Annotated in this window: 775 protein-coding genes, 25 tRNA genes, 3 rRNA genes, 1 pseudogene and 1 riboswitch (1 of these 805 only partly in view); of the genes and pseudogenes, 454 read left to right on the plus strand and 350 right to left on the minus strand. The window is 63.2% G+C overall.

Annotated elements, in window-relative coordinates; translation table 11 throughout:
* Positions 1 to 331 carry the final stretch of a cytochrome c oxidase assembly protein gene (locus M1D97_RS02635; protein ID WP_456269200.1) on the plus strand. 482 nt of this gene lie to the left of the window's left edge, so the window shows 331 of its 813 coding nt (coding positions 483-813); the start codon falls outside the window, past its left edge; it ends in the stop codon at positions 329 to 331.
* 88 nt (positions 332 to 419) lie between these two features.
* On the opposite strand, the gene M1D97_RS02640 is transcribed toward M1D97_RS02635, so the two are convergent.
* From M1D97_RS02640 to M1D97_RS02665, 6 genes are all read right to left on the minus strand, one after another.
* Positions 420 to 1,139 carry a glycosyltransferase gene (locus tag M1D97_RS02640; RefSeq protein ID WP_456269201.1) on the minus strand — a complete coding sequence of 240 codons (720 nt, stop codon included), beginning with the start codon at positions 1,137 to 1,139 and terminating at the stop codon, positions 420 to 422.
* Positions 1,123 to 1,740 carry an SAM-dependent methyltransferase gene (locus tag M1D97_RS02645; RefSeq protein WP_456269202.1) on the minus strand — a complete coding sequence of 206 codons (618 nt, stop codon included), beginning with the start codon at positions 1,738 to 1,740 and terminating at the stop codon, positions 1,123 to 1,125. The genes M1D97_RS02640 and M1D97_RS02645 overlap by 17 nt, the downstream gene beginning before the upstream one ends.
* A 15-nt stretch (positions 1,741 to 1,755) precedes the next feature.
* The gene (locus M1D97_RS02650; RefSeq protein ID WP_456269203.1) at positions 1,756 to 2,544 is read right to left on the minus strand and encodes a PIG-L deacetylase family protein; all 789 of its coding nucleotides are present in this window, start codon (positions 2,542 to 2,544) and stop codon (positions 1,756 to 1,758) included.
* Positions 2,541 to 3,557 carry an acyl-CoA dehydrogenase family protein gene (locus M1D97_RS02655; RefSeq protein ID WP_456269204.1) on the minus strand — a complete coding sequence of 339 codons (1,017 nt, stop codon included), beginning with the start codon at positions 3,555 to 3,557 and terminating at the stop codon, positions 2,541 to 2,543. The genes M1D97_RS02650 and M1D97_RS02655 overlap by 4 nt, the downstream gene beginning before the upstream one ends.
* Positions 3,558 to 3,880: 323 nt before the next feature.
* Positions 3,881 to 5,071, minus strand: a complete 1,191-nt coding sequence (locus M1D97_RS02660; RefSeq protein ID WP_456269205.1) for an endonuclease/exonuclease/phosphatase family protein — start codon at positions 5,069 to 5,071, stop codon at positions 3,881 to 3,883.
* A gap of 186 nt (positions 5,072 to 5,257) precedes the next feature.
* Entirely contained in the window at positions 5,258 to 6,004 is a 747-nt protein-coding gene (locus tag M1D97_RS02665; RefSeq protein ID WP_456269206.1) for a C40 family peptidase, read from the minus strand.
* A 404-nt stretch (positions 6,005 to 6,408) separates the two neighbouring features.
* Between M1D97_RS02665 and thpD the strand changes: the two genes are divergently transcribed.
* From thpD to M1D97_RS02685, 4 genes are all read left to right on the plus strand, one after another.
* Positions 6,409 to 7,338 (plus strand): ectoine hydroxylase, encoded by a 930-nt coding sequence (thpD, locus tag M1D97_RS02670; protein ID WP_456269207.1) that lies wholly within the window; start codon positions 6,409 to 6,411, stop codon positions 7,336 to 7,338.
* 167 nt (positions 7,339 to 7,505) lie between these two features.
* Positions 7,506 to 8,168 (plus strand): fumarylacetoacetate hydrolase family protein, encoded by a 663-nt coding sequence (locus tag M1D97_RS02675; RefSeq protein ID WP_456270163.1) that lies wholly within the window; start codon positions 7,506 to 7,508, stop codon positions 8,166 to 8,168.
* A 274-nt stretch (positions 8,169 to 8,442) separates the two neighbouring features.
* Positions 8,443 to 10,185, plus strand: coding sequence for a dihydroxy-acid dehydratase (ilvD, locus tag M1D97_RS02680; protein ID WP_456269208.1), 1,743 nt, complete (start codon positions 8,443 to 8,445; stop codon positions 10,183 to 10,185).
* A gap of 172 nt (positions 10,186 to 10,357) precedes the next feature.
* Positions 10,358 to 12,295, plus strand: coding sequence for a methyl-accepting chemotaxis protein (locus M1D97_RS02685; RefSeq protein WP_456269209.1), 1,938 nt, complete (start codon positions 10,358 to 10,360; stop codon positions 12,293 to 12,295).
* A 69-nt stretch (positions 12,296 to 12,364) separates the two neighbouring features.
* Here M1D97_RS02685 and M1D97_RS02690 read toward each other — a convergent pair whose 3' ends face one another.
* Positions 12,365 to 14,185, minus strand: a complete 1,821-nt coding sequence (locus M1D97_RS02690; RefSeq protein WP_456269210.1) for an aminopeptidase P family protein — start codon at positions 14,183 to 14,185, stop codon at positions 12,365 to 12,367.
* Positions 14,186 to 14,489: 304 nt separating this feature from the next.
* Here M1D97_RS02690 and M1D97_RS02695 point away from each other — a divergent pair, with 304 nt between their 5' ends.
* Positions 14,490 to 15,809 (plus strand): amidohydrolase family protein, encoded by a 1,320-nt coding sequence (locus tag M1D97_RS02695; protein ID WP_456269211.1) that lies wholly within the window; start codon positions 14,490 to 14,492, stop codon positions 15,807 to 15,809.
* Between the two features lie 325 nt (positions 15,810 to 16,134).
* Here the strand turns inward: M1D97_RS02695 and M1D97_RS02700 are convergent, their stop codons facing one another.
* Entirely contained in the window at positions 16,135 to 17,673 is a 1,539-nt protein-coding gene (locus M1D97_RS02700; protein ID WP_456269212.1) for a peptide MFS transporter, read from the minus strand.
* A gap of 218 nt (positions 17,674 to 17,891) precedes the next feature.
* On the opposite strand from M1D97_RS02700, the gene M1D97_RS02705 reads away from it, so the two are divergent.
* A complete protein-coding gene (locus M1D97_RS02705) occupies positions 17,892 to 18,257 on the plus strand; it encodes a hypothetical protein (protein WP_456269213.1) in 366 nt (121 codons plus the stop codon).
* Positions 18,258 to 18,320: 63 nt separating this feature from the next.
* Positions 18,321 to 18,833, plus strand: coding sequence for a metallophosphoesterase family protein (locus M1D97_RS02710; protein WP_456269214.1), 513 nt, complete (start codon positions 18,321 to 18,323; stop codon positions 18,831 to 18,833).
* A 34-nt stretch (positions 18,834 to 18,867) separates the two neighbouring features.
* On the opposite strand, the gene M1D97_RS02715 is transcribed toward M1D97_RS02710, so the two are convergent.
* The 4 genes from M1D97_RS02715 to M1D97_RS02730 form a co-directional block, all read right to left on the minus strand.
* Positions 18,868 to 19,698, minus strand: coding sequence for a hypothetical protein (locus M1D97_RS02715; RefSeq protein ID WP_456269215.1), 831 nt, complete (start codon positions 19,696 to 19,698; stop codon positions 18,868 to 18,870).
* Positions 19,699 to 19,832: 134 nt separating this feature from the next.
* Positions 19,833 to 20,630 carry a molybdopterin-binding protein gene (locus M1D97_RS02720; protein WP_456269216.1) on the minus strand — a complete coding sequence of 266 codons (798 nt, stop codon included), beginning with the start codon at positions 20,628 to 20,630 and terminating at the stop codon, positions 19,833 to 19,835.
* Entirely contained in the window at positions 20,627 to 21,454 is an 828-nt protein-coding gene (locus M1D97_RS02725; RefSeq protein ID WP_456269217.1) for a cytochrome b/b6 domain-containing protein, read from the minus strand. The genes M1D97_RS02720 and M1D97_RS02725 overlap by 4 nt, the downstream gene beginning before the upstream one ends.
* 170 nt (positions 21,455 to 21,624) lie before the next feature.
* A complete protein-coding gene (locus M1D97_RS02730) occupies positions 21,625 to 21,891 on the minus strand; it encodes a hypothetical protein (RefSeq protein ID WP_456269218.1) in 267 nt (88 codons plus the stop codon).
* Between the two features lie 225 nt (positions 21,892 to 22,116).
* On the opposite strand from M1D97_RS02730, the gene M1D97_RS02735 reads away from it, so the two are divergent.
* The 3 genes from M1D97_RS02735 to M1D97_RS02745 all read left to right on the plus strand — a co-directional run bounded on the left by M1D97_RS02735 (position 22,117) and on the right by M1D97_RS02745 (position 24,349).
* Positions 22,117 to 22,347, plus strand: a complete 231-nt coding sequence (locus M1D97_RS02735) for a DUF3072 domain-containing protein (RefSeq protein WP_456269219.1) — start codon at positions 22,117 to 22,119, stop codon at positions 22,345 to 22,347.
* Between the two features lie 166 nt (positions 22,348 to 22,513).
* A complete protein-coding gene (locus M1D97_RS02740) occupies positions 22,514 to 23,527 on the plus strand; it encodes a bile acid:sodium symporter family protein (RefSeq protein ID WP_456269220.1) in 1,014 nt (337 codons plus the stop codon).
* A gap of 60 nt (positions 23,528 to 23,587) precedes the next feature.
* On the plus strand, positions 23,588 to 24,349 hold the full coding sequence (locus M1D97_RS02745) for an SDR family NAD(P)-dependent oxidoreductase (protein WP_456269221.1): 762 nt from the start codon (positions 23,588 to 23,590) through the stop codon (positions 24,347 to 24,349).
* 81 nt (positions 24,350 to 24,430) lie between these two features.
* Here M1D97_RS02745 and nhaC read toward each other — a convergent pair whose 3' ends face one another.
* From nhaC to M1D97_RS02780, 7 genes are all read right to left on the minus strand, one after another.
* Complete coding sequence (nhaC, locus tag M1D97_RS02750) at positions 24,431 to 25,993, minus strand: Na+/H+ antiporter NhaC (RefSeq protein WP_456269222.1); 1,563 nt, start codon at positions 25,991 to 25,993, stop codon at positions 24,431 to 24,433.
* Between the two features lie 178 nt (positions 25,994 to 26,171).
* A complete protein-coding gene (locus M1D97_RS02755) occupies positions 26,172 to 27,614 on the minus strand; it encodes an NAD(P)(+) transhydrogenase (Re/Si-specific) subunit beta (protein WP_456269223.1) in 1,443 nt (480 codons plus the stop codon).
* 16 nt (positions 27,615 to 27,630) lie between these two features.
* Positions 27,631 to 29,202 carry a Re/Si-specific NAD(P)(+) transhydrogenase subunit alpha gene (locus M1D97_RS02760; protein ID WP_456269224.1) on the minus strand — a complete coding sequence of 524 codons (1,572 nt, stop codon included), beginning with the start codon at positions 29,200 to 29,202 and terminating at the stop codon, positions 27,631 to 27,633.
* Positions 29,203 to 29,695: 493 nt separating this feature from the next.
* Complete coding sequence (pcsA, locus tag M1D97_RS02765; protein ID WP_456269225.1) at positions 29,696 to 30,445, minus strand: phosphatidylcholine synthase; 750 nt, start codon at positions 30,443 to 30,445, stop codon at positions 29,696 to 29,698.
* 442 nt (positions 30,446 to 30,887) lie between these two features.
* The gene (gene speA / locus M1D97_RS02770; protein WP_456269226.1) at positions 30,888 to 32,825 is read right to left on the minus strand and encodes a biosynthetic arginine decarboxylase; all 1,938 of its coding nucleotides are present in this window, start codon (positions 32,823 to 32,825) and stop codon (positions 30,888 to 30,890) included.
* Positions 32,826 to 33,038: 213 nt separating this feature from the next.
* Complete coding sequence (locus M1D97_RS02775; protein ID WP_456269227.1) at positions 33,039 to 33,983, minus strand: homoserine kinase; 945 nt, start codon at positions 33,981 to 33,983, stop codon at positions 33,039 to 33,041.
* A 196-nt stretch (positions 33,984 to 34,179) separates the two neighbouring features.
* Entirely contained in the window at positions 34,180 to 34,464 is a 285-nt protein-coding gene (locus M1D97_RS02780) for a DUF2782 domain-containing protein (protein ID WP_456269228.1), read from the minus strand.
* A gap of 161 nt (positions 34,465 to 34,625) precedes the next feature.
* On the opposite strand from M1D97_RS02780, the gene polA reads away from it, so the two are divergent.
* Positions 34,626 to 37,406 carry a DNA polymerase I gene (gene polA / locus M1D97_RS02785; protein ID WP_456269229.1) on the plus strand — a complete coding sequence of 927 codons (2,781 nt, stop codon included), beginning with the start codon at positions 34,626 to 34,628 and terminating at the stop codon, positions 37,404 to 37,406.
* 80 nt (positions 37,407 to 37,486) lie between these two features.
* Here polA and M1D97_RS02790 read toward each other — a convergent pair whose 3' ends face one another.
* Positions 37,487 to 38,248 (minus strand): Crp/Fnr family transcriptional regulator, encoded by a 762-nt coding sequence (locus tag M1D97_RS02790; protein ID WP_456269230.1) that lies wholly within the window; start codon positions 38,246 to 38,248, stop codon positions 37,487 to 37,489.
* Between the two features lie 391 nt (positions 38,249 to 38,639).
* Between M1D97_RS02790 and gndA the strand changes: the two genes are divergently transcribed.
* Both gndA and M1D97_RS02800 read left to right on the plus strand, forming a co-directional pair.
* Positions 38,640 to 40,052, plus strand: coding sequence for an NADP-dependent phosphogluconate dehydrogenase (gene gndA / locus M1D97_RS02795; RefSeq protein WP_456269231.1), 1,413 nt, complete (start codon positions 38,640 to 38,642; stop codon positions 40,050 to 40,052).
* Between the two features lie 150 nt (positions 40,053 to 40,202).
* On the plus strand, positions 40,203 to 41,330 hold the full coding sequence (locus tag M1D97_RS02800) for a hypothetical protein (RefSeq protein ID WP_456269232.1): 1,128 nt from the start codon (positions 40,203 to 40,205) through the stop codon (positions 41,328 to 41,330).
* Between the two features lie 87 nt (positions 41,331 to 41,417).
* On the opposite strand, the gene M1D97_RS02805 is transcribed toward M1D97_RS02800, so the two are convergent.
* Positions 41,418 to 42,653 carry an oxalate decarboxylase family bicupin gene (locus M1D97_RS02805; RefSeq protein ID WP_456269233.1) on the minus strand — a complete coding sequence of 412 codons (1,236 nt, stop codon included), beginning with the start codon at positions 42,651 to 42,653 and terminating at the stop codon, positions 41,418 to 41,420.
* A 334-nt stretch (positions 42,654 to 42,987) separates the two neighbouring features.
* Between M1D97_RS02805 and M1D97_RS02810 the strand changes: the two genes are divergently transcribed.
* From M1D97_RS02810 to M1D97_RS02845, 8 genes are all read left to right on the plus strand, one after another.
* Positions 42,988 to 44,490: a fumarate hydratase gene (locus M1D97_RS02810; protein WP_456269234.1), complete on the plus strand. Its 1,503-nt coding sequence runs from the start codon at positions 42,988 to 42,990 to the stop codon at positions 44,488 to 44,490.
* Positions 44,491 to 44,648: 158 nt separating this feature from the next.
* A complete protein-coding gene (locus M1D97_RS02815) occupies positions 44,649 to 45,065 on the plus strand; it encodes a hypothetical protein (protein ID WP_456269235.1) in 417 nt (138 codons plus the stop codon).
* 160 nt (positions 45,066 to 45,225) lie between these two features.
* Entirely contained in the window at positions 45,226 to 46,584 is a 1,359-nt protein-coding gene (locus tag M1D97_RS02820) for a GntP family permease (protein WP_456269236.1), read from the plus strand.
* A gap of 12 nt (positions 46,585 to 46,596) precedes the next feature.
* Complete coding sequence (locus tag M1D97_RS02825) at positions 46,597 to 47,367, plus strand: glucose 1-dehydrogenase (protein ID WP_456269237.1); 771 nt, start codon at positions 46,597 to 46,599, stop codon at positions 47,365 to 47,367.
* Positions 47,368 to 47,430: 63 nt separating this feature from the next.
* Entirely contained in the window at positions 47,431 to 48,447 is a 1,017-nt protein-coding gene (locus M1D97_RS02830; protein WP_456269238.1) for an L-idonate 5-dehydrogenase, read from the plus strand.
* 7 nt (positions 48,448 to 48,454) lie between these two features.
* Positions 48,455 to 49,456: a C-terminal binding protein gene (locus M1D97_RS02835; protein WP_456269239.1), complete on the plus strand. Its 1,002-nt coding sequence runs from the start codon at positions 48,455 to 48,457 to the stop codon at positions 49,454 to 49,456.
* Positions 49,457 to 49,651: 195 nt separating this feature from the next.
* A complete protein-coding gene (locus M1D97_RS02840; RefSeq protein WP_456269240.1) occupies positions 49,652 to 50,638 on the plus strand; it encodes an aldo/keto reductase in 987 nt (328 codons plus the stop codon).
* Between the two features lie 230 nt (positions 50,639 to 50,868).
* Positions 50,869 to 52,254: a GntP family permease gene (locus M1D97_RS02845; protein WP_456269241.1), complete on the plus strand. Its 1,386-nt coding sequence runs from the start codon at positions 50,869 to 50,871 to the stop codon at positions 52,252 to 52,254.
* Between the two features lie 104 nt (positions 52,255 to 52,358).
* Here the strand turns inward: M1D97_RS02845 and M1D97_RS02850 are convergent, their stop codons facing one another.
* The 4 genes from M1D97_RS02850 to M1D97_RS02865 form a co-directional block, all read right to left on the minus strand.
* Positions 52,359 to 53,354 carry a DUF3618 domain-containing protein gene (locus M1D97_RS02850; RefSeq protein WP_456269242.1) on the minus strand — a complete coding sequence of 332 codons (996 nt, stop codon included), beginning with the start codon at positions 53,352 to 53,354 and terminating at the stop codon, positions 52,359 to 52,361.
* Entirely contained in the window at positions 53,351 to 53,824 is a 474-nt protein-coding gene (locus tag M1D97_RS02855; RefSeq protein ID WP_456269243.1) for a phage holin family protein, read from the minus strand. Before M1D97_RS02855 ends, M1D97_RS02850 begins: the two co-directional genes overlap by 4 nt.
* Before the next feature lie 69 nt (positions 53,825 to 53,893).
* The gene (locus M1D97_RS02860) at positions 53,894 to 54,337 is read right to left on the minus strand and encodes a hypothetical protein (protein WP_456269244.1); all 444 of its coding nucleotides are present in this window, start codon (positions 54,335 to 54,337) and stop codon (positions 53,894 to 53,896) included.
* Positions 54,338 to 54,722: 385 nt separating this feature from the next.
* Positions 54,723 to 55,367, minus strand: coding sequence for a TetR family transcriptional regulator (locus M1D97_RS02865; protein WP_456269245.1), 645 nt, complete (start codon positions 55,365 to 55,367; stop codon positions 54,723 to 54,725).
* Positions 55,368 to 55,785: 418 nt separating this feature from the next.
* Here M1D97_RS02865 and M1D97_RS02870 point away from each other — a divergent pair, with 418 nt between their 5' ends.
* The 8 genes from M1D97_RS02870 to M1D97_RS02905 all read left to right on the plus strand — a co-directional run bounded on the left by M1D97_RS02870 (position 55,786) and on the right by M1D97_RS02905 (position 65,594).
* On the plus strand, positions 55,786 to 56,379 hold the full coding sequence (locus tag M1D97_RS02870) for a (2Fe-2S)-binding protein (RefSeq protein ID WP_456269246.1): 594 nt from the start codon (positions 55,786 to 55,788) through the stop codon (positions 56,377 to 56,379).
* A 1-nt stretch (position 56,380) separates the two neighbouring features.
* Positions 56,381 to 57,370 carry an FAD binding domain-containing protein gene (locus M1D97_RS02875; protein WP_456269247.1) on the plus strand — a complete coding sequence of 330 codons (990 nt, stop codon included), beginning with the start codon at positions 56,381 to 56,383 and terminating at the stop codon, positions 57,368 to 57,370.
* 15 nt (positions 57,371 to 57,385) lie between these two features.
* The gene (locus M1D97_RS02880) at positions 57,386 to 59,620 is read left to right on the plus strand and encodes a xanthine dehydrogenase family protein molybdopterin-binding subunit (protein WP_456269248.1); all 2,235 of its coding nucleotides are present in this window, start codon (positions 57,386 to 57,388) and stop codon (positions 59,618 to 59,620) included.
* A 317-nt stretch (positions 59,621 to 59,937) separates the two neighbouring features.
* Entirely contained in the window at positions 59,938 to 60,618 is a 681-nt protein-coding gene (locus M1D97_RS02885) for a (2Fe-2S)-binding protein (RefSeq protein ID WP_456269249.1), read from the plus strand.
* Complete coding sequence (locus M1D97_RS02890; protein ID WP_456269250.1) at positions 60,618 to 61,601, plus strand: FAD binding domain-containing protein; 984 nt, start codon at positions 60,618 to 60,620, stop codon at positions 61,599 to 61,601. The genes M1D97_RS02885 and M1D97_RS02890 overlap by 1 nt, the downstream gene beginning before the upstream one ends.
* A gap of 25 nt (positions 61,602 to 61,626) precedes the next feature.
* Positions 61,627 to 63,852 carry a xanthine dehydrogenase family protein molybdopterin-binding subunit gene (locus M1D97_RS02895; protein WP_456269251.1) on the plus strand — a complete coding sequence of 742 codons (2,226 nt, stop codon included), beginning with the start codon at positions 61,627 to 61,629 and terminating at the stop codon, positions 63,850 to 63,852.
* Between the two features lie 114 nt (positions 63,853 to 63,966).
* Positions 63,967 to 64,863, plus strand: a complete 897-nt coding sequence (locus M1D97_RS02900) for a polysaccharide deacetylase family protein (protein ID WP_456269252.1) — start codon at positions 63,967 to 63,969, stop codon at positions 64,861 to 64,863.
* Between the two features lie 17 nt (positions 64,864 to 64,880).
* Positions 64,881 to 65,594, plus strand: coding sequence for an SDR family NAD(P)-dependent oxidoreductase (locus M1D97_RS02905; RefSeq protein ID WP_456269253.1), 714 nt, complete (start codon positions 64,881 to 64,883; stop codon positions 65,592 to 65,594).
* 202 nt (positions 65,595 to 65,796) lie between these two features.
* Here the strand turns inward: M1D97_RS02905 and M1D97_RS02910 are convergent, their stop codons facing one another.
* On the minus strand, positions 65,797 to 66,918 hold the full coding sequence (locus M1D97_RS02910) for a CobW family GTP-binding protein (protein WP_456269254.1): 1,122 nt from the start codon (positions 66,916 to 66,918) through the stop codon (positions 65,797 to 65,799).
* A gap of 105 nt (positions 66,919 to 67,023) precedes the next feature.
* A complete protein-coding gene (locus tag M1D97_RS02915) occupies positions 67,024 to 67,467 on the minus strand; it encodes a PACE efflux transporter (protein ID WP_456269255.1) in 444 nt (147 codons plus the stop codon).
* Positions 67,468 to 67,584: 117 nt separating this feature from the next.
* On the opposite strand from M1D97_RS02915, the gene M1D97_RS02920 reads away from it, so the two are divergent.
* The gene (locus M1D97_RS02920) at positions 67,585 to 68,487 is read left to right on the plus strand and encodes a LysR family transcriptional regulator (protein ID WP_456269256.1); all 903 of its coding nucleotides are present in this window, start codon (positions 67,585 to 67,587) and stop codon (positions 68,485 to 68,487) included.
* Between the two features lie 5 nt (positions 68,488 to 68,492).
* Here M1D97_RS02920 and M1D97_RS02925 read toward each other — a convergent pair whose 3' ends face one another.
* From M1D97_RS02925 to M1D97_RS02940, 4 genes are all read right to left on the minus strand, one after another.
* Positions 68,493 to 70,217 (minus strand): HD domain-containing phosphohydrolase, encoded by a 1,725-nt coding sequence (locus M1D97_RS02925; RefSeq protein WP_456269257.1) that lies wholly within the window; start codon positions 70,215 to 70,217, stop codon positions 68,493 to 68,495.
* 275 nt (positions 70,218 to 70,492) lie between these two features.
* Positions 70,493 to 72,142 carry an HD domain-containing phosphohydrolase gene (locus M1D97_RS02930; RefSeq protein ID WP_456269258.1) on the minus strand — a complete coding sequence of 550 codons (1,650 nt, stop codon included), beginning with the start codon at positions 72,140 to 72,142 and terminating at the stop codon, positions 70,493 to 70,495.
* A gap of 464 nt (positions 72,143 to 72,606) precedes the next feature.
* Positions 72,607 to 73,866, minus strand: coding sequence for a serine/threonine transporter SstT (gene sstT / locus M1D97_RS02935; protein ID WP_456269259.1), 1,260 nt, complete (start codon positions 73,864 to 73,866; stop codon positions 72,607 to 72,609).
* Between the two features lie 218 nt (positions 73,867 to 74,084).
* Complete coding sequence (locus tag M1D97_RS02940; RefSeq protein WP_456269260.1) at positions 74,085 to 74,516, minus strand: hypothetical protein; 432 nt, start codon at positions 74,514 to 74,516, stop codon at positions 74,085 to 74,087.
* A 166-nt stretch (positions 74,517 to 74,682) separates the two neighbouring features.
* Between M1D97_RS02940 and M1D97_RS02945 the strand changes: the two genes are divergently transcribed.
* The 3 genes from M1D97_RS02945 (at position 74,683) to M1D97_RS02955 (ending at position 80,182) form a co-directional block, all read left to right on the plus strand.
* A complete protein-coding gene (locus M1D97_RS02945; protein ID WP_456269261.1) occupies positions 74,683 to 76,854 on the plus strand; it encodes a tRNA(Met) cytidine acetyltransferase TmcA in 2,172 nt (723 codons plus the stop codon).
* A gap of 89 nt (positions 76,855 to 76,943) precedes the next feature.
* Positions 76,944 to 78,398 (plus strand): aminoacyl-histidine dipeptidase, encoded by a 1,455-nt coding sequence (locus M1D97_RS02950; RefSeq protein WP_456269262.1) that lies wholly within the window; start codon positions 76,944 to 76,946, stop codon positions 78,396 to 78,398.
* A gap of 194 nt (positions 78,399 to 78,592) precedes the next feature.
* Positions 78,593 to 80,182 (plus strand): adenosine deaminase family protein, encoded by a 1,590-nt coding sequence (locus M1D97_RS02955; RefSeq protein ID WP_456269263.1) that lies wholly within the window; start codon positions 78,593 to 78,595, stop codon positions 80,180 to 80,182.
* A 20-nt stretch (positions 80,183 to 80,202) separates the two neighbouring features.
* Here M1D97_RS02955 and M1D97_RS02960 read toward each other — a convergent pair whose 3' ends face one another.
* Positions 80,203 to 81,402: an MFS transporter gene (locus M1D97_RS02960; RefSeq protein ID WP_456269264.1), complete on the minus strand. Its 1,200-nt coding sequence runs from the start codon at positions 81,400 to 81,402 to the stop codon at positions 80,203 to 80,205.
* Between the two features lie 285 nt (positions 81,403 to 81,687).
* On the opposite strand from M1D97_RS02960, the gene flhF reads away from it, so the two are divergent.
* The 5 genes from flhF to M1D97_RS02985 all read left to right on the plus strand — a co-directional run bounded on the left by flhF (position 81,688) and on the right by M1D97_RS02985 (position 87,852).
* A complete protein-coding gene (gene flhF / locus M1D97_RS02965) occupies positions 81,688 to 83,991 on the plus strand; it encodes a flagellar biosynthesis protein FlhF (RefSeq protein WP_456269265.1) in 2,304 nt (767 codons plus the stop codon).
* Positions 83,992 to 84,018: 27 nt separating this feature from the next.
* Positions 84,019 to 84,477 (plus strand): hypothetical protein, encoded by a 459-nt coding sequence (locus M1D97_RS02970; RefSeq protein ID WP_456269266.1) that lies wholly within the window; start codon positions 84,019 to 84,021, stop codon positions 84,475 to 84,477.
* A gap of 129 nt (positions 84,478 to 84,606) precedes the next feature.
* Entirely contained in the window at positions 84,607 to 86,679 is a 2,073-nt protein-coding gene (locus tag M1D97_RS02975; protein WP_456269267.1) for an FUSC family protein, read from the plus strand.
* A complete protein-coding gene (locus tag M1D97_RS02980) occupies positions 86,669 to 86,890 on the plus strand; it encodes a DUF1656 domain-containing protein (protein ID WP_456269268.1) in 222 nt (73 codons plus the stop codon). The genes M1D97_RS02975 and M1D97_RS02980 overlap by 11 nt, the downstream gene beginning before the upstream one ends.
* A complete protein-coding gene (locus tag M1D97_RS02985; protein WP_456269269.1) occupies positions 86,887 to 87,852 on the plus strand; it encodes an efflux RND transporter periplasmic adaptor subunit in 966 nt (321 codons plus the stop codon). The genes M1D97_RS02980 and M1D97_RS02985 overlap by 4 nt, the downstream gene beginning before the upstream one ends.
* Before the next feature lie 14 nt (positions 87,853 to 87,866).
* On the opposite strand, the gene M1D97_RS02990 is transcribed toward M1D97_RS02985, so the two are convergent.
* The gene (locus M1D97_RS02990) at positions 87,867 to 88,475 is read right to left on the minus strand and encodes a hypothetical protein (RefSeq protein ID WP_456269270.1); all 609 of its coding nucleotides are present in this window, start codon (positions 88,473 to 88,475) and stop codon (positions 87,867 to 87,869) included.
* 75 nt (positions 88,476 to 88,550) lie between these two features.
* Positions 88,551 to 89,201, minus strand: coding sequence for a DNA-3-methyladenine glycosylase (locus M1D97_RS02995; RefSeq protein WP_456269271.1), 651 nt, complete (start codon positions 89,199 to 89,201; stop codon positions 88,551 to 88,553).
* Positions 89,202 to 89,380: 179 nt separating this feature from the next.
* On the opposite strand from M1D97_RS02995, the gene M1D97_RS03000 reads away from it, so the two are divergent.
* From M1D97_RS03000 to cobJ, 4 genes are read left to right on the plus strand one after another with little or no spacing between them, the layout of a single operon-like run.
* Entirely contained in the window at positions 89,381 to 90,775 is a 1,395-nt protein-coding gene (locus tag M1D97_RS03000; RefSeq protein WP_456269272.1) for a hypothetical protein, read from the plus strand.
* 50 nt (positions 90,776 to 90,825) lie between these two features.
* Entirely contained in the window at positions 90,826 to 91,497 is a 672-nt protein-coding gene (locus tag M1D97_RS03005) for a precorrin-8X methylmutase (RefSeq protein ID WP_456269273.1), read from the plus strand.
* Complete coding sequence (locus M1D97_RS03010) at positions 91,497 to 92,303, plus strand: precorrin-2 C(20)-methyltransferase (protein ID WP_456269274.1); 807 nt, start codon at positions 91,497 to 91,499, stop codon at positions 92,301 to 92,303. The genes M1D97_RS03005 and M1D97_RS03010 overlap by 1 nt, the downstream gene beginning before the upstream one ends.
* The gene (gene cobJ, locus M1D97_RS03015) at positions 92,300 to 93,085 is read left to right on the plus strand and encodes a precorrin-3B C(17)-methyltransferase (protein WP_456269275.1); all 786 of its coding nucleotides are present in this window, start codon (positions 92,300 to 92,302) and stop codon (positions 93,083 to 93,085) included. Before M1D97_RS03010 ends, cobJ begins: the two co-directional genes overlap by 4 nt.
* Here cobJ and M1D97_RS03020 read toward each other — a convergent pair.
* Positions 93,074 to 93,850, minus strand: a complete 777-nt coding sequence (locus M1D97_RS03020; protein WP_456269276.1) for a cobalt-precorrin-6A reductase — start codon at positions 93,848 to 93,850, stop codon at positions 93,074 to 93,076. The genes cobJ and M1D97_RS03020 overlap by 12 nt on opposite strands.
* 96 nt (positions 93,851 to 93,946) lie before the next feature.
* Here M1D97_RS03020 and cbiE point away from each other — a divergent pair, with 96 nt between their 5' ends.
* The 3 genes from cbiE to M1D97_RS03035 are packed head-to-tail and all read left to right on the plus strand — an operon-like array spanning position 93,947 to position 96,549.
* On the plus strand, positions 93,947 to 95,212 hold the full coding sequence (gene cbiE / locus M1D97_RS03025) for a precorrin-6y C5,15-methyltransferase (decarboxylating) subunit CbiE (protein ID WP_456269277.1): 1,266 nt from the start codon (positions 93,947 to 93,949) through the stop codon (positions 95,210 to 95,212).
* Positions 95,209 to 96,000, plus strand: coding sequence for a precorrin-4 C(11)-methyltransferase (gene cobM, locus M1D97_RS03030; protein WP_456269278.1), 792 nt, complete (start codon positions 95,209 to 95,211; stop codon positions 95,998 to 96,000). Before cbiE ends, cobM begins: the two co-directional genes overlap by 4 nt.
* A gap of 9 nt (positions 96,001 to 96,009) precedes the next feature.
* A complete protein-coding gene (locus M1D97_RS03035) occupies positions 96,010 to 96,549 on the plus strand; it encodes a hypothetical protein (protein ID WP_456269279.1) in 540 nt (179 codons plus the stop codon).
* A gap of 18 nt (positions 96,550 to 96,567) precedes the next feature.
* Here the strand turns inward: M1D97_RS03035 and M1D97_RS03040 are convergent, their stop codons facing one another.
* From M1D97_RS03040 to M1D97_RS03055, 4 genes are all read right to left on the minus strand, one after another.
* The gene (locus tag M1D97_RS03040; protein ID WP_456269280.1) at positions 96,568 to 97,263 is read right to left on the minus strand and encodes a glutathione S-transferase family protein; all 696 of its coding nucleotides are present in this window, start codon (positions 97,261 to 97,263) and stop codon (positions 96,568 to 96,570) included.
* A gap of 22 nt (positions 97,264 to 97,285) precedes the next feature.
* Positions 97,286 to 98,560, minus strand: a complete 1,275-nt coding sequence (locus tag M1D97_RS03045) for an Nramp family divalent metal transporter (protein WP_456269281.1) — start codon at positions 98,558 to 98,560, stop codon at positions 97,286 to 97,288.
* A gap of 164 nt (positions 98,561 to 98,724) precedes the next feature.
* A complete protein-coding gene (locus M1D97_RS03050; protein ID WP_456269282.1) occupies positions 98,725 to 100,392 on the minus strand; it encodes a cation acetate symporter in 1,668 nt (555 codons plus the stop codon).
* A complete protein-coding gene (locus M1D97_RS03055) occupies positions 100,389 to 100,715 on the minus strand; it encodes a DUF485 domain-containing protein (RefSeq protein WP_456269283.1) in 327 nt (108 codons plus the stop codon). The genes M1D97_RS03050 and M1D97_RS03055 overlap by 4 nt, the downstream gene beginning before the upstream one ends.
* Before the next feature lie 236 nt (positions 100,716 to 100,951).
* Here M1D97_RS03055 and M1D97_RS03060 point away from each other — a divergent pair, with 236 nt between their 5' ends.
* Positions 100,952 to 102,877: a putative nucleotidyltransferase substrate binding domain-containing protein gene (locus tag M1D97_RS03060; protein WP_456269284.1), complete on the plus strand. Its 1,926-nt coding sequence runs from the start codon at positions 100,952 to 100,954 to the stop codon at positions 102,875 to 102,877.
* Positions 102,877 to 103,632, plus strand: a complete 756-nt coding sequence (locus tag M1D97_RS03065) for a 3'-5' exonuclease (RefSeq protein WP_456269285.1) — start codon at positions 102,877 to 102,879, stop codon at positions 103,630 to 103,632. Before M1D97_RS03060 ends, M1D97_RS03065 begins: the two co-directional genes overlap by 1 nt.
* A 78-nt stretch (positions 103,633 to 103,710) precedes the next feature.
* On the opposite strand, the gene M1D97_RS03070 is transcribed toward M1D97_RS03065, so the two are convergent.
* The 3 genes from M1D97_RS03070 to M1D97_RS03080 form a co-directional block, all read right to left on the minus strand.
* Positions 103,711 to 105,342, minus strand: coding sequence for a BCCT family transporter (locus M1D97_RS03070; RefSeq protein WP_456269286.1), 1,632 nt, complete (start codon positions 105,340 to 105,342; stop codon positions 103,711 to 103,713).
* 375 nt (positions 105,343 to 105,717) lie between these two features.
* Positions 105,718 to 107,400, minus strand: coding sequence for a BCCT family transporter (locus tag M1D97_RS03075; protein ID WP_456269287.1), 1,683 nt, complete (start codon positions 107,398 to 107,400; stop codon positions 105,718 to 105,720).
* Between the two features lie 211 nt (positions 107,401 to 107,611).
* Positions 107,612 to 108,712 carry a cobalt-precorrin-5B (C(1))-methyltransferase gene (locus M1D97_RS03080; RefSeq protein WP_456269288.1) on the minus strand — a complete coding sequence of 367 codons (1,101 nt, stop codon included), beginning with the start codon at positions 108,710 to 108,712 and terminating at the stop codon, positions 107,612 to 107,614.
* A 289-nt stretch (positions 108,713 to 109,001) separates the two neighbouring features.
* Between M1D97_RS03080 and katG the strand changes: the two genes are divergently transcribed.
* Positions 109,002 to 111,290 carry a catalase/peroxidase HPI gene (gene katG / locus M1D97_RS03085; RefSeq protein ID WP_456269289.1) on the plus strand — a complete coding sequence of 763 codons (2,289 nt, stop codon included), beginning with the start codon at positions 109,002 to 109,004 and terminating at the stop codon, positions 111,288 to 111,290.
* Positions 111,291 to 111,533: 243 nt separating this feature from the next.
* Positions 111,534 to 112,547, plus strand: a complete 1,014-nt coding sequence (locus M1D97_RS03090; protein ID WP_456269290.1) for a DUF535 family protein — start codon at positions 111,534 to 111,536, stop codon at positions 112,545 to 112,547.
* Here M1D97_RS03090 and M1D97_RS03095 read toward each other — a convergent pair.
* Positions 112,533 to 113,552: an SMP-30/gluconolactonase/LRE family protein gene (locus tag M1D97_RS03095; RefSeq protein WP_456269291.1), complete on the minus strand. Its 1,020-nt coding sequence runs from the start codon at positions 113,550 to 113,552 to the stop codon at positions 112,533 to 112,535. The genes M1D97_RS03090 and M1D97_RS03095 overlap by 15 nt on opposite strands.
* A 148-nt stretch (positions 113,553 to 113,700) precedes the next feature.
* Positions 113,701 to 113,846, plus strand: a riboswitch (FMN riboswitch).
* A gap of 111 nt (positions 113,847 to 113,957) precedes the next feature.
* On the opposite strand from M1D97_RS03095, the gene ribB reads away from it, so the two are divergent.
* The 4 genes from ribB to M1D97_RS03115 all read left to right on the plus strand — a co-directional run bounded on the left by ribB (position 113,958) and on the right by M1D97_RS03115 (position 118,080).
* Positions 113,958 to 114,647 (plus strand): 3,4-dihydroxy-2-butanone-4-phosphate synthase, encoded by a 690-nt coding sequence (gene ribB / locus M1D97_RS03100; RefSeq protein WP_456269292.1) that lies wholly within the window; start codon positions 113,958 to 113,960, stop codon positions 114,645 to 114,647.
* A 69-nt stretch (positions 114,648 to 114,716) separates the two neighbouring features.
* Complete coding sequence (locus M1D97_RS03105) at positions 114,717 to 115,664, plus strand: glutathione S-transferase family protein (RefSeq protein WP_456269293.1); 948 nt, start codon at positions 114,717 to 114,719, stop codon at positions 115,662 to 115,664.
* 25 nt (positions 115,665 to 115,689) lie between these two features.
* On the plus strand, positions 115,690 to 117,183 hold the full coding sequence (locus tag M1D97_RS03110; protein ID WP_456269294.1) for a carboxypeptidase M32: 1,494 nt from the start codon (positions 115,690 to 115,692) through the stop codon (positions 117,181 to 117,183).
* 105 nt (positions 117,184 to 117,288) lie between these two features.
* Positions 117,289 to 118,080 (plus strand): Mut7-C RNAse domain-containing protein, encoded by a 792-nt coding sequence (locus M1D97_RS03115; protein WP_456269295.1) that lies wholly within the window; start codon positions 117,289 to 117,291, stop codon positions 118,078 to 118,080.
* Positions 118,081 to 118,124: 44 nt separating this feature from the next.
* On the opposite strand, the gene M1D97_RS03120 is transcribed toward M1D97_RS03115, so the two are convergent.
* Positions 118,125 to 119,153, minus strand: a complete 1,029-nt coding sequence (locus tag M1D97_RS03120; protein WP_456269296.1) for an alpha/beta fold hydrolase — start codon at positions 119,151 to 119,153, stop codon at positions 118,125 to 118,127.
* Between the two features lie 199 nt (positions 119,154 to 119,352).
* Here M1D97_RS03120 and M1D97_RS03125 point away from each other — a divergent pair, with 199 nt between their 5' ends.
* On the plus strand, positions 119,353 to 120,675 hold the full coding sequence (locus M1D97_RS03125; protein ID WP_456269297.1) for an Nramp family divalent metal transporter: 1,323 nt from the start codon (positions 119,353 to 119,355) through the stop codon (positions 120,673 to 120,675).
* 20 nt (positions 120,676 to 120,695) lie between these two features.
* Here the strand turns inward: M1D97_RS03125 and M1D97_RS03130 are convergent, their stop codons facing one another.
* The 3 genes from M1D97_RS03130 to M1D97_RS03140 all read right to left on the minus strand — a co-directional run bounded on the left by M1D97_RS03130 (position 120,696) and on the right by M1D97_RS03140 (position 124,006).
* The gene (locus M1D97_RS03130; RefSeq protein ID WP_456269298.1) at positions 120,696 to 121,499 is read right to left on the minus strand and encodes a DUF1206 domain-containing protein; all 804 of its coding nucleotides are present in this window, start codon (positions 121,497 to 121,499) and stop codon (positions 120,696 to 120,698) included.
* Between the two features lie 64 nt (positions 121,500 to 121,563).
* Positions 121,564 to 122,043, minus strand: coding sequence for a YchJ family protein (locus M1D97_RS03135; protein ID WP_456269299.1), 480 nt, complete (start codon positions 122,041 to 122,043; stop codon positions 121,564 to 121,566).
* A gap of 121 nt (positions 122,044 to 122,164) precedes the next feature.
* Positions 122,165 to 124,006: an META domain-containing protein gene (locus M1D97_RS03140; protein WP_456269300.1), complete on the minus strand. Its 1,842-nt coding sequence runs from the start codon at positions 124,004 to 124,006 to the stop codon at positions 122,165 to 122,167.
* Between the two features lie 277 nt (positions 124,007 to 124,283).
* Here M1D97_RS03140 and M1D97_RS03145 point away from each other — a divergent pair, with 277 nt between their 5' ends.
* The 3 genes from M1D97_RS03145 (at position 124,284) to dctP (ending at position 127,264) form a co-directional block, all read left to right on the plus strand.
* A complete protein-coding gene (locus M1D97_RS03145; protein WP_456269301.1) occupies positions 124,284 to 124,538 on the plus strand; it encodes a hypothetical protein in 255 nt (84 codons plus the stop codon).
* On the plus strand, positions 124,535 to 125,992 hold the full coding sequence (locus M1D97_RS03150) for a sodium:solute symporter family protein (RefSeq protein WP_456269302.1): 1,458 nt from the start codon (positions 124,535 to 124,537) through the stop codon (positions 125,990 to 125,992). The genes M1D97_RS03145 and M1D97_RS03150 overlap by 4 nt, the downstream gene beginning before the upstream one ends.
* 219 nt (positions 125,993 to 126,211) lie before the next feature.
* Positions 126,212 to 127,264, plus strand: a complete 1,053-nt coding sequence (gene dctP, locus M1D97_RS03155; protein WP_456269303.1) for a TRAP transporter substrate-binding protein DctP — start codon at positions 126,212 to 126,214, stop codon at positions 127,262 to 127,264.
* Between the two features lie 76 nt (positions 127,265 to 127,340).
* Here the strand turns inward: dctP and M1D97_RS03160 are convergent, their stop codons facing one another.
* The 6 genes from M1D97_RS03160 to M1D97_RS03185 all read right to left on the minus strand — a co-directional run bounded on the left by M1D97_RS03160 (position 127,341) and on the right by M1D97_RS03185 (position 133,887).
* Positions 127,341 to 128,624, minus strand: a complete 1,284-nt coding sequence (locus M1D97_RS03160; protein ID WP_456269304.1) for a TRAP transporter large permease — start codon at positions 128,622 to 128,624, stop codon at positions 127,341 to 127,343.
* A gap of 61 nt (positions 128,625 to 128,685) precedes the next feature.
* A complete protein-coding gene (locus M1D97_RS03165; RefSeq protein WP_456269305.1) occupies positions 128,686 to 129,306 on the minus strand; it encodes a TRAP transporter small permease in 621 nt (206 codons plus the stop codon).
* A 420-nt stretch (positions 129,307 to 129,726) separates the two neighbouring features.
* Positions 129,727 to 131,388, minus strand: a complete 1,662-nt coding sequence (locus M1D97_RS03170; protein WP_456269306.1) for a Na+/H+ antiporter — start codon at positions 131,386 to 131,388, stop codon at positions 129,727 to 129,729.
* Positions 131,389 to 131,600: 212 nt separating this feature from the next.
* Positions 131,601 to 132,161 carry a type 1 glutamine amidotransferase domain-containing protein gene (locus M1D97_RS03175; protein WP_456269307.1) on the minus strand — a complete coding sequence of 187 codons (561 nt, stop codon included), beginning with the start codon at positions 132,159 to 132,161 and terminating at the stop codon, positions 131,601 to 131,603.
* 50 nt (positions 132,162 to 132,211) lie between these two features.
* Complete coding sequence (locus M1D97_RS03180) at positions 132,212 to 132,775, minus strand: type 1 glutamine amidotransferase domain-containing protein (RefSeq protein ID WP_456269308.1); 564 nt, start codon at positions 132,773 to 132,775, stop codon at positions 132,212 to 132,214.
* A gap of 116 nt (positions 132,776 to 132,891) precedes the next feature.
* Positions 132,892 to 133,887 (minus strand): aldo/keto reductase, encoded by a 996-nt coding sequence (locus M1D97_RS03185; RefSeq protein ID WP_456269309.1) that lies wholly within the window; start codon positions 133,885 to 133,887, stop codon positions 132,892 to 132,894.
* Positions 133,888 to 134,110: 223 nt separating this feature from the next.
* Between M1D97_RS03185 and rmuC the strand changes: the two genes are divergently transcribed.
* Complete coding sequence (gene rmuC, locus M1D97_RS03190; RefSeq protein ID WP_456269310.1) at positions 134,111 to 135,577, plus strand: DNA recombination protein RmuC; 1,467 nt, start codon at positions 134,111 to 134,113, stop codon at positions 135,575 to 135,577.
* 24 nt (positions 135,578 to 135,601) lie between these two features.
* On the opposite strand, the gene M1D97_RS03195 is transcribed toward rmuC, so the two are convergent.
* Complete coding sequence (locus tag M1D97_RS03195; RefSeq protein ID WP_456269311.1) at positions 135,602 to 136,735, minus strand: glycerate kinase; 1,134 nt, start codon at positions 136,733 to 136,735, stop codon at positions 135,602 to 135,604.
* Positions 136,736 to 137,183: 448 nt separating this feature from the next.
* Between M1D97_RS03195 and M1D97_RS03200 the strand changes: the two genes are divergently transcribed.
* Both M1D97_RS03200 and M1D97_RS03205 read left to right on the plus strand, forming a co-directional pair.
* The gene (locus tag M1D97_RS03200; protein WP_456269312.1) at positions 137,184 to 137,741 is read left to right on the plus strand and encodes a hypothetical protein; all 558 of its coding nucleotides are present in this window, start codon (positions 137,184 to 137,186) and stop codon (positions 137,739 to 137,741) included.
* The gene (locus tag M1D97_RS03205) at positions 137,738 to 138,160 is read left to right on the plus strand and encodes a hypothetical protein (protein ID WP_456269313.1); all 423 of its coding nucleotides are present in this window, start codon (positions 137,738 to 137,740) and stop codon (positions 138,158 to 138,160) included. The genes M1D97_RS03200 and M1D97_RS03205 overlap by 4 nt, the downstream gene beginning before the upstream one ends.
* Positions 138,161 to 138,172: 12 nt before the next feature.
* On the opposite strand, the gene M1D97_RS03210 is transcribed toward M1D97_RS03205, so the two are convergent.
* A complete protein-coding gene (locus M1D97_RS03210) occupies positions 138,173 to 138,592 on the minus strand; it encodes an HIT domain-containing protein (protein WP_456269314.1) in 420 nt (139 codons plus the stop codon).
* A 170-nt stretch (positions 138,593 to 138,762) separates the two neighbouring features.
* On the opposite strand from M1D97_RS03210, the gene M1D97_RS03215 reads away from it, so the two are divergent.
* The gene (locus M1D97_RS03215; RefSeq protein WP_456269315.1) at positions 138,763 to 138,894 is read left to right on the plus strand and encodes an entericidin A/B family lipoprotein; all 132 of its coding nucleotides are present in this window, start codon (positions 138,763 to 138,765) and stop codon (positions 138,892 to 138,894) included.
* A 431-nt stretch (positions 138,895 to 139,325) separates the two neighbouring features.
* Positions 139,326 to 141,512, plus strand: a complete 2,187-nt coding sequence (locus M1D97_RS03220) for a TonB-dependent siderophore receptor (protein ID WP_456269316.1) — start codon at positions 139,326 to 139,328, stop codon at positions 141,510 to 141,512.
* 115 nt (positions 141,513 to 141,627) lie between these two features.
* Here the strand turns inward: M1D97_RS03220 and M1D97_RS03225 are convergent, their stop codons facing one another.
* Genes M1D97_RS03225 through M1D97_RS03245 form a run of 5 tightly spaced genes read right to left on the minus strand, consistent with a single transcriptional unit; the run spans position 141,628 to position 147,123 of the window.
* Positions 141,628 to 142,416, minus strand: coding sequence for a 2,3-dihydro-2,3-dihydroxybenzoate dehydrogenase (locus tag M1D97_RS03225; RefSeq protein WP_456269317.1), 789 nt, complete (start codon positions 142,414 to 142,416; stop codon positions 141,628 to 141,630).
* Positions 142,413 to 143,282: a siderophore-interacting protein gene (locus M1D97_RS03230; RefSeq protein WP_456269318.1), complete on the minus strand. Its 870-nt coding sequence runs from the start codon at positions 143,280 to 143,282 to the stop codon at positions 142,413 to 142,415. Before M1D97_RS03230 ends, M1D97_RS03225 begins: the two co-directional genes overlap by 4 nt.
* Entirely contained in the window at positions 143,279 to 144,175 is an 897-nt protein-coding gene (locus M1D97_RS03235; RefSeq protein ID WP_456269319.1) for an isochorismatase family protein, read from the minus strand. The genes M1D97_RS03230 and M1D97_RS03235 overlap by 4 nt, the downstream gene beginning before the upstream one ends.
* A 39-nt stretch (positions 144,176 to 144,214) precedes the next feature.
* Positions 144,215 to 145,918, minus strand: a complete 1,704-nt coding sequence (locus M1D97_RS03240) for a (2,3-dihydroxybenzoyl)adenylate synthase (protein WP_456269320.1) — start codon at positions 145,916 to 145,918, stop codon at positions 144,215 to 144,217.
* Positions 145,918 to 147,123, minus strand: coding sequence for an isochorismate synthase (locus M1D97_RS03245; RefSeq protein WP_456269321.1), 1,206 nt, complete (start codon positions 147,121 to 147,123; stop codon positions 145,918 to 145,920). The genes M1D97_RS03240 and M1D97_RS03245 overlap by 1 nt, the downstream gene beginning before the upstream one ends.
* 231 nt (positions 147,124 to 147,354) lie before the next feature.
* On the opposite strand from M1D97_RS03245, the gene M1D97_RS03250 reads away from it, so the two are divergent.
* From M1D97_RS03250 to M1D97_RS03270, 5 genes are all read left to right on the plus strand, one after another.
* Complete coding sequence (locus M1D97_RS03250; protein ID WP_456269322.1) at positions 147,355 to 149,121, plus strand: IucA/IucC family protein; 1,767 nt, start codon at positions 147,355 to 147,357, stop codon at positions 149,119 to 149,121.
* 30 nt (positions 149,122 to 149,151) lie between these two features.
* On the plus strand, positions 149,152 to 150,006 hold the full coding sequence (locus M1D97_RS03255; protein ID WP_456269323.1) for a GNAT family N-acetyltransferase: 855 nt from the start codon (positions 149,152 to 149,154) through the stop codon (positions 150,004 to 150,006).
* Positions 150,006 to 151,940: an IucA/IucC family protein gene (locus tag M1D97_RS03260; protein WP_456269324.1), complete on the plus strand. Its 1,935-nt coding sequence runs from the start codon at positions 150,006 to 150,008 to the stop codon at positions 151,938 to 151,940. The genes M1D97_RS03255 and M1D97_RS03260 overlap by 1 nt, the downstream gene beginning before the upstream one ends.
* Positions 151,941 to 151,961: 21 nt before the next feature.
* A complete protein-coding gene (locus tag M1D97_RS03265; protein ID WP_456269325.1) occupies positions 151,962 to 153,260 on the plus strand; it encodes a lysine N(6)-hydroxylase/L-ornithine N(5)-oxygenase family protein in 1,299 nt (432 codons plus the stop codon).
* 179 nt (positions 153,261 to 153,439) lie between these two features.
* Positions 153,440 to 153,922 carry a hypothetical protein gene (locus M1D97_RS03270; RefSeq protein ID WP_456269326.1) on the plus strand — a complete coding sequence of 161 codons (483 nt, stop codon included), beginning with the start codon at positions 153,440 to 153,442 and terminating at the stop codon, positions 153,920 to 153,922.
* Here M1D97_RS03270 and fhuF read toward each other — a convergent pair.
* Positions 153,913 to 154,662 (minus strand): siderophore-iron reductase FhuF, encoded by a 750-nt coding sequence (gene fhuF / locus M1D97_RS03275; RefSeq protein WP_456269327.1) that lies wholly within the window; start codon positions 154,660 to 154,662, stop codon positions 153,913 to 153,915. The genes M1D97_RS03270 and fhuF overlap by 10 nt on opposite strands.
* A 154-nt stretch (positions 154,663 to 154,816) precedes the next feature.
* Between fhuF and M1D97_RS03280 the strand changes: the two genes are divergently transcribed.
* The 7 genes from M1D97_RS03280 to M1D97_RS03310 all read left to right on the plus strand — a co-directional run bounded on the left by M1D97_RS03280 (position 154,817) and on the right by M1D97_RS03310 (position 162,201).
* Positions 154,817 to 155,494, plus strand: coding sequence for an HAD family hydrolase (locus M1D97_RS03280; RefSeq protein WP_456269328.1), 678 nt, complete (start codon positions 154,817 to 154,819; stop codon positions 155,492 to 155,494).
* Between the two features lie 6 nt (positions 155,495 to 155,500).
* Positions 155,501 to 156,370 carry a LysR family transcriptional regulator gene (locus M1D97_RS03285; protein ID WP_456269329.1) on the plus strand — a complete coding sequence of 290 codons (870 nt, stop codon included), beginning with the start codon at positions 155,501 to 155,503 and terminating at the stop codon, positions 156,368 to 156,370.
* Between the two features lie 210 nt (positions 156,371 to 156,580).
* Complete coding sequence (locus M1D97_RS03290) at positions 156,581 to 157,324, plus strand: formate dehydrogenase accessory sulfurtransferase FdhD (RefSeq protein WP_456269330.1); 744 nt, start codon at positions 156,581 to 156,583, stop codon at positions 157,322 to 157,324.
* Between the two features lie 84 nt (positions 157,325 to 157,408).
* Positions 157,409 to 159,697 carry an FdhF/YdeP family oxidoreductase gene (locus M1D97_RS03295; RefSeq protein WP_456269331.1) on the plus strand — a complete coding sequence of 763 codons (2,289 nt, stop codon included), beginning with the start codon at positions 157,409 to 157,411 and terminating at the stop codon, positions 159,695 to 159,697.
* On the plus strand, positions 159,697 to 159,996 hold the full coding sequence (locus M1D97_RS03300; RefSeq protein ID WP_456269332.1) for a hypothetical protein: 300 nt from the start codon (positions 159,697 to 159,699) through the stop codon (positions 159,994 to 159,996). The genes M1D97_RS03295 and M1D97_RS03300 overlap by 1 nt, the downstream gene beginning before the upstream one ends.
* 196 nt (positions 159,997 to 160,192) lie before the next feature.
* Positions 160,193 to 161,842 carry an amidase gene (locus tag M1D97_RS03305; RefSeq protein WP_456269333.1) on the plus strand — a complete coding sequence of 550 codons (1,650 nt, stop codon included), beginning with the start codon at positions 160,193 to 160,195 and terminating at the stop codon, positions 161,840 to 161,842.
* Positions 161,839 to 162,201: an I78 family peptidase inhibitor gene (locus tag M1D97_RS03310; RefSeq protein ID WP_456269334.1), complete on the plus strand. Its 363-nt coding sequence runs from the start codon at positions 161,839 to 161,841 to the stop codon at positions 162,199 to 162,201. Before M1D97_RS03305 ends, M1D97_RS03310 begins: the two co-directional genes overlap by 4 nt.
* 7 nt (positions 162,202 to 162,208) lie before the next feature.
* On the opposite strand, the gene M1D97_RS03315 is transcribed toward M1D97_RS03310, so the two are convergent.
* The 7 genes from M1D97_RS03315 to M1D97_RS03345 all read right to left on the minus strand — a co-directional run bounded on the left by M1D97_RS03315 (position 162,209) and on the right by M1D97_RS03345 (position 172,392).
* Complete coding sequence (locus tag M1D97_RS03315) at positions 162,209 to 163,225, minus strand: acyltransferase family protein (RefSeq protein ID WP_456269335.1); 1,017 nt, start codon at positions 163,223 to 163,225, stop codon at positions 162,209 to 162,211.
* A 125-nt stretch (positions 163,226 to 163,350) separates the two neighbouring features.
* Positions 163,351 to 164,619 carry an EAL and HDOD domain-containing protein gene (locus tag M1D97_RS03320; protein ID WP_456269336.1) on the minus strand — a complete coding sequence of 423 codons (1,269 nt, stop codon included), beginning with the start codon at positions 164,617 to 164,619 and terminating at the stop codon, positions 163,351 to 163,353.
* Between the two features lie 110 nt (positions 164,620 to 164,729).
* Entirely contained in the window at positions 164,730 to 165,365 is a 636-nt protein-coding gene (locus tag M1D97_RS03325) for a glutathione S-transferase family protein (RefSeq protein ID WP_456269337.1), read from the minus strand.
* A 151-nt stretch (positions 165,366 to 165,516) separates the two neighbouring features.
* Positions 165,517 to 167,883 carry an FdhF/YdeP family oxidoreductase gene (locus M1D97_RS03330; RefSeq protein WP_456269338.1) on the minus strand — a complete coding sequence of 789 codons (2,367 nt, stop codon included), beginning with the start codon at positions 167,881 to 167,883 and terminating at the stop codon, positions 165,517 to 165,519.
* A 210-nt stretch (positions 167,884 to 168,093) separates the two neighbouring features.
* The gene (locus M1D97_RS03335) at positions 168,094 to 169,650 is read right to left on the minus strand and encodes a DHA2 family efflux MFS transporter permease subunit (RefSeq protein WP_456269339.1); all 1,557 of its coding nucleotides are present in this window, start codon (positions 169,648 to 169,650) and stop codon (positions 168,094 to 168,096) included.
* Positions 169,647 to 170,876 (minus strand): HlyD family efflux transporter periplasmic adaptor subunit, encoded by a 1,230-nt coding sequence (locus tag M1D97_RS03340; RefSeq protein ID WP_456269340.1) that lies wholly within the window; start codon positions 170,874 to 170,876, stop codon positions 169,647 to 169,649. Before M1D97_RS03340 ends, M1D97_RS03335 begins: the two co-directional genes overlap by 4 nt.
* Positions 170,866 to 172,392 (minus strand): efflux transporter outer membrane subunit, encoded by a 1,527-nt coding sequence (locus M1D97_RS03345; RefSeq protein WP_456269341.1) that lies wholly within the window; start codon positions 172,390 to 172,392, stop codon positions 170,866 to 170,868. The genes M1D97_RS03340 and M1D97_RS03345 overlap by 11 nt, the downstream gene beginning before the upstream one ends.
* Positions 172,393 to 172,555: 163 nt before the next feature.
* Here M1D97_RS03345 and M1D97_RS03350 point away from each other — a divergent pair, with 163 nt between their 5' ends.
* The 3 genes from M1D97_RS03350 to M1D97_RS03360 all read left to right on the plus strand — a co-directional run bounded on the left by M1D97_RS03350 (position 172,556) and on the right by M1D97_RS03360 (position 175,512).
* Positions 172,556 to 173,119, plus strand: a complete 564-nt coding sequence (locus tag M1D97_RS03350; RefSeq protein WP_456269342.1) for a cytochrome b — start codon at positions 172,556 to 172,558, stop codon at positions 173,117 to 173,119.
* A 152-nt stretch (positions 173,120 to 173,271) separates the two neighbouring features.
* Positions 173,272 to 174,162 (plus strand): methyltransferase domain-containing protein, encoded by an 891-nt coding sequence (locus M1D97_RS03355; protein WP_456269343.1) that lies wholly within the window; start codon positions 173,272 to 173,274, stop codon positions 174,160 to 174,162.
* A 6-nt stretch (positions 174,163 to 174,168) separates the two neighbouring features.
* Positions 174,169 to 175,512, plus strand: a complete 1,344-nt coding sequence (locus M1D97_RS03360) for an APC family permease (RefSeq protein ID WP_456269344.1) — start codon at positions 174,169 to 174,171, stop codon at positions 175,510 to 175,512.
* Positions 175,513 to 175,535: 23 nt separating this feature from the next.
* Here M1D97_RS03360 and M1D97_RS03365 read toward each other — a convergent pair whose 3' ends face one another.
* The 3 genes from M1D97_RS03365 to M1D97_RS03375 all read right to left on the minus strand — a co-directional run bounded on the left by M1D97_RS03365 (position 175,536) and on the right by M1D97_RS03375 (position 178,155).
* A complete protein-coding gene (locus tag M1D97_RS03365) occupies positions 175,536 to 176,636 on the minus strand; it encodes an ion transporter (protein WP_456269345.1) in 1,101 nt (366 codons plus the stop codon).
* 106 nt (positions 176,637 to 176,742) lie between these two features.
* The gene (nadE, locus tag M1D97_RS03370) at positions 176,743 to 177,555 is read right to left on the minus strand and encodes an ammonia-dependent NAD(+) synthetase (RefSeq protein ID WP_456269346.1); all 813 of its coding nucleotides are present in this window, start codon (positions 177,553 to 177,555) and stop codon (positions 176,743 to 176,745) included.
* Between the two features lie 99 nt (positions 177,556 to 177,654).
* Complete coding sequence (locus M1D97_RS03375; RefSeq protein WP_456269347.1) at positions 177,655 to 178,155, minus strand: CinA family protein; 501 nt, start codon at positions 178,153 to 178,155, stop codon at positions 177,655 to 177,657.
* A gap of 287 nt (positions 178,156 to 178,442) precedes the next feature.
* On the opposite strand from M1D97_RS03375, the gene M1D97_RS03380 reads away from it, so the two are divergent.
* On the plus strand, positions 178,443 to 178,724 hold the full coding sequence (locus tag M1D97_RS03380; RefSeq protein WP_456269348.1) for a hypothetical protein: 282 nt from the start codon (positions 178,443 to 178,445) through the stop codon (positions 178,722 to 178,724).
* A gap of 60 nt (positions 178,725 to 178,784) precedes the next feature.
* Here the strand turns inward: M1D97_RS03380 and M1D97_RS03385 are convergent, their stop codons facing one another.
* From M1D97_RS03385 to M1D97_RS03410, 6 genes are all read right to left on the minus strand, one after another.
* On the minus strand, positions 178,785 to 181,700 hold the full coding sequence (locus M1D97_RS03385) for an MASE3 domain-containing protein (protein ID WP_456269349.1): 2,916 nt from the start codon (positions 181,698 to 181,700) through the stop codon (positions 178,785 to 178,787).
* Positions 181,701 to 181,788: 88 nt separating this feature from the next.
* Positions 181,789 to 183,150: an MATE family efflux transporter gene (locus M1D97_RS03390; RefSeq protein ID WP_456269350.1), complete on the minus strand. Its 1,362-nt coding sequence runs from the start codon at positions 183,148 to 183,150 to the stop codon at positions 181,789 to 181,791.
* 204 nt (positions 183,151 to 183,354) lie between these two features.
* Complete coding sequence (locus tag M1D97_RS03395) at positions 183,355 to 183,609, minus strand: YfhL family 4Fe-4S dicluster ferredoxin (RefSeq protein WP_456269351.1); 255 nt, start codon at positions 183,607 to 183,609, stop codon at positions 183,355 to 183,357.
* 78 nt (positions 183,610 to 183,687) lie between these two features.
* Positions 183,688 to 184,170, minus strand: coding sequence for a pantetheine-phosphate adenylyltransferase (gene coaD / locus M1D97_RS03400; RefSeq protein ID WP_456269352.1), 483 nt, complete (start codon positions 184,168 to 184,170; stop codon positions 183,688 to 183,690).
* A 174-nt stretch (positions 184,171 to 184,344) separates the two neighbouring features.
* Complete coding sequence (locus tag M1D97_RS03405; RefSeq protein ID WP_456270164.1) at positions 184,345 to 186,213, minus strand: beta-ketoacyl synthase; 1,869 nt, start codon at positions 186,211 to 186,213, stop codon at positions 184,345 to 184,347.
* A 271-nt stretch (positions 186,214 to 186,484) separates the two neighbouring features.
* Positions 186,485 to 187,084 carry a DedA family protein gene (locus tag M1D97_RS03410; protein WP_456269353.1) on the minus strand — a complete coding sequence of 200 codons (600 nt, stop codon included), beginning with the start codon at positions 187,082 to 187,084 and terminating at the stop codon, positions 186,485 to 186,487.
* Between the two features lie 77 nt (positions 187,085 to 187,161).
* Here M1D97_RS03410 and trmB point away from each other — a divergent pair, with 77 nt between their 5' ends.
* The 3 genes from trmB to dacB all read left to right on the plus strand — a co-directional run bounded on the left by trmB (position 187,162) and on the right by dacB (position 189,825).
* The gene (trmB, locus tag M1D97_RS03415) at positions 187,162 to 187,848 is read left to right on the plus strand and encodes a tRNA (guanine(46)-N(7))-methyltransferase TrmB (RefSeq protein ID WP_456269354.1); all 687 of its coding nucleotides are present in this window, start codon (positions 187,162 to 187,164) and stop codon (positions 187,846 to 187,848) included.
* Positions 187,849 to 187,893: 45 nt separating this feature from the next.
* Positions 187,894 to 188,232 carry a DMT family transporter gene (locus M1D97_RS03420; RefSeq protein WP_456269355.1) on the plus strand — a complete coding sequence of 113 codons (339 nt, stop codon included), beginning with the start codon at positions 187,894 to 187,896 and terminating at the stop codon, positions 188,230 to 188,232.
* A 201-nt stretch (positions 188,233 to 188,433) separates the two neighbouring features.
* A complete protein-coding gene (dacB, locus tag M1D97_RS03425; protein WP_456269356.1) occupies positions 188,434 to 189,825 on the plus strand; it encodes a D-alanyl-D-alanine carboxypeptidase/D-alanyl-D-alanine endopeptidase in 1,392 nt (463 codons plus the stop codon).
* A gap of 16 nt (positions 189,826 to 189,841) precedes the next feature.
* Here dacB and M1D97_RS03430 read toward each other — a convergent pair whose 3' ends face one another.
* The gene (locus M1D97_RS03430) at positions 189,842 to 190,663 is read right to left on the minus strand and encodes an MBL fold metallo-hydrolase (RefSeq protein WP_456269357.1); all 822 of its coding nucleotides are present in this window, start codon (positions 190,661 to 190,663) and stop codon (positions 189,842 to 189,844) included.
* 203 nt (positions 190,664 to 190,866) lie between these two features.
* On the opposite strand from M1D97_RS03430, the gene M1D97_RS03435 reads away from it, so the two are divergent.
* Positions 190,867 to 191,235, plus strand: a complete 369-nt coding sequence (locus M1D97_RS03435; protein ID WP_456269358.1) for a diacylglycerol kinase — start codon at positions 190,867 to 190,869, stop codon at positions 191,233 to 191,235.
* Between the two features lie 47 nt (positions 191,236 to 191,282).
* Here the strand turns inward: M1D97_RS03435 and cynS are convergent, their stop codons facing one another.
* From cynS to M1D97_RS03460, 5 genes are all read right to left on the minus strand, one after another.
* Positions 191,283 to 191,726, minus strand: coding sequence for a cyanase (cynS, locus tag M1D97_RS03440; RefSeq protein WP_456269359.1), 444 nt, complete (start codon positions 191,724 to 191,726; stop codon positions 191,283 to 191,285).
* Between the two features lie 75 nt (positions 191,727 to 191,801).
* Entirely contained in the window at positions 191,802 to 192,257 is a 456-nt protein-coding gene (locus M1D97_RS03445; protein WP_456269360.1) for a hypothetical protein, read from the minus strand.
* Between the two features lies 1 nt (position 192,258).
* A complete protein-coding gene (locus tag M1D97_RS03450; RefSeq protein WP_456269361.1) occupies positions 192,259 to 192,660 on the minus strand; it encodes an NUDIX hydrolase in 402 nt (133 codons plus the stop codon).
* A gap of 56 nt (positions 192,661 to 192,716) precedes the next feature.
* On the minus strand, positions 192,717 to 193,796 hold the full coding sequence (locus tag M1D97_RS03455) for an AbrB family transcriptional regulator (protein WP_456269362.1): 1,080 nt from the start codon (positions 193,794 to 193,796) through the stop codon (positions 192,717 to 192,719).
* A 42-nt stretch (positions 193,797 to 193,838) separates the two neighbouring features.
* Positions 193,839 to 194,657 (minus strand): amidohydrolase family protein, encoded by an 819-nt coding sequence (locus tag M1D97_RS03460; protein ID WP_456269363.1) that lies wholly within the window; start codon positions 194,655 to 194,657, stop codon positions 193,839 to 193,841.
* 137 nt (positions 194,658 to 194,794) lie between these two features.
* On the opposite strand from M1D97_RS03460, the gene glnE reads away from it, so the two are divergent.
* A complete protein-coding gene (gene glnE / locus M1D97_RS03465; protein WP_456269364.1) occupies positions 194,795 to 197,740 on the plus strand; it encodes a bifunctional [glutamate--ammonia ligase]-adenylyl-L-tyrosine phosphorylase/[glutamate--ammonia-ligase] adenylyltransferase in 2,946 nt (981 codons plus the stop codon).
* Between the two features lie 14 nt (positions 197,741 to 197,754).
* Here the strand turns inward: glnE and M1D97_RS03470 are convergent, their stop codons facing one another.
* Both M1D97_RS03470 and trhO read right to left on the minus strand, forming a co-directional pair.
* Complete coding sequence (locus tag M1D97_RS03470; RefSeq protein WP_456269365.1) at positions 197,755 to 198,552, minus strand: lipopolysaccharide kinase InaA family protein; 798 nt, start codon at positions 198,550 to 198,552, stop codon at positions 197,755 to 197,757.
* Positions 198,553 to 198,833: 281 nt separating this feature from the next.
* On the minus strand, positions 198,834 to 199,793 hold the full coding sequence (gene trhO, locus M1D97_RS03475; protein WP_456269366.1) for an oxygen-dependent tRNA uridine(34) hydroxylase TrhO: 960 nt from the start codon (positions 199,791 to 199,793) through the stop codon (positions 198,834 to 198,836).
* Between the two features lie 276 nt (positions 199,794 to 200,069).
* On the opposite strand from trhO, the gene M1D97_RS03480 reads away from it, so the two are divergent.
* Positions 200,070 to 200,936, plus strand: coding sequence for a D-amino-acid transaminase (locus M1D97_RS03480; RefSeq protein ID WP_456269367.1), 867 nt, complete (start codon positions 200,070 to 200,072; stop codon positions 200,934 to 200,936).
* Positions 200,937 to 201,238: 302 nt separating this feature from the next.
* Here M1D97_RS03480 and M1D97_RS03485 read toward each other — a convergent pair whose 3' ends face one another.
* The 3 genes from M1D97_RS03485 to M1D97_RS03495 form a co-directional block, all read right to left on the minus strand.
* Complete coding sequence (locus M1D97_RS03485; protein ID WP_456269368.1) at positions 201,239 to 202,117, minus strand: MBL fold metallo-hydrolase; 879 nt, start codon at positions 202,115 to 202,117, stop codon at positions 201,239 to 201,241.
* Positions 202,118 to 202,244: 127 nt separating this feature from the next.
* Positions 202,245 to 202,321, minus strand: a tRNA-Pro gene (locus M1D97_RS03490).
* 62 nt (positions 202,322 to 202,383) lie between these two features.
* Entirely contained in the window at positions 202,384 to 203,322 is a 939-nt protein-coding gene (locus M1D97_RS03495; RefSeq protein WP_456269369.1) for a polyprenyl synthetase family protein, read from the minus strand.
* A 374-nt stretch (positions 203,323 to 203,696) separates the two neighbouring features.
* On the opposite strand from M1D97_RS03495, the gene rplU reads away from it, so the two are divergent.
* The 17 genes from rplU (at position 203,697) to M1D97_RS03580 (ending at position 223,684) form a co-directional block, all read left to right on the plus strand.
* On the plus strand, positions 203,697 to 204,005 hold the full coding sequence (rplU, locus tag M1D97_RS03500) for a 50S ribosomal protein L21 (protein ID WP_090134923.1): 309 nt from the start codon (positions 203,697 to 203,699) through the stop codon (positions 204,003 to 204,005).
* A gap of 32 nt (positions 204,006 to 204,037) precedes the next feature.
* Positions 204,038 to 204,295 (plus strand): 50S ribosomal protein L27, encoded by a 258-nt coding sequence (gene rpmA, locus M1D97_RS03505; RefSeq protein WP_086621944.1) that lies wholly within the window; start codon positions 204,038 to 204,040, stop codon positions 204,293 to 204,295.
* 197 nt (positions 204,296 to 204,492) lie between these two features.
* Positions 204,493 to 205,692, plus strand: coding sequence for an Obg family GTPase CgtA (gene cgtA / locus M1D97_RS03510; protein ID WP_456269370.1), 1,200 nt, complete (start codon positions 204,493 to 204,495; stop codon positions 205,690 to 205,692).
* Positions 205,693 to 205,731: 39 nt separating this feature from the next.
* On the plus strand, positions 205,732 to 206,877 hold the full coding sequence (gene proB / locus M1D97_RS03515; RefSeq protein ID WP_456270165.1) for a glutamate 5-kinase: 1,146 nt from the start codon (positions 205,732 to 205,734) through the stop codon (positions 206,875 to 206,877).
* Between the two features lie 117 nt (positions 206,878 to 206,994).
* The gene (gene rpsT, locus M1D97_RS03520) at positions 206,995 to 207,261 is read left to right on the plus strand and encodes a 30S ribosomal protein S20 (protein WP_456269371.1); all 267 of its coding nucleotides are present in this window, start codon (positions 206,995 to 206,997) and stop codon (positions 207,259 to 207,261) included.
* A gap of 189 nt (positions 207,262 to 207,450) precedes the next feature.
* Positions 207,451 to 208,965: a murein biosynthesis integral membrane protein MurJ gene (murJ, locus tag M1D97_RS03525; RefSeq protein WP_456270166.1), complete on the plus strand. Its 1,515-nt coding sequence runs from the start codon at positions 207,451 to 207,453 to the stop codon at positions 208,963 to 208,965.
* A gap of 64 nt (positions 208,966 to 209,029) precedes the next feature.
* On the plus strand, positions 209,030 to 210,091 hold the full coding sequence (gene ribF / locus M1D97_RS03530) for a bifunctional riboflavin kinase/FAD synthetase (protein ID WP_456269372.1): 1,062 nt from the start codon (positions 209,030 to 209,032) through the stop codon (positions 210,089 to 210,091).
* Between the two features lie 17 nt (positions 210,092 to 210,108).
* Positions 210,109 to 212,943, plus strand: a complete 2,835-nt coding sequence (gene ileS / locus M1D97_RS03535) for an isoleucine--tRNA ligase (protein WP_456269373.1) — start codon at positions 210,109 to 210,111, stop codon at positions 212,941 to 212,943.
* Entirely contained in the window at positions 212,936 to 213,463 is a 528-nt protein-coding gene (gene lspA, locus M1D97_RS03540) for a signal peptidase II (protein ID WP_456269374.1), read from the plus strand. Before ileS ends, lspA begins: the two co-directional genes overlap by 8 nt.
* Positions 213,453 to 213,938 carry an FKBP-type peptidyl-prolyl cis-trans isomerase gene (locus tag M1D97_RS03545; protein ID WP_456269375.1) on the plus strand — a complete coding sequence of 162 codons (486 nt, stop codon included), beginning with the start codon at positions 213,453 to 213,455 and terminating at the stop codon, positions 213,936 to 213,938. The genes lspA and M1D97_RS03545 overlap by 11 nt, the downstream gene beginning before the upstream one ends.
* A gap of 103 nt (positions 213,939 to 214,041) precedes the next feature.
* Positions 214,042 to 214,995 (plus strand): 4-hydroxy-3-methylbut-2-enyl diphosphate reductase, encoded by a 954-nt coding sequence (ispH, locus tag M1D97_RS03550; protein ID WP_456269376.1) that lies wholly within the window; start codon positions 214,042 to 214,044, stop codon positions 214,993 to 214,995.
* A gap of 19 nt (positions 214,996 to 215,014) precedes the next feature.
* Complete coding sequence (locus tag M1D97_RS03555; protein ID WP_456269377.1) at positions 215,015 to 215,488, plus strand: sterol desaturase family protein; 474 nt, start codon at positions 215,015 to 215,017, stop codon at positions 215,486 to 215,488.
* A gap of 109 nt (positions 215,489 to 215,597) precedes the next feature.
* Positions 215,598 to 216,176, plus strand: coding sequence for a type IV pilus modification protein PilV (gene pilV, locus M1D97_RS03560; RefSeq protein ID WP_456269378.1), 579 nt, complete (start codon positions 215,598 to 215,600; stop codon positions 216,174 to 216,176).
* A complete protein-coding gene (locus M1D97_RS03565; RefSeq protein WP_456269379.1) occupies positions 216,176 to 217,093 on the plus strand; it encodes a PilW family protein in 918 nt (305 codons plus the stop codon). The genes pilV and M1D97_RS03565 overlap by 1 nt, the downstream gene beginning before the upstream one ends.
* Positions 217,083 to 217,580, plus strand: a complete 498-nt coding sequence (locus tag M1D97_RS03570) for a hypothetical protein (protein WP_456269380.1) — start codon at positions 217,083 to 217,085, stop codon at positions 217,578 to 217,580. The genes M1D97_RS03565 and M1D97_RS03570 overlap by 11 nt, the downstream gene beginning before the upstream one ends.
* Positions 217,580 to 220,615 (plus strand): PilC/PilY family type IV pilus protein, encoded by a 3,036-nt coding sequence (locus M1D97_RS03575; protein ID WP_456269381.1) that lies wholly within the window; start codon positions 217,580 to 217,582, stop codon positions 220,613 to 220,615. Before M1D97_RS03570 ends, M1D97_RS03575 begins: the two co-directional genes overlap by 1 nt.
* An 81-nt stretch (positions 220,616 to 220,696) precedes the next feature.
* The gene (locus M1D97_RS03580) at positions 220,697 to 223,684 is read left to right on the plus strand and encodes an EAL domain-containing protein (RefSeq protein WP_456269383.1); all 2,988 of its coding nucleotides are present in this window, start codon (positions 220,697 to 220,699) and stop codon (positions 223,682 to 223,684) included.
* A 10-nt stretch (positions 223,685 to 223,694) separates the two neighbouring features.
* On the opposite strand, the gene M1D97_RS03585 is transcribed toward M1D97_RS03580, so the two are convergent.
* A complete protein-coding gene (locus M1D97_RS03585) occupies positions 223,695 to 224,168 on the minus strand; it encodes a GspH/FimT family pseudopilin (RefSeq protein WP_456269384.1) in 474 nt (157 codons plus the stop codon).
* Positions 224,169 to 224,296: 128 nt separating this feature from the next.
* On the opposite strand from M1D97_RS03585, the gene thiO reads away from it, so the two are divergent.
* Entirely contained in the window at positions 224,297 to 225,394 is a 1,098-nt protein-coding gene (gene thiO, locus M1D97_RS03590) for a glycine oxidase ThiO (RefSeq protein WP_456269385.1), read from the plus strand.
* Here thiO and M1D97_RS03595 read toward each other — a convergent pair whose 3' ends face one another.
* Complete coding sequence (locus M1D97_RS03595) at positions 225,395 to 225,670, minus strand: PP0621 family protein (RefSeq protein ID WP_456269386.1); 276 nt, start codon at positions 225,668 to 225,670, stop codon at positions 225,395 to 225,397. It abuts the gene before it with no gap.
* 105 nt (positions 225,671 to 225,775) lie between these two features.
* On the minus strand, positions 225,776 to 226,582 hold the full coding sequence (locus M1D97_RS03600) for an outer membrane protein assembly factor BamD (protein ID WP_456269387.1): 807 nt from the start codon (positions 226,580 to 226,582) through the stop codon (positions 225,776 to 225,778).
* 204 nt (positions 226,583 to 226,786) lie between these two features.
* On the opposite strand from M1D97_RS03600, the gene rluD reads away from it, so the two are divergent.
* The 3 genes from rluD to clpB all read left to right on the plus strand — a co-directional run bounded on the left by rluD (position 226,787) and on the right by clpB (position 231,272).
* On the plus strand, positions 226,787 to 227,746 hold the full coding sequence (gene rluD, locus M1D97_RS03605; protein ID WP_456269388.1) for a 23S rRNA pseudouridine(1911/1915/1917) synthase RluD: 960 nt from the start codon (positions 226,787 to 226,789) through the stop codon (positions 227,744 to 227,746).
* A complete protein-coding gene (gene pgeF, locus M1D97_RS03610) occupies positions 227,743 to 228,498 on the plus strand; it encodes a peptidoglycan editing factor PgeF (protein ID WP_456269389.1) in 756 nt (251 codons plus the stop codon). The genes rluD and pgeF overlap by 4 nt, the downstream gene beginning before the upstream one ends.
* A gap of 179 nt (positions 228,499 to 228,677) precedes the next feature.
* A complete protein-coding gene (gene clpB, locus M1D97_RS03615; RefSeq protein ID WP_456269390.1) occupies positions 228,678 to 231,272 on the plus strand; it encodes an ATP-dependent chaperone ClpB in 2,595 nt (864 codons plus the stop codon).
* A 90-nt stretch (positions 231,273 to 231,362) separates the two neighbouring features.
* Here the strand turns inward: clpB and treF are convergent, their stop codons facing one another.
* The gene (gene treF, locus M1D97_RS03620; protein ID WP_456269391.1) at positions 231,363 to 232,979 is read right to left on the minus strand and encodes an alpha,alpha-trehalase TreF; all 1,617 of its coding nucleotides are present in this window, start codon (positions 232,977 to 232,979) and stop codon (positions 231,363 to 231,365) included.
* A gap of 601 nt (positions 232,980 to 233,580) precedes the next feature.
* On the opposite strand from treF, the gene M1D97_RS03625 reads away from it, so the two are divergent.
* From M1D97_RS03625 to ilvC, 3 genes are all read left to right on the plus strand, one after another.
* Positions 233,581 to 235,302 (plus strand): acetolactate synthase 3 large subunit, encoded by a 1,722-nt coding sequence (locus tag M1D97_RS03625; protein ID WP_456269392.1) that lies wholly within the window; start codon positions 233,581 to 233,583, stop codon positions 235,300 to 235,302.
* Positions 235,302 to 235,793 (plus strand): acetolactate synthase small subunit, encoded by a 492-nt coding sequence (gene ilvN, locus M1D97_RS03630; RefSeq protein WP_456269393.1) that lies wholly within the window; start codon positions 235,302 to 235,304, stop codon positions 235,791 to 235,793. Before M1D97_RS03625 ends, ilvN begins: the two co-directional genes overlap by 1 nt.
* 66 nt (positions 235,794 to 235,859) lie before the next feature.
* The gene (gene ilvC, locus M1D97_RS03635) at positions 235,860 to 236,876 is read left to right on the plus strand and encodes a ketol-acid reductoisomerase (protein WP_456269394.1); all 1,017 of its coding nucleotides are present in this window, start codon (positions 235,860 to 235,862) and stop codon (positions 236,874 to 236,876) included.
* A gap of 62 nt (positions 236,877 to 236,938) precedes the next feature.
* Here ilvC and M1D97_RS03640 read toward each other — a convergent pair whose 3' ends face one another.
* The gene (locus M1D97_RS03640) at positions 236,939 to 237,463 is read right to left on the minus strand and encodes an MOSC domain-containing protein (protein WP_456269395.1); all 525 of its coding nucleotides are present in this window, start codon (positions 237,461 to 237,463) and stop codon (positions 236,939 to 236,941) included.
* Between the two features lie 72 nt (positions 237,464 to 237,535).
* Here M1D97_RS03640 and pssA point away from each other — a divergent pair, with 72 nt between their 5' ends.
* From pssA to M1D97_RS03675, 7 genes are all read left to right on the plus strand, one after another.
* On the plus strand, positions 237,536 to 238,486 hold the full coding sequence (gene pssA, locus M1D97_RS03645) for a CDP-diacylglycerol--serine O-phosphatidyltransferase (protein ID WP_456269396.1): 951 nt from the start codon (positions 237,536 to 237,538) through the stop codon (positions 238,484 to 238,486).
* A gap of 442 nt (positions 238,487 to 238,928) precedes the next feature.
* A 16S ribosomal RNA gene (locus tag M1D97_RS03650) occupies positions 238,929 to 240,468 on the plus strand.
* A gap of 71 nt (positions 240,469 to 240,539) precedes the next feature.
* A tRNA-Ile gene (locus M1D97_RS03655) sits at positions 240,540 to 240,616 on the plus strand.
* 7 nt (positions 240,617 to 240,623) lie between these two features.
* A tRNA-Ala gene (locus tag M1D97_RS03660) sits at positions 240,624 to 240,699 on the plus strand.
* 270 nt (positions 240,700 to 240,969) lie between these two features.
* Positions 240,970 to 243,863, plus strand: a 23S ribosomal RNA gene (locus M1D97_RS03665).
* Between the two features lie 108 nt (positions 243,864 to 243,971).
* Positions 243,972 to 244,087: ribosomal RNA gene (gene rrf / locus M1D97_RS03670) — 5S ribosomal RNA — on the plus strand.
* Together the 16S, 23S and 5S rRNA genes with 2 tRNA genes alongside form the textbook arrangement of a ribosomal RNA operon.
* 314 nt (positions 244,088 to 244,401) lie before the next feature.
* Positions 244,402 to 244,620: a hypothetical protein gene (locus M1D97_RS03675; RefSeq protein WP_456269397.1), complete on the plus strand. Its 219-nt coding sequence runs from the start codon at positions 244,402 to 244,404 to the stop codon at positions 244,618 to 244,620.
* A 90-nt stretch (positions 244,621 to 244,710) separates the two neighbouring features.
* Here the strand turns inward: M1D97_RS03675 and M1D97_RS03680 are convergent, their stop codons facing one another.
* The 3 genes from M1D97_RS03680 to M1D97_RS03690 form a co-directional block, all read right to left on the minus strand.
* Positions 244,711 to 244,923 (minus strand): YMGG-like glycine zipper-containing protein, encoded by a 213-nt coding sequence (locus tag M1D97_RS03680; protein ID WP_456269398.1) that lies wholly within the window; start codon positions 244,921 to 244,923, stop codon positions 244,711 to 244,713.
* A 170-nt stretch (positions 244,924 to 245,093) separates the two neighbouring features.
* A complete protein-coding gene (locus M1D97_RS03685) occupies positions 245,094 to 246,209 on the minus strand; it encodes a ribonucleotide-diphosphate reductase subunit beta (protein ID WP_456269399.1) in 1,116 nt (371 codons plus the stop codon).
* Positions 246,210 to 246,307: 98 nt separating this feature from the next.
* Positions 246,308 to 249,205, minus strand: a complete 2,898-nt coding sequence (locus M1D97_RS03690; protein ID WP_456269400.1) for a ribonucleoside-diphosphate reductase subunit alpha — start codon at positions 249,203 to 249,205, stop codon at positions 246,308 to 246,310.
* Positions 249,206 to 249,771: 566 nt separating this feature from the next.
* On the opposite strand from M1D97_RS03690, the gene M1D97_RS03695 reads away from it, so the two are divergent.
* A complete protein-coding gene (locus M1D97_RS03695) occupies positions 249,772 to 250,485 on the plus strand; it encodes a winged helix-turn-helix domain-containing protein (protein WP_456269401.1) in 714 nt (237 codons plus the stop codon).
* Between the two features lie 75 nt (positions 250,486 to 250,560).
* Positions 250,561 to 252,267, plus strand: a complete 1,707-nt coding sequence (locus M1D97_RS03700) for an ATP-binding protein (protein ID WP_456269402.1) — start codon at positions 250,561 to 250,563, stop codon at positions 252,265 to 252,267.
* A 4-nt stretch (positions 252,268 to 252,271) separates the two neighbouring features.
* On the opposite strand, the gene M1D97_RS03705 is transcribed toward M1D97_RS03700, so the two are convergent.
* Positions 252,272 to 253,189 carry a LysR family transcriptional regulator gene (locus M1D97_RS03705; RefSeq protein WP_456269403.1) on the minus strand — a complete coding sequence of 306 codons (918 nt, stop codon included), beginning with the start codon at positions 253,187 to 253,189 and terminating at the stop codon, positions 252,272 to 252,274.
* A gap of 66 nt (positions 253,190 to 253,255) precedes the next feature.
* Positions 253,256 to 254,314 (minus strand): metal-dependent hydrolase, encoded by a 1,059-nt coding sequence (locus M1D97_RS03710; RefSeq protein WP_456269404.1) that lies wholly within the window; start codon positions 254,312 to 254,314, stop codon positions 253,256 to 253,258.
* A gap of 129 nt (positions 254,315 to 254,443) precedes the next feature.
* Here M1D97_RS03710 and M1D97_RS03715 point away from each other — a divergent pair, with 129 nt between their 5' ends.
* Entirely contained in the window at positions 254,444 to 255,136 is a 693-nt protein-coding gene (locus M1D97_RS03715) for a uracil-DNA glycosylase family protein (protein ID WP_456269405.1), read from the plus strand.
* 17 nt (positions 255,137 to 255,153) lie between these two features.
* Here the strand turns inward: M1D97_RS03715 and M1D97_RS03720 are convergent, their stop codons facing one another.
* Positions 255,154 to 255,555 carry a DoxX family protein gene (locus tag M1D97_RS03720; RefSeq protein ID WP_456269406.1) on the minus strand — a complete coding sequence of 134 codons (402 nt, stop codon included), beginning with the start codon at positions 255,553 to 255,555 and terminating at the stop codon, positions 255,154 to 255,156.
* Between the two features lie 144 nt (positions 255,556 to 255,699).
* Here M1D97_RS03720 and gloA point away from each other — a divergent pair, with 144 nt between their 5' ends.
* Positions 255,700 to 256,143, plus strand: coding sequence for a lactoylglutathione lyase (gloA, locus tag M1D97_RS03725; RefSeq protein WP_456269407.1), 444 nt, complete (start codon positions 255,700 to 255,702; stop codon positions 256,141 to 256,143).
* Between the two features lie 77 nt (positions 256,144 to 256,220).
* Here gloA and M1D97_RS03730 read toward each other — a convergent pair whose 3' ends face one another.
* The 7 genes from M1D97_RS03730 to M1D97_RS03760 form a co-directional block, all read right to left on the minus strand.
* On the minus strand, positions 256,221 to 256,928 hold the full coding sequence (locus tag M1D97_RS03730; protein ID WP_456269408.1) for a phosphatase PAP2 family protein: 708 nt from the start codon (positions 256,926 to 256,928) through the stop codon (positions 256,221 to 256,223).
* 31 nt (positions 256,929 to 256,959) lie between these two features.
* Entirely contained in the window at positions 256,960 to 257,691 is a 732-nt protein-coding gene (locus tag M1D97_RS03735) for a phosphatase PAP2 family protein (RefSeq protein ID WP_456269409.1), read from the minus strand.
* Positions 257,692 to 257,868: 177 nt separating this feature from the next.
* Entirely contained in the window at positions 257,869 to 260,712 is a 2,844-nt protein-coding gene (locus tag M1D97_RS03740) for a valine--tRNA ligase (protein ID WP_456269410.1), read from the minus strand.
* 175 nt (positions 260,713 to 260,887) lie between these two features.
* A complete protein-coding gene (locus M1D97_RS03745; protein WP_456269411.1) occupies positions 260,888 to 261,319 on the minus strand; it encodes a DNA polymerase III subunit chi in 432 nt (143 codons plus the stop codon).
* Positions 261,320 to 261,321: 2 nt separating this feature from the next.
* Positions 261,322 to 262,068: a glucose 1-dehydrogenase gene (locus tag M1D97_RS03750; protein ID WP_456269412.1), complete on the minus strand. Its 747-nt coding sequence runs from the start codon at positions 262,066 to 262,068 to the stop codon at positions 261,322 to 261,324.
* A 71-nt stretch (positions 262,069 to 262,139) separates the two neighbouring features.
* Entirely contained in the window at positions 262,140 to 263,240 is a 1,101-nt protein-coding gene (locus M1D97_RS03755; RefSeq protein WP_456269413.1) for a branched-chain amino acid aminotransferase, read from the minus strand.
* Between the two features lie 197 nt (positions 263,241 to 263,437).
* Entirely contained in the window at positions 263,438 to 264,922 is a 1,485-nt protein-coding gene (locus M1D97_RS03760; protein WP_456269414.1) for a leucyl aminopeptidase, read from the minus strand.
* A gap of 220 nt (positions 264,923 to 265,142) precedes the next feature.
* Between M1D97_RS03760 and lptF the strand changes: the two genes are divergently transcribed.
* From lptF to bfr, 5 genes are all read left to right on the plus strand, one after another.
* Positions 265,143 to 266,222 carry an LPS export ABC transporter permease LptF gene (lptF, locus tag M1D97_RS03765; protein ID WP_456269415.1) on the plus strand — a complete coding sequence of 360 codons (1,080 nt, stop codon included), beginning with the start codon at positions 265,143 to 265,145 and terminating at the stop codon, positions 266,220 to 266,222.
* Entirely contained in the window at positions 266,219 to 267,277 is a 1,059-nt protein-coding gene (gene lptG, locus M1D97_RS03770) for an LPS export ABC transporter permease LptG (RefSeq protein ID WP_456270167.1), read from the plus strand. Before lptF ends, lptG begins: the two co-directional genes overlap by 4 nt.
* Positions 267,278 to 267,466: 189 nt before the next feature.
* Positions 267,467 to 268,987 carry an aldehyde dehydrogenase family protein gene (locus tag M1D97_RS03775; protein WP_456269416.1) on the plus strand — a complete coding sequence of 507 codons (1,521 nt, stop codon included), beginning with the start codon at positions 267,467 to 267,469 and terminating at the stop codon, positions 268,985 to 268,987.
* Between the two features lie 152 nt (positions 268,988 to 269,139).
* Complete coding sequence (locus M1D97_RS03780; RefSeq protein ID WP_456269417.1) at positions 269,140 to 269,367, plus strand: (2Fe-2S)-binding protein; 228 nt, start codon at positions 269,140 to 269,142, stop codon at positions 269,365 to 269,367.
* A 183-nt stretch (positions 269,368 to 269,550) separates the two neighbouring features.
* Positions 269,551 to 270,054 carry a bacterioferritin gene (gene bfr / locus M1D97_RS03785; RefSeq protein ID WP_456269418.1) on the plus strand — a complete coding sequence of 168 codons (504 nt, stop codon included), beginning with the start codon at positions 269,551 to 269,553 and terminating at the stop codon, positions 270,052 to 270,054.
* A 108-nt stretch (positions 270,055 to 270,162) separates the two neighbouring features.
* Here bfr and M1D97_RS03790 read toward each other — a convergent pair whose 3' ends face one another.
* Genes M1D97_RS03790 through M1D97_RS03800 form a run of 3 tightly spaced genes read right to left on the minus strand, consistent with a single transcriptional unit; the run spans position 270,163 to position 272,041 of the window.
* Positions 270,163 to 270,396, minus strand: a complete 234-nt coding sequence (locus tag M1D97_RS03790; RefSeq protein WP_456269419.1) for a DUF1653 domain-containing protein — start codon at positions 270,394 to 270,396, stop codon at positions 270,163 to 270,165.
* A complete protein-coding gene (locus M1D97_RS03795; RefSeq protein WP_456269420.1) occupies positions 270,393 to 271,259 on the minus strand; it encodes a tRNA threonylcarbamoyladenosine dehydratase in 867 nt (288 codons plus the stop codon). The genes M1D97_RS03790 and M1D97_RS03795 overlap by 4 nt, the downstream gene beginning before the upstream one ends.
* Positions 271,256 to 272,041, minus strand: coding sequence for a pseudouridine synthase (locus M1D97_RS03800; protein WP_456269421.1), 786 nt, complete (start codon positions 272,039 to 272,041; stop codon positions 271,256 to 271,258). The genes M1D97_RS03795 and M1D97_RS03800 overlap by 4 nt, the downstream gene beginning before the upstream one ends.
* A gap of 173 nt (positions 272,042 to 272,214) precedes the next feature.
* Here M1D97_RS03800 and M1D97_RS03805 point away from each other — a divergent pair, with 173 nt between their 5' ends.
* The 4 genes from M1D97_RS03805 to M1D97_RS03820 all read left to right on the plus strand — a co-directional run bounded on the left by M1D97_RS03805 (position 272,215) and on the right by M1D97_RS03820 (position 275,008).
* Positions 272,215 to 272,943, plus strand: a complete 729-nt coding sequence (locus M1D97_RS03805; protein WP_456269422.1) for an SIR2 family NAD-dependent protein deacylase — start codon at positions 272,215 to 272,217, stop codon at positions 272,941 to 272,943.
* An 85-nt stretch (positions 272,944 to 273,028) separates the two neighbouring features.
* Positions 273,029 to 273,967 carry a bile acid:sodium symporter family protein gene (locus M1D97_RS03810; RefSeq protein WP_456269423.1) on the plus strand — a complete coding sequence of 313 codons (939 nt, stop codon included), beginning with the start codon at positions 273,029 to 273,031 and terminating at the stop codon, positions 273,965 to 273,967.
* Positions 273,964 to 274,707, plus strand: coding sequence for a tRNA-uridine aminocarboxypropyltransferase (locus M1D97_RS03815; RefSeq protein ID WP_456269424.1), 744 nt, complete (start codon positions 273,964 to 273,966; stop codon positions 274,705 to 274,707). Before M1D97_RS03810 ends, M1D97_RS03815 begins: the two co-directional genes overlap by 4 nt.
* 13 nt (positions 274,708 to 274,720) lie before the next feature.
* Positions 274,721 to 275,008 (plus strand): putative quinol monooxygenase, encoded by a 288-nt coding sequence (locus M1D97_RS03820; protein ID WP_456269425.1) that lies wholly within the window; start codon positions 274,721 to 274,723, stop codon positions 275,006 to 275,008.
* A 95-nt stretch (positions 275,009 to 275,103) separates the two neighbouring features.
* Here the strand turns inward: M1D97_RS03820 and M1D97_RS03825 are convergent, their stop codons facing one another.
* Positions 275,104 to 276,318, minus strand: coding sequence for a TraB/GumN family protein (locus M1D97_RS03825; protein ID WP_456269426.1), 1,215 nt, complete (start codon positions 276,316 to 276,318; stop codon positions 275,104 to 275,106).
* Between the two features lie 252 nt (positions 276,319 to 276,570).
* Here M1D97_RS03825 and M1D97_RS03830 point away from each other — a divergent pair, with 252 nt between their 5' ends.
* On the plus strand, positions 276,571 to 276,753 hold the full coding sequence (locus M1D97_RS03830; RefSeq protein WP_456269427.1) for a DUF2784 family protein: 183 nt from the start codon (positions 276,571 to 276,573) through the stop codon (positions 276,751 to 276,753).
* On the opposite strand, the gene trkA is transcribed toward M1D97_RS03830, so the two are convergent.
* The 6 genes from trkA to def form a co-directional block, all read right to left on the minus strand.
* The gene (trkA, locus tag M1D97_RS03835; protein WP_456269428.1) at positions 276,750 to 278,123 is read right to left on the minus strand and encodes a Trk system potassium transporter TrkA; all 1,374 of its coding nucleotides are present in this window, start codon (positions 278,121 to 278,123) and stop codon (positions 276,750 to 276,752) included. The two genes, M1D97_RS03830 and trkA, sit on opposite strands and share 4 nt — an antisense overlap.
* Before the next feature lie 132 nt (positions 278,124 to 278,255).
* Positions 278,256 to 278,462 carry a dodecin gene (locus M1D97_RS03840; RefSeq protein WP_456269429.1) on the minus strand — a complete coding sequence of 69 codons (207 nt, stop codon included), beginning with the start codon at positions 278,460 to 278,462 and terminating at the stop codon, positions 278,256 to 278,258.
* Between the two features lie 33 nt (positions 278,463 to 278,495).
* Positions 278,496 to 279,185, minus strand: coding sequence for a nicotinamidase (locus M1D97_RS03845; protein ID WP_456269430.1), 690 nt, complete (start codon positions 279,183 to 279,185; stop codon positions 278,496 to 278,498).
* A gap of 93 nt (positions 279,186 to 279,278) precedes the next feature.
* Positions 279,279 to 280,610: a 16S rRNA (cytosine(967)-C(5))-methyltransferase RsmB gene (rsmB, locus tag M1D97_RS03850; protein ID WP_456269431.1), complete on the minus strand. Its 1,332-nt coding sequence runs from the start codon at positions 280,608 to 280,610 to the stop codon at positions 279,279 to 279,281.
* On the minus strand, positions 280,607 to 281,572 hold the full coding sequence (gene fmt, locus M1D97_RS03855) for a methionyl-tRNA formyltransferase (protein WP_456269432.1): 966 nt from the start codon (positions 281,570 to 281,572) through the stop codon (positions 280,607 to 280,609). The genes rsmB and fmt overlap by 4 nt, the downstream gene beginning before the upstream one ends.
* Before the next feature lie 83 nt (positions 281,573 to 281,655).
* Entirely contained in the window at positions 281,656 to 282,162 is a 507-nt protein-coding gene (gene def, locus M1D97_RS03860) for a peptide deformylase (protein WP_456269433.1), read from the minus strand.
* A gap of 230 nt (positions 282,163 to 282,392) precedes the next feature.
* On the opposite strand from def, the gene M1D97_RS03865 reads away from it, so the two are divergent.
* From M1D97_RS03865 to M1D97_RS03875, 3 genes are read left to right on the plus strand one after another with little or no spacing between them, the layout of a single operon-like run.
* Complete coding sequence (locus M1D97_RS03865) at positions 282,393 to 283,205, plus strand: hypothetical protein (protein WP_456269434.1); 813 nt, start codon at positions 282,393 to 282,395, stop codon at positions 283,203 to 283,205.
* Entirely contained in the window at positions 283,198 to 284,349 is a 1,152-nt protein-coding gene (dprA, locus tag M1D97_RS03870) for a DNA-processing protein DprA (protein WP_456269435.1), read from the plus strand. Before M1D97_RS03865 ends, dprA begins: the two co-directional genes overlap by 8 nt.
* 45 nt (positions 284,350 to 284,394) lie before the next feature.
* A complete protein-coding gene (locus tag M1D97_RS03875; RefSeq protein WP_456269436.1) occupies positions 284,395 to 284,523 on the plus strand; it encodes a hypothetical protein in 129 nt (42 codons plus the stop codon).
* Positions 284,524 to 284,867: 344 nt separating this feature from the next.
* Here the strand turns inward: M1D97_RS03875 and M1D97_RS03880 are convergent, their stop codons facing one another.
* Positions 284,868 to 285,809, minus strand: coding sequence for an acetamidase/formamidase family protein (locus M1D97_RS03880; protein ID WP_456269437.1), 942 nt, complete (start codon positions 285,807 to 285,809; stop codon positions 284,868 to 284,870).
* Between the two features lies 1 nt (position 285,810).
* Positions 285,811 to 287,157 (minus strand): APC family permease, encoded by a 1,347-nt coding sequence (locus M1D97_RS03885; RefSeq protein ID WP_456269438.1) that lies wholly within the window; start codon positions 287,155 to 287,157, stop codon positions 285,811 to 285,813.
* Between the two features lie 301 nt (positions 287,158 to 287,458).
* Here M1D97_RS03885 and M1D97_RS03890 point away from each other — a divergent pair, with 301 nt between their 5' ends.
* The 5 genes from M1D97_RS03890 (at position 287,459) to aroE (ending at position 291,077) form a co-directional block, all read left to right on the plus strand.
* Complete coding sequence (locus tag M1D97_RS03890) at positions 287,459 to 288,193, plus strand: FadR/GntR family transcriptional regulator (RefSeq protein WP_456269439.1); 735 nt, start codon at positions 287,459 to 287,461, stop codon at positions 288,191 to 288,193.
* Between the two features lie 342 nt (positions 288,194 to 288,535).
* Positions 288,536 to 288,640, plus strand: coding sequence for a DprA-like winged helix domain-containing protein (locus M1D97_RS03895; protein WP_456269440.1), 105 nt, complete (start codon positions 288,536 to 288,538; stop codon positions 288,638 to 288,640).
* 45 nt (positions 288,641 to 288,685) lie between these two features.
* Positions 288,686 to 289,264, plus strand: a complete 579-nt coding sequence (locus M1D97_RS03900) for an L-threonylcarbamoyladenylate synthase (protein WP_456269441.1) — start codon at positions 288,686 to 288,688, stop codon at positions 289,262 to 289,264.
* Between the two features lie 68 nt (positions 289,265 to 289,332).
* Complete coding sequence (hemF, locus tag M1D97_RS03905) at positions 289,333 to 290,259, plus strand: oxygen-dependent coproporphyrinogen oxidase (RefSeq protein WP_456269442.1); 927 nt, start codon at positions 289,333 to 289,335, stop codon at positions 290,257 to 290,259.
* Positions 290,256 to 291,077, plus strand: coding sequence for a shikimate dehydrogenase (aroE, locus tag M1D97_RS03910; RefSeq protein WP_456269443.1), 822 nt, complete (start codon positions 290,256 to 290,258; stop codon positions 291,075 to 291,077). The genes hemF and aroE overlap by 4 nt, the downstream gene beginning before the upstream one ends.
* 15 nt (positions 291,078 to 291,092) lie before the next feature.
* Here aroE and M1D97_RS03915 read toward each other — a convergent pair whose 3' ends face one another.
* Positions 291,093 to 291,884, minus strand: coding sequence for a M48 family metallopeptidase (locus tag M1D97_RS03915; RefSeq protein ID WP_456269444.1), 792 nt, complete (start codon positions 291,882 to 291,884; stop codon positions 291,093 to 291,095).
* Between the two features lie 118 nt (positions 291,885 to 292,002).
* On the opposite strand from M1D97_RS03915, the gene M1D97_RS03920 reads away from it, so the two are divergent.
* Positions 292,003 to 292,854 carry an ATP-binding protein gene (locus M1D97_RS03920; protein WP_456269445.1) on the plus strand — a complete coding sequence of 284 codons (852 nt, stop codon included), beginning with the start codon at positions 292,003 to 292,005 and terminating at the stop codon, positions 292,852 to 292,854.
* Between the two features lie 9 nt (positions 292,855 to 292,863).
* Here the strand turns inward: M1D97_RS03920 and M1D97_RS03925 are convergent, their stop codons facing one another.
* The 14 genes from M1D97_RS03925 to M1D97_RS03990 all read right to left on the minus strand — a co-directional run bounded on the left by M1D97_RS03925 (position 292,864) and on the right by M1D97_RS03990 (position 306,290).
* Positions 292,864 to 293,547 (minus strand): hypothetical protein, encoded by a 684-nt coding sequence (locus tag M1D97_RS03925; protein WP_456269446.1) that lies wholly within the window; start codon positions 293,545 to 293,547, stop codon positions 292,864 to 292,866.
* Positions 293,548 to 293,652: 105 nt separating this feature from the next.
* Positions 293,653 to 295,056 (minus strand): ribosome biogenesis GTPase Der, encoded by a 1,404-nt coding sequence (gene der, locus M1D97_RS03930; RefSeq protein WP_456269447.1) that lies wholly within the window; start codon positions 295,054 to 295,056, stop codon positions 293,653 to 293,655.
* 202 nt (positions 295,057 to 295,258) lie between these two features.
* Complete coding sequence (gene bamB / locus M1D97_RS03935) at positions 295,259 to 296,476, minus strand: outer membrane protein assembly factor BamB (protein WP_456269448.1); 1,218 nt, start codon at positions 296,474 to 296,476, stop codon at positions 295,259 to 295,261.
* Entirely contained in the window at positions 296,473 to 297,141 is a 669-nt protein-coding gene (locus M1D97_RS03940; protein WP_456269449.1) for a YfgM family protein, read from the minus strand. Before M1D97_RS03940 ends, bamB begins: the two co-directional genes overlap by 4 nt.
* A 59-nt stretch (positions 297,142 to 297,200) precedes the next feature.
* Positions 297,201 to 298,517 (minus strand): histidine--tRNA ligase, encoded by a 1,317-nt coding sequence (gene hisS / locus M1D97_RS03945; protein WP_456269450.1) that lies wholly within the window; start codon positions 298,515 to 298,517, stop codon positions 297,201 to 297,203.
* 40 nt (positions 298,518 to 298,557) lie between these two features.
* The gene (ispG, locus tag M1D97_RS03950; RefSeq protein WP_456269451.1) at positions 298,558 to 299,670 is read right to left on the minus strand and encodes a flavodoxin-dependent (E)-4-hydroxy-3-methylbut-2-enyl-diphosphate synthase; all 1,113 of its coding nucleotides are present in this window, start codon (positions 299,668 to 299,670) and stop codon (positions 298,558 to 298,560) included.
* Positions 299,671 to 299,676: 6 nt separating this feature from the next.
* The gene (locus M1D97_RS03955; RefSeq protein ID WP_456269452.1) at positions 299,677 to 300,648 is read right to left on the minus strand and encodes a RodZ domain-containing protein; all 972 of its coding nucleotides are present in this window, start codon (positions 300,646 to 300,648) and stop codon (positions 299,677 to 299,679) included.
* Positions 300,649 to 300,714: 66 nt separating this feature from the next.
* Positions 300,715 to 301,410, minus strand: a complete 696-nt coding sequence (gene pilW / locus M1D97_RS03960) for a type IV pilus biogenesis/stability protein PilW (RefSeq protein WP_456269453.1) — start codon at positions 301,408 to 301,410, stop codon at positions 300,715 to 300,717.
* Between the two features lie 116 nt (positions 301,411 to 301,526).
* On the minus strand, positions 301,527 to 302,660 hold the full coding sequence (gene rlmN, locus M1D97_RS03965; RefSeq protein ID WP_456269454.1) for a 23S rRNA (adenine(2503)-C(2))-methyltransferase RlmN: 1,134 nt from the start codon (positions 302,658 to 302,660) through the stop codon (positions 301,527 to 301,529).
* A gap of 81 nt (positions 302,661 to 302,741) precedes the next feature.
* A complete protein-coding gene (ndk, locus tag M1D97_RS03970; RefSeq protein ID WP_456269455.1) occupies positions 302,742 to 303,170 on the minus strand; it encodes a nucleoside-diphosphate kinase in 429 nt (142 codons plus the stop codon).
* A 155-nt stretch (positions 303,171 to 303,325) separates the two neighbouring features.
* On the minus strand, positions 303,326 to 303,652 hold the full coding sequence (locus M1D97_RS03975; RefSeq protein ID WP_456269456.1) for a HesB/IscA family protein: 327 nt from the start codon (positions 303,650 to 303,652) through the stop codon (positions 303,326 to 303,328).
* A gap of 54 nt (positions 303,653 to 303,706) precedes the next feature.
* Positions 303,707 to 304,864, minus strand: a complete 1,158-nt coding sequence (locus tag M1D97_RS03980; RefSeq protein WP_456269457.1) for a cysteine desulfurase family protein — start codon at positions 304,862 to 304,864, stop codon at positions 303,707 to 303,709.
* A 51-nt stretch (positions 304,865 to 304,915) separates the two neighbouring features.
* Complete coding sequence (gene iscR, locus M1D97_RS03985; protein ID WP_456269458.1) at positions 304,916 to 305,392, minus strand: Fe-S cluster assembly transcriptional regulator IscR; 477 nt, start codon at positions 305,390 to 305,392, stop codon at positions 304,916 to 304,918.
* A 103-nt stretch (positions 305,393 to 305,495) separates the two neighbouring features.
* Positions 305,496 to 306,290, minus strand: a complete 795-nt coding sequence (locus M1D97_RS03990) for an RNA methyltransferase (protein ID WP_456269459.1) — start codon at positions 306,288 to 306,290, stop codon at positions 305,496 to 305,498.
* A gap of 280 nt (positions 306,291 to 306,570) precedes the next feature.
* Between M1D97_RS03990 and M1D97_RS03995 the strand changes: the two genes are divergently transcribed.
* Positions 306,571 to 307,377, plus strand: coding sequence for an inositol monophosphatase family protein (locus M1D97_RS03995; protein WP_456269460.1), 807 nt, complete (start codon positions 306,571 to 306,573; stop codon positions 307,375 to 307,377).
* 90 nt (positions 307,378 to 307,467) lie between these two features.
* On the opposite strand, the gene secF is transcribed toward M1D97_RS03995, so the two are convergent.
* From secF to queA, 5 genes are all read right to left on the minus strand, one after another.
* Entirely contained in the window at positions 307,468 to 308,376 is a 909-nt protein-coding gene (gene secF / locus M1D97_RS04000; RefSeq protein WP_456269461.1) for a protein translocase subunit SecF, read from the minus strand.
* 12 nt (positions 308,377 to 308,388) lie between these two features.
* On the minus strand, positions 308,389 to 310,233 hold the full coding sequence (gene secD / locus M1D97_RS04005; protein WP_456269462.1) for a protein translocase subunit SecD: 1,845 nt from the start codon (positions 310,231 to 310,233) through the stop codon (positions 308,389 to 308,391).
* Positions 310,234 to 310,427: 194 nt separating this feature from the next.
* Complete coding sequence (gene yajC / locus M1D97_RS04010) at positions 310,428 to 310,766, minus strand: preprotein translocase subunit YajC (RefSeq protein WP_456269463.1); 339 nt, start codon at positions 310,764 to 310,766, stop codon at positions 310,428 to 310,430.
* Positions 310,767 to 310,817: 51 nt separating this feature from the next.
* Positions 310,818 to 311,936, minus strand: a complete 1,119-nt coding sequence (gene tgt / locus M1D97_RS04015) for a tRNA guanosine(34) transglycosylase Tgt (RefSeq protein ID WP_456270168.1) — start codon at positions 311,934 to 311,936, stop codon at positions 310,818 to 310,820.
* 71 nt (positions 311,937 to 312,007) lie between these two features.
* Entirely contained in the window at positions 312,008 to 313,048 is a 1,041-nt protein-coding gene (queA, locus tag M1D97_RS04020) for a tRNA preQ1(34) S-adenosylmethionine ribosyltransferase-isomerase QueA (protein ID WP_456269464.1), read from the minus strand.
* Between the two features lie 107 nt (positions 313,049 to 313,155).
* Here queA and M1D97_RS04025 point away from each other — a divergent pair.
* The 4 genes from M1D97_RS04025 to M1D97_RS04040 all read left to right on the plus strand — a co-directional run bounded on the left by M1D97_RS04025 (position 313,156) and on the right by M1D97_RS04040 (position 315,772).
* A tRNA-Leu gene (locus tag M1D97_RS04025) sits at positions 313,156 to 313,243 on the plus strand.
* Between the two features lie 124 nt (positions 313,244 to 313,367).
* Complete coding sequence (locus tag M1D97_RS04030; RefSeq protein ID WP_456269465.1) at positions 313,368 to 314,108, plus strand: Crp/Fnr family transcriptional regulator; 741 nt, start codon at positions 313,368 to 313,370, stop codon at positions 314,106 to 314,108.
* Between the two features lie 335 nt (positions 314,109 to 314,443).
* Entirely contained in the window at positions 314,444 to 315,451 is a 1,008-nt protein-coding gene (locus M1D97_RS04035; protein WP_456269466.1) for an acyltransferase family protein, read from the plus strand.
* 186 nt (positions 315,452 to 315,637) lie between these two features.
* Positions 315,638 to 315,772 (plus strand): hypothetical protein, encoded by a 135-nt coding sequence (locus M1D97_RS04040; protein WP_456269467.1) that lies wholly within the window; start codon positions 315,638 to 315,640, stop codon positions 315,770 to 315,772.
* 58 nt (positions 315,773 to 315,830) lie between these two features.
* On the opposite strand, the gene M1D97_RS04045 is transcribed toward M1D97_RS04040, so the two are convergent.
* Entirely contained in the window at positions 315,831 to 316,247 is a 417-nt protein-coding gene (locus tag M1D97_RS04045; RefSeq protein ID WP_456269468.1) for a universal stress protein, read from the minus strand.
* A gap of 180 nt (positions 316,248 to 316,427) precedes the next feature.
* Complete coding sequence (locus tag M1D97_RS04050) at positions 316,428 to 316,772, minus strand: glycine zipper domain-containing protein (RefSeq protein ID WP_456269469.1); 345 nt, start codon at positions 316,770 to 316,772, stop codon at positions 316,428 to 316,430.
* Between the two features lie 637 nt (positions 316,773 to 317,409).
* Between M1D97_RS04050 and M1D97_RS04055 the strand changes: the two genes are divergently transcribed.
* Entirely contained in the window at positions 317,410 to 317,907 is a 498-nt protein-coding gene (locus tag M1D97_RS04055) for an NUDIX hydrolase (RefSeq protein ID WP_456269470.1), read from the plus strand.
* A 17-nt stretch (positions 317,908 to 317,924) separates the two neighbouring features.
* Here M1D97_RS04055 and dgcA read toward each other — a convergent pair whose 3' ends face one another.
* The 3 genes from dgcA to M1D97_RS04070 form a co-directional block, all read right to left on the minus strand.
* Positions 317,925 to 318,902, minus strand: a complete 978-nt coding sequence (gene dgcA / locus M1D97_RS04060; protein WP_456269471.1) for an N-acetyl-D-Glu racemase DgcA — start codon at positions 318,900 to 318,902, stop codon at positions 317,925 to 317,927.
* Positions 318,902 to 319,936, minus strand: a complete 1,035-nt coding sequence (dgcN, locus tag M1D97_RS04065) for an N-acetyltransferase DgcN (protein ID WP_456269472.1) — start codon at positions 319,934 to 319,936, stop codon at positions 318,902 to 318,904. Before dgcN ends, dgcA begins: the two co-directional genes overlap by 1 nt.
* Before the next feature lie 109 nt (positions 319,937 to 320,045).
* Entirely contained in the window at positions 320,046 to 320,942 is an 897-nt protein-coding gene (locus M1D97_RS04070) for a LysR family transcriptional regulator (protein WP_456269473.1), read from the minus strand.
* A 332-nt stretch (positions 320,943 to 321,274) separates the two neighbouring features.
* On the opposite strand from M1D97_RS04070, the gene M1D97_RS04075 reads away from it, so the two are divergent.
* Complete coding sequence (locus M1D97_RS04075; RefSeq protein ID WP_456269474.1) at positions 321,275 to 323,746, plus strand: mechanosensitive ion channel domain-containing protein; 2,472 nt, start codon at positions 321,275 to 321,277, stop codon at positions 323,744 to 323,746.
* 75 nt (positions 323,747 to 323,821) lie between these two features.
* Here M1D97_RS04075 and M1D97_RS04080 read toward each other — a convergent pair whose 3' ends face one another.
* A complete protein-coding gene (locus tag M1D97_RS04080) occupies positions 323,822 to 324,217 on the minus strand; it encodes a DUF7079 family protein (protein WP_456270169.1) in 396 nt (131 codons plus the stop codon).
* 241 nt (positions 324,218 to 324,458) lie between these two features.
* On the opposite strand from M1D97_RS04080, the gene fabV reads away from it, so the two are divergent.
* The 20 genes from fabV (at position 324,459) to M1D97_RS04180 (ending at position 375,057) form a co-directional block, all read left to right on the plus strand.
* Entirely contained in the window at positions 324,459 to 325,658 is a 1,200-nt protein-coding gene (fabV, locus tag M1D97_RS04085; protein WP_456270170.1) for an enoyl-ACP reductase FabV, read from the plus strand.
* An 8-nt stretch (positions 325,659 to 325,666) separates the two neighbouring features.
* Positions 325,667 to 326,341, plus strand: a complete 675-nt coding sequence (locus tag M1D97_RS04090) for a DUF2959 domain-containing protein (protein WP_456269475.1) — start codon at positions 325,667 to 325,669, stop codon at positions 326,339 to 326,341.
* 268 nt (positions 326,342 to 326,609) lie between these two features.
* A complete protein-coding gene (locus tag M1D97_RS04095; protein WP_456269476.1) occupies positions 326,610 to 350,117 on the plus strand; it encodes an Ig-like domain-containing protein in 23,508 nt (7,835 codons plus the stop codon).
* A 184-nt stretch (positions 350,118 to 350,301) separates the two neighbouring features.
* Complete coding sequence (locus M1D97_RS04100) at positions 350,302 to 352,521, plus strand: type I secretion system permease/ATPase (RefSeq protein WP_456269477.1); 2,220 nt, start codon at positions 350,302 to 350,304, stop codon at positions 352,519 to 352,521.
* Entirely contained in the window at positions 352,505 to 353,908 is a 1,404-nt protein-coding gene (locus M1D97_RS04105) for an HlyD family type I secretion periplasmic adaptor subunit (protein ID WP_456269478.1), read from the plus strand. The genes M1D97_RS04100 and M1D97_RS04105 overlap by 17 nt, the downstream gene beginning before the upstream one ends.
* Before the next feature lie 38 nt (positions 353,909 to 353,946).
* Positions 353,947 to 355,299: a TolC family outer membrane protein gene (locus tag M1D97_RS04110; protein WP_456269479.1), complete on the plus strand. Its 1,353-nt coding sequence runs from the start codon at positions 353,947 to 353,949 to the stop codon at positions 355,297 to 355,299.
* Entirely contained in the window at positions 355,296 to 357,221 is a 1,926-nt protein-coding gene (locus tag M1D97_RS04115) for an EAL domain-containing protein (RefSeq protein WP_456269480.1), read from the plus strand. Before M1D97_RS04110 ends, M1D97_RS04115 begins: the two co-directional genes overlap by 4 nt.
* A gap of 80 nt (positions 357,222 to 357,301) precedes the next feature.
* On the plus strand, positions 357,302 to 357,937 hold the full coding sequence (locus M1D97_RS04120; protein WP_456269481.1) for a transglutaminase-like cysteine peptidase: 636 nt from the start codon (positions 357,302 to 357,304) through the stop codon (positions 357,935 to 357,937).
* Positions 357,938 to 358,088: 151 nt separating this feature from the next.
* Positions 358,089 to 359,303 carry an aspartate aminotransferase family protein gene (locus tag M1D97_RS04125; RefSeq protein ID WP_456269482.1) on the plus strand — a complete coding sequence of 405 codons (1,215 nt, stop codon included), beginning with the start codon at positions 358,089 to 358,091 and terminating at the stop codon, positions 359,301 to 359,303.
* A gap of 13 nt (positions 359,304 to 359,316) precedes the next feature.
* On the plus strand, positions 359,317 to 360,363 hold the full coding sequence (locus M1D97_RS04130) for an arginine N-succinyltransferase (RefSeq protein ID WP_456269483.1): 1,047 nt from the start codon (positions 359,317 to 359,319) through the stop codon (positions 360,361 to 360,363).
* Entirely contained in the window at positions 360,357 to 361,418 is a 1,062-nt protein-coding gene (gene astA / locus M1D97_RS04135) for an arginine N-succinyltransferase (RefSeq protein ID WP_456269484.1), read from the plus strand. The genes M1D97_RS04130 and astA overlap by 7 nt, the downstream gene beginning before the upstream one ends.
* Before the next feature lie 31 nt (positions 361,419 to 361,449).
* On the plus strand, positions 361,450 to 362,967 hold the full coding sequence (astD, locus tag M1D97_RS04140; protein WP_456270171.1) for a succinylglutamate-semialdehyde dehydrogenase: 1,518 nt from the start codon (positions 361,450 to 361,452) through the stop codon (positions 362,965 to 362,967).
* 12 nt (positions 362,968 to 362,979) lie between these two features.
* Positions 362,980 to 364,347, plus strand: a complete 1,368-nt coding sequence (gene astB / locus M1D97_RS04145) for an N-succinylarginine dihydrolase (RefSeq protein ID WP_456269485.1) — start codon at positions 362,980 to 362,982, stop codon at positions 364,345 to 364,347.
* A gap of 95 nt (positions 364,348 to 364,442) precedes the next feature.
* Entirely contained in the window at positions 364,443 to 365,501 is a 1,059-nt protein-coding gene (locus M1D97_RS04150; RefSeq protein WP_456269486.1) for an NAD(P)-dependent alcohol dehydrogenase, read from the plus strand.
* 101 nt (positions 365,502 to 365,602) lie between these two features.
* A complete protein-coding gene (locus M1D97_RS04155) occupies positions 365,603 to 366,550 on the plus strand; it encodes a carbohydrate kinase family protein (RefSeq protein ID WP_456269487.1) in 948 nt (315 codons plus the stop codon).
* 263 nt (positions 366,551 to 366,813) lie between these two features.
* Positions 366,814 to 368,247 (plus strand): ethanolamine permease, encoded by a 1,434-nt coding sequence (gene eat, locus M1D97_RS04160; RefSeq protein ID WP_456269488.1) that lies wholly within the window; start codon positions 366,814 to 366,816, stop codon positions 368,245 to 368,247.
* A gap of 33 nt (positions 368,248 to 368,280) precedes the next feature.
* A complete protein-coding gene (locus tag M1D97_RS04165; protein ID WP_456269489.1) occupies positions 368,281 to 368,997 on the plus strand; it encodes a type 1 glutamine amidotransferase in 717 nt (238 codons plus the stop codon).
* A 215-nt stretch (positions 368,998 to 369,212) separates the two neighbouring features.
* Positions 369,213 to 370,667, plus strand: a complete 1,455-nt coding sequence (locus tag M1D97_RS04170) for an efflux transporter outer membrane subunit (RefSeq protein WP_456269490.1) — start codon at positions 369,213 to 369,215, stop codon at positions 370,665 to 370,667.
* The gene (locus tag M1D97_RS04175) at positions 370,664 to 371,824 is read left to right on the plus strand and encodes an efflux RND transporter periplasmic adaptor subunit (protein WP_456269491.1); all 1,161 of its coding nucleotides are present in this window, start codon (positions 370,664 to 370,666) and stop codon (positions 371,822 to 371,824) included. Before M1D97_RS04170 ends, M1D97_RS04175 begins: the two co-directional genes overlap by 4 nt.
* On the plus strand, positions 371,821 to 375,057 hold the full coding sequence (locus M1D97_RS04180) for an efflux RND transporter permease subunit (protein WP_456269492.1): 3,237 nt from the start codon (positions 371,821 to 371,823) through the stop codon (positions 375,055 to 375,057). The genes M1D97_RS04175 and M1D97_RS04180 overlap by 4 nt, the downstream gene beginning before the upstream one ends.
* A gap of 147 nt (positions 375,058 to 375,204) precedes the next feature.
* Here M1D97_RS04180 and M1D97_RS04185 read toward each other — a convergent pair whose 3' ends face one another.
* The 3 genes from M1D97_RS04185 to M1D97_RS04195 form a co-directional block, all read right to left on the minus strand.
* Complete coding sequence (locus M1D97_RS04185; protein WP_456269493.1) at positions 375,205 to 375,642, minus strand: cupin domain-containing protein; 438 nt, start codon at positions 375,640 to 375,642, stop codon at positions 375,205 to 375,207.
* Positions 375,643 to 375,745: 103 nt separating this feature from the next.
* Positions 375,746 to 378,133, minus strand: a complete 2,388-nt coding sequence (locus M1D97_RS04190) for an esterase-like activity of phytase family protein (protein ID WP_456269494.1) — start codon at positions 378,131 to 378,133, stop codon at positions 375,746 to 375,748.
* A 129-nt stretch (positions 378,134 to 378,262) separates the two neighbouring features.
* Entirely contained in the window at positions 378,263 to 379,300 is a 1,038-nt protein-coding gene (locus M1D97_RS04195) for an FAD:protein FMN transferase (RefSeq protein ID WP_456269495.1), read from the minus strand.
* A 137-nt stretch (positions 379,301 to 379,437) separates the two neighbouring features.
* On the opposite strand from M1D97_RS04195, the gene M1D97_RS04200 reads away from it, so the two are divergent.
* Positions 379,438 to 380,394: an alpha/beta hydrolase gene (locus M1D97_RS04200; RefSeq protein ID WP_456269496.1), complete on the plus strand. Its 957-nt coding sequence runs from the start codon at positions 379,438 to 379,440 to the stop codon at positions 380,392 to 380,394.
* Between the two features lie 198 nt (positions 380,395 to 380,592).
* Entirely contained in the window at positions 380,593 to 382,059 is a 1,467-nt protein-coding gene (locus tag M1D97_RS04205) for a carbon starvation CstA family protein (RefSeq protein WP_456269497.1), read from the plus strand.
* 96 nt (positions 382,060 to 382,155) lie between these two features.
* On the opposite strand, the gene M1D97_RS04210 is transcribed toward M1D97_RS04205, so the two are convergent.
* The 5 genes from M1D97_RS04210 to M1D97_RS04230 form a co-directional block, all read right to left on the minus strand.
* A complete protein-coding gene (locus M1D97_RS04210; protein ID WP_456270172.1) occupies positions 382,156 to 382,947 on the minus strand; it encodes a transporter substrate-binding domain-containing protein in 792 nt (263 codons plus the stop codon).
* A 126-nt stretch (positions 382,948 to 383,073) separates the two neighbouring features.
* Positions 383,074 to 383,799: an ABC transporter permease gene (locus tag M1D97_RS04215; protein ID WP_456269498.1), complete on the minus strand. Its 726-nt coding sequence runs from the start codon at positions 383,797 to 383,799 to the stop codon at positions 383,074 to 383,076.
* Positions 383,799 to 384,503, minus strand: a complete 705-nt coding sequence (locus M1D97_RS04220; RefSeq protein WP_456269499.1) for an ABC transporter permease — start codon at positions 384,501 to 384,503, stop codon at positions 383,799 to 383,801. Before M1D97_RS04220 ends, M1D97_RS04215 begins: the two co-directional genes overlap by 1 nt.
* A gap of 16 nt (positions 384,504 to 384,519) precedes the next feature.
* Positions 384,520 to 385,293, minus strand: coding sequence for an ABC transporter ATP-binding protein (locus M1D97_RS04225; protein ID WP_456270173.1), 774 nt, complete (start codon positions 385,291 to 385,293; stop codon positions 384,520 to 384,522).
* 128 nt (positions 385,294 to 385,421) lie between these two features.
* On the minus strand, positions 385,422 to 386,426 hold the full coding sequence (locus tag M1D97_RS04230) for a succinylglutamate desuccinylase (protein ID WP_456269500.1): 1,005 nt from the start codon (positions 386,424 to 386,426) through the stop codon (positions 385,422 to 385,424).
* 101 nt (positions 386,427 to 386,527) lie between these two features.
* Here M1D97_RS04230 and M1D97_RS04235 point away from each other — a divergent pair, with 101 nt between their 5' ends.
* Together M1D97_RS04235 and M1D97_RS04240 are read left to right on the plus strand one after the other, a co-directional pair.
* A complete protein-coding gene (locus M1D97_RS04235) occupies positions 386,528 to 387,433 on the plus strand; it encodes a cation diffusion facilitator family transporter (RefSeq protein ID WP_456269501.1) in 906 nt (301 codons plus the stop codon).
* Between the two features lie 63 nt (positions 387,434 to 387,496).
* Complete coding sequence (locus tag M1D97_RS04240) at positions 387,497 to 388,747, plus strand: ABC1 kinase family protein (RefSeq protein WP_456269502.1); 1,251 nt, start codon at positions 387,497 to 387,499, stop codon at positions 388,745 to 388,747.
* A 13-nt stretch (positions 388,748 to 388,760) separates the two neighbouring features.
* On the opposite strand, the gene M1D97_RS04245 is transcribed toward M1D97_RS04240, so the two are convergent.
* A complete protein-coding gene (locus tag M1D97_RS04245; protein WP_456269503.1) occupies positions 388,761 to 389,084 on the minus strand; it encodes a DMT family transporter in 324 nt (107 codons plus the stop codon).
* Positions 389,066 to 389,413: a DMT family transporter gene (locus M1D97_RS04250; RefSeq protein WP_456269504.1), complete on the minus strand. Its 348-nt coding sequence runs from the start codon at positions 389,411 to 389,413 to the stop codon at positions 389,066 to 389,068. Before M1D97_RS04250 ends, M1D97_RS04245 begins: the two co-directional genes overlap by 19 nt.
* A 121-nt stretch (positions 389,414 to 389,534) precedes the next feature.
* On the opposite strand from M1D97_RS04250, the gene M1D97_RS04255 reads away from it, so the two are divergent.
* Positions 389,535 to 390,113 (plus strand): TetR/AcrR family transcriptional regulator, encoded by a 579-nt coding sequence (locus M1D97_RS04255; RefSeq protein ID WP_456269505.1) that lies wholly within the window; start codon positions 389,535 to 389,537, stop codon positions 390,111 to 390,113.
* A gap of 12 nt (positions 390,114 to 390,125) precedes the next feature.
* Here the strand turns inward: M1D97_RS04255 and M1D97_RS04260 are convergent, their stop codons facing one another.
* Entirely contained in the window at positions 390,126 to 390,665 is a 540-nt protein-coding gene (locus M1D97_RS04260; RefSeq protein ID WP_456269506.1) for a lipocalin family protein, read from the minus strand.
* Between the two features lie 255 nt (positions 390,666 to 390,920).
* On the opposite strand from M1D97_RS04260, the gene M1D97_RS04265 reads away from it, so the two are divergent.
* Entirely contained in the window at positions 390,921 to 392,438 is a 1,518-nt protein-coding gene (locus M1D97_RS04265; protein WP_456270174.1) for a methyl-accepting chemotaxis protein, read from the plus strand.
* A gap of 97 nt (positions 392,439 to 392,535) precedes the next feature.
* Here the strand turns inward: M1D97_RS04265 and M1D97_RS04270 are convergent, their stop codons facing one another.
* Both M1D97_RS04270 and M1D97_RS04275 read right to left on the minus strand, forming a co-directional pair.
* A complete protein-coding gene (locus tag M1D97_RS04270) occupies positions 392,536 to 393,615 on the minus strand; it encodes a tartrate dehydrogenase (RefSeq protein WP_456269507.1) in 1,080 nt (359 codons plus the stop codon).
* A 24-nt stretch (positions 393,616 to 393,639) separates the two neighbouring features.
* Positions 393,640 to 394,560, minus strand: a complete 921-nt coding sequence (locus tag M1D97_RS04275) for an alpha/beta fold hydrolase (RefSeq protein ID WP_456269508.1) — start codon at positions 394,558 to 394,560, stop codon at positions 393,640 to 393,642.
* 91 nt (positions 394,561 to 394,651) lie between these two features.
* Between M1D97_RS04275 and M1D97_RS04280 the strand changes: the two genes are divergently transcribed.
* Positions 394,652 to 395,557 (plus strand): LysR family transcriptional regulator, encoded by a 906-nt coding sequence (locus tag M1D97_RS04280; protein WP_456269509.1) that lies wholly within the window; start codon positions 394,652 to 394,654, stop codon positions 395,555 to 395,557.
* Positions 395,558 to 395,605: 48 nt separating this feature from the next.
* Here M1D97_RS04280 and M1D97_RS04285 read toward each other — a convergent pair whose 3' ends face one another.
* Complete coding sequence (locus tag M1D97_RS04285; protein WP_456269510.1) at positions 395,606 to 396,046, minus strand: hemerythrin domain-containing protein; 441 nt, start codon at positions 396,044 to 396,046, stop codon at positions 395,606 to 395,608.
* Positions 396,047 to 396,323: 277 nt separating this feature from the next.
* On the opposite strand from M1D97_RS04285, the gene M1D97_RS04290 reads away from it, so the two are divergent.
* Positions 396,324 to 397,796 carry a glycosyltransferase gene (locus tag M1D97_RS04290; RefSeq protein ID WP_456269511.1) on the plus strand — a complete coding sequence of 491 codons (1,473 nt, stop codon included), beginning with the start codon at positions 396,324 to 396,326 and terminating at the stop codon, positions 397,794 to 397,796.
* A gap of 19 nt (positions 397,797 to 397,815) precedes the next feature.
* Here M1D97_RS04290 and M1D97_RS04295 read toward each other — a convergent pair whose 3' ends face one another.
* The gene (locus tag M1D97_RS04295; RefSeq protein WP_456269512.1) at positions 397,816 to 398,493 is read right to left on the minus strand and encodes a TVP38/TMEM64 family protein; all 678 of its coding nucleotides are present in this window, start codon (positions 398,491 to 398,493) and stop codon (positions 397,816 to 397,818) included.
* Between the two features lie 186 nt (positions 398,494 to 398,679).
* Positions 398,680 to 399,513, minus strand: a complete 834-nt coding sequence (locus M1D97_RS04300) for a DODA-type extradiol aromatic ring-opening family dioxygenase (RefSeq protein ID WP_456269513.1) — start codon at positions 399,511 to 399,513, stop codon at positions 398,680 to 398,682.
* A 225-nt stretch (positions 399,514 to 399,738) separates the two neighbouring features.
* Between M1D97_RS04300 and M1D97_RS04305 the strand changes: the two genes are divergently transcribed.
* Complete coding sequence (locus M1D97_RS04305; RefSeq protein ID WP_456269514.1) at positions 399,739 to 400,635, plus strand: LysR substrate-binding domain-containing protein; 897 nt, start codon at positions 399,739 to 399,741, stop codon at positions 400,633 to 400,635.
* 13 nt (positions 400,636 to 400,648) lie between these two features.
* Here the strand turns inward: M1D97_RS04305 and M1D97_RS04310 are convergent, their stop codons facing one another.
* From M1D97_RS04310 to M1D97_RS04320, 3 genes are all read right to left on the minus strand, one after another.
* Entirely contained in the window at positions 400,649 to 401,470 is an 822-nt protein-coding gene (locus tag M1D97_RS04310; protein ID WP_456269515.1) for a M90 family metallopeptidase, read from the minus strand.
* A gap of 152 nt (positions 401,471 to 401,622) precedes the next feature.
* Entirely contained in the window at positions 401,623 to 401,832 is a 210-nt protein-coding gene (locus tag M1D97_RS04315) for a hypothetical protein (RefSeq protein WP_115852443.1), read from the minus strand.
* Between the two features lie 107 nt (positions 401,833 to 401,939).
* Positions 401,940 to 403,496: a GNAT family N-acetyltransferase gene (locus tag M1D97_RS04320; RefSeq protein WP_456269516.1), complete on the minus strand. Its 1,557-nt coding sequence runs from the start codon at positions 403,494 to 403,496 to the stop codon at positions 401,940 to 401,942.
* A gap of 223 nt (positions 403,497 to 403,719) precedes the next feature.
* Between M1D97_RS04320 and M1D97_RS04325 the strand changes: the two genes are divergently transcribed.
* Positions 403,720 to 405,081 (plus strand): Na+/H+ antiporter family protein, encoded by a 1,362-nt coding sequence (locus tag M1D97_RS04325; protein ID WP_456269517.1) that lies wholly within the window; start codon positions 403,720 to 403,722, stop codon positions 405,079 to 405,081.
* Between the two features lie 101 nt (positions 405,082 to 405,182).
* A complete protein-coding gene (locus M1D97_RS04330; protein WP_456269518.1) occupies positions 405,183 to 405,878 on the plus strand; it encodes a glutathione S-transferase N-terminal domain-containing protein in 696 nt (231 codons plus the stop codon).
* Between the two features lie 52 nt (positions 405,879 to 405,930).
* Here the strand turns inward: M1D97_RS04330 and M1D97_RS04335 are convergent, their stop codons facing one another.
* From M1D97_RS04335 to M1D97_RS04360, 6 genes are all read right to left on the minus strand, one after another.
* A complete protein-coding gene (locus M1D97_RS04335) occupies positions 405,931 to 406,698 on the minus strand; it encodes an RNA methyltransferase (protein ID WP_456269519.1) in 768 nt (255 codons plus the stop codon).
* Complete coding sequence (locus M1D97_RS04340) at positions 406,695 to 407,186, minus strand: N-acetyltransferase family protein (protein ID WP_456269520.1); 492 nt, start codon at positions 407,184 to 407,186, stop codon at positions 406,695 to 406,697. Before M1D97_RS04340 ends, M1D97_RS04335 begins: the two co-directional genes overlap by 4 nt.
* Positions 407,187 to 407,305: 119 nt before the next feature.
* Entirely contained in the window at positions 407,306 to 408,949 is a 1,644-nt protein-coding gene (gene groL / locus M1D97_RS04345) for a chaperonin GroEL (RefSeq protein WP_456269521.1), read from the minus strand.
* Positions 408,950 to 409,006: 57 nt separating this feature from the next.
* Positions 409,007 to 409,300 (minus strand): co-chaperone GroES, encoded by a 294-nt coding sequence (locus tag M1D97_RS04350; RefSeq protein ID WP_115852453.1) that lies wholly within the window; start codon positions 409,298 to 409,300, stop codon positions 409,007 to 409,009.
* A 165-nt stretch (positions 409,301 to 409,465) separates the two neighbouring features.
* Positions 409,466 to 409,951 carry an FxsA family protein gene (locus M1D97_RS04355; protein WP_456269522.1) on the minus strand — a complete coding sequence of 162 codons (486 nt, stop codon included), beginning with the start codon at positions 409,949 to 409,951 and terminating at the stop codon, positions 409,466 to 409,468.
* 216 nt (positions 409,952 to 410,167) lie between these two features.
* Positions 410,168 to 410,434, minus strand: a complete 267-nt coding sequence (locus tag M1D97_RS04360) for a ComEA family DNA-binding protein (RefSeq protein WP_456269523.1) — start codon at positions 410,432 to 410,434, stop codon at positions 410,168 to 410,170.
* Positions 410,435 to 410,596: 162 nt separating this feature from the next.
* On the opposite strand from M1D97_RS04360, the gene pyrF reads away from it, so the two are divergent.
* Positions 410,597 to 411,289, plus strand: coding sequence for an orotidine-5'-phosphate decarboxylase (gene pyrF / locus M1D97_RS04365; RefSeq protein ID WP_456269524.1), 693 nt, complete (start codon positions 410,597 to 410,599; stop codon positions 411,287 to 411,289).
* Positions 411,290 to 411,310: 21 nt separating this feature from the next.
* Here pyrF and lapB read toward each other — a convergent pair whose 3' ends face one another.
* From lapB to ihfB, 3 genes are all read right to left on the minus strand, one after another.
* Positions 411,311 to 412,501, minus strand: coding sequence for a lipopolysaccharide assembly protein LapB (gene lapB, locus M1D97_RS04370; protein WP_456269525.1), 1,191 nt, complete (start codon positions 412,499 to 412,501; stop codon positions 411,311 to 411,313).
* Complete coding sequence (locus tag M1D97_RS04375) at positions 412,502 to 412,807, minus strand: lipopolysaccharide assembly protein LapA domain-containing protein (protein WP_456269526.1); 306 nt, start codon at positions 412,805 to 412,807, stop codon at positions 412,502 to 412,504.
* Positions 412,808 to 412,942: 135 nt separating this feature from the next.
* Positions 412,943 to 413,239 carry an integration host factor subunit beta gene (gene ihfB / locus M1D97_RS04380; RefSeq protein WP_456269527.1) on the minus strand — a complete coding sequence of 99 codons (297 nt, stop codon included), beginning with the start codon at positions 413,237 to 413,239 and terminating at the stop codon, positions 412,943 to 412,945.
* A 203-nt stretch (positions 413,240 to 413,442) separates the two neighbouring features.
* On the opposite strand from ihfB, the gene M1D97_RS04385 reads away from it, so the two are divergent.
* A complete protein-coding gene (locus M1D97_RS04385) occupies positions 413,443 to 413,736 on the plus strand; it encodes an FAD assembly factor SdhE (RefSeq protein WP_456269528.1) in 294 nt (97 codons plus the stop codon).
* On the plus strand, positions 413,696 to 414,109 hold the full coding sequence (locus M1D97_RS04390) for a protein YgfX (RefSeq protein ID WP_456269529.1): 414 nt from the start codon (positions 413,696 to 413,698) through the stop codon (positions 414,107 to 414,109). Before M1D97_RS04385 ends, M1D97_RS04390 begins: the two co-directional genes overlap by 41 nt.
* On the opposite strand, the gene M1D97_RS04395 is transcribed toward M1D97_RS04390, so the two are convergent.
* From M1D97_RS04395 to uvrC, 12 genes are all read right to left on the minus strand, one after another.
* Entirely contained in the window at positions 414,100 to 415,236 is a 1,137-nt protein-coding gene (locus tag M1D97_RS04395; protein ID WP_456269530.1) for an FUSC family protein, read from the minus strand. The two genes, M1D97_RS04390 and M1D97_RS04395, sit on opposite strands and share 10 nt — an antisense overlap.
* 116 nt (positions 415,237 to 415,352) lie before the next feature.
* Entirely contained in the window at positions 415,353 to 416,363 is a 1,011-nt protein-coding gene (locus M1D97_RS04400) for a dipeptide ABC transporter ATP-binding protein (protein ID WP_456269531.1), read from the minus strand.
* Positions 416,360 to 417,361 (minus strand): ABC transporter ATP-binding protein, encoded by a 1,002-nt coding sequence (locus M1D97_RS04405; protein ID WP_456269532.1) that lies wholly within the window; start codon positions 417,359 to 417,361, stop codon positions 416,360 to 416,362. Before M1D97_RS04405 ends, M1D97_RS04400 begins: the two co-directional genes overlap by 4 nt.
* A gap of 68 nt (positions 417,362 to 417,429) precedes the next feature.
* Positions 417,430 to 418,368 carry an ABC transporter permease subunit gene (locus tag M1D97_RS04410; protein ID WP_456269533.1) on the minus strand — a complete coding sequence of 313 codons (939 nt, stop codon included), beginning with the start codon at positions 418,366 to 418,368 and terminating at the stop codon, positions 417,430 to 417,432.
* A gap of 14 nt (positions 418,369 to 418,382) precedes the next feature.
* Positions 418,383 to 419,393 (minus strand): ABC transporter permease subunit, encoded by a 1,011-nt coding sequence (locus M1D97_RS04415; protein ID WP_456269534.1) that lies wholly within the window; start codon positions 419,391 to 419,393, stop codon positions 418,383 to 418,385.
* Positions 419,394 to 419,788: 395 nt separating this feature from the next.
* Positions 419,789 to 420,715 carry a S66 peptidase family protein gene (locus tag M1D97_RS04420; RefSeq protein ID WP_456269535.1) on the minus strand — a complete coding sequence of 309 codons (927 nt, stop codon included), beginning with the start codon at positions 420,713 to 420,715 and terminating at the stop codon, positions 419,789 to 419,791.
* A gap of 67 nt (positions 420,716 to 420,782) precedes the next feature.
* The gene (locus tag M1D97_RS04425; protein ID WP_456269536.1) at positions 420,783 to 422,378 is read right to left on the minus strand and encodes an ABC transporter substrate-binding protein; all 1,596 of its coding nucleotides are present in this window, start codon (positions 422,376 to 422,378) and stop codon (positions 420,783 to 420,785) included.
* Positions 422,379 to 422,775: 397 nt separating this feature from the next.
* Positions 422,776 to 422,862 (minus strand) — tRNA-Leu (locus M1D97_RS04430).
* Positions 422,863 to 422,927: 65 nt separating this feature from the next.
* Positions 422,928 to 423,001 (minus strand) — tRNA-Cys (locus M1D97_RS04435).
* 64 nt (positions 423,002 to 423,065) lie between these two features.
* Positions 423,066 to 423,140, minus strand: a tRNA-Gly gene (locus M1D97_RS04440).
* Positions 423,141 to 423,224: 84 nt separating this feature from the next.
* A complete protein-coding gene (gene pgsA, locus M1D97_RS04445; RefSeq protein ID WP_456269537.1) occupies positions 423,225 to 423,773 on the minus strand; it encodes a CDP-diacylglycerol--glycerol-3-phosphate 3-phosphatidyltransferase in 549 nt (182 codons plus the stop codon).
* A 72-nt stretch (positions 423,774 to 423,845) separates the two neighbouring features.
* Positions 423,846 to 425,681, minus strand: a complete 1,836-nt coding sequence (gene uvrC, locus M1D97_RS04450) for an excinuclease ABC subunit UvrC (protein ID WP_456269538.1) — start codon at positions 425,679 to 425,681, stop codon at positions 423,846 to 423,848.
* A gap of 195 nt (positions 425,682 to 425,876) precedes the next feature.
* On the opposite strand from uvrC, the gene M1D97_RS04455 reads away from it, so the two are divergent.
* Positions 425,877 to 425,952: transfer RNA gene (locus M1D97_RS04455), tRNA-Ala, on the plus strand.
* A 376-nt stretch (positions 425,953 to 426,328) separates the two neighbouring features.
* The gene (locus tag M1D97_RS04460; RefSeq protein ID WP_456269539.1) at positions 426,329 to 426,772 is read left to right on the plus strand and encodes a CBS domain-containing protein; all 444 of its coding nucleotides are present in this window, start codon (positions 426,329 to 426,331) and stop codon (positions 426,770 to 426,772) included.
* A gap of 87 nt (positions 426,773 to 426,859) precedes the next feature.
* On the opposite strand, the gene M1D97_RS04465 is transcribed toward M1D97_RS04460, so the two are convergent.
* The 3 genes from M1D97_RS04465 to M1D97_RS04475 form a co-directional block, all read right to left on the minus strand.
* The gene (locus M1D97_RS04465; RefSeq protein WP_456269540.1) at positions 426,860 to 427,063 is read right to left on the minus strand and encodes a putative motility protein; all 204 of its coding nucleotides are present in this window, start codon (positions 427,061 to 427,063) and stop codon (positions 426,860 to 426,862) included.
* Positions 427,054 to 427,347, minus strand: a complete 294-nt coding sequence (locus M1D97_RS04470; protein ID WP_456269541.1) for a hypothetical protein — start codon at positions 427,345 to 427,347, stop codon at positions 427,054 to 427,056. Before M1D97_RS04470 ends, M1D97_RS04465 begins: the two co-directional genes overlap by 10 nt.
* 127 nt (positions 427,348 to 427,474) lie before the next feature.
* Positions 427,475 to 427,663 (minus strand): hypothetical protein, encoded by a 189-nt coding sequence (locus tag M1D97_RS04475; RefSeq protein WP_456269542.1) that lies wholly within the window; start codon positions 427,661 to 427,663, stop codon positions 427,475 to 427,477.
* 169 nt (positions 427,664 to 427,832) lie between these two features.
* Between M1D97_RS04475 and M1D97_RS04480 the strand changes: the two genes are divergently transcribed.
* Entirely contained in the window at positions 427,833 to 428,381 is a 549-nt protein-coding gene (locus M1D97_RS04480; RefSeq protein ID WP_456269543.1) for a hypothetical protein, read from the plus strand.
* 141 nt (positions 428,382 to 428,522) lie between these two features.
* Here the strand turns inward: M1D97_RS04480 and argF are convergent, their stop codons facing one another.
* A complete protein-coding gene (gene argF / locus M1D97_RS04485) occupies positions 428,523 to 429,440 on the minus strand; it encodes an ornithine carbamoyltransferase (RefSeq protein ID WP_456269544.1) in 918 nt (305 codons plus the stop codon).
* 342 nt (positions 429,441 to 429,782) lie between these two features.
* On the opposite strand from argF, the gene grxD reads away from it, so the two are divergent.
* Positions 429,783 to 430,130: a Grx4 family monothiol glutaredoxin gene (gene grxD, locus M1D97_RS04490; RefSeq protein ID WP_456269545.1), complete on the plus strand. Its 348-nt coding sequence runs from the start codon at positions 429,783 to 429,785 to the stop codon at positions 430,128 to 430,130.
* A 71-nt stretch (positions 430,131 to 430,201) separates the two neighbouring features.
* On the opposite strand, the gene rnt is transcribed toward grxD, so the two are convergent.
* Positions 430,202 to 430,873, minus strand: coding sequence for a ribonuclease T (gene rnt / locus M1D97_RS04495; RefSeq protein WP_456269546.1), 672 nt, complete (start codon positions 430,871 to 430,873; stop codon positions 430,202 to 430,204).
* A gap of 243 nt (positions 430,874 to 431,116) precedes the next feature.
* Here rnt and M1D97_RS04500 point away from each other — a divergent pair, with 243 nt between their 5' ends.
* The 4 genes from M1D97_RS04500 (at position 431,117) to M1D97_RS04515 (ending at position 435,726) form a co-directional block, all read left to right on the plus strand.
* Entirely contained in the window at positions 431,117 to 432,337 is a 1,221-nt protein-coding gene (locus M1D97_RS04500) for an argininosuccinate synthase (protein ID WP_456269547.1), read from the plus strand.
* Positions 432,338 to 432,452: 115 nt separating this feature from the next.
* Complete coding sequence (locus M1D97_RS04505; RefSeq protein WP_456269548.1) at positions 432,453 to 432,773, plus strand: HlyU family transcriptional regulator; 321 nt, start codon at positions 432,453 to 432,455, stop codon at positions 432,771 to 432,773.
* Positions 432,774 to 432,820: 47 nt separating this feature from the next.
* Positions 432,821 to 434,542 (plus strand): SulP family inorganic anion transporter, encoded by a 1,722-nt coding sequence (locus tag M1D97_RS04510; RefSeq protein ID WP_456269549.1) that lies wholly within the window; start codon positions 432,821 to 432,823, stop codon positions 434,540 to 434,542.
* A 122-nt stretch (positions 434,543 to 434,664) separates the two neighbouring features.
* Positions 434,665 to 435,726, plus strand: coding sequence for a tRNA-queuosine alpha-mannosyltransferase domain-containing protein (locus M1D97_RS04515; protein ID WP_456269550.1), 1,062 nt, complete (start codon positions 434,665 to 434,667; stop codon positions 435,724 to 435,726).
* Between the two features lie 7 nt (positions 435,727 to 435,733).
* On the opposite strand, the gene nth is transcribed toward M1D97_RS04515, so the two are convergent.
* The 4 genes from nth to metG all read right to left on the minus strand — a co-directional run bounded on the left by nth (position 435,734) and on the right by metG (position 441,399).
* A complete protein-coding gene (gene nth, locus M1D97_RS04520; RefSeq protein ID WP_456269551.1) occupies positions 435,734 to 436,372 on the minus strand; it encodes an endonuclease III in 639 nt (212 codons plus the stop codon).
* A 41-nt stretch (positions 436,373 to 436,413) separates the two neighbouring features.
* Positions 436,414 to 437,430 (minus strand): electron transport complex subunit RsxB, encoded by a 1,017-nt coding sequence (gene rsxB, locus M1D97_RS04525; protein WP_456269552.1) that lies wholly within the window; start codon positions 437,428 to 437,430, stop codon positions 436,414 to 436,416.
* 96 nt (positions 437,431 to 437,526) lie between these two features.
* Positions 437,527 to 439,125, minus strand: a complete 1,599-nt coding sequence (locus M1D97_RS04530) for a sensor domain-containing diguanylate cyclase (RefSeq protein ID WP_456269553.1) — start codon at positions 439,123 to 439,125, stop codon at positions 437,527 to 437,529.
* Positions 439,126 to 439,299: 174 nt separating this feature from the next.
* A complete protein-coding gene (gene metG, locus M1D97_RS04535) occupies positions 439,300 to 441,399 on the minus strand; it encodes a methionine--tRNA ligase (RefSeq protein ID WP_456269554.1) in 2,100 nt (699 codons plus the stop codon).
* A 144-nt stretch (positions 441,400 to 441,543) separates the two neighbouring features.
* Here metG and M1D97_RS04540 point away from each other — a divergent pair, with 144 nt between their 5' ends.
* From M1D97_RS04540 to M1D97_RS04560, 5 genes are all read left to right on the plus strand, one after another.
* On the plus strand, positions 441,544 to 442,023 hold the full coding sequence (locus M1D97_RS04540) for a GNAT family N-acetyltransferase (protein ID WP_456269555.1): 480 nt from the start codon (positions 441,544 to 441,546) through the stop codon (positions 442,021 to 442,023).
* A 94-nt stretch (positions 442,024 to 442,117) separates the two neighbouring features.
* Complete coding sequence (locus M1D97_RS04545; protein WP_456269556.1) at positions 442,118 to 442,582, plus strand: ASCH domain-containing protein; 465 nt, start codon at positions 442,118 to 442,120, stop codon at positions 442,580 to 442,582.
* Entirely contained in the window at positions 442,579 to 442,995 is a 417-nt protein-coding gene (locus tag M1D97_RS04550; RefSeq protein WP_456269557.1) for a DoxX family protein, read from the plus strand. The genes M1D97_RS04545 and M1D97_RS04550 overlap by 4 nt, the downstream gene beginning before the upstream one ends.
* A 67-nt stretch (positions 442,996 to 443,062) precedes the next feature.
* Positions 443,063 to 443,380: a YkgJ family cysteine cluster protein gene (locus tag M1D97_RS04555; protein ID WP_456269558.1), complete on the plus strand. Its 318-nt coding sequence runs from the start codon at positions 443,063 to 443,065 to the stop codon at positions 443,378 to 443,380.
* A gap of 74 nt (positions 443,381 to 443,454) precedes the next feature.
* A complete protein-coding gene (locus M1D97_RS04560; protein WP_456269559.1) occupies positions 443,455 to 444,126 on the plus strand; it encodes a spermine/spermidine synthase domain-containing protein in 672 nt (223 codons plus the stop codon).
* 307 nt (positions 444,127 to 444,433) lie between these two features.
* On the opposite strand, the gene M1D97_RS04565 is transcribed toward M1D97_RS04560, so the two are convergent.
* A complete protein-coding gene (locus tag M1D97_RS04565) occupies positions 444,434 to 445,813 on the minus strand; it encodes an NAD-dependent succinate-semialdehyde dehydrogenase (RefSeq protein ID WP_456269560.1) in 1,380 nt (459 codons plus the stop codon).
* A gap of 194 nt (positions 445,814 to 446,007) precedes the next feature.
* On the opposite strand from M1D97_RS04565, the gene M1D97_RS04570 reads away from it, so the two are divergent.
* Both M1D97_RS04570 and M1D97_RS04575 read left to right on the plus strand, forming a co-directional pair.
* Entirely contained in the window at positions 446,008 to 446,469 is a 462-nt protein-coding gene (locus M1D97_RS04570) for a tellurite resistance TerB family protein (protein WP_456269561.1), read from the plus strand.
* Between the two features lie 56 nt (positions 446,470 to 446,525).
* Complete coding sequence (locus tag M1D97_RS04575; RefSeq protein WP_456269562.1) at positions 446,526 to 447,500, plus strand: alpha/beta hydrolase; 975 nt, start codon at positions 446,526 to 446,528, stop codon at positions 447,498 to 447,500.
* Between the two features lie 6 nt (positions 447,501 to 447,506).
* Here M1D97_RS04575 and M1D97_RS04580 read toward each other — a convergent pair whose 3' ends face one another.
* On the minus strand, positions 447,507 to 448,625 hold the full coding sequence (locus M1D97_RS04580) for a serine hydrolase (RefSeq protein ID WP_456269563.1): 1,119 nt from the start codon (positions 448,623 to 448,625) through the stop codon (positions 447,507 to 447,509).
* 54 nt (positions 448,626 to 448,679) lie between these two features.
* Entirely contained in the window at positions 448,680 to 449,804 is a 1,125-nt protein-coding gene (locus M1D97_RS04585) for a serine hydrolase (protein ID WP_456269564.1), read from the minus strand.
* 192 nt (positions 449,805 to 449,996) lie between these two features.
* On the opposite strand from M1D97_RS04585, the gene arfB reads away from it, so the two are divergent.
* The 3 genes from arfB to dcd all read left to right on the plus strand — a co-directional run bounded on the left by arfB (position 449,997) and on the right by dcd (position 452,115).
* Entirely contained in the window at positions 449,997 to 450,407 is a 411-nt protein-coding gene (gene arfB, locus M1D97_RS04590; RefSeq protein WP_456269565.1) for an alternative ribosome rescue aminoacyl-tRNA hydrolase ArfB, read from the plus strand.
* A 151-nt stretch (positions 450,408 to 450,558) separates the two neighbouring features.
* Complete coding sequence (apbC, locus tag M1D97_RS04595; protein WP_456269566.1) at positions 450,559 to 451,365, plus strand: iron-sulfur cluster carrier protein ApbC; 807 nt, start codon at positions 450,559 to 450,561, stop codon at positions 451,363 to 451,365.
* A gap of 183 nt (positions 451,366 to 451,548) precedes the next feature.
* Positions 451,549 to 452,115, plus strand: a complete 567-nt coding sequence (gene dcd / locus M1D97_RS04600) for a dCTP deaminase (RefSeq protein WP_086622150.1) — start codon at positions 451,549 to 451,551, stop codon at positions 452,113 to 452,115.
* Between the two features lie 20 nt (positions 452,116 to 452,135).
* On the opposite strand, the gene cadR is transcribed toward dcd, so the two are convergent.
* Positions 452,136 to 452,567, minus strand: coding sequence for a Cd(II)/Pb(II)-responsive transcriptional regulator (gene cadR, locus M1D97_RS04605; RefSeq protein WP_456269567.1), 432 nt, complete (start codon positions 452,565 to 452,567; stop codon positions 452,136 to 452,138).
* A 160-nt stretch (positions 452,568 to 452,727) separates the two neighbouring features.
* On the opposite strand from cadR, the gene M1D97_RS04610 reads away from it, so the two are divergent.
* Both M1D97_RS04610 and glpT read left to right on the plus strand, forming a co-directional pair.
* The gene (locus tag M1D97_RS04610) at positions 452,728 to 455,124 is read left to right on the plus strand and encodes a heavy metal translocating P-type ATPase (RefSeq protein ID WP_456269568.1); all 2,397 of its coding nucleotides are present in this window, start codon (positions 452,728 to 452,730) and stop codon (positions 455,122 to 455,124) included.
* A gap of 96 nt (positions 455,125 to 455,220) precedes the next feature.
* Positions 455,221 to 456,555 (plus strand): glycerol-3-phosphate transporter, encoded by a 1,335-nt coding sequence (gene glpT, locus M1D97_RS04615; RefSeq protein WP_456269569.1) that lies wholly within the window; start codon positions 455,221 to 455,223, stop codon positions 456,553 to 456,555.
* 26 nt (positions 456,556 to 456,581) lie between these two features.
* Here the strand turns inward: glpT and M1D97_RS04620 are convergent, their stop codons facing one another.
* Positions 456,582 to 457,550, minus strand: coding sequence for an alpha/beta hydrolase (locus tag M1D97_RS04620; RefSeq protein ID WP_456269570.1), 969 nt, complete (start codon positions 457,548 to 457,550; stop codon positions 456,582 to 456,584).
* Between the two features lie 261 nt (positions 457,551 to 457,811).
* Between M1D97_RS04620 and M1D97_RS04625 the strand changes: the two genes are divergently transcribed.
* Together M1D97_RS04625 and M1D97_RS04630 are read left to right on the plus strand one after the other, a co-directional pair.
* Positions 457,812 to 458,912 carry a YncE family protein gene (locus M1D97_RS04625; protein ID WP_456269571.1) on the plus strand — a complete coding sequence of 367 codons (1,101 nt, stop codon included), beginning with the start codon at positions 457,812 to 457,814 and terminating at the stop codon, positions 458,910 to 458,912.
* Positions 458,913 to 459,014: 102 nt separating this feature from the next.
* The gene (locus tag M1D97_RS04630) at positions 459,015 to 460,169 is read left to right on the plus strand and encodes a beta-propeller fold lactonase family protein (protein ID WP_456269572.1); all 1,155 of its coding nucleotides are present in this window, start codon (positions 459,015 to 459,017) and stop codon (positions 460,167 to 460,169) included.
* Positions 460,170 to 460,310: 141 nt separating this feature from the next.
* Here M1D97_RS04630 and M1D97_RS04635 read toward each other — a convergent pair whose 3' ends face one another.
* The 3 genes from M1D97_RS04635 to M1D97_RS04645 all read right to left on the minus strand — a co-directional run bounded on the left by M1D97_RS04635 (position 460,311) and on the right by M1D97_RS04645 (position 461,898).
* Positions 460,311 to 460,691, minus strand: a complete 381-nt coding sequence (locus M1D97_RS04635; protein WP_456269573.1) for a hypothetical protein — start codon at positions 460,689 to 460,691, stop codon at positions 460,311 to 460,313.
* A gap of 235 nt (positions 460,692 to 460,926) precedes the next feature.
* The gene (locus tag M1D97_RS04640; RefSeq protein ID WP_456269574.1) at positions 460,927 to 461,229 is read right to left on the minus strand and encodes a hypothetical protein; all 303 of its coding nucleotides are present in this window, start codon (positions 461,227 to 461,229) and stop codon (positions 460,927 to 460,929) included.
* 348 nt (positions 461,230 to 461,577) lie between these two features.
* Positions 461,578 to 461,898, minus strand: coding sequence for a hypothetical protein (locus M1D97_RS04645; protein WP_456269575.1), 321 nt, complete (start codon positions 461,896 to 461,898; stop codon positions 461,578 to 461,580).
* A 276-nt stretch (positions 461,899 to 462,174) separates the two neighbouring features.
* Between M1D97_RS04645 and M1D97_RS04650 the strand changes: the two genes are divergently transcribed.
* The 6 genes from M1D97_RS04650 to speB all read left to right on the plus strand — a co-directional run bounded on the left by M1D97_RS04650 (position 462,175) and on the right by speB (position 467,058).
* Entirely contained in the window at positions 462,175 to 462,549 is a 375-nt protein-coding gene (locus M1D97_RS04650; RefSeq protein ID WP_456269576.1) for a winged helix-turn-helix domain-containing protein, read from the plus strand.
* 162 nt (positions 462,550 to 462,711) lie between these two features.
* Positions 462,712 to 463,494 (plus strand): molybdate ABC transporter substrate-binding protein, encoded by a 783-nt coding sequence (modA, locus tag M1D97_RS04655; RefSeq protein ID WP_456269577.1) that lies wholly within the window; start codon positions 462,712 to 462,714, stop codon positions 463,492 to 463,494.
* A 36-nt stretch (positions 463,495 to 463,530) separates the two neighbouring features.
* Positions 463,531 to 464,235, plus strand: coding sequence for a molybdate ABC transporter permease subunit (gene modB / locus M1D97_RS04660; protein ID WP_456269578.1), 705 nt, complete (start codon positions 463,531 to 463,533; stop codon positions 464,233 to 464,235).
* 24 nt (positions 464,236 to 464,259) lie between these two features.
* Positions 464,260 to 465,324 carry a molybdenum ABC transporter ATP-binding protein gene (gene modC / locus M1D97_RS04665; RefSeq protein WP_456269579.1) on the plus strand — a complete coding sequence of 355 codons (1,065 nt, stop codon included), beginning with the start codon at positions 464,260 to 464,262 and terminating at the stop codon, positions 465,322 to 465,324.
* Positions 465,325 to 465,393: 69 nt separating this feature from the next.
* Positions 465,394 to 466,002: a DUF6151 family protein gene (locus M1D97_RS04670; RefSeq protein ID WP_456269580.1), complete on the plus strand. Its 609-nt coding sequence runs from the start codon at positions 465,394 to 465,396 to the stop codon at positions 466,000 to 466,002.
* Positions 466,003 to 466,146: 144 nt separating this feature from the next.
* Entirely contained in the window at positions 466,147 to 467,058 is a 912-nt protein-coding gene (speB, locus tag M1D97_RS04675) for an agmatinase (RefSeq protein WP_456269581.1), read from the plus strand.
* On the opposite strand, the gene M1D97_RS04680 is transcribed toward speB, so the two are convergent.
* Positions 467,045 to 468,619, minus strand: coding sequence for a diguanylate cyclase domain-containing protein (locus M1D97_RS04680; protein WP_456269582.1), 1,575 nt, complete (start codon positions 468,617 to 468,619; stop codon positions 467,045 to 467,047). The genes speB and M1D97_RS04680 overlap by 14 nt on opposite strands.
* Before the next feature lie 315 nt (positions 468,620 to 468,934).
* Here M1D97_RS04680 and M1D97_RS04685 point away from each other — a divergent pair, with 315 nt between their 5' ends.
* Complete coding sequence (locus tag M1D97_RS04685) at positions 468,935 to 470,245, plus strand: purine-nucleoside phosphorylase (RefSeq protein ID WP_456269583.1); 1,311 nt, start codon at positions 468,935 to 468,937, stop codon at positions 470,243 to 470,245.
* Between the two features lie 91 nt (positions 470,246 to 470,336).
* Here the strand turns inward: M1D97_RS04685 and M1D97_RS04690 are convergent, their stop codons facing one another.
* Positions 470,337 to 472,253, minus strand: coding sequence for an alkaline phosphatase family protein (locus tag M1D97_RS04690; RefSeq protein WP_456269584.1), 1,917 nt, complete (start codon positions 472,251 to 472,253; stop codon positions 470,337 to 470,339).
* 174 nt (positions 472,254 to 472,427) lie between these two features.
* On the opposite strand from M1D97_RS04690, the gene M1D97_RS04695 reads away from it, so the two are divergent.
* Positions 472,428 to 473,006: a histidine phosphatase family protein gene (locus M1D97_RS04695; protein ID WP_456269585.1), complete on the plus strand. Its 579-nt coding sequence runs from the start codon at positions 472,428 to 472,430 to the stop codon at positions 473,004 to 473,006.
* Positions 473,007 to 473,067: 61 nt separating this feature from the next.
* Here the strand turns inward: M1D97_RS04695 and cra are convergent, their stop codons facing one another.
* Positions 473,068 to 474,069 carry a catabolite repressor/activator gene (gene cra, locus M1D97_RS04700; protein WP_456269586.1) on the minus strand — a complete coding sequence of 334 codons (1,002 nt, stop codon included), beginning with the start codon at positions 474,067 to 474,069 and terminating at the stop codon, positions 473,068 to 473,070.
* A gap of 221 nt (positions 474,070 to 474,290) precedes the next feature.
* Between cra and ptsP (M1D97_RS04705) the strand changes: the two genes are divergently transcribed.
* From ptsP (M1D97_RS04705) to M1D97_RS04720, 4 genes are all read left to right on the plus strand, one after another.
* Positions 474,291 to 477,143 (plus strand): phosphoenolpyruvate--protein phosphotransferase, encoded by a 2,853-nt coding sequence (ptsP, locus tag M1D97_RS04705; RefSeq protein WP_456269587.1) that lies wholly within the window; start codon positions 474,291 to 474,293, stop codon positions 477,141 to 477,143.
* Positions 477,140 to 478,078 (plus strand): 1-phosphofructokinase, encoded by a 939-nt coding sequence (gene pfkB, locus M1D97_RS04710; RefSeq protein ID WP_456269589.1) that lies wholly within the window; start codon positions 477,140 to 477,142, stop codon positions 478,076 to 478,078. Before ptsP (M1D97_RS04705) ends, pfkB begins: the two co-directional genes overlap by 4 nt.
* 91 nt (positions 478,079 to 478,169) lie before the next feature.
* Positions 478,170 to 479,936 carry a PTS fructose-like transporter subunit IIB gene (locus tag M1D97_RS04715; protein ID WP_456269590.1) on the plus strand — a complete coding sequence of 589 codons (1,767 nt, stop codon included), beginning with the start codon at positions 478,170 to 478,172 and terminating at the stop codon, positions 479,934 to 479,936.
* A 179-nt stretch (positions 479,937 to 480,115) separates the two neighbouring features.
* Positions 480,116 to 481,579 carry a sodium-dependent transporter gene (locus M1D97_RS04720; RefSeq protein ID WP_456269591.1) on the plus strand — a complete coding sequence of 488 codons (1,464 nt, stop codon included), beginning with the start codon at positions 480,116 to 480,118 and terminating at the stop codon, positions 481,577 to 481,579.
* A gap of 75 nt (positions 481,580 to 481,654) precedes the next feature.
* Here M1D97_RS04720 and betT read toward each other — a convergent pair whose 3' ends face one another.
* Positions 481,655 to 483,724 (minus strand): choline BCCT transporter BetT, encoded by a 2,070-nt coding sequence (betT, locus tag M1D97_RS04725; protein WP_456269592.1) that lies wholly within the window; start codon positions 483,722 to 483,724, stop codon positions 481,655 to 481,657.
* Positions 483,725 to 484,007: 283 nt separating this feature from the next.
* Here betT and M1D97_RS04730 point away from each other — a divergent pair, with 283 nt between their 5' ends.
* Together M1D97_RS04730 and M1D97_RS04735 are read left to right on the plus strand one after the other, a co-directional pair.
* A complete protein-coding gene (locus M1D97_RS04730; RefSeq protein WP_456269593.1) occupies positions 484,008 to 484,571 on the plus strand; it encodes an O-acetyl-ADP-ribose deacetylase in 564 nt (187 codons plus the stop codon).
* A gap of 190 nt (positions 484,572 to 484,761) precedes the next feature.
* Positions 484,762 to 485,292: a gluconokinase gene (locus M1D97_RS04735; RefSeq protein ID WP_456269594.1), complete on the plus strand. Its 531-nt coding sequence runs from the start codon at positions 484,762 to 484,764 to the stop codon at positions 485,290 to 485,292.
* A 107-nt stretch (positions 485,293 to 485,399) separates the two neighbouring features.
* Here M1D97_RS04735 and M1D97_RS04740 read toward each other — a convergent pair whose 3' ends face one another.
* Positions 485,400 to 486,320: a Gfo/Idh/MocA family protein gene (locus M1D97_RS04740; protein ID WP_456269595.1), complete on the minus strand. Its 921-nt coding sequence runs from the start codon at positions 486,318 to 486,320 to the stop codon at positions 485,400 to 485,402.
* 57 nt (positions 486,321 to 486,377) lie between these two features.
* On the minus strand, positions 486,378 to 487,433 hold the full coding sequence (locus M1D97_RS04745) for an aldose epimerase family protein (protein ID WP_456269596.1): 1,056 nt from the start codon (positions 487,431 to 487,433) through the stop codon (positions 486,378 to 486,380).
* Positions 487,434 to 488,058: 625 nt separating this feature from the next.
* Between M1D97_RS04745 and M1D97_RS04750 the strand changes: the two genes are divergently transcribed.
* The gene (locus M1D97_RS04750; protein WP_456269597.1) at positions 488,059 to 490,062 is read left to right on the plus strand and encodes a methyl-accepting chemotaxis protein; all 2,004 of its coding nucleotides are present in this window, start codon (positions 488,059 to 488,061) and stop codon (positions 490,060 to 490,062) included.
* Positions 490,063 to 490,163: 101 nt separating this feature from the next.
* On the opposite strand, the gene M1D97_RS04755 is transcribed toward M1D97_RS04750, so the two are convergent.
* The 7 genes from M1D97_RS04755 to M1D97_RS04785 form a co-directional block, all read right to left on the minus strand.
* Positions 490,164 to 490,919, minus strand: coding sequence for a FadR/GntR family transcriptional regulator (locus M1D97_RS04755; RefSeq protein WP_456269598.1), 756 nt, complete (start codon positions 490,917 to 490,919; stop codon positions 490,164 to 490,166).
* A gap of 84 nt (positions 490,920 to 491,003) precedes the next feature.
* A complete protein-coding gene (locus M1D97_RS04760; RefSeq protein ID WP_456269599.1) occupies positions 491,004 to 491,888 on the minus strand; it encodes an SMP-30/gluconolactonase/LRE family protein in 885 nt (294 codons plus the stop codon).
* A 35-nt stretch (positions 491,889 to 491,923) separates the two neighbouring features.
* A complete protein-coding gene (locus tag M1D97_RS04765; protein WP_456269600.1) occupies positions 491,924 to 492,580 on the minus strand; it encodes a hypothetical protein in 657 nt (218 codons plus the stop codon).
* A gap of 44 nt (positions 492,581 to 492,624) precedes the next feature.
* The gene (locus M1D97_RS04770) at positions 492,625 to 493,554 is read right to left on the minus strand and encodes a 2-hydroxyacid dehydrogenase (RefSeq protein ID WP_456269601.1); all 930 of its coding nucleotides are present in this window, start codon (positions 493,552 to 493,554) and stop codon (positions 492,625 to 492,627) included.
* Positions 493,555 to 493,605: 51 nt separating this feature from the next.
* A complete protein-coding gene (corA, locus tag M1D97_RS04775) occupies positions 493,606 to 494,553 on the minus strand; it encodes a magnesium/cobalt transporter CorA (RefSeq protein WP_456269602.1) in 948 nt (315 codons plus the stop codon).
* A 112-nt stretch (positions 494,554 to 494,665) separates the two neighbouring features.
* Positions 494,666 to 496,201 (minus strand): chemotaxis protein CheW, encoded by a 1,536-nt coding sequence (locus tag M1D97_RS04780; RefSeq protein ID WP_456269603.1) that lies wholly within the window; start codon positions 496,199 to 496,201, stop codon positions 494,666 to 494,668.
* A 1-nt stretch (position 496,202) separates the two neighbouring features.
* Entirely contained in the window at positions 496,203 to 498,314 is a 2,112-nt protein-coding gene (locus M1D97_RS04785; RefSeq protein ID WP_456269604.1) for a methyl-accepting chemotaxis protein, read from the minus strand.
* A gap of 344 nt (positions 498,315 to 498,658) precedes the next feature.
* Here M1D97_RS04785 and doeA point away from each other — a divergent pair, with 344 nt between their 5' ends.
* The 6 genes from doeA (at position 498,659) to eno (ending at position 505,611) form a co-directional block, all read left to right on the plus strand.
* Positions 498,659 to 499,846 carry an ectoine hydrolase DoeA gene (doeA, locus tag M1D97_RS04790; RefSeq protein WP_456269605.1) on the plus strand — a complete coding sequence of 396 codons (1,188 nt, stop codon included), beginning with the start codon at positions 498,659 to 498,661 and terminating at the stop codon, positions 499,844 to 499,846.
* Between the two features lie 75 nt (positions 499,847 to 499,921).
* Complete coding sequence (gene doeB / locus M1D97_RS04795) at positions 499,922 to 500,929, plus strand: N(2)-acetyl-L-2,4-diaminobutanoate deacetylase DoeB (protein ID WP_456269606.1); 1,008 nt, start codon at positions 499,922 to 499,924, stop codon at positions 500,927 to 500,929.
* A gap of 85 nt (positions 500,930 to 501,014) precedes the next feature.
* Positions 501,015 to 501,497 carry an Lrp/AsnC family transcriptional regulator gene (locus M1D97_RS04800; protein WP_456269607.1) on the plus strand — a complete coding sequence of 161 codons (483 nt, stop codon included), beginning with the start codon at positions 501,015 to 501,017 and terminating at the stop codon, positions 501,495 to 501,497.
* Positions 501,498 to 501,581: 84 nt separating this feature from the next.
* Complete coding sequence (locus tag M1D97_RS04805; RefSeq protein WP_456269608.1) at positions 501,582 to 503,264, plus strand: CTP synthase; 1,683 nt, start codon at positions 501,582 to 501,584, stop codon at positions 503,262 to 503,264.
* Positions 503,251 to 504,114, plus strand: coding sequence for a 3-deoxy-8-phosphooctulonate synthase (kdsA, locus tag M1D97_RS04810; protein WP_456269609.1), 864 nt, complete (start codon positions 503,251 to 503,253; stop codon positions 504,112 to 504,114). The genes M1D97_RS04805 and kdsA overlap by 14 nt, the downstream gene beginning before the upstream one ends.
* A gap of 201 nt (positions 504,115 to 504,315) precedes the next feature.
* Positions 504,316 to 505,611: a phosphopyruvate hydratase gene (eno, locus tag M1D97_RS04815; RefSeq protein ID WP_456269610.1), complete on the plus strand. Its 1,296-nt coding sequence runs from the start codon at positions 504,316 to 504,318 to the stop codon at positions 505,609 to 505,611.
* 793 nt (positions 505,612 to 506,404) lie between these two features.
* Here the strand turns inward: eno and fdxA are convergent.
* Positions 506,405 to 506,728, minus strand: a complete 324-nt coding sequence (gene fdxA / locus M1D97_RS04820; RefSeq protein WP_456269611.1) for a ferredoxin FdxA — start codon at positions 506,726 to 506,728, stop codon at positions 506,405 to 506,407.
* A gap of 168 nt (positions 506,729 to 506,896) precedes the next feature.
* A complete protein-coding gene (gene mutS / locus M1D97_RS04825) occupies positions 506,897 to 509,449 on the minus strand; it encodes a DNA mismatch repair protein MutS (RefSeq protein WP_456270175.1) in 2,553 nt (850 codons plus the stop codon).
* A gap of 242 nt (positions 509,450 to 509,691) precedes the next feature.
* On the opposite strand from mutS, the gene M1D97_RS04830 reads away from it, so the two are divergent.
* From M1D97_RS04830 to M1D97_RS04870, 9 genes are all read left to right on the plus strand, one after another.
* Positions 509,692 to 510,195: a CinA family protein gene (locus M1D97_RS04830; protein WP_456269612.1), complete on the plus strand. Its 504-nt coding sequence runs from the start codon at positions 509,692 to 509,694 to the stop codon at positions 510,193 to 510,195.
* A gap of 144 nt (positions 510,196 to 510,339) precedes the next feature.
* Positions 510,340 to 511,413 carry a recombinase RecA gene (recA, locus tag M1D97_RS04835; protein WP_456269613.1) on the plus strand — a complete coding sequence of 358 codons (1,074 nt, stop codon included), beginning with the start codon at positions 510,340 to 510,342 and terminating at the stop codon, positions 511,411 to 511,413.
* 89 nt (positions 511,414 to 511,502) lie between these two features.
* Positions 511,503 to 511,949 (plus strand): regulatory protein RecX, encoded by a 447-nt coding sequence (locus M1D97_RS04840; protein ID WP_456269614.1) that lies wholly within the window; start codon positions 511,503 to 511,505, stop codon positions 511,947 to 511,949.
* A gap of 272 nt (positions 511,950 to 512,221) precedes the next feature.
* Entirely contained in the window at positions 512,222 to 514,828 is a 2,607-nt protein-coding gene (alaS, locus tag M1D97_RS04845; protein ID WP_456269615.1) for an alanine--tRNA ligase, read from the plus strand.
* Positions 514,829 to 514,858: 30 nt separating this feature from the next.
* Positions 514,859 to 516,106 carry an aspartate kinase gene (locus M1D97_RS04850; protein WP_456269616.1) on the plus strand — a complete coding sequence of 416 codons (1,248 nt, stop codon included), beginning with the start codon at positions 514,859 to 514,861 and terminating at the stop codon, positions 516,104 to 516,106.
* 211 nt (positions 516,107 to 516,317) lie between these two features.
* Positions 516,318 to 516,515, plus strand: a complete 198-nt coding sequence (gene csrA / locus M1D97_RS04855; protein WP_456269617.1) for a carbon storage regulator CsrA — start codon at positions 516,318 to 516,320, stop codon at positions 516,513 to 516,515.
* Positions 516,516 to 516,627: 112 nt separating this feature from the next.
* Positions 516,628 to 516,720 (plus strand) — tRNA-Ser (locus tag M1D97_RS04860).
* Between the two features lie 70 nt (positions 516,721 to 516,790).
* Positions 516,791 to 516,867, plus strand: a tRNA-Arg gene (locus tag M1D97_RS04865).
* Between the two features lie 30 nt (positions 516,868 to 516,897).
* Positions 516,898 to 516,974: transfer RNA gene (locus M1D97_RS04870), tRNA-Arg, on the plus strand.
* A 146-nt stretch (positions 516,975 to 517,120) separates the two neighbouring features.
* Here the strand turns inward: M1D97_RS04870 and M1D97_RS04875 are convergent.
* The 4 genes from M1D97_RS04875 to M1D97_RS04890 form a co-directional block, all read right to left on the minus strand.
* Positions 517,121 to 518,137 carry a tRNA dihydrouridine synthase gene (locus M1D97_RS04875; protein ID WP_456269618.1) on the minus strand — a complete coding sequence of 339 codons (1,017 nt, stop codon included), beginning with the start codon at positions 518,135 to 518,137 and terminating at the stop codon, positions 517,121 to 517,123.
* Between the two features lie 129 nt (positions 518,138 to 518,266).
* Positions 518,267 to 519,898 (minus strand): gamma-glutamyltransferase family protein, encoded by a 1,632-nt coding sequence (locus tag M1D97_RS04880; protein ID WP_456269619.1) that lies wholly within the window; start codon positions 519,896 to 519,898, stop codon positions 518,267 to 518,269.
* Positions 519,899 to 519,964: 66 nt separating this feature from the next.
* A complete protein-coding gene (locus M1D97_RS04885) occupies positions 519,965 to 520,600 on the minus strand; it encodes an IMPACT family protein (RefSeq protein ID WP_456269620.1) in 636 nt (211 codons plus the stop codon).
* 1 nt (position 520,601) lies between these two features.
* Positions 520,602 to 521,090 carry a LexA family protein gene (locus M1D97_RS04890; RefSeq protein ID WP_456269621.1) on the minus strand — a complete coding sequence of 163 codons (489 nt, stop codon included), beginning with the start codon at positions 521,088 to 521,090 and terminating at the stop codon, positions 520,602 to 520,604.
* 297 nt (positions 521,091 to 521,387) lie between these two features.
* On the opposite strand from M1D97_RS04890, the gene smc reads away from it, so the two are divergent.
* The 4 genes from smc (at position 521,388) to M1D97_RS04910 (ending at position 528,879) form a co-directional block, all read left to right on the plus strand.
* On the plus strand, positions 521,388 to 524,888 hold the full coding sequence (smc, locus tag M1D97_RS04895; RefSeq protein ID WP_456269622.1) for a chromosome segregation protein SMC: 3,501 nt from the start codon (positions 521,388 to 521,390) through the stop codon (positions 524,886 to 524,888).
* Positions 524,889 to 525,107: 219 nt separating this feature from the next.
* Positions 525,108 to 526,391: a cell division protein ZipA gene (gene zipA / locus M1D97_RS04900; RefSeq protein ID WP_456269623.1), complete on the plus strand. Its 1,284-nt coding sequence runs from the start codon at positions 525,108 to 525,110 to the stop codon at positions 526,389 to 526,391.
* A 155-nt stretch (positions 526,392 to 526,546) separates the two neighbouring features.
* A complete protein-coding gene (ligA, locus tag M1D97_RS04905) occupies positions 526,547 to 528,607 on the plus strand; it encodes an NAD-dependent DNA ligase LigA (RefSeq protein WP_456269624.1) in 2,061 nt (686 codons plus the stop codon).
* Positions 528,604 to 528,879 (plus strand): YheU family protein, encoded by a 276-nt coding sequence (locus M1D97_RS04910; RefSeq protein WP_456269625.1) that lies wholly within the window; start codon positions 528,604 to 528,606, stop codon positions 528,877 to 528,879. Before ligA ends, M1D97_RS04910 begins: the two co-directional genes overlap by 4 nt.
* 78 nt (positions 528,880 to 528,957) lie before the next feature.
* Here M1D97_RS04910 and M1D97_RS04915 read toward each other — a convergent pair whose 3' ends face one another.
* Positions 528,958 to 530,271: a 2-hydroxycarboxylate transporter family protein gene (locus tag M1D97_RS04915; protein ID WP_456269626.1), complete on the minus strand. Its 1,314-nt coding sequence runs from the start codon at positions 530,269 to 530,271 to the stop codon at positions 528,958 to 528,960.
* A 329-nt stretch (positions 530,272 to 530,600) separates the two neighbouring features.
* Between M1D97_RS04915 and M1D97_RS04920 the strand changes: the two genes are divergently transcribed.
* A complete protein-coding gene (locus tag M1D97_RS04920) occupies positions 530,601 to 532,283 on the plus strand; it encodes an ATP-binding protein (RefSeq protein ID WP_456269627.1) in 1,683 nt (560 codons plus the stop codon).
* Positions 532,284 to 532,335: 52 nt separating this feature from the next.
* Positions 532,336 to 533,043 (plus strand): response regulator, encoded by a 708-nt coding sequence (locus M1D97_RS04925; RefSeq protein WP_456269628.1) that lies wholly within the window; start codon positions 532,336 to 532,338, stop codon positions 533,041 to 533,043.
* An 8-nt stretch (positions 533,044 to 533,051) separates the two neighbouring features.
* Here M1D97_RS04925 and mnmC read toward each other — a convergent pair whose 3' ends face one another.
* The 3 genes from mnmC to M1D97_RS04940 all read right to left on the minus strand — a co-directional run bounded on the left by mnmC (position 533,052) and on the right by M1D97_RS04940 (position 536,148).
* Complete coding sequence (gene mnmC, locus M1D97_RS04930; RefSeq protein ID WP_456269629.1) at positions 533,052 to 535,076, minus strand: bifunctional tRNA (5-methylaminomethyl-2-thiouridine)(34)-methyltransferase MnmD/FAD-dependent 5-carboxymethylaminomethyl-2-thiouridine(34) oxidoreductase MnmC; 2,025 nt, start codon at positions 535,074 to 535,076, stop codon at positions 533,052 to 533,054.
* A 194-nt stretch (positions 535,077 to 535,270) separates the two neighbouring features.
* Complete coding sequence (locus tag M1D97_RS04935) at positions 535,271 to 535,570, minus strand: YciI family protein (protein WP_456269630.1); 300 nt, start codon at positions 535,568 to 535,570, stop codon at positions 535,271 to 535,273.
* Between the two features lie 2 nt (positions 535,571 to 535,572).
* Positions 535,573 to 536,148, minus strand: a complete 576-nt coding sequence (locus M1D97_RS04940; protein WP_456269631.1) for a septation protein A — start codon at positions 536,146 to 536,148, stop codon at positions 535,573 to 535,575.
* A gap of 254 nt (positions 536,149 to 536,402) precedes the next feature.
* Here M1D97_RS04940 and M1D97_RS04945 point away from each other — a divergent pair, with 254 nt between their 5' ends.
* Both M1D97_RS04945 and M1D97_RS04950 read left to right on the plus strand, forming a co-directional pair.
* Positions 536,403 to 537,275, plus strand: a complete 873-nt coding sequence (locus M1D97_RS04945) for a PHP domain-containing protein (RefSeq protein ID WP_456269632.1) — start codon at positions 536,403 to 536,405, stop codon at positions 537,273 to 537,275.
* 33 nt (positions 537,276 to 537,308) lie between these two features.
* Positions 537,309 to 537,929, plus strand: coding sequence for an L-threonylcarbamoyladenylate synthase (locus M1D97_RS04950; RefSeq protein ID WP_456269633.1), 621 nt, complete (start codon positions 537,309 to 537,311; stop codon positions 537,927 to 537,929).
* A gap of 82 nt (positions 537,930 to 538,011) precedes the next feature.
* Here M1D97_RS04950 and M1D97_RS04955 read toward each other — a convergent pair whose 3' ends face one another.
* On the minus strand, positions 538,012 to 539,064 hold the full coding sequence (locus tag M1D97_RS04955) for an ion transporter (RefSeq protein ID WP_456269634.1): 1,053 nt from the start codon (positions 539,062 to 539,064) through the stop codon (positions 538,012 to 538,014).
* 432 nt (positions 539,065 to 539,496) lie between these two features.
* On the opposite strand from M1D97_RS04955, the gene M1D97_RS04960 reads away from it, so the two are divergent.
* The gene (locus M1D97_RS04960) at positions 539,497 to 541,176 is read left to right on the plus strand and encodes an EAL domain-containing protein (protein ID WP_456269635.1); all 1,680 of its coding nucleotides are present in this window, start codon (positions 539,497 to 539,499) and stop codon (positions 541,174 to 541,176) included.
* A 15-nt stretch (positions 541,177 to 541,191) separates the two neighbouring features.
* On the opposite strand, the gene M1D97_RS04965 is transcribed toward M1D97_RS04960, so the two are convergent.
* Complete coding sequence (locus tag M1D97_RS04965; protein WP_456269636.1) at positions 541,192 to 542,091, minus strand: CYTH domain-containing protein; 900 nt, start codon at positions 542,089 to 542,091, stop codon at positions 541,192 to 541,194.
* 103 nt (positions 542,092 to 542,194) lie between these two features.
* Between M1D97_RS04965 and M1D97_RS04970 the strand changes: the two genes are divergently transcribed.
* From M1D97_RS04970 to argA, 3 genes are all read left to right on the plus strand, one after another.
* Complete coding sequence (locus tag M1D97_RS04970; protein ID WP_456269637.1) at positions 542,195 to 542,875, plus strand: TIGR00153 family protein; 681 nt, start codon at positions 542,195 to 542,197, stop codon at positions 542,873 to 542,875.
* A 44-nt stretch (positions 542,876 to 542,919) separates the two neighbouring features.
* Positions 542,920 to 544,185 (plus strand): inorganic phosphate transporter, encoded by a 1,266-nt coding sequence (locus M1D97_RS04975; protein WP_456269638.1) that lies wholly within the window; start codon positions 542,920 to 542,922, stop codon positions 544,183 to 544,185.
* 171 nt (positions 544,186 to 544,356) lie between these two features.
* A complete protein-coding gene (argA, locus tag M1D97_RS04980) occupies positions 544,357 to 545,694 on the plus strand; it encodes an amino-acid N-acetyltransferase (protein WP_456269639.1) in 1,338 nt (445 codons plus the stop codon).
* A 202-nt stretch (positions 545,695 to 545,896) separates the two neighbouring features.
* Here the strand turns inward: argA and M1D97_RS04985 are convergent, their stop codons facing one another.
* Positions 545,897 to 546,154, minus strand: a complete 258-nt coding sequence (locus tag M1D97_RS04985; RefSeq protein WP_456269640.1) for a hypothetical protein — start codon at positions 546,152 to 546,154, stop codon at positions 545,897 to 545,899.
* 269 nt (positions 546,155 to 546,423) lie between these two features.
* On the opposite strand from M1D97_RS04985, the gene M1D97_RS04990 reads away from it, so the two are divergent.
* From M1D97_RS04990 to M1D97_RS05000, 3 genes are all read left to right on the plus strand, one after another.
* Positions 546,424 to 547,926 carry an ATP-binding protein gene (locus M1D97_RS04990; RefSeq protein ID WP_456269641.1) on the plus strand — a complete coding sequence of 501 codons (1,503 nt, stop codon included), beginning with the start codon at positions 546,424 to 546,426 and terminating at the stop codon, positions 547,924 to 547,926.
* 2 nt (positions 547,927 to 547,928) lie between these two features.
* Complete coding sequence (locus M1D97_RS04995; protein WP_456269642.1) at positions 547,929 to 548,498, plus strand: hypothetical protein; 570 nt, start codon at positions 547,929 to 547,931, stop codon at positions 548,496 to 548,498.
* A gap of 96 nt (positions 548,499 to 548,594) precedes the next feature.
* The gene (locus M1D97_RS05000; protein ID WP_456270176.1) at positions 548,595 to 549,893 is read left to right on the plus strand and encodes a sigma 54-interacting transcriptional regulator; all 1,299 of its coding nucleotides are present in this window, start codon (positions 548,595 to 548,597) and stop codon (positions 549,891 to 549,893) included.
* 53 nt (positions 549,894 to 549,946) lie between these two features.
* Here the strand turns inward: M1D97_RS05000 and xseA are convergent, their stop codons facing one another.
* Positions 549,947 to 551,278: an exodeoxyribonuclease VII large subunit gene (gene xseA, locus M1D97_RS05005; protein WP_456269643.1), complete on the minus strand. Its 1,332-nt coding sequence runs from the start codon at positions 551,276 to 551,278 to the stop codon at positions 549,947 to 549,949.
* Between the two features lie 253 nt (positions 551,279 to 551,531).
* On the opposite strand from xseA, the gene guaB reads away from it, so the two are divergent.
* The 4 genes from guaB to M1D97_RS05025 all read left to right on the plus strand — a co-directional run bounded on the left by guaB (position 551,532) and on the right by M1D97_RS05025 (position 556,256).
* A complete protein-coding gene (gene guaB / locus M1D97_RS05010) occupies positions 551,532 to 552,998 on the plus strand; it encodes an IMP dehydrogenase (protein ID WP_456269644.1) in 1,467 nt (488 codons plus the stop codon).
* A 159-nt stretch (positions 552,999 to 553,157) separates the two neighbouring features.
* Positions 553,158 to 554,732 carry a glutamine-hydrolyzing GMP synthase gene (guaA, locus tag M1D97_RS05015; protein ID WP_456269645.1) on the plus strand — a complete coding sequence of 525 codons (1,575 nt, stop codon included), beginning with the start codon at positions 553,158 to 553,160 and terminating at the stop codon, positions 554,730 to 554,732.
* Between the two features lie 471 nt (positions 554,733 to 555,203).
* Complete coding sequence (locus tag M1D97_RS05020) at positions 555,204 to 555,962, plus strand: hypothetical protein (RefSeq protein WP_456269646.1); 759 nt, start codon at positions 555,204 to 555,206, stop codon at positions 555,960 to 555,962.
* Between the two features lie 147 nt (positions 555,963 to 556,109).
* A complete protein-coding gene (locus M1D97_RS05025) occupies positions 556,110 to 556,256 on the plus strand; it encodes a hypothetical protein (RefSeq protein WP_456269647.1) in 147 nt (48 codons plus the stop codon).
* Positions 556,257 to 556,325: 69 nt separating this feature from the next.
* On the opposite strand, the gene M1D97_RS05030 is transcribed toward M1D97_RS05025, so the two are convergent.
* Complete coding sequence (locus M1D97_RS05030; RefSeq protein ID WP_456269648.1) at positions 556,326 to 557,498, minus strand: MFS transporter; 1,173 nt, start codon at positions 557,496 to 557,498, stop codon at positions 556,326 to 556,328.
* Between the two features lie 114 nt (positions 557,499 to 557,612).
* Between M1D97_RS05030 and M1D97_RS05035 the strand changes: the two genes are divergently transcribed.
* Positions 557,613 to 558,470 carry a helix-turn-helix transcriptional regulator gene (locus M1D97_RS05035; protein WP_456269649.1) on the plus strand — a complete coding sequence of 286 codons (858 nt, stop codon included), beginning with the start codon at positions 557,613 to 557,615 and terminating at the stop codon, positions 558,468 to 558,470.
* Between the two features lie 510 nt (positions 558,471 to 558,980).
* Positions 558,981 to 560,036: a hypothetical protein gene (locus tag M1D97_RS05040; protein WP_456269650.1), complete on the plus strand. Its 1,056-nt coding sequence runs from the start codon at positions 558,981 to 558,983 to the stop codon at positions 560,034 to 560,036.
* Positions 560,037 to 560,604: 568 nt separating this feature from the next.
* Here M1D97_RS05040 and M1D97_RS05045 read toward each other — a convergent pair.
* The gene (locus M1D97_RS05045) at positions 560,605 to 566,460 is read right to left on the minus strand and encodes a DUF3320 domain-containing protein (RefSeq protein ID WP_456269651.1); all 5,856 of its coding nucleotides are present in this window, start codon (positions 566,458 to 566,460) and stop codon (positions 560,605 to 560,607) included.
* A 330-nt stretch (positions 566,461 to 566,790) separates the two neighbouring features.
* Positions 566,791 to 567,036 (minus strand): hypothetical protein, encoded by a 246-nt coding sequence (locus M1D97_RS05050; protein WP_456269652.1) that lies wholly within the window; start codon positions 567,034 to 567,036, stop codon positions 566,791 to 566,793.
* A 54-nt stretch (positions 567,037 to 567,090) separates the two neighbouring features.
* On the opposite strand from M1D97_RS05050, the gene M1D97_RS05055 reads away from it, so the two are divergent.
* From M1D97_RS05055 to M1D97_RS05070, 4 genes are all read left to right on the plus strand, one after another.
* Positions 567,091 to 567,255 carry a hypothetical protein gene (locus tag M1D97_RS05055; RefSeq protein WP_456269653.1) on the plus strand — a complete coding sequence of 55 codons (165 nt, stop codon included), beginning with the start codon at positions 567,091 to 567,093 and terminating at the stop codon, positions 567,253 to 567,255.
* A gap of 250 nt (positions 567,256 to 567,505) precedes the next feature.
* Positions 567,506 to 568,507, plus strand: a complete 1,002-nt coding sequence (locus M1D97_RS05060) for a family 43 glycosylhydrolase (protein WP_456269654.1) — start codon at positions 567,506 to 567,508, stop codon at positions 568,505 to 568,507.
* 168 nt (positions 568,508 to 568,675) lie between these two features.
* Positions 568,676 to 569,293, plus strand: coding sequence for a virulence RhuM family protein (locus tag M1D97_RS05065; RefSeq protein ID WP_456269655.1), 618 nt, complete (start codon positions 568,676 to 568,678; stop codon positions 569,291 to 569,293).
* 11 nt (positions 569,294 to 569,304) lie between these two features.
* Positions 569,305 to 569,679, plus strand: a complete 375-nt coding sequence (locus tag M1D97_RS05070) for a type II toxin-antitoxin system death-on-curing family toxin (RefSeq protein WP_456269656.1) — start codon at positions 569,305 to 569,307, stop codon at positions 569,677 to 569,679.
* A 40-nt stretch (positions 569,680 to 569,719) separates the two neighbouring features.
* On the opposite strand, the gene M1D97_RS05075 is transcribed toward M1D97_RS05070, so the two are convergent.
* Positions 569,720 to 571,228 carry a DUF2252 domain-containing protein gene (locus tag M1D97_RS05075; protein ID WP_456269657.1) on the minus strand — a complete coding sequence of 503 codons (1,509 nt, stop codon included), beginning with the start codon at positions 571,226 to 571,228 and terminating at the stop codon, positions 569,720 to 569,722.
* Between the two features lie 214 nt (positions 571,229 to 571,442).
* Between M1D97_RS05075 and M1D97_RS05080 the strand changes: the two genes are divergently transcribed.
* Complete coding sequence (locus M1D97_RS05080) at positions 571,443 to 573,128, plus strand: mechanosensitive ion channel family protein (protein WP_456269658.1); 1,686 nt, start codon at positions 571,443 to 571,445, stop codon at positions 573,126 to 573,128.
* A 131-nt stretch (positions 573,129 to 573,259) separates the two neighbouring features.
* On the opposite strand, the gene M1D97_RS05085 is transcribed toward M1D97_RS05080, so the two are convergent.
* The 4 genes from M1D97_RS05085 to M1D97_RS05100 form a co-directional block, all read right to left on the minus strand.
* The gene (locus M1D97_RS05085; RefSeq protein ID WP_456269659.1) at positions 573,260 to 574,786 is read right to left on the minus strand and encodes a PQQ-dependent sugar dehydrogenase; all 1,527 of its coding nucleotides are present in this window, start codon (positions 574,784 to 574,786) and stop codon (positions 573,260 to 573,262) included.
* Positions 574,783 to 575,256 carry a DUF2231 domain-containing protein gene (locus M1D97_RS05090; RefSeq protein WP_456269660.1) on the minus strand — a complete coding sequence of 158 codons (474 nt, stop codon included), beginning with the start codon at positions 575,254 to 575,256 and terminating at the stop codon, positions 574,783 to 574,785. The genes M1D97_RS05085 and M1D97_RS05090 overlap by 4 nt, the downstream gene beginning before the upstream one ends.
* Before the next feature lie 192 nt (positions 575,257 to 575,448).
* Positions 575,449 to 576,837, minus strand: coding sequence for an ATP-binding protein (locus M1D97_RS05095; protein WP_456269661.1), 1,389 nt, complete (start codon positions 576,835 to 576,837; stop codon positions 575,449 to 575,451).
* Complete coding sequence (locus tag M1D97_RS05100; protein WP_456269662.1) at positions 576,837 to 577,589, minus strand: response regulator; 753 nt, start codon at positions 577,587 to 577,589, stop codon at positions 576,837 to 576,839. The genes M1D97_RS05095 and M1D97_RS05100 overlap by 1 nt, the downstream gene beginning before the upstream one ends.
* A 124-nt stretch (positions 577,590 to 577,713) precedes the next feature.
* Here M1D97_RS05100 and M1D97_RS05105 point away from each other — a divergent pair, with 124 nt between their 5' ends.
* A complete protein-coding gene (locus M1D97_RS05105; RefSeq protein ID WP_456269663.1) occupies positions 577,714 to 580,026 on the plus strand; it encodes a TonB-dependent siderophore receptor in 2,313 nt (770 codons plus the stop codon).
* Between the two features lie 123 nt (positions 580,027 to 580,149).
* Here M1D97_RS05105 and M1D97_RS05110 read toward each other — a convergent pair whose 3' ends face one another.
* From M1D97_RS05110 to M1D97_RS05120, 3 genes are all read right to left on the minus strand, one after another.
* Positions 580,150 to 581,388 (minus strand): MFS transporter, encoded by a 1,239-nt coding sequence (locus M1D97_RS05110; protein ID WP_456269664.1) that lies wholly within the window; start codon positions 581,386 to 581,388, stop codon positions 580,150 to 580,152.
* A gap of 202 nt (positions 581,389 to 581,590) precedes the next feature.
* On the minus strand, positions 581,591 to 583,519 hold the full coding sequence (locus M1D97_RS05115; protein WP_456269665.1) for an alpha/beta hydrolase domain-containing protein: 1,929 nt from the start codon (positions 583,517 to 583,519) through the stop codon (positions 581,591 to 581,593).
* Positions 583,520 to 583,597: 78 nt separating this feature from the next.
* Positions 583,598 to 584,794, minus strand: a complete 1,197-nt coding sequence (locus M1D97_RS05120; RefSeq protein WP_456269666.1) for a GGDEF domain-containing protein — start codon at positions 584,792 to 584,794, stop codon at positions 583,598 to 583,600.
* Positions 584,795 to 585,030: 236 nt separating this feature from the next.
* Here M1D97_RS05120 and M1D97_RS05125 point away from each other — a divergent pair, with 236 nt between their 5' ends.
* The 18 genes from M1D97_RS05125 (at position 585,031) to pstB (ending at position 606,636) form a co-directional block, all read left to right on the plus strand.
* A complete protein-coding gene (locus M1D97_RS05125; RefSeq protein ID WP_456269667.1) occupies positions 585,031 to 585,444 on the plus strand; it encodes a YqaA family protein in 414 nt (137 codons plus the stop codon).
* 126 nt (positions 585,445 to 585,570) lie between these two features.
* Positions 585,571 to 587,103, plus strand: coding sequence for an AbgT family transporter (locus M1D97_RS05130; RefSeq protein ID WP_456269668.1), 1,533 nt, complete (start codon positions 585,571 to 585,573; stop codon positions 587,101 to 587,103).
* Positions 587,104 to 587,211: 108 nt separating this feature from the next.
* Positions 587,212 to 588,744 (plus strand): AbgT family transporter, encoded by a 1,533-nt coding sequence (locus M1D97_RS05135; protein ID WP_456269669.1) that lies wholly within the window; start codon positions 587,212 to 587,214, stop codon positions 588,742 to 588,744.
* Positions 588,745 to 588,959: 215 nt separating this feature from the next.
* Positions 588,960 to 591,065: a mechanosensitive ion channel domain-containing protein gene (locus M1D97_RS05140; protein WP_456269670.1), complete on the plus strand. Its 2,106-nt coding sequence runs from the start codon at positions 588,960 to 588,962 to the stop codon at positions 591,063 to 591,065.
* A gap of 367 nt (positions 591,066 to 591,432) precedes the next feature.
* Positions 591,433 to 592,302, plus strand: a complete 870-nt coding sequence (gene yghU / locus M1D97_RS05145) for a glutathione-dependent disulfide-bond oxidoreductase (protein ID WP_456269671.1) — start codon at positions 591,433 to 591,435, stop codon at positions 592,300 to 592,302.
* Positions 592,303 to 592,453: 151 nt separating this feature from the next.
* A complete protein-coding gene (gene hemG / locus M1D97_RS05150) occupies positions 592,454 to 593,869 on the plus strand; it encodes a protoporphyrinogen oxidase (protein ID WP_456269672.1) in 1,416 nt (471 codons plus the stop codon).
* A gap of 98 nt (positions 593,870 to 593,967) precedes the next feature.
* Positions 593,968 to 594,927: a phosphate/phosphite/phosphonate ABC transporter substrate-binding protein gene (gene phnD, locus M1D97_RS05155; protein WP_456269673.1), complete on the plus strand. Its 960-nt coding sequence runs from the start codon at positions 593,968 to 593,970 to the stop codon at positions 594,925 to 594,927.
* 64 nt (positions 594,928 to 594,991) lie between these two features.
* A complete protein-coding gene (phnC, locus tag M1D97_RS05160) occupies positions 594,992 to 595,807 on the plus strand; it encodes a phosphonate ABC transporter ATP-binding protein (protein ID WP_456269674.1) in 816 nt (271 codons plus the stop codon).
* Positions 595,804 to 596,610: a phosphonate ABC transporter, permease protein PhnE gene (gene phnE, locus M1D97_RS05165; RefSeq protein WP_456269675.1), complete on the plus strand. Its 807-nt coding sequence runs from the start codon at positions 595,804 to 595,806 to the stop codon at positions 596,608 to 596,610. Before phnC ends, phnE (M1D97_RS05165) begins: the two co-directional genes overlap by 4 nt.
* Positions 596,607 to 597,419, plus strand: coding sequence for a phosphonate ABC transporter, permease protein PhnE (gene phnE, locus M1D97_RS05170; protein ID WP_456269676.1), 813 nt, complete (start codon positions 596,607 to 596,609; stop codon positions 597,417 to 597,419). The genes phnE (M1D97_RS05165) and phnE (M1D97_RS05170) overlap by 4 nt, the downstream gene beginning before the upstream one ends.
* A 191-nt stretch (positions 597,420 to 597,610) precedes the next feature.
* A complete protein-coding gene (locus tag M1D97_RS05175) occupies positions 597,611 to 598,372 on the plus strand; it encodes an alpha/beta hydrolase family protein (RefSeq protein WP_456269677.1) in 762 nt (253 codons plus the stop codon).
* 92 nt (positions 598,373 to 598,464) lie between these two features.
* Complete coding sequence (locus M1D97_RS05180) at positions 598,465 to 599,742, plus strand: dicarboxylate/amino acid:cation symporter (RefSeq protein WP_456269678.1); 1,278 nt, start codon at positions 598,465 to 598,467, stop codon at positions 599,740 to 599,742.
* Positions 599,739 to 600,899 (plus strand): N-methyl-L-tryptophan oxidase, encoded by a 1,161-nt coding sequence (solA, locus tag M1D97_RS05185; RefSeq protein ID WP_456269679.1) that lies wholly within the window; start codon positions 599,739 to 599,741, stop codon positions 600,897 to 600,899. The genes M1D97_RS05180 and solA overlap by 4 nt, the downstream gene beginning before the upstream one ends.
* Positions 600,896 to 601,738, plus strand: a complete 843-nt coding sequence (locus tag M1D97_RS05190) for a putative RNA methyltransferase (protein WP_456269680.1) — start codon at positions 600,896 to 600,898, stop codon at positions 601,736 to 601,738. Before solA ends, M1D97_RS05190 begins: the two co-directional genes overlap by 4 nt.
* 315 nt (positions 601,739 to 602,053) lie before the next feature.
* Positions 602,054 to 603,082 (plus strand): substrate-binding domain-containing protein, encoded by a 1,029-nt coding sequence (locus M1D97_RS05195; RefSeq protein WP_456269681.1) that lies wholly within the window; start codon positions 602,054 to 602,056, stop codon positions 603,080 to 603,082.
* 79 nt (positions 603,083 to 603,161) lie between these two features.
* A complete protein-coding gene (pstC, locus tag M1D97_RS05200) occupies positions 603,162 to 604,415 on the plus strand; it encodes a phosphate ABC transporter permease subunit PstC (RefSeq protein ID WP_456269682.1) in 1,254 nt (417 codons plus the stop codon).
* Between the two features lie 20 nt (positions 604,416 to 604,435).
* The gene (gene pstA, locus M1D97_RS05205; RefSeq protein ID WP_456269683.1) at positions 604,436 to 605,602 is read left to right on the plus strand and encodes a phosphate ABC transporter permease PstA; all 1,167 of its coding nucleotides are present in this window, start codon (positions 604,436 to 604,438) and stop codon (positions 605,600 to 605,602) included.
* 248 nt (positions 605,603 to 605,850) lie between these two features.
* The gene (pstB, locus tag M1D97_RS05210; RefSeq protein ID WP_456270177.1) at positions 605,851 to 606,636 is read left to right on the plus strand and encodes a phosphate ABC transporter ATP-binding protein PstB; all 786 of its coding nucleotides are present in this window, start codon (positions 605,851 to 605,853) and stop codon (positions 606,634 to 606,636) included.
* Between the two features lie 90 nt (positions 606,637 to 606,726).
* Here the strand turns inward: pstB and cyoD are convergent, their stop codons facing one another.
* Genes cyoD through M1D97_RS05230 form a run of 4 tightly spaced genes read right to left on the minus strand, consistent with a single transcriptional unit; the run spans position 606,727 to position 610,881 of the window.
* Positions 606,727 to 607,086 (minus strand): cytochrome o ubiquinol oxidase subunit IV, encoded by a 360-nt coding sequence (gene cyoD / locus M1D97_RS05215; RefSeq protein WP_456269684.1) that lies wholly within the window; start codon positions 607,084 to 607,086, stop codon positions 606,727 to 606,729.
* Positions 607,083 to 607,718, minus strand: a complete 636-nt coding sequence (locus tag M1D97_RS05220; protein ID WP_456269685.1) for a cytochrome c oxidase subunit 3 — start codon at positions 607,716 to 607,718, stop codon at positions 607,083 to 607,085. Before M1D97_RS05220 ends, cyoD begins: the two co-directional genes overlap by 4 nt.
* Positions 607,715 to 609,820 carry a cbb3-type cytochrome c oxidase subunit I gene (locus M1D97_RS05225; RefSeq protein WP_456269686.1) on the minus strand — a complete coding sequence of 702 codons (2,106 nt, stop codon included), beginning with the start codon at positions 609,818 to 609,820 and terminating at the stop codon, positions 607,715 to 607,717. The genes M1D97_RS05220 and M1D97_RS05225 overlap by 4 nt, the downstream gene beginning before the upstream one ends.
* Positions 609,817 to 610,881, minus strand: coding sequence for a cytochrome c oxidase subunit II (locus M1D97_RS05230; RefSeq protein WP_456269687.1), 1,065 nt, complete (start codon positions 610,879 to 610,881; stop codon positions 609,817 to 609,819). Before M1D97_RS05230 ends, M1D97_RS05225 begins: the two co-directional genes overlap by 4 nt.
* Before the next feature lie 163 nt (positions 610,882 to 611,044).
* On the opposite strand from M1D97_RS05230, the gene M1D97_RS05235 reads away from it, so the two are divergent.
* Positions 611,045 to 611,563 (plus strand): nucleoside deaminase, encoded by a 519-nt coding sequence (locus tag M1D97_RS05235; protein WP_456269688.1) that lies wholly within the window; start codon positions 611,045 to 611,047, stop codon positions 611,561 to 611,563.
* Here the strand turns inward: M1D97_RS05235 and M1D97_RS05240 are convergent.
* Positions 611,560 to 611,703: a hypothetical protein gene (locus tag M1D97_RS05240; RefSeq protein WP_456269689.1), complete on the minus strand. Its 144-nt coding sequence runs from the start codon at positions 611,701 to 611,703 to the stop codon at positions 611,560 to 611,562. The two genes, M1D97_RS05235 and M1D97_RS05240, sit on opposite strands and share 4 nt — an antisense overlap.
* 334 nt (positions 611,704 to 612,037) lie before the next feature.
* Here M1D97_RS05240 and M1D97_RS05245 point away from each other — a divergent pair, with 334 nt between their 5' ends.
* Positions 612,038 to 613,507 (plus strand): catalase, encoded by a 1,470-nt coding sequence (locus M1D97_RS05245; protein WP_456269690.1) that lies wholly within the window; start codon positions 612,038 to 612,040, stop codon positions 613,505 to 613,507.
* Positions 613,508 to 613,646: 139 nt separating this feature from the next.
* Here M1D97_RS05245 and M1D97_RS05250 read toward each other — a convergent pair whose 3' ends face one another.
* Positions 613,647 to 615,293, minus strand: a complete 1,647-nt coding sequence (locus tag M1D97_RS05250; RefSeq protein ID WP_456269691.1) for a methyl-accepting chemotaxis protein — start codon at positions 615,291 to 615,293, stop codon at positions 613,647 to 613,649.
* Positions 615,294 to 615,459: 166 nt separating this feature from the next.
* Entirely contained in the window at positions 615,460 to 616,449 is a 990-nt protein-coding gene (gene yejK / locus M1D97_RS05255; protein WP_456269692.1) for a nucleoid-associated protein YejK, read from the minus strand.
* Between the two features lie 103 nt (positions 616,450 to 616,552).
* Between yejK and M1D97_RS05260 the strand changes: the two genes are divergently transcribed.
* The gene (locus tag M1D97_RS05260; RefSeq protein ID WP_456269693.1) at positions 616,553 to 617,041 is read left to right on the plus strand and encodes a GNAT family N-acetyltransferase; all 489 of its coding nucleotides are present in this window, start codon (positions 616,553 to 616,555) and stop codon (positions 617,039 to 617,041) included.
* An 80-nt stretch (positions 617,042 to 617,121) separates the two neighbouring features.
* Here M1D97_RS05260 and M1D97_RS05265 read toward each other — a convergent pair whose 3' ends face one another.
* Entirely contained in the window at positions 617,122 to 617,289 is a 168-nt protein-coding gene (locus M1D97_RS05265) for a hypothetical protein (RefSeq protein WP_456269694.1), read from the minus strand.
* Positions 617,290 to 617,515: 226 nt separating this feature from the next.
* Here M1D97_RS05265 and M1D97_RS05270 point away from each other — a divergent pair, with 226 nt between their 5' ends.
* Positions 617,516 to 618,106, plus strand: coding sequence for a BPSL1445 family SYLF domain-containing lipoprotein (locus tag M1D97_RS05270; RefSeq protein ID WP_456269695.1), 591 nt, complete (start codon positions 617,516 to 617,518; stop codon positions 618,104 to 618,106).
* 65 nt (positions 618,107 to 618,171) lie between these two features.
* Here the strand turns inward: M1D97_RS05270 and M1D97_RS05275 are convergent, their stop codons facing one another.
* Complete coding sequence (locus M1D97_RS05275) at positions 618,172 to 618,900, minus strand: YebC/PmpR family DNA-binding transcriptional regulator (RefSeq protein ID WP_456269696.1); 729 nt, start codon at positions 618,898 to 618,900, stop codon at positions 618,172 to 618,174.
* A 202-nt stretch (positions 618,901 to 619,102) separates the two neighbouring features.
* On the opposite strand from M1D97_RS05275, the gene dbpA reads away from it, so the two are divergent.
* Both dbpA and M1D97_RS05285 read left to right on the plus strand, forming a co-directional pair.
* Positions 619,103 to 620,500, plus strand: coding sequence for an ATP-dependent RNA helicase DbpA (gene dbpA / locus M1D97_RS05280; RefSeq protein WP_456269697.1), 1,398 nt, complete (start codon positions 619,103 to 619,105; stop codon positions 620,498 to 620,500).
* 99 nt (positions 620,501 to 620,599) lie between these two features.
* On the plus strand, positions 620,600 to 621,472 hold the full coding sequence (locus M1D97_RS05285) for a PA4780 family RIO1-like protein kinase (RefSeq protein ID WP_456269698.1): 873 nt from the start codon (positions 620,600 to 620,602) through the stop codon (positions 621,470 to 621,472).
* Here the strand turns inward: M1D97_RS05285 and M1D97_RS05290 are convergent.
* Together M1D97_RS05290 and M1D97_RS05295 are read right to left on the minus strand one after the other, a co-directional pair.
* Positions 621,462 to 623,369, minus strand: coding sequence for a putative bifunctional diguanylate cyclase/phosphodiesterase (locus tag M1D97_RS05290; RefSeq protein ID WP_456269699.1), 1,908 nt, complete (start codon positions 623,367 to 623,369; stop codon positions 621,462 to 621,464). The two genes, M1D97_RS05285 and M1D97_RS05290, sit on opposite strands and share 11 nt — an antisense overlap.
* Positions 623,366 to 623,902, minus strand: a complete 537-nt coding sequence (locus M1D97_RS05295) for a heme NO-binding domain-containing protein (RefSeq protein WP_456269700.1) — start codon at positions 623,900 to 623,902, stop codon at positions 623,366 to 623,368. The genes M1D97_RS05290 and M1D97_RS05295 overlap by 4 nt, the downstream gene beginning before the upstream one ends.
* A 336-nt stretch (positions 623,903 to 624,238) precedes the next feature.
* Here M1D97_RS05295 and M1D97_RS05300 point away from each other — a divergent pair, with 336 nt between their 5' ends.
* Together M1D97_RS05300 and M1D97_RS05305 are read left to right on the plus strand one after the other, a co-directional pair.
* Positions 624,239 to 624,811, plus strand: coding sequence for a GNAT family N-acetyltransferase (locus M1D97_RS05300; RefSeq protein ID WP_456269701.1), 573 nt, complete (start codon positions 624,239 to 624,241; stop codon positions 624,809 to 624,811).
* Between the two features lie 83 nt (positions 624,812 to 624,894).
* Entirely contained in the window at positions 624,895 to 625,251 is a 357-nt protein-coding gene (locus tag M1D97_RS05305; RefSeq protein ID WP_456269702.1) for a DUF3817 domain-containing protein, read from the plus strand.
* On the opposite strand, the gene M1D97_RS05310 is transcribed toward M1D97_RS05305, so the two are convergent.
* Positions 625,236 to 626,156: an AraC family transcriptional regulator gene (locus tag M1D97_RS05310; RefSeq protein WP_456269703.1), complete on the minus strand. Its 921-nt coding sequence runs from the start codon at positions 626,154 to 626,156 to the stop codon at positions 625,236 to 625,238. The two genes, M1D97_RS05305 and M1D97_RS05310, sit on opposite strands and share 16 nt — an antisense overlap.
* Before the next feature lie 237 nt (positions 626,157 to 626,393).
* On the opposite strand from M1D97_RS05310, the gene M1D97_RS05315 reads away from it, so the two are divergent.
* Together M1D97_RS05315 and tadA are read left to right on the plus strand one after the other, a co-directional pair.
* Positions 626,394 to 627,461: an NAD(P)-dependent alcohol dehydrogenase gene (locus M1D97_RS05315; protein ID WP_456269704.1), complete on the plus strand. Its 1,068-nt coding sequence runs from the start codon at positions 626,394 to 626,396 to the stop codon at positions 627,459 to 627,461.
* A gap of 121 nt (positions 627,462 to 627,582) precedes the next feature.
* Complete coding sequence (gene tadA, locus M1D97_RS05320; RefSeq protein ID WP_456269705.1) at positions 627,583 to 628,044, plus strand: tRNA adenosine(34) deaminase TadA; 462 nt, start codon at positions 627,583 to 627,585, stop codon at positions 628,042 to 628,044.
* On the opposite strand, the gene M1D97_RS05325 is transcribed toward tadA, so the two are convergent.
* Both M1D97_RS05325 and mltF read right to left on the minus strand, forming a co-directional pair.
* Entirely contained in the window at positions 628,032 to 630,029 is a 1,998-nt protein-coding gene (locus tag M1D97_RS05325; protein WP_456269706.1) for a sensor domain-containing diguanylate cyclase, read from the minus strand. The genes tadA and M1D97_RS05325 overlap by 13 nt on opposite strands.
* Complete coding sequence (gene mltF, locus M1D97_RS05330; protein WP_456269707.1) at positions 630,026 to 631,468, minus strand: membrane-bound lytic murein transglycosylase MltF; 1,443 nt, start codon at positions 631,466 to 631,468, stop codon at positions 630,026 to 630,028. Before mltF ends, M1D97_RS05325 begins: the two co-directional genes overlap by 4 nt.
* Before the next feature lie 322 nt (positions 631,469 to 631,790).
* Between mltF and purL the strand changes: the two genes are divergently transcribed.
* Positions 631,791 to 635,690, plus strand: a complete 3,900-nt coding sequence (gene purL, locus M1D97_RS05335) for a phosphoribosylformylglycinamidine synthase (RefSeq protein ID WP_456269708.1) — start codon at positions 631,791 to 631,793, stop codon at positions 635,688 to 635,690.
* Positions 635,691 to 635,780: 90 nt separating this feature from the next.
* Here the strand turns inward: purL and M1D97_RS05340 are convergent, their stop codons facing one another.
* Both M1D97_RS05340 and M1D97_RS05345 read right to left on the minus strand, forming a co-directional pair.
* Complete coding sequence (locus M1D97_RS05340; RefSeq protein ID WP_456269709.1) at positions 635,781 to 636,101, minus strand: putative quinol monooxygenase; 321 nt, start codon at positions 636,099 to 636,101, stop codon at positions 635,781 to 635,783.
* A gap of 79 nt (positions 636,102 to 636,180) precedes the next feature.
* Complete coding sequence (locus M1D97_RS05345) at positions 636,181 to 636,594, minus strand: hypothetical protein (protein WP_456269710.1); 414 nt, start codon at positions 636,592 to 636,594, stop codon at positions 636,181 to 636,183.
* 85 nt (positions 636,595 to 636,679) lie between these two features.
* On the opposite strand from M1D97_RS05345, the gene M1D97_RS05350 reads away from it, so the two are divergent.
* From M1D97_RS05350 to M1D97_RS05400, 11 genes and pseudogenes are all read left to right on the plus strand, one after another.
* Complete coding sequence (locus M1D97_RS05350; protein ID WP_456269711.1) at positions 636,680 to 638,494, plus strand: DEAD/DEAH box helicase; 1,815 nt, start codon at positions 636,680 to 636,682, stop codon at positions 638,492 to 638,494.
* 189 nt (positions 638,495 to 638,683) lie between these two features.
* Positions 638,684 to 639,613, plus strand: a complete 930-nt coding sequence (pqqB, locus tag M1D97_RS05355; RefSeq protein WP_456269712.1) for a pyrroloquinoline quinone biosynthesis protein PqqB — start codon at positions 638,684 to 638,686, stop codon at positions 639,611 to 639,613.
* Positions 639,610 to 640,392, plus strand: a complete 783-nt coding sequence (pqqC, locus tag M1D97_RS05360; protein ID WP_456269713.1) for a pyrroloquinoline-quinone synthase PqqC — start codon at positions 639,610 to 639,612, stop codon at positions 640,390 to 640,392. Before pqqB ends, pqqC begins: the two co-directional genes overlap by 4 nt.
* The gene (gene pqqD, locus M1D97_RS05365) at positions 640,389 to 640,676 is read left to right on the plus strand and encodes a pyrroloquinoline quinone biosynthesis peptide chaperone PqqD (RefSeq protein ID WP_456269714.1); all 288 of its coding nucleotides are present in this window, start codon (positions 640,389 to 640,391) and stop codon (positions 640,674 to 640,676) included. The genes pqqC and pqqD overlap by 4 nt, the downstream gene beginning before the upstream one ends.
* Entirely contained in the window at positions 640,673 to 641,836 is a 1,164-nt protein-coding gene (pqqE, locus tag M1D97_RS05370; protein WP_456269715.1) for a pyrroloquinoline quinone biosynthesis protein PqqE, read from the plus strand. The genes pqqD and pqqE overlap by 4 nt, the downstream gene beginning before the upstream one ends.
* A gap of 64 nt (positions 641,837 to 641,900) precedes the next feature.
* Positions 641,901 to 642,785 (plus strand): segregation and condensation protein A, encoded by an 885-nt coding sequence (locus M1D97_RS05375; protein WP_456269716.1) that lies wholly within the window; start codon positions 641,901 to 641,903, stop codon positions 642,783 to 642,785.
* A complete protein-coding gene (scpB, locus tag M1D97_RS05380) occupies positions 642,782 to 643,723 on the plus strand; it encodes an SMC-Scp complex subunit ScpB (RefSeq protein WP_456269717.1) in 942 nt (313 codons plus the stop codon). The genes M1D97_RS05375 and scpB overlap by 4 nt, the downstream gene beginning before the upstream one ends.
* 8 nt (positions 643,724 to 643,731) lie before the next feature.
* A pseudogene (rluB, locus tag M1D97_RS05385) lies at positions 643,732 to 644,568 on the plus strand (23S rRNA pseudouridine(2605) synthase RluB); the annotation flags it as partial.
* A gap of 307 nt (positions 644,569 to 644,875) precedes the next feature.
* Positions 644,876 to 644,950 (plus strand) — tRNA-Lys (locus M1D97_RS05390).
* 46 nt (positions 644,951 to 644,996) lie between these two features.
* Positions 644,997 to 645,071 (plus strand) — tRNA-Lys (locus M1D97_RS05395).
* Between the two features lie 46 nt (positions 645,072 to 645,117).
* A tRNA-Lys gene (locus M1D97_RS05400) sits at positions 645,118 to 645,192 on the plus strand.
* A 64-nt stretch (positions 645,193 to 645,256) separates the two neighbouring features.
* Here M1D97_RS05400 and M1D97_RS05405 read toward each other — a convergent pair.
* Positions 645,257 to 646,708, minus strand: coding sequence for a M48 family metalloprotease (locus M1D97_RS05405; protein ID WP_456269718.1), 1,452 nt, complete (start codon positions 646,706 to 646,708; stop codon positions 645,257 to 645,259).
* A 139-nt stretch (positions 646,709 to 646,847) separates the two neighbouring features.
* Here M1D97_RS05405 and M1D97_RS05410 point away from each other — a divergent pair, with 139 nt between their 5' ends.
* Entirely contained in the window at positions 646,848 to 647,111 is a 264-nt protein-coding gene (locus M1D97_RS05410) for a sulfurtransferase TusA family protein (RefSeq protein ID WP_456269719.1), read from the plus strand.
* 43 nt (positions 647,112 to 647,154) lie between these two features.
* Positions 647,155 to 648,246, plus strand: a complete 1,092-nt coding sequence (locus M1D97_RS05415) for an AI-2E family transporter (RefSeq protein ID WP_456269720.1) — start codon at positions 647,155 to 647,157, stop codon at positions 648,244 to 648,246.
* Between the two features lie 36 nt (positions 648,247 to 648,282).
* Here M1D97_RS05415 and M1D97_RS05420 read toward each other — a convergent pair whose 3' ends face one another.
* A complete protein-coding gene (locus M1D97_RS05420; protein WP_456269721.1) occupies positions 648,283 to 648,759 on the minus strand; it encodes a peroxiredoxin in 477 nt (158 codons plus the stop codon).
* Positions 648,760 to 649,045: 286 nt separating this feature from the next.
* On the opposite strand from M1D97_RS05420, the gene dapA reads away from it, so the two are divergent.
* The 4 genes from dapA to purC all read left to right on the plus strand — a co-directional run bounded on the left by dapA (position 649,046) and on the right by purC (position 652,435).
* Complete coding sequence (dapA, locus tag M1D97_RS05425) at positions 649,046 to 649,930, plus strand: 4-hydroxy-tetrahydrodipicolinate synthase (RefSeq protein ID WP_456270178.1); 885 nt, start codon at positions 649,046 to 649,048, stop codon at positions 649,928 to 649,930.
* Positions 649,927 to 650,859, plus strand: a complete 933-nt coding sequence (bamC, locus tag M1D97_RS05430; RefSeq protein ID WP_456269722.1) for an outer membrane protein assembly factor BamC — start codon at positions 649,927 to 649,929, stop codon at positions 650,857 to 650,859. The genes dapA and bamC overlap by 4 nt, the downstream gene beginning before the upstream one ends.
* Positions 650,859 to 651,620 carry an MBL fold metallo-hydrolase gene (locus M1D97_RS05435; RefSeq protein ID WP_456269723.1) on the plus strand — a complete coding sequence of 254 codons (762 nt, stop codon included), beginning with the start codon at positions 650,859 to 650,861 and terminating at the stop codon, positions 651,618 to 651,620. Before bamC ends, M1D97_RS05435 begins: the two co-directional genes overlap by 1 nt.
* Positions 651,621 to 651,709: 89 nt before the next feature.
* Positions 651,710 to 652,435 carry a phosphoribosylaminoimidazolesuccinocarboxamide synthase gene (gene purC, locus M1D97_RS05440; protein ID WP_456269724.1) on the plus strand — a complete coding sequence of 242 codons (726 nt, stop codon included), beginning with the start codon at positions 651,710 to 651,712 and terminating at the stop codon, positions 652,433 to 652,435.
* A 42-nt stretch (positions 652,436 to 652,477) separates the two neighbouring features.
* Here purC and tsaA read toward each other — a convergent pair whose 3' ends face one another.
* Positions 652,478 to 653,236, minus strand: coding sequence for a tRNA (N6-threonylcarbamoyladenosine(37)-N6)-methyltransferase TrmO (tsaA, locus tag M1D97_RS05445; protein WP_456269725.1), 759 nt, complete (start codon positions 653,234 to 653,236; stop codon positions 652,478 to 652,480).
* 171 nt (positions 653,237 to 653,407) lie between these two features.
* Here tsaA and M1D97_RS05450 point away from each other — a divergent pair, with 171 nt between their 5' ends.
* The 8 genes from M1D97_RS05450 to M1D97_RS05485 all read left to right on the plus strand — a co-directional run bounded on the left by M1D97_RS05450 (position 653,408) and on the right by M1D97_RS05485 (position 663,368).
* Positions 653,408 to 653,905, plus strand: coding sequence for a hypothetical protein (locus tag M1D97_RS05450; protein ID WP_456269726.1), 498 nt, complete (start codon positions 653,408 to 653,410; stop codon positions 653,903 to 653,905).
* Between the two features lie 39 nt (positions 653,906 to 653,944).
* Entirely contained in the window at positions 653,945 to 654,481 is a 537-nt protein-coding gene (ampD, locus tag M1D97_RS05455) for a 1,6-anhydro-N-acetylmuramyl-L-alanine amidase AmpD (RefSeq protein ID WP_456269727.1), read from the plus strand.
* Positions 654,482 to 654,913: 432 nt separating this feature from the next.
* On the plus strand, positions 654,914 to 657,595 hold the full coding sequence (gene aceE / locus M1D97_RS05460) for a pyruvate dehydrogenase (acetyl-transferring), homodimeric type (RefSeq protein WP_456269728.1): 2,682 nt from the start codon (positions 654,914 to 654,916) through the stop codon (positions 657,593 to 657,595).
* A gap of 83 nt (positions 657,596 to 657,678) precedes the next feature.
* Entirely contained in the window at positions 657,679 to 659,907 is a 2,229-nt protein-coding gene (locus M1D97_RS05465; protein ID WP_456269729.1) for a 2-oxo acid dehydrogenase subunit E2, read from the plus strand.
* A gap of 216 nt (positions 659,908 to 660,123) precedes the next feature.
* Positions 660,124 to 660,780, plus strand: a complete 657-nt coding sequence (gene adk / locus M1D97_RS05470; RefSeq protein WP_456269730.1) for an adenylate kinase — start codon at positions 660,124 to 660,126, stop codon at positions 660,778 to 660,780.
* 307 nt (positions 660,781 to 661,087) lie between these two features.
* Positions 661,088 to 661,771, plus strand: a complete 684-nt coding sequence (tsaB, locus tag M1D97_RS05475) for a tRNA (adenosine(37)-N6)-threonylcarbamoyltransferase complex dimerization subunit type 1 TsaB (RefSeq protein WP_456269731.1) — start codon at positions 661,088 to 661,090, stop codon at positions 661,769 to 661,771.
* A gap of 11 nt (positions 661,772 to 661,782) precedes the next feature.
* Positions 661,783 to 662,580 carry an undecaprenyl-diphosphate phosphatase gene (locus M1D97_RS05480; RefSeq protein ID WP_456269732.1) on the plus strand — a complete coding sequence of 266 codons (798 nt, stop codon included), beginning with the start codon at positions 661,783 to 661,785 and terminating at the stop codon, positions 662,578 to 662,580.
* Entirely contained in the window at positions 662,577 to 663,368 is a 792-nt protein-coding gene (locus M1D97_RS05485; protein WP_456269733.1) for a class I SAM-dependent methyltransferase, read from the plus strand. The genes M1D97_RS05480 and M1D97_RS05485 overlap by 4 nt, the downstream gene beginning before the upstream one ends.
* On the opposite strand, the gene plsB is transcribed toward M1D97_RS05485, so the two are convergent.
* On the minus strand, positions 663,360 to 665,840 hold the full coding sequence (plsB, locus tag M1D97_RS05490) for a glycerol-3-phosphate 1-O-acyltransferase PlsB (protein ID WP_456269734.1): 2,481 nt from the start codon (positions 665,838 to 665,840) through the stop codon (positions 663,360 to 663,362). The genes M1D97_RS05485 and plsB overlap by 9 nt on opposite strands.
* 140 nt (positions 665,841 to 665,980) lie before the next feature.
* Between plsB and M1D97_RS05495 the strand changes: the two genes are divergently transcribed.
* Positions 665,981 to 667,108: a phospholipase D-like domain-containing protein gene (locus M1D97_RS05495; RefSeq protein WP_456269735.1), complete on the plus strand. Its 1,128-nt coding sequence runs from the start codon at positions 665,981 to 665,983 to the stop codon at positions 667,106 to 667,108.
* Positions 667,109 to 667,130: 22 nt separating this feature from the next.
* Here the strand turns inward: M1D97_RS05495 and M1D97_RS05500 are convergent, their stop codons facing one another.
* Complete coding sequence (locus M1D97_RS05500; RefSeq protein ID WP_456269736.1) at positions 667,131 to 667,820, minus strand: YecA/YgfB family protein; 690 nt, start codon at positions 667,818 to 667,820, stop codon at positions 667,131 to 667,133.
* Positions 667,821 to 667,897: 77 nt separating this feature from the next.
* On the opposite strand from M1D97_RS05500, the gene M1D97_RS05505 reads away from it, so the two are divergent.
* The 3 genes from M1D97_RS05505 (at position 667,898) to M1D97_RS05515 (ending at position 671,426) form a co-directional block, all read left to right on the plus strand.
* Positions 667,898 to 668,443 carry a SprT family zinc-dependent metalloprotease gene (locus M1D97_RS05505; RefSeq protein ID WP_456269737.1) on the plus strand — a complete coding sequence of 182 codons (546 nt, stop codon included), beginning with the start codon at positions 667,898 to 667,900 and terminating at the stop codon, positions 668,441 to 668,443.
* Between the two features lie 136 nt (positions 668,444 to 668,579).
* Positions 668,580 to 670,502 carry an acetate--CoA ligase gene (gene acs, locus M1D97_RS05510; RefSeq protein WP_456270179.1) on the plus strand — a complete coding sequence of 641 codons (1,923 nt, stop codon included), beginning with the start codon at positions 668,580 to 668,582 and terminating at the stop codon, positions 670,500 to 670,502.
* A gap of 261 nt (positions 670,503 to 670,763) precedes the next feature.
* Positions 670,764 to 671,426 carry a response regulator gene (locus M1D97_RS05515; RefSeq protein WP_456269738.1) on the plus strand — a complete coding sequence of 221 codons (663 nt, stop codon included), beginning with the start codon at positions 670,764 to 670,766 and terminating at the stop codon, positions 671,424 to 671,426.
* A 74-nt stretch (positions 671,427 to 671,500) separates the two neighbouring features.
* Here the strand turns inward: M1D97_RS05515 and M1D97_RS05520 are convergent, their stop codons facing one another.
* On the minus strand, positions 671,501 to 675,442 hold the full coding sequence (locus tag M1D97_RS05520; RefSeq protein ID WP_456269739.1) for a NahK/ErcS family hybrid sensor histidine kinase/response regulator: 3,942 nt from the start codon (positions 675,440 to 675,442) through the stop codon (positions 671,501 to 671,503).
* A 188-nt stretch (positions 675,443 to 675,630) separates the two neighbouring features.
* Between M1D97_RS05520 and ttcA the strand changes: the two genes are divergently transcribed.
* From ttcA to M1D97_RS05575, 11 genes are all read left to right on the plus strand, one after another.
* Entirely contained in the window at positions 675,631 to 676,512 is an 882-nt protein-coding gene (gene ttcA / locus M1D97_RS05525) for a tRNA 2-thiocytidine(32) synthetase TtcA (RefSeq protein ID WP_456269740.1), read from the plus strand.
* A 71-nt stretch (positions 676,513 to 676,583) separates the two neighbouring features.
* Positions 676,584 to 676,659 (plus strand) — tRNA-Val (locus M1D97_RS05530).
* 39 nt (positions 676,660 to 676,698) lie between these two features.
* A tRNA-Asp gene (locus M1D97_RS05535) sits at positions 676,699 to 676,775 on the plus strand.
* A 33-nt stretch (positions 676,776 to 676,808) separates the two neighbouring features.
* Positions 676,809 to 676,885: transfer RNA gene (locus M1D97_RS05540), tRNA-Asp, on the plus strand.
* A 63-nt stretch (positions 676,886 to 676,948) separates the two neighbouring features.
* Positions 676,949 to 677,024, plus strand: a tRNA-Val gene (locus M1D97_RS05545).
* Between the two features lie 37 nt (positions 677,025 to 677,061).
* Positions 677,062 to 677,138, plus strand: a tRNA-Asp gene (locus M1D97_RS05550).
* Positions 677,139 to 677,360: 222 nt separating this feature from the next.
* A complete protein-coding gene (locus tag M1D97_RS05555; RefSeq protein WP_456269741.1) occupies positions 677,361 to 678,458 on the plus strand; it encodes a threonine aldolase family protein in 1,098 nt (365 codons plus the stop codon).
* Positions 678,459 to 678,686: 228 nt separating this feature from the next.
* A complete protein-coding gene (locus M1D97_RS05560; protein ID WP_456269742.1) occupies positions 678,687 to 680,609 on the plus strand; it encodes a PrkA family serine protein kinase in 1,923 nt (640 codons plus the stop codon).
* A gap of 81 nt (positions 680,610 to 680,690) precedes the next feature.
* The gene (locus tag M1D97_RS05565) at positions 680,691 to 681,989 is read left to right on the plus strand and encodes a YeaH/YhbH family protein (RefSeq protein WP_456269743.1); all 1,299 of its coding nucleotides are present in this window, start codon (positions 680,691 to 680,693) and stop codon (positions 681,987 to 681,989) included.
* Positions 681,986 to 683,533, plus strand: a complete 1,548-nt coding sequence (locus tag M1D97_RS05570; protein WP_456269744.1) for a SpoVR family protein — start codon at positions 681,986 to 681,988, stop codon at positions 683,531 to 683,533. Before M1D97_RS05565 ends, M1D97_RS05570 begins: the two co-directional genes overlap by 4 nt.
* A gap of 227 nt (positions 683,534 to 683,760) precedes the next feature.
* Complete coding sequence (locus M1D97_RS05575; protein ID WP_456269745.1) at positions 683,761 to 684,579, plus strand: DNA/RNA non-specific endonuclease; 819 nt, start codon at positions 683,761 to 683,763, stop codon at positions 684,577 to 684,579.
* Between the two features lie 142 nt (positions 684,580 to 684,721).
* Here the strand turns inward: M1D97_RS05575 and M1D97_RS05580 are convergent.
* The 3 genes from M1D97_RS05580 to M1D97_RS05590 form a co-directional block, all read right to left on the minus strand.
* A tRNA-Leu gene (locus M1D97_RS05580) sits at positions 684,722 to 684,808 on the minus strand.
* Positions 684,809 to 684,856: 48 nt separating this feature from the next.
* Positions 684,857 to 684,943, minus strand: a tRNA-Leu gene (locus M1D97_RS05585).
* Positions 684,944 to 685,029: 86 nt separating this feature from the next.
* Positions 685,030 to 685,116 (minus strand) — tRNA-Leu (locus M1D97_RS05590).
* A gap of 227 nt (positions 685,117 to 685,343) precedes the next feature.
* On the opposite strand from M1D97_RS05590, the gene rnr reads away from it, so the two are divergent.
* The 11 genes from rnr (at position 685,344) to M1D97_RS05645 (ending at position 698,527) form a co-directional block, all read left to right on the plus strand.
* Positions 685,344 to 687,956 (plus strand): ribonuclease R, encoded by a 2,613-nt coding sequence (gene rnr / locus M1D97_RS05595; protein ID WP_456269746.1) that lies wholly within the window; start codon positions 685,344 to 685,346, stop codon positions 687,954 to 687,956.
* On the plus strand, positions 687,953 to 688,816 hold the full coding sequence (rlmB, locus tag M1D97_RS05600) for a 23S rRNA (guanosine(2251)-2'-O)-methyltransferase RlmB (RefSeq protein WP_456269747.1): 864 nt from the start codon (positions 687,953 to 687,955) through the stop codon (positions 688,814 to 688,816). Before rnr ends, rlmB begins: the two co-directional genes overlap by 4 nt.
* Before the next feature lie 201 nt (positions 688,817 to 689,017).
* The gene (gene rpsF, locus M1D97_RS05605) at positions 689,018 to 689,431 is read left to right on the plus strand and encodes a 30S ribosomal protein S6 (RefSeq protein WP_456269748.1); all 414 of its coding nucleotides are present in this window, start codon (positions 689,018 to 689,020) and stop codon (positions 689,429 to 689,431) included.
* Positions 689,432 to 689,472: 41 nt separating this feature from the next.
* Positions 689,473 to 689,700 carry a 30S ribosomal protein S18 gene (gene rpsR / locus M1D97_RS05610; RefSeq protein WP_086622313.1) on the plus strand — a complete coding sequence of 76 codons (228 nt, stop codon included), beginning with the start codon at positions 689,473 to 689,475 and terminating at the stop codon, positions 689,698 to 689,700.
* A gap of 12 nt (positions 689,701 to 689,712) precedes the next feature.
* On the plus strand, positions 689,713 to 690,564 hold the full coding sequence (locus tag M1D97_RS05615; protein WP_456269749.1) for a hypothetical protein: 852 nt from the start codon (positions 689,713 to 689,715) through the stop codon (positions 690,562 to 690,564).
* A 12-nt stretch (positions 690,565 to 690,576) separates the two neighbouring features.
* On the plus strand, positions 690,577 to 691,023 hold the full coding sequence (gene rplI, locus M1D97_RS05620; protein ID WP_456269750.1) for a 50S ribosomal protein L9: 447 nt from the start codon (positions 690,577 to 690,579) through the stop codon (positions 691,021 to 691,023).
* 182 nt (positions 691,024 to 691,205) lie between these two features.
* Positions 691,206 to 692,591: a replicative DNA helicase gene (dnaB, locus tag M1D97_RS05625; RefSeq protein ID WP_456269751.1), complete on the plus strand. Its 1,386-nt coding sequence runs from the start codon at positions 691,206 to 691,208 to the stop codon at positions 692,589 to 692,591.
* A gap of 81 nt (positions 692,592 to 692,672) precedes the next feature.
* Entirely contained in the window at positions 692,673 to 692,975 is a 303-nt protein-coding gene (locus M1D97_RS05630; RefSeq protein WP_456269752.1) for a hypothetical protein, read from the plus strand.
* A 245-nt stretch (positions 692,976 to 693,220) separates the two neighbouring features.
* Positions 693,221 to 697,153: an amino acid adenylation domain-containing protein gene (locus M1D97_RS05635; RefSeq protein WP_456269753.1), complete on the plus strand. Its 3,933-nt coding sequence runs from the start codon at positions 693,221 to 693,223 to the stop codon at positions 697,151 to 697,153.
* Positions 697,150 to 698,076 (plus strand): hypothetical protein, encoded by a 927-nt coding sequence (locus M1D97_RS05640; protein ID WP_456269754.1) that lies wholly within the window; start codon positions 697,150 to 697,152, stop codon positions 698,074 to 698,076. The genes M1D97_RS05635 and M1D97_RS05640 overlap by 4 nt, the downstream gene beginning before the upstream one ends.
* 148 nt (positions 698,077 to 698,224) lie before the next feature.
* Positions 698,225 to 698,527: a DUF6482 family protein gene (locus tag M1D97_RS05645; protein ID WP_456269755.1), complete on the plus strand. Its 303-nt coding sequence runs from the start codon at positions 698,225 to 698,227 to the stop codon at positions 698,525 to 698,527.
* A gap of 177 nt (positions 698,528 to 698,704) precedes the next feature.
* Here M1D97_RS05645 and M1D97_RS05650 read toward each other — a convergent pair whose 3' ends face one another.
* Positions 698,705 to 700,225: a cryptochrome/photolyase family protein gene (locus M1D97_RS05650; RefSeq protein WP_456269756.1), complete on the minus strand. Its 1,521-nt coding sequence runs from the start codon at positions 700,223 to 700,225 to the stop codon at positions 698,705 to 698,707.
* A 138-nt stretch (positions 700,226 to 700,363) separates the two neighbouring features.
* Here M1D97_RS05650 and hemH point away from each other — a divergent pair, with 138 nt between their 5' ends.
* Positions 700,364 to 701,353, plus strand: coding sequence for a ferrochelatase (gene hemH / locus M1D97_RS05655; protein WP_456269757.1), 990 nt, complete (start codon positions 700,364 to 700,366; stop codon positions 701,351 to 701,353).
* 18 nt (positions 701,354 to 701,371) lie between these two features.
* Here hemH and M1D97_RS05660 read toward each other — a convergent pair whose 3' ends face one another.
* Genes M1D97_RS05660 through M1D97_RS05685 form a run of 6 tightly spaced genes read right to left on the minus strand, consistent with a single transcriptional unit; the run spans position 701,372 to position 707,231 of the window.
* On the minus strand, positions 701,372 to 701,797 hold the full coding sequence (locus M1D97_RS05660; RefSeq protein WP_456269758.1) for a Na+/H+ antiporter subunit G: 426 nt from the start codon (positions 701,795 to 701,797) through the stop codon (positions 701,372 to 701,374).
* Positions 701,798 to 701,806: 9 nt separating this feature from the next.
* On the minus strand, positions 701,807 to 702,076 hold the full coding sequence (locus M1D97_RS05665) for a K+/H+ antiporter subunit F (RefSeq protein ID WP_090133492.1): 270 nt from the start codon (positions 702,074 to 702,076) through the stop codon (positions 701,807 to 701,809).
* Positions 702,073 to 702,561, minus strand: a complete 489-nt coding sequence (locus M1D97_RS05670) for a Na+/H+ antiporter subunit E (RefSeq protein WP_456269759.1) — start codon at positions 702,559 to 702,561, stop codon at positions 702,073 to 702,075. The genes M1D97_RS05665 and M1D97_RS05670 overlap by 4 nt, the downstream gene beginning before the upstream one ends.
* Entirely contained in the window at positions 702,554 to 704,089 is a 1,536-nt protein-coding gene (locus M1D97_RS05675) for a monovalent cation/H+ antiporter subunit D (RefSeq protein WP_456269760.1), read from the minus strand. Before M1D97_RS05675 ends, M1D97_RS05670 begins: the two co-directional genes overlap by 8 nt.
* Positions 704,086 to 704,439 (minus strand): Na+/H+ antiporter subunit C, encoded by a 354-nt coding sequence (locus M1D97_RS05680; protein ID WP_456269761.1) that lies wholly within the window; start codon positions 704,437 to 704,439, stop codon positions 704,086 to 704,088. Before M1D97_RS05680 ends, M1D97_RS05675 begins: the two co-directional genes overlap by 4 nt.
* Complete coding sequence (locus M1D97_RS05685; protein WP_456269762.1) at positions 704,439 to 707,231, minus strand: monovalent cation/H+ antiporter subunit A; 2,793 nt, start codon at positions 707,229 to 707,231, stop codon at positions 704,439 to 704,441. Before M1D97_RS05685 ends, M1D97_RS05680 begins: the two co-directional genes overlap by 1 nt.
* A 551-nt stretch (positions 707,232 to 707,782) precedes the next feature.
* Here M1D97_RS05685 and M1D97_RS05690 point away from each other — a divergent pair.
* From M1D97_RS05690 to M1D97_RS05760, 15 genes are all read left to right on the plus strand, one after another.
* Positions 707,783 to 710,083 carry a putative monovalent cation/H+ antiporter subunit A gene (locus M1D97_RS05690; protein WP_456269763.1) on the plus strand — a complete coding sequence of 767 codons (2,301 nt, stop codon included), beginning with the start codon at positions 707,783 to 707,785 and terminating at the stop codon, positions 710,081 to 710,083.
* Entirely contained in the window at positions 710,077 to 710,499 is a 423-nt protein-coding gene (locus M1D97_RS05695; RefSeq protein ID WP_456270180.1) for a Na+/H+ antiporter subunit B, read from the plus strand. Before M1D97_RS05690 ends, M1D97_RS05695 begins: the two co-directional genes overlap by 7 nt.
* A gap of 30 nt (positions 710,500 to 710,529) precedes the next feature.
* Entirely contained in the window at positions 710,530 to 710,877 is a 348-nt protein-coding gene (locus M1D97_RS05700; RefSeq protein WP_456269764.1) for a Na+/H+ antiporter subunit C, read from the plus strand.
* A complete protein-coding gene (locus M1D97_RS05705) occupies positions 710,874 to 712,382 on the plus strand; it encodes a Na+/H+ antiporter subunit D (RefSeq protein WP_456269765.1) in 1,509 nt (502 codons plus the stop codon). The genes M1D97_RS05700 and M1D97_RS05705 overlap by 4 nt, the downstream gene beginning before the upstream one ends.
* Positions 712,379 to 712,852, plus strand: a complete 474-nt coding sequence (locus tag M1D97_RS05710; protein WP_456269766.1) for a Na+/H+ antiporter subunit E — start codon at positions 712,379 to 712,381, stop codon at positions 712,850 to 712,852. Before M1D97_RS05705 ends, M1D97_RS05710 begins: the two co-directional genes overlap by 4 nt.
* 22 nt (positions 712,853 to 712,874) lie before the next feature.
* Positions 712,875 to 713,144 carry a monovalent cation/H+ antiporter complex subunit F gene (locus tag M1D97_RS05715; protein WP_456269767.1) on the plus strand — a complete coding sequence of 90 codons (270 nt, stop codon included), beginning with the start codon at positions 712,875 to 712,877 and terminating at the stop codon, positions 713,142 to 713,144.
* The gene (mnhG, locus tag M1D97_RS05720) at positions 713,137 to 713,577 is read left to right on the plus strand and encodes a monovalent cation/H(+) antiporter subunit G (RefSeq protein ID WP_456269768.1); all 441 of its coding nucleotides are present in this window, start codon (positions 713,137 to 713,139) and stop codon (positions 713,575 to 713,577) included. The genes M1D97_RS05715 and mnhG overlap by 8 nt, the downstream gene beginning before the upstream one ends.
* A gap of 63 nt (positions 713,578 to 713,640) precedes the next feature.
* A complete protein-coding gene (locus tag M1D97_RS05725; protein ID WP_456269769.1) occupies positions 713,641 to 714,099 on the plus strand; it encodes a DUF3429 domain-containing protein in 459 nt (152 codons plus the stop codon).
* 453 nt (positions 714,100 to 714,552) lie between these two features.
* Positions 714,553 to 715,623: a dTDP-glucose 4,6-dehydratase gene (gene rfbB / locus M1D97_RS05730; RefSeq protein WP_456269770.1), complete on the plus strand. Its 1,071-nt coding sequence runs from the start codon at positions 714,553 to 714,555 to the stop codon at positions 715,621 to 715,623.
* On the plus strand, positions 715,620 to 716,489 hold the full coding sequence (gene rfbA / locus M1D97_RS05735; RefSeq protein WP_456269771.1) for a glucose-1-phosphate thymidylyltransferase RfbA: 870 nt from the start codon (positions 715,620 to 715,622) through the stop codon (positions 716,487 to 716,489). Before rfbB ends, rfbA begins: the two co-directional genes overlap by 4 nt.
* Positions 716,486 to 717,571, plus strand: coding sequence for a DegT/DnrJ/EryC1/StrS family aminotransferase (locus tag M1D97_RS05740; protein ID WP_456269772.1), 1,086 nt, complete (start codon positions 716,486 to 716,488; stop codon positions 717,569 to 717,571). Before rfbA ends, M1D97_RS05740 begins: the two co-directional genes overlap by 4 nt.
* Complete coding sequence (locus M1D97_RS05745; RefSeq protein ID WP_456269773.1) at positions 717,568 to 718,068, plus strand: GNAT family N-acetyltransferase; 501 nt, start codon at positions 717,568 to 717,570, stop codon at positions 718,066 to 718,068. Before M1D97_RS05740 ends, M1D97_RS05745 begins: the two co-directional genes overlap by 4 nt.
* A 45-nt stretch (positions 718,069 to 718,113) precedes the next feature.
* Complete coding sequence (locus tag M1D97_RS05750; protein WP_456269774.1) at positions 718,114 to 719,157, plus strand: ATP-grasp domain-containing protein; 1,044 nt, start codon at positions 718,114 to 718,116, stop codon at positions 719,155 to 719,157.
* Positions 719,158 to 719,186: 29 nt separating this feature from the next.
* Entirely contained in the window at positions 719,187 to 720,710 is a 1,524-nt protein-coding gene (locus M1D97_RS05755) for a lipopolysaccharide biosynthesis protein (protein WP_456269775.1), read from the plus strand.
* On the plus strand, positions 720,691 to 721,749 hold the full coding sequence (locus tag M1D97_RS05760; RefSeq protein WP_456269776.1) for a glycosyltransferase family 2 protein: 1,059 nt from the start codon (positions 720,691 to 720,693) through the stop codon (positions 721,747 to 721,749). The genes M1D97_RS05755 and M1D97_RS05760 overlap by 20 nt, the downstream gene beginning before the upstream one ends.
* A gap of 91 nt (positions 721,750 to 721,840) precedes the next feature.
* On the opposite strand, the gene M1D97_RS05765 is transcribed toward M1D97_RS05760, so the two are convergent.
* Entirely contained in the window at positions 721,841 to 723,496 is a 1,656-nt protein-coding gene (locus M1D97_RS05765) for an AMP-binding protein (protein WP_456269777.1), read from the minus strand.
* Positions 723,497 to 723,863: 367 nt separating this feature from the next.
* On the opposite strand from M1D97_RS05765, the gene M1D97_RS05770 reads away from it, so the two are divergent.
* The 3 genes from M1D97_RS05770 to M1D97_RS05780 are packed head-to-tail and all read left to right on the plus strand — an operon-like array spanning position 723,864 to position 727,351.
* A complete protein-coding gene (locus M1D97_RS05770) occupies positions 723,864 to 724,646 on the plus strand; it encodes an SDR family NAD(P)-dependent oxidoreductase (protein ID WP_456269778.1) in 783 nt (260 codons plus the stop codon).
* A 30-nt stretch (positions 724,647 to 724,676) separates the two neighbouring features.
* A complete protein-coding gene (locus M1D97_RS05775) occupies positions 724,677 to 725,888 on the plus strand; it encodes an acyl-CoA dehydrogenase family protein (RefSeq protein WP_456269779.1) in 1,212 nt (403 codons plus the stop codon).
* Positions 725,885 to 727,351: a phosphotransferase gene (locus tag M1D97_RS05780; protein WP_456269780.1), complete on the plus strand. Its 1,467-nt coding sequence runs from the start codon at positions 725,885 to 725,887 to the stop codon at positions 727,349 to 727,351. The genes M1D97_RS05775 and M1D97_RS05780 overlap by 4 nt, the downstream gene beginning before the upstream one ends.
* A 37-nt stretch (positions 727,352 to 727,388) precedes the next feature.
* On the opposite strand, the gene M1D97_RS05785 is transcribed toward M1D97_RS05780, so the two are convergent.
* Positions 727,389 to 728,108, minus strand: a complete 720-nt coding sequence (locus M1D97_RS05785; protein WP_456269781.1) for a 16S rRNA (uracil(1498)-N(3))-methyltransferase — start codon at positions 728,106 to 728,108, stop codon at positions 727,389 to 727,391.
* A 158-nt stretch (positions 728,109 to 728,266) separates the two neighbouring features.
* Here M1D97_RS05785 and purD point away from each other — a divergent pair, with 158 nt between their 5' ends.
* From purD to M1D97_RS05810, 5 genes are all read left to right on the plus strand, one after another.
* Positions 728,267 to 729,547, plus strand: coding sequence for a phosphoribosylamine--glycine ligase (gene purD / locus M1D97_RS05790; protein ID WP_456270181.1), 1,281 nt, complete (start codon positions 728,267 to 728,269; stop codon positions 729,545 to 729,547).
* A 77-nt stretch (positions 729,548 to 729,624) separates the two neighbouring features.
* Positions 729,625 to 730,497, plus strand: coding sequence for a phosphoribulokinase (locus tag M1D97_RS05795; protein WP_456269782.1), 873 nt, complete (start codon positions 729,625 to 729,627; stop codon positions 730,495 to 730,497).
* A gap of 47 nt (positions 730,498 to 730,544) precedes the next feature.
* Entirely contained in the window at positions 730,545 to 730,886 is a 342-nt protein-coding gene (locus tag M1D97_RS05800; protein WP_456269783.1) for a histidine triad nucleotide-binding protein, read from the plus strand.
* Between the two features lie 379 nt (positions 730,887 to 731,265).
* Complete coding sequence (locus tag M1D97_RS05805; protein WP_456269784.1) at positions 731,266 to 732,627, plus strand: MFS transporter; 1,362 nt, start codon at positions 731,266 to 731,268, stop codon at positions 732,625 to 732,627.
* Between the two features lie 168 nt (positions 732,628 to 732,795).
* Positions 732,796 to 733,461 carry a 3-demethoxyubiquinol 3-hydroxylase gene (locus M1D97_RS05810; protein WP_456269785.1) on the plus strand — a complete coding sequence of 222 codons (666 nt, stop codon included), beginning with the start codon at positions 732,796 to 732,798 and terminating at the stop codon, positions 733,459 to 733,461.
* Here the strand turns inward: M1D97_RS05810 and M1D97_RS05815 are convergent, their stop codons facing one another.
* The 4 genes from M1D97_RS05815 to M1D97_RS05830 form a co-directional block, all read right to left on the minus strand.
* Positions 733,462 to 734,607, minus strand: a complete 1,146-nt coding sequence (locus tag M1D97_RS05815) for an AI-2E family transporter (protein WP_456269786.1) — start codon at positions 734,605 to 734,607, stop codon at positions 733,462 to 733,464.
* A 160-nt stretch (positions 734,608 to 734,767) separates the two neighbouring features.
* Positions 734,768 to 735,187, minus strand: a complete 420-nt coding sequence (locus M1D97_RS05820; RefSeq protein ID WP_456269787.1) for an OsmC family protein — start codon at positions 735,185 to 735,187, stop codon at positions 734,768 to 734,770.
* Between the two features lie 67 nt (positions 735,188 to 735,254).
* Positions 735,255 to 735,932, minus strand: a complete 678-nt coding sequence (gene murU / locus M1D97_RS05825; protein ID WP_456269788.1) for an N-acetylmuramate alpha-1-phosphate uridylyltransferase MurU — start codon at positions 735,930 to 735,932, stop codon at positions 735,255 to 735,257.
* A 1-nt stretch (position 735,933) separates the two neighbouring features.
* Positions 735,934 to 736,950, minus strand: coding sequence for an aminoglycoside phosphotransferase family protein (locus M1D97_RS05830; RefSeq protein ID WP_456269789.1), 1,017 nt, complete (start codon positions 736,948 to 736,950; stop codon positions 735,934 to 735,936).
* 167 nt (positions 736,951 to 737,117) lie between these two features.
* On the opposite strand from M1D97_RS05830, the gene M1D97_RS05835 reads away from it, so the two are divergent.
* The 7 genes from M1D97_RS05835 to M1D97_RS05865 all read left to right on the plus strand — a co-directional run bounded on the left by M1D97_RS05835 (position 737,118) and on the right by M1D97_RS05865 (position 744,292).
* Positions 737,118 to 739,565, plus strand: coding sequence for an LPS-assembly protein LptD (locus tag M1D97_RS05835; RefSeq protein WP_456269790.1), 2,448 nt, complete (start codon positions 737,118 to 737,120; stop codon positions 739,563 to 739,565).
* Between the two features lie 89 nt (positions 739,566 to 739,654).
* A complete protein-coding gene (locus M1D97_RS05840) occupies positions 739,655 to 740,644 on the plus strand; it encodes a peptidylprolyl isomerase (protein ID WP_456269791.1) in 990 nt (329 codons plus the stop codon).
* A gap of 103 nt (positions 740,645 to 740,747) precedes the next feature.
* The gene (gene rsmA / locus M1D97_RS05845) at positions 740,748 to 741,551 is read left to right on the plus strand and encodes a 16S rRNA (adenine(1518)-N(6)/adenine(1519)-N(6))-dimethyltransferase RsmA (protein WP_456269792.1); all 804 of its coding nucleotides are present in this window, start codon (positions 740,748 to 740,750) and stop codon (positions 741,549 to 741,551) included.
* Positions 741,548 to 741,931, plus strand: coding sequence for a Co2+/Mg2+ efflux protein ApaG (gene apaG, locus M1D97_RS05850; RefSeq protein WP_456269793.1), 384 nt, complete (start codon positions 741,548 to 741,550; stop codon positions 741,929 to 741,931). The genes rsmA and apaG overlap by 4 nt, the downstream gene beginning before the upstream one ends.
* Positions 741,932 to 741,981: 50 nt before the next feature.
* A complete protein-coding gene (locus tag M1D97_RS05855; RefSeq protein ID WP_456269794.1) occupies positions 741,982 to 742,800 on the plus strand; it encodes a symmetrical bis(5'-nucleosyl)-tetraphosphatase in 819 nt (272 codons plus the stop codon).
* A 41-nt stretch (positions 742,801 to 742,841) separates the two neighbouring features.
* Entirely contained in the window at positions 742,842 to 743,183 is a 342-nt protein-coding gene (gene glpE, locus M1D97_RS05860) for a thiosulfate sulfurtransferase GlpE (protein ID WP_456269795.1), read from the plus strand.
* Positions 743,180 to 744,292 carry a polynucleotide adenylyltransferase gene (locus M1D97_RS05865; protein WP_456269796.1) on the plus strand — a complete coding sequence of 371 codons (1,113 nt, stop codon included), beginning with the start codon at positions 743,180 to 743,182 and terminating at the stop codon, positions 744,290 to 744,292. The genes glpE and M1D97_RS05865 overlap by 4 nt, the downstream gene beginning before the upstream one ends.
* Here M1D97_RS05865 and folK read toward each other — a convergent pair.
* The 3 genes from folK to tsaD are packed head-to-tail and all read right to left on the minus strand — an operon-like array spanning position 744,264 to position 746,252.
* On the minus strand, positions 744,264 to 744,821 hold the full coding sequence (gene folK / locus M1D97_RS05870; protein WP_456269797.1) for a 2-amino-4-hydroxy-6-hydroxymethyldihydropteridine diphosphokinase: 558 nt from the start codon (positions 744,819 to 744,821) through the stop codon (positions 744,264 to 744,266). The two genes, M1D97_RS05865 and folK, sit on opposite strands and share 29 nt — an antisense overlap.
* A 1-nt stretch (position 744,822) precedes the next feature.
* Positions 744,823 to 745,182 carry a dihydroneopterin aldolase gene (folB, locus tag M1D97_RS05875; protein ID WP_456269798.1) on the minus strand — a complete coding sequence of 120 codons (360 nt, stop codon included), beginning with the start codon at positions 745,180 to 745,182 and terminating at the stop codon, positions 744,823 to 744,825.
* Between the two features lie 29 nt (positions 745,183 to 745,211).
* Positions 745,212 to 746,252, minus strand: a complete 1,041-nt coding sequence (gene tsaD, locus M1D97_RS05880; RefSeq protein WP_456269799.1) for a tRNA (adenosine(37)-N6)-threonylcarbamoyltransferase complex transferase subunit TsaD — start codon at positions 746,250 to 746,252, stop codon at positions 745,212 to 745,214.
* Positions 746,253 to 746,548: 296 nt separating this feature from the next.
* On the opposite strand from tsaD, the gene rpsU reads away from it, so the two are divergent.
* From rpsU to rpoD, 3 genes are all read left to right on the plus strand, one after another.
* Entirely contained in the window at positions 746,549 to 746,764 is a 216-nt protein-coding gene (gene rpsU, locus M1D97_RS05885) for a 30S ribosomal protein S21 (RefSeq protein WP_086622362.1), read from the plus strand.
* Between the two features lie 232 nt (positions 746,765 to 746,996).
* The gene (gene dnaG / locus M1D97_RS05890; protein ID WP_456269800.1) at positions 746,997 to 748,844 is read left to right on the plus strand and encodes a DNA primase; all 1,848 of its coding nucleotides are present in this window, start codon (positions 746,997 to 746,999) and stop codon (positions 748,842 to 748,844) included.
* Between the two features lie 216 nt (positions 748,845 to 749,060).
* Complete coding sequence (rpoD, locus tag M1D97_RS05895; protein ID WP_456269801.1) at positions 749,061 to 750,926, plus strand: RNA polymerase sigma factor RpoD; 1,866 nt, start codon at positions 749,061 to 749,063, stop codon at positions 750,924 to 750,926.
* Between the two features lie 79 nt (positions 750,927 to 751,005).
* Here the strand turns inward: rpoD and M1D97_RS05900 are convergent, their stop codons facing one another.
* On the minus strand, positions 751,006 to 751,926 hold the full coding sequence (locus M1D97_RS05900) for a LysR substrate-binding domain-containing protein (RefSeq protein WP_456269802.1): 921 nt from the start codon (positions 751,924 to 751,926) through the stop codon (positions 751,006 to 751,008).
* A 180-nt stretch (positions 751,927 to 752,106) separates the two neighbouring features.
* Here M1D97_RS05900 and M1D97_RS05905 point away from each other — a divergent pair, with 180 nt between their 5' ends.
* On the plus strand, positions 752,107 to 753,495 hold the full coding sequence (locus M1D97_RS05905; RefSeq protein WP_456269803.1) for an L-serine ammonia-lyase: 1,389 nt from the start codon (positions 752,107 to 752,109) through the stop codon (positions 753,493 to 753,495).
* 26 nt (positions 753,496 to 753,521) lie between these two features.
* On the opposite strand, the gene M1D97_RS05910 is transcribed toward M1D97_RS05905, so the two are convergent.
* Genes M1D97_RS05910 through M1D97_RS05920 form a run of 3 tightly spaced genes read right to left on the minus strand, consistent with a single transcriptional unit; the run spans position 753,522 to position 755,082 of the window.
* The gene (locus tag M1D97_RS05910) at positions 753,522 to 753,860 is read right to left on the minus strand and encodes an AzlD domain-containing protein (RefSeq protein WP_456269804.1); all 339 of its coding nucleotides are present in this window, start codon (positions 753,858 to 753,860) and stop codon (positions 753,522 to 753,524) included.
* Entirely contained in the window at positions 753,857 to 754,558 is a 702-nt protein-coding gene (locus M1D97_RS05915) for an AzlC family ABC transporter permease (protein ID WP_456269805.1), read from the minus strand. Before M1D97_RS05915 ends, M1D97_RS05910 begins: the two co-directional genes overlap by 4 nt.
* Complete coding sequence (locus M1D97_RS05920; protein WP_456269806.1) at positions 754,555 to 755,082, minus strand: helix-turn-helix domain-containing protein; 528 nt, start codon at positions 755,080 to 755,082, stop codon at positions 754,555 to 754,557. The genes M1D97_RS05915 and M1D97_RS05920 overlap by 4 nt, the downstream gene beginning before the upstream one ends.
* Before the next feature lie 196 nt (positions 755,083 to 755,278).
* Here M1D97_RS05920 and M1D97_RS05925 point away from each other — a divergent pair, with 196 nt between their 5' ends.
* Positions 755,279 to 755,878: an HNH endonuclease gene (locus M1D97_RS05925; protein WP_456269807.1), complete on the plus strand. Its 600-nt coding sequence runs from the start codon at positions 755,279 to 755,281 to the stop codon at positions 755,876 to 755,878.
* A 6-nt stretch (positions 755,879 to 755,884) separates the two neighbouring features.
* Here M1D97_RS05925 and M1D97_RS05930 read toward each other — a convergent pair whose 3' ends face one another.
* Together M1D97_RS05930 and M1D97_RS05935 are read right to left on the minus strand one after the other, a co-directional pair.
* Entirely contained in the window at positions 755,885 to 756,496 is a 612-nt protein-coding gene (locus tag M1D97_RS05930) for a transglutaminase-like cysteine peptidase (RefSeq protein WP_456269808.1), read from the minus strand.
* 112 nt (positions 756,497 to 756,608) lie between these two features.
* Positions 756,609 to 757,109, minus strand: a complete 501-nt coding sequence (locus M1D97_RS05935; RefSeq protein WP_456269809.1) for a DUF421 domain-containing protein — start codon at positions 757,107 to 757,109, stop codon at positions 756,609 to 756,611.
* A 131-nt stretch (positions 757,110 to 757,240) separates the two neighbouring features.
* Here M1D97_RS05935 and M1D97_RS05940 point away from each other — a divergent pair, with 131 nt between their 5' ends.
* Complete coding sequence (locus tag M1D97_RS05940; protein ID WP_456269810.1) at positions 757,241 to 757,840, plus strand: DNA-3-methyladenine glycosylase I; 600 nt, start codon at positions 757,241 to 757,243, stop codon at positions 757,838 to 757,840.
* 89 nt (positions 757,841 to 757,929) lie between these two features.
* On the opposite strand, the gene M1D97_RS05945 is transcribed toward M1D97_RS05940, so the two are convergent.
* On the minus strand, positions 757,930 to 758,685 hold the full coding sequence (locus M1D97_RS05945) for a 2OG-Fe dioxygenase family protein (RefSeq protein WP_456269811.1): 756 nt from the start codon (positions 758,683 to 758,685) through the stop codon (positions 757,930 to 757,932).
* Positions 758,686 to 759,027: 342 nt separating this feature from the next.
* Here M1D97_RS05945 and M1D97_RS05950 point away from each other — a divergent pair, with 342 nt between their 5' ends.
* From M1D97_RS05950 to M1D97_RS05975, 6 genes are all read left to right on the plus strand, one after another.
* Complete coding sequence (locus M1D97_RS05950) at positions 759,028 to 760,890, plus strand: putative bifunctional diguanylate cyclase/phosphodiesterase (RefSeq protein ID WP_456269812.1); 1,863 nt, start codon at positions 759,028 to 759,030, stop codon at positions 760,888 to 760,890.
* A gap of 299 nt (positions 760,891 to 761,189) precedes the next feature.
* Complete coding sequence (locus M1D97_RS05955; protein ID WP_456269813.1) at positions 761,190 to 761,936, plus strand: Crp/Fnr family transcriptional regulator; 747 nt, start codon at positions 761,190 to 761,192, stop codon at positions 761,934 to 761,936.
* A gap of 355 nt (positions 761,937 to 762,291) precedes the next feature.
* Complete coding sequence (fghA, locus tag M1D97_RS05960) at positions 762,292 to 763,146, plus strand: S-formylglutathione hydrolase (RefSeq protein WP_456269814.1); 855 nt, start codon at positions 762,292 to 762,294, stop codon at positions 763,144 to 763,146.
* Positions 763,147 to 763,381: 235 nt separating this feature from the next.
* Positions 763,382 to 764,026: a monofunctional biosynthetic peptidoglycan transglycosylase gene (gene mtgA, locus M1D97_RS05965; RefSeq protein WP_456270182.1), complete on the plus strand. Its 645-nt coding sequence runs from the start codon at positions 763,382 to 763,384 to the stop codon at positions 764,024 to 764,026.
* A 151-nt stretch (positions 764,027 to 764,177) separates the two neighbouring features.
* Complete coding sequence (locus tag M1D97_RS05970) at positions 764,178 to 764,561, plus strand: DUF4168 domain-containing protein (protein WP_456269815.1); 384 nt, start codon at positions 764,178 to 764,180, stop codon at positions 764,559 to 764,561.
* Positions 764,562 to 764,750: 189 nt separating this feature from the next.
* Entirely contained in the window at positions 764,751 to 766,238 is a 1,488-nt protein-coding gene (locus M1D97_RS05975; protein WP_456269816.1) for a sugar porter family MFS transporter, read from the plus strand.
* Between the two features lie 78 nt (positions 766,239 to 766,316).
* On the opposite strand, the gene M1D97_RS05980 is transcribed toward M1D97_RS05975, so the two are convergent.
* The 5 genes from M1D97_RS05980 to lpxO all read right to left on the minus strand — a co-directional run bounded on the left by M1D97_RS05980 (position 766,317) and on the right by lpxO (position 771,161).
* Positions 766,317 to 767,192, minus strand: a complete 876-nt coding sequence (locus M1D97_RS05980; RefSeq protein ID WP_456269817.1) for an AEC family transporter — start codon at positions 767,190 to 767,192, stop codon at positions 766,317 to 766,319.
* Between the two features lie 96 nt (positions 767,193 to 767,288).
* Positions 767,289 to 768,176, minus strand: a complete 888-nt coding sequence (locus M1D97_RS05985) for a TIGR03915 family putative DNA repair protein (RefSeq protein ID WP_456269818.1) — start codon at positions 768,174 to 768,176, stop codon at positions 767,289 to 767,291.
* A gap of 16 nt (positions 768,177 to 768,192) precedes the next feature.
* Positions 768,193 to 769,407 (minus strand): putative DNA modification/repair radical SAM protein, encoded by a 1,215-nt coding sequence (locus M1D97_RS05990; protein WP_456269819.1) that lies wholly within the window; start codon positions 769,405 to 769,407, stop codon positions 768,193 to 768,195.
* 101 nt (positions 769,408 to 769,508) lie between these two features.
* Positions 769,509 to 770,252, minus strand: coding sequence for a 4'-phosphopantetheinyl transferase family protein (locus M1D97_RS05995; protein WP_456269820.1), 744 nt, complete (start codon positions 770,250 to 770,252; stop codon positions 769,509 to 769,511).
* A 12-nt stretch (positions 770,253 to 770,264) separates the two neighbouring features.
* Positions 770,265 to 771,161, minus strand: coding sequence for a lipid A hydroxylase LpxO (gene lpxO / locus M1D97_RS06000; RefSeq protein ID WP_456269821.1), 897 nt, complete (start codon positions 771,159 to 771,161; stop codon positions 770,265 to 770,267).
* A gap of 313 nt (positions 771,162 to 771,474) precedes the next feature.
* Here lpxO and dkgB point away from each other — a divergent pair, with 313 nt between their 5' ends.
* Positions 771,475 to 772,275 (plus strand): 2,5-didehydrogluconate reductase DkgB, encoded by an 801-nt coding sequence (dkgB, locus tag M1D97_RS06005; RefSeq protein ID WP_456269822.1) that lies wholly within the window; start codon positions 771,475 to 771,477, stop codon positions 772,273 to 772,275.
* 114 nt (positions 772,276 to 772,389) lie between these two features.
* Here the strand turns inward: dkgB and M1D97_RS06010 are convergent, their stop codons facing one another.
* Together M1D97_RS06010 and M1D97_RS06015 are read right to left on the minus strand one after the other, a co-directional pair.
* Positions 772,390 to 773,931, minus strand: coding sequence for a hypothetical protein (locus M1D97_RS06010; protein ID WP_456269823.1), 1,542 nt, complete (start codon positions 773,929 to 773,931; stop codon positions 772,390 to 772,392).
* Positions 773,932 to 774,110: 179 nt separating this feature from the next.
* Positions 774,111 to 774,809 (minus strand): LexA family protein, encoded by a 699-nt coding sequence (locus M1D97_RS06015; protein WP_456269824.1) that lies wholly within the window; start codon positions 774,807 to 774,809, stop codon positions 774,111 to 774,113.
* A 197-nt stretch (positions 774,810 to 775,006) separates the two neighbouring features.
* Here M1D97_RS06015 and M1D97_RS06020 point away from each other — a divergent pair, with 197 nt between their 5' ends.
* Both M1D97_RS06020 and M1D97_RS06025 read left to right on the plus strand, forming a co-directional pair.
* Complete coding sequence (locus M1D97_RS06020) at positions 775,007 to 775,642, plus strand: glycoside hydrolase family 108 protein (protein ID WP_456269825.1); 636 nt, start codon at positions 775,007 to 775,009, stop codon at positions 775,640 to 775,642.
* Complete coding sequence (locus tag M1D97_RS06025; RefSeq protein WP_456269826.1) at positions 775,629 to 776,192, plus strand: hypothetical protein; 564 nt, start codon at positions 775,629 to 775,631, stop codon at positions 776,190 to 776,192. Before M1D97_RS06020 ends, M1D97_RS06025 begins: the two co-directional genes overlap by 14 nt.
* Positions 776,193 to 776,259: 67 nt before the next feature.
* Here the strand turns inward: M1D97_RS06025 and M1D97_RS06030 are convergent, their stop codons facing one another.
* A complete protein-coding gene (locus tag M1D97_RS06030; RefSeq protein WP_456269827.1) occupies positions 776,260 to 776,856 on the minus strand; it encodes a hypothetical protein in 597 nt (198 codons plus the stop codon).
* A gap of 74 nt (positions 776,857 to 776,930) precedes the next feature.
* Between M1D97_RS06030 and M1D97_RS06035 the strand changes: the two genes are divergently transcribed.
* A tRNA-Ile gene (locus M1D97_RS06035) sits at positions 776,931 to 777,007 on the plus strand.
* Positions 777,008 to 777,370: 363 nt separating this feature from the next.
* Here M1D97_RS06035 and M1D97_RS06040 read toward each other — a convergent pair.
* Entirely contained in the window at positions 777,371 to 777,772 is a 402-nt protein-coding gene (locus M1D97_RS06040) for a VOC family protein (protein ID WP_456269828.1), read from the minus strand.
* A gap of 617 nt (positions 777,773 to 778,389) precedes the next feature.
* Positions 778,390 to 778,812, minus strand: a complete 423-nt coding sequence (locus M1D97_RS06045) for a hypothetical protein (protein WP_456269829.1) — start codon at positions 778,810 to 778,812, stop codon at positions 778,390 to 778,392.
* A gap of 147 nt (positions 778,813 to 778,959) precedes the next feature.
* Here M1D97_RS06045 and M1D97_RS06050 point away from each other — a divergent pair, with 147 nt between their 5' ends.
* On the plus strand, positions 778,960 to 779,397 hold the full coding sequence (locus M1D97_RS06050) for a copper resistance protein NlpE N-terminal domain-containing protein (RefSeq protein ID WP_456269830.1): 438 nt from the start codon (positions 778,960 to 778,962) through the stop codon (positions 779,395 to 779,397).
* A gap of 84 nt (positions 779,398 to 779,481) precedes the next feature.
* Complete coding sequence (locus tag M1D97_RS06055) at positions 779,482 to 779,724, plus strand: hypothetical protein (RefSeq protein ID WP_456269831.1); 243 nt, start codon at positions 779,482 to 779,484, stop codon at positions 779,722 to 779,724.
* Positions 779,725 to 779,820: 96 nt separating this feature from the next.
* On the opposite strand, the gene M1D97_RS06060 is transcribed toward M1D97_RS06055, so the two are convergent.
* From M1D97_RS06060 to denD, 3 genes are all read right to left on the minus strand, one after another.
* Entirely contained in the window at positions 779,821 to 780,000 is a 180-nt protein-coding gene (locus M1D97_RS06060; RefSeq protein WP_456269832.1) for a hypothetical protein, read from the minus strand.
* A gap of 89 nt (positions 780,001 to 780,089) precedes the next feature.
* Entirely contained in the window at positions 780,090 to 781,487 is a 1,398-nt protein-coding gene (locus M1D97_RS06065) for a GntP family permease (RefSeq protein ID WP_456269833.1), read from the minus strand.
* Between the two features lie 55 nt (positions 781,488 to 781,542).
* On the minus strand, positions 781,543 to 782,505 hold the full coding sequence (denD, locus tag M1D97_RS06070; RefSeq protein WP_456269834.1) for a D-erythronate dehydrogenase: 963 nt from the start codon (positions 782,503 to 782,505) through the stop codon (positions 781,543 to 781,545).
* Positions 782,506 to 782,884: 379 nt separating this feature from the next.
* On the opposite strand from denD, the gene M1D97_RS06075 reads away from it, so the two are divergent.
* The 5 genes from M1D97_RS06075 (at position 782,885) to otnI (ending at position 787,364) form a co-directional block, all read left to right on the plus strand.
* Entirely contained in the window at positions 782,885 to 783,631 is a 747-nt protein-coding gene (locus tag M1D97_RS06075) for a FadR/GntR family transcriptional regulator (RefSeq protein WP_456269835.1), read from the plus strand.
* A gap of 20 nt (positions 783,632 to 783,651) precedes the next feature.
* Positions 783,652 to 784,557: an L-threonate dehydrogenase gene (ltnD, locus tag M1D97_RS06080; RefSeq protein WP_456269836.1), complete on the plus strand. Its 906-nt coding sequence runs from the start codon at positions 783,652 to 783,654 to the stop codon at positions 784,555 to 784,557.
* Between the two features lie 22 nt (positions 784,558 to 784,579).
* A complete protein-coding gene (otnK, locus tag M1D97_RS06085; protein WP_456269837.1) occupies positions 784,580 to 785,851 on the plus strand; it encodes a 3-oxo-tetronate kinase in 1,272 nt (423 codons plus the stop codon).
* Positions 785,848 to 786,507 (plus strand): 3-oxo-tetronate 4-phosphate decarboxylase, encoded by a 660-nt coding sequence (gene otnC, locus M1D97_RS06090; protein WP_456269838.1) that lies wholly within the window; start codon positions 785,848 to 785,850, stop codon positions 786,505 to 786,507. The genes otnK and otnC overlap by 4 nt, the downstream gene beginning before the upstream one ends.
* A gap of 74 nt (positions 786,508 to 786,581) precedes the next feature.
* On the plus strand, positions 786,582 to 787,364 hold the full coding sequence (gene otnI / locus M1D97_RS06095) for a 2-oxo-tetronate isomerase (protein WP_456269839.1): 783 nt from the start codon (positions 786,582 to 786,584) through the stop codon (positions 787,362 to 787,364).
* 33 nt (positions 787,365 to 787,397) lie between these two features.
* Here the strand turns inward: otnI and M1D97_RS06100 are convergent, their stop codons facing one another.
* From M1D97_RS06100 to M1D97_RS06120, 5 genes are all read right to left on the minus strand, one after another.
* Complete coding sequence (locus M1D97_RS06100) at positions 787,398 to 788,912, minus strand: acetyl-CoA hydrolase/transferase family protein (RefSeq protein ID WP_456269840.1); 1,515 nt, start codon at positions 788,910 to 788,912, stop codon at positions 787,398 to 787,400.
* 170 nt (positions 788,913 to 789,082) lie between these two features.
* A complete protein-coding gene (locus tag M1D97_RS06105; RefSeq protein WP_456269841.1) occupies positions 789,083 to 789,895 on the minus strand; it encodes a formate/nitrite transporter family protein in 813 nt (270 codons plus the stop codon).
* A gap of 208 nt (positions 789,896 to 790,103) precedes the next feature.
* A complete protein-coding gene (gene nirD / locus M1D97_RS06110; protein ID WP_456269842.1) occupies positions 790,104 to 790,466 on the minus strand; it encodes a nitrite reductase small subunit NirD in 363 nt (120 codons plus the stop codon).
* Positions 790,466 to 793,048, minus strand: a complete 2,583-nt coding sequence (nirB, locus tag M1D97_RS06115; protein ID WP_456269843.1) for a nitrite reductase large subunit NirB — start codon at positions 793,046 to 793,048, stop codon at positions 790,466 to 790,468. Before nirB ends, nirD begins: the two co-directional genes overlap by 1 nt.
* Positions 793,049 to 793,050: 2 nt before the next feature.
* Positions 793,051 to 794,313, minus strand: a complete 1,263-nt coding sequence (locus M1D97_RS06120; protein WP_456269844.1) for an NAD(P)/FAD-dependent oxidoreductase — start codon at positions 794,311 to 794,313, stop codon at positions 793,051 to 793,053.
* Between the two features lie 470 nt (positions 794,314 to 794,783).
* Between M1D97_RS06120 and M1D97_RS06125 the strand changes: the two genes are divergently transcribed.
* Positions 794,784 to 797,510, plus strand: a complete 2,727-nt coding sequence (locus M1D97_RS06125) for a nitrate reductase (protein ID WP_456269845.1) — start codon at positions 794,784 to 794,786, stop codon at positions 797,508 to 797,510.
* A 3-nt stretch (positions 797,511 to 797,513) separates the two neighbouring features.
* Here the strand turns inward: M1D97_RS06125 and M1D97_RS06130 are convergent, their stop codons facing one another.
* The 5 genes from M1D97_RS06130 to M1D97_RS06150 form a co-directional block, all read right to left on the minus strand.
* Positions 797,514 to 798,998 carry a glycoside hydrolase family 32 protein gene (locus M1D97_RS06130; RefSeq protein WP_456269846.1) on the minus strand — a complete coding sequence of 495 codons (1,485 nt, stop codon included), beginning with the start codon at positions 798,996 to 798,998 and terminating at the stop codon, positions 797,514 to 797,516.
* Positions 798,999 to 799,058: 60 nt separating this feature from the next.
* Positions 799,059 to 800,072, minus strand: a complete 1,014-nt coding sequence (locus M1D97_RS06135) for a LacI family DNA-binding transcriptional regulator (RefSeq protein ID WP_456269847.1) — start codon at positions 800,070 to 800,072, stop codon at positions 799,059 to 799,061.
* A gap of 34 nt (positions 800,073 to 800,106) precedes the next feature.
* Positions 800,107 to 801,387 (minus strand): oligosaccharide MFS transporter, encoded by a 1,281-nt coding sequence (locus M1D97_RS06140; RefSeq protein WP_456269848.1) that lies wholly within the window; start codon positions 801,385 to 801,387, stop codon positions 800,107 to 800,109.
* 140 nt (positions 801,388 to 801,527) lie between these two features.
* On the minus strand, positions 801,528 to 803,372 hold the full coding sequence (locus M1D97_RS06145; RefSeq protein WP_456269849.1) for an ABC transporter ATP-binding protein: 1,845 nt from the start codon (positions 803,370 to 803,372) through the stop codon (positions 801,528 to 801,530).
* Positions 803,373 to 803,387: 15 nt separating this feature from the next.
* The gene (locus tag M1D97_RS06150; protein WP_456269850.1) at positions 803,388 to 803,756 is read right to left on the minus strand and encodes a hypothetical protein; all 369 of its coding nucleotides are present in this window, start codon (positions 803,754 to 803,756) and stop codon (positions 803,388 to 803,390) included.
* A 283-nt stretch (positions 803,757 to 804,039) separates the two neighbouring features.
* On the opposite strand from M1D97_RS06150, the gene M1D97_RS06155 reads away from it, so the two are divergent.
* Positions 804,040 to 805,800, plus strand: a complete 1,761-nt coding sequence (locus tag M1D97_RS06155; protein WP_456269851.1) for a DUF748 domain-containing protein — start codon at positions 804,040 to 804,042, stop codon at positions 805,798 to 805,800.
* A 25-nt stretch (positions 805,801 to 805,825) separates the two neighbouring features.
* Positions 805,826 to 807,355 carry an efflux transporter outer membrane subunit gene (locus M1D97_RS06160; protein WP_456269852.1) on the plus strand — a complete coding sequence of 510 codons (1,530 nt, stop codon included), beginning with the start codon at positions 805,826 to 805,828 and terminating at the stop codon, positions 807,353 to 807,355.
* 72 nt (positions 807,356 to 807,427) lie between these two features.
* Here the strand turns inward: M1D97_RS06160 and M1D97_RS06165 are convergent, their stop codons facing one another.
* A complete protein-coding gene (locus tag M1D97_RS06165; RefSeq protein ID WP_456269853.1) occupies positions 807,428 to 809,044 on the minus strand; it encodes a peptidoglycan DD-metalloendopeptidase family protein in 1,617 nt (538 codons plus the stop codon).
* Between the two features lie 1,345 nt (positions 809,045 to 810,389).
* On the opposite strand from M1D97_RS06165, the gene M1D97_RS06170 reads away from it, so the two are divergent.
* The 3 genes from M1D97_RS06170 to nfi all read left to right on the plus strand — a co-directional run bounded on the left by M1D97_RS06170 (position 810,390) and on the right by nfi (position 814,479).
* Positions 810,390 to 811,394, plus strand: coding sequence for a glutathione S-transferase family protein (locus tag M1D97_RS06170; protein WP_456270183.1), 1,005 nt, complete (start codon positions 810,390 to 810,392; stop codon positions 811,392 to 811,394).
* Between the two features lie 463 nt (positions 811,395 to 811,857).
* Complete coding sequence (locus M1D97_RS06175; protein ID WP_456269854.1) at positions 811,858 to 813,582, plus strand: DEAD/DEAH box helicase; 1,725 nt, start codon at positions 811,858 to 811,860, stop codon at positions 813,580 to 813,582.
* Positions 813,583 to 813,750: 168 nt separating this feature from the next.
* The gene (gene nfi / locus M1D97_RS06180) at positions 813,751 to 814,479 is read left to right on the plus strand and encodes a deoxyribonuclease V (protein WP_456269855.1); all 729 of its coding nucleotides are present in this window, start codon (positions 813,751 to 813,753) and stop codon (positions 814,477 to 814,479) included.
* A gap of 43 nt (positions 814,480 to 814,522) precedes the next feature.
* Here the strand turns inward: nfi and M1D97_RS06185 are convergent, their stop codons facing one another.
* Positions 814,523 to 815,551: an alpha/beta fold hydrolase gene (locus M1D97_RS06185; RefSeq protein ID WP_456269856.1), complete on the minus strand. Its 1,029-nt coding sequence runs from the start codon at positions 815,549 to 815,551 to the stop codon at positions 814,523 to 814,525.
* Positions 815,552 to 815,872: 321 nt separating this feature from the next.
* On the opposite strand from M1D97_RS06185, the gene M1D97_RS06190 reads away from it, so the two are divergent.
* The gene (locus tag M1D97_RS06190; protein WP_456269857.1) at positions 815,873 to 816,445 is read left to right on the plus strand and encodes a hypothetical protein; all 573 of its coding nucleotides are present in this window, start codon (positions 815,873 to 815,875) and stop codon (positions 816,443 to 816,445) included.
* 67 nt (positions 816,446 to 816,512) lie between these two features.
* Here M1D97_RS06190 and M1D97_RS06195 read toward each other — a convergent pair whose 3' ends face one another.
* The gene (locus M1D97_RS06195; protein WP_456269858.1) at positions 816,513 to 819,821 is read right to left on the minus strand and encodes an AAA family ATPase; all 3,309 of its coding nucleotides are present in this window, start codon (positions 819,819 to 819,821) and stop codon (positions 816,513 to 816,515) included.
* The gene (locus M1D97_RS06200) at positions 819,818 to 821,101 is read right to left on the minus strand and encodes an exonuclease SbcCD subunit D (protein ID WP_456269859.1); all 1,284 of its coding nucleotides are present in this window, start codon (positions 821,099 to 821,101) and stop codon (positions 819,818 to 819,820) included. The genes M1D97_RS06195 and M1D97_RS06200 overlap by 4 nt, the downstream gene beginning before the upstream one ends.
* A 451-nt stretch (positions 821,102 to 821,552) precedes the next feature.
* Here M1D97_RS06200 and M1D97_RS06205 point away from each other — a divergent pair, with 451 nt between their 5' ends.
* The 4 genes from M1D97_RS06205 to M1D97_RS06220 all read left to right on the plus strand — a co-directional run bounded on the left by M1D97_RS06205 (position 821,553) and on the right by M1D97_RS06220 (position 825,054).
* Positions 821,553 to 823,229 carry a glucan biosynthesis protein gene (locus M1D97_RS06205; protein WP_456269860.1) on the plus strand — a complete coding sequence of 559 codons (1,677 nt, stop codon included), beginning with the start codon at positions 821,553 to 821,555 and terminating at the stop codon, positions 823,227 to 823,229.
* 139 nt (positions 823,230 to 823,368) lie between these two features.
* Entirely contained in the window at positions 823,369 to 823,941 is a 573-nt protein-coding gene (locus M1D97_RS06210) for a histidine phosphatase family protein (RefSeq protein ID WP_456269861.1), read from the plus strand.
* A gap of 59 nt (positions 823,942 to 824,000) precedes the next feature.
* Complete coding sequence (tpx, locus tag M1D97_RS06215) at positions 824,001 to 824,501, plus strand: thiol peroxidase (RefSeq protein WP_456269862.1); 501 nt, start codon at positions 824,001 to 824,003, stop codon at positions 824,499 to 824,501.
* A 121-nt stretch (positions 824,502 to 824,622) separates the two neighbouring features.
* Entirely contained in the window at positions 824,623 to 825,054 is a 432-nt protein-coding gene (locus tag M1D97_RS06220; protein WP_456269863.1) for an OsmC family protein, read from the plus strand.
* A gap of 81 nt (positions 825,055 to 825,135) precedes the next feature.
* On the opposite strand, the gene M1D97_RS06225 is transcribed toward M1D97_RS06220, so the two are convergent.
* The 3 genes from M1D97_RS06225 to argE all read right to left on the minus strand — a co-directional run bounded on the left by M1D97_RS06225 (position 825,136) and on the right by argE (position 827,539).
* Entirely contained in the window at positions 825,136 to 825,567 is a 432-nt protein-coding gene (locus M1D97_RS06225) for an RcnB family protein (RefSeq protein WP_456269864.1), read from the minus strand.
* A 183-nt stretch (positions 825,568 to 825,750) separates the two neighbouring features.
* Positions 825,751 to 826,134, minus strand: coding sequence for a hypothetical protein (locus M1D97_RS06230; RefSeq protein ID WP_456269865.1), 384 nt, complete (start codon positions 826,132 to 826,134; stop codon positions 825,751 to 825,753).
* Positions 826,135 to 826,363: 229 nt separating this feature from the next.
* On the minus strand, positions 826,364 to 827,539 hold the full coding sequence (gene argE, locus M1D97_RS06235) for an acetylornithine deacetylase (RefSeq protein WP_456269866.1): 1,176 nt from the start codon (positions 827,537 to 827,539) through the stop codon (positions 826,364 to 826,366).
* Between the two features lie 279 nt (positions 827,540 to 827,818).
* Between argE and M1D97_RS06240 the strand changes: the two genes are divergently transcribed.
* The 3 genes from M1D97_RS06240 (at position 827,819) to recC (ending at position 833,860) form a co-directional block, all read left to right on the plus strand.
* Entirely contained in the window at positions 827,819 to 829,138 is a 1,320-nt protein-coding gene (locus M1D97_RS06240; protein WP_456269867.1) for an MFS transporter, read from the plus strand.
* A gap of 96 nt (positions 829,139 to 829,234) precedes the next feature.
* Positions 829,235 to 830,065 carry an SDR family NAD(P)-dependent oxidoreductase gene (locus M1D97_RS06245; RefSeq protein ID WP_456269868.1) on the plus strand — a complete coding sequence of 277 codons (831 nt, stop codon included), beginning with the start codon at positions 829,235 to 829,237 and terminating at the stop codon, positions 830,063 to 830,065.
* A gap of 279 nt (positions 830,066 to 830,344) precedes the next feature.
* The gene (gene recC / locus M1D97_RS06250; protein ID WP_456269869.1) at positions 830,345 to 833,860 is read left to right on the plus strand and encodes an exodeoxyribonuclease V subunit gamma; all 3,516 of its coding nucleotides are present in this window, start codon (positions 830,345 to 830,347) and stop codon (positions 833,858 to 833,860) included.
* Here recC and M1D97_RS06255 read toward each other — a convergent pair.
* Positions 833,857 to 834,327 (minus strand): nuclear transport factor 2 family protein, encoded by a 471-nt coding sequence (locus tag M1D97_RS06255; RefSeq protein ID WP_456269870.1) that lies wholly within the window; start codon positions 834,325 to 834,327, stop codon positions 833,857 to 833,859. The genes recC and M1D97_RS06255 overlap by 4 nt on opposite strands.
* 153 nt (positions 834,328 to 834,480) lie before the next feature.
* Here M1D97_RS06255 and M1D97_RS06260 point away from each other — a divergent pair, with 153 nt between their 5' ends.
* Genes M1D97_RS06260 through M1D97_RS06270 form a run of 3 tightly spaced genes read left to right on the plus strand, consistent with a single transcriptional unit; the run spans position 834,481 to position 836,620 of the window.
* On the plus strand, positions 834,481 to 835,500 hold the full coding sequence (locus M1D97_RS06260) for an XdhC family protein (RefSeq protein WP_456269871.1): 1,020 nt from the start codon (positions 834,481 to 834,483) through the stop codon (positions 835,498 to 835,500).
* Entirely contained in the window at positions 835,500 to 836,123 is a 624-nt protein-coding gene (locus tag M1D97_RS06265) for a nucleotidyltransferase family protein (protein ID WP_456269872.1), read from the plus strand. Before M1D97_RS06260 ends, M1D97_RS06265 begins: the two co-directional genes overlap by 1 nt.
* An 11-nt stretch (positions 836,124 to 836,134) precedes the next feature.
* On the plus strand, positions 836,135 to 836,620 hold the full coding sequence (locus M1D97_RS06270) for a LabA-like NYN domain-containing protein (protein ID WP_456269873.1): 486 nt from the start codon (positions 836,135 to 836,137) through the stop codon (positions 836,618 to 836,620).
* An 18-nt stretch (positions 836,621 to 836,638) separates the two neighbouring features.
* On the opposite strand, the gene M1D97_RS06275 is transcribed toward M1D97_RS06270, so the two are convergent.
* On the minus strand, positions 836,639 to 837,094 hold the full coding sequence (locus M1D97_RS06275) for a hypothetical protein (protein WP_456269874.1): 456 nt from the start codon (positions 837,092 to 837,094) through the stop codon (positions 836,639 to 836,641).
* A gap of 84 nt (positions 837,095 to 837,178) precedes the next feature.
* Here M1D97_RS06275 and M1D97_RS06280 point away from each other — a divergent pair, with 84 nt between their 5' ends.
* Both M1D97_RS06280 and M1D97_RS06285 read left to right on the plus strand, forming a co-directional pair.
* A complete protein-coding gene (locus M1D97_RS06280; RefSeq protein ID WP_456269875.1) occupies positions 837,179 to 838,402 on the plus strand; it encodes a winged helix-turn-helix domain-containing protein in 1,224 nt (407 codons plus the stop codon).
* 93 nt (positions 838,403 to 838,495) lie between these two features.
* A complete protein-coding gene (locus tag M1D97_RS06285; RefSeq protein ID WP_456269876.1) occupies positions 838,496 to 839,752 on the plus strand; it encodes an MFS transporter in 1,257 nt (418 codons plus the stop codon).
* On the opposite strand, the gene M1D97_RS06290 is transcribed toward M1D97_RS06285, so the two are convergent.
* Positions 839,749 to 840,720, minus strand: coding sequence for an ATP-grasp fold amidoligase family protein (locus M1D97_RS06290; protein WP_456269877.1), 972 nt, complete (start codon positions 840,718 to 840,720; stop codon positions 839,749 to 839,751). The genes M1D97_RS06285 and M1D97_RS06290 overlap by 4 nt on opposite strands.
* A 199-nt stretch (positions 840,721 to 840,919) precedes the next feature.
* Between M1D97_RS06290 and M1D97_RS06295 the strand changes: the two genes are divergently transcribed.
* The 3 genes from M1D97_RS06295 (at position 840,920) to M1D97_RS06305 (ending at position 843,703) form a co-directional block, all read left to right on the plus strand.
* Positions 840,920 to 841,450, plus strand: coding sequence for an ankyrin repeat domain-containing protein (locus M1D97_RS06295; RefSeq protein WP_456269878.1), 531 nt, complete (start codon positions 840,920 to 840,922; stop codon positions 841,448 to 841,450).
* 118 nt (positions 841,451 to 841,568) lie between these two features.
* Complete coding sequence (locus M1D97_RS06300; protein ID WP_456269879.1) at positions 841,569 to 843,158, plus strand: ABC-F family ATPase; 1,590 nt, start codon at positions 841,569 to 841,571, stop codon at positions 843,156 to 843,158.
* Positions 843,159 to 843,508: 350 nt separating this feature from the next.
* Positions 843,509 to 843,703: a hypothetical protein gene (locus tag M1D97_RS06305; protein ID WP_456269880.1), complete on the plus strand. Its 195-nt coding sequence runs from the start codon at positions 843,509 to 843,511 to the stop codon at positions 843,701 to 843,703.
* A 28-nt stretch (positions 843,704 to 843,731) separates the two neighbouring features.
* Here the strand turns inward: M1D97_RS06305 and M1D97_RS06310 are convergent, their stop codons facing one another.
* Positions 843,732 to 844,796: a serine hydrolase domain-containing protein gene (locus tag M1D97_RS06310; protein WP_456269881.1), complete on the minus strand. Its 1,065-nt coding sequence runs from the start codon at positions 844,794 to 844,796 to the stop codon at positions 843,732 to 843,734.
* A 161-nt stretch (positions 844,797 to 844,957) separates the two neighbouring features.
* Between M1D97_RS06310 and M1D97_RS06315 the strand changes: the two genes are divergently transcribed.
* The 4 genes from M1D97_RS06315 to M1D97_RS06330 all read left to right on the plus strand — a co-directional run bounded on the left by M1D97_RS06315 (position 844,958) and on the right by M1D97_RS06330 (position 849,092).
* Positions 844,958 to 845,569 carry a LysE/ArgO family amino acid transporter gene (locus tag M1D97_RS06315; protein ID WP_456269882.1) on the plus strand — a complete coding sequence of 204 codons (612 nt, stop codon included), beginning with the start codon at positions 844,958 to 844,960 and terminating at the stop codon, positions 845,567 to 845,569.
* A gap of 178 nt (positions 845,570 to 845,747) precedes the next feature.
* Complete coding sequence (locus M1D97_RS06320; protein ID WP_456269883.1) at positions 845,748 to 846,860, plus strand: cobalamin-independent methionine synthase II family protein; 1,113 nt, start codon at positions 845,748 to 845,750, stop codon at positions 846,858 to 846,860.
* A gap of 140 nt (positions 846,861 to 847,000) precedes the next feature.
* Positions 847,001 to 848,443: an MATE family efflux transporter gene (locus M1D97_RS06325; RefSeq protein ID WP_456269884.1), complete on the plus strand. Its 1,443-nt coding sequence runs from the start codon at positions 847,001 to 847,003 to the stop codon at positions 848,441 to 848,443.
* 43 nt (positions 848,444 to 848,486) lie between these two features.
* Positions 848,487 to 849,092 carry a DUF4202 domain-containing protein gene (locus tag M1D97_RS06330; protein ID WP_456269885.1) on the plus strand — a complete coding sequence of 202 codons (606 nt, stop codon included), beginning with the start codon at positions 848,487 to 848,489 and terminating at the stop codon, positions 849,090 to 849,092.
* Between the two features lie 49 nt (positions 849,093 to 849,141).
* On the opposite strand, the gene M1D97_RS06335 is transcribed toward M1D97_RS06330, so the two are convergent.
* Entirely contained in the window at positions 849,142 to 850,842 is a 1,701-nt protein-coding gene (locus tag M1D97_RS06335; protein WP_456269886.1) for a methyl-accepting chemotaxis protein, read from the minus strand.
* Between the two features lie 344 nt (positions 850,843 to 851,186).
* On the opposite strand from M1D97_RS06335, the gene M1D97_RS06340 reads away from it, so the two are divergent.
* From M1D97_RS06340 to M1D97_RS06360, 5 genes are all read left to right on the plus strand, one after another.
* A complete protein-coding gene (locus tag M1D97_RS06340; protein WP_456269887.1) occupies positions 851,187 to 851,861 on the plus strand; it encodes a carboxypeptidase regulatory-like domain-containing protein in 675 nt (224 codons plus the stop codon).
* Positions 851,861 to 854,209 carry a putative bifunctional diguanylate cyclase/phosphodiesterase gene (locus tag M1D97_RS06345; protein ID WP_456269888.1) on the plus strand — a complete coding sequence of 783 codons (2,349 nt, stop codon included), beginning with the start codon at positions 851,861 to 851,863 and terminating at the stop codon, positions 854,207 to 854,209. Before M1D97_RS06340 ends, M1D97_RS06345 begins: the two co-directional genes overlap by 1 nt.
* Positions 854,206 to 855,057, plus strand: a complete 852-nt coding sequence (locus tag M1D97_RS06350) for a DUF3034 family protein (RefSeq protein ID WP_456269889.1) — start codon at positions 854,206 to 854,208, stop codon at positions 855,055 to 855,057. The genes M1D97_RS06345 and M1D97_RS06350 overlap by 4 nt, the downstream gene beginning before the upstream one ends.
* A 13-nt stretch (positions 855,058 to 855,070) precedes the next feature.
* Positions 855,071 to 855,511: a group I truncated hemoglobin gene (locus tag M1D97_RS06355; RefSeq protein WP_456269890.1), complete on the plus strand. Its 441-nt coding sequence runs from the start codon at positions 855,071 to 855,073 to the stop codon at positions 855,509 to 855,511.
* A 73-nt stretch (positions 855,512 to 855,584) separates the two neighbouring features.
* Positions 855,585 to 856,295 (plus strand): alpha/beta fold hydrolase, encoded by a 711-nt coding sequence (locus M1D97_RS06360; protein ID WP_456269891.1) that lies wholly within the window; start codon positions 855,585 to 855,587, stop codon positions 856,293 to 856,295.
* A gap of 74 nt (positions 856,296 to 856,369) precedes the next feature.
* On the opposite strand, the gene M1D97_RS06365 is transcribed toward M1D97_RS06360, so the two are convergent.
* A complete protein-coding gene (locus M1D97_RS06365) occupies positions 856,370 to 856,528 on the minus strand; it encodes a hypothetical protein (RefSeq protein WP_456269892.1) in 159 nt (52 codons plus the stop codon).
* A gap of 239 nt (positions 856,529 to 856,767) precedes the next feature.
* Here M1D97_RS06365 and M1D97_RS06370 point away from each other — a divergent pair, with 239 nt between their 5' ends.
* Positions 856,768 to 857,457 carry a hypothetical protein gene (locus tag M1D97_RS06370; protein WP_456269893.1) on the plus strand — a complete coding sequence of 230 codons (690 nt, stop codon included), beginning with the start codon at positions 856,768 to 856,770 and terminating at the stop codon, positions 857,455 to 857,457.
* Positions 857,458 to 857,672: 215 nt separating this feature from the next.
* Here the strand turns inward: M1D97_RS06370 and M1D97_RS06375 are convergent, their stop codons facing one another.
* Positions 857,673 to 858,728, minus strand: a complete 1,056-nt coding sequence (locus tag M1D97_RS06375) for a C45 family autoproteolytic acyltransferase/hydolase (RefSeq protein WP_456269894.1) — start codon at positions 858,726 to 858,728, stop codon at positions 857,673 to 857,675.
* Positions 858,729 to 858,917: 189 nt separating this feature from the next.
* Between M1D97_RS06375 and recB the strand changes: the two genes are divergently transcribed.
* Positions 858,918 to 862,757, plus strand: coding sequence for an exodeoxyribonuclease V subunit beta (gene recB / locus M1D97_RS06380; RefSeq protein WP_456269895.1), 3,840 nt, complete (start codon positions 858,918 to 858,920; stop codon positions 862,755 to 862,757).
* The gene (recD, locus tag M1D97_RS06385) at positions 862,754 to 864,847 is read left to right on the plus strand and encodes an exodeoxyribonuclease V subunit alpha (protein ID WP_456269896.1); all 2,094 of its coding nucleotides are present in this window, start codon (positions 862,754 to 862,756) and stop codon (positions 864,845 to 864,847) included. Before recB ends, recD begins: the two co-directional genes overlap by 4 nt.
* Before the next feature lie 14 nt (positions 864,848 to 864,861).
* On the opposite strand, the gene M1D97_RS06390 is transcribed toward recD, so the two are convergent.
* On the minus strand, positions 864,862 to 865,005 hold the full coding sequence (locus tag M1D97_RS06390; RefSeq protein WP_456269897.1) for a hypothetical protein: 144 nt from the start codon (positions 865,003 to 865,005) through the stop codon (positions 864,862 to 864,864).
* 383 nt (positions 865,006 to 865,388) lie between these two features.
* Here M1D97_RS06390 and M1D97_RS06395 point away from each other — a divergent pair, with 383 nt between their 5' ends.
* Complete coding sequence (locus tag M1D97_RS06395; protein WP_456269898.1) at positions 865,389 to 866,258, plus strand: RibD family protein; 870 nt, start codon at positions 865,389 to 865,391, stop codon at positions 866,256 to 866,258.
* Between the two features lie 78 nt (positions 866,259 to 866,336).
* A complete protein-coding gene (locus M1D97_RS06400; protein WP_456269899.1) occupies positions 866,337 to 866,558 on the plus strand; it encodes a hypothetical protein in 222 nt (73 codons plus the stop codon).
* Here the strand turns inward: M1D97_RS06400 and M1D97_RS06405 are convergent.
* From M1D97_RS06405 to M1D97_RS06425, 5 genes are read right to left on the minus strand one after another with little or no spacing between them, the layout of a single operon-like run.
* Positions 866,555 to 867,565, minus strand: a complete 1,011-nt coding sequence (locus M1D97_RS06405) for a lysylphosphatidylglycerol synthase transmembrane domain-containing protein (RefSeq protein ID WP_456269900.1) — start codon at positions 867,563 to 867,565, stop codon at positions 866,555 to 866,557. The genes M1D97_RS06400 and M1D97_RS06405 overlap by 4 nt on opposite strands.
* A complete protein-coding gene (locus tag M1D97_RS06410) occupies positions 867,562 to 868,461 on the minus strand; it encodes a class I SAM-dependent methyltransferase (protein ID WP_456269901.1) in 900 nt (299 codons plus the stop codon). Before M1D97_RS06410 ends, M1D97_RS06405 begins: the two co-directional genes overlap by 4 nt.
* A 15-nt stretch (positions 868,462 to 868,476) precedes the next feature.
* Positions 868,477 to 869,568 carry a glycosyltransferase family 4 protein gene (locus tag M1D97_RS06415; protein WP_456269902.1) on the minus strand — a complete coding sequence of 364 codons (1,092 nt, stop codon included), beginning with the start codon at positions 869,566 to 869,568 and terminating at the stop codon, positions 868,477 to 868,479.
* Positions 869,565 to 869,963 (minus strand): 6-pyruvoyl trahydropterin synthase family protein, encoded by a 399-nt coding sequence (locus tag M1D97_RS06420; protein WP_456269903.1) that lies wholly within the window; start codon positions 869,961 to 869,963, stop codon positions 869,565 to 869,567. Before M1D97_RS06420 ends, M1D97_RS06415 begins: the two co-directional genes overlap by 4 nt.
* A 26-nt stretch (positions 869,964 to 869,989) precedes the next feature.
* Positions 869,990 to 870,970, minus strand: coding sequence for a zinc-dependent alcohol dehydrogenase (locus M1D97_RS06425; protein WP_456269904.1), 981 nt, complete (start codon positions 870,968 to 870,970; stop codon positions 869,990 to 869,992).
* 298 nt (positions 870,971 to 871,268) lie between these two features.
* On the opposite strand from M1D97_RS06425, the gene M1D97_RS06430 reads away from it, so the two are divergent.
* Both M1D97_RS06430 and M1D97_RS06435 read left to right on the plus strand, forming a co-directional pair.
* Positions 871,269 to 872,036, plus strand: a complete 768-nt coding sequence (locus M1D97_RS06430; RefSeq protein WP_456269905.1) for a CDP-alcohol phosphatidyltransferase family protein — start codon at positions 871,269 to 871,271, stop codon at positions 872,034 to 872,036.
* A gap of 49 nt (positions 872,037 to 872,085) precedes the next feature.
* Positions 872,086 to 873,093, plus strand: a complete 1,008-nt coding sequence (locus M1D97_RS06435) for a succinylglutamate desuccinylase/aspartoacylase family protein (protein ID WP_456270184.1) — start codon at positions 872,086 to 872,088, stop codon at positions 873,091 to 873,093.
* Positions 873,094 to 873,139: 46 nt separating this feature from the next.
* Here M1D97_RS06435 and M1D97_RS06440 read toward each other — a convergent pair whose 3' ends face one another.
* From M1D97_RS06440 to M1D97_RS06455, 4 genes are all read right to left on the minus strand, one after another.
* Positions 873,140 to 874,117 carry an aldo/keto reductase gene (locus M1D97_RS06440; RefSeq protein WP_456269906.1) on the minus strand — a complete coding sequence of 326 codons (978 nt, stop codon included), beginning with the start codon at positions 874,115 to 874,117 and terminating at the stop codon, positions 873,140 to 873,142.
* Between the two features lie 153 nt (positions 874,118 to 874,270).
* Positions 874,271 to 875,308, minus strand: a complete 1,038-nt coding sequence (dusA, locus tag M1D97_RS06445) for a tRNA dihydrouridine(20/20a) synthase DusA (protein WP_456269907.1) — start codon at positions 875,306 to 875,308, stop codon at positions 874,271 to 874,273.
* A gap of 75 nt (positions 875,309 to 875,383) precedes the next feature.
* On the minus strand, positions 875,384 to 875,950 hold the full coding sequence (locus M1D97_RS06450; protein ID WP_456269908.1) for a DUF1415 domain-containing protein: 567 nt from the start codon (positions 875,948 to 875,950) through the stop codon (positions 875,384 to 875,386).
* 130 nt (positions 875,951 to 876,080) lie between these two features.
* Complete coding sequence (locus M1D97_RS06455; RefSeq protein ID WP_456269909.1) at positions 876,081 to 876,395, minus strand: DUF6482 family protein; 315 nt, start codon at positions 876,393 to 876,395, stop codon at positions 876,081 to 876,083.
* Between the two features lie 174 nt (positions 876,396 to 876,569).
* Between M1D97_RS06455 and M1D97_RS06460 the strand changes: the two genes are divergently transcribed.
* Positions 876,570 to 876,764: a CsbD family protein gene (locus M1D97_RS06460; protein WP_456269910.1), complete on the plus strand. Its 195-nt coding sequence runs from the start codon at positions 876,570 to 876,572 to the stop codon at positions 876,762 to 876,764.
* A 21-nt stretch (positions 876,765 to 876,785) separates the two neighbouring features.
* Here the strand turns inward: M1D97_RS06460 and M1D97_RS06465 are convergent, their stop codons facing one another.
* Complete coding sequence (locus M1D97_RS06465; protein ID WP_456269911.1) at positions 876,786 to 877,250, minus strand: copper resistance protein NlpE N-terminal domain-containing protein; 465 nt, start codon at positions 877,248 to 877,250, stop codon at positions 876,786 to 876,788.
* A gap of 244 nt (positions 877,251 to 877,494) precedes the next feature.
* On the opposite strand from M1D97_RS06465, the gene M1D97_RS06470 reads away from it, so the two are divergent.
* On the plus strand, positions 877,495 to 878,805 hold the full coding sequence (locus M1D97_RS06470) for a carbohydrate porin (RefSeq protein ID WP_456269912.1): 1,311 nt from the start codon (positions 877,495 to 877,497) through the stop codon (positions 878,803 to 878,805).
* Positions 878,806 to 878,819: 14 nt separating this feature from the next.
* On the opposite strand, the gene M1D97_RS06475 is transcribed toward M1D97_RS06470, so the two are convergent.
* The 4 genes from M1D97_RS06475 to M1D97_RS06490 form a co-directional block, all read right to left on the minus strand.
* Positions 878,820 to 879,296 (minus strand): very short patch repair endonuclease, encoded by a 477-nt coding sequence (locus M1D97_RS06475; RefSeq protein ID WP_456269913.1) that lies wholly within the window; start codon positions 879,294 to 879,296, stop codon positions 878,820 to 878,822.
* A 61-nt stretch (positions 879,297 to 879,357) separates the two neighbouring features.
* Positions 879,358 to 879,987, minus strand: coding sequence for a helix-turn-helix domain-containing protein (locus M1D97_RS06480; RefSeq protein ID WP_456269914.1), 630 nt, complete (start codon positions 879,985 to 879,987; stop codon positions 879,358 to 879,360).
* A gap of 190 nt (positions 879,988 to 880,177) precedes the next feature.
* Entirely contained in the window at positions 880,178 to 880,894 is a 717-nt protein-coding gene (locus M1D97_RS06485; protein WP_456269915.1) for an LrgB family protein, read from the minus strand.
* A complete protein-coding gene (locus M1D97_RS06490; RefSeq protein ID WP_456269916.1) occupies positions 880,891 to 881,259 on the minus strand; it encodes a CidA/LrgA family protein in 369 nt (122 codons plus the stop codon). The genes M1D97_RS06485 and M1D97_RS06490 overlap by 4 nt, the downstream gene beginning before the upstream one ends.
* A gap of 202 nt (positions 881,260 to 881,461) precedes the next feature.
* Here M1D97_RS06490 and M1D97_RS06495 point away from each other — a divergent pair, with 202 nt between their 5' ends.
* Positions 881,462 to 882,439 (plus strand): NADPH:quinone reductase, encoded by a 978-nt coding sequence (locus tag M1D97_RS06495; RefSeq protein ID WP_456269917.1) that lies wholly within the window; start codon positions 881,462 to 881,464, stop codon positions 882,437 to 882,439.
* Positions 882,440 to 882,495: 56 nt separating this feature from the next.
* Here the strand turns inward: M1D97_RS06495 and M1D97_RS06500 are convergent, their stop codons facing one another.
* The 3 genes from M1D97_RS06500 to cydD all read right to left on the minus strand — a co-directional run bounded on the left by M1D97_RS06500 (position 882,496) and on the right by cydD (position 886,879).
* Complete coding sequence (locus M1D97_RS06500; RefSeq protein WP_456269918.1) at positions 882,496 to 883,260, minus strand: SDR family NAD(P)-dependent oxidoreductase; 765 nt, start codon at positions 883,258 to 883,260, stop codon at positions 882,496 to 882,498.
* A gap of 66 nt (positions 883,261 to 883,326) precedes the next feature.
* On the minus strand, positions 883,327 to 885,096 hold the full coding sequence (gene cydC / locus M1D97_RS06505; protein WP_456269919.1) for a thiol reductant ABC exporter subunit CydC: 1,770 nt from the start codon (positions 885,094 to 885,096) through the stop codon (positions 883,327 to 883,329).
* The gene (gene cydD / locus M1D97_RS06510) at positions 885,089 to 886,879 is read right to left on the minus strand and encodes a thiol reductant ABC exporter subunit CydD (protein ID WP_456269920.1); all 1,791 of its coding nucleotides are present in this window, start codon (positions 886,877 to 886,879) and stop codon (positions 885,089 to 885,091) included. The genes cydC and cydD overlap by 8 nt, the downstream gene beginning before the upstream one ends.
* Positions 886,880 to 887,051: 172 nt before the next feature.
* Here cydD and gltX point away from each other — a divergent pair, with 172 nt between their 5' ends.
* From gltX to M1D97_RS06525, 3 genes are all read left to right on the plus strand, one after another.
* Positions 887,052 to 888,545: a glutamate--tRNA ligase gene (gene gltX, locus M1D97_RS06515; protein ID WP_456269921.1), complete on the plus strand. Its 1,494-nt coding sequence runs from the start codon at positions 887,052 to 887,054 to the stop codon at positions 888,543 to 888,545.
* Between the two features lie 79 nt (positions 888,546 to 888,624).
* A tRNA-Ala gene (locus tag M1D97_RS06520) sits at positions 888,625 to 888,700 on the plus strand.
* A gap of 8 nt (positions 888,701 to 888,708) precedes the next feature.
* Positions 888,709 to 888,784: transfer RNA gene (locus M1D97_RS06525), tRNA-Glu, on the plus strand.
* 466 nt (positions 888,785 to 889,250) lie between these two features.
* Here the strand turns inward: M1D97_RS06525 and gltA are convergent.
* The gene (gltA, locus tag M1D97_RS06530; RefSeq protein ID WP_456269922.1) at positions 889,251 to 890,540 is read right to left on the minus strand and encodes a citrate synthase; all 1,290 of its coding nucleotides are present in this window, start codon (positions 890,538 to 890,540) and stop codon (positions 889,251 to 889,253) included.
* 318 nt (positions 890,541 to 890,858) lie between these two features.
* Between gltA and sdhC the strand changes: the two genes are divergently transcribed.
* The 9 genes from sdhC to sucD all read left to right on the plus strand — a co-directional run bounded on the left by sdhC (position 890,859) and on the right by sucD (position 902,685).
* The gene (sdhC, locus tag M1D97_RS06535; protein WP_456269923.1) at positions 890,859 to 891,323 is read left to right on the plus strand and encodes a succinate dehydrogenase, cytochrome b556 subunit; all 465 of its coding nucleotides are present in this window, start codon (positions 890,859 to 890,861) and stop codon (positions 891,321 to 891,323) included.
* Complete coding sequence (sdhD, locus tag M1D97_RS06540; protein WP_456269924.1) at positions 891,317 to 891,664, plus strand: succinate dehydrogenase, hydrophobic membrane anchor protein; 348 nt, start codon at positions 891,317 to 891,319, stop codon at positions 891,662 to 891,664. The genes sdhC and sdhD overlap by 7 nt, the downstream gene beginning before the upstream one ends.
* Position 891,665: 1 nt before the next feature.
* Positions 891,666 to 893,438 (plus strand): succinate dehydrogenase flavoprotein subunit, encoded by a 1,773-nt coding sequence (gene sdhA, locus M1D97_RS06545; protein ID WP_456269925.1) that lies wholly within the window; start codon positions 891,666 to 891,668, stop codon positions 893,436 to 893,438.
* Between the two features lie 16 nt (positions 893,439 to 893,454).
* On the plus strand, positions 893,455 to 894,165 hold the full coding sequence (locus tag M1D97_RS06550; protein WP_456269926.1) for a succinate dehydrogenase iron-sulfur subunit: 711 nt from the start codon (positions 893,455 to 893,457) through the stop codon (positions 894,163 to 894,165).
* A 212-nt stretch (positions 894,166 to 894,377) separates the two neighbouring features.
* Positions 894,378 to 897,221, plus strand: a complete 2,844-nt coding sequence (locus tag M1D97_RS06555) for a 2-oxoglutarate dehydrogenase E1 component (RefSeq protein ID WP_456269927.1) — start codon at positions 894,378 to 894,380, stop codon at positions 897,219 to 897,221.
* A 70-nt stretch (positions 897,222 to 897,291) separates the two neighbouring features.
* The gene (gene odhB / locus M1D97_RS06560) at positions 897,292 to 898,992 is read left to right on the plus strand and encodes a 2-oxoglutarate dehydrogenase complex dihydrolipoyllysine-residue succinyltransferase (protein ID WP_456269928.1); all 1,701 of its coding nucleotides are present in this window, start codon (positions 897,292 to 897,294) and stop codon (positions 898,990 to 898,992) included.
* 98 nt (positions 898,993 to 899,090) lie between these two features.
* Positions 899,091 to 900,527 carry a dihydrolipoyl dehydrogenase gene (gene lpdA / locus M1D97_RS06565; protein WP_456269929.1) on the plus strand — a complete coding sequence of 479 codons (1,437 nt, stop codon included), beginning with the start codon at positions 899,091 to 899,093 and terminating at the stop codon, positions 900,525 to 900,527.
* 119 nt (positions 900,528 to 900,646) lie between these two features.
* The gene (gene sucC / locus M1D97_RS06570; protein ID WP_456269930.1) at positions 900,647 to 901,813 is read left to right on the plus strand and encodes an ADP-forming succinate--CoA ligase subunit beta; all 1,167 of its coding nucleotides are present in this window, start codon (positions 900,647 to 900,649) and stop codon (positions 901,811 to 901,813) included.
* Complete coding sequence (gene sucD, locus M1D97_RS06575) at positions 901,813 to 902,685, plus strand: succinate--CoA ligase subunit alpha (protein ID WP_456269931.1); 873 nt, start codon at positions 901,813 to 901,815, stop codon at positions 902,683 to 902,685. Before sucC ends, sucD begins: the two co-directional genes overlap by 1 nt.
* 67 nt (positions 902,686 to 902,752) lie before the next feature.
* Here the strand turns inward: sucD and M1D97_RS06580 are convergent, their stop codons facing one another.
* From M1D97_RS06580 to M1D97_RS06600, 5 genes are all read right to left on the minus strand, one after another.
* The gene (locus M1D97_RS06580; RefSeq protein ID WP_456269932.1) at positions 902,753 to 903,769 is read right to left on the minus strand and encodes a lysylphosphatidylglycerol synthase transmembrane domain-containing protein; all 1,017 of its coding nucleotides are present in this window, start codon (positions 903,767 to 903,769) and stop codon (positions 902,753 to 902,755) included.
* A gap of 65 nt (positions 903,770 to 903,834) precedes the next feature.
* Positions 903,835 to 904,608 (minus strand): DUF2334 domain-containing protein, encoded by a 774-nt coding sequence (locus tag M1D97_RS06585; RefSeq protein WP_456269933.1) that lies wholly within the window; start codon positions 904,606 to 904,608, stop codon positions 903,835 to 903,837.
* On the minus strand, positions 904,601 to 905,740 hold the full coding sequence (locus M1D97_RS06590) for a glycosyltransferase family 4 protein (RefSeq protein WP_456269934.1): 1,140 nt from the start codon (positions 905,738 to 905,740) through the stop codon (positions 904,601 to 904,603). The genes M1D97_RS06585 and M1D97_RS06590 overlap by 8 nt, the downstream gene beginning before the upstream one ends.
* A gap of 184 nt (positions 905,741 to 905,924) precedes the next feature.
* Complete coding sequence (locus tag M1D97_RS06595; RefSeq protein ID WP_456269935.1) at positions 905,925 to 907,883, minus strand: exoribonuclease II; 1,959 nt, start codon at positions 907,881 to 907,883, stop codon at positions 905,925 to 905,927.
* Between the two features lie 99 nt (positions 907,884 to 907,982).
* Positions 907,983 to 908,609, minus strand: a complete 627-nt coding sequence (locus M1D97_RS06600; protein WP_456269936.1) for an SDR family oxidoreductase — start codon at positions 908,607 to 908,609, stop codon at positions 907,983 to 907,985.
* Between the two features lie 136 nt (positions 908,610 to 908,745).
* Here M1D97_RS06600 and nagA point away from each other — a divergent pair, with 136 nt between their 5' ends.
* From nagA to M1D97_RS06630, 6 genes are all read left to right on the plus strand, one after another.
* Complete coding sequence (gene nagA, locus M1D97_RS06605; RefSeq protein WP_456269937.1) at positions 908,746 to 909,846, plus strand: N-acetylglucosamine-6-phosphate deacetylase; 1,101 nt, start codon at positions 908,746 to 908,748, stop codon at positions 909,844 to 909,846.
* A gap of 46 nt (positions 909,847 to 909,892) precedes the next feature.
* Complete coding sequence (locus M1D97_RS06610) at positions 909,893 to 910,912, plus strand: SIS domain-containing protein (protein ID WP_456269938.1); 1,020 nt, start codon at positions 909,893 to 909,895, stop codon at positions 910,910 to 910,912.
* A 66-nt stretch (positions 910,913 to 910,978) separates the two neighbouring features.
* Complete coding sequence (ptsP, locus tag M1D97_RS06615; protein ID WP_456269939.1) at positions 910,979 to 913,618, plus strand: phosphoenolpyruvate--protein phosphotransferase; 2,640 nt, start codon at positions 910,979 to 910,981, stop codon at positions 913,616 to 913,618.
* Complete coding sequence (gene nagE / locus M1D97_RS06620) at positions 913,608 to 915,317, plus strand: N-acetylglucosamine-specific PTS transporter subunit IIBC (protein ID WP_456269940.1); 1,710 nt, start codon at positions 913,608 to 913,610, stop codon at positions 915,315 to 915,317. The genes ptsP (M1D97_RS06615) and nagE overlap by 11 nt, the downstream gene beginning before the upstream one ends.
* Positions 915,307 to 916,218 carry a BadF/BadG/BcrA/BcrD ATPase family protein gene (locus M1D97_RS06625; protein WP_456269941.1) on the plus strand — a complete coding sequence of 304 codons (912 nt, stop codon included), beginning with the start codon at positions 915,307 to 915,309 and terminating at the stop codon, positions 916,216 to 916,218. The genes nagE and M1D97_RS06625 overlap by 11 nt, the downstream gene beginning before the upstream one ends.
* Positions 916,219 to 916,258: 40 nt before the next feature.
* Entirely contained in the window at positions 916,259 to 917,056 is a 798-nt protein-coding gene (locus M1D97_RS06630; protein WP_456269942.1) for an HAD family hydrolase, read from the plus strand.
* A 55-nt stretch (positions 917,057 to 917,111) separates the two neighbouring features.
* Here M1D97_RS06630 and M1D97_RS06635 read toward each other — a convergent pair whose 3' ends face one another.
* Together M1D97_RS06635 and M1D97_RS06640 are read right to left on the minus strand one after the other, a co-directional pair.
* On the minus strand, positions 917,112 to 918,215 hold the full coding sequence (locus tag M1D97_RS06635; RefSeq protein WP_456269943.1) for a YcjF family protein: 1,104 nt from the start codon (positions 918,213 to 918,215) through the stop codon (positions 917,112 to 917,114).
* Positions 918,212 to 919,612: a YcjX family protein gene (locus M1D97_RS06640; RefSeq protein ID WP_456269944.1), complete on the minus strand. Its 1,401-nt coding sequence runs from the start codon at positions 919,610 to 919,612 to the stop codon at positions 918,212 to 918,214. Before M1D97_RS06640 ends, M1D97_RS06635 begins: the two co-directional genes overlap by 4 nt.
* A gap of 197 nt (positions 919,613 to 919,809) precedes the next feature.
* On the opposite strand from M1D97_RS06640, the gene M1D97_RS06645 reads away from it, so the two are divergent.
* Positions 919,810 to 920,061, plus strand: coding sequence for a GlsB/YeaQ/YmgE family stress response membrane protein (locus M1D97_RS06645; RefSeq protein WP_456269945.1), 252 nt, complete (start codon positions 919,810 to 919,812; stop codon positions 920,059 to 920,061).
* A 410-nt stretch (positions 920,062 to 920,471) separates the two neighbouring features.
* A complete protein-coding gene (gene katE / locus M1D97_RS06650) occupies positions 920,472 to 922,616 on the plus strand; it encodes a catalase HPII (RefSeq protein ID WP_456269946.1) in 2,145 nt (714 codons plus the stop codon).
* Positions 922,617 to 922,746: the final 130 nt, after the last annotated feature.

Raw genomic sequence — 922,746 nt, forward strand, 5'->3', positions numbered from 1 at the left:
TCTGCATCTGCACTTCGTGATCTCGGGCACGCTGTTCACCTGGGCGATCGCCGGGCCCGACCCGGCGCCGCATCGTCCGCGCTGGCGCACGCGCATGGCGGTGCTGTGTGTTGCCATGGCCGCCCATGCCACGCTGGGCAAGCTGTTGTATGCCTTCGAGTTTCCCCGCGGCACCGGCGCCGGGGTCGAGGAGCTTCAGCAGGCGGCGGTGTGGATGTACTACTGGGGCGATCTGGCCGAAGCCGTGCTGGTGGCGGTACTGATGCTGGTCTGGCTGCGCCGGCGCCGACGCATGGCGCGCTCCGGCGCCGCGGACCTCAGTGCGGCCTGATGGGCGCCATTGCGGGTCGATGATCGCGGCAAAAAGGCGTAAACTGCGCCGCAAATTGCTTACGCCCTCCATGACCCGCGCGCCGGAGTCAGCCGGTTTCCGGCACGTTCGGGGCGGCCGGGGCGTATGCCAGCGCGTGCAGCAGGGCCCCCAGCCCCTCGGGCGCCCGGGCCTGACTCCGGGCGCTGGTCATGACCCGCAGTTCGGGGGCCCAGCTGATGCTGCCGCCGGCGGCCAGGTGGCGTTCGATCAGATCGACGTCCTCATGACAGCGCAGCGGCCGAAAACCGCCCAGATGCTGATAGGCCGCCATGCTGAGCCCCAGGTTGGCACCGTGGATGTGCTGCTGCTCGACGTTTCGACGCTGGTGCGCCAGATAGCGCGCGCGCAGCGCCGGTGACAGCCCCTGCCACTGATCCAGATGGACCCCGCCGCAGACGGCGTCGGTCCCCAGGCGGCACTGGGCGCTTAGCCAGGTGTCGGGCACGCAGGTGTCGGCATCGGTAAAGGCCAGCCAGTCAATGCCCGCCGGCAGGACCTGCACGCCGGCGTGGCGGGCCACCCCCACATTGCCGGCGGTCACGCTGACCACGGTAATGGCATGCCGCGCGGCGATGTCTTCGATCGCTGAGGCCGAGCCGTCCCGACAGCTGTCCAGCACCACCACCAGCGTGACCTCATGGCCGAGCCCGCGGGCATGGTCGGCGGTGCGACACAGCGAGGCAAGACACGCTGGCAGGTGCTGCTCTTCATTGTGGGCGGGGACGACCACGCCGATGCGCGCCGGGTCTTCAGGGCGTGTTGTCATGGTCATCCTCCTGCCGCGAAGCCACCGGCGAGAGCGTGCGCTGCCAGAGGTCGATCCGGGTATCGCTGTCCTCGTAGTGGCCGTGATGGGCGTAGCCCAGCCGCTCGTGAAGCGTTGCATGAACGCTGTCGGCGTCCAGGTCGCTGCCGTCGATGGGGTGGCGCCAGTGGCAGGCCAGCAGCTCGCCGTCATCGCTTAACGAGGCATCGATGCGCTCGCACAGCGTCTCCAGCGCCTCACGGCCCAGGTAGTACCCCATCTCGCTGATCACGATCAGATCGAAACGGCCTTCCGGCCACTGCTCGGGGATGGCGCCACAGGTGATGCTGACATGGGGCTGGCCCTCGAGCGCCTCGCAGGCGCGGGCCACGGCGCTGTCGCTGACATCCTGCAGCCACAGGGCGTCGCAGCGCGTGGCAAGTGCGTCGCTGAGTACGCCGATGGAGCAGCCTGGCTCGAAGGCGCGGCGATAGCGCTGGCGGGTCAGCATCGCCATGGTCAGATCGCGTTTGCGCCGTTCGTACCAGCGGGTGTGGTAGCGCCACGGATCAGCGTGACGGGCGTGCAGCTGCTCAAAGGCCCGAGCGTCCAGACGGGTCATGGGCATCGCCTCCGGTCAGTCATGCGCGCCATCACGTGGCGTGGTCATGAAGAGAACTTCGCAAGGGCGCATCAGGCGCTCGAGCACGTGATCGGGCAGAATCGGTGCCTGCCCGGTGTCGGGGTCGATCGTCAGCTGGCTGTCGTGGGCACGGATGGCGGTCCACTTGCGGCTCAGCATGTCGCCCGTCAGTGTCAGGCGCCGGGCCAGCGCCCAGGGGACGCGGGTATCGCCGGGGGCGGCCCAGTGCCAGGTCCAGATCGGAATTTCGATCAGCCGCGCACCCGTGATTTCGCAGGCCCGAGCGCAGGCACGTCCGGTGGCTTCGTGGTCGGGATGGCCGTCCCCGCGCCAGGTGGTGAGAACCACATGGTCTGGGGTGAGCCGTGCGGTGAGATGCTCGACCAGCGTCGCTTCGTGGTGCGCCACGGCGGTGTCCGGCAGCCCGAGGCGTACCACGGTGGTCTGTTGCTCGCAGCCCAGCCGCGACAGTGCCTCGAGACTCTCCAGCGGTCGCTGCCGGGCCAGCCGTTCGGGCGTCCAGTGCGTCGATCCGGCGTGGCTGGCCGTGCCGTCGGTGACGGCCATCAGGTCCATGGTGTGGCCGGCGGCGGCCAGCTGCTGCATGAGGCCGGCAAAGCCCAGGGTTTCGTCATCGGGGTGAGGCGCCACGATGACGGCGCGCTGACCCGGCTCCACCAGGGCCTCAGGCGTGACAGAGGGCATCGTCGCCAGTCCGCCCCACGCCTGCCAGGCGGCTTCGGGCGTGCCGCCGCCTTCGATACGACGATCATCGACACTCATAATGGCCACTCGTGATCCGCATCGGCGCAGAGCCGGCCCAGGGCGCTCAGATCGCGCTCGGCGTGGCTCTGGCGCAGATAGACCGGCAGGTCGGCCATCATGCGGGCAAAGCGGCGGTCGCGGCAGAAGGGGCCGGCGCCCAGCGCCCGGCCGCAGTGCGTGATGATCTGCTCGACGCTGTGTTCGATCAGGGCGCGGGTGCGCAGGGCCAGCGCCTGATGGTCATCATCGGGAGCGGCATCGATACGCTCGGCGGCGTCGCGCAGCGCGGTCAGGCCGGCCTGCAGCGCCACATCGACGTGGCCCAGGTGCGCCGTCATGAATGGGTCATCCCGTCGCGTGGCGGCCTTCGCCTGCAGCGCACGGGCCAGGGCGTGTGCGCCGCCCAGCCAGCAGGCGGCAATGCCGGCGCCGCCCTGCCAGAAGCCGGGGCGGTCGAGGTAGGCGTTGGGCGGACCGATCAGCGTGGCCCGGGCATTGTCAAAATCGACCTCAACGCTGGCAGTGGCCTGCATGCCGACCGCCTGCCAACCCCGGTCGGTCACGGTGACACCGGGCTGATCCAGCGCCACCGCGGCCAGGCGTTGCTGGTCCGCCTGCCAGACGGTCATCAGGGCGTGACTGACGATCGGCGCGCCGGAACACCACGCCTTGGTGCCGTTGAGGGTGATCTGCCCCGCATCGTCATCGCTTGCATGAACCCGGGCCTGCGGCGGCTCGGCGGCCCACATGGCCCAGCGGGCGTTCGCTGGCGCGGCAGGCATGGCGTCAAGCTCTGTCATGATCGCCAGCCCGTCGGTATGACCTTCATAAAGCTTGATCAGCGCCAGATCATGACCGGCCACCCGGTAGAGGGCGCGCCATCGCGACAGCGTCTCGCCGGCGCCGGGCAGGGGAAGAGGGTCCAGCGCAATCAGTTGATCCAGCGATGCGGCCAGCGCACTGATGTGTTCGGCAGGCGTGTCGTGACATGCCAGCACGGCCTCCAGGCGCCGGAGAAGCGGGGCTCCCATGAAAACTCCTTGTTCTGCCTGTCATGGGCGATCCGTGCCCGATCAAAACAACAGGGGAAACATTGAAGGTAGTCGCCGGGCGGCCGGGCCATCTTGCCGGGCGTTAAGAAGTTGCACTCGGATACAAAAAGGGCTGCCCGGTGGCAGCCCCGGCGGGTCTGATAAAGGGGGCGTTGACATTATCGATGTCGATGACAGCTCCCGAGCCGGGCGCTTCAAGAACCTGGTGTGATCGGTTCAGCGGCTGAAAAGGGGGATGGAAACAGCGCATGACGTCAAAAGGCCACCCGCATCAATGCCGGGGTGGCCTTCATATCGATGGCTCAGTTGCTTACGCCATGCTCGCTGGCATCCTCGGCGCCTTCCTCGATCAGTTCCTCGGCCTTTTGGTGTTCCTGCTCTGACGCCTCGGGCGCTGCCTGATCCTTTCTTGCCGCCGTCAATGTTGTCGTGATGGCGAAATGATCCGAGCCCTTGAGCTCTACCCGATCCAGATGGACGAGCTCAAAGCCGTCAGAGACAAACATGTGATCGATCGGGTAGCGCCACAAGGGATAGGCGGTGTGATAAGTGCTCAACAGGGCTCTGCCGCGGCGCGGATCCTTGAGATCGCTCAGATCGCTGAACAGCCGGGTGGTATCGGACCATGCCACATCGTTGAAATCGCCGGTAACGATCCAGCGATTGTCCGGATCCTGCTGGACCCGGCGGGCAATGAGCATGACTTCAGCGTCGCGAACCCGGCTGTCACGGCGCTCGGTCGTTTCATCATTGTATGCAATACGATCCTTCAATCCCGGGGGGACCGGATGAATGCCGGCGTAGCGTACGGGGCCGATGCCCGGAATATCCACCGTGGCAAGAATGGAGGGGCGACGTTCGGAGACAAGGTGCGCCACTTCCTGTTCCTGCAGGGGAAAGCGTGACCAGAGCATGATGCCCAGCCCTTCGCCGCGCACCTCACCGATACGATACTCATAGTCTTCGTTCAACGGTGCCAGTCCCTGCTTCCACGCTTCATCGACCTCGATCAACAGCACCAGATCGGGATCCTCACGCCGGATCAAATCCACTGCTTCGGCATAGCGGTCATTTTCGTAGTCGACGTTGGCGGTCAGGGCCTTGAACGTGGATTGTTGCTCTAGGGCACGGGCATCGGCCGAGGCCACTTCCTTTGGCCAGACGGGCGTAAAGGGCAGGATATGCGACGCTTGCCATCCGCCTGTCACCAGTAGCAAGGACAGCCACACCGCATGTTCCCGTCGCGGCTTTTTGAGCCAGGCATGCAGCCCCAGCAGCAACAGCGTTATCGCCAGTATCAGAGTCAGCTGTAACCGTGGAAACTCCCAGAGTGTGATGAACCACTGGCCGCTGGGGATTTCAGGGAGCAGGCTGACGACGATCAGCAGCAGCGTCAGTACACGAACAATCCAGAATAGAATCCTTGAAAACATCATGTTGCTCAAACGTGACAGGGCGGCATGACGAAGACAGCTGCCTGATGAGGATGGCATCCTGCTTCCGGCAGTCATCAGGCGGTCCCGGCAGGGCGTACAACATCGCTTTGTTGCCGGGTTTCATTTTGAAACAAAATAGACGGTTGTCGAGCAGAACAACACCATTCGAGCCTTTTCCGGCAGCGCGCCGGCAGAAAAATTCCGGCGGTGCTGCTCGGGTATGATCAGGCGTGAAACGTGCGGCTAGCGCGAGGCCAGCTGGCGCACGGTGTCGCCGGTCAAAAGGCGGCGCGCGCCCAGGTAGTGGCGCTGCCAGTAATTGCCGGAAAGCGAGCTGATACGGATGTTCTCGCCGGTGCGCGGGGCCTGAATGAATTTGCCATCGCCCAGGTAGACGCCGACATGGTCGGCGGCGCTGTCGGCCCTGATGCGGAAAAAGACCAGATCACCGCGCTTGAGCGAGTCGGTGGCCACCGGGGTCGATCTTGACCAGTGGTACATGCCGTTGGCGGTTCGCGGCAGCTCGCCGGAGAGCAGATCGCGAAAGGCGTAATAGATCAGCCCGCTGCAATCAAAGCCGGCCTGGGGGGTGGTGCCGCCCCACAGGTAGGGTCGGCCGAGCTGATCCATGACGGTGTCCATGGCGCGGGCCATGGCGACGTCGCCGGGCTGGTCGATCTCTTCGTTGAAGGCGTATTTCTTGTAGTTGAAGTTATCCACACCCGGGGCGACGCCTTCCGGCAGCAGCGAGCGCCCCTGAGCAACGGCGCGCTTGCGCTCCTGCTCCGACATGCCGAGGCGTTCGGCGCGCGCCTGTTCGCGCTTGCGCTTGGCGCGCAGCTCGCTGGCGGTGCCGTGTTCCGGCTGAATCAGCTGACGGGCGTGCGCCTGCGGGGTGGCCAGCGGCAGGGCGGTAATCAGCAGCGCTGTCATTACCATCCCGGCCGAAAGCCGGTTCAGGGCGCAGCGCAGAGCAGTGTGAAATGGCATGTGAGGACTCATGAAATCGGTGTCGTGTCGGAAAATGGACCGATCACGCCATCGGCGTGCGGTCGGGGATCACGGCAGCGTTATTGATAACATCCGGACGGGGCCGGGGAACATGATCGATACGCGCATCCCGGCGGTGCGCCCGCTCGGGGCAGTTCGCGAATAACCTGGGTTATGGAAGGTCGGAGGGTGGCATGTTCACGTGGTGGCCCTCGAGCGGTGTGTCAAACGATGGACACGCCCGCTGGAGGGTATCTGAAATGCTCAGGCGATGGTCACACACTGCCGACGTTTCGAGACCCGGAGCATTCATCCGCGAGCGCGAGCCGCGCCGGATATCATAGCGCCTGCAGAGGGCGACGTCAGGCAGGAAGCCGTCGTATTGTATTGATCAAGGAGATCATATGTCCGCCGTACACGCACAGCGTCACAATACCCTGATGGAGGACCCGTACCCTACGCGCCTGGCGACCTCGCCCGAGCGCAACTGGCTGCCGCGTCAGGAAGACATCCTGCGCGGGCCGGAGGAAGGGCCGCTGACCAGCGAGCAGCGTGAGGCGTTTCGCCAGAAGGGATTTGTCTTTATCCCCGGTTTTCTGGACGAGGAAGAGCTGGCCGAGTATCAGCACGAGCTCAATGCCCTGCTCGAGCGCGATGACTACCGCGATCAGGACTTCACCATCACCGAGCCGAGCAGCAACGACATTCGCTCGATCTTTGCCATGCATTTTCTCTCGGAAAAATTCGGCCGGCTCGCGCAGTCGCCGAAGCTGGTCAAGAGTGTCGAGCAGCTCATCGGTGAGGATGTCTACGTGATGCAGGGGCGCATCAACTACAAGCCCGGCTTTGAAGGCAAGGGCTTTGACTGGCATTCCGACTTCGAGACCTGGCACGCCGAGGACGGCATGCCGCGCATGAATGCCATCAGCGCCTCGATCGTGCTCACCGACAATCACGAGTTCAATGGTCCCCTGATGCTGATTCCGGGCTCGCACGAGAAGTTCGTGCCCTGCATCGGCGAGACGCCGGAGGACAACCACAAGCGCTCGCTGAAAAAGCAGGAGGCGGGGGTGCCGGGGCGCGAGGCGCTGGCCGAGCTGGTCGCCGAGCACGGCATCGAGGCACCCAAGGGCCGCGCCGGGGGGCTTTTGCTGTTTGACTGCAACACGCTGCACGGCTCCAACGCCAACATGTCGCCCGATGCCCGCAGCAATATCTTTTTTGTCTTCAATCGACGCGATAACGCGCTCGATACGCCGTTCGCGGCCAAAAAGCATCGCCCCGACTTCCTGGCCCATACGCCGGACGGTCGCTGGCGCGATCTGACCCTGTAGGCCTGTCCGGTGCAGGCCGTATCGTAACGGCGGGCCTTCAGAAACCGCCGTGCGATACAAGGGACGAAAGCGGCAGGGCGCGTATCGCGCTTTGCCGCTTTTTCATGGGTGTGATAAAGCTTTTGCTGCATCAACAGCAGTGCATGGATCTTCAAGAGGAACAGACCATGGCCTTCCAGCCCGGTTTTACCGATGGACGCTCATTCGGCGCGCCTCTGGGCAAGATTGTCTGCGTCGGGCGCAACTACGCCGCCCATGCCCGGGAGCTCAACAACGAGGTGCCCACCGCGCCGCTTTTGTTCATCAAGCCGGCCACCAGCGCTACCGCCATGACAGAGCGCATCAGGGTGCCGCGCCATCTGGGCGAGGTGCATTTCGAGACCGAGGTGGCGCTTTTGATTCACGGCCGGCTGTGCCGCGCCCGCCCGGAAGCGGTGCTCGATGCGGTCGCCGGTGTCGGGCTGGCGCTGGATCTGACCCTGCGCGATGTCCAGTCACGGCTCAAGGACAAGGGCCACCCCTGGGAGCGGGCCAAGGGCTTTGACGGCGCCTGCCCCCTGAGCGATTTCGTGCCCTTTGATGCCGAAACGATGAACCTGGATGATTTGCACTTTACCCTGACCATCGACGGCGAGCGCCGCCAGACCGGGCATACCGCCATGATGCTGTTCAACATGGCCGGGCTGCTGTCGGAGATATCGCATGCGTTTACCCTCGAACCCGGGGATGTGATCCTGACCGGCACGCCGGAAGGGGTCGGTGCCCTGCCCGAGGGGGCGCGTCTGGCGCTGACCCTGAACGGCCATTTCGACATCGCCGGGCGCAGCTGATTTCGTGCACAACCGGGCTGGGCGTATACTCGATATCCTGTACCGGGCCTGACACCCGGTCGCGCTATCCGCGCAGCGTGTGTCGTCCGCTCCCGAGGATCCGGGAACGCCCGGGCGACATGCTCCTGTCGATGCCGACAGGCGTTGTGAACGCACGCCACCATGGCCCTGCCGTGTCGCTATCGACAGCGCTTTCGTGGGTTTCGGGCCCGTTTCCCCGCACGGCCCGGCCCGGAACCTGTTCGTATTCATTGCCATTAAAAGTGATCAGATCATGAGCCAGGAAGACCGGCCGGATAGCCCCTCCAGTGCCCCGCTTGCCAATGACCGAAGCCACACCCGTCGCCATTCATCGCCCGTGGTGGACGGCCCCGGCAAGGCTGCCAGTCGCGCCATGCTGCGCGCGGTAGGCTTCAATGACGAGGATTTCAAAAAGCCCCAGGTCGGTATCGCCTCCACCTGGAGCCGCGTCACCCCCTGCAACAGCCACATCAACGTGCTGGCCGATGCCGCCAGCGACGGCGCCGACGCCGCCGGCGGCAAGGGCGTGGTGTTCAACACCATCACCATCAGTGACGGCATTGCCAACGGCACCGAGGGCATGAAGTACTCGATGATCTCGCGCGAGGTCATCGCCGACTCCATCGAGACCGTGGCCGGCTGCGAGGGCTTTGACGGCGTGATCGCCATCGGCGGCTGCGACAAGAACATGCCCGGCTGCATGATGGGACTGGCGCGTCTGGACCGTCCCGGCATCTTCGTTTACGGCGGCACTATCCTGCCGGGCGAGGGCCACACCGATATCGTCTCGGTGTTCGAGGCGATGGGCGCCCACTCCCAGGGCAACATGGATCTTATCGACGTCAAGCGCATCGAGGAGACCGCCATTCCCGGGCCGGGCTCGTGCGGCGGCATGTACACCGCCAACACCATGGCGTCTGCCATCGAGGCGCTGGGCATGAGCCTGCCCAACTCCTCGGCACAGAACGCCGTGTCGCAGACCAAGCAGGACGACAGCCATGAGGCGGGCGCGGCCGTGCTCAAGCTGCTCGAGCTCGACATCAAGCCCTCCGACATCATGACCCGCCGGGCGTTTGAAAATGCCATCACCGTGGTCATCGCACTCGGTGGCTCCACCAACGCGGTGCTGCACCTCATCGCGATTGCCAACACCATTGGCGTCGAGCTCACCCTTGATGACTTCACCGAGATCGGCAAGCGCGTGCCGGTGGTGGCGGATCTGCGTCCCAGTGGCCACTACATGATGAGCGAGCTGGTCGCCATCGGTGGCATTCAGCCGCTGATGAAAACCCTGCTCGATGCCGGGCTGCTCCACGGTGACTGCCTGACCGTGACCGGCGAGACGCTGGCCGAGAACCTGGCCGATGTCGCGCCCTATCCGGATGACCAGAACATCATCAAGCCGCTGGACAACCCGGTGAAGGCCTCCAGCCACCTGCGCGTGCTCTACGGCAACCTGGCCCCGGAAGGGTCGGTTGCCAAGATCACCGGCAAGGAGGGCACCCGCTTTACCGGCACGGCGCGGGTGTTCAACTCCGAAGAGGAAGCCCAGGCGCGCATCAATGATTTGACCGTGGTCGCCGGTGACGTGCTGGTGATTCGCTACGAGGGGCCGCGCGGTGGCCCGGGCATGCGTGAAATGCTCACGCCGACCTCCGCCATCATGGGTCGCGGGCTGGGTGACAGTGTGGCGCTGATCACCGACGGGCGCTTCTCCGGCGGCAGCCACGGCTTCGTGGTCGGTCACATCACACCGGAAGCCTTCAACGGCGGGCCGATCGCGCTGGTCGAGAATGGTGATCAGATCACCATCGACGCCGAAAACGATGTCATGACGCTGCACATCGACGAGGCCGAAATGACGCGCCGGCGCGAGGCCTGGCAGCGCCCGAAGCCGCGCTACACCCGCGGCGCGATGGCCAAGTACGCCCGCACGGTCAGCTCGGCCTCGCTGGGCGCCATCACCGACCTGCCTGATGAAACCGATGAGCTGTGATTTGACCTGATCCTCATGCTGGCTTTGTCAAAAAACGCCCCGGCCACGACCGGGGCGTTTTTTTAGGCCTGTCCGGGGTCAAGGAAACTTTAGCAACGGCCGATGTAATTCGTAACACATGATACGAACAGGCATCGCGCCTGCCCAGGTTTCCCGTGACAGGACCCATCGCATGAGCTCGCTACTCTCGAAACTGACGCTGCGTCAGAAATTCATGGTGCTGGGCTTTCTGGCCCTGCTGATGACCGCGATTCCCACCGCACTGTTTGTTCAGTCCATCAACGAGTCACTGAATAACCGGGTCACCCGGCTGCAGGGGCTGGCGCCGGCGCGGGCCATTCTCACCACCATCGGCCTGACACAGCAGCACCGGGGCATGTGTGCCCGTCTGCTCAACGGCGATGCCTCGGCCGAGGCGCCCTGCCGGGCGCTGAGAGACGAGGCGGACCAGGCCTATGCCCGCACCGCCGAGCTGATCGCCGCGCAGCCCGACAGCGCCAATGCCGCCGATGTCTGGCAGACGATCACCGGCGAATGGCGCGATGTTCGGTCGCTGTTTGGCGGTGACCTGCCCGGCGCGTCGCAGAGTTTCGAGGCGCATACGGTGCTGCTCGACAACCAGCTGGCCGCTGCCCGCTATCTGCTCGACGACTTCCGGCTGAGTCTGACCTCTCAGGGCGATACCTATCAGCTGGTGCAGGGCAGTTTCGTGGCGATGCCGCCTTTGACCGAGGCGCTGGGCCAGCTGCGGGGCCGGGGCGCCGGGCTGCTTGCCCGTGGCGATGCCACCTTCGATGAGCGCGCCACCCTGCAGGCACTGCGGCGTCAGGCCCTGTCCAGCCAGCGTGAGCTCGAGCATGCCTTCAACCGCGTGATGACCCTGCAGCCCGGGGTGGCGGACTCGCTGCAGGCGCCCCTGCAGACCGCCACCGCGCAGCTGTCGCAGGGGCTGGCGCTTGTCGATGAGTCACTTCTCTCGGCGCAGACCCTGACAGCGCCGGCGCAGGACTATTTCGAGACATTGACCGACACCATCGAGGCGCAGTTCGCCCTGAGCGATGTGGCGGTCAGTCTGCTGCAGGATCAGCTGACGGCTCAGATCAGCGAGCTGCGCCAGCAGAAGTGGCTGCTGCTGGGGGCGCTCGGCATTGGGCTGCTGCTCGCCCTGGGGCTGGGCGTCATGATTGCCCGGGCCATCGTGCGGCCGATCTTTGATGCGGTCGACATGGCGCAGAAGGTCGCGGAAGGGGATCTCACCAGCCGTCTGACGGTGCGCGGGCGTGACGAGTGCGCTCAGCTTTCGCGGGCGCTCAACGAGATGGGCGAAGGGCTGACCCGGATCGTCGGCGAGGTGCGCAACGGTGCAGAGACCATCGCCACGGCCGCCGGTCAGATCGCCTCGGCCAATACGGACATGTCGCAGCGCACCGAGGAGCAGGCGGCATCGCTCGAGCAGACCTCGGCCAGCACCCAGCAGATTCACACCACGGCCGGCCGCAACGCCGAGCACACCCGTCAGGCCGGCGAGATGGCGCTGAGCGCCTCCACTACGGCGAAGGAGAACGGCGAGCTCATCCATGAGGTGGTGACCACCATGCAGTCGATTCATCAGGACTCGGAGCGCATGTCGGAGATCACTGCCATGATCGACAGCATTGCCTTTCGCACCAATCTGCTGGCCCTGAACGCCTCCATTGAAGCCGCCCGGGCCGGCGAGCACGGGCGCGGTTTTGCCGTGGTCGCCAACGAGGTGCGGGGCCTGGCGCAGCGCAGCGCCTCGGCGGCCGGCGATATCCGATCGCTGATCGAGACCTCGGGTGAGCGGGTGCGCGATGGCGTCACCCGGGTCAACAACGCCGGTGCCGCCATGCAGACACTGCAGGAAGGGATCGAGCGCGTGGCCGCGATCACCGACGAGATCCGGGTCGGCTCCGACGAGCAGAGCAGCGGCATCGACCAGATTCATCAGGCGATCAGCCAGATGGATGATGTCACGCAGCAAAATGCCGCGATGGTCGAGCAGACCTCGGCGGCAGCCACTTCGCTGGAGGAGCAGACCAGCACCCTGCGCCGACTGATGGCCTCGTTCAGGCTTCCGGCCGCAAGCTGACCCTCGAAGGGCCGACCCCACTCAACGCCCCGGCCCCGGTCGGGGCGTTGTCATGCCGGCCGCCGGCGCTCAGCGCGCCAGCGGCTGCGTCTTCCCGGCCAGCCAGTTTCGGGTTTCCTCATCAAGCTGTGGGGCCAGACGCTCGAACACCGTGCGGTGATAGTCATCCAGCCAAATGATCTCGTCGTCGCGCAGCAGTGAGAGCTCGATCAGGCGGGTATCGATGGGGCACAGGGTGAGCGTTTCGAACTCGAGGAAGGTGTCCGCCCCGGGCTCGACGCCATCGATTGCCCGGCGGTTGGCGACGAGATTTTCGATGCGAATGCCCCACTGACCCGGGCGATAGAGCCCCGGTTCGATCGAGGTGATCATGCCCTCGCGCATGGCGGTCTGCGGCGTGGGCTGCGCGCCGCGGGAGATGACCTGCGGGCCTTCGTGGACGTTGAGGAAATAGCCTACCCCGTGGCCGGTGCCGTGGCCGTAATCCAGGCCCGCCTCCCACAGCGGCGCACGGGCGATGGCGTCCAGCCGCGGCGCTTCGAGCCCCTCCGGAAAGCGGGTGCGCGACAGCGCCATCATGCCCTTGAGTACGCGGGTGTAATCCGCCTGCTGGGCGGGCGTCGGCTCGCCCACCGGAATGACCCGGGTAATGTCGGTGGTGCCGTCAAGATACTGGGCGCCGGAGTCGATCAGCAGCAGTCCCTGACCCTCGATGCTGGCATGCGCCGTCTCGGTGGCGCGGTAGTGCGGCAGGGCGCCGTTGGCGTTAAAGCCGGCGATGGTGGGGAAGCTGCGTGACACAAAATGCTTCTCCCGCGTGCGCTCAGCGGTCAGGCGCGCGTCAATGGTCAGCTCATCAAGGGCGTCGCCCTCGGTCAGCGTTGCCTCGAGCCAGCACAGAAAGCGGCACAACGCCGCGCCGTCGCGGGTCATGGCGGCGCGCACGTGCGCGATTCCCGGGGCGCTCTTGCACGCCTTGGAAAGCGTTGTCGGCTGAAAGGATTCCACCAGCGTGACGTGCGCCGGCAGGGCCTGAACCAGCGCCAGCGTGACCCGGGCCGGGTCGATCAAAAGCCGCGTGCCTTCGGGCAGACGGGCCAGGTGGTCGCGGATGTCGGCATAGTCATGCAGCACCACGCCGTCATCGGCGAGCGCCTCGTGCAGCGAGGGCGAGACCTTGTCGCGATCGAGAAACAGCCGGGTGTGGTGGGCATCCACCAGGGCATGGGCCAGAAAGACCGGGTTGTAGTCCACGTCGCTGCCGCGCAGATTGAAAAGCCAGGCGACGTCATCCAGCGTCGAGATCAGGTGCGTATCGGCATTGGCTTCACACATGGCCCGGGACAGACGCGTCAGGCGCTCGGCGCGGGACCGGCCGGTCCAGGCCGCCTCATGGGCCGTTATCGGTGCCTGCGGCAGTGCCGGCCGGTCGATCCAGATCTCCTCGAGCAGGTCGCTGCCGGACTCGATCGTGACCGCCTCGCCCAGCCGGGCCCTGAAGGCGCGATGGGCCGCCAGCGGCACGACGCTGCCATCCAGCCCCAGCGTGAAGGGCGTTTGATGATGGACGGCGAGCCAGTCGATCGGCGCCAGAATCTGCTGGCCCTGAGCCGTTTTCATCATCTCGATGCCGCTGCCGGCAAGCTCCTGCTCGGCCTGTACCCAGTAGCGGCTGTCGACCCACAGGCCGGCAAATTCCCGGGTGACCAGCAGCGTGCCGACCGAGCCGGTAAACCCCGACAGCCACTCGCGCCCCTGCCAGTGGCCGGGCAGGTATTCGGACAGATGCGGGTCGGAAGAGGGTGCCAGCCAGGCATCGATATTGCGTTGCGCCATGACCTGTCGCAGGGCGTGGAGCCGCTGTGCCGGCGTGTCGGTGGAAAGCGTCATTGCGGGGTCTCCTGGAGGCGGTGGCCGGCATTGTCATGGGGGCTTGCCGAGCAGGTGCTTATACGGGCGATGGCATCGATGGCCTGACTGACAGGCATGACATGTCCGGTATCAGCAGGTCACTGATACCGGACTATCGCATCGTCGGTTGGTGAATGAAAACCTTGATCGACCGGCATGACGCCAGGGCGGGGCTTTTGAATACACACACCTGACAGACAGGCACGCCTCGCTGAATGGATGAGTTTATCTACACTGAAACGGACACTTTCGTACCAGCCTGCACCCATCCTCGGAAGAACCCATGAAAACCTTTCGTCTACCCTTCACGGCAGCCTTCGCCTGTGCCGTGGCCACACTACCCGCCCTGGCCCAGGAGCACGTCATTGACGCCGGTCAGGTATTCGATGGCCGGAACGTTATCGAGAACGCTCGTATTGTCGTAGACAATGGCCGCGTGGTAACCGTGGGCCCGCAGTCGGAGATTGACGTTTCAGAGGGGAGTCACCGGGTCGACCACACCGAGCACTTTTTGATGCCCGAGCTGATTGCCGGACACAGCCACACGGGCACCGTGAAGGGCCTCGAGCATGGTGGGCAGTACTACTCCCGGGAGACCGTAACCCGCGACCTGGATCAGTTTGCCGCGTTCGGCATCTCGGCGGTCAATGCCCTGGGCATGAATCCGCCCCTGTTTCATGAGCTGCGAGAGACGCTGCGTGGCCGCGACCATCAAGGGGCCGATCTTTACGGCGCAGGCCCCGGCATCGGCGTGCCTGACGGCGCCCCGCCGGCCGATGCCATGAATGTTCTCGATGAGCAGGTCCTTCGCCCCGGTACCCCCTCCGAGGCTCGCCAGGGCGTGCAGGAGATGGCCGATGCCGGCGTGGACATGATCAAGGTATGGATCGATGACATGGACGGCAGCGTCCCCGAGATGGCGCCCGGGATCTACACGGCGGCAGCGCAGGAGGCCCATGCGCAAGGGCTCAGGATCGCCGCACACATTCACGATGCCGAGGATGCCCGGGCAGCGCTCGATGCAGGTATCGACATTCTTGCCCATGGTATTCGTGACAAGGAGATTGACGAGGCGCTGCTGGCGCAAATGGCCGAGCAGCGCACCTGGTACATCCCCTCGATCGGCATCGACGAGGCAGAGTATGTCTACGCCGAGCACCCCGAATGGCTGGAGGATGACTTCTTCGCCCAGGGATTCAGCGCCGAGCTTCGCGCACAGATCGAGGATGAGGCGTGGCGCGAGCAGACGCTCGATGACGAGGATACCCGAGAGGCGCGTGATGCCGTGGCCACGAACATGGCCAACCTTGCCCGCGTTGCAAGCCACGGCGACATCCGTATCGTGATGGGCACCGACTCCGGCGCCACAGCCCTGCGCGTACCCGGCATCGCCGAACACCGCGAGATGGCGCTGATGGTCGAGGCCGGCATGGCGCCGCTTGCCGTGTTGACCGCCGCAACCTCAAGCGCTGCGGATATGCTGGGTATCGATGATCTGGGACGCATCAACGAAGGCGCCCGGGCGCAGTTTCTGGTGCTGGAGGGTAATCCTGTCGAGGAGATCACCAACACGCGTCGCATAGTAGACATTCTGCGCTACTAGACCGGTGGGCCTCGCTGCGCGACCACCCGGGCGCGCTCTGGACAAGGCGTTCAGACGCGCCCGCAAGAGCGGCAGCAACAGCCATGAAAGCGCCATGCGTATCCAGCATCAGGCAAGACACGCCATGACAGGCAGCGGCAACAGAGTGATCAGCCGCACCGCGAACGGACCGGACCATACCGGCCGGTTCGGCCATGTTGCCGCGCTGGCGCCCGGGGCGCTAACAGGCAAGGGGTGGCGCACCACCACACAGGCCGTGTTGTGCCATGACTCGTCGCAGGGCGTGGCGCTGCTGTGCCGGCGTGTCGAGGGAAGCGATCATTTATCAGGTCTCCTGAGCGGCGTGGCCGGCATCGTCATGGGCATCCCGTCCAAGCAGATGACGGATGGGGCGGATCAATATCATGAGTATGACGGCCCCGATCAGCAGCGCCAGGGCGCAGCGCCCGAAAAGCTCGGGCAGCTGATTGACCTGCTCGGCACTGACGTGGCCGCCGATCAACCCGGCGACCAGATTGCCCAGCGCCGTGGCGGCAAACCAGATGCCCATGATCTGCCCGCGGATCGGCGTCGGCGCCAGCTCGGTCATGGTGGAAAGCCCCACCGGGCTCAGACAGAGCTCGCCCAGGGTCAGCAGCAACAGGCTCGAAACGATCCACAGCGGCGACACCAGCCCGGCGCCGCCGACAATCTGCCAGGCCGCCACCATCATCAGGGCAAAGCCTGCGGCGGCAAACACAAGGCCGATGCTGAACTTGGTCGTGCTGGACGGCTCCAGGCCGCGCCGGGCCATGGCCGGCCACAGCCAGCCAAACAGCGGCGCCAGCACGATGATGAATAGCGGGTTGAGCGACTGGAACCAGAGTACGGGAATCTCCATGCCCAGCACCTGGCGGTTGGTATAGTCCGCCGCAAACAGGTTGTAGGAGGTGGGCTGCTGCTCGAACGAGGCCCAGAACAGCGCCGCGGCCACGAAGAGCACCAGACAGACGATCACCCGGGCGCGGCCCGTGCGATCCAGACCGCTGAAAAACATCAGATAGAGAAACCAGCCCAGCACGAACAGCCCCACCACGTAGCTCATGACGGTGGCGATCATGACCGGGTTAAAGGTGATCACGCCGGTCAGCCCGAGGGTGGTGATCAGCGCGACCAGCAGCAGGCAGATCGTCACGCCGGTGCCGACATGGCGGCGCCGATTGACCGGGGCATCCCAGCTCGATTCACGCCCGTGCTCCCGATCAAAGCGTTTCATGGCCGGAATGGCGAACACGCGAAAGATGAAAAGCGCCACCAGCATGCCGATGCCGCCGGCGCCAAAGCCCCAGTGCCAGCCGCCACTGTCCATGGCAAGACCCGTGATCAGCGGCGCAATCACGGCACCCAGATTGATGCCCATGTAGAAGATCGAAAAGCCCCCGTCGCGTCGGCCGTCGCCTTCCGGGTAGAGCGTGCCGACCATGACCGCCATGCAGGTCTTGAAAATACCCGAGCCCAGCACAAGCAGGATCAGGCCGATATAAAACATGGGAGCGCCCCACAGCGCCGACAGCGCAATGGAGAGATGGCCCAGCGCAATCAGAATCGAGCCGTACCAGACCGCGCGGCGCTGGCCCAGCCAGTTATCGGCCAGCCAGCCGCCCGGCAGGGCGCTCAAATAGATCATGCCGCCGAAAATGCCCACGATGGCAGCCGCCGTATCGCGGGGGATGCCCAGTCCGCCGTCGGCAAGCGTGGCCGCCATGTAGAGCACCAAAAGCGGGCGAATGCCGTAGAACGAGAAGCGCTCCCACATTTCGGTAAAAAAGAGCGGGCCCAGCGGGCGGGGATGGCCGAAAAAGCCACGTTCAAAAGAAGTTGCCATGACAGTATCCAGCAGCAGATAAGGCTCGGGAGCGAAACGCTCGACAGGGGCCGATGAAAAACGCCATGCACCATACGAGCACCGACAAAAGGGTGCAAATCATTGTTGGTGTCGGGGCCCGATGGCGGTCCATCATGGGGCGGAGCCAGACACAATTCCGGGTAAGTTGCACCAGAAGTTCCTATACTGGCCATGACCTCAACGTTCAGGGATGAATCATGAAAGTACACAAGGGTATGTGGTGCGCGGGTGCAGTGACGCTGGCGATGGCCGGTGTCGCTCAGATGGCGCAGGCTTCTGTCGAAGAGTCGGCCGACGTGCCACAACAAGAGCGTGAGCTGGTCCAGCAGTGCCATGATGCCGCGATGGAAAGCAAGGACGGTGATGAGTTCGAAAGCTCTCGGCTTTTGATGGATCAGCAAAACGCGAGTGATTACGAAAAGGGCGAGGAGATGGAGCTCCACATCAACATGATGGGCCACGGCAACACCGTCTTTAATGTCCAGTGCCACGTGGATGAGCAGGGCAGCGTCACCTATGAAGAATTTCAAAAGGGTGAGTCGCCGAAAGGCGTTACGAGTTGATCCATGTTTGAGCCAGTCATGTAAAAGGCCCCGAACGGGGCCTTTGTGCTGTCAGGAGAGAAGATGACGCTGCCGCTGTGTGATCAGGGCGTTTTTTCGATCGAGACCCCCGTGGGCGTGATCAGCGATACCCACGGCCTGCTGCGCGACGAGGCGCTGAGCGCACTCGAAGGGTGCGCGCTGATCCTGCATCTGGGGGATGTCGGCGATCCGACCATTCTCGAACGGCTGGCCGAACTGGCGCCGCTGGTGACGGTACGCGGCAATATCGATCGGCAGGCGTGGTGCGAGGCCCTGCCCATGCGGCGTGATATCCGGGTCAACGGCTGGCGGCTGCATCTGGTGCATGACATTGCCGACTTTGATACCGCAACAGACTGTCACGCCGTGCTGTTTGGTCACTCCCACAAGCCGCGTCAGCAGTGGATCGAGGAAGACTCAGGGGAGAAGCGGCTTTATTTCAATCCGGGCAGCGCCGGCAAGCGGCGTTTCAGGCTGCCGATCACCGCCGGCAGGCTGTGGGCCGGCAACGATCGGCTGTGCAGTGGCGTGATGCATTTCGTGCTGAACAGTTGATGCCCGATGAGGCCACCGGGCATCAAAGGCGCGTTTACATCGGCGGGATGGTGCCATCGAGGCCGACAATCACGACCTTCGCCTGTACGGGCGAGGCGGACAGATCGCCGGCCACAAAGACCGCTTCGCCCTTTTTGATATCATCCATGGTGGCCTTCTGAACGGCCACGACCGGCACGTCGCGCGGCACCATGATCTGCTTGCTGCCGTCACCGTAGTCCACGGTCAGGGTCATCATGTTCTGATCAGCGCTGTCGCTCTGGCTGACGGTGCCGTTGGTCATGGTCGAGCCGCCGCCGGCGCCGCCCATTTTGCCGTCATCACTCTGGCTGACGGTGCCGTTGGTCATGGTCGAGCCGCCGCTGGCGCCACCCATTTTGCCGTCATCGCTCTGGCTGACGGTGCCGTTGGTCATGGTCGAGCCGCCGTCGGCGCCGCCCATTTTGCCACTGTCGCCCTGACCGCCCTGATCATGGCCGCGCGGGGTATCCCATGGGTAGTCGCCCTCGCCGGTGCCCTTCATGGACTCGGGAAAGATCACCACTTCCAGCGCTGTCGAGGCCTGGCCGTTGTCGCCGGGCGCATTGGCGGTACCGATGAAGGTGCCTTCCTGAATCTCGTCCAGACTCGAGGGCGTGACGCCGGCCAGACGGGTGTCATCGCTCAGGCGGACCTCGTGGGTGCTGCCGTCGCGGGTCGATTCAACGCTGAAACCGTGATCGCTGACGGCGGTGATGGTGCCGCGCAGGTGCTCGGGGGTTTCGGCCGGTTGATCGGCGGCCAGCGCAGAGCCTGCCGAGACAGCGCAGGCCAGCGCGATGGCCGAGGCCAGCAGGGTGGGGCGAAACGTCTTGTGTTGCGTCATCGAACATACTCCTGAATCGGATGGGCCGAGGCGCACTGATGCGGTGCATTGCGCCGGGTGTCCTTTAGTTCAGCCTGGCACAAGGGTTTGTCAATTCGTGACCGCTCGGGCACGACCAAAGCAGTAGCGGTGCGCTAGATGCCCGCGTACCAGGTATAGCCGCGGTCCTCCCAGTAGCCGCCCTTGCCGCCCTGGATATCGTCGAAGTGCTCGACCAGGGTGATGCCCTTGAGATATTTGGCCATCTTGTAGCCGAGCTGTCGCTCCACGCGCAGGCGCAGCGGTGCGCCATTGCCCACCGGTAGCGGCTCGCCGTTGAGCGAGTGGGCCAGCAGGGTCTGGGGGTGGAAGGCCTCGACCATGTCGATGCTTTCGTAATAGTCGTGCTCGCCATCGAGCTGATCCATGCAGTGAAACACCACATAGCGCGCCGAGGGGCGGACACCGGCCTGCTCCAGAATGTCGCCCAGCACCGGGCCGGACCACTGACCGATGGCGCTCCAGCCCTCCACGCAGTCGTGGCGGGTAATCTGGGTACGCGAGGGCATGGCGCGCAGCGTCTCCAGCGAGAGTTCCAGCGGGCGGCGCACCAGTCCATCGACCGTGAGGCGCCAGTCGGCAAAATCGTTGGCGGCCAGCTGCCGATACAGCGCGGTCTGCGGGTCCACCGTGCCGTTGGGTCGAAAGACTGGTGAGATCATCGAGGCCGGATATTCGAGCGCCAGTGATTCACGCTCTGCCAGCAGCCGCTGCGCCTTGAGATTGAGTGTCTCGGCGCTGGCGAGCAGCGAGACGACGGCATCGTTTTCGGACAGCCGGTCGCAGCCGGCCAGTCCCAGCGCGGCGGCGCCCAGCAGGGAGCGCTGCAGCAGGGCACGGCGTGTAAGGGCACGGCGCGTCAGTGAAATGTCCGGTGGCGGGCGACGGCTCATGACGATGACTCCGAATCGGACGATCGTGACCGGGCTGGTACGCGCCCGGTGATCATGCCGCGCAGCTGGCGCAGCGGGTTGGACAGCAGCACCATCGCCACGTGGACCACGACAAACAGCACCAGCGAAAAGGCCGTGATGAAATGGATCGAGCGGGCGCTCTGGCGGCCGCCGAACAGCTCCAGCAGCCAGGGGGCGGCAGCGTTGATGGTCGGCGACATGCAAAGTCCGGTCACGATCATCAGCGGCAGCGCCACAAACACCACGCTCAGATAGCTCAGCTTCTGCAGGCTGTTGTACTTGCCCGAGTGGGCATGAAAGCGCAGCTTCAGGTGATTGACGATATCCCGACCCAGCCCGCGCCAGTCACTGACGCCGAGCCAGAAATTGCGCCGGAAGTGGCCGCTGAGCAGGACATACAGGGCATACAGCGCGCCGCTGATGGCAAACAGCCAGGCAAAGAAGAAGTGCCATATCCGGCCCATGCTCAGAAACTGATAGCTCGGCAGCGTCGCCCAGGCGGGAAAGCCGCGCACGCTCTCGCCTGAATAGCCCAGCACCCCGGTGGTGGTGAACTGCCACGGGCCCAGCGCGGTGATGCCATCGATGCTGCCGTCACTGGTGCGCGTGGCATACATCTCGAGCCAAGGGGTGTCAAAGTGGGACGCGCTGCCCCAGTAAAGGGCGGGGTGGGCGTTAAAGATCTGCAGGCCGCTCATCAGCAAAACGATCAGACACCAGAGATTGATCCAGTGCCAGGCGCGTACCGGCAGGCGGTGGCGAAGCCGGCGTGAGCGGTCGTGAACCGGGGTGTGTTCGGGCATATCCATACCGCAGAACAAGAGAGGGTACTGCAGTATGGATCGAAACCGGGGGCTCGGCCAGCTGTTGCCGACGGACAGTGGGGAAGAACGTTGCTCGGGCAGTGAACGCCGCCTGAAGCGGCGGCGTTGTACAGCAGTAGCGCCCGCTCAAACAGGCGCCACTCGAAAAATTACTGGCTGGGGTCGCCGGCGCGCCAGGCCACCGATGAGATAAAGGAAGAGGAGCCGCTGATCAGGGCTTCGGTAACCCCGCAATCGGCGCACCAGGTCTGGCTCTTGGCCAGGCCCAGTCGGGCGTTGGTGGTACGGATCGACTGGCTCCTGCTGTCGATGTAGATGCACTCCAGCGGCGTATCACGCGGCGGCGCCTGCTCGGTGGTCAGGGTATAGCCGCCTTCGCGCACAACGTCGCGGTAGTTGCCGAGGATACCTTCCATGATTCTGCTCCTTGAAACATGATTCGGGTGTTACGGACCGGCTCGCCTTCAATGGCAATAACAGTCATTTTTTATACAAACATTCGGCCGTGTGGCTCGCCATAACATACGTTGAGCCATATACAACACGTCATTGGTCAAAGATAGCCGACGAGCACGTGCACTGCGCGCACAATCGTCTATATTTTTAACCAGTATGGACATGTCGGTTCACGGAGAGAATACATGACAAACCGCACGGAAGATCCCGGCCACGACGATCAGGCCAGCAATCTCGAAAAGGACCCCAACGACTGGGCGACCGGCGACGAGAGCATGACCGGCGCGCAGGCCTCTTATCTGCGCACGCTGTGCGAGGAAGCCGGCGTCGATTTCGACGAGAATCTCAGCAAGGCCGATGCCTCGAAACTGATCGACGATCTTCAGCACAAAACCGGCCGCGGCGAGAACCACTGATCCCGCGCCGGTGCAGGAAAAAGCGCCTCCGGGCGCTTTTTTCATGGCCGCCCGGCCCGTCAGGCCGTTCGTGCCAAATCCGCAGTGCTGGCGTATGATCGACGCTCGGCCGGGGCGAAGGCCCGGCTGATCCAACAATTCAGAATGCTTGAGCGTCGAGTCTGCCGTGTCCCTGATTGCCCGTCTCAATATCGACAAGTTCCTCCTCTATCTTGTCGGCACCGTCGTGCTGGCCTCGCTACTGCCGATTTCCGGCCGCTACGCCGAGTGGTTTTCGGTGGCCACCACCATCGCCATCGGTCTGCTGTTCTTTCTTCACGGGGCGCGACTGTCGCCCCGAACCGTTGTACAGGGCATGACCCACTGGCGGCTGCATCTGGTGATCTTTCTGGTGACCTTTGCGCTGTTCCCGCTGCTGGGACTGGCCATCGGCCTGCTGTCACCGGCGCTACTGTCGCCGGCGCTCTATACGGGCGTTTTGTTTCTGTGCGTGCTGCCCTCCACCGTGCAGTCCTCGATCGCCTTTACCTCGATTGGCGGCGGCAACGTGGCCGCGGCGATCTGTTCGGCCACGGCCTCCAACATTCTGGGCATGTTCATCACGCCGATCCTTCTGGGGCTGGTGCTCAGCGTCAACGCCGATGCCGGCGCCGGACCATCGCTGGGCGCCATCGGCAATATTCTGCTACAGCTTCTGGCACCCTTTCTGCTGGGTCAGCTGCTGCAGCCCTGGATCGGGCAGTGGATACGCGAGCACAAGGCGCCGCTGGCCATCGTCGATCGCGGCTCGATTCTGATGGTGGTCTATCTGGCCTTCAGCGAGGCGATCGTCGGCGGGTTGTGGCAGCAGGTCGATGGCGTCAGCATCGCCACCATGGTGATGGTGGACTGCGTGCTGCTGGCGCTGGTATTGCTGATCACCCGGACCGTCAGCCGGCTGATGGGCTTTTCACGCGAGGACGAAGTCGCCATTGTCTTCTGCGGCTCCAAAAAGACGCTGGCCTCCGGCGTGCCCATGGCCAACGTGCTGTTCCCGGCCGGGCAGGTCGGCAGTGCGCTGCTGCCCCTGATGCTGTTTCACCAGATTCAGCTGTTTGTCTGCGCCATGCTGGCGCGGCGCTATGCGACCCGGCGCGCGGCGGCGAATGCCGGTGCGCAGGCGAACTCCTCGAACGCCTGATCGGGCGACAGCAACATGGACGATGCTGGATCACTGACCATTGAGCGAAGGAGAAAGCCCATGAACAAGAGTGTTTTCATTACCGGTGCCACTTCCGGGTTCGGCCGCGCCGCCGCCCGTCGCTTTGCCGAGGCCGGTTGGTCGCTGGTATTGACCGGCCGCCGCCGCGAGCGCCTCGAAGAGCTGGAGCAGGAGCTCTCCGACAGGGTGGCCGTTCATATCGTCGAGCTGGACGTGCGGGACGAGGCGGCGGTGAAACAGGCCGTTGATGAACTGCCAGAGTCCCTGGCCCCTGTCCACGTGCTGCTCAATAACGCCGGCCTGGCGCTGGCCCCGGAGCCGGCCCAGGACGTGGCGCTCGAGGACTGGCATACCATGATCGACACCAACGTGAAGGGTCTGGTCAACGTGACCCACGCGCTGCTGCCGGGTCTGATCGAGGTTGGCGCGGGCGCCAGCATCATCAACGTCGGCTCGACCGCCGGCAAGTGGCCCTACAAGGGCAGCCATATCTACGGCGCGACCAAGGCGTTCGTCGAGCAGTTCAGCTACAACCTGCGCTGCGACCTGCTGGGCACCGGCGTGCGCGTCACCGATATCGCCCCCGGCATGGCCGAGACCGAGTTCACCCTGGTGCGCACCAAAGGCGATCAGGCCGCCTCGGACCAGCTCTATAACAGCACCACGCCGATGTCGGCCGAGGACATCGCCGAGCAGATGTTCCACGTCGCCACCCTGCCGGCGCATCTCAACATCAACTATCTCGAGATCCAGCCCGTGCGCCAGGTCTGGGCCGGGATGACCGTCGATCGCGACGAGTGATCCTGTCACTGGATGCTCGAACAGCGCCGGCCCTCGGGCCGGCGTTGTCGTATCAGGAGATGGGCCGTGTTCGAGCCGGGGTCAGGGGCGCGCGGCGCTCGACTCGTACTGCTCGTCGATGATCTGGCCGTCCGAGAGGGTAGGTAGTTCTTCCTCTCGAGCGGGCGCCTCATCGTCGCTCATGCGCGTGACCCGAAAGCCGATCAGGGCGTAGAGCGTGGCGATGCCTAAATTGATCAGGTTGAAAAAGGCAAAGGGCGCGTAGCTCAGCGTGGCGACCCCGAGCGTGGCCGCCATGTAGGCGCCGCAGCTGTTCCACGGAATCAGCGGTGAGGTGATGGTGCCGGAGTCCTCCAGCGCGCGCGACAGGTTGACCGGCTTGAGCCGGCGGCGCTGAAATTCCGCCTTGTAGATGCGCCCGGGCAGCACCACCGAAAGATACTGATCGCCGGTGACGACGTTGGTGGCAAGACCGGTGGCCAGCGTCGAGAGAATCAGCGATGAGGTGCTGCGCGCCACGCGCAGCAGGCCGCTGACGGCGCGCTCCAGCAGCCCCAGCCGCTCGATGACACCGCCAAAGGTCATGGCGGAGAGAATCAGCCACACCGTGGTCAGCATGCTGGCCATGCCGCCATTGGTGAGCAGAGCATCGATCGCGTCGTTGCCGGTGTGGGCGCTGTAGCCGTCATACAGGGCGATCCAGCTGCCTTTTAAAAGCGCCATGGCATGTCCCAGCGAGGGCGTATCGGCAAGACCCACCACCGCCTCGCGCTGAAAGATCAGGGCAAACACCACGCCCAGCATGGCGCCGATGAAAATGGTCGGAAAGGCCGGCATCTGCTTCCACGCCATCACCAGCAGCGCCAGCAGGGGCAGCAGCAGCCAGCCGCTGAGGGTGAAGTGATCGCTCAGGGTCTGCTGAATGGCGAGAATGCGCTCGGGGGTGGCCACCTGCTCCGGCCCGCCCAGCCCCAGCACCAGAAAAATGATCAGCGCCAGGATCAGACTCGGCGTGGTGGTCCAGAGCATGTGGCGGATGTGGGCGAAAAGCTCCGCCTCGGCCGAGGCCGGCGCCAGATTGGTGGTGTCGGACAGCGGCGACATCTTGTCGCCGAAATAGCCGCCGGAAATGATGGCGCCGGCGGTAATCGCCGTGGAGAGCCCCAGCCCGTTGGCGATGCCGATCAATCCGATGCCGATGGTGCCGGCCACCGTCCAGGAGCTGCCCACCGACACCGAGACCAGCGCGCACAGCAGACAGGCCGTGGCGTAGAAGTAGTGGGGCGAGAGAATCTCGAGGCCGTAGTAGATCATCGTCGGCACCACCCCGCCCAGCGTCCAGGTGCCGATCATCGCGCCCACCGAGAGCAGAATCAGGATCGCGCCCAGTGAGAGATGAATGCCGTGGTTGATGCCCTCCTCGATGGACGCCCACCGATGGCCGTTTTTCAGGCCCACCAGGGCGGCCAGCATGGCGCCCATGATCAGCGCAATCTGCGTCGGGCCGCTGGAGGCGTCGGCGCCAAAGAGCGTCACGCTCAGTGCCAGCATGAGGATGACGGCGACGATGGGGAAAAGCGCATCCAGCATGCCGGGCGGACGGGGCGCGCCGGTGGCGTGCGTGTGTGAAGAAGTAGAAGCCATTGCCTTGCTCGCTGCTGCCGGACCAAAGAACAGCACCCCATCGAGGCCTCGACGGGGTGCTGTGATCGCAATGGGCGCGAATTATTCCAGAATCGCGACCGTTTGTCCGCGCTTCGGATCGGTCGGCCGGCAGCGGCCCGCTGACCGGACATCATGATCCGGTCAGGGCGGCGTAACGCTACTCCACCATCGGCAGCAGCGCGTTGATGCTCTCGCGGGCATCGCCGTAGAACATGCGGCTGTTCTCCTTGAAAAACAGCGGGTTTTCGATGCCCGAGTAGCCGGTGCCCTGGCCGCGCTTGCAGATGAAGACCTGCCGGGCCTCCCACACCTTCAGCACCGGCATGCCGGCGATGGGGCTGGTGGGATCTTCCTGGGCGGCCGGATTGACGATGTCGTTGGAGCCGATGACGATCACCACGTCGGTGTCGGCGAAGTCGTCGTTGATCTCATCCATCTCCAGCACGATGTCATAGGGCACTTTCGCCTCCGCCAGCAGCACGTTCATGTGTCCCGGCAGGCGCCCGGCAACCGGGTGGATGCCAAAGCGCACCTCCTTGCCGGCCCCACGCAGCTTGCGCACCAGATCGCTCACCGCGGTCTGCGCCTGGGCCACCGCCATGCCGTAGCCGGGCACGATGATGATGCGCTCGGCATCGTTGAGCGCCCCGGCCACCCCGTTGGCATCGATTGCGACCTGCTCGCCCTCGATCTCCGCCGCCGGCCCCTGGCTGCCACCAAAGCCGCCGAGGATGACGTTGACGAAGTTGCGGTTCATCGCCTTGCACATGATGTAGGAGAGAATCGCGCCCGAGGAGCCCACCAGCGCGCCGGTCACGATCAACAGATCGTTGGAGAGCGTGAAGCCGATGGCCGCCGCCGCCCAGCCGGAGTAGCTGTTGAGCATCGACACCACCACCGGCATGTCGGCGCCGCCGATGCCCATGATCAGGTGATAGCCGATGAAAAAGGCCAGCCCCGCCAGCAGCAGCAGCGTCCAGAAGCCGGCGCCGTTGAGATACAGGATCGCCAGCAGCAGCGACAGCACGGCAGCGCCGGCGTTGAGCAGATGGCCGCCGGGCAGCTGGCGCGGCTTGCCATCCACCCTGCCGGCCAGCTTGCCGAAGGCGATGACCGAGCCGGTAAAGGTGACCGCGCCGATGAAGATGCCCAGCACCACCTCGATCTGCAGAAACATCAGCTCGTCCGGCGCCTTGGTGGCGACCAGCGCGGCGAAGGCAGAGAAGTCCTGCATGGCGCCATCGGCGGCGCGTTCGGCGAGCACCCGGCGGCGCTCCAGATCGGCGCTCCAGGCCACAAAAACGGCGGCCAGACCCACAAAGCTGTGCAGCGCCGCCACCAGCTGGGGCATCTCGGTCATCTCGACCCGGCGCGCCAGCCGGGCGCCGATCACCGCGCCAATGATGATCATCGGGATCATCAGCCAATAACCGCCGATGCCGGGGCCGAAGGCGGTAAAAAAGACCGCCACGGCCATGCCGATGATGCCGTACCAGACGGCGCGCTTGGCTTTTTCCTGATTGCTCAGACCACCCAGCGACAGAATGAACAAAACGCTTGCCGCGATCGCCGCGGCAGATACGAACCCTTGACTCAACATGTTGTTTTCCGACCGCTCAGGATTTTTGGAACATGGCGAGCATCCGGCGTGTCACCAGAAAGCCACCCACGATATTGATGGTCGCAATCAGCACCGAAATTGCTGCCAGAATGCTGACAATCACGCTGCCGGAGCCGATCTGCAGTATCGCCCCCAGGATGATGATGCCGGAGATCGCATTGGTCACCGCCATCAGCGGCGTATGCAGCGAGTGGCTGACCTTCCAGATCACCTGAAAGCCGATGAAACACGCCAGCACGAAAACGATGAAGTGCTGCATGAACGAGGCCGGCGCGACCTGACCCAGCAGCAGCATCAGTGCGCCGCCCACGGCCAGCATGCCCACCTGGCGTTTGGTCTGCGACTTGAACTCGGCGTGTTCGGCGGCACGTTTCTCTTCCGCGGTGGGTTCCTTCTCCTTCGGCTGGGGCTTTGACGCCCCGATCGCCTTCACCTTCGGCGGCGGCGGCGGGAAGGTGATTTCATTCTGGTGGGTGACCGTGGCACCGCGAATGACGTCATCGTCCATGTTGTGGTGGATCACGCCGTCCTTCTCCGGCGTCAGATCGGTCAACATGTGGCGGATGTTGGTGGCGTACAGAAGCGAGGACTGGGTGGCCATGCGCGAGGGGTAGTCGGTATAGCCGACCACGATCACGCCATTGTCACTCACCACGCGCTCGTCGGCTTGCGTCAGATCGCAGTTGCCACCCTTCTCGGCAGCCAGATCGATGACCACCGAGCCGGGCTTCATGGCCGCGACCATGTCCTCGAGCCACAGCTTCGGCGCCGGCTTGCCGGGGATCAGGGCGGTGGTGATGACGATGTCGACATCAGATGCCTGCTCGCGGAAGCACTCGAGCTGCTTTTCGCGGAACTCGGGGCTCGAGGGGGCGGCGTAGCCACCGCTCTCCGAGCCGTCCTGGGCGTTGTCGAAGTCGAGAAACAAAAATTCGGCGCCCATCGACTCGATCTGCTCGGAGACTTCCGGGCGCACATCAAAGGCGCGCACCACCGCACCCAGGCTGGTGGCGGTGCCGATGGCGGCAAGTCCGGCCACGCCGGCGCCGATCACCAGCACCTTCGCCGGTGGCACCTTGCCCGCGGCGGTCACCTGGCCGGTAAAGAAGCGCCCGAACTGGTTGCCCGCCTCGATCACCGCGCGGTAGCCGGCGATGTTGGCCATGGAGGAGAGCGCGTCCATCTTCTGGGCCCGCGAGATGCGCGGCACCATGTCCATGGCGATGACGGTGGCGCCCGTCGCGCGGCACTTCTCCAGCATGGCCTCGTTCTGGGCGGGCCAGAAGAACGCAATCAGCGTCTGGCCTTCGCGCAGGGTGTCGGCCTCTTCATCACTGGGCTCGCGCACCTTGATGACCACCTCGGCCTCGCGCCAGAGCGCGGCGGCGCTCTCCACGACACTGACACCCGCCTCGCGATAGGCCTCATCGGCAAAGCCCGCGCCGGCCCCCGCGCCCGTTTCCACCAGGCACGCATGGCCCAGTTTCTGCAGCTGCTTCGCGCTCTCCGGGGTCAGCGCGACCCGCGCCTCGCCTCGAGCACTCTCTTTTGGTGCGCCTATCTTCACTCGTGTTCTCCCCTGATGATGAAAGGCAGGCCGTGCGTTGTCATTGTTGGCGCCTGTTCAGGGCCCGGCCCGCGGATCGAGCGGGGCGTGCGCCGTCACGCGACCCCGCTCAAACCGGCTAGCCTCGCATGGCAATTGGCAAAAAGCCGTTCGACCTTTGGTTAATCCACGAAGGGCGCGTCGTCGAGTGAACAATCGACGTCGTTTCCACGGCAGGCATCGAAGATGGGCAGTGTCCGGGGCAGTGGCGGCGCGGCGTTTGCCTGGTTGCAGGGGGGGAAGCAGCACAAGGATGCAAAGGGGAAAGGAAGCGCGGAACAGATCAGGGCCTGCGCGAAGAGAGCGTTCCGCCCGAAGATCGTGTCCCGGACGGGAGGGGCAGGAAGTAAGGCGGTGCGTTTATTCAGGGCATATAGCCTTCAGAACCGGCCCTGGGCCCTTCCAGACACATCTCGCGCCGCGGCCCGGGGACCGCAGCGCTGGAAATGACTCCTTACTCCGAAGCGTTTTGCCGGGGCGAGGCAAACCACTCCTGCGCCGTGCGCCACAGGCACATGCCTGTAAAGTACAGCGAGGTCAGGCCCAGACCCCACAGCGCCCAGGCGGCATACCCGGCGCTCGACAGCAGCAGCGCGGTGGTGCAGACACACCAGACCAGGGTGACCGCGATGTTCAGCGGCATCAGAAAGCGCACGCGAAACGGATGGAGAAACTTCATCCGCGTTACGGTCAGCGCGGCCAGCACCACAATGGCGGCAAAGACGACAAAAGGCGGCAGGTCGAGGATATAGAAGTAGGCAGCGGCGATGTTCCAGGCGGCGGGGAAGCCAACGAAGTAGTTGTCCTGACTTTTCAGATTGACGTTGCAAAAGCAGAACATCGAGGACAGCACGATGATGAACACCGACATCAGCGAGAGATACGGCGGCAGCTCGATAAAGGAGTAGATGAAAAGCGCGGGAATAAAGGCCCAGGTGAGGTAGTCGATGACCATGTCGAGAGTGGCGCCGTCTATCTGTGGCAGGGTGGCCTTGACATCGTACTTGCGCGCCAGGGTGCCATCGATGCTATCGATCATCATCGCCGTGCCCAGCCAGAGCAGGCAGGCAACGGGGCGTTCGTCGATCAGCGCCAGCAGGGCCATTGTGCCGAACAGCACGCCACTGGCGGTAAGAATGTGAACGCTCCATGCCTTGCAGGAAGAAGCGCTGGAGGAGGTGTGCGAAAAAAGCGATTGTGCCATCCTGGCCCCATGGGGAACGTGCCGTTCCCGTTGTGTTGATTGTCTCGAGCAGCGTTCGAGCGTCGTGATGACCCGGTACCGGCTTCCCGGTGACCATCGCGGTGTCGGCGTCCGCCGCGATGTCTCGCATGGTGGCAGCTCTGTGCCGGTCAGCGCGAGGGCATGCCTTTCATTGCATAACAGACAATGATAGACGATATACCGATCAATCAGGGCATCAGTGCGTGCGCTGCCGGTCGTCAGGCGGAGCGTGCACTCTGCAGGGACTTACCGCCCCCGACGTCGGCCGCTGCCTGCGGCGCCCGACGACACGCGCGGTCGCAGGCACCGCAACGATCAGCGGCGCCCGGGCCCCTGCAGGATCAGTGGTGTGAATGGCGAGTGGCCTGCCCGGGCAGGGCAACCAATCATCAGGCCGCGCCCGGAACGGCTTCAGGCCCGACTATTCCAGATAGGTGTAGCCTTCAAGGCCGGCTTCGAGCTCTTCGAGAAACATCTCGCGCTCGCGGCCGGAGATGTCGCTGCGCAGCAGCTGACGCTGGAAGCGGCTGCGCAGGCGGTCCGGGTCGAAGTTCACATAGCGCAGCACGTTGGCGACGCTGTCGCCGACGATCGGCGTGCCCAGCTGCCACTCGCCGTTGCCGTCCAGGCTGACGTCGATGGAGTCGGTATCGCCGAACAGGTTATGCAGATCGCCCAGAATCTCCTGATAGGCGCCGACCAGAAACAGCCCCAGCAGGCGCTCCTCGCCGGCCTTCCACTCCGGCAGGGGCAGGGTGCTCTCCACGCCCTGGCCGTCGACATAGCGCTCGATGCGCCCGTCGCTGTCGCAGGTGATGTCCTGGATCACGCCGCGCCGCGTCGGCGGCTGATCCAGATTGGACAGCGGCAGTACCGGGAAGATCTGATCGATGCCCCAGACGTCGGGCAGGGACTGAAACAGCGAGAAATTGACGAACAGCTTGTCGGCGAGCTTTTCGTCGAGTTCGTCGAGGATTTCGCGGTGGGCCCGGTTGCGACCGTCGAGCCGGGCACGCAGGCGCTTGCAGGCGGCGGTAAAGATCGCCTCGGCTTCGGCGCGAATCGCCAGACTGGCGCTGCCGAGCACGAAGCGGTCCTGAACGTCGACCATGGCCTGATAAAGATCATGATAGTACTCGACCAGAAGGCGCGGCTCGGCCGGTTCGGCCAGCCAGTCCCAGGTCTGCCACAGCACGTCGAGATGGGTATCGCCGTCGTGGTGGCCGCGCTCGGGCAGGGTTACCTCGTGGCGCTCCTCGTCGATCACGTTGGTGATCAGCACCGCGTGATGAGCGGTCAGCGCCCGGCCGGACTCGGAGATGATGTCCGGATGGGGCAGGTCCATGCTGTGACACAGCTGCGAGAAGGCGCCGACCACGTTGTTGGCGTACTCGTCCATGGAGTAGTTGGTCGAGCAGTAGCTGCGTGAACGGGTGCCTTCATAATCCACCCCCAGGCCGCCGCCGACATCCACCACCGAGACCGGCGCGCCGACGTCGCGCAGGCTCTTGTAGAACTGGGTGCACTCGCGCAGCCCGCGCTGGATGTCGCGGATGTTGGCGATCTGCGAGCCGAGATGAAAGTGCACCAGCTGCAGCGAAGCGAGCCGGTCATGGGCGCGCAGATGATCCACCACGTGCTGGATCTGGCGCGCAGTGAGGCCGAACTTGGACTTGTCACCGCCGGTGCTCTCCCAGTTGCCCTTGCCCACCGAGGAGAGCCGTGCGCGCACGCCGATGCGCGGCATGACGCCGAGGTTGTCGCCCTCTTCGAGGATCAGCTCCAGTTCGGCCTGCTTTTCGACCACCAGAAAGACGCGGTGGCCGAGCCTTTCGCCCATCAGCGCCAGACGCACGTACTCGCGGTCCTTGTAGCCGTTGCAGACGATGGTCGAGGTGGTCTCCGAGGAGAGCGCCAGCACGGCCAGAAGCTCCGGCTTGCTGCCGGCTTCCAGTCCCACGCGCCCGCGGCCGCGCTCGGGCGTGGCCAGCAGCTCTTCCACCACGCGGCGCTGCTGATTGACCTTGATGGGGTAGACGGCGGTGTAGTGGCCTTCGTATTCAAGCTCGTCGATGGCGTGATCGAAGGCCTGACACAGCTGCTCGACCCGGTCATGCAGGATATCGGTAAAACGCACCAGGGTGGGCAGCCGCAGTCCGGCCGCCTGCAGCTTGCCGACCAGCCCCTTGAGCGACAGGGCCGGGCTGTCCTGGCCGTCGGCATCGCCATAGGGGCGCACCACGGCTAGCCCGTGTGCGTCGACGTCAAAATAGCCGCTGCCCCACTGATCGATGTTGTAGGTGCGGCGGGCTTCCGACTGGGCGTGAGTCTGGGTGGTTACGGATGAAGCATTGGACATGGGCAGGCTCCGGTCAGCAGTGGCCGCAAACGACATCCTGAAGGTCGTCAGACAGGGTAGGGTAGTTACACGGGACAGGGGCAGCCAGTGCTGCCCGGCGCGCATTCTAACGCCTTTGGGACGTGCCCGGCAGTGGGTGCCGGTGTTGCCGCAGGGATCGTCAGGCCCCGGGGGCACGATACCGGCCGGCGCCGGCATCGCAACGTGTCAGCGTCAGGGCAGTACCGGCGGCGGGTGGTCGATGCGCGCCTTCAAAATCCGGCGGTACTGGCTCGGGTCCTTGGGCGTCAGGGCGTGTGCGGGCGGGTCGACATAGACCACCAGCAGCCGCGAGAGCCAGTAGCGCAGGGCGGTCAGCTCCAGCATGGCGGGCCAGACGCGGCGCTCCTGGTCGGTGAAGGGGCGCTCGGCGGCGTAGGCCGTGGTGATGGCCTCATAGCGCTCGGGGAGCAGCATGCCCTGATCGTCGCTGCACCAGTCGTTGATGACAATCGCCAGATCGAAGAGCAGATCGCCGGTGCAGCCGTTGTAGAAATCGATCACACCGCCCAGCCGATCGCCTTCATAGAGGGTGTTGTCGCGAAACAGATCGCCGTGCAGGGCGCCCCGGGGCAGGGCGACATCGCGCAGGCGACAGTCGAGCGCATCGATGCGATCGCGCATCAGGGCCTGATCGTCGTTGCCCAGATAACTCATGACCCGGGTGTGCACGGCCTGGATCCAGCGCAGATCGCGCGGGTTGGGCCGGCTGCCCTGAAAGCCCTGCGAGATGTGATGCATGCGGCCCAGCATCTCGCCGATGGCACCGCACTGCGCCACGCTCGGCGTTTCCGGGTGGCGGCCCGGCAGACGGGGAAAGAGCAGGGCGGGGCGACCGGCCAGCTGCTGCAGGGCCACGCCGTTTTGATCAAACAGCGGCCCCGGTACCGGCAGCCGGTGCTGATCCAGCCAGGCCAGCAGATCGACGAAAAAGGGCAGCTCTTCCTGCTCGCCCTGCTCGAACAGGGTCAGTATCAGCGTTTCCCGGTCGGTAGTGACCAGAAAGGTGCTGTTTTCGGTGCCGCCGGCCACGCCCTCGAGCGTGGTCAGAGTGCCGACATCGTAACGCTTGAGAAAATGAGCGACCTGCTCATCGCTCAAGGGAGTAAAAACCGCCATGTTGCTCCTGGCGCGCTGCGGAGGCGCTCACCGTACTGGGAAACAAACGCCGCGACCGGTCATGGGGTCGGCGGCAGTGACAGGGTCAGGCGTCCGGTATCGAAGGATACCGCGCTGCGGGTCGGCCTGACATCGCGCAGCGCGGGAGTCTATCACCGAAACACCATATTCTGCCCGCCATGATGACAGGTCCCGCTCAGGGGGACTCCTGCGTCCACGCCGGCGGCGTGATCTCGGCATCGGTGGCCAGGCGACGGAAGTTGCCGTCGCCGTCGGTGTCCAGCAGCACCCGGCGCTGGCCGTTGTCGAGAATCTCGATGGCGTAGAGCTGGCCGTCGAGGCGGTACTCGCGCACGGTGCGCTCGCCGTCCTGACGGATGGTGATGTCGCCCTGTGGCTCGGCCAGCACCGTAGTGCCGAATACGCCGGGCATCAGCAGCGCCGCCACTACCAGGGCCGGTAGCTTCCGTCCAGTGATCATGATGGCCTCCAGAGGTGAAGCTTGAATGTTGCATAGTGTAAAGCGCGTGACGGCAAATAGCAGCCTCCGGACGTCGTGTCCGGGGCGATGCTGTCAACACTGACGCCGGCGCCAGGCTTGCGTATCATGACGCCATATTCGAGTCATTCGCTGGAGCTTCCATGGCCGCTGCCCCGATCGTCCTCGTGGACGGTTCTGCCTACCTGTATCGCGCCTTTCATGCCCTGCCGCCCCTGTCGACCTCGACCGGCGAGCCGACCGGCGCCGTGCGCGGCGTCGTCTCCATGCTCAAAAGCCTTATCCGCCAGTATCCCGACAGCCCCATGGCGGTGGTCTTTGATGCGAAGGGCAAGACCTTTCGCGACGAGCTGTTCGAGCAGTACAAGGCCCATCGTCCGCCCATGCCCGAGGAACTGCGTGCCCAGGTCGAGCCGCTGCACGAGTGCGTGCGGGCGCTGGGCCTGCCGCTTCTGTGCATCGAGGGGGTCGAGGCCGATGACGTCATCGGCACGCTGTCGCGCATGGCCACCGAGGCCGGACGCGATGCGATCATCTCGACCGGCGACAAGGACATGGCGCAGCTGGTCAACGAGCACATCACCATGGTCAACACCATGAAGGACGAGACGCTCGATGTGGCCGGCGTCGAGGCCAAATTCGGCATCCCGCCGCATCTGATCATCGACTACCTGGCGCTGATGGGCGACAGCGTCGACAACATTCCCGGCGTGCCGGGTGTGGGCCAGAAGACCGCGCTGGCCCTGCTCACCGGCATGAATGGCGGGCTCGACACCATCTACGCCGATCTCGAGCGCGTGAAGACGCTGACCTTTCGCGGCGCCAAATCGATGCCCAAAAAGCTCGAGGACAACCGCGAGCAGGCCTTTCTCTCCCATCAACTGGCCACCATTCGCACCGACTGCGAGCTGCCGGTGGGGCTGGAGGATCTCGAGATTGCCCATCCGGACCGCGAGGCGCTGCTGTCGCTCTATCAGCGCCTGGAGTTCAAGGGCTGGCTCAACGAGCTGCTGGAAGGCGGCAGCACCGGCGAGCCCGCGCCCGACGTGCCGGCCGGCGAGGGCGATCTGGACGGCGGCGAGTCCGCCAGTGAAACCTCCGCCATGGCGAGCGAGCAGCGCGACTATCGCGCCGTGTTCGAACAACACGATTTCGATCGCTGGCTCGAGCGATTAAAACAGAGCGACGCCTTCTGCTTCGATCTGGAGACCACCAGCCTCAACTACATGGACGCCGAGATCGTCGGCATCGGCCTTGGCATCACGCCGGGCGAGGCGGTCTACGTGCCGGTGGCGCACGACTATCTCGATGCCCCCGATCAGCTCGATCAAGGCGCCGTGCTGGCGGCGCTCAAGCCGATTCTGGAAGACGCCTCGATTGCCAAGATCGGCCAGAATCTGAAGTACGACATCGAGGTGCTGGCGCGCTACGACATCGCCGTGCATGGCGCGCTTTTTGACACCATGCTCGAGTCCTACGTGCTCAACTCCACCGCCACGCGCCACGACATGGATTCGCTGGCGCAGGCCTATCTGGGCCATCGCACCATCTCGTTCGAGGAGATCGCCGGCAAGGGCGCCAAACAGCTCACCTTCAATCAGGTCGCGCTCGAGCAGGCCACCGAATACGCCTGCGAGGACATCGACGTTACCCTGCGCCTGCACGCCCACCTGCGCCCGCGCCTGGAACAGGAGGGCAGGCTGGCCGAGGTCATCGATCGTCTGGAGCTGCCGCTGATTGCGGTGCTCACGCGCATGGAGCGCACCGGCGTGGCGGTGGACACCGCGACGCTGGGTGAGCAGAGCCGGACGCTGGGCGAGCGTATCACCGAGCTCGAGCGCGATGCGTTCGAGCTGGCCGGACGCGAGTTCAACCTCGGCTCGCCCAAGCAGCTCGGCGAGATCCTGTTCGAGGAGCAGAAAATTCCGGTCATCAAGAAAACGCCCAAGGGCGCGCCCTCGACTGCCGAGGCCGTGCTCGAGGAGCTGGCGCTGGACTATCCGCTGCCGAAAGTGATCATGGAGCATCGCGGGCTCTCCAAGCTCAAGTCGACCTATACCGACAAGCTGCCGCAGCTGATCAATGCTACCACCGGGCGCATTCACACCAGCTATCACCAGGCGGTGACCGCCACCGGGCGGCTCTCCTCCAGCGACCCCAACCTGCAGAACATCCCGATTCGCAGCGACATCGGCCGGCGCATCCGCACCGCCTTTGTCGCCACGCCCGGCTATCAGCTGGTGGCGGCGGACTACTCGCAGATCGAGCTGCGCATCATGGCGCACCTCTCCGGCGATGAGAGCCTGCTCACGGCCTTCGCCGAGGATCGCGACATTCACACCGCCACCGCCGCCGAGGTCTTTGGCACATCACTTGAGAAGGTCACCAGCGATCAGCGCCGCAGCGCCAAGGCGATCAACTTCGGGCTGATCTATGGCATGAGCGCCTGGGGGCTGGCGCGCCAGCTCAGAGTCGAGCAGCGCGACGCCAAAACCTGGATCGAGCGCTACTTCGACCGTTACCCGGGCGTGGCGCGCTACATGGAACGCATTCGCGCCGAGGCGGCCGAGAAGGGTTATGTGGAAACCGTGTTTGGCCGGCGCCTGTATGTGCCGGAGATCAGCTCGCGCAACCACAGCCGGCGCCAGGCCGCCGAGCGCACCGCCATCAACGCGCCGATGCAGGGCACCGCGGCGGACATCATCAAGCGCGCCATGATCGATGTGGACGCCTGGCTGGGTGAGGGCGCGTTTGACGCCAGCATGGTCATGCAGGTGCATGACGAACTGATCTTCGAAGTGAAGCGCGATCAGGTCGAGGCGTTCAAGGCGGAAGTGGTTGATCGCATGCAGGGCGCCGGGCAGCTCGACGTGGCGTTGATTGTCGAAGCCGGTCACGGCGACAGCTGGGAAGAAGCGCACTGACGAGGCGAGTCCCCCGGCCATCACGGTCGGGGTGCCGCAGGGTGGCCGGGCGCCCGCCCCTGCAGCAGGGGAGGCATCAATCAGCCCATCGGGGCGATGCCTTCCGGGATGTCTTCTTCCAGCATGTGGCTCAGATCGAGCTGAATGTAGGTCTCGTCGAACTGCGCTTCGCGATAGAGGCGGTCGTAGTCGAGAATTTCCAGCATGCGGCGCTGCTTTCTCACCATGCCCTCGCGGGCCAGTTCGCCGAGCATGCGGCTGACGTGCACGCTGGTCAGTCCCAGCAGGCTCGCCATGAGCTTCTGGTTCATGGGGAATTCGAATCGATAGCCCATGTCGGGGCTGGTGTGCTGCAGACGCAGATACATCTCGATGATGAAATGGGCGATCTTCATGCGGGCGCTGCAGTGCATGAGACTCGCCACGCGCTCGGTCATCAGCGCCTGATCTCTTGAGGCGGTGGCAAAAAAGGCCGCCGACAGCGCTCGCGACTGCTGGCAGGCGTCCAGAATGTAGCGATAGGGAAAGGCGCAGACGGTGCCATCGGTCATCATGCGCACATCGGTGAGATGGCGGCCGAAGGTAAAGTCGCGCAGTCCGATGATATCGCCGGGGGTAAAGATCTCGACCACCTTCATCTCGCCCATCAGCGAAATCTTGTAAGCGTAGGCCCAGCCCTCCTGCAGCGTATAGAGCGTCTGCGTGGGTTCGCGAAAACGCCACAGGCTCTCGTGACGCTTGACGGTTCTGGCGTCCTTTTCAAGCTGCGCCAGTAGTGTCTTTTCGTGGTCGCTGAGTGCAATCAGATTACTGAAATTTTCAACGATACAGCCATGACTCATCGTCATCTCCTGCTGTGTCGGCCCTCATGTGAATAATGCGTCGGTGCTGCCTGATACACGTCGTCATGAGGTGGTTGGCATTATTGTTATGAACCTATCCGGCTATTAGTGTGTATTCATTAGCGTTTCTAATGTCAGGGCATACCCTGAGCATGGCGCATGTGGCCGGGCTTCACCACTTTCCGCGCCCGTGGCGCGACGAAATGATCATTCGGGCGCAATGTTGCGAGCACCCTGGCAGGGACAAGCCTCCGATGCTCTGCCAGACTGGCTCGTCACCGTGCTGACGTGGCACATTCGTCAGGCGACAGCATGCTGTCCATCCCGATGCGGGGCATCATGGCGCATTCAACGCGTCGTAGTTCAATGACTGCTGGAGTAGTGAAAGGCAATGACCAGACAACAGATTGGTGTCATGGGAATGGCAGTAATGGGGCGCAATCTGGCGCTCAACATCGAAAGCCGTGGCTATACGGTGTCGATCTATAACCGTTCCTCTGAGAAAACCGACGAAGTCCTGACGGAAAATCCCGACAGCAAGCTGGTCCCGTTTTACGATATCGAGACGTTTGTGGCGTCTCTGGAGAAGCCGCGTCGTATCCTTTTGATGGTGGCCGCCGGTGACGCGACAGACCGGACCATCGAGTCCCTGAAACCCTATCTGGACCAGGGCGATATCCTGATCGACGGGGGCAACACCTACTATCCGGATACCATCCGCCGTAACCGCGAGCTCTCCGAGGCAGGGTTGAACTTCATCGGTACCGGCGTCTCCGGTGGCGAAGAGGGCGCGCTCAAGGGCCCCTCGATCATGCCCAGCGGCCAGCGTGAGGCCTATGACATGGTGGCGCCGATTCTCGAGCAGATCGCCGCGCGCGCCGAAGACGGCGAGCCGTGCGTCAACTATGTCGGCCCCGACGGTGCCGGGCACTACGTCAAGATGGTGCACAACGGCATCGAATACGGCGACATGCAGCTCATCAGCGAAGCCTACGCCATCCTCAAGGACGGCCTGGGGCTGTCCAACGACGAGCTGGCCGATGTCTTCGCCGAGTGGAATGAAGGCGAGCTCGACAGCTACCTGATCGACATCACCGCGCGCATCTTCAGAAAGCGTGACGACAGCGGCGAGTACGTGGTCGACACGATCCTCGACTCCGCCGGTCAGAAGGGCACCGGCAAGTGGACCAGCAAGAGCGCGCTGGATCTGGGTGTGCCGCTGCCCCTGATCACCGAGTCCGTCTTTGCCCGCTTTATCTCCTCGCTCAAGGAGGAGCGCGTGGCGGCCTCGAAGGTGCTCAAGGGGCCGGCCGACAAGCCGTTCGAGGGCGACCGCGCCGAGTTCATCGAAAAGGTGCGTCAGGCCCTTTATTTCAGCAAGATCGCCTCCTACGCCCAGGGCTTTGCCCAGATGCGTTCGGCCAGCGATCACTATGACTGGAACCTCGACTACGGCGCCGTGGCCAAACTCTTCCGCGCCGGCTGCATCATCCGGGCCCGTTTCCTGCAGAAGATTACCGATGCCTACCAGGAGACCCCGGATCTGTCGAACCTGCTGATGGCGCCGTACTTCTCCGACATCGCCGACCGCTACCAGCAGTCGCTGCGTGACGTGATCAGCCATGCGGTGCAAAACGGCATCCCGGTGCCGACCTTCTCCTCCGCCGTGGCCTACTACGACAGCTATCGCAGCGAAAAGCTGCCGGCCAATCTGGTGCAGGCCCAGCGTGACTTCTTCGGTGCCCACACCTACAGGCGTCTTGATCGCGAGGGTGTCTTCCACACCGAGTGGCTCGACAAGTAAGCCGAGCGCTTTCGCCCCACACGACCCCGCGGCTCGCCGCGGGGTTTTTTCATGCCCGGGTGTCTCTGACTCGCGCCGGCCACTAGCGCCGCGCCGGCGCGAAAATGCCATACTGGGTATCCGTGTTATCCACACCCGATGAGCGATTTCATGACCCGATTTCTTGTCCTCGTGCTGACGGCCGTGCTGGTCGCCGGTGCGCTGTCTGCTGCCGCCACGGCGACACCGTTTGAGTCGCGCTTTCTGCGCGCGTCCGCCGCTGATGCGCTGCCCGAGGCGGTGGCGCGCACGCTCAATCATGAATCCGAGGCGCTCAATACCCTGTTTCTCGCCTGGGCCGATGATCAGACACTGGTGTTCAACGGCGCACTGGCGCTGGCCCGTCACGGCGATACCGCCCGTGAGGTGCTCACCGACTACGGTTTCGAGCCCGGCTTTCAGGAAATACTTTCCCGCCTCGGCCCGGATGTCGTGCTGCCGGTGGCCTGGTTTCATGACAATGAGGTGCCGACGCTGACGGCGCGCCACTGGGCGACGCAGCGCTATCGCGAGGCGCGTGGCGCGATTGCCGGCTGGTGGAACGACGACGACGCGGACAATGACACCCCCGAGTCACCAACGGATGACTCGCGCGGCCTGACGCCGTATCAGCGCGGGCTCTACGCCGTCGCCTTTTTGCAGGAAGAGGGCTACGGCTTTCTCGATCAGTTCGTGGTCGATGAGCACGACACCGTGCACTGGCTGCAGGGTGAGCGGCTGGTCTCGGGCGTCGGGGATTTCTTCACCGGCGGCCTGCGCGATCTGGAGCGCACCGTGCAGGGCCCGGCGTCGGTGGGGCCTGCTGATATCGCCTGGGCCGGGGTCGATGTGGTCATGATGGCCGGCGCCATTCAATGGCTGCGGGCCGGTCGCGCCCTGCGTGCCGGCGCTTTGGAGAGCCGGGCGGCCATGGGCGCCAGCGGTGAGCTTCGAAGCAGCCGGGCGCTGATCCCGGCCGGGCTTCGTTTCACCCGGCTGTCGCGGCCGGCGAAGCTGGCCGCCGTGGGGGCCACGGCCTGGGTCGTGGTGCGCCATCCCGATCTGATCAATGGCCTGGGGGCCAATCTGGCCCACTGGCTGGGCTGGCCGGTGAAGCTGGGTCAGTTCGTGCTGTGGTTGGTCATCACGCTGCCGTTGCTGTGGCTGATCAACCTGGTCTGGCGCTGGCTGATTCGTCCACTGTTATGGGTGGCGCTCACTACCAGTCGAGGTTCCAGACATTTGAACGCCAGGGGCTAGTGCTCCTTTAACGTTAATGGCCATGTCAGGCCACACCGGGGCGAGATGCCCCGGTGTGTGTTTCAGGTGATCAGGCGACGTTGGCCATCACGACTTTCGAGCGCCATCCTTTGAGACCACCGGGGACTTCTGCTGCTTGAGAGAATCCATGAAGGTGTCGTCCAGCCCCAGATGTGCCCTGACCAGCTCCGGCGGCGTCAGCGCCAGCCACTGGTTAAGCGAAATGTCGGCGTAGTGATCGCTTTTGAACAGTTCCAGAAAGCGCATCGTGGTGTCGCCGGTGTTTTCGATGTAGTGGCCCATCGCAAACGGGATGTAGCCCACGTCACCCTCGTGAACGTCGTAGGTGCGCGCCTCGCCCGCGCCGGCAAACACGCCCAGTCGACCGGTGCCGCTGAGGTAGTACTGCCACTCATCGTTGTTGGGGTGCCAGTGCAGCTCACGCAGGCCGCCCGGTTCCAGCTCGACCAGCGCCGCGGCGATGGTTTTTGACACCTTGAAGGTGGATGAGTCGGTGATGCGCACCGTGCCGCCGGGCGTCTTGATCGGTTCCTGCTGCATCATCCGGTGGCTGAAGGGTTCGGGGACCTCATCGGCACCCTTCGGCTTCACGCTGTCGAGTGAGCCCGGCACCCTGTTGGCGAAGATGTACTCCTCGCTGGGGTCGGGGATGTCGCTGACGTCGGAAGGGTCGATGCCGAAGTTCTTGGCCAGCACCTCTTTCGGCACGTGCTTGAACCAGTCGCTGAGCAGAAAGGTCGAGTTTTCATCGAAGCCGCCGTCATCAAAGGCGAGCAGAAACTCGCAGCCGTCCGGCCCCAGCCCCTGGATCGAATGGGGAATGCCCGGCGGGAAGTACCACAGATCGCCGGTTTCGACGTCATCGACGAAGTAGTTGCCCTCGGCATCCACGGCGGTGATGCGCGCCTTGCCGTAGGTCATGCAGGCCCACTCGGCTTCCTTGTGCCAGTGCAGTTCGCGAATGCCGCCTTCGTTGAGGCGCATGTCGACGCCGGCGATGGTGGTGGAGACCGGCAGTTCGCGCTCGGTGACCTGGCGGGTCCAGCCGCCGCTCTCCTGACGTACGTGAGCGTCGCCAAAGGGGAAGCGCAGGTTGGGCAGGGTGCCGCTGTCGGTGGGTGGCGGGTTCATCAGGGTGGGGTTGTCACGGTCGATGGTGGTGTTGCGCGGTCCCGGGTCATCCCCGCCGACGCCGTCCTGGCGCTGGGGTCTGGGAACGGTCTGTGCATAGGCGCCGGAGGCGACCGCCACGGTACTGAACATGCCGGCAGCCACAAAGCTGCGTCGCGTCAGATGTTTCATCGCAGGATCCTGTTTTTGAATCAGGGAGTGCAGACCGGCCGTACGTGGATGGCCCGGACTGCGCGATACCACCTTTTCGAACACCGTTCTGAAAGGCTGTCAATATACTTAACCCATGCTTAAAATCGTTGCAATCTTTAAGCATGGGTTAAGTGTTTGTTTTTGTTTCAGCCGATGAGGCAGGCAGGGCCGCCGCTGGGGTGGTCGGGGGGCATTGATGGTGCAGGATGAGTCGCCGGCGTATGATGCTCTGCGCCGAGGGGCTCACTTCGACCGGATGACGCGCCCAACAATGCGTCGCTTGAGAATCGAAAGGAACAGGAAACAACACGTCATGACCGTGATTCGCCAGAACGACCTGATCGACAGCGTCACCGATGCGCTGCAGTACATCTCCTACTACCACCCGAAGGATTTCATCGACGCCATGCATCAGGCGTATCAGCGCGAGGAGAACCCCGCGGCGCGTGATGCCATCGCCCAGATCCTGATCAACTCGCGCATGTGCGCCACCGGTCATCGTCCCATCTGTCAGGACACCGGGATTGTCACCGTGTTCATCAATGTCGGCATGAACGTGCAGTGGGACGCCGACATGAGTCTGGATGACATGATCAACGAGGGCGTGCGTCGGGCCTACAATCATCCGGACAACATCCTGCGCGCCTCGATTCTGGAAGATCCGGACGGTGCGCGGCGCAACACGAAGGACAATACCCCGGCGATCATCCATCACCGGTTGGTCCCCGGCGATCAGGTCGAGATTCACGTGGCCGCCAAGGGCGGCGGCAGCGAGGCGAAGTCGAAGTTCGCCATGCTCAACCCCTCCGACAGCGTGGTGGACTGGGTGCTCGAGCAGGTGCCGAAGATGGGGGCCGGCTGGTGCCCGCCGGGCATGCTGGGCATCGGCATCGGCGGCACCGCCGAGCAGGCGATGAAGATGGCCAAGGAGTCGCTGCTCGACCCCATCGACATTCAGGACCTGCAGGCCCGCGGGGCAGGAAACCGGGCCGAGGAACTGCGTCTGGAACTCTTCGAGAAGGTCAATCGCCTCGGCATCGGCGCCCAGGGGCTGGGCGGGCTGACCACGGTGCTGGACATCAAGGTCAAGGACTGTCCGACGCATGCCGCCAACAAGCCGGTGGCGATCATCCCCAACTGCGCGGCTACTCGCCACGTGCACTTTCATCTCGACGGCAGCGGCCCGGCGACCCTGCCGGTGCCGGCCATCGATGACTGGCCGGAAATCGCCTGGGAGGCGGGCGAGGGCGTCAGGCGCGTCGATCTCGACGCCATCACGCCGGAAGAGGTCGCCACCTGGTCGCCGGGCGAGACGCTGCTGCTCTCCGGCAAGCTGCTGACCGGGCGCGATGCGGCGCACAAGCGCATGGTCGACATGATCTCGAAGGGCGAGCCGCTGCCGGTCGATCTCAAGGGCCGCTTCATCTATTACGTCGGCCCGGTCGATCCGATGGACGGCGAGGTCGTGGGGCCGGCCGGGCCGACCACCGCCACACGCATGGACAAGTTCACCCGCACCATTCTGGAAGAGACCAGCCTTCTGGGCATGGTGGGCAAGTCCGAGCGCGGCCCGAGCGCGATCGAGGCGATTCGCGACAACGGCGCGGCCTATCTGATGGCCGTCGGCGGTGCCGCCTATCTGGTGGCGCAGGCGATCAAGGGCTCGAAGGTGCTGGCCTTTGAAGATCTTGGCATGGAAGCGATCTACGAGTTCGACGTTCAGGACATGCCGGTGACGGTGGCCGTGGACAGCCGTGGCGACAGCGTGCACACGCTGGGACCGGCCAAATGGCAGGAGATCATCGCCCGGCGCTGAGTGTCCGGACGTGCCTGTCGGCTCCAGGCGCCGCTTCCGATCGGGGAGCGGCGCCCGGGGGACCGGGCGGGCTTAACGTGTTCAAGGGACGATGGTCTAATAAGGTCGCAGTTTCCTTCACCCTTTACTCTTCAAGCGAACGAGCAAGCGAGGCAGCCATGGCCGATCATCACGGCAACAATCAGGACCCTGGTGCCGCCCTGGGATTTTTGGGACGACTCAGCGGTGCCATGGTCGCCCCGGTCGCGGTCTACATGCTGCTGTGGCAGGTGGGGATGAGTCTGGTCAACGAGTATGTCGCCACCACACAGCAGGGCACGAGAATCAGTATCCTGTCCGTGGCCATTCCGGCACTGGGGGTACTGGCCTCGATCGTCATTGCCGGTCGTCGCTCCGGCGCCGTGATCGGCGGGGCGGTCATGATGCTTTTCTTTTTGTACCTCTATCTCTCCTCGGCGGTAACGCTTGAGTGGGGGCCGCCGCTGCTGACCCTGCTGGGGGTGGCCATCGCCGCGGTACTGGGTCGCTGGTGTCCGACAATGGGTGACGAGCTTTTCGACGCGTTCAAGCGCTGACCGCCCCCCGGGTTGTGCCGCTGCGGTATTGTCCTTCAGTCTATAGACTTAAGTCTGATTCCGGGCGGGGTCCCCTCCTGTAAGATGCCTCGGGCTCGGCTCTCGCGGCCGTTACAAGAACGATCAAGGGGATGTCGCAATGGATGATTGGACACAGACGATGACAGCAGGGCCCCTGCTGGGGATTGCTGCGGCAGCCATCGCAGCACTGCTGATACTGGTAATTCGCTTCAAGCTGCACGCCTTTCTGGCCCTGATCCTGGTGAGTCTGGTGACGGCCTTTGCCACCGGCATTCCGGTCGATCAGATCGTGCCGACGCTGGTCAACAATTTCGGCAATACCCTGGGGGCGGTGGCGCTGCTGGTCGGTCTCGGCGCCATGCTGGGCCGGCTGGTGGAAAATTCCGGCGGTGCGCGAGTACTGGCCGATCGCATGATCGGGGTGTTCGGTGAAAAGCGGGCCCCGCTGGCACTCGGTGTGGCCTCGCTGCTGATGGGCTTCCCCATCTTCTTTGATGCCGGCCTGATCGTGATGCTGCCGATCGTCTTCGCCGTGGCGCGGCGTCTGGGTGGGCCGATTCTTCTTTATGCCATTCCCACGGCCGCAGCCTTCTCCGTCATGCACGTGTTCGTGCCGCCGCATCCGGGGCCGGTCACGGCGTCGGAGCTTTATGGCGCCAATCTGGGTGTCCTGATGCTGGCCGGTCTCGTGGTTGTTCTGCCCATGTGGTATCTCTCCGGCTATCTGTGGGGCAAGTTCTGCGCGAAGCACTACAGCTTTCAGCTGGCCGAGAGTTTCTTCGGCAAGGCCGACGATGACGAGATCAGCAATCCGCCGGCAGTCGGCACCGTCATCAGCATGCTGCTGCTGCCGCTGGTGCTGATCTTCATGAACACCGGTCTGGATTTCCTGCGCGCCGCCGGCATGGCCGATGCCGACCAGACCTGGTTTCAGGTACTGTCGACGCTGGGCAGTACGCCGATTGCGCTTCTGATCTCGGTGCTGGTGGCCACCATCGTGCTGGGCACACGTCGCGGTGAAAACGGCAGCGCCATCGAGAAGATTCTGGAAAGCTCGCTGGGCCCGATCTGCTCGGTGGTGCTGATTACCGGTGCCGGCGGCATGTTCGGCGGCGTGCTGCGTGCCTCGGGCATCGGCGATGCGCTGGCGGACTCACTGGGTGATCTGGGGCTGCCGGTCATCGTGGCCGCCTATGTGGTGGCCGTGGCCATGCGTCTGGCCCAGGGCTCGGCCACCGTAGCGCTGGTGACGGCCGCCGGGCTCATGGCGCCGGCCCTGTCGGCGGGTGATTACAGCACCATGCAGGTCATCGCGGTCACCCTGGCCACCGCCGCCGGTTCGGTGTTTGCCGGTCACGTCAACGATTCGGGCTTCTGGCTGGTCGGACGACTGCTGGGCATGGATGTACGCACCACGCTCAAGACCTGGACCGTGCAGCAGACCATTGAATCCGTGGTCGGCTTCATTCTGGCCTACATCATGTTCATCATTTTCTAAAGGACGTTTTTCATGGCGGTTAACCCGTTTGACATCCAGGGACGATTGGCGCTGATTACCGGCTCGTCGCGGGGGCTGGGCTTTGCGCTGGCCCGCGGGCTGGCCGAGCAGGGCGCCCGCGTCATCGTTCATGGACGCAGTGACGACACCGTCAACCAGGCCGTGCAGGCCATTGTTGATGCCACCGGTGCCGAGGCGTTCGGGGTGACCTTTGATGTCACGCGCAGCGAGGACGTCAAAACGGCGCTGAATGAGCTGGTCGAGGCCCACGGCGTGCCGGATATCCTGGTCAATAACGCCGGTCTTCAGCGCCGTGCGCCGTTTACCGAGTTCGAGCCGGACGACTGGGACGCGGTACTGGCGACCAACCTCTCCAGCGCCTTCTATGTCTCCAACGCGCTGGCGCGCCACATGGCCGAGCGCGGCCGCGGCAAGATCGTCAATATCGGTTCGGTACAGTCGATGCTGGCGCGCCAGACCATCGTGCCCTATACAGCCTCCAAGGGCGGTGTCGCGATGCTGACCAAGGGCATGGCGGCGGATCTGGCGCGCTTTGACATCCAGGTCAACTGCATCTCGCCGGGCTATTTCAAGACCGACATGAACACCGCGCTGTGGCAGGACGAGGCGTTCAACAGCTGGGTCGAGAACCGCACGCCGGCGCAGCGCTGGGGCAATGTCCAGGAGCTGGTGGGCACGCTGCTCTATCTCTGCTCGGACGCCTCGAGCTTTGTCTCCGGACAGAACATCTTTGTGGACGGTGGCATGACCTCGGTGGTCTGAGCCTTCCCGCCAGGGGCCTTCGTCCCCCTGGCGTTTTTTCTTATGCCGTAACGGAGCGCAACGATGAAAGCACTGGTCATTCATGGCAAGCAGGATCTGCGCGAGCAGGAGTGGGCCACGCCCGAGCCGCAGGACGGACAGGTGCGCGTGCGTATTGCCTGGGGCGGCATCTGTGGCTCCGATCTGCATTACTACCATGAAGGGGCCAACGGTGCCTTTGTGGTACGTGAACCCCTGATTCCGGGCCATGAACTCTCGGGCACCGTCGATCTCGACCCCTCCGGTGAGCTGGCGCCGGGCACGCCGGTGACCTTCCATCCGGCCACCTTCGGCGAAAGCCAGCCGGGCCTTGAAGAACATCCGCACCTGTGGCCGAAGGGCGCCTATCTGGGTTCGGCCTCCACCACGCCCCACACCCAGGGCGGTATGAGCGAATACCTGGTGGTCACGCGGGGCATGATTCGCGTGCTGCCCGAAGGGCTGTCGCTCAAGCGCGCCGCGCTGACCGAGCCGCTGGCCGTGGCGCTGCACGGCATCAACGTGGCCGGCGGCGTGGAAGGCAAGCGGGTGCTGGTGTGCGGCTCGGGCCCGATCGGGCTTTTGACCGCGGCTGCGGCACTTGCCAAGGGTGCCCGTGAAGTCACCGCCACCGACGTCTTTGAAGGCCCGCTCGAGCGCGCCCGCGGGCTCGGGGTTCATCACACCATTCGCATCGGCGAGCAGACGCCCGAGCCGGAAGCCTACGATGTGGCGCTGGAGTGTTCCGGCGTGCCGGCCTCGATTGACACCGCCATTCGCGCCGTGCGCCGGGCCGGCGTCATCGCCCAGATCGGCATGATGGGCGCCGGCGCCCAGCCGCTGGAGCTGGCCACGCTGATCTCGAAGGAGATTCAGCTGCGCGGCTGCTTCCGCTTCAATCAGGAAGTGGATGAGGCCATCGAGCTGCTCGCCCGCGATGATCGCTTCGATCAAATCATCACCCATGAAGTGCCGGCCGGTCAGGCCATCGACGCCTTTGCCACGGCGAAGGATGCCCAGGTCTCCGGCAAGGTGCTGGTCAGTCTCTGGTCGCAGGATTGAGCCACACTTGTTGACACAAACCCTGCAGGAGGCTGATGAGATGCATATTGTCTTTACCGATTGTGATCATGACAGCATTGATATCGAGCGCGAACGTGTCGAAGCCGCCGGCGGTCGCCTGACCCTGTGTCAGGACGCCACGCCCGAGGGCATCATTGACAATGCCCGTGACGCCCAGGGGCTGATCGTGCAGTACGGCCGTATCACCGAGGCGGTGTTTTCGGCGCTGCCCGGGCTGCGCGTGGTGTCCCGCAACGGGGTGGGCATGGATACCGTCGACATCGAGGCGGCCACCCGCCACGGCGTGGCGGTGTGCAACGTGCCGGACTACGGCATCGAGGCAGTCTCCGATCACGCCATCACCCTGGCCCTGGCCGTGCAGCGCGATATCACCGGGCTGGATCGCCGGCTGCGTCAGGGCGCGCCGGGGCTGGGGCCGGCCAAACCCATCTTTCAGCTGCGCGGCCGGCGTTTCGGCGTGGTCGGCGCCGGTGCCATCGGCATGGCCACGGCGCGCAAGGCGGCCGGGCTGGGCTTTGAGGTGGTGCTGTGTGATCCGCGGCTGACGCCGGGGGAGACCACGTCCGAGGGCTGGGCGGTGGTGTCCTTCGATGAGCTGCTGGCTTCGTCACAGGTGGTGTCGCTGCACCTGCCGCTGACCGGGCAGACGCATCACCTGATCGATGCCGACGCGCTGGCGGCGATGCGTGACGATGCCATTTTGCTCAACACGGCCCGCGGTGGCGTGGTGGATACCGACGCGCTGGTCGAGGCGCTGTCGCAGGGCCGCCTGTTGGGCGTCGGTCTTGACGTGCTGGAAGAGGAGCCGCTGGCCGTGGGGCATCCGCTGACCCGGTTCGAGCGTGTCATTCTCACGCCGCACGCCGCGTTCTATACCGAGGAGTCCTACGTCGAGCTCAAGGCGCGCTCGGCGCAGAACGCCATCGATGTGCTCGCCGGCAGGCAGCCGCGCAACATTGTTAACCCCGAGGTGCTGGCGAATCCCTGACGTGTCGGACCGGTAGAGCCTTCGGGGAATGCCCCTGGATAGCAAGGACGCGCCCGGCGCGTCCTTGCTTTTTTATAGGCCGCACCAATGGCATCCATGGCTTGTCAGACACGCAATCCTTGCCATGCTGTTAGTCGACTAATTTCAATGGCGGCGGCATCCGCCGGTCGTCATGACAGACAGGGAGCGCGTTTCATGGACTATCGCAATCTGGGCCGCACCGGGCTGAAGGTGTCACCGCTGTGCCTGGGCACCATGACTTACGGCACGCCGCAGTGGCGCGACTGGGTGCTGGACGATCGACAGAGCCGGCCCTTTATCGAGCAGGCGCTCAACGCTGGCATCAACTTTTTCGATACCGCCGACATGTACTCCGACGGCGCCTCCGAAGAGGTCGTGGGACGGGCGCTGAGGGATTTTGCCCGCCGCGAGGAGGTGGTGCTGGCCACCAAGGTCTATAACCCCACCGGCAATAAAACGCCCAACGAGCAGGGGCTGTCGCGCAAGCACATCCACCACGCCATCGACGCCTCGCTCACCCGTCTGGGCATGGACTACGTGGATCTCTATCAGACCCACCGCTGGGACTACGACACGCCCATCGAGGAGACGATGGAGGCGCTGCACGAGGTCGTGAAGGCCGGCAAGGCGCGCTATATCGGCGCCTCCAGCATGCACGCCTGGCAGTTTGCGAAAGCCCAGCGCGTGGCGGAGAAAAACGGCTGGACGAAATTTTCCACCATGCAGCCAATGGTCAATCTCATCTATCGCGAGGAAGAGCGCGAGATGATTCCGCAGTGTCTGGATCAGGGCGTGGGCGTGATTCCCTGGAGCCCGCTGGCGCGCGGTGTTCTGGCCGGCAGCAAGCCGGTCGGTGGCGAGGGGCAGACCACCCGCGCCAAAAGCGATGAGCAGATGCGCGCCTGGAAGCTGGGCCTTGAGCGCGACACGCCGGTGATCGAGGCGCTGCATGCGGTGGCCGGCGCGCGGAATGTATCGCCGGCCCAGATCGCGCTGGCCTGGCTGCTGCAAAAGCCGGGCATTACCGCGCCGATCGTGGGGGCCAGCAAGTCCCATCACATGGATCAGGCGCTTGGCGCACTCGACATCACGCTGAGCGAGGCCGAGATCGAACAGCTCGAGGCGCCCTACGTGCCCCATGAGGTGGTCGGCTTCGTATAAACCGCGTCCCCGGCAGAGTCGTGCCGTACGAACCATGCCCCCGGCGCCGACCGGGGGTTTTTGCGTGTAAACCATGCTGTATCAATGAAATACGCAAAAGGGTTTGGCAGCGGCTGCGGTGATCCCTAGACTTTTCGCCCGTTGAGGGGCCGAGGTGGATCGCTCGATCCTTGATGAAAAAACCATTGAATACCCCCGCGCACTGCCCGGGCAGCCCTCAGGGAGAGAGGATGGAAAACTGGAGTCAGACCATGTCGGCAGGGCCGCTGCTGGGCATTGCAGCCGCCGCGATTGCCGTGCTGTTGCTCATGGTCATCAAGTTCAGGGTGCACGCCTTTGTCACCCTGATTCTCGTCAGTCTGCTGACCGCCTTTGCCGCCGGCATTCCCGTTGATCGGATCGTGCCGACGCTGGTGAACAACTTCGGCGATACCCTGGGCTCGGTGGCCCTTCTGATCGGGCTGGGGGCGATGCTCGGCAAGCTGGTGGAGTCCTCCGGCGGGGCGAAGGTACTGGCCGATCGCATGATCGCGATCTTCGGTGAAAAGCGAGCGCCCTTTGCGCTCGGCGTGGCGTCGCTGTTGATGGGCTTTCCCATCTTCATGGATGCCGGTCTGATCGTGATGCTGCCGGTCATCTTCGCCATTGCCAAACGTCTCAACGGCCCCATTGTGCCCTTTGCACTGCCGGCGGCGGCGGCTTTCTCGGTCATGCACGTCTTTGTGCCACCGCACCCGGGGCCGGTAGCCGCTTCCGAGCTGTACGGCGCCAATCTGGGGCTGGTGATGCTGACCGGAGTGCTGATCGCCTTTCCGCTGTGGTATCTGTCGGGCTATCTCTGGAGCCGGTTTGCCGCCTCGCGGATCAAGCTCGAGCAGGTGGCCGGCGGCATGTTCGGCGACAGCGACGATGAAGAGGAGATCACCAACCCGCCCTCGATCGGTGCGGTGCTGGCCATGCTGCTGCTGCCGATGGCGCTGATCTTCATGAATACCGGGCTGGACTTTTTGCGTGCCGCCGGCATGGCCGACAGCGATGCCGGCTGGTTCAAGCTCGGCTCGGCGCTGGGCGAGACGCCGATTGCGCTTTTGATCTCGGTGCTGGTCGCGCTGTGGGTGCTGGGCGGTCGCCGCGGCCGGTCGAGTACGGCGCTTGAAAAGGTGCTGGATTCGGCGCTGGGGCCGATCTGTTCGGTGGTGCTGATTACCGGCGCCGGCGGCATGTTTGGCGGGGTACTGCGCGCCTCGGGCATCGGTGATGCGCTGTCGGGCTCGCTCGAAAATCTGGGCCTGTCGGTCATCATGGCCGTCTATGTCGTGGCGGTACTGCTGCGTGTGGCCCAGGGCTCGGCCACGGTGGCGCTGGTCACGGCAGCCGGGCTGATGGCGCCTGCCGTGGAGGCCGGCGATTTCTCGACCATGCAGGTGGTGGCCATTACGCTGGCCACGGCGGCCGGCTCCGTTTTTGCAGGCCATGTCAACGACTCGGGCTTCTGGCTGGTCGGCCGGCTCATGGGCATGGATGTGAAAACCACGCTCAAGGTATGGACGACCCAGCAGGCGCTGGAGTCGGTGCTGGGCTTCGGGCTGGCCTACGTGGTCTTTATGCTGTTCTAGAACCGGTCCTGCCGGTACGCCCGGCAGTGGCGCAAAAAAACGACGCCCCGAGGGGCGTCGTTTTTGATGGCATGACCTCGAGGGTCGAAAGACCTCTTGAAGGCCTATAGGCCGGAGCGGGTATTGCCCGGCACGTGATCCGTTGAGGTGCTGCCAGAGCGCGGTTCGCTGTCGCCGCTGTCCGAAGACGTCCGACCGCGCTGGCTGCTCGAACCATTGTCATCGGACATCTTTTTGTCAGCACTCTCCTGCGCCTTTTCGCTGGCCTGTTCCATCTTCTCCGAGCCCACTTCGCTGGCCCGGTCGACCAGCTGGTCACGGGTGTCACCCATGGCGCGCTGCTCGGCGCGCGAGGCGGGCAGCAGCGAGCCCAGCAGGGCGCCTGCCGCCAGTCCCAGCGCGCCGGCGGCCACCGGGTTGTCATGAGCCATGTCGCTCAGCCAGGAGCCGGTGTCGCGCGCTTTCGAAGAGGCACCGTGAAGGCGATCGCTGGAGCCCTGTTTCATGCGCTGCATCCGATCGCCGGCACCACTTTTCAGGTTGTGGGCCCGCTCTCCGGCGCCATCCTTCATGCTGCGTGCCCTGTCTCCGGCACCGTGCACGGCATCGCTGGCGCGCTGGCGCATGCCACCTTCCTGCTGCTGGCTCGAGTAGTACCGATCCACCGACTCGCCTTCGCTGTAGAGCGGCTCATCAAAGAGCGGCTCGTCGTAGAGCTCGTCATACTCGTGGGTCTGCGGCGTGGTTTCGGCGGCCGCATGACGGGCCCGCTTCTGACGCTTGTCGTTGAGATGGCTCGGTACATCATTACGGCCGCTGCTTGAGTTGCCGGAATAGATCAGCCAGCCGACGCCCACACCGATCAGGGCTGCCGGCATCGGGTTATCGCGTATTGAACGCCCCAGATTGGAGAAGTAATCCCGGGCGGAGTCGCTTTTCACGTATTCCATGGCGCTGTGCATCATGTGGTCGGACGAAAAACGCTCCTGAAAATCGCTGAGCGTGTCATCAAGGTGAGAGCGGGTCTTGTTGATATCGGCCTCGATCTCTTCGGGACTGCGCGTATCCTGCTGGTCCTGATTCTGGTCCTGGTCGCTCATCGTGTTGTCTCCTCTTCCTTGTGGCTGCTGGCGTGTTCCTTGAGCATGGACTGATCGCGCTGCAGGTTTTCGGCAGTGCGATCCGGCGTCATGGCCTGGGTGCTCAGGGTATTACGCGCCTTTTTCATCATGCTCATGCCGATAAGCGCCACGACGGCGCCCACGATCAGGGCCGACAGCCAGGGGGCCAGCACGTTGCTGAGACCCAGTACGGCAGCGGCCAGCAGCACCAGAAGCCCCGCATTGAGGACAGCGCCTGCCACGACCATGGAGGCGATGGCCGCCCCGGCGCGCTTGATGTTCTGCTGCATCTCGGCCTTGCCGAGCGCGATCTCCTGGCGGACCAGTGAGGTGACATCATTGAGCAGCGAGGAGAGCATCCCCACCATGCCGCGCGGCGCGTCGCCGTTGTCGTCGGCGCTCTGGCGCTCGTCGATGCCGGGGTCCTTGTGACCTGAAGGTTGTGTCATGATCGAACGCTCCCTGTTGATTCGAACACTAAAAAATAAGGTGCCTGTCGCACGGGTCGGACAGGGGGATCAGCGATTGGAACTTTTCAGAAAGCGCGACAGCAAAAAGCCGCCGGCGACCATGCCACCGATGAACAGTGCCGGCTCGCGACGGGAAAAGTCCTGCGCCTGCTTCAGCAGGGATTCGCTGTTTTCATCGCGCAGATGATCCGCCAGCGTGTCGGTCCTTTCCGCCAGGCGGTAGGTGTAGTCGGCCAGCGAGACCTGGTCCTGATCCTTGAACTGCATGGCCATGCTGCGCACGGCTTCCGAGAAGTTCGAGATGTAGTCGGCGACAAAACCCTTCTGGCTGTCGGCGCGGCGCAGGGCTTCCTCGCGGGCCTGGTCGGCCGTTTCCTTTGCCTTTTGCTGCGCCTGTTCCCGGTTCTGGCGTGCCTGGTCGTTGTCCCGTGATCCGCCACTGTCCTGCTGACGGTTGTCGCCATGCATGAAACGTTCGTCCGTGTCGCTCATGATGTGTCCTTATAAGCCAGAAAATTAACCTGAATCATTAATGCCGAACGGTGCGGCACCTGCATCCTGTTCCGTTCGCTCACTACACTGAAACAATAGATTGGCAAGGACAGAAATCAAGAAAACAGATGCGCCATGTAGTCGGGGAGACGTGTGTATTTTTGTTATGAAGGGATCAGGCATGATGCAGATTAATAAATGCTGGTTTTTCAAAGGTGGTCCGGCAAAAGTTGCCTGATGAGCGCTTCAACGCCGAAAAAGGGGGGGGGATGTTCATGGTCAGAAAAAGCGGCCTGAAACGATTGCATTCGTTAGAATAGATAACAAAAATATCGGGAAAAACGCCGCAGGGCCCCGTCAGGGAGACGGGGCTTCCTTTTTCAGATCACCACGCTTTCTTTTTCCAGATCACCACGCTTTCGAGCAGCGTGTTGACCACCTGATGACTGTCGGTGGCGAGTTCGAAAAGCGTCTGTTTTAACAGCCAGTCCGTTACCACACCCTTGATGCAGGAGAGCAGCATGGAGGCGGCCATCTCGGGCGTCAGCTCATTGCGCAGGGCGATCTCGCCGCTGGCCACACCGCGCTGAAAGGTCTGGCTGATCATGTCACGACACTCCTGCATATGGAGGTCGAGCTGATGGTTGACCCAGGCAAATTCGCCGATGAACTCATTGCGTGATGAGGTCAGCATCAGGATGCGCTGCAGTCGGCTGTCGCGCGACAGCGATTCGAGATCCTGCACCAGCGTCAGGTGCAGAATGGACACCGGGGCATGAGCACGCTGTTCGCACTGCGCCAGATGGGCGGCCAGGCGTTCGGTCATCTGACGCTTGCGCTCCAGCAGGGCGGCCAGAATACCGGTCTTGCCTTCCGGGAAATGCCAGTTCAGCGCGCCGCGGGTCACGCCGGCGCGCGTGGCAATGTCGTTGTGCGTGGTGCGGCTGAGCCCCTTTTCGATGAAAAGATGCTCGGCGGCATTCATCAGCGACTGGCGGGTCAGTTCCGCTTCTTCCTTGGTCTTTCGCATGGACGTCGTCTCGACGTTAAACCTGTCATGGATAAGCTGTGCCGCGCGGACAGGGCTTTCACGCCAGCGGGCGCACAATAATGCATACATGCGCGATTGTATATTTACGACCGGCGATCAGGAATCAATCATTGGTCCCTTACCGCCATTTAAGCGTTTGAGCATGATGGCAGGCCCCTGTCATACCGCAGGGGGCGATCACCTTGATGGTGTGACATTCGTTACCTACCTTATTAGCTCCTGACAGCACGTAATAAGGCCCATGGCACGCATCATGGCGCCCCGGCCGCTCTCCATGGACGGCGGTCCCGAACATGATTTATCAATCCAATACCGAAAAGCGCGATCCGCCCGCCCGGCACCGAAGTGATCGCGATGATGTAACGACCGTACAAGACTACCGATGAGGACCTGACTCATGGCACCTGTTATCCGTCATTCGACGGGCGTGGGGTTCTGCACGCCCGGCGCCCAGGCAGAAATCGCTGAACGTCCCGGCGCTGCCGCCGGCAGGAATTCCGAAACCCGCCGAATCACCCTGACCGTCAACGGTCAACAGCATGACCTGCAGGTGGCACCCAACGCCGTGCTGCTGGATGTGCTGCGCGAACAACTGGGACTTTTCGGCACCAAAAAGGGCTGTGACCACGGCCAGTGCGGCGCCTGCACCGTTCATGTCAACGGCCGCAGCGTCAACAGCTGCCTGATGCTGGCCTGCATGCAGGAAGGCGCCGAGATCGTCACCATCGAGGGGCTGGCCGAAAGCGCCGGCTTCGAGCAGGGCCATCACCCGGTGCAGGACGCGTTTCTCGCCCACGATGCCTACCAGTGCGGCTACTGCACGGCCGGTCAGATGATGACTGCCGCCGCCGTCATCAACGACGACAGCATCGATGGTGACGAGGTCTCGCTGCGCGAAGCATTGAGCGGCAACATCTGCCGCTGCGGTGCCTACAAGAACATTCTTGATGCGGTACAGGATGCCCGCGGCAAGATGCGAAAAGGGGAATAACATGCGAGCGTTCGAACTCGAAAGCGTCGAGGCCATCGATCAGGCCGTCAGCCATCGCAACGTCCATGAGGGCGAGGCCTTTATTGCCGGTGGCACCACGCTGCTGGATCTGGTCAAGCTCGATGTCATGCAGCCCGAAAAGGTGGTGGATGTCACCCGTCTGCCGCTCAAGCGCATCGAGACGCTCGATGACGGCCGCCTCAAGGTGGGCGCCCTGGTCTCCAACACCGAGCTTGCCAAACACGAGATCGTGATGCGCGACTACCCGGTGCTCAGCGAGGCGCTGCTCTCCGGTGCCTCGACCGGGCTGCGCAACATGGCCTCGACCGGCGGCAACGTCATGCAGCGCACCCGCTGCCCCTACTTCCGCGACCCGGACATGCCGTGCAACAAGCGGGAACCGGGCTCGGGCTGCTCGGCCATCGACGGCATCAACCGCAATCACGCCGTGCTGGGCACCAGCGATCAGTGCATCGCCACGCACCCCTCCGACATGTGTGTCGGCATGGTCGCGGCCGGTGCCACCCTGGTACTGGAAGGTCCCGACGGTCAGCGCGAAGTGGCCTTTGAAGACTATCACCTGCTGCCGGGGGACACGCCCGAGCGCGAGCACGACCTGAAACCGGGCGAGCTGATCACTCACGTGATTCTCGATGCCCCGCGCGGCGGCGGTCAGCACTATCTCAAGCTGCGCGATCGCGCCTCCTATGAGTTTGCGCTCGCTTCCTGTGCTGCCATCGTCGACCTGGACGGCGACACCGTCAGCGACGTGCGTCTGGCGCTCGGTGGCGTGGCGACCAAACCCTGGCGCGCCACCGCCGCCGAAGAGGCGCTCCGGGGCCAGCCGGCCACGCAGGAGAATTTCGAGCGTGCCGCCGATGCCGCCTTCAATGATGCCGTGGCCTACAGCCACAACGGCTACAAGATCACGCTGGGCAAGCAGGCCGTCGCGCGTGCGCTCAGGGACGCCGCCGCTGCCGCGCGCGCCTGATCAGGGAGAGATCACATGACCACCGATACCGGAAAGACCCGCGAATACAATTTAAGCGCCGAGAAGCCGCGCATTGACGGCACGCTCAAGCTGACCGGCGGCGCCGACTACGCCGCCGACCGTCATCTGCCCAACCAGACCTGGGGCTACCCGGTCACCAGCACGATCACCAGCGGCCGGCTGGTGTCGCTGGAACTCGACGAGGCGCTGGCGATGCCGGGCGTGCTGGATATCTTCCATCACGACAACTTCGATGAGCTCAGCCGTTCGCCCAACAGCTTCGCCGACGAGAACCTGACCAGCGAGCCGCGCCTGCCGTTTGAAGACAACGAGATTCACTATCAGGGCCAGTATATTGCGCTGGTGGTGGCCGATACCCTGAACCACGCCCGCGCCGCGGCGCGAAGGGTCCGGGCCACCTACGAGCAAAACGACGAGATCCTGACCGACATCAAGGCGCTGGATCGTGGCGAGGGCGAACTGCCCGGCGACGAGCAGCCGGGTGACGCCTCCTCGCTGGGCGATGCCGATGCATCGTTCGAGTCGGCCAGCGTCAGACTCGATCAGCGCTACTCGATCGCCCAGGAAAACCACAGCGTCATGGAGATGCACGCCTCGGTGGCGCAGTGGGAAAACGACATGCTGACCATCTATGAGTCCTCTCAGGGCGTGGTCTTTCAGCGCAACGCGCTGTCGAAGATCTTCGGCATTCCGCCCGAGAAGGTGACGGTCATCTCGCACTTCATCGGCTCCGGTTTCGGCAGCAAGCTCTTCATGTGGCCGCACGCCATCATGACCGCCGTGGCGGCACGTCGCCTGGGCCGCCCGGTCAAGACAGTGCTGTCACGCCAGCAGGAGTATCTGGCCACCGGCTACCGCCCCACCTCGCTGCAGCGGGTGCGTCTGGGCGCCGATGACAGCGGCAAGCTGCTCTCCATCCATCACGACGGCTGCAACGAAAGCTCGCCGACCGGCAAGCACGATGACACCGTCAGCGGCGCCACGCCCAAGATGTATGACTGTGGCGGTAACGTGGCCGTGACCAACCGGCTGGTCACCGTCAACAAGTGCCCGCCGTGTCCGATGCGCGCCCCCGGCGAGGCCTCCGGCAACTTTGCGCTGGAAACCGCCATGGATGAGCTGGCGGTCAAGCTCGAGATGGACCCGCTGGAACTCAGGAAGAAAAACTTTGCTGACGTCGATCCGGCGTCCGGCCTGTCCTGGTCGAGCAACCATCTCAAGGAGTGCTGGGATAACGCGGCCCAGCGCTTTGGCTGGGACAAGCGCAATCCCACGCCCGGGGCGATGACGGACGGCGACGAGATCATCGGCTACGGCATGGCGACCCAGAGCTGGGAAGCCATGCGCCAGCACTGCAGCGCGCGCTTTGGCTTTCGTGCCGACGGCTCGCTGCTGGTGGCCTGCGGTACGCAGGATATCGGCACCGGCACCTATACGATCGTGGCGCAGACGGCCAGCGAGCTGACCGGCGTTCCCATCGAAATGGTCGATGTGCGGCTGGGGGATTCGCAGCTGCCGTCGGGGCCGCTCTCCGGCGGGTCGATGGCGACATCCACCGTGCTGCCGGCCGTCTCGGCGGCCTTTGACGAGGCGCTGTCGCAGCTCAAGTCGCTGGCCACGGCCGAAGGCGGCGTGTTTGAAAACGTCGACTCCGACAGCATCGAACTCCGCAATGGCAAGCTGGTCAACGGTGATCGCAGCATCGAGATCACGCAGCTGCTCAAGGACAACCAGCTGGGGCTGATCGACGGCGAGGCGTCTGCCCAGCCCGGCGATGAGCAGAACCAGTACAGCTTCCGCTCCTTTGGCGCCGTGTTCGTGGAAGTGCGCTGGGATCCGGGCATTTCGCGGCTGCGCGTGGCGCGGGTGGTGTCGACCATCGATATCGGTCGCGCCATCAATCCAAAAACCGCGCGCAACCAGGTCGAGGGCGGCATCGTCATGGGACTTGGCATGGGCCTGTTCGAGCAGGCCGAGTTCGATCACAGCGGCTATCCCTACAACAACAACCTGGCGGACTACATTCTGCCGGTGAACGCCGACATGCCGCAGGTCGACGTCGAACTGCTCGACTACCCGGACTATCGCCACAACGCCTTCGGCGCACGTGGCGTGGGCGAGATCGGCCTGACCGGGGTGGCGGCCGCCATCTCCAACGCGGTCTATAACGCCACCGGCAAGCGCTTCCGCGATATGCCGATCTCGATCGAGAAGCTGCTGTCCGCCTGATCGCGGGCCTGCTTTTTTGACGGGACAGGGCCGGTCTTCATGGCGAAGGCCGGCCCTTTTCATGAGGCCCGTTCTGCGACCAGACCCTCTGAACAAGGGCTGAAAGGGGCCACGCGCCACTGGCAATTGTCTCGACCCCGGGCCAGGCTGATACCGTTCGCCGGCAAACGAGTTGTCCGGCAATCGCTGATATTTCCCGATCTTATAGAGCGCCTCGAGCGCCGCCATCGGTGGCCGGCACCACCGATGTCCATACCGACCGTGACAATGCAGGGCGCCAGCGAGTGCGCACGCCCTGTGGCAATGAGGAGTGATACATGAGTGATCACCGTGACAACGGTGACTCGGGCGTCGAGACCTTCGATGCCCGATCGCCTTCCCGACGACGTTTTCTCAAATCCATGGGGGCCTCGGGCCTGGCGGCCGCCACGGCGCCGGCCTGGGCACAGATTGCCCAGGCCGGTCAGCAGCAACAGGGTGACCCCGTCGAGCCGCAGGAGGATGGCGCGCCCGCCGAGGGCGAGCAGCAGATTCAGCTTACCGTCAACGGCGTGGAACACACCCTGAACGTCACCCCCAACGCGGTGCTGCTTGATGTGCTGCGTAACCGTCTCGAGTTGACCGGCACCAAAAAGGGCTGCGATCAGGGCCAGTGCGGCGCCTGTACGCTGCTGGTCAATGACACGGCAATCAACTCCTGCCTGTCGCTGGCGGTCTCTCACGATGGTGACCGTGTGACTACCATCGAGGGGCTTTCCAACGGGGACGAGCTGCATCCGGTGCAGGCCGCCTTCTGGGAACACGACGCCTACCAGTGCGGCTACTGCACCTCGGGACAGATCATGAGCGCCGTGGCCATTCTCAATGATGACAACATTGGCAGTGATGATGCCTCGGTGCGCGAGGCGATGAGCGGCAACATCTGCCGCTGCGGCGCCTACAAGAACATTCTGGCCGCCGTGCAGGACGCCCGCGGCAAGATGGAAGGAGCGAGCTGATGCGCGAATTCGACTATGCACGCGCCGACAGCACCGATCAGGCGGTGTCGAGCCACGGTGGCGTTGATCAGGCCGCCTATCTGGCCGGCGGCACCACGCTGCTGGATCTGGTCAAGATCGACATCATGCGCCCCGATCAGGTGGTCGACATCAACCGCCTCGAGCTTAATGACATCGAGACGCTCGATGACGGCCGCACCCGTATTGGCGCGCTGGTGACCAACACCGCGCTGGCCCGCAATGAGCGCATCCAGCGCGACTACGCCGTACTCAGCGAGGCGCTGCTGTCAGGGGCCACCACGCAGCTGCGCAACAAGGCCACCACCGCCGGCAACGTCATGCAGCGCGTGCGCTGCCCGTACTTCCGCGATGGGGTGTCGAACTGCAACAAGCGCGAGCCGGGCTCGGGCTGTGCCGCCATCGAAGGCCACAACCGCAGCGTGCACGCCGTGCTGGGCACCAGCGAGCACTGCATCGCCACCCATCCCTCGGACATGTGTGTGGCGATGGCCGCCATCGGCGCCACGGTGACCGTCGAAGGCCCGGAGGGCCAGCGCGAGATCGACTTTCTCGATTTCCACCTGCTGCCCGGCGATACCCCCGAGCGCGAGCACAACCTGAAGCCGGGCGAGCTGATCACCCACGTGACGCTGGACGCGCCGCTCGACAACAGCCGCTCGGGCTATCTCAAGCTGCGCGATCGCGCCTCCTACCAGTTCGCGCTGGCCTCGAGTGCCGTGATCGTCCGCCTGGACGGTGACACCATTCGGGAGGCTCGCGTGGCGCTGGGCGGTGTGGGCACCAAACCCTGGCGCGCCCATGAGGCGGAACAGGCCCTCAAGGGCCAGCAGGCCAGCGAGGCGAATTTCCAGAAGGCCGCCGAGATCGCCCTGCAGGGCGCCACGCCTTATGAGCACAACGCCTTCAAGGTGCCGCTGGGTCAGCAGGCCGTTGTGCGCAATCTCACCACCCTGACCGCCTGAAGGTCTGATCAGACAGGAGCACGTCATGAGTGACAGCATCATTGGCGCCGGTCCCAGGCGCATCGACGGCCGGCGCAAGGTGACCGGCGCTGCCCCCTACGCCGCCGACCATCATCCCGACAACATGGCCTGGGGCTACGGGGTCTTCAGTACCATTGCCCGCGGCACCATTACCGGGCTCGATCTGGAGGCGGCGCGTCAGTCCCCCGGGGTGATCGATATCTTCCATCACGATCACTTTCCCGAGCTGCACCGCTCGCCGGCCTCGATGGCCCAGGGCAACAAGGTCGAGGAGACCCGCCTGCCGTTTGAGGACAACAAGGTCCATTACGAGGGCCAGTTCGTGGCCCTGGTGGTGGCGGACACCTTTGAAAATGCCCGCGCCGCGGCGCACAAGGTGGGCGTGAGCTACCAGGAAGACGGCAATGCCATCGCCAATCTGGATCAGGGCGTCAAGGCCCACGGCACACGGTCCGGCAGTGGCAATCACGAGCGCGGCGATGCGGCCGGCAACTTCGATGGCGCCGCCCACAGCATCGATGTGACCTACACCACGCCGGTCGAGACCCACAACCCGATGGAGATGCACGCCTCGGTGGCGAGCTGGGAAGGCGATCGCCTGACCATTTTCGAATCCTCCCAGGGCGTGGTGCAGCAGCGCGGCGCGCTGTCAAAAATATTTGGCATCCCGCCGTCACATATCCGGGTGGAATCGCCCTTTATCGGCTCGGGCTTTGGCGCCAAGCTCTGGATGTGGCCGCACGCCGTGGCCGCCTCTGCGGCCGCGCGCGAGACCGGCCGTCCGGTGCAGCTGGTGGTGCCGCGTCAGCAGATGTTCACCACCACCGGGCATCGTCCGGAGACGCGCCAGCGCATGCGCCTGGCCACCGACGACAACGGCCGGCTGATGTCGCTGCGTCACGAGTCGATCAACACCACCTCGTTTACCGATCAGTACGTCGAGACCTGCGGCAGCGTCACCAAGAGCCTCTATTCGTGCCCCAACCTGACGGTCAGCCACGAGACCACCCGGGTCAATCGCGGCACGCCCACCTCGATGCGCGCCCCGGGTGCGGCGCCGGGGCTGTTTGCGCTGGAATCGGCGATCGACGAGATGGCCCATGAGGCCGGTGTGGATCCGCTCGAGTTTCGCATGAACAACTACGCCGATCGCGACGAGAGCCAGGATCTGGAGTTTTCCAGCAACCACATCCGCGAGGCCACCGAGCAGGCCGCCGAGAAGTTCGGCTGGCATGACCGCAACCCGGAAGTCGGCTCGATGCGAGACGGTCACGAGATCGTCGGCTACGGCATGGCGGCGTGCAACTGGGAGGCGATCAAGCGCGAGTGCGAGGCGCGGGTCTCGCTGCGCGCCGACGGCACGGCCTATGTCACCTGTGCCACCCAGGACATCGGTACCGGTACCTACACGATCGTGGCCCAGGCGGTGAGCGACATTACCGGCCTGCCGCTGGAGAAGATCACCGTGCGGCTGGGGGATACCAGCTACCCCAGGGGGCCGGTCTCCGGCGGCTCCTGGGTGACGGCCACCACGCTGCCGGCGGTCGCGGCGGCCACTCGCGAGGCGATCAAGGAGCTCAAGGGCTACGCCACCAGCGAGCAGGGCGACTTTGCCGACGTCGACAGCGATAGTGACAGCCTCGTATTCGACAACGGCCGGCTGACCCATGATGGGCAGGGCGTGGACTACGTTGACATCCTGAAGGGCCAGAAGCTCGCCAGCGCCGACGGTCACGCCCAAACGACCGGCGCCGATGACCGCTACTCCTATCGCTCCTTTGGCGCCCACTTTGTCGAGGTGCGCTGGGACCCGGGCATCTCGAACCTGCGCGTCTCCCGCGTGGTCAGCGCCATCGATGTCGGCCGCGTCATCAACTCGATGACGGCGCGCAACCAGGTCGAGGGCGCCATCGTCATGGGGCTGGGCATGGCCCATTTCGAGGCCACCGACTATGACGCGCGCAACGCCCGCCCGGTGAACAACAACTACGCCGAGTACGTGGTGCCGGTGCATGCCGACCAGCCGCCGGAGGTCGATGTGATCCTGCTCGACTATCCTGATCTTGAATTCAACGAATTCGGCGCCCGCGGCATCGGCGAAATCGGGATTACCGGCATGGCGGCGGCGGTGGCCAATGCGGTGTATCACGCCACCGGCAAGCGCATCCGGGACCTGCCGATCCACAAGGAGAAGCTGATGGAGAACATCCCGGCCGTGCAATCGGCCTGAGGTGTTCATTCGCCCCTTGCCGTGCCGGCGCCCGACAGGGCGCCGGCTTTTTAATGTTCGAGCCGGGGGCGGGCCGTTGTGACGTGTGGCCATTTTCATCGACAGGAGAACCGCATGACACTCAATCACCTGCGCCACCACGAGCGCTTTGCCTATCGCCCGATCACCGACCGCGACGATTTTCGCTGGCCCGGCGACACGCGCCTGGCCGTCTATGTCGGCATCAATCTGGAGCACTTTGCCTTCGGCGAAGGGCGCGGTCCCGGCATTGCGCCGCCGGCACCGGACGGTGAGCCGGACGTGCTCAACTATGCCTGGCGTGAATACGGCAACCGCGTGGGCGCCTGGCGCTTTCTGGAGATGCTCGAGGGGCTCTCATTGCCGGCCGGCGTGATCGCCAACACCTCGATTCTCGATCACTGCCCCGAGCTGCTGGAGGCCTTCATGGCCCGCGGCGACGAGTTGATCGGCCACGGCCACACCAACGCCGAGCGTCAGGGACAGCTCTCGCTCAGCGATGAAGCCGCACTGATTGCGCGCTGTCGCGAGCGCCTGTCGGGCCACTTCGGCACGGCGCCCGAGGGCTGGCTGTCGCCCTGGATTTCGGAAAGCGATCGCACGCCGGATCTTTTGCAGGAGGCCGGCTTTGCCTACACGCTCAACTGGTCGCACGACGACCGCCCTACAGCCATGCGCACGCGTCACGGCCGGCTGCTGTCGATTCCCTATCCGCAGGAGTTGAACGACATCCCGACCATCTCGACCCACCGGGTCAGCATGAACGAGTTCGCCACCATGATGCGCGATCAGTTCTTTGAGCTGCTCGAGCAGTCCCGCCATCAACCGCTGGTCATGGGCATCGCCCTGCACCCCTGGCTGACCGGCCAGCCCTTTCGGCTGCGGCTGCTGCGCAGGGTGCTCGCTGACCTGGCCGAACACCGCGAGGCCGAGGGCGTGTGGTGGACCACACCCGGGGCGATCGCCCGCCACGTGGCCAAACAGAACATATGACACTTGGGAGTCTATCGATGAGCAACGAGACCGCATCGCCGCGCGTGGCGATGATTTCCGGCGCCAATCGCGGCATCGGCGCGGCGATTGCCCGGCGCCTGGCGCAGGAGGGCTGGCAGTTGAGCCTGGGCGTACGCCGCCCCGAGGAGATCGATCCGACGCTGACCGGCGACAACGTGCTGGTGCACCACTATGACGCCGCCGATGCCGGGCTGGATCAGGCCTGGGTCGAAGCCACGATCGAGCGCTTCGGGCGACTCGATGCGCTGATTAACAATGCCGGCATCATGATCCCCAAAACGGTGATCGAGGCCGAAGACGCTGACATCGACGCGATTTTCGACATCAACGTCAAGGCGCCGCTGCGGCTGGCCCGCGCCGCCTGGCCGCATCTCAAGGCCACCGGTGCCGGGCGCGTGGTGTCGGTGGTGTCGCTGTCCGGCCACCGGGTCAAGAGCGCGCGTTCGGGGCTCTATTCGATGAGCAAGTTTGCCGCGCTTTCGCTGTCGCACGCGCTCAGAAAGGAGGGCTGGGATGACGGCGTGCGCGCCACGGCGCTGTGCCCGGGGCTGGTCGCCACCGACATGGGCGAGTCGGTCGGCAATATGCCGCCCGAGCAGATGACCCAGCCCGAGGATCTGGCCCGGCTGGTGTTGATGGCACTCGACATGCCCAACACCGCAAGCCTTGCCGAGCTTAACGTCAACGCCTCGCTGGATGACTATTATTAAAATGCCGGCCGCTGAGACGTTCGGCCGCGCTGTCTTTTCAGCCTTCCCATCGCGGCGACAATGACTTCCCGGGGCCGCCCGGCGGGCATCTGACGGTCGTGACGCTCCCATGAGGCCGGCGCGCTCGACACGCTGCGCCCGGTCACGACTGATCGCCATGGCCTGTTCGGGCCGTGTTCAAAAGCGCCTCAGCCATCAAGTCTCAGCCGTCGAGAAAGTCGCCCAGCGTCATTTCCAGCGTCTCTCTGGGGATGTCGCGGGTGATGAACACCAGCCGCGAGAAGCGCGCGCCGCCCGGCCACGCCTCGAGCTCGACCGGCGGGTGGAAAAGGTGCTGCACGCCGTGAATCACCAGCGGCCGGTCGCGGCCCTCGATATCCAGCATGCCCTTGATGCGCAGCATGTCGTGGCCCATGAGGCTGGTGACCATCGACAGCCACGCCTCCAGCCGCGAGGCCTTGATGGGACGTTCGAACACGAAACAGTGGGCGCGGATGTGATCGTCATGGCGGTTGGGGTCGCCTACGGGCGCCGCCGGCATCATGCCGGCCTGAACCTCGGCCCGGTCAACGCTTGCAAACAGCGCCCCCGGAGAGAGTGTGGGCGAGTGCGGCGTCGAGGCCCTTGCGTCAGCCTCGCCCAGCCAGCGCTTGATATCGGCGCTGCGCGCGTCCATGTCCTCCGGTCCCAGGCCCAGAAGATCATCGGCCTCGATATGGCCGTGATCGAGCAGTTGCTGTGGTGCCCCCGGATTGATCGCAGCGAGCCGCTGGCGCAGGGCGTCGAGCTGCGCTTGCGAGGCGACATCCCGTTTGGTGATCAGCAGCAGATCCGCCATCGCCGCCTGGCGCAGCGCCTCCTCGTGACGATCCAGCGTCGTGCTGCCGCTGGCGGCGTCCATGACGGTGACGATGCCATCGAGGGCGTAGTGACGCGCGACTTTTGCTTCGCTCATCAGGGTGTGGACGATGGGCGCCGGGTCGGCCAGGCCGGTGGTTTCGATGATCAGCCGGTCGAAATGACGCTTGCCCTCGCGGGCAAAGCGCCACACCGCATCGCGGAGCGTCTGTGCCAGGTCGGTGCGAATCGAGCAGCAGATACAGCCGTTGCTGAGCTCGATCTGCTCGCCATCGGTGCTGGCGGCAAAGAGCTCGTGATCCAGCCCGATCTCGCCGAACTCGTTGATGATCACCAGCGCCCGCGACATGCTCGGCTGCTGTACGAGATGGTTGAGCAGGGTGGTCTTGCCGCTGCCCAGAAACCCGGTCAGCAGGGTGACCGGGATGCGTTTTGCGTCCGGTGAAGAGGTATCGAAATAGGACATGTCGTGGCCTGAAAAAGCGGTGAGCGGCGCGTGCCATTGATCAATAATGTTACTTTATAACAAGTTGGTCAATTCGGCGATGGCACCACGCCCTGTCCGCGTCACTCAGGCATTCGCCGAGGCCTCGGCCCCGCGTGAGGCCGGCACGGGAAAGACGATGTCGTAGACCCAGTTGAAGACAAAGGCATAGACCACATAAAAGAGCGCCAGCGAGGTCACCAGCGGCGCGGCCTGAGCAAGCGTGATGCCCAGATAGAGCGCGATCAGCGGCAGCAGCACGCAGATCAGTCCCAGCTCGAAGCAGATGGCGTGAACCACGCGCATGATGACGGTCTTGTGGACATGGCCGCGCAGGCGCAGCAGGGCGTGATCCACCCCCAGGTTATAGACATAGTTCCAGATCGTGGCGACCACGGCGCTGATCACGCCGACCATGCCCATGTGGCCCATGCTCAGGGAGAAGAGCAGATGCCCCAGCGGCATGACGATCAAAAGGCCGATGATTTCAAACATCAGGGTGTGGCGAATACGGTCGGGTACGGTACGCATGGTGTCCATCTTCCGGTCAATGTGGTGGCGCACTATCATTCATGAAAGTGCCCAACCCAAGTTGGAATCCATCTGTTTTGTCGATGGATCATTGATTGATCTTCTTCGGAGTGTGTCATGACCCCGACCCTTGAACAGCTCAATGCGCTGGTCGCCACCGCCGAGACCGGGTCGTTTTCGGCCGCCGCGCGGCGTCTCGGCAAGGCGCAGTCGCTGGTCAGCACCCATGTGGCCAACCTGGAGCTGGATCTGGGGCTGACGCTCTTTGACCGCAGTGCCCGGCTGCCGGTGCTGACCGCCAGCGGCGTGCGCATGGTGGAAGAGGCGAGAGGCGTACTGACCCGACGCGAGCGCTTTCTGGGCGTGGCGCGCCATCTCGAAGCGCACATCGAGCCGCGGCTGAGCCTGGCCATCGACGAGTTCTATCCCGAGCGCCTGATCGGCGGCCTGATGCAGGACTTCGCCCGGCAGTTCCCGAGCGTGGAGCTCGAGATGCACTTTCCGCTGCTGGAAGACGTCGGCCATATGCTGGCATCCGGGCAGGCCGATCTGGGCGTGATCTGCCGCCCGCAGTCCCTGTTTCCCACGCTCGAGACCCGCGCGCTGGGGCGCGTGCCGCTGCGGCTGGTCTGCGGGCAGACGCACCCGCTGGCCGGGGCGGCCAGCGTCACGCCCGAGGATCTGCGACAGCACCGCCAGCTGATCGTCGCCACCCGCGGCCAGCCCGGCTCGCGGCTGGCCGAGCGCGTGGGGGCGGATGTGTGGTGGGTCGAGAGCCATTTCGTAATGCTGGAGCTGGTCAAGCACGGGGTGGGCTGGACGCTGATGTCCGATCACGTGATTGCGGCCTCGCCGGCGCGGCTGTCACTGGTGACACTGGCCGCCCCGGCGCTCGAACGCTGGATCGCGCTGGAGCTGGGCTGGCACGCCAGCCGCGGGCTGGGTGTGGCGGGCAGCTGGCTGCGCGATCGCTTTCTCGACCAGCCCCTGACGCCGCCGGTGCCGCTCGAGCGCGACTGACGGCGTCAGAAGGGCGTCAGGCCAAAGCCTTCGGGGCGCATCAGCCCCTCCAGCGTGCCGAGCTGGATAAAATCGACCCGGCTCAGAATGTCGTTCATGGTGCGTCTTTCACGTCCCAGATGGCGCACCACGCGCACGCGCTGTGGCTGGCCGCTGCCATCCAGCTCCATCACCCAGGCCAGAAAGCCGCTGGAAAACTTCACCAGACTGCCGATCGGGTAGAAGCCATGACGCTGGATGTAGCGCGTCACCCAGCGCTTGTCGAAGCAGTCGGGGCGATGGTAGAGATAGCGATAGGCTTCGATGGCCGTTTTGCCGCGTCGAGCGCCACGGGGGCGTGTCATGCCATCCATGGTATCGACCACGGCCGCCATGCGAGCGATCGGTGAGAGCGCGTCTGCCTTGAGGCCCTGCGGGTAGCCGCTGCCGTCCAGACGCTCGTTGATGCATTCGATCACGTCATGGCGCATCATCGGCGTCAGCCAGTCGGCACCGTCAAGAGAGGCCAGCAGCACGGCGACATGGGTGCGCAGATGATCACGCTGACGGGGGTCGAGCAGGCCCTCGATCGAGGGCAGCGAATCGTCGACCAGCATCGGCTTGCCCATGTCATGCACCAGCGCAGCGATCACCACTTCACGGGCGTGGCAGGCGTACTCTGGCTCGCTCAACACCAGGTCCCCCAGCCGTACCGCGACGTTCAGCGAGTGCTGCAACCAGGTGGGTTCCCGGTGCAGGCAGTGCAGGGCGTAAAAGAGGTTCTGGCGATGTTGGTCCAGCAGTCGCAGCAGAATATCAGCGCTGTGGAGCACGCACCTTGACGGCAGCGGGCGCTGGTTCTGCAGGGCCAGCAAAAAGATATGCAGCTGACGGCCCACTTCAAGCAGCGCCCCGACCATGGGCGTTTCTTCGGGTTTGTTGCGCTGGCGCCTGGCATTGCGCTTGTAGCCCGGCTCACTGGAAGAGTAGAGCGGCGACGGAAAGCTCATGCGCCCGCCGGCACCGGTGCGATAGGCCGCCTCACGCTCGGTCTCGTTGACCAGTTGCATCAAACGCTGTTCTTGCGCGCGATCGGTATTGATAAAGCGCACGCCGATGGCGGCAAAGCGCGACCGCCCGGCCGGGTTGACGTGGCGGACCTGCGCCATCGAGGAGAAGTGTTCACCGTCGGGGAAGGACAGCTCGAGTCGGGCAATGAACTCATCGATTTTCAGCGGTACGCTGTCGGCCAGGGGCACTTCCAGCAGCGCGCCACCGATGGAAAGGTCACGCAGCTGCCCGATAATGAATGGCTGGTTTTCATACAGGCTGATACTGGCTCTGACCTGCATGGCCTCCAGCAGCGTCACGCGTTTGTCATTGCGCTTGGATGTGGTGTAAAGCACCTGCGGCAGTGAACACCGGATGTGCAGCAGATCGTCCTGGCGCAGCACCTCAAGCGCGACAAGCTGCTCGAAGTGCAGCGCTTCGACATTTTCCTCGGCCCTGAGCGTCAGCGACTGATCGACCAGCTCGGCGGCCTCGAGGCTCTGCGCATCCAGCAGGGACAGCGACAGGGTCCGATCCTCGTGGTCGAGGCGATGCAGTGTCACCGGATACACAACCGAAGACTCGCCCGGACTGATGGATAGCGCATGGGTATGATAGCTCAGCGCCTCCATGACACCCGCGATATGCTCGGCATCGCGAATTTCAATACGGGGGCGCGTCTCGGTCTCGAAAGTTGTCATCGAAAGGCCTGCTCGATATAGGTATCGCACGATTTAATAGCGCAGTCATGGGTGATATCGGCAGGCGGAAGAATTAATTCAGATCAGGATATTTTTCCGAAGGAGACGTCACCATGGGTCGCTCAACGTAAAAGGGCGAGGCTTTCAGGGGCATTCATTGGCGGGAGACAACAAACCGCACGGCGCGCTGGCGTTCGATGTGATTCGTATGGATCGGGGGGCATCATCTCGAAGACTGTCGGCGCGCGATAATCGCGCGCCGTCCCTGCCCGGCGCTAGAAGGGCGAAAGCTGAAAGTTTTCAGGATGCAGCGAGGTTTCCAGTTGACCCAGCTGATGGAAGTCGGCACGACTCATGATGTCATTCATGGAACGACTGTGGTTGCCCCTCTGGTGGCGGACCACCCGGACCTGCCGGGGCTGACCGCTGTCGTCGAGCGCCATCACCCAGGCCAGATACCCCCGTGAAAACCTGACCAGGCTGCCCACCGGATAAAATCCATGGCGCTGGATATAGCGCGTCACCCAGTATTTATCGAAGCATTCAGGGTGATGATACAGATAGCGATAGGCCTCGATGGCCGTCATGGCCGGACGATCCCCGCGGGAGCGGGTCATGGCATCGATGGTATCAATCACGCTGGCCATGCGTGCCACCGGAGACAGGCGCTCCCCCGTACGCGCTTCGGGATAGCCGCTGCCATCGAGTTTCTCGTTGATGCAGCCAATGACCTCATGGCGGATCGTGGCATCAAGCCAGTCGATGCCGTCAAGCCCTTGCAGCAGCGCCGTGACATGGTGGCGTAGACGATCGCGCTGCTCATCGTTGAGCCTGCCTTCAAGGGAGGTCAGCGGCTCTCCCAGCAGCATGATCTTGCCCATGTCATGGAGCAGGGCAGCGATGACGGCCTGACGGGCGCGTGGGGCATGTTCGGGTTCGGACAGCATCATATCGCCCAGCCTGGCCGCGACCGCAATGGAGTGCTGTATCCAGACCGGTTCCTGCGCCAGGCACTGGATGGCGTAGAAAAAGTGCTGACGATTCTTTTTCAGCAGGGACAACAGGATATCAGCACCGGTGAGAATGCTTCTGGCAGGCAGCGGTCGCTGGTTCTGAAGCGCCAGCACCATGATATGCATCTGACGCGCGATTTCGCGGATGGCGGCCACCATGGGCGCCTTGTCGGCAGCGTGCTGGCGCTGGGCGTGGCAACGCCTGTTGTCGGACGGATGGGAGATATAGAGCGGTGACGCGAGACTCATTCGGCTGTTCTGGCCGGTGCGGTAGGCCATCTCCCGTTCGGTTTCGTGAACGATACGAATAAGGCGCTGGCCCTGGGCATGGTCCAGGCTGATGAACGCCACACCGATAGCCGCATCATGGGAGCGCCCGGCAGGGTTGACGTGTCTGATGTGCCCCATGGCCTCGAAGCGCTCTCCATTGGGAAAGACAAGCACCAGGGTGGGAATGAGCTCATTGACCTTCAGGGGGGCGCTCACGGTCAGCGGTACTTCCAGCAGCGCCCCACCGAGTGAAATGTTGCGCAGGCTGCCCGAGATGGGGGGCTGATCCCTGTACAGGATAATTTCGACCCTGACCTGCATGCCCTTGAGCAGGGAGATACGGGCGCTGTCGCGTTTTGAGGTGGTGTGCAGCAGCTCGGGAAAAGAGCCCTCGATGTTGAGCATATCGCCATCGCGCACCGTCTGACGGGCGATCAGGCCTTCGAGAAACAGTGCTTCGGTATCACACTCGGCTCGTATCGACAGGGGGCGCTCGAGCACCTCGGACGGCATCATGCCCTGAGCATCCAGCAGCGACAGGGAGATCGTCCGGTTCTGATGATCGATGTGGTGCAATGTCACCGGGTAGGCGCTATCCGCCCCGTCGATGCTGATCGACAGGGCATGGGTGCGATAGCTCATGGCATCAAGGACACCAGCGATATGCTCGGCATCGTGTATTTCAACCCGTGGCGACGTTTCAGGTTCGAAATGGGGCATCGGAGAGGCCTTCTACGCTGACATGAGACCAAACGGCATGGGTGCTGTTGTCATGACTATCGGCGCAGAAAGAATTAAGTTGAGATGTTTGGGTAGCAGCGGACCCACATGGGGTCGAGACGTTACCAGCGACAAGCGTTTGCGCTGCCGGACCGCCTGGACACCGATCAGGGATGGCGCGCTGCCGGATAGTGAGCATGTAACGCCAGGGCCGGCAGCAGGGCCGGTTCATCCGTTCTGGTTCGATATCGAACCGACGGCAACAATCCCGGCTCGGCACGGCGATGCCTTTCTGAGCTGCCGCCCAGGCAGCTCAGGAACGCTCAACACCTGCAAAAGCGCAGCACCGATCAAATTTGCTGCTGCGCATGTTCTGGCCGCCGGTGTCAGGCCGTCTCGTTGGATGTCTCTTCGCCCAGACGTCGTCGGGCGCCCGGGGAGCGACAGGCCGCGGCGGTAAAGAGCACGTCGGTGGAGGAGTTGAGGGCGGTCTCGGTGGCGTCCTGCAGCACGCTGATGACAAAGCCGACGGCGACAATCTGCATCGCGACGTCGGCGGAGATGCCGAACAGACTCGCCGCCATCGGAATCAACAGCAGCGAGCCGCCGGCCACCCCGGACACGCCGCAGGCTGCGAGCGCCGAGACCACGCAGAGCAGAAACGCCGTCAGGAAGTCGACGCCCAGACCCAGCGTGTTGGTCGCGGCGAGTGTCATCACGGTGATGGTGATCGCCGCGCCGGACATGTTGATCGTCGCGCCCAGCGGAATCGATACCGAGTAGGTGTCGCGATGCAGGTCAAGGCGTTCGCACAGCGCCAGGTTGACCGGGATGTTGGCCGCGCTGCTGCGGGTGAAAAAGGCGGTGATGGCGCTGCCGCGCAGGCAGGCGAACACCAGCGGATAGGGGTTCTGGCGCGTATGGGCGAACACGATGAGCGGGTTGGTGACCAGCGCCACGAACGCCATGCAGCCCAGCAGCACGCCGAGCAGATGGGCGTAGTTGGCAAGTTCTCCGAGGCCGGTATCGGCGAGCGTGTTGGCGACCAGTCCGAAGATGCCCAGCGGGGCGAAACGGATGATAAAGCGCACCAGCCCCGATACCGCATCGGACAGATCCCCCAGCGCGTTGCGGGTGGTGTCGCCCGCCTGGCGCAGCAGCAGCCCCAGACCCACCGCCCAGGCGAGAATGCCGATAAAGTTGGCCTCCACCAGCGCATTGACCGGGTTGTCGACGGCGCTCAGCGCAAGATTGCGCAGCACCTCGAGGATGTTCGAGGGCGGCGTGCCGTCGGCGGGTGGGGCGTCGATCGCCAGCGTCGTCGGAAAGGCGAAGCTCGCCACGACCGCCACCAGCGCGGCCACCAGGGTGCCGACCAGATAGAGCCCGAGAACGCCGTGGACCTGCGTCGGCCGGCCGCGCTGATGCGCGGCGATTGCCGCCATCACCAGCACGAATACCAGAACCGGCGCGATCGCCTTCAGGGCGTTGATGAAAAGGTCACCGAGGATGGCCACCGACTGTGCGATGCCCGGCGCCCAGAGGGCCAGCAGGGTACCGGCGACGATGCCGACAAGAATCTGCGTAATCAGCCCCGGACGGGGCAGTGAAGCTCGGGAGGAGCGATGATCGGAGCTGGCGGACATGGAGCACTCTTGTAGACCGGGAGGTGTGATGCGCAGGCGCCGGGGAAATCTCGAGGAATAGGCGCGAAACGGCGCATTCTAGCACCGCCACGCCGGCCATACGCCATCGCTTGTGTGGGCCGTTCAAACGGTGTGGCCATCAAATGCTCGGTGCGGTCACAAGGCCATCAGGGGACTGGCGCCCTGTGATGCCATGATTCGCGGTCGAACAGGCCGCCCTAGTCCGTCGACCAGGTGCGCCCGCCCGGCGGGTTGGCGTTGCCGTTCTCGCAGGCCATGCCGGCGCTTGAGTAGCTGCGCGAGCCGTCACTGTGGCGGCAGACGTTGGCGTCGCCGTCGCGCACGCCGTCGTAGCCGTTGAGCCGGTAGTTGTCGGGCACGTAGTTGCTGCGCCAGTGCTCCAGCTGCTCGGGCGGCAGAATCACGCCGACATCCACGTCGCGGGTGGGGTCAAAGCGCTGCGGGTTGCGAATGCCAATGGGTGTGTGGCGGTGCGGCAGACGGTGATGGTCCAGGCTGGGGCGGCGATGGTCGAAAATCGCCGACTCGCCGGCCATGGCCGCCTGGGGCGGGCCGGCAAGCGTCACGGCGGTGACAAGACATGCCAGAAAATGACCCGGTCCGGTGAGTCTGAATGATCGGCGCTGCATGGCGTCTCTCCCTGTGCCTGAGCCGCAATCGATGCGGGCCTGAAGGGCATTATCGGCGCGTGGCGCGCGTTCTAAAGCCCCTGCGGAGAATATAGCGCGTCCGGGTCGCGCCCGTGGGCCATATCCGGCATGCTCTGGCGCCATGTTGCCCCTGCTGGAGGTTGTCTTGTCCGACGACGATATCGAGACGCTGCGCCGGTGGCGTCAGACGCTTGAAGCTACCCGACACCGCGGACTCCTGTGGCTTGCCGGTCCGGCGGAGAGAGTGCGCGCGCGCGCCGCTGCCGTGCTCGAGGCGCTGGCACTGACGGATCTTTTGTGGGTCGGCGCGCCGTCTCGTGAGGAGGTCGGGTCGGCCGTCGAGTCTCTGGCGATGAACAAGGCGCGCACCCGGCTGGGCACCGAGCAGGGCGCGGTGGTGCTGGACGCCTTCAACGGCTTCGACCCGGATGCTGTCGGCGCGCTGGCCGGTACCGTGCGCGCCGGGGGGCTGCTGATTCTGCTCACGCCCGATCACTGGGGAGAAACGCCGGATCCCGACTACGCGCGCCTGGCCGATCACCCGCTTGAATGGCCGGCGCTCACCTCGCGCTATCTGGCGCGCCTGTCGCGGCTGCTTGTCGCGGACAGGGCCGTGGCGCGCTGGGTCGACGGGGAGCGGTTGCGTCTGCCGGAAACTGTCATCGATGCGCCGGTCGAACCGGCGCCGGTCGAGGACGACGACTGTCTGAGCCCGGATCAGGCCCGCGCGGTGACGGCCATGACGCGGCTGCGCCGGCGGCGGCCACTGGTGCTCACGGCCGATCGCGGCCGCGGCAAGAGTGCCGCACTCGGGATTGGCGCGGCGCGGCGGCTGATGCAGGGCGATACGCGCATCCTGATCACCGCCCCGCGCGCGGCCAGTGTTGCGCCGGTATTCGAGCGCCTCGCCGCCCTGCTGCCGGAGGGCGTGCTGCAGGATCAGCGCTTTGTCTGGCAGGGGCGCGAGGTCTGTTTCGTGGCGCCCGATCGGCTGGTGGAGAATCTTGAGCCCTGGGGCGGCGATGGCAGCGTGCTGCTGATCGATGAGGCGGCGGCGCTGCCGGCAGCGCTGCTGCACGAGGCGCTGCGGTACTTCCCGCGGGTAGTGTTCGCCACCACCGTGCATGGCTACGAGGGCAGTGGCCGCGGTTTTGCCCTGCGCTTTCGCGACCGGCTGGATCAACATACGCCGCAGTGGAAGGCCTTGAGGCTCGATACGCCCGTGCGCTGGAATGCGGGAGACCCGCTGGAGCGTAGCGTGACCCGGCTATTGGCGCTGGCCGCCGAGCCGCCCGTTGACCGAGACACCTTTGAGGCGGTGTATCACCATCGCCTCGACCGGGACGCGCTGGCCCTGGATGAGCCACGGCTCGAGGCGCTGTTCGCGCTGCTGGTGCAGGCCCACTACCGCACGTCGCCGGCGGATCTGCGCACCCTGCTGGACGGGCCGAACATCGCCATCGAGACGCTGGAGAGTGCTCCGGTGGCGGGCGAGGGGCAGCTGCTGGCGGTGGCGGTAACGGTGGACGAGGGCGGCTTTGACGAGGGGCTGGCCGAGCAGGTGGCCCGCGGCGAGCGCCGCCCGCGGGGCCATCTGATGGCGCAGTCGCTGGCCCTGCACGGCGGCGTGGTCGAGGCGGCCACCCACCGGCTGCGCCGGATCATGCGGCTGGCGGTGCTGCCCGGGCGTCAGCGTCAGGGACTGGGGCGACGGCTGATCGAGACGGTGGTTGAAGGCGCGCGCCGTGACGATATGGCGCTGCTGGGCGCCAGTTTCGGCGCCGAGCCCGGGCTGATGGCCTTCTGGCAGCGCTGCGGGCTGGCCTGTGTGCGCCTCGGGCTGCATCCCGAGACTTCCACCGGGGAACACCCGATCATGATGAGCCGGGCGTTGAATGAGCCGGGGCGTGCGCTGCAGCGTCTTCTGGACGCGCGCATGGCGGCGCAGCTGCCGGGGCTTTTGGCGTTCGAGCTGTCAAGCCTCGCGCCGGCGGTGGTGGCGCAAACGCTGCGCGACCGGACCGTGACGCCCCCTGAGGCACCGGCGACCGCCCGGGTGCCGCTCGAACGGCTGGCCTTCGGGCAGGCGCCGCTGGTGCCGAGCCGGCAGGCGCTGACGTGGTGCGTGCATCAGGCGCTTCTGGACCTGGAGGACAAAGCCGTTCCGCCCGAACTGATTACCCTGTGTGGCGTGCTGTGGCAGGGGCGGTCACTGACCTGGCTGGCCCGACGTGAAGGGCTTGCCGGCAGTACGCAGGCGATGGACTGGGTGCGTCACCGGACGCGCGAGCTGATTGATGCGATGCCGTTCTCATGACGGCGCCCCGCCGGCAGGGCTGAAGGGGCGCGGTGAATGGCGTATTCTTGAGGGCAGCCATCGAGTCATACCCCATCGGGAGAGTCTGCGTGAACGAACATCTGGACACACTGGAACCCACAAACCTGTGGCGCCATTTCCGCACCTTCTGCGAGGTGCCGCGCCCGTCCGGCAGGGAAGAGGCGCTGGCCAAACGCCTCGAAGCCTGGGCCACCGACAAGGGGTTTGAATACGAGCGCGACGAGGCCGGCAACCTGCTGATCCGCAAGGCCGCCACCCCCGGCCATGAGGACCGCCCCGGCGTGGTGCTGCAGGGTCATCTGGACATGGTCTCCCAGGCCGCCCCCGGCGTGACTCATGATTTCGAGCGCGATTCGATCGACACCGAAATCCGCGACGGCTGGCTCTACGCCCGCGGCACCACGCTGGGCGCCGACAACGGCGTGGGCGCCTGCGCGGCGCTGGCGATCCTGGAAGAGGAGGGACTCACCCACGGCCCGCTCGAGGCGTTGATGACCGTCGAGGAGGAGGCCTCGCTGGTGGGCGCCATCAACCTGAAGCCGGGCTGGCTCAAGGGGAAGTATCTGCTGAACCTGGACTCCGAGGACGAGGGCCAGGTCTACATCGGCTGCGCCGGCGGCGCCTCGGTGCGCACTACCGCCACCCTGCCGGAGGCCCCGCTTGATGACTCGATGGAGACCCTGAGCATCAGCGTTCACGGTCTCAAGGGCGGTCACTCCGGGCTCGACATCCACCAGGGGCTGGGCAACGCCAACCGGTTGCTGTCGCGCCTGTTGCACCGTCTCTGCGACCAGGGGCTGCGGCTGGTCGATTACGACGGCGGCACCATGGGCAACGCCATCACGCGGGAAGCGCGGGCCACGGTGGTGTTCCCGAAGCAGCACCATGAGGCCGCGATGGCGGCGATCGAGCGCTATCAGTCGATCTATCGCGAGGAGCTGGCCGGTATCGATGACGGCGTCACCATCAGCGTCGAGTCGGCCCACGCCGAACGCGCGCTCTCCGGCGAGGACAGCTACCGCCTGATGGGCCTGATGCACGGCCTGCCCTACGGCGTGGCCGGCATGAGCCGCTCGGCGCCGGGGGTGGTCGAGACCTCCAACAACCAGGGCGTCGTGCGGCTCAGGGATCAGCAGTTCTCGATCCAGCTGATGGTGCGCTCGCTGCGCGACTCGACCCGCGATGAGCTGGTGGCGCGCATCGCCTCCCTGATGCGCCTGACCGGCTTTGAACCGAAGATCAACGAGGGCTATCCGGGCTGGACGCCCGAGCCGGAGTCCGAGCTGCTGGCGCGCTTTGAACGCGTCCATGAAACCGTCACCGGGGAAGCGCCCGAGGTCCGGGTCATTCACGCCGGGCTCGAGTGCGGACTGATCGGCTCGAAGAATCCGGGCATGCAGATGATCTCGTTTGGCCCCACCATCCGCGGGGCCCATACCCCGGATGAGCGGGTGGAACTGAGCGCGGTGGAAAACTTCTACGGCGTGCTGCGGGCCATGGTCGAGGATCTGGCGCAGCGCTGAAGGGGCATGCGTTACCGGTCCATGCATTACTGATAACAAGGGGGCCTTCGGGCCCTCTTTTTTAATGCCCGCGACAGGGGGCCCGGGGCTGACCGGCAGGACAGTGCCCGGCGGTCTCGCTACCATGAGCAGGGGCGCCGGCCGGTGCGACGGTCGCAGCACTATCCGTATCACAATCAAAAAAAGGACGTTTCATGTTGACCCATCTTCTCTCCTGCCGGCAGCGGCTGGCCACGGTCGTGACGCTGGGCGCTGCCGTACTGCTGGCCGCCCCCGCCGAGGCCGACAGTGACCGTACCGAGCATACCGCCGACGTCATGGCGGAGATTCGCGACCAGCCACCGAAACTGCGCATGTTCCTGCAGCGCATGCCCAAGGGCGGCGACATCCATCACCATCTGTGGGGCACGCCCTGGCCGGAAACCCTGCTGGCCGAGGCCGGCGAGACGGGACTGTGCGTGCGCGCCGATGGCTCGGCCATCGCGCCGGCGCCCTGCGACGGCGACGACCTGGTGCCCGCCGAGGGGCTGGCCCAGCGCGACAGCGCGCTCTACGCTGATCTCCTGAACGCGCTGTCGATGCGCAACACGCCCACCGGCCCCGGCACGCCGCCCATCGAGGGCCATGACCAGTTCTTTGCCACCTTTGACCGTTTCGCCCCGGTGGCGGCCGGCTCGCCCGGGGCGCTGTTGAGCGCCTCCCAAAAGCTGGCGGCGCTGGATCATCAGCGCTATCTGGAGACCATGTCCAACCCGGTGGCGCTGCACGGCTTCGGCGCCATGGCGCAGTCGCGCGATCTTGATAGTGACGATCTCGACGCGGCCTGGCAGGCGCTGTCGCCCGAGCTCGAGTCATCTCTGGCGGAAGCGCGGCAGGAAGTCGATGACATGTTTGCCACGGCCGCCTCGCGCCTTGGCTGTGACAGCGACGAGGCCGCACCGGGCTGTGACGTCACGGTGCGTCTGCAGGGCTTTGCCGTGCGCACCCAGGCGCCGATGGCGGTCTTTGGCGAGCTGATGATGGCCTTTGCGCTGGCCGATGCCGACCCGCGCTACGTGGGCGTCAACCTCGTGGCGCCGGAGGATCACCCGGTGGCGCTGGCCGATTACGACCGCCACATGCAGATGCTGGCCTTTCTCTCAAACCATTACCCCGACGTGCCGCTGGCGCTGCATGCCGGCGAGCTGACCCTCGGGCTGGTGCCGCCGTTCGAGCTGCGCGATCACATCCGCAAGGCCGTCGAGGTCGGCGGCGCCCGGCGCATCGGTCACGGCGTGTCGATCGCCCACGAGCAGGGCGCGCCGCAGCTTTTGCAAGCGATGGCGGAGGAGAACGTGGCGGTGGAGATCAATCTGACCAGCAACGACGTGATTCTGGGCGTGCGCGGGGCGGAGCATCCGCTCAATCTCTATCGCGACGCGGGCGTGCCGCTGGTGCTGGCCACCGACGATCAGGGCGTGTCGCGTATCGATCTGACCCATGAGTACGAGCGCGCGGTCACCGAGCACGGCCTGGACTATCCGGCGCTCAAGCGGATGGCGCGCAACAGCCTCGAGTACAGCTTTCTGGACAGCGAGAGCCTGTGGGCCGAAGGCGGGGTGGGCGAGACGCGCGTGGACGCCTGTCAGGGTGCCGCGCTGGACAGCCCGCCCGGGGATGCGTGTGCCCGCCTGATCGAGGGCAGTGATCGTGCCCGGCTGCAGTGGCAGCTCGAGCAGGATCTGGTGGCCTTTGAGGAAGAGGTGGCGCAGTGGCCCGCGATGTTCGGCGACAGCGAGCGCTGAAAATCAAGGGGGCGGCCCGGTTACGACGCCGGGTCCGCCGCCACCGGGCGGCGCAGCACGCTGACCAGCACACTCAGCGAAAGCAGCATCACGAAGACACCGTAAACATAAATCGTGGCTTCCAGGCCGAATTGCTGAGTGGCAATGCCGGCGGCCAGTGCCGGCAGGCTGGCGGAGAGATAGCTCACCACGTAAAACACCGCCATCAATGAGGAGCGCTCGCCGGCCGGCGCCAGCGGCATGATGGCACGCAGCGCGCCCATGAAGCCCGAGCCGAACCCCAGTCCCGCCACACCGTAGCCGGCAATCAACAGCACCAGGCTGTGCTGGTAGACGCTGATCAGCACCACGACCAGTCCGGCGGGCAGCAGGGTGCTGGAGAGCAGCAGGATGGTGCGGGTCGTGTAGCGGCGAAAGCGCCAGACGCTGATGCCGCCCATGACCGACAGGATGCAGGCCAGAAGCCCGCCCATCACGGCGCTGTGGAACCCGGCGACCTGTTCGGCCAGCGCCGGGCCCAGCGACAGGCTGAAGCCGCCCAGCGCCCAGGCGGCCACGTTGGCCGGCATGGTGCGCACAAAGGTGGGCAGGACCACGGCCGGCACGCGGGCGCGTGGGGTCATCGAGGCCAGCGCGCCGGGGCGGCGCGTCACGCTCTCCGTCATGCGCCCGAGCCCCGCGACCTGCCAGGCGAACAGCACGATCATCACCACATACACCAGCCGCAGCGGCCAGGGGGCGCCGGCGACCAGCACACTGGCGCCCAGCGCGCCCAGCCCCATGCCGATCATGGGGGCGACGCTGGCCATGACCGGGCCGCGCTGGTGGTCGCTGTCCAGCAGCGCGGCGCTCAGCGCACTGGTCACGATACCGGTGGCCACGCCCTGCAGCACACGGGCGGCAAACAGCCAGCTCAGGTCGGTGGCCACGAGAAAGCAGACCATCGAGGCCAGCTCGACCAGCAGGCCGGCGAGGATGACCGGGCGACGGCCGAGATAATCCGACAGCGCGCCGGTGAACAACAGCGTCACCAATAGCGCAAACAGATAGCTTGCAAACACCAGGGTGAGCATGAACGGCGAAAAGTGCCAGCTCTCCTGATAGAGCGGATACAGCGGTGTGGGCACACCGGAGGCGGCCAGAAACGCCATCAGCACCAGGGTATAAAACACCAGCTGGCGCGGGCGGCAGCCGTTTGAGGCCGTGACATCACGGGACATGAGAGGCGACACCTGGGTGGATAACGGCAATTGAAGGGGCGCCAGTGTAGGCGATTCCCCCGGCAGGGTCAGATGAATGTTGCCGGTCACGCCCGCCTGAACCGCCACACCCTCGGCAGCGCGGCGGAAAACTTGAGGGTGGCGAGTGAATAAGGCATGAATTCGTGCGTATTCCGATTGATCGATCCGCTCGCGGGCGTGGCACCCTTGGCGCCATGACTTGAAGGCGGCAGTTGGAGACTCACCTGCGCCTGCACCATTGCCGTCCATCAGGAGAGCCAGGGCATGGGGGTACACCGGTTTATCGGCATCAACGCGCGCGACGCCATGCGTCAGGTGCGCGAGTCGCTGGGCGATGAGGCGCTCATCCTTTCCAATCGTCAGGTCGAGGGCGGCGTCGAGATCGTCGCCATGCTCGATGCCGACCAGCAGAGCCTGACCGACAGCCACAGCGTGTCAGAGCCGGAACCCGTCGCCCCGTCGCCCGCCGACGCCGCCCCCGAACCGGCCGCGCCGCCGCGCCCGAGCGGGGGCGCCCCGGAGGAGATGCAGGCCTTCAGTGCGCAGATGATGAGCGAGCTCTCCGCCATGCGCGATCTGCTCAACGCCCGGCTGACGGCGGCACCGCCCGCCGAGGACGGGGCGACCACCCCGGCGAGTCGTTTGCGTCAGCGCATGATCGGCGTGGGGTTCAGTCAGACGCTGGTGCGCGAGCTGATTGCGCTGCTGCCGGCCGAATTTGCCGACACGCCGGAGGCCGAGATCGACGAGGCGCTCAACGGCTGGATCAGCCGTCAGCTCGCCGCCCGGCTGGAGACGCTGGACGTCGACAGTGACCTGCTCGCCGACGGCGGCGTGATGGCGCTGATCGGCCCGACCGGGGTGGGCAAGACCACCACCACCGCCAAGCTCGCCTCGCGCTACGTGATGGCCCACGGCAACCGTGACGCGGCGCTGATCACCACCGACAGCTACCGTATCGGCGCCCAGGAGCAGCTGCGCATCTACGCACGCCTGCTGGGCGTGGAAGTCCACGCGCTGGAAGGCGACGGCGATCTGGGCGCGCTGCTGTCGCGGCTGATGACGCCGCGCCGGGCGCTGCTGCAGATGCAAAAGGCCACGCCGAAGCGCACCATCCTGATCGACACCCTGGGCATGAGCCAGCGCGACCCGCGACTGGCCACCGAGGTGGCCCGTCTGGGCGAGGCGGGCGTGCCCATTCAGGCCCTGCTGGTGCTGGACGCCGCCAGCCACGGCGATACCCTCGAGCAGGTGGTGGCGGCCTATCAGCAGGCCGCGGCCCAGGCCGGCACGCCCATTCGCGGCTGCATCATTACCAAGCTGGATGAATCCGCCCGCCCGGCCACCGTGCTGGACATTCTGGCCCGCCACCGACTGCAGGTGCTCTTTATCGCCAACGGCCAGCGGGTGCCGGAGGATCTGGCCGCGGTGGATGTCGCCGCGCTGGTCAGCGAGGCACTGTCGGTCGATAGCGCCTCGCCGTTTGGCTATGACGCGGCCACGCTGGCCGAAATGGCGGGGCAGACGCGCCAGTCGAAGGCGCACGCCCTGTCGCGGGATGTCGTCAGTCATGGCCGCTCCCTGCACGCCATGTTCGACACTCTGGCCCGCCGGGCGCCGGGCACCCCGCTGCTGGAACAGCTCTGGGCCCACGGTGTGAGCAACGCGGCCAACGAGAGCTTTGCCGCCCACATGGCGGCGCGGGTGCCGATCACGGCGGCCTCCGATGAAGAGCACGCCCTGTGGTGGTCGAAGGAGAACGGCTCGCGTAAGCAGGACTGGCTCATGCCGCTGGTGTCGCTGGATGACCACGGCCTGCCGCTGCCGCAGACCTGGCTGCGCCATCGCCTGCCGACATCGGCGGCCGAACGCCTGCGCTGGGCACGCGAGACCCATCAAAGCGCCTGGCATCTGATGGCGACACTGCCGGCAATCGACGAGATGCACCGCTTCGCCGCCGATCGACAGCTCTGGATGGCCACCGCCACGGCATCGCGCCGGGTACGCCATCAGGGCGAGCGTCAGCGGCTGGTCGATCTGGCAGATCTCGCCGAGGAGATCGACCAGCGCCAGTGCCGCTGGCGCGGCCGTACGGTCACCATGGTGCTCTCCTGCCTGCCGGCGCTGTACGACACGCGCGGCAGCGGCGCCCCGGCGGAGGTACTGGTGTGGTTTGCCCGGCTCCACGATGTCGATGACAACCGCGTGCTGGCGCGGCGCTACTGGCTCTCCAACGCCGTGACCGGTCGTGATGTCGCCTCGCGCCTGGCCCGGGCGGTGGCGCTGGAAGGCCTGGAGGGACTGACCCGCCAGGCAATGCGCCGGCTGGACGAAAGCGGCGTGGCGCGCAGCGACCGCGAGACCCGGCTGCAGCTGGCCTCGGGGCTGGCGGCGCTGGCGACCCGGCTGGAACTGGCCGGCGAGGACTGGGCCATGGATGTGCGCGCCCAGCTCTTCAATCTCTCCGGCGGCGCGCGGCGCCGGACCGGCACGGTGCTGCTGGAGGCGCTGCTGCAGGCCTTCACCGCTCGCGACGCGCTGAGGGATGCCCGGGGAGCGCGCGCGTGATGGCACGTGACGACAGCGGTGCCCGCCATGTCCAGTGATCAGGCCAGCGGCCTGCGCCAGTGGTCGCAGGCGCACGCTCCGGGCAGGGCGACCCATGCGGCCCCGGCCGGGCTGGTGGTGATGGTCTGGGGCGATGAGGGCGCCGGCGTCGAGCCTCTGTCGCAGCGCCTCGCCCTGCCCGAGGGCGTGTCGCACTGGCGGCCCCGGCCGCTGGTACTCTCCGCGTCGCTGCCCGAGGCGTTGCCGGATACGCCCTGGTGGGTGCTTCACCTGGCCCATCTTCAGGCCGACAGGGCGCCACGACTGGCCGGCGCGCTGCGCCGGTGCCACGGCGCCGGCATGCCGCCCACCGTGCTGCTGGACGCGCCCGCGGCCCTGCCGGTGGCGGGGCTGATCCGCGCCGTCCATGCCCATCTGGGGGTGACGCTGGTGCAGAATGCGCCGGCCTGGCACCGTAGTGTCACGGCCCTGTCGGGGACGGGTTAAGGTAGACGTCAGCTCGGGGTTGATGGAATAATTCGCCGCCTCACTCTTTTTCTGACGCACGTCACTGTCCGCCCGTGGGCGCTACCGCCCACCGGCGGCGTGCGTCGTTCATGATGCCGATCATTTCCGATGAGAATTGTCTCGAGTATTACCGGTGACCACTGGGTGCTGGCGCTGCGCACCGTGCTGGCCGTCTGGCTGGCGCTTTTTGTGGCGCTGCGTCTGGATCTGGACCAGCCGGCCTGGGCGATTCTGGCCGTCATGATCGTGACGCTGCAGCCGGTCATGTTCTCGGGCGGTACGCCGCCGCTGGGCATCATCATTCATCGCTGTATCGGCCGGTTGATCGGCACCTTTCTGGGCGCGCTGATGGGGGTGGTGCTGATCGCGCTCTTTGCCCAGCAGCCGATGCTCTATCTGCTGGCCGCCGGCGGCTGGCTGGCCTTTTGCACCTTCTGTGTGATGCTGTTAAACGATGAGCCGGCCAGCTACATCATGATGCTCAGCGGCTATACCGCCACGCTGGTGTCACTCACCGCGATCGGCACCGGCGTGGACAACATCTTCGGTCTGGCGCTGGCCCGCACCACGGAGACAGCGCTGGGCATCGGCGCCGGTTTTTTGATGCATGTGCTGATCAAGCCGCGCTTTGGCAGTCACGCCCTGCCGACCACGCTGGACGCGCTGACCGGCGGCGCGGCCGGCGAGGTGCGTATCGCCCTGATGCAGACGCGCTCGCGGGCCGAGCTCAACGCGCGACTGCGCACGCTGATGGGCAAGCATCAGCAGTTCGAGGGCCAGCACGCTCTGGCACGCTTCGAGTTTCGCCGCTTTCGTCGGCTGCTGCCGGCGCTGGATCGCTTTGCCGGTGATAGCCTGGCGCTGATGACCGGGCTGCGCGAGCTCGAGGAGGCGATCGACCGGCTGTCGTACTGTGAGGGGGCGGAGGCGATCATGACCGCCCTGCGCGACCCGGCGCTGCCCTTTCTGGCGGCGCTGGAGGAGGGCGGCGAGCTGCCGACGCTGCCCGCACTGCCCGACATCGCCGCGCTGGTGCCCGCTGAGGCACGGGTGACGCAGGTCCGCGCCGCGCTGGTGCGCGAGCGCCTGCAGGAGGTGCTTGCGCTGTTGCATCACGGCCGGGCGCTGAGCCTTGCCATGCAGCACCACCAGCATGCCCGGCTGGTGCGCCTGACCGGACGGCGGCCGCGGCGCACCTGGCATCCGGAGTACGGCGTGGCGCGCTACAACGCCTTTCGCGTGTTCATCGCCTTCGAACTGCTGGGGCTTTTCTGGATTCACAGCGGCTGGCCCTCGGGCTATCTCGCCATGATGCTGCTGGGGGTCTTTATCGTGCTGTTTGCCAAGGCGCCCGACCCGGCCGCCGTGGTGCGCCAGTTCCTGACCGGCACGATCTGGGCGGTCATCATCGGCTGTGTGTTCTCCTATGTGGTCTTTCCCGCCATCAGCGGCTTTCCGCTGCTGGCATTGAGCATCGCGGTGCCGGTGGTCATCGGCACGCTGATGACGCCGCACATGCGCTACTCGGCGATCGGCCTGGCCGGGGCGGTGACACTGATGACGCTTTTGAACCTGCACCGGACCTACGAGTTTCACCCCACCCAGTTCATCAACGGCGGGCTGGCCTCGATTCTGGGCACCATCGTGACCATGGTGACCTATTCCCTCTTTCGCCAGCGCACGCCCGGGGAGCGTCTGGAGACACTGGTGGCGGCCTACTGGCGCGGCCTCGAGCGGGTGACCCGGGCGCGCCGGCTGCCCACGCGGCGCTGGATCGAAAGCCGGCTGTATGACCGTCTGGGCCGTTTGCTGGCGCTGGGCAGCGGTGAGCCGATGCTGCGCGAGGCGGTGGATCTGCACGCGCTGGCCATGTGCCTGTGGCGTCTGCGGCAACTGGCCCGCGACAGCGGCACCCGGCAGCGCGATATCGAGCGCTGGGTATTTGAGCTGGGCCGACAGCTGCCCCGGGCCGGTCGTGATGCGCAGGCCTGGCAGCGTCTGGCCGCGGAATGTGACGCCCGGGCGGCGGCGCTTTATGACATCGAGCCGCTGCCCACGGCGCTGATCGGCGAGTTCGAGATGCTCTCGCATCTGCTGCGGGATTTGCCCGGCGCCGAGGCGCGGGCGCGTGAGGCGCTGTCGCACGGCGACGATGAACAAGGAGCCATGGATGCTCGATGAGTGGTCGTTTCTGGGGTTTCTGACGCCGCCCCTGTTTTTGCCGGTATTTCTGGCCCTGCTGCTGTACTGGGGCGTGCGCCGTGTGATGTCGCGTTTCGGGCTCTATCGCTTTTTGTGGCAGCCGGTGCTGGCCGACATCGCCATTTTTACGCTGCTGTTGTGGGCGGTGCTGATGCTCAGCGGCGCCCTGCCGGCCGGAGGGAGAACATGACGGACAAAAAATCGGGTATGACGGGTGTGTCGGCCGTGGCGGGGCGCATCCTGCGCATTGTACTGACGCTTGTGCTGGTGGTCGCGGCGCTGCTGGCCGCCTGGTGGATCTGGCATCACTACATGCATGATCCCTGGACGCGCGATGGCCGCATTCGCGCCGATATCGTCCAGGTCGGGGTGGATGTCTCGGGGCTGGTCGATACCCTCGAGGTGCACGACAACGACCTGGTTGAAAAGGGCGAGGTGCTCTTTACCATCGATCAGGCGCGCTATCAGCTGGCGCTGGATCAGGCGAAGGCGGATCTGGCGCGTTTCAAGGAGCAGCGCGACGAGGCGAAGGCGACCAGCAGCCGGCGCGATCGGCTCAACAACTACGTCTCGCAGGAGGCGCGCGACAACGCCCGCTTCGAGTACCGCTCGGCCGAGGCGGCGGTCCGCAACGCCGAGGTGGCCGTGCGCGCCGCGCAGCTTGACCTGGCGCGCTCGACGGTGCGCGCGCCGGTGGATGGCTATGTGACCAATCAGCAGCTGCGCCCGGGCCAGTACGTCAGCGCCGGATCCCGGGCGATGACGCTGGTGGATGAGCACAGCTTCTACGCGCTGGGCTATTTCGAGGAGACCAAGCTCGGCGGCATTCATCCCGGCGACCCGGCCCGCGTGCGCCTGCTGGGCCGCGACCGCGAGCTTCACGGCCACGTGGACTCGATCGCCCGCGGCATCGTCGACAACAGCCTGACCGGCGAGTCCGACGGACTGGCGGCAGTCAATCCGTCCTTTGACTGGGTGCGCCTGTCCCAGCGCATTCCGGTGCGCATCCGGCTGGACCACGTACCCGAGGATCTGGTGCTTTCTGCCGGTCAGACCGCCACCATCTACGTCGATGCCCCCGGTCACGAGCCGCAGGAAGATGGCTGGGGCGCGGCGCTGCGGCGGCAGCTCGAAAATCTCTTCGACCTCTAGGCGCCGGCCCCGGTCTAGCGGCTGTAGGGCGTGGCCGGTGCCGGACCGCGCGGGTCGGCATACAGGTCTGCGCCCCGATCCGGGGCATTGAAGCCCGGTCGCGACTGACCCGGCAGCGGATAGCCGTGGGGCGGCAGCGGATAGCCGCGGTCCGGCGGCCGATGCCCCGGCGGGCGGGCGCCGGGATGATGCCACCGATCGGGCCCGTAATGGCGGTTGCCGCGCGGCGCGGTGCCGTAGATGGTGGCCCGCTGTTCGCGGTCGAACTGACGGCGCTGGCCGTCATAAAGGCGCTCGTAGTCGCGTCTCAGCCGCTCGTCGGGGTCGATGCGCTGCGGGCGGTGCCAGCTGAATCCCGGCCGGCCGTCATGGCCCCACTGGCCGTGATACGCCGGCGGCCCGCCCTGGCCGGGTCGGCCGACATGGGGGTAGCCCCGGTGGGGAGGCGGGCGGACATGGTGCCGGCGCCGCTCGCCGAAGGCGCTGTCGTGGTGAAATCGTGAGTGGTTCTGCGAAAAGTGCGAGCGATCCCGGTCAAAGTGCGAGCGTACCGGCCCGCGATCCTCGGCCAGTGCCGCACCGCTCAGCATCAGTGCCACAAGCCCTGCCAACCATCGTGTCATGAGCCTCTCTCCCGGGCGTTGTTCAGCGCAGTCTTCATTCTAGCCCGACAGGGGGCCTGCCGCGCCATGCCGGGATTACTGTCCGGTGGCACGGGCTCGCGCGGCCTGTTTCTCGATCTGACGGCGCAGCTGTGGTGTGGCAATGCGCAGCCGCCAGGGGGCGTCGCGGTGCTCGGGACGGGCGTAGTCGATGCCGATACGGGGGCTGTAGATGATGTCGTCATCATTGACCGGAGTGCCCGGCTCGATCCACAGGCCCTCGCCGCTGCATAGATCGCAGCGGTTAAAGGCCGTTTTGGTGATCGCCATGGCGCGGGTCAGCTTGCCGGGGCCGTTGAGCATTTCGCGGCCGCGCTTGCCGTTGCGCCGTTCGATCATGGTCGCTTCGCCCTGGATCGGCTCGATGGCGCGAACCAGCACGGCGCAGGGGTCATCCTCGGCCTCGGTCACCAGATTGAGCATGTCGTAAATGCCGTAGATGATGTAGACATAGGCGTAGCCCGCCGGGCCGAACATGACCTCGGTGCGCGGGGTGCGCCCGTGGGAGGAGTGACACGCCGTGTCCTGAAAGCCCAGATAGGCCTCGGTCTCGGTGATCCGGCCGATCAGTCGCTCGTTACCGTCATCGACGATGAGGTGACAGCCCAGCAGGTCACGGGCGACGTCGAGGGTGGGGCGGTTGTAAAAGTGTCTGGGCAGCGGGGCCGGCGCGGGGGCGGCGGACATTGAACCTCCTTGTGAATACGTCTGACACGACGGCGGCGTTGCCTTTCGGGTCAGAGAGTGCGATAGCATGGCCCCAATAATGGACGAGCCCGGCGGGTTTTGCCGGTCCGGGCGGTCCGATGTTTTCCCTGTTTTGTGGTTGAACGCTCATGTTGCCTGAACCGCACGACCTCAATGCGATGCAAAAACCCGCCTGGCGGGGCACGCGAGGCGCCTGCCCGTCGCTGGCCACGCCCATGGAAACGGGGGATGGCTGGCTGGCGCGCCTGCCGCCGCTGATTGCCCCGCTCGAGGGGGAGGATGTCATCACGCTGTGCGAGGCTGCCGAGCGCTTCGGCAACGGCCTGATCGAGGTCACGCGGCGCGGCAACCTGCAGCTGCGCGGGCTGGCCGAGGGCGCCCACCGGGGGCTTGCGGACTATCTGACACAGCGCCTGTCGCGCCACTGGCTGGACAGTGGCGTGCCGGCGGTCTCCCTTGACCCGCTGATGGCGGTCGATGAAGCCGTCGATGCGCCCACGCGCGCGCTGGCCCACCGGCTGCGCGGGCAGATCCTGACCGGGGCGCCGTCCGGGCTGGCGCCCAAGTGTGCCGTGGTGATCGATGCCGGGGGCTGGGCGGGACTGGCCGGGCTGGCCGGCGATGTGCACGTCCGCCTGGACGGGGACCGCGGCGGCTGGATCGGCGTGAGCGGCGATCACGCCAGCGCCACCTGGCTGGGCTGGATGGTGGCCTCGAAGCTTGCCAGCGCGGTGCTGGGGCTTCTGAGCGAAATGGCCATGCTCGATCCCATGGCGCGCGGGCGCCATCTGCTCGCCCATGTCTCGATCTATACGCTCTGCGATCTGCTGGGCTGTCGCCCCGGCGCACCGCCGCCGCGCAGCGACCTGTTTCAGGGGCCGGACACCGCTGCCCGTCGCCAGCGCGACGTGCTGGATGTGGTCTGGCCGTTCGGGCAGATGCCGGCGCTGGCGCTTTTGCGCTTCACGCGCGAGGCGCTGCGCTGCGGGGCGCTGGGATTTGCGGCGGCGCCGGGACGCCACTGGCGGCTGGTGTGTCGCGAGCATGCCGATATCGAGGCCATCGCCGACGCCGCGCGCGAGGCCGGGCTGATCGTGGCAGACGACGACGCCCGGCTGGCCATCGTCGCCTGCACCGGGGCGCCGGGCTGCGCCAGCGCCTTCATGGCCACCCACGAGACGGCCCGGGCGCTGAGCGAGGTGTGGCCGATCCTGTTCGATGACTCGGTCGGGCTGCATCTGTCCGGCTGCGCCAAGGGCTGTGCCAGTCTCGACCGGGCCACCTTTACCCTGGTCGGCATGGCGGCGGGTATCGGCCTGGTCTTTCAGGGCAATCCCCGCGGCGTGCCCCGCCCGGTTGCCAGAGATGCGGCCGCGCTCGGGGCCGCGTTGACCCATCTGGCACACACGCTGGCCGCAGAGGGCCACGGCCTGCCGCTGGCGGCATCGACACTGGCCTGTCTCGGCGAGGAGCGCATCGTGGCGCTGCTGCGCGCGGGCAGCGGGTTTGATGCCGATGCGTCAGGGGCGGACGCTGTCGTATCCCCAGGGTAGAATGTCGTGTCCGAGCGCCCCGACCCCCATACCGACCGACGAGAGAGCCCATGACCGATCGCCATGGCACGCATGACGCCGCTGTCCAGCGTTCCCTGTACGACTACGAACACGACGGCCAGGCCATTTATCGTCAGTCGTTCGCCATCATTCGATCGGAGGCGGCGCTGGCGCGCTTTGCGCCGCTCGAGGCCGACGTGGCGGTGCGCATGATTCACGCCTGCGGCGTGGTCGAGCTGGCCGAGCAGATTGTCTTCGGCGGGGGCGACATTGCCCGGGCGCGCGAGGCGATCCTGCAGGGCGCCCCGATTCTGTGCGACGCCGGCATGGTCGAGCGGGGCGTGACGCGGGCGCGGCTGCCGGCCGATAACGAGGTGGTCTGTACCCTGCATGATGCGCGCACGTTTGATCTGGCCGAACGCATCGGCAATACCCGCACGGCGGCGGCCATCGAGCTGTGGGGCGAACGCCTCGACGGCGGCGTGGTGGTGATCGGCAACGCGCCCACCGCGCTCTTTCATCTGCTGGACCTGCTCCATCAGGGCGCGCCGCGCCCGGCGGCCATCATCGGCGTGCCGGTAGGCTTTGTCGGCGCGGTGGAGTCCAAGCAGGCCCTGATCGATGCCGGGCTTGATATTCCCTTCGTGACGGTGCGCGGGCGCATGGGCGGCAGCGCCATGGCCTCGGCCACCATCAACGCGCTGGCAAGTGACCGACTCTGATGCGATCAACGCCTGAAGGTACGCTCCCTGCCGGGGGCAAGCCGCCCGCCGGTGCCCGGCTGTACGGCGTGGGCACCGGCCCCGGCGACCCGGAGCTTGTGACCCTCAAGGCCGCGCGGGTGCTGGCCGGGGCCGACGTGGTGGCCTGGTTTGCCAAGGCCGGCAACCAGAGCAACGCCCGCCGCGTGGTGGCCGACCATCTGCGCGACGGCCAGCCCGAGCTGGCGCTGTACTATCCGGTCACCACCGAGCTGCCCCGCCACTCCGAGGGCTATCGCGAGGCCATCGCCGCCTTCTATGAGCAGAGCGCCGAGCGGCTGGCCGCCGAGCTTGCCGCCGGGCGCAGCGTGGCCGTGCTCTCGGAAGGGGACCCGCTGTTTTTCGGCTCCTGGATGCATCTGCATGTGCGCCTGCGCGAGCGCTTCGACATCGAGGTGATCCCCGGCGTGACCGGCATGGCCGGCGGCTGGTCGAGCGCCGGCGTGCCGATCTGTCAGGGCGATGACGTGCTGACCATCCTGCCGGGCACGCTCGACGAGGCGGCGCTGGTGGAGCGATTGTCGCGCTGCGAGGCGGCCGTGATCATGAAGGTGGGGCGCAACCTGCCGCGGATCAAAAGCGCGCTGGCCCGGGCAGGCCTTCTGGAGCGGGCGCTGTATGTCGAGCGTGCCACCATGGCAGGGGAGCAGATCATGGCGCTGACCGATCGTGATGACCGCCCGGCGCCCTATTTCTCGATCGTGCTGGTGCCCGGCTGGGCAGCCTGCGCCCATCCGGTCACGCCGGGAGCGCAGGTGAGGCCATGAGCGGGCGGCTGATGGTGATCGGGCTGGGGCCGGGAGCGGCCGACTACATGACGGCGCAGGCGCTTGATGCGCTGGCGCGCGCCGACTGGTTCTATGGCTACGGCCCCTACGTGGATCGGGTCGTGGCCCGGGACGACCCGCGCCGGGTCGCCTCGGACAATCGCGAGGAGGGCGCCCGCGCCCGCGAGGCGCTCACCCTGGCCGAGCGTGGCGCGGGCGTGGCGATGCTCTCCGGCGGCGATCCGGGCGTGTTTGCCATGGCGTCTGCCGTGTGTGAACAGATCGAGCGCGGCCCGCCGGCGTGGCGTGAGCTGAGCCTTGAGATCGTGCCCGGGGTGAGCGCCATGCTGGCCGCTGCGGCCGCCTGCGGCGCGCCGCTGGGCCATGACTTTGCTGCCATCTCGCTGTCCGACAATCTGAAACCCTGGACGCTGATCGAGCGCCGGCTGCTGGCCTGCGCCGGCGTCGGCATGGCGATGGCGCTGTACAATCCGATCTCGACGGCGCGCCCCTGGCAGCTGGGTGTGGCGCTGGAGAAACTCCGGGACGTGCTGGCCCCCGAGACGCTGGTGATCTTCGCCCGTGCCGCCGGCCGGCCGGATGAAAACATCACGATCACCAGCCTCGGCGAGGCCCGCGCCGAGCAGGCCGATATGGCAACCCTTGTCATCATCGGCAGCGAGGAGACCCGCCGGGTCGAGCGGCCCGGCCAGGCGCCGCTGATCTATACGCCTCGGTTCGCCCCCGGTCATGATCCCGAGGCGAGTGGCTCACAGGGCTGACACCCAGTCGACCAGGTGCGCCATGCCCGCGTCATCCAGATCCTCCACAACGGGTATGTCGGGCATGGCCGGACGGCGGATCATGATCACCGTCACCCCCAGTTCGCGAGCGGCCACCAGCTTGGGGAAGGTCGCTGCGCCGCCGCTGTGCTTGGTCACCAGCACGTCGATGCCGCGGCTGCGCAGCAGCTCGCGCTCCTGCGCCAGGGTAAAGGGGCCGCGCGCGATCAGGTTATCCACATGGGGTAGCGCCAGCGGCACCTCGATGGGGTCGATACTGCGGATCACGTAGTGATGCCGGGGGTCGGCTTCAAACCGGGCGGCCTGGTCACGACCGAAGGTGAGCAGCACCCGGCGCGGTGTGTCGCCCAGCAGGGTGACCGCCTGGTCGGTGGTGTCGCACTCGAGCCAGCGATCCTCCGCCTGGCGCTGCCAGCCGGGGCGCGCGATGCGCAGGATGGGCAGGCCGGTCCGGCGCGCCGCCTCATGGGCGTTGTGGGCCATCTGCGCGGCGAAGGGGTGGGTGGCCAGGATGATCGCATCAATGTGATGCGCCCTGAGCCAGTGTACCAGCCCGTCAACGCCGCCAAAGCCGCCGCTGCGGGTGGTAACACCGTTATCGAGGGGTGTGCGCGTTCGCCCGGCCAGCGACAGGGTCACCGAGATGTCTGGCAGGGTGGCCAGCCGCGCGGCAATCCGGCGGGCTTCAAGCGTACCGCCCAGCAGCAGGAGACGTTTATGATGGGGCGCGGTTGTTGGACACATGGTCTGTCAACGTCGTGATCCGTGGTCATGAAGACGCCCCGCCACTCTACACCCGATGACGGTGACGGGTGGCGCACTATAACAGGAGAGAGAGGCATGAGCCCCAGTGACACCCCCGCCGACGCGGCGGCCCCCTGGCTTGCCATCGTCGGCATCCAGGAAGGCGGGCCCGAGGAGCTGTGTGAACGGGCGCGCGAGGCGATCAGCCAGGCCTCGGTCGTTTTCGGCGGCTCGCGGCATCTGGCGCTGACCGGCACGCTGATCCAGGGGACGCCGATTGCCTGGCCCTCGCCGCTGAGCGAGGGCATCGAGCGGCTGTTGGCGCTGCGCGGGCAGCGGGTCTGTGTGCTCGCCTCGGGGGATCCCTTCCACTACGGCATCGGCTCGACCCTGGCGGAGCACGTACCGGCCGGCGAGATGGATGTATTTCCAGCGCCATCGGCCTTTTCACTGGCCTGTGCCCGGCTGGGCTGGCCGCTGCAGAAAAGCCGGCTGCTGTCACTGCACGGGCGGGCCATGAGCCGTCTCAACGGCCATCTGCATCACGGCGTGCGCATCGTGGCGCTGACCAGCGACGGTGCGGCGCCGGCCCGTATCGCCGCCATGCTCGCCGAGCGCAACATGGGCGAGAGCCGCCTGACCGTGCTGGAGGCGCTGGGCGGGCCGCGCGAGCGCACCGAAAGTTTTACGGCGCAGGCCCTGGCGGGTGACGAGCGTGAGTTCGATGCCCTCAACGTGGTGGCGCTCGAGATCGTGCAGCACGGCGAGGGCAGTGTCGCCGGGCTGGCGCCCGGGCGCAGCGATGCGCTGTTCGAACACGACGGCCAGATCACCCGCCGCGATATCCGGGCCATGACGCTGGCGCGGCTGGCGCCGCGTCCGGGCGAGCGGCTATGGGACATCGGTGCCGGTGCCGGCTCGATTGCCATCGAGTGGCTGCTGCTGGATGACTCGCTCGAGGCGGTGGCCATCGAACGTGACGAGACGCGCTGTCAGCGCATCCGCCGCAACGCCGAAACGCTGGGCGTGCCGCGTCTGGAGATTACCCCGGGGGAGGCGCCCGGGGCACTCGACGGGCTGGCCTCGCCGCAGGCCATCTTCGTGGGCGGCGGGGTGAGCAACATGACGCTGATGGCCCGCTGCTTCGACGCCCTCGCCCCCGGCGGGCGGCTGGTCGCCAACGCGGTCACGCTGGAAAGCGAGCTGGCGCTGGGCGAATGTCATCGTCTGCTGGGCGGCGAGCTGATGCGTCTGAGCCTTGAGCAGACCGCGCCGCTGGGCAGCATGACCGGCTGGACGCCGGCGCGCACCATTACCCAGTGGGTCTGGACCAAACCGCTGGACTTTCAGGGGGTGTCATGACGGTCCACTTCATCGGCGCCGGCCCCGGAGCGGCTGACCTGATCACCGTGCGCGGTCAGCGTCTGCTCACGCAGTGTCCGGTGTGTCTCTATGCCGGCTCCACGGTCGCCACCGAGCTGCTGGATTACTGCCCGGCGGGGGCACGCATCATCAACACCGCCCCGCTGGATCTCGAGGCGATCGAGGCCGAGTACGTGCGCGCCCATCAAGGCGGGGAGGCGGTGGCCCGGCTGCATTCGGGCGATCTCTCGGTGTACAGCGCGCTGGCCGAGCAGCTCAGGCGTCTGAAACGCCACGGCATCGACTACACCCTCACCCCCGGCGTGCCGGCCTTTTCGGCGGCGGCGGCGCTGGTCGAGCGCGAGCTGACGGTGCCGGAGGTGGCGCAGAGCGTGGTGCTGACCCGGCTGTCCGGTCGGGCGTCAAAAATGCCCGAGCGCGAGCAGCTGGAAACCTTTGCCGGGACCGGCGCGACGCTGGCGATTCATCTGGCGATCCACCGGCTGGCGGAGATCGTGACACGCCTGACGCCCTTTTACGGGGCGGACTGTCCGGTGGCGGTGGTCTATCGTGCCAGCTGGCCGGAGGAGCGCCTGGTGCAGGGCGTGCTGGGCGATATCGTCGAGCGGCTGACGGCGGAGCCGATCGAGCGCAGCGCGCTGATTCTGGTCGGCCCGGCGCTCTCGAACCATGACTTTCGCGACAGCGCACTGTATGAGACCGGCTACTGCCGGCGCTTTCGCCATGACGACGCAGCCGATGACTCGGTCGTGTCAGCCAGGGAGTAGGGAAGGAACATGCAAAACGATCTGCCCGGTACGGGCGCCGACGATGACGCCGCCTATGCCTTTCGGGAGCATCGACTGTCGTGGGTGGCCTATGGCGACGCCGTCCTCAAGGGCGCGGTGGGCATCGCCATCGCCGTCGCGCTGATGCTCTCGCCGCGCTGGATCACGATGGCCCCCCTCACCGCACAGGTGCTGTTTTATGCCGGTATCGCCTTTGCCCTCTGCGCGCTGGGGCTTTTGATCTATCGGCTCTGCTATCTGCGCCGCGTGCGGCTGTATACCGATCAGGACGGGGTGTGGTGCTATCGCGGCATTCTGCCCTGGCGGCGCGGCATCGTCGGTACCAACTGGCGCGACGTGCGCCAGGCCAGCTACGGCACGGGGTTTGTGCGCTGGGTTACGAAGGCCTACCCGATCAATGTGGACAATCGCTTTACCGATACCGACCCGATCACGCTTGCCCATGTGCATCGCGGCCACGAGTTTGTCGGCCACGTGAACGCCTGGCGCAACCGGATGCTGCGCCAGGACGGTGAGACGCTGCGCTAGCCCTTATCAGGTTCAGGCTCAGGCCTCGACCGGTGGGCGGCGGTCCTCGATGACGCGCCGCCCGCGGATGCAGTCTTCTTCGTGAAAGGCCTCCCGCCAGGGCTCGTGGATGCCGGCCTCGACCCACTCGGCGACGGCCGGATGCGACAGCAGTCGATCGACGTAGGCCATGGCGGTCTCGCCAAGGGTGAGCTGATAGCCTCGAACGCGTACGGCCACCGGCGCATAGAAGGCATCCGCTGCCGTGAAGGCGTTGCCTGCCAGCCACGGCCCACCAAAGCGTTCAAGGCCTGCTGCCCAGAGTGCTTCCAGACGCTCGAGATCCCGCGCGAGTGCTTCGCTCGGCGTACCGACCTCGATGGTCAGGCCACAGTTCATTGAACACTCATCGCGCAGGGCGCCAAAGCCCGAGTGCATCTCGGCCGCCGCACAGCGGGCAAAGGCGCGCGCCACGGGATCAACGGGCCACACTTCGGGATGGGCCTCGGCCAGATGCTCGCAGATCGCCAGCGATTCCCATACCGTCAGTGACTCATCCACCAGGCAGGGCACCTTGCCGGTGGGGGAGAAGGCATCAAACGAGGGCTGACGCGACCCGTATTCAAACGGCGTCAGCACCTCCTCAAAGTCGATACCGAGCGTGCGCATCAGCACCCAGGGGCGCATGGACCATGATGAATAGTTCTTGTTGGCGATGTGGAGACGATAGCGCATGACATCCCTTCCCGGTCGGTGATCAGATCACCCCCAGCATACCCAGGAATACCCGCAGCGCCAGCAGGCAAACGATCAGCATGACTGCGCCATAGATCAGATTCTGCCTGAACGTGTTGGCCAGCGTGCCCAACAGCGTGCGCTGGTTGCACAGCACCCAGATCGAGCCCACGATCGCCGGCAGCAGCAGCCCGTTGATCGCCTGCGCCGTCAGGATCAGCTCGATGGGGGTGCTGCCGAAAAGCGCCACGATCGCCACCGGCGCCAGAGCGGCCAGCAGCATGACGCCGCGGTTGCGCGTGCTGCGCGCGCTCTCGTTGCGGCCGGTGGCTTCCCCCAGCAGCGGCGGCTGTACGGCGATGTTGAAAAGCCCCGAGGAGAACCCTGCCGCCCACAGTCCCAGCGAGAACAGGACGCCGGCATACTGCCCCAGCACGGGCGTGAGCTGGCCGGCCATGTCGGCGGCACCCGAGACCCCGGTACCCAGCGGGTGAATGGCCGCCGCCGAGCACAGCAGAATGGCCACCATGACCACGCCGGTAATCACCACATTGGTGGTGTGGTCAAAGCGGGAGAGCGCCAGGCGCTTGTCCATGGGCGTGGTGGTATCCCCTTCGTACTTGCGCTTGATGAACGCCGACAGCCCCATCACGGTGTTGGGCGGCAGGGTGGTGGCGATCAGGGCGAGAATCAGCCAGTAGTTGCCCTCGGGCACCCGGAAGGAGAAGCCGGTGGCCGCCACCTCGCCCGGATTCGGGCCGGCCAGTGCCAGCGTCAGCACAAAGGAGAGCACGATCAACACGATGATCGCGCGGTTGATGTTTTCCAGCAGCCGATAGACGCCGACCCAGCACATGATCAGTGCCCCCAGTGCCAGCAGGGCCACCCAGGCCAGAATCGGAATCGAGGGCAAAAGAAAATTGAGCGCCAGCGCCGCGCCGGTGAAATTGCCGGCCTGAAAGGCCACGGCGCCCAGAAGTAGTGCAGCGTAGAGCGTGACCGCCCACTTTCGGCCCATGCGCTGGCGAATGCCTTCCATCGCCGACATGCCGGTGGCCAGGGTAAAGCGGATCACCGGGCGCTGGAAGCAAAACGCCACCACCGAAGCCGCCATGACCGCCCACAGCAGCACGAAGCCATACTCGGCGCCCGCCACCGAGAGCGTGGTGATCGAGCCGGGCCCAAGAATACAGGCCGCCACCATGGCGCCCGGGCCCAGGGCGCGCAGACGCTCCATGACGCCGAGCGAGGGGACTCCGCCGGGAAGCGCGCTGTCATGGTGGGTCATCGTTTTCATGGTCGGGCCTCATGACGGTTGGGGATGTGCCTGTGTCATGCAAAGGGCGTGCCGATCGTGGTCGGGATGCGGTATTTCGAGCCTGTGTGGCCGGATTGATAAGCAGGCAGCCGACCAAAAAAAAGCCCTGCGCAAGGCAGGGCAAGGGAGAGAGGGTTGAGGAATCAGTGCGCGACGCTGCCGGAGGCACCGATGCCGGTCTGGGAGCGCACGAACTGCGCATCGAACAGCTCGCGCTCCCGTGCGGCGGAGGCGGACTTGTCGGTCACCGAAAACAGCCAGATGCCGATAAAGGCCACCGCCATCGAGAACAGCGCCGGGTAGTCGTAGGGGTAGACGGGGCTGTCATTGCCCAGCACCTGCACCCAGATGGTCGGACCGAGGATCATCAGCACGATGGCCGTGATCAGCCCCATGCCGCCGCCGATGACCGCGCCGCGGGTGGTGAGCCGGCGCCAGTACATGGAGAGCAGCAGGACCGGGAAGTTGCAGCTCGCCGCGATCGAGAAGGCCAGACCCACCATGAAGGCGACGTTCTGACTCTCGAAGGCAATCCCCAGCACGATGGCCACGATCCCCAGTACCAGTACGGCGATCTTGGAGATGCGCACTTCCTTTTTCTCGTCGGCGTTGTCCTTCATGACGACCCCGGCGTACAGGTCATGCGAGATGGCCGAGGCGCCGGCCAGCGCCAGGCCCGCCACCACGGCGAGGATGGTGGCAAACGCCACCGCCGAGATGAAGCCCAGGAAAATGCTGCCGCCCACGGCGTTGGCCAGGTGCACCGCCACCATGTTGGTGCCGCCGATGATCGCCCCGGTGCTGTCCTGAAAGGCCGGGTTGGTGCTCACCAGGATGATGGCGCCAAAGCCGATGATGAAGGTCAGAACGTAGAAATAGCCGATGAAGCCGGTGGCCACGAACACGCTCTTGCGCGCCTCCTTGGCGTTGCCGACGGTGAAAAAGCGCATCAGGATATGGGGCAGACCGGCGGTGCCGAACATCAGCGCCAGCCCCAGCGAGATCGCCGAGACGGGGTCCTTGACCAGTCCGCCCGGGCTCATGATCGAGGCGCCGTTGTCATGTACGGCCACCGCCTCGTTGAACAGCCCCTCCAGACTGAAATTCACGTGCATCAGCACCATCAGGGCCATGAAGCTGGCGCCAAAGAGCAGAATGGCGGCCTTGATCATCTGCACCCAGGTGGTGGCCAGCATGCCGCCAAAGAGCACGTAACAGACCATCAGAACGCCCACGACCAGCACCGCAATATAGTAGTCCAGACCAAACAGCAGCTGGATCAGCTTGCCGGCGCCCACCATCTGCGCGATCAGGTACAGCGCCACCACGGCCAGCGAGCCAAAGGCGGAAAGCGTGCGCACCGGGCGCTTGCTCAGGCGAAACGAGGCCACGTCGGCAAAGGTGTAGCGCCCCAGATTGCGCAGACGCTCGGCGATCAGAAACATGATCATCGGCCAGCCGACCAGAAAGCCCATCGAGTAGATCAGACCGTCATAACCCGAGGTGAACACCAGCGCCGAGATGCCCAGAAAGGAGGCCGCCGACATGAAATCGCCCGAGATCGCCAGACCGTTCTGGAACCCGGTGATGTTGCCGCCGGCGGCATAGTAGTCCGACGCCGACTGGCTCTTCTTGGACGCCCACCAGGTGATATAAAGCGTGATGCCCACGAAGATCAGAAACATGATGATCGCCGGCACGTTGAGCGACTGCTGCGTTACGGGCCCGGTGACGGCATCGGCCATGGCGGTCGCGCCGGTCAACAGGCTGCCTGCCGCTACCAGCGCCAGTTTGGCAAGTACGGTATTCATTGTTCGATCTCCTCGATCACCCGGGCGTTGAGGCGGTCGAACTCACCGTTGGCACGACGCACGTAGAGGCCGGTCAGCGCGATGGCGACCACGATCAGGCCCAGACCGATGAGGATACCCCAGGTCGTGGTCACGCCCTGGGCAAGCGGGGTGCCCAGTATTCCGGGGGCGAAGGCGATCAGAAGGATAAAGGCCATATAGAGGCCCAGCATGATGATGGAAAGCGTCATGGCAAACCGGCTGCGTTTTTGCACCAGCTCCTGAAAGCTGGCATTGCGCTGAATATCGCGCCACTGAGTGTCGTTGTGCGTCGGTCGATTCATGGCTCATCCTTGTTGTCCCGGCAGATTACCGTTTTATGTGCACGACCCTTAATCCTTGCCTGGAAACGGGACAAAAGAGCAGAGCACTTTAGTCGTGATTCGACCAAAGAAATATTCAGGGCATGAAAGGCTCGCCGGTTGCGATGTCGGCATATACCCTTGGTAACACAGGGTCATCAGGGGCCGCCGGTTGCCATGACGATCGGCGGCAACGCAGGACAGGGGACAGTAAGCGAATGGATATCGAACAGCTGGAAATACGCCAGCACATGGCGCAGTTTGCGCCCTTTGAGTACCTCGGTGACGAGTGGCTCGACCGTGTGGCCACGCAGGTCGAGATCAGTTACTACCAGGCCGGTACCGACATTCTGACGCTGGATCAGGAGGTCAACGAGCTCTGCTACGTTCGCAGCGGTGCTGTCGAGGTCTCGAGACGCAGCGGCCAGCTGTTTGACCGCCTGGTGGAAGGCGACATCTTTGGCTATTCGGATCTTATGCGTAACCGCCGCGTGCGGTTTCCGGTGCGCGCCATCGAGGACACGCTGATCTATTTCGTGCCGGCCGAGCTTTTCGATTCGCTGCGCGCCGACAACGATGATTTCGCCGATTTTGTCGAAACCGGCGGCGACCGCCTCAAGGCCACGGTCGATCAGCAGCGCAATGATAACCAGATGAGCAGTACCCGCGTACGGCGGCTGATCCGGCGCAAGCCCACCATGGTGGACATCCAGACCTCGATAGGGGAGGTTGCCCGGCGCATGCGCGAGGACAACGTGACCTCCGTGCTGGTGCTCAGCGATGAGGGCGCGGAGGCCAACGGACCGCGTCACTTCACGACCCAGGAGGGACTGGTGCGTCGGCTGGCCGGGCTTCTGACCGACCGTGACTGCTGTGTGCGCGCGCTGGCGGAGAATCTCAGCGGCGACACGCCGGTGGGCGAGGTGATGTCGACCAGTCTGATCACGGCGCCCTCGGATGCCTCACTCCACGACGCCACCATGACGATGCTCAATCACAACATTCAGCACCTGCCCGTCCTGTATCGGCGTCGGCCGATCGGCGTGCTGGAGCTGAGCGATGTCATGCGCTATGAAACCCGCAGCAGCCTCTATCTGGTCAGCTCGATCTTCAACCAGTCGGGGCTGGCCGGGCTGGTGCGTCTGAGCGGCGACGTGCCGCTGGTCTTTGCGCGGCTGGTGGACGAGGGCGCCGATGCCCAGATGATCGGTCGTACCATGGCCACGATCTGTCGCAGCTTCATCCGCAAGCTGCTGGAGCTCGGTGAGGCCGAGCTGGGGCCGCCGCCCGTTCCCTACTGCTTCATGGTACTGGGGTCTTGCGCGCGCGATGAGCAGACGGTCTTCGCCGATCAGGACCACGCCATGGTGCTGGATGACAGCTTCGTGCCCGAGGAGCATGACGACTATTTCCAGTCGCTGGCCCGCTTTGTCAGCGACGGGCTGGCCTCGTGCAGCTATCCCCTGTGCAAGGGTGATGTCATGGCGACCAACCAGCGCTGGCGCCAGCCGCTGTCGGTCTGGCAGGGCTACTTCCGCGACTGGATCGAAAACCCCGATCCCGAAGCCCTGCTGCACAGCTCGATCTTCTTCGATCTGGGCTTCGTTCATGGCGAGCTCAACATGCTCGAGAACCTTCAGTCCCTGATCAGCCGACTGGCGCCCCGGCACCCCTTCTTTTTGGCTGCCATGGCCCGCAACGCGCTCAACCGTACGCCGCCGCTGGGGTTGTTTCGTACCTTCATTCTGGAAAAGGACGGCCAGCACAAGGACGCCATCAACCTCAAGCGCCGCGGTACGGCGCCGCTGGTGGATCTGGTGCGCGTGCACGCCCTGGCCTGTGGCTCCAGCTCGAACAACACCATCAATCGCCTCAAGGATATCGCCGAAACGCGGCTGCTGCCCGAGGGGGTCAACGACCGGCTGCGCTACGCCTTCGAGTTCATCTCCATGGTGCGCATTCGCCACCAGGCGCTGGCCATCGAAAGCGGGAACTCGCCGGACAACCGGCTGCGACCCGACAATGTCGAAAGCCACGAGCGCCACAATCTCAAGGATGCCTTTGAAGTGCTCAGCCATGCGCAGAAGTTTCTGAAATTCCGCTATCCGATGCCCTCTACCTCGAGTCGGGGAAGGGGGCGCTGATGCGCGACTGGCCACAGCGACTGCAAAAGCACTATCGGCGCTGGCAGTGGCATCGCCGCGGCAAACTGGTCTCCGAATGGCCGGCCTATCTGGCGGATCGGCAAGGCAAAACGCGCGATAAGCGCCTTGAGCACTATTTCGCCGCCGGCACGTTCGATCCGCAGACGCCGATCAGCGAGGTGCCGATGGTGGCGCTGGACATCGAGACCACCGGTCTCGATCCCTCGCGTGACAGCATCGTCAGTATCGGCGTGCAGCCCTTTACGCTCGGGCGCATTCGCGTGGCCGAGAGCCGCTACTGGACGGTCAAGCCGCGGCGGGCGCTGAGCAGCCGCTCGGTGGTCTATCACCGTCTCACGCACAGTGACCTGGCCGATGCGCCGCGCTTTAACGAGATTATCGGCGAGGTGCTCGAACAGCTTGCCGGACGTCTGGTGGTGGTGCATTACACCCGGATCGAGCGCGAGTTTCTCAACGCCGCCACTCGGTACTATCTCAAGGAGTCGCTGCTGTTTCCGCTGGTCGATACCATGGCGATCGAGGCCTTTCATCATCGCCGGCTGACCTGGTTTCAACGCCTGCGCGGGCGGCGCCCGGTGTCGCTGCGCCTGCACCCCAGCCGGGCGCGCTATAACCTGCCGCCCTATCAGGCCCACCACGCCCTGATCGATGCGCTGGCCACGGCCGAGCTGCTGCAGGCGCAGATCGCCCGGCACTACGCGCCGGATACGCCCGTCGGCGTGCTCTGGGAGTAGATTGTCTGCCCACGAAAAAGGCGGCCCGCGGGCCGCCTTTTTTAATGCGCGTCAAACGCGCGGTCGTATCAGTGCACCTCAGTAGCGTGGCTCCGAGCGCAGCCCCTGAATGATGGCGTAGCAGGCGGCCAGCAGCACGATGGTGAAGGGCAGACCGGTCGTGATAACAGCGGCCTGCAGGGCCGTGAGACCGCCGCCCAGCAGCAGGGCGATGGCAATGGCGCCTTCGATTAATGCCCAGAACACGCGCTGTGCCTTGGGTGCATCGACCTTGCCACCGGCGGTGATGGCGTCGATGACCAGCGAGCCGGAGTCCGAGGAGGTGATGAAGAACACCATGACCAGCACGATGCCGACAAAGGAGGTGATCGCAGAGAGCGGCAGCTGACTCAGCATGGAAAACAGCTGAAGTTCCAGCGCTGCGTCACGGGCACCTTCGAAGCCGTTGGTCAGCTGAGCGATGGCAGTTTCGCCAAAGGCGGTCATCCAGATCACGGAGACGATGCTGGGAACAAGCAGCACGGCGATCAGGAACTCACGCACGGTACGGCCGCGGCTGACGCGGGCGATGAACATGCCCACGAACGGCGACCAGGAGATCCACCAGGCCCAGTAGAAGGCCGTCCAGCCGTGTGTAAAGTCGGTATCCTCGCGACCGAAGGGCATCGACAGCGCCGGCAGGTTCAGGACGTAAGACCACAGGTTCTCGACAAAGCCGGTGGCAATGAGCAGCGTCGGCCCGACGAAGATGACAAACATCATCAGCACAAAGGCCAGCCCCATGTTGATCTGCGACAGGCGCTGTACGCCCTTGTCGACGCCCAGCATGACCGACAGCAGTGCGACCAGCGTGATGCCGATAACAAGAATGACCATGGTCACATCAGTGTTGGGTGTGCCGAACAGATAATTCAGACCGGCAGAGGCTTGAGAAGCACCCAGACCCAGTGATGTGGCAAGTCCGAACAGCGTCGCAAACACTGCCAGGATGTCGATGAGATGGCCCGGCCAGCCCCAGATGCGCTCTCCCAGGATGGGGTAGAAGATCGAGCGCATGGTCAGCGGCAGGCCCTTGTTGAAGGAAAACAGCGCCAGTGCCAGTGCCACGATGGCGTAGATGCCCCACGGGTGCAGGCCCCAGTGAAAGATGGTGGCGGCCATCGCCATGGACTTGGCCTGTTCCTGGTTGCCTTCCGCACCGCCCAGCGGCGCCCAGGCATCACCGGTAATGGACGTGCCGTAGTGGGTAAGCGGCTCCGATACGGCGTAGAACATCAGCCCGATACCCATCCCGGCGGCGAACAGCATCGCGAACCAGCCGGCGTAGCTGAAATCCGGTTTGGCATGCATGCCCCCGATACGCACTCGGCTTAAGGGGGTAAAGATGAGGACCACCGCGAGGATGACGAAGATATTGGCCGCCAGCAGGAAGAGCCAGCTGAGATTGTCGGTCAAAAAGCTTTTGGCGCCGTTGAACACCGGTCCCATCTGGTTGGGAAGGGCGAGCGTGACGATCACGAACAGCAGGATGACCAGCGACGAGACCGTAAAGACCTTGCCGTGCAGGTCGACGCTGAAGCCGAACTTGTTGGTTTGTATGTTGTCCTGGCCAATGACGTAGTCGGTATCGATCAGGTTGGCCTTGCCGCTTGGGGCGGGAATGCCCTCACTGCCCTGATCCTTGTCGTTGTTTTCAGGTGTCTGGCTCAATTTTTTTCTCCATTTCAGCTGGGAAGGTGCTGGCAGGTCGAGCAGTTGAGCTCTCGCAGTACAGTCAAAAAGATAGCTGAATGAACTGTTGGTTTGAATGCTCCGGTGTGACATGCCATCCACAAAAACACGTCAGCTCCGATATTTGGCGTCGCGTGTTCGAGCGGTTTACGACATGCCCTGCCGGGCAGCCACTTGCATGTTACGTTCTATCACACATCATGCCACAGTCTATAGACTATAGAACTACCCGGTATCATGCCCCGGTCGCCTATCGGCCACGGCCGATGGGCGACCATAAAAAACGGGGCGACCCTTCGGCCGCCCCGTCCATTGTTGCCCTTTCAATCCGGGCCGGCCCGGATTGTCAGCGACCTATTGCGCCGGTTTCTTCGCACGGGGCTCCGACATCAGCCCCTTGATGACACCGAAGCAGCCGACCAGCAGTACGATGGCAAACGGCAGCCCCGTCGAGATGACCATCGCCTGCAGAGCGCCCAGACCGCCGCCCAGCAGCAGCGCCACGGCAATGGCACCGCTGATCAGCGCCCAGAACAGACGCTGCGAGGTCGGCGCATCCATCTTGCCGCCGGCAGTGATGGTATCGATGACCAGCGACCCGGAGTCGGCCGAGGTGATAAAGAACACCAGGATCAGCAGCACGCCAATCAGGGACGTAAACGTCGACCAGGGCAGATTGCCCAGCATGGCAAAGAGCTTGATCTCCAGTGCGGCTTCCGCAAGATCCTGCATGCCGGCATCCACCTGGGAAATGGCGGCACCGCCGAAGACGGTCATCCACAGTACACAGATGACGGTTGGTGCCAGCAGCACGGCAATCAGGAACTCGCGCACGGTACGGCCGCGGCTGACGCGAGCGATGAACATTCCCACGAACGGCGACCAGCTGATCCACCACGCCCAGTAGAACGCCGACCAGGACTGGCTGTAGTCAACATCCTCACGGCCGAATGGCATCGACAGCGCCGGCAGGTAGGTGATGTAGGCCCAGATGTTGTTGAAGAACCCGACAACCAGATCCATCGTCGGACCGGTGAACAGGATGAACAGCAACAGCAGAAAGGCCAGACCCATGTTCACCTCGGAAAGGTGCTTGAGACCGGCATTGACACCGGCGGCGACCGAACACAGGGTCACGGTCGTGATCGCCACGATCAAAAGCACCCGCGTGGTATCGGTGTCGGGCACATCAAACAGATAGTGCAGCCCGGCCGTGGCCTGCTGCGCGCCGTAGCCCAGCGAGGTGGCAAGACCGAACAGGGTGGAAAAGACCGCCAGGATGTCCACGATGTGGCCGGGCCAGCCCCAGACGCGCTCGCCCAGAATCGGGTAGAAGATCGAGCGCATGGTCAGCGGCAGCCCCTTGTTGAAGGAGAACAGCGCCAGCGACAGGGCCACCATGGCATAGATCGCCCAGGGGTGAAGTCCCCAGTGCAGCATGGTCGAGGCCATGCCCAGCTGGCGTGCCGCGACTTCATCGCCCATGGCGCCGCCCAGCGGTGCGCTGTCGATACGGACCCCGTTTTCGATCGAGGTGCCGTCCAGCGCCGCCGTATAGTGCGAGATGGGCTCGGCCACCCCGTAGAACATCAGTCCGATGCCCATGCCGGCAGCGAACAGCATGGCGAACCAGCTGAAGTAGTTGTGATCCGGCTTGGCTTCGGCGCCCCCCAGTCGCACCTTGCCCAGCGGCGTGAAGATCAGCCCGATGGCCAGTATCACGAAGATGGCGGTCGACAGCATGAAGAACCACGAGAGGTTGCCGGTCAGCCAGTCACGGATGCCGTTGAAAAACGGCTCCATCTGACCCTGCAGGGTGAGCGTCAGAACCACGAACAGCAGCACCAGCAGCGACGAGATGCCGAACACCTTGCCGTGCAGGTCCACGTTGAAGAGCATGCGACCCTGGAAATTGTCCTGACCGATGACATAGTCGGTATCGATCAGATCGGATTCACCGGTGGGTGCCGGTATCCCCTCCGCGGTATTGCTCTCTTCGTCCTCGTTCTTTTTTTCGTTTTCCGAATCTTGTGTCAAAGTCGTTCTCCATCATTGTGGCCGGGAAGCGTCAAAAACGATCCCGACTGAATGAATGTCAAACCGGAGCCGGGCCGGTCATTTTTTTGTGCCATCGGTCAGCAGGGTAGTCGTTGTCAGACAAACCTCATAACGTCGCGGGCCATTGATTGATGACATTCGAATGGGTGCCTGCCGTTGCCGCAGGCACATGGGGTCGTGCAGTGGGGCTTCAGCAGAGGTGTGACGCGCTCCGGCCGATGCAGCGCCCCTGACGGTCAAACACCATGACATCGAGTGCGATGCCGCTGTGCTGGATGACCGCCGCGGCGCGCCTTCGGGCGCTTTCTGCCAGCTGATCGCCCAGCTGGATGCCCGCCGCGCCGGCCAGTTCAAAGGCCTCGAGGCCCGAATTGGCGCCGGCGATGCGATCAAACAGGCCCTGGTCACCGCCGGCATCGCGCGCCAGCCGGGCCATGCGTTCCAGATCGATGGCGCCCCGCCTGGAGTGCACATCCAGCATGCCCTGGCCGAGCTTGGCCATCTTGGCGATGCCTCCGGCGATGGTGACCTGCGGTACCGGATGCCTTTTCAGATACTTGAGCATGCCGCCGACGAAATCGCCCATTTCGATCAGTGCGCTCTCGTCCAGACCGTAATGCGCCTGGACGGCCGCTTCCGAGGTCGACCCGGTCGACCCCGCCACGTGTGACAGGCCCCGGGCGCGGGCGACATCAATGCCACGGTGAATGGAGTGAATCCATGCCGAGCATGAAAAGGGGATCACGACTCCCGTGGTCCCCAGCACCGACAGCCCTCCCACGATGCCCAGCCGGCCGTTGAGCGTTTTCTCGGCGATGCGCTCGCCGTCGTCGATGGCGATGGTAACTTCCAGATCCACCTGATGATGGCCGGGGGTTTCCTGTGCCACCGCCTCAAGCGCCTGACGAATCATGCGTCGAGGCACCGGATTGATCGCCGGCTCCCCGACCGGCACCGGCAGGCCCGGGCGCGTGACCGTCCCCACACCGGGACCGGCCCTGAACACCAGACCGGAGCCTGCCTTGAGCGGGCGGATCGTGGCGCGCACCAGAACGCCATGCGTGGCATCCGGATCATCGCCGGCATCCTTGACGACGCCGGCCATGGCCCAGTCATGGCCGCGCTCATGCACGGCAAGCGCAAAGGCCGGCGTCTGCCCCTTCGGAAGTGTCACGGTGACCGGATCGGGAAACTCACCGCTCAGCAGGGCCGCATAGGCGGCCCGGGCCGCGGCAGTTGCGCAACAGCCGGTGGTCCAGCCGCGTTTGAGGGGAGATCGATCGTCGCTCATGGCACTTCAGGGGCCGCGAAGGTAGGGCATCACAATAACATGTTCAAACGCCGCCTCCGGCACGCTGGTCACGGCCATGGGGCGGTACTATCGAAGCTGATTGAAAAAACTCATGAAAATGGCGCCTCAGCGTCACAAACATAATCTATGTTGATAATCCGGGTGAGGAAAAAAAGCGTGTGGTACCGCCGCCCGGTACTGACCCGCCCTGTCATGAAAAACCACCAGTGTCCGGCGATGTGCCCTGACCCGATAATCTGGCATCGTCCGGCAGACCGGGATAGACATCATGAGTGAAGAAGTCAGAATCGGGGGCAAATGCCCCTTTGCAGGCGACACCGTGGGCGGTGTTGCCGGTTCCGAGCCGACCACTGATCATTGGTGGCCCAACCGGCTCAAGGTAGAGCTGCTGCATCAGAACCCGCGCGAAGCCAATCCCCAGGATGAGGATTTTGACTACGCGCAGGCTTTCAGCCAGCTGGATCTGGCCGAGGTCAAAAGGGATATCAAGGCCCTTCTGACCTCATCACAGGATTGGTGGCCGTCGGATTACGGCAACTACGGCCCGCAGATGATCCGCATGGCGTGGCACTCCGCCGGTACCTACCGGATTGCCGACGGCCGTGGCGGTGCCGGTGAGGCGATGCAGCGCTTTGCGCCCATCAACAGCTGGTGGGACAACGGCAACGTCGACAAGTCGCGGCGCCTTTTGTGGCCCATCAAGCAGAAGTACGGCGACGCCCTCTCCTGGGCCGATCTGATCGTGCTGACCGGCAACTGCTCGCTGGAGATCATGAATTTCCCCACCTTCGGCTTCGCCGGCGGGCGCATCGATGCCTGGGAGCCGGACAACCTGACCTACTGGGGGCCCGAGAGCTGGTACGGCAAGAAGATCGAGGACGCCCCGCACGGCCCCTTTGAAGGGCATCCGGACCAGATGGTCAATCGCGACCTGCGCTGGACCGGTGAAGCCGGTGACGACAACTATGATCTGGAAGCGCCGCTGGCGGCCTCCAATTCCAACCTGATCTATGTTGACCCGGAAGGCTCGGCCAAAAAGGGCGTGCCGGAAGACTCCGCCGCCGACATTCGCATTACCTTCGGCCGCATGGCGATGAACGACGAGGAGACCGTGGCGCTGATCGCCGGTGGTCACGCCTTCGGCAAGTCCCACGGCATGACGCCCCCGGATCAGATCGGCTTCGCGCCGGAAGGGGCGCCGATGGAAGCGCAGGGGCTGGGCTGGCACAACCCGCGGGGCAAGGGCAACGCCGAAGACACCATGACCAACGGGATCGAGGGCTCCTGGACGCAAAACCCGATCCAGTGGGATAACAGCTATCTGGAAAACCTGTTCAACTTCGAGTGGGAGCAGACCCGCAGTCCCGCCGGTGCCCTGCAGTGGACGCCGGTCGACAAGAACGCCCCGCGTACCCCGGATGCGCACCTGGAAGGCGTCGATCATCCGCTGATGATGATGACCTCCGACATCGCGCTGAAGGTCGACCCGTCCTATCGCGCCATCTGCGAGAAATTCCTCGAGGATTTTGACTACTTCACCGACGCCTTCTCGCGCGCCTGGTACAAGCTGACGCATCGCGACATGGGGCCGAAGGCCCGCTATCTCGGCCCGGAAGTGCCGAACGAGGATCTGATCTGGCAGGACCCGATCCCGGCGGTGGATTTCGAGCTGGTCAACAGCGATGACGTTGCCGAGCTCAAGCGCCGGATTCTCGATACCGATCTGTCGGTGTCCGAGCTGGCAGGGGTGGCCTGGGGCGCGGCTTCGACCTTTCGTACCTCCGACAAGCGCGGCGGCGCCGACGGTGCGCGTATCCGTCTGGCACCGCAGAAGGACTGGCCGGTCAACAATCCGCACCACGTCAGCCGGGTCATCAGTACGCTGGAAGGCCTCAAGCGCGACTTCGACGGCGCCCAGAGCGGCAACAAGAAGGTCTCGCTGGCCGATCTGATCGTGCTGGGCGGCTGCGCTGCGGTGGAAAAGGCGGCGAAGGATGCCGGTGTCGATATCGAAGTGCCCTTCACGCCGGGGCGCAACGATGCCACCGCCGAGCAGACCGACGAGCAAAGCTTTCGCTGGCTGGAGCCGGTCTCCGACGGCTTTCGCAATTTCCATCGCACGGACGTGAACTACAACGTCTCGCCGGAGCAGATCTTTCTCGATCGCGCCGCACTTCTGGGGCTGTCGGCCCCCGAGTGGACGGCGCTGACCGGCGGCCTGCGGGTACTGGACGTCAATGCCGAGGGCGCGCATCGCCACCACGGCGTTTTCACCGACCGCCCCGGCGTTCTGACCAACGACTTTTTCCTGAACCTGACCTCGCCGGCGTTTGAATGGAAAAAGGTCGATACGCAGGGCATGGAGTTCACCCTCAATGATCGCGCCTCCGGTGAAGCGACATTCAAGGCGACCCGCTGTGATCTGATCTTTGGCGCCAACTCGCAGCTGCGCCAGCTTGCCGAGTTCTACGCCCAGAAGGGCGGCCACGAGAAGCTGGTGAAGGACTTCGTGGCGGCCTGGAACAAGGTCATGATGCACGACCGCTTCGACGTCTGATTCCGGCTCGTCGCTTCACCGAACCCGGTGCCTTCTGGCGCCGGGTTTTTTATGGCCGGTCTGCCCCCCCCCTGAAGGCTCGGGCCCTGTCTCTTGGGGCCGTTAAAGCGGGGCATCGGGTCGATAGCGAACACTGTTTGCCTTCCTTTTTTAACGCCTTTAACATGAGCTTAATATTTTCTTAACCTTCCGGGCGTTCACTGGTTTCTGTCGCCATGGGGCCCGTCAAGCGAGTTGTCTGTCATGCATTCGTCCGCTGTCTCCTTCCAGTGGGAGCGCGCGTCCTCCTGGCGTGCTGCCCACCATGTCTATCCCGAGCGCCGTGAATGGAAGATGCGCTACAAGATGTTTTGGCGCGCGACCCTCCATTACGGCATCCATCGTGCGCTGGTCATGGGCATTGGTCTGAACCCGCTGCTGGAAAGGGCGGTAGCGAATCGGCCCAACCTGCTGAACAAGCCGTTTCGACCCTATATCTCGATTCGCTACGGTCATGTCGAGCGGCTGCGCCATCTGCTGCTGCACTACCGCCTGCAATCCGAGCTGCTCGATGATGACGTCAGCGCGCGCATCATGCAGCGCCCGGGGCTGTGGCTGGGGGCGTGTGAAGTGGGGGGCGAAACGGCCAATATCTACCTGGGCTATCGTGGCGCACACGACAAGGAGGGTGAGATGATGCTGATGATCCTCCGTCCGCCCAAAAAGCGCCTTTATAGCGCGGCACTCTCCTTTGTGCGTGATGAGCAGGGTCGGCCGGCATTGTGTCTGGGTACCGTGCAGGGGTCGCGGCAGCAGTCGGACTGGAATCGGCAGTTCACCCGCGATCATTTCGGTCTGCGACCGCAGTCACTGATGGTCGAGCTTACGCAGATGCTGGCCCGCACTCTGGGCATGACCAGTATCTACTGCGTGGACAATGCCCATCACGTCTACCGTGCCAGACCCAACGGCAGCCGACAGCGCGGCTTTGATCTGGATGCGCTGATCATCGAACACGGCGGCGAGGCGGCATCAAAGGGCTGGGTCGTACTGTCCGCCGAGCAGCGTCGCAGGCCCGTGGAAGCCATCGCCTCCAAAAAGCGCAGCATGTATCGCAAGCGCTACGCCTGGCTGGATGCGCTGGAAGAGCGGGTCGGCCGCTCGCTGGCAGGAACGCCCGAGCCGGCGCCGGGCGTGGCCGGCCCGGCCATCGAGCAGGCGCCGGTCATGGCGGATGCCGGCGCTCGCTCACAGGAGAACGCGTCAGTCGCGCTGTGAGCGCGCCTCGCCGATGTTGACCGGCACCCGATAAAGGCTGCTGGTCGCGGTCACGAACAGATAGTGCTGACCGTCGTGTTCGGCAAAGGCCAGATTGGCCGTGCGCTCGGGCAGGTCGACGCGTCCCAGGCGTTCGCCGTCCGGATTGAAGACCTGCAGGCCGCTGTCGCTGCTGGACCAGACGTTGCCGCGTTCATCAACCTTGATGCCATCGGGTACGCCAGGGGAAACCTCGACAAACACGCGCTCGTTGGAAAGCGCACCGTCATCGCTGACATCGTAGGCCACGATATGATGGTTGAGGCTGTCGTCGTCCCGGTCGTGGCCGCGTTCCGAGTCGGCGATGTAGAGCGTGTCTTCGCCGGGGGAGAAGGCCAGCCCGTTGGGCGTTTTGACGGCCGGTGTCTCGAGCCGGGTCAGCTCGTCATTTTTCGGGTCGAAGCGATAGACGTATTCGCCGCCGGTCACCGAGCGTCCGCCGTAGCCCTCCTCGGGCTGATCGATGCCGAAGGTCGGGTCGGTGAACCAGATACGTCCCTGACGGTCCACCACCAGATCATTGGGGCTGTTGAGCTTGTTCTCCCCCTCCAGGTCGACCAGTATCTCCCACTCGCCATTGTCGTCCTGTCGCTCTACCGCGCGCTTGCCGTGCGAGGCGGCAATGACCCGCCCCTCGTGGTCCAGCGTATGGCCGTTATGGAACTGGGCGGGTCGGAGCCACTCGCGAACCTCTTCGCCCTCGCGCCAGATCATCACGCGGTTGTTCTTGATATCGCTCCAGATCACGCTGCCGTCCGGCAGGGCCAGCGGCCCTTCGCTCCATTTGGCGCCGTCATACAGCCGCTGGATGTCGGCGTCGTCATCGATCAGCTCGGCAAACCCGGGGGTCTCCGCAACGACTGCCGGGGCGTCGCCATGTGATGCCAGCGCGCTGCCGGCGCCCATGCCGGCCATCAGCAGACCGGTGCACAGCGAGCGTGAAACGTGTTGAAGCCAGCGGGACATGGGACTTTTCCTTGTGCCTGAGTGGATGGCATCAGTCTGACCCCTGAAACAGCTTTCGCCAATATGACCATTTGCGATTGACACATTCGGGAGGGGATTGCTCAAGCGGTAGCGGCGAGATAGTCTGACCCTTGATTCGTTTTTCGAATCAGATCCTCAGGGCGGGGTGAAAGTCCCCACCGGCGGTGATGTCGTCCCATGATGAACAGGCGAACAAGCCCGCGAGCGCACCACGCGCAGGAACCGGTGAGATCCCGGTGCCGACGGTGATAGTCCGGATGGGAGAGGATTGACGCCCGATGGCCCTTGTGGCACCGGTGCGTCGCTGTACACGTCGTACAAGCACTCCTGTCTTGCCCTGTTCCTTGTCATTCGCCGCCTGTGGCGATTCTGGAGCAGCCTGTCATGTCATTTGAAACATCGTTTGATACGTCCCGATTCCCCGATGCCGGTGGGCGCGTGCGCGCCGCCCTCGACAGCCTGGCCCGCGGCCGCGGCGTGGTGGTCACCGACGATCCCGACCGTGAAAACGAAGGCGATCTGATCTTCGCCGCCACCACCCTTGAAAGCCCGCAGATGGCGCAGATGATCCGTTTCGGCAGCGGCATCGTCTGTCTGTGCCTGACCGGCGCGCATGCCGAACGCCTCGAATTGCCGCCCATGGTGGTCAACAACGAAAGTCCCTATTCGACCGGCTTTACCGTCACCATCGAGGCCCGAGAGGGCGTGACCACCGGTGTCAGCGCCCATGATCGCACTGTCACCGTGCGCGCTGCGGTCGCCGACAACGCCTGTGCCAGTGATCTTGTCCGTCCGGGCCACATCTTCCCGCTGCGCGCCCGTGACGGCGGCGTGCTGGAGCGCCGGGGGCACACCGAGGCGACGATTGATCTGGTGCGTCTGTCGGGTCATGCCCCGGCCGGCGTGCTCTGCGAGCTGATGAACGACGACGGCACCATGATGCAGGGCGAGGCACTGGAAGCCTTCGCCCGCGAATACGACTATCCCATGGTGTCGATTGCCGAGCTGGCCGCCTGGCGCGAGCAGCACGATCAGGCCGAATCCTTTGATGTGGCCGCGTTTGCCACCCTTTGATCGAAACGCGGTGGCCGACCGCCCCGGTCGGTCGCCGACCTCCCGACACAACCCTGACAGGGGGTGCCCATGACGCTGCCCCTGCTTCACCACTTTGATCCTTCTCCCTTTTCCGAAAAGGTGCGCCTGCTGCTGGGCTATTGCGGCCTCGAGTGGGGCTCGGTCCATATCCCGCGCATGATGCCCAAGCCGCACTTCACGGCCCTGACCGGCGGCTATCGCAAAACGCCGGCGCTGCAGCTGGGGCGCGATATCTACTGTGATACCGCGCTGATCGTGCGCGTGATCGAGCGGCTGTCGGGGAACCCGACGCTGCTGCCTCCCGATCAGGCGGCAAGCTGCAGGGCGCTGGAAGAGATGGGCGATCGGCTCTTTCTGGCCGCCATTCCGATTCTCTTTCGCCCCGAAGGGCGCGCCGCACTGATCGAGCAGATCGGTGAAGAGGGTCTGGCGCGCTTTCAGGCCGACCGTGCGGCGCTTTTCAGCGGCGGCAGCGTCTCGCGCCCCGATGATTCGTTTTCCCGCGCCGTCTGGGACCCGACGCTGGAGGCTCTCGAAGCGCAGCTGGCTCATCGGCCGTTCATGCTGGGCGAGACGCCGACGCTGGCCGATTTTTCGCTTTACCATCCGATCTGGTATGTCAGAAACAACCCGGGCGTGCACGGGATCACCGACAGCTATCCCGCCGTGATGGCCTGGTGGGCGCGCATGCAGGCCTTCGGTCATGGCCGTGCTCGTGAGGTCAGCGAGGCCGAAGCGCACGATATGGTGGCCGGCTGTGATCACTGGCAGCCGCTGGCGGGCGGGTTCGATGACAGCGCAGGCATTGCCGCGGGCGAGCGGGTGGCCGTCCACGCCGTGGACTACGGTGTGGATGCGGTGCACGGCCGTCTGGTGCATGTGAACCGGGATACCCTCACGCTCGAACGCGAAGCCGGGTTTGAAGACCGCCCCCTCGGACCGGTCCGGGTGCATTTTCCCCGCGACGGCTTCGCCCTGACCCTGACCCCGATCTGACCCCGTTATCTGCAAGGAGCCTTTCATGACAACCGGTACGGCCTATCAGCAGCTCGAAGCGCGCTTTACGCGTCTGCATCGCTATGCGCATCTGGGCGCCATGGCCGGCTGGGATCAGCTGACCCTGATGCCCGAGGGCGGCAATGAAGCCCGGGCCGAAGCCATGGCGGAGTTGAGCGTGTTGATGCACGACACGCTGATCGCGCCGGAAACGCGCCGGCTGCTCGACGATACCGATGCCGCAGCACTTGAAGACGAGCAAAGGGCCAATCTGCGCGAAATGAACCGCGAGGTACAGGAGGCCACGGTCATGCCGCCGGCGCTGGTGGAGGCGCAGTCGCTGGCCGGTGCGCGCTGTGAAAGCGTCTGGCGGCGCTGCCGGCCCGACAACGACTGGCAGGGCTTTCTGCCCACCTTCAGGGAGGTGGTGCGCCTGTCGCGTGAGGAAGCCGACATTCGCGCCGAGGCGCTGGGCTGTGGCCGCTACGAGGCGCTTTTACAGAAGTTCGAGCCGGGCATGACCGTGGCCGAGCTGGATTGTATCTTCAACGACATGCGTCAGTGGCTGCCCGGGCTTCTGAGCGAGGCGCAGGCGCATCAGCGCGAACGTCGTATCGTCCTGCCCGAAGGCCCCTTTGCCACGGATGACCAGCGACGACTGGGCGAGCGCGTCATGCGCTGGCTGGGGTTTGACTTCAATCACGGCCGGCTGGATGTCAGCCTGCATCCCTTCTGCGGTGGCGTCCCCGAGGACGTGCGCCTGACCACCCGCTATCGGGAAGACGAGTGTCTCTCGGCGCTGATGGGCATCATCCACGAGACCGGTCACGCCCGCTACGAGCAGAACCTGCCGCCGGCGTGGCGCGGCCAGCCGGCGGGACGTGCCCGCTCGATGGCGGTGCATGAGTCCCAGAGCCTGAGTCTGGAGATGCAGCTGGGCCGCAGCGCGCCCTTTGTGCGAACGCTGCAGCCGTGGCTGGTGGAGACCTTCGGCGACCAGCCGGCGTTCGAGACGGAGAACCTGATTCGTCTGGCCCAGCAGGTCGAACCAGGCCTGATCCGCGTTGATGCCGATGAAGTCAGCTACCCGGCGCACATCCTGCTGCGCTATGACATCGAGCGGGCGCTGATCGAAGGCGAGATCGAGGTCGAGGATATTCCGCAGTGGTGGGATGAGGGCATGGCACGCCTGCTGGGACTGGATACCCGCGGCAACTACCGCGATGGCTGCCTGCAGGACATCCACTGGACCGACGGTTCGTTCGGCTATTTCCCCACCTACAGTCTCGGCGCCATGCTCGCCGCCCAGCTGATGGCCGCGGCCCGTCGCGCCGAGCCGCAGATGGACACGCGCATTGCCGAGGGCGACCCGGGCCTGCTGCTGGACTGGCTCAAGGGCAATGTCTGGCAGCAGGGCAGCCTGCTGGAAACGCCAGAACTGATTCAACGCGCCACCGGTGAGGCGCTCAATCCTGAGTACTACCGGCGTCACCTGCGCGAGCGTTACATCGGCGGCTGACGCGTCGCGAGGCAACAGGGATGAGTGACAACCAGTCCGGGTATTACAACGATGCGGTTATATAAGCGCTTGAGTATGTGACATTCGCGCCGGCGACTCCCACACTTGGGCACTCAATACCGCGACGTCGAGACCTCGGCCATGGGTGTACAGGTGGTTTTTCACGGCTGTCTCGATGATTTCCTGTCGCCTTCCGGGCGAGGGCAGCCGGTCATGCAGCAGACCCTGCGGCGAACATCGCTCAAGGATCTGGTGGAGTCCTTCGGGGTGCCGCATCCCGAAGTCGCGGCGCTGACGCTCAATGATCGCCCGGCAGCGTTCGAGACGCTGATCGAGCCGCTGGAAGACGACCATGTGCTGGTCAGGGCCTGGCCGGCCCGGGCGCTGGACGCGCTACGGGCCGAACACGCCCTGCAGCCGCCGCGCCCGCAGCCGGCACGCTTCGTGCTGGACGTGCATCTGGGCAGGCTGGCGCGCGATCTGCGCCTTTTGGGGTTTGACGTCTGCTGGCGCAACGATTTCGACGATGAGGAACTGGCCGGCCTCTCCGAGGCGCAGCGTCGCATTCTGCTCACCCGCGATCGTCGCCTGCTGTATCGCCGCCGCATCGTCCACGGCTATTTCGTGCGTGCCACGGACCCTGCCCGACAGGTCGAGGAGGTCTGTCGGCGCTTTGAACTCCACGGCGAGATTGAAGCCTTCAAGCGCTGCACGCGCTGCAACGCCCCTCTGGTGAAGGTCGACAAGGCGTCGGTCGCCGACCGGCTGGAAGCGCGCACCCTGCGCTATTACAACGATTTCTATCGGTGCGCCGGCTGCCGTCACATCTACTGGCGAGGCAGCCATTTCACGCGCATGGCCGCCTGGATCGAGGCGCTGCAGCAGCAGGCCGGGTGACCGGCGGCGCGGCACGAGCGAGCCCCCGGCCCCTGCGGCGGTGGTCAGAGCCGCGGGTCGCCGGCTTCATCGCCGACCGGTCCCTGCGCCGCGCGTGTGATCATGCGATGAACCTCTTCGGCCACGAGATCGGGGTGATCCTCGGGCGTGAAGGGCGTGCCGTTGATAATGCGCCGCACCACCGGCACCGAGATTCGGATGGCCAGATGCTCGGCCGAGGCCAGTGACTGCGGCGCATGATCGCCCTGAAGCATGGCGATGGGCATGGTGGGCGACAGGGGCAGACGAGCCGCCATCGCTCTGCCATCGCCGGCATTCAGGCAGCGTATCTGATGCGCCAGGCCGGCAGGGCCGGTTGGCTGGCTGTAGGGGGCCCAGGCGAGGGTGGACGAGGGCGCCGCGTGCTGCCGGGCGCCCCGGTCGGGGCCTGCCAGCACCCGATTGAGCAGAGGCCTTGAAAGCGCCGGCGGCAGCTTCTCGATGAGGCCGGCCATGCGTGCAGCACCAGTCAGTGCCGGTGTCGGCCAGTCATCAAGGGCGGGCGTATCCACCAGTACCAGCCCCGCGATCCGTTCGGGATACAGCGCCAGCAGCGCCTGCAGCACGCCGCCGCCGATATCGTGGCCGACGAACACGGCCTGCTCGATCTGCTGGTGGTCCAGCCAGGCGATCAGATAATCCACCTGAGCGGCCAGCGAAATGTCGCGCTCCAGCCCTTCATTGATCGACCAGCCAAAGCCGACCAGCTCCCAGGCCAGACAGCAGCGTCCGGTATCGGTCAGACGGGGGATGACGTGGCGCCACAGGCGCGGGTTGGTGGGGAGGCCATGCAGCATGACCACCGGCGGCTGTTCGCCGCGCTCACCGTGTTCTTCCCAGCGCATCAGCACATTGTTGACCAGGGCGCTGCGTGAGAGCGCCGGTGCCGTATTGAGCCGGTCGTGGCGGGCGGCCTGGATGGTCTGATGCTTCTGCCAGCTGGCCCACGCCATGCCGGCGGCGACGCCTGCCAGAGCCCAGCGGCCCTTGTGCGAGCGCCGGCGTGGACGCTCCCGCGAAATATCACGTGCCATGATGGGTTCCTTTCGTCAGGTAGTGGTGATGACCTGCCCGCACCTGCTCAATAGTCACAATGAAGGACAGCCTGAATGGAAGCATAGCCGGCCCCCTTGGCGGCGCAATCGGTGTTCGAGGTGATGAGGGCTCTTTTTAACCCGGGTATAATTGTATTACCCTAGTGTTCTTAAGGTAAGATTCAAAAAAGGGCGCCCCATGAACACGACACCCCGGCAACCGGCTTCGCTGACAGGGACCGATATTGTCCCCGGCAGCATCCGCGTGCCCCGCGGCGGTAGCGCCCTGCGACGCTTTCTGGCCTTTCTGGGGCCGGGTGCCATGGTGTCGGTGGGCTATATCGATCCGGGCAACTGGGCGACGTCGCTGGAGGGCGGGTCGCGCTTTGGCTATACGCTGTTGTGCGTGATTCTGCTCTCCAACCTGATGGCGGTACTGCTGCAGTCGCTGTGCGCGCGGCTGGGAATCGCCAGCGGGCGCGACCTGGCGCAGAGCTGTCGCGAACACTACTCGACGCCGGTCAACGTCGCGCTCTGGGCGCTGTGCGAGCTGGCGATCATCGCCACGGACCTTGCCGAGGTGATCGGCACCGCCGTGGCGCTCAAGCTGCTGTTCGGCATGCCGCTGGCCTGGGGAGCGGCGATTACCATTGTCGATACGGTGGTGCTGTTGATGCTGATGCGGCGGGGCTTTCGCTGGCTGGAAGCCTTTGTCATGTCGCTGATGGCGATGATCTTCGGCTGTTTCGTGGTGGAACTGGTGCTGGCGCAGCCGTCGCTGGCCGGCATTGCCGACGGCTTTTTCACGCCCGATACCAGCATCGTGACCAATCCGCAGATGCTCTACATCGCCATTGGTATCGTCGGTGCCACGGTCATGCCGCATAATCTGTATCTGCACTCGGCGCTGGTGAAGACCCGTGATGTCGAGCACAGCGCCCGCGGCAAGCGCGAAGCGCTGCGCTTTGCCACGCTCGACAGCACGATTGCCCTGTCGCTGGCGCTGTTCGTCAATGCCGGCATCCTGATTCTGGCCGCGGCGGTCTTTCACAGCGCCGGGCAGACGGTCGTGGAAATCGATCAGGCCTATGCCCTTCTGAGCCCGCTGCTGGGTGCCGGGATTGCGGCGACACTGTTTGGCGTGGCGCTGCTGGCCTCCGGGCTCAATTCGACGGTGACGGCCACGCTGGCCGGTCAGATCGTGATGGAGGGGTTTCTGCGCTTTCGCATGAGGCCCTGGGTACGGCGATTGATCACGCGCGGGCTGGCAATCCTGCCGGTGCTGTATGTTACCCAGGTCTACGGTGACCAGAGTGTCGGGCGGCTGCTGGTGCTGAGTCAGGTCGTGCTGTCGCTGCAGCTGCCGTTTGCCATCGTCCCGCTGATCCGCTTTGTCTCGCGACGCGACTGGATGGGCGAGCTGGCCATCGGCTGGAAAACCCGGGCGCTGACCTGGGCGATCACGAGCCTGATTCTGGTGCTCAACGTCCGGCTGGTCGTGGCGGTATTCCAGGGCCTCTAGCCGGGGCAGGTGCCTGCGGGTCAGGCATCGACGTCGCGAAAGCGGGCGTTGACCAGGCAGTAGCCGCCATAGGCGATCAGTCCCAGAGCGACCGCGCTCAAAAGCCAGGGGCCGAAGGGCTGCTCGGCGACGGCGCTCAGGGCGCCGCCCAGCCCGCGGGCGTCGTCGGGATCGGTATTGATGGCGGACAGGCACAAAAAAAGTGACACGATCATGAAGACGATGCCGCGGGCGATCAGGCCGATCCTCGAGACGTTGGCCGCGATCAGCCGCTGGGTACGGCTCATCTCGTCCAGATGCCAGTTCTTTTCATAGCTGTGTTGCCAGCCGCGCCAGATCTGGCGCAGCCCCACGCCCAGAAAGCCGAGTCCGACGAGGAAAATGGCGACGATACCGCCCGGGTGGGCCATGACGGTACGGGTCTGGCTGCTGGTGTCGCTGGAGCTGCTGCCGCCGTCCATCAGGAGCTCGATGCAGTTGATGGCGATACCGGCATAGATCATGCCGCTGAGCGCATAGCCCAGCCGGGTCAGGATGCCCTTCCAGTTGCGCCCCTTTTGCTCGGCGTCGAGGATGGCCTGCACCAGCCGCCAGGCGGTGTAGCCGAAAAGCCCGATCGCCAGCAGGGCAATGAGAACGCTACCGAAAGGCTGGGTGGCCAGCTCCCTGATGGCTTCCGAGGATCCTCCGTTACGCCCGCCCATGCCCAGTACGGCCATCATCGACAGCCAGCCGATGGTGATATAGATCATGCCCTTGGCGGTGTAGCCGCATCGGGCAGCGATGGTCACAAGGCGCTGGGTGTTGCCGCTGGGATGGTCCAAGCCAACTCCAAATAATCAGGGGGAACGCTAGAGTCTGGAAAACAATGCTTTCGTTTACCAGCCTTTATTGATGGGCACAGCACTTCTTGTACTTTTTGTTGCTACCGCATGGGCAGGGGTCGTTGCGTCCGGCCCGGGCCATGGCCGGCGGGTCGATCACGCCGTCGACATAGCGCCAGCGCCCGGCGCTGCGCCGAAAGTGCGACCGCTCATGCAGCGTATGCTCCTGACCGTCCTCCAGATACCACGCCCGGAATTCCACCATGCCCTGGGCGCCGTTGATGCGCGATTGAATGATCTCGAGGCGCTGCCAGTCCACGGTGCGCACGTTGAGCATCGCCGCGTCCTCGGGCGGGCGCCCCGGCGCGTTGTCCGCCCAGGTCTCGAGCAGGTAGTCACCCAGTCCGCCCAGGGCAAAGGCGCTGTAGCGTGACCGCATGAGGGTCTCGGGCGTGTCGGCAGACCGCTCCCGGCGATGAAGCGGGCCGCAGCAGCGATCATAGGGATAACCGCTGCAGCAGGGGCAGAAGAAGTCGGTGGTCATGAATCAACCCTGTAGCAGTGCAACGTGGTACAGACTGCAATCGTCATGCAGATAAAAAAGACCGGCCGACAGTGTAGAGACTGTCGGCCGGATGTCGAGACGCGCGGGGGAAACGGGGCGATCAGGCCTGCCAGCGCGCACTCAGCCAGTTCAGGGCGCGGGAAGTGGTGGCGCGCACGCCGCGCTCCAGAGCGCTTTCATCCAGACGCGAGGTGGTGATGACGCTGCTGTCATCGCCGCTGTCGCGATCGGTCAGTTCGGGAGCTGCCTCCTGCCGGTGCGGCTCGTCGGAGAGCACCTTCTCCTGCGACTGATTGATCGGCTCGCCCGAGTACAGCACCCACTGATTGCTCTCACGAACCGCATAGGAGCGTATTTCGCGCGGGGCGGTGACGGTCATGTCGGGCAGCTCGCTCTCGGTATCGCCCTTGAGCAGGCTGGCAAACCAGGCGTGGCGCGAGGTTTCAACGGCCGGCTGCCAGGGGGTGGTGCTTTCGCTGGGCGTGTGCTGCGGCGCGAGCTGCCAGCTGTCGGCGCCCATCTGCTCCCACAGATCCAGACGCGGCGACTGCTGAGCCAGTACCGGCGTGTCGTTTTGCGACAGGCGGGTGGCCTGAACCGCCTCACGCGGGGCCAGCGCCATGGTGGTCGCTTCGCGCGGTGCCGGACGGCTCTGAGCGCTCGGCGCCTGTGACGTGCCTGTTTGTTGTGCTGCGGCAACCGTGTCACCGGTATGAATCCGGTCGTTCAGGGCCACGGGCGCCTGCTCGGAGGCGGTATTGATCGGCTCGGCGGCTGTCGGGGCCTGTGCCACCGTGCGGGTCGGGGCAGGCGCGACGGTATCGCCGGTACGAATCTCGTTGCTCACGCCGATGGGCTCGCGCTCGGCGGCGGTATTGATCGACGCCGGGGCCGCCGGAGTCTGAGCCACCGTGCGGGCCGGGGCAGGCGCCACGGTATTGCCGGTACGAATCTCGTTGCTCACGCCGATGGGCTCGCGCTCGGCGGCGGTATTGATCGACGCCGGGGCCGCCGGAGTCTGAGCCACCGTGCGGGCCGGGGCAGGCGCCACGGTATCACCGGTATGAATCTCGTTGCTTACGCCGATGGGCGCCCGCTCGGGGGCGGTATCGGTCGACGCCGGAGCCTGAGCGACGGTGCGGGTCGCAGGCGCAACGGTATCGCCGGTATGAATCTCGTTGCTCACGCCGATGGGCGTCCGCTCGGGCGCGATGCTGACCGGCTCGACACGGGGGGCCTGAGCCACGGCCCGGGTCCGGGCATGTGTGACCGGCGCGCCGGCATCGACCTGGCTGTAGAACTGAAGCCGCGGGCGCTCGGCGACCCTTTTGGGGGCCGGTTGCTGTGGCGCGGTCGTCTCGACGGTCGGGGCAGGCTCGGGAGTGGCCTGAGGGGCCGTCGTGGCTGCTACCTGCGGCGCCTGCTGTTGCGGTGCCGGGCGGCTGGCGGTCTGCTCGCGGCGTTCATGCTTGTTGGCGCGATCCATGGCCAGGGCGCTGTCGCTGGCGTCCGCGCTGGGCCCGGCCGGGTTCGGGCCGAAGCTGGCATGCGTCAGCTGTGGGTCGGTATTGGTATGTACGACCACGGCGTGAACGTTATCGCGCAGCAGCCACATGTCGCCGGTCTTGTCGAGCTTGGGCCCGCGCTTGAGAAACTCGGCAAGCACCTTCTCGCGACGCTCGTCACCAGGCTGGCAGGCCATTCGGGTCGAGGCGATCTCGCCGACGTCCAGTCGGGCCTCGTCCGGACGGGCGTTGGCGCTCAGATGATTGCAGCCAACCCAGGCATCAAGACGATTGCCGGTCAGGTTGACCTTCGCGCCGCTGATGTTGGTCAGCGCCGTGGCATAATAGCCTGAAGATGAAGACCCGGAACTGGCGCATCCTGCCATCAGGGTGGCCAGTGCCAGCGTGGTAAGCGTTGGCCTGAATGCGTGTCGCATTGAAACTCCTGTTGCGTTGATCATGCTACCTGTCCCGGGTAGGCGGTCGGTTTTGATGAAAACATCGGCACATATCGATCATGGGACGCAAGCATACCCTGGTGAGCGGGCAAGGATGTGATCAAAGTGATGATTGTTACATGCTGTGGCATCACACTGTTATCCTTTGCCTCCTTTCGGGTTGACATGACTCGCCTTCACGGGCATCACATCAGGACAGGATATGGCTGACAATGATATCGGCCCGGGCGCACAAAAGTTGCGCTCCCGGATCATCATGCCCCGCAGTTGTCGCGCGCGCGGGCTGCTGGTGGCATTCATGCTGCTGCTGGCGGCCGGCTGCTGGCCGGTCATCACGATATTCAATCGGCCCGTGGTCGTCGCCGGCCTGCCGCTGATGGCGCTGTGGAGCTATGTCATCGTGTTTTCAAGCGTGGCGCTCATGGCGCTGGCCAACCGACTGCCCAGAGACGACAGCGATCCCATGGAAACCGGGCATTATCAGGCATCAGAGGAGTCCCGGAAACCATGACGGGCATGATACCCCTGTGGCTGGCCCTTTTATATATAGCACTGGCGCTGGGGCTTGGCATCCGTGCGCGACGCGGACATGCCATGACGGCGCTGGAACAGTGGGGTGTGGCCGGGCGCAGCATGAACGCCATGGTGCTCTATCTGCTGATCGGTGCCGGCAGCGTCAGCGCCTACACCTTCATGGGCGCGCCGGGCTGGGCGTTCTCGCGTGGTGTGGCGGTCTTTTATGTCGTGATCTATCTCTCCTATCTGGCCGTGGTGGCCTGGTATTTCGGCCCGAAGGTGTGGACGCTGGGCGCGCGCTTTGGCCATGTCACTCAGGCCAGCGCCATTCGCGACCGGTTTGAAAGCACCGCACTCGGGGCGCTGGCGGCTTTGGTCATGGCCATCGGTACGCTGGCCTACGCCGTGCTGCAGACCATGGGGGCGGCCTATATTTTGAGCGTCATGAGCAATGGGCTCCTCCCGATATGGGCCGGGGTGTTGCTGGTGCTCGGCGTCATGGGCACCTATCTCTACATCAGCGGCCAGCGGGCGATCGGCATGACCAATGCCTTTCAGGGCGGGCTCATGCTGTTCGTGGCCTGGCTGGTGGGGATCTGGGCGGTGCACGATTTCACCGGTAGCTGGACCACCGGGGCGCTTTTCGAGCGTCTGGCCGCCGAGCGACCCGAATTCATGACCCTGCCGGGCGCCAGCGGCAACATGAGTTTTGCCTTCTGGACCACCTCGATCATCGTGTCGATGCTCTCCTTTCTGCCGCCGGTCTGGACGCAGTGGATGAGCGCGCGCTCGCGCGAGACCATCCGCCGCTCGGCGACCTGGCTGCCGACCTATTACGTGGTCATTCTGCCCATGGTGGTGGTCGGCTTTATCGGTATCTTTACGCTGCCGACACTGTCGCGAGCCGATACGGTGGCGCTCGAGATGGCGATGCAGACCATGCCGGTGTGGCTGACGGGGCTTCTGGGGGCGGGCACGCTGGCGGCGGCGATGTCCTCGTGCGAGCCCTTTATCCATTCGGTGGCGCTGTCGATCACGCGCGATGTTATTCAGCCGGCGCTGCGCCTGAAAGACGATGTTACCGCGCGGCTGGCACGCTGGATGCTCTTTCCCGTACTGGCGCTGGTGGCGGTGCTGGCGATCAGCGAGCCCGGCAATCTGGTGATGATTCTGCTGGTGGGGCTTGGGTTCGCCGCTCAGGTACTGCCGGCGTTCATTGGCATGTTCTTCTGGTTCGGCGCCACCCGCAGCGGCGTCATGGCGGGGCTGATGGTCGGGTTTGCGGTGACATTTGCCTTTACCGTTTTCTGGTCCAATCCGCTGGGCATTCATGCCGGCTTCTGGGGGCTCTTGGTCAATCTGCCACTGTTCGTCATGGTCTCGCGACGTACCCGTTTGGCGTCGGCGCAGACGCTGCAGCGCTTTTACGAGGTGGCGCGACAGTTTTGAGCGCACCGGAGCAACGTTGGCGGCGATGGCAGGGTCTGCTGCTGCACCTGCTGTCTTCAGGCATTGCTGAGTGGCGGGCGATCCATCAAGAGCCGTCAAAGGCTGTGATACAGTACGTTTTCCTGCGACAGATCGGTATCCACACCTGTTACTCGATTTGACAGGAGGATACCGCTGTCCTGTTCTGAAATCGGATAAACAACTATTAAAGGTATCCGTATGCAGATTCGTAGTGTTGTCACCGGCGTTTTCGCCCTCTCGATGATGGGCGCCGCAACTTCCGCACTCGCTGATACATGGCGTTTTGGTCTTGAGGAGACCGAAGGCAGTGTCCAGTACGCCTACGCCGAAGCCTTCAAGGAACTGATCGAAGAAAAAAGTGACGGTGATATCACCGTTCAGATCCTGCCCTACGGGGTCTGGGGGTCCAACTATTCGGCGCTGTACGATGCGCTGCAAAGCGGTGCCATTCCCGTCTCCTTCGGCTCGGGGTTTCTGGGCGGCACGGTGCCCGAAAGTCAGCTGATGAGCCTCAACTACGTCATGCCCAATGACCAGCTGGAAACGGCGGAAATTCTCAATTCCGATGCGTTCATGCAAAGCGAGGCGTGGCAGCAGTCGTTTCGCAGCCGCGGACTGGTCCCGCTGGCCGCCGTGCCCGAAGGGTTTCAGGTATGGACCGCCAACAGGGAAATTCGCACGCCCGAGGACATGAACGGCCTGCAGATTCGCGTCATGGACAACAGTTTGCTGCGCGCCACCTATCAGGCCTATGGCGCCGCGCCCATTACCATTGCCTACGGTGAGCTCTACAGCGCGCTGCAGCAGGGGCAGGCCGAGGGCAACATCCAGCCCGTCTTTGCGCATGAAAACATGGGCTTTTATGAGGTGCAGGACTACATGATCTTTGCCGAGCAGGCGCAGTTCATCGGCAATCTGATCGCCAACCAGGAGTGGTACGAAGCGCTTCCCGACGATCAGCAGGAGGTGCTGCAATCGACGCTGGATGAGATGGTACAAAAGGGCCACGACATCCAGACGCAGTTCAACGCCGAGCGTCTCGAGACCATCAAGGACAACAGCGACATCAACATCATCCATCTCAACGGTGAGGAGCGCAGTCGCTTCCGTGAACTCGCCCGTCCGGTCCGTCAGGAGTATGTCGACATGGTCGGTGAGCGCGGCCAGCAGGCGCTGGATATTCTGCTCGAGCAGGTCGAGGCCAGCCGATCCGGTTCCAGCGACAGCGATGACAGCGGGCAGTCGTCCTGATCCGACCGGGCCAATGGCTTGAAAAAACGCCCGCAGACAGCGTCTGTGGGCGTTTTTTATGCCGTGTACTTCAGACTCAATCGCCGCCCAGCGAGGGCAGCAGCAGCGAGATCTGCGGGAAGGCAATCAGAATCAGCGTGGCCAGCAGCAAAATGACGATAAAGGGCGGTGTGCCGCGAATGACCTCCAGATAGGGGCGGCGAAAGACGGCGATGGCCGTAAAGATATCGCAGCCAAAGGGGGGCGTGGCCGAGCCGATGGCCGCCTGCAGGGTCACGATGACCCCGACGTGTACCGGATCCAGCCCGGTCGACTGCACCAGTGGCTTGAAGATGGGGACCAGAATCAGGATTACCACGATGGGGTCGACAAACATGCAGCCGATAAAGAAGGCCACGGCAATCAGAAGCAGGGCCAGAAACTGGCTGTCGCCGATGCCATCGATGATCGGTCCCAGAATCTGTTCGGGCACGCCGGCCGTAGCCAGTGCCTGGGAAAAGGCCGCGCCAATCGCCACCAGAATAAAGACCACGGCGGTAATCATGCCGGTCGAAAGGGCCAGACCACCAAGGTCGCGAATTTTGACCTGACGATAGATCACCACCTCCAGCAGCAGGGCATAGGCCACCGCCACGGCCGAGGCTTCCACGGCGCTGAAAAATCCCCCATAGATACCGCCGACCACCAGGATCGGGAAGCCCATCGGCAGGATCACGCGACGCAGGGCGCGTCCCCGCTCTCGCCATGAGGCCCTGGGATCCGGCGTAATGCCCTTCAGGCGCGAGTCGATCCAGCAGTAGAGCGAAAACATCACCATGATCAGCAGCCCCGGCAGAATGCCGGCCAGGAAAAGGTCGCCGATCGAGGTCTGCATCGCCACGCCGTAGATAATGAAACCGATGCTGGGCGGGATCAGCAGGGCGACGTCACTGGCATTGATGATCAGTGCCAGTGTGAAGGCATCGGAATAGCCCTTCTTGAGCAGGCGAGGGCGCATCGGCCCGCCCATGGCCACCACGGTCGCCTGGGTCGAGCCGGAAACGGCACCAAACAGGGCGCATGACGCGGCAGTGGTGATGGGCAGACCGCCGCGCAGATGACGGGTAAAGGCATCTACCACATCCAGCAGCCGATTGGCCGTATGGCCCTTGGTCAGGATATCGGCGGCAAAGATGAACATCGGCACGGCCGCCAGCACCCAGCTGCCGACCCCGTTGATCATCCAGCTGACCGCCTGATCCGGGCCAAAAAAGGTCATTCCGGTAAACATCATGTAAAGTGTGCCGGCCGCCAGAGGCACCATCATGGGAAACCCCAGCAGCAGCAGTACGAGCATGAGCACACCAAGCCCTGTCAGCATGATCCCTTCCCTCGCATTCTTGTCATCATGAATATGGTTGCAGGCACCCCGCGGGCGGTGATCAATCGCGTGCCGTATCGGCGCTTTTGGCGTCACTGTCCGGCAGCGGCGCCTCGTTGTAGTCCTCCCTTTCCGTAAGAGAGCGCCAGATGCCGGGGCTTGTCAGGTTACGAACGAGGGTCAGGACATACTGAATACCGGCGAGCGCAAAACCGATGGGCAGGGCAAGATAAACGATCCAGAGCGGCATCTGCAGCGAGGCACTGGTACGGCCGCGGTCATGGATGGTGATGACATACTCGATGGACTTGTAGCTGAAATAGAACATCAAAAGCGCCGTCCCCAGACAGATCAGCATCAGCAGTGCCTTGCGGCGCTGACCGCTGAGCTGTTCATAAAATGCCGACATGCTGATATGGCGGGCATGACGCGCGGCGTAGCCCACCCCGGCAAAGGTGATGATCACAATCAGCATCTCGGTCATTTCATACGTCCCGGTGATGCCCTGGCCAAAAACAATGTTGCCCACGACATGGGCACTCATCAAAAGCGCCATGACGAGAATGCTGCCGGCAACAATGATGCGTTCGATCAGGCCCAGTCCGCGATCCAGTTGCAGCAGGACGCGCAACAGTGCGCTTGAGGGGTGATCCTCACCCCGTGAGGCAGAAGTCCGGCCCATGAGCTTTTATCCTTGTTGTGAAGAGCACATCACAGACAATACAGCCTTGCCTCTTTATAACAAGAGGCAGGCGGGTGTCATTGGCATGGTTCGGCCTGCCCATCGACCACCGGGAATATTCTGCTCATGGCAGTGGGTTTGACGCCCGGCGTTTAAACCGGCACTGCAACGGCTTCATGAGGTGGTGCGATCATTTTGAAAATACGGGATCAATGCCTGAAGAGGTGGCGATGGTGATGTCTGCTGCCAGGCATGACGCTACTGGTAGGCTGTTCGCCATGGGCCCCGGCGCCGGAGCCTGCAGTGCGATCATGGTGGCACTGGACCCGCACTGCCTTGGCTCCTGCGCCGGCCGGGACCGGTGCTCGATGACATTGTCACCTTCGTGCCCGCGTCCCGCGCCGGAATGGAGGCCGGGGGTCAGCGTCTGGGGCGTGAGGTGAGCGCCATTTCGACCAGGTCCAGCTCGCGTACCAGCCGACGCAGGGTGTCGTCATCGATGTTGTGCGCGGCGCGCAGACGGTAGTACTCGCGCCGCTCGGCGCGCAGGGCTGCCAGACGCATCTCGCGGGAGAATTGCTGATCGAGCTCGTGGCGCTCGGAGCTGGAGTGACGGTCGTCGATGGTCATCAGGCTGCGGTAGTAGCTGATTAATCGGGCACTGGTGTCGGTCAGTATCGAACGCTCGAGCTCTGAGTCGCGCGTCGTTTCGGCCTCCTTGTGCCAGGTCTCGATCGCTTCGATGGCAGCGCTGGAGGCGGCGTGACGCGCTGCCCGGACCTCCTCGTCGCGCCAGCTGTCATCGGGCTTGTCCATGCGGCGCAGCAGCAGGGGCAGGGCGATACTGCCCACCAGCAGGGTGAAGAGAATGACACCGGTGGCCAGAAAGATGACCAGCTCCCGTCCCGGAAATGGCTCGCCGCCGGGCAGCGTCAGCGGTAGCGACAGTGCCGCGGCCAGCGTAATGGTGCCGCGGATGCCGGCCAGAGTGCCCACGGCCATGATGCCGCTGGACAGGGGCACATGCGCCGTTCGCCGCCGCCGTGACGAGAGTCTCGAGAGATAGACCGCCCCCATGATCCAGAAAAAACGCAGCAGCATCAGCGCCAGCGAGATCACGATCACATAAAATACCAGCTCGGTCAGACTGAAACTGCGAACGTCGTTGAGAGAGGACTGGATCGCCCCGCCGATGATGTCGGGCAGCTGCAGACCCAGCAGCAGAAACACCATCGCATTGAGCAGAAAGGTCAGCACCTCCCAGAACTGGTTCATCTGCATGCGCGTGCGGGTCTGGGCGTAACGCTTGAGCTCGGTACGGTTGATGGTCACACCGGCCGCCACGGCCGCCATGATGCCCGAGCCGTCGAAGTGCTCGGCGACCAGATAGGCGGCAAAGGGGATCATCAGCATGACCAGCAGGATTTCGGTCGAGGATTCGGTACCGCGCTTGTCGATCAGCTTGCGGCGGATGGTCGAAAAGAGGAAGGCGAGCGCAATGCCGACCGACAGGCCCACCAGGGTGATCAGGGTAAACTGCAGACTGACCTGACCGAAGGAGAAGGCCCCGGTCATGGCCGCGGCCACGGCAAACTTGAGCGACACCAGCGCCGAGGCGTCATTCATCAGCGACTCGCCCTCGAGAATATGCATCAACCGCGGCGGCACGCCCAGCTTGCCCGAAATGGCCGATACCGCCACGGCATCGGTCGGCGAGAGAATGGCCGCCAGTGCAAAGCAGACGGCCAGCGGCAGATTGGGCAGCAGCCAGTGGATCAGAAAGCCGGCGCCCACCACGGTAAACAGCACCAGCCCCACGGCCAGGGCAATGATGGGATGGCGCAGCGACATCAGCTCTCGCTGGGGGAACTGCCAGGCATCGGCAAACAGCAGCGGCGGCACGAACAGCAGCATGAAGGTCTGGGGTTCCAGATTGATATCCAGCGGCGTGTTCAGCAAGGCCAGTATCGCGCCGATGGCAATCTGCAGAATGGGCAGGGGAATACGGGGCATGAAACGGGCCAGTATGCCGCTGCCGGCCGCGACCAGAATCAGTGATAAGGCCAATAACACTGTATGCATCAATGACGTCCTGTCATGCTTTGCCTGTTCCTTTGAGGCGTTTCAAAAAAAATGGTTGCAGCCGCTTCCACATGAAAGGGGCGTGTCGTCCGGGGGCGTCATGCCCTGTACCGAAACGATCAGGGCGGCATCTGCCCAACAAAAAACCGGCATCTCGCAGGAGATGCCGGTAGAGCCTTCAGCGACGGCAGGTCGCACGCAATGAATCGATATCAGGCGTGCTGCTTGCGGTGACGCCCTTCCTTGATCTCTTCGATCAACTTGTTGTTGAAGGCATTGAGATCCTGCGGCGTGCGGCTGGTGACCAGGGCGCTGTCGCAGACCACTTCGCTGTCTTCCCACTGGGCGCCGGCGTTTTTCAGATCCTGCGCAATGGTCGGCACGGACGTCAGGCGACGGCCATCCACCACTTCGGCGTTGATCAGGATCCAGGGCGCATGGCAGATCGCGCCGACCGGCTTGCCGGCCTTGAAGAAGTCGCGCACAAAGCTCAGCGCCTTCTCATCGGTACGCAGCGTGTCCGGATTGAAGTGGCCGCCCGGCAGCATCAGCGCGTCATAGTCATCGGCGCTGACCTCTTCGAGCACCTTGTCGACCGGATACTCATCGCCCCAGTCGGTTTCCGCCCAGGCCATGATGCCGTGCTTTTTGGGCGAGACCACGTGGACCTCGATGCTCTGGGCTTCCAGCGCCTTTTTCGGCGAGGCAAGCTCGGACTCTTCAAAACCGTCGGTGGCCAGAATGGCGACCTTCGTGCCTTTTAATTCGCTCATGTCAGAACGCTCCTTATCCTGGACATTGAATGGGGTCTATCGGGCGCGTCTTACGCGTGCTGCTTGCGATGACGGCCTTCGTGGATTTCCTCGATCATCTTGCTGCAGAAGGCATCCAGATCCTGCGGCAGGCGGCTGGTGACGAACGCGCTGTCGCAGACGACTTCGCTGTCTTCCCACTTCGCGCCGGCGTTTTCCAGATCCTTGCGCAGCGCCGGAACCGAGGTCATGCGGCGGCCATCGACCACGCCGGCGTTGATCAGCGTCCAGGCGGCGTGACAGATGGCACCGACCGGCTTGCCTTCCTCGAAAAAGCCGCGGGCAAAGGTCAGGGCCTTCTCGTTGGTGCGCAGGTTGTCGGGGTTGAGGACACCACCCGGCAGGACCAGCGCCTGATAGTCATGCGAGCTGACTTCATCAAGGCTCTTGTCGACCGGATAGTCTTCGCCCCACTGGGTCTCGGCCCAGGCACGAATGGTGCCATGTGCGGGCGAGACAACGTGGACTTCGATGCCCTGTGCGGTCAGCGTGGCCTGCGGTACGGCCAGTTCCGACTCTTCGAAGCCGTCGGTGGCCATGATGGCAACGCGAACACCCATCAGATCCTGATTCATGTGCTTCCCCCATTCCTTTGGTGGTTCATGTGATAGCTGTCTTCCCATCCACCTGCGGCCGATGGGAAGGTCTTTCAAGAGGCGCTGTCCGCATCATGCCGACAGCGGCTCATGTTTCATGCCTCGTTTCTCGTCGGCGGCGCCATGAATTCCGGTCCCACCGGGTCGGTGATGCACTCCGACAGGATGGCATCAATGTCGCGCATGGCCTGATCGTTGAGCGACCAGCCCATCACTTCGTTGGCCGGGTCGAGCTGGTCCGGGCGACGGGCGCCCCACAGCGCGACCGAGACACCGGGCTGGTCGAGCAGCCAGCGCAGGGCCAGATGCAGGACGCGCTTGTCGTAATGCTCGCGGGCATAGGCGTCGAGTTTCTCGACGGCGCTGATGTACTGCTCGAAGCGCGGCGACTGGAACTTGGGATCATTGTTGCGCAGATCGTCGCCTTCAAAGCGGGTGTCACGATGCATCTTGCCGGAGAGCAGGCCGCGGCACAGGGCGCCGTAGGTCAGGGTGCCCACGCCGTCGTCACGAACGGCCGGCAGGATGTCGCGCTCGATGTCGCGCTCGAACAGGTTATAGGGCGGCTGCATGGTGGACAGCGGGCAGATCGCTTCGAAGGCGCGCATCTGTTCGATCGAGAAGTTGGACACGCCCACGGCGCGGATCTTGCCCGAGTCTTTCAGCTCCTTGAGCACTGTGGCGGCTTCCTCGACGTCCACGGTCGGGTCCGGCCAGTGCAGCTGATACAGATCGATGTAGTCGGTCTGCAGCCTTTTGAGGCTGTCGTTGATCTCCTGCTCGATGCGAGCGCGGCTGGCATCGCGGTAGGGGCCATCGTCGTTCCAGTTCAGACCGCACTTGGTCGCCAGCACCGCCTGATCGCGGATGCCGCCTTCCTTGAGTGCCTTGCCCACCAGACGCTCGGATTCGCCAAAGCCATAGACGGCAGCGGTATCGATACAGGTGATGCCGCGCTCCACGGCACTTTGAACGGTGGCGATCGACTGCTTTTCATCAGTGCCGCCCCATTTCCAGCCGCCAATGGCCCAGGTGCCCAGCGCAATGCGCGACGGCTTGAGGTCACTGTTGGGGAGCTGAATCGTTTCCATGTAAACAATACCTCCTTGAAACCTGATTCCTGAAACAGGGCCGGATCATCATTAGGCCGCTACGAAAATCGTCACTCAAGCGTAGACGTCGCCTCAGCATTGTGCATGCAGTACCTGCTAATCAAACCGATTGATCACCAGTGCGCCGGTGTCCGGCCTCGGGTAAGCTGGCACCCGACCGGTGCTGTCTGTCTCAAGCCGTCATGATTCGCTGGAAATGCCCATGAACACTGCCCTGTTGATCTCCCTGGTGGCGATGACCGCTGCCGTGGTCGTGGCCGTAGCCCTGTGGTGGCGCGTCCGCGGCCAGTGTGCGCTGGTGGCAACGCTTGAAGAAGAGAGTGAGCACCTGCGTGAGCAGGTCGGGGAGACCGAGCGCATGCTGGCCGAGCGTGAGGCGCTGCTCGAGCGGGAACAGACGCACACCCAGGAACTGCGAGCGCAGCTGACGCAGCGCGAGCACCGGCTGTCCGAGGTCAGCGACGCACTCTCGGATTATCGCGAGCGCACCACGCGCCTGGAGACCGAAAAGCAGCGCGACGCCGCTCACTTCGAGGAGCGTCTGAGCCTTTTGGGCAGCGCGCGCCAGGAACTGACCCACGAGTTCGAGCGCCTCGCCGGGCGCATCTTTGACGAGCGGCAACAGCAGTTCTCCCGCCAAGGCCAGGAGAGCGTCAGCGCCCTGATGGCGCCAGTGCGCGAGCAGATCGAACAGTTTCGGGCGCGCCTTGAAACCCTCCACGGCGAGCAGCAGCACAGCCGTACCCAGCTCACCACCCAGCTGGAGTATCTGGCCGGGCTCAACCGTCAGATGAGCGAGGATGCCAGCAACCTGACCCGGGCGCTCAAGGGCGACAACAAGTCGCAGGGCAACTGGGGTGAGCTGATTCTGGAACGGGTACTGGAACGCTCCGGATTGCGGCCTGGCATCGAGTACGAACGCGAGGTGGTGCTGACCCACGACCAGGGGCGCTCCCGTCCGGACGCCGTGATTTATCTACCCGAATCGCGTCATCTGATCATCGACGCCAAGGTATCGCTCACGGCCTGGGGCGAGGTAGTGGCCGCCGACAGTGACGCCGTCCGTGATCAGGCCATGCGCCGTCATCTGCGCTCGGTGCGCAGTCACATCGAAACGCTGTCCGACAAGGGCTATGCGCGTCTGCCGGGACTTAATGCTCCGGACATGGTGTTTCTGTTCATGCCCATCGAACCCGCCTTTGCGGCCGTGTTCGAGCACGATGACCGGCTCTTCCATGAGGCCTTTGATCGCCACGTCGTGCTGGTCACACCCTCCACGCTGCTGGCCAGTCTGCGCACGGTGGCCGGGCTGTGGCGGCTGGAGCGCCAGAACGACAACGCCCGCGACATCGTTGCGCGTGCCGAGAAGCTGCTGGAAAAGTGCCACGGCTTCGTGACCAGCATGGAGGAAGTCGGCACGCAGCTCGAGCGTGCCACCAGCAGCCATCGCCAGGCGATGAACCGCCTGCGCGACGGGCAGGGCAGCCTGATCGCCCAGGCCGGACGGCTCAATGCGCTGGGGGTGCGCAACCGCAAGGCCTGGCCGGAAAGCGTCCGTGAGAGCGCCCGGCGCGGGCGCGAGGCGCAGGAGGCACACCGGGACGAGCATCACGCTCCGTTTGCACCATCAGACGAGACACCCGGGACGCTGCGTTTCGACGAGGAGTGAGTCTGATCCGTATCGTTTGCCTGTTCAGCGCCCGTGCTGGAACAGGCGAACGATCGAGGCGCTGCGGGCACTCAGCAGTTCCGGAGCGCGCTCGAGCGCTTCCTCCAGTGCCATCGGGCCATCCGCCAGTGCAAAGGCGGCGGTGACGCCTTCATCGAGAGCCTGCTCCCAGCCGCTGTCCAGCTTGCCGGCCAGCACCACACAGGGCACGCCGTGACGGTGGGCAGCCCGCGACACGCCGATCGGCGTCTTGCCGGACAGGCTCTGACCGTCCAGCCGCCCCTCGCCGGTGATGACCAGATCGGCGCGCTCCAGCGCCTGCTCGAAATCGACCTGTTCCATGACCAGCTCGATGCCCGGGCGCAGCGTGGCGCCTGAAAAGGCCAGCGCGGCGAAGCCCATGCCGCCGGCCGCGCCTGCGCCGGGCGTGTCGCGATGGTCCTGTCCGATATCCTGAGCTGTCACTTCGGCCAGTTGCGCCAGCGCCTGATCAAGCTGGTCAACCTGCGCCCGGGTGGCGCCCTTTTGCGGGCCGAAAATGGCACTGGCGCCCTGGTCGCCGCACAGTGGGTTGTTGACATCCACCGCCGCCTCGACCGTGAGCCCTTCAAGGCGCGGATCGAGTCCGGAGAGATCGATGCGGGCAAGCCGGGACAGCGCCGCGCCGCCGGGCTCGAGGGGCCGATCGCTGTCGTCCAGAAAGCGCACACCCAGCGCGCTCATCATGCCGGCGCCGCCGTCATTGGTGGCGCTGCCGCCCAGGGTGAGGATCAGATGCTCGGCGCCTTCTTCCAGCGCCGCGTGGATCAGCTCGCCCACCCCGCGCGTGGTGGTATGCAGGGCGTCACGCTCCTCGGTGGCGAGATGCTGCAGACCGCTGGCCTCGGCCAGCTCGACAATGGCGGTGCGGCGGCTGGCGATCCAGCCCCACTGCGCCGTGCGTGGGCGGTTCAGGGCATCGTGAACCTCGAGGCTGCGCGCTTCGGCGCCACTGGCGGTCAACAGCGCTTCCAGCGTGCCTTCGCCGCCATCGCCCAGCGGGCACAGGGTCCACTCGGCATCGGGAGCGGCCTGACGCACGCCCTCGGCGATAGCGTTCGCGGCGTCAGTGGCGCCCAGAGCATCCTTGAAGCTATCGGGGGCGATCAGAATGTGCATGCAGACTCTCCGGCAGGGACTGTAACTCCCGAGCATAGCCCGGCAGGCGTTACGGCGGCCAATGGCGTGCCTCAGGGGGATGCAAAAGCACGGCATGGCGATGAAGCCGCACGTCAGGGACCAGCTTGCTTCTCCCGCCGATTTGCTCCATGGCAATCTCGTGCAAAATGACGGGACCTGCTGTCTGCGCGGCGAGTCGGTCAGCGTTGGCAGACGCGTTTTCCAGCCGGCTCAACGCTTCGGTGACAGTCCTGTGGATGGCCCCATTGCCGCCAGAACCCGCGGCAGCGCCGTGCCTGCCCTGGTTGCCTATCCTGTCGGCCCGCGTCACGCAGACATTGCAGGCCTTTCGTATCCCCTCTAATGTCTCACTGAAAGGGCAGCGGTTCGGCGCCTTTCTCCCATGGGATCACTCTCGGGTGTCAGGGATACTGCACAGGGGCGCGCCATGTCATCCATTCGACGGCTTGTGAAACCGACGCTGCTGAGCCTGGCGCTGGCAGGCTGTACGTCGCTGCCTTCGACGCAGCCGCTGGACGCCAGCGACCGGGCCGTACCGGCGTCGTGCTACGCCGAATACGGCGGGACGCGTCTGGCTCAGGTCCGCGCCATTGCCGGTGCGCTCGAGGCGCAGGACTACGAGATTCGTGCCAGCGACGTCGAGCTGGGGCTGGTCAGCGCCGAGCGCGTCCGACGTCAGCCCGGGCTGGGCGCAACCCGCCACTGGCGCGGCACCAGCATGGGATGGTTCGGCAATCGTCGTCGCGGCGTGATGCTGGGCGGCGGGCTCGGCGACCCCTTCGACGTGTTTCGCGCCGATCCCTACAGCCTCGAGCGGGTCTCGGTCAGCGCTGATGGCCCGCGCTATCTGGCGGTGCGCAGCGTGATGACCGTCTCTCCCGACGGCTTTGTCATCGACGCCCGCCCGGGCTCGCCGGAGCCCTTTTGCCGTCAGACACATGCGGCCATCGAGCAGGCGCTGGCGCGTCCGGGAGAGACACCATGAGGGCAGTACACGGGGGTGCGCGGCGCTGGACAGGACGCGGGATCACCATGGCCGTGCTGCTGATGATGCTGGCCGGCTGTGCCACCACGTCCTCACTGCCCCCGCCCGAGCGGCTCGAGCACTTCCGGGCACCGCCCGAGCAGGTCATACAGGCCACCATGGCGGCGCTTGCCGAGCGCGGCTTCGTGATTGTCTACGGCGATCACGCCCTGGGCGATATCCGCGCCACCTACGCCGCCCGCCCCGAATGGCGGGTCGAGGCGCACGTGGATGACGACCCGCGCGGCAGTGCGCTGCGGCTCAGAGCCTGGCAGGGCAGGGCGGCACTGGGCGTGGGCGCCCTTGATCGGCTGACCACATCCATTGCCGAGCGACTCGGAGAGGGACCATTGTCGGGCGCGGGTGTCGTGGCCCCCTGAGCGGTTACGTTCTCAGCCGGTTTTGATGCCGGCGGCAAACGCCTGCAGCAGCGCCAGGCGCGTCCGACGGCGCTCGTCATCCAGCGGCTGCGCCTGCCCGACGCCCCAGACCGGCCCGGGCCAGGCGGCATCCTCTCTGAATCGTGCGATCACATGCACATGAAGCTGCGGCACCATGTTGCCCAGTGCGCCGATATTCATCTTGTCGGCCCCGGTTTCGCGTTGAAGAAACTCACCAAGCCGGTCGACCTCCTGCCATAGCCGGGCGCGCTCGTGCCCGGGCAGTTCGAAGCTTTCACGAATGCTGTCGCGCTGCGGTATCAACAGCGCCCAGACAAAGCGGGCATCGTTCATCAGGCGCAGCTCGCAAAGCTCGAGCGAGGCGACCGGCAGGGTATCCGCAGCCAGTCTTTCATGTAGTGCAAAGGCCATGATGGCACTCCCGGAGCAGCAGAAGGGATATTCCCGTGGCATTGGAGGAGATCGCCACTGGAAATGCAAACCGGTTCAAAAAATGCCAGACTCCTGCCATGGAGTGCGATGGCAGATCCGGACCCGGCGCCATCGCATGCCATATATTCCCGTCAACAAGGAGCTGTTACATGAAAAAATGGACGAGCATGATGCTGATTGCCCTCTTTTCCGCAGCGGCACTGTCTGCCTGCAACACGGTCGGCGGTGCCGGTGAAGATATCGAGTCGGGCGGTGAGTCCATTCAGGACGCGGCCAACTGATATCGTGTTTTCGGGCAGGGGCGCAACGCCGCCTGCCCGTGTCACCAAACGCCCGGCTGCCACGCCCTCCATGATGCCCTCACGCTCCCTTTCAGCGCCCGCCCGGCCTCTTCCGACGACACCCGGCTTCTGATACCACGACCCTTTTTGATCCCGGCCGCCCGACATTCGTGCGTTTTCGAATAGACTCTGCGCCCGCGATCGACGGGCATGCGTGCCCGGCCTCAAATGATATGGATGTACACTTGATAATCCTTATCATTGGGCTTACTGTGATTTCGCTCGCATGCCTGAGCGCGGCCTTCAGCGCCAATCAAAAAAGATGGTAGTGATCCATAACAGTCAGGGGAACAGTCATGAGTCGAACGGGGAAGTTCGGTCCCGGTGCAGGGGAAGTACGCTATCTGAGCTCGCTTCTGGCCGGAGCGGTATTGTTGCCGGTCGCCGGTGGCGTCTGGGCCGCCGAGCAGCAAAGCGGTGACGCGGCGGAGACCACCACGGTCACCACAACCACCACGGCTGCGGCGTCCGGCGGCGATGGCTCACGCCTGGACACCATTACCGTGGAAGGCAACCGGCTCTATGACATGCTCCCCTCCGAGCAGACCGGCGGCTACGGCGTGGATGCCGCCACCGTCGGCACCAAAACCCCGGCCGCCCTGCGCGATATCCCGCAGTCGATCAGCGTGGTGACCCGCGAGGCGATCGAGGATCAGAACTTCGATACGCTTGATCAGCTGGCCAAACGCACGCCGGGCATGCGCGTGCTCTCCAACGATAGCGGCCGGTCGTCGATCTATGCCCGCGGCTACGAATATGATGAATACAACATCGATGGCCTGCCAGCGCCCATGGCCAGCATTAATGGCACGGTGCCCAACCTGTCGGCGTTTGATCGCGTCGAGATCATGCGCGGGCCGTCCGGGCTCTTTAACAGCACCAGCGAAATGGGCGGTATCGTCAATCTGGTGCGCAAGCGCCCGACCCACGATTTCCAGGGCCACGTGACCGGGCGCTATGGCAGCTGGGATCAAAATTATGTAGAAACGGATCTTTCGGGGCCGATCAATGCCGATGGCAGCGTGCGGGGCCGGCTGGTCATCGACAACAGTGATACCAACGGCTTTGTCGATCACAACGACAATACCAATCAGACCTTTTATGGTGCGCTGGATGTTGATCTGGACGAAGACACCATGCTGTCGCTGGCTTATCTTCGGCAGCACAAGGACATTACTGTCAATAACGGCCTTCCGACCGATGCAGATGGGAATTTGCTGGATGTCACACGCTCTACTTTTGCAGGGGCGGACTGGAACAGTTTTGAAATGCAAAGCAATGACTACATTGCCGAGCTGACGCATCAGTTTGATAACGGTGGTTATGGCCGATTTGCCGCACGTTATTCTACCAGGCAGGCTAACTACAATTATGTGTTTGGTGGTACTGGTGTTGAGGCAAATGGAGGTTTTGACGCCAGAGGCACAGGCGGCGATGTAGATCAGCAATCACTCTCCATGGACGCCAGCTACAGTCAGCCCTTTGATGCACTGGGTAATGTTAGTGAGTTCGTGGTCGGCACCGATTACAAGCGTTACGAAACAGACACGGTTCGAAGCTCAGTGGCTGCAAGAGGCGGTCCGGATAATACTTATTTCAATGATGGTTTGGGAGACGGGCCCACTTCATTTGATGGCATTAGAAATATTACCGAGATCGATTTTCTTGCTCCCGACAGGTCTGGTGCCCGAATTTCAGATCAGCGCGAAACGCTTGAAGAGTATGGCCTCTATTCCAAGCTGACCTTCCGGCCGATTCAGGACCTGGCTCTGATCGGCGGCGCTCGTTTGAGTTCCTATCAGGCTCGCGTCACTGACCATGGCAACAACGATGCCGTCAGTAGTCGCAGCGACGACAGCAAGTTAACGCCTTATGGCGGTCTGGTTTACGATCTGGATCGTCACCACTCGCTGTATGCCAGCTACTCCGAAGTGTTCAAGCCACAAACGCAGACGGATGCCAATAACGATCTGCTCAAGGCGCGTGAGGGCACGCAGTATGAAGTGGGCATCAAAGGCAGCTATTTTAACGGTGACCTCAATGCTCGCATGAGCGCCTTCCGCCTGTACGATGAAAACTACGCGGCCGGCGTTACCGGACAAAACTATAACGCTGATACCGGCAAGCGGCGCATCCAGGGCGCCGAGCTTGAGCTGACCGGCAGCATTACCGATCAGTGGGACGTGATTGCCGGCTATACCTATCTGGACACTGAGGTGAAAGACGGCGACGAAGAAGCTACTTTCCTGCTGATGCCGCACAATATGGTCAATCTGTGGACCCAGTATGGCTTTGAGGGCGGGGCGCTGGACGGTTTCCACATCGGCGGTGGCGTCACGGCAATGGATGGCTTTCATTCCAGTCAGGGCGTTGAGGCGCCGGGGTATGCAGTGGTCGATGCCATGGTCGGTTACGACTTCACGCCGAGCCTGTCGGGTCAGCTCAATTTCAACAACATCCTCGACAAGAAGTACTATGAGCGTGTGGGCAGCACTGGAACCTTCAACATGTACGGCGCGCCGTCGAACGTGGTGGCCTCACTGCGCTACGACCTGTGATCTCATCGGCGCCGGCCCTGTCGGCGCCGTTTTTAATACTTCCAAGCGCTTGCGAGACACTAAAAACCCGGCTCATGGCCGGGTTCTTTAATGCTTATCAACAGGTTTGAATGTCTCAGCGAATGCCCAGCGTGGCGCCGCCGTCGATGCGCATGTCATGCATGGTGATATGCCGCGCCCGGTCAGAGAGCAGAAAGCGGATCGCTTCGCTGACGTCTTCAGGCTCGGCAATGCGTTTCAGCGGAATGCCCAGCTTCCACCCCGCCAGCGAACCGCGGATGACGTTGTCGCGCCCGCTGTCATCCGCCCACATGCCGCGCTGCATGTCGGTATCGGTGGAGCCGGGGGAGACGATGTTGCAGCGTACGTTGTGTTCGGCCATTTCCAGCCCCAGACAGCGCACCAGCTGATGGGTGGCCGCCTTGGAGGCGCAGTAGGCGCCCATCGCCTGGCGTGGCGTATCGGCGGCGTTGGAGCCGACCACCACGATGGCGCCGTGTTCACGCTCGGCCATCCGTCGCGCCACGGCGCGGGTGACGTTAAAAACGCCGGTGGTGTTCACATTCAGTGCGTGCAGCCACTGCGCATCGGTGAGTTCGGTGACCCGGCCCATCTGCAGTACGCCCGCGACATGGGCCAGCCGCGTGATGGGGGTGTACGCCTCGATCGCCTCGATGGCGGTCTCCACCGCGGTCGAGTCACCGACATCCACCACCTGCGTGCTGACCCGCTCGGCGCCGAATGCCTGTTTGAGCCGGGCGGCCGTGTCGGAGAGCGTCTCGGCAAGACTGTCCAGCAGGGCCACGCTGGCACCTTCCTCGAGAAGATCGCGAGCCAGCGTCGCCCCAATGCCGCGGGCGGCGCCGGTAATGACGATGTGTTCGCCTTCAAACTCGCCGCTCATTTGAGCTCATCCATGATGCGGTGACGCTCCTGATGATAGCGCTCCTCGTTCCAGCAGTGGCGCCAGTAGGGCACCGCATAGAGCTGACGTTTGGTCAGACCGCGGATGCCCATCAGGTGCTCGCGCAGGGAGAGCACCGCCGAGTTTTCGCCGCCCACCCAGGCCGAGACGCTGCCGGACTCGGGGAAGTCCATGGCGCGTACGGCATCGACCTGCAGCGTCGACAGGCACGACGGCATGTCACCGCGATAGAGCCAGTGCACTTCCATGCCCGGCGGATGCGTCAGCGCCTGGCGTTCGGTCTCATCGGTCACCTCGATCAGCACCACGCCGCGGGCCTGCTCATCCATCTCTTCAAGCAGGGCGCTGATGGCGGGCAGGGCGGTCATGTCGCCGGCAATCAGCGACCAGTCGGCCGGCGGCAGCAGCGGGTTCGGCCCGCCGGGGCCGCTGATACCGATCATGTCGCCCGGCCTTGCGGCCAGCGCCCAGCGCGAGGCCGGGCCTTCATCGCCGTGGGCGACGAAGTCCACGCTCAGTTCGCGACGCTCGGCGTCGAAATGACGCACGCTGTAGGTGCGGGTGATCGGCTTCTCCTCGAGCGCCGGCCAGACCACGCCGGCCTCGGTGAGCTGCGGCAGCACCGGGGCGCTTTGATGTGCCAGCGGCAGAAAGACCTTGATGTGGCCGCCGCCGCGGTGGGCGGGGAAGCCTTCCAGCGCCTCACCACCGAGCACGATGCGGATCATGTGCTCGGTGATGACCTCGCGACGCACCACTTCCAGCAGCATCGGCGGGCGCTTTTTGCCCTTCGGGGGCGGGGCGGTCTGAGCCGCCTGATTGGCAATCATTTCAGCGGCACTCATGCGCTGACTCCCTGACGGTTGAGCAGTGCGACCCAGTCGATAATGGTCGGCGCTTCGACCAGATCCATGAAGCTGACATCAAAGCCTTCCCGGCGCAGTTCCTCGACGAACGTCATCATGCGCATCGAGTCCAGTCCGTAGAAGAGCAGGTTGTCATCAGCTGGTATGTCTTCGGCGCTGACGCCGGCCAGCGTGGCTACCCGCCGGGTCAGCGCGGCCTGCGTCATGCCGGCTTCGGTTTGCCGGTCGCCCTGTGTGGCGTCGAACGCTTCCAGGGCCCGGGCGCTGGGGATGACCACGCCGCAGCGGCCGGCCACGTAGTCAAGCGCCATGTCATGACGGGCGCGCGAGAAATCGGCCACGCCGTCGGTAAGCATGAAGCACTGCACGTCCTGCATGAAGCCTTCCAGTGCCGTGGCCAGACAGCCGATGTGGGCATAGACCCCGCCGATGATGAGCTGGTCGCGGCCCCGGTCGCGCATGCGCTCGCGCAGGTCGCTGCGCTGAAAGGCGCTGTAGCGCCATTTGGTCAGCACCACATCCCCTTCCTGCGGGGCCAGTTCATCCACCACCGGATACTGCTCGGGATGCGCCGGCAGCCCTGGGCCCCAGAAATCGTTGAGCAGGGCGCGATCATCATCGGGCTGGTCGGTGGGCTGGGCGGTATAGACCACCGGCACGCCTGCGGCGCGGGCCGCTGCGATCAGCGCGGCCAGATGGTTGACCACTTCGGGAATCGGCGCGGCGCTTGCGTCATACTTGTCCAGAAAGTAGCGCTGCATGTCGTGGATCAACAGCACGGCGCGCGCGGGGTCGACCTGCCAGCTGACCCGGTTGTCGGGCAGTTCGCTGGTGGCGGGCAGTGAATAGCTCGCGATGGCGGGAATGGCCATGATACCTCTCCTGTAATCCTTCAGCGCCGCGGGCCGGCGTCAGTCGCCCGCGGATGCATCGTCGGCGAACCAGTGCGCCTTGAGCGTCTGGCGCAGCGCCTTCTTGCTGATCTTGCCCACCCCGGTCTGCGGGAAGGCGTCGAGAAACTCGAAGCGCTCGGGCACCTTGTAGTTGGCAAGGCCCCGGTCGCGTAAAAAGCGGGCCAGTACCATCGGCTTCGGCGTCTCCCCGCGGGACACGACAAAGGCGCAGACCCGCTCGCCCAGATAAGGGTCGGGCATGGCCACGACCGCCACGTCATGGACGCTGTCATGCGCCAGCAGCTGGTTTTCGACCTCCTCGGCGGCCACCTTCTCGCCGCCGCGGTTGATCTGGTCCTTGTCACGCCCTTCGACAATCAGATAGCCATCCGGTGTCATCTGGACGCGATCACCGGTGCGATAAAAGCCCTCACTGGTGAAGGCGCGCCGGTTGTGGGCGTCTTCCGGTTCCTCGCCGCCGGCGGGGGCGACGAAATAGCCCGGGATGGTATAGGGGCCGCGGGTAATCAGATGGCCCACGCCGCCCGGCGGCACGGGCTGATCGTCGTCATCGACCACCAGCACCTCATCCAGCGGTGACATCGGATGCCCCTGGGTGGTGTTGATCAGCTCGATGGGGTCATCCAGGCCGGTGTAGTTGACCAGCCCCTCGGCCATGCCGAAGACCTGCTGCAGCCGACAGCCCAGCGTCGGCGCCACGCGGCGTGCGGCCTCGCTGACCAGTTTCGCCCCGCCCACCTGCAGAATGTCGAGATTCGACAGGTCGGCGCGGGCATGGGGCGCGCTGTCGAGCCACAGCATCGCCAGCGGCGGTACCAGCGAGGTCATGGTGACCCGCTCGCGCTCGATCAGCGCAAAGCACTCATCCGGGCTGGGGCGTGGCGCAATGACCAGTCGGCCGCCGCCGAGCAGCACGCCCAGAAAGCCCGGCGAGCTCATGGGAAAATTGTGCCCGATCGGCAGCGCGATCAGATAGACCGTATCAGGCGTGACGCTGCAGGCGCGATTGCTCTCGCGCAGGCTGTAGTGATAGTCGTCATGGCGCCGCGGAATCAGCTTGGGCACGCCGGTGGTGCCGCCGGAGAGCTGGAAAAAGGCCAGGTCGTGGGCGCTCGGGACATCCTCGACCGGCGCGCCCTCATGCTTGTAAAGCGTCTCGAAGGCGGTGAACTCTTCGGCCTCGCCGCAGACAACGACCTGCTCGAGCGTGGGCACCGCCTCACGCACCTCGCGGGCCATGGCGCGGTAGTCAAAACCGCCGTTGCGATCGCAGATGATCAGCGCGCGCGCCGTGGCGGCGCGACAGAAATGCTCGACTTCGAAGCGGCGATGCGCCGGCAGGGCGAAGATCGGCAGGGCGCCGAGGCGAAAGAGGGCAAAGCAGGCCACCACGAACTCGTGGCGGTTGGGCAGCTGCAGGACCACCCGGTCGCCGCGCTCGATCCCCGAGCGGCGCAGGCCGCGGGCGAAGGCGTCCACGCGGGCATCCAGCTCGGTGTAGCTTAAACGCAGGTCATGATCGACCAGCGCTTCACGGGGGCCGTGCTCACGGGCGAGACGACGCAGCATGGCGCCGAAGGTCTCGTCGAGCCAGCAGCCGTGGTCGCGATACAGGCGCTGGCGCTCGAGCGGGTAGTCCGGGCAGCGCGAGACGATCTCGTCAAGCGTGGCGCGCCGGGTCGGTGTCGGGGTTGTCATCATCAAACCGTCTTGTTCGTTGCGTCGTCGTAATCCAGGCCCATGGCACCCAGCATGGTCCGCATCTTGGCCGCCGTTTCTTCCAGCTCGCTGCGCGGGATCGAGCCCGGCACCACGCCGGCGCCGGCGAACACGCGCACGTGATCGGGGGCGAGTTCGGCGCAGCGGATGGCAATGGCCCATTCGCCGTCGCCCGTCTCGTCACACCAGCCGACCAGCCCGGTGAAGTAGCCGCGCTCGAAGCCTTCCAGCGTTTTGATCGCCTGATGGGCGTCCTGCCAGGGCGCGCCGCACACGGCGGGCGTAGGGTGAAGGGCGGCCGCCACGCCCAGCGAGGTCAGGCTCGGATCGGCAAGCTCGCCTTCAAGCGTGGTCGAGAGGTGCCACATGCGGTCGGTGGCAATCACCTCCGGACCGTCCGGCACGTCCAGCGTGCGACACAGCGGGCGCAGGGCGGCCACGATCGCCTCGACGACCAGCGCATGCTCGCGCCGATCCTTGTCGGAGACGCGAAGTCCCTCGGCGCGGCGCTGGTCCTCGCAGGCGTTGTCGTGACGCGGAATGGAGCCGGCCAGCGGATTGGCGATCACCCGATGGCCCTCGCGACGGATCAAAAGTTCCGGGCTGGCACCGACCAGGCTGCGGTCCTCACCGGTCGGCAACGCGAAGTTATAGCCCTGCGGATTGATGCTCAAAAGGCGCTTCAACAGCGCCCGGGCATCCACCGGCGCCTGAGTCTGGACGCGCAGCGATCGGGCCAGTACCACCTTGTTGAGCGCGGTGGTGTCAAATTGTTGCAGGGCGCTCTCCACGGCGCGACAGTAGTGCTCGGGCGCCGGCTCGGGCGTGATCGAGCGGGCCGGTGTCTCGAGTGGGGCGCTGTCCGGAGGCCGACTCGAGGTGTCGGGCGCGGCGCGCAGCAGCTCTGCAGGCACGACAAGGCGGGCGCTGTCAGCGTGATCGAACGGGATCAGCCCCATGATGACGGGATCCATATGGCCCTGTGCCCGGGCGGTGCTGAAAAGCTCACGGGCGGTGTCATCCAGCGTCTGCGCCCGGGCATCGCGGGTCTGACGCTGATGGGCCACGCCGCGTCCCAGCAGGGTCGTGGCCGGTGAAGAGAAAAAGGCATCATTCGGTTCGAGGCCCTCGAGCAGCCCGCAGGAAGCCCGGGCAAGCGATAACCGGGAAGGGAACGGCTGATTCACGTTGACTCCTGACAAGTCGCGTTGTCAGTGGACGGGCACCGGAAGCGGGCCACCGGTGCGGTAACAGAGCGTCACTCTAGCCCAAATGAGAAACATTATCAAAATCATTCGTGCTGAAAACGCCGTCCCGGTCGATCCGTCAGGACGCCCGGCGCAGGCGCTGTCACGATCGACTATGCTTGCTGCCACATCAGAACATGGCGGTCATTGCCCCGTTATCAGGAGTGCTCGATGCAGGACCTTCCTCGCCACCCAACGCCCGACACCGAGTGGGCCGACCGGCTGGCGGCGACCAGTTTTTTCAACGCGTTGCTGCGCGAGACCGCGCACTGGTGGCTGGAACGTCACGACGGTGACGAGATGGCCGTGATTCCTCTGACGCCCGCGCGCGAGCGCTGTCTGCGCGTGGCTCTCGGGCATCGAAGCCTCTCCGGGCGCTGCCGGATCCGCCTGCCCCTGCGGCTGGCCACGCCGGACGGCCTTCAGACCCTCTCTCTTGAGCAGGCCGTCGACGCTTTGCTGGCAAGCCCCTGGCTTTGTGAGCACCCGCTGGTGGGCCGGCTTGATGCCGTGCGGCGCGAGACGTTTTTCAAAAGCGTCATGGGCAGCCGCGATACCATCGCCGCGGCGCTTGCCGGGCGCGATGACCTGGACCATCTCATGACCGGGCCGCTTGGCTTTCTCGAGGCCGAGCAGGGGCTGCTGGTCGGCCATGACTTTCATCCGGCGCCCAAGTCGCAGGCGCCCTTCAATGACGCGCAGGCGCGGGCGTATACCCCCGAGCACCGGGCGAGCGTTTCGCTGGTCTGGTGGGGCGTGTCACCGACGCGGGCGGTGGGCGATTCCAGCCGTGAACCTGCGGCCGCCGCGTTGATGTACGATCTGCTGCCGGAGACGCTGGCCGAGCGACTGCCGGTGGGGTTTAGTGCGCTGCCCATGCACCCCTGGCAGGCCCACTTTCTGCAGGCGCGCGAGGACATCGCCGCGCGGATCGAGGCCGGGGAACTGATCGTGCTGGGCAAGGAAGGGCAGGACAGTGACACCGCCCGGCGCTGGTACCCGACCTCCTCGCACCGCTCGCTCTACTGCGCGCAGGCCGACTGGATGGTCAAGGGCTCGCTGTCGGCGCGGCTGACCAACTCGCTGCGGGTGCTGCACGGCGATGAGGTGATGCGCGGCCTGCGGCTGGATCGCTGGTGGCCGACAGTGCGCGAGGATATCCGCGAGCACTTTCACCTGATGCAGGAGCCGGCCTGGCTGGGCTGGAAAACCGCTGACGGCGACATCGACGAGGCAAGCCTTGCGCTGTTGCGCGAAAACCGCATTGCCGGCCCCGAGTCGCCCAGCGTGGTGCTCGCTACCCTGACCCAGCCGCTGGGCGAGGAGACGCTGCTGGCCTGCAGCGTCCGGCGTCTGGCGGCGCTTGAGGGTATCAGCGAGCGTGAAGCGGCGCTTGTGTGGTTTGATGCCTTCTGCGAGCGGGTGCTGTCGCCGCTGATCCGGCTGGTGGTCGAGGAGGGCATCGTGCTGCTGGCCCATCAGCAGAACATCGTGGTGCGCCTGGACCGCGAGCGCCCGGTGGGAGTGGACTATCGCGACTGCCAGGGCAGCGGTGTCACGGACCATTTCATGACCCGTCATCCCGGGGAGAGCGTCAGCCGGGACCATCGCATCACCGAGGCCATGCTCAAGCGCTATTTTCCCTACTATGTCATCGTCAATTCGACCCTTGCGGTGACCGCGGCGCTGGCCGAGGCGGACCTTGTTGACGAGCCCGCGCTGATGGCGCGGCTGCGCGATCATCTGGCGGCGCTGCGCCGCTGCTGTGACGATGGCGATCCCGCGCTGCTGGATCACCTGCTGGAAGCGAGCACGCTCGAGGTGAAAAGCAACTTCTTCTGCTATCTGGCCGGCATCAACGAATCCACACTCGATGACCCGGCAAGGATTTATCTGGACATGCCCAATCCGCTGCTGATTGAGGCGCCAGCATCCTGACCCATGACCCTGATATCGCGAGACACCACCATGTCCAGCCGTGACGATCTGTCGACCAGCGAGACACTGGCGCCCTCACAGACGCGAGCGCTTGTGGACGCCATCGATCACCACTTTGCCACCCACCCCGAGTGTCGCCTGCTGACGCTGGATGATGCCTGGCGCGCCGATCCCCACTGGTATCCGCTGTGTCAGGCGCTGGGGGCCCCGCGGGTGCTGCGGGAAAGCTTCTATCAGCGCCCGTGGCAGTGGCTCAAGTCCGACTACGCCGCTCAGCCCTTCGAGATCGAGCGCGGGCTGCCAAAGCGGCCGCCCAAACCGCGGGGCGTGGTCTATGAGCGTTTTGATCCGCGCCTGGAAAGCCGGCTCACCCTGCGCGTCTGCGAGCACGCACGCGACCTGGACCGCCTGCACGGCTGGATGCAGCGCGAGCGGGTGGCCCGCTTCTGGCAGCAGAACAAGCCGCATGACGCATTCAGTGACTGGCTGGACAAGCGGCTGGCCGAGCCGCACCGCCTGTCGCTGATGGCCGAGCTGGACGGCGAGGCGTTCGGCTATTTCGAGCTCTACTGGGCTCCCGAGGACGTGCTGGGCGACTACTACGCCTGGCAGGCCTTCGATCGTGGCCTGCATGTGCTGGTCGGCGAGGACAATTTCCGCGGCGAGCGTTTTGTCGATGCCTGGCTTGCCGCGCTGCAGCACTACGCCTACCTGAGCGAGCCGCGCACCGAGCGTATCGTGCTGGAGCCCGACGCCGGCAACGAGCGTATCTTTCGCCATCTCGAGCGGCTGGGGCTTTTCAGCCTGCGCGAGTTCGATCTGCCCGACAAGCGCGCCATGCTGGTCATGGGCAGCCGTCATCACTTCTTTGGACAGGTGATGTGATGTCGGTCGGGTCCCTGTCATCGATTCTGCCGCCGCAGCTTGCCGCCATCGACCCTGACGAAGCCATCCGCCGGCACTGGGCGCGCGCCAATCGCGCGCTGATCGTTAAAATGATCAGCGAGCTGGCCTGGGAGCAGGTGCTGCTGCCCGAGGCCGATGGAAACACCGAGAGCGCAAGCGACAGAAAGGGCTGGCGGCTGGATATCGAGGCGGTCTCCGATAAGAACCGGAGCACCTCGGCCGACAGCCGTGCCTGCGGACGCTGGCACTTTCAGGCCACCACGAACCTGTGGGGGCAGCTTCTGATCGATGCCGACAGTCTCGCCGGCCCGGAAGCCGCCGGCGGGATGCCGGAGGCCGCCGAGTTTCTGCTGGCGCTGGCTCCCGGCATGGGCATGAACGATGCCCAGCTGGCCGAGCATCTGGAGGATCTCTACAACACCCTGCGCGGCGACTGCTATCTCATCGAGGCGCACCAGCGTCTGGGCGCCGACGCGGCGATCCGGCTTGCCGAGCCGCAGCGCCAGGCCGTGCTCGATGGCCACCCGAAGTTCTTGTTCAACAAGGGGCGGCGCGGCTGGGGCGAACAGTCGCTTGAGCGCTACGCGCCGGAATACGGCCACCCCTTTCAGGTCGAGTGGCTGATGGTGCGCCGTGAGCGGCTCAAAAGCAGCCGCATGGCGATCGATGAGGCCACACTGCTGGACAGCGTGCTCGATCACGATCAGCGCCGTGCCCTGCTGGCGGCGCGCGATGGCAAGTGTGCGGTGCTGGGGGAGAAGGCCGAAACCTTCGCCCTGATGCCGGTGCACCCGTGGCAGTGGGCGCGCATGCTCGCCATGCTGCATGTCGGCGATATCGGCCGCGGCGACATGGCCTGGCTGGGCGCCTTCGGCGATCACTTCGTGGCCCAGCAGTCGCTGCGCACGCTGACCAACGCCAGCCGCCCGGGGCGCTTTGATCTCAAGCTGCCGATCACCATCATGAACACCTCCAGCTATCGCGGCATTCCAGGGCAGTACATGCTGGCCGGGCCCGCCGCTTCCCACTGGCTGCAGGCGCGCGCCGACGATGACGACGAGTTTCGCCGTGCCGGCCTCGAGATTCTGGCCGAGCCGGCCTCTGCCGTGGTCGAACACGACCAGTACGGCCGCCTCGATGAGGCGCCGTATCGCTTTCGCGAGCTCTGCGGGGTGATCTGGCGCGAGGGGCTGGCCCCGCGGGTGAGCGACAATGAGCAGGCGCTTTTGATGTCGGAGCTGATGCAGTGCGACGGTCACGGCCGGGCCTGGCTTGCCGCCTATATCGAGGCCGCCGGCATTGATGCCGAGCAGTGGCTATCGCGCATGTTCGAGGTCACGCTGATCCCGATGTATCATCTGATCTGCCGGTTCGGGGTCATCATCATTGCCCACGGGCAGAACCTGACCCTGATCCTGCGCGATGGCGTGCCGCACCGGCTGGCGCTCAAGGACTTTCAGGGCGATCTGCGCCTGGTCGACGAAGACTTTCCCGAGGCCCGTGACCTGCCGCGCGAGCTGGTGGAGGCGACCGTGCGCCTGGGGCCGGAAAAGCTGATTCACGATCTGCAGACCGGCCATTTCGTGACGCTTTTGCGCTTTGTCGCGCCGCTGGCCGAGCAGGCCGGTGTGAGCGAAACGCGCTTTTATCAGCTCTGCGCCCGTGCGCTGGAGGCCTATATGGCGCGCCACGATGAGATGCAGGCCCGCTTTGATCTGTTCAGTCTGTTCAAGCCGCGCATTCTGCGTCTGGGCCTCAACCGTTCGAAGTTTCTGCATGCCAATGACAGCTCAGCGGCACGCATGCTGCCGGACATGGATCATCTGATCGACAATCCGCTCTATCACTGCCTGAGCGACGATGACCCGCTGCGCCACCACGGCGAGTCGGCACTGTCGCGTCAGGGCGCCTGACTATCCGAGATATTGCCCGACATGGCTGACACCCCCGAGCTTCTGGATCTGGCCGGTATCGGCGCCGGTCCGTTCAACCTGAGCATCGCCGCACTGGCCGCCGACCGTCTGCCCCGGCTGTCCACGCGCTTTTTCGACCGCCAAAAGCGCTATGCCTGGCATGAAGGCATGATGCTGCCGGACACGCATCTGCAGACCGGCTTTCTCAAGGATCTGGTCACCGCGATCGACCCGACCAGCCGCTGGTCGTTTCTCAACTATCTGGTCCAGCACCGGCGCTTTTACCGCTTTTTGAACGCCGAGCTCTCCACGGTGTCGCGCGCGGAGTTTTCCGACTATCTGCGCTGGGCCGCCGAGGGGCTGGACAACGTCTGGCTGGATCACAGCGTGCGCGAGATCGACCACGACGGCGAACATTTCTGCCTGCGCACCGATACCCGCACCTTCCGCGCGCGCCATCTGTGTCTGGGCAGCGGCAAGGCGCCCTGGCTGCCGGACTTCGCCCGCGAGCATCAGGGCGAGCACTGCCTGCACGCCGAATCGATTGCCTGGCGCGCGCGCGATTTCACCAACCAAAGGGTGGTGATCGTCGGCGGCGGGCAGAGCGGGGCGGATATCTTCATCAACGCCCTGCGCGGTCACTGGGGGCCACCGACATCGCTGAACTGGCTGTCGCGCCGGCGCAACTTCCAGCCGCTGGACGAGACGGCGTTTACCAACGAGTACTTCACGCCCGGCTATACCACACAGTTTGTCGAGCTGGACGAGGCGGTGCGCCGGCGGGAGGTCAGCGCCCAGAAATACGCCAGCGATGGCATCACGCCGGCGGCCCTGACCGAGATCTACCAGACCCTCTATCACCGCTTTGACGTGATGAACGAGCCGCGCTGGGCGCATCTGCTGCCCCACCGTGAGGCGGTCAACATGACCCGTCACGGTGACGCCTTCGTGCTGGAGGCGCGCCACGGCACGACCGGGGGGCTCGAGCGCTTCGATGCCGATGTGGTCATTTTCGCCACCGGCTTTGAGTCGATGCTGCCCGGGTGCATGGCGCCGCTGGCCGATCGGATCGGACAGGATGCGCGCGGCGAGCCGAGCATGGGACGCCATTTCATGCTCGACTGGCAGGGCGGCGGCGACAGCCGCATCTACGCCGTCAACGCCGGGCGCACCCGCTATGGCATCGCCGAGCCGCAGCTGTCGCTGATGGCCTGGCGCTCGGCGGTGATTCTCAACCACCTCAGCGGTGAAACACACTTTGATCTGGAGGATGATCCGGGTCCGATCGCGTGGTCACCGCAGGGAGACGGATCAGCATAACGGCAAGATATTGCCCGAACGGCCAGGGCATACTGTGCCCCTGCCGGCCCGGGCGCCGGCGTATTGCCGAGCGCGGGCACCGCTGAACCAGGTCGTCGGCACTGGTGTCCCATTGGGGCAGGGCGGCCGGACAGATGATTCCGGGCCGGATACCATCGATCAGACAGGACATGAGGACCATGAACAACCAGACGTTGCGCAAGCGAGCGATCGTGATGTGGGCAGTGGTGTCACTGCCGATTCTGTGGCTTTTTGCCGTGATTACCAGCCCGGCCTTCGGTATCTTTCAGGTCGTGAGCTTCGCGCTGCTGCTGGTCTCGGCCGCGATCACCTTCCATATCCTGACCGATATTGTCTGGCGCCGGGGCGTGGGCTACAGCCAGAACGACTTCTGGCAGCAGCTGGACAGGTCACTGCGTCGCGCGGTGGGCGGCTACGCCTTCTGTCTGGCGGCGGCGGCACTGTATGCCCTCTTCCAGAACGCCTTTGTGGCGGCCATCGCCTTTTTGCTGGCCATCTTCGGGGTCTGGTGGATTCTTGGCGGCATGCTGCACGTCATGGAGCAGATGTACGAAGAGGCGCTGAGCGCCCGCCGTGATGCCGGCACCGCGCGCCGTGAGCGCGTCGAAGAGACCGGCGAGCAGGACAATTCTCAGGCCTGAGCCGGCTGTTCGCTGGCCCGGGTTGTCTTGAGGCGCGGGCAGTTGCCGCACAGCTCCAGGCTGTCATCGAGATAGCGCAGACAGCACATGCGCCGACAGCGCCACGGTTCTGCCGTGCCGCTGTCGTCGACCACGTCGATATACTCCACCGGCCGATAGAAGGGGTTGCGCTGGCGGTCCGGCAGCTGACGCTGCGCCATCATGGCGCGGGCGCCGTTGATCTCGAAGGCGCTCGCCAGCCCCTGGCGTTCCAGCTCATTGACCGCAAATTCGAAATAGACCGCGGCGTTGCTCCACAGCACGCGGGGGGAGAAGTGTACCCGGCGGGCCAGCGCGTCGATCAGCGGGGTGAGATGGTGTGCGATCAGCGGGCAGAAGCGTACGCAGCCGTTGTCCAGACTGATGGTCCCTTCATGCGGCAGCACGAACCGCTCGGGCGTGCCGTCCGCGCCCAGCACCACGCCCATGTCATCGAGGCTGGTGGGCAGGTGCACGTCGCGGCAGAGCTCGATGACCGTAATGGGAATGATCAGCTGGCTCAGATAGTGCTTGGACCACTGTGTGGCCACTGCCCGGCGTTCGCAGGGGCCGTGGTGGTGGCTAAAGCGCGTCAGCACGCTGTCGAGCATGTCCTGTTCCAGCAGACGCCGCACGGGCATGACCCCTTCCATACCCGCCCGGCGACAGGTCAGGACCGCGCCAAAGCGCTCCAGCCGTTCATTGAACAGGGCGTCAAACATGACGGTCTCTCCGGCACTGCCGACTGCATGTGAGTCCGGCATTCATGTGTGAATGAGAATTATTCTAGCAATGAAACCGGGGCCGTGCAGTTGCTCGAGTGCACGTGTTGCTGGACCATGGCCTCTCCCTATCACCGTGACAGGAAGCGTCTGCATGCCATCATCCGGGAAGTATCGCGTTGTATTGTTTGATTTTGACGGCACGCTGGCCGATTCCGAGAGTGCCCACCACCGCGTGTGGAACGAGATTCTGGCCGAGCTTGGCAGCCACATCGATGATGAGGAGTATAAGCGGGAAAGCTCGGGCGTGCCGGTGACCCAGGAGGTCGAACGCCTGATCCGCACCCGGGGGCTCGATATCTCGCCGCAGGCGCTGGTGGATCGCAAGGTCGAGCGCACCGTGGCAAGTTTCACCGAAACGCCGATCGCGCTGATGGATCACGCCCTCGACATTCTCGAGTGGTGCCGGGCCCGTGGCATGGCCACGGCGCTGGTGACCGGCAGCGGGCGCGAGGAGATCGCCCCGACGCTTGAGCATTACGGCCTGGCCCGCTTTTTTGACCACGTCGTGACCCGCAATGACGTGACGCACTCCAAGCCCCATCCCGAGTGCTATCAAAGGGCCCTGAGCCTGTGCGGCAGCGAGGCCGGACAGGCAGTGGCCATCGAGGACACCTGCCACGGGGTGGACGCCGCCTGCGCTGCCGGCATCGACGTGATTGCCATCCCCAACGCCTACTCGCGCGGTCAGGACGTCAGTCGCGCCACGGCCCGGCTTGACCATCTGGGCCAGGCCCGCGACTGGATCGATGCGCGCCGCGCCGGGGCCTGACCCGGAATGGATCATCGACAGCTCGGCTTTCTGGTGGCGCTGGCCCGCGAGCGCCATTTCGGCCGCGCCGCCACGGCCTGCCACGTTACCCAGCCCACGCTGTCGGCTCGGCTCAAGCAGCTGGAAGAGGAGCTCGGCTGTGCGCTGATCATTCGCGGTCATCGCTTCGAAGGGTTCACCCCCGAGGGCGAGCACGTGCTCAGCCACGCCCGGCGCATTCTCGCCTCGCTCGATGAGCTCAACGCCGAACTCGACCCCGAAAGCCCGCCCAGCGGCCTGTTGCGGCTGGGACTGATCCCCTCGGCGCTCGGCGCCGTCAGCGGCTGGATCGTGCCGCTGCGCGAGCAGTACCCGGGCCTGTCGCTGCGGTTGATGGAGCGGGCCACCCTGCCGCTGATGCAGTCGCTGATGGAGGGCGATATCGATGTGGCGGTGGGCTATCTCGACGTGCCGGCGGCCGAGCCTTTCGTGGCGCGCCGACTCTATACCGAGCGCTATGCGCTGCTGGCGCGTGAAGACCGTTTTGCCCTGCCGGAGAGACCCGACTGGGCCGATCTTGGCGCCTATCCGCTGTGTCTGCTGACGCCGGACATGCAGCATCGCCATCGGGTGGATGTCCACGCCCGCCGCGAGGGCATCACGCTCTCGCCCGTGCTGGAGGCCGAGTCGATGGCGGCGCTCGAGCGGCTGGTCGAGCAGGGCGCCGGCGTGGGCGTGGTCGAGCAGCATAACCCTGCCGCAGGGCGCCATCCGGGGCTGGCCCACCGCCTGCTGCCGGCCACCGATGAGGACCCGCCGGTGGGGCTTTTGTGGCGCGCCGGTGCGCCGCCGTCACGGCGGCTGCAGGCACTGCTGGCGTGGCTGCGCGAGCCCTGAGCCCGCCATCCGGTGTCACGGCACAATCCGATGACACCGCCGGATTTGATAGACGCCCTCGATCAATTCATGCCGCTGCTCCATTGGAGCGCGCCGTAAACACGGCGTTACACTATGATCACTCGCCATCCCGCGCAGCGCGGCAGGCATCGATGCCCTGCGGGGCGCACTGTTGTCGCCATGTCCGCCTGCCAGAGGAGCCGTACTGCCATGTCACTTGATGATTACGAGGATGCGACCCGAACGCCTGCCGAGCAGCTCAACGGGCCGTCGGAGCTGCCGATCACGCTCTCCTTCAACGACACCGCCTACGCCTCGGTACTGGCCACGCCCGAGGCGCTCGAGCACTGGGCGGTGGGGTTTGCCTTCAGCGAAGGCATGATCACGCGGGCCTCCCAGGTCAGCGACATCACCACCGATCGCCTGCGCCACGGCGTGCGGGTACGCCTGAGCGTGCCGGCCCATATCGAGCGGCTGGCCGGCGAGCGCCGGCGTGTCACCTCGGCCTCCTCGAGCTGCGGGCGCTGCGGCAGTGCCGAAGAGGCGCAGATGATGGAGGGGCTGCAGCGTCTGCCCGCCAGTACGCCGCCGCCGCCGGCGCAGCTGGAAACCGCGCTCGAGCAGCTCTCCAGCGAAGGCCAGCCCGGGCTGCACATGGCGCTGGGCTTTGACGGTGACGGCCAGCGGCTCGGCACCGGTGTCGATATTGGCCGGCACAATGCGCTCGACAAGCTGATCGGTGCCTCGCTGACCGAGGGCCGGCCCATCTCGATGGTGCTGCTGTCGAGTCGCTGCAGCCTGGAGCTGGTGCAAAAGGCCGTGCGTGCCGGCATCCCGACGCTGGCCACGCTCTCTCACCCTTCAGCGCTTGCCGTCGATATTGCCCGCCTGTGTGCGCTGAACCTGGTCTGCTGCCATCGGGGCCGCCGCCTGACCCTGCTCAGCAGCGGCTGACCGCCGGCATCGCCCCGCCCGGGGTGGCCGGTTGCCCCTTGCCGTAACCCCCTTGTCCTTATTGTCTGCCATAAAGAGTTTTCCGTGATTCAACCCAGGGAACGCATTTTCGAGTACACCCACCCGGCCGCCGGCTGGGGGGCGCTGATCTCCGTCGGTCGGCATCTGCGTCACAGCCGTGCGCCACTGTCCAACGTGCGGGCGCTTTTGAAGCTCAACCAGCCCGACGGCTTTGACTGTCCGGGCTGCGCCTGGGGCGATCCCGAGCACGGCTCATCGTTCGAGTTCTGCGAAAACGGCGTCAAGGCCGTGACCTGGGAAACCACTGCCAAACGCGTCACGCCGCGCTTTTTCAAGCGCTGGTCGGTTTCCGAGATGAAGGACTGGGACGACTATCGCCTGGAGGACCAGGGGCGGCTGACCGCGCCGATGCGCTACAACCCGGAGACCGATCACTATGAGCCGATCGCCTGGGCGGATGCCTATCGTCTGATCGCCGATCGCCTCCGGGCGCTGGACCATCCCGATCAGGCGCTTTTCTACACCTCGGGCAAGGCGTGCAACGAGTCGGCCTGGATCTTTCAGCTGCTGGCCCGCCTGTACGGCACCAACAACCTGCCGGACTGCTCCAACATGTGTCACGAGGCCAGCGGTACGGGGCTTTTCGAGTCGCTGGGCAGCGGCAAGGGCAGCGTGCTGCTGGAGGATTTCGAGAAGGCCGAGGCGATCTTTACCTTCGGGCAGAACCCGGGTACCAACCATCCGCGCATGCTGGGTACCCTGCGCGAGGCGGCCGACAACGGCTGTCAGGTCGTGGCGTTCAATACGCTCAAGGAGCGCGGGCTGGAGCGCTTTGCCGACCCCCAGCGCAAGCTGGAGATGGCCACCGGCGGCAGCGGGAAGATCAGCTCGCTCTATCTCTGCCCGGCGCTGGGCGGCGACATGGCCGCCATTCGCGGCATGGCCAGGGTCGTGTTCGAACGCGATGACCGTGACGGCAACGTCATCGATCGTGATTTCATCGCGCAATATACCGACGGATTCGAGGCCTGGCGCGCCGTGGTCGAGGCCACGCCCTGGGCGGCGATCGAGGCACAGTCGGGGCTGAGTCGCGAAGAGATTACCGAGGCCGCCGAAGTCTATATTCAATCGAATGCCACCATCTGCGCCTGGGCGATGGGCATTACCCAGCACGAGCATTCGGTCGCCACGGTGCGCGAGATCGTCAACTTTCTGCTGCTTCGGGGCAATATCGGCAAGCCCGGCGCCGGCACCTGCCCGGTACGCGGCCACTCCAACGTACAGGGCGATCGCACCATGGGCATCTATGAAAAGCCTGACGATGCGTTTCTGGATGCGCTGGAGGGCTTCTACGGCGTGGCGATGCCGCGCGAGCACGGCCATGACACGGTCTCGGCCATCCGCGCCATGCGTGACGGGCAGTGCCGGGTGTTCATCGGACTGGGCGGCAACTTTGCCCGCGCCACCTCCGATACCCCCGTCTGCGAGGCGGCGCTCGAGCGCTGTGATCTGACGGTACACATGAGCACCAAGCTTAACCGCAGCCATCTGGTCACCGGCCGCGACGCGCTGATTCTGCCGGTCATCGGTCGCGTGGAGGTGGATCGCCGCGCCGATGGCCAGCCGCAGCTGATTACCGTGGAAGACTCGATGAGCATGGTCCACGGCTCGGCGGGGATTCACAAGCCGGCATCAAAAGAGCTGCGCTCGGAGATCGCCGTCATGACCGGCATCGCCCGGGAACTGCTGGGCAGCGAGGGGGTGGACTGGGACGCGCTTGCCAACGACTACGACCGCATTCGCGAGCATATCGCGGCGGTGGTGCCGGGCTTTGACGACTTCAACGCCCGCGTGCGTCAGGAGCGCGGCTTCTGGCTCGGCAATCCGGGGGCGCGGCGCGAGTTCCCCACCGGGTCCGGCCGGGCCGAATTCTCCAGCGAGCCGCTGCCCGAGGCGGTGCTGCATCAGACGCTGGCCCGACGCGAGGGCTGGATCACCCTGCAGACCCTGCGCAGCCACGATCAGTACAACACCACCATCTACGGCTACAACGACCGCTACCGCGGCGTGGAGGGGACGCGTCGGGTCATCTTCCTGAGCGCTCGCGACATGACGCGGCTGGGCGTGGCCAAAAACGACTGGGTCAACCTGATCGGGGCCAGCGATGACGGCCTCGAGCGTCGTGCCAACGGCTTTCGGGTGGTGGAGTACGACACGCCCGATGGCTGCGCGGCGGCCTACTATCCCGAGACCAACCCGCTGATCCCGCTGGACAGCGTCGGCATCAAGAGCAATACGCCCAATTCCAAGTCGGTCGCTATCCGGCTGGAAAAGAGCCAGCGGCTGGCCTGATGGATCTCGAACAGCTTTCTCCTGAGGCGCTGGCGCGCCTGGAGCAATGGCTCAAACGCTATCCCGACCTCGAGGGGCTGGAGGCGCTGCTGCTGGAACGTCTGGAAAGCGGCCGGGAGGCCGGACGAGCCCGGCTGGACAGCGGCCGCCTGGCGAGGGAGCTGAACATGGCGCATGCGCTGATACGCCGTGCGGCCTCGTCTCTCGAGGCGCGCGGGCTGATCGGGATCACCGAACGCCGCGGGGCCGGCCCGGGGCTGTGGCTGTCACTGGTCGATGAGGCGGTCGCCGACGCCTGAGACGTTGCCCCTGGGACTTTGCCGATACGCGCCGTCGCGACCCCGGGCATCACCGATCGTCCGCCACGCCTTGATGCCGAAGGCCTTGAGCGGGCACGATGCAGGCTTCCTGAACCAGACGTGTCCAGCACGTGGGGAGCACATGATGTCTCGGCTCGGAGACGGTCGGCGCCTTTGGTGGCGCACGATAGCCGGCATGCTGATGGGGCTGGCGCTGGCAACCTCGGCTGGCGCCGCCAGTGACGTTGACCCTCCGAAAGACCACGCCTCCCTGCATCTTGAACGCAGAACCCTGCCCGAGCTGCGCGACATGCTCGATCGCGGTGAGGTCACCGCCGAACAGCTTGTTCGCTTCTATCTGGCCCGTATCGGGGCGCTGGATGATCGGGGCCCCGCCATTAACGCCATGCTGGATCTGGCGCCCGGCGCCATTGCCCGGGCCCGCGAGCTCGATCGCCGCCGCGACGAGGGGGGGCACGGACCGCTCTACGGCATCCCCTTTGTGGTCAAGGACAATATCGACGTCAGGGGGCTGCCCACGTCGGGCGGCTCCATGGTGCTCTCGTACGCCTATCCCGAGGACAGCGCCCACGTGGTCCAGCAGCTGGAGCAGGCCGGCGCGATCCTGCTGGGCAAGACCAACATGACCGAATTTGCCGCCAGCTACGGGGATACCGGCTATAGCTCGCGGGGTGGCATTACCCGCAACCCGTGGCGACTCGATCGCAGCGTGCTGGGCTCGAGCAGCGGCTCGGCCGCCGCTGTGGCGGCCGGCCTGGCGCCCTTTGCGCTGGGCACCGATACCGAGGGCTCGGTGCGCGGCCCGGCGCATGCCACGGGGCTGGTGGCGATGCGTCCGACGCTGGGGCGGGTCAGCCGTGACGGCATCATCCCGCTGGCGATGTCCTTTGACACCCCGGCGCCGATGACGCGCACCGTGCAGGGCAACGCCTGGGTGCTGGCCGCCATGGCCGGTCGTGACGACGATGACGAAGCCACCTGGTTCAACGACCGCGCGCCGCTGGAGAACATCGAGTCCCTGTCGGTGCCGGCGTCATCCACGCCGCTAAACGGTCTGCGCGTGGGGGTGATCGAGCATCGCGAGGCGGGCAATCAGCAGATCGAGACGCACTTTGGCCATGCGCTGCAGCGTCTTGAAGCGCTGGGCGCCACACCGGTACGGGTCACGCTGGCGTCGCACTATCTCGACCTCTGGCCCGTGGCGGTAGGGCCGGTTCATCAGGCGGAATTTCAGCCCCAGCTGGAGCGCTACCTGCGCCAGTTCGATGAAGGCCAGCCCCGGACGCTCGAGGAGATCATGAAACGCTGCGAGGCGCTCAATCAGCATGCCGGGGATCACCCGCCGGTAACCCCGCGGCGGATTCGCGGCATGCAGTATCGCCTCGACAAGCGTCTGGAAGGCTCCCCCGAGTATCTGGACGTCGTATCGCGACGCATTCCCGAGCTTCGCGAACAGCTGTCGCAGTTCATGGCGGACAATGAACTCGATGCGCTGGTCTTTCCCACCGAGGCCTGTCCGGCGCCGCCGCTGGAGGCGGGCGAGCACCATGACTATGAATGCACGGCAAAGGCGCCGTTTGCGCTGGGTTACATCGCCTCGGCCACCGGATTTCCCGAGCTGACCGTGCCGATGGGCACAACCGACGCCGGCGTACCGATCAATCTCTCGCTGCTGGGCGGCGAGCGTCAGGCGGCAGCGCTGTATCGGCTGGGGCTGGCCTTCATGCAGGACATCGCCGATGATGACACGCTTGCGCTGCCCGCCATGGCGCCGCTGACGCTGTCCGGGCAGGCTACCGCCACTTCCCATCGGAGATCATCATGAAACACGCTCTGCTCACTGCGCTGGCCACGACGGCCCTGCTGGGACTGAACGGCTGCGCCTGGTGGGGCGGCGGCAGTGATGATGCGTCCTCCGCGCAGACCGACACCGCTTCCCCTTTACCGATAAACGATGATGCCGCTCCAGGTGAGGCGAAGCAGGCCTGTGGCGCCGATCGCCTCGACGCGCTGACCGGCGCCGGGCTCGATCAGGGCGTGCGTCAGCAGATCGTGGACCTGAGCCGGGCAGAGCAGTTTCGCGTGCTGGCGCCAAACACCATTCGCACCATGGAGTACTACCCGAGCCGTTTGAATGTCCATGTCGATGAGCAGGGCGTGATCCAGTCATTCGACTGTGGTTAGTTTCCCTTCAAGCAGTTTGCGGCGCACGACGCGGCGGCTTGAGCCGGGCGGCGAGCTGTTTCTCCAGCAGCTCGAAACTGACCCGGGACAACACGGCGATGATCACCACGCTGATGGCCAGCGTCAGCCAGATCGGCAGCCCCCAGTGCTCATACAGCAAAGCGTTGGCCAGCCACAGCACAATGACGTGGACCAGATAGACGGAGTAGGACTGATCGCCCATCCGGCGCAGGCTCTGAAAGCGCGTGAACAGTGGTTCCAGCCGGATCATGGCGATGACAAGCAGTGCCGCCGGCAGCCCCCAGACCCCCAGCCGCCAGGCGGACTGATCGGTAAAGCAGAGCATGAGCGTCATGCACCCCAGCGCCACAAGCCCCCAGGGCCAGCGCCTTGTGGCCGCCGGCAGCCTGCCGTGGCGGTACAGCATGCCCACGCCAAGGCCCAGCAGAAACTCGTAGATGATGGGGTCGGCGTAGAAGCTGCTGATCATCTCGAGGCGCGACAGCGCCAGATTGAGCAGCGCGATCATCAGGATCACGGCCCACAGCCTGACGCGCGGCGGCAGCAGAAAGGAGAGGGCGAAGACCAGATAGAACATCATCTCGAAATTGAGCGTCCAGCCCACCGGCAGGATGGGATAGTCGCCAAAGCCTGCCGGGTTTTCATTGGGAATAAAGAAAAGCCCCATGATCAGGGAGGGCAGGTCCAGTCCGTATTCCGGCATCCACTCGCTGGCAAAGAAGAGGATGGCGGCGGTTATGGCCGTATAGAACCAGTAGACCGGCACGATGCGCGCTGCCCGCTGCCAGAGAAAGCGCAGGGTCTTCATCGAACGGTCGGCGGTGGTGATGTAGATCACAAAGCCGCTGATGATAAAAAAGATATCCACCCCCATCTGCCCCCGGGTCGAGAGCAGGTGGCCGGCCGGGTTATCGGTATCAAAGCCGAAAAAGACCTGCATGACGTGGTGAAACACCACCAGCCAGGCGGCAAATGCGCGAAGCGCCTGTACGGAGACCAGCATACAACGTTTCCTGTCGGGCCATGGGCAGTGCGTCCCTGCCTGAAAAAGGGGGCGAGTATAGGACACTGCATCGGCGACAGGATTCACCGGCGTCAAACATTTCAGGAGATGCTTCGCGGCGGGCGTTACTTGTCCCGGTTGGCGCGCGTCAGCGCCTGCTGGTAGGCACCGGCAATCTGCTCGGGCGAGAGCCCCAGCCGGGCCAGCCGGGGCCAGTCGAGTCGCGCCCACTGCGCCCTTTGATAGTCGATGGCCGTTTGCAGAATCAGCCCCAGCGTGCCGGTACGGTGCATCAGGGCGGCCTCGATATCGGGATGAACGGGAATACGGGCCAGAATCTCGTCCAGCGGCTGATCCATGAAGCTGTCGAGACAGGAGAACAGGCCCACGGTAAAGCCCATCTCGCTGGCCTGGCCGGGGAGCCTGTGGGCCAGCTGATGGCAGAAGTGGCCCAAAAGCATGGCCAGCTGCTGCAGGGCATGGGGCTTGTCGTCAAAGCGTGACAGCACCAGAAGGCTTGCCAGACTCCGGATGCGGGACAGCCCCAGCGCCATGACGGCGCCATGCAGCGAGGTCACCGGCCGACTCTGCTGGGCGAAGGCCGAGTTGGCCATGCGCAGCAGCCGAACGCTCAAAAAGGGGTCGCGCTGCACGGTATCGGCCATGTCGCGCATGGAGATCTCGGGGGCGTTGAGCTCGGCCAGCAGCTTCACGATATTCAGGCGATTGACCGGCATGACCCGGCCGTAGACCGGTTCCGGCCGGGCGAGAAAATAGCCCTGAAACAGCGTGCAGCCGGCCTCCATGGCGATGCGGTAGTCCTCCTTCGTTTCGATCTTCTCGGCCAGCAGCTGCAGGTTCGGGTAGTGCGTTTTCAGGGCCCTCACGGTGTCGGCCAGCGCGTCACCGGTATAGACGGGATAGTCGAGCTTGACGATATCGGCAAAGGGCAGCAGCGGGTGGTCGGCGTCCGTGCGGGTATAGTCATCGAGCGCCAGCACATGACCCTCATCACGCAGACGCGTCAACGCCTCGATGACCTCGGGCGTCGCGCGGACGTCTTCCAGAATCTCGATGATCAGGGCGCGGGAATCGAAGGGGATGTCGCGAACCAGGCTGTCGGTCGTGAAGTTGACGTAGGCCGGCTGGTTGTCGCATACCTCATTGATGTCGGATGCCGTAAAGGCGTTGATCAACACCTGGCTGGTGGCGCGATCGCCGTCAAAATCGGCCGCCACGATGGGGCCGCCGCCATAGGGACGAAACAGGAGTTCATAGCCGGCAAGCTGCAGCTGGCGGTCGTAGATGGGCTGACGGGCAAACAGCACGCCGGCACTGTCGTTGGCGTTGTCGCTCATGATGTCCTGGATTCGTTGAGGGAACGTCTGCGCCATGATCGATGACGCCCGGGCGTGATCAGCGCCCGCTGATGGCTACTGGCATTATCGCCTGACATCATCATTGCTTGAGGGGCCGGCGTCTGCAAGACACCGCTTTTCGTACGTTACGTGATCGACGTCAGCGTGTCCTCATCCGGGATGTCCTGCATCGAGACAAAGCCGGGAATCTCCTCGATACGTCCGCACCAGTCCACGACATGTGGCCAGTCCAGCAGCAGCAGGCCGGCCTGGTCGGCGATATGGGTATGGGCAAACAGCGCGATGTCGGCCAGCGTCAGCGTGTCACCGGCCAGAAAGGGCTGCAGGCTCAGCGTCTGTTCCATGATATCCAGCGCCTGACGGGCGTTTTCCTGGCGGGCCACCAGCTCTTCAAGCCGCTCGCTCGGGTCCCCCTGATACCAGTGAATCAACCGGGCCACGGACAGTGAGGGCTCGTGACGATGCTGTTCGAAAAACATCCACTGCAGCATGCGGGCGCGGTCGAAGTCATCGTCGGGGACCAGTGCACTGTTGCAGGCCAGGTAGTAGAGAATGGCGTTGGATTCGACCAGCGTGCGCCCGTCGTGCCGCTCCAGCATGGGCACCCGGCGGGCGGGATTGCGGGTGGCAAAATCGTCGCTGCGGGTCTCGCCGGTCAGGAAGTCGACATCGAACCAGCGGTGGCTGATATCCAGCAGGGCCAGGGTGAGTCTGACCTTGTAACAGTTGCCCGAGCGATAGTCGCCGTAGACGGTCATCATGGCATCGTCTCCGTGATCGGTTGAGACAGGGTGCATAAGCATATTGTGGCACAAGCCTTCAGGGCCATCCTTAAGGCGTTGGCAATGTCACGTGACAGTGCCCCGCCACGTGAATGGCGGGGCACTGTCGATCACGGATCGGCGGATGCGATCAGGCGGTGGCGAGCAGACCGGTCTGCTGCTGGACCTGTTCGGTATCCATTAGATGGATGGTCACCGGCACCGACTTGGCGGCGATGGTGTGGCTGCGCTCGTCCCGGTTGGCGATCGGAATCAGCCCGTTGGTTTCCGGATAGTAGGCCGCCGCGCAGCCCTCGGGGACGTCATAGGGCATGACGCGAAAGCCTGCCGCCCGCCGCTCGATCCCGTCTTCCGTGACGGCGCGAAACTCGATCAGGTTGCCCTCTTCAAGGCCGAGGCGCTCGATATCGGCCGGATTCATCATGACGACCATGCGCGTGCCGTAGACATCGCGGTAGCGATCATCGAGGGAATAGACCGTGGTGTTGAACTGGTCGTGGCCGCGCGTCGTGATCAGCTGGAAGTGGTCGGCATCCGGCGTGGTCATGCTCGAATCCAGCGTATTGCCCGGGAACAGGAAGTTGGCACGGCCGCTTTCGGTATTCCAGACCCGCTCGCGGGCGGCGTTGTAGAGATGAAAGCCGCCGGGCGTGCCCACGCGCGCGTTGTAGTCCCTGAACATGTCAGGGAAGACTGCCTCGATGCGATCGCGGATGCGCGAATAGTCCTCGCTGAGCCACTCCCAGTCGACCTTCGTGTGCGGGACCAGGGTGGCGCGGGCAATACCGGCAATGATCGCCACCTCGGACCTGAGATGTTTCGATGCCGGCTCGATCTGGCCGGTGGAGCCGTTGACGTTGCTCATGCCGTCCTCGAGCGTCACGGTCTGCAGCACGCCGGCCTGAATGTCCTTCTCGGTACGCGCCAGACACGGCAGGATAAAGGCCTTTTTGCCGTGAATCAGGTGGCTGCGGTTGAGCTTGGTCGAGATCTGGACGGTCATCTTCAGCTTGTTGAGCGTCTGCTCGGCCACGCGCTCGATATCGGGAATGGCGCGGAAGAAGTTGCCGCCCAGACCGATGAAGGCGTCCACCCCGCCGTTCATGATCGATTCGCAGCACTGGGCGACATCATCGCCGTGGCGCCGCGGCGACTGGATATCGAAGACACTGTCGAGCTGACTCAGAAACTGCTCGGTGGGCTTTTGGTAGATGCCGACGGTGCGATCGCCCTGTACGTTGGAGTGGCCGCGCACCGGGCAGGCCCCGGCACCACGCCGGCCGATGTTGCCGCGCAGCAGCAGCAGGTTGACGATCTGCTGCACCCCGTCGCCACCGTGCTTTTGCTGGGTAATGCCCATGCCCCAGCAGCAGATGACACGCTCGGCGTTCATGTAGACATCGGCGGCCTGCTCGATCGCGTCACGCGTGAGCCCCGAGTGGCGCTCGATGCGGTCCCAGTCCAGTGCGCGGCAGTGATCGGCAAAGGCGTCGAGCCCGTGGGTATGGGCGTCGATGAATTCATGGTCCAGAACCCGCTTGTCGCCGTTGGCGCGGGCCCGGTCATCGGCCTCGATGACGACCTTGCACATGCCCTGGATGGCGGCAATATCGCCGCCGATGCGCACCTGGTGATACTGCGAGCTGATGGTCGTGCCGGCCGGGCTCAACATGTCCTTCGGGCTCTGCGGGTCGGCAAAGCGCACCAGCGCCTTTTCGCGCAGCGGGTTGAAGGTCACCACCGCGCCGCCGCGGTTCACCAGCTCGTGCAGGTTACCCATCATGCGCGGGCTGTTGGTGCCGGTATTCTGGCCGAAGATGAAGACCGCATCGGTGTGGTCGAAGTCATCCAGCGTGGTCGTGGCCTTGCCCACGCCCAGGCTGTCGGGCAGCGAGACCGTGGTGGTCTCGTGGCACATGTTGGAGCAGTCGGGGAAGTTGTTGATGCCGTACATGCGCCCGAAGAGCTGAAACATGAAGGCCGACTCGTTGGGGGCATGACCCGAGGTATAGAGCTGCACCCGCCAGCGGTCCTCATAGCTTCGCAGCTCCTCGCCGATCTCGCGAAAGGCGTCTTCCCAGCTGACCGCCTCGTACCTGTCCGTGCCGGCGTTGTAGCGCATGGGGTGGGTCAGACGCCCCTGGCTTTCCAGCTCGTGATCGCTCCAGTCAGAGAGCTCGGTGACGGTGTGGCGTTCGAAAAATTCCGGGCGCACCCGCTTGCGGGTCGCCTCCCAGGCCACTGCCTTGGCGCCGTTTTCGCAGAATTCGGCCATCGCCGGTTTGACCGGGTCGGGCCAGGCGCAGCTGGGACACTTGAAACCGAGATGCTTGTTCATTGACAGCATCAATCGGTTGCCGACAAAGGGTACCTGCTGGCGGAACATGTGATCCTGGACGGCCTTGAGCGCCAGCCAGCCGCCGCCGGGCGACGTGCCCTCGTCCTGACTGCCGTAAACCCGGTCGTTGCTCTCGTGCGCGATGTGCTTTTTCACCATGATGGCCTCCATGCCAATACGGTTGAAAGATGACAGACGGTACTGACGAGCCCGGAACGGCCCGCGGGGAGGGCGACGCTCGTCGCCTGTGTTGCTTCTGCCGGGCGGGGAAGTGTCGGCAGCGTCAGCACCAAGGATAGTCGGCTGATGACAGTCTGGTACATGAACTGAATTATTGCTTAATAGAAATCGAACAGAAGCCCGATAAGGTCAGTGCATGGGCCCACCGGCGGGGAAGGGTGGGCGCGCCAGCCAGATCAGGCCGATGGCCAGCACAAAGAGCATGCCGAACAGCCAAAGGACATCGTTGAAGGCCATGGTAGCGGCCTGAGCGTTGACGACCTCGTTCATCAATGCAAAAGCGCGCTGATCCTGCAGACCCAGCGTGCCGAGCTGATCCAGATAGTGCTCGGTCGCCGGGCTGCCGGGCACCACCGATTCGGTCAGGCGCGCATGGTGATAGATGCTGCGGTGGTCATAGAGGGTGACCGACACCGCCGTGGAAATACTGGTGGCCAGCGTCCGGCAGAAGTTGGAAAGGCCCGAGGCGTCCGCGATCTGATCGTCCCGGAGACCGGCAAAGATGATCTGGTTGATGGGCACGAAAAAGAACGCCACGCCGGCGCCCATCACCAACCGCGGCATCGCCAGATCACCAAAGGCAATCTGGTTGTTGAAGCCTGCCGCCCAGAAAGAGGAGAAGGCGAACACCCCGAAGCCGAAGGTGATCAGAACGCGCAGGTCGATATGGTTTTGAAACCGGCCCACCAGCGGCGACATGAACAGTGCCAGAATGCCGATGGGGGCCACGGCCAGACCGGCCCAGGTGGCGTTGTAGCCCATCACCTGCTGCACCCAGTTGGGGGTAATGACGGTGTTGCCGAAAAACGCGAACATGCCCAGTGACAGACACAGCGTGCCGATGGCGAAGTTGCGCTGGCCGAACAGGCGCAGATTGACCACCGGTCGAGGGTGCATCAATACCCAGGCCACCAGAAAGGTAATCCCCACCAGCGCCGTGATGCCCAGCGTCACGATCATCGGCGAGGCGAACCAGTCGTGGTCGTTGCCGTTGTCGAGCATGAACTGCAGCGCGCCCACGCCCACGATCAGAAGGCCCAGGCCGATAACATCCACCGGCACCCGGGTGGTTTTTGACTCGCGGCCGCGCAACAGCCACAGACTGAGCACCAGCGAGAGAATGCCGACCGGGATGTTGATGTAGAAAATCCACGGCCAGGCGTAGTTGTCGGTCAGCCAGCCGCCCAGTATCGGGCCGCAGATGGGGGCAACCACTACCGTCATCGCCCACAGCCCGATGGCCATGCTGCGCTTTTCGCTCGGGTAATTCTTCAAAAGGATGGTCTGGGTCAGCGGCACCAGTGGCCCGGAGACCGCGCCCTGGAACAGGCGAAAGACCACCAGCATGAGCATGCTGTTGGCCATTCCGCACAGGGCAGAGAACACGATAAAAAGCGAAATGGAGGTGCAAAACAGTCGCACCTCGCCAAAGCGTCGCGCCAGCCAGCCGGTCAGGGGCTGGGCGATGGCGCTGGAGAGCGCATAGGCGCTGATCGCCCAGGTACCCTCGCTGGTACTGACCCCCATGTCGCCGGCAATGGTGTGCACCGAGACATTGACGATGGAGATGTCCAGCACCTCCATGAAGGTGGCAAGCCCCATCGCCAGCGTCAGCAGCACCAGCTTGATGCCGCGCAGGGGCGGCAGTGCCGCTGACTCGCCGGGGGCGGTGGCCGTATCGCTCATGGGGTGGCGTTGTCGGCGTTGCTGTCGAGCAGCTCGCCGGCGTTGTCACGAATAATCGCCCGGGCAGCGTCATCGGCCTGCTGCTGGCGCGACTCAAACACCTCGGTGTGCTGCGGCGAACGCACCCTGGGGGCCGCAGCCAGCATGGGGCCATCGACATCATCGTTCAGGTCGATACGGGTATAGGTCGACAGCCCGATCCGCAGCGGATGAGAGTCGAGCGTGTCGCCGTCGAGCGTGATGCGCACCGGCACGCGCTGTACCACCTTGATCCAGTTGCCGGTGGCGTTCTGGGCCGGCAGCAGGGAGAATGCCGCGCCGGTGCCGGCCGACAGGCCGGCCACGTGGCCGTGATAGACCACGTCCGAGCCGTAGAAGTCGGTGGTGACGGTGGCCGGCTGACCGATGCGAACCCGCCCCAGCTGGGTCTCCTTGAAGTTGGCCTCCACCCACAGTTCATGCAGCGGTACCACGGTCAGAAGCGGCTGACCGGCCTGCACGCTCTGGCCCAGCTGCACCTGGCGGCTGGCAACGAAGCCGTCGACCGGGGCAATCACCTGCGTTCTCTGCTGGGCCAGCCAGGCGTTGCGGTAGGCGGCGCGCGCCTGCTGCACCCCCGGGTCATGCCAGAGGTCGTTGCCGTCGATCAGGGCATGGGCGGCACGCGCCTGGGCGCGGGCCTGTTCGAGCTGTGCCTGAGCGGCATTGAACTGCCGCCGGGCGCTGTCGACCTCTTCCTTCGAGGCGGCACGCTGCGCCAGCAGCGGCTTGCGGCGCTGATACTCGTCGCGGGCGCGTTCGAACTGTGCTCGCGCCGTGACCACGGCCGCATCCAGCTGGACGGCCTGAGCGCGCTGCTGACGATAGCGGCGCACGGCCTGCGCCAGCTGCCCGGCGGCCTGATCCAGGGCGTTGCGGGTGTCGCTGTCGTTGAGTTCGAGCAGCACCTCGCCGCGTTCGACCGGCTCGGTGTCCTCGACATTGATGGCGGTCACCGTGGCGTTGATCTGCGCGGAGACGTTGACCTGGTCGCCCTGTACATAGGCGTCATCGGTAATGACCCGGGTGCTGAGCACCAGCGCGTCCAGCAGATACCAGCCAAGGCCGGCCAGCGCGAACACCAGCGCAATAATGAGCAGGATGAGGTTGCGCTTTTTGCGTGACACCGGGGCGTCATCGCGGGTTGATTGCTCGGGATCGGTCGTCGGGGTGGCGTCATGAGCCATCGGTGGCACTTCCAGTCGTCAGGTAGCGTGCGTCGCGTTCGGGCGCGCGCCCATGATAGCCCCCGCCCAGGGCATGAATCAGCTGAATTCGGGTAGCCAGCAGTTCGCCCTCCAGCGCCAGCCGGTTCATCCGTTCCCGGGTCAGGCCCTGCTGCGCCTCGATCAGCGCGCGCGGGTCCTCGACGCCGCGGGCGTCGCGTTCGCGGGCAAGCTCGAGGCGATGGCGATAGCTTTCAAGCGCCTGCGACTGCGCCTCACGCTGCGCCTCGATCCGGCTCATGGTCACGGTCTGACGGGCCACGTCCTGGGCGGCATCCACCACGCGCTGGTTGTAATCGGCAATGGCGCTTTCGAGCTGCGCGCGGCTGGCGTTGTAGCGGGCATCGAGCCGGCCGCCCTCGAAGATGGGCAGCGTCACGGCCGGGCCGAACGAGGCGATCGAGACATCCTCGTTGCGTCCGCTGCCCAGCGGGTGCACCCGCAAAAAGCCGGCCAGCGCCGACAGGCTGACGTTGGGGTAGTAGTCCGCACGGGCCTGGTCGATATCGCGCATGGCCGCCTCGACCTGCCAGCGACTCGCCATGATGTCCGGACGCCGGGCGATCAGCTCGAGGCCGGCGTCCGGCGGCAGGGTCGTGTCCAGCCCGGGCAGCGGCCGTGGCTCGAGATCATCGAGCTGATCCGGGGAGACGCCCATCAGGGCAGCGAGCTGTACCTGATCCAGACGGGCAGCGCCTTCCAGCTGCGCGCGCTGCTGCTCGAGGATCGAAAGCTGTTCGCGGGCCTGATCCAGCCGGGCCGGGTTTTCGATGTCGCGCTCGACGCGCAGGGCGGTGATGCGCACGCTGTCGCGGCTCAGGACCAGCAGCGTCGCCAGATTCGACAGCTGGGACTGGCGCAGTTGCCAGTCCATGTAGGTACGGGTAATGCCGGCCTGCAGGGCACTGGCGGCGGCGGCCTGTTCGAGCCGTGCGGCGTGGCGCTGGTCGAGCGCCGATTCGATGGCGGCGCGCTTTTTGCCCCACCAGTCAAACTCCCAGCCAAACGACAGGGTGGCCAGCCCCGTATTGCTGCGCTGAGTGTCGCCGGCGCTGCCGGCTTCGAAGCCCGGCAGGCCGAGCGCCGGGTAGTCAAGGTCGGTGTGGCTGATGCTCCGGTTGGCCCGGGCGCTGCCCTCGAGCTGCGCGCGGGTGTCTGCCTGACGGCCTTCCAGCTGGCGGGAGGCGGCCTCAAAGCGGGCCCGGGCGCTGTCCAGCGATGGCGCTTCGCGCATGGCGCGCTCGATCAGTTCGTTGAGCTGCGGATCATCAAACGCGTGCCACCACCGGGCGTCCGGCCACTGGCCCGGACTCTTTTGATCGTGTGCAAGGCCGGCCAGCGGGGCATGTTCGCGCAGGGGCAGATCAGCCGGCGCCATGGCGGGGGCGCCGCAGGCACTCAACAGCAGACCGGTCATGATCAGGCCGAGCAGGGCAGCGACGCCGCGCTGCAGGGAGAAAACTGAAAACTGGCGCATCATGCTCCCGATGAAATGGCCGGCAGGCGTTGGGGTAATACAGATTGGCGGCGCTGAAGGGGCATGCTTTCAACGCCATTTTTCAGCACCAGACAAGCCCGCTGCACTAATGTAGGCCTGACTGTCGCGCGTGTCGCGTGGACCGTGTTTCAAGGAGCCTTTCGTGCCTTCCATCGCCTGGCGGGATACTCGTGAATATTATGGGCGGATCAGCCGTTTTTTTCACTGGCTGATGGCGACACTGCTGCTGTGGCAGTTTGCCGGCATGATCGCGGCCAATCTGGTCGGCCGCATGCCCTGGGTCTCCTTCATGGTGGGCACGCACAAGAGTATCGGCTTCGTGCTGATGCTGCTGGTGGCACTGCGCTCGACGTGGGGGCTCTACAACCTGTCCAATCGCCCGCCGCACGACCGCGGCGCCGAGATGCTGGTCGCCTTCGGCCAGCTTCTGCTGTATCTGTTGATGATTCTGGTGCCGCTTCTGGGCCTGACCATGAACTGGGCCTCCGGCAAGCCGCTGGCGGTCTTCGGGGCGCAGCTCACAAGCGGCGGTCGCGAGATGGCGGGGCTGGCAGAGCTGACCGCCCAGTGGCATGTCTGGATGGCCTGGACGCTGGGCGTGCTGATTGTCGGCCATGTGCTGCTGGCCGTGGTATGGCACGGCCTGATCCGACGTGATGACACCCTGCAGAAAATGGCGACCCGCCCCGATCACCTCTCCCGCTGAATGATGTTCCTCCCTGGATGTCGGTCCGGCAGGGGCCTCTGGGCCTTGCTGAAATCCTGTTGAAGATAGTGGCAGGGCCCGGGGTTTCGACACAGGATAAACACTGGCGTCACGAACGTCCTCCCAACGGATTGCAAAGGAGTTTGCAGGTCATGTCCATCAAGCCTTTTGCCGGATATAAAAAATATGCCGTACCCGCCGTCATCGGCGCCGGATTGCTGTTGAGCACGCTGGGCCCGGCATCGCTGGTCCAGGCACAGCAGCAGGCCGCCGACAACGTCGAAACCGCCGCCAGCGTCGAGCTTGATGTCCCTTATGTGCCCACCCCCGAGTCGGTCGTGGAAGGCATGATGGAGATGGGCGAGGTCAGCGAGGGCGATCGCGTGATCGATCTGGGCTCCGGCGACGGGCGCATTGCTATTGCGGCCGCGAAGCGGGGCGCCGATGTGCTGGGGGTGGATATCGACCCCGAACGCATTCGCGAGGCCAATGACAATGCCGAGCGTGAAGGCGTGACCGACCGGGTCGAATTTCGCCGGGAAGATCTCTTCGACACGCCCATTGCCGATGCCGACGTGCTGACGCTTTATCTGCTGCCGACCATCAACCAGCAGCTGCGCCCGAAAATCCTGACCGACATGGCGCCGGGCACGCGGGTGGTGTCGCACGCCTTTGACATGGGGAACTGGTCATCCGACGAGCAGCGCACCATCGATGGCCGCACCGTCTATCTCTGGCATGTGCCCGCCCGGATCGAGGGGGAGTGGCAGGTGATGCAGGGAGAGACGCCCATCACCCTGACGCTGTCGCAGCGCTATCAGGAAGTTCGCGGCATCGCGCAGCGCGGTGATCAGGCCGTGACCGTGGGGAACGCTCGGCTATTGGGCGACCGGATCGCCTTTACCCTGGCCTACGGCGAGCGCGAGCAGCGCTTCCATGGCCGTGTGACAGGGGATCGCATCGAGGGCATCGAGGCCGTCGACGCGCTGGAGGGCCCGGGAGAGCCGGTGGATCCTGACTGGCAGGCCGATCGTGCGTCCTGATCCTTCATGAGCACGAGCGCCGCGACCGGCGTGCGTCGCTATCTGGGAGTACCCGATGCCGTCGCCATCATGATGGGGGTGGTGATCGGTGTGGGGATCTTTCGTACGCCGCCGCTGGTGGCCGGCCATGTCGACAGCAGCTGGGCCTTTCTGGGGGTGTGGCTGGCCGGCGGCGCCGTCATGCTCGTGGGGGCGCTGTGCTACGCCGAGCTGGCCTCGCGCTACCCCGATGCCGGCGGCGAGTACCATTTTCTCTCCCGCGCCCTGGGTCAGCGAATGGCGATCCTCTTTGGCTGGGCGCGCGGCACGGTCATCCAGACCGGCGGCATCGCCGCCGTGGCCTTTGTGTTCGGCGATTATGCCAGCACCCTCTTCTCGCTGGGCGAGCACGGCCCGGCACTCTATGCCGGTGCCGCCATAACACTCTTTACGCTGATCAACGTGGCCGGTACCCGCCAGGGGCGCCTGGTTCAGCGCCTGTTTACCCTGGTCATTGTGGCGCTGATGCTGGGCGTGATCGTGCTGGGGCTGAGCAGCATGGAGGGGCATACCCTGTCCCAGCGCAGCAGCGCGCCGCTGGGCGAGGGTCTTTCGACGCTGGGCATGGCCATGGTGTTTGTCTTGATCACCTACGGCGGCTGGAACGAGGCGGCCTATCTCTCGGCCGACATGCGCTACCCCCGGCGTGATATGGCCCGCGTGCTGGTGCTGGGTTCGGTACTGCTGATCGTGCTGTATACCCTGATCAATCTGAGCTATCTGGGCGTGCTGGGCCTTGAGGGGCTGCGCGACAGTGATGCCGTGGCATCACACATGATGCAGGCCATTCTGGGTGATACCGGGGCGCTGGTCATGACGGGGATCGTCATTGCCGCCACGCTCTCCACGCTCAATGCGACGCTCTTTACCGGCGCACGCGTCTACTATGCACTGGGACGTGATCTGCCGCCGTTGAAGCGACTGGGCATGTGGAGCCAGCGCGGTGACAACCCGGCCAATGCGCTGGTGGTACAGGGCATCCTGTCGCTTTGTCTGGTGGCGCTGGGCGATCTGCATCGCGACGGCTTTGAGGCCATGGTGGACTATACGGCACCGGTCTTCTGGGGCTTTCTGCTGCTGGTCGGCCTGTCGCTGCTGGTGCTGCGACAAAGAGAGGGCGTTGGCGGCGAGCAGGCGTTTCGCGTGCCGCTCTATCCCGTTACGCCGATCCTGTTCTGTCTGGTCTGTGCCGGGCTGGTGTACGCCAGCCTGCTCAATGCCGGGGTCGGCGGCGTGATCGGGGTTGCGATCGTGGCGCTGGGCATCCCGCTATTGTACTGGCGACGACGCGACGCAACGACTGCGACGTAGCGCCGTCGCAGTCTTCTCTCCTGCTAGTAGTAGCGCTCCTTCCAGCGCTGTACCTTCACCTCATCCTTGAGCACATCCAGCACCTCGACGAGGACCTGTTCGAGCGCCTGATAGTCGCTGGTGCTGGCGGGCACGCTGCGGGAAATGGTGCGATCGGCCAGCTCTTCGATCAGTGAGCGGAAATCCGGTGACCGGATACCGATGACGGCTTCCCGGATCAGACGGCTGGTGACATCGGCCATCGCCTCGTCCATGGCCTCGACCACCTGCGCCCCCATGGGCAGACGCTGAAGGCTGCGAATGGTGGGGTTTTCCGTCACGGCGCGGTGAATCAATCCGCTGACCCAGGTGTTGATGTCGTCGCGGTGATGGGCATAGCTTTCGCCCAGCACCCGCTGGACGCGAACGGAGACGTCATCGATGAGCTGCTGCTTGCGGGGCATCAGGACTTCATTGGTCACGCGCTGCGACAGATTGCCCTTGGACAGAAAGCCTTCCTGCACATCGGTCAGCATTCGCACGATGACGCGGTCGGAGAGCTCCTCGAGCACGATTTCGTAGTACTTGTAGAAAAACCGATAGATGCCCCAGGTACGAATGTCGATCAGGCGCGTGCGCTGCAGCCGGATCAAGAGCCCGATGACACGCAGGACACGCAGCATGCGCAGACCACCGACCGGGATGCAGCCGAGCACGTCGTACCAGTGGACGAACGGATAGAAGAACCAGCGGTGGTAGCGCTTCTCCCAGATGGCAAAGGCCCAGCCGCCCAGCACATCGAGCACGAAAACGGCAACAAACCACAGATCGATGGTCTCGAAATTGGCATTCAGCCAGGCCCCGCCCTGTTCAAGCGACGGCGAAATGGCGCCCAGCATGGCGCGAAAGGGGCCGGTCATGTAGAGCGTATCAAACAGGATCAGCAGCAGGCTGGCCGACACCAGCACCATGATGATCAGGTCCCAGACGAGGTAGAACTGCTCCCGCCAGCGCGGGATATCCTGTCGGCGACGGTGCTTGTCCTCCTCGGGGGCATCGCCGCGAGGCTGATCGGCCCAGCTGTTGGCCGGTGGATAGCGATCGTCCCGGGTGCGATCGTCTGACGGGGAATCCTCTTGATGCATGTGTGCCTCCTTGCGTGAGAGGCTATCTCAGATGCTTGAGCGCTCCGCGTCAAGTCGCGGGCGCCCAAACATGCCATCCGCATCGGGATTTCAGTATCAGGGAAGCTTACGGCGCGCGCGGCAGCTCGCGCTTGTGGGCCGTGCGGTCATAGGTGCTGATGATGCGCTGCGCCGCTTCGTCATCGACCGCCTTGCCTTCCAGGAAATCATCGATCGTGTCGTAGCTCACCCCCAGGGCATCTTCATCGGTACGCCCGGGGGAGAGGGACTCCAGGTCCGCGGTCGGTACCTTGTTGACCAGCGCCTCGGGACCATCCAGCACGCTGAGCAGGGCGCGTACCCGGCGCTTGTGAAGGCCGGCCAGCGGCGTAACATCACAGGCGCCATCGCCGTGCTTGGTGAAAAAGCCCATGACCGCCTCGGCGCCGTGATCGGTACCGACCACCAGACCGTTGTGACGCCCGGCCACGGCGTACTGCGCGATCATGCGAGCGCGCGCCTTGACATTGCCATGAACGAAGTCGCGCTGATGCTTGTCATCGAACTCGAGACCGCCCTGTTCGAGACTTTCGAGCATGCCGTCCGCCGAGGGCTTGACGTTGACGTCCAGCTGTTTGTCCGCCCGAATGTAATTGATGGCCGTCTGGGCGTCGTCTTCATCATGCTGCTCACCGTAGGGCAGGCGCATGGCGTAGAAGGTTGCCTGCCCGCCGCGTTCGCGAACGCGCTCCACGGCAAGCTGACACAGGCGTCCGGCAGTGGTGGAATCCACGCCGCCGCTGATCCCCAGGACCAGGGCCTGCGTACCGGTGTCTTCCAGATAGCGCGCCAGAAAGTCGATGCGTCGTTCCACTTCCTGTTGCGCGTCGAAGTCCTGTTCGATATCGAGGGCGTCAATAATCTGCTGCTGGGTGGTCATGGGCGATCATCATCCTGCGTGCAGTGAATGGAGAATTACCGACAGCGTAGCCGGAAATCGATGGCGATAAAATTCCGATGATGTCTCGGCGGTATCAGATCAACACCGGCCGTGATACTGGCTGATGCTTGACAGCGCATGGCGGGCCGCCGCCAGGCGCACCTCATTGCGATTGCCGTCAAACTGCCGGGTTTCACAAAAGACATGATTGCCGTTATCGGTACGAAAGGCCCAGGCAAGGCAGACGGTGCCGACCGGGGTGCCGTCATCGGACGGCGCAGGGCCCGCGATGCCGGTATTGGCCACGGCAATGGTGGCCTGCGTATTGTTGAGCGCCCCCTTGGCCATCTCGCTGGTCATCGTCTCGCTGGTCAGCGAGTGTTGTTCAAAGACCGCTTCATCGATATGCAGATAGCGCTGCTTGGCCTCGGGGGAGTAGACCACCAGGCCGCTGTCGATGAACTGCCCCGACCCGGGAACGCTGGCCAGTTCCGACAGGATCAGACCGGCGGTACAGGACTCCGCCGTGGTCAGGATCTGCTCGTGCTGATCCAGATAATCGATCAGTGTTTCGATCATGGCGTCCTTTTCACTGGCCATGTGTTTCCTCCTGAAGCACATCAAAAAATAGCGTGCTTATCAGGATACGCATTCGATACAAATCGAGATTTAACCGAGGACAGGAAAGTCGCCTTTCGGGTGTAACGCTGCGTAATAAAGTCTGTTTGGTTGGTAGGCGGATACCATCATGGGCTGTCCTGATGGCATCGATCAATATAAATCAACACTATTGTGACGGTGGTTACCGCCAGTCAGTGCCAGACTTGTGAGAGGCCAACAGAAGGCATTGGCCATTCATGTTCCAGCGTGCAGGAGGCACATTCATCATGACGATCGAGAAGGGACGTGACGTATACGATGCCCGCGGCCATCGGCTCGGCAGGGTGGCGGCCGAAGAGGGCGAGTACCTCAGGCTGGCCGATGAGGATGGCAAGCATGTCTGGGTCGCGACCGACATGCTGCGTGACGATGACCGGCTGAGCGTGGACCAGGGGGCGCATCTCTGGGATGCCGACCCGGCCATCGACAGCGATATCGGCCACGTGGATGAGGCGATGCAGGAGAGCTTTCCCGCCAGCGATCCGCCGAGCTTTACACCCGAGCGTTGAAGGCAGGGCCCCGCCGGACGGCGGGGCCCTTTGTCATCGGTCAGCAGGCCGGGATACCTGTTACCCCTGTAATAGCGACATCTCGGTGCCAGCCTGATGCACCCGCCCGCGACCGGCATGCTTGGCGCTGTAGAGCGCCTGGTCGGCCATCTCGATCAGGGCGTTCATGTCATGGCCCTGCCGCGGGGCCTCGATCAGGCCTGCCGAAAAGGTGAGATGCGCGATTCGGTCACCGCCGACCGCCATGGACCATTGACCGAACTGCTCGAGCACTTCGTTGAGGCGGATCATGGCAATGTCGGCGGCGGCGCCCGGCAACACCACGATAAACTCCTCGCCGCCGTAGCGACACGAGATATCCGTGGCGCGCAGCCGCTGGGTCAGGACCTCTCCCAGTGCCACCAGCACCTGGTCACCGGCATCATGCCCCCAGGTGTCGTTGAGCCGTTTGAAGTGATCCAGATCCAGCAGGGCCAGCGAGACCGGTGACTCGTCGCTGGCATTATCAAGCAGCCCGGGCAGTGTCTCATTGAGATAGCGTCGGTTGTACAGACCGGTCAGCGCATCACGATAGGCGTGATCGGTCAGCTGACTGCGCAGGCGCAGATTGGTCAGTGTCAGCGCGAGGATGCGGGTGGTTTCATCGCCCATGCGGCTCAGGCGCTGGCGATCCTCCTCATCCAGCGGCGTGGCCTGCAGAATCAGGCGACCCAGCGTGCCGTTCGCACCGGTCAGGCGCTCACGGTATTCGAACCCGGGGCGGGGCACGAGGTCGCCACCCCAGCGGATGCAGTGCCCCTGATCAAGCTCTTCGATGCGCAGGGCCAGTTCGCCGCTGGTGTCCGGAAAGCATGTGGCGAGATCCCGCTCCAGAAGCGGGGCCACCTCGGCCATGTCGGTCAGCTCGAACAATCGGGTACTGAGCTGGTTGAGACGCTCGCGGTACAGGCTGTCCCGCGCCAGGCGCTGGTTGAGCAGGACCAGGCTCTGCTCGGCTTCCTTGCGCGCCGTAATGTCATGCACCATCTCGTAGATGAGCCGGCGGCCGTTGATGACCACGGCAGCGGCAAAGACCTCGACATCCCGGATGGCACCGTCCGCCTGCCGGTGGCGGGTCTCGAAATGATCTTCCCGATCCTGCAGGGTCTGCTGCGCTCGGGCCTGTCGTGTGGCCACGGGGGTCAGTGAGAGCGCATCCATGTTCATGATCTTGAGCATGTCGCAGGAGTAGCCGTAGTACTCCCCGGCGGCCGCATTGGCATCGATAATATTGCCGCTGTCCGGGTCGATCAGCAGCTTGATGGCATTGCCGCTCTCAAAGGTGCTGCGATAGAGCCCGGCGTTTTCAAGCATCAACTCGGTGGCCTGCTTGCGGTCGCTGATGTCCTCGATCAGCAGAAGATAGAGATTTTCTTCCGGCAGTGGCGAAATGATCCACTCGGTCCAGAAGGGGCGTTCGGGCCCGTAATGGCCATGGGAGCCCATGCGCAGCTCACGGTGCCAGGTCGGCTTCTGATGGCAGGCAGTGCCCTGTTGCTGCCATTTTAGCCATCGCTGCAGGGCGTTTGTGTCTTCCTCGGCATGCACCCATGTCCAGATGTTTGTCTGGCCGGTGACGATCTCCTGTGGGGCCATCAGCTGCACCAGCATCTGATTGTGCTGATGCACCACGCCCTGAGCGTCGATGACCAGCATGCCGATGGGCGTATTATCAAACAGGGCCTGCAGGCGCTGACCGCTCTCCGCCAGACGCTGCTCCTGCTCGCGGCGTGTCTGAATGTCGATCGCTGTTCCGACCACGCGGATGGGGTGATGCTCCTCGTCACGCGCCATGATCTGGCCGTTGGCCAGCACCCAGCGCCATTGGTTCTGCGCATCAAGCAGACGATACTCGCAGCGCCAGTGCCTGTTCTCGCCGGCTATGTGCGCATCAAAGCTTGCCAGCACTCGTTCCCGGTCCTCGGGGTGAAACATGTGGGTGCGCCAGATTTCGGCATCCCGGGGCAGTTCGCCGTTGCGATAGCCCAGCATCTGATGAAACTGTACCGAGGCGAAGACTTCGTCGGTGACCAGGTTCATGTCCCATACACCCGTCGCGGACCCGGTCAGGGCCAGGTTCCAGCGCTGCTCCTGTTCGGCCAGCCGGGTCCTTGTCTCGTTCAGGGCCTGCCAGGGGTAGCGCAGATGGCTCAGAAACAGGGCACGAAAGATCAGGGTGTAGGACACGGCCTTGTAGACATGGCCGAGAATGTTGAACTCATCGTTGGCCGAGGCGTAGAGCGTAAAGCAGATTTCGGCCAGCGCCGTTATCCAGGCGGCAACCGTCAGCATTTCGCGATCGCGGCGCTGGCGCAGGCGTGCAGAGCGCAGCAGGATGATGCCGGCGAGCACGCTCATGCCGGCGAGCCCCCACTCCAGGGCAATCTTGAGTGCCGTCAGGCCCTGACCCGGGACATACATCGCCGGTATGGCCTGCGGGTAGCCGAAGACAGCGACCAGAGCCAGTGCGCCGAGCAGTAGCAGGGGCAGCAGTATCAGGTGCGGCGAGCGGGCCGGGCGGTCCGACAGATGGGACAGGGAGAGCAGTAGCAGGGCACTGATCGCGCACAGCCGGGCGAAAAGCCAGAAATAGATCGCCTTGTTCAACGTGTTGGGCGTAAACAGATCGGCCATGCCGGGCATGGAGAGCAGATGCAGGCTGTCCATCAGGGCCGACAGGCCCAGCAGGGCGCCCACACACACATACTGGGCCGAAAGCGTTTTATAGCTGTTGAAGATGGCAAGCGTGGCCAGCACGGCCACGACCACGCAGGTCAGTTCCACCAGCGAGTGAAAGCCCAGATAGCTCTCGGTCAAACCGAAGACCTGCTGACCCGGCATCAGGCTCATGACGACCATGAGGGCCAGCAGTCCCCAGAAGAGGCTGCCCAGTGGGCCGGTCAGCAGGTGTTTAAGAGCGTTCTTGAGCGTGGCCATGGCATTGTCCGGCGTTGTGGGCGCAAGGCTGCATATTAGGCCGGCAGGCAATGTATGTTAATTCACGAACACCGTGCTTTCTCGAGGGCTATTCACCGGAATGGCAGGAGCTGTTCCGGTCGGCCCACTGTTTGCGGCGTCTGAGCAGATAGATCGTGCCCAACCCCAGCGAGCGCACCAGCGTAAAGGTGGTAAAGGCCAGCCACAGTCCGTGATTGCCCAGCGGTTGGGTCAGCCACCAGATCGGCAGATAGACCAGCAGGGCGATGATGATCGTATCGCGCATGGCCCGGGTGTTTGTGGTGCCGATGAACACGCCATCCAGCAGATAGCTCCACACCGCGATCAGCGGCATGATGACCAGCCACGGCAGATAGTGACCGGCCAGCTGTCGAATGGCGTCGATATCGGTCAGCCGCGCGATCAGCCAGGGACCGCCAAGGGCAAAGGCCAGCGCGGCCACAATCGCTGTGAACAGTGAGAACACCGCGCAGGCACGCACCGACTGTCCGAAATCATGCCAGTCCCGCCGGCCGGCGGCCCTGCCGGTCAGGGCTTCAGCGGCGTTGGCAAAGCCATCCAGGCCGTAGGAGACCATCATCACCAGCTGCATCAAAATGGCATTGGCGGCCAGCGTCTGATCGCCCAGCTGCGCCCCCTGGGAGGTAAAAAAGGCCATGGCAAACAAAAGGCACAGGGTGCGTACAAACAGGTGGCGATTGACGCGAAAGAGTTCGCCATAGGCTTTGAGACGCTTGAGCGGCGTGCTGTCGAACCGGCCACCCAGCCGCTTCAGCTCCCGCCACACCAGCCACAGCCCGACGGCCAGGGCAGTGTAATCACCGATCAGTGAGGCGGTCGCCACGCCCCTGACGTTCATGTCGAGCCCGACCACCAGCACGATATCCAGTACGATGTTGACGCTATTGGTGATCAGCATCAAAAGCAGGGTCACGCGGGCGTTCTGGCGCCCCAGAAACCAGCCGATGATGGCGTAATTCATCAGCACTGCCGGCGCCGAGAGAATGCGGACATGGGCGTACGCGGCGGCCAGCTGTGCGGTCGCGTCACTATCGGGCTGCAAAAGCCACAGGCCGACATCGATCAACGGTGCCGACAAAGCGATCAGGGCCAGTCCGATGACCACACCGATGAGCAGTGACTGGCCCAGCAGATTGCGCATGGTCTGATCCTCGCCGCGCCCGGCGGCCTGGGAGGTCAGGCCGGTGGTGCCCATGCGCAGAAAGCCGAACCCCCAGAACAAAAAGCTGAACAGCGTACTGCCAAGGGTGACGGCGGCCAGATAGCGCGCGTGCGGCAGATGGCCGATCACGGCCGTATCGACCAGCCCCAGCAGCGGCACACTGGCATTGGAGATGATGATGGGCCAGGAGAGTCGCCAGACGTCGGGAAGACGCTGCAAAAGGGCGGGGGATCGAGACTGTGACATGTGGATACCGACCGGTTGGTGCCCGCACCGCCTGCCATATCGGGATCACGGCGGCCGGCGGGAATCGACAGCGGTGCCGTTGCCCGTCGGGGCATCGAGGGCGATGGGGCGTCATGGCTTGCCGCCTGATACAGCAACGCAGCAGAACAGGGCGGCCCATGGGCCGCCCTGTTTCTGGTTCATGACATGTTGGGCTATCGAATATCAGCTTTCGACAGCGGTAATGCGCTCATATTTTTCCATCAGCTGCTCGCGGGTCTCCTCGCGCTCGGGGTCGAGCGGAATGCAGTCGACCGGGCAGACCTGCTGACATTGCGGTTCGTCAAAGTGGCCGACACACTCGGTACAAAGCCCCGGGTCGATCACGTAGATCTCCTCGCCCGGCGAAATGGCGTTATTGGGGCACTCCGGCTCGCAAACGTCGCAGTTGATGCACTCATCGGTGATCATCAGGGACATGGTAACCTCCTGGTTCGCGCGCGCCGTGAACCGACGCTGCGCGGCTGTCATCCGCCGGCCCGAAGGCCGTCCGCCGTATCAGGTGCTGCGGAAGTGTTCTTCCAGCGCCCGGGCGATGCGGGGATGCACCATCGTTGACACGTCACCGCCAAGGCGGGCAATTTCGCGAACGATGGTGGATGAAATATAGGAATTCTCGACTTCGGGCGTCAAAAAGAGGCTTTCGACATGAGGCGCCAGCGCCCGATTCATGTTGGCCAGCTGCAGCTCGTACTCGAAATCGGAGACGGCGCGCAGCCCGCGCAGGATGATGCGGGCACCGACCCGGTCCACCAGCTGGGTCAGAAGGCAGCTAAAGCCCACCACCTCGACGTTGTCGAGATGCGCCAGAATTTCTCTGGCGAGTGCCACCCGCTCATCCAGTGACAGGGTCGGCTGCTTGCGCGGGCTCTGTGCCACGGCCACGATCACCCGATCAAACATCGAGGCCGCGCGCTCGATCAGATCGGTATGCCCGTTGGTGATCGGATCAAAGGTCCCGGGGTATACCACAATGTTCATGTACAGGCTCCGTTCATCCCCGACACTCGGACAGCCACGCGCCGCTGCTGCCCGTTGATACTCCTGTTCCACGGCGACCGGGCGAGATCTGCAGGCCCGGGGGGCGGAAGGTTACTGCAAGGTATCCCGGCCGACAAATGCCTCTGCCGGACCGGCACAATCGCGCCGCCCGTCCTATGAATCGAGCGTGCCGAACGGGTTGTCGACATCCAGCGAAATCGGCTGATGGTAGCCGGGAATACGAATGTCGTGAGCGCTGACCTCGAGTTCGGGCCCCTCCAGCACTCCTTCGCCAAAGCGGTAAATGGGCGAGAACTCCCCCCGGTGTGCCTGTTCCTCGAACCGGGCCTGACGCGCCTTGACCGCTTCGCGGCGACGACGCCACCGGGTCATGGCGGCTTCGCCATGACGCCGGGTCAGAAGCCGCTCGGTCGCCTCCGGCGACAGCAGGGGGGCGGTGGCGTTGTTGCCGCCAAAGCCCTTGGCGTTGATGAAACTGACATCGGCACGAAATTCCCGATGCTCGCGGAAGAGTTCCAGCCGGTCGCCATGCACATCATCGGCCACGGCGTCGAGCGTAAAGATACCCGGCAGCAACCCGGTGCTGAAACTCCCCAGCGCGCTCATCAGCTGATCGCCGGCAGCGCTGCCCTGGGAGTGCCCCAGGTAGGCCTTGACGGCCGCCACCGGCCAGCGCTCGATGCCGTTGGCGCGCGCCACGCTGTCGAGCACATGGGATTCGGTAATGCGGTTTTTGGGCGTGCTGGTGCCGTGGGAGTGGATATAGCTGCGCTCGCGCACGGCCTTCTCGCCCAGAATGCTGCTGGCCAGCGACACGCTCTTGCCCAGCGTAATGTAGTTGCCGATGCCGGGCGCCGAGATGGAGCGCTTGTAGCCGTCGGCATTGATGAAGACTTCCGGCACGGCGCCCAGAATATCGGCCCCCAGCTCGAGGGCCAGGCTGTCATCCATGAGCATGACAAACTGGGCGGATTCGGCAATGGTGAAGCCGCAGTTGCGTGCAAACGGTCGGCAGACGCGCTGATAGTCCTCATCGGTGAGAAGCTCCAGCGCATCAAGCGCCTTGACGCTGGCATCGTCGGCCAGCGCGCTCATGACGCGAAAGCCCTCGACGATTTCCGGCGTGATGGGGGCGTCCGCCGTCCCGACCATGACCAGCCGGCGCCGGCCCATGCGGATGTCATCCACGCCCAGGCGCAGGTTGTACAGAAAGGTCGCACAGGCCCCCTGCATGGCGCCCGTGGCGCCGACGCTGCCCAGCACGTAGGCGTTGAGGAAATCGGCCGGCATCTGTCCGTAGCCCAGCGGCATCTGCTTGGAGGTGGTGCGCTGTCCGGTGACAAAGCTGTTCAAAAGGCCGCCCCAGCCCTGGGCATCGAGCTGGCCGATGGAGTTGCCGGCATAGACGGCGATCTGATCCGGGTCGAGCTGCTGGCTCAGACTGTCCCACTCGTAGCCGCTCTGACCCAGGCAGTCGGAGGCGGCAAAGATGGTCATCGACAGGGCGCGCGGGTGATGTACGCTGCGATAGAAGCTGGCCGGGTCGAATCCGGTCGGCAGCTGGCCGGCGCTCTTGACCAGCGCGTCGCGACGCTCCGGCAGCAGTACGTCGAACTCGCCGGCCGGCACGGTGACGCTGACATGGCGCTCGTCGATCGCCTCGATCTGCCAGTGGGCCGGCGGATTGTCGGGCAGCTGACGACGGCTGAGGCTGACCCTGAGAGGCGCATCGAGCGTCAGGCTGGCCTGGCGGTTGGCAGGGATGCCGGCGTCGGCAAAACGCGCATCCTCGATGCGGCGAATCAGGGTATGACGAAGAATGTGCGCTTCGTGGCGGTTGGCCAGGGCAGCATCATCAAGAGAGTCACCGCGATCGTCCGGGTTGTTCGACAGATGCTGTCCCATCATACGGGCCAGCCCCGAGAGGGTGTGCTGTCGACTCTTTTCGGGCAGCGCATCGATCACGGTCCGGTAAAAGGACTGATGACCGGACGTTCTGCCAGCGGGATTGATACCGCCCATGCCGACGATCACCGGTAACTGTGACAAGCCGAAACCCTCGTGTTGATGCCTATAAAGGAAGCGATAAAGCCATGGCGACCGCGTCGCTGAAAGGATGGCGATTCATGTTCACCACATGCCGTGGCAGCTCCGCCAGAACAGGGCAGTCATGATAGCATCGCCCCGGGCAGGACGTCATGTCGGCCGGTCAACGACTTGTCATGTTGACGGGGCATGATGTTGAACGTGCTGGTCGAAAAAAGCCGACTGTTCCGCAGGTCGCCGGGCGGGCTCAACTGTCGCCACGTCTGTAGTGGCGCCACAGGCGCAGGGCATACAGCAGCGCGACGGCCAGCAGTACCGCCATGACAACCCACAGGCTGCCCGACAGGGTCGTATACTGCAAAAGCCAGTGGCTGCCGCCGACCAGACAGCACGCCCACATGGAAGACCCCAGTGTGGTGTAGAGCAGATAGGGCGCCAGCGGCATACGGTGAAAGCCTGCCGGTATCGACACCAGCGATCGCATGCCCGGAATCAGACGCCCGAACAGCACGACCAGCGAGCCGTAACGCCCGAAACGCCTGCTCGAACGCTCGATATCGCTCGGCGCCAGGGCCAGCCAGTGCCCGTGTCGGGCCAGAAAGCGCATGCACTGGCGCTCGTCGAGCCAGCGGCCCAGCAGATAGAGCGGCAGCGTCCCCAGCACCAGCCCGGCAGTGGCGGCGACCACGGCCGGCACAGGGGTAATGTCGGCAGAGGCCATGATGTGTGCCATGACGGGGAGCGTCGATTCGGCCGGCAGGGGCGGGAAAGCGTTGATGACGACTGTCAGCAGCGTGATGGCCGTATAGCCGTGAGTATCCAGAAGCTGCTGAAGCCATGCCTGCATGTGTTTCAGAATCCATGAGTCGGGGGCTGGCGCCGGACGGCGCCCACAAGGTCCCCTCAGTATTGTTAAACGTTGCCATGTTCGCCAATTCCACGCCGGTACACTCCACCCAGACGGGGCTGCATCCCGATCTGGCCCATCATGTTCAGCGCGCCCTCGACAACCGGTGGCAGCGCCCCATTGCCGACCACACCCGGGCCGCTTTCGAGACGGCGCAGCAGTTTTATCGGGCGCATGGCGGACCGCTGATTCTGGATGCCGGCTGCGGCACGGGGCGCTCGACCCGGCAGCTGGCCCGTCTGCATCCGGCGGCCTGCGTGCTGGGCATCGACCGCAGCGCCGATCGCCTGTCGCGAAATTATGCCCGAGAGCTGGGCACCTTCCCCGACAATGCGCTGCTGGTGCGTGCCGATCTGGTCGATTTCTGGCGGCTGGCGCATGCGGCCGGCTGGCAGCCGAGCCATCACTGCCTGTTTTATCCCAACCCCTATCCCAAGGCGTCGCAGCTCAAAAAGCGCTGGCATGCCCATCCGGTGTTTCCTGTTGTGCTGGCGCTGGGCGGGGCGCTCGAGCTTCGCAGCAACTGGTCGATCTACGTCGAGGAGTTCGCCCGTGCCATCGAGCTGGTGACCGGGCAGCAGCCCCGGGCAGAGAGGCTGGCGCTGACGCCACAGAGCGATTTCATCAGCGCCTTCGAGCACAAGTACGTCGATAGCGGTCATTCCCTGTGGCGGCTCCAGTGCCGGCTAACGGCGTTAACCTGAACTACGCTGGAAGCCCGCCGCCGCTCATCCTGAAAGGAAAACGCCATGACCTGGCAGCCCTATCTCTATCTGATACTGGCCATCTGCGCCGAGGTCGTCGCGACCAATGCGCTCAAGGCCTCCAATACCTTCACCCGGCTGGGCCCGAGTCTGCTGACGGTCGCGGGCTACGCGCTCGCCTTTTACTTTTTGTCGATAGTGCTCAAGAGCATGCCGGTGGGGGTGGCCTATGCCATCTGGGCCGGGCTCGGCATGGTGCTGACGCTGCTGCTGGCCATGGTTGTCTTCGGAGAGCGCCCCGATGCGCCCGCCATACTGGGGATCGGGCTGATCGTGGCAGGCGTTGTTGTCCTTCAATTCTTTTCGAAAATGAACGCTCAATAAACAGACGACAGCACCGTGGATGCGGAGGCAGCGCATTGCCACGGTACAGGCATGCCCATTACTCTGAGGCTTAAACAAGCTGCCCATGTAAAAGGGAAATCCTTCATGCCTGCAAGGTCTTCCGTTGTAGTCGCAAGCCGCCCGACTGTCTTACGTCTTTTATTCTCCCTGCTGTTCCCGCCCATGATCGCGATGGCGGCGATGATTTTGTCCGCCCAGGCCCGGGCCGATGGCTTTCCTGCTACTGCAGCGCTGGCGGACAAGGGGTTTGCCGTCGGCGCTCAGGCCCGCCTTCTGGACAGCGGTGAAACGCTGGGCAGTCTTTCGCCGGCGCAGCCGATGGCGCCGGCCTCGGTATCAAAGCTCTATACAGCCGCGGCGGCACTGACCCAATGGGGGCCGCAGAAGCGCTTTACTACCGAGCTGCGCAGCAGCGCGCCCATCGTGGACGGTGTGCTCGAGGGCGACCTGTTCCTTGATGGCGGGGGCGATCCGGGCATGACCAGCAAGGACTACTGGCTTCTGGTGCAGGGACTGGCCCAGCGCGGCATCCGCCGCATCGATGGCCGGGTGCTGGCCAGCCAGTGGCGCTTTGGCCCGGTCACCTGCGTGACTACGGACCGATGCGATGCCCGCACGCGTACGCGCCACGCCTTCGATGCCCAGCTCACCGCCACGGCGGTGGATTTTGCCACCTGGTGTACGCGTGTCATGCCGGGCGAGGCCGAAGGCGTGCCGGCACAAATCACCAGCTGTGCGGGGACGGCGCCGCTGACACGCCTCGATAACCGCGTCACGACCGTGGCGCAGGGCAATACCGCCATCAGCGCCGAGCGCACCACAGCCAACGGGGAAGACACCATGGTGGTCTCGGGACAGATCCCGCTGGGCAGCGGGCCCCGCAATGTCTATCGCTCCAGCGCCGACCCGGCCGCCCAGACGCTCAAGACGCTTGAATCGCTCATGAACGATGCCGGCATTGCGGTGACCCGCGGTTTTGCCGCCACGTCGAGTCGTCCCGCAGAGTCGGCGAAAGTATTGTCGGCCATCGAGGGCAAGCCGCTGCAGGAGCAGCTGCTGCGCATGCTCAACTACTCCAACAACTTCATGGCCGATGTGCTGGCGCTGGACCTGGTCAGCGGCACGCCCTCCATGGCCAGTGCCGGGGCCGCGCTGAATGCGTTTGCCGGTAACATTGCCGGCCATGGCCCGATCGATCTGCGCTCCGGCAGTGGCCTGACACCGGAAAGCCGCACCAGCGCCCGCGGTGTCACGGCACTGCTGGATCACATGTACCATCAGCCGGCGCTCTTTCCGGTCTTCGTGGCCGGCATGCAGACCCCGGTCAACGGGCCGATGAACTTCATCCGCCGCGGCAGCGACCGTTTCCAGCAAAACGTCATGATCAAGACCGGCACCCTCAATGAGCCGGTACCGGTCCGCGCCGTGGCGGGCTATTTCCGGACGCAGTCGGGGCGCTGGGGCGCCTTCACGGTCATGGTCAATGGCCGGGCCGCCACGCCCTATATCAACTGGACGACCACCCTCGAGGCGGTCGCCAGCGATATTGATGCCATGATCGCCGCCCACTGACGCCGGGCCCGGCCGCTTACCGGTCGGGCATCGCCTCTTCCTCGAAGTGATCGAGCAGGTGGCGCAGCCCGTCCCGCAGGGCGTCCCCCGACATGGCATGCCCATGACCGGTCATGGCCACTTGCGGCGTCAACCCGGCCAGTGTCTGTACCGAGCGATACGCCGCGTCCCAGTCCGGGGTGAAATAGCGCGGCGGCCCGCTGATCTCACGGTGCTGCGTGACCACCTGATACAGCGACTCCTGCCTGACGGTGACAAAGGCATCGCCGGCCAGCAGGGCGCTGTCGTCATCGCGGAAAAGCGACACATGCCCCGGCGTGTGACCCGGGGTGTGCAGCCAGCGCCAGTCGGCCAGACAGGGGACGCTGCCATCTTCCGGCAGGGGGTGGATGCGCTCGCCGAGATCGACCGGCTCCCGGGGGAAATGGCCCGCCAGCGCGGGGATGACACCGCCGCCGGCATCCGTGTCGGGTGGGGCGTAGCGCTGCTGACCGGTCAGATAGGGCAGTTCCCGCGAATGGGCGTAGACCGGTACGTCCCAGTGCTCGGCCAGCTCCACCACGGCGCCCACGTGATCGAAGTGGCCGTGGGTCAGGAGGATGGCGCGAGGCGCCACGCCCTCGCCGAAGCGTGTTTCGGCTTCACGGATGATGTCGTCTTCACAGCGTGGCATGCCGCCATCAATGAGCACCCAGTTACCCTGGTCCGGATGCCCCACGAAATACACATTCACGATCCGGACCGGATAGCAGTACACATCCGGCAGGACCTCATATCCCTTGCCGCTGCTCACGGACGTCAGCGGCAGATGTTTGTCATGCAGTGGGTTGTCGACCATGGTGACCTTTCCTCTGAACAAGCCTTGTGACAGCCTGGCGGGTCAGACGGCGCGGATGCCATAACTTCGGACAGGTTTCGAACGGTATTCTCCGGCGTGCCGGCCGTGGCCCCGCGGTGCGCTGCTTTGGTAGGATGCTTTCTTCCCCTTACAGATGGCAGGTTGCCTGCGATACCTGTGATCCATGGACAGGAACCCTCTGCATGAAGCCCGCGCATACCGGTATCAAGCGGCTGTTTCACTCCACTCGCTACTCCTGGAAAGGGCTGACGGCGGCCTGGCACAACGAAGCCGCCTTTCGACAGGAGCTGATCGTGACCATCGTGCTTTTGCCGGCCACCTTCTGGCTGGGTCAGTCGCTGCTGGAATGGCTTTTGTTGATGGGCAGTGCAGTGCTGGTCATGGCGGTAGAGCTGCTCAATTCCGCCGTGGAAACCGTGGTGGACCGCATCGGCGTCGAACACCATGAACTCTCCGGGCGCGCCAAGGATCTGGGCTCGGCCGCGGTCTTTCTCTGCGTTCTGTTTGCCTTTCTGGTCTGGGGCAGCCTGCTGGTGGTGCGGCTGGTCTGACGGACCGCGCCGAGGCTATCGACGCGGCCTGGCTCGATGGGTCGGCGCTACCAGCTCTTGTAGGGCAAAAACTTGCCATTCATGGTGATCCTGACGCGATCACCTTTCGGGTCTTCCTCGCGCTCGACGTCCATGGAAAAGTCGATGGCGCTCATGATGCCGTCGCCGAACTTCTCCTGAATCACGTCCTTGAGGGTCGGTCCGTAGACACCGACCACTTCATAAAGGCGATAGATCAGCGGGTCCTGCGGGATGGCGCCGTCCCAGGTCTTGGTGGGGTAGGCCTTGAGTGCTTCGATGAGCGCGTCATCGTCAAGGCCCAGAGCGCTGACGATCCTTTGGGCGATGTCGGGTGGGGCGCTGTTCATGCCGTAGCAGACAGACGCCACCCAGACCGGGGAGCGGCCCACGGCCTCGCCCAGATCGTCCCAGCTCATTGTCTGACGCGCCCGGGCGGCCATCAGAGTGTGATGCATTTCCAGCTTGTCCATGACATGACCCTTTTGTCGATTGTTGGAAGTCACAGGCCAGCTATAACACCCCGTGAATTCCAGAGCCAGCCCTGATCATTTCTCGGCGTTCGACTGCGGATCGATCAAAAGCGCCAGCGCCGGCATGACCTGCAGCTCGATGGCCGGGTCGATCATGTCCGCGGGCGGCGGCGTTAAAAGCGGCGCCCAGGCACGCTCGAAGTCGACATCCGGACGTAGCCGGGCCTCGCCCAGGCGCGCCAGATAGACTTCCAGCATGTCGAGCCGGCCGCTGTCATCGGGCGCGGCAAAACGGCCCAGCCAGGCGCTGTCCGCCGCGGGGGCGCCCTCGGCCAGCAGCGTGGTGTGAATTTCTGCCACGGCGCTGGTTAACGCGTCCTCGTCGGCGTCCCGCGCGACGGTGGCGGTGGGCAATTGATAGCGTGTCTGCTGTGCCCCGCGGACGACCAGCACTTCGTCGCGGGCGCTGAGCAGGGCGAGTGCCACATGGCGCTGCGGCGGGCGCCGCTCGGGGGTGTCCGTGTCTGTCATGTCAGCCAAACCGTTTGTGCAGTGCCGGCAGAACGTCATCGCCCAGCAGGGGCGCCAGCGATAACGTGTCGTCATCGAGCGCCATCCAGTAAATCTCCTCGATTTCACCGCGGGCCTGCGGTGTGCCTTCCATTTCTTCGATGATGAAGACATCGGCATCGATACAAGTGTCGGGCTCATTGGCCGCCTGCGCCCTGAAGCGCCCCAGCATGGCCAGCTCGTCTTCCCCGATCGAGGTGCCCAGCTCTTCCCGGCACTCTCTCGCCAGAGTGGCCAGCGGCGTCTCGCCGTGATCGGGTTTGCCGCCGGGCAGCATGAAATGGTGGGTGTCGCGCTTTCGGACCACCAGCAGGCGCCGATTCTGATCGAGCAGGCAGCCGGCAACAACATGAAGGGTAGGCATTGCAGGTGACTCCGAATGAGGCCCGCACGAAGGGCGGACAGTGCCTTGAGATGGTTCTAGTGTGGCTGATTGTCCGGTGTTCGGGCAAAGCGGGCAATAAAGCGCGCCATGGCGGGGCCGATGAGCACCACGGTAAACAGGCGCAGGGCCTGCAGGGCGGCAACGATCGCCACATCGGCGTGGGTGTCCAGCGCAATGATGGTCATCGAGTCCAGCCCGCCCGGGCTGGTGGCCAGATAGAGCGTCAGGAAGTCGCTGTGCATCAGGGGCACCAGCATCAGCGCCGAGAGCGCGCAGAAGGCGATCAGCATCATGGAGGCCAGCAGCATCCACTTGAGGGCGTGCATGACGCTGCGCACGGTCTGACGGTCAAAGCGCAGTCCCACATAGATACCGATGCAGGCGTAGGCGGCCTCCAGCAGCGGCAGCGGCAGCTCGATATCGATGATGCCGGAGACCTGTACCACGGTGCCCAGCAGCATCGGTCCCAGCAGGGCGCCGGCCGGCAGCAGGCGGTCACAGACGAGGATGCCCACGGCAATCAGCGCGATCGACACCGCAAGCGAGGTCAGGCCGTGAAGGTCCCACGACATGGCATGAGAGGGAGTGTGTTCGGCATCCGATACGCCCAGAAAATGACTGACCAGGGCGCCGGCCATGATCACGCAGAGCACGCGCACATACTGCATGGTGGCAACGATTCTGGGGTCGGCGTTGGCCTGTTCCGACATGGCGACCATCGCGGCCGCCGCACCGGGCGTGGTGCCCCAGGCCGCGGTGGTGCCGGGCAGGCCGCCATAGCGCACCAGCAAAATGCCCACCACCGTGCTCAATACCAGCGTCACCGCGGTGGCCAGCACCATCGCCGGCCAGCTCTCGGCGATGGTGGCGAGCACGGTCAGCGTCATCGCCTGGGCAATCAAAAGCCCGATCACGCCCTGTCCCGACTTGAACAGCACCCGGGGCAGCTTCAATCCGCCGATCATGACGCCAAACACCACGGAGACCGCCATGGGGCCGATCAACGCGCCGGCCGGCATATGGACCAGCTGCAGCACAAGGCTTGCCAGGGCGCAGGCACTCAACAGCAGTATCCAGCGCAGCAGGGGAGAGGCTGGCAGGCGATCGACAGGCAAGAGGGGCAGGCTCCGGTAGCAAGAGGTGTCGAGGGGCGGTAATCAGGCCACGCTATCGCTGCCGCGTGGCCGGTAGAGGGCCACCGCGTTGTCATGCAGGGCCAGCATGGCATGGGCATCGCCCAGGGTGTTGTGCAAAAGCTCGATATCGCCCTCCCTGAAGGGGCGAGGGGCGCGCGTGCCCGGCAGGTCGGTGCCGAACAGCAGGGCATGCGGGTTGATATCGGCAATGGCGGCAAGTGTGGCCGGCACATCCAGCGACACGCGGCCAAAGCCCGACGCCTTGACCCGGGCACCCGCCTCGACCAGCGCCAGCAGGGTCGGCAGACCGTCCTGCGACAGCCCCAGATGATCGATGACGATGGCGGGCAGCGTGCGTAAAAGCGCCAGGTACGGTGCGAGGTCACTGGCGTCGGCGTAGAGCTCGCAGTGCCAGCCGGCCACATCGAACACGCGCTGCGCCTGGCGGGCCATGGCGTCGATGTCCGTGTCGAGACCGCGGGCGAGATTGAAGCGGATGGCGCGTACGCCGGCCTCGTCGAGCTCGAGCAGGCGCTCGTCGCTGATGTCGTCGGGCAACTGTGTGACGCCCACGAAATCCCCGCCCAGCGTGTCCAGCGCCGCCAGCAGATGGTCCTGATCCGTGCCCTGAAAGGAACCCGGGACGATTGCGCCGCCCCGGATATCCAGCCCGCGAGTGGCCCTTTGATAATCCTCGACGGTGAAGGGGTCGGGGCGATGGCCCTGGCTGGCGATCAGCGTAAAGCGCGGATCAATGATATGCAGGTGCGCATCGAAGCAGCCGTGCGGCTCACGATGATCGTGTCGGTAGTGTCCGTTGAAGGGAATAACCTCGGCCATGGCAACTCCTTGAACATCCAGCGATAACGGGGCAGCGCGTTTTGTGCCCCGCACAGGCATGACAAGCATGCGGGGTGATGGCTCGGACTGCAATCTTCGTTATGCTGACAGACAACGCACCAATGAGAGGCCCTTCCATGTCACTGCAAGCCGCCCTGACAGGCCTGCCTGAAGCCCTTCAGTCCCAGGCACGTTGTACCCTCGAGACGTTCGATGAGGCGCTGCTGGCACGTCTGGGCGAAGAGCGCCTGCGCGAGCTGGTCACGGTCGTCACGGCCAGTGACTTTGTGGCCCGGACCCTCTCCCATGATGGTGTCATGCTCGACCGTCTGCTGGCGCACGAAGAGCTCATCGCTGCCCCGAGTCGGGAGACGCTGGAGAGCTGGCTCGACAGCGCGCTTGACGAGGCGCACAGCGAGGCGGACCTGCAGCGGGTGCTGCGGCGGTTTCGTCGCGAGCGCATGGTGGCCATCATCTGGCGCGATCGTAACAACTACGCCGATGCCTGGGGGATTGCGGCGGCGGTGTCGCGGCTGGCCGAGGTCTGCATGGCGGCGGCGCTGCGCTGGCATGAGCGGGCAATGGCCACGCGCTACGGCGAGCCGTCACCGGACAGCGAGGGGCGCCCGCAGCGCATGGTGGTGCTGGGCATGGGCAAGCTGGGCGCCGGTGAGCTCAATCTCTCCTCCGACATCGATCTGATCTTCGCCTACCCCGAAAAGGGGCAGACCCGGGGCGGCGAGCGCACCCTGGAGCATCAGGAGTACTTCACCCGGCTGGGCCAGAAGGTCATTGCCGCCCTCGATGCCATCACGGCCGACGGCTTTGTCTTTCGCGTTGACATGCGTCTTCGTCCCCTGGGCGACGGCGGCCCGCTGACCGGCAGTTTCTCGAGCCTTCTCTCCTATTACCAGAGCCAGGGCCGTGAGTGGGAGCGCTACGCCATGCTCAAGGCGCGCCCGGTGGCCGGTGATCTCGACGCCGGACAGCGGCTGCTGGGCGAACTTCGCCCCTTTGTCTATCGCAAGTACATCGATTTCGGGGCGATCGAATCGCTGCGCGAGATGAAGGCGCTGATCAACCGCGAGGTCCGGCGTCGCGGGCGCGAGGATGACATCAAGCTGGGCGCCGGCGGCATCCGGGAAGTGGAGTTCGTGGTGCAGGCCTTTCAGCTGATCCGCGGCGGCCGGGTGACCGAGCTGCAGACCCCCTCGCTCAAGCGGGCGCTGACCGAGCTCGAGCGTCTTGAAATCATGTCGCGCCATGACGTGCGCGCCCTGCAGGCCGACTACGTCTTTCTGCGCGATCTCGAGCACGCCCTGCAGGGGCTGGAGGACCGTCAGACCCAGTCGCTGCCCGAGGAGGCGCTGCCCCGGGCCCGGATCGCCTTTGCCATGGGCCACGAACAGTGGGAGGACCTGGTGGCGCATCTCGAGGAGGTGCGTCGCCGGGTGCGCGAGCGCTTTGATGAGGTCATCGCCCCGCCCGAGGAGGAGGATCATGAGCTGATCGAGGCCGGCGCGCTGGAGGAGTGGCGGGCGCTCTGGCAGGAGGCCTTTGACGATGAAGCCGCGATTGCGCTGTTGTCCGAGGCCGGCTTTCGCGACCCGCCCCGGGCGCGCGAACGCCTGCTCAAGCTGCGCCACGGGCGCGCGGTGACCGGCATGCAGCGCATCGGATTCGAGCGTCTCGAGGCACTGATGCCGCTGCTGCTGTCCAATGTGGCCACCACCGCAATGCCGGATATCACGCTTGAGCGCGTGCTGGCACTGGTAGAGGCCGTGCTGCGCCGCACGGCCTATCTGTCGCTTTTAAAGGAAAATCCCGATGCGCTGACCCAGTTCGTGCGCCTGTGCAGTGCCAGTGCCTGGATCAGCGAGCAGCTGGCGCGCTATCCGGTGCTGCTTGATGAGCTGCTGGACCCGCGCAATCTCTACACGCCCCCCGAGCGCAGCGAGCTCGAGGACGAGCTGCGCCAGACCCTGTCGCGTCTGCCGCCCGGTGATGAGGAGAGCCAGCTCGAGGCGCTGCGGCTGTTTCGTCATGCCCGCGTGCTCAACGTGGCGGCGGCCGATATCGCCGGGGCGCGTCCGCTGATGGTGGTCAGCGACCACCTGACCATGGTTGCCGAAGTGGTGCTGGAAGCCGTGGTCACCCTGGCCTGGCAGGGCCTGACGGCACGCTATGGCTACCCGCGTCGGCGCGACGGCAGTTACGCCGGGGCCGAGGAGGTCGATTTTCTGGTCGTGGGCTATGGCAAGCTGGGTGGCATCGAGCTGGGCTACGGCTCTGATCTGGACCTGGTCTTTCTGCACGACGCCGACCCGCGCGGCAGTACCAACGGGGCGCGCAGTCTCGACAACCCGGTCTTTTATGCGCGCATGGGGCAGCGCATCATCCATATGCTGACGACCACCACGCCGGCCGGCGTGCTGTATGAGGTGGACATGCGCCTGCGCCCGTCGGGTAATTCGGGGCTTCTGGTCTCCTCGCTGGAAGCCTTTGCCGACTATCAGCGCCGCGAGGCCTGGGTGTGGGAGCATCAGGCGCTGGTCCGCGCCCGCGCCGTGGCCGGCAGCCCGGCACTGGCCGGACGCTTCGACGAGATCCGCCGCGACACGCTCTCCAGCGTCGTCGATGTGGACAATCTCAAACGGGAGGTGGTGGCCATGCGCGAGAAGATGCGCCATCACCTGGGCAGCAGTGCGCAGTCCCGCAGCGCCGGCTGGTTCCATCTCAAGCAGGACCCGGGCGGTATGGTGGATATCGAATTCATGAACCAGTTTGCGGTGCTGGCGATGGCGCACCGGGAGAAGGCGCTTTTGACCTATACCGACAACATCCGCATCCTGGAGACGCTGGAGTCGTCCGGTCATCTGCCCTTCGAGGGGGCCGAAAAGCTGCGACGGGCCTGGCTTGCCTATCGCGATGCCAGCCACCGCGCAGCGCTGACCCGCGCCGGATCACTGGTACCGGAGACCGGCCTCACCGAGCATCGCGAGGCCGTTCGCGCCCTCTGGCAGCGCTATCTCGGGCCCGATGACCCCGCATCCGACAGTGCGGAGCATGCTGACGATCATTAAGGGCCGGCGGTGTGTCAGCGCCTCTCGAGGCGGGGCAGCACCCGGTGTTTCCAGCCCCGGCGCAGTCGTGCCAGCCAGCGGGGCGTGACCTTCAGACGCTGTTCGGTGGGCGTCAGCGACCGTCCGGTCAGCTTTTGCTTGAACTTGAGCGTGCCCGCCATGTCGGTGCGGCGCAGCCGATTCATGACGGGGCGCAAGGGGCTTCGCGGGGTGGCGTGAACGGCCGAGGCGAAATCGATCAGCACCGGATGGCCGTTGCTGTCCACCAGAATATTGGTCCAGCGCAGATCATTGTGCGTGACATGACGGCGGTGGAGTTCGCCCACCATGCGCTGAATGTCGCTGTAGCGCACGTCCATCCGGCGTCGTCGGGCTTCACCCAGATCCACGCCGTCGATGGCTGACATGTAAAAGGCGTAGCGTCCGTCAAATCCCTTGAAGTCCGGCGCATGCGCCCAGCCGTCGAGGCGCTCGAGCATGCGTGCTTCCCGCGTCATCAGATAGCGTGCCAAAGGCGCCAGGGCCGTGTGCTGCCAGAGGCGATAATCCTTGCGCACAACCGTCTCACCGCAATGGGTGGTCAGGACCACGGCCGCCTTGAGGGCACCACCGGCATGTTGCAGCGTCACCTCCCGGTCGGCCGCGTCGGTCGGCAGTGATGGGGCAATATCGCCCCACGGCTCGTTGGCGGCTGTTTCTGGTGCCTCGAGGGGGCGGTCGTGGATGGGGTCGGGAGCGGTTACCCGCTCGTTTGCAGCTGACGCGTCGCCGGACAGGTAGCGCTGCGTCGAGGGGGAAAAAAGCAATGTCATGATGGACCTGATATCGAATCGACGTTTCACAGCGCCTGACCGGGGGAAGGACGACAGGATGCACTGCGAAAATATTAACAAGCTAACTATTATTTTAAATCTGATGTAATATCAGGTCGATCCCGAATTGGCGATTGGGCCCGGGTCGGCCTGTTGCCGGGGCATGCTGGAAGAGACTGATGGGTGGGGGAAGCGGATAGCACAGGAGAGAGCGCGCCGGCAGGCCGGCCAACGGCAACCGCCCCGGGCGGGGCGGTCCGGCAGTGATGCTGGCGTGAGGGTCAGCGGCTCTGGCCGCTACGCGGATCACGTCCGATGGGGTGGGCTTCCCCGCGGGCCTTTGCCAGTTCGATCTGGCGCTGGCGTTCGCGCGCGCCCTCGCGGGTCTTCTCGGGCAGGTTGTCCCAGCAGTGCGGGCAGCTGATGCCCGGCTCATAGTATGGCGATTGCTGATCCTCGACCGAGATGGGACGACGGCAGGCGTGGCACTGATCAAAATCGCCTTCGCTCAGATCGTGACGCACGGTGACCCGGTTGTCGAAGACAAAGCAGTCGCCGCGCCAGCGCGAATCCTGTTCGGGCACGCTTTCCAGGTATTTCAGGATGCCGCCCTTGAGGTGGTACACCTCTTCAAACCCCTGTTCCAGCATGTAGCTGGAGGCCTTCTCGCAGCGAATGCCGCCGGTGCAGAACATGGCGACCTTCTTGTGTCTTGTCGGATCGTAATGGGCCTTGATGTAGTCGGGGAATTCGCGAAACGACCGGGTTTTCGGGTCTACGGCGCCTTCAAAGGAGCCGATCTCGACCTCGTAGTCGTTGCGCGTGTCGATCAGCAGCACTTCCGGGTCGCTGATCAGCTCGTTCCACTGCTCGGGCTCGACGTAGGTGCCGACGCGGCGGTTGGGGTCAACGCCATCCACGCCCAGGGTAACGATCTCGCGCTTTAACTTGACCTTGGTGCGATAGAACGGCTGCTCTTGCGCCCGGGATTCCTTGTGCTCGAGATCGTCGAGCCGCGGGTCGCTCTTGAGCCAGGCCAGCAGGGCATCAATGGCGTCACGCGTGCCGGACACGGTGCCATTAATGCCTTCCTCGGCCAGTAGCAGCGTGCCCTTGACGTCATGGGCGCGCATGGCCTCGAGCAGCGGCTCACGCAGCGTTTCAAAATCGGGCAGGGACACAAACCTGTAGAGGGCGGCCACCACGATGGGGCCGTCACCGGGTATATCGGGACTTGTCATGTCGTTCTCCAGGCAGTCGCCCTCGCAAGGGGCGGACCAGGGGGATATCGCGAGCCCGGTCGGGTCGCGGCGCGTATTTTACGCCGCCGCATCGTCGCTTGCATCCGCGTGTCCCGGCCACGGCAGGGGCCGTTGGCTGCGTCGGGCGGTCGCGTCCCGGCGCGCAGTGCCTCGACGGCACTGATATGATCGGGACACACGGGTCGTGACAATGGCCTGACAACAGGGCAACACCTGCGCGCTTGTGACGCAGGACAACGTACAGCGGAAGGGCTCATGTCTCGAACAGTCTACGTCAACGGCCACTATGTGCCGGAAAGTGAGGCCAGCGTCTCGGTCTTTGACCGGGGCTTTCTGTTTGCCGACGGCATCTATGAAGTGACGGCCGTCCTCGATGGCCGGCTGGTGGATTTCGAGGGGCACGTGGCGCGGCTGCACCGTTCGCTCAATGAGCTGAACATGCATCTCTCGCTCAACGACAACGCCCTGCGTGATATTCATCGCCAGCTCATCGATAAAAACGCGCTGCAGGAGGGCCTGGTCTATCTGCAGGTGACCCGCGGCGTCGCCGAGCGTGATTTCACCTATCCCGAGGCGCAGACGCCGGCCACGGTGGTGGCGTTCACCCAGAACAAGGCGATCATCGACAGTCCACTGGCGGAGCGGGGGTTGAAGGTCATCTCCCTGCCGGACATGCGCTGGGAGCGGCGCGATATCAAGACCGTGCAGCTTTTGTATCCCTCCATGGCCAAGATGGAGGCCAAAAAGCGCGGCGCCGATGACGCCTGGCTGGTGGAGTCGGGGCTGGTAACCGAGGCGTCCTCCAGCAACGCCTGGATTGTCGATCACGACAATACGCTGATCACCCGCGAGCTGTCCCGCTCGCTTTTGCACGGCATTACGCGGCGCACCATCATGCAGCTGGCCCGACAGCATGACATGAAGATTGAAGAGCGCGGCTTTACCGTCAAGGAGGCGCAAAACGCCCGGGAGGCCTTCGTCACTTCGGCCACATCGCTGGTGTATCCGGTGGTGTCCATCGATCAGCGTCCCGTGGGTGAAGGAGAGCCGGGAGAGATCGCCAGGGCCCTGCGCCGACACTACATCGAGGCCAGTCTGCAGTCACTGGATCACGAGTCCTGACAGGCCCGGGCCTGTCCTGAAAGTTGTCTGCTGCAATTCAGTTATACGCCCCCGGTTGATAGAAGACGCCATGGGAGACCGGTCCGTGATCAATTCGGCGCAGCGAGGACCGCTGGGTGCGGGCTGTGTCCCTGATCGCCGACCACGGCAGATGAGCTATCTCGATCGACGTCAGCTGATCGATCCGGGTGCACACGCAGGGCGTGCAATGCAGAAAACTGCCGATGAGGCAGGGGGCTCTTCATCGGCAGTTGATAACCTTTGGTGACCATGTCCCGGTCATTGGCCGGAGCGGACGGTCATCAGGGCGTGGGCGACCAGACGTGGGGCAAAAAGCGATAGCCCCGGGTATCTTCCACGATATGGCCGATGCCGGGGAAGTCCAGATGGTGGCCTGCCACCATGAGCTTCTCTTCGGCGACACGGTCCAGGATCGCCCGGCGCGTGGTCACCGCCTGCTCGCCATCGACGTCGAACAGCACGCCGGCATCGGGCTCGGGCAGCTGAATCTGCGGCAGATGCACAATATCGCCCCACAGCAGCAGGCGTTCGCCGGCGGATTCGATCAGATAGCCGCTGTGCCCCGGCGTATGGCCCGGCAGGGCCACACGGGTCACCCCTTCCATGACTTGCTCATCATCAAGACGCTCGATCCGGTCGCGGTTGATCTCGAGCACGCGGTGGGCGACGTCAAACTGCTGGGCAAACATGTCGGAGGCATCATCGGGTGCCGACTGCTGCCAGAAATCCAGCTCTTCGCCCGGCACCAGGATGCGGGCGTTGGCAAACGCGGGTTGATCGTCCGCGGTGATCAGTCCGCCGATATGGTCCGGGTGCAGGTGCGTGACCAGCACGACGTCGATGGCATCAGGCAGCACGCCGATATCGGCCAGCCCCTGCGACAGACGGGCCCCTTCCTCATCGGCCAGCGCGCCATAACCGGTATCCACCAGTACACGCTGATCACCGATGTGCAGCAGGTAGGCGTTGAGCGTGATGCGCGGCGGCGTGGGGCGCAGGCTCTGCGCCTGGAGCGTTTCGGCGCGCGAAGCGTCAATGTGCTGGATCAATTCCAGTGACCCCTGCATCAGGGCGTCCATCAGGGTGGTAACGACGATCTCGCCAACACGCAGGTGATACACATTGGCGGGCTGCTGATCGGGAAACAGGCTATCGCTCACGGGGCCTCCAGTCATGAACATTGATGGGGCCAGCATAGCGTGTCGCATGGAGATCGCCAGCCCGGTCGGGCAGAAGGCCGGACACAAAAAAAGGCGCCTGTCGGTGAAGACAGGCGCCTTTCGTATCTGGTCGGAATAGCAGGATTCGAACCTACGACCTCTGCCTCCCGAAGGCAGCGCTCTACCAAGCTGAGCTATATTCCGAGTGTCACGAGCGCGTCATGACGGTGCGCATTATACGCCCTGTTTCAGGGAATGCAAGCCCCTCAGGCGTGACGGTCCACGGCCTGGCGTACCAGCAGCTCGAGGCTCTCGCGATAGGGTGACGGCGGCAACAGGGTCAGCTGTTCAAGGGCGCGGTCCACCATCTCGCTGGCGCGCGAGCGCGTGTATTCCAGTGCGCCGGTGTCGCGGACGATGGTCAGGACTTCATCCAGATAGGAGAGGCCGCCTTCGCCGATGGCGCGCCGGACCACGTCGGCCTGTGCCGGGGCACCTACCGCCATGGCCCGAATCAGGGGCAGGGTGGGCTTGCCTTCGGCCAGGTCATCACCCACGTTCTTGCCCATTTCGCTGGCATCGCCCTGATAGTCCAGCAGATCATCCACGAGCTGAAAGGCCAGTCCCAGATAGCGGCCGTAGAGCTTGAGCGCCTCGATCTGCGCCTCGCTGCCACCGGCCACCATCGCGCCGGTGTGGGAGGCGGCCTCGAACAGCATGGCCGTCTTGCCCTGGATGGTGTCGAAATAGGCCGCTTCATCGATATCGGCGTTGCCGATATTGGTCAGCTGCAGCACTTCGCCTTCGGCAATGACGGAGGTGGCATTGGAGAGTACGGCCATGATCGGCATGGAGCCGACCTCGACCATCATCTCGAACGAGCGCGAGTAGAGAAAATCGCCGACCAGCACCGAGGGCGCATTGCCCCAGGTATCGTTGGCCGTGGCGCGTCCGCGGCGCAGATGGGATTCATCCACCACATCATCATGCAAAAGGGTCGAGGTGTGCATGAACTCGATCAGGGCGGCCAGCGTAATGTGCTGGCGGCCTTCATAGCCCAGGGCTCTGGCCGATAGAAGCGCCAGCAGCGGGCGAACGCGCTTGCCGCCGCTTTCAATGATGTAGTTGCCGATCGTCTCGATCAGGGGGACATGTGAGGCAAGCTGCGCGCGAATGGTGCGGTCAACAGCTGCAAAGTCTTCCATGACGGGTTCATGGGTCCTGGAGACGCTGGGTGAAACGACTTGGCTGTTCACAGTGAACCTCGGGCTTCTATTCCCTGCAGGCATGGGCCCGGGCCGGCAGGACAACAGGGGGCTTGGGTTTGCCGGGCAGTCTTCTCGAAGGCCCTTTGGGCGTCGAAGCGACATGGATGCCCGGTATGCTAGGTAACCCCTTCATGGGCGTCAAGATGCATCATGCCGGGCCTTGAGTTGCCTCGCGCGGGCGGTTATAATTCGCGCCCTTAACTCATCGTGCTCCCTGTAAGATGGCTTGCCTACCCTGTGTGACGCGGGGGCAGAGCCACTTGCCACAGGTCGATGAAGCAGCCAACCGGATGAGTCAATTGGAGAATTCCATGTACGCAGTAATCAAGAGCGGCGGCAAGCAGTATCGCGTCCAGGAAGGTCAGCGTCTCAAGCTTGAAAAGCTGGACGTGGCCACCGGTGACAGCATTGATTTCGATCAGGTACTGCTGGTCGGCGGTGACGACGTCAAGATCGGTGCACCGCTGGTGTCGGGCGCTGTTGTCAAGGCAGAGGTCGTCTCTCACGGCCGCGGCGAGAAGGTCAACATTCTCAAGTTCCGTCGCCGCAAGCACAGCATGAAGCGTCAGGGCCACCGTCAGTGGTACACTGAAGTCAAAATCACCGGGATTACTGCGTAAGCGTTTTTCCGCATTTTCAGGAGGTCATACTCATGGCTCACAAGAAGGCCGCAGGTAGTACGCGCAACGGTCGCGATTCCGAGTCAAAACGCCTTGGTGTCAAGCTCTTCGGTGGTCAGGAAGCCTCTGCCGGCAGCATCATCGTTCGCCAGCGTGGCACTCGTTTCCACGCCGGTGAAGGCGTCGGCGTCGGTCGTGACTTCACCCTGTTCGCCCTGCGCGACGGTCAGGTGAAGTTCGAGACCAAGGGTCCGAAAAAGCGCAAGCACGTCAGCATCGTCTCTGCCTGAGACCGCTGATCTGCTCAAAAGCCCCGCTCAGGCGGGGCTTTTTTTTATCATGTGGGTCGGTCGGTATGCTGGACCCATGGGCGCTGGTGCCGTGCCGGGCGTCACATGACGATGGTCGGTACAGGCTCGAACAGCCGCCCTTTGTTTTTCGATAACCGGTTTTGTAGACAGGGCGATTCGTCGCCGGGAGTAGTGACATGCAGTTCGTCGATGAAGCCTCGATCACGGTGGAAGCCGGTAACGGTGGCAGTGGCTGCGTCAGCTTCCGCCGTGAAAAGTACGTGCCACGCGGCGGACCGGATGGCGGCGACGGCGGCCACGGTGGCAGCGTCATTCTGGTCGGTGATGAATCGCTCAATACCCTGATCGACTTCAAGTTTCAGCGTTTTCACAAGGCGCCCAACGGACAGCCCGGGCGCGGCAGCCAGATGAACGGCCGCAAGGGCGAGGATCTGGTGGTGAAGGTGCCGGTGGGTACGACCATCATCGATGTCGAAACCCTCGAGATCATCGGCGATATCACCGCCGTGGGGCAGGAGCTCAAGGTCGCCCAGGGGGGCCGCAAGGGCCTGGGTAACGTGCACTTCAAGTCCTCGACCAACCGTACGCCGCGCCAGAACGTGCCGGCCGGCGAGGGCGAGCGCCGTGAGCTGCGTCTCGAGCTCAAGCTGATGGCCGATGTTGGCCTGCTGGGGATGCCCAATGCCGGCAAGTCGACGCTGATCCGCGCCGTATCGGCAGCACGCCCAAAGGTGGCGGATTATCCGTTCACGACGCTGGTGCCCAATCTCGGCGTGGTCAAGCTGGGGCTTCACGAGCACTTTGTCATGGCCGACGTGCCGGGGCTGATCGAGGGCGCCGCCGACGGCGCCGGACTGGGGCTACGGTTTCTCAAGCACCTGACCCGCACGCGCCTGCTGCTGCATGTCATCGATGTGGCGCCCTTTGATGAAAGTGATCCGGTCGAGTCGGCCGATATCATCATTCGCGAGCTCGAGCAGTACTCTCCAACGCTGGCCGAGAGCCCGCGCTGGCTGGTCCTCAACAAGTGTGACCTTGTCGATGAGGAGACTCGCGAAGCCATGCTCGAGCGCATCCTCGAGCGGCTGAACTGGGACGGCCCGATCTTTCGCATCTCGGCCATTGCCGGGCAGGGCACGGATGAGCTGGTGCAGGCCGTGCATCGCTGGCTTGTCGAACAGCGCCGGCTCGAGCAGGAAGATGAGGACGCCGCTGCTCGTACGCGGGCCGTTCGCGAGCGCATGGAGGCCGAGGCCGTGGCACGCACCGAGGCACGGCTGGCCTTTATGGCCGGGCGCAAGCGCCGTGATGAAGCCGAGGATGACGATGACTTCGACGACGATGATTTCGATGTTGAAGTGGAATACAAGCCCTGAGTCCTGCCGGGCACGGGACCGGCGCTGGAGAGTGCGATGATGGAGCAGGCGGTAGCGGGGAGTCGCGACCAGATGACCCGGGTGCGGCGCGTGGTGGTCAAGATCGGCAGTGCCCTTTTGACCAACGATGGCCGCGGTCTCGATGAGACGGCCATCGGTGCCTGGGTGGATCAGCTCGCCGAGCTGCATCGGCGCGGTGTCGAGGTGGTGCTGGTCTCTTCGGGGGCCGTGGCCGAGGGCATGGTCAGGCTGGGCTGGCAGGTGCGCCCGAGCGCGCTTCATGACCTGCAGGCCGCCGCCGCCGTGGGGCAGACCGGGCTGGTGCGCAGCTACGAGGACAACTTCGCCCGGTTTGACATCCGCACCGCGCAGATTCTTTTGACCCATGACGATCTCTCCAACCGCAAGCGCTATCTCAACGCACGCTCGGCGCTGCGCACCCTGATCGATCTGGGTGTGGTGGCCATCGTCAATGAAAACGACACGGTGGTAACCGACGAGATCCGCTTTGGTGACAACGACACCCTGGGCGCGCTGGTGGTCAATCTGCTGGAGGCCGATGCCCTGATCATCCTGACCGATCAGGAAGGCCTTTATAACGCCGACCCCCGCAGGGACGCCGATGCGCAGCTGATCAGCGAAGGCAAGGCGGACGACCCGCGCTGGGTGGCCGTGGCCGGTGACGGCGGCAAGCTGGGCCGGGGCGGCATGGCGACCAAGATTCGCGCCGCTCGATTGGCCGCGCGCTCCGGGGCGCTGACGCTGATCGCCAGCGGCCGTCAGCCGCAGGTGCTGTCCCGCCTGCTGGATGGTGACAATATCGGCACGCTGCTGGTACCCGAGCATGCGCCGATGACGGCGCGCAAGCGCTGGCTGGCCGGACAGCTGCAGGTGCGCGGCACCCTGACGCTGGATCAGGGCGCCGTGACGCGCGTGTGCAAGCGCGGCTCCAGTCTTCTGCCGGTGGGCGTGACGGCAGTGGAGGGCAGCTTCCGCCGCGGTGACATGGTGCTGTGCGTGGACAGTGACGGTGAGCCGGTGGCCAAGGGGCTGGCCAACTACGACGCCCAGGATACGGCCCGGATTCTGGGCGTGCCGACCCACGATATCGTGGCCCATCTGGGCTATATCGAGGCGCCGGAGCTCATTCATCGCGACAATATGGTGGTCCTGCACGGTCCCTGATCCGGGGCTGGCATTGCTCGGGGGGCGCTGCTAGAATGCCGCCTCTCTTGTGAAGGTGCCCACCCAAGAGGCGCTTTTATCAAAATTCATCAACGTCACCACTCCAGGGAGTAGACGATGGCCAATATCCGTCAGGCACGCAAGCGCGCCCTCCAGGCCGAGCGCCGCCGCCAGAAAAATGCCAGCCAGCGTTCCATGGTGCGCACGCACATCAAGCGTGTCGTCAAGGCAATCAACACCGGTGATCACAGCGCCGCCATGGCCGAGTTCCGTGTCGCTCAGCGTGTGATCGATCGTATCGCTGACAAGAGCGCCTACGACAAGAATCGCGCTGCTCGTATCAAGAGCCGTCTGAACAAGCGTATCAAGGCGCTGGCTGCCTGATAGCAGGGAAACGCCCTGTTATAGACAGCAGCACCTGTAAAAAACCGGCTTCGGCCGGTTTTTTGCGTCTTCGGGCAGTGTGGTGGGCAACGATACGAGGCATCATGTGGCGCTTTCCACAACGGGGGATACCATCTCGTGAGTGCTGAAGTAAGCAGGGCAAAGGGCGCCGGGCTGCTGCGCTCGGGCATGGTCGTGAGCGTCATGACGATGCTGTCACGAGTACTGGGGCTGGCGCGTGATGTGGTGATCGCCACGTTCTTCGGTGCCGGCAGCGGTGCCGATGCCTTCTTTATTGCCTTCAGGATTCCCAACTTCCTGCGCCGGCTGTTTGCGGAGGGCGCCTTTAATCAGGCCTTCGTGCCGATCCTGTCGGAGTACGCCTCCCAGCGCGAGCGCCGGGAGGTCCGAGAGCTTCTGGATGCCACGGCCGGGACGCTGGCCGTGGTACTGCTGGCCGTCACGGTGCTGGCTGTGCTGTGCTCGCCCTGGCTGGTCTGGGTCTTTGCCCCCGGATTTCATGATGACGGACACGGCAAGCTGGCGCTGACCGCCGAGATGCTGCGCCTGACCTTCCCCTATCTGCTGCTGATCTCGCTGACGGCCTTTTCCGGCAGCGTGCTCAACAGCTACGGCCGCTTTGCCGTGCCGGCCTTTACGCCGGTGCTTTTGAACCTGTCGATGATCGGGGCGGCGCTGTGGCTGGCACCGCTGCTGGAGATCCCGGTCATGGCGCTGGCCTGGGGCGTGCTGATCGCCGGCATCGCGCAGCTTTTGTTCCAGATTCCGTTTCTGATGCGGCTGGGCCTGTTGCCACGGCTGCGCCCCAGCTTTCGCCATGACGGGGTGCGCCGCATTCTGCGTCTGATGGGGCCGGCGATGTTCGGGGTGTCGGTGTCGCAGATCAATCTGCTGCTCGATACCGTGCTGGCCTCCATACTGGTGGGCGGCAGTGTTTCCTGGCTGTACTACTCCGACCGCCTGGTGGAGCTGCCGCTCGGAGTATTCGGCATCGCGATCGGTACGGTGATCCTGCCGGCTCTGTCGCGCCAGCATGCCAGCGATGACCCGCAACACTTTGCCCGCATGATCGACTGGGGCATTCGTGCCGTGCTGCTGATCGGGCTACCGGCAGCGCTGGCACTGATCGTGCTGGCCGAGCCGCTGCTGATCACGCTTTTTCACTACGGTGCGATGACCGATCACGATATTGCGATGGCCTCGCAGAGCCTGCGGGCCTACGCCATCGGGCTGGTGGCCTTCATGCTGATCAAGGTGCTGGCGCCGGGCTATTACGCGCGTCAGGATACGAAAACGCCGGTGAAGATCGGCATCATCGCCATGGTGGCCAACATGGCCTTCAATCTGATGCTGATGTGGCCGCTGGCGCACGCCGGACTGGCGCTGGCCACGGCGCTTTCCGCCTGGCTCAATGCGCTGCTGCTGGGGCGAGGGCTTATGGGGCGCAACGTGCTGCAATTTCAGCCCGGCTGGGGGCGCTTTGCCCTGCAGCTGCTGGTCGGCTGTGGGCTGCTCGCCGGCGGGCTCTGGTGGTTCACGCCCGACTGGCAGCAGTGGCTGGCGTGGGACATCGAGCAGCGCCTGGCGGTGCTGCTGGGGCTGATTGTTGCCGCCGTGGTCGTCTATTTCGGCTGGCTGGGGCTGGCAGGTGTGCGCGTGCGCCACTTCAAACTGCGCGGCTGATGCCTGTCCGTTCGGCGTGTACATCGCTATAATCGAAGGTTTATCGCGGCGGGCAGCAGTCGACATGGAACTGATCAGAGGGTTACATAATCTACGCCCCCGGCATCGGGGCAGTGTTGTCACCATCGGCAATTTTGATGGGGTCCATCTTGGCCATCAGGCCATTCTGGATCAGCTGAAGGCGCACGCCCGGGCACACGACCTGCCGGCCGTGGTGGTGGTGTTCGAACCCCAGCCGCGCGAATATTTCGCCGGCGATCAGGCCCCGCCCCGATTGACACGATTGAGCGACAAGGTGCGCCTGCTGGGGCAATACGGCGCGGATCGGGTGCTGTGCCTGCCCTTTAATCGTCGCCTGCGCGAGCTCTCGGCACGTGAATTCATCGACCGCGTTCTGATCCAGGGGCTGGGGGTTCGCCACCTGGTGGTGGGAGATGATTTTCGCTTTGGCTGCGACCGCGCCGGTGACTTTGATCTGCTCCGGACGGTGGGCGCGCGGGTCGGCTTTTCGGTCGAGCACACGCGCACCTTTCAGATCAGCGGCGAGCGGGTCTCCAGTACCCGGGTGCGCACCCTGCTGGCCTCGGGCAATTTCGAGCAGGCCGGGCAGCTTCTGGGACGGCCCTTCAGCCTGGAGGGACGCGTGGTCAGGGATCGCCAGCTGGGTCGAACCATTGGCGTGCCCACGGCCAATCTGCCGCTGGTGCCGGGGCCGCTGGTCCTGCGCGGCGTGCTGGCCGCGATGACCCGGCTCGAGGACGGTCGCGAGGTGCCCGGCGTGCTCAACATCGGCTGGCGCCCCACGGTCGGGGCGGACCGGCCGGTGCTGGAAGTGCACCTTTTTGACGTCGATGAATCGCTTTACGGACAGCGTCTTGTCGTCATGCCCTGCGCCAGGCTGCGGGGCGAGGAGACCTTTGCCTCCATCGATGAACTCAAGCGCCGCATTCATCAGGATATCGACCAGGCGCGCGACTATTTCCAGCAACACGCTTTCCTGCAGCACGCTTCTGACGTCGCAGGCGATCTGCCCGACGCAGAAGGGGTGGATGCATTCTTGCCTTCCTCCCGCTATCCCATGGCCTCGGCGCCACTGGCGGCGGAACGCAGCAAACATGAACAGTGACGGCTGACCATCAGGTTATGAGCGACTACAAGCATACGTTGAATCTGCCCCATACCGATTTCCCCATGCGCGGCATGCTGCCCAAGCAGGAACCGGGCCGGGTCTCGCAGTGGCAGGACATGAATCTGTACCAGCGCCTGCGCGAGGCGCGCGCCGGCGCCCCTCTGTTCGTGCTGCATGACGGCCCTCCCTATGCCAATGGCAGCATCCACATCGGGCATGCGCTCAACAAGATTCTCAAGGACATCATCGTCAAATCGAAGAATCTCGCCGGCTTTGATGCGCCCTATGTGCCGGGCTGGGACTGTCACGGGCTGCCCATCGAACACCGCGTGGAAACCACCCACGGCAAGCATCTGGAGCCTGGAAAGGCACGCGCGCTGTGTCGTGACTACGCCGCAGCCCAGATTGAAACCCAGCTGGCCGATTTTGTGCGCCTGGGCGTGATCGGTGACTGGGATCACCCCTATCGCACCATGGATTACGTCAACGAGGCCGGCGAGATCCGGGCGCTGGCCGAGATGGTCGAGGCCGGATTTGTCTTCAAGGGACTCAAGCCGGTCAACTGGTGCTTTGATTGCGGCTCGGCGCTGGCCGAAGCCGAGGTGGAGTATCAGGACAAGCAGTCCGAGGCCATCGACGTGGCCTTTCCGGTGGAAGACGCGGACAAACTGGCCGCGGCCTTTGGTCTGGCATCGCTGGCAAAACCTGCTGCGGTAGTCATCTGGACCACGACGCCCTGGACCATCCCCGCCAACCAGGCGCTCAACGTCCATCCGGACTTCACCTACGCGCTGGTGGATACCGGCGAGCGGTTGCTGGTGCTGGCCGAAGAGCTGGTCGAGAGCTGTCTGGAGCGCTTTGGCCTGAGCGGCGAGGTGATCGCCACGACCACGGGCAGCGCGCTGGATCGGATCCATTTCCGCCATCCCTTTTATGATCGCCTCTCGCCGGTCTATCTGGCCGACTACGTCGAGTCCGAAATCGGCAGCACCGGCATCGTGCACTCGGCGCCGTCCTACGGCGTGGATGACTTCAATACCTGCCGCGCCTATGGCATGAGCTTTGACGAGATGCTCAACCCGGTGCAGGGCAACGGCGTCTATGTCGATGATCTGGCGTACTTTGGCGGCCAGCTGATCTGGAAGGCCAACCCGGAGATTGTCGCAAAACTCGAGGAAGTGGGCGCCCTGATGGCGCACAAGCCCATCACGCACAGCTACATGCACTGCTGGCGCCACAAGTCACCCGTGATCTATCGCGCCACGGCGCAGTGGTTCGTGGGCATGGACATCCAGGGTCGGGATGGCAAAACGCTTCGCGAGCGCTCGCTCGAGGGTGTCGAGGCCACGCAGTTCACGCCCTCCTGGGGCCGGGCGCGATTGCACAGCATGATTGCCAATCGACCCGACTGGTGCATCTCGCGCCAGCGTAACTGGGGGGTGCCGATCCCGTTTTTCCTGCATCGACAGACCGGTGAGCTGCATCCGCGCACCGTTGAGCTCATGGAAGAGGTGGCCGGGCTGGTCGAGCAGGAGGGGATCGATGCCTGGTTCGGCCTCGACCCCGAAACGCTGCTGGGGGCGGAAGCCGGTGATTACGAGAAGGTGATGGACACCCTGGATGTCTGGTTTGATTCCGGCACCACCCATCGTCACGTACTGCGGGGTTCCCACCCCCAGGGCCATGACAGCGGCCCGCTGGCCGATCTGTATCTGGAGGGGTCGGATCAGCACCGTGGCTGGTTCCACTCTTCGCTTTTGACCGGTTCGGCCATCGATGGTCACGCGCCGTATCGACAGCTTCTGACCCACGGCTTCACGGTGGACGCCCATGGGCGCAAGCAGTCGAAGTCGCTGGGCAACGTGGTCGCCCCGCAGGAGGTCATGGACAAGCTGGGCGCCGATATCCTGCGCCTGTGGGTGGCTTCGACCGACTACTCGGGCGAGATGGCGGTCTCGGACGAGATCCTCAAGCGCACCGCCGACGTGTATCGTCGCATTCGTAATACGTCGCGCTTTCTGCTGGGCAATCTGAACGGTTTCGATCCGGCACGCCACATGGTGGCCTTTGACGACATGATCGCGCTGGATCAATGGGTAGTCGATCGTACTGCCCTGTTACAGGCGCGCATACAAACGGCCTACGAGGAGTATCGCTTCCGCGACGTCTACCAGCAGGTGCACGACTTCTGTGCCCGCGATCTGGGCGGCTTCTATCTGGATATCATCAAGGATCGCCAGTACACCACCCAGGCGGATTCGCTGGCACGCCGCAGCTGTCAGAGTGCGCTCTATCACGTGATCGAGGCGCTGTCGCGCTGGGTCGCACCGATCCTCTCCTTCACTGCCGAGGAGATCTTTGAGCATATTCCCGGCGAGCGCGGCGACAGCGTCCTGCTGGAGACCTGGTACGAGGGGCTTGCCACGCTGCCGGAAGACGCGACCATGGGGCGTGCGTTCTGGGACCGGGTGATCGAGGTCAAGCAGGCGGTCAACAAGCAGCTCGAGGATGCCCGCAACGAGGGTGTCATCAAGGGCGCGCTGGACAGCGAGGTGACCCTGTATGTGAATGATGAACTTCACGACCTGCTGTCGCGCTTCGAGGAGGAGCTGCGCTTTGTGCTGATCACCTCCGAAGCTACCCTGGTGCCGCTGAGCGAGGGCGATAACGCCAGGGCAACCGAACTTGACGGTCTGAAGGTGGCCATCCGCCTGAGCGGGTTCGACAAGGACGAGCGCAGCTGGGAGCGCCGTGCCGACGTGGGGGCCGACCCGGCCTATCCGACGCTGTCGGCGCGCTCCATTGCCAACCTGCCGGATGGCCCCGGTGAGGTACGCCGCCATGCCTAGCGGCCAATACGCGCATGCGCGCTATACGCTGCGCTGGTGGTGGCTGTCGCTGGCCGTCATCGTACTGGATCTGGGCACCAAGGCATGGGCCAGCATGGCGCTTGCCTATGCCCGTCCGGTCGAGGTACTGCCGTTTTTCAACCTGACGCTTTTGCACAATACCGGGGCAGCCTTCAGCTTTCTGTCCGAACACGCAGGCTGGCAGCGCTGGCTGTTTGCCCTGATCGCCGTGGGCGCCGTGATCGCGTTGAGCATCTGGCTGGCCAGGCTTGATCGCCATGACCGGCTCAATCAGGTATCGATCACGCTGATCATTGGCGGTGCCATCGGCAATCTGTTTGACCGTCTGGTACACGGTTACGTGGTGGATTTTCTATCCTTTCACTGGCAGGGCTGGTATTACCCGGCCTTCAATCTGGCCGATACGGCCATCACGCTGGGCGCTGCGGGTATTATCATTGCCTCGTTCCGGCGTGACAAAGCAGATACTTCACAGTCGGAGCGCCATCATGACGGATAACTCCCGTGATCAGGCCGGCACTGCGGCGGGACCGATTGCCGACGACAATATGACGATCAGTATCCATTTCACCCTGCGGCTCGAAGACGGCACCGAGGTGGATACTACCCGTGGCAAGCGTCCGGCCGAGTTCGTGTTCGGTGACGGCAATCTGCCGCCCGGCTTTGAAAAGCCGATCAGGGGCATGCATGCCGGCGAAACGCGCGTGGTGGATGTGGCGCCGGAGCACGCCTTTGGGCCGTGGAATCCCCAGAATGTGCAGATGCTCAAGCGCACGGACTTCGACGATCAGGCGTCGCTGGAAGAGGGCGTGGTCATGTCCTTTGCTGATCCCACCGGCGGCGGTGAGCTGCCCGGGGTTATCAAATCGGTAGACGAGCGCCAGGTCGAGGTGGACTTCAATCATCCGCTGGCCGGGCGCACGCTGACCTTCGAGGTGGAAGTCCTCAGCGTCACGCCCGCCACGACCCACTAGGCGCATTTCGCATTTCACGACGGGGCCGGCCGGCCCCGTCACCGTTCGCCCATCCGGTAGTGATGTGCGACACTGACACCATTATTCAACAGCGAGGTGGCCCATGCAGATCAGGCTGGCCAATCCACGTGGTTTCTGTGCAGGCGTTGATCGCGCCATTGATATCGTCAACCGGGCGCTGGATGTGTTCGGTGCCCCCATCTATGTTCGCCATGAAGTGGTCCACAACCGCTACGTGGTAGAGACGCTGCGCGAGCGCGGCGCCATCTTCGTCGAGGAGCTCGATGACATCCCCGACGACAACATCGTCATCTTCTCGGCTCATGGCGTCTCGCGCGCCGTGCAGCAGGAAGCCGAGCGCCGCGGCCTGCGCATCTTCGATGCGACCTGTCCGCTGGTGACCAAGGTGCATATGGAGGTGCTGCGTTACGCCAAACGCGGGCGCGAGTGCATCCTGATCGGCCATGCCGGGCATCCGGAGGTCGAAGGCACCATGGGACGCTATGACGAGAGCTACGGCGGTGGCATCTATCTTGTCGAGGACGAGGCGGATGCGCGGGCACTGAAGGTCAAGGACCCCGAGAACCTCTCCTTCGTGACCCAGACCACGCTGTCGATGGACGATACCTCGAAGGTCATCGATGCGCTGCGCGAGACCTTTCCGGCCATTCAGGGACCGCGCAAGGATGATATCTGCTACGCCACGCAGAATCGTCAGGACGCCGTTCGCGAGCTGGCCGAGCAGTGCGATGTGCTGCTGGTGGTCGGCAGTGCCAACAGCTCGAACTCCAATCGCCTGGCGGAGCTTGCCGAGCGCATGGGCACGCCGGCATGGCTGATCGATGATGCGCAGGCGATGCAGGGTGAGTGGTTCGACAATTGTCACGTTGTTGGCGTGACGGCCGGTGCCAGCGCCCCGGAAGTGCTGGTCAAGGGCGTGATCGACCGTCTCAAGGCGCTGGGCGGTCACGAACCCGAAGAGCTCCAGGGGCGTGAGGAGACCATTACCTTCACCATGCCGAAGGAGCTGCGCGAGAAGGTCATCGCCAGCGTCTAGGACCCCTCGGGAGGCCTGTATGGGAGAACTGCTGCTCTGGGTACTGCTGTTCCTGCTGGCGTTTGCCGGCATGGAGTTCGTCGCCTGGTTCACGCATCGCTATATCATGCACGGCTTTTTATGGTGCTGGCATCGCTCGCACCACAGCGAGCGTCACGGGCTTTTCGAGCTCAATGACCTGTTTGCCGTGATCTTTGCACTGCCCTCGATCGTACTGATCTATAACGGGCTCAACGGCCATGCCTATCAGCTGGCACTGGGGCTGGGGATTGCGGCCTATGGGCTGGTCTATTTCATGTTTCATGACGGTCTGGTGCATCGGCGTTTCCCGGTGCCGTTTGACCGTCAGCAACGTTTCTGGAAAAAGCGCATTCAGGCCCACCGCATGCACCACGCCATAGAGACGAAGGAGGGCGGCGTTTCCTTCGGCTTTCTGGTGATCAAGCCCCTCACTCGTCTGAAGCGCGAACTGGGCGAGCGTCGCCGCTCCTGATTTTCCCGCCATCGCCTGCCTGACCCGCTTTCGGGGCGGCAGGCGCCCGCCGTCTCAAGTCATGTTGCCGTCATGCCGATAAAAGCGCTGTCAAGCGCCCGGATTCGACATGATGTCTCATACATGTATTCCCGCACAGCGGGGCTTTACCCTGCTGGAAGTACTGGTCGCCATGGTAGTGCTGAGTCTGGGCGCCATGGGTGTCATGAGCCTGGTGCTGAACGCCCAGCAGGCCAACGAGCAGGCGCTTCAGCGTGGTCGTGCCACGCTGCTGGTCAACGACATGCTCGAGCGACTGCGCGCCAACGCCACCCGCGAGGCAATGACCGTCTACAGCGTGGGAGAAAGTGCCCATGCCCCCATCGGTGATCGACAGCAGCAGGGCGGCAGTGATTGCCGTCAGGCGCCCTGCGACAGCCAGGCACTGGCCCGCTTTGATCTCGCGGACTGGGAACATCAGATCATGCAGGCGCAGGAGGAGCATCGCCGCCTTGATGGCCTGCCGCAGGCCCGTGCCTGCATCGCGGTGACGCCACAGGCGCAGCGCTATGACGTCACCGTTACCCTCGCCTGGCGCGGCACCGGGCGGAGTGACAGTGCCCGGGGCCATGTCTGCGCCAGTGCTGATATCCAGAGCGCCCGCCAGAGCGTGAGCGCCAGCAGCCGCTATTACCCGGTACGCGGCTGATGCCTGCCGTTGCTGTCTCCCCCGGCCATGCCCAGCGCGGCGCCACCCTGCTGGACATGATGATCGCCATGGCGCTGGGTCTGATGGTGCTTTCCGCTGTCATCGTGCTCTACATGCAGACCGGGCGCAGCTTCCATCAGCAGCATGCCATGGCCGATCTGCAGGTCAGGGGACGCATGGCCACGCAGCTGTTGAGCGAGGAGCTGCAGCGTACCGGCTTCTGGGGCGAAATCATGACGCCGGCGCGCAGCGATGATTGCGGCGACATGACCAAAGCGGTGGAGGTTGCATGCGCGCTGCCGGTCTGGGGCGGCACGGCCGAGCAGGCTAAAGCGCTTGGCCTGGTGCCGAAAAGCGCTGTGACGCTCGATCATGGTCCGTCGCGACCCGCCGCCGTGGTGGCCGTCCGCTATGCCGATCACGGCAACGGCACCTGCCTGACGCTTGATGTCTCGCGATACCTCACTTTCGATCAGCCCTGTCAGGGCGACTGGCATTACCGCGACAGTATCTACTACCTGCGCATGGTGGATGACGCCTACAGCGGCGAGCGCGTGCCGGCGCTCTACGTGAATCAGCGCAGCGCATCGGGCCGGCCCAACAGCAGCGAAATCGTGCGTCATATCGAAGCCCTGGAAGTGGAGTGGGGACGCGATGACAACAGTGACGGCAGCGTCAATCGCTTTTATGCCAGTGACGCCGTGGCGCCGTGGCAGGCAGAAGACTGGGATCGGGTCGTCGCTGCCCGGCTCTATCTTGTGATGCGCAGTGAACGGATGGCGCAGCCGATGCCCGCGCAAACGTTTCTGATCGCCGGGCGTTCAATCGCTTTTGAGGCCGATCACTATCAGCGCCGACTGTTCGTGACCACGGCGACACTGCGTAACGGCCGTCTCAGGGGGGCGCATGGGCTCTAACCATCAACAGGGCGGCTTTACGCTGGTCATCGGGCTGATACTGCTGGCCGCCATGACGATGCTGGCAGTGTCGCTGGTGCAGCGTGGCCTTCTGGACACCCGGCTGGCCCACTACGCCGAGACCGGCGTACAGCGTTTTCAGCAGCAGGACGGTCAGATCGAGACGCAACTGTCACGACTTGATGCGCTCATGCCGGCCTATCTGGCCCAGAAATGCAGCGACAGTGCGGCGGCCCCCGAGACCGGTACGCAGCTGAGCGTTCAGCGGCTGTGCCTCGATGATGACCAGGCGGGGCTCTCAAGCGCGATACGCGAGCAGCTAAAGCGCCGCTATGCCACCAGCCTGGCCAACGCCGGGCCCGGCGCGCTGCAGCGCTTTCGCTATTTCAACCTGCGCGCCGTGCCGGAAGACTTTGATGATGATCGCGATCAGGGGCAGGGCATTTATCAGGGCGTGGTGACACTGAGCTCGGGAGGGGCACCGTAATGGGCGCCGACCTGTATCAATATCGGCAGCGGTGGCGGCTGCCGGCGGCCCTGGTGATGTCCCTGGCGGTATCCAGTGCCGGCCATGCCGATGACGTGGATATCTACCTGCCGGCCTATCAGGCCAGCGGTGGCGGCGGGCAGCCGCAGGTCATGCTGATCATCGATACCTCGGCCAGCATGAAGGAGACCGTCAAAAACAGTCAGGCGACACGTCTGCAGGTCACGAAGGAGATCGTCAGCGGTCTGGTCAGCAAGCATCCCGGCATCAACTTTTCCCTGAGCGTTTTCAACGACAACCGTGCCGACATCCAATGTTCTTTTTATAACAGCAATTGCCGGATTCAGGAGCGCCATAACGGCGGGCGCGTCATTCAGGCCTTCACCAGAGAGGCTCGTCAGAGCGGCAGTGAACGCCTGTCGCTTCTGGATACGATCACTGCCCTGCAGGCCAATACGTCCACGCCGCTGTGCGAGACCATGGCCGAGGTGTATCGCTATTTTTCGGGTCAGTCAGTCAGCTATGGCAAGGATAGTGGCGGTGTGGCACCTCCGCGGGATCGCAACGCCGAGGATGGCAACGGCCGTTACCATCGGCCGCTGCGCCCCTGCGAAAATGTCTATGTCATCTACATGACCGACGGCATGCCGCAGTGGGATACCAGCGCCAATGCCGGCATACGTGACCTGACCGGCAAGGCCTGTAACTTTTACGACGCTGTTGACCCGCTGGATGTTACACGTGTCTTGCGCCAGGAAAACTGCCTGCCTCAGCTGACCCGCTACATGGCCGAAACGGATCTGGCGCCCGGGCTTGGCGGCACTCAGCACGCCTACACCTTTACCATCGGCTTTACCACGCGCCAGCACCTTCTCGAGGATGCCGCCCAACCGCCGCCGGGCATTGCGCAGGGCTATTACGAGGCCAACGACCGCGACGGACTGGATCTGGCCTTCAGTCGGATTCTGGGCAGCATCATCGAAAACGAGATACAGACGCAGCGTTTCAGTACGGCCGCCAATATCGAGGGCACCGAGAATCTGGGACAGGTCTACTCTCCGGGCTTTCTGCCTCGGGGCTATGTGCCCTGGACCGGCAATCTGAAAAAGTTTGCCGTCGACAGGAGTGCGCCGACCAATCCCGTGAAGCGCGATCTCTGGAGCCGGGGCATCACGGAGATTGCCGCACCGGATGCCGTGGAGCAGGGCGGGGCGGGGGCACGGATTCGGGAGCAGGTGTCTACCGGCCGGCAGATCTATACCGATGTGGGCAGGAATGCCACTTTTACACGACTGCCCGCCCCCGGTGCCCTGCAGACGCTCGATGCCGACGGGATCGACAGTCGTGCGCTGGGGGTGCTGGAACAGAGCCGCTACACCCCGCGCCAGCTGGCAGACTGGCTCTACGGGCTTGACGTGACCAACGACAGCGAGACCGATGTCCGGCCCTGGGTCATGGGCGACATCGTGCATTCACAGCCGCTGGCCATCAACTATGGCTGCGCTGATGCGCGCGCTGACTGCCCGGTGGATCGTCAGCGCATTCGCGTCCTTGTGGGGACCAACGAAGGGGTACTCCACGCCATTGATGACAGGGATGGGGCAGAGCGCTGGGCCTTCTGGCCGCGCGAGACATCCGGCATGGCCGTGTATCGCATGCTCAATACCCTGCCCGAATACCCCTGGCCGACAGCGCAGGGCGGGGTGAGCTATTTATCCCAGTCGACACACTACGGGGTGGATGGCTCGCCGGGCGCCTGGCTTGATTACGCGACGACCCGGGATGGCGACGGTCAGCGTCATGTGACGCTCGACAATGCCGTGCTGGCCTTCGGCTTCGGCCGCGGTGGGCGGGGGTATTACGGCCTTGATGTCACCACGCTCGATAAGCCCGGGCTGGCCTGGCGCGCCCTCGAGCCCGACTGGGGGCAGAGCTGGTCCACCCCGGTGGCGGCGACACTGGACGACGGTCGCGCTGTCTTTCTGGTCGGCATGGGGTATGACCTCGCGGCCGGTGACGGGGCTGATCGGGGCCCGGCCCGACTCGGTGCAGGGATGGCAGTGATTGATGCCCGCAGGGGAACAATTATCGCCTCGCTGAAGGGGCCCGAAGACAGTGTGCCGGCGACCATTACCCCGGTGGACCGAAACTTTGACGGGACGGTGGATGGCGCCTTTTTCGGCGATACCGGCGGCAATGTCTGGTTGGCCGACCTGCGCCTGGGAAGCGATGATCGGGGCAGGCAAAAAACGACGGCCGACTGGCAGCTCCATCAGGTCGCATCATTGGGGCGTCATGATCATGACGGTGTCGATCGTGCCTTTTTCAACCGGGCCAATCTGGTGCGTACCTATCTGGATCAACAGCCGGTGGATCTTTTGATGCTGGGCAGCGGCGACCGCGCCGATCCGCTGGTTGGTGACAGTCAGGACGCCTTCTATATTCTTGATGTCAGCCGATGGCTCGACGATTCCCGTGGTGGTACGACGCCCGGCGTACTGCATAACGATGATCTGATCGAAGCGCCGATGCAGGCATCGACCTATACGCTTGGCGCCCCGGTGGATCGTCAGGGCTTTCTGGACACGAACGCCTTTCATGGCTGGCGATTGATGTTACCTGCCGGCACGAAGGTGCTGTCTGATGCCTCTACCATCGCCGGCAACACGCTTTTCACGACCTATCATCCTGACGTGCCCGACGACATGTGCATGGCGGTGCGCGGCGCTTCGCGCCTGTATGGGTTTTCCCTGCCCACCTGGCGGGACAATGGCCATCGGCATGAGCAGCGCAGGGCCACGGTCAAGAGCATCGACATGGGGGGCTATCTGCAGGAAACGCCTGCCTTTTTGATCGAGGGGCTGCGTACCCGGGTGCTCGACAGTGTCAGGGCCGATCAGGTCGCAGAGGTGCTCGGCGATGCCGGACAGGCTCCGGAGACGGACGATGGCAATCACTGTGGCCAATATGATGCAGAGGACGGTGCCTTTCGCGAGTGTCTGGTCACCGCGCCGCTATGGTGGTACCAGCAGTAACGTCGGAAAGCAGCACCGTGCACCGTGAATCGATCACACGACAATATAATAATGCCCCAGAGGGCTGAGCGCAGGGAACGGATGTCGGAAATCTACGAGCAGCTCTTCGGGAGCAGTGATCGACCACGTACGGCTCGCTGGCTGCGGCTGCTGCTGTTCATGCTGGCCTATCTGCTGTTGGCGCTGGGCGCGATGATGCTGTCACATGACATCGTGATATTAGTGCCGCCATGGCTTGCCGGACCCATGGCCATCGGTGCGCTGATACGTCTGCATCCACGCGACTGGATCCTGCCGCTTGCGGGTATTGCGCTGGCCGACATGCTGGCCCATTACATCGCTCATGCCTTCATCGATCATGCCTCTCACAATGTCATTCAATATACCGTTATAAATCTGGTCGAAATCCTGATTGGCGCGCTGTGGTTACGCTGGCGTCATGCAGATACTCTGACCATGGCGCCGGTTTCGTCATTCATGAGCCTGCTTCTGATCAGTGTTTTCGTGATCCCGCTGATCGGCTCAATGGCGCTGGTACTGATGTCGCCCTGGTATGGGCCGGAAAGTTTTCATCCATGGTGGGGACGCTACATTTCCGGCGCGCTGGGCATGCTGGTCATGTTGCCCGTGGCACTTGAAAGCTCCATTCAGCGCTGGCGCACGCTGCTGTCGCAGGGGGTGCTGACGGCCTTCAGCGCCATGCTGATCATGAGCGTGTTGACCAATACGGTCATTACACTGTTTTTCCCGAGCGAAATCGTCTGGAGTATCGTGCCGCTGCTGCTGGGCGCGCTATTGCTGGATTTCTTTCGCAGCACGCTGGTCAATCTGATCAGCGTAATATCGCTGGTCATGCTGATGTATGGCCGTCAGCAGTGGGGCGTCATGCCTTTCGGCGTGTTCCACTATATCGCCATCGGCCTGACGGTGCTGCCGGCGTTGCTGCTGGGCATGGCGCTGCAGGGGGTTCGCCGCGAGCAGGCGCAGCTGCTGCAAAGCGAGCAGCGCTGGAAAGCCGCCCTGGAGGGCAGCGGTCAGGGCGTCTGGGAGATTGATCTGGCGCGTCAACAGGTCAGTGCGTCCCTGGAGGCTCGCCGCCTGCTGGGGCAGAGCCATGCTTCCGGCTGCTCGCTGGCGTACTGGCGCGACAATATCCACCCCGACGATCTGGAAGACACGGTCAGGGCCATGGAAGCGCACCTGGCGGGCGAGGCACCGCAGTACGTGGCGGAGTATCGCGTGCGTCAGCAGGACGACAGCTACCGCTGGTATCAGTCCCGCGGCAGTGTCATGCGCTTCGATGAGCAGGGCCGGCCGCTGCAGATGGTTGGTACGCTGATCGATATTCATGCCGCCCGTCAGGCCGAATTCGAGCGTGAACAGCTGGCCCGGGAACTGCAGGCGGAAAAGGAGCGACTGCAGGTTACCCTCGACTCGATCGGTGATGGAGTCATTGCCACGGATATGGCGGGCGGTGTCGTCTTCATGAATCCCGTGGCGGAAGAAATTACCGGCTGGCGCTTTGAGCAGGCCCGGCAGTGTGCGCTTCAGGAGGTATTTCATCTGTACGGCCCGGACATGATGCCGCAGGCACTGGAGCTGATCGAGACCTGCCTGTCGCGCAACGAGGTCTGTATGGCCGGCGACGATTCGATTCTGATCAACAGCGATCAGCAGACCCGTGAGGTCAAGGCCACGGCGGCGCCGGTACGCGTTGCCGGTGGTCGAACGATGGGGGTCATTCTGGTGTTTCAGGACATGTCCCGGGCCCGTGATCTGCAGCGTCGTCTGACCTTTACCGCCAGTCACGATGCCCTGACCGGACTGTACAATCGCTGGTGGTTCGAGCAGGCAGTTGAAAACAGCCTCGGTCACGGCGAGCAGGCGCCGTCCGTTCTGGTGGTTCTGAATCTGGATCATTTCAAGATCATCAACGATTCGGCGGGCCAGCTGGCGGGAGACGCGCTGCTCATCGAGATCGCCCGACTGATCGAGCAGCATCTCGGGGCCCGCGATGTGCCGGCCCGGCTGGGGAGTGACGAATTCGCCGTTCTGCTCCATGACCGTGATATCGAGACATCGGTGGCGTGGGTAAATAATGTGATCGACGCCGTCGGCGCATTGCGGTTCGCGTGGGACGGGCAGCTGCATGATGTGGGCGTCAGTGCCGGACTGATTCCAGTGGACGGCGATGCCGACAGCTTCAGCGCCCTGATCAGTCGCGTCAATGTGGCCTGTTATACCGCCAAACAGTGCGGGCGCAATCGCGCCACGGTCTATCATCCGGAGCAGGAGGACATCGAGCAGTATCATCGCGATATTGTCATGGCGGCCGGGCTGCGCGAGGCCATCGAGAGTGATCGCTTCAGCCTGTTCTGCCAGCGTATCGTGCCGCTGCAGGGCGACGGCCGCGACTATCTGGAGATTCTGGTCCGGATGCTGGGTCGGGAGGGCGAGATCATCGCCCCCGGCGCCTTCATTCCGGTGGCCGAGCGGTACGGCATCATGGCCTCGGTGGATCGCTGGGTAATCGAGCATGCACTGATTCACGATGGCGAGCGGCTGGCGCAGGTGCTCAACGGCCGCTCGCTGAGTATCAATCTCTCCGCCAACTCCCTCAACGATGCGGGTTTCCTGCCCTGGCTCGTGGAAACCATGTCCCGCTCGCCCCTGCCGCCGCAGGCCCTGATTTTCGAGATCACGGAAACGTCACTCATGAACCACCTTGCGCTGGCGTGTGAGGTTATCGCGGCGCTGCGTGAGGCCGGGTGTCGTGTGGCGCTGGATGACTTTGGCAGCGGACTGAGCTCTTTTGGCTATCTGCGTAATTTCGAGGTCGATATCATCAAGATCGATGGGGGATTCATCCGCCACGTCAACGACAACGCCCTGGATCAGGTGATCGTGGATGCCATCAATCAGATCGCCCACCGGCTGGGAGCGCTGACCGTGGCCGAGTTCATCGAGGATGCCGCCAGCATGCGAAGGCTTGTCGACATGGGCGTCGATTATGCCCAGGGCTATTACATGCACCGGCCGATGCCGCTTGAAAAACTCTGGCTTGAATAACAGGCGTGGATCAGCACGTCCCCTCGGTATCCAGGCTCTGAAACCGCATGCGTCCCAGACGATTGACGATGAGCTGACGTGTTTTTCGGGCGTGGCAGAGAGAGAAAGTGCCGTTGAGCATGCTGCTCGACAGCCGGGGATGGAAAACGAGCGCGCGGGACAGACCCTTCCAGCGCAGGGTGATGCTGTCGTGCCCACGGTCGTGATAGCGAACCTGTCCATCGGCGTCCAGCACCAGCAGATGCTGCCACTGGCCGTCGCAGCGCTGTCCGTCGTGACTGCCACACAGTGTCCAGGGCCTGCCGTGATCCAGGCTGGCCAGTCGGGCCTGCTGCATCAATCCCTGCAGCGCCCGCATCCGGGCATCCAGCAGTCGGTCGGCATGCCACTGCTGCGTAAGTGGTATGACCCAGCCGATGATCATCGCCATGATGGCCACGGTTACCATGGCCTCCAAAAGCGTGACACCCTGTTGAGAACGCAAGACACTATCCTTTCTTTTTCAGGGGCTCGATGCTTTAACGGCAGGTTAATCGCTATATTTTAGGGATTTCTTATAAAAGGGTCGGGTCGACGAATCGACGTGAGGGATACACAGGCACAGGGAGGCGTGTGAAAGCAAGCGATGTGATTGTGGTGGGCGGCGGCATCAATGGCATGATGAGCGCCTTCAAGCTGATCCAGCACGGTTTTCGGGTCACGCTCGTGGAGCGTGGTCAGTGCGCGCGCGAGGCGTCCTGGGCCGGTGGCGGGATTCTGGTACCGCTGTATCCCTGGCGCTACAGCGACCCCATCGCGTGCCTTGATGCGCTGGCAGCACCGCAGTGGGAAGAGCTCGCCGGCATGCTGGCGGCCGACACCGGCATCGACCCGCAGTATGCGCCCCATGGCATCATGCATGTCCGGGTCGAGGATGATCAGAAGGCGCGGGCCTGGTCGGGGCGCCATCACGACAGGCTCGAGTCCCTTTCCTCGTCTCAGGCGCACGAACGTCTGGGGCGGCAGGTGACGCCCGAGCTGACGCCGGCCTTCTGGCTGCCCGAGCGCGGCAGTATCAGAACCCCACGGCTGGGCCGGGCACTGCGACAGTGGTTGATGGATCATCCGCGCGCGACGCTTGTGGAGCACTTCGAGGTGACCGCGCTTTCCATGACAAGGGGCCGAGTCGACGGGGTGGAAGGCCTCGGAGGCCGGTATTCGGCGCCGCGGGTCGTGGTGGCGGGCGGCCCCTGGACACGTCAGCTGATGGCGCCTTACGCCCGGCTGCCCATCACGCCCGTTCGGGGCCAGATGCTGCTGTTCAAAGCCGAGCAGGCCCTGCTTCAATCAGTGATGCTGATGAACGGCTTTTATCTGATCCCGCGGCGCGATCATTGCATTGTGGCCGGCAGTACCTTTGAGGATGCAGGCTTTGATCGCGCCACGACCGCTGAAGGTTACGAGCAGATTCATGCCCGGGCACTGGAGATGCTGCCGGCGCTCCGGGAGGTCGAAGTAACCCATCACTGGGCCGGGCTGCGGCCGGGCTCGCCCGACAGTATTCCTCTTGTCGGCGCGCTGGAAGATGTCGAGGGCCTTTACGTCAATGCCGGACATGGCGGCAACGGGGTGGTGCTGTCACCGGCCACGGCAGATCTTCTGTGCGCCCACATTGCCGGTACGCCACCGCCGGTGGATCCGGCGCCCTACGCCGTGCCCCGCTCGGGATGATCACTGGCGCGGCTGTGGCCCATGGCTGATAAAGCGTGCCTGATGATCCTTGCAGCAGAACCAGTGCTTCTCGCCCGGCAGGTGTCGTGACACCTCGTTGACATGAGGGTCTTCCAGAGCATCACGGCGTGACACATGCACATGACACCAGGCACAGCGCACCATCGCTTCACCGGATGCCGGGGTCGGCGGCTGAGGCTTGCGCTGACGTTTCAGGCGTCGATAAAAAAGCCATCCCAGCCAGAGCAGGGCGGCCACGATAAACAGTCGTGCCATGGGAAGGTTCGGGCTCCTGACATCCCGCAGGTCGGGGAAAGGGCCTGATCAGGCCCGGCTCAACGGCTTTTCGAAAAAGGGTGCCGTTGAGCCTCGGGTATGGAATCAGTTGTCTTCAAGGCTCAGCGAGCCGCTTAGATAGCGCGGATTGAAGGTCTCTCCGTTCAGGCGTGCATTGTCCGGGTCGTTGTGAATCAGCTCGGCCAGCGCCTGACGGGCTTCCTCCTGCATGTCCAGCCCCATGTAGCCTTCCACCATGACGGCCAGCGCATCGCGACTGGCCGGGGTCTGCGGATAGTGCTCCAGCACCCAGCGACCGCGATTGACGGCGGCCAGATAGGCCTGCTTGCGCAGATAAAAATCGCCGATCTGAAGTTCGTGGCGAGCCAGCACATTGCGCAAAAAGATAATGCGCTGACGGGCGTCGGGGGCGTAGGCGCTATCGGGGAAGCGGCGCACGACCTCGCCGAAGTCGACGTAGGCATCGCGTGTGGCGCCCAGGTCGCGCTTGGAGATATCGATCAGTTCCAGACTTTCCAGACTAAAGCGCCCGGACTGCCAGGCCGCCATGCCCCGCATGTAGTAGGCGTAATCCACCTGTGGATGGTCCGGATGGAGCCGAATGAAGCGACTGGCCGCGGCGCGCGAGGCTTCCCAGTTGCCGACCTGATAGTAACCGTAGATCAGCTCGAGCTGCGCCTGCTGGGCATATTCACCAAAGGGGAAACGGTTATCGAGCGTTTCGAGCTGAGTGACGGCAGCGGAGTAGCGGCCATTGTCGAGCGCCTGCTGAATGTTTTGATAGAGCTGCTGCTCGGTGAGCTCGTTATCCTGCTCCTGGCTCTGGCTGCTGGCGCAACCGGCCAGCATGATGACCGCCAGCGCCAGGGCGCTCAGGGAAATGGCGCGCATTGTCGTCCTCGTCTCAAACAAACCGTGGCGGCATGATAGAATCCGCCCAACAGCTACTGAATGAAGTGTGTGGGGTCTACTATACGGACCGGTAGCGCATGACGCGAATAATGCGCCGGCGGTTCCCGGCCCCGGGGTTCCCGCACTATAAAGCATTGTAAAGCCGTGGCGAAATGCTCGGCCCATGCTCCTGCAGAGAATTGCATGTCACAGACCATCGAACAAACCCGCATTGTCCCCGACGCCATGACCGGTCTGCGACTGGACCAGGCGGCGGCAGAGCTCTTTGACGAGTTCTCCCGTGAACGCCTCAAGAGCTGGATCAAGGAGGGTGCCCTGACCGTCGACGGTCAGAAGCTGCGTCCCCGCGCGCCTGTCATGTCGGGGGCGACGCTGGCGCTCAACGCCGTGCTCGAGGAAAGCCTGGCCTGGGAGGCTGAACCGATCGCGCTGGACATCGTGCACGAGGATGACGATGTGCTGGTCATCAACAAGCCGGTCGGGCTGGTGGTGCACCCGGCGGCAGGCAATCAGAGCGGTACGCTGCTCAATGCGCTGCTGCATCATGTGCCCGGGCTCTCCGCCCTGCCGCGCGCCGGTATCGTTCATCGTCTGGACAAGGACACCAGCGGATTGATGGTGGTGGCCAAAACGCTGGCCGCGCAGACCTCGCTGGTCGAGCAGCTGCAGGCGCGCCGGGTCAAGCGGGAATATGATGCCATCGTGACCGGCGCCATGATTGCCGGCGGCAGGGTCGATGCGCCCATCGGCCGGCATCCGGTGGATCGCAAGCGCCAGGCGGTGGTCGCCAACGGCGGCAAGCCGGCGGTGACGCATTACCGGGTGGTCGAGCGCTTTCGCGGTCATACCCACATTCGCTGCCGGCTGGAAACCGGGCGTACTCACCAGATTCGCGTACACATGGCGCATCAGCGCTTTCCGCTGGTCGGCGATCCGGTCTATGGCGGCCGGCTCAAGCTGCCGGCCGGCGCCGGTGAGGCCCTCAAGGAAGCACTGCGCCACTTTTCACATCAGGCGCTGCACGCGCGTCGACTGGCCTTTGTGCACCCAACCAGCCAGGAAAGCGTCGAGTTCGGCATGGAACTGCCCGATGACATGTTCATGCTGCTCGATATTCTGCGCGACGATCAGGCGGAAACATGACCCGGGAAAGCAGCGACCAGCCCACGCTCATCGTACCGGACTGGGTAGCACCGGGGTCGGTAGGCGCCTTTGTCACGACCCGTGAAACGGGGCCCAGCCAGGGCCCCTATGCCGCCTTCAATGCCGCCTCCCACGTCGGGGATGACCCGGAAACGGTGGCCTGGCTGCGCCAGCTGCTGGGCGCCAGGATCGGTGATCACCGACCGCTCCTGTGGCTGGATCAGGTTCACGGTGCCCGCGTGCAGCAGACCTTTCAGACGCCGCCGCCGCAGGCCGATGCGGCCATCGCGCATGATCAGCAGTATGCCTGCGTGATTCAGACGGCCGACTGCCTGCCGGTGCTGTTCTGCGACAAGCGCGGCACCCGGGTGGCCGCCGCTCACGCCGGCTGGCGCGGCCTGGCCGGTGGGGTGCTGGAGGCGACCGTGGCAGCGCTGGGGTCTGCCCCGGAAGAGATCATGGTCTGGCTGGGTCCGGCGATCTCCAACATGCAGTACGAGGTCGGGCGCGAAGTGCATGATGCCTTCGTCAATGTCTATCCCGGCACCTCGGCCGCCTTCGAGGCGAGCCCCTATCGGCTGGGCCATTTCATGTGTGACCTCTACCGTCTGGCGCGTCTGCGTCTGGAGGCGCTGGGGGTGACCGACATCAGCGGCGGCCATTTCTGTACGGCATCCGATGATCGCTTCTATTCCCACCGCCGTGACAACGGCGTTACCGGTCGCATGAGCAGTGTGATCTGGCTCCGCTAGAGCGCTGCCAGCGCTTTCATGCGCATTTCTTCATTTAACATAATATTTTTGTCGTTTCTGCTTGAAACCCCTGCAGGTGCCCCCATTGTTGCTGTCAATAGACATCAACGCGCTCTTCAACGCCGGAGCTGCCATCGTGCGGCCATGACCGGCCAGGGCGCCGGACGAGAGGACACAGGATGCGAATCGATAAACTCACCAGCAAGTTGCAGGCGGCCCTGGCCGATGCCCAGTCGCTGGCGGCCGGGCGCGGCCATAATCAGCTGCAGCCGGGCCATGTATTGCTGTCGCTGCTCGACAGCCGCGACTCCGGCTTCAAGGGGCTGATTCAAAAGGCCGGCGGCGACCCGGGTCGCGTGCGCGACGCGCTGGTCAAGCATGTGGATGACCTGCCCACGGTCAGCCAGTTTGATGGCAACGTCACCATGGGGCAGGAGCTGGGACAGCTTTTTAACCTGGCCGATCGGGACGCCCAGAAGCGGGGAGATCAGTTCATTGCCACCGAGCTGGTGCTGCTGGCGGCGCTGCAGATGAAGTCGGCCATCAGCCGCGCCCTGAGCGGCGCCGGTCTTACCGAACAGGGCGTGCACCGTGCCATCGAGGCGCTGCGCGGCGGTGATAGCGTCAACGATGCCGAGGCCGAGGAGAAGCGCGAGGCGCTGGAGAAGTACACTACCGACCTGACCGAGCGGGCGGCCGGCGGCAAGCTGGACCCGGTGATCGGCCGCGACGATGAAATCCGCCGCACCATCCAGGTGCTGCAGCGCCGGACCAAGAACAACCCGGTGCTGATCGGTGAGCCCGGCGTGGGCAAGACCGCCATCGTCGAGGGACTGGCGCAGCGCATCGTCAACGGTGAGGTGCCGGAAAGTCTCAAGGACAAGCGCGTTCTGGCGCTGGATCTCGGGGCGCTGCTGGCGGGGGCCAAGTATCGCGGCGATTTCGAGGAGCGCCTCAAGGGCGTGCTTAACGAGCTGGCGAAGGAAGAAGGGCGCGTCATCCTCTTCATCGATGAGCTCCATACCATGGTGGGCGCCGGCAAGACCGAAGGCTCGATGGATGCCGGTAACATGCTCAAGCCCGCCCTGGCTCGTGGTGAACTGCACTGCGTGGGGGCCACGACGCTGGATGAGTACCGTCAGGATATCGAAAAGGATGCCGCGCTCGAGCGCCGTTTCCAGAAGGTGCTGGTGGATGAGCCCTCCGAAGAGGACACCATCGCCATCCTGCGTGGGCTCAAGGAGCGTTACGAGGTCCATCATGGCGTCGATATCACGGACCCGGCGATCATTGCCGCGGCGCGGCTGTCGACCCGCTACATCACCGACCGCCAGCTGCCCGACAAGGCCATCGACCTGATCGACGAGGCGGCGTCGCGGATCCGCATGGAAATGGACTCCAAGCCCGAGGAGATGGATCGGCTCGAGCGTCGGCTGATCCAGCTCAAGATCGAGCGCGAAGCGCTCAAGAAGGAAACGGATGAGGCCACTCGCAAGCGTCTCGAACTGCTGGAAGGTCAGATCGAGTCGATGTCACGGGAGTTCGCCGATCTCGAAGAGGTCTGGAAGGCCGAGAAGGCCAGCCTGCAGGGAGCGGCCCAGTACAAGGCCGAGCTCGAGCAGGCGCGTATCGACCTTGAAGCGGCGCGTCGTCAGGGCGATCTGGGGCGCATGTCGGAAGTCCAGTACGGTCTGATTCCGGAGCTGGAGCGAAAGATCAGCGAGGCCGGTGAAGCCGAAAGCACGCCGCTCAAGCTGCTGCGCTCGATCGTGACCGAAGAGGAGATCGCCGAGGTGGTCTCGCGCTGGACGGGCATTCCGGTGGCGAAAATGCTCGAGGGCGAGCGTGACAAGCTGCTGCGCATGGAAGAGGCGCTGCATGAGCGCGTGATCGGTCAGGATGAGGCCGTCACGGCCGTTTCCAACGCCGTGCGCCGTTCACGGGCCGGCATCAGCGATCCCAATCGTCCCAATGGCTCTTTCCTGTTTCTGGGGCCGACCGGCGTGGGCAAGACCGAGCTGTGCAAGTCGCTGGCAGGCTTTTTGTTCGACACCGAAGAGGCGATGGTGCGTATCGACATGTCGGAGTTCATGGAGAAGCACTCCGTGGCCCGTCTGATCGGTGCCCCGCCGGGCTATGTCGGCTATGAGCAGGGCGGTTATCTGACCGAGGCCGTGCGGCGCAAGCCCTATTCGGTGCTGCTGCTCGATGAGGTGGAAAAGGCCCATCCGGATGTTTTCAATATCCTGCTGCAGGTGCTGGAAGACGGTCGTCTGACCGACGGCCAGGGGCGTACGGTGGATTTCCGCAACACCGTGGTCGTGATGACCTCGAACATGGGGTCCAGCATCATTCAGAACTACGCCGGTGAGCAGGATGAGGCGGGTTATGAGCGCATGCGAGCGGCGGTCATGGATGAGGTCGGCAACCATTTCCGCCCCGAGCTGATCAACCGCATCGATGAGGTGGTGGTGTTCCACGCGCTGGGGCAGACGCAGATTCAGGCGATCGCCGATATCCAGCTCGATCAGCTGCGCCGGCGTCTGGCCGATCGCGATGTGTCGCTGGCCATCAGCGAAGCGGCCATGGTGCAGCTGGCCGAGGCGGGCTTCGATCCGGTCTATGGGGCGCGGCCGCTGCGTCGGGCAATTCAGAGCCGCATCGAAAACCCGCTGGCGCAGGCGCTGCTGGCAGGCCGCTACGCCCCGGGCGATACCGTGCGTATCGATGCCCGCGACAGCGAACTGGTCTTTGAACACCAGCAGCAGGCCTGAACAATACCGGCCTGAAACAATCAAGGGGCGGCTACCACGGGTAGCCGCCCCTTTTTTATCAAGCAGGCGATATCACGTGAGCTGCAGGGCTCAGGGCGCCGTACTTTCCAGCGTGGCATCCGGGTAGAGGGCCAGCAGGGCGCGCAGTACGCCGTTGGTCCAGCCAAAGCCGTCCTGAGAGGGGTACTCGCCGCCGTCCGGGGCGCCGTCGAGATCCATGACGTTGTACTTCTCCAGCAGCTTGTGCTCCTTTTCGAAACGGTAGAAGTTGTTGTGCATCCAGCGTCTGGCGATGGTGTCGGCCAGCTGTTCGTAGCCGTAGCGCTTGAGTCCCTTGACGGCCATCCACTGCAGCGGTGCCCAGCCGTTGGGGGCATCCCACTGTTGAACGGTGTCGATGGTGGAGGTCATCAGTCCACCGGGCTGGAGCAGCTGATGCTCCAGCGTATGGGCCACATGGGCGGCCTGTTCCTCGGTCGCCACGCCGAAATAGAGGGTAAAGACGATGGAGGCGTTGATACTGTCGGTCAGCACATCGTCATGCCAGAGATAATCCCCGAAACGCTTCTCTTCCTGCGACCAGAACAGGCGGCGCAGCGCATCCAGTCGTGAGTTGGCGGCACTCTGGAAAAGGTCACTGCGCTGGTGCCGGCCGACCCTGCGATAGGTCGCGGCCAGCGTGGATTCCATGTGATACAGCAGGCAGTTCAGGTCCAGCGGCAGTATGTCCACGGTGCGAATGGTGGACAGGTCGTGGGGGTCGGTCAGCCAGCGCGAGCTGAAGTCCCAGCCGCTTTCCGCCCCCGCACGAATGTTGCGCCATACCGCAATGTTGTTGCGCGAGGTGCGATCGGCGGTCTCCATGTCTTCGCGAAAGGCCTCTTCGCGCGGCGTGTTCAGATCGTCCCAGTGACGATTGAGCAGCGTGCCGTCATGAAGCTTGACGCTGCGCCGATAGGCTTCGCAGTGGTGCAGAGCCTCGACGCCATCCATCCAGTAGTGGTATTCGCGCTCCATCTGGGGCAGATAGTGTTCATAAACCCCTTCGCCATCATGCTGGGCGAGCTGACCGACCATGCCGCAGAAAAAGGGCGGCTGGGAGCGCGACAGATAATAGGTGCGGTTGCCGTTGGGGACGTGGCCATAGGCATTGATCAGAAAGGCAGCGTTATTGACCATGTCACGCATCAGATCGATGCGGCCGCTTTCCCGCAGGCCCAGCATGGTGAAATAGCTGTCCCAGTAGTAGATCTCGTTGAAGCGACCGCCGGGGACCACATAGGCGTGGGGCAGTGGCAGACGCGACGAGTTGGGGTTGTAGCGCGGCCTCGGCTGGCGTGTCAGCACGTTCCAGAGCGCATCAATGTGATTGCAAACGCTGCTCTGACGTTCGGCAGGCTCAACGTTGGCCTGGGTTTCGATGCGTTCGAAACGCGCCTCGATGAATTCGCGCAGTGCATTGTTGCTGACACAGGGTACGTTGGCGCAGTCCGAGTAGCGCTCACAGAGGCGAGCGTAGTCGGCCATGATCTCCTGAACCGATTGGGTTGGAACCATGTCAACGAAGGTCTTGCTGTCAGCGAACAGACCGCGACTCTGCACATCGTGAAACAGCATGCCCCAGAGATGCTCGGGCAGGGGCGGGAGTTCCGCGACTTCCGGCGTGTCCGGCATCGACGTTGTCAGAGCGGCAGCGGTCATGGTCATGGCAAATTCCTGGAACAATAAATGCGTGTCTGCCCTGGTGAAAACGGCAGGTCGAAAATGGCACTGCCCTGAGGGATTTCGGGGCGCCTGTAGTCTGCAGGGCGCCCATGGGTGCTGACCGGTGTTGATGCAGGATAGTTCATCCTGCTCTCCTGTCTTGAATGCATATTATAACGGCAGAGACTGAATGAAACTGTCGTCTGCTCATGCGCCGATTTCGTGCAATAAGCGGTCCCTTTTCAGGGGTTATGCGCTACAAATGCGCAGCCATCAGTTGACACCGAAGCATCACTGATAGAGTCTTGAAGGTTCCTGATTGCAGGCATGAATTCTCCGGGCGATCCCCGGAGTCATGGAGGACAGCCGCAGAGCGGCTGCCTGCCTGCCCAAGGACCTGAACAGGCGGGCCAACCTCCTGCCTGATCAACGCCCCTATATGTCGACCCGACATGAGATTGAGCAGGTCCTCGCTGCAGCCCATCATCAGTCTGCAGCATCAGGTGTCGCTGGCCACGGGCCGCGGCAGGCGGCACAGCCGTCCTCGAACTCCGATGCGCATGGCATCGTGAATGCACTCGAGACCTTATAGGGGAACTCAAACGTGGAATTGCTTTCCGGAGCCGATATGATCGCCCGCTTCCTCAAGGATGAGGGCGTTGAATATATCTACGGCTACCCGGGCGGCGCAGCGCTGCATATCTATGATGCGCTGTTCCGTCAGGATGATATCAAACACATTCTCGTTCGCCACGAACAGGCGGCAACCCATATGGCCGACGGCTATGCCCGGGCATCCGGCAAGCCCGGTGTGGTGCTGGTCACGTCCGGTCCCGGCGCGACCAACGCGGTTACCGGTATCGCCACGGCTTATATGGATTCCATTCCGATGGTCGTGCTGTGCGGCCAGGTCGCCAGCCATCTGATCGGCGAGGATGCCTTTCAGGAAACCGACATTGTCGGCGTGACTCGGCCGATCGTGAAGCACAGCTTTTCGATTCGCCATCCCTCCGATATACCCACCGTGCTCAAGAAGGCCTTCTATATCGCGTCTTCCGGGCGTCCCGGGCCGGTGGTAATCGATATTCCCAAGGACATGACCGCACCGACCGAGCGCTATGAGTACGTCTATCCGCGCAAGGTCAAGCTGCGTTCCTACAATCCTGTGTCACGCGGGCATACCGGCCAGATTCGCAAGGCGGTCGAATTGATGATGAGCGCTCGTCGGCCCGTCATCTTTGCCGGTGGCGGGGTCATTACCGGGCGGGCATCCGAGGCGCTGACGGCGCTGGCGCATCGGCTCAATATTCCGGTGATCACGTCGCTGATGGGTCTTGGCGCCTTCCCGCAGAACGATCCGCAGTCGCTGGGCTGGCCGGGCATGCATGGCTCCTACGAGTCCAACATGGCCATGCACCACAGTGATCTGGTACTGGGGGTGGGCGTACGCTTCGATGATCGCGTGACCAACAACGTCAACCGGTTCTGCCCGGATGCGCGCATCGTGCATATCGACGTCGACCCCAGCTCCATCTCCAAGACCGTGCATGCCGATGTCCCCATCGTTGGCGCCGCCGACCATGTGCTCAACGAAATGCTCAACCAGATCGGCCAGCGCACCGAGGCGCAGGAGCCGCTGGGTGAGTGGTGGGAAACGATCAATGCCTGGCGTGACGAGCGTCGCGGCAAGCTCTATGAGCCGGCTGCCGCCGGCGAGCCGCTCAAGCCGCAGCAGGTGGTCGAGGCGGTTCATCGGGCCACCCACGGCGATGCCTATGTGGTGACGGATGTCGGCCAGCATCAGATGTTTGCCGCCCAGTACTACAAGTTCAATCAGCCCAATCGCTGGATTTCGTCAAGCGGACTGGGAACGATGGGCTATGGCCTGCCGGCTGCAATGGGCATCAAGCTCAGCTACCCCGATGAGCATGTCGTGCTCTTCACGGGGGAGGGCAGTTTCCAGATGATGATGCAGGAGCTGTCGACCTGTAAGCAGTTCGGCATTCCGGTCAAGATCGTCAATCTCAACAACGCCTCGCTGGGCATGGTGCGCCAGTGGCAGGATCTGAACTACAAGTCCCGTCATGCGCACTCCTATATGGAATCCCTGCCGGACTTTGAAAAGCTGATCGAGGCCTATGGTTTCAGGGCGATCACGGTCAATACGGCGGATGAGCTCGAGCCGGCACTGGATGAGACCTTCCGCTCGAAGGATGAGCTGGTGTTTCTCGATGTTCATGTTGACCCGCGCGAGCACGTCTATCCGATGCAGGTTCCGCAGGGGGCCATGTGTGACATGCTGCTGTCGAAGACGGAGCGAACCTGATGCGCCATATCATATCGATGCTGCTTGAAAACGAGCCGGGCGCCCTGTCACGTGTGATCGGACTCTTTTCCCAGCGCAACTTCAATATTGAAACGCTCAATGTTGCCCCGACCGATGACCCCACGCTGTCGCGTCTGACAGTGACGACCCATGGTGATGAGCGCATCATCGAGCAGATTACCAAGCACCTCAATCGACTGATCGATGTGGTCAAGCTGGTGGATTTGACCGAGGGGGCTCACATCGAGCGCGAACTGATGCTGGTCAAGGTCAAGGCGCAGGGCAGTGCCCGGGACGAGGTCAAACGCACGGCAGATATCTTTCGGGCGCAGATCGTGGATGTCACACCGAGCGTTTATACCGTGCAGATTACCGGGGACGCCAACAAGATGGATGCCTTTCTGCAGGCCGTGACGCCGCTGGGTGTACTGGAAGTGGCGCGTACCGGTGTGTCCGGTATCGCGCGTGGTGACAAGGTATTGAGCCTCTGACGCCGCAGTTTTTGCACAATGTTTATGTCAACCGATGGCGCTGCCGTCCATTAAAAGGTGAAGGTAATGCAGGTTTATTACGACAAGGATTGCGATCTCTCTCTCATCCAGGGCAGGAAGGTCACCATCCTGGGTTATGGCTCACAGGGGCATGCCCACGCCAACAACCTCAAGGAGTCCGGCGTTGATGTTACCGTCGCGCTGCGCAAGGGATCCGGCTCCTGGCAGAAGGCGGAAGGGTCGGGTCTGAAGGTCGCCGAAGTCACCGAGGCGGTCTCCGGTGCCGACATCGTCATGATTCTGGCGCCCGATGAGCATCAAAAGCAGATCTACTATCGCGACGTCGAGCCCAACCTGAAGGAAGGCGCAGCACTGGCCTTTGCCCACGGCTTCAACGTGCACTTTCAGCAGATCGAGCCGCGCGAGGATCTTGACGTCATCATGATCGCGCCCAAGGCGCCCGGTCATACCGTTCGTCAGACCTATACCCAGGGCGGTGGTGTGCCGAGTCTGATCGCGGTCTATCAGGACAGGTCCGGCAAGGCGCGTGAGCTGGCGCTGTCCTATGCCAGCGCCAACGGCGGCGGCCGTGCCGGCATCATCCATACGAGCTTCCAGGAAGAGACCGAGACCGACCTCTTTGGTGAGCAGGCCGTTCTCTGCGGTGGCGCCACCGCACTGGTACAGGCCGGTTTCGAAACGCTGGTCGAAGCTGGCTATGCGCCCGAAATGGCCTACTTCGAGTGTCTCCACGAGCTCAAGCTGATCGTCGATCTGATGTATGAAGGCGGCATGGCCGACATGCGCTACTCGATCTCCAATACGGCCGAGTACGGCGATTACGTTACCGGTCCAAAGATCGTGACCGAAGACACCAAAAACGCCATGCGTCAGGTGCTCAAGGACATCCAGGAAGGCACCTTTGCCAAGGACTTCATCCTGGATCACCAGGCCGGCTTCCCGACTCTCAAGGCCAAGCGTCGTCGCGGTGCCGAGCATCAGATTGAAGAAGTCGGCAGCAAGCTGCGCGGCATGATGCCGTGGATCGCTGCCAACAAGATGGTCGACAAGTCGAAGAACTGATCGGGCCTGTCGTCAGAGAAAACGGATGCGCCAACGCGCATCCGTTTTTTTATGCCTTTCAGTCAAAAGCTTTGAAAAAGCTGGCCCTGTTCCGGGTCAGTGGTGTCTGATACTACGGTAACGCCGTCGCCGCGTCGTATAATGCCGCCTCTGACAATGCGGGCCGTCATGCCTCCGTGACCTCGCAGGGCATTGTAGCCGCCGGGGCCCAGCGTCTGTTCCATGCGGCTGCAGGGGGCACAGGGGCCGGTGATCTCGATGATGGCTTCATCCCCAATGGCCAGCTGCTGCTGCCGACAGGCCAGTAGATTGAGCCCGGACACCAGAAGGTTGCGTCTGAGCGGTTCGGGAGAGAGTTCATCGATGCCGCAAAAGGCAGCGACCACATCCAGATGCTCGGCCTGAAAGAGCGTCACCTGCCGTTTACCATTTCCGGCACTATAATGATCGCCCTCGATGCCGCGGCCTTCGAGCAGGGTCAGGTGCTCCACGATGTCGACATCACCATGACGTCGAGGGCGTCGACTCAGCCATTCCAGTCGTCCGGCATGCGGGAACTGCGACATGAGAGCTCTTAAGCTATCCATTTCTTCTCCGTGTTAACACCTGGTCATCTTCTATGCTTTGATGGTCGTATCTTTTCAAAGGACATTCCTGTCATGACGCAGACGCCTCCACCGAACAAACGACCACCGCGCGATCCCTTCTCCGAGTTCAAGGATGATACGGAAGTGGTGGAAGATATCGTGCAAAACGGTGAGCGCATACGCCGGCGCGGCATCTATCTACTGCCCAATCTCTTTACCACGGCGGCGCTGTTCTCCGGGTTTTTCTCTGTAGTGGCAGCCCTTAACGGTAATTTTGGTTCGGCGGCCATCGCCATCTTTGTGTCCATGGTACTTGATGGCTTCGATGGGCGAGTGGCGCGCATGACCAATACGCAAAGCGCGTTTGGTGAGGAGTACGACAGCCTTGCCGATATGCTCTCCTTTGGGGTGGCACCTGCCATCGTGGCTTTTGCGTGGATACTTCAGGATGTCGGTAACCTGGGCTGGATAGCGGCCTTTGTCTATGTGGCCGGTGCAGCCCTGCGTCTGGCGCGCTTCAATGTCCAGATCGGCAGCACCGACAAGAAGTGGTTCATCGGGCTGCCAAGTCCTTCGGCGGCAGCCGTGGTCGCGGGCTTTGTCTGGACCTTTCACAGCTTCGAAGCGACCGCCTTCGGTTTCAAGGTGCTCATGGCCATCATCGTGGCGGCAGTGGGTATTCTGATGGTCAGCAATATTCGCTATTACAGCTTCAAGGAAGTGGACTTCAAGAGTCCGGTACCCTTCGTGGCGCTGCTGGCCATTGTTCTGGCTTTTGTTCTCATTTCGCTGGAACCGGCCATCATGCTGTTGCTGTTGTTTGGCAGCTATGCAGCCTCCGGTCCAATACTGGCCGTCATGCGACGTACCGGTCATGCAAAGCCCATTAATAGCGGTATTGCAACGACCGAGGAAGAGATGGAAGCAGACAGTGCCGATGCTTCTGAAGCATCAGTTGATACTGATGATCAGCGGGTGGCGGGCGCTTCGGAAACATCCGAAAACCCTGATGAAAGAAAGTAGGCACTTTTTCGAAACAAGGGGTTGCACGCATCCGGTCTGATCTATAAAGTACGCATCCGCTGCCACGGAGCACACGGCGACGAGGCAGCGGGGAAGTCTGCAGGTGATTGTTTTGACTAATGTTTTGGTCGCTTCAATCAGGATTTGATTCCAGCCGCTGACTTCCGCATCGAAAAAAAGTAGTTGACTTTTCGATGCAGGGCTGTAAAATTCCCACTCTCTCGAAGCAGCCGCCAACGGCAGCTGACAACATCTTCGAGACGCTCTTTAACAAGTCGATCAGGCAATTTGTGTGGGCGTCTGGCTCGTGTGGCACCAGTCACATAGATAATCGAGCAGACGAACACTCGTCAAGAGTACTAGTTTGACCTCGAGCCCGGATTGATTCGCCTTTCGAGACTGCTTTTGCAGTGTCGATTAAAGAATCTCAAAGCTTCATCTTGAACTGAAGAGTTTGATCATGGCTCAGATTGAACGCTGGCGGCAGGCCTAACACATGCAAGTCGAGCGGTAACAGGGGTAGCTTGCTACCCGCTGACGAGCGGCGGACGGGTGAGTAATGCATGGGAATCTGCCCGGTAGTGGGGGATAACTCGGGGAAACCCGAGCTAATACCGCATACGTCCTACGGGAGAAAGCAGGGGATCTTCGGACCTTGCGCTATCGGATGAGCCCATGTCGGATTAGCTTGTTGGTGAGGTAACGGCTCACCAAGGCCGCGATCCGTAGCTGGTCTGAGAGGATGATCAGCCACACCGGGACTGAGACACGGCCCGGACTCCTACGGGAGGCAGCAGTGGGGAATATTGGACAATGGGGGAAACCCTGATCCAGCCATGCCGCGTGTGTGAAGAAGGCCCTCGGGTTGTAAAGCACTTTCAGTGGGGAAGAAGGCATGCCGGTTAACACCCGGCATGAAGGACATCACCCACAGAAGAAGCACCGGCTAACTCCGTGCCAGCAGCCGCGGTAATACGGAGGGTGCAAGCGTTAATCGGAATTACTGGGCGTAAAGGGCGCGTAGGCGGTCTGCCAAGCCGGATGTGAAAGCCCCGGGCTCAACCCGGGAACGGCATTCGGAACTGGCAGACTAGAGTGCAGGAGAGGAAGGTGGAATTCCCGGTGTAGCGGTGAAATGCGTAGAGATCGGGAGGAATACCAGTGGCGAAGGCGGCCTTCTGGACTGACACTGACGCTGAGGCGCGAAAGCGTGGGTAGCAAACAGGATTAGATACCCTGGTAGTCCACGCCGTAAACGATGTCGACCAGCCGTTGGACCCCTTGAGGGTTTGGTGGCGCAGTTAACGCAATAAGTCGACCGCCTGGGGAGTACGGCCGCAAGGCTAAAACTCAAATGAATTGACGGGGGCCCGCACAAGCGGTGGAGCATGTGGTTTAATTCGATGCAACGCGAAGAACCTTACCTGCTCTTGACATCCTGCGAATCTCCCAGAGATGGGAGAGTGCCTTCGGGAACGCAGAGACAGGTGCTGCATGGCTGTCGTCAGCTCGTGTTGTGAAATGTTGGGTTAAGTCCCGTAACGAGCGCAACCCCTATCCCTTTTTGCCAGCGGTCCGGCCGGGAACTTCAGGGAGACTGCCGGTGACAAACCGGAGGAAGGTGGGGACGACGTCAAGTCATCATGGCCCTTACGAGCAGGGCTACACACGTGCTACAATGGCCGGTACAAAGGGTTGCGAATCCGCGAGGTGAAGCCAATCCCAAAAAGCCGGCCTCAGTCCGGATCGGAGTCTGCAACTCGACTCCGTGAAGTCGGAATCGCTAGTAATCGCGCATCAGAATGGCGCGGTGAATACGTTCCCGGGCCTTGTACACACCGCCCGTCACACCATGGGAGTGGACTGCACCAGAAGTGGTTAGCTCAACCTTCGGGAGAGCGATCACCACGGTGTGGTTCATGACTGGGGTGAAGTCGTAACAAGGTAGCCGTAGGGGAACCTGCGGCTGGATCACCTCCTTAAACGACTAACGTGTTCTCGCGAGTCAGCGCGTCCACACAAATTGCCTGATCGGATAGAGCGAAGACTGCTTGGGTCTGTAGCTCAGTTGGTTAGAGCGCACCCCTGATAAGGGTGAGGTCGGCAGTTCAAGTCTGCCCAGACCCACCAACCTGTCGGGGCCATAGCTCAGCTGGGAGAGCGCCTGCCTTGCACGCAGGAGGTCGGCGGTTCGATCCCGCCTGGCTCCACCATACAGCCCGGTGGTCAGTCTTCTACTTTCCTTGATGAAGCCACAGTCAAAAGTCATGATGATGACAATCATCGACATGATTTCTGACTGTTGTTTTTCAACAGTACCGCTCTTTAACAATGTGGATCATGCTGACCTGCCGGTCGGTGAACACCTCATCTCCGCGATGAGCGTTGTGACCCGGCCGGCAGACAACGTAAAAGTTGTGATACGTTTTGGACGTATCCGGCGAAATGTCGTGTGATCGTGACCGGACCCCTTGGGGTTATATGGTCAAGCGATCAAGCGCACACGGTGGATGCCTAGGCAGTCAGAGGCGATGAAGGACGTGACAGCCTGCGATAAGCGTCGGTGAGGTGGCAAATGACCTGCGACCCGGCGATTTCCGAATGGGGAAACCCACTTACCATCAGGTAAGTATTCATGAGCCAATACATAACTCATGAAGGCGAACCGGGAGAACTGAAACATCTAAGTACCCCGAGGAAAAGACATCAATTGAGATTCCCTCAGTAGCGGCGAGCGAACGGGGAGCAGCCCTTAAGCAGTGCAACCGATAGGCGAACAGTCTGGGAAGTCTGACCATAGCGGGTGATAGTCCCGTAGCCGAAATCCGAGCATTGTGAAATCGAGTAGGTCGGGGCACGTGAAACCCTGACTGAAGACGGGGGGACCATCCTCCAAGGCTAAATACTCCTGACTGACCGATAGTGAACCAGTACCGTGAGGGAAAGGCGAAAAGAACCCCGGCGAGGGGAGTGAAATAGAACCTGAAACCGTGTGCGTACAAGCAGTGGGAGCCTACTTGTTAGGTGACTGCGTACCTTTTGTATAATGGGTCAGCGACTTATTTTCAGTAGCGAGCTTAACCGAATAGGGGAGGCGCAGGGAAACCGAGTCTTAAATGGGCGAACTAGTTGCTGGAAATAGACCCGAAACCGGGCGATCTATCCATGGCCAGGATGAAGGTCAGGTAACACTGACTGGAGGTCCGAACTCAAGTATGTTGAAAAATGCTGAGATGAGCTGTGGATCGGAGTGAAAGGCTAATCAAGCTCGGAGATAGCTGGTTCTCCTCGAAAGCTATTTAGGTAGCGCCTCACGTATTACCACCGGGGGTAGAGCACTGTTTCGGCTAGGGGGCCATCCCGGCTTACCAACCCGAGGCAAACTCCGAATACCGGTGAGTACAGCGTGGGAGACACACAGCGGGTGCTAACGTCCGTTGTGAAAAGGGAAACAACCCAGACCGCCAGCCAAGGTCCCAAAATCCCGGTTAAGTGGGAAACGATGTGGGAAGGCACAGACAGCCAGGAGGTTGGCTTAGAAGCAGCCATCCTTTAAAGAAAGCGTAATAGCTCACTGGTCGAGTCGGCCTGCGCGGAAGATGTAACGGGGCTCAAACCGGGTACCGAAGCTGCGGGTGCATCCTTCTGGATGCGCGGTAGAGGAGCGTTGTGTAGGCCTGCGAAGGTGTATCGTGAGGTATGCTGGAGGTATCACAAGTGCGAATGCTGACATGAGTAACGACAAGGGCGGTGAAAACCCGCCCCGCCGGAAGACCAAGGGTTCCTGTTCGACGACAATCGGAGCAGGGTGAGTCGACCCCTAAGGCGAGGCCGAAAGGCGTAGTCGATGGGAAACGGGTCAATATTCCCGTACCGGATGTTATTGCGATGGGGGGACGAAGAAGGCTAGGTGAGCCGGGCGCTGGTTGCCCCGGTGAAAGTGCGTAGGCCTGAGGATCAGGCAAATCCGGTCCTCTTCAAGCCGAGACACGAGACGAACAGACCACGGTCTGGAAGTCACTGATGCCACGCTTCCGGGAAAAGCCTCTAAGCTTCAGATAACATGCGATCGTACCCCAAACCGACACAGGTGGTCAGGTAGAGAATACCAAGGCGTATGAGAGAACTCGGGTGAAGGAACTAGGCAAAATGGCACCGTAACTTCGGGAGAAGGTGCGCCGGTAACCGTGACAGCCCTCGCGGCTCGAGCGGCGACCGGCCGAAGTGACCAGGTGGCTGCAACTGTTTATTAAAAACACAGCACTCTGCCAACGCGTAAGCGGACGTATAGGGTGTGACGCCTGCCCGGTGCCGGAAGGTTAATTGATGGTGTTAGCCCCTCGGGGCGAAGCTCCTGATCGAAGCCCCGGTAAACGGCGGCCGTAACTATAACGGTCCTAAGGTAGCGAAATTCCTTGTCGGGTAAGTTCCGACCTGCACGAATGGCGTAATGATGGCCACGCTGTCTCCACCCGGGACTCAGTGAAATTGAAATCGCTGTGAAGATGCAGTGTACCCGCGGCTAGACGGAAAGACCCCGTGAACCTTTACTATAGCTTCACACTGGACGCTGATGTTGCTTGTGTAGGATAGCTGGGAGGCTTTGAAACCCCGACGCCAGTCGGGGTGGAGCCAACCTTGAAATACCAGCCTGGCATCATCGGCGTTCTAACTCCGCACCGTGATCCGGTGTGAGGACAGTGTGTGGTGGGTAGTTTGACTGGGGCGGTCTCCTCCCAAAGTGTAACGGAGGAGCACGAAGGTACCCTCAGCACGGTTGGAAATCGTGCAATGAGTGCAAGAGCATAAGGGTGCCTGACTGCGAGACGGACATGTCGAGCAGGTGCGAAAGCAGGTTCTAGTGATCCGGTGGTTCTGTATGGAAGGGCCATCGCTCAACGGATAAAAGGTACTCCGGGGATAACAGGCTGATACCGCCCAAGAGTTCATATCGACGGCGGTGTTTGGCACCTCGATGTCGGCTCATCACATCCTGGGGCTGAAGTCGGTCCCAAGGGTATGGCTGTTCGCCATTTAAAGTGGTACGCGAGCTGGGTTTAGAACGTCGTGAGACAGTTCGGTCCCTATCTGCCGTGGGCGTCGGAAGTTTGAGAAGTGCTGCTCCTAGTACGAGAGGACCGGAGTGGACGCACCGCTGGTGTACCGGTTGTCATGCCAATGGCACCGCCGGGTAGCTATGTGCGGACGGGATAACCGCTGAAGGCATCTAAGCGGGAAGCCCCCTTCAAGATGAAACTTCCCTGGAGCCTCGAGCTCCCTGAAGGGCCCTCGAAGACGACGAGGTCGATAGGCGCGGTGTGTAAGTGCAGCAATGCATTGAGCTGACGCGTACTAATTGCCCGTGAGGCTTGACCATATAACACCCAAGTGGTTCGCGTCACACGACGCCGGATACATAGAACGTATCGATCAGCATGATCCCGATTACGACCCGCTGCTCAAGAGCAGCCGGTCTGCAGAATTGCCTGACGACCATAGCGTGCCGGTCCCACCCGATCCCATCCCGAACTCGGCAGTGAAACGGCTCCGCGCCGATGGTAGTGTGGGGTCTCCCCATGTGAGAGTAGGTCATCGTCAGGCACCCCTTCCGAACCCCGGTCCCAAAGGACCGGGGTTCTTTTATGTGCGCTCGAAAAAACCGCCGGGCCGCGGCCGCCGGTCACTGACGTGACCGGCGCGCGGCGCCTATGCGGTCGCCATCGCCCGTAGCGCTATTACCTCATCATCGCTATTAGATGGAAGGCAGTCCCGGGTATTATCGGGGAAAATCAATCTCTTCCTGAATAAAGAGACTTGGTATTACGTCGGCTTTTGCACCACAATAAACAGGTCAATGCTCAGGCTACCGGGCATATTGCTGATTAATAAACGTACCAGGCGAGGGAAAGCTGATGATGAAAAAGACACTGGGTATTTTGCTGGCCGCCATGATGACATTTGCAGTGGCTGGCTGTGACAGTGACGACGGCCCTGCCGAGGAGACCGGCGCTCAGGTAGATAACGCGGTTGATGATGCCGGCGATGCAGCAAGCGATGCGGCAGATTCCACTGGTGAAGCCATGGAAGATGCGGGTGATTCCATCAGCGATAGCGCTGAAGAGCACAGCAACTGATCTATCCCGCTACGACAGGGGAGTGACGTAAAAAAGCCTCCTGACAATGGTCAGGAGGCTTTTTATGATGATGTTATATGCAGGCGGTCGTTACTGCTCGCTGGCCGCTCCTACCGCTGCACCAGCGGCGCCACCAATGATGGCGCCCGTACCGGCGCTACCACCCGTTACAGCGCCTGCAGCAGCCCCTGTCGCGCCGCCGATACCAGCACCCTGAGCTGCGCTACGACCCGTCGGGCTGCTGCAGGCCGTTAAAAATGCCAGCCCTGCCACTGCAGCCATTACCAGAATGCCCTTGTGCATATCGATCTCCTTGATAGCCTTTCATGAAAGATAGCTGAACTCATTCATTGTCGGCTACTCCTGTAAAATATTAAGCCTTCAGGTACCGGTAATCATACCGTTGCCTGCTGCGCATGAAAAAAGCCCCGTACAGGCGGGGCTTTTGTGATCATGCATCGACACCGCTGTCGTTAATCCCAGGTCAGGGCGCCGCCTGTCTGATACTCGGTGACACGCGTTTCAAAGAAGTTCTTCTCCTTGGGCAGGTCAATAAGCTCCGACATCCAGGGGAAGGGGTTCTCCACGTCGTCAAAGAGCAGGCCCAGACCGATCTGTTCGCTGCGACGATTGGTGATGAACTGCATGTACTGTTCGGTCAGCTCGGCATTCAGTCCGAGGATGCCACGCGGCATGGTTTCACGACCGTAGGCCGCTTCCAGCTCATAGGCCTCCATCAGCATGCCGCGCACTTCCTGCTGGAAGTCTTCATCCCACAGATGGGGATTCTCGATCTTGATCTGGTTGATGCAGTCGATGCCAAAGTTCAGGTGGATGGACTCATCGCGCAGAATGTACTGATACTGCTCGGCAATCCCCACCATCTTGTTGCGACGGCCCAGCGCCAGAATCTGGGCAAAGCCGGTATAGAACCACATGCCTTCAAAGACGACATAAAAGGCCACCAGCGCGCGCAGAAACGCCTTGTCGCGCTCGATGGTGCCGGTCGTGAAGCTCGGGTCTTCCAGCGCCTGGGTGTACTTGAGTGCCCAGGCATCCTTGTCGGTAATCGAGGGAATTTCCCGATACATGTTGAAAAGCTCACCCTCATCCAGTCCCAGAGATGTGCAGATATACTGGAAGGTATGCGTGTGGATGGCTTCCTCGAACGCCTGACGCAGCAGATACTGACGGCATTCCGGGTTGGTGATGTTGCGATAGACGGCCAGTACGATGTTGTTGGCGACCAGCGACTCGGCCGTGGCAAAAAAGCCGAGATTGCGCTTGAGCATCAGCACTTCGTCTTCGGTCAGGCCTTCCTGGCTGTTCACCGGCGCCCGCCATGTGGCGATATCGCCCTGCATGGAGACTTCGGTCGGCATCCAGTGGTTGTTACAGCCGGAGAGATATTTCTCCCAGGCCCAGCTGTATTTCAGCGGCAGCAGCTGATTGACGTCGCTCTGGGCGTTGATCATGGCCTTCTGGCTGGCATCAATGCGTGACGCGCCTACCTGAATCTCCCCCAGGCCGCTGGTATCGACCTGATCGGTCTGATCGTTGTCATCATTAAACAGTGTGGTCTCTTGCATCGTTGTCTCCCTTGCCATCGGCTGACGTCGTAAACGGCGAGGATGGCCTTGAATGCGGTAGGCGGTGGCCCCGAAGGGCCACCGTCGTGACTATCGACTTACTGGCAGGCTTCGCAATCCGGATCGTCCAGTGAGCATGCCGCCGGCGGTGCCGAGCCCAATGGCTGTTGGGTCGCCTGCGAGGGCTCCGGTGACGGCGAAGGCTGCGGCGCCGGTGCTGCATTGGGTTTGACGCCGTTGAGCTTGCCGTCGGTGCCCTTGAGCGTGGATTTCTCGAGGCGGCTGGAGGCCTGGGCACGCAGGTAGTAGGTCGTTTTCAGACCCAGCTGCCAGGCCATGCGATAGGTGTTGTCCAGCTTGCGACCGGATACGCCGCTGATATAAAGGTTCAGCGACTGGGCCTGATCGATCCACTTCTGACGACGCGAAGCAGCCTCGACAATCCAGCGCGGCTCGATCTCGAATGCCGTGGCATAGCGCTGCCTGAGATCTTCCGGAATGCGCTCGATCGGCTGGAGCGAGCCATCGTAGTACTTGAGGTCGTTGATCATGACCTCATCCCACAGGCCACGCTCCTTGAGCGCATGCACCATGTGCGAGTTGACCACGGTGAACTCGCCCGACAGGTTCGACTTCACATACAGGTTCTGGTAGGTCGGCTCGATCGACTGCGTGACGCCACAGATATTGGAAATGGTCGCCGTGGGTGCGATCGCCATGACGTTGGAGTTGCGCATGCCCTGGCTGCGAACCTTGTCGCGGATGCGGTCCCAGTCCTGTGTGGTGGACGTGTCCATCTGCACGTACTGCTCACCGCGCTCGCGCTGCAGATCACGGATCGAATCGATGGGCAGAACCCCCTGACTCCAGAGCGAGCCTTCGTAGGAGTCGTAGCGGCCGCGCTCGGCGGCCAGATCGCTGGACGCCTCGATGGCGTGATAACTGATCAGCTCCATGGAGTGATCGGAAAAGGCCACGGCGTCTTCGGAGGCGTAGGCGATGCCCTGCTTGTAGAGGGCGTCCTGAAAGCCCATCAGACCCAGACCCACCGGGCGATGACGGAAGTTGGAGCGCTCCGCCTGCGGTACGGCGTAGTAGTTGATGTCGATCACGTTATCGAGCATGCGCACGGCGGTCTTGACCGAGCGCTGCAGCTTGTCGCTGTCGAGCCGACCATCGACGATGTGCGCTGCCAGGTTGATCGAGCCCAGGTTGCAGACCGCGATTTCGTCGGCACTGGTATTGAGCGTGATTTCGGTGCACAGGTTGGAGGAGTGCACGACGCCGGCATGACGCTGCGGGCTGCGCAGGTTGCAGGGATCCTTGAAGGTGATCCAGGGATGGCCTGTTTCAAACAGCATCGACAGCATCTTGCGCCACAGATCCTTGGCCTGCACGCGCTTGAACAGCGTAATCTCGCCGGTATGCGTCATGGCCTCGTACTCTTCATAGCGCTTTTCAAACGCCGCGCCATAAAGGTCGTGCAGGTCAGGGCAGGTCGCCGGCGAGAAGAGTGTCCACTCCTTCTCTTCGCTGACGCGCTTCATGAACAGATCCGGTACCCAGTTGGCCGTGTTCATGTCGTGCGTACGGCGGCGATCGTCACCGGTGTTCTTGCGCAGCTCGAGAAACTCCTCGACATCCAGGTGCCAGCTTTCCAGATAGGAGCAGACCGCGCCCTTGCGCTTGCCACCCTGGTTGACTGCCACCGCTGTGTCGTTGACGACCTTGAGGAAGGGCACGACCCCCTGCGACTTGCCGTTGGTACCCTTGATATAGGAGCCAAGGGCACGGACCGGCGTCCAGTCGTTGCCCAGACCGCCGGCCCACTTGGAGAGCATGGCGTTGTCGCGGATCGCACCGTAGATGCCTTCGAGGTTGTCCGGCACGGTGGTCAGATAGCACGAGGAGAGCTGGCTGCGCACGGTGCCGGCGTTGAACAGCGTCGGCGTCGAGGTCATGTAATCAAAGCTCGACAGCAGCTCATAGAATTCGATGGCGCGCGCTTCACGATCCTGCTCGTTGAGCGACAGCCCCATGGCGACACGCATGAACATGACCTGCGGCAGCTCATAGCGCACGCCGCTGCGATGCAGGAAGTAGCGGTCGTACAGTGTCTGCAGCCCGAGATAGGTGAACTGGTTGTCGCGCTCGTGATCGAGGGCGTCGCCCAGACGCTCCAGATCGAACCCGGCCAGCTGCGGGTCCAGCTGCTCGAATTCGATACCGCGTTCGATATAGCTCTTGAACGCCGGCTTGTAGAGCGAGGCCATGTCGCCAAAGGTGGCTTCCTCGGCAACTTCAAGGAAGGAGAGGGCTTCGCGGCGCAGGTTGTCCTGCAAAAGGCGTGCGGTCACGAAGGTATAGTTGGGCTCCTTCTCGACCAGCATGCGCGCGGTCATCATCAGCGCCGTGGCCACGCCATCGGCTGCCACACCGTCATACAGATTGCGCAGCGATTCGTCGACAATGCGACGCGCTTCGACGTTTTCCAGGCCGGTGCAGGCGTCCGTTACCAGTGTTTCGATACGCGCCAGATCCAGCGGTCGACGGCTGCCATCGGGCTGGGTCACGTTGATGGTGGGGTGGGGTCTTTCAACGCCCTGATGCTGGGCCGCGCGGGCTCGGGCGTGCTCTTCGCGGTACAGCACATAGGCGCGGGCCACCTTGTGCTCGCCCGAGCGCATCAGGGCAAGCTCGACCTGGTCCTGAATATCCTCGATATGCAGGGTGCCGCCTTCGGGCATGCGGCGCACGAAGGTGTCCATGATGGATTGCGTCAACTGCTCGACCTGCTCGCGGATGCGCGATGAGGCAGCGGCATTGTCACCTTCCACGGCAAGAAAGGCCTTGCTCATGGCCACGGAGATCTTGCTCGCATCAAAGGTGGCGGTATCACCGGTACGCTTGATGACGCGCAGCTGCTGATCAGTCGGGTGCTTGTGGGCATCATCAAATGTGTATGAGGGATCACGCTCTGTATGCGAGGTTTCCATAACGTTACCTTCCTGCCGTGAGGACAAAACCGTTCTGTGCCGTTGTTCAGATGATGAAAACGGACAGCAACGAGCTTGAAAATTGGATTACAAGGGTATTGACACGTTGCCAGTGTTTTTGTTTTGAAACACTACATGGTGTGTCTTCTCAAAAAGTAGGCACAATATAGTGTGTCTGAGGGGGTGGCTCAACACAAAAAGAGGCGGGCATTCTGTGGACAAGTTGTGCTTATTTTTCTGAAAGCCCTGTAATGGCTGGGGTCTTCGCAGTTACATGAAAATTTCGTGAGGTCTGCGGTGTTGTGTCGCAAATATTTCAACCCGGGCGGGAGAGGGCGAGCGACATTCATGCCGATCAGCGCCTGACGATGAGAATCGTGTGCAAATACATTTCTATTGTATGGGCACGTTCGTGTAACAGTGGCACAATGTTGCCAATATTGAACGACCGTTGGGTTTGAAGGTCACATTTATCGCTGTCTGCCTGCCACGTGCCCGGGCGCTGCCCGTGCAGTCTACCGGTGACGGCACGGAAGCTTCTTTATCAATGATCGGACGGACGAGCCTTGGATAACATTACAACCGCCAACGAACACATTCTTATCATCGAAGATGATGAACGACTGGCCGCGTTGACGCGTGAGTATCTTGAAGGCAACGGTTTCAGGGTCAGCGTTGAACACGACGGGACCAACGGCGTCGAGCGCATCCTGTCCCTGCGCCCGGATCTGGTCATTCTGGACCTGATGCTGCCGGGTGAGGACGGGCTCTCGATCTGTCGCCGCGTGCGCCACCAGTACCCCGGACCCATTCTGATGCTGACGGCCCGCACTGATGACATGGACCAGGTGCTGGGTCTCGAGATGGGGGCCGATGACTATGTTCCCAAGCCGGTGCCGCCGCGCGTACTGCTGGCCCGCATGCGGGCACTGATGCGCCGCTCGGACGGTTCGGAGGCCGCCGAGCAGGAGGAGACCCGGCTCGAATTTCGTGATCTGGTGGTGGATTCCTCGACCCGCGAGGCATGGCTCAACGGCGAGCGTATCGATCTGACCAGCGCCGAGTTCGATCTGCTCTGGCTGCTCGCCTCGCACGCCGGGCGGGTGCTGACCCGCGAAGAGATATTCTCGGCACTGCGCGGCATTCGCTATGATGGTCAGGACCGCTCGATCGACGTACGCGTCTCGCGCATTCGCCCCAAGATCGGTGATGATCCGCACCAGCCGCAGCGCATCAAGACGGTGCGCAGCAAGGGATATCTGTTTGTTCGGGAGCTCTGAGTCAGTGACGACCTGATTCCGGCTCATGAAAGGCGGCCTCGTCTACCGTGAAGACCCCCATGTAAAGGATGGACGATGCCGTCAAGATTTCCTTCCCTGACCTCATGGCATGCCCGCTCGGGCGGCCCGGACAGCCCGACGCCGCCACCGCACCGACCGCTGTCTGCCCATGGCGGCTTTCGCCGTCTTTATCTGACCCTGTTTCTCGCACTCATGGCCATCTTCTGGATCGGCGTGGCCGCTTCGTGGCTGATCAATGACTGGCGCGAGGACCATTATCGCCAGCGTCTGGCCAGCGGTCCGATGGCGCTGTTGACCTCGCTGGTGGCCAGTCAGCCGGAAAGTTCCCGTGATGCCTGGCTGAGCGCCTATGAGGATGAGCTGGGCATTCGCCTGGCGCTGTCGGACTCCGAGACGCTGATGCTCGGCTTCATGGATCGCCGGCGTCTGGCGCGCGGCGACGTGCTGGCCCGGCAGGCCCAGGGCGAGATCGGCTGGCAGCTCTACCAGCGCCTGCCCGGTGAAGACGATGCCATTCTGGTGGCACACTTCACCGGGCTGTCCGAGCAGCAGCCCCTGCAGCTGGTATCCCTGCTGCGCCAGTGGCTGGAGCTCTCGCCGGAAGATGAGCGCGAAGCCCGATTTCAGGCCCTGCGCAGTCGCGTCTCCCTGCCCATGGGCATGGGCAGCGGCACGCCGCCGGGGTTGTCCAACAGCCAGCTGACACAACTCAACGCCGGTCATGTCGTGATCAACGTGGTGGCCGAGCGCTCCAGTCTTGGCTTCTATGCCCAGTTTTCCGGCGGTCGCTGGATCATGGTCGGGCCGCTGTCGCCCTTCAGTTCGCTGCCTGTCGCGACCATTGCCATGGTCATGGCGCTGATGCTGACCATGCTCGGTCTGGCCATCTATTTCATCATGCGCAGCGTGGAAAAGCGTCTGACCCGGCTCGAGCAGACCACGGCAAGCTTTACGGCCGGGGATTACAACGCGCGTGTCACCATTCAGGAGGGAGAGTATCTCACTCAGCTGGGACTGGCCTTCAATACCATGGCCGATCAGGTGCAGGCGGTGCTCTCTTCCCAGCAGGATCTGATGCGCGCGGTATCGCACGAGTTTCGAACGCCCGTGGCCCGGGTGCGCTTTGCGCTGCAGATGGTCGATGACATGAGCGAATCGCCGGGCATTCGGCGGCTGCTGAAAGGGGTGGATGACGACATCGAATCCATCGACCGGCTTATCGATGAAATCCTGACCTATGCACGGCTGGACGGTTCGACCGATGGGCTCCTGCCGCTGGAGCCGGTCTGTCTCGACGTGCGCGACATTGCCGATCGCGTCGTCGAAACGCTCACGCCGCTGCATCCACAGCTGACGCTCGAGGTGACCGGCGGTCATGAGCTTAACGTGCATGCCGATGCGCGCTATCTACAGCGGGCGCTGCAGAATCTGGTCTCCAATGCCTGTACCCATGCCGGCACCCGGGTACATGTCCGCCTGCTGGGCGATGAGCGCATGGTCTATCTCAGCGTCGAGGATGACGGCGCCGGCGTGCCTGCCGAGGAGCGCGAGCGTATCTTCAAGCCCTTCGCCCGCATCGACGACAGCCGCACCCGCCACCAGTCCGGTGTCGGCGGCTATGGCCTGGGGCTGGCCATTGTGGCCCGGATCGTGCAGTGGCATCACGGCCACATCACGGTCAATACCGCCCCCGAGCTGGGCGGCGCCCAGTTCATTCTGACCCTGCCGCGCCACTATGAGACCGCGGAAGCGGATATCTGAGACCTCAGCCGGCCGGACGAATGCCGTTGAGCACGGAAAAGGAAGTCTCACGCGCCGTGCGCAAAAAATCGCTCATCCACACCTGGTTCATCTGATCGAGCCGAACGGCGGCGTAAAGCGTTCCCCAGACGCCTTCCCGACCCAGCGAGCAGGCCCTCACATAATCCCTTTCCAGATACTCGGTCAGCGCCCAGTTGGGCAGGGCGCACACGCCGCGCTCGCTGGCCACCAGCTGCATCATCATCATGGTCAGCTCGGCCGTGCGGGTCTCGCGCGGATGAACGCCGGCGGGTTCCAGAAACCGGGTAAAGACATCCAGCTTGGAATGTTCCACCGGATAGGTGATCAGAACCTGATCCACCAGATCTTCCGGCACCACATGACGCTTGTCGGCCAGCGCATGCTGGCGCGCCACGGCCAGCAGGCTTTCGTAGCGAAACAGCGGCTCGTAGTGAATGCGCGGCAAAGGCTGCGGATCGGCCGTGATGACCAGATCGAGCTGTTCGCGTGCCAGCGCCGGCAGCGGGTCGAAATGCTGACCGGCCGGAATATCCACCTCGACCTCGGGCCAGTGATCACGGAAGTGATCGATGGTGGGCATGAGCCACTGAAAGCAGCTGTGGCATTCGATGGCCATGTGCAGGCGTCCCTGCTCGCCGCCGGCCATGCGGGCAATGTCGCGCTCGGCGTTGCGAATCTGGGGCAGGATCTGCTCGGCCAGGCCCAGCAGGCGCTGGCCGGCACGGGTGAACTGTACCGGGCGTGTCTTGCGCAGAAACAGCGGACAGCCCAGTCGGTCCTCCAGATCCTTGAGCTGATGCGACAGTGCCGACTGGGTCAAGTGCACGCGCTCGGCGGCTTCGACCAGTGACCCGGTATCGCGCAGCGCCAGCAGGGTGCGCAGGTGCCGGAACTCGATCATTAAGACGTCTCTCTCATGGCTGGTCTCGATAGTGCATTGCTGGAATGCGTCCGCTCATCAACAGGCTTACTCGCGGGGACGACATTCGGCGTCCGGCAGCAGTCGATCCCGGTCACCGAAGTCTGATGGACATAGCGCTTCGGGGTGCGTGATACGTTTTAACAGGGCCGGCAGCAGGCCGGTATCTGCCCTGGCCGTCTCTGCCGAGCGGGAGGTGACCGGCTGCCACCGGCCGTCATCATCGCGCTCGGCGATGACAAAGGCAAAGGAGTAGGTGCCGGGCTGGCCCATGCGCAGATCGGTCACGACCAGAGCACCGTCACGCTCCTCACTGCGCCAGAACGGCGCCGCAAACCAGCCCAGTCGCTGTCCGGCCCAGCTCCCGACAAGCACGTCATGGGCTTCCATGGGTCGGCTGAAGCTGTCAAAGGCAAGGGTGTCGCGGTCATCGAACACGCTGACCAGTGCCTCGAGCTGGCGATCATCGTCGATGACCGTCACCCGCCAGACCAGGGTGTTCAGCGGCGTGGGCTGCACCATGACCGGGCGATCATCCAGCCCGCGCTCCACCAGTGCCGGCTGCACCTGGGCCAGCACCATGGCCTTGGCGGCGACGGAAAAGCCCAGATAGGCGGTAGAAATGGCCAGACCGATCATCGCGGCGCGCCCCCGGGCGCCCCGGATCAGCGCCACGATGATGGCCACCAGCATGGGCAGGGTATAGAGCGGATCGATGATGAAGATGGTCTTCCAGGCCACCGGGGGCGAGGCGATGGGCCAGAGCAGCTGGGTGCCGTAGGTGGTGAAGGCGTCCAGCATCGGATGCGTGACCAGACACAGCCCCCAGAACCAGAGCCATGAGGCGGTGGGGATGGTTCGGGTGGCCGGCAGGCGGGCACATACCAAGGTCAGAAGCCCGGCCAGTATCGACAGCACAAATACCGAGTGCGACACGCTGCGGTGATAGGTGTAGTCGGCCACGGCACTGCCGAAGTCAATGAAGCTGTCCAGATCCGGCAGAGTGGCAGCCGCAGCGCCCAGCAGAACTGATTTGCGGCCCAGCCGCCGTCCCAGAACGGCGCCACCGATAGCTCCGCCAAGACAGGCCTGTGTCAGGGAATCCATCGCGTTCGTATCACTCCTGTTGCTTGACGAATATCGCATCAGGCCATGGCAGCTATGCTTGTACCAGAGCTGATATCGGTACGGCCCCAACCGGGCCGGGAGATCAAAGAGTAACAAGGAGTCACCAACATGTCCCTGAACCAGCGTCAGCAGCAGGCCTTCAGAGCGCTGGCAGCCGAGACCGACGGCATCGATGTCGAGGTCTATCAACGCTTCGAGCGGGATCCCCTCGATCCCATCATCGGCCTGGGGCAGCGTAACCTGCGCATCGGGTTTTTCGGCCGCGACCCCGGTCGTGATGAGGTCCGCTTTGGGGAACCCTTTATCGGCGCCGGCGGCCAGCTGGTCAGAAAGGCGCTGCACGAGCACCTCTACAATGAAAAGATGCCGGATTTCGAGGCCTCACGTGCCGTGGGCGAGCATTTCTTCTGGATCAATACGGTGCCCTACAAGCCGGTGGGGAACAAGGCGTGGTCGATGAAGGTCAAGCGCCACTTCCACGGCCTGATGAACGAGCTTTTGATTTCGCGCTGGGAGGGGCGGTCCCTGATCACGCTGGGACGTGAAGCCTTTTTATGGTTCGGCATCGATCGCCCGAAGGCCGAGCGTAACCGTCTCGACGCCTTCTGGAAGCGTGACGATCGCTTTGAGAGCAGCATCGATATCACGCTGGAAGACGCTCAGGGCCGGGCGCAGACCTTCACGCTCTACCCGTTGCCGCATCCGTCGCCGCTGAACCAGACCTGGTATGCCCGCTTTCCGGGGCTGCTGGCGCAGCGACTGACGCAGCTTGACGTCAGGCCCGACAACCTGACGCTCTGAGTGACCGAGGCGCCGGGCTAGTCCGGGCGGATGGCCATGCGGCCGCTGCCGCAAAACATCAGTGCCAGCGCCGCGCCCAGCATCAATATCTCGGTTTCGAGGCGCCAGCCGCCGGCATCACCCAGTGACCAGACCGCGCCCAGGCGCATCAAAACGATTGCAAACAGCATGTTGATGGCGGCCAGCGCGCCGCCGATGCGACAGCGCCAGCCGGCCAGAATCATCAGCGGTGCCATCAGCTCGCCGACAAAGACGCCAAAGGCCAGCGGCGCCGGCAGGCTCCACTGCTCGAGATGCTCGCCGATGCGTTCCACCACGCCAGGGGCACCGATCTTGGCAATGCCGTGCAGCAGCAGCGTGACGCCCAGCGCAATACGAAGCAGCAGTTTGCCCAGATGTTCATTGTGAAAAAATGACATGGTCTTCCCCGTCTACCGGTCCCGACTTGAAAAAGTCCTTGAGCGCCGGCATTACAGTGCCATCCTTTGACGACATGTACCAGATGCGCCAGCACCGTGCGGCGCCTCATCACCAGTCACGACACACAGCCAACGGAGTCTCACATGCAATATCTTCATACCATGGTCCGCATCACCGATATCGATCAGTCGCTGCATTTCTACTGCGATCTGCTGGGCATGAAGGAGGTGCGCCGCAAGGAGAGCGAGAAGGGGCGTTTCACCCTGATCTTTCTGGCCGCCAACGATGACGAAGCCTCCTCCAGCGAGCAGCAGGCGCCGGAGCTGGAGCTGACCTGGAACTGGGACCCGGAAGAGCTGACCACCGGCGCCCGCAACTTCGGTCACCTGGCCTATCGTGTCGATGATATCTACGCCACCTGCCAGCATCTGATGGACAACGGTGTGACCATCAACCGCCCGCCGCGCGACGGCCACATGGCCTTCGTTAAATCGCCCGATGGCATCTCCATCGAATTGCTGCAAAAGGGCGACCCGCAATCCGAGCAGGAGCCCTGGGCGTCGATGGAAAACACCGGTAGCTGGTAAGCATTACCGCTCTCCGGACAGGACAGGGGGCACCCGATTCGGGTGCCCCCTGTTGCGTTGGGCGATCTACCGGTGAGTCAGCGGGTGCTGCGGGCGCCGGGCAGGTTGAAACGCTGTGCCATGCGCTCCATGGCCTCGACACAGCGCGGCGCGATGGGCGTGCAGAGCACCCAGGGCAGGGTGACCAGTGCGATGGAAAGCGATCCCATGTAGACATCCTGCAGCCAGTGGGCGCCGGCCATGACGCGCGGCGCGCTGAGCACGGCAATCATGATCGCGCTCACGATCGCCGGACGACGATCGCCGAAGCGCAGAATGAACGCCGTGAACACCATCAGCATCAGGCCGTGATCGCCGGGAAAGCTGTTCCTGTCGGAATCCTTGGTGTCGAAGGACACGACATCGGTCAGGAAATTGACGTTGTCAAAGGCCAGTGTTGGGCTCGGATGGCCATAGGTCATCTTGTTGGTGGCCACGGCCAGCAGCCCGGCCACGACCAGCATGGTCAGGCCCACCCCCAGCCAGCGCCAGAAGCGCCCGGTGCGCGGGTCGAGCATGATGGTCCAGATAAAGATGGCCAGCAGTACGAAAAAGGACGCGACGTCGAAATAGCGCGTGTTGACCACGGCCAGAAAGTGGGTCCAGATCGGGTATTCGCTGGTAATGAACTGATTGAAAAACCAGAAGAGCCGGTCATCGATCAATGACCAGACCGACAGCCACAGCCAGCTTGCGAACAGGGCAAGCCCCGCCAGATTGAAATGGATAATCCTTTTTAGGTCCATGGCATCGTTTTCCTGAAATGGGTTCCGGGGGTCATGGCTCGCTCCGTGTGCGGGCGTATCGGTGGGTAAGGGCCGCGCCCAGGCGCTTGAAAAGCGCTACCAGCTGATGGACGGCTCCCGAGGCCAGCGGTGTGCACAGCACCCAGGGCAGGGCGATCAGGGCAATCGACAGGGCGCCCACATAGACGTCGCTCACCCAGTGAGCGCCCACCATGATGCGGGGCGCGCAGACCAGCACGACCAGCGCCGTGGCCAGCCAGGCGATCAGCCGATCGGCGAAGTGCCACATGAAGGCGGCAAAGATCATCGCCATCAGTCCGTGGTCGCTGGGAAAGCTGCTGGAGGCAGTGTCCTTGGCCGGCAGACTGGTCAGACTGGACAGCAGGTTGACGTCATCCAGCACCCGGGTCGGGCTGGCGTGCTTGTAGGTCATGACGCCGTGGATCAGATCCTGCAGAAGCAGGGCCGTGGCCGTCATCACCACCCCGATGACCCCCCACTTGAGCCAGCTGCCCTGCGGGTCGCGCTTCATCGCGGCGTAGAGCATGACCACCAGCAACACGAACATTGCCTTGTCAAAGACGCGCGTATTGAGAGCGGCGAGAATGCTGGTCCAGGTGGGGTAATCGGCCGTGATGAACTGATTGAAAAACCAGAAGATGGCGTCATCCACGGAGGACCAGACCAGAAATTGGGGCAGCCACCAGGTGGTGACCAGTGCCACCCCCAGCAGGTTATAGAAAAGGATTCGGCGTAAATGCATGATGAACACGGTCGGTTATAAAACAGTGTTCATTGTAATTTAATGTTGTTTTAATAAAAAGATGTGCCGCTCAATTACCCTGCAAAAGCGAGGCTATGGCGTGACACGGGCGGCAGTCAGAAACAAGAACAGCAGGCCTGAAGGCCTGCTGTAGAGGGGGACGCTGGCGGGGAAGGGTTACAGGGTTTCGATGGTCCGCCGCTGCGTCAGCAGCGTTTCGCGCGTGGCGCGGGCCTCCTCGAGCTTGCTGCGCTCCTTGTCGACCACGGCAGCCGGCGCCTTGTTCATGAAGCTCTCGTTGGCGAGCTTTTTCTCGACGCCATCAATGAGCTTGTCCTGCTTGTCGAGGTCGCGGTCGATGCGGGCCAGTTCGGCATCGCGGTCGATGTGCCCGGCGATGGGAACATGGACTTCCATGGCGCCGACACGTTGAACGCTGGCGGCCGGCACCTCGTCGGGGGTGACAAAGCGCACGCTTTCCAGACGCGCCAGCTTGCCCAGAAACAGGGCGTTGTCCTCGAGACGCTGGCGGTCACTGTCGTCGCCGTGAGTCAGCAGCACCTCCAGCGGCTTGCCCGGAGCGATGTTGAGCTCGGCACGAATATTACGGATGGCGATAACGACCGCCTTGACCCATTCGATATCGGCCATCGCGGCCTCATCGATGCGGCTTTCATCCGCCTGCGGCCACGGCTGGACCATGATGGAGCTGCCCTGCTGCTCGATAGCCACACCGGCCAGCACTGATACCTTCTGCCAGATCTCTTCGGTAATGAACGGCATCATCGGATGGGCCAGTCGCAGGATGGTTTCGAGCACGCGCACCAGCGTGCGACGCGTGCCACGACGCGCCTCCAGCGTGGCCTCACTGTCCCACAGCACCGGCTTGGACAGCTCCAGATACCAGTCGCAGTACTCGTTCCAGACAAAGTCATAAAGCGCCTGGGAGGCGTGGTCGAAGCGGAACTCCTCCAGCGCCCCGGTGACCTGGGTTTCGACCTGCTGAAGCCTTGATATGATCCAGCGGTCCGCCAGCGACAGCGCGACCTCGCCGTCGGGGCCGCAGTCCTCGCCCTCGGTGTTCATCAGCACATAGCGGGCGGCGTTCCAGAGCTTGTTGCAGAAGTTGCGATAGCCCTCCAGGCGGCCGGCGTCGAACTTGACGTCCCGCCCGGTGCTGGCCAGCGACAGGAAGGTATAGCGCAGGGCGTCGGTGCCGTTGGACTCGATCCCTTCGGGGAACTCCGCCCGGGTGGCCTTCGCAATCGCCTTTGCCTTTTGCGGCTGCATCATGGCACCGGTGCGCTTTTCCAGCAGCGTGTCCAAATCGATCCCGTCGATCAGATCGATCGGGTCGAGCACGTTGCCCTTGGACTTGGACATCTTCTGCCCCTGGCTGTCGCGCACCAGCCCGTGGACATAGACCGTTTTGAACGGGACCTGACCGGTGAACTTGAGCGTCATCATGATCATCCGGGCGACCCAGAAGAAGATGATGTCAAAGCCCGTCACCAGCGTGCTGGTCGGGTGGAAGGTCTCGAGCTCCGGCGTCTGTTCGGGCCAGCCCAGCGTGCCGAAGGTCCACAGACCCGAACTGAACCAGGTGTCGAGGACGTCGTCGTCCTGAATCAGGGGCGTTTCGGGGGAGAGGGCATACTTTTCGCGCGCTTCCTCCTCGCTGCGAGCGACATAGATCGTCCCGTTCTCGTCATACCAGGCCGGAATGCGATGACCCCACCAGAGCTGGCGGGAGATGCACCAGTCCTGCAGATCGCGCATCCACGAGAAGTACATGTTCTCGTAGCTTTTGGGCACGAAGCGAATATCGCCGTTTTCCACCGCCTCGATGGCCGGCTTCGCCAGCGTCTCGACGGCGACGAACCACTGGTCGGTCAAAAGCGGCTCGATCACATCGCCGGAGCGGTCGCCATAGGGCAGGGTGTTGGTGATGGTCTCGACCTTCTCCAGCAGTCCCAGCGTGTCCATATCAGCCACGATCTTCTCGCGTGCTTCAAAGCGCGGCAGGTTCTGGTAGGCCTCGGGCAGGGCGGTGTCGATATCGTCGCGCGGGCTGCCGTCCATGTTGAAGACTTCAGCCGCCTCGCGGATGCAGGCCTGCTGGGTGAAGACGTTGATCAGGGCGCTGTCGTGACGCCGGCCCACGCCGTAGTCATTGAAATCATGCGCTGGCGTGATCTTCACACAGCCCGAGCCCTTCTCCATGTCGGCGTGCTCATCGGCAATCACCGGAATGCGGCGACCCACCAGCGGCAGGATGACGTGCTTGCCGATCAGGGCAGCGTAGCGTTCATCGGCAGGGTTGACCGCCACGCAGGTGTCGCCCAGCAGCGTCTCCGGGCGGGTGGTGGCCACCACCAGGTGATCCAGCCCCGCCTCGGTGGTCACGCCGTCGGCCAGCGGATAGCGAAAGTGCCAGAACTGGCCCTGCTGATCGCGATTTTCCACTTCCAGATCCGAGATCGCCGTGCCCAGCGTCGGATCCCAGTTGACCAGCCGCTTGCCGCGATAGATCAGGCCCTCGTCATGCAGGCGGACAAAGGCTTCACGCACCGCGTCGGAGAAACCGTCGTCCATGGTGAAACGCTCGCGGCTCCAGTCAACGCTGGTGCCCATGCGCCGCAGCTGGCGGGTGATGTGGCCGCCGGACTCGTTTTTCCACTCCCACACCTTGTCGATGAACGCCTCGCGGCCCAGATCGTGGCGCGACTGGCCGGTTTCGTGCTGCAGCTTGCGCTCGACCAGCATCTGGGTGGCGATGCCGGCATGGTCGGTGCCGATCTGCCACAGCGTGTTGTGCCCCTTCATGCGCTGATAGCGGATCAGGGTATCCATCAGCGTGTCCTGGAAGGCGTGCCCCATGTGCAGGCTGCCGGTCACATTGGGCGGCGGAATCATGATGCTATAGGGCGACCCCTGACCGGTGGGCGCAAAATAGCCTTGGGATTCCCAGTGCTGATACCAGGCGCGTTCGATCGATTCAGGCTGATAGGTTTTTTCCATGGACCGGCTCGGTTTGAAGCTGTGTAAGGACTCGCGGCGATTCAGCGTCTGCGCGAGGCTGCGAAAAATGGCGCCAAGTATAGCGCCGGGCAGGGGGTGTCGTCATGACGTGGCAGGCAAGGGCAGGCGAAAGGCCGGCACGGCGTCACGGGAGCGACGCCGCGCCGACGACCAATCAGCCGTTGATGTGGTGGGCCTTGACCTCATAGCCGCGGCTTTTGTAGGTCTGCCAGCACTCGCGCTTGGCGCTGAGCACTTCCTGATGCTGATTGATGATCTCGGCGACGCGTTCGAAGCGGGAAAACCAGCCCGGAATGGCGGCGTTGAGGTTCAAAAGCGCCTCGATGCCCGGCTCGGGCGGGGCGTCCCACCCCAGCGTCACCGGGGCCGGCGGCAGGCTCTGCTCACCAATGAACACGTGCGGCACGAAGGCGTCCCGGCGAAAGATCCACAGGCGCTCGTCAAAATCGCGCGCCATGGCCTCATCTTCCAGGTGCACGTGCAGCCGGTAGCCCTTGCGATAGATGGTCTCGGCCAGCCGACAGGCGAAGTCGAACCGCGCCTCGAGCGTGGTGGCCGAGAGCACATAAAAATCGATGCGGGTCATGCTCAGACGCCGCCGTCGATATCCAGACGCGCGCCGGTGGTAAAGGACGCCTCACTGCCTGCCAGCCACAGGATGCCGTTGGCGATCTCGTCGGCATTGCCGGCACGTCCCATGGGGATGCTCTGGCTCGATTTTTCCGGCTTGTCCGGGTTGCCGCCGCTGGCATGAATCCCGGTGTTGACCACGCCCGGACGTACCGCGTTGACCCGGATGCCTTCCCCGGCCAGCTCCTTGGCAAGACCCTCGGTGAAGGTGTCGATCGCGCCCTTGGAGGCGGCGTAGTCGACATACTCGCCCGAGCCGCCACGATGGGACGCTGCCGAGGAGATATTGACGATGGCGCCGCCCTTGCCGCCGTGGCGGGTCGACATGCGCTTGATCGCCTCACGCGCGCAGATGAACGGGCCGGTGACGTTGATGCGCATCATGCGATCGACACGCTCAAAACTCATCTCCTCCACCCGCGACACCTGATCGATGATGCCGGCATTGTTGACCAGCACATCCACCGGGCCCAGCTCGCGATCGACCGTCTCGAAAAGCGCGATGATATCGGCTTCCACGGCCATGTCGGCCTGCACGGCCAGGGCGTGGCCGCCGGCAGCAGTGATGTCGTTGACGACCTGATCGGCCGCCTCGCGGTTACTGACGTAGTTGACGGCGACCCGGTAGCCGCGGTCGGCGGCCAGGCGGGCCGTGGCGGCGCCGATGCCGCGGCTGCCGCCGGTCACGATCATGACGTTGCTCATTGACTCTCTCCTTGTCGGGGGTAGGGCAGGCGTTAACGCGATAACGCCGCCTGCGGGCGGCGTTGCAGGGCTCAGGCCAGGCGCGTCAGCCAGCCGTGACGATCCTCGGTACGACCGTACTGGATATCCAGCAGCTGCTTGCGGATCGATTTGCCGACCTCGCCGCCGCTGCCGTCACTGCAGGTCAGGCGGTCGCTGTCGCTGACCAGTTCACCGATGGGCGTGATGACCGCGGCAGTGCCGCAGGCGAAGACTTCGGTGATCTCGCCCGAGCGTACGCCGTCGCGCCACTCGTCGATGCTGATGGCGCGCTCTTCGGGTTTGAGGCCATCATCGGCGGCCAGCTGCAGGACCGAGTCGCGCGTGACGCCCTCGAGAATCGTGCCGGTCAGGGCCGGCGTGACGATGCGCCCGTCCCTGAACACGAAAAACAGGTTCATGCCGCCCAGCTCTTCGACCCATTTGTTCTCGACCGCGTCCAAAAAAGCGACCTGGTCGCAGCCGTGGGCCTCGGCTTCCTTCTGCGCGGCAAGCGAGGCCGCATAGTTGCCGCCGCACTTGGCAAAGCCGGTGCCGCCGGGGGCGGCGCGGTTGTAGTTGGACGACAGCCAGATCGACACCGGCTTGACGCCGCCCTTGAAGTAGGCCGCCGCCGGCGAGGCGATCACGTAGTAATCGACCTCCTGTGATGGCCGTACGCCAAGGAATTTCTCGCTGGCGATCATGAAGGGGCGCAGATAGAGGCTGGACTCCTCGGCCTCGCTGGCGGGCGTGGGGACCCAGTCAACGTCCTGGCCGACCAGTGCCTTCAGGGAGGCGATAAAGGTCTCGGCGTCCAGCTCCGGCAGGGCCAGACGGCGTGCCGAGGCCTGAAAGCGCGCGGCGTTTTTCTCCGGGCGAAAGGTCCAGACCGAGCCGTCGGCGTGGCGGTAAGCCTTGACCCCTTCAAAGATCTCCTGGGCGTAGTGCAGCACCGAGGCCGCCGGGTCCAGCGACAGCGGGCCGTAGGGGCGCACTTCACCGCCGATCCAGCCGTCGGCCCGGGTCCAGCGCACATGCGCCATGTGATCGGTGAAATAGCGACCAAACCCCGGGTTTTTCAGAATCTCGTCACGCTGACCGGCGTCGGCGGGCGTGGTCGTGGGGTGAAGCTCAAAGCCTTGAGAAGACACGATTCGGATTCTCCGTTCGTACGGTAGCCAGGCGAGAAGTACACATCGCTGTCGATCATCGGCAACGGCGTATCCGATAACGCTGGTCCGACCAATGATTAAGGGAAACGTCAGAAACAGGGGGTCAAGAATGACACAGCCGCCCTGTGCCAATAAAGCCCGCCGCATGGCGGCGGGCTCGGGGACCGGCAAGAGGGTTACCGGGGCGCGCGCGCAAGCAGATATTCGCTCAGCAAGCCGACCGGTCGACCGGTGCCGCCCTTTTTGCCTTCCCAGGCCGTGCCGGCCACATCCAGGTGCGCCCAGGGGTAGCTCTCGGTAAAGCGAGACAGAAAGCAGGCCGCCGTGATGGTGCCGGCCGGCCGGCCGCCGATATTGGCCATGTCGGCGTATTCGGAGTCGAGCTGGCTCTGGTAGTCATCCCACAGCGGCAGCTGCCAGGCGCGGTCCCAGGCGGTGGTCCCCGCGGTCAGAAGCTGCTGTGCCAGCGCATCGTCGTTGGCCAGAAGCGCCGAGGTCTGATGACCGAGTGCCACGATACAGGCGCCGGTCAGGGTCGCGATGTCGATGACCGAGGCGGGCCTGTAGCGCTCGGCATAGGTCAGGGCGTCACACATTACCAGCCGGCCCTCGGCGTCGGTGTTGAGAATCTCGACGGTCAGACCCTTGAGCGTGGTGATGATATCGCCGGGCTTGAATGCCTTCGCGTCCGGCATGTTTTCGGCCGAGGCGATGATGGCGACCACGTTGATCTTCGGCTTCAGGGCGGCAACGGCCTTCATGGTGCCCATGACGCTGGCGGCCCCGCCCATGTCGAATTTCATCTCGTCCATGTTGGCGCCGCCCTTGATCGAGATGCCGCCGCTGTCGAAGGTGATTCCCTTGCCGACCAGCACATGGGGGGCTTCTTCCGGGTCCTCGGCGCCGTGATACTCCATCACGATCAAACGCGACGGCTCGGTGCTGCCCTGGCCCACGGCCAGAATCGCCCCGGCGCCCATGGCTTCAAGCGCTTTCTCGTCGTGAATGGTGACCTTGATATCGCCCCTGGCGCCCAGCTTTTCGGCTTCATCGGCCAGATAGCGCGGCGTGCAGACATTGCCCGGCAGGTTGCCCAGCTCGCGGGCCAGATTGATGCCGCCACCGATACCGGCGCCGATGCGGGCACCGGCGTCGGCGTCGGCAGCCTCATCGGCCTCGCTGATCATCAGTGACAGCTGGGTCAGGGTGACCGGCGGGCGCTTTTTCGATTTGAAGGTGTCAAAGCGATAGGTGGCACGCAGCGTGGCCTCGGCAATCATGCGGGCCTTCCAGACGACGTCCCTCGGGCCGTTTTCCCGATCCAGCATGGCGATGGCGGCGTTTTCGACCGGCAGGGACAAAAGCACGGCGAAGGCAGCATCGAGGACCTTTCGAAAGGCGCCTTCGTTGAATGCCTTCGTTTCGCCACAGCCCACCAGCAGCAGGCGGGCGGTGTTCAGGCCGGGCGCAAAGGGCACCAGCTGGGTGGCGGCGGTCTCCGGGTCGAAGTCGCCCCGTTCCAGAAGCTGGGTAATAAGACGCTCGCTGGCGTCATCCAGACGCTCGCTGGTCGGGGGCAAATCACCGTCCTTGAACACCGGCACAATGATGCAGTCGGTTTCACAGCGGGCCGGGTTGGCGGTGAGCACGGGAAATTCCATGGTGTCTCCCCAAGACAATGCGGTGGGTATTGGCGATAATGGCTGTTTTGAACAGACACGGTGTCGAGTACGGTAAACGTCCGCTCGACGCGTTGAACAGGTGGGTCCGAACAGACCTTCAGTGTACGCAAACCCCTGCGCCATTGCATGGTCGGGAGTCACCTCACGGCGCCTGCATCGGAAACGATCGCCTGGTATTGATGTATGAGGGAGTCTGCGCTTGATCGTTTTTCGTTATCTGATTCGTGAAATACTGACCACGATGAGTGCCGTGACCGGCATTCTGCTGCTGGTCATCATGGGCAATCGCTTCATTCGTTACTTCAGCGATGTGGCCGAAGGGGACTTTCCGGCCAGCCTTCTGGGCAGCCTGATGCTGTTTCATCTGCCCAGTTTCCTTCAGCTGATCCTGCCGCTGGCCTTTTTTCTGGGCATTCTACTGGCCTACGGCCAGCTCTATCTCAACAGTGAAATGACCGTGCTGGCCGCCTGTGGCGTCAGTCCGGGCCGTATTCTGGCTGCGTCGTTCTGGCCGGCACTGTTGATGGCCGGCGTGGTCGGGCTCTGCAGTCTGTGGCTGACGCCGGCCGGGCTGACCCAGAACGAAAGGACGCTGACCGAGCAGCAGGAGCGGGCCGATTTCAGCGCGCTGACGCCGGGGCGCTTTCAGACGCTGGGCGATCGCACCATCTATGCCGAGCGTGTCGAGCAGGGCAGCAGCCGGATGGAAAACGTCTTTATCGCCGAACAGACCCGCAATGAACAGGGCCAGCGCGTGGAGGTCCTGACCCGCGGCGAGAGCGGCTATCAGACCACCGATCCGGAAAGCGAAAGCCGCTTTCTGGTGCTCTCCGACGGCACCCGGGAGAGCGTCAGGCCCGGGAGCCGGGTTGCCGAGCGGCTGGTATTCGAGACCTACGCCGCCCGGCTGGAAAACGGCACGGCACAGATGGATGTCGATGACGTCGAGCTTCAGCCTACCCGGCAGCTGCTGGGTGATGACAGCAACAAGGCGCGCGCGGCGCTGCAGTGGCGGGTATCGCTGGCCCTGATGGTGCCGATACTGACCATGATCGCCCTGCCGCTGTCGCGAGCCAACCCGCGTCAGGGGCGCTTTTCCAGGATAATGCCGGCCATCATTTTATATGTGGCCTACATGAGTCTGCTGCTCGCCGCGCAGGATGCGGTGGCCAGCGGCAGCCTCTCGAGCGCCATCGGCCTGTGGCCGGTCCACGCTGTCTTCGCCCTGATCGGGGGCTGGCTGTTATATCGCAGCAACCGTTATGGAGGGGCGCGCTGATGTTCAACCGGCTGGATCGCTACATCGCGCGCAATGTGCTCATGGGCATGCTCATTGTGCATCTCATCATTCTCGGGCTCGATTTCACCATCAGCTTTATCAACGACCTGGGCGATACCGAGGGCAACTACGGTACCCTGCAGGTGCTGATGTATGGCGTGATCCGTCTGCCGTGGCGCTTTTACCAGTACGCCCCGGTCAGCGTGCTGATCGGCTCGCTGGTCGGGCTCGGCGCCATGGCCTCCAGCAACGAACTGACCGTCATGCGCTCGGCGGGCTTCTCCCTGTGGCGCATTCTGGTCGGGGTCATGAAGCCGCTGCTGGTGGTGGTGCTGGTGGTCATGGCGGTAGGCGAGTATGCGGCGCCGCGTACCGAAATGTTCGGCCAGGCCTGGCGGACCGAGCTGCAGGAGGGCAGCGCCATCTCCCGCCGCGGCGGCTGGCAGCGCGAGGGTGACAGCTACTATCGCTTCGGCTCCATTCGCTCGGACAATACGCTTTTGGACGTCAATCGCTTTCGCTATGACGAGGATCGGCTGGTGGAGGCCACCCATGCGTCCCGGGCCGTGCTCGAGGGCGATGAGTGGACGCTGGAGGACGTGGATCGCACCCTGATGCGTGAGGATGGCACTAGCTCGGAGCATCTGGACCGGCTCGACTGGGACACCTCGCTGGACCCCGAGCTGTTGCGATTGATCATCACCGATCGCAACAGCCAGTCGATCGAGGATCTGTGGCGCTACGGGCGCTATCTCAACGACCAGGGCATCAGTGCCACCGATACCTGGCTCTATTTCTGGCAGAAGGTGCTGCTGCCGCTGACGCTGATCTCGCTGGTCATCATTGCGGCCTCGTTCATCTTCGGGCCGCTGAGAAGCGTCGCCGCGGGCACGCGCGTGTTCTACGGCACGGTGGTCGGGCTGGTCTTCAAATACATTCAGGATCTGCTGGGCCCGGCCGCGACCATCTTCGGCTTTTCGCCCATCTGGGCCATCGTGGTACCCATGATGGTCTGTTTCGGCATCGGCTTCTGGCTGCTGCGCCGCGCCGGCTGACGGCCGGACAAACGCCGTTACTGCCGCAACGCCCCGAAGCGCTCGCTTCGGGGCGTTGTGCGTTGAACGGCCACGGGCGCCGGTGCGTTGGACCAATAGCCGTTTGTTGTGCTGCCACCGCAGTGCCAGGGTAAAAGAGGCCAAGCGCTTCTTTTGTCGATTGCGACCCTGACCCTCTGGAGGTGACAGATGCAATACGCCAGACCCGGCAGTTCGGATGCCCTCGTGCGTTTTCGCGAGCAGTACGACAACTTCATCGGCGGCGAGTGGTGTGCCCCCCACGATGGCCGCTACCTGGACAATGTGACACCGGTGACCGGCGAGGTGTTCTGCCGGGTGCCGCGTTCGGGACGTGACGATATCGATCGCGCCGTCAGGGCGGCGCAGCAGGCCGCCCCCGGCTGGGCCGCCACGCCGCCGGCCGAGCGCGCCGGTGTTCTGCTCAGGATGGCCGATCGCATCGAGGAGAACCTCGAGATGCTGGCCGTGGCCGAAACCTGGGACAACGGCAAGCCGATCCGCGAGTGTCTGGCGGCCGACCTGCCGCTGCTGGTGGATCACTTTCGCTACTTTGCCGGCTGTATCCGGGCGCAGGAGGGCGGCATCAGCGAGATCGACAGCGAGACGGTGGCCTATCACTACCACGAGCCCTATGGCGTGGTGGGCCAGATCATCCCCTGGAACTTTCCGCTGTTGATGGCCGGCTGGAAGCTGGCGCCGGCGCTGGTGGCCGGTAACTGCAGCGTGCTCAAGCCCGCCGAACAGACGCCGGCCTCCATCTGTGTGCTGCTGGAGCTGATCGGGGATCTGCTGCCGCCGGGCGTTTTGAACGTGGTGCAGGGGCTCGGCGAGGAGGCCGGCGAGGCGCTGGCAAGCCACTCCGGCATCCAGAAGATCGCCTTTACCGGCTCCACGCCGGTGGGCAGTCACATCATGTCGCGGGCTGCCGAGCGCATCATCCCGGCCACGCTGGAGCTGGGCGGCAAGTCGCCCAACATCTATTTCGAGGACGTGCTCGATCACGGTGACGCCTACATCGACAAGTGCGTCGAGGGGCTGATGATGACCTTTCTCAACCAGGGCGAGGTCTGCACCTGTCCGTCGCGGGCGCTGATTCATGAATCGGTCTATGACACGCTGATGAGCCGTGCGGTAGAGCGGGCCAAACGGCTCAAATCCGGCAACCCGCTGGATACCGATACCGAAATGGGCGCCCAGGTTTCGAAGGAGCAGTTCGACAAGATTCTCTCCTACATGGAAATCGGTCGTGACGAGGGCGCCGAGCTGCTGCTGGGCGGCGAGCGCGCCCCGGTCGGTGATGACTATCAAAACGGCTTCTACGTGCAGCCCACGATCTTCAAGGGGCGCAACGACATGCGCATCTTCCAGGAGGAGATCTTCGGGCCCACGCTATCGGTGACCACCTTCAGGACCGAAGAAGAAGCCCTGGCGATCGCCAACGACACCGAGTTCGGTCTGGGCGCCGGGGTCTGGACGCGTGACATGAACCGCGCCTACCGCATGGGGCGGGCCATTCAGGCCGGTCGCGTATGGACCAACTGCTATCACCAGTATCCGGCGCACGCCGCCTTCGGGGGCTACAAGAAGTCCGGCATCGGCCGCGAGACCCATCTGGCGGTGCTGGGCAACTATCAGCAGATCAAGTGTCAGCTGATCTCCTACAGCGACAGTCCGGCCGGACTGTACTGAACACGCTCTCCGGGTATCAAAGAGCGACTTCGGTCGCTCTTTTTTTGTGTCGCCCTCACTTTCGAGATTGACGCGAATGAAAATGTTTCGCATATTGCTCGAACGCAATCTCTTATGAGAATCATTTGTATTCTCTTTGTGGTGGGGGCTCCATGTTTGTATGCATGTGCAAGAAGGTCACGGACGGGCAGTTGAAGCAGGCGGTGGCGCTGGGCGCCTCGAGCTGGGAAGACGTCTCCCGGGTGACGCAGTGTTCCACCCAGTGCGGCAAGTGCACCTGTCTGGCTCAGGAGATCGTCGACGAGGCCCTGCTGAGTCGCCACATGGCGCAGCACATTCCGGCCCGTCACCTTGATGAGCTGGCCTACGCCGTACGATGACAGGCCCCTGCCGGGACGACCCTTCCCGGATGTTAACTGTTTGAATTATCTTGTGATAATGGCTCTCATCGAGCCCTTTTTTGTGCTTTTCCGGTCGAATTCCCCGCGCGTTTGATGGATACTGCCTCCACGGGCGGACGCGGATTTCGGCGACCGCCATGACCACTGATGGCGGAGAAAGACATGAAAGGCGATCCTCAGGTTATCGAGCACCTCAACAAAGTCCTTGGCAATGAACTCGTTGCCATCAATCAGTACTTCCTGCATGCGCGCATGTATCGCAACTGGGGCCTGCACGGTCTGGGCGACTGGGAGTACAAGGAGTCGATCGAAGAGATGCAGCACGCCGATATTCTGATCGAGCGCATTCTGTTTCTCGACGGTCTGCCCAATCTGCAGGACCTGGGCAAGCTGCATATCGGCGAACACGTTCAGGAAATGCTGGAGTGCGACCTGCGCATCGAGCACGAGGGGCGTGACGATCTGATCAAGGCCATCGGCCACTGTGAATCCGTCGCCGACTACCCCAGCAGCGAAATGCTCAAGAAGATCCTGGCCCAGGAAGAAGAGCACATCGATATCATTGAAACCGAGCTGCACCTGCTCGAGCAGGTCGGGCTGGAAAACTACAAGCAGCGTCAGATGCGTCCGGCCAACGAGCGCGACGAGGGCGAGACTGCCAACTGACCCGGTCACCTCACACGCTTGTGCCAGCGGGCCGCCCCATGGGGCGGCCCGCTGTCGTGTCAAGGCAGGCGGTCGGCAGGCGATGAAAGGGGCGGGCGCCGCCCGGGGCTAGAAGCGCCTGATCAGCGAGAAACGTGCGACCGGCTCGCCGTCGACCTCGACGTTTTCCCGGAACATGGCCAGCGGCCGCACCCACAGGCCGAACTCCCCGTAGAGGGCGCGATAGACCACCAGCGGCTCCTCGGTCTCGCTGTGATGCGCCACCCCCAGTACCTCGTAGTCGCTGCCCTTGTAGTGGCGATAAACGCCGGGCGTTATGGCGTGTTCGTGTTCTTGTTTCATGCAGGCTCCAGAGTCGCGGATTCTGTATCGTCATCGACGCTGCCGGTTCGAATGACACGCTCGATGGTGTGCCCCACAGCGGCAAAGCCGAAGGCGCCGGTGACAAAGGTGGCGGAGCCATAGCCGGCGCTGCAGCCCAGCTTCAGGGTCTCGCCATCGCCGGGACGCGTGTTGCACACCTCGCCGGCGCCATCGGGATAGCGCCGCTGCTCGGGCGAGTAGACGCAGGTGATCGCAAACCGGCGTCTGGGGTTGCGGCTGAAGCCATACTCCCGCCGCAGGCGGCTGCGCACCTTCGACAGCAGCGGGTCGTGCTCGGTGCGGGAGAGATCGGCGGTCATGACACGCGTCGGGTCGGTCAGGCCGCCGGCGCCACCGGTGACGGTCAGGCCGATTTTATGGCGCCGGCAGTAGTGGATCAGCGCGCACTTGGCGCCCACGTGGTCAATGGCGTCGATCACGTGGTCGGTATCGTCGGGCAGCATGCGCTCGATGTTGTCCGGGGTAATAAAGCCCGAAATGGCATTGACCTCTACCCACGGATTGATCAGCCGGCAGCGCTCGGCCATCACCTCGATCTTCGGCCGGCCGATGGTGCCATCAAGGGCATGCAGCTGGCGGTTGACGTTGGTGGTGCAGACATCGTCGAGATCGATCAGGCTGATGCGCTCGAACCCCGAGCGCGCCAGCGCCTCGACACTCCAGCTGCCGACCCCGCCGATCCCGATGACCACCACGTGAGCGCGGCGCAGGCATTCGACGCCCGTATGGCCATACAGGCGGCGCAGGCCGTCAAAACGCGCGGCGAAATCGGCCTCGTGGCGGGCGGTGTCCGGGCGCTCGGCGCTGGTTGAATCGCTCATGATGGGGCGTCTCCCGTATCGGGCAGGTCGTCGGTGGTCTCGCGCCACTGCACCCGGTTGACCGGGCAGTGCCCGCCCCAGCCAAACCGGAGCATCAGCGCGGCCATGTTGTCTTCAACGGCGGCACGCACCTCGAGTCTGCGCTGCCGGGCAGGATGATAAAACTCGAGCGACACGGCGGCCAGCAGCAGGCGGCCGGCGTCGAAATGATCGCGAAAGAAGCGGTTGTGCACGCCCTTACCGTGTCGGGCATCGCCGATGATGGGATAGCCGCCGCGGCTCAGGTGGCGACGGATCTGATGGCGCCGCCCGGTGGCGGGGGTGACCGACATCAGCGAATAGCGGCTGGTCGGATAGCGATCGATGGCAAGGGGCAGCTCAATGCTGTCCAGGCGTCTGACACGGGTTAGCGCGTCCATGGCCGGCATCTCGGCCTTGGGGCGCTTGCCGTCCTCCTCGCGCAGGGCCCAGTCATAGGTGGCCGCTTCGGGGCCGATGCCGCGCACGATGGCCAGATAGCGTTTCCGGACCTGCTGCTGTTGAAACTGATGGCCCAGTGCCGTGGCCATGTCGGGCGTCAGCGCAAACATCAGTGCCCCCGAGGTGGGGCGATCCAGTCGGTGGACGGGATGGACGTGCCGGCCCAGCTGGTCGCGCAGGGCCTGCAGCATGACCAGCGGCGCATGCCGGTCCAGCGCGCTGCGGTGCACCAGCGCGCCGGCGGGCTTGTGGACGATCACCAGATGATCGTCCTGATAAATCACGGGAATGGGGGTCGTCATGGAACCGTCGTGGTCGGGCATCAGGCGCTATTGTCGGCAATGGCACGTGCCGATGTACAGGGTCAGGATGGCGCCGTGGCAGGACTCTGTTAAAATCCCTGCGCCATCGACAGGGTCCGTCCACCGCTGTGCCGATGGCCTCGCCCGGGACACATCTTTACGAGGGAAAGCACATGGCTCACCTGGTCGTTCTCACCGGTGCCGGCATCAGCGCTGAAAGCGGTATCAAAACCTTTCGCGATGGCGATGGCCTTTGGGAGAATCATCACGTCGAGGATGTGGCCACCCCGGAAGGGTGGGCGCGTGATCCCGCGACCGTGCTGCGCTTTTACAACGAGCGCCGCGCTCAGGTGCGCTCGGCCCGACCCAATGATGCTCACCTGGCGCTGGCCGAGCTCGAGAAGCACTTTCGGGTCAGCATCATTACCCAGAATATCGACGACCTGCACGAGCGCGCCGGTTCAAGCGATGTACTGCATCTGCACGGCGAGCTTTTAAAGGCCCGCTCCAGCCGCAACCCGCGACTGGTCTATCGCCTTGGCGAGGACGACACCATCGAAATGGGGGACCGCTGTGACGATGGCGCTCAGCTGCGCCCGCACGTGGTCTGGTTCGGCGAGAATGTCCCGCTGTATGCCACCGCCTGCGATATCGTGGCAGAGGCCGATCTGTTGCTGGTCGTGGGCACGTCGCTGGCGGTCATGCCGGCCTCGATGCTGGTGGATGAAGCGCCGATCGAGGCCCCGCGTGTGCTGGTCGATCCCGGGGCGCGCGAGCTTGCCACCCGGGGCGTGGTGCCGCTGGCCACCAGCGCCACCGAAGGCGTTGGGTACCTGCGCGATTTCTGGTCACAGCATGGCCGCCCGCTCAAGCCCGATCCCGCCTCGCTGCTGTCGTCCTGACGTTCGGGCCCCTCATGCCCTGCCGCCGGGCGTTTGCCGTTACCGGGCAGGCGCCTTTTGTCCTCGCCACTGAATGAAGACGTTCATGTTTGAGCAGATCAACCGATTCTTCCCGCTGTGGGCGCTGGGTGCGGCGCTGCTGGCGGCCCTGTTCCCCGATGCCCTGGTCTCGCTGCAGGACGGGATATCACCGCTTCTGGCGCTGATCATGTTCACCATGGGGCTGACGCTGTCGCGTCATGACTTTGCCCGCGTGGCGCGGACACCGCGCGCCATCGTGATCGGCATCGCCCTGCAGTATCTCTTGATGCCGGCGGCGGCCTTCGCCATCTCGCACCTTCTGGGGCTGTCGCCGGCGCTTGCCGTGGGCATGATGCTGGTCGGTGCCACCTCGGGCGGCACGGCGTCCAACGTCATGACCTGGCTTGCCGGGGGCAATGTGGCGCTCTCCGTCAGCATGACGCTGATCTCGACACTGTTGTCGATTGTCATGACGCCGCTGCTGGTCTGGCTCTGGATGGGGGCGAACATCGAGGTGCCGGTGGGCGGCATGCTCTGGAGCATTGCAAGGCTCGTGATCGTGCCGATCGTGCTGGGGACGGTGGTGCATCATTTCATGGCGACCACCATCCGGCGTGTCGAGCCGGCGCTGGCGACCGTGGCCATGGCGGCGATCGTGATGATCATCGCCATCGTGGTCGCACTCAACGCCGGGCGTCTGGCAAGTCTGGGCCCGGTGATTGCGCTGGCCGTGGTCATGCACAACGCCTGCGGGCTTGTCGGCGGTTTCTGGCTGTCGCGTCTGGCGGGGCTGGATCTGCGGGACAGCCGCGCGGTGGCCATCGAGGTCGGCATGCAGAACTCGGGGCTTGCCGCCACGCTTGCCACCAGCTTTTTCCCGGCCGCCGCCGCGCTGCCAGGGGCGCTCTTTTCGGTATGGCACAACATCTCGGGGTCGATTCTGGCCGGCTACTGGAAACGGCGACCGACGGCGGCCGCGGATGAGGCGCAGAACGCATCATGAGCCAGGGCCACGACCCGCAGGCGCCGCGCCGACCGTTCAACGCGCGCGGCAGCCATGTGACGCGCTGTGAGCAGTGTCGCATGCCGGGCCTGCACTGCATCTGTGCCTACCGGTGTCAGGTCAGCACCCGGGCGCATTTCTGGCTGATCACCCATCGCATCGAGCACTACAAGCCGACCAATACCGGCCGTTTGATCGGTGACTGCATCGCCCATACCCGGGTCTTCGAGTGGTCGCGCACCGAGCCGGATCCGGCCCTGCTGGCGGCGCTGGCGGATCCGCGATTCGCGCCCTGTCTGGTGTTTCCCGACGATCAGGACGACTACCAGCATCGGGTGGTCAGCGTCGATCACGCCTGCGATACCGCGCGCATTCCGGTCTTTATCATCCTCGATGGCACCTGGCGTCAGGCGCGGCGGATGTTCCGCCGAAGCGACTATCTTGCCACGCTGCCCATCGTGGCGCTGCGCACCGACCGCCTGACCCGCTATCGGCTGCGCAAGCCGGCCAGCCCCGAGCATCTGTGTACGGCCGAGGTGGCCGCCGAGCTGCTGCAGCAATCGGGCGATGACGAGGGCGCCCGGGTGCTCGATGACTACTTCACGGTGTTCAACGAGCAGTACGCTGCCGCTCGGCGCGATGCCGGCAGCCCCCATGAATCCGGCGCTGCCCGGCGGCTTCTGGAAAGACGCTGCGCACGTACCGCCGAGGGCGGCTATTCTGTGGGCGCATGTTCATGACAGGAGAGGCGATATGACACTGGGAATTCTGGCCACCATCGATGCCAAATCGGGGCAGGAAGCGCGCGTTGAGGCTGAGCTGACCCGGGTAGTGGCACCGTCAAGAGAGGATGACGGCTGCCTGCTCTATACCCTGACGCGAGACAGCCAGCGGTCGTCACGCTTTATCATGGTCGAGCAGTGGCGGGACCGCGCTGCTCTCGATGCCCATATAGCCACCGGACACTACAAGCAGATGGCGCAGGCACTCGAAAACGCCGTGGACGGCATGGAAGTGCGGGAATACGACGTGCTGACCTGAGCCCTGCTGATGCCATCAAAAAGCCTGACGATGGCGACAAAAAGGGCGCCGTGACCCTGTCACGGCGCCCTTTTTTGATCCTGGTGCACCGGGGATCAGCCAAAAAGCTGTCCGGCGATGCGCAGCCCGGCGATCCAGGTCGCCGCCGCCGAGCCCGCCGTGGTCAGCAGAAAGACCAGCAGCGTGCGGGCCACCCGGTTGCGCCACCAGCCGCGCCAGTGGCTGACGTCATGGCGCAGGGTGGAGAAATCGCCCACCGTGGGCTTGCGCATGTAGAGCTCGACGCCGGCGGTCACAAAGCCTACGCCGATGGTCGGATTGAGCGAGGTCAGCGGTGCGGCCACAAGGGCTGCCAGTATGGTCAGCGGATGACCGAACGCGATCAGGGCCCCGAGCGCTGACAGCGTCGAGTTGATCAGCACCCACTCGCCGATCAATGACCAGCCCAGCGCCGTATCGCGACTGAATCCCACCGCAAAGCCGGCCACCACCAGCGCCACGATCAGCCAGGGCAGCAGCTTCCAGAGGCGTCCGGCGCTGGCGACGCTGTCCAGCGCCTGACGCTCGTCGGTGACGGCCGCCGGGGCGGGGGGCTCGGCATCGAGCGTGCGCAGGTGCGCGCCCATGCCCTTGAGATGGCCGGCGCCGATCACTACCAGCACGCGCCGGGTGCCGCCCTCGGGCAGCTGCTCGACAAGTTTCAGCGCCATGTAGCGGTCGCGCTCCTCGATCAGCGGGGTATACAGCTGTCGGGAGTGCTGCGCGAACTCGGTGAAGGTGGCTTCCAGCACGTCGCCCTCCTTGAGCCGTTCGATCTCCTCGCTGGACACCTTCTGGCGGGACAGAACGCTGCCAGCCAGACCCGATACGAGCGTCATGCGCTTGTACCAAGGCACGTTGCGGTAGACGCGCTTGAGGGTCGTGCCGATGTCGCGGTCGACCAGATACAGCGGCAGACCGGCATGCTGCGCCTCCTCGACGGCGGCCTTCATGTCGGCGCCCGGTTCGATGCCGGACTGTTCGGCCACGCGCTGCTGGAAGGCACCCAGCGCCAGGCTGGCGGCGACCATGCCGGCCTTGCCCTGGCGCAGCACCTGGAAAAGATCGAGCCGGGCGATGGCGTCGGGGTCGACCAGACTCTGATGGCGCGAGGCGCACAGCTCGACGGCCACGGCGTCAAACTCGCCGGAGCGAATCAGCGCGCGTACCTCGTCGGCACTGTCGCGGGAAACGTGGGCAGTTCCCACAAGCGTGAGATGATGATCCCCGACATCGAGGGCGTCGCGCGGACCCTGTCCCTGGTTGTGCATGGTGGCTCACAGGCTGGCGTCAATGAAGCTCGGCACCCGAGGTGCCGATCCGGGAGGCGTCATTATCGCCGAAACAAGGGCCATGAACCAGGATCGATACTGAATGGGCGGGGCGACAGGGCCCGTGACAGCGACAAGAACGTCTCGACGGGAGCCGGACCATGCTATATCGACTGGCGGCCGAGAGTGTACTGATCGTGCATCTGGCCTTTATTCTCTGGGTGGCGCTGTCCGCTCACGCCGCTGGAAAACATGCTGCGCCTGCGTGCCGGCCAGGCCGGGTTCGAAGGCGGCTTCATCGAGCACTATCTGCTGGCGATCATTTATCCGGCCGGCCTGACGCCGACGATCCAGCTCTGGCTGGGGCTGGGGGCCATTGTGATCAACCTGCCGCCCTATGCCTGGCTGCTGCGCCGGTGGTGGCAGAGACGTTAGAAAAAGCTCAGACCTACCTGGAACAACCGCTCAACTTCCTTGAGCCGGCGCTTGTCGACCACAAAAAGGATGACATGGTCATCGGTCTGGATGGTGATGTCGCGGTGGGCGATCATGACGTCACGGCCGCGCACGATGGCGCCGATGCTCACCCCTTCGGGCAACTTGACCTCGCCAATGGTGCGCCCGACTACCTTTGATGAGCGCGAGTCGCCGTGGGCAATCGCCTCAATCGCCTCGGCGGCACCGCGACGCAGGGAGTGAACGTTGACGATGTCGCCGCGGCGCACGTGGGTCAACAGCCCGCCGATGGTGGCCTGCTGCGGCGAGATGGCGATGTCGATCTCGCCGCCCTGGACCAGGTCCACATAGGCCGGGTTGTTGATCAGCGTCAGCACCTTCTTGGCGCCGAGGCGCTTGGCCAGCATCGAGGACATGACGTTGACCTCATCATCGTTGGTCAGCGCGCAGAAGATGTCGCACTCCTCGATGTTCTCCTCCAGCAGCAGCCGCTTGCTGGTGGCGCTGCCGTGCAGCACCACGGTGCGCTTGAGATTTTCGGAAAGCTGGGTGCAGCGTTCCAGGTTCTGCTCGAGAATCTTGACCTGATAGTCCTGCTCGAGCGTCTCGGCCAGGCGTTCGCCGATGTTGCCGCCACCGCCGATCATCACGCGGCGAAAGCCGCGATCCACGCGTCTGAGCTCGCCCATGACGGTGCGAATGTCCTTGCGTGCGGCAATGAAGAATACCTCGTCATCGGCTTCGATGACGGTGTTGCCGCGCGGCATGATCGGCCGGTTGCGGCGATAGATGGCCGCCACCCGGGTATCGACATTGGGCATGTGGCGGCGCAGAAACGCCAGCTCCTGACCCACCAGCGGGCCGCCATAGTAGGCCTTGACCGCTACCAGCTGCGCCATGCCGTTGGCGAAATCCAGCACCTGCAGCGCGCCGGGATACTCGATCAGTCGGCGGATGTGATTGGTCACCACCTGTTCGGGACTGATCAGCACATCGATCGGGATGGCGTCCTGGGAAAACAGCCCCTTGCTGGTCAGATACTGGGTGGCGCGCACCCGGGCGATCTTGGTCGGCGTGCTGAACAGCGTATGCGCCACCTGACAGGCCATCATGTTGACCTCGTCGGAGTTGGTCACGGCAATCAGCATGTCGGCGTCTTCGGCCCCGGCCTCCTTCAGCGTGACCGGATAGGAGCACACGCCCTGCACGGTCCTTAGATCAAGCCGCGTGCTCAGATCGCGCAGGCGCACACTGTCGACATCCACCACCGTAATGTCGTTGTCTTCATGCGCCAGATGCTCGGCCAGCGTACCGCCTACTTGGCCGGCGCCCAGAATGATGATTTTCATGACGATGGTCCGAAGGGTGAAGGGGCAAAACCAATGGCGGGGATGTTGGCACCAAACGGCGACAAGGGAAAGGGCGGGGAAGGGGGATAAAGGACCGATGCGGCAGCCAAGGGCCTGGCTGCCGCGCGGGCATCACTCGAGGGTGAAACCGACCTTGACGCTGACCTGCCAGTGGCCGACCGCGCCGTTTTCGATGTGGCCGCGGGTCTCGGTGACCTGGAACCACTGCATGTTCTGAATGGATTCGCTGGCCTTGGTCAGGGCATTCTGCACGGCTTCCTCGATGCTGGTCTCGGAAGAGCCGGTCAGTTCGACGGACTTGTAGACATGATCGCTCATGGTGTCTTTCCTTTAACGTGGCCCCTGGGCACTTCAGGCGTCAGGGGGGTCCATGGAGACGGCATCGACGATCGCGATACCGCCGTGTTCCAACCGCTGATGCGTTGCGGTGTCGCTGTCAAAGGACACCGGGCGCGTCAGCGGCCAGATAAATCGGGTATTGAAGCCGGCACTTCGGGCATCCTCGGCCGTCCAGAGCACGCACACCTCGCGCGCCAGGCCGCACACGGAGACCTCGGTTACCCCCCGCTCATGCAGCCAGCCGGCAAGCCCGGTAGTCGGGCGCGTGCCCGCTGGCCCGAGGTTGTCACGAAAGGCGCTGTAGCTGTCCACGCGCGGGTCGCTGCCCTTGCGAAGAATGAGATCCGCCAGTGACCAGTCCAGCCGCGTATCCAGCATGGCGCCGGCAGTGGCGCGCACGCAGTGATCCGGCCAGAGCGTCTGATCTTCACCATACAGCTCGATCGACTCGAAAAGCTGGCGGCCGTGGCGGCTGGCGAATGACACATGGCCGGCCGGATGCCAGTCCTGGGTGGCCACGATGTGGCCGTACTCGCCGCCGGTCATGGCGTGTTGTATGCCGGCGATGATGTCATCGCCGCGAGTACAGGCCAGGGCGCCACCGGGCATGAAATCGATCTGCATATCCACCACGATCAGCGCGCGCTGATTCGTCGGCGGCCTGGCGTCGGCCATGTCGGTATCATGGGGTACGTGGGCCATGCGGTGTCACGTGTCCGGCAGTCAGAATGGCCTTCAGTATCGAAGGCGCCTGCCCATCTGACAAGCGCCAGCGTGTGAAAGCGTGTTGTTCGCTCAGCCGGCGCGCTTTTCCAGCAGGGCGTAGAAAAACCCGTCGTGGCCATCGGGGGTGGGCATCAGCTGGCGGCCATCACTGCTGGGCCGGCCCCAGTCGGCCGTGATCGGCAGCGCTTGTGCGTCAGGCGTGCGGGCCACAAACGCGGCGATCTGCGCAGCGTTTTCCTCCGGCAGCACCGAGCAGGTGGCATAGAGCAGTCGCCCGCCGGGAGCCAGCCGCTGCCACTGGGCGTCCAGCAGACGCGCCTGCAGCGCGGCCAGCTCGACAATATCCTCGTCCCGCCGCAGGGCCTTGATGTCGGGGTGGCGGCGAATCACGCCGGTGCCCGAGCAGGGGGCATCCAGCAAAATGGCGTCGAAGGGCGTGCCGTCCCACCACTCGTGTTCGGTGGCATCGGCGGCTGCCAGGGTGGCCGACAGCCCCAGGCGGGTGAGCGTGTCGCGCACGCGCTCAAGCCGGGCGGCATCGCTGTCGAGCGCCGTCAGATCGCTGTCCGGGGCGCGCTCCAGCAAATGCGCGCTCTTGCCGCCCGGGGCGCTGCAGGCATCGAGCAGGCGCAGCGCTCGCCGGTCGAGACCCTCCAGCAGCAGCGCGGCGGCCAGCTGGGCGGCTTCATCCTGGACGCTGACATCGCCGTTTTGAAAGCCCGGCAGCTGCTCGACATCGCAGGGTGTCTCCAGCGTTACACCATCCTCACTGAAGGCACAGGCCCGGCCGGCAAGGCCGGCACCTTCCAGCCGTTCGAGCCACGCCGCGCGGGACTGGTGCTGGCGATTGACGCGCACCGTCATGGGCCCGGGCACGTTGTTGGCGGCCGCAATGTCGCGCCACTGCTCGGGCCAGGCATGCTGGAGCCGGGTCAGCAGCCACTGCGGGTGCCAGTGCGCTACCGCCGGGGTCTGCTTGGCCGCGGCCAGCAGGGTGTCACGTTCACGGTCGGCGCGGCGCAGGCAGCCGTTGAGCACCCGGGTGGCCCACTCCTTGTTGAGCTCGCGCGCGCCGCCGGCGGTTTCGCCGACGGCCGCATGCGTCGGAATGCGCATGTGAAAGAGCTGATACAGCCCGATCAGCAGCAGGGCATGTACGTCCTGGTCGCGCTGCTTGAAGGGCGATTTCAAAAGCTTTGCGGCGACGGCCTCGAGCTGGGGCAGGGCACGGCAGACGCCGAAGCACAGTGCCCGGTAGAGCCCGTGATCGCGCGGTGCGATGCCGTCGGGAACGTCACTGGACAGGGCGCTGCGCTGATTGAGCACCGGCGCCAGCGCCCGGGCGGCATGGGCGCGAACGCCGAGGGCGCGTGCGTTTTTTTGAGCGCGTTGACGACTCATTGTTCGACTCCCAGTCGTGTGCCGGGCGCGAACCGGTCGCGTCGGCTGTTAAGCAGCTCATGGGCCGGCAGCATTTTACCGCCCGGCAGCTGGGCGTGCGTGATGCGCAAAACGCCTTCGCCGCAGGCCACACACAGGGCGTCCGGCTCGGCATCCAGCAGCTGACCGGGTACGGCCTCAAGCTCGGCGCCCTGCGCTGCGCGAGTCTCGACCATCCAGAGGCGCAGCGTCTCGCCGTTCAGGGTGGTCCAGGCCACCGGGAAAGGGTTAAACGCCCGCACGCGCTGTGACAGCATCAAAGCGCTCTGGCTGAAATCGAGTCGCGCCTCGGCCTTGCTCAGCTTGGCCGCATGGGTCACGCCCTCTTCGGGCTGGGGGGTGGCCGGCAGCTGATGGTCGCTCAGGCGATCGAGTGCCTCGATCAGGGCCGCCGCGCCGATGTCGGCGAGGCGGTCATGCAGCGTGGCGGCCGTGGTGGTGTCGTCGATGGGCGTGTGGACCGTCAGCAGCATGTCGCCGGTGTCGAGCCCGTCGTCCATGGCCATGATGGTGACCCCGGTATCGCGGTCACCGGCCTCGATGGCGCGCTGGATCGGTGCTGCGCCGCGCCAGCGCGGCAGCAGGGAGGCGTGCACGTTGATGGCCCCCATGCGTGGAATATCGAGCACGGCGCGCGGCAGAATCAGCCCGTAGGCGACCACCACCAGTACATCGATGTCGGCCTCGATCAGCGGCGCATGCGCATCAGGCGTTTTCAGCCGTTCGGGCTGATGCACGGCAAGGTCGTGCTCCAGCGCCAGCGCCTTGACCGGGGAGGGCGTCAGGCGACGCCCGCGACCGGCAGGACGGTCGGGCTGGGTGTAGACGCAGATGACGTCATGATGGCTGTCGAGCAGGGCACGAAGATGTTCGGCGGCAAACGCCGGGGTCCCGGCAAAGGCGATGCGAAGGGGGCTGGGCATGGCGTGATCCTGAAAGACGTCAGCGCCCCTGCAGGAGGCGCTGATAAAGGGGATGGGCGGTCAGCGATGACCGGCAGACGGGCTCAGGACGTGGTCTTCTGGCGCTTGAGCATCTTCTTTTTGACGCGGTCACGCTTGAGCGGCGACAGATAGTCGACGAACAGCACCCCCTCCAGATGATCCGCTTCATGTTGAATGCAGTGGGCCAGCAGGCCGTCGGCTTCCAGCTCATAGGGCGTACCGTTGCGGTCCTGCGCCTTGAGATGCACCCGCAGGGCGCGGGGGACTTCGGCGTAGTATTCCGGAATCGACAGGCAGCCTTCCTGCAGCGGCTCGCGCTCGTCGCCCAGCAGGGTGACTTCCGGGTTGACCAGCACCAGCGGCTGGTTTTTCTCTTCGCTGACATCCATCACGATCACACGGCGATGCACGTCGACCTGCGTGGCGGCAAGGCCGATGCCCGGGGCGTCGTACATGGTGTCAAACATGTCGTCGATCAGGCGACGTACCTCATCGTCGACCTGCTCAACGGGCCGGGCGACGGTACGCAGCCGTTCATCGGGGTATTCGAGAATTGTCAGTAGCGCCATATCGGTATCTATCAGGGGGCTGTCATCCGTGCGTCCCCGGGGGAGTCGGGGTCAAGAACGCCGGGATCACGGCCGTAAATGCATGAATGGATTCACTCCGTATAGCGCCCATTGTAGTGCGCAGGCGTTGGCAACGGAACCGACAGCAGGGCCGGGATGACATGAAACAGCTTGAAAGGGGGAGCCGAGGCGCTCGCTTCGGACGTATAGCGCGGCCTGCGGCACTGGCAATGGCCATGCTGGCCGCCGTGGTGGCGGGCGCCGACACGGTACGGGCGGCTTCGATCAGTGGTCAGGATAGTGTCATGACCCTGTCGCCACGGCTGCGCTTTCTGCCGCTGGAATCCCGGCGTGACCCCGTGGATATTTCGGCCTGGTCGCAGGCGCTGATGAACCATCGCATTGTCGAGGCGGGGGCCGCCGAGTCACGGGCCTATGTGGTCAGCGGCAGCGAGGGGCGGTTGATCAGCGGCGCCGGTGATCAGGTGCTGGCACGTCACGTTCAGGGCCGCCCGGGCCAGCGGTTCGGCATCTACACCCCGGGCACCCTGCTGAAGGATGCACAGGGCAATGTGCTGGGGCAGGTGATGATTCGCCAGGGCGTGGCGCGTCTGGAACGGCCGGGCACGCCGCTGTCGACGCTCACCATTGAAAAGAGCCCGCGTGAAGTCAGTCAGGGCGCGCAGCTCATGGTGCTCGATGACTGGACGCCCCCGGCGCAGCTGACACCGCGGGCCGCGCCGGACGGCATCCAGGGTCGGATCATTGATCGCCCCGGTGCCGGGCACATTATGGGTCTTCGCGACATCGTGGTGATCGATCTGGGGCGTCATCAGGTCACGCCCGGCATGCGCCTGCGCGTGCAGGGCGAAGCGCAATCTGTTTCCGACCCGGTCACCAGCGAGTCGCTGACGCTTGAAGGCGGGATCCTGGGCGAGCTGATGGTCGTGCGCACCTTCGAACAGACCAGCCTGGCGCTGGTCACCCGTGCCGGACTGCCCATGGCCACGGGAGATCGGCTGGGGGCGCCTTTTGATGACTGACGTCACGCAACCGCAGACGCCCCGCCAGTGGCTGGCGCTGTCGATGCTGCCTCGCATGGGCGCTCGCGGTCTGATGACACTGCGCCAGGCCGCGCCCGCCTGGCCTGATGGCTGGCTGGCCCGTCTGCCCGCGGAGGCCGCGCAGATGATGCGCCACTATCTGCAGATGCCCGGGCAGGGGCCGCTGCATGCGAAGGTCGAGGCGGCCATGACCTGGCTTGAGCAGGATGTGTGCCATCATCTGCTGACGCCGGATCATCCCGCCTGGCCGGCCATGCTCGAGGAGCTGCCGGACCCGCCGCCGGTGCTCTGGGCCCGGGGCGCGCTGGAGGCGCTTTCCCGCCCGGCGCTGGCAGTGGTGGGAACGCGCCGACCCACCCGCGAGGGGCAGGACAACGCCCGGCGACTGGCGCGTGACATGGCCGAGGCGGGCTACTGCATCGTCAGCGGGCTGGCGCTGGGTGTGGATGGCGGCGCCCATCACGGCGCGCTGGAAGCGCGGGGCGCGACCGTGGCGGTACTGGGCTGCGGCGTCGATGTGCTGTACCCGAAAACCCACGCCCGGCTGCGTCGGCAGCTGCTGGAGGAGGGCGGTCTGCTGCTGTCCGAGCATCCGCCGGGCACGCGGGCGCATCCGCAACACTTTCCGCGGCGTAACCGCATCATTACCGGGCTGTCGCTGGGTGTGCTGGTGGTCGAGGCGGCCATGGCCAGCGGCTCGCTGGTCAGCGCCAGGCTTGCCATGGAGCAGAACCGGGAGGTGCTGGCGCTGCCCGGGTCGCTGCACAATCCACAGGCGCGCGGCTGTCTGTGGCTGATTCGCGAAGGTGCCCGGCTGGTCACCTGTCTGGAGGACATCGTTCAGGAGCTGCCCGAACGCCAGTGGGCCACTGCCACGCTCGAGCCCGCGCAGGCCCCTCTGGCGCTTGACGGATCGGATTCCGCCCCGCCCGCTGCGACGCCCCCCGACCATCGGCCCGATGATCCGCTCTGGCAGTGGCTGGCGGAGACGCCCGTTCCGGTCGACGATCTGGTCGAGCGCACCGGCGAGCCCATCGCCGCACTACAGTCGCGTCTGCTCATGCTGGAGCTGGAGGGCTGGGCGGCGCAGGTCGCCGGTGGCTGGGTGCGCAGGCTGGCATGAGATACACTGGCCCCCTGATTTCCGGGGCAATGGTATTGGCGCAGCATGTCTTCACATTTCGACTCTTCTCCTGCTCGACCCCAGCTGCTGAGGGACGCCGCTGCGCATCTGCACGGCGGCGGCGTGGTGGCCTACCCGACGGAAGCCGTCTGGGGACTGGGATCTGCACCGTAAACACATTGTAAAACCGTCTCAAAAGCAGTTGAAAAGGATCAGCGAACAGCCAGTCGGCGATGGTGTACATAGCGTCTACGAGCCGTGCCGCACGATATGCATTAGCCGGGTACCAAGCGGTTACTCAGCACGTTCTGGCGGCAGGTAGCTTCTTTCAGCGCTTTGCAGGATCACAGGAACGACATCCGCTATTCTTTGCCTGCGCCGTCGCAGGGTGCTGGCAAGTATCTTTTTTAACCCGCTGATTCAATCCCGGCAGACTCTTGTGGCTCCCATGCAAGCTGCACCGGCACTACCACTAATAGTGTGGCAAATTCCCTGAAACCGCTTCGGCAACGTTTCCATTACATTGCCTTGAGGGTTCTGGATTTAAATATGGATTTAGGCATGTAACACGAGACGACCCAGTTTGGCTGATCCACAATCTCGCTGACTCGCAGCTGTCCAGCCACACTGCATAGGGCGTATGCCAACTCTTCGTCCATTCCAGCCTTCTTTACAAGGCGGTCTATCATGAATCGGACTGCGTCTTTGGCCCCCTGCATCAAGTCTGAGCCGACCCCCGTGGTTACGATGAAACCCTCATTATGCTGGCGATCGCTCTCAACGCTAGGCATGTCGAACATCGGCGCCGGGATGCTATCTCCCTTATGAAGATGCAGCTTGGCTGTCGTCTTCAGCTGTGTTTCTACCGCCGTACCACAGACTTCCCCATCGCCTTGGCAGGCGTGGGTATCGCCGATGCTGAGCAGTCCTCCCTTCACCTGGACGGGCAAGTAAAGTTTGGACCCTTTCACTAGATCACGGATATCCAGGTTACCGCCACACAGGCGCGGTGGCACGATGGAGTGCTGCCCGGGCTCTGCAGGGGCCAGGCCGATGGTGCCCGCAAAGGGGCGAAAGGGAATCACGATGTCATCGCGAAAGTACACCGACTCGCTATCGTATTCGGAAACTTTCAGCCAAGGCCGCTTGAAGTCATCCGCAAGCAGTCCGAACCCGGGGATCAGTCCCGTCCACCCCCACTGGCCAGGCTGGAAATCCAGCAGCTCAATCTCGATGACATCGCCGGGCTCTGCATCCTCGACGAATAGAGGGCCGCAGACGGGATTCAATGCGTCATGAGGTAAGCGTGTAAGAACCTCGGCCTGGCTATCTCTTTTGATGAGGCCGCCACTGGCATCCAGTACGTCGAAGCATCGGGTGTCACCTGAGCTAACCGTCTCTACGGGCGACAGCCCATGATCGAAACAGTGGTGAACGTCATGAATGGTCTTGAAGGTCATATTAAATCTCCATGTTGACAGACCGGCCACGGCGTTTCGCTACCGCATAGACGGCAACGCCGACGATGGCCCATCCCAAACCGATGAGAATCGTGTAGTACTCGAAGCCGCTCCAGATATAACCAACCACGGCAAGGCCCAGAAGCGGACACACGATATGAAGAAATACGTTGGCGGCCTTCTTTTTGAAAACAAAATAGTAGAGTGTACTGGCATTGAGCACGATGAAAGCAGTTAGCGCTCCAATCGTCACAATCGAGGTCAACAAAGCGAGATGCTGCATGAAGGCAATACCGACCACGATAGAGACTGCACCAACGAGTAACGTACTGATGTAAGGCGTCTTGAATCTAGTATGAATACGTGATAGTGGCTCTGGCAGCAAGCGATCTCGGCCCATGCTGTAGAGAATGCGGGCCGTGGCGATCTGGGCGACTAGAGAGTCCGCGATTCCCCAAGCGATCGCCGTCGTCGCCGCAGTCAGTGTGGCAAGCCACGCGCCTCCGGCGATTCGAGCGGTCTCATAGAAAGCGGTGTCGAGGTTGTCGAATTGATCAGGGTCCGGTTGGATCAGCGCCGCAATCCAGGTTTGCGCGATGAACAAGCCCCCAATAATCAGAAGAACCAGGAATATCGCACGGCTGACCGCTTTACCGCCTCCTTTGGCTTCTTCCGCCAAGGTGGAGATGCCATCGAAGCCTAGAAAACTCAACACAGCAATCGGCACTGCAGAAATGATCAAACCCAATGAAAAGCTATCTGCCTCGTAAACAGGCGCCGTCGAGAATACGGCACCATTGACCTGATTGCTGATAGCAACAACACCGACTACCAAAAAAGCGGCGAGAACCGCCAACTCTGCGATCAGCATCCAGCGATTGAAAGCAGCGGTAAAGCTGATCCCCCGAATGTTGATGTAAGTATTGAAGACAACGAAGGCGACAATGAGCAGGATGGGTGATAAGGAGGGAAAAATGTCGTGTATCGCCAGTGCGCCCACTACATAGAGCAGGGCTGGTATGAGGATATAGTCCAGCAGCATGATCCAGCCGGCCACAAAGCCGATAAAGCTATTGGCGCCTTGCGACACATAGGAATAGACCGATCCTGCTACCGGAAACTCCTTGGCCATTTCTGAATAACAAATAGCCGTGAACAGCATACCTACTAGCCCAATGGTGTAGGCAGTGACAATCATCCCCCCGCTGGCGCTCATCACATGGCCAAAGATGCCGAAGGGTGCGATAGGAACAATGAAGATGAGGCCATAAATTACAAGGTCTCTCAACTTCAGGGTTCGTGAGAGCTCCTGGGTATAGCCAAGACTTTCCAAGGTATTGTTACTCACAAGTGACCTCCTGTTATTTTAATCGGCTTCCGGGTACTGGAGGCCCGTCAGACATCGCGCGTGGGTGTTGAGAACTTGCGGGAGCTTCTGGCGGCACCCCTTAAAAAGTGCTTTTACAACCAGGGGCATCAGGGGGTTGGCTCTATTTATTTTTCAGCAAACATCGGTTTGTACCTGCATTCTTTACGCTTTGCCCGGCATGGTTACGTTGCCGAAGCGTTAAGCAGGCTTGACCAGTAACGATGCTACGATCAGAAAATCATAGTTAAAGGTATTGTTCAAATACCTTTTAGGGAGTTTAGTGAATCAGTCGTCTCATCAAGGCCGATCCATAGCCAAAGAGGTCAGCTCGGCCAAACAGGAACTGGCAGACAGGATTGTGACGGCTATCGCTATCGGCGCTTACTTGCCTGGTGATCGTCTGCCATCGGAGCGAGAGCTGGCAGAACGGCAAGGGGTTAGTCGTGTGACGGTTCGAGCGGCACTGAAAATTGTCAGCGAACTGGGGCTTGTCGAGCCGCGACGCGGACGTGATGGTGGGACTTTCGTGACACTCAAGCGAGTCAGTGAGGCATCACCGGATACGGCGCAACGGATCCTTGCTCAAGAGTTGCCACAGTTAAAGGATTTTTTCGATTATCGCTGTCTGGTGGAGGGGCTTATCGCAAGGACTGCCGCTGAACGCCATGACGAAGAACAGGCCAGCATACTGCAACGGCTACTCGACGAGTTCTGCAGGACGCAAGATGCCTCCTTCGCTCGGGAACTGGATCAGAAACTGCACGCCTGCATCTTGGATATGGCAGCCAACCATCATCTTGCCAAACAGTCTGAACACCTAACGGCACGTGCCACGCTTGGCTTTGGCTCGGAGCCCTACCCGGTAGAGTCATTGCCTAGAGCTCAGCGCGAGCACAAGATGCTGGTAAGGGCGATCCTGAAGCGTGACGGCGAAGAAGCCTTCAAGGCCGCACAGCACCATTTCTTTTTGACGCTTGCCATCATGGAGAACTCCTTGGATGGCAAGCCACTTTAGAAAGCGAAAATGAAGATGGATGGCCGCCAAAAACTTAAAATATAAAAGATAACCAACATGGATTTCTCAAGGGAATGGGTTTCAAACTCCAAGAGCACGCTATCAAGGGATGCCGGGTTTGACGACGGTGTTATCGAGCATGTCGGCGTCAACTTCCTGCGGCCTTCGCTTGTGGAGTAGCTTGCGTGGCTGTGTGTTCAGTAAGCCAGCGATCCCATTGAGCGCTTCCCAATGATAGTCGAAAAACCTGCTCTCTATGGCAGGAATCACTGCAAAAAACCGCTAGTGTTCTCATGGGAGCCACGCTGCCATGGGCCTTGCGAATCAGCAAAATAGATCGCCGTGCCGTTTGAGCCCATCGCCGCACTACAGTCGCGTCTGCTCATGCTGGAGCTGGAGGGCTGGGCGGCGCAGGTCGCCGGTGGCTGGGTGCGCAGGCTGGCATGAGATACACTGGCCCCCTGATTTCCGGGGCAATGGTATTGGCGCAGCATGTCTTCACATTTCGACTCTTCTCCTGCTCGACCCCAGCTGCTGAGGGACGCCGCCGCGCATCTGCACGGCGGCGGCGTGGTGGCCTACCCGACGGAAGCCGTCTGGGGACTGGGCTGCGACCCCGACAACACGGCAGCGCTCGAGCATCTTCTGGCGCTCAAGGCGCGTGATCCGGCCAAGGGGCTGATCCTGATCGCATCAGGCATCGAGCAGTTCGCGCCCTGGCTTGACGGCCTGGACGACGCGCTTCGAGCCCGCCTCGAGGCGAGCTGGCCCGGCCCGGTGAGCTGGCTGGTGCCGGACAATGGCCGCGCGCATCCGCTGGTGCGTGGCGAGCATTCAAGCGTGGCCCTGCGCGTCAGCGACCACCCGCTGGTCGGGGCGCTGTGTGACGCCTTCGGCGGCCCGCTGGTGTCGAGTTCGGCCAACCGGGCAAGCCAGCCGCCGTGTCGCTCGGCCTCGGCGATCAGGGACATCTTTGAAGACCGGGTGTTCGTTGTGGATGGGCCGCTGGGCGGGCGGGAACGCCCCAGCGACATCCGCGATCTGCTCACCGGTGAGGTGCTGCGCGACTAGCCCCGTCACTGCACGACAATGCCCGTCATGGCTGAAAGCCATGGCCATGACCCTGCTGGAGAAACACCGTGTCACATGCCTATCTCGAACGGGTGAAAGACTACCTGCTGGATTTTCAGGATCGGCTCTGTCAGTCGCTGGCCCGTGCCGATGGCCACGCCGATTTCGCGGAAGATGCCTGGACGCGCGAGGATGGCGGGGGCGGTCGCTCCCGCGTGATTACCGAGGGCGCCGTGTTTGAAAAGGGCGGGGTCAATTTCTCGCACGTTTTCGGCGAGAACCTGCCGCCTTCGGCGTCTGCGGCCCGGCCGGAGCTGTCCGGGCGCAGCTTCCACGCCGTCGGCGTCTCCTGGGTACTGCACCCTCACAACCCGCACCTGCCCACCACACACGGCAATGTCCGCTTCTTCATCGCCGAAAAGGAAGGGGAAGAGCCGGTCTGGTGGTTCGGCGGCGGCATCGACCTGACGCCCTACTATCCGGTGTTTGAGGACGTGGTGCACTGGCACCGCACCGTGCGTGATGCCTGCGCCCCCTTTGGCGATGACGTCTATGCCCGCTACAAGCGCTGGTGCGATGAGTATTTCTATCTCAAGCACCGCGATGAAACCCGTGGCGTGGGCGGGCTTTTCTTCGATGATGTCAACGAGGAGGGCTTCGAGCAGAGCTTCGCCTTTCAGCAGGCGGTGGCCGAGGCCTTTGTACCGGCCTATCTGCCGATCATCAACAAGCGTCGTGACACCCCGTACGGCGAGCGGGAGCGCAATTTCCAGAACTACCGGCGCGGACGCTATGTCGAGTTCAACCTGGTCTATGACCGCGGCACGCTGTTCGGACTGCAAAGCGGTGGCCGTACCGAGTCGATTCTGATGTCGATGCCGCCGGTGGCCCACTGGGCCTATCAGTATCAGCCCGAGGCGGGCTCTCCCGAAGCCGAGCTGTATACGCACTATCTGCATGCGCGTGACTGGCTCGAGGAGGCTGAACAGGCATGAGCGAGACGCCGCTTTACGCCGTATTCGGCAACCCCGTGGCGCACTCGAAATCGCCGCAGATCCATGCCGCCTTTGCCGAACAGCTCGGTGATCCGGTGCACTATGACGCGCGCCTGGCGCCGGTGGATGATTTTCCGGGCCACTGGCGTGATTTCATGGCCGAGGGCGGGCAGGGCGCCAACGTGACGGTGCCCTTCAAGCAGGAAGCCGCCGGGCTGGCCGACCGCCTGAGCGAGCGCGCCCGGCTTGCCGGCGCCGTCAACACCCTGATCGTGACCGAAGACAACACGGTTGTTGGTGACAATACCGATGGCGCCGGGCTGCTGCTGGATCTCGAGCGTCTCGAGGCGCCGCTGAAAGATGCGCGGATACTGGTACTGGGGGCCGGTGGCGCGGTGCGTGGGGTGCTCGAGCCCCTGCTGGATGCCGGGCCGTCAGAGCTGGTCATTGCCAACCGAACGGTGGAGAAGGCCGCGGCGCTGGCCGGGCTGTTTGATGCCCGCGGCAGGATTCGGGGCTGCGGCTTCGAGGAGATTGAAGGCGGCTTTGATCTGGTCATCAATGCCACCAGTGCCAGCCTGGCCGGCGAGTTGCCGCCGCTGCCGGAGACGCTGTTCAACGAAGGGGCACTGGCCTACGACATGATGTACGGCGCCGCGCCCACCATCTTTCTGGCGTGGGCGCAAACGCTTGGCGTGCGCGGGGTGGACGGGCTGGGCATGCTGGTGGGCCAGGCAGCCGAAGCCTGGTACCAGTGGCGCGGTACGCGACCCGATACCGCCCCGGTACTGACCGAGCTGCGGGCCGATCTGCGCTGACCGGCCCGGGCGGGGTCAGGCGCCGGCACTGCCGCAGTCAGGGGTGCGACCCGCGGCGCGCGCCTGTTCCGAGAGCTGAACGGCCCTCTCCATGCGGCCCCTGAGGGCCTCGCTGCGCTCGCCGCTGTTGGGGTGGGTCGAGGCCCATTCCGGCGGCTGACCGCCGCCGGCGCTGGCCATGTTCTGCCACAGATCGATGCTGGCGCGCGGATCAAAGCCGGCCCGGGCCATCAGATCCAGCCCCAGCAGGTCGGCTTCGCTCTCCTGGCGGCGTGAATAGGGCAGCAGTACGCCGTACTGGGCACCGGCGCCCAGCAGCTGGCCCAGCGCCTCGTTGCCCGTGATGGACTGCACCACGCCCACGCCGGTGCTGGTCAGCGACTGGGTCGAGGTGCGCTCGTTGGCATGGTTGGCCAGCACGTGGGCCATCTCGTGACCCACCACCGTGGCGATCTGGTCCTGATCCTTCGCCACCTTCATCAATCCGGTATTGATCACGACGTAGCCGCCGGGCAGGGCAAAGGCGTTGGGCTCCTGATCCTGATAGACACCGACAGTCCAGGTATCGGGGCCCTGACCTTCGGGCAGGGTGTCGATAATGGCATCGGCAATGCAGGTGACGTACTGCCCGTCACGGCCGGTGGCCTGCCGGTGGTTCTGACGATACTCCTCGAAGGCCTGCCGGCCCTGCTGGTCGATCTCGCTGCTGTCAAACAGCGACAGCTGAGAGCGCCCCAGCGGCGAGGTGGTGCAGGCACTCAGGCCAAGGCTCAGAGCCAGTGCGCTCAGCATGGTCTTGCGCATCATGAACGGCAACACTCCTTGTAAGGGTCGATGGGCCCGACTGGTGGACGCGCGCCAGCAGGGCACGCCAGGATAGCGGAATCGTTGTCACATGACAGCATAACCCGATGAGGAGCCCCGGATGAATGAGCAGTTGAGCACACGTCTTGTGAACCTGCTGGACAGGCTGGAGCCGCTGTTGCCGCCTGAACAGGCCGCCATTGACTGGTCGCGCGATGTGGCCGCGCTCTGGCAGCGCCATGCGCTGGGCGGGCGACTGACGCCGGTGCAGCCGCGCGACAGCGTCAGCGTGGCCGAGCTGATCGGCATCGAGGCACAGAAGACGGCGCTGGTCGAGAACACCCGGACCTTCCTGCGCGGGCGACCGGCCAATCATGCCCTGCTGTGGGGCGCCCGCGGCACCGGCAAGTCCTCGCTGATCCGGGCGCTGATCAATGATCTGGCCGGCGAGGGACTGCGTCTGATCCAGGTGGATCGCCATGACCTGATCGGGCTGCCGACGCTGGTGCAAACGCTCAGGGACAGCGACTATCGCTTTGTCGTCTACTGTGACGATCTCTCCTTTGAAGGCAGCGATGACGCCTACAAGGCGCTCAAGAGCGTGCTGGATGGCACCCTGACCGGGCCGCCGGACAACGTGCTGCTCTATGCCACCTCCAACCGGCGTCATCTGCTGCCGGAGAGCATGGCCGACAACAACGATACGCAGATCGTGAATGGCGAGATCCACCACGGCGACGCCGTCGAGGAGAAGATTTCGCTGTCGGACCGCTTCGGGCTGTGGCTGTCGTTTTACCCCTTCGATCAGGACACCTATCTCCAGACCTGCGCCCACTGGGTTGCCCATCTGGGCGGACAGTTCGATGACGCCGCCGAGGCCGAGGCGCGCCGCTTTGCACTGGCCCGGGGCGTGCGCAGCGGCCGCGCGGCCTGGCAGTTTGCCATCAGCTGGACCGGGCGCTCCGCGGTCTGATCGCCACGCTCAGGGGGCGGGGACAGCGTTTGAAGCGGGTTCAAGGTCGGCGTCCGGGGCGTTGTCATCTTCGAGCGGCAGGCCCGGTGCGCTGCTCTGTTCGGCAGGGCCTGCGATATCCAGCGTAATGGTGGGTGCCGGTATCATGCGGGCCATCTGGCCCGCCAGTCGCGGCGTCAGGGACAGGGTGCTGCCCGCCGGCAGCTGCTGCTGATGGGCCAGACGCTGTGCCAGCGCCAGCAGTTGTTGCGCGTAGCCGGCGCTATCGTGCGCCGGCATGGCCGGGTAAAGATCGATTGGCAGGCGCAGGGTGGCGGGCTCGCCGCCGCGCAGGGTGACGGGGTCTTCCACGTCGCCGCTGACCGGTTCGGCGCCCGGCACGATCAGCTGCCAGGCATAGCCGGCCAGCGTGATGTCAGGCGCGGCCTCCGGCGACGTCAGGGACAGGGGCAGCTCCAGGCTGACCGGCTGGCCGGCCAGCTCGAGTCCGGCCCGACCCAGTGCCGCCGGGTCGAGCGTCAGGGCATCCACGGGCACCGCCCAGCGGCCGATACGCACGTTGTCCACCCCCATCGACTGCAGCGCCAGGCGTCCGAGCATGAACCCCGCCTGCGGCAGGGCGATACAGCCGGCCAGCGACACGATCAGTGCCAGCAGCAGTGCCGGACGGTATCGAGACGTTGCCTTTGTCATGACGGACTCCCATCAGTCGTGCGCTGGATGAACGCGTGCTGATACAAGTCTGACCTGGAACGACAGGAAAGTCATACCAGGTCTTCATGAGATGGGGCTGTCAGCCTAGCGCCGGTTCTTGCGGGCTTCCCTGGTGCGCGAGAGCTGGCGGGCCTTTGCCTTTTCGCGATCGCTGGCGCCGCTGTTCTTGTCGTAGGGGTTGTCGCCGGAACGGAATTCAAAGCGGATCGGGGTGCCGCGCACCTTGAGTACCTTGCGGAAGGTGTTGGTCAAAAAGCGCTTGTAGGCATCGGGCAGGGCATCGGTCTGGTTGCCGTGGACCACGATCAGCGGCGGGTTGGCGCCGCCCTGATGCGCCATGCGCAGCTTGATGCGACGACCGTTGACCAGCGGCGGCTGGTGTTCGCTGACCGCGTCCTGCAACAGCGTCGTCAGTCGATTGGTGGACCAGCGCGCGGTGGCCGAGGCGAAGGCACGCTCGATGGAAGGGTAGAGATCGCCCACGGCGGTGCCGTGCAGCGCCGAGATGAAGTGAAGATCGGCGTAGTCGGCAAATCCGAGACGCCTTTTGATGTCGGAGCGCATCTTGTCGCGGGCGTCCTGCTCGAGGCCGTCCCACTTGTTGACGGCCAGCACCAGCGCGCGGCCGGTGGTCAGGACATAATCCAGCAGGTGCAGATCCTGTTCGACCAGCCCGGTGCGGGCATCGAGGACCACAATGGCCACGTTGCACGCCTTGATGGCGTCCAGCGTCTTGATGATCGAGAACTTTTCGGCCGTCAGGCTGACGTTCTTGCGCCGTCGCACGCCGGCGGTATCGATCAGCACATAGGGTTTGCCGCGGCGCTCGAAGGGTATCTCGATGGCGTCGCGGGTGGTGCCGGCCTCGTCAAAGACCACCACGCGCTCCTCGCCCAGCAGCCGATTGACCAGCGTGGACTTGCCGACGTTGGGGCGGCCGACCACGCCGATGCGAATGCCGTTGGCGACCAGGTCCGGATGGGTCTCTTCGCTGACCTCCGGAAAGGGTTCCAGCACATGCTCGAGCAGGGCGGTGACGTTGCGACCGTGGGAGGCGGCAATGGCGTGCGGGTCGCCCAGGCCCAGCGCCCAGAAATCGGCAGTGGCGATCTCTTCCTGCAGGCCGTCACTCTTGTTGACCACAAGCCAGGTCTTTTTCTGATTGACGCGCAGGTGATTGGCGATGGCCTCGTCGGCCGGCATGATGCCGGCCCGGGCATCCACCATGAAAAAAACGATGTCGGCTTCATCGATGGCCAGCAGCGACTGTTCGGCCATGGCCGCATCGATGCCCATCTCATCGCCGCTGATGCCGCCGGTATCGATGACCGTATAGGGCTTGTCGCCCACCTGACCGTTGCCGTAGTGGCGGTCGCGGGTCAGCCCGGGAAAGTCTGCCACGATGGCATCACGCGTGCGCGTCAGGCGGTTGAACAGCGTGGATTTGCCGACATTGGGTCGGCCGACGAGTGCGATAACGGGATTCATGAGGGTCCTGCACGATAGAGGGAGCGGGCTGTCAGCCGGGTAGCGGACAGCACTGAGACCGTCCGTTTTGATCGAGCCATTGTAACCCGAAAGATGGCGGTATTCGAAATGGGTTCGACGCCCTGTCAGTCGCAGGCGATCAACAAATGGGCCTTCCGGTGTCCTGCCGGAAGGCCCGCGACGATCCCCTGGTCGATACCGCTTACTGCTCGGTCATCTCCTGAAGGGCGTAGGCAATCAGTTCGCCGTCGTTGGTCAGCACAAAGACATGCTCGCCGTCGGTCAGCGGCGTGATGCTGATGCCGTCGCCGCCCGGACGGGTGCGGCCTGCCTGCTCGCCGCTGCGGGCATCGAGCACGTGCAGATAGCCCTGATAGTCGCCGACCACCAGGTGGTTGTCGACAAACGCCGGCGCGCTCAGCGAGCGGCCTTCCAGTGCGTCCTGATTCCAGATGACGCGGCCGTTGTTGGCATCCAGCGCCATGATGTGGCTGTCGGCCGTGACCGTGAAGAGGTAGTCTCCCACCAGCACCGGCGTGTGATAGCTGGACTGCTCCCGGTCCCAGATCGGCTGGCCGTTGCGGGCATCAAGGGCCATGATGCGGCCGTTGTAGCTGGTCACGAACAGCCGGCCGTCCTGGGTCAGTACCGGCTGACCGTCCAGATCCACCAGCTGCTCGACTTCGGTACGCCCCTGGGGCACGGCGACGCGCAGATCCCACAGCTGCTGGCCGCTGCGATTGTCGAAGGCGGCCAGACGGCCGTTGGCAAAGCCGGCAAAGGAGACCGGATCGATGGTGCGCGGCGCCCCGGTACCGCGCAGGCTCAGCGCCGGCTGGGAAGAGGTGTACAGCCACTGCTGATCGCCGTTCAGGCGATCCAGCGCGGTGAGCGTGCCATCCACGCTCTGCACCACGACCTGATGGCTGTTGACCTGCGGCGGGGCGATCACTTCGCTGGACACGCGCGCGCGCCAGACGATGTCACCATTGTCCTCGCTGAAAACGATGACTTCACCGTTGCGGGTGCCGGCGTACAGCTGTCCGTTGTCTGCCGTCAGGCCGCTGGAGATGGGCGTGTCCAGCCGCTTTTCCCACTGGATCCGACCGCTGTCGCGATCCATGGCCCGGATGTGGCCCTCGGCATCGCTGGTGTAGATGGTATCGCCCGAAATGGCCGGCGAGATCGGATAGCGGGCGCGTGTCAGCGAGCCGATGCCCTGAGACCAGACGCCTTCGACGTTGACGTCTTGATCGATGCTGGTCAGCTCGCGCGGCTGGGTGCCGGTCTGGACATTGCCCGAGCAGCCGGCCAGCACCACAAGCGAGGTCGCACACAGGAGTGCGCCCAGCGGTTTTGCCATCAGCGCGAGTCGCTTGATGCCCACATGTGAAGAAGAGCCGTTTTCAAGCGTGCTCATGAAGCCTCCTGAGGCGCCAGATCATCGAGTTTGAGTTGAATGCCGGAGAGCTCCTGATTGTGCTCGCGGGCCAGGTCAACGGCATTTTGCCAGGCGCTGCGCGCCTTTTCGGTATTGCCCAGCGCCAGCTGGATGTCCCCGCGTATATCGGCGCCGCGAGCGGCCATCGCCTCGGGCAGCTGCAGCCCTTCGAGCGTGTCGAGTGCCGCTTCGGCCTTGTCCCGGCCCAGCTGCACGCGGGCCAGTTCCAGCCCGGACAGCGCCCGGATCTCGTCGCGATCGCTGCTCTGGCGTACGGCTTCCAGCGCCTGCTCGGCCGCCGGCAGATCGTTGCCATCCACGGCCAGGCGCGCCTGGATCATGCCGGCCAGGTCGGCATACAGGGTGCCGCCGTGCTGATCCCGAATGGCATCGATGATGCTCTGCGCGGCCTGGCGGCCGCTGTCATCAAGGCTGTCCCGGGTGGTTAGCTGGATCAGCTGCTGATACTGAAGCGAGGCGGCCTCGGACTGGGCCTGCTGATGGTCCTGCCACCAGTGCCAGGCAAACAGGCCGGCACCGGCAAGGATAATGCCGCCCAGAATCGGCTTGCCGTAGTTGTGCCAGAAGCGTTTGGCAGCCGCCAGCTGATCGTCTTCTTCGTGAATGTTCAACTGATCCGCCACGTGCGGCACTCCTGTAGGTTGGGTCTCATGACGGTCCCTGCTCGGTGGTCGGGAAAACGCTAGAGTCGGGTTGAAAGGCCGCTGTCCGCCGGACGCTCATCGATCCAGTGGCTCAGGCGATCGATCAGCGACGCCATGTCCAGCTGCTGCTGGGGCTCTTCGCCGCGCAGATCCTTGAGCGTGGCCGTGCCGGCGGCCAGCTCGTCCTCGCCCAGCATGATGGCAAAGCGGGCACGGCTCTTGTCGGCCTTTTTGAGCTGGCTCTTGAAGCTGCCACCGCCGCAGTGCGACTGCACGCGAAGCCCGGGCAGGCGGCTGCGCAGGGTTTCACCCAGCGCCAGCAGCTGCGTGTCGACGCCTTCCCCCTGGCCCATCAGATAGACATCCAGAATATCCTCGGCGGCTTCCGGTACCAGCTCCAGGGTTTCCAGCAGCAGAATCAGGCGCTCGACGCCCATGGCGAAACCGACCGCCGGCGTGGCTCGGCCGCCGAGCTGCTCGACCAGGCCGTCGTAGCGGCCGCCGGCACAGACAGTGCCCTGACTGCCCAGCGCCGTGGTGGTCCATTCAAAGACCGTGCGGCTGTAGTAGTCCAGCCCGCGTACCAGTCGCGTGTTGATGACATAGCCAATGCCCAGCGCATCAAGTCGCTGCTTGAGGCCTTCAAAATGCTCGATCGATGCCTGGTCGAGATGGTCGATGAGCTTCGGTGCGGCCTCGATCAGCGATTGCATGTCGGGGTTCTTGCTGTCGAGGATGCGCAACGGATTGCTGTCGAGACGGCGGCGGGCGTCGTCATCGAGCTGATCCAGATGGGCATTGAAATACTCGATCAGCGTGGCGCGATAGGCATGGCGCGCTTCGAGCGAGCCCAGCGAGTTGATCTCGAGCTGCACGTGGTCGATCAGGCCCAGCGCTCGCCAGAGACGGGCGGACAGGGCGATCACTTCGGCATCGATGTCCGGCCCGTCAAGACCGAAGACTTCCACACCCACCTGATGGAACTGACGGTAGCGGCCCTTCTGGGGGCGCTCATGGCGAAACATGGGGCCGGCATACCAGAGCCGGTGGGTCTGGTTGTGCAACAGCCCGTTTTCGATGGCGGCGCGCACGACCGAGGCGGTGCCTTCCGGTCGCAGGGAGAGGCTGTCGCCGTTGCGGTCGTCAAAGGTATACATCTCCTTTTCGACGATGTCGGTGACTTCCCCGATGGAGCGCTTGAACAGCGCCGTCTGCTCGAGCACCGGCGTGCGCATTTCCAGATAGCCGTACTGCGCCATGAGCTGGCGCACGTGCTGCTCGAAGTACTGCCAGAGCGGCGAGCGCTCGGGCAGCAGGTCATTCATGCCTCGGATGGCCTGTAATTTACTGGACATTGATGGTTTATCGCTGCGTTTCAAAAGGGGCGCCCGAACCTCAGGCGCGGGTGATGACATCCTGCTCTTCGGCCTGCTTGCGCGCGACGCGTTCACGGATCAGCTTTTCAAGATCATCCACGAGATGGTCGTTGCGCAGCTTCTGGGCCGGCTTGCCATCGATGTAGATCAGGTTGGCCGGGCTGCCGCCGGTCAGACCGATATCGGTTTCCTTCGCCTCGCCGGGGCCGTTGACCACGCAGCCGATAACCGAGACGTTCAGCGGCGTCATGACGTCCTCGAGACGCTCCTCGAGTGCATTCATGGTGCCGATGACATCGAAGTTCTGACGCGAGCAGCTCGGGCAGGCGATGAAATTGATGCCCCGCGAGCGCAGTTTCAGGCTCTTGAGGATGTCATAACCGACCTTGATCTCCTCGACCGGGTCGGCGGCCAGCGAGATACGCAGGGTATCGCCGATGCCATCCATCAAAAGCGCACCCAGACCGATCGAGGACTTGACCGTGCCGCCGCGCAGACCGCCGGCTTCGGTAATCCCCAGGTGCAGGGGCTGATCGATCTGGCCGGCAATCTGGCGGTAGGCGTCGACCGCCATGAAGACATCGCTGGCCTTGAGCGAAATCTTGTACTCCTGAAAGTCCAGACGATCGAGATAGTCGATGTGGCGCATGGCCGATTCGACCAGCGCAGCCGGCGTCGGTTCGCCGTACTTTTTCTGCAGGTCCTTTTCCAGCGAGCCGGCATTGACGCCGATACGAATCGGGATGCCGTTGTCGCGCGCGGCCTGAACCACGGCGCGGACGCGATCTTCCCGGCCGATATTGCCCGGATTGATGCGCAGGCAGTCGGCGCCCAGCTCGGCCACGCGCAGGGCGATGCGGTAATCGAAATGGATGTCGGTGACCAGCGGCACCGAGGTGCGCTGCTTGATTTTGCCGAACGCCTCGGCGCTGTCCATATCCGGTACCGAGACACGCACGATGTCGCCACCGGCGGCGGCGATACGCTCGATCTGATCGACGGTGGCATCAACGTCCAGCGTGTCGGTATTGGTCATGCTTTGAACCGAAATCGGCGCATCGCCACCCACGGGCACATTGCCGACATGGATCTGGCGCGACTGGCGCCGCTGGATCGGGGACTGGCTAATCATGATAAATCACTCCCCCAGGGTAAAACGGGCAACGTTGCTGCTGCCGGCGTATTGAGACATGTCAACGCGTTCGCCTCTGTAATCGATGTTGACCTGATCGGCATTGCCTACCGTCAGGCGAAAGGGCGGCGCGCCTTCGATGGTGGCAGTGGTGCCACTCTGCTGCAGGCCGCGCAGTACGGTGGTGTCGTTGGCATCACGGACATCCACCCACGACTCGCTGTCAAACTGCATCTCGATGCTGCGACCGCTGGTGGCCGCCTCGCTGTCTGATGGTTCCTCACTGCTGATATCCGCCAGGCCGCCGGTCGCTCCGTTGCGGCCCTCGGGCGTATCAACCTGAAGCGTGCCGGATTCGGGCTCGGCGCTGCTGTCGTCGCCGGCGACCCGGGCGGCAAGGGTCGTATCCACCGGCGCACCGCCGGCCATGGTACCCGAGCCATCGGCCGATGTGTTATCCACCATGGGTTGTGGTTCAGGTGCCGGCGGCAGATCGCGATCACCGGCGTCGTCCTGCGCGGTGACGGCCGGCTCGGACATGGCAGTGTCATCGCCATAGCCCGGCGCGCTTTCACGTCCTTCCCACCATAGCAGGGTCATCACGGCCAGAATGACCACGACGCCCAGGGTCACGATCCGAAAGGCGATGGCGCCCATGCGCGACGGCGGCTTGATGCTGCTGACGGGCGCGACGCGACGCTCGTCAAGGTCGCTGCGCCCATGGACACGGTCGTAGGCGGCAACGATGGCACGATCATCGATGCCCAGCAGGCGGGCATAGGCGCGCAGATAGCCTCGACGATAGGTGGGTATCGGAATCTGTTCATAGTTGTCACGCTCCATGTCCGCGACCAGAGACGGTCGCAGATTCAGCTGCTCGGCAGCATCTTCCAGATGCAGGCGCTGGCGCTCGCGCTCTTCACGCAGCATTTCACCGGCGCCCGGCTCTCCGGCGGAAGAAGCATGCTGTTCGCTCATGCAGAAGATTCCTTGTTCGGTCTTGGCACGAAATGTTCCCTTGCCGGCGTTCGGCACAAGGCAGTGTTATTGATCATGTGACGCCTCGCCATGAAGCCTGCGGGATAGCCGCAGGCTCTCGTTATCCTGACCGACAAGCTCGATATAGTGCGCCAGAGACGCGCGGGCCGCCTCCTGCTGGTCCAGCTGGTGCTGCGTCTCGGCCAGTCCCAGCCAGGCCCGCGGCAAATGGTCATCAAGCTGCAGGGCGCGCTGATAGGCGCGTACGGCGTCGTCGTACGCGCTCTGGCGCTGGCGGCACTGCCCGAGGTTGGTGAAAAGCCGGGCGCGGCGCTCATAGCGCAGATCGGACGTTGCCTGTTCCAGCTGCTCGCAGGCCTCGGCGATGCGGTCTTGACCAAACAGGAACGCCGCGTAGTTGTTGCGGGCCCGGGTAAAGGAGCTGCGGGTGCTCAGGGCGCGCTGGAAATAGCGATCGGCGCTGGCGATCTCGCCCTGGCGCTGATAGACCAGCGCCAGTCCCTGCAGGGCGTCGGGATCGTTGGGGGCAATATCGATGGCGCGCTCGAAGGCCTGCTGAGCCCGCTCCAGATCGTCGCGCTGCAGATAGGCCATGCCCAGCTGGGTATAGGCCGAATTCGGCGGCTCTGTCGAGGAGGAGACACTGCTGCCATCGCTGGCGCAGCCTGAAAGGGTCGTGGTCGCGAGCAGCAGGGCGGCCATGGTCAGCAGTGTCCTGAAGGTGCAGCGCAAGTGAGTCATCGACTTCCTGACGTGATGAACATGCTCGAATCCGTCAAATATTAGCGAAAGCGTTGCCCATCAAAGCGCCGGTGCGCCATCAAGTCAAGCCGGTAACCCGCGGTGCGACCGGCGGATCATGAGGCGTCGAGCTGAACGGCCTTGATATAGCGCTCCGCGCGCCGGGTGCGATCCTTGACGCGACCGACCAGCTGCCCGCAGGCGGCATCGATGTCGTCACCGCGCGTGGTGCGTACCGGGGCATTGTGGCCAAGCTCGTAGAGCCAGGCCTGAAAGCGCATCACCTGGTTGCGCGAGGGCTTTTCATAGCCGGCGTGCGGAAAGGGATTGAAGGGGATCAGATTGATCTTGCAGGGCAGATCGCCCAGCACTTCGGCCAGCTGCTCGGCGTGTTCACGCTGGTCGTTGACATCCTTGATCAGGGTGTACTCGATGGTGATATGACGGGTACCGTCGCTTTTGGTCAGATAGCGCCGGCAGGCGTCCAGCAGCGTGGCAATGTTGTACTTGCGATTGAGCGGCACCAGGGTGTTGCGAAGCTCATCGTTGGCGGCGTGCAGCGAGATGGCAAGCGCCACGTCGATCTCGTCGCCGAGCTTCTCGATCATGGGCACCACGCCCGAGGTGGAAAGCGTCACACGGCGCTTGGACAGGCCGTAGCCGTTGTCATCGAGCATCAGATGCATGGCGGGAACGACGTTGTCGTAGTTCAGAAGCGGCTCGCCCATGCCCATCATCACCACGTTGGTCACGGCACGACGGCCGTCGTCGTGGCCCATGCGGCCGCCGGCACTGGCCTGGGCGACCCAGAGCTGACCGATGACCTCGGCGGCAGTCAGGTTGCGCTGGAATCCCTGCTTGCCGGTCGAGCAGAAGCTGCAGTCCAGCGAGCAGCCTACCTGGGAGGAGACGCACAGCGTGCGCCGGCTGTTGTTTTCGGACGGGATCAACACGGTTTCCACGAAGCTGCCGTCTTCCACCTCCAGCACCCATTTCTGCGTGCCGTCGCTGGACTGGCCTTCGTAGACCACCTTCGGCCCGCGAACTTCGGCCACGCGTGCAAGCTTGTCACGCAGGGCCTTGGAAAGATTGGTCATCTGCGAGAAGTCATCGACACCCTCATGATGGATCCACTTCATGACCTGGGCGGCACGAAACTTCTTTTCGCCCTGCTCGATGAAGAACTGTTCCATCTGGCTGCGTGAAAGACCCAGAAGATTGACGCGTGTCGTCGTGGCAGTCTGTGTCATGGCAGTGAGCTCGCTGGTGTCATTATGAGAAAGAAGGCCGCCACCCGCCCGGGGCGGATGACGGCCGAGCGCGACGGGCAATCAGCCGCGCGGGCAGATCTCTTCACTGGAGAAGAAATAGTCGATTTCGCGCTGGGCGGATTCCGGCGCATCGGAGCCGTGAACGGCGTTGGCATCGATGGAGGTGGCGAAATCGGCGCGAATGGTGCCGGCTTCGGCCTTTTTCGGGTCGGTGGCGCCCATCAGCTCGCGGTTTTTGGCGATGGCGTTATCGCCTTCGAGCACCTGAACCACGACCGGACCGGAAGTCATGAAGGAGACCAGATCGTTGAAGAAGGGACGCTCGCGGTGCTCGGCGTAAAAGCCCTCGGCCTTGTCCTGCGACAGGCTGATCATCTTGCAGGCCACGACCTGCAGGCCGGCCTTTTCAAAGCGAGAGATGATCTCGCCGACGGCATTTTTGGCAACCGCGTCCGGCTTGATGATGGAGAGAGTACGTTCCTGGGCCATGTTAAGGGGCTCCTGACAGGTTGATGAGTTCAAAAATATTCATGATCGGGATAGCGCAGAGCCGGCAGCTGCGTAGGCAGCTGCCGGCTCCGGCAAAAATCGCGCCATTATAGCTGTCGCCGGTGCAATATGCATCCGCAGTGGCGGGCGCCGGGTCAGACGCTGAAGCTTTCCCCGCAGCCGCACTCATCGCGCACGTTGGGATTGTTGAAGCGAAAGAAGCGGTTGAGCCCTTCGCTGACGTAGTCCACCTCCGTACCGTCGAGCACGGAGAGGGCGTCACTGTCGACGATGACCCTGACGCCGTGATCCTCGAACACCTGATCGTCGGCTTCAACGCGGTCGGCAAAATCGAGTACATAGCTGTAGCCGGAGCAGCCGCTCGGCTTGACGGCCACTCGCAGTCCTTCGCCGCTGCCGCGCTCGTCGAGCACGTGGCGGATCTGGTGGGCGGCGGCTTCGGAAATCGATATCCGGGCCATGATGGTGTCCTCCCCGGTGGTGCGCATCAAACGCGCGAAAATGACAAAAGATGCTCAGGCGCTCTGGCGCGTACGCAGGCTCTTCAGGGCATCCGAGAGTGATTCAAGTGCCTGGTCGATCTCCTCGACCCGGCTGAAACGACCAAGGCTGAAGCGGATCGAGGCCAGCGCCTGCTCCCGCGGCACGCCGATGCCGGTCAGCACGTAGGAGGGGTCGACGCTGGCCGAATTGCAGGCCGAGCCGGTGGATACCGCCAGACCGCGCAGCGCCATGACCAGTGCCTCGCCATCGACGCCGTCAAAGCCGGCATTGATGATGTTGGGCACCTGTCGGCTGCCGTCGCCGTTGATCCAGGTGCCCTCAAGGGCCTGCAGTCCCTGACGAAACCGCTGGCCGAGGCTGTCGAGATGAGCGTTATCGCTGTCCTGCTCTTCCATCGCCAGCGCAAAGGCCTGTCCCATGCCGGCAATCTGATGGGTCGCCAGCGTGCCGGAGCGCATGCCGCGCTCGTGACCGCCGCCGTGAATCAGCGCCTCGATTCGCGTGCCGCGGCGCACGTAGAGCGCGCCGATGCCCTTGGGGCCGTAGACCTTGTGCGCCGACAGCGACAGCATATCGATGGGCAGGGCGCTCATGTCCAGTTCGATTCGGCCGGCGGCCTGGGCGGCGTCGACATGAAAGGCGGCGCCGTGCTCGGCGGCAATCGTGCCCAGTGTCGCGAGATCGTTGATGCTGCCCAGCTCGTTGTTGACCGCCATCAGCGACACCAGCACGGTATCGGCGCGCAGCGCGTCCCGCAGGGCCTGCGGTGAGACCGTGCCGTCGGGATTCGGCGCCAGGCGGGTCACCTCGAAGCCTTCCTGCTCCAGTGCCGCGACGCTGTCGAGCACGGCCTTGTGTTCGATGCTCGAGGTGATCAGATGTCGACCGCGGGCGCGATGGGCGCGCATATAGCCGATAAGCGCCAGGTTGTCGGCCTCGGTCGCCCCGGAGGTCCAGACAATCTCGCGCGGGTCAGCGCCGATCAGGTCGCTGACCTGACGTCGTCCGGTCTCGACGGCCTGCTCGGCCAGCCAGCCCGACATGTGGCTGCGCGAGGCCGGATTGGCAAAGGTGCCTTCCAGCGTGAGATGGCGTGCCATGACCTCGGCAACACGCGGGTCGACCGGCGTGGTGGCCGCGTAGTCAAGGTAGAGAGGCATGGTGCTCATGATGTTTTCCTTTCTCTCACGTCATGACCATCCGCACGACGCACAATGACATTAGGACGTATGGGCCACCGGCAAAACGGCAATCTGGTTGGCGCTGTCCTGCTGCCGACAGGCGATACGCTGGACATCGTGACGATGAATCAGCTCCTCGAGCGTAATACGATCGAGAAAATCGTGTATGGCATCGGACAGATCGCTCCAGAGATGATGCGTCAGACAGGTACTGCCCTGCTGACAGTCGCCGGTGCCCTGGCAGCGGGTGGCATCGATGGATTCGTTGACCGCATCGATGATGCTGGCCACGGAGATGTCCGCGGGGGGGCGGGCCAGCAGATAGCCGCCGCCCGGACCGCGAACGCTGGTCACCAGCCCCTGGCGACGCAGCCGGGCAAAAAGCTGCTCGAGATAGGAGAGCGAAATGTCCTGACGCTCGGAGATGTCGGCCAGACTGATGGGCGAGCCATCACCGTGCAGGGCCAGATCGAGAATGGCCGTCACGGCGTAGCGGCCCTTGGTCGTCAGACGCATGATCCAGATTCCGCAGCATGACAATAATCATTGATTATGATAATCCCGAGCGCTGCGGTCAACAATTGCGGGTGGCGCTTCCGGCGTATCTACAGGGGCAGTGTCAGCCTTCGTCCCGGTCCATGGGCCTGGCGGTGGTGTTCTGAAGGCGGTCCACCCGTGTCAGAATGCCGCGCAGCATGTTGAGTTCCATGACGTCGAGCCGGCTTCTCATGTAAAGGCGGCGCAGGCGTGCCATCAGCTGGCGCGGGTTGGCCGGGTCGTGAAAGCCGATATCGGTCAGGGTGCGCTCGAGATGCTCGAAAAAGCGCTCGGTATCGGCGTGGCTGGCCAGCGCATTGTCCCACTCCACGCCAAAGGGATGAACCGAGCCGGGCATGGCCTCGGGCAAACCGGACGGTGTGGCAAGGGTTGCCTGGCGGCACTCGTAGGCCAGCACCTGTACGGCGGCGGCCAGATTGAGCGAGCTGTAATCGGCCGATGTCGGAATGTGCACATGGGTATGGCAGCGCTGGAGCTCTTCGTTGGTCAGTCCCGTGTCCTCGCGGCCGAAGACCAGGGCGACCGTGCCATCGTGGCCCTGCATCTCGCCGGGCAGGCGCGTGGAAAACTCCCGCGGCGAGCACAGCGGCCAGGGCAGGTGGCGCGAGCGCGCGCTGGCACCGACCACCCAGCGACAGTCCGTCAGGGCCGTGTCGAGCGTGTCGTGCAGGGTGGCCCGCTCGAGGATGTCATCGGCGCCCGAGGCCCTGGAAATGGCCTCGGGAGTAATGCCCTCGCAGCGCGGTGCGACCAGCGCAAGCTGCGCAAGTCCCATGGTTTTCATGGCGCGCGCGGCGGCGCCGATATTGCCGGGATGACTGGTACCGGTCAGAACAATACGAATGCGCTCTAGCATGGAAATCGCCGTCATACAGAAAACGTGAGCCGTTGGGCCGTGGAAGGCGCGAGTCTAGCATGGCGTCACCGGTGTCTGCCCTGATGGAGCGCTGGCACGTCTCCGGTGTCTCTGCTAGCATCGTCGGCCACTTTTCCAGCCAGTTCCGCTTTCCGGATCTCTCATGTGTTATCGCATCGTCGGTGCGCCTGCCTCATGGCAGGTCGTACCGGCGACGCTTGAATCTGTCAGATACCGCTCTGGCTTCGCTCTTTAACAGCACTCGGTTCGAGGATTGATCATGCATCCAATGGTCCAGTTTGCCCTGCGCGCGCTGCGTGGCGCCCAGGAACAGTTCGTTCGCGTTCGCGACCGACTTGATATTGCCCGTGAAGACAACACGCTTGATGCGCTGCTCAGCGATACCGGCCAGCGCGCTGAAACCCTGATTGCCTCCCAGTTCGGCAAGGGGTACCCGGAACACGGCATGTCGGGGCGTTACATCGGCTGGAATGAAGGCCGCGGTGAAGGACGTGATTATCACTGGAAGATCGAGATCTTTCATGGCTATGCCAATATGGCATCCGGTACCTCGGGCTGTGCGCTGTCGATGGTCTGCCTTTACAAGGGCCGTCCCGAGCATGCCGTCATCATTTCGCCCTTTACCGATGAAGAGTATCTGGTCAGCCGCGGCCGCGGGGCCCACTACAACGATCGACGCATGCGTGTGCCCACGCGCACCAGCATTGACGGCAGCCGCATCTCGCTGGGGCTGCCCGAAAACTGGATGCGCGAGCGCTATTTCTCGACCTGGCAGATGCTGACCGCACAGCTGGGCGGGCGTGTGGACATGCTGCGCGCTTCCGGCTGCCCGCTGCTGGACATGCTGGCGCTGTGTGCCGGCCACGTCGATGCCGCCTTCATTCTGGGCCTTGATGAGCAGGACATGCATATCATCAGTCTGGTGCTCAAGGAGTGCGGGGCGCTGTCCGGCACGCCACAGGGCAGCCCGCAGATCAGGGTGGAAGGGGCGCTCATGGCGGCCTCGCCACGACTGTTCAAGCAGCTGGTACAGATGACGGGCAGCGCCAACCTGCCGACATCCTGAGCGCTCGACACGTCGTCTTTTACAGCCTGTCAATCAAAAAGGCCCGCCTCCATGAGGCGGGCCTTTTTTGGGGCCGAAGGAGGCGAGACGTCAGGGCGTCTCGTCGTCGGCGGCGTTTTCACGTTTGGCCGGGATCAGGTCCTCGCGCTCCAGCCTGACCAGCAGCAGCATGGCCGCCGCCACGTAGATGGAGGAGAACGTACCCAGCACCACGCCCACGATCAGGGCCAGCGAGAAGTTGTGAATCATGTCGCCGCCCAGGAAAAACAGCGCCAGCAGCACCAGCAGGGTCGTGCCCGAAGTCGACAGCGTTCGCGACAGGGTCTGGTTGATGGCGTCGTTGAAGATTCTGGCCAGATCACTGGACTGGGAGCGTCGTATGTTCTCGCGGATGCGGTCATAGACGATGATGGTGTCGTTGAGCGAGTAACCGATCACGGCCAGCACCGCCGCCAGTACCGTCAGGTCGAAGTCGAGACCGAACAGGGCAAAAAAGCCCAGCAGGATCACCACGTCGTGGCCCAGCGAGATCAGGGCGCCAAGGGCAAACTTGTACTGGAAGCGAAAGGCGACATAGAGGGCGACCACGCCCAGGGCCACCAGCATGCCCAGCCCGCTCTGGTCGCGGAGCTGGTCGCCGACCTGGGCGCCGACGTATTCGGCGCGCACCAGATCGACCTGCTCGCCCTGAGCGCGCAGGGCACCGAGGACCTGCTGGCCGATGCCGTCATCAAAGGTCTGCTGAAGGCGGACGAGAATATCGGTGTCGGCGCCGAAGGTCTGCACCGAGTAGTTGCCGAAACCGGCCGCGCCCAGCTCGTCGCGCACCTCGTCCAGAGAGGGCGGCTGGGCGTAGCTCACCTCGACCTGGGTGCCGCCGGTGAAATCGAGCCCCAGACTCAGGCCCTTGACGGCCAGCGCCCCAAGGGCGAGGACCGTCAATATAATGGAGACGATGTAGGCAGCCTTGCGCTTGCCCATGAAATCAATTTGCGTCATTTGCCGGCCTCCTCAGATCCACAGCTTCTTGAGCGACTTGCCGCCTACGATAAGGTTGGTAAGGGCACGGCTCACCATGACGGCGGTAAAGACCGAGGTCAGAATGCCCAGCGAGAGCGTGACCGCAAAGCCCTTCACGGGACCGGTACCGATCGAGAACAGGATGACTGCCACCAGCAGGGTGGTGATGTTGGCATCCAGAATGGCGGTGAAGGCGCGCTCATAGCCGGTATGAATGGCCTGCTGTATCGAGCGGCTGCGCATCTCCTCGCGGATACGTTCGAACACCAGCACGTTGGCGTCGACCGCCATGCCCAGCGTCAACACGATACCGGCAATGCCCGGCAGGGTCAGGGTGGCGCCCAGAATCGACATGGCGGCGATCAGAAGCGTCAGGTTGACCGTCAGGGCCAGATTGGCGATCAGGCCGAAGCCCTTGTAGCGCACGATCATGAAGGCCAGCACCAGAATCAGCCCGACAATGACCGACATGACGCCGCGGTCGATGTTCTGCTGACCCAGGCTTGGCCCGATGGTGCGCTCCTGGGCGAAGTAGATGGGGGCGGCCAGCGAGCCCGAGCGCAGCAGCAGTGACAGCTCGCGCGCCTCGGTGGGGGAGTCCAGTCCGGTGATGCGGAACTGGTTGCCCAGCGCGCTCTGAATGGTGGCCAGGCTGATGATGCCGCGCTCGGTATAGGGCACGCGCTCCTCGACCTGCTCACCGTCGCGCATCACGGTGCGCGTGCGGGTCTTGTGCTCAATAAAGAGCACCGCCATGTTGCGCCCGATATTGGCGCGCGTGGCGCGGTTCATTCGGCTGCCGCCCGGGCCGTCCAGATTGATGTTGACCTGCGGTCGCCCGCTGTCATCGAAGGAGGTGCTGGCACTGGAGACACGGTCACCGGTGATGATGACATCACGCTCCAGTGCGGCACGGCGGCCACCGTCATTGCGGAATTCAAACGCCTGCTGCTGGTCGGCACTGGTGCTGTCGCTGGCCTCGAGGCGGAATTCCAGGTTGGCCGTGGCGCCCACGATGCGCTTGGCCTCGGCGGTGTCCTGCACGCCCGGCAGCTCGACCACGATGCGGTTGGGGCCCTGACGCTGTACCAGCGGTTCGGACACGCCCAGCTCGTTGACACGATTGCGCAGGGTGGTGAGGTTCTGATTAACGGCGTAGTCCTGAATGTCGTTGACGGCCTGCTCGGTCAGCGTCATCACGAGCGTCGGCCCCCCCTCGTCATCGTTGGACAGGGTGAATTCGTTGTACTGCCGATTGAGCAGCGCTCGCGCCTGGCTGCGATCCTCGGCGTTGGCAAAGGTAAAGCGGATGGTATTGTCGCCGGTGGTGTTGTTGCGATAGCGGATCCCTTCGCCGCGCAGCGCCTCACGCATGGCGCTGGCGTTGACGTCCAGACGCTGATCGATGGCGGCATCCATGTCCACTTCCAGCAAAAAGTGCACGCCACCGCGCAGATCAAGGCCCAGATTCATGGGCTTGGCGCCGATGGACTGCAGCCACTGCGGTGTGGAGTCGGCCAGGTTGAGGGCCACGGTATAGCCCTGTCCCAGCGCCTGACTGACCACATCACGGGCCGCCGTCTGCTGTGAGCCGTTGTCCAGTCGGAACAGGGCGGTGCCATCGTTCAGTTCCCTTGAACTGACGTCGATGCCGGCCTGCTCGAGAGTCTGTTCGACACGGGTCATCTCGCTGTCGCCAACGCTGGTGCTGCTGTTGGCCGCGCTGATCTGGATAGCCGGGTCCTTGGGGTACAGATTGGGCAGTGCATAGAGCACGCCCACAACGAATACGAGGAGTATCAGCAGATACTTCCAGAGGGGATAACGATTGAGCATCGTGGCCCTGTCCTGATTGGCTGGTGGCTCAAGGAGCGCTTTTGGGGTCGTATCAATGACCACAGGGCCCGGCCAATGGTTCAATCACCACTGAACGAGCCCCGGGCAAAGGACGACATGTTGTGTTCAACACGTCGCGGTCAGGTGATGACCATGCGCGATACTCGGGCGATGGCCGCCTGCCTTTAATGGGTTCAGATCGATTTCAGTGTGCCCTTGGGCAGTACGCTGATAACCGAGCTCTTCTGAACGTTGACTTCAGTACCTTCGGCGATCTCCAGGGAGATGAACTCATCACCTACCTTGGTCAGGCGCCCCATCAGGCCACCGCTGATGGTGACTTCATCGCCCTGGGAGAGCTCTGACATCAACTTCTTGTGGGCCTTGGCGCGCTTGGACTGCGGTCGCCACAGCAGGAAATAGAAAATCAGGACAAAGCCGACCAGCATGACGATCTGACCGATGGCACCTGCGCCACCGGCACTGCCGGCGCCCCCTTCTGCCATGGCCGCCGGAATCAGGTACTCGAGCATGAGGTTTCCTCTAGGAATAATCTTGTTCAGTGGTGCTCTGTTATAAGCCGTTTACGCCTCAAGTGGCGGGACCATCTGGCCCCGGCGCGCATAGAACGCTGCCACGAAGTCCGCCAATGTACCCGCTTCGATAGCCCCGCGCAAACCACTCATCAGCTGCTGGTAATGTCGCAGATTGTGGATGGTATTGAGCTGTGCCCCCAGCATTTCGCCGCAGCGGTCCAAGTGATGAAGATAGCTGCGCGAGAAGTGCTGGCAGGTGTAGCAGTCGCAGCCTTCCTCCAGCGGACGGGTGTCGTGGCGATGGGTGGCATTGCGGATGCGAATGACGCCGTCAAAGGTGAAGAGATGGCCGTTGCGGGCGTTGCGGGTCGGCATGACGCAGTCGAACATGTCGACGCCGCGACGCACGCCTTCGACCAGATCCTCCGGTCGCCCCACGCCCATCAGGTAGCGCGGCTTGTCGTCCGGCATCAGCCCGGGGAGATAATCCAGCACTCCGATCATCTCCTCCTTGGGCTCGCCGACCGACAGACCGCCGATGGCCAGTCCGTCAAAGCCGATCTCTTCGAGCCCCTCGAGCGAGCGCTCGCGCAGCTCGCGATGCATGCCGCCCTGAATGATGCCGAACAGGGCAGAAGGGGAGTCGCCATGGGCTTCCAGCGAGCGCTGTGCCCAGCGCAGCGACAGCTCCATCGAGCTTTTGGCCTCGTCAAACGTGGCCGGGTAGGGCGTGCACTCGTCAAAGATCATGACGATGTCGGAGCCCAGCGAGCGCTGGACTGCCATCGACTCTTCCGGTCCCATGAAGATTCTGGCGCCATCGACCGGCGAGCGAAAGTGAACGCCGGCCTCGGTGATCTTTCTCATGTCGCCCAGCGAGAAGACCTGAAAGCCGCCGGAGTCGGTCAGGATCGGCTTGTGCCACTGGGCAAAGTCATGCAGATCGCCATGGGCTTCAATCACCCCGGTACCGGGGCGCAGCCAGAGGTGAAAGGTGTTGCCCAGAATGATGTCGGCGCCGATGGCCTCGACATCCTTCGGCGTCATGCCCTTGACGGTGCCATAGGTGCCTACCGGCATGAAGGCGGGGGTTTCGACGCTGCCGCGCGGGAAGGTCAGACGCCCACGGCGGGCGCGGCCATCGGTTGCCATGCGCTCAAAGCGCATGAAGCAGTCCTGTCTCATGAAAGATCCTGTCGGTACCTGAAAGTTATCGATACAAGGGGCGTGGCACGGGCTCAGGTGCGCTGCCGGGTGAGATACATGGCGTCGCCGTAGCTGAAAAAGGCGTAACGCTCATCGACCGCGGCCTGATAGGCCTGCATGACATGGTCGTGTCCTGCAAAGGAGGCGACCAGCATCAAAAGGGTGGATTCCGGCAGATGGAAGTTGGTGATCAGAGCGTCCACGCACCGCCATTGATAGCCCGGGTAAATGAAAATGTCCGTGTCGCCACTGAAGGCTTCAATTCGGCCGCTGTTGCTGTGCTGGCAGGCACTTTCCAGACAGCGCACGCTGGTGGTGCCGACCGCAATGACCCGGTTGCCGCGATCCTGCGCCGCGCGCACCTGCTGTGCGGTGGCCTCGCTGATCTCGATCCATTCGCTGTGCATGTGGTGCTCGAGGATGTTGTCGACCCGCACGGGCTGGAAGGTGCCGGCGCCGACGTGCAGCGTGACGAAGGCCTTGTCGATGCCGCGTTGTGCCATGGCCTCGAGCAGCGTCTCGTCAAAGTGCAGACCGGCTGTAGGGGCGGCAACCGCGCCATCGCGGCGGGCATAAACGGTCTGGTAACGCTCGCGATCGGTGTGTTCGTCCTCACGTTCGATATAGGGCGGCAGCGGCATGTGGCCGTGGGCTTCGAGAAGCGCCACCAGCGGCGTGTCGCCTTCAAAATGCAGCTCGAACAGGGCATCGCGGCGGCCCTCCACCACGGCGTGAACGTCACCTTCGAACACAAGCCGCGTGCCGATCTTCGGTGCCCTGCTGGCGCGCAGATGCGCCAGTCCGCGGTGTGCATCCAGCGGGCGCTCCAGCAGCATCTCTACGCGGCCGCCGCTCTCCTTGTGACCGAACAGGCGTGCGGGAATGACGCGGGTGTCGTTGAACACCACCAGATCGCCCGGATCCAGATGGTCCAGAAGCGCGGGAAAGCGGGTGTGCTCGAGATGGCCACTGTCACCATCGACGCACAGCAGGCGGCAGTCGCTGCGCTGGTCGCTGGGATAACGGGCTATCAGCTCATCGGGCAGGTCAAAATGAAAGTCGGCGCGCTGCATCGGTCATCAGGGTCGGTGTTGAAAAGGGCTGGCATGATAGCGGATGGCACCGGTCGGCGTCATTGACGTGTTGACCACGGCTCGTATAATACGCCTCGCGCAACACTGCCGGTGTGGCGAAATTGGTAGACGCAGCGGATTCAAAATCCGCCGGACTAATACTCCGTGTCGGTTCGAGTCCGACCACCGGCACCATCCCTTCCGCTGTTGCTTCTGTTGTTGATCCCCGCTTTTTGTCTCCTGCCTTGCCATCTATCCCGGCAGGACGTGTATTCTTGCCTGCTATCTCCGTTTTAAACACTTATCAGGAGCGCGTCCGGTGTCTCATCAAAGCTGCATGGTTCGGCATTTTCAGTATTTTACCGATCTTTCCGATTCGGAAATCGAGCTTTTGAGTACGCTTGAAAAGTCGCCCGAGCAGCTGGGGGGCGGAGAAGTGCTATGGCGGGAAGGCGAGCGCGCCGAAGAAATGGCAGTGCTGAGCCAGGGCTGGGCCTACAGCAGCTATATGCTCGAGGATGGCAGCAGAATGATTCTGGACATCTTCATGCCCGGTGACGTCATCGGTCTGCGGGAATACGCCTCCGAGGCCCATCAGACCACCGTTGAAGCCATTACCGACTGCACGTTCTGTCGCTTTCCACACTGCCATCTGGAAAGCGTTTTCGAGCAGTCCGGACGATTGACCAATACCTTCTTTTCCATTTCAGCCATTCAGCAATCCATACTGGTCGAGCGCATGGTCAACCTGGGGCGACGGACCGCGCAGGGCAAGCTGACCCATTTCCTGTGCGAGATGCGAAGCCGCCTGTCCAAGACCAATGCCGGCGCTCTTGAAGAGTTCAGCCTGCCGCTGTCACAGCAGATGCTGGCGGATCTGATGGGTCTGACGTCGGTTCATGTCAGTCGGGTGTTTTCGGCGTTGCGCGAACAGTCGCTGGTCTATCGTGAGCGTCATCGGGTGTCCATTCCGGATGTCGATCGGCTGAAGGAATTTGCCGATTTCAGGGAAGGTTATCTGCGGATACGTCACAAGGGTACGGGGTCCGAAAGGCCATGATGCCCCCCGGGTGTTAACGAAGGGTGCGCCGGGAAAGCGGTCATTTGAACGAAGAAGTATTAAAAAAATAATTCATTTTTTGGATCAAGATCCTGGTCGGCATCATGCTAATGAATGCTGATGCCGTAAGTTTTTAATTCTTGAATGTAGTTTCAAATGTCACTCTGGTTTTATTTTTAATGCTCAAGCGTTAATAACCCCCCGGAACTGGCGAATCGGCATAACTTGTTTGCCGTTATTACATTAGATTCCTCTGGCGGTATCACCTGTCAGAGAGCGTCGTAATGGCCAGCGAAAGTATTTCCAAAGCCCCGGCAAGGGGTCGTATAAGGTGGATGGATGCCCTTAGAGGGCTTGCCATCACCATGGTGGTGTATCTGCACAGTGCCGACTCGATGTCGCTCAAATTTGATGAGCTTGCTCCCATCTTTACCGATATCAACGGGTATTTTTCACCCTTTAGAATGCCGGCACTGATGCTGTTGTCAGGGCTTCTGGTGGCGGGATCCATGCGAAAGGGGGCCGGTCGTTATTTCCAGGGCAAGCTGTCCGGCATTTTGTACCCGTACGTTATCTGGTCGGTCATTTCCTACGGCCTTTTCCTGTTCAGGGCGCATTTCAATGGCAAGCCGCCGGTCGATTTCTGGCACTCGCTGTTGTTCGATCCCATGGCCTATCTGTGGTTTATCTATTACATCTTCCTTTACTACGTCATCGCCTTTTTCCTGCTCAGGCTGCACTGGACCGTGTCCATTCTGGGGTCGCTGGCGCTCTATCTGGTCCTGAAGGATACCGGCTTTGATCGCTTCATGTTCCATCTCCCGTTTTTCATTGTGGGAGGCGTGCTGGGCTATCACCTTGACGCGTTCAGACACTTTATCGAACGCACCAGCTGGCTGGCCGTAGTGGCGCTGGCAGGGCTGGTCGGCTGGTATGTTCTGGCCTATCAGGGGGTGGTCGCCACCGGCGGTGACTATCAGCCCATCTCCATGGGGCTGGCACTGGCCATGACCCTGGTGCTGCTGCGTGTTGTCACCTTCAAATGGGCGGCGCCGGTACTACGTCCCTTTGAGTGGTTTGGCCGCAACTCGCTGGTGCTGTTTCTGGTGCACTTCCCGGTGACCTGGGTAGCGCCCGTGGTACTGACGCGAGTCGTACAGGGCGACCCTGATCCGGTCTTCCCGCTCTATTTCCTGGCCGTGCTGGCCGTCAGCTCGCTGGCCGCCGTCATGAACAATCGCAGCAAGCTGGTATCGCTGCTGTTTACTGCCAACGTGTTGATCAATCGCAGGGCCGCCAGTCGGCGCGAAAAGCGGATCGGCAATGCCGGTGTGGCCCGCTGACAGGCCCTGATGGGGTGCTGCGCTGTTCGACGTGACCGGCCATGGAGCCGGTTACGTGCATTTGGCCGGTATGAAAACGCTGTCTTCGCAGGCAGGTGCAACGGGGCGTGAAAGCCCCTAGAATGTCGGCATTCATGTGGCCGGGAGAGACCGGTCATGTTCTGCAGGACCTGAACGGGAGCATTCATGAGCGAGGGTGTACTGCATTTTTTCTTTATCACGTCAGGCGCGATCCTGACGCTGATCTTCTTCCCGCTGCTGGTCATGGTGCTCTGGAAGACACTGCGGCGCTGGCGCGAGGACAAACGCTCCCGGCACTGATCGGGGGTGCCGCCATCTTCGTGTTCCGCCAGCGCCGCGGCGCTGGCGGAGCAGGCAGTTATCTGACCGTAATGACCCGGCAGGCCGCGTGATGGTTGACAGCACGGGAGACGCTGCCGCCCGCCCTGTCCGATGTCCTGCCAAGCCCTCTGTAGCCCATCACGATCGCATCGGCATCAAGCCGGTGCGCTTCACGTTCGATCACATCGGCAGGCTGTCCCTGACGAATCAGAATGCTGGTCTCGATATCCGAGGTATCGATGGTCTCAAGCGCGATCTCGACAAGCTGCATGGCAGCATCGTCGCGCGAGGCGTCGTCGGCGGTCTGTGCGGCGGTGTCGCTTTCATCGGTGAAAACCGGTACATGCAGCAGATAGAGTCTGGCAGCGTTGGCTCGTGCCAGCTGTGCGGCGATATCAAGCGCCTTGTTGGCATTCCCGGAGCCATCCAGTGGTACGAGAATCGTGCGATACATTGTGGGCCTCCTTTTGTCCGTGTGTTTCAGGATCATGACGCGCCCGCCCAGTATAAAGCCGCTACCGGGCCTGTCAGAGAGGACGACCGGTCACGCCCGTGCTCGGGCCATCGAAATGAGAAGGGCAGATACTAAAACGCCCGCACCGGAAAGGGGCGGGCGTGCAAAAAAGGCAATCGATCAGGAACGACGGCCCAGCAGGAGACCGGCTACCAGGCCAAGGGCAGCGCCTGCACCAATGTAGCTCCAGGCGTTTTCATGCACGTGACGATCCAGATCACGTGCGCCTTCTTCGGTCAGCTCCCAGGCGCGCTGTCCTTCGTCTTCCACCCGATCACGTGCCTGATGCCAGCGATGACCAAGCTGGTCGCCGGCACCCCTGAGGCGGCCACGGACCTTGTCACCCGCTGAGTCGAGCTCGTCCTCATAGCGCGCCAGAGCGCGTGCGCCCCGCTTGTTCAGTTCCTTTTCGTAGTCCTTGAGACGACGACGCGTGCGACTTTCGCTGGATGAAAAAATGCCCATCTGATGTCCTCCGATGACGTGGTCAGGCTTGCTTCAGGTCAATACTGAACGTGCATTTGTCAGTATATGTGGCTGAAAACGGTCATGTCTGTCCGATTCAGGCAGCGCCAGCTGTCGTTTTTCATGACCTGCGCTGCCTGATTGGACACTGTACTCAAGCGTAGTTCAGATCAAAACACTTAACCTGGTCTTCATATTGGTGACATCGGGGCGTCATTTTTGTACAACAACTGCAAAAGGAAAATGTTGTTTCTGGTGCTTTAGCGGGTTTTGAAAATAAAAAAAGCATTTTCAACCAGAAAATATAGACAACAGTTTTACTGGTGTTACTATCCCGATTCTGCAAGGATGCAGATTCGAGGCAGGAAGCCTCCGTCCGATCAGATGGCAGGGTTTTCCAGGAAGGAAAGTGGTCCGGGTCGCCATGGATGGCGTCTGATGCCATGATGCTGGACGTCTGCCGATGATCGCTTTTCCCCGATTTTCCGCTGCAACATTTTCTCGTGATGATGACTGGCCGGCTTCGTTGATCGAAGCCTTTTTTATGCGTGGGTGCGGCGCCAGAAGGGCGGCGCGGACTTCGAATACACCATGAGCAGGCGTAGGATGGTCCGCTTTCCTTGTGGAGAACGTCGCCTTGGGATCATCTCGCGTACGGGTTCAGATCGTCGATGCCTTCAACCGCCCCGTGGGTAGCGCGCGCCGGTGCGATATGCGTCGTCTGCAGATGTGGCATCGCGCTGTATACATTTTCGTGCTCGATCAGCACGACAGATTATGCGTGCAGCGTCGCACGCTCTGGAAAGACATCTTTCCGGGCTATCGTGACCTCTGCGCCGGCGGGGTCGTGGATGCCGGCGAAACCATGGCGTGTGCCGCGCGGCGGGAGCTTCAAGAGGAGCTGGGACTGTTTCTGCCGCTTGAACCGTGTCTGTCCTTGCGTTTTGAACAGGGCATGAATGCCTTTGGTAGTGTCTTTCTGGCGCGCTATCGCCATGAAGCCATCAGGCTCCAGGCCAGCGAGGTGACGGCTATCGAATGGCTGCCGATAAAGGACGCGCTGGCGATTGGCGATGCGACCCCCGACTCGCATCAGGCGCTCGGAGCGCTTGTTGACCGGGGGATCGTGACGTAATTATCGGTCTTCAGGGCTCAGATGCTGCGGGTCTCCCTGACCCACCCGTCGCAGTAGTCCAGTGCCGGCAGGTCGTCATCGGCCAGCCAGATCGGACCATCCAGATCGACGATGGCCGCCCGGGCGGCGACCGGCAGCGCGGCGCGCATGGCCATGGACGTGCCCAGCATGCAGCCAACCATGATGGCCATGCCGTGCTCGTGCGCAGCGTCGACCATCGCCAGGGCTTCCGTCAGCCCACCGCTCTTGTCGAGCTTGATATTGATCATCTCGTAGCGGTCGCTCAGCCGGGCGACATCGCTGCGGGTATGACAGCTTTCATCGGCGCACAGCGGCACCGGGTGGACGAAGTCGGCCAGAATGGCGTCCTCGCCGGCCGGCAGGGGTTGCTCGATCATCTCGATCTTCAGCTGCGCGAGTGCCTGACAGTAACGTTCCACGTCTTCTGCTGACCACGCCTCGTTGGCATCGATGATGATGCGTACGTCCGGGGCGGCCTCGCGAACGGCGCGAACCCGCTCGACGACCTGCTCGTCATTGAGCTTGATCTTCAAAAGCCTGGCGCCATTGGCCATCTCGCGGCAGGTGGCTTCAGCCATCTCGGCTGGAGTAGCGATGGAGATGGTGTGGGCGGTCACGATCTCGTGACCGATGGGTGGCCCCAGTCGCGCGGTCAGCGTGGTGCCTTCCAGTGCGGACTCCAGCGACCAGAGCGCGCAGTCCAGGGCGTTGCGGGCCGGGCCGGCCGGCAGGCGTTCCAGCAGCGTATCGCGGTCGATGCCGCGCTCGATCTCGGCCGCTACTTCATCGATCTCGGCCAGTACCGTCTCGACACTGTGGCCGTAGCGCGGCGTGGGCTTGCTCTCGCCTTGGCCGACCAGCCCGTCCTGATGGATCTCGACGCGAATGATGTCGATCGAGGTACTGGCGCCGCGGGCGATCACGAAGGGCCGGTCCAGCGTCCGGGTCTGGGTATAGCGCTTGAGGGTACGCATTACGCGGCTCCTGTTGTCAGGGCGGTCACGAGCGGTTCGATCCCGAAGCGAATGGGGTCGGTGGCGGGGACGCCAAACTGCCGGCTCAGCGCCGCCAGTTCAACCCGGGCCGTTGCCTCATCCAGCCGGGATGTGTTCACCGAAAAACCGGCCAGCCGGGCTCCAGGATTGGTGACCCGTGCCGCACTCAGGTTGGCCTCGATACAGGCGGCCATGTCGGGCATCGCTCGATTGGGTAGATGGCGCATGTGGGGGCGCCCAAACTCGTGACACATGACGATGTAGTCGGGCTGGGCGCCATGCAGCAGGCCCAGGCTGACACCGGCATAGGCGGGGTGAAACAGGGACCCCTGGCCTTCGATGACGTCCCACTGATCGTCCGATCCGGCCGGGCTCAGCCACTCCACGGCGCCCGAAATGAAATCGGCAATGACGGCATCGATGGCCACTCCTTCTCCGGCGACGAGTACTCCGCACTGGCCGGTGGCGCGAAAGCGGGCCCTGTGTCCTGCCTCTTCAAGCCCACGCTGCAGGGCCAGCGAGCTGAACATCTTGCCCAGCGAGCAGTCGGTGCCCACGGTCAGTACCCGCTTGCCGCTGCGGGGTTCGCCCGTTCCCACCTCCAGCGGCGGATGGCTGTGGCGAATGTCATGCAGCGTCACACCGTGTTCGCGCGCCAGTTCGGCCACGCCCTCGATGGCGTCAAGGCGTTGATGCATGCCGCTGGCCACATCCATGCCGTGCTCGATGGCCCGGCAGATGACATCGCGCCAGTGGGCCGGCAGCTTGCCGCCGGAGTTGGCTACACCGATCACCAGGGTACGGGCGCCGCGCGCGCGAGCTTCTTCGATGCTCAGATCCTCGATGCCGACACTGACTGTCTCATCGGACATGCGCAGCTGGCCCACGGCCTTGTCGGGGCGCCAGATCACCACGGCGCGGGCCATCTTGGCCGAGACGCTGTCTTCGATGTCTCCCAGAAACAGCAGGTAAGGTGAAACGATCTCGGCAGGGCGGTAGGGCTGGGTCGTCATCACAGACTCCGAACGGATGGCTTGGGCATCCATGCAGTGTCGACGAAAAGCGCCATAGCTTCGAATGCTGTTTTATCGCTTCGGTATAACAAAAGCGTATACCCGATGATCACAGGCCCTGCCAGTGCCGTGAGCGCCTCGCCAGCTGCTCGATCAGCAGCGCTCGCAGTTGATGCGCGCAGTGGGGCCAGGGGACATGACGCGCTTTCAGAAGCGCCACGTTCATGTCGAGCGCCGGGGCAAGGGGCAGGACCTGCAGTCGGTCGCGGTAGCGCTCGGCGGTGAAGGGGTCGACGATCCCCGTGCCGCCGCCGGCAATGACCAGTTCGGCAATCACGCTGTAGGTCTTGACCCGCAGGCGCGCCGTCGATGTCAGCCCTTCGGCCTCGAGCGCCCGGTTCAGCAGGGCGCCCAGCGGGTCCGCCTGCGGCATCAGGATCAGGTCATGGGCATTGAGCCACTCAAGCGTGACGCGCTCGGGGGCGGTCATGTCCGGTGGCAGCAGCGCCTGCATCGGCGCTCGCATCAGGTGTTCACACTCGATGCCCTCGGGCGCCGGCTGCTCGAACGCCAGCGCCATGTCCAGCCGGTGGGCCAGAAGCTCGTCGCACAGGGTGGAAAAGTGGGACGTGACCAGCTCGATCTCCAGCGCCGGCAGCTGACGCTGCAGCGCAATCAGGGCCCCCGGCATGATCAGATGGCCGGGCGCGTGGGACGCACCCAGGCGCAGATGCTGATCGACGCCATGGGAAAGCTGGCGGCCCAGCTGATCCACCACGTCGAGCTGTTTGACCGCTGCCTCGATCGCCGGCCACAGCCGCAGCGCTTCAGGGGTCGGGGTCAGCCCGCGCGGATGACGCTCGAACAGGCGGACGCCCAGCGTCGACTCGGCATGGGCCAGCGTTCGCGTCACGCTGGGCTGGGAGACGTTAAGGCGACGGGCGGCTGCGCTGACGCTGCCGCCGTTGATCAGGGCGTGAAAGACTTCAATGTGGCGCAGTTTCATGGCAGGGCCAGAGTTACGACGGGGTCGATCATGATGCCCGCTGTCAGGCGCTCATGCATCACGGCACCGTCCGGCGCGCACCCGTGACCGGTTCGACGTCGTGAGTCCCGATAGGGCATGATGCGAACTGACCGGATGCCCTCATGCAGGGTTTCCGCTCTTCTTTTGACAGGGTGGCAGGTGGCGCTGGTAGACAGGTCTGTCATGGCGATGGACGCTTGTCAGCGTTTTGAAAGCACTGGCTTTTTATACCAGGTTATGAAAGCTTGTGCGCCGCAAAGGGGTTTTCGAGCCCGACGGTACCTATCTGATTCTGACCATGGAGAACACACGTGGCTTTAAAGAGGCTGTTTGACTGGCTTCGGCTACCCCTGATGGTGCTGTTGCTGAGCACGATATCGGTGGCCGCAATGGCAGAGCCCCGGGCCGAGGGGGCATCTTCGCAATCCGCCGAGCAACCCTCTTATGCGGCGCTGGCAGACCTGCTTGAAAACGAGCAGACCCGCGATGAAATGATCTCGCAGCTGCGCAGTCTTGCTCAGGGTGAGACGCCATCTTCCGAGTCCGGCCAGAATGCCGCTACCGAGGCCGGGGCACCGGCGCAGGAACAGTCTCTGGGTGGGCGCATCGCAGAAATGACCCAGAGCTTTGCCCAGGGGGTTGCCGAGGATGTCTCCAGTGCCATCGCCGCCTTCCGCACTGCCGGAGACGGTGAAGGTGCCGGACTGCCCTGGTCCCTGTGGGGCGCTATTCTGCTCGCCTTCGGTATTGCCGTGGTGTCGACGGTGGTTGCCTTTTACGTTCTTCGGATGCTGGTGGCACGCATCTATCATCGTATTAATTACTGGGTCTCCAGCCAGCCGGCGCCGGCCTCGGCACCGCCGATGGAAACGAGCGACGATGAGGAGGCCCAGCAGGTACTGGACGAAAAGGAGCAGAAACAGGCAGCGGGGGCGCTGATCAGGCGCTGGGGCGCCGTGATCGGGGCGCTTTTGATCGATGTGGTTGTGATCGTGCTGGCCGGCGCCGCGGGCTATGTGGCCAGCCTGTTCCTTGCCGGTCAGGCCGGCGAGATCGGCCGCGCCGAATCCCTGTTCATCAATGCCTTTGTCATCGTCGAGATCGTCAAGGCCCTGATTCGGATGGTGTTTTCCACGCGCTATGACGCACTGCGTCTTTTTGAAATGTCCAGCGACACCGCCTCGTACTGGAACCGCTGGCTGGCGCGTCTGGTCGGCATTACCGGCTACGGTCTGATGGTCGCGGTGCCCATGATCAACGCCATGCTGTCGCCGGCCGTCGGCCAGATCGCCAGCCTGCTGATCATGATCGGGGTCTATATCTACGCCGTCCGCGTGGTGCTGAAAAATCGCAAAACGCTGCGCGATAACCTCAACGGCCGGGCCGAGGAGAGCAGCTTTGCCTTCTTCAGAACACTCCTGCGTATTCTGGGACGGACCTGGCATCTCCTTGCGCTGGCCTATTTCACCGTGCTGCTGGTGGTGAGCCAGCTGCAGCCGGCCCAGGCGCTGCCCTTCATGGCACAGGCTACCGTACAGACCCTGCTGGCCATCGGCATCGGTATCCTGCTTTCTTCGCTGTTGACCATCGCTTTGTCACGACGCATCCATCTCTCCGAGGGGCTGCGCGAGCGTCTGCCGCAGCTGGAGGCGCGGATCAACTCCTATGTCCCCAAGGCCCTGCGAGGCCTGCGCATCCTGCTGGGCATTTTCGTGGTACTGACGGTGCTGGATGCCTGGCATGCCTTCGATCTGCCGGGATGGCTGACGTCGCAAAGCGGTGCCGAAACCATCGGCATGATCGTGCATGTGGCGATCATTTTGTTCATTGCCACGCTGATCTGGACCGTGGTGGCCAGCTTTATCGAGCATCGCCTGAGTGCCGCCTCGGCCCCGAGCGCTCGCGAACAGACCCTGCTGTCGCTGTTTCGCAATGCGATTTTGATCCTGATCGTGACGATGACACTGCTGATCGTGCTGTCGCAGATCGGTATCAACATCGGGCCGCTGATCGCCGGTGCTGGTGTGGTGGGTCTGGCCATCGGTTTCGGTGCCCAGAAGCTGGTGCAGGACATCATCACCGGCGTGTTCATTCAGCTGGAAAACGCCATGAACACCGGCGATGTCGTGGGGGTTGCCGGTCTGACCGGCACGGCCGAAAGGATCACCATTCGCTCGGTAGGGCTGCGGGCGCTGGATGGGACCTATCACGTCATTCCGTTCTCCTCGGTGGATACGGTCTCCAACTACATGCGTGACTTTGCCTATCACGTGGGTGAGTACGGCATTGCCTATCGCGAGAATGTGGATGATGCCATCCATCATCTGCATCAGGCCTTCGACGAGCTGAGAGGCGACCCGGAGCAGTCGATCAATATCATCGATGACATGGCGGTACCGGGCGTGGTGTCGCTGGGCGACAGCGCGGTCAACATCCGTATCATGATCAAGACCACCCCCGGGACGCAGTGGGGCGTCGGGCGTGCGTTCAACCGTCTGGTCAAGAAGCATTTCGATGCGGCCGGTATCGAGATCCCGTATCCACATACCACGCTCTACTTCGGTCAGGACAAAAACGGTGGCGCGCCGCCGGCCAATGTGCATGTCCTCGACGAATACGTGGTGGAAGAAGGTCAGACCGGTGCGACGGGCCAGCCATCCGGGGACCGTTCGGCCAGAACCGCTTCCGCCGACGAACGCTCGAGCGAGCGCCTCAAGGCACACGAAAAGCTGCCCGACGAGGATAACGACGAGGGAGAGGGCGGCAGCGACGTGGATCGTTGATCGGATGTTGTCGCCATTCAAGGGGGCATCCACGGGATGCCCCCTTTTTCATGTGCGCGGATTAACGGGAATGGGTCAGTCGTCGCGTGTGGCGCTGCGTCGGGTCACGACGACATCCATGAGCATGTTGAAGCGGTGGCGCGTCATCATGGTGGTCAGACCCGAGAACAGCATCCAGAAGCCTCGTCGCCACCGGGTCAGCTTCCAGACATGAAAGGTCAGCTGGCGAAGCAGGCGGTCTTCGTCAAACGCTCGCCATTCACCGGCCAGCGAGACCTGGTGGCGGGCCAGCACCGGCGACAGCTCGACACGATAGATGCGCTCGAGCTCGGCGGTGGTGAAATCATACTGTTCGATGACATCCGCCATGTGCGCGTAGTCGCGCTCGCCGGGTTCGCGATCCAGCCACAGCGGCGCCAGCGCCATCCAGAGGTCGCGACGATGATCGAGCAGACGCTGAGGGTCATTCATGTTGTCATGAGATGATGACACCGTTTTCACCCTGCAATGATTGAAGCGGTCAAAAGACATTGGTCCCGGCTTGTGCGGACACCTGCGCCCGTACCCGGTAAAATACGCGCCAGGCCGCCATGACTCAATTTCGAGCATCAAGGGTCATCGAGAATCCGGCCATCACTGGCACAGCATTTTTCGGCGGGCATTTCGGTTACTGAAATGTCATCCGTTTCCATTTCCGGCAAGAGAGGTGAGTGTGGTTATTCATCCCAAGGTTCGTGGTTTCATCTGTACGACAACCCATCCGGTCGGCTGCGAGCAGAACGTGCGCGAACAGATCGAGATCACGCGCTCGCGCGGCACCATTGAAGGGGGGCCCAAAAGGGTGCTGGTGATCGGCGCCTCCACCGGCTATGGCCTGTCAGCGCGCATCACGGCGGCCTTTGGATGCGGTGCCGATACGCTGGGCGTGTTCTATGAAAAGCCGGGCACCGAAACCCGTCCGGGCTCGGCAGGCTGGTACAACGCGGCTGCCTTCGACAAGCTGGCAAGCGCCGAGGGGCTTTACAGCCGTTCGATCAACGGTGACGCCTTCGCGCACGACACGCGCGATCAGGCCATCGAAATGATCAAAAACGAGATGGGCGGACAGATTGATCTGGTGGTCTATTCACTGGCATCCCCGGTACGCAAACTGCCCGACAGCGGCGAGGTGGTGAAATCGGCCCTCAAGCCGATCGGTGAGACCTACCGGGCCACGGCACTGGACACCAACAAGGATCAGATCATCGAGGCCTCGGTCGAGCCTGCCACTCAGGAAGAGATCGACAATACCGTTCGCGTCATGGGTGGCGAGGACTGGGAACTCTGGATCGATGCGCTCGATCGCGCCGGTGTGCTGGCCGAAGGCGCCAGCACGGTCGCCTTCAGCTATATCGGCACCGAAATCACCTGGCCGATCTACTGGCACGGCTCGCTGGGCAAGGCCAAGGAAGATCTGGACCGCGCCGCGCAGGCGCTCGAGTCGCGTCTGAGCGAGAAGGGCGGACACGCCAACGTGGCGGTGCTCAAGTCCGTGGTCACCCAGGCCAGTGCCGCCATCCCGGTCATGCCGCTGTATATCTCGATGGCCTATCGCATCATGAAGGAGAAAAACCTGCATGAAGGCACGATCGACCAGCTCAACCGTCTGTTCCACGAGCATCTGAGCGCCGGTCAGCCGCCGGCGCTCGATGACGCCGGCCGCATGCGTCTTGATGATCGCGAGCTGCGCGATGACGTCCAGGATGAATGCAAGGCGCTGTGGCCGCAGGTGACCAGCGACAATGTGTTTGAGCTGACCGACTATGCCGGCTACAAGCACGAGTTCCTCAAGCTCTTCGGCTTTGATCGTGACGACGTCGACTATGACGCCGACGTCAATCCGAAGGTCGATTTCGACGTGGTACAGCTCTAAGGACCATCATGGCGCTATTACGACACGCTCGTTTCGCGGCCCGGACTTCCGGTCTGGTACTGCTGGCAGCGCTGCTGCTGTCCGGCTGTCAGAGTGCCTACTACGACGTCATGGAGCAGGCCGGCGTCCACAAGCGCGATATCCTGTCGGATCGCGTCATTGCCGCGCGTGATGCGCAGCAGGAGGCTGACGAGCAGTTCTCCTCGGCGCTCGAGCGCTACCAGAGCGTGGTGACGGTGCCCGACAGCGAGCTGTCTCGGGCCCACGCCGCGCTTGAATCCGACTATGAGCGCAGTCAGGCGGCGGCCGAGCGTGTCAGTCAGCGCATTGATGCCATCGAAAGCGTGGCCCAGGCGCTGTTTCGGGAGTGGGAAGGCGAGCTGGATCAGTATCAAAGCGAGTCCTACCGGCGTCAGAGCGAGCGCGAGCTCGAGCAGACGCGACAGCGCTACGACGAGATGCTCGAGGCCATGCACCGCGCTGAAGACACCATGCCCCCGGTACTGACGGCCATGCATGACAACGTGCTGTTTCTCAAGCACAACCTCAATGCACGAGCGATCGGGGCCCTCAGGGGGGAAGTCAGCCAGCTTGAAACGCAGATTGCGACACTCAGGCGTGAAATGCAGGCTTCCATCGAACGCTCCAACCGCTTCATTGATGGGATGGAATCGACGAACTGATCGTCCGATTGTCTTCCCGGGGCAGCCCCCTGCGGGCTGCCTCCTGCCCTCCCTGTCACCCTTTCGATGAACCACCCTGAAAATATCCTTTTCAGGGTTTTTTTATATGTATTAATTTTGTCCTTGGTGATGACTAGTTCTCCAGGGCTAGCCGAGGAATTAAGTGGCAAAAAAGCGGCTATTCGATGATTAGAAAAAAGTCGTGAGTACTATATATTCGCCGAAACTGAACTGTTTTGGCACTACGGCGGGATAGGGGACGGGTGTTATGGCTACTTACACGGTTGCACGGGTTGATGGCATCGTACTGCTGATGGACCCGCGTAAAGCGGTGGTTCAGGGGATGGCGTTACCGGAAAACGCGGTATTGATGGCAGCCGAAGGTGGTCGTGTCATTCTGGCGGATGGCACTGTCCTGAGTCTCGGCGCCGGCCAGACTGTCACATTGATCGGCACCGAAGGTGTTGCCGAGCTTGTCACTGCCTCGTCGCCGACGGACGTCGACCCCGAGATCGCGGCGTTACAGGCTGCCATTGCCGCCGGACAGGACCCGACAGAGATCCAGCAGGCCCCGGCTGCCGGTGCCTCCCCGGAGGCAGGTGGCGGCAATACCGGCGGCGAGGGCGGCTTCGCCCAGCCCTTCGATATCAGTCGCAGCGGTCGAGAGCAGCAGACCGAATATCGCTACAGCGCCGGTTTCAGTGATTCCGATACCCCTGCCGTGTCTACATTCCCGGGATTTGCAGACAGTACCAGCACGGATGATACCGCTACGGTACCGACCGATGACGGTGGCGCTACTGCGCTCACCGATCCGACCACCGATGACGGTACCACCAGCCCGGTAACGCTGGATACAGACAGCGATGCCACACCCATCGTCACGATTGCCCTGAATACCATCGCTGACGATGACATCATCAATGTTGCAGAAGCAGGCAGCAGTATCAGCCTGGCGGGAACTGTCGGTGGTGATGCGGCGGCAGGCGATATGGTCACCGTTACCATCGGCGATTATGCTTACATGACCCCCGTGGATGATGCCCTGTCCTTCGGTGTCATCGTGCCGGGCGATCTTCTGGTCGGCAGCGATGCCGTCATTGCCACCATCAGTCATGCCCATGCCGGCGGCGTCAGCACGGCCACGACGACCCATGCCTACACCACCCGCCTCGAGGCACCGGTCGTTTCGATTTCGCTGGACACCATTGCCGACGATGATGTGCTCAACGCCAGCGAGTCCGGGCAAGACGTCACCCTGACAGGCAGGGTGGGCGGCGATGCGGCAGCCGGGGATGCCGTTACGGTGTCGATCGGGGCGCAGAACTACACCACGGCTGCTGATGCCGACGGCATTTTCTCGGTCTCTGTTCCCGGCTCGGTGCTGGCACAGGAAAAAGCAGTGACCGCAGCCGTATCTCATCGCGACACCGCCGGCAATATCGGTTCGGCCACCACCTCTCGCGCCTATGCGGTCGATACCACGCCGCCCGAGCTCTCGATCACACTGGACACCCTCGCCGGCGACAACATCGTCAACGCCGGGGAAGCGAACCAGACCCTCCCGGTCACGGGTTCTGTGTCTGGCGAGTTTACTGTCGGCGATATCGTCACCCTGTCGATAGGCGGTCAGGTTTACACCGGTGCGGCAAACGCCGACGGTACCTTCTCGATCAATGTGCCGGGCAGCCAACTGGCACAGAACACGGCGCTCAGTGCCGCCGTCAGCCATGCCGATGCGGCGGGCAATGTTGGCTCGGCGAACACGGCAGCCAGCTACAGCGTCGATACGGACGCACCCCTCGTCACGATCTCGCTGGATACCATTGCCGGCGATGACGTCATCAACGCCGCCGAAGCCGAGCAGGATATCGCCATTACAGGTCAGGCCGGCGGCGATGCCGTACCCAGTGACGCCGTCACAGTGCGCGTAGGCGACCAGAGCTATACGGCTACGGTCGGCCAGAATGGCACCTTCAGCGTTGCGGTACCGGGGGCGGTGCTGGCTACTGCTGGCGCCAATAATGTCTCGGCCTCGGTCAGTCACACGGATGCCGCCGGCAACGTTGGCAGCGCCGAAACCAGCCGCGGTTACACCGTCGATACCACACCGCCCGAACTCTCGATTGCGCTGGACACCATCACCGGCGACAACATCGTCAATGCCGACGAATCGAACCAGACTCTGCCGGTCACGGGGTCTGTATCCGGCGCGTTTGCGGCTGGTGACACTGTCACTCTGACAGTCGGTGATCAGACCTACCCCGGCGCGGTAAACGCTGATGGCACCTTCTCGATCAACGTGCCCGGCAGCCAGCTGGCCTCGAACGATGCTATCCGTGCTGACGTTAGCCACACCGATGCGGCGGGCAACGTCGGCAGTGCCAACACTGCAGCCAGCTATGGCGTCGATACCGATGCCCCCATCGTTACGATCTCGCTGGATACGATTGCCGGCGATGACGTGATCAACGCTGCCGAAGCCGGGCAGAACGTCGCCATCACTGGAAGTGCCGGTGGTGACGCGGTGGCCGGTGACACCGTCACCGTCTCGGTGGGTGGGCAAAACTACACCACCACCGTGGGCCAGAACGGCGCGTTCAGCGTCGCCGTGCCGGGTTCGGTATTGGCTACTGCTGGCGCCGGGTCGGTCAGCGCCGCCGTTTCGCATACGGATGCCGCCGGCAATATCGGCAGCGCCGAAACCAGCCGCGACTATGCGGTGGATACCACACCGCCCGAACTCTCGATCGCGCTGGATACCATCGCCGGTGACAACATCGTTAACGCCGATGAGTCGAACCAGGCCATTCCGGTCACTGGCTCGGTCAGCGGCGAGTTTGCGGCTGGTGACACTGTCACTTTGACGGTCGGTGATCAGGCATTCACCGGCGCAGTAAACGCTGACGGCACCTTCTCGATCAACTTGCCCGGCAGCCAGCTGGCACAAAATTCTTCTATCCGCGCCGACGTCAGCCATACCGATTTGGCAGGCAACGTGGGTTCGGCGAATACCGCGGCGAGCTACGCCGTTGATACCGATATTCCGGTCGTCACGATCTCGCTGGACACGATTGCGGGTGATGACGTCATCAACGCCGTGGAAGCCGAGCAGGATGTCACCGTCAGCGGTAAGGCCGGCGGCGATGCGGTAGCCAGCGATACAGTCACTGTCTCGGTCGGTGGGCAAAATTACACCACCACCGTTGGGCAGAACGGTGCGTTCAGCGTGACAGTGCCGGGTTCGGTACTGGCTGCTGCTGGCGCCGGGTCGGTCAGTGCAGCTATTTCACATACCGATACCGCCGGCAATATCGGCAGTGCCGAAACCAGCCGCGCCTATGCGTTGGATACCACACCACCTGAGCTGACTATTCAGCTCGACACCATTGCCGGTGACAACATCGTCAACGCCGACGAGACGAACCAGGCCCTCCCGGTCACGGGTTCTGTATCCGGCGAGTTTGCGGCTGGTGACACTGTCACTTTGACAGTCGGTGATCAGACCTACACCGGCGCGGTAAATGCTGATGGCACTTTCTCGATCAACGTGCCGGGCGCGCAACTGGCGCAGAATACGTCGCTCAGTGTCGCCGTCAGCCACACCGATGCCGCGGGCAATGTTGGGTCTGCCAACACGGCAGTCAGCTACAGCGTCGATACGGACGCCCCCATCGTCACGATTTCGCTGGACACCATCGCAAGCGATGACGTGATCAACGCTGCCGAAGCCGAGCAGGCTGTTGCCATCGCAGGTCAGGCCGGCGGCGATGCCGTACCCGGTGACGCCGTCACAGTGCGCGTAGGCGACCAGAGCTATACGGCTACGGTCGGTCAGAATGGTGCGTTCAGCGTCGCCGTGCCGGGTTCGGTATTGGCTACTGCTGGCGCCGGGTCGGTCAGCGCGTCTGTCTCGCACACCGACGCAGCCGGTAATGTCGGCAGCGCCGAAACCAGCCGAGCCTATACGGTCGATACCACGCCGCCCGAACTCTCGATCACGCTGGATACCGTCGCCGGCGACAACATCGTCAATGCCGACGAGACGAACCAGACCCTCCCGGTCACGGGTTCTGTGTCTGGCGAGTTTACGGCCGGCGATATCGTCACCCTGTCGGTGGGGCAGCAGACGTACACCGGCGCGGTCGGTGCCGATGGCACCTTCAGTATCAACGTCCCTGGTAGTCAGCTGGCGCAAAACGATGCCATCCGTGCCAAGGTCAGTCATACCGATGCCGCCGGCAATGTTGGCTCGGCCAACACCGCGGTCAACTACTCGGTAGATACCGAAGTGCCGGTCGTCACGATCTCGCTGGATACGATTGCCGGCGATGACGTCATCAACGCCGCCGAAGCCGAGCAGGACGTCGCCATCACCGGAAGTGCCGGTGGTGACGCGGTGGTCGGTGACACCGTCACCGTCTCGGTGGGTGGGCAAAGCTACATCATCACCGTGGGTCAGAACGGCGCATTCAGCGTCGCGGTGCCGGGCTCGGCACTGGCGGCTGTCGGTGCCAACAGTGTCTCGGCCCTGGTCAGTCATACGGATGCCGCCGGCAATGTCGGCAGCGCCGAAACCAGCCGCGCCTATGCGGTGGATACCACACCACCCGAGCTGGCCATTCAGCTCGACACCATTGCCGGTGACAATATCGTCAACGCCGAGGAGGCGAACCAGGCCCTTTCGGTGACCGGCTCGGTCAGCGGCGAGTTTGCGGCTGGTGACACTGTCACTTTGACGGTCGGTGATCAGCCATTCACCGGCGCAGTAAACGCCGACGGTACCTTCTCGATCAACGTCCCTGGTAGTCAGCTGGCGCAAAACGATGCCATCCGTGCCGAGGTCAGTCACACCGACGCGGCCGGCAACGTCGGCAGCGCCGAAACCAGCCGCGCCTATGCGGTGGATACCAAACCACCTGAGCTGACTATTCAGCTCGACACCATTGCCGGTGACAATATCGTCAACGCCGACGAGTCGAGTCAGGCTATCCCGGTCACGGGTTCTGTATCCGGCGAGTTTACGGCCGGCGATATCGTTACCCTGTCGGTCGGCGATCAGACCTACACCGGCGCGGTGAACGCCGACGGCACCTTCTCGATCAATGTCCCCGGCAGCCAACTGGCACAGAACACGGCGCTCAGTGCCGCCGTCAGCCACACCGATGCGGCGGGCAACGTCGGCTCGGCCAACACCGCGGTCAGCTACTCGATGGATACCGAAGTGCCGGTCGTCACGATCAGCCTCGATACGATCGCCGGCGATGACGTCATCAACGCCGCGGAAGGCGGGCAGGATGTTGCCATTACAGGCCAGACAGGTGGTGACGCGGTGGCTGGTGATACCGTCACCGTCTCGGTCGGTGGGCAGAGCTACGCAACGGTGGTCGGCCAAAACGGTGTATTCAGCGTGGCAGTGCCGGGCAGTGTGCTCGCCAGCACAGGTACTGGTGCAGTCAGCGCCGCGGTTTCGCATACGGATGCCGCGGGTAACGTTGGCAGCGCCGAAACCAGCCGCGGTTACACCGTCGATACCACGTCGCCCGAGCTCTCGATCGCGCTCGACATCCTCGCCGGTGACAACATCGTCAATGCCGAGGAGGCGAACCAAGCCCTCCCGGTCACGGGTTCTGTATCCGGCGAGTTTACGGCTGGTGACACTGTCACTCTGACAGTCGGTGATCAGACCTACACCGGCGCGGTGAATACCGATGGCACCTTCTCGATCAACGTGCCGGGCTCGCAGCTGGCACAGAACACGGCGCTCAGTGCTGCTGTCAGCCATACCGATGCCGCCGGCAATGTCGGCTCGGCCAACACCGCGGTCAGCTACTCGGTGGATACCGAAGTGCCGGTCGTCACGATCAGCCTCGATACGATCGCCGGCGATGACGTCATCAACTCTGCCGAAGCCGGGCAGGACGTCGCCATCACCGGAAGTACCGGGGGTGACGCCGCACCCGGCGATACGGTCACCGTCTCGGTCGGTGGTCAGAACTACACCGCAACCGTGGGGCAGAACGGTGCGTTCAGCGTCGCAGTGCCGGGCAATGTGCTTGCCAGTGCAGGCGTCGGGTCGGTCAGCGCCGCCGTTTCACATACCGACGCCGCCGGCAATACCGGCAATGCCGAGATCTCGCATAACTACGCGGTGGACATCACACCGCCCGAACTCTCGATCGCGCTCGACACCATCACCGGCGACAACATCGTCAATGCTGACGAGTCGAACCAGACCCTGCCGGTCACGGGTTCTGTGTCTGGCGAGTTTGCTGCGGGCGATATCGTCACCCTGTCGGTCGGTCAGCAGACGTACACCGGCGCGGTGAATGCTGACGGTACCTTCTCGATCAACGTCCCCGGCAGCCAACTGGCACAGAACACGGCGCTCAGTGCCGCCGTCAGCCACACCGATGCGGCGGGCAACGTCGGCAGTGCCGAAACCAGCCGCGACTATGCGGTGGATACCACACCACCCGAGCTGGCCATTCAGCTTGACACCATTGCCGGTGACAACATCGTCAACGCCGACGAGTCGAACCAGGCCATTCCGGTCACTGGCTCGGTCAGAGGCGAGTTTGTGGCCGGCGATATCGTTACCCTGACGGTCGGTCAGCAGACGTACACCGGCGCGGTGAACGCCGACGGCACCTTCTCGATCAATGTTCCCGGCAGCCAACTGGCACAGAACACGGCGCTCAGTGCTGCTGTCAGCCATACCGATGCCGCGGGCAATATCGGCTCGGCGAACACGGCAGCCAGTTACGCCGTTGATACCGAAGTACCGGTCGTTACGATCAGCCTCGATACCATCGCCGGCGATGACGTCATAAACGCTGCCGAAGCCGAGCAGGATGTTGCCATCGCCGGTCAGGCCGGCGGCGATGCCGTACCCGGTGATGCCGTCACAGTGCGCGTAGGCGACCAGAGCTATACGGCTACGGTCGACCAGAATGGCACCTTCAGCGTTGCGGTGCCGGGGGCGGTGCTGGCTACTGCTGGCGCCAATAATGTCTCGGCCTCGGTCAGTCACACGGATGCCGCGGGCAATGTCGGCTCGGCCAACACGGCAGTGAGCTACGCCGTTGATACCGAAGTGCCGGTCGTCACGATCAGCCTCGATACGATCGCCGGCGATGACGTCGTCAACGTTGCCGAAGCCGGACAGGACGTTGCCATTACAGGTCAAGCCGGCGGCGATGCCGTACCCGGTGACGCCGTCACAGTGCGCGTAGGCGACCAGAGCTATACGGCTACGGTCGGCCAGAATGGCACCTTCAGCGTTGCGGTGCCGGGGGCGGTGCTGGCTACTGCTGGCGCCAATAATGTCTCGGCCTCGGTCAGTCACACGGATGCCGCGGGCAATATCGGCAGTGCCGAGACCTCGCGTAACTATGCGGTGGATACCACACCGCCCGAACTCTCGATTGCGCTCGACACCATCGCCGGTGACAACATCGTCAATGCCGACGAATCGAACCAGACTCTGCCGGTCACGGGGTCTGTATCCGGCGAGTTTGCGGCTGGTGACACTGTCACTCTGACAGTCGGTGATCAGACCTACACCGGCGCGGTGAATACCGATGGCACCTTCTCGATCAACGTGCCGGGCTCGCAGCTGGCACAGAACACGGCGCTCAGTGCTGCTGTCAGCCATACCGATGCCGCCGGCAATATCGGCTCGGCCAACACCGTGGTGAGCTACTCGGTGGATACCGAAGTGCCGGTCGTTACGATCAGCCTCGATACGATCGCCGGTGATGACGTCATTAACGCTGCCGAAGCCGAGCAGGATATCGCCATCACCGGCCTTGTCGGCGGCGACGCCGTACCCGGTGACGCCGTCACAGTGCGCGTAGGCGACCAGAGCTATACGGCTACGGTCGGCCAGAACGGCGCATTCAGCGTCGCAGTGCCGGGCTCGGTACTGGCTGCTGCTGGCACTAACAGTGTCTCGGCTGCAGTGAGTCATACCGACGCCGCCGGCAATACCGGCAGCGCCGAAACCAGCCGTGCCTATGCGGTAGATACTACCCAGCCGGCACTGGCCATTCAGCTTGACACCATTGCCGGTGACAACATCGTTAATGCCGACGAGTCGAACCAGGCCATTCCGGTCACTGGCTCGGTCAGCGGCGAGTTTGCGGCTGGTGACACTGTCACTTTGACGGTCGGTGATCAGGCATTCACCGGCGCAGTAAACGCTGACGGCACCTTCTCGATCAATGTGCCGGGCTCGCAGCTTGCTGCCAATGACGCCATGCAGGCAGTCATCAGTCACACCGACGCTGCGGGCAATATCGGCTCGGCCAATACCGCGGCCAGTTACGGCGTCGATACCGATGCTCCAATCGTCACGATCTTGTTGGACACCATCGCGGGTGATGACGTAATCAACGCCGCGGAAGCCGGGCAGAACGTCGCCATCACCGGTCAGGCCGGTGGAGATGCCGTGGCCGGTGACACTGTCACTGTCTCGGTCGGTGGTCAGAGCTACACCGCAACTGTCGGTCAGAACGGCGCGTTCAGTGTCGCGGTATCCGGCTCGGTGTTGGCTGCTGCAGGCACCAGTACCGTCAGTGCCGCCGTTTCGCATACTGATGCGGCCGGCAACGTCGGCAGTGCCGAGACCTTGCGTAACTACGCGGTGGACACCACACCGCCCGAACTCTCGATTGCGCTGGACACCATCACCGGCGACAACATCGTCAATGCCGACGAGACGAACCAGACCCTCCCGGTCACGGGTTATGTGTCTGGCGAGTTTACGGCCGGCGATATCGTCACCCTGTCGGTGGAGCAGCAGACGTACACCGGCGCGGTCGGTGCCGATGGCACCTTCAGTATCAACGTCCCTGGTAGTCAGCTGGCGCAAAACGATGCCATCCGTGCCGAGGTCAGTCACACCGACGCAGCGGGCAATGTCGGCCGCGCCAACACTGCAGCCAGTTACGGCGTCGATACCGATGCCCCCATCGTTACGATCTCGCTGGATACGATTGCCGGCGATGACGTCATCAACGCTGCCGAAGCCGGGCAGAACGTCGCCATCACCGGAAGTGCCGGGGGTGACGCCGTACCCGGCGATACGGTTACCGTCTCGGTCGGTGGGCAGAACTACGCAACGGTGGTCGGTCAGAATGGTGCGTTCAGCGTTGCCGTGCCGGGTTCGGTACTGGCAACCGCTGGCGCCGGTTCGCTCAGCGCCGCCGTTTCGCATACGGATGCCGCGGGTAACGTTGGCAGCGCCGAAACCAGCCGAGCCTATACGGTCGATACCACGCCGCCCGAACTCTCGATTGCGCTGGACACCATCACCGGCGACAACATCGTCAATGCCGACGAGACGAACCAGACCCTCCCGGTCACGGGTTCTGTGTCTGGCGAGTTTACGGCCGGCGATATAGTCACCCTGACGGTGGGGCAGCAGACGTACACCGGCGCGGCCGGTGCCGATGGCACCTTCAGTATCAACGTCCCTGGTAGTCAGCTGGCGCAAAACGATGCCATCCGTGCCGAGGTCAGTCACACCGATGCCGCCGGCAACGTTGGCAGCGCCGAAACCAGCCGCGGTTACACCGTCGATACCACACCGCCCGAACTCTCGATTGCGCTGGACACCATCACCGGCGACAACATCGTCAATGCCGACGAATCGAACCAGACTCTGCCGGTCACGGGGTCTGTATCCGGCGCGTTTGCGGCTGGTGACACTGTCACTCTGACAGTCGGTGATCAGACCTACCCCGGCGCGGTAAACGCTGATGGCACCTTCTCGATCAACGTGCCCGGCAGCCAGCTGGCCTCGAACGATGCTATCCGTGCTGACGTTAGCCACACCGATGCGGCGGGCAACGTCGGCAGTGCCAACACTGCAGCCAGCTATGGCGTCGATACCGATGCCCCCATCGTTACGATATCGCTGGATACGATTGCCGGCGATGACGTGATCAACGCTGCCGAAGCCGGGCAGGACGTCGCCATCACCGGAAGTGCCGGTGGTGACGCGGTGGCCGGTGACACCGTCACCGTCTCGGTGGGTGGGCAAAACTACATCACCACCGTGGGTCAGAACGGCGCGTTCAGCGTCGCCGTGCCGGGCAGTGTGCTCGCCAGCACAGGTACTGGTGCAGTCAGCGCCGCGGTTTCGCATACGGATGCCGCGGGTAACGTTGGCAGCGCCGAAACCAGCCGCGGTTACACCGTCGATACCACGTCGCCCGAGCTCTCGATCACACTGGACACCCTCGCCGGTGACAACATCGTCAATACCGATGAGTCGAACCAGAGCCTCCCGGTGACCGGTTCGGTCAGCGGCGAGTTTGCGGCTGGTGACACTGTCACTTTGACGGTCGGTGATCAGGCATTCACCGGCGCAGTAAACGCCGACGGCACCTTCTCGATCAATGTGCCGGGCGCGCAGCTTGCTGCCAACGGCTCGGTGCAGGCGAATATCAGCCACACCGATGCCGCCGGCAATGTTGGCTCGGCGAACACGGCAGCCAGCTATGGCGTCGATACGGACGCCCCCCTCGTCACGATCTCGCTGGATACCATTGCCGGCGATGACGTCGTCAACGCTGTCGAAGTCGAGCAGGATGTTGCCATCACCGGTCAGGCCGGCGGTGACGCGGTGGCCGGTGATACCGTTACCGTCTCGGTGAGTGGGCAGAACTACGCAACGGTAGTCGGTCAGAATGGTGCGTTCAGCGTCGCGGTACCGGGGGCAGTGCTGGCTGCCGCTGGTGTTAATAGCGTCTCGGCCTCGGTCAGTCATACGGACGCCGCCGGCAATGTCGGCAGCGCCGAAACCAGCCGCGACTACGCGGTGGACACCACACCGCCCGAACTCTCGATCGCGCTCGACACCCTCGCCGGTGACAACATCGTCAACGCCGAGGAGGCGAACCAGACCCTCCCGGTGACCGGCTCGGTCAGCGGCGAGTTCGCGGGTGGTGACACTGTCACTTTGACGGTCGGTGATCAGCCATTCACCGGCGCGGTGAACGCTGACGGTACTTTCTCGATTAACGTGCCGGGCTCGCAGCTGGCACAAAACACGTCGCTCAGTGCTGCTGTCAGCCATACCGATGCCGCCGGCAATGTCGGCCGCGCCAACACTGCAGCCAGCTATGGCGTCGATACGGACGCACCCCTCGTCACGATTTCGCTCGATACCATTGCCGGCGATGACGTGATCAACGCTGCCGAAGCCGGGCAGGACGTCGCCATCACCGGAAGTGCCGGTGGTGACGCGGTGGCCGGTGACACCGTCACCGTCTCGGTGGGTGGGCAAAACTACATCACCACCGTGGGTCAGAACGGCGCGTTCAGCGTCGCCGTGCCGGGCAGTGTGCTCGCCAGCACAGGTACTGGTGCAGTCAGCGCCGCGGTTTCGCATACGGATGCCGCGGGTAACGTTGGCAGCGCCGAAACCAGCCGCGGTTACACCATCGATACCACGCCGCCCGAACTCTTGATTGCGCTGGACACCATCGCCGGTGACAACATCGTCAATGCCGACGAGACGAACCAGGCCATTCCGGTCACTGGCTCGGTCAGCGGCGAGTTTGCGACCGGGGACATCGTCACGCTGACGGTCGGTGATCAGACCTACACCGGCGCGGTAAACGCTGATGGCACCTTCTCGATCAACGTGCCGGGCGCGCAGCTGGCACAGAACACGGCGCTCAGTGCTGCTGTCAGCCATACCGACGCTGCGGGCAATATCGGCTCGGCCAATACCGCGGCCAGTTACGGCGTCGATACGGACGCCCCCATCGTCACGATTTCGCTGGACACCATCGCGGGTGATGACGTGATCAACGCCGCGGAAGCCGGGCAGAACGTCGCCATCACCGGTCAGGCCGGTGGAGATGCCGTGGCCGGTGACACTGTCACTGTCTCGGTCGGTGGTCAGAGCTACACCGCAACTGTCGGTCAGAACGGCGCGTTCAGTGTCGCGGTATCCGGCTCGGTGTTGGCTGCTGCAGGCACCAGTACCGTCAGTGCCGCCGTTTCGCATACTGATGCGGCCGGCAACGTCGGCAGTGCCGAGACCTTGCGTAACTACGCGGTGGACACCACACCGCCCGAACTCTCGATTGCGCTGGACACCATCACCGGCGACAACATCGTCAATGCCGACGAGACGTACCAGACCCTCCCGGTCACGGGTTCTGTGTCTGGCGAGTTTACGGCCGGCGATATCGTCACCCTGTCGGTGGGGCAGCAGACGTACACCGGCGCGGTCGGTGCCGATGGCACCTTCAGTATCAACGTCCCTGGTAGTCAGCTGGCGCAAAACGATGCCATCCGTGCCGAGGTCAGTCACACCGACGCAGCGGGCAATGTCGGCCGCGCCAACACTGCAGCCAGTTACGGCGTCGATACCGATGCCCCCATCGTCACGATCTCGCTGGACACCATCGCAAGCGATGACGTGATCAACGCTGCCGAAGCCGAGCAGGATATCGCCATTACCGGAAGTGCCGGGGGTGACGCTTTACCCGGCGATACGGTCACCGTCTCGGTCGGTGGGCAGAACTACGCAACGGTGGTCGGTCAGAACGGTGCGTTCAGCGTGGCAGTGCCGGGCAGCGTATTTGCCAGTGCAGGTGCTGATGCAGTCAGCGCCGCCGTTTCGCATACGGATGCGGCCGGCAACGTCGGCAGTGCCGAGACCTCGCGTAACTACGCGGTGGACATCACACCGCCCGAACTCTCGATTGCGCTGGACACCATCACCGGCGACAACATCGTCAATGCTGACGAGTCGAACCAGACCCTGCCGGTCACGGGTTCTGTGTCTGGCGAGTTTGCTGCGGGCGATATCGTCACCCTGTCGGTCGGTCAGCAGACGTACACCGGTGCGGTGAATGCTGACGGTACCTTCTCGATTAACGTGCCGGGCTCGCAGTTGGCGCAGAATACGTCGCTCAGTGCCGCCGTCAGCCATACCGATGCGGCGGGCAATGTTGGGTCTACCAACACTGCAGCCAGCTATGGCGTCGATACGGACGCACCCCTCGTCACGATCTCGCTGGATACCATTGCCGGCGATGACGTCATCAACGCCGCCGAAGCCGAGCAGGATATCGCCATTACAGGTCAGGCCGGCGGTGATGCCGTACCCGGTGACGCCGTCACAGTGCGCGTAGGCGACCAGAGCTATACGGCTACGGTCGGCCAGAATGGCACCTTCAGCGTCGCCGTGCCGGGCTCGGTACTGGCTGCTGCTGGCGCCAACAGTGTCTCGGCTGCAGTGAGTCATACCGACGCTGCCGGCAATGTCGGCAGCGCCGAGACCAGCCGCGGTTACACCGTCGATACCACGCCGCCCGAACTCTCAATCACGCTGGATACCATCGCCGGCGACAATATCGTCAATGCCGATGAGGCGAACCAGATCCTTTCGGTGACCGGCTTGGTCAGCGGCGAGTTCGCGGCTGGTGACACTGTCACCCTGACGGTCGGTCAGCAGACGTACACCGGCGCGGTGAACGCCGACGGCACCTTCTCGATCAACGTGCCGGGCGCGCAGCTGGCACAGAACACGGCGCTCAGTGCTGCTGTCAGCCATACCGATGCCGCCGGCAATGTCAGCAGTGCCAACACTGCAGCCAGTTACGGCGTCGATACGGACGCCCCCATCGTCACGATTTCGCTGGACACCATCGCAAGCGATGACGTGATCAACGCTGCCGAAGCCGAGCAGGATGTTGCCATCGCAGGTCAGGCCGGCGGTGACGCGGTGGCCGGTGACACCGTCACCGTCTCGGTGGGTGGGCAAAACTACACCACCACCGTGGGCCAGAACGGCGCGTTCAGCATCGCGATGCCGGGTTCGGTATTGGCAACCGCTGGCGCCGGGTCGGTCAGCGCCGCCGTTTCGCATACGGATGCCGCGGGCAATATCGGCAGTGCCGAGACCTCGCGTAACTATGCGGTGGATACCACACCGCCCGAACTCTCGATCGCGCTCGACACCCTCGCCGGTGACAACATCGTCAACGCCGACGAGTCGAATCAGGCCATCCCGGTTACGGGGTCTGTATCCGGTGAATTTGCGACCGGTGACATCGTCACCCTGTCGGTCGGCGATCAGACCTACACCGGCGCGGTGAACGCCGACGGCACCTTCTCGATCAACTTGCCCGGCAGTCAGCTGGCGCAAAACGATGCCATCCGTGCCGAGGTCAGTCACACCGACGCGGCCGGTAATGTTGGCTCGGCGAACACGGCAGCCAGTTACGGCGTCGATACGGACGCCCCCATCGTTACGATTTCGCTGGATACGATTGCCGGCGATGACGTCATTAACGCTGCCGAAGCCGGGCAGAACGTCGCCATCACCGGCCTTGTCGGCGGCGACGCCGTACCCGGTGACGCCGTCACAGTCCGCGTAGGCGACCAGAGCTATACGACTACCGCTGGTCAAAACGGCGCATTCAGCGTTGCGGTACCGGGGGCAGTGCTGGCTGCTGCTGGCGCCGGGTCGGTCAGCGCCGCTGTTTCACATACCGACGCTGCCGGCAATACCGGCAGCGCCGAGACCAGCCGCGGTTACACCGTCGATACCACGCTGCCCGAACTCTCGATCGCGCTCGACACCCTCGCCGGTGACAACATCGTCAACGCCGACGAATCGAATCAGACCATTCCGGTCACGGGGTCTGTATCCGGCGAGTTTGTGGCTGGCGATATCGTTACCCTGACGGTCGGTCAGCAGACGTACACCGGCGCGGTGAACGCCGACGGCACCTTCTCGATCAATGTCCCCGGCAGCCAACTGGCACAGAACACGGCGCTTAGTGCTGCTGTCAGCCACACCGACGCGGCGGGCAATGTCGGACGCGCCGAAACCAGCCGTGTCTATGCGGTGGATACCACACCGCCCGAACTCTCGATCACGCTCGACACCCTCGCCGGTGACAACATCGTCAACGCCGACGAGTCGAATAAGGCCATCCCGGTTACGGGGTCTGTATCCGGCGAGTTTACGACTGGCGATATCGTCACCCTGACGGTGGGGCAGCAGACGTACACCGGCGCAGTAAACGCTGATGGCACCTTCTCGATCAACGTGCCCGGCAGCCAGCTGGCCTCGAATGATGCTATCCGTGCTGACGTTAGCCACACCGATGCGGCGGGCAACGTCGGCTCGGCGAACACGGCGGCCAGTTACAGCGTCGATACGGACGCACCCCTCGTCACGATCTCGCTGGATACCATTGCCGGCGATGACGTCATCAACGCCGCCGAAGCCGAGCAGGATATCGCCATTACAGGTCAGGCCGGCGGCGATGCCGTACCCGGTGACACCGTCACCGTTTCGATCGGTGGCCAAAACTACGCAACGGTAGTCGGTCAGAACGGTGCGTTCAGCGTGGCAGTGCCGGGTTCGGTATTGGCTACTGCTGGCGCCGGGTCGGTCAGCGCTGCTGTTTCACACACCGATGCCGCCGGCAATATCGGCTCGGCGAACACGGCAGCCAGTTACGCCGTTGATACCGAAGTACCGGTCGTTACGATCAGCCTCGATACCATCGCCGGCGATGACGTGATCAACGCTGCCGAAGCCGAGCAGGATGTTGCCATCACCGGAAGTGCCGGGGGTGACGCCGTACCCGGCGATACGGTTACCGTCTCGGTCGGTGGGCAGAACTACGCAACGGTGGTCGGTCAGAATGGTGCGTTCAGCGTCGCCGTGCCGGGTAGCTTACTCGCCAGTGCGGGTGCTGGTGCAGTCAGCGCCGCGGTTTCACATACGGATGCCGCCGGCAATGTCGGCAGCGCCGAAACCAGCCGCGCCTATGCGATCGATACCACACCGCCCGAACTCTCGATCGCGCTCGACATCCTCGCCGGTGACAACATCGTCAACGCCGAGGAGGCGAACCAGGCCATTCCGGTCACGGGTTCTGTATCCGGCGAGTTTGCGGCTGGTGACACTGTCACTCTGACAGTCGGTGATCAGACGTACACCGGCGCGGTAAATGCTGATGGCACTTTCTCGATCAATGCCCCCGGCAGCCAACTGGCACAGAACACGGCGCTCAGTGCCGCCGTCAGCCACACCGATGCGGCGGGCAACGTCGGCTCGGCCAACACCGCGGTCAGCTACTCGGTGGATACCGAAGTGCCGGTCGTCACGATCAGCCTCGATACGATCGCCGGCGATGACGTCGTCAACGCTGCCGAAGCCGGACAGGACGTTGCCATTACAGGTCAAGCCGGCGGCGATGCCGTACCCGGTGACGCCGTCACAGTGCGCGTAGGCGACCAGAGCTATACGGTTACGGTCGGTCAGAATGGCACCTTCAGCGTCGCGGTACCGGGTGCAGTGCTGGCTGCCGCTGGTGTTAATAGCGTCTCGGCCTCGGTCAGTCACACGGATGTGGCCGGCAACGTCGGCAGTGCCGAAACCAGCCGCGACTATGCGGTGGATACCACACCACCCGAGCTGGCCATTCAGCTTGACACCATTGCCGGTGACAACATCGTTAACGCCGACGAGTCGAACCAGGCCATTCCGGTCACTGGCTCGGTCAGCGGCGAGTTTGCAACCGGCGATATAGTCACCCTGACGGTGGGGCAGCAGACGTACACCGGCGCGGTGAATACCGATGGTACGTTCTCGGTCAACGTGCCGGGCGCGCAGCTTGCTGCCAACGGCTCGGTGCAGGCGAATATCAGCCACACCGATGCCGCGGGCAATGTTGGCTCGGCGAACACGGCAGCCAGCTACAGTGTTGATACCGAAGTACCGGTCGTCACGATCAGCCTCGATACAATCGCCGGCGATGACGTCATCAACGCTGCCGAAGCCGAGCAGGATGTTGCCATCGCAGGTCAGGCCGGCGGCGATGCCGTACCCGGCGATACGGTCACCGTTTCGATCGGTGGCCAGAACTATTTCACGGTGGTCGGCCAGAGCGGCGCCTTCAGCGTTGCGGTGCCGGGGGCGGTGCTGGCTACTGCTGGCGCCAACAGTGTCTCGGCTGCAGTGAGTCATACCGACGCCGCGGGCAATACCGGCAGCGCCGAAACCAGCCGCGGTTACACCGTCGATACCACACCGCCCGAACTCTCGATCGCGCTCGACACCCTCGCCGGTGACAATATCGTCAATGCCGACGAGGCGAACCAAGCCCTTTCGGTGACCGGCTCGGTCAGCGGCGAGTTCGCGGGTGGTGACACTGTCACTTTGACGGTCGGTCAGCATACGTACACCGGCGCGGTAAACGCTGATGGCACCTTCTCGGTCAACGTGCCGGGCGCGCAGCTTGCTGCCAACGGCTCGGTGCAGGCGAATGTCAGCCACACCGATGCGGCGGGCAATATCGGCTCGGCCAACACCGCGGTCAGCTACTCGGTGGATACCGAAGCACCGGTCGTTACGATCTCTCTGGATACGATTGCCGGCGATGACGTGATCAACTCTGCCGAAGCCGGGCAGGACGTCGCCATCACCGGAAGTGCCGGGGGTGACGCCGCACCCGGCGATACGGTTACCGTTTCGATCGGTGGGCAGAACTACGCAACGGTGGTCGGTCAGAACGGCACCTTCAGCGTTGCGGTACCGGGTGCAGTGCTGGCTGCCGCTGGTGCCAACAGTGTCTCGGCCCTGGTCAGTCATACCGATGCGGCCGGCAACGTCGGCAGTGCCGAAACGAGTCGCGATTATCAAACCGATGTTCGGTCGCCCGAAGCGCAGGCCGATACCGGCAGCACCGAGCAGAACGTCATTCTGAGCGTGGATGCGGCCAATGGTGTACTCGCCAACGACACGGATCCGGACAGCGACGCTGCGACGCTTCGGGTGGTGGCCATCAACGGCGATGCCGGTGGCGTCGGGCAGCCGATGGCGGGCTCCAATGGCGGCCAGTTTACGCTGGCTCCCGATGGCAGTTACCGGTTCCAGCCAGGCAATGCCTTTGACCACCTGCCGGCGGGGCAGACGGCCTCTACGCAGATCCGCTACACGGTCAGCGATGCGCAGGGCAATGCCAGCACCACCAGCCTGACCGTCACCGTGACCGGTACCAACGATCTGCCGGTGATTACCGGTACGGCGACCGGCGGCGTGACGGAAGCGGCCATCACTCGGGAGGAGGAGAGCGAGCAGACTGGCCAGCATGAGCTGTATACGATGGCCGGCTCACTGGTCGATACGCTGTCGGGACTTCTGAATCTGAGCATTCTGCCCGATACGGTCATCCCGGGCGTCGGCACGCTGGGGCTTTTGAAAATCAATACCGATGGCAGTTTCAGCTATCAGGTGGATCGCTCAATTCTGGGGACGCTGGCCGAAGGGCAGGTCAGGGTCGATCTATTCCAGTTCACCGATACCCTGGGCAATACCCATTCGGTCAGCGTCACTCTGGTCGGTACGGCTCAGGGGGCTGTGATTGGTCAGCCCATCATCGATGGGCTGGTGGGCGATACACTGGATCTCTCCGGCGAGCTGTCACTCGAAGCGGGCGTGACGGTCAATCCCGGTGCGGCCATTCCGGCGCTCGGCGCGCTGGGCACGCTGACGATCGGTGTTGATGGGCGTTTCGTGTATAGCCTGCTCAGTGACAGTGCACCGGTGCTGGCGAAGGGCGACATCCGCGCCGAGGTCTTTGACTACGTGGATGCCGCCGGCAACACGCACAGCGTCACAATCAACCTTGTCGGTACCGGCGGCGTGCCGGTGCTGGCCGGCCCCGGCGATATGGTCGGGGGCGAAAGCGGTGGTGATAACGGCTCGACCGCATCTCTGGTGCTGACAACCTCGGGCGTGCTGCACGCCACCGATATTGATACCGGGGAAAGCGCTTTTGTGCCGGAGAGCACCGAGGCCGCGCCGGGAACCCTGGGAATGCTGACCATGACGCCCGACGGGCAGTGGCACTATCAGGTCGATAACGATCAGGTGCGCTATCTGAAGGCGGGCGAGACCCGGGAGGAAGTCTTTACGGTTTATACCGTGGACGGCACCGCGCAGACCGTCACCGTCACGATCAACGGGGTCAATAACCCGGCCGTGATCGGGGGACAGGACACCGGCGTGGTCACGGAAGTCGTGCCCACAGGCGATACCTCGACGCTGTCCAGCAGCGTGGCCTCCATTGGTGGCCTGTTGGGTGGCGTGCTGGGCAGTGTCTCGCTGCTGTCCACATCCATCCTGCCGGCGCTGGGCACGCTGGGACATCTGTCGATCGACGTGTCGGGCAACATCGGTTATCGCATCGATAACGGCCTGCTGCCGACGCTGGCTGAAGGCCAGGTCAAGGTGGAAACCTTCAACGTCACGGATACCAGCGGTCAGTCGCATGAAGTGACGGTCAACCTGGTTGGAACGGCCAGCGGCACGACGGTCGGTCTGCCCATCGTCGATGGGCTGCTGTCGCAGGGTGGTCAGCTCAATGCCGGACTCCTGGTGTCTCTGGATCCAGCGAGTCTGGAGGCCGACAGCGGTAATCTGGGTAGTCTGAGTATTGATGCTACCGGCAAGTGGACCTATCACGTGGATCACAGCGCCACGCTGTCGCTGGGCATCGGGGTGGTCAAGCCCGAAACCTTCACCGTGACCGATCTGCTCGGCAATGCACACACCATTGTGGTCAATCTGACCGGTGAGGCCGGAGGCGCCCTGGTCAGCCTGCCGGGCGCCGGCGATGAGAGTGCGGATCCGATGCTGGTCACCCGCGGTACGCTGACCGTTCGCGATGCCGATGCTGGCGAGGCGTTGTTCAATCCCGAAAGCGTAACATCGCCTGCCGGCACGCTTGGGCACCTGACGCTCGAGTCAGACGGACAGTGGGTCTACAGCGTGCCCAACGGCGTCATTGCCTATCTGGGCGCCGGCGAGACAAAAGTGGAAACCTTCACCGTTGCCACGCTGGATGGCACCACACACACCGTCACGGTCACCGTGGTCGGTAAAAACAGCCCGGTCGATGCCGTGGCCGATACCGGCCTCATCGATGAAGACCACTCGCTGGTCGTCGAGGCGGCGCACGGCGTTTTGAGCAACGACCGTGACCCGGATGCGACCGCGCATCTGAGTGTCAGCGCCGTCAACGGCTCCGCTGCCGGCGTGGGTCAGGCCATCACTGGCAGTAACGGTGGCAGCTTTATCCTCAATGCCGACGGCAGCTACACCTTCAACCCGGGGCAGGACTTCCAGAAACTGGCGGAAGGCAGCCAGCAGACCACCTCCATCACCTATACCGTCAGCGACGGGCAGGGCAGTACGGCGGATACCACCCTGACGTTGACCGTGACCGGTAACGTGGATGCGCCGACCATTCAGGTCGTCGATCAGAGCATTGGCAGTGGCGGGATTCCGGGTGGCTCGCTGGGTCTGATCGCGGATGTTTATCACGGCGCTGCCTCCACGCTGACCGGTGTGCTGAGCGATATCGTTACCGCTCTGGGTGGGGCCGTTGGCGGTGTGGGCACGCTTCTGACCGATGCCGGAACCCTGCTGGGCGGCAGTGAAACCCTGCTGGGTGGCCTGGTAACCAGTACGGGCGAGACACTGACCGGTGTCGATTCGACGGCATCATCGGTCAGCATCGGCGTCGGTGAGCTGGATCTATTGAGCGCTCTGACCCCGACCACCTCAACCACCGCATCGACCGGGCTCAATACCTCCATTGCGACAGGTAACGCCTACGCCAGTCAGGGCATGATCTACCTGGAAGCCGGCCATACCTACACCTTTAGCGGCACTGCCCACGGGGCGGCGCTGCTATCGGTCGGGGGGCAGGCGCTGCTGGCCGGTACGTCGCTGGGAGGCACCTACAACTCGGTCGCCTTTACGCCCACGGCCAGCGGCTACTACCCCGTGGCGCTGTACGCGGCCAACACCTCGACCAGCGCCCGGACCTTCTCGATCGGGCTGAGCGTCGATGGCGGCTCGGTGCTGCCACTGTCATCGCTGAATTTTGGCCTGTATGGCAGTCCGGATACGCTGATCGGCGCACAGCTGTCGTTTTCGCCGCTGACGGTCAATGCCGGTATCAGCTACTACCCGGTACATGAAAACCAGGGCATGAGCGGCACCCGCATCGAGCTGGGCACGCCGACAGCGGCGCTGACCGATACGATCGGCAGCGAAACGCTGTCCATTTCGGCCGGCAATCTGCCGGTGGGCAGCGTACTCAGCGATGGCGCCGGCCACAGTGTAATGATCACTTCAAAGGATCAGTCGGTGTTGCTTGATGGCTGGTCGCTGCCTGATCTGAAGCTGTTGCCGCCGGCCGGTTTCGTGGGCGTGATTCCGATGGTGTTCACGGCCACGGCCACCGGTATCCATGGCGGCCAGGCGTCCAGCTCGGTGACGCAGAACGTGGCCGTGTTTGCCGCTGGTCCGGAGCGCGGCAGCGTCACGGAAGATCAGGCGCCCGATACCCTGACCACGACTAATACGCTGCTGCTGGTCGATGACCAAAATCAGCAGATCGCCATTGACCCGGCCAGTGTGACGCCGGCGCAGGACAACCTGGGCAGTCTCACCATCAATGCTCAGGGGCAGTGGACCTACAACGTGGCCAATTCGGTCACCCAGTCGCTGGGCGAGGGGCAGACGAAAATCGATACCTTCACCGTGACGGCTGCCGATGGCTCGACCCGGGCCATTCGCGTCACGGTCAATGGCGTCAACGATGCTCCGGTCGCTGTGACCGATCACGTCTCGGTGAGTGGTCAGGGTGAGCAGAATGTGGTCTATCTCTCGACCCATACCGGGGTACTGGCGGCCTGGAATCTGACTACCGGCACGCAGACCAGCGTGACCATGAAGACGCCCCTGGGCGGTAGTGTGCCAACGTTCGGCGATATTGCGACCAGCAATACTCCGGGCCGGCTCTACGGGGTCAGCTACTCGGGTGCCAACAACGGCACCGCGCTCTACAGCATCAACGCCACCACCGGCGTGGCGACCTCGCTGGGCAATCTGGCCGGTACGCTGGGGCTGGCGGCGCTCACCCTGATGCCCGGCGGGCAGCTGCTGGCCATGAGCTATACCCACCAGAGTATCTACCAGATCAACCCGCTGACGCTGAAGGTGACGAGGGTGGTGGAAGCTCCCTTTGCGGCGGGCGGTGACCTGCAGTATGTCGGTGGGCATCTTTACATGTCGGATCAGAATGGTCGGGTTTATGAACTGCCCATCCATGGTGACGGTACGATTAACACGGGTGGCTCGATATCCCTGGTAGCGGCCATGCCGGCGCAGGTCTACGGGCTGGGTGAGGATGCCAGCGGCAACCTGCTGATCATCACCACGGATAACAGGGCCACGCCCATGGATGTGGATACCCGCTCGCTGGGAACGCCGATCACGTTGACGGCGCAGGGCAGCGGTATCCTGTACGGTGCGGCCGGGAATGTGGGCGAGGCTACCGAAGGCGTACCAACGGCCACGGGCAACGTGCTGGCCAACGACAGCGATGTGGATGCCGGCGACAGTCTGGCGGTGACCGGTGTCAGCAACAGCGTGGCCGGCAATACGGCCGCAGTGGCGGCCAGTGGCAGCGTGATCATCCATGGGGTCTACGGTACGCTGACGCTCGCCGCCGACGGCAGCTACACCTACCGACTCGATGCCGACCGACCCACCAGCCGCGCGCTTGCCGGCGGCAAGACCGCCGAGGACACCTTCAGCTACACCGTCAGTGATGGCAAGGGCGGCACGGCAACCTCTACGCTGGCCGTCCATGTCACCGGCAGTACGCATGACAGCGCGCCGACGGCGTCGGACTTCACGGTCATGCTCACCACCACCAGCATCACCAATGACGTGGTCTATATCGACTTCCCGCGGCTGGGCCGTTTCCACGATGCGGAAAGCGGTTCGAATCTGGGCGTGGTGATCACCTCGATTCCGGTCAACGGCGTGCTCTATTCCGGCACCACGGCGGTGACGGAAAACGACGTGCTCTCCGGCCGGGTGTTTGATCCCTCTACGCTGACCTACAACCCGAATGATCAGCATGGCTGGTTCTGGAGTGATGCAGGTCCAGAGTCCGACGCTTTCACATTTTCCACGGTCGATGGCAGCGGTCAGCACAGCGACAGCCATACCGTCACGCTCAGCACCAACACGCTGCTGGGACTGGGCAGCGGCACGCCGGTCAACGTGGTCTCCGGCAGCAATGTCGGCGGTACGTCCGGGGCCGATCTGGCGCTGGGTACGTCCGGCAGTGACATCCTCACCGGCGGTGACGGCAACGACCTTCTGTTCGGCTATGGTGGCGACGACACGCTACGCGGCGGGGCCGGCAACGATCGGCTCTACGGCGGTGCCGGCAATGATCTTCTGGACGGTGGACTTGGCCGTGATCTGCTGGCGGGCGGCAGTGGCAATGACATTCTGACCGGTGGCGGGGGCAGCGACACCTTCGCCTGGATGCGCGGCGATCAGGGCACCAGCACCCATCCGGCCATCGATCGGGTCGCCGACTTTACCCGCGGCAGCGGCGGCGACGTGCTGGATCTGTCGGATCTGCTCGATATCGGCGGCAGCGGCAGCAACGCCCAGGATGCCAGCCTGGCCTCCCAGTACCTGCACTTCGTCAAGGGGGAGAGCAGCGGCGCGCCGGGCACCGCAGGCAGCAACGGCTCGACGCTCGAGATCAGGACCGACGGCCCCGGCGGCGGCGTCACCCAGAAGATTGTCTTCAGCGGGGTGGATTTCACCACCCTGGGCAATTCCGATACGGAGATCATCAAGGCACTGCTGGACAACGGCAACCTCAAGACCAACCTCGACGGCTAGATGAATATCGCGTTGCTCGCCACGGCCATGAACCCGGAAATAGCCGTATAAATCATCGCTATTTCGGGCAAAAGCCGGCGGCGGCGCGTTTCACAATAAGACACGGGCGCGATTGACCGCGCCCGTATCACATGATGGGCGTGACCAGTGTTGAGGATCAGCGAATCAGAAAAGGGGCAGCAGCTTGGCAGAAGAACCGACACCACTTCGACCGGACCCCGTTGGCGACAAGGAGAGCGATCCGCTGCTGCAATCGCTGGTCTTTCTCTCCCGCTACCATGGCGAACCCCGCTCGGGCGAGGCCATCAGTGCAGGACTGCCGCTGGATGACGGCCGGCTGACGCTGTCGCTTTTGCCGCGAGCGGCCCATCGTGCCGGTCTGTCTGCAAAACTGGTCAGTCAGCGCCCCGATCGCGTGGCCGACATTCTGCTGCCCTGCATCGTGATTCTGAAAGGGCGTCGGGCGGCGATCATGCTGTCGCGTGACAGCGACCGCCAGAGCGCCACCATCTATCTGCCCGAAGCCGATGGCACCCAGGAGATCCCCATGGATAGCCTGTGTGAGGAGGCGACCGGTCAGGTCGTCTATATCCGTCGTGAACACCGCTTCGACGAGCGTGCCCCGGAAACCGTCAAGCTGGCCGAAGGGCACTGGTTCTGGTCGACGCTGAAACTCTCCACGCCCATCTATCGCGATGTCCTGATCGCCTCGCTTTTGATCAATCTGTTTGCGCTGGCCGCGCCGCTGTTCACCATGAATGTCTATGACAAGGTGGTACCCAACATGGCGCTCAGTACGCTCTGGGTACTGGCCAGCGGCATGGGCATTATCGTGGCGTTCGATCTGCTGGTGCGTCAGGTGCGGGCCTTTTTCCTCGATACCGCCGGGCGCAAGTCAGAGGTGCTGCTCTCGTCGAAGATCTTTGCCAAGGTCATGAACCTTCGCATGGACGCCCGACCCGTGTCGGTCGGTGCCTTCGTCAGAAACCTGCAGGAGTTCGATTCGGTTCGCGACTTCTTTACCTCCATGACCATGACCACCGTGGTCGACATGCCCTTTGCCATCTTTTTTCTGGTAGTGATCTGGATCGTCGGCGGCCCGCTGGTGTGGGTGCCCATCGTTGCGCTGCTGATACTCATCGGCTACAGCATCCTGATCCAGTGGCCCATGAAGCGCTCGATCGAGCTGGGGTCGCGACTGGCGACCGAAAAGCACGCCCGGCTGGTGGAGAGCGTGGCCGGGCTCGAGAGCCTGAAGCTGGCCAACGCCCAGGGGGAAACCCAGCGCCGCTACGAACGTGCTGTCGGCGAGATCGCCAGGTGGGGTGTCAGAAGCCGCAATCTCTCTACCTCCGTGTCATCGCTCACCATGAGCGTCAACCAGCTGGCCACCGTGGCGCTGGTGATTTATGGCGTCTACCTGATCGGTGACGCGCAGCTCTCCATGGGGGCGTTGATTGCCGCTGTCATGCTGACCGGCCGGGCGCTGCAACCGCTGGCGCAGATGGCGCTGCTCATCACACGGCTGGGCCAGACCCGCAGCGCCATGGCCGCCATCGATCAGATCATGCAGATGCCCGAGGAAGTGGAGGAGGGCAGGAACTACGTCCACCGCGACCGGCTCAACATGCGCATCGAGTTCGATCACGTCGGCTTTCGCTACTCGCCCGAATCGCCCGAGATCCTGCATGACGTGTCGCTGACCATCGAGCCGGGCGAGCGGGTAGGCATCATCGGGCGCATGGGGGCCGGCAAGAGCACCCTGCAGCGCATGATGACCGGCCTTTACCGCGCCACCAGCGGTAGCCTGCGCATCGACGGGCTGGATATCAATCAGCTTCATCCGGCTGATGTGCGGCGCCATATCGGCCATGCCGGCCAGGACAGTGCGCTGTTTTTCGGCTCCATCCGCGACAACATCACCCTGGGGCAGCCCCATGCCAGCGACGAGGCCATCCAGCGCGCCGCCGACGTTGCCGGCGTGGCCGAGTTTACCCGTCATGACCCGGACGGACTGGACCGCCAGGTGGGCGAGGGCGGCCGGCTTTTGTCCAGCGGTCAGCGCCAGTCGGTGCTGATGGCGCGGGCGCTTTTGACTCACGCCCCGCTGCTGCTGCTCGACGAACCGGGTGCGCATCTGGACAACCGCGCCGAGGCGAGACTGCGCCGCGTGCTGATGGAGATGCCGCGCAGCCAGAGCGTGGTGCTGGTGACCCACAAGAGCGCGATGCTGGAAGTCGTGGATCGCCTGATCGTGCTCGATCAGGGGCGGGTCATCGCCGATGGCCCCAAGGCCAGCGTGCTCAAGGCGCTCAATGAAGGCCGCGTGCACGCCCCGGGGACAGGACCGGGGCCGGCAGCGGCCAGTGCGGATGCGGAGGTGCGTCATGGCACGACTGGCTAGGCAAAAACGCTGGCCGCGTCCGGGCAGCCACGAGCTGGAACTGGCCGACGATGCCAGTGCGGCGATGCTGCTGGCCACGCCCTGGCGCTCGCGTATTCTCCTGTGGGTGCTGCTGGCGGTGCTGGGCGCCTTTATCACCTGGGCGGCGCTGGCCCATGTCGAGATCGTCACCCGCGGCACCGGCCAGGTCGTGCCTTCAACCCGGCTGCAGACCATCCAGAACCTGGAAGGCGGCATCGTGCGCGAGCTCTACGTGCGTCAGGGCGATATCGTCGAACCCGGCCAGCCGCTGGCGCGGATCGACCCGACCCGCGCCAGTTCCGATCTCGCCGAGCGCGAGTCAACGCTTGCGGGGCTGCAATCGATCATTGCCCAGTACCAGGCCGAACTGTCGTCGGTGACCATCAACGCCGACGCCGACAGCTGGCAGGATCAGGTCGTGACCAGTACAAACCCGCCCGAATTTGATGACGCGTTTCGTTCAAACAATCCGGTGCTGGCCGCCACGGCAGAAGAAAGCTACCGCGAGCGTATCAATGGGCTGCGCACGCAGCTGGATCAGGCCCGCGATCAAATCAATCAGCGCAATCAGGAGCTCAGCGAGCTGCGTGCCCGGGTGGCCAGCCTGTCGCGCAGCTATAAGCTGGCCAGCCAGCAGCTGGCGATTACCTCCCCGCTGGTCCAGGAAGGCGTGGTCTCGCGGGTGGATCTGCTGGAGCAGCAGCGTCAGGTCAACGACCTGCGCGGAGAGCTCGAGTCAGCGCGCCTGTCGATCCCGTCCAAGCAGTCCGAGCGGCAGGAAGCCATCAGCCGCCGCCGCGACGTGGCGGCCCAGTTCCGGGTGCGCAGTGCCGATGCCCTGAGCGAGGCCCGCAGCCGACTGGAGAGTCAGCAGCAGGGACGCGTCAGCCTGCAGGACCGGCTGGACAGAACACTGGTGACCTCGCCGGTGCAGGGCAGTGTGCGCACCATCAACGTGACCACCGTAGGCGGCGTCATCGAGCCCGGCGCGAGCCTGATGGAGATCGTGCCCCTCGAGGATCAGCTGCAGATCGATGTGCGTATCCCGCCGCGGGACATCGGCTTCATACGCCCGGGGCTGCCGGCCACGGTCAAGCTCTCGGCCTATGACTTCACCATCTACGGCGGGCTTCAGGGCACGGTCCAGCGCATCAGCCCGGACACGGTGCAGGACGACAAGGGCAACAGTTTTTATGAGGTAACGGTGGTGACCGATCAAAACCACCTGGGCAGCGACAGCAACCCGATGACCATCATTCCCGGCATGCAGGCCAGCGTGGATGTCATCACGGGGGATCAGACCATCCTGCAGTATCTGCTCAAGCCGATTCTGCGCGCGCAGCAGGGCGCCCTGCGTGAACGCTGAGGGCGGTGACATCGACAATGACAAAGGGATCAGCGGGCATGATGAAAACGTGGTGGGCCGGACTCTGGGCGCTCTCACTGGCCGGCGCGGCGCAGGCACAGTCGCTCGATGAGGCCGTGACGCAGGCCATCATGGAAAACCCCATAACGCGCACCGAAATCGCGCGTTATGAGCAGTTTCGGGAAGATGCCCGCGCACAGCGGGGCGCCTGGCTGCCGTCGGTGGATCTCGAGGCGCGTGTCGGACGGGGGCGTAATGAAAGCGAGGTCAACGGCATCGACCGCTCGAGTGATGCGCACGGCTATCGCCGCGGCTCCATCACGCTGTCCCAGATGATCTGGGACAACAACCGTACACTCGAGCGGGTGCGCAATGCCGATAGTCAGGTCGACTATCAGCGCTGGGAGGTGGCAGCCGCAGCCAACCGGGTCGGGCTTGCGACCATCGAGAGCTATCTGGATGTGTTGCAGACCCAACGGCTTGTGGCGCTGGCCGAGCGCAATGTCGATACCCATCAAAGCATTGCCGCCGATATTCGTCGCCGCAGCGAGCTGGGGGCCGGTACGGCCACCGACACCAGCCAGGTGGACGGACGGCTGGCCCGGGCCCGCTCCAGCCTGATTGCGGCGTATAACAATCACGAGGACGCCATCTCCGCCTTTGTGCGCCTGGTCGGCGCGCCACCGCGTGACCTGATGATGCCCGGGGAGGTGGATCTCGCGCCTGTTCCCGATGATCTCGAGCGGGCGCTGGCCATGGCCACCGACAACAATCCCATTGTGCTGGCGGCACGCCACTCGGTCACGGCGGCCGGCCACGAGATCGGTGCCGAGCGCAGCGACTTTCTACCCGAGCTGCGATTTCAGGCCAGCCGGATGGCCAGCCGGGATTATGACTTCGAGGGCAGTCGGGCCAACGACTGGAATGCCGAACTGGTGATGTCGTGGAACCTTTATCGCGGTGGCAGCGATATGGCTCAGCTGCGCGCTCGCCAGCATTCGCTGGAGGCCGTGCAGTACGACAGCGACCGCGCCCTGCGCGATGTGCGTGACGAGCTGCGTCTGGCCTGGAACGCCCGCGACTACGTGACCAGTCAACTGCCCTGGCTGGCGCGACATGTCGAGGCCAGCGAGCAGACCCGGGTCAACTACCGCAAGCAGTTCGATATCGGCCGGCGCACCCTGCTGGACGTACTGGACAGCGAAACCGAACTCTACGGGGCTCAGCAGGATCAGCTGCAGGCGCGTTTTGCGCTGATACGCGCGCGCTATCGCCTGCTGGCGGTGACCGGTCATCTGCTCGACACCCTTCAGGTACGCGTGAATCAGGGCGATGTTGATGGTAATCGACTGCTGGGCGTGGCAGACATGGCACCGGGAGGGAAATCATGAGTCTCTTTCATCGACTTGTGGCCGGCGTCGCCGGGCTGCTGCTGCTCTTTGCGATCGGGATCTTCGTCATCAACGTACAGCACGCGCGTCAGTCGCTGCTGGACAGTCAGCGCATCGAAACGGCCAACATGACCCAGGGGCTGAGTCTGGCGCTGGCACCGTTTATCCAGCAGGAAGACTGGACCAGCGCCCGAATGCTGATGCAGGCCACTTCGGACGGCAGCTTCGTCAGTACGCTGCGGCTCGAGGCGGTGGGTCTGGATGAGCCCATGGTGGTGCAAAATGTCGGCACCACGCAGGCGCCGGGCTGGTTTCAGTCGCTGATCGCGCTGCCGCAGCTGGCCAGCCAGCGTGACATCTCCGGTGGCTGGTCGCGGCTGGGCACTATCATGCTCGAGGCGGACAACTCGCTGCCCTATGACCAGCTCTGGAAGCTCGGCCTGAATATGCTGCTCTGGCTGGCCATCGGCATGGTGCTGACGCTGGCCCTCTGCGCACTGGGGTTCCGACGGCTTTTGACGCCGCTGGACCGTCTTTCCGATTACCTCGAAACCCTGCAGATTGAAGGCTATGCCCGCCCGATCGAGTCGACCCGCGTTCGCGAGCTCCAGGGCATCACCGAGGCGGTCAATCGCCTCAGTGCGCGACTCAACGATCAGTTCGAGGCGCAGACGGCGCAGGTCATTCGCCTGCAGCGCATGGCCGAGCAGGACGCGGTGTCGAAACTGGGCAACCGGGCCTATCTCACCCGTACTCTTGATGAGTGGCTGGCGGCGCCGGAGAGCGGCTCACTGATGATTCTGCGCGTTGATCATCTCAGCGAGATCTATCGCCGTGACGGTTTCGAAAAGCGGGACAACGCCATTCGCGCCATCGGCAATTATCTGTCGAGCATGAGCGTGCAGGGCAATGCCATTGAGGCGGCCCGGCTGTCGGCCGAAGAGTTTGCCCTGATCGTACCGGATGCCGGCGACGCTCATCGTGACGAGCTGTTGCTGACCCTGCTGGATCGCATCGATGACATTGTCGACGTTAATCCGCTCGGTGAAGAGCGCGCCCATCATGCCCGTGCCGGGGTGGTACTGCGTGAACCGGGCCTGCAGCGGGTCACAATGCTCTCCAGAGCCGACAGCGCCCTGCGCGAGGCCATCGAAACCGGCCAGCGCTGGTACATCTCGCCGCGCGACGCCGTCCACCACGAGCGCAGTCGTGGCGAATGGCGCACGGTCATCGACCGGGCGCTGGCCGGTCACCAGGCCACTTTTGTAGCGCAGCCGGTGCTGCTCAATGACGGTCAGGAGTTGCATCGGGAACTCTTCATGCGTCTGCAGGAAGGAGACGAGCTGCATCCGGCGTCGAGCTTTCTGCCCATTGCCCGTCACTTCGGTATCGGCGCGCAGCTGGACCGCTATGTGCTGGACTGGCTGAGTCGTCACGGTCACAACATCGGCTGTCGCCTGGCATTGAACCTGACCTCGGATCTCATCGGCAGCGACGCCGAAGTTGATGCCCTGATCGATTGGCTGACCGCGCATCCGGGGCTGGCCGGGCAACTGGATCTCGAGGTCACCGAGGAGAGTGTCCTGCGACATGGCGCCAACGTGCAGCGCCTGTTCAGAAAGGCCGCCACGCTGGACGTGCGCGTCGGTGTCGACCGCTTCGCCCGCGACCTGAACTCGCTGCCGGTACTGGGGAAGCTGCGTCCGGATTACGTCAAGATCGATCAGACCTTTTTTGTACGTGACGATGTGGACAACGAGTTCCTGCACAGCCTGTGCATGGCCGCCCATCAGATCGAGGCGCTGGTGATCGTGACGCGCGTCGAGTCCGAGGCGCAGCGTGCGAGGGTCACCGAGATCGGTGCCGACGGCTATCAGGGGTATCTGTCGCCGGCCGTGGCTCTGGCCCCCGATACTCATTAAGAGCGTCGTTTGCCGATCAACCAGCATGGTCTTCTGACAGGAAAGGTCCGATGATGATGGGGCGATGGTGCCGGTGGGGCATGACAGTACTGCTGGTGATGGCCCTGCCGGCCCCGGCCGGCATGCTCTCGAGCGCCTCCATTCCTGCGCCTTCCGTCATTGCCGGCCAGTACGGCGCCGATGGGGCTGCCCGGGTGCAGCGCTGGCAGGCGCTGATCACGCGGCTCAGGGGGCAGCCGGTGGCGGCCCGGCTGGCCGGGGTCAACGACTTCTTCAATCAGCTGGACTTTGTCGATGATATCGACGTCTGGCATGTCGAGGACTACTGGGCCACGCCGATCGAATTTCTGGGGGGCGGACGCGGCGACTGCGAGGAGTTTGCGCTGGCCAAGTACCTGACCCTGCGCGAGCTGGGTGTGCCCGATGAGCAGATGCGTTTGCACTACGTCAAGTACGTGCCCTACGACCAGTTCCACATGGTGCTCTCCTGGGCGGCTGACCCGCGGCAGATGCCGGTCATCCTGGACAACATCGACAAGCGCATCGTGCCGGCCGCCTCCCGTGGGGATCTGGTGCCCATCTACAGCTTCAACGGCAGCAGCCTCTGGACCGCCACCGCCTCGGGTCAGGACGCGCCGGTGGGTGATGCCAGCCGCCTGAGCCGCTGGGAGGACTGGCAGCGACGCGTGCGAGGCGGCGTCATGCAAAGGCCCTGACCCGTCGATAAAGTCGGGATGGGGGCATATCATGAATCACGACTGCCCGGATCACGCCTGCCCCCTGCCTTTTGCCGGTCTCCTCTGCGTATACTGATGTGTCTGTCGGCGACGCCCCGTCGCCTGATATGTTCGTCAATGGAGACCCGTCATGAGCTGGACCCCCACCCGCGAAGCCTTTGATCAGTACATGCTGCCCAATTATTCACCCCAGAAGGTGATACCGGTGCGCGGCGAGGGGAGCCGCCTGTGGGACCAGGAAGGTCGTGAATACATCGATTTCGCCGGCGGTATCGCGGTCAATGCGCTGGGGCACTGCCATCCGGCACTGGTGGAGGCCCTGAAGGCCCAGAGCGAGAAGGTCTGGCATCTCTCCAACGTCTACACTAACGAGCCTGCGCTGAAGCTGGCCCGCACGCTGGTCGAGAAGACCTTCGCCGACAAGGTCTTTCTGTGCTCCTCGGGCGCCGAAGCCAATGAGGCCGCGCTCAAGCTGGCGCGGCGCTACGCCCACGACACCGCGGGTGAACGCAAACACCGTATTGTCTCCTTCCGCCAGTCCTTTCACGGCCGCACCTTCTTTACCGTCAGCGTCGGCGGCCAGCCCAAATACTCCCAGGGCTTTGGTCCGGTCCCCGGCGGCATTGTGCACGGCACCTATAACGACCTGGAGAGCGCCCGCGAGCTGATCAACGACGACACCTGCGCGGTCATCGTCGAGCCGATGCAGGGCGAGGGCGGTGTGACGCCGGCCACCCCCGAATTTCTCGAAGGCCTGCGCACGCTCTGTGACGAGCACAAGGCGCTGCTGATCTTCGATGAAGTGCAGTGCGGCGTCGGACGCAGCGGTCAGTTCTATGCCTACATGCATTACAACGTCACCCCCGACATTCTGACCTCGGCCAAGGCACTGGGCGGCGGTTTCCCGATGGGGGCGATGATGACCACCGATGAGATCGCGCGTGTCTTTGTGGTCGGCACCCATGGCTCGACCTACGGTGGCAATCCACTGGGCGCGGCGGTGGCGCTGGCAGCGGTGGAAACCATCGGCTCGCCCGAGGTGCTCAAGGGCGTGGAAACGCGCTCGCAGCGGTTTCGCGAGCATCTGGAACGGCTCAACGAGAAATACGACTGCTTCAGCGAGATTCGCGGCATGGGATTGCTGCTGGGCGCCGAGTTCAAGCCCTCCTTCGGCGAGCGCGGCCGTGAGGTGCTGGCGGCGGCCACCGAAGAGGGCCTGATGATGCTGGTGGCCGGGCCCAACGTGCTGCGCTTTGCGCCGTCGCTGGTCATCGAGCCGGAAGTGATCGATGCGGGCATGGCGTGTCTGGATCGCGCGCTGGCGACGGTGGTGGCCAATAGCTGACGGAGGCGCTGGCATGTCACTGATTGCACGCAGTGCCACGACCGCCGATATTGACGCCATCATGGCCATGGCGGAAACGGCCACCCCGGCGCTGACCAATCTGCCGGCCGATCGTGAACGCCTCACCGCTCGCCTGGCCTCGAGCCGGGCGGCGCTGGCCGCCACCATCGAGCGTCCCGGCGACGAGCAGTATGTGCTGGTGGCCGAGACCGATGATGGCGAGATCGTCGCCACGGCCACGGTCAAGGCGCAGGCAGGCGCTCGCGAGGCCTATTACACCTACCGCCGCGAGACACTGATTCACGCCTCGCAGCAGCTCGACGTGCGTCGCGAGGTGGATATTCTCTCCATCTCGCACGAGATGTCGCACGCCTCGCTGCTGTGCGCGCTGGCGACCACCGACCATCCCTGCGCCGATCAGGCCCGGCAGCTGCTGCGCGCGGCGCGTCTCGCCCTGATTGCCCGGTTTCCGGAGCGCTTTGCCCCGACGGTGTTCGTGGCGCTGTCGGGCTATCGCGAGGCCGGTCGCACGCCGTTCTGGGACGGCGTGGGGCGCCATTTCTTCTCGCGCGACTTTGACGAGATCCACCGCGCAGCCAGCCTGGGGTCGAGAAGCTTTATCGGCGAGGTGATGCCGCCGTTTCCGCTCTACCTGCCGCTGCTGGATGATCAGGCGCGCCGGGCAATCGGACGGGTCGGCGACAATCACGCCAATGCGCTGAGCGCCTGGCAGCAGCAGGGATTTACCCTGTCGCGTCACGTCGACCTGCTCGATGGCGGCCCGCTACTGGCGGCGTCGCGCGATCATCTGCCCCGCGGCCGGTGGCTGACCGTCCAGATCAACGAGACAGCCGCAGACGGCGCCTGTGCTGAAGCGCTACTGGTCGCCAGCCAGCGCACGGGTGATTTCAGAGCGCGGGTCGTTTCGAAAACCATCAACGATCGCGGCCAGTGCGTGCTGGATGCTGACAGCGCCCGAGCGCTGCCAGTGGCGGCCGACGAGCCCGTGCTGGTGCTTCCCATGGGACAGGCCGGCGAGACGGAGGGACTGTCATGCTGATTCGACCCATCGAGGCCGGCGACATTGATGCCCTGCAGGCGATCGCCGTCGAGACCGGCCCCGGCTTCACGTCCCTGCCGAACAGCCGTGACTTTCTGATCGACAAGATCGCTCACGCCCGCGAGAGCTTCCAGCACCCGCCCGATTCGTCAGGCGCCGCGCCCGAGGCGGCGCTCTACTTCTTTGTGCTCGAGGATGACAGTCAGCCGGCCGGCAGCGCCGAACGGCTGGCCGGCTGCTGCGCCATCGAGGCGCGTGTCGGGCTCGAGGGGCCGTTTTACCACTACCGCATCGGGCAGCTGGCGCACTCGTCCAGCCATCTGGAGCTGCACCGCACGCTGGACACGCTCTTTTTGTGCTCCGATCACACCGGCTCCGCCGAGGTCTGCTCGCTCTATCTGCGCCAGCGCTGGCGCGGCGAGGCGCAGCGGCCCATGCGCAACGGCACGTTGCTGTCCCGGGCGCGCTGGCTGTTCATGGCGGGCTTTCGCGAACGCTTTCCGGAGCGGGTGCTGGCCGAGATGCGCGGTCGCTTTGACGACGATGGCAAAAGCCCGTTCTGGGAGGCGCTGGGCCAGAAGTTTCTGCCCATCGAGTTTCAGCGCGCCGATCATCTCACCGGCATGGGCGAGAAGGGCTTCATTGGCGAGATGATGCCGCGTCACCCGATCTGCACCTCCTTTCTGCCGCCGGCGGCGCGCGACTGCATCGGTCAGGTGCATACCCAGACCCGCCCGGCGCTGGCGATGCTCAACCGCGACGGGCTGCGTTTCGAGGGCTACATCGACATCTTTGACGGCGGCCCGACCGTGGAGGCCTACATTGATGATGTGCGCTCGATTCGTGACAGCCATACGGCCCGGGTCGTTATCGGCACCAACCTTGAGCAGGACGAGCGACCCGGCTGGCTGGCGGCCACCACCGGCGCAGCCGTTGACTTTCGTGCCGGCTGGGTCGGGCGCGGCCCGCAGGCGGGCGTGATTGTCCTGAGCAGTGACGAGGCGCAGCGGCTGAACGTCGAGGAAGGAGACACGCTCAGGCTGCTGGCCACCTGAGCGCACCATGGGCACGGAGGACGAGATGACGATCGAGATCACGCAACAGCTGTTGGTGGGGGGAGAGTGGACGCCCGGCGAGGGCGAGGCGTTTGACAAGCACGACCCGGTCAGCGGTGAGCGACTCTGGCAAGGATATGGCGCCAGTGCCCCACAGGTGGATCGCGCCATCGCCGCCGCCCGCGCCGCCTTTCCCGACTGGGCGCGGGCGCCCGTCGAGACGCGTATCGCGCTGCTGGAAGCCTTTCGCGAGCGTCTCGAACACCATCGCAATGGGCTGGCCGATACCATCGCCCGGGAGACCGGCAAGCCGCGCTGGGAGGCCGGCACCGAGGTGCAGGCCATGATCGGCAAGATTGCCATCTCCATCGCCGCCTGGCACGAGCGCACGCCCACCCGGATGCGGGACAACGCCGGCGTGCGCGCCGTGGTGCGCCACCGCCCGCACGGCGTCATGGCGGTGTTCGGGCCGTACAACTTCCCCGGCCATCTGCCCAACGGCCATATCGTGCCGGCGCTGCTGGCCGGCAATACGGTGGTGTTCAAGCCCAGCGAACTGACCCCGGCCACGGCCGATCTGGTGCTCACCTGCTGGCAGGAGGCCGGGCTGCCGCCGGGCGTGATCAATCTGGTGCAGGGCGGGGTCGACACCGGGCAGGCGCTGGCCGGGCACACCGGCATCGACGGGCTGCTCTTTACCGGCAGCGAAGGCACCGGCCGACGCCTGCACGAGGGGCTGGGCGGGCGGCCGGAGACGATGCTGGCGCTGGAGCTGGGGGGCAATAATCCGCTGCTGGTCCATGACGTGCCGGCAGATCTCGAGGCGGCGGTGCTGACCATCGTGCAGTCGGCCTATCTCTCCGGCGGCCAGCGCTGTACCTGCGCCCGCCGCCTGCTGGTGCCCGAGGGCGATCAGGGCGACCGACTGATCGAGGCCCTGCGCCGGAGCCTGGCCACCCTGGTGGTCGGGCCGCAGTTTGACGGGCTGGATGGGCACGGCGAGCAGGAGCCCTTCTACAGCGGTCTGGTGTCGCCCGCGGCGGCGCAGAAGATGCTTGATGCCCAGCAGCAGCTCGAGGCGATGGGCGGGCGGGTACTGTCACGCATGGCGCCGGTGAAGGAGGGCACCAGCCTGGTGTCGCCGGGGCTGATCGATGTGACCGGTCTCGAGGTACCGGACGAGGAGTACTTCGGTCCACTGTTGAAAGTAACCCGTTATCGCGACTGGGAAGTCGCCATCGAGGAGGCCAACAATACCCGCTTTGGCCTCGCCGCCGGGCTGATCGGCGGCACGGCGGAGATCTGGGAGGACTTCGTGCTGCGCATCCGCGCCGGCATCGTCAACTGGAACCGCCAGACCACTGGCGCGGCCAGCGATGCGCCCTTTGGCGGCGTGGGCGCCAGCGGCAATCATCGCCCCGGCGCCTGGTACGCCGCGGACTACTGTGCCTGGCCGGTGTCCTCGATGGAAAGCGACACCCTGGTGCTGCCGGATCAGCTGCCGCCGGGGATCACGCTGGCGGGGCCGGAGGACGAGCAGGCGACATGAGGGGGGAACACCATGAGTGAGACGCTCGAGATCAATTTCGACGGCCTGGTCGGGCCGACACACAACTATGGCGGTCTGGCCCAGGGCAATCTGGCCTCGACACGCCATGCCGGGCTGACTGCCAACCCGCGCGAGGCGGCCCTGCAGGGGCTCGAGAAGATGAAGGCCTCCCGCGATGCCGGCTTTCCCCAGGCGGTGCTGCCGCCGCAGCAGCGTCCCGACATGCGGCTGTTGCACCGTCTCGGCTATCGCGGCGCGCCGGAGGAGGTGCTGCCCCGGGTCGGCAGCGAATCGCCGGAGCTTTTGTACGCCGCCTGCTCGGCGGCGGCGATGTGGACGGCCAACGCTGCCACCGTCACACCCTCGCGCGACACGCTGGATTCGCGCGTGCATGTCACGCCGGCCAACCTGCAGTCGGCGCTGCACCGTTCGATCGAGACCGAGCAGACGGCGCGGACGCTCGCGGCGATCCTTGCTGACGAAAAACACTTTGCCCACCACCCGGCGCTGCCCGCCACGCCCTGGTTCTCCGACGAGGGTGCGGCCAACCATACCCGGCTGTGCGCCGACCACGGCGGGCCGGGCGTGCATCTGTTCGTGCATGGTGATTCGGCGCCGGACACCATGGCCGCCCCGCAGCGCCACCGCCCGCGCCAGACGCTCAGAGCGTGCCGGGCGCTGGCGCGTCAGCACGGCCTGAGCGACCAGCAGACCGTCTTTGCCCAGCAGCATCCGGCGGCCATCGATGCCGGCGTGTTCCACAACGATGTGATCTGTGTGGGCAACGGCCCGGTGCTGCTCTACCACGAGCGCGCCTTTTTTAATGAGCGGGCGGTGCTGGAAGCGCTGCGCGACCGACTGGCGGCGCGCGCCGACGGTCAGCCCCTGATTCCCATCCGGGTGCCCGAAGAGGCTGTTACGCTGGAGGCGGCAGTGGCGAGCTATCTCTTCAACTCCCAGCTTCTGAGTCAGGACGATGGCAGCATGACGCTGGTGGTGCCGGGAGAGTGCGAAAGCGATGAGGCGGTGTGGATGACGATTCAGAGCCTGCTGCTGGGCGGCAACAATCCGATCAGCGAGGTGGTGGTGCGTGACGTCAAACAGAGCATGCAAAACGGCGGCGGCCCGGCCTGTCTGCGCCTGCGCGTGGTGCTTGATGCGGCCGAACGTCAGGCCATGAGCGGGCGGGTGATGCTGGATGACGCGCTGTATGGCGATCTCACCGCCTGGGTCGAGCGTCACTATCGCGACCGCCTGGCGCTGGAGGATCTGGCCGACCCGCAGCTGGCCCACGAGTCGCTGACGGCGCTGGATGAACTCACGGGGATTTTGAAGCTGGGGTCGATCTATCCCTTCCAGCTGGAGGGCGCTGTGGCGTAGGCCCCTGCGGCTCATAAGACCAAGGTGGTAACGCGCTTGAGCCTGCTGGCACTGACACTGCAGGAAGTCCATTGATACGACAGGGAGGTCATCACATGAAGGCGACAGCACTGGTACTGGAGCGTCAGAACGAGCTGGCACTGCGCGAGATCGAACTGCCCGACGAGGTCGGCCCGGACGAGGTGCGCATCAGTATGCACACCGTGGGCATCTGCGGCAGCGACGTCCATTTCTATACCCACGGCCGCATCGGCCCCTTTGTGGTCGAAGAGCCAATGGTGCTGGGCCACGAGGGCTCGGGCACCGTTACCGAGGTCGGCTCCCGGGTGACCACGCTCGCCCCCGGTGACCGGGTCTGCATGGAGCCGGGCATCCCTGATCCGACATCACGTGCTTCAAAGCTTGGCATGTACAACGTCGACCCCGCCGTGCGCTTCTGGGCCACACCGCCGGTCCACGGCTGCCTGACGCCCGAGGTCATCCATCCGGCGGCGTTTACCTTCAAGCTGCCGGACAGCGTTTCCTTCGCCGAGGGCGCGATGGTCGAGCCGTTCGCGGTGGGCCTGCAGGCCGTGGTCAAGGCGCAGCTGCAGCCGGGCGATACCTGTGTGGTGACCGGCTGCGGCCCGATCGGGTTGATGGTGGCGCTGGCGGCGCTCGCCTCGGGCGCCAGCCGAGTGGTGATCTCCGATGTGGTCGATGACAAGCTCGAGATTGCCGCCGGCTACGAGGGCATGATCCCCGTCAATGTCGCCCGCGAGTCGCTGACCGAACGTGTTGCCGAACTGACCGGCGACGACTGGGGCGCCGATGTGGTGTTCGAGGCCAGCGGCAGCCCGCGCGTGTATGACGATGCCCTGGCGTGCGTGCGCCCGGGCGGGGCCATGGTGCTGGTCGGCATGCCGGTCGAGCAGGTCAGCCTGGATGTGGTGGCGGCCCAGACGAAGGAGGTGCGCATCGAGACGGTCTTTCGCTACGCCAACGTCTATGACCGCGCCATCGAGCTGATCGCCTCCGGCAAGGTCGATCTCAATCCGCTGATTGTCGAGACCTTTGATTTCGAGCAGAGCGTCGAGGCCTTTGATCGCGCCGTTGAAGCGCGGCCCACCGACGTCAAGCTGCAGATTCGCGTGGCTGGCGACGATCCGCGGTAGGCGACTGCCCGCGGGAAGTCGGCCGCGGCGTCGAGGACCACGACGTTCGGGCGCGGGTGCGTTAAGCTGGTGTTTTTTGCGAACTGTTGTGGAGAAGCCCGATGTTTCTGGTCTGCGGTGAGGCCCTGTTTGATTTCTTTTCCGACGCGGGGCAGGTGGCTCCGGACGCTTCATCGCTGTCGTTCACGGCCGTGGCCGGCGGCTCGCCCATGAATGTGGCCATCGGCCTGTCGCGGCTCGAGCGTCAGGCCGCCTTCTTTACCGGGCTGGCCCCGGATGCGCTGGGCGAGCGCCTGCGCGCGGTGCTCGAAAGCGAATCGGTCGATACCGGCTTCATGGTCGACATCCCCGGCAGCGCCACCACGCTGGCCATGGTCACCCTCGATGAGCACGGCTCGCCGCGCTACGTCTTCTACAACCAGTGCGGCGCCGATCGCATGCTGGAAACGGCGCATCTGCCAGCAACCCTTGATGACGTGCATGCCATTCACGTCGGCTCCTACGCGCTGGCCGTCTCGCCCACCAGCGAGACGCTCGAAACGCTGGTGGCGCGCGAGCGTGAGCGCTGTCTGATTTCGCTGGATCCCAACATTCGTCTCAGGGTCGAGCCCGACGTGGCGCGCTGGCGCGAGCGCATCGACACCTTCGCCGGGCACGCCCACCTGATCAAGATCAGCGATGAGGACCTGGCCGCGCTCTATCCGGAGAGAAATCCCGAGGAGGTGATCCGCGGCTGGCTCGATGAGCGCTGCCCGCTGGTGATCATGACCCGGGGCGGTGAGGGCGTGACGCTGTTCACGCCGGACGGCAGTGAGTCGCTGGCCGCCGACAGGGTGCCGGTGGTGGACGCCGTGGGGGCCGGCGACAGTTTCATGGCCGCGCTGCTGGCCTGGCTGGATGAGCAGGGGCTGGCCACGCCCGACGGGCCGGGGCAGCTGACGCCGGCGCAGCGCCGCGAGATGGCCGCATTTGCCATGCACGCGGCGGCCCATACCTGCCAGCAGCGCGGGCCGGACCTGCCGCGTCGCCACGAGATCGCCACAGCCTGAACGCCATTGGCACGGTGAGTCACGGAGAAGCGAAATGTTCTCGATGCCCGGCAGCGCGAGATCGAGCTGCTCGAGCGCTGGATCGCCGAGCATGACGACCCGCCACAGGAGTAAATTGCCGGCGCCGGCTTCTCGATCCGGGCACCGGAACAGGGCATGATGACAGAACGTCCCGGGCAGGCTTGAGGCCTGTCCGGGAGACGGGATCGCCTGCAGGCGGCCCGTTACAACGCGACCAATAACAACAATCGCGAGGTGCTGTCATGCCCCATGACACGAAGGACAGCGGCGTTCGCCATGACGCCGTGGCGCAGGACTATCTGGATCGACGCCAGCTCAAAAAGGGCGCCGCCGGCTGGGTACTGCTGGCAACGCTGGGGGTCTCGTATGTGATCTCCGGCGATTTTGCCGGCTGGAATCTGGGCATCGGCGTGGGCGGCTTTGGCGGCATGCTGATCGCCACCGTGCTGATGGCGATCATGTATACCGCCATGGTGCTGTCACTGGCGGAGCTCTCCTCGTCGCTGCCCACCGCCGGCGGCGGCTACAGCTTTGCTCGCCGCGCCATGGGCCCCTGGGGCGGCTATATCACCGGCACGGCCATCCTGCTCGAATACGCCATCGCTCCGGCGGCGATCGCGATTTTCATCGGCGGCTACGTCGATTCCCTGATCGGCCTGGACGGGCCACTGGTCTACGCGGCGTTCTATATCGCCTTTGTGGGGCTGCACCTGTGGGGCGCCGGCGAGGCGCTGCGCATCATGATGGGCGTGACGGCGCTGGCCGTGATTGCCATTGTCGTGTTTATCGTCGGCATGCTGCCGCATTTTGACAGCGCGCGGCTGTTCGATATCGCCCCCGGTGATGCGGTGGGGGCTTCTGCCTTTCTACCCAACGGCTATATGGGCATCTGGGGCGCCATTCCCTTTGCCATGTGGCTCTTTCTGGCGGTCGAGGGCGTGCCGCTGGCGGCAGAAGAGTCCCGCCATCCCGGGCGCGACATGCCGCGCGGCATCATCGCGGCCATGGCCGTGCTGCTGGTGTTTGCCTTCTGCATGCTGCTGCTGGGGCCCGGCGGGGCCGGTGCCAGCCTCATGAGCACCTCGGCGGCGCCGCTGGTGGATGCGCTCGGCGCGGTGTACGGCCCGGGCAGCTGGGCGGCGGGGTTTGTGAACGTGATCGGGCTGTTCGGTCTGATCGCCTCGTTTTTCTCGATCATCTTCGGCTATTCGCGTCAGGTCTTTGCGCTTTCCAGGGCCGGCTATATTCCGCGATGTCTGTCGATCACCAGTCGCCGCGGCGCGCCGGCACCGGCGCTGATCGTGCCCGGGATCATCGGGTTTTTGCTGTCGCTGACCGGGCAGGGCGATCTGATGATCACCATGGCAGTGTTCGGCGCCACCATCTCCTATGCCATGATGACGCTGTCGCACTGGCTGCTGCGCACCCGGGAGCCGGAGCTTGAGCGACCCTATAAAACGCCGGGCGGGCGCTGGACCTCCGGCGTGGCGCTGGGGCTGGCGATCATCGCCTTTGTCTCGACCTTTGTGGTCAGCCTGCAGGCCGCGCTCTGGGCGGGGCTTTTCTACGCCATCATGCTGGCCTGGTTTGGCTTCTACAGCCGCAAGCGGCTGGTGGCGCAGGCGCCGGAGGAGGAGTTCGATGCCATCGCCAGCGCCGAGGCAAGGCTGAAATGACGTTGTTCAACCCAGCAAGAGATGAGAAGACACATGAAAGTCGGTCTGCTGCAGTGTGATGATCTGGCCCCCCATGTCGCCCGCGTGCATGGCAACTATCCGGCCCTGTATGCGGGGCTGTTACAGGCAGTCGACCCGGCCATCGAGTTCGTGACCTGGCGGGTGCATGACGGCGAGCTGCCCACCGATTTCGACGCCGTGGATGCCTGGCTGATCTCCGGCAGCAAGGCCGGCGTGTATGACGATCATGCCTGGATTACGTCACTGCTTGAGCTGATTCGCCAGCTTCACGCTGACCACCGAACGGTGGTCGGCATCTGCTTTGGCCATCAGGCGATGGCACAGGCACTCGGCGGTCGCGCCGGCAAGAGCGATCGCGGCTGGGGCGTGGGGGTGTCGTTCAACACCGTGGTGGGGCACCGATCGTGGATGACGCCCTGGCAGGCGGGGCTGGATCTGATCGTCAGCCATCAGGATCAGGTGCTGTCACTGCCCGAAGGCGCCGAGGTGCTGGCCGAAAGCCCGTTCTGCCCGTATTACCTGCTGCAGTACTCGCCCCGGTTCATGAGCGTGCAGGGGCATCCGGAGTTCTCGAAAGCGTGCAGCGCGGACCTGATGGCCGATAAAGGCGACAGGCTGCCGGATCGGCGCCGACGCGAGGCGCTGGCCTCGCATTATGCTCCGGTCGATGATCACGTCATGGCGCGCTGGATCGTCAACTTCATGCGCGAGGCGGAATCGACCGGGTGATGGCGTGACAACGCCTGCAGGGAGGGCCCGGTCAGCCGGCGGCGCTTGCCGGCCCGGATCGTTGTCTGCGTTAGCGCCTCATTCAGCCCTGTTTCTCTGCTCTGCTTTCAGCTTGTCATTGATGCTTTTCTGATATTCTCCGCGGCAAAACCGCGACGTCCGGGACGATTTTTCGCCCGGGACGTTGCTGCGACGACCTGCAACGGACTGAATACATGCCGATGTCATTATCCATGCTGGGCAGAACAGCGGCCCTTGCCGGGCTGGGCGTGCTGATGGCTGCCTGCACGACGGTGCAGCGGCCCGAGCCGCCACCGCTGCCGGTAACGCTGCCGGGAGCCTTTGTGGCGGTCTCCGATCCCGAGGCGTTCGTGGCAGATGCCTGGTGGCTCGAGTTCGAGGATCCGCAGCTCAACGATTTCGTCGAAACGGCCCTGGATCGCAATCCCGGGCTGGCCCAGGCGATCGCGCAGGCCCGCATTGCCGAGGCGCAGTCACGAAGCGAGCGTGCCGATCTTTTCCCCCAGCTCAGCGCCGGGTTGAATAGCAACCGGCAGCGGCGTCCGGCGACACCGCTGCCGGGCGGTGAGGGGAGTGGCTACAGCATTACCGAAAGCCATAACGCCACGCTGGATGTGAGCTGGGAAGTTGATCTGTGGGGGCGTCTGTCTTCGCTGTCGGCCGCGGGGCAGGCGGATTTTCTCGCCGCCAGCGAACAGCTCAGGGGGATGCACCAGTCGCTGGTCGCCGATGTGGTGTCGCTCTATCTCGACGTCGTTCAGGCCCGGGCCCAGGTGGATCTTTCGGAAAGCACGGTCAAGGCGCTCACCGAGTTTGCCCGTCAGGTCGGCAACCGCGTCAATGAAGGTATCGTGTCGCCGACCGATATCACCCTGGCCCGCGCCAACCTTGCTTCCGCCCGGGCGGGGCTCGAGCAGCGCCGGGAAAATCTGGCCCGCGTGACGCGCCAGCTGGAAACCCTGATGGGGGGGTACCCTGCCGGCACGTTGATCACTACCCGTGAGCTGCCCATTGTCCCGCCGCTGCCCGCCGCCGGCGTTCCTGCCGAGCTGCTGGCCCGTCGACCCGACGTGCGCCGCGCCGAGTGGTCCCTGCTGGCGGCCGACTATCGTCTGAGTGCAGCGGAGCGCTCCTTTTTGCCGTCGCTGTCGCTGACCGGCAGTACGGGGTCGACAGGTAGCGAATGGGCAGATCTGTTCAGTAGCGGCTCCTTTATCTGGACGATCGCCGGCAATCTCGTACAGCCGATCTTTCAGGGCGGGCGGCTGCGGGCCCAGGCCGATGTGGCCGGCGGCCAGCTCGACGAAGCGTTTTACGCCTACGTCGAGGTAGCGCTGAACGCCCTGTCGGAGGTCGAGACGGCGCTGGCCGTGGACAGCCTGCTGGCACAGCGTGTCGATGAGACCAATCAGGCGGCAGACGCTGCGGAAGAAGCTGTGCGGGTCTCCTTCAATCGCTACCGGCAGGGCATCGAGCCCTTTCTGAACGTGCTGGAGAGTCAGCAGCGCGCGCTGGATAACCGCAGTGCCTATATCTCGGCCCGATATGATCGGCTGTCAAATCGTATCGCCCTTCATCTGGCGCTGGGAGGCGGCTTTGATGCCGTCTCGGCCCTTGATCCGTCCGTTACAGGAACATCCGCGTTATGAAAATGATTCCCATGGCCCTGGGTGGGGCCCTGCTACTGGTGCTGAGTGCCTGCGGTGGCGAAGAAGCACCAGCGCCGGCACAGGAGGCGCCCGCGGTCAGCGTGCGCGTACAGCCCGCCGAAGTGACCTCCCTGCAGGGGTGGGTGTACAGCCAGGGCACCGCCCGCTCCATGCACCGTGAATACCTGACCTTTACCGAGCAGGGCAGGGTCACCTTCGTGGATCAGGATCTGCGCGTGGGCTCGCCGGTCAGCCAGGGGCAGCTGATCGCCCATCAGGATCCCGGGCGGCTGGAGGCCGAACTGGCGTCGGCACGGGCATCACTGGATGAGGCGCAGGCCAATCTGTCGCTGGCGCGGGTCACCGAAAACCGTTACGAGCGGCTGATCGAGCAGCGCTCGGCCTCGGCCCAGGAGCTGGATCAGGCGCGGGTGGAAGTGCAGCAGGCGCGCGCGACCGAGGGCAGCGCCCGGGCGCAGATCGCTCAGGCCGAAGTCATGCTCGAGGAGTCCCGGCTGGTCTCGCCCATTGATGGGGTGCTGGCCCGGCTGAACATCGAGCAGGGGCGCTATTTCATGCCCAATACGGTGGATTCCACCTCCGAGCAGAGTGCCCTGCAGACGGTGCCGGCACTGGTGATCGATCCCTCGCAGTTCGAGGTGCGGGTGGATCTGCCTGCCTACAACTTCGGCCGGGTCGAGGTGGGCGCGCGCGCGATCATTGGCGGGCGGCCGCCGCAGCGCACCGACGACATCGACCCCGAGACGCTGGCGCATCAGGAGACGGGCGAGATCAATGCCATCAGCCCGTCGCTGGACCCGCAGACGCGAACCTTTGAAATCATCATTCACACCACCGGGGAGCGTCCGCGCCTGCAGGATGGCGCCTTTGTGGCCGTGTGGATGGCCGAGCCCGAGAAAAGGGACGTTCTTACCGTGCCGGTGGATGCCCTGCGCTTTTTGAACGACCAGGCCTTCGTTTACGTCTACGACGAGGCCGAGGGCCGCGTTCACGAGCGCAGCGTACAGCTCGGCCAGCAGGCCAGCCAGCGCCGGGAAGTCGTCGAGGGCCTGTCACCGGGGGAGCGGGTGGTCACCGATGGCCGCGCCAGACTGGCCGATGGTGAGCGCGTCAGGCTTATCGGAGCGCAGCCATGACCACACCCACACCGGCCCCCGAGTCCCCGCCGCGCCGGGTCGAAACGCCCGAAGTGCGTGACGCCCACCCGCTGATGCGCTTTTTCTTTCTCAAGCCGATCTTCGCGGTCCTTTTGACCCTGACCCTGTTGATGGGCGGACTGTTCGCCTACTCGGCGCTGGTCCAGGAGGCGCTGCCCGATCTGGATATCCCGCAGGCGAGCATTACCACGGCCTGGCCCGGCGCCGATCCGCGCTCGGTGGAGGGGCAGATCACCGATCCTATCGAGGATGAAATCACCACGCTCAGCGGGGTCAAGTCCGTCAACAGTGCCTCGTTTGATTCGCTGTCGACCATTTCCATCGAGTTCGATGCGTCTGTCGATACCGTGGATGCCATGACGCGGCTGCGCGCTGCTGTCGACGACGCCGAATCCTCCTTCCCGTCGGATGCCGAAAGCCCCTATATCAGCCAGAGCTCGGTGGATGACCGGCCGATTCTGAGCCTGGCGCTCCACGGCAATGCCGGTTCAGCCACGCTCAACCAGACCGCGCGTCAGATCCGAGATGCGCTGGAGCGCGTTCAGGGCGTCAACGAAGTCAATATCGGCGGCGAGCGCGAGGACATCGTGCAGATCCTTCTCGACCCCGAGCGTCTGCTGGCGCTGGGGCTGTCGCCCACCGCGATACGCGACGCCGTGCAGCAGGCCAATATCGAGCAGCCCTTTGGCGAGGTGCGCAGTCAGGAGATCGGCGCCGTGGTGCGTCTTGAGGGGCGTTTTTCGGATATCGCGGATCTGCGCGCGCTGCCCGTGACCCGGCTGGAGAACAGCAATAGCTCCCGGGCGCTGACCCTGGGCGAGGTCGCCACCGTCAAGCGCATGCAGGAAACCGAGACGTCGCGGGCGTTTTTCAGCGAGCGCGGCGGCGACTATCAGCCGTCGCTGGATATCTCCGTGACCAAGTCACCGGGGGCGGATACGGTGCAGCTGGTGGCGCGCATCCGCGCCGCGCTGGCCGATCTCGAGGCGTCCAGTACCTGGCCCGATCAGGTGCACTACTCCATCCTGCAGGACGATGCCGTTCAGATTCAGGACTCGCTGTCGGAGGTGTTCGGCAGTGCCCTGCAGACCATGCTGGTGGTCTTTGCCATCCTGTTCATCACGATCTCGTGGCGCGAGGCGATCGTGGCCGGTCTGGCGGTGCCCGTCACCTTTGCCGGTGTGCTGCTGGCGATTCTGATGTTTGGCTACTCGCTCAACGAGCTGGTCATTATCGGCATGGTGATCGCGCTGGTGATGATCATCGATATCTTCATCATCCTGATGGAGGGGCTGCACGATGAAATCCATCGCCACGGGCGCACCTTCGGCCAGGCGGCACTGATCACCGTCAAACGCTACGCGGTGCCCGTGTTTGCCGCCCAGCTCACGACCCTGCTGGCGCTGGCGCCGTTGATGTCGATCGGCGGCACCATGGGCGCCTTTATCCGGGTGCTGCCCACCACCATCATCATCTGTCTGGTGCTGTCGTTTATCGTGGCCATGCTCTGCGCGGTGCCCCTGTCGCGGATGCTGCTGGGCAGGCAGCGCCGCGCTGAAGGCGATGACAAGCCGGGGATGGCGGACCGGGTGACCCAACGAGCCGTGGAGGGGCTGGAACGCTGGAGCGGTCGCTACATTCTGGCCAGTCGCCGGCAGTCGCTGCTCTGGGTGGCGGGCGCGGTGGCGCTGTTTGCGGTGTCGATCGTGGCCTTCAGCCAGGCGCGTCTCGAGCTTTTCCCGGCCTCGGACGGCGAGCGGCTGGGCATCAATATCGAGCTGCCGCCCACCGTGCCGCTGGAAACCTCCCAGCTGATTGCCGATGAGGTGGGGGCGCGGCTGCGCGACAAGCCCTGGTTCGACAGCGTGACCAAGCTGGTCGGCCTCAAGAGTCCCTTCGCGGGCGGGTCGGCGGCCTCTGCGCTGCAGCCCAGCGAGGCCGAGAATTTCATCGGCTTCTCGGCGATGTTCAAATCCCGCGAGCAGCGCGATGAAGACTCCTTTGTACTGGCGGACGCCCTGCGGACCGAACTGGCCGACTATCTGAGAGAGAACGTGGCGGGAGCCGAGCTGCAGGTCGTGCCCGAAAGCAGCGGCCCCACGCCCGGCGACCCCATCGAGATGCAGCTCATCGGCGGCAGCATGGAGACCCTGAAGGCGCTGTCGCTGGAAGTGCAGGAGGTGCTGTCAGAGACGAACGGCGTGGTGGATGTGCGCGACAATCTCGGCGCCCCGCAGCCCCAGCTGGCGCTGCAGCCCAATAGAGAAGCGCTCAGTTTCTTCGGCATCAGCCACGAGGAGCTGGCCGCCCAGGTCCGTATCGCGTTCAGCTCCGACATCATCGGCACCTTTGCCACCCCGGATGACCAGGATGATATCGATATTCGCCTGGGCACGGCGTGGCCGAGCCAGCAGGGCGAGGCGGGCGGTCCCGGGAGTGTCGAGGAGTTCTCCCGCGTGCGCGCCTACCAGCAGGATGGCCGCTCGATAGCCATGTTTCAGCTGTTGACGCCGGTCCAGTCGGAGGGAGCGGTTGCCATTTCCCACGTCAACGGCGAGCGCGCCCTGACCGTCATGGCCAAGAACCAGGGCCGCACCGTGACGGAAATCATGAGCGAGGTGGCGCCGCGGCTTGAAGCATTGCAGCAGAACTGGCCGCCGGGCTATCGCGTGGCGATCGGCGGGGAGTCCGCCGAGACCTCCGATACCGTCGGCTCGATCGGCATTGCCATGCTGGTGGCCATTACCCTGGTGGTGGGCGTGCTGGTGATCGTGTTCAGCAGCTTCCGCCAGGCGCTGATCATCTTCGCCACCATGCCGCTGGCGATTATCGGCACCGCGCTGGGCTTCTGGGCGTTCGGCATTTCGTTTTCGTTTTTTGCCATGATCGGGCTGGTGTCGCTGATCGGTATCGCAATCAACAACGGCATCATCATGGTCGATACCATGAACGGCTTTCTCCGGGAGGGCATGAGCGTGGCCGAGGCCGCTGCGGCCGGTGCCGCACGCCGGTTGCGCCCGCTTTTGACCACGGCCGTGACCACCATCGTCGGGCTGGTTCCGCTGGCCATCAGCAGCGCCAGCTACCGACCGCTGACGCTGGTCATCATCTTCGGACTGATCTCGGCCACGCTGCTGGCGCTGTTCGTGGTGCCGGCGCTCTATTATCTGCTGACCCCTGCCAATGCCAGCGAGCCCGAGGTGCTGGATTGATGGACCAATGGAACCGCCCGCCGAAGAAGCTGGCGGTGTCATCATGTGCCGGTCGATGTTCGCGTCATGGCGCACTGGATGGTCAACGTCATGCGCGAAAACCCGGTGTTGTTGGCGGCACCGGACCGGCTGCCAGGGCCTCTGCCCTCAGGTTGATGCGTTGTTGTCGGGCACCGGGATCAGCCCGTAGCGGCGCATGATCGCTGCCATGTCGTCAGGGTCGGGGGCGCCCGTGGCGATCAGCGCTGCCAGCTCACGAAAATAGTCCGGCCCCAGAGCGCCGGGTGTGAGCATGCATAAACAGCGTGCCGGTTCATCGCCGGCGTTATAAAAGCTGTGTACTGCCCCGCGAGGAATAAACAGGGAGTCATCGGGGCCAATCCCGATATCCTCGCCCGCCACGCGCAGGGTGAGCCTGCCCTCCAGACCCAGTATGGTTTCGTCCCAGCGGTCGTGATAGTGCGCTACCGGCATGTGACCGCCGGGCGATACCGTCATGCGAAAAAGATCCAGCTTTCCCTCGGTGGTCGCGTGACTCTCGTGGAACTCAAGCGTCATCCCGCCAATTCTGATGGTCTCCAGCATGGTCAATGCTCTCTCGATGAGGTGGTCCCGACAACGACGAAAGAGGTGGGCTCTTCCGTCGCTGCCATTGAGCCACATCGGCGTGGACAAAAGCGGGCTGTATTCAGGTCGGCATGGGCCAGTCACTGCTGTCGGCGATGCCTGAAAGGGCAACCGATGCCTGGTTATCCGGCATTCCCATTGCCTGGTGTCCGCCGGGCAGGGCGGCGATGTCGCCCATCAGCGAGGTCATGATGGCGGCAGGGTTGAGCGCCGGGGGCAGCAGGCTGAACGCCTCGTCAAATGATGGCGGGGTGGGCTCGTCAGTACCTTCCTCATCAAGGGCCAGCGACAGCGCGATGAACTGGGTGCTCTGGCTGTCGCTGAAGTTGTCATCCGAGGTCAGGATCAGGCTCTGGCGACCGTCCGCAAGCTCGGGACCAAACGCCATGCCCTCGACGTTGTCCGGTTCGAATCCGTACTCATTGAGGCTGGTCAGCAGCGTCTTCTGAACCGGGCGAATTGAACCGGTGGCGTCCTCGAGGCTGTCGAGGCCGCTGATGTCGGTGGCCTGTGAGGTGTCGATCTCGTAAAGGCGGATATCGTTGCCGACGCCGTCGGCAAAGCCGCGCTCCAGCGTCAGCAGGTGGTGCTCATCGAGGGCCAGCATCTCCACCAGCCCGTTGGTCGAAAACCCGTCTTCTTCAGCAGGCGCCTGCGGCGTCGGCTCGACCGGATAGAGATACTGGCCCAGTGCCTCGCCGCTGTCGGGATCGAAACCGAGAATGCGCGACGGACTGCCGGTATCCAGCGCCGCGGCCGGGCCGTCCTGAGCGAGGGCGTTTTCGGTCGACGTGAACAAATGCTCGCCGTCGGGCGTCAGGGTCACGCTTTCAAGTGCCAGGTTGTTGCGCACCCCGAGGGTGCCGTCACCGTCAGGTCGGACGATCTCCGGCATGTCGATGGCGTCGATCTGCTGTCCGTCCCGGGCGAACAGATTCACGAAGGGGTCGATGCGCTGATTGCTGTCGCCTTCGGAGGCAATAAAGAGCGTGCCGTCCGGCGTCAGATCGATCGCTTCGGGGTCGATCCCGCCGGTCGGCCAGGGATTGCCGTCGGGCTGGCGCAGGGTGGTCACGTCGGTCAGGCGCACATCGCCGTCCTCGAGACGGCCGTCGTCCAGGTCGATGCGCAGACTGTAAAAGCGCGCATCGTTGTATTCGCTGCGATCATCGGAAATGGCCAGATACTCACCGCCGGCCGGATCCCATGTCAGCCCCGAGAGCCCACCCAGCAGGGTGTTCTGGAATTCGGTGCCGCTGTCAAACGCGGTCTGGCCGATGAAGTCGATCTCCTCGACCCGGGTGTCGGGATCATCGATGGCGAGATCGGCCCACACCAGCCGGTGATCGGAGGCCTCGACCTGCTCACTTCCGGCCTCGCCCTCGGCCGGCCAGAACACGCCGCCGTCCAGCCGGGTCAGGCCGTGGGCCGAGGGCAGCACGTAGTCCACGCGCAGGTTACCGGGGGCGTCGTCGTTGAAGTCGGCGGTGTCAAAACGCGGGTCCGCGCGATGGGTATCATTGGCGCCGCCCTGCTCGAGGGCGGCGATCACCCCGCCCCGGCTTTCCGGCGTCAGGCCGGCGGCGACCAGCGGATGCCCCAAAAGCTGCTGCGCTGCGCCCGGCAGGCTGTCGCCATCCAGCGGGTCGACGTTCTGGTCGCCGGCAATCACGAACCGCTCGTGGGCCCCGAGACCGCCGCTGCGCCCCTGATCGTCGACGAGATAGTCGCTTTTGTCGGGGTCGACGTAGTCGGCCCACAGGCGAATCTCGTCGGCGTTGCGCAGGCCGTTGCGGTTCTCGGGACCGTCAAAGCTGGGCGGGGTCGGGTGGGAGGCGAGCAGGTGCACGATCTCGCCATCGACATTGACCGGAATGTCCCAGTGGCTCTTGGAGGAGAGCGGCAGCACGTCGAGTGCGGCGTCCGAGTAGTAGTCGCCTGTTGCCGGCGTATCGGGGTTGTCCGGCAGGCGGGCGCCCGGCATGTCCTGCCAGAGGAAATCGCCGAAGGTGCGGATGTCATCCGTCTCAAGCGGGTAGCGCGACAGCACCAGCATGCCGTACTGCCCGGGAAACTGACCGAACCCCAGGGCGTCATCGGCGTAGCCCGGCGCGCCGGGGGCGGTCACGGCTTCGCCGTTGCCGTCGAGATCCACGCCGGAGGCAACGCCGGTATTGACCGGGGCGGAGAACGCGTAGGGGTAGTCGAGACCCGGCGCCTCGCCCTGAGACGTGCCCAGGTAGTGCTCGCGAAACATATCGGCGGCGACGGGATCATGGTCGAATTCGTTGATCAGCAGTACGTCCGGGCGGGTCTGCTGAATGACGGCGGCGATGTCGCGTGCCTGATCATCACCCCCGATCAGGTCCTCGCGCAGCGCACCGGCGCTGTCGCGGTTGAGCGCGGCGTTGTAGGTGGCAACACGGATATCCGGGGTCGAGGCGGTCATGAGAGCTCCTGGCGGTGGCGGGGCAGAAGAACACCGCTCGAGTATCGGCGCGCGTCATGACACTGCGATGGCGATCCGGTGTCGCCGGGTAACGCGATGCTGCAGTGCGTTACCCGGCGCGGGCGAGGACTATTCCAGTGTCAGCCGGTCGCTCTCCCTGAGCGCTGCCGTGCGGCTGTCGGTAAAGTCGTTGTCACCCTGGCGTTCGATGAGATAAACCGCCAGCCCTTCACGGTCGGCGACCCGTGTGCCTTCCTCGCGTCCCAGGCAGAGCATGGTGGTGGCCCAGGCGTCGCTGACGGCGGCCTCGGTGCCAAAGACGGTGGCCGAGACCAGGTCGTGGGTGGCGGGGGTGCCGCTGCGCGGGTCGAGGATATGGCCGTAGGCGTGCCCGTCGTCATCAAAATAGCGGCGATAGGTGCCGGAGGTATTGAGCGACAGCCCCTCGCGGTCGGTGACGGTGACGATATTGCCGGCACGCCGCTGGCCCGGCGTGGGCGCCTCGATCCCCACGCGCCAGGGCTCGTCGTCGGGTTTGGTGCCGCGAATGCGCATGTCGCCGCCCAGTTCGGCCAGATAGTTGTCGATGCCGTGGGACGCCAGCATGGCGGCGATCTGATCGACGCTGTAGCCCTCGCCCATGGAGGAGAGATCGATGGAAAGCTCGGGAAGCGTCTTGCGAATGCGGCCCTGATCGGGGTCGATCTCGATATGCTCGAGCCCCGTATGGGCCATGACCGTTTTGATCTCGTCGTCGGCGGGCACCCGGAAATTCTCGTCCTGGAAGCCCCACAGGGCAAAAAGCGGTGCGACCGTCGGGTCGTAGCAGCCTTCGGACTGCGCATGTACCCGGCGGGCGATACGGAGCAAATGAATGACGCCGTCGGGAGCGTCCTGCCAGTCGGTGCTGCGACTGGCGTTGAAGCGCGAGATCCAGGAGTCGTCGCGATAGGTGGAAAGGTTCTCGTCGATCCGGGTCAGTACCCGGGTCAGATCCGCCTCGATGTCGGCATGGGCCGGGGCATCTTCACTCCACCACTTGATGTGATAGGTGGTGCCCTGGGCTTCTCCCTGGGCCAGCTCGACTTCGGGAATGCGATCGCAGCCGACCAGCAGCATTGCAGCAATGACGGTGGCGGTGAGAGGGGCAGGCGCGCGTGTGTTCATGAGCAACCATTGACAGAAATGAGGCCGTATTCACGACCGGGACTGTGGTGAACCGGTCATCCATTGTGCGTGATCGCGACGCACAGCTCCATTCGGGTTACGCTGGGGGCTGGTTACCACCTCGAAGGGGGGAAGATATGCCACTGGATTCGCAGTTTGGACGCTGGCTGCAGGACGCGGCCGACAACGCCCCGGATGTCAGCGCCATGAGCGCCGCCGAGCGTCGCGTCGTCGCCGATCAGGCCAACATGAAGCTTCAGCGCCCGCCACTGGCGTATCCCGTGGCCGAAATCCGCAATCTCGATATTCCCGGCCCGAACGGGACCATGCGGCTGCGACTCTATTACCCCATCGTACATGGTTCGAGCACGTCTCGACCGATGACCATCTTTTTCCATGGTGGCGGTTTCGTGACCGGCTCGCTGGCCAGCTACGACGTGATCTGTCGTGCCCTGTGCCGGGCGTCGAAAACCATCATCGTCGCGGTGGACTACCGCCTGGCGCCGGAGCATCCCTTTCCGGCTGCGCCGGAGGATGCGCTGGCGGCGGTGCTCTACATCGCCACGCACGCCGCCGGCCTTGGCGGCGACGCCGAGCGGCTGGCGCTGGCCGGCGACAGCGCCGGGGCTCAACTGGCGGCGCTGACCGCCCTGCGGGTACGGGGTGAAGGCGGGCCGACGCTGCGCGGCCAGTGCCTGCTCTATCCCATGCTGGATGTTCAGCGCGAGGGCATGGCCTCACTGACGCAAAACGCCAGCGGCTACGGTTTCACCCGCGAGGCCCGTGACTGGTTCATCGATCAGTACCTGCCGGACGAGGCATCACGCCGTCACCCCTTCAATACGCTGCTCGAGCGACAGGACCTGGCAGGGCTGCCGCCGGCACTGGTCGTGACCGCCGAGTTCGACCCGGTGCGCGACGAGGGCGTGCGCTATGCCGAGCTGCTGGCCGGACAGGGCGTCCTGACCCGGCACAGCCACTACTACGGCATGATCCACGCCTTTGTTCGCCGGCTCGGTCAGCACGTTCAGGCCGATCAGGCCATCGACGAGTGCGGCGTCTGGCTCCGACGCGTGCTGACCGCCGCCAATTAAAGGGCCCTCCTGACACCGGTCCGTGCGCCTCTGAATGATTACGACCTTGGTCTATACAACCAAGGTCCATCTGTTGACCGCCCCGGTGGGTGAATAAGCTCTGCGGGTTACAAAAACCTCACACATAACCGTGGCTGCGCTGACCGGATCATCATGATCCGGGCTATGGCGTGCGCAAGGGTCAAGGAGCATATCGATATGGTGACCTTTCTGGCAGGAATCGTGCTGCTGGTAGTGGGGTATTTCACCTACGGCAAATTCGTCGAGCGCGTTTTCGAGTCCAATCAGCGTCGTCCCACGCCGGCCCATACCCTGCGCGATGATGTCGACTATCTCCCCATGGGGACCAAGCGCAACTCGCTGATCCAGCTGTTGAACATTGCCGGCGTCGGGCCCATTTTCGGACCGATTCTCGGCGCGCTGTATGGCCCGGTGGCCTTTATCTGGATCGTGGTGGGCTGCATCTTTGCCGGCGCCGTGCATGATTATCTCACCGGCATGATCTCGATTCGCAACCACGGGGCGCATCTGCCGCAGCTGGCCGGCAAGTTCCTGGGCCGGGTCATGAAGCATGTGGTCAACTTCTTTGCGCTGCTGCTGCTGCTGCTGGTTGCCACCGTATTCGTGACTGCGCCGGCGACCCTGCTGGCCAACATGCTGCCGGTGTCGCTGACCGTCATTACGCTGACGATCTTTGCCTACTATCTGCTGGCCACGCTGTTGCCCATCGACAAGGTCATCGGTCGTGTCTATCCGTGGTTTGGCGCGCTGTTGCTCTTCAGCGCCGCCGGCATCGGCGTCATGATGATTCTGCGCGGCGCGCCGATTCCGGAGCTCAACTTTTCCAACATGCATCCGGACGGCTCGCCGATCTTTCCGCTGCTCTTTCTGACCATCTCCTGCGGGGCGCTGTCGGGCTTTCATGCCACTCAGACGCCGATCATTTCGCGCACCACCGGTAACGAGAACAACGGCCGCAAGATCTTTTACGGCATGATGATCACCGAGGGCGTGATCGCCATGGTCTGGGCGGCGGCGGCCATGAGCCTGTTCCACGGCGACACCAGCCTGTCGCAGGTGCTGGCGCAGGGCGGTCCGGCCGCCGTGGTGCAGAGCGTGTCGGTCAACCTGCTGGGCGCCGTGGGCGGCACGCTGGCGGTACTGGGGGTCATCGTGCTGCCGATCACCTCGGGCGACACCGCGTTTCGCAGCGCGCGCATGATCATCGCCGACTACCTTCACATCGGTCAGCGCCCTCTGGCGCGACGCGTCATGGTGGCAGCACCCCTGTTCGTGGTCTCCTATGGCCTGACGCACATGGACTTTACGCTGCTGTGGCGCTATTTCTCCTGGGCCAACCAGACCACCGCCGTTATCGCGCTGTGGGTCGCCACCATGTATCTGGTGCTGGCCAAAAAGCCCTACTGGTTGACGCTGTTGCCGGCGCTGTTCATGACCATGGCGACGTTTACCTATATCGCCTGGGCGCCGATCGGCTTCGGTCTGTCGCTGACCGTGGCCTATGTCGTGGCCGCGCTGGGCACCGCGGCGGCGCTGGCGCTGTTCATCAAGCGGGTGCGGCGCCTGTCGGGCGGCATCTTTGCGGTGGACGAACCGGCCGAGCCCGGATCCCGGGACGCCTCGCTTGCCGGGGCAGCGATCTGATCGCGTCCGGCAGGCCCTGCTTTTGACATGAAAAAGCCCCGTCACGGACGGGGCTTTTGTCATGTGGCCCTTGAGGCCGGACGGAGCGCTGCGGTTTCAGTCGTCGCTGGCCTGCGGCGCGCTGGTGCCATCCTCGTTGAAGTACTTGTCGTGAATCTCGTCATAGGTGCCGTTGGACTTCAGCGTGGCGAGTGCCTCGTTGAATTTGTCGGCAAGCGCCTCGTCGCGCTGGCGAAAGGCAATGCCGAAGCCGTCGCCAAAGTACTCTTTCGGCTCGGTCATCATCTCGCCCAGGGTCTTGTACTCGCCGCCCTCGAGCAGCGCGGCCTGACCGGTGGGGTAGTCCAGAAAGGCGATATCCAGACGGCCGGTCTCCATGTCGACGGCCACGTCATCGGCACTGGCGTAGCGCTGAATGCTGGCCACATCGCCAAAGTTGTCGGTCACGTAGTTGTCCTGCACGGTACCGCGCTGGACGCCGATGCTCTTGTCCTCGAGATCACTGGACTCAACGCCGGTCATCGCCGTTGACGCGGGCGCGAACCAGGCCGATGGCGGCACCAGGTACGGGTCGGAGAACAGCACCTGCTGGCGGCGCTCGTCGTTGATGGTCATCGAGGACATGATGGCGTCGAACTTGCGCGACATGAGCCCGGGAATGATGCCGTCCCAGCCCTGTTCGACCCAGCGGCACTCGAGACCTGCCTGCTCGCACAGGGCGTTGCCCAGCTCGATATCAAAGCCTGCCAGCTCGCCGGAGGGCGTGCGGTACTCCATGGGCACATACGGAATATCCACACCGATGCGGACCGTATCGTAATCGCGCGCCTGCGCCGTGCCGGCAGCGATGGCCGCCCCCAGCAGTGAAACCGTCAGTAGTCTTTTCATCATTGTCTCTCTTTTAAAGGACTGCCCGGTGACCCGGGTCGACGCTGGATTATCACCATGATCCCCCTGTGGGATGCAAGCGCTGTAACCGCGTGTAAGAGGCGATCATGGTGACGGGAAGGGCGCTCAACGCGGTCGCAGATGGGCCAGCATGCGCTTTTCCAGCAGCCTGAAAAGGCCCTGGATGGCAAAGCTCAGCACCATGTAGCACAGCGCCACGAAAATGAACGCCGAAAAGGGCGCATAAAAGCGCGAATAAATGTTGTAGGCCACGCCGGTCAGATCGGTAATGGTCACGACGCTGGCGATCGCGCTGGCGTGCAGCATGAAGATGACCTCGTTGCCGTAGGCCGGCAGGGCACGACGCAGGGCGCTGGGCAGAATGATGCGCCGATAGGCCAGCAGCGGCGACATGCCGTAGGCGCGCGCGGCTTCCAGCTCGCCTCTGGGCATGGCCTTGATCGCGCCATAAAAGATCTCGGTGGTATAGGCCGCCGTGTTGAGCGTGAACGCCAGCAGGGCCGGATAGAGCGGGTCCCGGATCACCGGCCAGATGAAGCTCTCCTGGATGCCGGGGATAAAGGCCAGCCCGTAGTAGGCAATATAAAGCTGGATCAAAAGCGGTGTGCCGCGAAAGACCCAGGTATAGACCCAGATGCTCCTGCTCAGTAGCCGGCTCGGGGCGGCGCGGCCGACGGCCAGCGGTACGGCCAGAAACAGCCCGAGCACCAGCGAGATAAAGACCAGCTGGACGGTGTTGACGAAGCCGTCCCAGTACTGGGCCAGCGTCGACGCCGTAAAGATGGCGTTGTTGTCGAGCCAGGGGGCGATGGACTGCAGCAGCTCCTGCATTATGGCGCCTCCTCGAATCCGGCGTTATAGCGCTTTTTGAGCCACTGCATGACGATTTCCGACAGCGACGTGATGGCCAGATAGCCCAGCGCCACCGGGATCATGAACAAAAAGGTCTGATGGGTCGCCCGGGTGGCCTCGGCCGCCACGCGCACCATGTCGGACAGGCCGATGATCGACACCAGTGCGGTGGTTTTTAGAAGCACCATCCAGTTGTTGCCCAGCCCCGGCAGGGCGTGGCGCATCATCAGCGGAAAGCGGATGCGACGAAACAAGAGCCAGCTGCTCATGCCGAAGGATTCGGCCGCCTCGACCTGACCCTGATCGACGGCCAGAAAGGCGCCGCGAAAGGTTTCGGCCATGTAGGCGCCAAAGATCAGACCGATGGTGATCACACCGGCCACGAAGGGGTCGACGTTGATGAAGATATCCCAGCCCCAGCGGTCGTAGATCATGTCGGTAATCTGGTTGATGCCGATCTGGGCGCCATAAAACAGCAGCATCATCAGCACCAGGTCGGGCACGCCGCGGATGATGACGGTGTAGACGATGGCCGGCAGGCGCAGAATGGCCAGCCGCGACAGCCGGGCGCTGGCGGTGGCAAGGCCCAGCACGACCGCCAGCAACAGCGACAGCACGGCCAGTTCAAGGGTCAGCAGGGCACCCTCCAGAAGACGGGGGCCATAGCCCTGAAAATCGATCATGGCAGTCTCCCTGGGGTTAGCGCCCGCGCGGTGCGAGAAATTGTTGCAGACGCGGCGAGCGCGGATTGGTCAGTATCTCCGAGGGGTGTCCCTGCTCCTCGACCATGCCCTGATGCAGATAGACCACCTGGTTGGAGACGTCGCGGGCAAAGTCCATCTCGTGGGTCACCACGATCATGGTGCGGCCCTCATCGGCCAGCTCGCGCATAACCCGGAGTACGTCGCCGACCAGCTCCGGGTCGAGCGCCGAGGTGGGCTCGTCGAAGAGCATGACGTCGGGTTCCATCGCCAGGGCGCGGGCGATGGCACCGCGCTGCTGCTGGCCGCCGGAGAGCTGGGCCGGATAGTAGTGGGCCCGGTCGGCCAGGCCCACCCGTTCCAGCAGTGCCATGCCCTGTTCGGTGGCGCGGGCCTTCGGAACGCCGCGCACATGAACCGGTGCCTCGATGACGTTGGCGATCAGCGTCATGTGGGCCCACAGGTTGAAGTTCTGAAAGACCATCGACAGCCGCGTGCGAATGCGCTCGAGCTGGCCTCTGTCGGCCGGCTCGCGCCCGTGGCGGGTCCGGCGAAAGCTGATGGGCTCGCCGTGCACGGTGATCTCGCCGCTGTCGGGACGCTCCAGCAGGTTCATGCAGCGCAGAAAGGTGCTCTTGCCCGAACCCGAGGCGCCGATCAGGGTAATGACATCGCCCTTTCTGGCTTCCAGAGAGATGCCCTTGAGCACTTCGTTGTCGCCAAAGCGTTTGTGAATGTCGCTGACGACCAGCGGAATGGAGGCGTCGGCCACGGCACTCTCCTGAATGTGGTTACTCATGGTATGAAATCATGCGACCGGGCGTTGCGATGGCGCGGCCCGGGGGATCCGGCGGCGCATGTTAACAGGCCCGACCGGCGCTCGCCTGTTTGATGGGCGCATCAATGACCGGCCGGGGCCACGGGCCGGGCCAGCAGCAGGGCGCGGGCGCCCCGCTCGACGCGGGCATTGGGAAACACCACATGAACCGGGATTTCACCCACGCACCGCTCGCCGTGGGTGCCTTCCCGAACCAGCGGCATGCCGGGGGCGAACTCGGTAAAATTGGCAATCTCCTCGGCAAAACACAGGCGAAAGTCATCGCTTTCGCGCATGATCTCCTCGATGACCTCAAAGCGTATGAGCGGCACCGCCTTTGCGGCCCTGAAGGGCGCTCCGGCCACGCGGGCGCGCAGCAGGTCCAGCATCGGTGAGAGTGGCTCGAGGTCATTGCCGCCAAAGGGCGCCACCCGACCCAGTTCCAGCGTAAAGCCCTGTGCGCCGTGGTAATGGCGACTGTAGTGTGAAAAGGTCCAGCTGTGCTGATGCTGGGAGAGCCCGGCCTGAATGCCGGCATCGGCCAGCAGCTGCCAGACGTCATCCGGCGTTGATGTGTCGCTGAAGGGCTCGACGGCAAAGCGGGGGTAAAGGCTGTCGCGAATGGCGGTGTGCATGTCCAGGTGCAGCACCGGTCCGGAAACGGCGGCCATGAAATCATCCACGGCCTGCATCAGCTCGAGGGCGCGCTGACACTCGAAGCGTGCGTCGTCATACAGCAGGGCATCGCGGCGAAAGAGTCGATTGAGGTTGGTATCAACATAGCGCTTGCCGGCCCTGATGGCGCGCCGGTTGCCCAGTATCAGCAGGGTTGGGGCGCCCGCGCGCAGCTGTCCGGCATCCAGCGCCGCCAGCAGCTCGCCGAACAGCTCGATCGGGGCGGTCTCGTTGCCGTGGATGCCGGCAGAAATAATGGTGGGCTCCGCCGCGGGGTCGGGGGCAGCGGGCATGAGCGCCAGCACCCCCGGGGCGTATTCGGTGACCGACACGCCCGGCAGCGTGGCATTATCCTGCCATGCGGTCAGCTCATCAGCTGCAATGAAATCAGCAAAGTAGTCGCTCAGCGACATGGCCGCCCCCGTCTTTTGTGGTCTGCAACCTGTAGTGTACGTCAAAGGCGCTGTCCTGATGGGGTATCCCGGGGCAATGAAGATACTGTCGGAGAATGATCATGAATGGCCGGCTGGAGCAGCAGACCCTCAAACGCTCGATTGCAGCGACGCTGTGCGTGTCGCTGCTGGGCATTGTCTTTGGTCTGCTGTCGGGGTCGGAGTCGATCCTGTTCGATGGCATGTTCTCGGCCATCGATTCGGTCATGTCGGCGCTGTCGCTGCTGGTGGCACGCCTGGCCATGCGCGAGGCAAGCGTTCGGTTTCAGCACGGCTTCTGGCATCTGGAGCCGCTGGTGGCCGCACTCAACGGTGCCATCCTGACGCTATTGTGTCTGTACGCCTTTCTCAACGCCGTCCAGGGCATCCTTAAGGGCGGCCATGCGCTGGCCTTTGGGCCGGCACTGGGCTATGCCGTGGTGGTGGCGGTGATCTGCTTTGCCATGTATCGCATGGAGCGGCGCGTCAACGCCGACATCGATTCGGTCTTTATCCGCATCGATGCCCAGAGCTGGCTGATGGCCGGGCTGATCACCTCGACTTTGATCGTGGCCTTTGCCCTGTCGCTGATCATCGAGCGCACGGCCTGGGCCCTCTACACGCCCTATGTGGATGTGGTGCTGCTGGCCATTCTGACCCTGTGCTTTCTGCCCGTGCCCATCGGTATCGTGGTGCGGGCCATGAAGGAGATCCTGCTGATCGCCCCGCGCGGGCTGGACCGGCAGGTGCATGCGGTCATGGCGGTGATCATGCAGCGCGAGGGACTCAAGCACTACTACAGTCATGTAGCACGTACCGGGCGCGGCCACTTTATCGAGATTCACATTCTGACCACGCCGGCCTTTGCCGCGCATGAAGGTGTGGCAAGTCTGGATGAGATACGCACACAGATTGGCGCGGCGCTGGACATCGAGCCGCACCATCGCTGGTTCACGGTCTGCTTTACCGCCGATGAGCGCTGGATGTAGCCCAGATACCTGAATACGGCGTGACCGTCACGTCGCCATGAACGCTTGAAGGGAGTCACGTTGATGAGAGAGCGAGGCAGAACGCGCCGGATGCTGGGTATGGGCGCGCGTACCGGTGGCGCCGTATTGCGCTCGCGAATGGGGCGTGACGCGGGCTGGGACGCGCTCGGCGAGCAGCTTTTCAATGAGCTCTCCGAGCTCAAGGGACCGGCCATGAAGCTGGCCCAGATCATGGCGCAGTGGGATGACCTGCTGCCCCCGGCGCTGGCCGAGCAGCTGGCGCGGCTTCAGCGTCAGGCCCAGCCCATGCCGTGGGAGGACATTCGCCGCACCCTGGTGGATCAGTTCGGCGACCTCGACACCGTCTTTGCCGATATCGAAACCACGCCCTTTGCCAGCGCCTCCATGGGGCAGGTACATCGCGCCACCACCCATGACGGCGAGACGCTGGTGCTCAAGGTGCAGTATCCGGGGCTGGATCGCGTGCTCGAGCAGGATCTGGTGCAGGTGCGGCGCATGATGCGTCTGATGCGCTGGATGAAGGTGCCCCAGGCGCGCCTGGATGCCATGTTCGACGAGTTTGCCGACAGCCTGCGCAAGGAGCTCGACTATCACGCCGAATTCGAGGCGCTGACGCGCTATCGGGCGCGCTACGCCGACAATGACGGCCTGCGCTTTCCCGAGCCGCTGGCGGATTATTCCGGCGACCGGGTGCTGGCGATGCGCTATCTGCCGGGCATTCCCATGCGCGAGGCGGAAACGCTGGATGACAGCGTGCGACAACGACTGGCGGCCAATCTGGGCGACTGGCTCACCGAGGAGATGTTTACCCACCGCGAGCTGCACGCCGACCCGCACGCCGGCAACTTCGCCACCGACGACGAGGGGCGGTTGATCGTCTATGACCTGGGGGCGGTGATCAGCGTGCCCGAGGCGCGGCTTCGCTCGATGATGCTGTTGCTGGGCGCGGCGATCGAGGATGACCCGATGGGCATGGACGAGGCGCTGCGCTCGATGGGCGGGCGCCAGGGCGAGGGGGCGCCGCTGGCGCTGTACCGGGAATCGGCGGCGGCCATGCAGCCGCTGTTCGAGCCCGGTGAGCAGGATTTCAGCGATACGCGCATTCACTATCGTCTGCGCGAGATCAGCCCGCGGGTCTGGTCGGCGATGGATCGCCTGCAGCCGCCGGCCGATACCATGTTGCTGTCGCGCACGCTCAACGGCCACTACTGGAACATGGTGCGTCTCGGGGCGCGGCTGGACATGCATGCCCGTACCCGACCGCTGCTGGCCTGGGCGCGGGAGGAAAAGTGACGCCCGGGTGGCGTCACTGACTGCCGGAGACCAGCTTGAGCCCGACCACCGAGGCGATGATCAGGGCAATGAAGCCCAGCCGGATCGGGCTTTTCGACTCGCCCCAGAAGAGCATGCCCAGCAGGGCACTGGCGACGGTGCCGATGGCGGTAAAGACGGCGTAGGCGATCCCCAGACTGATCTCGCGCATGGCCAACGAAATGAAGCCCAGCGACAGGGAGAAACCGGCCACCAGCATGGCAAGGCCCACCCGGCGCGAGCCGCGGTTGAACTTTTCGATGCCGGTCACGCCGACCACTTCAAACAGTCCCGAGACGATCAGTGCGAGCCAGTACATGATGTCTCCTTGCGGTCGGAGGAGTAGAGCTTGAGGCCGATCACGCCCGTCAGCAGGGTCGCGATCAGCATCAGCGTCAGGGCGTTGAACGGCGCGCCCAGAAAAACAATATCCACCAGCACGGTGCCCATCGCCCCGAGGCCGACAAACACGGTATAGACCGTGGTGGTGGGCAGGGTGCGCGCCATCCAGGTCGCCAGCCCCAGACTCAGGGTGACCAGCACCAGGGTGGCCAGCCATTCGATGGGCCCCTGGGCATACTTGGCGCCCAGCGCCCAGCCGATTTCACACAGGGAGGCCGGCAGCATCAGCCACCATTTCGAGGCCATGATTCTCTCCTTGCCGGCGCGTCAAACGCGGGCGGGGTTGTTGGACTAACGATTGTTAGTTAGCCTGGCCCTGTTCATGCCCTGCAGCAACCCTTGCGCCTTCCCGGAAAGGAAAACCGCCATGAGTACCGAGACGCGTATCAAGGAAGTCGGCCTCAGGCTGTTTGCCGAACAGGGCTACGAGGCCACGCCGCTATCCGCCATTGCGCGGGAAGTGGGCATTCGCACGCCGTCGCTTTATAACCACTTCGCCAGCAAGGAAGCCCTGTTTCTGACGCTGGTAGAAGAGGTCGAGGCGCAGATGCTCGAGGTCATCGAAGACAGCCTGGCCGGCGACGAGCGCGTCGACAGGCGCCTGCAGTCGCTGCTGCGGGCCTGCAGCGACTTCATTTTCGATTCGGGCAGAGGGGTGTTTTACAAGCGCTTTCTGCTGTTTCCGCCGCCCTCGCTGGCGCCGCCGCTCCGACAGATCAGCCGGGACAGCGAGTCGGCCATCAATGCGCTGCTGAAACCGGTCTTTCAGGCGGGCATCGCGCAGGGCGTGCTGCGCGATGATCTTGATGAAGCCGATTTTATTGCCATGACCTACTGCGTCATCGACGGGCTTTTCAGCGAAAGCTTTCTCTACGACCGCGCGACGTTCGATCAGCGCCTGGCCGGCATCTGGCGTGTCTTCCGGGCCGGCATTGTCGCGCGCTGAGCCGGCACTGGTTCAGCGCGCTGTTGTGTCGTGGGTCACGCGCATCAAGGCATCGGTATCAAAGCCGTTGTCTTCTGCCACCTGATACATGTGCTCCAGCATCGCCGGATCCACGTTCGGGTCTCGCGCCAGCAGCCACAGATAGTGATGGTTGGGGCCGGCCACGATGGCGTGTTCATAGGTCTCATCGAGCCAGAGAATGTTGTAGCCGGCGTAAAACGGGCCAAAGAACGCCACGCGCAGGTGCCCGATCTCCGGGCCGTTTTCAAAGTACGCCTTGCCCTCGGCCTCGTCCCATTCGTTGTCGTCCGGGTTGAAGCCGCGATTGGTGACCGCCACGCCGCCGTCGTCACGCATCGCGTAGTGCGCCGTGACGTGCGTCAGGCCGCGCTCGAAGCTGTGGTCCAGCCGCGCGATCTCGAACCACAGGCCCAGATAGCGCTCAAGCTCGAATCCTGTCACGGCCCGACATCCCGTCGGGATGCCCGTTTCGCCGCCCATGGTGCTTGCCAGGCTGCCCAGTAATCCCTTCAGATCGGCCATATCAGGCATGGTGTGCTCCCGCCGGTGAAACATTGGTGCATGGATTGAATGCCTCAAGTCTAGCCCCTGTTGGCCGATGATGTGCATGAGTCGCGCCGTTACGGTGCAGGGAACGGGCATGGCCCCAGGGAGAGAGAGATGGCGTCGCAGGCAGGCTGGACGGATATGACCTCGGAGGAGCCCACGGCTTCTCACCAGAACGCAAAAGCCACACAGCGTCGCCGCGCCGGGTTCAGCCTGGGCCACTGGACGCTGAGAAAGAAGATGTTCGCCATTCTGGCCCTGATGTGGATCGGCATGCTGATTCTGGTCACCAGCATGGCCTGGAATGCGCGCAACATGATGTTTGATGAGCGCGAGCGCGGGTTGCAGGCGACCGTCGGGATTGCCGAATCCGTATTCGAGCGATATCAGGAGCGTGCCGCTGCCGGCGAGTTCAACCAGGCCGAGGCGCAGCGGCGCGCCCTCGATGCCCTGAGCGGCATGCACTTTGGCGATGACCGCCAGAACTATATCTTTGCCTTTGATGACAAGGCCCATTTGCTTTACCACCCGCGTCGCAGCCCGGGCGATGACATGTCCGGCTATACCGACCCCAACGGCGTGGCCGTCTATGGCGAACTTCTGAAAAAGGCACTGGCCAGCGGCAGCGGGTTCCTCGATTATGATTCTCGCGCCGCTACCGGGAATGAGCTGCTGCCCAAGCTGGGCTACGTCGAGCGCTTTGCCCCCTGGCAGATCAACCTGGCCGCGGGGGTCTATACCGACGATATCCGCGACGCCTTCATGGTCAAGCTGCTGGAGTATGCCGGGCTGCTGGCGGCCGTTGGTGCGGCGCTGACCGTGGCGTTTTTGCTGGTGACTCGCAGCATCTATCGCAGTCTGGGCGGTGAACCGGCCTACGCCATCGATCGCGTCTGCGAAATTGCAGAAGGGCGGCTGGGCACACGGCTCGAGTTGCGCAGCGGCGATCAGACCAGCCTTCTTTACCATGTCGAGCACATGCGCGCCGAGCTTGCCGAGACCATTGCCAGCATTCGCCAGGCCAGCGAGTCGATCGATGTGGGCGCGCGGGAAATTGCCGCCGGCAATAATGACCTGTCGTCGCGTACCGAGCAGCAGGCCGCCTCGCTGGAAGAAACGGCTGCCAGCATGGAGCAGTTGACGGCCACCGTACGCCAGAACGCCGACAACGCCGCCCAGGCGACCCGGCTGTCCCAGAGCGCGTCCAGCGAAATGGACAACGGTCGTGAGGTCATTCAGCGGGTCGTGGCGACCATGAGCGAGATTCGCGAAAGCTCGGGCAAGATCAGTGAGATCATTACCATGATCGACAGCATCGCCTTCCAGACCAACCTGCTGGCGCTCAATGCTGCGGTAGAAGCGGCGCGTGCCGGTGAGCAGGGGCGCGGCTTTGCGGTGGTGGCCGGTGAGGTGCGCCAGCTCGCCAGCCGCTCGGCCACCGCTGCCAGCGATATCAAGAGCCTGATCGAGCGCTCGGTGGCCCAGGTGGCCAGCGGCACCACGCTGGTGGATGAAGCCGACACCACCATGTCGACCATTACCCAGAGTTCGCGCCGGGTCAATGATCTGATGGCCGAGATCGCGGCGGCCTCGAAGGAGCAGACCAGCGGCATCGAGCAGGTCAATCAGGCGGTCAGCCAGATGGATCAGGTGACCCAGCAAAACGCCGCGCTGGTCGAGGAGGCCGCGGCGGCTGCCTCGTCGCTGGAAGAGCAGTCCGGCCGTCTGTATCAGTCGGTGGACCGCTTCAGGATCTGATCCCCGCCCTCTGGCCGACATGACAGGGGCCGCATCACGACAGTGATGCGGCCCCTTTTTTATCGCAGTGATCGCCGGTGCTGGCGGTGAGAGCCGGTCAGCCGTTTTTGATCGTCTCGGCGATGGCCTCGCCCAGCTCGCTGGTAGACCCTTTGCCGCCCAGATCCGGCGTCAGCGGCGCCTCTTCGGGGCCTGCTGCCAGCACGCGCTCGATGGCATCCACCACCGCCTTGCCGGCGTCATTGTGACCGAGATGCTCCAGCATCATCGCCGCCGACCAGATCTGACCGATGGGGTTGGCGATTCCCTTGCCGAAGATGTCCGGGGCGCTGCCGTGCACCGGCTCGAAGAGGCTGGGGAAGTGGCCTTCCGGGTTAATGTTGGCCGACGGCGCCACGCCGATGGTGCCGGTACAGGCCGGGCCCAGGTCGGAGAGGATGTCGCCGAACAGATTGCTGGCCACCACCACGTCGAACCAGTCCGGGTGCAGCACGAAGTTGGCGGTCAGGATGTCGATATGGAACTTGTCGACGCTGATGTCCGGGTAGTGCTCGGCCATTGCCGCCACGCGCTCGTCCCAGTAGGGCATGGTGATCGAGATGCCGTTGGACTTGGTCGCGGAGGTGAGCTTCTGGCGCGGCCGGGTCATGGCGAGATCAAAGGCGAACTTCAGCACGCGGTCGATGCCGGTACGGGTCATGACCGTGTCCTGAATCACCACTTCGCGGTCGGTGCCTTCAAACATTTTGCCACCGACGCTGGAGTACTCGCCCTCGGTGTTTTCCCGCACCACGTAGAAGTCGATATCACCGGGGGCGCGACCCGCCAGCGGGCTTTTAATGCCGGGCATCAGTTTGCACGGGCGCAGATTGACGTACTGGTCAAAGGCGCGGCGAAACTGCAGCAGCGAGCCCCACAGCGAGATGTGATCCGGCACGCGCTCGGGCATGCCGACGGCGCCGAAAAAGATTGCGTCCATCCCGCCCAGCCGGTCACGCCAGTCATCGGGCATCATTTTGCCGTGGCGCTCATAGTAGTCGCAGCTGGCAAAATCGAAGTCGGTAAATGTCAGATTCAGATCAAAGCGGTGCGCAGCGGCTTCCAGCGCGCGAATGCCTTCGGGCATGACTTCATTGCCGATGCCGTCGCCGGGAATGACCGCGATATTGTGGCTCATGTTGCTTCTCCTTGTAGTGATCGATCAGACAGCGCCTGCAGGGGCGTTAAAAAAGGCCAGCGTCTCGTCGATGATCTCGTCGGGACACTCTTCGGGCAGATAGTGACCACAGGGCAGGGCGCGACCGCTGACGTTCGCGGCACAGGCCCGCCACAGGGCCATGGGGTCAAACAGTCTTTCGATGACGCCGTGTTCGCCCCAGAGCACCCTGAGCGGGCAGCGGATGCGATGGCCGGCGTCACGGTCGATCCGGTCATGTTCGAGATCGATGGTGCTGGCGGCGCGGTAGTCTTCGCACATGCCGTGGGCCGTGCCCGGCAGTGCCATCGCGTCGCGATAGGCCTCAAGCGCCTCGGCGGTAAAGGGCGCCAGCCCCGCGTGACGATTGCCCATCACGCCGTCGATCCAGGCGCGTGGATCGGCCTCGATCAGCCGTTCGGGCAGCGGGGCCGGCTGGATCAGCAGAAACCAGTGGAAATAGGCGCTGGCAAAGGCACGATCGGTGCGCTCGTACATGTCCAGCGTCGGGGCGATATCGAGCAACATGGCGCGCTCGACGCGCTGAGGGTGATCCAGGCACAGGCGGTGGGCCGCGCGGGCGCCGCGGTCATGGGCCAGTACCGAGAAGCGCTCGAACCCCAGCGCGTGCATCAGTGCCACCAGGTCTTCGGCCATGACGTGCTTGCTGTAGGTCACGTGTTCAGGATCGCCGGTCGGCTTCGAGGAGTGACCGTAGCCGCGCAGATCCACCATGACGACATGGAAATGCGCCTTCAGCGCTGGTGCCACCCGGTGCCAGATGACGTGCGTCTGCGGATGACCGTGCAGCAGCAGCAGGGGTGGGCCCCCGCCGCCGGCGCGACCGTGGAGCGTGACGCCGTTCACGTCGAGATCGAAGGTCTGGAACATGTCGAGCATGGAAAGCCCCTGCGTGATGTCCGTCATGGTCATTACTCTAAAGGATCATCCGGCGTTTATAATCGCTCGTTCACGCAATTGATTATTGACCAATAGTGAAGAATCGACGGGGGAGCGCGTGAAGGCCATCAGTGATCTGCACTTCTTTCAGGTGCTGGCCCGGCACGAGTCGATGACGCAGGCCGCGCAGGCGCTGGGGCTGTCGCTGTCGGCGGTCAGCAAGCGCCTGGCCGGGCTGGAAAAGCGCCTCGGGGTACAGCTCATGCGGCGTACCACGCGGCGCCTGGCGCTGACCGGGGAGGGGGCGCACTATCTACAGCGGGGCGCCTCATTGCTTCAGGAGCTCGATGCGCTCGAGGCGTCTCTGGGAACCCGGCACCATGCCCTGTCCGGGCAGCTGCGGGTCAACGCCACCTTCGGCTTCGGGCGCGCGCATGTGGCGCCGCTGATCGAGCAGTTCACCCGCGATCATCCGGAAGTAGAAGTGCTGCTGGAGCTGAGCGACTATCCGCGCGATCTGCTGGCCCATGATCTGGATATTGCCATCATCGTGGGGCCGCCGCCGGATTCCCGGCTGCGGGCCCGGCGGCTTTTGGCCAGTCGACGCATCGCGTGTGCTGCCCCGGCCTATCTCGAGCGCGCCGGCCGGCCGACCACGCCGGAGGCGCTGGCCCATCACAACTGTCTGGTGGTGCGCGAGCGCGATGCCGGCTTTGACGACTGGCGCTTCATCAGGGATGGGCAAGAGCATCGCGTGCGGGTCAGCGGCACGATGAGCAGCAACGACGGCGAAAGCGTCACGCGCTGGGCCATGGCCGGCCACGGCATCATTTATCGCTCCTGGTGGCAGGTGCAAAAACCGCTGGCGCAGGGGAAACTGGAGAGGCTGCTGCCCGGGTTTGAGACGCCGCGGATGGATTTCACCGCGATCCATCGCCAGCAGCGTTTTGTGCCCGAGCGTATCGCCCGGTTCATCGAGGCCATGGCAGCGGGGCTTGCCGAGCGGCTGCCGCCGCTGCCATGAGCGGGCCGAACAGACAGTGGCCTGTCACCGGCCGGGCCCGTGGCGGCATCAGCCGTTCAGGCGCTCCATTTCGCTGCGGTACTCCCGACCCAGACGCGCTTTCTCGTCGTCGTCGAGCTTCTGGCCGGCGGAGATGAAAAACTGGCTCTCTTCATCTTCAAAGTGGTGCAGCGCCATCTCCTGGAGCTTTTTGGCATAGCCAAGCCAGGCCGGTGAGCTGAAGTCGGTCTGTTCCATCAGCTCGATGACCTCGTCCATCTCGTGATGCTCGGCGATGCCGTGACGGGATTTCTCGATGCCGGTGTCATATTCCATCAGCGGGCTGTAGAAGTAGCGCTCTTCGGCCGCTTCGTGGGTCTGAAGGGCGGCCTTGACGCGCTCGAAAAGCTCTTCGCGTCCGTCGCTGTCGCCGTGGGTCTTGACCAGCAGATCCAGCAGGGTGCGCTGGGTATCGTGATCCTTGCGGATCTCTTCAAAAATGGTGCTCATGATGGGGTGTCCTCGATCAGGCTGTTGGTCGGTCGCGGGCCGCATCGCAGTGGTCAGGTGGCCCGGGGCATGTTTTATAATGCCGATGGATCATCGGTGGCGATGCCGCCTGCAGTGTAGTTCCCACGGCATCGGAATGCCTGGCATGGCCCTGCTCTGATAGACTCCGTCGGCTATAATGCGCGCATCACGTCGAGACCTTCGACACGATTGCGCAATCAGGTTTGTCAGGTGCAGCTGTCGGCCCTTTATTCAGGCCAGCACCAGGAGGAACGGCTTGAACATTTTGATGTTCACCAACACCTATAGCCCCATCGTGGGCGGTGTCAGCGAATCCGTGCAGCGATTCGTTGAATGTTTCAGGGCATCCGGTCACCGGGTGCTGGTCGTGGCGCCCACGCTCAACGGCCAGCCCGAGTCGGAGACCGATGTCATTCGTGTGCCCGCCATGCAGCGCTTCAATGGCAGCGATTTTTCTTTGCCGGTGACGGTGCCGGGCTCGCTCGATGACGCCATCCGGGCGTTTGCGCCCGATATCGTGCACTCCAATCACCCCTTTCTGCTGGGGGATACGGCGGTGCGCGTCGCCCAGGGGCGCGGGCTGCCGCTGGTGTTCACCCATCACACGCTCTATGAGCACTATACCCACTATGTGCCGGGCAACTCGCCGGTCATGCAGCGCTTTGCGCTGGCGCTGTCCAACGGTTACTCCGAGCTCTGTGACACCGTGATCGCGCCCAGCGAAAGCATTCGCACCATCCTGCGCGAGCGCGGGGTGCGTGCCGATCTGGAAGTGGTGCCCAGCGGCGTGGACATCGAGCGCTTTGCCGATGGCAACCGCGAGCGCTGGCGCGCGCACTTCGGGATCGACGACGGCGCCCACGTGGTCGGCCATGTCGGGCGGCTGGCGCAGGAGAAAAACCTGCCGTTTCTGACCCGCAGTGTCTGTCAGGCGCTGAGCGAGCATCCGAACATGCACTTCATGGTGGTTGGCGATGGCGACGAGCGGGACGCCATCCTGACGCAGGCGCATCAGATGGGCGTGGGCGAGCGGGTCCATCTGACCGGCGTGCTCAAGGATCAGACGCTGATCGATGCCTACCACGCCATGGACAGCTTCGCCTTTGCCTCCTTCAGTGAAACCCAGGGGATGGTGGTGGTCGAGGCGATGGCCGCCGGGCTGCCGGTGGTGGCCCTCGATGCCACCGGCGTGCGCGAGGTGCTCTCCCATGACTACAACGGGCTGCTGCTCCCTGAACAGGATGAGCAGGCGTTCGCGGCGGCACTGGGCAGCCTGTCGGACCCGGCGCGCTGTCAGAGCCTGCGCGAGGGCGCCATCGCCACGGCGGCAGACTTTGATACCTGTCGGTGTGCCGACCAGTGTCTGGCAGTGTATGAAAGACTGTTGACGGCCCATCGGGCAGAAGAGTCGGCGCTGGGCAGCGATCAGACGACCTGGGAGCAGGCGCGGGCGCGTCTGGAAGCGGAGTGGAATCTGCTGTGTCATCGCGGCACGGTACTGCGCCGCGTATTCGGCGGTTCGAAGCGGGTCGAGCCCCGTATGCGGCCGGCACCGCCCACCGGACAGCGAGTGCCCATGGTGGAGGGCAGCCTGACGCCGCTGACCCAGGGGCACGATCTGCGCCCCCATGCCAATAATACCTCGATCACACCCGATGAGGTCACCCTGATGCAGCTTCGGGACGATCTTGAAAGCAACGTGTTTCACGCCAAAAGCGACAAGCCCTGACAGGCGGTGCCGGTAGCGTTCAGCGCCGCTGCCGGTACCGCGACACCCACCGAAAGAAAAGCCCCAGCGCGACCACGCCCGCCACGGCCGCGACGAGCCAGACCAGATTGTCCAGACTGCGCGACCGGATCAGCTCGCCCAGCCGGCTGCCGGCGACCGTCACCGCTGCCAGTCCTGGCACGATGCCGATGACCGAGCCGATCATGTAGAAACCGTAAGGCATCCGGCAGGCGCCGGCGATCATGTTGGTAAAGGTGAATGGCGCCAGCGGCAGCAGATTGAAAACGACCATGGTGCGGATGCCGTGACGCGATACGCTGTCGGCCAGGCGATGGATGCGGTCACCGCCATAGCGGGTCAGGAGCTCCCGGCCCAGCACCCGGCCCAGCAGCCAGGTGGCCGTGGAGGCCACCATGGTGCCCGACAGCGCCCAGGCCAGCCCCCACCACGGGCCATAGATCAGCCCGGTGGCGCCGACCAGAATCGTCAGCGGGAACATGACCAGACTGCCGATCATGTAGGTCATCATCAGCGCCGGCGGCGCCCACCAGGACTCCCGCAGCCGCATGGTCTCGCCCAGCCACTGCTCGAGCTTTTCGGGCGTAATGGCATCACCCATGGCCAGCCATTGCCAGAAGCCGGCCAGTGCTCCCATGAGCACGATCACAAAAATGACAAGCCACACACGCCTGGTCATGACAACGTCGTCCGCCGCGATAAGGGCCACGAGTCTAGTCAGGCCGGACAGGGGCATCAACCGGTGCTGTCATCAAGGTGTCAGGTTTTTGTGATGGGCCGGGGCAATGATGGCGCCATCGGCACAATCATCGGCGCGACATTGGTCGTTACCGGTGCGCCGGGCGCGGTATCTGCCCGGCGGCGCTCAGTGCCCCACACTGACCAGCGAGCGGCCCCGTTGCGAAACGCTGGGGGGCCGGGCGCTGGCGGCGCGTTCAAACAGCCAGGCATCCATGGCCGGGGCCTGGTGCGAGGCGATGGCATTAAAGCGCTGCGGCGCCTGACTGTCGGCCGCGCCCAGTGCCACATGCAGCGGCAGCAGAGGTTCATCAGTGGGATGGGCGTGTATCGCCCCGGGGGCGCGGTGGCGATAGTCCAGCAGCGCGGCATCATCGCGCAGGGCCATGTGCGCACTGATCCACTGCTGAAAGGCCGTGACATGGCCCGGAACATCGTCACAAGTGCTGCAGGTATCGCTCAGGTCGTGGGTGATGCTGCCCGAGCAGATCAGCAGCGTGTCGTCATCGAGTGCTTGCGACAGTTGACGCCCGAGGTGGTAATGCCAGTCGGTGTCGTGGCGAGCGCTGATGGATATCCCGACGACGGGAATGTCGGCTTCCGGATAAAGATGGCGCAGCGGCACCCATATGCCGCAATCCAGCCCCCGTTCGGGATCGACCCAGGACTGATGCCCGGCGGCACTCAGCCGACAGGCCACGTCACGCGCCAGCTGTGGGTCGCCGGTGGCCGGATATTCCACGTCATCCAGCTGGGTGGGAAAGCCGCTGACGTCATGCAGCGTTACCGGCTGCTGGTTGCCGGTCAGGCGAGTGGGGAAGCTCGACCAGTGTGCCGAGGCGACCAGAATGCGCGCCGGTCGCTCGAGATGATTGGTCAGCGTGCGCCAGGCATCGGCACTCTCGGCCTGATCCAGGGCTTCCATGGGCGAGCCGTGGGAGATGAACAGAACCTGTGCCATGTCGTGGACTCCGATAGCAGTGGGGATCAGGCTGGTTGACGCGGTGGGAGCAGGGCAGTCAGCCACCGACCAGCAGGCCCGGGCGGTCGTTTACGACGAGCATGCCCCGAGTGTGGTGCCCGAGAATGGATGTGCCGGCGGCCTGAATGCCCGCAGTCTGAGGGTTCCCGTTTGCAGGATAAACATGCTAATCAGGGAGTATTGGTTTTCGATGCGGAAACAATCATGGATACGGTAGTGGCTCTCAGGGTCTTCATGGAAGTCGCGCAGCAGGGCGCCTTCATCACCGCGGCCGAGCGTCTGTCGATGTCGCGCTCCTCGGTAAGCAAGCACGTGGCCTTTCTGGAAAAGCGCTTTGGCACGCGGCTGATCAACCGCACCACGCGCCGCCTGAGCCTGACGGATGCCGGGCAGGAGGTGCTGACGCGCGGTGACACCATTGTGCGCGAACTGGCAACGCTTGAAGGCGCGCTGCATGACGATCGGGCCCTGCTGGACGGTCGGCTGCGCATCAGCGCACCCCAGGCCTTCGGGGTCCGCTATCTGGGGCCGATCCTGGCCCGCTACCGACAGCAGTACCCCTCGGTGACGCTGGAGCTGGTGCTCAGTGACCGCCATGTGGCGCTGGTCGAGGAGGGCTTTGACATGGCACTGCGTATCGGGGCGCTGGAGGATTCCAGTCTGATCGCGCGTCGCATCGGTGACATTCACCTGACGCTGTGCGCCTCGCCCGAGTACCTGGCGCGGGCCGGCACTCCCCACCACCCCTGGGAGCTGTCATCGCACCAGGGGCTCCACTATCGCTACGCCCGCCACGGTCAGCGCTGGCATTTCAAGAGAGGCGCTACCCATCACAGCGGAACGCCCCAGGCCGGGGTTACTGCCAACAGCGGTGAAGTGCTGCGCGACATGGCGATTGCCGGCATGGGCATCACGCTACAGCCCGACTTCATGCTGCAGGAGGCGCTGGCCAGCGGCGCGCTGGTGCGCGTGTTGCCGGACTACGAGCATGACGTGCTCGGGCTTTACTGCGTATATGCCCACCGCGACCAGATGACGCCCAGACTGCGCAGCATGATCGAGCATCTGCGTCAGTGGTTTGCGCAGCATCCGCTGGTGTAAGGAGGGCGTTGAGTCAGCCCGAGGGCGGTGGCACGTCTTCACGGTCAACTTTCAGACCCTGCAGGCGTTCCAGCGGGTTCTGGCCAAAGTAGCGCACCAGCAGGGCGTAAAGATCGGGCCAGACGCCGTCAAGCAGATCCGGGGCGCTGAAGAAGTACTCGCAGCAAACGGCGAAAAACTCGCTGGGATGCGTGGCGGCGTAGTCGTCGATGGGCGGTGCTTCACCGCGTTCGAGTGTCCCCTGAAGGGCCTCCCAGGCACGCATGAAGGTGTGATACCAGGTTTTCGAATCGATGCCGGCAGTCAGGGCAGGCTGGCCGTCAACGGCCATGTTGCCGGTCATGTCGAGCTTGTGGGCAAACTCGTGAATGATGACGTTGAAGCCGTGCCAGTCTCCCGAGCGCTTGATATCCTCCAGCGACAGCACGACCGGCCCGCCCCATGAGGTTTCGCCGGCCCGCTCATCGTCGAACTCGTGCATGACGCCCGCCTCATCCATCTCCTGCACGTGGCGGCGAAAGGCGCCGGGCACCACGATGATCTCGCGGGTATCCCCCAGGGCGTCGCGTGCCTGACGGTCCGGCCAGCCCAGCCCCATCAGGGCGATCTGGGCGGCCAGCTGCAGATGCGCCTCCAGGGACCATTCGACGTCCCGGGGCAGTGACAGACGCAGCTCATACAGAAGGCGCCAGCTGCGCTCGCCCAGGCGCGCCTGCATGGGCGCCGACAGCCCGGACAGCAGCGGCAGGGTGGTACAGACATGCTGCCACGCCGCTTCGGGCAGCGGGTGACGCGCCTGCCATCGCTGCCATTTGTGCTCGTGCCACCAGCCCATGACGCCCTCGCGAATAGCGTATCGATGCTCCGATCATGAAAGAGAGTGACCGCCGGGGTCACTGCGCTACCGAAACGGCAATGGCGCGGATATGAAAAGGGCCTCCCGACAGGGAGGCCCGATATCGCCACAGGGCCGTCGTTTAACGAGGATCAGGTCGGCGTCCAGCCGCGTCCCTTCATGCAGTCGTCATAGGTCTGATCGTTGTCGGCCTTGTTTTCCATGACCTGGCAATCGGCCTGGTCGGAATGCAGCTGCTGCGAGGTGCCATCCGGCTTCTGCCAGTCCGGGCCGCCGGCGCAGCCGCCAAGCCACAGGGTGGTCAGGGCCAGGGTGGCACCGGTCATCAATGTCTTTTTCATCATTACCTCCTGCCGTTGATGAATCGAAAGGTTGTCCTGCCGATTCTCGTCAAAGCTTAGAACAGTGTTCTGTAAAGACAATCACAAGTTTACAACGACCCTTGTCATCATGAATCCGCAGAGCCGGACTTCCACGACCAGTCGCGCCAGCGCAGGTCGAAAAGATCCTTGCGTCGATCCTTCAGATTGGTCACCGAGCCCTCGCTTCGAACCACGCGCAGGCGCGTCAGATCGAGATCGGAGAACATGACCATCTCGGTGTTGGGCGTGGTCTCCGACATTACCGCATCGTGCGGGAAGGCAAAGTCCGACGGCGAGAAGACCGAGGACTGGGCGTACTGAATGTCCAGGTTTTCGATCGAGGGCACGTTGCCGACGCTGCCGCAGGCCACCACGTAGCACTCGTTTTCGATCGCGCGGGCCTGGCTGCAGTGGCGCACGCGCAGATAGCTGTTCTTGGTGTCGGTCCAGAACGGCACGAACAGAATATCCATTTCCTGCTCGGCCAGCAGGCGCGGCAGCTCGGGAAACTCGACGTCGTAACAGATCAGGATGCCGATGCGCCCGGCATCGGTTTCAAACACCTGAAGTTCGTCGCCGCCCTCGACCACCCAGTCGCGGCGCTCCTGCGGGGTGATGTGCAGCTTGGCCTGACGCTCGATATTACCGTCACGATGACAGAGATAGGAGACGTTATAGAGCTTGCCCTCGCTGTCTTCCTCCATCATCGAGCCGGCGATGATGTTGATGTTGTAGGAGACCGCCATGCGCGAGATTTCGGTCTTGAAGCGCTCGGTAAAGCCGGCCAGAAAGTGGATGGCGCCGATCTGGTCGGACTGGTCGGTCAGTCCCATCAGCGGGGTGTTGAAAAGCTCCGGAAAGACGGCAAAGTCGCTCTGGTAGTCGGCGATGGCGTCGACGTAGAACTCGACCTGCTGCAGCACCTGCTCGACCGAGGCGAACTCGCGCATCTGCCACTGCACGGCGCCGATGCGCACCTGGGTCTTGCGCGACTCCAGCACGCGCTCGACCGGCTCAAAAAGGATGTTGTTCCATTCGAGCAGCGTGGCGTAGCCCTGCGAGCGCTCATCCTCGGGCAGATACTTCTTCAAAAGCCGCTTGACCAGAAAGTCGTTGGCCAGCTGAAAGGAGAGGATCGGGTCGTAAATCTCCTTGCGCGAGACCTGTTCGATGTACTGGGCCGGGGTGAGCTCGGCGGCGTGTTCGAAGTAGTTGGGGATACGACCGCCGGCCAGGATGGCGCGCAGATTCATGGAGCGGCACAGGTCCTTGCGCGCTTCATACAGGCGTCGCCCCAGGCGATAGCCGCGGTAGGCCGGGTCGATCAGCACGTCCAGACCGTACAGGGCGTCGCCTTCGGCATTGTTGAGAATGATCTCGCGGTTGCCGATCAGGTCGTCGTACTTGTGCGGGTTGGAGAAGGTCTCGTAGTCGACCAGTACGGTCAGGGCGACACCGACAATCCGGTCCTCGTCCTCGATCACGATCTGGCCGTCGGGGAACTCCGCGATCAGACGATCAATGGTGTGCTTTTCCCAGGCCCCGCCGATGTCGTTATAGACAACATCCATCAGCACCTTGAGTTTGGCGTAATCCTCGACTTCAAGATTGCGCAGATTGAGGTGTAGATCTTCGATCGACATGGCGATCCTTGCTCCAGAAAACGTCGGTCACGGTAGCCGCCATTCTAGCATGGGGCGGCAGACGTATCTGAACGGGATGTGCGGGGCCCTGATGCACGGCTTGGGGCCGCTTCATGGCCGGCGTTTGTGATAGAGTGCGCGCGCCCTTTGGGACAAGGGGCATGAAACGCCTTCCGGTCCGCCGTGGTCGGACCCCAATTCACTGCCTGCGGTTGCTGCGTCAATGAATGCCATCGTCATCTCCATTCTTGTCATGGTGGGCTTAAGCCTTTCTCGCGTGCCGGTCGTGGCCGCCCTGATCGTGGCCGCGCTGTGCGGCGGTCTCTATAGCGGCCTGTCCATCCATGACGTGCTTGAGGCCTTCAATGACGGTATCGGTGACGGCGCCGGTATCGCGCTGTCCTATGCCGCGCTTGGCGCCTTTGCCGTGGCGCTGGCGCGCTCGGGGATCACCGAAGGCGTGGCACGGCGCTTTATCAGCGCCCTTGAAGGCGAGCGCACACGGCCGACAACGCTCAAGACGCTGTTGATCCTGGCCCTGCTGACGTCGGCCGTCTGCTCGCAGAATCTGGTGCCGGTGCACATTGCCTTTATTCCCATCGTGGTCATTCCGCTGCTGCCGGTGTTCAACCGTTTAAAGCTCGATCGCCGACTGGTGGCCTGCGTGATCACCTTCGGCATTACCGCGCCCTACATGCTGCTGCCGGTGGGCTTTGGCGCCATCTTTCTCAACGACATTCTGCTGGCCAATATCAATTCGGCCGGCGAGGCGGCCGGCCTCGAGATCACTGCCAGCCAGGTGCCGATGGCCATGGCGCTGCCCATTTCGGGCATGCTGGTGGGGCTTCTGGTGGCTGTCTTTTTCAGCTATCGCGGCCCGCGCGTCTATGAGGATCGCGCCGCGGCCCAGCAGGCAGATGCAGCGGCCCCCGCAAGCGGTACCGACCCGGAGGATCACCGCGCCCGGCTCAGGCCCTGGCAGTGGGGGGCGCTGGTGGTGTCGATTGCCGCCACGCTCACCGTACAGCTGTGGCTGGATTCCATGGTGCTGGGCGCGCTGGCAGGCTTTGTGGTGCTCTCGCTTGGCGGTGTGTTTCGCTGGCGCGAGCAGGATGGCGTCTTCACCGAGGGCATGCGCTTGATGGCGACCATCGGTTTTATCATGATCACGGCGGCCGGTTTTGCCAGCGTCATGCAGGCCACCGGCGAGATTGATGCGCTGGTACAGAGCGCGCACGCCTTCGGCAGCAGCCAGGCGCTGGCGGCGCTGATCATGCTGCTGGTGGGGCTTTTTATCACCATGGGCATCGGCTCGTCGTTTTCGACCATTCCGATCATCGCCTCGCTCTACGTACCGCTGGCGCTGAGTTTCGGCTTCTCGCCGCTGGCAACGGTGGCGCTGGTGGGCACGGCGGCGGCGCTGGGCGATGCCGGCTCGCCGGCCTCCGATTCAACCCTGGGGCCGACCTCGGGGCTGGCCGCTGACGGCCAGCATGATCATATCCGCGATTCGGTCGTGCCGACCTTTGTGCACTACAACCTGCCACTGCTGGCCTTTGGCTGGCTCGCGGCCATGATCCTCTGAGGTTACTCGACGCGTCCCGGCCTGCGCGGTGCGCCCCGGCTGCTATAGTGGGGGTACCGCGACAGCGCTGCTGTCGATCACGCAAGAAATGAGGAGGATGCATGGCACGCATCATGTACGATCTTTGCGGCGAAGATACGGCCCTGCGGTTTTCTCCGTTCTGCTGGCGCACGGCGCTGGCCATGCGCCACAAGGGGCTGACGCTGGAAACCCGCCCCTGGTATTTCACCGACAAGCAGGCCATCGCCTTTTCCGATCAGGAGAAGGTGCCGGTCATCGTCGATGAGGATGACGAGGTTGTCACCGACAGCTTCGACATCATGGTCTGGCTGGATGAGAAGTATCCGGGGCCGGCGCTGATGGGCGATGACATGGCCCGTTCGCGGGCGCGCTTTATCAAGCACTGGTCGGAGACGGTGCTGGCGCCGTCGCTGATGAAAATCGCCATTCTGGATGTGTTCTCGATCCTTGATCCGAAGGACCAGCCGTACTTCCGGGAAAGCCGTGAAGCGCGCTTTGGCATGACCCTGGAAGCATTCCAGGATACCGAGCAGGGTCTCGAGATGCTCGAGAAGGCATTGCCACCGCTGCGTGCCCAGCTCGATGGCAGCGACTTCATCGATGGCGATCATCCGGGAGCTGCCGACTATCTGGTGTTCGGGATGTTCATGCTGGCTTACGTGGTCCATGACGGGACACTGCTCAAGGCGGATGACCCGGTGGCGCAGTGGCATGAGAGAATGCTGGATCTCTTTGGTGGGCTGGCGCGTAATGCGACGCGCGTCGCGTCACGCTGATACCGGACGGTCAGAGCAGGACAGCCGAGGGGCCCCGAATCGGGGCCCTTTTTCATGGGTCATTGTCAGGCGTGGTCAGGGCGCGAAGCGCCCCCTGCAGCAGCGAGAGCTCCTTGCGACTCGGCGCGGCGCGCTGATAGAAGTTCTGCAGCCGCTCCAGTGTCCGGGCGTGGGGCTGGTTGAGAAAGCCGGTCTGTTCCAGCGCGGCAGCCAGTGACTGCTGAAAGTGCTGCATCTGCTCACGGGTGGGCGGCAGATCCTTTTCACGTTCGCCAGCGGCGGCTGCCATGGGGGCGGGGCTGTCCGCCCGACGATGGCGCCACGCCCGGTAAAGCTCATGAGCGCAGACCTGAACGGCCTGGGAGAGGTTGAGCACCGGATAGTCGGGGTTGGCGGGCAGGCTCAACTGATGGGTGCAGCAGGCGATCTCGTCGTTGGTCAATCCCGAGCGCTCGCGACCAAACACCAGCGCGACCGGCATCTCTTCGGCCAGTGCCATCAGCTCGCGGGCCATCTCGTCGCCCTCCTCGAACTGCGGCAGGGCCAGATTGCGCAGGCGGGCGGAGAGGCCCACCACGGCGCCGCAGTCGGCCACCGCCTCTTCAAGGCTTTCCACCACATGGGCCTCTTCCAGCAGGGTGTCGCCGCCGGCGGCCATTCGGGTGGCTTCCTCATCGGGGAACCGGCGCGGATTGACCAGCACCAGCTGTTCAAGTCCCATGGTTTTCATCGCGCGGGCGGCGGCACCGATATTGCCCGGATGCCAGGTCTGCACCAGTACGATACGGATGTTGTCGAGCGTCGAGGAGGGGGTCGTCATGAGGCGACTCCCGAGTCGGCAAACCGCTTCAGCGCGTCACCCTCGAGCCGGTAGGAGAGCCACTCCTTGCGAGGCTGGGCACCGATGGCGTCGTAAAAGTCGATCGCCGGCTGATTCCAGTCCAGTACCTGCCAGTCAAAGCGGGGGCAGTGATTGTCCACGGCAATTCGGGCCAGCGCCTGCATGAGCGCTACCCCCGCGCCCTGACCGCGTGCGTGTTGGGTGACGAAGACATCCTCGACGTAGAGCCCGCGGTGGCCCAGCCAGGTCGAATAGTTGAAGAAATAGACGGCAAGGCCGATCGGCTGATCGTCCTTCAGGGCCAGCAGGGCGTGGGCATGGGGGCTGTCGCCGAAAAGCGTTGAGCGGATCATCGCTTCACTGGCCTTCATCTCGTGCTCGGCACGCTCATAGATGGCAAGTTCGGTAATGAAGCGCACGATGGTGGCAGCGTCATCGGGGACGGCGTCACGAATGGAAAGCGTCATGATAGCGGGCACATACGAAGGTCATGAGTGAAGGCCCCCAGCATACCATGGATATGAAAAGGCCCCGCTTGATGCGGGGCCCTGAAGTGACCTCGAGAGGTCGGGTAGCGGGGGGATGATTACATCATGCCGCCCATGCCACCCATACCGCCCATGTCACCGCCGCCACCGGAATTGTCCTTCTCTTCCGGATCTTCAGCGACCATGGCTTCGGTAGTGATGATCAGACCACCGACGGAGCCGGCCGACTGCAGCGCCGAGCGCGAGACCTTGGCCGGGTCGAGAACACCCATTTCAAACAGGTCGCCATACTCGCCGGTCTGGGCGTTGTAGCCGAAGTTGCCTTCGCCGTCACGAACGCGGTTGAGGATCACGGAAGCCTCTTCACCGGCGTTGGTGACGATCTGGCGCAGCGGCGCTTCCAGTGCGCGGATGGTCAGCTGGATGCCGTGCGTCTGGTCTTCGTTCTCGCCCTTCATGTCACGCAGGCGCGCCGAGGCACGTACCAGTGCGGTACCACCGCCGGGCACCACGCCTTCTTCGACAGCGGCACGAGTCGAGTGCAGCGCGTCTTCCACGCGTGCCTTCTTCTCCTTCATTTCCACTTCGGTGGCAGCACCGACGCGGATGACGGCGACACCGCCGGCCAGCTTGGCAACACGCTCCTGGAGCTTCTCGCGATCGTAATCGGAGGAGGTGTCTTCAATCTGGGTGCGGATCTGGCTGACGCGCGACTCGATGTCGGATTCCACACCGTTGCCGTCGATGACGGTGGTGTTTTCCTTGGACATGGTGACACGACGTGCGCTGCCCAGATGGTCCAGCGTGGTCTGCTCGAGCGTCAGGCCGACTTCCTCGGAGATGACGGTGCCGCCGGTCAGGATGGCGATGTCCTGCAGCATGGCCTTGCGACGATCACCGAAGCCGGGCGCCTTGGCAGCCGCAACCTTGACGATACCGCGCATGTTGTTGACGACCAGGGTCGCCAGCGCTTCGCCTTCAATGTCTTCAGCGATGATCACCAGCGGCTTGCCGGCCTTGGCCACGCTTTCCAGCGTCGGCAGCAGCTCGCGAATGTTGGAGATCTTCTTGTCGACCAGCAGGATGTAGGGGTCTTCCAGCTCGACCGACATGGTTTCGTTGTTGGTCACGAAGTAGGGCGACAGGTAGCCGCGATCAAACTGCATGCCCTCGACGACTTCAAGCTCGTCTTCGAAACCGCGACCTTCATCAACGGTGATGACGCCTTCCTTGCCGACCTTGGCCATCGCATCGGCGATGATCTGGCCGATGGTGTTGTCGCCGTTGGCCGAGATGGTGCCGACCTGGGCGATGGCGCGGGAATCGGTGCACGGCACGGCCATGCTGCGAATCTCTTCAACGGCCTTGGCAATGGCCATGTCGATGCCGCGCTTGAGGTCCATCGGGTTCATGCCGGCGGTAACGCCCTTGAGACCCTCGTTGACGATGGACTGGGCCAGAACGGTGGCCGTGGTGGTGCCGTCACCGGCCACGTCGGAAGTCTTGGAAGCGACTTCCTTGACCATCTGCGCGCCCATGTTCTCGAACTTGTCCTTCAGCTCGATTTCCTTGGCAACGGAGACGCCGTCCTTGGTGACGGTCGGTGCGCCGAAGGATTTTTCCAGAACGACGTTGCGGCCCTTCGGACCCAGCGTGGTCTTGACGGTGTCGGCAAGAACGTTGACACCGCGCGCCATGCGCTTGCGAGCATCATCGGAGAACTTGATCTGCTTGGCGGACATTACGGTAATTCCTCGATTCTATGTTCGTGTAAAAATGACGTAGACGTAAAAGAGGTATCAGCCTTCGAGCACGCCGAGAATGTCGGACTCGCTCATGATCAGAACTTCTTCACCGTTGATCTTTTCCTTCTCAACGCCAAAGCCATCCTTGAAGATCACCTTGTCCCCGACCTGAACGTCGAGCGGACGTGTTTCACCGCTATCAAGGATACGGCCCTTGCCAACTGCGAGGATTTCACCGCGGGTCGGCTTTTCCTGCGCGTTACCGGGCAGAACGATGCCACCGGAGGTCTTTTGTTCTTCTTCCACGCGACGAACGACAACGCGATCGTGCAAAGGACGGATGTTCATTTCTCACGTTCTCCCTGATTGGTTACATGAACTGCACGGGGGCGATCAGACTGCGGCGCTTACGCCCCCCGGGTACCGGCATGACCGGAGTATTTGGGTCGATATCACGACGTGCCAGATTAATGAGGTCGCATTGAAGTGTTTCAAGGGGGGCGCGCAATTTTTTTACTCGCGCCGATCCCTGTCGTCATCGACGATTTCACCTTCTATCACGCGGGTTTGGGAGGCGTGATCGTCGGAGGTGTCGCGCTGTGTCTGGGTATAGGTGTCACCGCTGTTATCGTGGTTGGGGTGGTAGCGATGCACGTTGATGTTGCTGCGCATGAAACGGCCCAGCAGGGCGCTGCGGGAGAAGGGCATCAAACAGAACATCGCGATGACATCGGTCAGGATGCCGGGCATGATCAGCAGGACACCTGCCATGATCATGGCCGCGCCGCGCTTGAGTTCGAGGCTTGCCACGCCGCCGGTGGCCATCTTCTGCTGGGCCTGGCGAAACGAGTCGAGGCCCTCGCGGCGTATCAGGTGCATGCCGAGCGCTGCGGCCAGCACGATGACCAGCAGTACCCAGGCGCCGATCAGCCTGCCCAGCACGAAAATCGAGATCAGATCCAGCAGTAAGAAAAAGCCGATGGGAAGGAGCAGGGGCATGATGTCGTCGCACTCTCGTCGTCGTTGTGTTCACGGGGAGGCCGTCGTCACCCTGTGCCCTCGTCAGGGCCGGTAATGACGTCAGCAGTCGATAGCACAGGATACTGGCATGTCAGGTGCGAGAGGTATATGCCCGGATGGTGACAGGGCGCAAAAGTCGGGCAGGCAGGATGGGGGAGCAGGGCGACCGCCATGCGGCTGTCGCCCATTGATCGATCAGAGTTCGACGCGGTCGCGCAGCTGTTCGACGGTGGCGCTGCCGATACCGCTGACGCGGCTCAGGTCATCGACGCTTTCATAGGCGCCGTGCGCTTCCCGGTCAGCAATGATGGCCTCCGCCTTCTTGTCGCCGATGCCCGACAGGGCGGTCAGCTCGGCGGCCGTGGCGGTGTTGATGTTGACGTCCTGCGGCTCGGCCATCAGCGGGGCGGACAGGGACAGCGCAGCGGTGGTCAGAAGCATTGCGATCAGTTTGCGGGACATGCCGGTTTCTCCATTTTGCAAGGTTGCCTTAAGGGTATCGGCGGCAATCAATACTGATTTAGAAAGTTTTTATATATTGAGAGGGGTCTCCGTGATGGACGGCTGCTATCCCGCTGACAGGGCACAACCCTTATACTGGCGCCTCGAACTACAGGAGCCTGCATGTCTTCCCCTCTGATTATCGCCCTTGATCATGCCAGCCTGGAGGCGGTGCTGCCGCTGATCGATCGGCTGGACCCGCAACGCTGCCGTCTCAAGGTGGGCAAGGAGCTGTTTGTCCGCAGCGGCCCACAGACCCTGAAGACGCTGCATCAGCGCGGCTTCGAGGTCTTTCTGGATCTCAAGTTTCACGATATTCCCAATACGGTGGCCGCCGCCGTGCATGCTGCCGCCGATCACGGTGTCTGGATGGTCAACGTTCATGCCTCGGGCGGGCGGGCGATGATGCAGGCCGCGCGTGAAGTGCTCGATCGACACACGCTGCCTACGCATTTGATCGCCGTGACGGTACTCACCAGCATGGATAATGAGACACTTGGCGAAACTGGCGTGGCCCGCACCGCAGGTGAGCAGGCGCTGCATCTGGCCGGGCTGGCGCGGCAGAGCGGCATGGCGGGCGTGGTCTGTTCGGCTCATGAAGCGGGGGACGTGGCCGCGCAGTGTGGCGAGGACTTCCTGCGCGTCACGCCGGGCATCCGGCCGGCGTTTGCCCGGCGTGACGATCAGAGTCGCGTGATGACGCCGTTTGAGGCCATGCAGGCCGGCAGTACCCATCTGGTGATCGGTCGGCCGGTGACGCGGGCCGACGATCCGATGGCCGCACTTGCCGCCATCGAGCAGGAACTTGCGTCATGACGCAGGGCGGTCACGGCGGCGCTATTCGCCTTCCAGCCCCGTGATCGGCTTGATGGTGCCCCACTGGCGACAGCTGGGGCAGTGCCAGTAAAGCTGTTCGCCCTGGAAGCCGCAGCTCTTGCAGCGATAGCGCGCCCGCTGGGCCATGAGCTGTTCGGTGTGGCGCTTGAGCAGTCGCAGATGCTCGAGCTCATGCTCCGGAACCTCCTTGAGATAAAGGTCCATCAGATAGTCAAGGCCGCGCAGGCTCGGGTTGTGTTGAAGCTGCTCACTGACCAGCCGGGTGGCGCGCTCGATGCCGTCACGCAGGCGCAGCCGCTCGGCCAGCAGCAGGACAAAGGAGACGTAGGGCGCCCTGTCGAGCTGATCAAACAAGAATTCGATCAGCCCCTCTTCATCGTCGAGCAGGTCAAAGGCGCGCTGGATGGGGGCCAGGGTGATGGGCACCATATCGCTGTCCTGATCGCGAATGCGGCACAGGGCACGGATTTCGTTGCGGTAGTTGCCGGCACGATGCTCGATGTCGGCGTGAACCCAGTTGGCTCGAACGCAGGCGGCATCGATGGCGAGCGCCTGTTTGAGGTGCTTGCGGGCCGGGCCGGGGCTGCCTTCCTCGACGGCCTGTTCAGCCAGTTCACAGTGCCAGTGGGCCGCAGCGCGCCTGAGCGGTTCATCCTGACGGATCAGCTGGGGCTGGGCCACCTCCAGCGCCGCCTGCCACTCCTTCTCCCGCTCGTAGAGATCCACCATCAGCCGCTTGGCGGCCGTGGCCGTCTCTTCGTTGTCACACTGGCGCACCAGTCCGGCCAGCAGGCGTTCGGCACGATCAAGCACGCCAAGGCGCATGAAATCGCGTGCCAGCTCGAGCTGCACCTGTTCACTCTGTTCGGTGGTCAGGACGGGGCGGGCCAGCAGGTTCTGGTGGATCCTGACGGCGCGGTCGGTTTCGCCGCGCATGCGAAAAAGATTGCCCAGCGCAATGTGGGTATCGATGGTATCGCCGTTGACCTCCAGCGCCTGAACGAAGGTCTCGATGGCGCGGTCGGGCTGCTCGTTGAGCAGAAAGTTCAGCCCGACAAAGTAGTCGCGGGACAGATGCTGGCCGGACAGCGCCCGATGGCGATAGCGATAGTGCTTTCGCTCCATGCGGCCCAGCCACCAGCCGATGCCGATTGCCGCAACGAGAACAAGGAGCAGCACGGGATCCAGCATTCAGGGGGCTTCCTTGAACTCCTGAACGCGCAGGCGATCAAGTTCCTTGCGCTGTTGCTGGTTGTCGTGACGCGCACGCATGAGCGTGGTGCGAAGGCGCAGGTAGAGTCCGGACATGGCCACCATGCCCAGCAGGACGCCGGCGACCAGTGCCGACAGCAGCCACAGCGACAGTGAGGCAGGCGGCAATTCCGCCCAGATAACGTCCAGCGGTATGGTCTGCTGATTGCGTACGGCAAACAGCATGCCCAGCAGCAAAACGATCAGTGTAATAACAGCAAGAACCACGCCCTTGAGCCAGCGCATAGCAGATCCCTGATTTTCCCTGTCCAATTGAAGGCAGTGTAACACCGGCAGTGGCGCGCAGCGATGTTTACGGCGCGCGGCCAATGGCGTTACAGGGCGGATGTCTTGACGAACGAGGCGCGATGCGGGAGGTATTCAAAGCCCCTGTTCACGGCTGGCATTGACCTGCTCGCGCAGCTCCTTGCCCGGCTTGAAATGCGGGACGTGCTTGCCGCTGAGGCTGACGGGGTCGCCGGTCTTGGGGTTGCGTCCGGTGCGCGGCTCGCGATAGTGCAGGGAGAAGCTGCCAAAGCCGCGGATTTCGACACGACCGCCACCGGCCAGCGTTTCGGTGATATCGTCAAGGATGAGGCGTACGGCTGACTCCACCTCCTTGACGGAGAGCTCTGACTGTTGCGCGGCAATCTGTTCGATCAACTCGGACTTCGTCATCGGGGTTCTCCATCCGTTGCGTCGGGCGCCTTCAGGGTTTTTGTTTGTTTTCAGCATAGCCGCTAATGTGAGATAAAACAACGCACTACATGTCGGTCGAAATTCATGTCGGGGCCGCCTGAAAGGGGCCGGACAATCCCGGGCGCGGCGCTTTAAAAGCGTATAGTGACGCAGGCGCCACTGCCCTTTGACAGGAGAATAATGTGAGTGAATCAAAAGCCTTTGATGCCACGGCGCGCAAGCGCCTCTACTGGCACTCCCGTCGTGGCATGTGGGAGCTGGATCTGATGCTGGTGCCCTTTTTCGAGAACTGCTTCGACGCGCTCACCGCGGAGGACCAGACTGCCTATCAGACGCTCATCGGCCGGGAGGATCAGGATCTTTTTCTGTGGCTGATGCGTCGGCAGATGCCCGACGACCCGTCGCTGGTTCCCATCATCACGCAGATCGTGGATTATGCCGAAAGCACCCGTACAGGCGACGTTCGTCCGCTCTAGAGTGGCGTTCGGTCTTTACCTTCTGATCGCGGGCAGTATCGCCCTGGCCTGCGCGCTCTGGCTCTCGCTGCTCTGGGCGGCAGCGGTACTTGTCGTGCTGGGCGCGCTGGGGTGGCAGCAGGCGGGGCGGGTGCCACCCCCGCTGCGCACCACCGGCAGTGGCCGGTGGGAGCAGTATCGCCACGGCCGCTGGCAGGAGGTGACGGTCAGATCGCCCCGGGTCGGGCCGCTGCTGTGTGAGGTGCGGCTCGATCACCACCGCTACGCGCTCTGGTACGACATGCTGCCGCCCGAACACTTTCGCCATCTGCGCCGGGTGCTACTGGCCGGTGCCTCGACCAATGATCCTGCCCGCGAGCCTTCTCAGGGCTGAGCGCTGTCGGGGCGCTCGTCGCTCAGGCGCCGGCCGCCCACCAGATGATGCCGGCTGGCGCGCTTTCTCAGCCTGGAGCTGGGCAGGCGCTGAATATTGCCCAGATAGCCCACCAGGGCGCGGGCCTGGCGGGCCAGCTCGCGGTTGAGCCACAGATAGCCACTCGGGCTGAACAGGGCGCGCCCCGAGGCGGAGCGTCCGGAAAAGGCGCGGTTGACGTAGCGCTGCAGATCAAGTGCTGCAATGTCGAGATCAATCTCCTGGCCGGTGCGCACCTGATGCGCCAGCATCGACAGATCGCGCGCCAGCTGCTGCTGCTCGTTGCGCAGCCCTTCAAGGCTTTCGATGATGTCGTGGCCGTTGCGGGTGTCCCAGTGGGTCTCCAGCAGCAGCTCGACGGTCGAGATCATGCGTCGCTCCAGCGACAGCAGGCTGTTGAGCTCGCCGCGGCGCAGTCTGCCTTCCTTGTGGACGGCATCCACCAGCGCGCGCTGCTTGATCAGCTGCGAGGTGGTCTTTTTCATCTCCTCGAGCGTCTGGTCATGATCGGCTTCGGTGGCCACGGTGTGGGCGTAATAGAGACTCGCCAGACGGTCGAGATTGTCGGCCAGCATGAAGCGGAACAGGTCCGTGGCCTTCTGGGGCAACACGACGATCGTGATGGCAATGCCGATGCTGGTGCCCAGCAGCACGTCGAAGGCGCGCCACAGCGCGATGGTCAGATCCTGATTGCCATCGCCGGTCACCATCAGGATCGTGATGCCGAACATCAAAACGCTATAGCCGTAGCGCGAGGTAAAGGTAGCGTGCAGCGCCACCGCGATGGCGACCAGCGTCAGCACCTGCACGGTGCCCGACGGCGCCGGAATCAGCAGCAGCACGATCCCCAGCGCGCCGCCCAGCGCGGTACCGATCAGGCGCTGGCCGCCCTTGTCGAGCACGCCGCCGACATGGGGCAGGTTGCCCATCACCATCAGCGTGCTGACCGGGGCCCAGATGCTGTGGGGAATGTTGAACAGTGAAATGATGCAAAAGGTGATGCCGAGCGCGATGGTGGCCCGCAGCGTGTAGAGATAGTGACGGTAACGATAGTTGAAATAGGGGTCGCGAAAGCGTATGCGTGCCATGGGGCGCCGGAATGGGAGAATGAGTGTCCCTATCTTATCGTCGAAGAATCCGGAAACTCGAGGAATAATCCTCTTTTACGAACCGCCGGGACGGTGTGGCACCGCCCCGTCCGGTGTCAGGCCGCCCCGCTTGTGCGCGGGTGCATGATCTCCTCGGCGAAATGGCAGGCCACCCGGGCCCCCTCGACCTCGCGAAGCTCGGGGCGTTTGTCGGCACACTCGGGCCGGGCGTGCGGGCAGCGGCGATGAAAGGCGCAGCCCGATGGCGGTGACAGGGGCGAGGGCAGCTCGCCGCTGAGCGCAATCCGGTCGCGGCGCTCGTCCGGGTTGATTGACGGCGTGGCCGACAGCAGCGCCTGCGTATAGGGATGGCGCGGCGCCTCGAACAGGGCCTCGCGCGAGCCGACCTCCACCGGGCGGCCCAGATACATGACCATGACGTTGTCGGCCACGTGTCGCACCACGCTCAGGTCATGCGAGATGAACAGATACGCCAGGCCAAACTCTTCCTGCAGGTCATTGAGCAGATTGAGTACCTGGGCCTGCACCGAGACATCCAGCGCCGAGACCGGCTCGTCCAGCACCAGCACCCGGGGGCGCAGCATCAGGGCGCGGGCCACGGCGATGCGCTGGCGCTGGCCGCCGGAGAACATGTGCGGATAGCGGTCGTAGTGCTCCGGGCGCAGCCCGACACGGGCGAGCATGTCGCGCGCCATGTGTCGGCGCTCATCGGCCGGGGTCGAGGTGTTGATGACCAGCGGCTCTTCCAGGATGGTGCCGATCCGCTTGCGCGGATTGAGCGAGCCGTAGGGATTCTGGAACACCATCTGCACGTCGCGACGCAACGCGGCCAGCGTCTGCCGGTCGGGGCTTGCGGCATCGCGCCCGCCGACCAGCAGCTCGCCCGAGCTCGGCGGCTCCACCAGGGTCAGCATGCGGGCAAGTGTGGACTTGCCGCAGCCGGATTCGCCGACCACGGCCAGCGTCTCCCCGGCATTCAGGGTAAAGCTGACGCCGCGCACGGCGTGCAGCTCGGCGCGGCGCAGGAATCCCTGGCGCACCTGATAGGTCTGGACGAGATCGCGGGCCTGCATCAGCGGTTCATCAAAAAGGTCGGGGCTGCTCATGGGGCCATCTCCAGATCCTCTTCATTGAGCGGGTGGTAGCAGCGCACGTGGCGGGTGCCGAGTCCGGTTTCGGCATACCGCGTTTCCAGCGACGGGCGGCTGGCGCGGCAATCCTTTTGGGCATGGGCGCAGCGCGGATGAAAGAGACAGCCCTGCGGGCGGTCACCGATGCCCGGCACCACGCCGGGAATGGTCGGCAGACGCGCCGTGCCCGGGTGGCGCTCCGGCAGGGCGTTGAGCAGGGCGCCGGTATAGGGATGGGCAGGGTCGCGAAAGACATCGTTGCTGGCGCCGGTTTCCATCAGCTGGCCGGCGTACATGACGGCCACGCGTCGGGCGGCGCCGGCCACCACGCCCATGTCATGGGTGATCAGGATCATCCCCATGCCGCGCTCCTCCTGCAGCCGCAGCAGCAGATCCAGAATCTGTGCCTGGATGGTCACATCCAGCGCCGTGGTTGGCTCATCGGCGATCAGAAGCCGCGGGTTGCAGGCGATCGCCATGGCGATCATCACGCGCTGGTTCATGCCGCCCGACAGCTGGTGGGGATAGTCATTCAGGCGCTTGCCGGGGGCCGGGATACCGACCTGGTCGAGCAGCTCGATGGCACGCTCGCGCCGCTGGCGGCGGCTGCCGCCTTCATGGGCCCTGATGGCTTCCAGCAGCTGAAAGCCGATGGTAAAGCTCGGATTGAGGCTGGTGCTCGGCTCCTGAAAGATCATGGCGATGTCGTTGCCGGTCAGGCGTCGCCGGGCGCGGTCGCTCAGGGTCTGCATGTCCTGGCCGGCAAAGTGAAAGCGACTGGCTTCGACCCGGGCGTTGAAGGGCAGAAGGCCCATCATGGCCAGCATGGTCACGCTCTTGCCGGAGCCGGATTCGCCGACGATACCCAGCACTTCGCCCTCTTCCAGCGTCAGGCTCAGATCCGATACCGCGGGGAAGGTCCCCTCATCCGTGTCGAAGGACACGCTGAGCTGTTCAATGTCCAGAAGCGCCATGGCGCTCTCCTGTTGTGAAATGGTCGACGCTTGTCGTTGTTGTCGTGTCTGTGCCGCGTTTGAGCCCGTCAGCGCTTGAGGCGCGGGTCGAGGGCATCGCGCAGGCCATCGCCCATGATGTTGAAGGCCAGCACCGTGATCAGAACCGCCAGCCCCGGGAAGGTCACCACCCACCAGGCCTGCAGGACATACTGACGCGCATCGGCCAGCATGCTGCCCCACTCAGGCGTTGGCGGCTGGGCGCCCAGCCCCAGAAAGCCCAGCGCGGCGGCATCAAGCACGGCGTTGGAGAAGCTCAGCGTGGCCTGCACGATCAGCGGCGCCAGGCAGTTGGGCAAAATGGTAATGAACATCAGCCGGAACATGCCGGCGCCGGCCAGCCGTGAGGCCATGACGTATTCACGCTCGCGCTCGGTAATCACCGAGCTGCGGGTCAGGCGCACGTAGTGGGGCAGATAGACCACTGCGATCGCCAGCATGGCGTTGAACAGTCCCGGGCCGAGAACCGCCACCACGACCACGGCCAGCAACAGGCTCGGGATCGACAGCATGATGTCCATCAATCGCATGATGACGGTATCGATCCAGCCGCGCAGAAAGCCGGCCAGCAGGCCCAGCAGTACGCCGAGGCCCAGCGACAGCGATACCACGATGACGCCGATGGTCATGGAAAGCCTGGCGCCGTGGATCAGACGGCTGAGAATGTCGCGGCCCAGGTCGTCGGTGCCGAGAATGAAGCGCCACGTGCCGCCGTCCTGCCAGAAGGGCGGGGTGAGCACGCTGTCGCGAAACTGCGCGACCGGCGAATAGGGCGCGACCACGTCGGCCAGGCAGGCCATCACGATGATCAGCGCGATCACGATCATGCCGGCCAGGGCGGCGCGATTGCGGCGAAAGCTGCGCCAGACGTCGCGCAGCGGCGAGGGGCGCTGTGGCGTGTCCTCGATCGGAGTGTTGTCGTCGAGTTCCGGTGTGGCGGCCGGCGGCTGAGGCGTAACCTGTGTCATGGGTGTCTCCGGGCTCAGCGGCTGTGTCGAATGCGGGGATTGATCAGCCCATAGAGCAGATCAACGATCAGATTGACCACCATGACGATCAGGGCAATCAGCAAAATGCCGCCCTGAAGCGAGGGGTAGTCACGCCGGCCGACCGCGTCGATCAGCCATTTGCCGATGCCGGGCCAGGAAAAGATGGTTTCGGTGAGAATGGCACCGGAAAAGAGCAGCCCGATCTGCAGCCCGATCACGGTGGTGACCGGGATCATGGCGTTGCGCAGGGCGTGAACGGCGATGATGCGCCAGGGCGAGAGCCCCTTGGCGCGGGCGGTGCGGATATAGTCCTCGCCCAGCACCTCGAGAATCGACGAGCGCGTCATGCGGGCAATTACCGCCAGCGGAATGGTCGCCAGCACGATGGTGGGCAGAATCAGATGGTGCAGGGCATCCAGAAAGGCGCCGGGCTCGCCGGAGAGCAGGGTGTCGATCAGCATGAAGCCGGTGGGTGTGTCGATCCAGTAGCTCGACGAGAGGCGCCCCGAGACCGGCGTCCAGCCCAGTATGCCCGAGAAGAAAATGATCAAAAGCAGCCCCCACCAGAAGATCGGCATCGAGTAGCCGGTCAGCGAGGTCCCCATCACGGTGTGGTCAATGATCGAGCCGCGCTTGATGCCGGCGATGACGCCCAGCGGGATGCCAAGGCACACGGCCAGCAGCATGGCGCAGAAACCAAGCTCGAGTGTGGCCGGAAACAGCGATAAAAACTCATCGAGCACCGGGTTGCTGCTGATCAGTGAATGACCCAGATCGCCCCGGGCCAGATCGCCCAGAAAGCTCAGATACTGCTCCCACAGGGGGCGATCAAGCCCCAGCTCGGCCATCAACCGGGCGTGACGCTCGGCCGAGATGCCGCGTTCGCCGGCCATGATGGCGACCGGGTCGCCGGGTATCAGCCGGACCAGGGTGAAGGTCACCAGCGTGATCCCCAGCAGGGTGGGAATCAGCATCAGAAGTTTACGAAAGACAAGGCTCAACATGGGTGATTTCCGCCGCTGCGAACGTGTAATCCGTACCTGTATCAACACGCCGGTACGGCCTGTGGGCCGACAGTGGCGTGGTCAGCAGGCATGGGCAGGCAATGAATGGCGGCGACGCGTCAGGGCGTGCCGGATTCATGCTGGAAGTTCGGGGTATGGGTCAGCCGGTGTCGGATCGGCACAGGTCGGCGGCAGAAGTGGCGCGACGGGTCAGACGGGTCTTGTAGAGACGGCGGGTCGAGAGATGATCGGTCATGGTCATGTGTCCGTACTTGTTATTGTTGCTGCAGCGAATGGCCTTGTAAGCAGCGATGCAGTCGGTGATAGACCCTAGGGGATTGCGCTGACCCTGTCCATGCCCGTAATGGCGCATGGACAGGGCCGACAGAGGTCCGTCAGCCGGGCGACCAGTCCAGTGTGTCACCGGTCAGCCGCGCCGGGCGTCCCACCGGCCAGGCCTGGTTGTGTACGCCGTGACCGAAGGGCAGCTGGTGATAGAGCGCGATACCGTATGGTGCCAGCCACTCCTGAAAGACCGCCTCGATACTGCTCTCGCCAGAGTCACAGCCGGTAAAGCTTCCCAGACAGACGGCCTTGAGCCGGCGCGTATCCAGGCTGTCCAGCAGCTGACACAGGCTGCGCTCCAGGCGATAGAGCCGTTCGCCCACGTCTTCGAGCATCAAAATGGCGTTTTCCGGTACATGCAGGGCGCCTGTCGTGCCGGCAACGCTGGCAAGCGTGGTGAGATTGCCGCCGATGAGCTTGCCTTTTGTCGGTGCCGCGGGGCCGGCCACGTGCGCGGCACTCATGTGACCACCCTCGCCCGACAGCACGGAGGCAATGCTGGCCATGGCCCCGGCGCGCGCCGCTCGTTCGGTGCCTTCGGCCTGCTCGAGCAGGGCCAGTTCGGTGGCGACCGGGGTGTGCAGGGCGCGGCGACCGCGGGCGTGGAAGGCGCTCAGCAGCACGCTGATATCGGAATAGCCCAGCAGCGGCACGTCCGGGAGATGATCCCAGTTGATGTGATCGATCAGCTGGGCGCAGCCATAGCCGCCGCGCAGGCACCACACGGCGGCCACGTCCGTCAGGTTGAAGGCGGCGTGGAAGTCTTCAAGACGCTGCTCGACGGTGCCGGCCAGATAGCGATGGCGCGCGCCGACGTGGTCCATGAGGTGCGGGGTATAGCCCATGGCCATGAGCAGGGTGCAGGTGGCCTTGAGGCGCTCGGTCATCACGGCGCCGGCCGGGGCAATGAGCGCCACGGTGCGTGGGCCGTCGCCCAGCGGGCGCAGGTCGGAAATGTCAGGGGTGGGTCGTGTCATGGCACCGGTTCGCAAGGCATGAAAAACCCCGCTCGCATGAGCGGGGCCCTATCCTACGTCAGAGGCGCTACTCCTCGATATCCACGCCGTAGAAGGTATGCACGCCGGTGGGCTGCACCTGATAGCCGGTCACGTTGCTGCGCACCGGTTCGTAGACGATCGAGTGGGCGATCGGCAGCCAGGGCAGCTGATCGCGGAAGATCTCCTGCGCCTGTACGTAGAGGTCCGAGCGTTCCTCCTGGTCGGTGGCGGTGGCCGCCTGCCGGATAATGTCGTCGTACTCCTCGTTGCACCACTTGGCGTAGTTGGAGCCGTCGCGGGCGGCATTGCAGGACAGCAGCGTATTGAGGAAGTTGTCCGGGTCGCCGTTGTCCCCGGTCCAGCCGAACAGGCCGGTCATGGCTTCGCCCTCGGAGGCACGACGCAGGTATTCCCCCCACTCGTAGGAGACGATCTCGGCGTTGACGCCGATGTCGCGCCAGTCGGACTGGATGATTTCGGCCATGCGCCGCGCGTTGGGGTTATAGGGGCGCTGTACCGGCATGGCCCACAGCTGGGTGCTCAGGTTTTCGACACCGGCCTCGGCCAGCAGCGCTCTGGCCTGTTCCGGGTCGTGCGGTATCGCCTCGACGTTGTCGTCGTAGCCCCACAGCGTCGGCGGAATCGGGTTTCTGGCCTTCTCGCCGGCGCCCTGATAGACCGACTCGATGATGGCATCGCGATCCACGGCCATGGAGAGCGCGCGGCGTACCCGCGGATCATCGAACGGCGGCTTTTGCGTCTGGAAGGAGAGATAGCCCACGTTCAGCCCTTCGGCCGATTTCAGGTCGATGTTCGGATCACTACGCATCGCTTCCAGATCGGCCGGGTTGGGGAAAACCATGACCTGGCATTCGTTGGCCTGCAGTTTCTGGTAGCGCACCGAGGCGTCAGGCGTGATCGAAAATACCAGCCGGTCCAGCGGCGATCGGCCTTCCCAGTAGTCCGGGTGGGCCTGATAGCGGATATAGGCATCGCGCTGGAAGCCGGCAAACTGAAACGGGCCGGTGCCCAGCGGCTGCTGGTTCATGCGCTCGGGTTGGCCCTCTTCCATCAGCTGGTCGGCGTATTCGGCTGAGAGAATCGAGGCAAAATCCATCGCCATGTCAGACAGAAAAGGCGCCGCGGCGCGACTCAGATGAAAGCGCACCGTATGGTCATCGACCTTCTCGACGCGCTCGATCAGATCCGGCATGCCCATGCCTTCGAAATACTCATAGCCGCTGCCCACCCCGTGCCAGGGGTGGTCGTCCCGGAGCTGGCGGTTAAACGAGTAGAGCACGTCATCGGCGTTGAATTCGCGCGACGGTGTAAAGTAATCCGTGGTCTGGAATTTAACGCCCTGGCGCAGGTGGAAGGTATAGGTCCTGCCGTCATCGGAGACCTCCCACGACTCGGCCAGCGCCGGCTTGATATCGGTCGTGCCGGACTCGAATTCCACCAGTCGGTTGTAGATGGTGCGTGAGGAGGCATCGAAGGTCGTGCCGGCCGTGTAACGCTGCGGGTTGAAGCCTTCGGGGCTGGCTTCCGAGCAGTAGACGAGGGTCTTGCCATGGGCCGTACCGGTGGCCGCCAGCAGCAGGCCACCTGCCAGCATCAGCCGGCGGGAGAGTGTCTGAGTCATGAGCATGTCTTTTGTATATTGTTGGTGTGACCGGCCGGGTAGGCCGGTTTGCGCCGCAGGGTCGACAGTTGATCGACCTCACGGGGGTGACGTCATGACACAACGTCACGCAATGAAACTATGTCGCAGGCGGGCAGGCTGTCAATTGGTGCTGTCGCGCCCGGGATCTTGGTCCAACAGCGACACGAGGCAGCCCGAAGGCAGCGATGGCTCGCTCACATGGTGCTCGTGATGACTGATGACGAGGTCACATGCCCCGCGGTGCATCGGTGAAGGCGTATGGACGTGCGTGATCGCCGCCCTGGCGCAAGGCGTTGAAACGACATGAGAGCTGCAAAAAAAAGTGTCGAGATCGGGCAGAAAAACGAAGGGCAGGGGAGAGACTTGCGGATCTGATTGGTGCCCGGAGCCGGAATCGAACCGGCACGACCTTGCGGTCGAGGGATTTTAAGTCCCTTGCGTCTACCTGTTCCGCCATCCGGGCGAGGCATCGACGACTCGTCTGCTTGAGGCCATCTGAAAGTGGCTGGAGGTCAGGCAGAAGGGAGATGGAGGCTGGAGTCGGAATCGAACCGGCGTACACGGAGTTGCAGTCCGCTGCATAACCACTCTGCCATCCAGCCTCAAAACGGTGCGGAAAACGAGATGGCGTTACTCGTTGACCCTGTCCGTTGATCCCGTAAGGGATGGAGCGGGAAAGGAGATTCGAACTCCCGACCCTCGCCTTGGCAAGGCGATGCTCTACCACTGAGCTATTCCCGCTCAACGGGTGCGAAATATACTGATGTGACAGAATTCTGTCAAACAAAAGCCGGCAAAAAATCGCACCCGAACCACGCGTTACGCTCACATGGAGCGGGTCAGTTCCGGCCAGGCGGCGCGCAGGTACTTGTACATCGACCACAGCGTCAGGATGGCCGCCAGATACAGCAGCAGAAAGCCGACCTGGGCCAGCAGGGTGCCGGGGGCAAAGCCGAGCAGCAAAATGATCGAGATCATCTGAAAGGCGGTCTTGTACTTGCCGATGCTGGAGACCGAGACGCTGGCGCGCTTGCCAAGCTCGGCCATCCACTCGCGCAGCGCCGAGATGACGATCTCGCGACCGATGATCACCAGTGCCGGCAGGGTGAGAATGGCATCACTGTAGAACTCGATGAGCACGCCCAGGGCGACGGCCACCATCAGCTTGTCGGCGACCGGGTCCAGAAAGGCGCCAAAGGGCGTGCTCTGGTCCCAGCGGCGTGCCAGATAACCATCGAACCAGTCGGTCACGGAGGCGATGGTAAACAGCAGGGCGGCCAGCGGATTGCTCCAGCCGGTCGACAGGTAGAACACGATGACCAGAAGCGGTATGAGTACGATTCTTGTCAGCGTCAAGATATTGGGGATGCTCATGGCACTATCGGTCCTGACCGGGGGGTGAAACATACCTGCAAGAGAGCTGGATTCTAACGCCTGACGGCGCCGTCAGCCATGCAGTGCCTGATGAATCTGTGTCGCAAGCTGGGCGTTGATGCCGGGCACGCGGGCAAGATCGTCACGGGAGGCGTTGCGAATGCCCTGCAGGCCACCGAAATGGCGCAGCAGTTCCCGGCGTCTTTTGGGGCCAACGCCGGGAATCTCCTGAAGGGTAGACGAGCGTCGCGCCTTGTCACGCTGCTGGCGATGTCCGGTAATGGCAAAGCGGTGCGCCTCATCGCGAATGTGCTGGATCAGATGCAGGGCGCCGGAGGCACTTTCCAGCGTCAGGCTGCGCTCGACGGTGTCGATGAACAGCGTCTCGAGCCCGGGCTTGCGCGTGGTGCCCTTGGCGACCCCCAGCAGCACGATGTCGAACACGCCCTGCTCCTCGAACACCTCGCGGGCCATGTTGAGCTGGCCCTTGCCGCCGTCGACGATCAGGATATCGGGTCTTGGCACATCGCCGCTCTGGATGCGCTTGTAGCGCCGCGTCAGAGCCTGGCGCATGGCGGCGTAGTCATCGCCGGCCGCCACGCTCTCGATGTTGAAGCGGCGGTAGTCCGACTTGATCGGGCCGCTCTGATCGAACACCACGCAGGAGGCGACCGTGGCTTCGCCGCTGCTGTGGCTGATATCGAAACACTCCATGCGCTGAGGCGTCTCTTCCAGTTCCAGCGCCTCGGCCAGTGCCTTGAAGCGGGCGTTGAGCTGCTGACGGCTGGCCAGTTTGGTGGCCAGATGCTGGTCGGCATTGGTGCGTGCCAGCTCCAGCCACTGGGCTCGGTGGCCGCGGACCTGATGGGCGATGCGCACGCGCCGCTCGGCGTGTTCGGACAGCGCGGTCTGCAGGATCTCCTGATCCTCCACGGCGTGGGAGGTCAGCACCTCGGCGGGCAGCTCGTTGCTCTGGCCCAGATAGTACTGGCTGACAAAGCTGCTCAATAGCGCCTCGGAGCTGAGATCCAGACCGTTGTCGGGCATATGGTGGCGCGAGCCGAGCACCCGTCCTTGGCGAATGATCAGCACGCTGACGCACAGCCCGCCGGGGCGTTCGGCGAGGGCAAAGACATCGGCATCGCCGCCGGCGGTATCCACCGACTGCTGGCTCTGCAGGCGGCGCAGCTGCTGAATCTGATCGCGCAGAAAGGCGGCCTGCTCGAACTGCAGGTTCTGGGCGGCCGTTTCCATGTCGGTGGAAAGCTTTTGAGTGACCTCGTCGCTCTTGCCTTCCATGCACATCAGCGCGTGCTCCAGGTCACGCTGGTAGTCCTCCTTGCTGATATAGCCCACGCAGGGCGCCGTGCAGCGATCGATCTGATACTGCAGGCACGGCCGGCTACGGTGAGCAAACACCGAATCCTCGCAGTTGCGGATGCGAAAGATCTTTTGCATCAGCGACAGGCTTTCCCGCACGGCGCCGGAGCTGGTAAAGGGGCCGAAGTAGCGGCCATCGCCACGTTTTTGACGCACGCGGCGCAGTTCCAGCGCCGGGTAGGGATGGCGGTCGCTGGCAAAGATATAGGGATAGGACTTGTCGTCGCGCAGCAGGATGTTATAGGGCGGACGCTGCTGCTTGATCAGCGTCTGTTCCAGCAGCAGCGCCTCGGTTTCGCTGCGGGTCACGGTCACCTGAATGTCACGAATGCGGCTGACCAGCGCCTGGGTCTTGGCATTGAGCCCCGTGTTGCGGAAATAGCTCGACAGCCGTGCCCTGAGACGCTTGGCCTTGCCGACGTAGAGGACATTCTCGTGCTCATCGAGCATGCGATAGACGCCCGGTGATTCGGTGACCGTTTTCAGGAACTGGCGCGGATCGAACGCCGTGATCACCTCATCGTTCATGATGACCTCCAGAAGTAATAGTGCCCTTATTTTAACAGATAACGCGGTAAAGGCCGCGCGCCTTGCCCGGCCGGCTGCCTTCGCATGAGCAGGGCGGGGACCGGTGAGCATGAGGGGGCGACCCGATGATGCGACCATGCGTTGAAGAAAAGGGTTGACGCCGGGAGCGTCACATCGTATATTACGCACCGGTTCGGGGCCTTAGCTCAGCTGGGAGAGCGCAACACTGGCAGTGTTGAGGTCAGCGGTTCGATCCCGCTAGGCTCCACCAACCAATTATCGAAAAAGCCGCTACAGCATTTCGCTGTAGCGGCTTTTTTCATGTCCGGTCGTTGTTGATCGTACGACAGCAGCAGCGCCCGCTGCTCTTTTTATCCATCGCTTCTGTCATCGCGCCAGGCGGCGAGCGCTTGCGTCCCGCCATGGCGATCCCCGTGAGCGATCTCGCGTCAATTTCGCCTGTTCCCCCTGTGTATTGCCCGGTCGTTGCCGATAAGCCAGAGAGGAGGGCGCGTGATGCCGTCGCGTCGCGACATCTTCCTGACGGCCCCGGTCAACGGGGGACTGCAGGCCATCGGCGCCACGATGGCGGAATGCTTTCTGCCACCCTGTGGCGGGAGCACGGACTTGATGCGGAATAAACGGACATGACCAGTAGCAGACAGGCTTCGATCGCCGATCTCATGAGTCGGGATATCGTGACACTGCGCCTTGAGCAGACGCTTCATGACGGTAACGAACTGATGCGGGAGCACCGGGTGCGCCATCTCCCGGTGCTGGATGAGCAGGGGCGCCTGGCGGGGCTGCTGAACCAGAAGGTGGTCCTGAAGGAAGCGCTGCGCATTACCGACAATTTCGGTGCGAAGCGATTGAGCCATCACCTGGCGCGGATTCCCCTGGCCGACGTCATCTCCAGGGACGTGCTGACGCTGTCGATCGACACGCCGCTCGCCGAGGCCGGTCAGCAGCTGCTGACGCACCGTCAGGGCGCCATGCCGGTACTGGACGCCGAGGGGCATCTGGTGGGCATTCTATCGTCGGTGGATTTTGTGCGCCTGGCGGTCACCCTGCTGGAAGCCCCCGCGAGCTGATCACGACCCGGCTGCCCTGAACGAATAAAGGCGCCATCCGAAGATGGCGCCTTTCCATTGCGGCATGATGCCGGATAACAGCCATCGTCAGGCGGTGGTATTGATCCGGGTGCCGACCATCCCTTCGGTGGCCAGCTGCGGCGCCGTGGCCACTGATGACATCAGCTGCGTCATCTGCTCGGCCTGACCGTCCAGCGACTTTTTCAAGACGCTGGTCTGTACGTCACTGCTGAGCTGATGCTGCTGCAGCGCCATTGAGGCATTGACCATGCCATTAACGCTCATGTCCATGGGCGTTCTCCTGCATCGAGGGAATCACCGCTGCCTCGGCAGCGGATGGCGCCTTGGCCGATCGCGGCCTCGGCGGCCTCGGGCGACAGTGTCTCGAGTACTTCACACTCTGCCGCCTCGGGCACGAGACCGGTAATCCTGACCCGGTAATAGTAGTGAACGTCGTTACCGCTGGCCGTGAGGTGTGTCACGACACTCGACATCATGTGGCACTCATCGCCGGGATGAAGATCCGGCGGCATCAATTCGATGGGAATCCATGCCCTGGTTCCGGTGGCAAGCATACATCGCTCCTGACAGGCCCTTTAATCGGACAGCTCGGGCTGACCGCATGGCTCTCTTATCGGCACCGGCGCCGAGGGCTTTAATGCCGGTTGATGCCATGATGCAGGGCATGTCAGGGAGTGACGCCTACGCCTCGGATGGCTGAATGGCAAGCACCTCACACAGGGCCTCTTCGGGCCCCATCTCCCTGATCAGCAGGGCACAGGTCACACGCTCCCCGCTCTCGCGCGTCAGGCGCAGATGGAACAGCGTTCCGACGTCGGCACCATCCGGCAGCTCTTCAAGCGCCACGACCAGCTCATCCTGTGGGGTCATCTCGTCATCCTGTTTTCGATATCGGCGGTGGCAGTTAGCGGGTGAAATACTGTCTTTATATACAGCTTCAACTTGCCTGAGCCTTCCATTGGCGCAATAATTATCCATAAGGGATAATTATTGTCCCGAGTAGTTGTGTCACACCAACATGCTCAACAAGGAGATGTCCATGTGGAACCTGCTTTTGGGGGGGCTTGGCAAGATTCCCGTTCGGGTGCTGATCGCGCTGGCCGCCCTGGCACTGCTGGCGGGCGGGCTGTGGGGCTACACCCAGCGGCTGGAGCAGTGGCGTGAAGCGCTGGCCGATGCCCGCGAAGAAGCCCGCAGTGCCCATGAACAGGCGCAGCGTCAGCAGCTGGTGGCGCGTGCCTGGCAGGCGCACGCCGAACATCTGGCAGAGGTGAGTGTCAGCCGCGAGCAGCAGCTCGAGACGGATCGGCAGTCACTGACCGGCAAACGACAACATCTGGAGAGGATAATCAATGATCACCAGACATCAAAGGAATGGGCTGATCACGCTGTGCCTGACGGGATACATCAGTGGATGTGTCAGCTCTCCGCCGCAGACGACGCCGGTGATGGTGCCGCCACCGCCGATGCCCCGCCATCTGACACGGCCCCTGCCGGCACCGGCGGGGATCAACGACGTTCGCACCAATCAGGATCTGGTCACGCTGCTGACGGACTACGAACAGCTTCGACGACGCATGAACACTGATCGGGCGGCCGTACAAGGGCTCTGGGAGGGCATGAGAGTGTCGATGACCCGTGACACTGTCGCGCCGGACAAAGACAGCAACAGCGATGAATAAGCCGCCATCGACGTCATCGCCCGGGCGATGACGTCGTCTGCGGGGGATCACGCCACCCGACCGACCATCAGAAATTCCAGCAGTGCCTTCTGGGCGTGCAGCCGATTGCCCGCTTCCTGCCAGACGAAGGCACGCGGATCATCCAGCAGGGTCTCGCTGACCTCTTCACCGCGGTGGGCCGGCAGACAGTGCAGGAAGATGACCTCGTCATCGGCGGCATCCAGCATCGCCTCGTTGACCTGAAAGCCGTTGAAGGAGGCCATGCGAGCGGTCTGCTCCTCTTCCTGGCCCATGGATGCCCACACATCCGTGGTGATCAGATGGGCGCCCTCGGCGGCGGCGCGCGGGTCGCGGAAGATCTCGACGCGCGACCCGGCGGCATCAAGAATTTCCTGATCAGGCTCGAAGCCTTCGGGACAGGCGATACGCAGGTTGAAGTCGAATTGGCGCGCGGCGTTGATCCAGGAGTGGCACATGTTATTGCCATCTCCCACCCAGACGGCGGTCTTGCCCTTCACCGGGCCCCGGCACTCGGTCCAGGTCTGAACATCGGCCAGCAGCTGACACGGATGATAGTCATCGGACAGCGCGTTGATGACCGGAATGGAACTGGCATCGGCGAAGGATTCGATGCTGTCGTGCGAGAAGGTCCGGATCATTACCGCATCGACCATCTCGGAGAGCACGCGGGCGGTATCGCCGACCGGTTCACCGCGCCCCAGCTGGCTGTCGCGCGGCGACAGAAACAGCGCATGGCCACCGAACTGCGTCATGCCCGTCTCGAAGGAGACGCGGGTACGCGTGGAGGACTTTTCGAAAATCATGGCCAGCGTTCGATTCTCGAGCGGCGTGTAGACCGGGCCGTTATCGGCCAGTTCCCGCTTGATGGTGATCGAACGATCAATGAGATAGGCCAGTTCCTGAGGTGACAGATCCATCAGGGTAAGAAAGTGGCGAAGGGCCATGTCTCGATGCTCCTGTAGGTGCATAACGTCACGGTGATGAAAGCGTCGCCGGGCGTGACGCTCGAAAAGGGCGGGCGCTGCAATGTCGAGGCGGCACCCGTACCGGAACCAACGAAAAAGCGCCGCATGAAAACCTGCGGCGCCCTGAAATATTGCCAGTGTCGATGGCGGGAGACGGGGCTTGCAGCACGCCGTCGACCCCGTTCATCCTAACCAGAGCCTCTGGGGCGCGCAACTTGATGTGGGCGCGACGCCTTGATCCGGGCTGCTTTAACCCCCATGTCGGCGTACACTGAGACCAGACATTCATGGGCTCTCAAGGCCCTCTTTTGGAGACCGGACATGAGCGAGACAATCGATACCATCAAGCAGCAGATCAGCGAAAACAGCATTCTGCTCTACATGAAGGGCTCACCGCAGATGCCGCAGTGCGGCTTCTCCGCGCAGGCCGTACAGGCACTGATGGGCTGCGGCGAGCGCTTTGCCTTCGTCAACATTCTGGACAACCCGGATATCCGCGCCGAGCTGCCCAAATATGCCAGCTGGCCCACCTTCCCGCAGCTGTGGCTCAACGGTGAGCTGGTCGGTGGCTGCGATATCATCGTCGAGATGTATCAAAACGGTGAGCTGGCGCCGATGGTCAAGCAGGCCGCCGCCAGTGCCGCGCCGGAGGAAGGCGATAACGCCTGATCGCCCTTTCGGATGACATGAAAAACCCGCCTTTGACGAGGCGGGTTTTTTAATGCCGATGTGCGGCGACACTAGGGCGAATCCTCACCGTCCATGCTCTGCTCGCGCAGCGTCAGGTCCCAGCCGCCCAGATCCTTGAAACGGTTGACGATGGCACAGAACAGCTCGGCGGTGCGCTCGGTGTCATAGCGCGCCGAGTGCGCCTCCTGACTGTCAAAGGGAATCCCCGCGGCGCGACAGGCCCGGGCCAGTACGGTCTGCCCGTAGACCAGCCCCGACAGCGTTGCGGTATCAAAGCTCGAAAAGGGGTGGAAGGGGTTGCGCTTGATGCCGGCGCGCTCGACGGCGGCATTGAGAAAGCCGTGGTCGAAGGCCGCATTGTGGCCGACCAGGATGGCGCGATTGCACTGATGGGACTTGATCGCCTTGCGCACCGGTTTAAAGATCTCCTCGAGCGCTGCCTTCTCCTTGAGCGCCGCATTCTGGCGCAGCGGGCTGTCCAGGCGAATGCCGGTAAAGTCGAGCGCGGACTGCTCGACGTTGGCGCCCTCGAACGGCTCGATATGAAACGAAAACGTCTCATCGGGCAGCAGATGCCCCTGTTCGTCCATGGTCAGCGTCACCGCCGCGATCTCGAGCAGGGCATCGGTGCGGGCATTGAAACCGCCGGTTTCCAGATCGACCACCACGGGCAGAAAGCCGCGAAAGCGACCGGACATGAGTTTCGGGACAACATCGTTCATTGCCGTGTTCTCCTGTCGCAGACGGCAGAAGACGCCATGAATATCGGGGACGCGTATAACCGGGCGAGGCCCGCAGGTATGGTGACCGGCACAGGAAGCCTTCTGGTCGAGAGATGAATTCGGTTGACAGGAGCGCAGTGTAGCATTGTGCTCCCCGGCAATCCCATCCGCGGTATTCGCCGCGAGCCGGTGACGCTATACTCACGCAACACTCAAAGCATGACTACGCCTTAAGGAGCCGGTATGTCCGATGTAAAAAAGGTTGTCCTGGCCTACTCCGGGGGGCTTGATACCTCCGTGATCGTCAAGTGGCTCAAGGAAACCTACGACTGTGAGGTCGTGACCTTCACGGCTGACCTGGGGCAGGGGGAAGAGGTCGAGCCGGCACGGGCCAAGGCACAGGCGCTGGGTGTGAAGGAAATTTACATCGAAGACCTGCGTGAAACCTTCGTGCGCGACTACGTGTTCCCGATGTTTCGTGCCAATACCATCTACGAAGGCGAGTACCTGCTGGGCACCTCGATCGCGCGTCCGCTGATCGCCCGTCGCCTGATCGAGATTGCCAACGAGACCGGCGCCGATGCCATCGCCCACGGTGCGACCGGCAAGGGCAACGACCAGGTGCGCTTCGAGCTGGGTGCCTACGCGCTCAAGCCCGGTGTCAGGGTCATCGCCCCGTGGCGCGAGTGGGATCTGAATTCGCGCGAAAAGTTGATGAACTACTGCGAAGAGCACGACATCCCGGTCGACTACGCCAAAAACAAGAAAAAATCCCCTTATTCGATGGACGCCAATCTGCTCCATATCTCCTATGAAGGCGGCGTGCTGGAAGACCCCTGGACCGAAGCCGAAGAAGAGATGTGGCGCTGGAGCGTCAGCCCCGAAGACGCCCCCGATCAGGCCACCTACATCGATCTGACCTTCGAGCGTGGCGACATCGTGGCGATCGACGGCCAGACCATGAAACCGCACGACGTGCTGTCGTATCTCAATCGCGTCGGCGGTGAAAACGGCATCGGCCGTCTGGATATCGTCGAAAACCGCTATGTGGGCATGAAATCCCGTGGCTGCTACGAAACCCCGGGGGGCAGCATCATGCTGCGCGCCCACCGCGCGATCGAGTCGATCACGCTGGACCGGGAGTCGGCGCACCTGAAGGACGAGCTGATGCCCAAGTACGCCGAGCTGATCTACAACGGCTACTGGTGGAGCCCGGAGCGCAGGATGCTGCAGGCTGCAATCGATCAGTCGCAGGGCAGCGTCAACGGCGTGGTGCGCCTCAAGCTCTACAAGGGCAACGTCATCGTGGTGGGACGTGAGTCGGAAGATTCGCTGTTCGACGCCTCGATCGCCACCTTTGAAGACGATGCCGGCGCCTACGACCAGAAGGATGCCGAGGGCTTTATCAAGCTCAACGCGCTGCGTCTGCGCATTGCCGCGAAAAAGGGTCGTCTCGACGACTGATCCAGCGCGCGTGGTGTCACGACAGGGGCCGCTTTTCAGCGGCCCCTTTTGTGTCAGACTGAACGTTATGGCGTGCGCGGGTGGCGCACCGATCCACAGACATCAGGAGCCGGCCATGCTGAAAAAACTGTTCGATGCACTCAAGGGCAGCGGCGGTGCCACGACTGCTGACGACACCTCCCGACAGGTGGCCGATACCGTGGAGTACAAGGGCTGCGAGATCATCATCACGCCGGCAGAGGCGGGCGGCCAGTATCGCGTCAGCGGCATCATCCGCCGCACGCGCGATGACGGCGAGACGCAGGAGCTGCGCTTTGAGCGCTCCGACGTGCTGCCCGACCGCGACAGCTGTATCGACATGACCCGCACCAAGGCCGAGCGCTACATCGATGAGCAGGGCGACCGACTTTTTGAAGACCCGCATCGTCCCAACTGACACAAGGGCGGTACAAGCCATGCTGTCGCACAGGAGCCGCAGGACGCATGCCCGATACCGGTAGACCCGTGCTGTTGCCGGCCGTCTCGCGCTGGCAACAGCTCTCGACAGGGGATCGCTGCAGCGATCTGATTGCCGGCCTGATCACGGCCGCACTGCTGGTCCCCCAGGGCATGGCCTATGCCACCCTGGCCGGGCTGCCGGCCCAGGCCGGCCTCTACACGGCACTGGCGCCGCTGGTGCTGTATGCGCTGTTCGGCACCAGTCGCGTGATCGCCATGGGCCCCATGGCGCTGACCTCGCTGCTGGTCGGCGAGACACTGCGCGGCGCTAATATACCGTTATCTTCCTATGCCGAACACGCCGCATTGCTGGCGGCGCTGGTGGGCGGCTGGCTGCTGCTGATCCATGTCTGTCGGCTGGGGCGTCTGATCGATTTCGTTAGCCCGAGCGTGATGCAGGGCTTTACCACCGCCTCGGCGCTGATGATTGTGCTGTCCCAGACCAGCGATCTGCTGGGTATCGATAGCGCTGCCGGCAACGCCATCGAGCGACTGCTGACGCTGGCCCGGTCGCTGGGCGGGATCACACCGGGCGCGGCACTGTTTGGCGGCAGTGCCATGGTGCTGTTGCTGCTGATGCGTCGATGGCTGGCGCCCCTTTTGCAGCGTCTGGGCCTGTCGGAGACGGTGGCGACGGTGCTGGGCAAGACCGGTCCGCTGATCACGCTGGTGCTGGCACTGGTGCTGGCGCCGCTGTGGTCCGGGGCGCTGTCACGGGTTGGAGAGATTCCCGCCGGCCTGCCGCTGCCGACGCTGCCGGCCCTGTCGCTTGCCGGTATGGAAGCGCTGTGGCTGCCGGCGCTTGGCATCGCGCTGATCAACTACGTCAGTGCCATTTCGGTGGCGCAGACGCTGGCGGCGAAACATCGCGAGCGGCTCTATCCGCAGCGCGAGCTCTGGGTGCTGGGCGCGGCCAATCTGCTGGCGGCCCTGACGCGCGGCTTCCCGGTCACCAGCGGGCTGGGGCGTGCCGTGGTCAACGAGCAGGCGGGCTCGAAAACGCCGCTGTCATCGCTTTTTGCCGCGCTGGCGCTGATGGTGGTGCTGGTGTTTGCCACCTCGCTTTTCGCGCCGCTGCCGCAGGCGGTACTGGCGGCGATCGTCATTCAGGCAGCCATCCCGCTGGTCGATCCCGGCCCGCTGTGGCGGGCCTGGCGCTATTCACGTGCCGATGGCCTGGCCTGGCTGGCCGCCTTTACCGGGGTGCTGCTGCTGGGGGTCATGCAGGGGCTGCTGGTCGGCGTGGGGATTGCGCTGGCGCTGCTGCTGGCGCGGGCGAGCCGGCCCCATATTGCCGAGATCGGCCAGCTGCCCGACGGCGGCTTTCGCAACTGCGAGCGCTTCGATGTCGAGCGTCTGCCGCATCTGATGCTGGTGCGACCGGATGCCAACCTGCACTTTGCCAACATGGGCGCGCTGGAGCGCTGGATCAACGAGCATCTCTCCGAGCGTGACCGGGTCACCGACATGGTGCTGGTGCTCAGCAGTGTCACCCATATCGACGGCGCTGCACTTCACGCCCTTGAAACGCTCGACGAGCGTCTGGCCGCACAGGGCATCGCGCTGCATCTGGCCGAGCTGCGTGGCCCGGTACGCGACCAGCTGCGCCATACGGCCTTCATGAGCGATCATCGCCCGCGGGTCTTTTTTACCTGTGCCGCCGCCTGGCAGGCGCTCTCCGATGACGGTATCGAGTTCAATATCTGACAGGGCCTGCAGCGGCTAAGCCGCACGGCCATGGTCGATGCCACTGCGATATCCCTACAATGGGCTCCTTTGATCTGAAAGGGCCCTGTCATGTCTGTTCCTTTACTTCCGGTACGGCTGTCTTGAAAGCGCTGTTACTCTCGGCCTACGCCGCCGACAGCCATCGCTACTGGGTGCGCGGCCTGATGGCGCATCTGGACGCGATCGACTGGCATCTCATCGAGCTGGCGCCGCGTCATTTCCAGTGGCGCGTGCGCGGCAACCCGCTGAGTTTCATGAGCGAGCATGACGCCACGCTGTCGCAGTCCTTTGATCTGATTGTGGCGACCTCGCTGGTGGATCTGGCCACCCTGGTCGGCCTCTATCCGCATCTGGGCCGGGCCCGGCGGGTGGTCTATTTCCATGAAAACCAGTTCGCCTATCCGCTGGGGCAGGACCAGACGCCGCGCATCGAACCCCTGATGGTCAATCTCTACAGCGCGCTGGCCGCCGACCGGGTGCTGTTCAACAGCCGGTGGAACCGGGACAGCTTTTTTGAGGGCGTGACCGGTTTTTTGAAGAAAATGCCCGAGCGGGTGGCCCCGGCGCGTCTGGACGCGCTGAAAACGCGCTCGGAAATCCTGCCGGTGCCGCTGTGGCCGCTGTCGGCGCCACCGACGGCCGGGCCGGGCGTGCCGGCGCGGATTGTCTGGAACCATCGCTGGGAGTACGATAAGAACCCGGAGGATTTCTTTGCCGCACTCGAGACACTGTCCAGAGCCGGCCACGAATTCGAACTGGTCGTGATGGGGCAGGTCTTTCGCAACGCGCCCGAAGTATTCGAGCAGGCCCGATCGCGCCTGGCCCGACACATTACCTGCTGGGGCCATCAGACGCGCGAACGCTATCTGGAAGCGCTGGGGAAAGGCGGCATCGTGGTGTCTACCGCCTGGCACGAGTTTCAGGGGCTGGCCGTGATGGAAGCCGTGCAGCACGGCTGTGTGCCGCTGGTCCCCGAACGGCTGTGTTTTCCCGAATACTATGCCGAGCCGTATCGCTACGATGGCAGTCGCGAGGCGTTGATTGAACGTCTCGAACAGTGGCTGAGTGCACCTGACTCGTGCCCGGCACCGCCCGACATCAGCGCCTGGACGTGGCCGCAGATGACACCACGCTATCAGACACAGCTACAGCCATCGGCCTGAGTCGGGCTCAGGCCAGCTCGGTCTTGTCCCTGTATTCGCACAGATCCTCGATCACGCAGCTGCCGCAGCGCGGCTTGCGCGCCACGCACGTATAGCGCCCGTGCAGGATCAGCCAGTGGTGAGCATCTCTTTTGTAATCCCGCGGCACCACCTTCAAAAGCTTCTGTTCGACCTGATCCACGTTCTTGCCCGGGGCCAGATTGGTTCGATTGGCCACGCGAAAGATGTGGGTGTCCACCGCGATGGTGGGTTCATTAAAGGCGGTGTTGAGAATCACGTTGGCGGTCTTGCGGCCCACGCCCGGCAGCGCCTCGAGCCCGGCGCGGGTGCGGGGCACCTCGCCGTCGTGATCGCGCAGCAGCAGTTCGCACATCGCCACCAGGTTTTTGGCCTTGTTGTTATAAAGCCCGAGCGTTTTGATGTGGTCCTTCACGCCCTCCAGGCCCAGATCGACGATGGCCTGTGGCGTGTTGGCGACGGGAAAGAGCCGGGCGGTGGCCTTGTTGACGCCGACATCGGTGGACTGGGCCGACAGGGCCACCGCGACCAGCAGCTCAAAGGGCGACGACCAGGCAAGCTCCGTGGTGGGCTCGGGAGTGGCCTCCTGCAGGCGGCGAAAGATTTCGCGGCGTTTGTCGTTGTTCATCGATGCGGGTCCAGGGATAGAGTCACGGGGCGGTAGCGCATTCAGTGTCGCTCGGCGTTATCCAGCGCCCGGCAGGCGTCCTGCCAGGTGTTTTCGGCATGCGTCACCTGAGCCTGCGCTGCCTCGATCTCCTGCGCCCCGCCCTGGCGACGGGCGTGGGCCAGCTGCCGGTTGGCCAGCGCCAGCCGCTGCCTGGCCGCCGAACGGGCAATGCGCAGGGAGTTGAGGTTGCTTGAGGGAGTGGTGGTCTGCGTGTCATCCGGCTCGGTACCGGTCTCACCCTGCGCCTGAAGATCGGCCAGCTGCTGGCGGGCGCGCGCCAGGGCGTCTTGATCCTCCTGGTTCGTGGGGTCCTGGCGCAGGCGCTTTTCCAGTCGACGCACTGTGGCGCTGATCGCCGCCTTTCTGGCCCGGGCGTTGCCGGCGGGCTTCGAGGGCGCCGGCGCGCTGGTGGAGGGCACGTGTTCGGTCGGCTCTGACGCCTCGCGGCGCTGCTGCTGACGCGCACGCATGCGCTCGCGGCGGCGGGCGTCCTTTTCCTCGCGCTGGCGCTCGAGCCGGGCGTTGCGGTGTTCAAAGCGCCGGCGGCCCAGCTCGGCGCGTCGCGCCAGCCAGTCGTTTTGTTCGTGCTCGGTGCTGGCCGCCTGCCAGCCCGGGTGGGCGATGATGTCGATACAGTCCACCGGGCAGGGCGCCACGCAGAGCTCACAGCCGGTACATTCCGCCTCGATCACCGTATGCATCTGCTTTGAAGCGCCCAGAATGGCATCCACCGGGCAGGCCTGAAGGCACTTGGTGCAGCCGATGCATTCATCTTCGCGAATCACGGCGGCCTTCGGTGATTCGGCGTCCACCTCCAGCGGCACGACGGGGCGGTCCATCATCTCGGCGAGCTGCACCACGGTCGCCTCGCCGCCCGGCGGACAGCGGTTGATGGCCTCGCCTTCCAGAATGGCTTCGGCATAGGGGCGGCACCCGGGGTGGCCGCACTTGCCGCACTGGGTCTGGGGCAGCAAATGATCAATATCGGTAACGGTAATGCTGGCAGAGGCGCTCATGCAGGTGGTCGACGGGCCCGAAAGTGGTGATCGTGGAAATGGCGGCATTATACGCGCAATACGCCCGTGCTTCGAACCCGGCGCCGGGTTGGAGACTCACCGCTGCTGAAGCGGGTCGGACTGATACCCGGGCTCGCTGAGGCGGGTGCCTACCCTGTTGCGACCGGTCTGCTTGGCGCGGTAGAGGCTTTCATCGGCCAGCCGCATCAGCTCGGCCGGCTGGCAGGGCGCCTCGGGCAGGCTGATTGCCATGCCGACACTGATCGTGACGTGGTCGGCCACCGGTGAGGGCGCGTGCTGCAGTGCCAGACCGGCCACGGCCAGGCGCAGCTGCTCGGCCATGCGCCAGGTGTGCTTGCGCGTCACATTGGGCAGCACGACGATAAACTCTTCACCGCCGGCACGAGCCACGATGCCCTGGTCATCGACGACGCGATCGAGGATGCGGGCGACGCGCGTCAGGCAGTGATCGCCTTCCGGATGGCCGTAGTGGTCGTTATAGGCCTTGAAATGGTCGATATCGATAATGATCAGCCCGACGGCGTGCTGATGCCGGTGCGCCGCGGCCAGTGACTGGAGCAGATAGTCGTCGAGATAGCGGCGGTTGAGCAATCCGGTGAGATGATCACGCCGGCTCAGCTGCTCCAGCGAGTCGGTGCGCGCCTTTTGATGCATCAACAGATGCTGGAATTCGCGTGCCAGGCTGCCGAGCTCGTCGCGGCGGGCGATCAGGCTGACCGGCAGGGTGTTCGTGGGGGTGTCTTCCCGGCGCTGCTCCCGGGTAAAGCGGGCCAGCCTTCGGGTCGGCGCCAGCACGATGCGCTCCAGCAGCCCCAGAATGACCACGATCACGGTCAGCAGTACGCCGATGGTCCAGAGCATGGCGAAACTGAACGAGGCCGTATTGGCCATGAAGTCCTGTCGCGGCAGCGTGGCCTGCAGGGAGAGCTTGTTATCGCCGGGCGCGGCGTCGAGCCATCGAATCGCCAGCAGCCGGTCGTCACTGATGCGAACGATGGGGGGCGGTTTGACGATCAGGTCCGGATGCAGGATGGGATCGATGGAGATGTCGACGCCGGTCTGATCGCGAATGGCGTCGAACCAAACGCGATCCATGCTGCGGACCACGGCCAGCCAGCCCAGCGGCGCGGCGTCGCCGCGCACGGTGGGCACGATCGGGCTGGTAGCGATCATGGCGGGGGCCGGGACGCTCAGGAGCCATTTGTCCAGCTCGGGAGACTGATGGCGCACGTGCTCCTGGATCACCGTGAAGATGGGGGACATCCAGCGACAGCGCCCGGTCGCCGTATCACAGGTAGTGTAGTCGTCGGTGTCACGGTTGTAGCCGGCCATCCACAGCGGTGTGCCATCCGGGCGCATGAAGATCATCATCAGGTGCGCCATGTCCTCGAACATCTCCTGGCTGAAGTTGCTCGCGGCAAAATCGGGGGCCCGACCCCGCATGAAATCGTAGGCATCGTCCCAGCTGGCCCAGTCGCGTGTCTCGGCGCCCAGCCTGTTCAGGTCACTCTGCCAGGCGCTCTCCACCCGGCCCATTTCCCGGGCCACGTAGTCGTTTTCACGCGCGAGCAGATCGGGGTAGACCAGATATCGCGCAATGCCCCACAGCGCCAGCAGGGCGAAACACGCCACCAGCACCAGGGAAAGCAAAAAGCGAAATCGTAGTGAATGCATGCCGTCGGATATCCCTTTCCTCCTGACATGACCCGGCAGGGAGGCGCGGGCAACCCTTGTCAGGGTACGGACATATCGGCACCTGTCGTGATTTTTGAAGTCGCCGGGGGGCAGGAGCAAAAGGGCGCCGACCGCCTCGAAGGTCGGCGCCCTTGTGATCGGGTGGCGCCGGTATCAGCTGATGCGCTGTCCCGGTGCCGCGCCGCTGTCGGGGGAGAGCAGATAGATGCCATTATCATCGCCGGCGGCCAGCACCATGCCCTCGGAGACGCCAAAGCGCATCTTTCGCGGCGCTAGGTTGGCAATCATCACGGTCAGGCGGTTTTCCAGCGCCTCGGGCGCGTACTGAGCGCGAATGCCGGAAAAGACGGTGCGGGTCTCGCTGCCGATATCCAGGGTGAGCTTCAACAGCTTGTCGGCGCCTTCAACGTATTCGGCCCGGTCGATGCGGGCGATACGCAGATCAACCCTTGCAAAGTCATCGATGGCGATTTCCGGGGCGATCGGCTCGAGCCCGGCCGTCGGGGCCTGCCCGGCATCGTCGCCCGGTGCCGTGGCGGCGCTCCCCTGAGCGGCCTTCGCATCGTCCTTGAGCTTTTTCTCCACCGCCAGATCCTCCTTCGAGGCCTCGATCATCTGATCGATTTTATCGCTGTCCACGCGGGTCATCAGCGGCTTGAATTTCTCGATCGGATGATCCAGCAGCACGGCGGTGCGGCTGGCCCAGTCAAGCGTGTCGAGATTGAGAAACGCCCGGGCGTCATCGGCCAGTGTCGGCACGATGGGGGCCAGATAGACCACCAGCTGGCGGAACAGGTTGATGCCCACCGAGCAGATGTCGAGCACCTCCTGCTCGCGGCCTTCCTCCTTCGCCAGCGCCCAGGGCGCCTTGTCGGCGATATAGGCGTTGGCGTCATCGGCCAGTGCCATGATGCGTCGCACCGCGCGGGCAAACTCGCGCGCCTCGAAATCGGCGGCGATCGCCTCGCCTTCATCGATAAAGCGCTGCACCAGCTCGGGTTCGGCGCAGGTCGCCGACAGGCGGCCACCGGATTTTTTCACGAAACCGGCGCAGCGGCTGGCGATATTGACCACCTTGCCGACCAGGTCCGAATTGACGCGGGCGGCGAAGTCCTCGAGGTTGAGATCCAGATCATCGACACCGGCAGTGAGCTTGGCGGCGAAGTAGTAGCGCAGATACTCCGGGTTCAGGTACTGCTCATAGGTCTCGGCCTTGATGAAGGTGCCGCGGGACTTCGACATCTTGGCGCCGTTGACGGTCACGAAACCGTGGCAGTTGACCCCGGTGGGCGTGCGAAGATTGGCGCCTTCGAGCATCGCCGGCCAGAACAGCGCGTGGAAGTAGACGATGTCCTTGCCGATGAAGTGATAGAGCTCGGCCGTGCTGTCGCGGTTCCAGAAGCGGTCAAAATCGATGCCTTCGCGCTCGCAGAGCTGCTGGAAACTCGCCATGTAGCCGATCGGCGCATCCACCCAGACATAGAAATACTTGCCCGGGGCGTCGGGAATCTCGAAGCCGAAGTAGGGCGCATCGCGGGAGATGTCCCAGTCGTTGAGCCCCGCCTCGAACCACTCCTGCAGCTTGTTGGAGATCTGCGGCTGCAGGCGGTCCGAACGCGTCCACTCCTTGAGAAACGGCTCGAATTTGGGCAGCTCGAAGAAGTAATGGGTCGAGCTTCTGACCTCCGGTGTGGCCCCGGAGACCGCCGAGACCGGGTTGATCAGCTCGGCCGGCGTATAGGTCGCGCCGCATGCCTCGCAGTTGTCGCCGTACTGATCATCAGCGTGGCACTTGGGGCAGGTGCCCTTGACGAAGCGGTCGGCCAGAAACATACCGCGCTCGGGGTCATACATCTGCTCGACATCCCGGGTGGCGATAAAGCCGTTGTCGCGCAGGGCGCGATAGATGCGCTCGCTGTGAACGCGATTCTCTTCCGAGTGGGTCGAGTAGTAGTTGTCAAAGGCCACGCCAAAGCGGGCGAAGTCGGCCTGATGCTCGGCATTGACCCGGTCGATCAGCTGCTGGGAGGTAATGCCCTCCTGCTCGGCGCGCAGCATGATGGCGGTGCCGTGGGCATCATCGGCGCAGACGTAGTAGCACTCGTGGCCGCGGCTTTTCTGAAAGCGCACCCAGATATCGGTCTGGATGTACTCCAGCAGGTGACCCAGATGGATCGAGCCGTTGGCATAGGGCAGGGCGCTGGTGACCAGAATCTGACGCGTGGCGTTGTCTGACGAGTTGGGGGTCGACATGAAAGGGCTGTTCCCGTGACAAGACCCGAAGCCGGACCCAACAGGGCCGGACGGGGTGTAGAGGGTGAAATCGATGGCCGATTGTAGCATCGTTGTCCGGCAACATGCCCATGTACGCATTGCACGCAACGATCTGGAAATACCATGACGACCGATGCTCCCCTGATCGAAAAGGTCCCTGTCTCCAGCCTGCCGAGACAGCTTCTGCTTGAGGCCGACCCGGAGGAGACTTTCATCGATGCCTATCCTGAAGATGGCGCTGGTCTGAGAGCAGTGGTTGACGGGCAGGTAGTGGGCGCCTGTGTATTGGGCGCCTGCCATCACGGCGAGATCGAGCTCTTGAATATCGTTGTCATGCCGGCGCAACAGCAGGGCGGGATTGGAACGCTTTTACTGAAAGCGGCCATCGGTACTGCCCGAACGCAGGCATGCCGGCACCTGGTGCTGGGTACCGGGAGCTTCGGCCATCAATTGAGCTTTTATCAGCGTCACGGTTTCAGGGTGGTTGACGTTCAAAGGGATTACTTTACCCGGCACTATGCCGGGCCACTGGTTGAAAACGGTATTCAGCATCGGGATCGCCTGTGGCTGGTTCTGGATCTTTCAATGACGGCGGGTGAATGAATGCGGTATGGATTGGTAATACCGGAACTTTAATTCCATCGACAGGGCACCGGCCGGGCCGATCATCGGGTGGTGGCGTGTGGGAGAGAGAAAAGTGACACCATCACAGCAGCGTTTTTTGGCACGCTACCACGAGCGTCGCGGGTCGCTCGGCCATGACGATTTTTCAAACGTCGTTGTGGAGGCGTTCGGTGACACTCCCGAGTTGGCCGATGAATGCGCTCGCCTCATCAACGCCGGAATCAAGCGGGCCAGCTGCAGTTTGAAGGCGTCGTATTCGGCCGCCAATGAGCGGCTGCCGACGGTTGGTCAACTGACTGTCGTACTGGACAGCCTTGAAGCGCCGGTATGCATCGTCGCGCTGACGTCTGTCACGACCTGTCGATTCGATGAGGTGACACCTGCCTTCGCTGCCCTCGAAGGCGAGGGCGATGGCACCTACGCCTGGTGGCATCGTGAGCATGTCCGTTTTTTTCAGCACGAGGCGGCCAGACTGGGCGTCGAGTTTACTGATGCCTCCGAGCTGGTGCTCGAGCGCTTCGAGAAGGTATTTCCATGACGCATCGCCCCCCAAGGCCCGCGACACGAGGTCAGCGCCTCGGTCTTGCCATCGTCTTCAGCTGGTTTTTCCTCGGCGGCATCGCCCATTTTGTCTGGCCGGCGGCGTTTGCCTCGATCATTCCGCCGGCACTGCCGTTCAAAATGCCGGCGGTCTTCATGACCGGGGCGTTCGAGCTGCTGGGGGCTCTCGGTCTACTGTTGCCGCGCTATCGTCGCGCTGCCGGTCTCGGTCTGGTGGCGCTGACCGTCTGCGTGACGCCGGCCAACGTTTATATGTGGTGGCACGCCGAGCGGTTCCCCCATGTGCCCGAGATAGCGCTGCTGCTGCGCCTGCCGCTACAGGTCCTGCTGATCCTGTGCATCCTGTGGAGCACGCAGCCGGTCGGGACGCGCTGTCACCGGATGTCGTAAATGCAACCGCCGCGGCTGCGGGTGTGTACAATGGCCGGTCAATATCCATCAACCATGGCTGTGCGGCATGTCCGGTGATATCCACCTTGAGACCCTCGAGGCGCCTGACGGCGTCAGCTGCTTCAACTGCGAGGCGTGCTGCTGTCGGCTGCTCGTGATGCTCGACGATGATGACCTGGCCCGCGGCGTGCCCCATGGCCTGGTCGACGAAGACGAATGGGGCGGGGTGGTAATGCGCCAGGACGAGGAGGGCTGGTGTGCGGCGGTGGATCGCAACACCATGCTGTGCAGCATTCACCCGCACCGCCCGCAGGTCTGCCGTGATTTCGAGGAGGCAGGTCCCGAGTGCCGTGAAGAGCGGGCGCTGTATGGCCTTGCCGACTGAGCCCCGTCCGCCATGATCGGCGACCGGCAGGACCGGGCGTTGCTGCGTTTCCCCCTTTTTCCAACAGGTATGCCATGGCCAAGCTGTGTGAAATCGATACCGCCGACATTCCCGACGGTGGTCAGCTGCGGCTGTTACAGCGCAACGACGAGTTCTCGATCCGGATCGCCGGCAAGCCCGGGGAGCTGATGAATACGCGGTTGCACGGCTCCGAGGACGCGCTGGCCGAGCTGGCCTGTGAACGGGTATGCGACCATCCCGAGGTGCGGGTGCTGGTCGGCGGGCTGGGCATGGGCTTTACCCTGGCGGCGGCGCTGGCAACGCTGGGCCTTGATGCCGAGGTGGTGGTCGCCGAGCTGGTGCCCGGGGTGGTCGAGTGGAACCGCGGACCGCTGGGGGCAGCGGCCGGCTATCCGATTCGGGATCCACGCTGTCGTATTGTCGTCGAGGATGTGGCCGATGTGCTGGCGCGCAGCGAGGCGGATTTCGATGCCGTCATGCTGGATGTGGATAACGGCCCCGAGGGGCTGACCCAGCGCGACAATGACCGTCTCTACAGCGCCAGAGGGCTTGAGACCATCCAGCGGGCACTGCGCCCCGACGGGGTGCTGGCGGTCTGGTCGGCAGGGGGTGACCCGGGCTTTAGCGAGCGGCTCAAGCGCGCGGGACTGTGTGTCGAGGAGCATACGGTGCGCGCCCTTCGTCCCGGCAAGGGCGCGCGCCATGTGATCTGGCTGGCGTGGTAATGCTGGCTGACCGCCCGGTTTTGAACCAGGCTTAATGTGAACATAATCAACGGTAGTTCACACAGCGTCTGGCCTTCGGGTCAGCCATCATGACAGCAAGGGACGGCATATGCGTAATATCATCTATCTGATCGGTCTGGTGGTCGTGGTACTTTTCATTCTTTCCTTCCTGGGGCTTCGTTGATTGCTGCCTGACAGGAGCTGAAAAACAGTGCCGCCACGCAAAATGCCCCGGGGTTACCCCCGGGGCATTTTTTATCCGTCATGACAAACGAGCGGGCCGCCTGCGACCCGCTCGCGGCCACCGTTACTGCGTGGCGATCATCAGCGACTTGGTGTTGACGAATTCGAGCATGCCGTAGCCGCCGTGCTCACGGCCGTAGCCACTCTCCTTCACACCGCCAAAGGGCAGGTTGGGCTGGGCAATGTAGTAGCCGTTGACGCAGACCATGCCGGTGTCGAAGTGATCGCGGGCCAGACGTACGGCGCGCTCCTCGTCCTCGGAGAAGATACCGCCGCCCAGGCCGTAGACCGAGTCATTGGCGATGCGCAGCGCGTCTTCCTCATCGCGGGCACGGATCAGCGACGCCACCGGACCGAACAGCTCGCCGTCGTAGGCCGGCATGCCGGGCGTGACGTTGTCCAGTACCGTGGACGGATAGAAAAAGCCGTCCACGTCGGGGACTTCGCCGCCGGTCAGGCAGACAGCGCCCTTGTCGACGGACTCCCTGACCTGCTTGTGGAGCTCGTCACGCAGATCCTTGCGGGCCAGCGGGCCGAGCTGGGTGTTTTCATCACTCGGGTCACCGAATTCAACCTGCTTCATTTTCTCGACGAAGGCGTCGCGGAACTGCTCGTAGACGGCATCGACGACCACGAAACGCTTGGCGGCGACACAGGTCTGGCCGTTGTTGGTGATGCGACCGGTGACGCAGGTCTCCACCGCCTTGTCGATGTCGGCATCCTCGAGCACCAGGTAGGCGTCGTTGCTGCCCAGCTCCAGCACGGTCTTCTTGAGCTGTTCGCTGGCGGCCGCGGCGACCTTGCGACCGGTGGCGGCGCTGCCGGTAAAGGTCACGCCACGGACCAGACGGTGCTCGGTGACCTGGCTTGCCTGTTCATCCCGGATGTAGAGCACGTTGAACACGTTCTCGGGCATACCGGCTTCACGGAAGATCTCTTCCAGCGCTTCGGCGCAGCCCCAGACGTTGGGCGCATGCTTGAGCAGCACGGTGTTGCCGGCCATCAGGTTGGCAATCGTGTAGCGAATGACCTGATAGAAGGGGAAGTTCCACGGCTGGATGCCGAAGATGATGCCGATCGGCTGATGCGTGACCAGCGCGCGGCCGCCCGGCAGATCGCGCTCTTCGTCGGCCAAAACGCTGGCGGCGTTGTCAGCGCTGTAGTCACAGATGCCCTTGCACAGTTCCAGCTCGGGCGGGGCCTGGCTGATCGGCTTGCCCATCTCCTCGGTCATGAGGCTCGACAGGCGATCCTGATGCTCGACCAGCAGCTCGCCGACCCGGCGGACCAGTCGGCCGCGCTCCTCGATAGAGCGCTGTTTCCAGTCGAGAAACGCCTCGTGCGTCTGCTCGATCTTCTGCTGCAGCTGGTCATCGGAGATGGTCTCGAATTCCCGGATCATCTGGCCGGTGGCCGGATTGACGGTGCTAATGGTGTTCGCCACGTTAACCTCCTGGGTTGGCTGCGAAATAACGACCAAAGTATAGGAAGCTGCCCCGGTCATTGCCGTGATCATGACTGTCTGTCATTTGCCTGATCCTCCAGCGTTGCATCGGTCCGGCGAGCAGGCGCGTCTGTACCTTGTCTACCGGGCTGTGGCATAACGAGACATGTTTATTCCCGACAGGAGAGAGCAGCATGCTAAGCACCATCAACGAGTTTCTCGAGCGCATGAGCGGGCGCGCGCCGGGGGAGCAGGACCACGAGATGACGCTGGAGCTGGCGGTGGCGGCGCTGATGTGTGAGGTCATGCGGGCCGATGGCGACATGAAGGCCACCGAGCAGCAGACGCTGCGCGACATGCTGCGGCGCCGGTTCGACCTGGATGACGATGCGGTGGAAACCCTGGTCGGCATGGCCCACCAGCAGGTCGAGGACTCGGTGGACCACTACCAGTTCGTGCGCCTGATTCGGGAGGAATACGGCTATGACCAGCGGGTCGCCCTGATCGGCCGGCTCTGGCGCGTGGCCTGGGCCGATGGCGAGCTGGACCCGCTGGAGGAGGCGCGCGTGCGCAAGATTGCCGAATTGTTGTACGTCGACCATGCCGATTTCATCATGCAAAAGCTCGAGGTCCAGCAGGCGCTGGGACTGGCGTAGCAGGCTCGCGTCTGCATTGTTGACTGCTTCCCTGTCACCGGCCACCAGGACATGCCGTGTTGTCAACCCTATTCTTTCGTTCGGGCGTGTCGGCCGGGCTGTGCCTGATGGTGGCCGCATCGGCGTCACCGGTCGCCGCCCGGGACGAGGTTCCCGAGACGCAACAGCTCCCGCCCCAGGCCTATAACGGCTATCTGGAACAGCACACGGTGCCGCTCTGGGAGGGGGACGTGCCGGATGCCCGGGGAGACGGCTTTCGTGACCGGCCCACCCTGACCATCTACCCGCCCGGGCAGCAGCCCAACGGCACGGCGGTCATCATTGCCCCCGGCGGGGCCTACCAGGTGCTGTCCGACAACACCGAAGGGCGCCAGATCGCCAACTGGTTCAACACCCGGGGCGTGGTGGCGTTCGTGCTCAAGTATCGTCTGGGGCCGGACTACCCCATGCCGGTGCCGCTGAAGGATGCTCAGCGCGCCATGCGCTGGGTGCGCGCCCACGCCGGGGACTTCAGCATCGACCCGGACCGGGTCGGCATGGCCGGTTTCTCGGCCGGCGGGCACCTGGCGGCGCTGGCCGGCACGCGCTTTGACCGGGGCGATGCAAGCGCCGCTGATCCGGTCGAGCGCCAGCGCAGCCAGCCCGATTTTCTGGTGCTGGGCTATCCGGCGCTGGTGATGTTCAGCGACCCGGACAGCCGCATCGATTACTGTCGGTTGATGGATATCGATGAGTGCGATCAGGCCTGGCGGGACCGCTACCGCCCCGAGCGGCAGGTCACCCCGGAGACGCCGCCGACCTTTATCTATCAGACCACCAACGATGAGCTGGTGCCGCCGCAGGGCAGCGTCGAGCTCTATACGGCGCTGGTCGACGCCCGTGTCCCGGCCGAGATGCACCTTTTCGGCGACGGGCCGCACGGCTCGGGGCTGGGCATGGGGGATGCGGCGCTGGACAGCTGGACCACGCTGCTGGATCACTGGCTGCGCGACCGGGGGCTGTACGAGCGCGCGTCGCCGTCGGAACACTGACGCGGCTCAGGTGGCGCTGTCGGTCTCGCCGTCGTCATCGCCGGCGGGGAGCATCGTCTCCGTGATCGCCTCGCCGAGTCGCTGGAAAAGCGCCTCGGCGGGAGCGCCTTCATCCATGTTCTCGATACAGGCCGCGATGACGATCGCGTTGTCCGGCTCGTCAGGGTGAATCACGCCCATGTGGCAGGCGCGCTGATGCTGGGTGCCGGTTTTCTGGATAAAGGACACGTCCCGCGGCAGCCCGGCTTCCAGCCGGTAGCTGTCGTAGGTGTCGATCTTGAGGTTGGCAAACAGCCGCTCGCGGTGGTCATCGTTGATCAGCTCGCCGCGGATCAGCGCGGTGAGAAGATTGACGTAGCCCTGAAGCGTGGCGCTGTTGACGCGCGTGTCGTAGTAGCGCTTGTAGGCGGTGGTCATGTCATTGGTGTCGAGCGTGTCGCGCTCGACGCCGAGCGCGCGTACCAGCGCCGCCACGCGTTCATCGCCGATCGGCGCCGAGGCAATCTCGATGAGCTGGTCGCGATCAAGGTCGCGGGCGTCGGGGTGAATTTCACTGTAAACGCCGTAGCGCACCTCGGCCAGCGTGGTCATGGGCTCAAAGTCGCTGCTGCCGAAAAAACCCTGGCGCGTCATCTGCTGCAGGCGGTCATTGAGGGTGTCCACGCCGATGGCCTCGATCAGCATGTCGGTAGCGACGTTGTCGCTGTCGATCAGCATGCGCTCCATGAGGTTGTCGAGGCTGTAAGCCTGCCCGGGCTCGACCCACAGCAGGTCACCGGCGCCGTCGATGCGCTGGGAAGGCTCAAGCGTCAGCTCGTCATCCAGCGACAGCGCCCCGTCTTCGACCTGCTGATACAGCACGATGGCCACGGGGACCTTGACCGCCGAGGAGAGATACCAGAGCCGCTCGCCCCGGTGATCGAGCCTCGTGTCATCGGCGAGACGGTGGACATGAACGCCCAGGGTGCCCTCGGCCTCATCATCCAGTGCGGTGACGCGCTCGCCCAGAGACGCCACCCAGTCCCCGTTCGTGCGGGTGTCCTCGGCGCTGGCGGCGGCGCTGGCAAGCAGCAGCAGGGCTGTTGTCACGAGTGACCCGATTCGGGCCGACAGAAAACGTGTCATGGTTGTTCTCGTTGTTCATGGGTCAGGGCCGGCCGGGCCCGACCCGGCCGGGTATCAGTGAAAGACGCCGGATTGCCAGACCGCCCGGCCGACCTCCTTCAGGGCCTGTTCCGAGCGGGCCAGCGACAGTGAGCCGCGCGCACAGGCCACCACGGCCACGCGGTGCGCCCCGTCATCGCTGTCCTGAATGGCAATACCGCCATCGCAGAAGCGCCCGCGCTGAGTGCCGGTCTTGTGGGCAAAGCTGACCGTGTCGGGCCAGTCGGCACGCAGCCGGCCGGTGCCCGTGCGGGTGCGTGTCATGACGCTCATCAGCGCCTCGGTGCTTTCAGACGACAGGAGCTCGCCGCGCGCCAGCCGGGTGAGCAGCCGTTCATGGGCGTCGAGCCGGGCGCTGTTGAGGCCGCTGGCGTAGTAGTGTTCAAAGGCCTCGCTCAGATCGCGGGCCTGAAAATCGCTGACCGGGACCCCGATGAAGCGGCTGATGGCGGCAAGGCGCGCCGGTTCCTGCCGCGCCTTGCGAATATCGACAAACTCGAGCCCGTCCAGATTCATGGCGTTGGGATGAAACTCGCTGTAGGCGTAGCGACGCACATCGGCCAGTGTGGTAATGCGCTCGAAGCCTTCCGGCACCAGCGTTGCCAGGTGTTCATTAACGTGCTCGGCACCGAGCCGGCGAATCAGCATGTCAGTGGCGGTATTGTCGCTGCGGGTAATCATCTGCTCGAGCAGCCAGCGCAGACTCAGCGTCTCGCCCGGCGAGTGCCAGTTGGTTTCGCCGGCGCCGTCGACATAGTCGCTGCGCTCGAGCGTCATGGTGTCGTCCAGGCTGAGCCGGCCGGCATCGACCGCGTCCATCAGTGCCAGTGCCACCGGCACCTTGATCATCGAGGCCAGATACCACTGCTGCTCACCGTGAAAGGAGAAGTGGCTGTCGCTGTCGAGATCGCGCACGACCACGCCGATCTCGCCCGGATAGTCGGCATTGATGCGCTCGATGTCGGCGGTGAGGCGCTTGGACCAGTCGGGCTGTGCTCTGGCGTCGACACGGTCATCCAGCGACTGCGCCGCAGCGTGACCGGGCAGGGCGGCCAGCATCAGAGTGACCAGAAACGCCGTCAGGCGATGGCGTTTTGTATTAAAAAAAGAAGAGGTGGCGGTGCGACAGGGTGCATCCATACGGCTTTGAACTTCCATGACAACGGGTGTGCTGTTATTGGCGCAGGGTGTCATGGGAGTATAGAGAGCAGACGCCCACCCGATGGCCAGCCTCAGGCGCACTTAAGACACGTCGCCCGGGCACTTCGCCGATAGCACCGGCCAGCCGGTCACGACCATCAGGCGCGCTCACGTTCCGGGACACACGATTTCATGCAGATATCACGTCACATTACCATCGACGACAGCGAGTTCGAGCTGCACGCCGTTCGCGCCCAGGGCGCCGGTGGGCAGAACGTCAACAAGGTGGCCACGGCCATTCATCTGCGCATGGACATCCAGAGCAGCAGTCTGGCGCAGGTGTACAAGGACCGGCTGCTGGCCCTGAATGACCACCGCATTACGGCCAGCGGCCTGATCATCATCAAGGCGCAGTCGCACCGCACCCGGGAACTCAATCGCCAGGAGGCGCTTACGCGGCTGCAGGCGCTGATCCGGTCGGTGATCCATACCGCCCGGCCGCGCAAGGCGACCAGACCGACCCTGGGGTCCAAAAAGCGTCGGCTCGAGGGCAAGAAACAGCGCGGTCAGAAAAAGGCGCTGCGCGGCCGGGTGGATCACTGAGACGAAAGGTGAAGTCCCGACGGGGCAGGATCGCCGCATATCCGAGTGTTTCACCTGGGATTGTCGGCGGGTGAGGGTTTATACTGTCGCCCGATCATGGCATCGCCGATGAAACAGGCGGTGTCGGCAGGGAATCGACAGGAGACAGGCAGTGCTCGAAACAGTCAAACATGTGGTGGCCGTCGCCTCCGGCAAGGGCGGTGTGGGCAAGTCCACCGTCACCGTTAACCTGGCGCTGGCCATGGCCGCCCAGGGGCATCGCGTGGGCGTGCTGGACGCCGATATCTACGGCCCCAGCCAGGCGCAGATGCTGGGCATCGAGCCCGGCACCCGGCCCACCATGATCGACGACAAGACCATGAAGCCGATCGAGGCGCACGGTCTTAAGATGATGTCGATGGCGGTGCTGGTGGATACCGAAACCGCCATGGTATGGCGCGGGCCGATGGTTGCCGGCGCCTTTCAGCAGCTTCTCACCCAGACCGGCTGGGGCGAGCTGGACTATCTGTTCATCGACATGCCGCCGGGCACCGGCGACATTCAGCTGACGCTGTCGCAGCAGGTGCCGGTGTCCGGTTCGGTGATCGTCACCACCCCGCAGGACATTGCGCTTTTGGATGCGCGCAAGGGCATCGAGATGTTCCGCAAGGTCAACGTGCCGGTACTGGGCGTGGTCGAGAACATGAGCACCCACGTGTGCTCGAACTGCGGTCATGAAGAGGCGGTCTTCGGCGAGGGCGGCGGTGCCCGTATTGCCGCACAGTACGACACCGAAGTGCTGGGCCGACTGCCGCTGACCATGAACATCCGCGAGCAGGTCGACGGCGGTCGCCCGACCGTGGTCGCCGACCCCGAAAGCGATGCGGCCCGGTCCTTCATGGCGATCAGCGCGCGTATCGACGAGCAGCTCGGCGCCAAAACGCGCGAAAGCGGCCCGTCGATCAGCTTCGGCGAATAACGCCCCGCAGGCGCGTTCGGCTGGCCTTCAATGGCCTGTAGCAGGCTTTGGTCGGACCGGATGTGCCGGTATCATGGCCGGTTGGTTGGCGCGGCGTCCGGTGCTGTCAGGTGACGCGCCGGCGCCGCGCTGCCGGTTCAGCTTTTTCTTTCCCTTTTCAGGCATTGCGACAGGACACCGCTTGTGAGCATCAAGGCAGACAAATGGATTCGCCGCATGGCGCAGGAACACGGCATGATCGAGCCGTTCGAGTACGATCAGGTCCGCCATGCCGGTGATCAGCGTGTCATCTCCTACGGGACGTCAAGCTATGGCTACGACGTGCGCTGCTCCGATGAATTCAAGGTCTTTACCAACATCCATTCTGCTACCGTCGATCCCAAGCACTTTGACGAGAAAAGCTTCGTGGATGTGAAAGGCGATGCCTGCGTGATTCCACCCAACTCCTTTGCGCTGGCGCGCACGGTGGAGTACTTCCGCATCCCGCGTAACGTACTGACCATCTGCCTTGGCAAGTCGACCTATGCGCGCTGCGGCATCATCGTCAATGTCACGCCGCTGGAGCCGGAGTGGGAAGGGCACGTGACGCTCGAGTTTTCCAACACCACCAACCTGCCGGCGCGAATCTACGCCAACGAGGGGGTGGCGCAGATGCTCTTTTTCGAGTCCGATGAGGTCTGCGATACCTCCTACAAGGATCGCGGCGGCAAATACATGGGGCAGCGCGGCGTGACCCTGCCGCGCACCTGAGCCCGTGCGTTCCGGCCCGGCTAGCCCAGATGGGTGCTGCTGCCGGGCTCTTCCTCCCGCGCCATCTCTTCCAGACCGTGCACGATGCCGCAGTCGCCCACGGCACTGGCATGCCCGCACTTCTCCCGCAGGTTTCTGAGCTGGCCGTGTAGCTGGGAAAGCTCCTTCAGGCGCACCTCGACATGGTGAATGTGCTCATCGAGCAGGGCATTGATCGCCTGACAGTCGCCCCGCGGGTCGTCCATCAGGGCCAGTAGCGCATGAATCTCGGCATGACTCATGGCCAGCGCCCGGCAGTTGCGGATAAAGCTCAGCCGCTTGAGATGCACCGGGCCGTAATGGCGGTAGTTGCTCTCGCTGCGCTCTGGCGCCGGCAAAAGCCCCTCGCGCTCGTAAAAGCGAATGGTCTGGCTGCTGCAGCCGGTCTCCTTCGCCAGTTCTCCGATTTTCATGGTCGCCTCCCCGGGTGACGTGTGCTGCTCGCCCGATGACATCAATGCGATGTCTCCAGGGCCGTCGGGCATCAGCCGTGCTTGACCTTATAGTCACTATAGGGTTTTGACTGGGCGCTATCCAGAGCTATTGGCTATTACCGTCTTCAAGGGAGCGCGCATGGCACATCACAGTGAGCCGTCATCGGGCAGCGTCTCTGTTTTTACACCCGCCACGAACAGCACTCGGGAGAGCGAGGCGCCGTCGCCATCCACCTGCTGCGAACCTCAAGCGCCGTCCGCCTGCTGCAGCCCGTCGAGCGATGCTGCTGCGCCGGGTGCCATCGACTGCTGCGGCGCCGATGACACGCCGACGCAGCGTGACGCCCCGCTCGCGGGCAGCGTGCGCGACGGTGATCAGCAGCGCACCAGCATGCGCATCGCGCAGATGTGCTGTCCGGTCGAGGAGCAGATGATCCGCAAGCAGCTGTCGGCGCGGGAAGGCGTTGAGCGCCTGGAGTTTAATCTGTTGCAGCGCGTGCTGACCGTGGTGCATGAGCCCCGGGCGCTGGCGGATATTCTGGACGCCATCCGGGCGCTGGGATTCGAGCCGGAGCTTGCCGATGACAGCGGCAGCCTCGGTCGGCAGGAAGAGACGCCGGCGCCCTGGACGCCGCTGGTCATCAGTGGTGTGGCCGCGTTTGCCTCCGAGGCGGTGCAGTGGCTGGCGGGGCCGGCATGGCTTGCCGCGGCACTGGCCCTGGCTGCCATTGCCGGCTGCGGGCTGGGCACCTGGCGCAAGGGCTGGATCGCTGTGCGGCATGGCAATCTCAATATCAACGCGCTGATGAGCATTGCGGTGACCGGAGCGCTTCTGATCGGCCACTGGCCCGAAGCGGCCATGGTCATGGTGCTGTTCAATCTGTCGGAACGGATCGAGGCGCGCTCGCTGGCCCGGGCCCGACATGCCATCGAGGATCTGATGAAGCTGGCCCCCGAGGTGGCCACCGTGCGCCGGGACGATGGGCGCTGGGAGGAAAGGCCGGTGGCGGATATCGCGGTGGGGGCGCTGATTCGGGTACGCCCCGGGGCGCGTATCGGGCTGGATGGCGAGGTGGTATCCGGCACCTCCAGTGTTAACCAGGCGCCGATTACCGGCGAGAGCATGCCCCTCGACAAGGCACCGGGCGACAGCGTCTACGCCGGCACCATCGTGGACGCCGGCGAGCTCGAGTGCCGGGTGACCCGCAGGGCCGACGACTCGACGCTGGCGCGCATCATCAGTGCCGTCGAGCAGGCGCAGAGCGAAAGGGCACCCACCCAGCGCTTCATCGATCGCTTCGCGCGCCTCTACACTCCCTCAGTGGTCGCGGTGGCGGCCCTGCTGGCGGTTCTGCCGCCGCTGCTGGCCGGCGGTGGCTGGCTTGACTGGATCTACCGAGCGCTGGTGCTGCTGGTGATCGCCTGCCCCTGTGCGCTGGTGATCTCCACGCCGGTGACCGTGGTCACGGGGCTGGCCAACGCGGCCCGGCGCGGCATCCTGATCAAGGGTGGGGTCTATCTGGAAGAGGGGCGCCGGCTGGGCTGGGTCGCGCTGGACAAGACCGGCACGCTGACCCATGGCCAGCCGCAGCAGACCCACGCCGTGACGCTCGACGGCGAAGATGTTTCGCGAACGGCATCGCTGGTGCTTGGCCTCGCCCGGCGTTCGGATCACCCGGTCTCCATGGCGCTGGCCCGCGCCGGCGAGGCCGAGGGCACGGTGCTGGCGCCCTTTGAGGCCATCGAAGCACTGCCGGGGCGCGGCATCACCGGGCTCAGCGAGGGGCGGCGCTACTGGCTGGGCCATCAGGCGCTGGTGCGTGAGCGCGGCTGTCTGAACGAGGCGCTTCAGGCACAACTCGAGACCCTTGAGCGTGAAGGGCGAACGGTGGTGGTGCTGATGGAGGAGACCCGAGCGCTCGCCCTTTACGCCGTGGCCGATACGCTCAGGGCCACCAGCCGCGACGCGGTGGACGAGCTGCACCGCTTGGGCGTGCATACCCTGATGCTGACCGGGGACAACCCGCATGCCGCCGGGGCCATCGGGCGCAGCGTCGGCATCGATCGTATCGAAAGTGCGCTGATGCCGCAGGACAAGCTCTCGCACCTCGAGGCGCTGTCGGGGCAGGGGCGCGTGGCCATGATCGGCGACGGCATCAATGATGCCCCGGCGCTGGCCCGCGCCGATATCGGCTTTGCCATGGGCGCCATGGGCACTGATAGCGCCATTGAAACCGCCGATGTTGCCCTGATGGATGACGATCTGCGCAAGGTCGCGGCCTTCATCCGTCTATCGCGGGCGACCCATCGCATCCTGATGCAGAACATCGCGCTGGCGCTGGGCATCAAGGCGGTGTTTCTCGCCCTCACCGTGGCAGGAATGGGAACCCTGTGGATGGCCGTGTTTGCTGACGTGGGTGCCAGCGTCCTGGTGGTGCTCAACGGGTTGCGGCTGCTGCGCCACGAGGCAAAGAGTGGTCAGGAAAACGCCGGCGCTGTCACCCCGACCAAGGTCTCGATGGGGGTGAATGCCTGAATGTGACATTTTGATGACAGTACGATGACCGTCATGACGGCCGGAAGATGGGCCGGGCGGTGCCGTACGGATTCAGTCACCTTCATCGAGGCATCCATGTTCTCCATCTTCAAGGCCGGGCGTCCCGGCAGGCCGCTTCCCGAAGCTGATATCGATGGCACTTACAAGCGGCTGCGCTGGCAGATCTTTGCCGGCATCTTCATCGGCTATGCCGGTTACTATCTGGTACGAAAGAACTTTACCCTGGCCATTCCCAGCCTGGTGGAGCAGGGATATTCTCGTGGCGATCTGGGGCTGGCGCTGGCCGGCGTGTCGATCGCCTACGGCATCTCCAAATTCTTGATGGGCGCGGTGTCGGATCGCTCCAACCCGCGCTACTTCCTGCCGGCGGGGCTTTTGTGCTCGGCGCTGATCATGTTTCTGTTTGGCTTCACGCAGTGGGCCACCTCCAGCATCGCCATCATGTTCGTGCTGCTGTTTCTCAACGGCTGGGTGCAGGGCATGGGATGGCCACCGTGCGGGCGCACCATGGTGCACTGGTGGTCAAAAAGCGAGCGCGGCAGCATCGTGTCGGTGTGGAATGTGGCGCACAACGTGGGCGGCGGGCTGATCGGGCCGCTGTTCATTCTGGGTATGGCCTGGTTTAACGACTGGCGCTCGGCCTTTTATGTGCCGGCCGCCGTCGCAGTCGGCGTGGCCGTCTTTGCGCTTCTGACCATGCGCGACACGCCGCAGACCTGCGGCCTGCCGCCGATCGAGAAGTACAAGAATGACTATCCGGAAGGCTACGATGAAAGCCACGAGCGCGAATTTTCCGCTCGCGAGATATTTGTCGAGCATGTACTGAAAAACCGCTTGCTGTGGTGTATCGCCCTCGCCAATGTCTTTGTCTATCTGCTGCGCTACGGCGTGCTCGACTGGGCGCCGACCTACCTGCAGGAGGTCAAACACTTCACGGTGGACACGTCCTCCTGGGCCTACTTTCTCTATGAGTGGGCAGGCATTCCCGGCACGCTGCTGTGTGGTTGGCTCTCCGACAAGCTCTTTCGGGGCAACCGCGGCGCGACCGGTATCTTTTTCATGGCGTTGGTGACGGTGTTTACCGCCCTTTACTGGCTCAACCCGCCGGGCAACCCGACCATCGATCTCTTGTGTCTGATCGCTATCGGATTTTTGATCTACGGACCCGTCATGCTGATCGGTCTGCACGCCCTGGAGCTGGTGCCCAAAAAGGCCGCCGGGACCGCGGCCGGGTTTACAGGGCTTTTTGGCTATCTCGGCGGCTCGGTCGCGGCCAGCGCCATGGTGGGTTACACGGTGGACCACTACGGCTGGGATGGTGGTTTCATGCTGCTGCTGGGCGCCTGTGTGCTGGCCATCGTGCTGCTCTCTTTGACGCTGCGCAAGCCGGCCGCCAGACACGCTGAGTGATCCCGGATAACCGGCCCTCGGGCCGGTTACAGCTCGGCACCGCTGATGTCCGAAAGTGCCAGCTTGAGCGAGCGCGCCAGCGTTGCCCCGTGATCCAGCCCCTCGAGCACTTCAAAGCGCGCGTCAAGACCGGGCGCGCTGTCCATCCGGTGCGCCAGCGCCTGAAGCTGATCGTTGATCTGCTTGTCGCTGCCGCTGTTGGCGTAGGGGCCGCGGCGCTTGAGCTCGTCATCGCCACGCATCAGCAGGGCGCTGCCGGAGTGCTCCGACGGCCACTGAAACCGATCCGCTTCCGCGAGGACCTGATAGCCGTTCCAGTGAAGCGTGGGGCTTGCCGCATACCAGTGATTAAACAGGGTCGGGCGGGTAAACAGCGCGTGCATGACGAACAGCCCGCCAAAGGAGTGGCCCCAGATCGCACGCCTTGATGGATCGATGGGCAGCTCCTGCTCGGCCGCCTTCATGATGTCTTCATTCAGGAGCTTGATGAAATCATCGGCCCCGCCGCCGCGTCGCTCGGGGTGACGGTCGTTGACGATGGGGGCCTGATCGGCGCGTTTCGGGGTGTAGTCCCACTGGCGCGCCTTGACGTCAAAGCGCGCGTCCGTGTCGTAGCCCAGTGACACCAGCACTGGTGGGGTGGCGTCATTCATGGCCTTCAGGTCCTGCTCGTCGAGTTCGGCCAGTGCGGCGTTGCCATCGAGCAGATAGATCGGCGTGTAGCCGGCTTCGGGCGGCGCCTTTTGGGGAATGGCGACGGTGATGCGGTAGTGGCGCTGACCGTCGGCGCTGGTCAGTCGATGCTCCCGGAAGTCATACACCTCCGAGCCCTTCTCGACGATCCCCGGCGGCAATGGCTCGTTGAAGTCGGGGGCCGGGCGTGCGGGCGCTGGCAGTGACCAGAGGGCGCCGGGCAGCAGGGCGAGCAGTGCCGTCCGGGTCGCGCCCTTGAGCACGCGGCGTCGGGCGTCATCGCAGGCTGGATGGTGTGTCATGTGGCCTCGCAACAATTCATGGTATTTCCCGTGACCGCGCCACCGGGCATTGGCGCCAGTGGCGCGACACTCTGATGCATGGTGCCAGTATTGCCAAAAGCTGTTGGTGCTGCTGGATTTTTGATAGATGACAATGTTAATCGTTCTCATTTTTAAGTAAAGTGGCCGTCGCGAAGGTTAAAAAAGTCTTATTGTTTTGGGTGGCGGTCGGCACTCCGGTTGCGGACGGTTACGGGATACGGCATGAACAGGGGAGAAAGCATGGCGAGGGGTAACGCAGGGGCATTGCGCTGGAGTAGTCGACTGATAGCAGCCGTGGCTGCCGCCGTGGTCATGGGGGGCATCGTTTCGACGGGGGTTGTGGCACAGCCGACAGCCCCGCAGGTGAGCAAAAGCGTCAAGCTCGACCACGGTCTTTATGAAGCGGTCTACAGCCCGGATCAGCAGCAGCTGCTGGTGGCTGGCGGTGGCTCGCGGGGCGATGAGGATGGCGGACGTATCTTTCGTCTGAATCCGAAAACGCTGGCGACGCTCGACACCCTTCATACGCTGCGTCAGGTGTTCGGTCTGGCCGTGGACCCGGTACAGCATCGCCTTTATGCCACCGGCAGCCGGGATGGTTCGCTGACCGTTGTCGATGATCGCAGCGGTGAGGTGCTGGCCACGCTGGTGCTGGCGGATCCGGACAAGCCGCTTCCCGAAGGTGAGACGAAGCCTGCCGAGCCGCGCCATGTCGTGATCGATCAAAACCGTGAGCGTGCCTACATCACGGGCGTGGCCAACGACGGCAGGGTCTGGGTCGTCAATACCCGAACACTGGAGCAGGAGGCCGCCATCGAGCATATCGGCAAGCGTCCGACCGGCCTGGTGCTTGATGAGGCCCGCCATCGCCTGTATGTCACCCTGCTGGGCGAAGACGCCATCGCGGTGATCGATCTCGACCGGGGGAAGCGCGTGGCCACCTGGCCGACCCGCCTTGCCGGCCCGATCGATATCGACATGGATCACAAGCGTCAGCGACTGCTGGTGACCAGTCCGCAGTCAGGCGCGCTCGAGGTCGTCGATGCCGACAACGGCCGGTCGCTGGGCCACTACCCGGCCGGTGATGGTGCGCTGGGGGTGACACTCGATCCGGACAATGATCATGTCTATATCGCCAATCGCAACGCCGGTACGGTGACGGTGCTCGATGGCGAGGACTATCATGAGGTTACAACACTTGCGACCGGCACCCATCCCAATACGGTCACCATCGATCCGATCACGCATCACGCCTTCGTAACCAACAAGGCGGCACGAGTCGGCAAGCAGGACGATCCCGACGATGCGCAGGGCAATACCGTCACCCTGATCACGCCCTGAAGAGTGCGGGGTTTTAACTGATAATCATTTACATTCGTGTGGCAGGCAGCGACACGTTATGACATCCTGATCATCCGAACATTGATGACAGGGGAGTACTTCATGTCAAAAACGGTCATGGCCGGGACGGTCACACGCTCGGCGCGCGTGTTGCAGGCAACGCTCATCGCACTCGGGCTCGCGAACCTGTCGACCCCCTGGGCGGTCGCCGGTGAGCAGCCGACCCAGCAGCAAACGGCACAGCAACAGCAGAGCGCCTCCGAGCAGATCGTGACTCAAAACGATATTGACATAGGCCTTTACGAGCTGGTGTTCAGTCCGTCGCAGCAGTCGATCTATGTCGCCGCCACCGGCGGCTTTGGCGAGGGGGCCAGCGACAACTACGGCGAAGGTGAGGGCGGCAACATCTATCGGCTGGACTCTCAGACGCTGGAAGTCGAAGAGACCATCGCACTGGATCAAAAGCCCTTCGGTCTGGCGCTGAACGAGAAAACGCAGACGCTCTTTGTCGGTCATACGCTGGACAAGAGCGTGAGTGCCATCAATCTGGACGATAATACGATCCAGCATCTGGCGCTGGCCACCGAGGCCGAAAAGGCGCAGGCGAAAGAGGATGATGTCTTTGGTCCCAATCCGCGTCAGCTCAGGGTGGATGAGCAGAGCAATACCCTTTACATGACCGGGGTGGGCGACAATAGCGTACTGTGGGTCATCGATGGTGACGACCTGACCCTGACCGACACCATCGAAGGCTTCGGCACCTGGGCGACCGGCCTGGCCGTGGATCACGACGGGCGCCGCCTCTATGTCTCCACCATGAAGGACAACGCCGTGCGCGTGGTCGACATGGACAGTCACGAGATCATCGCGCAGTGGCCCACCGGCGGCAAGGGCCCGCTGAACGTGGCGCTCGATCGGGAGCAGCAGCAACTCTATGTCACCAATGCCGACAGCGGTGATGTCACGGTGCTGGATACGCAAAACGGCAAGGTACTGGACACGCTGGCAAGCGGTGACGGCGCACTGGCGCTGATGCTGGAAGGGGATCGTCTATATGTCACCAATCGCAGGGCACAGACGGTGACCGTTTACGACCGTGAAAGCCACAAGCTGCTGGATACCATCAAGACGCCCCTGATGCCCAACAGTCTGATGGCGATCTCGGATACCTCCGGTATCTATGTCTCGCTCAAGCAGGCGCTTGACGACAACCACCAGACCGACAAGCCTGACAGTGTCATCCACATCAAGCCCTGAGATCGGCAGCGCGGTCTGAAGGAAGGGTCGAAAGGGGCCATATTACAACGGCCTCCCGCTCGGGAGGCCGTTTGACGGTCATGACGCACTGATTTATTGGGCCGGTCCGGCAGCGAATGGTGCGGGCAGCTTCAGGATGGATCAGTCGTCGCTGTCGCTACTGCCGCCGCTGTTCTCGCTGCCACCGCTATCGGTACTGGCGCCATCGTCGGTATCCGTGCCCGTATCGGGACGCGTATCGCTATCGGCATTGGCGTCGCTGCCGCCGTCCGTATCCGCCTCGAGATCGGTATCCCCTTCGGGATCCGTGACCTGCGAGGCGCCAAAGTCGTCGGTGTGCTGCTGGTTCTCGCCGCCATCGCTGTAGCCGTCGGGCTGCTTGCCCTGGCCGGGATTGATGGCGTTGGGAGACACGTTACCCTGCGTTTGACTCTGCTGCTGGACGTTATTATCCGTGTCCACGGCCAGTGCGGGCGTGACGACAAGCGCCAGAATAAAGGGCGCTATCCATGCTGCTTTCATGCGCTTTCTCCTGTGTGAGGCCTTGCATCGAGCGCAAGCTCCCGGTGCATGGACATCAGGTATCGATTTATATCGAACGCGGGGCTCATGGGTTCGATGGTCACACTATAGATCAGGGGGGCGGGAGTGCCTGAAAGCAGGGTTGCTTTCAGAATGAAGAAAGAAAAAGTGGACAGGAGTGAGACAGGGCGGACGACATGAGGGGCGCAGCACTCATGCTGCGCCCGTGAAATGCTCAGGTATCGTTAGCCGTATCGTCGGATAGATCCATGTCGCCGTGGCTTGAACCCACATCACTGTCGCGATTTGAATCCAGCTTCATGTTGTGGTTCGTGTCCCTGTCATCGTTCTGGCGCGTCATCTGACCGCCGCTGGCAGTATCGGAGCTCATGTCAGAGCCGGTGTCCTGCTGCATCTGGCGCTGTTGATTACCGTTCTGCATCTGACCGTTGTCGGTATCGGTATCCATGTCACTGGCCAGCGCAGGCGTTGCTGCCAGTGCCAGTGCAAAGGGGGCAAGCCATGTCGCCTTCATCATCCTTCTCCTTTCCCTGAGTTGATGCTCAACAGGCTTCCGGCCTGCTGATCAAAAGCCTGGTTGGCCTGATCCGGAAACACAAACATGCGATGCGACAGGATCGTTCGCATGAGTCGATATCAGCGCTCGGATGTTTGAAGGTGACAGGGGAAGATGTCTATCAGGGGCTTGAATCGCTGTTCGCTGCGACGTTCATGACAAGTACTGTCGACTGCAGCAATGAAGGGGGGATATCACGACGAAAAGAGCCGGGCAGAGCGGAAAGCCGAACAAAGAGGCAGGGCAGATAAAAAATGAACGGGGCGCAACACAATGGGTTGCGCCCCGTATTGATCATGGACCGGCCGATCAGGAGTCCGTGTCGGTATCCATGTCCATATCACCGTCGTCGGTATCCATGTCCATATCCATGTCACCGTTATCAGTGTCCATATCCATGTCACCGTTGTCGGTGTCCATGTCCATGTCACCGTTTTGACGGGTCATACCGTTGTTGTCGGCATCGGCATTGCCCATGCCGGAATCCATGCTGCCAGAGGTATTGCCCTGCTGCATCTGGCCGTCCTGCATCTGACCGTTATCGGTGTCGGTGTCAGTATCCATGTCGCTGGCCAGCGCGGGAGTGGCTGCCAGTGCCAGTACAAAGGGTGCAAGCCATGTCGCTTTCATTATATCTCTCCTTTCCTTGGGATGAGGCTCAACAGGCCCTCCGGCCTGCTGATGAAAAGCCTGGTTGGTCCGACCCGGGAACACAAATACAGGGGGCGAAGAATTTATTTACATGAATCAATATTGTTTTGCAGGTTCATGAAAAACAGGGAAAAATTATTCTTATAACAGGCTTAAATAGATGCCCGGTACTGTGTTCGGATCAAACGGCACGGTCTGCAGGGACCACGAGTGCGTGTTATAACGGCGACCTCATTTTGAAGAGGTAATGTCGTCATGGTCATCGACACGCCCGGCCCGGCAACGAAACTGCGCCTGGTGTTTGAAGGCGGCCTGGTGCTGGGGCCGGGCAAGATTGATCTGCTGGAAGCCATCCGCGATACCGGCTCCATTTCCGCCGCGGCCCGGCAGACCAACATCAGCTATCGCAAGACGCGACATCTGATCGATGCCCTCAACGCAGCCTTCAGCCAGCCGCTGGTGCGCTCCAGCAAGGGCGGTGCCTCCCATGGCGGCGCCCATCTGACGGCGCTGGGCCGGGAGCTGGTGGCGCGCTATCGCCGCGTCGAGCAGCAGACCCGCTGTGCGGTTACGGCCGAATTTGACGATTTTGACACCGGTGTCATCGATACGGGCAGTCGAGCCGAATAGACGTCTTGACGCATGCCTTGCACGGTGATTTTCATCAGGATTGAGCCCTGTTGTTCGATGTGCAAGTATAAGCATATCGGTGCATCACCCGTGCCGATTCCCATGGTTTTCGACATCCTGTGCCTTTCAAGGCCCAATGCCCTTCAAGGAAGAAGCTTCTCCATGATTCGATCCCTGGCCGCCCTGACGACCGCCACGCTGTTGCTGGCCTGCAGCGCTGCCGGCGCCGCCGAGCGCATCGATGTTCAGGCGGCCGCCTCCCTGACCGACGTCATGAATACCCTGATCGAGCAGTATGAACAGGACCATGACGTTGACATCGTGCCGGTCTATGCCGCCTCCTCGACGCTGGCGCGCCAGATCCGCCAGGGCGCGCCGGCGGATGTCTATCTTTCCGCCAACGAGAAATGGATGGACTGGCTGGAAGCGCAGGGCGAGTCGCTTCATGCGCACCGTGACCTGCTCAACAACCGCCTGGCGCTGATCACCTCGGAAGACAGCGACATCAAGGACTTCATGCCGGACAGCGAGCATCCGCTGGCGCCGTATCTCGAGGAGGGCGATCGTATTGCGGTGGGAGACCCGGCGCACGTGCCGGCCGGTATCTACGCGCAGCAGGCTTTTGAGAGGCTCGGGCAGTGGCAGGCCCTGTCGCCGCGTCTGGCCCGCGCCAGCGATGTGCGTGGCGCCCTGGCGCTGGTCGAGCGCGGCGAGACACCGCTGGGCGTGGTTTACGCCACCGATGCCATGGCGGGCGAGCACGTGCACCAGCTGGGCCTGTTCCCGGCCGACAGTCATGATCCCATCACCTATCCAGCGGCGCTGATCGGCAAGGAGCCGAGCCCGCAGGCACAGGCGTTTTTGCAGTGGCTTGAAAGTGACGAGGCTGCCGGCGCCTTCAGGCAGTACGGTTTTGAGGTCAACGGATCGGGTGAGGTGAATTGATCGACGCTCTGGACATGCCGTCACAGGAACATCGCTGTGCTGACCCCGCTTGAAATCGAGGCCCTGCGCATCAGCCTGCAGGTCGCCGGCACGGCGCTTTTGATCATTGTGGTGCCCGGTATCGCCATGGCCTGGCTGCTGGCCCGTCACGAGTTTGTCGGCAAGTCGCTGCTTGACGGCATCGTCCATCTGCCGCTGGTCCTGCCGCCGGTGGTGGTGGGCTATCTGCTGCTGGTGGTCATGGGGCGCCGCGGCGTCGTGGGTGGCTGGCTTCATGAGCATCTGGGGCTGTCGCTGCCCTTTACCTGGCAGGGCGCGGCACTGGCGGGCGGCGTCATGGCCTTTCCGCTGCTGGTGCGTGCCGTTCGGCTGTCGCTGGAGGCGGTGGACCCGCGTCTTGAAGCGGCCGCCCGAACGCTGGGCGCCTCACGGCGGCGGGTCTTTTTCACCATCACCCTGCCGCTGGCGGTGCCGGGTCTGGTGACCGGTGCGGTGCTGGCCTTTGCCCGGGCGCTGTCGGAGTTCGGCGCCACCATCACCTTCGCCGCCAACATTCCCGGCGAGACCCGTACCCTGCCGCTGGCGCTCTATTCACTGATCCAGACGCCCGGCATGGAAGACGCCGCGGCGCGGCTGTGCGTGATTTCGGTGGTGGTGGCGATGATCTCGCTGGTGGCCTCGGAGTGGCTGGCGCGCCGCACCCGCCGGCGCATGGCCGGCCGCGACAGGGGGGCGCCATGACACTGATACCGCGGAGCAGCTGCCATGCTTGAGCTGTGTCTCCAGCACCGTCAGGGCGATTTTGACGTCGATGTCGATATTACCGCGCCCGGACAGGGCGTGACGGCGCTGTTCGGCCACTCGGGCAGCGGCAAGACCACGCTGTTGCGCATGCTGGCGGGCCTTGATCGTCCCGACCGGGGGCACATCGTTCTCAACGACCGTACGTTCGTGGATACCGGGCAGAAGATATTCGTGCCGCCGCATCGGCGCCAACTGGGCGTGGTCTTTCAGGAGGCGCGTCTTTTCCCGCACTATCGGGTGCGCGGCAACCTGACCTATGCGCGGCGGATCACCCGCGGTGAAGCCTTTGATCGCGTGGTCGATCTGCTGGGCATCGAGGCACTGCTGGAACGCATGCCGGGCGCGCTCTCCGGCGGCGAGGCGCGGCGGGTGGCGATCGGTCGGGCACTGCTGGCCGAGCCGGACATGCTGTTGATGGATGAGCCGCTGACGGGGCTGGACGGCGCGCGCAAGCAGGAGCTGCTGGCCTATATCGTGCGCCTGACCCGCGAGATCGACCTGCCGATTCTCTTTGTCAGCCACGACCCGGAAGAGCTGATGGCCGTGGCCGAACAGCTCGTGGTGCTCGATCGCGGGCAGGTCATCGCCAGCGATTCGATGGGGACTCTGCTGGCGCAGGGCGACATGGCGCCGTGGCTGGGCGGGTTCGAGGCCAGCTCGCTGATTGAGGGGCAGGTGCTGGCGCATGACCGGTACTATCACGCGACGCGCGTACGCCTTGATGACGGGCAGATCATGACGCTGCCGCTACTGGATCAGGCTGAAGGCGCGCGTATGCGCCTGCGGGTGCGAAGACGCGATGTGGCGCTGTCACTCTCGCAGCAGCCCGACAGCAGTTTTCGCAACCAGCTGCGTACGCGTATCGAAGCCATTGAAGACGGTACGGCCGGGATGCTGGAAGTCACGCTCTCGCTTGCCGGACAGCCGTTGCTGTCACGTGTGACGCGTGAGGCCTTCGATGCGCTTGCACTGAGCCCGGGGCAGGAAGTGATCGCGCTGATTCGCAGTGCCGGTCTTGCGGGTTGAACGCTGTTACCGGTAGCGCCGGCGTGGGCGGCCTGTCCAGCGGTGGATTGTATTCCCGGAGCTGATGCCATGAACCATTCGATAAGCTGTGACTGTCATCGCCTGACCGGCGTGCTGCAACCGGTGGGAGGGATCAATCACTGTCTGTGCTACTGCGCCGATTGCCAGGCCTTTGCCCGCTTTCTGGGCCATGAAGCGCGCATTCTCGATGCGCAGGGTGGTACCCGCCTGATCCAGACCCTGCCTGCCGGCATTACCTTCACGCGCGGGATCGAGCACCTGGCCTGCATGCGCCTGACAGACAAGGGCATGCTGCGCTGGTACGCCAGCTGCTGTCAGACACCGATCGGCAATACGCTGGCCAGCCATCATTTCTCCTTTGTGGGTCTGGTGCACCGCTGTCTGGAGGACACCGGCGTCTCGCTCGAAAAGCGCTTTGGCCCGCTGCAGATGGTGACCCACGTCAAGGCGGCCGTCGGTGAACCAAAACCCGTGGCCACCGGCGTACTGACCGGGACATTGCGGGTGATGCGCCTCATGCTGGGCGCGCATCTCACCGGGCGCCACCGCCATACGCCGTTTTTCGATACGGCTTCCGGGGCCCCCGCGGTCACCGCCCGGGTACTCACGCCCGACGCCCTGGCCCGGTATAAAACACCCTCCAGCCAGGGCCGCTGACGTTGACCGGCAGCGTTGGGCATTTGTCGCGATTTCCACCGTGGTGGCTGAAGAGGTGGTTTGATTTATGCTGATGGACAGGGTGAGCGGGATAACGCTTTCGCTGCTACTGCCATTTGTCACTGCTGTGAACAGGGGAATGTCATGTCGGGTCTGCCGTATCAGGGAATCGCCACCTTCTTGAAGGCGCCGCAGGACAGCGCGCGGCCCTTTGCCTTTCTGGGCCTGCCCTACGACTGCTCGGTCACCTTTCGCCCGGGCGCACGCATGGCGCCCAATGCCCTGCGCCGGGCCAGCATGATGCTGACCGACGGCTGCCACCCCGAATTCGAGACCGACCCCTGCGCGCTGGTCAGCGATCTGGGCGATCTCGACATCATGCAGGTAGGCCAGCACGACGCGCTGCGCCGCATCGAGGCCGGTGTGAGTGCAGCGCTCGAGCAGGCACCGGCGCAGACGCTGTTGTGTGCCGGCGGCGATCACATGACCACGCTGGGCGTTTTGCGCGCCCAGCGTCGCCGGCAGGGGCAGCCGCTGTCGCTGATCCACTTTGACGCCCACTGTGACACCTGGGCCAGCCACTTTGGCGATGACATCGGCCATGGCACCTTCCTGCGCAACGCCATCGATGAGGGGCTGGTGGCCCCGGCGCGAACCCTGAGTCTGGGGCTTCGTTCACCGGTTGAACCCGCCACGCGGGACTGGCTGACCGAACAGGGCGGTGAGTGGCTCGGCTCGCGCGAGTTGATGCGACTCGAGGGGGAAGCGCTGGCGCAGAGGGTGCGTGAGCGCATGGGCGAGTCACCGATCTACATTACCTTCGACATCGATGTGCTGGACCCGGCCCACGCCCCGGGCACCGGCACGCCCGAGATCGGTGGCATCACCACCATGAAGGCGCTGGCGCTTTTGGAAGCGCTGCGCGATGTCAATCTGATCGGCATGGACGTGGTGGAAGTCTCGCCGCCCTACGACCCGCAGGATATCACCGCGCTGGCGGCGGCCACGCTGCTCTGGACGTTTATCGCCATGCGCGGCGACGTCAGCCGGGCGTGACGCACCCGACGGCGTTGCGGCTGCTTTTCTTGATCTGATAAAGGGCCTCGTCGGCCTGCTTGATCAGCGCCTCGCCCGACAGCGGCTGCTCGGGCGTCGAGATGGCCACGCCCGCGCTGATGGTGACGTACTGGTGAGTGGGCGAGGGTTCATGGGGAATGCACTGGGCTTCCATGGCGGTGCATACTCCGCGGGCGATATCCATGGCGCGCTCGAGATCGAAATCGGGCAGCGCGATCACGAACTCCTCACCGCCAACCCGGGCCACCAGATCGGAATCGCGCTGAAAAATGTCGCTGAGCGTCTCGGCGATGGTCTTCAGACACTGATCGCCCTCCGGATGGCCGTAAAAGTCGTTATAGAGCTTGAAGTGATCGACATCGATCATGATCAGCGCCACCGGCCGCTCGAGGCGATGCGTCAAGGAGAGGGTGCGCGGCAGTTGACGGTCCAGCAGGCGTCGGTTGCCCAGCCCTGTCAGGGCATCACGATGGGTCAGGGCCTTGAGATGGGCATTGCGCTCGTTGAGCTCCTGGATCAGCGTCTGGAACTCGCGTGCCATGATGCCCAGCTCGTCGCGGCGAGCCTGCAGCCAGGGCGGCGGCGCTTCCAGCTGTTCGCTCGATGATCGGCGCAGGGCGCTGGCGTAGCGGGAAAGTTCGGTAATCGGACGCAGCACCATGGTGCGAAACACCCACAGCATGAGCATCATGATGACCAGCAGCACGCCCAGAACCCCCATCATGGTCAGGGTAAAGCGCTCGATGCCGTCACGCAGACTGTCGCGTTCGAGTCGTGTGGTCATGACGACCTGATAGCCGGGTGTGGCGCTGTCGCGCGACAGCGTCAGGCGCAGGCTGTCGTCACTGATCGGATCAATCTCCACGGCGGCAGGACCGGCATCGGTGGCCGGGTTCCGACGAACGGCAGAGAGTGTCAGGGTCGAGGCCGTATTCATCGGGTCGGGCTGCCACTGGCCGGGCAGAAAGCGCACCAGCGTCAGCTTGCCCGATGGCAGCGCGCTGTTTTGATGGGCGATGGGCCAGGTGCTCAGCAGGGCAAATTCGGGACTGACGCCAATGCGGGGTACGGTATCGGTCACAAGCAGCTGCTTCTGGATCTGGCGTGTCTGCGCCAGCATCCACCGACACTCGCCTGTCGGCGTGGCGCAGGAGGTGAGGGCGCCGGTCACCGGATTGCGCCCGGCTACCCGGACGATGTCGTCATTGACGTCGGTGATCACCATCATGTCGGCGCCCTGATCGACAAACCCGGCCGGGGTGATGAGCGTGCGGGGAAAATCGGTCAGGCGGTCGGTCATGAAGTCCCGGGGAGTTACCCGGCTGGCCCACTGCCAGGCCATGTCGCCGAGCGTCCGGGCGTGTCGATCGATGCTGTTCTGCAGGGCGTGGGCGTGGACGTAAGCGGCCTGTCGCTCCTCATTGATGAGATTGGGGATTATCAGCTGATGCAGGATGAACATCAGAATGCCCATGACCAGCACCAGCATGGTCGAAAGCGTCACGATAACTCTGTCGCGCAACGAGGTCAGGTAGGGCATCGACAGTTCCGGCTGATGCGGTGAAACAACGCGTTAAAGAAAGAATCTGCGCCTGAAAACTCTCGGTTTTAACGGCGCCCTGTTCACAAACTTTATGGCATGCCCGGGCGCAGCCCCCTGACGCGATGGCCCGGCGCTGCCACGGCGTCGGGCAGGAAAAGTTAAAAAGGGTTAACCAGGTTTGATCAAGTCAGAAGCTCCTGTCGGCATGTGTCGGTCGACAGGGTGTGTCGCGTATCAGCCTCCAATGGCATATTGCCGGGCGTGTGGATATGAGATGATCACAACTGTCGCGATGAAACAGCAGGTTACATCATGAGTTATCCCCGTTTGCTGGCAGCTGTCCTGTTGACCCTGCCGCTGTCGTTGCCGGTGCTGGCCGATACCGACAGCGCCGAACACGAACCGGCAACCACTGATGTGGCGCCAGACGCCGAATCGAGGACTGAAGATCAGGCGAATGGCAGTGAGGGCGGTGCCGCCAATATGACTTCTCGTGAAGAGGGCAATGGCACCGAGACCGACAAGGCCGGCAAGACGCCGCGTCATGTCAGGGCCATGGTCATTACCACCTTCGGCCCCGAGCGCACGGTCTGGGCCGAGAAGCTTGCGCCAATGCAGGACATTACCGTGCCCGGCCTGCACGGCTCGTTCGGCAGCGTCAGCTGCAATGACGACGATGTCTGTCTGATGACCACCGGCAAGGGCTATGCCAATGCCGCGACCTCCGTTTCCACTCTGGCCTTCTCGCCGGAGTTCGATCTCTCCGAGAGCTGGTTTCTGATCTCCGGCGTGGCCAGCATCGACCCGCACCAGGGCACGCTGGGCTCGCCCACCTGGCCACGCTACCTGGTGGATTTCGGCATTCAGTGGGAGCTTGATGCCCGCGATATCCCCGAGGAGTGGACCACGGGCTATCTGAGCATCAATACCCATACCCCCACCCAGGACCCGCATCAGGAGTACGGTACCGAGTACTATCACCTCGATGATGCCCTCGTGGACCGCGCCGTGGCGCTCTCAAAGGGCGTCGAGCTGGCCGACAGCGACAGCGCCGCCGTCTATCGGGACCACTATGACTACGCGCCGGCCAGTAACGCGCCGAGCGTGGTGCAGTGTGACAGCGTCTCCAGCGATACCTGGTGGTACGGCGATCGGCTTGCCGACCGCGCCGCACAGCTGGGCAAGCAGATCGCCGGCGAGGATGCCAGCATCTGTACCGGCCAGCAGGAGGACAACGCCATCCTGACCGCCCTCAAGCGCGCCGACGAAGCCGGACGACTGCAGCGCGAGCGTACTGCCGTGGTGCGCGCCGGCGCCAGCTTCAACCGACCCTACGAAGGCCTGGCCGATGCCGATGGCCTGACCGGCTATGCCAGACAGGGTGGCTATACGCCGGCACTGACCAACATGGTGCGTGCCGGCTATCCGCTGATCGAATCGATCGTGACGGACTGGGCGCACTGGCAGGAAGGCGTGCCGGAGCAGATTGCCGACGACGCTCAAAACGGGGAGAGTGACACGCCGTCTTCTGATGGATCGCCCTCTGATGAGCCGGCGGCCTCATCAGGCGATGACGACGACAAGGCGGCAAGTGCCGATGAGAACGGGGACTCGGCAAGCTAGGGATGCCGTCGACACGTCATGGCGCCAGCAGCGCCCGGTTACTGCCGGGCGCTGTGCTGTCGGTCGGGCATGACGCCGCCGACCGGAGAGCTCAGTCGTCGCGCTCAAAGCGCACGTCATAACCGTCACCCCCCAGTTGCATGATCTCCCGGGGGCGCCCCTGGTCATCCAGGCGCAGCAGTCCGATACCGGCCTTGTTGACCAGCCGTTCCCCCGGAGAGCGGCTATCGGGCTGGCGGGGCTTGATCACCATGTGGCGGCGCTTGGTCAGCCAGTTGACGGGTGACCAGGGGGCAAACAGCCAGCGATTGATGCGATCGAAGATATCGAGCAGCCGGTCCGGAAACTCGTTGCGGATGCCGCTGCTGGTGATCTGCCATATGTGAGGGCTGCGATGCTCGCCGCGCAGCTCTACATCGTAGGCAAAGCTGTAGTGCACATCCCCTGACAGCACGATGAAATCCTGCGGGGTATGGCGATGGCGAAAGATGTTGAGCATGACATAGGCCGCGCCCCGATGGGCCATCCAGTTCTCGGCGTCCACCAGCAGGGGGCGGTTGAGCCAGACAAACACGTGCTGTACCGCCTCGATCAGCTTGACGCCAAAGACCGGCGCCGGTGAAACCATGATGACGGCGTCGTGTCCCATGAGTTCCTGCTGCAGTTCGGTCAGGGCCTCCCAGTCCATCAATCCCGACGGCTTGTGCAGGCCACGTTCGCTGCGCCAGCGACGCGTGCGGGTATCCAGCACCACCATGGCGGGCCGGGTCGGCAGCGTGTAGTGCCAGCGCTCGAAGCGCAGCAGGGCGTTGATCAGGGCGTTATGCTGCGTCTTGTCGGGACTCTGACAGTACGCCTGCAGTCGCGTCATCATGTCGCCGTCAAAACGCTCGGGAGCGTTGCCCCAGCCCTGACAGATCAGATAGCCGATCAGGGCGTTGCCCATGATGCGTCGCGAAAAGGGGTGCTCCAGGGCGGTGCGCTCCCACCGGGCGGTCAGGTTCCAGTCATCGGTGACGTCATGATCATCAAAGATCATCCAGGTCGGCAGATGGGCCAGCACGCGACGCACCGCCGGCAGCTCCTCGATAAAGTGATCCAGTGCGGCACGCTCTGTTTCAAAGCGTGCCGCCGTGCTGTCCTCAAGGGTCGGGCGTTCGATATCGATAAGCTGCCAGGGAATGGGTGACCAGACCAGCAGATACATGGCCAGTATTTCACCCAGACTGATCAGATGGTTGTCGGCTCCTGCCGCGGTAAGGATCGGTTTGTCCTTGCCGCGAAAGAAGTAGCGCTGCAGCAGGCGGTTGTCAGGGGTGGCCGGCAGCAGCTGATGGCGCCGGTACAGCCAGGGATCCTGTAAAAGGGCGTGACTGTCACTGATTGCCGCCGATTCAAACTGCTCGTGATAAAGGCCCAGCCGCGCCACGAGGGCATTGATGGCCAAAAGCATCGGCCCTGCAACGTCATCGGCATAGATCTGATCGCCGGTCATCATCAAAAGGGAGGGCCACTGCTCTGGAGTGGCGCGCTGTGCATGAAGCTCCCGGTCCAGTCGGGCAAGGCCGTCGGGCGCATCATGGTGGGGCCGACGACAGGAACCGTGAGCAATGGAGGCAAGCGTCATGGCATGACGCACGGTCAGGCGGTGTTCCCCCTCATGGCACAGCTGCGGCGCCCATTCTGCAATGCCGTGACGCTGTCCCTGGTGTTCGATGAGCAGGTCGTAACGCAGTATCTCGCCTTCATCGAACGCCGGACAGATGGCGACATCGATCATGTGTACCACAGCATGATCACCGAGGTGCAGGCGGCGGCACTGTGACGCATCAAGAGGCAGGTGCATCGAGCGCGCCGGGTCGCGCTCCAGAACCAGCGTCAGCGTCAGGGGCCGTGAGGCCATGAGCCACAGGGTCATGCGCTCGGGCAGCAAGCGGCGCAGCATGGGGCCTGCCAGCACGTCGGGCAGGGGCTGCAAAACACTCTTTTCCGGTGCGACTTCTGACATGATCACCACGCTGACATCAGGGGTTGAAGAGGACCAGAACACGATACCGGCAGGGTCGGCAATAACCGGTCACGACAGGACGCGATTTTGCGTGATTCTGAACGATAGTGGTGACACTCGGAGGCTGACGACTAGAATTGATCTCAATCAACTATTATCTGGAGCAGCGGGGGCATGAAGATCATCCTGATGCGGCATGGGGCGCCGCAGGTGCGTTTTGATGAAAGGATGGTCGCTGCGGATTTCAGGGACTGGGTGGCTCGCTATCAGCTGGCAGGCCTTGACGAGCTGACCCGGTGCGAGCGGGCGTTTTCCGTGGCACGCGAGTGTGCAGCAGTGGTCTGCAGCGATCTGCCGCGCTCGCTGGAGTCGGCGTTGCGGCTGGAGGCGGGCAACATTGTCTACAGCGACCCGCTGATGCGCGAAATCGATCTGCCGCACGGCAGCGGGCGCTGGCCGACCCCGCCTCTGCCGACCACCTTCTGGCTGGTGACCTTTCGCGCACTGTGGCTGCTGGGCTATCACGGCAACGCCGAAGGTCGCCGGGCGGTGTTCAGTCGCGCCGGTGCCGCGGCCAGCAAGCTGGTCGAGCTGGCCGGCGAGCACTGCTCGGTGCTGTTTGTCGGCCACGGCATGATCAACCATCTGCTGGCGCGCGAGCTGCTCTCTCGTGGCTGGCAGGGCCCCAGACGCCCCGGCCGCGCGCACTGGCAGTACGGGGTCTACGAATATCAGGGCCAGGCCATCGCCTGACCCGCCATTGCCGAAGGCCGGTGAACGGTTACCGGCGGCCGATGAGCTGCCTCCTGGCGCCTTAGTGGCGGCGAATCAGGGTGCGCTCGACATCGATGATGCCCGGGTGAAGCCGGCCCTCGATGGCGTCCAGCGCGCTGGACAGGGCCAGTGATGCGATGCGCTCGTGGTCCTGCTGCATCGAATTGACCTTCAGCGGCAGAAAGTCCAGCAGCCGGTCGTTGCCGAAGGTAGCCATTCGCAGATCCCGCTCGCACAGCGTCTCCAGCGAATAGTGCGACAGCAGCACGTCCAGCGCGCCTTCCAGCAGCGTATAGGAGGCCGTCACCAGGGCCCGCGGCATGTCATGATGCTCGAGATGTTGTTGCATCAGCGCCATGCCGGTCTCCCGATCATAGCGCTCGCCCGAATGAAGGTGTGCCCGCGGCCCCTGGTCTCCCGGGTGGTCTACCGCGGCCCGGAAGCCGTCGCGACGCTCAACGGTATTGGCCAGTTCCGGCAGGGCGTCGAGCCAGACGATCTCCTCGACATCAGGCGAGAGCACCGAGGCGGTCAGCGTCATGGCGGTGCGGCGGTTTTCGCTGATGATGCACGGCATCAGGGTATCGTCGAGTGCCCGGTCCACGGCCACCACCGGCATGCCGGTGCTGATCAGGCGTTGATAGCAGTCCTCTCCCGGCGGCAGGCTCGAGGCCACGATCAGGCCGTCGCAGCGCCGCGCCTGCAGGGCGCGGAGCAGCTCGCGCTCGGTGTCCGGATCATCATTGGAGCTGACCATCAGCAGCTGATACCCCGCCCGGCGCGCCCCCTGTTCCAGCAGCTTGGCCAGCCGCGCATAGCTGGTGTTTTCAAGGTCCGGCAGGACGAAGCCCAGCGTTCGGCTGACGCCGCGACGCAGCGCGGCGGCCTGAGCATCCACCCGGTAGCCGTGCTCCTCGATCACCGCCATGACGCGCTTGACCGTCGCCTCGCTGATGCGGTGCTGGCGCGATTTCCCATTGATGACATAGCTTGCCGTGGTCCGTGATACGCCCGCCAGGCGCGCAATCTCTGCCAGCGTCATGGTGTTGTTTCCCGATATGAAAGGCGTGTGGCTGTCGATACGACGTAGGTCCATACCGCTGGTGCTTGATTCATCGCTCGATCTCTTTCAGCATTACGGCAAGGAAAAGGTGACACGATTCAGCCATGCTGTCATGACCTGTTTCATGCCGTTCTGCGCCAGGCTGCACGAATCAATGTCATCGTCTGCGCAGATTTGCCACTCACAAGGATCAATACGCCATGCTCACGCTGAAAAGTGATGCCGTTTTGCTCGATCAGCACGCCAGCGACTGGCGTGATGCGCTCCATCAGGCCGGCCAGGCGCTCATGGAAGGCGGGCTTGCCCGCGAAGGCTATCGCGATGCGCTGTTCGAGCGCGAACAGCAGGCCTCGACCTGGCTGGGCAATGGCATCGTCATTCCGCACGGCACCCAGCAAAGCCGTGAGCATGTGCTGGCCACCGGCGTGCGTCTGCTGCAGTTTCCCGACGGCGTCGAGTGGCACGACGGCAATCGGGTCCACCTGATCATCACCATTGCCGCGCAGAGCGACGAGCATCTCGACATTCTGCGCCAGCTCACCCATGTGCTCGACCGCGACGGCGTGTCGGAAAAGCTGGCCCGTGCCGAGGATGCCGAAGAGGTCGTCAGCCTGCTCTCCAAAGCGCCAATCACCGCCCGTCTGGATGGCGACACCATCATTCAGAACGTGCCGGCCCACTCATCGCTGGAATTGACCGCCGCTGCCGCCACGCGCCTTGAGCAGCTCGGCTGCGTGGATCGCCGTTTCGTGGCCGACATTCTGGCCCAGCAGGCCGTCTCGCTGGGCCAGCAGCTGTGGCTGGTGCGTAGCGCCACGGCCGTGACCCAGCCGGCGCTGGGGCTGGCCCTGCCGCAGGATCACATCGACGGCGTGGCCGGGGTCTTCTGTCTGGCCGAGAGCGGCAATGCCCATGATGTGCTGCTCGACCGACTGGTCAGCGTGCTGGAAGAGGGCAAGGGCGAGGAGCTGGCGCGGCTGGGGCGCGATGCGCTGCTCGCACGGCTGTCCGGTGAATCCGCCAGTGCCGAAACCGTGCGGGTCCGGGTACGCAACGCCCACGGCCTGCACGCCCGTCCGGCCAAGCAGCTGGTGCAGGTGGCCCGCGCCCAGAGCGTGCCGGTGCGTGTGCGACTGGCCGAGGGCGGCAACGAAGCCGTCTCGGCGGCCAGTCTGACCAAAGTGATCGGTCTGGGCGCCCGGCGCGGCCAGATGCTGATTTTCTCGGCCGAGGGCGAGGGCGCCCGTGAGGCGGTCGATGCCATGGCCGAGGCGCTGCGCGGCGGGCTGGGCGAGGAGGTCACCCCGCTGGGCGATACCAGCGATGCGCGTCCATCACGCAATCGCCAGACACCGCGTGAACCGGTGGTCGCCCCGGCGGCCGACACGCTTCTGACGGCCGTGCCGGCCTCCCCCGGCATGGCGATCGCCCCCGTGTTCGTGATGCGTCCGCCGGAGTTTCACTACGAGGAGACCGCCTCGGATCGCGAGGTGCAAAAGGCGCGCCTGGGCGAGGCGATCAAAGAGGCCGAGCAGCAGCTCGAGGAGATGATTCGCGTCGCCGGCGGCGAGGTGGCCGAGATTCTCTCCATGCATGAAGAGATGCTGGGCGACCCGGAGCTGCGCGAAGCCGCCTATGAGGCGATCAACGAAGGCAAGAGCGCCGAGGGGGGCTGGTGGCGTGCCATCGATGTGGCGGCCCGCGCCCAGGAGGCGCTGGCCGATCGGCTGCTGGCCGAGCGCGCTGCGGACCTGCGCGACGTCGGCCGGCGCGTGCTGGGCAATCTCTGCGGCGTGAAAATGCCCGACCCGCCGGCGCACCCGTACATTCTGGTCACCGACGATGTCGGCCCCTCCGATGTGGCGCGGCTGGATACCTCGCGGGTGCGCGGTATCCTGACCGCCCGCGGCGGGGCGACCTCCCACAGTGCCATTCTGGCGCGGGCGCTGGGCATTCCGGCAGTCGTGGGAGCCGGCGAGACCGTCATGGCGCTGAGCAATGGCATCGACATGATTCTCGACGGCGAGCGCGGCCGCGTGATCCCCGAACCCGCCCCGGAGCGCCGAGCCCGTACCGAGCTCTCCATTCGCGAGCGCGAGATTCTCGAGCGTGACGCCTTTGAGGTGCGCTTTGACCCGGCCGTCACCCTGGACGGCCATCGCGTCGAGGTGGCTGCCAACCTGGGCAACACCGCCCACGCCACGGACGCCGTCGAGCGCGGCGCCGAGGCGGTCGGCCTGCTGCGTACCGAATTTGTCTTCATGGCCCATCCGCAGGCGCCGGATCTGGACACCCAGGTGGCCGAATACGCCCAGGCCTTTGATGCCCTGGGCAGCACCCGGGCACTGGTCGCGCGCACGCTGGATGTCGGCGGTGACAAGCCGCTGGACTACTGGCCGGTGCCGGCAGAAGACAACCCCTTTCTGGGGCTGCGCGGCATTCGCCTGGCACTGACCCGCCCGGACGTGCTCGAGACCCAGATCCGGGCGCTTCTGACCGCGGCCGGGGAGCGTCCGCTGCGCATCATGTTCCCGATGGTCAAGGACGTGGCGGAGTTTCATGCCGGCAAGGCGATTTTCGATCGCGTTCAGGCCGAGGTGCGCGCGCCCGATGTGCAGCTGGGCGTCATGATCGAGGTACCCTCCTGTGCGCTGCTGGCGCCGAGTCTGGCCGAGCATGTCGATTTCTTCTCGATCGGCACCAACGACCTGACCCAGTACACCCTGGCGATCGACCGCGGCCATTCGCAATTGTCCGCCCAGGCCGACGGCCTGCACCCGGCGGTGCTGCGCCTGATCAAAATGACCGTGGACGCCGCGCATGCGAAAGGGCGCTGGGTGGGCGTGTGTGGCGAGCTGGGCAGCGACCCGCAGGCCATCGGCGTGCTGATGGGGCTGGGCGTGGATGAGCTGTCGGTCTCCAGCCGTCAGATTCCGCTGGTCAAGCAGCGCATTCGCGGCCTGAATCTGGACGAGAGTCGGGCGCTGGCGCTGCGCGCGCTCGAGTGCCCGACGGCGGCCGAGGTGCGCGCCATGCTGGAGTCGTTGACATGAGTCGGGTACTGACACTGACGCTCAATCCGGCGCTGGATCTCGCCATTCGCCTGAGCGTGCTGTCACCCGGCAGCGTCAACCGCTCGCAGGAGAGTTCGCTGACGCCGGCCGGCAAGGGCAATAACGTGGCCTGTGTGCTGGCGCGCCACGACCATCGGGTGTCGGTCAGCGGCTTTCTGGGTCGCGATAACCAGGCGCCCTTCGAGCGCGCCTTTGCACAGTGGGGCGTGGAGGATCGCTTCATTCGTGTCGACGGTGAAACCCGGGTCAACGCCAAGCTTTCCGAGGCCGACGGTCGCGTAACGGACATCAACGGCCCGGGCGCGCTGGTAGACGAGACAGCCATGACGCAGCTTCTCGGTGATATCGACGCCCGCTGTGATGAGATCGAGGCGGTGGTGATCTCCGGCAGCCTGCCGCCGGGCGTGACGCCCGAGTGGCTCTCAATGCTGATCGGGCGGCTCGAAACGCAGGGTGTGCCGGTCTGGCTGGACAGCAGCGGCGAGGCGCTGGTGCAGGGCGCCCGGGCGCGTCCCGCGCTGATCAAGCCCAACGAGCAGGAGCTGGCCGAGTGCGTGGGCCGGCCGCTGCCGGACGAAGCGGCGCTGCTGGCGGCGGCGCGCGAACTGCAGCGCGGTGGCATCGACAACGTGTTGCTGTCGCTGGGCGCCGAGGGGGTGGTGTGGCTGTTCGAGGGCGGTGCGCTGCGTGCCCGCCCGCCGAAGATGGAGATCGTCAGCACGGTGTGCGCCGGCGATACACTGCTGGCCGGGGCGCTGCATGGCGTGCTGGCGGGCTGGTCGCGGGAGGCAACGCTGCGCTTTGCCACCGCCCTGTCCGCCGATGCCGTGCGCCGCATCGGCGTCGGGCGTTCGGATACCGAGGATTTTGCCGCGCTGTGTGATGCGGTCCATGTGGAGGCGCTGACGACATGACGGCCTTCCCGATTTCTTTTGAGCTGCCTGCTGATGACAGGCGCGGTCAGCACGGCGACCAGTGGTTGGCACTGGCACAGGAGTGGTTTGCATGAATATTGTTATCGTCACGGCCTGCCCCAGCGGCACGGCGACGACCTATCTGGCGGCGCGCCGGCTCGAACAGGCCGCACACCGGCTGGGCTGGCACACGGCGGTCGAGATGCAGGGCCAGTTCGACTCGACCACGCTTGGTGATGAGCAGATTGCCGCGGCCGACCTGGTGGTGGTCGCCGCCAGTCGCCCCGTGGCGCTGTCCCGCTTTACCGGCAAGCCGCTCTATCGCGAGCGACTCGAGGCCGCACTGCCGGACCCGGACGGTTTTCTAAACCGCGCGCGCGAGCAGGCAGTGCCCTGGCAGGGCGATGATGACGCTTTTGAAGAGGCCGGTGCGGCCCCGGCAGCGTCCGGGGCCAGCACCTCGAAAAACATTGTCGCCGTGACGGCCTGTCCGACCGGCGTGGCGCACACCTTCATGGCCGCCGAGGCGCTGGCCGAGGCCGGGCGCACCCTGGGCCATCACATCAAGGTCGAGACGCAGGGCTCGGTCGGCGCGCAGAACCAGCTCACCGATGACGATATCGCCAGCGCCGACATTGTGCTGCTGGCCTGTGATATCGAGGTCGATGACGAGCGCTTTGCCGGCAAGCCGATCTATCGCACCTCCACCGGCACGGCGCTCAAGAAGTCGCAGCAGACCATCAACGACGCGCTGGCAGGCGCTGCGGTGGAAAGCGAAGGCAGCAGCGCGCCGGCCGGTGGCGAGCGCAAGAAGAGCATGAAGGAGCGGGGCGTCTACAAGCACCTGCTGACCGGGGTCTCCTTCATGCTGCCGATGGTGGTCGCCGGCGGTCTGTGCATCGCATTGTCGTTCGTGTTCGGCATCGAGGCGTTTCAGGAGGAGGGTACGCTGGCCGCGGCGCTGATGCAGATCGGCGGCGATACGGCCTTTGCCCTGATGGTGCCGGTACTGGCGGGCTATATCGCCTACTCGATTGCCGACCGTCCCGGGATTGCGCCGGGCATGATCGGCGGCATGCTGGCCAGTACCCTGGGGGCCGGCTTTATCGGCGGCATCATCGCCGGTTTTCTGGCCGGCTACACCGCGAAGCTGATCGCGCAGAAGCTGAAGCTGCCGGCCAGTATCGAATCGCTCAAGCCGATTCTGGTGATTCCGCTGCTGGCGAGTCTGGTCACCGGGCTGACCATGATCTATCTGGTCGGCACGCCGGTGGCCGGCATGCTCTCGGCGCTGACCGATTTTCTCAACAACATGGGCTCGACCAACGCCATTCTGCTCGGGCTGTTGCTGGGTGCGATGATGTGCGTTGACCTGGGCGGGCCGATCAACAAGGCGGCCTACACCTTTGGCGTGGGCCTGCTGTCGACCCAGACCTATGCGCCGATGGCGGCGATCATGGCCGCCGGCATGGTGCCGGCGATCGGCATGGGGATTGCCAGCTTTCTGGCGCGCTCGAAGTTTGACGATACCGAGCGGGATGGCGGCAAGGCGGCCTTCGTGCTGGGGCTTTGCTTTATCAGTGAAGGAGCGATCCCCTTTGCCGCCAAGGACCCGCTGCGCGTGATTCCGATCTCGATCGTGGGCGGCGCCATGACCGGCGCACTGTCGATGTACTTCCAGATTCAGCTGATGGCGCCGCACGGCGGGCTGTTCGTGCTGCTGATTCCGGGGGCCGTCAATCAGGCGCTGCTCTATCTGCTCGCGATCGCCGTGGGCGCGCTCTTTATCGGTGCGGCCTACGCGCTGCTCAAGCCGGCCCAGCAAAAACTGGAAGTGCCGGAAGGCGCTTCCGCCTGAGTCGGCAATCGTGTCAGGAGACGCTGCAGGTATCATTCAGGGGCCCCGATGGGGCCCTTTTTTTGGGCGCTTCACGGGAAAATCATGACGGTGTCGGGCCAAAAGGGGGGCGAGACCCTTACAATGCGGGATTGATCGACAAGAGGGCCGCACAAGGCCGACAACAGACAGGGATACACATGACAACAAGCAATGGCACCGGCGGTGTGCTCTGGGCCGGACGCTGGGGATTCGTGCTGGCGGCGACCGGCTCCGCCGTGGGACTGGGCAATATCTGGAAATTCCCCTACATGACCGGTGAATACGGCGGCGGCGCCTTTGTGCTGGTCTATCTGCTGTGCATCGCGGCCATCGGGGTGCCCCTGATGATGACCGAGATCGCCTTCGGGCGGCGCGGGCGCGGCAGCCCGGTCGAAGCCGTCAAGCGGGTGGTGGCCGAATCCGGCGGCGCCTCGGGCTGGGCGGCGCTGGGCTGGATGTCGATGATCTGCGGCTTCATGATCCTGAGCTTTTACGTGGTGGTGGCCGGCTGGTCGCTCTCTTATCTCTGGAAGGCCATCACCGGCGGCCTTGCCGCCGACAGCGTCGAGGGCATGGCGGCCATCTTTGCCGACAACAACGCCAGCCCGCTCAACCTCGGCTTCTGGAGCACGCTGGTGACGCTGATCACCATGCTGATCGTGGGCAAGGGCGTGCAGGAGGGCATCGAGCGCAACGTGCGCTGGATGATGCCGGGCATGGTGATCATGCTGGCCATTCTGATCGGCTTTGGCATGTTTTCCGGGGGCTTCGGGCAGGCGGTGAACTTCCTGTTTGCCTTCGAGTTCGGCCAGCTTTCCGGCGAGGGGCTGCTGGCGGCGATGGGGCATGCCTTTTTCACCCTGTCGCTGGCGGCCGGCGCCATCATGGCGTACGGCGCCTATCTGCCGGCGGGCACCTCCATCGTCCGCACGACCTTCACGGTGGCGATCTGTGACACCCTGGTGGCGCTGATGGCAGGCCTTGCCATCTTTCCGATCATCTTTGCCAACGGCATGGACCCGGCCAGCGGTCCGGGGCTGATCTTCATGAGCCTGCCGCTGGCCTTTGCCCAGATGCCGCTGGGGACGCTGCTGGAGATCGTCTTTTTCGTGATGCTGACCATGGCGGCGCTGACCTCGTCCATCTCGATGATCGAGGCCACGATCGCGTGGCTGGTGGAAAGCCATGGCCTGGCCCGCAACCGGGCGGCCTGGGGCACCGGCATCGTGCTGTGGCTGGTCAGCACGCTGGCCATGCTGTCATTCAACCTGGGCGCGGACTGGACGCTCGGCGGGCGGACCTTTTTTGACTGGCTGGACTACCTGACCTCGCGCTTTCTGATGCCGCTGGGCGGACTGGGTCTGGCGCTACTGGCAGGCTTTGTGCTCAGGGACCGGCTGATGCGCGACGAGCTGGGGCTGAACGGGGTCGGCCATGCCCTGTGGCTGTTCATGATTCGCTATGTCTGTCCGCTGGCGATCGTGGTGATCTTTATCGATGCGCTCGGGGTCATGACGCTGGAGCTTGCCACGCAGTGGCCCTGGGGGCTGGCGGCGCTGGCGCTGTTTGTGATGCTCGGCGAGTGGCTGAGCCCGCGACTGCGCCGGCAGGAGGCGCATTGAGAGCGTGCTGACACTGCAGAAATGACAAGGGGCCGCCCGGCGAGGGCGGCCCCCTTGCGTTGGCGGTGCCCTGCCTCAGGGCGCGGGCGGCATGGTGGGGTCATCCGGAATATTGGCCGCGCTGCCGGGCGCTTCACGGCTCATGTGCAGAAACTGCAGATGACGTTCGTACTGATCGAGGATGTCGTTGATCAGCTGATCCTGGCTGAAACCGATCAGGTCGTAGCCTTGGCTGCCCTCCAGCAGATAGGCCTCGAGACGGTAGTAGCGTGACTGCGTCTCGTTGGCCCGACGGGCAAAGGAGGGCATCGGGAAGGCGCGCGGCCAGATCTGGTAGGTGAAGTTCTGCTCGCGGCCCAGGGCCACGTTCAGCTCCAGATGCAGCTCCTCGCCGTCAGCCTTGATGACCTCGGCCTCGAGCCCCTGTTCCGACAGCTCCTGCGCCACGGCGTCCATGGCGGGGCGCGCGGTCAGGTTGATGAAGGTGCTGGCCTGACGCCGGCCGGGGAAGTACATGGAGCGCTTGAGACGCTGGCGCCAGTGGCGCGAGCCGCGCTCGCTGCCTGTCTGCATGCGGCCCGACAGGCGGCCGGCCAGGCTGGCGCGGTGACTGTCCTCCTTGAAGGCTTCGCTTTTGAACGACCGATAGAGTCCGGCCATGACAAAAAAGATCACGAACGAAAAGGGCAGCCCCATGATGACCACCATGCCCTGCAGGGCCGATACGCCACCGGCCATCAGAAGCGCCAGGGTGAGCAGCCCGATCGCGACCGACCAGAAGATGCGCAGCCAGGTGGGCGCATCATGGTGGACACTGGACAACCGTGAGGTGAAGTTGCCCAGTACCAGCGCGCCGGAGTCGGCCGAGGTGACATAGAACAGCATGCCCAGAAGCGTTGCCAGCGAGGCGGTCCAGAGTACGCCCGGGTACTGTTCGAGCAGCCCGTAGATGGACTGCTCGGGGCTTTCCATGGCGATCTGCCCAAACGCGGTCGCACCGTCAAGGATGCTCTGGATGGCGCTGTTGCCGAAAATCGAGATCCACATCAGGGTGAAGATGAAGGGGATGGTCAGGGTGCCGATCACGAATTCGCGAATGGTTCGCCCGCGCGAGATGCGGGCCAGAAAAAGCCCCACGAAGGGTGCCCAGGCCACCCACCAGGCCCAGAAGAACAGCGTCCAGGTGTTGAGCCAGTCGGTCGGGCGATCGAAGGCGAAGGTGTTGAGGGTCATGCCCATGAAGCGGTTGACGTAGTCTCCCACGTTGAGCACCAGCGCATTGAGCAGAAAGACGGTGTCGCCGGCCCACAGCACATAGAGCAGCAGCACCACCGCCAGCAGCACGTTGAATTCGGAGATGCGTCGGATGCCCTTGTCGACGCCGGAGACCACCGAAATGGTGGCCAGAATGACCGACAGGGCAATCAGGGACCCCTGAATGAACAGGTTCTGGGGCAAATCGAACAGATAGCTCAGGCCGTAGTTCAGCTGCACCACGCCGATGCCGAGGCTGGTGGCAATGCCGAAGACCGTGCCGATGACCGCGGCAATATCCACCGTGTGGCCGATGGGGCCGTCCACGCGGCGGCCGAACAGCGGATAGAGCGCGCTGCGAATGGTCAGCGGCAGGTTGTAGCGGTAGCTGAAATACGCCAGCGCCATGCCCATCAGGGCGTACATGCCCCAGCCGGTGATGCCGTAGTGAAACATGCCCCAGACCGTGGCCTGGCGAGCGGCTTCCAGCGTGCCGCCTTCCCCGACGGGTGGGGCCAGAAACTGGGTCACCGGCTCGGCCACGCAGAAAAACAGCAGATCGATGCCGATGCCGGCGGCAAACAGCATCGCCGCCCAGGAGCCCAGGCTGAACTCGGGGCGCGAGTGTTCCGGGCCCAGGCGGATGCTGCCAAAGCGGGAGGCGGCAACAAAAATCACAAAGCCCAGATAGAGGGTGGCGGCCAGAAAGTAGTACCAGCCAAAGGTATTGCTGATCCACTCAAGGGCGGCAAAGATGACGGTATTGGCGGTATCGGTAAACAGCATGCCCCAGAGGGAAAAGACCACGATACACAGGGCGGAGCCATAAAAGACGACCGGGTTGAGACCGTCACGGGGCTGTTCGGGCGTATCAATATGATGGACGCTCATCGAAGGAGTCTCCTCGTTGCCGATGCAGTGATGAGTCACTCATGAACGTCGCCCTCGTGATCCAGGGTCGTATTCTCACAGCTGACCGGGATCACGAGGGCGCTGATCCAGAGTTTTTATTGATTGATTGTTCAATCAACGTACAGCCTTTATGGATGGTCTTCAACTGCCGCCGCGGTAACCCCGGTCGTTCTGGACCATGGCAGGAGGGAGTATTGTCCCGGCTCGGGGACCATCGCCCATAATGATGAGGGTTTTCATTGACGGCTTCGGGAGAGATGCCATGACAACGACCATGAGCTGGATGGACGGCAGGCTGCAGGCAATGCAGGGCGATATCACGGCCCTGGAAGTGGATGCCATCGTGAACGCGGCGAATCATTCCCTGATGGGCGGCGGCGGTGTGGATGGCGCCATTCATCGCGCCGCCGGCCCCGAACTCAAAAGGGCCTGTGAAGCCCTGCGTCGCGATCAGTGGCCGGAGGGGCTACCGGACGGCGAGGTGGCGCTGACGCCGGGGTTCAACCTGCCGGCCGACCATGTGATCCACACCGTGGGGCCGGTGTATGCCAAAACGATCGACAAGTCAGGGGTGCTGGCGAGCTGCTATCGACAGTCGCTGGCGCTGGCACGCGAGCAGGGGCTGCACACCATCGCCTTTCCGGCGATCTCGACCGGCGTTTATGGCTATCCGTTCGATCAGGCCTGCGAAGTGGTGTTGGGCGTGATGGCCGACAGACTGCCCGGGGGAGAGCTGACCGCAACACTGTGCTTTTTCGGGCAAAAGGATCTGGACGCCTTTGGCAGCGTGGCAGACCGGCTGGGGTATCAGCGTGATCGCGGATAGGCGCTGAAGCCCTCTCCGACGCGGCTTTGCGGCCATTGCGGAAGTCGTTGGCAGGCGTGGTCCTGGACGAAGGTCTTATAGGCGAAAGTCGTCCCGAAGCAAGGGTCGGTTGTAACCCCATAATGCCTTTGCAAGAATGTTGCGTTAATACGCGCAGTGACGCCCTTACCCTCATAAAGAGAGACCCGGCATGGTAAAACAGTTCGATCAGCGTCATCGGCAATCGCGGCGCATCCTGATCATGGGGGTCTCCGGATCCGGCAAATCGACCATCGGTGAGGAAGTGGCCGACAGGACAGGGTGTGAATACATCGACGGCGACAAGTATCATCCACCGGAAAACATCGAAAAGATGACCGAAGGCATTTCGCTGACGGATGAGGACCGTCAGGGCTGGCTGGAGGCGCTGGCGGACCTGTTTGCCCGTCATCGCCGGGATGACAAGAGCGTCATGATCGGCTGCTCGGGGCTGAAGAAATCCTATCGTGACATCCTGCGTCAGGGGGATCCCGAGCTGGTCATTCTGTTTCTGGATGGCAGCTACGACACCATTTTGCAGCGCATGCAGGAGCGCCAGCACTTCTTCTCACCGGAAATGCTGCAGACCCAGTTTGATACCCTGCAGCCGCCGGGCAGTGACGAGGCGATCAGCATCGATATCTCGAAATCCTTTGATAACGTCATCGATCAGTGCGTCAACGAGCTCGAGGCGCTCGACTAGCCTGTCTCCTGCGTCGTCGCGGTCGTTGATCGCGACGTGAGTCAACCCTGGTATGACACAAGGCCCCGGCGGCAGAGATGCCTCCGGGGCCTCTTGTCAGGTCGGGGTTATTCGATGAAGGCCTCGACGCTGTGACGCCGTCCCAGCAGGAAGGCATCCGCCACGTGGCGAAACGGCGCCACGTCCACATCGCTTTCGCCGGTGCGAATCAGCTCGGCAAAGCGCCGATAGAGCCCTTCATATTCGACATCCTCACCGTCCACCACGGTCTCGCCGTCAATGGTCAGATGGCTGCCGCCGGCATCGAGGACCAGCGTGGCCTCATCGGTGTCGACCGTGATCCGCCAGGTCTGCGGCCCGGTCTGGCGCCAGTCGAAATCGGCGTGAATGGGCGTGTCGTAAACGTCGGTGAATTCGAGCGTTGCGCCGATCGGTGACTGGCAGTTCTCCGGCACCTCGAGCGTGGCCTCACGCAGGAAAAAGGCCTCGGGCAGCACGCGGGTGACGATCGACAGGGCATTGATGCCGGGGTCGAAGACGCCCAGACCGCCCGGTTCCCAGACCCACTGCTGGCCCGGGTGCCACTGGCGCACGTCCTCGCGCCACTGGATATCCACGCCGGTCACGCGGCGCGTCGACAGCCACTCGCGCGCTGTCTCGACGCCGGCGGCTTCCCGGGCGTGCCAGGTGGCGTAGAGCGTCACGCCCTTTTGCTCGGCGCGGCGCACCAGATCCTCGACTTCGCTGAGGCTCACGCCCGGCGGCTTTTCCAGCAGCACATGCTTGCCGGCCTCGATGGCGGCCACCGCCTGGCCATAGCGCACCTGGGGCGGCGTACACAGCGCCACGGCCTCGATGTCGGGGTTGGCCGCCAGCAGCGTGTCGAGATCCCGATGGTTCTCGACGCCCTCGAGTGTGGCATGGCGACTGGCGATGGCGGTCAGCTCGAAATCGTGATTGTCCCGCAGGGCCGGCAGATGCTGATCCTGGGCGATCTTGCCGAAACCGGCAATGGCGATGGTGGTCATGACTCGGTCTCTTTCGATAAGGGGCTCGGGCGGCTGTCGCGGCCGCCCGGGCCGGGGTTAAAACGTTAACTGGTAGCAGGTGTGCTGGCGATAGCGCTCGCCCGGCTCGAGCCGTGTCGAGGGGAAATGGCCGTGGTTGGGCGCATCGGGAAACTGCTGTGCTTCCAGGGCCAGCCCGCCGAAGGCCTCGATCGGATGGCCGTCGTGATCGGGCAGGGTGCCATCCAGGCCAATGCCGGTATAGAGCTGCAGCGAGGGCTGGTCGGTGAAGACCGCCAGACGCCGACCGCTGTGCGGTTCGGCAAGCGTTGCCCGGGGGCGGTCGAGCGGGGTCTGATCCAGCACCAGCGCGACATCGTGGCCGCCGGCACGCTCGAGCTGCTCGCTCGGCACCCGTTCACGCTCGCGCGGAGTGGTCGGGGTGCGAAAGTCATGGGGCGTATTCTCGACCGGCGCGATCGTGCCGGTGGGGATCGATTCATCGTCGAGCACCAGATAATGGCTGGCAGCACATTCGAGCCGATGATCGCGCACGTCGCCCCGACCGCGCAGATTGAAATAGGCGTGGTTGGTCAGGCTGACCACGGTCGGTTTCGAGCTCTGCGCGTCGTAGTCGATGGTGAGCCGATTGGCCTCATCGAGACTGTAGTGCACCGTGACGTCGAGATCCCCCGGGAAGCCCATGTCGCCATCGGGCGAACGATGGGTCAGGGTCACGCCGACCCGATCGCTGTCCTCGAACAGGTGTCCCTCAAAGCGCTGAAAGCTCAGGCCCTTCGGACCGCCGTGCAGGGCGTTGTCGCCCTCGTTGGGCGGGATCTGAAACGTCCGGCCATCGAGGTCAAAGCGCGCCCGGCCGATGCGGTTGGCGTAGCGTCCGACTACCGCGCCGAAATAGGGGTGCGGTTTCAGATACTGTGTCGGATCACTGAAGCCCAGCACCAGATTGACCGGCTCGCCGCTTTCCCGATCCGGCACCCGCAGCGCCTGAAGGGTCGCGCCATGATCGAGGATATCCACCTGCATGCCGGCACTGTTGCGCAGTCTGAACCGCTCGAAGGGGGTGCCATCATCATGCTGACCGATCCGGTCGCTTTCACAGTGCAAGGGCATGAATCACTCCACGGTCGTTGGGGTACAAAAGCGTGTCGTCGTAACGATTGCCGGCCAGTATAGAAGCCGTATCCGCTTCGGGCAGGTCGCTCCCCGGGAGATCACGGCATATCCGACAGGCCGGGGGACCACAGCAAAAGTGGTATGTTGGACATTTACCGGAAATGTTCAACATGGACTTTGGCCGTTTCGACCTTGGTCCAGGCGCGCAGGCGGCATGGCACGGGCCTTGATGACCCCGAGGAGGCGGTTCGGCTGACGCGCGGCGTGGTCGAATCGACACACGGGCATTGGCCCTGTGATCCGGGGGTGGCCCGGGGAGAAGAGGTCAAAAACCATCGATGCGCCGGGTAAGGGCTGCCGGCCGGAGCCGTGGACAATACGCCGTGGGAGGTAACGAATTGGCGGCAGCGGGCAGCGGCCACATTGACTCGAAACATGTGGCCTGCCGCTTCAGCCATCACGTTTGGCGTCAGACAGCAACATGACAAGGTATGGAGCTTTTCATCGAGCCGGAACAGGGATGAGAAGAACCAGCCCCGGTAACCGTCAAGTTTTCCCGGGAGTCACCGATAGTGGAGGAGCTATTGGCCGGTTCTCTTTCCATTCTAATGAGCGCTTGATCATGAAACTTCTTTATCGCCTTCCCATGGCCAGCAAGTTTCTGCTTGCTCTGGGGACCCCCATTCTGGCCGTGGCCATTTTCTCGATCATTGGCATCAGCGAGCGCTGGTCAACCATCCAGGAGGCCGACCATCTGACGACGGTCACCCTCATTGCACAGCGAACAGGCGATCTGGTGCACGGCCTGCAGGCCGAGAGAACGCTTTCGGGCGGTTATCTGGATACCGAGCGCCAGCAGTACGGCGATGCACTCAAACAGCAGAGGGCGCAGGTCAATGCCGCGCTGCAGAGCTGGCAGGACTCGCTGGAAGAGGTGTCTTCTGCCTCGGAGGGGGGCGCCATTGCAGCGCCCGTTAATGCCGCCAGAACCTCGCTTGCCGGACTCAAGGGCCTGAGAGATGACGTTGACGCCGGCCGGATCAGCCCCGCCAGGGCTTCCGAAACCTACACGCTCAGGACGACGGCCCTGATCGATATCGTCGGACAGGTTTCTCACCTGCCCACGGATGCAGATATTGCGGGCAGCATTTCCGCCTATTACAGCCTGCTCGCTGCCAAGGACCTGACCGGCATGGAGCGGGGTCTGATCGCGGGTTCTCTGGCCATGGATCAAATGCCACTGCCCCTGCAGCACATATGGATGCAATTGATCGGCCGCGAACGCGCCTATCTCGAGACCTTCCAGGCCCTGGCCAATCCGTCCACTGTGGCAAGCTACCACGACCTCATGGCCTCACCGGATATCAGGGCAATTCACGATATACGACAGAGCATCATGTCCAGACTCGACGTTGGCGGATTTAACCGCTCTCCCGATGAGTGGTTTGATCTACTGGCCACCAAAATGGCGCTGATGAAGCGCATCGAGGATCAGGCGGTGGCCGATATCCTTTCCAGAGTCGAGCAGTTGCACTCTGAAGCGACCACCAGTCTGTGGCGTTATGCCATCCTTTCGATCGCGGCGCTGCTGGTCACGCTGGCATTGACCTGGCGTATCGTTCGAACCATCAATCGGCCCCTCATGGCAGCGCTTGACGTCATCAGGCATCGCGGCAATGACCTGACCCGACGTCTGACCGTGCCGGGCAGCGATGAACTGTCGCAGCTTTACAGCAGCTACAATACTGCCAGCGAGGAAACCGAGCGTCTGGTTGGCAATATCAAGGGCAATGCCCGTGTCGTCAGCGAGGCCAGCCACGAAATCGCCCAGGGCAATGTGAATCTGGCAGGCCGCACCGAAGCGCAGTCGGCTTCCCTGGAGGAGACGGCCGCCAGCATGACCGAAATCACCGAAACGGTTCGTCAGACCGCGGCCAACGCTGCTCAGGCCCGTAGCCTGTCGGAACACGCCGAGCAGGAATCAACCCGGGCCTTCACCAGTGCCGAAGGCACTCGCGACGCCATGACCCGGATTCAGGACACCAATCGACAGGTTGCCGATGTCGTCAGTGCCATCGACAGTATTGCCTTCCAGACCAATCTGCTGGCATTGAATGCCTCGGTCGAGGCCTCACGCGCAGGAGAGCAGGGTCGGGGCTTTGCGGTCGTGGCCGCAGAGGTGCGACAGCTTGCCGGGCGCAGTGCTGAAGAAGCGCGACGGGTAAGGACCCTGATTCAGCAGAGCACCGAAGCCATCGATGCGGGCAACCAGCGTGTCACCCTGACGCACCAGGCGCTGAACGATGTTCGAATGCGCATCAGCGACGTTGCGACACTCGTGGCTGAAATCGCAACGGCTGCTTCGGAGCAGGCCGATGGCGTGGGTCAGATTCACGAGGCCATATCCCAGCTTGACGATACCACCCAGCGCAATGCCGCACTGGTCGAGGAAATCGCGGCCGCCAGCAGACTGCTCAATGATCAGGCCATCGAAATGGATTCGCTGATCGCCCACTACACGGTCAGTGACGATATTGCTCGAAATGCCATGAGTGAAGCGACGTTTGAGCACCGATCGCAGGCTCGTCCCGTCCAGGGGGCTGCCCACCGTTTCGTAACGGCGTGACGCCGCGGCGCCGCCCCATGGCGGCGTTTTAATGCCCTGTCAGGATATTCAGGCCGTCAATGCCTGCTCTCCCAACGACGGGCGTGCCCAGCGGTACACCTTCAATCGGCATGCGGGGCCCTCAGGGGCAGATGCGCCGGTGCCGGGGCCGGCGTGACGGCCATGTCCAGGGCACGGGCGGTATCTTCCAGCACGGCAATGGCGGCGTGATAGGCCTCGTCGGGCTGGCGCATGCGAATGGCGTCCATGAGGCGGCGATGGCTTTCAAGGCTCTGGCCCGGGTCGCGCGTGCGCGTGTTGCTGTGGGACACCAGCAGGTGAATGGACGGGCGCAGCACATGGGAGAGCTGGGACCAGACGATGTTGTGGGTGGCGTAGTAGATGGCGACGTGAAAGGAGACATCGCAGTGGTCGTGATGTGTGGTGTCCTCCTCCCGATAATGACGCTGCATGCCCTCGAAGGCTTCCTCGATGGCAACCAGATCCCGGGCGGTGGCGCTGCCGGCGGCCATCATGGCCACCCAGGGCTCGACCGTCAGGCGAAAGCTCAGGATTTCGCGCTGGATCTCCAGATGTGGCCCGGCAAAGCGGGTGAGCCAGTCCGTCACGGCCGGGTCGAGAATGTGCCACTGCGAAAACTCGCGCACGCGGGAGCCGTGGCCGGAAATGCGCTCGATGATGCCGCCGCTGACCAGTGCGCCCAGATGACGACGCACCACGTTGCGACTCAGCCCGAACTGCCGGCAGATCGACAGCTCTCCGGGGATGAGATCGCCCGGCTGATAGCGACCGTCAAGAATCTGCTGGATCAGATGGTCGGCCACATGGGTGGCGTCAGGGGAGGCAGTCTCTGTCATGCGGTTCTCGCAGGCGCAGCATTGATAGAAACCTGTCACGCTCGGGCCCCGATACGGCCGCGCCGCATCGGGGAAGGCGGCGCGTCAGAGGCCGGCGTGGCGGGCATTCCGATAGCGGTGTCCGGGCAGGCCCGGTGTCTCCACACGCGTGGAAAAGAGCGAGCCGGCATCGGGATACTGATCCAGCGTGGTCTGCGCCATGCCCTGACGGGCGCAGGTGACATAGAGCGTTTTAAGGTCGCTGTCGCCGAAGGTGACCTTGGTCGGGTTGGGCGCCAGCAGTGGCAGGGTTTCCACCACGGTGCCGCGATCATCGAGATGCACCACGACGCCGCCACCGTACATGGCCACCCAGTAGTGGCCGGCCTCATCAACGGCGGCACCGTCCGGTGAGCCCGGCAGGGCCAGCGCCCGGGTGTCGGCAAAGAGCTCCGGTGTGCCCAGCGTGCCCTGCTCGATATCCAGCGGATAGCGGTAAATGCAATGGGTCGGCGTGTCGCTGAAGTAGAGCCAGTGGTTGTCCGGGCTGATCGCAAGACCGTTGGAGATGGTGACGCCATCGACGTGCGGGGTCAGCTCGCCCTGATAGCTGAAAAGCGCCGCGGTGGGTTGTGACTCCTCGGCGTGCTTGGTGCCGAACCACAGCCGGCCATGGGCGTCGCAGTGGCCATCGTTGCACCAGCTGATGTCCGGATTCTGGGGCCCCTCGACGAGCTGGTGCTGTTTATGGCCGTGCTCATCGATATGCCACAGCCCCGAACGAAAGGCGCCCAGGTACCCGCCCTTGTCATCGGGTACGGCGTAGGCCAGCGGCTCGTCAAAGCGCCAGACCCGGTGCTCATTGGACTCCGGGTCGAGCTGGTGCAGCTCGCCGCCCAGGATGTCGGTCCAGTGAAGACACTGCTGGTGGCCGTCCCAGTGGGGTCCTTCCCCCAGCGCCATGGTCAATGTCAGATGTGGTTCCAGCATGTTCCCTCCCTGGTATCAGTATTGGATGTTGTTCCCTATGGCGTCTCCAGCTTTATAAGCTGCAGCCGTGCACTCAGTGTGCCATCGCGGAAGTAGTCCGTCTGCACAAGAAGGCCGGGATAGCGCGAGGTGAAATAGAAATGCAGGCGCCGGTCGGGCCTGTCCTCGTCCCAGGCCTCGACATGGCGCGTGGGCCAGCGTCCCTCGGGCACCGGCATCTCCGGGTCGTCGATCACTCGCCAGGCCATGTCATGTTCGCGTTCCTTGTGATCAACATATTGAAACGTGCAGGGGTCGGCGCTGCGCCCGCGACACGAAGGAGCGTCAAAGGCCTGACGACTCAGGGCGAACAGGGCTGCCTGCCGGTCGGGAAGCGGCGAGAGCTGGCCGTCGTCGAGTCGATAGGTATCCCCAAAGCCGAACAGACGATAGCGGCTGTAAAAGCTCCAGGGCGATACGACGGTGTCATCGCGCAGCTGAAAGCGACTGTACTCATAGGCAGTGGCGATCTTGACCGAGGCGTGCATGGTGGTGCGCCAGCCACCCTCATCGTGCTCGAGCTGATGCGTCATGTCGGCGTTGGGCCAGCCGTCGATGGTGAGATGATAGTGGGCCTCGAAGGGCTGAATCTCCCCGGCCCGGATCGGGGCGGACAGCAATAGGGCGGTCATCACCGGAAAAGCGCGATGCATGACATCTCCTGTCGGTTAATGGCAGGGCACACCGGATCGGGGGATCAGTACCCCGTGGCGGGGTCCACGGTCTCGATGGGCTCGCCACGCGTCAGGGCCAGAATGTCGGCGGCGAACTGTCGGGCGCCCTCGGCCACGTCGGTGGGGGCCGCCACGTGCGGCGTGACAATGACGCGGGGATCCTGCCAGAGCGGGTGCTGTGCCGGCAGGGGCTCATTGGCAAACACATCCAGCATCGCGCCGCGCAGGTGCCCGCGCTCGATGAGGGCAAGCAGGGCGTCCGGGTCCAGGGTGGTGCCGCGGCCGGCGTTGATGACCACGGCGCCCTCGGGCAGCCGCGCCAGTCGCGGCTCATCAAGCAGCCCGCGCGTCCCGGGGGTGTCCGGCAGCAGGCTGACAATAACCCGCGAGGTGTCCAGAAAGGCGTTCAGACCGGTGTCGCCGTGATGGGTATCGATGCCTTCAAGGTGTTTTTCACGGCGGCTCCAGCCCTGCACCTCAAAGCCCTGGGCGCGGATGCGACGGGCGCACGCCTGACCGAGCGTGCCCAGCCCCAGAATGCCCACGCGCCAGTCGCTACGATCATTTAACGGCTGCTCCTGCCAGTGACTCTTGAGCTGCTGTTGGCGGTAGCGGTCCATGTCGCGATAGAAATGCAGAATGCCGTAGAGCGCGTAGTCGGCCATCAGCGCCCCCATGCCGGCATCGCGCAGGCGAACGATGGGCACGTCCGGTAGCCCGGGAAGGCTCAGCAGGGCATCCACCCCGGCGCCGGCGTTGAAGATCGCCTTCAGCGAGGCGTCCTGACACGCCAGCAGCGAGGCCGGCGGCTTCCAGACGAGGAGAATATCGGCCGGGCCTTCGCCGGCCTCCTCGGTGGTCGCGATCTCGACGCCAGGCAGCACCGGCTGCAGTTCACGCGTCAGTATCTCCTGCCAGCGTGTCGCCTCGGGGGCGTGAATCAGAATGCGCATATCGTCTCCCCTCGCGCGTGGTGCAGGCCGGGCCCGGCAGGCATCGTTGCCTCAGAGCCAGCCGCGATGCTTGAAGTAAAGATAGGGCGAGATGCCCGACAGGATCATGATCCCGATGGCAAAAGGGTAGCCCAGCGGCCAGTGCAGTTCCGGCATGACATCAAAGTTCATGCCGTAGATGCTGGCGATCATGGTCGGCGGCAGAAATACCACGGCGGCGATCGAGAAAATCTTGATGATCTGGTTCTGCTGGATGTTGATAAAGCCCTGGGTCGTGTCCATCAAAAAGTTGACCTTGTCGGACAAAAAGGTGTTGTGGGACATCAGGGCGTCCACGTCCTGAAGCACCTCACGGGCCTGCTCCTGCAGCTCCGGATGGCGTCGCAGGTGGCGCAGCAGAAAGTGCAGCGAACGCTGGGTGTCCATCAGACACAGGCGAATCTTGCCGACGCTATCCTCGACCTTGGCCAGCCGGTCGATGGCGTCCTCGAGGTCGGAGTCCTCGACTTCCAGCACCTGATGGCTGACCTGCTCGAGGTCACGGTGCATGTCCTCGACGCTGTCGGCCAGGTTTTCCACCTTCTGTTCGAAGATGGTGACCATCAGCTCCTGGGGCGAGCCGGCCTCGATCTGGCCGCGCCGGGCACGCAGGCGTAGCAGTCTGAAATCGGCCAGATCCTCCTCGCGCAGGCTGAGCAGTCGCCGGGACTGAAGAATGAAGGCCACCGTGGTGTTCTGGTGCTTGCCTTCATTGCGGGTCAGAAACAGGGAGTGGACGTGGAGGCCGTCGGCGTCGGCGAAATAGCGCGCCGAGGATTCGATCTCTTCGACATCGGTGCTGCCGGGAAGCTCCTCGGCCAGAAAGGGGGCCAGGGCCTGACGTTCGCTGTCACTGGGGTCCTGAGCATCGATCCAGGTGGCCTGCGACAGTCGCTCGTCGAGCGCGTCATCGGCCAGCTCGTGGATAGTATGCTGCTCAAGGCTGTAGGTCCTGATCATGATGACATCCCGACACGGTTTGGGTAGTCTGCATGATCCCAGAGCGGCGTGTTATTGCCAAAGACTTTAGCAACGCCCGTGCCGGCGCGTGAGGGGCAGGCGTTGTCCGGTCTCAGGCGGGCTGCGCGGGCGGGGCTGAATCGATCATGGCGCAGTGATGGCAGGCGTTGATGTCCACCAGCAGTGCGGCCAGCGTTTCCAGACACAGCACGGACATGATCTTCTTGCCCTCCCCGGTGCCCACCACGATCAGCCGCTTGCACTGCTCGATGGGCGGCGTGCCGGTCTCCTGCTCGCCGCGCCAGCGAATGATCAGACTGTCTGCCGGGGCATCGATATATTCGATGTGACGCGCGTTGTCGATCATGAAACCGACCCGGTACTCGCCGCAGGCCACGATCAGAACATCGGTGGCCGGCGTGTCGTGGGGCGTTTTCAACAGTTCGCGCAGATCGATCAGCGAGACGGCGCGATCGCGGTGGGGCAGTGTCCCCGCCCAGCCCTGTTTGGGGTTGGTACTGGGGGTGACGTCCTCCGGCATGGCGATGACTTCATCGAGCTGTTCCAGCGGTGTGACGTATTGACCGAAGGCATCATAGTGGACGAAGGCAAAGCGGCGGTAGACCACGTCCTGTGTCCGGGTATCGTCGACCCGGCCGGCGTACATGGCCGCGATGGTGAGAAAGTCCTGGTCGGTGGCAAAGCGGGCCTCGTCAAGCAGCAGTGATTCGCCAAGCTCGGCATGGGTCATCATGCCGGTCACGGTGGCCTCGGCGCATGACTGGTTGTCGGCCAGCGGCATCAGCTCTGCCGGGTCGTAATCGACCATGCGCAGGACACGGCTGGCCGCCAGGCCCAACAGCTGGCCGCGTACGGCCACCACGACCATCAGATGGGCGCGGTCCGTACATGGTTTCTCGAGGCGGGCCAGGATCAGCGGGCAGAACACGGCCATGGACTGCTCGCGCAGCGCCGTGGTGCCCATGAATCCCTCGACCTCCAGCACCGGGGGCGCGAGCGTCTCGAGCGGCTGAATTTCACGCACCATCGCGGCGGGCAGACTGAGATGGATACCCAGGCAGTCGATCATGAGCGCTCGGGCGCGATCATGCCTCCCCTGGCTGTCCCCTGACAGGCGCCCCGGGGTGAAATCGGGTGTGCTGGCGGTGTCGCTCAGCGAGCGCGTTACTCCATCAAGGGCGAACAAGGCGTCCAGCTCGAGCACATAGACCAGTCGATCCTCACCGCCCAGGTCGGTGTTGAAGGCCGCCGGGATCAGGGTGGCAGTGGTGTCCCGGTGACTGTCCAGCGGCTGCAAACGCTCGTTCGGCACCGTTGTAATTCCGTGAATGGCGTCCACGCGCAGGCCGAAGACGCCGGACTGCCAGTGCACGATCGCCACTCGGTCACCGGCGTGTCGTGCATCGACACCATCATCAAACTGCAGGAGGCGGGCCAGGTCGATCACCGGGATCATTTCATCGCGCAACATGAACGCGCCCAGTGACCAGGCCGGTGCCAGCGGCGCCGGCGTCAGCGCCTGCGGCAGGTCGGCCACTTCCCGCAGGGCGTTGACGGGCAGGGCGACATTGCTGCTGCCGATGCCCAGTACCCCATAGGTGTTGTTGCCGGTGGCGTATTCGTTCATGTCAGGCGCTCTTGTGGGAGGAGGCGGTGGCAAGCCCTTCCGGCTGGTGGGTGCCGGTGGCGGCATTCAGGGCCAGAATCGACTGCTCGACGTGCTCGGCCGTCTCCAGCTGCGCGCGCGTGGCATGGGTGATTTCATCCACCGATGAGCTGGTCTTTTCGATGCCTTCCACGATCTTGTCAAAGGAGCTTCTGGCATCACGCGAGACCACGTTGCCTTCTTCAATGCGCCGATTGGATTCGCCCAACAGGCGATTGATCTGTCGTGTGGCATCGGAGGATTTCTCGGCCAGTTTTCGGACCTCGTCGGCGACCACCGAAAAGCCCAGGCCGTGCTCGCCGGCGCGGGCGGCTTCGATGGCGGCATTGAAGGCCAGCAGATTGGTCTGATTGGCGATCTCGCCGATGACCTTGACGATGGCATCGACATCCTCGGAGGCCTTGCGGATGGCCTCCATCACCTCGGTCGAGCGCGTCACCATGTCGCTGCCGCGCTGCGCTTCCTCCTGGGTGAAGTGGGCGAGCTGCTGGGTGAGCTGGGCATTTTCGGCGATGGCGTTGATTGAAGTATTCAGGCCGGTGATGCTCGAGCCCATCGATGACGCCTGGTCCCGGATGCTCTCCTCGAGCTTGACCTGGTCGGTGATGTCGGTGGCGAACTTGATGATCTTGTGAGGGTTGCCCTTCGCATCGAAGATCGGGTTGTAGGTGCCCTGAATCCAGACGCGGCGCCCGAACTTGCCCAGTCGGCCGAAACGGCCGCTGAAGAATTCGCCGTTGCTGAGCTTTTGCCAGAAGTCACGATATTCGGTGCTCATGACGTAGTTGCTGTCGCAGAACACGCGGTGATGCTGGCCCTGGATTTCATCCAGGGTGTAGCCCATGGTGTGCAAAAAATTGCGATTGGCGGTGAGGATATTGCCCTTGAGGTCGAATTCGATCACGGCCTGGGCCCGGTCGATGGCCTTGAGCCGACCCTCGAGCTCCACGCCCTCGTGCTTTCTGGCCGTAACGTCGGTGGCCAACTTGACCACCTTGAAGGGGGTGCCGTTCATGTCGAAGATGGGGTTATAGGTCGCCTGCAGCCACAGCTCCCGGCCATCGCGCGTTCGTCGACTGAATTCGCCGCTCATGAACTTGCCACGCCCCAGCTCTTCCCAGAAACGGCGGTACTCGTCGCTCTGGGCGTACTCCGGGTCACAGAACATGCGGTGATGCTCACCAATGATGTCGCTGGCCCGGTAGCCCACTGCTGCCAGAAAGTTGTCGTTGGCCGACAGAATGTGGCCCTGCAGATCGAATTCGATGACGGCCTGGGCGCGGCCAATGGCGTTGACCTTGCCTTCAAATTCCGCGTTGGCCAGCTTGCGCTGCGTAATGTCGGTGGCGAACTTGACGATGCGATAGGGGCGTCCGGCGGCATCCATGATCGGGTTGTAGGTGGCATGCAGCCAGATTTCGCTGCCGTCCTTGCGAAAGCGCCGGTATTCGCCCTGAGCAAACTCGCCACGCGCCAGGTTTTTCCAGAACTCCCGGTATTCAACCGAGCGGGTATGGGCTTCGTCACAGAACATGCGGTGATGCTCCCCGATGATTTCGCTGGCGCGATAGCCCACGGTGACCAGGAAGTTGTCGTTGGCCGACAGGATATTGCCCTGCAGGTCGAACTCGATCACGGCCTGGGCGCGATTGATGGCATCCACCTTGCCCTCGAACTCGGCATCACGCTGCTTCTGGGCGGTAATGTCGGAGGCGAACTTGATTACCCGCACCGGGTTGCCGCTGTCATCGAAGATGGGGTTGTAGGTGGCCTGCAGCCAGATCTCCCGACCGCCGTTGCCGATGCGACGATACTCGCCGGTGTCGAACTCACCGCGTCCGAGCTTTTGCCAGAAGGCGCGGTATTCGGGAGAGGCAATTTCTTCCGGATCGCAGAAGATACGATGATGCTTGCCCCGGATCTCCTCGAGCTCATAGCCCACCGTGGTCAGAAAGTTCTCGTTGGCATCGACAATGATGCCTTCGGTGGTGAACTCGATGACGGCCTGGGCGCGGTCGATGGCGGCGCGAAAATAGTCTTCCTGGCTGGCGGTGCTGATAGTGGTATCGCTCATGCTGAATATCCCGTGGGCTGACAGATACAGGAGCACCATCGGCAAGAGGCAGGATCATGGTGCTTTATTGGTGGTTTGTATCGACCTCGAGAAAGTCTTGCTTTAATTAGATTTGTTAATGCGAGTATCACTATGGTGCATGCTGTTGTCGCTTGATGCGGCCTCTGCGTGCCGATGGCAGGCGATGCGGAAAGCTTTTGACGCGGATGCTCGGGCAGGGGCAGACTTGGCTGAAGGCGGGGTCGGTGGCATGGCAACCGCCGCTTTTGTGCACCATGCTTATTGTCGGAAAGCCGTCGAATACAATAAATGCCCGATCCCTGGACCGGTAAAAGCGAGCGCCCATGACCGATATTGCACTTCCCTTTACACGCGAGGAGTACGCTCAGCGGCTGGCACGGGTGAGAGCGGCGATGGCGCGGGCCGAGCTGGACCTTCTGATCGTCTATGACCCGTCCAACATGGCGTGGCTGACCGGCTACGACGGCTGGTCGTTCTACGTTCATCAGTGCGTTTTGATCAGCCTTGACGAGGCGCCGGTCTGGTACGGCCGCCGTCAGGACAGCAACGGGGCGATACGTACCTGCTATATGGACCCCGATACCCATGTGACCTGGTATCCGGACTACTACGTCCAGAATCCCGAGATGCACCCGATGGAGTATCTGTCCCAGTCGATCCTGCCCCAGTGGCAGTGGCATCGAGGGCGCATCGGCGTCGAGATGGACAACTACTATTTCTCGGCCAAGGCCTATACCAGCCTGCTGGCGAATCTGCCCGAGGCCACGCTGGTGGACGCCAACGGCCTGGTCAACTGGTGCCGGGCGATCAAATCCCCCACCGAGATCGAATACATGCGCGTGGCCGGGCGCATCGTGGATGAAATGCACGCGCGCATTCTCGACATGGTCGAGCCCGGTCTGCCCAAGAGCCGGCTGGTGGCCGAAATCTATCGCGCCGGCGTTGAAGGGGTCGAGGGCCACGGCGGCGACTATCCGGCCATCGTACCCCTGCTGCCCACCGGCAAGGACGCCGCCGCGCCCCATCTGACCTGGGACGATGCGCCGTTCAGGGAAGGTGAGGGCACCTTTTTCGAGATTGCCGGCGTCTACAAGCGCTACCATGCGCCGCTGTCGCGCACGGTCTTTCTGGGCCGGCCGACCCGTGACTTTCTGCGCGGCGAGTCGGCGCTGCTGGAGGGGATCGAAAACGGCCTCGAGGTCGCAAAACCCGGCAACCGCTGCTGCGATCTGGCCATGGCGCTGGGCGCGGCGATGGACAAATGGGGCTTTGACCGCGGCGGCGCCCGCTGTGGCTATCCCATTGGACTCAGCTATCCGCCCGACTGGGGCGAGCGCACCATGAGCCTGCGCCCGAGCGACAACACCATCCTCGAGCCCGGCATGACCTTTCACTTCATGCCGGGCATGTGGATGGATGACTGGGGCCTCGAAATTACCGAGTCGATTCTGATTACCGAGACCGGGGTGGAGACCTTCAGCAACTTCCCCCGTCAGCTCTTCGTCAGATAGCGCACCCGCAACCGGTGCGCCGCGATGCTTGCAGGCGCACCGGCAACACTCACTCTCAGGGGAGCAGCACTGCCCATGCGTCCAAGTCCGATTTCCGCCACCGTTGATTTTGACGCCGACGGCGTCCAGCACGGCTTTTTGAAGCTGCCGGTCTCCCATGACGAGTCTGCCTGGGGCGCGGTCATGATCCCGATCACCGTGGTCAAGAATGGCGAAGGCCCCACGGTGCTTTTGACCGGCGGCAATCACGGCGACGAGTACGAGGGCATCACGGCGCTTTTGAAGCTGGCCCGGCGCCTGACGGCCGAAGAGGTTCAGGGGCGCGTCATTATCGTGCCGATGATGAATCAGCCGGCGGCGCAGGCCGGGCGTCGCACCTCGCCGATGGATCGCGGCAATCTCAATCGCAGCTTTCCGGGCGACCCCGACGGCGGGCCGACAAGGCAGATTGCCGACTACTTCACCCGCTACCTGGTGCCGATGTGCGACTACGCGCTGGATCTGCACTCGGGCGGGCGCACGCTGGATATCCTGCCGTTCGCTGCCGCCCATCGGTTGGAGGATCTGGCGCTCGAGCGCCAGAGCCTCCAGGGGGCAATCGACTTTGGCGCTTCGACGGCCATCATGATGTATGAGCTGGATGCCGCGGCGCTCTACGACACGGTGGTGGAAAACCAGGGCCGGGTGCTGGTGACCACCGAGCTGGGCGGCGGCGGTACTTCCACGCCGGCGAGTATCGAAATCAGCGAGCGGGGCGTGCGCAACTTTTTGATCTTCGCCGGCATTACCGAAGGCGAGATTCAGCGCCCGCCACGCCAGCAGTATGTCGAAATGCCGGATGCCTCCTGCTACGTCCAGAGCGAACATGCCGGGCTTCTGGAGATGACCTGCGCCCTGGGCGGAATGGTCCGGACAGGCGAGGTGGTGGCTCGTGTCTGGGACATGACGCGCACCGGGGCAGAACCGGTCGAGTATCGCGCCGGGCGTGACGGGCTGGTGCTGGCACGCCGCTTTCCGGCCCGCGTCGAGATGGGCGATACCCTGGTGGTCATCGGCGAAGTGGTCGACACGCTCGAGCGATGAGCGGCGAAGCGCGGGTCCGCAGCGTGGCCGCCATGGCACGCTGTTACCGGTACAGGGGAGATGCCTGTCTGATCTGGCGAGGCCGATGAAACTGGATCAATACGATTTTCGCATTCTCGAGATTCTGGCGCGTGACGGGCGCATCACCAAGTCGCGTCTGGCCGAGACGATCAACCTGTCGGTCAGCCCCTGCTGGGAGCGCGTCAGACGTCTCGAGCGCGCCGGCATCATCGAAGGCTACAGCGCCCGCATCAGCGATCGGGTACAGGTGGCGCTGACGTCCGTGTGGGTGCAGATCGAGCTGGACAATCACAGCATGAGCGTCTCCGAGCGGTTCGAGCGCACCATGCGCGAGACGGCGCAGGTCAGTGAGTGCGTGGCCGTGGGGGGCGGGGTGGATTATCTGGTGCTGATCGAGGCCGAAAGCATCGATCAGTATCAGCGCCTGATCGATCGCTGGCTGATGGAAGATCTCGCCATTCGCCGCTACTTCACCTATATCGTGACCAAATCCATCAAAAGGCCGTCATCCCCGCTGATCCGGCTTCGGGCCGACAATGCAAATTGAGCGCGCCGACGCTTTCGCGTAAACTGATCTCCCATCCTGGCCCGCCCTTCTGGCCGGCCTTCGCCCAGCATTAACAGGTTCCCCATGACGACGCGATATATTTTCGTGACCGGTGGCGTTGTGTCTTCTCTTGGTAAAGGCATCGCTGCAGCTTCTCTGGCCGCTATTCTGGAAGCCCGTGGCCTGAAGGTCACGATTCTCAAGCTCGACCCCTATATCAACGTCGATCCGGGCACCATGAGCCCCTTCCAGCATGGCGAAGTCTTTGTCACCGAAGACGGCGCCGAGACCGATCTGGACCTGGGGCACTACGAGCGCTTTATCCGTTCGCGCATGACCCAGGCCAACAACTTCACTACCGGCCGGGTCTATGAACACGTGCTCAAAAAGGAGCGCCGCGGCGATTACCTGGGCGGCACCGTGCAGGTCATTCCCCACATTACCGACGAGATCAAGCGTCGCGTGAAGGCCGGTGCCGAAGGCTATGACGTGGCGCTGGTCGAGATCGGCGGCACCGTGGGCGATATCGAGTCGCTGCCGTTTCTGGAAGCCATCCGTCAGCTGCGCAGCGAAGTCGGCTCCAGCCGCGCGCTGTACATGCACCTGACGCTGGTGCCCTATATCAAGACGGCCGGCGAGACCAAGACCAAGCCGACCCAGCACAGCGTCAAGGAGCTGCGCTCGATCGGCATCCAGCCCGATATTCTGCTGTGTCGCAGCGAGGTCGAGCTCGAAGCCAGCGAGTGTCGCAAGATCGCGCTCTTTACCAACGTCGACGAGCGCGCCGTCATTCCAATGCAGGATGCCGATACCATCTATCGCATCCCGCTGATGCTGCATGACCACGAGCTTGACGATATCGTCTGCGACAAGCTGCGCCTCGAGGCCGCGCCGGCCGATCTGGGCGAGTGGGTCCGGGTGCTCGACGCCAAGCTCAATCCGCTCAAGACCATCAACATCGCCATGGTCGGCAAGTACATGGAGCTGCTGGACGCCTACAAGTCGCTCAACGAATCGCTGATGCACGCCGGCATTCAGACCCGCGTGAAGGTCAATATCGACTATGTCGACTCCGAGACCATCGAGCGCGAGGGCGTCGAGCGGCTCGAGGGCAAGGATGCGATCCTGGTACCCGGCGGCTTCGGCTCGCGCGGTGTGGAAGGCAAGATCGCCACCGCCCGCTATGCCCGTGAACACGGCATTCCCTATCTGGGCATCTGTCTGGGCATGCAGGTGGCGGTTATCGAGTTTGCCCGCCACAAGGCCGGCTGGCGCGATGCCAACTCCACCGAGTTTACCCATGACACCCGTCACCCCGTGGTGGGTCTGATCACCGAATGGATTACCCCGGAAGGGCGGATCGAAACGCGGGACGAGACCTCCGATCTGGGCGGTACCATGCGCCTGGGCGGCCAGAGCTGCGTTCTGACCGAGGGCTCGAAGGCCCGCGAGATCTATGGCAGCGAGACCATCATCGAGCGCCATCGCCACCGCTACGAGATCAACGATCAGTTCGTGGCCGATCTGGAAGCCGCCGGCATGGTCTTCTCCGGGCGCAGCGTGGATCAGTCGCTGGTCGAGATGGTCGAACTGCCGGACCATCCCTGGTATGTTGCCTGTCAGTTCCATCCGGAATTTACCTCGACCCCGCGCGATGGGCACCCGCTCTTCACCGGCTTTGTCAACGCCGCGCTGACGCATCGCGCCGCGCGCACCCACAAGGCCGGCACGCGTGATCAGCAGGAGCGTGACGATGACAGGCACTGACACCACGGCGCAGACCACCGTCGCCATTGGCGATATCACCACCGGCAATCAGCAGCCGCTGACGCTTTTTGGCGGCATGAACGTGCTGGAATCGCGGGACATGGCCATCGAGGTGGCCGATGCCTGGGTCGAGGCGACGAAGGCGCTGGGGATTCCCTATGTCTTCAAGGCCAGCTTTGACAAGGCCAATCGCAGCTCGATCCACTCTTATCGCGGACCGGGCCTTGATGACGGGCTGAAGATTCTTGATGAGGTCAAAAGCCGCTTCAACGTGCCGGTGCTGACCGACGTGCACGAGCCGCATCAGGCACGTGCCGTGGCCGATGTCTGCGATGTTATCCAGCTGCCGGCCTTTCTGGCCCGCCAGACCGATCTGGTCGTGGCGATGGCGAACACCGGGGCGGTGGTCAATATCAAGAAACCACAGTTTGTTGCGCCGCATGAAATGCGCCATATCATTACCAAGTTCGAGGAGGCCGGTAACAACCGGCTGATCCTGTGCGAGCGCGGCTCGAGCTTTGGCTACAACAACCTGGTGGTGGACATGCTCGGCTTCGGCGAGATGAAGCGAACCGGCTATCCGGTCTTTTTCGACGTCACCCATTCGCTGCAGCAGCCGGGCGGCCGGGCCGACAGTGCCGGCGGCCGGCGCCAGCAGGTCGTCGAGCTGGCCCGGGCGGGTATCGCCACCGGCATTGCGGGGCTTTTCGTCGAGGCGCACCCCGACCCGGACAACGCCCGCTGCGACGGCCCCTGCGCACTGCCGCTGGATCGGCTGGCGCCCTTTCTGGAGCAGATTCGCATGCTCGATGGGGTGGTCAAGCATTTCGACCCCATCGACATCCGCTAGTCCTGAAACGCCGGTCATGATGACCGGCGTTTTTATTGGTAAGTTACCCGGTAGCGACCGGCGCTGTTGATGCCGGTCCGGTGGTGTTGTGATAACGCTGGCATGGCAGGCAGGCAAGTGGCTTTCTATGCTGTCATGACGCGTTCATTCGAGTCCGGTCCGAAAGCCCGGGCCGGCAGTTAACCAGTGAGGATGCTTTAGATGGCCGAGATTGTTGATATACATGGACTCGAGGTGCTCGATTCGCGTGGTAATCCCACCGTCATGGCCACGGTCACCCTGACCGGCGGCATCAGCGAGCAGGCCTATGCGCCCTCCGGTGCCTCGACCGGCTCGCGCGAGGCGCTGGAGCTGCGCGATGGCGACAAGTCGCGCTATCTGGGCAAGGGCGTCACCAAAGCCGTCAACGCCGTCAATACGGTGATTCGGGATCGTCTCAAGGGCATGGATGCCAGCGATCAGCGGGCGCTGGATCAGGCCATGCTGGAACTGGATGGCACGGACAACAAGGGCAATCTGGGCGCCAACGCCATTCTTGCCGTCTCGCTGGCGGCCGCGCGTGCCGCCGCGACCGAGAAGGGCATGCCGCTGTACGCGCACATTGCCGAGCTCTACGGCACGCCGGGCCAGTACAGCATGCCGCTGCCGATGATGAACATCATGAATGGTGGTGAGCACGCCGACAACAATGTCGATATTCAGGAGTTCATGATTCAGCCGGTCGGCGCGAAGAGCTTCGCCGAAGGGCTGCGTATGGGCGCCGAAATCTTCCATGCGCTCAAGAAGGTACTTTCCGGTCGCGGCCAGTCCACGGCCGTGGGTGACGAGGGCGGTTTCGCGCCGGATCTGGAGTCCAACGCCGACGCGCTGGGCGCGATCAAGCAGGCGGTCAGCGATGCCGGCTATCAGCTCGGCACCGATGTCACCCTGGCGCTCGACTGCGCCGCGTCCGAATTCTACAAGGACGGTCAGTACGCGCTCTCCGGTGAAAACAAGACCTTCACCAGCGAGAGCTTTGCCGACTATCTGGCCGACCTGGTCGATCAGTACCCGATCGTCTCCATCGAGGACGGTCTGGACGAAGCCGACTGGGACGGCTGGAAGGCGCTCACCGACAAGCTGGGCGATCGCGTCCAGCTGGTGGGTGATGATCTGTTCGTGACCAACACGCGGATCTTTCGCGAGGGGATCGACAAGGGCATCGGTAACTCGATTCTGATCAAGTTCAACCAGATCGGCTCGCTGACCGAGACGCTGGATGCCATCAAAATGGCCCGCGATGCCGGCTATACCGCCGTGATCTCGCATCGCAGCGGCGAAACCGAGGACACCACCATCGCGGATCTGGCGGTCGGCACCTGTGCCGGGCAGATCAAGACCGGCTCGCTGTCGCGCAGTGATCGCGTGGCCAAGTACAACCGGTTGCTGGTCATCGAGGATCAGCTGGCCGGCAAGGCGCCCTACCGAGGGCTGGCCGAGGTGAAGGGTCAGTCCTGATCCGGTTGATCTGAATCATTAAATTTAATCCGACTGCGCCATGCAGTCGGATTTTTTATGTCCGCGCTCTATATTCGACGAATCCTGGACGATTGGCTTGACCATGGAGGGGGGCAGAACCCACCATGAGTTTATTCGAAGCGGCCCGCATGCGGGTACAGAGCTTCACTCCTTTCTTAAATTTTTGATCTGATTGGCTTTTTTGGAAAAATTAAGCGTTCTGATCGTTACAAGTCTTTGATTAATTCTTTTTTTAAAATCTTTTTATCGATCAGTAGCACTGATCGAGCCTTCATCTGACGGCGTCAAATGGATGGCACCGTTCAGGACATCAACGACACTACAGGATTCTGGCGCGCTGGGTATCGGATGGATTCGATCTCTCCGCATGGACGACGCCAATGGATAGCGGGCCAACGGACAGGCTCAAGGATGCAGGAGGCAAGGGCGGCCCTGCGGGGCCGCCTTTTTCAACAAGGCTTGATCGCCTGGCAGTGCTGATCGGGTTTTCATCCGACGGTGGCAAAGGGATGGCACCGTTTGGAACATCAACGACAACATGAGGTTCTGGCGCGCTGGGTATCGGATGGATTCGATTTCTCTGCATGGATGACGCCAATGGACGGCGAGCCAATGGACAGGCTCAAGGACGCAGGATGCAAGGGCGGCCCCTCGGGGCCGCCTTTTTTTGTGCGCCACTGTCAAGGCGGGTTACCGGCAGTGGTAGCCGACACGATCGGATAACATCAGGCCGGGGAGGGGCGTGTCGGGACGGCATCGGTCCCGACAGTGATTACTGCGCCAGCTTGTCGATCTTGCCGGGCACACCGTTCCACTCATCGGCATCGGCGGGTGGGTCGGTCCGCTCGTTGATGTTGGGCCACTTCTCGGCCAGGTCGGCGTTGATCTCGATGAACTTCTCCTGACCCTCCGGCAGCTCGTCCTCCGAATAGATGGCCTCGGCCGGACACTCCGGCTCGCAAAGGGCGCAGTCGATGCATTCATCCGGATGAATGACCAGAAAGTTGGGGCCTTCATAGAAGCAGTCGACCGGGCAGACTTCTACACAGTCCGTGTATTTGCATTGAATGCAGTTCTCGGTGACGACAAAGGTCATGTCACGAACTCCGGGGTAGCAGGCGGTCACGGCCCGTACGGGGACAGACCGTGTTGAAAAGGGGTGTGGGGCGGCCCACGAAAAGGGGCCTTATTCTAGAAGGCGCGCCCGTCCGGCGACAAGCCGCATGTGCTGAAAGCGTCCTGCCGGCCCGGGCGGTCATGGGCATCAGTCCAGTCGGTCACGCCATTGATACAGCCACTCCTGGGCCTGACGCGGTGACAGGGCATCCAGATCCAGCTGCGACAGCGCCTCGACCATCGGATGCGGGGTGGCAGCAAACAGATCGTCCTGCTGCGGCGGCGCTGTCTCCGGGGCTGATGGCGGCGAGGCAGGGGCCGGGCGTTCGATGTCCTGCGCTTCCAGCGTCATGAGCTTTTCCCGGGCGCGGGCAATGACCGAGCGGGGCACACCGGCCAGCTGGGCCACCTGAAGCCCGTAGCTCTGGCTGGCGGGGCCCGGTTCGACCCGGTGCATGAACACGATGCCGTCGTTGTGCTCGGTGGCATTGAGATGCACGTTGGCGACCCCCTCGGCGTGCTCGGGCAGGGCGGTCATTTCGAAATAGTGGGTGGCAAACAGCGTAAAGGCGCGCGTGCCGGTCAGGTGTTCGGCGGCCGCCCAGGCCAGCGACAGCCCGTCAAAGGTGCTGGTGCCGCGGCCGATCTCGTCCATCAGCACCAGGCTGTGATCGGTGGCGTTATGCAGAATGCTGGCGGTTTCGGTCATTTCGACCATGAAGGTCGAGCGCCCGCCGGCCAGGTCATCCGAGGAGCCGATGCGAGTGAAGATGCGATCAATCGGGCCGATATCGGCGCTGGTGGCGGGCACGAAACAGCCGGTGTGCGCCAGCAGGGCGATCAGGGCATTCTGACGCATGAAGGTGGATTTACCGCCCATGTTGGGTCCGGTAATCACCAGCATGCGGGTGTCGTCATCAAAGTGCAGGTCGTTGGGCACGAAAGGGTGGCTCGAGACGTGCTCGACCACCGGATGGCGGCCGTCGCGGATGGTCATGCCCGGCGTGTCATGCAGTACCGGACAGACCAGTGACAGGGCATGGGCCCGTTCGGCAAAAGTGTGCAACACATCCAGGGTGGCCAGCGCCTGCGCCATCCGTGTCAGGGCCGTCAGCTCGGCGTTGAGCGCCTCGAGCAGGCCGTCATACAACAGCTTTTCACGCGCCAGCGCCCGGGTGCGGGCCGACAGCGCCTTGTCCTCGAAGGTCTTGAGTTCGGGGATGATAAAGCGCTCGGCGTTTTTGAGGGTCTGGCGGCGGATGTAGTCCGCCGGCGCTTCGCGCGCCTGCGCCCGGGGAATCTCGATGTAATAGCCGTGCACCCGGTTGTAGCCCACCTTGAGCCCGGCAAGGCCGGTGCGCTCGCGCTCGCGTGCCTCCAGCTGGACCAGATAGTCGCCGGCGTTTTCGTGCAGTGACCGGTACTCGTCGAGCTCCTCGTCAAAGCCTTCGCGGATGACGCCGCCATCGCGAATCACCACCGGCGGGCTGTCGATCAGGGCGCGACTCAGCGTATCGGCCAGCGTCGGCCAGGGCACGATGTCCCGGGCCAGGTCATCCAGAACGCTGCCTGCGGGGATCGTCTGCAGCCGCTCGGCCAGCGCCGGCAGGGCATTGAGGGCGTCGCGCAGCCGGGCCAGATCCCGCGGGCGGGCGCTGAGCAGGGCCACGCGGGCCAGGATGCGCTCGATGTCGCCGATGCCGCGCAGGATGTCGTTGAAGGCTTCGATGTGGTCCTCGTCGCCCAGCCGCTTCACGCCCTGTTGTCGGGCATTGATCTGATCCCGGTCGCGCAGCGGACGGTTGAGCCAGCGGCGCAGCAGGCGGGCGCCCATGGGGGTGGCCGTGGTGTCGAGCACCGAGGCGAGTGTATTGTCCTGCCCGCCGGCCATGTTGCGGTCGATCTCCAGATTGCGCCGGCTGGCGGCATCGATGACCACCGAGTCGTCGCGGTTTTCCACGCCGATGGCGGTGATATGCGGCAGCGCCGTGCGCTGGGTGTCGCGGACGTAGTCGATCAGCACGCCCGCGGCCGTCAGCGCGCGGGTCATGTGGTCGCAGCCAAAGCCCGACAGGTTCTGGACCTGCAGCTGGTCGCAGAGCAGGCGTCGTGACGTTTCCAGGTCGAAGTGCCAGTCGCTCTGGCGCTGCAGACCGGGTCGCTCTTCAAGGCGTGCGGGCAGGGGCAGGCTCTCCATGACCAGCAGTTCGGCCGGGTCGAGCCGGTGCAGCTCGGCCAGCATGTCCCCTTCGCCCTCGACTTCCAGCACGCTGAAGCGGCCGCTGGAGAGTTCCAGCCAGGCCAGTCCCCAGTGATCGTTATCGCCGTGCAGGGCCGCGACCAGATTGTCGCGGCGCTCATCGAGCAGGGCCTCGTCGTGAAGCGTGCCGGGGGTGACGATGCGTACCACGCGACGCTCTACCGGTCCCTTGGCCGTGGCCGGGTCACCGATCTGTTCGCAGATGGCCACCGACTCGCCCATGCGGACCAGCCGGGCCAGATAGCTTTCGGCGCTGTGATAGGGTACCCCCGCCATGGGGATGGGGGCGCCGTTGGAGGTGCCGCGGGCGGTCAGCGTGATGTCGAGAAGTGAAGCGGCGCGTTTGGCATCCTCATGGAAGAGCTCGTAGAAATCTCCCATGCGATAAAAGAGCAGCACGCTGGGGTGCTCGCGCTTGATGCGAAAATACTGCGCCATCATGGGCGTTGGTTGGGACTCGGTCTTGCCTGCCACGTGAAATTGACCCTGTCCGATGACATATGAGGTGAAAGGCTCCCGAGATTATCATGATCCGCTATCGCGGCTGTATTGCTATAGTGCAGACAGTGCAGGTTTCTCGCCTGCGGCAGGGGGAGCATGGTTATCGGGGTGGTGTCCCCATTGCCGGCAGCGATCGAGTACCATGTGATTTTGTCAATTAAAGGTCATCGGCGGGAGTTGTCATGGCAACAGCATCGGGCATACAGGCGCTGGCCAGCCGGCTGTGTCTGCTCTGTGAGCAGCAGCGTGTGGTGCTGACCACCGCCGAATCCTGCACCGGCGGTGGTGTGGCACGGGCCATTACCGACGTTGCCGGCAGCTCGGCGTGCTTCGAGACCGGCTATGTCACCTATGCCAACAGTGCCAAGCAGCGCCTGCTGGGCGTGTCATCGGTGTCACTGGCGCTTTTCGGCGCGGTCAGCGAGACCGTGGTGCATGAAATGGTACGCGGCGCCTGTCGCGACAGCGGGGCGGACCTGGGCGTGGCGATCAGCGGCGTGGCCGGTCCGGGCGGCGGGTCACCGGACAAGCCGGTGGGCACGGTGTGGCTGGCCTGGGGCAATGCGACCCAGAGTCAGGCCCAGTGTTATCAGCTCAGCGGCGAGCGCCTCGACGTGCGTCGTGAGGCGGTAGCGCTGGCACTCAAGGGGTTGATCGAGCGACTCGAGGAAAATCCCTTTGACTGAGGCGCGGCGGCGCTGTCTCCATGGGCATGAGGTGAAATAAGTCACCGAGGGGATATGACAGACCGTCCTTTTGGTTTAAAATACTGGATAAGAATACAGTTTATTGACGTGTCAGCGTCAGGCTGACCCGACAGGAGGGCCAACATGGCACAAGATGACAACCGCTCCAAGGCGCTTAACGCAGCCCTTTCCCAGATCGAGCGTCAGTTCGGCAAGGGGGCGGTCATGCGGATGGGCGATGCGCCCCGCGTGGCCATTCCCGCCGTTTCGACCGGCTCGCTCGGGCTGGACATTGCCCTTGGCGTGGGCGGTCTGCCCTTCGGGCGTATCGTTGAAATTTTCGGCCCGGAGGCTTCGGGCAAGACCACCATTACCCTGTCGGTCATCGCTCAGGCGCAGAAGCAGGGCAAGACCTGTGCCTTCATCGATGCCGAGCACGCCCTCGATCCCAGCTACGCCGAGAAGCTGGGCGTCAATCTTGACGACATGCTGGTCTCCCAGCCCGATACCGGTGAGCAGGCGCTCGAGATCTGCGACATGCTGGTACGTTCCGGCGGCGTGGACGTCATCGTGGTCGACTCGGTGGCCGCGCTGACACCGCGTGCCGAAATCGAAGGCGAAATGGGCGACTCCCACGTCGGCCTTCAGGCGCGTCTGATGTCGCAGGCGCTGCGCAAGGTGACCGGACACATCAAGAATGCCAACTGCATGGTGATGTTCGTCAATCAGATCCGCATGAAGATCGGTGTCATGTTCGGCAACCCCGAAACCACCACCGGCGGCAATGCGCTCAAGTTCTACTCCAGCGTGCGTCTGGACATCCGTCGTACCGGCTCGGTCAAGCAGGGCGATGAGGCCGTGGGTAATGAAACCCGCGTCAAGGTTGTCAAGAACAAGGTGGCGCCGCCGTTTCGTCAGGCCGAGTTCCAGATCATGTACGGCAAGGGCATTTACCACGCCGGTGAAGTGGTCGATCTGGGTGTGCAGTGCAACCTGGTCAGCAAGGCCGGCGCCTGGTACAGCTACAAGGGCAACAAGATCGGGCAGGGCAAGGCCAACGCCGCCCAGTATCTCGAGGACAATCCCGAGGTCATGCAGGAGATCGAGGACGCCATTCGCGGTCAGCTTTTGACCACGCCGCAGGCGAAGGAAGAGGACAAGGCGGCTGACGCCGAGGCCGAAGCACCGGCAGACGCCAACGACGACGAACTGCTGTAACCATCGTTTTGCCATCGCGGTATCGAAGGGGCACGCTCAACAGAGCGTGCCCCTTTTGCTTTAATGGATGACATCACGGAGAGAGAGCGATGTCGCAAAGAACGCCTTATGAAGAGGCTATTGCGCTGCTGGCCCGGCGCGAATATACCCGCAGCGAGCTCGAGGAGCGGCTGCTGCGTCACGAGCATGCGCCCGAGGAGGTCAATGCGCTGCTGGACCGTCTTGCCGCGGAAAACCTGCAGTCCGATGCCCGCTTTGTCGAGCATTTCGTGCGCTCGCGCATTGCGCGGCTGCAGGGCCCGCGCAAGATCAGTGCCGAGCTGGCGGGTCGCGGCATCGAGCGCGAGATGATTGCGCAGGCGCTGGAGGAGAGCGATGCCGACTGGACGGCGCTGGCCGCCGAGGCGCTGGCAAGGCGCTTCGAGGGCCCGGGTGATGACATGAAGGCCCGGGCCAAACGCCAGCGCTTTCTGGCATCACGCGGATTCGACGGCCAGCAGTGCAGCAGCGCCATGCGACAGGCCTGGCCGTCATAGGCCCCCGCGCTGGCACGCGGCAGCCGCCATGAGACACAATGGTGCGTGTCAGGAGTGTCGCGCCGGGAGGCGACATGCTGATACATTAAGCCGCCAAAATTCGTCTCATTGTGCGCATGAGCCCGATGGCGTGCGTACAGGAGGCCGGAATCTCATGAGGGTCGCCCCTCGAGGCGCCTGTTGACGACCGGTAGCGCCGCCCAGAAGCGTCGCCCGGTGCATCGCCTGTTGCCTCATTTTAAAAGACCTGACCCATCGTTTACGGGAAGCCCATGAAAAGCGCCGACATACGACAAGCATTTCTGAAATTTTTTGAACAGCACGGCCATACCCGGGTGCCTTCCAGTTCGCTGGTGCCCGACAACGACCCCACGCTGCTTTTCACCAATGCCGGTATGGTGCCTTTCAAGGATGTCTTTCTGGGGCGTGACCCCAGGCCCTATGTGCGGGCCACCTCGGCGCAGCGCTGCGTGAGGGCCGGTGGCAAGCATAATGATCTGGACAACGTCGGCTATACCGCACGCCATCACACCCTGTTCGAGATGCTGGGCAATTTCAGCTTTGGTGACTATTTCAAGCGTGAGGCCATCCACTACGCCTGGCAGTTTCTGACCGACCAGTTGGGCCTGCCCGCGGAAAAGCTCTGGGTCACGGTGCATGTCAGTGACGATGAAGCCGCCGACATCTGGCTCAACGACGTGGGCGTCAGTGCTGAGCGCTTCTCGCGGCTGGATGAAGACAACTTCTGGCAGATGGGCGAGACCGGCCCCTGCGGGCCGTGTTCGGAAATATTTTATGACCACGGCCCCGACGTTGCCGGTGGCCCGCCGGGTAGCCCGGACGAGGACGGTGACCGCTACATCGAGGTCTGGAATCTGGTCTTCATGCAGTATGACCGCGACGCCCAGGGCAACATGACGCCGCTGCCGAGCCCCTCCATCGACACCGGCATGGGCCTTGAGCGTATTGCCGCCGTCATGCAGGGCGTGCACTCCAACTACGAGATCGACCTGTTCGAGCGTCTGCTGGCCTCCGCCGCCGAAATTACCGGTCAAAACGACATTCATCAGCCTTCGCTGCGCGTCATTGCCGACCACATCCGCTCCTGCGCCTTTTTGATCGTGGATGGCGTCATGCCCGCCAACGAGGGGCGCGGCTATGTGCTGCGTCGCATCATTCGACGCGCCGTCCGCCACGGTCACAAGCTCGGCGTGCGCGAGCCCTTTTTCCATCGTCTGGTGGCAGCGCTGGATGAGGAGATGGGCGGCGCCTATCCCGAGCTGCACGCGCGCCGTGAACAGATCGAAAGGATGCTGCTGAAAGAGGAGGAGCAGTTTGCCCGCACGCTGGATCACGGCATGCGCCTGCTGGATGACGCGCTGGCCGGTCTCGAGTCGAACGAGCTGGATGGCGAGACCATCTTCAAGCTCTATGACACCTACGGTTTCCCCTATGACCTGACCGCCGATATTGCCCGCGAACGCAACATCGCGCTGGACGAAGCCGGCTTTCAGCGCGAGCTCGAGGCGCAGCGCGAGCGTGCCCGCGCCGCCAGCCAGTTCGGGGCGCGCCTCGAGGTGGATATCGATCTGGAAGGCGCCACCGAGTTTGTCGGGCGCGAGCGCCTGACCGCGACCGGGCAGATACTGACGCTGCTCAACGATCAGGGGGCGCCCGTGGACCGGCTCGAAGCCGGGCAGAGCGGCGCCATCGTGCTCAATGAGACGCCCTTTTACGCCGAGTCCGGCGGTCAGATCGGCGATCGCGGCACCCTGACGCTGCCGGGCGTGGTGTTCAACGTGCGCGATACCCAGAAGCGGGGCCAGCACTTCGTGCATCTGGGCGAGGTGAGCGAAGGCGTCCTGCCGGCGCAGGCCACGGTCGAGGCCAGCGTCGAGACGCCGACCCGCCATGCCATCATGCGCAACCACTCGGCCACCCACCTGCTGCACGAGGCCCTGCGGCGCGTGCTCGGTACCCACGTGCAGCAGAAGGGCTCGCAGGTCGGCGATGAGCGGCTACGCTTTGACTTCAGCCACAACGACGCCGTGACGCCTGAAGAGCTCGAGCGGGTCGAGGCGATGGTCAACGAGCAGGTCATGGCCAATACCCCGGTCACCACGCAGCTGATGACGCTGGATGAAGCGCGCAAGCTGGGGGCCCAGGCACTGTTTGAAGCCAAATACGGTGAAAGCGTTCGCGTGCTCACCATGGGCAGCGACGACTTTTCCATCGAGCTGTGTGGCGGTACCCACGTCCTGCGCACCGGCGATATCGGCCCGGTGAAACTGGTCAGCGAATCGGGCGTTGCCGCCGGCGTGCGCCGTATCGAGGCGATCTCGGGCGGTGCGACGCTGCGCTGGTTCCGCGATCAGCAGTCGATGGTGGCGCGCCTGGCCGATCAGGTGCGCGCGCGACCCGACCAGCTTGAGGCGCGCGTGGGTACCCTGCTGGAGCGCAGCCGCGAGCTCGAACGCGAGCTGGAGCGCAACCGGGCGAAGCTGGCCAGCCAGGCCGGCAACGATCTGCTGGACGCCGCCGAGGACATTGGTGGCGTGCGTGTTCTGACCCGTCAGCTCGAAGGTGTAGGCGCGAAGGAGCTGCGTGGCGTCATGGATCAGATGAAAAACCGTCTGGAGTCCGGCGTGATCGTTCTGGCGGTGGCCGGTGATGACAAGGTCAACCTGATTGCCGGCGTTACGAAGGATCTGGTGGATCGTCTCAGTGCCGGCAGCCTTGTCAGCGCCATTGCGCCCATGGTCGGCGGGCGTGGCGGCGGTCGTGCCGACATGGCCCAGGCCGGCGGCAGCGATGTCAGCGGCGTGGACAACGCCCTGCAGGCGGCGCGCCAGTGGGTCGCCGAAACACTTGAAAACTGATTGTCCAATTAACCAACAACAGGGACACCCATGGCGCTTTACGTACAAAAATTCGGCGGTACCTCGGTCGGTAGCGTCGAGCGAATCAAGGCGGTAGCCGAAAAGGTCAAGGGCGTTCGTGACCAGGGTCATCAGGTTGTGGTGGTGGTCTCGGCCATGAGCGGTGAAACCAATCGCCTGATCGAACTGGCCGCCCAGATCAATGAAGAGCCCACGCCGCGTGAAATGGACATGCTGGTGTCGACCGGCGAGCAGGTCACCATTTCACTGCTGGCGATGGCCCTGCATCAGCTGGGCGTCAGGGCCACCTCCTACACCGGGGCCCAGATCGGCATTCGTACCGACAGCGCCCATACCCGCGCCCGTATCCAGCGCATCGAGACCGACGACCTGCGCGCCGATCTCGACGAGGGCCAGGTCGTGGTCGTGGCCGGGTTTCAGGGCGTGGACAGTGAGGGCAACATCACGACCCTGGGCCGCGGCGGCTCCGACACCACCGGCGTGGCGCTGGCGGCAGCCCTCCAGGCTGACGAGTGTCAGATCTATACCGATGTCGATGGCGTCTATACCACCGATCCGCGCGTGTGTGCCAAGGCACGTCGACTGGAAAGCATTACGGTCGAGGAGATGCTGGAGATGGCCAGCCTGGGCTCCAGAGTGCTTCAGATTCGCGCCGTGGAGTTTGCCGGCAAGTACAACGTCCCGCTGCGCGTACTCTCCTCCTTCGAGGACGGTCCGGGCACCCTGATTACTGCAGACGAAGAGATTGCCAACATGGAAGAGCCACTGATCTCGGGTATCGCCTTCAACAACAACGAAGCCAAGCTGACCCTGGTCAATACACCGGATGTGCCGGGGGTTGCCTCGCGCATTCTGGGACCGATTTCGGACGCCAATATCGAAGTCGACATGATCGTCCAGAACGTCGCGCCTACCGGCGGCTACACTGACTTCACCTTTACGGTGGCGAAAAACGATTTTCGCCAGACCCAGCGCATCCTGCAGGAGCAGGTCATCCCGTCACTGGGCGGCGGTGAGGTGCGCGGTGATGACAGGATCGCCAAGGTGTCGCTGGTGGGTGTGGGCATGCGCTCCCACGCCGGCGTGGCGACCCGGATGTTCCGCGTGCTGGCCGATGAGGGCATCAATATCCGCATGGTATCGACTTCAGAAATCAAGATATCGGTCGTTATCGATGAAAAGTTCCTTGAGCTGGCCGTGCGTGCGCTGCATACCGCCTTTGGCCTTGATAAGGCGGATGTGAGCGAGGAGGATTAAAAAAACACGGTAATACAGGGGGTCAGGGTGGTGCTTGCGGGGCTTTCTGCCACACTGAACCAGTGATCGTGTACCAGGAAGGGAGAATCAGGCGGGATAACACAGGTTGGCTCATGGGTCGGCTTGTCGCATAATGCTCCGCTTCATTCAATCCGGTGCACGATCCTTATGAAGCTATGTATAGGGAAGCAGCAATGAAAAGGAGGTCGCAATGCTCATCCTGACTCGCCGCGTGGGTGAGACACTCATGGTTGGCGATGAAATTACCGTGACCGTGCTCGGCGTCAAGGGCAACCAGGTCCGTCTGGGGGTCAACGCCCCCAGAAATGTGTCCGTGCATCGTGAAGAGATTTACCAGCGCATCCAGCATGAGAAGGTCGAAAGCGACGACGACAACGGCACTGCCTGAAGGTCGTCGCGCGCGCATGCCGCCAGTCGAATATATTGAATTACAGGATTTTTTTCACTCGGGGCTGGACAGGCCATAGTAAACTCGGTAATATGCGCGCCGTACCGATCGAGGAGAGATGGCCGAGTGGCTGAAGGCGCTCCCCTGCTAAGGGAGTATAGGGTTTATAGCCCTATCGAGGGTTCGAATCCCTCTCTCTCCGCCACCTTCGGTATCGAATGTCGAAAAGCCCATCCATGGCGGTGACCACGATATTCAATCTGCAGGACCCTGTTGCGCCCGTAGCTCAGCTGGATAGAGTACCTGACTACGAATCAGGTGGTCGGAGGTTCGAATCCTCCCGGGCGCGCCATCAGGTCAGGATGCAAAAACTGTTTTATCTGCGCCCGTAGCTCAGCTGGATAGAGTACCTGACTACGAATCAGGTGGTCGGAGGTTCGAATCCTCCCGGGCGCGCCAGATTCCCGAAACCCCGTCCCTTCCGGACGGGGTTTTCTGCTTTTATACCCCTTGTTGATGCCGCCCCGGGTTCTTCCGGACGGCAGGCCTGCCATGGGCAGATCTGCCGTCATCCCGTTCAGAAAGGGAGAGGCCCGTCCGATATTTCAGCCCGGTACTGCCGTTTCCGCCTGCAGCGCCTTAAGAAAGTCGTCCAGTGCGGTGATACGACGAAGTCTTTGAAAATGCTCGCCGGCCTCGCTGTCGTGCTGGCGCATGATGTTGAGCCACTGTTTCAACAGCGATACCACGACCTTCGAGGGCAGGGCAGGGTCGATGCGCTCGGCATAGGCGGCCAGAAAGGCGCTGCGGTCCTGCCAGCGCGTCGCCGGCAGACGTTCCCCCGTGTTCTGCCAGTGGCGAATGCGACCGGCCAGCCACGGGTCGGCCAGTGCGGCCCGTCCCAGCATGACGTCCCGACAGCCGCTCACTTCCCGTGCGCGCCAGTACTCGTCCAGTGTCCAGATATCGCCGTTGACCACCACCGGGACGCCGGAGCGCTCGCGAATGCGCGCCACCCATTCCCAGTGTGCCGGCGGGCGATACCCCTCGCGGCGGGTACGGGCATGTACCACCAGGCGCTGTGCGCCGCCATCTTCGGCGGCGCGCGCGCACTCAAGGGCCAGCGTCTTGTCCTCAAAGCCGAGGCGCAGCTTGGCCGTCACCGGCACGCCTGTCCCTTCCAGCGCCTCGTGAACACCCTGTACGGCCCGATACACCCGTTCGGGAGACTGCAACAGCGCGGCGCCGCCGTCGTGGCGGTTAACCGTTTTGGCCGGACAGCCAAAGTTCATGTCGACCGCCGGCGCCCCCAGTGCGGCCGCAACGCGGGCATTCTCGCCGAGTCTGTCGGGCTGTGAACCCAGCAACTGCAGATGTACCGGCGTGCCGGCCGGCGTCCGGCTGCCGTGATCGAGCTCCGGACAGATGCGTTGAAAGACCCGGGGCGGCAGACGGGCGTCGGTGACGCGCACGAACTCCGTGACGCCCCAGTCAAAGCCGCCCGGCTCGGTCAAAAGCTCTCGCGTCAGCGCATCGATGACGCCCTCCATGGGCGCCAGGCCGATCAGGCCGGCCCGGGGCGAGGCCTCGTCCGTGACGGTAGAAAAGAAAGTGACTGACATGGCGGGTTCCGCAGGGTTCGTGACTGGCGCCGCCATCATAGGCATATGGGGCGCGAAGGCAAGCACCGCACTGGATCGAGCGCGCGCAGCTCGTAAAGCAGCAGGGTGCCTGCGTCGTGTCGATCGGGTCTAGAGCACGGCAATGGCCGAGTCGGTACGCGGCTCGGTGCCGCCACACAGCATGCCGGTGGCCGGGTCGCGAAGAATGATCTGGCCGCGCCCGAAGCCGGTCGGATCGAAGGCGTAGTCCATCTCGTGGCCGCGTCGGGCCATTTCGCGCAGCAGATGGACCGGATAGCCGTGCTCCACGCTGATGCGCCGTCCGCCGGTCCACTGCCAGCGCGGGGCATCCAGCGCCGCCTGTGGGTTGAGGCCGAAGTCGAGCAGGTTCATGACCACCTGCATGTGCCCCTGGGGCTGCATGAAGCCGCCCATGACGCCGAAGGGGCCGAGCGCCTGACCTTCTCGGGTCAGAAAGCCGGGAATGATGGTGTGAAAGGTCTTCTTGCCGGGCGCGACCACGTTGACGTGATCGGCCTCGAGGCTGAAGCCGTGGCCGCGGTTGTGCAGGGCGATACCGGTCTCCGGCACCACCACGCCCGAGCCGAAGTTGTGATAGTTGCTCTGAATGAACGACACCATGTTGCCGTCAGCGTCGGCCGTGGCCAGATAGACCGTGCCGCCGGCGGACGGCGTGCCCGGTGTCGGGTCCAGGGCAGTGTCGGTGATTTCACTGCGGCGGTGCGCGGCGTAGCGCTCGCTCAACAGATCCTCGATGCGGGTGGTCATGTGCCCGGCGTGGGTCACAAAGGCGTGGCCATCGGCGTAGGCCAGCTTGATCGCCTCGCACTGGCGATGCAGCACCGTAATGTCATCGCGGGCGTGCAGATCCTCGAAGCCCTGCATGATGTTGAGCCCCATCAGTGCCACGATGCCCTGACCGTTGGGCGGTATCTCCCAGACGTCCACGCCGCGATAGGTCACGCGGATGGGATCAACCCACTCGACCCGGTGCGCGGCCAGATCGGTTGCGCGCAGATAGCCGCCGGTGGCGCGCGAAAAGGCATCGATCCTTTCGGCCAGCTCGCCACGATAGAAGCTCTCGCAGCGCGTTTGCGCCAGCGACTCCAGCGTTTCGGCGTGGCGCTCGCTCTTGAACAGGTCGCCAGGCTGCGGAGCATGTCCTTCAGGCGTGAACAGTGAAAACCACCCCCGGGTGGCGGGATCGGTAAACACCGGACGAAACCGGTTTTCGGCGCGCTGCCACTGCTCGCTGATCGCCGGTGACACCGGAAAGCCATCACGGGCCAGACGAATGGCCGGCGCCAGCAGATCCTCAAAGGGCAGGCGGCCAAAGCGCTCGGACAGCGCCGCCCAGGCCGACGGCGTGCCGGGCACCGTGACCGGCGTCCAGCCGTAGAGCGGCATCTGCTTGTGGCCATCCCTGATGACCGCCTCGCGGGCCAGCGTCTGCGGGGCGACGCCGCTGGCGTTGAGACCGTGCAGCCGGCCGCCTTCCTTGTCGTCGTGTATCCACACCAGCGCAAAGGCATCGCCGCCAATCCCGTTGCCGGTCGGCTCGACCACGGTCAGCGCGGCGGCCGTGGCGATGGCGGCGTCTATCGCATTGCCGCCGCGGGCGAGCATGTCGCGCCCGACCTGGGCGGCCTGCGGCTGGGAGGCCGCAACCATGCCGTGGCGGGCGTAGGTGGCACTGCGACAGGAGGGGTACGGGTTGTGGTGTAAAAAGGCGTGATGCATGAGGCCTCGCTGGTCAGACAGGGGAATGGGGCTGTTGTCATGGGCCGGGTGTCGATTCCGGGGCCGTCAGGCCGGCGCCCCGGGCGCCTCGTCATGACAGGTCAGACGCCCCTTGAGACGCGAATTGAGCCCTTCGATATCGGGCGTACGGTCCGTTGGCCAGGCAAGGCCGAGCGTGACACCCTCGGCATCGTGGCGCGTTTGATCGACAAGGGCATCGTTGAGCTCGGCCCAGCGGCGCAGCTCGTGTTCCAGCGCAAAGTCGGTGGTCAGCCACAGCGGACGGCGAGTAACGTGCTCCCGCGTGGCCAGGGTGTCCAGCGCCTGCAGCAGCGCCTTCGAATAGGCCCGCACCAGCCCGCCGGTGCCCAGTTTGGTGCCGCCGAAATAACGGATAATAACGGCAGCGATCCGACCCGTGCCGCTGCCTTCCAGCACCTGATACATGGGCCGGCCGGCGGTGCCGCCGGGCTCACCATCATCGGAAAAGCCGATGGCGTGCTGCTCCCCCGGCGCCCCGGCGATAAAGGCCGAGCAGTGGTGTGACGCGTCGGGGTGATCCAGGCGCGCCTGATCGATCAGCTGCTGAGCCTGCTCGGGCGTCGTGGCATGCGCCACGCGCGCAATGAAGCGGCTCTTTTGCACCTCGAGACTCTCTTCGTGATAGTGCGGGGGCTCGAGGTCAGGGACGAGGTAGCGCATGTCAGGAGGCGTGGAGAGGCGTGTTGGCCGGGCGCCGCGCCACGCCCATGACCAGTCCCAGCACCTGAATATCGTCGTTTTTCAGATAGATGGGTGGCATGGTCTCGTTGGCCGGCTGCAGGCGTACGCCCGCCTTGTCGATGTAGACCTTTTTGAGCGTGACTTCCTGATTGTTGATCAGCACCACCGCCGTCTCGCCGTTTTCGGCAGATTCGAGCTTTTCGATGATGATGATGTCGCCGTCATGAATGTTGCAGTCGATCATCGAATCGCCCCGCACCCGCAGGGCATAGGTGTTGCGCCGCACCATGCGCGAGGGGATGCGCACCGTCTCGTCATCGCTGCAGGCCTCCATCGGCAGACCGGCCGACACGGTCCCCAGCAGGGGGACCTCGACCAGCTCGCTGGCGTCGATCTCCTCCCAGGCATCCTCGACCAGCGGAATGTTGGGGGTGCGGTGCAAGAAACGTGGCTCGGTATGGGCTGACATAAGGCAACTCCCTGAAGGGGCATCCGATGGGCTGACACATGACCGGTGACACCTGCGGCGTCATTACAAGGATAGCGTGATACGAACGTCACCCTGAAGGGCCGTATGCCAACCTGATCCGGCTAATGTGACCAGGGTAACCGAAACCCCGGGGTGGCGGTAGTCGCTGACATGGAGAAAGGACGCCAATCGTAGTAGAGTGGCGCGCTTTGTTGCGGCGCGGTCCGGCGACCGCGACGCCTGTGTGTCGCTGCCCGGCATCCGCCGCTTGATTTGTTCCCGGAGCCCGCCACTGGAATGCGCCTGACATCGATCAAACTGGTCGGCTTCAAATCCTTTGTCGACCCGGTGACAGTCCCCTTTGATACCGACATGACCGCCATCGTCGGCCCCAACGGCTGTGGCAAGTCCAACGTCATCGATGCCGTGCGCTGGGTGATGGGGGAGTCCTCGGCCAAGTACCTGCGCGGCGAATCGATGGCCGATGTCATCTTCAACGGCTCCACCGGGCGCAAGCCGGTCGGGCAGGCCTCGATCGAGCTCACCTTTGATAACCGTGAAGGCAAGCTGGGCGGGGCCTGGGCGCAGTACGCCGAGATCGCCGTGCGCCGACTGGTCAGTCGTGACGGGCAGTCCCAGTACTTCTTCAACGGTCAGAAATGCCGCCGCCGCGATATCGCCGATCTGTTTCTGGGCACCGGGCTGGGCCCGCGCTCCTACGCCATCATCGGTCAGGGCATGATCTCCCGGCTGGTCGAGGCGCGCCCGGAGGAGCTGCGCGCCACGCTGGAAGAGGCCGCCGGCATCTCGCGCTACAAGGAGCGCCGCCGCGAAACCGAAAACCGCATGCGGCGCACCACCGAAAACCTCGAGCGACTTGATGACCTTCGCGAGGAGCTCGACAAGCAGCTCGAGCGCCTCAAGCGTCAGGCCGACGCCGCCAGACGCTACCGCGAATTGAAAGGGCGCGAACATCGCCTCAAGGGCGAGCTGGCCCTGATCCGCGCCCGGGCCCTGCGCGAGCAGCAGCAAACGCGCGAGACCCGGGTTCGCGAGCTTGAAAACAGCGTCGAGCGCAACGTGCTCGGCATGCGTGAAAGCGAAACCCGTCTGGAGCAGTCCCGCAGTCAGCACGATGATCTGGCAGAGACGCTGGACGCGCGTCAGCGCGCCTTCTATGACACCGGCGCGACCATCGCCCGGCTGGAACAGCAGCTCGAGAGCGCCCGGGCCCGCGAGCAGCAGAGCGAGGCCGATATGGCCGCCATCGATCGCGACCTGGCCGAATTCGAGCGTCTGGCCGGGGAGGATGAGGTACGTCACCGGGAGATCACTACCCGGCTCGAGGCGCTGGCGCCCGAACTCGAAAGCGCGCGCGAGGCGCACGAGATGATCGAGGCCGGGCTCGAGGAGGCCGGCGCGCGCGAACAGGAGGCGCTGGAAGCCTGGGAGGCCTTCAACGAGCAGCATCAAGACGCGAGTCGCAGCGCCGAGCGCGCCCGGAGCGAGGTGCAGCGTCTCGACGGCGTGATCAACGATCTCGAGACGCGCCTGGCACAGCGCCAGCGCCAGCGTGACGAACTGCCCGAACAGAGCGCGCTTGTCGAAGCACGTGAAATGGCCGCCGAGCAGCTGGCCGAGCTGGATCTCGAGCTCGAGGCAGACGAGTCACGACGCCTTGAACTCAAGCAGGGACTGGATGACGTCGAAACCCGATTGCAGACGCTGGGCGACACGCGCGAGGCGCACAATGCCCGGCGCAGTGCCCTGCAGGGCGAGCGCGCCTCGCTCGAGGCGCTGATCCGGGCCGCGCTGGACAGCGGTGATGACGCCCTCGATGCCCATCTGGCCGCGCATGACCTGAGTGACGCGGTGCAGCTTGCCGAATGTCTTCAGGTCGAGCCCGGCTGGGAAACCGCGGCCGATGTGGTCATGAGACCGTGGCTGGCGGGGCGGGTGCGCGATATCACGCGCGCCGGCGCGGCCGTTCAGGCGCTGACGGCCGGTGCGCTGACCCTGCTGGACGACAGGCCATCGGACGCTGCGGCCCCAGAGGGCACGCTGGCGGCCAGGGTGACGGGCGCCGAGGCGCTGGCGGACGTGCTCGGGCGAGTCCACACGGTCGGGGATGACGACAGCGCGTGGCAGATGCGCGAGCAGCTTGCGCCCGGAGAGAGCGTCATTGCCCCCTCCGGACTGTGGCTGGGCCGCCGCTGGGCGCATCGCCAGATCCATGATGAACAGACCGGCAGTGTTGTCGCCAATCGCCAGCGTCGCGATCACATCGATCTGGAGCTTGCCGGGCTGGATGAGCAGATGGCCCGTGATGAGGCGCAGATCGAGCAGCTGCGCGAGCAGCGCATTCGCGACAATGAATCGCTGGAAACGCTCTACGCCCGGCAGCGCGAGCAGCAGCAGCGCCGTCAGCAGCTGGCACTGGAGGAGTCGCGTCTGGGCAGCCGGCTCGAGCACCTGCGCAGTCGCGACAGCGAGCTTGAAGAAGAGCTGGCCGGTCTGCGCGAGCAGCTCGAGGAACAGCGGCTCAATCTTGAACAGGCGAGCGAGCAGCGGGACCGGGCGCAGGCAGTGGTCGAGGACCACAATGCCCGGCGTCAGGCGCTCGAACGGGCGCGCCGCGAGACCCGTGAGGCGCGCGAAGCCGTCAACGCACGGCTGTCGCCGGCACGCGAGGCCATCAACGCTCTGACGCTCGAGCATCAGCGCCTGAGCACGGAGCTTCAGGGCATCGACGGTCAGCGTGCCCGCGCCGGGGATCAGCGCGCGCGCCTTGAAGAGAAGCGCGAGATGCTGCAGGCGCAGCGCGAGGAGGCGCTCGAGCCCATTGAGGCGCTGCGTGAATCCCTCGATGAGGCCCTGCATCAGCGCACGCGCGAGGAGCAGCTGCTCAATGAGTGCCGCGATGAGGCCAGTACCATCAGCAACACCATGCGCGAGCTCGAGCACAAGCGTCAGGCGCACGAGCGCGAGCTGGAAACCCTGCGTGAACAGCTCGAAACCGAGCGCATGGATGTGCAGGCACTGCGCCTCAAGGCCGAAGCCCAGGAGCAGCAGATCACGGAACTGGGCCACGACCGCGCGAGTCTGGAAGCGGATCTGGCCGAGGAGGCCAGTGATCAGACCTGGCAGAGCGAGCTGGAATCGGTCGGCGAGAAGATTCGTCGCCTCGGCGCGATCAACCTGGCCGCCATCGAGGAGTACGAGCAGCAGCTCGAGCGGCGTGACTACCTCCAGGGCCAGCATGACGAGCTGACCGAGGCGCTGGACACCCTGAATCAGGCCATCCGAAAGATTGACCAGGAGACGCGCACGCGCTTCAAACAGGTCTTTGAAGAGGTCAACGAGCGCCTCGGCGAGCTCTTTCCACGCGTGTTCGGCGGGGGCTCTGCCTGGCTGACCATGACCGGTGAAGACCTGCTGGAGACCGGCGTGGCCATCATGGCGACACCGCCGGGCAAGAAAAACAGCACCATTCATCTACTCTCCGGCGGAGAAAAGACGCTGACGGCGCTGTCTCTGGTATTTGCGATCTTCCAGCTCAATCCGGCACCCTTTTGCATGCTCGACGAGGTGGACGCGCCGCTGGATGATGCCAATGTGGGGCGTTACGCGAAGCTGGTTCGCGAGATGTCGCAAAATGTGCAATTTATCTACATTACCCATAACAAGATTGCCATGGAGGCAGCAGACCGCCTGATGGGGGTCACCATGCAGGAGCCGGGCGTGTCACGTCTGGTCTCGGTGGGCGTGGAGGAGGCCGCCGAACTTGCGCAGGTGTAACCCGGGGCGAACGCTGCACGGGGGCTGAAGGCCGGCACCTGGCAGCAGGGACTTTCGCAGGGATATAATCGAAGGGCGATTGCGCAATATGGTTTCTTGACGTCATATTGCTGTCATCGGACGACAATTTTCACGCGGTGAGAGGCATTCGTCCATTTATTCGAAAGGCGATCGCGCCATGTCCGGCTCTGACATGGTGCCAACAACAGGCATGATTACATGGAATTGAGAGAGTGGCTCATTATTCTGGGGCTGGTTCTCGTCGCCATCATTCTGGTCGACGGGGTGCGGCGTCTGCAGCGGCAGCGACGCGGCCTGCGAATGGATCTGTCACGCGACATTGACCCCGACGCCCCGGCACGCGATCAGGAAGATATCGAGCGTGAAGAGCGCATGAAATGGGAACTGCCCAACGGGGGCGCCCGCGTGGTCTCCCGGGGCGACCGGGAGATGGACGACCGTGGCGACGAGCGCTTCGATGCGCCCGGCATGGAGACATGGCCGGCACCGGAGACCGACCGCTTCCCCGATGAAGAAATCGACGATGAGCGTGACATGCCGGCCCATCACGCGCGCCAGCGTCGTCCCGCCCCGCGTGATGTCGACGCTGGCGCGGATCATGGCGACGAGGAGGACGACGTCATGGAGGAGGCAGCCCCGCGGCGTCGCGACGAGTTCGCCCGTCGCCTGAAGTCGGCCTTCCCGTTTGGCCAGGGCAAGGGCGACTCGCGTCAGCAGCAGCCCCGTCAGGCGCCGCGCTCGTCCGACGTGCGCCGCTCGCAGGCGCCGACGATGCCCGAGCGCCCCGGCTATCGCGATGATGAATTCGACGACGATCCGCTCTTCGCTCGCAGTGACCGCCACGACCCTCTGCCGGATGAGGCCGACATCGACCGTGAAGAGGCCCCGGCGCCGCGTTACGAGCGTGAGCCCGAGTTTGATGAGATGGCACCGCCCCGTTCACGGTTTGACAGCGAGCCCTGGGAGGCCCGCCATCCGGCACTCGAGCGCGCCGCCCGCGGCATGGTGGCGGGCGAGCGGGCGCGCACCGTGCTCTCCGAGGCCGAAGAGATCGTGGTGATCAGCGTCATGTCCCGCGACGAGGACGGCTTCAACGGCCCCGATCTGCTGCAGCTGGTCCTCGCCTGTGGCCTGCGCCTGGACGATCACGGCGTGTTTCATCGCTTCGAGACCGAGTCCAGCGAAAGCCCCCTGCAGTTTTCGATGGTCAATGTCGTCAAGCCCGGCACCTTCGATCTGGAGGTGATGGAAGAAGAGACCACGCCCGGGGTGACCTTTCTGATGCCGATGCCCAGCGCCGAATCCTCGCGCGATGCGTTCGAGGCCATGTTTGAAACCGCCATGGTGCTGGTGCGCAATCTGGGCGGCGAGCTCAAGGATGAAAATCACAGCGTCATGACGGCCCAGACCGTCGAGTTCGCCCGTCAGCGCGTGCACGAGTTCGAGCGTCGCTGGCGGCTGCATCGCCATCAGGCGCAGTAGCGCACGCGTTTGCCGTACGCTTTCTGGGGGCCTTCGGGCCCCCTGATTATTTCGGGGGCCGGTCATGGCCCTGTTGATGTCGATGCCTGCTGACCCATGTTGCGGCGGTCGGACATGATGTCCGGCGGCCATGCCAAACGGAACGAATCACTGCCATGTGTGCCAGAAAAAGCGCTGACACGATTGCCGAGGAAGTCGACTCGCTGCGTGCCCGGCTGGAAGATGCCAACCACCGCTATTACGTCGAGGACGCGCCGACCCTTCCCGATGCCGAATATGACCATATGCTGCGCCGGCTGCAGGAGCTCGAGGCCGAGCATCCGGCGCTGGTGACGGCGGATTCGCCCACCCAGCGCGTGGGCGCACCGCCTGCCGAGGGCTTTCCCGAAGTGCGCCACGCCGTGGCCATGCTGTCACTGGACAACGCCTTTGATGAGCAGGAAGTGCGCGCCTTTGCGCGTCGCGTCGCCGAACGGCTGGAAACCGACGACGCGTCGGTACGCTTTTGCTGCGAGCCCAAGCTGGACGGGCTGGCGGTGTCGCTGGTGTATGAAAACGGTCTGCTGGTGCAGGGGGCCACCCGCGGCGACGGCCGCACCGGCGAAGGGATTACGGCCAATCTGCGCACGCTCAAATCCATTCCGCTCAGACTGCGGGGCGATCACCTGCCGGCACTGCTCGAAGTGCGCGGCGAGGTCTACATGAGCCACTCCGGTTTCGAAACGCTCAACGAGGACGCCCGGAACAGGGGCAGCAAGGTATTTGCCAACCCGCGCAATGCGGCCGCCGGCAGCCTGCGCCAGCTGGATCCCGGCATTGCCGCGGCCCGGCCGCTGGAGTTCTGTGCCTATCAGGTAGCGCGCATCGATGATGAGCATTTAAAGCCGAGCCACTCGGCGCTGATGCACAGGCTGCGCGAGCTGGGCTTTCGTACCAGCCCCGAGATTGATGTGGTGACGGGCGCCGACGCCCTGGTCGATTTCTGTCACCGGATGGGCAGCCGTCGCGATGCGCTTGATTACGACATCGATGGCGCCGTGCTCAAGGTCGATGACCTGCGCGCCCAGCGCGAGCTGGGCTTTGTCTCGCGCGCGCCGCGCTGGGCGATGGCCTTCAAGTTCCCCGCTCAGGAGCAGACCACGGTCATCCGCGATGTCGCCTTTCAGGTCGGGCGTACCGGGCGGCTGACGCCGGTCGCGCGTCTGGAACCCGTTCAGGTGGCCGGCGTCACGGTCTCCAACGCCACGCTGCACAACATGGACGAGATCGAGCGCCTCGATGCCCGCATTGGTGACACCGTGATCATCCGCCGGGCCGGGGATGTGATTCCCCAGATCGTCAGCGTCCTCCTCGACGAGCGTCCGGAAGACACCCGCGCCATCGTGATGCCCGAGCACTGCCCGGTGTGCGATTCGCGGGTGGAGCGCATCGGTGACGAGGTCGATGCCAGATGTTCCGGCGGGCTGTTCTGCCCCGCCCAGCGCAAGGAGGCGCTCAAGCACTTTGCCAGCCGCCGGGCGCTGGACATTGACGGGCTGGGCACCAAGCTGATCGATGCGCTGGTCGAACGCGACTGGGTGACCACCCCGGCCGATCTCTTTCGGCTTGAAGCGTCATCGCTTGCCGAGCTGCCGCGCATGGCGCAGAAATCGGCCGACAACCTGGTGGCGTCGCTTGAGCGCTCGCGGTACACCACCCTGGCGCGTTTTATCTACGCGCTTGGCATCACGGAGGTCGGCGAGGCGACCGCCGGGGCGCTGGTGCAGCACTTCGGTGAGCTGCAGCGGATCATGGATGCCTCGCAGGAAGCGCTGGAGGCGGTGGCCGATATCGGCCCGGTCGTGGCAAGCCATGTTCACAGCTTCTTTGCCGAGGCGCACAACCGCGAGACGATCGAGGACCTGATTCGCGTCGGCGTGGTCTGGGAGGAGGTCGAGGTCGGCGAGCGCGAGCAGCCGCTGGCCGGCCAGACCTGGGTGCTGACCGGCACGCTGGAAACCCTGACCCGTGACGAAGCAAAGGCGCGACTGGTGGCGCTGGGCGCGAAGGTCAGTGGCAGCGTGTCGAAGAAAACGCACGCGGTCGTGGCCGGCGACGCTGCCGGCAGCAAGCTGGAAAAGGCACAGCAGCTGGGGGTAGAGGTCGTCGAGGAACAGGCCCTGCTGACCCTGCTGCGCCGTCATGAACACCCGACATCATCGGAGAGCGCGACATGAGCAGTGGACGATTCGTGGAAGTACCCTCGCGCATGGTGCCCCCGGAGACCCTTGAGCGGCTGCTGGCGGAGTTCGTCACCCGTCAGGGCTATGACACCACCGACACCGGTGAGGGCGAGCGCGGCTGGATCGGCGAAGTGCGCGCCCAGCTCGAGCGCGGCGAGCTGTTGATCGTGCACGATCTGCAGACCGAGCTCACCGAGGTGATGACGCTGTCGCAGTGGCGCGATTTCGGCCGTCAGGTGGCCGACGATGAGGAAGAGGGCGATTAACGCAGGCCGTTGTCTGCCGGGGTAACACGACCGCGCCGCCCCGGAAGGGCGGCGCGGTCGGACAGCGTGGCGCTGGCGTCAGGCAAAGAGCAGCGGCACGATGATGCTGGAGACCAGCAGGATCAGGGCGCCGCCCAGGCGCGAGGAGATCTGGGCAAAGGGCATCAGCTGCATGCGGTTGGCCGCCGACAGCACCGCCACATCGCCGGTGCCGCCCATGTTGGCCATGCACAGCCCGGCGGTAATGGCGGACTCGATCGGGTAGAAGCCCACCAGCCGGCCCACCAGACCTGCCCCGAAGGCAGCACCGGCGACCACGGCGAGAACGATCAGCACATAGGTGATGGAGATGGCGTCGATCACCTGGCCCAGGTCGGTGTAGGCGATACCGATGCCGAACAGCAGGGCAAAGGTCCAGTTTCTGGCCACAAAGCGGAACCACTGCGCTGCGGCGTCGTTGATGTTCTCCGGCATCAGGCCGCTGATCTTGACCAGCGCGACCAGAATGATCATCAGCGCGTAGGGGTGCAGCGGAATGACGGTGCCCAGAATTTCGCCGGCCACATAAAAGCTCAGCGCCGCCACGACACCGATGCCCAGCTTGCCAAGCTCCGGGGTGGTGTCGCTGTCATTGATCTCGACACCCGGCATCATCTGGCCGTTGCCGGTCAGCGACGGGATGCGCTTGCCCAGGCCGTTGAGCAGCCCGGCAATGATGATGGCAAAGACGTTGCCCAGCGCCAGCGCCGGCACCAGAATCGAGATGTAGTAGCTGGCGGGCTGGCCCAGCAGCTGCTCGTAGATCTGGCTCAGCGGCACGGCACCGGCGCCCATGCCACCGCCCATGATGGGCAGGGTGATGACGACCACGGCGTCCTGGGGCGAAAAGCCCAGCAACAGACCGACGCCCATGGCAAACAGGGCGGCAAAGAGCACCGAGCACAAAAGCGGCAGGGCAAAGCGGGTGCCGACCTTGACCAGCACCCTGGAATCCATGCCCAGAATGCTGCCGGTGATCAGCGCCGCAATGTAGAAATTGAGAAAACCGCCGCCCTTCATGAACGAGGCGACCGTGTCGCTGACGCTCTCGGGCAGCCACCCCAGATAGACCAGGGTCGCTGCACCGAAAATCGCCAGGATGGCGCCACCGCCCAGATAGCTTTTCACGATGGGCAGGCGGTCACCGATGAAGCCCAGCAGCTCCCCCAGAATCATCATGGTCGCCAGCGCACCAATCATGCCGGTCGGGAGGGCATCCAGCATCATGGCGACGATCAGTACGGCCAGCACCACGGCGAACAGGGGCAGGGATAGGCCGAAGATACGCCAGGAAGCAAGAGGGGTTCCGGGGGCGGGCGAATGGCTTGCCCTCGCAGTGTCGGACTGTGACATGGCAGTGACCTGTTGTCCTTGGATCAAAAAACGGATGGGATAAGAAAGACCCCGTGTCAGGGCAGTGCCGCGATGCACCATGCAGCCCCCTGACAGGCTGACGCGAGGATTACGGACGCGCCGCCCGTGACCAAGCTTTACGAATTAAAGAAAACCTTTTGAAACTAATGAAAACGCCGTGCGGTGCCTGCTCATAATGTGGCGCGCCGGGAAATAACACCAAGGTTGAATCGCCGCCGGTGGTTCGCCCGACCGGACGCCACGATCAGACCCGCCCGTGCGCTGGCACAGTGGTGCCGATATGAGAGAGCCCGCCCATGAGGCGACCCATGACAGGACATGCCCCGGACGTGAATGAACATCCCTGGCCGCGTCGATCGCCGGTACGCCTGAACACCCTGGCGGCGCTGCTGGCCTTCATCACCATCATGGCCTCACTGATCGTGGCCTATGGCGTGTTCAGCGATCAGCTCTGGCGCAGTACCACGCGCGTGCAAAAGGAGCGCGTGGTCAATCTGGCCACCACCCTGGCGCGCAGCAGCGAGGTGATCGAGGCGCTCGAGCGCAGCGAGCCGCCGTCGCCGGCGGCCGATATCGAACGGCGCATGGAGGCGCTGCGCGAGCTGCTTGACGTCAACTTCATCGTCATCATGAATCCCGACAGCATTCGCCTGACCCATCCCAACCGGGCGTGGATCGGCCACCCTTTTCGCGGCGGTGATGAAGGCCCGGCACTGGCGGGCGAGCGCTACGCCTCGCTGGCCGTGGGCACGCTGGGCACCAGCATTCGCGGCTTTGCCCCGGTGCATGACGCGAAGGGCGATATCATCGGCGCCGTCTCCGTGGGCGTGACGCTGTCGCATCTGGCGCCGCTGCGTGCGGCCTCCCATCAGCGGCTGCTGTTTCTCTTTCTGGCCGTTGTCGTGATCGGCGGGCTGGGCTCGGCGTGGCTGGCGCGCACCATCCGCCGGCGCCTGATGGGCATGGAGCCGGACGATATTGCCCGCCTGGTGGCCGAGCGGCGGGTCACGCTGGACGCCATTCATGAGGGCGTCATCGCCGTCGATGCCCGGGCCCGCGTGACGCTGATCAACCCCGCGGCGCGCTCACTGCTGGGCGATCTCGAGGCGCACGGCATCAGGCCGGGGGCGCGGCTCGAGGTATTGCTGCCCGGCAGTGACAATGATGATCAGATACTCAGTGACCGACCGGTGATCAATCGCCGCATGCAGCTGGGCGGGCGCGCCTTTCTGGGCAACTATCAGCCCATGCTGGCCGACGGACGACTGGTCGGGGCGGTCATGACCCTTCGCGACAGTGGCGAGATGCAGGCGCTGGCCGAGGAGCTGACCGGCGTACGGCGCTACGCCGAAGCGCTGCGAGCCACCACGCACGAATTCAAGAACAAGCTGCATGTCATTCTGGGGCTGACCCAGCTCGAGGATCTGCCGGCGCTGAGGCAGTATCTGCGCGAGCTGGTCGATTATCGCCACGCCGTGTCGGCATCGATCGTCGAGCATGTGCGCGACCCGGTGCTGGCCGGCTTTCTGATCGGCAAGCAGAGCGAGGCCCGGGAGAAGGGCATGACGCTGAGCGTCGAGGCCGATACCGCCATTCCCCGCGCCGGTGACGGGGCCACGGTCCATGCGCTGATCAGCATCATCGGCAATCTGCTGGAAAACGCCTTCGAAGCGCTTGATGGCCGCGATGACCCCCGCGTGGCCATTCACATGGCGCTGGAGGCGCGCACGCTGTCGCTGCAGATTCAGGACAACGGCGCGGGTATCGCGCCCGAGCGTCAGGCCCGCATCTTCGAGCACGGGGTCTCCAGCAAGGGCGAGCAGCGCGGGCTGGGGCTCTATCTGGTCCGCGAGCAGCTCGATGCCGTGGAGGGCACCCTGTCGCTGTATTCATCGCCCGGGCAGGGGACGCTGATCGAGGTCAGCCATCCCTATCATCCCGCCAGCGGGCGCCCGCACGACGATGCGTCGAGCGAACGGACACCTCAATGATCGGCGATACCGGCCGATCGGCCGGGTACATCAGGTTCAAGAGCAGCCACACATGAGAGTACTGATCGTAGAAGATGACCCGATGGTCATGAAGCTCAACGTCGACTACCTCACCCGGGTCGGCGGGATGCAGCTGGCAGGGCGCTGCAGCGACGTCACTACCGCGCTGGTGGTGCTGGAGCGCGAAAGCGTCGATGTGGTGCTGCTGGATGTCTATCTGGGCAAGCGCAGCGGCCTGGAGATCGCCGGCTGGCTGCGCGAGCGTGATACCGATACCGACGTCATTTTGATCACGGCGGCCTCCGAGACCGAGACCGTGCGCGAGGCCAGGCGGCTGGGGATCAACGACTTTCTGGTCAAGCCGTTCGAGTTCAAGCGCTTTCGCGAGGCGCTCGAGACCTGTCGACAGCGCCGCGAAGCGCTGGACGTGCTGAACCATCAGGTGGATCAGCAGACGCTGGATACCCTCTTTCGCGCCGACGGTAATGCCCCCAGACGTCTCAACGGCCTGCCCAAGGGGCTGACGCCCCACAGCCTGGCGCAGGTCTGCGAGGCCATTCTCTCGCTGTCCGGAGACGGGTTTTCCACCGAGGGGCTGGCCGAGGTGGCCGGCATGTCGCGGGTGTCGATTCGCAAGTATCTCAAGTATCTGGCCAGCCTCGGCCTGCTCACCGAATCCTTTGCCTATGGCCAGGTCGGGCGTCCTTCGTTTTCCTACCGCTGTCTGGACCGGGAGGCCCTGCAGCGCATCATCCAATAGCCCGGCCGCTAAAGCGTTTCGCGACGGATGATGGCGCGAATCAGGCGCCGTCCCGGATTGAGATGATCCACCAGGGTGTCGGGCAGCGGCAGCGGCTCCTCGCAGATGCGCGAGGCCAGCAGCTCGGCGATCAATGGGGCGCTCACCAGCCCGCGCGAGCCGTGGGCCAGCGTCACCCATAGCCCCGACTGATAGTGGCCCGGCACATCGGGCACCCGCGTGGCGTCAAAGCCCAGCCCCGCATAGACCGATTGCCAGTGCGCCACCTGCGGCAGACCCCCGGCGTAGGGGGACTTGTCGGGACTGGCGCAGCGAAGCCCGCTGCGCGAGGGCAGGGTCGGCGCCTGCTGCAGGGCCCGGGCCAGCTCGGGCAGGGTGCGCTCGAGTTCGCTCAGGTTGAAGGCGTCATCCTCGTCGCGCAGCGTGAGATCGCGATCGTTGGGCGAAAACGAGGCGCCCAGACTCTGCACACCCGCCCACGCCGGTGGGGCATAGCCGCCGGCACAGACCACGCAGCGCGGCGACAGCGACTGTGCCGTCTCATCCAGCTGGTAATGACTCACCTGACCGCGCACGGCCTGCAGCGGCAGAAAGCCGGATGCCGAAAGCCGGCCGGCCCCATCGGCGCAGGCCAGCACCACGTGATCGGCTTCCAGGCGGGTGCCATCACTGAGCGCCAGCACATGGCGCGCCCCGTTTTGATGTATCGCCTCAAGGGCCGCCTGGTGCTGCGTGATGCCGGGCGTGGCGGCCAGCCGGGCACATAGCCGCTCCGGGCGGACCCAGCCGGCACCGGGGTAGTACAGGCCGTGCTGAATGCCCTCGGCCAGTGTCTGACCGGCCAGTTGCTCGGCCGCCTCTCGCGTGACGCCACGCACCACGCTCTCGGGCAGCTGCCAGTGCTCGAGACAGCGCCGCTGACGCTCGGTTTCGCGCTCGCTGGTGGCCAGCTGCAGCACGCCGCTCGGATGCCACAGCGCGTGCTCGGGGTCGACCCGGCTCAAAAAGCGCTGCGTATGTTGAAGGGCGGCGAGATAGAACCGGCTCTGGTCGTTGATCTCGGCCGCCGGGCGGATATAAAGCGCCCCCTGGCGGTTGCCCGAGGCGCCGCTGCCGGGCGGGGCCGGGTCGATCAGGGTGACGCGCCGGCCGCGACGCGCCAGCGCGTGGGCAACGCTTGCCCCGGCAATGCCGGCGCCAATCACGGCAACGTGGTCGTCCCTGGCTGCCGGGCGCGGCGCGGCATCGATCATCCAGGGCGTCTGGCGTCGCCGTCTCTGCTGGCGCGGATGGGTCGGCGGCGGGATGGGCATGTGCCCGCCAAGCATCTCGCGCTTGCGGCCGAATCCCGGCATCTTGTGGATCTCGAAACCGGCCTGGCGCAGTCCGCGCTTGACGATACCGGCGCAGGTGAAGGTGGCCAACGTCGTGCCCTCCCGGCTGGCGCCGGCGAGTGCAGCGAAGAGTCTTTCCGACCACATGTCGGGATTTTTCGACGGCGCGAACCCGTCCAGAAACCAGGCATCCACCCGGCCTTCCAGCTGCTCGAGGCTTGCCGCGGCGTCGCCGAAGTGCAGATCCAGCGTGATGCGCTCGTGCAGTGTGAGGCGATGAATGCCGTACAGGGCCGGCGGCCACTGATCGATCAATGCGCGGGCCAGCGCGGCAACATCCTCGTGGTGACTCAAGGCGCGCGCCAGATCCTCGCGCGTGAACGGGTGCTGCTCGGTGGAGACGATATGCAGTCGGGCGCTCTCGGGGGCCTGCACCAGAAAGTCGTGGGCGGCGCACAGCACGTTGAGCCCGCTGCCAAAACCGGTTTCGCCGATGACAAAGGGGCGGGCCTCGAGCCAGTCGTGCCAGCGCGTCGCCAGACGATTGCCGGCCAGAAACACATGCTCGGTCTCGCGTCGGCCGTTGTCGCGCGAGAAATAGACATCGCCGTAGTCGACGGCTTCGGGGGCGTTATCGTCGCGCCAGTGAAGCCGTGCCGGCTGAAGGGCGAAGGGCGCCCGGGAGTGATGGGTGGACAAGGGACAATACCGGGGAGACGTCGAAAGTGGTTAATTTTTGAACGATTTGAGGCAGGCCTGTCATTATCCCGCCTGGCGCAATGTGTTCGCGGGGATCGCACAACGTTGTCACAGGCTTATCCACCCGAAGTGTGCATAACAAACATGCTGTGGATAAGCCGTCATGAGGCCCGCGACAGCGGGCCACGGCAGGATCAGGGCAACACCCTTTTGAACGGCCGGACGCTGACCTGTGAATAAACGCCTGCCGCCACGTAAGGGTCGGCATCGGCCCAGGCGCGGGCCTGCTCCAGCGAATCGAACTCGGCCACGATCAGGCTGCCGCTGAAGCCGGCCTCGCCCGGATCATTACCGTCCACGGCGGGAAACGGGCCTGCCAGCACCAGGCGGCCCTCGTCGCGCAGGGCCTCAATGCGGGCCAGGTGTTCGGGACGTACGCTCTGTCGCGCCTCGAGGCTTTCATCCACATCTTCACCGATGATGGCGTAAAGCATGCTCATTTCTCCTTGTCGTGGTGGGCGGCGCCCTTGATCGTCTTCTCGTCATCGGGCAGATGACGCGCGATATAAACCCCCTGGGCGAGGATGAACAACAGCGTCAGGCCCATCATGCCAAAGAGCTTGAAGTTGACCCAGACGGCCTCGCTGAAGTAGGTGAACACCGCAATGTTGACCGCGCCCATGGCCAGAAAGAAGGCCACCCAGGCCAGGTTCAGCCGCATCCAGACCGGGGAGGGCAGGGTCATGTTCTTTTCCAGCATCCGTTCGATCAGCGACTTGCCGCCAAACAGCGGCGAGAGCAGAAAGGCCGCGGCAAAGAGCCAGTTGACCACGGTCGGCTTCCACTTGATGAAATCGCCATCCCCCAGGATCACGGTGGCCCCGCCCAGCAGCACGACCAGCGCCAGTGTGACCAGATGCATCTTTTCGACCCTGCGCCAGCGCCACCAGGTCAAGAGCACCTGCGCAATGGTGGCCGGAATCAGTACGGCGGTGGCCAGCACGATATCCCTGGTCATCTGATAGACCACAACGAAGATGGCGATCGGCAGAAAGTCGATCAGCATTTTCATACACAAAACTCCTGAAAAAAGGACCGGCGGGCAGGGCCCGGGGCAGAAAGACGGGGGTTCATTGATTCTTCCGGGCACCCGGCGCAACATGGCCTGCACGCGAGGCCGTTACCGGCCTCGCTACGGCAATGCCGTTATACCATGCAGATGTCGCTGCCACCGAGAGGCCAATGAGCGCGCAGGATACTATATCGTCATCGTCCGACCCCGGATCATTATCCCCTGACCCCGGCTCGTCATTCTTTGACCCCGGCATGACGCTTGAGCAGGCCGGTCATATCGATCTGCACCTGCACTCCACGGCGTCCGACGGCAGACTCTCGCCGTCGGCGCTGATGCAGCTTTGCCATCAGCGCGGACTGACATGCGCGGCGCTGACCGATCACGATACCATCGATGGCGTCGAGGCGGCAGCACACCAGGCCCGGGCGCTGGGGATGACGCTGGTGCCGGGCGTTGAGCTCTCCACTCGCTGGCAGGGTGTCGGCATCCATGTGGTGGCCCTGTGGCATGGCCGGGCGCAGGCCCCCATGACCGGGCTGCTCGAACGCCTGGCACAGGCCCGCCATGATCGGGCGCTGGAAATCGCGGCGCGGCTGGAGAAGGCCGGGCTTGACGATGCGCTGGCGCGGGCGCGCGAACAAAGCGGCGGCGCCCGGCTGCTGGGGCGACCCGACTTTGCCCGGGCGCTGGTCGAGGCCGGGCTGGTGCCGGACATGGCGCGGGCGTTCAAGCGCTATCTGGGCGCGGGCAGGACTGGCGATGTCAAGGTGCACTGGCCCACACTGGACGAGACGGTCGACAGCATTCGTCAGGCCGGCGCCGTGGCAGTTGTGGCGCATCCGCTGCGCTATAAGCTGACCCGACGCAAGCTGGGCCTTTTGCTGGACGAGTTCGCCGCCCTCGGCGGGGAAGGCGCCGAGCTGATCAGCGGCTATCAAAACGACGATCGCAGTCGCGATCTGGCCTCGCTGCTGGCCAAACGGGGGCTTTACGCCTCGCTGGGCAGCGACTTTCATTATCAGGGCGGGGCGCTGGCGCCGGGTACCCTGAGCCGCGTGCCGCGCAGTCGACTGGTGCCCATCTGGCAGCATCCGCGGCTGACGCCGGCCTTTGAAGGGCCGTAAGCGTCATTTCTTGTCAGAGTCAGGAGAGATTCCATGAGCCAGTTCTTTACCCTGCATCCGGAAACCCCGCAAAAGCGCCTGCTGGCGCAGACGCGCGAGATCCTCGAGCGAGACGGGATCATCGCCTATCCCACCGATTCCGGCTATGCGCTGGGCTGTCTGCCGGGCAACAAGAAGGGGGTGGAGCGGATCAAGCGGCTGCGCAACCTGGATGACAAGCACAACTTCACCCTGATGTTCCCGGATCTTAACGCGATCGGCACCTATGCCCGCATGGACAGCGCCGTGTTTCGGGTGCTCAAGGCGCATACGCCGGGCCCCTATACCTTCATTCTGGATGCCACCAATGAAGTGCCGCGGCTGCTGCTGCATCCCAAACGCCGCACCATCGGCATTCGCGTGCCGGATCATCGCATCACCCGCGACATTCTGGAGACCGCCGGGGCACCGCTGATGAGCGTGACCTTCATCGCTCCCGACGACACGCTGCCGCTGACGGACGCCGAAGAGATCCGCGACCGCTTTGGTTCGCAGCTGGATGCCATCATCGACGGTGGCGCCTGCCCCATGGAGCCGACCACGGTGCTCGACATGCGAACGCTGCCGCCGGAAGTGCTGCGGCAGGGCCGGGGGGACACCAGCGCCTTTGGCTGATGCCTCCCCGGCTCATCGATCGGGTGAATCAAAACAACCTGCAGGGTCACCTGCAGGTTTTTTAATGGCGACGAGGCGAGGGTTATCGCTGATCCGGCGGAAGATCATTGGAGCCCGGGTTATCGCGTTTATCCGCATCGTCGTTGTCATCCGAAGCGCCGTTGTCATCCGGGGCCTTGCGCTGACCCGAATCATCACAGCCGTCATGAGAGGGCGTGGTACCGTCGCGCTCCTGCTCCAGCAGCCTCATCTCCTCGTCGAGGGCGTCTCGTTGACTCTGCAACTCTTCGAGCTCGTCCTCGATCTCCTTTTGCTTGGGATCCTCGGCTTCCTCTTCGAGTCCGGTGCCACAGAATCGGCAGTAATGGGCATCGCGCTCGTGGCCTTCGTGGCCACAGCCCGGGCAGGCTTCGTCGGAGTAGTGGTTGCGCCGGATCGAGCGCATCACCTCGGCGGAGAAGACGCCGGTCGGCACCGCCAGAATTGAATAGCCCAGAATCATCATCATTGCCGAGACGAACTGTCCCGGCGGCGTGATCGGGGCGATATCGCCGTAGCCGACCGTGGTCAGCGTTACGATCGCCCAGTAGATGGCCCGCGGAATGCTGGTAAAGCCGGCCTCGACCGGCTCGATCAGATAGACCAGTGCGCCGAAGACAATGACCAGCGACATGACCGTCATCAGAAACATCAGAATCTTCTGGCGGCTGCGCTCCAGGGCCTCGAGCAGCAGGTGACCCTCGCCGACAAAGTCCATCAGCCGCAAGACCCGGAACAGACGCATGATGCGCAGCACCCGGATGACCAGCAGCGCCTGGGTGCCGGGGAAGATCAGGCTCAGCCAGGAGGGCAAAAGACTCAACAGATCGATAATGCCGTAGGTGCTGCGGGCATAGCGCACCGGGCGGTCCAGGCAGTAAAGACGCAGCACGTACTCGATCGTGAAGATCACCGTAAAGACCCATTCGGCGGCCATGAAAATGTCGCCGTAGCGGGCCTGCAGGCTGACGACGCTGTCGAGCAGGATAATGATGACGCTGGCCAGGATCATGATGATCAGGGCGATATCAAAACCCTTGGCGGCCGGCGTATCCGATTCAAAGATGATCTGAAAGATGCGATCTCGCAGCGTCATCGGTTGTTTTTTGTGGGATTCGCTGCTCACCGGCGCTCCGAAGTTCTTTGAAATGGTTCGCGTCCGGGCCTGCAGGCGGACGCAAAAAATCATGCCACGACGCTTCAGTAAACGCAGCCCCCGCCGTTATAGACAGCAATAGGGCTGGGCAGTTATCGCATGCCATGTTCCGCGTTACCCATTAAAGGAAGACGACATGCGCACGATACGGTCCGTCGCCAGTCAGCAACAATATTGATGGGGTGCGCCATGCGTCGTACGGTGCAGACATTATGTCATGATATTCAGGATCTGGCTGACGAGCTGACGACAGCATCGACGTCGCTCGACGAACAGAGACTGACCCGTTTGTCCACCTGTTGCAGCAGCCTGCTTGATCTGTTGCAGGCATCGCCGGGAGGCCCCGAGGGGGGCGGTCCGGCGACGGATGATATGACGCTGTCATGGCATGAGCGCATGCTGCTGTGCGAGCAGGATGTGATCTGGCACTGGCAGATGGAAGGTGATGTCCTGACGCTGTCCTCGCGCTGGAAGACGCTGTATCACAGCGATGCCGAATCCTCGCTGGCGCACTGGTGTCGGATGCTGCACCCCGATGATCGCGATCGGGTCCAGCACCTGTGCCATCAGGCTGCCACGACACAGGGTGTGTCGCACATCGAATGTCGCCTTCGTGATGGCCGGGGGCAGTGGCGGTTTATCCGGCTGCGCCTCGCGGGAACCGGTGCAGAGGGCTCAACGGACCTGACCGGCGTGCTCAGCGATATTACCCATGAGCGCTACCGCGATCCGGTGACCGGACTTGGTAACTCCGATCTGCTCGATCAGCAGCTCGAGGATGCTCTGGCGGATACCCCGGGCACGCGTCATGCGCTGGTCAAGATCACCATGGTCAACGCCACGCTGTTGAGTGAGTCCGAGCATTTCAACAACACCCGCGAACTGGAAACCCGCATTGCCGCTCTGCTGGCCGCTCTGCTGCCGGAGGGCAGCCTGATTGCGCTGCCCGGCTTCAGCTACGCCCTGGTCACGCCCTTTCAGAGCCAATCGGCGCTGGAGTGCTTTCTCGAGCCGCTTCGAAAGATGCTGGGCATACCGCTGGAAACGCCTGCCGGGCGTGTCTGGCTATCGTATGTCGTGGGCGTCGTGCCCTTTGAAGCCGGCGGTAATACCGATGTCGAAATGCTGCGAAAGCAGGTGCGCCTGACCATCAGTAACGCCTCCGGCACCGGTGTTGGCGGCGTGTATTATTACAGCGACGAGCTACAGGCACGGGCCAGTCGGGCCAGCCGCGGCGAGCAGCTGATTCGCGCAGCGCTGGCCGGTGATGGCGTGCTCTGTTTTCTCCAGCCCATTGTCAGCGTCAGGGAAGGGGGGCGAGTGATTGCCTTCGAGGCGTTGATGCGACTGCAGGACGGTGACGGCATTGCCATGCCGGGGGCGTTTATCGAGGCCGCCGAATCCACCGGGCTGATCCACCAGCTCAGTCAGCAGCTGATCGACAAGGCGCTGAAGATTCTGGTGGACCCGGCCTTTACCGCCCGCTTCGGTCACGAATTCGTGGTCAACATCAACCTGTCCCGCCATCAGCTCAAGGACGCGATGCTGGTCGAGGACATGCTGTCGATGATTCACCGGTACGGTGCCGACCCGCGGCGGGTCAATCTGGAAATCACCGAGTCGGCCGTACTGGCCGAGCCGACCGTCGCCCTGCGCAATCTGGTTCGATTGCGCGAGCACGGGATCTCCATCGCCCTTGATGATTTCGGCAGCGGCTACTCCTCGCTGTCCCAGCTGTGCGAGCTGCCGCTGGACTGCATCAAGATCGATCGCCGCTTCGTGATGGACCTGGAGCGCGAGCCCCGCAAGCGTCATGTGATGACTTCGGTCATCGATCTGTGTCGGCGCCTGGATTTTCGCGTCGTGGTGGAGGGCGTGGAGCAGAGTGCCACGCTCAAGACGGTATGTGACATGGGGGCCGAGCAGATCCAGGGCTTCATCTACGCCCGTCCCATGCCCTTCGGAGACGTGCTGGGCCAGCTCAATGCCACGCTGCTGCCGGTCTCCCTGTCGCCGACCCCGCTCCGGGCCGGCGAACCGGTTCGCCACTGACCCTGCCGGCGCCGATCAGCGATACAGGCGCTGCATCAGAAGCAGCCACTGCTGCCCGAAGCGGCAGTCGAGCCAGCCCGGGCGTGACAGGGACTCGCCCAGGCGGCCGGCCAGGGTGGCCACCTCCGGGTCGTCATGACGGGTCAGATTGAGCAGCGCCTGGCGTGCGGCATACAAAAACTCCTGCTGCTGGCTGTCCTGCCAGGCATCAAGGGCCAGAATTGCCCGCTCCAGACACTGCTCCGGCATGGCGAGGGCGCAGGGCGGCAGCTGCCACTGCTGCTCGCGCAGTGATGCGGCCCGCGCGGCCTTGCTGGCATTGGCCGGGCGCAGGGCGCAGTGACGGGCCAGCTGATCGACCAGTGACCAGAGGGCCTGCTCTTCACCGTCCTTGAGCTCAAGCTCGATTTCGTGAATATCGATGCGACGCTCGCCCACCACAATCTCGCCGATATCCAGCGCCAGCTCGATGTGGCTGCCGTCGTGCTCTACAAGCCACTGGGTACGCTGAAAGTCGGTTTGATAGACCGCCTGCAGCGAGTGGCGCACCGCGTCATCCTCGAAGGGCGATACGCCCAGCCCCGCCAGCCAGTCCATGTCCAGAGACGCCTCATCACGCGGCGTTTCCCATTCGCCCCGGGTATGCAGCCCGCCGTGGCCGTCGCCGGCGGTCTTGACCGTCTGGACAAACCGCTGGCCGTCGCCGCGCAGACGCAGGGCCACGCGATGCGCTTCGAGCGCAAGCCCGGGCGTGTCGTAATAGACATTGGCCAGTCGATGCACTGCCGGGGGCGTGTCCTGAAGCAGCGGATGGGCCATCAGCGCGTCGACACTGTCCCGGCCAAGCGCCATCTTGAGCTCCACCTCCTGCGGCGCAGGCGTGGCGGTCGTGTCGTTGTGCGTACTCGGATTCATGTGTTGATTCGCTCTATCCGGGGTCCAAACATTAAATTTCCATGACGCAGGCAGGTCAGATAAATATACTGGTTGCGCCATTTTTCATTGCAGTGAAATCACCATGGTGTCATCCAATCCCTTTTCAGCACTGTTCGGCCGGTCGCCGTTCCAGCCGCTGCTCGAGCATATCGACAAGACCGTTGAGTGTGCCGACCTGTTGCCGCAGTTCTTTCAGGCAACGCTTGAGCAGGACTGGGAGCGTGCCGGCGAGATTCGCAATCGCATCAGCGCCGGCGAACACGACGCCGATGAGCTGAAAACCCATATCCGCATGAACCTGCCCAACAGCATCTTCCTGCCAGTGTCACGTTCCGACCTGCTCGAGCTGATCAGTGTACAGGACAAGATAGCCAACAAGATCAAGGATATCGCCGGCATCATGCTCGGGCGTCGCATGCGCATTCCCGAAGCGATGGAGGATATCTTCCAGGAGTACATGCGCAGCGCGGTGGCCACGGTCCATCAGGCGCGTCAGGCGCTGGCCGAGCTGGACGACCTGCTGGAATCGGGCTTCGGTCGCAATGTCTCCGATCTTCTGGGCGATCAGATCCGCAAGCTGCACGAGCTCGAGCACCAGGCCGACGATCAACAGGTCATGATCCGGCGCCGCCTTTTCGAGCTGGAAAAGGACCTGCCGCCGGTTGATGTCATGTTCCTTTACAAGATCATCGACTGGATCGGCGAGGTTTCCGACCGCTCTGAACGCGTGGGCAGCCGCCTGCAAATCCTTCTGGCCCGATAGGTGCACGTCACCCTCGGGTTGACGTCCGGATAACGACACTTTCTATGACCATCATCGCACAGCACGGCGAGCTCTTTATTCTGCTCGCCTGCGTTTTCGGCTTCTTCATGGCCTGGGGCGTTGGCGCCAACGACGTGGCCAACGCCATGGGCACCTCGGTCGGTTCCAAGGCCATTACCATCCGCCAGGCGATCGTGATTGCCATCATCTTCGAGTTTCTGGGGGCCTGGCTTGCCGGTGGAGAGGTGACCTCCACCATCCGCAACGGCATCATCGATCCCACCCTGCTCAACGAGACGCCGCAGTATCTGGTCTACGGCATGCTGTCCTCGCTGCTGGCAGCAGCCATATGGTTGATGGTGGCCTCGAAAAAGGGCTGGCCGGTGTCCACCACGCACTCGATCGTGGGCGCCATCGTCGGCTTTGCCGTGGCCGGCCTCGGGCCGGCCTCCGTACAGTGGAGCGCCGTGGGCCAGATCGTATCAAGCTGGGTGACCTCACCCTTTATTGCCGGAATTCTCGCCTTTTTGCTGTTTCGCTCGATCCAGACGCTGATCTTTGAAAACAAGGACCCGCTGGCGGCCGCGCGGCGCTATGTGCCGGGCTACATGTTCCTGGTCGGCTTTATCGTGGCCATGGTGACCCTGCTCAAGGGCCTCAGCCACGTGGGCCTGGATCTCACCTTTACCGATGCGCTGCTCTGGGCCATGGGGGTCGGCGCCGTCATCACGCTGATGGGCATTCTGCTGGAGCGACGTATCGGTCATGAACCGCGCAAGAACGACCGGTTCAGCTTCTCGGGCGTGGAGCGCATCTTCGGCCTTTTGATGATGTTCACCGCCTGTGCCATGGCGTTTGCGCACGGCTCCAACGACGTGGCCAATGCCGTGGGGCCGCTGGCCGCGGTTGTCAGCGTCGTCCAGACCGAGGGCCAGATCGGCGGCAATGCGGCGCTGCCCTGGTGGATCCTGATTCTGGGCGGCGGCGGCATCGTCTTTGGTCTTTTGACCTACGGTCACCGCGTGATCGCCACCGTCGGTACCGGGATTACCGAGCTCACGCCGTCGCGCGGCTTTGCAGCCACGCTGGCGGCGGCCACCACCGTGGTCATCGCCTCCGGCACGGGGCTACCGATCTCGACCACCCACACCCTGGTCGGTGCGGTGCTGGGCGTGGGGCTGGCGCGCGGCATGCGGGCGCTGAATCTGCGGGTGCTGGGCACCATCGTGATCTCCTGGCTGGTGACCCTGCCGGCCGGCGCAGCGCTGTCGATCATGTTCTTTTTCATGCTCAAGGGCATGTTCGGCTAACGCCCCGGCAGCGTTGTGCCATGACAGGCCGCCGTGATGCACGGCGGCCTTTTTTGTATCGGCGCCGGCCCGATGGCGTGCGGGCCTGCGTCCCGGCGCCGGCTGCTTTAAGATATGGGAGCCTTCACTGCCGTGAGGTCCCATTGATGCCTGCCTGATCCTGGAGCCGCCTTGGATAACTCATTTCCCTTTGCCGACTGGTTTCGAAACTCATCGACCTATATCGATGCCCACCGGGGGCGTACCTTTGTGGTACTGATCGAAGGAGAGGGGCTGACCCCCGAGCGCCGGGCGCCGCTGATCCAGGATCTGGCGCTGTTGCACGTGCTGGGCGTGCGGCTGGTGCTGGTCTTTGGCGTGCGCGCCCAGGTGCGCGAGGCGCTGGAGACGGCGGCGCTGACGCCGCCGCGCCATCAGGGCCGCTTCGTGGTCGATGACGCCTGCATGGCGCTGATCGAACGGGAGGTCTCGACCCTGCGGCTGGCCATCGAGGCGCGGCTGTCGCCGGGGCTGTCCAATACGCCGCTGCACGGCGTCGAGATCAATGCCATCAGCGGCAATCTGGTCATGGCCAAGCCATTAGGGATCCGCGAGGGTGTGGATTTTCTCCGGGCCGGCGAGGTGCGCCGTGTGCGCAGCGACGCCATCGAGACCCTGCTGGATCAGCGCTCGCTGGTGGTGCTGCCGCCGCTGGGGTACTCCAGCACCGGCGAGGTCTTCGATCTGGATGCCGCCGACATCGCCCGTCACGCGGCCATTGCCCTGAAGGCCGACAAGCTGATCATCGTCGGTCGCGCCGGCGGGCTCCACAACAGTCAGGGCCGGCTCATGCGTCAGCCCAATCTGTCGGAGGCGCAGTCGTTGATTCGCGAGCACGAGGATGCAGAGCTGGCCGAGCATGTGCATATTGCCTGCGATGCAGCGCGCCAGGGCGTGGGCCGCACCCATCTGGTCTCCTGGCAGGATCGGGATGCCCTGCTGGCGGAGCTTTTCACCCGCGACGGGGTCGGCACCATGATCACCCGCGAGCGCTACGAGCAGCTCAGGGGCGCGCGCATCGACGATATCGGCGGGCTGCTGGAGCTTTTGCGACCGCTGGAGGAGCGGGGCATGCTGGTGGCGCGCTCGCGCGAGCGTCTCGAGCAGGAGATCGAGGACTACGTGGTCATCGAGCGTGACGGCATGGTGATCGGCTGCGCGGCGCTGCACCCCTATCCGGAAGCGCATCGCGGTGAACTGGCCTGCGTGGCGGTGCATACCAGCTACCGCGGCGGCGAGCGCGGCGATTTGCTGCTTGACGGCGTCGAGCAGCGCGCCCGGGAGCAGGGGCTGACCGCGCTGTTTGCCCTGACCACCCACACCCTGCACTGGTTTCTCGAGCGCGGCTTTGTACAGGCCGATCTCGAGGCGCTGCCGCAGCAGCGACGCCAGCACTACAACCTGCAGCGCAATTCCCGGGTGCTGCTCAAGACCCTGGCACCGGCCGCCTCGACAGAAACAATGTCCTGAGCCGGCGCCATGTCGGTTGTCGCGTTCCGGCGACAGCCACGGGTGCCGTTGTCGGTATTCGGAGACATGAAAAATCTTTTAAAAAACAATGGTTTATGATTTATCGGAATAGGGATGTCGCCGGATGACGACATCAAGGGCGCGAATCATGGCCCTGTCCGGACGGTAAAAACCGACCCGATCCAGCGCCTTTAAAAACAGGTCATTGTTTTTGTTGTAAAAAATGAAACATGGCACGCCTCTGGCTTAAGGGTGAGCAGGGCAGGACGGTATCCCGGTACGGGCCAGGGAAGATGGCCCGCCGCGACGCCGCCCTGTCGAGCGGCCCTTGCAAGGAGGCAGCAGGCAGATATTGCCATGGCATGGATGCCATCTCCGGGCAGACCTTCGAAAGCATCATTACGATGAGGCTTTTGTGCATGAAGAAGCCGCTGACGCTGTCGAAAGCCTGAATGCCCATCTCGACGGCGTGGCTTCGGGCCCCTCCAGGCCCCGGGTGTTATGGCCCTGTCCGGTCAGGCGGGCAGGGCGATACCACCTTATTACCTTCAGTTCCCTGCGTATGTTGAGAGCCGGCCCTGCCGGCTCTTTTTTTATTCACCAGTGCAAATGAAACTGAATGAATGAAAAGTGTGTACGGACGTTATCGAACGGTGAGATTATCGGTTATTCTCTCCCGCATCCGGATTACTCTTTCTCAACGGCTCGCCTGTCGGAGACTGTCACCTCATGGCTTCTCGAATAAAGCGTCGCTGGCGTCCTCGATCCCTCCTTCAGCAGGTACTGACGGCCTTTTTGCTGGTCATGCTGCCGATCGGTGTGTTGATTCATCTCGCCGGCCAAAGCTTCTCCCAGCTCTCCGAACTGGCCGATGTCAGTGCCCGTGAAGCAGTGGATGAAACCCGTCGTGCCCGCCAGTTGACCAACCTGTCAACGGACATGGAGCGCAGCGCCCGACAGTATGCCGTGCTGGATGATCAGAGCCTGCTGGAAATCTACGGTGAGCGCCGCGCGCGCTACAGCGATCTGCTCAACGAACACGCCGATTTCATGGGCAACAGCCCGCTGATGCAGTCGCTGCGTCAGCAGCTGGCCGTACTGGAGACCCTGCCCGCTCCCGGCGAGGAGAGCCTGAGCGCCCAGCTGTCCGAATTCAGTCGCTTTACCTCCACCACGGAGGCGCTGGCCGAAGCCACGCGTCGGCAGGTCGATGCACGTATCGACGAGATCCGCTCCCAGGCCGGGCAGGTCACCACCCGGCTGTGGCAGGCCACGCTGGCGCTGGTATCGTTCAGCCTGGTGCTGATCCTGTTTTTCACCTGGCGTATCATTCGCCCGATTCGACAGCTCGAGCAGCGTATTCTCGGCATCGGCGGCAGCGGCGACAGCGAAGAGGCCCGCCCGATCCAGGGGCCGCTGGAACTGGTCAAGCTGGATGAGCGGCTCGAGTGGCTGTCGGGGCGTCTGCGCGAGCTCGAGGAACAAAAGCAGCAGTTTCTGCGTCACATGTCCCATGAGCTCAAGACACCGCTGGCCAGTATTCGTGAAGGGTCGGGGCTGCTGGCCGATGGTGTGGCGGGCGAGATGACCCAGCGCCAGCGCGAGATCGTGCTGCTCATCGATGACAGCGGCCAGGAGCTGCAGACCCTCATCGAACAGCTGCTGGACTACAACCTGCTGCAGCAGAATCGCCGCCTCAACGTGACGCGCTTTGACGTGGCCAGCGTCATTCACGAGGTGCTCTCCAAGCACCGTCTGGCCCTGCAGCAAAAGGGCGTGGTCATCGAGGAACGCCGTGCGCCGCTGTACTGGCAGGCCGACCGTGCCCGTACCGCGCGGATTCTCGACAATCTGATTTCCAATGCCGTGGCCTACGGGGCCGATGAGGGTCGACTCTACATTTCGGCCAGCGCCGATCAGCATCATCTGACCCTGGACGTGGCCAACAGCGGGCAGCGGATCAGCGAGCGTGACCGCGATCACCTGTTCGAGCCCTTCTATCAGGGCAGCTCGCAGCGCAAGGGGCCGCTCAAGGGCTCCGGCATCGGGCTGTCGGTGGCGGCCGAAAGCGCGCGGGCCCAGCACGGCACGCTGAGCCTGGTCGAGGATACGATCAACGGCTGTGAGGTCTGCTTCGAGCTGGTGATTCCCTGGATCGTGGAAGAGGCGTCGCAGGACAATTCATCTTCACCCCCGGCTGCAAGGAAAAAGTCGGCGCTGGCAAGGATATGACAATGAAGCATAATCTGATGGCAGGCAGCGCCCTGCTGGTCACCATGCTGCTGAGCGGATGCGCCATGTGGGGCGATCGCGTCCCCGGTGCTGCTGAAGAGGGTTGCATCACTCGCGGCATTCCCACCATGGTGGACGATGAGTGCCTGCTGCCGACCTGGGTCGCCTTCGGGCGAACTGCGCAGACCGGCACACAGCAGTGGCGCGATGAAGTGCTTCAATACATGGACGATGATACGCCTCGCAGCGGATTGGCCCGTGCCGTGGTCTTCTCCCAGGAGGATGCCACGCACTGGCCGGAAGGCATTGCGCTGTTCGAGCGCTATACGCCCCGGGCGCCCGAGAGCATTCAGCCCCTGCTTGAGCAGTGGCAACGCAATCTCGAGCGTCGGGCCGAGCTGCAGTCCAGGCTTCAATCCAGACTCGATGCTCAGCAGAATCGCAGCACCCAGGGCAATAGCCGACAGCGCCAACAGATTCAGTCGCTGGAGCAGGAAAACGCCGAGCTCAAAAAGAAACTGGACGCCCTGACCGCGATCGAGGAAAGCATGAACGCCAGGCAGAGCCCCTGAGCCCGCCTCGCGCGTCGGGTGTGCAAGGAGACACACGTGAAAACTGCCCATCTGCTATTGGTGGACGATGATCCCAGCCTTTTGAAGCTGCTGGGCATGCGTCTTGAAAGCCGTGGCTACCGGGTCAGTACCGTTGAAAGCGGTGCCCAGGCACTGTCAATGGTCGAGCAGCAGCGTCCCGATCTGGTGCTATCGGATCTGCGCATGGATGGCATGGACGGCATGACGCTGTTTGGCGAAATCCAGTCCCGCCACCCGGGGCTGCCGGTCATCATTCTGACCGCGCACGGCTCCATCCCCGAGGCCGTCAACGCCACCCGTCAGGGGGTGTACGGCTTTTTGACCAAGCCCATCGATCGTACCGAGCTGTTTGCGCTGGTGGACGAGGCCCTCATGCAGACCTCGCCGGCCAGCGACGAGGCCGACCCGGCCTGGCGCCGGGACATCATTACCCGCAGCACGGTCATGGAGCAGGTGCTCGAGCAGGCCGGCAAGGTGGCCGGCAGCGATGTCAGCGTGCTGCTCTCCGGCCCCTCCGGCTCCGGCAAGGAGCTGCTGGCGCGCGCCCTGCACCGGGCCAGTGGGCGCGCCGAGCAGCCCTTTATCGCCATCAACTGCGGCGCGCTACCCGAGCAGCTGCTGGAAAGCGAGCTGTTCGGCCATGCCCGCGGCGCCTTCACCGGCGCGGTCAGCGCCCATGAAGGGCTCTTCCAGGCCGCGCACGGCGGGACGCTCTTTCTCGATGAGATCGGCGACATGCCCCTGGCGCTGCAAATCAAGCTGCTGCGGGTGCTGCAGGAGCGCCAGGTGCGTCCGCTGGGCAGCACACAGAGCGTCGACGTGGATGTGCGCGTCATCTCGGCCACCCACCGCGATCTCAACGCGGCGATGAATGAGGGCACTTTCCGCGAGGACCTCTTCTATCGGCTCAACGTGGTCAATCTGCGCCTGCCGGCCCTGAATGAGCGCCCGGAAGACATTCCGCTGCTGGCGCGCTACTACCTGGAGCTGGCCGCCGATCGGCACAAGCCGTCGGTGAAAGGCTTCTCGAAGGAGGCCATCAACCTGCTGGCCTCGCACGCCTGGCCGGGCAACGTGCGCCAGCTCGTCAACGTGGTCGAACAGTGCGTGGCGCTGTCCAGCGCACCGATCATCGCCCATGCGCTGGTCGCCCAGGCGCTGGCTTCGGAAGACAGTTCACTGCCGTCGTTCAACGCCGCGCGAGCGGGCTTCGAGCACGGCTATCTGGTCAAGGTGCTCAAGATCACCGAGGGCAACGTCACCCAGGCCGCGCGCATCGCCGGACGCAACCGCACCGACTTCTACAAGCTGCTCTCCCGTCACGAGCTCGACCCCAACAGCTTCAAGCCGGTCTGCGCCACGGATCAGCCCTGAGCCAATGCCCGGGCCGGCATGGCCGGCCCGGGACCCGGACTTTTTGTTCCCCCCTATTTTTTCAGCCGCCGCTTCACTTCCACCTTCAATCGACCTTCGCCCAGCCGCGCCGTGAGCACCTCGCCGGGCGTGGTATCACTCGAGCGGCGCACTACGCCGTTGGAGGATTCCACAATCGCGTAGCCGCGGTTCAATACCGCTAGCGGGCTGACGGCGTTGAGCTCGCGCATCAGGCCCTCCAGCCGCTGGCGCTGTTCGTTGATTCGCCGTTCAGGGGCGGCCATCAGCCGCTGTTCCAGGCCGTCGAGCCGCTCGCGGTGGCTGCGCAGCGTGCGCTCGGGGGAGGCCTGCTGCAGCCGGGCCTGTTCGCTGGTCAGATGCTGGCGGGACTGCGTCAGCCGGTGCGTCATGGCGCGCGTCAGGCGCGCTTCAAGGTCCTCGAGGCGCTGGCGCTGCGCTGTCACGCGCTCGCCGGGGTGGCGCAGGCGCGAGGCGGCGTGATCGAGGCGCTGATGGAGCTGGTCGAGCTGGCGCTGCTGGGCGCCCTGCAGGCGCTGCGCCAGGGTGGCGAGCTGCGCCAGAATATCGCGGCGGTCCGGCACCAGCCGCTCGGCGGCCGCCGAGGGGGTCGGGGCGCGCACGTCGGCGGCCAGATCGGACAACGTGGTGTCGATCTCATGGCCCACGGCGCTCATCACCGGGATGGGACTGGCCTGAATGGCGCGCGCCAGGCGCTCATCGTTGAAACACCACAGATCCTCCAGGCTGCCGCCACCACGGGTGATCAGCAGCGCATCGAAACGGCCGTCACGCGCGGCGGCTTCCAGCGCCCGGATCATGGCAGGTGCTGCCTGATCGCCCTGCACCGGCACCGGCAGCACGCTCACCTCGACCAGCGGCCAGCGCGCCTGCAGTACGGCCAGCACGTCCTGAAGGGCAGCGCCGCTGGCGGAGGTAATGATGCCCAGCTGCTGCGGCGGGCAGGGCAGGTCGCGGGCGTTGCCGAACACGCCTTCGCCCTCGAGTTTTGTCTTCAATCGCTCAAGTGCTGCCAGCAGGGCACCGCGACCGGCCTCCTGCACCGCCTCCACGATCAGCTGAAAGTCGCCGCGCGGCTCGAAGACCGACACCTTGGCGCGAATCCGCACGCTGTCGCCTTCGCGCATGGGGGCGGCCACAAAGCGCGCCCGATTGCGAAAGAGCGCGCAGCTGACCTGGGCGCGGTCATCCTTGAGGGTGAAGTAGAGATGGCCCGAGGCCGGGCGCGACACCCGCGACAGCTCGCCTTCCACCCACACCTCGCCGAAGGTGTTTTCAAGCGTTGTCCGGGCGCGCCGGTTCAGATCGGAAACACTCAGGGCATCACCTGATGAAGAAGGGGTCATGGCAGCTCCCGGCGGGCGATTCAGTGCAAGGGTCATGGTCTGGGACGGACAGTCTGGCATGGCCGCGTTGCGGTGTCTGCCGGTGTACCTCGTCCGGGTGAAGCGTGCCCCCGGCGCCTCGATAGGCGGCGTGCATGGCGGCCATGGCCCGGGATGAGCGGCATGTGTGCGTTGTATGGGCGGGCCGCAGGCGTTAAAATACGCGATTAATCTTCTCCCGCCGCCTGTACAACCCGCTCAGTGGACGCCAGTTATGCTGCGTATAGCTCAAGAAGCGCTTACGTTTGACGACGTATTACTCGTTCCCGGTTATTCCGATGTACTGCCGAAGAACGTCTCCCTGAAATCCCGCCTGACCCGCAAGCTTGTCCTCAACATTCCGCTCGTCTCCTCCGCCATGGATACCGTGACCGAAGCCCGTCTGGCGATCGCCATGGCGCAGGAAGGCGGCATCGGTATCGTGCACAAGAGCATGTCGGTTGCCGCTCAGGCCGCTGAAGTGCGCAAGGTCAAAAAGCACGAAAGCGTGATCGTGAAGGACCCGGTCACCGTCTCACCGGATGCCAAGCTCACCGACCTGCGCGCCATGGCCGAAGAGTACGGCTACTCCGGCTTTCCGGTCGTCGAGGGCGACCGTCTGATCGGCATCGTGACCGGCCGCGACATGCGCTTCCAGCCCAACTACAGCGACAGCGTCGAGGCCATCATGACCCCGCGCGAGAAGCTGATCACGGCGAAGGAGGGCACCCCGCTCGAGGAGATCAAGCGCCAGCTGCAGGAACACCGCATCGAGAAGATCCTGATCGTCAATGACGACTTCCAGCTGCGCGGCCTGGTCACCGTGCGCGACATCGAAAAGGCGCGCACCTACCCGAACGCGGCCAAGGATGAGGACGGTCGTCTGCTGGTCGGCGCCGCCGTCGGCACCGGCGAGGACACCAGCGAGCGCATCCAGGCGCTGGCTGATGCCGGCGTGGATGTCATCGTCGTCGACACCGCCCACGGCCACAGCGCCGGCGTCATCGACCGCGTGCGCTGGGTGAAGGAGCACTTCCCCGAGCTACAGGTCATCGGCGGCAACATCGCCACCGCCGCCGCAGCGAAGGCGCTGGCCGAAGCCGGCGCGGACGGCGTCAAGGTCGGCATCGGCCCCGGCTCGATCTGCACCACCCGCATCGTCGCCGGTGTCGGCGTGCCGCAGATCACCGCAGTGGCGGATGTCGCCGAAGCGCTCGAGCCGTTTGATATTCCGCTGATCGCCGACGGCGGCATCCGCTTCTCCGGCGATATCGCCAAGGCGGTCGTGGCCGGCGCCCACTGCGTCATGGTCGGCGGCCTGCTGGCCGGCACCGAGGAAGCGCCGGGCGAGATCGAGCTCTACCAGGGCCGGACCTACAAGGCCTACCGCGGCATGGGCTCGATGGGCGCCATGTCCCAGACCCAGGGCTCCTCGGACCGCTACTTTCAGGACAAGAACGAAGGCGTCGAAAAGCTCGTGCCGGAAGGCATCGAAGGCCGCGTGCCCTACAAGGGCCTGATGAGCGCCATCGTTCACCAGCTGATGGGCGGCCTGCGCGCCTCGATGGGCTACACCGGATCGCACGACATTCTGACCATGCGCACCGTGCCGGAGTTTGTTCGCATCACCGGCGCCGGCTTTGCCGAGTCGCATGTGCATGACGTGCAGATCACCAAGGAAGCCCCGAACTACCGGAGCTGATGCCGTGCGCTGCCTGCCCCGGGTCGACAGCATTCATGCCGCCCCGAACCAGCGGGCGGGCAGGGCGCGCGCCCCGATGCCGGGGCCGTCCAGTACTGAAAGCGGGAGGCGAAAGCTTCCCGCTTGTTGTTTATATCCTCGCCGTACCAGAGAGATACCATGACCGACATTCACGCCCACAAGATCCTGATTCTTGATTTCGGCTCCCAGTACACCCAGCTGATCGCCCGCCGTGTGCGCGAGATCGGGGTCTACTCGGAAGTGCGCGCCTTCGACATCACCGAAGACGAGATCCGCGAGTACAACCCCAACGGCATCATCCTCTCCGGCGGGCCGGAGTCGGTCGCCGAGCTGGACTCCCCGCGTGCGCCTGACTGCATCTTCGAGATGGGCCTGCCGGTGTTTGGCATCTGCTACGGCATGCAGGCCATGGCCGCCCAGCTTGGCGGCGCCACCGAAGGCTCCGACAAGCGCGAGTTCGGCTACGCCCAGATCAGCGTTTCGGCGGAAGACGACCTGCTCGGCGGCATCAAGGACCACATCGGCGACCGCGGCGACGCCCTGCTGGACGTGTGGATGAGCCACGGTGACAAGGTCGCGCGCGTCCCGGAAGCCTTCGAGATCACCGCCTCCACGCCGAGCTGCCCGATCGCCGCCATGAGCTGGGCGGAAAAGCGCCTCTACGCCGTGCAGTTCCACCCGGAAGTGACCCACACCACCCAGGGCCTGCGCATTCTCGAGCGCTTCGTGGTCGAGATCTGCGGCTGCGAGAAGCTCTGGACCCCGGCGCGCATCATCGAGGACCTTGCCGAGCGCGTGCGCGAGCAGGTCGGCGACCGTCACGTGCTGCTCGGCCTCTCCGGCGGCGTGGATTCTTCCGTGGTCGCCGCGCTGCTGCACAAGGCCATCGGCGATCAGCTCACCTGCGTGTTTGTCGACAACGGCCTGCTCAGGAAGGACGAAGGCGCCCAGGTGATGGACACCTTCTCCCAGCACATGGGCGTGCGCGTCATCCGTGTGGATGCCGAAAGCGAATTTCTCGACAGGCTCGAAGGCGTCGACGACCCGGAGCAGAAGCGCAAGCTGATCGGCAACACCTTTATCGACGTGTTCGACCGTGAAGCCGCGAAGATTGAAGGCGTCGACTACCTCGCCCAGGGCACCATCTACCCGGACGTGATCGAATCCGCCGCCTCGAAGACCGGCAAGGCGCATGTCATCAAATCGCACCACAACGTCGGCGGCCTGCCGGAGACCATGAAGCTCAAGCTGGTCGAACCGCTGCGCGAACTGTTCAAGGACGAGGTGCGCAAGCTCGGCCTCGAACTCGGCCTGCCGTACGACATGGTCTACCGTCACCCGTTCCCCGGGCCAGGCCTCGGTGTGCGCATTCTGGGGGAAGTGAAAAAGGAATACGCCGACATCCTGCGCGAAGCGGACGCCATCTTCATCGAAGAGCTGCACAACTTCGACTGGTACCACAGGACCAGCCAGGCCTTCGCCGTGTTCCTGCCGGTACGCTCCGTCGGCGTGGTGGGGGACGGTCGCCGCTACGAATGGGTCATCGCCATCCGTGCGGTGGAAACCATCGACTTCATGACCGCCCGCTGGGCGCACCTGCCGTATGAGCTGCTGGAGAAGGTGTCCAGCCGCATCATCAACGAGATCAGCGGTGTGTCGCGTGTGACCTATGATGTCAGCAGCAAGCCGCCCGCGACGATCGAGTGGGAGTGAGGTTGTAGCTGCTTGATTGAATAAGAAAACCCGCCGAGAGGCGGGTTTTTTATCGAGTTTTCAAAATTTTAAAATATAAAGTTTTTTGGCATAATTCAGCCCAGCAAAATAAATTTTCAGCAATATTCGCTGTGGCAGTCGTATTTTGAACTATCTAAAGATGCTCGTGAGCTTTTAAGTGAATTCGAAAGTGTTGGGCAAAAATGGAGGCGTTCTGCAATGCATATTTTATTCTCTGGCTTCATCTTTAAGACCGATGACTACACTTAGGTTTTGGATTAAGTCCCTATTGCACTTTCTCAGAGACCAGCATTGAATAATGCTGTAGATATTTATGGTTTGTTCTAAATATTGCTATTAAAAAATGAGAGGAAGCGTCAGGAACTTGATAATCTGTATTTTAATAATATTTTTTAAGCTTCGGTATATATAAGTGCGTATTGCAATCGGTTAAATGTATAGGGTGATATTTTGGAATATATAACATTGTTGTCAAATGTTTTGCTGGCTATTCTAACAGCCTTCTATGTCTGTTTTACATATAATCTTGTGAGACAAGCAAAAAAAAGTAATGAACATGCGCAAGAGTCTTTTGAAAGGCAAATCAGGCTAGCCAATTATCCTCACTTAACATGTTCCGCAGTTTTGGATGGAAAAGAGGTGAAGCTGGCTTTTAGAAATTCAAGTAGTTGCCCTGCTCTTGATGTAGACATTCTGGCACTGTCAAGCTATTCATATAGCGATATGTCTGTAGAGAATTTTATAGTTAACCATGTAAAGCCTGATTCTGATTTTAAGAAGAGGTTGTATGATGATCCTGAGGAAACATTTTATTCTGTATACGATCACGTGGTTTATTCTGAGTTTGAGTCTAACAAAAAGGTTTCCATGAACCTGGTTTCACCCTTTGCTGCAAGTTGCATACATGTTCTTTTGCAGTTCAGAGATATTTCGGGAATAAATTATGCGAGAGTCTATTGGTTTTTTTGGGAAAGCCAACGAGGAGAAGAAAGGTTTAGGCTGGGTGATATTGACCCGAAGTGTATTTCACCTACACCTAGAATAGATTTTGATCAAAAGCTAAGCTTGGTCACAGATGGCGGTGAAAACCCTGAAAAATATATTGGCAAAGACTTTGTGTCGGTATGGGGTTCTTCAATTCCTAGTGGACACTTATTGAATAGCTATAGAGGAGTAGAAGATCGAGGGGTTTGGGAAGATATCGGTTAATTATTTTCTTGGAATGGCTGCTCTTTAGTTTTAAAAAGCTTGCATGTTGTTGAAGTGATATATGCGCTCTCATATTTGGAGTGACTCAGTCTGAGTCAATCTTTCCTGAAGCGGGCCTTGGTGGCGCACGCGGCTAAGACAGTCGTGATGGCGTCGTCTGACAAGCTCAATGCCGCCTCGCCGTACATGATCGGAGCGCTGCATCTGGCCAGCACGACCCTCGTGGAGAAAAGTACGGACAGGGCACTGACCGAGCCGCTGGCCGATGCCGGTGTCACGGTGGTGATGGCGTGAGGCGATAAAAGGTATAAAACATCCGCCCGGAGAGCAGCCGGGCGGATGATAAAACCAGAGCACGAAGCATCAAATTCCTGCCGGCATTTCTGCTGCCTTGTTTCTCCCTGACCAGCAAACGCCCAGGCCGCACAGCCCGAGCATACCCGCGCCCACAGCCAGCGCCCACACCGGCCATCCCAGCGCCAACCATATGCCCCCGGCGCCGGCACCCAGGGCGCTGCCGAGATAGAGCGCGGATTCGTTGAGTGCCACGGCCAGGTGGCCATCGCCATTGCTTTCCCGTGCCGTCATGAGTGCGCTGTTCTGCGGTACCTGTAGCGCCCAGCCGACAGCGCCCCAGATCACGATGGGCAACAGTGCAATCCATGGATTCAGCGAAAGCGTCAGCGGCAGGACGATGAGTGACAGTCCCAGCAGCATCATGATGCCGGTGGTGATCTGCATGTTGCTGAGCCAATCGGCCAGCGACCCGACCAGAAAGCTTCCCAGTACGCCGCCCACGCCCCAGACCCACAGAAAGGGCGTCACGCTCTGCTCGCTATAGGCCCTGACCAGCGGTGCCATGAAGGTATAGAGCCCGAGACTTGCCACAGCGGCCAGCAACGAAATGCTTAGCAGCCTGACCACACGGCCGTCCTTCAGGATGCCAAGCTTCTGCGTCAGCGAACCCTGCGCGACCGGTGACAGGGCAGGCAGCCAGCGCAACAGGCCGAACAGTGCGATGGCACCGATCAGGCTGATCAACCAGAGGGCGGCCTGCCAGCCGAGCTGGTTCGCCAGCCAGAGCCCGACCGGCACGCCCAGCACCGTACCGCTGGCCATGCCGCCCATGATGATGGCGATGGTGCGGCCGCGCTGGTGATCAAGAGCAAGCCGTGAGGCGGCGGCGATGCCCAGCGCCAGATAGGTGCCGGCGGAAAGCCCGGCCACGGCGCGAAGCACCATGAGCGAGATCATGTCGGGTGCCACGGCGCTGAGCCCGTTGGCGGCGACGAAAAGCGCCAGCATGCCCAGCAGCGCCGGGCGCTGCCGATGGGCCGGCAGGACTGCCACCATGACCGGCGAACCGATGGCATAGGCGATCGTAAAGGCCGTCACCAGCTGCGCGGCAAGCGCTGTGGTCACGGCAAAATCCTGCTCGATCAGCGGGATAAGCCCGGCCGTCACGTAGGAGGCCATGCCGAGTGCAAAGGCACCGGCGGCAATCAGGCAGGTCACGATTCGGGAAACGTCAGGCATGTGGGCGCTCCTTTTAAAGCCAATCACTGGCTGGTTGAGGAAAGTGCGCCAAGTCTGATGGTAGGCTTAGGGGGTTACAATTTAATCATTTATACTATTACTGCGAGTAACCCCATGACGCCATCGCGCACTCTGGATCGAACCCGCCACGAGCTGGCTCAGTTTTTGACGACCCGCCGGGCAAGAGTGTCGCCGCAGGAGGCCGGGCTGCCGGTCGGGTCGCGTCGCCGAACGCCGGGTCTGCGTCGCGAGGAGGTTGCGGCGCTGGCGGGGGTCGGGGTGACCTGGTATACGTGGCTGGAGCAGGGTCGCGAGATCAGCGTCTCGGCCCGCTTTCTGGATAACCTTTCGCGTGCGTTAAAACTGGACGCCGCCGAGCGGCGCCATCTGTTTTTGCTCACGCATCAGCGCCCGCCGGTCGAACCCGGTCAGACCTGGTGCGAAGTGCCGTCACTGATCAAGCGCCTTATGGCGGACCTGTCGCAGCGGCCCTGCTACGTGCTGAATCTGCGCTGGGATGTTTTGACCTGGAACGAGGCAGGGGATCGGCTGTTCAACTTTTCAAATCAGCCGCCGGAGCAGCGCAATCTGCTGTGGATGCTCTTTACCGAGCCCGATATGCAGACACTCATTGATGGCTGGGAGGACGAAGTGGCCGCCATCCTGTCGAGCTTTCGGCGCGATTACGCCAGAGCCTCCGATGATCCGGCCATGCAGTCACTGGTGCAGATGCTCGAAGGCGTCTCGGAAACCTTCAGAACGCTCTGGCATCAGCACGATGTCCACGCGCCCTGTCAGGGCAGGCGCTGGTTGAACGTTGACGATGTCGGGCCGGTCGAGTTCGAGCATACCTCCTTGATCATTGATGAGTCCCGACATCTGCGATTGGTCTATTACGCTGCCCTCGAAGATCAGCCCGCTGTGCCGCATCTATTGAAGAAGCTTTCAGGCAGCGCCGCCGGTGCCGTGTAGCGCTTTCTTTATCCAGAAATTCTTCAATATCTCTCTACGTCGTTCGGTCTCCTGCGTCTTGATGACCTCAAACCTTTGAGCCTCAAAAAAGGGCCGGGCGGTCGGTGAGGCTGGCAAAGTCTGCCAGCGTGTCATCGAGCATCATGCCCTGGATCACGGTGGGGTGAAGCCCCGGCCACGGATTCAGGGAAAGCACCAGCGGTAGGGTGATCAGTTATGCAGGACAATGCAGGGTTCATTTTAAGGAGGGCATCAGCGGCAATTGGTTCCGCTGGTTTAAAGGATCACTAGATCGATTCGATATCGCTCTGTACCAGACGCGTTACCACTTTCGTCTCGATAAGCCTGTTTTAACGTGTAAACGGGCGCCGGTTTTACCAAGCTGTCACGAATTAATCTTTTTTAAAAATTTGATTAATGCTAGACCCACCTCAAGGGGGTCGTACGGGCGACATGGGAACGATCGACCGCCTGCGGCATCCGGATAGCATCACTCAAGGGACTGACATCATGGCAAATTCCAACAAGACCCAATCACTTGCGTTTCTCGGCGGCGGGGAGACCGCCCTTGTGCTGCCCGACAACATTACGGGGTTTGAGATCGATACCCGGTTTGACGACAGCGGGGTCCGCTCCGGCGAGACGCTGGATCTAAGCGTGCAGGGCAGCGCGCTTGAGTCGCTCGAGCTGAGCGGCAACGGTCGTGTGGCATGGGACAACAGCGCGGAGGCCACCACGGCCGTCGGGCAGGTCGATGCCTCGGGACTGGAAGGCGGGCTTGAATACACCGCGTCAGGTGACGTGCAGGAAACCATCACCCTTGGCGGTGCAGACGGCGGGGTCGACGTAATCAACATGGCAGAGGATGCCTCGCGTTACGGCAACGACGGCGATGCGATCGATACGCTGGCCGGCTTCAATCCCCGCACGGACACCCTGTTTATCGATGATGATGTGGTGCAGTCCTTCGATAACCTCGATCTCGACAATGCCGTCATGGCGGATGCGTCATTATCGCTTGAAGAGGCACTGACGCAGGCCGGCGCGCAGGACAGCGGCGATGCCATCCTGCCGGTGCTCCACGGGCAGGATACCTACTTCTACCGCGACAGCGGGCCGGCGGGGCTGGATGACAACGACTTCGTCCTGCAGATCGAGGAGCTTGCCGGCGGCCTGAACTCCTTTTCCGATCGTCAGGACTACATCTCTAATATAGCGCCGGCACCGACTGGCCCCTTCGAGGATGTCGAGGTGTCGGGGGTCACCAGTGGCGCCGAGGGCGCCGCCGACAGCTTTGTGTTTGGCAGCGACGGTGGCTGGCAGGATGCCACCATTACCAACTTTGAGCTCGGCGTCGATCGGTTCGATCTTTCAGAATTGACTGCGAGCGACGGAGGCGATCTCGGTTTCGGTAGTGTCCATCTGTACGCCGATGGAGAGCTTATGGTTAACACTGACGCCGGGATAAATTCTGTCTCGCTGGTCGGCATATCGAAGTACGATCCCGGCGCGCCGATCGACGAGCTGGCCCCTGCCCTGGGCCCCGAGGATTTCCTGTTCGCCTGAGTATTCAAAAGCCATGAAAGCGGTGCTTGAGCCGTTTTCCCATATGGGCCCATCTCTTGATGGGCCTTTTTGATGGACCGCAGGCAGAAAGACGCCCGGGTCTTATTCCTGATAGCCCGATGGACGCGAGTCTTTCACAGGGGGTTGGCCTGCTGATCGGGCAGCGCCGCCGAATGCCGGGTCTGCGTCGCGAAGAGATCTTGGCGCTGGCGGGCGTCGGGGTTACAGGGAGTACGTGACTCCCGATCCGTCCGTACCCGGACGATCTGGAAGAGGTCTGCATGAGGCGGGCGCTGGTCGCCCATGCGGTCAAAATTGTGATTGTGGCCTCTTCTGGCAGATTTAATGATGCCTCGTCGTACATGAGCGGAGAACTGCGTCTGGCCAGCCCGTTCATCGTGGAAAAGCGCGGATAAGGCGCTGATCGATGCGTTACGGTTGTAGGGCCTGAATCAATGGACGCTGGGTGCCAAAACGCTTGGCCGGATGAGATTCGATATATTTGAGTGTAAAAGCCCGCCAATTGGCGGGCTCTTTATGTTGATGAAGCGGGAAGGTGCGTCAGCATTTATATAGGCGATGAATTTCTCCAGTTGATGCAACCTTCCAGATAAGCTCGATTTTCTGCTGAAAGTCTGGAGATACCGGCATAGCGAGCGAGATTTAGAACCTGATCATCGCTTTTCAGGAGTAAGGTTTCATGCCGGTCATAGAGTTCGGCGAGTTCGGTCCGGGAAATATCACGAATCGAGCGATTCAGACCTGATTGGAACGTTACTCTCCTTGAGTAGCTTCCTGCTGCCCAGAGGAAATCGACATCGCCTTCCTGATAGCGCTCGACGTGGCTCAGAGCGTTCGCAACCTGCTCGGAAATGCGCCGGCCGGTTCGTTGCCAGCCGTGCATTTCGGAGATGCGCTTGCTCAGCAGGCTCAATGGCATGGGTCCTTCACGATGGACAACATCGGCCACGAGAAGCTTTAGAGTCGGAAGGTAATCTCGTTGATAGAACCGTTCAGCATCTGGCACAAACCTCTCAGAGTCTGTAGTTGTTGGTCTCATGGAATAGTCCGATGAGATGACTCCTGTAGCCATGAGCCCCTCTTCTGTAGATGCCGCTTCTTTCCAGGTTGATTCAGGGACCTGTTTATCTACAGATGAGTTCGAGGAAGCACTGTTCTCCTGCGCGACATGTGTAGTGCAGTCAATCGCTTCGCCAGTTTCCTTTCGGGCCACCAACTCACGAGCAGTTTCTTCCGCGGCTCTTCTTTCACGGTCTGCTTCCAAATGCTCCGTAAGCGCTGTATGCATGCGATCAACGACCATATCGGGGTTACGAAACCAGTCGGTGGACCAGATTCGCAGGATGGTCCACCCAAGGTTTTCAAGAACCGCCTGTCGAATCTTGTCTCGATCCCGCGCTGTAGCAGAGCCGTGATACGTAGCGCCATCACACTCGATGCCCGCAAGGTAAACACCTGCATGATCAGGATGAACGACCCCAAGATCGATACGGAATCCCGAGACGCCAATCTGCGGACGGAGCTCCCAGCCTCTGGCCTCAATGGCATTTTTGATCGAGGCTTCGAAGACGTTCTCGACCGGCCCCAGAGACCCCTCATCCTGTGCTGGAAGGGCAATCGGCCCACGAGCAGCGAAATCGAGGAAGGCCTTTAGATGCTTTACGCCCGTGGCTCTGGTGCGGGCGAGGTCGATCTGCTCGGCCCGTATCGAGGTAAAGACGTGTAGCTCCTGTCGAGCACGGGTCACGGCGACATTCAGGCGCTTTTCGCCACCATCGCCATTGAGGGCACCGAAAGCCATTGAAAGCTTACCCGCGTGATCCGGTCCGAAAGTGATCGAGAACAGCATCACATCGCGTTCGTCGCCCTGAATGTTCTCAAGGTTTTTGACAATCACGGGTTCTTCCCGAGCATCCTCAAAAAACCATTCCAGTTCCGGGGCTCGTCGCCGCTCTTCATCGAGTAGATCAAGAATAAGTTCTTGCTGTTGAGCGTTGAAGGTAATAACGCCCAGTGTCAGACGCTCTTCTTCAGGGTGCGTCAGCCATTCCTGCAGCCGATGCACGGTCATGCGTACGATCGCGCGTGCTTCGGCTTCGTTGGTTCGCCCTTGTCCTCGGCCATAGATGCCGTCTACCTGATGCAGTTTGACTGCCTCTGATGCAGTGGTAGGAGAGGGAAAGGTTACCAGGCGGCCGCCGTAATAGTGCCAGTTTGAGAAAGCGATGAGTGACTCGTCCCGGCTGCGGTAATGCCAGTCAAGCTGTTGGGTCGGAATACCGGCCGAAGCCACTTCATCCAGGATGGAGGCCAGATCGCGTTCTGCTTCGGGCATTTTCTGATCAGGATCATCGCTGCGGCCAAAGAAGTTTGTGGGCGGCAGCTGTTTGGGGTCGCCGACGATAATTGCCTGACGCCCTCGCGCGATGGCCCCAATGGCATCCCAGGTAGTGATCTGGGAGGCCTCGTCAAAGATGACAACGTCAAAGGCGGCTTGCCCCGCAGGAAGATACTGTGCCACCGACAGGGGAGACATGAGCACACAGGGTGCCAGCTTGGTAAAACTATCCGGCATTTCCGAAATTAATGTCCGGATCGGCATGCTGGGTCGCTGAAGGCTTAGCTGATGTCGCAGCGTACCAAGTTCGGATCGCCGTGCCACGGCATCCTGTGCCGGCAGGCCATGTTGAATACGGCTCAGAACCTGGTTCGCCGCCATCTTGGTAGCGCGACTGTCGAGTTCCTGAAAACGTTTGATCGCGTCTTCGTGCGCCCAATGTGAAAAACCGCGTAACGATGCCCGGTCATCCATGGCAAGTGGCAGCCACCAGGCCGCGTAGGCTGCCATGAAGGCGGCTTCGACATCTTCGTCAACAAGCCCATCCTCGACTGCTTCAACAAGAGGGGTCAGGCCGGCAGCATTTGCTTGCAATCGCACATTGACCCAACGGGTCCAGTCGGAGAGGTAGTCCTTGTTGTCCAGAATATCCTTGAGATGATTGGCGAGCTCAGACAGTGAAAGTTGTTTGGGGTCCGATTGCGAGATCCGCGCAAAATCTCTGGCACGCTCTTCCCAGATTGATCTTTTTTGCAAAAAGAGTGTGATCGCGTTGCGTAGATCACCCGACGCGCGTTGTGTCAGGCTCTGCTTGGACGCCTCCCAGCGATTCTGATTCGAAACGGCCGGTACGAGGGTATTCAGCGTCGTCATCAGGCTGCTTGCCTGAGCGGTCCAGTCCATCAGTCGATCAGGATTTGTTTCCACGCCATCGACAACGGGGCATGCCAACAAAGCATTTTCCTTGATCTCGGCATGGATGCGTCTGGCATCGCTCATCGCGGCAATGTCCAGGTCAGGGTTTGCCTGACCACTCTCTGCATAGGTCTGCAGGAGCTTGCGGACCGAAGACTTCGCGAAGATGGAGAGCGGCCACATCTTCGTCTGGGCGAGACGCCAGTTCGCGTCCAGTTGATCAAGAGGAATCGTATCAAGCCGGTCCATCGGATAACGTGCTGTAGCGCGGCTTACGGCGTCGCTGTATTTACCAAGCAGTTCGCACAGGGTGTGTGCCTGATTTTGCATCTCCTTGAGATCGCACGATAAAGCCCAGCTTACGTCTTCGCCGTCCTCAGGTATTTTGGCAATTTTCAGCAAGGGGTTGAGCTGTTCCGTGGAGCCGGCGCCGTCCCAGCCCAGACCGGAATGACCCGCAAGTGCTTCGGCGGCATCGGACAGCTCGCGTGTTGCCAGAGCCAGTGCATTGGTCTGTTGGAGAAGTTCGGCTTGCCAGCTGAAGGACCAGTCATGTGCCCGGACAAGCGGTAATGGTTTGCGTCCCGTGACGATCTCATTGCACCGTCCCAAAGCTCCAGCCAGATGTCTCAAATGCGCATAACTTTCTACGTCATGAGCATCCTTGTTGGCGAAGGAAAGACTGAATGGCTGTACCTTGCCTGAGGTTTCCCCAATGGCCTGAAAAACGCTGAATCCTTGGGTTCCCCTTTCATGCAGTGCAGCGACGTAAGTGTTCAATTGATCCCGGGTGACAGAAAGCTCGTCGGTCACCTTTATCCACTCGGCTTCGGAGCCTTGCGTTGCACGCTCCCAGCTGCGTCCAAGTTGCGACAATATTGATTTGCGGTCAGCCTTGTTGGAGTGCAGTTCCAGTACTGCATCTCCTAATCCATGCGCGGCTAAACGACGATGAACTACTTCCAGCGCCGCTGATTTCTCGGCGACGAAGAGAACTGTTTTCTGGACTGCAAGGCATTGCGAAATAATATTCGCAATGGTTTGGCTCTTGCCTGTACCCGGCGGGCCGATCAATACGAAATCATGCCCTTCCTCGGCCGCCAGGACCGCTGCAAGCTGTGAAGAGTCAGCCGGTAGGGGAGTGAAGAGATTACGCGGCGCAATACGACGATCAACATCTGCAGCACCGGGGAGCCCTGGCTTTCCCTCGGCAAGGAAGGGTTCGGACGGATTATCGACCAGATGCTTTACAAGAGCGCTCTCACGTAAGCTATCGGTGCGCTCGACCAGATCCTTCCACATCAAAAACTTGGAAAAGGAAAAGGTAGAAAGTGCAACATCCTCGACGACTTCGAAACCTGCTATATCGCGCACTTTGCGCCGCATGACCTCGAAAATCCGCGGGAGATCAAAACCATTACCATCACGCGGCAATTCGCCTTCCAGCTCGGGCACCTTCAGATCAAAGTCTCTTTTGAGAAACTCCAAAAGAGTAGTGTTAAAACGAACATCATCTTCATGATTTTCAAGGATGAATTCTGATTGTGCAGACTGTCGGGAAATCTTTACGGGAACGAGAAGAAGTGGCGCACGATAACTTTGGGTGTCTCCTTCCGTTTTTTTCCAGCGCAAAAAACCGGCAGCCAGGAAAAGTGTGTTGGTGCCACCTTCCTGCATATCACTTTTAGCGCGCCGGTGTAGCTCCAGAAGCCGTAGCTCGGTTTCCTTGCGGGTCAGATTGACGGCGATCTGGCCCCTGGTGAAAGCATCCCTTGCAACTTCTTCCAAAAGCTTCGGTTCTTCCCTTTCCAGCAGATCCCGTTTTCCGAGCGGGTCTTCATCCTTCAGTGCAAGCGCACGGAATTTCTTGCCGTCTGCAAGCTGGTCCTCCAGCAATGACACATTCGGGCAAAAAAATGTCAGTGTCTGTTTGCTATCCTTGAAATTTAATAGCCGGTTGCGTAACGAGAGATCCAGCAGTTTTCGTTGCCAACGTGAAATCCGATCTGCGGGCGTCGCCGGTTCCTTTTCGATCAGCTCTTCGGGGAGTAGCCCCGGTGAAAGTGGTTTTGGAAGCGCTGCCGGACTTGCCGGTATATCCACTGACTGCGTCTCTGGTTCGGTACGATGACTGGCAAGAGGGCGTATCCGTGCCGCCCGGGCTCGGCGAATGTCCACGGCCATAAGAAAACTGTGTTCGTTACGCTCTGATGTAAGCTCACGCGCGTGCTCTGTGGCCTCTTCGAACCCGACACTGGGACGTTTTGTGAGCAGGGTGGTTTCCAGACTTACAAATTCTCGGGCGTCAAGCGCCTTGCGAACGGTCATGACGTCCGGTTCGCTTATGGTTCCAAAGTCCCTCTCGGTCAGCCATACCCCCGTCCAGGCGTGTCCTTCACAGAACAAAACGGCAGAGTTTAAACCCGCGGCCTCAAAACAGGCCGCCAGAAAGAGCGCACTGTCGAGGCAGGTTGCAAGGCCTTCGGAACGGATGCGCCCCGGATCACGAACTTTCTGTCCGTGCAGTTCGAAGCTGGCCGGGGGCACGGCATAGGTTAAGCCCATGCCTGTTGCAGCGGACCAGATGGCCCCTGCCAGCATCCACGATCGCGACGGATCTTTGGACTGGTACCCATCCATACTGCCGTTTTGCCCCGTCGCCTCAAGAAGCCGTCCCGCTTCCTTGAGTATTCCGGCAACGACTGTATCGTTGGGAGAGACGAAGGCCGCCAGGAGATGCGCCATCTCACCAACGCCGCCCCACTCATCGCGTGCAAGCATCTCGATCTGGCGGCTCTCGGATATCAGCTCGACATCGTCATGTCGGACCAAAATTGTTATCTCGCCCCTTTCAGCTTCGTTGAGGCCTCCCAGAAGAACCGTATCCAGAGGGGTTTCCAGATCATGTAGCTCTTGCCGCCCGCCTGATGGCAGTCGGTCCAGCTTCCATGTTTTGGGGCGTAACAGGCCCGGCTTACAAGTCAGCTCGACAGTGAGATTCTCCAGTGGCCTATCCGACTGGTTCTCCAAAACGAGTTTCTTGATCACTGAAACACCGTTTTGAGAAGACGCGAAATTTACTTTTTCCGCAGTGAGCAAAGTCAGCAAGAGCGACTTCTGGACATCCTCATCAACTGTCTTGAAAGGCATGTTTTAACCCTGATTACGTTTTAAATTAGTAGTTTTAGTCTTGCTGCTGTCGACGGCTGGAAAAGTAACGTTGCTGGCATTCCTGCAAAGAATTGCGACACGTTTGGCCATTCAAGAAGAACTTTTTAAACTGTTCCCTGGACCGGACCTGACGTTGCCTGAGGGTAAATGTTCAGACGCACGAACTTATGCCAGATATGATTTCGCTCTATCTCGAGGGCAAAATGTTATAATCGGCAGTTGTATAAGTAATATGTAGAACTCTGATAGAAAAAATTTCTGCCTTTTGAGCGCTGGAGCACAGCGAGTGAATTTTGGGACTTGATGTTGTTACTTGCGCTGTCCTCGACGGCCACCCCGGCGTGTTGCATCTGCTGGAGAAGCTGTCAGGCAGCGCCGCCGGTATCGCGTAGCGCTTCCTCTATCCAGAAATTTCTTGATACCTGCCCACGCCTCGACCTGCGCGGGCATGTCATCCATTGAGGTCACTTCAAACACGGTGCCCTGAAAAAGGGCCGGCGCGATGTCGGCATTACCGGTTTGATCGTCGCGAATGCCTAAACCATCGGGTGGCATGGCGGCTATCCTTGAGCAGAGTGTCTTTTTTCCGGGCCGTGTCGGGAGGCTGTCATGGCAACGCTGTTGGTCGACTGGCTGCAAAGCGTCGGGCTGATTCTGATCGTGATCGGGGTGGGCATGGTCGTGATGGGGCTGTATACCCGTACCTTTCGCGCCGCGCTGGTGGGCGTGGGGCTGCTGCTGGCGGCGGCCATTGTTCTGCTGATCGCGCCGTAGCAATACCCTCGAACCATCCAGGGCGGTGATGATGACCTGAGTCGTCGCGTGCGCGTCGACAGCAGGCGTTTCGCTTCAGGCTGCCCGCATCGATATCAGACCCCGCTAATACCTATGGCGCATTGAGCCGACACGCGGCATGGGCAACGCTTGAATCGCGATATTGCTATATCCAGCTTTGTTGAAAAAGCCCCGGGCCGGTCATGGCCGGTGCGTTCGCCTCAACCCACCCATCAGCAAGGAAGTGTTCATGAACCGATGGATACCCGCCGCGGCGTCGCTGCTGCTCGGCACCGGCCTTCTCTCCACCGTTCAGGCCGCCCAGGTCGAGGTGCATGATCCCGTCATGGCCCGCGAGGACGGCACTTATTACGTCTTCAGTACCGGCCCCGGCATCGATATCTATTCCTCCGACAACCTGACGCAGTGGCGCCACGCCGATCGCATCTTCAGCGGGGAACCGAGCGACCCGCCCTGGGCGACCTCGGTGGCGCCGGAGTTTGATGGCCATGTCTGGGCGCCGGACATCGTCGAGAACAACGGCCGCTACTATCTCTACTACTCGATATCGGCGTTTGGAAAAAATACCTCGGGCATCGGCGTGACCGTCAACGACACGCTCGACCCCGAAGCCGACAACTATCAATGGCAGGATCAGGGCCTGGTGCTGCAGTCCGAGCCGGGCCGCGACAACTGGAACGCCATCGACCCGGCGGTGATCGAGGATGACAACGGCACGCCCTGGATGAGCTTCGGCTCGTTCTGGGGCGGGCTGAAGCTGGTCCAGCTCGATGACAACATGACGGACCTGGCGCAGCCGGGGGAGATCATCGATCTCGCCACGCGGCCGGAGACCGAGGAGAACCCCATCGAGGCGCCCTTCATCTTCAAAAGGGATGACTATTACTACCTGTTTGCCTCATTCGGTTTCTGCTGTCGCGGTGCGGACAGCACCTACCGGCTGGTGGTCGGGCGCAGTGACCGCGTGCAGGGGCCCTATGTAGACAGGGAAGGGGTGTCGATGATGGAAGGCGGTGGCACCCTGGTACTGGACGGCACCGAGGCGTGGCCCGGTCTGGGACACAATAGTGTCTACACCTTCGACGATCAGGATTATATGGTGTTCCACGCCTACGAGGCCGCCGATGATGGCACCCAGAAGCTGCGCATTCTGGAAGTGGACTGGGACAACGGCTGGCCGGTGGTCGACCCCGCGGGGCTCGATGCCAATACCACCGAGCTGATCGAGTAACCCCTCAGCAGGGCAAAAAGCGGGGCGGCTGTTCATGCGCCGCCCTGTCATGATCTGTCCCTGCTCACCGAGACACCCGATCCAGCGGTGCAAGGAGATCGCGGACACGAGTCGCTCAATGGCGCGTGACAGGGTCACTCAACCGTGGCATTTCGGGACAGGGCCGATATGGGTGAATCACTGCAGATTCTGATTTATGACGATGCCGAAAAGGCGGTCGATGTCCGCCTGGATGAAGGTCGCGAGACGGTATGGCTGACGCAGCGGCAGATGGGCGAGCTCTTTGGCAAGGATGTTCGTACAGTCAATGAGCACGTTGGCAACGTCTATGACGAGGGCGAGCTGGACAGAGAGTCAACTATCCGGAATTTCCGGATAGTTCGCCAGGAGGGCTCTCGACAGGTGACGCGATCTATCGAGCACTACAATCTGGACGTAATTATTTCGGTGGGCTATCGCGTCAAGTCGCAGGCAGGAACGCGCTTTCGCCAGTGGGCCACGCGCATTCTCCGCGAGCATCTCACCCGGGGCTGGACGCTGCATCAGCAGCGTTTTGAGGCCAATGCCCGTGAGCTGGAAGCGGCCATGGCGCTGGTGCGCAAGGCGGCCAACAGTCCGGCGCTGGATCTGCCGGGTGGCCGCGGGCTGGTGGATATTGTCGCGCGCTACGCTCAGACCTTTTTGCTGCTGCAGCGCTACGATGAAGGGCTGTTGAGTGATCCCGAGGTGCAGGCCGGTGGCCGGCTGCCTTCACTGGAAACCGCCCGTCTGGCCTGGAGGATCTGAAAAGCGAGCTGATGGGTCGGGGCGAGGCCACCGCGCTGTTTGCCCGGGAACGAGAAGATGGGCTGGCCTCGCTGCTGGGCAATCTCGATCAGTCCGTTTTCGGCGAGCCGGCCTATCCGAGCATCGAGTCAAAGGCCGCGCATCTGCTCTACTTCGTGATCAAGAATCACCCGTTCGCCGACGGCAACAAGCGCAGCGCCGCCTTTTTGTTCGTCGACTTCCTGCACCGTAATGATCGCCTGCTGTCATCAACGGGTGATCCGGTCATCAATGATGTGGGTCTGGCCGCGCTGACCCTGCTGGTGGCAGAGTCCGCCCCCGCCAACAAGGAGACCATGATCCGGCTGGTCATGAACATGCTGGCGGGTAGCATGGCAGCGGCATGACTCGCTGGCAAAGGCCTGTTCTTTCAATCCGGCAGGCCGCTCACCGATACACCCGGTCCAGCTGCGTGAACGCCCCGCGCTCGTGATCCTCGCAAAACATTTCGTGATCGCGGCGCACGCGTTCGGCGGCTTCCTCGGCAAACGCCACCATGTCCTCGGTAAAGAGTTCTTCCGGGCCAATGGCCTCGACAATGGCCGGCTCGATATCGTAATCCACCCTGCCTGATTCATCGGAGAGGGCGTGTACGCCGGCGAGCACCTGCCCGCAGATGCGGGCGTACTGCCTCCAGTCGCTTTTGGACAGATCCTCCAGATCGATGCTGTCGCGAAACGGCGCTCGCTCGCGTGACATATAGCTGTGCCCGTCAAACTCGATGTGGCCGTAGAAGCGGTCGCCGCGGATGAGGTGCACCGCCTGAGCGTGGGTAATGCGTTCGGCGCGGCCGTCCATCTCGTGGCCGTTGTGCGGCACCAGCCCGGTCAGCGCCGAGCGTCGGGCCTGCTTGTATTCGATGATCAGGTCATCGGTGCCGTCACCCCCTGGGCCTTCGATCAGCACGTAGTAGCGATCCAGCCCCAGCGAGGCGGTGCCCTGGCCGCGGCGAATCGCGACGTCCTTGACGCGCATGGCGGTGCCGTCGGCGGCGATGGCACGCGGCGGCACCTCGATATCGTTGCTCCGGATCAAGCGGTCAGTGATCTGCTGAAACTCGTCACGGCGCGAGGAGACCGGCACCAGCTTGTTACTTGAGCGAAAGCGTCGGCCGGTCTCGTCGAGGTAGTCCTCCTTCAGCCAGTCGGCGCGCGCTTCCCGGGCGCTCTTGAACAGCTTGCGAATCAGCTTCGGGGCGTTGTCAAAGCGCATCTCCTCGTCCTGCTCGGTGGCCTCGCGGGCCAGACGCACGATGGCGTCGATATAGCCCTGCACGAAGTGGCGCACCACCTTGATCCGATGCTTGCGCTTGAGCTCGCCCTCGGTCTCGGCGGCGATCATGAAACCGACCGCGCCGCGTCTGATATCCCAGGTGAAGGGGGCGTAACAGGCCTCGTCGAAGTCGTTGACCGAGAAGATCGGCACGTTGTTGATGTTGGGCATCACGCCAAAGTTTTCGGGGTGCACATCGCCCAGCGCCAGCACGGTGGGCATCCAGCCATCATCGCCGGCCATGTCGCGGTAGAACAGCAGTGCCGTACCGCGAAAGAAGGAAAACAGCGAATCACGCAGCTGATCGAACTTGAGTGCAATTTCCTCGGTGCCATCGGCGATACGGGTCTGGTGGTCCTCGCGCAGCGTCTGGCGCACGTGCAGCCGCCGCTCCAGGCCGGTCAACACCCGCGGGCGCAGGATGAACTCGCCATCGGCCACGGCACTGGCCAGTCGGCGAAAGGTCTCCACCCGCGTCCCCACCGCCGGCTGTGCTGCTCCGGCAGCTTCGCGCTCGAGCGCTGCGGCAAGCTCGTCCTTGCTCATCGAGGAGCGCCCTTCAATGCCGAGCTGTTGCGCCCGTTCGTAAAGGGCCCGGCGTGTCTTTCCCGTCACATCGGTCATGTTCACCTCCTGAATATCGCGGTCGTGATGGCTGCCAGGGCATGGCGTGTCTTCAGCATGGCTGATCCGGGTGCGTCCTGCTCGACGCCAGTGCCGTTATTGATATGCCATGGCGCGCCGGCGGGCAAGTCGCGGTAAGCTGAGCGCTGCCCGGCGCGCAATGGCACCCGGCAGACACTATTCATGGATGGCTCATAACTCCGGTAATGCAGGCATGACGATAAAAGGGTGGCGGGTGTGGTGGGTGGCGCTGGCGGTGCTGCTGCTGTCAGGGCTGTGTCAGGCGCAGGAGAGCAGCAGCGACGAGGCGGGCTGGTACAACATCGATTCGCTCAACGTCGGGCTCGGGGGCGATCCGGAAAAGAAAAGCCTGCGCAGCCCGCGCGAAACGATGCGCCATTTCATGCGCCTCACCGAAGGCGGTGACTTCGAGGGCGCAGCGCACATTCTCAATCTGGGCGATCTGTCGCCCGAGGATCAGCGCGAGCGCGGCGCGGCGCTGGCGCAGCAGCTGGCCGAGGTGTTCCGGCGCGGCAAGTCGATCAATATTGCGAGGCTGTCGGCGCGTCCGGATGCCGTGATCGAGGATATCTCCGGCAAGGACCCGCGGGCGGGCAAGGCGCGCCGGGATATCGAACTGGCCTCCCTCGAGGCGGGGGAAGATGCCTACGATATCCGTCTGGGACGCTATCAGGTAGGTGATAACGAGCCGGTCTGGCTGATCACGCCGGAGAGCGTGGCCTCGATTCCGACGCTGTATGACCGCTACGGCCCGTCACGTTTCGAGACTTATATTCCCGAAACGTTAAAGCGCAATGTCGGGTTTTTGCGGCTGTGGGAGTGGATCGCCATTCCGCTGGTCGTGCTGGCGATCGCGCTGATCGGCAAGGCCGTGCACGCCCTGATGACGGTGCTGACGCGGCTTCTGCCGTCCGGCTCACCGAGCATCTTCATGGTCCAGATTCGAAGCCCGGTGGCGCTGATCGTCATGGCGCTGGTGATGCAGACCCTGATCGACTTCGTGGTCTCCTTTTCGGCGGTGGTGGCCACCACGCTGCGGGTCACGCTGACCATCGTCATGGCCTGGGGGATCGGCGTGATCGCGCTGCGGATGATAGATACCTTCATGCTGCACATGACCCGGCGCATGGCCGGTGAGATCGATGATTCCAAGCCCCGGGACGAGCGCAGGCTCCTGACCACGCTCTATGCGCTGCGCCGCGTCATCATCCTGATCATGGTGGTACTGGTGACGATCTACGTGCTCGGTCAGGTGCGCCTGTTCGAGACGCTGGGGCTGTCGATTCTGGCCTCGGCCAGCGTGCTGGCGGTACTGGTCGGCATCGCCGGGCAGGCGGTGCTGAGCAACATCCTGTCGTCGTTTCAGCTCTCGCTGGCCAAGCCTCTGCGCATTGGCGATCTGGTGATGTTCGAGGGGCAGTGGTGCTACGTCGAGAGCATTTTCTACACCTACATTCTGCTGCGGGTGTGGAATGAGCGGCGCCTGATCGTGCCGGTCACCTATTTCGCCTCCAAACCCTTCGAGAACCTGTCGGCCAAAAGCACCATGGAGTACCGCACCCTGGAGCTGGTGCTGCACCTCAACGCCGATGTGGCCTGCCTGCGCGAGAAGTTTCTCGAGTTTGCCCATGAGGAGGAACACGTCATCGAGCATCACAAGCTGCTGTGCAGCGTGACGGCCCAGAACGCCTCGGCCCAGACCCTCACCTTCTTTCTGATGACGGTGGACCCGCTCTCCGGCTGGTCGGCCGAGGTCAGCATCCGCGAAAAGCTCATGACGTTCATCCGCGACAACCATCCCGACTGGTGGCCACGGCAGGTGGTGGTGCTCAGCGAGCAGGATATCGCGCGGGGAGAGACGGTGGTGGCGCGCCCGTAACGGCGTTGCATCAGGGCGTCGGGCTGCCGGATCGAGGCGCATAAAAATACCCCGGGGGCGAACCCTCGGGGTATTTTGGGGTGCCATGGCTTTTAGTGCAGGGCGTTTAGTGCCATGACCGGCAACCTGGCTCAGGTCGCCGTGGTGGACGGCTCTTCCGGCGCGTCGTCCTGGTCATCGGTCGTGTCAGCCTCGTCGTCCGGCGCACTGGAAGGCGTATCAGGCGTCTCGGCACCGTCCGGGCTGGTCGCCGGATCACCCTCTGACACGGCGTCGCCGTTCGCAGTGGCGTCGTTGCCGTCGTTCACGGCGGCGTCATTGTCATCGTTTACGGCGTCGTCGTTTGCAGCAACGGGCTCGGGTGAACCGGCATCATCACGAGTGACGCGCCAGACGGCGTTGGTCAGGTCGTCAGCGACGATCACCGAGCCATCCGGGGCAACGGTCACGCCCACCGGGCGGCCGCGAGTGCGGCCATCGTCGGTGAGAAAGCCGGAGACGAAATCCTGCGGATCGCCGGCGGGCTCGCCGTTTTCAAACGGCACGAACACGACGTTGTAGCCCACCGGATCGGCGCGGTTCCAGCTGCCGTGCTGGCCGATGAAAACGCCGTCACTGTATTCACCCCCCACCTGTGGCGTCGAGAAGGCGATGCCCAGCGGCGCACGGTGAGAGCCCAGGCTGTAATCCGGTGCAATGGCCGATTCGACCTTCTCCGGATTTTCCGGCTTGACGCGCGGGTCAACGTGCTGACCCCAGTAGCTATAGGGCCAGCCGTAGAAGCCGCCTTCCTGCACCGTGGTCATGTAGTCCGGCACCAGATCCGGCCCCAGCTCGTCACGCTCGTTGACCACGGCCCAGAGCGTGTCGGTGTCCGGCTGGAAGGTCAGTGCGGTGGGGTTGCGCAGGCCGGTGGCGTAAGGACGATGGGCGCCGGTCTCGGCATCGATCTCCCACACCTCGGCGCGGTTGACCTCGGCCTCCATGCCACGCTCGGTGATATTGCTGTTGGAGCCGATACCGACGTAGAGATACTGCCCGTCGGGGCTGGCGGTCATCGCCTTGGTCCAGTGGTGATTGATCTCGGCGGGCAGCTGCGTGACCACCTCGGGCGGACCACTGGCCTCGGTCTGGCCCTCCTCGTAATCAAAGCGCACCAGCGCATCCTGATTGGCGACGAACAGGCCGTCGTCCGTCAGCGCCAGCCCGTAGGGCGCATTGAGGTTGTCGGCAAAGACCGACTGCTCGTAGCTGCCGTCGCCGTTGGGCTGTAAAAGTGTCAACCGGTCGCCGCTCTCCACCGAGGTGTTGCCCTGGTCCTTGATGACGCCGGCGATGAAGTCCTTGGGCTTGAGCCGGGGGGCGTTACCACCGCTGCCCTCGGCCACCAGGATATCGCCGTTGGGCAGCACCAGCGTCTGGCGTGGCACCTTCAAGTCGGTGGCGATCGCCGTAATCGAGTAGCCGTCGGGGACGGTGGGCTGCCGGTCACCCCATTCTGCCGGCTCGGGGACTGTCATGTCGGGCAGCAGCCCGCGATCCGGCTCCGGCAGGTCGGGGTTGGGGCCGTACTGCTGCTCGGCCGCCGAGGCATGGCTGCCGGCGGCCATCAGGGCAATCGCCAGCGGCGCGGTCAGGGTGCGTCTGGACAGTATCATTGTGATCTCCTCACGCCAGTAGTGTTAAAGCCGAGCCAGGTGGCGATCAGGGCTAGTACGGTCACGATGATCGACAGGATAAAGCCGGTGGGCATCATCGCCCAGGCATCCATGGCGTGCATCAGCGCGTTGATAAAGCCCAGTACGAAGCTCACCAGCAGCAGCACGACATAAATGAGGCCGCGGCGGCGATCGGCGGCGCCGAACAGCCCCAGAAGGCCGCAGACAAACGCCAGGCCGTTGCACACCAGCGCACCGGCGATCAGCCAGGAGGCGAAGGTGGCCCACTGGATCTCGTAGCTTGCCATATAGGCGTAGTCGCTCAGCGTAGCGCCAAGGAAAAGCACGAAGGTGCCGGCAAGCAGCACCCCGTGCAGCGGGTTCAGCCCGCGTCGATAGGTCGTTTCGGCAGCAGCGTTCACGGCAGACCCCCTGAGATCATTGAAGAAAAACATGCGCCTGAACGGCATGTTAGTGTCATGGCGCTCAGTTACAGCGTAGCCGGTTTATGGCCGCGTAAAGGAAGCACTTTCGACCTGGTTCGAACCTGAAGGCGTTCTGAATAAAAAGGAGCAGGCGGTGCACCACCCGTTGAATACCCGGCATCGCCGGTTGGTACGTTCCGCGCCGGGGCGTTTTTGTGCGCGTACGCCGAAGAAGCCTCAGGGACGGTCGGCGGGCAGGGTGATCACCACCTGCAGGCCGCCACCGTCGCGGTTGGTCAGGCTTAAACCGCCGTGATGCGCCATCACGATGCGGCGCACGATGCCAAGTCCCAGTCCATGGCCGGTGGCTCCGACGTCTGCCGGTGCGTCGGCGCGGGGCGTTGTGATGTTGGCGAGGTGTGCCTCATTGATGCCGGGCCCGTCATCCTGGAGGATCATCTCGATACGGTCGTTGCTCGTCTGCAGCGTCAGCCACGCACTGCCGGCGTAGCGCAGGGCATTGTCGATCAGGTTGTGCAGCACCCGGCGCAGGCTCGGCGCGTGGCCGGTGATCAGGGTGGCCGGAGCGCCGTTCCAGTGCACAGCGCTGCCGGTCTCGACAAACTCGTCCACCACCTCACTGACCAGTTCGGCCAGATCGAAGGGGACGTGGCCCGCCGGCGCTGCGTCATGCCGCGCCGATGCCAGCAGAGAGGCGATCAGCGTTTCCATCTGATCGATGTTGGCAATCAGCTTTTCCCGCTGCGTGGCGTCCGTCACGGTCTCGAGTCGCAGGCGCATGCGGGTCAGCGGCGTGCGCAGGTCATGGGAGACGGCCGAGAGCAGCCGGGTGCGCTCGTCCATGAGATCGATCAGCCGGCGCTGCATGAGATTGAACGTCTCGGCGGCCCGGCGCATCTCGGTGGTCCCCTCGATTTTCAGGGGCGGCTGGTGGATGTCACGACCCAGCGCCGAGGCGGCGCGTGCCAGTCGCCGCAGCGGCCGGGTACTCAGCCGCGCCACCAGCAGCGCCACGGCGATCAGCGCCAGCGCGCGCAGCAGATAGACGCGCAGAGCGTAGTCGCCCAGCACCTGCCAGGCAGGCCGACCGTTCCAGCCCCGCGCCTGCACGGCCTCGATGTGCAGCCACTGCCCGGATGAAAGACGCAGCTGAAAGTCGAAGTGTCCGACCACCCGGGAGAGGCCGAACAGGCCGGACCAGGTATCGGGTTGGCCGTTGTCGTCGCGGATCGCCACGTCAAGCAGCGACAGCTGCAGGGTCTCGCCTGCTTCACGACGCAGGGCATCCTGCAAAAGGCGCTCGACGTTCTCCTGGGCATCGTTCAGGGGCGGCGCCATGGGCAGGGGTGACGAGCGCTGCTCGACATGGAAGGTCTCGGAGGTCGGCAGTGGCCAAGACGGGTTCTCGTTGAGTCGTTGAATGACCTCCACGGTGCGAAAGATCACCAGACGCGCCGGCGCTTCCAGCACCTGGCTGTAGCGCACGTCATACCAGATACTGCTGGAGAGCAGCTGGATCGACAGGCCGCTGATCACCAGAATCAGGCTCAGCCGGGCGAACAGCGAATCGGGCCACAGTCGGCGATACCATCGGCGGGCGCGCATCAGTAATCGGCAGCGGGCAGTTCGAGCAGATACCCCTCATTGCGGATGGTGCGAATCAGTCGGGGGCGGCGGGCGTTGTCCTCCAGCATGTGGCGCAGCCGGCTGATGCAGACATCGATCGAGCGATCATCCGGGTAGTACTCGCGCCCGAAGGCGCCGCGGCTCAGCGCATTGCGGCTGACGATCCGGTTGGGCACCTCGCTGAGCGCCTTGAGCACCATGAAATCGGAGCGGGTCAGATCGACAACACGGCCCTGCGGGGAGGTCAGCCGCCGGGTCTGCAGGTTCAGGTGCCAGCCGGCGAAACGGCGCTCGCGCTCCCCGGCGACGGTGTCGGCCGGGCATGCGCGGGGCGGTGTCCGGCGGCGCAGCACGGCACGGATACGGGCCAGCAGCTCGCGCGGATCGAAGGGCTTGCACAGATAGTCGTCCGCGCCGGTCTCGAGCCCGATGATGCGCTCGGCGCAGGCGCCGCGGGCGCTGATCATGATCACCGGCAGATCGTTTTGATGACGCAGGCTGCGGCACAGGCTCAGACCATCCTCGCCCGGCAGCATCAGATCAAGAATCACCAGATCGACGCTGGCATCCAGTCGATCCCACATCTCGCGCCCGCCGGCGGCGGCCCGGGTGCGATAGCCCATGCCGGCGAGATAGTCGGTGATCAGCTCCCGGATCTCGTCGTCGTCATCCACCACCAGCACCAGCGGGCATTCATGGTGCTGTTCGGCATCCGCGGCCGGGTCTGTCACGTCTCCAATACAATCCATTACATCTGCCTCACAGAGCCAAAGGTTCTCGGCCGGAAGCGCCAATATAATCGTGGCCCCCAGAATGGTAAATGCTAATCATTATTATTTTCACAAAGGGTCATTCATGAACAATCGCGCTTCACAGGCAGCCGGGAACGCCCTCGAAAGGAGAGGGGCGCCGCTCGCCGGGGCCATTGCCGCCACGCTGGGCGGCTGCATGCTCAGCACGGCGGTCCATGCGCAGCCGCCTGCCGACACCACCCGGGACGCGGCGGAAGTGCAGCTGGCGCCCATGACCATCGAGGCGGCGAGCTATCAAAACGGTTTTGCCAGCAGCTATACGGTGCCCGAGACCCGCAGCGCCACCGGGCTGAATCTCCTGCCCCGGGAGACGCCGCAGTCGGTCACCAGCATCACGCGCCAGCAGATGGACGACCAGCGGGTGGTCAACCTCGAGGACGCGCTGGCACTGACCCCCGGCGTGACCGCCAACAAGACGGAAGTCGGCGTGCGCACCTCTTTCAGGGCGCGCGGCTACGACATCAACAACTGGCGGGTAGACGGCCTGCAGTTTCCCGGCGGGTCGGGCTTTGGCGGCGGCGGTAACGCCCTGAGCATGGACATGTACGAGCGCGTCGATATCGTGCGCGGTGCCAACGGCCTGCTGGGCGGCACGGGCGATCCGTCGGCGACGGTCGACATGGTCCGCAAGCGCCCGCAGAAGGCGTTCGGCGGCAGCGCCTACGTCTCCTATGGCCGCTGGGACAAGTCGCGTGTCGGGGCGGATCTCAACCTGCCGCTGACCGAAGACGGCAGCATCCGCTCGCGCTTGGTGGTCACCCAGCAGGAGGGCGACGCCTTCCGCGATAACGAAACCCATCGCAACCGCGCGGCGCTGGCCAGCTTCGAGTTCGATGCCAGCGACGACACCACCTTCGGTCTCGGCTATCAGTATGAGTATCAAAGGACCCGCGGCGCCGGGTGGGGCGCCAACGTGCCGATCTGGTTTGCCGACGGCGAGAAGACCGACCTGTCGCGCAGCACCAATGTGGCCCCGCACTGGAGCTACGCCCAGTCAAGGACCAACACCGCGTTTGCCTCACTGACACACTCGTTCAACCGCGACTGGCAGCTTGATGTCAGACTCGCCCAGAGCGACATCGATGCCATCAACCACCTGGCGGTGGCCAAGGTCAATCGTAATTCGGCGCGGGAATATGTCGGCTACTGGAATCAGGACGGCAGCGGCGCGATCCTCAACGGCCTGCATCAGGTCAACGACACCCGCCAGCGCGCCGCCCGGCTTGATCTGAGTGGCCGATACGATCTGTTCGGACGCCAGCACGACGTGATGTTCGGCTACAGCGAAAGCCGCACGCGTGAACGCACGCCCGAAAACAGCTGCGTCATGTCCAGCAGCACCACCGCCGTTGAATCCGCCAACTGCATGTTCCGCACCGATGGTCTGGCCATCACCGACTGGCGCGACGGTGTGGACGGTGACTTCAACATGGAGAACTCGAAAACCGGTCGCACCAGCGTCGACAAGACGCGGCTGCGCGGTGTGTATGCCGCCACGCGCTTGAATGTCACCGAGCCGCTGGCGGTGATCCTGGGCGGGCGGGCCAGCTACTACAAGACCGAAAGCCGCGATTATGATGGCGATCGATCCAGCCGCCAGCAGGAAAACGGCGTTTTTACGCCCTATGCCGGCCTGGTGTATGACCTGTCGAACAACTACTCGCTCTATGCCAGCTACACCAGCATCTTCACCCCGCAGACCAATGAGACCAGCAGCGGTGACCGGGTCAAGCCGCTCGAGGGCGACAGTTATGAAGCCGGCATCAAGGGCGAATGGTTTGACGGTCAGTTAAATGCCTCCGCGGCCGTGTTCCGCACCCGGCAGGAAAACGCCGCCGTGCTGGATGGCGCCAACCTCACGCCGAGCGGTGATCAGGCCTACAGGGCGGGGACCGGCAATGAAACCGAAGGGGTGGATTTGGAAATCGCGGGGGCCATTACGCCCAACTGGAACGTCTACGGCGGCTATACCTATCTGCATTTTCGTCGTGTGGACTCCGACGGCCGCAGCGACCCGTCGCATCTGTTCAAGCTCTCCACGACCTACCAGCCGGCCGGCATGCTGGACCGCTGGACCTTCGGCGGTGGCGTCCGCGCCCAGAGCCACATTGATGCGGTCTCCAGTCCTGCCGGGCGTCCCACCAACGGCGTCAGCACCGGGTCCACTCGCGCCAGGTGGCCGGGCTATGCCATCTGGAACGCCATGGCGTCCTACGACATCACCGACAACACCCATGTAACGCTCAATCTCGATAACCTGTTCGACAAGAATTATTACGAGCGTTACGGCTTCTACGCCGGCTCGATCTACGGTCAGCCGCGCAGCGTCACGGCGACACTGAGCACCTCGTTCTAACGCTCAAGCGTTCAGGCAGTCCCTGTCATCATGCCGGCCCGGGCCATCCCGGGCCGGCATGATGTTGTTGAAGCGTGTTAACAACACTGACAGCAGTGCCTGTCGGCCAGGCGTGTTTACCGGTCAGGCGTGTTTGCCGGCGTCGGTCGTGGTTCGACGACGTTCGGCGGCCCTGGCCCGCAGCGCGACCACGGCAGCGGCGAGCCCGGCGGCGCCGGCCACCAGCATCGCCCAGCGTGGGCCGGCGTGGTCGGCAATCGTCCCCACGATCGGTGCGCCGATCGGTGTGCCGCCCATGGTCACCGCGGTGCGCAGCGCCATGACGCGCCCGCGCATGGCCGGTGTGGTGGTGAGCTGCATGGTGGCGTTGGAAGCGGTCATGAAGGTCAGCGCCGACAGCCCGGTCAGCATCAGGGCGATGGCAAAAAGCCATACGCTGGGGGCGAACGCAGCGAGCGTGCAGAACACGCCGAACGACAGCGACGACACCAGCAACAGCCCCATGCGCGGCTGCTCGCGCCGGGCGGCCAGCAACGAACCGGTGACCGAGCCCACCGCCAGGCAGGTGGTCAGCAGTCCGTACTGGTTGGAGTCGCCATCGAAGACACTGACCGACATGGTCGAGATAAAGACCGGGAAGTTGAACCCGAAGGTGCCGATCAAAAAGAGCATGAACAGCAGCGCGCTCAGATCGGGGCGGCCCCTGACGTAGCGAAACCCCTCGGTCAGTCCGCCCGGGCCCCGGGTGGCCCGCTCGCCGACCACCAGCTCGTTGACGCGCAGCAGACACAGCGCGCCCAGCACGCCGGCAAAGGAGAGAGCGTTGATGATAAAGAGCCAGCCGGTGCCTGCGGCGGCAATCAGCAGGCCGGCCACCGCCGGGCCCACCATGCGCGCGGCGTTGAACGAGGTGGAGTTGAGCGCCACTGCGTTGGCCAGCAGCTTTTCGCCAACCAGGTCGTTGACGAATACCTGCCGCGCCGGGGCATCGAAGGCCGTCACGCAGCCCAGCGCCAGCGCAAAGCAGTAGACCTGCCACAGCGTCACCACGCCGGTGAGCGTCAATATCCCCAGGCTCAGCGCCAGCAGGCCCTGCAGCGCCTGGGAAAGCATGATCAGGCGGCGGCGGTCGAAATAGTCCACGGCAAAACCGGACAGCGGCAGCAGCAGAAGCTGCGGACCGAACTGCAGTGCCATGGTGATGCCTACGGCGCTGGCGTCATGCGCCGTCAGCACGGTCAGCACCAGCCAGTCCTGGGCGATGCGCTGCATCCAGGTGCCGACATTGGACACCAGCGCGCCACCAAACCAGAGCCGGTAGTTGTAGACGCTCAGCGAGCGGAAAAGACGACGGTCACGCATGGGGCATCATGCGCGCGACATCAGGGAACATCGTATCAGGGCGGTCGATCATGAAAGGGCTGTCAGCGTCCGTGCGAAAACAAGGAAGTGCCGGCGCAGCGCCCACTGACGGTGTCAGGTGAGCGCTGGCAGAAATATCAGTGTAGCGGGTTTTCAAGGATGGGCACGACCTCAGCGGGGCGGTTGGCCCGCCGACGGGTCGTTATTCTGGCGGAAATCCTGTCGGAAGGGCCGGTGCTGCCTTCATGACGACCTCCATGTCTTCCGGCAGCATCAGGCGGGCCTCGACCAGTCGATCGGCGGCACGTCGCAGGGCATGCTGGTAAGCATCTTCATCGGCGTAGCGCTCGGCCAGCGACGCCCGGCTGTCAGCGTCTGAAGGCGTGGTCGGAAAGGACAGATAGCTGCCATCAAGACTGCACAGATCGCCGGCGCCGAAGCCCTGCGCGCGCAGGTTCCAGCCCAGGTAGGTGCCCAGCGGCGCTGCCACGTAGGGCGCCCGGATGCCGCCCTGGGCAATGCCGTCGGCATCCGCGCGGGGGACCCGGACGGGGTAGGCCGCACCGGCAGTGGGCGGTGTGGTGTCGTGGTTCATGACGCGCAGCCCGTTGATGGCCGGTGACGGCACGGCGCCGTTGATGCGCGGCAGGGTCAGCGCCGCCGGGGCCACCAGGGTGTCGTCTTCCAGCCCCGGGTAGGCGCTGGCCGGCGGCTCGGTGCCATCGCGCACCCAGGCCTGCATGTTGCGGGTCAGCACACGCATGATCGGCGCCGGACTCAGCGGGTTGGTGGGGTACTGACACATTGTCTTGTGTTCGGCGGTGGTGCCCCAGGCGTTCAGATGCGGCAGCCCGGCCAGAAAATAGAGGCGCACGTTGTCGGGCATCTCGAGCGGGGCGCCATCCGGCGCGGTGGACACCAGCGATGCCCGGCCCTGCCAGAACTCGGTGGACGTATTGCTGTGCATCAGCCGCGGACAGGTGTTCGACGCCGTGCAGGCCGCCAGAAGACTGTCGGTGCGCCCGGTCAGGGGATCGGTGGTGTCGGTATAGGTAAAGGGGAACTGATCGCCCGGGAAATCGTGATCCTCGTGCTGGCGGGAAAAGCGCCCGGGCTGGGCAAACAGGGCATTGGTGAAGGTCTTGCGCGAACCGGCGATATGCGCCATGGCGCCATCGAAGACGCGCTCGCCCTGTTCATCGGCGTTAAAGCCCTGATAAACGAGATCGCGCAGAAAGCGACCCGACTGTGAAATGCCCAGCCCGATGGTGCGATCGATGTCCTGCGTCGGTGGGGCCACATCATGGCCCGGGCGGCCGCGCAGAAACGACACCAGATCACTCGTGGCCACAAACGCGAGCCCGGCGGGCATGGCGCCCCTCGCCGGATAAATGAATTCGTAAATGGCCCCGGCATCAAACCCTTCAGGTCGGGTAATCTCGACGGTCTGCTCATCGATATAGCGAAACGACAGGCCCTGCGGCGTTGCCCGCGGCGCCTGCGGTGTCGGGCGCACCGTCAGGGTGGCCGCCTCTCGGTCCCGATCGGCGGCCGGGTAGCTCAGCGTTTCGCGGCTGACGGTGGCGCTGTCATCAAAGATGAACTCGTCACGCGAGCGCCCCGTCACGCCGTCGAGCACGGGGAGGTCCATGGTCAGCAGGTCATCGCTCAGGCCGGTCTGCCAGCCGCCCCACACCAGGGTATGGCCCTGGCGCATCAAAAAGCCATCGCCCGGGTCTTCCACGCTGAAGCGATCACTGATGGTGGCACGATTCAACAGGGCAAAACTCAGGTTGCGGCCCCGGTTGGGGATCTCGTAAAACAGCGTTCCCGAGCCCTGGCCGTCGGGCTGCAGCATGACGACATCGGCGCTGAACGTGACCTCGCCGTGGGCATTGACCGGGGCCCTGTCGATGCCCGCAATGTGGGCGACGCGCTCGCTGTCCGGGTCGACGGCAAAGTGCGCGACCCCCTCGACACGTTGATAGGCACCGGCGTCGCCGAAGCGGCGCCCCTCGTACAGGGGCGATGTGGACACGACATCGAAGCCCGTGACCCGGGCATTGGCCGATATGGGCAGTAACATGAGCGACACGGCGAGCGTGCCCAGGGGCAGGGAGAGACGTTTCATCAGGCTACTCTGATCAAAAGCGCCCAAGCATGCATGATGGCCGCGACATGCGCCATTCCCTTTTGGGCAAGGCCGGCATCAGGACAGCGGCGTCCGGCTGTCGATCTTTTCGGACACCGAGTGGTCAACGGGGGCGGGGCGGTCACACGATCGAGACACCACCCGATTGCGGCCGCCGGCTTTCGCCTGATACAGCGCGTCATCGGCACATTTCAACAGGCAGTCAGCGTCGAGCGCGTCAATGTCGGGCCTCATGACATCGATGCTCGCCACGCCCACGCTGATGGTGACCCGTGTCGGGCTCTTCGACGACATCCCGGGCAATACCAGGGCCGCCACGGCCTCGCGCAGCCGTTCGCCGACCAGTCGTGCCCCGGCGGCATCGGTATCCGGCAGGACAACGGCAAACTCTTCGCCACCGTAGCGAACCAGCAGATCGGAACGCCTTGTGATGACGTGCCTGGATGCCCTGGCTACCTGCTGCAGACAGCGGTCGCCGCCGTCGTGACCGTAGCGGTCGTTGAAACGCTTGAAGTGATCGACATCGAACATGATCACCGACAGCGCCTGCCGGTGGCGGGTCAGCCGCGCCCACTCATGTTCGAGCGCCACCTCGAGTGCCCGTCGATTGGCCAGGCCCGTCAATGGATCGGTGCTGCTGAGCATTTCCAGATACCGGTTGCTCAGCCTCAGTTCCCCCTCGGCATGATCGATCTGCTGGCGAAAGAGATACAGTGCGATACCTGAAAGCGTCAGCGCTCCTGCCACGCTGAAGGTATACATTGCATCGACCCACGGCGACGGTACCGGGGTAATAGCGGTGGCGGCAGTAAACAAAAAGCGCGTGACCACATACTGGACGCCAAGGGAGACCATGATGGCGGCGTAGACCCGTCTGCCGGGACGCTTGTAGAGAAAGGCCGATATGGAGGCAAGGGTGAAATAGTACAGATTCACCCCGGCTTCGGTACCGATAAACCAGGTCACGACAAACAGCTGACTGCTGCCGTTAACCAGCAATACTGCACTGGCCGGGTTATACCACCGCTTGTGATTCAGCGGCAGCACCGATAAATACCCCGCGATAAACAGCAGGTTGGCGATGAAAACGCCCCGGTACATCGAAAAATCGTAACAATAATAAAAAAGCTGATAGGGAAGGGTCACGGCGGTGCCAAACAGCCCCAGCTGGTTGCACAGGGCGATCTGGCGGCGCACCCCGCGTGGGTGGCCTGATGTGCCGGGCGACCAGAGTTTCTTGAGCGTGGCGATCATCAACGTGTCTTGTACAGCCTGTCAGTAGTACGCCATGAGGAGTGATGCATGCCGTCCCGGGCGATGCCCGTGAACACCGGTTCTGACAGGCATCGATGGCGGCCTTTCCATTATGGAAGGGGTTTCCGGGATTAGGAAATTGCATCGTTCGGGGTTAATTCCCGGCGGGTGTTCGATCGGGGCGTCGACAACCTGCTACTGTCGCCTCGTCCCGATACCGCGTCATGGAGGTGTGGTTGTTCGATATCAGTCAGACCGGGCTGTTTGTGGCGGCCTTTCTTTCGGCCACCATTCTGCCGATGGGCTCGGAGGCCGTGCTGGCCACGCTGCTGCTCAGGGGCGGCTCGCCCGTCACTCTGGTTACCATTGCCACCGTCGCCAACGTGCTCGGCTCGCTGGTGAACTACGCCATGGGGTACTGGGCCAACCAGGGCTGGCTGGCCCGTCAGAAGCCGGCCGTAATGGCTGGCGCCGAGCAGCGCTTTCGCCGCTACGGGCGCTGGTCGCTGCTGTTTGCCTGGGTGCCGGTCATCGGCGATCCGCTGACGCTGATCGCCGGGGTGCTGCGGGTCAATCTGCTCTGGTTTGTGCTTCTGGTCACCGTCGGCAAGGCGCTACGCTATATTGTGGTGAGTATGGTGATCGTGTAGCGCCGGTGTGTGTCTGCGCCGCGATTTACCCGGCTTTTGTCAGGCTTAATAAAAGTCGGGGCGGTCGCCGCGTTTCTTTAGGATGACGCGCCGAATACAGCCAACATCCTTATCGGTGGTCGAACAATGAACAAACAGGTTGAACGAACAGGCCTTTTACAGCGCCTGCTCAACGCCATCGAGCGTACGGGCAACCGTCTGCCTCATCCCGTTACCCTCTTTGCCCTGCTGGCCGCGCTGGTGGCGCTTGTCTCGGCGGTGCTGTCGCTGCTCGGGCTGGAGGTCGTGCCGCCGGGCGGTGGGGAGACCGTCACGGTCAACAATCTGCTCTCCGGCGAAGGCATTCGCTATATCTTCGGCTCGCTGGTCGATAACTTCATCGGCTTTGCGCCGCTTGGGGTCGTGCTGGCCACCATGATCGGCATCGGCATGGCCGAGCGTACCGGGCTGATCAGCGTGCTGCTGCGCGGTTTTATTCTCGCCATTCCCAAATCGCTGATCACCTTCGGGCTGGTGTTTGCCGGCATCATGTCGAGCGTCGCCTCCGATGCCGGCTATGTGGTGCTGCCGCCGCTGGGGGCCATGATATTTGCCGCTTTAGGTCGCCACCCGATCGCCGGGCTGGCGGCCGCCTTTGCCGGCGTGTCGGCAGGCTTCAGCGCCAACCTGCTGCTGTCGGCCACCGATGTCATGCTGGGCGAGCTGACCATTCAGGCCGCGGCGACGCTGGACCCGGCCTACGCCGCCTCGATCAACCTGGCGATGAACTACTACTTCATTATCGTCTCGACCTTCTTTCTGGCCGTTATCGGCACCCTGATCAGCCAGTTCGTGGTCGAGCCGCGGCTGGGCCGCTATGAGGGGGATTACCAGGGCGAGGAGAGCACGACCATCACGGCGCTGGAAAAGCGCGGCATGAAGTGGGCGGGCGTCGCCTTCGTGGCAACCCTGGCGCTGCTGGCGCTTCTGATCGTGCCGCCGGGGGCGCCGCTGCGCGGCGAGGAGGGGGCCATCGTACAGTCGCCCTTCATGAGCGCGCTGGCAGTCGTGCTGCTGATCCTCTTTTTCGTGCCCGGGCTGGTCTATGGCATCGTCACCGGCGCGGTCAAAAACGATACCGATGTCGCCAACGAGCTTTCCAAAACCATGGCCGGCATGAGCATGTTCATCATGCTCGCCTTTACCGCCGGTCAGTTCGTGGCCTGGTTTGCCGAGTCCAATCTGGGCACCTTCATGGCGGTCTACGGTGCCGAGCTTTTGCAGAGCATCAGTCTGACCGGCATTGCGCTGCTGATCGTGTTTGTGCTCATCGTGGGCTTCATCAATCTCTTTATCGGCAGCGCCTCGGCCAAGTGGGCGATTCTGGCGCCGGTGTTCGTCCCCATCATGATGCAGCTGGGCTATTCGCCGGAGCTGACCCAGATGGCCTACCGGGTGGCGGATTCTTCCACCAACATCATCACGCCGCTGATGACCTACTTTGCGCTGATCATCGCCTACGCTCAGCAGTATGACCGCGACATTCGCATCGGGTCGCTGATTGCGGTGATGATGCCGTATTCGCTCGCTTTCATGATGTTCTGGACGCTGCTGTTGATCGTCTGGCTGCTGCTGGGGCTGCCGCTGGGGCCGGGTTCCGCGATCCATTACGGCGGCTGAGGTTGTCCGGGCGGCTGCCACCGGGCGGCCGCCCATGCGTCATGTCGGCGTCAGTTTTAAAGTAGTGCATTGCCCCTCAAGGCCCATCCTTTCGGCGATAGTTGAACCATGAACGATCAGAGCCAGCGAACGGGCCTTTTGCAGCGCCTGCTCAATACCATCGAGCGCACGGGCAACCGTCTGCCTCATCCCGTCACCCTCTTTGCCCTGCTGGCCGCGCTGGTGGCCGTAGCCTCAGCGCTGCTGTCCCTGCCCGGGCTGGAGGTGGTGCCGCCGGGCGGCGGGGAGGCCGTCACGGTCAACAATCTGCTCTCCGGTGAGGGCCTGCGCTATATCTTCGGCTCGCTGGTCGATAACTTCATCGGCTTTGCGCCGCTCGGAGTGGCGCTGGCGACCATGGTGGGCATCGGCATGGCCGAGCGTACCGGGCTGATCAGCGTGCTGCTGCGCGGCTTTATTCTCGCCATTCCGCAGCCCTTGATCACCTTCGGGCTGGTGTTTGCCGGCATCATGTCGAGCATTACCTTCAATGCCGGCTATGTGGTGCTGCCGCCACTGGGGGCGATGCTGTTCGCGGCGCTCGGCCGCCATCCCATCGCCGGGCTGGCGGCTGCCTTTGCCGGGGTGTCGGCGGGCTACAGTGCCAATCTGCTGCTGTCGGCCACCGATGTGGTTCTGGGCGAGCTGACCATTCAGGCCGCGGCCACGCTCGACCCCGACTACGCCGCGGGCATGAATGTCGCCATGAACTACTATTTCATCATGGTCTCGACCCTGTTTCTGGCCGTCATCGGCACGCTGGTCAGTCAGTTCGTGGTCGAGCCGCGGCTGGGCCGCTACGAAGGCGACTACACCGGCGAGGAGCGCACCACCATCACGGCGCTGGAGAGGCGCGGCATGAGGTGGGCCGCGGTGGCCGTCGCCGTCACACTGGCGCTGCTGGCCCTTCTTGTGGTGCCGCCGGGGGCACCGCTGCGCGGCGAGGAGGGCGCCATCGTACAGTCGCCCTTCATGAGCGCGCTGGCAGTCGTGTTGCTGATTCTCTTTTTCGTGCCCGGGCTGGTCTACGGGGCGGTCACCGGCAGTATCAAAAGCGACCGGGATGTGGCCGATATGCTGGCCGAGACCATGGCCGGCATGAGCATTTTCATCGTGCTTGCCTTTACCGCCGGCCAGTTTGTCGCCTGGTTTGCCGAGTCCAACCTCGGTACCTTCATGGCGGTCTACGGCGCCGAGCTTTTGAAGGCCGTCAGCCTGACCGGGGTGCCACTGCTGATCCTGTTCATGCTGATCGCGGGTGGCATCAATCTGTTCATCGGCAGCGCCTCGGCCAAGTGGGCGATCCTGGCGCCGGTGTTCGTTCCCATCATGATGCAGCTGGGCTACTCGCCGGAGCTGACCCAGATGGCTTACCGGGTAGCGGACTCTTCCACCAACATCATCACGCCGCTGCTGGCCTTTTTTGCGCTGATCATCGGCTATGCCCAGCGCTACGAGCGCGATATTCGCATCGGCACAATGATTGCGGTGATGCTGCCGTATTCGCTCGCCTTCATGGCCTTCTGGACGCTGCTGTTGATCGTCTGGATGTTGCTGGGGCTGCCGCTGGGGCCCGGTGCTCCGATCCATTATGGCGGGTGAGGCGCCATCAGCGACGCTCGCGCGTCGATGGTCGTATGACTTTCGGTTCGATCATACCGCTCGATCAACACAGATCAGGGACTGGGGCGGTAACAATGACTACCCTGTGCGCCGGCCCATCCATCGTCCGGGGGTCGCTGCCGCTACATCCTGATGGCCCACATTCGGCAGGCGGTATGCAGAAGGTCGTCCCATCTGAAGGAACAGGTATACGTATGAAGGAAAATGGAGCGTGGCGAGCGTGGCTGCTGGCGGCAGTGATGCTCATGTTGTCCGGCCTGTGTGTGAGTCAGGCACAGGCGGCTCAGGAGGGCGAGGGCGAGGCCGGGCGCTGGTTTTCCGTCGAGTCGCTCAATAGCGGGCTGAAGGCGGCGCCCGATGAGGTTCGACGCAGCACGCCGCGCGAGGCGATTCGCAGTTTGATGGAGCTGACCAAGCAAGAGAACTTTGCCGCCGCCGCCCATGTGCTCAATCTTTCCGAGCTGAGCCCGCAAGAGCAGCAGGCGCGGGGTGAGGAGCTGGCTCGACAACTGGGCACCGCCCTTCGGCGGGGCGAGTGGCTGAACGTCTCCGGGGTGTCCGGGCGCCAGGATGCCGCCATCGAAGACCCGTCGGGGCAGAATCCCCGGGCGGGCGAGACGCGCCGCAACATCGAACTGGCGTCCTTCCAGACCGACGGTGAGACCCATGATGTCCGTCTGGCCCGCTATCGGGTCGAGGGGGAGGACCCGGTCTGGCTGATCATGCCGGATACCGTGTCGTCGATCCCGCTGTTGTATGACGAGTACGGCCCCTCCGCCTTCGAAAACTATATCCCCGATCGTCTCAAGACCTCCATGGGCATACTCAAGGCCTGGGAGTGGATCGCCATTCCGATCGTGCTGCCGCTGATCGGCCTGCTGGGCTGGGCGGTCTACGCGCTGGCAGGGTGGCTGGCCCGTTGTCTGCCCGAAGGCGGCTCCCGGAGCTTTTTTACCGAGCGGGTCCGGGGGCCACTGGCCTTTATTGTCATGTCGCTGGCCACCCAGATGCTGCTGGATTACGTGGTGTCCTTTTCGGCGGTGATCACCACCACGCTTCGCGTGCTGTTGATCATTGTGCTGGGCTGGGCCACCGGAACGATCGCGCTTCGTCTGATCGATACCCTCATGGTCCGCATGATGCGGCGGTTCATGGGCGAGATTGACGATACCAGTCCCAAGGAAGACCGCCGGCTGCTCACCACCCTCTACGCGCTGCGTCGGATCGTTATCCTGATCATGGTCGTGGGCGTGTCGGTGTTTGTCATCAGCCAGATTCAGCTCTTCGAGACACTGGGGCTGTCCGTTCTGGCCTCGGCCAGCGTGGGGGCGGTGCTGGTAGGGATCGCCGGCCAGGCGGTACTGAGCAATATTCTGTCGTCGTTTCAGCTGGCGCTGGCCAAGCCCATTCGCATCGGCGATCTGGTGGTGTTTGAAGGCCAGTGGTGCTACGTCGAGGGCATCTTTTACACGTTTGTTCGCCTGAGGGTCTGGAATGAACGTCGTGTAATCGTGCCGGTGACCTACTTCGCCTCACAGGCGTTCGAGAACATGTCATCCCAGGATACTCATGAGTATCGGTGCCTCGAGATGAAGCTTCACCTGAGTGCCGATGTGGCCTGTATCCGGGAGAAGTTTATCGAGTTCGCCAAGGAGGAAGACAGCGTCATCGATCACGACAGACTGTTGTGTTATGTGACCGGACAGACCGACATGGCGCAGACGATTGCCTGTTACCTCATGACCACGGACCCGATGAGCGGCTGGACGGCAGAGATGCTGATCCGCGAGCGGCTAATGGCCTTTGTGCGGGACAACCATCCCGAGTGGTGGCCCAGGGAGGTCATGGCGATCGGAAGACATGATGTGGCACTGGGTAATGCGGCAGGCACCGGTGAGGCATCGACGGGCAGTGACAGTGAGCAGACACACCGGGGCAGCAGTGAAGAAGGCTTCAAGGGAGATGCCGAAGAAAGCCCTGAAAGTGATGAGGCCGAGGATGACAGGGACAGCGCCGGTGATGACGCTGACCAAAGCGTTGAGGAAAACACTGAAGAAGGCTTCAAGAGGGACGCTGAAGAAAGCCCTGAAAGCGACGACAGTGACGACGAAGAGGAGGATGACAGGAAACGCACCCGGGAAACCGCTGCAAGAAACAGTGAAAGGGGGTTCAGGAAAAATGCCAGCGAAAGCCCCGGCAGCGGCGATGAAAAGCAGGCCGCCAAAACGGTCCGACAGCGGGACGTGGAAAAGGGCCGAAAAAAATCCGAAAAGAATGCCCGGGGTGATGGTTCACGCTAGGGGCGATCATTCAGCGCTCGAAGGGATCACCGGCACCGGGCGGCCGCGTCGCGCTCAATGACTCGAGCGATCGCAAGGCACACGCTGACCTGGCAGGGCGTCAACTCGCTGACAGCTTCCATCGATGAAAATGGCCCATCAGGGCCATTGGTCATGTCTATTCAAGCCCCGGCCGACGGGCGCCTTTCTCCAGCAGTGGCCTCCGTTGGGCGCTGCTGCGGCTATCGCGATGGGCGCTTGCCGGACGACTGATGCGCCATGACGCCGACTGGTGAACACAGCGGTCGCGGCGTTTTCATTAACCCGCTATCTTTTTTCGTGACGTCGGGTGCCGGGCACCCCCATGCAAGCAACAGGGATACGACACATGAGTGATCAGGAATACACACCCCCCAGGGTCTGGGAGCCGAAAGAGAGCGGCGGCAAGTTTGCCAGCATCAACAGCCCGGAAGCGGGCGCCCGACATGAACAGGCGCTATCGGTGGGCAAGCATCCGTTTCAGCTCTATTCGCTGGCCACGCCCAACGGCGTGAAGGCCTCGATCATGTTCGAGGAGCTGCTGGCGCTGGGCCACGAGGGCGCCGAGTACGATGCCTGGCTGGTCGACATCGGCGAGGGGCAGCAGTTCGGCAGCGGCTTTGTCGATGCCAACCCGAACTCCAAGATTCCGGCACTGGTCGATCACACCACCGAGTCGCCCACGCGGGTGTTCGAGTCCGGCTCGATCCTGCTCTATCTGGCGGAAAAGTTCGGTGAACTGCTGCCCGGAGAGCACGTGGCACGCACCGAGACCCTGAACTGGCTGTTCTGGCAGATGGGCAGTGCGCCGTTTCTGGGCGGCGGCTTCGGCCACTTCTACGCCTATGCGCCGGTGAAGCTCGAGTACCCGATCGATCGCTACACCATGGAAACCAAGCGTCAGCTCGACGTGCTCAACCGCCATCTGGCCGAGAACGCTTATATGGCAGGTGATGAGTACACCATTGCCGATATCGCCATCTGGGCCTGGTACGGCCAGCTGGCGCTGGGGCGTCTGTACAACGCCGCGCAGTTTCTGCAGGTGGAAAGCTACGAGCACGTGATGCGCTGGGCGCGCGAGATCGATGCCCGCCCGGCAGTCCAGCGCGGTCGCATGGTCAATCGCACCTTCGGCGAGCCGGAAACCCAGCTGCACGAGCGTCACGACGCCAGCGACTTCGAGACGAACACGCAGGACAAGGTCGGTCAGAACGACTGATCGGTGGCCGCCTCGAACGCCAGAAAGCCCGGCCCTGCGCCGGGCTTTTTGATGTCGAAGGTGCATCAAGGGGCGCTGGCGGCGATGTGTCGCGCGTCATTTGTCGCCCGGGGCGGCGGCGCTGCGTATGCTGTTGTCATGATGAGCATGGATGGACCAGCCAGGAGAGGCACTGATGCAGGAGCGCAGCGTGAACGATGACAGTCACGACGTGATCGTGGTGGGCGGCGGCGCGACCGGTCTGGCGGCCGCGCGTACGCTGGCCCGGCACGGCAGGCGCGTGGCGCTGCTTGAGCGCGAGGCGTACGTGGGCGGCAACATCAGCAGCCGTCGTGACGGCGAGTGGCAGACCGAGATCGGCCCCAACACGCTGATCATGAAGCCGCCGCTGTATCGGCTGCTCGAGGAGATGAATCTGCTGGGCGAGGCACAGTCGGCGGGGCCAAAGGCGCAGAAGCGGTTTGTGGCGATGGACGGCCATCCGGTGGCGCTGCCGACCCATCCGCTGCGCGCCCTGAATAATCCCCTGATCGGGCGCGAGGGCTGGTCGCAGATCGTGCGCGAGCCCTTCGCCAGGCGCAGTAACGCTTCGGAGGAGAGCCTGGCGGGCTTTGTCGAGCGCCGTCTGGGCCGGCGGGTGCTGGAGCGCATGGTCGATCCCTTTGTCTCCGGCGTCTATGCCGGCGATCCGCAGAAGCTCTCGGCGCAGGCCGCCATGCCGCGGCTGGTGGCGATCGAGCGCGACTACGGCTCGCTGATTCGCGGCGGCCTGACCCGGCTCTGGCAGTCGCGCCGGGCCACCCCCGAGATGCCCGTTGAGTGGCGCGGCAAGCTGGTGAGCTTCCCCTCCGGACTGGGGCGCCTGGCGCAGCGGCTCGGCGAGGAGATCACGACCCACGGTGGCGAGATCGCGTGCGGGTGCGACGTGACCGCGATCGAAAAGGAAAACGCGGGCTGGGCGGTGACCGACAGCACCGGGCACTGCCGCCGGGCCCGCCATCTGGTGCTGGCCGTGTCGGCGCCCGTGGCGATCAAGCTGCTGACGGGGCTGGATGCGGCGCTGACGGCGCCGCTTGCAGAGATCGCCTACCCCCCGGTCAACGCCGTCGCGCTGGGCTTTCGCCGCGAGGACATTACGCATGCCCTGGACGGCTTTGGCGTACTGATCCCCAGTATCGAGAAGCGCCGTACGCTGGGGGCGCTCTTTTCCTCGACGATCTTTGACGGTCGTACCCCGGCCGGGCACTGCCTGATCAACGCCTTTATCGGCGGGCGACGGCAGCCCGAGGCGGCCGAGGGCAGTGACGCCGAGCAGGTGCAGCAGGTGCTTTATGACCTGCGCGATCTACTGGGCATTCGCGGTGATCCGGTGTGGCAGCAGGTCAGCCGCTGGCCGCAGGCGATCCCGCAGTACGAGCTGGGCCATCTGGAGCGCATTGCCCGACTGGACCGGGCCCTTGAACACCACGACGGGCTCTCGCTTGTGGGCAACTGGCGTGATGGGATCGCGGTGGGGGACTGCCTGGAAAACGGTCGGCGGCTCGGCGAGCGACTGGCCGCCGGGTAGTCGAGGCGGCAGCGGGGCAACCGTCGCCGCTGTCGTTTTACTGTCATATTCATTGCCCAGGATTGTCATCTCGACAGAACAATCCGGGGAATGAACGCATGCGTACGACCTCCTTTAGCGCACTGGCTGCCTTTTTGCTGGCTCTGCCGCTGGCACAGACGGCACAGGCCGACTTCCAGCTGAGCAGCCGCTACAGCGACAACGACGGCGACATGGTGGCGGATGTGCCCACCGATTCGTCACGGTTGCGTGATCCCGACACTCTGATCTTTGCCTACACCCCGGTCGAGGACCCGGCCATGTACGCCGATGTGTGGTCGGGCTTTCTCGATCACATGAGCGAGGTGACCGGCAAGCGGGTGCAGTTCTTCCCGGTGCAGTCCAACGCTGCGCAGATCGAGGCGATGCGCGCCGGGCGGCTGCACGTGGCCGGCTTCAGCACCGGCACCACGCCACTGGCGGTGGCCTGCGCCGGCTTTCGCCCCTTCACCATGATGGCCGCCGAGGACGGCTCCTTCGGCTACGAGATGGAGCTCATTACCTGGCCGGGTTCCGGCATCGAGTCGGTCGAGGACCTCAAGGGTCGGGAGCTGGCCTTTACCTCCGAGACCTCCAATTCGGGCTACAAGGCGCCCTCGGCGATTCTGGATGCCGAGTTCGGCCTCCAGGCCGGTCGCGACTACGAAACGGTATTTTCGGGAGCGCACGACAGCTCGATTCTCGGCGTGGTCAATCATGACTATACGGCCGCCGCGATCGCCAACTCGGTACGCGATCGCATGGTCGAGCGCGACGTGGTGCAGCCCGATCAGATGACCACGCTCTACACCTCACAGACCTTCCCCACCACCGGCTACGGTGTGGCTCATGATCTCAAGCCCGAGCTGCAGGAACAGATCCAGGAGGCCTTTAGAACCTTCGACTGGCAGGGCTCGGGGCTCGAGAAGGAGTTCGGCAGCGGTGGCGAGTCGCAGTTCATCGACATCAACTTCAAGGATGACTGGGACGTGATTCGCACCATCGATGAAGCCAACGGCGTGCGCTACGAGTGCAGCTGATGATGATCGACGCGCTGACCCGGCCGGGTGACGGACACCCGGTCGCCACTCACGGAGGCCCGTCATGCTGACCCTCAAGGAACTCTCCAAGACCTATCGTACCGGCGACAGCGCCCTGAAATCGGTCTCCTTCACCGTACCGGGCGGGGAGATCGTGGGGCTGATCGGCCCCTCGGGCGCCGGCAAGTCGACCCTGATTCGCTGCATCAACCGGCTGGTCGAGCCCACCGGCGGGGCAGTGCTGCTGGACGATGTCGATCTCACCCGGCTGGGCGGGGCCGGACTGCGCGCCCAGCGCCGGCGCATCGGCATGATCTTTCAGGAGTATGCGCTGGTCGAGCGCCTGACCGTGATGGAAAACGTCCTGTCCGGCCGGCTCGGCTACGTGCCGTTCTGGCGCAGCTGGACGCGACGCTTTCCGGCCGAGGACATTCAGCGCGCCTGGGCGCTGCTCGACCGCGTGGGTCTGATGGACCATGCCAACAAACGGGCCGATGCGCTCTCCGGGGGGCAGCGCCAGCGGGTCGGCATTGCCCGGGCGCTGGCCCAGGAGCCGGAACTTTTGCTCATCGATGAGCCCACCGCCAGTCTCGACCCGCGTACCAGTCGCCAGATCATGCGATTGCTCACCGATATCTGCGCCGAGCGGGCGCTGCCGGCCATCGTCAATATCCATGACGTGCCGCTGGCGAAACAGTTCGTGCAGCGCCTGATCGGCCTGCGTACCGGAGAAGTGGTCTTTGATGGCGCGCCGCAGGCGCTGGATGAGGCCATGCTGACGCACATCTACGGCGAGGAGGAGTGGCAGCCGGCCGCGCCGGAAGCCGATGACGATGCGCCGGAGCCAACCGTGGCGTCTGCCCGGGCGCTGGCCTCATGAGCACCTCGAACTATCCACGCCACTGGAAGCGGCCGCCGCAGATCATTCAGCACCCGGGCTGGCGATGGGGGCTGGGAATTGCGGCCGTGGTCTATCTGGTGCTGGCCGTGGGATCTCTGGAGGTGGACTGGCAGCGGGTCAGTGTTGGTCTGGAGCGCGGCCAGCGTTTCGTGGCGGGCTTTTTGCAGCCGGATTTTGTCAGCCGTCAGCGCGATATCCTGCAGGGGCTCAGCGAGAGCCTGACCATGACGCTGACCTCGACCGTGGTCGGTATTCTCATCTCCGTGCCGATCGGCATCGGTGCGGCGCGCAACCTGACGCCGCGGCCGGTCTATCTGGTGTGCCGCTCGATCATCGCTGTCAGCCGCTCGCTGCAGGAGATCATCATCGCCATTTTGCTGGTGGCGATGTTCGGCTTTGGCCCCTTTGCCGGCTTTCTGACGCTGGCCTTTGCCACCATCGGCTTTCTGGCCAAGCTGCTGGCCGATGACATCGAGGAGGCCAGCCACGCGCAGCTCGAGGCGATACACGCCACCGGCGCCTCCTGGTGGCAGATGATCAACTACGCCGTCGAGCCGCAGGTGCTGCCGCGCCTGATCGGGCTGTCGCTGTACCGCCTCGACATCAACTTCCGCGAAAGCGCGGTGATCGGCATTGTCGGCGCCGGCGGCATCGGCGCCACGCTCAATACCGCGATCGATCGCTACGAGTACGACAGCGCCGGCGCCATTTTGCTGATCATTATCGCCATCGTGATGGTGTCGGAGTACGCCTCGGGCCTGGTGAGGAAATGGGTACAATGAACGAGCCACAACATTACTCGCAGCTGTGGCAGTGGCGCACGCCGCGCGCCCGGCTGCTGCTCTGGTTCGGGTGGCTGGCACTGGTGGCGCTGTTTGTCTGGTGCTGGCAGGTGATGACGCAGAACACCATCTGGGCATTCGTTCAGGATGCGCCGTCTCAGGCCGCCGATATCGGCAGCCGCATGGTGCCGCCGCAGTGGGATTATCTGCCGGAGCTGATGGCGCCGCTGTGGGACACGCTCAACATCGCCACGCTGGGCACGCTGGGCGGTGTCATCATGGCGGTGCCGATTGCCTTTCTGGCGGCGCGCAATACCACCCCCAGCGTGATACTGGTGCGCCCGGTGGCGCTGTTTATCATCGTGGCCTCGCGCTCGATCAACTCGCTGATCTGGGCGCTGCTGCTGGTCGCCGTGATCGGCCCCGGGCTGCTGGCCGGGATCGTGGCGATTGCGCTGCGCTCGATCGGCTTTGTCGCCAAATTGTTGTACGAGGCGATCGAGGAGACCGACCCCCGCCAGATCGAGGCGGTTGCCGCCACCGGCGCCGGGCGCGCCCAGATCCTCAACTACGCCTACCTGCCACAGCTGCTGCCGGCCTTTTGCGCCATCTCGGTCTTTCGCTGGGACATCAACATCCGCGAGAGCACCATCCTCGGCCTGGTCGGCGCCGGCGGCATCGGCCTCAAGCTGCAGGCGTCGCTCAATGTGCTCGCCTGGCCGCAGGTCACCATGATCCTGCTTTTGATTCTGGGCACGGTGGTCGTCAGCGAATGGGTCTCGGCGCGGATCAGAAGGGCGATTATTTAGCTCTGATAACGACGGCAGGTGAACGGGAGCATAAAGTAGCGCCCTGGTATCCCGGATACCGGGGCGCTGGTCGTCAGGAAAGGGGTTATCTATCATCGTGAACGCAAAGGCAATGCGAATTGATAAAAGGACCCCGATCACGGCGCAGGAAAACGCGCTGAACGTACGAGGCTCCTTTAACGGGAGATACCATGCAGCCTGCCATCGTCCGCCGCCCGCTTTCGGGCTGGGGCACTACTTATGGACCGCCGGGAGAAGGGCCGTTTCCTGCCGTCATGATATTGCACGGCTCCGAAGGGGCCTGGTCGGGCTGGAGTCATCGCCAGGCAGTGATACTGGCGGCCCATGGGTTTCTGGCTTTTCCGCTGGGGTATTCCATCGGCGGCAATGCGTGGAATGCTGGTCGAATTGTTGATGTGCCGCTCGAGCGGACAGTGGATGCACTTCGGGCACTGCGGGCGTTTCCCATTGCCGGACCCGGAATCGGCCTTTATGGCGCCTCACGAGGGGCCGAGCATGCGCTACTGGTGGCCTCTCTAATGTCGAAAGAGAACATTGAGGGCCTCCCCGACTGTGTGGCCGTGCACTCGCCGCCGGATGTGGTCTGCGGCGGTTTTGACGCTCGCACCTTCCGCGATAGCGGTGATCCCGGCTGGCAGGCCTGGGACGGGGCGCAGCGGGCCTGGTCCTGGCAGGGCAGTGCCGAAGAGCTGTTGCCGACCACACCGATCGAGATCGAGCGCTATGACGGGGCACTTTTTTTGAGTCATGGTACGGCGGACACGATGTGGTCCGTTGACATGACGCGCCGGCTGGAGGCGCGCCTTCGAGCGCGCGGGCGCACGCCGGAGGTGGTCTATCTGAAAGACGAGGATCATATCCCCGGCGATGCGGCCGAAAATGACTACCATGCACGGTTACTGGCCTTTTTTGCCCGCACGTTAATGGCATAATCCTCGCCCAGAAAAAAGCGGCGGTCTGTCCGGCCGCACCCGCGGTCTCCTGCACTGCGGTCGACGCTGTTTCCCGTCTTCAAGGATGTCTGATGAAAACCCTGTTTCGTGCCTATCTCAAGGCTTCCCTGATCCTGCGCGTGACGCTGGCGCTGGTGCTGGGTGTGGTCGCCGGCCTGCTGGGCGGTGAGTACGTGACCTGGCTTTCGCCGCTGGGCGATCTGCTGCTGCGGCTTTTGCAGTTTCTGATCGTGCCGATCGTGCTCTTTACCCTGATGGTGGGCATCAACCAGGCCGATGTGGGCAGCATGGGCCGTATCGGGCGCAAGGTGCTGCTCTACTACGTAGTGACCACGGCGCTGGCGATCATGGTGGGGCTGGCGGTAGCCACCTTGTTCAATCCGGGGCAGGGCCTGACACTCGATACCGAGGCCAGCGTCAGCGTGCCGGACAACCCGGGGCTGGTGCAGGTGCTGTTGAACATCGTGCCCAGCAACATCGTCTCGGCGTTTGCCGAACCCAATCTGCTGGGCATCATCTTTACCGCAGTGGTGTTCGGTCTGGCGCTGTTGTTCATGCGTACCGGAGAAGGGCAGCGCGAGATGGGCGATCACCTCTATCGCCTGCTGGAAGGCCTTAATGCCGTCACCATGAAGGTGATGGCGGGCGTACTGCACGTGGTGCCGATCGGCGTGTTCGCGATTGTGGCCAATACGGTCAGCCAGCAGGGTCTTGAGACCATCCTGTCGCTGGGCAACATGGTGATGGTGCTCTATATCGCCCTCGGTGTGCATCTGCTGGTCTACTGCGTATTGATGAAGCTCTTTGGCGTGCGGCTGCGGGATTTCTTCCGCGAGGCGCGCACGCCGATGGCGACGGCCTTTGCCACCCAGAGCAGCACCGGCGTTTTGCCGCTGAGTCTCAACGCGGCCAACCGCATGGGGCTGCCGCAGTCGCTGTCCGGCTTCAGCCTGCCGCTGGGCGCGACCATCAACATGGACGGCGCGGCGATTCGTATCGCGATCTCGGCGGTATTTGCCGCCAACGTGATGGGCACGCCGCTGGATATCGCCACCATGTTGCAGATCGTGCTGATCGGCACGCTGATCTCCATCGGCACCGCCGGGGTGCCGGGGGCGGGCATTGTGATGATCGCGACCGTTTTCGCCCAGGTCGGTCTGCCGATCGAGACGGTGGCCCTTCTGACCTCGATCGATGCGCTGGTGGGCATGGGCTGCACGGCGCTCAACGTTACCGGCGACCTGGCCGGCACGGCGCTGATCGCGCGCAGCGAGCGCAAGGCGCAGAAAACGCCGGGTAAAAGAAAAAGCGTTCCCGCCGAGTCCAGCAAGATGGAGCCGCGACTGTGACGGCAACCACGACCGACTATCTGATCATCGGCGCCGGCAGCATGGGGCTGGCCACGGCCGACTGGCTGGCGCGTCACGTGGATGCCAGCGTGCAGCTGCTGGATGCCTTTCGTCCGCCCCATGACCAGGGCGCGCATCACGGTGAGACGCGGCTGCTGCGCCAGGCCTACGGCGAGGGCAGCAGCTACGTGCCGCTGGCCCGGCGCGCGCTGGCCCTCTGGAAGCAGCTTGAAGAAGAGAGCGGCGAAACGCTCTTTTTGCCCACTGGTGTGGTCAACGTCGGCCCGCCCGGGGCGCCCTTTATCGATCAGGTCGAGGCCAGCGCCCGACAGCACGGTCTGGCCCTCGACAGCCTGCCGGGCGATCAGGCATCAAAGCGCTGGCCCGGCTGGGCGCTGGATCACACCATGCACGGCGGTTTCGAGCCCGAGGCCGGGGTGCTGTTTGTCGAGCGCATCATTGCGTGCTGGCGCGACCGCGTCGAGCGTAGCCCGAACGTATCGCTTGCCACCGGCGCAGAGGTGATCCGGCTCGAGGCTGGTGAGGCGGGCGGCTGGGGGGCGAGCTGCGCCGACGGTCGGGTCTTTACCGCCCGCCGCGTGCTGCTCGCCAGCGGTCAGCATCTGGCGCCGCTGATGGCGGAGCTGGGGGTTGATCTGCCGCTGACCCGGGTGCGCAAGACCTTTGCCTGGTATGAGTGTGATGCGCGCTACGACACCGATCACTTTCCCGGCTTCAGTCTGACCACGCCATGGGGCGCCGTCTATTACGGCTTTCCCGATATCGACGGCGCCGGCTTCAAGATGGGGCGCCACGACAGCGGCCAGCCCCTGCCGCCGGGTGAAACAATGGCGGCCTTTGGTGAGCATGAGGGTGATGTTCGTGAGCTCCAGCAGGTGGTGGATCGCTATTTCCCGGGCGTTGGTGCGCTGCGCTTTGGCGCGGTGTGTCACTACATCCGCACGCCCGACGAGCATTTCCTGATCGATGAGCCGCTGCCCGGACTGATCGTGGCCGGCGGCTTCTCCGGCCACGGTTTCAAGTTTGCCAGCGCGCTGGGCGAGGCACTCGGCATCTGGTTGGCTGAGCAGCGGCGCCTGCCGGAGCTGGTGCTGTTCGCTCTGGCGCGCCTGTCCGGTCAGGGAGCGCCGTCATGAGCGTCGTGCCCTTTAAAAGGCTGCGCTGCCCGCTGGAAGGCGAGTCGCTGTCGCGCATGGATGGTGGCTGGGGCTGCCCGCAGGGCCACCGCTTCGATGTGTCGCGCCAGGGCCACGTCAATCTGCTGCCGGTACAGAAAAAGCGCTCGCTGGACCCGGGGGACAGCAAGGCCATGATTGCCGCGCGCCGGCGCTTTCTGGAGGCCGGGCACTATCAGGGCATTGCCGGGGCCGTCAGCCGCCGGATACTGGCGCATGCGCCGGAACATGACCGGCTTGCCGTGCTGGATGCCGGCTGTGGTGAGGGCTACTACCTGCGGGCGCTCGCAGACGCTGGGGAGGCGCAGCATGAACTGGCGCTGCTGGGGCTGGATATCTCCAGGTGGGCGGTGCAGGCCGCGGCCGGGCGTGACAAGCGCATGCAGTGGGTGGTGGGCAGCAACGCGGCGCTGCCGGTGCCGGATCAGAGCCTGGACGTGGTGCTGTGCATGTTCGGATTTCCCACACCGGCCGAGTTTGCCCGCGTGCTCAAGCCCGGCGGGCTACTGCTGGAGGTCGAGGCGGGACCGGACCATCTGATTGAACTGCGCGAGATCATTTATCCGACGCTCAAGGCGCCGCGCCAACCGCGTCAAACACCGTCGACGGGGTTTTCATTCGATACGGCAGAGACCGTACGTGATGTGATGTCGCTGGATAGCGCCGAGCAGGTTGCTGATTTGCTGGTGATGACGCCGCATCTCTATCGCGCCAGTGCCGAAGGGCGTGCGCAGGCCGAGGCACTTGCCCATCTGGATGCCACGGTGGATGTACAGCTCACCGGGAGCCGGCGTCTGTAAGGTCGCTGTTTTCCGGGTGCTTTCCCGCTCACCCGGCCATCGCCGGACGGGCATTGATGCCGTAATTGCTGAAAGGTTTTTCACTCCCTGCACCTCATGGATCAGGCCTCGTGGCCGACGCGTCGATCATCATGATCAGGGTGACGGACAATAGAAGGGCCGCGAATCCTGGTTGTAGCTGAATTACGGCATTTTATGGCGCAGCGCCTGCGCGCTGTAACAATTTTGATTTATCTCACCGACAGACTGGTTGCCGCACCCAGAGGCGCAGATGTCATGCCCTCATGGCGCCGTACATAAACAGGGAGATAATTCATGAAGAAGATCGTTGGCATCACGACCATCATGGCTTCCGCGCTTTTGGCCAGCGGTATAACCCAAGCGTCGCAGGGATCCGGCTCGCAGATGCGTATCGTGGGGTCGAGTACGGTCTACCCGTTTGCAACCTACGTGGTCGAGCAGTTCGGGGCGACGACCCGCCATCCCACGCCGGTGCTGGAGTCCACTGGTTCCGGAGGCGGCATCAAGCTGTTCTGTGCCGGTAACGGCGCGGACACGCCCAGTATTACCAACGCTTCGCGCCGGATGAAACCCGAGGAATTCGAGCGTTGTCAGTCCAACGGCGTTGAAGAGGTCAGCGAGGCGACCATTGGGTATGACGGTATCGTGTTCGCGGAAAGTGGTGGAAACGATCCGCTCACCTTGACCCGTGAGCAGCTCTTGCTCGCGCTGGCGGCCAAGGTTCCGCAGGACGGTGAGCTGGTCGACAACCCCTATCAGAGCTGGAGCGATATCGACAGCTCGCTGCCGGAACGCGAGATCGAGGTCTACGGGCCGCCGACCACATCAGGTACTCGTGATGCCTTCGAAGAGCTGGTGATGGAAGCCGCTTCCGAAGAGATGCCTGCCTACGACGGCAGCTATACCGATATTCGCGCCGATGGTGCCTACATCGATGCCGGCGAGAACGACAACCTGATCGTGCAGCGTCTGCAGGAAAACCAGAATGCCTTCGGTATTTTCGGCTACTCCTTTCTCGAGGAGAATCCTGACATGCTGACGGCTGCCACCATCGAGGGCGAAAGGCCGACCCCGGACGCGATCAGCTCCGGTGATTACCCGGTCTCTCGTTCCCTGTTTTTCTATACCAAAAATGCCCATCTCGACACCGTCGACTCGATGCGCCCCTATGTCGAGCTTTTCATGAGCGAGCAGATGATCGGCCCGGGCGGATATCTTGCCAATATCGGCCTGATTCCGCTGCCGGACAGCATGCGCGAAGAGGAGCGTCAGGAAGTTACCAGCTTTACGCCGATCGAGCTGTCACATCTGCAGGAAGATTGAGCCAGGGATCCTTTGAGGTCATTCGGGAGGCCGTTGATGCGGCCTCCTCCGTGCGTACCCAAAACATCCGAGAAAGGCCATGTCTGACTACCTGCTTCCCGCTTTTATCGTCTTGATGGTCGGGCTGGGCGCGGTCGCCTTTCTGGCAGGGCGACAGCGCGCTGCCCGCGTTCGCGCCACAGGCACCTCGATGCGCTCTCAGCCCGACCAGTACGGCTGGTTCCTGAGTCTGGCCAGCGTGGGGGCCGCCATCGCCGTTATCTTTCTTTGCTGGCTGGTGCTGCTGATGGTCGGCTCACCGGTGCCGCTCTACTCTCTCTATTTTATCGGGCTGGCCGTGGCACTGCTAGGTATGGGGCTGGGGCTGCGTTTTGTGCGCTCCGATTTTCATGCCCGCAGCGCCATCGAGTGGGTGATCCGCTTTACGCTGGCAGGTGCGGCACTGATCTCGATCATGACGACCCTGGGGATTCTGGTGTCGGTGGTCAGCGAAGCGCTGCGTTTTTTCGGCATGTACAGCTTCTGGGACTTCATTACCGGCACGCGCTGGAATCCGGGGGCCAGCTTTCTGGAGGCCGCGGGACGCACCTCTTCGGCCTCCAGCCAGGCTGAGTTCGGTTCGCTGCCGCTGTTTGCCGGTACTTTCATGATCGCCCTGATCGCCATGCTGGTGGCGATCCCGATCGGGCTGGGGTCGGCCATTTATATGGTGGAGTTCGCGCCGCAGAGGGTACGCCGGCTGGCCAAGCCAATGCTGGAGGTACTGGCCGGCATCCCCACCGTGGTCTATGGCTTTTTCGCCGCGATCACCGTGTCCCCCGTGATCGTCGACATCGCCGGTCTTTTCGGGCTTGAAGCCTCCTATAGCAATGCGCTTTCGCCCGGGCTTGTCATGGGCATCATGATCATTCCCTTTATCTCCTCCCTGTCCGATGACGTGATCAATTCGGTGCCGGATTCCCTGCGTCAGGGGGCGCTGGCGCTGGGGATCACCAAGGGCGAGATGATTCGCAACGTCGTGCTGCCTACTGCGGCGCCGGGCATCATTTCAGCCTCGCTGCTGGGCGTTTCCCGTGCCCTGGGCGAGACCATGATCGTGGTCATGGCAGCGGGCATGAGTCCCAACCTGACCGGCAACCCACTGGAAAACATGACGACGGTTACCGTCAGTATCGTGTCGTCACTGACCGGTGATACCTCCTTTGGCAGCGCTCAGACGCTTTCTGCCTTTGCGCTGGGGCTGGTGCTGTTCGTGGTAACGCTGCTGCTCAATCTGGTCTCGGTTTTCATGATCAGTCACTTCCGCCGCAAGTACAGCCTGAATGCGCTCTGAATCTGAAAGGGGAAAAGGGAATGTCGGATTCCTTTGACGAGATTACAAGACAGCTTGGCAAGCGCCACCGCAAAACGCGGCATCTGAAAATGCTCTCCATGTCGGCCCTGGTCGCGTCAGGCCTGTTTTTAGCGATCTTTCTCGGCGACATGGTCCAGCGCGGCTGGTCGGCCTTTCTGCAGGGCCGGGTACAAGTGGAGGTCTCCTACAGTGAAAAGACCCGCGCCATGCCGCTCAATGCGGTCGATGAGCAGTATCAGCCCCTGATCTCACAGGGCTTTTTCTGGAACCTTCCCGACCGGCTTGAAAACAATCCGTCACTGCTGGGGACCACGCGCACCGAATGGGTGGTGGCTGCCACCCAGGTCGATCAGTACCTCAAGGATCGCAGTCATTCACTGTCGTCACAGGAGCAGGCGCTGGTCGATCAAATGGTCGCGCAGGATCGGGCCGGCCTGAAGTTCAATACCACCTTCTTTACCGCCGGGGGGTCACGCTCTGCGGCGATGGCAGGCATCGGTGCCGCGGCACTGGGCACGCTGCTGACCATTGCCGTGACCATGGCCATCAGTCTCCCCATCGGCGTCATGACGGCCATTTATCTGGAGGAGTTTGCCCCGAAAAACAGGCTGACAAGGCTCATCGAGGTCAATATCAACAACCTCGCTGCCGTGCCCTCCATCCTGTTCGGCCTGCTGGGTCTGGCGATCTTCATCGGTTTTTTCGGCATGCCCCGTTCGTCGCCGCTGGTCGGCGGTTTGACCATCGCACTGATGACATTACCGCTGATCATCATTTCGACGCGGGCATCGCTGCGCGCGGTACCTGACGGCATTCGTCATGCCGCTTTCGGCGTGGGCTGCACCCGCTGGCAGGTGGTCAGCGATCATGTGTTGCCGGTCTCGCTACCGGGCATTCTGACCGGCTCGATCATCGGCATGGCCCAGGCCATCGGGGAAACGGCACCGCTGATTCTGGTCGGCATGATCGCTTTTATTCCTACCGCAGATCTGTCGTTGCTGAATTCCGCCACCGTACTGCCGGCGCAGATCTACAGCTGGGCCAGTCTGCCCGATCAGGCGTTTCAGGAGAAAACGGCCGGCGGCATTCTGGTACTGCTGACGGTATTGATTCTGCTCAACGCCATTGCCGTCACGATGCGCAACCGTTTCGAGCGCCGCTGGTAGGTATCGGCCGGCACATGAATTCATTCGGGAGTTGAAAGATGAAACAGTCTCTTGCCATGAGCCGCCAGGCGAACGCCCGGGGTGACATGACCAACGACACTGCGCACAATCCTTCCATGGACAGGGAAGGGCATGGCGTTCCGGAAAATATCAGCAATAACGGCGATACAGCAGGTGCGGACACCGCCGGCGAAACAGCGCAGAACCGTGACAAGCCCGAGCAGCAGGAGCAGTCCGGCGGTCAGCCGGTGACTCGTAACGGCAAGGTCGATCACGACCAGCCAAGCATGATCGTGCGCGATCTGAGCCTCTGGTACGGTGATTTTCAGGCGCTCCAGACACTCGACATGGACATCTACTCAAACACGGTGACGGCGCTGATTGGTCCCTCGGGGTGCGGCAAGTCGACCTTTCTGCGCTGTCTGAATCGGATGAACGACCTGATTCCCAGCGCACGAGTCGAGGGCCGTATCGAAATGAGCGGTCGAAACGTCAACGCAAAAGAGATGGATGTCGTGGCACTGCGCCGTCGAGTCGGGATGGTATTTCAAAACCCCAATCCCTTTCCCAAGACGATATTCGAAAACGTCGCCTATGCCCCGCGCATGCACGATATTGTCAGCAGTCGCCGTGAGCAGGAGGAGCTGGTCGAGAAGGCGCTGCGCGATGCCGGTCTGTGGGAGGAGGTCAAGGACAAGCTGCATCAGCCCGGTACGTCACTGTCAGGCGGTCAGCAGCAGCGCCTGTGCATCGCGCGTGCTGTGGCGCTGCGCCCCGATGTGATTCTGATGGATGAGCCCACCTCGGCGCTTGATCCCATCTCCACGGCAGTCATCGAAGACCTGATGGTGCGCCTGCGCGATGATTTCACCATTGTGGTGGTGACACACAACATGCAGCAGGCCGCCCGCGTGGCGGATTACACGGCGTTCTTTCACCTGGGTGAGATTATCGAGTACAACGACACCGATACCCTGTTTCAGAACCCGGCCACCCGCAAGGCCGAGGATTACATTACCGGCCGCTACGGCTGATCGGCCGTGTGCGCTCGGGCGAGCGGACAGGCACGGTCCCGAACCATATGGGACCGTGCATGTGCCGGCGGCGTCCCATGGATTCGGCAGTCAGGGCATCATGCCGGGCAGCATGCGCTGGTAGAGATCCAGCAAAATCCACAGCGTGCCGCCGCACAGGATGATCAGAATCAGCACCGTAAACAGAATCAACAGCAAATCCTCACGCGTGCTGCGATCCAGCGTGATATGCAGAAAAAAGCGCAGATGCACGATGACCTGAACCAGGGCGCAGATGCCGATGGTGAGCCACAGCGTCATGCGCTCGACGCCCGTGAAGGCAAGCATTCCAAAGGGGATCAGCGTCAGGACGAGCGCCAGACCAAAGCCCCACAGGTAGCTGCGCTGCTCGCGGGCCTTTTCCCGGGCCCTTTGTTCGGCACTGCCATGCTCGGGACGGGATGTGCTCATGACAGTCCTCCCAGATAGACCAGCGAGAAAATACCGATCCAGACAATGTCCAGAAAGTGCCACAGGATGGCAAGGCGCAGCAGGCCGGTTTTGACCGGCGCATCAAGGCCGTGAACGGCCATCTGGCCCAGCAGCGCCACCAGCCAGAGGCAGGCCGCGGCAACGTGTAGCCCGTGCAGCGGCACCAGCGAGAAAAACGCCGACAGGTAGCCGCTGCGCGAGGGTACGCCGCCCTCGTTAAACATGGTGTGAAAGTCCCTGAGCTCGAAAAAGAGAAACGCAACGCCCAGCACCAGGGTGACCAGAAGCCACACCACCAGGCGTCTTTGTTCCTGATACTTGAGCGCGATCGAGGCCATGCCGAAGGTCACGCTGCTGACCAGTAGAAACAGGGTCTGGATGAAGACGCTTTTCAGCTCGAAAAGCTCTTTGGGACCGGGGCCGCCGGCGGTGCCGCCCAGCATGGTGACGTAGGTGGCCATCAGCAGACCGAAGATGATCAGATCACTCATCATGAAGACCCAGAAGCCGAAGACCATCTCTTCGCGGCGGTCGACGTCCTGAGCATGATCGGCGCCCAGATTGAGCCCGGGGTGGCGGGCCTGCGGTCGGGCAGGGAGAGGCTGGCTCATTGCACGGCTCCTTCAACGGGGGGCATGGCGAGACCGTGGTTGTCCGTGGACTGCTCCCGGGAGCGGTCGATTGGCGTGGTCCGGTGCAGGCGCGCCAGCCAGTGTTCATGGGTGGCCCTGACCTCGTCGGCACTGATGATGCGATGGGTGTGGCGCACGAAACCACGCCCCACCACGGCGGCCAGGCTCACCAGCCCGCCGGCAATGACCAGCCACCACATGTACCAGACCAGACCGAACGCCATGGCCAGACTGGTAAGACCGATGACAACGCCCATGGCGCTGTTGGCCGGCATCTCGATATCACCGTAGTGATCCGGAACGCGCCAGGCGCGGCCGCCTTCCTTTTCGGTCATGAAGGCATCCAGACTGTGAACCTCGGGAATCACCGGAAAGTTGTATTCCGGCGGCGGCGAGGAGGTGGACCACTCCAGCGTGCGGCCGTCCCACGGGTCCCCGGCGAACACGTTGTTGGCGTGGCGGTCGCGAATGCTCACCCACAGCTGGATCAGAAGGCACAGCAGCGCACACAGGATCACCAGCGCGCCGATGCCGGCCACGATCATCCACGGCACGTATTGCGGCTCGAAGTACGCCACCGAGCGACGCGGCATGCCCATCAGGCCCAGTACGTAGAGCGGGAAGAAGGCGAGCATGAAGCCGATGATCCAGCAAAACGCTGCCCGGTAGCCCCAGCGCTCTTCCAGACGAAAGCCGGTGGCCTTGGGAAACCAGAAGTTGGTGGCGCTGAGCATGCCGAACAGCAGGCCCGGAATCAGCATGTTGTGGAAGTGGGCGACCAGAAACAGCGAGTTGTGCACCTGATAGTCCACGCTGGGGGTCGCCAGGATGATGCCGGTCATGCCGCCGAGCACGAACAGCATGATAAAGCCGATCGCATAGACCATCGGCACCGATAGGCGTATACGGCCGCGATACATGGTCAGCATCCAGTCATAGACCTTCACGCCGGTCGGGATACCGATCAGCATGGTGGCGATGCCAAAGGCGGCATTGATGTGGGCGCTCTGACCCATGGTGAAAAAGTGGTGCAGCCAGACGGTGAACGACAGCACCGCAATGCACATGGTGGCAATCACCAGAATTTTATAGCCGTAGATGCGCTTGCCCGAGAAGGTGGCAAAGACTTCGGAGAAGATGCCAAAGGGCGGCAGGATCAGGATGTAGACCTCGGGGTGACCAAAGGCCCAGAACAGGTTGACGTAGTTCATCATGTTGCCCCCCAGATCGGTGGTGAACATGTGAAAGTCGAGATAGCGATCCAGCGCCAGCAGCCCGGTGGCCACCGTCAGCGGCGGCATGCCAAAAATCATCAAAATCGCGGTGCACAGCGCCGTCCAGGTAAAGAGCGGCATGCGCATGAGCCTCATGCCCGGCGCGCGCTTTTTGAAGATGGTCACGGCGAAATTGACCCCGGTCAGGGTCGAGGACAGGGTGGAGAGCGTCACCGCCCAGATCCAGTAATCCACCCCCGCGCCCGGGTTGCGGGCCAGCTCGGTAAAGGGCGGATAGCCGGTCCAGCCGCCGATCGAAAAGGGTGCCAGCACCAGCGAGATCATCACCAGCGCCGCGCCTGCCGCCGTCAGCCCCAGACTGACCTGATTGAGCACCGGAAAGGAGAGATCCCGCGCGCCGATCTGTAGCGGCATCACGTAGTTGATGATGCCGGTGAGAAACGGCATGGCCATGAAAAAGATCATGATGGTGCCGTGGGTGGTAAAGAGCTCCCCGAAGTGCTCGGCGGTCAGAAAGCCGCTGTCGAGCCCGACCGCCTGCTGGGCACGCATGAACACGGCCTCGACGATGGCGCGTGCCAGCATGACCAGCGCAATCACGATGAACATGATGCCGATCTTTTTGTGATCGGGGCTGGTCAGCCACTCGGACCACAGGTATTTCCATTTGCCCAGCCAGGTCACGAGCACGATGGCCGCCAGTGCCCCGAGGACCACCATGCCGGCGGCGCCGGTAGCGATCACGCCGTTGATGAGGCTCAGCCAGGAGTGGTCGGTCAGCATGCTCCAGAACGGCAGGGCGTCCCAGCCGAGACGGCCGAAGATCAGACTTGTGGTATCGCTCACGGCTGCGCCTCCTTGCGCTCATGAGAGGGCGACGGTGATTCGGGAGACGCCGAATCGGAAGACTCGGGCCCGGAAGATGACGACTTGTCGTTGGGTTGGGGCTGGACCACGCTGGTACGGGTCGTGCCCAGCTGCGGCGGAGCGACATCCAGCGCCGACCAGTCGATCGGTGAGCCGCTCATGATGATGTGAAAGAGGCCGTCCGGCACCTGCGAGAAGCGGATCACCGCATCGGTGTCGCGGGTGTCGAGTCCGAGGGCGCGCGCGGTATCACGATTGTCACCCTTGTCGGCAATCATGGCGTAGGTGTCCTGATCCAGCGGCCGGCCTTCACGGCGCGTGCGCTCAACAAACGCATCAAAGGCGTCATCGTCCACGGCGCGGGTGATAAAGCGCTGGCGGTGGAAGCCCTCGCCGTTGTACTGCATGTTCTTGCCTTCGAAACGACCGGGATGATCGGCTTCGAGATGCAGTTTTGTCACCATGCGGTTCATGACGTCGATCTGACTGCCCAGCGCCGGAATAAAAAAGGACTGCAGCACCGTGGCCGAGGTCAGCGAAAAGGAGATCGGGCGGTTGGCCGGAATGACCAGCTGGCCCAGCGTGGCGATGCCCTGGTCGGGATAGATGAACAGCCACTTCCAGTCGTAGCCGACCACCTGAACCTCGAGCGGCGGCTGGTCACCGGCGATGGGGCGGTAAGGGTCAAGCTCGTGAGTCTGGCGCCAGATATACACGCCCAGAACGGCAACGATGAGTATCGGCACCGCCCACATAATGATGTCCAGCCAGCGCGACATCTCCCATTTGGGGCGATAGACCGCGTGGCCCCGATAGCGATAGCGCCACAGGATCAGCGGCGTCTGGATGATGACCGGGATCACCACGATCATGACCAGCGCGATGACGATCCAGAAATGATGGCGCTGCGCCTGGGCGATCGGCCCCTGCGGGTTCATGAACCCCGGCATGTCGTGGCCGCAGCCTGACAGTAACAGCAGGGGAACAAGCACAACGCATCGGCTGCCCTGCCGGAGAAAGTGTTCCATACGTCCTGACACGGACAGTTCTCCTCGATCCTTGATGAGAGCTCTGAACCTCGACGGGTTTTCGAGGCGGCGTCACTATAGCCAGGGATTGTCACTTAAGCATTGCTGAAAATTACAATCGAGGCGTTTTTCGTGCTCGATCGAGTTGTCTCAATTTCGGAAGGAAGCGCAGTCGATGATCAATGAAGAGGCCAGAGTCCATCTAAAGCGCTGTGTCGCACTGGCACGCGAGGCCCTTGAGGCCGGCGATGATCCCTTCGGCAGCGTGCTGGTCGATGGCAGTGGCGAGGTGTTGCAGGAAGCGCGCAATCGCGTGGTCACCGGGGAGGCGACCGAGCACCCGGAGCTGGTGCTGGCACGCTGGGCCGCGGCCAACATGAGCGTTGAGGCGCGGGCACAGGCCACGGTCTATACCTCCGGGGAGCACTGCCCGATGTGCGCCGCCGCTCACGCCTGGGCGGGGCTGGGGCGCATCGTCTTTATCAGCTCTTCCGAGCAGCTGGGCGACTGGCTGATACGCCTTGGCGCGCCGGCTTCTCCGGTGCGAATGCTGTCGATTCGTGACATCGCGCCCGGTGTGATGGTTGAAGGGCCGGTGCCGGAGCTGGTGGACGATGTTCGAGCGCTGCATGAAAGGCGTTACAGCGGCGGACACAAAAGGGTCCTGCCGATCACCGGCTCGTTCGAGCGTTAGTTGCGCCGGTCGAAGCATCGGCGATCGAGCCGGTCGGCGAGTTTCCGGGAATCGATTCGAACACGATCCCGGGGCTCGATGGCAGCGAACCGGTCGGTCACCCAGGTGGCGCCGGGGCGCATCAGGAGATGGGATCTCATGATGGCCTGAATAGGCTTTTACTATCGATAACCTGTTTCAATCATATGTTTGATAATCGATAGGCCTCGCCAACGCTGGCTTTATGGAAAGAGGCGCCTGGCAGGGCTGGTTGAATCAATCGCCGCAGTCGCGCCCAAAGGCCCGACCGCCCCTGGCCGGGCGTTGGACAGTCTCTCCGACATTATTTATAACCTTGTGCCTCTGCCCCGATGACCGCCAGCGGGATGTGCGGTCCGGGCAGGGCAGGGCGATCACGCCGCGACGCTTTCGTGATGGCCAAGCGCACGATATGTGGCGCGCAAGCGACACATTGATGAACAGGGAGAGACCACCGTGACTGACGATAATCGCAAACCAACCACGACTGATGCCGGCATCCCGGTATCCAGCGACGAACATTCGCTCTCCGTCGGTGCCGATGGCCCCATTGTGCTGCACGATCACTATCTGATGGAGCAGATGGCGGCCTTCAACCGGGAGATGATCCCCGACCGCCAGCCACACGCCAAGGGGGGCGGTGCCTTCGGGCATTTCGAGGTGACCCATGACGTCAGCCAGTACACCAAAGCGGCGTTTCTGCAGCCGGGCAAAAAGACCGAAATGGTCGCACGCTTTTCCACGGTAGCGGGCGAATCCGGCAGCCCGGATACCTGGCGTGATCCGCGCGGCTTTGCGCTGAAGTTCTACACCGAAGAAGGCAACTTCGACATGGTGGGGAACAATACGCCGGTCTTTTTCGTGCGTGACCCGCTCAAGTTCCAGCACTTCATCCACTCGCAAAAGCGCCGCGCCGACAACGGCCTGCGCGATCACGACATGCAGTGGGACTTCTGGACGCTGTCGCCGGAATCCGCCCACCAGGTCACCTGGCTGATGGGCGATCGCGGCATTCCTGCCACCTGGCGCCACATGAACGGCTACTCGAGCCACACCTACATGTGGGTCAACGAAGACGGCGAGCGGTTCTGGGTCAAGTACCACTTCAAGACCGATCAGGGCATCAAGTGCATGACCCAGGAGCAGGCGGATCAGATGGCGGGGTCGGATGCCGACTACCACCGTCGCGACCTGTTCAATGCGATCGACCGCGGCGAGTATCCCACCTGGACGCTGCACGTGCAGATCATGCCGTTCGAGGACGCCAGAACCTATCGCATCAACCCGTTTGATCTGACCAAGATCTGGCCGCACGAGGACTACCCGCTGATCGAGGTAGGCAAAATGACGCTGGATCGCAATCCGACCGATTTTCATACCGAGATCGAGCAGGCGGCGTTTCAGCCCAACAACTCCGTGCCGGGAACCGGTTTCTCGCCGGACAAGATGCTGCTGGCACGCACCATCTCCTACGCCGATGCGCACCGCGCCCGCCTGGGGGTGAACTATCAGCAGATTCCGGTCAATTCGCCGAAGTACGCCGCTACCCACAGCTACAGCAAGGGCGGCCGGATGCGCATGTCCAACGTCACCGATCCGGTCTATGCACCCAACAGCAAGGGCGGTGCCCATGCCGATGCGCAGCGCTATCCGGAAAACTCGACCTGGCAGGCCGATGGCGAGTTCGTGCGCGCCGCCTACACGCTGCGCCCGGATGACGGCGACTTCAATCAGGCCAACGATCTGGTGAACAAGGTCATGGATGAAGAAGCGCGTGACCGCCTGGTCAACAACATCGTCGGCCACGTCAGTGCCGGTGTCGAAGAGCCTGTGCTCTCGCGGGTTTTCGAGTACTGGAAAAACGTCGACGAGACCATCGGTCGCCGCGTTGAAGAAGGCGTCATGGCAAAGCGCAACGGGCAGTAATCGATACGTTTACCGCGACGATGGTTGATCGTCGCGGTAATTGATTGCGCTTGCGCCAAACGGCTCGCTGTTCAGCGAGCCGTTTTTTGTCGTGGACCGGGGAAGCGTCTGCTGCGGCGTATCAAGCACGAGCGGGTCGCTAGAATTCTCTCCACTCCTCGGCCACGACGGTTTCCCGGGTGTCGGATGTCCGTGGTGTCGGTGCGCTCGTCATCGACGCGAGCCGGCTCGAAGACGTCGCATTCGCCACAGCCGGTGTCGAAGCATCGAAGTTTTTGAAAAAGCCGATTTCGCGGGCCAGGCTCTCCGCCTGCGTCTTCAGATGACCGGTCACGGTGTTGGATTCTTCAACCAGTCCTGCATTCTGCTGAGTGACGCTGTCCATCTCGCTGACGGCCGTGTTGATCTGCTGAATGCCGGCGGACTGCTCGCGGCTGGCGGTGGCGATCCCGGCCACCAGCGCCGTCACCTTTTCCACGCTGGAGACGATCTCGTTGAGCGTTTCGCCGGATCGCTGAACCAGCTCGGAGCCCTTGCGCACCCGTTCGGCGCTTTCAGAAACCAGCTGTTTGATCTCGCCGGCGGCATCGGCACTGCGGCTGGCGAGCTGGCGAACTTCCTGGGCGACCACGGCGAAACCGCGTCCCTGCTCTCCGGCGCGCGCTGCTTCTACCGAGGCATTAAGGGCAAGAAGGTTGGTCTGAAAGGCAATCTCGTCGATCATGCCGATAATGTTCGAGATCCGGTGACTGGACTGGTCGATCTCCTGCATTGCCGTCACCGCCTGGTCGACTACTGCACCGCCTTCTCCGGCACTGACGCTCACCGCACTCGCCAACTGGTCGGCTTCACTGGCGTTGTCCGCGTTCTGCTTGACCGTGTTGGTGATCTGCTCGAGTGCCGAAGCCGTCTGCTGCAGGCTCGCCGCCTGCTCCAGGGTGCGCTTGCTGAGATTGTCGTTGCTCGCTGCCAGTTCGCTGGAAACCGACTCGACGCTTTTGGCATTGCGCGCCACCTCGCCGATCACGCCGGTAAGCCGGTCGCGCATGGTGGTCATGGCGCCCAGCAGTACGCCGAATTCGTCGCGATAGGAGTTGGTGATGCGGGTGCCCAGATCACCCGCCGCCAGTGACTGCGAGAAAGCCGTCGCTTCGGTCAGCGGGCGCAGGATGCCCCGGGCCAGCCACAGACCGATGGCGATGGCCAGAATAATGCCCGCCAGCAGCACTGCGATCGTCAGATTGCGATTGAATTCGTAGTCCGTGACGCTCTCTGCATAGGCTTCCTGCACGTTGGCGCGAGACTCGCGATAAAGGCCGGTGACCTGCGTGTAGATATCCTCATAGGCCGCGTTGATCTGCTCTTCGCTGGCCTGTCCGCTGTCCAGCATTGTGCGCAGGGAGCTCAACCCGGCCAGATAGGCCTGGGCGATGTCACGTTCGGCATCGCTGCTGACCATTGCCGGATAGTAGTTGGCCCAGGCTTCATCGGTACGGGCCCGGTTGGCTTCGAGCTGCTGGCGTTGCTCGGTCGTTAGCGGCCTGTTGCCGGCGGCGGCCATCAGGGTACGGTTGTCACCAATGGTGGCGCGCACCGTCGCCAGGTCGACCATGGCCGCGAACTCGTGGTCCACAATCTGCGCCATCGTGTCCTGCGTTTCACTGTTGCAAAGAATCGCTTCCGTACCGACACCGACCAGCATCAGAATCATGAATCCCAGGCCGGCGAAGAGCCGGGTCTTGACGCTGCGCCTGCGTTTTCCTGCCGCCCATCCCATCGATTGCATCCCCATCCCCCCCCGCCAGTAGTCACTTGATACCCCCGCTCCCGGCGGGCGTTTCAAACCGGGTTATCGGCATGAAAAAAAGCAACTTGACAAGTCCTGTGAGGGAAATTCAAGCGTTTGAGCAGGCAGAAACTGGCGGTTTCGAGAGGTTCCAATCCAGGGGTGCTTACTGGCCGCGCGACTTGATCTGCTCCTTCAGTGGGCCGGGCACCTTCTTGATGATCAGCCGATCCTGTGACTCGTTGTACTCGATGCTGTCGCCGAGCAGGTGGGAGTCGAAGCTGATCGACATACCGCCGGCGCGTCCGGTATAGCGACGGAACTGCTGCAGAGTGCGCTTGTCCGGTGGAATCTCCGGGGAGAGGCCGTAGTCCTTGTTGCGGATGTAGTCATGAAAGGCATCCGGACGCTCGTCGTCCACCAGGCTCGAAAACTCCTCGAGGGTGATCGACTCGCCCCGTTTGGATTGATCGCTGGCGTAGTCAATCACGGCGTCGGTCTTTTCGCGACTCTGTGACTCGTCCATCGACTCGCTTTCGACATAGTCACTGAAGGCCTTGAGCAGGGTACGGGTTTCGCCCGGGGCGTCGACACCTTCGACGCAGCCCAGAAGGTCCTGAAACTCCTCGACCAGCTTCTTGCCGCCGCGGTCGCGGGTAAAGGCGATGTACTGCTTCGAGTTGCCGGCCTGCCACTGGGTCAGATCGATGCGCACGGCCAGCGTCATCTGACTCAGATTGAGCTGACGGCTGGGCGTAACATTGAAATCCCCATCCAGCGTAAAGCCTTCCCGGTAGTGCAAAAGCGCCACCGTCAGAAACTCCGCCTCACCCTGGCGGGCATGGACAAACAGCAGCGGTCCGCCGCTGGGCAGATGCTCATCAATCAGTGTGCGAAAGCCCTCACTGCTTTGACGGGTAAACTCGACAAACCCGAGATTGCCGGCCAGGTATTCGCTCAGGCCATGGGCAAAGGCGCCGTCGTCGCTGAAATGACCCCAGCCCTTGGTCTTGCCGTTGAAGGTCGCATTGAAGTGATTGAGCAGGTTGTCCATCGCGCCTGATTCAGCCATGGGGGCCTGTGCTGCGCGCAACGTGGTGTTCTGATCGTCGGCGGACTTGTCGAGGTGATGGACGATGCTTTGAAGAATCGGCATGACAATGATCCGGCAGAAAATGTGGCGCGATGATAACGCGCTATGCCCGCCAGGGGCAGGGCGGGCCCTTGAGGGCAATCGCCGGGAACGGCATGCTGGCGCGATGTCTGTTGTCCGTGCCTATCATCTTGAGGATGCCGATGCCCTGGACGCGCTGTATCGGCGCAGCAAGGGGGATGAATTTCGCTTTGAAGCGGACTGGCCCGATCGATTTTCTATTATACCGTTATCCTGTGATGAAGCACGCCTTGCCATGTTCACGGCCTCCGAGGCGCTGGTGGTGGACAGTACAAAAGATCAGGCGGCGGGTCTGTCCGGTGTCATCTACTGGCAGGCGTGTCACATCGTGGGGCTGCTGGTAGCACCCGAAGCGCGGGGCAGGGGGATCGGTCGTGATCTGATGATGGCCGCTTTGACCGCCATGCAGGGCAGTGTCGTCACCCTGACGGTGGTGGCTTCCAATACCCCGGCAGTCAGGCTGTATGAGGCGCTCGGCTTTCAGCGGGGAGAACAGCGGACAGGATTTTATCAGGGCGTGGCGGTGACACTGTTGACCATGCGGCGCGACTCGAACGGCTGCGCCCGAGGGTAGAAGGCGCCACCGATGGCGCTGGCATCAGGGGTTGTCCCCGTGACTTCGCCGGACTGCTGCGTGATCGGCTGTCCCGGCACTCAGCTGCGGGCGCTGTCCTGCCGGCTCATGTCATCCCGGGCCTGATGGTGGATCGGGGTGTCATGGGTGTCGGTGTCATTGGAGGACGAGGAAGTGCCGGCAAAGACCATGCCGTAGATCAGTACGGTCGCGGTGGCCATTGCGAGGCACTTGTCGGTCAACGTCATGGTGATAAGGCTCCCGGTTCCGAATCGTGTCATCAGTCCTGATCAAGCTGCCTTCATATCGTGACTGTTTAATGACAGGGCCGATCGGAAGAAAAAGCCCTTTTTATGGCGGTATCTTCAAATACGAGACGGTATTTTCAGGCGATGCCGCAATAAAAGCGTTATCCTGTTTAATGTCATCGTAAGCTTCTGGCGCGATGCGTTTTCAACGGCAAGGAGGCCTGATATGTCACGTTTTCCCCGCTTTACCCGCGTTGGCGCCCTGGCGCTGGCCGCTGTTCTGGGCGCCACCACGCTGTCTGCCTGTACCACCACCGGTCCTTCCGATCGCCAGAGCCGGATGGAACAGCGTGCCGAGCTTGATCAGAGCGTCCAGGAAACGCTTGACCGGCTGTATCGCACGGCGCCTCAGGCCCGCAGCCTGGTGCAGCGCTCGGAAGGGGTGCTGGTATTTCCGGGCGTGCTCGGGGCCAGCTTCGTGTTCGGGGCCAGCCACGGCGATGGTCAGCTTTTGATCGATGGCGAAAGGGCCGGCTACTACACCACTACCAGCGGCTCGATCGGCTTTCAGGCCGGGGCTCAATCCCAGGCCGTGGTCTATGTGCTGATGACCGAGGGGGCGCTCAATCGCGTGCGCAGCGACAACGGCTGGTCGGTGGGCGCCAATGCCGGCGTCGCCGTGGCCGATATCGGTGCCAACGGTCAGATCACCAACAATACCGCCAATCAGGAAGTCGTGGCCTTTGTCATGAACAACCAGGGCATTCAGGGCGGGGTGTCGCTGGAGGGCGCGAAGATTTCCAAGTCCAACCCGTAACGACGTCGGGCGCTGTTACCAAAAAACCCACCAGACGGTGGGTTTTTTCATGTGTGCCGGTAGCGTCAGGCGTTTTCGGGAAGCTCGGCGTTGTGATAGATGTTTTGTACATCGTCCAGGTCGTTGAGCATGTTCAGAAACTTCTCGAACTGCGCCACATCCTCGCCCTCGACCGGCGTGGTGGTCTGCGGCACGAACTGGATGTCATCGGTGTCAAGATCCAGTCCGTCGAAGGCGTCCAGCAAAGCCTGCCGGGCCCGGGCATACTCGGTGTGCGGCGCAAAGACGGTGAGGCGGCCATTTTCGTTTTCGATGTCGGTGACGTCGACATCGGCTTCCATCAGCGCCTCGAGCACGGCGTCGTCATCCTCGCCCTTGAAAACAAAAATGGCACAGTGATCGAACATGTGGCTGACGCTGCCCGGGGTGCCGAGCTTGGATTTCGTCTTGGTAAAGACGCCGCGGATGTCCCCGAAGGTGCGGTTGGGGTTGTCGGTCAGACACTCGACGATGACCATGCAGCTGCCGGGACCGAACCCCTCGTAGCGCGCCGGCGAAAAGTCTTCACCGCCCACGCCGCTGGCCTTGTCGAGTGCCCTGTCGATCACGTGTGACGGCACCTGATCCTTTTTGGCCCGCTCGAGCAGTGCGCGCAGGGACAGATTGCCCTCCGGGTCGGTACCGCCGGATTTGGCGCACACATAGATTTCACGCCCGTACTTGCTATACACCTTGGTCTTGGCGTCGGCCGTTTTGGCCATGTCTTCCTTGCGGTTCTGGAAAGCCCTGCCCATATCGATTCCCGATCCTTGATGACTGTCATGGCTCGATTTTACTTGAAGCCCGACCGGGTCGAATAGCGTTATTTGTCCCGCATCGGGGTGGTCCGGGCCGGTCGCCAACGATATTGCCCGGTGGCTCTGGTATGCTGCGCGGTCCGATCCGTATTGCCCCCTTCGCGGGCAGTCCATCCGTTTCAGGCCAGGGAGCTGCCCCATGTCCAATGATGTCGACGTCGAATTTGCCTCGCTGGGTCTTGCCCCCGAGCTTCAGGATAATCTGGCCACGCTTGGCTATCACACCATGACCCCCATCCAGGCCGAGAGCCTGCCGCTGATGCTCTCCGGCCATGACGTCATCGGGCGCGGGCGCACCGGCTCCGGCAAAACGGCGGCGTTCGGGCTGGGTCTTTTGTCGCGTCTCAACGTCAAGCGCTTTTGCGTGCAGTCGCTGGTACTGTGCCCGACGCGCGAGCTGGCCGATCAGGTGGGTGAGGAGATTCGTCGTCTGGCGCGCGGCTGTCACAACGTCAAGGTGCTGACGCTGTGCGGCGGCGTGCCGATCGGTCCGCAGCGCGAGTCGCTGGCCCACGGGGCGCACATCATCGTGGGCACGCCGGGGCGGGTCGAGGATCACCTGCGTCGTGGCTCGCTGAGCCTCGAGGCGCTCAACGTGCTGGTGCTGGATGAGGCCGATCGCATGCTCGACATGGGCTTTCAGGACGCGCTGGAGGCCATCATTGCGGTGATCCCGCGCCAGCGGCAGACGCTGTTGTTCAGCGCCACCTGGAGCGAGGCGCTGGCACCGGTGGCGGCCCGGGTCATGCAGGCGCCGACCACCGTCGAGGTGGATACGGATCACGACGAGCAGAGCATTCGTCAGCATTTCTACGCCATCGACAATGACAGCGCACGCCTCGAGGCGCTGAAACGGCTGCTGTTCAAGCACCGTCCGGTCTCGAGCGTGGTGTTCTGCAACACCCGCCGCGATGTCCAGGCGGTGAGCGATGCCCTCAACGATCACGGTCTTGAGGCCTCGGCGCTGCATGGCGACATGGTGCAGCGCGATCGTGACCGGACGCTGATGCTGCTGGCCAATGGCAGTCTCTCGATTCTTGTGGCCACCGATGTGGCCGCTCGCGGACTCGATATCGAGTCGCTCGATGCGGTGTTCAACTACCAGCTGGCCCACGACACGGAAACGCACATCCATCGTATCGGGCGGACCGGACGCGCCGGCGGGCAGGGCGCGGCCCACAGTCTGGTTGGCGAGCGCGAGCGGGCACGTCTGTCGCTGTATGGCGCGCCGCAGGAGGCGCCGATCATGCTCGAGGCGCTGCCGCCAGCGAGCGTGCTGACGCGTGCGCCCTTCGAGCCGGCGATGGCGACGCTGATGATCGATGCCGGCAAGAAGCAGAAGATCCGTCCGGGCGATATCGTGGGGGCGCTGACCGGCGAGGCCGGTATCGACGCCGGCCGGGTCGGCAAAATCCGGGTGCTGGAGCGAAGCGCCTGGGTGGCGGTACACCGCGAGGTGGCAGATACGGCACTGGCTCACTTGAACGACGGCGGCCTGAAGGGGCGTGGCGTTCGCGCGCGACGGGTCTCCCGCTGACCCGTCGGTATCAGATACAGCTCATGCAGGGGCACGTCGGGGCAGACATCATGAACACTGTGCCAGGCTTGTCATGACACGAGCGAACAAAGAGGTCGCATGAAAACTCCCAAACGATTGCAGCCGCTAATGGATGACGGGCTGATCGATGACATCGTGTTTCAGCTGCAAAGCGGCAAGGAAGCGCAGGTGTATGTGGTGCGGTGTGGCGATGCGCTGCGCTGTGCCAAGATTTTCAAGGAGGCCAGCAAGCGCAGCTTCAAGCAGGCCGTGCAGTACCAAGAAGGGCGTCAGGTGCGCAACAGTCGCCGGGCCCGCGCCATGTCCAAAAAGACCCGCTACGGTCAGCGCGAGCAGGAGTCGGCCTGGCTCAATGCCGAGGTGGATGCCCTGTATCGGCTGTCGGATGCCGGCGTTCGTGTGCCCGAACCGCACGGGTTCGTCGATGGTGTGCTGCTCATGGAGATGATCGTGGACGAGGAGGGCGACCCCGCCCCGCGTCTGGATGACATCAAGCTCAGCGAGGCGCAGGCGATCGAGTACCACCATCGCATCGTGAGCGATGTGGCCCGCATGCTGTGCGCCGGGCTGGTCCATGGCGATCTGTCCGAGTTCAACGTGCTGGTCGGGCGGGAAGGCCCTGTCATCATCGATCTACCCCAGGCCGTTGACGCGGCCGGCAACAACAACGCCTCCCGCATGCTGCTGCGCGATGTCGACAACATGCGCCGCAGCTTCGGCCGCTATGCGCCGTCGCTGTTGAACACCGACTACGGACTCGAAATCTGGTCGCTCTATGAGGCCGGCGAACTCTATCCCGACTATCCGCTCACCGGCGTTTTCGATCGCGACACGGCCGGCGTGGACGTCAGCGACCTGCTGGACGTCATCGAGGACGTGCGCGAAGAAGAGGAGGAGCGTCGTCGCCGCGAGCAGGAACAGGAAGCAGAGGACCGGGATCTCAGCCAGTAAGGGAGGCCCCTGACGCTGCATCCGAGTGCAGCAGGGCGGTCATGGCCGCGTCATCGAGCGGGCGGCTGAAGTGATAGCCCTGCAGACAGTGCGCGCCGAGGTCACACATGATGCGCGCCACGTTGGCCGACTCCACGCCCTCGGCGGTCACGGCCAGACCACAGGCCCGGGCGATCTGAATGATGGCCCGGACAATGGTGGTATCCCGCTCGGAGGGTGTTTCGAGCTTGAGAACGAAGCTCTTGTCGATCTTGAGGATATCCAGCGGCATCCACTGCAGATAGCTCAGCGCGCTGTAGCCGGTGCCGAAGTCATCCAGTGCCAGCCGCACGCCCAGTGCCCGCAGTCGCGCCAGCCGTTCGAGCACTGACTTCTCGGCGCTGATGTAGAGACTCTCCGTAATTTCCAGAATCAGACAGTGTGCCGGCAGGCCGCTCGCCTCCAGCGCACTGATGACATGACCCACGAAGGCTTCTTCCCGCAGCTGTACCGGTGACACATTGACCGCAATGCTTTCGAAGGCGGGCTGTTCAAGGCGCCATTGCGCGGCCCTGTGAATGACGTCATGCAGAATCTGGCGCCCCACCTCGCGGATGAGCCCCTGCTCCTCCAGAAAGGGGATGAACTCGGCGGGGCCGGGGGCATCGACAGCCTGCCAGCGCAGCAGGGCTTCGGCGCCCACGATCCGGTGATCGCGCGAGACGAAGGGCTGAAAGAATGCCACGAACTCCTGGCGGGCAACGCCCTGACGAACGCGCAGGGCGAGCTGCTTGCGCCGCTCGACCTGCTCGGCAATCTCGGTATCAAAGCGCCGCAGACGGCTGTTGTCATGTGCCCGGGCGTGGCCCAGGGCGATATCGGCGGCGTAAAACAGGGCATGGCCGTCGCGGGCATCGTCAGGGTAGACGGCAAGGCCGGCATGAAAGGCCGGTTCGATGCGGTGGTGTTCCAGCATCATGGGCCGGGCCAGATCGGCCAGCAGGTCCCGGGCGATGGTGTCGGCATGGTCGGCGTCGACCAGGGGCATGAGCAGCACAAACTCGTCGCTGCCCAGGCGGGCCACGCTGCGGCTTAGTGGTTCGCTCTCGAGTCGGCGTGCGGTTTCAAACAGATAGCGGTCGGCGATCTCGTGGCCATACTCCTCATTGATCTCTCCAAACCCGGACAGATCGATATACAACAGCGCCAGCGGCCGCGAATCGACGGTAATGGTTTCAAGGTCGCGGAAAAAGGCGGCCCGATTCAGGGCGCCGGTCAGCACATCGCGCCACGCCATGCGCTCGATCGCCTGGCGGTCACGCTCACTCTTGTAGACATGCGCCAGTTCTCGTACCAGTGCCAGCACCATCTCCCGACTGAAGGTGGCGTCCTCGTCTTCCATATAAGAGAACAGCTCCAGCGCGCCCATGCACTGTTCACCGGTACCGATGCTGCAGAGCAGACGTCGATGCATGTGCCCGGGCCAGCGCTTTTCGGGCGTGTCGCGTTCGTGTATCACGAGATCCAGCGGGCGTGCGTTTTCGAACCAGCCCTGCGCCGATGCGGTCAGACTGTCGCCGGGGCGGGTACGCGGGCTGTCACCCTCATACAGGGCGGAGACCCGCACCGGTGGGGTAATGTTGTCAAAGGGCTTGTAGACAACCCGACAGTAGCGCCAGGCGGTGTGTTCCAGCAGCGACTTGAGCGCCTCCCGGGTGGCCTGGCGAAGGCGCATGCTGCCGTGTGCATGAGTGGATACCTGCGAGATGGCCTGCAGCTTGAGCTGCTCGCGATACAAACGCCGGGTGCTGGTGTCGGCGACATGCTCGGCATCGCGACGGGCCTGACGTTCGCGGGCGAGCTGTTTCTGCAAACGCTCGACGGTATCGGCAAGAGGTTCCGGGGCTTTTTTTGTCATCGGATCGAGATACGAAAAAGGCAGTGCTCATCACCGCGGTGGCGACACCGGATATGGTCGATTGCCACGGTTTCGTTGTAATAATCGCTGCAGCCCAGCATGAGCCCGTGCGCAAGGCTGCAGATGCCGCGTACCGAGCGATACTCCATCACCATGCTGTGGTCGGTGACCTCATGATAATGAAAGACCGGGACGATGGCATCAGGGTGATATCTGACCACCTCGGGGTGAATGACATTGTTGAGCGCCTTGAGCGTGGCAAACGTGGTACCGAAACGTTCGAGCATGCCCGGATAAAAATCGCCAAGGCGTGGCAGCATCTCCCGGCCCAGCCACTGAAGGCAGGCCTGCGGCGTCATGTGCAGGTGATGGCTGGCGGCGCTCACCAGCGCCAGCATGTCGTGGTCGTCATAGTTGCCAAGCGATGACCAGGCGCCGCTGACCCGGGCATTATCAAGCAGCACTTCCCAGGTCTGCTCATCGAAGCGGCTGACCACGATGTCATTCAACATGTTGAAGATGATGCCTTTCACGTCCTGACTCCCTTTTTGATCAGGCGGCCCGCGCATGGACTGTTCGAATTGCTCTATCGGCCGGGCAGCGCCGCTCTGAAGCCCGATCGATGCCGGTGGTGAATCGGGACCGTGTGGTACGGAAAATAGTACCCCGGCGCTGTGTCGGCGGTGCCGGCAGGGTTTGACCTGTCAGCGGGCATTTTAACCGGCAGATCGGGGGCAGTCTCCGGCAGCGTGTGGCGATGGCACGGCCATCACCGGGGCGACAGGGGGCGCATTGGCATTATTCGAAGAGGTGAATATAGTGGGCGATGAACATCACCGCTGATACACACTCTCCTGACAGGGCCTGCCATGTTCTTTCATCCGATCAACGAGACGCTCTCCCTGTCGCTGCTGCATCCCCGCATGGCGCCTGAACTCTATCGACTGGTGGATGACAACCGAGCCCATCTGAGCCGGTGGCTGGGCTGGGTGGCGCATACCACATCGCCGGCCGACAGCGCCGGCTTTATTCGTCAGTCGCTGCATGACTACGCCGACGGCAAACGCCTGATCTGTGGCCTGCATTATTCTCCGCAAACGCGCCCCCTGCTGGTGGGCACGGTCAGCTTCAACGAGATCATGCCGGCCACCGGACGGGCCAGTCTGGGCTACTGGCTGGATGAGCGCTGGCAGGGCCGCGGACTGATGACGCTGGCCTGTCAGGCGATGATACGACTTGCCCTTGAAGACTACGCCCTGGAGAAGATGCAGATTTCGGCGGCGACGGGCAATACCCGGAGCCGGGCGGTCTGCGAGCGTCTGGGGGCGAGGCTGGAGGGCGTGATCACGCGGGCAGAAAGCGTTAACGGGGTGGTACATGATCATGCCGTCTACGGTCTCTCCCGTGATGATGCGGCGCTCTGGCGCGAAGCGGGGCAGTGATGGCGGGTAGCGCCGCGATGCGTTCGTTCATTACAGTAGCGCCACGACCCGTTTCAATGCACTTCGATGCAAGAGAGCTTCCCTTGAATACTCCTGATCTGATCCATACCCGAATGAAACGCCTGCGGCTGGTGTCGATTCTGGAGGGCACCACGCTGCTGCTGTTGATCGTGGTGGCTGTCCCGCTCAAGCATGTGGCGGGTTTCCCGCTGGCGGTCTCCATCATGGGGCCCATCCATGGCGTGGCCTTTCTGCTCTATCTGTCCGTGGTCTTTCGGGTGGTCTCCATGGGCGGCTGGAATGGACTGGATATCGCGCGCATGATTCTGGCGGCCTTCATTCCCTTCGGTGCCTTCATCAATGCCCCCTTCATGCGCCGCAAGGAGGCAGAGCTGGTGCGCATGAGCAAGGCAGCCTCCGGGGCTCACTCGGCGCGCTGACGCGCCGGGTACTGATCCCCCGCCGGCTGATGGCCGAAGTAGCGCTTGTACTCCCGACTGAACTGCGAGGCACTCTGATAGCCCACGGCGCCGGCCGCACCGCTGACGTTGTGGGTGCCGGCGGCAATCATGGCGCGTGCCTTCAACAGGCGGATGCGCTTTTGATACTGCAGCGGCGAGAGGTGGGTAAAGCGCTTGAAGTGGTGATGAAAGGCCGAGGCGCTCATGTTGACCTTGCCGGCCAGCGTCTCGACGGACAGCGGCCGGGCGTAGTCGCTGTGCAGCGTCTCGAGGGCGTGGCCGATACGTGCGTACTGGGTCTGCTGCAGCAGCTGGCGCAGTGACTCGCCCTGCGGCCCCCTGAGCGCCTCGAACAGCACCTCCCGGATGCGCTGGCGGCCCAGCGCGCGACACAGGGTCTCATCGTGGAGACACTCCAGCAGATGCATGACGCCATGGGCCATGGACGTTGTCAGGGTCACGGCGGCCATGGGGTCGGGCGGTGTGGCACGCTCCGGCGTGGTCGGCATGACCTGGTTCAGCTCTCCCAGCATGATCATGTCGATGCTGATAAAGACCCCCAGCAGGGGCGCCTGTGGCGTGGCCTGCGTCTCGCACTCGAAGGGGACCGGCATGGCCTGGACCAGATAGTGACCGGCGCCGTAATGGATGACCCGCTCTGACAGATAGCCCGTCTTCTCGCCCTGGGCGATGATGATCAGTCCCGGCTCGTAGACCAGCGGCGTGCGCTGGTGGCTGCCGTGCAGGGCCATCAGCTGTACGCCCTCCAGTGCGGTGGGGATGTAGCCATCGCGGTCGATCAGGGGCGTGATCAGATCACACATGCGCTGTTGCAGCGCCTCGGGTGCCGGTTCGTGGGAGATATCAGGCAGCGTATCAGACATGGGAAGGCATCCGTGATTCATGGCGGTCCCTGCACCGGGTACCGGTATCGGCAGAATTGTGCATGAAAAGGACGCCAATGATACCTTATAACGCCAGCTCATGCAGGAATGGGCAAGTACGCAGCAGGACCGTGTATGGTGTGACAGCGCTGTCGCCGCCAGACTGATCCCACTTGAAGATATCCGCGCGAGAGTGGGTATCCGGTTTTGATGCGTTATGCGCAAGGAGAAGTATTCATGTCGACATCCGCAAAAGGCTACGCCGCCCATAGCGCTGACACACCGCTGGCGCCCTGGAGCTTCGAGCGCCGTACGCCGCGTCCCGATGACGTCTCCATCGAAATCATGTACTGCGGTGTCTGCCACAGTGACCTTCATTTCGCCCGTGATGACTGGGGCATGGCCGCCTATCCGGTGGTGCCGGGCCATGAAATCGTGGGCCGTGTGACCGCCGTGGGGGATGAGGTCACGCAGTACAGTGTCGGCGATATCGTGGGCGTGGGCTGCATGGTGGACTCCTGCCGCCAGTGCCGCTCCTGCAACAGCGGCCTGGAACAGTACTGCGCCGAAGGCTTCACCATGACCTATGGCAGCCCCGACCGCCACGACAACACCCTGACCCAGGGCGGCTATTCCGATTCGGTCGTGGTCAGCGAGCGATTCGTGGTGCGCATGCCCGAAAGCATCGATCTCAAGTCCGCGGCACCGCTGCTGTGTGCCGGCATCACCACTTATTCACCGCTCAAGCACTACGGCGTCAAGCCGGGCGACAAGGTTGGTGTCATCGGTATGGGGGGGCTGGGCCATATGGGCGTCAAGCTGGCCAGTGCCCTGGGCGCCGAGGTCACGCTCTTTACCCGCTCCGAATCCAAGGTGGCCGAGGCAAAAGAGCAGGGCGCCGATCACGTGGTGGTCTCCACCGATGACGAGCAGATGACCGCCATCACCGAGACCTTCGATTTCATGCTCGATACCGTCCCGGTCCAGCATGACATCAATCCGTACCTCAACGCGCTCAAGCCCGATGGCACCCACATTCTGGTCGGCCTGCTCGAGCCGCTCGACCCGGCCGTCAGCGGGGCCAATCTGGTCTTTCGTCGCCGGGTGCTGGCCGGTTCACTGATCGGCGGCATGCCGGAAACCCAGGAGGTGCTGGATTTCTGCGCCGACAACGGCATCACCTGTGACGTCGAGATGATCAATATCGATCAGATCAACGAGGCGTGGGATCGCATGCAAAAGGGCGATGTACGCTATCGCTTCGTGATCGACATGGCCTCCATCAGGGAAAACAGCGCGGCCTGATCAAAAAGCGTTGCAGCGCAACACTGTCGTGTTCAAACCGGCGCCCCGAGGCGCCGGTTTTTTTATATCATCACGGTGGGCCCGTTCGGGCAGCAGGACCATCACCTAACGGAAGCGATAGATGCGCAGCGACGAATTCTACATGCACCGGGCGCTGGATCAGGCCCGGCTGGCGATGGCCGCAGACGAGGTGCCGATCGGCGCGGTCGTGGTCAGCGCCGAAGCCGAGATTATTGGTGAAGGGTTCAATGCGCCGGTTGGACAGTGCGATCCCACCGCGCACGCCGAGGTGCGGGCACTGCGCGATGCCGGACGGCGCAGCGGCAACTACCGGCTGACCGATTGCACGCTGTATGTCACTGTTGAACCCTGCCTGATGTGTACCGGGGCCATTATTCATGCCCGGATCAAACGAGTGGTGTATGCCACGCCGGAGCCCCGAACCGGCATGGCGCAGTCGAAGGCCAATCTGTTTGCCCAGCCCTGGCACAACCATGACGTGGTGGTCACGTCGGGGGTGTTGGCAGCGCCTGCCCGCCGGTTGCTGAAGCACTTTTTCGAGCAGCGGCGTCAGTCGTCGTGAGCGCCGGGCGGTGCGGCGTCCAGCGCGCCGGCCGCTTCGACGCGATTGCGTCCGGCCAGTTTGGCCCGGTAGAGCGCCTGGTCCGCAGTCTGGATCAGCTCCGCCAGGGTGTCGCTGGCGCGGCGGGTACTGATCAGCCCGACGCTGATGGTGACGACCGCGTGTGCCTCCTGTCTTGGCAGGGCCAGCCGTTCGACGCCGTGGCGCAGCTGCTCGCCGATCGCGACCGCCTGCTCGGGCGTGGCGCCCGGCAGACAGACGATGAACTCCTCGCCCCCGAAGCGGGCCAGCAGCCCGCCACTGGCCGTTACGACCTCCTTCAGGCGGTGAGCCACACGCTGCAGATAGGCATCTCCCGTGGGATGGCCGAGCTGATCGTTGATCTGCTTGAAGTGATCGATGTCCAGCAAAATGATCGTTCTGGGCCGTGATGCATCAAGGGCCTCGACCCACTGGCTGAAGTAGCGTCGATTGGGCAGTCCCGTCAGCTCGTCGTGTTGGGCCAGCCACTCTACCTCCTGCTGCAGGGCAATGCGCTTTTCCACTTCGCCACGCAGACGGTAATTGGCGTCCTTGACCCCGTTATGGCGCCGGCGCAGGCGGTGATGGAAATACGTCAGCAGATAGATCATCCAGGTAAAGATCAGCCCGGTGAGCAACACGATGGCCGGCAGCTTGGAGCGATCATAAAAAAGCCGGGCGTAGCTGGCCTCGGCGCAGATGGTGAAGTTGCTCTGGCCCAGCCGCAGAATATTGCAGTGCTCCAGCATGCTCAGCGCTTCAGGGGTATCGGAAGTGTAGAGGGTGTCACCGCCCTGCATGACCCGAACGCGAAAGCTGTGATTGTTCCGGGCATCATCAAGCGTGGCAAAAAGGCGGGCGGGATCGACCACAAAGGCCACGGCACCGGTAATGGCGGCGCTGTCCAGATCCTGAACGGGCTGATAAAAGATCACGCCCCGACCGCCGTTGGTCAGATTGACCAGACCGGTCGCGCTGGCGCTGCCCTGCAGGGCGGTGAACAGCGCCTCGTTGTTATCGCTTGCGAGCATATGGGTACCCAGCAGCGGCTGATTGTCCCGTCGCGGATAGGCGTGGCGGATACCCGGCCCCTGACGGTCGATATAGGCGATGGTTTCCATATAGTCGAAATGCTCGTCCAGGCGTCGGGCGCGATGGGTCCAGTCGCGGCTGGATGGTGAGCTGTCGGCGCTGTCCCAGCTGATGGCAAAGCGCTGCATGGCCTGGTCGCTGACGCTGATTTCCTGCCCCAGCCGCTCGCTCAGGGTATCGACGCGCATGCGGGCCACCTGATCGACCTCGCGAATGTTCTGGCTGTTGTGATAGTGCCAGAGCACCAGCAGGACCAGCAGTACGGTCATCGAGGCGGCCAGGGCGATACCGATGGCCCCGGGGCGCCGCCGGGGCCACTGTGTCAGGGTTTCGGCGGCCAGCAGCAACGTCACGGCCAGCAGGGTCGGCGTCGACAGCGACACTTCATGCAGCGAGACAAACCAGTGCTGCTCGATCAGATGCATGACAACCAGCGTGGCCGCCATGGCCAGGGCGATGGGTGCGACGCCCCCGGGGCGTGAGGGGAAAAGCGGCAGCAGCAGCAAAAAAAGCAGCGCCAGAGTGATCAGAATGGACGGGCGCAGGGAGTAGAACGGCGCCCGCCCGGGCCAGTGATCAAACAGCATCGACCACTGGGCATAGTTCATGAGCGTGTCGGGTAGTACAAAGGAGCCCAGCAGTGCCAGCAGGGGCATCAGCGTGACGGCGGCCATCGTCACGGCAACGGGTCTCATGAGATGGGGGTGCCACTGGCCGGCGATGGTCATCGTCAGCCGTGACAGCGTGACCATGGCGGTCATGGCCAGCAGTAGATGTTCCTGAGAGCGCATCAGCCACCATCCCGCCGCAATACAGGGCAGGGCAAGCAGTGTCAGCAGCGGGTCACCATGACGGGCGAAAAGGGCTTTCATGGAACAGGGGGTACGGTCTCGAATGCTGGGGTGGTGGTATTGCTGGCAGTGGCCCGCTCAAGCGATGAGAACTGATACTGAGTGCGCTCGACCCAGGTCAGGATCTCTTTATAGCGCTTGATGTTGCGCACATAGAGTGCGGCCACATTACCACGTGCAAAGCCGTGTTCCACCTGGCTATACCAGCGGCTCTCCTGCAGCAGCGGCAGCATTTTCCGGATTGACGCCCACTGGTCGGGATCATGGTCCTGCAGACGTGCCAGCCGTCGCGCGTCATACAGGTGGCCGAGCCCCAGGTTGTAGGCGGCCAGCGTCATCCAGGTCCTGTCCGGCTCGGCGACCTCCTCAGGGATGCGGTCATGCAGATAGCGCAGATAGCGGGCGCCGCCATCGATGCTCTGCTGCGGGTCCCTGCGATCGGCCACGTTCATGTGACGGGCGGTATCCCGGGTCAGCATCATCAATCCCTTGACGCCAGTGGGCGAGACGGCGTCCGGCTGCCAGTGCGACTCCTGATATCCCACCGCCGCCAGCAGCTTCCAGTCAAGGCCGGTCTTGCCGGCGGCTCGCTTGAAGTAGGGCAGCCACTGCTTCAGATGCGTCTGTGCCTGGGCAATAAAGCGCCGTGCGCCAACATATTCAAGATAGTCATCATGGCCGAAATACTGCTGTCTCAGAAGCTCCAGATCGCCGGAGCGTCGCATGTCACCGATAAAGTCGTTGGCCCGCTCGACCAGCGACGGGTCCGTATCGGCCGGGAAGGCCCATGCCAGGGTGACGGGGTCACCGATCGTCAGGGCACTGGCCACCTTCGGGAAAAACAGGCGGCTCAGCTTGAACTCGTGCGCGTAGACCACGGCAGCATCCAGCTCCCCGCTGTCGACCATTTTCAGCAGGTCCGTGGTTTCGATATCGGGGCTCTCCCGCCAGGTCAGCGTCGGGTGGGTTTTCTGCAGATCATGAAGGACACGGCTGGTCCCGGCGCCTGCGACCGTGCCGATGTCCAGCCCGTCCAGATCCTCGATTGTCCTGGGTCTCGACATGCCGCGCCGGTAGGCCACCATGGGCTGCATCGACATGATCGGCCGGGAATAGGTCACTCCCGGGCGCTGCTGATCCAGCACCAGACCCGCCGCGCCGATATCGGTGTGGCCGTTGGCGACGTGTTGCAGCACGCCTCGAATGTGGTGGTCATCTTCCACGGCAAGGCTGACGCCGAGCTCATCGGCAAAGCGGCGAAAGAGCTCGAACTCGAAGCCGGTCGGCCCCTGACGGCCCTCATAGAAGGTGATTGGTGCGTTGCGCGTGGCGACGGACAGAAAATCCCGCTGCTGAATATCGGCAAGCGTGGTGCGGGGTGTCATGGTGGCCGGCATCAGCTCGCCCCACCACGTCGAGATCGCGCGGGCAGGCGTCAGCAGCAGCAAAAGCGCTGCCACCAGCCCCGCGATTCGTCGGGTTGTGCGTAAAGGATGCCTGTACATGGGAGAAAACGGCCGTTTGAAGGGTGGATACAAGATACCGATGGCAGATAGACCCGGCTAGTCGATGGGTCTTACCTGCATGATAGCCTCAGTCTTTCGACTGATACCGGGCCGTTGGGCATCACGTGCCCTCGGCCTTCGCCACGCGAGACGCTTTCCAGTATGATGTCGCCCTCGCCGCCTGGCGCTGTTTCAATACGGGGGGCCGCTGCATCCTGGCGATGGCGTTCCCGCATATCTCCTCATTTCCTGTCAGTCAGTAGAGGCTTCGTTCGTCATGCTCGAACTGCACGGCCAGAGTGCCCTTTCTTCCTTCCGTCATGCCCGTCTGCTTGCCCGTCTGCGTGAGGTGATGCCGGGCGTGACGGGGGTGCATGCGATGCATCGCTATTTTGTGGATATCGAGCAGACGCCGGAACCCGGGGTCGTCGAGCGCCTGTGTGCGCTGCTGGAGGCCGACGAGCGGGCTGATTCGGTGCCGGCAGGCGCCCTCTATCTGGTCGTGCCGCGCTTTGGCACGGTCTCGCCCTGGTCCTCCAAGGCCACCGATATCGCCCACAACTGTGGTCTGCATCAGGTGCGTCGCATCGAGGCGGGCGTGGCCTGGTTTGTCGAAACCGACTCGCTGCCCTCCAGAGACGCGGTCGAGGGGATCCGTCAGGTGCTGGCCGATCGCATGACGCAGACGGTGCTGTTTGACTCAAGCGATGCCGCCAAACTGTTTGAGCAGCATATGCCGGCGCCGGAAAGCCATGTGGATATCCTGGACGGCGGGCGTCAGGCGCTGGCCGAGGCCAACGTCACGCTCGGACTGGCGCTGGCCGAGGACGAGATCGACTATCTGGTCGAGTCCTTTACCGGGCTTGAGCGCAATCCCAGCGATGTCGAGCTGATGATGTTCGCTCAGGCCAACTCCGAGCACTGCCGCCACAAGATCTTCAACGCCGACTGGCGCATCGACGATCAGGCGCAACAGCACTCGCTGTTCGGCATGATCCGCAACACCTATCGGTGCTCGCCGGACAACGTGCTGTCGGCCTACAGCGACAACGCCGCCATCATTCGCGGCCATGACGCCGGGCGCTTTCTGGCCGACAGCCGCGACTTTCGCTACCGCGCCCATCAGGAGCCGATCCATATCCTGATGAAGGTCGAAACGCACAATCACCCGACCGCCATTGCGCCTTATCCAGGGGCGGCGACCGGCGCCGGCGGCGAGATCCGTGACGAGGGCGCCACCGGTCGCGGTGGCAAGCCCAAGGCGGGCCTGACCGGCTTTACCGTCTCCAACCTGCGTATTCCGGAGTGGCTGCAGCCGTGGGAGGCGTTCGATTACGGCAAGCCCGAGCGCACCAGAAGCGCGCTGGACATCATGATCGAAGCGCCCATCGGGGCGGCAGCGTTCAACAACGAATTCGGCCGCCCGGCGCTCAACGGCTATTTTCGCACCTATGAGCATGATGTGGTCGGCCTGGCCGGCGTCGAGCGACGCGGCTATCACAAGCCGATCATGCTCGCCGGTGGCTATGGCAACGTGCGCGATGAACATGTACTCAAGGGCGAGATCGCTGTCGGCGCGAAGCTGATCGTCATGGGCGGGCCAGCCATGCTGATCGGTCTGGGCGGCGGGGCCGCCTCGTCGGTGGCGTCCGGCAGCACCAGCGATGAACTCGATTTTGCCTCGGTGCAGCGCGATAACGCCGAAATGGAGCGCCGCGCCCAGGAGGTCATCGATCGCTGTATCGCGCTGGGCGAGGATAATCCGATCAGCTTTATCCATGACGTGGGCGCCGGCGGGCTCTCCAACGCGTTGCCGGAACTGGTCAAGGATGGCGGCCGCGGCGGACTGTTCAGTCTGCGCGATGTGCCCAGTGCCGAGCCGGGCATGACGCCGCTGGAGATCTGGTGCAACGAGGCGCAGGAGCGCTATGTGCTGGCCGTGGCGCCGGAGGCGATCGAGCAGTTCGCAGCGCTGTGTAACCGCGAGCGCTGCCCGTTTGCGGTGGTCGGCGAGGCCACCGAGTCTCACGAAATCGCGGTGGTCGACGATCACTTCGAGACGCGCCCCATCGATCTGCCCATGAGCGTGCTGTTCGGCAAGCCGCCGAAGATGCAGCGCAGCTTCGAGCGTCGCCAGCTCCCGCAGCCGCCCCTGATGCTGGACAATCTGGATCTCAACGAGGCCATGGACCGGGTGCTGCAGCTGCCGGCGGTCGCCTCCAAGAGTTTTTTGATCACCATTGGCGATCGCACCGTGGGCGGCATGAGCGTGCGCGATCAGATGGTCGGCCCCTGGCAGGTGCCGGTGGCGGACTGTGCCGTCACCACGGCCGCCTTTGACACCCATGCCGGGGAGGCCATGGCGATGGGCGAGCGCACGCCCACGGCCCTGATTTCACCGGCGGCGTCGGCGCGTCTGGCCGTCACCGAGGCGATTACCAACATTGCCGCCGCGCCCATCGAGGCGCTCGGCGACATCAAGCTGTCCGCCAACTGGATGAGCGCGGCCGATCATGAGGGCGAAAATCAGGCCCTCTATGATGCGGTCCACGCGGTCGGCATGGAACTGTGCCCGGCGCTGGGCATCGCCATTCCGGTCGGCAAGGATTCGATGTCGATGCGCACCGCCTGGCGTGACGGCGAGCGCGACAAGGCTGTCACGGCGCCGCTGTCGCTGATCGTCTCAAGTTTTGCGCCGGTCAGCGATACCCTGAAGACGCTGACGCCGCAGCTGGACCCGAGTGAGGCGACCGAGCTGGTGCTGATCGACCTCGGCCGCGGCAAGAACCGCCTGGGCGGCTCGGCACTGGCACAGGTCTACGGTCAGCTGGGATCGCACGCCCCGGACCTGGACGCGCCCGAAGATCTGATCGGCTTTTTCGACGCCGTGCAGCGCCTCAACCGCGATGGTCGGCTGCTGGCCTATCACGACCGCAGCGATGGCGGGCTTTTGACCACGCTGGCCGAGATGAGCTTTGCCGGCCACTGTGGCCTGGCGGTCACGCTGGACGATCTGGTGCTCGATGCCCATCAGGCCACCGCGGCGCTGTTTGCCGAGGAGCCGGGCGCGGTGATCCAGGTCCGCCGTGACGACATCGAGACCGTGCTGGCGGTGCTCAATGAGGCAGGGCTGGGCGAGTGCGTTCATCGCATCGGCGCCCCGACAGAAGACGACCGCTTCTCGGTGATGCTCTATGATACGGCGCTGATCGAGACCACGCGCGTTCATGCCATTCGCACCTGGGCGGAAACCAGCTATCAGCTGCAGGCGCGCCGGGACAATCCCGACTGCGCCCGTCAGGAGTTCGACGCGCTCGATGAGACCCGCAACCCCGGGCTGCACGCTCGCCTGAGCTATGACGTTGACGAGGATGTGGCAGCGCCCTTTATCAATCAGGGGGCGGCGCCGCGGGTGGCAATCCTGCGCGAGCAGGGCGTCAACGGCCAGCTCGAGATGGCGTGGAACTTCACCCACGCCGGCTTCGAGGCGATCGACGTACACATGTCGGACATTCTGGAAGGGCGCGTGGACCTGGCCGACTTCCAGGGCGCGGTGGCCTGCGGCGGCTTCTCCTATGGGGATGTGCTGGGCGCCGGCGGCGGCTGGGCGAAGTCGATTCTCTTCAGTGAGCGCGGCCGCGAGCAGTTTGCGCGCTTTTTCGAGCGTCAGGACACCTTCGCCCTGGGCGTATGCAACGGCTGTCAGATGCTCTCCCGGCTCAAGTCGCTGATTCCCGGCGCCGATCACTGGCCGCGCTTTGTGCGCAACCTCTCCGAGCAGTATGAGGCGCGCGTGTCGATGGTGCGCGTCGAGTCCACACCGTCGCTGTTTCTGGCCGACATGGCCGGCTCGCGCATGCCGATTGCGGTGGCGCACGGTGAAGGGCAGGCGCAGTTCCGTGACGCCAGCCACCTGCGTCAGGCGCAGGCGAGCGGCACGGTAGCGCTGCGCTACGTTGACAACTTCGGCGAGGTCACCACCGGCTATCCGGCCAACCCCAACGGCTCGCCGTCGGGCATTACCGGTCTCACCTCGCAGGATGGCCGCGTGACCATCATGATGCCGCACCCCGAACGTGTGGCGCGCGCCGTCACCAACTCCTGGCGTCCGCAGGAGTGGCGCGAGGCCGGCGGCTGGATGCGCATGTTCCGCAATGCCAGAAAGTGGGTGGGCTGAAGTCGATCACCGCTTGAGGTGTTCGACATCAGGCAGCCATAAAAAAGGGGCCTCCCCGGGAGGCCCCTTTGCAGTGCTGCTACGGCGCGATCAGTTCTGCGGGCGTTCGGCCGGATGGAAAAAGCGCACGGTCGGTGCTTCTGCCAGCAGCGGTTCGGTGCCGTCCTTGAAGGGCTGGTAGTGGGGCATGGTCATGTGCTTTTCAAAGGCGGCGCGGTCGGCGTAGACCTCGTGAAGAATGACGGTGTTGCCGTCCTCTTCCGGCACCAGCACATCAAACTGGTGGCAACCGCTTTCATTGGCCAGCGACTCGTTGGCGTCGTTGTGGGCCAGCGCCAGAAACGCATCGCGCTGGCCTTCCTTGATTCTGAACTCTGCCAGTACGACAAAGGTGGCTTTGGTTGCGCTCATCATGATTCTCCCTGCAGACATTGAGTGTTTGGGGGCAGCAGTAAGGTCCGCGGCGTCGAGACGATCTCCGGCGCGCGGTCTAATGGACCCTGGGCGCCGGGCCCATGCCCATGCGCTCGTGAAATTCGGCGACCGCGCTTCGCAGCAGTTCCAGAAGCCCGGGCACCAGTGAGGCGCCCTGTTCGGGGCCCGCCACAAACTGCTCCACGCTGACATGAACGGCTTCACCGTGAATGACGACCTTGGCCGCCTTGATGGCATTCATGACGTCATTGGCCACATCGAGCAGCTGGGCACGGTCGGTGCTGGCGTCGGCTTGCCAGATGCCGGGCAGCATCAGCTGAAAGAAGGCCGGCTCATCCTCGGCCACGACCAGCACGAACTCCAGGCTTTCGAGCGTAATGCGTGCCGCGTGGGTATCGATGGCTTCCACCTGGAAATCCATGGCGCCCAGGTTTTCAATGTAGTGCTCGATCTGCGTGTTGGCCTGCATTGCGCGCCTCTTCGGTCACCCGTGGTGACGGTGTTAAACATCCATCCGGTCCCGACACCGGGGACCACAGGATCAGTATAAGGTCATGTCAGCGTCTTTAACGACACCCCCGCAGCTGCGCCCCTACCAGAAGGAGGCCGTCGAACGCGTCGTCGGTCATTTCCGTCAAAGCGATGATCCCGCCGTGGTGGTGCTGCCCACCGGCAGTGGCAAGAGTCTGGTCATTGCCGAGCTGGCCCGCATCGCCCGCGGCCGTGTGCTGGTGCTGGCCCATGTGCGTGAGCTGGTGGCGCAGAATCACGCCAAGTACGAGGCCTACGGCCTCAGCGCCGATGTTTTCAGTGCCGGGCTGGGGCGACGGGACAGCCAGCGTCAGGTGGTCTTTGGGTCGGTACAGTCCGTGATCAATGCGCTTGACGAATTTGATGACGGTCGGTTCACGCTGCTGGTCATCGACGAGTGCCATCGCGTGGCGCCCATGGTGGACGCAGGCGCGGAGAACAAACGCCGGCAGCAGCCCGGCAGCTACCAGCGTGTCATTGACCATTTGCGGGCGGCCCGGCCGGATCTCAAGGTGCTGGGGCTGACGGCTACCCCCTATCGGCTGGGGCAGGGGTTCATCTATCACCGTCACTATCACGGCATGGTGCGCGGCCCGGAGACATCCTTTTTCCGCGATTGCGTGTTCGAACAGCCCCTGCGCGTCATGGTCAAACAGGGCTATCTGGCCGAGCCCCGACGCATCGATGCCGCGGTAGCGCGCTATGATTTTTCGCAGCTCTCGCCGCGCAGCAGCGGGCAGTACGCCGAGTCCGATCTCAACCGCGTGGTCAGCGGCAACCGGGCCACGCCGGTAATCATCGAGGATGTCATGGCGCACGCCCACGACCGCCAGGGCGTGATGATCTTTGCCGCCACCGTGGCGCACGCCGAGGAGATCATGGGCTATCTGCCCGAGGGGCAGGCGGCGCTGGTGACCGGCACGACCGCCGGACGCGAGCGCGAGCGCCTGATCGAGGCCTTCAAGGCGCGCGAGATCCAGTATCTGGTCAACGTGGCGGTGCTGACCACCGGTTTTGACGCCCCGCATGTCGATCTGATCGCGATTCTGCGACCGACCGAGTCGGTGGGGCTCTATCAGCAGATCGTCGGTCGCGGGCTGCGCCTGTCGCCCGGCAAGACCGAGTGTCTGGTGCTGGATTACGCCGGTAACCCCTGGGCGCTCTACGGCCCCGAGATCGATACGCCGCGACCGGACAGTGACAGCGAGCCGGTGCAGGTCGAGTGCCCCGAGTGCGGTTTTGCCAACATCTTCTGGGGCAAGCGCGACGGCGAGCTGGTGATCGAGCATTTCGGTCGGCGCTGTCAGGGGCTGGTCGAGGACGAGCAGGGCAGCCGGGTGCAGTGTGACTTTCGCTTTCGCTACAAGGTCTGCGAGCAGTGCGGCACGCAGAACGATATCGCCGCCCGGCGCTGTCGCCACTGTCAGGAGCAGCTGATCGATGCCGACGACAAGCTGCGCGACGCCCTGAAGCTCAAGGATGCTCTGGTGCTCAGGGTCAGCGGCATGATGCTCGAGGAGAGCGTCAACGGACGCGGCATGGCCCGCTTGAAGGTGACCTATGTGGATGAGGACGGGGCCACGCTCCCGGAGTGGTACGCCCTGGAGACGTCCGCCCAGCGCACCGCCTTTTATCACGCCTGGCTGAAACAGCATCTGCGCGCCCCTGGCGTGGGCTGGCGGCCGACCACGATCAGGGAGGTGATCGCCTCGCGTGAGCGGCTTCGTCATCCGGATTTCGTGGTGGGGCGCAAGGTGGGGCGCTACTGGCAGGTACGCGAGCGCCTGTTCGATCATGAAGGCCGCTATCGGCGCGCCGACAGCGCCGAGCCAGGCTGACGGGGGCAGTAACCGATCCCGTTATTCTGTTAGAATCAGCACCGTTGTCGCATGACAACGCCATTATCATTGTGTGCGATCCATTTGCGATCAAGGAGTTTGTCATGAGCTGGTCTGCCCCCGAAGTCAAGGAAATCAGTGCTGGTATGGAAGCCAGCGTCTATCTGCCTGCCGATATCGAAATCGACATTGAAGAGTGATGCTGTCGGTACGCGGCGCCTGCGCGTGCGCGTACTGGGGTCGGCCGCCGGTGGCGGCCTGCCTCAATGGAACTGTCGCTGTGACGTGTGCCGGCTGGCCCGCGCCGAACCGCAGCGGGTGGTGCCCCGTACCCAGTCCTCGATCGCGGTCTCGGTAGACGGCGAGCGCTGGGCGCTGATCAACTGCGCCCCCGAAGTGCTGCACCAGCTACAGCGTGAGCCGGCGCTTCAGCCGACACGGGATGACCGTCATACCCCGATTCAATCGATTCTGGTCACCAATGGTGACGTGGATCATGTCGCAGGGCTTTTGAGCCTGCGCGAACGCTCGTCGTTTCGTCTGTATGCCACGCCGGAGATTCACGGCGTGCTGCGCGACAACCCGATTTTCAACGTGCTTGCCCCGGACTGCGTCGAGCGGCGCGATGTGGCGCTCGACAGCCGCATTGAACTGCTGCCCGGTCTCTCGGCGACCGTTTTCGCCGTGCCCGGCAAGACCGCGCTCTACCTGGAAGGCGATCAGGTGGAGATCGGCGCCGAGGGCGAGTCCACCGTGGGCGTCGAGTTCGAACTCGACGGCCGGCGGCTCTACTACATTCCCGGCTGCGCCACCGTGACGCCACGCCTGGCCGAGCGGCTCGAAGGGGCCGCCGCGCTGCTGTTTGACGGCACCCTGTGGCGCGATGACGAGATGGTGCGTGCCGGCGTTGGTCAAAAGACCGGCCAGCGCATGGGCCACATGTCGATGTCGGGGATGGATGGCAGCATGGCGGCGCTGGCCGATGCGGATATCGGTCGGCGCATTTTCATTCACATCAACAACACCAACCCCGTGTTGATCGAGGACAGCGCCGAGCGGCGCGAGGCCGACAACGCCGGTTGGGAGATCGCCTTCGACGGCATGGAGATCACGCCTTGAGTTCCCCTGATGCGCCCCTGGGCGACGTGACCGAGCCGCTGAGCGCCGAAGCGCTGGAGGCGCGTCTGCGCGAGATCGGCGAGGCGCGCTATCACCACCGCCACCCGTTTCAGCTGGCGCTGCAAAACGGCGAGCTCAACCGCTGTCAGGTGCGGGCCTGGGCGCTCAACCGCTATTACTATCAGGCGATGATTCCCATCAAGGACGCCACCCTGATGGCGCGTCTTGATGACCCGGACTGGCGGCGCGAGTGGCGCAGCCGGCTGGTCGATCACGACGGCGAGGCGCCCGGCGACGGCGGCATCGAGCGCTGGCTGAAGCTCACCGAGGGGCTGGGGCTGGACCGTGACATGGTGCGCTCGACCCGGTTGATCCTGCCGGCGACACGCTTTGCGGTCGAGGCCTATACCCACTTCGTGCGTGATCGCACGCTGCTGGAGGCCATCGCCTCGTCACTCACCGAGCTCTTTTCGCCGAAGGTGATCGGTACCCGCGTCTCGGGGATGCTTGCGCACTACGATTTTGTCTCGGAAGAGACACTGGATTATTTCCGCCCGCGTCTGACCCAGGCCCCTCACGACGCCGAGCGAGCGCTGACCTATGTGCGCGAGCACGCCCGGCGTGCCGATCAGCAGCAGGCGGTGCTGGAGGCGTTGATCTTCAAGTGCGACGTGCTCTGGACCATGCTGGATGCGCTGCAGCACGCCTATGTCGAGGGCCACCGGCCGCCGGGGGCCTGGGACGGCGAGCAGGGCCTGGTCGAAGGAGCCGCACCTTGAGCAGCGGTCTCGACGACAATGCCGTGGTGCGCCTGCCGCGGGGCGTGCGCATGCGCCATGATGCCGCACGCGGCGGCTGGGTGCTGCTGGCGCCGGAGCGGATCTTTCAGCTGGATGCGATTGCCCACGCCGTGATGGTCCGGGTGGACGGCGAGCGATCCGTGTCGCAGATCGTCGATGCGCTGGCCGCCGATTTTGATGCCGAGCGGGCCCGGATTCGTCATGACGTGCTGGCCCTGTTTCATGCCCTGATCGATCGGGGCGTGCTGGAGATGACGACATGAATGACACGACGTCAACACACGCTGATACGGCCGTTGCCCCGCCCATGGGGCTGCTGGCCGAGCTGACCCATCGCTGCCCGCTGCAGTGTCCCTACTGCTCCAACCCGGTCGAGCTCGAGCGTCGCAGTGATGAACTCGATACCGCCGGCTGGCAGCGCGTGCTGCGCGAGGCCGCGGAGGTCGGTGTTCTGCAGGTGCATCTCTCCGGTGGCGAGCCGGCGGCGCGGCCGGATCTGGTCGAGCTGGTCGAGACCTGTGCCCGGGAAGGGCTCTACTCGAATCTGATCACCGCGGGCGTGAGCATTACGCCCGAGCGGCTGGCCGCCCTCGACGCCGCCGGGCTGGATCACGTTCAGCTCTCCTTTCAGGGCGCCACCGATGAGGTGACCGAGCACGTCTCGGGCATGCGCGGGGCGTTCGACAAAAAGTGCGCCTTCGCTGCTGAGGTTCGAAAGCTGGGGCTGCCGCTGACGATGAACGTGGTGATCCATCGCGCCAATATTCATCAGATCGATGAATTTATCGATCTGGCGCTGGCGCTGGGTGCCGAGCGTCTGGAACTGGCGCACGCCCAGTATTACGGCTGGGCCCTGCACAACCGCAGCGCGCTCATGCCGCGTCGCGCGGACGTCATGACGGCACTGAGAACGGTCGAGGCCGCCCAGGCGCGTCTCAAGGGCCGCCTTGCCATCGATTCGGTGGTGCCGGACTACTATGCCCACGGCCCCAAGCCCTGCATGAACGGCTGGGGACGCCAGACCATCAACATCACGCCTTCGGGGCAGGGCCTGCCGTGTCATGCGGCGCAGACCATTCCGGGGCTCGAGTTCTGGAGCGTGCGCGATCACGGCGTGGCCGATATCTGGTATCACTCGCCGGCCTTCAATGCCTTTCGCGGCACCGACTTCCTGCCTGATGCCTGCCAGAGCTGCGATCGCCGCGACATCGATCACGGCGGCTGTCGCTGTCAGGCGTTGATGATGACCGGCGACGCGCGTCAGATGGACCCGGTCTGCCAGCATTCGCCCTGGCATGAGGAGGTGCAGACGCTGACGCTGGAGGAGGCCGGGCGCGACGAGCCCTTTGCCTATCGCCGTTTTGCCCGCACCCGGCATCAGTCGCCTTCGACTGCCGCGATACCACAGGACGCAGATGCCTGACACGGGCCATCCTGATAGACTCGGGGCCATGCCCCGTGTCACTTGAGCCTTCGCGTTGCCCCCCATGACCCAGTCCGGTGATCTTCAAAGCCCCGGTGCCGAGGTTGCCCCGACCGTCATGGTGGGCGGCGAGCCCCTGCATGACCTGCCGGAGGATCTGTATATCCCGCCGGAGGCGCTGCGCGTTTTTCTGGAAACCTTCGAGGGGCCGCTGGATCTGCTGCTGTATCTGATCCGGCGTCAGAATCTCGATATTCTGGCTGTCAACGTCGCGGCCGTGACCCATCAGTACATCGACTACGTGGAGCTCATGAAGGTCAGCGGGATTGATCTTGCCGCCGAATACCTGCTGATGGCCGCCATGCTGGCCGAGATCAAGTCACGCACGCTGCTGCCGCGTCCGCCCCGCTCGGATGACGACGAAGACGAAGAGGACCCGACGGCGGCGCTGGTGCGACGCCTTCAGGAGTACGAGCAGATCAAGCTGGCCGCCCGGGCCATCGACGAGCTGCCGCGTCAGGGGCGTGACTGGTATCAGGCTGAAGCGGGGCTGCCGGTGCTACAGCCGCGCGTACAGCATCCGCCGGTCGAGCTGTCAGAGCTTCTGGGGGCGCTGTCCGGTCTGATGCAGCGCGTCGACTTCAAAAAGGAGCATCAGATCACCCGGGAAGTGCTCTCGACCCGGGAACGGATGATGGCCATTCTGGAGCGCCTCAACGATGAGCAGTTCACCTCGTTCGAGACGCTCTTTGACCCGGAAGAGGGACGCGCGGGGGTGGTGGTCACCTTCATGGCCATTCTGGAACTGAGCAAGGAGCGATTGATCGAGATCGTACAGAACGCGCCGCTGTCGCCCATCCATGTGCGCGCGCAGGCGCCGTCGCCCGACGACGATGACGGATCAAGCGAGCAGCCCTTTGAAGTGGATGATGCGGTGGGGGGATCATGACGCCATCGCTGGATCGCATTCTTGAAGGCGTGCTGCTGGCGGCCGGCGAACCGCTGACGATCGAGCGTCTGGAAGTCGTTTTTGACGACGCCGAACGGCCCGGGCGCCGGGCACTGCGCGAGGCGCTGGCCACGCTCGGGGAACGACTGGAAGACAGTGCGCTGGTGCTCGAGGAGACGGCGTCGGGATTTCGTCTGCGCGTGCGCGATGCTCTCTCGCCCTGGGTGTCACGGCTGTGGGACGAGCGCCCGCAGCGCTATTCGCGGGCGCTGCTGGAGACGCTGGCTCTGATCGCCTATCGTCAGCCCGTGACACGACCCGATATCGAAGAGGTGCGCGGGGTGTCGGTGAGCGCCTCGATCATGCGCACCCTGGTCGAGCGCGGCTGGGTGCGGGTCGCCGGCCATCGCGATGTGCCCGGGCGTCCGGCAGTGTATGCGACCACCCGAAGCTTTCTGGATGATTTCGGGCTGCGCACGCTGGACGAGCTGCCGCCGATCAGTGCGGTGAAGGAGGGCGAAACCGTCGACTGGCTCGAACAGCTCACCCCCGGTGCGCCGTCTGCAGAGACCGTAGAAGCATCAAATGCTTCGGCGACCACCGAAGACTCGCTACCCGACAATGAAGACGCTGCCAGCGAAAGCATTGCCAACGAGGGTATGGCTACCGAACACGCTGTCGATAGCGACAGCAGTAATACAGCAGATGGGCCGGCCGACTCGCCCGAGGGGGCGCCGGCACCATCCCCACACTCGTCGATCGAGGCGCCAACGCCTGCCGGTCAGAGTCCGAGTCTTGACGAGATCGGCCAGCGACTGGCCGAGCGGCTGCGCGACAGGCCGAGCCACGACAGGCCGGGCCACGACAGGCCGGACCGCGACCGCCCGGATACTGGACTCGATGAGAGATCGACACACACCAGTGACCCTGAAGATTGAGACTTCGCATGAATACCGAAAAGCTGCAAAAAGTACTGGCCCGTGCCGGGCTGGGATCAAGACGCGAGATGGAAACCGCCATCGGCGCCGGGCGCGTCAGGGTCAACGGCGAGACGGCCACCCTGGGGGATCGTGTCTCCGAGGAGGACCGCGTCACCCTGGACAATCGCCCCGTCACCCTGACCTCGAGTCAGGCGTCATCGCGTCGCGTCATCATGTACAACAAGCCGGAAGGCGAGCTCTGCACGCGTCGCGATCCGGAAGGCCGCCGTACAGTGTTCGAGCATCTGCCGCGCCTGTCCGGCGAGCGCTGGATCGCCATCGGCCGACTGGACATCAATACCAGCGGCCTGCTGCTCTTTACCACCGATGGCGAGCTGGCCAATCGACTGATGCACCCGTCGATGCAGATCGAGCGTGAATATGCCGTGCGGGTCATGGGCGAGGTGACCATGGAGCATGTGCGGGCCATGGTCGAGGGGGTGATGCTGGAAGACGGGCCGGCGCGCTTTACCGACGTGCAGGAGTTCGGCGGCGAGGGCATCAACACCTGGTTTCATGTCGTCATCATGGAAGGGCGCAACCGTGAAGTGCGACGGCTATGGGAATCCCAGGGGCTGACGGTCAGCCGCCTCAAGCGCGTACGCTACGGCAGCGTGTTTCTGGACAAGCGCGCCCGCGCCGGCGAGTGGACCGAGCTGACCCAGCAGGAGGTGGACGACCTTTCCGACCTGGCCGGACTGGAAAAGCGCCGGGTGCCGGCCCTGACGCCGGATGAAAAAAACCGCTGGAACCGCGACAAGAACAAGCGTCGCCCGGTACGCGGGGTCAAGTCGCCGGAGGCGGCGCGTGGCAGCGGCCAGGAGAGCAGCCCTCGCCGCAGCGATCGTGAGGAAGCACGTCCGATCACGCCCCGCGAAAAGCGCAATGAGAAGCGTAGCGACCGTGATGGCTGGAGCTCCACAGCGCCGACGAGCAATCGTCGCTCGTCCGGCAGGAATGACAAGGGGCAGGAGCGCCGCGGCAGCGGTCAGAAGGGTGGTGCGACGACGCCACAGGGTCGAAAGGGCGGCGGACGTCGTTAACGCTCAAAGTGAGCAAGAGGCGCTTGCATCGCGAATGCTTTCAAAGTAGTATTTGCGCCCGTCGAGCGGGTCGTTAGCTCAGTGGTAGAGCAGTTGGCTTTTAACCAATTGGTCGTAGGTTCGAATCCTACACGACCCACCACCTCGACAGAGAAACTGGCATGTCCGTGATTGTCGGCAGCATTATCGGGTCGTTAGCTCAGTGGTAGAGCAGTTGGCTTTTAACCAATTGGTCGTAGGTTCGAATCCTACACGACCCACCATTGATCCTGTCATTGTTTCCAGCCTCGCGTTGATGCCTGATCGACCGGGTCGTTAGCTCAGTGGTAGAGCAGTTGGCTTTTAACCAATTGGTCGTAGGTTCGAATCCTACACGACCCACCAGTTTTGAAGCGCCTCATCCCGTGTCCGGGGTGAGGCGTTTTTGCGTGCCCGCTTTCCCGGTGGGCTAGCGAAATCTTTCCAGCGTCTGCCGGTATTGATTGAACGCCTGGCGCCGCTCGCGGATGCGGCTGGTCAGGGCGTAGTCGCCGTTTTGTTGTGACGCCTTTTCGGCCAGCGCCAGCTGCTTCAGCCCGCCGTCGATGTCGCCCTTGAGCTGAAGGCGCTCGGCCAGGGCCAGGTGCCCCCAGTCTTCACGGTTGCTGCGCCCGGCCGCCTCGCTGAGCAGGTTCCAGAGATCCGGGTCTTCGGCGTGGGTGTCGGTCAGGGCCCTGAGATCGCGAAAGGCGATCGCCGGATTGATACCCAGCTGCGCTTCGGCCTGGATGATCTGTGCCGGGTAGTAGCCGGGCGTCAGGCGCAGAATGCGCTCGCAGCGCCGCACGGCTTCCTCGCGGCGGCCGGCATCCAGTGCGGCATCGGCGGCACTGGTGGGCAGCATCAGAATGTCGGGCGCCTCCCGGGCAAGCTGGTCGAACGCGGCCAGCGCCTGATCGGTGCGCTGATTGATGCTGTCATTGAGCGCCTCTAGGTAGCGCAGGGCGATCGGGTGGGCGTTATCCTGTTCGAGACGCGTGCGCACGGCCGTAGGGTCGCTCATGTTCATCGCCAGCATGGCGCGGGCGCGGATCAGATCGTACTCGGGGCCCGGTTCGCGGTAGTTGCCGCTCTGGTATTGCTGGGCCAGGCTGGTGGTATCGCTCAGCCGCGACCCGGTCATGGGGTGGGTCAGCAAAAACTCGGGCGGGGTATTGCCCTGCATGCCCGAAAGTCGCTGCATGGTGGCAAACATGCGCGGCATGGCCATGGGGTCCATGCCGGAACGTGCCATGGCCTGCAGGCCGACCCGGTCGGCTTCCTGTTCGTAGCGGCGTGAGTAGCTCAGCTGGCTCTGCATGGCCGCGGCCTGGGTGCCTGCCATGGTGGCCACGCCGAGATTGCCGCCACCGCCGGCGGCCACCACCAGACCGGCCAGCATGGCCGCCATGGTGGGCAGCTGGGCGCGTTCGCTGCGCGCCATCTCGCGGGCAAAGTGGTGCTGGGAGAGATGGCCCATTTCATGCGCCAGCACCGAGGCGAAGGCATCCCGGTCGGGTGCCCAGGCAAACAGGCCGGTGTTGAGGCCGATCACGCCCCCGGGCACGGCAAAGGCATTCAGCGTGCGGCTCGACACCAGGGTGACCACGGGGGTGATGTCGTCGAGCTGGCTATTGGGCAAGAGCCGTGCCACCAGCGATTCGATGTAGTCCTGCGTGATGGGGTCACGCCACTGTCCAACATGGCCGCGAAACTCGCGAAGCCAGGCACGCCCGAGGCGAAACTCCTCCTGACTGCTGTAGTTGCCGGCCGCATCTCCCAGGGTGGGCAGCTGGCTGGCCGGTGAGGGCGTCGGCAGGGGCGCCGCGCCAAGCAGCAGCGCGGCCGTGATAATGCATCGAAAACGCATATGCCTTGACATGACATGCTTACCGGATGGCCGTTGAAACATGAAGGGGCAGGGGTGTCGCTGCCCGCGCAGCACGGACGGCAGAGGTTGCCGGTAACATCAAGTTGCCTTTAAATCGTGTCGATTACAACCAGCAGGGGAGCCAGTGGCGTTGGATAATATTGACGACATCAGGCAGATGGAACAACAGGCCGATCAACGGCTGGATGCAACCGGACTTGCCTGTCCGATGCCGCTTTTGAAGGCGCGTCAGGCTCTGGCGGCGCTGGACGCCGGCCAGCGTCTGCATGTGGTCTGCACCGATCCGGGGTCATGGCGTGACTTCGAGAGCTTTGCCGCTCAGGGGGCGCATGAGCTGGCAGGCCGCCGTCAGGAGGCGGACGTTTACCACTACATACTGATCAAGGGGTGCTGAAACCAGTGCCGGCCGGTTTTTTTCTCATGGTGTCAATAATTCAATGACCTTCAGAAACCTCTGGAATCATTTCATCGAGCGCTACCTCTCCGATGAGGAAGCGGTCATGCTGGGCGCGCTGCTGGTACTGGGGTTCGCCATCATCATCTTTTTCGGTGGCATGCTGGCACCGTTTTTGACTGCCCTGGTCTTTGCCTTTCTGCTGCAGGGCGTGGTGCGCTGGCTCGAACGGCTGGGACTGTCGCGGCTACCGGCCGTGTGCCTGGTGCTGTTGATGTTTGTCGGGGCGATGCTGTTTTTTGCCCTGATCATCTTTCCGATGGTCTGGGATCAGTTCGCGCGCCTGGTGCAGGGACTGCCTTCCGTGCTGTACCGCAGCCAGGCGCTGCTGGATGAGCTGCAGGCCCGCTATCCCAGTATCATCACGCCCGATCAGGTGCAGCATTTGATCAACACCGCCAGCCAGGAGGCGACCCAGCTGGGACGGCGCGTGGTGAGTCTCTCCCTGAGCTCGCTGGCCGGTGTGCTCAGCGTTATCATCTATCTGGTGCTGGTGCCGATCCTGGTCTTTTTCATGCTCAAGGACCGCGAGCGGCTGGTCGGGTTTTTCCTGTCGCTGCTGCCCAAAAAGCGCATGCTGATGACCCGGGTATGGTGCGAAATGGATACCCAGATCGCCAACTTCATCCGTGGCAAGTTCATCGAGATCATGATCGTCGGGGTGGTGTCGTTTGTCACCTTCTGGGCGCTGGGGCTGCCCTATGCGGTGCTGCTGGGTATCGTGGTGGGGCTGTCCGTACTGGTGCCCTATATCGGTGCAGCGGCGGCCACGCTGCCGGTAGCGGCCTCCGCGGGACTTCACTTCGGGTTCGATACCCAGTTTGTCTATGTCCTGCTGGCCTACGCCCTCATTCAGGCACTGGATGGCAACGTGCTGGTGACCCTTTTGTTCTCGGAAGTGGTCAACCTGCACCCGGTGGCGATCATCCTGGCCGTGCTGTTCTTTGGCGGTATCTGGGGGTTCTGGGGCATTTTTTTCGCCATTCCGCTGGCCACGCTGATCAAGTCGCTGATGTTTGCCTGGCCCCGCGGGGCGAGCGCGCTGCGAAAGGAGGGCGCCGCCGCGGGCGAATGAAGTATTGCAGCCCTGCGCCGGCAGGGCTGCAACCGCCTACCGGCCGTCGTTGAGTGCCTGCGCCGTTGCCAGCACCTCGTCGGCATGTCCTGCCACTTTCACGCCCCGCCACTGCGCCGCGATATTACCTTCCCGGTCGATCAGGAAGGTGCTGCGCTCGATGCCCTCGTGCGTCTTGCCGAAAAGTTTTTTGGTTCTGATGACATCGAAGGCGCGGCACAGGGTTTCTTCCGGGTCGCTGACCAGCTCGAACGGGAAGTCCTGCTTGTGCCTGAAGTTTTCATGCTTGCGCAGCGAGTCCCGCGAGACACCGAACACACGCGTGTTGGCCTGTTCAAAGGCACTCATGCGGTCGCGAAACGCCTGACCTTCGGTGGTACAGCCAGGCGTTGAATCCTTTGGATAGAAATACACCACGACCTGCTCCCCCTTGAAGGCGGCAGGATTGAAGCTGGTGCCGCTGGTGGCGTCCAGCGTGATATCCGGGGCGGGCGTGCCGATGGTCATGGTCATGAAGCGTCTCCCTGAGGATAAAGCGGCGTCGCCGATCACCGGCGCGCAATCCGATGTGGCAGATGACAATACCCGAGTCGAACAGTGAAATCAGCCGGCCCGGCCGTGCGGCCATGTTTTCCTGTTCGGCGGTGTCTGTACAGCATGGGGTGCGCCGAGTACCATCGTCAGCGTCATGAACGACCCCGAGCGCTGTGTCATCACGACCGACAGTATCGGCGCAGGTCTGTCGCAGCGGCCCTGGCAGGGTCGTTTTCAAATGAATTCAAAGGAAGAGGTTGGCGGGATGATCACTGGCAGCATGGTCGCTCTGGCGACACCCATGAAAGCCGATGGGGCCATCGACTGGGACGCCCTGAAACATCTTGTAAACTGGCATCTCGAGCACGGCACCGATGCCATCGTGGCGGCGGGAACCACCGGCGAGCCCACCACCATGAGCTTTGCCGAGCACTTCGATGTGATCCGCACGGTGGTTGAAACGGTCAATGGCCGGGTGCCCGTTATCGCCGGCACCGGCGCCAACGCCACAGCAGAGGCGGTGGAGCTGGCGCGCTACGCCCGGGAGGTCGGCGCCGACTACTGCCTGTCGGTCACGCCCTATTACAACCGTCCGACGCAGGAAGGGCTGTATCAGCATTTCAGGGCCGTGGCCAACGCCTGCGATCTGCCCGTCATCATGTATAACGTCCCCGGTCGTACCGGTGTGGACCTCTACAACGAGACCGCCCAGCGTCTGGCAGCGATCGACAACATCGTGGGGCTCAAGGATGCCACCGGCAATCTCGAGCGCGCCGAGGATCTGATCGAGCGTCTCAAGGAGTATGACTTCGCGCTGTATTCCGGCGATGACCCGACGGCCTGTGAATTCATGCTGGCGGGTGGTCACGGGGCCATTTCGGTATCGGCCAATGTGGCGCCGGGCGCCATGCACGATCTCTGCATCGCCGCGACCGGCGGCGATCATGATCGCGCCCACCAGATCAATACGCGACTGATGCCGCTGCACTCGGTGCTGGGTATCGAGGCCAATCCCATCCCGGTCAAGTGGGCGCTTCACGAACTCGGTCTGATGGACAAGGGGATTCGCCTGCCGTTGACCTGGCTGTCCGAACGCTACCAATCCACCGTAGCCGAGGCGCTGCAGCTGGCCGGAGTGATGGATCAATGAGCAGGACGCGCTGGATAATGGTAACGCCGCTGCTGATCGCGCTGGGCGGCTGCGGGGGCGGCTATTATCATGACCGCAACAGCGAATATGCCGACGCGGAAATGACACCACCACTGGAGCTGCCGGCATCGCGCAATCAGGCTCGCTATCAGAATGCGATGCCGGTACCGCAGGCCACCAACGATTTCATCAGAAACCGCGACGGCTACGAGCCGCCGAGGCCGCAGACGCTGTCGACCAGTGACCGCGAAACGCGCTTTGTCGAGCCCCGCGAGGCCGATGGCAATCGCTGGCTGGTCGTGAGTGCCGCCCCCGGTGCGGTATGGCCGCGACTGCAGGAGTTCGTCCGTGCCAATGGCTATCAGGTACAGAACATTGATGGCAGCACGGGGCAGATCACGACCGATCGCGGCGTGCTGTCGGTACGTCAGGGCATCCGCAACAACACCACGGATGTTTATTGCCAGCAGGGCGGCAGCAGTGTCGATGCCTGCCTGAGCCAGGTCAGCCAGTATCTCTCCTCCAGCGCGCCGCAAGGCGGGGTGTCGATGGTGGCCCAGAACCTGTCACGCAACGATCGGGTGCGGCTGGAAAGCCGCGACGGTAACTGGCGCCTGGCGCTGGCGCTCGATTTCCCGCGCGCCTGGGCAGAGCTTGCCTGGCAGCTGGAGAACAACTACCAGACAGATCAGCGTCGCCTGATCGATCAGAACCGCAGCGAGCGTGTCTTTACCGTCGAGTACACGGTCAGGGGCGAGGGCAGCTGGATCCCCTTCCGGGGCAGCAGTGACGAAACGCAGCAGTATCTGCTTCACGTCGCGCCCGCCGATAACGGCACATTTGTCACCGTGACCGATCGTGCCGGCGAGCCCGTCGATCAGCAAAGGACCCATGACCTGCTGGACGGTGTGGCCTCGATCCTGCGCTGATGCGATTTGCATCGCTGGGTAGCGGCAGCCGGGGCAATGCCACGCTGGTCGGCAGTGGCGCGACCACCGTGCTGGTGGATTGTGGCTTCGGTATTCGCGACGCCATGAGGCGTCTGCAGTCGCTGCAGATGGACCCGGCCACACTGGCCGGTATTCTGATTACGCATGAGCATATCGATCATGTGCGTGGCGTGCCTGCGCTGGCGCGCCGGTTCGGTCTGACGGTCTACATGACCGTTGGTACCTGGCTGGCGCTACAGCCTGACCCTGCCATTGATGTCGTGCTGATCACGCCCGAGGAGACCCGGGGCATTGGTGATCTTGACATCACGCCGGTCACTGTCCCCCATGATGCCCGGGAGCCTGTACAGTTCCTGATTCAGGCCGGCGCCTGTCGGCTGGGGCTTCTGACCGATCTGGGCATGGTGACGCCGCACGTGCTTGAGCGCTATCAACAGTGCGACGCCCTGTTCATCGAGTGCAACCATGATCCGCGAATGCTGGCCAACGGCCCCTATCCACCGAGTCTCAAGCGGCGTGTCAGCGGCCGGCTGGGCCATCTTTCCAATCATCAGGCCGCGACGCTTTTGCAGTCGCTGGGCACCGATCGCCTGCAGCGGCTGGTTGCGTCCCACCTGTCGGAAAAGAATAATCTGCCCGAGATTGCCTTTGATGCGCTAAGGCCCCTGCTGGACAACGACGAGTCGCGTCTGGTCATTGCCCGACAGGGGCAACCCGTGGACTGGCAGTCGGTCAGCTGAGGCGCCGATATAACGGGCGGGTCGTGACAGGTCGTTGATGTTGCGCCATCCCTTTCCCATAACACCCTGATTCCCTGCCGGAGACTTTCGTGGAAAAACGCCAGGAACTTTACGCGGGCAAGGCCAAGTCCGTTTTTGAAACCGACGATCCGGATTATCTGATCCTTGAGTTTCGTGACGATACCAGCGCCTTTGACGGCAAGCGGGTCGAGCAGCTCGAGCGCAAGGGGCGCGTCAACAACCGCTTCAATGCCTTCATCATGAACGCCCTGAAGGAGGCCGGTATTCCGGTGCATTTCGAGCGGCTGCGCTCGGAGACCGAAAGCGAGGTCAAGCGCCTGACCATGATGCCGGTGGAGTGCGTGGTACGAAACATCGCCGCCGGCGGACTCTGCCGGCGTCTGGGCGTGGAAGAGGGCATGGCGCTCGAGCCGCCGACCTTTGAGCTCTTTCTCAAAAACGATGAGAAGGGCGACCCGATGATCAACGAATCGCTGGCCGAGACCTTTGGCTGGGCCCGGCGTGAACATCTGGTGCGGGCCCGCGAGCTGACCTTTCGGATCAATGACATCCTGCAAAAGCTCTTTCTGGCCGGCGATCTCCTGCTGGTGGATTACAAGCTCGAGTTCGGGTTGTTTCACGGCGAGGTGATGCTGGGCGATGAGTTTTCTCCCGACGGCTGCCGCCTGTGGGATGCCAATACCCGTGAGAAAATGGACAAGGACCGCTTCCGTCAGGGGCTGGGCGGCGTGATCGAGGCCTACGAGGAAGTCGGTCGCCGTATCGGCATCGATTTCGACCGGTCCGTGGACTGAAAAACCATGGCAGGGCCGGCGACGATAGCCGCCGCCGGCCACTCAGGCCATCGTTACCAGATGGTCGACCACGATCACGCTGGTGGGCTCATGCGCCCCGGCCGGCACGTGCGTCTCGACATGAAAGCGCACATCCAGATCAACCAGGCGCACGCCATAGCTGCGGTCATCGCGTTTGTGCCGGCGATAGGCCGGGCGCGGATCCTGTGACAACACCTGCTGAATCAGGGCCGCAAGATGCGCGCTGTCGGGGCGTTGGTTCAATACATGCCGACAGTCATCGCTCAGCCGCACTGCAAGCTGCGGCGGCGGCTCGGGCGCAAAACCGGCGCTGGCACCGTCCGCGTTGTCGGCCCAGGGCAGATAGGGCTTGATGTCCACCACTGGTGTAGCATCCACCAGATCATGGCCGCGCAGCCTCAGAACCGGCGCGGGCTCGTAATCGATGCCGACGAGCTCGACCAGCGACAGGCCCAGCCGGTTGGGGCGGTGGGTCGAGCGCGAGGCAAACACGCCGATCCGGGCGTTGCCGCCCAGCCGCGGTGGCCGTACCAGCGGTGTCCAGCGCTCGGGACTCTGGTGGAAGAGAAAGCTGATCCAGAGGTGGCTGAACTGCTCGAGTCCGCGCACGCAATCGGGGTGATCGAAGGGTGCGTTGAACCGCAGGGTGGCCGTGGCGTCGGGCGCCAGCCCCGGCTGACGCGGAATGCCGAACTTGTCCGGGTAGCAGCTCTCGACGGTGGCGATAATATCCAGGGTGGTCGAGGCGCTGGCAGGGGAAGGCGTATCATGTGAGGTCATGATCCGATTATGCCATTCGCCCCGGGTCACGACACCCTGTCGATGCGGCCCGGCGGCGCGATCGGTGCAGGCGGTCACGGGAATCAAAGGGACCATGCCGATGTCCAACGGGCACCGGCACCCTCCTCCCTGCGAGGAAGTGTCCAGACGTTGATGCAAGGAACAATCCTCATGACGGATCAAGACGGCGAAGCTTTTGACACGCCGATGCTTTTCACCGAAAAGAAGATCAATACCACGCTGCTGGGAGTGGCCTTTGCCGTCTCGGTGGCCGGCGGTATCACGCTGCTGGTGCAGGCCTGGCAGGTGGGGCGTCTCTGGCCGGATGGCGTCATCGGCATGGCGCTGGTGCTCTGGGGACTGATGGTCGGCAATAACCTGGCCGTGCGCCGGCGGCTGTCACCCGTGGTGAGGCTGGAGTCGCAGTGCGTGCGCTATATCGGCGGCCCGGCCTGGAAGCCCCGCATGATCACGCTGAATTTTCGCGATATCGCGCGCGTCGACAGGGTGCGCAGCAGCGGCGTGTCGCTGTATGTGCAGCAGGAGCGCAAGCCGCGTCTGGTGCCGATCGGGCTGCTGTCGAAACAGGACAGGGCGCAGTTTCTGCATGGCTTCCAGACGCGTTGTGATGCCGCCCGGGACATGAACGTCTCCTCCCGGCAGGCCTGATGCGCAAGCGCTACGATATTGAAAGGGATGACCGCGCCCATGATTGTTGATCACTGGCTTGTCGACGCACGTCAGGTCGTCTCTCCCAACGCTGACAAGCGTCCCCTGCAGGAAATCTCACGGGTCGTGCTGCACTCGATCAGTCTGCCGCCAGGGCATTTTGGCGGTGATGACATCGAGGCACTGTTTACCAACCGCCTGAACCGGGACGCACACCCCTTTTATCCCTCGATCGAGGGGCTACGGGTCTCGGCCCATCTATTGATCCGTCGTGACGGCAGCTGTGTCCAGTTCGTGCCCTTTGATCAAAGGGCCTGGCATGCCGGCCGCTCCCGGTGGCAGGGCCGACAGGCCCTCAATGACTTTACCATCGGCATTGAACTTGAAGGGGACGCGCGCCCCTTTACCCACGCGCAGTACCGATGCCTGGCCGACGTGCTGCAAGCGCTCGAGTATCATTATTGCGATATCGATGCCCGCGAGAGTCTTACCCACGAGCAGGTGGCGCCGCTTCGCAAGAGCGACCCGGGGCCGAGTTTTGATCATCAGTATCTTCGAGGGCTTCTGACGCGTTAGCGCGACAGGAAGGCGCAGCCGTGAGGGCTGGCTCCTGTCTGATGGCGTGACTATTCTGGCGGGAAGCCTGATGCCTGTCTGTCATGGCAGGCGGGACAGCGCCGGGGTGATCATCTTTCGAAGGCGGCTCAGGGCGCGGCGTGGCACTGGCGTCCCGAGACGTGAATTGGCATGACTTCATGTTTGCGGTATCTTCGTCGTCCAATCAGAGCGCCCATGTTCGAGTGTTGCCTGTTTCGTTGATGGCCAATGAGTCGGAACCCGCTGCAGTGTTTTATGGCTATCCGCGCCAGATACTGTACATCCGATGCCATCGCTTGACGTATCCGGAAACCATGGCCCCTGTACATATCGGGTGCCTATCCCGCCTTGAAAGCGCCAGAGGCTCCAAAAGGGCCCGCTGACAACTTATCTTCATTCGGAGAGACGTCTATGAGTCTGGAGGCAAAGGAAGATCACGATCCGGTCGAGACAAGGGAGTGGTTGGAAGCCCTGACATCGGTAGTGGATCGTGAAGGTGAGGAGCGTGCTCAGTATATTCTGAGCCGTCTGGCTGATCGCTTGCGCCGTGATGGCAAGCTGCCGCCGTTCTCCGTCAACACGCCTCATCGCAATACCATCCCCGTGCACCGTGAGGCCAAGCTGCCCGGCGACATGTTCATGGAGCGCAAGATTCGCTCCGCGATCCGCTGGAACAGCGTGGCGCAGGTCATTCGCGCCAACAAGAAGCACAAGGGACTGGGCGGCCATCTGGCCAGCTATATGTCCTGTGCCGTTTTGTATGAAGTGGGCTTTAACCACTTCTTCCGCGCCGACAGCGATGAGCAAAAGGGCGATCTGATCTATATACAGGGTCACGTCACGCCCGGTATCTATGCCCGCTCCTTTCTCGAAGGGCGTCTGACCGAGGAGCAGCTGGACACCTTCCGTCAGGAAGCGGTTGCCGAGGGGCTCTCCTCCTATCCCCATCCGTATCTGATGCCGGATTACTGGCAGTTCCCGACCGTATCGATGGGGCTGGGACCGATCCAGGCGATCTATCAGGCGCACGTCATGAAGTACATGCACGCGCGCGGGCTCGATGACATGGGCGATCGCAAGGTCTGGGCCTTTCTGGGCGACGGCGAGTGCGACGAGCCGGAATCGCTGGGGGCGCTGCACCTGGCCAGCCGTGAAAAGCTCGGCAACCTGATCTTTGTCATCAACTGCAACCTGCAGCGTCTTGACGGTCCGGTACGCGGTAACGGCCGGATCATGGACGAGCTCGAAGGCATGTTCCGCGGCGCCGGCTGGAACGTTCTAAAGGTGGTCTGGGGCGGTCTATGGGACCCGCTGTTCGAGCAGGACAGCAAGGGCCTCATGCAAAAGCGCATGGATGAGGCCGTCGACGGCGAATATCAGAACTTCAAGGCGCGTGGCGGGGCCTATACCCGTGAGAACTTCTTCGGCAAGTATCCCGAGACGGCCGAGATGGTCAAGGACTACTCCGATGAGGACATCTATCGTCTCAATCGTGGCGGCCACGATCCGCAAAAGATTTATGCGGCCTATCATGACGCCGTGAACAACGCCGGCGATCGTCCGACCGTGGTACTGGCGCACACCGTCAAGGGCTACGGCATGGGCGGCGGCAGCGGTGAGGCCGACATGGAAGCCCACCAGATCAAGTCGATGGAAACCGATGCGCTCAAGGTCATGCGTGATCGTTTTGGCATTCCGGTCTCCGACAAGCAGCTTGAAGAGGGCATGCCCTACTACAAGCCCGATGACGACAGCCCGGAAATGCGCTATCTGCACCAGCGGCGCAAGCAGCTGGGTGGTTACCTGCCGGCACGCAAGAACGATTTCGAGCCCATCGAGATTCCGGGGCTGGATGACAAGATGTTCGCCGCCCAGCTCAAGGGCTCCGGCGAGCGTGAAGTCTCCACCACCATGTCGTTTGTCCGTGTCCTCAATGGCCTGGTGAAAAACAAGCAGTTCGGCCAGCAGGTCGTGCCCATCATTCCCGATGAGGCGCGTACCTTCGGTATGGAAGGCATGTTCCGCCAGATCGGTATCTACGCCGCGGAAGGCCAGAAGTACGAGCCGATGGATACCGGCCAGATCATGTACTACCGCGAGGATCAGAAGGGTCAGATTCTCGAGGAGGGCATCAACGAAGCCGGCTCCATGTCAGCCTGGCTGGCGGCCGCAACCTCGTATGCCAACCACCATGTCCCGCTGCTGCCGTTTTACGTCTACTACTCGATGTTCGGCTTTCAGCGCGTGGGCGATCTGGTCTGGGCGGCCGGTGACCTGCAGGCGCGCGGTTTCATGATCGGCGGTACGGCCGGTCGTACCACCATCAATGGTGAGGGGCTGCAGCACCAGGACGGTCACAGCCATATCCTGATGTCCACGGTGCCCAACTGCCGCGCCTATGACCCCTGCTATGGCCACGAGCTGGCCGTCATCATGCAGGACGGTCTCAAGCGCATGTATCAGGACCGCGAGAGCTGCTTCTACTACCTGACGGTCATGAACGAAAACTATGTCCATCCCGAAATGCCGGAAGGCAGCGAGGAGGGCATCATTCGTGGCATGTATCTGCTGCAGGAAGGCGAGGGCAACAAGAAGCAGCCGCGCGTACAGCTTCTGGGCAGTGGCACGATCCTGCGTGAAGTCGAGGCGGCGGCCGAGCTGCTGCGCGATGACTTCAACGTCACCGCCGATGTCTGGAGCGTGACCAGCTTCAACGAGCTGCGTCGTGAAGCACTGGAACATGATCGCCAGCAGTTCCTCAACCCGGAAGGCGAGCAGGAAAAGCCCTGGGTCACGAGCTGTCTGGAAGGTCGCGAAGGCCCGGTCATTGCCTCCACGGACTACATGAAGCTCTATGCTGATCAGGTGCGTGCGTGGGTGCCGACCGACTTCCACGTGCTGGGCACCGATGGTTTCGGACGCTCGGACACGCGCGAGCATCTGCGTCGTTTCTTTGAGGTCGATCGCTACTTTGTCACCGTACTGGCGCTGCGCGCGCTGGCCAACCGTGGCGAGATCGATGCCAAGACCGTCAGTGACGCGATGAAAAAATACGACATCGACCCCGGCAAACCCAATCCGCTGGTGAGCTGAAGCGTCGGTCTCACAACAGTGGCGCCGGGTGAGTGATACGCTCACCCGGCCCGGGCAACGGCCAGGTGACAAGGAGCGCGACCTTGAGTAGTGAAATCATTAAGGTACCCGACATCGGGGGCAGCGAGGGCGTCGAGATCATCGAGATCTCCGTTCAGGCCGGCGATACGATCGACGCCGAAGACACCATGATCGTGCTGGAATCCGACAAGGCCAGCATGGATATTCCCGCCCCGAAGGCCGGCAAGGTCAAAAAGGTGCTGGTCAGCGAAGGGGACAAGGTGTCCGAAGGCGACGACATTCTCGAGCTGGAAGCCGAGGGTGAAGAAAGCGGCGACGCTGAAGAAAGCGATGACCAGGCCGACGAGAGCGACGATGACAAGGCGTCGGTCAAGGACAGCCGCGACGCCGAACATCTCGAGGAAGAGGCCGAGGCCGACGAATCGGATGTGGAAGACGACAAGCCGAAAAAGTCCTCCGGCGGCAAGCGCACGGTAGAAGTGCGCGTGCCGGATATCGGCGGCAGCGAAAACGTCGAGATCATCGAAATCGCGGTCAGCGAGGGCGACGAAATCAGCGAGGAAGACGCGCTGATTACGCTGGAGTCCGACAAGGCCTCGATGGATGTTCCCAGCCCCTATAGCGGCAAGCTGGTCTCTCTCGAACTCAAGGAGGGCGATACCGTCTCCGAGGGCGATCTGATCGGCACCATGGAAATCGCCGGTGATGGCGATGATGACGCCGACGCTGATGACGAGAGTGACGCCGATGACGACAGCAACGGCGGCGCGGATCACGAGGAAGAGGCCGACGCCATCGGTGACAGCGAGGATGATGTCGAAGAGAGCGACAGCGAAGGCGGTCGTCAGGAGCTGCGTGTCCCCGATATCGGTGGCAGCGACAACGTCGAAATCATCGAGGTCTCGATCAGCGAAGGCGACGAGATCAACGAAGAAGATGCACTGATCACGCTGGAGTCCGACAAGGCCTCCATGGACATCCCCAGTCCCTTCAAGGGCAAGGTGGTGGAAGTCAGCGTCAAGGAAGGTGACACCGTCTCCGAAGGCGACCTGATCGGCTATATCGAGGTAGCCGGCAGCAAGCCAAAGGGCGAGGGCGCCAGCAAAAAGTCTTCCAGTGACAAATCGGATTCGAGGAAAACATCTGACGACTCGGCCAAAAAGTCGGACTCGAAGAACTCCGATGCGAAAAAGTCCGAATCGAAGGGCAGCTCCGACTCGAAGGGCAAATCCGGCGGCGGCTCGAAAGAGCGCAAAAAGCAGGATGTGCCGGACAGCGAGGCGCAAAAGGACGAGGGTGACTACGGCGGTGAGCCCGGTCCCGAAGCACGTCGCAGCCAGGGTGACAGCACCTCCGGCAGCAGCGTTCATGCCGGCCCGGCAGTGCGCCTGATGGCGCGCGAGCTGGGTGTGGATCTGGCCGAGGTCAAGGCCAGCGGTCCGAAGGGGCGCGTGCTGAAGGAAGATGTAGACGCCTTCGTCAAGCAGGTCATGAGCGATCGCAAGAAGGACGGTGCCTCCTCGGCCCAGCCGGCCTCGCAGGCGCAGGGCGGTGCCGGCATTCCGCCCATCCCGGCAATCGATTTCAGCCAGTTCGGCGAAATCGAAGAGAAGCCCATGGGCCGCCTGATGAAGGCCGGGGCCACCAACCTGCATCGCAGCTGGCTCAACGTGCCGCACGTGACCCAGTTCGATGAGGCCGACATCACCGAGCTCGAGAACTTCCGCAAGGCGATGAAGGACGAGGCCGCGCAGCAGGGGGCGAAGCTCACGCCGCTGCCCTTCATGATCAAGGCCGCTGCGCACGCGCTGGCGAAGTTCCCGCAGTTCAACGTGTCGCTGCATCCGGATGGTGACAGGATCATCCAGAAGAAGTACTTCCACATTGGCGTGGCGGTGGATACGCCCAACGGGTTGATGGTACCGGTGATCCGCAATGTGGATCAGAAAGGCATCGTCGAGCTGGCCAAGGAAGTGATCGACCTCGCCGGCCGGGCGCAGGAAGGCAAGCTCAAGCGTGACGAGATGCAGGGCGGCTGCTTCACCATCTCGAGTCTCGGCTCGATTGGCGGTACGGCGTTCACCCCCATCGTCAACGCGCCTGAAGTGGCCATTCTGGGTGTGTCGAAATCGCAGATGAAGCCGGTATGGGACGGTCAGGAGTTCAAGCCGCGGCTGATGTGCCCGCTGTCGCTGTCCTATGACCACCGCGCCGTCAACGGTGCCGACGCAGCACGCTTTACGGCGTATCTGGCGGCCATTCTGACCGATATTCGGCGACTGACCATGTGACGGTAACCCCGTCTCGAGGCGGCCCTTCGGGGCCGCTTTTTTGTGTCTGCCCCGGGGCGGGGCTCGTCAATATGTCGCAGAGTCATCGACTTCGCTTGTGCCCGGATGGCGCCTGTCGTTATTGTTGCGTCTTATCGTCAGGCGGCCCGCCGATGATGCTTGTCTGAGGGCGGGGCCGGCCCGGGTCACGAGTCATTTATTGAGGAGCGGTTTTTCATGCGTTTGATCCTGTTGGGCGCCCCTGGTGCGGGTAAGGGGACGCAGGCCCGATTCATCTGCGAGCGCTTCGATATCGTGCAGATTTCGACCGGCGATATGCTGCGGGCGGCCGTCAAGGAAGGCAATGAACTGGGCCAGAGGGTCAAGGAGATCATGGCTGCCGGTCAACTCGTCTCCGATGATCTGATCATCGAGCTGGTCAGGGAGCGCATCAGCCAGCCCGACTGTGCCAACGGCTTTTTGTTTGACGGTTTCCCCCGCACGATCGTGCAGGCGGACGCGCTGAAGGACGCCGGGATCGATCTCGACCATGTGCTTGAAATCCATGTGGCTGACGAAGAGATCATCAACCGTCTCTCGGGGCGCCGCGTGCATCCGGGATCGGGGCGTGTCTACCATGTCGATAACCATCCGCCGCTCGAGGTGGATATCGACAACGACACCGGCGAGCCGCTGATTCAGCGCGAGGATGATCGCGAAGAGACCGTGCGCCATCGTCTGGAGGTCTATCACGACCAGACCGAGCCGCTGATCGCCTACTATCAGCAGTTGCAGGAGCAGGATCCCCAAAGGGCACCGGCCTTCCATCGGGTCGAGGGCGTGGGCAGTGTCGAGGATATTCGCGCCCGGGTGGTGGACGCGCTCACGTCCTGAAGCAGTGCCGTCATTCCTTTTCAGAAACCGCATGCCCCAGGGCATGCGGTTTTTTTCATGGCCGAATTTTTCTTTATAACTGTGCAGTTACGCCCATTTGTTCCGAACGTGACGGAATGGTTGGCCGAGCATGGTGTCTCTTTTACGGCAGTGTCATGATGCGCTGCTTCCATGGGCTGCGGCCATGCGCGTCGCCCTGTGTTGCCCCGAAACCGCTGCCCCGGAACACCGGATCAAAAGCGTTTTGGACGGGTGTTAATACCTACGTATAATGGCGCCTCATTTCCGACTCAGACGTAACGAGACCATGACTAGCCTGCTGGCCCTTGATGCTTCCTCTTCTGCCTGCTCCGTGGCCCTCTGGAGGGACGGTAATGTGATCAGCAGGGTAGAGCACGCCCCTCGTGGTCACACCCGTCGCCTCATGCCCATGATCGATGCACTGCTGGAGGAGGCCGGTATGGCCCGGGCCTCGCTGGATGCGATCGCCTACGGCCATGGCCCCGGCTCCTTTACCGGCATCCGTATTGCTGCCGGCGTGGCGCAGGGCATCGCCTACGGTCTGGCGCGGCCGCTGCTGGGCATCTCCACGCTGCGGGCGCTGGCGCAGGGTGCCTGGCAGCGTGACGGCGCCGGAGTGGTCATGCCGGCGCTGGATGCGCGTCTGGGCGAGCTTTATGTCGGCCTCTATCAGGGCGGGTCGGAGGGTCTGGAAACCGTCATGGCCGATGCCGTCATGACGCCCGAAACACTGGCGCTGCCGGCATGCGAGCCCGGTGCTATCACCATGGTCGGTAGCGGCGTGGCGTTGATGGACAGATTGCCATCCGGTGTTCGGGAGTGCGTGGGGACAACGCTTGGAGATCGCGAGCCCGAGGCCGGCGATATCGTGCAGCTGGCCGCCATGGATTTTGCCGCGGGGCTGATCACCAGCCCTCAACAAGCTCTTCCCATTTATCTGCGTGATCAGGTTGTTTCCAGCAAGCGTTAAGGATGCCTTCTATGGATTGGTTACATGTGGTGGTGCTCTCCTTTATTCAGGGGATCTCCGAATTTCTGCCGGTGTCGTCATCGGCGCACCTGATTCTGCCATCACAGCTGTTTGGCTGGCCCGATCAGGGGCTGGCATTCGACGTGGCCGTTCATGTCGGGACGCTTCTGGCCGTGGTCATGGCCTTTCGCAAGGATGTTGTCGCCATCGTTCGGGGCTGGTGCGCGCAGGTCTTCCAGCAGCGGCCGAACGAGGAAGGGCGCATCGGCTGGGCGGTCATCATTGCCACCCTGCCGGCAGGTGTTCTGGGGTTTCTCGGTGATGATTACATCAGCATTTATGCCCGTTCGGGGCTGGTGATTGCCACCACGACCATCGTTTTCGGCCTGCTGCTGTGGTGGGCGGACGTCAAGGGCATCCGCAAGCTGGTCATGTCGCAGATGACGCTGAAAAATGCGCTGCTGCTGGGGTTTGCCCAGGCGCTGGCGCTGATCCCGGGGACGTCGCGTTCGGGCATTACCATCACGGCAGCGCTGCTGCTGGGCTATACCCGCCAGACGGCCGCACGCTTTTCCTTTCTGATGTCGATTCCGCTGATTCTGGCCGCGGGCACCTTCAAGGCCGTCGAGCTTGCCAATACCGGCGCCGACGCGCACTGGCTGCCCATACTGGGTGGGGTGGTGCTCTCCTTTATCTCGGCGCTGGCGTGTATCAAGCTCTTTCTGGCCGCGCTGGACCGTATCGGCATGCTGCCCTTTGTCATCTATCGCCTGATTCTGGGCGTGTTTCTGATTGTCTTTCTGATATGACATCTTCAGACGCTGTTACCCGGCCCGTTGTAACGGGGGATGACCCCCGGAGCCGGGCCCTGGCGCAGCAGCTGGGCCTGGCGCTGGTGCAGACGCCGGGCAGTGATGCGCTGTGGCTGCGCTACGGCGAGCAGGGGCTTGAGCTCGGGGGCGACAGGCGCCGCTTCGGGGCACCGATCCGGGCCGACCTGGTCGGCGGCGGCGTGGCACACCGGCGGCAGTTCGGTGGCGGGCGCGGTCAGCTGATCGCCCGCGCCTGTGGTTTGAAGCAGGGTGTCTCGCCGGACATTATAGATGCCACGGCAGGACTCGGGCGCGACAGTGCGGTGCTGGCCGCGCTGGGATCACGCGTATTGATGATCGAGCGTCATCCGGTGGTGGCGGCACTGCTGTTCGATGCGCTGAGGCGGGCCGAAGAGATCGAGGCACTGACGTCGCTGACGCAGCGGCTTCATTTTGCCCACGGAGACAGTAGCCGGACGTTGTCGGCGCTGGTCGCGACATCAAGCGTGGCCCCTCAGGTCATCCACCTTGATCCCATGTATCCGCATCAGGACAAGTCCGCGCTGGTGAAAAAGGAGATGCGCCTTTTTCGCCGTCTGGTCGGGGATGATACGGACGCACCGCAGCTTCTGGCCCAGGCGCTGGACACCGCCACTCATCGGGTGGTGGTCAAGCGGCCAAAGGGCGCGCCACCGATCGAGGGCCCGTCCCCCAGTCACGACATCGTCTCCAGAAACAGCCGCTACGATCTTTACGTCCATCGCTCCCTGAAGCCGTCACGCTGACGCCTCGGTATGCGGCCTGCCGGCCGTCAGCTCCGTCAGCCGGTGTCGCAGGGTCGGGTCAAACAGCATGCGGCTTTTCGTTAATGCCTCCGGCAGCCGGGCGTCAAAATTGAGTCGCTCCTGCGACTGCCACAGCCAGCCGTCGCGCTCCAGCGTATCCAGCAGCCCCGCAAACAGGCGGCGGTCAAAGAACTCGGGGGCGTTGAGCCCCTGCAGCCGGGTCAGGCGTTCTGCCATCAGCTGGCTCTGGGCTTCCAGCACTTCCCGGCTGAGGGTGCCGCTGGGGTAGTGCATCAGCGTCGAAAACAGGATGAAGCCGCGCTCGAGCGTCGGCTGTATCGCCCGACCCAGCAGGTAGAGCCGTTCCCGTGCCTCATCGCCGGTGTCGGGGCGCTGCCAGGTCTCGCCCTGCTGTTTCAAGAGCCCCAGCGCCACGAAGACGTCCAGTACCTCGCGCAGATGCTCGGCAAAGGCCGTGTCATCATCCTCGATGAAATACTCCTGCTGCAGCGCCGGCCAGATGGGGGCCAGCAGGGCGTCGAGGGTTGTGAAGTCGAGGCTTGCGTTGTTGCGAAAGGCAAAGGCCACCAGCGCATGCAGGGCAAAGAGATGCAGGATGTTGTTGCGATACCAGGTCAGCAGGGTGGCTCGTTCGTCGCTGACGGTGATCAGATCGCCCAGCGAGTGTTCGATACGACTGATCATGCCCAGATACTCGCTGCGCTCGACCCACGCCTGCGGCCCCTGATCGGGCAGGCGAACGCGCTTGCCGCCCGGCAGCTGCGCCTGTAGCGCATACAGGGTATTGAGCTGTCGCAGCAGCAGATCGATTTCGATGGTGCGATGGGGCGTGGCCAGAAGGGTCAGGGCGACCATCGAAATGGGCGTCAGGGCGGCGGCGTGATTGATCCGCGTGGCAATCTCCAGACTCAGGTCGGGCACCGCCTCGCGCAGCCAGTCGGCGTCGTCACCGACTTTTGGCGAGCGCCAGTCGGGAAAGCGCTGGTCCAGGTAGCTGCCCAGCACCAGCGGTTCTCCCACGCTGACCTGAACACGCCCGAAGGGCTGGCGCAGGTGACGCAGTACGCGCAACAGTCCCAGCGGCGTCTCCTTGCGCTTCTTGCCGGTACGCAGTTCGCGAATATAGGCACTGGACTCAAGCACCTTTTCATAGCCGATATAGATCGGCACGAAGGCCAGTTCCCGGTTCGGCGCCCGCGCGTGGGAGCGCAGCGTCATCGACAGCATGCCGGGGCGCGGGGAGAGCATGCGGCCGGTGCGCGAGCGGCCCCCTTCAATGAAGTACTCGACCGGATGCCCCTGCGACAGCAGCTGATGCAGATATTCGTTGAACACGGCGCGGTAAAGCTGATTGCCGCGAAAGCTGCGGCGCATGAAAAAGGCGCCGGCCCGGCGCAGGAGCGGGCCGATCAGGGGCATGTCGAGATTGCGCCCGGCGGCAATGTGCGGCGGCATCAGTCCCTTTTGATAGAGCACGTAGGAGAGCAGCAGATAGTCGATGTGGCTGCGGTGGCAGGGGACATAGACCAGCTCATGGGTGCCGGCCAGGGCTTCGACATCCTCGATGCCGTGGATGTCGACACCGTCGTAGAGGCGGTTCCAGAGCCGCCCCAGCACCTGATAGAGAAAACGCAGCACAGGGGCTGACATGCTGGCGGCGATCTCGAAGCCGTAGCGTTCGGCGCGCTGCAGGGCGCGCTCATCGCGCTCGCCGTGTTCCAGGGCGCTTTGATGGATGGCGTCCCGAACGGCGGGCTGACGCAATACGCGTCGGATGAGGGTGCGACGATGGGACAGGTCGGGGCCGATGGCCTGCAGGCGAACGCGCCTGAAATAGCGGCGCAGAAAGCGGGTGATCCGGGTCCGGTTGAACTGCTGATCGACCTCGCCATGGGCCATCAGCTTGCGCAGCGATACCGGCTCGCCTAGGCGAATCTCGAGTGAGCGGCCATTGATGATCACGCCTGCCAGACGCTGTAGCCGCCCTACCAGCGACCAGCCATCGGCGGTCAGCAGGTGGCGCAGGCCCACGCGCTCCCGCTGGGGGGCACGTCCCCAGAACAGGGTGACCGGTACGAGGTCCACATCGCTGTCGGGATGCGCTTCCAGTACGCCGATCAGGTGATCCAGCGAGGCGGAGCGATCGACATGGCCGCGGTGGCGACGATAATGCGCGGCATCGAACAGTGCCAGATGTCCCGGAATGCGCTGGCCGTGGCCCAGGCAGATGCTCTCTTCCGGAGAAGGCAGGTTGTAACGCTGACAGAAGATGGACAGGGCCATGCGATCGGAGAGCGCCGATACCGGCAACAGATAGATCACCGGTCGGGTGCCCGGGTCAACAAGGGATTCGGGGCGTTCGGGATCGACGCTGCGAAAGCGCAGCCAGCTGCCGAGCAGCCGGCAACCGAGTCGCTGCCGGAATCCTTGTAGGGAGGGCGTGTCAGACATGGCCGTTTTGCTCGCTGAATCGGGAAAGCGGATGGTGTTGCCGACCTGAGGGGGCGGTCTGCATCGATCCGATGACATGGCACTATAGTATAGCGCTGGTTGAATCGACATGGCCCGGTAGGCAGGGCGGGGGAGGCGGTATGAGAGAGCAGTGGCACAACGGCAATCATTTCATCCTGTTGCCGGCGGCAGAGCGTTTTGTGCCGGCGCTGCTGGAGGCCATCGATCAGGCAGAAGCGTCGATTCTGATCGAGCTTTATATTGTTGAGGACGGCGAGATGGCCGAGCGCTTTTTCGCGGCACTCGAGCGCGCCGTTGCTCGCGGTGTTGACGTACGTTTGCTGATCGATGCCTGTGGCTCCTGGTCGCTGTCGGACCGGAGCAAGCAGCGACTGGTCGATGCCGGCGTGTCGCTGCGCGAATTCAACGCCCTGTCGCTCAGGCATCTGGGACGCTTTATCTCGCGGGATCATCGCAAACTGATCGTTCTCGACGGGCATACCGCCTTTACAGGCGGATTTGGCGTGAGTGATCTGTTTCTCGACTCATGGTTCGAGGTGGCCGTGCGTATCACCGGGCCCTGCGTCGATGACTGGATCGCTCTGTTCAGCCGGGTCTGGCGCTCCCGTCGAACGCAGGATTTCGTCACCGGGGCACGGCGGCGGGGTGGCGCGGCAGCGGTGAGGCCGCACCCGGTGCGCTGCGAAGGGCACATGGTCGGCCGCGTGGTCTGGGGCCAGGGCTATCGCTATCAGGCCATACGTCGCTCATTGCAGCATCAGATCGGCACCGCGCGTGAGCGCGTATGGATCTGTACGCCCTATTTCGTGCCCACCCGTACCCTGAGGCGACAGCTGCGTCGCGCCGCACGTCGCGGGGTGGATGTCAGACTGCTGCTGGCAGCGCGCGATCATGATCATCCCAGCGTGCGCTACGCCGGGCAGCGTTTTTTTACCCGGCTGTTGCGCTCGGGAGTGCGTATCTTCGAGTTTCAGCCACGTTTCATTCACGCCAAGTTCAGTCTGTGTGACGAATGGTCGACCACCGGGTCATGCAACTTTGATCACTGGAGTCTGCAGTGGAACCTGGAGGCCAATCAGGAGATCGATGACCCGGCCTTTGCCGGCGAGCTGGAGCAGCTCTTTGAGGCGTGCTTTGCCCAGTGTCACGAAATCAGCGCAGCGCACTGGGCGTCGCGGTCGCGACGTCAGCGGCTGCGTGAGTGGGGCTATGGGCTGATGGACTCGCTGATCACGCGACTGCGCTGAACGCTGCCGGCCGCCATCGCCCTTACCGGCGTTTGCCCGGCCCTCTGGCCTTGCCCTTGCCGCCTGATTTGCTTCCGGCGTTCCTGCCGCCCCTGGACGGCGCGGGCTTTTCGATCGGGGCGCGCTGCAGCAGGTAGAGATCCAGCGTCAGCTCGGCCAGCTGCCCCGCCAGACGGGTGGCTTCGGCCGGCTGCTGCCCGATGGCCGCAAGCTCCGGGTCTTCCTCGTCAAAGAGACCGGACAGGGTCATGAAGGGCAGCAGCAGCTCGGCAGCGGCCTCTTCCTGGGTACCGAACCAGGCCTGTTCGTCGAGGAAAACGCCTTCCATGAACCCGGCACACCAGAGCCGTACGGGGTGCTCGTTGTCGTCATCGCTGCCCTCAAACTCGAGCTCAAAGGGCAGGTCAGGAACGTTGCCGCCTTCAAGGACATCGACGGCGTTGTCGACCAGGGCATCCAGCGACTCGAGGATCTCCTGACGCTGCCGGTCGCTCTCGAAATCGGGCGTAGTGTCAAACACCAGGGCGTGACGCTCATCGCGGTCATGGGATACGGTCGAGATGGCCAGCGCTGTCAAAAGACCGTGGGCGCCGAACAGGTCCAGCGCCTCTTCGCTGACACGCTCGGAGTCGAGAAATTCGAACAGGGCATCAAGACGGTCATCTTCCAGCAGCGGTACCGGTTGCGGCGTATCGGCCGTGATATCATTCATTAAACAGTATCCATACAGTAAGCAGCGCGTGGCGCGGCAGCCGAGCCGCCGGGTCGAGAGCCGACAGTTTATCATCCATGACCGAGCCTCTTTCCAATCACATTGATGACTTTCCCGCCGGGGATGCCAGCCGGGCGCGGCTTATGGCCCATGTGCAGGCGTGTTTGCAAACGGCGCGGCGACACTATCCGGAATTGCCCGCACCCGGTGTCTGGTGTGATCTGCGCGGTCGCAGCGCCGGTCAGGCCCATTACGGTCGTGGCGGGCTGCGCTTCAACATGACGCTGTACGGCGAGCAGCCCGAGGCCTTTCTGACCGAGGTGGTAACGCATGAAATGGCCCACTGGGTCGTCCATCATGTGTATCCCCGCCGCGTTCGACCGCATGGCGTGCAGTGGCAGCAGGTCATGGTCAGGGTCTTTGATCGTCCACCCAGCGTCACCCACCGTTTTGATACCTCGCGCGCCAGTCCGGCGCCCTATCGCTACAGCTGTGGCTGTCGCAGTCACTACTTTACCCGGCGACGCTACAACAACGAGCGCCGCGGCAGTCGCTATTGCTGCCGTCACTGTGGCGAAAGGCTGCGACTTCAGGAGAAGAGCGCCGATCAGGACACAGGGTGATTGGTCGAACAGTGACCATGGTCTAATGGTCAGCCTGCCCCCGCATGACGCTAATCTAGGGATCACATTATTCATGATGGGTATCCGTGACCCCATCAGCTCGAGGAGATGCGACATGAGCCAGACTGCCCATGCCATGGCAGGTGCCGCACAAACGCTGCCTGGTCCGATAAGCGAACAGGACTATCGCGAACGCTATCGCTATTCGATCGAATCTCCTGAAGCCTTCTGGCGCGAAGAAATGCAGCGCCTTGACTGGATGCGTACGCCGGAAACGATATTCGACGGCCGTTTCGGCGAAAACCATTCCCGTATCAAGTGGTTCGAGGATGGCGTGCTCAATGCCTCGGTCAACTGTCTGGACCGCCATCTCGACAGCCGCGGTGACAAGCCGGCGATCATCTGGGAAGGGGATAACCCCGACCACCAGCGTGTCATCACCTATCGCGAGCTTCACAGGCAGACCAATCAGTTTGCCAACATGCTCAAGTCGCTTGGCGTAGGGCGCGGTGACACCGTCACGCTCTATATGCCGATGATTCCGGAAGCTGCCGTGGCGATGCTGGCGTGCGCCCGCATTGGCGCCGTGCATTCGGTGGTGTTTGGTGGGTTTTCTCCCGAAGCGCTGGCCGGTCGGATATCGGACTGTCAGTCACGCGTGGTCATCACCTCGGATATCTCGCGTCGCGGTGGCAAGCAGGTGCCGCTCAAGAAAAACGTCGACGAGGCCCTTTCCATCAAGGGCACCGACTGCGTCGAACACGTGCTGGTTGTACCGTGCGGCGATGATCCGATCGACTGGCAGTCACGCGATATCGATGCCTGCGAGATGATGCTGTCGCAATCCGATGCGTGTGAGCCCGAAGCCATGGGCGCCGAAGACCCTCTGTTCATTCTCTATACCTCGGGGTCGACCGGCACGCCCAAGGGGCTGATGCATACTACCGGTGGTTATCTGCTTTTCACGGCCATGACCCATCAGCAGATCTTCGGTCTGCGCGAGGATGATGTCTACTGGTGCGCCGCCGATGTGGGCTGGGTCACCGGGCACTCCTATGTGGTCTACGGACCGCTGGCCAACGGCGCCACGACGGTCATGTTCGAGGGCGTGCCGAGCTATCCGGATTACGGCCGCGTGGGAGAGGTGATCGACCGGCACAACATCACGATCTTCTACACCTCGCCGACGGCCATTCGCGCCATGATGGGCCATGGCGATCACGTCATGGACAGCAGCCGGCGCGACTCGCTGCGCCTGATCGGAACGGTCGGCGAGCCCATCAACCCGCAGGCCTGGCACTTCAGTCACCAGGTGATCGGTAACGGACGCTGTCCGATCATGGATACCTGGTGGCAGACCGAAACCGGCGGTCACATGATGGCGCCGCTGACCGATGTCGAGAGCGTCAAGCCAGGGGCGGCCATGCGTCCCTTCTTCGGTATTCGCCCGGCCCTGATGGATGCCGAGGGCCAGCGTATCGAGGGTGAAGGCGACGGCAGCCTGGTGATCGAGGGCAGCTGGCCCGGGCAGGCCCGTACCATCTGGGGCAATCACGAGCGTTTCGAGGAAACCTATTTCAGCACCCATCCCGGCGCCTATTTTACCGGGGACGGTGCGCATCGCGACGCCGACGGCGATTACTGGATCACCGGGCGTATCGATGACGTGCTCAACGTGTCCGGTCACCGGATGGGAACGGCTGAAATCGAATCGGCACTGGTGGCCCATCCGGCCGTGGCCGAAGCCGCCGTGGTGGGCTTTCCGCATGACGTGAAGGGGCAGGGCATCTATGCCTATATCACCCTGATGCAGGACGCACAGGCCAGCGATGCGCTGAGCCAGGAGCTCAACGATGTGGTGCGCCGGGATATCGGCGCCATCGCCAAGCTCGACGCCATCCAGTGGGCGCCGGGGCTGCCCAAGACACGCTCGGGCAAGATCATGCGTCGAATCCTGCGCAAGATTGCCGCCAATGAGGTGGATGGTCTGGGGGATATCAGCACGCTCTCCGATCCTGACGTGGTGCAGGCCCTGATCAAGGATCGCGTTAACCACTAGGTAATATGCTTATCTGCTTGTCGATCACGACAAGCGCGTCATCTTGTCGCATAATGAACGTTGGCTCCGGGAAACCGGTTGCCAACGTTTTATTTTGGAAATAAAAAAATCATGGGATAACATGCTGAGATTGCTGGTTACATTGACATGATCGGCAGATGGCATGATGACGCTCGGCCTTGCACTGCTGATGACGTGGCTGACCGCGTTTTGATGGGGCTGGGCCGTCCTGAATGATACGGGGAATCCTGGAGGAAACGCATGGCCTTTGCCCAGAAGTTTATCGTGGCAGACGATCACCCCTTGTTTCGTGCGGCGCTGACGCAGTCCCTGCGTCAGGTAGCGGCCAATGCCGAGATTGTTGAAGCCGATACCATGGAAGCCACCATCGAGGTGGTGACGCGTCATCCCGATGCCGACCTGATTCTTCTGGATCTGCGTATGCCCGGCGCACACGGTTTTTCGGGCCTGATACAGCTGCGCGGTCAGATGCCTGACATCCCGGTGGCCGTCATTTCCGGCAGCGAGGAGCCGCAGGTGGTGCGCCGCTCCCTTGATTACGGTGCGTCGGGATTCATTCCCAAGTCGGCGTCGCTGGATACGATCGCCGGGGGGATCAGCGCCATTCTGGACGGCGAAATATGGCTGCCTCCTGAAATGGCGGACTATCTGGGAGACGGCGACGAGGAGGAGGCCAGGTTTGCCGCGGCCATCGCCTCGCTGACGCCGCAGCAGTTCCGGGTGCTCAACATGCTCACCGAAGGGCTTTTGAACAAGCAGATCGCCTACGATCTCCACGTTTCCGAGGCCACCATCAAGGCGCACGTCACGGCCATTTTGCGCAAGCTGGGCGTCCATTCGCGAACACAGGCCGTCATTGCTGCCCAGAAACTCGAGGTAGAGCCTTCGCGCGTCGAAGAGTAGGGCAGTGACAGGCACAAAAAATCCCGGCATGAACCGGGATTTTTTGTGCCTGTAAGGCGTCGATCAGCTCATGTTCATTCGAGGCGTCGATTGGCCTGAAGGGTTCGGGTCAGCAGTGCCCGCAGGGCGGCCGGACGCACCGGCTTGTTGAGCTGATGATAGCCGGCGCGGCGAATCAGATCGGCAACCTCCTCGGTACGATCTGCTGTAATCACGATACCGGGCACATCGCCGCTGAAGCGTTCGGTAAGCGACTCCAGTGCCATCAGGCCGGTCACTTCATTGTCCAGATGGTAGTCGGCCAGAATGATATCGGGCTCGCCGCTCATGTTGCGGACCACCGAGCGGGCGCCGCCGATCGAGGTGGCCGTAAAGACCTCGCACTCCCAGCCTTCCAGCATGGACTTCATGCCTTCCAGCGTCATGGTCTCGTTGTCGATGCAGATGACGCGGGCGCCCCGGATCCGATTGCCGGCGCTTGTCTGCGACGTCTGCGTTTGCTGGCGGGTGAGGGTGGCGCCCTGCTTGCGGGGAACAGTCAGACCAAACATCGTCCCGTGGCCTTCCCGGGAGTGGATGGTGATCGGGTGATCGAGCACGCGGGCCATGCGGTCGGCAATCGACAGCCCCAGCCCCAGTCCCTTTTCGCTCTCGCGGTGACGCGATTTTTGATCCAGCCGGCGAAATTCCTGAAAGATCTCGGCCTGACGTGACTCCGGAATGCCGGGGCCGGTATCCCAGACCTCGATCGAGAGCTGCTCGCCCCGGCGCCGACAGCCCAGCAGTACCCGGCCGTGCTGGGTATAGCGCAGGGCGTTGGAGAGAAAGTTCTGGATGATGCGTCTGAGCATCTGCGGGTCACTGTCGATGACGGCGCCCGTCTCCACCATCTCCAGGTCCAGCCCGCGATCCTGCGCCATGACCGAGAACTCGGCATGCAGGGGCCGCAGGATCTCGTTGAGGGCAAGCACCTGGCGTCGGGGCGTCAGGGCACCGGCATCCAGCTTGGAGATGTCCAGCAGTGTGCCCAGAAGCTCCTCTGCCGCCTGTAGCGAGTTGTCGATGTGCACCAGGGTGTCGTGATGCTCGCTCTCCTCGAGGCGCTGGGTGAGGGCGGAGGTGAACAGTCGCGCGGCGTTGAGCGGTTGCAGCAGGTCGTGGCTGGCCGCGGCCAGAAAGCGGGTCTTGGACGCGTTGGCGGTCTCCGCCGTCTGCTTGGCCTGGCGCAGGGCCTGTTCGGCTTCCGAGCGGACCCGGTTTTCCTGACGCAGGGCATTGTTGACCTCGGACAGCTCCCGCGTACGCTCGCGGACGCGCTCTTCGAGATTCTCGTTGGTCTCCTTCAGGGCGATCTCGGCCAGTCGGCGTTCGGTAATGTCCTGATAGAGCGCGAAAAAGCCCAGTACCCGGCCGCCCTCGCCAAAGTGGGGTGTATAGGTGGCGAGCATATAGCGCGTGCCGCCTTCACGATCGAGCAGGGAGAGCTCCCACGAGACGCGCTCGCCGTTGAGCGCGCGCGCCATCCACGGCGCGCGCAGCTTCCACATGCTGGCGGTCATGACCTCTTCGGCGCGCTTGCCGATGGCCTGGAGACGGTCCACCTCCATGGCGGTTTCGTAGGCGCGATTGGTGAAGAGGTAGTGGCAGTCGCGATCGAAATAGGCGATCAGGGCCGGTACGTTGTCGGTATAGATGCGGATGTTGTTTTCGGAGCGGATCAGGGCCTCTTCGGTGCGCTTCTGATCGGTAATGTCCTGATAGGTATAGACAAATCCGCCGCCCACCATGGGCTTGCCGTGAATGTCGAGCACGCTGTCGTCCTGACGATAGCGCTGATAGTGATGGGCATGGCCGCTTCGGATGTTGTCCATCAAAAGCCGCACATGCTCCTGGGGGTCGCCGGGACCGTATTCGCCCTTTTCGGCGTTGTACAAAAAGATGCGCTCGATGGGTTCGCCGACATGAATCAGATGGTCGGGAAAGCGAAAGAGCTCCAGATAGCGCTGGTTCCAGACCACGATGCGCAGCTTGTGATCGACCACCATGACGCCCTGGTTGATGTTCTCGATGGTGGCCTGCAAAAGCGAGCGGTTGAACTCGAGCACCTGTGAGGCTTCATCGACGATGGAGACCACATCCGAGATGGAAACATCCCGGCCCGACAGGGCCGAATTCACCACGATGCGGGCCGAGGAGGCGCCAATGGCCGAGGCCAGCAGGCGTTCGGTAAAGCCGATCAGATCGATCGAGGCGCGCATGCCCGGATCAAGACGCTGCTGATGGCGCCAGCCATAGTCACTGAAGGCGCGCTCGACCTGATCCTCATTGAGAAAGCGCCGGGACAGTGCCTTGAGATCGCCCACCGAAGTCGTGCCGCCCCAGGGCCGATTGATCAGGGTCTGATGCGAGGCCACGCTGTCGACGAACAGCGAGGCCTGAATGCGCTCGACCACCCGCTGTCGCGTGATCTGGGAGAAAAAGATATAGCAGAACAGGTTTACGCCCAGCGACAGCAGCACGCCCTGGGTGATGGGGTCGTCAAGCGACAGCCCCAGCAGGTTGGCGGGGCTGAGCAGCTCGATGCCCATCGGCCCCGTTTCCACGGGAAAGGAGAGCAGGCCGGCGCGCACCAGTGTCGGCAGCAGCAGGGTATAGCCCCAGATCAGAAAGCCCAGCCCCATCCCCAGGCTGACCCCGAAGCGGTTGCCACGCTTCCAGTACAGCCCCCCGATCAGGGCCGGCGCCAGCTGGGCCAGGGCGGCCAGTGACAGCACGCCAAGGCTTGCCAGCGAACTCGAGGCGGCGGTGAGCTTGTAAAAGCCGTAGGCCAGCGCCAGCGTCAGGACGATGATCAGGCGGCGGATGCGCAGCACCCAGCGGGCATAGTCACCGTTGCGCGCGTCAAACCCCTTGAGACGCAGCAGCAATGGGATGACCACTTCATTGGAGATCATGATGGACAGCGTTACGGCGGCCATGATGACCATGCCGCTGGCGGCCGCGAAGCCGCCGATGAACGTGATCATGACCAGCCAGGGCTGATCAACGGCCATGGCGAGATGCAGCACCCAGGTGTCCGGATCAAGGCCACGTCCTTCAAGCAGCGTCATGGCGGCAACGGCCAGCGGCAGCACGAAAAAGCCGGCAGCAATCAGATAGAGCGGGAAGAGCCAGCGGGCCCGGGCCGTGTCATCGGTGCTGGTGTTTTCGACCACGGTGACATGGAACTGGCGCGGAATGCAGAACACGGCCAGCAGGGCCAGCAGGGTCTGGGTCCAGAATCCCTGACCGAAGCTGTCGCTGCTGAAGTGACTGCCTGCCGAAAGGTCCCGCACGGCGCGACTGGAAAGTTCGCTCAATCCATCAAACGCGCCCCAGGTGATCAGGGCGCCCAGCAGCATGAAAGCGCCGAGCTTGATCACGGACTCGAAGGCGATGGCCTGAATCAGCCCCTCGTGATGCTCGGTGGCATCGGTATGTCGGGTGCCGAACAGGATCGCAAACAGGGCCATGAGCACGGCCACGTAAAAGGCCGTGTCGCCGAGAATCGGCGAGCGCACGATGTCATTGTTGGCGGTCAGCACCATAAAGCTTGCCGCCATGGCCTTGAGCTGCAGCGCCAGGTAGGGGAGCGTGCCCAGCAGGGCGACCAGACTGGCCAGAGCGGCCAGTGCCTGGGTCTTGCCGTAGCGCGAGGCGATAAAGTCGGCAATCGAGGTAATGTTCTGTCGCTTGGCGACCCGGATCATCTTGGTCAGGATCGGCCAGAACAGCAAAAAGGCGAGAATGGGGCCCAGAAAGACGCTGAGATACTGCAGCCCCGAGTCGGCCACCTGGCCCACGCTGCCGTAGAAGGTCCAGGACGTGCAGTAGACCGCCAGCGCCAGACTGTAGACCAGCGGTCGCCGCTTTGCCGGCCCCAGCCGCCGCGCCCGTTGATCGCCGCGCCAGGCGATGCCAAAGAGCGTGACGATGTATAAAAGCGAGATGGTGAGCAGTAACCAGCCCTGAAACATCGTGGGAATCCTTGCCAGACCAGTGTAATGGCTGCTTCATGGTGACAGCCTTGAAATACGGATGACGATACGCGTGATGCCGCGACGTCATCGTCCCTTCAACCCCTGCAGCAGCGCGTCGATCTTCGCCTGTGCCATGCGGCGATGATAAAGTAGCGCCAATGTCGCATTAATCTGAAGTTATCTCCATGCAAGAACTTGATCAGTCCGTGAATACCCGTGACAAGCGGGAATTCGACAAGCTTCAAAAGCGCCTGCGCCGCAATGTCGGCAATGCCATCATCGACTACGCCATGATCAATGAGGGCGACAGGGTGATGGTGTGCCTTTCCGGTGGCAAGGATTCCTACACCATGCTCGAGATTCTGCGCAATCTGCAGCGCAACGCGCCGGTGAATTTCGAGCTGGTCGCCGTCAACATGGATCAAAAGCAGCCCGGCTTTCCCGAGCATGTGCTGCCGGCGTATCTGTCGGAGCGGGGCATCGAATATCACATCGTGGAACGGGATACCTATTCGATCGTGAAAGAGAAGGTGCCCGAGGGCAAGACGACCTGCGGGCTGTGCTCGCGGCTGCGGCGCGGCACACTCTACGGCTTTGCCAAAGAGATCGGCGCCGACAAGATTGCACTGGGGCACCACCGCGATGACATGCTGGAAACACTTTTCCTCAACATGTTCTTTGGCGGCTCGCTCAAGTCGATGCCGCCCAAGCTGCTCTCCGATGACGGCAAAAACATCGTGATCCGTCCGATGGCCTACTGCGCGGAAGCCGACATCGCCCGCTTTGCCGAGGCCATGGAATTTCCCATCATTCCGTGCAACCTGTGCGGCAGCCAGGAAAATCTGCAGCGACAGGTGGTCAAGGAGATGCTGGCCGACTGGGAGAAAAAGCATCCCGGGCGCATCGAGACCATGTTCAAGGCGTTGACCAACGTGGCGCCGTCCCAGCTGGCGGATCGGGACCTGTTCGACTTTCACGGGCTTGAAGAGAAGCAGCGCCTGATGAAGCGCGATCGCATCGATACGGTCAATCTGATGACACAGGAGGATGACCCCTCGCTGTCATGACATCGTCATTTTTGTTCAGGAAGTGTTTGACTTTCCAGCAATGATCGGTAGAATGCAGCGCCACATGACCCGGGTGGTTAGCTCAGTTGGAAGAGCACCAGCCTTACAAGCTGGGGGTCACTGGTTCGAGCCCAGTACCACCCACCATCATTGTTGATACGGTCATGTTGCTGTTTTCAGGGTTGCGGACTGGTAGTTCAGTTGGTTAGAATGCCGGCCTGTCACGCCGGAGGTCGCGGGTTCAAGTCCCGTCCAGTCCGCCAAATCTCTGGGTGCAGTAAAGTTTCGATACATGTGGACTGGTAGTTCAGTTGGTTAGAATGCCGGCCTGTCACGCCGGAGGTCGCGGGTTCAAGTCCCGTCCAGTCCGCCATCGAAACTGCAACATCGCTGTGTTGATCAAGCGATTATTGATCGCCCAATACGGTCGATTGCCGGGTGGTTAGCTCAGTTGGAAGAGCACCAGCCTTACAAGCTGGGGGTCACTGGTTCGAGCCCAGTACCACCCACCATCATCTTTCGGGATGATTTGACGTTACAAGCGCATGCGGACTGGTAGTTCAGTTGGTTAGAATGCCGGCCTGTCACGCCGGAGGTCGCGGGTTCAAGTCCCGTCCAGTCCGCCATCTGCTTGAACGTGTTTTACTCTCCCCCTGCAAGATTCTTTCCCCCTTGATTTTTTCCTGGTAGCGCATACCGCTCAGTCATTGCGCCATCACGCTTTTCGTGTGTCCGGCGATCGACCTGCTTGCCAGTCCTCACTGCGCGCTTCATGCTTGAAATGTCATGCCATTGATCGAGTGATCCTCGATCGGCACGCCAATAACAAGCTGCAGGATAACTCAAACATGACTACCCCCGGTTTCAGCAATACGGTCGCCAACAGCGATATTGCCACCGCTTCGCCGCGTTTTCTGGCCAGCGACAATACATCGGGCATCTGTCCCGAGGCCATGCACTATCTCTTGCAGGCCAACGAGCAGGACGATCTGGCCTACGGCAACGACGTCTGGACCGAGCGAGCAGCGAGTCGCTTCAGAGCGCTGTTCGAGACGGACTGCGAGATATTTTTCGTGTTCAACGGCACCGCTGCCAACTCGCTGGCTCTGGCGTCCATGTGTCAGTCCTACCACGGTGTGATCTGTCATCAGCTGGCCCATATCGAAACGGACGAGTGTGGCGGGCCGGAATTCTTTTCCAACGGTTCCAAGCTGTTGCCCGTCGATACGCCCATGGGCAAGCTCACACCCGAGGGCATCGCTCGTGTCGTGACGCGGCGCAACGATATTCACTACCCCCGCCCCAGGGTGGTCTCCATCACCCAGGCGACCGAAGTCGGCACGCTCTACTCGCTCGATGAGCTGCAGGCCATTCGGGAAGTGGCCGATCAGCATGATCTCAGGGTGCACATGGATGGCGCGCGTTTCGCCAACGCCTGCGCCTCGCTGGGGGTAACCCCGGCGGAGATGAGCTGGAAGGCCGGCGTGGATGTTTTGTGTTTTTCCGGGACCAAAAACGGCCTGGCCTTCGGCGAAGCCATCGTCTTCTTTGATCAGGAGCTGGCGCGCGATTTCGAGTATCGCTGCAAGCAGGCGGGACAGCTGGCTTCCAAGATGCGCTTTGTCAGTGCGCCCTGGCTGGGGCTGCTGGAAAACGATATCTGGCTTGCCAACGCCCGTCATGCCAACGCCATGGCGCAGCGGCTGGTCGATGGCCTCAAGGATATTGACGGCGTCAGTGCCATGTTCCCGGTCCAGGCCAACAGCGTCTTTCTTGAGGTCCCGGCCTCGGCGCAGCAGTACTTGCGCGAGTGTGGCTGGACGTTTTATACCTTTATAGGCGAGGGCGGCGTTCGCTTTGTGTGCAGCTGGAATACCTCCGAGGCGCTGATCGATGCATTGATCGCCGACCTTCGCCGAGCACTGGCACAATACCGCCAACAGTGATATTGATAAGACATCTTTCCTGATACCGGTGCGGCACAACGGATGCCGCACCGCCCGATTCGAGCCGGCGTGTTGCCCGGAATCCTTCCGGTGTGACGCAACCAACATCCTCCCTGAAACATGACACAACCTTCGATGAGCGGGAGTGCCGCAGTGGCTGATTGATTTTCATTGCAACGACGAGCGTGCATACGGCAGGGCACACCGTCGCAACTCAAGGAGAAGTTCATGAGCATTTTTGATCATGTGCAGCATCGCTTTGAGCGCACCCTCCAGGAAGAGATGAGCCTTCAGGAGTATCTTGAGCTCTGCCGCCAGGACCCCTCGGCCTATGCCAGTGCTTCCGAGCGCATGCTCGAGGCCATCGGTGAGCCGGAAGTCATCGATACGGCCAAAAATCCTCGCCTGTCCCGCATTTTCTCCAACAAGCTGATCCGTCGTTATCCCGCCTTTGCCGAATTTCATGGCATGGAAGAGGCCATCGAGCAGATCGTGGCCTATTTCCGCCATGCTGCGCAGGGGCTCGAGGAGCGCAAGCAGATCCTCTACCTGCTCGGGCCGGTCGGGGGCGGCAAGTCCTCGATCGCCGAGCGCCTCAAGGCACTGATGGAGCAGATTCCCTTCTACGCGCTCAAGGACTCACCGGTACACGAATCGCCGCTGGGGCTTTTCAGTGCCGAGGAGGATGGCGAGATGCTGGAAAGTGACTACAACATCCCCAGGCGCTACATGCGCAGCGTCATGTCGCCCTGGGCGGCCAAGCGCCTGCGGGAGTACGGCGGCGATATTTCCCGCTTCCGGGTCGTCAGGGTCTACCCGTCACGGCTCAATCAGATCGCGATCTCCAAGACCGAGCCGGGCGATGAGAACAATCAGGACATCTCCTCGCTGGTGGGCAAGGTCGATATCCGCAAGCTTGAGCTCTTCTCCCAGGACGACCCGGACGCCTACAGCTTCTCCGGCGGGCTGTGCCGCGCCAATCAGGGGCTGATGGAGTTTGTCGAGATGTTCAAGGCGCCGATCAAGGTGCTGCATCCGCTGCTGACTGCCACCCAGGAGGGCAACTACAACCCGACCGAGGGCATGGGCGCCATTCCCTTTGACGGGGTGATTCTGGCGCACTCCAACGAGAGTGAGTGGCAGCAGTTTCGCAATAACCGCAACAACGAGGCCTTCCTCGACCGGGTTTATATCGTCAAGGTGCCTTACTCGCTGCGCGTCTCCGAGGAGATGAAGATCTACGAGAAGCTTTTACAGCACTCGTCGCTGTCACAGGCCCCCTGCGCCCCGGACACGCTGCGCATGCTGGCGCAGTTTTCGGTGCTCTCCAGGCTCAAGGAACCCGAGAATTCCAGCATCTACTCCAAGATGCGCATCTATGACGGGCAGAATCTGAAGGACACCGACCCGCGCGCCCGCTCGATCCAGGAGTATCGCGACGCCGCCGGCGTGGATGAGGGCATGGAAGGGCTGTCGACCCGCTTCGCCTTCAAGATTCTCTCGAAGGTGTTCAACTTCGACTCCAGCGAAGTAGCCGCCAACCCGGTGCATCTGCTGTACGTACTGGAGCAGCGCCTCGAGCAGGAGCAGCTGCCGCGTGACGTGCACGATCGCTACCTGCGCTTTATCAAGGAGTATCTGGCGCCGCGCTATGTCGACTTTATCGGCAAGGAGATCCAGACCGCCTATCTGGAATCCTACTCCGAGTACGGTCAGAACATTTTTGACCGCTACGTGACCTATGCCGATTTCTGGATTCAGGATCAGGAGTTCCGGGACCCGGAGACGGGCGAGCTGCTGGACCGTCAGGCGCTCAACGAAGAGCTCGAGAAGATCGAAAAGCCGGCCGGCATTTCCAATCCCAAGGATTTTCGTCACGAGGTGGTCAATTTCGTGCTGCGGGCGCGAGCACAAAATGATGGCCACAATCCCGGCTGGCAGTCCTATGAAAAGCTCAAGGGCGTCATCGAACACAAGATGTTCGCCAATACCGAGGAGCTGTTGCCGGTCATCTCCTTCAATGCCAAGGCCTCCAACGACGACCGGAGAAAGCACGACGACTTTGTCGATCGCATGGTGGCCAGAGGCTACACCGAAAAGCAGGTGCGCCTGCTCTCGGAGTGGTATCTGCGCGTGCGCAAGTCCCAGTAAGCGGGCGGCGCCGGTACTTCCGGCGCCCATTCCCACCCTGAACGGGGCAGCCGGCCGGGTCGGCCTGCAGGAGGTGGCGACGTGAGCTATTTCATCGATCGGCGCAGCAATGCCCGTCACAAGAGCACGGTCAATCGACAGCGTTTTTTGAAACGCTATCAAAAGCACATCAAGCGGGCCGTGGAGGAGTCGGTCAATCGGCGCTCGATTACCGACATGGAGCGCGGCGAGAAGATCAGCATCCCGGGGCGGGATATTTCCGAACCCGTCTTTCGGCATGGTCAGGGCGGGCGGCGCACCGTGGTCAGCCCCGGCAATCGCGAGTTTGCCGAAGGCGATCGGCTGCGCCGCCCTCAGGGGGGTGGTGCCGGGGACGGCAGTGGTGAAGGATCGGCCTCCAATCAGGGGGAGGGCATGGATGAGTTCGCCTTCACACTCTCCAGAGACGAGTTTTTGAGCTTTATCTTCGATGGGTTGGAACTGCCGCATCTGGAGCGCAAACAGCTGGTCGACATGGCGGAGCGTCGGCCCATGCGCGCCGGGGTGTCGCGTCAGGGGGTGCCCGCCCGCATGAACATCGTGCGCTCGATGCGCGAGGCACACGCCCGGCGTATCGCCATGCGTGCCCCCATCAAACGCGCCCTGCTGGAAGCGCAGAAGGCGCTGGAAGAAGAAGAGCGCAAGGACCCGGTGCTGCGTCATCCCGGTCGAGTGCGCGAGCTCAAGGATGAGATCGAACGGCTGGAAAAGCGTCTGGAAGCCGTGCCCTTCATCGATACTTATGATCTGCGCTACAACCACCTGACCGACCAGCCGCAGCCCTCCAACAAGGCAGTGATGTTCTGCGTGATGGACGTCTCGGGGTCCATGACCCAGAACCACAAGGACATCGCCAAGCGCTTTTTCCTGCTGCTGTATCTCTTTCTCGAGCGCGATTACGAGCGGGTCGAGCTGGTGTTCATTCGCCACCATACGTCGGCTCGGGAGGTCGATGAAGAAGCCTTTTTCTATTCGCGGGAAACCGGCGGCACCATTGTTTCCAGCGCCCTGCATCTGCTTGATGAGATCATCGAGGCGCGCTACCCGCCGACGCAGTGGAATCTCTACGTGGCGCAGGCCAGCGACGGCGACAACTGGGATGACGACTCCGTGCAGTGCCGTCAGATCCTGATGGATGGGCTGATGCCGCGGCTTCAGTATTACGCCTATGTCGAGATCACCCCGCACGCCCATCAGGCGCTCTGGGATGAGTATCAGCGCGTGCAGGAAAGCTATCCCGAGCGTTTTGCCATGCGCCAGATCGTTCAGGCCGGCGATATCTATCCGGTCTTTCGTGAACTGTTCAAACGCCGTCAGAGCGGCCAGGAGGGACGGTCATGAGCGACAGCTACAAGCCGATCCAGGATGAGGATTTTCTGAGTCAGGGATCGGACTGGTCCTTTAGTGATCTGGAGTACTATGAGCGCGAGATCGCCCGCATTGCGGGAGAGTATCGTCTGGACACCTACCCCAACCAGATCGAGATCATCACCTCCGAGCAGATGATGGATGCCTACTCCAGCATCGGCATGCCGGTCGGCTACAGTCACTGGTCGTTCGGCAAGCAGTTTCTCTCCGTCGAGCAGGCCTACCGTCGCGGGCAGATGGGATTGGCCTACGAGCTGGTGATCAACTCCGATCCCTGCATCGCCTATCTGATGGAAGAGAACACCCTGATGATGCAGATACTGGTCATGGCGCACGCCTGTCATGGCCACAACTCCTTTTTCAAGGGCAACTATCTCTTTCGCGCGTGGACCGACGCCTCTGCCATTGTCGATTATCTGGTCTTTGCCCGGCGCTATGTCAGCGAGTGCGAGGAGCGTCACGGCGTCGAGGCCGTCGAGCAGCTGCTGGATGCCTGTCATGCGCTGCAGAATCAGGGCGTGGACCGCTACAAGCGACCCTCGCCCATCTCGGCCGAAGAGGAGGCGCGTCGTCAACAGGAGCGTGAGGGCTATCTGCAGCAGCAGATCAACACGCTCTGGAGCACCATCCCCCGGCTGCGCGCGGCGGATGCCGATCAGGCGGACGAGGCTCGGGACGAGCATCATTTGCCGCGCTACCCCTCGGAGCCGCAGGAGAACCTGCTCTACTTCATCGAAAAGAATGCGCCGCTGCTGGCGCCCTGGCAGCGCGAGATCGTGCGCATCGTGCGCAAGCTGGCGCAGTATTTTTATCCGCAGCGCCAGACGCAGGTCATGAACGAAGGGTGGGCTACCTTCTGGCACTACACCATCATGCATCGCCTTTATGATGAGACCCTCATCGATGAAGGCGTGATGCTGGAGTTTCTCCAGTCGCATACGTCGGTAGTGGCGCAGCCGGGCTTTGACAGTCCCTGGTACAACGGCATCAATCCTTATGCGCTGGGATTTGCCATGTTCAGCGATATTCGGCGCATCTGCACCGCCCCGACCGAGGAAGATCGGACGTGGTTCCCGGAAATGGCCGGCAGCGACTGGCTCGACACCGTGCATTTCGCCATGCGCAACTTCAAGGACGAGTCCTTCATCCAGCAGTTTCTGTCGCCGAAGGTGATTCGGGACATGAAGCTTTTTGCGCTGCTTGATGATGACCGCGACGACATGATCGAAATCTCGGCCATTCACGACGACCGCGGTTACAAGCGAATCCGGGAAGCGCTATCCCTGCAGTACTCGCTGGGGCATCGGGAGCCGGATATTCAGGTCTGGTCGGCCAGGATTCACGGCGACCGCTCCCTGGTACTGCGCCATGAGCGGACACAGCGGCGCACGCTGGATGCCTCGATGTCGCCGGTGCTGCACTATCTGCATCAGCTATGGGGCTTTCCCATCGTGCTGGAGGTGGTCGAAGATGGCGAGGTGGTGGATACCCATCACTACCCGCAGGTGTTCGAGTAACCCGGGTGTTGAAGTAGTCCCGGACGGCTGCCGACAGTGCCCCCGCGCTGCACGATCAATCCCGAAGCGCATTTTGCCACGTCATATCAGCAACCTGTCATTGACTGAGGTATACTCGCCGCCGCCCGAAAGGGCGGTTTGCGGGAATACCAAGGTTTTTGAAAATAGAGTGTCAGGGGATGGATATGGCGCGGCGACGCCCAGGGCTTTTAACGCGTTTCAGGCGCATGAGTGGTGTCGGGCTACTGACCACGGCGGTAATTTACGGGCTCTGGTACTACCAGGAGCGTACGTACTGGGAGCAGATGAGCTGGATGGGCACGCCGCAGGCCGAGACCTGGTACGACTGGAAAACGATCAATCGCACGCTGCGCAGCGACGGTTTTCTGACGGGGTGGTCGGATCTGCGCGCCAACCCGCTCTGGACCGTCTACCGCCTGGACCGGGTGGATCGCCCGGCCATCGGCGATCGTCCGGGGCATTTCAGCGAGGACTGGCGAACGCTGTGGCCGGTGACCTCGGATGACTACACCGGCAGCGGCTATGATCGCGGCCATCAGGCGCCCAACTACGCCATCGCGGCGGTCTACGGCCGTCAGGCACAGCTCGATACCTTTAAAATGAGCAATATCTCGCCTCAAAGGCCCGATCTCAATCGGCGCGTCTGGCAGCGGCTGGAAGAGGTGGTGATCGATCAATTTGCGACCCGGTTCGGCACTATCTGGGTCACCACCGGCCCCATCTTCGATGACCCCATCAAGCGCATGTCATCGCTGATCGAAATTCCGGATGCCTTTTACAAGATCATCGTGGCGCCGGGCGATGCCAAAACGCCGCCAAAAATGATCGCCTTTATCGTGCCCCAGGAGGTGCATGGCGATGAGCCGCTCGACCGCTTTCTGGTCAGCGTCAACGACATCGAGGCGCGCACGGGGTTCAACTTTTTCAGCGAGCTGCCCGAGGCGGTGGCCGATCGGCTGGAATCAGGGGTTGATACGCAGGGCTGGGGGCTTGAAGGCGTGGCGCGACAGCCGGCTCGCTTTTAAAACGCACGCTGTCATGGCGCCGGCATGACTGGTGTCATGGCAACAGGGCAGGCGTTAACGACAGCAGATGCAGGACAGCAGAAGACGGACAATCGGAAAAATTGACAGGAAAGGTCACGAAAGAGACAGCAGGAGAGTCACATGGTGCCCGGGAGAGGACTTGAACCTCCACGACCATACAGTCACTAGCACCTGAAGCTAGCGCGTCTACCAATTCCGCCACCCGGGCAGGGTGTCAGCAGCCAGAGGCTGTGATGAGAGCGATGAGTTGATCAACTGGTGCCCGGGAGAGGACTTGAACCTCCACGACCATACGGTCACTAGCACCTGAAGCTAGCGCGTCTACCAATTCCGCCACCCGGGCGTTGATCAGTCACTATTGTAACTACCTGAATTTGAAAGGACAATAGCCATTTCTTGTTCACCATCCCGACAATCACAGTGTTGAGATGGTGCCCGGAAGAGGACTTGAACCTCCACGACCATACGGTCACTAGCACCTGAAGCTAGCGCGTCTACCAATTCCGCCATCCGGGCAGGTGGGCCGAAATAATACGCAAAATTTTGAGCGATGCAAGGGGGTGAGCGCCGACAGGAGCCAATTTTTTACAGACGGCAATGTTGTCGGGTAAATAAAGGGTTTTGGGTCGTCCTGTCGAGACCGCTATAATCCGGCTCATGAAGACAATACATCACATCATTTCGCGCCCGCCGCTCGCCATCTTGCCTGGTATCACAGGACAACCATTTCAGGGAAGCAATCTATGAGTCAATGGACGCCAGCCGACGATCCGCAGGCGGACCGTGAGGCCAGTCAATATGACAATCCGGTCCCCAGTCGTGAATACCTGCTGCAGATTCTGACCGAGCACGGCAAACCGATTACCCATGAAGAGGTCAGCCAGCGGCTGGGCATCGAGGATGAGGATCGCCTGGAGGCTGTCCGTCGACGCCTGTCCGCCATGGAGCGCGACGGGCAGATTCTGCGTCAAAAGAGTGGTGCCTTTGAAATCATCGACCCCGAGTCCCTGCTGGATGGTCGTGTGGTCGGCCACCGCGATGGCATCGGCTTTTTCGTGCGCGATGACAAGCAGAAACCGGACCTGGTCATTCCGCCGCGTCAGATGCGGCGTCTTTTTGACGGCGACCGGGTACGGGTGCGGGTCAGCGGCAAGGACCGACGCGGCAGGGAAGAGGCCAGCGTCAACGAGATTCTGGAGCGCAACACGCCGAGCCTGATCGGGCTGTATCGCAAGCGCGGCAGTGACCTCGCCGTGGTTGTGCCCGAAAACAGCCGCATTGCCCATGAGATCATCATCGAGGACGGCGCGGCCAACGGCGCCGAAGATGGTCAGGTGGTCGAGGTGCGCATCACCACCCAGCCCGGTCTGCGCCAGCAGCCCATCGGTGAAGTCACCGAAGTGTTGGGCGAGCGCATGGACCCCGGCATGGAGATCGACATCGCCATTCGCGAGCACGATATCCCGGCCGAATTTCCCCATGAGGTGCTGGATCAGATTCGCGACATGAGCGATGAGGTGCGCGAGGAGGACAAGCATCATCGCGTCGACCTGCGTGACTGGCCGCTGGTGACCATTGACGGGGAAGACGCCAAGGATTTTGACGACGCCGTTTATGCCTGGAAGACCAAATCCGGCGGCTGGAAGCTGATCGTTGCCATCGCCGATGTGTCGCACTATGTCGAGGTCGACTCACCGCTGGATCAGGAAGCCTGGAAACGGGGCAACTCGGTCTATTTCCCCGGTCAGGTCGTACCCATGCTGCCGGAGCTTTTGTCCAACGGGCTGTGCTCGATCAACCCGGAGGTCGACCGGCTCTGCATGGTCTGCGAGATGAATATTTCGCAGCGCGGCGAGATCAGCCGCTACAGGTTCTATGAAGGCGTGATGCGCTCCCATGCGCGGCTGACCTACGAAAAGGTCGGTACCATGCTCGAGGATGCCGGTAGTGACGAAGGTCAGGCCCTGAGGCGTGAATACGCGCACGTGGTCAAGCCGCTGGAGGCGCTGCACGGGCTCTATCAGACGCTGCGTCAGGCGCGAACCGTGCGCGGCGCCATCGACTTTGAAACGACCGAAACCCAGATCATCTTCAACGAGCAGCGCAAGATCGAGCGTATCGTGCCGCGTACCCGCAACGACGCGCACAAGCTGATCGAGGAGTGCATGCTGGCCGCCAACGTGGCGACCGCCCGCTTTCTGGAGAAGCACAAGCTGCCGGCACTGTATCGCGTTCACGCCTCGCCCTCGGATGAAAAGCTGGCCACGCTGCGCGCTTTCCTTGGCGAGCTGGGGCTGACGCTGGGCGCCAGCGGCGAAAAGGGCAAGTCCACGCCGCAGGATTTCCAGAACCTGCGCGAGGTGATCAACGACCGCCCGGACGCCGACATCATTCAGACGGTCATGCTGCGCAGCATGAACCAGGCGGTCTACTCGCCGCACAACGACGGCCACTTCGGACTGGCCTACGCCGCTTACGCCCACTTCACCTCGCCGATCCGGCGCTATCCCGACCTGCTGGTGCATCGCGCCATTCGCTCGGTCATCCGCAGCCAGCGTGACTCGAGTCACGTTCAGCGCGCGGAAGGGGCACCGGATAACGAACCGCAGCGCTGGTGCCCGTACAGCTTTGAGCAGATGGTCGCCATGGGCGAGCACTGCTCGATGACCGAGCGACGCGCCGATGAAGCGACACGCGATGTCGAGGACTGGCTCAAGTGTGAATTCATGGCCGACAAGGTTGGTGATGTCTTTGAAGGCGCCATCGCCTCGGTCACCCAGTTCGGCCTGTTTGTACGGCTCAACGAGCACTTCGTCGAAGGGCTGGTGCATATCTCCAACCTGCCGTCCGACTATTACCAGTTTGAAGCCGAGCGACATCAGCTCAAGGGCGAGCGCAGCGGCGTGACCTACCGTCTGGGCGATGGCGTCACCATTCAGGTGGCCCGCGTGGACCTGGATGATCGCAAGATCGACTTCATGCTGACCGATGCGCAGCCCCAGTCGCGCCGCCGCATCCGCAAGCCCGGTGCTGATGCAGCCACCGGCGAGAGCGCGGCACCTGCCGCCGAAGAGGCGGAGGCACCGGGTAAAAAGCGTCGCAAGTCCCGGCCCGGCAAGAAGGAGCGCCTGCGCCGGCGTGAAGAAAAAGGGGCCGAAGCTGGCGCCACAAAGACAACCGATACCCTGAGAGCTGAAGAGGACGCGGAGGCGCGCAAGCCCCGCAAGCGCAGCACGACATCGGCCGATACCAAGGGCAGCGAGGCCGGCAAGGGCAAAAGCGGTGCCGGCAAGGGCAAAAGCAGAAGCGGCAGCCGGGGCAAGCGTAACAGCGGCAAGGGCGATCAGTCGTCATGAAGGGGGATCATCAGCGTGGTGGCAAGCCGGGCAGCAGCAAGCCCCGGGATTCCCGACGCCACAATGAGCCGGGTCGCGGCAAGCGCCGGGGGGCGTCGGGGGCAACGCCTGCCGTTCCCCGGGGGCTGGATGCCGTTCATGGCGTGCACGCCGTTGAAACGCTGCTGGCGCGCCAGCAGGTGCCCACCGAGCTCTGGATACAGGAAGGGCAGGCCGAAAAGCGTCTGGCGGACATCCAGCATCAGGCCACCACGCTTGGGTCGCGACTGGTATTGCAGCCCCGTGACGTGCTCGACCGGATCGCCGAAGGCGCCCATCAGGGCGTTATTGCCTTCTGTGAGCCGCTGGTGGCCGACAATGAGTCGTCCCTGTTCTGGCAGCTCGAGGCCAGGGGAGATCAGGCACCGCTGCTGCTGGTGCTGGATGGCGTGACCGATGTGCACAATTTCGGTGCCTGTCTGCGCTCGGCCGATGCCGCCGGCGTCATCGGTGTCATGGTCGCCCGGGACCGCTCGGCGCCGCTCAATGCCACGGTGCGCAAGATCGCCTGTGGCGGTGCCGAAAGCGTGCCGGTCTATCAGGTCACCAATCTGGCCAGGGCGCTGTCGCGGCTGAAGGAGCTCGGCATGCAGGTGCTGGGCGCTGCCGGCGAGGCGGAGGCCTTCGTGCACGATGTCGATATGCGCGGGCCCACGGCGCTGGTCATGGGCGCCGAGGGCAAGGGGCTGCGGCGTCTGACGCGCGAGCACTGTGACCGGCTCGTCAAGCTGCCCATGGCCGGTCAGGTATCGAGTCTCAATGTCTCGGTGGCCACCGGCGTCTGTCTGTTCGAGGCGGTGCGTCAAAGGCACGTCCGCTGATCCTTTTGCTTGCAAGCAGCGGGCCATCTCCCTACAATTGTGCGGTTTCGCGGCGGCCACGGCCGCCGAATGCATTTGCAGGGTAGCGAGGTGATGGCTTCGACCCTGCCCTTGTAACGAAAAATACCCTTCTATCAACTCCTTGCTTCCCATGGCGGCGATGTCTGTCATCGAGAAGCTGTTAAACCGAAAGGAGACACCATGCGTCATTACGAAATCGTGGTCATGGTCCACCCGGACCAGAGCGAGCAGGTGCCTGCCATGATCGAGCGCTATACCGGGCTTGTGACTGAAAACGGCGGTACCGTTCATCGTCTTGAAGACTGGGGCCGCCGTCATCTGGCCTACCCGATCAACAAGATCCACAAGGCTCACTACGTTCTGATGAACGTTGAATGCAGCGGCGAAACGCTGGCTGAACTGGAAAACATCTTCCGCTTCAACGATGCCATCATTCGCAACATGGTCGTGCGTTGCACCGAAGCCGTCACCGAAGCATCGCCGATGATGAAAGCGGCAGATGAGAAGGGACGCCGTCGTGAACGCGCCGATGATGAACGTCCGCGTGAACGTTCTGACTCCGATGCCGAAGAGTCGACCGAAGCTGCTTCCTGAGCTGATGCTCTGGCCTGAATCCACCTATTGGAGAGACTGACATGGCCCGTTTTTTCCGTCGCCGCAAGTTTTGCCGCTTCACCGCCGAAGGCGTGAAGTACATTGATTACAAGGACCTCGACACGCTGAAGGCCTACGTGACCGAGACCGGCAAGATCGTCCCGAGCCGTATCACCGGCACGCGTGCCCGCTATCAGCGTCAGCTGGCTACCGCGATCAAGCGCGCCCGCTATCTGGCCCTGCTGCCCTATACCGACAGCCACCAGTAAGCTGCCCACATCATGCAGGGGATCGCTCGCTGGATAATGCAGAGTACGCCGCGCGCGATTGGCGTGGCGCTGCTGGGGTCACTGATCCCGTGGCTTTTCTGGCTGTCTGCGGCGATCAGTGCGCTGGTGACGCTGCGCCGCGGTCTCGGGCCGGCGTCACCGGTTGTACTGGCAGCATCGCTGCCGGCAGGCTGGTGGTGGATGCAGGGAGACGCCATCCCGCTGGCCAGCATTCTGCTGGTCACGGTCATGGCCATTATCCTTCGAGAGCGATTTCGCTGGGGTGAGACCCTGCTGGCAGGGGCGGTCGTGGTGGCCGTGTTGATTCATCTGGGAATCTTCGCTCCCCCCGACGCCGCACAGCTGATCGAGGAGGTCCGCGCTCAGGCACCGGAAATCGACGAACTGCTGCGGCAGTACGCAAGCCAGGGGGTGCCGGTCGAACGGCTGGCACTGTTGATGATCTCGGCCGTAACCGGCCTGATGGTCATGCTGGCAGCGACCGCCTGTCTTGCGCTGGCGCGCAGCTGGCAGGCCGCCCTGTATAACCCCGGCGGTTTCCGTGAAGAGTTCCACCGCTTTCGTCTGTCGAAACCGGAACTTGCCGGTGTGGTCGTGATGACCGCGATCGGCATGCTGGGCGCGTTTCCGGGCGCCGTTTTGATGGCCTGGGTGCCCCTGCTGGTAGCGGGCATTGCCCTGGTGCACGGTGTGGTAGGTGTAAAGTCCATGAGAGGGTTCTGGCTGGTCGGCTTTTATGCATTGCTGCTGACCACCTGGCCCACGTTAGTGATAGTGCTGCTGCTGGCGCTGATAGATACCTTTGCGGATTTCCGCACGCGTCTGATCGGCAGTCAACGTTAAGAGGTCCACGAGATGGAAGTCATTCTGCTCGACAAGCTCGGCAAGCTGGGTGGCCTGGGTGACCAGGTCAACGTCAAGCCGGGTTACGGTCGTAACTACCTGGTGCCCTACGGCCTGGCCGTTCCGGCAACCAAAGCCAATGTCGAAGCCTTCGAAACGCGTCGCGCCGAACTCGAAGCCGACGCCGCTGCGCGCCAGGCCGAAGCCGAGCGCCGCGCCGAAGAGCTTTCCGAGATCGAGCTGTCGCTCGTTGCTCGCGCTGGCGATGAAGGCAAGCTGTTCGGTTCCATCGGTCCGCGTGATCTGGCCGATGCCATCGCGCAGGCAGGCATCGATGTCGCACGCAGTGAAGTGCGCATGGGCGAAGGCCCGATTCGCCAGACCGGCGAATATGACATCGAGCTGCGTCTGCACGCCGATGTGACCGCCAGCGTTCGCGTTGTAGTGGTTGCCGAATAAGCCACGCCATATGGCGATGGGCATATCCTCGATATGCCACTGTGAAGGGGCACCCTGTGTGCCCCTTTTTTTAATGGCCCTGTACGCGGGACAGGCCATGACATGCTTTTCCTGTGGGCGTAGGCTATGACCCTGCGCTGCATCACTCTCCCGGGTACGTCGTAACATGGTTGATCATCGTCATGAGTGAAGTGATCGAGTTTGATCAGGAAACCGCTGCGCTCAAGGTACCGCCACACTCGCTTGAAGCCGAGCAGTCCGTGCTGGGCGGTCTGATGCTGGACAACCAGGCCTGGGACGAGATTGCCGATCGTCTGGTCAGCGATGACTTCTACCGCATCGAGCATCGTGACGTCTTCAAGGCCATGGGGCGTCTGGCCGAAGAGGGCCGCCCGCTGGATGTGGTCACGCTGTCCGAGGAGCTCGAGTCCCACGATCGCCTGGATCGTGTGGGCGGACTCTCCTATCTGGCCGAACTGGCCCGCAACACGCCCTCTGCCAGCAACATCCGCGCCTACGCCGATATCGTTCGCGAGCGCGCCACACTGCGCAAGCTGATCACCGCGGCCAATCAGATCGCTGAAGGCGCTTTCAACCCTCAGGGACGCACGGCCGATGAGCTGGTCAATGAGGCCGAGCGGCTGGTCTTTCAGATCTCCGAGTCCCGTCCCAAAAGCGGTGGCGCCATCGGCATGAGCGATCTGCTCAGCAAGGCGGTGGATCGCATCGATGAGCTTTTCAACCTCAAGGGGCAGATGACGGGGCTGTCGACCGGTTTTCGCGATCTGGATGACATGACCTCCGGTCTGCAGCCCTCTGATCTGGTGATCGTGGCGGGGCGCCCCTCGATGGGCAAGACCACCTTCGCGATGAATCTGGTCGAACACGCCGTGGTGAGCAGTGACAAGGCCGTGGTGGTCTTTTCGATGGAGATGCCGGCCGAGTCGCTGATGCTGCGCATGATCTCCTCGCTGGGCCGCATCGATCAGACCCGGGTGCGTAACGGTCAGCTCGAGGACGAGGACTGGCCGCGGCTGACGTCGGCGGTCAATCTCTTGAAGGACAAAAAGCTTTACGTGGATGATACCTCTGCGCTTTCGCCCAACGAGATGCGCTCGCGCAGCCGGCGCATCGCGCGGGATGCCGGCGGTATCGGCATGATCATGATCGACTATCTGCAGCTGATGCAGGTGCCGGGCCTGACGGAAAACCGTACCGCGGAGATTTCGGAAATCTCGCGGGCGCTCAAGGGCCTGGCCCGCGAGTTCAACTGCCCGGTCGTGGCGCTGTCACAGCTCAACCGTTCGCTCGAGCAGCGTCCCAACAAGCGCCCGGTCATGTCGGATTTGCGTGAATCCGGCGCCATCGAGCAGGATGCGGATGTGATCGCCTTCGTCTATCGCGACGAGGTGTATAACAAGGACAATCCCGACAACAAGGGGCTGGCCGAGTTGATCATCGGCAAGCAGCGTAACGGTCCCATCGGTACCGTGCATATGGCCTTTATCGGTAAATACACCCGATTCGAGGATCTGGCGCCGGGCAGCTACGGCCAGTACGAAGAGTAGACCGCGCCCTGATCAACCTGAACAAGAGACGGCGCCCCGGGCGCCATTTTCCCTTTCCTGATAAGCCTGACAGGAGTCAACATGCCGGCTGGATACCGTCGCGGCGGACGTCGTCAACCCAAACTGGAAGCACGTGGCACGCTTGAAAGCGTCGAAACCGAAGGGCCCTTCAAGGAGTGGCTGGGCATGCCGGATCTCTATCGGCATACCCTGACCGTCGATGGTGAGGTCTACTCCTATCAGGTGGAAGAGGCCGAGCTCGATGTCTCGGTGGGCGACTATGTCGTGTTTCGCTACAAGGAGACCAAGGCCGGGCGCTGGGTCGACAAGCGCTCGCTGGGCGTCGCCATCGACCCGTCCACCTTCAATCGTGATCCGGACTGACACGACCCGGTCGGGTCGGGGGCATGACGAGCGGGACCGGATGGCAGCATCCGGTCCCGTTTTGCGTTGCGGGGCAGCGACAGGCGTTAATAATGTCGCTCCGTTTGAAATGAGAAGCATTATTATTTAAATTCAATCGTCTATCCGTTCACGAGGTGCCGGCCATCGGGCGATGTTGTTCGCGGCGGCCGGTACCCGCTTATCAGGACCCGCCCCGGGGTGGTATTGCAGAAGATGGTGATCTCATGAGTCAGGCCGATTTTCTTCCCGTCAGTGGTGCTCAGGCCGGTATCTGGTACGGCCAGCAGAGCAGTGCCGTTCAGGGAGGATACTCCACCGCCCAGTGTCTCGAGTTCACGGGCACCATCGACGTTGACAGGCTGGCGCTGGCCGCCGCCCGGGCCGTGAGCGAGGCCGGGGGACTGTTCGAGGGGTTCGTGGCCACCGACAGCGGCCCGGCAAGGGTGGCAGGCACTGGCGTCGAGCCGGTGAGCGTGCCCGGGATCATCGATCTGCGCGATAACCGGCATGCCCGTGAGCTGGCCTGGCAGCAGATGGCGGCTCGTCGGGAGGTGCCCTTTGCGCTGCAGACGGGGCCGCTGTATCGCCAGGCCCTCTGGCGTCTGGCGGACGACCACGTTCTCTGGTGGCTCAACATGCACCATGTGGCGGCCGATGCCTGGGCCTATGGACTGATTCAGCAGCGTGCCGCCGAGCACTATATCGCGCTCGGCAAGGGGGAAGAGCCCAAAGCCGACTGGTATGGCAGCATCGATCGCGTCATCGAGGAGGAGCAGCGCTACCTGGCCGGCCGGGCACTCGAACAGGACCGTGATCACTGGCAGGCGCTGTTCGCTGATGACCCCGATCCCGTCTCCCCGGCGGGCCGGTTTGCTCCGGCGCAGCCCCACGCCCTGCGCTGTGAGCTGACGCTGGATCAGGCCCGGTCGCAACGCTTTCAGGCGCAGTGTCGGGCGCGGCAGCAGGGGCTTGCCGAAGCCATCCTGGCGGCCAGCGGCGCCTGGTATGCCCGCATGTGCCAGCGCAGCGATGTGACCCTGGGGGTCCCCATGATGGGGCGCATGCAGGGGGCCGCGCTGCGCACGCCCATGACGCAGGTCAACATGCTGCCCCTGCGCCTGACGAATGATTTCGGTGCCACGCCGATACAGTGGTGTAGCTCCGCGGCCGAGTCGCTGGGGAGTCTGCGTCGTCATCAGCGCTATCGTCATGAATGGCTGCTGCGTGATCTGGGGCGCCGCCCCGGCAGACGGCCGCTGCTGGGCATGCACGTTAATGTCCTGCCTCTTGATTCAAGCGGTCAATGGCCCGGCAGTCGGGTATACCGGCATCATCTGGTGGCCGGGCCGGTGGATGATCTGGTCTTCTCGGTCTATCTCGGCGGTGACAGCGAGGCCATGCGGCTGGCGCTGGATGGCAATCCGGCGCTTTATGATCCAACCGAGCTTGAGTGGCATCTCTCAAGGCTTTCGCAGTGGCTGGTGACCTTCATGGCCTCGCCTGATACGCCGGTGGGAGAGCTGGCGCTGGCAACGCCCGAGGATCATGACGCGCTGTCACGCTTTAACGCCACCGAGCATCCGGTCGAAACGACGCACATGGCGACGCTGTTTGAGCGTCAGGTCGAAAAAACGCCCGGTGCGACGGCGCTGATGTTCGAGGGGCAGGCGCTGGATTACGAGACGCTCGGGCGTGAGGTCCAGACACTGGCCGACACCCTGATCGCCCGCGGCGTCTGCCCCGGCGATGCCGTAGGCGTGGCGCTGCCGCGCTCGCTGGAAATGCAGGTGGCCCTGCTGGCAATCCATCACGTGGGCGCGGCCTGGCTGCCGCTGCCGCTGGAGTATCCCGACGCGCGCCTTGACGATATCGTCACGCGTGCCGAGCCACGCCTGATTCTGAGCAGCGATGATCAGCGCAGCCGCTTTGACCCGGTGCCTGTACAAGTGCTGCCGCTGGTGGATGCCGGCGAAAGCCGGATGCTGATGTCCGGCAGCCCTGCACAGCGCGATGCCGGCCTTGGCGCTTATATCCTGTTTACCTCTGGTTCGACCGGTAAGCCCAAGGGCGTGCTGGTCGAGCATCACGCCATCGTCAATCGCATCGTCTGGATGCAAGGGTGCTATGCGCTGGGCCAGGGAGACCGGGTGCTGCAGAAAACGCCCAACGGATTTGATGTGTCGGTCTGGGAGTTTCTCTGGCCGATGGTCAGCGGGGCAGCGCTGGTCATGGCGCGAGAGGGCGGCCACCGCGACCCGCGCTATCTGATCGATACCATGATCAGTGAATCGATCACTACGCTGCATTTTGTGCCCTCCATGCTCGATATTCTGCTCGATGAACTGACGCCTGAAGATGTTGAGCGCCTGCCCGCCCTGCGTCAGGTGTTTGTCAGCGGCGAGGCGCTCTCCCGGAATCTGGAGCAGCGGTTTCTCGAGCGTCTGCCCGGCGTGGCGCTGCACAACCTGTATGGTCCCACCGAGGCGGCGGTAGACGTCAGTGCCTGGCAGTGCCGGGGAGATGACGCCGGCAGCAGCGTGCCCATCGGCGCACCGATCTGGAACACCCGTCTGCACGTGCTGGATGCCGGTTTTCAGCCGGTGCCGGTGGGCATGCCCGGTGAGCTCTATATCGCCGGCCGCAATCTGGCGCGGGGCTATCTGGGCCAGCCGGAGCTGACTGCCGAACGCTTTATCGACAGCCCGGCGCTGGAGCCCGATTCAAGACTCTACCGAACCGGCGATCTGGCCCGCTGGCGTTTTGATGGCGTGCTCGACTATCTCGGGCGCATCGACCATCAGGTCAAGCTGCGCGGACAGCGCCTGGAGCTGGGGGAGATCGAATCGGTCATGCTCTCCCACGACGACGTGGCGCACGGCGTGGTCAGCGTCCATGGCAGCGGCAGCAGTGCGCGACTGGTCGGTTACGTCGTGCCCGATAGCAGCACTGCGCCGGACATCGACTCGCTCAAGCGTCATCTGGCGCGGACCCTGCCGGACTACATGGTGCCCGGCGTCATCATGACGCTCGACGCGCTGCCGCTGAGCCCCAACGGCAAGCTGGATCGTCGGGCGCTGCCGGTGCCCGACAGCGGCGAAGAGGGCATGGCGCCGACCACACCGCGTCAGCAGATCATGGCCGATCTGTTTGCTGATGTGCTCGGTCTCGAGCGTGTCGGCATCCGGGACAACTTTTTCGATCTGGGCGGCAACTCGCTGAACGCGCTGCAGCTGATGCGCCGGCTCAATGAGGCGCTGGGGTCGAATCTCACCATTGCCACGCTGTTCGAGGCACCCACCATCGAGGCGCTGGCGACGCTCGACGTCCAGGGCGCAGCGTCCGGCGGGCTGGATGTCGTGCTGCCGCTGCGCGAAGGCGGGGAGACGTCTCCTGTCTTTTGCATTCATCCGGCCGGGGGACTGGCCTGGTGTTATGCAGGGCTGGCGCGCACGCTGCCGTCCCGCTATCCCCTGTATGGCCTGCAGGCCCGCGGACTGCTGCCTGATGGCCGATTGCCGGCGACCATGGAAGAGATGGCGCGCGACTACATTGCGCAGATGCGTCGTATTCAGCCGCACGGTCCCTATCATCTGCTGGGCTGGTCGGTCGGCGGCATGATCGCCCATACCATGGCGTCACTACTGGAAAACGAGGGCGAAGAGGTCGGCATGCTGGTGCTGCTGGATGCCTATCCGGCCGATCTCTGGCGCGACATGACGCCGCCGGACGAAGGCATGGCCCTTGAGGCGCTGCTGCGGATTGCAGGCCTTGCCGACACAGCGCCTGCCGACAATGATAGGTCGCGCCGGGAGCAGGTGATTGCCCTGCTCAGAAACGAAGGCAGCGCGCTCGGGCAGCTGTCATCATCCACGCTGGACGGCCTGGTGGATATCGTCATCAACAACAGCCGTCTGGTGCGGGAGACCCATCACCCGGTCTACGGTGGCGACCTGCACTTTTTCACCGCGGCCGCACCCCGGGAAGAGGACTGGCTGGATCGGCGCGCCTGGCAGCCCTATATCGGGGGAGAGATCATTAATCTGGATCTGCCGGCCACGCATCCCGAGCTGATGCATCAGGAGCACCTGGCAACGATCGCGCAACGTTTAATGGCCGTGCTCGAGCCCCAGGCCACCCGTGTCGATACCGCGTCATGACGGCGCGCCGGCCCGAAACGCTTGTTGCCGATATTCTCGAGCGCTGCCCGCTGGTGGGGCTCGGGGAGATTCACTGGTGCCCTCAGGTGATGGCCGGGATTACCACGCTGCTGGAGAGCCCGGCGCTTGAGGGAACCTTTGACGATATCGTTGTCGAATTTGGTAGCGCGCGTCATCAGGCGTGGCTTGACCGCTATATTCGCGGTGAGACCATGGATGACGCGGCGCTGGCGGCCGTCTGGCGAGACACACTCTACTTTCTACTGTGGAGCCCGCCCGTTTATGCCGAGTTTTTCAGGCGACTTCGTGCCGTCAACCTGACGCGCTCTCCCGAGCGTCGCGTTCGCGTGGTACTGGCCGAGCCGGCCATCGACTGGGCAACGCTGAATCATGAGGCCTTTGCCTGCTGGCATGAACAGCGTGAGAGTGCCTATGTCGAGCGTATCGAGCAGGAGGTGCTGGCTTACGGGCGTCGCGCCGTTCTGGTCTTCGGACTGCGTCATCTGACGCATCACGGCCCTGCCGGCTCCCGTTTCGCCCCGCTGGGCGAACGGCTGGCCAGGCGTTACCCGGGAGTGATCGAGCTGATTCACCCCTATCATGAGGAAAAGGGCGTCTTTTCGGGCGATTGCCCGTCACGGGATGTACGCCATAATGGTCTGATGACGCCCGCCTCCTTTGAGGCGTCACACGGTCCTGCCATGATCGATCATCTCTGGCATCTCGGTGCGCTCGAGCGCCGGGTCGCGCTACCCGATGACCTCTTCGCCGACACCGATTGGCTTGCCACGGTCGTGGCTCGACTGCAGCAGCTTGGCGACGAGCACCTCATGCGAGCGAGACGGATGATGACAGCGTCGCAGCAGGCCATTTTCGAGGCCTGTCTGGCACGCCACGTCGGCCGTCAACCTCAGGCACTGTAGTCTCGCAATACCGATACCGGAAAAAGGATGCCGGCACTGACACGGAACCGTCATCCGGCACTGTTACGCTTTCAGCGACTGATAGAAACGATATAGAGATAGCCATCGCCGAGCGAGCGATGAGAAAAAATGCCCCAGGGAGGGTGATATGGAATTACAGCAACTCAAACAGGCCGCATCACACCAGCACCAGATTGAAGTGCGTGTTGTGCGCAATACATTGAGCCACATCTACCAGATTGAATGTGAAACCCGCTGCGGTGATCGACAAAGGCTCAGTCGCCGCGGCAAGCCCTGTCTGTTCCGCTCGATCGATGAAGCCATCGATCAGCTGCTGGATGCGGGCATCAGCCACGCCTGGATCGTGCGTCAGAGTGAAGAGGACGGCAGTGACAGTTCACGCCGTCGGGTGCAGCTGGGCGTCATGCCCCCGCTGGCCATGGCGATCTGATCGCCGTTGATTGCAGAAGGCGCATGCCGATAAAAATATCAAACTAAACTGATTCGATGACGCTGCGCCGGCAACTGCCGGCGCTTTTCATGGTGGCTGTATCAGGTCTTCTTGCTGTCCGTGCCGCCGGTTTTGTATCCCGCCCGATGATCTCCCCGCCCGTAGCCCGGTTCATAATCAAGCTGATCCAGAAAGCGAATGGCCTGCTCGCGCAGCGCCTGGCGCTTGTCGCTTTTCATCTTGTTGAGCGAGCCATAGATGAGCTTCATGCGCTGATTGCCGGCCAGCTGCTTTTCGTGGCGCTCCAGAAAATACCAGTAAAGGCTGTTGAAGGGGCAGGCATCCTCGCCGAGGCTTTTTTTTGACATCGTATCGACAGTGCCGGCAGTGATCCGACATGCGGTCGATGTATTTGCCCGAGGCGCAGTAGGGCTTGGAGCCGAGATAGCCGCCATCGGCGTAGAGCACCATGCCGAGCGTATTGGGCAGTTCCACCCATTCATAGGCATCGATATACACGGCCAGATACCAGTCGCACAGCGCTTCCGGGCGCACGCCGCACAGCAGGGCGAAGTTACCGGTCACCATCAGTCTTTGAATGTGATGGGCATAGGCGTTGTCCCGGGTCATCTCGATGGCGCGCTTCAAACAGCGCATATCGGTGTCGCCGCTCCAGTAGAAGGCGGGGAGGCCCCTGTCGGCGCCGAGCGCGTTGCGCTGCTTGTAGTCCGGCATGTTCAGCCAGTAGATGCCGCGGACATACTCGCGCCAGCCCAGAATCTGACGAATGAAGCCCTCGGCGCAGTTAAGCGGCACACGGCCATCACGCCAGGCATTCTCGGCAGCCTGACAGACTTCCAGCGGCCGCAGCAGCCCGGCGTTGAGCGCGCCGGACAAACAGGCGTGATACAAAAAGGGGTGTTGGTCGCTGATGGCGTCCTGGTAATCGCCAAAAAGGGGCAGGGCGTGTTCGATGAAATGGGCGAGATCGTTGAGCGCCTGGCGTCGCGTAACAGGCCAGTTGAAGCCGTCAAGCGATCCGAAATGATGGCCGAAATGCGTCTCAACCAGCGTCAGTACCTCGCGGGTCATGTCGTCCGGCTGGTGCCGTGGCGCCGCCGGTGGGTCGAGCTGGTCGGGCAGGGGCTTTCGGTTGTCATGATCGAAATTCCACTGATCCCCCTGCGGATTATTGTGCTCATCCATCAAAAGACCGGTATCGCGTCGCATCCAGCGATAGAAGTGTTCCATGCGAAATCGCTGACGCCCCTGTGCCCATTGCTGGAAGCCTTCCGGCGTGCAGAAAAAGCGATCGTCGTGAACCATGTACCAGGCAAGTGGCTCGCGGCGCCTTTTCTGAATGCGATCAAAAAGGCGCCATTCGCCGGGCCGGGTCACCCGGATTTCATCGCAGTCATAAAGCCCGGCGACACGTTCGGCCTCACCGATCAGATCCTGGGTGTTGTCGCTATCGTCCAGACAGGTGTAGTGCACCTGATGGTTCTGCTGTCGAAGTTCCCGGGCAAAATGGCGCATGGCGGCAAAAAGAAAAGCGATCTTTTGCGGATGATGCGGCACATAGCGACCCTCTTCCTCGACTTCAAACAGGGCGATGACAGCGTTGTCGGGAGCACCTGCCAGAACGGGAAGATCAAGGGTCAATTGATCACCCAGGATTACGATCAGGGGGCGAGACATTTACACTTCCTGCAGTAGCAAATAGGGACATTTCATCAACACGGTTCAGTCAGCGCTGATAGAATAATTTCATCAAAAGCGTTCCTTTTTGAGGGTTCGCGTAATCAGGCCCCTCTGGTCACTGCAAGGAGTATAGACATGGCGCAGGCCCCCTTCGGCGTACTGTTGGCCAATCTTGGCACCCCGGATGAACCGACCCCTGCCGCTGTACGGCGTTATCTGGGGGAGTTTTTGTGGGACAAGCGCGTGATCGACGTTTCCCGGCCGCTCTGGTGGTTCATTCTCAACGCCTTTGTATTGAGAACCCGCCCCAAACGAGTGGCCGAAGCCTATGCCGGCGTCTGGGAAGAGGAGGGCTCGCCCCTGCTGGCCATCGGCCGTCGTCAGCAGCGTGCCCTCAAGGCGCATCTGGATGCGCAGTATGGCTGTGACATCCCGGTCGAACTCGGCATGACCTATGGCAGACCCACCATGGAAAGCGCCGGTCTGGGCTTTCGTCGCGCCGGTGTCAATCGCATCGTGGTGCTGCCGCTTTATCCGCAGTATTCACGGACCACCACGGCCGCCGTCTTTGACCGTCTGGCCGATGCGCTCAAGCCCTGTCCGGACATCCCCGAGATGCACTTTATCCGCGACTATCATGACGACAGCGCCTATATCTCGGCACTTGCCGAAAGCGTTCGCGAGCACTGGGCGACCCGCGGCAAGCAGAACCACCTGTTGATCTCCTGGCACGGCATTCCCAAACGCTATGCCGAGGAGGGCGACCCCTATCCGAAGCACTGTCGTGCCACCAGCGAGGCCCTGGCCCGCGAGCTGGGCCTCGAGGACAGTCAGTGGACCATGACCTTCCAGTCCCGTTTCGGCCGGGAGGAGTGGCTCAAACCCTATACCGACGAGACGCTCAAGAACTGGGATGTGAAGACCACGCCCGGCATCGATGTGATCTGCCCGGGCTTTGCCGCCGATTGTCTGGAAACGCTGGAGGAGATTCAGGAAGAGAACCGCGAGTACTTCGTGGAGGCCGGCGGCGAAGACTACAGCTATGTGCCGGCACTCAATGACCGCGAAAGCCACATCGACGCGCTGGCGGGGCTGGTCGAAAGAAACACGCGCAACTGGCGCTGAGACCAACGGGCCGGCGCCTCAGGGGCGCTGGCCGCTGCCGGGGTCTTCCGGATGCGGCGTATCCGGTTCGTGGCCCACGTCCTCTTCACGCAGCTCGCTGGGCGCCCCCGTGGTGGAAACATCGCTGGGCAGCTTCTGATGCAGCGCCACCTTGGCCAGCAGGTGGGCGCTGATGGGCGCTGTAATCAGCAAAAAGATGGTGACCAGCAGCAGCTGAATGTGGAAGGTACGCTCGATCAGCACGAAATAGAGCGTGCAGGCGACCAGAATCAGCCCCACCCCCAGGGTCGTGGCCTTGGCCGGGCCGTGCATGCGCAGATAAAAGTCGCGCAGATGCACCATGCCGAAGGAGCTGATGAAGGTAATCAGCCCGCCGGCAATCAGAAAAAAGGCTGTCAGCGCTTCGAGCGCCGTATCGATCCATGCCTTGTCCAACCACGCCATGATGGCCTCCTATTCGATAATGTCGCCGCGCAATAGATACTTGCATACCGCCACGGTGCTGATGAATCCCAGCATGGCGATCAGCAGGGCGCCCTCGAAATAGACCCGTGTGCTGAGCCAGATCGTGTACAAAATGATCAGGGCGATGCTGTTCACGTACATGGTGTCGAGCGCGATGATGCGATCCGGCAGGGAAGGCCCCACCAGCAGTCGATAGGCATTGAGCACGATGGCCATGGCGACCAGGAAAAAGCTGATCCACAGCGCAATACCGATCATTCGTAAATCTCCATGAGCGGTCGCTCGTAACGGTGATAGATCTCGTCGATGATGGACTGCTCGTCGTCGGTATCCAGCACATGAATCAACAGGCTGCGTCCGTCGAGTCGCAGGTTGGCCGAAATGGTGCCCGGTGTCAGGCTGATGGTACTGGCCAGCAGCGTAATGCTGAAATCGCGCTTCAGTGTCAGGGGATATTCGACAAAGGCCGGCCGAGGGCGGCGCCACGGACGGGCAATCAGCCAGGCCACTTCCAGGTTGGCCAGCAGAATATCCAGCAGAACGCGCAGGGTATATCGCACCAGCAGCAGCGGTTTTTTGACCACCGGCTGGGCATCCCAGAAGCGCTGGGTCATCAGGGGGATGGCGATGCCCAGAATGGCGCCCATGATCACCGAGCCATAGTTGATGACATCGGAGAGCATGATCCAGACCAGTGTCAGGATCAGCGACAGGATGGGTCGGGGGAGACAGCGTTTAATCATGATCGGCAGACGCTCCTGACGCAGCTGAAGGCACATCACCCAGCACCGCGCTGCGGTACTGTCCGGTGTCGGCAACCTGTTCGGCCGTGGCCCGGGTGTAGCCGCCGATGGGCCCTGCCAGCACAACCAGCAGCGGCGCGGCCGAGAGCAGCAGCACTGTTCCGGTCAGCTTGCCGCGGGAGAGGCGCTCGCTGCCCTTGTCGCCGTTGTTGTGGCGCCAGAAAATGGTCGAGCCGGCACGCGAGGTCGCGATCACGCCTGCAAGTCCGGAGAGTAGCAGCAGGGGCCACAGCCACAGCCCTTCCGACAGCGTGGCGGTGGACATCAGCCACGCCTTGGCCAGCGCCCCTGACATGGGCGGCAGCCCCGCCGAGGCCATGGCGCCGACCATGTAGAGGGCGCTGAACAGCGTGGCGTATCTGAATTTACGGCTGCGCACGATACGGGTACCGACCTTGCCGCGCTGGTCGGCAATCAGATCGGCCAGCAGGAAAAGCCCGCCGTTGATCAGCGTGGTATGCAGCAGGTAGAACAGCATGGCGCCTCGTGATGCCGTGCTCTCCATGCCCAGCCCGCACAGCAGGGTGCCGATCGAGATCAGCATGAAGTAGGCAATCTGCATGCGCAGGTCACGCGCTGCCAGCACGGCGATCATGGCCAGGGCCAGCGTGGCCAGCCCGCCCCACCACAGCCAGGGCTGGGCCAGATTCGAGAGGCTACCGGCCTGCTCCCCGAAGATCAGGGTGAACACTCGCAGGATGGCGTAAATGCCGACCTTGGTCATGATGGAAAACAGCGCGGCGATCGGTGCCGGCGCCGAACTGTAGGCGCGTGGCAGCCAGAAATAGAGTGGCAAAATGGCGGCCTTGAGACCGAACACCACCAGCAGCAGCAGGGCGCCCGCCCGTACGAGACCCTGTCGGTCCGGCGGCAGCTGGCCGATGCGCTCGGCCATGTCGGCCATGTTGAGCGTGCCGATGCTGCCGTACAGAACGCCCAGCCCGATCAGAAACAGGGACGACCCGGCCAGGTTGAGCACCACATAGTGTACGCCGGCCTGGACGCGCGACTTGCCGCCGCCATGCATCAACAGCGCATAGGAGGCCAGCAGCAGCACCTCGAAAAAGACGAACAGGTTGAACAGGTCGCCGGTCAAAAAGGCGCCGTTGATGCCCATGAGCTGCAGATGGAATAGCCCGTGGAAGTTGGACCCCTGGTTGTCCTCGCCACCGCTGGCGTGGATCACGCTGCCCAGCGCCAGCAGGGCGGTCAGAAGGACCATCATGGACGACAGACGATCGGCCACCAGCACGATGCCATAGGGCGCCTGCCAGTTGCCCAGCCGATAGACCAGCGTGTCGCCACCGGCGACCTGACCGACCAGCCAGACACCGACGAGCACCAGCAGCGAGGTGGCCGTGATGGAAATGGTGCGCCTGACCGGGTCAACCCCTTCACGCTTTCGCAGCAGGATAATCGCTACCACCAGGGGCAGCAGAACCGGGAGGATGGGCAGATGCTGCATCACGCCTTGTTCTCCCGCGGGTCGTCACGGTCGGTCCGGCTGCCATCGACGCTGTCGCTGCCCAGATCGCCGCGGGCGCGCATCGCCAGAATGATGGCGAAGGCCGTCATGGCAAAGCCGATGACGATGGCCGTCAGGACCAGCGCCTGTGGCAGCGGATCGGCGTAGCTGTCGTTGGTGCCGACCAGCGCCGCACCGTGCGTGGTCAAACCGCCCATGGAGAACAGGAACAGATTGACGGCGTAGGAGAGCAGCGTCAGTCCGACGACGACCGGAAAGGTGCGTCCGCGCAGGGTCAGATAGACGCCGCTGGCCGTCAGGATACCGGTGGTGATGGCGTAGAGCGCTTCCATCAGGGCGTGTCCTTGTTGGGTCGATGGGTGGTGGTGAGCTTGCCCAGATTGGCCAGAATCATGAGCGTGGCGCCAACGACTGCCAGATAGATGCCGCCATCAAAGATCAGTGCACTGGCCAGCTCGATATCACCGATCAGGGGCAGGTGGAAATGATCAAAGGTCGAGGTCAAAAACGGATAGCCAAACAGCCAGCTGCACAGCCCGGTCACGGTGGACAGGGCCACGCCGGCGATGGCAATGGGCTGGAACTGGAAGTCCAGTCGCTGCTGCGCCCACTCGACGCCGCGTGACATGTACAAAAGGATCAGGGCCACCGCCGTGATCAGACCGGCGATGAAGCCACCCCCCGGCTGATTGTGACCGCGGAAAAAGATAAAGAACGACACCAGCAGAGCCAGCGGCAGCAGGGTCTGGGAGACCACCATCAAAAGCGTGGGATGACGATCATCGGACCACAGGCGGCCTTCCATGTCGGTGGATGGCATGAACAGGCGCAGCCGATTCAACAGCTTGAAGATGGCAAGCCCGGCAATGGCCAGTACCGTAATTTCACCCAGGGTATCGAAGCCACGAAAGTCCACCAGGATGACGTTGACCACGTTGTGGCCGCCGCCGCCCGGCACGCTCTGATCGATGAAAAATTGCGAAATGCTGTCGAGATCACGCGTCAGAACGGCGAAATTGAGACTCGCCACTGCGCCACCAAAGCCCATGGCAATCAGCACATCGCGCACCACACGGGCTCCCCCGGACTCCTTGGGCGTTTTCTGCGGCAGGAAAAACAGCGCCAGCATCAGAAGGATCATGGTCACGACTTCCACCGACAGCTGCGTCAGGGCCAGATCGGGTGCCGAGAAGCGGGCAAAGGTCAATGCCACGACCAGCCCCACCACGGAAAGCATCAACAGCGAAATCAGGCGGTAGCGATGCAGCGCGGCCGTCAGCACCCCGCCCATGATCAAAAGCGCAGCGCCCAGTACTACGATCGGGTCCAGCGCCTGCTGGCCGAGGCTGCCGGTCAGGACGTCCAGATCCGCCAGTCCCAGCCCCATGGCCAGAACGGAGACGGCCATTAGAAGGAACATGTAGCGCTGCAGCGAGCCGTTCTCCATGCGATCAATCACACGCTGACACAGTCTTACCAGACGCTGAGTGAAGGCTTCGAAAATGTAGCGGGCATCCTGCGGCCTGAACTGACGGTTGAAGTGCATCATGTGGCGATGCAGCTGATGCAGTACGACACCGCCGACAATCACGGCCATGCTCAGCAGCAGGGCAGGGTTGATGCCGTGCCAGAGCGCCAGATGAAATTCGGGCATCTCGCCGGACACCGTGGCGCGCACGGCATCCTCGAGAATCGGTGACTGGGGCAGGGTGGGGACCAGTCCCACGATGATGCACAGGGCCACCAGCAGCTCGACCGGGAAACGCATCGGCCAGGGCGGCTCATGCGGCGTTTTGGGTGGCTCCTGGCGCGGCCGCCGAAAGAAGGTGGCATAAGCCAGACGCAGGGAGTACGCCACCGACAGCAGACCGCCCAGGCCCGCCAGCAGGGGAACAATCCAGGCCAGACCGCCAAACTGGCGTGAGGCCAGCGCTTCGGTGAAGAACATCTCCTTGGAGATAAAGCCGTTGAAGGGCGGCAGGCCGGCCATCGAAGCAGTGGCGATACAGGTGATCACCGTCGTGACAGGCATGAGTCTGTAAAGACCGCCGAGCTTTCGTACATCGCGGGTGCCGGTTTCGTGATCGACAATGCCGGCCGCCATGAACAGCGACGCCTTGAACAGGGCGTGGTTGATGATGTGGAACAGGGCGGCAATCAGCGCCTGCGAATTGCCAAGGCCGAGCAGCGAGGTGACCAGTCCCAGATGACTGATGGTCGAAAAGGCCAGAATGCCCTTGAGATCGGTTTTCAAAAAGGCGAACCACGCCCCGTAGACCAGCGTGACCAGACCGGTCAGGGTCACCATGACCGTCCAGAGCTCGGTGTTCGACAGCGCCGGGTGCAGGCGCAGCATCAAAAAGATGCCGGCCTTGACCATGGTGGCCGAGTGCAGATAGGCCGACACCGGCGTGGGCGCGGCCATGGCATGCGGCAGCCAGAAATGGAACGGAAACTGGGCCGATTTGGTAAAGGCGCCCAGCAGCACCAGCACGATAATGGCCGGGTAGAGCGGGCTGGCGGTGATGAGGTCATGGCTTTCAAGCACCACGCCCATGTCGTAGGTGCCCGTAACCCTGCCGATCAGGAGGATGCCGGCCAGCAGCGCCAGGCCGCCGGCGCCGGTCACCGTCATCGCCATGCGGGCGCCCTTGCGCGCTGTCGTTTCGTGTGACCAGAAGCTGATCAGCAAAAACGAGGAGATGCTGGTCAACTCCCAGAAGCCCCACAGCAGCAGCAGGTTGTCCGAGGTGACAATGCCGACCATGGCGGTCATGAACAGCATCAAAAAGGCATAGAACCGCGACATCGAGTCCTGCTCGGACAGGTAGTAGCGGGTATAGAGGATGATCAGCAGCCCGATGCCGAGAATCAGCAGCAAAAAGAGCAGCGACAGGCCGTCCAGTCGAAAGGCCAGTTCGAGTCCCAGTGCGGGGAGCCATTGCAGCGAGGTGCGCATGACCTCTTCGCCGTCATGCCCCAGGTAGAAAAACACGACCAGGCCAAGTGCGACGGCCGGTGCAATGGCGGTCGCCAGGGCACAGACGGTTCTGCCGCCGCGAATGGCAAGCGCCGGGACGAAAACGCCCAGAAAGGTCAGCAGAGGGATCCAGGGCAGGGTCATGAATGCTTGTTTCCTGATGAATGGCTTCCAGTGTACTGACTATTCGACATGCCACGGTGGCCGATGAACGCCAGCGCAGACGCTGAAACGTTTCGGATGGCGAGCATCATGAATAGACGACACAGCGAGCAAATCCCGCAGTGCAGCACGTGTCAGTTGATTCCTTGCAGGGCCGGCCAGAGGTCTTGAACACAAACCCGCCATGGAGCGGGAGCCGTTTCCCGTAAGGGGGCGGCCCTTGTTATTGAAGCGTCGCAGAATGTTGTGTCATGCAATGACATCAAGCAGTTAGGCGATTCTCCCCTGCAGATGCCGCGCTGGCAATACCCCATGTCCCATGTGGGGGGCGCTTTTCGCTGTCAAACCTTGATCTTAAGGTTATATGATTGAAAAAAGCACGCCATTGCCGCTGTAATGCGAACCTACCATAGCATATCGATCCCGATTTGCTGTCTTCTTCCATAAATGGGCGTGGATGTTGAACGGTGTGACACCGCCGTTCGGGACGAACAGGTCGTGACATCGGGTAACGCAAGGAGAGAAAGCGCATCATGCAGATTGCCGTGTTGACCGGATTTGTACTGGCCCTCCTTGTGCCTGTTATATCCCGCTGGTGCGGTGGCCGCACCGGGACCCTCCTGGCGCTCTATCCTGCGGCTGTTGCCCTCTGGCTGGTCTCGCTGGCGCCGGAAGTGCTGCAGTCGGGCGGTATTCTTTTCGAGCAGGCCTGGGCGCCCAGTCTGGGACTGAGCCTGAGCTTCTGGCTGGATGGCCTGTCGCTGCTGTTCGGTTTGCTGATCAGCGGCATCGGGGCGCTGATCATTATCTATGCCAGCGGCTATCTCCATGGTCATCCGCAGATCGCTCGTTTCTATGTGCTGATTTTGTCATTCATGTCCTCCATGCTCGGCGTGGTCATGGCCGATGGTCTGATGACGCTGTTTGTCTTCTGGGAACTGACCAGCATTACCTCCTACATGCTGATCGGCTTCAACCATGAGGATGCGGCGGCCCGCAAGTCTGCCCTGCAGGGGCTGCTGGTCACCTTTACCGGTGGGCTGGCACTTCTCAGCGGGCTGATACTGCTCAACGTGGTGGGCGGCAGCTGGTCGCTTCAGACGCTGCTCAGCGATGGCGAGGCGCTTCGCGAGCACGCGCTCTATCTGCCGATGCTGCTGTGTCTTCTGGGCGGCGCCTTTACCAAATCGGCCCAGTTTCCGTTCCATTTCTGGCTGCCCAATGCCATGGCCGCGCCCACGCCGGTGTCGGCCTATCTGCACTCGGCCACCATGGTCAAGGCCGGCATCTATCTGATGGCGCGGCTTCAGCCCGGCCTGGGGGGCACCGAGGCCTGGATGACCATTCTCTGCGTGGTCGGCGCGATCACCATGGTCGTGGGCGCTTTCCTGGCGATCCGCTTCACGGGCATCAAGAAGGTACTGGCCTATTCCACCATCATGGCACTGGGGACGCTGACCATGCTGCTGGGCATTGGTGGCGAGGCGGCCATGATCGCCTTTGTGACCTTCCTGACGGCCCACTCCCTCTACAAGGGCGCCCTGTTCATGGTGGCCGGGGCGCTCGATCACGAAACGGGCACCAAGGACATCGAGGAGATGGGCGGGCTGCGACGCGCCATGCCGGTCACGGCCCTGTGTGCCTTCGTGGCGGCCATGTCGCTGGGCGGGATCATTCCACTGTTCGGCTTTGTGGCCAAGGAGCTGATGTTTGAAGCGGTGCTGGATGCTTCGCGCTTTACCGGCTTTTTGATCGGCATGAGCCTGCTGGCTTCGGTACTGGTCGTGGCGGCCGCCGGCATCGTGGCCCTGCGCCCCTTTTTCGGTGCACTCAGGACCACGCCAAAGACGCCGCATGAAGCGCCGCTGTCCATGCTGGCCGGGCCCTGTGTGCTGGCCGGGCTGTCACTGGTACTGGGTGTCATGCCCTCGCTTGCCGGCGATGGCCTCCTGAATGCTGCTGCCAGCGCGGTCATGGGAACAGCAGTGGTGAGCGATCTGTATCTCTGGCACGGCATCAACACGGCGCTGATGATGTCGATGTTCAGTCTCTGTGTCGGTCTTCTGGTGTGCTGGCGCTGGGCGGGCGTGCGAGGCGTTATCCATCGCTTCAGCCCGGTGCTCGATCGCGGGCCGGAAGCCGGTTACTGGAAGCTGATGGATTGGCTGGTACGTGTGGCCGAGTGGCAGACCCGTCTGCTGCAGAGCGGCTATATGCGCAACTATCTGATCCTGACCCTGGTCAGTTTCATGGGGCTGACCGGCTATACGCTGCTGGTGCGTCACGGCCCGGTATTCGATCTCGAGCTGGATGTGCGGTTGCAGGAGGTGGTCGTGGCGCTGGTGACGGCTGCCAGTGCGGTCGTGGCCTGCCTGATGCGCTCGCGTCTGGCGGCCGTGGCTGCCGCGGGCGTCATGGGCTTTGGTATCGCGCTGATCTTTTTGCTGTTCAGTGCGCCGGATCTGGCCATTACGCAGCTTCTGATCGAAACCCTGACCGTGATCCTGCTGATTCTGGTGCTCTTTCGCATGCCGCAGTTTTCAAGCCTGTCGACGCCCATGGACCGCGTTCGCGACATGCTGGTATCGGTCAGCACGGGCGTGCTCATGACGCTTTTGATCCTGACCATCCTCTCTCAGGATCTTTTTACCTCGATTTCCGAATACATGATCGAAAACAGCGAACCGCTGGGCCATGGCCACAACATCGTCAACGTCATCCTGGTTGATTTTCGAGCGCTCGATACGCTGGGTGAAATCTTTGTGCTGTCCCTGGCGGCCATCGGTGTACTGGCCATGCTCAGACTGCAGGCAAAAGAGAAGAAGGCATCATGAAAACGGGTACCCTGATTCTGACAGTAGCCGCACAGACCCTGGTGCCGCTACAGATTCTGTTCTCTCTTTTTCTACTGCTGCGTGGCCACGATGAGCCCGGTGGCGGCTTCATCGCCGGGCTGGTCGTGGCAGGTGCCTTTGCGCTGCATCAGTTCGTCAACGGCCCGGAGGCCACCCGGCGTCTGCTGCGCGTTGACCCGCGCGACTGCATCGGTATCGGGCTGTTACTGGGGGTAGGGTCGGCCTTGCCGGCCTGGTGGCAGGGAGAGCCCTTTCTCACCGCGCAGTGGTGGGATGTGCTGGGCATGAAGCTTTCCACGCCGCTGATCTTTGATATCGGCGTTTACCTGGTCGTTCTGGGATCGGTACTGACGGCAGTCATCACGCTGACGGAGGTCGACAAGGATGAGGCATGACACGCGCGTACCAGCTAGGGAGGGCGCTGTATGGAACCCATAATGGCGGTGGTCATCGGCGTGATCTACGCCGCTGCCATTTACATGATGCTGCGGCGCTCGATCGTCAAGCTGGTGATCGGACTGATCCTGATTTCAAACGCGGCCAATCTGCTGATCTTTACTGTCGCCGGCATGACGCGCGATGCGCCGCCGCTGATCCCCATGAACGGGGATCCACTGGGCGATGTCGTGGCCGATCCGTTGCCGCAGGCGCTGGTGCTGACCGCGATCGTGATCGCCTTCGGCGTGCTGTCGTTCGCCGTGGTACTGATTCGCCGTGCCTATCAGATTGTCAGGGTCGATGATATGGATCAGATGAAGGATACCGACACGTGAGCCCGGAAGTAGCCCTCCCCATATTTATCCCTCTGACAGCGGGTGCGCTGTCGATGGCATTCTGGCGCTCGCGCATGATGCAGCGAGTGATCGGTGTTGCCGGCACGGCGGCCCTGCTGGCCGTCAGTATCTGGCTCTTTGCCAGCGTGCAGGCGCAGGGGCATGTGGTCATGAACGTCGGCGGCTGGGCCGCGCCCTTCGGCATCACCCTGGTGGCGGATCTATTGAGCGCCATCATGGTGGTGCTGACCGGGATTATCGGCTTTGCGGTGGCTCTTTTCTCACTGCCGACCATCGGCCGCGGTCATGAAACCTTTGGCTACTATCCGCTGCTGCACCTGCTGCTGGCCGGGGTCTCGGGCGCCTTCCTGACCGGCGACATCTTCAACCTGTATGTCTGGTTCGAGGTGATGCTGCTGGCGTCCTTTGCGCTGTTGATTCTGGGCGGCGAGCGGGCCCAGATGGAAGGCGCCATCAAGTACGTAACGCTCAACCTGCTCTCCTCGGTGATCTTTCTCAGTGCCATCGGGCTGCTCTACGGCATGCTGGGCACGCTCAACATGGCCGATATCGCCCGCCGTGTGGCCCTGGTCGAGGACAATACGCTGGTTGATGTGGTGGCGGTCATGTTCATGGTCTCCTTCGGCATCAAGGCGGCGGCCTTTCCGCTGTTCTTCTGGCTGCCGGCGGCCTATCACACACCGCCGGTGGCGGTATCGGCGCTGTTTGCAGGCCTGTTGACCAAGGTAGGGGTCTATGCACTGTTTCGTGTCTTTACCCTGATCTTCAATCAGTCGGTGGATTACACCCACGAAATCCTGCTGTGGGGCGCCGGGTTGACCATGCTGACCGGCGTACTGGGTGCGGCGGCGCAGTTCGAGTTTCGCCGTATCCTCTCCTTCCACATTGTCAGCCAGATCGGCTACATGATGATGGGGCTGGCGCTGTTTACGCCGCTGGCGCTGGTAGGCGGGGTGTTCTACATCCTTCACCACATTATCGTGAAGACCAATCTGTTTCTGGTCAGCGGCGTCGTCTATCGATTGAAGGGCACGCATGACCTCAAGAAGCTGGGCGGCGTCTACAAGGCGTGGCCGCTGCTGGGAGTGCTTTTCTTGATCCCGGCGCTGTCGCTGGCCGGTGTGCCGCCCCTGTCCGGATTCTTTGCCAAGTTCGTGCTGATTCGCGCCAGTATCGAGGCCGGGCATATCGGCATCACGGTGATTGCGCTGCTGGTCGGACTCTTGACGCTCTATTCAATGACCAAGATCTGGGCCGAGGTGTTCTGGAAAAAGGCGCCCGATGAGGACGACGACACCAGAGGGCCGGGGCCGGTGGCCACACGCCATCTCTGGCTGATGATTCTGCCGATCGTGGGGCTGGCGGCCTGTACGGTCTTCATCGGTCTCAACGGTCAGCTTCTTTACGACGTGGCAGAAGCGTCTGCAGCGCAGCTTCTTGATCCGCAGGCCTATATCGATGCCGTACTGGGAGAGCAGCCATGACGGGCCTTTTAACCAATCTGTTGCTGGCGGCGGCCTGGATTGCGCTGAGCGGCGATTTCAGCATGGGCGGTATGCTGACCGGTCTGGCGTTCGGCTATCTGGTCATTTTGCTGCTGCAGAACCAGCTTCCCGGTCTGAAGGGCTATGGCACTCGACTGCCAAAGATGATCTCGTTCGTCTTCTATTTCCTGCGCGAGCTGTTCATGGCCAATTTCAAGGTCGCCTTCGACGTGCTGACGCCGCCCTGGCACATGAAGCCCGGGGTCATCGCCTTTGACCTGGAAGCCAGAACCGAACTCGAAATTGCGTTCGTGGCCAATCTGATTTCACTGACGCCGGGGACGCTGAGTCTGGATATCTCCGATGACCGTCAGGTGCTGTTCATTCACGCCATGTTCCTGGATGACGAGCAGGCGCTGAGAAAGGATCTTCAGGAGATGGAACGGCGTGCACTGGCGGTGCTGCGATGATCAAGAACATGACGAGGGACGCATGCAGATACTGATCCATTTGAGTTTTGCCATCCTGGCCCTCTCCATGGTGCTCTGCTTTGTGCGCCTGGTGATCGGCCCCAGCCTGCCGGATCGGGTTGTGGCGCTGGAGCTCATGTCGATGATCATCGTGGGGATTATCGGCACCCATGCCGTACAAAGCGATGAGACCAGCTTTCTGGATGTCGCCATTGTCGTGGCCCTGATGTCCTTTCTGGCGACCGTCGGGTTTGCCCGCTTTCTGGAACGTGGAGGACGCCGCGATGATTGAACTGCTCCAGGGCTTCCTGCTGCTGGTAGGGTCCCTTTTCATGCTGATCGCGGCACTGGGGATCGCACGACTGCCGGATCTGTTGACCCGCATGCATGCGTCCACCAAGGGAGCATCGCTGGGTGTCATGCTGCTGATGGCGGCAGTGGCGCTGCATTTTCTGGAAGAGGTCGTGTTCGCCCGGACGATCGCCATTACCTTTTTCGTTCTGATGACAGCCCCGGTGGCAGCGCATGCCATTGGCCGGGCCGGTTATTTTGTCGGCATCGATCTATGGAAGGGGACCATCAAGGATGAGCTGCGGCCCAACTACAACCCGTTGAGCCATCGCCTGCACAGCGGCCGGAAAAAAACGACAAGGGGGGCAGACGCCGACGATTATCAGGGCGGCAACAGTGAAGGTGGCAAGGGCGATTCCGACACCCGGCCCTGACATATCGTCAAACGCCGGGCATTGCTATGCTATCGCCACCATTTCATGAATACTGATCCCGTCATGTCGTCTGGAAAAAAGGTTGCAACGCTGCCCTGGCTTTTGGGCATCGCCGGGCTGATCCCCTTTGTGGGGCTTGCCGCTGTCGTTTTGCTGTCAGTGCCCGGCTGGCAGGCCGTCGCACTTCAGGCCTTTCTCTATTACAGCGCGATCATTCTCTCGTTTCTGGGCGGGGTCCACTGGGGCGTGGCGATGAGCCTCGATCACGAGGGCAGCCATCACTTCAGCGCTCGCATGGTGGTGGCCATGGCACCGTCGCTTCTCGCCTGGCCGGCCCTCATGCTCAACCCGCAGTTTGCCCTGCTGGCCCTGATGACAGGGTTTTTGTTAATCCGTCTTTATGAGGCGCAGGCCGACAGCGCCGAGCGTCTGCCGGCCTGGTATACCTCGCTGCGTACGCTGCTGACGGTAGTGGTGGTCGTGGCGCATCTTTCCATTCTGCTGTTATTGACGCTGGCATGACCGTTCAATATCGAGTTCATGCCCCCGGGGGCGAATAAAAAAGCGGCCAGGCCGCTTTTTTTTAACTTAAACCATTTCAGCGGGTTTAATACTGCCACAATGTTTGGCAGCTTCAGAGTCATCAAAACGTCTTCGTGTGATCGCCGAAGACATTCTTTTGTACGGTATTTCCTATAATAACCCATTCTTTTATTGTTATTGAATGACACTCTTTATTGTTGATTTTAAAGGGCCGTCAATCATGGCTGTTTCGGCACAATAGCGCGTGTTTCATTCGTCCATTCTCGTTCATGATTATATGATTGGCGCCAGCCTGATATTCGTTTTAATTAATATTAAAACAATATAAAAAAGTCGCCCGGCAGGCTGGCGGCCCGGGACAATTATTTCTCCGACCAGGTCCTCGCGATAGATCACCGAAGACGGGTAAACGAGATCAAGGGATCGAGAACCATGCAGACAATCATCGTTACCGGAGGCGCCGGCTTTATCGGCTCGGCGCTGATACGCCATCTGATCGCCAGCGACACCTGTCGCGTCATTAACGTCGACTGCCTCACCTACGCCGGCCACACCGCCACGCTGCAGGACATCGACCAGAACCCTCGCTACTGTCTGGAGCAGGTGGATATCCGCGACCGCCCGGCGCTGGATCGGCTGTTTTCGGACCACCAGCCGGATGTTGTGGTCCATCTGGCCGCCGAGACCCACGTGGACCGCTCCATCGACGGCCCGGCCGTCTTTGTCGACACCAACATCGTTGGGGTGTTCAATCTGCTGGAAGCCGCGCGCAGCTGGTATGAGCGCCTTGAAGGCGAGCAGCGCGCGCGGTTTCGCTTTCACCATGTCTCCACGGATGAGGTGTTCGGCGATCTGGCTCCGGACGCCACGCCCTTCAGTGAAACCTCTCCCTACGCGCCCAGTTCGCCGTATGCCGCCAGCAAGGCCAGCGCCGACCATCTGGTACGTGCCTGGCAGCGTACCTATGGGCTGCCGACGTTGATCACGAACTGCTCGAACAACTACGGGCCGTGGCATTTTCCGGAGAAGCTGATTCCGCTGGTGATCCTCAATGCCCTTCAGGGGCGTAGCATTCCGGTGTACGGGGAGGGCCATCAGATCCGGGACTGGCTGTTTGTCGAAGATCACGCCCGGGCGCTTCACCTGGTCATGCGTCGGGGGGTGATCGGCAGCAGTTATAACATCGGCGGCCATGAAGAGCGCCGCAATATCGATGTGGTCACCACCATCTGCGATGTGCTCGAGCGTCTGGAGGTGCCACGTCCCGAGGGCGTGAATCGCTTTCACGATCTCATCACCCATGTCACGGATCGCCCCGGGCATGACCGGCGCTATGCCATCGATGCCTCGCACATCGAGCGCGAGCTTGGCTGGCGCCCGCAGGAGAGCTTCGAAAGCGGCATCGAAAAGACCGTTCAGTGGTTTCTGGCGCACGGTGACTGGTGTCGGGGCGTCGAGAGCGAACAGACCCGCCAGCGTCAGGGACTGGGAGCCACGGCATGAAGGGCATCATTCTGGCCGGCGGCAGCGGCACACGGCTGTATCCGCTGACGCTTGGCGTTTCAAAGCAGCTGCTGCCCATCCACGACAAGCCGATGATCTACTACCCGCTGTCGATACTGATGCTGGCCGGCATCCGGGAAGTGCTGATCATTACCACGCCCGATGAGCAGTGTCTGTTCCAGCGCCTGCTGGGCGATGGCGCTCGCTTTGGCATCTCGATCGAATACGCCGCCCAGCCCAGCCCCGACGGGCTGGCGCAGGCGTTTCTCATCGGCGCGTCGTTTATCGGCAACGACAATGTCTGTCTGATTCTGGGCGACAACATCTTCTACGGCCACGGGGTTGTCCCGCGGCTCAAGCGTGCGGTCGAGCGCAGTACCGGTGCCACGATCTTTGGCTATCAGGTGCGCGACCCGGAGCGCTTTGGTGTCGTGGAGTTCGACAGCGATCATCGCGTGCTGTCGCTGGAGGAGAAACCGAAACAGCCGAAATCGCGCTACGCCGTGACCGGTCTCTATTTCTACGACAGCGACGTGGTGGATATTGCCCGTGACGTTCAGCCCTCTGATCGCGGGGAGCTCGAGATTACCAGCGTCAATCAGGCCTATCTGGCTCGGGGTGATCTCAACGTCGAGCTGCTGGGCCGCGGCTTTGCCTGGCTTGATACCGGCACCCATGAAAGCCTGCTGGAAGCCGCCCAGTTCGTCGAGACCATCGAAAAGCGTCAGGGCTACAAGGTGGCCTGTCTGGAGGAGATCGCCTGGCGCAACGGCTGGATCGATGATGACGCCCTGATGGCGCAGGGCCATGCCCTGGAGAAAAACGGTTACGGCCAGTACCTGATCTCGCTGCTGGAGGCGCCATGATTCCCTTTACGCGCCCCTTTCTGCCCCCCGAGGCGGATTACCAGCGCTATATCAACGACATGTTCGCCCGACAGTGGCTGACCAACCACGGGCCGCTCGTACAGTCCTTCGAGCAGCATCTGCAGGCGTTTCTGGCAATCGAGCACTGCCACTTTGTCGGCAACGGCACGCTGGCGCTGCAGCTGGCCTTCAAGGCGCTGGCGCTCGAAGGGGAGGTCATCACGACGCCGTTTTCCTTCGTGGCCACCCTGAACGCACTGCTGTGGGAAGGGCTGGCGCCGGTGTTTGTCGATATCGAGTCGCAGACACTGACGCTGGACCCGGCGCGTATCGAGGCGGCGATCACGCCCGCGACCTCCGCCATTCTGGCCACCCACATCTATGGCCATCCCTGTGATGTGGAAGCCATCGAGGCGATCGCCCGGCGCCATGACCTGAAGGTCATCTATGACGGCGCGCACGCCTTCGGATCGAATCATCTGGGGCGCAGCCTGCTGGATTACGGTGACATCAGCATCACCAGTTTCCATGCCACCAAGCTCTTTCATACCATCGAGGGCGGGGCGCTGTTTACCCGCGATGCCGACACCAGCGAGCGCATCGCGTCCCTGCGGGCCTTCGGCCAGACCGGCGGCGCCGGCATCAATGCCAAGGGGTCGGAGGCGCATGCGGCCATGGGAATGGCGCTGTGGCCCTGGCTTGATCACATTCTGGATCGTCGTGCCGATATTGCCGGGGTCTATGACCGCTGGATCGATCAGCGCGGCCTGCCGGTATCGCGTCCGACGCTGGTGCCCGGCGCAGCCATCAACCATGCCTACTATCCCATCATGCTGCGCAGCGAGGCGCAGCTGGCAAGGGTGGTGGCGTATATGGCCGAGCGGGAAGTCCATCCGCGTCGCTACTTCCATCCGGCACTGAATCGTGTCGATGTCCTGAACGGCGTTGCGCCCGATATGCCGGTGGCAGAAGATATCGCCTCGCGGGTGCTCTGCCTGCCCAATTTTACAGCCATGACCGGTGAGGATGCCGAGCAGGTCATGCGCCATCTCGAAGATGCCCTGTTACTGGAGACCGCATGAGCCACGACACCTCCGAGCTCGCCTTTCATCGCCATCGCGATCGTGCGCTGTCGCCTGATGCGTTTTTACGCCTTGTCGAGCAGGTCGACAAGGAGTTCGAACCGCCCCTGTCACAGCAGCATCACCTGCCGGACTACGTCGACAAGCTGCTGCGTCTGGCCGAGGTCGATTACGTGCTGGATGGCGACAGGGTCGTCGCGGCCATCGCCTGCTATGCCAACGACCGTGACCATTATCAGGCCTATGCGACCTTCTTCGGCATCCTGCCGGATTATCGCGGCAGCGGCCTTGCCCGGCCGCTGTTGTCGATGGGCATCGAGTCCTGTCGACAGGCCGGCATGTTTGATCTGCGGGCCAGAACGTGGCATCGCGGCAAAATTCTGGCCTTCTATGAAGAGATGGGGTTTGTCATCGAGCGGGTGGAAACCAACGAGTGGGGCGTCGAGTCGCTGCAGCTGACCATGGCACTCGGCAATCGGCCCGACGATGCCCACTGATCTCTCGCCCCGCAGCAGGGGCGGCGACTCGTCCAGGGAGAATTCATGAACGTACTGCTGTCCTGCGTTGGCCGACGCGGCTATCTGGTGGACTACTTTCGCGAGGCGCTCGCCGGACAGGGGCGTGTCATCGCGGCCAACAGCGACCCCATGACCGATGGCATGTGGCGTGCCGATCGCGCCTACGAGGTGCCGCCCGTCAACAATGCGGACTACATCGAGGCGCTGCTCGATATTGCCGAGAAGGAAAGTGTCGAGCTGGTAGTCTCGCTGTTTGATATCGATCTGCCGTTTCTCAGCGCTGCCCGGGAGCGGTTTGCCGAGCGCGGCATTCGGGTCGCTGTCTCCAACGAGGCGGTAGTGGATATTGCCAACGACAAGTGGCGCACCCAGGTCTTTCTGCAGGAGCATGGCTTCGAGGGGCCGCGTACCTGGGCCTCGCTGTCGTCGGCGCTGGCCGCTGTCGAGGCCGGTGACGCACGCTGGCCGCTGTTTGTGAAACCGCGCTGGGGCATGGGCTCCATCGGGGTGCAGACCGCCCGGGATGCCCAGGAGTTGCGCTTTTTTTACGAGCATACGCGCCGCGCCGTTGCCCGCAGCTACCTCACGATGATGGAGGACAGCGTCCTCGAAAAGGATGGCCGCGGCGATGTCCTGATCCAGGAGGGCGTGTCGGGACAGGAGTATGGCCTCGATATCTTCAATGATTTCGAGCGCCATCATGTGATCACCACCGTCAAGCGCAAGGTCCGCATGCGCTCGGGGGAGACCGATGTGGCCGAGGTCGTGGACATGCCGGCGCTGATGCGGCTGGGCGAGCGGCTCGGGCGTCAGCTCGGCCACGTGGGCAATCTGGATGTTGATGTCATGGTCAGCGGTGAGCGTCTGGCCGTGATCGAATTCAATGCCCGTTTCGGCGGTGGCTATCCCTTTTCGCACCTGGCAGGCGCCAACTATCCTGAAATGCTGATACAACTGGCAGGCGGTCGACCTCCGACGCCTGCCGTGGCACGTGTCGGCATCTTCGGTCTCAAGGCGCTGGTGCCCATGCAGGCGCCGGATTCGGTTCGAAACGCTCGAGCCACATGACCCACGGTTTCGTTTGACAGGAGTATGTCGTGTCGGTCAAGGCCAACGCGCTTGCCAACTACGCCGGTCAGCTCTACACCACGCTGATCGGTATTGTGGTTTATCCCTTCTATCTGGCCTGGATGGGCGAGGAAGCCTATGGTCTGGTCGGGTTTTTCATCGTCCTGCAGGCCTGGCTCAATCTGCTCGACATGGGCATGTCACCCACCCTGGCCCGTGAAACGGCCAGGGCTGCCACGCATCAGGGCGAGCAGTGGCAGCTGCTGCGGGGGCTGGTGCGAAGTCTCGAGATCGTGTTTCTGGGGATGGCGGTGGTGGTGATGCTGTCGATCACGCTGGGCAGGGACTGGATCGCCACGCACTGGCTCGAGGTCGAGACGCTGTCACACGATGAGGTGGCCTGGTGCATCGCGCTGATGGGGATCATGATCGGCATGCGCTGGCTGGCATCCCTGTATCGCAGCGGTATCCAGGGGCTGGAGCGTCAGGTGTCGCTGAACGTGGCCAACGTCGTGATCGCCACCTTCAAGTTTATCGGGGTACTGCTGATCCTGCAGTTTGTCAGCACACAGCCCAGCGCCTATTTCGAATACCAGATCGCCATTGCGCTTCTGGAGCTGGTGGTGCTGGGCGTCATGTTTTATCGCCTGCTGGGCGGGCGCGAACTGTGGCAGGGGTTTTCATGGGCGGTGGTGCGCCCGGTGCTGCCCTTTGCCGGGGGTGTGGCCTACACGGCCGGTATCTGGATTCTGATGACGCAGCTGGACAAGCTGTTGCTGTCGTCCTTTCTGCCGCTGTCGGAATATGGCTATTTCACCCTGGTCGTGGTGGTGGCCAACGCGATCATGACCCTGACCATGCCGATCAGTCGTGCCCTGATGCCGCGCATGACGTCGCTTTTGACCGGCCGGGATGAGGCGCAGATGCTGCGCCTTTACCGTCACGCTTCCCAGTTCATTGCCGCCACGCTGCTGCCGGTGGCCGGCATGGTGGCCCTGTACGGCGGCCAGCTCCTGTATGCCTGGACCGGCAACATGGAAGCCGCTCGGTGGGGGGCGCCCATTCTGCTCTGGTACGCGCTGGGCAATGGCCTGCTCGCGATCGGCGCCTTTCAGTACTATCTCCAGTACGCCCACGGACAGCTGCGGATGCATGTCATCTACAACACGATATCGGTGCTGATCGTGGTGCCGGTGGTCGTGGTGGCGGCCTGGCAGTGGCAGGCGATCGGGGTGGCCGTGGCCTGGTGCGCCTTTCGTATGCTTTCGTTTCTGCTCTGGACGCCCATTGTCCATTCACGGTTTGCGCCGGGGATCCATCGCCAGTGGATGACCCGGGACATTCTGCCCTGTGCCATCGCCACGGCCCTGATGCTGCTGTTCTACCAGTGGCTGGGGCTGTCCCTGTGGACGCTGTCCCGCCCCTGGATATTTGTCAGTCTGATGGCCATGGGCATCGCCATTTTGCTGGTCAATGCCGTGGTCTCGTCGGCAGGCAGGGAGATGATCATTCGCCGTCTGCAGGAGAGAAAGCATGCCCGCGCTACCCACTGAAGAGAGGCTGGTCCGACAGTGGCCCGCCGAGTCGGCCAGCCCCGAGGTCAGCGTCATATGCACGACCTTTAACCAGGCCGGCTATATCCGCGACGCCATCGAGGGGTTTTTGTGCCAGCAAACGGATTTCTGCTTTGAAATCATCATTCATGATGATGCCTCGACCGATGGCACGGCAGACATTGTCAGGGAGTACGCGGATCGCTATCCGCGGGTCATCCGGGCCGTACTGCGTGAGGAAAACCAGTACCAGAAGGGCCATCGCATCATGCCGCTGGCGGCAGGATTTGCCCGGGCAGAGTATCTGGCGCTGTGTGAAGGCGATGATTTCTGGTGCGACGGGCAAAAGCTGGCCCGTCAGTACCGCGCCATGCAGGCCCGGCCGGACATTGCGATCAGCTATCACAACGTGATCCGTCGCGGTCCCGACCGTGACGTCCTGCATGTCGAGACGCAGGACAGCCGCAACCATGAGCGCGTAGTGACCCTCAACGAGCTGCTGGTTCATACCGGCGACTACTGTCCGTCCCCCTCGCTGATGCTGCATCGAAGCGTGGTGGAACGCCTTCCCGAATGGTTTTATGCCACGGCGCCGGTCGGCGACTTTTACCTTCAGGTGCTGGCGGCCGAGCCGGCCGGCGCGCTCTATCTGCCCGATGTCATGGCGGTCTATCGTACCCGGGCGCAGGGCTCGTGGTCACAGGAACAGCATCAGCTGGAGGATGACCGGCGCTACACGCGTCATCAGGAGGCCATGGCCCGTCACGCCGAGTGCCTGGCGCATCTGGCGGCCATGCTGGATACCTCTCATACCCCGGCCATTACGCTGGCTCTGGCGCGGCGCTGGTACTACGCCTCGGTGGCGTATCTTCAGGCGGGTCGCTATCGCGGCTTTCGCGATGCCATCGCGGCCAGCATGCATCATCAGGCCATCTCGACCCCGCAGCGATGGCTGTTTCTGCTGCGTCGCACCCCTCGACTGGCGCGCCGGCTGATGGCGCTGCGCTACTGGTATCAGCGGCGTCGGCGCGCCGGCTGACCAGCGCCGGTCTGTTGAACCTCTGATCCGGCAGAAAACGCTCTGCGGATAGCGCCCCGACCCGGTGGGGGCAGGGCGCTGCCGGGGGCATTCAGGCGATCGCCATCCGTGCTTTCTGCTGCTCGCGCAGCGCATATTTCTGCAGCTTGCCGGTCGATGTCCGGGGCAGTGACGTCTGGAACGTGACATGCCGCGGTATCTTGAAATGGGCCATGTGATCACGACACCAGCCCAGCAGCTCGGCTTCATCCGGCGTGTCGGTCTCGCTGATCGGTACCACGAAGGCGTGCGGCGTCTCGCCCCAGAACTCGTGGGGCCTTGCGATCACGGCCACTTCACGGATGGCGGGGTGGTTCATCATGATCTCCTCGATCTCGATCGACGAGATCGATTCGCCTCCCGAGATGATGATGTCCTTGGCACGGTCGCGAATCTCGATGTAGCCATCCTCGTGCATGACGGCGATATCGCCGGTATCGAGCCAGCCCCGTCCCATGGCTTCCCGCGTGGCGTCGGGGTTTTTGTTATAGCCCTGCATGACCGTGTTGCCGCGCAGCATGAGATGGCCCAGCGAACAACCGTCGGCAGGCACGTCCTCGTGAGTGACCGGGTCCTTCAGGGCCACCTCTTCAATGGCCAGGGTGCCCACGCCCTGGCGGATCTGAAGGCGCGCGCGCGCCTCGACGGTCAGTGACGACCACTCCGGCTGAAACTGACACACCAGCGAGGGTCCGTAGGTTTCGGTCATGCCGTACAGATGCAGCACGTCAAAGCCCAGCGCGCTCATTCGGGCAATGGTGGCGGCATTGGGCGGGGCGCCGCCCGTGGCCAGTGTCACCGGGCGGGGCAGCGGATCGTCGGCCTCGGGGCGATCGAGCAGCATGGTCATGATGATGGGCGCGGCCGCCATATGGGTCACGCCGCTGGCATGGATTCTGTCCAGCACCCGGGCCGGTTCCACCCGACGCATGCAGACGTGCGTGCCGCCGGCCGCCGTGACGGCCCAGGTATGGGTCCAGCCGTTGCAGTGGAACATGGGCAGCGTCCAGAGATAGACCGTGCGGTCATCCATCTTCAGCGTCAGCGTATTGGACAGCGCGTTGAGATAGGCGCCCCGGTGGCTGTAGATCACGCCCTTGGGATTGCCCGTGGTGCCGGAGGTATAGTTGAGCGCGATGCAGTCCTGCTCGTCATCGGGCAGCTGCGGCGCGCATGGTGTGGCATCTTCCAGCAGCGACTCATAGTCGTAGGGTGCCGGTCGGTCCCAAACGGTTGCTTCATGGCTGTCATCCTCGACTTCGATGAGCAGCGGCGCAGGGGTGGTCAGCCGTTCCAGCGCCGCGGCCACGATGCTGCGCAGGCCGCGGTCAAAAATCAGCACGCGCGTTTCGGCATGCGCCATGATAAAGGCGATGGAGGCGCCATCCAGCCTTGCATTGATGGCGTTGAGAGTACCGCCGGCCATCGGCACGCCGTAATGCGCCTCCAGCATGGCCCTGGAGTTCATGCCAAGCGTCGACACCACATCGCCCCGGGCGATGCCCAGGCCCTGCAGGGCGCCGGCGAGCTGGCGGCTGCGCTGATGGAACTGCCGATAGGTGTGGGTGACGTCTCCTTCGACAACGGCCACCCGGTTCGGATGCACCCGGGCAGCCCGTTCGAGAAAACTGATGGGGGACAGGGGGACATGATTGCTGTCACCCCGGGGCGGGGATGAGGCCGCTACTGCCGTGCAGGAGTTGTTCAATGCCATATCTCCACGAGATTGTCAGTTTATTGTTGGCGGGTATTAATCAAATAAAAAATACCGGTAATAATCGCTCGGCCAATGACGGTATTTATTCAATATCAGTTAAATAAAAGATGTTTCTGATTGAATACTAATTAAATGAAGACGCCGACGGTTCCGACATACAATATAAACGTGTGGCGGTCATTTTTTATCCCGTATCAACAACATGATCGATACAGCACATCCGGATCGACAGATACGTCGTAGTTTGAAGGCAATGGTTGAATCAACTCTGCCACTTTGTGCATCGTTTATATCGAATATTGAATATAAATAAATATTGTCGCGGGCAGATTTTATTAAAATGAATACTGGAGTAGCGATGACGGCGGATATAGCAGGGCGGCTGCGCCTGGACGGACAGGTGGCGATGATTACGGGCGCCGCCAGCGGGCTGGGCGCCCATTTCGGTCAGGTGCTGGGCAGTGCCGGGGCCTCCCTGATGCTGACCGGGCGTCGTCTCGAGCCGCTTGAGGCCCGGGCCGCCGAGCTGCGCCAACAGGGCATCAGTGTCCGGGTGTGTGCCATGGACATTCGTGATGACAACGATGTGGATCGCGCGCTCGAGACGCTGACTCGCGAGGCGGGCCAGGGGCCGGATATCGTGGTCAATAACGCCGGTATTACCGACACGGCCCCGGCCATGTCTCGCGACATGACGGCATGGACCGATATTGTCGATACCAATCTCAACGGCGCCATGCGCGTGTCACGGGCCGCGGCCCGGGAGATGCAGGCCCGTGATCGCGGTGGCGTAATCGTCAATGTGGCCTCGATTCTCGGGCTGCGGGTGGCCGGTCATGTGGCCGCCTACAGCGCCAGCAAGGCCGGACTGATCCAGCTCACCAAAAGCCTGGCGCTCGAGTGGGCGCGTCACGGCATTCGGGTCAACGCTCTGGCGCCGGGCTATATCGACACACCGCTGAATCATGACTTTTTCCAGAGCGAGCAGGGCCAGAAGCTGATCCGCCGCATCCCGCAGAGACGCCTGGGGTCGCCCGAGTCGCTGGATGGTCCGCTGCTGCTGCTGTGCAGCGAGGCCGGCAGCTACATGACCGGCAGTGTGCTCACGGTCGATGGCGGCCACACGATCAGCTCGCTCTGACGCCTTTTTTCCTACCTGTCTGGATATCACATGGATTTCGCACTTCCCCGGGACATCGAGCAGTACCGTCAGCGCATTGCCGCCTTCGTGGATGAGCGCATCATGCCGCTGGAGAAGGACCGCGCCAATTACGATGAGCATGAAAACATCGTGGACCATCATCTGCAGCGGCTGCGCGGCGAGGTCAGGGAGGCCGGGCTCTGGTCGCCGCAGATGCCGCAGTATCGCGGCGGCATGGGGCTCTCCATGGTCGGCATGGCCGCCTGCTACGAGGCCATGAACCGCTCCATCTTCGGGCCGGTCTGTTTCAACGCCGTGGCCCCCGATGACGGCAACATGATGGTGCTCGAAAAGGTCGCCACCGAGGCGCAGAAGACGCGCTGGCTGCAGCCGATCGTTGATGGCCGTGTCCGCAGTGCCTTTGCCCTGACCGAACCCCATCCCGGGGCCGGTTCCGACATGGCCGGCATGATGCAGACCCGTGCCGAGCGCCGCGGCGACCGCTGGGTGATCAACGGTCACAAGTGGTTCATCACCGGCGCGGGACTTGCCGAGCACTTCATGCTGGTGGCCCGCACCAGTGACGACGCCCGCAAGGGCCTGACCGTCTTTTTGTTTCATCGCGACCAGCCGGGCTGGGAGATCAAGCGTCGCATTCCGATCATGGGGCCCGAGGAGCACGGCGGCCACTGCGAGCTGATCTTCGATGGCCTGGAGATTCCCGACGATCAGGTGCTGCTCGGCGTGGGCGAGGGCATGAAGGTGGCCCAGACCCGGCTGGCCCCGGCGCGGCTGACCCACTGCATGCGCTGGCTGGGTCTGGCGCAGCGCGCCATGGAGGAGGCGCTCGGTCATGTCGAAACCCGTGAGGCCTTCGGCAGCGTGCTGGCGGACAATCAGAGCATCCAGACCTCGCTGGGCGAGGTGGCCATGGAGATCGAGGTGGGCCGCACGCTGGTCATGAAGGCGGCCTGGGCGCTCGATCAGGGCAGCTTTGCCCGCAAGGAGATCAGCATGGCCAAGGTGGCAGTCTCCAACGTGCTCAACAAGGCCGTGGATCTGGCCATTCAGGTCCACGGTGCCAAGGGCTATTCGCAGGATACGGTGCTCGAGTGGATCTACCGCTACGCCCGCCAGGCCCGCATTGTTGATGGCGCTACCGAGGTTCATCAGATGCTGCTGGCACGCATGCTGCGCAGCGAAGGCAACGATTTCTGGCAGTGGGGGGTTGCCGAGTCATGAGTGATGCCGATCCGGATTCGGCCCTGAGCGCCTGGCTGGCACAGCAGAGCGGCGCCGACAGCGTGGTGATCAACGCCCGGCGTCGGCTGGGTGGGGGGGCCGTACAGGACAATCGTCTGCTGGAGGTCACCGTGACCGGCGGCCCCATGGAAGGGGAGCAGCGCTGGGTCCTGCGCAGCGATGCCCGCGCCCCGCTGGCCATCAGTGCCAGCCGTGCCGAGGAGTTCATACTGCTCGAGCGCGCCTGGCACCACGGCATTCGCGTGCCCGAGCCGCTGTGGATGTGTGAGGACGAACACGTGCTGGCGCGTCCCTTCATGATCATGCGCCATGTCGCGGGCGAGGCCTCACCCCGGACACTGGTCGCCCGGGCCGGCGACGGGGCGCTCGAGCCGCTGGTGGAAGCGCTGGGGGCGGAGCTGGCGCGCATTCATGCCCTGACGCTGCCCGCTAACGCCGCCTGTCAGGCGGAAAACACCGACATGGTGGCCCGACAGCTGAGCGATTTCCGGGTCCGCCTGGCGCAGCTTGCCGAGCCGCAGCCGACGCTTGCCTGGGCGCTGCGCTGGCTGGAGCGCCATCCTCCGGCGTCATCAGGCGTGGTGCTGGCGCACAACGATTTTCGCACCGGCAATTTCCTGATTCATGAGGGGCAGCTGGCGGCCGTACTGGACTGGGAGTTCGCCGGGCCCAACGCGGCGCTGGCCGATATCGGCTGGTTCTGTGCGCCCTGCTGGCGTTTCGGTAGTCCGCATGAGGCCGGCGGGCTGGGCTCGATCGAGGCGTTTCTGCGCGGCTATGAGCGTGCCGGCGGCGAGCCGGTCGCGCGTGAGCAGCTCGACGGGTGGATCATTCTGGCCACGCTGCGCTGGGCGATCATCGCCCTGGAGCAGGGCGCGCGACACGACAGCGGGGCCCAGCCCGATCTGGAGCTGGCCCTGACGTCCCACCTGCTGCCCGGTCTCGAGCTGGATCTGTTGCGCCTGATTCCCGTCGAGGATGGCGTCGATCCGGACAGTCTGCCCCGGTCGTCCGAAAGGCCGGGTGATGAGGCAGACGAAACGTCCCTGCCCAGGGCGTGGGAGGCCCTGTCCGCTCTCAACAACGACGCGCAGGAGCTGATGGAGATTACACGCCAAACGCTCAAGTCGGAGGTCATTCCGGCGCTGGATGGCGAGGCGCGACACTCGGCCCTGATGGTGGCCAATGCGCTGTCGATCATCGCCCGCCAGCAGTATCAGGGCGTGTCCATCTGGGACGAGGTTCGGGAGACGCTGTCGCAGCAGCTCTCGCAGCCGATGGACGACGCGGACTCGTATACCGGGGCGCGTGCGCTGGTGGAAGACATTCAGCGGGGCAAGCGCGATGATCCCGAAGCGTTTGAAGCACTGCGCCATCTGCTCCGGGAAGACGCACTGGCGCGGGCGCGCATCAGTCAGCCAAGGGCGGCGCAGCAGCAGTGACGTGAGGGCGCCGGCGGCGCGCGTATCGAGGCGGTGGCTAGAAAAGTCTTGAAAGCAGTGAGACCACCGCCGTTTCAACGCGCAGAATGCGCGGCCCCAGATGGATGCCTTCAAAGCCCAGCGACTGCAGTCTCTCCACTTCATAGGGAACAAAACCGCCCTCGGGACCGATCGCCAGGGTCACGGGGCTGCCCATGGGCAGCCCGCGGGGGCAGTCCTCCCCGATGCCGGGATGGGCCAGCAGGGCCCGATGGCCCGACAGCATGTCAGGCAGCTGATCCTCGATGAAGGGTTTGAAACGCGGCTGCCGATCCACCTCCGGCAGGATTGTATCGCGGGCCTGCTCAAGGCCCAGGCGCAGATGCGCCTCGATGCGCTCGGGCTGTAGCTCGGGTGACTGCCAGTAGCTTTTTTCGACCCGGGCCGTGTGCACAAGCGTCAGCCGCTTGACGCCCAGGGTAGCAATGTTTTCAAGCGAACGGGCCAGCATGCGCGGGCGCGGCAGTGCCAGCAGCAGATGCACCGGCAGGGCCGGCGGCGGCGCGTCATCAAGATGCAGAATCTCGAAAACGGCACGGTCGCTGGCCAGCTCGAGCAGGCGGGCACGGCCGATGCCTTCATTGGTCATGCCGATCGTCAGTGACTCACCGGGGGCGGCACGATGTATCTCGTGAAGATGGCGCAGGCGTCGACTATCGTGGATACAGGCGCGATCGGGCGGCACAAGATCGTCACGGGTAAGCAGCAGGAGATTCATGGTGGCATTTCCAGACGGAGCGGGCGGATCGACAGGGGCGGCGATGATAGCGCAGCTTCCCCGGGCGGACGACCCGATCGCTTTCTGACATAATGCGCCCGACACGCGCCCGGGTAGACGGGCAACCGGCTTGAACCATGACGCAGGAAAGCTTCGGCATGAAGGTACTGATGATCGGCGGCGGTGGCCGCGAACACGCGCTGGCATGGAAACTGGCACAATCGCCGCGGGTGGATGAGGTGCTGCTGGCCCCCGGCAATGCCGGCACCGCGCGTGAGCCCGGCCTTCGCAACGTGGATGTTGCCAGCGGCGATATCGAAGGGCTGCTGGCGGTGGCACGCCAGGAGGCAGTGGCACTCACCGTGGTCGGCCCGGAAATGCCGCTGGTCGCCGGTGTCGTGGATCGTTTTCAGGCTGAAGGCCTCAAAATCTTCGGGCCGAGTGCGGCGGCGGCAAGGCTCGAGGGCTCCAAGGCGTTCAGCAAGGATTTCCTCGCACGTCACAACATCCCCACCGCTCGCCATCAAAGCTTTACGGAAGTGGCGCCGGCACTGGCCTATCTTGAATCGCAGGGCGCCCCGATCGTGATCAAGGCCGATGGTCTGGCCGCCGGCAAGGGCGTGATCGTGGCCATGGACATGGCGCAGGCTCGCGCCGCCGTCCAGGACATGCTGGAAGACAACGCCTTTGGCGATGCCGGCGCCCGGGTGGTCATCGAGGAGTACCTCGCCGGCGAAGAGGCCAGCTTTATCGTCATGGCAGACGGCAGTCATGTGCTGGAAATGGCCACCAGCCAGGACCACAAGCGGGTGGGAGACAACGACAGCGGCGCCAATACCGGCGGCATGGGCGCCTATTCGCCGGCCCCCGTGGTCACCGACAGCGTGCGCAAGCGGGTCATGCGCGAGATCATCATGCCGACCATTCATGGCATGAAGGCCGACGGCCACCCTTATACCGGCTTTCTCTATGCGGGGCTGATGATCGACGAGCAGGGCGCACCGCGCGTGATCGAATACAACTGCCGCTTCGGTGACCCCGAAACCCAGCCGATCATGCTGCGACTGCAGTCCGATCTGTTCGAGCTCTGTGAGGCGGGCATCGAGGGTCGGCTGGATCAGTATCAGGGCCAGTGGGACCCGCGGGCAGCGGTCGGCGTGGTCATGGCGGCTGAAGGCTATCCGGGCCGCTATCGCAAGGGTGATGCCATTACCGGCTTCGATGCGGCCCGCCAGCTTGGCTGCCACGTCTTTCATGCCGGCACCCGCGAAAGCGAACGCGGTGCCATCGAAACGGCCGGCGGGCGCGTGCTCTGTGTGACGGCCCTTGGCGATGATGTCAAAACGGCGCGCGATCTCGCCTATGAGGGCGTGGCGGCCCTGCATTTTGAAGGCGCCTTCCATCGCCGTGACATTGCCGCTCGTGCCATTGATCGATAGTGCTGCACACCGGCCTGTGTGACGCAGGCCGGTATCAATAATAATATCTTGACCCGATCTGCCGCTCAGGAGGCGCCATGTCACGCGAGTACCCCGTGATCGCCATCACCGGCTCGTCCGGCGCAGGAACCACTACCGTGCGGCGCGCCTTCGAGCGCATGTTCTCCCGCAAGGGCATCCGGGCGGCCTTTGTCGACGGCGATGCCTTTCACCGCTACAGCCGCGAGGATCTGGCGCGCATCTTTCGTGACGAACCCGAACGCAAGCACGAGCTGTCCCATTTTGCGGTCGAGGCGAACCTGCTGGATCGCCTCGAGCGCCTGTTTGCCGAGTATGGCGAGCACGGCACCGGGACCTATCGCCATTATATTCATGCTGAAGACAAGCGCATGCTGGAAGCCGGTTATCGGGTCGGCACCTTTACCGAGTGGCATCCGCTGCCGACCGGAACGGATCTTCTGTTCTATGAAGGCCTGCACGGCGGGCTGGTCTCTTCCCACAACGATCTGGCCCAGCATGTCGACCTGCTGATCGGGGTCACGCCCACCGTCAATCTCGAGTGGATTCAAAAGATCGATCGCGACATCAACATGCGCGGTCATTCGCATGAGGCCGTAGTGGATACGATACTGGGGCGCATGCAGGATTACGTGCGCTATATCGTGCCGCAGTTTTCCCGCACGCATATCAACTTTCAGCGCGTGCCCACGGTGGATACCTCCAACCCCTTCGAGCCGCAGGCGATTCCCTCGGACGCCGAATCCTTCGTGGTGATTCGCTTTCGCGACCGCAACAGCGCCGATTTTCCCTATCTGCTGACCATGCTGTCGAATGCCTTCATGACGCGACCCAATACCCTGGCGGTACCGGGGTCGCAAATGCCGCTGGCCATCGAGCTGATTCTGGAGCCGCAGATCGAGGCGCTGCTGGCGCAGCGGCGCTTTCGATAGACGTTCCGGCATCGATGATAACGATCCATTCCGACCAGGGAGTTTCCATGTCCACGATCTTTTCCAAAATCATCAATCGCGAGATCAAGGCCGATATCGTTTATGAGGACGATGACGTGCTGGCGTTCAACGACGTCAATCCGCAGGCGCCGGTGCACGTGCTGATCATCCCCAAAAAGGAGATCGCCACCCTCAACGACCTGACCGAGGCGGACACTGAAATAGTGGGCAAACTGCACCTGACGGCAGCAAGGATCGCACGCGACAAGGGCATTGCCGAGGAGGGCTATCGCGTGGTGATGAACTGCAATGAGAAGGGGGGACAGAGCGTCTACCACATCCATCTTCATCTCATGGGCGGGCGGTCAATGAGCTGGCCGGCCGGCTGAGTCTCCAAAAGCGCTTGCTCTTCAGCGCCTGCCGTCGATGACGGCAGGCGTTTTTTTATGGCCGGTACGGGGAGGGCGACCCGGGGACCATCACCATACTGCGCTGTTGTGGTGCACGCCCCGGACTGGCGGTGCCGGAATCGGTCATGGGCGGGACGCCGGCGCGACCGGTAAGTGACCAGGGGAGTCCTGTCCGTGCACCGTGATGCCATTTTAGTGAATCTGGCACGTGTCTTGCTGGTAAAACACCGTCGCGACGCGCCCGGAGGCTTTCGAGGGTCTGGATCAGGCATGCCGGTGCGCGTGCGACGCATTCCCCGTTCTGTCCGCCTGTTGTCAGGCGGGCAGAGGTCATTGAGCATCCTACCGAGGCAGCGTCATGGAAATCAGAAACAAGGCCACCCGCATTCGGCTTTTCGACTTTAAAACGCCGCAGATGCGCGCGTTTCACCTGTCCTGGTTTGCCTTTCATGTCTGCTTTTTTGGCTGGTTCGGCATCGCGCCGATGATGGCCATCGTGCGTGATGACCTGAATCTGACCAAGACACAGATCGGCAATACGATCATTGCCTCGGTCGCGGTCACTGTGGTGGTGCGTTTGTTCATCGGGCTGTTGTGCGATCGTATCGGCCCGCGTCGGACCTACACCTGGCTGCTGTGTCTGGGCGCCCTGCCGGTCATGTCGATCGGTCTGGCCGACAGCTTTGAAAGTTTTCTGCTGGCGCGTCTGGCCATCGGCGCCATCGGCGCGTCGTTTGTGATCACCCAGTATCACACCTCGATCATGTTCGGTCCCAATGTGGTGGGCACGGCCAATGCGGCCACGGCCGGCTGGGGCAATCTGGGGGGCGGGACGACCCAGATCCTGATGCCGCTGGTGCTGTCGGGCATTTTGATGCTGGGCGTCAGTGAAACCCTGGGCTGGCGGCTCGCCATGGTGGTGCCGGGCGTGGTGCTGTTTGTGACCGGACTTGCCTACTGGCATTTCACCCAGGATGCCCCGGATGGTGATTTTGCCACCCTGCGTCGCCGCGGCGAGCTTGTCGAGGCCCGAAACGAATATGGTGCGCGGGCCAGCTTTGGCTCGGCCATCAGGGATGTGCGCGTCTGGGCGCTGTTTCTGGTCTATGGCGCCTGTTTCGGCGTCGAGCTGACCATCAACAATATCGCCGCGCTCTACTATTTCGATAACTTCGAGCTGTCGCTGGGGACGGCGGGCCTGATTGCGGGGCTTTTCGGACTGATGAATCTGTTTGCGCGGGCGCTGGGCGGTTTCTTTTCCGACCGCTTTGCCCGTCTGGGCGGTCTCAGGGGGCGGGTGCGCTGGCTGTTTCTGACGCTGCTGTGTGAAGGCATCGCCCTGATGCTGTTTTCCCAGATGCAGATACTGGGCGTGGCCATTGTCACCATGGTGCTGTTCAGCCTGTTCGTGCAGATGGCAGAGGGGGCGACCTATGGGGTGGTGCCCTTTATCAACCGTCGTGCGCTGGGCGCCGTGGCCGGTATCGTCGGCGCCGGCGGCAACGTGGGCGCCGTGGCAGCCGGTTTCCTGTTTCGCTCGGAGTCGCTGAGCTACCAGCAGGGGCTTTTCCTTTTAGGGATCACGGTTACTCTGATTGCCTTTGCCGCCTTGAGCGTACGATTCCCCAGGGGGGCGACCAACAGCGAGGTGGCCGAGGACCTCTCCGATCACCACCGCACGCCGGCAGGCGGCTATCGCGGCGGTGAACAGCCGGGCTGACAGCGGTCGGCAGATTCGAGGACCTGTTGGAATGCAGCGAGCGGCGCGGTACATGGGCCTCATGTCGCGCGTCGCCGGCGATAGTCATCGCAAGCCCCGGGGAAGGCCACTATAGTCAGGGCATTCGCTGTCATTTTCCTTGCGAGCGTTCTTTACAGGAGTCATGCCATGTCTCGTCAGTTTACGCGCAGTGATCGCCTCGTGGATCAACTCGATACCATGCTGCGCACCCTGGTGCCGGGCGCGACACGTGCCAGCAGGGCCCGTCCCGGTATCGGGGGGCAGGACATGCCCATGGCGGTCGATGATGCCCGCCACGCCATCGAGGTGCTGCGTCATCATCATCGCGGTCGAGTCATCGGCCAGGGCGTTTATCAGGGGCAGCGTTTTGCCACGGGGCCCGGCAGCCGCTATCAGCCGGTGGATGAGCTGTCAGTGCGGGGCATTGATCATCTGGACTGGTGTGAATCGCGGCTGCGCGAGCTGGGAAGCCGGCCCTCGCGACTGACACCCTTCTATTACACGGCGTCGCTGGGGGCCGGAATGCTGCTGAGTCGACGCAGCCATGCCCTCGGGCTCGGGCTGGTCAACATGGGAGAAAGCCTTCAGGCCGAATCGCTGGAGCGTCAGCTGTCGGCCCTGCCGGCAGGGGATGAGCGATCGCGTGCCATCCTGCGCCAGATGCTCGATGACAGCACGCGTCACGCTCGTGTGGCGCTCGAGGCGGGCGGCCAGCGCTGGTCCGGGCCGCGGCGCTGGGCCTCATCGCTGGGTGCCCGGGTCTGTGAGTGGCGACGCCTGCGCCACCACTCGTCGGTCGGGATGATGGATTGATCACTCATCCTCGCGCGGGGTGTGCGCCGGGGGCGTCCCGGGCTCGCGCTCGGGGGCCGCTGTCGAGATCGGGGAGAGCTCGGTGATGGCGCCGGCCTCGTCCTCTTCCTTTTCGTGAGCGAAAAGATCCCAGGCCGCAATGAAAAGCGCTGCAATCAGCGGGCCGATCACGAAGCCGTTGATGCCGAAAAGGGCCATGCCGCCCAGCGTCGAGATCAGCACCACATAGTCGGGCAGCTTGGTATCCTTGCCTACCAGAATGGGGCGCAGAAAGTTATCGGCAAGCCCGATGACGACCACACCGACAAAGGTCAGGATGATGCCGTCGACAATGTTGCCGGTCATCAGGTAGTAGATGGCCACCGGTGCCCATACCAGGGCGGCGCCAATGGCCGGCAGCAGGGAGAGAAAGGCCATGATGACGCCCCACAGCAGGGGCGCCTCGATCCCCAGGCCCCAGAAGGCCAGACCGCCGATGGACCCCTGGGTGGCGGCCACGATGATATTGCCCTTGACCGTGGCCCGCGTGACCGTAATGAACTTGTTGAGCAGCTGATACTTGTAGCGTGCGCTCAACGGGATGGCCTGACGAATGCGCCGGCCCAGCGGCACGCCGTCGCGGAACAGAAAGAACAACAGATAGAGCATGATCCCCAGACTGATGAAAAACTGCAGGGTATTCTGACCAATGCTCAACGCCCGTGATGCCAGCATCTGGCTGCCCTGGGCAGCCCCTTCGGAGACACGATCGCGCAGCTGGGAAAGATCACCCAGGCCGGCACTTTCGAGCCAGCCATCGACCGTTGGCGGCAGCGCCTGTCGGGCCTGCTCGACATAGGCGCCGAGATCAAGATCGCCCGAACGGATGCGCTGATAGACGCTGGTGCCTTCCTGAACCAGCGAGCCGGCAATCAGGGTCACCGGGATGATGACGATAAATACGCAGATCAGGACGTTGGTGATGGCGGCCAGATTGCGCCGTCCGCCATAGAGGTCCAGAAGGCGCCTCTGCAGCGGCATGAAGACCAGGGCCAGAATTACCCCCCAGAAAATGGCGCTGAAAAAGGGCAGCAGTATCCAGACAAAGGCGACCGAGACGCCCACCAGCAGCAGCTCAAAGGCCCTTTTTTCAATCGGTTTTTCCATACCTTCTCCCGCCTGTTCGTCATGTCGGCAGCGCCGACCGGCAGAGCCTTGACAGTGACCGTCGTAAAAAGCCCGGCATCATGCCGGGCAGAGTCCTGCCAGTGTACCCTGACTGCGCCAGGGGGTGTTGGTTCGTCATCAATTTGGGCGGCTGATGCCTTCAGGCTTCGACGATTTCCCAGGAGTGGGTAATCTCGACGCCCCCCTGAGCCAGCATCAGCGAGGCGCTGCAGTATTTTTCGGCGGAGAGCTCTACGGCCCGCTTGACCTGAGCCTCCTTGAGCGCCACGCCGGTGACCACGAAATGCAGATGGATGCTGGTGAATACGGCCGGGGTGGTGTCGGCGCGCTCGGCCTTCAGTTGCGTGACGCAGTCGGTGACCTTCGCGCGCGCCTTTTCGAGGATGTTGATGACATCGTAGGCACTGCATCCGCCGAGGCCCATCAGGACCATTTCCATCGGCCGCGGGCCGGTGTTGCGACCGCCGTTGTCCGGGTTGCCGTCGAGAATGATGGCGTGACCACTGCCGGATTCGGCAACGAACTGTCGGCCATCGGTCCATTTGATGCTGGCTTCCATGACGCTTGCTCCGTGTGTCGAAAAAGGGGGGAACCCTCTCATGAGGTGGTTGAAACCGGGGTGGCGATTACGCCATGCCCCGGGCAGAAAGCTGCTGCTCCAGAGCCTCCAGCCGCTCGGGGGTGCCGATATCCGACCATTCGCCCCGGTGGTGGTAACCGCCAAGGCGATGCTGTTGCATGGCGTCCATCAGGCAGGGCCTGAGCGGGCAGGGCGTGTTGTCCGCAAGATCGGCCACCAGCGACGGGTGCATGAGGGCAATGCCGGCATACACCAGCCGCGGCGCGCCCTGCTTGTGTAGACGACCGGCCTCGTCGAGATGAAAATCCCCCTGACGATGATGATCGGGCGGGTCGACCATGACCAGTCGTGCCAGATCACTACCGAGCGGGTCCAGGCTGTCAGGGGAGATATCGCACCAGACATCGGCATTGACCAGCCAGAAGGGCGCATCACCCAGCAGGGGCAGGGCGTGGCGAATGCCGCCAGCCGTTTCAAGCGCCACGGGTTCAACGCTGTAGCGCAGCCGAACGCCGTAGCGTGTGCCATCCCCCAGCGCCGTCATGATCTGCTCGCCCAGATAGCTGACGTTGATGACAATCTCGGTGATACCTGCCGCGCGCAGCCGTTCGATATGGTGTTCGATCAGGGCGCGGCCGCCCACCCTGAGCAGCGGCTTGGGACAGTCATCGGTCAGCTCGCGCATGCGCGAACCGCGTCCGGCGGCCAGAATCATCGCTTTCATGTCAGCGCTCCTGATCGGCGGTGCGATACTCGATCAGCCGGGCATCCAGCGCCGGAACGAAGCAGGTATCAAACCACTGCATGAAGGATTCAAATCCCGGCTGGCCCGTCAGCCCCTGGCGGACGTGTTCGACAAACAGCGGCAGCAGGGTCAGATAGCGCGGTTTGTCATCGCGCAGCGCCAGACGACAGAACAGCCCCAGTACCTTGAGGCTGCGCTGGGCCCCGGTCAGATCGACCATGCGTCGGAATGCTTCCGGCGTAACCGGCGCCATGACGCCGGCATCCTGGGCCTGCTGTCGCCACGTTTCGATCCAGCGTGTCTGATCACTTTCGGGCCAGGCGTTGTTGCGGTCGCGCAGCAGCGAGACCAGATCGTAGGCCAATGGTCCGCGGACCGCGCCCTGAAAGTCGATGACCCAGAGCCGGTCGTCGTGGCACATGAGATTCTGGGCGTGGAAATCGCGATGGACGCACACCTGCGGCTGGGCCGTCAGGGCCGTGACCAGCTGATCGCGCACCTGCGGCCAGCTGTCGGGAACGGCGATATTCAGCCACCGGGTCAGGCACCACTGCGGGAAAAACTCGAGCTCATCGGTGAGCCAGCGGGCATCGTACTCGGGCAGGTCGTCGGCCGGCAGTCCTGCAATGGCCACCGAGGTCGCAATGGCCCGGGCCATGAGCGTTTCACGCTGATCCTCACGGGTCAGATGACGGCGCAGCATGACATCGCCCAGATCCTGCATCTCGATAAAGCCCTGATCCAGATCGACATGATAAAGCTCCGGCACAGGGATGCCGTGGGCCTGCCATTGACGCGCAATCTCCACGAAGGGCCGGCTGTTTTCGCGCTCCGGCGGAGCATCCATCAGGATACGCGACGGCCCGGTGTCGGGATGAAGGCGAAAATAGCGTCGAAAGCTGGCATCATCTGTCACCACCTCGAGTTCGGGGGGCGTGGCCTCCAGATCGTGATGGGAGGCCGCCCAGTGGCGCAGGGCGTCAAGGCGCGCTGTCATGGGAACTCCTGGTTGACGGTACGGTTACGGCACCGCATGCTGAGCGCTCAAGGGCCGCAACAGTAGCTTTTGTCGCTGTTTTCAGGCTGCTGCGGTGTCTGTTGCCGCGTACCATACCGATTTTTAAAAGCAATCACATCGCCTCATTGCAAGGAAGAACAAGGATCATGGGCCAGCGTATCTTCTGGACCGCCGCCTCGCTGACCGGTCTTCTCTCGACCATGGCTCAGGCGGCGCCCCAGCCACTGCCTGCAAGCGAACTTGACTGGCAGGCCTGGGGAGATGACCGCCCCGCCAATGCGCTGTGTCGGGGGCGCTATATCATGCCGGACTATCGTATCGAGCCCGGCAGTACCCCCTCACAGGTGCGTACCGAATCCGATGACGCCGGCTATGGCAGCAACGGGGAAACCCTGCTGGATGGCGAGGTGGTCCTGCGTCAGGGGGAGCAGCAGCTCGAAGCGCAGCGTGCCACCCTCAATGAGGCGCGCACGACCGTCTCGCTGCAGGGCCCGCTGGCCTATCGTCAGCCCGGTTTTCTGGTGCGCGGCGATCAGGGCGAGGTGGCGCTCAACAGCGATGCCGCCGAGATCGATCAGGCCCACTACGTGGCCCACCAGCAGCGCCTGCGCGGTGACGCCGGCCGGCTCGCGCGGCTGGAGGATGGCCGCTACCGTCTTCAGAACGCTTCCTTTACCACCTGTGAGCCGCAGTCAAGCCTCTGGCGGCTGGTCAGCAGCGATATCACGCTGGATCAGGCGCAGGGGTATGGCACGGCGACGCATGCGCGCATGGAAATCGAGGATGTGCCGGTCTTTTACTGGCCCTGGTTGCGCTTTCCGATCGATGATCGTCGTCTGACCGGCTTTTTGTGGCCGTCCGTCAGCTACGGCAGCGACTCGGGGCTTGATTACGCCCAGCCGTTCTATCTCAATCTGGCCCCCAACTACGACGCTACCGTGACGCCGCGCTATATCTCGGGTAGAGGCGAGGCAATCGGCGGGCAGCTGCGCTATCTCTTCGACGAAGATGCCGGCACGCTGGAAGGCAACTATCTCGGCCATGACGATGGGGGCGACGACAACGACTTCAAGGGTGAGGATCGCTGGTTCATCCGCTATGCCCATGACGGCCGCTTTTCGCCGCGCACGACCTATAACCTGCGCTATGGCGGGGCCAGCGACGGCGACTATTTCGACGACTTCGGCCAGACCTTTGAAGCGCAGGACACCGACAATCTCGAGCGTCTGGCGCGTCTGAACTATCAGGGCACCACCTGGAACCTGCAGGCCCGCGCCCGCGGCTATCAGAAACTCGATGAGCCACTGCGCGAGACCGACAAGCCGTTCTACGAGCTGCCGGCGCTGCTGGCCAGCGCCCGCTGGGACCAGGCCGGCGGTTTCTACGAGGAGTTCAACGCCAGCGCGACCTACTTCTGGCGCGATGTGGACTACAGCGATGCTTCCATCATCCCACAGGAGTCCGCCACTGGCGCGCGAGTGCATGTAGCGCCCGCCGTCGGTTTTCGTCGCTCGCCCTCCTGGGGCTTTTTCGAGCCGCGCGCCGAACTCATGGCGACCCAGTATGACCTGAACTGGCGCGACCGTGACGATACCTCGGACTTTGATGACACGCCCAACCGGGTGCTGCCGGTATTCTCGGTGGATTCGGGGCTGATATTCGAGCGTGACACCAGTCTGTTCGGCAGTGACTGGCGCCAGACCCTGGAGCCGCGCCTGTACTATGCCTACGTTCCCCATGAGGATCAGTCCGAGCTGCCGCAGTTTGATAGCCGCGAGCAGCCGCTGTCCTATTCACAGCTCTGGTCTCCCTATCGCTTCAGCGGCTCGGACCGCGTGGGAGATACCAACAAGGTCTCCTACGGGGTCAGTACCCGCTTTCTGGAAGACGATACCGGCCGTGAGCGCCTGGGGCTGTCGGTGGGGCAGAGCCGCTATTTCGAGGATCGCCGCGTCGTTGATGCCCGCTTCGAGAATCGCGTTCTCAATGAGGAGAGCGAGCTCTACTACCGCAATACCCGGGATCGCTCGCCGATCATCGCTGAAGCCGACTGGCAGATCAGTGACCGCTGGTCAGCGCGCCAATCCTTTTTCTATGACGATCATCGCGATCGTACCGAAAAAACCTCGTCGTATCTGACCTATCAGGACACGGATAATCTGATTCTCAATCTGGGCTATCGCTGGACCGTACAGGACTTCGATCCTTTCGGGGATCAGGATGATCGCCTGACCTATAACCGTGAAGAGTACGACATCTCGGCGGCCTATCGTCTGACGCCGGCAATTTCCCTGCTCGGGCGCTATCTGTATGATCAGACCAACAATCGGACGCTCGAAACCCTGGCCGGGGTTCGCTTCAACGACTGCTGCTATGGGGTTCAGCTCGCCTGGCGCGAGTATATCGATGACAACGATACGGCCCGCATCGATGATGACGATCGCAAGCACGGCCTCTTTTTGTCCTTTATCTTCAAGGGACTTGGTAGTGTCGGGCAGGGCAGCAGCGATGGCTACTTCTCCGAGGCCATCCCCGGCGTCCGCGAAAATGACTTCGGGGCCTATACCGGCATAGGCAACCGGCCCGCACGATAGTCGTTACTTGAGCCGTAACCTGCAGCAGGGGCATGTTCCTGCTGCACTACTGACGATACGTCGGTTTCATGAATGAGAAGAGAGATGTCATGAAGGCACGCAACGCAAAAACGCTGGCCGCTCTGGGCCTTGCGCTGAGTCTTTCCGTATCGCCGCTGGCAGTTGCTGCCGTGCAGCCTTTGGATCGTGTCGTTGCCGTGGTCAACGATGAGGCGATCATGTCCGGCGACCTGGATCAGCGCGTGGCACAGGTGCGTCAGCAGATGCAGTCACGCGACATCGGCATGCCGGATCAGGATGAGCTGCGCGAACAGGTGCTCTCGCGCATGATCACCGAGCAGATCGAGCTGCAGATGGCCGAGCGCGCCAATCTGAGTGTCAGCGACAGCGATCTCAATCAGGCCATGCGCGGCGTGGCGCAGCGCAACAACATGACACTCGAGCAGTTTGCCGACCGGGTCGAGCAGGAGGGCATGAGCTACGGTCAGGTTCGGGAGCAGGTGCGTCGTGAGCTTTTGATTACTCAGGTGCAGCAGCGCAGCGTGGCCGGTCAGATCAATATTTCCGATCGCGAAGTGGATCAGTATCTGAAACAGGCCGGCAGCAACGCCAACGTGCAGTATCATCTTGCCCATATCCTGATTGCCGTACCGCAGGCGCCCACCCCGCAGCAGGCCGAGGCTGCCCGCGACAGGGCCGAGCAGCTGCGCCAGCGCATTGTCTCGGGGCAGGCCGGGTTTCAGGAGGTCGCTGCGGCCCAGTCCGATGGCCCTCAGGCGCTGGACGGCGGCGATCTGGGCTGGCGCAGCGGCGCCGAGATGCCCAGCATCTTTGACGATGTGGTGCCCGGGCTGAACCCGGGCGATGTCAGCGAGCCCATCCGCAGCCCCAGCGGCTATCATCTGATCACCCTGCTGGACAAGCGCGGCGGCGGCAATGCCGAGCAGCAGCGCGAACAGATCCGGCGCACGCTCTTTCAGCGCAAGGTCAACGAGGAGCTTGAAGCGTGGACGCAGGAGATTCGCGCCTCGGCCTACATTGATAACCGGCTGGAACAGGGCAACGGCTCCAATCCCTGACCCCTCCCGCCGCTTTTCGGGCGTCAGCGCTGATGAAAGGCCGCGAGCACTCCTCGCGGCCTTTCATTGATAAAGGCAGTCACCTCTTACGCAAGGATTTTTCATGTCACGACAACCGGCCCCCATGCGGGCGCGCAAGCGCTTCGGGCAAAATTTCCTCCAGGATCACGGGGTCATCGAGCGTATTGTCGCCTCGATACATCCGCAGCAGGGTGACCGGCTGGTCGAAATCGGACCCGGCCAGGGCGCGCTGACCGAGGTGCTGCTGGCAACGCATGGGGCGCTGGAGGCCATCGAGCTGGACAGGGATCTGATTCCGGGACTTCGCACGCGCTTTTTCAACTATCCCGATTTCCACATGATCGAAGGCGATGCGCTGGCCTTCGATTTCAAAGCGTTTCGCGGCGAGGGCCAGCCGCTGCGGGTGGTGGGTAACCTGCCCTATAACATCTCCACGCCGTTGATCTTTCATCTGCTGGGCGCCGGCGATGCCGTGCGTGATATGCACTTCATGCTGCAAAAGGAGGTCGTGGCGCGTCTGGCGGCAGAGCCTGGTACGGGGCAGTGGGGGCGGCTGTCGGTCATGACCCGCTACTACTGTCAGGTGGAGGCCCTGTTTGATGTGCCCCCCGAGGCCTTTGTGCCGCAGCCGAAGGTGGACTCCAGCATCGTGCGGCTGGTGCCATGGCAGACACGGCCCCATGTGGCGCATGATGAAGCCCTGCTGTCCGATCTGGTGCGGCGCGCCTTTTCCCAGCGGCGCAAGACGCTGCGCAACAATCTGCGTGATGTCACAAGCGCCGACGCACTGGAGTCGCTCGGGATTACCCCCTCGCGTCGCCCGGAGACGCTGAACGTCGGTGAATTCGTGGCGATTGCCAATCATCTGTCCGAGAGAGCCTCATGAGTGAGCCTGCCCGGAATATCGTGGTCGAGGTGGAAAGCTTCTACCTGCCGCAGGAATCGGATCCCTGCCAGCAGCGCTTTGTGTTTGGCTATCGGGTGGCCATTCGCAACCAGTGGGACTATTCCATCCAGCTGCTGGCCCGTTACTGGCGTATCTCCCAGGGCAGTGGTGATGTGCGCGAAGTGCGCGGCGAAGGAGTTGTGGGCAAGCAGCCCATGATTGCGCCGGGCCTGCCCTTCAACTACAGCAGTCGCGCCATTCTCGATAGCGAGGTCGGCGTCATGGAGGGCAGCTATACCGTCATGGCGCCGGCACTGGGAGAAACGTTTGATGTGACGATTGCTCCCTTCCGGCTGGCCTGTCCGTTGCACTTGCACTGACGGTGCAAAAGGGCAATCTTGTTTTTATTCAACGGTTTTCGGAGTAGACAATGACGATCTGGGCCATCGGTGATTTGCATGGCTGCGGCCATGAGTTCGATGCGCTGCTCGAGGCCATCGATTTTGTACCCGGGCGTGATCATCTCTGGATTACCGGTGATCTGATCAATCGTGGCCCACGGTCGCTTCAAACGCTGCGCCGGGTCCATGCCCTGCGCGAGCATGCCAGCGTCGTGCTGGGCAATCATGACCTGCACCTGCTGGCGGTTGCCTTCGGGCAGGCGCGCCTCAAACCTTCGGACACGCTGGCCGACATCCTCGACGCGCCCGATCGCGACATGCTGCTGGAGTGGCTGCGCTGCCGGCCCCTGATGGTCGAGTCGCAGACACATCAGTGCGTCATGACCCATGCCGGTCTGCTGCCCCAGTGGTCCATCGAGCGTGCCCGGCAGTATGCCCGCGAGGGTGAGGCGATGCTCTCCTCGCGACAGTTTTTCGACTTTCTGCCGCACATGTATGGCAATACGCCGGCGCGTTTTGACCCAACGCTGCGCGGCAACGACCGTCTGCGTGCCATCATCAACGTGTTTACCCGGATGCGCTTTATCGACGCGCATGGCACCCTCGATTTCAGTGCCAAGGAGGGGCTGGATAGCGCCCCCGAAGGCTTCAGGCCCTGGTTCTGCTTTGAGCGGGGAGACACCGAGCGGCTGATCTTCGGCCACTGGGCGGCGCTTGAAGGCCGTGCACCGGGGGCGCTGGCCAATGTTCGATCCCTGGACGCCGGCTGTGTCTGGGGCGGTGCCCTGATGGCCATGAATCTGGAAACCGATCAGGTCGTCACGGTGGCAGCGCATCCGCGTGACTAGGCGCCGGGCACGACGTCATACACACGTTCAAAAGAGGTCTCATGTCCTTCCATCATCTCGATCACGATACCCTGAAACAGTGGCAGGACAGCAACACCGCCCATGAGGTGGTGGATATTCGCGACCCGCTCAGTTTCAGTCAGGGCCATATTCCGGGCAGCCGACATCTGGACAACACCAGTGTGGGCGATTTTGTCGAGCAGACACCGCAGGAGCGTACCGTGGTGGTGGTCTGCTACCACGGTCATTCCAGTCAGCAGGCGGCGACCTGGCTGGTCGGGCAGGGCTACGAGAAGGTCTACAGCCTCGATGGCGGCTTTACCCACTGGCAGCACCATCATCCCGAGCAGGTGGTGCGTGACGAGGGGGCGGGGCCGCAGTGATTCACTTTGAGCTCGATGAGGCGCTGCAGGGTCTGGAGGTCTACTGCGTGGGCGGTGCCGTGCGCGATGACCTGCTGGGGATTGCTCATGATGACCGCGACTGGGTGATCGTGGGGGCCACCAGCGAAGAGATGCGTCAGCGAGGGTTTCGTCCGGTAGGGCGGGACTTTCCGGTCTTTCTGCATCCTGAGACCCACGAGGAGTACGCCCTGGCGCGCACCGAGCGCAAGTCCGGACACGGTTATACCGGCTTCGAGGTCCACGCGGCCCCCGAGGTAACGCTGGAGGAGGATCTGGCGCGTCGCGATCTGACCATCAACGCCATGGCGCAGGACAGCTCGGGCCAGAGAGTGGACCCTTTCGGAGGCCACAAGGACTGCTGCACCGGCACGCTGCGTCATGTGTCGGATGCCTTTGTCGAGGACCCGCTGCGTATCCTGCGCACCGCTCGCTTTCTGGCCCGCTTTCGCCCGCGCGGGTTTGCCGTGGCCGATGAGACGATGGCACTGATGGTCACCATGGTGGCAGACGGGGAAGTCGCCCATCTGGTGGCGGAGCGGGTCTGGCAGGAGATCGAGCGGACGCTGGGCGAGCCGGACCCGGCGGCCTTTTTCGAGCTGTTACAGCAGTGCGGGGCGCTGGGGGTTCTGATGCCGGCGCTGGACGAGGTGCTGACATACGGCCTGTCGCGGATGCGGACTGTTGAAGCCCCCATGGCGCGCTGGGCGCTGTTGACCGCCGATCTGTCCCAAAAGGTGCTGACCGCGCTGTGCGAGCGCTACCGGGTGCCCGGCGAATGGCGCGACCGGGCGCTGATGGTCGTGCGCAGCCGGGCGCTGCTGTCATCCTCGCCCGATGCTGACCAGGTGCTGGCCTGGGCACAGGCCATGGACGCCTGGCGGCGCCAGTCACGCCTTGATGAGGTGCTCGACATGCTGGCCGTTGCCGGCTTCGATATGCCGGTGGCCGCGCTGGCACGGGCTCTCGACCGGGCGCGACAGGTGTCACCGCAATCGCTCATGGCACAGGGGTATCAGGGCGCAGAGCTGGGTCGCATGATCGACGCCGAGCGCCATCGTGCTATCGAACGTGCACTGGCGCCAGCGTGACGGCTTCCCGGGGCGCCGGCGCTGAAATCTCTTTGCCCTGCCACTCGAAGGCGACCGGCCAGAGCGTCTGCGAGTCGGCATCAAAGGTTTGCCACAGGTCGCGATAGCGGGCCCGGCTGACGGGGTGGCGATAATCGCCGAAGCTTTCGGCCAGCGGGCGCAGCACGAAGGCGTTGCGGGTGATCTCGTCGCGCGGCAGGGCAACCCCGTCAATGCAGCCGGTCAGATCATCGACACACAGGATGTCGATATCCAGCGCCCGGGAGCTGAACTTCGGTGCGCTGTGGTCGCGGCCGTTATCGCGCTCGACCGTCTTGCACCACTGCTTGAGACGGGCCACCGACCAGGAACACGAGGCGCCGACCACCAGGTTATAGAAGTTGCACGGGCTGTCAAAGCCCACCGGATGGCTTTCAAAGACCCGCGAGATCAGCAGTTCTCCGAAGGCGTCGTGCAGGGCCGAAAGCGCGGCATCGATACGCTGGTGGCGCCGGGTGTTGCTGCCCAGGCTGAACAGTACGAACGCCATGTCAGCCGCGATACTCGCCGCGTTCGATACGCACGCCCACGAAGGCGGCATCTGCAACGGCGCCGGGCTTTTTCAGCGTCAGTCGCAGCCAGGCGATGCCGAACTCGTCGCGAAGCAGGGCGGCGATACGCTCGGCCAGGGTTTCCACCAGCTCGAAGCGGTGTTCGTTGCAGTAGGCCTGAAGGCGCTGGCTGATGGCGGCATAATCCAGCGTCGCGCTCAAATCATCATCCTTTGCGGCCCGGGCAATGTCGCAGCCCAGCTCCAGGGTCAGCAAAAGGCGCTGATGGATGTGCTTTTCCCAGTCATATACGCCGATCACGGCTTCCAGCGCCAGCTCTTCGATCAGTACCACGTCCATGGCGTCACTCCTGTCATGGGTTGTCGGGGTCAGTTCCGGGGTTGCACCGGGGGCGCCAGCTCGGCCAGCGGCCAGCGTGGCGTGGCCAGCATGGCCTGCTCATCGCGCTCGCCGGCCATCAGGCGCTGCGCACCGACATAGGCAATCATGGCACCGTTGTCGGTGCAGAATTTGCCTCTGGGATAAAAGGCGCGCGCGCCTCTTTTTTCCAGCGCGGTGTCAAGGCGCTGGCGCAGGCGCTGATTGGCACTGACGCCACCGGCCACCACCAGCCGCTTGAGCCCGGTCTGATCCAGCGCGCGGCGGCATTTGATGACCAGGGTATCGACGACGGCGTCCTCGAAGGCGCGCGCCACGTCGGCGCGGGTCTGATCATCCAGGGCGCCTTCGGCTTCCAGCGCCCTGATGGTGGTCAGCGTATGGGTTTTCAGACCCGAGAAGCTGAAATCCAGACCGGGGCGGTCCGTCATCGGTCGTGGAAAGCGAAAGCGGTCGGGGTTGCCCTGCTCGGCCAGGCGGGCAATATGCGGGCCGCCGGGATAGGGCAGCGAGAGCATGCGGGCAGCCTTGTCAAAGGCCTCGCCGGCCGCGTCATCCACGGACTCGCCCAGCAGCTCATAGTGGCCCAGGGCGTGTACGGCCACCAGCTGGGTATGCCCGCCGGATACCAGCAGGGCGACAAAGGGAAATTCCGGGCGCTCGTCTTCCAGCATGGGCGCCAGCAGATGCCCTTCCATGTGATGCACGCCCAGCACCGGCACCTGCCAGGCCCAGGCCAGACCATGCGCGGTGGCGGCGCCGACCATCAGCGCACCGACCAGCCCGGGGCCGGCGGTATAGGCGATGGCATCGACATCACGATGCTCGAGACCTGCCTGTGCCAGTACCTGATCGACAAGCGGCAGCAGGCGGCGCACATGGTCGCGCGAGGCAAGCTCCGGGACCACGCCGCCATGTTCGATATGCATGTCGATCTGGCTGAACAGGGCATCGGCCAAAAGCCCGTGCTCACTGTCAAACAGGGCGATTCCCGTTTCATCACAGGACGTTTCGATCCCCAGTACGCGCATGATGTGTCCTGATTCCGGTAAGGGCGTCTATTCCAGATGGGCGCCCGGCCTGCGGTGATGGCCGCGGCAGGCGAGGCAGGCAAGTTTACCCGTTTGTACTTCTCGCGTCAGGCGCTTTGCAAACCGAAGGCGCGACGTTTATAATGCGTGTCCCTGTAATACCGGGCTGTGCTTCTGGCCGCTGATCGCGGCGTCTTCCGTGGATCCGTTCAAGCGGATCATGACCGGTCAAGTGCCGCATCGACGGCATTGAGCACATTCAAACCTCATTGATCTCCTAAGGTGGTGATTGCTTAATGCCTTCCGTCAAAGTACGTGACAACGAACCGTTCGACGTGGCTCTGCGTCGTTTCAAGCGCTCCTGTGAAAAGGCTGGCGTGCTTTCCGAAGTACGTCGTCGTGAGAATTACGAAAAGCCCACGGCCGAGCGCAAGCGCAAGGCAGCAGCTGCTGTCAAGCGTCATGCCAAGAAGCTGCAGCGTGAGCGCAAGCGCTTCGAGCGGTTGTATTGATCCGTACCTGAGCGTATGCCCAACGCTTCAGCGGGATGCCGAACGGCCGCCAATGGCGGCCGTTCGTTTTTATGGATGGTGATGAAGCAGGATGGGGCGCGACTGTCACGGCCGTCAGTGTCATCATCGACAAGGCAACACGAGCACCTGATACACCGGACATTCCGAACCAGAAGGGGTGGCAACGTTGTAGCAGGCGTGACCACTGACCCCTGAGGTAGTGCAGGACATCATGGCCGGCAGAATCCCTCAACGATTTATCGATGATCTACTGGCGCGCACGGATATCGTCGATGTCATTGGCGCTCGTATACAGCTCAAGAAGACAGGGCGCAATCATTCAGCGCTTTGTCCCTTTCATCAGGAAAAGTCTCCTTCCTTTACCGTCAGTGCCGACAAGCAGTTCTATCACTGCTTCGGGTGTGGCGAGAGCGGCAACGCGCTGCGCTTTATCATGGAGTTCGATCGTCTGAACTTCCCCGAGGCGATCGAGGCGCTGGCGGGTAGCATCGGCATGGAAGTGCCGCGTGAGGGAGAAAGCGACGAACAGCGTCAAAAGGCGCGCGTGCAGGCAAGGCGTGAAGAAGAGGCCGTCAACCTGCTGGAGCTGGGGACACGCTTTTATCAGCAGCAGCTGGCTTCACCGGCGGCCGATCAGGCCCACGAGTATCTGTCGCGTCGCGGTCTGAGCGACGACATCGTCAGCCGTTATGCCATCGGGTACGCGCCTGCCGGCTGGGATGCGCTCAAGCGTCACCTGAGTGACAAGGGCGTGGATGAAAACGTCCAGGTCGAATACGGCCTGCTGGTCAGAAAGGAAGAAACCGGGCGCAGCTGGGACCGGTTTCGCGACCGGGTCATCTTCCCCATTCGGGACTGGAAGGGGCGTACCATCGGTTTCGGTGGTCGGGTGCTGGGGGATGAAAAGCCCAAGTACCTCAACTCGCCCGAATCCCCGGTCTTTCACAAGGGGCGAGAGCTTTACGGGCTTTACGAGACCCGGCAGCAGTCGAAGCGTCCCGAGCGCATGCTGATCGTGGAAGGCTACATGGATGTGGTGGCCCTGGCGCAGCACGGGGTCGATTACGCCGTGGCGACGCTGGGCACGGCCACCACGGAGGAGCACCTGCGGCGCCTGTTTCGCCTGGTCGATGAGGTGGTGTTCTGCTTCGACGGTGACGCCGCCGGCCGGCAGGCCGCGCATCGCGCCCTGAATACCGTACTGCCGCTGATGATCGACGGTCGTCAGGCGCGCTTTCTGTTTCTGCCGGAAGGCGAGGACCCGGATTCGCTGATTCGTCAGGAGGGGCGCGATGCCTTTGAACAGCGCATCGTGCGGGCCGGTTCGCTGACAGAGTATCTGTTCGATCATGCCGGCGAGGGGCGTGACCTGCGCCGCATCGAGGATCGCGAGCGCTTTGCCAGCGCCGTGCTGGAAGGCATCAAACGGTTGCCGCAGGGGCTTTTGAAATCGCTTTTGATGCGCGAGCTCAGCGAGCGTACGGGGCTGGAACGCGCCACGCTGGAAGAGCTCTCCGAGGGCGGAAAAAACGCCGCTGCGCCTTCGTCGCAGCCATCGCAGCAGCCCGATCGGATGGGCGAAACCGGATATCGGGGCAAGCCGACGGCGCAGGCAGCATCGCATCGCCGGCAGGGCGGGACTACCCTGAGCACGAGTGGGCGAATCCTGCATCTGGTAGTGCATTCCCCGGCACTGGTCGAGGCGCTTCCCGAGGGGGAGGCCTGGTGCCCCGACGATGAGGACGGCCGGCTCCTCGGAGAAGTGGTCAGGCTGATCCGCGCCGGTGGCTACCGCTCCTCGCAGGTGCTGCTGGCGCATTTTCATGGCAGCCACCACGGTAGCCGACTGCTTGCCCTGCTGCAGCGGGAGCCGCTGATTCCCGGACCGTTGCGCCATCGGGAGGTCGAAGTGCTGGTGGCGCATTTCGAGCAGCAGCGTCAGCGCTTGAGTCCGGAGCGTGAGCTTGAAGCGCTGCAGGCCCGGGAGCGCAATGGCGAAAAGCTCACGCGTGAGGAGGCGGGTCGGCTGTGGCAGCTGATCTGTGAGATCAAGCGCTGACGGCCCCTGTCGCGGGGTTGAAACAAGCGTTTATCCCCCTTATTTAGTGGGGATATAACGATAGGCGCTGCATCGCTTGTGGCGCCTGCATCAACATACAGGATTGGTGAGAAGCGTCAGCCTTCTGCTGTCGGTTCCCTGCTGGTCTATACTGGATTGCCTGGCATGCCTTTCGGCATGATCCAGGCGCTTCACTCTTCTTCGAGATAGGTTTCTATGGCTGGAAATACACCGCAGTCACGTCTGAAGGAGTTGATCGCGCGAGGCAAGGAACAGGGGTTTCTTACCTACGCCGAGGTCAACGACCATCTGCCTGAGGATATTGCAGATCCCGATCAGGTAGAAGACATCATCGGCATGATCAACGACATGGGCATCAATGTCGTTGAAGAGGCGCCCGATGAAGACACGCTGATGATGTCGGATCAGTCTGCTGACGAATCGGCCGCCGAAGAAGCTGTCGCAGCGCTGGCGGCCGTGGAAAGTGACGTTGGCCGCACCACTGATCCGGTACGCATGTACATGCGTGAAATGGGCACCGTGGAGCTTCTCACGCGTGAAGGCGAGATCGAGATCGCCAAGCGTATCGAGGAGGGGACCCGCGAGGTCATGGCGGCGCTGGCAAGCCTGCCGGGCGCTGTCGACTCGATTCTTGAAGCCTACGATGCCACTCAGGACGAAGAGGCCCCGGGGCGTCTGTCGGATCTGTTTTCCGGCTTTATCGATCCCGATGAAGGGGTGCCGGGCGTGGCCGAGGTCGAAGAGCCGATGCCCGAGATTGTCGCCGATGACGCCGTCGACGGTGACAGCGACGACGACAGCGACAGCGAGGAGGAGAGCGACGACGAGGATGATACGGCCTCCGAGGGCGGCCCGGACCCCGAGCTGGCCCGCGTTCGCTTCGAACAGATCCGCGAGCAGAACGAGAAGGCCAAGACAGCCATCGAAGCGCACGGTCTGACCTCTTCCGAGGCCCGCACCGAGCAGGCGCGTCTGGCAGAGCTGTTCTCGCCGATCAAGCTGGTGCCGCGCCACTTTGAACGCCTTGTCGGCCAGCTGCGCCTGAGCGTCGGCCAGATCCGCGAGCAGGAAAAGACGATCATGCAGCTGTGCGTCAAGCGCGGCAAGGTGCCCCGCAAGACGTTTATCGCCTCCTTCCCGGGACGTGAATCCGATACGACCTGGATCGATGACTTCATCGAGCGCAACGGCAAGTATGCCGGCAACGTCGAGCCGCTGCGCGGCGACATCGAGCGGGCACAGCGCAAGATCGCCTTTGAGGAAGAGCTGGCCATGCTGCCGGTCTCCGAGCTCAAGGACATCAATCGCCGCCTGTCGATCGGCGAGGCCAAGGCGCGTCGTGCCAAGAAGGAAATGGTCGAGGCCAACCTGCGACTGGTTATCTCGATCGCCAAGAAGTACACCAACCGCGGCCTGCAGTTCCTGGATCTGATTCAGGAGGGCAACATCGGTCTGATGAAGGCGGTCGACAAGTTCGAGTATCGCCGTGGCTACAAGTTCTCGACCTATGCCACCTGGTGGATTCGCCAGGCGATCACGCGCTCGATCGCCGATCAGGCACGCACCATCCGTATTCCGGTCCACATGATCGAGACGATCAACAAGCTCAACCGCGTCTCGCGCCAGATGCTTCAGGAGATGGGCCGTGAGCCGACGCCGGAAGAGCTGGGCGAGCGTCTCGAGATGCCGGAAGACAAGGTGCGCAAGGTGCTCAAGATCGCCAAGGAGCCGATCTCGATGGAGACGCCCATCGGCGACGACGACGACTCGCATCTGGGCGATTTCATCGAGGACTCCACCATGGTGTCACCGATCGACTCGGCCACCGGCGAAGGCCTGATCGAGGCCACGCGCAACGTGCTGGGCGGTCTGACGGCGCGCGAGGCCAAGGTGCTGCGCATGCGTTTCGGCATCGACATGAATACCGACCACACCCTTGAGGAAGTGGGCAAGCAGTTCGATGTGACCCGCGAGCGCATCCGCCAGATCGAGGCCAAGGCGCTGCGCAAGCTGCGTCATCCGTCACGCTCCGAGTCGCTGCGCTCCTTTATCGACGAATAAACAACCGTCGTGGCCTGCACTCACGCCCGCTCCCTTTTGGAGCGGGCGTTTTTGTATCCGTCAATAACAGCCCCGGTGCTCAGGGAAGCGGCGCACGTCTGGCCTCGGCACAGATCCAGTCGTGAACGGCACGAATGCGGGGGTCATCCAGCGCGCCGAAGGCATGCACGATGGCATAGTGACGCCCGGTGTTGACCCGCTGTGTCAAAGGCGCCACCAGCTCGCCGCTGCTGAGCTCGTCGCGCAGCAGCGTCTGACGCGCGATGGCGATGCCCATGCCGGCACGGGCGGCCTCCATGGTGAGATCGTGGCGGTTGAAGCTGTAGCCGCGCTGGATGCCATCGGTATCGGCGCCGATGGCCGACAGGTAGTGATGCCACTCGCCGTGCGGGCTGCTGCCACGCCACGCCGTCACGTCATGCAATAGCGGATAGTGTGTCAGCCGGTCGGGATGGTTCAGCGCCGGGCGATGGCTGAACAGCGCCGGTGCGCAGACCGGAAAAATGACCTCTTCCATCAGCGGGGTGGACGCCATGCCGGGGTAGTGGCCATCCCCCAGATCGATCGCCAGATCGAAGTTTTCTTCGGTCAGGTCGCGGTCGCTGTCTTCAGCGTATAGATAGATGTCCAGCGCCGGCAGCTGTGCCTGCAGGCGTGGCAGCCGGGGCATCAGCCAGCGGGTCAGAAAGGAGGGCACGCAGCGCAGTATCAGCTCGCCACTCATCAGGCCGCGGGAGAGGCGCTTGAGTTCCTGGTCGATACGACCGTGGGCGCTCAGGACCGCTTCGGCCAGCCGCTCTCCCTCGGCCGTCAGCGAGAGTCGGCGAGGATGGCGGTGAAAGAGCCGAAAGCCGAGTCGCTCCTCGAGCATGCGAATCTGCTGGCTCACGGCGCCGGTCGTGACGTTGAGTTCACCCGCTGCCCGGGTAAAGGAAAGATTGCGTGCCGCACAGGCAAAGACATGCAGACCGGCATGCATGGAAGTCGTGGCTGAAGGCATTGAAGACTCGGCGTCAGCGATGGCCCGGCAGTCGGGCAATATGGGTGACGGTTTAGCCAGACTAAACCCTGGTTGCCTATTTATGCTTTGAAAGGCGCTTCCATGCAATACATGCTGATCCCATCGCGCTCAAGGCCAGTGACGGTTTAGCGCTCCTTACACCGATCATGAGGTGACAGCATGCCTATCAGCGTCTTCGAATTGTTTAATATCGGCATCGGCCCCTCCAGTTCTCATACGGTAGGCCCCATGCGTGCGGCCAGATTCTTTCTGGACGCGCTGGACAGCCGGCAGGATACGTCACGCGTGACCGGCATCGAGATTCATCTTCATGGCTCGCTGTCGGCCACCGGTGTCGGTCACGGTACCGACCGCGCGGTCATCATGGGGCTGATGGGAGAGCTGCCGGCCACGATCGATCCGGACATCATTCCTCCCGCCATCGATGAGCTGCTGGAGTCGCAGGTGCTGCGGCTGGGCGGGCGAGTCAGCGTGCCGTTTCTCTGGGAGCGGGATTTCTACTGGTCCAACGACCCGCTGCCGCGACACCCCAATGCCATGACGCTGGTGGCCACGCTCAGGGATGGCAGCAACGTGACCCAGACCTGGTATTCGGTCGGTGGTGGTTTTGTCATCAATGCCGCCGATGAAGAGAGCGCCGATACGGCGCCCGGCGTCGCGCTGCCGTTTGATTTTGACAGCGCCGAGCAGCTGCTCGAGATCTGCAATCGCGAAAACATGAGTATTGCGCAGGTCATGATGGCCAACGAGCTCTCCTGGCGCAGTGAGGAGGAGGTCCGTCAGGAGCTCTTCAACATCTGGCAGGCCATGCAGGCCTGTATCACCAAGGGGCTCGAGCAGAACGGCGTCCTGCCCGGCGGGTTGCAGGTCAAGCGCCGCGCCGCGGGGCTTCTGGCCCGGCTGGAGCGCGCCGAACAGAACCTGATCGCGACCACCTTCTCGGCGATGGACTGGGTCAACCTGTTTGCGCTGGCAGTGAATGAGGAGAACGCTGCCGGCGGGCGCATGGTGACCGCACCGACCAACGGCGCTGCCGGCATCATTCCGGCCGTGCTGGGCTACTGGATGAAGTTCGAGGAGACCGCCTGCGAGCGTGGCGTGGTGGACTTTTTGCTGACGGCAGGCGCCATCGGCATCCTGTGCAAGAAAAACGCTTCGATCTCGGGCGCCGAAGTCGGCTGCCAGGGCGAGGTCGGCTCGGCCTGCGCCATGGCGGCTGCCGGTCTGTGTCAGGTCATGGGCGGCACGCCCGAACAGGTGGAGAACGCCGCCGAGATCGGCCTTGAGCACAATCTGGGACTGACCTGTGATCCGGTGGGCGGTCTGGTGCAGGTGCCGTGCATCGAGCGCAACGCCATCGCAGCGGTCAAGGCCATCAATGCGGCGCAGTTTGCCCTCAACGGTGATGGCACCCACTTCATCTCGCTGGATCACGTCATTCGGACCATGCGCGAAACCGGTCGCGACATGCAGAGCAAGTACAAGGAAACCTCGCTGGGCGGTCTGGCCGTCAACTACGGCCTGGCCGTCAACGCCATCGAGTGTTGAGCCCCGGGCGGGTCATGACGACGACGTCATGACCCGCCGGCAAGCACCAGCGCATAGGCGGCCACCCCGGCCGCCACCGGCAGTCCGAGCGTTCGTGTCCTGTACCACAGGGCGAGCGTGGCGACACTTCCCGCCACCGTGGCGCCCCATGTCACGGCACTGTCAGGCTGAGGCAGCAGCGAGACACCCATCAGGGCAGCAATCAACAGCGGCGCCAGTACCACCGGCCATGCCGGCATGGCCATTGCCCTGTCGGCAGCGGAGACACGGCGCAGCCGTCGCTGCATCCAGTAAAGCGGCAGCATCCGGATCAATAGCGTCCCGAGGGCCGTGGCCCCGGCGGCCAGCCAGATGGCATGGGTCATGATGACCTCCCGTTCGCGGTATCGGGGGAAAGGTAAAAACACAGCGCCCCGAGACCGGCCGCCAGCGGTATTGCCACACTGGTCATGTCCAGCAGGGCGAGCACCAGCGCGGCCAGGGTGCTTGCCAGCAGCGCCATGGCCCAGCGCACGGATGTACATCGCGGCGCCAGCAGCACCAGAAACAGGGCCGGCAGGGCAAAGGAGAGCGCATCGGCCAGAAGCGGCCACTGTGTGATCAGCTGCTCGCCGGCAAGGCTGCCCGCCAGCGTGCCGCCGCCCCAGCCCATCCATGCCAGCAGGGCCGCCCCGGTGTACCAGCCCATGCGGTCCTTCTCCTCCATCAGCGGCAATCGGTAGTGGGCCAGGGCAAAGACCTGATCCGTCAGGCCGTGCATCAGCCATGGCCAGCGACGGCTCTCGGACAGCCAGGGCGCGAGCGAGGCGGAATACACGATGTGGCGGGCATTGATCAAAAGCGTCAGGGCCACCGTCAGCCACAGCGGGGCGCCGCCTGCAATCATGCCCACGAACAGAAACTGCGAGGCACCGGCGTAGATCAAAAGCGACAGCGCCGTGGCCTCGAAGGCACTGAAGCCGGCCTGACCGGCAACCAGCCCGAAGGAGAGGGCCACCGGCAGGTAGCCGCTCAGCAGGGGCAGGGCGTCACGCACACCCATTCGCCAGGCCGAAGCGGTCATGCTGTCTCCTCGACGGGATAGAAGATGGTCACCAGCACCCTGGCGCCCTGGCAACCGGCGCTGTAGATGTGGGGCTGATCCGCCGAAAACTGATATACCGCTTGCGTTTCAAGCGTCACCGGGGCGTTTTCTGCGCCGGCCTGCAAACTGCCGGCGATGACCTGCAGCGTCTCACGGGTGCCACCGGCATGGGGCGTGGCCCGGCGCACGGCCTTCGGTGAAAGCGTCATCAGATAGATGTCCACGGGGCGACCCTCATGATGGCGATCCAGCAGGGATACCGAGATATCGTCATCGGTTACCGTGGTCTGAGCGGCGGCGATCAGCGCACTGAAGGGGATCTCCAGCTGCAGTGCCAGACGCCAGAGCGTCTCCAGGGTAGGGTTGCCCTTGCCCTGTTCGAGCCGTGACAGGCTCGATTTGGCAATGCCGGCCCGGTCGGCCAGATAAGTCAGGGACCACGCCCTGAGCTGGCGCAGGGTGGCAACACGGTGCCCCAGTCGCTTTAATGCCTCGTCGTTCATGATGCCGGCGTCCGTTGTTCCATATATAAAACGTTCTATATATGGAACATGGCGCTGTCAACCCGACCTGTTGAGGCGCGTATCCGAAAAGCGGCTCCGATCCGGATGAATGGAGATTGCTGAAGGAATTGTCACGCCAGTGACATAGTGGTGTAGGATCGTTGCTATCGTCTCGACTCGTGGGGAGTTTCGTGTTATGCGCCAACCCATGGTGTTACGTCTTCATGCCTCCGGCATTCCGATTGACTGGTTGACGCTTGAAGAAGCGGCGGTGCTGATGTCGCGTGCCAGCGAAGGCGGTGTGGTCTGGTCGGATGGTGAGGCCGCCTATCGCCTGCATGGCGGCACCAGCTCGCTGACCGGCCGGCAATCCTTTATCGACATCCCCGAAGTGATCGGCGTGTCCCCCCCCGTTAACGCCATGCTGGCGTTTGAGCATACCGGCTTCAATCGGGTGCTGTGCAAGTATCGCGAGGGCCTGTGCTGCGCCTACTGCGGCGTCACGGTCACCCGCCAGGCCCTGACGATTGATCATATCCTGCCACGCTCGCGCGGCGGTCAGCTCTCGATGCTCAACGCCGTGGCCTGCTGCCAGCGCTGCAACAGTCTCAAGGCCAACCGCACACCGGAAGAGGCGGGCATGGCACTACTGCTGAAACCCTTCGTGCCTACCATGGCAGAAGTGCTCTACATGATGCGCCCGAAAACCATGACCGCCAGACAGCTCTGGTATCTGAAATGTCAGTTCAAGAATGCGTCCCTGCGCGCCTATCTCACGGAAGCGCTGGCGGCCTGACAGCGCTCAGTAGTTCATCAGAGTCGCCATGCGCTCGCTCAGGGGCGTGCCGCCCAGCATGATCCGTGAGGGGGCTATCGCCACGAAGCGATTGTCCTTCCATAGCGCACTGCGCTGCGCATCGAAGACCACAATGGGCGCAAGATCAGTGCGCTGCGTCTGAGACAGAATCAGCGGCGTCAGGTTGTCGAGAATCAGATGACTGCCGTCATCCATCCGGTAGCGCAAAACGGCATGATAGGTGGGGGTCAACGCGTCCCTGGCAGCCAGAAAATCGAGCCGGTGTGCCGGCATGCCGGCGCTGCGCAGGATCTGGTACTTGGCGATGGCGAAGTCTTCGCAGTCGCCATGGCCATCGCGCGTCAAACGATCGAATCCCTTCCAGATGTCCGCCGCTTCTTCCTGCTGACGTGCCGCGTTGTTGACTACCCGGTTGACGTAGCGCAGCTGCGCCAGTGCGTCACGCTGACGTGTTTCCCTGACCAGTTCGGCTCTCGACTGGGTGATGGCTTTTTCGCGAGTGTCGTCCCACCAGGTAAAGGTGTGCGCCAGCGCTTTCAGAGGGGCTGCCGGACAGCAGATCATCAGGATGGTGGCAAGCATGTGGCGGGCAGTCATGGGCGGCTACCGAAGGTCATGAGGCGGTCGAAAGTACGGTAAGCCTCATGATAACGCCCGCTGCGGGCAGGTCATGGCCGGATCAGGCCCCCCGGAAGGGGCCATTTCATGCTTATCGGCTCGACACGCCCTCGACGCCTGCCAGCGCCGAGTCATGCTCGCCGGCACTGCCGATGACACTGAAGGCGCCATCGGTTTCCAGCACGACCGCATGCACCTGCTCGATATCCGCCATGCCCCTTTCACGCACGGCTGCCAGGATTTCTGCCTTCACCACGCGTTCGCGCTGCATGGCGTCATCACAGTACTGGCCCTTGAACAGCAGCAGCGTGGGCTGAGACTTGATCAGCTTGAGCACCCCGCGGGAGCGCACCGAGGTAAAGGTGATCGCAAACTGCAGGGCCACGATGACGATAAAGGCGGTCACGCTCTGGGCGAAGGAGACCTGTGTGGAGGTCAGCGCCGTCGCCAGAATGGACCCCAGGGCGATGGTGGTGACGAAATCAAAGGCGTTCCATTTTGACAGGGTGCGCTTGCCGGAAACGCGCAGAACGATGATCAGGGTCAGATAGCTAAGGATGCCGACCACGATCGTGTGCATGATGGGGGTCATGAGCTGTACCTTTTAAGAGGGAAAGGAAAACAAGTCTTCAGGGTAGGTGCACAAGCCCCCTGATGTCAGGCGCTCACGACAACCTGGCCGTGGCGTGGCAAAAATCCGTGTGATGGCACCGGAGACATGGCATGACCGATCAGACCGCACCGATACGCTGTCAGTGGGCCCGGCGGCAGGCGCTGCTGGCGCACTATCACGATCATGAATGGGGCGTGCCGGAACCTGACGGACGGGCGCTGTGGGAAAAGCTGGTTCTCGATGGTTTTCAGGCGGGGCTGTCATGGCTGACCGTGTTGAAAAAGCGGGATGCCTTTCGCGACGCCTTTGAGGGATTCGACCCCGAGCGGGTCGCCCGTTTCAACGAGTGCGATATCGCGCGGCTGCTCGGCAATGCCGACATTATTCGCTCGCGGGCCAGGATCGAGGCGGCCATCACCAACGCCCGGGCCTTTCTGCGCATGCAGGCCCAGGGGGAGGAATTCGCGACGTTCTGCTGGTCAATGGTGGGGCACCGCCCGATTCAGAATGTGCCGCCCGTACCGGCGCATACGCCACTGTCTGCTGCCTTTTCGAAGGCGCTCGGGGCAAGGGGCTTTAAATTCGCCGGGCCGACCATTGTCCATGCCTGGATGCAGGCGACAGGGATGGTCAACGATCATGCGCCCGACTGCCACCGGCGTCGGGTCGTGGCGGCGATGGGAGAGACCGCCATGGCACCGCCGTCATGAAGGGGCAGGATGCCGGCCGACATGCGTCGGCCGGCGGCTCCTTTTAGGGTTGAAAATGCATCATTGAAAGAACGGTGTCACCCGACGGATCAGGCGATATGTTCATGAATGACCGCTTCGGGGAAATAGCGACGCAGCATGCGGTTCTGGAAGCCATCCACGAAGCTTGAGTTGATGATGATGATGAATCGCTCATAGGGCTGGCCGTGGTCTTCCTGGCGCAGCGGATTGGCACCGTGGAAGAGACGGTCATCACGCAGGTGCAGCACATCCCCGGGTTCCATGACCTGCTCGGCCAGCAGTTCCTGGCCCGCCCGATCAGCATAGAGCACGCTTTCCGCGCCGCTGACGTTGTGACGGTCCAGCACCATGATGCTCAGATAGCGGCAGCCGTCGGCATGAATGCCCTGGCCCTGCAGCGGATCCAGTTCGCCCGAGCCCCTGACACCGGTGATCTGCATCAAAATCGGCTCATTGGCGCCCAGCCCCCAGAGGCCTGCCCAGGCCTCCACGAAGGCGCGTACGTCGGGGCGGTCCAGAAAGTCCTGCTCCAGTGCCGGATACCAGCGCAGCTTGTCCGCCATGCTGTCGGCGTCATTGAACTGACCGCCCTGTGCCATGGGGCACTCACCAAGGCTTTTCATCTGCCCCTGTTCGTCCAGCGCCAGCCAGGACATGCGCTTCCAGCGGCGATCGACGTAGGGGTCCCGGGGAATATTCCGGGTGAAGGCCTGCCATGCGTCCAGGTCGATATGGTTGCGCACATGCGTAAAGCACCAGTCATGCTCGGCAAGCGAGGTGTGTACGTTGTGCTGCCACCAGGTCTGTACGTTGGTAGTGGTCATCTTTTTAAACTCCTGAAAGGATAAGGATTGACGCCGGGTGTCGGCATTTGCCGACACTCGACAGACAAATGTTATGGGCTTTCAGAAGCAGATGAATGATCATGTGGCGCCCGATAGCGGGAACCGACAAACGGGATCACGACACTGGTAACGCCTGAATTATTCCTTGTGACATGGCGTAAGCTGTTATGCTGACAAAAGATGCCAGCATTTTTGACCAGTCAACCCTTTGCCCAGCCTGATCAGGATTAATCGGAGATGCGCATTTCTCACAGGTACCCGCGCTATGGCTTCGTCCTCTGCACCCTGGGTCTAATATCAGCGCTGGCCATTACGCCTTTCATGAGTGCGCATAATCTGGCGATCCTGCTTCTGGCAGGGGCGCTTGTCGTCGCCATGCTCGCCTGGTACCGGAGCCGTCAGCGCAATCGCCAGCTCTATCAACAGCTGCATCACCCCGCCAATCGACTGGGCAGCCATGAACGCCTGCGCTATGACCGCAGCGAACAGCGTTTCCGGGCACTGCTTGAAAGCCTGCCGCGTGTAGCGGTTCAGGGCTACGACCGCCAGCGGCGCGTCATTTACTGGAACGCCGCCAGCACCCAGCTTTATGGCTATATGCCCGATGAGGTCATGGGCTGCCGGTTTGAAAATCTGATTATTCCGTCACACATGCGTGAGTCGGTCGTGCGCGCTCATCAGAACTGGGTCAACGAAGGCGTCGAAATTCCGGCCAGCGAGATAGAGCTGGTGCACAAGTCAGGGCGTCATGTGGCAGTTTTTTCCAACCACGTCATGCTCGGGCAGCACACCGATAACCCGTTGATGTTCTGCGTGGATGTCGATCTCTCGGTACAAAAGCAGGCGCATCGCGATCTGGAGTTCATTCAACGCTATGATCCGCTGACGCTGTTGCCCAATCGGGCGGCCTTCATTACCGAGCTCAATCGTCTGCTCGAGGATGAGCAGCGTGACAGGGCGCCGCTGGCAGTCTTTTTCATCGATATCGAAAACTTTTCCGAAATCAATGACACCCTGGGGTATGAGCAGGGCAATCACCTGCTGACCCAGGTGGCCGAGCGGCTGTCGCAGTACTGCTATACCTCGGACCTGCTGGCCCGTTTCGGCAACGACGAATTCATCATGGCCTGCACGCAACTGGATTCCAGACGTCATGCGCTGCAATTGATCGACCGCATCAACAGCATGTTCGAGCTGCCTTTTACGCTGGCCGGCAAGTCTCATCGAATAACGGTCAGCCAGGGCATCAGCCTCTATCCCGACAACGGCGAGGATGCCCAGTCGCTGGTCTATGCGGCCAACGTGGCAAGAAACCGGGCCAGAATGCCCGGTGAGAGCCGGTTCCAGATCTTCAGTCACGAATTTCATCGTGACCTGATCTATCAGCATGAGCTGCTCAAGCGGCTGGAAAATGCCATCGATCAGAACGAACTGGCGCTGCACTTTCAGCCCCAGATCGCCCGCAGCGGCCGTATCGAAAGTATGGAGGCATTGCTGCGGTGGTTCCCGACCGGGGGGGGCATGATCTCGCCGGCAGAGTTCATTCCGCTGGCCGAGCGTTTCGGGCTGATGGAGCGTCTGGGCAGCTGGTCCATCGAGACACTGTGCGCTCAGCAGGCCCGCTGGAAGGCGCAGGGGCTGCAGGGCTATCGCGTGGATATCAATCTCTCGGGCGAGCATCTGCGCTCCACCGCGATGCTGGAGAAGCTGGAAAAGGCCATACAGCGCCATCAGCTCTCCATGCGCGATATCGGCATCGAGATTACCGAAAACGTGCTGGTACAGGCCGATGACACGGTAAAAGCCTATCTGCAGACGCTTTACCATCGCGGCATGAAAATCGCCATCGATGACTTCGGGACCGGGTACTCATCGCTGGCCTATCTCAAGCAGTTCCCCGTGACGTCGCTCAAGATAGATCGTACCTTCGTGGTGGATGCCCCCGAGAATCTGCAGGATCGTGCCATCCTGGCGGGGATTGTCTTTATCGGTCATCGGTTGGGTCTTGAGGTTATCGCGGAGGGCGTGGAGACCAGCGAGCAGCTCGAGCTTGTTCATGAGCTCAATGTGGATCTGATCCAGGGCTTTTATTACTTCCGCTCCATGCGAGCCGAGCGTATTACGCCGCTACTGGAAACGCAGCCCCTGTTCCAGGGCCGTCGAGACCTCTCTTCGAAAAAGTGATCATGTCCGGGCAGGCAATCAACAGGATCAAGGATTGATAGCAACGATCCATCATGCCTGTTAGACCTCTGCACGGATCGCTCCGGCCAATGAACACCGCCGGGGGATCGGGCCTCCCGCTCCTCTAAATGGTTGATTTTTTTCTTTTTGGATAATCCAGGTTAGCGGCATTCCGAGCCGATTCGTCCAACAATAGTGGCTATCTTTGGACGGTAATGCATCAATTCTTACTATAATACTGGATGGCTTCTCAACGCGATTCAGGGGTGCATGCCAAGTTGGACAGGGATCGCTGCCTGGTGCGTAACTTCAAACATTATTGTGCGCTTGACGAAACAGAAGCCGAACTTCTGGCAGCGCTGGAAAAGACGCCTCAGACCGTGTCAAATGCCCAGATGCTCTGGGAGGAGAACCACCCCGCTGACACCCTCTGTGTCCTCAGTGAGGGATGGGCCTGTTCCTATCGGTCGATGGACGACGGCACCCGGCAGATACTGAATATCTTTTTACCGGGGGACATTGTCGGGCTGAGCGACTTTTCGCCCCGGCGTCATCTGACGTCGGTCGCCATGCTGACAGAAGGGGTGATCTGTCGTTTTCCACTCAAGAATCTGACAGACATTTTTGCAACATCGACACAGCTGACCACGGTGCTGTTTTCGCTGGCAGGCCAGCAGCAGGCCATCATGGCAGAGCGGCTGGTCAACATGGGTCGGCGCACCGCGCGCGAAAAGGTGGCCCATTTTATCTGTGAAATGCATCTGCGTTTGAGCAGGACCTGCCCGAACATTACGCATCGATTCAACCTGCCGCTATCGCAGCAGGTGCTGGCGGATGTTCTGGGGTTATCAGCCGTGCATGTCAGTCGTACCTTCTCCGAGCTTCGTGAAGAAGGGCTGCTGTACCGCGAGCGCAATCGGATCGACATTCCCGATCTGGATGCCTTCTATGATGTGGCCAATTTTTCGGATGTCTATCTCAGTAACAGCGTCGATGAGCTGCTCAAGCGCTCTGAAAAGAGTCATCATGGTTCGGGGCGGCGTTAACGCCACATTCATGGCCGGGGCGGCAACCGTCGCCGCCCTGTCTCGAGCCTGACAGGCCCTCCGGCCGGTTGACTCGATACCTGCCTGCTGCCGCCATATCGCGGCTACTCCCTTATTGCGTCACCACGAACCGGCCTGTCCGGCAAGGCTGCCTGTCGATTGTCTCCATTGTCATGGGTGCCTGATGTATCCGGTTGCTGTCTCTGACGGGCGTGGCTCACTATACTGCGGCGACAGAGTGATGCCGGAGTCCCGGCGGTAGCCATTGCCCGACATCGCCAGGCCTGGCAGGCTGTCGTTGACCGGGATTGAAAGTACTTGATGCGCCCGTGATACACCCACAGTGGAGACAACCATGACGCCGTCCATCGAACAGTTGAGCGCCACCCGAAGCCATGGTGGCTGGGTCAAGCGCTTCAGCCATCGCTCGCAGGTGCTTGATTGCGACATGACCTTTGGCATCTTTTTACCCCCTCAGGCAGAAGAAGGCCGCGTGCCGGTGCTGTGGTGGCTCTCCGGGCTGACCTGCACCGATGAAAACTTCATGCAAAAGGCCGGCGCCCAGAAAATGGCTGCCAGTCTGGGGATTGCCATCGTCTGTCCGGATACCAGCCCGCGGGGCACCGATCTACCGGGCGAGCATGACAGCTACGACTTCGGTTCGGGCGCCGGCTTTTATCTCAATGCCACCAGAGAGCCCTGGAATCAGCACTATCACATGTATGACTATGTGACGGACGAGCTGCCGTCACTGGTGCGTGACCATTTTCCCGTCAGCGAGCGTGAAGCCATCAGTGGCCACTCCATGGGCGGTCATGGGGCACTGGTCTGCGCTCTGAAACAGCCCGGTCGCTATGCCAGCGTGTCGGCCTTTTCACCCGTCGTGAATCCGATGGACTGCCCCTGGGGCGAAAAGGCCTTCAGCCATTATCTGGGTGACGACCGTGCCGAATGGTCCAATTGGGACGCCTGCGAGCTGGTGATGGCCGGGGCTTCCAAACAGCCAATGCTGGTGGATCAGGGGGAGGAGGATCAGTTCTTGACCGAGCAGCTCAAGCCCGACCATCTGGAAAAGGCGTGTCATATCCAGGGGGTTTCTCTGAAGCTGCGCCGTCATGAAGGCTATGATCACAGCTATTTTTTCGTGGCCAGCTTCATTGATGATCACCTTGAATATCACGCCCATCATCTTTTTGCCGATCAGGCGTAGCCGTTGTCAGCAGTAATCATGTGATGGTGCTCCGGGGTCCCTTGTGGGCCCCGGAGACGTATGGAGCAATACCATGACGGGAAGGCATCCATGGCTTACTGCGTGTAACCTGTGGCCTTCGAGCATCACCGGACAGCGCTGAACGCGACAACAGTCGAGCGTTACAACACAACAGGGGAGAAGGGGCTTGGTCGGAAAGCTACTGCGATGGTGCGGCAGAATCCTTCTGGGGGCCATGGTGCTTTCAATACTGCTGGTCACCCTGTTTCGTTTCGTACCGCTGCCCGGGTCGATGGTCATGCTGGAGCGCAAGACAACCGCCATCATCGAGCGCGAACCCCTGCCTCTCCAGTATCACTGGACGCCGTGGCGCTCCCTGTCCGATCAGGCAAAACTGGCCGTGATCGCTGCCGAGGATCAGAAATTTCCCTATCACTACGGCTTTGACCTCGATCAGGTGTATGCCGCCATCCAGTCCTGGAAGCAGGGCAACAGCCTGCGCGGGGCCAGTACCATCAGCCAGCAGACGGCCAAGAATGTCTTTTTATGGTCGGACCGCAGCTGGCTTCGCAAGGGGCTCGAGGTCTGGTTCACGCTCTTGATCGAGCTGATCTGGCCCAAGGAGCGCATTCTGGAGGTCTATCTCAATGTCGTGGAGTGGGATCGGGGCGTGTTCGGTCTGGAGGCGGCAGCACAGCACTATTACGGCATTGGTGCCAGCCAGGTGACGGCGGATCAGGCGGCCCGGCTTGCTGCCATTCTGCCCAATCCGCGCGGCTGGAGCCCGATCGCGCCCAGTCACCGCGTGGTACAGCGCAGCGCCTGGGTCAGACAGCAGATGCGACAGCTGGGCGGCACACGCTTTTTGCAGCGTCTATAGTGTGTTGCTGTCCGGACTTGACGGGCAGGGCAATAAAGCCTTTAAAATTAATTACATGAAGTAACAAAGCCAGTTGAACTTAATGTCTCGTGCGGCGTCATAATGACAGTACGCATGTATTGAAAAGCAAAGGTAAGTCAGGAGGATGTTCATGAAACGTTTCGCCGCAGTTGTTTCCGCATCGCTGGTCGCGACCGGCCTCGCTGCCACGCCAGCGCTTGCTGCTCAGGAGCAGCCGGCTCAGGGGGCTCAGGGCCAGCAGCAGTCACAGAACTTCAGCGATGAGCAGCTGCAGAACTTTGCCTCTGCTTCTCAGGAAATTGCAGGCATCTCTCAGGATTACACCCAGCAGCTGCAGGGTGCCGACGATGCCGACGCACAGCAGAGCATCCGTGAAGAAGCCAACCAGAAAATGGTTCAGGCCGTTCAGGACAACGACCTGGAAGTCGAGCAGTTCAACCAGATCGGCCAGGCCGTTCAGAACGATCCTCAGATGATGCAAAAGGTTCAGCAGATGGCTCAGCCGCAGCAGTAAGCCGCTCGCCATGCCATCAAGGGCCGCTTCCCCGGAAGCGGCCCTTTTTTGTGCCCGGTTTTCCCGCAAGTGACAGGGCACTGAAACAATCAGGATTCGAATCAACAGTATTTTTCTACTAAAGTCCCATCCCTGTTGGCTTAAGGCTAATAAAAGGCCGGTAATATTCAGGGATGATGACGGACGTATATGACGAATCAGCAAAGCTCCAGTGGGCTGGGGTATATTCTCAGGGTGTGCCTTGTAGCGTCACTGGGCGGTATATTGTTTGGGTATGACACGGCTGTCATATCAGGAGCGATCGGTTCGATCGCCGACTATTTTGCTCTTTCCCCCACACTCAAGGGGTGGGCAGTCTCCAGCGTGGTCATCGGCAGCATCTTCGGTGCGCTGGGAGCGGGCTATCTGGCCAACGTGCTGGGCCGTCGCACGACCATGATGTCTGCTGCCCTGCTGTTTCTTGTGTCAGCGCTGGGATCGGCACTGGCGCCCACCTTCTGGTTCTACATTATTCTGCGCCTGGTGGGCGGTGTGGCCGTTGGCGTTGCCAGTGTGGTATCCCCCATGTACATGGGCGAGCTGACGCCACAGAACTGGCGCGGCAGAACACTCAGCATGTTTCAGCAATCCGTGGTGGTCGGGCAGACGGTGGTCTTTTTCGTCAACTATCTGATTGCCCGCGGCGTGACCGAGCAGTGGCTGACCGACTACGGCTGGCGCTGGATGCTGGGCTCTGAGGCGATTCCGGCACTGCTCTTTGGCCTGCTGCTGTTTCTGGTGCCGGAGTCTCCGCGCTGGTGCGTCATGCGCGGCCAGTACGATCGGGCACGCCGTATTTTCAAACACTTTGTGGCGCGTGATGACATCGAGCCGACGATCGAGGAGGTGCGTTACTCACTGGATGAGGGCAAATCCACCGGTCGGCGCGCCATGAACCGCCAGCGCCGCAACGAGCGTCGCAGTTCCCGCAGCGCCCTCAGAAAGCCGGTGATGATGGGAATCACGCTGGTCGGCGTCTTTCTCTCTGCCGCACAGCAGTTTGCCGGCATCAATGTGGTGATGTATTACGCCCCGACCGTGCTTTCAGACATTACCGACAGCACCGACAGCGCGCTGCTGCAGACCGCCTGGATCGGCGTGGTGTTCGTCATTGGCAATTTCCTCGGCATGTATCTGATCGATCGGGTCGGACGTATCCCCCTGCTGACGATCGGCTCGATCGTGAGCGTGCTTAGTCTGGGCGTACTGGGCGGCGTCTTCTGGTTCGATATCAAGGGCTACACGGCCATGATCGCCATCATGCTCTATGTCATTTTCTTTGCGATCTCCTGGGGCTGCTGCGCCTGGACACTGCTGTCGGAAATCTTTCCCAACGCCATCCGCGGCGCGGGCATGGCGCTTGCCGTGGGCGCGCAGTGGACGGCCGGGTTTATCGTGGCGCAGACCTTCCCGATGATGCGCGGCAGTGAATGGCTCAACGAGGTGTTCAATGGGGCCTTCCCGTTCTGGCTGTTCGGCGCCTCTGCACTGGTTAGCATGTTCATCGTCTGGCGTTTCGTGCCGGAGACAAAGGGCGTGCCGCTGGAGAACATGGAGCAGTTGATGGGCGAGAAATTCCGCCGTGGCCGGGTCGAAAACTTCTCGCAGTATCGTGAAGGCCAGGTACAGCCAGCCTGATTGACAGCAGCGAAACGCATGAAAAAGGCCCCACTTCGGTGGGGCCTTTTTCATGTTTGAAAGGTGTTGGACAGGGCACTAGATGACCCACATCAGCATCAGGGGCAGGTAAATAAAGGACGTCAGCGTCGAGCACATGACCAGACTGGCGACAAACTCGGGGGAGCGTCCGGCCTTCTGGGCAAAGAGATAGTTATAGACGGCAATCGGCATGCACATCATGACCATCAAAATGCCACGTGTTTCCTCGTTCAGCCCCAGCAGGAGCCCCACGCCCTGGGCAATCAGACCGGCGACGACCACCCGGCCCAGTGCAAAGGCGAGCCCGGCTGACAGATTGCGGGCGCGAATGCTGGCCAGCGCCACGCCGAGCGTGATCAGCATGATGGGGATGGTCATGCCGGCCAGAAGCTCAATGCTGTTGGCGATCCATGCCGGCAGCGTGATCTGCCAGGCCATCAGCACGATGGCGATCACGCTGGCATGAATGGTGGGATTGGTCAGCATGCTCTTGACCGGGCGCGAGCTGCTGGTAATGCTGCCGACCACGAACTGGGCGATGGAGACAATGACAAACACGGCAATGGCCAGCGAGAATCCCTGGCCCTGACCAAAGGCATACATTGCCAGCGGCAGCCCCATATTGCCGGTATTGGGAAACAGCACCGGCGGCAGGATGACCTTCCAGTGAATGCGGGAGAGGCGCGCCACGATGACGCCCACAATCAAGAGCACCAGTAGACACAGCAGGGTGGCCCCGGCCATGCGCGAAAACGCGGAGAGTTCCACGTGCGTATCTGACAGCGCATCAATGATCAGACACGGCGTGCCCACGTTGAAGACCAGCTTGGTGACAAAGCCTGTCGGATAGGGCTGGCGAAAGCGCACCCAGAAATAACCGACGCCGGCACCGATCATGATGGGCATCATGACCGCCAGGAGTTGAGCAAACATAAGAAACCTTGAAGGCAGGAAGATCGTTAGACGATAGTCTATATATTCTCCCGGGATTCCACCGTCGCTTGCAAGTCGCCTTGAGTATGGAAAGCACTAGTCCCGGTACCTTTCGGGCAGCCGGACGGTCCGGCCGCGTCGCGTGGCAAGCCGACTGTCCTGGCCGAGCCGCTGCGCGCCATGACGGGCGTGACTGATCAAACCGGTCATCAGCACACGCTCGGGCATGTGGCGCCAGAAGCGCGACGGCATGCTGCGCACCATGGTTTTTTCATTGAGGCGGGCCGGGTTGAAGGTGCTGGCATAGTAGGCCAGCCAGAGATCCTCGGCGTCATCCGCCATCCCTGCCAGCGCCTGATAATCCTGCATGGTGAAGGCCCCGGTGTCGGGGCGCTCGATATGCCATTGCCGACCATCGCAGACGATGGCGCCCCCGGGGGTCATGATCAGCCAGCGATGCTGGCCCATGCGATCGATGAAGTGGCGGGCCGCGGCTTCCAGCACATCGTGACGCGGCTCGAACCAGGCGATAAATTCGGGCGCGTGCCGCTTTTCAGCATCGGCAGCTGACGGATGAAAGCGCAGAAAGGCGTGGATGTGGTGCACTTCATGGTTGACCGCCCTGACGCGCTGCTCGAGCACGGCGCCGTCGGCATTTCCTGCCAGCAGCGCCTCGCTTTCTCCCTGCGCCAGCCGCCAGACCACCCGATAGAGCAGCGCCCAGCGACACTCCTGATGAGCAGTGGGCCAGTAGTGCGAGGCGCACTCGAGCCGGCGCAGCGCCTGTCTGGAAAGTCTCAGGGCCAGTGGGGCGTCAGCAGGTGGCGGCAGTTCGGTATCGCTGCTGGCAAACAGATCACCTGCCGAGTCCTCGCTTTGCCACAGCACGTCTCCGGGAGGCACGCGCGCGGCCAGCAATCGACGAGCATGATCGCGCCAGCAGGCAAAATCGGTTCGTGTCATGTGCAGGGTGTACATCGTCATGGCAGCTCCTGAAAGACTAAAGCAGGGCCATCTGTGCCGGGGTTGATGTCTGCATCCGTGCCAGCAGCGCCTGGCGATCGAGTCCGGCCTGTCGGGGCCGGTAATCCTGCGTGGTAATGAAGGGCGAGAGCTTTTTCATGGAGCAGCCCAGCCGGGTCAGGTCACTGTAGCGAAGGCGTCGTTCGCGACGCAGGGTGTCAATCCGCCGCGCACTGGTGACCCCAATGCCCGGTACCCGGGCGATCATGTGCATGTCGGCACGGTCCAGATCGATGGGGAAGAGCTCGCGATGGTTGAGCGCCCAGGCAAGCTTGGGGTCAACGTCCAGCGACAGGTTGCCGGGACCGGTCAACAGCTCATCGGCGCGAAAGCCATAGCCGCGAATCAGAAAGTCCGCCTGGTAAAGCCGGTGCTCACGCAGCAGCGGCGGCGCCGTCAGCGGCACCGATGACGGGCTCTCGGGAATGGGCGAGAAGGCGGAGTAGTAGACCCGCTTGAGGCGATAGCGGCTGTAGAGCGACTGGACGTTGCCCAGGATGGTGTGATCGTCGGTGTCGTCGGCGCCCACGATCATCTGGGTGCTCTGCCCGCCGGGCGAGAAGCGCGGCGCTTTCGGCTCGGCGGTTGCTTCCTCCAGCCCGTCGCGAATGGTCGACATGGCGTGGCGGATGGTGTTGTCGCTTTTCTCGGGCGCCAGCCGTTTCAGGCTCTGGCTCGTGGGCAGTTCGACATTGACGCTGAGCCGGTCGGCATAAAGCCCCGCCTGACGGATCAGCTCCGGGGACGCATCCGGGATCGTCTTGAGATGAATATAGCCGCGAAACTGGTGGTCAACGCGCAGCGTTCGCGCGACCCGCACCAGCGCCTCCATGGTGTAGTCGTTGGAGCGAATGATGCCGGAGCTGAGAAACAGCCCGCTGATCAGATTGCGGCGATAGAAATCGAGCGTCAGCCGCACGATCTCATCCACGCTGAAACGCGCTCGGGGTACGTTGCTGGAGCGTCGGTTGATGCAGTACTGGCAGTCATACAGGCAGAAGTTGGTCATCAGGATCTTGAGCAGCGCCACGCATCGGCCGTCCGGCGTGAAGCTGTGACAGATCCCGTTGCCGTTGGTGGCGCCCAGTCCTTTCTGACCCTTTGATGAGCGTTGGGGGGCACCACTGCTGGCGCATGAGGCGTCGTATTTAGCGGCGTCGGCCAGAACGATCAGCTTGTCGGTGAGCTGCATGGGCGCTCCTTGATACTGTATTTGTATACAGTAATCATGATGCGCGGTCACAACAACTGAATTGCATTCATGCTGATGGCAAACGCTTTGAGCGACGCTGTCTAGCCCGGCGCCATACCTGCATCCGGCGTGACACTGGTGATGACGGCTGTCAGGGCATGATCGTCCAGGGTGGCGAAATCGCCGGTCAGGCGCGTGCCAGATGGCCATTCACGGCTGAGAGACCGATCCAGCGTCATGAGACACTGTCCCGACGCCGCGGCAGGGTCGATGGCTTCAACCCGGGCGTCATGAAAATAAAAGCGGGTGCCGGTCAGAGGGTAGAGTGCCTTGAAAAGGCTCTCCTTGAGCGAAAAGGTCAGGGTGACAAGGCGAGCGCGCTGATCCGGCGTCAGGGCGCCAGCGGCCTGCTGTTCAACCGGTGTGAGAATCGAGGCGGCCAGATAATCGGCGCGCTCGGGCGTCAGCCAGCGTTCGGCATCCACCCCCAGGCCCTGGTGGGCTGGCGCCGTGCCGACCAGCGCGGCGGCAAGGTCATGGGCATGGGTAATGGACCCCCGGGCCGGTACCGGCCAGTCGACCCGACGGTCGGCAAGACTGGGCAGGGCGCTCACATGAATATCAAGGGCGGCCAGGGCGTGACGGGCGCATACCCTGCCGGCCAGATATTCGGCGCGACGCTTGGCCACTGCCCGGGAGAGGCTGTCCGGCAGCGCCATGCCGAAAGCGGCAAAGGCACTGTCATCAAAGCGTTGAACGTCGAAGGCGGTCATGCTCAATCGCGCCCCGCGGGCCGGAGAGACAAAGGGCCAGCAGAAATGCGGGAGCGCGATGGCGTCAGACATGACAGGCAGGCGCTACAGTGACAGCAGGCCGACGACGATGCCGCCGAAAATCAGCCACTTGATCACGTAGTACAGGGTCTTGTTTTTCTTTTTAAGCCGCTTGCCGGCTTCACGGACCTTATAGATGTACTTGAAGGCGCGGTTGAGCCCGCCGGTATGATCGTTTTCATCATTGGGGGAGGCCGCAGCGGCCATGACGTTGCGGCTGAACCAGCGATTGACCGCCGCAGCCCAGCGATACTTCATGGGCCGCTCGATATCGCAAAACAGGATCAAACGGTTCTGTTCGGTATCGTTCTGGGCGTAGTGGATGAAGGTCTCGTCAAAGAACACCGCCTCGCCGTCGCGCCAGCTGTAGTCGATGCCGTCGACATTGATGCGGCAGCGGTCATCGTTGGGCGTGCGCAGCCCCAGGTGATAGCGGATCGAGCCGGCGTAGGGGTCACGGTGTTTCATCAGTTTGCTGCCGGCGGGCAGCTCGGCAAACATGGCGGCCTTTACACCCGGGATGCCGGCCAGAATCTCGGTCGTGCGCGGGCAGAGCTGGCGGGCCGATTCGTGGCTGTCGCCGTACCACTTGAGATAAAAGCGTTTCCAGCCGCGGCGGAAAAACGAGTTGAACCCGGCGTCATCCTTTTTGGCCGACCCCTTGATGTGATTTTCAAGCGTCAGGGCTTCATCGCGGATCTCTTCCCAGTGCGATGTCAGGGCCTCGATTTCCGGAAAATCCTCGGCCCGGTGATAGGGGCGGTCCGGTACTTTCGAAAACAGATACATGAAGCCATTGATGGGCGCCATGAAACTGGAATGATCCGACAGCTGGCGAAAGGGCTTGTGACGAACACGGCCACGAAAATGTACATAAAGAATGCTGGCCACGATCAGGGCCACGATTGTCCATTTGATCATAGCGATCTCTTGTTCCGATATGATCGCCGTTGGCTTCGGCGATGGTATTGGCTTCGGCGATGGTATTGGCTTCCAGACTGGCGGCGCAGTCTCGCATGTCCACAAGGGGGTGTCATTACGAAAGTCTGAGGGCAACCATCAGACGAGCCAATGATGACGGCGGTCGTTCCATCTGTCGACATGATTTGCAGACTAACGACTTGAAAGCGCCGCGGCAGGGCCCAATGTCGGTACGTGGATATCAAACGTTCACGGTCGATGACCGTGAAACCGTTACCCGGCGCTTTTCCGGCGCCATCCGACAGGAGGTCGCATGATTCCCGATATTGGTCTGGGCACGTATCGACTCAAGGGACAGGAGGTTATCGACTCGGTGACCACGGCGCTCGAGCTGGGATACCGACATATTGACACCGCTCAGGTGTATGGCAATGAAGCCGAAGTCGGACAGGCCATCGCCGACAGTAACGTGTCGCGTGACGAGATCTTTCTGACCACCAAGATCTGGACGGATCGCTTTCACCATGACGATCTGATCAAAAGCCTTGAAGAGAGTCTGGAAAAACTCGGTACCGACCATGTGGACCTGGTACTGCTGCACTGGCCCTCGCCGGACAATGAAGTGCCGGTGGCCGAGTCCATCGGGGCACTGGCCGAAGCGAAATCGCGCGGGCTGACCCGTGACATCGGCGTTTCCAATTTCACCATGGCCCAGATTGACGAAGCGCTGAGTGTTGAAGGCGGCGACCGGATCGTGACCAACCAGATCGAAGTGCATCCCTTTCTGGCCAACAAGGCGCTGGTCGATCACTGCAAGGAAAAGGGGCTCAGGGTCACCGGCTATATGCCGCTGGCGGTTGGCAAGGTGATGGAAGATGACACGCTCAAGCAGATCGCCGACAGCCACGGTGTGACACCGGCGCAGATCGCGCTGGCCTGGGTAGCGGCACGCAATATCGTGGTGATTCCCTCATCCACGAAGCGCGCGCACCAGCAGTCCAATCTGGACGCCATGACGCTCTCGTTGAGCGACGAGGAGATCGAGCGCATCAACGCACTTGACCGCAGTGAGCGCATCGCCAATCCATCCTTTGCACCAGCATGGGATGAGTGATGGTCTCGTCTCGACATTGCCTCGAGACAGGAAGGCATTTGGCTGAACGCCAGTAAAAGGGGCGCCCGATGGGCGCCCCTTTTGTCGTTAATAAAACACAGCCGGTCAGTGGCCTCAGGAGCTGAGCAGTGACGGATTGAGCGTCAGCATCTGCATCGAAAAGGCCGTCGGTGTTTTCGGCTTGCCGTCGGCATCGACGAAGTACAGCTCAAACCCTGTGCACTGACGTCGCGTCTTGCTGCCGTTGATGTAGCTGTTGAGATGCTTGAGACCGTCAAAGCGGATGCCCCGATCTTCCACGGTGACCTGAATCAGCGGGTTATCCAGCAGATACTCGGTCACCAGCTTGATCGTGCCTTCACTGGTCACTTCATTGGTCGTGAAGCACCCCAGCCCGCGGCTGAGCTTGTCCTGTCGCCACAGGAAATGCTGCGGTATGCCGGTGGTCAGCTTGACCTTTTCGCCCTTGATCATCATCTCGCTGACGCCTGTCATGCCTACCGTCGGTTTGCCGGCAGCGTTGCGGGTCAGGCTGTAGTGCTCATAGAGGTCGTCTCCCTTGGCGATGGAAATGGCGCCCGAGAAATCCCCCTTTTCATGGTCCTCGAGGGATAGCGGCCCGCCCTTGGTCCGCAGGGTGATTCCGCGAGGGGCGCCAGCGCTGTTTCTGCCAGCTTCAATGGCAAAGGTGGGCAGGTAGCACCACTTGTCGGCCTGCTGGACAATATTGTCGGGCGTGACGCGCATGGCCCGACCGGCAGAGTTCCTGACCACCATGGCACCGCCGTGGGTCGAGACGCCCCCCATGCGAGAGTCATTGAGCATGGAGCTGAAGACGTTCCGCCATCCCCAGGTCACCTTGTTGCCGGCTGCAAAGCAGTTCATGATCTGCTGGTAGCTGCTGCAGCGAATGGCCGGGTAACCATCCTCATCATCCGATTCATCGGAGGGTGCCACCAGCGGGACCTCGGCAGCCGTCCCCGTATCACGACGCCTTTCCCACCAGTTGCCGATAAAGTTGCAGTCGTAGATATGTGAGGCGACCAGCGCATCACCGCTCATGAATTCAAAGATATTGTCCTGAAAGGTCGAGCCATTGATCTGGCGACGGAAAACGAAGGCGTTGCCGCAGTTGTTGAACTCGTTGCGCAAAAAGCGCGCGGTAGTCGAATAGCTGTTCTTGCTGTCGTGACAGTAGAGACCGGAGCCTACCTGAATAAACACGCAGTCCTTGATCGTGAAGTTGACAAGGATTTCATCAACACTGATGGCTCGCCCGATATTACTGAAGTGAATGTTGCTGAAAACACTGTTGTAGCCATGGGCTTCAAAAACAGTCTTGTTGTCGCTTTCTCCCTGCCCCGAGATGTACATGTTCTCGACAATGGCGCCCTGGTTGCGAAACAGGGGGCCATCGATCTTGCTGCCCGGCCTGATATAGGCACCTCCATGCTGGTTTTCCCTGAAGCGGCCAGCACCACACATGTTCTTGCGGTTCAAATCAACCGTTTTGGCGATGACGTACGAGCCGGGCGGCACGATAACGGTGGCCACATCAGATGATGCCGCGGCATCAATAAAGGCTTGAGCGCTATCGATCTTGCCGGTGGCATCAGCGCCAAAGTCCAGAACGGTTTTTACGGCAGCTGTGGTCATGAGTATTCTCCAAAAATAACCATGTTGGGGTCGTTTCGTTATCCCTTTTGGGTAACTTGTAAACATGGTTAATCATTTGGTTAATACAGTCAAGCCTTAATTGCTTATTTTGGATAATTAAGGTTGCCGTGAACGATTAATCCTTCCAGGGCAACAGGTTGCCAATGTATGAGAGACGGTCACCGGCGCAGCATCATCTGTGCCATGACGACACCGATGATTCGGCAGTGGGGGCCCAGTGTCATGTACTGCTGTGCCCAGCCCCGATTGAGCGCCTTGAGCATGGGCGGCTGTCCGGGCTCCTCGATATAGCGCTTGAAGGTCGCCTCGGCACTGCCGTGCTCTTCACACTGTACGATCACATCATCCCCTGACATGGCCTGTACGTCCGGATCCACAAAGATCAGCGTCCCCGGCGGATAGACTTCCATCATGGACTCTCCGCGAACGCGCAGCACAAAGCAGCTCGGACCGCAGTTGGGCGGTCGCGGAAAGGATTCCTGATCGCCATGGTCGATGATGCTGGCCGAGGTTTCCGTCCAGGCGCCTGCCTGAACCCAGCTCAGCAGAGGGGCCATTCCATCCATGACAGGCGCCTGCTCGATGGTGCTGTCACTGCGTGATGGCATGGTGACCACGTTGTCGGAATGAGGCTGAGGCGCGTCATGCACGCTGTCCAGCCAGCCATCCTCCTTGCCGAAAGCCGCTTCAATGCGGCGCGCGAAATCATCACCGATATTGCGTGTGGCCTTGCTGCTCAGTACCCGGCTGGCCGCCGGCGGTTCAACCCCGACGCACTCGGCAAACGCCTTGTTACTGCCTGCCTGATCGCGCAGCGCGCGCGCATTTTCACGTCGTATTTCACTCACTCTCTGCATGACCGGCTCTCGTGGAAGAGTATTAAAACTTTTAAAATTATCCTTGATGGATAATTAATGCTCGCGCATACTCGGCTTTGTTAACCGATTGTGTGAATATTGTGCATCCGGTGACTGGATATTGCCATGTGAAAAGTCTACGGGTCCCGGTCTGCCAATGGTGCTTCACGCAGAACCCTGCACGCACGGAGATCTTTATGAACGAATCACAGCGCAGCAGCATCATCGTCGCCCTCATGAAACGCGAGGGCGGATTTGTTGACCACCCTGACGACCGCGGTGGCGCCACCAATTATGGCATTACGCAGCGCGTGGCTGCCGAGCATGGTTATAGCGGCAGCATGCGGGATCTGCCCCGGGCGCTGGCTGAAAAAATTTACCTGAAAACCTACTGGCATGCGATGCAACTTGATGACATCAGTGCGCGTGCGCCCGCACTGGCGATTGCAATGCTGGACTACGGCGTACACAGCGGCACCGGGCGTGCCGGACGACAATTACAGGAGGTGTTGAATGTACTGAGTAATAATGGAAGGCGCTGGAGCGCCATCAAGGTAGACGGTTGCATAGGAACGCAGACGCTAGGGGCAATGGACGCCATGCTCGAATGTCGCGGTGTTGATAGTGGCAATACACTCGCGAGTACCATCAATGCGCTGCGTCTGGCGTGGCTGGTCAATCTTGCACAACGCGATGTCTCTCAGCAGGCATTTGCCCAGGGCTGGATAGACCGTGTCGTCAGGCTCGAAGAGGCTATGTATGACATCGAATCTGGCACTGGACGAACCGGAGAGTCCGACAAACGACGAGGATCTCGTCATGGAATGGCGTGACGTCAGGCGACGTCTTGCCCGGGAAGCGCCCGAAGTGGCGCAGCTGTTTGACAGCCCCATGACCTGTGAGGCAGCAGGGGCCATTGTAGCGGCCACACTGGGCTGCTGGGAGGATACTTCCTCGCGGGCCGTACTGGCCGCGCTGGAAGAGCATCCGGAGTTGATGGAGCGCATCCTGCTGCTGGATGTCGAGCGAATTCGACTACAGCTGGGGGATATCAACCACAAAGCCTCTGCCTCGCAGTCGGTAGAGATTGCCGTAAAGGGGCTTTTCAACAATGACTGGCGAGCCGGCGTTGGCTGGACACTATGCGGCATGCTGGCGCTCATGTCTCTGGCCATCTGCATTACGGTCATCAGGTCACCGGATCGTATCCACGACTGTGTGGAGATCATGACCTGGCTGATCTTTTCGGCCAGCGGGATACTGGGCATCAACCTGCACGGCAACAGTGTCGAACGCCGTTCCATGATGGAGGAGAAGCAGATGGGGATGAATGATCGTGGTCCGGAGGCCATACCGCCACGACCCAGGGAAATGCAGGATTGAGAAGGTACCTTGTTGCACTTGAACGCCCGGCTATGCCGGGCGTTTTTGCGTCATGACATGGCCGGATTCACTGCTTGATCAGGCGGGCGTTGAACCTGATCGGGATGGCGTCATCCAGTCGTTGGTAACCCAGCAACGACAGTACGGTCTGTGCATTGTCCAGCTGCATCAGCTGTTGAGTGTCCACGCTGATCGGTTCGGCAAGGGTGAGGTGGTAGTACTGCTGGTCCAGCCGCTCAAGGGTCAACGGGACCTGCTCGCTGCGCTCAAAGTGATGGCCGCTGGCGGTCAGCGTGACATTACGGGTCGTGGCATCACCCGGCTGCAGATTGCTCAACCAGGCCGGGTTGACCTGCGTTGACAGCGTCACCATGGCCGAGTCGGAGGAAAGCCCCGACAAAAGGCCGCCCAGTCCTCCCTGCTTGCCCAGCAGATCGGTCTGCTCCAGGCGCAGCGGCATCTCGAAGTACCCCTCATCATTGATGGTGCCTTCCAGGTCGGAGACGTGATAGGTCCGCTCCATTGGCCCGCGCTGCCCCTGACCCGACACATGGGCAGTAATCTCGCTATCGGCCGGTATAAATCGCCAGGCGGCCTGCGCCTGGGGTATCAGCGCAAGCGTTGCGGCTGCCATACCCAGCATCTTCCAGAAACGGTCACGCATGCGCACACTCCTTGTTGATAAACGGCTCTGGTCTCACGGCGGTGCTTTGGGTATCATACGCAACCGCATTATCAGGGCCTATAGCTCAGTTGGTTAGAGCAGGGGACTCATAATCCCTTGGTCGCAGGTTCAAGTCCTGCTGGGCCCACCAATCCCCTTGGTACACTCTTTCCCGCGTTTCTATCCTCGCTCGGGCAACGCATCAGCGCTGTATCGCCGGGTGCCCTTGACCGTTCCCACGGATGTCCGTGCTATTGCGGCGACCTGCAAAGCGCCCTGCCACCGGACCGCAGTGCCCGCGTGAACCCCGACAGTAACCGAGCCATCCATGACCGATAGTTGTGACGCGGGTCTTGAACGTTAGAGGGCATCCGTGCCAGAACGATGCAATGATAAGGCGCGGTCATTCAAGCAACGCATGGCAGTGAAAAAAGAAAGCAGGCAAGGGGTGTGTGCTTTGAAACGCGTCAGTCCCTTGAAACATCACGTATGCGTACGCAAGGGAGTAGTCTCGTCAGCGCCTGTCGAACGGATCATGGCAGACACAGCACAGCTTGTTGCCATCCGGGTCACGCAGGTAGGCGCCATAAAAGTAGTCGTGATACTGCGAGCGCAAGCCGGGAGCGCCTTCATCGGCGGCGCCGAGCGCGATGCCGGTGGCGTAAAAATGATCCACCAGGTCATGGCTGTGTGCCCTGAAGGCGACCATTGTACCGTTGCCGGGTGTGGCGACGTTGCGATCCAAGGGGGTGCAGACAAGGAACAGGGTTCTTTCCTGCGGGGCGGCATAGCACAGCCATTTATGGTCGCTGTCGTCGTCTTCATGACGGTACAGGCCGATGCAACTCAGCAGCGGATCGTAAAATTCCCTGGCTTGCGCCAGGTCATTACTGCCTACCATGACATGGCTCAGCATGGTTTCTTGACTCCGGCATCTGCTGTTCTGGCAGGTATGGATGGGGACGATCGAACAGGTGACGTCATGAACTTTATCGTAATTGAACGGGCAGACAATAACAGGGCCATGGCAACGATATCATCAGGGCTAGCGCCAAATGATCAAACAGGCACTGTATAAGCCGCAGGAAGACGTATTCGAGGGGACACAAAATCGCGGTTACTGCTGCAGGGCAATAACCGCGATCAGCTTCCATGCTGATGGAAGCATTCCATGCTTCAGGCACTCCTTGCGCGATGTGAATCCTTCCACACCCCTAGACTATTGACCCGGGAAGCCACACACCATAGCCCTTCCATGAAAAAGGGCAGAATTCACTATCGGCCATGAAATGATCCGGATTATTAACCTGACCTATTAGTCCAGCTTCTCAAGGTGTTGCTCAAAAAGCCGTGTCAGGTGAAAAAGGACATTAAATCACGCAGTAGTTGAAGAGTATTGCTGATTGCTTCTGCCATGAGAGAGACCTCCTTAACAAATCGCGGGTGGCAAGGGCCGACAGCGCCTGAAGTAACGCAGACGGTTGATACAGGATTCGAAGCCGCTGACAGGAAGTATGACCTGGTATCACGCCATCAGCGAGTCACACGATAGACAAAATCATCGCTGGCTCGCTGATAGCGACTGATCCCGAGCGGTCCTGCTCCGGCGCGTTTGCCGTCTCGCTGTATGGCCCGGCAGGTGATGTCGGTATGGCCGGTAAAGGGTCTCAGGCCGGTCTTGACGGCTGTCTCCAGCAGGGCATAGCAAACCCCGTTATTGAAGGGTTCGAGCTCCTCGTCGCTGTAGTGATGCCCTCCCGAGTAAGTCAACTCGACGGTAATGTCTTCGACGGTCAGCGAGCGAACGTCGTAGCTGACCAGCCGGTCATCCTTGAGCATCCTGTCGAGTGTTGCCGTGAATGGCCCCTCGGGCAGTGCGTCGGCCCGGGCCGTGGATAAACCGCTCGACAGGCAAAGACCGGTCAGCATGAGCACAGATAAAAATTTCCGCTTCATGGCACTCTCTTGATGTCGGTGTACTAATATGTTGCCCGTTTCGGGACTAAAACGCTGTGCTGAAAAAGATTGCCCATGTTAAGTTGGCGTCCGACTGAATTCTTGCCTAGTCTGAAAAAGTGATTGTTTTCGAAAAGGAGGTTCGAAATGACGTTCAAGGGTATCGCTACTTCCGCAGTGCTTGCATCCGTTATCGGACTGGTGGGCTGCTCCGGCAATGATGTGAAAAACCAGTCCCCCTATGCACAGGCTGATGGCCGTTATCAGGGCACACTGCCGTGCGCTGACTGTGCTGGTATCAGAACGAATCTGCAGATTCGCAACCAGGACAATACCGGCGCAAGCTTTACTCTCGACAGCACCCGTCTGGGTCAGAGCGAAGAACCGATGCGCACTCAGGGGCAGGTCCTGATTAAGGAAAACGTCGGCCCCAACAGCTATCCGCTGGTCTATGAGCTGAAAAACGGTCAGGGCAGCACCATCTACAATCTGCTGCCGGTAGGCAACGGTGATATGCGTTTGCTGGATCGTAACTATTCGCGCATTGATTCCAGCGATAACCTGACGCTCAAGCGCGTCAACTAAACCGGTTGACGTTCGAGCCTGAAGAACCCGGTCCATGTGGCCGGGTTTATTGCAGGTATCAGTAACCCGGTACAGGAGATTGACATGGGTGATCTGTCTGAAGAAATGAGGATGCCAACCGCGTGTCCCGAGTGCGGCAGCCATAGCGTTCGCCTGTCAGAAGTGAAAAACCCTGCTGATAAGGTCTTTTGCTCGTCGTGCAATACGGTTCGCGGTATCTACTCCGATCTTAAAAAAGAGCTTGAAAACAAGCCCAAGAGCGAAAGCGAAAAACTGCTTGAAGAAGTGGTCAATAAAAAGGGCGATCCTTCTACGCCGTCATCGTAGCCATATCGGCTATCCCGATCGCTTGTACCGTATTGAAAGAGCCCGCTTCCATGTCGATGGAAGCGGACTCTTGCGTGGATGATGAGTCAGCCGGTATCAGGTCTTGATGCCACCCCAGTTGCGGCGATGACAGTCGCACTGGCTATCCTGACAGGGCTGGTTGTCCGGATGTGATGAAGCGCAGGCTTCACAGCAATAGGACTTGCCGTTGACCACCGGAGCGGTGTCAGGGACGACACATTCACAGTAGGTGCAGTCACAGATGCGTTGTGTCATGAAGGGCTCTCCTTTTTCGATGAGGTAGCGATGGTGCCTTGACCTGTCTCAAGCATAGGCCATTGTGGCTGAACGGCGCCTTGAGTCCGCTAGCCCACGAAGATATTGGCAATGAAAAGCCCTGCCAGCGCGGTTGCCCAGCCCAGGGTGGTCGGCACTGACACCATCAGAAGCTGATGTTTGGTGCTCTTGACGCCCAGCATGCGGTTGACCACCCAGAAATAGCTGTCGTTGAAGTAGCTGAAAAACAGCGCCCCCAGACAGGCGGCCTGAGCGGCGAGCACCATGTTGACGTCCGGCATGGCAGAAATAATGGGGGCAGAAATGGAGGCCCCGGTGATCATCGATACCGTGCCGCTGCCCTGGGCAAAGCGCACCAGCGTGGCAATGATGAAAGGAATCAAAAAGGCTGGCAGGGCCAGCGAGGCAATCTGGGAGCCAATGTAGTCGCCGGCACCGCTGGCCCGCAGTACCGCCCCCAATGCGCCGCCGGCACCGGTGACCAGCAGGATGATACCGGCACTTTCTACGCCCTTTTCCAGATGACGAAGCACGTCCTCACGCGGCATTTTCGGCACCAGCCCATAGACAGCCACCAGCACGCCAATGCCCACAGCAATGACCGGGTTACCGAAAAAGGTAATCAACTGACCTACCAGAGAGTTTTCGACGCTCAGACTGTCATTGAGCCCCGCCACGGCGCTGAACAGCGTATTGAGAAAGATCAGCCCGATCGGCAGCGCGATGGGCATGATGGATCGCCTAAGAGAGGGCAGTTCGTGCTCGCCGAGCTGCGGTAACTCATTGTCGTCCGCCGCTGTCGTCAGGCCCTGACCGGTCTCGCGCTCGATCATGGTCTCGATGCGCGGCCCCATGAAACGGGCGTAAAGCACCATCACGATCAGCGCCGGTGTGGTGAAGACCACCCCCCAGGCGATCATCAGGCCCACGTCGACACCGAAAATGCCCGCCACGCCCAGCGGCCCCGGCGTCGGCGGGACAGCGCTGTGCGTCACGATCAGACCGGAGCCCAGTGCGATACCCAGCGTCAGGACCGAGCGTCCGCTGTTGCGCGCCAGCGCTCGTACCAGTGGATTGAGAATGACGTAGGCCGAGTCACAAAAGATCGGGATCGACACGATATAGCCGGTCAGCGCCATCGCCCAGTCCTCGCGCTCCTTGCCCAGCAGACGCAGGATGGTGCGCGCCAGGCGCTGCCCGGCCCCGGACACCTCCAGAATGCGCCCCATCATGACCCCAAACCCGATGACCAGACCGATGGTGGCCAGCGTCGACCCGAACCCGGTTGTGATGGCATCAATGACCTCATTGGCGGGCATGCCGCCGATCAGACCGGCCAGGGAGGCCGCTGCAATCAGCGCCAGCAGCGCATGCACGCGGGTTTTCAATACCAGAAAAATCATTACGAAAATGGCAATGCCCAGCCCGATAATGACCTGAGGGCCTGCAGCGGTGGCTTCTGTCATGAGGAGTCACTCCCGAACGCGAAGGGATCGCCCTGATCACCGGGCGAGGGAAGGATCAGGTATCCTGATCCGCGAGGTAGCGCTGATGGGCACGCACGATGTCGTCAAAGCTGTCATCGACATCAAAGCCCAGCGACAGGGCGTAGCGGTTATCAAACAGCGGTGCCCAGCTATAGACGATCGATTCGATCTCCGGATCGCGCTCGTAGCGGACAAGCGCCCCGGCATCATTACCGGCCACGCGCTCGAGACTCTCGATCATCTTTTTCACCTGGATTGACATGCCCGGCAGGTTGACGGTGCGGCAGGCATCCATGCGCTCGCCCTCCAGCGACAGCGCGTGGGCGAGATTGTTGATGATGGTCCCGGGCGAGCAGATCCAGATGGCAAATTCCGGGTCGATCGGACAGATCGCCTCGTCACCGCTGAGCGGCTCGCGAATGATGGAGCTGGCAAACGATGAGGCTGCCCGGTTGGGGCGTCCCGGACGCACCACGATGGTCGGCAGACGGCATACCCGGCCATCGACAAAACCGCGGCGACTATAGTCGTTGACCAGCAGCTCGCCCATCGCCTTCTGGGTGCCGTAGGACGATAGCGGTTGAGGGGCGGTCTGCTCGGTGAGTGGTTCAGGCATGCCGGGGCCGAAAACGGCCAGTGAACTGCTGAACAAAAAGCGGATGCCGCCCCCGCGATGGCGACAGGCTTCCAGCAGCGCGCGGGTGGCATCGAAGTTGACCCGCATGCCCTCATCGAATTCCGCCTCGGCATGCGAGCTGACAATCGCCGCCAGATGGCATACGGCGATCGTATCCTCGCGAAAGGCGCGCTCGATCACGTCGGGGTCACTGATATCACCGACCACCGAGTCGATGCGTGAATCGTCCAGCGGGCAGGGCGCCAGATCCAGGCTGGTGACATGGCTGATGGGCTGGCCGTCGAGCGAGCCCTGCTCGAGCAGTTTTGCGGCCAGTCGCGATCCCAGAAACCCGGCCGCGCCGGTAATGATGATATGCATTGCCTGCTCCCTTTCATTGGTTGTCGAACAACGAGCCTGTCGAATGACGCCCCCGGCACCACCGAGTGGTATCACTCCCGGGGCGTAGTGCCTCCTGCGATTGTTTGTGATGCTGTCTGACAACTATTGAACGGAGCAATATGATCATTGGTCGAACGATCGGCGTCGGTGCACCGCAACGATATCGACACAGGTGGGAAAGATGAGATGGCGCGTCCTCAAGCGCTATCATTCAAAAGGCGTATTGAGTCCTTTCGGCCTTTTTGTAATGTTGTCTGACAACCATTGGGCGGGGCAGGCAGCATGATCATGGATCACATCACTGGCGCCGGCATCTCGGGATCATTGGCGCGACAATGGAAACGGGGTGGCGTTCACCATGACTGAGCCGTTGTCGGCGCGTTCGCCCGGGTTTGCCGAGCAGATTGCCGGCGTCCTGACGCGTGCCATCCATACCGGTGAAATGCGCCCCGGCGCGCGCCTGCCTACCGAGGCCGCCCTTCGCGAGCGCTATGGGGTGAGCCGCACGGTCGTGCGCGAGGCGATCTCGATGCTGCGCAGTGCCGGGCTTGTGGTCTCTCGGCGCGGCAGCGGCAGCTTTGTCGCCGATGAGCCGCAGGTGTCGCTGGTACAGGCGCTGCCCGGCGGGTCGCTGGCCTCCGTGTTGCATCTGCTGGAACTGCGGCGTGCGCTGGAAGGCGAGGCGGCCTGTCTCGCTGCCACGCGCTGTTCCCGCTCACAGCTGCGCCGGCTGCGCCATGCCGTGATCGAAATCGATGAGGCGGTGGAGGCTGGCGAGTCCGGGGTGGATCAGGATCTGGCCTTCCATCGCGCCATCGCCGAGGCCTCGCACAACGAATATTTCATCACGGTGCTGGATTTCTATAACCGCTTTTTGCATCAGGCGATCGGACTGACCCGGCGCAACGAAGCGCGGCGCGAGACGTTCGTGGCCGAAGTGATCAGCGAGCACGACGCGATCATCGACGCCATCGCCGCCGGTGACGGCGAGCGCGCCCGCCGGGCGGCCTGGTGGCACATGGATCAGGCGTGCCGCCGGCTCAACGATATCCCGCCGTCGCTGATCGAGGGGTTCGAGCACGGCGGCAGCGACCATCAGAACTAACCACACGAGGCAGCACGGATATGGCAGACAGGCTCAGGGCAGGCGTTATCGGGCTGGGATCGATGGGGCTGGGCATGGCCACCTCACTGGTACGCGAAGGGTTCGACACCCGTGGATGTGACATCAACCCCGCTGCGCTTGAAAAGCTGGCCGAGGCCGGGGGAACGCCGGTCTTGAGTCCGGCCGACATGGGCAGCGACGTCGATATCGTCTTTCTGGTGGTAGTCAATGCCGAGCAGATGCGTCAGGTGCTCCTTGGTGACAACGGCCTTGCGAGCACGCTGGCATCGGGAAGCATCGTGGTGGGCTGCGCCACCGCCGCGCCGGATGCCGTGATCGCACTGGCCGATGAACTGGCGGCCCGGGGCATTCACTATCTCGACATCCCCATCTCCGGCGGGGCGGTCAAATCCGCCGCCGGCGAGCTGACGCTGATGGCCTCCGGGCCGTCAGAAGTCTTCGAGCGGGCCCAGCCGGCGCTGGATGCCATTGCCGCGACCATCTTCCGGCTCGGTGAGGCGCCCGGGCAGGGCTCGCAGGTCAAGCTGGTCAACCAGCTGCTGGCGGGAGTGCATATCGCTGCCGCCGCCGAGGCGATGGCCTACGGCATCAAAAGCGGCTGTGATCCGCAAACGCTGTATGACGTCATCACTCAGAGTGCCGGCAATTCCTGGATGTTTGAAAACCGCGTGCCGCACATTCTGGATGGGGATTACACCCCGCGCTCGGCGGTGGACATTTTCGTCAAGGATCTGGGATTGGTGCACGACACTGCGCGTGCCGAGCGCTTCCCGCTACCCATGACCGCCCAGGCGCTGACCATGTTCAGCCAGGCCTCGTCGATGGGGTATGGCCGCGAGGACGACGCCGGGGTGGTGCGTATCTTCCCGGGCATTGACCTGCCCGGACACGCCGCCAACGACTGATCCTTACGCCAGGGAGATTCCCATGCCACTGCTGGGCTGTATCGCCGACGATTTTACCGGTGCCACCGATCTTGCCAGCCAACTGGTCAGTATCGGCATGCGCACCGTCCAGACCATTGGCGTCCCCGATGAGGGACTTGCCGATGAACTCCAGAACGTTGATGCCGTTGTGGTCGCGCTCAAGAGCCGCACGATTGCGGCGCCAGAGGCGGTCGCGCAGTCGCTGGCGGCGCTTGAATGGCTCCGGGCGCGGGGCTGCGAGCAGTTCTACTTCAAGTACTGCTCCACCTTTGACTCGACCGCCGAGGGCAACATCGGGCCGGTCACCGATGCGCTGATGGCAGCGCTCGATGTGCCTTTCACGGTTGCCTGTCCGGCGCTGCCGGCCAATCGCCGCACCGTCTACAACGGCTACCTGTTCGCGGGTGGCGTACCGCTCAACGAAAGCGGCATGCAGGATCACCCGCTGACGCCGATGACGGATGCCAATCTGGTCCGCGTCATGGGCAGCCAGACGCGCCACCGGGTCGGGCTGGTCGAGTTTGATTGCGTCCGGCAGAGCAGTGAGGCGGTGCGACACCGCTTTGATACGCTGCAGGCCGACGGCGTGGGTGTCGCGATTCTCGACGCCATCGAGCAGCGCGATCTGGAAGTCCTCGGGGAGGCGTGTCGTGACCTGACGCTGGTGACCGCCGGCTCCGGCCTGGCGCTGGGCCTTGGCGCGCGCTGGGCGGATCAGCTGACCGGCGACAACGCCGCACAGCTGCCGGCCGTCCCGGGGCGTGAGGCGCTTCTGAGCGGCAGCTGCTCAAGAGCCACGCTGGCCCAGGTCGAGCACGCCAAAAGGCACTATCCGCACTATTTCCTCGATGCCCAAAAGCTTGCCGCCCACTATCGCGACGAAGTCGATGCGGCGCTGGCGCTGTGTCGCGAGCAGCTCGATCAGGGGCCGGTGCTGATTTATGCCAGTGCCTCGCCCGAGACGGTAAAGGCCGCGCAGCAGGCGCTGGGCGTGCAGCAGGCCGGCGAGATCGTCGAGCGCGCGCTGGGGGAGATCGCCGAGGCCCTGGTCGAAGAGCTCGGCGTGCGTCGCCTGCTGGTGGCCGGCGGCGAAACCGCCGGCTCGGTGGTCAGCGCCCTCAATGTGAAGGGCCTCCAGATCGGGCCGAGCATCGACCCGGGCGTGCCCTGGACGGTGACGCTGGGCACCGGCGAGCGGCTTTCACTGGCGCTCAAGTCGGGCAATTTCGGTAGCGAAGACTTCATGACCAAAGCCTGGGAGCGCATGCCATGAGCCATATCAATACCCATTCGGAAGAAAACCGCCTGCGCGAGGAGATCAGCGCGATCGGCCGTGCCTTTCGCCAGTTGGGTCTCGCCCCCGGCACCTCCGGCAACCTCAGCGCCAAATGCGAGGGCGGCTGGCTGATGACGCCCACCAACGCAAGCCTTGGCGAGCTCGATCCGGCCGCGATTTCCAAGCTCGACTGGGACGGCAATCTGCTCTCCGGCAAACCGCCCACCAAGGAGTCCTTCCTGCATCGCGCCTTCTATGAGTCGCGCGAGGAGGCCGGTGGCGTCATCCATCTGCACTCGACCTACGCCTCGGCAGTCTCCTGTCTCAAGGGGCTGGACGCGCGCTCGTGCATTCCGCCGATCACGCCCTATTTCGTGATGCGCGTGGGGCGTCTGCCGCTCTTGCCCTATTTCCAGCCCGGCGACCCGGCCATGGGGGATGCGGTGCGCGAATACGCCCCCGAGTACAGCGCCGTGCTGCTGGCCAATCACGGCCCGGTGGTGGCCGGCAAGAGTCTGGAAGCGGCGCGCAACGCCATCGAGGAGCTCGAGGAGACCGCGCGTTTGTTTCTGCTGCTCCAGGGACAGCAGATCAATACGCTCGATGATGAGCAGATCGACGGTCTGCGACAGCAGTTCGGTGCGCGCTGGTAGTGATGTTGCGCCCGGTGCCTGTGGGTGCCGGGGCATGACGTCTGTTGTCGTTCATTTCCCATCAAGGAGCTTTCATGCCGCGCTTTGCTGCCAACCTCACCACGATGTTCAACGAAGTCGACTTCATGCAGCGCTTTGAACGGGCCGCAGGGCAGGGCTTTGAGGCGGTGGAATATCTCTTTCCCTACGCCTTTGACGCTGATGATATCGCTCGCGAACTCAAGCGTCATGACCTGAAGCAGGTGCTGTTCAATCTGCCGGCCGGCGACTGGGAGGCCGGCGAGCGCGGTCTCGCGGCGCTGCCCGGGCGTGAAAGCGAGTTCCGCGACAGCGTCGAAACGGCGATTCGCTATGCTCATGCGCTGAATTGCCCGCGGCTGCATGCCATGGCCGGTGTGGCCGGCGAAGGCGCCGATATTCAGGCCATGCACGAGACTTATCTCGACAACATCCGCTTCGCCGCGCGCCGGCTCAGGGAGGAGGGCATCATGCTGCTGCTCGAGCCGATCAACAGCCGCGACATGCCCGGCTACTTCTTTAACTACCAGCATGAGGCACACGAGGTGATCGAGACGCTGGGCGAGCCCAACATGCAGGTACAGATGGATCTCTACCATGCCCAGATCATGGAGGGCGATCTCTGGGCAACCTTTCAGGAGTATCGTGAAGGGGTCGGCCATCTCCAGATTGCCGGGGTGCCCGAACGTCATGAGCCCGATACCGGCGAGGTCAACTATCCCTGGCTGTTCGAACAGCTCGACCGCGCCGGCTTCGACGGCTGGCTGGGCTGTGAATACAAGCCCCGCGGTGAGACGGCGGCGGGGCTCGGGTGGTTTGCGCCCTGGCGTCGGGGCTGACGCCAGAGAAGATGGATGCTGTCGGCCCGGCGCTCAGGCGCGCTCGGTCAAACTCAGCATCGAGCCCTCCTTTTCGGCAGCAATGTGCCAGGCCAGCGCCTTTTCCAGGCAGTGGGGCGTGTGGCCACCGCGCTGACACGCTTCACGAAAGTAGTCACGCAGCGCGGGGCGATACAGCGGGTCACTGCACCGCTCGATAATCACCTCGGCGCGCTCGCGCGGCGCCAGCCCGCGCAGATCAGCCAGACCATGTTCGGTGACCAGAATGTCGACGTCATGCCCGTTGTGGTCCACGTGGCTTGCAAAGGGCACGAGGCTTGAAAGCGCGCCGTTTTTGGCGGTCGACTTGGTAATGAAGATCGACAGATGGCCGTTGCGGGCGAAATCGCCCGAGCCGCCGATGCCGTTCATCATTTGTGTACCGTTGACGTGGGTCGAGTTCACGTTGCCGTAGATGTCGGCCTCGAGCGCGGTATTGATCGCAATGATGCCCAGACGCCGCACGATGCCAGGATGATTCGACATCTCCTGCGGCCGCAGCACGATGCGGTCGCGATAGTCCGCCAGATGGGGCCAGACCCTTTTGCCGCACTCCTCCGACAGCGTGATCGAGCTGCCCGAGGCAAAGGTCATCCTGCCACTGTCGAGCAGATTGAACGTGCTGTCCTGGAGAACCTCCGAGTACATGGTCAGATTCTCGAACGGCCCGTCGATCAGACCGTTGAGCACGGCATTGGCCATGGTGCCGATGCCGGCCTGCAGTGGCATCAGCGAGGGCGGCAGGCGACCCACTTCAACCTCGTGTTCGAAAAAGCCGATCAGGTGCCGGGCAATGCGCCGGGTGTCTTCGTTGGGCACACCCACCGTGGAGGGGCTGTCCTGGCCTTTGGTCAACACGATGGCGGCGATTTTGTCCGGGTCGATGGCGATGTGGGGCGTGCCGATGCGGGTGCCGGCATCAGTCACCGGGATGGGCTGGCGGGCCGGGCGCATCTGCGGAATATAGATGTCATGCAGACCGATCAGCGCCTCGGGCGTGTTGAGGTTGAGCTCCACGATGACCCTGTCAGCCAGAATCGCAAAGCTTGCCGAATTGCCCACCGAGGCCGTGGGGACGATGCCGCCGTCCTCGGTAATCGCACAGGCCTCGATCACGGCCACATCGATATGACCCAGCTGCTTGTTGCGCAGCTGCTCGACGGTTTCCGACAGGTGCTGGTCAATGAACATTACCTCGCCGCGGTTGATGGCGGCTCTGAGCGTGGCGTCCACCTGAAAGGGCATGCGCCGTGCCAGCACGCCGGCCTCGGTCAGATGGCGGTCGATGTCATTGCCCAGCGACGCCCCGGTCATCAGGCTGATCTTCAACGGATCGCGCTGTGTCCGGCGTGCCAGCGCCAGCGGCACGTCCTTGGCTTCCCCAGCGCGTGTAAAGCCGCTCATGCCGACAATCATGCCGTCCTGAATCAGTTCGGCGGCTTCATCGGCGCTCATCAGGCGCGATTCCCATCCCTTCAACTGACAGCGGTCGCTGGCGGTGACTTTCATGTCGCTTCTCCTTCCCGAATCATCCCGGATAACGGCGCGGGGGATACGTTGATGTCATACAACTCTCTGATACCCAACGTTATACGCTTGCAGCAGGGCAATCCGTGCGCCAGATCAAAAACCACGAAAAAGGGCCCTCGAAAGGGCCCTGACAGGAAGCAGGAGATGGCTTACATCAGCTCTCTTTTAGGGCCGGTGCGCACGTGCGTGGTGTAGAGCGTCAGCCCCGTAAAGGCCAGCCCGCCGGCCAGGTTGCCCAGCACGGTGGGGATCTCGTTCCACCACATGTAGTCCCAGATCGAGAAATCCCCGCCCATGATCAGCGCCGAGGGAAAGAGGAACATGTTAACGATCGAGTGCTCAAAACCCATGTAGAAAAACAGCATGATGGGCATCCACATGGCGATCACCTTGCCGCTGACCGAAGTGGAAATCATCGCGCCCACCACGCCCATCGACACCATCCAGTTACACAGCATGCCGCGCATGAAAATGGTGAACCAGCCGGCCAGCCCGTGCTCGGCGTAGCCCAGGGTGCGCGCCTTGCCGATGCTGGCGATTTTGTCGCCGATCTCTCCCGGCGCGATGGAGAATCCGTAGGTCAGAATGAAGGCCATCATGAAGGCGACGGTCAATGCGCCACCGAGATTGCCCAGAAACACCCAGCCCCAGTTGCGCAGAATGCCTCGGGGCGTGACGCCGGGGCGACGGTCCAGCAGCGCCAGCGGGGTGAGCATGAACACGCCCGTGAGCAGGTCAAAGCCCATCAGATAGAGCATGACAAAGCCGACCGGGAAGAGCATCGCCCCCACTAGCGGCTGGCCGGTCTGTACCGTAATGGTCACGGCAAAAGCCGCGGCCAGCGCCAGGATAGCGCCGGCCATGAAGGCACGAATCAGCGTGTCGCGCGTGGACATCGAAATCTTGGACGCGCCGGAATCCACCATTTTGGTGGCGAATTCCGCAGGAGTCAGATAGGACATGGTATGGCCTCGGATGGTGTTGTTATGCCATGGATCGGCAAAGGGTGGGGCAGCAGCGCGATTTTTTGTGGTTGTTCTCGAGATGGATTCTTGAATTGGTCATCGCCATGCGCTGTCGCCGATGCCCGGTGCCAACAGTGTTTGAACCAGCAGCGTCCGAAACCGCCTCGACGGCGGTTTCAGACAGTCGGCAGCAAGACCGGCGAGATCAGTCAATGACGACGCGCTCGCCCTCGAGTCGCACGTTAAAGGTGTCAAGGCGCACCCGGTCGTCTTCCAGGCAGACGCCATCGGTGAGCCGGAAGTGCTGCTTGTAGATGGGCGAGGCAATCACCGGTTCGCCATCCTTGTCGCCCACAATGCCGCGACCGATCACGTTGGCCTTCGAGAAGGGGTCATGGTGATCGATGCCAAACACCTCGGGCCCGCTCTGGCGATCGCGCCCTCTAGGCAGATAAAACAGCGCAATCTGGCGGCCGTTGTGCAAAACCACCACGCCCGAGTCGTCGACCAGATCCTGGACACCACACAGCACCCGGGGTGTGTTGTTGATCGCAGTTGCAGTGCTCATCAGCGGATCTCCACGGCAAGGGACTCGATTTCATCGGCGCGCGCCGGACGGGGCTGGTCACGTTCGGTGACGTTGACGATGTCCGGGTCGCTGCTGTTGTCGTTGACGAAGGTGCGAAAACGCTTGAGCTTTTCCGGATCGCCCAGCGCATTGGCCCACTCGCACTCGTAGGTCGACACCACGTGCTGCATCTGGCGCTCGAGCTCTTCACCCAGGCCCAGCGAGTCGTCGACGATCACCTCCTTCAAGAAGTCGAGACCGCCTTCGAGACTTTCGCGCCACACCGAGGTGCGCTGCAGCTTGTCGGCGGTGCGCACGTAAAACATCAGGAAGCGGTCGATATAGCGAATGAGCGTGGCGCTGTCGATATCGGTGGCAAAGAGCTCGGCGTGGCGCGGGCGCATGCCGCCGTTGCCGCACACGTACAGGTTCCAGCCGGCCTCGGTGGCGATCACGCCGATATCCTTGCCCTGTGCCTCGGCGCATTCGCGGGTGCAGCCGGAGACCCCCATCTTGATCTTGTGCGGGGTGCGCAGGCCCTTGTAGCGATGCTCGAGCTCCAGCGCCATGCCCACGCTGTCCTGCACGCCGTAGCGACACCAGGTGTTGCCCACGCAGGACTTCACCGTCCGAATGGATTTGCCGTAGGCGTGGCCGGTCTCGAAGCCGGCGTTGATCAACTCCTCCCAGATATCCGGCAGCTCGTGAAGCTCGGCGCCGAAAAGATCGATGCGCTGGCCGCCGGTGATCTTGGTGTAGAGGTCATATTTTTTGGCCACTTCCCCCAGCGCGACCAGCTTGTCGGGGGTGATCTCGCCGCCGGCGACCCGGGGCATGACCGAGTAGGTGCCGTTTTTCTGCATGTTGGCCATGAAGGTGTCGTTGGTGTCCTGCAGCGCCACGTTCTGCGGGTCCATGATCGGCTGGTTCCAGCAGGTGGCGAGAATCGAGCCGATGGTCGGCTTGCAGATATCGCACCCCAGCCCGTGGCCGTGCTTTTCCAGCAGCTCGTCAAAGGAGGTGATCTCCTCGACGCGTACCAGGGCGTAGAGTTCCTGACGGGTGTACTGGAAGTGCTCGCAGAGGCTTTTGTCCACTTCCATGCCGCGGGACTCGAGCTCGTGCTCGAACACCTGCTTCAAGAGTGCTGCGCAGCCGCCGCAGCCGGTGCTGGCCTTTGTCTCGATCTTGAGGGCGGCAATGTCGGCGCAGCCTTCGTCAACGGCCCGGCACACCGCGCCCTTGGTGACGTTGTGACACGAGCAGACCATGGCGGTGTCGGGCAGGGCATCGGCGCCCAGCATCAACGCGCCACCCTCGCTTTGCGGCAGGATCAGGGCGGCCGGGTCCTCGGGCAGATCGATGCCATTCTGGACGTACTGCAGCAGGGTGTCGTAGTAGCTGTTATCGCCGACCAGGATCGCTCCCAGTGCCTTCTTGCCATCGCTTGAGACCACCAGTCGGCGATAGCCGCTGCCGGCCTCGTCGATCCAGCGATAGCTTTTGGCCCCCTCGGTGGTGGCGAAGGCGTCGCCGATCGAGCCCACATCGACGCCCAGCAGCTTGAGCTTGGTCGACATGTCCGCGCCGCTGAAGGGCTCACATACATCGGTGAGACAGCCGGCCACGGTGCGCGCCATGGTGTAGCCCGGCGCCACCAGGCCGAAGATCTGCCCGTTCCACAGGGCGCATTCGCCGATGGCAAAGATCTCCGGATCGGAGGTGCGACAGGTCTCGTCGATGACAATACCGCCGCGCTCGCCGATCTCCAGACCGCAGTCGCGGGCAAGCCCATCCTGCGGACGAATGCCGGCGGAAAAGAGCACCAGATCGGTATCAAGATGATCACCATTCTGGAAGTTCATGCGGTAGGCGTACTCGCCGTCCGGCGTGGCCGCGATCTCTTCGGTGGCCTGTCCGGTGTGAACGCCCACACCCAGCGCCTCGATGCGCTCGCGCAGGGCCGTACCGCCCTGATCATCGAGCTGGACCGGCATCAGGCGCGGGGCGAACTCCACCACGTGAGCTTCAAGCCCGAGGGATTTGAGCGCGTTGGCCGCTTCAAGCCCCAAAAGGCCACCGCCGATCACCACGCCGCGGCGGGCATGGGCGGCGTGGTCGCGAATGGCGTCGAGATCGTCCAGCGTGCGATAGACCAGTCTGGCCTGCGGGTGTTCGCTGACCTCCGGCCCCGGGATCGGCGGCACAAAGGGATACGAGCCGGTGGCGATAATCAGGCTGTCGTAGGCCAGGCGTCCCTCGGGGGTAATGATCTCCCCCCGGTTGCGATCGATGCTCGAGATGCGCACGCCCAGATGCAGCGAGATGCCGTGCGTGTCGTGCAGATCGGCTTCGCCCAGGGCGAGGGCATCGGCGTCCTTGCCGGAGAAATACTCCGACAGGTGCACGCGGTCATAGGCGCGGTGGCGCTCGTCGCCGAAGACGTGAATCTGATAGCGCTGTGTCGCGCCGCGTTCGATCAGCTGTTCGACGCAGTGGTGGCCCACCATGCCGTTGCCGATGATGACGAGCTGTTTTTTCTCTTCCTGAATCGTCTCTGGGTGAATCGTCAGGTTCTGCATGATCAGGCAGCCTCCTCAAGCTGTTGGATGGCATCCGTGGCGCCAAAGAGCAGGGTGTCGCGACAGGGCGAGAGATCGTTTTGATCCAGGCTCTGGCGAAAATACCAGGGGCCATCCCGGGTATCGCCGTAGAGCACGGCGCCGACAAGTCGGTTATTGCGCAGAATCAGGCGGCGGTAGTCGCCGTGGGCGGCATCGAGATAGCGCAGCACCTCGTCGTCGGGGGCGTTTTCCAGTGCGCCGAAGGCGTAAAGCTCGACGCCGCTGACCTTGAGCCGGGTCGCGCTGGGTGTCAGGGCGTAGCGCCGATCACCGCCGCAGAGCCGGTCGGCCAGCACCTCGACCTGCGCCCAGATGGGGTCGACCAGGCCAAAGGTGGTGCGCTCGAACTCACAGCATTCGCCCAGCGCCATGATGGATGCGTCGCTGGTGGTCAGGGTGTCGTCCACGCGGATCGCCCGATCCCCGGCCAGGCCCGCCTCGAACCCGGGCTCGGCGTTGGGCACGATGCCGGCGGCGACCACCACCAGTCCGGCCTCGAGATAGTCGCCGTCATCCAGCGTCACGCCGGCGACATGGGTGCCATCAGCGCTGTCATAAGCGACGGGGTGGCGCTCGAGACGCAGTGTCAGACCACGGCTCTGGAGCTCTTCAAGCAGCAGGTCGGCGGCGCGATCATCCAGCTGGCGGTTCATCAGATGCGCGGCGCGATGCACCACGGTGACCTCCAGACCGCGCTTGCGCAGCCCTTCGGCCGCCTCGAGTCCCAGCAGCCCGCCGCCGATTACCACGGCGCGATGCGTGCGCTCTTCGGCCGCCATCAGCGAGGCCACATCCTCGGTGGTGCGAAAGCCGTGGATACCGGCCAGCCCGGCGCCGGGCAGATCGAAAAGGCGCGCGCGCGAGCCGGTGGCGATGATCAGGCGGTCGTAGCCGTGATGCTCACCGCGGTCGTCGATGATCTGTCGCGCCGCCCGATCGATGGCAGTGATGCGCCGGCCGCAGTGCAGCCTGATGTTGTGGGCCTCGAACCAGTCCCGGTTGCGCAGGCTGATTGCCGCCTCGTTGACCTCGCCGGCCAGCAGGGGCGAGAGCAGGATGCGGTTGTAGGCCGGGGTGCCTTCATCGCCGAAGACGTGAATCTCCGGCGGCCGCTCGGGCCGGGTCACCAGCGCTTCCAGCAGACGCTGGGTGGCCATGCCGTTGCCGATAATGAGCACGCGCTGCGGGGTAGCGTTGGGTTGGGTGTCACAAAGCGTTGCCATGGGGGCTCTCCCGGCGTGATCGACATGCGGTTGCCTGTTGGTCGATGCAGCAGGCGGTCCTTGAGGGGCGCAGCGCACCGACGATTGTGCGCATGACCAAGCGAAAGCCGTGCCAGAAAGCGGAGAAGGCTTTGATTTCAATCGTTTTACGAGCGTACTTGCTGGCGAGTGGTGCAGCGCGGGCGTTTGATGTCACCAGGAGGGTGCAGCCGGTACGAAGGCGGGCATCCTTTGGTGCATCGAGCCCATACAACGCCCGAACCCGGTGCGGCAGCGCCTTCCTGTCACGGTAAAAACCCTGTTCTGGCCCGGATATTGCTCGTTCAGGCTATCAATACGGGTCGCGCCTTTTTTGATGGATGTCAGATTTTTCCGCATTGAGGTAGACCAATGTCGATGACAGGCGTGGCATGAAAGGGTTGACAGAAATGCCCGGCTGAAGGGCGTTGCCTGCCGTGGAGGAGAACCTTATGGAAACGACCACTACCTGCCCCTACTGCGGGGTCGGCTGCGGTGTGGTGGCTCAACATGACACCGGGCGCTGCGACACGCTTGCGGGCGTGACAGGCGACAAAACGCACCCGGCCAATGAGGGGCGGCTCTGCGTCAAGGGCTCGGCGCTGGCGCAAACGCTGGGTCACGAGGGGCGTTTGATGCACCCCCGGATCGAGGGGCGTGATGTTAGCTGGGACAGGGCGCTCTCTGAGGTCGCCTCGCGGCTGAATGCCATCCGCGCGCATCACGGCGGGGGTGCCATTGCCGGCTATCTCTCCGGTCAGCTGCTGACCGAGGACTATTACATTGCCAACAAGTTCTTCAAGGGCTTTGTGGGCACGCCGCACGTGGATACCAACTCGCGACTGTGCATGGCCTCGGCGGTGGCGGGCTACAAGCGGGCCTTTGGCGCGGACGCCGTGCCCTGCTGCTATGAGGATCTGGAAACGGCGGAGCTGGTGGTACTGACCGGCAGCAATCTGGCCTGGAATCACCCGGTGCTCTATCAGCGCCTGCGCGCGGCCAAAAGCCGCAATCCGTTGATGCGGATCGTGGTCATCGACCCGCGGGTGACCGATACCTGCGAGCTGGCCGATCTCTATCTGCCGGTGCGTGCCGGCAGCGATATTGCGCTCTTCAATGGCCTGCTGAGCTATATGGCGGGCAAGGGCAGGCTGGATCGTGGCTTCATCGAGCACCATACCGAAGGGTTTGATGACGCACTGGCGGCGGCGCAGCAGGAGGTGCCGGACATCGACACCGCCGCCGAACGATGCGGCGTTGATGCCGAGCGACTGGAGACCTTCTACTACTGGTTTGCCACTCAGCTGCACGTGGTGACGCTCTACTCCCAGGGCATCAACCAGTCGAGCAGCGGCACCGATCGGGTCAATGCCATCATCAACTGCCATCTGGCCGGCGGCAGTATCGGCCTGCCGGGGGCGGGCCCCTTTTCGATTACCGGCCAGCCCAACGCCATGGGCGGGCGCGAGGTCGGCGGGCTGGCCAACCAGCTGGCAGCGCACATGGATTATCACACCCCCGGCGCGCTGAATCGGGTGACACGCTTCTGGACTACGCCCCATCAGGTACCAACGTTACCCGACTCGCCCGGTTACAAGGCGCTTGAACTTGTTGAAGCGATCGAGCGCGGCGAGGTTCAGGCGCTGTGGATCATGGCCACCAATCCGCTGGTCAGCCTGCCGGATGCCAACCGGGTGCGCGCCGCCATTCAACAGTGCCCGCTGGTGATTGTCTCCGAGTGCATGGCGCACAACGACACCATGGCGTACGCCGATATCGTGCTGCCGGCCAGCGGCTGGGCCGAGAAGGACGGCACCGTGACCAACTCCGAGCGGCGAATTTCGCGCCAGCGCGGGATATTGCCGCCCCCGGGCGAGGCGCGCCACGACTGGTGGATCATCCGTGAAGTGGCCCGTTACATGGGCTTTGGCGAGGCCTTTGATTACCAGGGCGTGCACGAGATCTTTGACGAGCACGCCCGGCTGTCGGGCTTTGAAAATGACCCGCAGGCCACCCCGGAGGGCGGCTATCGCCTGTTCGACATCTCCGGGCTGGCGGGCATGGATCGCGCGCAATATGACGCGCTCGCGCCGATCCAGTGGCCGGTCAACGCAGCCGCACCGCAGGGCACGGCGCGGCTTTTCGAGAACGCGCGCTTCATGACGTCCAATGGTCGGGCAAGACTGATCGCGGTCTCCTCCCGGCCCGCCATTCAGCAGCCGGACCGTGACGCGCCGCTGCTGCTCAATACCGGGCGCATTCGCGATCAGTGGCACACCATGACCCGCACCGCCCGGGCACCGCGGCTCATGCACCACCGCAGCGAGCCCTTTATCGAGGTGCACCCGGAGACAGCGCGTGACGCCGGCGTCACGGCGGGCCATATTGCCCGGCTGCACAATGCGCTGGGGGAGTATTTCGGTCGCGTGCGCGTGACCACCGCCCAGCCGCGGGACGCGCTGTTTATCCCGATCCACTGGAACGACCGATTTGCCCATCAGGCCCGGGCGTCTGCGCTGATCGCCGCCGTGGGAGATCCGGTGTCCGGTCAGCCCGAATCCAAGCAGGGGCGGGTGGCATTGTCACCGATGGCCGCGCAGTGGGAAGCCTGTCTGCTGCTGGGTCATGACGTACCGGCGCCGCTGACGGAGAGTGACTGGTGGGCGCGTATCCCGCAGGCGCACTGTCAGCGCTGGCAGATGGCCGGCGAGACGTCGCTTGACTGGCACACCTGGTGTGACAACGTCCTCGGCCGGGCCCCCACGCTCTGGAGCGAGGATGACGGTCGCGGCCACTTTCGTGCGGCCTGTATTCAGGGCGGCCGGCTTGTCTGGTGGCTGGCGGTGGCCCCGGTGGGCACGCTCAATGCGATGCTCGGCGATATCGGCTGGCTGGATGACTGCTTTGCCCTTGAGACGCTTGAAAGCGCGCAGCGGCGTCGGTTGCTGGTCGGCCGGGCAGCCAGCGGCGAGGACAGCGGCGCGACGGTGTGCAGCTGCCACCAGGTGGGCGAAAAAACCATCCATCGCGCCATCGCCGGCGGCTGCAACAGCGTCGAGGCACTGGGAGAGAAACTGGCCTGCGGCACCCAGTGCGGCTCCTGTATTCCGGAACTCAAAAAACTCATCGCGGCGCAGACCGAGCGCCGCGATGAGCCGGTCGAGGGGGCGCCGGCCTGACCCTCAGCCGGCGTCGAGTCGGAAGTCGTGCAGCCCTGCGCTGCCGGACTGCACCGCCAGCGTGATGGGGTAGCGGCGCGGCAGCACAAAGCCTGCCAGCGTGATCGAGAGCTGGCGCGTCCCGCCGTGAATCAGCATCTCGACGCTGCCGTGATCGACCCACCACTGGACATGAATGCGCCGGCCATCCAGCTCACCGGCAAGCCGCTCGCCGGGGAAGTGCTGATCAAAGCGCGCCACGCCGCTGTGTCCCTCGCGGCGATAGGTGACCTCGGTGGTGTCCTCGCCGGCGCAGAGGATCAATTGCTGCTGCGTGCCCTGCTGCAGCGACAGCGCCAGCCGGCTGCCGGCGACCGGTTCCAGGGTCAGCTCCCCGCGTACCAGATCGGCGCCGGGGGTGGCCAGCAGATGATCCCCCTCATTCAGCGGTGCCTCCAACGGTGCCACCTCAAGCGGTGAGACCGACCGGGCCAGCTCGGGCACAAAGCGCTGGTGCAGGCGCACTCCTCGGTCAGTGGCGGCCAGATAGAGCTCGCGAGGCAGGGTCATGGCGCCGCGCCAGCCTGCCTGGGGCGCGTGACCGGCGTACTGCCAGTTGTTGAGCCAGGCGATCGCCAGGCGCCGATCGGGCACGTCCGAAAAACTCTGTACGGCGTAAAAATCACGCCCCTGGTCCATCAGCAGTAGCGGCTCATCGGGGTTGTCGTTGTGAAAACGCTCGCCGTCAAAGTGGCCGATGAAGTACTGGGTGAAGGACCCCAGGCTGTCCTGCGGCCCTTCGTGGTCGATCCCCACGCCCACGATCAGCACCCAGCGGCTGGCGGATGCCTCGCCACCGTCAACGGGCAGCTCGAACAGGTCGGGGCACTCCCAGGGGCCGTCGGTGTGGCACCCCTGACCGTGGCCGAACTCGCTGGCCAGCTGCCAGTCGAGCAGATTGGCGGAGGTATAGAAGCGAATATGCTGACCGCAGGCCAGTGCCATGACCCACCGGCCGCTGCGCTCGTGGTAGATCACCTTCGGGTCGCGGAAGTCGCGAAACCCTGGTGCGGCGATGATGGGGTTGCCGGCGTACTTGTGCCAGCTGCGGCCGTTGTCGCGACTCCAGGCGAGATGCTGCGCCTGCTCGTAGTGTTCTCCGTCAGCGTCAAGAAAGCGGTGGGCGGTATAGAAGGCCACCAGGCCTTCGCCGCCGTCGAACAGACTGCTCGCGTCATGGCGGTCGACCACGGCACTGCCTGAAAAGCACATGCCATCATCGGCGGGGGCCAGCGCTACCGGCAGGTGCTGCCAGTGGCAGAGGTCACGGCTGACCGCGTGTCCCCAGTGCATCGGCCCCCAGACAAGGCTGTCGGGATGGTACTGGTAGAACAGATGGTACTCGCCGTCATGGTAGACCAGTCCGTTGGGGTCATTCATCCAGCCCTGCGGTGGCGTAAAGTGGCGCAGCGGTCGTTCGGTCGGGGCGGCAGTATCGGAGCCGGTCATGTTGTCGTCCTGTCAATGAATGGTGGGTGCCGGTGTCAGCGTGCGTCCGTGATGGTGCCGTCAGGCGCGCCGATGCGAGCACCCCAGCGTTGTCGAGAAGGGAACGGTCACCGTGTCAGGCGGCGGGTCGCCATCGAGCAGCAGCGTCATGGCCCGGCGGCCCATCTCGAGATGGGGCAGGGCCATGGTGGTCAGCGATGGCGTCAGCGCCCCCGAGATGGGCTGTTGATCATCAAAACTGACCACGGCCAGATCCCGGCCGGGGCTCAGACCGCGCCGCGCCAGTGCCAGATAAAGCTGCAGGGCAATGCGGTCCTGACCGCAGAGGATCGCCGTGGGCGGTGTGGCCTCACTCATCAGCTGCGCCAGTGCCGGCTCGACCCGATACGTTTCTTCACCCCCTGGAACACCTTCGCAGGCGGTGATCACGGCCTGTGAGGACGGCTCGATGCCGGCCTCGAGCAGTGCGTCATGAAAGCCCGCGGTGCGCAGCGGCGTGGCGACCGAGCGCGGGTTGGGCGCCAGAAAGGCGATGTGTCGATGCCCCTCGGCCAGCAGCAGGCGGGTGGCCTGCTGCGCGGCGCGGCGTTCATCGGGCACCAGCGCGGGCAGGGCCATGGTGGTGCTGAAGCCGTTGACCAGCACAGCGGGCAGCTGCTGCATCTCCGAGGGCAGTTCGACATCGCGATGGTAGTCGCAGGCGTAGAGCAGGCCGTCGACGCGCTGCTCCATCAGCAGTTCGAAGGCGCGTCGTCGGTGGTCGTCACCGGCCTCGCCATCGATGTTGAACAGCAGCAGCAGGCGGCCGTGCGCGTCGGCCATCTGCTGGGCGCCGCGCAGGATGTCCCCCGAGTGGGGTTGGGTGGTTACGCGGTCGGAGAGAAAGCCGATGATGTTGGAGCGGGCGCTGCGCATCATGCGGGCACCGCTGTGCGGCCGGTACCCCAGCGACTGGATCGCCTCGTTGACCCGCTCGCGGGTCGCCGGCTGCACCCGCGGGTCACCGTTGATGACCCGCGAGACGGTCTTGAAGGAGGTCTCGGCGTGGCGTGCCACGTCCTTGATCGACACCATGGTATTGCCCCTGCGCTGCGCCTCTCTCACCGAATCAGGCCGGCTGCGCCGTGGCCGCGTCGCTCACGAAGGGCTCACCGTAGACATCCTCGTCATCCCTTTTGAGTATGAAGAATGCATAGAGCCCGGCGATGAGCACGATCGCGCTGATGATGGAGAAGGTGGTCTGATAGCCGACACTGTCGCGCAGCATGCCCAGCAGCGGCGAGAGAATGATGTTGCCGCCCTGCGCCGAAATCTGAAAGCCGACCAGATAGAGCGTGGCCGACAGCGCCGGATTGAAGTGCAGCGTAAAGTAGCGAAAGATCGCCAGCACGAACAGGGGCACTTCAATGGCGTGAAACATCTTGACCAGCGAGATGAGCATGGGGTCTTCGAACACCGCACTGCCCAGAATGCGCAGAAACATCACCAGTGCTCCCAGCAAAATGGTATTGCGCACCCCGATGCGATGCATAAGCAGCGGCACCAGCCCCATCATGGCGGCTTCCAGAAACACCTGGGCGGAGTTGAGCATGCCGTAGAACTGCTGACCGCGCGCGGGGGCGTCGAACAGCCGGGTGTAAAACTCCGGGAACATCTGCTGGTCGTAGACGGTGTAGAAGGTCCAGGAGAAAAAGACAAAGGCGATCAGCTTCCATAGCGATCCGATGCGGAATACGTCGATCATCTCCCTCAGCGAGGGCACCTGCTGCTCGTGCTCGGTGGGTGATGTCGCCTCGACCGGCGCCTTCCAGACCAGCAGCATCATCAGCAGGGCCACCCCGAACAGCGAGCCCATCCAGAAGATCAGACGGGCGTCCAGGGTAAACAGAAAGCCGGCCAGCAGCGCGACCACGGCGTAGCCCGCCGAGCCCCACATCCGTGCCTGACCGTATTCGAAGCCACTGCGGCGGCTGATGCGCTCGGCGATCGCCTCGAACAGGGCGAAGGCGGCCAGAAACCCGGCCGACAGGAACACCGCGCCCACGGTGACACCGAGGGCAAAGCTGTTTTCCAGCAGCGGCCGATAGACCCAGATCATGAAGGGGCCTACCAGTGATGCGGAGCAGGCCGCCAGTATCGCCAGATGGCGACGCGTGCCCAGGCGGTCCTGAAGGGTACCGTAAAGGATCATGAAAAATAGCGTGGCCAGCGAGTTGGCGGCATAAACGATACCGACCGAGGTGCCATCCAGCCCCAGGCCGTTGTCCTCGCTGGTCAGCCAGATCTGGAAAAAGGACCACCAGATGCCCCAGGAAGCAAAAAACAGCAGCAGGCTGAAGGAGCTCTGCAGATAAGCGCGTGTCAGTGAAATACCAAGAAAATGTCTCAAGCCAGTCTCTCCGGGCAGCGAGCAGAACGGTCAACCGTTCATCGGTCGTGACAACGTTGTCACGGCACTTTATGCCGCTACTGGAGAACTGTCTTTACAACTTTTGCCCAGGCCGGAAGAGGAGGGGATGATTGTAGAAGCTAGCGGTAGCCCTCGGCCTGCAGCCGGAACAGCCGCGCATAGCGGCCGTCGGCGGCCAGCAGGCTGTCGTGGCTGCCGCGCTCGATGATGCGGCCGTGCTCCATCATCACGATCACATCGGCACTGCGCACGGTCGAGAAGCGGTGCGAGATCAGGATGGCGGTTCTATCACGGCTGTAGTGGCGAAAGCGCTCGAAGACCGCCGCTTCGGCAGCCGCGTCCATGGCGGCGGTGGGTTCGTCGAGCACCAGAATGTCGGCCTCGTCACGCATCCAGGCGCGGGAGAGGGCGATGCGCTGCCACTGACCGCCAGAGAGCTCATGACCATTGTTGAACCAGCGCCCCAGCTGGGTGCGATAGCCTTTTGGCAGGCGTTCGATAAAGTCGTCGGCCAGCCCGCGGTGAGCGGCCTCGCGCCAGCGCTGCTCATCCTTGAAGGCATCGATATTGCCTACGCCGAGATTCTCACCGACCGGAAACTGATAGCGCACGAAATCCTGAAAGATCACCCCGATGCGCCGGCGCAGGGCGGCCAGCTGCCAGTCGCGCAGGTCGCTGCCGTCCAGCAGGATACGCCCGCCATCCGGCTGGTAGAGGCGGGTCAACAGCTTGATCAGGGTGGTCTTGCCCGAGCCGTTTTCGCCCACCAGCGCCAGGCTCTCGCCGGGGCGCAGATGCAGTGAAATATCGTGCAGCGCCGTGGCGCCGCCGGGATAGGCGAAATGGACATGCTCGAAGCGCAGGCCGTCACCGGGCACAGCCCCTTCGGTGAGACTGCCGCGCTCGGTATCGGTGGGCAGCTCGAGAAATTCGTAGAGATTGGAGAGGTAGAGGTTGTCCTCATACATGCCGCTGATGGCGGTGAGGCTTGCCGACAGCGCACCCTGACTCTGCTTGAAGACCATCAGATACATGGTCATCTGGCCCAGCGTCAGTGCGCCGATCACCGTCTCCAGCACCACCCAGCCGTAGGCGGCGTAGAAGGTGAGGGTGCCCAGCAGGCCGAGCAGAAAGCCCCACAGGGTGCGACGCAGGGTCAGGCGACGCTCCTCGTCGTAGAGGCGCTCGAAAATGGCGCGGTAGCGCCCGCGCAGCAGTGGCTCGAGACCGAAGAGCTTGACCTCGCTGACGCTGTCCTCGCGGGCCAGCAGCGTTTCCAGATAGCGCTGCTCGCGCATCTGCGGCGAGCGCCAGCGAAACAGGCGGAACGCCTCGCCGGAGAAGCGCGCTTCGGAGAAGAACACCGGCAGGGCGCCGAAGGCGATGATGACCAGTGCCCAGGGGGAGAACTGCACCAGCAGCACGGCAAAGCTTGCCAGCGAGATCAGATTCTGCAAAAGCGTGAAGGTACGGTTGACCAGCGACAACGGTCGGGTCGAGGCCTCGCGGCGGGCGCGGGTCAGGCGGTCGTAGATATCCGAGTCCTCGAACTGCGGCAGGGAGAGCTGCCCGGCCTTGTCGAGGATCATCATGTTGACCTTCTGCCCCAGCCGCGCGCGCAATAGCGCCTGCTGCGCCTCCAGTGCCCGCTGGGCCAGCGCGATCAGGGCAATGATGCCGCCTTCCAGCGCAACCAGTCCCAGCACCGGTGACAGTACTTCGGCCGTATCGGCGGCTGCGCCGTAACGCTCGGCGGCGGCGACCACGCCGTCGACAATGAGCTGGCCGACCCAGGCGGCAACGGCCGGCAAAACGCCTGCCACCAGCGTGGCCAGCGCCAAGCCCAGCATCATCGCCCGCGAGGTCTGCCAGACCAGCAGCATGGCCCGGCGGGTATAACGAAAGACATTCAAGAAATCGCCCGGCGCGGCAGCCAGGCGATGTCGGGGACGGCCGTGTTGCATGCTTAAACGAACATTTTACAGCGGCTGGCGCGGGTGGTTGCGGGGCGTGGCGCCCTGGCGGGGTGCCCGGCGCGCCCGGAGACTGCCCTGCCAGAGGGCGGCAAGCGCCGCCTTGGGCTGATGGGAGCGGGGGCGTTTTGCCCGACCCTGGCGGGGTGTGGGTGTCGGCCGACGGCCCTCAAACAGACAGATGCCGAGACTGGCAATGACCACTGCCCCTGCCAGTAGTAGACTGATTACATTGCTCATGATGATCAGTGAGGCCGCTGCGACGCCCAGCGCGATCAGCATCACGGACAGGCAGATATCGCGTGAAAATCCTCGCCACAGTCCGTAGCCACCCAGGGCAGCGGCCAGACAGGCTATCCATAGCAGACTGGTCATGATGTCCTTAACTCCTGACGGTATCTTGTACAAGGCATATATCATTAATGTTAGACCAGTCTGACACAAAAGGGTGAAGTGGCTGACAACTTTTTATCGTCTGATGCTCATACCCGATGCGCGACGCCGCAAACACGCTCGAATGGCACAACCTGCAGAAGTGGCATAACGCTGACGTGTTATCCTCTACCTGCCTGCTGGCACAGGGTTTCTCCGATAACGCCGGTGGCGCCGAGACAGGACAACACCGAACGCACCCGACAACGACGCAGGAGCACGCCACGTGGCCCTCAGACATCGCAATCGCTGGCTCATCGGGGCGGCGGCCGCCGCTACCCTGGGACTCTCGACCTGGCTGCTGTGCACTTGGGGGGCCACTGCCTATGCCAATCGTGCACTTGAAAGCGCCCTCGGTAGGCCGGCCACCATCGAGGAGGTCGCGGTCAATCCCTTTACGGCGACGGTGTCACTGCAGGGGCTGGCCTTGGGAGCGACGAACGAGCGCATTCTGACCGTCAGCCAGGGCAGCGCCTCCTTTCACTGGGCTTCCCTGTGGCAGTCCGGATTGCACATCGATGAGGTATCGCTGAACGGGACGCATCTGCGTCTGATCACGGACGCCTCGGGTGAGCTTAATCTGGCGCAGCTCGGTGGCAGCAGCGAAGACGACAGCATGGCCATCGTGATCGATCGCATTCGGGTGGCCAACGGCCAGCTCGACTGGATCGACCGGCGTACTTCCCCTCATGGCAAACTGTCGCTGCGCGATATGACAGTGTCCCTTGAGGACTATAACAGCGAGACGCCCGAAGACCCCATGCACGGCAGCGCCAGCGCGCGACTGGGTGAGGGTCGGCTGGAGGTCGGGGGGGATTTCAGCCCCGATCCGCTGACCGGTGACCTGCAGGTCACTGCCGGTCAGCTGGCGCTGGCACAGCTCAATCCCTGGCTTTCCGACATGCGCCATCTGCAGATCGATAGCGGCAAGCTGACGGGGCAGGGGCGCCTCGCCTTCGGTCGTGCGGCCGAAAGCAGCGTGCTGTGGCAGGGGGATATCGATATCGGTGATCTGAGCGTGCTCGATCATCGGGGCGATCATATCTTCAGCGTCAACGCGGCAGCCTTCAATGGCATGGACATTCAGGGAGCCGATTACCTGCAGACCGAGCGCATCACGCTGGAGGCGCCCGTCATGCTGGTGCTGCTCGATGAGCAGGGACAGCTCAATCTGACGGCACAGCCGGACAGCGCCGATGAGGAGGCGCCGGCGTCTGAATCGAGCGACGCGTCCTCGCAGGAGGCGGACAGTGACCAGGAGGCGGGCAGCAGCGACCAGGGGGCCGATCTGGCGCTGGGCAGCCTGCGTGTCAATGACGCCACCTTCCGGTTTGAGGATCGCCAGATGTCGCCAGTGGTCCAGCTTGATATTCGCTCGCTTTCGGGTCGGATGGAGGCGTTTGATACCCGCACTCAGGCGCCGGCACGTTTCAGCTTCAAGGGATTTGAAAGCGATGACACACCGGTGGCCATCGAGGGCAATTTCAGTGCGGGGGCATCGATGGCAGGCGAGATGACGCTGACCAGCGAGCGGCTGCCGCTGGAGCGTTTTGCGCCCTATGTACAGCGCTTTGGCGGCTATCGTATTCGCAGCGGTATCGCCGATCTTGACCTGCACTATCAGCTCGAACAGGGCCGGGTGTCGGCAAGGAATCATGTGGTGCTCAGGCGCCTGGCACTGGCCGAAGAGGCCGATGGCAGTGATATTTCCCTGCCGCTGAAACGGCTGATCGGCCTGCTGCAGGGCGATGAGGGCGTCATTGATCTGAACATTCCCATCGAGGCCACGGTCGACGGGGGGGAAGTGGATATTTCCAGCGTGGTCATGCAGGTGGTGGGAGAGGTGCTCGAGAATCTGGCTACCTCGCCGATCGAGACGCTCGATGCCATGATCAACGGCGATGACAACGACACAGCAGGCGCAGCGTCAAAGAGCTATACAGAAGGTCCTCTGTCGCATGTGGCCACCGAGCCGCGCGAAGAGTGAGCGTCGACAAGCACATGGAAGTAGCATGAAAATGGATAACAGGCAGCGGGGGCGCGCGGGTCATGGCATATACGCCGCTGCAGCAGGATGTTTTCTGGCCGCCGTGATCAGCGGCTGTGCCAGCTACGAAGGCATCGAACCCCGGGGCGAAATGGTCTCGCTCAATCAGTTGTCGGCTCTCCAGGCGGTCGGGGACGTCACCATCTCCTCGGCCAACTGGCCGGACCGCCAGTGGTGGAATGCGCTGGGCGATCCGCATCTGGAGGCGCTGATTCAGGAGGCGCTGGCGGACTCTCCCGATATGGACGTGGCGCAGGCGCGTCTGCGCGCGGCCAATGCCGCGGTGGCGCAGGCGGGTGCCGAGCGTCTGCCGACCGTGGAGGGCTCGGCCGAGCTGTCACGCTCGCGGATCTCGGAAGTCGATGACCCCCAGGGGCAGGGCAATATCTACAGCACGACCCGGGGGCTGTCATCAAATGTCAGCTACGATGTGGATCTCTGGGGCGGGCGTCGTGCGGCGTGGACGGCGGCACTGGGCGAGGCCCGTGCCACCGAAATTGATCTGCATGAAGCGGCACTGACGCTGTCGGTCAATGTGGCGCGGGCCTATGTGCAGCTGGCGGGCGATTATGCACTGCTGGATATCGCCCGTCAGCAGCTTGAACGCGCCCGTACCATCGATCAGACCAACCAGCAGCTTCAGCAGGCCGGTCTGAGCGATCAGTCGGTGCGGCTGCAGTCGCGCGCCAGCGTGTCCACGGCGCGACAGGCGCTGGAGTCGGCAGAGCAGGCCGTGCGCAGTGACCGGATATCGCTGGGCATGCTGCTGGGCAAGGGGCCTGATCGCGGTTTCGAGATCGAGCGGCCACAGCCGCTGTCACCGGCACTCTTGTCCCTGCCCTCGGTTGTGCCTGCCGAGCTGGTCGGGCGCCGTCCGGATGTCGTGGCGGCGCGCTGGCGGGTCGAGGCCCGGACCCAGCAGATCAAGGCGGACAAGGCGCAGTTCTATCCCAATCTCAACCTGAGTGCGATGGCCGGCTTTAGCTCGCGGCTGGGCAGCTATTTCTTCTCGGAGCCGGCCAAAAGCTGGAGCGTCTCGCCGGCGCTATCGCTGCCGATTTTTGAGGGCGGGCGCCTGCGGGCCAATCTGGACAGCACCGAGGCCGATTATGATCTGGCGGTGGCGCAGTACAACCAGACCGTGATTTCGGCGCTGGGGACCGTGGCCGATACCATCACCTCCGTGCAGTCGCTGGATCGCCAGCGTCAGTCACTGGAGCAGGCCCGTGATAACGCCCAGCAGGCCTTTGATCTGGCGCTCGAACGCTTTCAGGCCGGCATCACCAACTACCTGCAGGTGCTGAGCGCCCAGCAGCAGCTGCTCGATGCCCAGCAGTCACTGGTCAGCCTGAACAGCCAGCTGGTGGATACCTCGATTCAGCTGGTGCAGGCGCTGGGCGGCGGCTTCGAGGGTCGCCTCAATGTACCGCACACCACCGGCGGCTATCCGTCGGCGCCCAATCCGCCAACGACGGGACCCGGCGCCGGGGCCTGACACCGGCATAAAAAAACGCCCCTTCAAGGGGCGTTTTTCATGGGCGACGGATCACCGATGATTCGTGATCCATCAGGATTCGTCGTCACGGTCGCCATCGTCGTTGTGACGGACCTGTGCAACGGCACGGGTATTGTCGGCGCTTTCAAGCTTGGCCAGAAGCTCTCTGGATTCGGTCTTGAAGCTGGCCAGTTCCTGGCCGCTCAGCGACCGCCCGCCAGGCAGCTTGACGCGCATGGCGTTGACCTGGGAGCCGTTGGCAATGATCTCGTAGTGCAGATGTGCGCCGGTGCTGCGACCCGTGTTGCCCGATTTGGCAATCTCCTGACCCATCTTCACACGCTGGCCGGGTTTGACCTCGGGTTTGGAAAGGTGGAGATAGCGGGTCTGGTAACCGTTGTCGTGGGTAATGACGATATATTTACCCGCCAGCGGATGGTTGACCACTTTGGTCACCCGGCCATCGGCCGGTGCACGGACCGTGGAGCCGACCGGCATGGCAAAGTCGGTGCCCTTGTGAGGCGAGATGCGGCCGGTGATCGGGTGACGACGCTTGAGATTGAACGGCGAGCTGATGCGGTAGCTCCCCTTGAAGGGGTAGCGGTTGAAGGCCGGATCGAGGCCCTTGCCGTCGGGCGTGTAGTAGTCCCCGTCATGACGCACGACGGTCAGGTTGTCCTTGCCTTCATAGTGAGCGGCCAGGATACGGGAGTCGTAGGGCTTGCCGTCGATCACATCCGATTCGATCAGCACCTGAAACCTGTCGCCGTCGCGTGCCGAGCGGAAATTGAGCTTTTTGCTCAGCACCGATGTCAGCTCGGCCACTTCACCACTGGACAGGCCGGTGGCGCGCGCCGAGGAGCCGAAGCTGCCGTTGACCGTGCCGGCAAAAAGGCGCTGCGTGGCCTCACCGGTACGTTCGATATCGTTGATGCGAAAGCGTTCGCTGGTGTTGTCGCGTTCGAACAGATAGCCGCTGCGGGTGTTTTTCATGACGCGAAGCGCCAGCAGGTGCCCATCCTCGTCGACCTTGTAGTCCAGCTCGCTGCCGACCCGCAGGGTATTCAGTACCTCCTTGTCGGGCGCCTCGTCGAGCAGCTTGAGGACGTCACGATACCCCAGTCCCAGGCTGTGTTCGGCCAGCGCGGCGAAGGTGTCGCCCCTCTGGACCTTGTAGGTCTGCCACTCGGCCACATAGGGCTCGCGTGTTTCGATCTGGCTACCCAGTGACAGCTGCTCGTCGAGGCTGTCACCGCCGGAGGCCGTGAACTCCCCGGTGTCATCGTCGTTGAAGTTATCGACATAGGAGGTGTGTCCGTCCAGGCCGTCGCCCAGACCCGTAACGTGGTCGGCGCGGGCGATGACTTTCTCGTCGCTGGCGGCCGTGCCATTGCCGTTCAGCGCGGCACCGGCGTTCATGGCCGCGAGGTTGGACGCCACGGCCAGCGCCTGCCTGGCGTTGAGCCGGCCGGTCTGATCGATCCTTTCGGACGCCGGGTTGGCAAGCGCCAGGGCACCGGCAATCTCGAGATGGGTCGGCTGACCGAAGGCGCGGGCCTGCTCCTGCGTGGCGGCAAACGTGTTGCTCACGGGCTGGGCAAGCTGCTGAAGGTCGGCAACCGTGGCATCGGTTGCCGCCGAGGTGTTCGTATTCTGATAGAGCTGATGCGCACCCAACACGCCAACCATGGCGGTAACCGGTAATAATAAAAGCCTGTGCGTGCGGGGTAGCGAACTGAAAATTCGCAACATGATGATGAGCGCCGTATACAGATTGATAAAGGGAATAAAGGCTGGATTACCTTACCGCAAGGTCAGGGATATGCCTAGTCCGGATATCAATAATTGATCACCTTTATTATAGATTAAAGGGCTGCGTGTCCGGCAGTGATTTAACAGGCGTTTTCTGTGAAATCCTTGTACAAGGATAATCCTTTACGATAACAGTATGTCATTCCCGGTCAGCCTGCCTTTTTTGTCCGCCGCCGCACGGCTGCCACGCTCGCGCCCGGGCGTCCCGCTCTCCGGCTGTCCGCGCAGCGTGGTCATTTTTGATATTGATGACTGTATATATAATCAGCCGAACCCTGTCTGGTCCCTTTATAACGATTATTTTATAGCGCTGGTTGAAGGTTCAATAAGGTCGTTTTTCGGTACTCAATAATATAAAAAATACGCCGCGATTTTTTGAAAATAAATTAAAAAAACACGACGCCATTTTGAGTTTAAAAGAGGTTTTTAAGCTCGAATTGTAGCGTTTTGTTTTATTGGAAAGACATTTCTTCATGCCGATTTAGTACGGTGGGTAAATATCGTTTACGTTGCTGTTGTCGCGGGTTATGTGCCGATCGGGGCATTTAGCTGCATGATAGGAAAGAAAATTTCAGTGCTAAAACGATCACGTCGACAGGAAAAACCATGCTAATGTGCCTTTCGATTAACAGGATGTAACATTACGCGAGTCACGCTGATCCAGTGGCAAATGCTGACGGCGGTGGTGGATCATGGCGGCTTGGCGCGGACTGCAGAAGTCATTCATAAAAGCTCCGCCAGCATTCATCATGCAGTTCATGAACTCGACACCGGCCGGGTGTGCAGCTACTGGACGCCAGCGGCCGACAGCTGAGCCTGGCCGAGTCGAGCGCGTCAACTGCTGGAGAGTGCCGATGCCATTGACGCCGTTGCCGATAGCCTCGCGGGAGGGGGGGAAGCCGAGATTACCGTTGCGATCGATCAGATCCTGGCGCCCGGGAGTCGCAGGCGCGTGTACAGACCCTGCAGGACAGCGGCGAGCTCAAGGCCCTGCCGCTTCAGGCCGGCGGGGGCGCGAAGGACCGCTGTCCCTGTACATCAATGATGTCGAGGGTGTCGGGCCTGCGGTGCAGGCCATGGCCGAGGCACTTCGTCCCGGGCGTCGCCCCTGACTTCATGGACACGGTCCGTGGCCGGGGGCGGTGTCAACGGCGACTGAAGCAGCTATTCTCACGACCCGAACATGAATTTCTGGAAGCAGCAGCCGGGCAAGGAGAGTGCCATGGGATTACTGGTCGATGGACAGTGGGTGGACCGCTGGTATGACACCAGGGGCAATAACGGCGAGTTTGTTCGCGAGTCTGCCAAACTGCGTGACTGGGTAACGCCTGACGGCGACCCCGGCCCCGACGGTCAAAACAGTGTCAGCGCAGGCAGCAATCGCTTTCATCTTTACGTGTCGCTGGCCTGTCCGTGGGCGCATCGCGCGCTGATCATGCGCCGTCTGAAGGGGCTGTCCGAACTGGTGGGCGTCTCCGTCACCAGCCCGTACATGCTCGATGAGGGGTGGACGTACGAGCTGGACGAGGGCTCCAGCGGTGATCCGGTCAACGGTGTACGCCGCCACTACCAGCTTTATACGTTAACGGATGAGCACTACACGGGGCGCGTCACCGTGCCGGTGCTGTGGGACAAGAAAACGTCGCGCATCGTCAACAACGAATCCGCCGATCTGATGCGTATCTTCAATACGGCCTTTGACGAGCTGACCGGCAACGAGCTCGATCTTTATCCGGCGCCGCTGCGCGACGAGATCGACCGCATCAATGATGAGGTGTACGACCGGGTCAATAACGGGGTCTACAAGGCCGGGTTTGCCACCGAACAGAAGGTGTATGACAAACACGTGACGGCGCTGTTCGAGACGCTGGACCGTCTGGAAGCCCTGCTCGGCGAGCGCCGCTATCTGGCGGGAGAGTATCTGACCGAGGCGGATATCCGGCTGTTCACCACGCTCATACGCTTTGACAGCGTGTATTACAGCCACTTCAAGTGCAATGTTCGCCGCATCGAGGATTATCCCGCGCTGTCCGGCTATCTGCGCGAGATTTATCAGTGGCCCGATATTGCCGACACCGTCAACATGACGCACATCAAGCGTCATTACTACGGCAGCCACCCGAGCATCAATCCCAACGGCATCGTGCCACTGGGACCCGAGCTCGACCTTGATCGCCCCCACGATCGTGAGCGGCTGCCGGGCAGGGGGATCTGTCAGCGCCCCTGATCGCTGCTCCCTGCCGGGCCGGGGCATCGCCGTGGCTGCCCCGGCTCGCTGCCGCCTATTCGACTTTCGGCGTGCATAACCCCCCATGTTGTGATAGATTATTGCTACCTCGCTTGTGAAGGCCCTGCCATCTCTGCTGATTCGCCCCCATTGAGACTGCCGTTGCGTAGGGGACGATTCTCCAAGGCGCCAATGCGCCCACGCATCGATGGAGCACTGGGTACCATACGACGGCAGTGACTGCCACGACCTGTCGGTCGCCGCGTATGACGTGTTGCCCAGATGCAATAACGGTCGCCACATGCCACGGATATCGTTATCTGTTCGCCTCTTTTTGCGGGCAGATTGGAACGATACGAGTGCGACCGGTCCGGGAGCCATCCGATATGTTCATCGTCCGATGAGTCTCTCCCGACCAGACATTTTCCCCCGTCGGTTTTGATGCCGGCTTATAAGGTGTGACATGACTTCTACTTCCGTTGCCTCGCCGAATTTCGGTGACATGGCGCTGCTGCCTGCTGTTCTTGAATCTCTGAACTCCCTGGGCTACGAAACGCCTTCGCCCATTCAGGCGCAGACCATTCCATCGCTTCTGGAAGGCGCTGACCTTTTGGGTCAGGCGCAAACCGGTACCGGCAAGACCGCTGCCTTTGCCTTGCCGCTGCTCTCCAAACTGGACATCAATCGTCGCGAGCCCCAGGTACTGGTCATCGCGCCGACACGTGAACTCGCCCAGCAGGTGGCCGTGGCCTTCAGCCGCTACGGTCAGAACATCAAGGGCCTTGAGGTCGTCACGCTCTGCGGTGGTCAGGACTATCGTGAACAGATGCGCGGCCTGAAAAGCGGCGGCCAGATCGTGGTCGGTACCCCGGGTCGTATCATCGACCATCTCGACCGCGGTTCGCTGAGCCTGACCGGCCTGAACGCGCTGGTCCTCGACGAGGCCGACGAGATGCTGCGCATGGGTTTCATTGATGACGTCAAGCGCGTGCTCAAGGACACCCCGACCGATGCCCAGCGTGTGTTCTTCTCGGCCACGCTGCCGCCGGAAATCTCGCGCATCGTCAGCCGCTATCTGGTCGACCCGGTCACCGTGCAGATCGAGGCGCGTGCCGCCACGACCACCATTCAGCAGCGGGTATGCCGCGTGGAGGGGCCGGCCAAGATCGAAGCGCTGGCACGCATCATCGAGGTCGAGCCGGTCGATGCCGCCATCGTTTTCGTGCGGACCCGTGCCTCCTGCACCACGCTGGTCGATCAGCTGGTCGCCCGCGGTGTGGCCGCCGCGCCCCTGTCCGGTGATCTGGATCAGAGCCTGCGCGAGCGCACCGTCCAGCGCCTGAAAAAGGGCAAGGTCGACGTGCTGGTCGCCACCGACGTCGCTGCCCGCGGGCTCGACGTGCCGCGTATCACGCATGTCATCAACTTTGACATGCCCCACGATACCGAAGCCTATATCCACCGCATCGGTCGTACCGGCCGTGCCGGTCGCGAAGGCACAGCCATCACCTTTGCCGGTGGTCGTGAAGTCCGCAAGGTCCGCTGGCTCGAGCAGGCCACCGGTCAGAAGATCGAGACCATGGAGCTTCCCGACGAGAAGACCATGCGCACGCATCGCGATGCGAAATTCAAGGCGCGTGCCGAAGCCATGCTCGAGCGCGGCCACGAGCATCAGCGGGAGATGGTGGAGTCGCTGCTTGAAGAGGGCGTTGACCCGATCGATCTGGCCTGCGTCTTTGCCAGCCTCGCCCGTGCCGGTGAGCCGCCCATCCGCTCGCTGCCGAAATCCAATCCGCGCAACGAGCGCCCCGAGCGTGGCGACCGTAACGAGCGGGGCGGCGAGCGCCGCGCCTCGCGTCGTCGTGATAGCGGCCCGTCGGAAGGCATGACCCGCTATCGCCTGGCCGTGGGCCATCGCGACAACATCAAGCCGGGACAGCTGGTCGGCGCGCTGGCCAACGAGGGCGGCATCGAAGGGGCCCGTATCGGCCGCATCGACATTCGCCAGAACCATAGCCTGGTCGAGCTGCCCACCAGCCTGCCCGAAACCGTGCTGGCCAAGATGGCGCGCGCCCGCGTCGGCGGCCGCCCGCTCGAGATCAGCCAGGACAGCGGCCGCACCGAAGGTGGTCAGAACGAAGGTCGCGAGCAGCGCCAGCGTCGCGACGATCGTCAGCAGGCCTCCTGAGACCGTAATGGCCATGCGCTAAAGCCCGCATGGCCGTGATCGGCACCGTGAAAGGCCCCCTGCCCACCGGCAGGGGGCCTTTTTGCGTCATATCAGCGCCCAACGGTCAGCACGCTGGCACCGCTGGCACCGGGTTGTCTACGCTCAGTCAACCGGACAGGAGAAACCATGTCTTCAACACGTCAACCGTTGCATGAGTGGACCGTCGATCCCGACACCGCCATTGCGCTACAGAAATCGCTCGCGCCCCGTATCGAGGATTGCGATCGCACAGGAGAGGTCAGCCATATTGCCGGCGTGGATATCGGCTTCGAGGACGGCGGCGATACCACACGCGCGGTGATCGTGGTCATGCGCTGGCCGTCGCTTGAGATCGTGGAGCGCGTGCTGCATCGCACCCCCACACAAATGCCCTATATTCCCGGGCTTTTGAGCTTTCGCGAGCTGCCGGCGGCGCTGGAAGCCTTCGAACAGCTGACGCTAACGCCGGATCTTTTGATGGTGGATGGCATGGGCATTGCGCACCCGCGGCGGCTGGGGATTGCCGCCCATCTGGGGCTCTGGCTGGACATGCCGACCATCGGCGTGGGCAAGAGCCGCCTCTGCGGCCGGCATGATGAGGTACCGGAGGCGCGTGGCAGCTGGGTGCCCCTGACACATCGCAACGAGACCATCGGGGCCGTACTGCGCACCCGTGAAAAGGTCAAGCCGCTGTATATCTCGATCGGCCATCGCATCTCGTTGGAGAGTTCGATTGGCTGGGTCATGCAGTGTCTGACCCGCTACAAACTGCCGGAGCCCACTCGACAGGCCGATCGTCTCGCCTCCCGCCGCACGGCAGAAACACGGCGCCCCCGGGAGGACGCCGCATCGCAACAGGGTGAGCTGTTGCCCTGAGATATACCGTTATCCCGGGTCTGATTCCCGGTGAGTCGGGTTTTTAGCGGGTCTGGTCAAGCCACTCGAGCAGCGCGTCATGAAAACGCTCGGGGGCCTGGACCTGCGGCGAATGGCCCAGATCCTCGAAGTGGACATAGGTCGACTCGGGAATGCGCTCGGCAATTTCCGGGCCCAGCTCGTCGTAGTGGCCCAGCGTTTTCTGGACCTCTTCCGGCGCCAGGCCCTTGCCCACGGCCGTGTTGTCCTGATCGCCGACCATCAGCAGGGTGGGAACCTCAAGGTCGTCAAACTCGTAGACCACCGGCTGGGTGAGGATCATGTCGTAGGTCAGGGCCTGGTTCCAGGCGTTGATATCGCGCCCTTCACCGCGATACATGCCGGCCTGCATCTCGACCCAGCGGTCATATTCGGGTTCCCACTCGCCGGCATAGTAGGTCTCCTGCTGATACTCGCGCATCTTCTCGGCGCTGGCCTGTTTGCCGCTTTCATACCAGTCGTCGATCGACTGCCAGGGGACACCCTTCGCTTTCCAGTCCTCGAGGCCGATGGGGTTGACCAGCGCCAGGGCGCGTGTGGCGTCGGGGTACATCAGCGCGTAGCGCGTGGCCAGCATGCCGCCCATCGAGTGACCCAGCACGGTGGCGTTGTCGATATCGAGGTGCTCGAGCAGGGCATGCGTGTTGCTGGCCAGCTGCTGGAAGCTGAACTGATAGTGCTGCGGCTTGCTGGATTTACAAAACCCGATCTGGTCCGGAGCGATGACGCGATAGCCCTGCCGGGTCAGCGTCTCGATGGTGCTCTCCCAGGTCGCGGCACAGAAGTTCTTGCCGTGCATCAGCACTACCGTTTCCCCGTTGGCCTCGCCCTGCGGCGCCACGTCCATGTACATCATCTCGAGCGACTGCTGCTGGGAGTCCAGCTCGAAGCGATGTACCTCCCACGGATAGTCAAAACCTTCCAGCCGGGGACCGTAGACCGGGGCGTCGTCATTGGTGTTGCTGGTGTCATTGGCGGCCATGGCGGGCAGGGCCATGGAAGCAAGCAGTGGTGCCAGTAAAAGCGTACGCATGAAATATTCCTTGCCGGGCATCGTGAATCGATGTCGTTATCGTGGGTGCGAAAGAAACGCGACCGGGTGCGCTTTCAGTCTGGCAAAAAACGCCAACGCACAATGGGGCCGAAACGGCTTTTTAAGCTCCCCCCAGGACGGGATACGCCCAATCGGGCACGGCCCCGGATGATCCGATCCGTCATGATCCTGCATCACAGGCGACACACAGGCCCGGTATCCCGGCATGGCCGGCATACGGTGCTGTCGAAGTGGTCGTTTGTTTGCCATGATAGGACGCTTGAACCCACTACGCCCAATGCAACCAAAGGACCTCCGGCCATGCAGAAAAAAGGTATTGGCGATTTCTTTTTTACCATCATTCTCTGGATTCTGATCGGTGGCCTGGCCCAATGGCTGATGCAGCATCAGCTCAACGGCAACGGTACAGCGGTCACCGGGATGTCTACCGGCGACAACATGGCCGAGGGCGTCGGCTTCTCCTCCTACTGGAGTGCACTGGGACTGGTGGCCCTCTTTTTTGCCGTCATCGCCTTCATGGCACGCGATCTGATGCGCGACAACCCGGTGACCCGCTCCTTGAAGGTGATCGGCACCCGTCTTTTGAGCACGACCTTTGATATCGGTCTTTTTGCCCTGGGCGGCACGCTCTTTTTGATGCTCAGCCCGGCCGCGTCGCATACGGTGCCGCAGTGGCAGGCGCTTTTCATCGGCATCAGCCTTCCGTTTTTCATCGTCATTCTGGTGGTGCTGGGCGTAATCTGGTGTCTGCTGAGATTCTCGCGCCTGTCGCTGGTCAGTATTCCGGCGCTCGAGTTCAAGCCGCTGGTGCGGGTCGCGCTTTATGTAGGCCTGCTGGCGATTCTGGTGCTGGCCGCCTGGCTGGCGCTGTAGGTACGCGCTCCTTGCCTTCAAGGGCCTCTTCGGAGGCCCTTTTTCATGGCTGAAACCCGGCCCGACCTCAGCCCATGCTGATATCGCTCTGGCCGTTACCGCGGGGCGCCACCCGGATCTGGACCGGGATGCGCTCGTGCATGTCCTGAACGTGGGAGATCACACCCACTCGACGACCTGATGATTGCAGAGCATCAAGGGCATCCATGGCCTGCGACAGCGATTGAGGGTCGAGACTGCCGAAGCCTTCATCGATGAACAGGGTCTCGATGGAGAGTTGATGCGAGGCCATCGAGGCCAGCGCCAGGGCCAGGGCCAGCGAGACCAGAAAGGTTTCCCCGCCCGACAGCGAATGGACGGAGCGGCGCTCATCGCCCATCTCCGTATCGATGACCAGAAGCCCCAGCTCGCTGCCGCCGCGCGCCAGCCGGTAGCGCCGTGCGAGGCTTTCAAGGTGCAGATTGGCATGCTCGACCAGCCGCTCCAGATTCCACCCCTGGGCGATGCGGCGAAACCGCTTGCCATCGGCGGCACCGATCAATCCCGAAATGCGCCCCCAGCGCGTGATTTCCCGGCGGCGCTGTTCCAGCGTCTGCTCGATCTCGCGCGCCCGCTCGCGACAGTGATTGTCGTGGCGCAGGGCATGATCGGCCTCGTCACGCGCGCTTCGAGCCTGCGCCAGCTGCGTTTCAAGATCTCCCTGGTGTCGGGCCAGCATGGCGCATCGCTCGCGGCGCCATGTTGTCAAAAGGTACGTGTCATCCTGTGCCGGTATGGTGGCATCGGGCGAGGCGGCATGCTCGCTGTAGTGCTGGCGATGACGCAAAAGCACCGTCAGCCGCTCCCGGCTCAGCAGCCGCGCCTCGCTGATGTGCTGATCCGTGGTCGCCATCGCCTGCGCGAGTTGCTGATGCTCCTCGGTCGTCAACGCCAGCAGGTCGACCAGGGCGTCATCGTCAATGTCGGGGTGGGCCTCGCGCCACGTTGCCATCTCCCCTGATAGCCTGTCGCGCCTTAGCGTCTGGTCCTCATGCTGCTGTTGAAGCTGCACAAGGGCCTCGTGATGCTGACGGCACTGCGCCTCACACGCCTCCAGCTGCTGCTGGCTGGCGTTGAGCTGCTGCTCGCGCGTTTCGAGATCGTGATCGAGCGCCTCGCGCCAGGCCTGCACACTCGGATAGGGGCCAAGCCGTGTCTCGAGTGCGCCGGCGAGCCGGTCGCGCTCGCTGACCAGCGGGGCATGGGCCGCTTCGAGCGTGCGGCACTGTTCCCGGCCATGCGTGACGCCGGCCTCCAGGCGGGTCACTTCCACCTCCAGGGTGTGCAGCTGCTCCTGCAGGGGCGCTCTGATGCCGTCATCCCGATCAAAGGCGGCCAGACGTTCGGCCTCCCGGTCATGATGCCCGGCGATCTGCGTCTGCCGGGTTTCGAGCCAGTGACCGCGGGCATCAGGGGCAACGGCCAGCAGCGTCTCGCTCTCGGGGCAGGCCTCCAGGCGGCGACGGGCGTCGTCTCGCTGGTCCGCGAGGGTGTCAAGCTCCTCGCGGCGCTGCGTCATCCGGCTGGTGATTTCGCTGTCGCGCCCGCGCAGCTCACCGCAGCGCTGCTCTAGGCGATCACGGTGCTGGCGGGCCTCATCGAGCTGGCGCTGCTCTTCACGTTCGGTGGCCAGGAGCATGGCCCGGTCGGGCCGGGCCGGCGGCTGACGGCTATAGGGATGATCAGTGCTGCCGCATACCGGACACGGCGTATCCGGTGTCAGCCCCTCGCGCATGGCGGGAACGCTGTCGCTGCGGGCGGCGCGCAGGCTCGCGATGCTCTTTTCCAGCTGCTCGAGGGTGTGCCGTGCCCGGTCGAGGTCGGTGCGCGCCCGGGCGCCTTCTTCCTGCACGCTGTCCAGTGTCTTCTGATCCTCGCTCTGGCGTGCCTCCTGCGTCCGGAAGTGCGTCTCCAGCCGGTGCCAGTGGTCATGGGCATGCTCGAGATCGTCCAGCGCCTGGCGCGTCTGACGGTACTGATCCAGTCGCTGCCGGGTCGCTTCCCGCCACTGCGCGAAGGTCTCGGCCCCGTCGGTGAGCGTCTCGAGGCGTGCATCGATATCTGCCAGCGAGCGCCGCTGCTGCTGCGCCTTCCGGCGGCACTCGGCCAGGGCGCTTTCCTGCTCCGACAGGGCCTGTCGCTGCTGCGCGAGCTGCTGCTCGGTGTGCAGGGCGCGCTGATGCAGGTCACGGTATTGGTACTCATCCAGGGCGCACTGTTCCAGCAGCGGCTGCTGCTGGCGATAGTCATGACGCGTCGTTTCCAGCTGCTGGCGATGTAACGCGTGCTGCCCGGCGATCTCGTCGCGCTGTCGAGTGGCGGCGGCGAGTGCTTCCCGGGTGGTGTCCAGACGCGTCTCAAGGCCCTGGCGCGAGGCGGTCAGCGCGTCGTACTGCTCGAAAAGATGCCGGACCGGGGCAAGCGCCTCGAGGCGGGCCAGGGTGTCACGCTGCGACGCCTGGCCCCGGCGGGTCTCGAGCGCCGCTTCATGGTCCCGACAGGCGCTTTGCCAGTGCGATTCCAGCTGCTCGTCGGTGGCGTGCCATGTCTGTTCGCGCTCGAGTGCCTGCTGCTGCGTCTGCAGCGTCTGGAGCCGGGCCAGGGTGTCGGCGGCCCGCTGCTCCAGCGTGGCGCGCTCGTCGGGGCCGGCCGGCGCCTGATGGCCGAGCCGGTCTTCCAGTTCGGCGACGTCGCGCTCGCAGGCCCGGGTTTTCTGATAGGCGGCGATGGACAAACGCGAATAGATGTCGGTGTCGGTGAGCTTTTCCAGCAGTTCGCTGCGCTGGTTGTCGTCGGCTTTCAGAAAGGCGCTGAACTCGCTTTGCGCCAGCAGCACGGCGCGGGTGAACTGCTCGAAGCTCAGGCCGAGACGCTGCGGCAGCAGGCGATCAAACTCGCGCTTTTGTGACGTGATGACGGTCTGGTCCGGCAGTGACATCAAACTCTGCTCGATGCCCTGCAGCCTGCCGTCTGCCTTGTTCCGGGCGCGTCGCACCCGCCAGCAGGCCCGGTAGTGCGCGCCGTCGCAGCCGCGAAAATCGACCTCGGCGTAGCCGCTGCTTTCGCCGCGGCGCAGCAGGGTGCGCGGGTCGGCGGTGGTCAGGGTCGCTTCGCCGACATCGGGAGAGACAGAGTCCCGGCCGGGCGCGGTGCGCAGACGCGGCGTATTGCCATAAAGCGCCAGACACAGCGCGTCCAGCAGGGTGCTCTTGCCGGCGCCGGTGGGGCCGGTAATGGCAAAGAGCCCGGTGCTGTCGAGCGGGTGTGCAGTAAAGTCGATGGTATGCGGCCCGCTCAGGGAGGCGATGTTATGCAGACGCAGGGCCAGAATTCTCATGGGTGCTCCTCGGGCGATTCGTCGTCAAGCAGTGCCTGCAGCAGGGTCTGAACATCCTGCATGACGTCATCGGGCGGCGGATCACCGTACTCCCTGGCCCAGGTCCTGCTGAACAGATCCGCCGGGCCCAGCGCCTCCAGCGACTCGTGCTCCTGCGGCGATGGCGGCGGCTGGGACACTCGGGTGGTGATACTGACCAGGCGCACGGCCCTGCCTTTCAGTGTCCGTTCGATCAGGGGTCGCAGATCCACCCGCGGGGCATCCAGCACGACCCGCACATCCAGCCAGGGCCACTGCTCGCGCGGCAGATCGGTGGTCGTGTCGTCCGGCAGCTCGGCACTTGTCAGCGCTTCTAGGACCTCATCGAGCGGCAGCGGGCCCACGCGGTGCATGGCCACGGCGCGGGGCACGGGCAGCGTGGTGACGTCCCCGAGGTGTTCGCCCTCGAGGGTGACTTCCAGTACCTGATGGGGATAGTGGGTCTCGGAGAAGTCCAGCGCCAGCGGCGAGCCGCTGTAGCGGATATGGTCGCTGCCCACGCGCTGCGGCTTGTGCAGATGCCCCAGGGCGACATAGGCAATCTCTGCCGGGAACAGCGAGGCCGACAGCGACTCCTCGCCGCCGATCACGATGGGGCGCTCGCTGTGTTCGGAGACGCTGGCACCGTGCAGATGGGCATGGCTCATGGCAATCAGCGCCTGGCCCGGCGCGCGCCTGTGGATGCCGGCCTCGAACAGCACCTCATGCACCCGCGCCATGCCGCGGACGTAGCTGTCGCCGGGCGTGTCGGCGACTTCCTCACCGTTTTCACCGTCCCGCGGGTCCCGGCCGGTGACTTCGGCAGGACGCAGAAAGGGCAGGGCCAGACACCAGGCGCGTGTCACGCCATGCCGGTCCGGCAGGGGCACCATCAGACGCTCCACGTCGGGCTCATTGCTGTCGTGCCACAGGATGCGCCCCAGGGCATGGGTGTTGAGACGCTGCAGCAGCGGGGCGGGCAGTTCGATGCGCGCGCCGCTGTCGTGGTTGCCGGCGATCATGACGATGGTCAGGTGCGGCAGGTGCTCGTGGGCTCGGGTCAGAAAGTCATACAGCAGCGACTGGGCCGCCATGGAGGGGTTGATGACGTCGAAGATATCGCCGGCAATCAGCAGGGCATCGGGGTCTCGCTCGACAAGCGTCTCCAGCAGCCAGTCAAGAAAGTGGCGGTGCTCGTAATGGCGCGACTGGCCGTGAAAATGCTGGCCGAGATGCCAGTCAGCAGTGTGGATCAGTTTCATCAAACGCAACCGTCAAAAAGGAAAGTGCTGGTCGTGGTGCCATCATTGGGGGCCAGCAATCGCGGCCATCATGACGGCTCCCGACCTGTAATCACAGGGGCCGGCCATGAGCGCGCGTGACCGTGGTTAATGTATTGCCGGGGACGCAAGTTCGACGTAATAGGCAGAACCGACCGATGCGGGTATATTCCTGCGTCATCGCCGAGCGGGCGATGGTGTGGCCGTTTTCTGACGATCCGCACGCACAGCAGTGACAGGGCCCGTGCGGCAGATGGTGACACGGCGTCACCATGTTTTACGCAAGGGCAAAGGAACCGCCAATGCATGTGATGGTCGATTCTGGTTAACCTTGGGTCATACGAAAGCCTCATGAGGGGCTGACCCTGTATCAACTCAACTCTGGATGGCGGCTCGGGCAGGGTCGTATCGTCTTAAAAGGAATGTCTTGTCCATGGATCGAAGAACTCTACTCAAGGCGTCGGCTGCACTCTCCGCGCTGGGCGTGTCCACCCGGTCCCTGTTGGCCCGTGCCAGTGGCAACAATAACCGCGGTCCGGGGGAGGGGATCGGCGTGGCGCTGGATGATGAGGGCACCGATTTCGATTTCGACTGGCTCAAGTCACACGCCCGGGAGATGGCCACCTCCGAGCATCAGGATACCACCGAGACGCTGCCCGATACGCTGACACTCGACAATCTTGATCCGCACGAATACCAGGCCATCCAGTACGATCAGAATCACGCCCTGTGGTCCGATCGCGCCAATTCCGCCGTTCAGGCCCAGTTCTTTCACGTCGGCATGCAGTTCAACCAGCCGGTGCGCATGCACAGCGTGGTGGATGGCAAGGCCTACCGGATTCACTTTCGCCCGGAGCTGTTTACCTACGAGGGCACGGGCATCGATGTCGACCAGCTCAAGGATCATGATCTGGGCTTTGCCGGCTGGCGGGTATCGCGCAGCCCCGATTTTTCGGCGCTGGCCAACGTGGTGTCCTTTCTGGGGGCCACCTATTTCCGCGCCATCGACAAGAACAACCAGTTCGGTCTGTCGGCGCGGGGACTGGCCATCGATACCGGCATGCCGCCGGAAGAGGGCCAGGAAGAGTTCCCGGTCTTCACGCATTTCTGGTTCGATGAGCCGCCGGCCAATCGCGCCCGTTTTACCGTCTATGCCCTGCTGGACTCTCCCAGCGCGACAGGCGCCTACAAATTCGACATCGACTGTCAGTCCGAGCGGGTGGTCATGGGGGTCGAGGCCAACGTCTATCCGCGCCGAAGCATCGAGCGTCTGGGCATCTCTCCCATGACCAGCATGTTCCTGACCGGGACCAGCCAGCGGCTGCGCCGCGATACCGTGGTGCCGCTGATCCATGACTCCGACCGCCTGTCGATCTGGAGTGGCGACGGCGAGTGGATCTGTCGTCCGCTCTACAATCCGGACGTGTTGCAGTACAACACCTTCGTGGATGACAACCCGCGCGGTTTCGGACTGGTACAGGATGACCACGACTTCGAGCATTACCGCGACGTGGTCAACTATTACCATGCCCGCCCGAGCCTGTGGTGCGAGCCGACCAGTGACTGGGGCAAGGGGTCGATCACGCTGATCGAGCTTCAGACCATGGGCGAGACGGTCGATAATATCGCCGCGTTCTGGCAGCCTGCCGAGCCGGTCGAGGCCGGGCAGGAACTGAGCTACAGCTACAACCTGTACTGGAGCCCGCATCCCCCGGTCCAGCCGTCGGTCGGGCAGGTCGACAAGACCTGGACCGGCATCGGGGCAGTTCGTGACGGCTGGATTCCCGGTGAACACTCCCCGGAGACCTGGGCGCGCCGTTTTGCCGTCGATTTCCGGGGCGCGCCCATTAACGATATGTCCCCCGGTGCCGATATGGAAGCGGTGGTGTCGGCGTCCACCGGCGAGACGCAGGTCGTGTCGGTGACCAAGCTGGGCGGCCCCCTGCAGATGTGGCGCGCACAGTTTGACTGGTATCCCGAAAGCGAGCAGACCGACCCGGTCACGCTGCGGGTCTACCTGCGCCTGGGCGACCAGACGTTGAGCGAAACCTGGCTCTATCAGTTCGTGCCGCCGGCCCCCGGTGATCGCAACTGGGACCGTCACGGCTGATGGCAGAGAGGCCTGGCGTACTGCAACGGGCCCTTCGGGGTCCGTTTTGGTGTGTGATGACCGGAAAGGATAACGCCCGCCCATTGCGGGGGGTACACTAAAGGAATTGTTCGATGATCGATAAGTGCCGGAATATCCAATGAGCGAGCTATTGCCGCGCCCCTTCGTCTTTCTTCGCCATGGCGAAACCTTCTACAACCGTGCCCGTCTTATTGCCGGCAGTCCGGATGTGCCCCTGACCCCCCTGGGTGAGTCCCAGGCGCGTGATGTCAGTGTCATGCTGGGCTGTCGGAGATGGTCTCACGTGGCCGTCAGCACAATGTTCCGGGCGCGCAAGACGGCACGACTGGCCCTGCCCGACAGCGAACTGCATTTCTATGAAGGCCTTCGGGAGCGTAGCTGGGGCGAGCTGGAGAAAACGCCCATTCAGGACCCCATGCCCTATTTTGACGACCTGGAAAAGGGGGAGTCCTGGGCGGTGTTTCAGGGCCGGGTGCTGGCGGTGCTCAATGAGCTGCTGACACGCTTTGAGTGCCCGCTGGTCGTGGCTCACTCCGGTGTTTTCCGGGTGATCTGCAACGTGACCCAGGGACACCCCTATGGCGCCCGTATTGGTAATGTGGCCCCCGTGCTGTGTCAGCCCCCGACGGCGGCGCAAGAGCCCTGGCAGCTGCTGCCCTGGCAGGACCGGGTGGGCGCAGGCTGGGCGTGAAGCGCCACCCTGTCTATGCTTCAGGGCATCCGTTACAGGCGATCAGGGAGGGACTCTGCATGACGACCGTAGGTTATGGCGATGATCGGGTAGATGTAGGCGGGCACTTCCCCGCGCCGGGCGAGCAGGCGCCGTCTTTTGTGCTGACGGGCCGGGAGATGAATGATGTTGCGCTCGAGGACCTTGCCGGGCAGCGCAAGGTGCTCTCGATCGTGCCCAGCATCGATACCGGCACGTGCGCGACCTCCACACGCAAGTTCAACGAGCAGGCATCACGTCTCGAGAATACGGTTGTACTGGTCATCTCGGCGGATCTGCCGTTCGCCGCGGGCCGCTTTTGTGGCGCCGAGGGGCTGGACAACGTGTTCATGCTCTCCACGTTTCGCCATCACGCCGATTTTGTTCAGGCCTGGGGGGTGGATATCCAGAGCGGCCGGCCGCGCGGGCTCTGCGCCCGGGCCGTCATCGTACTGGATGAAAACAACCGGGTGCTGCACAGCGAGCTGGTCGATCAGATCAAGAACGAGCCCGATTATGCGGCGGCACTATCGGTGCTATAGCCGGCCCCCTTCGGAACGGAGTTGCCAGTGCGGCAGGACAGACTATCCTTTGGATGAGTGTCCTGCTCCGAAGGCAGGACACAGGGATTTTTGAACGTTATCTGCATCAGGGAGGCACGTAATGGCCATTCAGAAGCAAGGTTCTGCCGAATGGGAAGGAAGCCTGAAGCGAGGCAAGGGTGTTGTGTCCACTGAAAGTGGCGCGCTCAAGGACAATCCCTACGGTTTCAATACCCGTTTTGAAGGCCAGCCGGGCACCAACCCGGAAGAGCTGATCGGCGCGGCGCATGCCAGCTGCTACTCCATGGCGCTGTCAATGATCCTCGGCCAGTCTGAGCTGGAGCCCGAGAGCATCAGGACAGAGGCCACGGTTACGCTGGATCAGGACGACAGCGGCTTCTATATCAGCAAGGTGGCCCTGACCACGGTGGCCCGGGTGCCCGGTGCCGATCAGGCGACCTTTGAGAAGGCGGCCAACGATGCGAAGGAAGGGTGCCCGATATCGCGCCTGTTCAATGCCGATATCACCCTGGATGCACGCCTTGAAGGCTGACATCACTGCCGGTGACGACATCGTTGGTCGATAGCAAGGGGCCCCGCTGAAAGCGGGGCCCTTTTGTTTCCGGTGTGACAATCATGGCGTCTCGGGATCCTGCAAAATTCCCGGAAAGATCTCGTAAAAGGTGTTGGAGGCGATGCCGATCAGTACAACATCGTTGCCGATACGCCGCCAGGCGTAGCCTTCATAGCGCGGCAGGGCCTGCTTGACAGTGTCGGGCAGCTGCTCGCTGTCGACATTGTCCGGCAGCCGCTCCCCGGCTTTCAGCGGAATCGTTACGGCGTCGAAGGATCGACGCTTGAAGTCATCCCGGTGGGCATGAAGGGTTCTGACCACCAGACCGCGATCGATTTTGGGGCCGCTTTGGGTGTCGCGAGCGGTCGTGATCTCCGACGTGGTCTGTTGGCCCGGCTCCTGCTGAGGGGCTGCCTGTACGTAGCCCTGCAGTACCACCAGCAGCAGCCCGATACTCAGGGGAATTGTCATCAACGCTGGACATATACGCATTCCAGTTTCCTTCCAGCAAACCATTGAAGCCGGATTACACCCTTGTGACGCTACGGGTAGCATCGGTGCAATCCTCATGGGGATCATCGTGGCCACACTTTTTATTCTACATATGTAAGAGGCCGCTTTCAGGAAAGCGGCCTCGTCGAACAGACGAGATCGTTCTGGCTGTGCCACAACGTCTCAATGTACCAGCCGGTCCTGCCCCGGACGGATGATGCTCGGCGCCGGCGCGGCGCCGTATTTCTCGTAGTAGGCCTGACGCTGTCGCCATTCGGCACGCTGAAGGCGATGCTTGAGCTGGACAAAAGTCTCATGTTGATCAAATTCACTGTCATCGATCAGCATGGCGGAGGCCTGACCCGGTGGCGAGGCAAGGTCCGCGTGGTGTTTTGGCCGCGTATCAGCCGACGATGCGTTTCGTTTGAAAAGTTTCATGAGACGCCCTCCCTTGCTCTGTAACAGCAGTGTTTCTTTTTTCATCCTTACAGTATCGGCGCTGGCCTGTTCCCTGGCTGTGCCGTTACGTTCCGTGACAGTATAGATGGTTGAATCAGCAAAGTTCACGCTGTGACGTCGATCGTCTTTCCGGCAGGGAGATGCGACGGCGAAGATGCCCGGTCGGCCGGGCGATCAGCGCGGTTGTAAAGCGATACGGCAGGGGCAGGGGAGGAGACCGCCCCGCGGGCACGGTCGTCACCCGGCGAGGCGTCTTCTGGAGCATCATCTGCAATCAACAGCGTGATGGGCACGATCCATCCGGTGCGGGAGTCCGGATCACCCGGCATGTCCTGCTCTACTCTGTCATCAGCTCACCCAGCGTCTGCATGAAGTGCTCGCCTTTCTCGAGCTGCTCCAGAGTGATGAACTCATCGGCCCGGTGCGCCTGTTCGATACTGCCGGGGCCGCAGATAACGGCCTGCAGGCCGGCCCGCTGGAACTGTCCGGCTTCGGTGGCATAGGCCACGGCCTGTTGAGCGTCGCGCACGCCCAGTCTTTCCAGCAGCGCCATGGCCCGGTCATTGTTGCGGTTTTCAAGCCCCGGCACGGTGTCGGTCAGCGTGGTGGTCTCGATGGCGAAGTCACCGTTGACCGCCCGGAGCGTCTCTTCCAGCTCGTCACTGTAGTCGCGAAAGCGTTCGAAAACGGCATCGAAGCCCTGCTCGGGCAGATGGCGGATCTCCCATTCGAACGCGCAGTGCTGCGCCATGATGTTGATGGCGTTGCCCCCGGTGACGGTGCCGACATGCAGGCTGGAGTGGGGCACGTTGAAGGCATCGTTGAGCTGGTTCTCTTCGGCCAGCTCGCTCATGATGTCTTCGATACGACCGATCAGCCGTGACGCCACATGAATGGCCGAGATGCCCTGATTGACCTGGCTCGAGTGGGCCGGTACGCCATGCACTACCGTTTTCAGCGTGGTAATGCCCTTTTGCAGGGTGACCGGCGCCATCAGGGTGGGCTCGCCCACGATAACGGCAGCGGGCTCGGGATGATGCCTGATCAGATGCTCGATCATCCGGGGCGCCCCCAGACAGCCGATCTCCTCGTCGTAGGAAAACGCCAGCCAGATGGGGCGTTTCAGATCGCGCTGACACCAGTCCGGTACGCCGGACAGCGCACAGGCCAGAAAGCCCTTCATGTCGCAGCTGCCCCGACCGTAAAGCCGCCCGTCCCGCTCGGTCAGGGTGAAGGGATCACTCTGCCAGCTCTGGCCCGTCACGGGCACGACGTCGGTATGACCGGAGAGCACCACGCCGCCGGCCACATCGGGGCCGATACGGGCCAGCAGATTGAAACGCTCGCCGTCATCGCTGGCAATGCGCTCATGGCTGACGTCATGGGCATCCAGAAATTGCTCGACCCATTCGATCAGGGCCAGGTTGGAGTGCCGGGACAGCACGTCAAAGCCGACCAGCGTGGCCAGAATGTCCCGGGCAGTGGTGGGCAGTGCAGCAGGGGTGGTTGTCATGGCGTTCTCGGTGTCTGAAAAATGGGATAAACAAGCTGCCGGGCATCAAAGGGGCAGGTGCTGACAGAAAGTGTAACGCAGCAGGCACACCATGAAAGTTTGCCGCAGGCCGGGAACTTCTGCCGGCTTTCGAAAATGGTTTTTCTGTTATGATCGATGCCGACCCGGCCGGTGCCCCCCCTTGCGCGATCCGCAGGCGCCGGCAGGACGCGTCGCGTGACCCGTGACCGGATGAATCCCTTATGTGCCACGTCAACTGCTTTCGATAGCGACCTTCCCATGAACAATGCCAATACCGACGGACCATCGACGTCCGTGACGCGCCCGCTGGGCGCCCGCGATATCAAGACACTGGGGCTTTCCGCACTGGGTGGGGCGCTTGAGTTTTACGATTTCGTTATCTTCGTTTTCTTTGCCACCGTGGTCGGTCAGCTGTTCTTCCCGCCCGAAATGCCCGAATGGCTGCGCCTGGTGCAGACCTTCGGCATCTTTGCCGCCGGCTACATTGCCCGCCCCATCGGTGGCATTGTCATGGCGCACTTCGGTGACCGGCTGGGGCGCAAGAAGATGTTCATGCTCTCCATCATGCTCATGGCGCTGCCAACGCTGATCATGGGACTTCTGCCTACCTATGACACCATCGGCTATCTGGCCCCGATCCTGCTTCTGGCCATGCGCATGCTGCAGGGCGCGGCCATCGGCGGCGAGGCGCCCGGGGCCTGGGTATTTGTGACCGAACACGTGCCGGCGCGTCATACCGCCTTTGCCACCAGCACGCTGTCGGCCGGCCTGGTGGCCGGGATTCTGCTGGGCTCTTTGATGGCGACCGGACTGAACTACGTCATCAGCGAGGAGACCCTCTACAGCTGGGGCTGGCGCGTGCCGTTTCTGGTCGGCGGTGTATTGGGCTTCGTGACGCTCTATCTGCGTCGCTACCTGCACGAGACGCCGGTGTTTACCGAGATGCAGGAGAACAAGTCGCTCTCCGAAGAGCTGCCCATGCGCACCCTGCTGCGCGACTACCTGCCGGGCGTGGCCATCTCCATGATCGCCACCTGGCTTCTGACCGCGGCCGTGGTGGTCACCATCCTGATGACGCCCACGCTTTTACAAAGCTTTGCCGGCATCGATCGCGGCCTGACGCTGCAGGCCAACTGCGTGGCGATCGTCTGTCTGATCATCGGCTGTCTGACGGCGGGGGCTCTGGCCGATAAAATCGGTGATGGTATCGTGCTGGTGCTCTCCTGCGCCGGGCTGGGCATTACGTATTTCTATTTCTTCTGGCTGATGCATCATGACGTCACGCTGTTGTTTCCGCTCTACGCCGTGGTGGGCTTTTTCGGCGGGCTGACCGGCATCGTACCGGCGATTGCGGTCAAGTCGTTTCCGGCGGCGATCCGCTTCACGGGGCTGTCGTTTTCCTACAACGTGGCCTATGCCGTGGCCGGCGGTCTGACCCCCATGGTGGTGACCACCTCGATCGAGCGCATGCCGATGTCACCGGCCTGGTATGTGGCCGTGGTGATGACGGTGGGTGTGATCATGGGCACCCTGCTGGCCCGACGTCATTACCGCTACCGTGCTCAGCCGGCACACTGACGCCGGCTTTCCTGTACGGCGCTGATCAGCCAGGCTCACTTGAGCCTGGCTTTTTTTATGGCCATTTTTGGGTCATCGGTTTCAAACGATCGCCTCATGGACAATCATTTCAGGGAGAAACGCATGGAGATCACGCTCAAGGGCAAGACGGCACTGGTGACCGGCGCCAATCGGGGCATCGGCGCGCACATGGCCGAGTCGCTCGTCCGTGCCGGCGCCAACGTGGCCTTTCATACGCGCAAACCGCGCCAGGAGGTCAACGACACCGCCGATCAGCTGGCAAAGGAGTGCGGCGTCAAAACCGGTGTGGTGGTCGCGGATCTGAGCGACCCGCAGGCCGTGGATGACATGTTTTTGCAGTTTGACGATCAGTTCGGCGAGCTCGACATCCTGATCAACAACGCCGGCTTTGAAAACGCCCACGCGCTGGAAGACATGCCGCGCGAGGACTGGCAGAGCCTGATGGATGTCAATCTCAACGCGCCGTTTTACTGCTCGCAGCACGCTGCCCGGCGCATGAAACAGGGCGGCAACGGTGGCGTCATCATCAACGTGCAGTCGATTCACGATGAAGTAACCCGCAAGGGCGTGGCGCACTACAGCGTTGCCAAGGCAGGTCTCAAGATGCTGACGCGCGCCGCAGCGGTCGAGTGGGGCGAATACGGCATCCGTGTGGTGGGCCTGGCCCCCGGCGCGATTCAGACCGATATCAACCAGGAAGACAACGAGGCACTGGGTATCGACAACATGAACAGCTGGATTCCGCTGGGCTTTATCGGCGAGACAAGGGATGTGGCCGGCGTCACGGTCTTTTTGTGTTCGGAACAGGCGCGCTACATCACCGGCACCACGCTCTATGTTGATGGCGCCTTCATGCATAACGTCATGCGCTATGACATGCGTCCGGACCACGACCTGGGCGTATAGGCTCCGTTCTGAAAGTGCCTGCACTCGACAATACGGCGTTAAAAATTGGCTGGAACGCCAGCCCGGTCAGAATACTCATTTACACCGCGTAAACTGGTGCGCCAGACCGGTCCGTTTCTTCGCCAATTTTTGCCTTGTCTTGTCTTCGCTCGCCGACTTTCCAGCCAGGCCATGGCCCCAGCGCGTTGGCGCCACTCCCGCCTTTTGAAGGCTTCGCAGTTTCCGGCGGTACAGGTAGGATGGACGGCCCCACCGTCTGCTGTGCCGCCCGGGAGTGCGATGTTTACCGTCCTGCATGCCAACCATCTCGAGGATCTGCGCGATCTGGCCACGGCCCTGGCCGAGCGCGATCCGCTGGCGCCGCTCGAGAGTGAAACCTTTCTGGTACAGTCCAACGGCATGGCGCAGTGGCTGCAGCTGTGTCTGGCGCAGCATCACGGCGTGGCGGCCTCACTCGATTTTCCCCTGCCGTCGAGCTTTGTCTGGCGTGCCTATCGCGCCGTGCTGGGCGATGACATTCCCAAACGCTCGCCCTTTGACAAGGGGCCGATGACCTGGCGGCTGATGCGGCTGCTGCCGCGGCTGCTGCGCCAGAGCGAGTTTGCCCCGCTGGCCCACTATCTTGACGATGAAATGCCTGCAGAGCACCAGGGCAGTGACGGGGCGCCCTGCGGCGAGCGCAAGAGCTATCAGCTGGCCTCCCGGCTGGCGGATCTGTTTGACCAGTACCTGGTCTACCGGCCCGACTGGATGGCGGCCTGGGCGCAGGGCGAGACGGCGCCGGCCGATATCGCGCCGGTGGATCACTGGCAGCCCGTGCTCTGGCGCGCGCTGCTGGAAGACGCCTCGGAGGAGGCGCAGCGCCACCACCGCGCGGCGCTGCATGACCGGTTTCTGGCACACGCCCGCGCGCTTGAGGCCGTGCCGAAGGGATTGCCGCGGCGGCTGTTTGTGTTTGGTATTTCGGCGCTGCCGTTTCAGCTGCTGGAGGCGTTGCACGCCCTGTCCGGCGTGATGGATGTGGTGCTGATGGTGGCCAACCCGTGTCGCTTTTACTGGGGCGATATCGTGGCCGACCGCGACGCGCTGCGTGCCCGACTGCGCCGCGACAGCCATCGCCAGCGTCATCAGGATGCGCCCACGCTTGAAGGGCTGGACAGCGAGACGCTGCATCTCGGCGCCAATCCGCTGCTGGCCGGCTGGGGCGCCCAGGGGCGTGATTTCATCGAGGCGCTCTATGACTTCGAGGCCGACAACGCCTTCGACATGGAGCACGATATCTTTCGCGATCCGCAGCAGGCGGCAAGCCAGGGCCTGCTGCACCAGCTTCAGCAGGAAGTACTGGATCTGGTGCATCCGGCGCGGCGTGCCGAGGAGGAGGGCGGCAAACGCCTGCTCGCGGCCGGCGATCAAAGCCTGGCCTTTACCCGCGCCCATTCGCCGCTGCGCGAGGTGGAAATCCTGCATGACCAGATGCTGGACGCCTTCTCCCGCGATGCCGGTTTACGCCCGCGGGACATGGTCGTGCTGGTGCCGGACATCGAGCGCTACGCGCCGCTGATCGATGCCGTCTTCGGTCAGATTCCGCGCGATGATGCGCGCTATATCCCCTATACGGTCTCCGATCGCATCGCCTCCGGCGCCAGCCCGCTGATGAGCGCGGCGCTGTCGCTGCTGGAGCTGCCCGAGCGGCGTCTGGGGGTCAGCGAAGTGCTCGACTGGCTGGAAGTCCCCGCCTTTCGACGCCGCTTCGGCATCGAGGCGGACGAGCTCGAAAAGCTCTCGCAGTGGCTGGCCGGCAGCGGCGTACGCTGGGGACTGGACGGCGAGCATCGCGACACGCTGGCACTGCCGGGCCTTGCGGAGAACACCTGGCAGTTCGGGCTGGATCGCATGCTGCTGGGCTTTGCCATCGGCGAGGGCAGCTTTGACGGCGTTCAGGCCTATGACGAGATCGGCGGTCTGGAGGCCGATCTGGCCGGTCGCCTGGCCGAGCTGATGATGCGCCTGCGCCACTGGTACCAGCATCTGAAAACGCCGGTAACCATCGATGACTGGGTGGCGCGTCTGGAGGAGATGCTTGAGGCGCTGTTCGCCCCCGTCGAGCAGCAGGATTTCGACATCCTCGAACGCCTCTCCCGCGCCGCCCGGACGCTGGCGGAGGAGGGCGAGTGTGGCGATTTCAACGAGGTGCTGCCGCTGACGGTCTTTCGCGAGGCGCTGACCGACCGGCTCGACGAAGGCGGTCTGGCCCAGCGCTTTCTGGCCGGGCGGGTCAATTTCGCCACGCTCATGCCCATGCGCGCCATCCCGTTTCGCCATACCTGGCTTCTGGGGATGAACGATGGCGACTACCCGCGGGTGCGCCTGCCGCAGGACTTCGACCTGATGGCCACGCGCCACCGCAGCGGCGACCGCTCGCGCCGCGACGACGACCGCTATCTGATGCTGGAGGCGATGCTGGCCAGCCGCGAAGCGCTCACCATCTCCTGGGTGGGGCGCGACCAGCGCGACAACAGCGAGCGTGCGCCGTCGATTCTGGTCAGCGAGCTGCTCGATACCCTGTCGATGGGCTGGCGGGTCGAATCAAGCGACAGTGAAGCGGCGCTGATGGATCGTTTGATCACCACGCACCCGCTGCAGCCCTTTGCGCGCGCCTATTTCACCCGCGGTGACCGTGGTGAGACCGCCGATGACACCGGGCGTCTGTTTACCTTCGAGCGCAGCTGGGAGAGCGTTCATCATCCCGCGCCAGCGGCGCCTGTCGAGGCACTGGGCGCGGCGCCACCGCCGGAGGCGGCCGCAGGGCTTGACGATCTGGAGCGACTGCTGAGGCGGCCGTGGTCGATCTGCACTGCCGCTCGCCTGGGCATCCACCTTCATCCCGTCGCCGTGCCGGAGGAGGACGCCGAGCCCTTTGCGCTGGACGGGCTCGAGCGCTTTACCTTCAAGCAACAGCTGCTGGACGGCGCGCGTCGCGAGCGCGACCTGAGCGAGATGGCCGAAGAGGCGCGTCGCAAGGGCATGCTGCCGGCGCTGGGCTTCGGCGAGCGGTTGGCAGAGGATCTGATCAAGCCGCTGAGACAGCAGCTTACCCTGTGGCACGAGCTGACCGATGGCCTGACCCCGGTCGAGGCGATGCGCCTCGAGCTTCGGGACGACTCGGGGGCGCTCGTGCTGGCGGATCGTGTCGACGGTCTGTGGCGCAACGAGGCGGGCGAGCTGTGTCGCTGCGTGCTGGCGCCGGCGCACTTCGGCCACCTGCGTCGCGACCGCGGCGGGCATCTGACGCACTACGGCAAGCCGCATCGACTGGTACGGGTCTGGCTCGAGCAGCTGGCGCTCGCCGCCATGGGCGAGCGCGTGATGGCCACGATCCTGTTCGAGGATCGCCGGCTGGACCTGCCGGATATCAGCGTTGAAGCGGCCCGCGCCACGCTTGCGTCACTGGATCAGCAGTGGCGCCGGGCGGGCAACGCTCCGATGCCCACGGCGCTCGAGCTGGCGCTGGAGTATTTTGCCGGCTGGCCCGCAAGCGCCAACGACGCCCGCGACGACGACTATCGCGAGGCGGGGCTCGAGCGGGCGCGGGTCTGTCATGAGCAGGCGCGTTTCAACGGTCCGGCGGCACTGCGCGAGCGTGAGCCCATGATGGGGGAGCTTTGGCCCCGCTTCGAGGCCCTTCGCGAGGCCGGTTTCGAAGCCGCCACGCACGCGCTTTACGCCCCCTTCATGACCATGCTGACCGCGCTGGTGGCAGGAGGGCAGCGTGCCGGGGGCGAGCAGGCGTCTTAAAGCCCCAGCTGATTGAGCCCCGGATGCTCCTGCGGGCGCGGACCGGGGGCGGGCCAGCGGAAACGGCGCTCGCCCTCCTCGATGGGGATCTCGTTGATGCTGGCTTCGCGGCGCACCATCAGCCCGTGTTCGTTGAATTCCCACATTTCGTTGCCGTAGGCGCGATACCACTGATCGGAGCGGTCGCGCCATTCATACTGAAAGCGCACGCCGATGGTGTTGTCGGTAAAGGCCCAGAGCTCCTTGCAGAGCCGATAGTCGTTTTCGCGCTGCCACTTGCGGTGCAGAAACTCGATGATGGCGTCACGCCCCTGAAAGAACTCGGTGCGGTTGCGCCAGCGGCAGTCCTCGCTGTAGGCGCCGGCGACCCTCTCGGGCTGGCGGGTATTCCAGGCATCCTCGGCGGCGCGCACCTTCTGGCGGGCACTGTCCATGTCAAACGGCGGAAGCGGCGGGCGGCTTTCCATGTGCGGACTCCATCACACGACTCGATAGGGACGCTCAGGCTAGCATGTTCACGGGCACGTATTCATGAGGACCGCGCATGACGCGGCGAGGAGACCGTGAGGCTGCTATCCTTGTCGTCATTATTCCCCTTGTCTCCCCTTCGGAGTATCCGAATGCGTCATCTCGATCTGCAGGTGATCCAGCAGGCTCGTGAGTGGGCCAATGCCCACTCAACGATCTGGCTGTGCACCGTGTTAAGTACCTACGGCTCTTCCCCCCGGGCGCCCGGCTCGATGCTGGTGGCCATTGGCGACGGGCACCATGTCGGCTCGCTCTCCGGCGGCTGTGTCGAGGAGGCCTTCATTGAAAGCCTGCAGGACGGTGTGTTTTCACGACCGGCCACCATCGTGCGCTACGGTGAAAGCCAGGAAGAGAGCCAGCGGCTGCAGCTGCCCTGCGGCGGCGTGCTGGAAGTGCTCATCGAGCGCCTCGAGGTGACCGATGAGCTGAAGGTGCATCTGGAAGTGCTGGAGGCCACGCTGCTGGGCCGCAAGCGCCTGATCCGCCGGGTGGACCCGGAGACCGGGCGCTATCGCGTGGTACTGGATGAGTCCGCCAGCGGACCGGCCGTGGATCGCGACGAGCAGGGCGTGGTCGGGATTCGCGTGGGACCGGCCCTGCGTCTGATTCTGGCCGGCATCTCACCGGTGGCCGGGTTCTGTGCGCAGTTTGCCCGCGCGCTGGGCTATGAGGTCATCGTCTGTGATCCGCGCGATGATGCCCGGCGCGATTTCGTGGCCGCCGGCCACGCCGAGGGCATCGAGGTGCAGGCGGCACTGCCGGCGCTGTTTATCGCCTCGGGCGCCTGTCACGAGGCCACCGCCGTGGTGGCGCTGACCCACGATCCGCGCATCGACGACCCGGCCATGGTCGAGGCCGTCAGGACGTCGGCGTTCTATATCGGCGTGATGGGCTCCCGAAAAACCTCGCAGAAGCGCGCCGAGCGGCTCAAGCGCTCCGGCGGGCTGGAGGACGATCAGATCGCGCGGATTCACATGCCCATCGGCATGGATCTGGGCAGCAAGGCGCCCGCCGAGATTGCGCTGGCGGTGGTGGCCGATGTCATGCGCGTCTATAACGGCAGGGCAGGCGAGACGCATCTCGCCGCCGAACCGGCTGCCGCCGCGGTCTGATGACAGGCGCCCGGGACGATCACCCGCGGGGCACCGGCGACGTACTGGGGCTGATACTGGCCGCGGGGCACAGCCGCCGATTCGGCGGCGACAAGCGCCTGGCCGATCTGTCCGGCCGGACGCTGCTGGCGGCCACGGTAGCAACGCTTGAGCCCCATGTCGCCGGCGTGACCGTCATGTTGCGCCACGGCGAGCGCCCCGACATGCTGGGGCTGCCAACGGAGACTCACTTTGTGGTCGCGCCCGAGGCCCCGGTCGGCATGGGCATCAGCCTGGCGAGCGCCGTATCGACACTGCTTGAGTCCTCCGAGCCCTGCCTCCAGCGGTGCGAGGCGCTGGCGCTGATGCTGGGGGACATGCCGCAGGTGCAGGCCGACACGCTGCAGGCGTTGATGGCGCGCGCGCACCGGGAGACGATCGTGCGACCGTGTCATCAGGGCGTGCCGGGGCACCCGGTGGTGTTTGGCCGCCGGTTCTGGCCGGCACTGGCCGGGCTCAGGGGTGACGAGGGCGCCCGGCGCGTGCTGAAGCGCCATGCCTCGCAGGTCGTGATGCTGACAGTGGACGACCCGGGTATCCTCAACGATGTCGATACGCCCGATGATCTGCCTTCCCTCCAATGAATCGAGATCCCATGGTCCGAGTTGCGCTCTTTGCCGACGTACAAAACATCTATTACACCGCCCGCGAAACCTTTGCCTGTCAGGTCAACTACGCCGCACTCTGGCGCCATGCGGTGGGTGAGGATAGCGTCGCCGCCGCCTATGCCTATGCCATCGAGCGCCACGATCCGCGCCAGCAGCAGTTTCAGCATGCGCTGCGCGATATCGGCTTCGAGGTGAAGCTTAAACCCTTCATTCAGCGTCGCGATGGTAGCGCCAAGGGCGACTGGGATGTCGGCATCACGCTGGATGTGTTCGAGACCGCGCAGCGCGTCGATCGGGTCGTGCTGATTTCGGGAGACGGCGACTTTGCCGAGCTGCTGACACGCGTACAACAGCGTTTTGGCGTCAGCACGGCCGTCTATGGTGTACAGGCGTTAACCGCCCAGTCCCTGAAGCAGGCCGCCGACCGCTTCGTGCCCATCGAGGGCGCGCTGCTGCAGAATACCCGGCGCTGAACCGGAGAGTATCGCGGGCTATCGCACGCTGTAGTCCCGACCGGCCAGGCAGGCGGCCAGCGCCCGGCGCCAGGTGCCGGCCTGCAGGCGCGAGGGTGGTTCCAGCGTCGTGGCAGGATCAAAACCGCTCTGGTCGATGGCCCAGCGATGGCAGAGGCCGCGATCGTTCTGCTGCTGGCGCAGCGTCTGACCGCCGGTCGGATAGGCAATGACATCGAACAGCTCCACCCCGGCCATCTGAACCTCGCGCGGCACCGGCGTCGGCGTATAGCGAGCGTCACTGTCGGAGGCGGCAAACCAGGTGCCGCGGGCAAGATAGTAGCGCTGATCACCGATCCAGACCGGCCGGGCATCATCGGGCAGCCCGGCGCGCTCGGGAGCCGATGGGGCGGCGCCGGCCGTCGTGCCCGTGACAAGGATCAACAGCAGCAGCGCGCTGATCGGACCAGAGGGCCGAGCGAGTGATTTGACCATGAACACACTCCATGAACGTGGCAGGCACTGCACGGCGCAGGATGCCCTGTCATGCCAGGGTATACGACAGGAGCACACAGCGCCATGACCCAGCATCTCTCGAGTGCGCGCGTGCGCGCCATGACGCTCACCGCGCAGGGATTCGGGGCCGACCGCGACGGCCCGGGGCCGGACAATCGAGCCCTTCTGAGCCTCATTCGCAGGCTGGGACTCTTGCAGATCGACAGCGTCAACGTGCTGTGCCGGGCCCATTACATGCCGCTTTATTCCCGTCTGGGGCCCTATGACCGGTCGCGGCTCGAGCGCTTCAACCAGGGGCCCCCTTCCCGGCGTCGCCTGTTTGAGTACTGGGGGCACGAAGCCTCACTGATTCCCGTTGAAGACTACCCGCTCTATCGCTTTCGCATGCAGCGCGCGCGGGAGGGCGGCGGTGGGCTCTACAAGCGCCTGGCTCGCTTTTCGCGGGAGCACCCGGCGTTTATTGAGCAGGTGCTCGAAAAGATTCGTCATCATGGGGCGCTGGCGGCCGCCGATCTGACCGACGGCGGTCGCGGGCAGGGCAGCTGGTGGGGCTGGAGCCACGGCAAGTCGGCGCTGGAGTATCTGTTCTGGAGCGGTCAGGTGCTGGTGGCGCACCGCCGCGGCAACTTCGAACGCGTCTATGACCTGCCCGAGCGGGTGGTGGGGCGCGAAGCCGTCGAGGCGCCGGAGCTGTCACCGGAAGAAGCCCAGCGGGCACTGGTTTCCCGGGCAGCGCGGGCCATGGGCGTGGCGAGTGCCCGGGACATGCAGCGCTATTTCCGCCTCGATGCCCGCGAGACGCGCACACGCATCGACGAGCTGGTCGGCACCGGCGAGCTGCTGCCTGTCACGGTGGAAGGCTGGTCGATGCCGGCCTGGCAGCATGCCGGCGCCCGTGTCAGCCGCCGGGCGAGCGAGACGACGGCGCTGCTGTCGCCCTTTGACCCCCTGATGTGGGACCGCGAGCGTGCCGCCCGGGTCTTTGGCTTTCACTACCGTATCGAGATCTATACGCCCGCGCATCTGCGCCAGTACGGCTATTACGTGCTGCCCTTCATGCTGACAGGGCAAATGGCCGCGCGGGTCGATCTCAAGGCCGAACGCGCCGCCGGTGTGCTGCAGGTGCTGGCCGCCCATCCTGAATCGAATGTCTCAATGGCAACGCTGGTGCCGGCGCTGGTCGGCGAGCTTGAACGGCTGGCGCGCTTTCTGGGGCTGGCCCGGGTTCAGGTGACGGGCAGGGGCCCTCTTGATCGCGCGCTGGATGCGGCACTCGCCGCTCCCTGACCGGATCGGGGCGCCGGGCTGTTACTGGTGCGCCGGCAGGCGTATGGTAAATGTCATACAACCCTCACGCCGTGACCACAACCGATCAAAACCATGTCCTCTGATCACTCCACTGAAGCAGCACCCGCAGGTACCAACCTTCGTATTATCGCCATTGTCAGCTCCACCTTTGTCAGCATGCTCTGCATCGGCATGACGCTGACGGTGCTGCCGCCCTGGATGCACGGCTCGCTGGGCTTTGATGCCGTCACGGTGGGCGCTGTCATCAGCCTTCAGTTCGTGGCGACCCTGCTGTCGCGTCCCTTTTCCAGTCAGATGGCCGACCGGCTCGGCGCCAAGCGCGTGGTGCTGTTGGGCATGGGCGGTTGCGCCCTCAACGGCGCGCTGATCCTGCTGGCGGCGCTGAGTGCCCGGTGGCCGCTGGCGAGTCTGGCACTGCTGGTCCTGAGCCGGCTGATGCTGGGCATTTCCCAGGGCATGATCGGCACCGGGTCGCTGAGCTGGGGTATCGGCCTGGTGGGACCGACCCTGATGAGCAAGGTGATCTCCTGGAACGGCATTGCCGGCTTCGGGGCGCTGGCCATCGGCGCGCCGCTGGGCGCGGTGCTGGCCGAAAACATCGGGGTCGTCAGTGTGGGCGTATTTATCGTGCTGATCGGAACGCTGGCCCTGGCGCTGGCGTGGCGACGCCCGGCCTCACCGATCGTCAGCGGCAAGCGCGTGCCGTTTGCCCGCGTCTTTCGGGTCGTGGCGCCCTATGGCGGGGCGCTGGCCCTGAGCTCGATCGGTTACGGCGTGATTGCCACCTTTATCACGCTGTATTACGCCGAGCAGCAGTGGGACCACGCCGCCTGGGGGCTGAGTGCCTTCGGGGTAGCCTTCATCACGGCGCGCGTGCTCTTTGCCGATACCGTCAACCGCTTTGGCGGCTACCGGGTGACGCTGGTGTGTTTTGCCGTCGAACTGGCGGGGCTGGTGGCTCTGTGGCAGGCCAGCCATCCGGGGATCGCGCTGCTGGGGGCGGTGCTGGCAGGGCTTGGCGTGTCACTGATCTATCCGGCGCTGGGCGTGGTGGCAGTGGCCAAGATCGCCTCGACCAGTCGCAGCGCCGCGCTGGGGGCCTACTCGCTCTTTCTGGACGCCGCTGTCGGTCTGACCGGGCCGCTGGCGGGGTTCATTGCCAACCGGGCCGGCTATTCCAGTATCTTTCTGGCCGCGGCACTGTGCAGCCTGGCCGGCTGGGGGCTGTGTGCCGCACTCTATACCATCTCGCTGCGGCGCCGGGCACGGGCCGAACGGCAGGCGCCGGCAGATGCGGAGAGGGCATCGCCCTCCTCGGCAGAACGCTAGCGGGGCGGCGCCCGATGCGCGCGGGCCAGATCGTCCAGCGTGTGCAGCGACAGCTGATGGTCGAGATCGAAATAATCTCCCCACTGCTCATCGACATGATGCGGCTCGAAGCGCTCAAAGCCGCTGCCCGGGGTAAAGGTCATCTCGCCGAAATAGACCTGTCCCTGAATGCTGTAGAGATCCACCCGCACATAGGCAAACCCGGCCGAGAGGGTTCTGGCGGCTTCGATCAAGGCTTCCAGATTGTCGGGTCGGCTCGGACGACGCGACTCGGCGCTGTTGGCGTATTTGACCTGCAGCGGCAGCCACTGCCAGTCGGTGGTGAAATAGTCCCGACAGTGGCCGTTGAAGCGGTCGCTGTCGACCTGCACGATGCAGTGTGATGTCTCGGCGCCGTTGAAGCAGTGGAACTTGTAGTCGGCCGGGATGTTGCCGCTGTCATCGAGCATCAGTTTTTCGACGATGAGCTGCGGTGCAATGTGACGGTACTGCGTCTCGCGCGAGCCCATGTAGAAGTTGCGGCTGAGCCAGTCATCGGTCTGGCGTTTGAGAGCCTCGAATGACAGCGTGCGCTTGTCGGTGACAATGCGGTTCATGGCGCTGCCGTGATTGGCCTTGATGACAAACTGTTCGGGCAGGGCGTTAAACATGTCGCGAGTCAGTGCCGGGCCGGATGCCAGCAGCGGGATCAGATGCGCCTGTCCCAGCCGTTGTGCCACAAAGTCACGTACTGCCAGCTTGTCGGCCAGGTCACGAAAGACGGGGCGGTCGGCCTCGAGCTTGAGACAGGTCAGCTTCTCGCTCCAGGTGCGCGGCGTCTCCAGCGAGGGCGTGCGGCCGAAGCGTTTCTCGAATTGACGCAGGGCTTCCCGCCGGTCCGAGCGCTTGAGACGTCGAAGTCCTTCGGAGCATCGCTGGCGCAGGCGCAGCAGTGACATCGGCTGTGGCAAAGGGGCGTTATCGGCCATGGACACCTTCCATGCAACACGGACAGAAAAAGTGTCGCGACGATAGCAGGATTCATGTCATTGTTGATTAAGTAATTGTTAAAGGCTATTAATTAAGGGCGACCCCGGGTATCGTCTTGAACGATTATCGTTGCATCAACAATTTCTGACGCTGGCAGGGACGCGTGCAGGCCTGCCCGATTCTGAAGCGGAGACGACCATGAGTGACAACAATGCGCAGGGCCCCGGCGAGATCGATGACGAAACGATCGAACTGGCCACCCAGATTTTCAACATGGCACGGGTGGGCGATGCCGAGAAGTTCCGGGAGTGGCTGGGCCATGGTCTGCCGCCCAACATGTGCAACCACAAGGGCGACAGCCTTTTGATGCTGTCGAGCTATCACGGTCATCACGACACCGTGAAGGTGCTGCTCGAGCACGGGGCCGACCCCGAAATGCGCAACGACAACGGTCAGAACCCCCTGTCCGGGGCAGCCTTCAAGGGCGATCTGGAGATGGTCCGGCTGCTGCTGGACGGCGGCGCCGAGATCGATGGCTGCGCGCCGGATGGCAAGACAGCGCTCATGTTCGCGGCGATGTTTGATCACGTTGAGATCACGCAGTACCTGCTGGATCACGGCGCCGACCCCGCGCGGCGCGAAAGCCGCGGCATGACGGCCGCTCAGCTCGCCCAGGGGATGGGGGCCGAACATACCCCGGCGCTTCTGGGCGAGACCGGCAGCGATTGACCCCCTGACGCATCCTGTCTGTAAAGTCTTCGGGCAGACGCGTACAATCGCCCGCCACACCTCACCATTCACGCCCGAGCCGGTTTTCCGGCTCGGGCGCTCTTTTCGGAATGCTCCCTTGCTCTCGACTGCCAATATCACCATGCAGTTCGGCCCGAAGCCGCTGTTTGAAAACGTCTCGGTCAAGTTCGGTAACGGCCATCGCTATGGTCTGATCGGCGCCAACGGCTGCGGTAAATCCACCTTCATGAAAATTCTGGGCGGCGATCTCGAGCCCTCCGGCGGGCAGGTCATGAAGGATGCCACCACGCGCCTTGGCAAGCTGCGCCAGGATCAGTTTGCCTTCGAGAACGAGCGGGTCATCGACACCGTCATCATGGGCCACGAAGAGCTCTGGCACGTGGCCGCCGAGCGCGAGCGCATCTACTCGCAGACCGAGATGTCCGAGGAAGACGGCATGAAGGTCGCCGATCTGGAAGTGCGCTATGCCGAGCTGGACGGCTATACCGCCGAGGCGCGGGCCGGCGAGCTGTTGCAGGGGCTGGGCATTGGTGACGAGCAGCACCAGGACCTGATGAGCACGGTGGCGCCGGGCTGGAAGCTGCGCGTGCTGCTGGCGCAGGCGCTCTTTGCCGACCCGGACGTGCTGCTGCTCGACGAGCCGACCAACCATCTGGACATCAACACCATCCGCTGGCTGGAAGACATTCTCAAGGCGCGTCGCGCGACGATGATCATCATCTCCCACGACCGCCACTTCCTGAACAGCGTCTGCACTCACATGGCCGATCTGGACTACGGCGAGCTGCGCCTGTTTCCGGGCAACTACGACGAGTACATGATCGCCGCCACCCAGGCCCGCGAGCGCCTGCACGCCGACAATGCCAAGAAAAAGGCCGAAATCGCCGAGCTTCAGCAGTTCGTCAGCCGCTTCTCGGCGAATGCCTCCAAGGCCAAGCAGGCCACCTCGCGCCAGCGCAAGATCGACAAGATCCAGCTTGAAGAGGTCAAGCCGTCCTCGCGCGTCAGCCCCTTTATCCGCTTTGAGCAGACCCGAAAGATTCACCGTCAGGCGCTGACGGTGGACAACATCAGCAAGGCCTGGGGCGACAACGTGCTGTTCAAGCGTTTCGGGCTGCAGGTCGAGGCCGGCGAGCGAGTGGCCATCATCGGCCCCAACGGCATCGGCAAGACCACGCTGCTCAACTGTCTCACCGGCGACATGGCCGTGGACAGCGGCGAAGTGAAATGGACCGATGCCGCCGAGGTGGGCTATTTCGCCCAGGACCACGCCGCCGATTTCGAAGGCGGCGAGACGATGTTTGACTGGATGGCGCAGTGGACCAGCGAGGGCGAGCAGCAGGTGCGCTCGGCGCTGGGGCGGATGCTCTTTTCCAACGATGATATCGGCAAGTCGGTGCAGGTCATTTCCGGCGGCGAGCAGGGGCGCATGCTCTTTGGCAAGCTGGCCCTGCAAAAGCCCAACGTGCTGGTCATGGACGAACCCACCAACCACCTGGACATGGAGTCCATCGAGGCGCTTAACCTGGCGCTGGAGAACTACCCCGGCACGCTGATCTTTGTCAGCCACGACCGCGAGTTCGTCAGCTCGCTGGCCACGCGCATCATCGAGATGAAGGATGATGGCATCGTGGATTTCAGCGGCAGCTACGAAGACTACCTGCGCAGCCAGGGCATCCACGGCTGAAGGCAGCCACCGGTGGCGATATCCGACAGACGCTGCCGCCCGGGCATGCCCCGGGCGTTGCCTTTTGTGCCGTTGTGATCATTCATGGAGGCGGGATGGCGTTTGCATTTCATGATGTCGGGTTACGTATCCGGAGTGTTCAGGTAACCGAACGGAGAGGTTTTTTTAACCCGGGTTAGTGCATGGCGTGATCCGCAGGGCCCGCAGGCGAGTGAAGGGGTGAGGGCGGTAATCTCATGTAACCAACCGCTGCCGATACGGCCGTGACGGGAATTCACCCCGGCGGCATGGCGGGAACCATCAGGCGGGGCTGGACTCCCAGAGCTGTCACGCCAACAGGAGGACAGATCATGGGCAAGCACGGCAGTGAGCGGTTCGAAAGGTTCAAAAGCGACGTCAAGACGCAGGTAGCGGTGGCCACCAACAGCGACCGGTTGTATGAAGACGCCGAAAAACAGCGGCTGATGGTGCGCCTGATGGAGACGAAAGGGCTGACGCAGGAAGAGGCCGAAAAACAGGCCGATCAGCAGCTTCGCAACGAGTAGGGCGCATGCAGGCCGGGCCCGGCATGCCTTATGAGGCCGGGCCCTGCATCGGTGCAGTGGCCGTGATCAGCTCGCCGACCAATGATCTGATCCGGCCCAGATAGCTGCCGCGGGAAGGCGGGCTGGGGTCCGAGGTCAACACGATCGTCATCTCGCGTCCCGGCACCACGAACAGTACCTGTCCGCCATAGCCCCAGCCGTAATACACCGGCTCGCCCTCGATCTTGTCACTGAACCAGCCGTAGCCGTAATTGCTGCCGTTATAAAACGAGCGGGTGCGCGGCTGCCAGGACGTAGCGATCCAGTCTGCCGGCAGCACCTGTCGACCGTCGTAGCGTCCGTTCAGGCGGTACATCTCGCCAAACGCCACAAGCGCCTGCGGTGTCAGGCCCATTTCGTTGCCGCCGAAGTAAATGCCCTGCGGATCGCGCGTCCAGGGCGGAATGCTGATGCCCAGCGGCGCGCCCAGCCAGTCCCGCATCAGGGTCAGCGTCGAGCGGCCGGTGGCATGGGTCAGGGCCGCCGAGAGCAGGTGGGTGTTGCCGGTGGAGTAGAGCATTCGCCCGCCGGGGGCATCCACGAAGGGGCGTGAAAGCGCATAGCGCACCCAGTTATTGCTGGCCACCCAAGCGCCGTAGTGCTGCCCGGAGGTGCGCTCGAGCCCCGCCTGCATCGACAGCAGCTGACCCACGGTAATGGTGCTGATCCGCGGGTCGGCATCAGCGGGGATCTGATCGGAGGCGAGCAGCTCGACGATCGGCTGATCGACCCCCTGGATGACGCCACGTTCGATGGCAGCGCCCACCAGTGCCGACATCAACGTTTTGGACAGCGACTTGATATTGGCGGTCTGATCGGTGCGGTGGCCACGGTAGCCCCGGTCGATCACCGTCTCGCCGTTAATGGCGACCATGAGGGTATGGGTGCGCGGCAGATCACCGGCGCGCTGCTCCAGTCGGGTCAGCGTCGAGGGCTCGGGCGTCAAGGGGGCAGCGATGGCCGGCATCGCCAGCAGCCAGACCATGGCGGTCATCATCAGGGCACGATACCGGTGTCCGGGCTGTCGCATGGGCGCCACTCCGCGGGTCGTCATGAGCAGGATCCTTCCAGTGTGGCGCATCTCCCGGGCATTTGCCGCACCCGCCGGCGATCGAGCGTGCATGAATGCCCCGAATGGGGCATCAGGAGCTTTCATGGCAGCGTCCGCCCATCCGCGTACCCTGATGGTCTGAAGCAACACGGAAGGGGCGGGACATGCAGGCATTCTGGACCGGGCTGGGGCTCGGACTGTCACTGATCATGGCGATCGGCGCGCAGAACGCGTTTGTGCTGCGCCAGGGATTGCGCGGGGAGCATGTCGTCTGGGTCTGTCTGGCCTGCGCTGCGTCGGACGCGCTGCTTTTGACGTTCGGCGTGTATGGCGCTGCCACCCTGACCGGGTACTTTCCGGCGCTTGATGACGTCATGCGCCTCGCGGGCGCCATCTTTTTATTGCTCTATGGCATCCGGGCCATGCACGCTTCCCTGCGCGGCGGCCAGGCGCTGGCCCCGGCCGGACAGGCAAAGGCCTCCCGGCGCCGCACGCTTGGCTTGTGCCTGGCACTGACCTGGCTCAACCCGCATGTCTATCTGGACACGGTCGTGCTGGTGGGGGCGGTATCGGCGCAGCAGTCGCCAAAAGCGGCCTTTCTGGCCGGCGCCGTGGTGGCGTCCTTTGTCTTTTTCTTCGGACTCGGCGTCGGCGCATTGCGTCTGCGGGGGCTTCTGGCCCGGCCGCGGGCCTGGCAGATACTCGATGGCATCATGGCGCTTTTGATGTGGGGCGTGGCGCTGTCACTGCTGTGGCCCATGGTCGTGTCGCCGTGAAGGATTTATTGTAATGAAGGCACCACACTGACAGGCGCCGGTCCATGGTTGAATATCGTTCATGGTGTCACTGAATGACCCTTGCTGGTATTCACATTAACGCCACGCCATATTGTGTGATGAAACAGGCTACGTGACGAAAACGCTGTTCTGCAGCACTTTTGATTAAGGAACGATCATGTCTTTACCCATGCCGCCCTACCGAGCTGATACGGTGGGCAGTCTGCTGCGCAGTGATAGCGTCAAGAGTGCGCGTGAACAGTACGCCCAGGGCACCATTGACCGGGCTGCGCTCAAGGCCGTCGAGGACAAGGAGATCACGCGGCTGGTCCAGAAACAGGAATCGCTGGGTCTCAAGGCCGTCACCGATGGCGAGCTGCGCCGTGCCTGGTGGCATTTCGACTTTCTCGAACACCTCAAGGGCGTCGAAGGCTTCGAGTCCGAGCAAGGCATCCAGTTCCAGGGGCGCCAGACGTCGTCATACGGGGTGCGCGTGGTGGATCGCGTCGGCTTCAATCCGGACCACCCGATGCTCGAGCACTTTCGCTATCTCAACGCGCAGACGACCGGCTCGGTTGCCAAGATGACGATCCCGAGCCCGAGCGTGCTTCATTTCCGCGGCGCCAATCAGGTCGATCGCAGCGTCTATCCCGAGTGGGGCAGCTACTTCAACGACCTGGCCGATGCCTGGCGCGATGCCATCGCGGCCTTTTACGAGGCGGGCTGTCGCTATCTGCAGCTGGATGACACGGTCTGGGCCTATCTGTGCTCCGACAGTGAACTCGAAGCAGCGCGCGAGCGGGGCCTCGAGTCGCCCGAAACGCTGCAGTACGTTTATGCCGACGTCCTCAACCGGGCGCTGGAGGGTCGGCCGGCCGACATGCACATCAGCCTGCACGTCTGTCGCGGCAACTTCCGCTCCACCTGGATCAGCGAGGGCGGCTATGAGCCGGTAGCGGAGACGCTGCTGGGCAGTGTCAATGTCGATGCCTTCTTTCTGGAGTACGACACCGACCGGGCCGGCGATTTCAAACCGCTGCGGTTTCTGCCCGAGGGCCATCAGCAGGTCGTGCTGGGGCTGGTGACGACCAAGACCGGCGAGCTCGAATCCGGTGAGCAGATCCGGCAGCGCCTGAACGAGGCCAGCGAGTACGTGCCGATGGAGCAGCTCTGTCTGAGCCCGCAGTGCGGCTTTGCCTCGACCCATGAGGGTAACAACCTCACCGAGCAGCAGCAGTGGGAAAAGCTGGATCTGATCGTCAATCTCGCCGAGGAGTTCTGGGGCTACTGAAACGCTTTCCCCGAGTGCTCATCGACGCCCGACCGGTCATCGGTCGGGCGTTTTTTATGGGCGCGGGCCGCGTCATGGCTGCAGGGACGGGCGTGGCCCGCTATCGTGGGCGCATGTTCCCCGACCGGAAGGTAGCTCCCTTGGCCCGACAGACCGGCACGCACCGTGCGCCGCGCGATCAGACCACCCTGCTGGAAGGCCCCATCCTGGGGTCCCTGCTGAAGCTGGCCGTGCCCATTGTACTGGCCAACATCCTGCAGTCGGGCTATCAGCTCATCGATGCCTTCTGGGTTGGTCGGCTGGGGGGCCATGCGGTCGCGGCCGTGTCGGTCAGCTTTCCGGTGACCTTTCTGCTGATCGCGCTGGGCTCGGGCTTCAGCATGGCGGGCTCGACGCTGGCGGCGCAGCACATGGGCGCGGGCAATCATCACCGGGTCAATCAGGTGGCCGGCCAGACCATTTTGCTGGTGGTGGTGACTTCCATCAGCCTGTCGATCCTCGGCATCCTGCTGGCCCCAGGGCTGCTGGGCCTTCTGGGCGTCGAGCCGGCCGTGTACGACGCTGCGCTGGTCTTTCTGCGCATCTCGATGGCGGCCATGGTCTTCACCTTCGGCTTTTCCATGTTTCAGGCGCTGATGCGCGGCATCGGCGAGGTGCGCCTGCCGCTGTATATCGTGACCGGCACGGTGGCGTTGAACGTGGTGCTCGATCCGCTGTTCATCTTCGGTTTCAACCTCGGAGTGGGCGGTGCCGCTCTGGCGACACTGGTCACCCAGGCGCTGGCACTGGGGACCGGGCTGTGGCTGCTGGTACGCGGTCGTCACGGCATCGAACTCAGGGCCCACCATCTGCGTCCCGACCCGGTGTTCATTCGTCGCGCGCTGTCGCTGGGGCTGCCGGCCTCGGTGGAGCTGTCGGCTCGCGCGCTGGGCATGAACGTGATGGTGTTTCTGGTCACGGGCTTTGGCACCGTCACCATCGCCGCCTATGGGGTGGGCACCAATATCATGGCGTTTGTCATCATTCCGGCGCTGGGTCTTTCCATGTCGACGGCGGCACTGGTGGGCCAGAACATCGGCGCCGGCCAGGTCGAGCGCGCCGCCCGCATTGCACGATTGTCCGCGCTGATTGCGCTGGTGGGGCTGAGCGTGATCGGCGGGCTGATATTTGCGTTCGCGCGCGAGCTGGTGGCCTTTTTCGTACCCGGCGATGAGGCCGTCATCGAGGCCGGCAGCCATTTTCTTCATATCACCTCGCTGACGTTCGGCTTTATCGGAGCCCAGATGGCGCTGACCGGCGTCTTTCGCGCTGCCGGCCATACCGTGGTGGCGATGCTGCTGGCGCTGGTGTCGCAGTGGGTGCTGCAGTTTCCGCTGGCCTTTATCCTGTCACGGGACACCGTCATGGGCGTTGACGGCATCTGGTGGGCCTTTCCGGTTACCAACCTGATCACGGCCCTGATCGCGCTGATTCTTTTCATGCGCGGTGACTGGCAAAAGGGGCGGCTGGCCGAGCAGGAGGACCCGCTGGCCCGACAGGTCTCCGATGAGATCATCGAGAAGGGCCACGGCTCGGCGTCGTAGCCGTCACAATCATGACATCCAATCAATAACGAGGAGAAAAGACATGGCAGAGGCAGACAGTGATCGGTTCGATGCCGCGATGGCGCAGCTTGACGCATTGCACGCCGAAGACCCGCGCATGGAGACGGTCGACGGCGAAGAAGTCCCCTATGAGCTGTTGTACGCCCAGCGCATGAGCAACTGGCTGGAACGCCTGCGACCCGATGCCGGTGAGACGCTGCAGCTGGCGGTGCGCGCCCAGCATCTAAAGCGCTGGGAGGTGCCGCGCGACAGCTACCCGATGGATCGCCCCGGCTATCACGCCTGGCGCACCGGCCTCAAGACACGCCAGGCCGACATGGCTGCCGATGTGCTGCGTCAGGCCGGCTACGATGAGACGGACTGCGCCCGGGTGGCGGCACTGGTGCGCAAGGAGGATCTGAAAAACGACGACGAGACCCGGGCGCTCGAAGATGCCGCCTGTCTGGTCTTTTTGCAGGATTACTACGGCCCCTTTGCTGCCGAGCATGACGATGACAAGGTGCTCGGCATCCTGCGCAAGACCCTGCGCAAGATGTCCGCCGACGGTCACCGGCTGGCCGGCGAGATTCCGCTGGAGGGGCGCGCCAGAGCGCTGCTTGAAAAGGCCGTCGACATGGAGATGCACTGACGCATCAAAAACCCCGCCGGCGGGCGGGGTTGTGGCCGTGGCGGGCGGGTCAGAACTCGGCCCACTCCTCGACATCGTGACGCTGCGCGACCGGTCGCTTGAGCCCGGGGCGACCAGAGGCCGCGAATGCGCTGGCCGAGCGTGTCATTGATGCCGCCGGCGCGGTGGCCGTCGGCCTCGAAGCGTCGACGCGGCCATGGTCTGTCCCGTCGACCCTGAAGAAGGCGATCTCCTGCTGCAGTGCATCGGCACGGGTGCGCAGGGCACGGCTGGCCGTGCTCGACTCTTCCACCAGCGAGGCGTTTTGCTGGGTGACGGCGTCCATCTGGGAGACGGCCACATTGACCTGGTCGATGCCGGTGGCCTGCTCCCGGCTGGCCACGGCGATCTCGCTGACCAGGTCGGTGACGCGCTTCACGCTGGTGACGATCTCGGTCAGGGTCTGCCCCGAGCGATCCACCAGTTCGGCGCCGTTGTCCACGCGCGTGACACTCTCCTCGACCAGCTGCTTGATTTCGCGCGCGGCATTGGCGCTGCGGCCGGCGAGATTGCGCACTTCATTGGCGACCACCGCAAACCCGCGACCCTGCTCGCCGGCGCGGGCAGCCTCGACCGAGGCGTTGAGCGCCAGCAGATTGGTCTGAAAGGCAATCTCGTCGATCAGGCTGACGATGGTGGCAATCTTTCGGCTCGAGGCGCTGATTTCGTTCATGGCCGAGACGGCGTTTTGCACCACATTGCCACCGGTCTGTGCCTGCTGACTGACCTCGCGGACCAGTCGATCGGCCTGGGCGGCGTTGTCGGCATTGTGGCGTACCGTGGTCGTGATCTCTTCCATCGAGGCGGCGGTCTCTTCGAGACTGGCCGCCTGCTCCTGGGTGCGGCGATTGAGATCATCGTTGCCGCGGGTAATGTTGTGTGCCGCGTCATTGACGGCCACGGCGTTGTCGCTCACCGACCGGATGACGCCGGCCATCTTGTGCTGCATGGCGGTCAGCGCGTGCAGCATGTCGCCGAATTCGTCCTTGCAGGTGATGTGGGTCTTCACGGCCAGATTGCCCCGGGCCAGCTCATGGGCAAAGTGATGCGCCTTGCCCAGCGGCGTCATGATGCCGCGAACCAGCCGGATCGACAGCGCCAGCGCCAGAGCGATGGCCAGGGCGATCACCCCCAGCATGGTGTTTCTGAGTGCTTCGTAGGCTGCGTGGCTTTCCTGGCTTTGCTGCGCCGCTCGCGAGACTTCGCCTTCGAAAAGGCCCGCAATGCCGTCAATCACCACCTGATAATCGCCGCTCAGGGTGGCGGTATTAAAGGCGCTGGCCGCGTCAAAATCGCCGGCGGCCATCATGGTCATCATGCGCTGCAGGTCGGTCTGCAGGGTCGTGATGTCCTGCTGCAGCCGCTGGGCCTGCGCTCGCTCCTGTTCATCGTGGATCACCGACAGATAGGTCTGCATGGCCGCATTGGCCCGGGCGTCATTCCGTGTCATTTCGGCCTGCGCGCCGGCCACGGTAGTTGCGTTCCGGTCGCGCTGTTCGGCGACCACCCTGACGCGGTTGCTCAAAAGCGCCGTGCGCATGATGCCCAGCTGCTCGAGCGCGGTCACATTGGTGTTGAAGGTCCTCTCCAGCGCCTGCTGCGAGCGGTGCGCGCTGTGAAGGCCCAGCGCGCCCACGATCAACAGCAGCACGATACAGATGGCCAGACTGCCCGATAGACGGAGTCGAACGCTTCTTTTGGGGGTCAACATTTTCTGCCTTCCTCGACATGATGGTTCCCGTCGTTTCCGGTACTGACCGATTGCACGGATCACGCGGGATTCGACGTGACAGACGGTGTTGTGCAGATCGCGGAGATGATGGGCTTATATCGACCGCTGTGCGATTTAATCGAGTGCTATCGGATCCATCATCCTGATCGACAGGGCCGGATTAAACCTGGCTTAGGGGTTGCGCCGTCGAGCGCCGGTCCGAGGGCGTCAAGTTTTCCGCCCCGGCGCCGATGAAGCGTACTCAACAGGCAGTTCATTCATGACGCGGGCGTGATCGACAGGGTCGTGTGGGATCGGGATTGAATACAAACGGGGATATCGGAATGGCGCACTCCCTGAAATGGTGTTTGATGACGCTTTTGCTGCTGTCATCGCTGACCGCCAGGGCGGGGGGCTCGCTTCAGGTGACGCAGGCCGACAGTGGTGCGCCGCTGGATCGGGCCGTCATCGAAATCGCTCTGCCGGGAGAAAAGCAGCCGGCATCGTCGCGCGTGCACTACGAGATCGTACAGCGCGAGGCGAGGTTCGACCCACCGGTCAGCGTGATTCCCGTGGGAGCGCGTGTCAGCTTTCCCAATCAGGACATCACCCGCCATCAGGTCTTCTCCTTCTCGCCGCCGAAGGTGTTCAGCCTGGATCTCTATCTCAAGGAAACACCGCCGCCGGTGGTGTTCGACACGCCCGGCGTGGTGGTGCTGGGATGCAATATCCACGACCCGATGCAGGCCTTCATCATCGTCAGCGAGGCGGCGTTTGTGGCCATGACCGATGCGCGCGGGCGTGTCGATCTGGCGTCGCTGCCGCCGGGGCGCTATTCGATGCGGGTATGGCACCCGCGCCTTGAGGACACGCACCAGCAGTGGTGGGAAGGCGAGGTCGATACCCGCCTCGACAATCACGTGGCGCTGCCGCTGGCGGCCACGCCCAGCCCCCCTGCCGAGCCCTCCCTGCTGCAGCAGCGCTTTCAGCATGGCCTCAGGCATCAGGAGCATCCGTAATGTCCTTTCGGCGTCGTCTTTTGCTGACCATGCTGGCCGTGCTGGTGGTGGCGCAGCTGGGGACGGCCGTGGCCACGCTCGATACCATCCGTCGCGACGTCCTGCACAAGGGCGGTCGCGAGATCGATGTCGCCCTGGATGTCACCCGGCAGCTGCTGGCCGAGCGGGGCCATCATCTGCGTGACAATGTGGCCGTACTGGCCTCGGATTTCGGTTTCAGATCGGCCGTGGCCACCCAGGACACGCGGACCCTGAGCAGCGTGCTGCTCAATCATGGCGAGCGTGCCGGCGCCGACATGGTGCTTCTGACCGACCCGCAGGGCCATATTCTGGCCGGCAGCCACCAGTCGGCGGGCGCTGACATGCCCTTCAAAACGCTGTGGCAGCAGGCCGGCAGTCAAGACAGTGTCGTGGGGGTCGTGCTGCAGGACGGCGTCCCCTATCAGATGGTGCTGATGCCGGTGCGGGCGCCGGGGTTGATCGGCTGGGTGGGCATGGGTTTCATGCTCGATGATCAACTGGCCCGCGAGCTGGGGATGCTGACGCGTCTATCGGTCAGTTTCATGGTGGACGACGGGGCCGCCGAGGGCGCGCGGCCGGCCTTTGTGGCCGGGGCGCTGGCCTCGGCGCGTGCGTCGGTGCTCGAGACGTTCCGGACCGCGCTGAGGCAGGGGCGCTTCATCGATCACAGCGACATGGAAGCGCGCACCGACACGCTGGCACGCGCCATGGCGCTGCAGGGCGACGGCGCGGGCCGTGCCTGGGTGGTCATCCAGCATGACAAGAGCGATCTGCTGGCGGTGTATCACGCCCTGAGCTGGCAGCTTCTGACCATTTTCGGCGTCATGCTGGTGTTGACCGCCATTGTGGCGGCCCTGGTGGCTCGCAGCATGACGCGCCCCCTGCTGGGGCTGGTGGCCTCTGCCCGGCGTATCGGCCGCGGTGAGCGGCTGGCAGCACTCGATCACGGCCGCCACCGGGAGATCGGTCTGCTGGCGGACACCCTGATGGAGATGCAGGCCGATATCGAGCAGCGCGAGCAGCGCCTGTTGTATCACGCCCGCCACGATCGCCTGACCGGGCTGGCCAATCGCGACAGCGCCCGGCAGGACATCGCCCGTACCCTCGACCAGGGCACACCCTTTACGCTGCTGCGGCTCTCCATTGTCGGCTTTCGCCAGATCAACGACACCTTTGGCTACACCGTGGGTGATGAGGTACTGCGCCTGCTGGCGCAGCGGCTCGAGGCGCTGGCGCTGCCGTCCCGGCAAGCCTACCGGCTGGGAGGTGACGAGTTCCTGCTGATGCTCACGGGCGAGGACACCACACCGCAATGGATCGCCACCCTGCACGACAGTCTGTCCCGACCCGTCGAGCACGAGCAGTCGCCGATCGCGCTGTCACTGGTTGTGGGGGAGGTCCGCTATCCGGCGCACGGCGAGCGTGCCGGTCTGCTGCTGCGCTGCGCCGAAATTGCCATGGACCGGGCCCGTCATGTGCCCGCCCGATACGTGCGCTATGAGCCGGGCCAGGATGAGCAGCATCAGCGCCGCTTGACCCTGGTCCGCGATCTGGGCACGGCGGTGGCGCAGGATCAGCTCACCATGGTGTATCAGCCCAAGGTGATAGCGGCCGATGGCGAGGTGACAGGGTTTGAAGCCCTGATGCGCTGGTGTCATCCGACGCTTGGGTTCGTACCGCCGGATGAGTTCATTGCGCTGGCCGAACAGTCGGGGCGGATCACGCAGCTGACCCAGTGGATGCTGCGCACCGTCTGCCGTCAGATCGATCAATGGGCGCAGCAGGGTGAGTTACTGGGCGTGGCGATCAATCTGTCGGCACAGGATGTGATGGATATCACGCTGCCCGGTCGTATCCGGCGGCTGCTGCAGGACCATCAGCTCGGCCCCGAGCGGTTGCGACTCGAGGTGACGGAGAGCGCGCTGATCCAGGACCCTGCGCTGGCGCAGCGCAATCTGATCGCTTTGCGCGAGGCCGGGCTGCATATTGCGGTGGATGACTATGGCACCGGCTACTCGTCGCTGTCCCAGCTCAAGCGCCTGCCGGTGCAGGAGCTCAAGATCGACAAGTCCTTCATTTTAAAGCTCGACAGCGACCCGGAGGATCGCATTATCGTGCGCTCCACCGTCGAGCTGGCCCACAGTCTGGGGTTGAGCGTGGTCGCGGAAGGCGTCGAGACCGAGGCGTCGCGGACGCTGCTGACGGCCATGGCGTGCGATGTGCTGCAGGGCTATCTGCTGTCGCGTCCGCTGCCGCCGGAGCAGGTCATCGACTGGCTCAAACTGTATCGCGATAGTGAGATCACGACCCGGAGGGCACTGGAATGACGTCATGTCCAGCATCATGGCTGCTGCTGATCGGCGTGTGCTGGCTGGCGGCCGGCAGCCCGGCTCTGGCCGGCAGCCGGCTGCAGGGAACCGGTGGCGTCATGCCGATCGAAGGCGGCAGCGGCGGCGGGCTGTCCCCCTGGGGCGTGCTGACCGGTACGGCCAGTGACGGGGAGGTCAGCGTCACGGCAGGGGGCACGCGCGCCGATGTAGACGACTACCACCTGGTGGTCCACGGCGTGGCCGCCAATCTGTATGACCGACTCGAGCTCTCCCTGGCCAGCCAGCGTCTGGCGCTGGACACCCTGGGAGGCCAGCAGCGTCAGGAGATCTACGGCGTCAAGATGCGTCTGTTCGGCGATGTGCTCTACCGGCCCTGGGGGGTATGGAGCCTGGGCGTGCAGCACAAGCAGCTTGTCGAGGGGCGGGCGCTGGCCCGTGCCGTGGGGGCGCAGAAAATGCAGGGCAATGATGTTTATCTGGCCGGCAGCAAGCTTTTTTTCAATGCCATTGCCGGGCGCAACCTGCTGGTCAACACCACGCTGCGCTCAACGAAGGCCAACCAGGGTGGCCTGCTGGGGTTTGGCGGTGACGAGGGCCATCATCGGGAGTGGATGGTTGAAGGGTCGGTGGGGCTGTTTCTGACCCCCGACTGGCTGGTGGGCGTGGAGTATCGTCAAAAACCCGACAACCTGGGATTTGCCCGGGAGGATGACTGGCGCGATCTCTACCTGGCGTGGTTGATCAACAAAAACGTGTCGCTGACGGGTGCCCTGGTGGATCTGGGCAGCGTGGCGGGCCTTGAGCGCCAGCGCGGCGGCTATCTGTCGCTTCAGCTGGCGCTGTAACGCGGGGAGAGTCATGACCATGTTCTGTCGTTTTGCTCTGATCGCATTGCTGCTGACCGGTCTCTCGGGCTGTGCCGGACAGCCGGGTAGTTCAACACCGTCGCTCTATCAGCGTCTGGGCGGTCAGGCGGGTATTCATGACATCGTCACGGCCTTTCTCATCAACGTGGCCGATGACCCACGCATCGTCGGTTATTTCGCTCACACCAACATCGACTATCTGGCCGGCTCGCTGGAGCAGTATTTCTGCGATATCAGCGACGGCCCCTGCACCTATGACGGCCCCTCCATGGCGCGCGCGCATCAGCACATGGGACTGACCGACGCCAGCTTCAATGCGCTGGTCGATAACCTGCAGCAGGCCCTGCTGGCCCGTGACATCGACACGGGGGCGCGCAATGCGCTGCTGGGGCGGCTGGCACCGAAATACCGTGAGGTCATGCGCGATCAATAGAGCACATGATTGTCCGGTGACAGTACGCGTTGTGCGCTCGACAATAGTGTTTCATTCCTGAAAAGACCCCACCATGAGCATCACCGACAAGACCACGCTGATCCTGCTGCCCGGCTGGGTGCTGGGGCCGAGGCCACTGGCGCCGCTGGCGCATGCCATCGAGCGCTGCGATCACCGCATCAGCGTGCAGTGCGCGTACTACCCGCGACTGAAAGACAACCGGCTCGAGGCGTGGCTCGAGGCACTGGATGAGCAGCTGCCCGACAATGCCTGGCTGGGCGGCTGGTCGATGGGCGGGATGCTGGCGGCGGCACTGGCCGAGCGGCGCGGTGCGCGCACCCCGGGGCTGGTAACCATGGGGACCAGCGCGCGGGTCATGCCGCCCGCCTGGTCGGCCCCGGGGGCGCCCCACCCGCGGGCATGGCCCTCGCTGCTGGCCCGGGGCGGGCATGATCTCCGGCATCTGGGACAACGTTTGCTGACGACGCTGCCCCGGGTCGGGATGCGTCAGTCGGCTGCGGAGCTGGCGCTGCTGGGCAGTCTGGATCTGCGCCACACGCTGGGACGTCTGACGATGCCTCAACTGCATCTTTTCGGGGAACGGGATGTTTTGATTCCGGCGCCGGCACGTCAGGCCATGGCTGCGTGTCTGCCACCGAATGGACAGATACAGCTGATCGCCGATGCCGGGCACGGTCTGGTGCTCGAGCATGCCCGGGAAACGGCTGCGGCCATCGCGGCCTTCATGGCGACATCAGCAGGTCGTGCCAACGGGCAGACATGACAGCGCGCGATGACGTGATCATTCATCGCGCGACAGTACAGTGAGGTGGGCTGGTTCAGCGGCAGGGCGTCGTCTCAGCGCTGCTGACGCGGCGCGTTACGACCGTTTTTGGCCGAGGTGTTTTTACCCTGCTGAAAGCGGTTCCAGACGTGCTGCGCCGTCTGTTTGGCCTTGCGGCGATTTTCCGGCTTGCGCAGCCAGTTGGCAATAAAGGCGCCAATAGCTCGTTTCATGCTGATCCCTCCATGGGTGTCGGGATGTTTCCCTGTTTCAGTATATGCGGTTATTGCCGGCAGGGTTCAATGTGATGGACTGAACCTTGACTGAAGATGCTTCAATCCCCTTATTATTAAGAATTTATTATAAAATTCAGTGATTTATTTTTTATCCAGTGATGCATGTTGAGGTGTTCATTTCGACGTTGGTATAGCCTCTCCGGCCATTAATGATTGAGTCGAAAGGACAATACTCCATGGCATGGATGAATACCTCGTGGGAATGGCTGGTGGCCAATGCAGCGGTTTTCAGTGGCGTGGGCACGGTAGCCATGGCCATTATCTGGGCTGTCTATCTACAGTTGATCGTTCATACCTTTCTAAGCGGGAAAAAGCCCGAGCTGATTGTCAATCGCTGTAACGGTCATGATCTTGATGCCCACTGTCTGCTCAGCAACATGAGCAACGGCACGGCCTTTATTGAAACCATCATTGTCAGGCTGCGTAACGATGACCACGTCTATTATGCGGATGTGACCGATATCAACAGTCGGGAGGGCGTCGAGGGAGATATTGTCGAGTCGGAAAATGTGCGTTACATGACACGACAGGGGCCGATCAATAAGGGCGAGTACATCGATGCCGGCCGGTTTGGCATGTTGATTGAACGGGTGGCGACCCTGAATGACATCAAACTCGATGAATCAAGCCGGCCTGTCGACGACAAGCCCTTTACCCACTTCGACATCCTTGTCATCAGCATTTACGGTCAGCAGCGTCATCCGGTTGGTGCCAGACGATCCTTTGTCATTAGTCATGACCAGCACAACAAATATCATTTTGCCCCGGAAAAGGCCATGACACGCCAGCTGGTTTCCCGAAGCAAGCGTAAGGAGATCACGAACTGGCAATCAGTGCTCAGTACCCCGGAAAAAGTGGTCCGATGACAAGCAGGCGCAGGCCCCGGGGTATGGATGAATGACCCTCCGGGCGGCCTGAATATACCGTTATCCTTTCCAACAGACCAAGGCACCCTGACCGTCACTTGAAAGCGTGGCACAGCCACGCTTTTGGCATGAAGCGCTCAGGCAATAGGCCCATGGAATAGAGCGGCCCCTGGCGAGATGGGCTGCGCCATATTGCAGCGCAGCACATCCCGGGGTCACAGGGATAGCTCGATGATATCGGGCTGGGCGGAAGGCCGGCCCGGGCTCAGCTCGGCACGCCTTTCCGTCAGGTTCATGACGATGGTAAAAAGCGTTTCCATGCGCTCGCCCTCGGGCACGTCCGGGTTCTCGTGCCGATTGATGGCATCCGGGGCATTTTGCTCATCGCTCAAGTGGGCGCGAAGCGTCTCGAAGGAGGGCTCGCTGCCGGCGGCCAGCTCGCGCAGGCGTTCGAGCCGGGTAAAGGAGTCCTCGCGCGGAAAGTCCTCAAGGCCGGGCGGCAGATGCCTGGCGATCAGATGGTTGGTGTGGCAGAGCCGCCCGTGGCGCGGCGTCATGGCGCTGTCGCCCATCGGGGAGACTTCGACGCCGGCGGCGTGGCCGGTGGCATCGGCAATCAAAAAGTGCGCCGGCGAGGCCACACCGACCTCATCGATCATGTCGAGGGCGTGTTCGACGCCGTCACTTTCCAGCACCCGTCGCAGCATGATGTGCACCGGCAGCTTCGGCTTGCAGATCCGGGTGCGCAGCGCGTTGAGACAGACCCCCACGCCGTGCTCGTTGAAGCCGATCTTGCCGATGATGCCGGCCTCGGTCACCATCTCGATCGCCGGCTTGTCCGGTGCGCGCAGGGTCATGTGAATGATGGCGTCGCGCTGGGCATGCTTCCAGTCCCAGTTCTGGGCCAGCCACTGGGCGCCGCTGGCACTGTCGCGCTGGAAGAGGGCCGAGCAGCCATCCGGCTGGACGGGCTCGCCGGCATGGGTAAGGGCGATCTCGCTGCGTGCGTTGAGCACCAGCACATCCAGCGGGTCGATATCGGCCCCCCGGGCGATGCCGGCCATCTCTTCGAGAAGCTCCGGACAGACGTGCTCGATGGCCGCCTTGAAACGCTCGGCCTCATAGCGTGCGCCGTCCCAGTCGAGCCCGGCCATGTCCTCAAACATCCGGCGATAGGTCGCCAGACTGATGGCGATTTCCGACGCAGCCTGCCGACCGTGCGCTTCACCGATCTCGAAATGGGTGCCTCGAACATCGATATGTTTGACCACGTCGCTCTCCTGTTGTTATTTCACCTTGTCACGCTGTCAGCATGAGCCTCGCAACCCGATTCGTCGAGTGCTGTATCAGGCTGCTGCGATGCATCGCGCCCCGGCACCGGGGCCTGCAGGCGGTGTTCGGCGCCCGCCGGGCGGCCATGGCCCATGGCACATGACGCCCGGCGATGATGTAATGCGGCCATGACCACAACATCGCTTGATATCCCCACACTACCGCTGAATGGCCGCCGCCTGATCGAGGCCGGCGCCGGTACCGGCAAGACCTTTACGCTGGCCGCCCTGTATGTACGCCTGGTGCTGGGTCATGGCGGTGACGCTGCCTATCCGCGCCCCCTGATGCCGCCGGAAATCCTGGTGGTGACCTTTACCGAGGCCGCCACCGAAGAGCTGCGCGACCGCATTCGCGCCCGATTGCGTCAGGCCCGCGAAGTGCTGCTGGGACGTGCCGCAAGCGACGCCGTGCTGGACCGGCTGCTGGCGGATATCGACATCGATGATCGCGAGCGGGCGGCCTCGCGGCTCGACGCTGCCGCCCGGGTGATGGACGACGCGGCCATCTTCACCATTCACGGCTTTTGCCAGCGCATGCTCAAGCGCCACGCCTTCGACAGCGGCGCGCTGTTTGCCAGCGAGCTGGTGCCGGACAGCAGCGCGCTGTTCACCTCGCTGGTCGAGGACTACTGGCGGCGCCAGTTCTATCAGCAGTCCACGGCGCGCCAGCGGCTGCTGGCGCAGTGGTGGGAGACGCCAGGGGATCTGCAGCAGGAGATTGATCTGCTGCTGCACGGCGGTCGCCCGCGAGCACTGATGCTGGGCGAGCGGCTGATTCAGGCACCGGCGGCCATCGATGACGCGCTGGGCCGGCTGGATCAGGGGCTGGCGCAGGGCGAGGCCCATCTGGCCCGGCTGCGCGAGCTGTGGCAGACCTGTGGTGACGAGATCACGGCGCTGCTTCGAGAGGCGATCGAAGGCGGCACGCTCAAGGCCAACCTGTTTCGACCGGCGGATCTGGAGGCGCGCCTGACCGCGCTGGGGCAGTGGATGACGGGCGAGCACGATACGCCCGACGACACGCTCCGGGATACGAAAAAGCGGCTGTGGTGTTCGAGTACGCGTCTGCAGGACGGCGCCAAAAAGGGTCATGCACCACCGGCGCATCCCTTTTTCGAGGCGCTGTCGCAGTTCGAGACCCTGGTCGAGGAGCAGCGGGATCAGCAGGCCACCGTGCGCGCCCAGGTACTGGCCCATGCCCGGGATGCGCTGGCCGACGCGCTGGCCCGCGAAAAGCGTCGGCGCGGCATGTGGGATTTCAACGATCTGCTCAACAGTCTGGATGAGGCACTGGCGGGGCCGGCCGGGGCACGTCTGGCGGCGCGCATTCGCCACAACCTGCCGGTGGCGATGATTGACGAGTTTCAGGATACCGACCCGGTGCAGTACCGGATCTTTGCCACTATCTACGCCATGCCGCAACAGATGGCGGGGCTGGCGCCGGCAGGCGACGCGACGGACACGGGGCCGGCATTGTCGGACACCTCTGATGTGCCCACTGCGCTGTTGATGATCGGCGACCCGCGCCAGGCCATCTACGGCTTTCGTGGCGCCGATATCGAGACCTATCTGCAGGCGCGCCGCCACGTGGATCAGCGCTACACGCTGGATCGCAACTTTCGCTCGACCCGGACGATGGTTGATGCCGTCAATCGGCTCTTTGCTACCGACGATCCCTTTCAGCTGGCAGAGATTCCCTACGAGCCGGTAACCGCTCAGGGGCGTGATGAAGTGTTTGTCGAGGCCGGGGAGGCGGTCGAGGCGCTGACCTGCTGGCACATGGACAGCGATGAGTCGGTGAAACGTGATGACTATCTCGACACCATGGCCGAGGCCACCTGTGCCGATATCGCCCGGCTGCTGTCGGGGGGGCGCCGCGGCGAGACCGGCTTTCAGGGGGGCGATGGTGAGCTCAGGCCCTTGAAACCGGCGGATATCGCCATTCTGGTGCGCACCGGCAGTGAGGCCATGCGGGTGCGCCAGAAGCTGCTGGAAGGCGGGATTCGCTCGGTCTATCTGAGCCAGAAAACTTCGGTATTCGAGTCGCGCGAGGCATTTCACCTGCTGCAGCTGCTGGAGGCCTGCGCCCATCCCCGTAACGACCGCTCCCTGCGGGCGGCGCTGGCGACCCGGCTCATGAGCGACTCGCTGGCCGAGGTGGCGCGTCTGGAAGCCGACGAGCTTGAATGGGAGGCGATGGTCGAGCGCTTTGATGGCTATCATCGCCTCTGGCAGCGTCAGGGCGTGCTGCCGATGCTGCGCGTGATCATGCGCGATTTTGATATTCCCGCCCGGCTTTTGACGCAGGTCGACGGTGAACGGGCGCTGACGGATGTGCTCCATCTGGGCGAGCTGGCACAGACCGCCAGTGCGCAGCTGGATGGTGAGCAGGCGCTGCTGCGCTGGTGGCATCAGTCGCTGGCCGGACGCTTTGACAGCGGCATGGACCCGCAATCGCTGATCCTGCGGCTGGAGAGCGATGACACCCTGGTGCGGGTCATCACCATTCACAAGTCCAAGGGGCTCGAATATCCGCTGGTCTATCTGCCCTTTATCGCCGACCACCGCGAGGTGGATGGCAAAAGCAAAACGCTGATGCTCAGCGACGATGCCCACGGCGCCTCGCTGGTCATGCAGTTCAGCGACGAGCAGCGCACCCGGGCTGACCGGAGTCGCCTGCAGGAGGACCTGCGCCTTTTGTATGTGGCGCTGACGCGGGCGCGCTATCTGTGTCGGCTGGGAGTCGGGCCGATCTACAAGGGGACGCCGCGCAAGGAGACGCCGGCGGGGGCGACGACCCTGTCGGGCGCCGCGCTGGGGGCGCTGCTGTGTCAGCACGGGGCGTGCACGTCGCTGGATACCGCCACCCTGCGCGAGGTGCTGACCAATCTGGTCACCCCGGGCAGCATTGCCCTGACCGCGCCGCCGACCGGGCCCGCGCAGGCCGCTCCCGTGGCCGGCGAGGCGCCGGAGATGGGCCGGGCACGCCGCTTTACCGGACGCATCGATCGCGACTGGTGGGTGGCCTCCTATACGGCGCTGGTCGAGGGCGCCCGCCAGCCCGGTGACATGACTCGCCAGGCGCGCGAGGCCATGCTCGAGGAACAGGACCCGGCGCTTGACCTGGAGGTGCTGAACGAGACCAGCCCCATCCCGTTGCCGCCGGTGCGTCGTCTGCTCGATTTTCCCCGCGGCCCGCGGGCGGGCACCTTTTTGCATGCGCTGCTGGAAAGCATCGATATCGATCGCCTGAGCGAGCTGAATGAGTCGGGGGCACGCTACCGGGACGAGCTCCATCGTCTGATTCGCCAGCGGGTGCAGCGCGCCAACCTGGATCCGCACTGGGTCATGGTGCTGCATGACTGGTGCTGCGCGGTGCTGACGGCGCCGCTGCATCCGAATCTTTCGGGGCTGTCGCTGGATCGACTGGATGGCTGGCGCAGCGAGCTGGAGTTCTGGCTGCCGGCACAGGGCATCAGCAGCCGCCGTCTGGATACGCTGATTCGTGAGCATGAGCCGCTGCCGGGGATACGGGCAGAGCTGGCTCCCCGAACGCTGGCCGGTATGCTCAAGGGCTATATTGATCTGGTTATCGAACACGACGGGCGCTTTTACGTGATCGACTGGAAGTCCAACCACCTGGGGGACACTCTGGAAGATTATGATCAGGCGGCCATGGTGGCCTCGGTGGTGTCACACCGCTATGACATTCAGTACGTGCTCTATACCCTGGCGCTGCACCGCCACCTGAGAAGCCGGCTGCCGGACTATGACTATGATCACCACCTGGGTGGGGTGCTCTATCTCTTTCTGCGCGGCATGACGGCCGAAGGCGGGCGTGGCGTGCTGTATCGCCGTCCGGCACGGGCGCTGATCGAGACGCTGGATCGGTTGCTGGCCGAAGGCGAGCGCGCCCTGAATGACGACAGCGCCGGGCACACGTCGATAGCAGCAGGAGAAGGGGCATGACTCGTACCGGGGACACCGATAGCGGCCAGTTTTCCCTGTTCGACGAACCGCTGGAGACACCGGATACCGACGGCGTTGTGCCGGGAGATGACGCCCGGTTCGAGCCCGGGCCGGCGCCGGAGGCAGAGCGACCGACAGATGCTGTGGACACGGCCCTGATCACACAGCAGCTCGAGCGCTGGATTGCGGTGGGCTGGCTGAGGCCGCTGGATGCCCATCTGGCCCGTTTCGTGAGCGCGCGCGAACCGGGCGGCGACCCGCTGGTGATGTTGAGCGCGGCGCTGGTCAGCCACCAGCTGGGGCGCGGACATATCTGTCTGGATCTCGACCATGCCCTGCGCGACCCGGATGCGGTGCTCTCCCTGCCGCCGCAGGACGGCCAACCGTCGGGAGAGGCGGCCGGCGTTGTTAGTCCCGGCGCGCTCCTGACGGCGCTTGAGGTCTCTCATGTCGAGACGTGGTGCGAGCGCCTGCAGGCGTCCGGCGTGACCGGGCGGGGCGCGCAGGATGACATGGCCCGGCCGCTGGTACTGGAGGAGCAGAGGCTCTATCTGCGCCGTTTCTGGCAGCACGAATGCAGCGTCGTGGCCCACCTTCAGGCGTTGATGGCCGATGCGAATGCAGTCAGCGACGAGATGATGGCGCGTCTCGAGGCACTGTTTCATGCGCCGGACGCGGCTGCCGGGCCCGACTGGCAGAAGGTGGCCTGCGCCATGGCGCTGCGCCACCGGCTGACCGTGATCTCCGGCGGGCCGGGCACCGGCAAGACCACCACGGTGACGCGCCTTCTGGCGCTGTTGCAGGAGAGCGCCCTGAACGAGCAGGGGCGCGCGCTGATCACTCATCTGGCCGCGCCCACCGGCAAGGCCGCGGCCCGACTGTCCCAGTCGCTGAGCGGGGCGGTGGCGGCGCTGGACGTCAGCGACGCGGTGCGCGCGGCCCTGCCGCGGGAGGCCACCACGCTTCATCGGCTGCTGGGCGTACAGCGTGACAGCCGCCATTTTCGCCATGATGGGGATCATCCGCTGGCGCTGGATGTGCTGGTCGTGGATGAAGCCTCCATGGTGGATCTGGAGCTGATGGCCGCGCTGCTGGCGGCGCTGCCGAGCCACGCGCGGCTGATCCTGCTGGGCGATCGCGACCAGCTTGCCTCCGTCGAGGCCGGCGCCGTACTGGGGGATCTCTGCGAGGGCGCCGACAAGGGGCGATGCAGCGAAGCCGTGCAGCAGCTGATGGAAAGGGCGGCCGGCCAGTCCCTGCCGGCACCGGACGCGCCAGTATCAATGCTTGCCGATCATGTGGTGGTACTGCAAAAAAGCTATCGTTTTCATGAGCATTCGGGCATCGGTGCGCTGGCGCGGGCTATCAATCGCGGTAGTCCGGAGGCGATCAGGCACTGCTGGCAGGCAGGCTTTGAGGATATCGAGCTTCAGGTGGTTCGCGATTCTTCGACGGCACTGATACGCCAGGCGGTCAGTGGCTATCGCCGGGCGCTCAGCGCCATGGCCGAGGGCGCCGGGCCGGAAGCGGTACTGGCGCTTTTCTCGCGCTTTCAGGTGCTTTGCGCGCTGCGTCGCGGGCCGTGGGGTGTGGAAGGGCTCAATGACGCCATTGTCGAGGCGCTCTTTCGGGAGAAGCTGGTGGGCGGTACCCGTGGCTGGTACGCCGGCCGGCCGGTAATGGTCACGCGCAATGATCCGCAGCTGGGGTTATATAACGGGGACATCGGCATTGCGATGGTCATGCCTGCCGATGACGCTCGTCATGACGGCGCCTCGGGCCGGCTGCGGGTGTTTTTCCCGCACCCCTCCGGCGAGGGCGTGCGCGCTGTATTGCCGGGCCGGCTGGGCGGGGTGGAAACGGCCTTTGCGATGACCGTACACAAGTCGCAGGGTTCGGAATTTGACCGGGTGCTGCTGGTACTGCCCGACCGGCCCAATCCGATCATGACGCGAGAACTGGTCTATACCGGGATCACCCGGGCCAGATCACACTGTCTGATCATGACCGCCTTTGCCGGAGCCATTGAAAATGCCGCGCTCAAACAGACATGGCGGGCGTCCGGCGTGGGCAGACGCCTTGACGCGTAAGCACCATGGCGCCTTCAGCGCTGGCACAGGCGTGTCAGCAGCTGGTAACGAACCACGGCCGGACAGGTGGCCAGATAGCGGCACAGCAGCTCTCGGGGGAGGGCTTCCATATCGGCCAGGCGCGTATTGTGAACGCGCAGATAATCGTTTGCAGACATGACAGTATCTCCTCTCTGGATGATCGACATGTGCTGATGGCAGTACGTCGTCGTGTCGTGATGGGCGCCGCCATGCAAGGGCTTTAATTCTTGTACATTATTTGTACAGGAGGTGATGGGTTGCCAGTCAGGGCTCATTAATTTTCACAATCAGCTGACGTTGAATTTCTGAACGCTGTTCTCTGAAGGCCTGCAGTCAGGGGGTTTCGAGCCTCTAAAGATGTCATGACACGGCCTCCCGGGGAAATGTCAGGGGTTTCGGGAAACTTGTACAAGAATCTTCCTGTAACGATCAGGGTCAGCATGTGCGCATGTCGGGAGCCGGGGCGACAGGGCTTTCGTGACATGTGATGGATCAGCAACGCACCAGGGAATCATCACGTATGGCAGCAACAACCCTTTCCAGGGCACAGGCCTGGGATCATGTATTGCGTGCGCGCCGTTTCGACTGGTCGGGCGGACGCTCTTATCAGCACGATATGGTGTCAATAACGGCCGGAGGCGAGTGGCACTGTAGCGATGACATCGAGGCTTCGGCGTCGCAGCTTTTTGATATCATGCTGCCGCTGGTGGCACGTGCCACGCCGCTGGTGATGGCGCAGCTGGGACAGAGTCTCGACGGACGCATCGCCACGGAGTGCGGGGCGTCGTACTACGTGACCGGACATGAGGGGCTGGTGCATCTGCATGCGCTGCGGGCGGTGGTCGATGCCGTAGTGGTCGGTGCCGGCACCGTGGCCACGGACGACCCGCGTCTGACCGTGCGTCATGTCAGCGGTGCGCATCCCGTGCGGGTCGTGCTGGACCCGCGCGGGCGCATGCCCGAGCGCCGCTTTGTCTTCGAGGATGACAGCGCCCCGACGCTGCATCTGGTAGCACATGCACAGGTAGCGCCCTGGCAGGCCTGTCACGCGCGTCACGGACACAACGTCAACGTTCTGGGGCTGACGGTGGGAGACGCGGGGGTCGACCCCCGCGAGGTCATCGAGATTCTGGGGCGTCAGGGGCTGCATCGCGTGCTGGTGGAAGGCGGGGGCATGACCGTGTCGCGCTTTCTGCAGCAGGGCTGTCTGGATCGTCTGCACAGCATGGTCACGCCCATGATCATCGGCTCGGGCAGGCCCTCCCTGACCCTGCCGGTAATCGAGTGTCTGAGTCGGGCCTTGCGCCCGTCGGCGCGTCATTACACGCTGGGAGATGATGTGCTGTTTGATCTCGACCTGACGCCTGTCGAACAAACAGACATGGATTAACCTCTCTTTTCAGGCCCTTGTTTGACTGTCTTTCCGGGACAATGCCAGGGTCCTCTCGCCATTGACTGGAGCCTGAAAATGAGTGTGAAAGGGTTGTTATCGCTGGTATTCGGCCTAACGCTGGTCGCGTCCGGGATCTGGTTGACGCTTGATCAGGGCCGGCAGGAGCGACAGTGGAATCTCAAGCAGGACGCCGCCAGCGGCGTGATGTCCGGCTCGATGCCCGGTGACGAGGCCACGGCCGACGAAAGCGACCAGGACAGCAGCGACGATAGCGGTATCGTCAGCGTGCTGCCCTAACCCCGGCCAAACAGTTGCCGAAAGGTGACGTGTCGTCCCAGCAGCAGGACCACGGCGCCGGGCAGACTCGACAGCAGTATGACGGCCCCGTAGGTCATCGAAATGGCCACGCCCTGCTGGGCGGGAAGACCGGCCAGTATCCAGATCAGCGCCGCTGCGCTCTCCCGGATTCCCCAGCCCGCCACGGACAGTGGAATGGCCATCGCCATCAGCACCGGTGGCGTCAGCGCCAGCAGTACGGTGGTCGATAACGGCTCTCCCAGCGCTCTGGCGCAGCAGACAAAGACCAGCATGTAGCTCATTACGATGGCCAGTGAGCTCATCAGCTGGCGCAGCCATAACCGCCGGTTCCAGAGCCCGCGCCGCAGATCCCGCCGCAGGGCGCTCAGCCAGTACGGTGGGTGCCGATGGACCCATACCCCTGCCAGCAGAACTGCCATCACTGTCACGTAGATCAGTGTGTGTGGCACTTCGGTGTCCTCATGCAACATCAGACCGGCCCGTGACAACCGTTCGACCAGCCCATGACGCAGCGGCGTAAAGAGAAGCAGCGTGATCAACGCCACCAGCAGCAGGGCGGCCTGCCCCGAGGCGCGCTCGATGATGACCGCCCGCAGCGCCGCACCATGAGACACCTGGCGCGTACCGTGACGCCAGGCGCGGCCCAGATCCCCCGTCACACCTCCCGGCAGCATCTGATTGAGAAAGGTAGAGAGATAGTATTCGCTGATGGCGGTAGGCAGGGGAAGCGACATCCCCATGTGGCGGACGGTCAGTCGCCAGCGCCAGGCGGAAAGCATGATCTGGGGCACCGAGATCAGCAGGGCGAGGCTTAGCCACGCCGGGGAGAGATCGCTCAGCCGTGCCAGGAGGGCGTCATGGTCTACCAGCCAGATAACGCTGCCCAGCAGAAGCAGCGTCAGCGTCCAGCGCAGCATCGATGTGTTCAGCAGGCGTCGATACCCGGGCGTGCTGCCCGGCGTCGGTCGGGGCTGGCCGGCGCTCATGGCGCCCCGGGCACGGCCAGCAGATCGGTGTGCCCCACGGTGATGGTGAGACGGCCCTGCGCAATGTGGTGCTGGCGTGTTTCATGCCACTGCCTCAGGGCCTGATGAAGATCGGGTGCCTGCGCCAGCGCGGCCTCCAGCCAACCCTGCACAAGCGATCGTGCCAGCAGCGCGTCGTCGGGCCTGGCGCAGTCCAGCTGCCAGGGGGCGCTGGCCCGGGTCACCTGATAGCCGGCCGCCTCAAGCAGGCGGGCGGCCACCGCTGGTGCCTGCGTGCCCAGCGCGCCGTTGAATCCCTTGTCGCGCTGCTGATGGGCGCTGATCAGTGTCTGCACCCGTTGATCCATCGCCAGCAGGTCGGCATCGCCAGGGCGGTCGTCACGGTCAACAAGGGCGTTGTCCCCATTGATGCTCATGGCCAGCCAGACCGCGCAGCGCTGCGACGCGCATCGCTGGATCAGGGTCTCGAGCCAGGGTTCGGATACCAGATCGAGCAGCGCCGAGGCGGTGACAATAGCCGTTTTTTCCAGCACGTCCTGCGTCAGCGCCTGATCCAGCCGGGAAAGGTCACGCTGCAAACAGTGCAGTTCGTCGATGTGGTCGGGTCGGCCATCGCCACGGGCGTGGGCCAGCAGTGCCGCATCCTGGTCGATCAGGGTCCAGTGCTGGGGCGATGGCAGACGGGGGGCGAGATAGCGCAGGTTGTTGCCGCTGCCACAGCCCAGGTCCAGCAATCGCAACGGTGTTTGATGCCGTCTCTCGGCCAGCCAGTGCCGGCAGGCGTCGGCCAGCGGCTGTTCGTCGCGGGCGCGATGATCGGCCGCTTCCCGCAGCGCCAGCCACGACGCGCTGAAATCACTGTGCTCGGCCATCTCATTGGAAGGCGATGTTGTCATTGGCACTGGCTCCGGTCAGGGCACGGCGCTGGCGTGCAGGCGATTGAGGCAGGCGAGAAACGCGTCGGCGGCGCCCGGCCAGTCGTTGAGGGTCTCGCGGGCCTTGAGCGCCCCCTGGCGCAGGTCCTGGTACCGCGTGCTGCGTGTAGCGGCGTCCTCAAACAGCAGCGAGCGCAGCGCGTGACGCAGCGCCGGCACATCATCGGGTGGGACGTGAACGCCGGCACTGGCGGGCAGGGTATCGGCCAGGGCGCCGCCGGTGGTCGTGATCACCGGCAGGCCATGGGCCAGCGCCTCGGTGATGACCATGCCATAGCCTTCGTAGAAGGAGGGCAGCACAAACAGGTCACTCTGCCGCCAGTGCGCTTCAAGCGCCTCGGGAGGCAGGGCGCCATGGAGGGTGACCCGCGCCTCGAGCTGGTGCTCGATGATCAGCTCGCGAAGCCTTTCGGTGTAGCGCTCGTCGCGGGTGTCATCGCCGATCAGATCACAGTGCCAGTCATGCGCCTTGAGATCGGCCAGCGCTTCGAGCAGCAGGTGCTGGCCCTTGCGCGGGATCAGGGTGGCAATGCACAACAGTTGCGGCGTGTCGTTGTCCGCCGGGGCCACCGGTACCGGCGTGATGCCGGGCTCGACCACGCTGATGCGGGCCTCATCAACGCCCAGCTCGATCAGGCGGCGCCGGGTAAAGCGGCTGGTCACGATAATGCCGGCGACTGTCTGCAGCGCCTGACATTCCAGCTGCAAAAGCGTGTCCCGCTGGCCGTCATCGAGGCCGGTTTCATCGCCCAGCGGATGATGGATAAGGCCCACCAGCGTCAGGCGATGGGCGTGCACGGCCAGTACCTCGGGCATGGCACTGGCGGCCAGCCCGTCGACGACCACCAGACTGCGATCGGTGCAGCCCCCCAGTGCCCGCTGCAGCGATTCACGGGCGATATCGTCCGGCCAGGGGAAGCGTCCATCCAGACCGATGACCTCGACGGCGATACCGGACTCGCGCAGCGCCTCGACGATGCGCCGGTCGTAGATATAGCCGCCGGTCAGCTGATCCGGGCGACCGGCAACGATCAGCGTCAGGCGGCGTACGGAGCGCTCAATGCTCATAGCGACCCTTCGTAGCTGGCCCAGGCGATGTGGGATTCGTGCAGGGTAACACTCAGTGCCGTCAGCCCCTTGCCGGTCTCGCCCAGCTGGTCGGCTTCGATCGAGGCGGCCATGCGGTCAAAGATGACCCGCGCCATGAACTCGGTGGTGGTGTTGCGCCCCTTGAACTCCTCGATCTCGTCAAGATTCTGCATGTTGATATCGCTGAGCACTTCAGAGAGCGTCTGGCTGGCCAGGCCGATATCGACGATCAGGTCGTCCCTGTCGAGCTCCGGACGCTTGAAGGTGACATCCACGATGTAGGTGGCGCCGTGCAACTTCTGGGCCGGGCCGAAGATCTGGCCGTTGAAACTGTGGGCAATCATGACGTGATCGCGAACGGTAAGGCTGTACATGGCGAAACTCCGGAAAGAAAAATGAATCAGGAACTGTAGCGAATTCGGTGGCACAGGGTGCCGGCCTCAGATGTCACGCGCGCCATGGTGTCGGGCAGCGCTTCAAAGTCACTCTCGGCATCGATCAGGATGTCCAGGCGGTCATCTTCCAGCAGCGACAGGGCCTGTGTCATGCGCTCACCATGCGTGCGCCGCGCTGCCCGCGACGGCGAGACCGTACCGACCTGGCTGGCCCGCAGCGTCAGACGGCGCGAATGGAATGCCTCACCCAGCGGCAGGGCCACCGGCTGCGCGCCGAACCAGCTCATCTCGACAATGGTGGCTTCCTGCCCGGCCAGATGCAGGGCCTTTTGAAGCCCGCCCTCGCTGCCGCTGGCATGAATGACCAGGTCGCACTCACCGCGCGCCTGCCCGGGTGTGGCGAAATCGATATCCAGCGCCCGGGCCAGGGCCTCGCGCGAGTCGTCGATGTCGATCAGCTCGACCCGGGTGCCCGGGATGTTGCGGCACAGCCAGGCCATGAGGGTACCGACAACGCCGGCGCCAATGACGGCAATGCGGTCGCCGACGCGGGGCGCGGCGTCCCACAGGCCGTTGAGCGCCGTTTCCATGTTGGCCCCCAGCACGGCGCGCCCGGGCGGTAGCGCCTCCGGCAGGGGAATGACCATGGAGAGGGGGACCACGTAGCGGTCCTGATGGGGGTGCAGGCAGAACACGTAGCGACCTTCAAGATCCGCCGGGCCTGCTTCCACCAGGCCCACGCTTGAATAGCCATACTTGACCGGCGCCGGGAAGTCCCCTTCCTGAAACGGGGCGCGCATGCGCGCGTATTCGCTTTCGGGGACCCGGCCGTGAAACACCAGGGTTTCGGTGCCCCGGCTGATGGCGCTGTAACAGGCGCGCACCCTGATTTCATCGGGACCGGGAGCCGTCAGCGGCTGCGTTCGAATGGTCCCTTGTTCGGGGGCTTCGACCCAGAAGGCGCGGGCGGTATGTTCCGAGCTCATTGATATCCCTGTGCGTGATGAAAGGAGCCTGTGCCGTCAAAAGGGCGCCGGGTAGTATAGACAGTGTCCATGGATTCACCGCGTCGTACAAAGCTTGAGCCAGTCTGTAGCGGGGGAGCGTCGGGCGTCACGCAATGTGAGCCACCGCTATATTGATAACATGGTTTATCATACCGACAGGCGCCCTGCCCGGGGTATGATGACATGCCGATGACGATTGTGCGTCCCTGTCAGGCCTTTTGGGAGTCATGGCCGCCAGGGGCAAGGATGTCTGCTAACGGTGCTGGAGGTCCCCGCCATGAGTGAACAACGGATCGCCATACGCCGCTTCACCTGGCCCGCATCCGGCGTGCTCGGGGAGCTGCTGGCCGGATTTGCCGCCCTGATGCTGCTGGCGGGGCTGCTGCACGTCATCTACACCGCACCGGTATCGTTTTATTGGATCGCCGGCGGTGTCTATCTGGCGCTGGCCGGCGTCATGGTTCGTGGCTGGCCCGCGGGACAGCAGCGCCTGGGCTGGGCCAATCGGGTCACGCTGGGGCGCGCGGTGCTGATCGTGCTGCTGACGGCCATGATCCCGCTGCCGACGTTTATCAACGAGCATCATCTGCTGGTGTTTGCCATGGCGCTGGCGGCCCTGGCGCTTGACGGCGTGGATGGCTTCGTGGCGCGTCGAACGCATACCGAGAGTCGCTTCGGGGCGCGTCTGGACATGGAGCTTGATGCCTTTTTTATCCTGATGCTGTGTCTGATGCTGGTCATTCAGGCCAAGGCCGGCGTCTGGATCATGGCCATCGGCGCCATGCGCTATGGGTTCGTGGCCGGCGCCTGGCGATGGCGCTGGCTTCGCAATGAACTGCCGGTCAGCTATCGCCGCAAGACCCTCTGTGTCTGGCAGGTCTCGACCCTGATGACGTGTCTGCTCCCCTGGGTGGTGACGCCCTGGTCGAATCTGCTGTTGGCACTGGCACTGCTGCTGCTGACGCTTTCCTTTGCGCTGGACATTGCCCACCTGTACAGGCATACCGCCCGCCGGGACTGCATTTCTGGTGCCAGCCGCCGATAGGGACTTCGGTGTGCCATTTTCTTCATGAATCCTCTTGATGAGTATCCGTATGGCCCGTGATGCCTTTGTAATGGCCGGAGAGACAGTGCTTCCCGGTCAGCGCCGCCAGATTGATGTGCCGGTAGCGCGCTTGTATACCCACACGCCGCTCAACATTCCGGTGGAGGTCGTTCACGGTCGTCGCAACGGCCCCGTGATGCTAGTGTGCGGCGCCATTCATGGCGATGAGATCAACGGCGTGGAGATCGTTCGGCGCGTGCTCAAGACGCGCTCGCTGTCGCGCCTGCGCGGCACCCTGATTGGCGTGCCGATCGTCAACGTCTTCGGGTTTGTCCAGCACAGTCGCTATCTGCCGGATCGCCGGGATCTGAATCGCTGCTTCCCGGGCAGCGACTCGGGATCGCTGGGATCGCGCATTGCCGCGCTCTTTCGTGAGCAGGTGGTGGATCTGGCCACTCATATTCTGGATCTGCACACCGGCGCCATTCATCGCACCAATCTGCCCCAGATTCGCGCCCAGCTGGAGCGCCACGAGCAGACCCGGGCCATGGCGGATGCCTTCGGGGCGCCGGTAATTCTCAACGCGGAGCTGCGTGGCGGCAGTCTGCGGGAATACGCCGAGCGGCGTGGCATTCCGGTGCTGACCTATGAGGCGGGGGAGGCGCTGCGCTTTGATGAGTGGGCCATCAGCGCCGGGGTGCGCGGCGTGCTGCGGGTCATGCGACTGCTGGACATGCTGCCGGCCGGTCGCGGCAGCCGGGTGCCGGCTTCCGAGGTGGCACGCAGCTCCAGCTGGGCTCGTGCGCCGATCGATGGCGTACTGCGTCCACGGGTTCGGCTGGGTGCGCGTGTGGTCAAGGGTGAGCGGCTGGGGATCGTGGCCGGGCCCTTCGGCAATGAGGAGGGCGACGTGCTGGCTTCCAGCGACGGCATTGTGATCGGCATGAGCAACCTGCCGCTGGTCAACGAGGGCGAGGCGGTCTTTCATATTGCCCGTTTTCACGAGCTCGAGGAGGCCGAGCAGGCCGTGGAAGCCTGGCAGGCGCGCGTCGAGTAGCGACAGGCCCTGACGCCGGCACGTCAGGGCACAGGCAGGGCCGGGATCAGACGGTAGTGGGGATGGGGGCGTCCATCGAAACCAGCCCTTCGTTCCAGAGGGTCTGCCACAGGGCGCCGGGAATTGGTGTGGTCATCAGGGCCTGATTTTCGGCGATGCGCTCGGGGCGGGTCGTCCCGGGGATGACGGCGGCGACGGCGCGCGGTGCGGCGCTGAACTGCAGGGCCACGGCACGGATATCGACCCCGAAGCGGTCGCAGATATCGCGAAGCCTTCGGGTGCGCTCGCGCATCTCTTCTGAAGCCTGCCTGTAGTCGTAGTGATCGCCGCCGGCCAGAATGCCCGAGTTATAGGCCCCGCCGATCACCAGGCGCGCGCCGCGACGATCGCACTCCGGCAGCAGGGTCTCCAGGGCGCCGTCATGGTCGAGCAGCGAATAGCGCCCGGCGAGCAGAAAACCATCGGGATCGGCCCTTTCAAGGGCGCGGGTGCAGGCTGCTACCCGGTTGACGCCCAGCCCCCAGGCACGAATCACGCCTTCCTCGCGTAGCCGTGTCAGGGCGCGGGCCGCGCCGTTCATGGCCTGATCGTGCACTTCTTCCCAGTGCTCGCCGTGGGCATCGGCTGCGCAGTCATGGATCCAGGCGATATCGATGCGATCCATGTTCAGACGCTCGAGACTCTCCTCGATGGAGCGCAGGGTGGCGGATTCCGAATAGTCGTACACCACCCTGTTGGCGCGACCATCGGCAAAAATGCCCTGTTTGGTTTCCTGCTCGTCAAGAATCAAACGGCCCACCTTGGTGGAGACCACGTAGGTGTTGCGGGATTCATCGGCCAGCGCCTCCCCCAGACGCATCTCGGAAAGTCCGGCACCGTACTGTGGCGCCGTATCGAAATAGCGGATGCCGGCCTCCCAGGCGGTGCGTAGCGTATCGATGGCGCGGGTGTCCGGCACCTCTTCATACATGTTGCCCAGTGGGGCGGTGCCCAGCCCCATTTTGCCCGGCAGTTCAAAGCGCATGACGCCTCCTTGACGATAGCGGTGACATGCCCGGACCGGATCCGGACGCTGCGTCAAGTATGGCCAGGGTGACGGAAAGGACAACTCTGACGGGGCGACCGGGACGACGCACCGGCCGGTATACGGGGCAGCCGATGATCGCTCTGCAGGGAGTTATCCGGGCATGTGGGCCGGCAGGGCCTGTTCGGCGTCGACGTCATCGACCAGCTCAAGTGCCTGATCAAAGACTTCGATGCCGGCGTCGGGGCGATGGGCGGTCTCGGAGAGATAGCGGCGAAAACGACGGCCACCGCGACAACCGGTGAAAAGCCCGAGCAGATGGCGCGTGATGTGATTGAGCCGGACGCCCGATTCAAGGCGCGAGAGCAAATAGGGCCGAAAGGCCTGCATGGCCTCATGCCGCGTCGGTGGTACGGTCGCTTCACCAAAGATGTCGCGGTCCACCCGGGCCAGCATGAACGGATTCTGGTAGGCCTCGCGTCCGACCATGACGCTGTCGACATGGGCAAGCTCGCGCTGGCAGTCATCGATGCTCTTGAGCCCGCCGTTGATGCCGATGTGCAGTTCGGGGTGCGCTGCCTTGAGGCGATGCACGCGCGGATAGTTCAGCGGCGGGACATCCCGGTTCTGTTTGGGCGAGAGCCCTTCGAGCCAGGCCTTGCGGGCGTGCACGGTGAAGGTCGAACAGCCGGCGGCGGCGACGGTGTCGATAAAGCGCGCCAGATCCGCGTCCTCGTCCTGATCATCGATGCCGATACGGCACTTGACCGTCACCGGAATCGTGACCGCCGCCTGCATGGCCGTCACGCAGCGTGCCACCAGCTCGGGATACCCCATCAGGCAGGCGCCGATCAGGTTGTTCTGTACGCGATCGCTTGGGCAGCCGACGTTCAGGTTGACCTCCTGATAGCCCCAGCTCTGCGCGATGGCGGCGCATTCGGCCAGCGCTGCCGGGTCACTGCCACCCAGCTGCAGCGCCAGCGGATACTCCCGGGCATCATGGCCGAGAAAGCGATCGCGCGGTGTGCCGTGCAGGATAGCGCCGGTGGTGACCATTTCGGTATACAGCAGCGCCCGTTGGGTCAGGGTGCGGGCGAACGCGCGCTGATCGCGCGGCGTCCAGTCCATCATGGGTGCAATGGAAAATCGACGCGCGGTGTCTGCGGCGTGAATCGGGGTCGTGGCGGGCATGACAGATGGTTTCCGGCGTTACGGGTCGGTCTCGAACAGGCCGTTATTTTCTCACAGTCCCGGCGTTTCGCCCAATCAGGACGACGACGTGCCATGGTAGATGGCGTGCTGGGTCTCGCGACACCACTGCGCGCCGTGTTCCCTGAGCAGTGCCTGATTGCGCTCGGGAATACGCTCGGGTTCAGGAAAGCGTGCCAGTGCGGCTTCGAGGCTGGTTTCGCGCAGCAGATGAAACAGGGGAAAGGGGGCGCGATTGGTGTAGTCAGCCGCGTCTTCACGGCCGGGGGCGGCCTGGCTGTCGCCGAACAGATAGTCGGGATGAAAGCTCGCCAGCTGATAGACGCCTTCGTAGCCTTCACTGATCATGAGCCGCTCGGCCATGTCGAGCTTGTCCAGAAAGGTAAAGAAATCCTCGGCGCCGGGCGTAAGGACCAGAAGGGTGGTTTCGGTATCCTCATGCCGGTCCAGGTGCTGGCACTCCTCGATGACGGCCATGAGCAGGGTTTCGTCGTCAGCGGCAGTGAGCTGGCGATAGCGAATGCGCTCTCGTTCGAACTCGGCGGCCGCAAACGGGCACAGATTCTGCACCATGACCCAGTCTCTCACCCAGCGTCGAGTGGCTTCCAGCGGATGTATCGTCACGATGTACTCTTTTTGAAGGGGCGTGAGCCGTGACCGATAGTGCGTCGGTCGCGGCTCACATACTAACCCCGGGCGGCGCGATGTGCAGCCTCGGGACTCTGTTGCCGATGGGCAACAGGGGACGATGGCGTTACTGGGCCTCGCCTTCAAGCGTGATGGGCATGCGGTCATCGGCGGTTTCTGCCCCGGAGCCCATCATTTCGTCGTGTGCCACGCTGTGCCTGAAATAGAGCGATACGCCGTCCATGCCGCCGATGTCGCGCAGCAGGGTCTTGGCCGCATTGAGGGACTGGGGCGTCATGATCGTGCCGTCCTCATTGAGCAGGGTGTCGGTATCGCCTTCGGCAGTAATATGCAGGGTAAATATATCGCCTTCCATCGACTCGATCACGATCTCGTCAATCCGGTTGGCGTGCGCCTTTTCGGTCAGTTCGTTGAGTTTCATTTGCCTCTCCATGGCCTTTGTCGTCAATGACTGTTCTCAAAGTAGCCTGGGCGTCTCAAAAGCCCCGTATGAACAGGGTTAAAAATTGTCATGAAAACGCCGGCGACCCATACCGGATGGGGGCGGCCGGCGCTATGATCAACGCATGGCACACAATATTTCGGAGACAGGTCGATGAGCGATAATAGTCCGCCGCTGGAGGATCTCAAGGGCAAGGCCAAGAAAGCATGGGGCACGCTTGGTGATAATGAATCGCTCAGCGACGAGGGAGAAATTCAGCAGCTCGCCGCCAGGCTTGAAAAGGAGCAGGGACTGAGCGCCGAAGAGGCGCAGCGTCAGGCCGAAAGGAGCTTTCTTGGCCGACGCTGACAGGCTGCCATGCCTTCGGTATCAGAGCCTTTCCAGCTCGTCGTTGTGTTCGGTGTCCAGCGGCTGAAAGCTGTCATCGACCAGCTTGAGCGTGCTGTTGTCTTCCATCAGCAGATAGACGGGCTCATGCTCATTATCGCCGCGGGCGGGATGCAGCACATAGATCGTGCCGCCGCCGGGGACCGCATTGCCACTGATGACCTTCCAGTTTCCCTTGCGCTTTTGTGTCTGCCCATCCTCGGGACCGCCTCGTAGCGTTTCGGTCAGGGTATAAACGCCGCCGGCGCTGTCCGTGCTGAAGTTCAAAGCCAGTTCGGTATCCACGCCGTCGCAGTTATCGCAGGGCAGGGAGCCGCCGTAGATCTGATTGGTGCCGGAGCTGCGCTGTGACGAACTGGTAGCCGGGTTTTCATCGCCCGTATCACAGCCTGTCACTAAAAACCCCAAAAACGTTGCTGTCAGCGCCAGCGCGCTAAAACGTGTCAATGTCGTGCTCCTTGCTGTTCTTTCATGTCTGTCCCGACAAGGGCGCCCATTGCCCTGCCTGCCCTGCCATGAAGCCTAAACGATCCGGTTCGCCATGTCTCTGTGACACTCTGGCACCACAGACCCTGCATACGCCATGGCATACCGCGACCATGGTCCAGGATCTATTGTTGTGCGCAGCCCCAGAAGCGACAATCCCTGAGATTTATCTTAATTTTTATATTGTCTTGTAAAGGGATCGGGCATGAAAAAGGGGTTGTGTTGCACGCTGGCGCTCATGAGCATGGGGGTAACGGCACAGGGCTGGGCAGCGGGTGCCTTCGATCCCGACGGTGATTACATGTTTGGTGACTGGGGTGGCGCGCGTACGGATCTGGCCGATCAGGGCGTGGCCTTTCGCCTCGAGCATATTTCGGAGATGGCCTATTCCGTCGATGGCGGTTTTCGCGACAAGCGCACCGGTCGCTATGCCGACCAGTGGACGGCCGGCGCCAATTTTGATCTTGATCGTCTGCTGGGGATTCCCGATGCACGGTTTCAGTTCACCCTGACCAACCGTAACGGCGAAAGCCTGACCAACGATGTTCTCAATAATCCCAATAGCGTTGGCGTCTCGTCCACTCAGGAGGTATACGGGCGTGGCAGCGTGACGCGCATTACCCAGCTGTGGTACGGCCAGTCCTACATGGATGACACCTTTGAGATCAAGGCGGGTCGCGTACCGGTGGGCGATGACTTCGCGGTCTACGACAGCAACTTCCAGAATCTCTATCTCGGCAGCGGCGAGCCCGGTAATCAGAACGGCGGTCTCTGGTACAACTGGCCGATCTCCCAGTGGGCGCTGGTCGGCAAGTGGAACGTGACCGACGAGCAGTATGCCCAGATCGGGTTTTTCAACCTCAACGAATCCAACCTGGATCGCGATCACGGGCTCGACCTGAAGCACAGCGGTACCCGCGGTACCCTGATCCCGGTTGAATATGGCTTCGAACCCGATCAGGGCGTCAACGGACTGCCGGGTCAGTATCGGCTGGGGTATTACTATAGTAGCGCCGATGCCGATGATTACTCGTCACGCGACAGTGCCTCGGATGCCGAGAAGAGTCATCGCTACGGACTCTACTATGTCATCAATCAGCAGGTGACCCGTCATGACGACGATCGCGATCGGGGCCTGAGCGTGTTCAGCATGGGGACGTGGAACGATGGCGATACGGCCACCTTTGACCGCTATCTGTCGGCCGGCGTGACCTATGCCGGTCCCTTCGACGGTCGCGAGCAGGATGAAATCGGGTTTGGTCTGGCCTATGCTCACGTCAACGATGACTACAATGCCTGGTCGCGTTCGGGCAACGCAGCGCTGGTGGGCGGCTCGTCCGCACCCGACTATGTGCCGCGACAGGGAGAGGAGTACAACGCGGAACTCTATTACGCCCTGCAGGCCACGCCCTGGCTGGCCTTCCGCCCCAATCTGCAGTATGTGCGCCATCCGAGTGCAGACAGCGATGTGGATGATGCCTGGGTCGCCGGCCTGTCGGTGCTGGCCACCTTTTGACGTCGGACAGGGCGCTACTGCGGTGGCGCCCTGCGGATGCGCGGTGGCTGAGGCGGCCATTCGTCGACGGTTGATCCGCGCTCGATCAGCGGCAGAATCTCGTGAAGCTGTGCCGGTATATGGCGCAGTCCGCACTCCCAGACAATCACGGCATGCCAGCCCAGGTCGTTGAGCTGCTGCAGCTGACGGCGATCACGCATGACGTTGCCCGCCAGTTTTTCCTGCCAGAAACTTTTGCGCGTCGCCGGTGACGTGGCATAGAAGCAGTGCTCGTGACGATGCCAGAAGCAGCCGTGCACGAAAATGACACACCGATGGCGCGGCAGGGTCAGATCGGGCGTTCCCGGCAGGTCGCGTCGGTGCAGGCGAAACCGATAGCCGCAGGCATGCAGGTAGCGCCTGACCAGAAGCTCCGGTTTCGTGTTTTTGCCCTGAATGCCCGCCATCATGCGTGAACGCGTAGCGGCGTCAACAACATCGACCAAGGTCATGACCTCTCGTTTCGTGCCTCTGGAGGCACTCAGTGTAGGCGTTCATGACCCTGACGGGGTGTCAGAAATTCATGGTCTTCATGGGCCAGATCGCGGGAAGGGCCGCGTGAAGGATGATCCTGTCGTCATGAAGACACACTTGTGGGTCGCGGCCGCTGCTTTCGTCGAAAAGATGCAGGCGCATGTCGCCATCCTGCTCGATTCGCTTGACGCCCAGTCGGTCATTTTGTTCGACAAGGTAGAGCCCGTTGCCGTCAAAGCGGACACATTGTCTTGCCAGCATCAGGGTGCCCTGCGGGCAGAAATCGAAGTGCCCGGGGTGCTGGGGTGTCAGTAAATAATCGCCCTGTTTGATCAGCTCACTGTCGATAAAGCCCATGGCAAAATACGACATCGGTACCGCATCAGTGCCGACCGTTTCGGGGGATGTTGTCAGTGGATAAAGAGGCAGCGACAGCAGCGTGGCATGATTGTTTCCAGCGCTGCTGTGGGCATTGCCCAGCAGATGGGCAATGCTGCAGCGCAGTGCTTTTGCCAATGGCTCCAGACGCGAATGCCCGACGCGTTTGATGGTGCCATTTTCCCAGTAGGAAATGGTGACATCTGAAACTCCGACGCGACGGGCCAGCTCCGCCTTGCTTAATCCACACTGTTCTCGCAGTTTACGAATGCGCTCGCCCAACTCGTTCATGCGTGGCCTCACATGTCTCATAAGCGGGCCAGCATAGCGATCCGGGTATTAAGTATGTTTAACAGTTTGTCACCGAATGAATAGAAGTACGGCTGACCGACCTGGTTTTCTGGTGTTAGTTTGTTTATTCGTAAAAGCTGAAGAATTTGAAGTCTTTGACGATCTTTTAATTAGTTATTTTTGATATTGATTATTGACCCAGCCAGCCGGCCAGCAGGGGAAGAAGAATAGCGCTCAGGGCGCCATTGAGCCCCATGGCCAGGCTGGCAAATGCCCCGGTTTGTGCATCGATGCCGAAGCCGCGTGCCGTGCCCAGGCCGTGCCCGTTGAGTCCGAGGGCCAGGCCGATCACACGCGGATCCTGACAGCGCAGCATGACGGCCAGTGGTGGAATGGTGGAGGCTGCCAGAATACCGGTCACCGTCACGATACCGGCCGTCAGACCGGGGTAGCCGCCCAGTCCTTGTGAGACGCCGATGGCGATGGGCGTCGTAATGGACTTGGGGGCCAGCGAGGCAAGCATGGCCGGAGAGAGCCCCAGCGCCCAGGCAATGGAGAGCGTTGCCAGACAGGCGGTCACGGCGCCCACGATCAGGCTCACCGTGACGGGGATCAGCAGACGTCTGATGTGTTGAAACTGCTCATAAAGCGGCACGGCCAGCCCGACGGTGGCCGGCCCCAGCAGCAGCGTCAGCCAGTGGGCGCCGAGATAGTAGCTGTCGTAATCGATCGGCAACAGCGCAATGAACAGCGCCAGAATCAGGCTGCCGGTCAGCATCGGTGGCGCCCAGCTGGGGTAGCGCATCAGCCGATACAGGGACAGGGAGAGCATGTAGGCGGCAAGGGTCATGACGATGGCCAGTGCCGGACTGGCCATCATGTCCCGGACGAGCGCCTGGAACGTCATGACGCGTCCGCTGGGTCGTCCCGACGCTGCTGCCAGCGCACCATGGCCTGCATGGTAGCCAGCGTGACCATACTGCTGATCAGGGTCCCCAGCACGACGGCAATCAGCAGCTTCAGCCAGTTATCGGTCAGGGGGCTTCCCAGAAAGAAAAGACCCGCGGCACTGGGCAGGATCAACAGCGTGAAATAGTGAATCAGGTGACTGGCGGCTACCCCCATCGAGCGTGACGAGCGCCGGCGCATGATCAGCACCAGAAACAGCAACAGCATGCCCAGCACGCTACCGACCACGGGCAGTGCCAGCGTGGTCTGTAAAAGATTGCCGATGACCAGAAAGATCATCAGCCACATGAATCCCTTCAACATGGCAGCCTCTGGAATAACAGGGTCGATGTGTCCGACGGTGGTGGCCGACGAACGGGCCTGGCGGGTTGTGTCTTCAGCTCATGATAAGCTAATGATATAACAGAGTGCAGTGACAAATCGTGACGGCTTTTCGGCAGCGGCTTGTCTGTCATGCTGATATTGGTGGACGCTTTATTCATATCCTTAAATGGGGCAATGGTTCATGGCAAAACGCATCGAATTTGCAGAAACCGGCGGGCCGGAAGTGCTCAAAATGCGCGACTTCGAGCCCGGCGAGCCCGGGCCCCACGAGGTTCGGGTGACCAACTGGGCCATTGGTCTCAACTTCATCGACATCTACGTGCGCACCGGTCTCTATCCGGTGGGTGAGCTGCCTTCAGGACTGGGCACGGAAGGGGCAGGGGTCATCGAGGCAGTCGGGGAAGAGGTAACCGGGTTCAGGGAAGGGGATCGCGTGGTCTACGCCACCGGCCCGCTGGGCGCCTATTCGACCCACCACACCCTGCCGGCCGACAGGGTCATCATGCTGCCGGACAGCATCGGTTTCGATCAGGCCGCCGCTGCCATGTTGAAGGGCCTGACCGTGCAGTACCTGCTGCGTCAGGTCTATCCGATCAAGCGCGGCGATACCTTCCTCTTTCATGCCGCGGCAGGTGGCGTCGGGCTGATCGCCTGTCAGTGGGCCAGAAGCCTCGGCGCGCGGCTGATCGGTACGGTCTCGACCCCCGAGAAGGCGGAGTTTGCCCGCAAAAACGGTGCCTGGGCGACCATCAACTACCGCGAAGAGAACGTGGTCGAGCGCGTGCGCGAGCTTACCGAGGGGCAGATGTGCCCGGTGGTCTATGACTCGGTGGGCCGGGACACCTGGGAGACATCGCTGGACTGCCTGGCGCCACGCGGATTGATGGTAAGCTTTGGCAATGCATCCGGCCCGGTCGAGGGTGTCAACCTGGCCACGCTGAACAAGAAGGGATCGCTTTTTGTGACGCGCCCGAGCCTTGCCGGCTACGCCGATACCCGCGAGCGGCTGGAGGCGATGAGCCAGGAGCTCTTCGGCGTCATGAACGATGGCAGTGTGCACGTCAACATCGGCTGTCGCTTTCGTCTTGACGAGGCCGGCGAGGCGCAGGACAACCTCGCCTCACGTCGCACGTCAGGCTCGACCATCCTGATCCCCTGAACAGAAAGCCCCGGCGCTGTCGGTGCCCGAAAATGTATGCGACAGCGCAGGTCTGACTACCACTCGATCGGCGTATCGTTCCAGTCATAAAACGCACCGCTGTCTTCCGGTGTGCGTTGATCGATGACCGCCAGTAGCCGCCCGGCGACAAATTCCGGGGTGAAGAGCTTCTGTTCCGGCACTCTGGCCTGGAAAGGACGGGAGAGATCGGTGTCCGTCGTGCCCGGATGCAGACACAGCAGGATGGCCTGCGGATTGCGACGTCTGAACTCGATCGATGCCGTTTTCATCAGCATGTTGAGCGCTGCCTTGCTGGCGCGATAGGCGTACCAGCCGCCCAGATCGTTATCACCGATGGAGCCTACGCGTGCCGAGAGCGTGGCGATGATGGCCGGATGGCGTGTCAGGCGATCGGTCAGGGTGCTGATCAGCATGGCGGCCGTGGCGGCGTTGACGCGAAAGGCATGATTCAGCGTTTCGAAGGAGAGTCTTTCAAGCCGCTTTTCGGGGGACATGGTGATCGACTGATCGTTCTGACCGTCGTGCAGCACGCCGATGGTATTGAACAAAAGATGGATCGGCGTTTTGGACAGGTAGTCATCAAGCGTTGCCAGCCCCGCGTCGGACGTAATATCAGCCTCGACGATCTCCAGTCGGTTTTCCTCCAGTCGGCTGTCCTGTGCCAGTCGCTCGCGATGGCGGGTCACCGCCACAATGCGTCCGGCCCGTGGGTCCTGTAGAAGTTCCGACAACAGGGCCCTGCCGATGCCGCCGCCACCGGTGATGACGGCCGTGTAGTGATCGGGAAGATGGTCAAGCATGTCGTGGCTCGCCTGTTTGATGAAAAACGGGTGAAGGTTTCCTCAAGCGTAGCGGACCCTGAGGCCTCAGGCCGGACGCATGAGACCGGCCAGCTCCGGGTCGATGCGTCGATACAGTGTGGCCAGACGGCTGTCGGGGTCTGCCAGAAGACGCTCGGGCGTGTCGTGTTCGACCAGATGGCCCTCATCGAGCATGGCGATTCGATCAAAGTGCTCAAGCTGCGTCAGGCGGTGGGTGATCACGATCAGCGTGCGGCCACGACAAAGATGGCGAATCGCGTGCCATACCTGCTGTTCAGTGGCCTCATCCAGACCCTCGGTGGGCTCATCGAGTAATACAATAGGGGCCTGTCGCAGCAGGGCGCGGGCGATACCAAAGCGTCTGAGCTGCCCACCCGACAGGGAGCTGCCGCGTTCATCCGGAAACCCCGACAGCCCATCAGGCTGTTGATCCAGCCAGTCGCGCAGCGACAGCGCCTCCAGCACGGCCATGATCTCCCCATCATTGATCTCCCGGCCCATGGTCAGGTTGTCCCGATAGCTGGCGGTGAAAAGGTGCGTCTCCTGCTGGGCAACCGTAAACTGCGCGCGCAGGGTGGCCTCATCCAGACGGTCCAGGGGGGCGCCGCCCAGCGTCATGGTGCCCTCGCTCGGCGACACGAACCGGATCAGGCTGTTGAACAGGGTCGTCTTGCCGCTGCCGGAAGGCCCGAGAACCAGCAGCTGCTCGCCTTCTTCGATAGCCAGACTGATCGAGGCGAGGGCGGCAATGCCGGCATCGAGTTGCACGCTCAGATGGTCGATGGACAGTCGGGTACCGTCAGGCACCTGCTGCTCGCCGTCTTCGGGAAAATCGGTTTCCGACACGCTGGCGCGAATGTCGTCCAGTCGTGCGGCGGCGCGCTGAATGCGCCCCAGGTGCTGCCAGGCCCGGGGGAGCAGAGCGATGGCCTCAAAGGCGCCCATGACCGCAAGGCCCATGAGAGCGACCAGGGTGGCATTCATGCCGTGCTGGGTGACGGCCCAGCCGGCCATGCCCAGAACGCCGGTCAGGGTCAGGCCGAGCAGCGCCTGGGAGAGCAGCTGCGAATTGCCCCATTGACGGGCCAGATGATGCTCGTGGTCATCACGGGTGTGTTCGCCCCTGATCAGGTTATCGACCTCGCTCTGCCACCGGTTGTAGATCATCAACTCCGACAGGCCATTGAGACGCTCCAGCAGCCGGGCTCGCAGGCGGGTATTGTCCTGCTGCCAGGCATCGGAGTGACGGCGGCCGGTACGCCAGGCAAGCCAGGGGCCCAGCAGGCCCGAAAGCAGCAGCGCCAGCGCGGCAAAAAGGCCGATGGCCGGGGCAAAGACACCGATGACCACCCCACAGATGACGATGCCCAGCAGGGCCACGATGGAGGGTGCCAGTACCTGTAGATAGAGCCCGTCCAGGGCATCGACATCGGCCGTCAACCGCGTCATGAGTTCACTCTCGCCGTGGCGCTGGAGCTGGGCGGGCGAGAGCGGTTCGAGCCTTTCATAGACGTGGCGTCGCAGCCTCGAGAGCAGACGAAAGGTCGCGTCATGGGTCACGAGACGCTCGGCATAGCGGGTGCCGGTACGCGACAGGGCAAAAAAGCGCACGCCGGCCGAGGGCAGCAGGTAATTGAAGGTCTGCGCCGTGGCAATGCTCAGACCGGCCAGTGCCGAGGCGGACAGAAACCAGCCCGACAGGGCCATCAGACCGATACTGGAGGCCAGCGCCATCAACTGCAGGGCAATGCCAAAACCCAGCAGCCAAGCCCAGGGTTTCATGAGGCGCAGATAGGGCAGGAGCTGTTTAAACATCGCGCATCTCCGAACTGGCGGTGGCGATCGGGCGCGCCAGTGGCCCGCCGGGCGCGCGCAGGGCATCGAGTGTGTCCAGCGCCTGCACTCGCCCCTGGTCCAGCATCAGGACGCGATCGGCCAGCGCCAGCAGTTCCATTCGATGGGTCAGCAACACCACCGTACGCCCCTGACAGAGACGTTCCAGTGTCTCCATCACCAGCCGTTCACTGGCCTGATCAAGACTGGCAGTTGGTTCATCCAGCAGTATCAGGCGGGCATCGCGCAAAAAGGCGCGCGCCAGCGCAATGCGTCGTGCCTGGCCGCCGGAGACGGCGCGGCCGCCTTCGCCCAGCCGTGTGTCGAGCCCGTCGGGCAGACCGGCCAGCCAGTCCTTGAGTGCCGCCTGCTCCAGGGCCTCCAGCAGGGCCGCATCATCGGCCCCGGCGTGGGCCAGACGCAGGTTGTCGGCCAGCGTGCCGGAGACGATCACGGCTGACTGGCCGACCCAGGCGATCTGATGCTGCCAGTCATCGGGGCGAATATCGGTGAGCGCCCGCGGCGATCGGGTGCCATCCGTGACGCTTAACGTTCCCGCCTCGGGGTGCATGAACCCCATCAGTACGTTGAGCAGGGTCGACTTGCCGGCGCCGCTCGCCCCGATGACGGCCAGCGTTTCATCGGCGCGAATGTCGATGGAGACGTTATCCAGCGCTGCAGTGCTGCGTCCGGCGTAACGCGCCGTCAGACCTTCAAGAGAGAGCCGGAGACTGCCCTCGGGCTGCCAGACCGGCTGGCCGGTATCGCGTTCGAATACCCGGCGATTGAGGATGGGCATCAGATCCTCGGCGGCGGCTTCGGCCTCGGCTTTGGCATGATAGTGCACACCCAGATCGCGCAGGGGCTGATAGAACTCGGGTGCCAGAATCAGGATGAAAAGCCCGATAAAAAGGTTGATGCCGTGGTCGTACATGCCGAAATCGAACTGGCCCAGATAGACAAAGCCCAGATAGAGCGCCAGAAGGGCAATCGACACCGAGGCGAAAAACTCCAGCACGGTCGAGGAGAGAAAGGCCAGCCGCAGGACACGCATGGTACGGCGTCGAAAGCCTTCGGACGTCGCGTGAACGTCTGTTGCCTGGCGCTTGCTGGCACCGAAGAGTTTGAGGGTGGAAAGCCCCTGAAGCGTGTCCAGAAAGTGTCGGCTCATGCGACCCATCTCCAGAAACTGGTCTTCCTGACGTTTTTTGGCACCGATGCCCACCATGGCCATGTTCAGCGGAATCAATGGGCCGGTCGCGACCAGGATCAGTGCCGCCGCCCAGCTCAGCGGGGCGACGGCCACCACGATAATCAGCGGGATAATGCCGCACAGCAGCATCTGAGGGCGATAGTCGGCATAAAAGCCCTGCAGGGCGTCGACCTGATCCCAGACACGGTTGCCCAGCGTGGCGCTGTGCTGGCGACGCGCCCACAGCGGGCCGAGAATGGCGATGCGCTCGAGAAGCTCCCGGCGTACGGACTGACGGATTTCAATGCCGCTGCGAGTACCACAAATGGTGCGCGCCCGGATCAGCAGGCCGCGTACGATAAAGGCCGGGGGAAGCAGTAGCAGGGGAACAACAATGGAGGCGAAATCAGCCCCGTCGATTACCAGGCGCTGAGCGACGGCGGCAATGCACCATGCCTGAACGAGCAGAACCAGCGTTGAAAGGGTGCCTGCGATGACCGACAGGCGGGTCCAGCGAGCGCCTCGAGCGGCAGTGCGCTGCAGCCATTGGCGTGGTGTTTCGTTTGATGCCATGACGGCTCCATCGAGAGCGGAAGTACAATATCAACAAAAAAGCAGGTGCACGCACAGCGGTGTGTCGTCGCAGTTATAGCGGTCAGCCCGTGCGTGACGCCGGTTGCCACCTTAAGCGGGGGCGTCAGTTGGCGTATAATAGTCGCACGTTTTCCAGCCAATGGCCGTTTTCATGACTGTACGCACGCGTATTGCCCCTTCGCCGACCGGGGACCCCCACGTCGGCACCGCTTATGTGGCGCTTTTCAATCTCTGCTTTGCCAGACAGCACGGCGGTGAGTTCATCCTGCGTATCGAGGATACCGACCGGGTGCGTTCAACGGCCGAGTCCGAGCAGATGATTCTGGATTCGCTGCGCTGGCTGGGTATCGACTGGGCCGAAGGGCCGGATGTGGGTGGGCCCCACGGTCCCTACCGCCAGAGCGAACGCGGCGATATCTATGCCGCTCATGTGCAGAAGCTTCTCGACAGTGGCCATGCCTTCAAGTGCTATCGCACCAGTGACGAGCTTGATGAGATGCGCGATGCCCGCAAGGCGCAGGGGCTTTACGCTGCGCTCAAGCCCGAGGATCTCTATCTGGATGAGGCCGAGCACGCTCGACGTGAGCAGGAAGGCTGGCCGCATGTGGTGCGCATGAAAGTACCCGGCGAGGGAAGCTGTCGCTTCAATGACATGCTGCGCGGCGAGATCGAGGTGGAGTGGGCGCAGGTGGATGCCCAGATCCTGATGAAGTCCGACGGCATGCCGACCTATCATCTGGCCAACGTGGTGGATGATCACCTCATGGGCATTACGCATGTGCTGCGCGGCGAGGAGTGGATCAATTCGGCGCCAAAACACATTCTGCTCTATGAGTATTTCGGCTGGGACATGCCGGTACTGTGCCATCTGCCGCTTCTACGCAACCCGGACAAGTCCAAGCTGTCCAAGCGCAAGAACCCGACCTCGATCAACTATTATCGTCGCATGGGGTATCTGCCCCAGGCCGTTACCAACTACCTGGGGCGGATGGGCTGGTCGATGCCCGACGAGCGGGAGAAGTTCACGCTCGATGAGATGATGGCGAATTTCGACATTCACCGCATCTCGCTGGGCGGCCCGGTCTTTGATCTCGACAAGCTGACCTGGCTCAACGGCGTCTATATCCGCGAGGACCTTGATGATGACGCTTTCATGCGCAAGCTGATGCAGTGGACCTTCAATGAGGAGTACGTGGAACAGATCCTGCCTCAGGTCAGGCCGCGGGTGCAGACGCTTGCCGAGGTCATGCCGCTGGCCGGTCATTTCTTCTCGGGACTGCCGAACCTGCAGGCCGAACAGTTCGATGAGACCGGCATGACGCGCGATCAGACGGTGCGGCTTTTGCAGTTTCTGCTCTGGCGTCTGGAAAGTGTACGTCGCTGGGACAAGGAAGCACTGCTTGCCGAGGTGAAGTTGTTGTCGAGCTATCTCGAGCTCAGGATGAAGGCCTTTCTGGCACCGGTGTTCATTGCCGTGACGGGCAGTCAGACCTCGACGTCGGTCATGGATGCCATGGTGATTCTGGGCTCGGACATGACCCGCGCACGACTGCGACACGCCATTGCCGTACTGGGCGGTGTTTCCAAGAAGCAGAACAAGGCGCTGGAAAAGGAATACCGGGATCTGCCTGCGCCTGATGCGTAAGAAGGCTTGACGCTTTGCGTCGTGATCAGTAGGATACGCCCCGTTCCTGACCGCAGTCACCTGCACAGGTCGGGGCATCGGGGCCTTAGCTCAGCTGGGAGAGCGCGACACTGGCAGTGTCGAGGTCAGCGGTTCGATCCCGCTAGGCTCCACCATCTCTTGCGTCCCATTCGTCTAGTGGTCCAGGACACCGCCCTTTCACGGCGGTAACAGGGGTTCGAACCCCCTATGGGACGCCACCTCCTTCCTGATGTTTTTCAAACATCGTTTTGTGCCAGCACTGCGCACTGATCATTTGTTGATCCGAAGCGGATTTTTCTGCGTCCAAGGCTTGACACCTTCTGAAACTGTCCACCGATGCGGCTTCCTGCCAGTCTGTTTCTCGCCCGGGTCCGGGTGTGACGTCTATCTCATTGTTTTTATAAAAAACTCTTTATATTCAATTGCTTACGCTTGATCAAAAAATATCCAATCTGTCTGGAGCGCCCTGAATATGGCGATTTTGAGACCTTCTTCATACGTTATGAACAGGTTTATCCACAGATTGTGTGGACAATAAAACCCCTGCTTTGCGGCGATGGTGTCAGGGGTAATTGTCAAGCAATAAAAAGCATGAGGCAGGGCAGGCGATGAGGTAAGCCAGCCCGTCCTGCGAGCATAAAAAAGGCCGTTGACGACGGCCTTTTCGCGTGTGGGGTCATGGCGTCACTCGGCGCCGGGATAGTCCCTTTGCGTATACCCCTTGTAGAGCTGTCGCGGCCGCCCGATACGGGTGCCGTTGGTAATCATCTCGTTCCAGTGGGAAATCCATCCCGTGGTACGTGCCACGGCAAAAATGACCGTGAACATGTTTTTGGGAATGCCCAGTGCACGCAGGATGATGCCGGAGTAGAAGTCAACGTTGGGGTAGAGCTTGCGTTCGATGAAGTAGTCGTCTTCCAGTGCGATCTCCTCGAGGCGCTTGGCGATCTTGAGCTGAGGATCATCGCCCATGCCGAGCTCTTCAAGTACTTCGTCGCAGGTCTCCTTCATGACCTTGGCACGCGGGTCGAAGTTTCGATAAACCCGGTGACCGAAGCCCATGAGGCGGAAGGAATCCTGCTTGTCCTTGGCGCGATCGACAAAGCGCTGGATGTTCTCCTCGGACTCGTCGCCGATCTCGGCGAGCATGTTGAGCACCGCTTCGTTGGCGCCGCCGTGGGCCGGTCCCCAGAGTGCCGCGATGCCGGCGCTGATACAGGCGAACGGATTGGCACCGGTAGAACCTGCCAGACGCACCGTGGACGTCGAGGCGTTCTGCTCGTGATCGGCGTGCAGCATGAAGATTCGATCCATGGCCTTGGCCGCCACCGGATTGACGTCATACGGCTCGCAGGGATTGCTGAACATCATGTAGAGAAAGTTCTCGGCATAGTTCAGATCGTTGCGCGGATAGGCGAACGGCTGGCCGATATTATACTTGTAGCACATGGCGGCCAGCGTCGGCATTTTGGCAATCAGGCGGATGGCCGACACCTGGCGGTCATGCTCCTTGGTGATGTCCAGATTGTCGTGATAGAAGGCCGACAGGGCACCCGCTACGCCGCAGAGTACGGCCATGGGGTGAGCATCGCGGCGAAAGCCCTTGAAAAAGTTGACGATCTGCTCGTGCACCATGGTGTGGCGCGAGACGCTGTCGCGAAATGCGTCGTAGGTATCCTTGTCGGGAATTTCACCGTTGAGCAGCAGATAGCTCATTTCGGTGTGGTTGGAATGCTTGGCCAGCTGTTCGATGGAGTAGCCGCGATGCAGCAAAACGCTGTTGGCGCCATCGATGTAGGTGATTTCGGATTCGCATGACGCCGTGGAAACAAAGCCGGGGTCGTAGGTGAAATACCCCTGATCTATCAGGCCTCGGACATCGATCACATCGGGTCCCGTGGTTCCCGAATAGATAGGCAGCTCGACGGGAGCATCCAGACCGTCGATCGTCAGTTGCGCCTTCCTGTCAGCCATAAGGCCTCCTCGATTTATATAAGGTACTGTTCTGTCAGGTATGTCCGCCAAATCGCCAGGGCACACTATTGAGCGGGTGCGACAGTTTGTCAATTCCGTGCACCCCCGTGGGCGGGGATGATGCACTCATTTCATGGTCGCGTAACGGAAAGCCTTCTTTAATGTTTATATGGCACGAATATAGCCTGTTTTGCCATGAATTTTGAGCGTACAAAACGGTTACACAAATGTGCGGCAATTTGTCATCCGCATGGCGGGGACATATAATAAATGGCCGCGCGACGGGCGATTCATCGCCTGTCCAGGCGACCTGACCTGATGATAATCGAATCCTACCAAATACTGCCCGTGGTCTATTCATGCGGGCCGGGAGAGAAAAGCGCCGTGAAGAGTCAACAACCCTTGTCGACTGCCAAGCGTCCGGTGAACCTGGACCTTTCAAGCATCCAGTTTCCCCTGCCTGCCCTCGTATCCATTTCGCATCGAGTGTCAGGCATCATGCTGTTTATCGGCCTGATCTTTCTGATGTGGGCCTTTCAGGTTTCCCTGTCATCTCCTGCCGGGTTCGACACCGTTCGTGAGGCCATGGCCCACGGCTTCTTTGCCAGGCTGGTGCTCTGGGGGCTCTTGTCGGCACTGGGCTTTCATTTTGTTGCAGGCGTGCGCCACCTCATCATGGACATGGGGCATGGCGAAACGCTTGAGGGCGGTCAGCGCGGAGCGCAGCTGACCATCATCATCAGTGCATTGCTGGTTGTTATGGCAGGAGTCTGGGTATGGTAATCAATATTTTGAATCCGGGTCGCAACGGTGTGGCCGACTGGATGATTCAGCGTGCATCCGCGGTCATTCTGGGGCTCTATACCATCTTCATGGTGGCCTATCTGATGTTCCATCCTGATCTGGACTATACCGCCTGGTCAGGGCTTTTCAGTCACCTCTGGATGAAGGTTTTCACGCTACTGGCGCTGCTTTCCGTTGCCGCTCACGCCTGGGTGGGTCTCTGGATCGTGGCAACCGACTACATCAAGCCCGCTGCCATCCGTTTTGGCACGCTGCTATTCGTCATCCTGGCCCTGTTCGTGTTTGTGGTCTGGGGTGTGCAGGTTATCTGGGGAGTTTGACATGACACAGTTACGTACCCTGACCTTTGACGCCATCATCATCGGTGGTGGCGGTTCCGGGCTGCGCGCCGCGCTGCAGCTGGCCCAGTCCGGCAAGCAGACCGCAGTGCTGTCGAAGGTCTTTCCCACGCGCTCCCACACCGTTTCCGCCCAGGGCGGTATCACCTGTGCCATTGGCAGTGCCGATCCCAACGATGACTGGCGCTGGCACATGTATGACACCGTCAAGGGTTCCGATTACATCGGTGATCAGGACGCCATCGAATACATGTGCAATGAAGGGCCCAAGGCCGTCTTCGAGCTCGAGCACATGGGATTGCCGTTTTCCCGCTTTGATAATGGCCGCATCTATCAGCGTCCCTTCGGCGGGCAGTCCAAGGATTATGGCCAGGGTGGGCAGGCTGCCCGTACCTGTGCCGCTGCTGACCGTACCGGGCATGCGCTGCTGCACACGCTTTATCAGAACAATCTGAAAAACAACACGGTCTTTCTCAACGAGTGGTATGCCGTTGATCTGGTGCGAAACGCCGACAATGATGTGGTCGGCGTTATCGCCATCTGCATGGAAACCGGCGAAACCGTACTGATCAAGTCCAAGGCGACCGTTCTGGCCACGGGCGGTGCCGGACGCATCTTCGCCTCGACCACCAATGCCCTGATCAACACCGGTGATGGCATCGGCATGGCCCTGCGCGCCGGCTTTCCGGTGCAGGACATGGAGATGTGGCAGTTCCACCCGACCGGCATCTATGGCGCCGGCACCCTGGTGACGGAAGGCTGCCGTGGGGAGGGGGGCTACCTCATCAACAAGGATGGCGAGCGCTTCATGGAGCGCTATGCCCCCAACGCCAAGGACCTGGCCGGCCGTGATGTCGTGGCGCGCTCGATGGTGCTTGAGGTGCTCGAGGGGCGCGGCTGCGGTGAAAACGGTGACCACGTCATGCTCAAGCTGGATCACCTGGGCGAAGACGTTCTCATGAAGCGTCTACCGGGCATCGTTGAGCTCTCGCGCACCTTCGCGCATGTCGATCCGGTCAAGGAACCCATTCCGGTGGTGCCGACCTGCCACTACATGATGGGCGGTATCCCGACCAACGTGAACGGGCAGGCGCTGACGGTGGATGCCGATGGCAACGACAAGGTCATCAACGGGCTTTTCGCCTGTGGCGAGGCCGCCTGTGTCTCCGTACACGGCAGCAACCGCCTAGGCGGCAACTCGCTGCTGGACCTGGTGGTCTTTGGTCGCGCGGCGGGCATGCACATCGAAGAGACCCTCAACCAGGGCATCGAATACATGGAAGCCTCGCAGTCGGATATCGATGCTGCCATGAAGCGCCTCAACCGCTGGAACGAGTCCGGCAGCGGCGAGACGGTGCCCGAGCTCAAGCGCGACCTGCAGACCATCATGCAGAACAACTTTGGTGTTTTCCGCAAGGAAGACACCATGCAGGAAGGCGTGAAAAAGCTCGAGGAACTGCGCGAGCGTATTGCCAATGCCTGGCTGCCTGACAAGTCGGACATGTTCAATACCGCCCGTATCGAGGCTCTGGAGCTGGATAACCTCATGGAAGTGGCCGAGGCCACGGCCATTGCGGCGCTCGAACGACGCGAAAGCCGCGGCGCTCACTCGCGTGAGGACTACCCCGATCGTGACGATGACAACTGGCTGAAACACTCGATCTATCATCCGACGGACAGAACGCTGAGCAAGCGCGACGTCAACTTCTCTCCGAAGACTGTCGATACGTTCCAGCCCAAAATTCGTACTTATTGATGAGGGGATGACCCATATGTCGACATTACAGGTCTCCGTTTACCGCTATAACCCTGAAAGTGATGATGCGCCCTGGATGCAGGATTTCGAGATTGATACCCAGGGGCGCGATCTGATGGTTCTCAACGTGCTGCAGATGATCAAGGAGCAGGACAGCTCCCTGGTCTATCGCGCCAGCTGTCGTGAAGGCGTCTGCGGCTCCGACGGCATGAACATGAACGGCAAGAATGGCCTGTCATGCGTGACGCCGCTGTCGGAAGTCGTCAAGGACAATCAACTGGTGCTGCGCCCCCTGCCGGGCCTGCCTGTCATCCGTGATCTGATCATCGACATGTCGCTCTTTTACAAGCAATACGAGCGTATTCAGCCCTATCTGCAAAACGATGAGCGTCCGCCGTCCATCGAGCGTCTGCAGTCGCCGGAGGACCGCGACAAGCTTGACGGCCTTTACGAGTGCATCCTGTGCGCCTGCTGCTCGACGTCCTGCCCCTCCTTCTGGTGGAACCCGGACAAGTTTGTAGGGCCGGCCGGCCTGTTACAGGCCTATCGTTTTCTGGCCGACTCGCGCGATACGCATACGCAGGATCGCCTGTCCGAACTTGATGATCCGTTCAGCGTATTTCGGTGCCGCGGCATCATGAACTGTGTCAACGTTTGTCCCAAGGGGCTCAACCCGACGCGGGCCATCGGCAAGATTCGTGACATGCTGGTGCGCAATACCGCGTGATATTTGGTTTTTGCTTAATATGACAGGCCTTGCTTGTTATCATTAAAAGCCTGCCGTCGCCCTGAGGGGCGGCGGTGGTCTTTCGAGTCCGAGCCTGGACACCGGTCCGACCGACAGGGCCGATGGTGATACAGCGCGATTCGTGATTTACATCAAGGTGGTCGCATCCACTGCGATCACTGACCCCACCCCAGACCCAGGGTGATCGAGCGATGCAAGAAGGCATAATGGAGTTGATGTGGCGCACCTCGCACATGAGCGGGAGCAACGCCCATTACGTAGAAGAGCTTTACGAACAGTACCTTTCCGATCCTCAGACTGTTCCGGACGAGTGGCGACAGTACTTTGACAGCCTCCCCGGCTATGATGGTGGCCCTTCCCGGGACGTTCCCCTTGCTCCGATTCGCGATCAGTTCTATCACCTCGCGCGCGAACGTCGTTCGCTGGCTCCGGTGGCGTCTGGTACCGCTGACAATGAAGAAGCCAGCCGCAAACAGGTTCGGGTCCTTCAGCTGATCAACGCCTATCGATTCAGAGGTCATCAAAAGGCCGATATTGATCCGCTGGGGCTGCGCGCGGTCGAGACCGTTCCCGACCTTGAACTCTCCTTTCATCAGCTTTCCGATGCCGACATGGATACCGAGTTTCAAACCGGTTCCCTGTTCATTGGCAAGGACAGTGCTCCACTGAAAGAGATTGTTCAGGCGCTGGAGCAGACCTATTGCCGTTCGATCGGCTGCGAGTTCATGCATATCGTCAATACCGAGGAAAAACGCTGGCTGGAGCAGCGCTTTGAATCGGTACGCTCAAAACCCGATTACTCGGCGGACGTGCGCAAGCATGTGCTGGAGCGTCTGACGGCTGCCGAGGGGCTCGAAAACTATCTCGCCAGCAAATATCCGGGCACCAAGCGCTTTGGCCTGGAAGGCGGCGAAAGCTTTATCCCGATGGTGGATGAGCTGATCCAGCGATCCGGCAACTACGGCGTGCGCGAGGTCGTCATCGGCATGGCGCACCGGGGCCGTCTCAATCTTCTGGTCAACATTCTGGGCAAGAGTCCGGGCGATCTGATCGATGAATTCGATGGCAAGAAGATGATCGAGCATGGCTCCGGTGACGTGAAATATCATCAGGGCTTCAGCTCGAACGTCATGACGCCGGGCGGCGAAGTGCATCTGGCGCTGGCCTTCAATCCGTCGCATCTTGAAATCGTCACGCCGGTGGTTGCAGGCTCCGTGCGCGCGCGCCAGGACCGGCGGGAAGACAGCGAGGGCGATCAGGTCCTGCCGCTGGTGGTGCATGGTGATGCGGCCGTGGCCGGTCAGGGCGTCGTCATGGAAACCTTCCAGATGTCGCAGCTGCGGGGCTACAAGACCGGTGGCACGGTTCATGTCGTCATTAACAATCAGGTCGGCTTCACCACATCGCGTCGCGATGATGCCCGCTCTACCGAATACTGCACCGACATCGCCAAGATGGTTCAATCGCCCATCTTCCACGTCAACGGCGATGACCCCGACGCTGTCCTGCACGCCACCCAGGTGGCCATCGACTATCGCCAGCAGTTCAAGAAGGACGTGGTCATCGATCTCATCTGCTACCGCCGTCGCGGTCACAATGAGGCGGACGAGCCTTCCGGCACCCAGCCGCTCATGTATCAGAAGATCAAGAGCCATGACAGCTCTCGCACCCTCTATGCGCGTCGTCTGGTCGAAGAGGGCGTGCTGGATGAGGATGAGGTGAAGGGCCTGGTCGATGCCTACCGGGACGATCTGGACAGCGGTAACCACGTGGCCAACGCGCTGGTTCAGGAGCCCAACAGCAACCTCTTCGTTGACTGGACACCCTATCTGGGACACCGCTGGACCGGTGAGTCCGATACCTCCTTCGATCTCAAGCGCATGCAGGAGCTGGCCACCAAGATGTGCGACATCCCCGACGATGTCGACACGCAGCGTCAGGTGGCCAAGGTCTATGAAGATCGCCGCAAGATGGTGGCCGGTAGTCTGGGAATCAACTGGGGCTTCGCGGAAACCCTGGCCTACGCCACGCTGATCGATCAGGGCCATCCGGTACGCCTGACAGGGCAGGATACAGGGCGGGGAACCTTCTCTCACCGCCATGCCGTCGTGCATAACCAGAAGGATGGCTCGATCTGGACACCGCTGTGTGCGCTCAAGCCCAATCAGCCCGAGTTTGCGATCTACGATTCCTTCCTGTCGGAAGAAGGCGCGATGGCCTTCGAGTACGGCTATGCCACGACCACGCCCAATGCGCTGATCGCCTGGGAAGCGCAGTTCGGTGACTTCGCCAACGGTGCTCAGGTCGTTATCGACCAGTTCATCTCATCGGGTGAAACCAAGTGGGGGCGCCTGTGCGGCCTGACCCTGCTGCTGCCTCATGGCTACGAAGGACAGGGGCCGGAGCACTCCTCGGCTCGTCTGGAACGTTTCCTGCAGCTGTGCGCCGAAGAGAACATGCAGGTCTGTGTGCCGACCACACCGGCACAGATCTTTCACCTGCTGCGGCGTCAGGTCATCCGCGGGTTACGAAAGCCCCTGATCGTCATGTCACCCAAGAGCCTTCTGCGCCACAAGGATGCGGTCTCCTCGCTTGAAGACCTGTCCGAGGGTCGCTTCCAGATGATCATTCCCGATCAGGGCAAGCTCGAGGCCGAGCAGGTCAAGCGCGTGATCTTCTGCTCCGGAAAGGTCTACTACGAACTGGCCACGTGGCGAGCCGAAAACGAGCGCTTCGATACGGCGATCATTCGTATCGAGCAGCTCTATCCGTTCCCGGAAGATTCCCTGCTGGCTGCCATCGAGCATTACACTAACCTCGAGCGCGTGGTCTGGTGTCAGGAAGAGCCCAAGAATCAGGGCGCCTGGTATCAGAGCCAGCATCACATGCGCAAGGTAGCGGATCAGGTGAAGCCCGGACTGGGTGGCGAGCTCGGCTTTGCAGGTCGGGCCGAATCGGCAGCGCCGGCGGCTGGATACATGGCAGTGCATAGTGAGCAGCAGCGGTCACTGGTGGACAGGGCGTTCAACAATTGAGCGTCTGAAGGCTCGGCAACATGAGTGCCGCAATTGCCGGCTACCGAGAAGAGGACATTAAGGAATAATCATGTCAACAGACATCAAGGCGCCAAGTTTTCCCGAATCCGTCGCGGAAGGGACCGTGGCCACCTGGCACAAGAAGCAGGGTGACAGTGTCTCGCGCGACGAAGTGATCGTCGAAATCGAAACCGACAAGGTGGTGCTCGAGGTGGTGGCACCGGCCGATGGCACGGTAGAAGAGATTACCGTCCAGGAAGGTGACACCTGTGAGTCCGAGCAGGTGCTGGGCCGTCTGGGTGAAGGGGGAGAGTCCTCGGGGCAGGACAAGGCCTCTGCCGACGACAAGGGCAGTGACCAGAGCGACGACAAAAGCAGCGACCAGAGCGACGACAAGGACAAGGCGGCCAACAGCAAGGCCTCTTCCGACAAGCCTGAAGAAACCTGCGAAAGCGGCGGTGACAAGCCGGCCGCGTCCGGCCCCACGGTGGATGTAAAGGCACCTTCCTTTCCCGAATCCGTACAGGAAGGCACCGTTGCCGGCTGGAACAAGAAGGTCGGCGATCCGGTCAAGCGTGATGAAGTACTGGCCGAGATCGAAACCGACAAGGTCGTGCTGGAAGTCGTGGCCCCCTCTGACGGCGCCCTGACCGAAATTCTTGCCGATGAGGGCAGTCAGGTCACCTCGGAACAGGTGCTGGCACGCTTTGGCGAGGGCGGTGGCGATGCCGCCGGCGCTTCTGCCGAATCCCGTGGCGACGACAGCCAGGCCGAATCGGGTGATGCCAATGCCGATGAGCAGGACGAGAAGGTCGGTGACAAGGTGCTCGCCCCGGCGGCGCGCAAGCTGGTGGCCGAGCATGATCTTGATGTCAACAGGATCGAGGGTACCGGCAAGGGTGGTCGCATCCTGAAGGAAGACGTGCAGAAGGCTGTCGACGCCGGCAGTGCCAAAAAGCAGCAGGGTGGTGCCCAAAAGCAGCAGGGTAGTAGCGAAAAGCCCTCGGACGCCGGCAGCACGGGCGTTTCCAAGGAGGCAGCAGCGCCGGCCACCCAGGCCATCCAGGGTGAGCGTCCCGAGCAGCGTGTGCCCATGAGCCGCCTGCGCCAGACCATCGCCAAGCGACTGGTTCAGGCGCAGCAGACGGCCGCCATGCTGACCACCTACAACGAGGTGGACATGAGCGCCGTCATGGCGCTGCGCAACCAGTACAAGGATGACTTCCAGAAGGCGCACGATGTGAAGCTCGGCTTCATGGGCTTTTTCGTCAAGGCGGCGACCGAAGCCCTCAAGCGCTTCCCGGATGTCAACGCCTCCATCGATGGCACCGACATCGTCTATCACGGCTATCAGGACATCGGTGTTGCTGTCTCCACGCCGCGCGGCCTGGTCGTACCGGTCATGCGTGATACCGATTCCATGAAGCTTGCCGATGTCGAAAAAACCATCGGGGACTTCGGCAAGCGTGGCCGTGACGGCAAGCTGGGCATCGAAGACATGCAGGGCGGCACCTTCACGATCACCAACGGCGGTATCTTTGGATCGCTGCTGTCGACGCCCATCCTCAATCCGCCGCAAACGGCGATTCTTGGCATGCACAAGATCCAGGAACGTCCGATGGCGGTGAATGGCCAGGTCGAAATTCGCCCGATGATGTATCTGGCGCTGTCCTATGATCACCGCATGATCGATGGCAAGGATGCCGTTCAGTTCCTCGTGGCCATCAAGAGCCTGCTCGAGGACCCGGCACGCTTTCTGCTCGACGTGTGAGTGTTTCAATCCCGCCCGGTCTCGTACCGGGCGGACTGTTTTGTAACGATTGCCCGCCGCATGCAGGGTGATCGCCAATGAATCGAACAGGGATACACATGGCTGACAAATTTGATGTCATCGTGATCGGCGCTGGCCCCGGTGGCTATGTTGCCGCAATTCGTGCTGCCCAGCTGGGCATGAAAGTGGCCTGCGTCGAAAAGTGGGTCAACAAGAGCGGCAAGACCGTGCACGGTGGTACCTGCCTGAATGTGGGCTGTATTCCCTCCAAGGCCTTGCTTGAAACCTCTCACAAGTTTGTCGAGGCGCGTGACGACTACAAGGATCTGGGCATCCAGACCGGCGATGTCGGAATCGACATCGAGAAGATGATGGCGCGCAAGGACAAGACGGTAGCCAATCTGACCGGGGGCATCAGCGCCCTGTTCAAGGCCAACGGTGTCACCGCGCTTGAAGGCACGGGCAAGCTGCTGCCGGGCAAGAAGGTCGAAGTCACGGATCGCGACGGCAACAGCGAAACCCATGAAGCCGAAAACGTGGTGATCGCCTCCGGCAGTGTGCCGGTCGAAATCCCGCCGGCACCGCTGACCGAAGGTCTGATCGTGGACTCTTCCGGGGCGCTGGAGTTCGAGGAAGTGCCCGAAAGGCTCGGCGTGATCGGCGCCGGTGTCATCGGTCTGGAGCTGGGCAGCGTCTGGAGCCGCCTGGGCAGTGAAGTGACCATGCTTGAAGCCCTCGACAGCTTCCTGCCGGTGGTCGATGAGCAGATCGCCAAGGAGACCAAAAAGCTGCTTGGCAAGCAGGGACTTGATATCCGTCTGGGCGCGCGCGTCACCGGCACCGACATCAAGGACAACGAGGTTGTCGTCAAGTACACCGACAGCAGCGGCGAGCAGGAGCAGACGTTTGACAAGCTGATCGTCTGCGTCGGTCGTCGTCCCTATACCCAGAACCTGCTGGCGGATGGCACCGGGGTCGAGCTGGATGAGCGTGGCTTCGTTCAGGTCGATGATACCTGCCAGACCAACGCGCCGGGCGTTTTTGCCATCGGTGACGTGGTTCGCGGCCCGATGCTGGCCCACAAGGGCTCGGAAGAGGGCATGATGGTGGCCGATATCATCCACGGCGAAAAGGCCCAGATGAATTACGACGCCATCCCCAGCGTCATCTATACCGCGCCGGAAGTGGCGTGGGTCGGCCTGAGCGAGCAGCAGGCCAAAAAGGAAGGCTACGAGGTCAAGTCCGGCGTCTTTCCCTTCTCGGCCAGCGGCCGTGCCATGGCCAACGATGCCACCGAAGGCATGGCCAAGGTCGTCACCGATGCCAGCACCGATCGTATTCTCGGCGTGCACATTATCGGCCAGCATGCCGGTGAGCTGATTGCCCAGGGCGTGATTGCGATGGAGTTCGGCTCCAGTGCCGAAGATCTGGCGCTGACCTGCTTTGCCCACCCGACACTGTCCGAGACCGTGCACGAAGCGGCGCTGGCGGTGGAAGGACACGCCATCCACATGGCAAATCGCAAGAAGCGTTGATGCGACGACATTGACGTGGAACCTCACTTCGACCGAGGCCGGAGTGAATCGGGATGGGGCGTTGCGCCAGCGGCCGGCGCCTCATCATTCGAGTCCAATGCAACCAATGGCATGAGACGATGAATCTTCACGAGTATCAGTCAAAACAGTTATTTGCTGATTATGGTCTGCCGGTCTCCAAGGGATATGCGGTAGACAGTCCCGAAGAAGCCGCCAAGGCCTGTCAGAAAATTGGCGGAGACCGCTGGGTCGTCAAGGCCCAGGTGCATGCCGGTGGTCGCGGCAAGGCAGGCGGTGTCAAGCTGGTCAAGAGTCCCGAAGAGGCCAGTGCCTTTGCCGAACAGTGGCTGGGCAAGCAGCTGGTGACCTATCAGACGGATGAAAAGGGCCAGCCGGTTTCGAAGATTCTGGTCGAAAACTGCACCGATATCGCCAGCGAGCTGTATCTGGGTGCCGTCGTGGATCGCGGTTCACGTCGCATCGTGTTCATGGCCTCGACCGAAGGCGGCGTCGAGATCGAGAAGGTGGCTGAAGAGACACCCGAAAAGATTCTCCAGGCCGAAATCGATCCGCTGGTCGGACCGCAGCCCTACCAGGCACGTGAACTGGCGTTCAAGCTGGGCCTGAACAAGGACCAGCTCAAGCAGTTCACCAAAATCTTCCTGGGTCTGGCCAGAATGTTTGCCGACAAGGATTTTGCGCTTCTGGAGATCAACCCGCTGGTCATTACCGAAAGCGGCGATCTGCACTGCCTGGATGCCAAGATCAATCTGGACAGCAACGCGCTGTATCGTCATCCCGACCTCGAAGAGATGCGCGATGCCAGCCAGGAAGACGAGCGCGAAGCCAACGCCCAGAAGTGGGAGCTCAACTACGTTGCGCTCGATGGCAACATCGGCTGCATGGTCAATGGCGCAGGCCTGGCCATGGGCACCATGGACATCATCAAGCTCTCCGGTGGTCAGCCGGCCAACTTCCTTGATGTCGGCGGCGGTGCCACCAAGGAACGCGTGGCCGAAGCGTTCAAGATCATCCTGTCGGATACCTCGGTGAAGGCCGTTCTGGTCAACATCTTTGGTGGTATCGTTCGCTGCGACATGATCGCCGAAGGCATCATGGGCGCGGTCGAGCAGGTCGGCGTCAACGTGCCCGTGGTGGTTCGCCTGGAAGGCAACAACGCCGAGCTGGGCACGCAAAAGCTTGCCGAAAGCGGCCTCAACATCATTGCAGCAACCAGCCTGACCGATGCGGCGCAGCAGGTGGTTAAAGCAGCGGAGGGCAAATAATGAGTATCCTGATTGACAAGAACACCAAGGTCATCTGCCAGGGATTTACCGGTGGTCAGGGCACGTTCCACTCGGAACAGGCCATCGAATACGGCACCAACATGGTCGGCGGTGTGACGCCGGGCAAGGGCGGCCAGACCCATCTCGGCCTGCCGGTGTTCAATACCGTTTCTGAAGCCGTCGAGCAGACCGGTGCGGAAGCCACCGTCATCTATGTGCCGGCCGCCTTCTGCAAGGACTCCATCCTTGAAGCGGCCAACGCCGGCATCAAGCTGATCATCTGCATCACCGAAGGCATTCCGACGCTGGACATGCTGGATGTGAAGGTCAAGTGCGACGAGCTGGGTGTTCGCCTGATCGGGCCCAACTGCCCGGGCGTCATCACGCCGGGGCAGTCCAAGATCGGCATCATGCCCGGGCACATTCACCAGCCCGGTCGAGTCGGTATCGTCTCGCGTTCCGGTACGCTGACCTATGAAGCGGTCAAGCAGACGACGGACCACGGCTTCGGCCAGTCAAGCTGTGTCGGCATCGGCGGCGACCCGATCCCGGGTTCCAACTTCATCGACATCCTCGAGATGTTCGAGAAGGATCCCGAAACCGAGGCGATCGTCATGATCGGCGAGATCGGTGGCACGGCGGAAGAGGAAGCGGCTCAGTACATCAAGGAGCACGTGACCAAGCCGGTCGTGGCCTACATCGCCGGCGTTACGGCGCCCCCGGGCAAGCGCATGGGGCATGCCGGCGCCATCATTGCCGGTGGCAAGGGCACGGCGGACGACAAGTTCCAGTCACTTGAATCCGCCGGTGTGCATACGGTGCGGTCGCTGGCGGAAATCGGCGACAAGCTCAAGGAAGCGACCGGCTGGTAAGGTCGCGCGCAAGCCGGAAGGGGGGCCATTCGGCCCCCCTTTTTATGTCTTTTTCAGCCACAAGGGATCAGACATCCGATGGCTTTTCAGCCTTGCGTCCTTCAAGCACCTTCTTCAGCAGCGGTCGTCCGGCCATCAGCATGAAGACCGGCGCCCCCGCGACCAGATAAAAATAGTAGGTCACGGCGCGCCAGATCAGAATGGCCGCAGCGGCCGTGCTCTGTCCGACAATGGGCGCCAGCAGCGCGGACGAGGAGAGCTCGGTGCCACCGGCGCCTCCCGGCAGCAGCGTTAACTGTCCGGCAGCCATGGAAAGCATCTGCACCAGAAAGGTCCAGGCCCAGTCCAGATGCTGGCCCAGGCCATACAGCGTGACGAACAAAATGCTGTAGCGCACCATCCAGTGTGCAATCCCCAGCCCGAAGGCCAGCGCCAGTGCCGAGCGCGGCAGCCGCAGGGTTTCGGCAAAGGCTTTCTTGAAGATCAGGATGCGCCGGACCATGCCCTGTTGAAGCCGCGGGCTGACCTTCATCTTGCTGAGCACCCGGCCGGAGACCATCAGCACACTGCGGTGATAGCGCCCCATCAGTATCACGCCCAGCAGGACCAGACACAGCAGCGTCATCGGCAGAACCAGCATCCACCCCAGGCGGGCATCGATCGAGCGGGTAATGACATAAATCATCATGGCGATCATCGAGCACAGAAAAAACAGCAGGTCGATGATCTGATCCACGGCAAAGATGGCCGTGGTCTGGGCCGGGCGGACGCCGCGCCGCGTCAGCAGGGCAATCAGCGTCAGGGGGCCGCCGCTGCCGCCGGGTGTGGCGCAGATGGCAAATTCGGTGGCCATGACCGTGCCGGTGGCACGCATGAGGCCCATTTCACCGGCACGCCCGGCCAGCAGTACCCTCAGCTTGGCCCCGTTGAGCAGCCAGCATACCAGTACCATTCCCAGCATCAGGGCGAAAATGGTCGGCGGAAAGCCGGGAAGCAGATGCAGCAGGTCGCGGCCTCCCAGCATGACGGGAATTGCCATGACGGCAAAAAGGCCTGCGACCAGCAGCCAGAGTGTTCTTTTCATGACATTAACTGATCAGGGAATGGTTCATATCCGGATGGACGCCCGCCCGGGGCGTCCATCCGGTATCATGAGGTTGTCGCACTGTCCGATGAAGGGCTCGATTGACGATGCAGCCAGCTGATCTTGGTGGTGGGACGAACCCCGTCATCAAGCAGGCGGCGGATGGTATCCACCCAGTAGCGTCGGGATACCTCATGGCGCATGTCGACCGGATGCAGCCCCAGTCGAATCAGCGGTGCATGCCGATGGCGCCGCCGCGCCCGCTCGTTGACCACCCAGGACATGCCACGTCGCCAACGGCTGCGGGCGCTCCAGACCAGCGAAGGCGCCCTGATGGCAGTGTAGTCCGGCAGTCGGTAAAGATGATCGGGGTCGCTGGTATAGGTAAACCCCTGGGTGGCAAGCGCGCGGCGTGCGCCGTCGCCCAGCAGCCAGGCCGGCGCGACAAAGCCATCCAGCGGCCAGTTCTGGCGGCGAAAGAGCTCGGCACCGCGCTCCAGCCGCTCAAGCGCCTCATCGTAGCCAAGGGGGTAGAACTCGCCTTCATAGGTATAGAGCCGGCGCATGAAATAGTCGCGCGGTGTGCGCGGGGACGGCGCATCATCACAGTGATAGAAGCCGTGCAGCGCCAGTTCGTCGCCGCGCGCCCTGCGCTGATGTAACAGGCGCAGCATGCCGGCATCCTCGAAGGTATTGCTGCGATGATGAAAATCCGGCACCACCAGCCAGGTCATGGGAATCTCCCCCAGGCCATCGATCTGCTCGACAAAGGCGCGATAATCGGGCCAGGTGGCAGGTGCAATGTCGTGCAGCACCAGTGCGAATTCCCTGTCAGCCATGTTGTACGCTCGCCCCTGCCGTTGTGCTGATGCCCAGCAACTCCCGATAGTGATGCGTGACCCCCTGAACCACGATGTTCCAGTCATGGTGGCGCTCGACATGGGCACGGGCCCGTTCTCCCATCGCCCGGGCGTCATTTTCAAACAGTGCCAGGATGCTTTGCATCATGTCATCGCTGTCCAGCGGCTGACACAGCATGCCGCAGTCTTCCGGGACATTTTCCGCCAGCGCGCCGGCTCTTGTGGCTACCACCGGGATACCGCAGGCCATGGCTTCAAGCACGACAAGACCGAAGGTCTCCTGGGTGCCGGCATGCAGCAGGGCATCGCTGCTGGCGAAATAGCGGGCGATCTCGGCGGTCGGGCAGAAGTGATTGATGACCGTGACGTTATCCGGCACCTGGGTCGGCATGGCAGAGCCGACCAGCAGCAGATGAAAGGGCCGCGAGGCGTTGTCGGCAAGCTTTTGCATCGCCTCCAGCAGGATATGAAGGTTTTTCTCCTGCGAGCCGCGACCGGCAAAGACCAGCAGCCGGGTCTGTTCGGAAAGCCCCAGTTCGGTTTTGACGCTGTCATCGCGCAGGGAAGGGTGGAAGGTTGTCAGATCCACGCCCAGCGGTTGCACGCGCACGTGACCGATGCCGAGTCGTTCCAGCCGCTGCGCCATGACGTTGCTGGGGGCCAGCACCCGATCATAGTGCGCATAAAGCCGCTGGATATAGGCGTTGATCAGCGGACGGGACCAGTTGCCCAGCCGGTTGCTGATCATGGTCGGCAGATCGGAGTGATAAAAGGCCACCAGTGGAATGTCCAGTTCGCGTGCCCCGGCGATCGCGGCCCAGCCGACGGTATAGGGATCGCCTGCCTCGACCAGATCCGGGCGCACATCGCGCAGGGCACGACGCCACGGACGCCGTGTCAGGGGAAAGCGATAACCGTTGCTGAAGGGCAGGGGCGCGGCAGGGACATTGACCCGGTGGTCCTCTGCCTGGTGCGTGTAGCTCTCCCCCGGTACCAGCAGCGTATGTCGAATATCGGCGGTGGCGTTCAAGCGACGGCGTTTGGCATCGAGATAGGTACGCACGCCACCGCTCGATGGCGCATAAAACATGGTCATGTCGGCAATATGCACTCCGCCGAACCCTCCTCGAACCGCACGTATTTGGTCAGGCAGCCCATTCCTGCAGGGAGCAGGCCGTCAGCAGGCGCCCTAGTATAATGTGTCAATCTGATGACTGCCGGAGCAACGGGTAACCAACTGTAATCCCGAAGCCATGGACATCCGCTCGCCCCGCAGACCGGGGCGAGCAGAAGGATCAGGCAGGACGTGCCACCAGCGAGCGGGTCTCTTCACGCGCTTCGATCAGCACAACGTTGAGAACGTCGCCCAGGCGGTGGCGCAGCTCGCCATCGATGGTGATCAGTCCTTCCTTGTCATCGATGGTCATGGCATCACGATCGGTGTGCAGCATCGAGGCGGGCACGAAGGCCGAGGCGCCGTTGGCCGGCAGCCGCACGCGCAGACCGCCCCGGCGGATATCGACGATTTCGCCCTCAAAGGTCGTCTCGCTGGTAACGGCATCGGCGAGATAGCGGACATAGAGCCAGTCCTTGACGTCGCGCTCCGCCATGCGATTCAGGCGCCGGCGCTCGCTCAGGTGATCGGTCACCGACACGTCGGCGGCCCTGTCATGCTCGGTGTCACCGCGCAGCACCTGCTTGATCAGGCGATGGTTGATCATGTCGCCGTACTTGCGGATCGGCGAGGTCCAGGTGGCGTAGGCCGGCAGGCCCATGCCGAAGTGCGGCCCGGGCTCGGTCTGCATGACGCTGTAGCCCTGAAAGCGTCGCAGGCGGGCATCCAGCCAGGCATCCTGACGCGCGTCGAGCTGGTGACGCAGGGCGCGCCAGGCCGCGATGTCGTTGAACTGCTCCTGGGTGGCCTCGACGGACTGGCTGGCCAGAAACGCCTGCGCCTGCTCGGCCTTGTCGGTCGCGATACCCTGATGGACGTTGAAGATGCCGTGACCCACGTGTTCGCTGAGCAGCTGAGCGCAGCAGACGTTGGCGGTAATCATGGCCTCTTCCACCATGCGGTGGCCGATACGACGCTCCTCGGTCACGATATCCAGCACGTTGCCGGTCTCGTCGAGCTTGAAGACATAGTCGGGGCGGTCGGCAAAGACCAGCGCATGCTGCTGGCGCCACTGCTGGCGCGCCCGGGTCAGGCCGGCCAGTGCCTGAAGCTGCGCGTCACCGTTGTCAAAGTCCGGCGTCCAGGCGGGTGTGGTGCCGGCATCGAGCGCCTCGATGTAGTCGGAGACCTGCTCATAGTTCAGGCGCGCCTTCGAGCGTACGGTGGCAGCCTCGAAATGGTAGTCACCGATGACGCCCTCGGCATCGACTTCAAGAGTGCACACGATGGCCGGGCGGTCTTCATCCTGCTTGAGCGAGCACAGATCATCGGCCAGCGGCTCGGGCAGCATGGTGACGTTCTGACCCGGCAGATAGACGGTGAAGGCGCGCTGGCGGGCTTCCCGGTCCACCGCATCCCCCTGCTCGACATAGGCCGTGGGGTCGGCAATGGCCACCTTCATGCGGAAACGACCGTCTTCGAGTGCCTCGACGCTGAGCGCGTCGTCCATGTCGGTGGTCGTGTCGTTGTCGATGGTGAAAAAGGCCACATCGGTCAGGTCACTGCGCTCCAGGCCTTCTTCCCGCAGCGGCCAGCTGTCGCCGGCTGTCGGCGAGGCCTGCTCCAGCGCATGACGCGCCAGCGTGACACGCCAGGGCACCGCGGGGTGTGCGCTGGTGGCGATCACTTCATCGATCTGAACGAAAAAGCCGCGATCGTTTTCACGCAGCGGATGACGCAGCAATCGCGTGACCACCCAGTCGCCCTCGTTGAGCGAGCTCTCCTCGATACTGCGATGCGTGCGTGCCCGCAGCGGCGTATTGATGGAGGGATGATCAGGAACGACAGAGAGCCGCCCGTCACGCTTTTTGACGCGGCCGATGAAACGCTCGAGCCCGGCCTCGACCAGGTTATCCGGGGCGACGCTCTTGCGTTCTTTCTCCTCGTGAAGCACGGCGTCGACACGGTCACCGTGCAGCACCTGCTTCATGGCGGGGGGCGGCACGAAATAGGACTGGCCATCGTCGGTTTCCAGAAAGCCGTAACCCTTGTCGGTGGCCTTGATGACACCGGTCACGCGGGGCGTGTTGTCACGGATCTGTTGCTTGAGCTGGGCGAGCTGGCTGTTGTTCGAGAGCATCTCGTTAATCGGTTGGGGAATCGGGGGCCTACTATAAGGCCTCACACGAGCCGGTGAAAGAGGCACCCCTGCGACCCGGCAAGGGCAGGGGCGGGCGCATTATCCCAGCACCTGCTCGATGGGGTGATCGCCATCGAGCAGAATGACCTCATCGGGGGCGGGTGTCGGGCGCGACAGCAGGGTCAGCAGCGACAGGGCCACATTGTCGCGCGACACGCTGTCGGTGGTGGCCCTGCCTGCATCGATCTCGATGCGGCCACTGCCGGTGTCATCACTCAGTCGGCCCGGACGCAGGATAACGTGCTCAAGACCGGAAGCCTGAAGATAGGCATCGGCGGCGCGTTTGGCGGCCAGATAGGGTCTGAGCCCTTCCGGGCCCCGGAGCGGGTCGACATGCAGGGTGCTGACCATGACAAACCGTCGAATGCCGTGTTCCCGGGCCAGGTCGATGGCACGCATGGCGCCGTTGAGATCCACCATCAGGGTCTGATCCGGGCCGGTGGTCGCCCCGGAACCGGCGGTAAAGACCACCTGATCGCAGCCCTCGAGGACATGGGCCATCTCACCGCTCAGATCACCCGTGACGGTATCGACCCCGATCGAATCGAAAAAGGCCTTTTGCTGCGCGTCGCGCACCATGGCGCGGACCGGGTAGCCGTGGCGGGCGGCCTGTTCGCACAGGCGGCGGCCGATGCCGCCGTTGGCACCGATAACCAGTGTGGTCATGACTGACACCTCTTGTCTGGCGCCCTTGCCTGAAGGCCGGGCAGCGCTGAAGATACGTGGGTATTCAGATGGGGGTGTCATGACGCCATATCAATCAGGGCACCCCTGATGACCAGAACAGACGGGGAAACGGGCGATGACACTGGAAGGCAACATACTGACACCACAAGGATGGTTCCGGGGGGAGCTGACCCTCCGACAGGGCCGGATTGCCGGTGTCAGCGGTACGCCGGTGGTCCCCGAGGAGAATGACGCGCCTCGCCTCATTCCCGGGTTTATCGATCTACACGTCCACGGCGGCGGTGGCGACGATCTCATGGAAGGGGGCGATGCACTGGCCACGCTTGCCCGTACCCACGCCCGCTTTGGCACCACCAGTCTGCTGGGCACCAGCATGACGGCGTCCCGCACGGCGCTGCTTGACGCCTTTCGCGATGCCGGCCGTGTCATGGCCGCGCCGCCCGATCGGGCCGCCGACATCATGGGCCTCCATCTTGAAGGCCCCTTCATCAGTCCGGACAGGCTGGGGGCCCAGCCGGCCCATGCCCGTCCGGGCACGCTGGAGGAGTTCGATGCCCTTGATGCGCTGGCCCCCATCCGTGCCATCACCCTGGCACCGGAGATCGACGGGCACATGGCGCTGATCGACACGCTGGCCGCCCGGGGTGTCCGGGTACAGATCGGCCACAGCGCCGCCACCCATGATCAGTGTGTGGCAGCGCTGCAGGCCGGGGCCCGCGGATTCACCCATCTCTATAACGCCATGAGCGGGCTGCACCACCGTGCGCCGGGCGTGGTGGGGGCGGCACTGGCCCATGGCGATTACGCCGAACTGATCGGCGATCTGATCCATGTTGAACCCGGTGCCGTGCTGGCCGCGCGCCGCGCCATACCGCATCTTTATGGGGTCACCGATGCCACGGCGGCGGCCGGCATGCTGGACGGTGAATATCGTCTCGGCGACCATCGCGTCTTCAAGCAGGGCAACAGCGTCCGTCTGGCCGATGGCGGGCTGGCCGGCAGTGCCCTGACCATGGACGTAACGCTGCGTAACCTGACGGGTCTCGGGCTGTCACTGGAAGAGGCTTCTCGGCACCTGTCGCTGTGGCCGGCCCGCTATCTGGGCGTCAACGATCGCGGCGTACTGGCACCGAACTACCGGGCGGATATCGTGGTCCTGTCGCCGCAGCATGACGTCGAGCAGGTATGGGTGGCCGGGCAGCCGGTGATCGAATGAGCCGTCCGATAATCCCTTTTTGTGCCCCCGGGCCCGGAGAACCGTCATGTCATTGATGCGCAACGAGGCGCTGAGTGCGCCACAACGAATTGCCGAGCAGTGGCGCGTCAACCGCGACACCATGGTGCCGCTGGGCGAGGCATTGCGCCACCGGCCCCTGCAGGGTGGCATGACCGTGGCACGCGGCAGCTCCGATCACGCCGCCGGCTATTTTGCCCGCTTGATGATGCAGATGACCGGCCGGCCCTGTGCGTCGCTGCCGCTGTCACTGTGCACCCTGGATGACACCGCCTGGCAACTCGACAACACTCTGGCGCTGGCGGTATCGCAGTCCGGGCGCAGCCCTGACCTGATCGAGGCGCAAGGAGCGCTCAGAGCCGGCGGTGCCCTGAGCCTTGCCATGGTCAATGCCATGGATTCGCCGCTGGCCCGCGGCGCCGATCATGTCATCGACCTGCAGGCCGGCGAGGAAAAAAGCGTGGCCGCCACCAAGAGCTTTCTGGCCACGCTGTCGGCCAGCGCCTCGCTGCTGGCGCACTGGCAGCGCGATCACGCCCTGCTTGAAGGGCTCAATGCACTGCCCGAGGCGCTGGATCAGGCCTGCCGGCTTGACTGGGGCCGGGCGTTGGAACAGCTGCGCGACGTTGATCGTCTGCTGGTCATCGGCCGCGGCGTCGGCCTGCCCATCGCGCAGGAAGCGGCACTCAAGTTCAAGGAGACCTGCGTTATCCAGGCGGAAGCCTTCAGCGGCGCCGAGGTGCAGCACGGCCCGATGACGCTGGTGGGGCGTGACTACCCGGTGCTGATCCTGGCCCCCGCCGGGAACACGCAAAAGGGGCTGGTCGAGCTGGCTGACACTTTCCGCAGCCGCGGCGCCCGGGTAGTGCTGGCGGCCGATGCCTCGGTGGCCTCGCGGGATCTCACCATTGCCGACGCACCGCATGAGGCACTGGCGCCACTGTGTGCCATTCAGAGCTTTTATCTGATGAATGAGGCGCTGTCGCGCGCGACCGGGCATGATCCCGACCACCCGGAATTTCTCAACAAGGTCACGCAGACGCGCTGAGGATGTGTCGGTCCAATGGCTGACACCACGGCCGTGATGCCATGACAACGACAACAGGACCCCTTCATGTCCGAGACAGCCGAGCCGGCGCAGACCCTGCTTCATGCGCCGTTGAAAGCGGTACTGGTGCCGCTGGATCAGGTGCCCGATCCCGTTTTCGCCCAGCAGACCATGGGGCCGGGGATTGCCCTGGAGCCGCTGGAGTCGCAGCTTGTCGCGCCCTGCGATGGCGACATCGTGCATCTGGCGCGCACGCACCACGCTCTGACATTGAGAACCGATCAGGGCTGCGAGATTCTGATTCACCTGGGCCTGGATACCGTGGAGCTGGAGGGCGAGGGCATCACCGCTCACGTGGGTCCGGGCGATCGCGTCCGGTGTGGCGATCTGCTGTGGGAATTCGATGCGGATCTTCTGGCCTGTCGGGCACTGAGTCTGATCACGCCACTGGTCGTGACCAGCAGTGATCAATGGCGCTGCGAACCGGGTGAGGCGCTCTTCGGTCGTGTGATCGAGCGGGGGGAGGCACTGATAACACTGGTGGCGCTGTCCGCATCGACAGAGGTTGATACCGCCCAGGACAGCCACGGTGACTATCGTGACCGGGTGACGCTGGCGCTGGCGGCCGGGCTGCACGCGCGTCCGGCGGCGCGCCTGCGCGGCATTGCCCGACGCCACGACTGCACCCTGGTGCTGGAATACGGCGAGCATCAGGCCGATGCCGCCAGTCTGACGGCACTCATGGGGCTCTCCCTGCGTCAGGGCGACACCCTGACCGTTATCGCGCGAGGCTCAAAAGGCGCCGCGGCGCTGGAAGAGGCGGTGACCCTTCTGGGCACGCCCGAGGCTGTCGAGGAGGATCCGGCCCGTGATGCGCCCTCGGGTGAGACGCCGGCCGTCGTGCCGGCCGGCGATGATACCACCTGCCACGGGCTGATCGCCGGTCCGGGGCTCGCCGTTGGCCCGCTCGTGCGACTCGAGCGGCCGCGCCCCGAGGTCGACGAAGACCGCGAGGAGAGCGCCGGGGTTGTCGGGCATCAGCTGAAGGACGCCGTCACCACGCTCAACGATACCCTGGCCACGGAGATTGACCGGGCGCGCGCCGAGGGGCGAGGCGAAGAGGCCGATATTCTGGAAGCGCACCAGGCCTGGCTGGATGATCCGGCCCTGCTGGAGGAGAGTCTGGCGCATATCGAGGCCGGGCGCAGCGCCGCCTTTGCCTGGCAGACGGTGCTCGAACAGCGCATCGATGAGCTGCGCCGGAGTCAGAGCCGGCTGCTGGCCGCCCGCGCCGATGACCTGCGCGATCTGCAGGCGCGGCTGGTGGCGCTGCTGGTGTCGGAGGGCACGGCGGCCGGCCATATTGACATGACGCCGGGCGCCATCGTGGTATTTGATGAGATCACGCCGTCACAGCTGCTGGCGCTGGATCGCGCGGCGCCGGCCGGGCTCTGTCTGGCCGGCGGCGGTACGACCTCTCACGTGGCGCTGCTGGCGCGCGCCCGCGGGCTGCCCTGTCTGGCCGCCATGGGGCCTCGACTGCTTGAGATCATGGCGCAGCACGACGGCAGTGATGTCATCCTGGATGCCCAAAAGGGCACGCTGACCTTCGCCCCCGAGCCCGCCCAGCTGGATGAGGCCCGCACGCAGGTCGAGAAGACGAGGGCGCGCGCGGCTGCCGAGCGCCGGGTTGCTCATGAACCGGCCCGGACGCGTGACGAGGCGCTGATCGAGGTCCGTGCCAATGTGGCCGGTGCCGATGAGGCGCGCGCCGCATTGAATGCCGGCGCCGACGGTATCGGACTGCTGCGCAGCGAGTTTCTCTTCATGGCACGGGAGCAGGCGCCGGATCAGGGGACGCAGCGCGACATCTACCAGCAGGCGCTGGACGCCATGGGGGATCATCCGGTCATCATCCGCACGCTGGATATCGGCGCCGACAAGCAGCTCGACTATCTTGCCCTGCCGACCGTCCCCAATCCGGCGCTGGGTACCCGCGGCGTTCGCCTGATGACCCGCCATCAGGCGCTTCTGGATGTGCAGCTGCGCGCGCTGCTGTCGGTCACGCCGCTGGATCGGCTTCACATCATGGTGCCCATGGTGACCGAGGCCGCCGAGCTGGTGGCGGTGCGCGAGCGCATCGAGATGCTGGCACAGGAGATGAAGCTGACGGGGCGACCGGCACTGGGGGCGATGATCGAAGTACCGGCAGCGGCCCTGTGTGCCGACCGGCTCGCCCTTGTGGCGGATTTTCTCTCCATCGGCACCAACGACCTGACCCAGTACACCCTGGCGATGGACCGTGAGGACCCGGACCTGGCCGGACGTGCCGACGTGCTGCACCCGGCGGTACTGCGACTGATCGACATGACCGTGAAGGGCGCCGCCGTACATCGATGTCCGGTCGGGATCTGCGGCGCCGCGGCGGGCGACCCCCAGGCCTGGGCGGCGCTGGTCGCGCTCGGCGTGGAGGAACTGTCGGTCGAGCCGGCGCGCGTGGCGGTCGTCAAGGCCGGCGTTCGTCGTCTGGATCGGGCCGCGCTGTCGCGGCAGCTGCGGCAGTGGCTTGATGAGGCCATCGATAGCGTGACGCTGCGACAGCGTCTCGAGCAGTGGCTGAGCGAGCATGCCTCGCCAGCCAGTACAGACGCCGTAACCACGGACGCCACAACAACCGACAGGGGAGTACCGCGCGATGCGACTTGATCCCATGGGCGCGCTTCAGCAGCTGGGGCGCTCTCTCATGCTGCCGATTGCGGTATTGCCGATTGCCGGGCTGTTGCTGCGCATGGGCCAGCCTGACCTGCTCGATATCGCCTTCATTGCCCAGGCCGGCAACGCCATTTTCGAGAATCTACCGTTGATCTTTGCCATCGGGGTCGGGGTCGGCATTGCCGATGACAGCAACGGCGCCGCCGGCCTTGCCGGCGCGATCGGCTATCTGGTGATTACCGCCGTGCTTGAAGCGCTCAATCCCGATCTCAACATGGGGGTGCTGGCCGGCATCATTGCCGGCGTTGTCGCCGGGCTCTGGTACAACCGCTGCAAAAACATTGCGCTGCCCGACTATCTGGCCTTTTTTGCCGGGCGACGCTTTATCCCGATCGTCACCGGACTGACCGCGCTGGCGCTGGGCTGGCTGTTTGGCTGGGTCTGGCCGCCCGTGCAGACCGCCATCGATCAGAGCGGGCAGTGGATGATCGATTCCGGCGAGCTGGGGCTTTTCGTCTACGGCACGCTCAATCGACTGTTGATCGTGACCGGGCTGCACCACGTGCTCAACTCGCTGGTGTGGTTCGTCTTCGGCAGCTATGACGGCGCGACCGGGGATCTGCACCGCTTCTTTGCCGGCGATCCGAACGCTGGCAGCTTCATGACAGGATTCTTTCCGGTGATGATGTTCGGTCTACCGGCCGCGGCGCTGGCGATGTATCACACTGCAGCGAAGGATCAGCGCGCCCGGGTAGGGGGCATGCTCTTTTCGCTGGCGCTGACCGCCTTTCTGACCGGCATCACCGAGCCGCTGGAGTTCACCTTCATCTTCCTGGCGCCGGCGCTGTATGTCGTGCATGCCCTGCTGACCGGAGTGTCGATGGCGCTGATGAGCTGGCTGGACGTCAGGCTCGGCTTTACCTTCTCCGCCGGCACCTTTGACTATCTGCTCTCCTACGGGCTTGCCAATCGCGGCTGGCTGCTGATCCCGGTCGGCCTGCTGTATGCGGGGCTTTATTACATGATTTTTCGCTGGGCCATTGTGCGCTTTGATCTGAAAACGCCGGGACGCGACGCCGTAGCACCGGCGCCGGCTGCCGCCGACGACGGCGAGGTGCAGGAACGCGGCCCGGCCCTTGTCACGGCACTGGGCGGCAGTGACAACCTGACCTCGGTCGGCGCCTGCACCACCCGGCTGCGTCTGGTGGTACAGGACGTTGAACGAATCGATGAGCCGGCGCTCAAGGGGCTGGGTGCCCGGGGCGTGCTCAAACTCAAGGGCGGCCATCTGCAGGTCGTGATGGGGCCGATTGCCGATGGCGTGGCCGAGGATATTCGCACCGCCCTGCGCCAGCACGGCCGGGCGGTGGCGGCCCCGGATGTCGCGCCCACCATGGCACCGGCCGCCGAGCAGGAGATGCCGGCCCGGAGCACTCTGCAGGATGCCGACCTGTCGCGCTGGCTCGAGGCGCTGGGTGGTGTGGAGAACCTGCGTCGCAGCGAGCTGGTGGCGCTGTCGCGCGTACGCCTTGAAGTCGAAGCGGCCTCGCGTCTTGATCACGAGGCGCTGTCAGCGCTGGGCGCCGCCGGCGTGCAGCGCATCAATGATCACTGTCTGCATCTGGTACTGGGCGAGCAGGCCTGGATCGTGGCGCAGCAGCTGCACACGGAGATCCAGCGTCATGGCCACTGACGAGTCACTGCTGGCAGGTGTGGACGGCGGCGGCAGCGGTACCCGGCTTCTGGCGCAGTGGCAGGGGCGACGTGTCGAAGTGACGGGTGGCCCGTCGGGGCTCGGGCTGGGTGTGTCGCGTGCCTGGCACACGATTCTGGCGCTGCTGGAAGAGGCGCGCCAGGCGCTGGGGGCGGCGCTGCCCACCGCGCAGTGCCATCTGGCGCTGGGGCTGGCCGGCGCCAATCAATCGTCATGGCGCAACGCCTTTGTGCAGACCGCGCCACCGCTTGCGAGCCTGCGCCTTGAAAGCGACGCCTTTACCACCCTGATCGGCGCCCATCAGGGCCGGCCCGGGGCGATCGTGGCACTGGGTACCGGCAGTGTGGGCGAGGCACTGCTTGAGGATGGCCGGCGCGTCGGTGTGGGTGGCTACGGTTTCCCCTCGGGCGATGAGGCCAGCGGCGCCTGGCTGGGCCTCCGGGCCAGCCGCCATGCCCAGCACGCGCTGGACGGGCGCGCGGCACCGGATGATTTTTCCCGGGCGCTGTGCGAGGCGATGTCGGCGCGCTCGGACGCGCCCGTCACCTGTGCATCGAGTCTGACCCACTGGCTCTCCAGCGCCGATCAGACCCGCTTTGCTGCCCTGGCGCCGGTGGTTGTTCAATATGCTGACCATCCCGTGGCGCAAGCGCTGCTACAGCAGGCAGGTGAGGATATCGCGCTGATGTATCGGGCGCTGGATCCGCGGTCCCGGCTGCCGCTGGCGCTGTGCGGCGGGCTGGCCGGCGAGCTCGAACCATGGGTGCCACCGGGGCTCGGGCCACGGCTGGTTCGGCCGCAGGGCAGCAGCGTCGAGGGGGCGCTACGACTGGCCGGCGAGCCGGGCACATCCATCAGCAACGACCAGGCGCTACAATGAGCGTCTGCCATGCCGGCATTTACCGCGTACAGGAGACTGCATGACGCCTCATCTGATCGTGACCGATCTGGATCGCACGCTGCTCAACGCCGATCATGGCCTTGATGACATGACCGTTGAAACCTTTCAGACGCTCGAGCGCCAGGGCCATTCGCTGGCCATCGCCTCGGGGCGTCACTATCAGGACATTTGCGAGGTCCGGCGCCAGCTCGGGGTCAATGCCCACATCATTTCGGCCAACGGCGCGCACCTGCACGGTCCGGATGACCAATTGATCCACGAGATTCTGGTGCCGCCGGACATCGTGCGTACGCTGCTGGACCTGGATGTCCCGAGCGAGGTGCGCATCAATCTCTATACCAGCGACCGCTGGCTGATCGATGCCCCCGAGCCGAAGCTTTTGGCCTTTCATGAAAGTACCGGGTTTACCTACGACGTGGTCGATATGGCCGGCATCGACGGTCAGCAGGTCGGCAAGGTGCTTTTTATCGGCGACCCTTCGCTGCTCAAGGCGATCGAGACGCGCGTTCGTGCCCACTTCGAGGATCGTACCCACATCACCTATTCGCTTGAAAACTCGCTGGAGGTGATGGACCGGGCAGCCTCCAAGGGGCAGATGCTCAACCGTCTGGCCGCGCAGCTGGATATCCCGGTGTCGCGCACGGTGGCCTTTGGCGACAACCTCAACGACACCGACATGCTGCAAAACGCCGGCCGCGCCTTTGCGATGGGCAACGCCCACCCCGAGCTTTTGACCCGGGCGCCCGCTGCCGAGATGATCGGGGCGCATACCGAGGCCGGTGTGGCGGTGAAGCTGCGCGAGCTGTTTGCCCTGTAGTCGCCGTGTCCCGGCGGTCGGCCCCTGGCGCCGATGACGTCGGGACAGGGCCGGGTCAGCCGTTATTCGCCTTGCCCTTGTCGGCCTTGCCGTCGTCGACGCGCTTCATCTGCTGCCAGAGCTGGCGGCGCAGGTCGGCAAGCTTCGGGGCGCGGTCATCCTCGAACGGCAGCGGGCGCAGCATCCGCAGGGTGCGAATGCCCAGCCGTGCCGTCAGCAATCCGCTGGCCATGCCCTGACCGGCGCGGCTGGAGAGGCGGCCGGCCAGGTTCATCGACAGCAGGTCCATGCTCACCTCGGTGGCCAGCTCGCTGGCACCGGCGAACGCCATGTTGGCGAGTACGGCGCGGAACAGGCGCAGGCGGCTGGCATAGCCCAGCTCCAGACCGTAGAGCGCGGCCAGGCGATCGATCATGCGCAGATTGCGCCAGGCCATCAGCCCCATGTCGATCAGCGTGACCGGGCTGATGGCGACCAGCAGGGCGGTTTCGCTCGACATGCGGGTAATCAGCTGACGGGCGCTGGCATCCCGTGGGGCCAGCACGTAGTGGTTGAAGAGATCGCGGGTCTCGCGGGCGTCGTGATGCGCCTGGCGGGCCTGCAGAAAGTCCTGCCAGTGCGGGTCGCGGTGACCCAGCCCCATCTGCTGGCGCAGGCGGTCACACAGCGACTGCATGCGATCGCCGTCCATCTGCGTGTCCCGGATGTGGGTATCGATGTCCTCGCGCAGACGGGCATGGCGGCGCAGCCGCTTGAGGCGCACAAGCTCGCGGGTCAGCGAGGTGCCGGCCAGTGTGACCACGCCCAGCCCCAGCACACTCCAGGCGCCGCTGACCCAGTCGCCGCTGAACCAGGCGTTCTGGAAGGTCTCGACGGCCTCGACGCCGCCCATGACCAGGGTGCCGGCCAGCACGCTCAGCAGCCCCCAGCGACGCTTTTTCGGCTTTGCCAGGGCGTGATCGAGCGCGCTGTCGATGGATTCGGGCGGCGCTTCGTTTTCGAGCGGATGGTGCACGCTGTCGAGCTGATAGCGTGCGCCGGGGGCCGGATCCACCGGCACGAAGTACCGCTCGGAAGCGGCGGCTTCGGGCGGGGGCTCGGCCGTGGCGGCGGTATCGTTTTGAACATCAAAGCGCCGGCCGGGGCGTGGGTCGTTCATCGCAGCTTGTCTCCCAGTAACCAGTCCAGCGCACTGTCCATGCGAATGTGGGGCAGGGCTTCCCCCGAGGCCTGGGGCGCCGGCTTGAAGGCTGTAAAGTCAAATCCCTGGCGCTGCCAGAAATCGGCATCCGGCAGGCGCGAGGGCACCTCACCGGGGAACATCAGTACCTCTTCATTGGATTCGGTCGTGCCCTTGAGCGCCGGATGGCGCTTGCCGTCCTGCTCGACGGTGCGGGCCTGCGTGGCGCGAATGGCGGCCAGCGACAGGGACTTGACCGGCACATCGGCGTAGCGCAGATCCCGCAGCGGCTCGGCCATCAGCGCCTGGACCAGCGACAGCAGGTTGTCGTGCTGTTCGGGGGTGACGTGATCGGCCTTGGTGGCGGCGATCGCCAGCCGGTCGATGCGCGGATTGAACAGCCGTGACAGGAGACTGCGGCTGCCGTAGTCAAAGCTTTGCATCAGGGTCGCGATGGCGTGGCGCAGATCGTCAAAGACATCAGGCCCGGCATTGAGCGCCGAGAGCACATCCACCAGCACGATCTGGCGGTCAAAGCGGCGAAAGTGCTGGCGGTAGAAGGGGCCGATCACGGTGCGCTTGTAGTGCTCGAAGCGTCGCGCCAGCGTCTGGTAGTTGCTGTCGGCCGGCAGTTCGGAAAGCGCCGCCGGGTCCTGCAGCTGCTCCAGCGGCCATGGAAAGAACTGCAGCACCGGGGCCCCATCCAGTTCGCCGGGCAGCAGAAAGCGTCCCGGCTGCACCCAGGTATAGCCGCCTTCGTTGCGTGCGCTGTTGAGCGAGCGGGCGTACTCGGCGCTGATATCGGCCAGCTGCTGCTCGTCGGCCGTGGCGGCCGGGTCAAGCTCGCCGACCCGTTCGAGAAAGCGCTCGGCAAAGCGTCGCCGCCGCCCCGTCAGCTGCTGACCGAGGGCCTCGCACCACTGCTGGTAGCTCTGGCGCAGCATGGGCAGGTCCAGCAGCCACTCGCCGGGATAGTCGATCAGATCCAGTGTCAGGGTGCGCTGCTCGCCCAGGAAATGGCGGCTGTTGGTTCGGCTCTTGTAGCGAATGAGCAGACGCAGCTCGCTGATGCCACGGGTCGGCGAGGGCCATTCGGGCGGGGTGCCCTGTAGCGAGGCCAGCGCCTGGTCGTAGGGGAAGCGGGGCACGGACAGATCCGGCTGGCTCTGGCGCTGGGCGCCCAGCAATCTGCCTTCGCGGGCACAGCCCATCATGTCCAGGCGGGCATCAAGGCCTGCATGGCGCAGCTGGTTGACCAGCGAAGTCAGAAAGGCCGTCTTGCCGGCGCGCGACAGCCCCGTTACCGCGAGGCGCACCTGCCGATCGAGGCTGCGTTCAAGCCAGTCGCCGGCATAACCGGGCAGCGATAGCGGCATGGTTGTCCTTGTCTGCAGTCATGGTTGGATAAACGGTTCCGATTGTAGCGAATGGCGTGTGACAGCGCCTGAAAGCAATGTGATTGGTAACATGGCACATAGCGTCTATAGTCTAGGCAGTGCTGTAGGTCGCTTACAGCCTTCCCGGCCCGGGCAGGGCATAACATTCAAGCAGGGTGGTTATCAGGGAGAAGACCATGAGCATTATTCTTTGGCTGATCATTGGCGGTCTGGCCGGCTGGATTGCCGGCAAGATCATGCGCGGTGGCGGCTTCGGTATCCTGGGCAACATCGTTGTGGGTATCGTGGGTGCCGTACTGGGTGGCGCCATCTTCAGCATGCTGGGGATCGGGTCCAACAACATCATTGGCTCGCTGGTCGTGGCCGTCATCGGTTCGGTCATCCTGCTGTGGCTGGTGTCCCTGATCAAGGGCAAGGGGAACGGCTAGGCCTGAAACCCTGCCGCAATCTCCCGTCCCGCGACGCCCGGCCATGCCGGGCGTCGTTGTTTCTATCTGTGGTCGGGGCCGTTGCCGATCCGCTCGGCACCGGCCAGGGCACCCGTAAGGGCTGTCGGGCGATCCCGGCAGCCCTTTTTGATGGCGGCAATGGTCGTATGCCGTATTCGGGGCCGTCGGCGGGTAAGGGTTGTCACAGGATAAGATTTGGCCACTTGCCCGGTGATTGTTTTTTTCGGGCCGGAAAATTTATCTACGCTTAAGGGCTGCAAGCTGCCATGACCGGTCGAAAGGCGTCCCCGACACGCTGATCAATGATGACCGGATGCGTTTGTGAAGCGCTGCCAACGGCCAGGCAGACCGGCAGTGCTCCACTGTCGAATTCGATGAGGAGAGACACCGTGGCAAAGAATCCCTATAGCGCGTCCAATACCGATGGCCCGCATGACACTGATTTCAAGACCAGTGATCAGAGCAAGAATGAAAACCTTGAGCAGTTTCGCAATGACGCTGAAGGCCATGATCTGCGTACCAATAACGGTGTACGCATTGCCGACAACCACAACTCCCTGAAGGCGGGTGAGCGTGGTCCGACGCTGATGGAGGATTTCATCTTCCGCGAGAAGATGAACCACTTCGACCATGAGCGCATCCCCGAGCGCATCGTGCATGCCCGCGGTGCGGCAGCACACGGCGTGTTCGAGGCCTATCCCGAGGCGGAGAAGTACTCAAAGGCGGCGGTGTTCAAATCCGGCAAGCAAACGCCGACCTTTGTGCGCTTTTCCACCGTGCAGGGCTCGCGTGGCTCCAACGACACCGTGCGTGACGTACGCGGCTTCGCGACCAAGTTTTATACCGAAGAGGGCAACTGGGATCTGGTCGGCAACGACATGCCGGTCTTCTTTATCCAGGATGCGATCAAGTTTCCCGACTTCGTGCACGCCGTCAAACCCGAGCCGCACAACGAGATTCCGCAGGGGCAGTCTGCGCATGACACCTTCTGGGATTTCGTCTCGTTGATGCCGGAATCGGCGCACATGGTGCTGTGGACCATGTCCGATCGTGCCTTCCCGCGCAGCTATCGTTCCATGGAAGGTTTTGGCGTCCATACCTTCCGGCTGGTCGACAGGCAGGGCAAGGCGCGTTTCGTGAAGTTTCACTGGAAGCCGCTGGCCGGGACGTATTCCTTTATCTGGGACGAGGCGCAGCTGCTGTGGGGCCGCGATCCGGACTTCAACCGCCGCGAGATGGCCACCGATATCAGCAACGGCGACTATCTCGAGTGGGAACTGGGCGCGCAGATCATCGAGGAGGAGGACGAGCACAAGTTCGACTTCGACATTCTGGATGCCACCAAGATCATTCCCGAAGAGCAGGTGCCGGTCACGCCGCTGGGCAAGATGACGCTCAACCGCAACCCGGACAACTACTTCGCTGAAACCGAGCAGGTGGCCTTCAATCCGGGCCATATCGTGCCGGGGATCGACTTCACCAACGACCCACTGCTGCAGGGGCGTCTGTTCTCCTATCTGGATACCCAGATGCTGCGTCTGGGCGGGCCGAACTTCAAGGAGATCCCGATCAACCGTCCGGTCACGCCGGTCCACAACAATCAGCGTGACAGCTTCCACCGCATGACGATCAACAAGGGCCAGGCCTCCTACGAGCCCAACTCGATCGATGACGGCTGGCCGCGTGAAACGCCGCCGGCGGCGGAAAACGGCGGTTTTGAATCGGTCAACGAGCGCGTGGATGCCCACAAGGTTCGCGGCCGCAGTGCTTCCTTTGCCGATCACTACTCGCAGGCCACGCTGTTCTGGAACAGCCAGACAGAGGTGGAAAAGGAGCACATCGTTCAGGCCTATGCGTTCGAACTTTCCAAGGTTGAGCGTCCGTGGATCCGTGAGCGCATGATCCAGCAGATCCTGCCCAACATCGATCTGGACCTGGCCCGTCGCGTCGGCGAGATGCATGGTATTGAAACGCCCGACGAGAAGCCGGCGTCGGCGGAAGAGCTGGGCCACAGCAGCCAGACCGAGTCGCCGGCGCTGAGTCTGATGGCGCGTCTGCCCGGCAACATCAAATACCGCAAGGTGGCCATTCTGGTCGCCGATGGGGTCGATCTTGATCAGGTCACGGCGCTGCAGTCGAAGCTCAAGGCCGAGGGCGCGCAGGGCATGATCATTGCGCCGAGCATGGCCCCGGTGAAGGCCAGCAATGGCAATACCATCGCGCCGGACGCCATGCTCAACGGGCTACCGTCGGTCACCATGGATGCGGTGCTGATTGCCGGCGGCGCGCAGAGCATCGAGACGCTCAAGGCGAGCGGTCAGGGACGCTACTATCCGCAGGAGGCCTGGAAGCACCTCAAGGTGATTGGCGCCGTGGGCGAGGGCAAGGACCTTCTGGAAGCGGCCAATATCAGGATGGATGAAGGCGTGCTGACGGGGGATACCGTTGATGCCATCTTTGATGATTTTAAAAAGCTGCTCGGCCAGCATCGCGTCTGGAGCCGTAATCCGGAGGCCAACACTCAGCCGGCCTGATTTTACGGATCAAGCCCCGCTATCCGATGATTGATAACCCCGGCCCGGCCGGGGTTTTTATTGTCCGCTGGTGGATTAACATATTATGACCATCCGGAGTGGACGTTGGCACAAGAGCTGCGTATGTTGC

Source organism: Kushneria sp. AK178 (assembly GCF_053903105.1).

Coding starts and splice junctions, on each gene's coding strand:
- M1D97_RS03790 (WP_456269419.1), bottom strand. CDS start 270,396: ATGAAACAAGAACACGAACACGCCATAACGCCCGGCGTTTATCGCCAC.
- M1D97_RS05495 (WP_456269735.1), top strand. CDS start 665,981: ATGAGAGAGCAGTGGCACAACGGCAATCATTTCATCCTGTTGCCGGCG.
- dusA (WP_456269907.1), bottom strand. CDS start 875,308: ATGCCCGCCACGACCCCGATTCACGCCGCAGACACCGCGCGTCGATTT.
- M1D97_RS02820 (WP_456269236.1), top strand. CDS start 45,226: ATGACAGCAGGGCCCCTGCTGGGGATTGCTGCGGCAGCCATCGCAGCA.
- M1D97_RS04620 (WP_456269570.1), bottom strand. CDS start 457,550: ATGACACACCATCCAGCCTGCGATGACGCCCGACGCCGCGTGCTCAAG.
- M1D97_RS04685 (WP_456269583.1), top strand. CDS start 468,935: ATGAGTTATCCCCGTTTGCTGGCAGCTGTCCTGTTGACCCTGCCGCTG.
- M1D97_RS04640 (WP_456269574.1), bottom strand. CDS start 461,229: ATGATGAAGGCGACATGGCTTGCCCCCTTTGCACTGGCACTGGCAGCA.
- M1D97_RS05075 (WP_456269657.1), bottom strand. CDS start 571,228: ATGACCGATGTGACGGGAAAGACACGCCGGGCCCTTTACGAACGGGCG.
- M1D97_RS06645 (WP_456269945.1), top strand. CDS start 919,810: ATGAGCATTATTCTTTGGCTGATCATTGGCGGTCTGGCCGGCTGGATT.
- M1D97_RS05900 (WP_456269802.1), bottom strand. CDS start 751,926: ATGCCTTCAGCCACGACTTCCATGCATGCCGGTCTGCATGTCTTTGCC.
- M1D97_RS06310 (WP_456269881.1), bottom strand. CDS start 844,796: ATGACGACCCGCGGAGTGGCGCCCATGCGACAGCCCGGACACCGGTAT.
- M1D97_RS03375 (WP_456269347.1), bottom strand. CDS start 178,155: ATGGCCAGTGAAAAGGACGCCATGATCGAAACACTGATCGATTATCTG.
- M1D97_RS06355 (WP_456269890.1), top strand. CDS start 855,071: ATGACCATGTTCTGTCGTTTTGCTCTGATCGCATTGCTGCTGACCGGT.
- M1D97_RS03020 (WP_456269276.1), bottom strand. CDS start 93,850: ATGTGTCCAACAACCGCGCCCCATCATAAACGTCTCCTGCTGCTGGGC.
- M1D97_RS04110 (WP_456269479.1), top strand. CDS start 353,947: ATGATGAAAACGTGGTGGGCCGGACTCTGGGCGCTCTCACTGGCCGGC.
- M1D97_RS05660 (WP_456269758.1), bottom strand. CDS start 701,797: ATGGCGTGGTTGGACAAGGCATGGATCGATACGGCGCTCGAAGCGCTG.
- M1D97_RS05905 (WP_456269803.1), top strand. CDS start 752,107: ATGCCTATCAGCGTCTTCGAATTGTTTAATATCGGCATCGGCCCCTCC.
- M1D97_RS03165 (WP_456269305.1), bottom strand. CDS start 129,306: ATGGGCCGGACTTCTGCCTCACGGGGTGAGGATCACCCCTCAAGCGCA.
- M1D97_RS03595 (WP_456269386.1), bottom strand. CDS start 225,670: ATGGCACGACTGTTTATCGTGGCCGCCCTGCTCTGGCTGGGATGGCTT.
- M1D97_RS05840 (WP_456269791.1), top strand. CDS start 739,655: ATGAAGGCACGCAACGCAAAAACGCTGGCCGCTCTGGGCCTTGCGCTG.
- M1D97_RS03700 (WP_456269402.1), top strand. CDS start 250,561: ATGCCGTCAAGATTTCCTTCCCTGACCTCATGGCATGCCCGCTCGGGC.
- M1D97_RS05750 (WP_456269774.1), top strand. CDS start 718,114: ATGAACGTACTGCTGTCCTGCGTTGGCCGACGCGGCTATCTGGTGGAC.
- M1D97_RS03320 (WP_456269336.1), bottom strand. CDS start 164,619: ATGGCGCAGACGTTCCCTCAACGAATCCAGGACATCATGAGCGACAAC.
- M1D97_RS06405 (WP_456269900.1), bottom strand. CDS start 867,565: ATGAGCGCCGGCCAGCCCCGACCGACGCCGGGCAGCACGCCCGGGTAT.
- M1D97_RS03110 (WP_456269294.1), top strand. CDS start 115,690: ATGACAACCGGTACGGCCTATCAGCAGCTCGAAGCGCGCTTTACGCGT.
- M1D97_RS04415 (WP_456269534.1), bottom strand. CDS start 419,393: ATGTTGAGCCTTGTCTTTCGTAAACTTCTGATGCTGATTCCCACCCTG.
- M1D97_RS06635 (WP_456269943.1), bottom strand. CDS start 918,215: ATGAACGACCCACGCCCCGGCCGGCGCTTTGATGTTCAAAACGATACC.
- M1D97_RS04080 (WP_456270169.1), bottom strand. CDS start 324,217: ATGAATGACCCTCAGCGTCTGCTCGATCATCGTCGCGACCTCTGGATG.
- M1D97_RS03715 (WP_456269405.1), top strand. CDS start 254,444: ATGTCCCTGAACCAGCGTCAGCAGCAGGCCTTCAGAGCGCTGGCAGCC.
- M1D97_RS02915 (WP_456269255.1), bottom strand. CDS start 67,467: ATGCGTACCGTACCCGACCGTATTCGCCACACCCTGATGTTTGAAATC.
- der (WP_456269447.1), bottom strand. CDS start 295,056: ATGAATCCCGTTATCGCACTCGTCGGCCGACCCAATGTCGGCAAATCC.
- M1D97_RS04530 (WP_456269553.1), bottom strand. CDS start 439,125: ATGCATTCACTACGATTTCGCTTTTTGCTTTCCCTGGTGCTGGTGGCG.
- M1D97_RS06345 (WP_456269888.1), top strand. CDS start 851,861: ATGTCCTTTCGGCGTCGTCTTTTGCTGACCATGCTGGCCGTGCTGGTG.
- nth (WP_456269551.1), bottom strand. CDS start 436,372: ATGAACAACGACAAACGCCGCGAAATCTTTCGCCGCCTGCAGGAGGCC.
- M1D97_RS06320 (WP_456269883.1), top strand. CDS start 845,748: ATGTCTTTACCCATGCCGCCCTACCGAGCTGATACGGTGGGCAGTCTG.
- M1D97_RS02985 (WP_456269269.1), top strand. CDS start 86,887: ATGACGGACAAAAAATCGGGTATGACGGGTGTGTCGGCCGTGGCGGGG.
- M1D97_RS05690 (WP_456269763.1), top strand. CDS start 707,783: ATGCAGATTGCCGTGTTGACCGGATTTGTACTGGCCCTCCTTGTGCCT.
- M1D97_RS05420 (WP_456269721.1), bottom strand. CDS start 648,759: ATGACCATGACCATCGGCACGCCCGCCCCGGATATCACGCTGGACGCC.
- M1D97_RS04915 (WP_456269626.1), bottom strand. CDS start 530,271: ATGTCACAGTCCGACACTGCGAGGGCAAGCCATTCGCCCGCCCCCGGA.
- betT (WP_456269592.1), bottom strand. CDS start 483,724: ATGAGCGTCCATCATATTGATACGCCCGAACAGCCCCGTGACGGTCTC.
- apaG (WP_456269793.1), top strand. CDS start 741,548: ATGAGTGAGCCTGCCCGGAATATCGTGGTCGAGGTGGAAAGCTTCTAC.
- M1D97_RS04680 (WP_456269582.1), bottom strand. CDS start 468,619: ATGCCCTACCTGACCTCGTTGCGCGACAGAGTTATCGTGACGCTTTCG.
- ptsP (WP_456269587.1), top strand. CDS start 474,291: ATGCTCACGCTGAAAAGTGATGCCGTTTTGCTCGATCAGCACGCCAGC.
- M1D97_RS05805 (WP_456269784.1), top strand. CDS start 731,266: ATGGAAATCAGAAACAAGGCCACCCGCATTCGGCTTTTCGACTTTAAA.
- M1D97_RS04035 (WP_456269466.1), top strand. CDS start 314,444: ATGGATGCCCTTAGAGGGCTTGCCATCACCATGGTGGTGTATCTGCAC.
- M1D97_RS04105 (WP_456269478.1), top strand. CDS start 352,505: ATGGCACGACTGGCTAGGCAAAAACGCTGGCCGCGTCCGGGCAGCCAC.
- recD (WP_456269896.1), top strand. CDS start 862,754: ATGACTCGTACCGGGGACACCGATAGCGGCCAGTTTTCCCTGTTCGAC.
- ileS (WP_456269373.1), top strand. CDS start 210,109: ATGAGCGACTACAAGCATACGTTGAATCTGCCCCATACCGATTTCCCC.
- M1D97_RS03305 (WP_456269333.1), top strand. CDS start 160,193: ATGCTGATGGGGCTGGCGCTGGCAACCTCGGCTGGCGCCGCCAGTGAC.
- M1D97_RS06015 (WP_456269824.1), bottom strand. CDS start 774,809: ATGCAGAGAGTGAGTGAAATACGACGTGAAAATGCGCGCGCGCTGCGC.
- M1D97_RS03480 (WP_456269367.1), top strand. CDS start 200,070: ATGTCTCGAACAGTCTACGTCAACGGCCACTATGTGCCGGAAAGTGAG.
- M1D97_RS06435 (WP_456270184.1), top strand. CDS start 872,086: ATGGCCCGTGATGCCTTTGTAATGGCCGGAGAGACAGTGCTTCCCGGT.
- M1D97_RS04505 (WP_456269548.1), top strand. CDS start 432,453: ATGCTGAAAAAACTGTTCGATGCACTCAAGGGCAGCGGCGGTGCCACG.
- arfB (WP_456269565.1), top strand. CDS start 449,997: ATGCAGATATCACGTCACATTACCATCGACGACAGCGAGTTCGAGCTG.
- M1D97_RS06490 (WP_456269916.1), bottom strand. CDS start 881,259: ATGTTGAAGGGATTCATGTGGCTGATGATCTTTCTGGTCATCGGCAAT.
- M1D97_RS05685 (WP_456269762.1), bottom strand. CDS start 707,231: ATGACCCTGCCCTGGATCCCTCTGCTGACCTTTCTGGGCGTTTTCGTC.
- M1D97_RS03390 (WP_456269350.1), bottom strand. CDS start 183,150: ATGTCACAGTCTCGATCCCCCGCCCTTTTGCAGCGTCTTCCCGACGTC.
- rsxB (WP_456269552.1), bottom strand. CDS start 437,430: ATGAGCGCCTCTGCCAGCATTACCGTTACCGATATTGATCATTTGCTG.
- M1D97_RS04295 (WP_456269512.1), bottom strand. CDS start 398,493: ATGACCAGGCGTGTGTGGCTTGTCATTTTTGTGATCGTGCTCATGGGA.
- M1D97_RS06430 (WP_456269905.1), top strand. CDS start 871,269: ATGAGTGAACAACGGATCGCCATACGCCGCTTCACCTGGCCCGCATCC.
- rpsT (WP_456269371.1), top strand. CDS start 206,995: ATGGCCAATATCCGTCAGGCACGCAAGCGCGCCCTCCAGGCCGAGCGC.
- M1D97_RS06190 (WP_456269857.1), top strand. CDS start 815,873: ATGCAGAAAAAAGGTATTGGCGATTTCTTTTTTACCATCATTCTCTGG.
- M1D97_RS03170 (WP_456269306.1), bottom strand. CDS start 131,388: ATGCATACAGTGTTATTGGCCTTATCACTGATTCTGGTCGCGGCCGGC.
- M1D97_RS03955 (WP_456269452.1), bottom strand. CDS start 300,648: ATGAGCGAACAGCATGCTTCTTCCGCCGGAGAGCCGGGCGCCGGTGAA.
- M1D97_RS04550 (WP_456269557.1), top strand. CDS start 442,579: ATGACGCATCGCCCCCCAAGGCCCGCGACACGAGGTCAGCGCCTCGGT.
- M1D97_RS04235 (WP_456269501.1), top strand. CDS start 386,528: ATGAATGGCCGGCTGGAGCAGCAGACCCTCAAACGCTCGATTGCAGCG.
- folB (WP_456269798.1), bottom strand. CDS start 745,182: ATGGACGTGGTACTGATCGAAGAGCTGGCGCTGGAAGCCGTGATCGGC.
- M1D97_RS03285 (WP_456269329.1), top strand. CDS start 155,501: ATGGATCATCGACAGCTCGGCTTTCTGGTGGCGCTGGCCCGCGAGCGC.
- M1D97_RS02865 (WP_456269245.1), bottom strand. CDS start 55,367: ATGCGAAAGACCAAGGAAGAAGCGGAACTGACCCGCCAGTCGCTGATG.
- M1D97_RS02730 (WP_456269218.1), bottom strand. CDS start 21,891: ATGGAAGGTATCCTCGGCAACTACCGCGACGTTGTGCGCGAAGGCGGC.
- phnE (WP_456269675.1), top strand. CDS start 595,804: ATGAGCACCTCGAACTATCCACGCCACTGGAAGCGGCCGCCGCAGATC.
- cynS (WP_456269359.1), bottom strand. CDS start 191,726: ATGGACAAGCTGGAAATGCATCACACTCTGATGGCCGCCCGGGCGCGT.
- M1D97_RS04360 (WP_456269523.1), bottom strand. CDS start 410,434: ATGTCCCGCAAACTGATCGCAATGCTTCTGACCACCGCTGCGCTGTCC.
- M1D97_RS04570 (WP_456269561.1), top strand. CDS start 446,008: ATGCTAAGCACCATCAACGAGTTTCTCGAGCGCATGAGCGGGCGCGCG.
- M1D97_RS05615 (WP_456269749.1), top strand. CDS start 689,713: ATGCAGGGGATCGCTCGCTGGATAATGCAGAGTACGCCGCGCGCGATT.
- eno (WP_456269610.1), top strand. CDS start 504,316: ATGGCCGAGATTGTTGATATACATGGACTCGAGGTGCTCGATTCGCGT.
- trhO (WP_456269366.1), bottom strand. CDS start 199,793: ATGACAAGTCCCGATATACCCGGTGACGGCCCCATCGTGGTGGCCGCC.
- ilvC (WP_456269394.1), top strand. CDS start 235,860: ATGCAGGTTTATTACGACAAGGATTGCGATCTCTCTCTCATCCAGGGC.
- uvrC (WP_456269538.1), bottom strand. CDS start 425,681: ATGAACGATGAGGTGATCACGGCGTTCGATCCGCGCCAGTTCCTGAAA.
- M1D97_RS03470 (WP_456269365.1), bottom strand. CDS start 198,552: ATGACATTGCTTTTTTCCCCCTCGACGCAGCGCTACCTGTCCGGCGAC.
- M1D97_RS03215 (WP_456269315.1), top strand. CDS start 138,763: ATGAAAAAATGGACGAGCATGATGCTGATTGCCCTCTTTTCCGCAGCG.
- M1D97_RS06045 (WP_456269829.1), bottom strand. CDS start 778,812: ATGAAGCGGAAATTTTTATCTGTGCTCATGCTGACCGGTCTTTGCCTG.
- M1D97_RS05485 (WP_456269733.1), top strand. CDS start 662,577: ATGACATCTTCAGACGCTGTTACCCGGCCCGTTGTAACGGGGGATGAC.
- M1D97_RS05775 (WP_456269779.1), top strand. CDS start 724,677: ATGGATTTCGCACTTCCCCGGGACATCGAGCAGTACCGTCAGCGCATT.
- M1D97_RS03040 (WP_456269280.1), bottom strand. CDS start 97,263: ATGCGCTATCGTCTCCACATCGCCAACAAGAACTATTCATCATGGTCC.
- M1D97_RS03730 (WP_456269408.1), bottom strand. CDS start 256,928: ATGGACCTAAAAAGGATTATCCATTTCAATCTGGCGGGGCTTGCCCTG.
- secD (WP_456269462.1), bottom strand. CDS start 310,233: ATGCTCAATCGTTATCCCCTCTGGAAGTATCTGCTGATACTCCTCGTA.
- purD (WP_456270181.1), top strand. CDS start 728,267: ATGAAGGTACTGATGATCGGCGGCGGTGGCCGCGAACACGCGCTGGCA.
- M1D97_RS03640 (WP_456269395.1), bottom strand. CDS start 237,463: ATGGATAGCTTAAGAGCTCTCATGTCGCAGTTCCCGCATGCCGGACGA.
- M1D97_RS05220 (WP_456269685.1), bottom strand. CDS start 607,718: ATGAGCCAGCCTCTCCCTGCCCGACCGCAGGCCCGCCACCCCGGGCTC.
- M1D97_RS05745 (WP_456269773.1), top strand. CDS start 717,568: ATGAGCCACGACACCTCCGAGCTCGCCTTTCATCGCCATCGCGATCGT.
- lpdA (WP_456269929.1), top strand. CDS start 899,091: ATGGCTGACAAATTTGATGTCATCGTGATCGGCGCTGGCCCCGGTGGC.
- M1D97_RS04540 (WP_456269555.1), top strand. CDS start 441,544: ATGACGACCGATGCTCCCCTGATCGAAAAGGTCCCTGTCTCCAGCCTG.
- nhaC (WP_456269222.1), bottom strand. CDS start 25,993: ATGGCTTCTACTTCTTCACACACGCACGCCACCGGCGCGCCCCGTCCG.
- M1D97_RS03410 (WP_456269353.1), bottom strand. CDS start 187,084: ATGCAGGCATGGCTTCAGCAGCTTCTGGATACTCACGGCTATACGGCC.
- M1D97_RS03090 (WP_456269290.1), top strand. CDS start 111,534: ATGCATTCGTCCGCTGTCTCCTTCCAGTGGGAGCGCGCGTCCTCCTGG.
- rpsF (WP_456269748.1), top strand. CDS start 689,018: ATGCGTCATTACGAAATCGTGGTCATGGTCCACCCGGACCAGAGCGAG.
- groL (WP_456269521.1), bottom strand. CDS start 408,949: ATGTCCGCCAAGCAGATCAAGTTCTCCGATGATGCTCGCAAGCGCATG.
- M1D97_RS05800 (WP_456269783.1), top strand. CDS start 730,545: ATGTCCACGATCTTTTCCAAAATCATCAATCGCGAGATCAAGGCCGAT.
- nirD (WP_456269842.1), bottom strand. CDS start 790,466: ATGAGCACTGCAACTGCGATCAACAACACACCCCGGGTGCTGTGTGGT.
- M1D97_RS04480 (WP_456269543.1), top strand. CDS start 427,833: ATGTGGAACCTGCTTTTGGGGGGGCTTGGCAAGATTCCCGTTCGGGTG.
- sstT (WP_456269259.1), bottom strand. CDS start 73,866: ATGTCCGCCAGCTCCGATCATCGCTCCTCCCGAGCTTCACTGCCCCGT.
- M1D97_RS04925 (WP_456269628.1), top strand. CDS start 532,336: ATGAGAGTACTGATCGTAGAAGATGACCCGATGGTCATGAAGCTCAAC.
- gndA (WP_456269231.1), top strand. CDS start 38,640: ATGACCAGACAACAGATTGGTGTCATGGGAATGGCAGTAATGGGGCGC.
- M1D97_RS02825 (WP_456269237.1), top strand. CDS start 46,597: ATGGCGGTTAACCCGTTTGACATCCAGGGACGATTGGCGCTGATTACC.
- dgcA (WP_456269471.1), bottom strand. CDS start 318,902: ATGCGTACCCTCAAGCGCTATACCCAGACCCGGACGCTGGACCGGCCC.
- M1D97_RS05835 (WP_456269790.1), top strand. CDS start 737,118: ATGGGCCAGCGTATCTTCTGGACCGCCGCCTCGCTGACCGGTCTTCTC.
- M1D97_RS06165 (WP_456269853.1), bottom strand. CDS start 809,044: ATGGTTGGCGTGTTGGGTGCGCATCAGCTCTATCAGAATACGAACACC.
- modC (WP_456269579.1), top strand. CDS start 464,260: ATGCTTGAGCTGTGTCTCCAGCACCGTCAGGGCGATTTTGACGTCGAT.
- M1D97_RS02990 (WP_456269270.1), bottom strand. CDS start 88,475: ATGACACGATGGTTGGCAGGGCTTGTGGCACTGATGCTGAGCGGTGCG.
- M1D97_RS03270 (WP_456269326.1), top strand. CDS start 153,440: ATGAACAACCAGACGTTGCGCAAGCGAGCGATCGTGATGTGGGCAGTG.
- M1D97_RS03830 (WP_456269427.1), top strand. CDS start 276,571: ATGCTGCGCCTGCGTGCCGGCCAGGCCGGGTTCGAAGGCGGCTTCATC.
- M1D97_RS05520 (WP_456269739.1), bottom strand. CDS start 675,442: ATGTTTCAGGGCTGGTTACTGCTCACCATCTCGCTTTTATACATCGTC.
- M1D97_RS04275 (WP_456269508.1), bottom strand. CDS start 394,560: ATGACGGACATCACGCAGGGGCTTTCCATGCTCGACATGTTCCAGACC.
- M1D97_RS04120 (WP_456269481.1), top strand. CDS start 357,302: ATGACAGTACTGCTGGTGATGGCCCTGCCGGCCCCGGCCGGCATGCTC.
- M1D97_RS02890 (WP_456269250.1), top strand. CDS start 60,618: ATGCGCGAATTCGACTATGCACGCGCCGACAGCACCGATCAGGCGGTG.
- cydD (WP_456269920.1), bottom strand. CDS start 886,879: ATGGCATCAAACGAAACACCACGCCAATGGCTGCAGCGCACTGCCGCT.
- M1D97_RS04350 (WP_115852453.1), bottom strand. CDS start 409,300: ATGAACATCCGTCCTTTGCACGATCGCGTTGTCGTTCGTCGCGTGGAA.
- M1D97_RS06395 (WP_456269898.1), top strand. CDS start 865,389: ATGGCAGCAACAACCCTTTCCAGGGCACAGGCCTGGGATCATGTATTG.
- M1D97_RS02860 (WP_456269244.1), bottom strand. CDS start 54,337: ATGAGCGACACGGACGAACGTTTCATGCATGGCGACAACCGTCAGCAG.
- M1D97_RS05500 (WP_456269736.1), bottom strand. CDS start 667,820: ATGAATGATATCACGGCCGATACGCCGCAACCGGTACCGCTGCTGGAA.
- M1D97_RS06495 (WP_456269917.1), top strand. CDS start 881,462: ATGGCAAAACGCATCGAATTTGCAGAAACCGGCGGGCCGGAAGTGCTC.
- M1D97_RS06360 (WP_456269891.1), top strand. CDS start 855,585: ATGAGCATCACCGACAAGACCACGCTGATCCTGCTGCCCGGCTGGGTG.
- M1D97_RS03420 (WP_456269355.1), top strand. CDS start 187,894: ATGACCTGGCAGCCCTATCTCTATCTGATACTGGCCATCTGCGCCGAG.
- M1D97_RS05070 (WP_456269656.1), top strand. CDS start 569,305: ATGGGTCGGGGCGAGGCCACCGCGCTGTTTGCCCGGGAACGAGAAGAT.
- M1D97_RS02650 (WP_456269203.1), bottom strand. CDS start 2,544: ATGAGTGTCGATGATCGTCGTATCGAAGGCGGCGGCACGCCCGAAGCC.
- nagE (WP_456269940.1), top strand. CDS start 913,608: ATGCGACTTGATCCCATGGGCGCGCTTCAGCAGCTGGGGCGCTCTCTC.
- M1D97_RS03570 (WP_456269380.1), top strand. CDS start 217,083: ATGGGCTCTAACCATCAACAGGGCGGCTTTACGCTGGTCATCGGGCTG.
- cyoD (WP_456269684.1), bottom strand. CDS start 607,086: ATGAGCACATCCCGTCCCGAGCATGGCAGTGCCGAACAAAGGGCCCGG.
- M1D97_RS03430 (WP_456269357.1), bottom strand. CDS start 190,663: ATGGTCGACAACCCACTGCATGACAAACATCTGCCGCTGACGTCCGTG.
- M1D97_RS05935 (WP_456269809.1), bottom strand. CDS start 757,109: ATGACCCCCATCATGCACACGATCGTGGTCGGCATCCTTAGCTATCTG.
- recB (WP_456269895.1), top strand. CDS start 858,918: ATGACCACAACATCGCTTGATATCCCCACACTACCGCTGAATGGCCGC.
- M1D97_RS05760 (WP_456269776.1), top strand. CDS start 720,691: ATGCCCGCGCTACCCACTGAAGAGAGGCTGGTCCGACAGTGGCCCGCC.
- M1D97_RS03980 (WP_456269457.1), bottom strand. CDS start 304,864: ATGAGCACCATGCCTCTCTACCTTGACTACGCGGCCACCACGCCGGTC.
- M1D97_RS06245 (WP_456269868.1), top strand. CDS start 829,235: ATGGACAATCATTTCAGGGAGAAACGCATGGAGATCACGCTCAAGGGC.
- metG (WP_456269554.1), bottom strand. CDS start 441,399: ATGTCGACCCCCAACTCGTCAGACAACGCCACGCGTCAGATTCTGGTC.
- M1D97_RS05195 (WP_456269681.1), top strand. CDS start 602,054: ATGAAGAAGATCGTTGGCATCACGACCATCATGGCTTCCGCGCTTTTG.
- M1D97_RS02745 (WP_456269221.1), top strand. CDS start 23,588: ATGAACAAGAGTGTTTTCATTACCGGTGCCACTTCCGGGTTCGGCCGC.
- fdxA (WP_456269611.1), bottom strand. CDS start 506,728: ATGACCTTTGTCGTCACCGAGAACTGCATTCAATGCAAATACACGGAC.
- pgsA (WP_456269537.1), bottom strand. CDS start 423,773: ATGAGCATCCCCAATATCTTGACGCTGACAAGAATCGTACTCATACCG.
- recA (WP_456269613.1), top strand. CDS start 510,340: ATGGCACAAGATGACAACCGCTCCAAGGCGCTTAACGCAGCCCTTTCC.
- M1D97_RS06160 (WP_456269852.1), top strand. CDS start 805,826: ATGAAAATGGATAACAGGCAGCGGGGGCGCGCGGGTCATGGCATATAC.
- ptsP (WP_456269939.1), top strand. CDS start 910,979: ATGTCCGAGACAGCCGAGCCGGCGCAGACCCTGCTTCATGCGCCGTTG.
- ltnD (WP_456269836.1), top strand. CDS start 783,652: ATGGCAGACAGGCTCAGGGCAGGCGTTATCGGGCTGGGATCGATGGGG.
- M1D97_RS04170 (WP_456269490.1), top strand. CDS start 369,213: ATGCCGATGTCATTATCCATGCTGGGCAGAACAGCGGCCCTTGCCGGG.
- M1D97_RS05575 (WP_456269745.1), top strand. CDS start 683,761: ATGAGTGGTGTCGGGCTACTGACCACGGCGGTAATTTACGGGCTCTGG.
- M1D97_RS05265 (WP_456269694.1), bottom strand. CDS start 617,289: ATGACGTTGACCGACAAGTGCCTCGCAATGGCCACCGCGACCGTACTG.
- eat (WP_456269488.1), top strand. CDS start 366,814: ATGCCCCATGACACGAAGGACAGCGGCGTTCGCCATGACGCCGTGGCG.
- M1D97_RS03780 (WP_456269417.1), top strand. CDS start 269,140: ATGTTTGTATGCATGTGCAAGAAGGTCACGGACGGGCAGTTGAAGCAG.
- M1D97_RS03010 (WP_456269274.1), top strand. CDS start 91,497: ATGCGATCAACGCCTGAAGGTACGCTCCCTGCCGGGGGCAAGCCGCCC.
- M1D97_RS03845 (WP_456269430.1), bottom strand. CDS start 279,185: ATGGCCCACGTACCCCATGATACCGACATGGCCGACGCCAGGCCGCCG.
- M1D97_RS02885 (WP_456269249.1), top strand. CDS start 59,938: ATGAGTGATCACCGTGACAACGGTGACTCGGGCGTCGAGACCTTCGAT.
- M1D97_RS06145 (WP_456269849.1), bottom strand. CDS start 803,372: ATGCAACACGGCCGTCCCCGACATCGCCTGGCTGCCGCGCCGGGCGAT.
- M1D97_RS04940 (WP_456269631.1), bottom strand. CDS start 536,148: ATGAAAATGCTGATCGACTTTCTGCCGATCGCCATCTTCGTTGTGGTC.
- M1D97_RS04475 (WP_456269542.1), bottom strand. CDS start 427,663: ATGACCCCACAGGATGAGCTGGTCGTGGCGCTTGAAGAGCTGCCGGAT.
- M1D97_RS06350 (WP_456269889.1), top strand. CDS start 854,206: ATGACGTCATGTCCAGCATCATGGCTGCTGCTGATCGGCGTGTGCTGG.
- murU (WP_456269788.1), bottom strand. CDS start 735,932: ATGAAAGCGATGATTCTGGCCGCCGGACGCGGTTCGCGCATGCGCGAG.
- M1D97_RS05235 (WP_456269688.1), top strand. CDS start 611,045: ATGATCAATGAAGAGGCCAGAGTCCATCTAAAGCGCTGTGTCGCACTG.
- M1D97_RS05175 (WP_456269677.1), top strand. CDS start 597,611: ATGCAGCCTGCCATCGTCCGCCGCCCGCTTTCGGGCTGGGGCACTACT.
- pssA (WP_456269396.1), top strand. CDS start 237,536: ATGACGCAGACGCCTCCACCGAACAAACGACCACCGCGCGATCCCTTC.
- M1D97_RS04400 (WP_456269531.1), bottom strand. CDS start 416,363: ATGAGCAGCCCCGACCTTTTTGATGAACCGCTGATGCAGGCCCGCGAT.
- M1D97_RS06485 (WP_456269915.1), bottom strand. CDS start 880,894: ATGACGTTCCAGGCGCTCGTCCGGGACATGATGGCCAGTCCGGCACTG.
- M1D97_RS06010 (WP_456269823.1), bottom strand. CDS start 773,931: ATGACCACAGCTGCCGTAAAAACCGTTCTGGACTTTGGCGCTGATGCC.
- otnI (WP_456269839.1), top strand. CDS start 786,582: ATGCCGCGCTTTGCTGCCAACCTCACCACGATGTTCAACGAAGTCGAC.
- nirB (WP_456269843.1), bottom strand. CDS start 793,048: ATGCAGAACCTGACGATTCACCCAGAGACGATTCAGGAAGAGAAAAAA.
- M1D97_RS04840 (WP_456269614.1), top strand. CDS start 511,503: ATGTCGCAAAGAACGCCTTATGAAGAGGCTATTGCGCTGCTGGCCCGG.
- M1D97_RS05555 (WP_456269741.1), top strand. CDS start 677,361: ATGACTACCCCCGGTTTCAGCAATACGGTCGCCAACAGCGATATTGCC.
- M1D97_RS06400 (WP_456269899.1), top strand. CDS start 866,337: ATGAGTGTGAAAGGGTTGTTATCGCTGGTATTCGGCCTAACGCTGGTC.
- M1D97_RS05785 (WP_456269781.1), bottom strand. CDS start 728,108: ATGAATCTCCTGCTGCTTACCCGTGACGATCTTGTGCCGCCCGATCGC.
- M1D97_RS03345 (WP_456269341.1), bottom strand. CDS start 172,392: ATGCGCCAGTTTTCAGTTTTCTCCCTGCAGCGCGGCGTCGCTGCCCTG.
- M1D97_RS03435 (WP_456269358.1), top strand. CDS start 190,867: ATGAAGCCCGCGCATACCGGTATCAAGCGGCTGTTTCACTCCACTCGC.
- M1D97_RS02975 (WP_456269267.1), top strand. CDS start 84,607: ATGAGAATTGTCTCGAGTATTACCGGTGACCACTGGGTGCTGGCGCTG.
- M1D97_RS05115 (WP_456269665.1), bottom strand. CDS start 583,519: ATGAAACGTCTCTCCCTGCCCCTGGGCACGCTCGCCGTGTCGCTCATG.
- rnt (WP_456269546.1), bottom strand. CDS start 430,873: ATGAACGATGTTGTCCCGAAACTCATGTCCGGTCGCTTTCGCGGCTTT.
- M1D97_RS04040 (WP_456269467.1), top strand. CDS start 315,638: ATGAGCGAGGGTGTACTGCATTTTTTCTTTATCACGTCAGGCGCGATC.
- M1D97_RS06630 (WP_456269942.1), top strand. CDS start 916,259: ATGACGCCTCATCTGATCGTGACCGATCTGGATCGCACGCTGCTCAAC.
- M1D97_RS05290 (WP_456269699.1), bottom strand. CDS start 623,369: ATGACAAAAAAAGCCCCGGAACCTCTTGCCGATACCGTCGAGCGTTTG.
- denD (WP_456269834.1), bottom strand. CDS start 782,505: ATGCATATCATCATTACCGGCGCGGCCGGGTTTCTGGGATCGCGACTG.
- pilV (WP_456269378.1), top strand. CDS start 215,598: ATGATGTCTCATACATGTATTCCCGCACAGCGGGGCTTTACCCTGCTG.
- M1D97_RS03360 (WP_456269344.1), top strand. CDS start 174,169: ATGAGCACGAGCGCCGCGACCGGCGTGCGTCGCTATCTGGGAGTACCC.
- M1D97_RS03065 (WP_456269285.1), top strand. CDS start 102,877: ATGCGCGACTGGCCACAGCGACTGCAAAAGCACTATCGGCGCTGGCAG.
- M1D97_RS03060 (WP_456269284.1), top strand. CDS start 100,952: ATGGATATCGAACAGCTGGAAATACGCCAGCACATGGCGCAGTTTGCG.
- dkgB (WP_456269822.1), top strand. CDS start 771,475: ATGATTCCCGATATTGGTCTGGGCACGTATCGACTCAAGGGACAGGAG.
- M1D97_RS06460 (WP_456269910.1), top strand. CDS start 876,570: ATGAGCGATAATAGTCCGCCGCTGGAGGATCTCAAGGGCAAGGCCAAG.
- M1D97_RS06100 (WP_456269840.1), bottom strand. CDS start 788,912: ATGAAAGTCACCGCCAGCGACCGCTGTCAGTTGAAGGGATGGGAATCG.
- M1D97_RS05375 (WP_456269716.1), top strand. CDS start 641,901: ATGACCCAGTCCGGTGATCTTCAAAGCCCCGGTGCCGAGGTTGCCCCG.
- M1D97_RS04185 (WP_456269493.1), bottom strand. CDS start 375,642: ATGCTGGAGACCATCAGAATTGGCGGGATGACGCTTGAGTTCCACGAG.
- M1D97_RS04395 (WP_456269530.1), bottom strand. CDS start 415,236: ATGGCACGCATACGCTTTCGCGACCCCTATTTCAACTATCGTTACCGT.
- M1D97_RS03280 (WP_456269328.1), top strand. CDS start 154,817: ATGCCATCATCCGGGAAGTATCGCGTTGTATTGTTTGATTTTGACGGC.
- M1D97_RS06285 (WP_456269876.1), top strand. CDS start 838,496: ATGTCCTCTGATCACTCCACTGAAGCAGCACCCGCAGGTACCAACCTT.
- rpsR (WP_086622313.1), top strand. CDS start 689,473: ATGGCCCGTTTTTTCCGTCGCCGCAAGTTTTGCCGCTTCACCGCCGAA.
- rpmA (WP_086621944.1), top strand. CDS start 204,038: ATGGCTCACAAGAAGGCCGCAGGTAGTACGCGCAACGGTCGCGATTCC.
- gltX (WP_456269921.1), top strand. CDS start 887,052: ATGACTGTACGCACGCGTATTGCCCCTTCGCCGACCGGGGACCCCCAC.
- M1D97_RS03140 (WP_456269300.1), bottom strand. CDS start 124,006: ATGCGACACGCATTCAGGCCAACGCTTACCACGCTGGCACTGGCCACC.
- M1D97_RS06075 (WP_456269835.1), top strand. CDS start 782,885: ATGACTGAGCCGTTGTCGGCGCGTTCGCCCGGGTTTGCCGAGCAGATT.
- M1D97_RS04320 (WP_456269516.1), bottom strand. CDS start 403,496: ATGTCGATCGAAGATCTACACCTCAATCTGCGCAATCTTGAAGTCGAG.
- M1D97_RS06500 (WP_456269918.1), bottom strand. CDS start 883,260: ATGCTTGACCATCTTCCCGATCACTACACGGCCGTCATCACCGGTGGC.
- dacB (WP_456269356.1), top strand. CDS start 188,434: ATGATTTTGTCCGCCCAGGCCCGGGCCGATGGCTTTCCTGCTACTGCA.
- M1D97_RS03300 (WP_456269332.1), top strand. CDS start 159,697: ATGGATCTCGAACAGCTTTCTCCTGAGGCGCTGGCGCGCCTGGAGCAA.
- M1D97_RS06265 (WP_456269872.1), top strand. CDS start 835,500: ATGACAGGCGCCCGGGACGATCACCCGCGGGGCACCGGCGACGTACTG.
- fmt (WP_456269432.1), bottom strand. CDS start 281,572: ATGCCCAGCCCCCTTCGCATCGCCTTTGCCGGGACCCCGGCGTTTGCC.
- M1D97_RS02700 (WP_456269212.1), bottom strand. CDS start 17,673: ATGGCAACTTCTTTTGAACGTGGCTTTTTCGGCCATCCCCGCCCGCTG.
- M1D97_RS02735 (WP_456269219.1), top strand. CDS start 22,117: ATGACAAACCGCACGGAAGATCCCGGCCACGACGATCAGGCCAGCAAT.
- M1D97_RS04610 (WP_456269568.1), top strand. CDS start 452,728: ATGGCACATCACAGTGAGCCGTCATCGGGCAGCGTCTCTGTTTTTACA.
- M1D97_RS03000 (WP_456269272.1), top strand. CDS start 89,381: ATGCAAAAACCCGCCTGGCGGGGCACGCGAGGCGCCTGCCCGTCGCTG.
- M1D97_RS04255 (WP_456269505.1), top strand. CDS start 389,535: ATGAGTACCGAGACGCGTATCAAGGAAGTCGGCCTCAGGCTGTTTGCC.
- M1D97_RS05725 (WP_456269769.1), top strand. CDS start 713,641: ATGTCGTCTGGAAAAAAGGTTGCAACGCTGCCCTGGCTTTTGGGCATC.
- M1D97_RS05810 (WP_456269785.1), top strand. CDS start 732,796: ATGTCTCGTCAGTTTACGCGCAGTGATCGCCTCGTGGATCAACTCGAT.
- M1D97_RS05435 (WP_456269723.1), top strand. CDS start 650,859: ATGCGATTTGCATCGCTGGGTAGCGGCAGCCGGGGCAATGCCACGCTG.
- M1D97_RS02970 (WP_456269266.1), top strand. CDS start 84,019: ATGTCCAGTGATCAGGCCAGCGGCCTGCGCCAGTGGTCGCAGGCGCAC.
- M1D97_RS03820 (WP_456269425.1), top strand. CDS start 274,721: ATGACACTGGGAATTCTGGCCACCATCGATGCCAAATCGGGGCAGGAA.
- M1D97_RS03405 (WP_456270164.1), bottom strand. CDS start 186,213: ATGGGCGGTATCAATCCCGCTGGCAGAACGTCCGGTCATCAGTCCTTT.
- M1D97_RS03460 (WP_456269363.1), bottom strand. CDS start 194,657: ATGGCCGAGGTTATTCCCTTCAACGGACACTACCGACACGATCATCGT.
- M1D97_RS05030 (WP_456269648.1), bottom strand. CDS start 557,498: ATGCCTGACGTTTCCCGAATCGTGACCTGCCTGATTGCCGCCGGTGCC.
- purL (WP_456269708.1), top strand. CDS start 631,791: ATGCTCGAACTGCACGGCCAGAGTGCCCTTTCTTCCTTCCGTCATGCC.
- M1D97_RS03095 (WP_456269291.1), bottom strand. CDS start 113,552: ATGTCCCGCTGGCTTCAACACGTTTCACGCTCGCTGTGCACCGGTCTG.
- ampD (WP_456269727.1), top strand. CDS start 653,945: ATGATTGTTGATCACTGGCTTGTCGACGCACGTCAGGTCGTCTCTCCC.
- M1D97_RS04995 (WP_456269642.1), top strand. CDS start 547,929: ATGAAGCATAATCTGATGGCAGGCAGCGCCCTGCTGGTCACCATGCTG.
- M1D97_RS06260 (WP_456269871.1), top strand. CDS start 834,481: ATGCGTCATCTCGATCTGCAGGTGATCCAGCAGGCTCGTGAGTGGGCC.
- M1D97_RS05035 (WP_456269649.1), top strand. CDS start 557,613: ATGACGCCATCGCGCACTCTGGATCGAACCCGCCACGAGCTGGCTCAG.
- M1D97_RS04095 (WP_456269476.1), top strand. CDS start 326,610: ATGGCTACTTACACGGTTGCACGGGTTGATGGCATCGTACTGCTGATG.
- sdhA (WP_456269925.1), top strand. CDS start 891,666: ATGACACAGTTACGTACCCTGACCTTTGACGCCATCATCATCGGTGGT.
- M1D97_RS06020 (WP_456269825.1), top strand. CDS start 775,007: ATGAACGAATCACAGCGCAGCAGCATCATCGTCGCCCTCATGAAACGC.
- M1D97_RS03975 (WP_456269456.1), bottom strand. CDS start 303,652: ATGGCCCGGATATCGATTTCCGAAGCCGCCGCCCACCAGATCCGCCAC.
- M1D97_RS03900 (WP_456269441.1), top strand. CDS start 288,686: ATGTCTTCACATTTCGACTCTTCTCCTGCTCGACCCCAGCTGCTGAGG.
- M1D97_RS04555 (WP_456269558.1), top strand. CDS start 443,063: ATGTCCGGTGATATCCACCTTGAGACCCTCGAGGCGCCTGACGGCGTC.
- M1D97_RS05065 (WP_456269655.1), top strand. CDS start 568,676: ATGGGTGAATCACTGCAGATTCTGATTTATGACGATGCCGAAAAGGCG.
- M1D97_RS02875 (WP_456269247.1), top strand. CDS start 56,381: ATGCGAGCGTTCGAACTCGAAAGCGTCGAGGCCATCGATCAGGCCGTC.
- M1D97_RS03160 (WP_456269304.1), bottom strand. CDS start 128,624: ATGCTGACAGGGCTTGGTGTGCTCATGCTCGTACTGCTGCTGCTGGGG.
- M1D97_RS04880 (WP_456269619.1), bottom strand. CDS start 519,898: ATGCATCACGCCTTTTTACACCACAACCCGTACCCCTCCTGTCGCAGT.
- rlmB (WP_456269747.1), top strand. CDS start 687,953: ATGAAGGGGGATCATCAGCGTGGTGGCAAGCCGGGCAGCAGCAAGCCC.
- M1D97_RS04305 (WP_456269514.1), top strand. CDS start 399,739: ATGGATACGGTAGTGGCTCTCAGGGTCTTCATGGAAGTCGCGCAGCAG.
- sdhD (WP_456269924.1), top strand. CDS start 891,317: ATGGTAATCAATATTTTGAATCCGGGTCGCAACGGTGTGGCCGACTGG.
- cobM (WP_456269278.1), top strand. CDS start 95,209: ATGACGGTCCACTTCATCGGCGCCGGCCCCGGAGCGGCTGACCTGATC.
- M1D97_RS03105 (WP_456269293.1), top strand. CDS start 114,717: ATGACGCTGCCCCTGCTTCACCACTTTGATCCTTCTCCCTTTTCCGAA.
- M1D97_RS04300 (WP_456269513.1), bottom strand. CDS start 399,513: ATGGCACAGGTTCTGTTCATCTCCCACGGCTCGCCCATGGAAGCCCTG.
- M1D97_RS02755 (WP_456269223.1), bottom strand. CDS start 27,614: ATGTTGAGTCAAGGGTTCGTATCTGCCGCGGCGATCGCGGCAAGCGTT.
- dctP (WP_456269303.1), top strand. CDS start 126,212: ATGCAGATTCGTAGTGTTGTCACCGGCGTTTTCGCCCTCTCGATGATG.
- M1D97_RS05480 (WP_456269732.1), top strand. CDS start 661,783: ATGGATTGGTTACATGTGGTGGTGCTCTCCTTTATTCAGGGGATCTCC.
- rplU (WP_090134923.1), top strand. CDS start 203,697: ATGTACGCAGTAATCAAGAGCGGCGGCAAGCAGTATCGCGTCCAGGAA.
- M1D97_RS02840 (WP_456269240.1), top strand. CDS start 49,652: ATGGACTATCGCAATCTGGGCCGCACCGGGCTGAAGGTGTCACCGCTG.
- M1D97_RS05680 (WP_456269761.1), bottom strand. CDS start 704,439: ATGGAAGCGCTCTACGCCATCACCACCGGTATCCTGACGGCCAGCGGC.
- cydC (WP_456269919.1), bottom strand. CDS start 885,096: ATGTTTAAACAGCTCCTGCCCTATCTGCGCCTCATGAAACCCTGGGCT.
- M1D97_RS03365 (WP_456269345.1), bottom strand. CDS start 176,636: ATGCATCAAGAGGATTCCCCGTCAGACGATCGCACCCGGGACGATCGC.
- M1D97_RS04690 (WP_456269584.1), bottom strand. CDS start 472,253: ATGTCAGAAGTCGCACCGGAAAAGAGTGTTTTGCAGCCCCTGCCCGAC.
- cbiE (WP_456269277.1), top strand. CDS start 93,947: ATGAGCCCCAGTGACACCCCCGCCGACGCGGCGGCCCCCTGGCTTGCC.
- M1D97_RS03760 (WP_456269414.1), bottom strand. CDS start 264,922: ATGGAATTTCCCGTGCTCACCGCCAACCCGGCCCGCTGTGAAACCGAC.
- M1D97_RS04800 (WP_456269607.1), top strand. CDS start 501,015: ATGAAACTGGATCAATACGATTTTCGCATTCTCGAGATTCTGGCGCGT.
- otnC (WP_456269838.1), top strand. CDS start 785,848: ATGAGCCATATCAATACCCATTCGGAAGAAAACCGCCTGCGCGAGGAG.
- lpxO (WP_456269821.1), bottom strand. CDS start 771,161: ATGATCAAATGGACAATCGTGGCCCTGATCGTGGCCAGCATTCTTTAT.
- M1D97_RS04580 (WP_456269563.1), bottom strand. CDS start 448,625: ATGACACGTTTTCTGTCGGCCCGAATCGGGTCACTCGTGACAACAGCC.
- M1D97_RS02675 (WP_456270163.1), top strand. CDS start 7,506: ATGGCCTTCCAGCCCGGTTTTACCGATGGACGCTCATTCGGCGCGCCT.
- M1D97_RS05560 (WP_456269742.1), top strand. CDS start 678,687: ATGAGCATTTTTGATCATGTGCAGCATCGCTTTGAGCGCACCCTCCAG.
- M1D97_RS04560 (WP_456269559.1), top strand. CDS start 443,455: ATGGCCAAGCTGTGTGAAATCGATACCGCCGACATTCCCGACGGTGGT.
- M1D97_RS04755 (WP_456269598.1), bottom strand. CDS start 490,919: ATGACAGAGACTGCCTCCCCTGACGCCACCCATGTGGCCGACCATCTG.
- M1D97_RS03240 (WP_456269320.1), bottom strand. CDS start 145,918: ATGATGACAACCCCGACACCGACCCGGCGCGCCACGCTTGACGAGATC.
- clpB (WP_456269390.1), top strand. CDS start 228,678: ATGCGAATCGATAAACTCACCAGCAAGTTGCAGGCGGCCCTGGCCGAT.
- M1D97_RS05110 (WP_456269664.1), bottom strand. CDS start 581,388: ATGCGTGACCGTCGTCTTTTCCGCTCGCTGAGCGTCTACAACTACCGG.
- hisS (WP_456269450.1), bottom strand. CDS start 298,517: ATGTCCAGTAAATTACAGGCCATCCGAGGCATGAATGACCTGCTGCCC.
- secF (WP_456269461.1), bottom strand. CDS start 308,376: ATGACGCAAATTGATTTCATGGGCAAGCGCAAGGCTGCCTACATCGTC.
- M1D97_RS04070 (WP_456269473.1), bottom strand. CDS start 320,942: ATGAAACTGCGCCACATTGAAGTCTTTCACGCCCTGATCAACGGCGGC.
- M1D97_RS04420 (WP_456269535.1), bottom strand. CDS start 420,715: ATGACACGACCCACCCCTGACATTTCCGACCTGCGCCCGCTGGGCGAC.
- M1D97_RS03035 (WP_456269279.1), top strand. CDS start 96,010: ATGCAAAACGATCTGCCCGGTACGGGCGCCGACGATGACGCCGCCTAT.
- M1D97_RS05085 (WP_456269659.1), bottom strand. CDS start 574,786: ATGATACTGTCCAGACGCACCCTGACCGCGCCGCTGGCGATTGCCCTG.
- M1D97_RS05715 (WP_456269767.1), top strand. CDS start 712,875: ATGCAGATACTGATCCATTTGAGTTTTGCCATCCTGGCCCTCTCCATG.
- M1D97_RS06185 (WP_456269856.1), bottom strand. CDS start 815,551: ATGCGTACGCTTTTACTGGCACCACTGCTTGCTTCCATGGCCCTGCCC.
- M1D97_RS05340 (WP_456269709.1), bottom strand. CDS start 636,101: ATGAGCGCAACCAAAGCCACCTTTGTCGTACTGGCAGAGTTCAGAATC.
- rlmN (WP_456269454.1), bottom strand. CDS start 302,660: ATGACACAGACTGCCACGACGACACGCGTCAATCTTCTGGGTCTTTCA.
- M1D97_RS04045 (WP_456269468.1), bottom strand. CDS start 316,247: ATGTATCGCACGATTCTCGTACCACTGGATGGCTCCGGGAATGCCAAC.
- M1D97_RS05930 (WP_456269808.1), bottom strand. CDS start 756,496: ATGACTGCCCGCCACATGCTTGCCACCATCCTGATGATCTGCTGTCCG.
- M1D97_RS04955 (WP_456269634.1), bottom strand. CDS start 539,064: ATGACGCTGCGAGATCGCATCTTTCAGATCATCTTTGAATCGGATACG.
- M1D97_RS03385 (WP_456269349.1), bottom strand. CDS start 181,700: ATGGCCACGCTCAAGAACGCTCTTAAACACCTGCTGACCGGCCCACTG.
- M1D97_RS02880 (WP_456269248.1), top strand. CDS start 57,386: ATGACCACCGATACCGGAAAGACCCGCGAATACAATTTAAGCGCCGAG.
- M1D97_RS06550 (WP_456269926.1), top strand. CDS start 893,455: ATGTCGACATTACAGGTCTCCGTTTACCGCTATAACCCTGAAAGTGAT.
- M1D97_RS04635 (WP_456269573.1), bottom strand. CDS start 460,691: ATGAAAGCAGCATGGATAGCGCCCTTTATTCTGGCGCTTGTCGTCACG.
- M1D97_RS04910 (WP_456269625.1), top strand. CDS start 528,604: ATGAGCAGTGGACGATTCGTGGAAGTACCCTCGCGCATGGTGCCCCCG.
- tsaA (WP_456269725.1), bottom strand. CDS start 653,236: ATGACCTCACATGATACGCCTTCCCCTGCCAGCGCCTCGACCACCCTG.
- rsmB (WP_456269431.1), bottom strand. CDS start 280,610: ATGAGTCGTCAACGCGCTCAAAAAAACGCACGCGCCCTCGGCGTTCGC.
- M1D97_RS06025 (WP_456269826.1), top strand. CDS start 775,629: ATGGAATGGCGTGACGTCAGGCGACGTCTTGCCCGGGAAGCGCCCGAA.
- M1D97_RS06220 (WP_456269863.1), top strand. CDS start 824,623: ATGGCCATTCAGAAGCAAGGTTCTGCCGAATGGGAAGGAAGCCTGAAG.
- M1D97_RS05925 (WP_456269807.1), top strand. CDS start 755,279: ATGCGCCAACCCATGGTGTTACGTCTTCATGCCTCCGGCATTCCGATT.
- scpB (WP_456269717.1), top strand. CDS start 642,782: ATGACGCCATCGCTGGATCGCATTCTTGAAGGCGTGCTGCTGGCGGCC.
- M1D97_RS02855 (WP_456269243.1), bottom strand. CDS start 53,824: ATGACACAACCTTCAGGTCACAAGGACCCCGGCATCGACGAGCGCCAG.
- alaS (WP_456269615.1), top strand. CDS start 512,222: ATGAAAAGCGCCGACATACGACAAGCATTTCTGAAATTTTTTGAACAG.
- M1D97_RS05315 (WP_456269704.1), top strand. CDS start 626,394: ATGTCGACATCCGCAAAAGGCTACGCCGCCCATAGCGCTGACACACCG.
- M1D97_RS03690 (WP_456269400.1), bottom strand. CDS start 249,205: ATGGAAACCTCGCATACAGAGCGTGATCCCTCATACACATTTGATGAT.
- M1D97_RS03250 (WP_456269322.1), top strand. CDS start 147,355: ATGCAGGACCTTCCTCGCCACCCAACGCCCGACACCGAGTGGGCCGAC.
- M1D97_RS02830 (WP_456269238.1), top strand. CDS start 47,431: ATGAAAGCACTGGTCATTCATGGCAAGCAGGATCTGCGCGAGCAGGAG.
- modA (WP_456269577.1), top strand. CDS start 462,712: ATGATTCGATCCCTGGCCGCCCTGACGACCGCCACGCTGTTGCTGGCC.
- trmB (WP_456269354.1), top strand. CDS start 187,162: ATGTTCGCCAATTCCACGCCGGTACACTCCACCCAGACGGGGCTGCAT.
- M1D97_RS02645 (WP_456269202.1), bottom strand. CDS start 1,740: ATGACCCGTCTGGACGCTCGGGCCTTTGAGCAGCTGCACGCCCGTCAC.
- M1D97_RS04325 (WP_456269517.1), top strand. CDS start 403,720: ATGAATGCCATCGTCATCTCCATTCTTGTCATGGTGGGCTTAAGCCTT.
- M1D97_RS05135 (WP_456269669.1), top strand. CDS start 587,212: ATGAACGATCAGAGCCAGCGAACGGGCCTTTTGCAGCGCCTGCTCAAT.
- M1D97_RS04245 (WP_456269503.1), bottom strand. CDS start 389,084: ATGTACTGGCTCGCACTGATCGTCTCGGGACTGTTTGAAGTGGTCGGC.
- rsmA (WP_456269792.1), top strand. CDS start 740,748: ATGTCACGACAACCGGCCCCCATGCGGGCGCGCAAGCGCTTCGGGCAA.
- M1D97_RS05055 (WP_456269653.1), top strand. CDS start 567,091: ATGGCAACGCTGTTGGTCGACTGGCTGCAAAGCGTCGGGCTGATTCTG.
- tpx (WP_456269862.1), top strand. CDS start 824,001: ATGACGACCGTAGGTTATGGCGATGATCGGGTAGATGTAGGCGGGCAC.
- M1D97_RS04730 (WP_456269593.1), top strand. CDS start 484,008: ATGACAACGACCATGAGCTGGATGGACGGCAGGCTGCAGGCAATGCAG.
- murJ (WP_456270166.1), top strand. CDS start 207,451: ATGGTCGTGAGCGTCATGACGATGCTGTCACGAGTACTGGGGCTGGCG.
- M1D97_RS03330 (WP_456269338.1), bottom strand. CDS start 167,883: ATGGTGAAAAAGCACATCGCGCACGAGAGCAACGACCGGGTTTACGGC.
- M1D97_RS06365 (WP_456269892.1), bottom strand. CDS start 856,528: ATGAAACGAGCTATTGGCGCCTTTATTGCCAACTGGCTGCGCAAGCCG.
- cobJ (WP_456269275.1), top strand. CDS start 92,300: ATGAGCGGGCGGCTGATGGTGATCGGGCTGGGGCCGGGAGCGGCCGAC.
- lspA (WP_456269374.1), top strand. CDS start 212,936: ATGCCTAGCGGCCAATACGCGCATGCGCGCTATACGCTGCGCTGGTGG.
- M1D97_RS02775 (WP_456269227.1), bottom strand. CDS start 33,983: ATGGCGGTTTTTACTCCCTTGAGCGATGAGCAGGTCGCTCATTTTCTC.
- M1D97_RS02925 (WP_456269257.1), bottom strand. CDS start 70,217: ATGACAACTTTCGAGACCGAGACGCGCCCCCGTATTGAAATTCGCGAT.
- M1D97_RS05945 (WP_456269811.1), bottom strand. CDS start 758,685: ATGACCACTACCAACGTACAGACCTGGTGGCAGCACAACGTACACACC.
- M1D97_RS02690 (WP_456269210.1), bottom strand. CDS start 14,185: ATGACGCTTTCCACCGACACGCCGGCACAGCGGCTCCACGCCCTGCGA.
- M1D97_RS02790 (WP_456269230.1), bottom strand. CDS start 38,248: ATGAGTCATGGCTGTATCGTTGAAAATTTCAGTAATCTGATTGCACTC.
- M1D97_RS05995 (WP_456269820.1), bottom strand. CDS start 770,252: ATGTCTGACGCCATCGCGCTCCCGCATTTCTGCTGGCCCTTTGTCTCT.
- M1D97_RS02715 (WP_456269215.1), bottom strand. CDS start 19,698: ATGACGCAACACAAGACGTTTCGCCCCACCCTGCTGGCCTCGGCCATC.
- M1D97_RS03565 (WP_456269379.1), top strand. CDS start 216,176: ATGCCTGCCGTTGCTGTCTCCCCCGGCCATGCCCAGCGCGGCGCCACC.
- M1D97_RS03180 (WP_456269308.1), bottom strand. CDS start 132,775: ATGAATCAGGATCTGATGGGTGTTCGCGTTGCCATCATGGCCACCGAC.
- M1D97_RS05985 (WP_456269818.1), bottom strand. CDS start 768,176: ATGACGATGTACACCCTGCACATGACACGAACCGATTTTGCCTGCTGG.
- M1D97_RS06195 (WP_456269858.1), bottom strand. CDS start 819,821: ATGAGAATTCTGGCCCTGCGTCTGCATAACATCGCCTCCCTGAGCGGG.
- M1D97_RS02710 (WP_456269214.1), top strand. CDS start 18,321: ATGACGCTGCCGCTGTGTGATCAGGGCGTTTTTTCGATCGAGACCCCC.
- gloA (WP_456269407.1), top strand. CDS start 255,700: ATGCAATATCTTCATACCATGGTCCGCATCACCGATATCGATCAGTCG.
- cgtA (WP_456269370.1), top strand. CDS start 204,493: ATGCAGTTCGTCGATGAAGCCTCGATCACGGTGGAAGCCGGTAACGGT.
- glpT (WP_456269569.1), top strand. CDS start 455,221: ATGTTCTCCATCTTCAAGGCCGGGCGTCCCGGCAGGCCGCTTCCCGAA.
- M1D97_RS02805 (WP_456269233.1), bottom strand. CDS start 42,653: ATGAAACATCTGACGCGACGCAGCTTTGTGGCTGCCGGCATGTTCAGT.
- M1D97_RS02660 (WP_456269205.1), bottom strand. CDS start 5,071: ATGCCATCCTCATCAGGCAGCTGTCTTCGTCATGCCGCCCTGTCACGT.
- M1D97_RS05250 (WP_456269691.1), bottom strand. CDS start 615,293: ATGCAATCGATGGGATGGGCGGCAGGAAAACGCAGGCGCAGCGTCAAG.
- rfbA (WP_456269771.1), top strand. CDS start 715,620: ATGAAGGGCATCATTCTGGCCGGCGGCAGCGGCACACGGCTGTATCCG.
- M1D97_RS03325 (WP_456269337.1), bottom strand. CDS start 165,365: ATGATGACCGTCTACGGCGACTATCGCTCGGGCAACTGTTACAAGGTC.
- M1D97_RS02720 (WP_456269216.1), bottom strand. CDS start 20,630: ATGAGCCGTCGCCCGCCACCGGACATTTCACTGACGCGCCGTGCCCTT.
- fghA (WP_456269814.1), top strand. CDS start 762,292: ATGACGCCGTCCATCGAACAGTTGAGCGCCACCCGAAGCCATGGTGGC.
- M1D97_RS02640 (WP_456269201.1), bottom strand. CDS start 1,139: ATGACAACACGCCCTGAAGACCCGGCGCGCATCGGCGTGGTCGTCCCC.
- M1D97_RS04625 (WP_456269571.1), top strand. CDS start 457,812: ATGGCGAGGGGTAACGCAGGGGCATTGCGCTGGAGTAGTCGACTGATA.
- M1D97_RS03680 (WP_456269398.1), bottom strand. CDS start 244,923: ATGCACAAGGGCATTCTGGTAATGGCTGCAGTGGCAGGGCTGGCATTT.
- M1D97_RS02930 (WP_456269258.1), bottom strand. CDS start 72,142: ATGAGCTATCGCACCCATGCCCTGTCGATCAGCATCGACGGGGCGGAT.
- M1D97_RS05415 (WP_456269720.1), top strand. CDS start 647,155: ATGACCTTCAGAAACCTCTGGAATCATTTCATCGAGCGCTACCTCTCC.
- iscR (WP_456269458.1), bottom strand. CDS start 305,392: ATGCGTCTGACGACCAAGGGCCGCTACGCCGTGACGGCCATTCTCGAT.
- M1D97_RS04330 (WP_456269518.1), top strand. CDS start 405,183: ATGGCACGCATCATGTACGATCTTTGCGGCGAAGATACGGCCCTGCGG.
- M1D97_RS03380 (WP_456269348.1), top strand. CDS start 178,443: ATGACGATCGAGAAGGGACGTGACGTATACGATGCCCGCGGCCATCGG.
- M1D97_RS03310 (WP_456269334.1), top strand. CDS start 161,839: ATGAAACACGCTCTGCTCACTGCGCTGGCCACGACGGCCCTGCTGGGA.
- M1D97_RS02705 (WP_456269213.1), top strand. CDS start 17,892: ATGAAAGTACACAAGGGTATGTGGTGCGCGGGTGCAGTGACGCTGGCG.
- M1D97_RS06330 (WP_456269885.1), top strand. CDS start 848,487: ATGGCAGAGGCAGACAGTGATCGGTTCGATGCCGCGATGGCGCAGCTT.
- M1D97_RS04090 (WP_456269475.1), top strand. CDS start 325,667: ATGGCGCTATTACGACACGCTCGTTTCGCGGCCCGGACTTCCGGTCTG.
- M1D97_RS03575 (WP_456269381.1), top strand. CDS start 217,580: ATGGGCGCCGACCTGTATCAATATCGGCAGCGGTGGCGGCTGCCGGCG.
- M1D97_RS05310 (WP_456269703.1), bottom strand. CDS start 626,156: ATGTCTGATACGCTGCCTGATATCTCCCACGAACCGGCACCCGAGGCG.
- M1D97_RS04250 (WP_456269504.1), bottom strand. CDS start 389,413: ATGGCCTCGAAATGGTGGCTGATGCTGCCGGCCTCCCTGTGTGAAATC.
- M1D97_RS04740 (WP_456269595.1), bottom strand. CDS start 486,320: ATGACCACCATCGCCATTGCCGGTTTCGGCAAGATCGCCCAGGATCAG.
- M1D97_RS02895 (WP_456269251.1), top strand. CDS start 61,627: ATGAGTGACAGCATCATTGGCGCCGGTCCCAGGCGCATCGACGGCCGG.
- M1D97_RS04500 (WP_456269547.1), top strand. CDS start 431,117: ATGTCCGATGTAAAAAAGGTTGTCCTGGCCTACTCCGGGGGGCTTGAT.
- M1D97_RS05045 (WP_456269651.1), bottom strand. CDS start 566,460: ATGCCTTTCAAGACAGTTGATGAGGATGTCCAGAAGTCGCTCTTGCTG.
- astB (WP_456269485.1), top strand. CDS start 362,980: ATGAGTGAGACGCTCGAGATCAATTTCGACGGCCTGGTCGGGCCGACA.
- M1D97_RS04285 (WP_456269510.1), bottom strand. CDS start 396,046: ATGAGCACCATTTTTGAAGAGATCCGCAAGGATCACGATACCCAGCGC.
- kdsA (WP_456269609.1), top strand. CDS start 503,251: ATGACAGGCACTGACACCACGGCGCAGACCACCGTCGCCATTGGCGAT.
- def (WP_456269433.1), bottom strand. CDS start 282,162: ATGGCGCTACTGACAATTCTCGAATACCCCGATGAACGGCTGCGTACC.
- M1D97_RS03740 (WP_456269410.1), bottom strand. CDS start 260,712: ATGGAAAAAACCTATCAGCCTGAATCGATCGAACGCGCCTGGTATCAG.
- glpE (WP_456269795.1), top strand. CDS start 742,842: ATGTCCTTCCATCATCTCGATCACGATACCCTGAAACAGTGGCAGGAC.
- M1D97_RS06595 (WP_456269935.1), bottom strand. CDS start 907,883: ATGCTCTCGAACAACAGCCAGCTCGCCCAGCTCAAGCAACAGATCCGT.
- M1D97_RS03805 (WP_456269422.1), top strand. CDS start 272,215: ATGGCTCACCTGGTCGTTCTCACCGGTGCCGGCATCAGCGCTGAAAGC.
- tsaD (WP_456269799.1), bottom strand. CDS start 746,252: ATGCGCGTACTGGGGATCGAAACGTCCTGTGATGAAACGGGAATCGCC.
- M1D97_RS03260 (WP_456269324.1), top strand. CDS start 150,006: ATGTCGGTCGGGTCCCTGTCATCGATTCTGCCGCCGCAGCTTGCCGCC.
- ilvN (WP_456269393.1), top strand. CDS start 235,302: ATGCGCCATATCATATCGATGCTGCTTGAAAACGAGCCGGGCGCCCTG.
- M1D97_RS03925 (WP_456269446.1), bottom strand. CDS start 293,547: ATGACAAAGGCAACGTCTCGATACCGTCCGGCACTGCTGCTGGCACTG.
- M1D97_RS03080 (WP_456269288.1), bottom strand. CDS start 108,712: ATGAGCGACGATCGATCTCCCCTCAAACGCGGCTGGACCACCGGCTGT.
- M1D97_RS03205 (WP_456269313.1), top strand. CDS start 137,738: ATGAGGGCAGTACACGGGGGTGCGCGGCGCTGGACAGGACGCGGGATC.
- M1D97_RS04335 (WP_456269519.1), bottom strand. CDS start 406,698: ATGACGACCCCCTCCTCGACGCTCGACAACATCCGTATCGTACTGGTG.
- M1D97_RS04410 (WP_456269533.1), bottom strand. CDS start 418,368: ATGACACAGGTTACGCCTCAGCCGCCGGCCGCCACACCGGAACTCGAC.
- M1D97_RS02815 (WP_456269235.1), top strand. CDS start 44,649: ATGGCCGATCATCACGGCAACAATCAGGACCCTGGTGCCGCCCTGGGA.
- M1D97_RS05140 (WP_456269670.1), top strand. CDS start 588,960: ATGAAGGAAAATGGAGCGTGGCGAGCGTGGCTGCTGGCGGCAGTGATG.
- M1D97_RS05970 (WP_456269815.1), top strand. CDS start 764,178: ATGAAACGTTTCGCCGCAGTTGTTTCCGCATCGCTGGTCGCGACCGGC.
- M1D97_RS05920 (WP_456269806.1), bottom strand. CDS start 755,082: ATGAACGACGAGGCATTAAAGCGACTGGGGCACCGTGTTGCCACCCTG.
- M1D97_RS04205 (WP_456269497.1), top strand. CDS start 380,593: ATGGTGACCTTTCTGGCAGGAATCGTGCTGCTGGTAGTGGGGTATTTC.
- M1D97_RS04745 (WP_456269596.1), bottom strand. CDS start 487,433: ATGCCCTTGCACTGTGAAAGCGACCGGATCGGTCAGCATGATGATGGC.
- dapA (WP_456270178.1), top strand. CDS start 649,046: ATGATCACTGGCAGCATGGTCGCTCTGGCGACACCCATGAAAGCCGAT.
- M1D97_RS04405 (WP_456269532.1), bottom strand. CDS start 417,361: ATGGCGCTTCTGGACATTGAACAGCTCAGCGTGTCCTTCGACACGGAT.
- M1D97_RS05105 (WP_456269663.1), top strand. CDS start 577,714: ATGAACAATCGCGCTTCACAGGCAGCCGGGAACGCCCTCGAAAGGAGA.
- adk (WP_456269730.1), top strand. CDS start 660,124: ATGCGTTTGATCCTGTTGGGCGCCCCTGGTGCGGGTAAGGGGACGCAG.
- aroE (WP_456269443.1), top strand. CDS start 290,256: ATGAGCGAGACGCCGCTTTACGCCGTATTCGGCAACCCCGTGGCGCAC.
- otnK (WP_456269837.1), top strand. CDS start 784,580: ATGCCACTGCTGGGCTGTATCGCCGACGATTTTACCGGTGCCACCGAT.
- tgt (WP_456270168.1), bottom strand. CDS start 311,936: ATGCGCTTTGAGCGCATGGCAACCGATGGCCGCGCCCGCCGTGGGCGT.
- nfi (WP_456269855.1), top strand. CDS start 813,751: ATGTCTTCAACACGTCAACCGTTGCATGAGTGGACCGTCGATCCCGAC.
- M1D97_RS02980 (WP_456269268.1), top strand. CDS start 86,669: ATGCTCGATGAGTGGTCGTTTCTGGGGTTTCTGACGCCGCCCCTGTTT.
- recC (WP_456269869.1), top strand. CDS start 830,345: ATGTTTACCGTCCTGCATGCCAACCATCTCGAGGATCTGCGCGATCTG.
- M1D97_RS05940 (WP_456269810.1), top strand. CDS start 757,241: ATGACCGATCAGACCGCACCGATACGCTGTCAGTGGGCCCGGCGGCAG.
- tsaB (WP_456269731.1), top strand. CDS start 661,088: ATGACTAGCCTGCTGGCCCTTGATGCTTCCTCTTCTGCCTGCTCCGTG.
- M1D97_RS06455 (WP_456269909.1), bottom strand. CDS start 876,395: ATGAAACTCAACGAACTGACCGAAAAGGCGCACGCCAACCGGATTGAC.
- queA (WP_456269464.1), bottom strand. CDS start 313,048: ATGCAGCGCGCCGACTTTCATTTTGACCTGCCCGATGAGCTGATAGCC.
- ndk (WP_456269455.1), bottom strand. CDS start 303,170: ATGGCCCAGGAACGTACTCTCTCCATCATCAAGCCGGACGCGGTTGCC.
- ttcA (WP_456269740.1), top strand. CDS start 675,631: ATGCAAGAACTTGATCAGTCCGTGAATACCCGTGACAAGCGGGAATTC.
- M1D97_RS04715 (WP_456269590.1), top strand. CDS start 478,170: ATGAATATTGTTATCGTCACGGCCTGCCCCAGCGGCACGGCGACGACC.
- M1D97_RS02940 (WP_456269260.1), bottom strand. CDS start 74,516: ATGCAGCGCCGATCATTCAGACTCACCGGACCGGGTCATTTTCTGGCA.
- M1D97_RS03800 (WP_456269421.1), bottom strand. CDS start 272,041: ATGACGACCCCCATTCCCGTGATTTATCAGGACGATCATCTGGTGATC.
- tadA (WP_456269705.1), top strand. CDS start 627,583: ATGCGCAGCGACGAATTCTACATGCACCGGGCGCTGGATCAGGCCCGG.
- M1D97_RS04265 (WP_456270174.1), top strand. CDS start 390,921: ATGTTCGCCATTCTGGCCCTGATGTGGATCGGCATGCTGATTCTGGTC.
- M1D97_RS04200 (WP_456269496.1), top strand. CDS start 379,438: ATGCCACTGGATTCGCAGTTTGGACGCTGGCTGCAGGACGCGGCCGAC.
- M1D97_RS03675 (WP_456269397.1), top strand. CDS start 244,402: ATGAAAAAGACACTGGGTATTTTGCTGGCCGCCATGATGACATTTGCA.
- M1D97_RS05345 (WP_456269710.1), bottom strand. CDS start 636,594: ATGCAGGCCAACACGCAGATCGAGCACTACATTGAAAACCTGGGCGCC.
- M1D97_RS04390 (WP_456269529.1), top strand. CDS start 413,696: ATGCCGAAAGCACCCGTACAGGCGACGTTCGTCCGCTCTAGAGTGGCG.
- M1D97_RS05855 (WP_456269794.1), top strand. CDS start 741,982: ATGACGATCTGGGCCATCGGTGATTTGCATGGCTGCGGCCATGAGTTC.
- ilvD (WP_456269208.1), top strand. CDS start 8,443: ATGAGCCAGGAAGACCGGCCGGATAGCCCCTCCAGTGCCCCGCTTGCC.
- M1D97_RS05780 (WP_456269780.1), top strand. CDS start 725,885: ATGAGTGATGCCGATCCGGATTCGGCCCTGAGCGCCTGGCTGGCACAG.
- M1D97_RS05975 (WP_456269816.1), top strand. CDS start 764,751: ATGACGAATCAGCAAAGCTCCAGTGGGCTGGGGTATATTCTCAGGGTG.
- M1D97_RS02695 (WP_456269211.1), top strand. CDS start 14,490: ATGAAAACCTTTCGTCTACCCTTCACGGCAGCCTTCGCCTGTGCCGTG.
- M1D97_RS06470 (WP_456269912.1), top strand. CDS start 877,495: ATGAAAAAGGGGTTGTGTTGCACGCTGGCGCTCATGAGCATGGGGGTA.
- M1D97_RS02665 (WP_456269206.1), bottom strand. CDS start 6,004: ATGCCATTTCACACTGCTCTGCGCTGCGCCCTGAACCGGCTTTCGGCC.
- M1D97_RS06600 (WP_456269936.1), bottom strand. CDS start 908,609: ATGACCACACTGGTTATCGGTGCCAACGGCGGCATCGGCCGCCGCCTG.
- argE (WP_456269866.1), bottom strand. CDS start 827,539: ATGACAACCACCCCTGCTGCACTGCCCACCACTGCCCGGGACATTCTG.
- M1D97_RS05700 (WP_456269764.1), top strand. CDS start 710,530: ATGGAACCCATAATGGCGGTGGTCATCGGCGTGATCTACGCCGCTGCC.
- M1D97_RS04510 (WP_456269549.1), top strand. CDS start 432,821: ATGCCCGATACCGGTAGACCCGTGCTGTTGCCGGCCGTCTCGCGCTGG.
- M1D97_RS03840 (WP_456269429.1), bottom strand. CDS start 278,462: ATGAGCGATCATGTCTACAAGTCCGTCGAACTGACCGGCTCTTCCGAG.
- M1D97_RS05630 (WP_456269752.1), top strand. CDS start 692,673: ATGCCGGCTGGATACCGTCGCGGCGGACGTCGTCAACCCAAACTGGAA.
- M1D97_RS05710 (WP_456269766.1), top strand. CDS start 712,379: ATGACGGGCCTTTTAACCAATCTGTTGCTGGCGGCGGCCTGGATTGCG.
- M1D97_RS03815 (WP_456269424.1), top strand. CDS start 273,964: ATGAGCCAGGGCCACGACCCGCAGGCGCCGCGCCGACCGTTCAACGCG.
- M1D97_RS04180 (WP_456269492.1), top strand. CDS start 371,821: ATGACCACACCCACACCGGCCCCCGAGTCCCCGCCGCGCCGGGTCGAA.
- M1D97_RS04720 (WP_456269591.1), top strand. CDS start 480,116: ATGACAACAAGCAATGGCACCGGCGGTGTGCTCTGGGCCGGACGCTGG.
- M1D97_RS05820 (WP_456269787.1), bottom strand. CDS start 735,187: ATGGAAGCCAGCATCAAATGGACCGATGGCCGACAGTTCGTTGCCGAA.
- M1D97_RS04960 (WP_456269635.1), top strand. CDS start 539,497: ATGACGCTGTCATGGCATGAGCGCATGCTGCTGTGCGAGCAGGATGTG.
- M1D97_RS04885 (WP_456269620.1), bottom strand. CDS start 520,600: ATGCGCTACCTCGTCCCTGACCTCGAGCCCCCGCACTATCACGAAGAG.
- M1D97_RS04965 (WP_456269636.1), bottom strand. CDS start 542,091: ATGAATCCGAGTACGCACAACGACACGACCGCCACGCCTGCGCCGCAG.
- M1D97_RS03825 (WP_456269426.1), bottom strand. CDS start 276,318: ATGCACAACCAGGGACAGGGTCCGCGCGACGCCCTCGATGTCGGGGAT.
- M1D97_RS05000 (WP_456270176.1), top strand. CDS start 548,595: ATGCGTCTTGAAAGCCGTGGCTACCGGGTCAGTACCGTTGAAAGCGGT.
- M1D97_RS06640 (WP_456269944.1), bottom strand. CDS start 919,612: ATGCCGCTATCGCTGCCCGGTTATGCCGGCGACTGGCTTGAACGCAGC.
- M1D97_RS03335 (WP_456269339.1), bottom strand. CDS start 169,650: ATGAGCGATACGGCCACCGCCCCCGGCGAGTCAGCGGCACTGCCGCCC.
- M1D97_RS03195 (WP_456269311.1), bottom strand. CDS start 136,735: ATGCACATTCTGATCGCCCCCGATAGCTTCAAGGATGCTCTGGGCGCC.
- M1D97_RS04770 (WP_456269601.1), bottom strand. CDS start 493,554: ATGCGCATTCTGATTCACGCCCCCGAGGCGACACGCTGGCAGGAGATA.
- M1D97_RS05770 (WP_456269778.1), top strand. CDS start 723,864: ATGACGGCGGATATAGCAGGGCGGCTGCGCCTGGACGGACAGGTGGCG.
- M1D97_RS02810 (WP_456269234.1), top strand. CDS start 42,988: ATGACCGTGATTCGCCAGAACGACCTGATCGACAGCGTCACCGATGCG.
- M1D97_RS04830 (WP_456269612.1), top strand. CDS start 509,692: ATGGCAACAGCATCGGGCATACAGGCGCTGGCCAGCCGGCTGTGTCTG.
- M1D97_RS04805 (WP_456269608.1), top strand. CDS start 501,582: ATGACGACGCGATATATTTTCGTGACCGGTGGCGTTGTGTCTTCTCTT.
- M1D97_RS03795 (WP_456269420.1), bottom strand. CDS start 271,259: ATGAGCGATTCAACCAGCGCCGAGCGCCCGGACACCGCCCGCCACGAG.
- M1D97_RS06270 (WP_456269873.1), top strand. CDS start 836,135: ATGGTCCGAGTTGCGCTCTTTGCCGACGTACAAAACATCTATTACACC.
- M1D97_RS05240 (WP_456269689.1), bottom strand. CDS start 611,703: ATGAGATCCCATCTCCTGATGCGCCCCGGCGCCACCTGGGTGACCGAC.
- M1D97_RS04970 (WP_456269637.1), top strand. CDS start 542,195: ATGGTGTCATCCAATCCCTTTTCAGCACTGTTCGGCCGGTCGCCGTTC.
- M1D97_RS03355 (WP_456269343.1), top strand. CDS start 173,272: ATGTCCATCAAGCCTTTTGCCGGATATAAAAAATATGCCGTACCCGCC.
- M1D97_RS03775 (WP_456269416.1), top strand. CDS start 267,467: ATGCAATACGCCAGACCCGGCAGTTCGGATGCCCTCGTGCGTTTTCGC.
- xseA (WP_456269643.1), bottom strand. CDS start 551,278: ATGACCCCTTCTTCATCAGGTGATGCCCTGAGTGTTTCCGATCTGAAC.
- M1D97_RS06055 (WP_456269831.1), top strand. CDS start 779,482: ATGGGTGATCTGTCTGAAGAAATGAGGATGCCAACCGCGTGTCCCGAG.
- M1D97_RS03135 (WP_456269299.1), bottom strand. CDS start 122,043: ATGACCACCGACTTCTTCTGCCCCTGCTGCAGCGGTTATCCCTATGAT.
- M1D97_RS03600 (WP_456269387.1), bottom strand. CDS start 226,582: ATGCGCGCCATTTCCCTGAGCGCCCTGGCGCTGGCGGTCATCATGCTG.
- M1D97_RS03880 (WP_456269437.1), bottom strand. CDS start 285,809: ATGACCTTCAAGACCATTCATGACGTTCACCACTGTTTCGATCATGGG.
- M1D97_RS03990 (WP_456269459.1), bottom strand. CDS start 306,290: ATGCTAGAGCGCATTCGTATTGTTCTGACCGGTACCAGTCATCCCGGC.
- M1D97_RS02920 (WP_456269256.1), top strand. CDS start 67,585: ATGACCCCGACCCTTGAACAGCTCAATGCGCTGGTCGCCACCGCCGAG.
- M1D97_RS06175 (WP_456269854.1), top strand. CDS start 811,858: ATGACTTCTACTTCCGTTGCCTCGCCGAATTTCGGTGACATGGCGCTG.
- M1D97_RS02845 (WP_456269241.1), top strand. CDS start 50,869: ATGGAAAACTGGAGTCAGACCATGTCGGCAGGGCCGCTGCTGGGCATT.
- M1D97_RS03235 (WP_456269319.1), bottom strand. CDS start 144,175: ATGGCCATTCCCGCCATCGCGAGCTATTCACTGCCCGCCACCAGCGAA.
- glnE (WP_456269364.1), top strand. CDS start 194,795: ATGTCACTGCAAGCCGCCCTGACAGGCCTGCCTGAAGCCCTTCAGTCC.
- M1D97_RS03315 (WP_456269335.1), bottom strand. CDS start 163,225: ATGCTGGTCTCCGTACAGGCGCTTCGCGCATTTGCCGCCTGGCTGGTG.
- thpD (WP_456269207.1), top strand. CDS start 6,409: ATGTCCGCCGTACACGCACAGCGTCACAATACCCTGATGGAGGACCCG.
- M1D97_RS03230 (WP_456269318.1), bottom strand. CDS start 143,282: ATGAGTGCCGCTGAAATGATTGCCAATCAGGCGGCTCAGACCGCCCCG.
- phnE (WP_456269676.1), top strand. CDS start 596,607: ATGAACGAGCCACAACATTACTCGCAGCTGTGGCAGTGGCGCACGCCG.
- sucC (WP_456269930.1), top strand. CDS start 900,647: ATGAATCTTCACGAGTATCAGTCAAAACAGTTATTTGCTGATTATGGT.
- bamB (WP_456269448.1), bottom strand. CDS start 296,476: ATGAGCACGCTTGAAAACGGCTCTTCTTCACATGTGGGCATCAAGCGA.
- M1D97_RS06440 (WP_456269906.1), bottom strand. CDS start 874,117: ATGCGCTTTGAACTGCCGGGCAAAATGGGGCTGGGCACCGCCCCACTG.
- M1D97_RS03745 (WP_456269411.1), bottom strand. CDS start 261,319: ATGACCCGCATCGATTTTTATGTGCTCTCGGCCACCACGCTCGAGGCG.
- dnaG (WP_456269800.1), top strand. CDS start 746,997: ATGGCCGGCAGAATCCCTCAACGATTTATCGATGATCTACTGGCGCGC.
- rmuC (WP_456269310.1), top strand. CDS start 134,111: ATGAACACTGCCCTGTTGATCTCCCTGGTGGCGATGACCGCTGCCGTG.
- trkA (WP_456269428.1), bottom strand. CDS start 278,123: ATGAAAATCATCATTCTGGGCGCCGGCCAAGTAGGCGGTACGCTGGCC.
- rnr (WP_456269746.1), top strand. CDS start 685,344: ATGAGTCAATGGACGCCAGCCGACGATCCGCAGGCGGACCGTGAGGCC.
- rfbB (WP_456269770.1), top strand. CDS start 714,553: ATGCAGACAATCATCGTTACCGGAGGCGCCGGCTTTATCGGCTCGGCG.
- M1D97_RS05060 (WP_456269654.1), top strand. CDS start 567,506: ATGAACCGATGGATACCCGCCGCGGCGTCGCTGCTGCTCGGCACCGGC.
- M1D97_RS05670 (WP_456269759.1), bottom strand. CDS start 702,561: ATGATTAAACGCTGTCTCCCCCGACCCATCCTGTCGCTGATCCTGACA.
- M1D97_RS02910 (WP_456269254.1), bottom strand. CDS start 66,918: ATGTCCTATTTCGATACCTCTTCACCGGACGCAAAACGCATCCCGGTC.
- M1D97_RS06415 (WP_456269902.1), bottom strand. CDS start 869,568: ATGAGCATTGAGCGCTCCGTACGCCGCCTGACGCTGATCGTTGCCGGT.
- katG (WP_456269289.1), top strand. CDS start 109,002: ATGAGTGAAGAAGTCAGAATCGGGGGCAAATGCCCCTTTGCAGGCGAC.
- grxD (WP_456269545.1), top strand. CDS start 429,783: ATGAGCGAGACAATCGATACCATCAAGCAGCAGATCAGCGAAAACAGC.
- bfr (WP_456269418.1), top strand. CDS start 269,551: ATGAAAGGCGATCCTCAGGTTATCGAGCACCTCAACAAAGTCCTTGGC.
- phnD (WP_456269673.1), top strand. CDS start 593,968: ATGCGTACGACCTCCTTTAGCGCACTGGCTGCCTTTTTGCTGGCTCTG.
- M1D97_RS04460 (WP_456269539.1), top strand. CDS start 426,329: ATGACCAGTAGCAGACAGGCTTCGATCGCCGATCTCATGAGTCGGGAT.
- M1D97_RS04260 (WP_456269506.1), bottom strand. CDS start 390,665: ATGCCTGATATGGCCGATCTGAAGGGATTACTGGGCAGCCTGGCAAGC.
- nadE (WP_456269346.1), bottom strand. CDS start 177,555: ATGACCACCCAGCAGCAGATTATTGACGCCCTCGATATCGAACAGGAC.
- M1D97_RS03150 (WP_456269302.1), top strand. CDS start 124,535: ATGACGGGCATGATACCCCTGTGGCTGGCCCTTTTATATATAGCACTG.
- M1D97_RS05815 (WP_456269786.1), bottom strand. CDS start 734,607: ATGGAAAAACCGATTGAAAAAAGGGCCTTTGAGCTGCTGCTGGTGGGC.
- M1D97_RS06040 (WP_456269828.1), bottom strand. CDS start 777,772: ATGCTGAGCCATGTCATGGTAGGCAGTAATGACCTGGCGCAAGCCAGG.
- M1D97_RS05270 (WP_456269695.1), top strand. CDS start 617,516: ATGTCACGTTTTCCCCGCTTTACCCGCGTTGGCGCCCTGGCGCTGGCC.
- M1D97_RS03445 (WP_456269360.1), bottom strand. CDS start 192,257: ATGACAGACACGGACACCCCCGAGCGGCGCCCGCCGCAGCGCCATGTG.
- yajC (WP_456269463.1), bottom strand. CDS start 310,766: ATGCTCGAGTACCTGATTCCGGCGGCCATGGCAGAAGGGGGCGCCGGC.
- M1D97_RS02780 (WP_456269228.1), bottom strand. CDS start 34,464: ATGATCACTGGACGGAAGCTACCGGCCCTGGTAGTGGCGGCGCTGCTG.
- odhB (WP_456269928.1), top strand. CDS start 897,292: ATGTCAACAGACATCAAGGCGCCAAGTTTTCCCGAATCCGTCGCGGAA.
- M1D97_RS04340 (WP_456269520.1), bottom strand. CDS start 407,186: ATGACGCTTTCCATTCGTGACGCCGTCCCCGATGACGCTGCCACCATC.
- M1D97_RS04155 (WP_456269487.1), top strand. CDS start 365,603: ATGTTTCTGGTCTGCGGTGAGGCCCTGTTTGATTTCTTTTCCGACGCG.
- M1D97_RS04125 (WP_456269482.1), top strand. CDS start 358,089: ATGAGCTGGACCCCCACCCGCGAAGCCTTTGATCAGTACATGCTGCCC.
- M1D97_RS05190 (WP_456269680.1), top strand. CDS start 600,896: ATGAGCGTCGTGCCCTTTAAAAGGCTGCGCTGCCCGCTGGAAGGCGAG.
- M1D97_RS06420 (WP_456269903.1), bottom strand. CDS start 869,963: ATGTACAGCCTTACCGTTCGCGATCACGTCATGATTGCCCACAGTTTC.
- M1D97_RS05450 (WP_456269726.1), top strand. CDS start 653,408: ATGACGGATCAAGACGGCGAAGCTTTTGACACGCCGATGCTTTTCACC.
- M1D97_RS06170 (WP_456270183.1), top strand. CDS start 810,390: ATGGGATTACTGGTCGATGGACAGTGGGTGGACCGCTGGTATGACACC.
- M1D97_RS03125 (WP_456269297.1), top strand. CDS start 119,353: ATGAACACGACACCCCGGCAACCGGCTTCGCTGACAGGGACCGATATT.
- cadR (WP_456269567.1), bottom strand. CDS start 452,567: ATGAAAATCGGAGAACTGGCGAAGGAGACCGGCTGCAGCAGCCAGACC.
- astA (WP_456269484.1), top strand. CDS start 360,357: ATGCTGATTCGACCCATCGAGGCCGGCGACATTGATGCCCTGCAGGCG.
- phnC (WP_456269674.1), top strand. CDS start 594,992: ATGCTGACCCTCAAGGAACTCTCCAAGACCTATCGTACCGGCGACAGC.
- hemH (WP_456269757.1), top strand. CDS start 700,364: ATGGCGCAGGCCCCCTTCGGCGTACTGTTGGCCAATCTTGGCACCCCG.
- M1D97_RS04175 (WP_456269491.1), top strand. CDS start 370,664: ATGAAAATGATTCCCATGGCCCTGGGTGGGGCCCTGCTACTGGTGCTG.
- M1D97_RS04465 (WP_456269540.1), bottom strand. CDS start 427,063: ATGGACATGAGCGTTAATGGCATGGTCAATGCCTCAATGGCGCTGCAG.
- M1D97_RS05180 (WP_456269678.1), top strand. CDS start 598,465: ATGAAAACCCTGTTTCGTGCCTATCTCAAGGCTTCCCTGATCCTGCGC.
- M1D97_RS04935 (WP_456269630.1), bottom strand. CDS start 535,570: ATGCTTTACGCCATCATCGGTGAAGATGTGGATGAAAGCCTCGAGGCG.
- M1D97_RS03045 (WP_456269281.1), bottom strand. CDS start 98,560: ATGAAAACGATGACCCACCATGACAGCGCGCTTCCCGGCGGAGTCCCC.
- M1D97_RS06275 (WP_456269874.1), bottom strand. CDS start 837,094: ATGGTCAAATCACTCGCTCGGCCCTCTGGTCCGATCAGCGCGCTGCTG.
- M1D97_RS03120 (WP_456269296.1), bottom strand. CDS start 119,153: ATGGCACGTGATATTTCGCGGGAGCGTCCACGCCGGCGCTCGCACAAG.
- yghU (WP_456269671.1), top strand. CDS start 591,433: ATGAGTGATCAGGAATACACACCCCCCAGGGTCTGGGAGCCGAAAGAG.
- M1D97_RS04195 (WP_456269495.1), bottom strand. CDS start 379,300: ATGAACACACGCGCGCCTGCCCCTCTCACCGCCACCGTCATTGCTGCA.
- M1D97_RS03175 (WP_456269307.1), bottom strand. CDS start 132,161: ATGAGCGAATTAAAAGGCACGAAGGTCGCCATTCTGGCCACCGACGGT.
- M1D97_RS03865 (WP_456269434.1), top strand. CDS start 282,393: ATGGCCATGCTGGCCGCCGTGGTGGCGGGCGCCGACACGGTACGGGCG.
- yejK (WP_456269692.1), bottom strand. CDS start 616,449: ATGCCGATTCTTCAAAGCATCGTCCATCACCTCGACAAGTCCGCCGAC.
- M1D97_RS05830 (WP_456269789.1), bottom strand. CDS start 736,950: ATGACAGCGCGCCTTGACGCCCTGCGCCACTGGGCGGCCTCCCATCAC.
- dbpA (WP_456269697.1), top strand. CDS start 619,103: ATGTCCAATGATGTCGACGTCGAATTTGCCTCGCTGGGTCTTGCCCCC.
- M1D97_RS04670 (WP_456269580.1), top strand. CDS start 465,394: ATGAACCATTCGATAAGCTGTGACTGTCATCGCCTGACCGGCGTGCTG.
- M1D97_RS05665 (WP_090133492.1), bottom strand. CDS start 702,076: ATGATCGGTATTGCGCTGTGGATCAGCTTTTTCCTGGTCGCCATGGCC.
- M1D97_RS03055 (WP_456269283.1), bottom strand. CDS start 100,715: ATGAATCGACCGACGCACAACGACACTCAGTGGCGCGATATTCAGCGC.
- rpoD (WP_456269801.1), top strand. CDS start 749,061: ATGGCTGGAAATACACCGCAGTCACGTCTGAAGGAGTTGATCGCGCGA.
- M1D97_RS04215 (WP_456269498.1), bottom strand. CDS start 383,799: ATGCAGGAGCTGCTGCAGTCCATCGCCCCCTGGCTCGACAACAACGCC.
- M1D97_RS04270 (WP_456269507.1), bottom strand. CDS start 393,615: ATGAGCCACAATATCGCGGTCATTCCCGGCGACGGCATCGGCAATGAA.
- M1D97_RS04230 (WP_456269500.1), bottom strand. CDS start 386,426: ATGTCGCTGAGCGACTACTTTGCTGATTTCATTGCAGCTGATGAGCTG.
- M1D97_RS06585 (WP_456269933.1), bottom strand. CDS start 904,608: ATGGCTGACAGGGAATTCGCACTGGTGCTGCACGACATTGCACCTGCC.
- M1D97_RS03050 (WP_456269282.1), bottom strand. CDS start 100,392: ATGAATACCGTACTTGCCAAACTGGCGCTGGTAGCGGCAGGCAGCCTG.
- M1D97_RS05025 (WP_456269647.1), top strand. CDS start 556,110: ATGGCGTCGTCTGACAAGCTCAATGCCGCCTCGCCGTACATGATCGGA.
- M1D97_RS05645 (WP_456269755.1), top strand. CDS start 698,225: ATGGAATTACAGCAACTCAAACAGGCCGCATCACACCAGCACCAGATT.
- M1D97_RS03705 (WP_456269403.1), bottom strand. CDS start 253,189: ATGATCGAGTTCCGGCACCTGCGCACCCTGCTGGCGCTGCGCGATACC.
- ribB (WP_456269292.1), top strand. CDS start 113,958: ATGTCATTTGAAACATCGTTTGATACGTCCCGATTCCCCGATGCCGGT.
- speB (WP_456269581.1), top strand. CDS start 466,147: ATGTCGGGTCTGCCGTATCAGGGAATCGCCACCTTCTTGAAGGCGCCG.
- speA (WP_456269226.1), bottom strand. CDS start 32,825: ATGTCCAATGCTTCATCCGTAACCACCCAGACTCACGCCCAGTCGGAA.
- M1D97_RS04050 (WP_456269469.1), bottom strand. CDS start 316,772: ATGGGCATTTTTTCATCCAGCGAAAGTCGCACGCGTCGTCGTCTCAAG.
- M1D97_RS06625 (WP_456269941.1), top strand. CDS start 915,307: ATGGCCACTGACGAGTCACTGCTGGCAGGTGTGGACGGCGGCGGCAGC.
- smc (WP_456269622.1), top strand. CDS start 521,388: ATGCGCCTGACATCGATCAAACTGGTCGGCTTCAAATCCTTTGTCGAC.
- M1D97_RS03545 (WP_456269375.1), top strand. CDS start 213,453: ATGACGGATAACTCCCGTGATCAGGCCGGCACTGCGGCGGGACCGATT.
- M1D97_RS02870 (WP_456269246.1), top strand. CDS start 55,786: ATGGCACCTGTTATCCGTCATTCGACGGGCGTGGGGTTCTGCACGCCC.
- M1D97_RS06105 (WP_456269841.1), bottom strand. CDS start 789,895: ATGTCCTATCTGACTCCTGCGGAATTCGCCACCAAAATGGTGGATTCC.
- pgeF (WP_456269389.1), top strand. CDS start 227,743: ATGACCCGGGAAAGCAGCGACCAGCCCACGCTCATCGTACCGGACTGG.
- M1D97_RS04875 (WP_456269618.1), bottom strand. CDS start 518,137: ATGTCAGTCACTTTCTTTTCTACCGTCACGGACGAGGCCTCGCCCCGG.
- M1D97_RS06335 (WP_456269886.1), bottom strand. CDS start 850,842: ATGTTGACCCCCAAAAGAAGCGTTCGACTCCGTCTATCGGGCAGTCTG.
- M1D97_RS03915 (WP_456269444.1), bottom strand. CDS start 291,884: ATGATGCGCAAGACCATGCTGAGCGCACTGGCTCTGAGCCTTGGCCTG.
- M1D97_RS02995 (WP_456269271.1), bottom strand. CDS start 89,201: ATGTCCGCCGCCCCCGCGCCGGCCCCGCTGCCCAGACACTTTTACAAC.
- M1D97_RS03810 (WP_456269423.1), top strand. CDS start 273,029: ATGTTTGAGCAGATCAACCGATTCTTCCCGCTGTGGGCGCTGGGTGCG.
- sdhC (WP_456269923.1), top strand. CDS start 890,859: ATGATAATCGAATCCTACCAAATACTGCCCGTGGTCTATTCATGCGGG.
- M1D97_RS05325 (WP_456269706.1), bottom strand. CDS start 630,029: ATGAAAGCCCTTTTCGCCCGTCATGGTGACCCGCTGCTGACACTGCTT.
- M1D97_RS05300 (WP_456269701.1), top strand. CDS start 624,239: ATGTTCTTTCATCCGATCAACGAGACGCTCTCCCTGTCGCTGCTGCAT.
- M1D97_RS03995 (WP_456269460.1), top strand. CDS start 306,571: ATGCATCCAATGGTCCAGTTTGCCCTGCGCGCGCTGCGTGGCGCCCAG.
- M1D97_RS03735 (WP_456269409.1), bottom strand. CDS start 257,691: ATGCATTTACGCCGAATCCTTTTCTATAACCTGCTGGGGGTGGCACTG.
- corA (WP_456269602.1), bottom strand. CDS start 494,553: ATGATCAGGACCTACAGCCTTGAGCAGCATACTATCCACGAGCTGGCC.
- M1D97_RS06370 (WP_456269893.1), top strand. CDS start 856,768: ATGGCATGGATGAATACCTCGTGGGAATGGCTGGTGGCCAATGCAGCG.
- aceE (WP_456269728.1), top strand. CDS start 654,914: ATGAGTCTGGAGGCAAAGGAAGATCACGATCCGGTCGAGACAAGGGAG.
- M1D97_RS04765 (WP_456269600.1), bottom strand. CDS start 492,580: ATGCATCGCGCTTTTCCGGTGATGACCGCCCTATTGCTGTCCGCCCCG.
- M1D97_RS06555 (WP_456269927.1), top strand. CDS start 894,378: ATGCAAGAAGGCATAATGGAGTTGATGTGGCGCACCTCGCACATGAGC.
- M1D97_RS06410 (WP_456269901.1), bottom strand. CDS start 868,461: ATGACAACATCGCCTTCCAATGAGATGGCCGAGCACAGTGATTTCAGC.
- M1D97_RS05980 (WP_456269817.1), bottom strand. CDS start 767,192: ATGTTTGCTCAACTCCTGGCGGTCATGATGCCCATCATGATCGGTGCC.
- folK (WP_456269797.1), bottom strand. CDS start 744,821: ATGGCGTTCGTACTGTTCAGCCTGGGCAGCAACACCCGGCGCCACCAG.
- cra (WP_456269586.1), bottom strand. CDS start 474,069: ATGACGCTGGCAGAGATTGCGCGCCTGGCGGGCGTATCACGGACCACG.
- pilW (WP_456269453.1), bottom strand. CDS start 301,410: ATGACTCACTTGCGCTGCACCTTCAGGACACTGCTGACCATGGCCGCC.
- M1D97_RS05910 (WP_456269804.1), bottom strand. CDS start 753,860: ATGACCCATGCCATCTGGCTGGCCGCCGGGGCCACGGCCCTCGGGACG.
- M1D97_RS04115 (WP_456269480.1), top strand. CDS start 355,296: ATGAGTCTCTTTCATCGACTTGTGGCCGGCGTCGCCGGGCTGCTGCTG.
- M1D97_RS05080 (WP_456269658.1), top strand. CDS start 571,443: ATGACGATAAAAGGGTGGCGGGTGTGGTGGGTGGCGCTGGCGGTGCTG.
- pstC (WP_456269682.1), top strand. CDS start 603,162: ATGTCTGACTACCTGCTTCCCGCTTTTATCGTCTTGATGGTCGGGCTG.
- M1D97_RS05915 (WP_456269805.1), bottom strand. CDS start 754,558: ATGACCGCTTCGGCCTGGCGAATGGGTGTGCGTGACGCCCTGCCCCTG.
- M1D97_RS05050 (WP_456269652.1), bottom strand. CDS start 567,036: ATGCCACCCGATGGTTTAGGCATTCGCGACGATCAAACCGGTAATGCC.
- M1D97_RS05515 (WP_456269738.1), top strand. CDS start 670,764: ATGGCCTTTGCCCAGAAGTTTATCGTGGCAGACGATCACCCCTTGTTT.
- M1D97_RS06225 (WP_456269864.1), bottom strand. CDS start 825,567: ATGCGTATATGTCCAGCGTTGATGACAATTCCCCTGAGTATCGGGCTG.
- M1D97_RS04355 (WP_456269522.1), bottom strand. CDS start 409,951: ATGCCCCTGCTCCTTCCCATCGGCTTTTTCTTACTGCTGGATCTGATC.
- M1D97_RS03685 (WP_456269399.1), bottom strand. CDS start 246,209: ATGCAAGAGACCACACTGTTTAATGATGACAACGATCAGACCGATCAG.
- M1D97_RS04985 (WP_456269640.1), bottom strand. CDS start 546,154: ATGGGCATTCAGGCTTTCGACAGCGTCAGCGGCTTCTTCATGCACAAA.
- M1D97_RS04990 (WP_456269641.1), top strand. CDS start 546,424: ATGGCTTCTCGAATAAAGCGTCGCTGGCGTCCTCGATCCCTCCTTCAG.
- M1D97_RS04975 (WP_456269638.1), top strand. CDS start 542,920: ATGACCATCATCGCACAGCACGGCGAGCTCTTTATTCTGCTCGCCTGC.
- M1D97_RS02655 (WP_456269204.1), bottom strand. CDS start 3,557: ATGGGAGCCCCGCTTCTCCGGCGCCTGGAGGCCGTGCTGGCATGTCAC.
- pyrF (WP_456269524.1), top strand. CDS start 410,597: ATGTCTTCCCCTCTGATTATCGCCCTTGATCATGCCAGCCTGGAGGCG.
- M1D97_RS04315 (WP_115852443.1), bottom strand. CDS start 401,832: ATGAAAAAGACATTGATGACCGGTGCCACCCTGGCCCTGACCACCCTG.
- M1D97_RS06610 (WP_456269938.1), top strand. CDS start 909,893: ATGTCATTGATGCGCAACGAGGCGCTGAGTGCGCCACAACGAATTGCC.
- M1D97_RS03210 (WP_456269314.1), bottom strand. CDS start 138,592: ATGGCCTTTGCACTACATGAAAGACTGGCTGCGGATACCCTGCCGGTC.
- M1D97_RS06580 (WP_456269932.1), bottom strand. CDS start 903,769: ATGAAAAGAACACTCTGGCTGCTGGTCGCAGGCCTTTTTGCCGTCATG.
- M1D97_RS04650 (WP_456269576.1), top strand. CDS start 462,175: ATGGTCATCGACACGCCCGGCCCGGCAACGAAACTGCGCCTGGTGTTT.
- M1D97_RS05950 (WP_456269812.1), top strand. CDS start 759,028: ATGAGTGCGCATAATCTGGCGATCCTGCTTCTGGCAGGGGCGCTTGTC.
- M1D97_RS06425 (WP_456269904.1), bottom strand. CDS start 870,970: ATGAGCTCGGAACATACCGCCCGCGCCTTCTGGGTCGAAGCCCCCGAA.
- M1D97_RS06475 (WP_456269913.1), bottom strand. CDS start 879,296: ATGACCTTGGTCGATGTTGTTGACGCCGCTACGCGTTCACGCATGATG.
- M1D97_RS04950 (WP_456269633.1), top strand. CDS start 537,309: ATGAGCCAGTTCTTTACCCTGCATCCGGAAACCCCGCAAAAGCGCCTG.
- M1D97_RS06060 (WP_456269832.1), bottom strand. CDS start 780,000: ATGACACAACGCATCTGTGACTGCACCTACTGTGAATGTGTCGTCCCT.
- M1D97_RS03875 (WP_456269436.1), top strand. CDS start 284,395: ATGTCTTCACATTTCGACTCTTCTCCTGCTCGACCCCAGCTGCTGAGG.
- M1D97_RS04850 (WP_456269616.1), top strand. CDS start 514,859: ATGGCGCTTTACGTACAAAAATTCGGCGGTACCTCGGTCGGTAGCGTC.
- doeA (WP_456269605.1), top strand. CDS start 498,659: ATGACCGATATTGCACTTCCCTTTACACGCGAGGAGTACGCTCAGCGG.
- M1D97_RS05040 (WP_456269650.1), top strand. CDS start 558,981: ATGGCAAATTCCAACAAGACCCAATCACTTGCGTTTCTCGGCGGCGGG.
- csrA (WP_456269617.1), top strand. CDS start 516,318: ATGCTCATCCTGACTCGCCGCGTGGGTGAGACACTCATGGTTGGCGAT.
- ligA (WP_456269624.1), top strand. CDS start 526,547: ATGTGTGCCAGAAAAAGCGCTGACACGATTGCCGAGGAAGTCGACTCG.
- guaA (WP_456269645.1), top strand. CDS start 553,158: ATGACCGACATTCACGCCCACAAGATCCTGATTCTTGATTTCGGCTCC.
- argF (WP_456269544.1), bottom strand. CDS start 429,440: ATGGCCCTTCGCCACTTTCTTACCCTGATGGATCTGTCACCTCAGGAA.
- M1D97_RS05275 (WP_456269696.1), bottom strand. CDS start 618,900: ATGGGCAGGGCTTTCCAGAACCGCAAGGAAGACATGGCCAAAACGGCC.
- M1D97_RS06065 (WP_456269833.1), bottom strand. CDS start 781,487: ATGACAGAAGCCACCGCTGCAGGCCCTCAGGTCATTATCGGGCTGGGC.
- coaD (WP_456269352.1), bottom strand. CDS start 184,170: ATGAACATTGTGGTATACCCCGGGACCTTTGATCCGATCACCAACGGG.
- dgcN (WP_456269472.1), bottom strand. CDS start 319,936: ATGACGACCCAGCCCTACCGCCCTGCCGAGATCGTTTCACCTTACCTG.
- M1D97_RS04470 (WP_456269541.1), bottom strand. CDS start 427,347: ATGCTTGCCACCGGAACCAGGGCATGGATTCCCATCGAATTGATGCCG.
- lapB (WP_456269525.1), bottom strand. CDS start 412,501: ATGCTGGATCCCGTGCTGCTCCTTGTTCTCGTTGCGGCAATCGGCATC.
- M1D97_RS06240 (WP_456269867.1), top strand. CDS start 827,819: ATGAACAATGCCAATACCGACGGACCATCGACGTCCGTGACGCGCCCG.
- M1D97_RS04375 (WP_456269526.1), bottom strand. CDS start 412,807: ATGCGCTGGCTCAAGGGCGTGGTTCTTGCTGTTATTACACTGATCGTT.
- M1D97_RS05635 (WP_456269753.1), top strand. CDS start 693,221: ATGAGTCAGGCCGATTTTCTTCCCGTCAGTGGTGCTCAGGCCGGTATC.
- M1D97_RS04310 (WP_456269515.1), bottom strand. CDS start 401,470: ATGGGCTGGTGGCACGAGCACAAATGGCAGCGATGGCAGGCGCGTCAC.
- M1D97_RS02725 (WP_456269217.1), bottom strand. CDS start 21,454: ATGCCCGAACACACCCCGGTTCACGACCGCTCACGCCGGCTTCGCCAC.
- zipA (WP_456269623.1), top strand. CDS start 525,108: ATGGAATTGAGAGAGTGGCTCATTATTCTGGGGCTGGTTCTCGTCGCC.
- guaB (WP_456269644.1), top strand. CDS start 551,532: ATGCTGCGTATAGCTCAAGAAGCGCTTACGTTTGACGACGTATTACTC.
- M1D97_RS05350 (WP_456269711.1), top strand. CDS start 636,680: ATGTCAGCGTCTTTAACGACACCCCCGCAGCTGCGCCCCTACCAGAAG.
- M1D97_RS03750 (WP_456269412.1), bottom strand. CDS start 262,068: ATGAGCAACGTCATGATCGTGACCGGCGGCAGCCGCGGCATCGGCGCC.
- nagA (WP_456269937.1), top strand. CDS start 908,746: ATGACACTGGAAGGCAACATACTGACACCACAAGGATGGTTCCGGGGG.
- M1D97_RS03920 (WP_456269445.1), top strand. CDS start 292,003: ATGAATGAGCAGTTGAGCACACGTCTTGTGAACCTGCTGGACAGGCTG.
- polA (WP_456269229.1), top strand. CDS start 34,626: ATGGCCGCTGCCCCGATCGTCCTCGTGGACGGTTCTGCCTACCTGTAT.
- M1D97_RS06210 (WP_456269861.1), top strand. CDS start 823,369: ATGAGCGAGCTATTGCCGCGCCCCTTCGTCTTTCTTCGCCATGGCGAA.
- M1D97_RS03395 (WP_456269351.1), bottom strand. CDS start 183,609: ATGTCCCTGATGATCACCGATGAGTGCATCAACTGCGACGTTTGCGAG.
- M1D97_RS03145 (WP_456269301.1), top strand. CDS start 124,284: ATGCCCCGCAGTTGTCGCGCGCGCGGGCTGCTGGTGGCATTCATGCTG.
- treF (WP_456269391.1), bottom strand. CDS start 232,979: ATGACCATGACCGCTGCCGCTCTGACAACGTCGATGCCGGACACGCCG.
- M1D97_RS03185 (WP_456269309.1), bottom strand. CDS start 133,887: ATGGAAACGATTCAGCTCCCCAACAGTGACCTCAAGCCGTCGCGCATT.
- pcsA (WP_456269225.1), bottom strand. CDS start 30,445: ATGGCACAATCGCTTTTTTCGCACACCTCCTCCAGCGCTTCTTCCTGC.
- ribF (WP_456269372.1), top strand. CDS start 209,030: ATGGAACTGATCAGAGGGTTACATAATCTACGCCCCCGGCATCGGGGC.
- M1D97_RS02955 (WP_456269263.1), top strand. CDS start 78,593: ATGTTGACCCATCTTCTCTCCTGCCGGCAGCGGCTGGCCACGGTCGTG.
- flhF (WP_456269265.1), top strand. CDS start 81,688: ATGGGGGTACACCGGTTTATCGGCATCAACGCGCGCGACGCCATGCGT.
- bamC (WP_456269722.1), top strand. CDS start 649,927: ATGAGCAGGACGCGCTGGATAATGGTAACGCCGCTGCTGATCGCGCTG.
- M1D97_RS05650 (WP_456269756.1), bottom strand. CDS start 700,225: ATGTCTCGCCCCCTGATCGTAATCCTGGGTGATCAATTGACCCTTGAT.
- M1D97_RS03200 (WP_456269312.1), top strand. CDS start 137,184: ATGTCATCCATTCGACGGCTTGTGAAACCGACGCTGCTGAGCCTGGCG.
- M1D97_RS06290 (WP_456269877.1), bottom strand. CDS start 840,720: ATGGCCGATAACGCCCCTTTGCCACAGCCGATGTCACTGCTGCGCCTG.
- M1D97_RS06120 (WP_456269844.1), bottom strand. CDS start 794,313: ATGGCAACGCTTTGTGACACCCAACCCAACGCTACCCCGCAGCGCGTG.
- ispH (WP_456269376.1), top strand. CDS start 214,042: ATGCAGATCAGGCTGGCCAATCCACGTGGTTTCTGTGCAGGCGTTGAT.
- M1D97_RS04750 (WP_456269597.1), top strand. CDS start 488,059: ATGAAACTTCTTTATCGCCTTCCCATGGCCAGCAAGTTTCTGCTTGCT.
- M1D97_RS04760 (WP_456269599.1), bottom strand. CDS start 491,888: ATGCTGGAACCACATCTGACATTGACCATGGCGCTGGGGGAAGGACCC.
- M1D97_RS04945 (WP_456269632.1), top strand. CDS start 536,403: ATGACGCTTGAGCAGGCCGGTCATATCGATCTGCACCTGCACTCCACG.
- M1D97_RS04780 (WP_456269603.1), bottom strand. CDS start 496,201: ATGAACGAATACGCCACCGGCAACAACACCTATGGGGTACTGGGCATC.
- M1D97_RS06390 (WP_456269897.1), bottom strand. CDS start 865,005: ATGTCTGCAAACGATTATCTGCGCGTTCACAATACGCGCCTGGCCGAT.
- hemG (WP_456269672.1), top strand. CDS start 592,454: ATGGACCAGCCAGGAGAGGCACTGATGCAGGAGCGCAGCGTGAACGAT.
- pstA (WP_456269683.1), top strand. CDS start 604,436: ATGTCGGATTCCTTTGACGAGATTACAAGACAGCTTGGCAAGCGCCAC.
- mtgA (WP_456270182.1), top strand. CDS start 763,382: ATGGTGCTTTCAATACTGCTGGTCACCCTGTTTCGTTTCGTACCGCTG.
- M1D97_RS03005 (WP_456269273.1), top strand. CDS start 90,826: ATGACCGATCGCCATGGCACGCATGACGCCGCTGTCCAGCGTTCCCTG.
- M1D97_RS06305 (WP_456269880.1), top strand. CDS start 843,509: ATGGGCAAGCACGGCAGTGAGCGGTTCGAAAGGTTCAAAAGCGACGTC.
- gltA (WP_456269922.1), bottom strand. CDS start 890,540: ATGGCTGACAGGAAGGCGCAACTGACGATCGACGGTCTGGATGCTCCC.
- sucD (WP_456269931.1), top strand. CDS start 901,813: ATGAGTATCCTGATTGACAAGAACACCAAGGTCATCTGCCAGGGATTT.
- M1D97_RS02900 (WP_456269252.1), top strand. CDS start 63,967: ATGACACTCAATCACCTGCGCCACCACGAGCGCTTTGCCTATCGCCCG.
- M1D97_RS04890 (WP_456269621.1), bottom strand. CDS start 521,090: ATGTCAGCCCATACCGAGCCACGTTTCTTGCACCGCACCCCCAACATT.
- M1D97_RS05090 (WP_456269660.1), bottom strand. CDS start 575,256: ATGCCGTTCAGGCGCATGTTTTTCTTCAATGATCTCAGGGGGTCTGCC.
- M1D97_RS04220 (WP_456269499.1), bottom strand. CDS start 384,503: ATGATCGATTTTCAGGGCTATGGCCCCCGTCTTCTGGAGGGTGCCCTG.
- M1D97_RS04785 (WP_456269604.1), bottom strand. CDS start 498,314: ATGAGCGATACCACTATCAGCACCGCCAGCCAGGAAGACTATTTTCGC.
- M1D97_RS05095 (WP_456269661.1), bottom strand. CDS start 576,837: ATGCGCGCCCGCCGATGGTATCGCCGACTGTGGCCCGATTCGCTGTTC.
- ispG (WP_456269451.1), bottom strand. CDS start 299,670: ATGATTAGCCAGTCCCCGATCCAGCGGCGCCAGTCGCGCCAGATCCAT.
- M1D97_RS04645 (WP_456269575.1), bottom strand. CDS start 461,898: ATGAAAGCGACATGGCTTGCACCCTTTGTACTGGCACTGGCAGCCACT.
- M1D97_RS04920 (WP_456269627.1), top strand. CDS start 530,601: ATGACAGGACATGCCCCGGACGTGAATGAACATCCCTGGCCGCGTCGA.
- M1D97_RS05285 (WP_456269698.1), top strand. CDS start 620,600: ATGAAAACTCCCAAACGATTGCAGCCGCTAATGGATGACGGGCTGATC.
- M1D97_RS04630 (WP_456269572.1), top strand. CDS start 459,015: ATGTCAAAAACGGTCATGGCCGGGACGGTCACACGCTCGGCGCGCGTG.
- M1D97_RS03720 (WP_456269406.1), bottom strand. CDS start 255,555: ATGTCATTTTTTCACAATGAACATCTGGGCAAACTGCTGCTTCGTATT.
- M1D97_RS05120 (WP_456269666.1), bottom strand. CDS start 584,794: ATGATCGCCACGCTCAAGAAACTCTGGTCGCCCGGCACATCAGGCCAC.
- M1D97_RS05740 (WP_456269772.1), top strand. CDS start 716,486: ATGATTCCCTTTACGCGCCCCTTTCTGCCCCCCGAGGCGGATTACCAG.
- M1D97_RS02800 (WP_456269232.1), top strand. CDS start 40,203: ATGACCCGATTTCTTGTCCTCGTGCTGACGGCCGTGCTGGTCGCCGGT.
- pqqE (WP_456269715.1), top strand. CDS start 640,673: ATGAATGACACGACGTCAACACACGCTGATACGGCCGTTGCCCCGCCC.
- M1D97_RS06135 (WP_456269847.1), bottom strand. CDS start 800,072: ATGGTGTCGATCAAGGACGTGGCACGCCACGCCGAGACCTCCTTCAAG.
- M1D97_RS05505 (WP_456269737.1), top strand. CDS start 667,898: ATGACCGAGCCTCTTTCCAATCACATTGATGACTTTCCCGCCGGGGAT.
- M1D97_RS03710 (WP_456269404.1), bottom strand. CDS start 254,314: ATGGATTCCCTGACACAGGCCTGTCTTGGCGGAGCTATCGGTGGCGCC.
- M1D97_RS03340 (WP_456269340.1), bottom strand. CDS start 170,876: ATGGCTCATGACGCCACCCCGACGACCGATCCCGAGCAATCAACCCGC.
- M1D97_RS06340 (WP_456269887.1), top strand. CDS start 851,187: ATGGCGCACTCCCTGAAATGGTGTTTGATGACGCTTTTGCTGCTGTCA.
- mutS (WP_456270175.1), bottom strand. CDS start 509,449: ATGATGGCGCAGTATTTTCGCATCAAGCGCGAGCACCCCAGCGTGCTG.
- M1D97_RS03495 (WP_456269369.1), bottom strand. CDS start 203,322: ATGGAAGACTTTGCAGCTGTTGACCGCACCATTCGCGCGCAGCTTGCC.
- M1D97_RS06130 (WP_456269846.1), bottom strand. CDS start 798,998: ATGACCGGCTCCGATACTGCCGCCCCGACCGAACGACCGCTGCGCCAC.
- doeB (WP_456269606.1), top strand. CDS start 499,922: ATGCGTCCAAGTCCGATTTCCGCCACCGTTGATTTTGACGCCGACGGC.
- acs (WP_456270179.1), top strand. CDS start 668,580: ATGGCAGGTGCCGCACAAACGCTGCCTGGTCCGATAAGCGAACAGGAC.
- M1D97_RS04130 (WP_456269483.1), top strand. CDS start 359,317: ATGTCACTGATTGCACGCAGTGCCACGACCGCCGATATTGACGCCATC.
- M1D97_RS05130 (WP_456269668.1), top strand. CDS start 585,571: ATGAACAAACAGGTTGAACGAACAGGCCTTTTACAGCGCCTGCTCAAC.
- M1D97_RS06150 (WP_456269850.1), bottom strand. CDS start 803,756: ATGACCAGTCTGCTATGGATAGCCTGTCTGGCCGCTGCCCTGGGTGGC.
- plsB (WP_456269734.1), bottom strand. CDS start 665,840: ATGTCTGACACGCCCTCCCTACAAGGATTCCGGCAGCGACTCGGTTGC.
- M1D97_RS03580 (WP_456269383.1), top strand. CDS start 220,697: ATGTCGGAAATCTACGAGCAGCTCTTCGGGAGCAGTGATCGACCACGT.
- M1D97_RS02960 (WP_456269264.1), bottom strand. CDS start 81,402: ATGTCCCGTGATGTCACGGCCTCAAACGGCTGCCGCCCGCGCCAGCTG.
- M1D97_RS05795 (WP_456269782.1), top strand. CDS start 729,625: ATGTCACGCGAGTACCCCGTGATCGCCATCACCGGCTCGTCCGGCGCA.
- M1D97_RS06125 (WP_456269845.1), top strand. CDS start 794,784: ATGGAAACGACCACTACCTGCCCCTACTGCGGGGTCGGCTGCGGTGTG.
- M1D97_RS02685 (WP_456269209.1), top strand. CDS start 10,358: ATGAGCTCGCTACTCTCGAAACTGACGCTGCGTCAGAAATTCATGGTG.
- M1D97_RS03290 (WP_456269330.1), top strand. CDS start 156,581: ATGTCACTTGATGATTACGAGGATGCGACCCGAACGCCTGCCGAGCAG.
- rpsU (WP_086622362.1), top strand. CDS start 746,549: ATGCCTTCCGTCAAAGTACGTGACAACGAACCGTTCGACGTGGCTCTG.
- M1D97_RS05260 (WP_456269693.1), top strand. CDS start 616,553: ATGTCTGTTGTCCGTGCCTATCATCTTGAGGATGCCGATGCCCTGGAC.
- M1D97_RS06280 (WP_456269875.1), top strand. CDS start 837,179: ATGACCCAGCATCTCTCGAGTGCGCGCGTGCGCGCCATGACGCTCACC.
- M1D97_RS05570 (WP_456269744.1), top strand. CDS start 681,986: ATGAGCGACAGCTACAAGCCGATCCAGGATGAGGATTTTCTGAGTCAG.
- rplI (WP_456269750.1), top strand. CDS start 690,577: ATGGAAGTCATTCTGCTCGACAAGCTCGGCAAGCTGGGTGGCCTGGGT.
- dnaB (WP_456269751.1), top strand. CDS start 691,206: ATGAGTGAAGTGATCGAGTTTGATCAGGAAACCGCTGCGCTCAAGGTA.
- M1D97_RS03265 (WP_456269325.1), top strand. CDS start 151,962: ATGGCTGACACCCCCGAGCTTCTGGATCTGGCCGGTATCGGCGCCGGT.
- M1D97_RS06295 (WP_456269878.1), top strand. CDS start 840,920: ATGAGTGACAACAATGCGCAGGGCCCCGGCGAGATCGATGACGAAACG.
- M1D97_RS02850 (WP_456269242.1), bottom strand. CDS start 53,354: ATGAGCGACCAGGACCAGAATCAGGACCAGCAGGATACGCGCAGTCCC.
- M1D97_RS05990 (WP_456269819.1), bottom strand. CDS start 769,407: ATGCAGCTCACCGACAAGCTGATCGTTCTGGCCGACGCCGCTAAATAC.
- M1D97_RS06030 (WP_456269827.1), bottom strand. CDS start 776,856: ATGCGTGACCGTTTCTGGAAGATGCTGGGTATGGCAGCCGCAACGCTT.
- dprA (WP_456269435.1), top strand. CDS start 283,198: ATGACTGACGTCACGCAACCGCAGACGCCCCGCCAGTGGCTGGCGCTG.
- M1D97_RS06315 (WP_456269882.1), top strand. CDS start 844,958: ATGCAGGCATTCTGGACCGGGCTGGGGCTCGGACTGTCACTGATCATG.
- M1D97_RS06255 (WP_456269870.1), bottom strand. CDS start 834,327: ATGGAAAGCCGCCCGCCGCTTCCGCCGTTTGACATGGACAGTGCCCGC.
- M1D97_RS04210 (WP_456270172.1), bottom strand. CDS start 382,947: ATGAAAAGACTACTGACGGTTTCACTGCTGGGGGCGGCCATCGCTGCC.
- ihfB (WP_456269527.1), bottom strand. CDS start 413,239: ATGACGAAGTCCGAGTTGATCGAACAGATTGCCGCGCAACAGTCAGAG.
- fhuF (WP_456269327.1), bottom strand. CDS start 154,662: ATGTTTGACGCCCTGTTCAATGAACGGCTGGAGCGCTTTGGCGCGGTC.
- M1D97_RS03225 (WP_456269317.1), bottom strand. CDS start 142,416: ATGAGCGGCGAGTTTGAAGGCGAACACATCGTCATTACCGGCGCCGCC.
- rluD (WP_456269388.1), top strand. CDS start 226,787: ATGTCACAGACCATCGAACAAACCCGCATTGTCCCCGACGCCATGACC.
- M1D97_RS04585 (WP_456269564.1), bottom strand. CDS start 449,804: ATGGATGCACCCTGTCGCACCGCCACCTCTTCTTTTTTTAATACAAAA.
- M1D97_RS04165 (WP_456269489.1), top strand. CDS start 368,281: ATGAAAGTCGGTCTGCTGCAGTGTGATGATCTGGCCCCCCATGTCGCC.
- M1D97_RS04695 (WP_456269585.1), top strand. CDS start 472,428: ATGAAGATCATCCTGATGCGGCATGGGGCGCCGCAGGTGCGTTTTGAT.
- pfkB (WP_456269589.1), top strand. CDS start 477,140: ATGAGTCGGGTACTGACACTGACGCTCAATCCGGCGCTGGATCTCGCC.
- M1D97_RS06205 (WP_456269860.1), top strand. CDS start 821,553: ATGGATCGAAGAACTCTACTCAAGGCGTCGGCTGCACTCTCCGCGCTG.
- M1D97_RS04425 (WP_456269536.1), bottom strand. CDS start 422,378: ATGACTCAGACACTCTCCCGCCGGCTGATGCTGGCAGGTGGCCTGCTG.
- M1D97_RS03555 (WP_456269377.1), top strand. CDS start 215,015: ATGGGAGAACTGCTGCTCTGGGTACTGCTGTTCCTGCTGGCGTTTGCC.
- M1D97_RS03450 (WP_456269361.1), bottom strand. CDS start 192,660: ATGCCTACCCTTCATGTTGTTGCCGGCTGCCTGCTCGATCAGAATCGG.
- M1D97_RS04190 (WP_456269494.1), bottom strand. CDS start 378,133: ATGACCGCCTCGACCCCGGATATCCGTGTTGCCACCTACAACGCCGCG.
- M1D97_RS05405 (WP_456269718.1), bottom strand. CDS start 646,708: ATGTCAAGGCATATGCGTTTTCGATGCATTATCACGGCCGCGCTGCTG.
- proB (WP_456270165.1), top strand. CDS start 205,732: ATGGAGCAGGCGGTAGCGGGGAGTCGCGACCAGATGACCCGGGTGCGG.
- mnhG (WP_456269768.1), top strand. CDS start 713,137: ATGATTGAACTGCTCCAGGGCTTCCTGCTGCTGGTAGGGTCCCTTTTC.
- M1D97_RS05640 (WP_456269754.1), top strand. CDS start 697,150: ATGACGGCGCGCCGGCCCGAAACGCTTGTTGCCGATATTCTCGAGCGC.
- M1D97_RS06050 (WP_456269830.1), top strand. CDS start 778,960: ATGACGTTCAAGGGTATCGCTACTTCCGCAGTGCTTGCATCCGTTATC.
- M1D97_RS06200 (WP_456269859.1), bottom strand. CDS start 821,101: ATGAAACTGATCCACACTGCTGACTGGCATCTCGGCCAGCATTTTCAC.
- M1D97_RS04735 (WP_456269594.1), top strand. CDS start 484,762: ATGGTAAAACAGTTCGATCAGCGTCATCGGCAATCGCGGCGCATCCTG.
- M1D97_RS03255 (WP_456269323.1), top strand. CDS start 149,152: ATGTCCAGCCGTGACGATCTGTCGACCAGCGAGACACTGGCGCCCTCA.
- M1D97_RS04150 (WP_456269486.1), top strand. CDS start 364,443: ATGAAGGCGACAGCACTGGTACTGGAGCGTCAGAACGAGCTGGCACTG.
- M1D97_RS06480 (WP_456269914.1), bottom strand. CDS start 879,987: ATGAACGAGTTGGGCGAGCGCATTCGTAAACTGCGAGAACAGTGTGGA.
- M1D97_RS04240 (WP_456269502.1), top strand. CDS start 387,497: ATGAGAGAGCGAGGCAGAACGCGCCGGATGCTGGGTATGGGCGCGCGT.
- M1D97_RS02905 (WP_456269253.1), top strand. CDS start 64,881: ATGAGCAACGAGACCGCATCGCCGCGCGTGGCGATGATTTCCGGCGCC.